A 922746-nucleotide genomic window follows, 5' to 3' on the forward strand; every position below is an offset into this window, starting at 1 on the left:
AAAATCACTAGATGAAAATAATTTTGAAACTACCTCGCTTTTGTATCAAATGCTTTTAGAAAGTATCCAGAACAAGGAAGATGATATTCTCAACCCAATATATGTAAGCAATGGTCTAAATGAAGACTCTCGAACTAAAGGAGCCAAAATTTTTAGACAAATTTGTGCCGCCTGTCATGGAATCAATGGAGAGGGTAATGAGGGTCTTGCTCCACCATTGGTACATTCCAATTACGTTTCAGAACCAATTGAACGTATGGCCCTAATTATTTTAAATGGCTTAAAGGGACCTATTCATGTTAATGGCGAATTGTATGAAATGAATCAGGCCATGCCGGGGTTGAAAAACAACGAAACTTTATCTGATGAGGATATTGCAGACGTAATTACCTATGTAAGCAATGCTTTTGCGGATAATCCTGTTTGGATTTCAGCGGATAGAATTCGTGAATTAAGAAAATTGAAATCCCGAGACGGAAACGAATATACTGAGGAGGAACTATTGGAACTTTCTTTTCAGGAGTAGAGAATTAGGATTTAATTGGTGAATCATCACACTCCAAATCTCCGGTAGCATAAAGTAGTCCATTGAGTAGGAATGATAGTATACCAGGATTTTCATAGCTCTGAGGGTTATGGGATGGGGCAGAGTAAAAAATCCTTCCCTCTCCATACTTTTTGATCCATGCCAAATAATTACGGTTTTTGAAAGCCTCTTTGTTTTTTCCTTCGATTTTATCTGCTTCCATGTATAGTAGGGGTTTAAAATCATAGTCAAAATAAGCATTGTTGAAGAAATAAGGTTCATCAATATGCTCAAAGCCTTTACCATCAAAGCCTTGAAGAATGGGATGATTTTTATCCGCCAGTTTTACTTGTATCATTTGCTGTTTGGGATGATAATCGAAACTTCCCCCTACTAGTTCACTGAATTTTTTTGATTTGTTCAACATAGTGATACCACCATGTAGTACGACCATACCCCTACCTTCTTCTATAAACTTCAAAATGTTGTTTTCGTACTGTTCGGCCTTTTTCCATGCCGCATCCGAATTTATTTGTTCTTTGAATACATCATAGAAAAGATTTCTATTGTCCCTTTCCGAACAATTATTATTCAAAACGATGGCATCAAACTTGTAAATATTTTCCTTTTTGAACATGTCCACATCATCAGAAGTAACTATCTCAAAGTTTCCGCTTTTTTCAGCAATTCCTTTCAATATGGCCCTAGTATGAGGTACTGTCCAGTGGTCAAAACCGGTAAACAGGCTAAATATTAAAACTTTTCTTTTTTCTACCAGTTTTGGGTAATCATTCGGTAGTTGTGAAACGATGGTATTTGTCCATTCACTAGTTAATTCGAAGGGTTCCAGATCTTGGGAATAGGTTTTGAATATCAATAAAAAAATGACTAGAAAATAAACTGTGGATTTCATTTATAATCGAATTTGAAAAGTGAGAATTTATGCTCTTGATTTTTACCAATGTAACTATTTAAAATTATATTATTGGTAAATCAAGGTAGAATAAGAGTTTCTAAAACCTTATTTTTAACACTCGAAATTTGTTCAAACATGGATAATCGTATCCGGACGTCACGTTCAATCTCAATACACTCAGATGACCGATTTATTTTCGCTAAAAAATAAAGTAGTAGCACTATCCGGTGGAACTGGAACACTTGGTGGGTCAATCGCCAAATACTTGATAGAGCAGGATGCCCAAGTCATTTTGTTGGGTAGATCGACTAAAAAATTGCGGGATAAAAAAAATGAACTGGATGCTATTTCTTCAGGAGGAACCTATACATATGAGGTAGATGTTTTGAACGAAGAGGCCCTCAATGAAGTTCGCGAGGAAATAGCACAAAAGTTCGAAAAGTTAGATGGCTTGGTCAATTTAGCAGGTGGAAATATCCCGGGTGCTACCTTGAGTGCCAATCAAAGTATTTATGATATTGCCATTTCGGATACACAAAAGGTTTTGGATATTAATCTTTTTGGTACGGTTATCCCAACTATCGTGCTGAGCGGACTTATGGCTAGGCAAGGACATGGTTCCATTATTAATATTTCTTCCATGGCTTCGAAACAGGCTATTTCTAGAGTCTTAGGTTATTCCATGGCCAAGGCTGGCGTGGATACTTTTACACAATGGATGGCTAACGAAATGGCATCGAAATTCACGGACCGGATTCGCGTGAACGCCATAGCTCCCGGATTTTTTATCGGAAATCAAAATAGAAGTCTTTTAACCAATGAAGATGGGTCTTATACCGAGCGAGGAAATAAAATTATTACCAATACACCTATGGCCCGGTTTGGAGATGCATCCGAATTAAATGGTATGGTGCATTATTTACTGAGCGATGCTTCCAGCTTTGTAACGGGGGTATGTTATGATGTTGATGGAGGGTTTAATTCTTTTTCGGCGTATAATGGAATATTTAAAGAAGACATTTAGATGGTTTGGACCTGCTTTTGGGGTTCGATTAAGCGATATTAGGCAAATAGGTGTCGAGGGTATTGTAGCCGCTTGTCAGGATGTACCCTTGGGAGAGGTTTGGCCTATTGAAACCATATCCTCCTTGAAATCTGAGATAGAATGTGCGGGATTGGAATGGTCGGTGGTTGAAAGTGTCAATATTCATACATCCATTAAATACGGACTTCCGAGATAGGGACCGGTACATTGCTAATTATATCGAAACTCTAAAAAACTTGGCAAAGAACGACATCAAGGTTGTTTGCTATAACTTCATGCAGCTGATTGATTGGACACGCACCAACTTGGATTACAAATTGCCCAATGGTGCTTCTGCTTTAAAATATGATCCATTAGCCGCCGCTGCCTTTGATATTTATATTCTTAAAAGGGAAAATGCAGAAAAGGATTATAACGATGAGTTTTTACAAGAAGTATCAACTTTTTTCAAGAGCCTTTCTACGGCAGAAGTTTCAAAACTGGAAAAATCCATCCTTGCCGGAATGCCAGGTTCTAGAAAGCTTATCGATTTGGAGGAGTTCAAGAAGAACCATAAAACCGTTTTGGCTATCAGCAAAAATAAACTTCAAGATAATCTGGCTTATTTTCTAAAAGCGATTATTCCGGAAGCCGAAAAACTAGGGGTAAAGATGGCTATCCATCCGGATGACCCACCTTTTTCCGTATTTGGAGTACCTAGGATAGTTTCCAATTACGAGGAACTTAAATTTTTGTTGGATGCCTGTCCATCACCTAGTAACGGACTAACCTTTTGTTCGGGTTCTTTAGGGGCCTCTTCTGAAAATGATTTGGTGAAAATCATCAACGATTTCGGAGATAAAATTCACTTTATTCATTTAAGAAACGTACAAAGAAATGAGAATGGAAGCTTTTATGAGGCAGAGCATTTAAAAGGCTCCGTACCCATGGAAAAAGTAATGAAGGCGATAGTGGAAGAACAGATAAAAAGAAACCAAAAAGGAGAAATTGTAAATATTCCCATGCGTCCCGATCACGGACATGTCCTATTGGATGACATGAATAGGCAGGATGATTTTTACTCCGGATATTCCCTAATAGGTAGGGCATTGGGACTTGCGCAGCTGTCGGGGCTTGAAATGGGAATTAGGGAAAGTCTACTTTCCTAAAGGTTTCAAGGTTTTAGAATGTCTCTATAGTCATCAAAAAAAGCCTCGATTTTAACCATGTTCTCGCTTAAAAATTTCATGGTTTCCAACCACGTGTTTTTATTGTGAATGGAAACATTATCAAGGGCTACATATACTCGGAAATTTCCTTTTGATTATCCGAATATGATATTCATCAAAAATGGCCTTAGGCCAATAATCCTCCAATAGTATGGATTTTAAGGAAATAAGTTTCTCCCATAGATCAATTCGCTGCCCAAGGTCCCTTCAACATCGATGGAAACCATCGCTTTTTTTACATCAAAACTAAACTTTAAGGAAAGTCCTTTTATTTTAGTTTTGTACAATATCCATTTTTTAGGATAGGATTTTCCAAAGGAAATCCAAAATTCCTCCCTTAGTTTTCTTGACTCCTCTCTACTGAACATTATAGAAAATACGCTATAATTATTCCCAATACTATCACCAATAATTTCCTTAGATTGAATTTATGGCCTTCTGAACTTTCAAAAAGGATGACTGTTGAGATATGCAATAATACCCCTATGACCATCGCATTTATATAAACAAGGTTGTCTTTAAAAAAATCCAAGGTACTGGAGAGAAAAGTGCCCAAAGGGGTCATCAAGGAAAATAGAAAAATAAACAATGCAGAAGTAATTGGTTTCAATTTGGATCCCTAACAAAAAGAAACTTAAAATAACCGCGATTGCAATTTTATGGATTAATATACCGTAGATGAGACTATTGTTTTCGGATAAGGGCACCCCTTCCAATAACGAGTGAAGGGATAAACTTGCAAATAATAACCATGGGAAGTGGGTATCTGTATTGGATAAATGGACATGCCCATGTTCCGCTCCCTTAGAAAAAAATTCCAAGAAAATTTGCAGTAGAATTCCCAACATTATGAAGATTCCAATAGTCTTTGTGTTGGAATGCTCATAAACCTCTGGCAATAACTCAAAAATGGTTAATGCCAATAAAAAGGCCCCACTAAAAGCAAGTAATAATCTAAAGTGCTCCTTTTTTGTAGGCCTGATCCAGTAAACAAAAATGTAACTTAAAAGCACGCCAAGAATGGGCAGGATATAAATCATGAAAAGCAAGGTTTATTACCAAATTGAGAGCGGTGGCTCTTTGCTGCATCAAAATTAACGTATTTTTGCTGTACGCTAAACATCGTTTATGGGGAATAATTTTAGGATGATAGCCAAAACACTTTTTGGCTTTGAGGATCTATTGGCCAAGGAATTAAGGAATCTAGGTGCCGGGAATGTGGAAGTTGGTGTGCGCAATGTGGCATTTGATGGTGATACTGGATTCATGTACAAGGCCAATCTTTGTTTAAGAACCGCAATTAAAATCATTAAACCCATAAACTCTTTTCAGGTTTCCGGGGAAGATGATCTTTATAGAAAGATTTATCGAATGGATTGGTCCGAATATTTATCGGTCGATGATACGTTCGCAATAGATGCGACGGTTTTCTCCGATAATTTTACTCATTCCCTGTATGTTTCCCAAAAGACGAAGGACGCCATTGCCGATAAATTTCGTGAAACCGACGGAAAACGTCCCTCTGTGGATGTCAAGAATCCAGATTTAAGAATTAATATTCATATTCATAACGACCAATGCAATCTTTCCCTGGATACTTCGGTGCTTCTTTGCATCATAGGGGCTATAGGATTGCGACCAACATTGCGCCAATAAACGAGGTTTTGGCAGCCGGGCTCTTATTACTAAGTGGATGGGACGGTCAATGTGATTTTATGGATCCTATGTGCGGGAGTGGCACCATGTTGACAGAAGCAGCTATGATAGCTTGTAATATTCCAGCAAATATCAATAGGAAAGGCTTTGCGTTTGAAAAATGGCCGAGACTTTGATGCAGGCCTTTATGAAAAAATAATCGATGTCAGCCTAAAAAAAACCAGGGAATTCCATCATAAGATTATTGGAATGGACAAAGCTCCATCTGCCGTAAGAAAGGCCCAGGAGAATATTGAAAATGCAAACCTATCGGATTATATAGAAGTTAGGCGCGATAATTTTTTCAAGACCGAAAAGGTGACAGATGGACCGTTACACATGTGTTTTAATCCACCTTATGGAGAACGATTGGACATTGATATGCAAAACTTTTATGCGTCCATTGGTGATACGCTAAAACAGGGATATCCCGGTACAAATGCCTGGATGATAACGTCCAATTTAGATGCACTAAAACATGTAGGTCTTAGAACTTCTCGTAAAATAAAAGTTTTTAATAGCCATTTGGAATCAAGATTGGTTCAGTATGAAATATATGAGGGGAGTAAAAAAGCCAAATATAATAACCCAAAATCATAAGCTGATGAGTTTGAAACAAAAAGCATTACTGTTTAATTTTCTAGGTTTTGCCGCTATCTTTCTAGTAATGCGATTTGGCTTACCTTATTTTTTATCGATTAAACCTTTATACATTTCACTATTTTCCGCACTATTGGCTATGGTTTTAGCTCCCAAGTTTGCGATTGCCCAAGTTGAGGGCACCAAGAAATTGATGATGAAATGGATTTTCTTGAAGGGGTTTAAGGAACTCTGATCACTCATTTATTTCATCGGATACTTCTTCCGGACTCTTTTTCTTTTTATAGAGCGGTAGAAAATAAGAAATAGAGTAATTATAGCCCACTCCAAATTTGGTTCCATCGGTAACCTTATTAAAACCTGGAATCCAAAGATTTGGAAAACGAGCATCCCCACCGTCTGAATCCGACACCAAAAAGCCCATTCTAATACTTGCCCCTAAAAATATATTGGCGAACAATTCCACCTTTGTGCCAAAGAGGGCTTCTACCCAAATTGCCGAACGACCTGAAAACTCCTCGGAAATGCTAGAGCCCTGCCCGAAACCATCCGTATTCCAATACCTATTGGAATTGAAATATTGATAATTGTTCAAGGTCCGGCTAAAGGTACTGTATGCCAAACGTCCTCCATAATAGAGCAAATTTTGCTCGCCGTACCAATTGTCATAAGTATTGTTGTCTACACCAACCTTAATATAACTACCTGTTGTGGTAAAATTATAAAGGTCTTCCTGTTTGGTTTTATCTTCGGTGCCTAGTTCGGCGGCAAGGTAGAGTGTATTGGTCAGTCTATAATCGGCCACAATCTCAAAACCGGTATAGTCATCGTTTAATGAACTCATGAGGGGCCTACTAAGGTCGATTCCTGCCCTAAGTCCGTAGGATTGTCTGTACTCTGCGGTGTCCTTGGGTTGTGTGTCAATAGGGTTGCTTTGGGCAAAGCCAAACATCAGTCCAAAAAGAAAAAAAACACTAGTGAAATATTTTGACATGGGTAGAATCTGAGTTTGTAACAGTGGCCCTAATGACTTCAATATCCGTAATCCAATTACCGGAACCTGATTGTAAGTTGGTATTAAGATTTTCATAATTAACCACAAATCCACAGGCCCGGGAAGCAAAATCTTCTATTCGATCGTAATTAAACGTCAATGTGTCTATATTTCCTGTTTCCTGTCCACCATCGTTGGTCGCGGAATTCGATATTAGATAAAAAGTAGTGGCATCTGCTTCTGTTTTAAGGGGAAGGGTGACACTATTTAGGTTTGACCTATCTGTGAACGTATTTACCGCCGAGGTTTGTCCTTCACCCATAATTCTTAAAGCGGTTACGTTCTTGTTAGTCTCAGGATTTGCAGCGTCGAAAAATTCAAGCACCAATAAGGGTGTATCCCCTTCCACACATATATCATCCTTCTCACATGAAGATATCACGGTAGTAAGGAACAAGGCGAAAATCACCCGATTAAAATTCTGCATGCTATTTTTTCTTTTTTAAAAGTACGACATTTTCAACATGGTGGGTCTGAGGAAACATATCTACGGGTTGTACTTTTACTACTTTATAGGATTCTTTCATAAGCTCTAAGTCCCTAGCCTGGGTAGCGCTGTTACAGCTAACGTACACTATACGGGAGGGAGCAATGTCCAAAATTTTTTGTACCACATCTTTATGCATTCCATCCCTTGGTGGATCGGTTATGATTACATCCGGTTTTCCATGCTGGGAAATGAAATTAGTATTGAAAACGTTCTTCATATCTCCTACGAAGAATTCCACATTACTGATATTGTTACTTTCGGCATTTGCCTTGGCATCCGAGAATCGCATCCGGAACAGACTCAATCCCTATTACTTTCTTAGCTTTTTTGGAAACGAATTGTGCAATGGTGCCTGTACCTGTGTAAAGATCATATACCAGTTCATCTCCTTCTAACATGGCAAAGTCACGTGTTATTTTATAGAGTTCATAAGCTTGTTCAGAGTTGGTCCGGTAAAAGGATTTGGCCGTTATTTTAAATTGAAGACCTTCCATTTCCTCAAAAATGTGATTCCTCCCTGAAAAACAAACCACCTTTTGGTCATAAATGGTATCATTTTGTTTTTCATTGATCACATAGAGCAGTGAAGTGATTTCGGGAAATGATTTCTTTAAGTGATTAAGAAGTAGTTCCCTGTTTGTCTGGTTATCTTCAAAAAATTGAATCAGTACCATCAATTCTCCAGTGGAAGTGGTACGAATCATCAAAGTTCGAAGCAATCCGTGTTGATTACGAGGATTAAAAAAGGTCAATCCGTTATCTATTGCGAATTTTTTGGTTTCCGAGCGAATAGCATTGGAGGGTCCCTTTGCAAATGGCACTTTTTTATATCCAAAATTTTGTCCCACATTCCCGGGATATGGAAACCAAGGGCATTTTTGTTCTCAATGTCCTTCTCGGATTTAATTTCATCCAATGTTAGCCATCTACTGTCAGAAAAAGAGAACTCCATTTTGTTCCTATAAAAATAGATATCCTTGGAACCTAAAATGGGTTGTATTTCAGGCAAGTCTAAATGGCCAATTCGTCTTAAATTATTTTCAACCTCCTTTTGTTTATAAAAGAGCTGATGTTCGTACCCCATATTTTGCCATTTACAACCTCCACAAACACCAAAATGTTCACATTGAGGGGTAACCCGTTTATCCGAAAGAGTATGGAATTCAATGGCCGTACCTTCAAAATAACTCTTTCTTTTCTTGTGAGTTTGCACATCCACCACATCGCCAGGAACAGCGTTGTCCAGGAAAACAATTCTCCCATCAGGAGCCTTTCCAACGGTCTTGCCTTTGGCACCGGCATCTACGACTTCTACATTCTCAAAAACGAGTCTCCTTTTGTTCTTTCGCATGCGGCAAAAATAATAGGTTTCTTTGGATTGTTAGGTAGGTTAGTGATAGTATTAACATGTGTTTGTACACCGTTAAATATACTTTATAATAAAAGGGATTATTTGTACTTTTGGAGTTCTACAGGGATGATTTCTCTCCCACGCTGAATTTTCGTTCCGTCCCGATAGCTATTGGGAGTCATCGGGATTTTGAAAGGATAAAGGTACAGAAGGAATTGCTAAAGTTTTATTTAAAGTAATTTTTATCATGTCAGTTTTAGAAAACATCACTTCTGAAGATGCAATCGCATTGGAGAATAAGTACGGAGCCCACAATTACCATCCTTTACCTGTAGTATTAAGTAGAGGTGAAGGTGTGTATGTTTGGGACGTGGAGGGAAGAAAATATTATGATTTTCTTTCGGCCTATTCAGCAGTAAACCAAGGCCATTGCCACCCTAAAATAGTGGGTGCTATGATGGATCAGGCCCAAACGTTAACCCTCACGTCTAGGGCATTTTATAATGACAAATTAGGAGCCTTCGAAAAGTATGCTACGGAGACATTCGGCTTTGACAAACTTCTTCCAATGAATACAGGGGCAGAGGCAGTAGAAACCGCGTTGAAAATCTGTCGAAAATGGGCTTATGAAAAGAAGGATATTCCTGAGAACGAAGCTGAAATCATCGTATGTGAAAATAATTTTCACGGTAGAACGACAACCATAATTTCGTTTTCCAATGACCCTGTTGCACGAAAGAATTTTGGACCTTATACGAAGGGCTTCATAAAGATTGAATATGATAATCTTCAGGCTTTGGAGAAAGCTTTGAAGAGCAGCCCAAATGTAGCCGGGTTCTTGGTGGAACCCATACAAGGAGAGGCAGGAGTATATGTTCCCTCGGAGGATTACTTAAAAAGAGCCAAGGCACTATGCGACAAGTATAATGTCCTTTTCATTGCGGACGAGATCCAAACTGGTATTGCCCGCACCGGTAGGCTATTGGCTACGTGTGGAAATTGCTCTTGTGCCGATAAGCATTGTAGTGGTACTCCGGAGGTGAAACCCGATATTTTAATTTTGGGAAAGGCATTGTCCGGTGGGGCGTATCCTGTTTCCGCGGTATTGGCTAATAACCATATTATGGAGGTCATTAGACCAGGAAACCATGGAAGTACTTTTGGGGGCAACCCTGTGGCAGCTACCATAGCTATGGCCGCCTTGGATGTTATAAAAGAAGAACGTTTGGCGGAAAATGCCCAAGAACTGGGAGAATTATTTCGTTTGAAGTTGAATGAATTTATCCCAAACTGCGACTTGGTAACCTCGGTTCGAGGTAAGGGCTTGTTAAATGCAATACTGATTAATGATACAGAAGAAAGTTCCACTGCTTGGGATATCTGTATGGCGTTAAAGGAAAACGGCTTATTGGCTAAACCAACTCACGGTAATATAATCCGGTTTGCGCCACCCTTGGTAATGACCAAGGAACAATTGCTGGAATGTGTTGATATTATAATACGAACACTGTCCAATTTCAGGAAATAAAAAAATCCCCGAGATAAGAGCTCGGGGATTTTTTATGGGATTTGTATTATTGGAAATTTCCTGAGGACATTATAATGGCCACAATAGCACCAAAATAAATAATGGTAAATATCAGGTATACTAAAGCCGGACCTAGTCCGATATAGGAAAGGATTCTGCCAGTTTTGGCATTTTCAAACCCGCTGTAATTATTATCCTTATCGGAATGGTATAAATTTTCAGCTTTCTTGGCATTGCTCAATCCTATGATGCTAAAAATAGCACCAAAGGGACCGCAGCAAAACAATGTTAAAACAATGGATAAAATGCCAAAAGTAAGGGCGTTACTGGCTCCTGGTAATGGTTGCATACTCAAATGATATTATTCTTCAATTCCCCATTGTTCCATCATATCCCTGGATTGCTCCATATAGGCATCCCAACCACCCATGGACATAATAGAGTAAATCGACCACAGTAGATAAAGTACACCAAGTGCAAGTACTACTATGGAAATTGTTTTGGCTGTTTTTAAAGTACTGTAGTTTGAATAATTCTCAGGATTCTCTTTGTACAATTTTTCGTCCTTTAGGGCAAGAAACAAAGCTATTCCCCCAAAAAGAACCCCAGGTATTCCTGCGAAGCAGCAGCATACAAATCCTATTATCGCCAAGACGATAACAATTGTAACATTAGGTAATTTTTGTTGTTCCATAATTTTTAAAGGGTTTGGTTAAATAAATTTAAGTGCATAATTAACTAAAATAACACCAACCGTGGTAACCATTAAGACATTGGTAATATAATTGGCATATTTAATTTTTAGGAATTTACCGAACAGCAAAAAGGCGAAGAGTATGATCATTGGGTAAATAGCGGGATACATTTTAAATGCGTCAATGAACGCTCCTTTGAACAAAAAAAGCAAGGAACGCTGTAATCCGCATCCTGGACAATCAACACCAAAAAGTTGCTTGGTAAAACATGGAAGCATAAACCTTTCAATGTTGATAAAGTATACTATGGCCGATAATTGCATGGTACCCATAATTCTTAAGCTGAAAATTACCACTATTTTTGGGTAATCAAAACAAAATTATGGCTCAATTTGAAATAGGGGATAGGGTAGAGGCTATTGATGATGTTATATCGGGAATCGTGAACCACGTTAAGGGTGATATGGTTACTTTGATTACCGAGGATGGATTCCCAATGGAATTTCAAAAAAGTGAATTGGTGCTTATCGCCAATGATATTCGTGTAAGTAATTTTGAGGTGGCCCAAATTAAAAAAGAAAAAGAGGGGCCCAAAAAAAGAAGGACAAAAACGGTTAAACCAAAAGAAAGGAACCTGCCAAAGATGGAAGTGGATCTACATATTAATCAGCTCGTTAAGAATCCAAAGTCACTGAGCAATTTTGATATGTTGAACTTACAATTGGAAACGGCCAAAAGACAATTGGATTTTGCCATTGGAAAACGTATCCAAAAATTGGTATTTATTCACGGGGTTGGCGAAGGTGTTTTGAAGGAAGAGTTATTTTCTTTGTTTAGAAAATATGAAAATGTAAAATACTATGATGCTGATTACCAAAAATATGGATTGGGAGCCACTGAAGTTTACATTTATCAAAATTATTAAATCCTATTGACTGGTAGTTATAGTACCGAACTCATTGATTCTTAAATCGGTAATTCTACTACCATTTTCGGTTACCAGCGAGATACCGCTCAGGCGTATTGTATGTTCAAAAGTTACAGAATCTAATTCTGTAGTCGTAATATAAATAATCCCGTCTTCGGCAGATACCTCTTTTGTAACCACAGGTTCTACGGGAGGTACATCATCGCAAAAATAAGAGGAAGCAACAGTACCTGAGAAGATTCTATAAATCACCGATCCGGACTCATTTACATTAACTGCGATATCTTCTGTAGTTATCTCATTTTTAATAGCTCCATTGGGTAATTCTAAAATTAAGGCTTCGTCCCCGTTTATTTTGAACAAAACATTGGATGCAGTAACGGAGACCCCGCCACAATTTTGAACCGAGGTAATACTGTCAAAGTCCAATGTCTCTATTTCTAAATCCCCATCATCACAAGAAAAAAAGATGATGCAAAGGACACACGATATATATTTTTTCATCCCTCAAATTTAATTGAATTTATCGGATATGACTTTATGCGATGGCTATCTATTAAGTATAAATTAACGGATTTGTTAAACAGAAAATCCAAGATTTCATTGGATTAAACAATCGCAACTAGGTACCTCAGGTAATCATTACTTTCGAACAAGGTGTTTTGCCATATTTCAATTACTTTTGAAGTTTTAAAATAATACTCCGGAAGACATGAAACATGTTTATCTAGACAATGCGGCCACCACAAGGGTGAGGGATGAGGTCATCTCTAAAATGCAGGAAGCCTTGGCCAACAATTATGGTAACCCTTCTTCCACACATAGTTTTGGTAGAACTGCCAAAACGGCTATAGAAAGTGCAAGAAAGACTATTGCAAAATATATGAATGCGCATCCGTCAGAAATTATTTTTACTTCCGGAGGAACGGAAGCCGATAATATGATTTTAAGGAGTGCTGTGAAGGATTTAGGTGTTGAGACTATTATTACTTCAAAAATTGAACACCATGCCGTATTGCATACTCGGAAGAAATGGAAGCCCATGGGCTAATCAATCTATTGTTTGTGCAACTTGACGAAGTTGGGAATCCGATTTAGATCACTTAAAGGAACTTTTACAAAAGGATTCGACCAAAAAATTGGTCAGTTTGATGCATGTGAACAATGAAATTGGGAACTTATTAGATATTGCAGAAGTTGCTAAAATTAGTAAAGAAAATAGTGCTTTGTTTCATTCCGATTCCGTACAATCCATTGGACATTACAATTGGGATGTAAAGGAAGTTCCTGTCGATTTTTTGGCTGCTGCGGCGCATAAATTTCATGATCCAAAAGGAATTGGTTTTGCCTATATCCGAAAAAATTCCGGCCTCAAATGTATGATTTCCGGAGGTTCTCAAGAACGAGGATTTAGGGCAGGAACAGAATCCTTCCATAATATCGTTGGTTTGGAAGAGGCCTTTGTATTGGCGTACGACAACCTTGAAATAGAGCAGGAATTTGTTAGGGGCTTGAAGGAGTATTTCATTGAAGAGGTAAAAAAAGAGATTCCCGAGGCCAAATTTAATGGCCTTTCGGGTAATTTGGAAAGTAGTACCTACACTTTGGCCAATGTTTGTTTGCCGGTAACCCCTGAAAAGGGATTGATGCTCCTTTTTCATCCGGATATAAAGGGTATTGCCTGTTCCAAAGGAAGTGCCTGTCAAAGCGGTAGTGATACGGGCTCCCATGTGCTGAATGAAATTTTAAGTGAGGAAGACCTTAAAAAACCATCCTTGCGGTTTTCTTTTTCGAAGTATAATACTAAGGAGGAAATAGACTATACCATTGGAGTGTTAAAGGAATTTACCAAGAAATAGGATCCACTTATTTTAGTCTCTTCTATCTTTTTTCCGCTCCCTTTCGTAAGGGAATTTACGAATGGCGAGTTTCATCATTCTATCAATGAGATCATCCGTATTCTTACCGGTTTTTTTATTGATTTCCTTCTCATATTTCCGAGAGAAGTTTGCCGGTATCGCCATCGCTAATCTTTACCCCGATGCGACCATAATCCGCGTCCCCAGAGAAATAATCCGTAATACTGAAATCCGTAGAAACTCCTTTGGACAAAAGTACGTTTAAATCCAGTGTGCCACTAATAATTGCGTCCACGCCCAGGATGTCACTCAATTGTTTTGTTGTGTAGACATCAATGTTTCCATAGTCAATCTTGTTTTGTGCAAGAATCGCCTTGGTATCCTTTATATTTTGGAAGCTTACCGGGAATTTCTTTTTTTCTTTCTATTGGAAAAATAGGTCTCAAAAGCATCTTGAACAGCGTATCCCTCTTTTTCTTCCAAGGATTTAATATCTACTTCAGATGAGTTATCCCTAAGGTCCAAATTGGTCAAAAAAGGTAAAATCGCCAATACTTTATGATCATCGCTTAATTCATCGAATCGTGGATTTTCATAAATGTTCTTCGGGCATGTAAGGTAATGGCACAAAAAAGGAAAAAGTAAATGATGTATTTCTGCATTTTCTATATCACAATCGCATTTGTAATCTCAAATTTAGAACTCTAGAGGTAAGGTAATTGGGGACAGCATACTCGTTTTTGCTATCTATATCCCTCACCCAAGTGTTGGTTATCGAATTTTGATTGTTGAACATATTAAAAATTTCGAAACCAACACTTAAGTTCTTGAAAGCATTCAACCAATGATCTTTGTCGAATGTTTTGTTCTTATCGGCAAAAATATAGGAAATTCCTAAATCGGCACGTTTATAATCTCTTAATCTATTCTGAAAAATATAGGGGTCCGCATAACTGGGAGAGCCTCCAGGCACGCCGGTATTGTATACAAGATTTAAATACATTTTTAAATCGGGTATGTTTGGGATATAGTCTTGAAATAGGATACCCATTTTAAACCTTTGATCCGTAGGCCTAGATATGTACCCTTGGTTATTTCTGTTTTCCTTGGTTTCCATATAGCCAAGACTTATCCAAGATTCGGTGCCAGGCACGAAAGCTCCATTTAACCTAACTTCCGCTCCGTATACATAAGCTTCGGCATTGTTATTGGCGCTATATCTAATACGCACGTCCTCCAGCGTATAGGAATTTACCTGCGTCAATTTTTTGTAGTACGCCTCACTGGTCAGTGAAAAAGGTCGTTCCCAAAGTAGGAAACTGTATTCGTTACTTGCAACGGCATGAAAGGATTTTTGGGCTTTCACATTTGGGTTGATTTTACCTGTACTATCCCTTAGCTCCCTATAAAATGGAGGTTGCTGGTAAAGGCCTGTTGAAAGTCTGAATAATATGTCCTTTTTCCAATTCGGCTTTAAGGCAATTTGTGCCCTTGGGCTGAGTATGGTATGTGATACTTTTTCCACATTTCTACCGCTAACGATCCAATGGTGTGCACGAATTCCAATATTGTAATAAAGATTGCCAAATTTCAAATCGGTCTCGGGTTCCAATTTGTAGAAAACCGGAAAACCGATTCGTCTTCACAAAATTCAGGGCATTTATACTTTGGTAAGCTTCCAAAGGCGCTATGAAGGGTTCCTCTGGTTGGTTATTTATAAAGGGTGTACCCGGTGGTCTAATTGAAAACCCCAAAGAATCGATAAATTCCGATTCCCGAAGCCGGTCCCTAATGTCTTCATGGGTATATTTTATACCCCATTCTATTTGTGATTTATTTTTTTGGTGGGTACCCTTATGTGACAAGTTAAAAATAAGGGCATCCAAATCATTCCTTGCCCGATTAAATTGTGAGCCCACCCCTCGATTATTTACAGACTGCCCAAAGTCTTCACTCCCCAAGTTACTATCTACCTCGCCCAATAGGTAACTCGCTATGATGTCGGAATATTCCTCCTCTGTGGTGTGGTATAGGGAGGAAATTAATTTTAAAGTGGTATTCTCGTTTAAATAATAGTTTCCCTTGATAGCCCCTAAAGCCGTAGCATACTGATTATTTTCCGAACCCTCATAAAAAATGGTCAATGCCCGGGGATCCGTAATGGTACCAAAATTGGTCTGTCTTTGCCTAGGTTCATTTTTATAGTTATTAACCGATACATTACCCAAGAAGTTAAGATTGAATTTGTTCGAAAACTGATAGGTAATAAAACTTTGAAAATCGGTAAAGTTAGGCTGCAGACTCCCCTGGGTCTGAAGACTGTTCAGCAAAAGTGAATTGTTTCGATATCGAAAACCCGATGTGGAACTCAATCTTTTATTTTTGGAGCGGGTGTCCATCGAGACATTTGCACCCAAAAAACTAAAATCTCCCATTATGCTAAAACCCGTAGGAATCTTGTATTTGATATCCAATACAGAAGATAATTTATCCCCATACTTTGCTTGAAAACCGCCAGGGGAAAACACGACATCCTGTACAAGGTTGCTATTTATAAAACTAAGGCCCTCCTGTTGGGCTGAACGGATTAAAAAAGGGCGATAGACCTCAATTTCATTGATATATACCAAATTCTCATCAAAGTTGCCACCGCGAACGGCATACTGGGTACTCAATTCGTTGTTTGAATTTACCCCTGGTAAGATCTTAAGAATATTCTCCACGCCCGCATTGGCACCCGGTATTTTTCTAATTTCTTCTGGCGAAATGGAAAGGGTTTCCAAAGGTTTTCGATTCCCGTCAGAGGAGACCGTAACTTCCTCCATTTGAATGGCATTGGACTTTAAAATAAGGTTAAACTCAAAGGTTTCGTTGGTATTAAAAAGTACTTTTTCCGGAATGACCGTTTGGTGCCCAATATGGGAAAAAGTGATGGTCGTTTCCACATCGGAAACAAGTTCCAATAAATAAAAACCCGTATCATCTGAGAAGGTAGTTGTAGTACCGGAGCGAATTTGAGTATTAGGAAGGGGATTATTACCCTCATCCAAGACGATTCCGGTTATGGTGGCAGTTTGAGCCGCCCCAATAATACAAAATAGAAGTATTGGGGCGAAAATGATTTTCTGCAGCTTCAAAGACTTTAATTTCTATAAAAGGGAGTAGACAATTTACTCGTATTGCCCACATTATCAGTAACGGTAACTTCAAGTACACATTGCTTCTTATCCAAAATCTTATCGTCAAAATTATAGGTAAGTGTATTTGTTTTAGGCTCATATTCCATAAGAATCCATTCGCCGTTCAATTTAGCAGAATAAGTATCCACCCCACTTAAATCATCAGAGATATGTACGCTTAAGTATCTATAATTGTTAAGCCATTGTTTTTCCTTGAAATTTTTGGTTCGTATGATTGGAGGAACGGAATCCTTTGCCAAAGTATAAGTGCCAAGATCTCTTGTCCTTGCGGTAAAGGTGTTTCCACGCTTATAGGTATTTAAATGACTGGGGTTAAGTCTTTCGTCCAACCGTGCTATGAACATCTGTTTTCTTTCTTCTTCTGAATATTTGTCCACATCAAACGTGATGGTAAAATTCCGGTGTGCCGGTACCGTATTTCGGTGAATGGTAACGGTATCCTGTCCCTTTTTTAAATCGATATAAAAATCTTCATAAAAAGTATTCTCGGGAAAGTAAACCTTTGCTCCGCCCAAATCGAAGTTGTTGGGTTTTTTGGCGATGACGTAATAATCGGTCTTTTTGTCTTCCTTTTCAATTTTAATCTCCTCTTTTTTCCCTTCAACAGGTATATTTAGTGTAACCTTATTTCCCTTAAAATCGGAAATAAGAAGTTGAAGATTATAACTTAGACCCTCGTTCACGTCGATGACCCCATTATTATAAATTTCATTGTAAATGCTAAGGTAATTGCCAGGGGACTTGAAGGTTTTGTGAATTCTATCCCTATATCTACCAAAGTAATCGTAGTCTATTAGGGTATTGATGTATCGTGTTTCCCCAAAAGAAAAAGATTCAAAATCGTAAGAACAATACGTTTTGCCATTGACCGAAAGCGATACCGCATAGACCCCATTTTTATTTGCTGCCATGTCCAACCTATCAAAACCAACAAATCCAATTCCGATTTTCCCCGGAGCGTTGATAGGACTAGCCAAATAGGTGCCATCCGCTTGCCTACTAAAGTTGACCTGTACCTTTTCCTTGCTTTGGTTTACTTGGGAGTTTTCTGAAAGAGGGTATACAAATAGCTTTTCCAAAGTAGGATTGGTAGCATCGGGCACATCAATACCATAAAGGAATGGATTAGTGGGTTTTTCGGATATGCTGCTCCGTATTTCAAAGTGAAGGTGTGGGCCGGCTGATCCTCCAGTATTTCCGCTATAGGCAATAAGCTCTCCTTCTTCAATTTTTAGTTCGCCATAATCAGGGAAAGTTTCTACTTCATAGGATTTCTTATCATATTGTAGCTTCTTGACATATTCCTCAATTTTTGGGGAGAATTTCTGAAGATGTCCATATACGGAGGTGTATCCATTTGGATGAGCTATATAAAGCACCTTGCCGTATCCCCGAGAGAGAAACTTTTATTCTTGTAATAGTACCATCCGCAATACCATAAACTGGCAAGCCTTCCCGCTGCTGCGTTTTAATATCGATACCGCCATGGAAATGATTGGAACGTAATTCCCCAAAAGTACCTGCCAAAATCAGTGGAATGTCCAACGGAGATCTAAAGGCATCCTGTGGGTAGTTTTCCTGACCACGACCAAAAGTTGAAAATAATAAAATGAGTCCAAAGATAAATCTCTTCATAGCAGCATAAGTTGGTACGAAAATAAATAATAGGCTTCAATTCATGAAAGTTGAAGATGCGAAAAATATAAGAACAGCCACATCTCTTGTGTTTTGGGATGTTGTCTGAGTACCGATAAGAATATTTCTGAAAACTATTGCTAAGTCTATAAACGAATGTTAACTTTGTGTAAATCGCATCGAATTTTTGTATGGGCGAATTAATTCAAATCGTTGATTCCTTAGAGAATAAAATTAGCAAGTTACTCCATAGGTTGGAGGTTTTGGACAAGGCTAATAAGACGTTGGAGAATGAATTAAAACATATAAAATCCAATCAGGAAAGTGCACAGAAAACGGTGTCCGAATGGGAGGAGAAGTATAATTCGCTTAAACTAGCAAATTCAATGCTTGGCAGTAATACAAATAAAACAGAAGCTAAGCTTAAAATAAATACATTGATTAGGGAGTTGGACTATTGTATAGCGCAACTTTCAGAATAATGTAAAACTATATGTCTGAAAAGCTCAAAATAAAGCTCTCAATTGCGGATAGGATGTATCCATTAACTATAGACCCGAGCCAAGAAGAGGGTTTAAGAAAGGCGGCCAAAAATATTGATCAGTTGGCCAAAAAATTTGAGCAAAACTATGCTGTGCGCGATAAGCAGGATGTTTTGGCCATGTGCGCCTTGCAATTTGCTTCGAAAATAGAGCAGAAGGGTATAGAACAGACAAAGGGGACCAAAGAGGCGGAGGAGCGTTTAAAGGCTCTTACGGAATTGGTCAATTTGCAGCTTGCATCAAAATAAATACGTTCTTTTAAATACATTAAGTTACTGCCCACATTGGTAATATCTTTTGACGAACTCAACATTAATTAAGTTAAAAAGGGTGAGTTTAGATTGTAAAAGCAGGCCTTACAAGTATAAGGATCCTTGATCAGTCTGTTAGCCCTAAACCTGTTTATCGGAGTTTGTACAAAACTTCTCCAATGTGGGCTTTTTTTTAAATATAACACTATGGATAGTACAATGATTATAATAGCAGGTATTGTAGGTTTGGCCATTGGTTTTGCCATTGCCAAGTTTATGGAAAAGGGCAAGGCCTCCAAAACAATAGCCAATGCAAAGAAGGATGCGGCCCAAATTTTAAAGGAAGCAAATGTTGAGGGAGAGAATATTAAAAAAGATAAAATACTTCAGGCAAAGGAGAAATTTTTAGAGCTTAAGGCGGAGCATGAGAAGGTAATAATTGGAAAGGACAAAAAAATTGGTGAGGCTGAAAAAAGAACTAGGGACAAGGAATCCCAGGTGAGCAGTGAACTTGCCAAGAACAAGCAATTGAACGCCCAACTTGAAACCAAGATTAAGGAAGTGGAGCATAAGCAAGATTTCTTTGAAAAGAAACAAGCTGAGGTTGACAGGCTTCACAAAAGCCAAGTTCAGCAATTGGAGGTCATTTCCGGTTTATCCGCTGAGGAGGCCAAAAGTCAATTGATAGAAAGTTTAAGGGATACGGCCAAATCAGATGCCATGGGTTACATACAGACCACCTTGGAAGAGGCCAAACTTACCGCTCAACAGGAAGCTAGAAAAATAGTAATCAATACCATTCAAAGAATTGGTACGGAGGAAGCTGTTGAAAACTGCGTGTCCGTTTTTAATATAGAATCGGATGATGTAAAAGGACGTATCATAGGTAGGGAAGGAAGAAATATTAGGGCTTTGGAATCTGCCACAGGCGTAGAGATTATTGTAGACGATACGCCGAAGCTATAATTCTATCCTGTTTTGATTCCGTTAGAAGAGAGGTGGCCGGATTGTCTTTACACAAATTGGTTACCGATGGAAGAATACATCCGGCGAGAATTGAGGAGGTCGTTAAAAAGACCGAGAAACAGATTGAGGCAGAAATCGTTGAAATAGGAAAAAGAACTGTCATAGATTTGGGAATTCACGGCCTTCATCCGTAATTAATTAAAGCAGTAGGAAGGATGAAATATCGCTCCTCTTACGGACAGAACTTGTTGCAGCATTCGCGTGAAGTTGCCAAGTTGTGCGGTGTTATGGCGTCGGAATTAGGCCTAAATCCAAAAATTGCCAAAAGAGCAGGTTTATTACATGATATAGGTAAAGTTCCAAATACGGAGGCTGAGGTAGAAACTCCACACGCTATATTGGGCATGCAATGGGCGGAAAAGTATGGGGAAAAACCGAAGTATGCAACGCTATTGGAGCTCACCATGATGAAATAGAAATGAAAACTTTGATATCTCCTATCGTTCAGGTTTGTGATGCTATTAGCGGGGCACGTCCTGGAGCCAGGAGACAAGTATTGGACTCTTACATACAGCGTTTAAAGGATTTGGAAGAGATAGCGTTTGGGTTTGGCGGTGTACAGAAGGCATATGCGATACAGGCCGGACGTGAGCTAAGGGTCATAGTGGAAAGTGAAAAGGTAAGTGATGAGAAGGCGGCCCAATTGTCCTTTGAAATTTCGCAAAAGATACAAACGGACATGACCTATCCCGGACAGGTTAAGGTTACGGTCATCCGGGAAACAAGGGCTGTGAACGTTGCCAAATAAAAATGTTTATGGGAGCCTTTAAAGGTTTCCTTATTACTCTAGGAATTCCTTATTGATCCATATCAATAGGGAATTTTTCTCTTCTGAAGTAAGTATGTTATTTTTTCCTTTGGGCATTTTCTTTGTTACAAAGACCTGCTCGTTTATTTTGGGAATAAGATCATTCATGTTTTCCGGAGTAAAATTTTCAAGTCTTTTCTTGGAGGTATGGCAGAAATTGCATTTTAAATCTAACACGGCAAAAGCTTTCTGTTTTATAGAATCCTGATTTTCAATAGATATTCTCAATTGTGGTGGTTCCTTTAATACTTTTGGAGTAGTATATGTTCGGTTGCTAATGGTAAGGGAGGCCAAAAGGTAAAATTGAAAGATAAAAACCCCTGTTTTGAGCATAGCGGTTGCCTTCTAAAAGTGGAAAAAATCCTTTAAGCCGTCCAAGATACTCTGCACAGCGTAGGAAGCCAAAATAAGTCCCATTATCTTACTGATTACAGTGATTCCATATTCTCCAATTCTTTTTTGCACCATATTGGCGGCAAGTAATAACATACAGGTTAGGAATATAACTACCAAAACTAGTATGGTGGTAATTACCTGTTGATTTAGACTATATTTATGATTATCGGTCATCAAAACAACTGCCATGATAGCACCAGGCGATGCGATGCTTGGAATCGCCACGGGAAAAATGGTAACATGTTTGTAATCTGATATTAAGTGCTTTTCCGATTCAGGCTTGCCATCGCCAAAAATCATGGTCAACGCAAAAAGAAATAAAATTACACCTCCGTAAACTTGAAAGGCATTCAGGGAAATCTCCATTCCCTCAAGAATTAGTTGACCAATTACAATAAAAAACAAAAGAATTGAGAATGCCACAACAGAGGCCCTAACTGCAATCTTTCTTTTGTGGAACTTGTCAAAATGCTTGGTAGCCTCCAAATAAACTGGAACCGAACCTACAGGGTCAATTACGGCGATAAGAAAAAGGATGGTAGTTACTATTTCCTTCAAATTATTTTATTTGATGTCCTTGTGTAGTAAATGATAAACCTTGTTGCCCATAAGTGGAAATCATTACTGCCTCAAAAATAGGGGAGGTGCTTTGCGGTTCAATAGCCCAATCGAACATAAAATTAGCTCCAGTACCTCCTTTTTTGTCGAATTCTGCGATAACTATTTCTAACGTTTCCAATTCTGAAATTTCTATAGGTTTATTGACATAGGAATGTATTTTGTTCCCTTCCGTATCAAAATAGTCGGCCTTTAGAAGATAGAGCTTTCTTTTGTCATCTGTATTTCGCATACTGACCGTCGCCGTTAAATCAATAGAGGTATGCTCCGTGTAACTATATATTTGAGAATAAACGGATAGATAGGTCGTTCCGGTGATAAGTGAATCTTTTTGATCAAGATTAACCTCCTTGTTACTCCAATCAATTTTGGACAATGGTTCCTCTGATTTTTCTTTGCCGGAATTGCAGGCTATGAATCCGAATAAAAAAAGGAGAATTAAACTATTTGCAAGATGACTTTTCATATCTCGGATATTTTATTTGGACAGTAGAAACTAAGTTATGTAAAAGGCTAAGCCAAAAAGAGGTGTTTTTTTACTCTTCTTCTGTGGTATCATTTTCTACCTCGGCATCCTTTTCCAAGTTGTTCCTCAAAATATTCAGTTTTTTAAGTTTTGTTTTCCAAGAGTCCAAAGCCTCCTTGTGTTTTTCGACTCTATTTATAACATCTTGAACCAAAGGATTGTTTTCAGAATCATCAGAAAAAAATTGGAGGTTGTTCTCAAGCTGTCTTATTTCATTTTTACTTTCCTCGATTTTTTTCTTTATAAAACTACGCTCTTTATGAATGGCTATTTCTTGATTATCATCTTCCTTCAGCTTTTGTATTTTGTTCCCATATTTTAATAATTCAGATTCCTGGGGACTAATATTCATTTTGCTAAATAGGGCATCAATTATTTTATTAAACTTTTGATTGATGTTTTTTTGTTTAAAAGGAACATGGCCAATAACCTTCCATTCCTCCAACATTTTCTCGGATTGCCTTTATGTCGCTCTCTTTTTTGCCGCTAAGTTTAAACTCTCTTAGCTTGGAGAGTATGGACTCTTTTTTATTGAGGTTTTCCAATTCCTCTTTATAAGAATCATTTTTAGAGGCATGTAACCTGTCAAAGTAATGGTTACAGGCACTCTTAAACTCTTTCCAAAGCTTATCCGAGTATTTTCTAGGTACATGGCCAATTTTTTTCCATTCGCTCTGAATACGCTTCATTTCATTGGTAGTCGTATCAAAATCCTCGCTATCCTTTAAAGAAACTGCTATTTCCAGCAAAGCCCTTTTCTTATCCAGATTGTCTTGTTGGTCCTTTTTAATATTTTTATAAAATGCATTTTTATTACGATTGAAAGAACGTACGGCATTCTTAAATGAGGAATCACGTTCTTTCATTGTCTTTTTGAGGCACCTTGCCAGCCTTAAAAAAGAGTTCCCGGAGTTCCTCCAATTGTTTGATTTGCTTTTGAATGACTCGGTGGTTATTACCAACATTTTCTGATAGTTGTACGATTTCAGCAATGATCTCGTTTTTCTTTTCAAGATTTTTTTCACTGAGTATGTCCAATTCCTTAAAATACTCCTGTCTTCTTTCATGTATGGCCTTGGTCGCATTGCTAAAACGCTCCCAAACTTCTTCCCTATGCTCCTTGCCTACGGGGCCTATTTCCTCTTTCCGCATTTTATGTAGTACCTGAAGTTCTCTGAAAGCCTTGTTCAAATCAGGCTCAACGGCTAGAGCTTCGGCTCGATCCACAATCTTCAGCTTTTCCTCCGGATTATGTTTAAAGTCCAAATCCCTAAGTTCCCTATTCAGGTGTAGAAAATCATAAAAGATTTCAATATGATGGTGATACGTCCGCCACACATTGTTGTATTCCGCTCTTGGAACGGGATCGGCATTTCTCCAATTTTCTTGAATTTCCTTAAAAGTCTTATAGGTGGTGTTCATATCCTCTTCCACATTTACAAGACCCTTCAGGTTTTCAATAAGTTCTAATCTGTAAGCCAAATTTTCCTTATGGCTTTTCTCCAAATTTTTGTAATACTGATTTCTTTTTTCCTTGTAATCTGAATAGACCTCGTTGAACTGTCTTTTGGTGACAGAATTGTATCGAAAGTCAATTTCATTACCTCCATTGGCTACGAAATCCTCTTTCTTTTGTTCAATGAAGTCTTGAAATTTTAGATTGAACTCGTCCTTAATGGAATCCACATGTTTTCTAATGGCTTGGACTTTCTCGTTTCTAATAAGTCTTTGAAGTTCGCCAACGAGATTTTCCATGGACATGGAATGGTAGTCCAAAAAAGGAATTTCATGTCTTTTTTGAGTATCTGTGTCCTCGGCATCCTCGGCGTTGCTTTCGTCGATTTCGTCATGTACGTCTAATTCTTTTTCAGAATTGCTTTTATCGGATTCAGCACTTTCACCAACATCTTCAGTACTGGCTTCTTCCTTAACAGAATTCTCGACCTTGACAACTTCGGTTTTTTCCTCCGCTACTTTTTCTTCGGTAATTTTTTTATCGTTTTCTTCAGACATCATGGAAAATTAGGAGTTTACAAGATAGTGACAAGCTATATAACTGCAAAGTATATAGGATTTCTTTTTATCGACTATTAGAACAGTCGATTCACTGCAAATTGATGAATTATGAAATGCAGAAAGGTCTCTTTACGGAATCGAAATCTATTCATTCCAAATTTCCCAAGCCCTTTCTGCCTGTAGTTCTAACATTTTTAATCCATTTAGAGTACTGGCGCCTTTTGTTTCCCCCAATCTTAAGAACTCTGTTTTCTCCGGATTATAAATCAAATCGTACAGTAAATGTTTTGTGCCTAAATGTTGATATGGAATATCTGGTTTTTTTGAACATTGGGGAAAGTTCCTAATGGAGTGCAATTGATTACCAACAAGTGGTTATTTACTATTTCCTCCGATAGTTCTTCATAAGTAAATACATTTTTACTTGATGATCTTGAAACAAAGGTAAAGTCAATACCCAATTTTTTTAGTACAAAGGCTATGGCCTTGGACGCACCGCCCGTTCCCAGGATTAATGCATTAATATGGTGGTTTTGGAGTAACGGTTCCAAGGATTTTTGAAAGCCAAATGCGTCTGTATTAAAACCCTTTAGTTGATTCCCATTTATTTTAATAGTATTTACGGCGCCAATTTCTGCAGCCGAAGTATCCAGTTCGTTTAAATAGGGAATTACTTCCTGTTTGTAGGGAATGGTAACATTCAACCCTTTAAGATTTTCGGTTTCTGAAATGACCGATTTAAAATCCTCTATTGATTCTATATCAAAATTTTCATAACTATAGTTGTCGAGTCCAAGTTCGTTAAACTTTTTAGCAAAATATCCTCTTGAAAACGAGTAGGAGATATTTCTACCCACCAAACCAAATCTATGCAAATCTTTTCCTGTTTTTTCCATACCAATCCAAAAGTAACAATATGCTAATACCAATAACAATGAAAAAGAAGGCCCACCAGGTTTCTGATAACCCAATATTAGGGAGATACCGTTCGTAGTTCATGATGATTTCTTTACCGTTTGTATCCAAAAGAACATTACCATTGGCATCTTCCTTGAAAATTGTTTTTTTCCAAGGCCATACAACACCCAAAGAACCAGTAATAAACCCTAAAATAACTGCTGTGGAAATGTGCTTGTAATGTTTGAGCACATAGCTGAGAATATGGGATAAGGTCACCGGACCTGTCGCTGAACCCAATGTAAATACGGCCAGGATTTTCAAAGTCCTTAAACGTTCTTCATTAGAGGTGAAACTGAAGTCGCCCACTATAATTTCAGCGAATGTGTCATAAAGAGCATTCACTGAATCGACAAGGAGTAATACATAATTTCCCAGCAAAATTAGGATGAAAGATCCGGATAAGCCTGGAAGTGTCATTCCTGAGACACTAATCATACCACAGAAAAAAATAAATAGTAAATGGTCATTTTCCTTGGCAGGACTCAAAAAACTTATGGCAACCCCTACTGCAAGACCCAATAATGCAGCTGTTACCGTTTTTTTGATCCAATGGCCAAAATCCTTTCCTATGTAATAGATAGAACCTAAAATCATTCCAAAGAACGCTGCCCACACGTAGAGTTCCTTTTTTACCAAAAAGTAATCAAGCACCTTTGAAACGCTAAAATAGCTGACCAACATTCCAAAAATCAAAAGAGTAAGAAACGGACCATTTACATATCTGTAAAAGCTTTTGAACCTCCCACCGATCAAAAGTTTAAAAGCTTTGATATTTATTTTTTGAAGTGAATAGATGAACTCTTCATAGAATCCGGCCACAAAGGCTACAATACCACCGAGACACACCAGGAACTTTGTTTGCAGCTCCCATGCATAGGCCTTTGACAACTAAAAATAATTTATCCAGTAAAGTTCTAGTGTCGTTCATTTGGGACTTCGCTTACTTTTTGGAAGCTGTTCTTTCCAAGATAAAAATAAGGGAAAATCCTATGAAGGCGGCAATGATGGCGTATAATATTTGAGGGTCTCCGTTGTAATTAAATGGAGAAGTGTTGGTATCTATTATCACGGTTTTATCTCCAAATACTTTTGTTTCGATCACGCGTTTCCAAGGCCAAATTTTATTAAGAGACCCAAGAATAAACCCCGTTAATATAGCCAAGGTAATGTTCTTATAATGTGTGAACATCCATTTTAATAATCCGGCAAAACTTAAAAGTCCGAAAATTGCACCAAACCCTACTACTGCTATCACAGTAAAGTCTTTTTCATGTACCGCATCCAAAACCGTTTTGTACGAGCCAAGAAGAACCAATATAAAGGCCCCCGAAATACCGGGCAATATCATGGCACAAACGGCAAGGGCTCCGGATAAAAATAGAAATGGTAGACTTTCAATATTTTCGTTTGGCGGTAGTGTGGTGATATAATAGGCAATCAGAGCTCCCATTAATAGGGAGAATATAATTCCCAAATTCCAACGTTTAATTTCCTTGCCTACAAAAAAGACACTTGCCAAAACAAGTCCAAAAAAGAAAGACCATAGTAGAACTGGCTCGTTTTCCAATAACCAACTTACAAGTGTTGCCAAAGAAAAAAGGCTTATAAAAATTCCAGCAAATAGTGCAAGTAGAAAATTACCATTCACTACTGTCCAAACGGACTTAAATCCTTCGGTTTTCCAAGTTTTTAAAAGGCCGAGGTTTATGTTGTTAATAGCTGTAATAAGCTCTTCGTAAATGCCCGAGATAAAGGCTATTGTACCACCGGAAACACCAGGTACCACATCGGCGGCACCCATGGCAATACCCTTTAGGGTTACGAATATGTAATCTAAAAAATTCCTATTTCCCATACATCTTTGGAGTCAAACGTCAAGAAGCCTTTTTGTAGTTTGCTAAAATAGTATTAATCCATTCAGAATTACTGTATTGGGGAAATTGATTGTTGAAAAGATGAAGTTGTTTACGTTTTTTGTCCAATTTTAAGGCATCAAGAAGGCATATCCTGGCATTAATAAAGTCCTTTAAAATTAAATTGAAGCCTACTGATTTATAAATAATTTTTAGGTTTTTAGGATAAAATTCCCTCCCTTGAGCAAGAATCTGCAAAGCAGAAAGGGTATCCCCATTGATTTGTGCCACATCGGCCCATTTCAACCATGTATCCAATTCATAGTTTCCTAAATCGACCACCTGTTTGTAAGCGAAATCGGCCTGGTCGTAGTTTTCCAAGGCATAATTGATATTAGCACATTTTTTCCAGTATAATGGATTTTCTCCATCAATGTTCAATGCCTTGTTTATGTAATAAAGAGCCTTTTCGTAATTCTTGTTATTATAGTAAAAATTTGTGATGGCCAGCCAGCCCTTGTCAAGCAAGGGGTCTTCGTGTACGGTTTGGTAGAAATAGTACTTGGCCATTTCTTTATTTTTCAACTTTTCATAACACTTGCCAATTCGTAGAAATGCATGAGAAGTGGGATCTTCTATACTAATGGTAGTTTCATAGTTTTCAATGGCGTCCTGATATTTACCCAATTTTTCCAACACCTTGCCCTTTTCAAAATAGGCGCCAATGAAAGTGTCATCTGAAATAATCGCAAAATCAAAAGCAGTCAGGGCTTCCGGATACATTTGCTTCTCGTAATACTGTTTGCCCAATTGGTGCCATGCCACTTGACAATACGGATTTTTTTCCAAGTATTCGTTCAAGTAAAAAATAGCTCCATCATAGTCCTCCAAAAATTCAAAGCAATAAATCACGTTGTAGAGCGATGAATAATCCTCATTGTCGAACTCAACGCATCGCATAAAACTTTCCTTGGCCAATTTAAAATCGTCCATAAAAAGGTATTCCATGCCCAATAAGGAATAGATGTCAAAGGAATCGGAAGTGAGTTCCAATGCCTTCCAAAGAAGTGAAACCGCTGTGGCATGATCGTCCTTTTTTGAAAAGATATTAGCTCTTTGGATGTAAATTTCCTCATTGTTAGCATCCAATAACTCCAATTCATCCAATAACTTTTCAGCGTTTTCCAAATGGTTTTCAAACACTAACACTTCCACTTGAAGAAGTTTCAATTCAATGGAGCCCGGGTGTTGTTGTAAACCTATTTTGATACCTTTTTTGGCCGAGAGAAATTTTACCGTTGTTCAGATAGTGATGAACTATATCCTCAAAGTCCTCCGCGTCAAAAAAATAGACATCATCGGTCTTAAGCATAGATTCAAACTTGGTAATGGGCTTGTCAGGTCTTTCGTTAGATTCTAACGCCATAGGAACGTTTTGGTTAAACTATGGATTTAAAATTAAAGTTTTGTAGGGGCGCAACTCAACAAATACGTGCTATATTATTAACAAATTAGTTAACAAATTATTGTTAAAGTCTATCCAGTATGTCAAGAATAATCCTGCATCCCGTTTGAATTTCATCGTACGAAATGGTCAGGGGAGGGGATATGCGAACGGCTCTTTTTTCAAATAATAGCCAAAATAAAATAAGGTTGTTTTTTTTGGCCTCTAAAATCAATTGATCCGCTATTTGGGGATTTTCCATAATTAAGGCCAGCATAAGGCCTATTCCTCGTATCTCCTTAATTTTGGGATGTTTCAGGCTTTCCCTGAATATTTTTTCCTTTTTGAGGGTCTCCGATATCAAAGATGTTTCCAAGAGCACTTTTAAGGTTGCCATACCAGCAGCCGCTATTACGGGATTTCCCCCAAAAGTGGTAATATGTCCCATTTTAGGGCCATCGCTCAAGCTGTCCATGATAGTCCGGCTGGCAGTAAAGGCGCCGACTGGCATTCCGGAAGCCATTCCCTTTCCGATAACCAAAATATCCGGGGTACAATCAAAGTGCTCAAAGGCAAAAAGTTTTCCGATCCTGCCAAAACCAGGTTGAATTTCATCCAAAATTAATAGGGTACCCACCTCTTTACATCGTTCGCTTATTCTTTTCAAATAGTCATTTTACTGGTATAATAAAACCGGCGCCACCTTGAATGGTTTCGAGTACCACACAAGCCGTTTTTTGGGTAATCTGTTGTATATCCTCTTGATTGTTGAATTGGATATGAGTGACATCCGGAAGCAAGGGTCTAAAAGGTGCCTTCCGTTCTTCGTAGTCCATTAGGCTTAAACTGCCCATGGTGTTCCCATGATAGGCATTGTGAGCGGCTATAATCTGTGACCGACCCGTATAGCGTCCGGCCAATTTAAGTGCTCCCTCCATTGCTTCGGTACCCGAATTCACTAAATAGGTTACTTCGAGATTATCAGGTAGGTTTTGTTGAAGTAATTTGGTGTATTCCATAGCTGGGGACTGTGCATATTCCCCATATACCATCACGTGCATATATTTTTCTGCCTGTGCTTTAATGGCTTCAACTATTTTTGGGTGGCAATGCCCTAAGCTACATGCGGATACCCCGGCAACAAAATCTAAATGTGCATTTCCCTCCACATCATAGATGTAACTTCCCTTGGCATGGGAAATTTCCAACCCAAGAGGATAAAGTGAGGTCTGCGCTTGATATTTGAGGAAATCCTCTTTCATGAACAGTTTGTACTACTTTTTTGTGGAATTTTTGTTTCGGGATCGATAGCCTTGGTATTGGGGATGTTGTTGACTGGATCACTTTCGTTCTTGCTGCGTTCCTTTTCTTCGGCGTCAATATCAATGGGATTGTCTATACCCCTAATAGTGACCAATTCTATGTTGTTATCATCCTCATCAAAGATATCGTCCTTGGTCATTATGCGTTCATCGCCCCGCCAAATAAAACCTTGTAGAATTCTACTGTTTTCTCGGAAGTTCTGCCTCAGTATAAATAGTACCGTCCGGATTGGTGAAAAAAGTTAAATCTTCCACATCATTATTGGCCATGGTTATCCTAATGGCACTGCATATTGTTTTGTCTATGCCAATTAGTTCATCGTCATCATTGTACATATAATAAATTACCTCGGTATTTTGAACTAGGTCGATGATTTTCAGCTCGTTCTCAACAAATTGCCCATAAAGATTAATGCCTTTGGCCTGATTGTACCCTGTTTTGCTAATACTGTCCAAGGAAATAATAAAGGCATTTTGTAGCACCTTTAATGAGTCCAATTTTTCCGTTTCAAGATTGGAAATAAGGTGGATACTGTCCCCGGTCATCTGGTTGGCTCCATTCCATAAAATTGGATTCTTAATGAGTTGGGTGACGCCTGTTTTTTCTTCGGAATGTATGGAGTCGCACTTGCCGCTAAGGTCCTTCTTGAAAAATTTAGCATTTCTAAAAGCACGTGTAATTCGCTCCTCAGGTTTCCCGGTGACCATTAGTGTATCACCATGAACATAAAGCGAATCCAGTTCTTGCACTAGTATTGAAACGGCCCTTTTTGTGGCAAAAACGGAATCTTTTGCCTTGTGGACTTCAGCATAATGGGCTCGGATTACTCCATTATTTATTGTATCGGTGACGGTTATGTTGTTGGTAGCTGAGGCGAATTCCCTTGCCTTGTTAAAATAGACGCTATCCCCTTCAACGATGCGATTATTATAGTTGATTTTGGTATTTTTTATACCGTAGCCACTTTCAACTTTCGTGTCATAAAACCCCCGTTCACAATATATTTTATAGGTTTCCCCAACGATAGTCGACGGCCCGTACATATAAGCATTTTTGGAGGTAGTATAATAATCCAACTGTTCGGAATCCAAAATGTATTACGGGTTTTCAATATGAACACTATCCAAAAACTGATATTTTTTTAGCTCCATAAAGTACCGACCTATTTTACTGGTCAAGGTATTCGCTGAATCTATCACGGTGCCATTATCTTGATAGTATGCCTCCTGTTTAATACGGTCCAAACGAAGTGTATCCGTTTCCAAGGTCATGTCGGCATTTTTTAGAACAACATTGCCCCATGCCTTTGCCAGTTTTACATCCCCTTGATAATTGATTTTTTTAGCGGTCATCTCTACGGAATCCCCTTGCTTTAAAAGTACATTTCCAATCGCCTCCGAGACGGTTTTCTCGTTGAAAATAAATGGCTACATCACACCATAAATCGGCTCCTTGATGTTCAAATTGAACCTGTCTCTCATCTTTGCTAAAAATAGAAGCTCCTGGATATTCGGTTTCGTTTTTGGTGAAGTTGGCCCCATAAACAATGTTTATTTGCTTAGGCTCTTCAGAGGTTTCCTGAGAAAAAACGGAAAAGTTTACTAGAAGGAACAACGTCCCCAAGATGGTATGGCGCAACACTAATTTTTTTTCAAAAATAGGATTTTTAGGATTGGCCAACACATCCTTAGCATAGTTTTAGGATTCAATTGGAACCTAAACCACATTTTTGAACGATGCGGTTACCTGGAAAATAGCTCAATTCTAATTGAAGCCAGTAAAATTATTGTATGGATTGTGGTTTTCTATTCAACTTGTACTTTTGTCCAAATCCGGAATTATTGGGTTCGTACGGATTTGTCAATGTTACGTCCACGCCACTCGCTGGAATCTCATTCTCTTTTCCTAGGGCCCAAAAAATACCGTTCATCGCAATCTTCCTAACTTCACGGTAGTTTAAAATCGTAGGGATGGCCCAATGTTGTAAAAAAGACCCTTGCCTTTTTGCCGCTGCTACCAGTATAACTTTTTGTCCATGCAACAGGATTGGTCAGTGGGAATTTATCCAAGTTACCATCGATTTCATGTTGGGATTTGGTGGAATGACCTTTAAGAATAGGGTTCGAATCACCATATAGGTTCCAATCCCCGCCATCCACATGATATAGCCAAGAATAGGCCTCAAAGGGTGTGAATCCATTGAGGATGACATTGCTAGAGTCTATTGCGGTCACCTCCGTAACGGGAAATTTCCCATCATCAAAATGACCATGGTGAGTAATCCATTGTTGGCCAAATACTTTGGTAGGCCATTCGTTGTTCCAATATTCCGAGAGAAGGGTCTTCGTAATTAAAGGCGTGGGTAGCCGTTCTAAATCCTACAATGGGTTTTCCGGATTCCACATAATCGGCAATGTGGTTCCGCTCTTTCTCGGGCAGTTGACGAAAACGGGTAAAGATGACCATTAAATCGGCATCTTCCAAGGCTTCCAAATTAGATATATGGTCCAACCTGTTTGGGTCGATGATGCCAGTAGAGTCCAAGGCATAGCAGACTGTCACTTTTGCGTTCAATTCCCTTTTGGCAATGGAGGCCAGCATGGGCATGGATTCTTCGGAACGATATTCCTCATCCCCCGTGACAAACACAATATGTGGGGATTTTTCACTTTCTTCTTGCACCAATTGGGGCTCCTTTTTCTCTTCCTTGCACGCGAAGGCCAGTACCATTAAAGCTACTGCCAATAGGTGTCTGAAATTGATTCGTTCTTTCATACTTTTAAAATTAGGTTCATAGCTTTATTTTTAAACATTTCCTTTTATAAAGGTATTTAACTTACCATAACAAATCCCTCGATGAGGGTTTCATGGTCTTCATTTAAATATTATTTCATCTGTTTATTTTTTATTGTTTTTCAAAGGTCAGATGCAATTATTCACATTATTTTATTTTGATTACAAGGGTGTTCATGAATCTTTGATTTCGCCAATTACCATCTCAGTGTGCATTAAGACATATTATGGCTCATTTCATTGGATGTTCTTCCAACAATTCATCCGGGGTATAGAAATCATTTCGGTCCTTGGTGGCCTCTCGTATCTTTTTAACCGATTCGGGTTTTATGACTGATGCCTTATTACCGAATGCATTTCTTACATAGGTCAAAACTGCTGCGACCTCTTCGTCGTTCAATAATCCTTTGAATGGCATCATAGGAACCTGTCCTTCGTAATGATTTCCCATTACATCCATAGGTCCATACAGTCCATGTAGGGCCAATTTGATAAGTCTTTCTTCATCTCCGGTGACCCATTGTTGATTTACTAAAGTTGGATATCCCGCTTGTTGAAGCCCGGTACCACTTTCTTGGTGACAGGTAATGCAGTAGCCTTCGGTCTCATATATTTTCTTTCCTTGGGCAAATACCTCTAAATCCTCTCCCTCCAGGGTGGTGATAAGGTTTTCTTCTTCTGCGGTATCCAAAAAGTTTCCGGTAAGCCTTGTTTCGGCAAACTTGAAAGAGTCTTCCATCCACCGGTCTAAAGGATGTTTTCCTGCAACTTCTAATATTTCTAACCCATTCTCTTTTGGTAACCATGACGCGGCGGTTATCGCTTCTAAACGAACCCTGCCATGGGTATCGGCTGCTGCTGTTTTTAATAATTCTTGGGAATTTTCAAGTTGGTGTCCCATATACCTTAAAACCCTCACGGAAGCTGCACGTACTCTGTGGTCTTTAGACTTTAGTAGGTACTCGAGTAGGTTCTTGTCTATCTTATTTAAGCCCCAAGTTACCCACAAGGCTTCCAATCTATGATGTTCGTAGTTTTCGTCTTCCGTATCCAAGTTGGAAACCCAGGTTTGCAATTTTTCTAAAACTTCATCCGTATCCCTAGACCTCAACTCCCGTCGGGATCTATAACGGCTTCTGTATTCAGGAAGTTTTAAATTGTCCAATAGAACCTCTATAGATGCACCATCTATTTTAGCCGGTTCAACGAGCGGTCCGGAAGGATACGTGATCCTGTAGATTCTACCGTGCACATGGTCCCTCAATGGATCTCTTGCATTGTGTTGCATGTGTCCAATGAGTACATTGTGCCAATCGACCATATACAGGGAGCCATCTGGTGCAAACTCCATTTCCACAGGTCTAAAGTTTTTATCTGTACTGCTAATGAGATCTTGACGGTGCTTTGTTTTATAACCGGTACCATCTTCCATAACCTGATGCTGCTTCATCCCTAAAAAACCTATCGAATTGGCCAGTATCATATCTCCTTGGACATCATCCGGAAAGTGCCTACTTGAAATAAATTCCAAACCGAAGTAGGTCTAACCCGGTGTGCTTCCTCGATGAGGTCCTCGGTTAATGGAGATGCTACCCCATATATGGATTTTAAGGTACTGGGCATCATCCAGTTTACCGTAGGGCCGGATGTGTGTAGGAAAAAATCCTGACCCCATTCGTCAATTGCAATTCCCCAAGGATTTGGGATACTTACCTGAAGGGCACGCTCCAGCTTTTTTCGTTGGGGATTGTATCTATAAAAACCACCGTTGGTACCTCTTACAGATTCATAGGAAGTCTCTACATTCGTATGAAGAAATACTCCTTCTGCCATATAAAAGGCCCCGGAGGGATCGGCACAAAAAGCAGAAATGGCATGATGGGTATCATGATCGTCAAATCCACTTAGAACGATTTCAATTTTATCCGCCTTGTCATCTCCATCAGTATCCGTTAATAGTTTAAGGTTGGTGCCTTGACTAAGATAAACACCCTCGGGAGCAAACTCAAATCCAATGGGTAGGTGAAGACTGTCCGCAAAAACCGTTTGCCTATCTGCTTTTCCGTCCTTATCCGTATCCTCAAGAATAATCAATTTGTCATTGGGTTTGGCATCCCCAACGCGATAATGAGGATAGGAGGGAAGGGTGGCTACCCATAACCGACCTTTGTTGTCAAAAGAAATTTGTGCGGGATTGGCCAAATCGGGGAATTCTCTTTCTGATGCAAATAATTCCACTTTATATCCTTCTGGTACCGTAAGGGTTTCCAAAGCCTCTTCACCATACTTATAGGTAATCATCTCACCCTCGTCGGCCGGATTGTAATTTGTTTCTACTTCGGGCAGAACGGTGGTAGTTGCATCCGCTCTTGCAATGTCATAGTCTTTATTTTGTAATAGGGACCAAATTGCAGTATCCCTAATGGCCGTCATCTCTTTAACCTTTAATTTTTCATAGGGATAATTGTCCGGGCCGAAGGGATCATACCTCCTTCCATAGGCGTGTACACCGTTGGGAATCTTATAATCGTTATGCCAATAATAATTTTTTTCGTTCACCATTTTGTTGATGGACTTGCGTTTGGCTGTACTACCCACATTTGTGATACCCGTAAGCGTTTCCGCTAAAAAGGCCGCAAACTTTTCATACCCCTTTTCATTCATTTGGGAACCGTCTATTGTATAGTCCCCATTACCTCCAAACCATTCTAAAGTTGGAGTAAATACGTCAATAAAAGGCACTTGATTATTTGAGCTTACTTCCTTGATCGCCTGGGTATAGAGCCTCAAATTTTCATTTTCATTTTCGCCATTGGGAATATCCATTTTTTGGGAAAGGTTTTCGAAAGCGATGGGGGATACCAAAACTAGTTTTGGGCTATTTTTTCCATTGTAGGATTGGGCCTTGGTATGTTGAATGAAGGCTTCCAATTCTCCTTTAAAATTTTCCGGACCATCAGGATCTTGAAAAGATTCATTATATCCAAAGAACCCCAAGATAATATCAGTTTCTAATTGGGTTAACCATTCGTCGGGGCTGGGAAAAAAACCCTCACTACCGGAATTCCGGGCCAATTCGGTTTGAAATTTTTCTGCACCGGGAAATGCCCAAGGTGAGTTCCTTGAGGAATGAGGGCGAAAACCCGGAGTATTCCCGCCATCACACATATTTCTGATTTTTAACGAATCCTCCGGAAACCTCAATTGCATTTCGGTCTCAAAAAAACCATAATTAAGCATTCGGAACCTAGGTTGTTACCTATAAGAACGATACTGCTTTTAGGGTTGATTTCGACTAATGGTTCTTTTCGGTTTTCACATGAGAGTAGGGCGCCGAATCCAAGAGTTAATATGGAAAGAATTTTGTAGAAAAAGTTGAGTTTCATTGGTTGGATATAATTGCACTTAAATATAAACATAAAAAAGCCACTAGGATAAAGTGGCCTTTGTTTAGTTTAACGTTTATGTACTGTTTAGAAATCCCTATAATCACCGGCCAAATATTGATTGGCCTCCTCTTCGGCAAATTTTGCATTTTGGGCATCCCAATGTAATGTTTGATTGGGAAATTTACCGGCAATGACCCCTAGTAAAATAGTTTCGGTCAAACGGGAAGCGTAGGAAAAAGGAGCGCTACATTCCGCTTCTCCCAAACAGGCATCTACAAATTGATGGTAGTGTTTAGGTCCTTCAGAAGCATAGTCCCTAACGGGTTTCCCCATATTATTTGCCTTTTCTACCTGCGCAATTTCTTCGGAAATATCTACATATTCGCCATCCACTATTTTTTGGGGAAGTTGCATGAAGTGAGGCAGTAGAAGTCTTCCCTTATCACCCACGAACATAGCACCTTGCTCAGGAAGTTGCCCTGCTTCCGCAATTCCAGCGTCCAAAGATATTTTGTCTTCTTCGGATTCCTCTGAGTTGGACTTAGAGCTTTCTTCCTTATTGGCTGCGCTATTGGGTAATATTAAGTCCTCATGCATTTCCGGTGCTCCTGATCCATCATACCAAATCCATTTTAAGGATTCAGCAGTATGCGGGGTTCCTGGAAATTCATAGGTTACAATATTTTTTCTCGAAACCCAAACCCATCGGGTTCCCTACATTCGTTCTTAATAGTCCTAGGTACATCCAGTTCCGAGCGTTGTATGGAGTATCAAAGATATGAACGCCCATATCACCAAGAGTCCCACAACCATAATCTACCAATTTTCTCCAGTTACCTGGGTGATAAACCCCTTCTTTATAGGGTCGCTCTGCAGAGGTTCCCAACCAAAGATTCCAATTAAGCGATTCTGGAACGGGATCTGACCCTTCAGGTTCACGGGCCATCATATCCCCAATTTTTTGGAGACCAGGCATGTACCGTATGTACTTTACCAATGATGCCGGATTGAATCAACAATGTAGCTAATTTATAGTCATAAAAGGAATGTACTTGAATCCCCATTTGGGTAACCAGGCCTTTTTCCTCGGCCAATTTCTTCATTTCCCTAGCCTCCGAAACATAATGAGTCAAAGGTTTTTGGCAGTAAACAGGTTTGTTCATGTTCATGGCCATCATAGAGGCAGGTGCATGAGTATGGTCTCGAGTACTCACGATTACCGCATCTATTTCATCGCCAATTTCCTCAAGCATAACTCTATAATCTGTATAGGTTTTTGCATTTGGATGCAGTTTTTTTGCAGCCGCGAGGTTGTTTGCATCTACATCGCAAAGCGCGGTTACATCCACCTTGGCATGTGAGGAAATGTCCCTTAAGTCTTCCCCTCCCATATTGCCAACGCCAATATGTGCTGTTCTAAGTCTGGTTAATGGTGCTTCTGTCATTGCCTTTTGTTCTTCTTTGCAAGCAATAAAGATTGATGGCATAATCGCGGTGGAGGAGGCAAGTATGGCCGACTTCTTTAAAAATTCCCTTTTTTTCATCTGTTGTCTTTAGTTTAAGTTGTTAGGCCAGCAATAATTCGTCTAGGATAACCTTACGATCTACATGGGGTTCTAGACTCATTTCACTTATTCGGTCTATAGTTTTTTGATTTTGATATTGCGAAACCGAGATAGGGCTGGAATGGTCTTGGAGACCTATATACCCGGTTTTGTATTTTCCATAATCCTCGCTATTTTTCCATTTGTCCGAATTTTTTCTTTCATACCAATCTTCTGACCATGGAACGAAGGAGAGCACCATTTGACCATTTAACCAATGTTCCACCTTTTCAGGGGTAAAAACAATCTTGGTAGTATTCCATTCTCCAACAGGGTGCAGTATTTTTTTGCTGGCATCCGCTGCGTGCATAGCATAATCAGAGGCAGTTTGTTGTAACGGCTTTAATTCCTCCTGGCTTTTCTGTATATCCAAGACTTTTATTATAAGCGGTTAAATCATGTATTCTCGCATAGTTTTCATCATCTATCAATTGATATTCCGGTGATACTTCAGGTGGATCATCATATCCCTCCTTCAAATGATAAAAAATACCGCTATTGCCTCCTTCGGGTAATTTCCATTCAATATATAGTTCAAAGTTATCAAACTCTTCAGCACCATATATGATGTCTTTACCACCCGTATAATCCTGTTCCAATCCCAATTCGGTATCAAATGTCAGTGCGCCATCTTTGGCTATCCAACCAGGGGGTAATTCTGACCCGTTGTAGGCTCGCCATCCTTCTGTACTTTCACCGTCGAACAGAATAATCCATTCTTCAGCGGTTGCCTGTTCAACCGTTTCGGTTGAAGTTTCTTCTTTTTTTCTGATTTACAGGAAATCAATAATATGAATAGAAACGGGAGGAACTTTAGTTTATTCATTATATAATTTAGTTAGTTTTTTGGTTTGATTGGTAATTTAATAAAAAAAGGATAGCGATACTGACTTTTGTCAATACCGCTATCCTAAAATTTATGAATTCTACTTTTATTTACCTGTGAATCGTTTGGATCCTATCTCGCCCAACGGAAACAATTTTTATGGGTACTTCCAATTCCTTTTCTAAAAATACAATATAGTCCTTCAAAGCCTTTGGAAACTGTTCTTCTTTGCTCATTTTAGTCAAGTCCTCCGACCAGCCATCCATTTCTGTGTAAATGGGCGTTACGTTTTCAGCTTCGATATTAAAGGGTAGATGCTCTATTTTCCCTCCCTTATAGTTATAGGCCGTGCACACTTTAAGTTTTTCGAACCCACTAAGTACATCGCCCTTCATCATCATTAATTCAGTTACCCCGTTTATTCTTACGGCATATTTTAAGGCTACCAAATCCAACCATCCACATCTTCTTGGTCTTCCAGTAGTAGCGCCAAATTCATTTCCGACCCGTCCCATCGTTTCACCAACTTTGTCAAATAACTCCGTAGGGAATGATCCACTACCGACCCTTGTAGTATACGCCTTAAAAATTCCCTTTACCTCCTCAATTTGGTTTGGGGCAATTCCCAACCCTGTGCAGGCGCCGGCTGCAGTGGTATTAGAGGATGTTACATAAGGATAGGTTCCAAAATCAATATCCAATAAAGAACCTTGCGCTCCTTCAGCCAATATTTTTTTACCCGCTTTTTGGGCCTGGTAGAGATACTCTTCGCTGTCAATAAAGGTTAATTCCTTCAATTCCTTTACGGCCTTAAAGAAATCCGCTTCCAATTCCGCCAAGTCATATTGGATGTCCACGTCATAGAAATTGATCATGGCCTCATGCTTATTGGCAAGACTTCTGTATTTTTCTTTCCAATCATCCAATTCTAAATCTCCAATACGCATACCGTTCCGTCCCGTTTTATCCATATACGTAGGGCCGATTCCTTTTAGAGTAGAACCGATCTTTGCCTTCCCTTTGGCCGCTTCAGAAGCTGCATCTAACAATCGATGGGTAGGTAGGATAAGATGGGCTTTCCTGGAAATTAATAAAATTGATTTTATATCGAGGTCAAACTTCTTGAGGTTGTCTATTTCCTTTTTAAAAATTACTGGGTCAATGACCACACCGTTACCAACAATATTGATGGCATTTTTATGAAAAATACCTGATGGGATAGTATGTAATACGTGCTTTATGCCATCAAATTCCAATGTGTGACCGGCATTGGGGCCACCCTGAAAGCGGGCAATTATATCGTAATTTTTTGTGAGTACATCAACTATTTTCCCTTTTCCTTCGTCCCCCCATTGTAGGCCCAACAATAAATCTACTGCCATTTAAAATAAACTTGCTTGGTTAGTTATTTGTATTTTCTGATTTGTTTTTTACTCCATAAAAATAGAGCGAATGTGTGTTGATCTTAATGTCGAATACTTCCTCTATCGTTTTTTTGATCGATTGGATCCTTGGGTCGCAAAACTCCATAACTTCGCCAGTGTCCGTAAGGATTACGTGATCGTGTTGACGGTCAAAATATGATTTTTCGTATTGCGCTTGATTTTTACCGAACTGGTGTTTTCGAACTAATTTACAGTCCAATAATAGTTCAATGGTATTATATAAGGTAGCCCTACTTACACGATAATTTTTGTTCTTCATTTTTATGTAGAGCGACTCAATGTCGAAATGATCGTCATTATCATATATTTCTTGAAGAATTGCATAGCGTTCAGGCGTTTTTCTGTGCCCATTATCTTCCAAAAAAGAAGTGAAGACGTTTTTTACTATTTCCTGATTCTTATCAGAAGTCATATAATCCACATTAATGTGCAAAGGTACAGTTAAATTTTAATTCCTTTTCTAAAGTCGGGTCACTTTGTCTATACCATTTATTTGTTGCAGGTTTTCCGTGAGTCTATTGAGGATTCCCTTATTTTTAACGACCACGGTTATTCTACCTGTGAATGTGCCACCGTCCGTGCTAAAGTTGAGGTTTCGCATATTCACGTGCATGTTATCGGAAATGACTTCTGTAATCTCACTTACGAGACCAAGATTGTCAATACCTGTTAATTGAATATCAGCCTTAAATTCTTCTTGGGAGGAATCTACCCATTTTGCACTAATGATTCTGTAGGCATAATTGGATTGAAGGGAAATAGCATTGGGACAATTTTTTTTGTGCACCTTTATCCCTTCCGATACACTGACAAAACCGAAAACGTCATCACCGGGAATAGGATTACAGCATTGCGATAGTTTATAATCCAATTTTTCCTCTTCTTTACCAAAAACCAAAAGATCATATTTGGAAGTAATCTCTTCCCTATCGATATCTTCGGGGGCTGGAGTCCTTCTGATCCTATTTTTGAAGAAGCTTATAAATGCATTGCTATAGGACGAGGCAAAATCCCTAATCATTTGGTTGTCTATGGAGCCTATGCCCACCCTATAGAACAGGTCAAGACTGGTCTTTAACTTAAAAAAGGTGACCATTTTGTTTATGGAATCCTCGTTCAAGGTAATTTTTTGGGATTTTAATTTTCTTCTTAAAATCTCCTTGCCTTCCTCCGCGACAGATTTCTTTTCTTCCCTTAGTACCGATTTTATCTTGGACCTTGCCCTTGCTGTTGTGGCATAATCCAACCAGTTTTGGTTGGGCTTAGCTTGGTCTGAGGTTATGATTTCTACCTGGTCACCACTGTGTAAAGTGGTATTTAATGGCACCAATTTTCCATTAACCTTCGCACCCCTTGTTCTCATCCCCACCTCGGTATGGATGTTAAATGAAAAATCCAGTGGGGTGGCACCCTTCGGTAATGATTTTAATTCTCCTTTGGGGGTGAATACGAAAATTTCCTTGGAATAGAGATTTAGCTTGAACTCTTCAACAAAATCAACAGCGTTTGAATTGGAGTTTTCCAAAGCCTCTTGTAACTTGTTCAGCCAGACTTCAATCCCCTGTTCTTTTTGGTCTCCATGTTTGTATTTAAAGTGAGCGGCATACCCTTTCTCGGCAATCTCATGCATACGCTCACTCCTGATTTGTACTTCCACCCATTTTCCTTTTGGACCCATTACGGTTATATGGAGCGCTTCATACCCAGTAGATTTTGGAGAAGATATCCAATCCCGTAATCGTACTGGATTGGGCGTAAAGTGATCCGTTACTATGGAATATATTTTCCATGCCAAAAACTTTTCGTTCTTGGCATCTGATTTATAAATAATGCGAATAGCGAACTTATCATAGATTTCATCAAAACCTACATTTTGTGCCTTCATTTTCCGCCGCATGGAGAAAATGGATTTCATTCGGCCTTTGATATAATAATTAAGACCTTCCTGTTTTAAGGAGTTATCAATGACCTCGGAAAATGCGTCGATATAGGCTTGTTGCTCTTCCTTGCTTTCTTCGATCTTACTTTTGATATCATTATAGACCTCGGGTTCGGTGTACTTTAAACTTAGGTCCTCCAGTTCAGTTTTTATATTGTATAGCCCTATTCTATGAGCCAAAGGGGCATAGATGTACAAGGTCTCTGAAGCTATTTTGACCTGTTTATGCTCGGGCATGGAGTCCATGGTGAGCATGTTATGATAGCGATCGGCGATTTTAATAATGATAACCCTAACGTCATCATTTAGGGTCAACAGCATTTTCCTAAAATTCTCCGCTTGTTGGGAGATGTTCATATCCTTTTTTAGGTGGGATATTTTGGTAAGTCCATCTACAATACGAGCTACGGTTTCCCCGAACATTCTATCAATATCATCCAAAGTGTACTGTGTATCCTCGACTACATCATGCAAGAGGGCGGAGGCAATACTTACCGCGTCCAAACCAATTTCAGAAGCTACTATTTTGGCTACGGCAATAGGATGAAACACATAAGCCTCCCTGCATTTCCTCCGCTGATCTTTATGGGCATCTACTGCGACTTCAAAGGCACTACGTATTAGTTTTTTGTCATCCTCGGATAGTGTTTGATAACTAATGCGCAGAAGTTCCTTATACTCCTGTGCTATTAACTTGTTCTCCTTTTCTATTGCGGCCTGTGTCATACTAGATTAAAATTAGCACAATCCTAGCGGTTAGGCAACAAAAATTATGCCTTTAAGTTTCGTATTCTTTCTACTAAAGGTGGATGCGAATAATGAACGAAAACATAGGTTGGGTGAGGGGTGAGGTTGCTCAGGCTATTTTTTGAAAGCTTCTTTAGTGAAGTAATCAAAGGAGGTGCGGCGAAGGTCTTTTTTGCAAAATCATCAGCCTGATATTCAAACTTTCTTGAGAAATGATTCATTAATAATCCAGTAAGTTCAGAAATGGGACTGTACAATATTCCAAAACCTATCAAGGCGGCATGGAAACTTGGTCGGTCAACACCTACAGCAAGCGAAATACTGGGATTGTTTATAAATAACGAAAGTATAAACAGCATAAAACCTGTTAGCAAAATAGAACTCACTAAATTGAAGATGATATGATTCTTCTTATAGTGGCCAATTTCATGTGCCAAAACGGCCACAATTTCGTCCTCTTCTAAATCATTTATCAGTGTATCATACAATGTGACTCTTTTTTCCTTTCCAAAACCCGAGAAATAGGCATTTGCCTTGGTAGATCTTTTGGACCCATTGATTACAAAAATATTATTGAGTTCAAAGCCTACCTGACTGGCATACTTTTCTATTTTTTGTTTTAATGTACCTGCTTCAAGAGCTTCCTGTTTGTTGAAAAGGGGAACGATTAATTTGCTATAGAATAAATTCATAAACAGAGTGAATACTCCTATTAAAATCCAAGTGTAGACCCAAAAACTTTTACCCGCCCATTGAAAGAACCAAATAACCAGGGATAAAAGAATTCCGCCGATGACAATCGTCATCAACCAACTTTTAATCTTGTCCAATAGAAATGTTTTTAAAGTAGTTTTGTTGAAACCGAATTTTTCTTCAATAACAAAAGTTTGGTAATAGGAAAGAGGGGTTCCCGTAAAGTCACTTCCTATCATAATGATTCCAAAAAATAACAGGGCTTGAAGTATTTGGTTTTCAGTCACCCTACCTACCAAAGTGTCTACAAGGCCAAACCCGCCAAATACCAAAAATCCCACAATGAGTAAAAGTGAAAACGTAGATGTTACAATGCCAAATCTATAATTGGCCAGTTTGTATTCCTGAGATTTTTTGTATTCATCAGGATCATAAACATCTTGTACTTCGGCCGGAATTGGATCTGCAAATTTCTTGGCGTTGAGGTAGTTTAATATTGTGGTAAGTATAAAATCCCCTATGAGGATGATTAGTATACAATAAAAAACAAAGGTGTGGTTCATATAGGCTTTTGAAGTTAACGAACGAATTTCGGTTTTGTTATCCTAATCGTTGACGTTTCGCCTCAAAGATAAGTATTGCCGCGGATACCGAAACATTCATGGAATCGATGGCGCCTTCCATGGGAATGATAATGTTTTGAGTGGAATTTGAGAGCCATTCATCACTGAGTCCACTGTGCTCGGTTCCCACTACAATGGCTGTGGGCCCTTTGTAGTCGATCTCCGTGTAAGGTTTGGAAGCGCTCAATGCAGCACAATACATTGAAATTTTCTTTTCTTTTAAAAATGAAATAATCGAGGAAGTATCAGCCACAATAATCTTTCTTGAAAAAACACATCCTACACTAGAGCGAATGATATTGGGATTGTAAAGATCCGTTTTAGGATTAGCGATAAAGACGGCATCCAGGTTAGCGGCATCTGCAGTTCTTAAGAGGGCTCCAATATTCCCTGGTTTTTCAGGTGCTTCAGCTACAAGGATTAAGGGAGTTTTATTTTGAAGAGTGAAGGTTTCCAAGTCGTGGTTTTTGGCTTTGGCAATGGCCATAATGCCTTCAGTGGTATTTCTATGAGCTAATTTACCATACACTTCCGCGCTAACCGAAATCAAAGAGGTATTCGCATTTTCTATGAATGCTTCCAAACCTTCCTTTGAGATTAGTTCCGGACAAAATAATAGTGTATCAATGGTATAGTTTGCATTGATGGCAATTTCAATTTCCTTTCTTCCTTCGGAACGAAAAGTCCGGATTTCTTTCGTTCCCTAGATTTCTCCTTTAATAAAAGAGTCCTTTTTATCAAGTCGTTTTGTAGGCTACTAATGTGTTTTATGTTCATCATCGGAAACAAAAATAATTTAATCTGTTAACTATCCATCTCAATACCGACCTACTAAAAAACTAAAACTAGTATAATGATAAGACAACTATTGCCAATCTCAATGTTTCTTTTGTTTTTGGGCTGTAAGGAATCAGCCAAAGAAAATACATCTAAAGAAACCACCCAATCTAAAAAGACGGAAACAAATTATGTAGAAAACAGATACCCCGAAGCTTTGCAGAAAATATTTGATGTACATGGGACTTATGGTGCATGGAAGCAATATAGAACACTTTCGTTTGAAATACCGAAAGATGAGACCAACGAAATCCACGTTCTCGACCTTAGAAGTAGAATAGATTTAGTTACCATGGGAAATATGCAAATGGGGTTTGACGGAAACAAGGTTTGGCTCGCAGACCCGGAAAAAACATATCAAGGCGACCCGGTATTTTATCACAACCTTATGTTCTATTTTTATGCAATGCCCTTTGTATTGGGTGATGAAGGTATAAATTATGGGGAGACCAAGGATTTACTAGTGGATGGCAAATCCTTTCCCGGAATAAGCATCACTTATGATACAGGTGTAGGTACATCGCCCAAGGACGAGTATTACCTTCATTACGACCCGGAGACTTTTCAAATGGCCTGGTTAGGCTATACGGTGACCTACAGAACTGGGGAGGATTCCGATAACATAAAGTGGATTCGCTATGATGATTGGCAAAAAGTGGAAGACCTTATTTTGCCTAAATCTATATCTTGGGTTGCCTATGAAGGAAGGGAGATCGGGGATAAAATAAATACAGTGAACTTTGAAAATATCGAATTAAGCAAGAAATCCATGCCCAATGAATTTTATAATAAGCCCGAAGCCGGTGTTTTTGTTACCGGAAAATCCCAAAGCTGATCGTTGTATCATTCAAACTTAACGAAAGGTTAAATAGGCACTTGATTCATTAGATACTTCCGAATTATAAGTAATTTAGGGGTTCAGGTAAAGTGGGAATGCCCATTGGAAAAACGAGTCAAATGGATTTACTTTTTTTCGGGATTGCTAAGGACATTGTTGGAACATCCCAACTGAATATGGATTTTGGGGAAGAATCCCCTAATTCGGTAGCTGACCTAAAACAAGTCTTAAAAAAAAGATATCCGTAACTTTCCAGATTGTCCTCCTTGGCAGTGGCCGTAAATAGCGAATATGCAGAGGATGATGTTCAATTAAAATCAAATGATGAGGTGGCCATAATTCCGCCTGTTAGTGGAGGCTAATGAATAAGATCATAGAAATAGTACAAGATCTGGATACCAACAAAGTGTATCAGGAATTATCCCATCCAAATAGTGGTGGTATCTGTGTTTTTGTAGGCTCTGTCAGGGAGTTTACCAATAGTGAGCAAGTGGTGGCCTTGGAGTTTGAGACTTATGAGACAATGGCTTTGAAAGAGATGGATAAATTGGCGGATACCGCTTTGGAGAAATGGAAATTGAACAAAGTGGTCATAAAACATGCAGTTGGCAAGAAAGAGGTCCAAGATGCGGTAGTCATTGTGGGAGCCTCATCCGCACATAGGTCAGCATGTTTTGAAGCATGTCGGTTCTTAATAGATACTTTAAAGGAAACAGTACCTATTTGGAAAAAGGAACTGTTCAAAAATAAATCGGTCCGGGTTTCTGCTCACCCATGAAAAGGAATAGGAACCAAACGACTGTTGGCCATTTTGCATTGGTAACGCAAAAGAGTATATTGAAGGAATATGTTGATAGACAATCATAATAGAACAATAAATTACCTTAGACTAGCGGTTACGGATCGTTGCAATCTCAGATGTAACTATTGCATGCCCGCGGAAGGCATCAACTTTGCCAAAAACGATAAACTGCTTACCATTGAAGAATTGAAAACCCTGAGCAGTATTTTAGTAGGTCAGGGAATAGATAAAATCAGGATTACCGGGGGTGAACCTTTTGTGAGAAAGGATCTGATGGAATTGTTAAGGCACTTGGCCAAGTTGGATGGTTTGAAGGATATTTCGGCAACCACTAACGCAACCTTGATAGGGCCGTATATAGATGAACTAAAATCCTTGGGCATCAAAAATATCAATGTGAGTCTCGGATGCCATCAATAAAGCAACTTTTGAGAGAATCACTCGCAGGGACCAATACGATACGATCCATAACAACCTGATTCGTTTAATCAGTGAGGGATTTAATGTACGCATAAATTTTATCGCCCTGGATGGTCAAAATACGCAGGACATTCTGCCCATTTTGGAGCTGGCGAAGCACTATCCTGTATCGGTTCGGTTTTTGGAGGAAATGCCCTTTAATGGAGGTTCAAAAACCTTCCAAAAAATCACTTGGGACTACAAAAAAATACTGGAGCATATTAGGGAAGCCCATCCCGATTTCTACAAACTGGAATCACCAAGCACTTCCACTTCCATAAATTATAAGATACCCGGTCATATGGGAACTTTTGGGGTGATACCTTCGTTTAGCAGGACTTTCTGCGGTACCTGTAACCGACTCAGGGTTTCTGCCACGGGCGATGTTATTACCTGTTTGTATGCAAAACCCAGCGCAAACCTAAGGGACATTATGAGAAGTGAAAATGCGAAATCCAAAGTGGAAGAACAAATTTTGAAAGCTGTTGGCAGTAGGGCAAAAACCGGTTTCGAGGCCCAAGAAAAATATCGGGATGTCTTTTCCAATTCCATGACATCGATTGGAGGGTAGGCCATGGAGAAAAAATTATCACATATCAATGCATCCGGAAATGCCGAAATGGTGGATGTTTCGGGAAAACAGAATAGTTCAAGGGTCGCCATTGCTTCCGGTAGGGTTCTATTTCCTACGGAAGTTTTTAAAGAATTGCAGCAGCAGGAGTTTTTGGGAAAAAAGGGAAGCATTGTCCGAGACCGCTGTCATTGCGGGGATACAGGGTGTCAAGAAAACATCGGAATTGATTCCATTGTGCCATCAGATCAACCTGACAAAAATAGATGTGGATATTGTTCCGGGCGATAACCAATTTCATATTACCTGTACCGTTAAGTGTGATGGAAAAACAGGTGTGGAAATGGAGGCGCTTACCGGAGTTTCCGTTGCGGCCTTAACCATTTATGACATGTGCAAGGCCTTGTCCCAGGATATTGTGATTTCTACTGTACAGTTAGAAAGAAAATCAGGAGGTAAAAATGACTACGAACGCTAAAATTTATGGATTGGTGCTTTCCGGAGGCAAAAGCACACGGATGGGGCAGGATAAAGGCTTAATCTCCTATCATGGTGTACCACAAAGGGAACATTTGTATAGCCTTTTGGAGGCTGTTTGTGACAAGGCATTTATGAGTGTGCGCCAAGATCAACAAGGGGACATTCCGTCCACTTTCAATACCATTCTGGATAAAGACGAATTTCGAGGTCCGTATAATGGATTGTTATCAGCACATAAGGAATACCCTGATGTTGCATGGCTGGTTTTGGCATGTGACCTTCCGTTGATAGACCAGGAATCCCTCGAGGAATTGATAGAAAAAAGGGACACCAAAAAGATGGCCACGGCTTTTGCACAAAGGGAAAATCCGCTACCAGAACCCTTGTGCGCTATTTGGGAGCCGGAAGCCTTGAAGATTTCCATAGCCTATTTGGAAGCTGGGAATGGCACCTGTCCCCGAAAGTTTTTGATCAATAATGATGTGCTGCTCGTATTTCCTAAAAGACCGGAAGTTTTGTTGAATGCCAACTCCCAAGAGGATTATGAGGAAGCGGTACAAAAACTGGAAGCCTAATGGAAGGTAGGTACCATAGACAGACCATTTTGCCCGGTTTCGGGGAAAAAGGGCAAGTGGCTTTGGCAAAGGCCAGGATTCTTGTTGTAGGAGCCGGAGGCCTGGGCGTGCCCGTACTGACCTATCTGAATGCCATGGGAGTGGGCACCTTGGGAATAGTGGATGCCGATCTTGTTTCCAAGTCCAATTTGCACAGACAGGTATTGTATACGGAGGCCATGGTAGGTAAGTCAAAAGTGGAAATGGCAAAAGCACAATTGTCTGCACAGAATTCAACAACTACAATTCATATATATAAAACCTATTTAGCCCCTGATAATGCCGAAAAAATTATTGAAAACTATGATGTGGTGGTAGATGCTACCGATAATTTCCCTACCCGATATCTAATAAACGACGTTTGTGTACTTCAAAAAAAGCCTTTTGTATATGGAGCTTTGCACGGTTTTGAGGGACAGGTAAGTGTTTTTAACTACGAAAACGGACCTACATATCGATGTTTGTTTCCAAATATGCCAAAGGCCGATGAGGTTCCCAATTGCAACGAACATGGTGTTTTGGGAATTCTTCCCGGGATTATCGGCAATTTGCAGGCCTTGGAAGTTGTAAAGATTGTCTGCGGATTGGGCAGTGTACTATCAGAGACATTGTTGCTATATGATGCGCTATCGCAGCGTACGCAACACATGAAATTTAAACGCAATCCTGAAAATCTGAAAATAAATAGGATTCAGGATTCCTATGAATTTGACTGCGAAGTGGCATTGGAGTCCGTTGAGGCAGTTGGAATCCAAAACCTGATAAATGATAATAAAGGGTTGCTTTTGGATGTTCGGACGGAGCGGGAATTCCAAAGGAAGTTTATTGACGGTGCTAAAAATATTCCTTTGAACGAATTGGAAAAAAGAGCAGGGGAGGTGGCCATTGAAAAACCGGTGTATGTTATTTGTCAATCGGGAATCCGTAGTAGGAAGGCTGTTTTAATGTTACAGGAATTGTGTCCGGCAGGAAAATATATCAACGTGGCCGGAGGTATGAACCAATTGAATTCCTATGCAAATACCTATTGAGCAGTTTCTACTTTTATGTTTGGGTTTTTTTGTGGTGGCCACTTTGTACTCTTCCGTGGGGTTTGGAGGTGGTTCCAGCTACTTGGCCCTTTTAACGCTTTTTCTGGGGAGTTTTTTTGCTATTAGGTCTATCGCCCTAATTTGTAACCTGGTGGTGGTTTACGGAAGCACCTATCTTTATTTTAAAAACGGGCATGCCAAGTTGAAAGATTTTCTCCCTTTTATTATTACAAGTATTCCTTTGGCCTTTCTAGGGGCTTCGTTCCGCTTAAAAGAAAATATCTTCTTTATTATTCTAGGCATCTCCTTGATTCTTTCGGCAACCTTTTTGGCATTGCAAACCTTTAATTGGGCAAAGTCGGTAGCAGAGACCGAGAAAATATCCGGGTTACCTGAGCTATTTTTTAGGGGCCGGAATAGGTTTTTTATCAGGTTTGGTAGGAATTGGCGGGGGTATTTTTCGCGCACCGATTTTAAATCATTTACGTTGGGATAAGGCCATTAAAATAGCGGCCTTGGCCAGTTTCTTTATTTTGGTTAATTCAGTTTCCGGATTATTTGGGTTACTATCAAGTAATTCCTTGTCCCTCCCCTTGGTAGAGACATTGTGTTTGGCTCTCACGGTACTATTAGGCGGACAGTTGGGAATACGTATCAGTTTAAAGCGACTTTCCGCGAACGGTATTAAACGGGTGACGGCACTATTGATCCTGATTGTGGGAATTAGGGTGCTATTGGTGAATGGATTGGGAATACTTTGAAAGTTTAGAGTGAAGAGTTCATAGTTTAAAGTGAAAAGTGAAAATCGAAAAATGAAATGTTTTAACTTAAGCCAACAACACCTGCCCTAAGCGTAGTCGAAGGGAACAAACAACAAACCAAAAAATGATATCATTTAAGGAAGCATTACAAAAGGTTTTGGGATTTCCATTGGATCTGGGGAATGAATTAGTACCGCTGATGGATAGTATTGGCAGGTATTTGGATGAACCTATTTATGCTGATAGGAATTTTCCTCCTTTTGACCGGGTAACCAAGGATGGAATTGCAATCCAATTTGATGCCGTTATAGGCAAAGTTGATAATCTGAGTATTGAAAACATTGCAAGTGCTGGTATGGCACAATGTACCCTTCAAGATGAAACCGCGTGCATCGAAGTCATGACGGGTGCCATGTTGCCCAAGCACACGGACACCGTCATAATGTACGAGCATATAACCATTGAGAATAATAGTATAACTATCAATGAAACGGTTACCAAGGGTCAGAACATTCACTATGAAGGGAGCGACGAAAGCAAGGGAACCCAAATATTGTCGAAAGGAACCAAAATAACCCCTGCCGAAATTGGGGTGATGGCTTCTGTGGGGAGATCGAATGTCTTGGTGAAAAAGGTCCCACGCGTATGCAGCATTGCCACTGGGAATGAATTGGTGGATGTTGACGTACTACCGAGAACCCCATCAAATTAGAAAATCAAACAGTCTTACCATGGTATCGGCATTGTCCGATTTACGAATCAAGGGAAGTTCCTTACATCTTTTGGATGATAAAAAAAGTATTGAAGATGGTCTATCATCTGCGTTACGGCAAAATGATGTATTGATGTTGAGCGGTGGAGTTTCAAAGGGCAAGTTCGACTTTATTCCGGATGTGATGGAAGCCCTAGGAGTAGAGAAGATATTCCATCGGGTGGCACAGCGCCCTGGAAAGCCCTTTTGGTTCGGTGTCCATAAGGAATTCAATACCGTTATATTCTCCTTCCCCGGGAATCCGGTATCGACCTTTGCCAATTATCATTTATATTTTTTGCCGTGGCTGTTTAGTTCCTGGGGAATCAAAATAGAAAACCAACATGCTAAACTGACGGTTGAGCTCGAAATTCAACCCCCTTTGACCCGGTTTATTCAGGTAAGTACGCATTGGCAGGACAGCTGCCTACAGGTTACACCGGTTGTGGAGAATGGTTCCGGTGATTTAACGAGTTTGTCACGTGCCGATGGTTTTATTTGTTTGGAGCCTAGGAAGTCCGTTTATAAGGCAGGAGAGCTGGTGCATTTTGTAAGAACTCGGTAATAGTTTTAGAAATTGAATCGGATGGATAAATTATTTCAAATTTTTCGTGTTGATGAAGAGGAGGTTGCAAAAATTTCCTCTGAACCCAATGAACCCCATAAACACGATTACGAGGAACTAATGGTCGGTAGTCAAGGAGCTATTGAACATTTTATAGATTTTAAGTCGGTTCAAACCGAAGCGCCCTTTGTAAGTTTCGTGACCAAGGGTAAAGTGCATCGGGTCTTTCCGAAAGTTTTAAAAGGAGCTTGTGATATCCGGATTATTCGCTTTAAAAGTGAGTTTATCCCGAAACTACCTTTCAATTGTACTCGTTATACCATGACCAAGCGAATTTAAAATTGGAAAAAGGCACTTGCTTTCAAAGATTGCCGGATATCTGTCAGATGATGCAGGACGAAGTACTTCAGGAAAATCCTAATTATGCCATTATTAGGCAATTGCTCAGTGTACTGTTCACCATGATTGAAGGAGAGCGCAAAAAATTGGTGTTGGACAAGGATGTGTTGCAAAAGACCCAAAATATTTCATTCAAGAACTTTTTGACGATTTTGGAGGAGAACTACAAACGGCCAGTAGGAGTGGAATACTATGCGGAGAAATTATTTATGTCCGCCCGAAATTTGAATCTGATCTGCCAAAACATATTGGAGCAAAGCGTATCGGAAATAATTGAAACCCGTAAACTTATAGAAGCGAAGAACCTGCTGATCAGTACGGACAAAACGATATCGGAAATAGCCTTTGAACTGGGTTATAATGAGAATTCCTATTTCTCGAACGTCTTTAAAAAGAAGGCAGGAATTTCTCCCAGTGAGTTCCGGGAAAGCATGAAAAATCTCCTTACTTCCTAAATCTACACCCCTTTTACCGAAAAGTGTAAGACCCGTGGTCTTATCTGTTCCCATCTTTGCATTGTTAATTCTTAATAATGTAAAAATGAGAACAAATTTTAAAACAACCCTTAAAGGTCTATTGACTCTAATCATATTTACGACCTTATCCTTTAGCTGTTCGGATGATACGTCACAACTTCGGTCTAAAATAGATGCACTGGAGACCGAATTGAAGGCTTATAAGCAAGCCGACTCCCTAAAAAATGCCCGTCTTACTGTTTTTGATACGTTGGACTTTGAGTACTATACCAATCAAAAATGGGAGCGTTTTGGTGAAAGTCATTCAGAAGATATTGTTGTTTACAATGCCGATGGGAGTATAACCAAAGGACTACATCCACAGCATATCAACGACCTAAGCCCAATGTTCGTTTTTGCGCCTGACACCCGTATCGAAAAGCACCCGGTTAGATTCGGTAATGGAGATTGGACAGCTGTTATCGGCGAGCTTGAAGGAACCTTTACAGAACCTATGCCCCTTGGGAATGGACAAACCATTCCTCCAACAGGTAAAAAATTCAAATTGAGAATGGCAACCATCGGACATTGGAAGGATGGTAAGATGACCGAAGAATATTTATTCTATGACAATCAATCCTTTTTAAAACAAATAGGATTGGCACAATAACATGTAAACTTTATAAATTCTAATATTATGACAACTACAAAATGGGTATTGAATCCGACACATAGTGAAATTACATTTAAAGTAAAACACTTAATGATATCAAGTGTAAAAGGCGAGTTTACATCTTTTGAAGCAAGAATTGATGGAGACGATTTTACAAAATCCAAAATAGTGGCAAAATTGGATGCCGCTTCCATCTACACAAATAATACAGATCGTGATAGTCATCTTAAGAGTGCCGTTTTTTTTGATGTGGAAAAGTATCCAAACCTTACTTTCGAGGGAAAATCAATTAAAAAAATCGATGGGGATGCATATGCCCTACTAGGAATTTTGACCGTGAAAGGTATCGCCAAGGAAATTGATTTACATTTGGAATACGGCGGACAAATGAAAGACCCATATGGTAATATGAAATCCGGTTTTTCAGTTAATGGAAAAATAAACAGGAAGGATTGGGGGCTTAACTGGAACGCTGCCTTAGAGGCGGGAGGCGTTATGGTAAGTGATGAGGTCAGAATTAATGGAGAATTACAATTTGTAAAAAAATAATTTTCCTTAAATATCATTATGGATAGAAAGTTATTTTTGAAAACGTTGGCGGTTACGCCATTTATGACACAAGCTATGAAGTTAGGAGAATTACATAAAATGACCACCCATATGGACAATACCGGCAAAATGCCTGTATTGTTTTTAGGGCATGGTAGCCCCATGAATGCCATTGAGGACAACGAATTTGTTAGGGGGTTTAAGAAGCTAGGAAGCGAGTTGGAAAGACCCAATGCCATACTGTGTGTTTCGGCACATTGGGAGACCAAAGGTACCTTTGTTACGGCCATGGAGCATCCACAAACCATCCACGATTTTGGTGGTTTTCCACAGGCTCTCTATGATGTGCAATATCCGGCTCCTGGAAGTCCGGAATTGGCCCAAAGTACCAAGGACCTGATTACCAAAACGGAGGTGGGTTTGGATGATAAATGGGGATTGGATCATGGTTCATGGAGCGTCATCAAACACTTATATCCGGATGCCGATATTCCTGTGATACAGATGAGTATCGATTATTCGAAACCTCCAAAATACCATTATGAATTGGCACAGGAATTGGCGGCTTTGAGGAACAAAGGAGTGTTGATCGTTGGGAGTGGAAATATCGTGCACAACTTGAGAATGGTGGCATGGAATAAACTAAATGGAGACCCCTATGGATATGATTGGGCCATTGAAGCGAATGAGAAAATGAAAAGGTTTATTTTGGAGGATAACCATCAACCTTTAATAGATTTTAGGTCACAGGGCAGGGCATTTGATTTGGCCATACCTACTCCGAGCATTATTTACCTTTACTCTATACCATAGCCCTTAAGGAAAAGAATGAAGAAATATCATTGTTTAACGACCAGCCTTTGGGCGGTTCACTTTCAATGACTTCATTGAAGATCAGCTAAAATGAGTTATTAGTTTTTAGATGTTAGGGACTAATTATCTTTGGGTAGTAACCTCTTGCGTTCAACAGCTACGGAATCAACCTTTTGTTTACTGTAATAGACAGGAAAATACTGGTCCTTTGCCCAAGGTTCAAACAGATTGCTATAAAAGGGACTCTCTGGGTTACCGGATTGCCCAGGTCCATTGGTAGCTTGCGCGGCATCCCAATCTCCGGTATTTACGATCATTCGGAAGGAGGCACCGCTCGACTGGTTCATATTGCCTCCCGTTGATCCCGGTGTCGTACCACTACCTCCCCTAGGCAAAGGGCCTAGATTGAAAAGGGAGTCACGCATTGCTTGGTTGACTACTTTTCCCAACGCATGCTCTATATAAATATGCTTGTTTTTTGCCTGGCCGTACTGCCATTTTTCCATATCCGGACCCAATCTGCTTTCTAGGTCATCGATGGCTTGTTGAAAGGACATTTTTAGTAGCTCGTCCCTTTTCCGCTCGCCATTGGCTCCAAATACATTTTGAGGAGAGGAAACAAAGTCGATGATTGTTTTGAGCTGTAAATAGGATACGATTGATTTTGCCTCTTCGGGAATGACCAAATCTTCTATCATTACTGCCAACGAATCTTCCCAAGCTACATAGATGGCCGCAGGGATGGAGTTTGTACTCAAGGTAAAATCCCAATCCTCCAATTTCCTTTTGGCCTCCTGGTATTTACCATCCAACATTATAGTTCTCAGGTAGGGGACAAGTTCCTTTGCCGGTAGGGAAAGATAATCGGTTTGTAAGGCTTTAAAATCTTCCATAGTAAAGTCCGATTTACTACTTAAAACATTTTCGATCCTATTACCCCTGTAAGGATCTGACCATGAAAAGCCAATGGCATCCCAATGTTTATAATCGGGTGGGGTAACATTCGGTTAGCGGTGGCAATAAAGCCTTTGTCGGGATTATGGTCGTTCGGTTTTTCAATAATGGGGAGATAGCCATCCCACTCATACGTTCCATCCCCGGGAACTGGAACCAAACCGCTAAAATTTCTTCGGATAGGGGCAATGCCTACAGCTTGCCAGCCAATATTCCCATCTTTGTCTGCCCGGACCATATTTTCCCCAGGAATATGGCTGTAATTGCATGCTTCCCGAAATTCTTCCCAATTTTTGGCCTGATCCATTCGTAAGGAAGCCAAGTATGGAGAGCCTCCGGGCTCCAACCAAGCACAACGAACGGCATAGGCAACGTTGTTTTCTGTATCGATTAGGGTTACAGATCCATGCTGGGAGTAGTGTAGATTGACAATGGTGTCTTTTTGCCCTTTTACCTTTATGGTTTCTTGAATGATTTTCATATCCACCCATGCTCCTTGGTATTTATACTGATTCGGATTTTCAGGATTGAGTTCGTACACATAAAGATCTTCACCGTCCGTTTCAAAAACCGTAAGGCCCCATGAACCAAACTCATTGTGACCGATCGATATACCTGGGATTTCGGGCTCCCCTCCGCCAATGACATTCCAACCTGGAGCGACCAAGTGGGCCATATAGCGCAAGGAGGGAACCGCAATGGTCCTGTGGGGGTCATTGGCCATATACGTATTGCCATCTTTGGTACGGGTGCCGTTGACCACCCAATTATTACTCCCAATGGACAGGGAATCCCTGTTGTTTTCCTGATTTTCAATAAGGGTGTTGGCAACTTCTTGGTCTCTGTATTCGGGTCGAATATCCTCCGGGGTAAACTTTACCGATTTTCTATAGGCATTGTAAAGCTCTAAAATATCCTGCGACAAGAGTTCCTTGTTTATTTTTTTATCGATGGTCAGGTCAGGATCTTTGGGATGCAACCAGAATAACTCCTTGGCTTTTTCCGATCCCAATTTTGAAACGATTCTACCAATTTGTAACTCGTCGTTGATATTTCCCAACAAGCCTTGATGTCCGGATATCACCACCTCCGGTGTCCACTTCTGTGGAAGTATGTCCAATATCTTGAATTCTATGGGCAGGCTATCAGGATTTTGCAATACTTCCTCAATATAGGCATTGACACCATCCGTATAAGCGGTTATGATTTCCACTCCATCTTCGTGATAGTGATTCATTTCGGTTTTCATATCTCCCCTAAACTTGAAAAGTTGGGTGCCAATATCACGTTTCAATTCACGTTCCCCAAGAATTTCGGCAACGGTACCCGTTGCTTGTCTACGCCAAATTTCGAACTGAAAAAGTCGGTCGGCCGCCGCCGCATAACCTTGGGCGAAAAAAAGATCGTGTTGATTGTTGGCATAGATATGGTTGATGCCCCATTGATCCCTTACAATCTCTACAGATTCCTTAAGACCTCCCAATTCTAAAGCATTTGCCGATGTTTTGTTTTTCTTACAGGAAAACACCAAAACCAAAAGACCAAAGAAGATTAATTTTTTCATACGGAAGGTTGTTTTTAACTCAAACAAAAAAGCCCGATAAAATATCGAGCTTTTGTTATTATTTAATTTACTAACAATTAAGTCGATACCTACCGACTTAAATGTACAGTTTTATCTTTGGTTTTAGAAACGATTTATTCCCCCTCATATTTGCCCATATACCGCTTCCATAATTCGGTTTGGTGAGTCTCTAAAGAAATATTCCTGCCATCAATAAAGGCATGGGTCAATTGATTTGTCCGCATGTCCAGGGCATCGCCCTCTGAGATAAACAGTGTGGCGCTTTTCCCTACTTCCAAAGTACCGTAGTTATCATCAATCCCTAATATCTTAGCAGAATTGCCGGTAATCAACTGTAAGGCCTTTTCCTTATCCAATCCCTGTTGTCCTACCTGTCCGGCGTAAAAAGGCAAGTTCCTAGTCCGGAAATTGGAAGCTTCATTATTCTGAATAGCAACCAATAAACCACCGTCCACCAATAGTTTGGGAAGTTTGTAAGGAAGATCATAATCGTCATCATTAAAAACTGGAAGGTTGTGGGTAAACTGAACTAAAACAGGAATATTGTTCTTTTTAAGGAAGTCGGTTATTTTATAGGCTTCATATGCTCCAACCAATACGATTTCTTTGATGCCGTTTATTTTTAAGGTGTTCACGGCATCAATGATTTCCTTTTCGCCATCGGCATACACGTACATTTTCTGTGATCCGTCCAAAACACCTTGCATCGCGGCGAATGCAGGATTAACCTCATTGGGAGTTGCTTTGCCATATGCAGCAGAATTTTTAATAAATGCGACAACGGTTTCAACATCTTCGGAATAATCCTTATTGGGGCGATACCCTCTTTCCTCGCCCATCCACCAACGTCCCTGGCGGAAACTTCTTGGCCAGTTTAAATGTACACCATCATCTACCTTGACAGCTGCGTCCTCCCAATTCCAAGCATCAAACTGCACTATAGAGGAAGTACCGGAAATTCTTCCGCCGAGATGGGGCTATTTGTCCAAGCAGAACACCATTGGGTCTCATGCTTTCCACTACTTTGGATTCTGCATTATAGGCAATTAGACTCCTCACATGGGGAATTAGTTCTCCAATTTCGTCTTGATCGTCCGTAGCACGTACAGAATTGATTTCTATTAGACCTAAGGTTTTTGCCGGCGCTATAAAACCAGGGTAAATATGTTTGCCGGTAGCATCTATGATTTTACCTTTACGGGCTACTTTCATTTTGGAGTCTCCAACAAAGGTAAGTTTGCCATTTTCGAACATAATCAATGAACTTTCAATGACCTCGCCATTTCCTAGATGTGCCGTAGCACCCTCTATGGTGATGGCCTCGGTCTGCTTTGGGGCAGGCGTCTGTTGTGCGTTACTTGGCAAATACATTGCTATTGCCAGTAGTATTATTATTAATTTTTTCATCTTACTAAATATTTTCAATTAAGGAATTTTATAAGCTATCACAAGTAAAGTTTCGTTTGGTGCTTTGCTTTGGTTGCTGGGTTTTATTGCCACCCGCTTTTTCTTCAAGCATCATTTTTACCAGTTCGTTGCGTTCTTTTTTTATAGCCTCCCTTTGTGCCTGGTCTTTTTCCAAATCAAAATAGGTGGTTCCTTCGATAATCGTTTTTTCAGCTTTACTGTAAACGGACATAGGATGGCCGGACCAAAGTACCAAATCCGCATCCTTGCCTTCCTTGATACTGCCCACACGGTCATCCAAATGAAGCAGCTTGGCTGGGTTGATTGTTACCATTTTCCAAGCTTCGAGTTCAGTCATTCCTCCATATTTAATGGTTTTGGCGGCTTCCTGGTTCAATCTTCTGATCATTTCGCGGTCATCACTGTTGATGGCTACTGTAACCCCTTGTGATTGCATAATGGCGGCATTATAGGGTATGGCATCATTAACCTCGAATTTATAGGCCCACCAATCGCTAAAGGTGCCACCACCTACTCCATGCTCGGCCATTTTATCTGCCACTTTATAGCCTTCTAAAATATGAGTGAAGGTGTTTACCCTGAAACCAAACTTTTCGGCTACCTTCATCATCATATTAATTTCACTCTGTACGTAGGAATGGCAGGTAATAAACCGCTCGCCATTGATAATTTCTGCCAGCACTTCCATTTCTTCATCATAACGGTAAGGCTGCCCACTTTTTTTCTTGTCATCATATTCCTTGGCACGCTGAAAATAGTTCATAAAAACCTGTTCCACGCCCATTCTAGTCTGAGGAAAACGTGAGTAGCTATCCCAATTGGATTGTTTTACATTTTCGCCCAGGGCAAATTTTATAAACTTAGGGGAATTATCGTAGATAAGACCATCGGCTTCCTCTCCCCATTTTAACTTAAGGATGGCCGAACGACCACCGATAGGGTTGGCAGAACCATGTAATAATTGAAGTGAGGTTACTCCACCCGCCAAACTATGATAAATACCCATATGCTCAGGATCTACAACATCTTCCATTTTTACCTCTGCCGAACTATTATGACCGGCTTCATTTACAGAAAGAGCGGCAATATGACTATGTTCGTCAATGATTCCGGCAGTAAGATGTTTGCCCGTGGCGTCTATAACTTTTGCACCGCCGGCACCTAGGTCCTTACCGATTTTTGAAATTTTACCATTTTTAACAAGCACATCCGTATTTTCCAGTATACCAGCATCTTCACTTGTCCAAACCGTTGCGTTCTTAAACAATAAGTCTTCCTGCTTTGGCTTGGAAACGTAACCATAACCTACATTGGGGTAGGTTACAGGCATTACCTTAGGGGTATCTATTGATTTGGATTCGGCTTTCGATTTTTCTTCAAAACCGGATTTTTTAGTTGCAGTATAAAAAGACTCTGTACCATCTGGTAATATCAATCTTCCTGAAAGATTATCGGCGTCCGGAAGTACCGCTCCGATCATTCGATAGGTCTTATCACCGTTATCCGTGGAAAAGGAGAAGGTCACCCAATCGTCGTCATACGAAATCTTGGAGGTAAGTTTTACAGTATCCTGCTTTACTTCTATCTTGGGTTTTGCTATTTCACCGGTTATGGAAATATCATAGGTTTTGCCTTCTGTGGTAATCGTATAATCCCCTCGAATATCCTTGATGTCCTTATCGTTGATAATGTTTTTGTTTCCTTGACCCAGTTTTCATAAAGGGTAGTGGATTTGTCAAAAATATCCCCTGAGGTAATCAGGAAATTTGCAAATGCACCTTTCTTCAAAGAACCAAGTTCATTCGATTTTCCCAATATCTCCGCAGGAATAGTGGTTAACGCTTCCAAGGCCTTAGTTTTTGGTAGGCCATATTCTATGGCCTTCATCAAATTACTCTTGAATTTCGACATGGATTTTAATTCGTATGGGGTTAAGGAAAAGGACACCCCATTTTCTGCCAAGACTTTGGGGTTTGTAGGTGCCTGGTTCCAATATCGCATGTCTTCTAGGGAAACATAACCTGCCTGATATGGGTCCGATACGTCATATGCTTCCGGAAAATCCAATGGAATAATGAACTTGGCATTTGTAGCCTTTATTTCATCGATGCGCTCGAACTCGTTGCCACCACCTAAAATGGTATATTGAATGCCGTTGGCATCACCAATTTTATCCGCTCGCAAATCATTTCCCTTGTCCTTGGCCTCAAAGATTTGTACTAGATTTTTGTTCTTTATCAAGGCTTCCAATGACCTATCGGTTGTGGAGGCTTTTCCTTGGGCGTACCAATTGGCATCACTATACATTTGGCGCAATAAGGCTAAGGCGCCCATGAGGGAGGTAGGATAGGATTGGGATTTAGCAACACTCTTCTCCAATGAAAAGTATTGAGCGGAGGAATCATCCAAAACTCGATCTGCGTCCGTACCGGCATCGTTCAAGGCTATCAGAACTCCTGTACCCCTTGCAATACCATCGTGAATATGTGAGTTCACGGCACCAAAACCGGCCTCGATCAATTCCTTTGCTGCTTTTTCGTCATACTTAAAGCTGCTAATAGCATCATTTTCTCGGCATAATATGGTCGTTCCAGTAAAAGCCTTCACGTGTAGGCTCAAATTGTGGAGAACGTCTGCCGCCACTGCTGCGTTTAGGTTGCTCTACACCAAATTTGGAATATACGTCAATAAAGGAAGGGTAAATGGATTTCCCTTGTAGGTCCACAGTAATGGTGTTTGGCGGAATGCTAACAGAGCTTCCGACGCTTTCCACTTTACCATTACGGATTAATAGTGTACCTTTTTGAATGACCTCTGTAGGGGTCACATAAATTTTGGCGTTCATAAAGGCCGTATAGTTATTGTTGTTTGCCTTTACCCCTTCGTTTTCAGGAAAGTAATCTTGAGAAAAGAGTGTTGCACTACACCAAAAGAGGCATAGTGAAAAAAAGATTTTTTTCATTTTGAGTTCGTTTGATTAGTCCTTTTAAAATTAATGTTTGAATTGCGGCTTTATGCGGTTTTTAGTTTTTTTTAACACTTGAAATCAGTGATTTGGATATCTAAAACTACAACTTTTAAAAAACGAATATTTTTACACCGATACTCTTAAAATTTTATCAAATTGTCAAGTCGTATTAAGTGTATTGCCTCTCGTAAGTAAAGAAAATTACGTTATTAAAGCGGGTATTTTTTGTGGTAGGCTATCAATAAGGAAACAACACCATTGTAGCTTTGTATTCCCTGTGTTTGGTTATTCGCCTTTAGAAAAGAATTGAAAATGGATTTAAAGACTGGCTCCATGGGATTTTCATATTGCTGCCGGAAAATAGCCATTTCTCGAAAATTTTCCTGTACCCCCGGATGTAGGTTTTGGAACAGTTGGTCAAAAGTATCTATATTTCCCCTCCTAACATCACTTAGGCAATATCCCAATACATAGGCGTATGCTGCATATTGAAAATAAGGATCCTGATTGCTGGAGGTTACTAGGTACCCGATGAAATTTGTTTCATTTTCTGCCGAATATCCCAATTGATGTCCAATTTCATGACCCGCCACAATTGGAAACCTAAAATTGGGTAGGATACCATTAACCTGTGCTTCATTGGTGAATGGGTTTAGGTAGCCAGCATACCCCATATAAGTTAATCCGGTACTAAAAAGTGATGTTTTTATGCTAGGATATTCGTATTCCAAAAAATTGAATTCTCTCGGCAAGTTCTTGATAACCATGAATGCTCATCGTAAACATTTCATCTTGTGAGTAGGGGATGTTTACTTTCCGGAGGGTGTCACCCGTAATTTCTTTTTGAATGGTATTCGTTTTTTGGATAAGCTTTGTTGTAAAGTCAACTAATTGTTGGTAATCGTTGGTTTCTGTCAAGGCCAATTTTTCCGATAGCGGTTGGCGATAATAGTTAAAACCCCAGGCCAAATGAAAGGTAAAGTAGGCGATGGAGAGTATCATGAGCAAATCCCTTAGGAACTTTAGTTTATGCGTTTTGATAAAGGTCCATTTTCGGTATAGGTAAAAAAGGGCTGTACATATAAGTAAGAAGTAGAGTAGGTCACCCACGGAAAAGGGAATCCAACCAAAGAGCCATCGAAAGAATCCGGATATATAGGGATATAGCCCCATGCTGTAATAGGATTCTATGAAATCTGTGTTTTGGCCCAACCATTTTACCAGGATAATTTGGGGAAACAAAGAAACCGCGATTACGGTTTTTAAGGACATCTTCATGATTTCAAAAATAGGGATTTGATTTTATGGTATGTATTTTTGCTGAAAAATTTCAATCTTATGGAAAACCGGATACTCGAGTTAGAACCCAAAACCGTTTGGAAAAACTTTTCAAGATTGAATGCAGTTCCAAGACCTTCCAAAAAGGAGGAAAAAGTAATTCAGTTTATGCTTGATTTTGGAGACAAATTGGGACTAGAAACGTTCAAGGATGAAATAGGTAATGTCATTATTCGAAAACCAGCAAGCAAAGGTATGGAGCATCGTAAAATGGTTACTCTACAATCCCATTTGGATATGGTTCATCAAAAAAATTCTGATACAGATTTCGATTTTGATACAGAAGGCATTCAAATGTACATTGAGAGTGATTGGGTAAAGGCCAATGGAACCACTTTAGGTGCGGACAATGGAATGGGCGTGGCGGCCATTATGAGCTTATTGGAGGCAACTGATATAGTGCATCCACCTCTCGGAGGCTCTGTTCACCATTGATGAAGAAACCGGCATGACCGGAGCCTTCGGTTTAAAAGGAGAGGTGCTAAAGGGGGGAATTTTATTGAATCTTGATACCGAAGAAGATGATGAAATCGATATTGGATGCGCTGGTGGTATCGATGTTACAGGCACTAGATCCTATATTCAAACATCTCATATTATAGGAGAAGTAGGGGTGCAAATAGACATAAAGGGATTGTCCGGGGGCATAGTGGTATGGATATCCATAAAGGTCTCGGCAATGCCAATAAAATTATGAACCGACTATTATTCCTAGTTAATGAGTTTAACTACAGGATTGCTGAATTACGGGGTGGTGGTTTACGAAATGCTATTCCCAGGGAGAGTAGGTGCCTACTCAATGTAGATGAAAATCAGTTGGATTCTTTTTTGGAAACCCTAGAAACCGAAGCTCGGGCAATCAAATCCGAATTTTCTATTGTAGAACCCAAGCTTGAGATTCGCTTTGATGCATTGGATAAGCCTTTCGAAAGATTGATGGAACCGCAGTCGCAGGAACTACTTATAAAAACCGTTTACGGTCTACATAACGGAGTTTACAGAATGAGTGCCAGTATGGAGGACTTGGTGGAAACATCTAATAATGTGGCCAAGGTCACTGTTGCCGATGGAAACATCGAAATTGGTTGTTTAACAAGGTCTTCGATAGAATCCGGAAAGATGGATTTGGCAAATAGCTTAAAGTCCGTTTTGGAGCTCGGTGGATTTTCGGTTAAATTCTCAGGTTCTTATCCTGGCTGGAATCCCAATATGGATTCTGAAATACTTAAGGTCTTGACATCGGTTTATACAAAGCTATTTGATGCCAAACCCAATGTGGTGGCTTGTCATGCAGGATTGGAATGTGGTATTTTAGGGCAAAATTATCCTGAGATGGATATGATAAGTTTTGGCCCAACAATCAAAGGGGCCCATTCCCCGGACGAACGTGTAAGTATTTCATCGGTACAAAAATTCCGGAAGTTCTTGTTGGAAATATTAAAGCAAACACCATAAAAAAGCCCGGTTTTAAAACCGGGCTTTTAAACATGATTCTTTTCTATTCCTGAATTCCTGTAATCTCTATATCGAAGATTACATCTGAATTAGGTGGTATAGAATCAGAGCCTTGCGGCCCCCACGCCAAATGGGAAGGAATAAAAAGTCTTACTTTATCGCCAACCTTCATGGTCAAAAGACCTTCTTTAAATCCGGCAATTAGTCCGAATCCGGGCTGTAATCCATAGGAGCTGGAAAATAACCACCGCCCTGTAATCTTCTTTCATCAAACATGTCATACTGCCTGGCAACCTCTTCATAATTACTTTCAAATAAAGTACCATCGGGTAAGAATCCTGAATACATCACCAATACTTTTTGACCCACACTGGGTTTTTCCCCGTCCTCTTCTTGTAAGGAAATCATTTTGAGTCCGGAAGAAAATGACTTAGCTTCTTCCTTTTGCTTGGCGATTTCGGCAACGAATTCTTGCTTTACCTTTTGAACTTCCTCCTGTTTTTTAGCCTTTTCTTGTTCAATGGCTGCCAATCTTTCTTCCTCACCATCAAAATATTCGGTCATAATTTTTACGGCATCAAATTGTCCGGCATCCTTTCCGTTTCTAATAATCTCTATGGTATTCATGGTAACAGGTGAAATAGGTTTATTATTTCCTGGAGACACTTTTACATTAGCAATAGAATCAACTACTTCCATGCCTTCTACTACTTCACCAAAAACGCTATGCCGGTTGTCCAACCAAGGCGTTGGGGCATGGGTTATAAAGAACTGACTTCCATTTGTGGCCTGATCCAGAATTTGCCATGGAAAGAACTCCTTTCCTATCATGTATTAAAGAATCATTGAACTCATCCATAAATTTATAGCCTGGGTTCCCAGTACCCGTAGCCAATGGATCACCGCCTTGAATCATAAAATCTTTCATGACCCTGTGAAAGGTTAATCCGTTATAATATTTTTTATCCTTGTATTGTTCACTCACAAAGGGACTGTTTCCTTCGGCAAGGGAAATAAAATTGGCCACAGTCACCGGTGTTTTCTCATGTTCTAATTTAACAATGATATCTCCCATGGAGGTTTTAATGTCAGCAAACAGTCCATCTCCCAAATCCGCTCTTTGACTTGTCTTGCAGCTTGCCATGAATAAAACCAAAGCCGCGAATAGATACATTTTCTTTATCATAATCTTTAATCTTCTAAATTATCCTGTTGTTTTTCAATGTTTAAAATAGTAATCGTTGATTTTAAAGGGACATTCGTCCCAATTCTATTATTATCGCCATGGTATCCAAAGGCAATAGAAGAAGGAAATAGAAAGGTGGCTTTTTCGTTGACCTTCAATAATTTTATCGCCTCTCTAAGACCTAGGAAAAGTTCCTGTTTGTCTACCCTGTAGCTGAGAGTGCCTATTTCAGATTCGGAGTATAAAGTATCGTTATCCAGGGTCAAAAGATTGTAATTCATAGTGACAATATCATCAGTTTGGGGTGTATAATCCGTAGAGTCATTTACCCTTAGATAATGATACCAAGAACCGGATGCGCTATGGGTGTAATCTTTTAGGGAATCCCTTTTAATAATTTCCTGTATTTTTTTCTCTTCGGCCTCCAAAAGTTTTCTACTTCTTTCAATAGACTCCTTAAAATAGCTCCCACTTTTTCTTTGTACCGGTTTTCTGGGTTCCGATTCCTCACATCCAAAAAGGAATGCCATTAAAAGAAGTATGTTTAAGGTTCTCATTCTGTCAGTTCTTTTTTATACTTCGGTAATAGGGAAACAAATTGCTCAATAGTCTCTTGCAATGATTTTTCACTTTTTCCTCCTGCCGCATTGGTATGTCCTCCTCCATCAAAATGATTTCGTGCAAATTCGTTCACCGAAAAATTCCCAATCGACCTAAAAGATATTTTAAAAATTCCTTCTTCCTTATTCTCTATAAAAATAACCGCAAAGCGAATTTTATCCAAAGTAAGACCATAGTTCACAAACCCTTCGGTATCCCCTTTTTCATAATTATAACGATCCAATTCTTCTTGGGTCAAAGTAATATAGGCGGTATTGAACTCCTTAAGGATGACCATGTTTTTAAGTGCACATCCTAACAGGTGCAATCTACTTGGGGAATTGGTATCATATACATACTGGTGGATTTCTGTATTGTCGGCTCCTTTATCCATAAGATCTGCCACAACCCGGTGTGTCTCGGCTAGTAGTAGCCTTAAACTTAAAGGAACCGGTATCTGTCATGATTCCTGTGTAAATACAATTTGCGATATTTTGATCAATTAAATCACAGTCGCCTAAGGAATCAATCAATGTATAAACCATCTCACAGGTGGAGCTCATGCTGACATCCGAATAGGTTATTTGAGCATAATCCGAAGGTTGTTGATGATGATCCACCATGATAAATTGTGCTTTGGCATTTTCCAAAGATTCCGCCATTTGTCCCACACGGCCAAAATCGTTAAAATCCAAGGTGAATATTAAGTCTGCTTCCTCAATATATTTTTTTACTTCAGAGTTGTGTCTCTCAAAATTCAGAATTCCATTGGCGCCTGGCATCCATTTTAAAAATTTTGGAAAATCATTAGGGGAAAGTACATTGGTTTTATGTCCTTTCTTGGATAGATAATGGGAAAGAGCCAAGGTAGAGCCAATAGCGTCCCCATCCGGATTTTTGTGTGGTACTATAGCAATCCTTTTTGGGGAGGAAAGCAACTTCTTTAGCGCATCTATTTGCTCAAAATTCATGGGCGCAAAGATACAATTTAATAGGAAAGGCAATTTATAGGTGTCTCTTTTTATGTATGATTATGTTTTTGTAAACCTATTTAAGGTTGTTGTTCTTTGGGAAAAGCTTATTTTTGCGCAAAATTTAGAGAAATGACTACAAATAGAACATTTACAATGATAAAGCCGGATGCTGTGGAAAATGGTCACATCGGGGCCATTTTGGAAAAAATCACATCGGCGGGCTTTAAGATTGTTGCTATGAAATACACGCAATTGAGTGTTAGGGACGCACAGGAGTTTTACGCGATACATAAAGAAAGACCTTTCTTTGGTGAACTGGTTGAATTTATGACCCGTGATCCCATTGTTTCGGCAATTTTGGAAAAGGAAAACGCCGTGGAGGATTTTAGGGCCTTGATCGGGGCTACCAATCCCGCAGAGGCGGCTGAAGGAACCATTCGAAAAATGTTTGCTGCGGATATAGCAGAAAATGCGATACACGGCTCCGACAGTGATAAGAACGCCGCAATAGAAGGCGCATTTCATTTCTCAGGTAGGGAAATTTATTAGACTTGAGAATATTCGAATAGAAAGAAACCGATCCAAAGGCCGGTTTTTTTTATGGATAAAACTAGCGAAGAACCAACTTTTTAATTAGTTCTTTTCCAAGTTCCTCGTTCAACATGTTAATAATTTTGCTCTTGCCATGACTAAGTTCTTCCCTTAGAACAGAGGAGGTCAGGGACACAAATAAAGTATCCATTTTTAGTTCTACATCAGAGGTATAATTCTGAACGCCATTGCCCATAAGGTTGTTCCATGCTGTTCTTACATCTACTTTGTCCATTCCTTCCTGTAAGTTATTTTTTTTATGAAGGCGGACAGCGCCTCTTGCATGTTCAAATGGTCATTATCTCTACGGGACATTTTTAGTCTAATTTTATAGGTTCAAATCTCCTAAAATGGTACGTGATACCATCCGGGTTTTTCACGGTAAAAGTATCTTCCGTTAAAGATACCAACCTTTCTTCCCATTCACTCAATGGATTTTTATATTTCAAATAATATAGTCCATTTTCTTCCTGTATGGTAAAAGTTTCGGCATCATCGGAGGTTTCAAAAGTACCGTCAAATCTTGGTGCCACTTTTTTCCGGAATCCTTTTAATTCTTTTATTTCGATATAGTCTACTACAGTATTCATGGGGTATTCCTTTTGGCTGCCATCTGTAAATTCCACATTCTCGATTTCCCAGTATCCATTCAAATACTTTAAATCTTCCGAAGAAACATGGTTACCACAGGATACCACAAACAGCAGAACAAAAACCAGTAACCTCTGCATACTTTAAAGTTTAAAGATTTTATAGGTCTGATGGATTTTTTTGACGACCGCTTCCGTTCTTTCGGCATGGGTGTCACTAACGAATATCTGTCCGAAATTTTCCATGTTTACCAAAGAGATGATATGGGAAACCCTATTTTCGTCCAGCTTGTCAAAAATATCATCCAATAGTAAAATAGGATTGGTCCGGGACAATTTTCTCATAAAATAAAACTGGGCAAACTTCAAGGCTATCAAAAATGACTTTTGCTGTCCCTGGCTTCCAAATTTCTTGATGGGATACTCCCTTATGGTAAAACTTAAGTCGTCCTTGTGAATCCCAACACTTGTATATTGTAGTGCCCTGTCCTTTTCTAAATGATCCTGTAACAATGAACCCAGGCCTTCTGAGAGTAGTTTGCTATCGTAGGTAAGGTTTACGTCTTCCGTATTATTGGTAATGGCTTTATACTGTTCCTTAAAGATGGGTATAAAATCCTCCAAAAACGTTACTCTTTTTTTGAAGATTTCAGTACCGTATTTTTCCAATTGATCATTATAAACAGATAGGGTAGCCTTGTCAAAAGTATGGTTCGCAGCAAAATACTTCAGTAGGGCATTTCTTTGTGACAGGACCTTGTTATAATTTATCAAATACTGCAAGTACTCCTTGTCTGACTGGGAAATGACACCGTCCATAAATTTTCTCCGAATATCGCTACCCTCCACAATTAAATCCCTATCTGCGGGAGAAATAATGACCAAGGGCAAAACCCCAATATGGTCGGCAAACTTTTCATAGGGCTTACCGTTTCTTTTAATAATCTTTTTGTTGCCTCGTTTTAAGCTACAGACGATTTTTTCTTCCTTGTCTTCTTTTTGGAAATATCCCTCGATGACGAAGAAATCGGCGTCATGTTTAATGTTTTGCGAGGAAACAGGATTAAAGTAACTTTTACCAAAGGACAAATGATAAATGGAGTCCAAAATATTGGTTTTTCCTACGCCATTATCCCCCACGAAGCAATTTATTTTGGAATCAAAATCGAAATTTCCGGATTCAAAATTTTTGTAATTAAGAAGGGAAAGGGTCTTTAAATACATTATAAAGATTCGATTTTTTAGAGGGCAAAGCGCATCTGCTACTTGGACTTCCAAAAATAACGAATAAATACACTATTGGATTTCAATAAAAACTTTATTTTTGCGCGACCAATAAAAATAGAGATGGCAACATACAAGAAAAGAGGATTTAAACCCAAAACAAAGGTTGAGGCTCAGGAGTTTGAAGAGCAAGAAAGTACAACGGCTGAAGTTTTTAGTTCGTTGGATGAAGGTGCTTCAAGAACCGAGGAATGGGTTTCTAAAAATCAAAATTACATCTTAGGTACCATTGGGGTAATCGCTGTTGCGGTATTGGGCTATTTAGCATACAATCAATTTGTGTTAAAACCGAAAGAGGCAAATGCCGCTAATGAAATGTATTATCCGCAGCAATATTTTGACCAGGCTTTAAACAGCACTACAGCAAAGGATTCTTTGTTCACTTTAGCGTTGGAAGGTGCCGAAGGGAAATACGGTTTCTTGGATATAATTGAGGAATACAGCGGTACCAAGGCTGCGAATCTTGCCAACTATTCCGCTGGAATGTCCTATTTGAACATGAACAAGTATCAAGAGGCCATAGATTATTTGGAAGATTTTAGTTCTGATGATGATATTTTAGGTGCTCCGGCAAAAGGCGGACTTGGAGACGCTTTTATGCAGTTGGATCAACCGTCCGATGCATTGGGGTATTACGAAGCGGCCTTTAAGCACAGTACGAATGAGTACACTACTCCCAAGTTTTTGTACAAGGCTGGGGTTACCGCCCTTGAAATGGATAACAAATCAAAGGCCTTGGAGTACTTCCAAAGAATCAAGGAAGAATTTTCCGCATCCCAAGAGGCAAATTCCATCGATGCTTTTATAGGCATCGCCAAAACGGGGGCATAATGGCCACGGAAAACAAGAACTTATCAGAATACGACAAAGATACGATCCCAAACGCGAAGGACCTTCGGTTTGGGATTGTTGTCTCTGAGTGGAATTCCAATATCACCGAGGGCTTGTATGACGGAGCCGAGGCGGCGCTTAAAGATTGCGGTGCACAGGATTCCAACATTATTAGGTGGAACGTGCCGGGAAGCTTTGAGCTCACATTTGGGTGCAAGAAAATGATTCGGCAAGAAAAGTTGGATGCCGTAATCGCCATTGGAAGTGTAATACAAGGAGAAACCAAACATTTTGATTTTGTCTGTAGCGCTACCGCCCAGGGAATTAAGGACCTTAATGTTCAAGAGGAGGTTCCGGTCATTTTTTGTGTGTTGACAGACAATACCATGCAACAAGCCATGAATCGAAGCGGCGGAAAGCATGGCAACAAAGGTGCCGAAGCGGCCATAGCTGCAATAAAAATGGCCGTATTGGGTAGATAGCCGTTTCTTTTCTTTTTATCGTACTGCCGTACCCCAACACCCTAGGTAATCCGAATTTTTAGGCATTGCGGTGTGTTAACAAATTTTAGGGATCCTTGTACGGGGCTTTTTCCTAATTTGAGTAACTTTGAACCTATGGGATTCCTGAGTAAAATAACACGTTTACGAAAAAATAGAAGGTTCGAGTACAATCCTAGATTTTATGACGATAAGGGTAAAGGAAGCCCCTATAGGATAGAACCTAAATTTGATCAGTTTCGTAGCACCCTGCATAACCAACGGGGCTTAAAGAATAAAATCAGTAATGTGCTGGAGGACAGCCGTAGGGAAGGAGATAGAAACGTAAAAATCCGATTCGTAGTTATTTTGGTCGTTCTCATTTTGATTTGCTTGTACATTATTGATTTCGACCTTTCTATATTTTTTTCCTGATAATGGCGGATATCATTAGACTTTTACCCGACCACGTTGCCAATCAGATAGCAGCGGGAGAAGTAGTTCAGCGACCGGCCTCCGTGGTAAAGGAGTTGCTGGAAAATGCTATTGATGCCCAATCGACCGATATAAAATTGATAGTTAAGGACGGCGGGAAGACCTTGATTCAGGTTGTGGACAACGGAATAGGAATGAGTGATACCGATGCCCGCTTGAGTTTTGAACGCCACGCCACTTCAAAAATCCAAAAAGCCGAGGACCTTTTTAATTTGCATACGAAAGGTTTCAGGGGCGAAGCATTGGCATCGATTGCGGCAATAGCCCACGTGGAAATGACGACACGTACAGAAGAGGAGGAAGTAGGTACACATATAAAAATTGAGGGAAGTAGGGTGATTGGCCAAGAGGTAGCAGTGTTGCCCAAGGGAACTTCCATGATGGTAAAAAACCTTTTTTTTAATATACCTGCCGGACGTAATTTCTTAAAGTCGGATCAAGTGGAATTTAGGCACATTACAGATGAATTCCACCGGGTGGCCTTGGCACATCCCCAAATTTCTTTCAGTTTTTATAATAACGGTAGTGATGTGTTTAATCTCCCATCCACAGATTTAAAAAAACGAATCGTACAGATTTTTGGTAGAAAAACGAATGAAAAGTTGGTTCCCATCAACGAGGAAACCAATGTGGTAAAAATATCAGGATACATCCAAAAACCGGAGTTTGCCAAAAAGAGTAGGGGAGAGCAATTCTTTTTTGCCAATAGCCGATTCATTAAAAGTCCGTATTTGCACCACGCCGTTTTAGGCGCTTTTGATGGATTGATAAAACCTGGTACTCATCCAGGTTATTTTATTTGCTTGGATGTCGATCCAGCCACTATAGATATCAATATACATCCCACTAAAACAGAAGTGAAGTTTGATGATGAGCACACTTTATATGCTTATCTAAAATCTACGATAAAACATAGTTTGGGACAATTTAATGTAGCCCCTTCCTTGGATTTTGATAAGGACCAAAATTTGGAAACTCCTTATAATTTTAAGGATAAGGCGATATCAGTACCTAGTATTACTGTAGACGCGGATTTTAATCCTTTTAAAAAAGTTTCGTCAACAAAGACAGCCTCTTATCCCAAGCATTCCAGTGCCAAGGGATGGGAAAGTATGTATGAAGGCTTGGAGCGAAAAATCTCCCATAAAGAGGCCGATGTTCGGAAATGGAATCTGAAGGAATCAATAGCTCCATTTTTGATACTGGCTTGGAAACCCAAGATACGGTAACCACGACCTTTCAACTTCGAAAGAAATATATAGTCTCCACCATAAAATCCGGGATGTTGATTATCAATCAGAGCAGAGCGCACCAGCGGGTACTTTATGAAGGTTTTTTAAAGAATATAACAATAAAGGAAGCGGTGAGCCAACAGTTATTGTTTCCATTGACCCTTAATTTTACTCGTGGAGAAATATCCATTTTAAAGGAAATAAAAGAAAGTCTTTGTGCTGTGGGATTCATTTTTGGTAATATCACCGTAGAAACTGTGGAGGTGAGGGGTGTGCCCGTGGTCGTGACCGAGAGTGAGGTACAAATGGTTATGGAACAACTCATTTCTGATTTCCGGATGGAGGTGGTGGAAGATAGTTTTTCCCAAGTGGATATGTTGGCAAAGACCTTATCCAAAACCCTGTCCGTTAAAACTGGAGAGGTTCTCGATGAGCGCTCTCAGGTAGGCTTGGTAAACGATCTCTTTGCCTGTAAGGAAAGTGCTTTGAGCCCTTTTAATAAACGTACCTATACGACCATAACAGAGAATGATATTGATAGAAAATTTATATAAATGAGCAGAATTACCGAGGCGATAAAGCACTTATTAATCATCAATATTTTATTTTTTGTTGCCACCAATATTTATGGGGATCAAATGTATCAATGGTTTTCCCTTTGGTTTCCTAAAAATGAAAATTTTGGGCTATGGCAAATAGTTACCCATATGTTTATGCATGGTGGGTTTATGCATATTCTTTTCAATATGTACGCCCTTTATGCCTTTGGAACCCCTTTGGAAAGAATGTGGGGAAGAAACAAATTTTTGTTTTTTTATTTTTCAGCGGGATTAGGGGCTGCCTTGCTTCATACAGGTGTCAATTATTACTATTTTCAGGAAGGACTTAATGCTATAGTAAGCTCCGGTGTTTCTGAAAGTTCGGTAATGGATATTGTTTCAAGGGGCCAATACAATACGGAATGGTACAATATTGCTGGGAAGTCAACAATCGATAATTTCTTAAGTGCCTATCATACACCAGCAGTAGGAGCTTCGGGAGCTATTTATGGTGTACTTGTGGCATTTGGCATGTCATATCCTAACAGTGAGCTCTTTTTGATTTTTCTTCCGGTTCCCATAAAGGCTAAATATTTCATTCCGGTGTTGATTGCCTTGGATTTATTCTCCGGTATTACAGGTTATGGAATATTTGGGCAGGGTATTGCACATTTTGCGCATGTTGGGGGTGCCTTGGTAGGATTTCTTATGATGTGGTACTGGAGGAAAAATCAGTTTAATAATAATCGGTGGGACAGATAATGGCAGGACCAAATTTAAAATACCAGTATGCGAGACTTAGCGTTGCTGAGAAACTTATTGCCATTAATGTAGTAGTATATATCATCAATGCCCTCATTCCTTTTTTATTGGGTATCTCAAAGAATAGCTTCGTACAATGGTTTGAACTGCCCAATGATTTCTTTGGGTTTTTGGTGCAGCCCTGGTCTATAATCACCTATTCATTTTTTCATGGTGGTTTAGGTCATTTATTCTGGAACATGCTCCTTATATTTTTTGTAGGGAGGATATTTTTGAACCTCTTTGACGGAAGACGTTTTTTAAATGTCTATTTTCTAGGGGTCATTCTTGGGGGCCTTTTTTTTATGCTGGGTTATAATATCTTCCCGGCATTCTTTAACGTAAATGCCGCTTTGATTGGCGCCTCTGCAGGGGCAAGTGCTATACTGATATTTATTTGTACCTATATTCCCAACCAAGAGGTAAGGGTTATTTTTTTCAATATAAAGCTTTGGTATATTGGTGTATTTGTTGTTTTAATGGATTTGATCCAATTACCTACTAGTGGAAATGCCGGAGGTCACTTGGCCCATTTGGGAGGTGCCCTATTAGGGTATTTGTATGCCAATCAATTATTCAAGGGGAACGATATAGGGGCAGGTTTTTCCAAGTTTTTTGACAGTATTGCCAATTTGTTCAAGCGTTCGGAGAAAAAGGCTCCATTAAAAACGGTTTATAAGAACAAGAGTTCGAATTCTACAAGGAATACAAAAGACTATGATGCCCTAAGCAAGCAGAAAAAGATAGATGCCATATTGGACAAAATTAGTAAGTCTCGGCTATGAAAGCCTTTCCAAAGCGGAGAAGGATTTTCTTTTTAAGGCAGGTAAGGAATAAATAGAGTTTGTTGTAGATGTCAATATGGAGTAAGACCGTTTACGGATTGAATATAGTCTCCTCGGCTTTGTTGTTATTGGCTTGTATCGTTCCTTATACAAAGTCGGCCAGTCTATCATTTTTAAGCCTAACAGTACCGGTTCTTGTACTGACAAATTTTCTGTTTCTTCTTTATTGGTTAATGGTGGTACCGAAAAAATTATGGTTGTCTTTTGCCGTTTTGGTATTGGGATGTTTTAGTTTGGGATCTTTTGTCCAATTTAATTCGACTGATAATAATGAAGAGGATGTTTTAAAGGTTATGAGCTACAATGTTGAGAAATTTAATGATGATAATGGCAATGGAAGGAGTATTCAGGGAAAGGGAATAATTGAATTCATTAAAAAGGAAGATCCCGATATTTTATGTATCCAGGAATATAGTAGAATTTGGAATGAACGACTTAAACATTTTAAATATTTTAGTCAAACACCTTATAGTAGTGGAAAAACTAATCAGGCTATTTATTCTAAATATCCAATAGTAGAGGAAGGATCCTTGAAATTTCCTAATAGTTTGAATAATAGCATTTATGTTGATATCAGATATAAAAAGGACACCTTGCGAGTCTATAATTTACATTTGGAATCTTTAAAAGTGCGTCCAAGAAGCTTAAAACGGGAACGATCGGATAGATTATTGGGAAGATTACGCTATTCCTTTGCCAAACAACAGGAGCAGGCCGATTTGATAAGAGCGCATATGAATCAGGTCGATTACAAAAAGATTGTCTGCGCCGATATGAACAATACGCAATATTCTTATGCCTATCAAGAGTTAAAGCAGGATATGGAAGATAGCTTTTTGGAAAAGGGAAATGGCTATGGAACAACCATTAAATTTTGGAAATTCCCATTGCGAATCGATTTTATTTTAGCGGATCCGGGCATTGATATTTTGAGCCATAAAAACTATAAGGTAAGCTTGTCCGACCATGAGCCTATTATGGCAACCCTAAAAGTTGGACCGCATGAATAGACAATCTGTGAAATCGGCGACCATGTGTATTAAAAAGGCAATTCCCCAAATTCTGGACACTCTCCAAAACAACATCAAAAAATAAATCCCCATCGACCAATAGGTGTGCAAGGGATGGAAATTGATACTACATCGACTGGCATCAAAAATAGGAGTGGCCAAAAGATGGTCAACATCCGTAAGTATCCCTGCCAATAATATAAAACAGACTTTTAACCGATGTTCCTTGAAAAACAATAAGGCAATTAGAACTGGGACAATAAAGTGAATACCATAGTGTATAATGAACCTAAGCATTTTGCTTCAGTATTTCAATATCCTTTAGATACACCAAGGTATTAGTATCCTAAGTTGAAAAGCACGTCCAAAATACTAAGGTTGGGGATAAACCCATGTCGGTCTCCAAAAACCTGAACATACTCGGAAAATCTTGGGGTACCTCTTTTTTGGCATTTACTAAGAATCGATAATCATTTGCATGATTGAATGAATATTCTTCCGTGAATTTATCAGAAAGGTCCAATTGGAGGCAGTCACAGATAATTTCAATCGATGCCAAATTGAATTCTATGAGACGGTCAAACTCCTTTTTGTACAATGGTCGAATCTCATCTTCATAAAACTCAAAAAATGGTGAAGTTCTGTAGGCCGTTTCCAAGGTTCTCCAATGCTGCCGCTGCCATGGATATGAATTATCCAGTTTGACTTTCTTGTAGTATTGTCGGCCATTTTTACCTTTGGTATGTATAATGGGAACACTTAGTATATGCTTGCCCCGATCCGTGCAGATATAGGCCCTATTCCTGTAGGTTTGTTTTTGATAATTGTCCTGTAACTCAAACACGATATCCTTGGACTTTGTGTAAACATTGAAAAAGGCCACATTGGGAAAATATGCAGGATGAAGTACGGTCATTAGATACTTTAGAAATTATTTGGCCTTCTTTCGTTTCCAAAACCAATTACCCACAAAGTATGCCACTAGGAGTATTAAGAAATACTTGAAATAGGATTGCGGTTCTCCATCACCATTTACGGTAGTAAAGATCCTATCCCATCTAGGGCGCCAGTTGGACATGGGCTCGGTGAAATTGTCAAAGCTCATCCAAATAAATATTGGGATTCCTACGATATGGTTTTCAGGTACATACCCCCAGGCCCTACTATCTTCAGAGTGGTCCTGTTATCCCCCATCATCCAATAATAGTCCTGTGCAAATGTATATGTGTCTGCCACCTGACCATTGATTAAAATTTGATTACCCGATACATCAATGGAATTACCTTCATACTCCCTAATAATCTTTTTATACAAAGGCAATACTTTAAGGTTCAGAGATACTGTTGTTCCTTCCTTTGGAATATAAATAGGCCCCATTTGGCTATAGTTCCATGGATAATCCGGACTTTGCGGGAATAGGTTGATTCCCCTCTTTCCCTTGGGTACAATTTGACGTACAACGGAATCAATACCGGAATCTTTTCGCAGCGTCGCCACCATTTCATCCGTTAATGGTACCAATCGTTCACGATCTGTAACTTCCTTAAGTGAAAGTCGATGTTTTTTAATAAAACCAGCTGGAAACCCTGAACTTCCGGTGTAGAGTTCCAATTGTCCATCTGCCAATTGGTTGAAACCTTTTAAATAGGGATTAATCGCTTGAGCCTGTTGCTGGCTTACCGGCCCTGAAATGTATTTTCACGGTAAAATCAGTAATACCTAGGTCGTCCAAAAGTCTAGAAGAAACCCCTTTTTGGGAATATACAATGTAATCATACTGTGGTTTAGCACTGCCCGGAAGTTCCAATTGCTTACCGTTTATAAAGACATAACCGTCCCGTACTTCCAAGGAATCCCCAGGTATTCCTACACATCGTTTTACATAGTTGGATTTTTTGTCTATAGGTTTTTTTACCCCGGCTTCTGCCCTAAAAAATTGCCGCACCGTGTCGGCCGGCCAACTAAAAACTACGATATCGTTACGCTTTACTTTTGTAAAACCTGGAAGTCTAAAGTACGGTAGTTGTGGTTTGTTCAGATAGGATTTTGTGCCGATAATTGGCAAGGTATCATGAACCATAGGTGCCGCAACTGTCGTCATAGGGGTCCTGGCACCATAATGGAATTTGCTCACGAATAAAAAGTCACCTACGCGCAGGGTTCTTTCCAAAGATCCAGTAGGAATCACATAGGGTTGAATAAAGTATGTGTGAACCAAGGTTGCCGCGACTACCGCAAAAACAATGGAGCTAACCCATTCGCCCAGTGCAGTTCCAGGATGAAGGCTTCTATTTTCAATATACTTTACATCCAATGCATAGTTTACATAGAAGATATAGAACCCTAAAGTCAAGACTACCAACCATGATTCCAAAAGGCTATTTCTTCCATAACTTCTGATTGTTTCTACCCAGATTACCGGAAACATTAGTAGATTGATGATGGGGATAAACAATAAAATGACCCACCATTTAGGTCGATTTATTATTTGCATCAATACAATAGCATTGTAAACAGGAATAATGGCCTCCCAGGCTTTACGGCCGGCCTTGATATAAAGTTTCCAAGTTCCTAGAAAATGAATTACCTGAACTGCTAAAATGAAAATAATCCACTGGGTACCATTCATGATTTTATGTTTTTACTCTATAATCGAGATTTAAATCTTCCGACGCTTCCGTCAAATTTCGTTTATCTGTTTTCTTCATTGACTCGTGAGCTTGCTCCGAGGTAATTTAGATTATACAATGCTCCATAGAGGAACGTTAATTTGATAGTATCTGTCTATCATTTAAAGTATTGTTACTTATTTTAACCCAGGTTTAACACATCTTTCATGGTAAAAACCCCAGTTTTTCCCAAAATCCATTCTGCCGCTACAACGGCTCCCAAGGCAAAGCCCTCGCGGTTTTGGGCTGTATGTTTAATCTCTATGCTATCTACTTCACTGGTATATTCTACAGTATGTGTCCCTGGTGTATCCCCAATTCTTTTGGAGGTAATCGGTATCTGTTTATACCCACTTTCATCCAGTTTCCATTTTTGGTAATCCGTATTGGCAATGATTCCTTCTGCTAAGGTAATGGCCGTACCACTGGGAGCATCCAGTTTTTGGGTATGATGTATTTCTTCCAGGGATACCTCATACTGAGAAAGGTTCTTCATCATTTTTGCTAAATGGGCGTTAAGTTCAAAAAAGATATTTACCCCTAAACTAAAATTGGAGGCATAAATAAAGGCACCATTTTTTTCCTCACAAAATTGAACAACATCATCGAATTTCTCCAGCCAACCGGTAGTGCCTGAAATTATGGGCGTATTGTTTTTCAAACAAGAGGTGATATTTTCATAAGCAGCATCAGGTGTACTAAAGTCTATGGCCACATCGATTTTTGCGAAATCAATTTCTCCACTTCCGACATCTATTTTGGCAACGATTTCATGACCTCTTTCTACGGCCAGGCATTCAATCATTTTCCCCATTTTTCCATAACCGAAAAGTGCAATATTCATATTTAAAATTTTATGGTTAATGCCATTCCATAAGTTGGATTATTGGTAACGGCATTCAAGTCTAAATAAGGTTCAAAATCTAGGGCAAGATTGTTGTCGATATTAAATTGCTTTAGGTGGGCGTCTACATTGGCATCTATAATATTCAAACTATAGGCCACAATGGACAACACCAACCAAAGATCTCGGTCACGCTGAAAACGTTCCTGTTGGTTTTCAAGGTCGCCGTCGTCCAAGAAAGGAAAATTACCTTCGCCATTGAATTCATCATCGGTAAAACCGGCTTGTCTCCTTTTAAATGCCGTTCTAAATCTTTTGTAATTGTCATTGTTCCAAGTATATGCATAAACGCTTCCTCCAATAGCGCCCCACACAAGTGGAACCTTCCAGTATCTTTTGTTATAGATTTGACCCGGACCGGGAAGTACGGCAGAATAAAATGCGGCCTTGCTGGGTGCCAATGGATTTATATTCCTTCTTTTCTTGACCGTTAAGGAATCGTCCATGACCATGACATCGGTACTAAGTGAGTTTGTAACGGTATCCGTTACTTTTTCCTCCGGGCTCTCTTCCTCTTGGGAGTAAGACGCGACGGCCAAAAAAAATAAAAGGGAGAATATTGAAAAGTGTTTATGCACCCGTGATCAGCTTTTTTATACGCTCGAATTCTTCTCTCGGAATGAAAAGGAATTGTAATACTTCCTTTTGAAGCTCCGAAGTCTTCACTTTAATACCTGCGGAAAGATGTTTGGATATTTCCTCTACACCTGATGAAACATAGGTTGGGGTTTCTACCTTTGATTTGGTAGGTTTAGGCACATCTTTTTGATGATAATTTTTTACTGCGTTTTCCGTGTCCCTAACAGATAAGTTTTGCCCCACAATCTTTTCGTACAGGGCTATTTGGTCTTGTCTACTTTCAATGTTCACCAAAGCCCTACCATGACCCATGCTCAAAAAACCATCGCGCATCCCCGTTTGTATTATGAGATTCAACTTTAATAATCTAAGATAGTTAGCTATAGTAGAGCGTTTTTTTCCCACTCTATCGCTTAATTTTTCTTGGGTTAGATTTATTTCATCTATAAGCCTTTGATAGGACAGGGCAATTTCAATAGGGTCAAGATCCTGTCTTTGAATGTTTTCTACCAAAGCCATTTCCAAGGATTCTTGGTCATTGGCGATGCGTATGTAGGCTGGAATTGTATCCGGACCCACTAATTTGGAGGCTCTAAATCGCCTCTCCCCGGAAACTAATTGATATTTGTTAAAACCAAGCTTTCTAACGGTAATGGGTTGGATAACACCTAATTCCCTAATGGAAGTGGCCAATTCCTGTAACGTCTCGTCATTAAAATTAGATCGTGGCTGAAACGGATTGACCTCAATGTGTTCTAAATCCAGTTCGATAATATTACCTACGACTTTGTCGGCATTTTTATCCGTTGCAGATTGTATATCATTATCCGGGTCTTTCAACAATGCCGATAATCCTCTACCCAAAGCCTGTTTTTTTACTGCTTTTGCCATTTATGCTGTCTGCTTATTTTTCTTGACCACCTCGTTTGCCAAATTGAGGTAGTTTGTTGCCCCCTTACTGGCTGCATCATACTTTATAATGCTTTCTCCATAACTTGGTGCTTCGCTCAAACGTACATTTCGCTGTATAATCGTTTCAAAAACCATATCACCAAAATGCTTTTTGACCTCTTCCACTACTTGGTTGGACAGTCGTAATCCGGAATCGTACATGGTCAACAACATCCCTTCAATATCCAATTGCGGATTGTGAATTCTTTGTACACTTTTAATAGTATTTAAAAGCTTACCCAAGCCTTCTAAGGCAAAGTATTCACATTGTATAGGTATAATAACGGAATCTGCCGCTGTCAAGGCATTTAAAGTCAATAAACCTAAGGAGGGTGCACAATCAATTAATATATAGTCATAATCGTCCTTAAGCTCCATGATGGCCTTTTTCATCATATATTCACGCTCATCCTTATCCACCAATTCTATTTCAATGGCCACCAAATCAATATGGGCTGGAATCAAATCAACGTTTGGGGAGGTTGTTGGAATTATTGCTTCCTTGGCAGTTTTTGTATGCTCCAACAGTTCATAGGTCCCCAATTCGATACTGTCCACATTGATACCCAACCCCGAAGTAGCGTTGGCTTGTGGGTCTGCATCGATCAAGAGTACTTTCTTTTCAAGTACTCCAAGCGAGGCCGCCAGATTAACGGTCGTAGTCGTTTTGCCAACACCACCTTTTTGATTTGCTATAGCAATTATCTTGCCCATATTCAAAGTAAGTTAGGGTGTAAAAATACGATTATTTGTGGGGCTGATAAAAGGATTTTGTTAACACTAGGTGAATAACCAAAAGCTTTTCATTAAAATAGCGTTAAAGTTTTATATGTCAAAACTTTACAGATAATATGTGAATTAGGAGAAGTGTTTGGATGGATTAAGATTATTTGTTCTTTTCGCTGAGTTTTAGGCTGTCCTCATATTCTATCAAATAGATTTCTTCGTTTTTTTTCTTTAAATAATATTCTTCCCGGGCAAATTTTTCCAACTCTTCTTCGCTGGACAATTTTTCGATAACTTTTTTATCCTTTGCGATTTCCTTTTTAAGGAACTCCTGGGTTTTTTCTAGTTTGTTGATCTCGCGTTTCAGTTCCATATGTATCAACAAGGAGTTGGTGTCAAAAAAGACCATCCGGATAACGAATATGGTCAATACTAGGACATAGATATTGGTCATGACCTTGAACCATTTTTTCTTCCTTAATTCCTTTAACCCCATTAGACCTCTGCTAATTTTTCGTTAATGATGCTCCTTACAATTTCAACGGCCACGGTATTATATTTATTATTTGGGATAATTATGTCGGCATATTCCTTGGTAGGCTCGATAAACTGATCGTGCATAGGTTTTATGACATTTTGGTAATTGTCCAAGGTTTCGTTCAAATTCCACCCCCTTTCGTTTACATCCCTTTTTAACCTGCGTATAAGTCGTTCATCTGAATCGGCATGTACAAAGATTTTTATGTCGCACATGTTTCGGATTTCGGCATTTGTCAAAATTAAGATGCCCTCTACGATCATTACTTTCCGTGGATGTGTCGGTATAGTTTTTTCGGTTCGATTACATTCCAAAAAGGAATATACAGGTTGTTCTATGGAGTGCCCGGCCTTAAGGGATTTGAGATGTTCTTCCAATAATTTAAAATCGATAGCGCTGGGGTGGTCAAAATTGGTCTTTCTCCTTTCTCCAAGTGGAAGATGGGAAAGGTCGTTATAATAGGAATCCTGTGAAATGACTCCTACTTCGTTCTTAGGTAATTCATTGATGATTTGATTTACCACGGTTGTCTTTCCACATCCGGTTCCTCCCGCTATTCCTATAATCAGCATTCAATTAGTATTTAGCCCAAAAATACATATTTGAATATCAAAAAGGCACAAAACTTAAAATTGAAGATTAGGTAACGATCTTTGCGGTATTTAGGGCTACTTTTGCACCATGCAAAATGAACAAGTAAAACCTAATTTTGAGTTTGTTGCATTGATGGCCTCTTTGATGTCCATTGTGGCCCTAACAATCGATGCATTAATACCGGCAATTTCAGATATTGGAATTGCTATTAATAGCTTAGATCCTACCCAAAATCAATTATTGATTATTATGATATTTTTGGGGCTTGGGGTAGGTCAGTTGTTCTTTGGCCCCATCTCCGATAGTTTGGGAAGGAAGCCCATTGTTTATATTGGTTTTGCAGTTTTTGGGGTGGCCAGTATTATATGCCTTTTGGCACCGAATCTGGAAATCATGATTATTGGAAGGATTCTTCAAGGAGTAGGACTTTCCGCACCTCGTACCATTAGTATTTCTATCATTAGGGACACCTACAGGGGCGACTACATGGCTAAAATCATGTCATTTGTTACCGCATTTTTTATTTTAATCCCTGTTGTTGCACCTGCTTTCGGTAAGTTTATCATGAGTTTTTCCAGTTGGGAGGGCATATTCTACGCGCAACTGTTTTTTGCTTTGATAGTATGTATTTGGTTTTATAAAAGGCAGGAAGAAACGTTGAAGCCCGAATATAAAGTTCCTTTTAAATCGTCAGTATTTATTCAAGGCACCAAGGAAATCTTTAAATATCGTGAGACTGTTTCCGCTACCATAATTTCAGGGTTGATTACAGGTTCTTTTCTAGTGTATTTAAGTTCCGCTCAACATGTATTTGAAGAACTATATGGAATGGCCGATAGTTTTCCCTTAATTTTTGCGGGATTGGCAATATCTATCGGTTTCTCCACATTAACGAACGGTACACTGGTAATCCGATTTGGAATGCGAAACCTATCTTTTGTGGCATTGTCCGCTTTCACGGGGATTGCCCTGCTCTATAGTGTTGTTTTCTCGGAACCAGCCTGACCCAAGCGTTCCGGTTTTACTCAGTTTTCTTTCGGTACTATTTTTATGTTTAGGTTTTATTTGGGGGAATTTGAGGTCTATCGCCATGGAGCCCATTGGCCATATTGCGGGCATAGGAGCTGCTATTACAGGTTTTGTATCAACGGTTTTGTCCATCCCCATTTCTATTTACATAGGTAAATTTATAACGGATTCCGTATGGGCACTTTTTGCGGGGCTTGGGGTTTGTGGACTCATCTCAGTGGTCCTGTTCGTTGCGTTTAAAACAAGACCACTGTTTGCCAGTAACCGCGCGTATCAATAGGATTAAAACGCTTTATCCATTATTTCCTGAACTTAATACCTGGTAAATTCAAGTTCAATTTATATTTCAGAAATCGTAAAATAGGTTCTGTTTTTAAAAAAGAATAACATTGATTGATAATGAATTGCTGAAACAACTACAGGATCTCCGATTAAGTTCAGGGCATCTATTTCATAATGATGTTTTCTGAAGTAAAGCCATGTCAAAAGGTTTTCTCCTATTTCAAAATTGGCGTTATAAGGTTTAACAACTTTCCTATGGTTAACATATTCCGGATTCTCTCTTCCAAGATAGGATTTGATTTTTTCCAATTTCAAATCCTCATTTGAAAAAACATAAAATGCATAAACAAGAGCCAAAATAATAATGATAAAACCCATTAAATAAGATATTCCTGGACGCTCAATTCTGATAGGCTAAAGCAGCAAAATTATCTCATAGGGCCTCATCCATTATTTCCTGAACAATTTCGGGATTTAATAGCGTACTGGTATCCCCAAGATTAGATGTATCCTTACTTGCAATTTTACGCAGGATTCTTCGCATGATTTTTCCACTTCGTGTCTTTGGAAGTCCGGATACAAATTGGATTTTATCCAGTTTGGCAATAGGGCCGATTTGCTCCGTAATCTGCTGATTGATTTCCTTCCTAAGATTATTTTTGTCCCTACTTTCGCCTGTCTCTTTCAGAATTATGTACCCGTAAAGCGCATTCCCTTTTACATCATGTGGGAACCCGACAATGGCGGATTCGGCCACGGCTGGATGCTCATTGATCGAGTCTTCAATTGGGGCGGTACCCGGATTATGACCGGATACGATGATAACATCATCTACACGGCCCGTAATACGATAATATCCAACGGCATCTCGTAGTGCGCCATCTCCCGTAAAATACATGTCTTCATAGGCGGAAAAGTAAGTGTCTCTATAGCGTTCGTGGTTGCCCCAAATGGTTCTCGCCATCGAAGGCCAAGGAAACTTTATGCAGAGTCGGCCATCAACCTGATTCCCTTTGATTTCCTTTCCGTTTTCGTCCATTAGAGCCGGTTGGATTCCAATAAACGGTAACGTTGCATAGGTTGGAGTAGTGGGCGTCACGTAAGGAATAGGGCTGATCATGATACCCCCGGTTTCCGTTTGCCACCAAGTATCTACAATGGGACTTTGTTTTTTTCCCACATTATTGTTGTACCAATGCCATGCCTCTTCATTGATAGGTTCCCCCACGGAACCCAAAACCTTTAAGCTAGATAGGTCGTATTTTTCGACATAATCAAGATTTTCTTTCGCCAGGGCCCTAATCGCCGTTGGAGCTGTATAGAATTGGGTCACTTTATGCTTTTGGACCACTTCCCAAAACCGACCGTAGTCAGGGTAGGAGGGAACACCTTCGAACATAACAGTAGTAGCACCGTTGGCCAAAGGTCCGTAGACGATATACGAATGACCCGTTATCCATCCAATGTCGGCAGTACACCAGTAGACATCCTGTTCCCTATATTGAAATACATTTTTAAAGGTGTAGGCCGTATATACCATATATCCTGCGGTGGTATGTACCATGCCCTTCGGTCTTCCCGTGGAACCAGAGGTATAAAGAATAAACAAGGGGTCTTCGGCATTCATAATTTCCGCCACATTATCACCATATGCATCGTCTAATAAAGGTTGCAACCAGTAATCTCTTTCAGGAACCATTTCAATATCGCTATTGATGCGTTTTGCTACCAGCACATTTTCAACGCCAGGACAGGCTTCCGGGAGCCTTATCCACTATACCCTTTAGGTCAATGGTTTTAGAACCCCGATAGGAACCGTCCGAGGTAATTACCAATTTACAGTCGGAATCATTGATTCGCGTAGCCAAAGCATTGGAGGAGAATCCAGCAAATACCACCGAATGTATGGCACCTATTCGTGCACAAGCTAATACGGATACCGCCAATTCCGGAATCATGGGGAGATAAATACAAACACGATCTCCTTTTTTTATTCCTTTCTCCAATAACACATTGGCCATTTTACAAACCCTTTCGTGCAATTGTCTATAGGTAATATGCTCTGCTTCTTCTTTAGGGTCGTTGGGTTCAAAAAGAATGGCTGTTTTATTTCCCCTGGTAGGAAGATGACGGTCTATACAGTTTTCCGTAATATTTAACTGCGCACCCTCGAACCATTTGATCTCGGGTTTTTTGAAATCCCAGCTAAGGACATTGTCCCAGCGCTTTCGCCAAACAAAATGTTCCTCAGCAATTTCTTCCCAAAACGCTTCGGGATTACGAACCGATTTTCTATATACTTGATAATATTCCTCTAAATGTTTAATGTGATAGTTACTCATTTTTGTATGCTGATTTTACTCGATAATCGAAATTGAAAATATTCCAAATCATATTTCGTCTTGGCTTTTAAAAATACGAATTAATTTAATGGTCCACAGCTTCCCCTGCGCCGCTTGGGATTCTTATGTCCTCCACAATTTCCTGAACGTTTTCAGGTGGCGGTGGTGTGAGTTTCATGACAATAATGGATACAATAAAATTTACGAGCATGGCGATACTTCCAAAACCTTCCGGGAGATTCCAAACCACCAATCTTCCGAAGTGCCTCCTCCAAACCAGTCAAACTTAAATTTGGTCATATAGAATAACATCAAAAGCGTACCGGTAATCATACCTGCGATGGCCCCTTCCTTGTTCATTTTTTTATAAAAAATCCCAAGTACGATGGCCGGAAAAAAGGAAGCTGCTGCCAATCCAAAGGCCAATGCGACCACAGCGGCGACAAAGCCAGGTGGATTGATGCCAAAATAACCTGCAATTATTACGGCAACGGTAGCGGAAATACGAGCTGCCCGGAGTTCTCCTTTATCCGAAATATTGGGTTTGAACGTTTTCTTAATTAAATCGTGTGATACCGAAGCCGAAATCACCAATAATAACCCAGCGGCTGTAGACAGTGCCGCGGCCAACCCGCCCGCAGCTACCAAAGCGATGACCCAAGCTGGAAGGTTGGCTATTTCTCGGATTGGCTAATACCATAATATCCCGGTCTACGGTTAGTTCGTTGACAATGGTGTCCGCAACATATTGAATTTTTCCATCTCCGTTTTTATCGTTGAATTGTAAAAGGCCCGTGGTTTCCCAATTGGTAAACCATTCCGGCAAATCATTGTATTCCTTGTTATTGACCGTATTGATCATGTTGGTTCCGCAAATACCGAAACTGCGGGTGCCGTGGTATATAAAATAGCAATAAGCAAGAGTGCCAATCCGGCCGATTTTCTAGCGTCCTTGACTCTTTTTACCGTAAAGAATCGGACGATAACGTGCGGTAATCCTGCTGTGCCCACCATCAAGGCCAAGGTTATGGCAAAAACATCCGCCATTGATTTAGAGCCATTGGTATAGGCATTAAAACCCAATTCCGTAGATAATCCATCCAATTTGTCCAAAAGATAGATTCCCGACCCATCGGCGAGTTTGGATCCCATCCCCAGTTGCGGAATAGGGTTCCCGGTCATTTGAATGGAAATAAATATGGCGGGTACCATAAAGGCGAAAATAAGCACACAATATTGAGCCACTTGGGTATATGTGATGCCTTTCATTCCGCCAAGGACGGCGTAGAAAAGTACGATGACCATCCCTATGATGACCCCTGTATTGATATCGACCTCTAAAAACCTTGAAAAAACCACACCCACTCCCCGCATTTGTCCGGCTACATAGGTAAAGGAAACAATTAGGGCACAGATAACGGCAACGATCCGGGCTGTTTTGGAATAGTAACGATCCCCTATGAAATCCGGCACGGTGAACTTGCCAAATTTACGCAAGTATGGAGCCAACAAAAGTGCCAATAGGACATATCCGCCTGTCCAACCCATGAGGTAAACAGAACCATCATATCCGGCAAAGGCGATGATACCGGCCATGGAAATAAACGATGCAGCTGACATCCAATCTGCAGCCGTTGCCATGCCATTGGCCAATGGTGAAACCCCACCGCCGGCCACATAAAAGTCTTTGGTAGAACCTGCTCGAGACCAAATGGCAATACCGATATACAGGGCAAAAGTAATTCCGACAAGGAGGTAGGTCCAGACTTGAACGCTCATATTTTTTTAGTTTGATTGGTGTTTTGGTATTCGCAACATTTCATGAATAGTTTTAAAGGCCTATTCATCATACCCATATTTTTTGTCCAGTTTGTTCATGAGACGGACATATACGAAAATCAGGATAACAAAAACATAGATAGATCCTTGCTGTGCAAACCAAAAACCCAGTTTGAAACCACCAACTTTTATTGTATCCAAAGCATCTTTAAAGAGGATTCCAGCCCCATAAGAAACCAAGAACCAAATTGTTAAAAGAATAAAAAGATATCTAACATTTTCCTTCCAGTATGCGGAAGCTCGCTTTTGTTTGTCGGACATTACTAGGAATTGTATAATTAAGATAGAAATTTAATGAAAATACTTTAATTGGGTAAGAAAATGACCCCGCTCGACGAATCCCGTGTGGCACCCGTTACCGTTTTGAGTACGTTAACTTCCCTTTCCGACCTCAATACGCCCATAAAGGCAAAAACCAGCGCTTCCTTGAATTCGATTAATTTCTTTTCGGGAACCACTACATCTATATTAGAACTTAATTTTTGCCTTATTGTTTCAATAAGAAAGGAGTTAAGAGCGCCTCCTCCAGTAATCAGTAATTTTTGAGTCTTTTTGTTTGAATTTAAAGCCACTTGTTGGGCAATTTTTTCGCAGATATGATGAACGGCGGTATGTAATAGATTTTCAGTACTATCTTCAGTATCGTCTACAATGGGAACCACTTCCTCCAAAAACCATTCATATCCTATGGATTTTGGATGTGGTAACAGATAATAATTGAGGTCATTTAGTTTTTTTAACATGTTTGGGTTAATTGTGCCGGATTTTGCCAAAGCCCCATTTTTATCATAATCCAGTCCGATTTTTCTTGTGATATAATTCAATATCATATTCGCCAGGCCGATATCATAGGCAATTCTACTTCCTCTAGATTCAAAGGAAATGTTGCTGATTCCCCCAAGGTTCAGGCAGAAATCATACTCGCTGAAAAGCAATCGGTCACCAATAGGTACCAATGGCGCGCCTTGTCCACCCAAGGCGAGGTCGTTGCTTCTGAAGTCACAGATTACTTTATGTCCGGAAGCATTGGCCAAATGTTGTCCCGATCCTAGTTGAAAGGTAAATCCAAGTTCCGGTCTATGATGTGATGTATGGCCATGGCTGGCTATAAAATCGACCTCCAAATCGTTTTGGGTAATGAAATCCTTGACATTTTTCCCAAGCCGGATACCATACTCGTTGTGTAGTAGCAGCAATTTTTCCGCCGATAGATGGATGGCATCCTTTAGTTCGTTCTGCATTTCCTTTGAATAGGTTACGCTTTCTGTAGTTTTAATCTCAAACTCCCATTGGTCTTTCTTTCTCCGTAACTGACAATATGCGAGATCCAAACCATCCAATGAGGTACCGGACATTATTCCAACGACTTTATAAAGTTTCATGTTCATCAGGTTAGGGATACAGGTAGCTTTCCATTCGCCTTTATTTTTCCCAAGAAATGTTCCGTGGCCACATCTTGAAATTCCGTAAAATCTTGGTAGACCAATACGGTGGCCAAAGAATTTTTGATATCGAAAAGCTTCAAAGAATATGGGTTTCCAAAATGGTAAATGACCACGTTCTTTTCTTCAAGTATGGTGTTGATAAAATCGATTTCTTCTTGATAGAAGCCAAATTGGTTTGCGGGTTTTACCTTGGGCGGAGTTAGAAGTAAAAGAATATTTTTCTCCTCTTTTATTTCTTGTTTGGCTTCCTCCAAAAAAGTAAGGATTTCCTCGTGGGCAGCGTTTTCAAGAGTACGCTTCAAAGTGAGTGTGCAAAAAGTTTCTGAGCTAAACTCAGTAATATCGGCTTCGGTACCATGGTATAACGTAATGCTTTCTCTAGCGATTTGCCAGTTTAATGCTGCACTCTTGGATAGTTCCTTGAATTTATTTTGATACGGATTTCCCATAGCTTTTTCTTTGAGTTTCCATACCCGTTCAAAGGTTTCTTCCAGTTGATTTTCGGAAGCATTTTTTGCGATGATCCCAATACCCTCTTTTACATGTTCTGCAAAGCAAAGGATATCGTTCCCTGCATTATATGCTAGCCATTCCAGTTCACCAGGAACGGGATAGTTTTTTGACACAGCGTGCATGTTGAGGGCGTCTGAAATTACCACCCCTTTAAAATTCATTTCGCCCCGTAAAAAATCGGTAATTATATCTTTTGATATACTTGCAGGTTCCTGCTTTCCTTTGGCCAAGGCCGGAATGGACAAATGTCCAACCATAACAGCATCCACACCTTCAGATATTATATTCTGAAAAGGATACAGTTCATTTTCCGTAAGTTCCTTTTTGGATTTGTCGATGACCGGAATCCCCGGATGGGAATCTACGGATGTATCTCCATGACCTGGAAAGTGTTTGATGCTTGTCAATATTCCCGGACTCTCGGTTCCTTTTATATAAGCCAAGGCTTTTTGCGTTACTTGTTCCCTGTTATCACCAAAAGATCTATATCCAATAACGGGATTGTCAGGATTATTGTTAATATCTACAACCGGAGACAAATTCCAATGAATGCCAGCGGCCAAACAGTCGTGGGCAATGCTCTTACCCACTTCATAAACCAATTGCTTCTTACCTGTAAAAGCACCTAAGGTAATTGCGTATGGGTATTGGGGAGTATTCTCTATTCGCATGGCTAGGCCCCATTCCGCATCGATGGCAATAAAAAGTGGATATTTTGATACTGACTGATATCTTTTTATCAAGGATTTTAGAGTTTCAAAACTCTCCTCGTTGCGTAACACCTTCTTTTTTCCCTCAAAATTGGTAGCGGCACTAGCCCGGGAATGAAAAAAGCAAATACCACCAATTCCATGATCCCTTATCAAATCCTCTAGGGCACGAATTTCATCTTCGGTATCATTGATGAACGCTGCCGGCATAAAGAACTGTCCAATCTTTTGGATAGGACTCAAGAGAGTTTTAGCATCGTTGTAAGTGGGTAGCTCCTTCATATCAATTAGAAGTTTTCTTTCCAAATTCAGGAGGATAGGAGATGTATTTTAACAGAATTAGAGCAGGTAATGCGGCAATCACCACCCATATGAAAAAACCATCATAACCTAACCATTGTTGCATATAGCCACTAATCATACCTGGAAGCATCATGCCGAGTGCCATAAATCCGGTTGCGATGGCATAGTGGCTGGTCTTGGATTTCCCTTCCGCAATATAGATTAGGTACATTAGAAAAGCTGCAAAACCAAATCCGTAGCCAAACTTCTCGAACATGACCGTAGCCGTAACCGGGACAACATGGGTCGTTTTTGTGATAGCCGAATTGCGTATAAGATATTAGGTAAATTAAGGGATAGTACCATGGGAAGCATCCATTTTTTAAGTCCGTCCCTGGAAATCAGGATGCCTCCAAGAATTCCACCAAAGGAAAGCATAATGACCCCAGCCGTGCCAAAAATTGTTCCGATGAGTTCAGTGGAGTACCCTAAACCTCCTTTATCTGTACTATCAAGCATAAATGGTGCGGCCATTTTTACCAACTGTGATTCCCCTAGTCGGTATGTCAAAATAAAAGCCGAGAGCGATACCGATGTTTTTCTTTTGAAAAAATGTTTTGAACACCTCTAGGAAGCTTTTCGGTTTTTCGTCAACATTCGATGCTTCCGATTCATATTTTGGGGTCACAAAAAAGTTGGAGATGGTCAGCAGCAGCATTAAAACGGCCGCAGCTATCATGGTAATGCTCCATGCTTTAGAATTGTCCCCATATTTGTTTTCCGGAAATCCCGCCATAATAACGATAAGCCCTTCTCCGGTCACCATTGCCAAACGGTAAAAGGTGCTACGCATGCCTACGAAAAAGGATTGCTTTTTTTCCGTTAACCCTAACATGTAATAACCATCCGAAGCGATGTCATTCGTGGCCGACGCAAAGGCGGCCATCCAAAAACAGGCCAAGGTAGTAACGAAAAACATGTTGGTAGGAATGCTGAGCCCTACTCCGAGTAAGGCAATGGCAATAACTAGCTGCATGGCCAAAAACCACTTTCGTTTGGTGCTTTTAAGGTCTACTAAAGGGCTCCGTGAGTGGTTTCAAAACCCAAGGTAAGTATAACCAACTGGTATAGAGTCCAATATCGGTATTGCTCACCCCCAACTGCTTGTACATGATAACCGAAACGGTCACCACCAAAACATAGGGCAAGCCTTGTGTAAAATATAAAATAGGACCCATCCCCAAGCGCCTTTATCCTTTTCTGCCATACCCTGGTATTTGTTTTAAATGTAAGATTGTTGGTTGGGATTCCCTACCATTTCGATCCAAAAAGTAACGGCAAAATGATTCCCTGTTAAGATCGATTTTGGGATTTGGATCTGATTTGTTTCTGTGTTTACGAAAATCTTATCCACAATTTTTTTGCTTTGTAGATTCGATGTATATTTTTTTCCCGATTTATATACAAGTACATATCTGATTGCATCGTTGTGCGCTAAAGTCAAGGTCACATAATCATCCGATTGTATTTTGCCAATAATGTCGATGTTTTTCAGAATTTGCTTTTGTCCGTCGCTAATTTCAGGTGTCAAGGCCGGCCATTTGTAATACTTTCTTCGCAAATAGGAAACCACGTCCGGGTTATTTTCCATTAGGGATTTTGCACTGAAAATGATGTTTCCGGATACCTCCGGGGTCTGCCTCGCCAGTTTAAATTGGTTGGGCAATTCTTTCTTTTTTTCCAGGATTGATCGCTATTGTTTCGAACCTTGTAAGCCCCGTTTCCAATATAAATATTGCTATTACTACTGTTATTTGACCACCATTCTACTAGTGTTCGATGAGATGCCACCGGCATATCTGGACTCCAATAAATTTGGGGAGCAATGTAATCAAGCCAACCCTTTTCCATCCATAATAGTGGGTCTGCATATAGGTTTTCATAAGTGGTTTGTCCTGCTTGGGTATCAGAACCCCTCGGATCAGTGGACTTATTTTTCCACACACCAAATGGGCTAACTCCAAATTGTACCCACGGCTTATGCTCTTTAATGGTTTGGTAACTTTTTTTAATAAGACTGTCAACATTGCTTCTTCTCCAGTCGGCTAAGGTTTGTTGGGGTTGTGAGCAGTTGTAATAGGTGATACTATCGTTAAAGACTTCATCTTTGATAGTGTAGGGGTAAAAGTAGTCATCATAGTGAACACCATCAATATTATAGGAAATCGTAAGTTCCTTTACCATTGAGATCAATTTTTTTGAACTTGGGGATTTCCTGGATCATAGTAATATTTATTACCATATTTGACCATCCAGTCGGGATTCATGATATAATCATGGGTAGGACTTAGGATATCGGTATTTAAATCGAACGTAGCTCTATAAGGGTTTAACCAGGCGTGGAATTCCAAACCACGAACATGTGCTTGATGTATCATCCATTGCAATGGGTCTTCTCCCCACTTTGTGTTTTCCCCTTCCTTACCTGTTAAGAATCTTGACCAGGGTGCATATTCCGAATCATAAAAAGCATCTCCGGCCGCTCGTATTTGTACGATGACGGCGTTGTAGTTCAATTTTTGATAAAAATCTAAAATCTTAAGGTAGTCTTCCTTTTGTTTTTCTACGGAATCCAATCCATTTTTGGGCCAATCAATATTGACAACGGTAGCTATCCAAACACCACGAAATTCCTTTTTTGGTTGTGGAATATTGGTAGTAAAGACTCCGCAGGAACTAACGATGGTCGCAATTAGAATTATGAACAGCTTTTTGGGCATGGGAGAAATAAAAAGAGCCTATTACATCGAAAATAGGCCCTTTTTTAAGAGTTTTAAAATTTATGTCTCACAAAAGCTTCCATGGCAGCATATGAAGACATTCCCAAGGCTTTGTATTTGTTCGCAGTGTCCCTGTTTCGTTCCTCGGCGCGCATCCAAAATTCTCTCGGCGTCATCCCCTTGGAACATGACCCCATCCTTTTGGGATTGATGGCAAAAAATGGCATTTCGCTTTTTAAGGACTTGTCCCGGACTCATGGGTACACACATTTCTATCTCATTGATATCCCATTCGTGCCAAGCACCTCTGTATAACCATAACCAACAGTCTTTTATGAAAGGTTCCGGTTTTAATCGTTTTAGAGCCTCCGAACGGCATCCAAACATACCTTGTGGGTTCCGTGGGGGTCTGCCAAGTCTCCGGCGGCATATATTTGATGCGGCTTTATTTGTTTAATAATATCCATCATCAAAGCAATATCCTCTTCGGAAAGATTGTTCTTTTTTATGGTTCCCGTCTCATAGAATGGCAGATCCAAGAAATGAACATTGGCATCTTTCAGGCCCATATATCTCGGTAGCTGCATAGGACTCCGATCGCCTAATATTTCCCTTCAGTTTTCTTAATTCGGGAGAGTCAACCTGGCTTTCACTTTTTTTGTTGATGGAGTTTATAATTTCCTGAACTTTTTCGGAAGGGTTCAAGTTCATGGCAATCTCTGCAAATTTACGGGCGTCCGTATCGGAGACCGCTATATTTCCGAAGTTTGATACACTATGTGGACTTCATGACCCTGTTCTACTAATCTATCGAAAGTTCCTCCCATTGAAATTACGTCATCATCCGGATGTGGACTAAAAATGATGACACGTTTTTTAATGGGTTCGGCCCTTTCCGGTCTGTACGTGTCATCGGCATTCGGTTTACCTCCTGGCCATCCCGTAATGGTATGTTGTAGTTTGTTGAAAATTTGAATATTTAGGTCGTATGAATCCTCGTTGGAAAGAAGATCTGCCATGCCATTGTCGTTATAGTCCTTATCTGTGAGACTTAAAACGGTCTTACCGGTCTCTTCGCAAAGCCGGATGATGGCCTTGGCCTTAAGCTCTTCAGTCCATTCACACGCATCAACAAGCCATGGTGTTTTATTTTTTGTTAGTTCCGATGCCGCCCCGGTATCCAATATAAAGGTGCAATTGGAATGATTTTGCAAGTAAGTTGCAGGTACATGGGATGAAATTTCACCCTCAATGGTTTTCTTGATAATTTCCGCTTTGTTTTCACCCCAACCCAAAAGAACGATTCTTTTTGCTTTGCGAACAGTTGCGATACCCATGGTGATGGCCTTTCTCGGTACATTGGCAATTCCAAGGAAAGAAGGTGCAGCATCCACCCTGGTAATATGGTCCAAGGTTATGACCCTGGTTCCCGAATTGTAATGGGAGCCAGGTTCGTTGAACCCAATATGTCCAGTTCTACCAATACCCAGTAACTGAAAATCAAGTCCGCCGTATTCTTTAATTTTTCTCTCGTAATCCAAACAATAGGCTACTGTATCTTCAGAAGGTACCATTCCATCTGGTATATGCACGTTTTCAGGGTCGATGTCAATATGATTGAATAGATGCTCGTGCATAAAGTAATGGTAACTTTGAATATTGCTTTTTTCCATGGGCAAATATTCGTCAAGGTTAAAGGTTACCACATTCTGAAAGCTAAGTCCTTCTTCCTTATGCATTCTCACGAGCTCCTCATATACTCGAATAGGAGAGGAGCCTGTGGCGAGCCCCAAAACACATGTTCTGTTCTGACTTTGTTTTTTTCTGATGAGGTCGCAATCTCCTCCGCTACACGAATTGAGGCTTCGTTGGAATCAGAAAAAATCACATTGTGGATTTTTTCAAAGCGGGTTTCCTCAAACTGTCCAATAGGTTGATGGCTGATGTCCCTCTTTTTTTTGACCATTATGGTTTTCATATAATGTTGAAGTTTGATATTTTAATCCATGCAAAGATAGGCAATAAATTTATATTTTGCTGTTTTTTGCAATATTTAAATGCTGTTTTTTGCAATAATTAATATTAATTTAATATTTGAAGTGTTATAACTGAATAAAACGGCATGTACAATTTTTAATTATATTTGCCTGATTATCCATATGTATTAGTTAATATGTTAAAGGAAGAACGTCAACAAATACTCTTGAATGAAGTAGAGCTGCACAATAGAATTCTATTGACCGATATTGCGGAAAGCTTGGATGTGTCCATTGACACTATTCGTAGGGATGTAAAGGAACTGGATGCGGAGAACAAACTTAAGAAGGTTCATGGGGGAGCTATTTCTTTAGGATTTACCAATAGTAATAGCCGGAATACGAACATTTATGCGTTAGATGAAAAAGTTGTTATAGCCCAAAAAGCGGTAACCTTACTTAAGGACGGTGCGGTCATTTTTATAGACGGAGGTACTACATGTTTGGAACTGGTGCGTTTGATTCCTGATAATTTAAAGCTTACCTGTTTTACCATTAGTTTGCCTGTTGCTATGGAATTATCGCATAAACCTAATGTTACTGTAATCTCCATTGGGGGTCAAATTTCCAAGGAAGCCCAAATATCAATTGGTGCAAATGCCATTCATAATCTATCTGAAATAAGGGTGGACTATAGTTTTATAGGTACAGGATATGTCGATGCTGTTTATGGACTTACCGAGTTTGATTGGGATATCGTACAAGTTAAAAAAGCGGTCATAAAAGCAGCTAAAAAAACGGTTTTATTATCCATTTCGGAAAAGCTAAATTCGCAGCATCGTTATAAAACCTGCGATATAAATACCATAAATACCATGATTACGGAATTGGATCCGTCTGATCGCATGTTAGAGGTCTTTAGAAATCATGATATAAGAATCTTATAAAAGCTTTATGGAATACAAAAAAATAACTGAAACCCCTTCAAATCACGATAATTTGGAGCAGTTGGATACTATTTCCATCCTTCAGAAAATGAATGAAGAGGATAAGAAAGTGGCCGATGCCGTCACTTTAGTAATTCCACAAATAACCCAATTGGTAGACGCCCTTGCGGAGCGCTTTGACAAAGGGGGACGATTATTTTACATTGGAGCAGGAACAAGCGGTAGACTAGGAATTCCGGATGCATCGGAAATACCTCCAACTTTTGGCATGCCCCACGAACGAGTTATTGGCCTAATCGCCGGGGGTGATAGGGCCATTAGAAAGGCTGTCGAGAATGCGGAAGATGATACGCAACAAGCGTGGTTGGACCTTAAGGAACATGGAATAAACGAGTTGGATGTAGTGGTGGGCATAGCCGCTTCGGGAACGACACCTTACGTTATCGGGGGGCTAAAATCAGCCCAAGAACATCATATACTAACGGCCTGTATTACAAATAATCCAAACTCGCCCATTACCAAAGTTTCAGATATACCAGTAGAGGTAAATGTTGGGCCGGAATTTGTTACTGGTAGTACTCGAATGAAAAGTGGTACCTCACAAAAATTGGTATTGAATATGATATCTACAGCTCTGATGATAAAAATAGGTAGAGTAAAAGGCAATAAAATGGTAAATATGCAACTTACCAACCATAAATTGGTAGATCGGGGTACTAGATATATTGTGGAAGGCCTTGGTGTAAGTTATGGCCGGGCTGAGGAATTATTAAAAAAGCATGGCTCCGTTAAAAAGGCATTGGAAGCCGGGATTTAACCCAAAGATTTTAGTTTTTAGGAATGAGTTTATAAATTCCTTTTCCCTCTACGCCTACATAAATAAAACCATCTCGGTCCTTGTTCTATGGATCGCACACGGCCCATTCCCTCCAAGAGCTTTTCCCTTCCGGTAACCTTGGAACCGTTTAACTCCAGGCGTTCTAAATATTGAAACGCAAGTGAACCTACCAATACGCTTCCTTTCCATCCTTGGTACTTGTCCGTTGTAACAAAAACCATTCCGCTTGGCGCAATGGATGGCACCCAATAATGGATGGGTTGCTGCATGCCCTCCATTTTCGTTTTATCGGTTATGGGTGTTCCGCTATAATTAATGCCATAGGTTATCACTGGCCACCCGTAATTGGCCCCTTTCTTAACAATGTTAATTTCATCACCGCCTCGTGCATCGTGCTCGTTGTCCCATATAACCCCAGTATCTCGGATGAACGGCAAGGCCTTGAGGATTTCTGTGTCCATAACTATAAATAGCTGTTTTGGCACCACTTTTTCCAACAAAAGGGTTGTCACTGGGTACACTTCCATCATCGTTTAATCTATAAATTTTACCCCCGTCCCTGGTTATGTCCTGCGGATTTACATCCCTTTCGCCCCTTTCCCCGATGGAGAAAAATAAATATCCATTTTTATCAAATACGATTCTAGACCCAAAATGCTGACCTTTTGTAGTATTGGGAACGGCCTTATAAAGCACTTCATTTTGTACCAATTTATCTCCTTGTAACTTCGCACGCATAATAGCCGTATTGCCACCTTTGCTATCACCTTCGGGAGAGGAATAGGACATATAAATCCATCCATTTTTTTCATACTCTGGATGCAGTTCAATATCCAATAACCCACCTTGACCGCGTTGGTATATCTTGGGGGCATTACTAATTTTTGTCTTTTTTCCCTGAAAAAAATGGATTAAATCACCGTTTTTTTCGGTAATCAGCATACTCCCATCGGGAAGGAAGGTAAAGCCCCATGGAATCTGTAGGTCATCGACGAACAGCTCTGCCTCAAATGGAGTGCTTTCCGGCGTAGAAACCTTATTTTCAGGATTTTGTGCACAAGAAAAATTTAGTAATACAACGAAAAAACAAAAGAATAATACACTTTTTTTCATGTTGGAACGTTAGAAATATATTATTGAGTGAAGATAGATTTTTTAAAATAATACTGAGAATATAAGCAAAAATAATTACACCAGGGAACGATATTGATCCCCAATCAATATCCTTCTTTCCAAACACTACTTAACCTATGCATCCATCACAACAGCGTAAATCGCTGTATGTACTTCTGCTGATTTTCTTTTCAGTGGTTGGCTCTACGGCACTTGCGGATTCTAGCATTACCAAGATTTTTAGTGAGGTAACCCTTGCAGTGGAAAGGGTAGTCGAAAAAACGGTTTCCCGGAAAAAGACAGAAACTTTATCCGAGTCCAAAAATTCAATATCCACAAATTTAAAATCCCAATCCACTAAGGCGATGGCGCCGATGTTTGCAACCATTATCCAAGGAGCAGACGAAGAGGTTGGTTGTAGTACCAATGGATTTACGGTTGCCCGTTTTAATCTATGTGGTAACAGCGATGATAGAATTATTAGTTTATCGGGTGATCCATTTTCCTCGGTCTCATGGCAGATTTTGGGAGGGTCATGTTCCCCGGATATCAATAATGATTGCCCTAATACGGGATCCTGTTATTCACAAGTAGGCACAGGGCAAACATTCAGTTTGGATGCTAGTACGGTCCCTGCAACCGTAGGTGCCGAGTATAGGGTAGTTGCAGATGGACAAATATATTATTTCAAGGTTAAAAAAAGTACCATTAGTCAAACCTATGTAAAAGAGGACTATATATGTGATGTTCCAGGTCGGATTCAAATAACAAATTTGTCCAGTGCTTATGAATTCAGTATCGACAGTGGTAGTGGATTTGATCCATGGCAAGGTGCTATTTTTTCTAATTTGTCTCCAGGAACTTACATCGTAAAGGCTAGATTAAGAAATATTCCAAATACCTGTGAATATCCTTATGAACCTATTGAAATTGTGGAAAGGTCATTAGACTTATCCGTAAACTTTACAGATATTAACTGTGCAGGGGAAACCGGTACCATAACCGTGACACCTACTCCAGGACTTGGTCCCTACAAATATACCTTGTTGAACAGTATTGGGGTAGCACAGGAGTTTACGGCTTTTATTCCTGATGAAACATATACATTCTCTGCTGTAGGTTCAGGCACCTATATTGCACAAGTGGAAACACAGCAGTGTACGGGAGATCCCTTAAATGGAATAAATCCGCCAAGGATAGATGTGGATACCTTTGGAAACCCCATTACCATTGGTTCGCGAATAAATCCGTTGGACGCTTCTACCGAAGTAAATACAAGCTTTGGATGTTCAAACATTTCAAGTGTGGATATAACGGTAAATACATCCGGAGGGTCTGCACCTTATACATTTACTGTCAACGGCGATCCTGCACAACCTTCTTATGGAAACCCGTCTACGGATACGGGTACTACTACATATACGGTAACATCGCCAGGAACGTATGATTTTATTATTACGGATAGCAATGGCTGTGTCATAACGGCATCATCCAACGTAGAGGACCTTCTTCCTCCTGATATAACAGCTACTGGTATTGATGGAACCTGTAGTAATGGTGGTGCCAAAATTAATTTCACAGTTAACGATGCAAGAGGGTATAACCTTTCTTATCGGGTAAATTCCGGTGATCCGTGGGTAACTGCACCGCAGATTTCAGTACCGGCAGGAACCTATAATGCCATAGAGGTAAGATATCAGCAAGGTGGATTTGAGTGTACCATTACGTTGCCCCCAGTTACCGTGACCACGGTGGGGAATATCAATGGTTCGGCAACTAAGGTTTCCGATGTAACTTGTGATGGAAGTGGAGGTACCAATGGAGGGCAGATAGATTTTGTGGACCTTTTTCAGGAGGTTCCGGAAGCGGTTATGAATTCAGTATTGATGGTGTAAACTTTACGTCAATTACTTCATATGCCAATTTATCTGCAGGAACATATACACCCATAATTAGGGATGGCGGTGGTTGCCGTTTGGAACTGACTCCCATAGATATCTTGGATGTAGATCCACCAACGGATCTGGACTTTGCGCAAAGTAATATTAGCTGTGCTGCCGGTACTTCGGATGTTACTTTGACTCCGACCTCTAATGCTCCCATCGTTAACTATTCGGTCATAAGCCCTGTTTCCATTGATAATGGAAGCAATGCCACATTTGTAGGTTTGAGTACTTCAACATCCTACATATTTCAGATTACTGATGCCAACAATTGTACATATACTGAAGGATTTAGTCCGGCGGTAATCAGTTCCATTAGGGCGCGAGTGAAATCAGGAGGGGATTTAAGAGTATGTAGTGGTGCTACCGATGGCACGGGTACATTTATTATCGATGGTTTTGCCAATAATTATACTTACGAGATAAATGGAGGACTTTACTCAGGTGGACCACAAAATGACGCCGAAGTGGCTTTGCCGCTTTCGGGAATCGGAACCTATACCATTACTGTAACCGATGCAGATACCGGTTGTACCGATACCGCTTCCTTCGATATTGTTGATGCACCAGCTTTGGACATAAGCGGTAGTACCGTAACCCCAATGAGCTGTGCCAATGGAAATGTGGGAGGTGTGCGTGCCAATTTCACTGGTGGTTGGGGAGGTAATAGATATACGTTAACGACACCATCGGGTACAATAGGTCCAAAATCGGAAGGACTTTTAGTAACCTTACTTTGCCGGGAACATATACATTAACGGCAGAAGATGCTGAAGGTTGTACAGATACTTTTACGTTTGATCTTACACCTATTGACGCTCCGACTTTAAGTTTGGACAACGCGGCATCCGATTTTTGTTATGTTCCAGGAACCGGAGCAACCGCCGTGGTGACTTCCGCTGCTGGTACAGCTGCATTGGGAACCCATGAATATCGGATTAATGGAGGCTCATTGCAACCTACAGGGACCTTCAATGGTCTTACTCCCGGTAATTATACAATTGAAGTAGTGGATGGCAATAACTGTAGTGATTCCATCGTAATTACTATAGAACAACAGTTAAGAGTAAATACTGCAGTTGTCACCGAAATACCCTGTGGTGGCTCACCCGGTCAGATTAGAGTAGACGTTACAGGAGGATATGCTTCAGGAACTGGATTGTACGAGGTAAGTTCAGATAATGGATTGACTTTTAGCGCACCAACTCCCTATACATCCAGTACGTTTTTCTATGATACCGCTGTGGACGGAACATACGTATTTAGAATCACGGATAATAATACCACAAATACAGGATGTGAGGCAACATCGGCACCACTTATACTAAATCCACCAGCGAATATTGCGGCTGCTTCGGTTATAACCCGGCCAGTAAGTTGTGGGGCGCCCAACAACGGGGTTGTAACTATTATTCCGGATGGTACAAGTGGGGTGCCACCATATGAAGTAAACTTTAACGGTATGGGGTGGACCTCACAAACCGTTTATTCCGACTTGCCCGCTGGTACCTATCCATTTTTGGTAAGGGATGCCGGAGGCTGTGAAACGGCTCCCGCAAATGCAGTCGTTGGAACCGATACAACCTTGCCACCGGATGCTTCCGTTAGTCAAGACCCAGCCATTTGTAATGGTAGTGGGACGGTAAGTGGAGGTATCATCATCAACGGGGTAACCGATGGAACGGCAAATTTTGATTTCCGTATCGAGGACAATACGGGTACAGAAATAACACGATTGGAAAATCAATCCTCTTTTCCGGTTACCATAAATGATATTAATTTGGTTCCAGGTGATTATACGGTTATAACACTCGATGCCAATGGATGTACTGATATCGACACGGTAACCATTACATCCAATGATGTTATCATTACCCCAATATTACCACCTTTGCCTCCAACCTGTGACGATAGTGGTTTCACTTATGCAGTGAGTGTTAGTGGTGGTTCAGGCTCCTATGAGATAAAGTTGTCACAACAACCTTCTTTCTATCCTTTGAACAATACTCCGGGTGTTAATGATCACACTTTTAGTAACGTTTCAGATGGAATACAATACGGAATTGCCTACACAGTACAGGTTAGGGATGTGATAACAGGATGTTTGTATGAACAGGAAATACCGCCTGTAGACGCCCCTTCCACCTTGGAAATTACGGCTTCTTCTACACCAGGCGCATGTGATGTCAACAGAAATGGGGAGATTGCCTATCAGGTAATAGGATATACGATTGGTGATGTATTGAGGATAGAATTATTGAATAATGATACAAACACCACAACGGTAATTGTACCATCTTTTACAACTACCGCTTTACCATATAACAATACCTACCCGAATTGCCAGGAGACTATCAAATTATAGTTGTAAACGAAACGGATACCTGTAGGGATGCTACGAGTGTAACCATAGATCAAAACTTACCGGCTATAGATGTAATCTCCGATGTACCTGCAAATTGTAATGCTTTCGGACAGATTACGGTACAAGGCCGAGGAGGTTACGGAGATCCATATGAATATGCTTTTGTTCCCGATGGTTCGCCGAACCTGCCTACCCAGCAGATTATGTAAGTACAACGACGTTTGTGGGCCCTGCAGGGGATTACGATATTTATGTTCGTGATAGTGGTGGTTGTATTTCCTTTGATATTGCAACGGTTATCCAATTGGACCTGAGACCTTCCGGTACCCACGTTTACAGTGGTTAACCAGTGTAATCCCAGTTCAACTGCATTTGATATTACGGTAGCAATGCCAAATTCGGTGAACACACCTCGTTTTACGTTGGCAGGGGATGAACAAATACCAACAGATGATGGGACTAATTGGGTATATACCTTTACTGTGGCTAGCCCAGGTGATTACGTTGTAGATGTGGTAGATGCGAATGGATGTACCAGCCAAGGTACGGCAACTGTTTATAATTTCCTTTCGGCAACAGGTACATTTTCAACGGATTCAACGTGTAACGATGCCGATGGAGAGATAACCATCGCTACCTTTGGAGGTAGTGGTGATTTTGGCTATATCTTAACAGGAACCGATTATACAGGAGCTTCCATATGATCCTATTACACAAGAAGATAACCCGGTATTTACAGGACTTGCCCCAGGACCTATGATGTCCTCGTGGTAGATAGAATCATGTTCGATGGAACTAATTTCTGTGAATACAACGTTTCCGGAATCAATTTGAATCAGGCAGCACAACCAATTATTACCTCTGAATTGGCGACTGATATCACTTGTAGAGACAGCAATGATGGAACTATTGAGGTGGTTGTTGGACCTGCAAATGTATTGGTGCCGTTTACATCAGAAGACACACCTATCACCTATATTCTGAACAACCTTACCACTTCTTCAGAACATGCGCGTAACAATACGGGAACGTTCTCAGATTTGCCTCAAGGGGATTATCAGGTACAAGTGGTGACACAACGTGGATGTGAGGTATTATCAGCGGTTCATACAATTACTAATCCGGCAGACTTTAGCATAACCGCTTCTGCACCTGATTTTGCTTGTGAGCCAGGGGCAAATCGCTACAGTTCTACGATCATTACGGTAAATGTGGTGGATCCCGGAACTATTGGTTCCGGATATCAATATAGTATCACAGGTTTTTCAAACTATCAATCTGGTAATACCTTCGAAATTGTGGACAATGGTTCGCCACAAAATGTCACAGTTTATGCCATTGACGGGAATGGATGTCAAACAACATTTGATTTGCCCACCATCAATCCACCAACGGATGTTGTACCAACATTAAGTGTTGTGAGTCCTTTGGATTGTGCCAACGAGGAACAAGTCAGAATTGATGTAGTGGGCACTACAGATTTTACCATAGTCACCAATTCAGTAGTTCCAGTTGCCAATGTAAATGTTAGTGGGCAATCTTTTGGGCTTGTTAATTTACCGGCTGCCGGTGATTATCTATTCGAAATTGTGGACAACACAGGAGGATGTACGTATCCATTACCGGTACATTCCGTTAATGAGCCACAATTGCCTACGGCTTTCATTTCTGAAGCTAAACCAGTGAGTTGTTTCGGAACCAATGATGGTGAGTTGTTCATTGAGGTAACGGACTATGTTGGAACGTATAACTATACGGTCTATATGGCAGATGATACCACTAAAAGTACTCCGATTGCATCAGGAAGCTTTGATACGACCAATTTCCCGGATGTGAATGGAGACGAAGCTAGAATAACAGGTTTGCCAGGAGGTAATTTATTAGTTGAGGTGGTGTCCACAGATGTACCGTTTTGTAGCAACGACAGTAATGTAGCAAACATTAGAACACCTAACGGACCCTTACAGGTTACCGCCAATTCTGTAGGAAATGTTGGTTGTGGCAATGATAGCGGTGAAATACAGGCTACCGGGACTGGAGGATGGGATAGTACTCCCTATGAATATCGTTTAATGTTCAGTACTGATGGTGGAACGACCTATATCACAGAAATTGCAGCCTTTTCCAATAATAGTGGCTTTACAGGACTTGAATTTGGTTTTTATCGGGTGGAAATAAGGGATTCCGAGCTTTGTACTAACTTCTTTGATATTGAACTTGAAGAAGTCCCTCAAATAGAGGCGGGTATTAGACAACCTCAAGGATTGGATTGTCCAAATGGGAACAATGCTGTTTTGGAAGCATATGACCCATCGACCGGAGATGCCACTACGGCGACTGCCGGAGCTACAGGGGGATATCCAGGAGCTGGTTATAACTATCGATTACTGTATTTGAATAGTAACAATAATACGGATGTTGCATCTACTAGTGGATTGCAGAATACCCCAACGTTTATTGGAGCAAGTGGAGGTTTTATTAGTGCAGGATGGTATGCCATTGAAGTATCTTCAAGCTTTGGGTGCCTATATGTTACGGAGCCCTATTTTGTAGAACCACCACCACCGGTTGAACCCTTATTGGTACAAACGCGGGTACCTGGTTGTGGAGGCGATGGTGAAATGCGCTTGTCCATCCGTAATCCCGACCCTTCATTTACCTACGAATATGCGCCAGTCGAAAATGGCGTTGTGGTGGGGCCTTATCAGAATATGGTTGGAACTTCAATATTAGTTTCGGGTGTTCAAGGTATTACCTATCAATTTGATGTAAGAAAGACGAGTGCGGCGAGTACATGTTTGGCAGTTCGTTCAAATGGGATTACGATGACAGATGCCACTGGAATAACCTTATTGCCCAATTTGCCGGATGACATTTCCTGTGCTTCTGAGTTGGATGGTAGAATTGAGTCCTTTGTAAATGGGGGAGTAGGTGACGATACCTTCTATCTCTATAATGGTGACCCGGTGGATGCTTTTAACCCATCACCCTCGGCAACCTTATTTAGGGGGCCACAGGATAACGGAACCTTTGAAGGTCTACCGGAAGGAACGGATTATTACATAGCAGTTACAAGTGGAGCAACTTGTATGGATATTGCAGATCCTTTTGAAATAGTTCGGCCAGATCCAATTATTTTCGACGCGACTCCTACAACGGTAAGTTGTAACGGAGAACAGGATGGGACAATTACGGTAGAGGTATTATCCGGAGGTATCGGTTTAATTCAGTTTGCCATTGATCCCAACTTCAATGAGTTCTTCAGTGAACCAACCACTCCTGGAGTGTATACCTTTGAGGACTTGGCACAGGGTACTTATGAAATTTTGATTCAGGATGAAAACGGATGTTTTGAACGCGATTTTATCACCGTCGAAGAACCTGAAGTTTTGCAGGCCATTAACATACAGACCACTCTGAACTGTGTATCGGTGCCAATGATGGAACGATGACTTTTGAGATAACCGGGGGAACACCTATTAATGACCCTATGGTTAGCTCAACTCCCTATTACGAATATAAGGTGGAGATGATAGATCCTGTAGACGAAACCGGTACAGGTATTTTTGAACCTTATGTAGCGGGACAATTGATAGAGAATTTACAAGGAGGAGCCTCCTACGCCATACATATTAGGGATGCCAATCTATGTACGGGACTAGAGCTATTCTCTATAGGAATAGGTGTGGACCTAACAGCAGAACCTTTAGTTGTTTATGGATGCGAGGGCATTTTCCCTAACAGTACGGTAACAGTTAATATGTTGGGTAATGTGGCTATGGACGATTTGATGTTTGCCTTAGACCCGGTAGACCCTACCGATGCAATAACCGCCGATGCGGCTATGGAGAATCAATGGGGAGATCCGGCCCCAGGTGACCATACGGTGTATATATATCATCAAAATGGCTGTACCAATTTTGTGGAATTTGCTGTAGACGCATACGACCCGTTGACCTTATCTGCTGAAAAAACAGGTCCTAACGAGTTGGTAGCTATGGCCCAAGGTGGTTACGGAGGTTATGAATACTTCTTTAACGGCACCTCATATGGTAGTGAAACAACCTACACTACAAATCAAAGTGGTATGGTAAATATCAGGGTAGTGGATGCCAACGGTTGTGTGGCCGAAGTTGATCTGCCCTTCGAATTTACGGGAATGTTGGTAATTCCAAACTTTTTTACCCCTGATGGTGATCAATTAAACGACTTATGGCAAATACGTAATACGGAATTTTTTGATGAGGTGGAAGTAAAAATCTATGATCGTTATGGAAGGGTAGTGGCTGTATTGGATAAAGTGACTGGATGGGACGGAACCTATGATGGTAAGGAAGTTCCAACTGGGGATTATTGGTACGTTGTCAATGCCCTCGGTGATCGAAAAACCCGTTATGTTGGACACTTTACATTATATAGATAGAACTTTATAAAGGGAAGCTTGACTAGCTTCCCTTTTTTGTATCCCTAGTTTTTTAAGCTTTAAATATGTATCTTCCATAGGTAAAATGCGTAATCACATTGCTTAAAAAGGTAAGCCCTATACTACTTCTATTTCTTTGTAATTGTTGTGCCTCACAACCTAGTTTTACTTTAACGGATAATGAGTTGGAGACCTCCGTCACCGAGACCCTTAAGTATTACTTATATTACCCACCTGAATACGAGTTAAACCCGGAAAAGAATTTTCCAATACTGTTGTTTTTACATGGTGGGGGAGAAGTAGAGGAAGATTTGAACCCTAATGAAAGAATACCCCCTCCAAGCCTTATTTTACAGGGTAAAAAGTTTCCGTTCCTAATTTTGGCCCCGCAAAATTCATATTCGAAAAGTTGGTGGAATACTAGGGCGATTAAGCAACTTCTGGACACCGTTGTGGCCGAAAATAGAATTGACAAGAAGAAAATTTACTTATCAGGGATTAGCCGCGGCGGAGGTGCTGCCTGGGAAATGGCTGTTCAATACCCGGAGACTTTTGCCGCTATGGCAGTCGTTTGCGGTATGACCCCGTTACCCTATGCTTCTTGGATCAATAAAAAAATGGCTATATGGGTATTTCATGGTGAAGATGATGAAGTTATCCCTGTGGAGGAATCAGAATCCATGGTAAAAAAATTAGAAGAGTTTGGATACGATGTCCGTTTCACAAAATATGAAAATGTGGGCCATGATTCATGGTCTAAAGCGTATGCTACAGAAGAACTTTATGACTGGTTTTTAGAACAAAGTCTTACGAACTAGTATTTTAACGAATCCCATTTATTTGAAAGAAATTATGAAGACTACCACCATTTTGAGAACAGTAGTCCTATGCTTAATTTTTATCAGCAAAGGCTACCCCGTTAATGAAAGATCAGAGTCAATCAAAAAGAAGCCTAGGAACGTAATCTTCATTCTCACCGATGACCACAGATATGATTATATGGGGTTTACAGGTAAGGTTCCTTGGCTTGAGACTCCAAATATGGATAGACTCGCTAGTGAAGGGGCCTATCTTCCAAATGCTTTCGTAACAACATCCCTTTGTTCACCGAGTAGGGCTTCCATATTGACAGGAATGTATTCCCATAGTCATACTATTGTAGATAATCAGGCTCCTGATCCAGGCAATCTCACCTATTTTCCTGAGTATTTAGAAAAGGCAGGTTATCAGACAAGCTTTTTTGGTAAATGGCATATGGGCGATCATGGTGATAGTCCACAACCCGGGTTTACACATTGGGAAAGTTTTCCGGGTCAGGGCGTTTACTATAACCCGACCTTAAACATTAATGGTAATAGGATTACTTATAAGGATTCCACTTATATTACAGATCTGCTTACCAATCATGCTGTAGAGTGGTTGGAAAAAAGGGATAGAAAAAAGCCGTTTTTTATGTATTTGTCCCACAAGGCGGTGCATGCCGGTTTTCAACCTGCCATAAGACATAAAGGAAAATATAAAGGAAAACAAATTGACCTTCCTTCAACCTTTGAACAAACAAAAACAGGTGCCTATAGAGACCTTAAATGGCCTCAATGGGTTGCTGACCAACGTATAAGTTGGCATGGTGTTGATTATATGTACCATGAGAACAGGAATATTCATGAAATGATAGTAGATTATTGCGAAACCCTTTTGGGAGTCGATGAAAGTATTGGTACGGTTATGAACTACCTTGAAAAGGAAGGTTTAGATGAATCGACACTTGTAATTTATATGGGAGATAATGGTTTTAGTTGGGGTGAGCATGGTTTGATAGATAAACGGCATTTTTATGAAGAGTCGGTCAAAGTGCCTCTATTGGTTCGTTGTCCGGAATTGTTTCAAGGTGGAATTCGTCCTAAACAAATGGTGCAGAATATAGATATAGGGCCCACAGTTTTGGCAGAAGCGGGAATAGAGCAACCACTGCATATGCCTGGCACCTCGTTTATTCCAATATTAACCGGTCAAACAGATGAAAACATTAGAAAAGAAGTGTTTTATGAATACTACTGGGAATATGATTTTCCTATGACGCCTACTGTTTTTGGGATGCGAACTGATAAATACAAATACATCAAATACCATGGAATTTGGGATCGCAATGAACTGTATGATTTGGAAAATGACCCCGACGAAATCTACAATCTTATTGCTGACCCTGATAAACAAGAGTTGGCTAAATCAATGTCAGCTGCCATTTATGATTGGTTAAAAGAAACCAACGGGATGCAGATTCCGCTCAAGCGGACCGTAAAGTATAGGTTTGGTGATTTTAAGCACAAAAATGAACATTAAACAAAATCCGAGAAATTTTTCAATAGATCAAGGTATAAGGTTGTTCTCCGTAATCAATAAATCAACATCGGAATTTCGCCAAGCTTCATTAAGATGCTTCGGAACGGTAGTAAAAGAATAACTAAATGAACTCAGGACAATATCAACGTCACCATCTTGGTCAACATCACCAGTGTCCATAAGCATCCATCTTCCTAAATTACTAGAATCCATTCGATAAGGCTCAAATAGGAACTGATCTGGGTTTTTATTTTCTAAGTATACAAAGGAATAGGTGGGTGATTGGTTGTAATTTGGAAAAGTGGATAGAATTCCAAAATCCAAATCTCCGTCTTGATCAAAATCATTGGAAACAAGTCTCGGTCGCACCGTTCATTGGATAAAAGAATTTTTCTTCAAAATTATTATTGCCGTCATTGATATGGATTCTAAGACCATGGTATGGTTTATGGACGTAACTTTTATCGGCATTGTCTCCATGTACGGTAACAAAATCCTCATACCCGTCATTATTGAAATCCATGATTTCGAACCAACTGGAACCATAAAGCGGACTAAATTTTATTGGAGTCTCCATTCTGAATTTTAGATTATCCTCCTGATAGAAAATGGTGATACCTTCTCGCCCTTGAGACGTAAGAACTACCAAATCATCCATTCCATCCTTGTTCATGTCTTTTGCCAGTGTCCTAATGCTACCTGGCTGGTTTAATAGAGTTGTATTTTTAAAAATAAAATCACCTTTATGACTTAGAAGGGAGAGCTTTCCTGTTAAATCACCAAATTCACAGACAACAACTTCGTCATGGCCATCTTTGTCAAAATCAAATACCAAGGTATGTACAGGTCTATGTAATTGTATTCCAGCTCTATTTAATTTTCGTTTGCTCGGCTCAATAACGTGAACGCTACCACTTGGAAGCTCTGATGGATTAAGGTACCCTACATAGGTAAAATATTTTAAAGTATCTTTTTTGGAATAGGAGGTTACAGCATTTTCGGTTCTTTCTGTTTTGGTAACTTGCTTTGTTATGGGGTCATAATGTATTAGTTTACCATTTAGATTTCCCGTAATTATTTTTTTTTGCAAACTGTCATATTCCAAAAATGTGATGAGCGCACCTTTTGTACTATCCAAAATTATTGGGGCTAACTTAAATTGTGATACTTCTTTGCCAGGGGCAATTACATTTTGGTTATTAAGGGAATCTTTGGCCATTTTAAGAATATATTCCTTCACTAAATTCCAATCCTTAATATCGATCATAGGTTTTTCTCGGATAAATCCCGGATTCGACAATGGCAAATTTTTCCATTCGAGTGACCTTTTCATATGGATCGTAGGTTGAGTCTCTAATACCCATTCGAGCACCCATATCAGGGAGTACACCTTGTTCCCATATATGCTTTGGTAAATTCTCTATAGCTGGAAGTAAATGACAGCTGGAACAATAAGATTCATACAATGCAACAGCCTTTTTTTTCCCTTGATCCACACGAGCATATGGCTATTAAAAATAGGATATAAACCGTGCGTTTCAGATCTGCATGTTTTGTCATATTAATAAAAGGAGATTTCTTCCAATAGTATATATATACCACAGCAGATTTCAAAAATTTATTTTAAATGTATTGTATTAAGGATAATAGGCTCCACATAAATGGGACTATTCATTTTTTAAAAATACCTTTAGAGGCCCCCTATTTTGCGAAACTACGATAAAAGGATTATTTCCTGTTGCATTTTTAACTATGGTAATATCCTTGGTATCACCTTGTGTAATAAAACCACTTTTCTGAATATCAACAATTGTAAAATTACCCTTACCGTCTCCTTCGAGCAAAAATCCATTAGAAGCATCGTATTTGCCTATAAACACCTCATTCCCATAGTCATTTCCTACCAATAACACATCATCATGACCGTCATCGTTGTAATCGGTAATGGCAATACTGTTTATAGGAGCCATCTGAGCCTCCCATGGCAACTCTTTTAAGTTGAATTTTCCATTTCCTAAATTCTCCAAATAAACGCTCCTATCATAATTTCCAGTAAATGTATTCGCACCTTCCAATTCCTTTTTGTTGAATAGAGTATTTATATCCGCTTTTGCATAGCCTTTATAGGTAGTGTATTTAGATCGGAACAAAGGGCTCTGTCCATTCAAATCTCCCCAAAAATTGACGGGAAAGGCCCTATACTCGGATTATCAAAACTATATTTCAAATAGGTGAACATTACGGGGTCGATAGTACCATTGTTATCGAAGTCCTTGGAAATTAATTTTGTAGGCCTATCTCGGGAAGGTTGATAAAAATTATTCGCTCCTAAATTCCCAACGATAAAATCCAAATCACCATCCTTATCAAAGTCATGCGCTTTTATGCTTTCCCAAAAGCCATATAAACTGTCAATTCCTGTATTTTCAAATTTGGTCAGATTCTCCCCGTCATTCTTAAAAACTGTAATCGGCATAAACTCGCCTATAACAATAAGGTCATCTCTCCCATCGGCATCTACGTCGGCCCACGCAGCATCGGTAACCATACCAATTTCACTTAAGCCAGGAGCATTTGAATCTGAAATATCGATTAGTTTACCGTTGTCATTTTTTAAAAGAAAACTTTTTTCCGGAATAGGGTATTTTGCGAAAGGTGTTCTTCCACCCACAAAAAGGTCCACATATCCATCACCATCAAAATCCTTCGCTTTTACGACAGAACCACTTTTCCTTATTTCCGGTAGTTTATCCGGAGCATGGCTAAAATTACCTTTTCCATCATTCAAAAGTAACCTATCTAGATAATAGCTATCATCCGGTGTAAATTCATTACTTCCTGAAACAAAATAAATGTCCAAATCACCATCATTATCAAGGTCAAAAAGTGTAATTCCTTCTTCCTCATATTTTTTATCCTCCTCTTCTGTAAAGAGTTCCTTTTTTGCAAATTTTCCGTTAGTATCCTGTAAGAATAGAGCAGGGGAGTATCTAGCAGAACTTCCTATGATAAAATCTTCTATACCATCGCCGTTTAAATCTCCGGAGGCTAAACATGATCCATTTTGAGTAAGCTTGTGCGGCAGTATTCTTTGAATATTAAAATCTACCACATCCAGCTCCTTATGCTCGTAATCTATATCTTGATCCCCTGAAACTTCTACGTAAACCTTTTTTTCCGATTTTGGTTTGAACGGGAATTCCGGACTATCCGAATCAATAGGCGAGGCATCTTCTTGATTTAAAACCAGTGTTTGGTTCGACTTTACGTTGTCAAATTTTTGAAATGTACCATTGGGCCAAAGGACTTCAACAGCACTTATCTCAGTTTTGTCTCCCAGTCCAAAATGGACAATACCATCTAAGGAGGACATATAGCCCCTATAAAAGTAATTTTCGTAATATTGAAAAGTACCGTCTTCAAACCGAATGACGACTTTAGCACCTACGCCATACGTATTCGAATTTTTAAGGTTAATCTTTAGATAATTATCATTCGTTTTTAAGTTGTTTCTAAAAACAAAAGCTGGGTCGTTAATGTTGTTTACTACATAGTCCAAATCGCCATCATCGTCCAAATCCGCAAAAGCGGCGCCATTGGAGAAAGATGGAATATTCAAGCCCCATTCTTCTCCTTTGTCCTCAAATTTACCTGTCCCATTATTTTCATATACGTAGTTAGGAATTTTAATAGTGGGTATTGAGTCCAACAATTTCTCCGGCCCTAGGTATCTGCTGACGTTGAATTTAAAATCACCAAAGTCCAAATCCGTTATATCCCTAGGGAACCCGTTGGTAATCAACAAATCCCTATATCCATCATTATCCATGTCAGCAAATAGTGGCGACCAACTCCAATCCGTTTTTGAAATTCCGGACATAAGACCTACCTCGCTAAAGGGAACCCCATTACCATTACCTTTTTGGAGCATATTTCGGGTATATTGATATTCATAATCGTACCTATCATTAAGAATATAGTTGGTGTACTTGTTGCCTGCGATAGTTGTTTTTAGCCTCTGGTTGGTTTCTCCGAGCATGTCCAAGGTTATTATATCCAAATAACCATCATTGTTGAAATCGGAGATATCATTTCCCATGGAAAATTTACTTTGGTGCTTTACCAAATCCGATATTTTGTTCGAAAAGGTTCCATCTTGATTGTTAATGTAAAGGATGTCATTGGTAAGATAATCGTTGCTAACGTAAATGTCCGGCCAATTATCATAATTGATATCTGCAATGGCCAAACCCAGCCCATAACCTTCTATGGTTATTCCAGCTTTTAGCGTGACATCTGTAAATGTACCGTCTCCATTGTTGTGATAAAGTCTATCATTGCTCAATGCAGAACCATCGGTTATCTTTTTTCTATAGTTAGATGGTAGCACATGTATATCTACATTGTTAAGTACGTATAAATCCAATAGGCCATCTTTGTCATAATCAAAGAAAGTGGCACCCATACTATTTCCTGTGTCCGCAATACCATACTCCTTAGCCATCTCTTTGAAAGTTGGAATCCCTTCTTTGTTTACACCCTGGTTAACAAAAAGCATATTTGTTTTTTCGGCTTCTGATTCAAGCATGGCAGCACACACGTAAATGTCCAGTAAATTATCCTTGTTGATATCTACAAGTGTAATACCTGTACTCCACTTATCACTAGCCTCAACATTGGCTTGTTTGGAAATATCCAAAAACTTAAAGTTCCCTTCGTTCAAGTAAAGCTTATTTGAAACTTGGTTTCCTGAAAAAAATATGTCCGGTTTGTCATCATTGTTAAAATCACCGATAGCAACACCGCCTCCGTTAAAAATATATTCACTTGTTAAAATATTGAAGCTATCCGTTTCAACAATTTTATTGTTGAAATCGATTCCGGAACTATCGGGAGAAATAAGCGTAAAGAGCTTCTCTTTTTCCTTTTGACATGAAATAGCTGTAAGACCAATAATGAGTAAAAGGCAAATATATTTTTTCATGAGAAAACGGGATGATTTTTTGGTAATGAACAAAATATGACTCTATAAGATCGAAAAGTAGTTAGTTGTTTGTTTTGCAAATTTAATTAAAAGGTAATGCTTTATGAAGGGAAGACCTTAAAAGGGTTGTTGTTTAAACTTTTGTTAAACAATTTTTGAATTTTATTTATAAAAAAAGGGACGTATTTAATACGCCCCTTTTTCTAAAAGTTTGATACAGTTATTAGTATCCTGGATTCTGTGTTAAAATATCAGCTCCAGTTTGATCAATTTGAGCCTGTGGAATAGGCATGTATTCATTTTTACCAGCAGTAAAGCTAGCTCCACCAAACTTAGTAACCAATAAAGTTGATTCGTAGTCAAGGTAATCATTAAGTACATCTGCAGCAACTCCCCATCTTACAAGGTCGAAGAAACGATGTCCCTCTTCTGCTAACTCTAATTTTCTTTCAAATCTAACAGCCTGTCTAGCAAAATCAGCATTCGGGAATGAAGTATACTCTGATATTACATAGTTTGCAGCATTTTCATCAGAATCATACTCTTTTACCCAATGTTCAGAATTTGCCGCTCTAGCTCTCACCATGTTCACATACTCCAATGCCTTATCCAAGGAACCTGCTTCTATCTCAGCCTCTGCAGCCATCAAAAGAACATCTGCAAAACGGATAATAGTATAGTTCATTGTGGCATAACCACGGATCCAAGAACTACCATCGGTAAAACTATTTTCTTGGCTTCTATAGTAGATGTATTTTTTTGGAGAATAAGGACCTGCATAAGGCTGGCTTCTAATCCAAGCTTTACCAGGGTGCTCTATCCAATCCAAATAAGGAATACCTCTTCTACCTATTACATGGTCAATTCTTGGATCTAAAGGACCTGCATCTTCAGTAAATGGCTCGTCAGCTTCAATACCATAGTCATTAGCCAATGCATTTGCAGGGTCGTTGTAAGAACCATCCAATAGTGGCAATCCTTCAGCAGTAGTTCTGTAGGAGTTGGCCATTTCAAAACTTGGCTGGAAGAATCCACAGCAGTTACCTGGACCATCGGAGCCAGTGTTGTACGGATAGTTCAAATCATCGAACCAGTTGGCGTTTTGAGTGCTACCAGTATTGTTAGCAGACTCTACGTCCATTACTGACTCTGCATGGTTGTCATTCTCTGCATTAAAAATCTGTGCATAATCATCAAGTAAAGCATAAGCCTGACCATCTGAGGTTGTACCGTTCGCGATTACATCATCGAACCATGATTTTGCCTCACCGAATTTTGATTGGAACAATTTCGCTTTGCCCATGTAGGCCGCTGCGGCCCATTTGTTAACCCTACCAGGACCATTGGTTCCCGGTAAATTGTCATATGCAAATTGGAAATCAGACTCAATAATGGCCCATGCGTCCCCATTATTTGGTAAAAGGGCAATGTCCGCAGATTCTACCGTTTCATCAAAAACAACAATATTGTTAAAGTGTTTTTTAAGGTCAAAATAGAAATGACCTCTTAATAAACGCGCTTCACCGGCAAGACGAGCAGCATTTGCGGCATTTAACTCAGTAGAGTTGGCAATGGCGTTCAACACCTTATTGGCTCTGTTAATACCTTCATAACGAGCTCTCCAAAGGTTGTTGAAATCATTGTTAGGGTCAACTGGACTGGCCTCGTACCTTTGAATAGGGTTTAGGGAACCATAATCCCCAGCATCCGTTCCTTTGTTGGCTTCACCTCCTAGTACAGAACCAGTGGCCCAGTGGTTAGGACCCTCGAATCGGTTACCAAATACACCATTAAGTGCACTGTAGGTTCCGATTAACAAGCCATCAATACCAGCAGCCGTACTAACCTGGGCATCCGCCAAGGAATCCGTAGGAGCCACTTGTAAAAATTCATCACTACAAGACATGGTGGCCACAAGCATGGCACCTAGCAAAAGTGATGGAGTTTTAAATTTAAATGTTTTCATAGTTTACTTTTTTACTAAAGTTACTAATTATTTGTATAATGTTTTGAATTTGAAAATGTTAAATCCCTATTTCAAGGGTTATAGCATAACTTGGTGTTACAGGGAAGTTCCCTACGTCAACACCAAAGTTGGTATCAGGATCTGCAACCTGTGGATCTAAACCACTGTATTTGGTAATGGTCCAAATGTTGTTTGCATTAAGGCCTACACTGAATTTGCTAAGTCCCATTTTTTCCACCAAATCGCTGTCAAAATTATATCCAAGTCTCAACTGAACCAATCTCAAGTAGCTACCGTCCTCTACATACCAAGAGTTGGCTGCAGCACTCGTACTTAAGTTGGAGGCGCTTTCCCAGTTGGGGCAGCGGCATTATTGCCAAGTTCCGGTGTCCAAGAATCGAAGGCTACAGCACCTTTAGCAGATCCTTCAAAAGTACCAAAGAAATGGGTAAACCATCTAGATTGGTTAAAAATCTCATTTCCATAAGATCCGTACCAGTATGTCCGGAATTCCAAATTCTTGTAACGTAATAAAATATCCAAACCACCTGTATAATCTGGTACAGCGTTACCAATAACTGTTCTGTCATCCGGGGTAATGGCACCATCACCATCAATATCGGCATATTTAAAACGGCCAACAGCAGCGTCTCGGTTGTGTTGGAGAGTTGTCCACTTCCGCTTGTGAATTAAAGTACCCTATCATTTCATATCCAAAGAAGGTAGAGATTGGCTGCCCAACAGAGTTTCTAATAGGAGCAATACCACGGTAGGCGATGTTGTCTCCAAAGAATTCAATACCTGGGGCAAGAGCCGTAATCTCGTTCTTAAGGAAGGAGTTGGTGCTACTTACTTGGAATGTAAGGTCTTCTGTAATATTTCCTCTTCCAATAATCTGAAATCAACTCCACTGTTGCTCATTCCACCAATGTTTACCGATGGAGCAGCAGCATAGTTACCGGTAGTACCTGGTAACGGTACCTGGTATAAAAGGTCTTTAGTGTCCTTTTTCCACCAGTCAAAAATAAATTCCAATTTATCGTTCCAAAAAGCAAGGTCAAAACCTATGTTGGTAGTTTCAGAAGTTTCCCATTGTGCATTAGTGTTACCAATCCTGCTGGCGGCAAAACCTTCATTGGCACCACTATTTTGACCGTCTATCGGATACCAAGTATTTCCTCTGTCAGAAGCGAATAAGGAGAATTGGTTGTTAGGTGATACGTTGGAATCACTACCCATTTGTCCCCAACCGGCTCTAAACTGTAAATTGGAGATAAAATTTTGATTCTGCATGAAAGGTTCTGAACTTACGTTCCAACCAACAGAGGCTGCAGGGAAAGTACCATATCCGGTATTTTCTCCAAAACGTGAAGAACCATCCCTCCTGATGACACCGGTTAAAATGTATTTCTCGTCAAAGCTATAATTCAAACTTCCAAAATAGGAGAAATAGTTGGATCCCTTAAATTGGTTGCTGTTCACTACAGGACTTTGAACCACACTTAAACTTTGAAAATCCAAATCCGTAGAGAAAGGATTGATACCAGAACCGTTTATGTTTCTTCCCCTACCGTCGTTCAAGGCTTCAATACCTCCAAGTAGATTTAATTTATGTTTTCCGAATAGCTTTTCATAACTAGCTGTATTGGTAAAGGTCTATGCGAAACCATAACCACTACCTTCAGAGAAGAAGTTACTAGCTTCAGGTTCTGAGTCGCCTAAATATCTAAAGTTATAATCTACATAATGGTAGTTATTGTAGGATCCACCCAAGCTTGTTCTTAAAGTAAGACCTTCAATTGGCTTAAGTAATAAATAAATGTTACCAAAACCACCTATGTTATAATTTTTGTCATCGCCATTGTTCAATTTTAACCTACGAACTGGGTTTCTTGGGTTATTAAAACCGGCGGCTCTTGTACTGGCAAAACTGCCAAATTCATCATAAACAGGAATAATGGTAGGCATTCTAAATGCTGAAAGTACTTCAGATTCATCATCGGCAACCTCAACACCACCAGCACCACCAAATACTCCAACTGCAGATCTATAGGTTACCTGGAAGTTTTCACCTATGCTCAACCAAGGAGTAACATCCCATTCTGAATTGAAACGGGCGGCATATCTAGAAAATTCTTGGGACAATACAATACCGTCCTGATTTTGGGCAGAAACACCCATGTAAAATCTACCATTCTCATTACCACCATCAAAGCCTAAGGAAACCCTACTTTGAGGTGCTATCCTAGTAATCTCCTTATACCAATTAGTTCCCTGTAAATTTGGACGAATTAGGAAAGTTGCTTCGGATTTGCTTCATAAGCAGCCCTTACTGCTGCCAAATCCACCTCCGAGGCGCTAACACCATTGGCTCCATTGGCATGCAAATAATCAGGGATTACAGGGGTAGCATTGGTACCATATTGTGGATGCGTGTACTGAACCGCTGTGCCATTAACCGCTGCGTTATTCTCATAAGCAATATGGGTATAACGAGCCATGTCTATAGGGTTTAGCATATCCGGAGCTCCGGCTACGTTTGGATCAACGACACCGCTATTAACGTTTAATGTCATTGTAGTCTTTCTTTTGGCCCTAGAACCTTGTTTTGTAGTATAAACGATTACCCCGTTTGCAGCTCTTGCACCATAAATAGAGGCAGCCGCCGCATCCTTAAGTACCGTAGCCGTCTGTACATCATCAGGATTAACAAAATCCACGTTTCTAGTGGGTACTCCATCCACTACGTACAAAGGCGCGTTGTTTCCAAATGAGTTGAAACCACGTACCCTAATGCGGCTAGTAGTACCAGGCTGACCATTGGTAAGTACGGTTACACCGGCAACCCTACCTTGTAACTGTTGCTCAATGTTACCTGAGGGTACCGCAGCAAGGTCTTCCGCCTTTACAACGGAAACAGCCGCAGTTGTTTCCCTTTTTGCCAATACCTGATAACCTGTTACCACTACTTCGTCCAATGCAGCAGCATCTTCCAAAAGGGTGACGTTAACAGTTGAGCGACCTCCAACAGCTACTTCCTGTCTTTGAAAACCAATGTAGCTGAATACCAAAGTTGCCCCGATTCAACGTTTAGGGTAAAGTTTCCGTCAAAATCAGTTTGAGTACCATTGGTAGTACCTTTTTCCACTACGTTAGCACCAGGCAGCGGTGTACCGGTTTCATCCGTTACCGTACCTGTAACAGTGGACTGTAAAGTTTCATCCAACACAATCTTGTAGTTGGTAGTTGTTGCATTTGCAGAAGCCAGTTGAACTCCTAAACAAATGACCATCGATAAAATCCCGGATGTAAAAAAGGAAATACCTCTCTTAGACTTTACCGATTTGAAATCATGCTTTTGATTCATAATCCTTGTTGTTTGTTAGTTTAAATTAATCTCCTTGAACTGGTTTTTAAAGGGTTTCCGTGAGTAAAAGAAACTGTTAAAAAAACCAAATTCGGCGTAATGATAACAAAATATTATGACTTATAAATAATGGATAATTCAATATTTTTAAAAATCAAGTGTTAAAAATTCACTTAAAATATTGAGCAAATCCCATAATTGACCGTTATTGTTGAGTTTGGAGGCAATTATAGGTGTTTAAAATTATCAAATCGATAATTAGCTAAATTTAACATTATTGTCTCGTGGTGTGTCAATAATCGACTCTTTTTGCAAATTTCAAACGTTGTAGTCCTTGTTTGATTTTAGACTGAACCCCTATATTTTTGTAGGATTTTTCGTTTTAAAGTTGGGCTGTTTTAATGGCAGAAATGATGATCAAATCATTGTGATGATTCTTGGTGAAAAACAGGAAATTATGCCCTCCTTCCTTTAGTTTCGTTTTCTTGCGAATTTCAATCACGGATTCGGAAAATTTCTGGTCGTGATATTGGCTTTTTTCATTCCCAACTGCTTTATGTTTTTTTTAGAATAGGGAATTGTCCTGTCTATTTTAAAAACTCTACCTGGGAATGGCACCAGTTCGTTTGAAGTGTATAAGTGGGAGTGTTCTTGTAGTTTTATTAGTCCATGACTTTTTCCAACCAAATTGAAGGCTCCTGACTTCATAATGGCCGCATTGGGTTCATATAAAAAGGAAAGTGGCTCGGAATATTCAACCAGTGTTTCTTTCTCTTGACTTACATGAAATTGAAAAATTTGATTTTCGCCCTTTTCTATATTGATCGTTTTTATGAGGGGTTCTTTCAAATATCCCTTTTTTAGTTCCCGAGAGAATTTCCTTTACCTCGTTGTCAACACTTAGGACATGAACTGTAGATACATTTTGCAACCGCTGTATCCCTAAGGAGATATCCAATAATGGCCCCGTTTTAATTAGGATATTATCAGCTTTGGAAAAGAAAAGTTCGAGCCATTGTGTTACATCGGGTTCGCAGTCTTTTAGAAAGTATACCTTTTTATTGTCTTTGTCCCTTCTAGAAGGATCAAGATATATCCAATCAATTTTACCATGATAAGTTTTCAGGTATTCAATACCATCCTCAGCTACACAAATAACATTATTTAAACCAAGCTGCTTAAAATTATGTTCGGCTATTTTGGATAAACCCTCGTTTGCTTCAATATGGAATACCTGTTTGACCTTTTTAGAAAAGCAATAGGTGTCAATTCCAAATCCACCGGTTAGATCCAACAAAGTATTACCGGAAACCAAGTTGGCCTTATAATGCCCGGTAACTTCGGAGGAGGTTTGAGAAATATTCAGCTTATTAGCGTAATAAATACTATTAGTGGCAAACCAAGTAGGTAATTTTTTCCGGGCTTTTCTTTTGGACTCTATTTGTTCAACAATTTCCTTATTGTCAACGTTAGTAAATTCCTTTTTGCCCAAAAGGATGGCATGAACGTCCGTATTCAAATTATGGTTGATAAAATCCTGTACCTTCCTATGTAGTAGGTTTTCGTTCAAAAGGTGTTAAAGGTTTTCCGTAAGGGATTTTACTATTTTATTTTCGGCCAAAAATTCTTTTAGAATAACTTTAATAGCAGTATAACCAGGAACGGCTACTATCATACCCACGACCCCAAACAAGAGCCCCGCAATTATAATTACCAAAAATATTTCCAGTGGATGTGATTTTACACTATTGGAAAAAATAAAAGGTTGTGAGAAAAAATTATCCACCAATTGGCCGATGGCCAAACCAATAAGCACGTAACCCGTTTTTGGAAGAATTACTTCGCTAAAATCCGCTCCTAGATTACTGGTCATGGTTAGGGTTATCATAAGGGCCCCGCCAATCAAGGGACCTATATAAGGTATAATGTTGAACAAGGCGCACAAGAAGGCAATGACAATAGCATTTTCAATCCCTACTATTAAAAGCACTATGGTGTAGATAATAAATAGGATAAAAATCTGAAGTAAGAGGCCAACAAAGTACCTTGAAAGTAAGTTGTTGATTTTATCTATCGAGTTGATCGTACCTTTTTCCTTTGTCTGCGGAACAAATATTAGCAGACCATTTTGAAAGAGCTTGCTATCCTTTAAAAAGAAGAAGGAAATGAAAAGTACTGAAAATAGGCCAATGCTTGCCGAACTCAAAATACTCAACAAGGAATTCAGGAAATCGGGCACAAATCCTATATCCAAACCTTGGATGATGTTTTTTTCAATTTCTGTATCCTGTATTACGTCTTCTACTACATGTGAGGAAAGACCAAAATATTGGGTGGTTTTATGGTAAAGTGTATTTATGCTTTCCTGTAGTTCATCAATATTGAGCAAGGAAAGATTTTTACTCTGCTCTGTAATCAATGGTATAAAAAGGGCAAAAATACCTGCTAAAATACCTACCATTAAAATCATTGTTAGAATGACTGCCAAGGTGTTAGGAAAGTTCAACTTCCTCCTTAAAAAAAGTACGATGGGCCGGCCAATCAACGCAATCACCGCGGCTACAGCCAAATACGCCAATACAGACCGAATCAAGTAAAAGAAATATAATATGAGAATAATTCCAGCTATTATTCCGAGTGCCCTTAAAATTCCGTTGGCTATGGTCTTAGAGGTCATTGCTAATTTTTAAATACATAAGATATGATGTTAGCGCCCATTTGTAGCGCATTAGTCCTTATTTCTTCCGAATCATTATGTACGGCGGAATCTTCCCAACCATCACCTAGGTCCGACTCAAGGGTTAAAAGTAAAATTAGTCGATTGTTTTCAAATATCCCGAATGCCTGTGGTCTATTGCCATCATGCTCATGAATTTTGGGTAGACCTTGAGGAAATTTGTACTCCTGTGAAAAAATGGGATGGTCTATACCAATTTCCTCCAAATTGTTATTGGGGAACAATTCCTCTATTTGTCCCATTACATATTCTTTCATGCCATAATTGTCGTCAATGTGCAGAAAGCCTCCGAGATAAAAGATAGTTCCTTAGATTTTCTTTTTCTTCAGAGGAAAACACCACATTTCCATGACCGGTCATATGTAGAAAAGGGTACTGGAAAATAGAATTGCTTCCTACTTCCACAGTTTCCGGTTTTGTGGTGAGTTTCGTTCCAATATTAGAATTGCAAAAATTGATTAAGTTGGGGAGTGCCGTTGGGTTTGCATACCAATCTCCCCCTCCCTGATACTTTAAAATGGCTATTTCCTGGGCACTAGTAGATGCAATAGTAACCACAAAAACCAGTAGGATGACTAATAACTTTTTCATTGTTATAAACTTGTCATCCAAAAATAAGCAATAACTAGCTATGAAAAATAGGCCGAATTATATTTAGCCATTATTGATAATGGCCACGGTGGTACAAGCTACTATGGCTGCAGTTTCTGTCCTTAGTCGATTTCTCCCCATGGAAACAGGAAGATAACCTTTCTCTTTAGCTAATTTGATTTCACGAATTGAAAAGTCTCCTTCAGGACTGATCAAAATGGTAATGGGTTTATCTCGGAATAACGCGTCTTTTAAGTTCAAATCTCTCGGAATCATCGCAGTGTGCGATAAACAACCCGCCTTCCCTTGGTGCCTCAATAATTTCATTGAAATTGGTTAAGTCGTTCAATTTAGGTAAATAGGCCTGCATAGACTGTTTCATGGCGGATAGTAAAACCTTATTATAGCGATTCAATTTTATTGTTTTACGTTCCGAATGTTCGCAAACAACAGGTGTTATTTCATTGACTCCTATCTCCGTTGCCTTCTCCAAAAACCACTCGAACCTGTCATTCAGTTTAGTGGGAGCTACAATCATATGTAACCAGTAATTTTTTGGGTGAACCTTTTTTACCCCTGTAATTTCTACAGCGCATTTTTTTGGATTACTATCGGTAATTTTGGCACTTAGCATAAGACCTTTTCCGTTACTAATCAACACCTCGTCATTCACTTTCTTTCTTAGAACACGCACCATATGTTTGCTTTCTTCCGTATCAAATGAAAAATGGGAAGAGGTCTCATCCAAGTTGGGATTATAGAATAGTTGCATGTTTAAGAAGTTAAGTTGTATCGAGCTTTGGCAGAAGTATCTTGGTCGCAAACAGACCGGATTTGTATTTATAATAACCTACAATTCCGATCATCCCAGCATTGTCCGTGCAAAATTCAAAATTAGGGATATAGGTATTCCAACCTAGATCCTCTTCGGCATCATTTAGTGCTTTTCTTATACTGGAGTTTGCAGAGACTCCTCCACCAATAGCAATGTTTTTTATGCCTGTTTTTTTAACGGCCTTTTTAAGTTTTACCATTAAAATATTGACAATGGTATATTGTATGGATGCACAAATGTCCTCCAAATTTTCATCTATGAAATTTGGATTTTTGGAGGTTTGCTTCTGTATAAAATAAAGGATGCTCGTTTTAAGTCCGCTAAAACTAAAATTCAAATCCTTTACTTTGGGTTTTGGGAATTCGAATGCTAGCGGATTTCCGGATGCCGCATATTTGTCTATTAACGGCCCTCCGGGATAGGGGAGGCCAAGGATTTTAGCGCTCTTATCAAACGCCTCGCCTACGGCATCGTCCAGGGTTTGTCCCAAGATTTCCATGTCAAAATAATCTTTCACCTTAACGATTTGAGTATGTCCTCCGCTAATGGTCAGGGCAATAAAGGGAAATTACGGGGTTTTCATGTTTTCGGCCCTTATAAAATGTGCCAAAATATGGGCCTGCATGTGATTTACTTCAATCAGGGGAATCTCCAAGGCAAGTGACAACGACTTGGCAAATGAAGTGCCCACCAACAGGGAACCAAGTAGACCAGGTCCTCTTGTAAAAGCTATGGCGGATAATTGTTTTTTATCGATATTTGCTCTAGCTAAAGCTTGGTTCGTAACAGGGACGATATTTTGTTGATGTGCACGCGAGGCAAGCTCGGCACGACCCCGCCGTATTCCTCGTGAATTTTTTGGGAAGCGACCACATTGCTGAGTATAGTGTCGTTTTTTAAGACTGCCACGGAAGTATCGTCGCAGGAGGATTCAATGGCGTGAATATAAATAGTTTCGTTTTCCAACAGGTTTGGAATAAAAATTGAAATACAAAGGTAAAACATAATAGCCCTATCAAAAAACTTAGAAAAATACTGGTTAGAACACTTTTGGTTCTTTTATTGACCTGTGTTTTAGGGACTATTGTACTCTCTTTGCCCATTGTTCAGACTACCTTGGCCAAGTATGCCACAGACTCAATAAATGAGGAATTCGGGACACATATCAATGTAGAAAGGTTAAGGGTCTCCCTCATATCTTGGGACACTTCATTAAAGGGCGTTTTTGTGGAGGACTACAAGCAGGACACGCTTTTTTATATCAATGAATTAAAAACTTCTATCGTTAGCATAGGTAATTTGGCCAAGGGGCGGTTGGAGTTTGGGGATATTGAAATTGACGAACTTCATTTTAAACTGAAAACCTATTACGGCGAGCAGGAAACGAATATCAACGTTTTTGTTGATAAGTTGGACGATGGCAAGCCCAGGGCACCTGGAACTCCACCTTTCTTTTTCTCATCTTCTTTTGTGGATATAGAAAATAGTAGGTTTCAATATATTGACGAGAATTTGGAAAATGAAGAGGCCCTACACTTTAAAAATCTAAAAATACAGGCAAACGATTTTCAAATCTTAGGTCCGGAAGTGACTGCAGATATTGATAAAATGTCCTTTTTTAGTAAAAGGGGCATACAAGTTGAAAATTTGAAAACCGACTTTAAATACACAAAGGAACAAATGCGTTTTGATTCCCTTCAAATAAAAACGCCACTTTCCGAGCTTGATGGAAATATCGTTTTCAACTACAATCGAGAGGATTTTCAGGATTTTTTGAACAAGGTAAACTTGGTGGCAGATTTTCAGGAATCTACAGTTTCATTTGATGAAATCAATCTAATTTATAACGAGTTCGGCCAGGGTAAAACAGCAACCCTTACTACCAATTTAAGTGGAGTTTTGAACGATCTCAATATTAATAATTTGTTTTTGGTTTCCGACAACACTGGTATAAGGGGGGATTTTAATTTTAAGCATCTTTTTAACAAACAAAAATCCTTTATACTGGATGCCAACATGCGTAATGTGACCAGTAGTTATTACCAGTTAAATGCACTTTTGCCAAATTTCATTGGGAATTCATTACCGTCCACCTTTAGTAAATTAGGACAATTCACTATTAGGGGAGAGGCCCTTGTAACCGATTCCTCCATAGATGCCAAGGTAAACCTCAACACTGCGGTTGGCGATAGCTATTCGGATATTGTACTGTCCAATTTCAACAATATTGATAATGCTACATATACGGGTTTCATTTCTCTAATTGATTTTGACCTTGGGAATTTTGTAAATAGTAAAAGCCTGGGAAAGACCAATCTTGACTTTAATGTGGAGGGTCAGGGGTTTGTAACCGAAAAGCTGAATACAGAGGTAATCGGTCAGATTTACTCTATAGAATTCAATAACTATAACTATCAGGATATCAAGGTTTCCGGTATTTTGAAAGAACAGCTGTTTGATGGTTCCCTGACGAGTAATGATGAAAATTTAAAGTTCAATTTTAAGGGTCTTGCAGATTTTGGCGAGGAAAGCAATAATTTCAACTTTAAGGCATCCGTTGATTATGCCGACTTAAGGAAGTTGAATTTTATCAATGATAGTGTTTCCATATTCAAAGGTGATGTTAGCATGAACATAAGGGGTAATACCTTGGATAACATCGTTGGAGATGTAAATTTTACCAAGACGAATTTTCAAAATAAAAACGACACCTATTACTTTGAGGATTTTACCATTACCTCCACTTTTGAAAGTGACTCTATTAGAGTTGTAGATATTAATTCTCCGAGATATCATTACCGGATTTATGAAAGGTAATTTTAGGGTGAGGGAGTTGGGTAAGTTGGTTCAGAATTCAATTGGTAGCATTTATACAAATTATCGTCCTTTTAAAATTTCAAGTGGACAAAACCTCACTTTTAATTTTAAGATTTACAATAAAATTGTCGATGTTTTCTTTCCGAAGTCCGGTTTGACCCCAACACTTTTATCCGAGGTAAAATTGTATCTGACGAAGGTGATTTTAAACTTAATTTTGAATCTCCCAGTATAGTTGCTTTTGGTAATGAAGCCGATAGTATCGTCGTAAATATTGATAATAAAAACCCTTTGTTCAATACCTATGTTTCGGTGGGAGACTTAAAGACCCCCTATTATAACGTAAAGGATTTTAATCTGATAAACACAACGTTAAAGGACACTTTGTTCTTTAGGTCAGAATTTAAAGGAGGTAGTGAATATAATGATAGTTACAACCTTAACTTTTATCACACTTTTAATGCTGAAAATAAATCAGTCATCGGTCTTAAGACGTCTGATGTAAGTTTTAAAGGCAATAAATGGATTTTGAACAAAGATGGGAATACCAAAAACAAAGTAATCTTAAATAGAGCTTTAGACAGTATTTCCATTGAGGAAATTGTAATGAACAACGATGAGCAGGAGCAAATTCGCTTACGTGGACAACTTGCGGACTCGACGTACAAGGACCTTCAGCTTCAATTTAAAATTGTATCCCTGAACAAAATTACACCGGTAATCGACAGTCTAAAGTTGCAAGGTGAAGTCAATGGAAATCTCAATATTCTACAAAAAGATGGTATCTATCTACCATCTTCAAATTTAAATATCGATGAATTTGCAATCAATGATATGGCAATGGGAGATTTGGCCATTAGTATTGTCGGAAATAGGGATTTAACGGAGTTTCAGGTCAATTCGCAATTATCCGAAAATGGCATAGAGAAATTTGGTGTCGTGGGTAAAATCGAAAACAAGGAAGAAATGCCCACGGCTAATTTGGTCGCGAACTTCAGTAAGTTTCCTTTAGAACCTTTCAACCCATTAGGGGAGGGGGTTATAGACCATATAAGGGGTGATTTAGAAGGTCGTGTCAATATTACAGGCCCTGTGGACAATCCTAATTTCAATGGGTTGGTCACCTTGGATAATGCTGGAATTGCCATTCCATATTTAAATGTAGACTACAGCTTTGCTCCAGCATCACGGGTGCGTTTGGAAAATCAAACATTTGATTTTGAAAACATTGCCCTTTCGGATGTTGCTATGGGGACTCGCGCAAATCTGGACGGTACCATTACACATAGTTATTTCGATAATTGGGTGCTTAATTTTAATGTGAACACCAATAATAATCGATTCTTGATATTAAATACCGAATTTAAGGAAGGTGACTTGTATTACGGTACGGGATATCTTAATGGTACTGGAAGAATTTATGGATCTACCACAGCATTGAATATTACTGTGGATGGGGAAACGGCCAGGGGAACTTCATTAAAAATACCCTTGAGCGATGTGGCGAGTGTTGGGGATTATTCATTTATCAACTTTTTGGAGAAGGATAATATAAAATCTATCGACGGGCAACGACAGTTGAAGGATTACCAAGGTTTGGAATTGGAATTCAATTTGGACGTTACACCTGAGGCCGAAGTGGAAATTGTCACTGACACTAGAACGGGAAGTTCCCTCAAAGGTACTGGGGAAGGAATCCTTTTGATTCAAATAAATACGAACGGTAAATTTGAAATGTATGGTGATTTCGTTGTGGTTACCGGGCAGTTCAGGTATAAATTCGGTGGTATTATTGATAAGACTTTTACAGTGGAGCCTGGGGGGCAAATAAACTGGGATCAAAAACCCTTGGAGGCACAATTGAATATGGAGGCGGTTTATTCACTTACGGCAAACCCTGCACCCTTATTGGAAAACCAAGGATATACCGGAAGAATTCCTACAGATGTAATTATTCGTTTAACAGGGGAGTTACAAAACCCCGATATTGAATTTGGGATCAATTTCCCCAGTACCAACTCCATTGTAAAGTCAGAACTAGAGTATGCTTTACAGGATCCCACGGTTGCTGAGAAAAATGCCATATTCCTTTTGGCCCAAGGAAACTTTGTTAATGATCAAAGTGGTATCAATCAGCAAGCCATTACGGGTAACTTGGTCCAGAGTGCCTCAGGTATCTTAAACTCAATTCTTGGTGGAGGAAATGATAAGTTGAATTTTGGTCTGTCCTATGAACAAGGCTATCAAAGTACCGAATTAGAAACGGACGATAGGATAGGCGTAACGGTCTCTACTCAAATTTCCGATAGGGTGTTGTTCAATGGAAAGGTTGGAGTGCCAGTAGGTGGCGCTAGTGAAACCCTTGTGGCTGGGGACTTTGAAATTCAGGTTTTATTGAACGAAGAAGGTAGTTTAAGCGCTAAATTTTTTAGTAGACAGAGTGAGATTCAGGCATTTCTTCCCGATCAACAAGGGTCTACCCAAGGAGCGGGTTTGTCCTATGAGGTTGATTTCGATAGTTTTAGGGAACTATTCAGGAAAATCCTTAAGAAAGACGAAAAACAAGATTCTACGGACATTAAGGTGATTCAACAGCAGGAACCGCCTATTTCAGTTATGGGAAGGGATAGTTTGTTAAACTTTTATGCAAAGCCAAAATCTTTCTAGATCACTTTTTCAATTTGATATTGCGATCTATTGTTAAGCAAACATAGGTTTATGTCATATTTTGGTTAAAATGTAACATCATTACTATTTTTAAGCATTTATGTTGAAATGGATTGGTAACACATTTCGTAATTGAAAGAAGTTTTACTAATTTCGTTGGCTTAATTTTTCGAATGTCTTCAAACATAAAAAAAATAGCAGTGCTTACTTCGGAGGCGATTCTCCTGGAATGAATGCAGCCATACGTTCGGTAGTTAGGACGTGTGCGTACATGAAGGTTGAATGTGTTGGAATCTATAGGGGCTATCAAGGTATGATAGAAGGTGATTTTAAACCTATGGATGCCGAAGTGTTAATAATATTATCAACAAAGGCGGAACAATTCTAAAATCCGCCGAGATGTACTGAATTTAGGACTCCGGAAGGTAGGAAACAGGCCTATGACCAATTAGTTGCTGCAGGTATCGATGCTTTTGTTGTTATCGGTGGTGATGGTAGTTTTACCGGGGCCATGGTTTTCAATAAAGAATTTAACTTCCCTATTATGGGGATACCAGGTACTATCGATAACGATATATTTGGAACGAGCTTTACCCTTGGTTACGATACCGCATTAAATACCGTGGTTGACTGTATAGATAAGATTAGGGATACCGCCAGTTCTCATAACCGACTATTCTTTGTGGAAGTTATGGGCCGTGATGTGGGACATATAGCTTTAAATGCGGGTGTTGGAGCAGGTGCCGAGGAGATTTTGATTCCCGAGGAAAATCTTGGTTTGGATCGTTTGTTGGAATCTTTGAAAAGAAGCAAGGAGTCCGGAAAATCCTCGAGTATCGTTATAGTGGCGGAAGGAGACAAAACAGGGAAGAATGTTTTTGAGCTTAAAGAATACGTTGAAACGCATTTACCTATTTATGATGTAAGGGTTTCCGTATTGGGGCACATGCAACGAGGCGGTGCGCCATCTTGTTACGATCGTGTATTGGCCAGTAGGATGGGTGTAAAGGCAGTGGAATCCTTATTGGAGGGAAAGACCAATCTTATGGTCGGAGTACAAGACAATAAAATAACCCTTACCCCAATAAATAAGGCAATCAAGGGACATACTAAAATAGACAAGGAACTTATCCGTGTCTCTGAAATAATGACAACTTAAATTATAATCGATAAAAACAATAGAAAATGTCAAATTTAAAAATAGGAATTAACGGTTTTGGTAGAATTGGTAGATTGGTGTTCAGAACTACCGTAAAAAGAGGCGATGTAGATGTTGTCGCTATTAATGATTTATTGGATGTTGAGCACTTGGCATATTTATTAAAATATGATTCCGTACATGGACGATTTGATGGTACTGTAGATGTAAAGGACGGGAACTTAATTGTAAATGGAAAGACCGTTAGAATTACAGCGGAAAGAGACCCAAAAAACTGTAAGTGGGATGAGGTTGGTGCCACTATTGTTGCCGAGTGTACCGGTATTTTTACTACCCTGGAAACGGCTCAATATCATATAGACGGTGGTGCAAAAAAGGTTGTAATTTCAGCTCCTTCGAAAGATGCTCCAATGTTCGTTATGGGTGTTAACCACAAAGAGGTAAAAGCTTCTGATACAATTGTTTCAAACGCATCATGTACCACTAACTGTCTTGCGCCAATGGCAAAGGTTTTAAATGATGCTTTTGGAATTGAAGAGGCATTGATGACCACTGTCCACGCTACAACGGCTACACAAATGACGGTTGATGGTCCTTCCGAGAAAAGATTGGAGAGGTGGTAGAAGCGCGATGTTGAATATCATTCCTGCTTCCACTGGAGCTGCCGTAGCAGTGACCAAGGTAATTCCTGAGTTAAAGGGTAAACTTACCGGTATGGCTTTTAGGGTTCCTACAGCGGATGTTTCCGTAGTGGATTTAACAGTAAGATTAGAAAAGGAAACTTCTTATGAAGAAATCAAAAAGGCTTTTAAAGATGCTTCTGAAGGGGAATTAAATGGAGTTTTGGGCTACACAGAAGAGGCCGTTGTTTCCCAAGACTTTATTGGTGAGACAAATACCAGTGTGTTTGATGCTGATGCAGGAATAGAATTAAATTCCAAATTCTTCAAGTTGGTTTCATGGTATGACAACGAATCTGGGTTCTCCAACAAAATGGTAGACTTGATGCAACACGTAAATAGCCTATAATAGGCAATTAGATTTCATAGGATAATCCTGTGAATAAGGTATTTTTTCCTTATTTTCAGGATTATTTTTTAAATATCAAGGCATGATTTTAATTGTTGATAGTGGGGCGACCAAATCTGATTGGATCGCATTGGATGATAATGGCGATCAGCTCTTTTTGACCCGGACCTTAGGTTTGAGTCCTGAAGTGTTGACAAAGGATGTTATCGAGGACAGGTTGGCGAATAACTTTGAGCTTTCCAAGAACAGGGAGGATGTAACCCATTTGTTTTTTTACGGAGCTGGGTGTGGTACAGATCGGATGAAGAATTTCCTAAAGGATATATTCAAGGACTTTTTTCCCAATGCCGTGGCCGATGTAAAGGAAGATACCTACGCAGCTATATTTGCCACCACCAAGGTTGGGCAACAGGGAATCGTGTGTATTTTGGGCACAGGTTCCAATTGTAGTTATTATGATGGAGAAAAACTGCATCAGAAAGTAACGTCCTTAGGTTACATTCCAATGGATGATGGTAGTGGAAACTTCTTTGGCCGTAAATTGATAAGGGATTATTACTTCAACAAAATACCCAAGGATTTAGCCGAAAAGTTTGCCAGCCAATATAATTTGGAGGCAGATGTGATAAAAGACAATTTATACAAGCAGCCAAATCCAAATACCTATCTAGCAACATTTGCCGGATTTTTAATAGAAAACAAAGAGCATCCGTATTCAAGAGGTGTTATTGATAAAGGCTTTCAGCAATTTATCAACAATTACATCATGCAGTTCGATTTAGCAACAAAGGTTCCAATCAATTTTGTTGGAAGTATAGCCTATTATCTGCGGGATGAACTAACCACAGTATTAAAACGAAACGATTTAATAGTAGGGGTGATTAGACAAAAGCCGATTGAAGGGTTGGTCGTCTTCCACCGTGAAAATATGTAGCTTAAAACTGGACGGCTATCATAGAGATTTCCACATTCACAAATTTTGGTAGATTGGCCACTTCAACAGTTTCCCTAGCAGGTGCTGTGTCTGAATCAAAATAGGAACCATACACTTCATTTACATGAGCGAATTGATTCATATCGCTCAAAAAAATAGAGGATTTAACTACATTTTCAAAGGTCATTCCAGCTTCAAGCAGAATGGCCTTTAAATTTTCCATGGACTGCTTTGTCTCCTTTTTGATATTTCCCAAAACCAATTCACCTGTTTCCGGATTCATAGGAATTTGGCCGGAAATATACAGGGTACTTCCAATGAATACCGCTTGATTGTAAGGGCCAATTGGTGCTGGGGCCTTCGAAGTGTTTATTATTTTTTTCATAAAGCTTATTTTTTTAGTTTCTAAAAGGCTGACTTCTATTTTCCCATTTTAAATCGCTCAATATGGATGCATCGATTCCGATGAAAAAGTACCACCGTCTATATTGCCCAAAAGGAGTCCAGTTAAAACGCATGGAGAAACTTTTTAAATCTCTTTGAAACCGTAACTGTGTCAAGGTAAAACCTTTGTTTTTAAAATCATAACCGGAGAATCCACCCACTTTCCAGCGTGGTGATAATTCTATGTTCCCTGAAAACATCAAGGAATGGGCGCTGAACTCATTTTGTCCGGCGCTGTTCAAGTAGCTGGCAGAGTACGCCAGCCTAAAATCCCAAGGGATTTTGGTTCCATAAACCGGGTTTTCCACATTATCCCCTTTTTCCTTGGCTTTCACTGGATTGTCTCTAAAACTGTCCGCTTGGCCGAAAAGATCATCTGTCCTACCACCACTTTGGGCAACATAATCAAAGGGGTCTTCTTCCTCAAGACCTTCTTCCTCCTTCTTTTTCTTTCCAAACATTTCGCTATCAATGGAATAGGAAATATTTGCATTGGCTCCGGTCAATCTAAATAGACTACCTCCATTATCAATGTTCCAGGTATCTATCCGTCTTCCGTTATTGTCAATGGCATAGGGGTCGAGACCAGCTGAAAAGTTTATGGACATTTTTTTGTTCAAAATCGTAGTACCCCCGTTCAAGCTTAACGGACTTAACCTTAGCGAGTCTGATTCCAAGTTGTATGCCGTTGAAATATTTAAGTTGCTTAAAATTGGAATCTTTTTTGGTTCCGTTTTGGTAGAATCTTTGTCTCGGACTTTGGCCTCCAAAGTATTTGCAAGTGAAAAACTGAGACTATTGGAACGGCCCAGTCTTGGAGCACCGTTCAAGGTTCCGTCAAAACGACTGTATTGAACCACCCGGCCTTCAGCATTTATACCTTCTTCTATATATTCATCATAGTATTGTTCAAATGAGGGAGCATAACCGTAACTAAGTGTTGGTCTCATCACATGCCTCATTGCTTGGAATTTCTTGTCCTCACCAAAATTAAAAGTCCCGTAAAGGGTGGTTCCTATACTCGCGTTTAAATTATATTGTCCGTATCTGTCAAATCCACCAATACTATCAACCACCACACTTTCAGTTTCAGCATCGTAACTCCTTTGATAGGTCTCCATCGTCCAAACATCTTCATAGTTACCTCCCATGGTTACACTGAAGTACTTTGCTATTTTGAAGTTTGTGCTTATTGGAATCCGGTGTCCGGCACCAATTCTTGAATTGTCGAACATACGTCCGGTTAAAAAGTCTTCATCATTGGTAGTGAGTCGGTTTTGGGCATTCACATCATATTGAAAGTTTATGTTCTGTATAGCTCCCTTTTTTATTCCGTCCCTCTTTGCAAAGGGAAATATACGCTCCATACTAGCCTGTAGTGTAGGAAGGGTCATGGTGATATTGTCCCGGTTGGTTTCCGTTGCCGTTGGTGAGGTTAATTGCGAATGTGTTGCCGTAATACTCATGTTCACCGAGGGATATGCCGGGAACGTTTTGGAGTATGATATGGATGATGACAACGTGTTGTTTTGGGTATTGGGTAAATTACGCTGCTGAAGGGAGTTTCTATAATATTCACTACTCCCCAAATTCACCGAAGCCGAAAACCTGGAATTAGGACTTGCCTTTTGATCCTGCGAATGTGAGAATTGTAAGTTCCAGTTTTTGGTCAAACTATAATCACTGAAACCCTTTTGACTGTTAACTAGATTCTCATATCTAAAGTTGATATTTCCCCTATATTTATATCTCTTGGTGTAAATGGATGCAGTTCTAAATCCCCAACTTCCATTGGTATAGAAATCACCCGAAAATTCCACATTAGCATAGTCGCCTAATGGGGCATAATAGCCAAAGTCCTGTAAAAAATAACCTCGATCCGGGTCGTTCCCAAAAGTAGGCATTAGGACTCCAGGAGCGCTCCCCACGGATAAGGGAAAATATGCGAACGGCATTGCAATGGGCGTGGGTACATCGGCAATATAGAGGTTGCTAAACCCTGCGATCACTTTTTTCTTGGGAACAAATTTGGCCTTTCTTACCCTTATATAATAATCGGGATTGATGGTATCCTGGGCAGTCGTAATTTTGGCCTCGCTGAGAAAATATACTGAATCGTTTTCTTTTTTAGTGATTTCTGCATACACCTTCATAGCGTCACTACCCAATTGACCGGCCGCCGCTTGCTGTTCTGTTCTAGAATTCCAAATAATGGCTTTTTGGGAATCGAAATTAAATCGGATGGAATCAGGAATAACTACATTGGAACCTTGCTTAAAGTAGGGTAGCTGGGTGTAATTGCCTACGGAGTCCTTAATTCTGCCCGCATACACTTCGTTCTTCACATAATCCATAATGATTATGCCCGCTTTTAACTCCGTATCCTGATAATAGATTTCAGCTTCGTTGTACAGATAAATTTTGTTCTCCCGTTGACTTAATTTAACAAAATCTTTGGCCTTATATGTAATGTTATCCAGTAACAGAGGAGGTTTTTTATTCAAGGAATCCCTTTGAAGGGAATCTCTCAATACACTATCGTTTGCTATGGGTTTAGGAAGAAGTGGAGCCATGATAGTATCCCTTTGTGCCTTAATCTCAAGGGGAACCACCTTGCCCTCTTGTGCTGTTACCGAAAATACACCAACAAAAAGTAGGAATAGGAAAAGTACGTTCTGTTTATTTGATTGCAAGGCTATATATCCTATTTTTGTAAAGGTTTGGCAATCTATAAGCCACTAGATTCAGATGCCAAACTTACATATATTTTTTATTCTCTTTACAGGGTGTTACCATAAATTTAACCATATAAAGAGATATGGAAACCTATAAGAATATGAAAATTAAATCTATCGTTGCCTTCTTTATTTTATTGTTTTTCCTGCCGTTGACATATATCATCGCGGAGGAAGGCAAAAAGTCTCCGAGATGACCCATTTGTGGTGGTGTTGGATGCGGGTCATGGGGGGCATGACCCCGGTAACTTGGGAAATGGTTACTTGGAAAAGAATATAGCACTAAATATTGTCCTAAAGGTAGGTGAGATTTTGTCCACCAATAAAGACATAAAGGTCATATATACGAGAAAGGACGATACCTTCATAGATCTTTTCGTGAGAGGAGAAATTGCCAATAAGGCCAATGCCGATCTTTTCGTCTCGGTACATTGTGATTCACATAACTCGGATGCTCATGGAGCCGGTACTTTTGTTCTTGGACTACATGCCAATAAACAAAACTTCGAAATTGCAAAGAAGGAAAACTCTGTAATCTATTTAGAGGATAATTACGAAACCCGATATGCCGATTATGACATTAATTCTCGAGAATCGGTTATTGGTTTGACCATTATGCAAGAAGAATTTTTGGATCAAAGTATAGCATTGGCCAAAAATATACAGGACAATATGTCCGGAAGATTAAAGAGGACTGATAGAAAGGTAAAACAGGCTGGCTTTATTGTTTTGCATCAAACATTTATGCCAAGTGTTTTGGTAGAAACAGGATTTTTGACAAATAAGGATGAAGGGGCCTATTTAAATTCTCAAAAGGGACAATCGGAAATGGGTACGGCCATTGCCGATGCCATATTAAAATATAAAAAAGATGCACAGGGAGTTGGTCAAATAGTTCAGAGTACACCATCCAAAGAACCTGAAAAAACAGTAAAGGATGCCGATAAAGAGGTAGTATCAGTGAAGGTTCCGGCAGAAGAATCCTCAACTATCAAGGAGCAGGAAAAAGCAAAGGAGTTGGTCGAAAAGAAGGAGAGTAACAATATCGTGGTCAAAAAGCACCCGAAGTGGAGGGAAAACAGGATGAAAATACCATTGTCTATAAAGTACAGCTGATGGCAAGTAGTAAGGATTTAGAGTTGGTGGCCGAAAATTTTAAAGGTCTGCCCCAAATTACAAAAGAACCTTACAATAACTTGTTTAGATATATGTACGGGTTCACCCAATCTTATAGGGAGGCAAAAATGTTGCAATCCAAGGCCGCTAGGACTGGTTATTCCTCAGCATATATCGTTGCATATAGAAAAGGTGAAAGAATCTCGATTCCCAAGGAGGTAGAGGAGGATTCCCAATAAAGGCATTTGGTATATTATTTATTCCTAATTTTGTTATAAACGTAAAATTCATTGCTTGAAACTATCCAGGGAAATTAAGACAGGAATTATTGTAATTGGTGGAATCCTTTTGTTCGTATTAGGATTTAGCTATTTAAAATCCACACCCCTTTTTGACAATAGTAAAACTTTATATGCAGTTTATTCTGATGTGGGGGGGCTACAAGCCGGTACTGTTGTTTCCATAAACGGATTTGGTGTAGGTAAGGTCAACGACATAAAATTTAAGGATTCACAAGGAAATTTGGTAGTTACCTTTACGGTAAGTAGTGATTTTGAATTTTCCAAGAATAGTACCGTTGAATTATATGATACAGGTATTATCGGAGGAAAAGGTTTGCAGATTACCCCGGTTTTTGATGGGGCTGGGATCGTAAAGTCCGGCGATACCCTTAGTACAGAAATTAGGCCGGGATTAACCGAGCTTGCGCAGGAAAAGCTTACTCCGTTGTTCAAAAAGTTTGAATCGGCAGTATCCGATGCGGATTCTGTTTTGATCAATGTGAACAATGTTCTTGACACCGACACAAAAAAAGATTTACAGAAAGCTATCAATGGTTTGAGCGAGCTTATGGTGAGCTTGAATGGGAGTGCTAAAGTCTTGAATGATATTTTGGCCAACAATGAGCAAAAATTGGATAGTTCACTTACTAATTTTGAGATTCTAACATCCAATTTCGCCAAACTTTCTGATACGTTGAACAATGCCGGTGCGGGTAAGACGTTGTCCAGTTTGGAAACAACTATGGCCAATTTGGATAAAGTGATATCAAAAATTGAGCGGGGCGATGGTACTTTAGGTAAATTGATGAACGATAAAGAATTATATTCCAATTTAACCGATGCCTCTAGGGAATTGGATTTGTTGCTACAAGACTTTAGACTAAATCCCAAACGATATGTGAACGTTTCGGTTTTCGGTAAAAAGCAAAAGGAATATGAAGTTCCTGAAGATGACCCAGCCGCCAAAATAGAATAATACCTAATGCAGTATTTATCCAATATCCTTTTTGTAGCAATCCTAGTTTTAGGGATCGGCTTTTTCGCAAAGAATGTATCAAAACTTAGGCGAAATATCCTATTGGGAAAGGATGTCGATGTAAGTGATGATACACAAAAAAGGTGGCGAAACATGGTTCGTATAGCCTTAGGCCAATCGAAAATGGTGGTGCGTCCTATTGCAGGATTTCTGCATGTAATAGTGTATGTAGGTTTTATTATTATCAATATTGAGGTATTGGAAATCATCATTGATGGTATTTTTGGGATCCATAGAATTTTTGCAGGTTTAGGCCCTATATATGATTTTCTAATAGCTTCTTTTGAGATATTGGCACTACTGGTAATTGTTTCTGTGGTAGTTTTTTGGACCCGAAGAAATATTATCAAACTTAAACGCTTCTTTAAACCTGAAATGAGTGGTTGGCCCAAGAAGGATGGGAATCTAATACTTTATATAGAGTTTGTTTTGATGATTCTTTTTCTAACGATGAACGCGGCCGATTTAAGCTTGCAGGAACTCGGTGCGGAACACTATGAACAAGCGGGTAGTTTTCCAGTAAGCCAGTATATTTCCAATTGGTTCAGTGGAATGGATATTTCAAGTTTGATTTTCTTGGAAAGGACCGCCTGGTGGTTACATATAGTTGGAATTCTATTCTTTTTAAACTATTTATATTATTCCAAACATTTGCATATACTGTTGGCTTTCCCAAATACCTATTACGGAAAATTGGGACCCAAAGGCAAGTTTAGGAATCTCGAGGCCGTTACTAAAGAAGTCAAGTTAATGATGGATCCCGAAGCCGACCCCTTCTCTGCTCCTGCAGAGGATGTGGATGCAGATGAACCTTCAAAATTTGGCGCTTCCGATGTGATGGATTTAAGCTGGGTACAGTTGTTAAATGCCTATACCTGTACCGAGTGCGGACGATGTACGAGCGAATGTCCCGCAAATCAGACTGGGAAAAAATTATCCCCTAGAAAGATTATGATGGACACCAGGACCGCTTGGAAGAAGTAGGTAAAATCCTGGATACCAATAAGGGTGAATTCAAGGACGATGGTAAACAATTACTGGATGATTATATCAGTAGTGAAGAATTATGGGCCTGTACTTCTTGCAATGCCTGCGTAGAGGCTTGCCCTGTGAGTATCGACCCTTTATCCATTATTATGGATATGAGACAATATTTGGTCATGGAACAGTCCGCGGCACCATCTGATTTAAACAATATGATGGGCAATATTGAAAACAACGGGGCTCCTTGGCCATTCAACCAAATGGATAGGTTAAATTGGAGTACCGAATCTTAAAGAATACAACAAAATGGCTGACACAATAAAAGTTCCTACAATGGCGGAAATGTATGCTGCCGGTGAAAACCCCGAAGTACTTTTTTGGGTAGGCTGTGCCGGTAGTTTTGACGATAGGGCTAAAAAAATTACAAAGGCCTTTGTAAAGATTCTCAACAAAGCCAATATATCCTTTGCAGTTTTGGGGACAGAGGAAAGTTGTACAGGGGATCCGGCCAAAAGGGCGGGAAACGAATTTTTGTTTCAGATGCAGGCCGTAACCAATATAGAGGTGCTAAATGCTTATGAGATAAAAAAGATAGTCACTACCTGCCCACATTGTTTTAATACCATTAAGAATGAATATCCTGGTCTTGGAGGTACGTACGAAGTAGTCCATCATACACAATTTTTAAAGGAGTTATTGAAGGAGGGTCGTATAACCGTGGAAGGTGGAACTTTTAAAGGGAAGAGAATTACATTCCACGATCCTTGTTATTTGGGTAGGGCCAATGGCGTCTATGAAGCCCCTAGGGAACTCATAAGGAAACTGGATGCCGAGTTGATAGAGATGAAAAACTGCAAACAAAGGGGATTGTGTTGTGGTGCAGGAGGTGCCCGGATGTTCAAGGAACCTGAAAAAGGGGACAAGGATGTGAACATTGAGCGCACGGAGCAGGCCTTGGAGACTACTCCGGATATTATTGCTGCTGGATGTCCTTTTTGCAATACTATGATGACCGATGGTGTAAAAAATAAGGAAAGGGAGGACAGTATTAAGGTTTTGGATATTGCGGAGCTAATAGCCACTGCAGAGGACTTATAAGGAGCATCGCTAATAAAAAACAGGAAGGATTTATGCTAGCAGATTTTAATACATTGCCCGATGATTCAAGGGTTTGGATTTACCAGGCGAATCGAAGCTTTACAGAAGTGGAGTTGATCGAAATAAAAAACGATTTAAACGAATTTTTGGAAAACTGGACGGCACATGGAAAGGATTTAAAAGCGGGTTTTGAAATTAAGTACAATAGGTTTTTGGTAATAGCCTTGAACCAGAGCGGACAGGCCGCTACCGGTTGTTCTATTGATGCTTCAGTTCATTTCATACAGCATTTGGAAAAGAAGTACCAAGTGGAACTCCTGGATAAAATGAATGTTTCATTTAAACAGGGCGAGTACATAGCGTATAAAACCCTACTCGATTTTAAGGCCATGGCAAAACAAAAAGCCATTTCCAAAAATACCATCGTTTTCAATAATCTTGTGGCTACAAAAGGTGAATACCTAGATCATTGGGAGGTACCCGCCTCGGAAAGTTGGCACGCACGCTTTGTATAGGGCATAGTATGGGCTAACCATTAATTTTATTAGGTTTTATCGATGAAATGCAATAAATTTCATGGTTTTATGTTATCTCCATACAGCAAAAACACATGAGGCTTTTTCTTAGATTTTTCTTTTTTCTTATTGGATCATCTATTCTTTTTGGACAAAACCCATTGGTTAGTTCCGATAGTCTCGGAACAGGGAAATTGGGTAGACACCCAGTACCAACAAATGACCTTAGAAGAAAAGATAGGTCAATTGTTTATGGTTCCGGTTACCTCCAATCAATCGAACCAGGAAAGGGATAGGATAAAAGGACTTATTAAAGAACAAAAAATTGGAGGGATTATATTTTCAAAAGGGGGGCCGGTACGCCAGGCCCAGCTTAGTAATGAATATCAGTCATTATCCAAGATACCCTTATTAGTTGGTATGGATGCTGAATGGGGCTTGGCCATGAGACTGGACTCCACCTATGCTTTTCCGTGGAATATGACCCTAGGTGCCATTCAGGATGATAAAATCATAGAAAAAGTTGGCCAAAGGGTAGGCTATCATGCCAAACGGCTTGGTGTACATATCAACTTTGCTCCGGATATCGATATCAATACAAATCCCAAAAACCCAATTATTGGAAATCGATCTTTTGGTGAGACCAGAGAGGTCGTTACAAGTAAAGGAATCGCTTTTATGAAAGGAATGGAAAGCGCTGGGGTTCTTTCCAGTGGAAAACACTTTCCTGGCCATGGTGATACCGAAGTGGATTCTCATAAAGATTTGCCCATAATTCCATTTTCTAGGAATCGTCTCGGACAGTTTAGAACTTTATCCATTTAAAAAACTAATAAATGAGGGTTTAAGTAGTGTAATGGTCGCACACTTAGAGGTTCCTTCTTTAGAGATAAAAGAGGGATTACCCTCATCTTTATCTGAACAGATTATTTCCGGAATTCTCAAAGATGAGCTAGGTTTTAAAGGTCCGGTTTTTACCGATGCCCTGAATATGCAAGGGGCTACTAAATATGGGACGGAAGGCCAAGTTGAATTGGCAGCCTTTAATGCTGGCAATGATATCCTTTTAATGCCTCAAAATGTAGAGAATGCTAAAAATTTATTAATCAAAAATTACAACACGGGTCGAATTAGTGAAGCAAGACTTGCCCAATCCGTAAAGAAGATTTTGATGGCAAAGTATAAAGTGGGCCTTCATGAATATAGACCAATTGAATTGGATAATCTGTATGAAGATTTAAATACCCTAGAGGATGATATTTTGTATGAAGAGGCCATTGAGAATGCACTCACGGTTATTAAAAATCGGTTTGACCTTATTGGTATCAAGAATTTGGAAAATAAAAAGATTGCCTATGTGAAATTTGGGGATGCCCCAAGCGATACTTTTATTCGCGAACTGAATAAATACACCGAGGTAACACAGATAAATGATGACAATATTGAATCCTTAAAAAAACAGTTATCGGATTATAATCTTGTTATTATCGGGCATCATAAAAGCAATGAGAGTCCTTGGAAGCCTTATAAATTTACGGATAGGGAGTTGGCTTGGCTTCAGGAGATTTCAAATTTAAGGACATCGAACTTAATTCTTACGATTTTCGCGAAACCTTATGCCCTTTCCGATATTTCGACTTTTCAGAATATAGATGCCGTGGTGGTATCCTACCGAGAATAGTGAGATTTCACAAAAAAAGACCGCAGAACTTTTGTTTGGTGCTATACCGGCTGTAGGGAAACTCCCTGTGAGTGGTAGTTTTGAGTTTCGTGCGGGTACAGGGATTGAACTGACCTCATTAAATCGTTTAGGATATAGCCTTCCTGAACGGGTAGGTCTTAGTTCAAAAGGACTTGCCGAAGTAGATAGGTTGGTTCATGATGGACTGGACAGCCTGATGTATCCTGGTGCACAAGTGTTGGTTGCCGGACATGGTAAGGTGGTCTACAACAAAAGCTTTGGAAAACCAACATATGATTCCAATGCTGAGGTAACCGATGACGATATATATGATTTGGCTTCTATTACCAAGATTTTAGCGACGTTGCCTATGGTTATGAAGATGGAAGAGGAAGGAAAAATTGAGTTGAACGATACTTTTGAAGAATTGGTTCCGAGTACTCCAATACGGAAATAAAAAATGTAACGGTACTAAAGGCTTTATCGCATTATGGAAGACTTCCAGCATGGATACCTTTTTACGTCAGGACTTTGGATGAGGATAGAAAGCCTTCGAAGGAATTTTACAGAACACAACCAACTAATGGTTTTTCAGTAAAGGTTGCAGAAAATTTATATCTGACCGACGCCTATAATGATTCCATTTACAATAGAATCGGAAGACAGGATTTAAAATCCAACAGATATCGTTATAGCGATGTGCCCTACTATGTTATGAAGAAGTATGTAGAGGATACCTATGGGGAAAGATTAAATATTTTAACAAACGATTTTCTGTATAGTAGAATAGGGGCAAACTACACTACCTACAATCCCCTGGAGAAGTTTCCAAAAAATAAAATAGTTCCCACGGAAGAAGATAATTATTACCGGTATCAAACGGTACAAGGTTACGTTCACGACATGGGAGCGGCTATGCAGGGTGGAGTAGGAGGTCATGCGGGATTGTTCAGCAATGCGAACGATGTAGCTAAAATCATGCAGATGTACCTACAGAACGGTTATTATGGTGGTACAAAGTTTTTTGATTCCGGAACTGTAAAAAAATTTAATACCTGCTATTTCTGTGATAAAAATGTAAGAAGGGGTGTCGGTTTTGACAAGCCCCAATTGGAACATAGTGGATCCACGTGCGGATGTGTTTCCGGAAAAAGTTTTGGTCATAGTGGATTTACCGGTACGTACACTTGGGCCGATCCTGAAGAAGAAATAGTGTACGTATTCCTATCCAATAGGACCTACCCAACTGCCTCTAACACACTTTTAGTTAAATCGGGTTAAGAACTAGGATTCAACAGGCCATTTACGACTCTATTATAAATTAAAGAGTAGTTTTGTATATAAAAAGAGCCATTATAAGCCTTGTTAATGACCAAGATTTTCTATGGTAAATGGTGCCTGACCTATTACTTAATAAAATTAGAATAGATGAAAATTGCTATTGTTTGCTACCCCACATTTGGCGGAAGTGGTGTGGTTGCCACAGAATTGGGTATTGCACTCGCAAATAGGGGCCACGAGGTGCATTTTGTAACGTATCGTCAACCAGTAAGGTTGGAACTATTGAACAATAGCATTTATTTTCACGAGGTTCATGTACCGGAATATCCTTTATTTCATTACCAACCCTATGAGTTAGCCTTGTCGAGCAAGTTGGTGGACACCATTAAATTGTACAACATAGACCTGCTGCATGTACATTATGCGATTCCCCATGCATATGCGGGTTATATGGCCAAAAAGATGCTGGAAGAGGAAGGAATTTATATTCCCATGGTTACTACCCTTCATGGAACCGATATTACGTTGGTAGGAAAACATCCTTTTTATAAACCTGCCGTGAACTTCAGCATCAATCAATCTGATGTGGTTACCTCTGTTTCGGAAAGTTTAAAACAAGGTACTTTGGAGATATTCGATATTAAGAATACAATTGAAGTGATTCCAAATTTTATAGATAAGAATAAGTATAAGACTTCTTTTACTGATTGCCAAAGATCTACCATGGCCAAGGAAGGAGAGCGAATAGTTACTCATATAAGTAATTTTAGAAAAGTCAAGCGCATACCGAGATGTGATCAAGGTATTTAACGAAATACAGAAAAAGTTACCTGCCAAGCTAATCATGGTAGGTGAGGAATCGTAAAAGGAAGGAGCCGAGCGTTTATGTGAGAATTTGGGTATAGTTAATAAGGTCATCTTTTTGGGTAATAGCAACGAAATAGATAAAATACTCTGCTTTTCCGATCTTTTCCTTCTGCCTTCACAAACCGAGAGTTTTGGATTGGCGGCCTTGGAAGCGATGATAAATAAGGTTCCTGTAATTTCGAGCAATACTGGGGGAATACCGTAGTGAATATCAATGGCATAACTGGTTTTTTAAGTGATATTGGAAATATCGAGGAGATGGCCGCAAATGCCATTCACATTTTAAGTGATGATGAGACCTTGGAAAAGTTTAAACGGAATGCGGTTAGAGAAGCCGAAAAGTTTGATATTTTAAAAGTGTTGCCTTTATATGAGGAGGTCTATGAAAGAGCTTATAAAAGCCGACTGAAAAATGTCTAAGTCCTTATTGGCTATATCTGTTTTAGTAGTTTGTCTATGCAGTTGCAAAAGTCAGGAAAAAGTTCAATCTGGGGAGAATGGAAAGGAACAAATGGAACTTGTTCTTAAAGGAGATCATAGTGGCTATGAGAAAGAACAGTTGATTAAAATAGATAGTAAGTCAGATTTTGAGGCTTTTTTTGGAAAAATCAATAGAACCAGAAAACCCGGGATTCCAATTCCAAAAGTTGATTTTGAAAGAAAAACGATTATCATCCGCTTAAAAGGTGAAACTACTAGTAATGAGCCGAGATGTAACAATGGGAAAATCCTCAAAAGAAACGCTTTTCTTGAAAAAAAGAAAGCAAACTTCCGGAAATGACAATACGGCAATAGTAACTCCATTTTTTATCTACAGCATTCCTAAAACATCTAAGGACATAAAAATCAAGTAGATTACATCGGAAAATTATAGGAATACATCTATCAAACGATAAAAATTACCTTACAAAGGACTTTTTTGAAACATAGTTTTTAATGTCATAATTTTACATTGTAATACCCAAATTTAATGGACATGAGAACCGATTTTTATTTTCAGTTATGATGATTATTGCCATGGTCAATTCGTCTCTGGCACAAGAAGACCTCCAAATTACTTCCAAAGACAGTATCATTGAAAGTTCATGGATGGTAGGTATCGGATTTAATGCTGTTGACGATTCCGGTAATGTTTTTGATGGTTTATTTAATTTTAATGACGAGTGGAACATTTTACCGTATCCTTCGAGGGTCAGTTTGGGTAGGTATTTTAAAAGTGGCCTAGGTTTAGAGGCCATTGGTACCATTAATAAGTATAAAGAGGGAAAAATCATAGATGCACAGGTTAACCAAGAAGAATCGAATTACTATGCTTTGGATGCACGTGTTACATATGATTTGAACAAAATTATAGGGGAAACAGGATGGTTCGATCCTTATGTAGGGGTTGGTGCAGGATATACGGAAGCCAATAACTTGGGAAGAGGCACCTATAACGCCATTGTCGGTTTTAGAACTTGGTTTTCGGATAAATGGGGACTGGATTTTAATTCCTCCGGTAAATGGGCCATGAGTCAATCAGATGGCGCCACCAACCACATCCAGCATGCAGTAGGTGTTGTGTATCAATTCGGCATTGAAAAAGGACTTTCAAAAAGAGGTGAAGAAAAGATGGAATTGTTGGCTGCCATTGAAAAGGAAAAACAAAGGCAAGCGGACTCCATTGCAGAGGTAAATAGACAAAGAGAAGAAGCTTTATTGGCGGAACGATTAAAAAGGGAAAAGGAGGCTGCTGAATTAGCCGCCGCTGAAAAAGCTGCTAAGGAAAAAAGGGAGGCAGAGTTAAGAAATATTCAAGAACAGATAAACGGCTTAGGAAAAGTTTATTTTATGTTGAATTCTTCCTATCTAACTTCTAAGGACGAAGAATTACTGAATAGCCTTACCGAGATTTTAAATAACTATGATTCCGTTATTCTTGAAATTTCAGCGCATACAGATGCCCGCGGTTCTGCTACATATAACCAATGGTTATCAGAAAAAAGGCTGGAGCGTACTATTGGCTATCTACAAGATAGAGGTATAGCACCGTGAACGTTTGGTTGGTAAAGCAAGGGGCGAAACAGAACTCGCTAATCATTGTGCCGACGGCGTTAAATGTACCGAGGCCCAGCATCAGGAAAACAGGAGGACAGAGTTTGAGGTAGTGGAATTTTAAACCGTTAAACAAGAATTTGAATAAAGCCGTTCCTAATGGAACGGTTTTTTTATTTTTAAATTTTAAAACATAAGTATGTAAAAGTATTATCCAACAGAAAAATAAAAAATTGGAGAAATAGATTCATGACCAACGCTGTCCTTAGTTACTATTTTCCAATAATATGTTTTTCCGAGAGGTCACAGGAATGTCATTAAATTGAGGGTTTTCCAAGTCCGTTTCAAATATGCCAGGGTCATTGTTCTCTCCAAAATAGATATCATAACCAATAATATCATTGTCAAAATCTTCTGCTTTCCATCTAAGGTTCACGACCGTACTCGTAGCAGAAATAGATGCCCCACTTACTGGAGATAGCGCGATTGCGGGGGTTGGGGCAAATGTTTCCAATCCGGGACCCTCATTAAAGAAAACCCAGGTTTCACTTCGTATTTTGTTTGGATTGGAAGCAGAGGAAATGTTCCAAGAATAAGGAGTACCTCTTTTTAAAGTTACTTTTAACTGGGCCTCCGTACTTTCCAATTCTTGAGTTTCGGAGTTGTTTAAATCGGTTAGGGTCATTTTGTAGGTTTCTACAATATCTATTTTTTCCCAAAGAAAAGTTAGTTCACTTTCAGTGTCTGAAACCCAAGTGCCTTCGGTGCATTCAGATAGATTTTTTGGAAAAGTCAGGTTAATAACGGTACTTGGGGCAAGGATATCCACAAGGTCACTATCCGCGCTACAATTAACTAGGGCGATTGTAAAGAAAAATAGCCCTATTTTTTTTTTCATGACTTAAATACTTTAATGACTTTTTTTACTTCACCGATAGTAAGCTGTGCAAAGTAAAACCCACTTTTAAAACTACTTGTGTTTATTGGCCTTATGTTTTCTTCAACCGTAAATTTATCATTAAAAACCAATTTTCCAGTAATATCAAATATTTTTATTTCCATGCTCCCTTCCGGAATATTGGATACATCTATATTCAGGAAAGTATCAAAAGGATTGGGAAAGGCTATTAAGGAATCCTCTAAAATGATGGTCTCGGTATAAGTTCCTTGGCATTCTTTGGATGTTACAACCAATTCGTTGTTGATCCTATCCAATGGTAAAGTAATTGAATTCAAACTACTTTCTATGGTTTCCTCATTTAATTGTATGATATAGTTTGTGCTGCCACTTACTTTTAGTGTAACCGTTTTATTCACGAAGTCCATTGAAGTCGTTACGCTAAGAGGCTCAGGTTCTTGTACTATGATGGAATAGCAAGATTGAATATATTCTTCGTTGGAGGATCCAATACAAATGTCGTAGCTTCCCTTAGGTAGGTTTTCAATCATAAGTGAATCGTTGAAATTAAGCGATTCGTTTCTATCATTTCCAGTAATTACGGCTATGAATTCCCCATCTATCTTACTTGTAATATTTATTTTGCCCGTATTGGTTCCAATACAGCTTGTAGCATTACTTCCAACAGTAAATTGATCTGCTGGAAATGCAGGAATGGGACAACCGTTTGGTGTAACTTGTGTGCCTTGAGGTGTATCTCGGACACTCATCAATTGTGTCGTCCACTCCATCACTATCACTATCAATGGAGTTTTGATCAAATTCAAGTGCCCATTTGGCGATGTTATTGGTATTAACCGTTGCTCCTGATTGATTGAAATTTCCTCCAACTATCAATTCTTGATTGGAATTCGTGTGAATTAAGGCGTTGCCCCGAGTGTCTATTCCAACATTGGTATCTGTCCCCAAGGCTTCCCAACCATCGCTTTCGCTCCAACGGGTAATGTTACCCATAAATTTGAATTCATCTGAACTACTTCCTATTGTTCCTGCAGCCTCGAAGGTTCCAGTAACATAAATATAATTGTCTTTGGATATAATATCGTTAACGTTGCCAGTCACCCCATTTTCAATGGGTTCCCAATCTTGATTGGACAAATCAAATACGGCAATTCTGTTAACGGTTTTGTTTCCGGCACCTACAAAATTTCCACCTGCATACACGAAATTATCCTCAATGGCTATTGTCTGCACAAAACCTGTAGTACCTGAGCCCAAGGGTTTCCATTGTAATCCGTCCCACGCAGCAATTCTATTGGCCGAACACCTCCAGCAGCGTCAAAATTACCTCCGATAAACAAATTATCACTTTCGTCAAGGGCCATAGCCCTAATTTCATTGTTAGTGCCAACAATACCGGTATTTACATCTGCCAAACCTTGAAAGGTTCCATTTTCCCATTTGGCGATATTGTTAACAGTCAAATTCCCTGCAGTAGTGAATACCCCACCCAAATAAAGGATGTCTCCCGCATTATTAAAAGAAATCTTAGCTACAGGTCCATCTGTTCCAGTATCTAATGGATACCACTTAAGTCCATCATAATAGGCAATATTGTTTGCTGAAATTCCACCAACCTCTGTGAAGTCACCAGCAATAAAAAGGTGACCTTCATTTGAAATGGCCATGTCAAAAATAGTTCCATTAGTACCGGAAATGGTATTATTCCAATTACCTTCATTATCAAAAAGTGCCAAATTATTTACAGAAATATTACCAGCTTGAGAAAATGCACCGCCCACCCAAATATTGCCATTTAAGTCTTCGACCAAACATTCTACCGTTCCATTGGTGCCGCTCCCAAGACTTCGCCATTCACCTATTCCCTGGACCATTTGGGCTTCAGGTTCTGTTGAAGTTGAAGTGAATTTGTAAATTTTTGCCGAATCGGCGTATCCTAAAAAATAAAGTTCACCGTTTTCATCCTCCCCAAAAGATGAGATATAGGTTCCATTAGTTTGGAATAATAGTTCGTTATCCGTGGTTTGTGTATTTTCATCATACTTCAATGCCCATACCCTACCGGACACAAAGTCCCCATATATATAATTATTTTGCATTCTGTCATCCGGAATACTACCTTTATACACATATCCTCCAGTGATGGATGCATCTCCGGCACTTTGGTCGTAATAATAGATAGGTTTTATATCTCGGTGTAGTAGCGAGAACAGTCCCTGCCCCGTAACTAGGCTGGCTCATTGCCTCAAACATATTCCAGCCATAGTTCCCACCTTTTTGTATAATGTTTATTTCCTCATACAGGTTCCGCCTACATCCGCCGCCCGGATTCGACCTTGGGCATCAAACGAAAATTTCCATGTATTACGTAGCCCCCATGCATATAGTTCATCTAGTCCGGTAAGATTAACTCGTGGATTATCGCTGGGAATTTCATAACGGCCATTGGGTTCTGCTGGGTTCGTTTCCAAAGGATTGTCCCCATTAAGGTCAACATCCAAACGAATCATACTTCCAAAAACCGTTTCCAAGTTTTGCCCATTTCCTCGAGGTCCCCAGCACCACCTCCGTCTCCAATGGTTGCATAAAGATATCCATCGGGGCCAAATGCAATTTTACCCCCGTTATGGTTGGAGTCTCCGGTATCCTTGGTGAACTGGGCAATGATAAATTCACTTTCAGTATTAAGGCTATTTGGGTCGGACTCTGACACCTCGAATCTAGAAATATTTATCCGGTAATATTCATTAGGTTGGTCAATATAATAAACAAAAACATATCCATTAGATTGAAATTGTGGATGGAAGGCCATGCCTAAAAGACCAATTTCCTGACCCGAACTAAATGAGACTTTATCCCTAATATCAAGAAAGACGGAAACTTCGGAAATTGTGGTTTCCGGTCTATTCTGAAAAACCTTAATTAAACCGGCTTGCTCCACAACAAAAAGTCGATTGCTCCCATCTATTGATGATTCCAATTCGACCGGAAAATTAAAGGATAGTTCCGGAAAGGCGCTTTCGTAGGATATTTGGGCTATCAGGAAATCTCCTATGAACGAAAATAGTAGCCATAGGAATGAAAATTGAGTAGTTTTGGGGGCCATGAATTTTAATTATTCGCTGATCCAAAGATACCATTCCTATTATGTTTGGTTATCCGTATTAAAAGTAAAATTGGCCCATTTACTTTTAAGGATAATGTTCAATTTCCTAGTTTAAACTGTTCTGTAAATTTTTTGAAAGTACGGAGCTCGACCAAATAATTCGAATACAGTGTTCCAAATGCCAAAAGATTTTGTCCTCTATTTGGTTCCCGGCCAACAGAGGTCCAGCTATAAAAAGATTCTCCGAGGCCTGCATTTTATCATCAATATGAAAGCCAATATTGGAAGGATTTGGCTTACATAAGCCATCCTGTATTAAATTTTGAAGCAAGGGGCCAAGGTCATCTGAAGACAAATTAATACTACCAAGGCAATTGATTATTAAGTTAAAGTTTTCTTGACCTTCCAATGCATTATTTTCACTTTGCTCGACCTTATACCTTAGGTCTAATCCCTCATTTACTTCCTCTAAAGATAAAAAGCGACCTTTGATGTGTTTGAATCTTTTTCTTTTTGTAAGTTCTTGAACAACTGATAGATAGTGATTTCCTGCACAACGTTGTCTTCGGCCAATCTGATTTCCATGAAAGCATGCAAAGTTGAGAAGTTCCTCCCTATTCAATTTTGGCAACAAGGAGCCAAAGCCTTTTGATATAATTCCAACCGATGTTGCTGCACCAATTCCCAATCGCTCGGCCTCATCAATATCCTTGTGCGCTGCCTCTGAAATTAATTCGGCACTAATATTATTAGCGCTGGCTAATGTTTCCAAATGCAACGGTCTAAATGATTTGGCCTTTTCTAGGTCGATAGTTCCATCTCGGCATAACACCATGTGAGGATAGAGTGGCAAATGATGTTTGAAATTCATCCATTGGCAGTTTGTCACAGATTTTATAGATCATCTCCAACCCGCTGGCATTTGCTCCTAAAATGGCAATCTTTGTTTCTATACCTTTTTCTCTTCTTGCCGTTACAAAGTCGACAATCCGATTCATATTCTCCTCCATACCTACGCCATAGGGCTCTTTAATATAAAGTGAGTTTAGCGGATTCTTAATCGACTTTTGATAAAGTTTCTTATAAGGCAGGGAACCCATGGATAAAATGGTTTTATTCACTTCTAGATTTGAACCATCCTTGAAATTAATTTCAAAATGGTCTCTATGTTTAGATACACCCGTAGTTTCCTTCTGTAGGTAGTATACTTTTAAATGACCTTCCTCGGTTCGGTCTTCTATTCGTTTCTCGGACTTCCTGGCTTATGTATCTTCCAAAAAAGAATCTTGGTATATACAGATCATCCCAATCTCCGAGAAAGATATATTGGGCTGTTTTTTTCAACCCACTTTTTGGCTAAATGACCGCCATTTTTAATAAACTCTTCTTGAAGAGCATCAATATTTTCATTTAACCAATTTTTAAAATGCGATCTATGGGGTTCAGATATAAAATTTTTAAGATCCTGAATCAATAAAACTGATTTGCCTGAACGGTCGCCGTAGGGCATACCCTTGAAGAAATCATTACTTTTATCTATAATGTATAGTTCTAGCGGCGAGTTTTTTTGTTTTGGGTACTTATCAAGGAATGGAATTAGGGTATAACTTGTGGCAATACCTGCTCCTATAAAGGCAATTTTTATGGACATTTTCTTTTGAAATTTGGTGTAAATTACTTTATTAATATTCTAAGGACAATGCTCGAAGCCAAAAATTTGATAAAGTTTCTCATTTGTTCGATTACATTCCCTTTGTTCGAGTTTTTAAGAAAAAAAGCCCGTGGAGGACGGGCTTTTTTTGCGGAGGAAGTAGGGATTCGAACCCTCGGAGGCGTTAACCTCAATAACAACTAAGGTTGTTATTTGCAATAAACCACTCTGCCATTCCTCCTTTGGAAACTTTAACGTAACTCATTTCATAATATTGTTGATAACTACTTCTTTTGTAGGCCCAAAGGTTTCTTTTTGAACTCGCAGTGGCTTAAATTTGCGCGGTTGAAATTAAACGTTTTTATGGGGTCATTGAACGATATTAATCTAAAAACCGCTTAACAATGGTTTTTTTTGTGGTCTCATTTACTTACTATTGACTTATTGCTATGAAAAAGAATTACACTACTAATTCAAAGAAAATACGGAATTACTTCTATTTATCCGGTGTTATTGGTTTCGCGGTCATTTTAACAGGATTCGATCTCTATGTTTTTTGGACCTGGTCTAACGAACCCAGAACCTTTTGACCCATGGACGGATACGGCATTCACGCCAACCGGAACTTCTACGACCCTTATGAGGTAGCATTTCCAAATTTAACTTTTGACTCACCCATAACTTTTAGTCCGGTGCCAAACCAAGCCAAGATTGTTGTGGGTCAATTGGATGGAAAGGTATTTTCGATTGGAGCTGCCAATAATACTACGGTTAAGCAGCAAATCATTGATCTTTCTGCTGAAGTTGGAGATCGTAACGAAGGTCAGGTTTGGGATGGAGGATTTTTAGGTTTGGCCATTCATCCGGAATTTGGGACGACCCCTGGTAAGAATTATTTTTTTATTTATTACACGACCGCTTCGGACAACCCAACACTTGGCGGGCCCCAGGGTTTTTCATGTAATGTAGAGACTTTTTCAGGGAACTACTTAATACTAGAGCGTTTTGAGGTGGATCCTATAACCATGAATTTTGTTGCGAATTCAAGGGTTACAATGATCAACAGAAGAATGTATAATACCACTCATAGGGGTGGTGGTATGGAATTTGGTGATGATGGGTTTTTATATTTATCCACAGGTGATCAAGCCGCTTATGTCAATGCACAGGAATTAGATGAGAATTTAGATGGAGGTGTGCTGCGTTTGGATGTGGACATGATTGGAGGAGGTACAAGTCATGCCCCCATAAGAACACTATCTGATCCCGGTGCCGGAGATGCAGATGAGTTTTCAGGAATTGAATATTTCATTCCAAATGATAATCCTTTTCCAAGCCCGGGAGGAGCTACATTTGAAGAGTACTATTCTATTGGACACAGAAATCCGCATCGTATGACCAAGGATAGGGGTACGGGTATTTTCTATATTGGTGAAGTAGGTGAAAATACCCATGAGGAAATCAACGTGGTAGGTGCTGGAAATAATTATGGTTGGCCCAAATATGAGGCAAATGCCTTACGTGATTATTGTGGAACCCCACTTAATCCCTTAAGTAATGTTCATACTCCTCCATTGACCCAGTTTGTAAGGAGTGAAGCAAGTTCCATTATAGGAGGGTATGTATATAGGGGTAGTAATATGCCTGAATTGGTAGGTAAATATATTGCCGCTGATTATGCACAAAATACAATATGGCAAATTGATACAGGTACGGGCGAAAAGCAGTTATTAGGTGATTTTGGTCCACACAAGTTATTTCTTTTGGTCAGGATGTACAAGGAGAGCTCTATTTTTTAAGATTAGGCAATAACGTGCCTTTATATAGAATGAGGTCTTCAATTACACAAGCATCCGCACCTGCAACATTATCGGCTACAGGAGTTTTCACGGATGTTCAGAACTTAGTGGTTGCAGAAGGATTTATACCCTATGAAATGATTGATCCCTTTTGGTCGGACGGAGCCTACAAAACTAGATGGATGGCCATACCAAATGATGGATCTCATAACACGGCTGCGGAGCAAATTCAATGGTCTGAAAACGGAGATTGGGGTTTCCCAATTGGATCTATTTTGGTAAAACATTTTGATTACCCGATAGACGATAACGACCCGTCGGTTACACGTAAAATAGAGACCCGTTTTTCTGTTAAAAGTACAGATGGTAACTTTTACTTTTTGACTTATAAATGGAGGCCGGATGAAAGTGATGCTGATTTGGTGGATATGACAGTTGGTGATACTGTCACTATACCCGTATCTACCGTTGGAGGGGGAACCCGGAATGTGGAGTGGTTATACCCTTCCAATACGCAATGTATTTCCTGTCATAATCCTGCACTGGGAGGTACCTTGGGATCAAGAACCCGTTCCTTGAACAAGGATTTTGACTATGCGGAAAAGGGAGGTACCGTAGGAAACCAGTTGGTTACGTTAAGTACGTTGGGAATATTGAACCGAGACTATAACGGATACGGATACTCCAGGGTATTTGACCCATAAATCCATTAATGATCTTAACGCAACTTTAGATGAGAAAGCAAGAACGTATTTAGACAATAATTGCGCTTATTGCCACCAACCGGCGACAGGTAATAGGGCTGATTTTGATTTAAGACTTTTCAATACACTTTCCCAAACAGGACTATTAACTGCTGGCATGAATCAAACCATACCAGCAATGGGACTGGACCAACAAATAGTGTATGCCGGGGACGCATCCAAGTCACAAGTGTATCATAGGGCTAACAGCATTGACCCTGGAATTATGATGCCACCTTTGGCAAAGGGAATTGTAGATACGGAAGGTGTGGCATTATTGGAAGCTTGGATTAATCAGCTACAACCACCTGCTCCGCTTCCGGCAGAAGGGGAGTATCGTATTGTGAACCGTGCCAGTGGTGAAACCCTACAAGTTTCCAGTGGTAGTACCTCTAATGGACAGAATGTGGATGTAGGAAGTTATGAAGGCCTGTCCTATCAGCATTTTGCTCCGGAAGAGCGACTAGATGGTTTTTTTGAACTGCGTGCCTTACACAGTAATAGATATTTGGATGTTCAAAATGGAAATACTCAACCTAATGCCAACGTATGGCAATATACTTCCAATGGTACTGTTTCCCAAACGTTCGAATTACTTGATGCAGGTGATGGCACGTTCAATTTAGTTAATAAGATATCCGATTATTTCTTAGGGCAAGATGCCTCAGGGAATGTATTGGTGGTCGAAAACGACGGAAGCGATGCCCTAAGATGGGAATTTCTGCCCACCAGCGCCCCATTTACCATAGGGATTGAAGTTGATAAATCCCTTGTTATTACCAACGAGGATGGTGCAACGGACAATTTAGGTGTATCGTTAATGACGGCACCTGTAGATGATGTAGTGGTTTTGATTGAAGGTGTTGGGAACACGGATGAATATTCCCTATCCGAAACAGAATTTACATTTACAGCTGGAAATTGGGATACTCCCCAAATACTAACGATTACCGGTTTGGACGATTTGGACGTGGATGGGGTTCAGTATTATGACATTCGCTTTTCTGTCGATAATGCACGAAGTGATGCAGCCTATGCAGGATTTGAAGAAATAGTAGGTGGCTACAATGAGGATAATGAAGGCGGTGGAGGTGCTCCACCAGCTCCAGGCATTTATAGGATAATTAATGTGTCCAGTGGTCTGTCAATGGAAGTCATGGATGAGGACATAGCAAGTAGTGTGAATATCGAACAGGGTTTATACCAGGCAGGTACCCATGAACAGTTCGAATTAAGGTACGAGGATAACGGTCTCTATTCATTGATTGCTCAGCATAGCGGTAAAGCGGTAGATGTTGAGTTGGGCAATGCAAATCCTGGAACTAATGTTTGGCATTTTGCTTATAACGGAACGATTTCCCAGCTATGGACGATTCAGGATGCAGGTAACGGAACTTATCATATTATTAGTGATCTTGGTGGACATTATCTAGGTATTGAACCTGACGGAAACATAAGTGTCAATGTAGACAATGGTGGGGATATTTTTAGATGGGAATTTAAGGAAATTCAAACACCAGGTAATGGCGGGGTCTCAATTAACAAGAATGATCTGTATACAGATGAGGATGGAGATACCGATACCTTCACGGTTGTGCTGACGGAAGCACCTACTGCCACCGTAACAGTTGGCATAATGGTTACTGTGGGGGCGGACGAAGTTACATTGTCGACTGCACAACTTACATTTGAACCAGGTAATTGGGATGTGCCCCGGACTATTACCGTAACTGGCGTGAATGATGACGATGTGGATGGAATTCAAGATTATACTGTAGAAGCCGTCGTTATAGACCCTATCATTGATACGAATTATGATGGAGGCGTAGGTGATACTGTGGCAGGACTAAACTATGATAATGATGGTGGTAATGGCGCACCTAGACAAGGTATTTACAGATTGCAAAATGTTGGTAATACGGAAAGTTTAATGCCTGAAAATGGTGGTTTAACAAGGGATACCAATTTTGTAACAGGTACCTATGATGCCTCAAGCTATCAACATTTTGAATTGCTGCCTATGGGCAATGATCAGTATAGTATTAGGGCAATACATGGAAACTTTGTAGTGGATATTGAGAATGGAAACCGGAATGCAGGAGCCAATGTTTGGATGTATACAGGTAATGGGAATATTGCCCAATTGTTTGAAGTGGTTGATGCCGGTGATGGTACATACTTTATAATTAGTGTACTTCCTGGAGGATATTATTTAACTGTGGCACCAGATGGAAATGTCATCGTAGATGCGGAAGATGGTAGTGATTTTTATAGGTGGAGATTTTTACCAACAGGTTTCCCACCTGAAGCAATTGCCACCGCTGATATAACGAGTGGAAACGCACCTTTGACCGTTCAGTTCACAGGAAGTGCTTCAACGGATGACAAAAATGATATCGTTGATTATTTGTGGGACTTTGGTAATGGCGAAACTTCAACAGAGCTAAATCCATCTTATACTTTTGCCGATGGAGGCACCTATCAAGTATTGTTAACCGTGACAGATGGTGATGGCTATTCGGATGAAAGCGATATTATTACCATAAATGTGAACGCTGGCCCAACGGCCGTAGCTTCTGCAAGTGTGCTGGAAGGGAATGCTCCTTTGGAAGTATCTTTCACAGGTGACCAGTCTACTGACGATGTTGCGGTAATATCCTATGATTGGGATTTTGGTAACAGTGGAAATTCAACACTGGCAAACCCAGTTCAAACTTTTAGTTCCCCAGGAACTTACACTGTGAGCTTGACTGTTACGGATGATGGAGGATTACAGGATACAACTACGTTAGAAATCGTCGTAAATGAGAATGGTGCTCCCGTTGCAGTTGCTTCTTCTGACATTTTTGAAGGGAATGCTCCTTTGGACGTAACCTTTACAGGAGACCAAAGTACGGATGACATTGGAATCGCAACGTATAGCTGGGACTTTGGTGATGGTACTACTTCCAATCTTCCAAATCCAACCCATACATTTGCCACGGCTGATGTCTATACGGTAACCTTGACGGTTACAGATGATGGAGGGTTAGAGGACTCGGATACGATTACTATAACCGCAAGTGATCCTAATGGAGCACCTATTGCGGTGGCCACTGCGGATATTTCAGAAGGAACGGTACCGTTGGAAGTTTCCTTTACAGGTGACCAAAGTACGGATGATGTTGGTATTAGTACCTATTCTTGGGATTTTGGGGATGGTTCTTCATCTTCGGATATGAATCCAATACATACCTTCGTTGGGGAAGGGACCTACCAAGTAGTTTTGACAGTAGCGGATGCTAATGGTTTGGAAGATACGGATACTATTACAATTACAGTTAATCCATCGACCAATATGGCTCCAGTAGCTGTGGCCACATCCAATATTAGTAGTGGGGAAGTTCCATTGGAGGTTGCCTTTACCGTGAATCAGAGTACAGATGATGTTGGTATAGTCACATACAATTGGGATTTTGGGGATGGAAATACTTCCGCTGATGTTAATCCTATATATACCTTCAATGAAATTGGGGAGTATACGGTAATTCTAACTGTTATTGATGAAGGTGGTTTGCAATCTACCGATCAGATTACCATTACAGTAAGCGAGGAAAACGTTGCTCAAGAAGAACCGGATTTCGAATTCGTATTGGCTCCAAACCCAACTACTAATTATGTAGATGTGGTTATGAGCGAGAATTTTGATTTAGATCAAATTCGGGAGTTATGTTACATGATATGTCGGGCAGATTGATTAGGCAATTTATGCTGGATGAAGTTTTGGAAGGAACTGTATTACGCTTGCCAACCAACACCTACAGGAACGAGGTTTATGTAGTGACCGTTATGTTCGCTAATAATGAACCTGTTTCAAAAAGATTGGTTATAAATTAAGATTAGTAAGAATATTTTCGAAGGCCATACTTTAAAAAGTATGGCCTTTTTAATTTCAAAAAAGTCTTCCATGAATGTTGTTTTTATTAGATTCAACGATGATACTATACAGTATTGTCCACTACTAAAGATGATTGTCTTGTTTAAACTTATTTTGAACGTTTTAATTCCAGATTAATTCTTTTTAAAGGTATTTTCGTAACATATTTGCTACTATAAATTTTAGAAAAGATCTCATGATACCCAAAATCATTCATTATTGTTGGTTGAGCGGAGAAGAATTTCCTCAAGACATAAAGAGAAATTTAGCCTCATGGAAGGAAATGTTGCCGGATTATGAGTTCATGCTTTGGGATACTAACCGATTTGATTTGAATCAGTGGCCTTTTGCAAAAGAAGCTTTTGATAAGAAAAAATATGCATTTGCGTCCGATATTGTAAGGCTCTATGCGGTACATAAATATGGTGGTATTTACTTGGATACGGACGTGCAGGTTCTTAAGAGATTTGATGATCTTTTGCACTTACCGTATTTTGCCGGTTTGGAACATGCGAATATCATTGAAGCTGCCGTCTTTGGTGCCGAAAAGAATTCAGATTGGTTAAAACTTTGTCTGCAGCACTATGATGGTCGATCCTTTGTGAAAGAAGATGGAAAATATGATATTACCATTTTACCTGCCATCCTTAAAAAACAATTAAAGCAGGAAAAAGAATTGGTTGAAATGACTCCTGAACAGGTAACAAATGTGGAGCAACTTATTAGTGACAAAAGCAAATTCTTTCTGTTCCCTTGCGATTATTTCAGTCCTAAAGATGTTGAAACAGGGACTATTCATAGTTCTAAGAATACGTATGCCATACATCACTTCAATAGTTCATGGTTACCTGGATTTTCTAAATTCAGAAGAAAATTAAAGTTATTAATTGGCTCAAAAACGACCGCTAAAATTATCTCGAACCCGTTGGTGGGTGGTATATTGAAGTTTTTTAAGCGAATTGAATCAAAATTAGATACAAAATGATTTATGGGACATTTATATCTTATCTATTGGTTAGTTTGGGCATTCTAAAACTTATAATCTTGGCAATTGGCTAAAAGGCATATGTTCAGCTGAATTATCGTATACCCCTTCAAATGCCATAGCACCCACATGGTGCTCATCAACCTCAAAACTTAATATAACGAATTGACTCTTTTGGCTTAGAATATTAGTGGGTACTAAATGTTCGCCATCCGTTACAGTTATACTTTTTAAATCTACGTTAATTCCTTTACCAATAGCTTTTAGGATAGCTTCTTTACGTGTCGAGAATTTGTAAAAGGTCAAAGTCTTATTGGAGCTTATCAATAATTCATCTATTTCGTATTTGCTGAAAATAGTAGGGAGTATATCTGAAAAGTTCGGGTATGGTTTATTTTTTCAATATCAATACCGACCTTTTTATCACCAATAATTATCAATATAAAATCCCCTGAATGTGAAATATTAAAATATAAACTGGGATGTGAAGGAAGATAGGGTTTATCAAACGAATTTTTTTCAATTTTAACTTCAGTTGCATTCAGACCTATTTCTTTAGCAAGAAGTATTTTTAGAAAGGACCTTGAAATAATAAATCTATTTCGGTCTGCATCAAAATGATACCTTCCTGCACGAAGCCTTTCCTCATTGTCCAAATTTTCTATTAGTGAAGTAATAGAATGTACATAATCTGGTATGAAGATTTTGAAAATCCTTATACCGAAATTGCTTTTATTTCCTAAATTCTGAAATTCAGCCTTAGTCTTGAGTATTTGGATGTTACCACAAAGGAGATTATTCAAAACTATCTACATTATAGGTATCCAAGGCGTATTGCAATTTTTCAGCAAATATCACAACATTTGGTTTTTCGAACATATCGATATGGTTCCCTGGAACCAAATGTTTTCGAATACCTTTTTTAGCTATATTTTTCCACCCAAGCAAATCCATATCATGAACGAAATTAATCTCTTCAGATGATCTAAATAAATCTATCACGATATCCATAGGGACAATTGTATATTTTTCAGTAGCTTTATTATGATTGATTTCTATTTTTAAGGAGCGATTGAACTGTTGCTCATACTGTTTCTCCCTTCCTAACTTTAACCTTAGGTATAATCCTTTAAACATTGTGCTGATTAAACCTATCCTACGTTTAAAGTTTTTATTACTACTAAACATATTGGCGAATATGAATCCAACTTTACCAACAAAATATCCAATTGATACTATTTTTTTTCTTATTGGATTCTTATAATAATAAATAGGAAAAACATAAGAATCTAACTCGGCCAGCATTTTCACAATTTTACCTTGTTCTATTAATTTACGGGCCATTTCAAATGCTATAATCCCTCCAAGTGAAAAACCTGCCAAACAGTATGGCCCATCAGGATTCCGGGCAATAATTTCCTTTACATAGGCATTTGCCATTTCATCTATAGATTTATGAGGCTCTTGTAGCCCATCCAAACCTTTAGGTTGTAATCCATATACTGGTTGGTCATCACTTAAATTTTTTGCTAGCTCATGGAATATTACAACATTGTGATGGGCCCCATGAACAATATACAAGGGAGGTTTAGTTCCGGAAGATTTTATTGGTACCAAACAATCCCATGAAAAAGATTCTTTTTCAACATAAGCCGCCAATTCCTTGATTGTAGGATTTTGCAGAAGAGCTGCAAGCGGTAGTCTATTACCTGTTTCTTTTTCAAGTTGAGTCATTACCCTTACTGCAATGAGAGAATGCCCCCCCAGTTCAAAGAAATTCGGCTTATGTCAATTTTTTCAATACCCAAATGTTTTTGCCATATTTCGGAAATCTGTTTTTCCAACTGGCTTTTTGGATGATTAAAAGTGGATACATTAAAATTTTTCTTTAGCTGTGAACCAAGAGTTTTACGGTCAATTTTTCCATTAAGAGTAAGCGGAAATTCTTTAACGAAGTGATATTTTTGGGGAACCATATAGGCTGGTAGATGTCCCTTGAGAGCCTTCTTCCAAGAATCTATTTGGTTTGAATTTATAGCCTCTGAAGAAGAAAGTATCACGCAAGCCTCCAAAAGATTGTCAGTTACCAAAACCACTGAGCTCTTTACATCCATGAGGGAATCCAATTCCTTTTCTATTTCACCTAATTCGATGCGATGACCTCTTATTTTTACTTGTTGATCTATTCTTCCCAAACAAATAAGATTACCATTTGGAGATAATTTTGCTAAGTCACCGGTTTTGTACAGAATTGGGCCTAATTCAATTTCAAAAGGGTTTTTTATGAATTTTTCAGAAGTAAGTTCGGACGTTTCCAGTATCCCCTTGCTACTCCATCACCAGCTATACATAGTTCACCAGTTTTACCGGGTTCCACTAGTCTGTTTTGCTCATCTACTATATAAATGCGGGTATTGGCAATCGGTCTACCAATACTAATAACTTCATCCGATTCCAATATACGATTTACTGCAGACCAAATAGTTGTCTCGGTGGGCCCGTACATATTCCATAGTTCATCTACTTTCTCCAATAAATTTTTAGCTAGAACCAAGGGAAGAGCTTCCCCTCCACACAGAGCTTTTAAAGGTAACCGTTTATTCCAGCCAGTTTCCAATAACATTTGCCATGTAGTTGGAGTTGCCTGCATCATGGTGATATTTTCATTATTTAAAACATCCCATAATAATCTACTGTCTTTAGCGGTTTCCTCATCAGCTAAAACTAAAGTCGCACCTTTTAATAAAGGAACAAACATTTCAAGTCCTGCAATATCAAAAGATATGGTAGTAACAGAAAGTAACCTATCGTTTTCATTAATCCCTGGCTCCTTAAGCATGCTAAAAAGAAAATTAACTAAGTTTCTATGGGTAATGGAAACACCCTTTGGTTTTCCTGTTGATCCTGAGGTATAAAGTATATAAGCCTCTTTATCATTTGACACTTCTACCATGGGAGCTACTCCATTCTTTTGGGAAAGTGATGAAAGAATATCCCCTAGGAATAAAGTCTCTACATTTGTTTTAAAAGTTGGTGATAGTTCTTCTGTAGTAATCAATAATTTGGCCTCCGAATCTTCAAGCATAAACTCCAAACGATTCTTTGGATATTGAGGATCTAGGGGAAGATATGCAGCCCCCGTTTCCAAAATCGCTATCAATATTGGGATTAATTCAATGGATTTCGGTAAAGAAACCGCGACAAAGTCACCTGGTGTAATACCTTTATCGATCAGGTAGGCCGCTATATTGTTAGATTTTTGGTATAGTTCTTTGTATGTATTTTCTACATTGCCGAACTGAATTGCAGTTTTTTCGGGTGTTATTTTTGCCTGTTTAGCCAACAAAACATGCAAGGGCTCTTCGGGATAATCAATTTTGGTGTTGTTCAGTTCCGCATAGGCAGAAACATCAGTTTTGATAATATCACCGATGGGATTTGTTGGATTATCAACAATGCTCTCCAGGACTTCCGTAAACGAAATCATCATTTTTTCAATACTAGAAGCACTGAAAAGAGAAGTATTGTAGGACCATTCCGAATGAGGGCACCTTCGGATCCCGTAGCATTTAAAAAAAGTTCAAATGCCTCAAAATCCCTAGGATTACTATTCAATTTATGGGTTAAACCATCAAATTTAACCGCACTGTCCATACCCATATCAATGTTGAAGGCAACAGGTACCAAGGGAACCCTTGATGGGTCCCGGGCAATAGCTAGTTTTTGAAGCAGCTGTCCGAAACTGAACTGTTGATGTTCGTAGGCGTCAAAAATCTTATTTTTTCTATCTTTTAGATATTCATTGAAAGGTGTATTCGTATCAATGCTCGTACGCAAAGGCAACAAATTCACACAGTGGCCAATGAGATGGGTATTGTTGTGAAGTGATTGACCAGCGGCTGGTAATCCTAATACCAAATCATTTTGTCCAGTAAGGCGATTAAGAAAAACCTCGAAACCTGCCATTAAGGTAACTACTAAACTGGCCCCGGACTTAATCCCAACTTGTTTCAATTTGCCTACCAAATCACTTGGAATAGGGAAATCTAATCGATTGCTTTTATAGGTTCTTATTTGAGGTCTAGGATAATCCGTTGGCATAGTAACCGTGGGGACATTGCCCTTATATTGCTCTAGCCAAAACCTTTCCGTTTCCTCGAATTTTCCACTCCTCAGGAACATTTGTTCCTCTTCAGCATAAGAACTAAAAGATGCAGGTTCGGATATTTGCGCTAAAGTTCCATTTTTAATGGCATTGTATTGAGCGCTCAACTCTTCTAGAATAATTCCCATGAATCATCCATCACATACAATATGATGACCCGTTATAACTAATTGATGTTGATTATCGGAGAGTTTTAATAAACCAATTTTAAGTAATGGATCTTTAATTAAATCAAATACATAATGGGCATCGCCAGTAAGGTAATCCTTAATTCTCTTTTGTCTTTCTTCGGAGTCAAGATTTGAAAAATCCTTTTCGGTAATCTCTATTTTAATCGATTCGAAAACGGTCATAAAACGACCGTCTCGGATTAAAAGTGGCTCTAAGTGCCTCGTGCCTTTCGGTCATTTTTTCAATGGCTTGATGTAGGGCATTTATGTCGAGTGACCCTTCGATTAATAATGAAACTGATTCATTATAGGCCCTATTGGCATCGTCACCGCCAAGCTTGCAAGCAATCCAAATCTCTGCTTGGGCCTGAATCATTGGAATTACTCTTTGTATAGCAGGACCCCTAAAAGGATTGTAATCAACGGTATTTTTCATTCCTAATTGGTTAATGAGAAATTAAAGGGAATTCAATAGTTGGTTTTATAATTATTCAATTATTAAAAATCAATTTTAACAAAGGCTCCTTCCTTTTTTGCATCAGGAACAAACCAAGCCGGATTCCCGAATCATCAAGACCTAGTTTAGCTCCCTGTACGGGTGGAGTATTAAGAGATTGAATGTCTGTTTTATCGATGTTCACCGAATTTACATTCTCTTGCATCATGCTCTTATCGTTACCCTCAATACCTCTAAATATTCCAATAGAGATTAATTCATCCACACTTTCTATAAATGCATCCTTGATTTTTTGAATGTCCTCCTTCAAAAAGGCACTCGTCATAAAACAGGGAAAGCCATCCCAAATATGAATACCTTTTTCTCTCATTAAAACAAATAGAAGGTCAGAGTAGGGAATGTCTTCCAAAAACTTAAGTCGCCATAAAGACCCGAAATACATAATCTCCATGGGTAAGTCCCGTTTTGCAAATTCTTGGTTTACTTCTTTAACATAATTTTCGGTCATGTCATTGAGACCGTCTTGTAATGCTTTTCCCTGTTCTTTCATATGAAGTAGAGAGGCTTTTGCGGCAGCAAGGGCTAAAGGATGGCGAACAAACGTACCGGCAAAGTACGTTACCCCAATCTCCGGATAGGAGTTGTCCCCATATTGCCAATGACCTCCGTCAAGGGCATCCATGTATTTTCTTTTCCCTATGATAGCTCCAATAGAAATACCACCCCCTATAACTTTTCCATAGGTTCCAAGATCCGCCTTTATTCCGAACAGGGCTTGGGCACCTCCTGGGTGCATTCTGAATCCCGTGATCACTTCGTCAAAAATAAGTACAGATTCAGATTGCTCAGTAATCTTTCTAACTTCCTTAAGAAATTCAACAGGTCTGAATTCCGGTCTTCTACTTTGCACGGGTTCCACTACTACGGCTGCAAGTTCGTGAGCCCTTTCTTTGATGATTTGAAGGCTTTCGGGAGTACCGTACTCCAAAACCAATACGTTTTGTACGGAATCAGGTAGTATACCTGCAGCTGCCGGAAACGTTTTCAATTTTTTGGAACCTCTAACTAAGGCCTCATCATTAATACCATGGTAGGCCCCGCTAAACGATACAATCAATGATCGACCGGTTACCGTTCTAGCGATTCTAATGGCGCCAAGAACTGCTTCCGACCCAGTATTACAGAGGGCGGCCCTATCCTGACCAGTAAATTCACAGAGAAGTTTGCAAACCTCACCTGCTAGTGGATGTTGTGGACCCACCTCATAACCCAATTCAATTTGTTCATGTAGTACCTTTTTAATGAAGTCTGGTTGGTGTCCAAACATACAAGATCCAAAACCATTTAGGGCATCTATGTATTCGTTGCCGTCTATGTCCCATAATCTATTACCAGATGACTTTTCAACTACTAATGGATATACCATCTCCTTGGTAGCTGGTTTAAATCCAGTAACTACCCTTGGATCGGACATATAGGATCGATGTTGTTGGGCATATGCCTTACTGGAAGCCGTTTTTTTATTATAGCGTTCGGTCAATTTCTTTAAATAAATTTCCTGCTCCATGTTCACTCCCGCAGATTGCTTTTCTATCCGGGGGGATGCTCCAAAAGGTTTCTTCAATTCCTTTTTTTCCTCTTCTGTAAGGTCGTCTTCATGACTATTGGTATTCCCAGGAGCGGACATATTCTCTGTCTTATTGGAACTAGTAGAATTGGCAGCCATTGGTGCCTGCATTTTATGTGAATCCGTCACATTGGAAATTGGTACTTGCCCGTTATTTTGGATAAGGTCAATCTGCTGGCCTAATAATTGAAGTTGTTGTGCAATTAATCCAAGGGCCGAATTGTTGGTGTTTCCAGTCGAGTAATTTTGATTAATAACAGGCGGTGCATATGTTGGAACATTTGACTGATGGTTCTGTTGGATTGTATTTGACGCCTGTACTTCCGTTTGTGGGTGAGTAATTTCAGGTGCAAATCGGTCTTTAGGCAATTTGGTATCCGAGATACGCTGCAAGAAGTTGTGGTGAATTCAATTCGTCATTTAATTGACGAAAAGTAATATCCGTTTCAAATTCTTTTTTGCATGTAGTAGCCATTTGTGTTAGTACCAGTGAGTCCAATCCCAGTTCTAAAAAGTTATACTGGTTATCTTCCTGCTCCAACTCTATTCCGGATATATTGGAAATAATTTCAGAAATTTTTTGAAGGATTATGTCTTTTCTCATAATACTAGGGATTTCATTTGTTCCACTTTCATGGAAAGTATCAATATTTATTGGGATATCCACTCTATCATATGTAGGCGGAGTGTTATTAGTGAAATGTAAGTTTTCTTGTTGTTGCTCTATTTGAGGTGTTTCCACCCAGCAAGGTTTACGGTCAAAACTGTAAGATGGTAAACAGATCTTATGTTGGTCATGTTCTTTGTAAAATAGGTTCCAATCAGGTTCGTGTCCATTGATCCAAAGCTCTCCAAGAGCAGTAAGTATTGTGTGATACGAATCTTCCTGATCTTTTGGAGCTGTTAAAGAGGAAATGGGAGTGATGCTTTTGCCTGCTTTTTTCTGTCGTGCCAATGTTGATAGAGCTCTTCCCGGTCCCACTTCCAAAAGTACTGTGTTTTCATCAAGTTCTATTATAGTATCCAGCGCCTGTGAGAATTTAACGGCATCCCGCAAATGATTGGTCCAATATTTTGGATTTGTTGCCTCTTCCTTGCTCATCCATTTTCCAGTTGCTGTGGATATGATAGGAATTCTAGGGGCATTCAATTCCATTTTTTGAACTTCTTTTTCAAAAGTATCCAATATGGGATTCATCATGGTCGAATGAAACGCATGACTAGTTGCCAATAGCATATTGGCTATACCTTCCTCCTTCAATTTTTTACTAAAACGTTCGATGGCCTCATCCTGAATCCGATACAACGCATAAGTTATCGGAATTTATGGCAGCCATGGACAAATCATCTGTCAACAAGGGCATGATTTCTTCTGCCGCTGTTCTTATGGAAAGCATACTTCCTCCAGGGAGGTCACTAACTAATTTACCCCTAAGTGTAATTAGTCGTAGGGCATCCTGAAGTGAAAATACTCCGGCCAAATGAGCCGCTACAAATTCACCAATACTATGGCCACAGACAAAAGTTGGTTTTATCGACCAACTTTGCCGGAGTTGTGCAAGCGCATACTCTATAATGAACAAAGCAGGTTGGGTGTATTGGGTATCTTTCAATTTTTCTTCTGCCTCAGGAGTAGTTAAACCCTGGAATATGATATCCCTGATATCCAAATGAAGCAACTCTTTGATTTCTTCTGCACAATAATCTACAGCTCTTCTAAAAACGCCCTCGTTTTCATATAAGGCTTTACCCATATTCAAATACTGCGAGCCTTGTCCAGGAAATAAAAATCCTAGTTCATCTGTTACAGATCTTAAAATATTACTTTTTATTCCCTTGGAACCTTCGCTTAGAAGAAGTTCTTCTGCCTTTGGACTACCATCGGTCACCAAAAAGCTTCGATGATTAAAAGCTTTACGCGTAGCAGTAAGTGAATATGCTGTATCCACCAGTGGGATATCTTTGTTCGAAACTAGGTGCTCGCCTAAATCTTTTTGATACGACGCTAAACTATTTTTTGATTTTGCGGACTAGGATAAGAATTTCAACGGGCCTACCTTTTGACTTAGGTCTTTCCTTATTCTTATACTCCTCTAAAACAACATGGACATTGGTTCCTCCAACCCCAAAAGAGCTGACACCTGCTTTTTTAGATGCTTTTGAATCCCATTTTCGTAACTCGGAATTTACAAAGAACGCATTGTTTACAAAATCAATTAATGGGTTTGGACTTGAAAAGCCCAATGAGGCAGGAATTTCCTCATGTTTAAATGCCAATAATGTTTTTATGACCCCAGCCACACCCGCCGCAGAGGTTAAGTGGCCCATATTACTCTTGATAGAACCAATCGCACAAAAGTTTTTTTCAGACTGTTCCCCAAAGGCTATTTCTAGCCCTTCAATTTCTATAGGGTCACCCACCGGCGTTGCCGTTCCGTGGGCTTCAATATAACTGATTTCATTTGGAGCAACGTCCGCATCAAAATGTGCTCTCATAATGGCATTGGCCTGGCCTTCGGCACTGGGAGCCGTAAAACTTCCCTTGTCGCCACCATCATTATTTATGCCAACACCTTTTATTACTCCATAAACATAATCCCCATCTTTTTTGGCCTGATCCAAACGCTTTAACAATACGACTCCTGCACCATCACTAAATACGGTTCCTTTGGCATTGGCATCAAAAGGTCTACAATGACCATCAGGTGTTTTAATTGACCCTTCTTGATATAAATGCCCGCTGTTCATGGGTGATGTAACACTGGCCGCACCAGCGATGGCTATATCACATTGACCATTTCTAAGTGCTTCGGTAGCTTCGGCAATAGCAAGAAGTGAAGTGGAACAGGCGGAGTGAATACTTATTGCTGGTCCTTTAAGATTTAAATGATAGGCGATTCTAGTGGCTATATAATCTTTTTCATTTACGGTACTAGCTTGAAATTCACCAACTTGATCTATTAGCTCTTTGTTGGGCATTACATTATGCGTATAGTAGGTGTTATGACCACAGCCCGCATAAACTCCTACAGTACCTTCATGATGATCAGGTAGATAACCTGTTTGTTCCAATACCTCCCAAGAGATTTCCATTAAGATTCGTTGTTGTGGATCCATGGCGGAGGCAACTTTTGGATTTAGTCCAAAAAATAAGGCATCAAATTCCTTTGCACTGGGCAAAATACCCCTAGAACCTACATAAAGAGGATCATTCTTTATATTTTCCGGAATGGAGCTATCCAATTCCTCTTTTGTGAAATGGGAAATAGTTTCTTTTCCCTCCCTTAATATTTTCCATAGTTCATCTACCGATTTTGCACCAGGGAATCTTCCAGCCATACCGATTATGGCTATATCTCGGGAATCATTTTTCTTTTTGGATTGTTTGGCAAAAGCCATTTTAACATTCTTATTTTTTGGTTCCAAATAATCGGAAATATTTGCGATAGTCGGAAATTGGTAAAGCTTTGTTACCGGTAATCTCAAGTTATGCTCCTTTAACAATTGTGCCACTAATTTTTGGGCAAGTAATGAGGTGCCTCCCAATTCAAAGAAATTATCATCGATACCAATTTTGGGAATATTCAATAAACTTTCCCGAGATAGAGGCCAGTTGTTTTTCCAATTTTGAACTTGGCTTTTTGTAGGGCGGGGCAGAGCTCGGTCTTGAATATTGTGGTTTAGGCAAACTCTTTTTATCAATCTTACCGCTACTGGTTTTAGCAAAATTATCTACAACAACATAATGAGAGGGGTGCATATACTCCGGAAGTAGTGTGGACACCTTTTGACGAATTTCATTAACATCCAATGCTTCCTTCTGTGGTTGAAGGTAGGCTACTAGTTGAGTTTGTCCCGCCAAATGATCTGATGCAACTACCACTGTTTGCAATACTCCGGAAATTGTATTCAAAGCAATTTCTACCTCTGCAAGTTCTATTCGGTGACCACTAATTTTAACTTGATCATCTTTTCTACCTTGGAATTCGATATTTCCATCCGGTAAATACTTTGCGATATCACCAGTTCTGTACAACCTTATTTTTTTCCCGTTAGGGGAGTTCCAAGAAACGAATTTTTCTTCCGTTAGTTGTTGGTTGTTCAAATAACCTTGCGCTAAACAGTCTCCGGCAATACAAAGTTCCCCCAAACTGCCGTTTGGTAAAGATTTTAGATTTTCGTCAACAATATAAATATCAGTATTGTCAATGGGACTTCCAATACTTGGTAAAGCGGGCCAAGATGATGGAGTATCCTGTAGTTTTAACTCTGTAACCACATGGCATTCCGTAGGGCCATACTGATTATAAAGTACACAATGTTCCAATTTGGAGAAAAAGGCTCTAACTTGGTCGGTGATTTTTAGCTGCTCACCAGCGGTCATTATCTCTTTTAACGATTTTGGAAATAACCCTGTGCTGACAGCAGTTTCTGCCAATGCCTGAAGGGCAACAAATGGAAGAAAAAGTCTATTTACATTATGTTTGTTTATCTGCTCTAAAAGCGCCATCATATCTAGACGCATATCTTCTGTGATAAGTACCAATGTACCTCCCGTGGTTAAGGTGGCCATAATTTCTTGGAAAGAGACATCAAAACTTAATGGGGCAAATTGTAATGTACGGGTCCCTCTCTACAAATTGAGTTTTTCTTTTGCCATTGCAAAAGATTTATCATGGCATTTTCACCCATGCATACTCCTTTTGGTTCACCGGTAGAACCGGAGGTATAAAGCACATAAGTTGGAAGATTATCTAATTTTTTAACCTCCTTTGGTACATTTTCACGGATTATCACCTGAAATCCCAATAGTTGTAAGGCCTTCATTTCTAGCTAGTTCTTCATCTGCTTGGGTAGTGAGGCAGAATGACAGACCTGAATTGTTAATAATGCTTGTTAATCTTTTCTTTGGATACTTAAAATCAATAGGAAGATATGCTTTACCTGATTTTAAAATGGCCATAACAAACAATATCTCCTCAATACATCTGGTAGTAGGTACACCAATAAATGACTCCTCGCGGGCATAATATTGAATATTATTGGATATTTGTTCTATTCGAATATAAGCTTCTTGATAGGTAATTGTTTCCTCTCCGAGAAATAATGCATACTTCATTGGGATGAAGTTTAACGATTTTTTCAAATAGGGTATATATAGTATTTGGGCCGTTCATTTCTTGGGATTTATTTCTTGGTGTACCTAAAAAGAATTATCTACTGAATAATTTTAAACTATAACTTTTGTAATAGTTGGGGAATAGTAAAGTTCTGTATTTTAAACCTTTTGAAAAGGATATTACTACTGTTTTTTGAGAAAAGTATGAAATAAATAACCTCAGATTCTAAAAATTAGATAAGCCGTTTTTTTTACCGTTAAAATTTATGAATCAACATTTTGCACCTATAAATGTTTGCTTGTCAAAACCACCTAACCATGGTTGCTGTGAAAAATGCCAAATTTTAAAACCTGCATTTTTAAATAGTAAGGGATAGTTGTGGGAAAAAGATGGTTCATTTCCGTATAATTGTGAGTTGGGACTAGCTTCAAAATCATGGTCTCCACCATTTGGTTCTATCGCGACAAAAAAAGTGTGCCCTATTTTTGAGATGTTATTCAATAATTCCTGTAATTGAGATTCAATAAAATACTCCAATACTCCTCTCGATGAAACGAAAATTGTATTACTTTTTCCTTTCTTCTTGACCCATTCATATGCGTCGGCAGCGATAAACTCAAGTTTTTCATTATTACCAAACTTTTCCTTGTTCATTTGAATCTGTTGCTCACTTAAATCTATTCCAATGAACCTTTTAACTTTTGGAAATTCAGAACTTAACCAATTAAGGACATCACCATTTCCTGTACCTATTTCAACAAAGGTATCAAAGGATTGATCTGTGTTATTTAACTCAGTTTTCAGTAAATCAAATACAAAAGTACAATTGGGTAAAAAGTCCTTTACAAAACCATCCTCTGTTTCCTTAAACAGTTCAGTAGCCGTGTTATTGATCCAAAAATCCCTATTGTTATCCCTAATGGTCTCATAGTCATTTATTGGCTTTAGCTTTTTAACCAATGCAGCCCTCATTAAGATTTCCGATATCGTCATGTTCTTCTTATTCTTATGAATCAACGTGATTCTGTTGGCCGACATTTCCTTGGCTTTTTTAGGGCGAAGTATTATTAAAAGATTTCCAAGGGTACTGGCTAGAAAATGATATAGAAATGATTTTAGTTTGCTCTTCACTTTATGCAATGGTTTGGTTCAGTCTTTTAACGATTACAATTTGTTAAAATTGTTTTGAAATTATTTTAATCACAAAGGAATCAAGTTCTAATCTTTTGATTTTACAATAAGTGTTTATTTACTGTAAACAATAGTTATTGAAATTGTACAAGATTCCCATTATCAATGGGAATACGAATCTAAAATGTTTTAATGTCTGTTAAATTTAAGCTTATAACATCCTATAATAATTCATATTTAGCCTACTCGAGCACTATCTTTTTTTGAAATATTTGATTGTGTCCTTGAATGGTTAATAGATAGATTCCGAGAGGACAAATTTTCTTCCAATTGTAATGAATGTTTTGCCGATTTGTAAGACCCATTGAGGCGCGTAATATGAACCATTCTGCCGCTTACATCAAAAATTTTGAGAGTTACTTCCATGCTATGAAGTATAGTGGGAAGAATGATTTCTAAATACCTATCTCTCCCAACAGGATTAGGCGATACTATTAAATTTTCATTGTTCTGCACCTTTTTTTGAGTATCTATTTTTCCGGTTAGCCCAATTAAGGGTGATACGGCGTCGCACCCGAGCAGTTCGATCTCTGCGATCTGTGTCATTTCCACGTCGAGGTCGTTCTTTGTGATCTCCAGCCTGTAGGTCGTGTAGGTTGCCGGCGCCGACAGCTCGAAGGTCCTTTTCAGGTACCTCTGGTCGAAGGTCTCGCCGGATCAGCGAGCCTACGAGTTCGAAGGTACCGCCGTTCGAGGCCATGAGCCTGAAGTCCATGGGGTCCCTTCCATAGTCGTCGTTCGCGCTTGTGATGGTGATTTGCTCCACGCGCCTGGGCTCCTGGAGTACTATCTGTATCCAGCTCGGGCTTGCGGTGGTTGGGACTCCCCCTGCGTCGAGCCATTTGGAGTGGTCCCCCCTGACACTTCTGTTGTCGAACGCCTTGTACCGGTCCTCGGCGGGTACGAAATCGTTCCTTGAGGTGATGGTACCGCTGCCCACGGGCTCGGTAACGTCCGAGAGCTGGCCGTTGCAGTCGCCGCCCGTTCCCGGATCTTGCACCTGTACCGTTGCGCTCGCGGTGAACCCTCCGTCATCCGTGGTCACGGTCACTGTGGTACTTCCCGGTGCGATTGCGGTAACGTTCCCGTTGCCGTCGACCGTGGCGATGGCGCCGTCCTGCGATGACCAGGAGACACCTTTATCGGTGGCGTTTGACGGGGAGAGGTTCGCCAGGAGCTGTAGGGTTGCCCCGGGCTCCATCTGCAGGGAGGTAGGGGAGAGCTCCACCCCGGTTACGGCCACCGGTCCGGTAGGCGTTGCGTCGCACCCGAGCAGTTCGATCTCTGCGATCTGTGTCATTTCCACGTCGAGGTCGTTCTTTGTGATCTCCAGCCTGTAGGTCGTGTAGGTTGCCGGCGCCGACAGCTCGAAGGTCCTTTTCAGGTACCTCCGGTCGAAGGTCTCGCCGGATAGCATGAGCCTACGAGTTCGAAGGTACCGCCGTTCGAGGCCATGAGCCTGAAGTCCATGGGGTCCCTTCCATAGTCGTCGTTCGCGCTTGTGATGGTGATCTGCTCCACGCGCCTGGGCTCCTGGAGTACTATCTGTATCCAGCTCGGGCTTGCGGTGGTTGGGACTCCCCCTGCGTCGAGCCATTTGGAGTGGTCCCCCCTGACACTTCTGTTGTCGAACGCCTTGTACCGGTCCTCGGCGGGTACGAAATCGTTCCTTGAGGTGATGGTACCGCTGCCCACGGGCTCGGTAACGTCCGAGAGCTGGCCGTTGCAGTCGCCGCCCGTTCCCGGATCTTGCACCTGTACCGTTGCGCTCGCGGTGAACCCTCCGTCATCCGTGGTCACGGTCACTGTGGTACTTCCCGGTGCGATTGCGGTAACGTTCCCGTTGCCGTCGACCGTGGCGATGGCGCCGTCCTGCGATGACCAGGAGACACCTTTATCGGTGGCGTTTGACGGGGAGAGGTTCGCCAGGAGCTGTAGGGTTGCCCCGGGCTCCATCTGCAGGGAGGTAGGGGAGAGCTCCACCCCGGTTACGGCCACCGGTCCGGTAGGCGTTGCGTCGCACCCGAGCAGTTCGATCTCTGCGATCTGTGTCATTTCCACGTCGAGGTCGTTCTTTGTGATCTCCAGCCTGTAGGTCGTGTAGGTTGCCGGCGCCGACAGCTCGAAGGTCCTTTTCAGGTACCTCTGGTCGAAGGTCTCGCCGGACTAGCGAGCCTACGAGTTCGAAGGTACCGCCGTTCGAGGCCATGAGCCTGAAGTCCATGGGGTCCCTTCCATAGTCGTCGTTCGCGCTTGTGATGGTGATCTGCTCCACGCGCCTGGGCTCCTGGAGTACTATCTGTATCCAGCTCGGGCTTGCGGTGGTTGGGACTCCCCCTGCGTCGAGCCATTTGGAGTGGTCCCCCCTGACACTTCTGTTGTCGAACGCCTTGTACCGGTCCTCGGCGGGTACGAAATCGTTCCTTGAGGTGATGGTACCGCTGCCCACGGGCTCGGTAACGTCCGAGAGCTGGCCGTTGCAGTCGCCGCCCGTTCCCGGATCTTGCACCTGTACCGTTGCGCTCGCGGTGAACCCTCCGTCATCCGTGGTCACGGTCACTGTGGTACTTCCCGGTGCGATTGCGGTAACGTTCCCGTTGCCGTCGACCGTGGCGATGGCGCCGTCCTGCGATGACCAGGAGACACCTTTATCGGTGGCGTTTGACGGGGAGAGGTTCGCCAGGAGCTGTAGGGTTGCCCCGGGCTCCATCTGCAGGGAGGTAGGGGAGAGCTCCACCCCGGTTACGGCCACCGGTCCGGTAGGCGTTGCGTCGCACCCGAGCAGTTCGATCTCTGCGATCTGTGTCATTTCCACGTCGAGGTCGTTCTTTGTGATCTCCAGCCTGTAGGTGGTGTAGGTTCCCGGCGCCGACAGGTCGAAGGTCCTTTTCAGGTACCTCCGGTCAAAGGTCTCTCCGGACCATGAGCCGACCAGTTCGAAGGTACCGCCGTTCGAGGCCATGAGCCTGAAGTCCATGGGGTCCCTTCCGTAGTCGTCGTTCGCGCTTGTGATGGTGATCTGCTCCACGCGCCTGGGCTCCGGGAGTACTATCTGTATCCAGCTCGGGCTTGCGGTGGTAGGTATTCTCCCGGCGTCGAGCCATTTGGAGTGGTCCCCCCGGATACTTTTGTTGTCGAACGCCTTGTATCGATTCATCCGCGGGTATGAAGTCGTTCCTAGAGGTGATGGTACCGCTGCCCACTGGCTCGGTAACGTCCGAGAGCTGGCCGTTGCAGTCGCCATCCGATGAAATGCCCATTGCGGTAAATACCCATTTTACATCATTACCATTTAAGTTTTCCACAACCGCCACATTTCCATCCGCACCAACACCAAGATAGTACCCTGAAAGTTTGCTAATAATAAAAAAAGAATCATTCCCAGCGGGAATTAGTTGCCATAACTGAGCATCAGTACCATTGCCAGTATATTGCCAAACATTTGTATCAGGAAGGGTAGCGCCCATCGCTACGTCAATGTATTTGTCACTGTGCAGGGCCCTAAACTTATAATATCCGTTTCCAGCATCCTCCAGGGCAAAATGTTGATAGTCCAATTCATTATAACTTCCTGTGGCAATGTTAGATTGATTGTTAAGTCCGCCATCGGGAACCTGCAGTGTTTCTCCATTGGAAAAACTTATAATTCTATAATCACCATAATTAGGGGGTGATGAGGATACATCCATTTGATTTATCCAATTCTCTATCAAAGTAACAGCATCTTCATGTATCTTATTCTTTGCGATTGGAGGCATCATGATGGAAGGGTCATCGGAATTAATTCTATAGTATAAAATGGATTTCGATGCATCTCCAGGAAAAAGTATTTTTTCATCAGTAATACCTAAAGGAGTGTTGATACCAGAATTTAATAGTCCGGTTTCCTGTAAACTGTTAAACAAGCGTAGGTCAAATTGTGCTCTATCCCCTGTTGCTCCAGGTCTGTGACAGTAAGCACAATTAAGATCCGGATAAGACCTAGCCTTTTCATCAAGGTTTGCGTTACCATCATCAAGTGCCTTATACGTTAGATAATTTTGTGCCTTAGTATCGTCAATTAGTTCGTTCAAAATGCCTAAATGACTTAGAGTCACTAGTTGATTGGAGGTAACCCCCGTTTTGTCATATGTGTATTGCGAGTTTAGATAACGCGTTCCGGGGCCTAAGGTTCCCCCCGTTGCCGGATTGTGGCAGGCTACACAATCTTGATTGGAAGGGTACGTCCATTTTTGATATGTGGTAGTTCCATTGGTCTTTTTTATTTGGATATTCTCATCCAAGCCAGTCGTCAGAAGTACCGCATCGGTCTCCTGTGCATTCCATTTGTAAGTGGCAAAATAAAAAGACCCGTCACTTGTCTTGATTGAAAATCTAGTTTCCAATCTCTTGGTCGAGGAAGGGTTGTTTTCATCAATAGGAAGCTCAAAATGTTTGATGAGTACCGTCCCTGTCGGGAATTGCCAATCCCCATTTTCTGAAAACTGAATCTGCTCATCTACTTGGTTGTGTGTGCCATCGTTGGGAATTACCATCCAACGCTTTTTTTCTGCCCCGTCGGACCAAAAAGGCTCAATAAGGTCATAGGGAACCAATCCGTTATTTGGAACTAAGTTCTCGACATCTGAAAAGGCCCCGGTTTCCGAAAGTAATTGTGGCATATTACCTTGTAAATCTCCGCCTTGGGTTAATCTGTAGATTTTCACGTTGTTGCCCTGACTCAAAAGATAGAGTTCCCCCCCTTGGTCTTGGCCGAATGAGATAATATTTGTTGGTGAAAATTGCGTAATTACTTCGTAGGATCCGGTTGAAGGGTCTACAGCCCAAATTTCTTCACCAACACCGTAATCTGCACATATGTATTTTCCGTAATATTCTGACATTGTAGATCCCCTATAAACATATCCTCCTATTACGGCGTTGGCCTCTGTTCTTGGGAAGGTCAACAGAGGCCTTTCATGTGGCATATCATCCAAAAGATTTACACAGGTTGTTCCTCTGAAATAGTCACCTTCGTACACGGGCCAACCAAAATTTTTCCCCGCAGCCAGTCTATTTATTTCTTCATGACGAGTTTCCCCAATTTCTCCAATATATATGGCCCCTGTAAGTTTATCCAAGGTCATTCTATGGGGATTTCGATGACCAATGGAATAATATTCCTCAAAACGACTTCCGTCAGGACTTAAAAATGGGTTGTCATTGGGTATACCATATCCGATACCGGAAATTTCATCCGGAAAACGGCCATCATTTGTCAACGTCCTTATCGGCGTATGGCTCTTATTTAAGTCTTGATTTACATCTAAACGTAGTACTCCACCATCTAAATTGGTTGTCACATCCTGTGGTTTGGCGTAAGCAGATTGGTCTCCTGTGGCCACATATAAAAAGCCATCATTTCCAAAAGTGAGTCCTCCACCTCTATGGGTAGAACTGAACATACGGCGTTTGATCATCACCAAGTCTTCATTTGGAATCCTAGTCAATGAGTTGGGGTCTATGGAAATTCGTTCCAAGATTAGAAATCCACCCCAGTAGTCTTCTAAATTACAGCCAAACCCGGAAACAAATGAACCAGGATAATCCCTGCCCTGCCCATCTTTGGTGGTATAATAGATGTAGAAAAAGTTTTTATTCGGTTGTCCAAACTCAGGATGTATGGCCAATCCAAGAAAACCGCCATCCCATACAACGCCAACCTTGTTGGAAAGGTCGGCTATTATAGTTTTCTGAGTAACATTATCATTATTTTCAAATCCGTATATTACCCCATTTTGCTGCGCTACAACAAGGTGATTTGAGTTGGGTACCGTGGAAAAGGTCAAAGGAGAATCAAAGGACAAGTTTGGAAAAGCAACTTGATATTTTTCATCCGAGGCACTTTTATCAGGAAAATTCCCATTTAAGAAAGGACCTACAGGTTACTGGATTCGTTAATCCTGGTTCATAAAATAGAGGGGAAAAGCTTATATAAAGATAGGAGAGGGCAATTAATGCGAGTATCCCTGGAATAATTTTTTTCATAAAAAACATAGTTGTGGGGAATGTGGGTCAAATTACCATAATTTTATGTTAATAGCAATGGACTCACATCTTAAATATGTAGTCTATAGAGTTCATTTTTAGCTTTTTCTGATTAAAAGGTGATTATACGAAGTTTATCATAACTGAATGTACTTATACAGAGGTCAAGGGGACAACAACTCTAAAACTTAGAGTGTCCTCATAATAATCACTTACTTCACTGGAAAATTTATTGCTCCTATTGGAAAATCCTTTGTTCTCGGTAAGCGGTGAAAAGAATAGACCGATATTTCACTTTGATTAGCTCTTTGGGCTTCTATGAATTGATACTTTTTAAAGCTAATATTTTTTTAAATCAATGTAAAGAATAAAAAGCAAGCCCTACTGTATAAAATGGGTTATTTTTGTAAAAGAAAGGGGCAATTCTTTTGACCTGAGTACGTTTTAAAAACAAAACTTTACAATTATGCAGTCTATTGAGACGTATACACTTCAAAATAAATCATTTACGAATAAAGAGTCCATAACTATTTATAAAGAGGCGTTGAATCAGTTGAAATGTGATAGCGCCTATTATTGTTATGAATTGCTTGATAGTGGCCAAAACGAACACCAAGAATTACAATTTTTTCTTTTTGAATCTGCAGAAGAGGGTTTGCTGGCGGTTATGCCTTTTTTAATGAGGGAGGTTCTTATTAATGGTATAAAAACCCAGTATTATGATGTTAGCAGTCCTTGGGGTTATAATGGTCCATTCTTTAGAAAGGATTTATCTAAAGAAGATCGTATCGGTTTTTGGAATGCCGTAGACGCTTGGTATTGTGATCACTCGGTTGTTTCTGAATTCTTGCGATTTAATTTCTTTCAGAATTACATAGATTATTCGGGAACTGCAGTACATACACTTCTGAATGTAAAAGGGAACATTAGGGATTGGGAAGCTTTTTGATCCAATCTAAAATCCAATACGCGCAATCAATTCCGCAAGGCCGAAAAAACAGGATTGGTTTTCGGCTTGTTTTATGAGGATATCGATGAGGAAAAAATCAAGGATTTTTATAAAGTGTATATTGGCACTATGGATAGGAGGGATGCTATCGACTCTTTTTATCATCCTGTCTCCTATTTTATTGAGTTACGGAAGGTCAATCCAAAAAAATGTGCCATTGGTTTGGTATACTATGAAGGCAAACCCATTTCTCGGAGAACTATTTTTGATATCCGAAAATACCATGTATTCTTTTTCGGGCGGAACGGATTCCGAATATTTTAAACTTCGACCCAATGAGTATTTGAAAATAAATGCGGTAAAGTGGGCCCATGGTGAAGAAATGGATTTTTATATGATCGGAGGAGGACTTTCAAACGGATCTGAGGATAAGCTTTACCAATACAAGAAGAAGTATTTTCCCTTGGATGATGACATTGATTTTTACACCGGAAGAAAAATCATTTTGCCGAAGCGTATAAGGAACTGGTGTCTTTATCTACAAAAGATAATGTAGGAAGTGAATGTCTCGAGAATATAGAAACTGGATTTTTTCCAAGATACAGAGCTCCAATGTAAACTAGGTACTTTTAGTAGTATCTATTAAGATTCCAAAAAAAGAAGTATTTTCCTCTAATAAGGATTTTGAAAACCTTCCTAAAGGGATTTCAATTCCTGATACACTTTTAGTGTGTTGGATGTCATTTTTTCCAGTGTGAAACAAGCCAATGCTTTTTCCCTACCCTTTAGGGCCATGGATTTTCTTAAGTCATCATTGGTTAGGACTTCGGTCAACTGTTTTCCCAAACTAGCGGAGTCCTCCATAGGAAATATCATACCGTTCACCCCATGTTCTATCTGATCAGATGCCCCATTTCCATTAGACCGAATGGTGCAACAACCCCCCATCATGGCTTCAACGGCTACAAGCCCAAAGGTATCCGATCTAGAGGGAAGCACGAATACATCGAACAATTGATAGAAGGGTTTTGGGTCTTGAAAACCTAAAACTTTTAATTTTCCTGTTAGTTTATGTTCCTCTAATAAGCCTTCTAACCATAGCTCATGTTTTGGGGTTTGATAATCGCCTACTATGACCACAAAGATTTTGTGGATTAATTCTTTGGGCATATACTGGCCTATAGCTTTTACCAAAACATCGGTTCCTTTTTGCTGTGTGATACGACCTACTAGACCAATAATGATTTTATCCTCCGGTATTTGGTGCTCGCGTTTAAGCCTTTTAAGGTTTTCTTGTGTTTCCGGTTCGGAAAATCGTTCAGGGATTCCATGGTACACCATTCGTATACTCTCGGGGGGCGTATGCATTACGGTCTCTGTAAAGTTTTTGGATCCTTCACTTACTGCAATCAGTAAGGTGGGATGCTTGTAGCGGGCATTGGGTCTAATTGTGTCCGCATGTACCGTAGAAGTGAATTTTTTTCCAAGTAGCCAAGGTATAAACGTCAAGTTGGGAGAATGGCAGTGTATTATTTCCGGCTTGATTTTAGTAATCCGGAAAATAATCTGCACCAAACTTTTTAAGGAATGATAACCTTTGGCAAATATACCTCCTTGGGGCTCTTTAAAATAGTGCATTTTTATCCCCAAATTTGCGAACCTCTGTCTTAAGGAACTAAAGAAGGTATTGTCTTGGTCTTTTTGTTCTTTAAAACCACCAGTGATGATATGTACTTCATGTCCCTTGTTTACAAGTCCATCGGCAAGCTCAGCTATATTGGTGGCCAAGCCATCCTTGCCAAATCGCATGATAATGAAGAGTATTTTCATCGGTGTGATATTATAAGAGGCCTTTTTCTTTCCAATCACGTCGCTCCACATCCAAATACTCCATGTCCGGATTGGAAGTTGGATCTACTTCAATATCATCGGATTTTACGACTTTTAAAATCGTTTTCCAAATAATATCAACGTCCATGGCAAAGGTGATATTTTCACTGTACTCCACATCCCTGGCAAATCGGTCTTCCCAGGTAATATAGTTCCGTCCGGAAATCTGTGCCAACCCGGTGATACCAGGGCGGATTGAAAATCGCTTACGTTCCTCAAGGGTATAATAGGGTTGGTAACGTATCAATAATGGTCTTGGACCAATTAGGCTCATTTCTCCCTTCAGCACATTTATTAATTGTGGAAGCTCATCAATAGACGTTTTTCGTATGAAAATACCCAAAGGGGTAAGCCGTTCCGTATCAGATAACAAATTGCCGTTGGCATCTTTTCGACTGTTCATGGTCTTCAATTTTATGACCGAGAAGATTTTTTCATGTTTACCTGGCCTTTCCTGCATAAAAAAGGGATTTTCCCTAAAATCAATGGCCAAAATTAGTATCGCTATAAGTAGAACAGGGGAGACTATGATTAGCCCTACCAGGGCCAATAAGAAATCCAGGGGTCTTTTGAAAAATTTCCTATACATGGTCACAAATATACTGCCATTCATTGATAGATTTGGCAATATAATCCAAATCATTTGGCGTATATCTGAAATCGACATGAATGTTCAGTAAGTATTTGTGCTGATATTTTATAGGGTTATTGTTCCAAAGTTCTGCGGGATAAATGGATTTTTCTATCAAATGCTTTTTAAGCTGGTCCAGTGTTTCTCGATCTTTGAAAATAAAAAGAAGTCCAAAAGGAGTTCCATTTAAATAGTGTAGGCGTTTGAACTTTTTTGTAGGCAACAATTTCTTATTGAGATAGGCAAGGTTTCTTTTTTTGAAGACGTTAAAATCTTTTAAAAGAAGGGGTTTAATAGTATTGTAATGATCCTCTTCTAAAGGTAGAATATCAAAATTTTCGCCTAAATACAGTTCTCCATTAATATAGGTGCCTAAAAACTCCCTTTTGTCTTCATTGGTAGCAGCTTTTGATTTCAATTCCATGGCCTTCGTAATGAGGCTCCACGAGATGTTCATGGAACTTCTACTTATGGGGGCAAATTTATTTTCCGCTTTAGGGAAGGGTAAGTTGGAAAGACTTTTTCTTGGTTTCCAAGCGATTCCACCAAGTGGTACGGGAATGGTTTTTCTTAAGGAGGCGATACAAAAGTCAGCCCGGCTTTCAAGACAACCCTGGGTAAGCCACCCATGGGAGTGATCTTCTACGATAATGGGTCTGTTACCAATAGGATATACTGTCTTCTTTAGTCCCCAATAATTTTGAACCAAGACTAAGTCCTTTGAGGAAAACAGTTTCCAATCTACCTGCTCATCAATATCAAAGGGGTTTATGTCATAATAGCGAATATTACTGAACTCATTTTCCAACCATTTTTTTATAAGAGGGCAGTAGTAAATGGGTAGCCGAGATAGTGGGTACATTGTAGTTTTCGCAGATATGAAGAAAAATATATTTTAGAGCGTATCTTCCAGCATAGAAAAGCTGGTAGTCTTCCATAAACGAGCCATCGGCATGAGGTGCTTCATTTACTTGGGACTTTTGGAAAAAAGAGCCATAGCCTAAAATAGTATTCTGCATGGTGCAAAAAAATAATAAATTAACCCGAAAAGATATAAGAATTCGAGCAAATCCCTAATTTCTAGATGAATGGAAATTTTGGTAGGGATGACAAATATTGGTATTATTCGTTAGCTACTCATCAAAAAAAAGGAAAATTTAGATTCAAAGTAAGTTTAATTTTTTTTAAGGTATTGAAAATAAAACACTTACATTTATTTCTTTAATGAAAATTTGAATTTTAAGTTTGGTATGCCAGGGTTCTTTTTTTAAGATTGAGAATTATTGGTTGAAAATTCGTTTAGATAATCCGATACATACTTTCAATTATAAAAGTATCACGAATTAATCTTCCACCTCCATTTTTCTGTACTCCTTCAAAATTTCCTGCCAAACATATTCCCTTGGATATTTTTCCACAATGTGTCGCCTACAATTGTCTGCCATCTCCTGGACCAAATCATGATTCCCCAAAAATTCGCGCATTGCCGTTTCCAAGGATTTTGTGTTTTGTGAGGGTATGATGATTCCATTATACTTCTCGATTATTATTTCATTACTTCCATTAATGTCTGTCACAATGGAAGGCAGCCCCATGGCACCGGCTTCTAATACTACATTTGGAAAGCCTTCTCGGTAGCTGGGGAAAGCAAAAACATCGGAAGTAGCAAGAAAGGGCCTTACATCGAATTGGTGCCCGGCCTCAATAATTTGTTCATTTTCCCTTATAATATTCCATGTTGATTCCGCAAGCGGTCAGATTCCCCTTCATCTGAACCAATCAAGAGCAATTTAGCTTCCGGATAATTTTGCGATAACCTATTAAAGGCGATTACCAATTCATTTATTCCTTTATCATTGACCAATCTACCGACATATACAAATACAAAATCCTCAGGCAGTAACCCATAGTCCATTCGCAATTGTAGGTTATCCTCCATACTAAATAGTTTTGGGTTAAAATGGGTAAGGTCCAAGCCCCTTATACTTCCGTTGGCAATCACCTTAAGCGATTTTTTGGTAACATTATGTTGCTCCAAATCTTTTTTTACGCCTTGGCCTTCAGGGAAAATATGGGTGGCGAATCTGCAAATTAACCAATCAGTAGTAATGAGTACCTTTCGCATTATCCCTGTTTTAGTAGGGAAGATAAGCCCAGTAAAGGAATGGGCTCTTTTAGGCACCCTTGCCAAATAGGCGGCCAACATGGATACCAAGCCTGCCTTAGGCGTCATACTATGGATCAAAAAGGGTTTTTCTCGCTTAAAGGTTTTATAGAGCCTGTACACGGATACGACGTCCTTTATAGGGCTAATAGTTCTTTCAATAGGTATATATACTGATTTAATGCCCTCCTTTTCGACCAAGGGTTCCACCTCTTTATTGTAGGATCCAATGGTCATCATTTCATAGTATTGATTCAGAAATTTAAGCTGTCCACCTAAAAATGCATAGAGCGACCATGATAGGGAAGCGGTTCGTATTATTTTTTTTCTTGTAGGTTTCAACGAATTTGCCATAGACATTTATTGGGAAAGAATAATATCAGTATACGCTTGTAAAATGGGTTCTCTTTTAAAATCCTGTATACGTTCCTTAACGCGTATACGACATCGTTCTAAATATTCCGGGTGTTCTAGGCAATAGGTGAGTCCTTTTCGCATAAGCTCCAAATCTCCTACAGGCGTTAAGATACCATAGTCTGTAATCATGATATCGTCCTTTTTTTCCTCTTGCAACTCCATAATTTCATCCGGATCTGATTTACAATTGGTCGTTAAAATAGGTAGGCCACAGCACATGGCTTCCATTAATACATTGGGAAAACCTTCATGTAGGGAACCAAAAATAAATAGATTGGCATTTTTTAAATATTGGAAGGGGTTTTTCTCGAAACCCATTAGAAAAACCCTGTCCTGTAGCCCGAGTTGTTTGATTTGCTCTTCGAGGTCCGCTCTTAGTTCTCCTTCTCCAAAAATGTATAATCGCACCTTTTTAAAAGGAACCACTGCATCTATGATGAACTTTTGATTTTTAACAATTTGCAACCTACCTACCGTTACCAAGTTTATATATTCTTCGTCGAAGAAATGATCCTTAGGTTCAATTGCATCAATTCGTTCCAAATCAATGGGGTTATAGATTACCCGTGTTTTTTCGTCGTTTACGTTAAAGTTTTGAACCAAGTCAATTGCACTGGCCCTGGCATTGCTTACAACTAGGTCTGCTTTGGGATATAATTTTTTTACCGAGATAGGTGTTGATTTTACTTTGCATGTCACCATAACCATATTGTAGGCTGGGATAATTCCGTTCACTCACCATAAGTTTATAGGGGTGATTTGTAAACCACCTTGCCATAATGTTTACATAACAAGGTCTCGGTAAGAAGGCTGAACGAATGTGTAATGCTTTCCCTCTTTAACAGTTTGGCATATTTCCATGCCAACCAAGGAAGTTTTAGAAATTTGAATATTCCTGGCTCATCTCCCCTCGATTTTTCTATGAAATGAACGGGTATGTCTTGGGGTATGTCATAGTCAAAGGTATCGTTCATTAATACCAATACTACCTCATGACCTTTGTTTTTCAAATAAGGGAGTAAGTAGGACATTACCCGCTCCGCGCCTCCACCAGCCATGGAGTACATGAAAATTGCAATTTTTGGTATACCTATATTCTTCATTTCTACTGACTAGTTTGCGATTTCCAAGAAAAAATCCTCGTATTTTTTTAAAATTATGGATTTGTCGAATTTTTTATAAACAGATTCTGAAACCGATTTTGGATTTAGTTTCGGCAAATGATTTAGGCGGTATAAAAATTCCTCTCCGTCCTTTACCATAAAACCATTAATTCCATTTTCAACAATTTCTTTAGTGCCTCCAGGAACATCAAATGCAATTACAGGGGTTCCGACAGCACAACTTTCCAAAAGGGCATTTGGGAATCCTTCGGATAAAGAACCTTGTAGGAAGTAATCACTTTTCCTTAAGTAAATCGCCACGTCTTTCGTAAATGGGATATATTGAATTTTGTTTGACAGCCCTAGTATCTCAATCTTATCAAGCAAATCATTTTTTAACGATCCATCACCTATAATTGTATAATTAAAAGGATAATCAATATTTGTCAACATCTGCAAAATTCTAGCATGCCCTTTAACGGTAACTAATCTTCCTACAGTAATGAACTTTAGGTGTTTGGAATCACTTGGAATAGAATCATGATATTGGAAATTATCTGTGATAGGATTATTAATGATCTTCAATTTGTTTTTGTTTAGATTATACAATTGAACACAATCTTCAACCATATCCTTAGATTGGCAAATGACATAACCTAATTTTTTTAACGCAAACTTTAAAAGAAATGAAAACCAATCAAAACTGGTTTCCCCTCCAATCTCTTTATAAATTTTTGTAATAGAAGTCTGTCTACCAACAAACACAACCTTTGGGAATAAAAAGGAAATAAAACCTAATAATAAATTAACATGGGATAGAGTGCCAAAGACAATGTCCGGTTTTCTTTTTTTTATCAGCGAAATCAGTTTAGGAATAGACTTAGAAACTCTGTTACAATTTAAATATTGAATATTCGTGCCTGTAGTTTCATACCCATTATCCAACTCTTTTCCTATGACAATTAGTTCGCTTTCAAATTTAGAATTATTCAGATTTTTGGATAAAAAAATTAAAACACGTTCTGCTCCACCAAAACTAAGCATTGGTATAATGAAAAGTACTTTTATTTTCGAATGGTTCAAAGTGTTGTTATTTTATATTCTGAATTTAACGGTATGTGGGTTTCAGAATTTTAAAGAAAATTTAAGCTAATTGGCTTTCGCTAAAAATGTATTTCTCGTTATTAAACTCTCTTATTCTTAAGTATACGAATACGGATAAGGCAATACTTTGATAATTCGCAAAAAAGGTATGGCTCGCCATAAGGTTCAATAATACCACTATTAGTATGTAAAGTAAATAGGGTTCTTTTTTAAAGTAAACTATACTATACCTAAAGAGATATCCATAAGTGCCAATAAAAATCAAAAATGGGATTAATCCGCTTTCGCCCAAAATCATCAAATAGGTATTATGGACTCCTGGGAGTTTTGTTGTCATTACTTGAAAAGATTTATAGCCTTGCCCAGTCAATGGATTTTTAAAAATCAAGTCGTAATAAATGGCCCAGGTTGTACTTCTACCTTCGTTACCTATAGATTTAGCTTTCACTTGTCCTTCTCCAAATAGTGCCGTCAACGCTTTAAATCTATCCGGTGCAAATATTCTGCTATCGGTAAATGAAATTATAATAACAAAAGCAACACCTCCAATCAGGGGGACAAGTAAATTTTTACGGCTCTTAAATATTGCCGTAAAATTTATTAAAACCCAAATTATTATAAATGTTCTAGAAAGTGTTAACATACCCGCCAAGGTAAAAATTCCTTGCCCTGTCAATCGAAGTATATTATTTTTAATAGAATAGGAAATTGCCATGCCCAAAAGACAGACGATACCTGCAAGGTTCGGATTCAAAAAAATCCGCTAAACCTGCCCAAAACTAGCCCATGCATCGCATTTGCATAAGGAAATACAAACGCATTGAGAATAACGCTCAAAGCTCCAACAAGTAAAATGTAAAAGAGTTCCTTGTAATTTGTTCCGGCCATGACCTCAATTATGCAGACCACAACTATGGTAAATCTTAAGAATTCCTTTAAAAAAAATATTTCGTCACCTTCATAGTTTAACCCACTAATTAAAAAATACAATAATGATGAAATAATGAATGGTATGGTTGGTTTATGACGTTCTTTGGCTAAAACAAAAAAGGCCAATAAAGAAAGTGAAGTTAAATAACTCGCTGCGGATGAAATTGTAGAACTTGAATAAACCAATAAAAAAGCCGGCATATTACATAATGCCAAAAAAAGAATTAAATATTTTAGAAGTTGAAAAGCCAATTTTTGAAAGTTTACAAGGAGCTTAGTTGCACCATTTTACCTAGGTTATAATCCCATTCTTCTCGGTTCAATAGGTCTATTTCCACTATCATGATGAAACGTAATTTCCCCGAAATACAGTTGTCCATCTACATCGTACCAATCGACACGAACATAATCAAAGGGTTTTGATAATATATTGGATAATTCGACCATTTTGACCAATTCCTTTGGAGGGGGTATGTCAAAATCCGCCGGATCAGTTTGTTTTTCTCCTAATCGGCGATCCATTTGAACGGGCATCTTGTCCAATCTGTATAATACCAATTTCTGTAATGGCTCGCAGTACCTCTTCCAATATCTACCTGAATCATATGGGCTTTTCCATTAAAACAATGCACCTTGTAATCCATTGGTATGGTTCCTTTAGAGGTTATCAATAATTTTTCGACAATAACTCGGGAACAATATTTTTATATTGCCACTCTTTGTTTGAGTGGTAGTAATTCTTCTTAAGTCTTTTTTTAAAATTATTTCTAAGTTCAGCGTAATCTAAGGTATCCTTATCATGAACAAAAACGCCGCCACTGCTATCGTGATTGGCTTTGATAATACAGGGAATGTCCGGTATGTTCTCAGGAATGAGTTCATCCGGGTTGGTAGTCTGAAAATACAATGGAACAAGATAATCTTCACCTATGCGCTCCTCAACATATTTTCTAACCTCATATTTGTCGGCACATTGGGTCTGTATGGGCCTTCTGTCATATAACTTTAACCAATTAATTTTTTCATTAAGTGTTTGAGGGTTTTTAAGATTCAATGACTTTTGGCGACTCTTCCAAAAGTTATATTTGATTACCCATTTATCTCGCCACAATCTGTTTTTACTTTGGTGAAATAAGTAAATTAAAAAACTGCCGAATAGGGTATTGTGATATATCCAAAAAAAGATCTTTTTCATTTTTTTCAAAAGTAATATTAATACATACGTTGTTTATGTAAAATTATTGCACGCTTGTTTTAATATTTTCCCCTAGTCTTTTCAAATACAAATACATGATTAAACTTTTGATAACCGTGACTATAGTAGTGCAAATGGCTATTCCAAAAACACCATAAAATTTCATAAGAATGTAGTCCAATATAATATTCAAAATTAAAGCTATTAATGCTATATACGCCATAATACTGTTCTTATTTATACTGGTGGCAAAATTGACCATAATCATACCTGAAATTTTAAAGGGAATGTAAGCTAAAAATATTTTTTGAATGGTAGACACAATGTGCGTGTCTTCTGCTGTAAACTCATTTCTCTGAAATAGTAAAGCCACAACAAAATCAGACAATAGAATACCTAATATGGTTATAATGGTTAAACCTAAAAAAAGCCATTTTAGATTTTTAAAAAGATTTTCAAAGGCCAATTTTCTATTATTAATCACCGTTTTGGAAAAATAAGGCAGCAGTACGGTAGAAAAAGCCACTAGTAAAAGGCTACTGGTGAAAGCAGGGATTTTAAGCCCGTAATTGAGTGCCGCAATGGATCCCACGAGTAATTGTGCGGCAAAGAACTGATCAACAACGGAGTTCATTGCTGTTAAAAATCCCGACGATATTTTTGCAGGAATTTGTTTAAATGCAATTTTGATATTTTTATTTTTTAAATCGACCTTTCCGAGTATTATTAATTTTTTTTTGGAAGCAATCGTAATCAAATATAAAACACTAAAAAATGCACCTATCGTGGTGCCCCATGCCAATAAAGTATTCGATTTATAATCATTAAAAAAATATATACCTAGCACAATACAAATTGGTGTAAAAATACCGGAAAATGAACTTAAACGGTATTCATCATTAACATTTAAAAGAGCACCTGTTACAGAAGACATACCCCACAGGAAAATGGCAGGTAAAAGGATATATAGTTGCTCCTTTACCATGTAATAAAATTCCAAGGATTTGTTAGGGTATAAAATTTCGAGAAATGTATCTGTCGATATAAATGCAATGAAGACAAAAAAAACGCTTACCACCGTAGTGACAACTAAACTGGTAGCCTGAAAAGCCCCAATATTTCCTTTTTGGTTTAATTCAATTATGTAATTAGGAATAAAAACACTTTTAAAAGATCCTAAAAAAACAGTGTTAATTACGCCAGGAATCAATAATGCTACAAAAAAGGTATCTAATTCTAAAGATAGCCCGTAAAAGGAGGCCACTATGGATTCCTTAAAAAAACCAAGAATACTGGTAACAAGAGTTACGCCGCTTACCAAAAAAAAATTTTGTAAAACTTTTTTGGACACGAGTATCTTTATTTTTTTTCGGAAATAATTTAAAATTGATTTTATTTTTAATCTCATAAACATCTATTCGTACAAAGTTGGATTAATCATTCTGCGTCCTTTGTAATGATTAGTTAAAAAAGTTTTAACCCATCTCACACCTATTTGTTGTTCTTACAAAATTAAGCTTACTTCAAGAGGAATCGTATAATCTGAGGAGTCTTTTTGTGAATGGCAAATGGTATTAAAGTTGTAAAACCTAACCTATAATGCTTTCAAAATTAGTTGTTAAATAGTTCAATGATATTTATAAAAGATGAAAGTAATTAAAAGTTAGATTAAAGTGTAAATTTGGTTTTTCAAAGCTATATTTACTTTTAGTTTAATAGAGAATATAAAATCAAATGAAATATCTTTTAAGCCTAAGAGATTTTGCGGAAAACTATCTAAAGAATCCTTTTGCTAATTATTTATATAGTCGAATACTATATAAAAAAATTGACCTACTTAATAAAGAAAAGAATTCTCCACATTTAGAGCAGGAACAAATTAAAAGAATTAGAGAAGTTTACAATGGATACGGAAAAAAAAGAATATCTACTTCATGGCACAGATTTTACTTCGCTTGTAATGGTGAATTTTCACCATATTACATACCGAAACTCTTTTTTATACGGAAATTGAACCTCAACTAAATAACAAAACCTATAAAAAAGTACTTTCGGACAAAAATCTATTGGAATATCTTTTTAATGAGGTAAAACAACCAAAGACCATACTTAAAAATATTGGTGGACTATTTCAAGCAGATAATAAGTTAATTAGTATAAATCAGGCAATAAAACTTTGTGAATCTTCCAATGAAATAGTTATAAAGCCATCTTTGGATTCAGGTGGTGGAAAAAATGTTCGAGTTTATAATGTAGAAGATTTATTAGGTAGCGGTGAAAGTTCCTTTATTGAATTATTTAAATTATATAAAAAAGACTTCATAATTCAAGAACGGGTTAATCAGAATGAATTAATGGCTGCACTAAATCCTTCGTCTTTGAACACATTTAGAGTCATGAGTTTTATTAACAATGATAGAGTCAATATATTGTCTTCAATTATTCGAATGGGCCGAAAAGGAGCATTTACTGATAATTCATCCAGTGGAGGTATTTCTTGTGGAGTTAATTATGATGGGACTTTAACTGCAATGGGTTTTACATCTAATGGAAAACCCTATTATGAAACAGATAGTGGACTTGAATTTAAAGAAGTAAAACTACCTTTTATGGATAAGGTAAAAGAATCAGTTACTTTACTTCATCAGAAAGTCCCTTATTTTAGATTAGTATCTTGGGATTTGGCTATTGATGATAATGCTAATGTAATTCGGTTGAAATTAATGTATGGGGCCAAGATATTAATTTCCATCAATGGAACAATGGGCCGGTCATAGCAAGGTTGCTAAATTTTTGTTACGATAAATAGCTTAAAGTTTGTTATGCTATTTTAGCACATTTTCAATCAGTCTCTCCCATTGGACTACTACATTTTTGGTTTCTAAATGCATTACAGCAGTTGGGGCATTTTTTGAAAATTGAAGTATTAAATCATCATCCGTAATCAACTTATTAAGCTTTTCTTCAAATTCGCTTTGGTTGTTAACGCTTGTCAAAAATCCATTTGTACCATTTATAATTATTTCAGAAGGTCCTGTAGGGCAATCTGTAGAAATACAGGCCATACCCATGTACATTGCTTCAATTAAAGCATTTGGAAAGCCCTCAAATAAAGAAGGAAAAGCAAAAATTTTTGCTTTTTTATAAAATGGAATTACATTCTTTTGTAAGCCCAATAATTCTATTTTTTCACTCATTTTGAGGTCAACAATTAATTCTTTGTAAAACAATTCCATTGGATCAGTACCGATAAGCTGTAACTTCCAATTTTTTGGATTGATATTAGCAAAAGAACGTATAAGCATTTCTTGGCCCTTTTGAGAAGTTAATCTACCTACATTAAGTATAATATTTTCTTTTTTTTGCTTTTTACTTGAGTTCTTTTCATCAGAAAAAGTATTAAAAATAGGGTTTGGTAAAATGATAATTTTTTTATTAGGCATCCATTTCGTAAAAAATTTCTTTATCGGTTCAGTCTGTACGATTAAATAGTTGCTCAACGGATAAATAATTCTCTTGAGTATTTTCCAAACCTTATTTGTCTGTGCTTTTGATGGATCAATACGTTCACTAATAATTGTTGGTAATCCCAACCTTTTGCCAACCAAAACAGTTAAAATATTTGAGTTGGTCATGAAACCAATGATAACATCTATTTTGTTTTTCTTTATGAGCTTTAGTATTTTGCGATAAAGGAAATAATTGTTTCTTATAGCCTGCCAGGCATTAACGCTGCTCAAATTGCTGTCACAACAAAATTCTAAGTTAACTCTAGCATCTATAACATAAAAAGGCCTTTTTTTGGAATAAGTAATTATTGTCAAATTGTGCTTTTCAATCAATTCGTTACAAAGAGCACTTACAACTCTTTCTGCTCCACCGGCTTGTAAAGAAGGTATTACAAAGGCAATGTTTGATTTCTTCAAAGAAATATTATTTTAATTTTGGCAATTCAAGTTCTTTCCCTAGAAGAGTGTCCCATTTAGATGGTAAAATGGGCCTATTTCCACCATTATGGTGTAAGGTTAATTCCCCAAAATACAATTGATTTTTATAGATATACCAATCGGCTCTTAAATAGGGAAAGCTGGCAGTAAGCTTTTCGGACAATTCACACATTTCATCTAAAAGATCTGGCCTTTCGATATCCTCTTCATTTGGATCGGTAAATTTCCCATCACCTAAAATTGACGACCATCTATAGGGTTCACGTTGCCATTGACGGTTGTACCAGTTTCTAAAATGCTTTCCTGTATTTCTACCCATATCTACGTTAATCATCCTAACCTTACCGTTAAAACAATGAACTTTATAGTCTGCGGGTAGTGAACCTTCATTATCCGTTAATAGTTTTTCAACAATAATTCGCGGTGAAATATTCCTATATTGACGCTCACGACCATCCCAATAGAAGTTTTGAGACATGCGCGCTCGCAGTATATTTTGAATAGTTATCCAATTATGATTGTCATATTTATTATAGATAATAATTCCTCCAGAACTGTCATGATTTGTTTTAATAATACATGGGATATCTGGTAAATTTTCCGGTACAATTTCTTTGTAATTTTCTGTTGCGAAAAATAAAGGTATAAGGTATTTATCACCTATTTTCTCTGAAATATAATTGCGTACTTCATACTTGTCCGCAAATTGAGTGAAGGATGAATCCCAAAAGTTAAGTTTTAACCAATTAATTTTCTCATTGAGAGTAACCGGATTTTTTAGATCTGGAATATAACCAAATGACTTTTTGAATTTTTGTAGTGTAAACGCCTCTCTTGAAAGATACTTTTTGTGAAGTATATATTGGTAGATACGTGCAAATGGTTTTATGATATAAAATCCTAAACTGGATTTTTGATAGAGTGATTTGAAAAGATTTTTCACATTTTTTTTTAAAACACGATAAATATATAGCTAAAAAAAAAAATAATTAAAAAAGACGTTCAAAAGAACGCCTTTTTCGAGAAGATACAAGATTTATTGTCTCGGCCAACCAGTTAAAATAAACTTCAATATTTGTATATCCATCACCATCATAATCTCCATTTGCACTTTCACTTAAGTTTCCAAAATAACTTTTTTCCCATTCATCTGACATCCCATCATTATCAGTGTCAAAATTAGTAGGACGCGTTGTACTAACTTTTTTGGGAATAATTAATGAGTCAAAACCACCGTAATTATTAAAGTAGTCAGATATAGCCTTTTCATCGTAAGAATCTTGGTGTATACTATTTCCTGGACCTTTGTCCCTAAAAACTCTGTTTTGAATTCCTGATTGTGTAGTTTCCCATTCTGTAATCAAGCTGTTAGTAATTACCCTGTTATTCGAATTGTATTTTATAGCGTCTGCGTTATAAATATTATTGTCATGTGGATTTAATTGAATATTACTTTTAAAATAGAATGAACCGTCCGTTATTGATGCAGTTGGATTATTGATTTCATTTGGTTTCCAAGAGATTGCATAATTTCTAGGTTTATTGTTAATGAAGGATTTGTATATATTTCCAATAACATCGGCATTATTACCCCAAACAACATTCATTCCTTCTTCATAACCATATATGATATTATTTATATACTCAGAGGTTTCCCCATTCATACCGTACCCGACCAATATATTTCTGTCACTAGTATGTGAAAGATAATTTCCTATGAAAGAAATATTATAATTTTTTTTACCAAAAAGAACATTTCTAAAATTATCGTTATTAGTAATCATACAGTTTTGAACTGAGCTATTAGTCAAGCCTTGTAAAGCAAAGTTTTCATCAGAGCCATTCGAAATAGATACATGATCAATAATAACATTTTTCAGATTGTATTTGTTAGTGTTGTACCAAGGATTTACAACCTGAAGAGCGTCCATAGCACTCACATTATTATCATCAACACGAAAAGTCAAATACCTTAATATTACATTGCTCGCTTGAATGTCCAATAAGGCACCATAACCAGAAGAATACTGACCACTTGTTCTGATTGTAATACCGGGATATGGAGCCGTTTCACCAGCAATTGTTACATTTTCTCTTAAGATATTCGTGGATGGATCAGCATTGCTATTGCCAACTCCTAATTTAATCATCTTGTCCACCTTAATTTCTCCTCCAACGTCAAATACAATAATTCTTGGTCCATTTGTTTCTATTGCATCTCTAAAACTTCCGGGCCCACTATCATTTAAGTTGGTCACATGAATAACAGTACCTCCTCGGCCTCCAGTGGTATATTTTCCAAAACCTTCGGCACCAGGAAAGGCCAATAACTCGCCCATATCTACAGGAGAAATGGTTACGGTAGCTTCCTGTCGAGAGACCTCTTCGTCGGGGGTTGTAACCTCCGTAGTATAGGTAAATGTATCCTCAAGGGGCGTTTCCGAAGTTTCTGTGTTGGTTGAAGTTTCCTCCGTTGGAGGTGTTATAGTTTGTGGGGTATAGGTAAGTGTATTATCATCATTGATAACCACCTCGCCATTTTGGGGTGTTGAGGTCCCCACTATAGTAACTTGGACATCACTATTAAAGTTATCATTGTTTAATACATCCATAATGATGCTGGACTGACCGTTTCCAATAAAAAATTGATCATCGACCAACAGTGCAATACTTTCTAAGTCACCATTTTTGGCAATCACATAATCCGATAACAAGTCGGCATCTTTGGAGCAGGCTGTGACAAATAAAATCAATGATAATAGCAAGCTCATCTTTTTTAGGGTGGGGTTCAAGGAATTCATAAGTAGGTTAACAAAAGGGATTTTTAAGGTTTTACTATTTGGGACACAATTATAACGTTTAATTTTATCGAATCGTTTAAAAGCACTTTTTTTTCGACGAACTGCACTTTTTGTTTATTTCAATTAAAATTAAAATCTTTTGAGTTAAAAATTGAGGTCCATTTTTAAACTCAAGTAGGTACGCAAATCAACGACGTTTTAGATCTCTTTGTCGATGCCTTTAACATTTTATTTTCAATTTATTCGATGAATTGCACACTTTTGTTCCCAAACCGTGTTTAAAAGCTAAAAAAAGTTCTATTTAAGACATCAATATTAAAAGAATACCGAAACAATATCTTTATGATTTAAACGATTTAATAAATTTAATAGGATTGCAAGTGGATTTTTAAAATAACACCTGAGTTCATAAATAATATGATAATCAATTTTTAAAAATTAATTTAACTACTGACTTTTATCATTTGAAAAACTGTATTGATGAATTTTTTACATAATACCTATTCTATAATTTTAAGAAAATTAAAGATAAATCTGTTTTTGTTCAAGTTGCGAAGGAAAAAAATTAAACTTGGAGAAAATGTGATTTTTAAAGGAATTCCCCATATTCAAATACATGATAATGCAGAACTTAGCATTGCTGACAATGCCGTTATAAACTCCGAAAATAAAGGGTATCATTTAAGCATGTTCGGCCCTTGTAAGCTTATGTTAGACAGACCGACTTCTAAAATTCATATAGGATCGAACTCTAGAATTCATGGAAGCTGTATTCACGCTAAAAAGAGTATTGTTATTGGTGATAATTGCCTTGTTGCTGCCAATTGCCAAATTATGGACTCCAATGGCCATGATGCTTCCTTTCCAAATGTTCATGAAAGAATACATACCAGCGGAAAAGCAGCCGATATCGTTATTGAGGATAATGTATGGTTAGGAACAGGTGTCGTTGTTTTGCCAGGCGTGACCATTGGATACGGTAGTATTATATCGGCCAATAGTGTAGTGCACAAAAATATCCCCGCCATGACGGTCGCTGGCGGGAATCCAATACAAATTATAAAAAGCTATGCTGAAAAATGATTGCCACTTAAGATAGCCATCTAGAGTCTTCCGTCAACTTTTTGAGGCAGCACCCCCTTAACGTCATATATAACTCCATTCTTTTTTATCACATTACTAAAATCCAAATCCAAAAATGCCTTGTGCGCTACTGTCAACACCACAGCGTCAAATTTCTGCTGAGGCATGGTATTAGTAATATTCATTCCATATTCATGGATCACTTCCTGTGGTGATGCCCAAGGGTCAAAAACGGTGACATCCGTGCCATAACTTTTCAAGTTGTTGATGACGTCTACTGCTTTGGTATTTCGTACATCCGGGCAGTTCTCCTTAAAGGTGATGCCCAACACCAAAATCTTGCTTTCCTTGATACGGATGTCCTTTTGCACCATTAATTTTATAATTTCGGAAGCCACATATTTTCCCATGGTGTCGTTCATGCGGCGACCGGCCAAAATGATTTCCGGATGGTAGCCATATTCCTGGGCTTTTTGGGCCAAATAATAGGGGTCGACCCCAATACAATGCCCTCCCACCAAACCGGGTTTGAAAGGTAGAAAGTTCCATTTGGTGCCTGCGGCTTCCAATACCTGATGAGTGTCAATGCCCATGAGGTTAAAAATTTTGGCCAATTCGTTGACAAAGGCAATGTTGATGTCCCTTTGGGAATTTTCTATTACTTTGGCCGCTTCCGCTACTTTAATTGTGGGTGCCAAGTGGGTACCCGCTGTAATTACCGATGCATAGAGGGCATCCACCTTATTGCCCACCTCCGGAGTGGATCCTGAGGTTACCTTTAGGATTTTTTCTACGGTGTGTTCTTTATCACCCGGGTTGATACGCTCCGGGGAATAACCCGCAAAGAAATCCGTATTGAATACCAAGCCGCTTTCTTTTTCCAAAACGGGAATACACTCATCCTCCGTGACGCCCGGATAAACGGTAGACTCATAAATCACTGTGTCTCCTTTTTTTAAGACCTTCCCTACGGTTTCACTTGCTTTGTACAAAGGTGTGAGTATGGGCCTATTGGTACTGTCGACAGGCGTAGGTACGGTCACAATATAATAATTGCAATCCGCGATATCCTCTAATTTGTTGGAACAATAGAGACCGGTTTCCATTTTCGATTCGGAAACCAATACTTTTTGAAGAATATCGTCTTCCACCTCCAAGGTACTGTCATGCCCTCCCATTAGTTCTTTAATACGGGCTGCATTGATGTCGAACCCTATGACAGGGTATTTGGTAGCAAATAATCGGGCCAGGGGCAGCCCCACATAGCCCAATCCTATAATGGCAATTTTAGTGTTGTTCATGTTTTATTTTTTAGCTTTTAGCCATTGGCATTTGGCTCTTGGCTTCTTTTCTTTGTTTATAAATGCTATTGGCCGCTGGCTGTTGGCCTTTAGCAATCCGTTTTTAGTTTTAACTATTGGTAATTTGTTGTCGGATGTTCGTAATTTATAAATTCTTCTAATTGCTAACAATCTATTTTCGCAAATTCTCCCAGTACCAAGCTACGGCTTCTTTGAGTCCTGTCTTGATATCGTATTCGGGGCATATCCCAATAAATTTTTTGCTTTATCGATGGAGGCCGGAGAGTGGGGGACATCGCCTTTACGTTCCGGGCCATAAATTGTATCCACATTTTTTATTTCGGCATCATATTCACCTAGATATTCCTTTAAAAGGGTGACTAGCTCCTTCAAATCCGTACGTTCCCCATAGGCGACGTTGTATACAGTATTTATCGCTTCAGGATTAGATTCAATCATAGCGAGAATATTCATCTGTACCACATTGTCTATAAACGTAAAATCTCTCGGAAAAAGATCCATCTCCATTGATTACAGGAGATTCATGCTGCATCAACTGCAGCACAAATTTTGGTATAACCGCAGCATAAGCCCCATTGAAATCCTGTCTGCGTCCAAATACATTAAAATAGCGAAGTCCAACGGTTTCCATGCCATAGGTTTTGGCAAAAACATCCGCATAGAGTTCATTTACATATTTTGTAATGGCATAAGGCGACAACGGTTTTCCGATACTATCCTCTACTTTGGGCATGTTGGTGGAATCCCCGTACGTGGAAGAACTGGCCGCATAGACGAAACGCTTCACCTGTTGATCTCGTGCCGCGACCAACATATTCAAAAACCCGGAGACGTTGACCTCGTTACTGGTGATGGGATCGTTAATAGATCTTGGAACAGAGCCCAGGGCTGCTTGGTGCAAGACGTAGTCCATATCCTTACAAGCTGTCCGGCAGATATCCAAATCACGAATATCTCCCTCAAGTAGGCTGAAATTTGAATCATCTAAAAAAGGCTCAATATTCTCCCTTTTCCCCGTGGAGAAGTTGTCCAAACAACGCACAATATTTCCGTTATTTAGAAGTGTTTCACAAAGGTTGGACCCAATAAATCCTGCCCCTCCAGTTACCAAAATTTTGAATTGTGATTTTATATTAAAAGACATTATTATTTATCTGAAGTTTTAGAATTGTGTTTTTGACATTAAGACTTAACAATATAAAGTAAATTTAACTGGGGTCTTTTTATAAATTCTGCATTCTAATTTGAATTTCTCTTGTGAAAGCCTCCGCACCCTTTGATGATAAGTGGGTATTGTCTTTCCAATTTTCCAAGGACTTTTCTTTTTCAAAGAAATCACTTAAGTTCCAGTATGTAATATTTTTCTCCTTGAGTATGCGAATTAGGGCTAAGTCGTCTTCCTTACAATCATCCCTATAAATAGGGGATGTGTAGAAAATTAGCACTTTGTTATTTGTTTCACAAAAAGTTTTTATTTCGTCTATATAACTTGAATATATTGAATTTATCGAAAGAATGCTATCACAATTTCTTGTCGTCCATCTATCCAGTAGCTGGTTGAATTTTTTCCTCTGATTATCAGACACTACTAATGGGTCATAACCCGAGTATTTTTTAAAATCGTACTGTGGTTTTACAAAGTTCTTGAGTATTCCAAGTAGGCGACCGTTATAGGTTTGGCTCCAAAAAATTTTATGTAGAATATTATTTTGCCCCAATAAATCTAATTCATTCCTAATAACTTCATTTTGATGATAAAATAAATTTAGACTTGCAACATCTTCACCTAAATAGTTTTGATTAAAGGCATTATAAGGTGAAATATGAACCAAAAAAGTTTGTTTTAAATTTTTGGGAGTTGTTTTGATTAAAGCCGAAGTATGGGCAATTTTGGTCCCATCCACTCCAATATTGAAGGAGTTATCAGCTATTTTTTTGGGATTAATGTGATGATTTGCTCGAATTCCCAAAAACTATAAAATCAAGTTGATTCCTTTTGTAATAAAAATTGATTAATTTTTCCACCACTTTGACCTGTATAAACTTTTTGACTGATTTTGTTAATTCCAAAGTAGACTAGTTTGTCTAATAAAAAAAGAAAAACCACAGATACTAAAAACAATTTTATCAAATAAGTCAATGATGATTTATTCATGGCCTTAAAATTGAAAATAAATAAAGTTACTGGAAGTAGAGTAGAAGAGGTTTATTAAAATTACAGTGATGCCACAAAAAATCACAAGCTTCCAAATGCTGTAATTTTCGCCTAAATTTTCCAAATGTGTATTGGTTTTGTAAAGAAAGGTATCAAACGCGATTCCCAAAAATAGTACTACAAGGGAATTGGTCATGACGTTTATATCTCCAACAAAGGGCAAAGATGGCACAAAAAAGATAATCTTATTTAACGCAATTAGTGCAGAATCAAAGGTTTGTGCCCTGAAAAATATCCACGCCAAAATGACGATGCCAAAGGTGACAGGTCTTCCTAAAAATTTCAGTTTTTGTAAGAAACTAAATTCGGATTGGATTTTAAGAACTTTTCAATACCAAGCACGAGTCCATGTATACCTCCCCAAATGATAAAGTTCCAGGAGCTGCCATGCCACAGACCTCCCAGTAACATAGTCAGCATTAAGTTTCGATAGGTAATTTTTATACCTTTTCTATTACCCCCTAATGAAATATATAAATAGTCCCTTAACCAATAGGATAAGGACATATGCCATTTACGCCAAAATTCTGTCAGGGATTTGGAGAAATAAGGTAAATTAAAGTTTTGATGAAATTTAAAACCCATTAATTTGGCAGTACCGATGGCAATATCCGAATAGCCTGAAAAATCAAAATAAATTTGAAACGCATAGAAAATGGTAGCTAAAAGTATGGTACTTGAGTTATATAGGCTCGTATCCGAATAAATCGTATCCACATAGATTGCCAATGTATCGGCAATAACTATTTTTCTGAACAAACCAATAAGTATTTGAACAATACCTTCATTGAACCATTCTTTTTTAAAAAATCTTTTTTTCTCAATTTGAGGTAATAGATTTGATGCTCTCTCTATGGGTCCTGCCACTAATTGTGGAAAAAAAGCGATATATGTAAAAAAGGACAATATGTTATTCGTGGGTTTAAAGTCTCTCCGATAAATATCAATCGTATAACTCAAGGTTTGAAATGTGTAAAAACTAATCCCTACGGGAAGAATAATATCCAAGGTTAAATCATTTGGTTGCCAGCCAAAAATACCAACCGCTTGCACAAAGGAATCAACAAAGAAGTTGTAGTATTTAAATATGGAAAGAAAACCTAAATTGGCAACAAGGCTTATGATTAGCCATAATTTTCGTTGTCTCTCGGTTTCAGCATTATAAATTTTGAGTCCTGCAGTATAGTCTATAATTGAACTAATAATAATCAACGATAGAAAACGCCAATCCCACCAGGCATAAAATATATAACTTGCAACCAATAATAGAATATTTTGGAATCTAAGATTGTTGTTGAGCACCCAATACAAAACAAAAACTGTTGGGAAAAAAATGAGGAAATCTATCGAATTAAATAGCATTTTAAAGTATGGAGATTAACGTAAATCGGATATTAGAAATACCATATTAGCCTTTATAACCGTAAAAACTTTTATACCAATTTACAAAACGTTGTACCCCTAATTTTATTGGTGTATTGGGCCGATAATCGTAATCTATAATTAAATCACCAACGTTCGCCCAGGTTTTTTCCACATCGCCTGGTTGCATTGGAAGCATTTCTTTTTGAGCTACCTTACCCAAACTTTCCTCAATGGCCGTTATAAAATCCATCAGTTTTACGGACTTGCTATTTCCTATGTTATAGACGCTGTACAGTTTTTCTGAAGATACATTTTGTTCCAAAGGTGTCTCTAGGATTCGTACGACTCCTTCCGTAATATCATCTATATAGGTAAAGTCCCTCTCCAGGTTGCCATTGTTGAAGACCTTGATTGGTTTGTTATTCATAATGGCATCTGTAAACAAGAACATGGCCATATCCGGCCTGCCCCAAGGGCCATAGACCGTGAAAAATCGAAGCCCGGTGGATTTAAACCCGTATAAATGACTGTACGCATGCGCCATAAGCTCATTGCTCTTTTTTGTGGCAGCATATAAACTCACCGGATGATCCACAGAATCCGTCGTTTCAAAGGGTATTTTTTCATTCAGGCCATAGACACTAGAGCTACTGGCATAGACCAAATGTTTTATGTCATAATTTCTACAGCACTCCGAATATTTAGAAAGCCTACCAAGTTACTATCCACATAGGCTTCTCGGATTTTCAAGGCTGTATCTAACCCCCGCTTGTGCGGCCGGATTGCAAACAGTATCAAAACTGTATTTTTTACATAGCTCAGGAAGATTTTCACGATCTTCCAAGGCCATGCGTATGAAGGAAAAACCGGTATGGCTAGTACTGGTTGTCTCTTTGTTCCACTGTTCGGCTTCTTTTTGGGCCACTCCCAATTGTTCCAAACGGGCAAATTTTAGACCAACATCATAGTAATCATTGATATTGTCCAAGCCTATAACCGTATGCCCCTTTGCCAACAAAGATTTAGATACAAAAAAGCCTATAAATCCAGCGGCACCTGTTACCAAAATCTTCATGACTGCCCTATTTTGTAATAGTTGAACCCAATTTCCTCCATAATCCTGGTATCCAAAATTCGTCTGCCATCAAATACAAAGGCAGGCTTTAGCATTTGGTCATAAATGGCTTTCCAATCATAGGTTTTAAACTCGTCCCATTCCGTAACAATGGCAATGGCATGGGCATCTTTTGTAACTGCTATGGGGTCTGTGGTAACCTTCAATAGTTTTCTATTTTCTTCAGGAGCCCGCGTACCCAAGTAGTCCAAATCCGCATAAATCCTATCTTCACTCACTTTGGGGTCATACACCAAAATTTCCGCGCGTTCCTCCAATAACGCATCTGCTACCGCAATGGCCGGGGATTCACGGGTGTCATTGGTATCCTTTTTAAAGGCCCATCCATACAAAACGATTTTTTTGCCTGAGACCGTATTGTAGAGGGTTGAAATAATAGTGTCCGCAAACCTTCTTTTTTGGTAGTCATTGGCAATCACCACCTGCTCCCAGTAATCGGCCACTTCGTTCAGTCCATAGGATCTTGCTATATACACCAGGTTTAGTATGTCCTTTTGAAAACAAGACCCTCCAAAACCTACGGAAGCATTTAGGAATTTTGGCCCTATTCTACTATCGTAACCTATGGCCCTGGAAATTTCCTGTACATTGGCATCGGTCTTTTCGCATAAGGCTGAAATAGTATTGATAGAGGATACCCGTTGGGCCAAAAAAGCATTGGCTACCAATTTTGAAAGTTCGGAGGACCAAACGTTGGTCTGCAGAATACGCTCCTTGGGCAACCAATGTTCATATACCGCACTTAAAGCGTCCTTAGCCTTTTGTCCTGAAGGGGTATCGTTTCCTCCAATAAGCACCCGATCGGCATTTAAAAGGTCATCAATGGCCGTTCCTTCTGCCGTAAATTCGGATTGGACAAAATCTCGAAATGGACAGAATTACCGGTATTGTCCAAAATATTCTGTATGGCCTGCGCGGTGCGCACGGGCAAGGTAGACTTTTCCACTACAATTTTATCGTCCTTGGCTACCTTGGCAATGTTGCGGGCACACAATTCAATAAATTTTAAATCCGCTGCCTGTCCTTTACCCTTACCGTATGTTTTTGTAGGGGTATTTACGGATATAAAAATCATTTGGGCCTCGTCTATAGCCTTGTCCACCTCGGTAGAAAAAAAGAGGTTCTTTCCCCTACTTTCCCCTACAATTTCCTTTAGACCCGGTTCGTATATAGGAAGATTATCCGGATTATCCGTATTCCACTGGGCAATACGGTCTTCATTGATATCTACTACGGTTACCTGAATTTCTCGGACATTTGTTCGCAATGACCGACATGGTGGGGCCGCCCACATATCCTGCTCCTATACAGCAGATTTTTGTAATCTTTTTCATTTCCTGATTTAGGGATTAAAAGACAAAGATGAAAAATAAAACAGGTTTTAAAAAGTGTATAGGTATGAAAAAGACCAAATATCCTTTCACCCCGATAAATGGAATCCGTAAAGTCCATTAACCGATAAATCTTGGACCTTAGACGAATTATGTCCTTAATAATGTTGATTGAGCACAGTATTGATTAATTTTGAAGCTATATTTGCAACCCTAAATTGTTACAACCGTTTGAAAACCATAGCAACACCTACTAAAGTCCGGCTGTCCTCACCCCATATGGGAGGAGATGAATTAAAGTACGTACATGAAGCTTTTGATACCAATTGGGTAGCACCCTTGGGCCCCAATGTGGATTCCTTCGAAAAGGCGATTGAAGCCGTATTGGGTAACGGAGTTTCCGTTGCAGCCTTGAGTTCCGGTACGGCAGCCATCCATCTAGGACTGAAATTGTTAGGTGTGGATCCTGGGGATGAAGTTTTGTGTCAAAGCTTTACTTTTTCCGCATCCGCGAATCCTATTTTATATTTGAGAGCCTCCCCAGTGTTTGTGGATAGTGAAATCGATACTTGGAATATTAGTCCGGAATTGCTACGGGAAGCAATAATCGATAGAATACAAAATTATAGGAAGCCAAAGGCCATCATTGCAGTGCATTTATATGGTATGCCCTACAAAATTGAGGAGGTCAAAGCCATTGCCGAGGAATTTGAAATTCCAATTTTGGAAGATAGTGCGGAGGCATTGGGAAGTTCCTATAAAGGAATTTCATGTGGTACTTTTGGTGACATTGGTGTTTTATCCTTTAATGGCAATAAAATCATAACTACTTCGGAGGTGGTGCCCTAGTCACCAAAGATGCATCTCTTCGGGACAAAGCAATTTTTTTAGCCACCCAGGCGAGGGACGAGGCCCCTCATTATCAACATAGTCATGTAGGATACAATTATAGAATGAGCAATGTGTTGGCAGGTATTGGTAGGGGACAGATGAATGTTTTAAAGGATAGGGTGGCCGCACGGCGTAAGAATTATGACTTTTACCTAAATTCACTAAGGGAAATAAAAGATATTTCCTTTTTGGCAGAACCAAAAGATTTTTTTTTCCAATCGATGGTTAAGTTGTATCTTAACATCTTCTTATGATATGCGAGAAACTTTGAGGATGGCACTGTTAGATGAAAATATAGAATCAAGGCCATTATGGAAACCACTCCATTTACAACCAGTGTTTAGGAAAGCTGAACAGTTTATGGATGGTACTTCCGAAGTATTGTTTGACAGAGGGTTGTGCCTGCCGAGTGGATCTAATTTATCCCAAGAGGACTTGGAACGGGTAGTAGAAACCATCAAAAGCGCTTTATCATGATACAAAAATACCTAACCTATAATGCAGAGCGCTACGCTTCAAAGTGGTTGGTTTTGATAATTGACCTCGCCACAATAGCCTTTGCCTTTGTATTGTCCTATTTGATACGGTTCAACCTTACCTTGGATTTTCAGGTAGAAAATTTGTTGGTGCAACTCCCCTTGGTGCTCATTACGGGGTTGATTTCCTTTTTGATTGTTGGTTCGTATAAAGGTGTGGTCAGACATACTGGGGTACGCGATGTCTACAATATCTTTAATGCTGTGTGCCTTTCCAGTATTTTGGTCATTTTTATTGTATTGGCCAATAGGATTTTTGGAGTTTTAAACCTATTTACAATTCCTTTATCCATCATCATTATAAACAGTTTGTTGACTTTTATTGGTCTTACAGCTTCTAGGTTCGTTTTTAAATCTATCTACAGCAGCATGCATCAAGGTACTAAAGCTTTTAAAAAGGTACTGATATATGGCGCAGGAGATTCCGGGGTACTGACTCATGGAGCCATTACCAACCATTCACAGAGCGAATATAAAGTGGTAGGTTACATTGACAGGGATGTTAAAAAAATAGGAAAGAACATTAATGGAGTTCCTGTTTTTTCCCGTAAGACAGTAACCGAGGAATTTATTGAGAAATATAATATTTCCGAAATTATTTTCTCTATACAAAATATCGATTCCTTGAAATTGAGGAAAACGGTAGAGGGATTAATGGATTTACCGGTAGTGGTAAAAATTGTGCCCCCTATTGAAAATTGGATCAATGGGGAACTAAAAGTTTCCCAAATAAAACAGGTGCAAATTGAGGATTTATTGGATCGTGCTCCCATAAAAATCAAGAACAGCAAGATAGAGATGGAACTTCTTAATAAAAGTATTATGGTGACTGGGGGAGCTGGTTCCATTGGAAGTGAAATTGTACGTCAAATCTGTTCGTATGCCCCTAAATCCCTTATAATTATCGATTCAGCGGAGTCCGCGCTGTATGATTTACAACAAGAACTGAAGCAAAACGGGTGTCATAACTTTATTCCCATAGTAAGCGATATCAGAGACAAGAATCGTATGAATGCCCTGTTTTCGGAGCACAAGCCAAATATGGTCTTTCATGCCGCTGCCTACAAACACGTACCCTTAATGGAGTATAATGCCTATGAGGCCATTAAAATCAATATTGCCGGTACCAAGACCATTGCCGATCTCTCCTTAATACATGGTGTGGAAAAGTTTGTGTTCGTTTCCACGGATAAAGCTGTAAATCCTACAAATGTCATGGGAGCTTCCAAGCGTATTGCAGAAATGTATATCAGCTGTATGCAAAAAGAGGAAAAGACGAAATTTATAACGACTAGATTTGGTAATGTATTGGGCTCCAATGGTTCCGTAATCCCACTATTTAGAAAGCAAATAGAAATGGGCGATCCTTTGACCCTGACCCATAAAGAGATTACCCGTTACTTTATGACTATACCTGAGGCGTCCCAGTTGGTACTGGAGGCGGGCGCCATGGGTGAAGGGGGAGAGATTTTTATCTTCGATATGGGCGAATCCGTAAAAATTTATGATCTCGCCAAGAATATGATTAAACTGTCCGGTTTACGCTACCCGGAGGATATCGATATTAAAATTACCGGTTTAAGACCTGGCGAAAAATTGTACGAGGAATTGTTAGCCAACGGTGAGAATACCCTGCCGACCTACCACCAAAAAATAAAAATCAGCAAGGTAAGGGAATTGGATTATGCCAAAGTGCGCTCCAAAATTGATGAATTGTGCATTACCAACATGTTCTTTAATGGAAACACCATTCAATTAATGAAGGAAATTGTCCCGGAATATGTTTCCAAAAATTCTACACTTTGTGAGTTTGATAGAAAGCCAAATTCGGATGTTCAAAGTCATAAGGCGAATCCCAACCTAAAAATTGTACAACCTTAATATTTCATACCCTTGCGGGTAAAATTCATGCTATCTTATTATGTTCAAAATCACTTCTTTTTTCAAGGTATTGGCCGTGATTGTCTTCACGGGAGCTTTATTCACTTCTTGTGGATCAAGCAAGGATATTGTGTATTTCCAAGATGCACAGAATTATGAAACTATTGTTAGTGATAACAGTTATGTCAACACCTTTAAAATTGACGATGTGGTACGTATCAATGTTTCAACACTGGACCAGGCAGCGAGTGCTCCATTTAATATTTTTATGGGGGTACAACAGGAAACCAATTTACCAGGTTTGAATAGTGGAAATAGACCGACCCAGCTAGACTATATCGTGGATAAAAAAGGGGAAATAGACTTCCCAGTTTTGGGAAATATAAAAATATTGGGTCTTACTCCCGAGGACACCAAGGAATTGCTTAAGGAAAAATTGAAGCCCTATCTTAAAGATCCCATCATCAATATTCGATTGGTAAATTTTACGGTCACGGTTTTAGGTCAGGTCAATAGACCTGGGACCTATCAAGTGAATGGAGAGCAGATAACCGTATTGGAGGCTATAGGTCTTGCCAGTGATCTGGGTATCAAAGGAAAACGCGATAATGTGTTGGTCATTCGAGATTTTAATGGAACAAAGGTGTACACACGAATTGATTTGACCAGTAAGGAGGCATTGAACTCACCTGTCTACTATTTGACTCAAAATGATGTAGTGTATGTTGAGCCAAACCGATCCGCTGTATCTCAGTCTACTTTGGATAATAGAGCTGGGCTTGCCGTATCCATTGCTTCTTTGCTCATTACGACTACGGTTATTTTATTGACCGTGAAATTAAAAACCCATTCATTTGCTTTCAATAGTATTCTATGACTTTTTCCAATAAAACCGAGGATTTAAAAAAAATAGTCAATACCTATACCAAACAGTGGAAGTGGTTTGTTCTTTGTGGAATAATCGCTTTGGCCGTTGCTTTTGTAAAAATTAGGTACACTATTCCTGAATATGCCGTACAATCGCAAATACAGATTGTTCAGGAAAAAAATTCTACGAACGAATTAAGTGTTTTTCAAGATTTAAATTTAGTAGGTGGAGGTTCTAATCAAGTAGAGGATGAGATTGAAATTTTGGCATCAAGGTCCAATTTTATCGAAGTGGTCAAAGAGTTGGGCATTAATATTCAGGTAACCGCTCTTGGTAAGATTATAAACTCTGAAGTCTATGGTAATCCACCTTTTAAATTGAATTTTATTTCGGCAGACTCCGTTGTAAACAGTGCTAAGTATGGTTTCTACATAGAATCTACCTCAGAAACAACTTTCTCCATTAAGGAACAAGAGGATGCTCCCTCCAAGGTGTATTCCTATGGGAATGGAGTACCTACTCCCTTGGGTGATATGATCATCACACCAAACATTAAAGAACCCAAAGGTCTTATAGGTAATGAATACTATATTTCCCTTTCTCCTGTTGAAAATGTAGCGCGCTCCTTAAAGGCAGCCGTTTCCGTAACACCTGCTGAGGAGTTCTCCAATATTTTGGATATTTCCATGACAAGTGCCATTCCTCAAAAAGCGAAAGATATTATCGATAAATTAATAGAGGTCTATAATAGGAATGCGATTGAGGAAAAAAAACGGATTGCGGATACTACCTCCGAATTTATTAATAATAGGATTCAAATGATATCCGGAACTTTAAGTACCGTTGATGAGGATGCGCAGCAACTTTTGACGGAAAAAGGAATGACCGGATCAGGTTTGGAAGTTGGTGCGGCCGTACAGGTTAGTGCAGGAAGTCGACAGAACTTGGAGAATGCTAGGATTCAACTACAAATGGTCAGTGGTCTAAAGGAATATGTGGATGGGGAAACAGGATATGAGGAAATGCCCGTGGTGGATGTAGGCAACGGGGCAATCTCCCAAGCAACTATGCAATATAACCAATTGGTGGCAGAACGAAAGCGTCTACTTAAAAGTGCAGATGAGCAAAACCCCATGATTGTCAATTTGGACGAGCAATTAGACGGTTTGAAAAATACCATGCAGTCCAGTTTGGCTTCCTTGGAACGAAATGTAGGGATGAACGTAAGTACCTTACAAAGTCAGCTGGGAAGAATACAGGGAACGATTTATTCCGCTCCCGAAAACCAAAGGGAACTCCGAAACATTACAAGAAAGCAGGAGACTACGGAGTCTCTCTATTTGTATTTGTTGCAGAAAAGGGAGGAGTCCCGGATTGCCTTTGCCTCTGCAGAGCCCAAATCGAATGTTATTGACAAGGCCTACGTAGCCAGTCCTGTTCCGGTTAAGCCTAAAAAGACAATTATCTATTTAGCCGCCCTAATGCTAGGTATGTTGGTTCCTTTTGGGGCTATCTATGGTAAGGACCTTTTGGATACAAAAATCCATAACAAACACAACTTAGAAGATATTACCAAGGATGTGCCTGTGTTAGGCGAGCTTCCCAGATTAGGCAAGAAAGATTCAAAGTTAATCGTGAAGGATGATCGTTCAGTTCTAGCAGAGGCTTTGCGGATACTGAGAACCAACTTGGATTACCTCATAAAATCCAAAACAGCAATTGATAACAAAAAGAACAATAGAATATTTATAAGTTCCAGCGTACCGGGTGAAGGTAAGACCTTTATCTCTACCAATCTAGCGATGATATTGTCCAGTACCAATAAAAAAGTACTCCTAATAGGAGCTGATATTAGAAACCCCAAGTTTTATTCCTTTTTTACTGGGGACTCCATTGATAAATTGAAAAGTGCAAGTAATAACAAGGATGCAGGACTTACGGAGTTTATTTTTAATAACAACATAGAAGTAAGGGATATTATCAACCCCATGTTGGTACATCATAATACCATTGATGTCATCTATTCTCGAAAGATTCCCCCCAACCCGGCAGAACTTCTAATGAGCTCCAGGGTTGAGGAATTGTTTGAGAAAGTTTCCGACATGTATGATTATGTCATAGTCGATACGGCTCCGTTAATGGTTGTTAGTGATACCCTATTGATCACCCCTTATTCAGATTTTTTAATTTATGTTACTCGGGCAGGGATTACAGATAAAAATGCTGTCGAATTTCCATTGCAATTAAAGGAGGAAGGAAAATTAAAAAACCTATCCTTTGTTGTGAACGACGTTAGTTTGGATAATCTGGGTTATGGTGGAAAATATGGCTATGGCTATAGTAAAACCACTAAGAAGTGGTGGAAATTCTGACATAAACTTAACTACTGAAATTATAGGTTGTCCTTTCGATAATAGGCACTAATAATTCAATTTGCGACTCTTTTAGTTGCATTTCCTTTAGGGCATTTAGTTGTGCTGGTATTATGGATATCTGTCGCAATAAAATCCAGTAGATTGTTGTCTAATAAGGATAAGGTGGTCTTCTGAACCTCTTTTCCATAATATCCGAGATATGGACAATATGTTCAATTGAAGTAGCATTCCCTTCTTTTTGTAGTTTTCAAAGGATTTCATTTTTCCATGAAGAAAATTATAGCGTTCAGGGTGCGCTAAAATAGGGTAGAGGTTTTTTTCGGAAATTCTTTCTACCATTTCAAATAAATTTAATGAGGGTTGCAGATAGGACATTTCTATCAAGATATAGTTATTCGCAAGTCTCATTATCTCGGTTTTCATCCAATCTATTTTCAAAACCGGCGTCAATCATATGTTCCGCGGCTGCCTGGATATGAACACGCTTTAATTCGTTCATTTTTAAAGCATTTTGAAGTAAACCCAAGGAGTTGTTGATTGTCTCGGGAGTATTTGGGTAGTAGTTTTCCATGATATGGGGCGTACAGATAAAATCCGTAACACCAAATTCACCAAAACCCTTAATAAGTGCCAATGAATCCTCCACACTTTTTGCGCCATCGTCAATACCCGGTAGGATATGATTATGAATATCCACAAAGCCCTCCAAATGGTCAATTAAGTATCTTTTTTTCGTGAAAAAACTGAACATCTAACTAGTATTAATTGATTTTACTTACCGATGCAAAAATTGGCAAAAATGTTTCCCAATAGTTCATCATTGGTAACTTCTCCGGTTATTTCCCCTAAATGATATAAAGTTTCCTTTACATCGATAGCCATAAGGTCACTAGAGAGGTCTTCGGTTATGCCCATTTGGACTTTTTCAATGGACTGTAATGCTCGCAAAAGAGAATCATAATGCCTACTGTTCGTGACAATAGTTTCATTATTTCTCAGGGCACCAGTATTTATTAATTGTAATAACTGGTGTTGTAACTCCTCAATCCCATGCCCTGTTTTTGCCGATATTAAGTGTGCTTTATGCAATATTGCCTTAACAATCTCCTTTGCTTCTTCCGTGAGGACATCGGATTTATTTATTAATAGAATGAATGGCTTTTCTCGGATTCTTCTTCCTAATCTTCCCGGCTTCTGATTGAATCCTGTTTAATATAGCTCCATAGGAATCAACTTTAGTCAAGGTACTTCCATCCACCAATAAAATGACTATTTGTGATTGTATTATTTTTTCAAAAGTCTTTTTAATACCTATACTTTCTACGACATCTTCTGTTTCCCTAATACCCGCCGTATCGATGAACCGAAATCCTATTCCACCAATTGTAATTTCATCTTCTATACTGTCCCTAGTGGTACCGGCAATATCCGAAACTATAGCCCGTTCTTCATTCAGTAATGCGTTTAAAAGTGTGGATTTGCCTACATTGGGTTCGCCCACTATGGCTACGGGAATACCATTTTTGATGACATTGCCCATGGCAAATGAATTGACGAGTCTCTTCAATACTTCTTGAATGCGATTGACTAGAGATTTAAACTGAGTACGATCCGCAAACTCAACATCCTCTTCGGAAAAGTCTAGTTCCAACTCAATCAGTGAAGCAAAGTTTAACAATTGTTTCCTCAAATTCGGATTTCGTTACTGAACCCCCCACGCATCTGCTGCATGGCTATGTGATGGTTGGATTCATTATCCGAGGCAATTAGATCGGCAACGGCTTCGGCCTGACTCAAGTCCATCTTGCCATTTAAAAATGCCTGCAGGGTAAACTCTCCTGCTTCGGCCATTCGGCAACCATTTCTTAGAAAAAGTTGGATGATTTCTTGTTGAATATAGGGTGAACCATGACAGGAAATTTCTACAACATTTTCACCCGTGTACGAATATGGCCCCTTAAAAATGGAGACCAATACTTCGTCCAATACTTTTACACCATCAACAATATGGCCCAAATGTATAGTATGGGTTTTCTGCTTATTTAGGTTCTTCCCACTTACAGATTTAAAAAGTTTGGACGTTAAGGAGATGGCATCCCTTCCCGAAACTCTAATAACGGCAATGGCTCCAGCTCCTGAGGCTGTTGCCAATGCTACTATTGTTTCGTCTCTTTTCATGCTGCAAAAATAATCAATTAGAAAGTAGTCTTCCCTTGATTTTCGAATGAGGGCATTTATTTTTAAATTCAGCTAAAAAGAAAAAATAAGTTCAAATATGAAAATCGGTTTTATTTACATTTTTCTTTTATTGGTATCCAACGTTATCTTATGCGCCCAGGATGGAACCACAGAATCAGAAAATTCCGTACGAAAACAAGAGGCTAGAGAACTAAAGGCGGTTAGGAGAGAGGTAGATAAAAAGGAAAAAAAGGGCAAAAAGGAGGCTCGGTTAGGTGAAGTAGCCAAAGAGGTGGAGAAATTAAAAAAAGAAATCTCGTCCACTGAAAAGGATATTGACAAATATGAAAAGCAGATAAAATCCCTAAATAGGAAAATTGAAAAGGGTACGGATAAGGGTAAGCTTTCTCCGAATGATATTGAAAGATTAAGGGATAAAATAGAAAAGTTGAATACCAAGCTCCTGAAGGAATCTAAAAAATTGGAAAAACTAGAGCGAAAGAAATAGATATTCGGTTTGTAACAAATCACACTTTTTTGCGTCCTATTGGTAGTTATTCATCTTAAAATCAATCAGAAATGGAAGTAGTAAATCAAAATATAGCACTTAGGGAAGACAAAAATCTTCTAGTGGTAGCACATTTAAGCCAATTCTTGGATTACATAACTGGATTTGGAGGACTCATAGTTCCTTTAGTAATATGGCTTAGTACTAAGGATTCCGTCATTGGTATGCACCAACACGGAAAGGCAATCATCAATTTTCAACTTAGTTTAATATTGTATGTAATAATTGGTATTCCGAGCATTTTACTTCGGGAGCTGGTATATTACTCTTGATTTTCGCGGGAATCTTGTCGTTTGTAATGCCAATAGTCAATGCAGTAAAAGCCGCTAATGGCGAGCCGCCCAGTTACTTTGGAACGATACGGTTTATCTCATAACAGAATTAAATACAAAACAAAGGGGAGCCAATTTGGCTCCCCTTTTCTTTTTATGGGTTGGATATTTAATTTTAATTGTTCAGCATAACCGGCATTACCAACATGGTAATATTTTCCCCTTCGTCCAAACCGTCTATAGGTGTTAGAATTCCTGCTCGGTTGGGTAAACTCATCTCCAGTGAGACTTCGTCAGATCCCAAGTTGTTCAACATTTCCACAAGGAATCTAGAGTTGAACCCAATTTGCATATCATCACCCTGATAGGAACAAGTCAGTCGTTCCTCCGCCTTGTTGGAATAATCAAGATCTTCCGCTGAAATATTCAATTCAGCCCCAGCAATCTTAAGCCGAATTTGATGTGTAGTTTTATTGGAGAATATAGATACCCTTTTTACAGAGCTTAAAAACTGACTTCTAGCTATTGTTAGTTTATTAGGGTTTTCCTTTGGAATAACCGCTTCGTAATTTGGATACTTGCCATCAATTAATCGACAAATAAGTTCGGTATCGTCAAAGGTAAATTTTGCATTACTGTCATTGTACTCTATTAACACATCGGATTCACTTCCTGCCAAAATGCCTTTCAATAATGTGAGGGGCTTTTTGGGCATGATAAATTCAGCAACCTCTGATGCGGTAACGTCCTCTCTTTGATATTTTACTAATTTATGCGCATCAGTAGCCACAAAAGTTAAACTTTCCGGTGAAAACTGGAAAAACACCCCACTCATTACCGGACGCAAATCATCATTACCCGCAGCGAAAATTGTTTTGTTAATGGCAGTAGCCAAAATATCCCCTAATAGAGTCGTTGAACTGGGACTGGAAAGCTCTACAGCTTTGGGGAACTCTGCCCCGTCTGCATAGGCCAGGGCGTATTTACCATGGTTTGAGCTGATTTCTACGGTATTATTATCTGCAACTATAAATGTCAAGGGTTGCTCGGGAAAAGTCTTTAAAGTGTCCAAAAGTAACCTAGCCGGAACTGCGATAGTTCCTTCATTATCGGAATCCACATTCAAAACAGAGCTCATGGTGGTCTCTAAGTCTGATGCCGACACTGTCAATTTATCTTTGTTGAGATCAAACAGGAAATTGTCCAAAATTGGAAGGGTGTTGCTATTGTTAATAACACCGCCCAATATTTGAAGTTGTTTTAATAAATAGGTACTGGAGACAATAAATTTCATTGGTCGTTCTCGGTTTTGTTTCAATCTCAAAAGCTTTCTTAACCTTTAGGAAAATACCCAATAGGTTGCCGCTTTTGCCATCAAACAAAGATATTTTAAAAGGATATTTATAGGAAACAAACTTATCAACAGTCTAGTATGAGGTGGTCTATCTTGAATTAACCATTTTACTGGGGTTAAGCAACCGTTTTATACAAAAACGTAAATGGAGTTATTAACTATAAAGATGTTTGAAACAGTATTCTGGTTTCCCTAAGTGTTCAATCACCAAATACGAAAATGGCCTATTGGAGATAATACATTTCTGTTTAAAGAAAATCTATAATGATAGTATCCCTATAATCCAGTCCCAAAAGTGTGGCCGCACCCCCTACAGTTTTAAGGTTACTTTTGTAAATGGCCAATTCAATATATTCAGATGAATTAAAAAGAGCCAAAAGGTCACCATCACCTTTTCGTTTACTTTTTTCAACGGAATAATCGATAATATCATTATAGGCCTTGTGTATCTTTTTGATTTTATGGTTCCGCACCAAAAGTTCAAAATCCCGTCCTTTTCTGTAGGCTTCAAAAAGATGTTTTTGAATGTTGGTCACCACGTTGCCATAATTGTCAATGTAGATAACACTACCTATAATCTTTTTGCCATCGTCTACGATACGAGGCATAAATTCCCTTAGATCCTTAAGTTCGTTAAAAGGCTTTCCAACAACCTCCAATGTACCACCTCGGGCAATATGGCAGGCTACTTGTACAAAGACGCTTAAAACAGGAAAGGAACCATGCAAGGGATCTGGAATTTTAATCTCAACGATTTTTTCCGGTTTTACTTCTGAAGTAATAAGCCCAATGACCCCTGTGTTGGCACTAATAAAGTAGTGTCCGTTGATTAATATGGCAATATGCTGATTCTCTTGGGTAGCTTCTGAGTCGACACCTACTATATGAATGGAACCCTTTGGAAAACTATTATATGAATTTTTAAGTATGTAGGCACACTCTTGTATGTTAAAGGGAGCCACATTATGGGAAATATCAACAATTTTGGCATCGGGTAATTCGCTATAAATGGATCCTTTTAATACCCCAACAAAGTGGTCTTTCAATCCAAAATCGGTAGTGAGGGTAATGATTGCCATGCAGCAATGTTGATATGTTTTTGGTTAGGCAAACTTAATTTTTACTTAAATTTGATGTACAAAATTAAACAAAAAAATAGCCGAGCGAAATTAAACTTGGCGGAATTAAAATCTTCAAAATCCCACTGTTTGAACGAAATCGTACTAGAACTCACCGAAGTAAGTCCAAGAGAGTTTTTTGGGCAACAAAATGAAAATATAGAACTTCTAAAAAAATATTTTCCAAAATTAAAAATTGTCGCGCGGGGCAATAAAATAAAAGCCTATGGTGACGAAGACCAACTCGAGGAATTCGATAAGCGCTTTGATATGCTTACGGAGCATTTTGTGAAGTATAATAAGCTAGATGAAAATAGTATAGAACGAGTTCTAATGAGCGAGGATTCCAAGGATTACCATGGCCCCGAAAATAGTGGGGAAACATTGATCCATGGTGTAAGTGGCAGATTGATTAAGGCACAAACCGTGAATCAACGTAGATTGGTGGATGCGGCAAAGAAAAATGATATGGTATTTGCCATTGATCCTGCTGGTACTGGTAAAACATATACCGGAGTGGCGTTGGCGGTAAAGGCATTGAAGGAAAAGCAGGTACGTAGAATTATTTTGACTAGACCTGCTGTTGAGGCCGGGGAAAATCTTGGCTTTTTACCAGGTGACCTGAAGGAAAAATTGGATCCCTACATGCAACCTTTATATGATGCCCTTAGAGATATGATACCCGCTGAAAAGTTAGCGCATTATATTGAAAATGGTACTATACAAATTGCACCTATGGCCTTCATGCGAGGAAGGACCCTAGACGATGCATTCGTAATTTTGGATGAGGCCCGAACACGACCCATGCGCAGATGAAAATGTTCCTGACCCGTATGGGAAGAAATGCCAAGTTTTTACTTACAGGGGATCCGGGACAAATAGATTTACCCGGAAGAACTATTTCTCGGACTAAAGGAGGCTTTGTTGATATTACAAAATGTGGAGGGCATCGAAATTATATATTTGGACGATAAGGACGTCATTCGCCATAAATTGGTAAAGAAAGTGATAGATGCCTATAAAACAATAGAACATCAAAACTAAAATGCATGTCGAATACCATTTTTGATACCAATTTTACATTTCCGGGACAAAAAAGTGTTTATAAAGGTAAGGTTAGGGAAGTATATGCCTTGGAGGATGATATGCTTATCATGATTGCCACAGATCGTCTTTCTGCCTTTGATGTTGTAATGCCGAAAGGGATTCCATACAAGGGGCAAATTCTAAACCAAATTGCTACCAAAATGATGGCTTCTACATCGGATATCGTTCCAAATTGGTTGACGGCCACGCCAGATCCCAATGTGGCCATAGGACATGCATGCGAACCCTTTAAGGTAGAAATGGTTATTCGAGGATATTTATCAGGTCACGCTGCTAGGGAATACAAGGCTGGAAAAAGAGTACTGTGCGGAGTTCCCATGCCGGAGGGTCTAAAAGAAAACGATAAGTTTCCGACACCAATTATTACTCCTGCGACCAAAGCAGAAATGGGGGACTATGACGAGGATATTTCCCGCGATGATATTTTAAAAAGGGGTATCGTTTCCAAGGAGGATTATGAGGTATTGGAGAAATATACGAGAGCTTTATTTCAACGCGGTACTGAAATTGCTGCTAATCGTGGTCTTATTTTGGTGGATACCAAATATGAGTTTGGTAAAACCAAGGATGGGAAAATTGTATTGATTGATGAGATTCATACGCCCGATTCCTCACGATATTTTTATGCAGAAGGCTACCAGGAAAGACAGGATAATAATGAACCTCAAAAACAACTGTCAAAGGAATTTGTGAGGCAATGGCTTATCTCAAATGGTTTTCAAGGATTAGAAGGTCAAAAGGTTCCCGAAATGACAGATGAGTACATAGAATCCGTTTCGGAACGCTATATTGAATTGTACGAGAACATCACTGGTGAAACATTTCAAAAGGCCGATACTGAAAACATCCATCAAAGAATTGAAAAGAACATATTGGAGTATCTAAATAAAAACTGATTATCTCAGGTTTTTAAGTGAGAGTTCTCTTTTCTCCTTTAATTTTGATAAAATTTTTAGAAAGGCTATGGCTGTGATATAGGCGTCTCCTAGGGCCGTGTGCCTGTCTTTTTTGGAAATTGAAAATTTCTCGGTTAAATCATCTAAAGAATAATGTTCTTTAGGTTGAACCAAATAGGATTTAATGAGAGTTTTCTTAAATAAAACGCCAGTGTCCAAATAAATATTCTTTAGTTTCGGCAGATCCAATCTTTTAAGGGCACTATTAATCATTCCGATATCAAAACCAGCGTGATGTGCCACTAGGATATGATTTCCCACATATTTTAGAAACCTTTGGATTGCTTCTTCCTCCGAAATGCAATCCTGCTTGCTATTCCTGAGTATTCCATGAATGGGAACACTTTCTTTGTTAAATGCCTCCTGTTGTAAGTAGACATCCAAAATTTCATTCACTTGAATATTGTGGCCCTTTAGTTTTAGTGCACCGATGGACAGTATACGGTCATTCATTTTGTCGAATCCTGTTGTCTCAGTATCAAGAACCACAAAGGTTAGCTCATCGAATTCTTTTGGCAAGGGCTTCTTAAAAAGTGCGGCATATGTTTGCCAATAATCGGGATATTTTGAAGAACGGTTAAAGATACCCATCAGCCCAAAATATTGGAAACCTTAAAGCGTATGGAAATCACGTCCTGAATCTCCTTAATGGCCTTAAAGGTTCGTTTAAGTTTCATTTTTTCTTCCTTTGTCAAGGATTCCAATTCAATATATCTACCGGAATCATGGTGGAGCAATCCCTGTTTGGTTCTAAATTTCAATAATGCCTTCGTGGCATAGGAACAGGCCGAGATATAAATCCCGATTGTTGGGTTCCAGTTCCGCCAACTTTTCATATCGTTCCCAAGTATTGCTAATTCCTTTGACCGAGTGAGATAGAATGAGTACTCGAGCGGCATCAATGAGAGGTCTTAATGCCCTGTTTTTTAAATCGAAAAAGTCCTTATGCTGCCCGTCCTGTTCAACCAAAAATGACCTAAAGAAGCCTGAGGGAGATGGACTTTGCAAAGCTCCATTGGCAATATGGACTAAGAAAATAGGGTATTTGGTAACATTGTCAAAAATATAATCGGACATCTCATTTACCAAATCCTTATGGCCATAAGACAAGCTGTAATCGAAAAAAATGGAAGACATCAGTACTTCATTGGGGCCCGGATTGATGATCCAATAGGATATTTTGTTTTTCCATTCCTGTACACTTAGGCACCACTTAGGATTGGATGCCATCATATCCGCTGGACAATATTCATACCCAATTTTGTTAAGTCCTTTGGTCACTTTTTTAGAAAGCTCTAAAAAATATTTTGTTGTCTTGGGCAATTGCTCTTCTTGAACATCTTCGAAAACCAAAGCATTGTCTTGATCGGTATGGAGCAGTTGTTCACCACGACCCTGACTACCCAGTGCCAGCCAGGCAAAATTAACAGGAGGCAGTACCTCCATTCTTTCCAAGCAGATTTCTATTACTTGTTTAATACAGGTATCGTTTAATTCGGAAATTATCTTAGAGGTCAAGGCCATGGGGAGATTTTGTCCCAAATAACTATGTAAAAGCATCATGATACTTTTACGAAGTTCCTTTACCTGCTTGATTTTTTTAGCCCGTTTGATAGCCTTTACTATTACGGCTGGGTTATCTCCTAGAGAAACCATAATGTCATTTTTGGATAGAATTCCTACGGGTTTACTATTAACGGTGCCGTCCTTGGTCAACACAAGATGACTGATATCATTTTTCATCATGGCCATTTGTGCCTGGGCAATCGTCATTTTTTCCGGGTAAGTGATAACTGGGGAAGACATTATGTTTTTAACGCTGGAAGTAATGGGAAACTTTCCGGTGACTACCTTGTTTCTTAAATCTTTATCTGTGACTATGCCTATAGGTAGCTCATTTTTACAGACCAATATAGACCCAATGCGGCTTTTTGTCATTCGTTCAGCAGCCTTTTGAATTGTGGTTTTCGATCCGCAAGTGATTAATTTTTTAGAATAGCGGACAGGTTGAAAATCATCAATGACCAAATTGCCCTGAGTATTTAAACTTGCAGATATGCCTATTTTTTCTAAGTTTCGGGTCTCGGTTATATGGATTTCTTGTATTGGAGGCGAAACTTTCGGTTAAAAAGTTCGACACGCGCTGATTGGACTCGGTGATAGGTTTGAAAATGGCAATAGGAATGGCGTAAAGAATGGACTCTTCATAAGCCCTAGCTTCCAATTTGTAGTTTTCCTTGGCAATCAAAGGTCTAAGACCAAAGATATCACCCTCGTCACAATAATCCATTATTGATTTTATATTTGGATTATTGAGTTCGATAGCCCCTTTGTGCACTACATAGAAATGTGGGTGAGCCTCTTCGTTCAATGAAAAAACCAAACTTCCCTTTTCTTTATAAATAATGGAAACTTGTTGGGATAAATCCTCCAATAACTTTTCCTCCATAATATTAAAAGGAGGGTAGTTTTTTAAAAAATCGGCAACACGTTCCGAAATTAGGTTCTTCATTTGTTTATAATTTTTCTACTAGCAATCGCTTAGAAAAACACCAACGGCCAATCCTCCTTCAGAAGTTTCTTTGTATTTGGAACTCATATCCTTGGCCGTTTCCCACATGGTTTGTACCACCTTGTCCAAGGGTACCTTCGCTTCTGATGGATCCGATCCCAATGCCAACTCTGCCGCATTAATGGCCTTGATGGCTCCCATAGAATTTCGTTCTATACATGGAATTTGGACGAGGCCACCTATGGGGTCACAGGTAAGGCCCAAATGATGTTCCATGGCTATCTCCGCGGCCATGAGTACTTGTTCGGAGTCCCACCCAGTAGTTCTGTTAAAGCTCCTGCCGCCATAGCAGAGGAAACTCCTATTTCGGCCTGACAACCGCCCATAGCAGCAGAGATGGTCGCTCCTTTTTTAAAGATGCTTCCAATTTCCCCGGCCACTAATAGAAATTGTTTTATGTGTTCAAAATTACCCGCATGGTTTTCAATGACCAAGTAGTACATTAAAACTGCGGGTATTACACCTGCACTTCCATTGGTAGGTGCGGTCACAACTCTTCCTAAAGAGGCATTCACTTCATTTACACTAAGTGCAAAACAACTTACCCATTGCAAGATTTGTCTGAATTTGACCTCGGTCTGTCTGATTGTTTGTAACCATTCCTCCGGATTGGAATAGGGGAGGTCGCCCTTAAGATTTTCATGCAGCTCAAATGCCCTTCGTTTTACATTGAGCCCGCCAGGTAATTTTCCTTCGGTATGGCATCCGGTGTACATACACTCTAACATGGTGTTCCAAACCCTGCTAATAGCATGATCAATTTCTTCATCGGATCTTAATGATTTTTCATTTTCCAAAACTATTTCGGATATAATATTGGAATTTTTGTTACAGACCTCCAATAGCTCAGCTCCGTTTTCAATAGGGTAAGGAAAATTGTTAAAGACTTTATTCTTTTTTTTGGCATTTTTTCGTTCCTCGACTACCACAAATCCTCCTCCAATTGAATAATATGTTTTGGAGGTTTTTTTACCACTAACCAGATTAGCATTAAATTTTAATCCATTGGCATGGAAGGGCAGAAATTTTTTATGGAAGACAATATCATTTTCTCGGGTTGAAGCTTAAGATTTTAGTCCCACCAAAATTTAACTTACAGGAGCTTTTTACCGCGTCGACTAGTCCATGGATGTTTTCTATGGGTATGGATTCGGGGTCGGTACCCAATAATCCTAGAATGATGGCGTAATCTGTGGCATGTCCTTTACCAGTTAGTGAAAGTGAACCGTATACGTGAACCGAAATTGAGACCACCTTGTCAAATTGCCCTTCTTCTTTAAGTTCTTTGATCCATCTTTCTGCCGCTCTCCAAGGTCCCAAGGTGTGGGAGCTAGAAGGACCAATGCCAATTTTGAGCATGTCAAAAATGCTAATGCTTTCTCTTTGTAACATTATTCTTTAAAAAGTCTATTACTAATGTACAAAGTTAGATTGAGGTGATAATTGTTTTCGCATTTGATTTAATTGGTGTCCAATGAGAATAGTCATTTAATTGAATAAATGACATCCTGTCAGTTTTTATCCCTTGGCATATTGTTTGTCATTTAGAAGATGATTGAAAAATTAAGCACTTAAATTTTAAAACATATAAAATGAGTAAGATTATTGGAATAGATTTGGGTACTACCAACTCCTGTGTCTCCGTGATGGAAGGTAATGAGCCAGTAGTAATTCCAAACGCAGAAGGGAAAAGAACAACGCCGTCCGTAATAGCTTTTGTTGAGGGCGGTGAAATAAAGGTTGGTGATCCTGCGAAAAGACAGGCGGTAACCAATCCTAATAAAACTATTTACTCCATAAAAAGATTTATGGGGAATAAATTTTCCGAATCGGAAAAAGAGGCAAAAAGGGTTCCATATAAAGTAACAAAAGGGGATAACGATACGCCAAGAGTGGATATCGATGGACGTTTGTATACTCCTCAGGAATTGTCTGCAATGATTCTTCAAAAAATGAAGAAAACTGCGGAGGATTATTTGGGACAGGATGTTACACGTGCGGTAATTACTGTACCGGCTTACTTTAACGATTCCCGTGAGGCAAGCCACAAAGGAAGCGGGTGAAATTGCCGGTCTAACAGTTGAGCGTATTATCAATGAACCGACAGCTGCCTCATTGGCTTATGGATTGGATAAAAAGGATACCGATCAAAAAATTGTGGTTTTTGACTTCGGTGGTGGTACACACGATGTATCCATTTTAGAATTGGGAGACGGCGTTTTTGAAGTGTTGGCTACCGATGGGGATACGCATCCGGGAGGTGACGATGTCGATCAAAAAATTATAGATTGGTTGGCAGAAGAATTCAAGGCCGAAGAAGGTTTGGATTTACGCGACGATTCCATGGCGCTACAAAGATTACGCGAGGCTGCTGAAAAAGCAAAAATCGAATTGTCATCTTCAGCTCAAACTGAAATCAATTTACCATATGTTACGGCCACTGCAACGGGGCCAAAGCACTTGGTACGTACGTTGACCAGATCTAAATTCGAGCAATTGATCGCGGATTTGGTAAAAAGAACAATTGAGCCTTGTGAAACTGCCTTGAAATCTGCAGGACTTTCAAAAAGCGATATTGATGAGATTATTTTGGTAGGTGGTTCTACGAGAATCCCTGCGGTACAGGAAGCTGTTGAGAAATTCTTTGGCAAGAAACCTTCTAAAGGCGTTAACCCGGATGAAGTTGTGGCCATTGGTGCCGCTATCCAAGGTGGTGTATTGACAGGAGATGTAAAGGATGTATTGTTATTGGATGTTACTCCATTGTCCCTCGGAATCGAGACTATGGGGAGTGTTATGACCAAATTGATCGAGGCCAACACAACGATCCCAACGAAGAAGTCACAAGTGTTTTCCACAGCTGCAGATAATCAGCCTTCGGTAGAAATCCATGTACTTCAAGGTGAGCGTCCTATGGCAGCCGATAATAAAACCATTGGTAAGTTTCACTTAGATGGAATTCCGCCAGCGCCCGGAGGTACGCCGCAAATTGAGGTAACTTTTGATATTGATGCCAATGGTATCATCAAAGTTTCTGCAACGGATAAGGCAACTGGAAAATCCCAGGATATAAGGATTGAAGCATCTTCTCGGATTGACGGAGGAAGAAATCAAAAAGATGAAGGCTGAAGCCGAAGCTAATGCGGAAAGTGATAAAAAAGCGAAGGAAAAAGCTGATAAGTTGAACGAGGCCGATGGAATGATATTCCGAGACAGAAAAGCAACTATCGGAGTTTGGGGATAAATTGTCCGATGACAAGAAAAAACCAATTGAAGAAGCACTTACTGAGCTTAAGGCAGCATATGAAGCTAAGGATGTAGCTCTAATTGCACCTGCTTTGGATAAAATCAACGAGGCTTGGAAAGTGGCTTCGGAGGAAATGTACAAAGCCCAAGCTGAGGCACAGCAGGGAGGAGAACCGGCACAAGGAGAACCTACTGCTGATGGCGGAAGTGCTACGGAAGGCGATAACGTTGAAGACGTAGACTTCGAAGAAGTCAAGTAGCTTGTCCTGAGCGGCGATGAAGGATAGACTTAGAAGAAGTAAAATAAAGAGATAATAATATATCTCTTGATGATAGAAAGGGGCGATTGAAATCGCTCCTTTTTTATTTTGGAATGTAATTTGTTTGGGCAAGTAATTGAATTAATTTTGTGATATGTTAAAAAAATACTCCAATATCTTTTTGTGGATGCTACTGGCCCTTCCATATTCTTTTTTTGCCCAAGAGGTTAGAATCTTTACAGTATCCGATTTTGATTTAAAGGACAGTGTAAAAACATGTCTCGGTCAGTACAAAATATGGCAAAGAGGAATATGACTTTAATAAAAGGGGTTTACTCACCAAGTTGGTTACTCGCTACAATGAAGCGGACTATGACGTAATGTATTACAAATACAGGGATAGTCTTTTGATAGAAAAACGATCCGAAACTTATAGGGATAATAAGTTTGACCCGGCTACTTCGATTGCTCATTTTTTTGAATTGGATACCACCGAAAACCTTATAATAACTGAAAAAATATTCTCTTATGATAAGGAATTTTTAGACCAGTATGTCTACAACTACGATGATAAGGGTGATTTAACAAAAATGGTTCGGACGAATAATGAAGGAACCGATGAGACATTGGTGGAATACAAGAAATATAAAGGAGAATACACTATTACCTATCTATTGAACGATGTACCTTTAAAATCGATAAGGACATCCTTTCAAACAAAAAACGGCGACAAGCAAAAAATCGTACTCACAAAGGAGTATCTTAAGGGAGAGGCCAATAAAGCCTACGAAGAGGTGTTCGATACAGATGGAAAATTACTTGCCCAACAAGAGTTCGAGTTTGATGCGCAATCCAAGAAATTTGTGCCGACCGTTAGGACAACCTTTGATTATGATAAAAATGGGATGTTAATAGAAGAGATTCAAAGAGGTGAAAATATTTTGGATAAAAAGGAATATTTATATCAATACGATAAAGGGGAAGGTGGCAATTGGGTAAAGCAAATTGTAACCCCTGAAAATTCATACACAACAAGAAAAATAACCTATTACGGGCAGAAAGAATTGAACTGATTCAATTAGAAATCATTTTCCATTCATCCCGTAACAGACCATAGCAACAGGTATTTCGCTTAAATCCGTCTAGGAGATATACGTCCTCTCTAAGAATACCTTCCAATGTGCACCCAAGTTTTTCTACCGCTTTTCCGGACCTAATATTTCGTTCATCTATCCTAAACTCTACTTTCTCAAAATCCAAATTGGTAAAGGCATAGTTTAACATTAATTGTTTCATCTCTGTATTTAGGCCTGTTCCTTGAAACTCCTTACCAATCCAAGTAGATCCTATATGTAGGACTTTATTTTTCCAATTGACATTCATGTAGCGTGTGCTGCCGGCAAATTTTTCAGCCGCTCTGTCAAAAATTATAAATGGAATGCTAGTTTTTTGGTCTTGCTGTTCTAAGGCTGTAATGACATAATTTTTTAATGCCTCCGGAGTTTCGATATCGGATGGGGAGTACTGAACCAATTTCTTTTCAGAGGCTATTGGTATCAGATTTTGATAATTCTCCAATGTGAGTGGCAAAAGTTTTACCCTATCGTTTTCCAAAATAATTTCCATGTCAGTTGGCAAAGGAATTAATGATTTCTTTTTTCAGTTCGTGCCCTCCCTCAAAAGTAATTTGTTTAGCCTTTCCTTTAAACAAAGTGATTAATTTCTTGGTTTCTTCTTCTAATCGTTTAGCATTGATGTATTCATCTTTAGAACCAACGACCGAATAAATGTCCGTTCTATACTTCAACAGATGTTCAAAATCCGAAGGAGTCAATTCTTCCGGAATACCACCGGCATACAAAATCAGTTTCTTGGGTTTTAATCCTGTTTTAGCGATGAGTCTTGTTGCTATAGATACCCCTTGAGAAAAGCCTAATACGATTAAATTGCATCGGTCAGGGATATTTTCATTGTCCAATACCTTTTCAATATAGTTGAGAACGTTGGAGGTTTCTTGCTCCCTGTCCACTCGAGTTAACCAACTGGCACCCACATGTCTATATTTTCCGTTCAGATAATATTTTGAAGGGGCCTGTGGAGCGATGATGTAGTTTTGATTTTTATCCAAATCCTCAAAATACTTGAGAAAATATTTGCTCAAAAAACCAATTCCATGAAAAATCAACCAAACATTTTTGGTTTTAGGATCTAGGCTATTTAACGTTTCATAGGTATTGGTATGTTGATATTGAACGTGTTTTATTTCGGTTTCCATAAATCAATCGTCTTTGTTTTTACCTCTTGGTATTCTATTCCTTAATTTTACATAAAAAAGGAAAATGGGCGAACACAAAGATAAGATACTTGAAGTCTGCAATAGCTCTTCTAAGAATACATTAATGGAAACCTTGGGAATCACCTATGTGGATGTAGGCGAGGATTTTCTAATAGCCAAAATGCCGGTATCTCCCAAGGTACATCAACCTGATGGTGTACTTCACGGAGGTGCCACTGTCGCTCCGGCTGAAAGCGTTGGGAGCATGGCTTCCTATATATTTTTAAATGCAGCGGAGTATTTTGTAAGAGGCATTGAAATTTCTGCCAATCATGTGAAAAGTGTAAAGGAGGGGTTTGTCTATGCCAAAGCTTCATTTATCCATAAGGGCAGAACCACTCAGGTTTGGGACATTAGGATTACCAACGGGCAGAATCAACTCATATCCGTTTGTAAATTGACCACGATTGCTTTGCCAAAAAAGTAAAATGGTCTTTTCTATTTTCGATAAAGCCCAAAGTCATATGGAGCAAAAACTTCCATTTGTACTCTATAAAAAGCCAAGGGAATTTGATGTTAATGGTATTTTTCAGAAGAATGCAACCCTTCATTCTGTCTCTGATTTTAGTGAAAGTGGTTTCGTCTTTGCCCCATTTGACAATCATATGAAACCTATCTTGATGAAGGCGGATGAGGTATGCACCGAAACTTTCGATACTGAAAAAAAAGCGTCTTAAAAGATTCGCCTACAGGGGAACATACTGATTCTAAAAATTATGAAATGATGGTTTCAAAGGCCATCGATGCCATTAAGGAAGATGAGCTTAAAAAAGTGGTGCTTTCAAGAAAAAAGGAAGTCTATGTTTCGGTTTCGGCCATTACAATATTTCAAAGACTGATCAATACCTATGAAAATGCCTTATGTTATGTATGGTATCATCCACAGATAGGCACTTGGTTAGGGGCCACTCCTGAAATTTTATTGAAAAGTAGGGGAAATGCCTTTGTGACCATGTCCCTTGCAGGCACACAGGTTGTTGGCAAAGAACAGGATGTTCCTGATTGGGGCCGAAGGAAATATATGAACAACAATTGGTTACAGATTATATACTAGAGGCTTTAAGAGGTAAAACGACGGACTTGAAAATCGGTAACCTGGAGACTACAATGGCCGGGCAATTGTGGCATTTGAGAACCAAAATTTCCGGACATTTTGAGCTCGGAAAATTGGCAGAATTAATAAAATCCTTACACCCGACACCGGCGGTCTGTGGAATTCCTAAGGAGAAGGCCAAAACGTTCATTTTGGAAAATGAACAATATGACCGAATGTTTTATACGGGCTATTTAGGGGAATTAAACCTGAGGAGTGGAGTAGAACGAAACACCAACCCAAGAAATAAGGAAAACGGGGTATATAGATCCATATTAAATTCAACTGAACTTTTTGTCAATTTGCGATGTATGAAATTGGATGATCCGTTGGCGACCTTATTTATAGGCGGAGGGATAACCTCAGATTCAGATCCTAGGAAGGAATGGGAAGAGACGGAGAATAAAAGCAAAACCATTTTAAAAGTAATTACCGATTAAGTGTAAACCAATTGGTTTTTGACAGTAAGAGGCCTTATTTTTGTAGTTGATGAAATACTCCAATATACCCGTAGCCCAATCCATTATTGGGCATTGTAAAGCTAATGGGATTAAAGACATTATTATTTCTCCCGGTTCCGTAAATGCACCTTTGACGCTTTCCTTTACAAATGATTCCTTTTTTCGCTGTTTTAGTATTGTAGATGAGCGTTGTGCGGCCTTTTTTGCATTAGGTATGGCCCAAAATTTACATAAGCCAGTAGCTTTGATATGTACATCGGGTAGTGCCTTATTAAACTATTATCCGGCGATTGCGGAAGCCTATTACAGCGAAATACCACTGGTGGTCATTTCTGCGGATAGACCCTCCTATAAAATCGATATTGGGGACGGGCAAACTATTCGACAGGACCATGTATATGAAAGGCACATTGGCTATTCGGCCAACTTGAGACAAGACCTCACGCACGCAACGGAAAGGATTGAGAGGTATCGGCCTGAATGGGTTATTGAGAAGGACCTTGAAAAGGAGCAGGAAAACGTTCGTATTTTTAATCAAGATGAATTAAAAAAAGCATTGACCACTACGATTCAGGATAACCTTCCAGTCCATATCAATGTCCCTTTTGAAGAATCTTTATATACAATTGAGGAGATGGAATTAGTGCTACCGGAACCCATCCAAGGTAGAATTGAAAATGAGGAAAAGAATACAACGGAGGCTTTAAGTTTATGGCAGCATGCCAAAAGAAAAATGGTGCTGGTTGGAGTTAACGATCCAGGTCAACTCGAACATGAGTTTGTAAAAATACTAGGTGAAGATCCCTCTGTGATTGTGTTTACGGAAACAACCAGCAACGTGCATCATCCCTATTTTTTTAATAGCATTGATTCTATATTGGCTCCGATAGAGTTGAGCAGTAATAGGCAGTTATTATTTGAAGATTTAAGGCCGTGAAATTTTAATTACAATTGGCGGACATGTGGTTTCCAAAAAGATAAAGGCTTTTTTGAGGGAGTTTACGCCAAAACATCATTGGCATGTGGGCACTTCAAGGGCCAATGATACGTTCTTTTGTCTAAAATGGCATTATAAGGAATCACCTAACCAATTTTTTAAAAAGATGTACACGCCATTAGGTAATAGTACTACTTCTAGCTATTTTGAAAGATGGAATAAAATAAGGCACAATTATAGAGATAGGAGGGCTACATATATTGAACAAATTCCGTATTCGGATTTTATTGTCTTTGACAAAGTGTTAAAGTCAATTCCTAATAATTATCAATTGCATTTGGCAAACAGTTCAACCATACGGTATACTCAATTGTTTCAATTAGATCCATCCTTAAAAGTTTTTTGCAATAGGGGCACCAGTGGAATTGATGGTAGTACGTCAACGGCTTTGGGAGCATCGGTTTATGGCAAATCCCCAACTTTATTGATTACAGGGGACCTTAGTTTCTTCTATGATAGCAATGCGCTATGGAACGACCATATCCGAAAGGATTTTAGAATTGTATTGATAAACAATGCAGGTGGCGGTATTTTCAGAATTTTACCCGGCCGAAAAGACACGGAAACCTATGAACGGTTTTTTGAAACCAAGCATGAGTTAAACGCATCCAAGTTATGTGAAATGTTTAAGATTGAATACAGTGCTGTTTTTAATGAAGATGAATTACAAAGAGAGTTGATCAATTTCTATGGACAGTCTGATTTTCCGAGACTTTTGGAGATTCATACTCCCCGACAGTTGAACAATAAAATTTTGACAGATTATTTTCATTTCATATCTTAGGGAAAATATTAACTATTAACATTTTAAGACACTACAAATTATGAGTAAAAGAGACGAGCTTATTGAAAAATACGCAGCTGACATCAAAGATAAATTTGGCGAAACTGCTGATATGGATTTGCTTACCAAAGTAACTGTAGGTTTAGGACCATCTATTTATAACCTGGACGCCTCCAAAGTGTCGGGAGGTGATGAAAAGGAGCTTGAGACTGTAAAAAATAATTACTTGATTAAAAAATTAGGTCTTAGCGATGAACCTCAGTTAATGGAGGCTATCAAATCTGTAATGGACAAATATGGCTCTGCCAACAGAAATAAGCATAGAGCTGTTGTGTATTATATGCTATGCAAGCATTTTAACAAAGCATCTGTTTATTAAGAGTTTTTATAAAAAAATTAAAGGACCGGTTCTTTGAAACGATCCTTTTTTATTTCATTAAGTTTTTGTTGCCGCTTTTCTAATTCGTGTAATTTTGTAAGATGATTGAGATAGGTAGAAAAAACAACTTAAAAATTTTAAGGGATACCAGTGTGGGGCTATTTCTAGGGGATGAAGAGGGTAATGATGTTCTTTTGCCCAACAAATATGTTCCAGAATCTTATGAAATTGGGGAGGGTGTAGAGGTTTTCTGTTATTTGGATTATGATGAAAGACCAGTGGCCACGACCCTAGAGCCATATATCATGCTGGGTGAATTTAGACTGTTGCAAGTTGCTGAGGTAAATGAATTTGGCGCATTTATGGACTGGGGACTGGAAAAGCATTTATTAGTACCGTTCAGGGAACAGCGAAGCAAAATGAAACAGGGTCAATGGTATATTGTCCATTGTTACCTTGACGAAAAAACAGGAAGATTGGTCGCTTCCAATAAATTGGACAAATTCTTAAATAACGAAAACCTTAATCTAAAGGAATGGGAAGAGGTGGATTTGGTCATTACAAGACAAACAGATTTAGGGTGGGAGGTCATAGTGAACGAAAAGCACAAAGGGCTGGTCTATTTTAATGAAGTTTTTAAGTCCATCAACATTGGGGATGTAATCCCAGGTTGTGTTAAAAAGATAAGAAATGACAATAAAATCGATATATCGTTACAGCCTCTTGGAAGTAAAGTATTGGAACCAGCGGCCAATAAAATATATAATGTTTTAAAGGAAAATGGGGGATTTTTACCATTGCATGATAAGTCGGATACGAGAAGACATTAGGGATATGTTTCAGATGAGTAAAAAAACCTTTAAAAAGGGACTCGGCACCTTATATAAGGAGAGAAAGGTAAAACTGGAAGATAATGGTATACGTTTGTCTAATTAGTAAATATGCTTAAATAGCGTATTAAACCATTGGTGATCAATTTTTTAATCTGAATATTGTGGGGTTATTTTTGGTGTAGTTTACCTTTAATCCTATTTTTGTCTCATCTCAGTGGAAGAAGTGTAAATCCGACTCTTTTTTTATTTAAATTTAACGTAATATTAAGACTTAAATAATATAGCATATGCCCTTTATTGAAGAAAGTGATCTTTTAGAGCTGCATAAAGATATAGACAAAGCACAAATAATTAACGAACGCCTTTTAGACCAGATAAAATTTAAGAACAAGGAACTTAAAAGAAGCAAAATACAGCGGAATATATTTGCTGGAATCACTGCTTTTTTTCTCATTGGTGGGTTGGCCCTCACATCCTTCACTGCTGGATTAAATACTTCCAATTCATTGGACAAACAAAATAATAATCTTCTTGTATCTATAGATAGCTTGGATGCCATCAAATCAAGAATTGATAACCTGAAGGCACAAAATGATGAACTAAGCTTGGTAAAGGAATTCTACTTAGCCAAGAAATTCTTGGAAAAGGAAATGATTTATTCGGTCCAAGTCAAATCGTTTGTTGATAACAACGTTACTTTGGCCTCAGAAGCTCTGACTAACACTTTGTTCGTTAAAACCAATCCATTTTATTCATATTCCCTTGGAACTTTTGAAACTTTGGAAGAGGCACAATCCTTCAGAAAACAATTGGTTGATATAGGTTTTGAAGATGCCTTCGTGGCCTCCTATAAAGAGGGTAAAAGAGTTCAAATAGAAGATCCCTATTAGTAGTGACCCAGTTTAAGGCGTGGATAAACGCTGCAAGATTAAGAACCCTACCTCTTTCTATTTCCGGTATACTCATTGGTGCCGCCTTGGCCTCTTTTTATGGTAATTCGGATGCAGTCATTTTTTGGTTAGCAATACTTACCACGGTTGGATTTCAGATCACATCTAATTTTGCCAATGATTACGGGGATGGCATAAAAGGTACCGATAACCAATATAGAATAGGTCCCAAAAGAGCATTGCAGAGTGGTCTTCTTTCCAAAAGAGCACTTAAAAGAGGTATTGTTATTTCTATAGTAATAGATGTATTATTGGTTGTTGCCTTACTGTTTTTTTCCTTCAAGTGGGAGGAATTGGGATGGGCAATTTTTTTCATGCTACTGGGTGGGCTTAGTATATGGGCTGCCATAAAGTATACGGTTGGAGAAAACGCATACGGATATCATGGTTTGGGCGATGTATTTGTGTTTGTTTTTTTTGGTTTAGTAAGTGTATTGGGCAGTATGTTCTTGTTCATAAAGAGTATTCCTGCTTTTTCTATATTACCGGCCATTACAATTGGGCTTTTGAGTGTGGGTGTACTCAACTTGAATAATTTAAGAGATCATCAATCCGATAAGGACTCCGGGAAGAATACGTTAATCGTAAAAATGGGATTTGCAAAGGGCAAATTATATCATATTATATTGTTATTGGTAGCCTTTTTGGTACTTTTCATTTTTATTAATAGCACTGCCGAAAACTGGTGGGGATATCTAAGTTTGTTGGCGTTCTTCCCAATAACAATTCATGGAATAAAAGTCAAGAGAACTAAAAACCCTGCTTTATTGGATCCTGAGCTCAAAAAGTTGGCCTTAAGTGCATTTTTAATGGCCATTCTCTTTTATTTTAGTTATTACAATTTTTTGTAGTTTTGGACGTTAACCCACTAAACCACTAACAATTTTGGAACAACCTATTAAAATACTTATCGTAGAGGACAACGTAATCATTGCAGATGATATGCAGTCCATGTTGGAGGAGATTGGTTATGAAATTGTAGACAATGTTATCGTTTACGAGCAAGCAGTTGAGGTATTAAAAACCCAACAAGTAGATCTTGTCCTTATTGACATAATTCTTGCCTCGGACAAAACTGGCATTGATTTAGGGAAACATATTCGGGAAAATTACGACATCCCATTTATTTTTGTTACCTCAAACTCGGACAGGGCCACCGTTGAAAATGCTAAGACAGTTAAACCTAACGGCTATTTGGTAAAGCCTTTTGAGCAGCAGGATTTATACACTTCTATAGAAATCGCATTATCCAATTTTATATATGGGAAACAGGCTTCGGGTAGTTCGGCTAATAATTCGGTCGAATCCAATGAAGATGTCCCAATGAGCAACTCCATTCTTAAGGATTCTATTTTCGTCAAAAAGCAACATCTCTATTATAGAATTCAATTTGGGGATATCCAGTTCATTAAGGCGGATAATGTTTATTTGGAAGTGAATACGGTTGACAAAAAATTCCTGGTCGCTCACCATTAAAGGACTATTTGGAAAAACTTCCTTCGAATAAGTTTTACAGGGCACATAAGTCCTATATAGTCAATGTAGATCATATCGATGCAATTAATTCAAAGGACATCATGATCAACAACACGCTAATACCCATTTCAAAAGATTTCAAGGAGTTTATCATTTCCGCCATGAATTCTTAGTTTTAGTTTGGCCTTATAAGTTTTACTAGTATTTCTTTTATCGATAAAGTGTTTAAAAAACCAGTTGAAACGAATAGTTTTTCGTTGAATTGCATCTTCACAACAAAAAATCGACCTTATACAACATTAAAGCATAATAGGGGATTGTAAATAATATTTTTGTAATAAGGATATTGGATAAAATCATCTTTATATGTGACTTGAAGAAAAACGTATAAAGAGAGATTTTTAGGGAATAATTCAGAATTTATAATTGAATTTCTTGATTTTGTCTACATACCTTGAAAATATGTGAATCGCTTAGGTTTACTACATAATTAAACTCGTAGGGCATTGAATCCATAAAGGGTTCCTTACCGGAAACAATATTTATGAGTTGATTAGATTATGTTAGTCTTCCTATTTAGGACATAATATGAAGAGAAGCTTTTTGGTACTTTTATTTGGTTTTCTTTGTTTTCTGTTAGCTCCAATGGAGATTAACTCACAGGACGTACCATCACAAAGCGAGAATTATTTTCAGCAGTTCAAGGAACTTCCCAATTCTACCAGCCGCATCGATTTTTTCTTTGATACCTCAAACCGGTATAACCAAAACTCGGCGTATGATTGGTTGGACACGGTAAATGTTTATTTAATCAGCTCTCAAAAAATCAATGATAGTGCAGCTGTGTCCGAATATCAAATGATCCAATCAAAAATCTATTATGATTTAGGGGATTACGAGAGGAGTTTGTCCATTGCCAAGGATCTTTTCGATGATATGGAAGAATACCCATTAGAGTGGAAATCGCTCATTCTTAATATCATGGATGACGACTATTCCAAGTTGGAGCTATACGATAAGCAGATTGAAATTAGAAGGTATAAAAGGGAATTGGGATTGACCGAAAGGGTTTCATTTTATGATATTTATTCAAGTTTGGGCCAACACAGAAAGGCCATGGAGGATTACATGACTGAGGAAAAGAATACAATAGAGGAAGGTGATTTCTATGGTCAGGCCATCTATAATAATACTATTGGCAATTACCTTCTGTTGGATAAATCTACGCCAACAGCTTTAAGTTATTTTAACAAGGCGAATGCTTTAATCGATGTTTATTTCAGTGATGTAATAAATACCAAGACTTCCAATGAGGTCAATGAAGGTAATCATTTAAAGGGGGTCATTCTTGGAAACATCGGTAAATCCTATGTGCAATTAAAGGAATATGAAAAGGCAATACCTTATTTGGAAGAAGGCATAGAGCTTATCAAAAAACACAATACGGGAAAAGTTTCGACCGAATTAGTAGAAAATACTTTGGAGATTGCCGAGTGTTACCTTCAGCTAAATAATTATGAAAAGGCAACGGACTATTTGAGCAAAGACCTAATACCAGTAAAGATTAAGAACATACTTAAAAAAAACAGATTGTATGCTGCATATTATGATCGAACAGGCGATTATAAAAGTGCTAATGAGTACCTCAAACAAAATAACAGGATTAGAGACTCACTGGATGATAACGACACCAATATCAAGAGCCAGCAATTAGAGTCCGTGTTGAAACAAGATCTGGAAAATTCCGAGAAAAATGAACGAGGAACAGAAAGCGGTTTTAGAAAAGACCAGGAATGAAATCCTTGAAAAGGACGAGCGTATAAATTTGGTTTTTATATCCCTGATTTTTACTCTTTTAGGTTTTTCGGGTCCGGTTTATGCCTATTTGAAAAGTATCAAAAACCAAAGATTGATTGCGGAACAAAAACATTTTATAGAAAATTCCCTTATTGAAAAGGACTCCTTATTGAAAGAGATTCACCACAGGGTTAAGAACAATCTTCAGATGGTTTCGAGTTTGTTGAGCCTTCAGACAAAAAACACAAAAAGTAAAGCTGCCATTGTTGCCTTGGAGGAGGGTAAGAGTAGGGTAAAGGCGATGGCCTTGATTCACCAAAAACTGTATCAGAATGAGGATTTGTCCGTGATAGAAATGCAGGGCTATATCGAGAGCTTGATCAATAGTGTCCAATCTGTATATAAAAAAGGAGGACATAATATTAATATCACCATAGATGCTGAAGGTGTGGAGTTGGATATTGATCGAGCGATTCCTTTTGGACTTATCTTAAATGAATTAGTGTCCAATTCCTTTAAATATGCCTTCCCACATGACGAGGAAAATGGCAAAATATATATCCACCTCAGAAAAACCCAGGGACAGGAAGGATTTTTTGAATACACTGATAATGGTGTAGGACTTCCTGAGGATTCTGACGAAAGGGCGAATTCCTCCATGGGTATCCGATTGATGAATCGATTGGCAAACCAATTACAAACAAATTTGAATACAGATAGAACTGCTGAAGGAGTTCGGTTTTGGTTCCATTTCAAATAAGGTTATCTCACTTTACTTTTTAGAACAAATTTGTGCAATAGTTTAGGGAAAAACCTCTTCAGGTAGACCCCATATTTTTCCTTTCCACCAATATATACTTCAAACTTTTTTCTTTTTATAGCATTAATTATTTGTTCGGCACAAACTTCCGCTGTAATTCCATTTTTCGTTGCCTCATCATCAGTATTTGAAATGCTACCGTCGGCTACCAAGGCATTTTTGGAAACATTGGTTTGAACAAAACCAGGACAGATCATTGTTACATCAATTTGGTCCTTATCATGCTCCATTCGTAACGAATCAAAGAAACCATGCAAGGCATGTTTTGCTCCGCAGTAACCTGAGCGATAAGGAGAGGAAAATTTTCCCATTAAACTGGTAATTGTAACAAAATGTCCCGTTTGTCTAGTGATAAAATACGGCAATAAACATCTTGTTAATTGTATAGTACCCAGGTAGTTGATATTTATCATTTCTTGATACACTTTAAATGATGTGTCTTTGATCAGCGAACGTTGGCTGATTCCCCCATTATTGATTAAAATATCAATGTCACCAAAAAATGAAAGTGCTTTTTGTGGCATGGTTTCTAACATTTCAAAGTTGCTAAGATCCAAGGGAAGAATTGCTACATTATCCAAAAACGTACAATTGTTTTTAACCCGTACAAGCTCAGTTTCCCTTCGTGCCGACAAAATTACTTTACTACCAATTTCGTTCAGTTTATACGCAAGGGCCTCTCCTATTCCCGAGGAAGCACCTGTAATCCAAATTACCTTACCTTTTAAACGCTCCATATCTAATCATTAAGAGTCAAAATATAGCTAAATTTGCAGGATTCAACTTGGATGATGAAAAAGTATTTTGGGTTGAAAAACCATTTAAATTTTGAATGAAGGCACGTTTCAAAAAGTATGTACTTAATTTTAAGTCTCCAAGTGGAACCTCCGGAGGTATTTTAAGAACAAAGGAGACTTGGTTTTTAATTACGGAGGAAGATGGAAAGCTAGGTATAGGGGAATGTGGTCTTTTTAGGGGACTAAGCTTTGATGATGTTCCTGAGTATGAAGAAAAATGTAAATGGGTGGTGGAAAATATCCATTTGGGTAAGTCAACTCTTTTAAAGGAACTGATTGAGTTTCCTAGTATCCAATTTGGTTTGGAACAGGCTTTACTTTCATTGGCAGGCGATAATCCTTTCGAGCTTTTTAAATCTTCTTTTCTCCAGGATAACGCTCCTATTTCTATCAATGGTCTTATCTCGGATGGGGGATTCAGCATTTATGAAAGCACAGATCGTTGAAAAACTGGAACAGGGCTTTTCATGCATTAAAATGAAAATTGGGGCCATTGATTTCAGGGAGGAGTTGCGATTGCTGGAATCTATTCGGAAGGATTTTTCCTCTGATGAAATAGAATTGAGGGTAGATGCCAATGGGGCCTTCACACCTGATGAAGCGTTGAATAAGCTGAATGACCTTGCTAGTTTTGGTCTTCATTCTATTGAGCAGCCTATAAAGCAAGGAAACTGGGGTTTTATGAAGAAATTATGTGAAGATACACCATTGCCCATTGCATTGGATGAGGAATTGATTGGGGTAACTCATGTAACAAAAAAGCAAGAATTATTACTAACTATTAAACCTCAAAACATCATTTTAAAACCCAGTTTGGTGGGTGGATTTGCGGGTTCTGAAGAATGGATAGATTTAGCGGAGAAGCATGGAATTGGTTGGTGGATTACCAGTGCCTTGGAGAGCAATATTGGTTTAAATGCCATTGCACAGTGGACTTACACCCTAAATAATAAAATGCCACAGGGACTGGGTACGGGGGCATTGTTCACTAATAACTTTAAGAGCCCTTTAGAAGTAAAAAATGGCAGTTTATATTATGACCAAAAGAAAGATTGGGAAGAAAAATTAATAGAACATTTATGTATATAGAACAAGCATTTAAGGGGTTAAGCGATAATTGGAGATATATTCGGGACTTTTTGTTGTTTTTGGGGCATGGCAGATTTTCGGAGGAATACCTTTGGTAATAGCATTGTTTGTTTCTGACGCTGCAGGGATCCTGGCAACTGGTGATATGGGAAGTATGTCAGAGGCATTAGGCTCTAATACCTTCCTGTTTTTTATGTTGCTTACTTTTGCCATAGGTTTATTGTGTTTACTCTTGTATGTTAAGTTTGTGCATAAACAATCGATTAAATCATTAACCACTTCTCGTAAAAGCGTGGATTGGAGTAGAATTTTGTTCTCCTTTAGTTTATGGGCAATTGTATCAATAGCTTTATTGTTTCTTGATATTTGGTTGACACCGGAAGATTATTCTTTCAACTTTAAATTGGAGCCTTTTCTCATATTGGCTGCGGTTTCAATTGTTTTTATTCCTATTCAGACAAGCATGGAAGAATATTTTATGAGGGGTTATATGATGCAAGGATTGGGTATTATGACCAAGAATAGATGGTTCCCCTTGTTTTTTACCTCTTTACTTTTTGGTCTGATGCACATATTAAATCCGAAGTAGAAAAATTAGGTTACGGCATTTTGGTTTTTTACATAGGTACAGGATTCTTTTTGGGAATTCTTACTTTGATGGATGAAGGTTTGGAGTTGGCCTTGGGCTTTCATGCGGCAAATAATTTAACCGCTGCCCTGTTGGTAACTGCCGATTGGACTGCCTTTCAAACGGATTCCGTATATAGGGATATCTCCAACCCAGTACTTGGGTGGGACGTTTTGGTACCAGTATTTGTTGTATTCCCATTGCTGCTTTGGTTCTTTTCAAAAAAATACAACTGGACAAATTGGAAGGAACGTTTGACAGGTAAGGTTTTAACCAAAGAAGAATTTTTGTCACAATCGCAAGAAAATCGTTAGTGTACCATGAAGGATTCCATGATCCATCCTGAATTTAAAATAAAAGGGAGACCCATTTCCAGGAAGGACCTATCAGAGTTAGCTTATAGTTTTATCAAAGAAGGTGAACCCTATCAAGTAAGTATTGGAAGTTTTTTATTGGATTGGCTATCACCTAAAAATTCTATCGTAGTAAATACCTCTGGTTCCACAGGAACCCCAAAATCAATTTCCCTGCTAAAGGAACATATGAAGAATAGTGCCTTGGCGACAGGTGCTTATTTCAATTTAACTCCTGGAACGACTTGTTTACATTGCCTTCCCTGTGAGTATATAGCGGGTAAGATGATGTTGGTCCGTGCATTGGTCTTGGGATTGGATATTCATTTCGTAGAGCCAAGTTCCGCGCCTTTAAAGAGTATTGATAATCAAAAATCTTTTGATTTTTGTGCGATGGTTCCTTTACAAGTCCAATCCTCGTTTGATGAAATCGACCGATTGAAGAAACTTATTATTGGCGGGACTCCCGTTTCAAAAGAAGTAAAGAAAAAACTGTTTCCCAAAAAAACCAAGTGTTTTGAGACCTATGGAATGACGGAAACCATAACCCATGTGGCCATCAAGGAGATTACCTCGGAATTTGAACAACCACCTTTTAAGGCATTGCCCAATGTTTTCTTCTCATGTGACAAACGAGGGTGCTTGGTAATTGAGGCACCCCTTGTGGTGATGGAAAAGGTAGTGACCAATGATATAGTGGATCTGGTTTCGGACCAAGAATTTCATTGGCTGGGAAGATATGACAATGTTATTAATTCTGCTGGAGTAAAACTTTTTCCGGAGACTATTGAAAACAAATTGATGCCTCCGGTAGAAAGCCCCTTTATTATTGCGGGTATTGATGATGAACGTCCGGGACAAAAACTGATATTAATTCGGAATCTGATTCCTCACAAAAATTTGATATGGCCAGTTTAAACTCCATAAAAACATTGGAACCTTATGAACGACCAAAAGATATATTATATCTTAACACTTTTATACGAACTGAGAATGGTAAAATTCAAAGAGAACTGACCATAAAACAGGCCATTAATAATCAATAACTAAATTTAATTCAATGCGAAGAATAGTATTCTTTCTAATCGTTACTTCCGTTTTAACCTTGAATGCACAACGTATCTTACCCGAGAAGGAAAGGGCAAAAGTAATTGATGAGTTATTGGACGATCGTTTTAATAATCTATTACCCCAATTGATGGATGATGCCAATATTGATATGTGGGTGGTCATTTCAAGGGAATATAACGAAGATCCCGTGTTGCGAACGATGCTGCCAGCAACTTGGCTAAATGCTAGACGTAGAACCATTTTGTTGTTCTATAGGGATAAGGTGAAAAATAGCATTGAAAAATTAGCGGTTGCCCGTTATAATGTGGGAAAAAACATTGAATCTGCATGGGATAAGGAAAAAGAGCCGGACCAATGGAAGCGATTGATGGAATTGATATCTGATAGAACCCCCCGGAAGATAGGGCTCAACTTTTCAAAGAATGCACAATATTGCGGACGGTTTGGATAAAACCGATTATGACGAATTCATGTCCAATCTACCCAAAAAATTCAGTTCAAAAGTGGTTTCAGCAGAGCAACTCGCCGTCCGTTGGATAGAAACAAGAACAGACCGCGAAATGGTCATCTACAATCAGTTGGTAGATATTACCCACGACATTATTTCGGAAGCGTTTTCTGAAAAGGTAATAACGCCAGGAATTACCACAACTTCTGATGTAGAATGGTGGATGCGTCAAAAAGTAACCGATTTAGGATTAGAAACCTGGTTTCACCCCACGGTAGATATCCAAAGAACAAGCGAAGACCTGGTTGGGCACCTCTATTCCTTTTCACGGTAGACCTGAGGATATGGTCATCCTTCCAGGAGACCTTTTGCACTGCGATTTTGGAATTACATATTTGAGATTGAACACCGATTGTCAAGAACTGGCCTATGTCCTTAAACCTGAAGAAAAGAAAGCTCCGGATTTTTTGGTAAATGGATTAAAGGACGGTAATAAGGTGCAGGACTTTTTGACCCAAAACATGATAGCAGGAAGAACGGGCAATGAAATTTTGGCTAAATCCCTTAGCGATGCCAAGGCGGCCGGTTTAAGACCTTCCATTTATACCCATCCTTTGGGTATGTATGGGCATTCTGCAGGTACCACTATTGGTATGTGGGATTCTCAAGGTGGGGTCATGAAAGATGATGGCGAAAACTACCCTTTAAATCCTAATACGGTGTATGCCATTGAACTCAATACGACCATAACGATTCCGAATGGAAACGAGACATTCGAATTATGTTGGAGGAGGCAGGATTTTATGGTGAGAATGGCTTCAGATATGTAAATGGAAGACAAACCGAACTTCTGTTGATACCAAGGGTAAAAGAACACCAAGGAAATTAGTACCTTAACAAAGGCATAACAGAGATTCACTATGTATGAAATTAATTGGTACCCATAGAATGAATTCATTTTTATGGAAATCAATGTTCTTTTTGTTCCCGGGGATGGTTCTTGCCCAAACAGTACTGAAGGGAACCGTTAAAGATGCCGATACGGGACTCCCGCTACCTTTTGTAAATATCGGTTTTGTTGACAGGGGCCTTGGAACGGTTTCTGAGGAAAACGGAACTTTTAATTTTTCCTTCGATGCCTCAAACTTGACCGTTGAGGACACATTGAAGATATCGTATCTAGCGTTCAAAGAATACAAGATTCCTTTTTCCGTGGTACAAACGGAACAGTCCTATCCTTTGGACGTTCTTCTAGAACCGGATATTCTGAGTTTAAACGAGGTAGTATTGACAAGTAAAAAGCGAAAAAGAAGGAACAAGAGCGAAAAAATGGTAGGGTATTCCTATGTAGGTCAGTTAAAAAATGGCTCATGGGAAGGCGATGGTGCCTTAGGCGGGGAATTGATAACCAAAATCAATGTGTCCAAGAAGCAACGGCAGTTGAATGCATTCTACTTTTATGTGCTTGAAAATAAATCGGACAGTTTGTTGGTCAGGGTAAATATCTATGAAGGCGGCACTAAGGTTCCGGAAGAAAGGTTGACCAACAAAAATATCATTTATACAATAAAGACTAGGGTAGGCAAGGTGGGTATTGATTTAACCCCTTATGACATCATTGTAGAGGATGATTTTAGTATAGGCATTGAATTGCTCAAGGTATACGGTGACCAATTAGGGCTTGTTGTAGCAGGTGATGATACCCCGGGAGTATCCTACCGTAGATATGCAAGTCAAGGGGAGTGGTTAAGATATCCCAAGGATGCTTTGACTTATTTTGTGAGTACAACACTTGTGGAGGAAACCGAAGAAGAAGATGACCTGGAAGGAATTTTGGTAAAAGAATATTCCAAAGATCAATTATTGCAAAGCCTCGAACTTAAGCCAAAACAATTGACCCAGGTAGGTGGTTTTGTCTTTTATGAAGGTAAACCTTTGGCAAATGCCCAAGTTTTGAATCTAACCTCTGGTGAAGTAGCCTCTACGAATGATATAGGTAGATATAATATAAGTGTAAATGTCAATGATGAACTCGAATTCAGTTTTGGGTCTTTACAAACCCAGATCAGAAAAGTTTTTGAAACCTCCTATTCCATTAATGTTTCGCTTGAGGAAAAAATCATAGCATTGGATGAAACAGTGGTTACGGGGCAGAAAAAAATAATAGAACCCAAAAGGAACTTTTTGAGCAATACAATGAAGACCCTGGGATTGTAAAGACTTCGTTTGGAATTTTTGATAAGAGTACTGCTGGGGTTTCAATGAAGATTTTGGATGAATCGGAAATAAAAAGTAGCGGTGCAACTACCTTAGGCAATCTTTTAAGGGGAAAGGTATCCGGATTATCAATGCTTTCATTTGATAATGCTATCGATGGTTCTACCCAAATATTTCTAAGGCAGAATGGAACTAACAATCCAATCCCTGCTGTCTTCGAAATAGATGGAATTATTGCCTCAGGCTACCCTGAGTTCCTCGATGTTACCCAGATTAAACGAATTGCAATACTTTCCGGTCTTTCTGCGGTGGCCAAATATGGATCGGTAGGAGCAGGCGGGGTCATCATAATCAATACGAACCTTGGAAATTTTTCACTTTCAAATAATAAGACTAGAGGCGAGGAAAGTCTTGTCAAAGGAACGGCGAATATTTCGGCTATTACAGAAGAGGAGGTACGCCGAAATTGGCCGGATTTTCTTCAGGAACTTTATCGTAGCAAACAATTGGATGAAGCCAGGGCTATTTACGATTCCTATGAATCTCAATACGGAACCAATCCCAATTTTAACATTGACGCAGTTAACTATTTTTTGGAATATTGGAAGCAGGAATCCTTTACAAAGGATTTATTATCCATAGCCCTGAACCGATTTAACAACGGTTTCAACTACATAAAGGCCTTGGCGTTTTTGATGGATAAGTACGACAATCAAAATCAGTCCGTTCAATTATACAAGCAGTTGTTGCTGTTTAAATCAAATTCGGCGGAATCTTACCGGGATTTGGCCAATGCCTATGTCCAAAACGGTCAAAGGGAACGCGGAAAAAACCTATATGCCCGGTATTTTAACCTGGTGCAGGAAGGATATTTTTCCGAACAACCGGAGGCATTGCAGCAGGTAATCAACACAGAGGTCGCAGTGCTGTTGGAAATCAAGGAAAATCAGACAGACGGCCCACTTTCAGGCTTACTGGACAAGGATGAAAATAAAACCCGGATCTTGTTGGAATGGAACGATGATACGGCCCAATTGGATTTTCAATTTGTAGGCCCCAACAATGGAGTGAGCAATTGAACCAATGCAAGTGATGGGGAAGTGGGAGAAAGTTTAATAGGTAAAGGGTATACCAGTAAGGATTTCTTCATATATGGGAATGACGGAACATGGAAAGTGAATGCACTTTACAAAGGGAACAGGTCCGGTTTGGCCACTTATCTTAAAGTAACCGTTAGTACCAATTATGGTATGGAACATCAAAATGACGCCATTTATATTTTTAGGATGGATGTAAAGGATGTCAATAGGGCATTGTTGGAAATTCCTTAGTCTTTTTCATGAATCATCATTCACACGATTCTTCATGGTCTGACAGGACCAAATAAGGCTCTATTGGGTATTTTTTATATTCCATTACATTTTTATTTAGCTGTAGTTAAATTCCTATTTTTTAAGTATATTCAATTGAAAACAAAATACTTACGGATATGAGAAACTTATTTGTTTTTTTATGTGTGTTGACTAGTTGTGCGCTAGCTACAGCACAAGAAGAAAAGGAGGTCTTTGGGAAAATTACCGATGAATATGGTCCACTCGAAAATGTGGTGGTATCCATTGAAGGGTCTCAGAAAAGAGCTTTTTCCGATGAAGGTGGGAATTACAGAATTTATGCCCAAGAAGGAGATATTCTATTGTATGAGCTAATGGGAAAGCTGCCTATGGAAATCAAAGTGGAGGATGTTACCCGGGTGCTTAATGTAACGTTACGTGATAAAGTGGAAAAGCTAAGAGGTGTTACGGTGACGGAAAAAAGGCGAATGAAATCTCAGGAACAGATGTCCCTTGAATATGCCTCCAACCCAAATATCGTTAAAAATTCATTTGGTTTTCTCGGACAAGGAACGTGTAGGCTACTCTTTAAGGATATTGGACGAAAAGGATATTGGCCCCCAATACATAAATTTGGCAACCTTATTGAATGGAAGATTTGCCGGAATTAGGGCAAGATGCAATGCTATCGGTGAATTGGAAGTAGCCCTGAGAAATGGGGCAACCTCCTTTTCGGGAACAAATTCTGTGGTTTATGATGTTGATGGAATAATTTTGGAAAGAATGGATTGCTATACTCCGGATCCCTCCCTCATTAAAAGAATTGCCGTTAATTCTAGTTTGGTAGGAACCAGCTTATATGGCAAAAAGGGTAGGGGTGGTGTCATTATTATTAATACAAAGTCGGGTACCTTTTCTTCGGTACAAAACAATAATTACAAAAGGTTCAAAAATAAATTGAACCAAGAAAGTTTGTTCAATGGTGGGGCAATACCCTTGGATGGTGCACAGCCGCTACCCATCTATATGGAGTCTTATTTGGCGGCGAATTCTGAAGAAGAGGCCATTGTAGCCTACGAAAACCAATTGGTAAAATATGCCAACAGCTTCTACTTTGTACTGGATTCCTACAGGTACTTTATGGATAGATGGGACAACAAAAAAATCGCCTCTTCCTTGCTTGAAGACAATTGGAGGCTCTTTGAAGGTAATCCGGTCGCTTTAAAATCCTTAGCGTACATACACCAGGCAAATGGTGATTTTGCTTTGGCGAAAGCAATTTACAAGGAAGTATTTCTCTTGAGGCCGAGTATGTACAATCTTATTTCAATATGGCAGAAAGTTATGTGGAGAATAAACAATTTAACCTAGCGGCCTCCATGTACTCAAGATTCAACTATCTTAAGCAGCAAGGTTTTTTAAGCGATGACAAAGGGGAATTTTCAGCTTTGTTGGATAGCGAATTCAAGAATCTATTAGGACTAAAGGGGAATGATTTCTTGACTACAAGACAACGCAAGAAACTGGCCTCCAATGAGGATTTTAAAGGAACACGTTTGGTTTTTGAATGGGCGGATAGCGAGGCCGAATTTGAGCTACAGTTCGTGAACCCCGAAAATCGTTTTTTTAGTTGGAAGCATACCGCTGTGGATAATGAGGAAATCATAAAGGACGAAAAAACCTTGGGGTATTCCGCTAAGGAATATCGATTAGGGAATACCTATCCCGGCGAATGGCAGGTGAACATCAATTATTTTGGGAACAAGAGTATAACTCCCACCTACCTAAAAGTGGCCATTTATAGAAACTATGGCGAACCGTTCCGGACTAAGGAGATCAAGGTGTTTAAGTTGATGACCAAGAACCTCAATCAACATTTATTCAATGTGTCCAATACTGTTGAGTTAGTTTCCAACTAAACCTGTAACACACCCATATTAAATTGCTTTTCAATAGGCGCATGATTGGCGGCTTCAATGCCCATGGAAACCCATTTTCGAGTGTCCAACGGGTCTATTACTGCATCAGTCCAAAGACGAGAGGCGGCATAGTAAGGTGAAACTTGCTCGTCATATCGCATCTTTATTTTATCAAATAGTTCCTTCTCCTTTTTCTCGGTGATGGTTTCACCTTTCTTTTTCAGGGAGGCAGTTTCAATTTGTAATAACACCTTTGCCGCTGAATTTCCGCTCATCACAGCCAATTCGGCACTAGGCCACGCAACGATCAATCTGGGGTCGTAGGCCTTACCGCACATGGCATAATTACCGGCACCGTAACTGTTTCCAATAACGATTGTAAATTTTGGTACTACGGAATTACTGACGGCATTGACCATTTTTGCCCCGTCCTTTATAATGCCCCCGTGCTCACTCTTGCTACCTACCATGAATCCGGTGACGTCCTGCAGAAACACCAAGGGTATTTTTTTCTGATTGCAATTGGCGATAAATCTTGTTGCCTTATCAGCGGAATCCGAATAGATAACACCTCCAAACTGCATTTCCCCTTTTTTGGTCTTGACCACTTTTCGTTGGTTGGCTACGATACCTACGGCCCAACCGTCAATTCGGGCATAGCCTGTGAGGATGGTCTGTCCATAGCTTTCTTTATAAGGTTCAAATTCGGAATCGTCAACCAGCCTTTTTATGATTTCCATCATGTCATATTGTTCCGTACGGGAACTTGGTAAAATACCATAGATATCTTCAGAATTTTCTTTTGGCTTTAAGCTTTTGGAACGGTTAAATCCTGCGACAGGAAAATCCCCGATTTTGTCAACAATATTTTTTATTGTATCAAGGGCATCTTTATCGTCCTTCGATTTATAATCGGTCACGCCACTTATTTCACAATGAGTGGTGGCACCTCCCAAGGTTTCGTTATCGATACTTTCTCCAATGGCCGCCTTTACCAAATAGCTGCCCGCAAGGAAAATACTCCCTGTTTTATCCACAATAAGTGCCTCGTCACTCATAATGGGCAAGTAGGCCCCACCGGCCACACAACTTCCCATTACGGCAGCTATTTGGGTAATCCCCATGCTGCTCATGATGGCATTGTTCCTGAAAATACGGCCAAAGTGCTCCTTGTCAGGGAATATTTCGTCCTGCATGGGCAGATACACCCCGGCGCTATCTACCAAGTAGATAATGGGTAGTTTGTTCTCTATGGCTATTTCCTGCGCCCTTAGGTTCTTTTTTGCGGTTATCGGAAACCAGGCCCCAGCTTTTACAGTGGCATCATTTGCCACGACAATGCAAAGCCTCTTTTTTATATATCCAATCTTAATAACTACCCCGCCCGAAGGACATCCGCCATGTGCCTCGTACATCCCTTCACCAGCAAAGGCCCCAATTTCCAATTGTTCTGATTTTGGGTCTAACAAATAGTCGATGCGCTCCCTTGCCGTTAGTTTTCCTTGATCGTGTTGCTTGGCTATTTTGGCCTTTCCTCCACCCAATTGTACATGGGCCAGTTTCTTTCTTAATTCCGATAAAAGTAGTCTGTTGCTATCCTCGTTTTGATTGAACTTTAGATCCATTCTTTCCTGTTTCATTTCTTAGGCTAAAGATAAGGAGTTAAATTTGGGTAAATTGTAAACAAAATATAAAAGTATGGTACGATGGGGTATCGTGGGTGCTGGAAAAATTGCACACACTTTTTCAAAGGATTTGGCATTGGTTGCAGGGGGTACACTTACCGCTGTTGGTTCGAGAAGTCTTGAAAAGGCAAAGGAATTTGCTGCTGAATATGGGGCTGCCCATACCTTTGGAAGTTATGATGCCTTGTTTGAAAGTGATACCATAGACGTTGTTTATATAGCTACGCCGCATACCAATCATACCGAGCTGGCCATAAGGGCGATGCAGGCCGGTAAGCACGTACTTTGTGAAAAACCTATGGGCATAAGCAGGCCCGAGGTGGAAAGGATGGTTCGTGTAGCTAAAAAGGAAAAAGTTTTTTTAATGGAGGCCCTTTGGTCACGATTTAATCCCACCATAAATGCGGTAAAGGACTTAGTGGATTCAGGTGAAATTGGGGATGTGGGATATCTGTATTCAGATTTTGCTTTTTATGCTTTGGATCGGGACGAAAATGGAAGACTGTTAAACCCCGACTTGGCCGGCGGTTCTTTGCTGGACATCGGGATATACCCAATATTTTTATCCTATTTGATGCTGGGAATGCCTACAGATATTATGGCAAATGTACATTTTCATAAGACAGGGGTGGAGAAGCAATGTAGTATGGTTTTTGACTACCCCAATGCACATGCCATGTTGTACAGTGGGCTTACTACAAATTCTGAAATGAAGAGCGAAATTTCAGGAAGTAAGGGTTCTATTTATATCAATCCTAGGTGGCATGAGGCTACTAACTATACCTTGGTAAAAGATGGTGAAACAAAAACTGTGGAATTGCCCAAGATAGGAAAGGGATATGGTCATGAGATAGAGGAAGTGCATGCATGTTTGCAGGAAGGAAAATTGGAAAGTGACCTGTGCACCCATCAGAATAGTTTAGACTTGATTTTTTTAATGGACACCATACGCTTGAAAACAGCTATTAAATTTCCTTTTGAACAATAATAATCGCTGGGAAAATTGGAAAGGCATTTTAAAAATTACGATATTTGATGTTCGCTTAAAACCAAAGGAAAGATGGGAATGAATAAGAATACTGTTTTGGCATGGGCCACATTTATTATGATTTTAGTGGGGTTGCTTTTAATCGGTGCGGGGGCCTTTCGATATGACGAAGTGGCGGGCTGGGGCTTCGCTTCTGTCGGTATCGGGTTTTTTGCCATTGCCTGGGTTTTTAATGCATTAAAGGGTAGGGTGTAGGTGTTTTGTTTTAAGTTCTCAGTTAAAGGTAATAGGGTATATTTCAACTATTTGTTGCCAACAACCAACTACCGACAAGCTTAATCTAATTGCTAACAACTAATTTCTAGATTTTTATGTCTGACGATAAGAAGGTCATTTTTTCAATGTCCGGAGTTACCAAGACCTTTAAAACGGCAAATACGCCAGTTTTAAAGGACATTTATCTTAGTTTCTTTTATGGTGCCAAGATTGGTATTTTGGGACTTAATGGTTCCGGTAAATCTACCTTGCTCAAAATAATTGCCGGAAAGGATAAGAATTTTCAAGGGGATGTGGTCTTTTCACCGGGCTACAATGTGGGATATTTGGAACAAGAACCAGAACTGGATGAGAACAAGACCGTTTTGGAGGTGGTAAAGGAAGGCGTTGCCGAAACAGTGGCCATCTTGGATGAGTATAATAAAATCAACGATATGTTCGGTCTTCCGAAGTATATGAAGATGCGGACAAAATGCAAAAGTTGATGGACAAGCAGGCGGCACTTCAAGACAAGATAGATGCTTCCAATGCATGGGAATTGGATACCAAATTGGAAATTGCCATGGACGCACTCAGAACCCCGGAGGGGGACAAGAAAATATCGGTATTATCAGGGGGAGAAAGAAGAAGGGTAGCGCTATGTCGTTTGTTATTGCAAGAGCCTGAAATTCTCTTGTTGGATGAGCCCACCAACCATTTGGATGCTGAGTCCGTGCACTGGTTGGAACACCATTTGGCCCAATATAAAGGTACGGTCATTGCTGTTACGCATGATCGATATTTCTTGGATAATGTGGCTGGCTGGATTCGCGAATTGGATAGGGGAGAAGGTATACCATGGAAGGGGAACTATTCCTCTTGGTTAGATCAAAAATCCAAACGACTGGCCCAAGAGAGTAAAACGGCCTCCAAACGACAAAAAACCTTGGAGCGTGAGTTGGAATGGGTACGGCAAGGTGTGAAGGGTAGACAGACCAAACAAAAGGCCCGTCTTAAGAATTATGACAAGTTGATGAGCCAGGACTAGAAGCAATTGGATGAAAAGCTGGAAATCTATATTCCCAATGGATCTCGTTTGGGAACGAATGTTATTGAAGCGAAAGGTGTAAGCAAGGCGTATGGCGACAAACTCTTATATGAAGATTTAAATTTTAAGCTACCCCAGGCCGGTATCGTTGGTATTATTGGTCCTAACGGAGCAGGTAAGACCACGATTTTCAGAATGATTATGGGTGAGGAAGCCCCGGACAAAGGAGAATTTGTTGTGGGCGATACCGCAAAAATTGCCTACGTGGACCAAAGCCACTCCAATATTGACCCGGAAAAAACAATCCGGCAAAACTTCAGTGATGAGCAGGAATTAATTATGATGGGTGGAAGACAGGTAAACTCAAGAGCTTATTTAAGTAGGTTTAATTTTTCGGGAAGTGAGCAGAACAAAAAAGTAAATATGTTGTCCGGTGGGGAACGAAACCGTCTCCATTTGGCCATGACCTTAAAAGAAGAAGGAAACGTATTGTTGCTGGATGAGCCTACGAACGATTTGGATGTTAACACGTTAAGGGCCTTGGAAGAAGGTTTAGAGAATTTCGCCGGTTGTGCCGTGGTAATATCTCATGATAGATGGTTCCTTGACCGAATCTGCACCCATATTCTTGCCTTTGAAGGTAACTCAGAGGTATATTTCTTTGAAGGATCTTTCTCCGATTACGAGGAAAATAAGAAGAAACGTTTGGGTGGTGATTTGATGCCAAAGCGGATCAAGTATAAAAAGTTAATCAGATAAATACCAAGTAGGTATTATGGAAGGAACATGTAATTCACCTTCCAAAATCAGATGCATTGAAAAATGGTATAAAAAAAGGGCGGAAATTTCCGCCCTTTTTTTGGTATCAGTAGTTCTTTAAATCCTTAAAGATTGTCTTGTAAATTATTGCTTCAAAGGTTTTTGAACCGTTTCCATTACTTTAGTCCTGTATCTTGGCCTTATCGCCAACAACTATCAAGGTCATATTTTACTGGTCTGATGTATTTACGGGTCATTTCCTGAACCTTTTCAGGGGTTATGGCATGCATATTTTGCACCTTGTTGGTAAGGAAGGATTCATCCAAATCATGGGTATCTAAAAATATCAATTGGCCTATAATTCCGTTAGGGGTAGAATTTTGTAACACATAAATACCCGATTCATAATTAATGATACCATCAAGTTCTTCCTGGGTAGGCGGTTCTTCTTGCAAACGCTGAATTTCCTTTTGTATTTCGGCTAAAGACGCGCCTGTATGCTCTGTAGTTACATCGGCGGATTCATACCAAACCCCACTTTTATAATTGGTGTCCAAACTGCTATAAGGGGAATACGTATATCCTTTATCCTCACGAATATTACTGGTAATCCTTGAAGCGAAAGAACCTCCAAGAATGGAATTGGTGACGTCTAAGGCTACATAATCGTCATCCGAAGGCCCTACAGTAGGAAGCCCATAATAGATAGTAGATTGGGGGGCATCTCGGTCGATCAATGATTTTTATTTCATTGGAAGTGACCGGTTCTGCCACATTATACTGTGCTTCTGTGCCTTTTTTCCAATCGCCCAATGCACTTTCGACTGCCTCCCGTACAGCTTCCCTATTAAAATTGCCAGCGACATATACGGTGGTTCTTAACGCCCCGAAGTGACTCTCATAAAAGGATTTTATATCGGCAACCGTATAGGAATCGATCATCTCATCCGTTGGATAGACTCTGCCGTAGGGATGATTGGGATAAATAGAAGCATAAAAATCCCTATTGGCTTGTGCCTGCGGTCTTGATAATCGTACCGAAAGATCTCGTTTCATGTTATCCTTTAATCTTCCCAACTCACTTTCAGGGAATTTTGGGTTCTTAAGGACATCGGCCATAACCGAAATAGCTTGCGGGGCAAATTCATAAAGTACGGAACTACTGATGGACGAAGTGTGTAATCCAACGCCAATATTTAGGTTTCCCCCCATTCCGGCCATTTCATCCGCTATTTGCTTGTTGGTTTTGGTAGTACTGCCTTCCTCTAACAAATCCGCTAAAAGATCCGTAAGCCATACTTGGTTTTCGTTTTCATCGATATTACCTGTTTTGATACTGAATCGAATGGTAGCCTTTGGAATGGATCCGTATGGAATCATCACGAGAGTAAGTCCGTTGTCAAAGGAAACTATTTCCTTTTTTGGAAGGGTAAAGTTTTTGGGCTCGCCTCCTTTTGGGGGCATCTCTTTTTCCTGGGCCGAAACCCCTGTTAAAAAAGCTATCGCAATGATGTAAGGAATAAAATGCTTCATTAGGATTGTGTTTTATCGTTATCTGCCAATAGAGGATTTACTGTTAAGACAGTTCTATTGGATTTAATTAGGAATTCGTCAATTGTTTTTTTGACAATTTCCGGGTTAATTTCCTTAAAGGAATCTTCCAGTGTATTGATCCTTTCAGGATTGTCATCAAACAAGGCAAAGGAACAGAGTAAATCCGCCCTACCCAATCCAAAGGTCCCACCAATATCATCATACAATTGAGACCTAATTTTTACGATTGCTTGATCGATCATAGATTGGCTGATCGAATCCTTAAGACCGATCATAACTTCATCAATTGCGGTTAAGATTTCCTCTTCCGTGGTATCGTTGTCATATGTTAAATCATACATCCATAGCATAGGGCCTTGGTAATTGAACATATTGCCCAAATAGTTGATACCACCACTTACGTTGGAGGTAAAACCTTTTTCCTTCTCGAGTTTTTGTGCCAATAGACTATTGTCTCCCTGTACCAAAATTTGGTCCAAAAGGCCCATGGCAAAATATTCCTGGGAATTTCTTTCAGGCATATGGTAGGCGAGGGCTATGGCCGGCTTATTTGCTAGAGGGTCGTCTTTTACAAAGGTTTTTTCCTCTGTCTGCTTGGGTTCTGAAATATCGGGTTTGGCAGGTAATTCAGATGCTGGAATGTTTCCAAAATATTTCTCGATCCAAGCTTTGGTCTCTTCCAATTCAAAATCTCCTACCACGGAAAGCGCCGCGTTATTAGGTGCATAATAGGTTTTGAAAAAACTGGAGACATCCTCCAAATTAGCGGCATCCAAATCTTCTAGATCCCCATAGAAATTATGCGCATTATACCAATTTGTATTGGCATACTGCGGCATATCCAACCATGGGAACCCACCATAGGGTTGATTGAGTACATTAACTTTCACTTCGTTCTTTACCACGCCTTGTTGGTTGGTCAGGTTATCTTGGGTAATATCCAGTCCTCGCATACGATCTGCCTCGGCCCAAAGCATGGTTTCCAGTTTGTGCGAAGGCACAATTTCAAAATAATTGGTAAAGTCGAATCTTGTGGAACCATTGAGTACACCTCCATTTTCTTGAACTAGCTTAATAAATTCCATTTTGCCCATATTCTTAGAACCTTGAAACATCATATGTTCAAAAAGGTGGGCAAAACCTGTCCTTTCCTGAGGTTCTATCCGAAATCCAATGTTGTAATATACAGCAACAATGGCGGTTGGCGAGGTATTATCCTGCGATAGGATTACCTTAAGTCCGTTATCCAAGGTGTAATATTCCACAGGCACCTTGAACTGAGCGATTTCCTGTTCCTCCGTATCGGTCTTTTCACATTGATTATTACAAGCAAGGATGAACAGAAATAATAGGGGAAGGAAAAACAATCCAGCTTTAAATTTCATGTAGTTTTATTTAGGTTATAAAAAGGTTTTCATACAGTAAGACTACTAGTAATGAAAGATGTTACATTTTTTTAATATTCTTCGGTAGGGTACCAGTCCAATTGTACCACCTCAATGTTCTTGTCACCTTCATTGACCAGTTGTTTGAACTTAGCAACATCGCTAACATCTGGTCGTCCTCTATAGTGATAGGGATATACTTGGACAGGTTTAAAATCCAATACTGCAGAAGCTGCACTTTCTTCAGTCATTGTGTACGGCAGGTTCATACAAACAAATGCTTTGTCTATGTCTTGTAGATTTCGCATCTCCGTAATGTCCTCGGTATCACCTGAGAAGTATATTCTTTCATTACCTAAGGTAAGCACATAGCCGTTGCCTCTTCCCTTTACATGAAAATCTTTGGCCTCCTCTCTCAAATTATACATGGGTATTGCCTCTATTCCCACACCATTCATCTCAGTATTTTCACCATTATTTAAAATCTTAAGTTGGGAGTTGAATTCCTCGGGCATTTGGTCCGCAACCGCTTTAGGAACTACAATGGAAATAGAGCTCGTGTTGATCTCCTGTAATGTTTCTACATTGAGATGGTCCCCATGAATATCTGTGATGAGAATTAGGTCTGGATCATTTTGACCTTCAAAGGCCTTGGCTCCTCCTGTAGGATCTACATAAATGGTTACATCGTTCCATTCCAATACGGTAGTGGCATGCTCAATAGGAATCACTTCTACGGAATTTGAATCCATCTGACCTTCCTTAGTATTCATTTCAGCAGATTCCATTTGCACTGCTTCATTTTCAGTATTCTTTTTTTCTACATTTTTACATGAAAAAAAAATGGTAGTTGTAAATAACAGTAATAGTAAATTTCTCTTTTTCATAATTTGATTTAGATTAAACAATTAATTCCATTTTTATGTCAGATCTGGTATATGGGGAATTACCTTCCAATAGTATTTCCTTGAAGCCGTGTTTTCTATATATGTGCAAGGCCGGATTTAATTTAGTACTTGAATACAATATAATTTTTTTCCATTGGTTGCCTTTTGCTAATTCTATGGCATGGGTAAGCATTCTTTGTCCTATTTGTAAGCCTTGATGGTTTTCATCAACGGCCATCTTGCCCAACTCAAAAATTCCTTCTTCAAGTTTTAGCAAAGCATAGCAACTTACGGGCTTTTGATTCCATAGTCCTATAAAAATAAAGCCACCCTTTTCCAGGATATGTGTATCAGATTCATTGAGTAGCTCGTGATCTTTTTCCTCTACATAGAAAAAATGTTGTAGCCACGCTAGGTTTAAATCCCTGAAAATATTCTTGTACTGGCCTTCATAAGCCACGATTTTTAGCATGGTAAATAGGATTGACCCGAACCTAAAATTATTAAAAGAAGTTAGGCTTTTAAAAATGATTTAAAATAATTTAACATTAAAAAATCTAAAATCAGCTTACGTACGTATATAGATTGATACAAACAAACACTTTAGTTGAAAATCAACAAGATTAATTAAATATCACATTATGACTGAAACAAAAAATAACAATGGTTTGAAGGTCCTAGCCGCATTACTAGGTGTAGTGCTTTTGGGTACTATTATTTACACTGTTAGTCTTTATCAGGATAAGAAAAAGACAGAAACCGTTCTTACAAAAGAAAAAGAATTGGTTGTTGAGGATTTGAATAGCTTGAAATCAGAATATGATAAGGCTATTTTGGAAAGTAATGCTACTAACGAAGAATTGGTTACGGCTAGGGACAACATTGCAAAATACATTGATTCCGTAAAAACAATGAAGGCTGATATCTCTGCTTTGTCAAGATACAGAAGACAAGTAGGAGTTCTTAAGGCTGAAAGAGAGCAGTTGTTAAAACAAGTGGATTCCTTGACCCGTTCTAACACAATGATTGCCATGCAACGTGACAGTACTTATGTTGAGTTGGAAAAACAAACTGTCTTCAACGATTCACTAGTGGTACAAAATACTCAATTGGCTGATGCGGTTGCCAAAGGTTCTGCCTTAAACCTATCAAAGTTCAATGTAGACGCCGTTAAGGAGCGTAACAGTGGAAAATTGGTTTCTACTCAAAGAGCAAGAGCTACGGATAAATTTAAAATTTGTTTTACCGTTGCTGATAACGTAATCGCTCAGGCTGGTGACAGAGAGTTTTATTTAGAGGTGTTAGATCCCCAAGGAAATGTAATGGGCGAGAGTTTCTCTAAAACAAACGATGAAGGTGCTTCTATTACTTATAGCAAGGCAACTGAATTCTACTATGAAAACAAAGCTTTGGATGTTTGTGATTATATCAATAAACCTGCAAGTGATTTCCAAGATGGTAATTACATGGTAAATGTATATGATGATAAGCTTAAATTATTAGGAACTTCCAAGTTCACTTTGAAATAAGAACACTATCCATTAAATACAAAAGGGCGGTCTATGTTGAATCGCCCTTTTTTATTTTCTAGAAACTCTTTTTATTTAAGACTTCCTACCATATCCTCAGGTTTTACCCATTGATCATATTCCTCGGCCGTTACATAACCTAAATTGACGGCTTCTTCCTTTAAAGTAGTTCCATTTTTGTGTGCCGTATTGGCTATCTCCGCGGCTTTGTAATATCCTATTTTAGTATTTAAGGCGGTAACCAACATTAAGGAATTGTTCAAGAGTTGTTTAATTACACTGTGATTAGGTTCAATTCCAGCGGCACAGTGCTCCTCGAAACTTACACAAGCATCTCCCAATAATTGGGCAGATTGCAGGATGTTGGCCGCCATTAAGGGCTTAAAAACGTTTAACTCGTAATGCCCTTGGGTTCCTCCAACCGTTATGGCTACATCATTCCCCATCACCTGTGCACAGACCATGGTCATAGCCTCACATTGTGTTGGGTTTACTTTACCTGGCATAATGGAGCTTCCTGGCTCGTTTGCGGGAATAATAATTTCCCCGATACCGGATCGGGGCCCGGAGGCCATCATTCGGATATCATTTGCAATCTTGTTCAATGAAACGGCTAATTGTTTTAATGCCCCATGACTTTCAACAATTGCGTCGTGGGCTGCAAGGGCCTCAAATTTGTTTTCAGCCGTTTTAAATGGTAATCCTGTAAAATCGGCAATATATTTTGCAACAAGTATATCATACCCTTCAGGAGTGTTCAATCCGATCCCAACGGCAGTTCCGCCCAAGGCTAACTCGCCCAAATGTTCCAAAGTGTTTTGTAGCGCCTTTAAACCATGATCCAATTGGGAAACATATCCCGAAAATTCCTGACCTAGGGTTAGGGGGTGGCATCCATCAAATGGGTCCGACCTATTTTTACCACATCCTTAAAATCTTTGGCTTTTTTGTCCAAAGTATCCCTTAATTGCTTAACACCAGGAATAGTGGTTTCTACTATTTTTTTATAAGCAGCAATATGCATTCCTGTGGGAAAGGTATCGTTCGATGATTGGGATTTGTTCACATCATCGTTGGGCTGAATGGTCTTTTCTCCTTCTCCAATTACCTTTCCAGCAATTTCATGTGCCCTGTTTGCAATTACCTCGTTCACATTCATATTACTTTGAGTTCCGGAACCTGTTTGCCAAATAACCAATGGGAATTGATCGTCGTGCTTTCCATCTAATATTTCATCGCAGACCTGGGCGATTAGATCTCTTTTAGCCTCTGACAAAACGCCGAGCTCACAATTGGCATATGCGGCCGACTTTTTTAAAAAGGCAAATCCGTACACAATATCCAGTGGCATGGAGGCAGACGGACCAATCTTGAAATTGTTTCGTGATCGCTCGGTTTGTGCTCCCCAATACTTTTCCTTGGGCACTTTAACCTCGCCCATGGTGTCTTTCTCTATTCTATAACTCATGATTTTAAATGTTTTGGAAAACAAATTTAGGGGTTTGCCCAGTTTTTTAGACTTGAAAGCGAATTAAATATTTTTTAATTTTGATTTGCAAAATGTATGTTTTTCAAAGTATCTTTGAAGCGTAAAAATTAATATTATGTTCGAGTTTGACCAATATTTAGGATTTTTAGCTTTTTTGACCATACTTACCATTGGTTTTTGGTTGATGATATTCCTTTTGACTTTTGTAGTTCCATATTGGTTATTCGGAAACATTAGGGAGCTTTTAAAGGAAAGACGCGAAAAGAAAAGGGCTGCTAGACAAGCTTAAAAAAATATATATCAATAAAAAAGGGAAGCATTTTGCTTCCCTTTTTTATTTTCTTAATCACCCGATGACTAGAATGCCTCTCCTTCACCATCATCATCATCTCTTCCTGGACGTCCTCTTTTCTTTTGTTCGTTAATACGGTACATAAAAGAAGCCGTAATTTGGCGTACCCGCCACTGGAACTCATTGTCTGAGGTAAAGAATGGCGTATCTGTATAGGATTGCCTTTTAAAAGTATTGAACAAATCCCTTACGTTGAGGGAAACGGTTCCATTTCCTTTTAGTATATCCTTACTGAATGCTAAATTAAGGCCATAAATGGATTTGTTTTCGGTCTGTGCATTGGCACTTGGCCCTCTATAAAAGAAATTGGTCTGCCAATCTATTTTTGCCGGTAGAGTGATTTTGGAATTGAACCTAGCAAACCAACTTGTATTTGTAGTACCAAGTTCCCTTCCGTTAAAACTACCATCTGACTTAAATTGAAAAATATTGAAACTACCGGTGAACCTCATTTTTCTGTTCGGGTTGTACATAACACTTCCTTCCGCACCAGTACGTATGTTTGTCGCCAAGTTGAACGGTATAGATCTAATAATTTCAATACCATCAGTTGTAAAAAGTCCTGTGTTTTCTTGAACTCTTTCAAAAGAGTTGGTTTCATGTTGATAATAGATTGAGGAGGTAAGGGTAAGCTTATCCCATCTTTTTAAATATCCCAAGTCGAATGTATTGGAATAAGCAGGGTCCAAATCTGGATTTCCTTGGAAGACATTGGTTCTACTTGTAAGGGAAGGAAATGGATTTATAAACCAGCCTCTAGGCCTATTAATACGTCTGTTATACCCTAAGGTGATATTTTCCCGTTCTGCTATTTCAAAGGTCAAATTAGCGGTGGGGAACAATCCAAGATAATTTTTTTTGAAGTTAAGGTCAACCTCTCCGGAAAACTCCTGTAAGAAGTCACTTTGCGTGTTTAGAATACCGGTTAACCTCGTATTTTCCAATCGAAGACCGGCCAAGAAGGAGAGTTTTTTGCCCAATTTATTTCCGTATTGGGTATAAAAGGCATTAACGTCTTCATAGTAGGTAAAATCGTTAGATAAATCCGTGTTTGGAATGAAACCGCCTACCGTTTCATTGAAGTCTTCTAAATCATAGGTTGTAATTTCATCTTCAAATGTACCTCTATACCCAGCCTCGAATTGTGAGTCTTCTCCAATAGGCAATACATAATCCATCTGAAGCAGTATATCTTGTTGTTTCTCCGTTTCAAAAAGATTTTGTCGGGAAATTAAATCTGTAGTAGGTGAGGTAACACTTTCGTCCAAAGTAGTAAGCACGTCCTCAAATCCTTCGGAGTATTGAAATGCGGCTGTTAATTCCTCCCCTTCATTATCAAATTTATTGAGGTAGTTTAATGAAAATTGCCAGTTCGTATCATCTTCATTCTCAATTTCTTGTCTAAAAGTTTCATCATCTAAGGCAGACTTGTAGCGCTCGGAAAATATATTTGTAATATCAGTTCCGTCTGAAACTCTTCTAAAGTAGGTTGCTGTTACGGATGAAGTTTCAGAAAAGAAATATTCCGATCCTATGTTAATATTGTAACCTTCATTTTGCCTATCAATGTCGCGATCTTCAATAATCCTTGAAAATTCCGGGTCTACTATGGAATCGTTTCCATTTTGGTCAGTTAGGGTTCTAGGAAAATAGCTATTGTCAAAAAAACCATTTCCTGGTCCAGTTCTTTTTCTATACCCAATGGTAGTAAAGAAATTGAATTTATCCGTTCTTAGGTTCGCATTTACGGTTGCACCGGCATTGGTCGGATGACCGGCATACAGATTTACAGAACCATTAAACCCTAAAGTTTTTTCACGTTTTAAAATGATATTTAAAATACCTGCAGTTCCCTCAGCATCATATCTCGGCAGAAGGACTTGTAATGACCTCTACTTTTTCAATGGCATCTGCTGGTAATTGTTGTAAGGCCTCGGTAGAGCCGAATCCTGCCAATGCGGAGGGCCTTCCATTTATTAAGATTCTAACATTTTCATTTCCTCTAAGGCTAATGGCACCATCAACATCAACATTTACTGAAGGTACATTGTTTAGGGCATCACTCACGGTGGCACCACTTATGGTAAGGTCCTTACCAATATTGTAGATTTTTTTGTCCAATCTAACCTCTACGGTGGTGCGTTCGCCCACAACATCTACTTCATTTAACTGAGCAACATCCAGAGCAAGTTTTATGGTTCCCAAATCTGTGGACTGCGAAAAGTTTTGATTTGGAAGTTGTATGGTCTTATACGATATATATTCAACCCTAGCATTGTACCGGCCAGGAGAGACCTCTACGGAAAATTTACCATCTAAATCAGTAATACCACCAGTAACTCGATCTGGGTTGTCTACACTTTGAAGAACTAATGTAGCATATTCTAGGGGCAGGTTGTTTTCTTGATCTAGTACAGTACCTGTAACTGTCACAGTACCTGAGCCGTTCCCTGGGCCTCCTTCTGGTCTTTGACTTAAAATAGGTTGTAAAGTAAATAGTAGTAGGAGTAGAGGGAAAAGTTTTCTCATAGGTTTAGTTTTAGTTCTTCTTCTTTTTTTGTTTCTTTTTTTGCTTTTTATTTTTCTTTATGGTTTTGTCAACTCCATTTTTTTGAAGTTCAACAAATGCCTCATATTTTTCCAAAGGAAGGCTAGCCTTTAATTCCTCATCTTGTCTAAGCGTGATATTTTCATAAACCTCACGCATTTTTTCAGGTTCAAGCTTGAGAATTCTTGCTTCTATCCTTTCTTGTACGTACTTTTTCAGTATTGAGCTCAAAATGGCCGTTTCAAAATCATTGAGCTGTAATGCCTCTTTAATACCGGGCATTTCGCCATCAACTAATTCTTCCGCCGTTTTGGGCTCTTCTTCCTTAGGAGTCGCTTGAGCTTGAGGTATGGCAGCTCTTTGACTTCCATATCCATAACCCCTTCCGTATCCGTAACCACCATTTCCATAGCCATATTGACTATAAACTTCAGCTCCTAAAAAAAGGAAAAAGCACATTACCAATACATTGAAAAATCTAAATTTCATAGTACTTTTCATAACGTTAGATTGTAAAATTAGACTTTGGTTTAAGCCGCTTTGGTTAATTATTTGTTAATAGTTTCAGTGATTTATTATAATCTTAAGAAATTATTTTTTCAATGATTTCTCGGAGGTCTACCAATAACGGCTTTATTATTTTTTATAACTATAGGTCTTTCAATAAGTTTTGGGTTTTCAATCATGGCATCGAGTATTTCTTCATCTGTCATAAGACGATTTCTATACTTTTCCTTCCATACCGACTCATTTTTCCTAACTAAATTTTCGGCCGATATACCCAGGCATTCAAGAATGTGTCGCAACTCATCTTTTGTGGGTATATCTTCCAAATATCTTCGTACTTCAAATTTCTTGCCGAAGTCTCCAGGATTTGAAGTCCCTCCCTTGATTTTCTGCACCTTGGATTATGATAAATTTTAATCATTTTTAGAAAGTATTATATTTTACTCTTCATCTTTTTGACCCATCATCATTAGATATGCCTTTAAGAAAGCGTCTATTTCCCCATCCATTACCGCATCCACATTACCGGTTTCTTCGGATGTCCTAACGTCCTTCACCAATTTATATGGGTGCATTACATAATTTCTGATTTGTGACCCCCATTCAATTTTCATTTTGGAGGACTCTATTTCCTGCCTTGCTTCCATTTTTTTACGGAGCTCAATCTCATAAAGCTGGGACTTTAACATTTTCATGGCGGTGGCCCTATTGTCATGCTGACTTCTAGAATCTGAACAAGAAATCTGTATTCCTGTAGGATGATGAACCAACTGTACCTTGGTTTCCACCTTGTTGACATTTTGCCCTCCTGCGCCACTCGACCTTGCAGTAGTAATGGTAATGTCCGCAGGATTGACTTCAATTTCAATACTGTCGTCCACTAAAGGATACACATATACGGAAACAAAGGAGGTATGTCTTTTAGCATTACTGTCAAAAGGGGAAATCCGTACCAATCTGTGCACACCATTTTCACCTTTAAGCCAACCAAACGCATATTCACCATCAATTTCAAGGGTAACCGTTTTTATACCGGCAACATCTCCTTCCTGAAAATTCAGCTCTTTTACTTTGTAACCGTTTTTTTCCGCCCACATCATGTACATTCTCATCAACATGGAAGCCCAGTCACAGCTCTCCGTACCACCGGCACCCGCGGTAATCTGAAGAACGGCCGGAAGTTCATCCCCTTCTTCGGATAGCATATTCTTGAATTCCATCTTTTCCAAGGAATTCAGGGCTTTTTCATATTGACTTTCTACTTCTTCTTCAGAAACTTCACCTTCCTGTAGAAATTCGATAAGTACTTCAAGGTCATTTACTTGGGTTTTGGCGGCATTAAAATCATCAACCCATTGTTTTTTGGATTGTATATATTTCATATGTGCCTGAGCTTCTTGTGGGTTGTCCCGTAAATCAGGTGCCAAGGTTTTTTCCTGCTCGTTCTCTATTTCAATAAGTTTGGCATCGATGTCAAAGATACCTCCTTAACGCACCAAGGCGATCAATAAGACCTTTATAATGGTCTGTGGTTACTATCATCTGAGATTTTTTTTGGTAAAAATACTATTCTTTTTTACCAATTTTTAATTAGTGGGTTGGCATTATTGCTGAATTTGTTGCTGCTGATTTTTTACAACGACAGAATGGGATGTTTTGTGGTTGCCATGGGAATAGACGATACCTTTTAGGGGAGAACAATCATTATAATCTTTTCCATGGCATACCTTAATATGATTGATGTTTGCTAATATATTATTGGTAGGGTCAAAGCCTAGCCATCCGAACCTGGAACAAATGCTTCTACCCATGCGTGCATTTGTGAATTTCCCAAATACCCACTTTCATGGTTAAGGTAACCAGCCACATATCTACAAGGTACCTGGTTATGACGGCAAACGGCGCAAAATAAATGGGCGAAGTCTTGACAGACACCGGAGCGTTGGTTTAGGATGGTTTCCAAGGTGGAAGCGATGTTTGTTACCCCCGCAATATATTTTAAATGCGAATGGCTCCAATGGTTTAAACCTAAAAGGTTTTCAAAGATACCCGTATTGCTTTCAAATTTGAATATTCCTTTATTTTGTTTAGGTAACGCGGTCAATGATGTTTCCCTTAGATATCGCTCAAAATCAATTTTGAAGTTTAGAGAATTAATTTCGTTTAATGAAGTTTCAATTTTGGCAAAATTATTTTCATTAGGGGTGCTCTCATTTGATTTAAGTACTTTAAAGGTGGCTTCAAAAGATATCTGTTTGAATTTTTTCTTTGGATGTACTTTAATGGTATCAAATCCAAATCCATTTATGGAATATTGATTGATACAATGTATGGAGTTCGCAAAATCAAACTCTAACAGTTTTTGGGTTTCGTTTTCGACAGGAATTATCAAAAATTGCCAATAAGCGTCATGAACCCAATTATCATAAACATTATCAGATTTGTAAGTAACCGTATATTCTTTCCACATCTCGGATGCTAAAATAGAACATTTGGCAACATTAATAATTAAAAAACTCCTCGTCTACTTTGTTGCTGATTTCGTCTAAGCTACGAAGGATGTTCTCAATGAAGGATTTTATGTCCTGCTCAATTTCTTCTATATATTTAAATTCATATTCCGCCCTAACCCTACCAATTAGAAATGCCGTCGATTCCTTATTATAACGCCGCTCCGGATTAAGGATTTTTACATGTTTGTAAAACTGGTTCAAGGAATTCATTACCGATCTTGGGCAGTTGGGGTTGAGGATCAAAAATTCCAAGGTTGAAATACTTGTGGGCGTTTTTTTATAGTACCTCCGCATCATATCGTAAGATTCGGCACATTTTAAAAGCGTAGTCCACTCAAAACTTTTTGTAAAAGCATCATCATAACTTCCTTGGGCCAAAAGGGCATCATTGTATTTTGAGTTTATCATTCGCGTAATCTGTGTAGACCTTTCAATATTTACGCCCATCATAATTATGGCATATACAGAATCGTGTAATAGAGTACCTCTTATTTTTCCTCTAAGAATGGCACTCATTTCCGTGACGTTAGTGGTGAAATCATGGAGTCCACTCTTAACGAAGACCTCCTTCGGATAATTTAGGACAAAATGGTAAAACTTATTGATGGACTCATACAATTCCGTAGAAATTAAATCCCGGGCACTATTTGCATTTTCCCTAGCATATCTTACGTTATTCAGTATAGAGGATGCAAAATCGGTATCGACTCCTATCCTGAACAGAACGTCTTCCTCGATTAAGGTTTTATTGGAATCCTTTACAGGTTCTCCTACCATGAATAACATGAATCTAAGCACAAATTGCCGATCCTGAGAAATTTGATTAGGTGCATCTAAAGATGAAAAATAATTGACGTTCATATAACGTGCAATGTGTTCGGAACGCTCTATATATCGCCCCATCCAAAAAAGATTGTTGGCTACTCTTGCTAGCATGTATTATTTATTTTTTAAGACCCAAGTGTCTTTAGAACCGCCCCCTTGGGAGGAGTTCACGATTAAATTTCCTTTTTTAAGGGCCACTCTTGTTAAACCACCTTTCAATACAAATTCCTTGTCCCTTCCCAATATGGTAAAGGTTCTTAGATCCACATGGCGCTGTTCAAAGGATTCCGTATCGTCTATGTAAGTAGGATGTACGGACAAAGACATTATGGGTTGTGCTACATATTTCCTGGGATTCTCCTTCACTTGTTTTTTCACTTCCTCTATTTCTTCCTTCGTTAGACGATTCCCAATGGAAATGCCATATCCTCCAGCTTCATCCACTGGTTTTACAACCAATTCCGGTATGTTTTCCAAGACGTATTTTAATTCATCTGGTCTACTGCAATGGTACGTATGTACATTGTTCAAAATTGGGTCTTCATTCAAGTAGTATTTGATAATATCCGGCATGTAGGTATATACGGCCTTATCATCTGCAACGCCGGTACCAGGAGCATTGGCGAGGGTTACATTTCCTTTTTTATAGGCAGCAAATAATCCGGGAACACCAAGGGCTGAATCGGGTCTAAATTCCAAAGGGTCTAAGAAAGCATCGTCTATTCTTCGATAGATTACATCGACCTTCACGGGACCTTTTATGGTCTTCATATACACAAAATCGTTCTCAACAAACAAGTCCCTGCCCTCAACCAATTCAACACCCATGGTCTTGGCCAAATAGGAATGTTCATAGAAAGCGGAATTATACATGCCTGGTGTAATCACCACGCAATTTGGAATGTCCACCCCTTTGGGCTTAACGGATTCCAATTGTTCTAACAGGTTTTCCGCGTAATCCGTAACTGTATGGGTTTGATAATGATTAAAGACCCCAAAAAGAGCCCTTTTTAAGGCAGTTCTGTTACAAATGACGTAACTCACACCGGATGGGCATCTGATGTTGTCCTCCAATACATAATATTGTCCATCCTTGTGTTTAATTATATCCGTACCCGATATGTGATTATAAATTCCACCGGGGGGATTAACGCCGTTCATCTGATCCAAATAGTTGGCAGAGGAAGTAATAAGTTCCAATGGTACTACCTTATCCTTCAATATTTTTTTATCGTGATAGATATCCCATAGGAAAAGGTTTAAGGCCTTGGCCCTTTGTATGGATCCCCTCTCAATTATGTCCCACTCTTCTTGGTCAATAATTCGAGGAAATAGGTCAAAAGGAAAAATCTTTTCCTGAACATTATCTTCCCCGTAGACCTGAAAAGTTATGCCTTGATTGAAAAAGGATGCTTTTGCCTTAGAGTTAAGATTGATGTAATCCTGAATGGAATGCTCTCCATATATATCGAAAAGCTTTTGATATATATCTTTTATATTTCCATTGCTATCATAGATTTCATCATATAAATCAGGGTTTCTCTGGTAGGAGGAGAAAATTTGACTCTCAATATTCGACATATAAAATGTTTTTCTAAAAGATAAAAATTTTTACAGAGAATACAGGTGTTATTATCATATTAATGTGCCCTGATAATTGGCTTTTCAATAAAAAATAAGTGCCTTTTTTATTTATAACGTGTTTCGTAATTTGTGGGATTACGAGTTGAGAATTTAATCGTAAATTCTATATTTTTAACTCCAAACTAATTTCAGAAAATGAAAAATGCATCCCACTTATGGCTATTATTGGTCGTATTCTCTCTATCGCAAGTTTATGGTCAGTTTTCAGAGAAAAAAAAGGACTATGAAAAGTTCGAAGGTCTCTTTGATTTTTACTACGACTCCAAAACAGATAAAATCTATTTGGAGGTTCCTGATTTGGAAAAGGAATTTCTATATGTTTCTTCATTGAGCAGTGGCATAGGAAGTAACGACATTGGTCTCGGATAGGGGACAACTTGGAAATGAACAAGTGGTCTTTTTTAGAAAAGCAGGTAATAAATTAATGTTGGTGCAGCCCAATTTAAAATTCAGGGCGCTTACGGATAATGCTCTTGAAAAGAAATCGGTGGAGCAGGCTTTCGCTAAATCAATATTGTATGGTTTTCCAATAGAAGAGGAAAAGGACGGAACCTATATAATAGACATTTCTGGATTTTTAATGCAGGACACCCATGGTGTAATAGGCAGGTTGCAAAGGGCGACCAGGGAAACTATAGCTTGGACAAGGAAAAGAGTGCCATGGCCATGGATAGGACAAAGGCTTTTCCCAAAAATATTGAATTTGATATCACACTAACATTTAAAGGTAGTCCAAAAGGAAGTTATGTAAGAAGTGTAGTGCCAAATCCTGAACTTATTACCGTGGCCCAACACCATTCTTTTGTGGAACTTCCGGATGATGGGTTTGAAAAACGGGAATTCGATCCGCGATCCGGGGCATATCCTTTTTCTTATTATGATTATGCAACCCCGGTGGAGGAATCTTTGATCAAACGGTTTATTCCCGGACATCGATTGGAAAAAAAGAATCCTGATGCCGAAGTTAGTGAAGCAGTAGAACCTATTATTTATTATTTGGACAATGGTACTCCGTGAACCGGTGAGAAGTGCTTTGTTGGATGGTGGTAGATGGTGGAATCAAGCCTTTGAGGCCATTGGTTATAAAAATGCCTTTCAGGTAAAGATGTTGCCGGACGATGCGGATCCCCTGGATGTACGGTATAATGTGATACAATGGGTACATAGGTGCACGAGGGGATGGAGCTATGGTGCTAGTGTAGCTGATCCAAGAACAGGTGAGATTATTAAGGGACATGTAAGTTTGGGAAGTTTACGTATACGACAGGACTTTTTAATTGCACAAGCACTAATGAACAAACCCTTTGAGGAAAGGGATGACAATTATCAGCCTATGCTGGATTTGGCCTTGGCGAGAATACGTCAATTATCGGCACACGAAATTGGCCATACCTTAGGCTTTAGTCACAATTTTGCGGCAAGTACCAATGGTAGAGCTTCAGTAATGGATTATCCACATCCGCAATTCTCGGTCAAAAATGGTGAAATTGATTTCTCCAATGCCTATGATACAGGTATTGGTGAATGGGACAAAGTAATTGTGGCTTATGCTTACAGCGATTTTCCCGAAGGTACCAATGAAAGGGATGCTTTGAATGAAATTTTGGAAAAGGCAACTTCCGATGGATTACGATACATATCCGATCAAGATGCCGGACCGCAAGGTGGCGCCCACATGTACGCACATCTTTGGGACAATGGTCAGTCCATCAGCAGCGAATTATTGGATATGTTAAAGGTTAGGGAGACGGCCATTGCAAACTTCTCTATTGATAATATTCGCACCAACGAAGCAAATTCGGTTTTAGAAGATGTTTTTGCACCTTTATATTTTTTCCATAGATACCAAACTGAGGCCGCTACAAAAGTCATAGGCGGCTTGGATTATAATTATTCCGTGAAGGGGGACGGCCAATTGACGGTTGCCCCAGTTGACAAAAGAACGCAGGATCAGACTTTAAAGGCAATTTTACTGACTTTGGATGCCAATGAAATCGCCATTCCAAAAGACAAGTTGAGTTTGTTTCCACCTAGGGCAATAGGTTTTGGAAGTACAAGGGAATCTTTTAACGGAAAGACCGGTGTTTCTTTCGATGCACTTTCTGCTCCGGAAACGGCCGCAGATATGACCCTGGGTCTATTGCTACATCCGAGAAAGGGCTTCAAGATTGATACAGCAAAAGGCCATGGATCCAAACAATATTGGTTTGGAAGAAGTTTTGGGTGAAGTGGTTTCCAATACTTTCGGTAAGAATCAAAAAGATTCCTACAGCAATGAAGTTCAGCAAAACATCAATTTCAGGGTACTTTTTCATTTGATGAACTTGGCAGCAAGTGACGCCGTTCATCCTCAAGTAAACGCCATAGCTAATATGCAGCTAAAAAAATTGAATTCTATGAGTATGGACAATGCGATCATACAAGGAGAGATAAATCGAAGAATCAATGATTTTTATGAACATCCGAGATACCTTTAAGGTAGTTCCTGCTCCAAAATTGCCGAGATGGTTCTCCTATCGGAATGGATTGTTTCCATTAATTCTCAGCATTAATTTCCTATGATAATAAATTTAATCAGTGATACGGTCACAAAGCCAACTGCGGGAATGTTGGAAGCGATGATGACCGCCGAGGTAGGGGACGATGTTTTCAAAAATGATCCTTCTGTAAATGCTTTGGAAGAAAAAGTAGCGAAGATGTTTGGAATGGAAGCGGCCCTTTTTTTTCCAAGTGGCACAATGACCAACCGGACCGCTATTAAATTACATACCCAACCAGGGGAGCAATTGATATGTGACAAATATGCGCATGTTTTTAATTACGAAGGTGGCGGTGTTAGCTTTAATAGCGGAGTTTCCTGTCGGTTATTGGATGGTCATCGCGGAATGGTGAGCGCCCAACAGGTTGAGGAAGCGATTAATCCTCCTGATTTTTATCATAGCCCTTTAACTTCATTGGTTTGTATTGAAAATACAACGAATAAGGGAGGTGGAGCCTGTTGGGATTTGGAGGAGTTGAAAAGGATTAAAAAAGTTTGTGAAAAACATGGTCTACATTATCATTTGGATGGAGCTAGGTTATGGAATGCCATGGTGGCAAATAATGAAAATCCAAAGGAGTATGGGGCGCTTTTTGAGACCATTAGTGTTTGCCTAAGCAAAGGCTTGGGTTGTCCAGTTGGTTCTGTTCTTTTAGGGACAAAGGAGCATATTCATGATGCCCTTAGAATTCGGAAAATTTTAGGTGGTGGTATGCGTCAATCCGGATTTCGGCAGCCGCGGGGATTTATGCCTTGGACCATCATGTGGAACGACTAGCTGAGGATCATAGAAAAGCTACCGAAATTGGAAGGGAACTCAATTCGTTGCCATTTATAAAGAAAGTGGAACCTATTGAAACCAATATTATCATTTTTGAAATAGATGATAAACATATGTCTAGTGAAGACTTTAATTCACGATTGGTTAAAAAGGATATACATATTATTAGTATGGGACAGGGTAAATTAAGAATGGTTACCCATATGGATTATACAGATAACATGCACGACTATTTTTTGGGAATACTGAAAAAATTATAAGTGTTAAAAATTGATGGCCTTATTGAATCAAAATATTCTTTAGGTTCTTAATTCCATTTTCCATACCGGCTTCGGAATTATATAGTCCACTACTTCCTACTACAGACCCATGGTCGTTTTTTAGGTTAAAAAGAAACTTACCTTCGAAATTTGTTTTTCGCTCAAATCTTTTTAAGGGTAGATTTACGTCTTTTATTTCATTGAGTGTGGTTTCCAAAGATTTGGTGTCAGGAAATTCGACACTTTCTAATAATATCTTTCCGGATGCCGATTTTACAACAAACTGGTAGAATTTATCCTCCTTGTTCTTAACCTCGATCATACCAATTCTTTCTTTTAAAGATAGGTAATTTGAGAGAATGAAATTATATAAAGTTGCTTATTTAAAAAGTGAGTCCATTCCTGGAATATTGGGCATACCTTCCTTTGCAACAGCCGCCAATTCAGTTTCGTTAACACTGGTTGCCCTATTTATCGCTTTGTTCAGTGTCAAGATCAGATAATCCTCTAATTGTTCTTTGTCCGAAAGCAATTCTTCCGAAATATCAATCTTTTTAATTTCCCTATTGGCGGTAATGGTTATCGAAACGGAACCATCCGAAGATTTTTCATCAATTAGAACCGTATCCATTCGTTTTTTGGTTTCCTCCACTTTTTCCTGGGTTTCCTTAAGTTTGCCCATCATACCCATCATATCTCCGAACATAGGTGAATTTTATTTTTGATTATAAATCAAATTTAGTGAAATGTTCAAATACTATCGAATTAATAATTCCCTTCTGCAAAATCTGGATGCTCCTGATATTTAGTTTTATTTTTGCGACCATCTTAAAAATGAAAAGTGTTACACATGACAAATAGGAAAGCGCCCGTTGCTAAAAAGGAACCCAAAGAATTGGTAGCCCATAATGATGTGCGAATCGATAATTACTATTGGCTCAACGAAAGAGAAAATCCTGAGGTCTTGTCCTATTTGCAAAGTGAAAATGACTTTTACAATGAAATGACCGCACACACCAAACCCTTCCAAGAAGCGCTTTTTAATGAAATGAAGGCGCGAATAAAGGAAGATGATGCGTCTGTACCTTATAAACTTAATGGCTATTGGTACAAAACCGGATATGAAGTCGGAAATGAGTATCCTATCTATTCCCGGTTCAAGGAAGTCCTAGAGTCTAAGGAGGAAATCATGTTCAATGGAAACGAAATGGCAGAAGGACACGATTATTTCAGTATGGGCGGAATTGCGGTGAGCCCTAACAATTCAATGGCTATTTTCGGTGTGGATATAGTTTCAAGACGGGAATATTCACTGCAAGTGAAAAATTTGGAGACTGGTGAAATATATCCCGATAAAATTGAGAATACTACAGGTGGGGGTGTCCGATTCAACGATAATAAAACATTTTATTATACGAAGAAGGATCCTGTTACCTTACGATCGGACAAAATTTATAAGCATATACTTGGCACCTCAGTATTGGAGGACGAGTTAATTTTCCATGAAAAGGACGATACATTTAGCACCTTTGTGTATAAGACCAAATCAAAAAAATATATTGTAATAGGTTCCCATAGCACATTAACTTCGGAATTTCAGATCTTATCCTTGGAAAGACCGGAAGAGGGATTTAAAATGTTTTCTCCCAGGGAAAGGGGAATGGAATATTCCATTTTACATTACAAGGACAATTTTTATGTGTTGACCAATAAAGATGGGGCTTTCAACTTTAAATTGATGAGGGTAGGAGAGTCCAATACCAGTTCTGAACATTGGAAAGAGTTCATTGAACATCGAGAGGATGTGTTGTTAGAAGATGTGGATATTTTTAAGGAGTACTATGTGCTCTCTGAAAGAGAAAATGGACTCAACAAAATCCGTATAATCAGATGGGATGGCTCGGACGCCTATTATTTACCTTTTTCGAGCGAAACCTATACGGCACACGTAGGTAATAATCGAGACTTTGACACCCATATTTTAAGATATTCATATAATTCATTAACGACTCCAAGCTCGGTAATTGACTTCAATATGGTTACCAAAGAGGAAACCGTTATGAAGGAGCAAGAGGTTTTGGGTGGAAATTTTGATAAGGAAAACTATCTTGAAAAACGTATTTGGGCACCTGCAAAGGACGGTTCCAAAATACCTATTTCTTTGGTTCATCATAAAGATACCGATCTTACTAAGGACACTCCGCTCTTACAATATGCCTATGGTTCATATGGGTATACTATTGATCCTTATTTTTCAACGGTCAGATTAAGTTTATTGGACAGAGGATTTGCCTATGCCATTGCCCACATACGGGGAGGTGAATATTTGGGTAGACAATGGTACGAGGACGGAAAGCTTCTAAAAAAGATGAACACCTTTACGGACTTCATCGACTGTTCTAAATATCTTATTAAACAGAATTTAACAAGTGCTCAGCATCTCTATGCCATGGGTGGTTCCGCTGGAGGCCTCTTAATGGGCGTTATTGTGAATATGGCTCCTGAACTCTATAATGGGGTCATTGCTTCGGTTCCTTTTGTGGATGTAGTGACAACCATGTTGGATGATTCTATACCACTTACTACGGGTGAATATGATGAATGGGGAAATCCAAATGAATTGGACTATTATAATTATATCAAGTCGTACTCCCCTTATGACAATGTGATAGCACAAAACTACCCTAATTTATACGTAACTACTGGGCTACATGACTCCCAAGTACAGTATTTTGAGCCCGCAAAATGGGTTGCAAAACTAAGGGAATTGAAAAAAAATGATAAACTTTTGTACTTTGACATTAACATGGATGCCGGTCATGGTGGGGCTTCCGGAAGATTTGAGGCACTTAAGGAAGCGGCCAAGGAATATGCTTTTTTGTTGGATTTGGAAGGAAAAATAGTACTGTAGAAAAAAAATAGTAGATTTGTAGCAAATTTTAACAAATCTGTGATTTGCTAAAAATAAACAAAACATATCCCCCTTATGGAAAATAAGATAAAGGCTAACAACAATATCTTAGAATTAATTGGGAAAACACCTTTGGTAAAACTAAATAGGATTACCGAAAACTTTAAAGGTGACTTTTATGCCAAAGTAGAGGCATTTAATCCAGGACATTCCTCCAAAGACCGTATCGCAATCCATATAATTGAAGAAGCCGAACGTAAAGGCCTTTTAAAGGAAGGCAGTACCATAATTGAAACTACCTCTGGTAATACTGGTTTTAGTATTGCTATGGTAAGTATTATAAAGGGATACAAGTGCATCTTGGCGGTTAGTTCAAAATCTTCTGCCGATAAAATAGATATGCTACGTTCCATGGGAGCGGAGGTTTATGTATGTCCAGCTCACGTAAGCGCTGATGATCCTAGATCTTACTATCAGGTCGCAAAGCGTTTACATAGCGAAACAAAAAATTCCATATACATCAATCAATACTTTAATGAATTGAATATGGAGGCTCATTACAGTTCTACCGATCTAGAAATTTGGGAACAAACTGGAGGACAAATAACGCATTTGGTAGCTTGTAGTGGAACCGGGGGAACAATATCAGGAACAGCGAGATATTTGAAAGAACAAAACCCTAGTATTAAAATTATAGGGGTGGATGCTTATGGTTCCGTATTGAAGAAGTATCATGAAACAGGAACTTTAGATACTAATGAGATTTATCCTTACAGGATTGAAGGCCTAGGAAAGAATTTGATTCCTACGGCCACAGATTTCGATGTTATTGATGAGTTTATAAAAGTAACCGATGCGGAAAGTGCCCATACGGCCGGAGAAATTTCCGAACAGAAGGAATTTTTGTAGGTTATACCAGTGGTGCAGTTATGCAAGCCGTGAAACAACTGGACGAATTAAATACATTTGATAAGGATAGTAAGGTAGTGGTCATTTACCCAGATCACGGTTCAAGATATATGAGCAAAATATACAGTGATCAGTGGATGGAAGATCAAGGATTTCTTGAGGCTAATCCTGTTGAAGCAAAGCAAGAAATTCAATTTATAAAATAATAATCCTTTGGATTCGATTAAAAAAAGCGGGCATCAGGCCCGCTTTTTTGTGTATTTAAATTATTTATGAATGCTGTCCAAAAATTTTTACTTTTGCAGGCAGAATCAAAATTAGGCAATGAGAGACTTATTTGAAAGAATCATAGAGAATAAAGATCCTTTGGGAAAATGGGCTTCACAAGCAGAAGGATATTTTGTATTTCCAAAGTTGGAAGGTCCTATTTCCAATAGGATGAAGTTCCAAGGTAAGGATGTTATTACTTGGAGTATAAACGATTATTTAGGTCTCGCCAATTTACCGAGAGATAAAGAAGGTGGACGGTGAAGCAGCAGCCGAGCACGGTGCTGCGTACCCAATGGGAGCAAGAATGATGAGTGGCCATACGGATTTCCATGAGCAGTTGGAAAAGGAATTGGCAGAGTTCTCGCAAAAGGAAGCTTCCTACTTATTAAATTTTGGATATCAAGGTTTTATGTCCGTTATCGATGCCTTGGTTACTAAAGATGATATCATTGTCTACGATGTAGATTGTCATGCTTGTATTATTGACGGGGTACGCTTGCATATGGGGAAGAGATTTACTTTTACCCATAACAATGCGGAAAGCTTGGAAAAGAACCTGGAAAGGGCGACCAAAATGGCCGAACAAACCGGAGGAGGTATTTTGGTTATTTCCGAGGGTGTATTTGGGATGCGCGGTGAGCAAGGTATTCTGAAGGAGATTGTAGCCTTAAAAAAGAAATTTAGTTTTAGGTTGTTGGTAGATGATGCTCATGGTTTTGGTACTTTAGGTAAAACCGGAGCCGGTGCCGGTGAGGAACAAGGGGTGCAAGATCAGATTGATGTGTATTTGGCGACTTTTGCTAAATCTATGGCAGGTATTGGGGCGTTTGTTGCCGCGGATAAGGAAATTATAGATTACTTAAAATACAACTTGCGTTCTCAAATGTTTGCAAAATCCCTTCCCATGGTTTATGTAAAGGGTGCTTTAAAACGTTTGGATATGTTGCGTACCATGCCCGAACTTAAAGCCAAGCTTTGGGAAAATGTAAATGCGCTTCAAAACGGTCTAAAGGAAAGAGGTTTTGATATTGGGACTACTACAAGTTGTGTAACCCCGGTGTATTTAAATGGAAGTATACCGGAGGCTATGGCTCTTGTCAAGGATTTGAGGGAAAATTATGGTATTTTCTGCTCAATTGTAGTATATCCGGTAATCCCTAAAGGTTTAATTTTGTTGAGATTGATTCCAACGGCTACACATACGATGGAGGATATTACCGAAACTTTAGATGCTTTTTCAGCTATTAGAGACAGGTTGAAAAATGGAACCTATAAAAGACTTTCCGCAGCTGTTGCTGCGGCTATGGGAGAGTAATATTTTATATGTTCTTCAATTCAATAGAAAATAAAAGCCCGAGACGTTAAGTTTGGGCTTTTTTATAGGCTCTTTCTATAGGTCCTTCTTCTTTTGTAAACCTCGGGGCTGAAATGTTTCCACATTTGTTTAATAGCGATATTTTCCTCCAGTTCAGGTGTTCTGTAACACATTAGAACACCTTTTTTCTTAAATACTTTATAGTATTCATTGAATATGATGGCCGTGACACCTTTATTTTGGTATTCAGGATGTATACCAATTAAATAAAAGATGGCATCCTTACTATTTCTTTTTGCTGACAATAAATGAAAAATACCAAGAGGGAACAATTTACCCTTTGCTTTTTGTAACGCTTTCGAATAAGAGGGCATTACGATAGCAAATGAAATTAGTTTATCGTTTTTGTCCAGGATAAACTTTATATACTCTGGATTAATAAAGCTGATATACTTTTTCTTGAAATACTCCTTTTGTAATTCCGTAATAGGAACAAAGGAAGATAGCTTTGCATAGGTTTCATTAAATAGGTCGAACATTTCGTCGACATACGGCATGACCTCTTTGGTACTATTGAAGTTCATTTCTTTTAGACCGTATCTTTTTTTAACAATATCATTGAGTTTGGTAAAGAGGGCAGGGTCTGCGTTACTTACCGGAAACTTATTTTCCATGTATTCCTTCTCCTTAACAAATCCTAAGTCGGTATAATGTTTTTCATAATAGGGGTGATTATACCAAGTTACCATGGAACCGATATGGTCAAAGCCCTCAACAAGTACCCCAACCTTGTCCAAATTGGAAAAACCAACGGGGCCTTCCATAAATTCGAGAAAATGCTCTTTTCCAATCTCTGCGACCTTATCCAATAAAATCTTGGAAACATTTATGTCATCGATGAAATCGAACCAACCAAAACGCATCTTTTTTATGCCCTGGTGACCTATTTCCAATCGATTGACAATAGCGGCTACTCTTCCCACAATAGCACCGTCCTTAAAGGCAAGAAAAAAGCGAGCATCGGCATCTTTAAAAACCGGATTTACATCTTTGTTAAAAGTGGCAAGTTCGTCTTTGATAATTGGAGGAACCCAATATTTTGAATTTTTATAAAGGGAAAAAGGAAAGGTTACAAATTGCTTCAGTTCCTGTTTATTACCAACTTCTTTTAGTGTAATCATTGATGCTTCTTAGAAGCATCAATATTAGGAATATTAATCAATATCGAAAAATTAGGGAAAGTTAAAAGTGAACCTATTCATTCCTTTCTAGAAGTCAATTTCACTATCCTCCCTATTTCCTTTCTTTTGGGCCTTTTTGAGTTTTCTCAATTGTTTTTTGGAAGGTCCTAAATCTATATCTTCTGCACCGTTTCCACTAGATCTTCTGTTTTTTCGCTTTTCCTTTTTCATGGAATTTTTCTTGATAGGCCCTCCGGATCCAACGGCTTTTTGATCATCGATTGGTATAAGGGTATCTTTGTGGAAATCAAATCGGTAAGACCCTCCAGCATTTACAAATACCCTTGAAGGTGTATTTTTAAAGCTGGCACCAAGTCCCAAATCCACTTGGATTGGGTCATTTACCAAATAGGCGACACCTCCCCTAAGCAATAAATCGGCATATCTGTCACTTTGTATACCCTGATGCTCCAAAAAGGTACTCCATTTAGGATTTCTAAAGGCATGGGATATAGATATCAAATAACTGAATTCGGGATCATCGGTACCGATTCTATCATAAGCAGTATTCGTAATCATTACCATTCGGGGGTCATTCTGCTTTGGGTCGCAATCATCACTCTTGGTGAAACTGTGGGCTCAGTTGGATAATAAGGATTATCGCCCAACACGAAATTTGCGCCCGCGTATAGGGATACCGCGGGTAACAGGTTTTTAAAACGAAACTTGTGGTTGGCTCTCCAGCTATATAGATTAGGCTTATTACGCTCTGGGTTTTTGTATGGATCATAGATTAAATATTTTAATCCCAGTCTATTCCTTGAAAAATCCCTTCTTTTGGCCTTTAGGTCAAAGTACTCGTAGACAATATCCTGATCCTGAAAAGTACCTTCATAATTAAGTTCCAATTGTTCAAAAAGTAGCCCATACCGTAATGAAAAGTTGGTTCCCCAAAGATTGGATTGCGTGTTTAATCGAGTATGGTCACTTTGTTCGTAAAATAGCCCCATCTCCAGCTGTAGAACATTTTTTCCTACGGCATAGGCGCTAACGGAGAGCCCTGGCCTATTTGAGTTGATGACATCCGTATATTGAGCAGTTGCCAAGAAAGGGCCAAACAATAAAAGTATAAGCTGGAAAAGGAGTCTTTTGGTAATAAGGGGCTTACCCATGGAAACGACTTTATAATTATTTTAATACTTTGAATCTAGTAATACAACGTGATAATTGTATTTTTGATATATATCAATCCAAATAAATGGCATTTTTAAAAACAATATTGATAATTCTTTTGGTGTATTATCTGCTGAAGATTTTGGCAAGGATGTTCGCACCCAAAATATTGAATTATGCTGCCAAGAAAACGGAGTCCCATTTTCGGAAGACATATGAGGGATTCAATCAGGAATCCAACCCACAAGAAGAACAAGTAGGTGATGTTATCATAAATAAGAAATCTACCAAGAAAAAAAACAATTCCGAAAAAGTTGGGGAATATATCGATTTTGAAGAAGTAGACTAGTTATCTTTGTCTCACCAACCACCGGAACATGAAGAAAGGTCTAAAATTTTTTTTCACCCATTTTTTTGTCACCGTATTTTTTATCATCGCCGCCCTGGCATATTTTCATCCAGTACTTCAAGGAAAGGTAATTTTTCAAAATGATATTGCCCAGTACACAGGTATGGCCAAAGAGCAAAACGATTTTAGAAAAAGAACGGAAACCGAACCTTATTGAACCAACAGTGCTTTTGGCGGGATGCCTACCTATCAATTAGGCGCAAATTATCCCCATAATTATATAAAGGAATTGGATAGGGTTATTCGATTTCTGCCAAGGCCCGCAGATTATCTATTTCTTTATTTTATTGGTTTTTACATCTTGCTTTGTTGCTTAAAAGTCGATTACAAATTGGCTATAGTTGGAGCATTGGCTTTTGGTTTTTCCAGTTATTTGATAATCATTATTGGTGCAGGGCATAATGCCAAAGCCCATGCCTTGGGGTACTTGCCAATTTTACTGGCCGGTATTGTATTGGTATTCAGGAAAAAATATCTCTCCGGATTTTTGGTTGCGGCATTGGGGATGGCCTTGGAGATAGTGGCCAACCATTACCAAATGACCTATTACTTTATGTTATTGGTATTGATATTGGGAATAGCGTATTTAATCGATGCCATAAAGAGAAAGGAAGTAAAGCATTATTTTATTTCAGTAGGAATTTTGGTGGCAGCGGTAGCATTAGGCATAGCGGCCAATGCTACAAGTCTCTTGGCCACTAAGGAGTATGCTGATTGGAGTACCAGAGGGAAAAGTGAATTGACCATTAACCCTGATGGTTCCCCTAAGGAGAGTACCGATGGGCTTAGCAAGGAATATATTACCCAATGGAGCTATGGAATAGTCGAATCCTTTAATTTATTCGTACCAAGACTTTTTGGTGGTGCTAGTCAAGAAAATCTAGGAGAGGAATCCAAATCTTTCAATTATTTAATCGACAAAGGTTTGCCTAGATCCAGTGCCTTGGATTTTGTAGGCGGGCTACCTCTTTATTGGGGAGAGCAACCAGGAGTGGCAGATCCGGCATATATCGGGGCTATTATATTTTTCCTGTTTATATTGGGGTTGTTTCTGGTCAAGGGTAAGCACAAATGGTGGTTGCTGTTCGGAGTGTTGTTGTCGCTTTTGCTTTCTTGGGGAAAGAATTTTAGCGGTCTTACCAATTTTATGATCGATTATTTTCCGCTGTATGACAAGTTCAGGGCGGTTTCCTCCATCCAGGTTGTGTTGGAATTATGTGCGCCCATATTGGCCATCTTAGCATTGAAAAAGATTTTTTCCCAAAGAGTCCCTCAAACCGACAAACTGAATTCTTTAAAATATGCAGGTGCCATAGTTTTGGGTCTTGGCGTTTTATTGTTCCTAGTCAAAGGAATGTTTGATTTTGTGGGGCTTTCAGATGAGCGATTGCGCATGACCGGTTTAGAGGAACTCCCTGAAATGCTACGTTTGGACCGAAAAGCTGTCTACACTAATGACCTTATTAGGTCGCTCATATATGTCTTAATTACTGCCGGTTTGGTTTGGTTTTATCTCAAAGGTAAATTAAAGGAGAATCTAGTAGTAGTAGGTATTGGTTTCCTCGTAGTGTTTGATTTGGTTGGGGTAAACCTACGTTACGTAAATGCCGACAGTTTTGTCGCCAAACGTAGGATGCTTGAACCTTTCCAGGCAACTAGTGCCAATAAGCAAATTATGGAAGACGATGGGGTTTACCGCGTTTTTGACCGGACCGATGGTTTTGATTCGGCAAAAACAGCATACTTTCATCAAAGCATAACTGGATACCATGCCGCGAAACCAGCGGGAATGCGGGACCTTTATGAATTTCATATTTATAAAGGGAATCTCTCTGTGTTTAATATGTTGAACATAAAATATGTGATTAGGCAGGATCAGGAAGGAACTATTTTTCCTATCGAAAACCCCAATGCCAATGGAAATGCTTGGTTTGTTGAGGAATTGAAGGGTGTAAGTTCCGCAAATGAGGAAATACTTGCCTTGGATAGTCTAAATACCAAAAATGTCGCCGTCTTCAACTCTACCAGTGTGAGTAATATTAACCGATTGGAGTATCAAGTGGATTCAACGGCATCTATCGTGCTAACAGATTATGAGCCTAACCATTTGACCTATATGATCCAATAACCCCAATGCAGGTATCGCAGTTTTTAGTGAGATGTACTACCCAAATGGATGGAAAGCGTATATTGATGGACAATTAACAGACCATTTTAAAGTAGATTATGTCTTGAGGGCTATGAGAGTACCTGAAGGGAATCACACTATCGAGTTCAAATTTGTTCCTGAGGTAGTTGAACAGGGAAGCAAGATTACTCTTGCAAGTACTATTTTACTAGGTTTAGTGCTTTTGGGAGGAATCGGTTATTCTTTTTGGAGGACAAAAAAAGAAGAAACATCCTAATGAAAAAGGTTTTGGTCATCACGTATTACTGGCCTCCGGCGGGTGGCCCCGGTGTACAGCGATGGCTAAAATTTGTAACGTATTTTTCGGATTTTGGTGTGGAGCCTGTTGTATACATTCCTAAAAATCCACATTATCCTTTAAAGGATGAATCCCTGTTTGAGGATGTTCCAAAGGATATCAAAATCATTAAACATAAAATCTTTGAACCCTACGGACTCTCAAAGTTGATATCCGGTAGGAAGACCGAAAGGATAAGTTCTGGAGTCATTACCCAAAAGAATCAGTCCGTATTGGAACGGATAATGCTTTGGATACGGGGAAATCTTTTTATTCCCGATGCCCGGAAATTTTGGGTGAATCCATCGGTAAAGTTTTTAGGGCCTATTTTGGAGAAGGAAGGCATTAAAACAATTATTACCACGGGACCCCCGCATAGTGTACATCTAATCGGCCTTAGATTAAAGGAAGAATTTAGAATTCAATGGATAGCCGATTTTAGGGATCCTTGGACTTCAATTGGCTACCACAAAAAATTGAAGTTAACCTTACCTGCCCAAAAAAGACATAAACAACTCGAACATATAGTTTTGAATACTGCCGATAAGATTGTTGTTACGAGTAAAACTACCAAGCAAGAATTTCGAGCTATCACCTCAAAGCCAATTAAAGTAATAACCAATGGTTTTGACCAGCAAAAAAGTGTACAAACATCATTGGATGAAAAATTTACCATTGCCCATATCGGTTCGCTGCTTACCAATAGAAATCCAATAAATTTATGGAAGGTCCTTAGTGAACTGATTGACGAAAATGAGGATTTTAGAAGGCAGATACAGCTTAATTTTGTGGGTGTTGTGGGGCAGGATATATTGGATTCCCTAGAAGAATTCGGATTAAGGGAGTATGTAAATATTATGGGGTATGTATCCCATGAAGAGGCTGTTTCCTATCAGCATAAATCGCAAGTATTACTTTTGGTTGAAATCGACTCTAAAGAGACCATGGGCATCATTCCAGGGAAGTTTTTTGAGTATTTGAAAGCTGGGAGACCCATATTAGGAATTGGATCAGATGGTTGGGAGGTGGCAGAAATGATACGTGAAACTGCATCGGGCGAGGTCTTTGATTATTTAGAGCTTTCCCAACTTAAAAATGTACTTTTAAATTGGTTTCAACTTTTTAAGAACAATTCCTTGGCCATTTCTTCTACCAACATTGACCAATATAGTAGGCGCGAATTAACCGGACAATTAGTGGAGTATATTTAATATGGGCATCGTACTAAAGCAATCCTTGAACAACACCATTGTTACCTACGTTGGTTTTGCCATAGGAGCTGTTAATACACTTTTTCTATATACGAACTTTATGCAGCCTGAGAATTATGGGCTCGTACAATTGATTCTTTCTGTTTCAGGGGTATTAATGCCCATATTAGCTTTTGGAGTACCTAATAGCTTGGTGAAGTTTTACAGTGGTTTTAATACGGAAAGGGATCAGGACAGGTTTTTGGGCATGATGCTTTTTTTACCCCTATTTTTCATTTTTCCAATTGGTATTATTAGTTATTTTTCCAATGAGGCTATTGGGAATTTTCTTTCTAGGGAAAACCCTGTGATTCGAGACTATGTATGGCAAATATTCATTATTGGAATTGCCATGGCATATTTTGAGGTGTTTTATGCATGGGCAAGGATTCGGATGAAGTCGGTCTTTGGAAATTTTATGAAAGAGATTTTTTGCAGGGTAGGGCAAAGCATTTTATTGGTTCTGTTATGGCTGAGGGTTTTGGATGTCCCGCAGTTTATTAATGCCCTAGTTGGGTTTTATATCATAAGGCTGGCTATCATAAAGTTCTATGCCTATCGCCTTCGTTTTCCAAAATTCACAAAGGATTTGCCCGATAACTGGCGAGAGATTCTGCAATATAGCGGGCTTATCATTTTAGGTGGTTCCACGGCAATCGTGCTTATGGAAGTGGATAAGGTGATGCTCAATAATTATTTACCCATTGAAAATGTGGCCTTTTATGCCGTTGCCGGATTTATGGCCACCGTAATAGCGGTACCTACTAGGGCTATGCATCAAATTACCTATCCAATGACCGCAGAATATATTAATAGAAATGAAATTAATGCCTTAGAAGGATTATATCGAAAAAGTTCTTTGACCCTATTTATAGTGTCGGCCTTACTATTGGTTCTAATACTCTTGAATTTACAAGATTTATATAGGCTTCTGCCCTCGGATTATAGCGAAGGTTACAGTATTGTATTCGGATAGGTCTAGCGAAGGTCTACGATTCGTTATTGGGCAATAATAATTCTATTCTCTATAATTCTAAATATTATACATCAGTATTATTTTTTGGAGTGCTACTGGCTATATTGGCCATAGGTTTTAATCTTTGGTTAATTCCGAAATATGGATTGCAGGGTGCTGCAATTGCAAGTTTTTCGGCTTTTTTTATATATAACTCCTTGAAGTTGTATTATGTAAAATCCAAGTTTGGACTTCAACCTTTCACAATCGGAACGTTAAAGGTATTCCTATTAATTGTGGTTATTGCGATTATCTTCTCGATAGTCCCATTTTCCTTTCAGCCTATTATTAATATAGGGGTTAAGAGTATCTTAATAACAACACTCTATTTTTATTTGTTGTACAAGTGGAAGATATCAGTGGATATTAATGCAGTAATTCACAAATACCTTGGCAGAAAATAAATCAGGCACTTTGAGCCCTCTTCGATTTTTGACCACCGTACTGCTTTTTATATATTTTAATTAAAATCAAAAATAGGTTTATTATGAGTGGATCGAATATCAAGCCGACAAAACCGAATAATGGGATACCGAGAAGTACCCCAATTAAGGTTATTAATGGATGTATACTATCCATTTTTTGAAGCAAAAATAACCTAATAAGATTGTCTGTAGAGCCCACAACTACCAAACCATAAATTAATATTCCCCAAGCCTGAAAATCATTTCCGCTAGCAAGACTCAAAACAAAAACGGGAAAAATGCCAATAAAGGTACCTATGAAGGGAACCATAGATCCAATGGTAACTATAACGAACCAAAACCAAGGATTGTCAATATCAAAAATATAGAACCCGATAAGGGCTATGATTCCTTGGGCCGAGCTACCAAGGGAATGGCAATGGCATTGGATCGTACTACATGATCAATTTCCTTGCCCAGGGTAACCAGTGTTTTGTTGCTCAGGGGTATGTATTCCATTAACGAATCCTTCATTTCCCGCGGGCTTATTAACATATAATAAAGGATAATGATCAAAACACCCAAGGAAATCACTATGTTTAAAGTGCCACTTGCAAATCCTGAAAGGTTTTCTGTAATCCATCCGGATGCCTGTTGTGGATCTATGGCGTTGGAAATGTCATAGCCTAAATGCTTTTCCATAACAAAGACCTCCTCTTTGAAAGCACTGATGACTTGTTCTGATTTATCCGCTAAATTTCCTATTTTAAATCCTAACATATATACCGCTCCGGTAAGGGGTATGCATATACCGATAGTGGCCAAAATAATTAGGATAATCGCAGACCAAGTTTTCCCAAATCCCGTTTTTTGAAGTTTATGCATCCATTTTCTTAGTATTACGTATAAGGTAAGAGCACCCAAAACTCCTGAAATATAGGGAATCATGGAATCTATAATGAGCCCTCCAAAAAGAAGTATCAGTGTAAGTAATAAAATTTGTCTTAGTAGGCTTGGATGTATTTTTTTCAATAGTTTTTTAAAAAGTGTTATTGCGGCAAAGTAGAAGTTTTCTTTCTGATGGATTGATGCACACGATTAAATAAGTAATCGAATTCGAACTTGAAACGGATCTACTCAGTCAGAAATGAAGAATGTCAGAATACCAAACTTTATGTTATGTACAAGGTTTTTTTAAGGCTTTTACCAATAAAAAAGCCCTGTGGTAAATGAATCTACCACAGGGCTAAACAACTAACCAACCTAAAAACTAACTTTACTATCTAATTAATTACTTCTCCTAGAAGCTGATCTAGAACTGCTGCTTCTTGTAGTGCCTCTAGAAGGTGATTTACTAACGGACCTAGCAGATCTATTTACCGTGCTCCTGTTGGTAGAAGGTGCTTTGGTAACTGTTCTTTTTACGCTTCTTTGGGTAACGGTTCTACCATCATTACTACGACTGGCCGTATTCCTATTCGTAGGCTTTTTATACGTGGTGGTACTTCTTTTCACCGTTGTACTCCTTGGGGTTCTAGTAACTTCCCTAGAAGTTACCACCTTTCTTTTGTCATTCCCTCTTACCGCATTATTACCATTATTTCGTCTTACCGTTGTGGAACTACTTCTATTTACTGTTGACGACCTTCTTACGGAATTATCGGTTTTTCTTCCAATATTGTTTGAGGCTGTACTTCTTCCGGATTTAAAATCATCACTTCTTCTAGCCGTGTTGTTATTGGAACGGACTCTGTCATTATCTCTATAAGCCGTACTCTTGTTTCCTCTATAAGAATTTTCCCTAACAGCTACTCGATTATCGTTTCTATAAATGTTCGCTCTTTCACGTCTTACTTTATTGTATCGATGTTCTCTACCAATTTTTACGTATGCTCTACGGGTGTTGTACCTGTAAGGGCTGTAATAGGTATATCTAATCGGTGTATAATACCTTCTGTAAGGTCTGTTGAAAACCAATGAGAAACCTATGGCAGGTCTTATGAAAAATCCGTGAAATGGACGATACACATAATGTCTGTTATATATATTGATGAAACCGGTGTGGTAGTCGTAGAATCCCCTATTATTATAGAAGACAAACATTCCACCTACACTACGTACCCTATTGTTTCTATATCTAATATCCACATCACCAATTTGAGTAACTCTACCGTAGTAGTCGTAATAGATAGGAACATTTTCTACTTGGATAACAGCACCATAATCATCATATTGCGCGTAGGGACTGTAATCATACCCTGAGTTGAATGTAATCCCATTTCTTCTTCCAGTTACATAATCCTCGATATAGAAGTCAAACTCCCCATCTGGATATACTGAAAACGTAATGCCATTTTCAACAAAAATAAATGAGTTGTTGTACCTATAAGCATTGCGCATTGCAACCTTATCTTCTACCGTACTTTTGGCCAAGACACCTGTTGTGCCCAAAATTACTGCCGCAAAAAAGAGTACTAAATTTTTCATGATATAAGGTTTTAAATTCTAAGTGCAACTATTTGCACTCGACCTATAGAAAACAAACAGCGTGCCAAAAATTGAAGAATATATTTAATATACTGGAAATCAATATATTAAAATTTTTTTATTAAAAAGAATAATGAGAACTATATGTTTATAATTTTTCCTTAAGATATTTAGCCGTGTAGGATTTGGTGTTCTTAGCCACTTCCTCGGGTGTGCCCTCTGCTAAAAGTTGTCCACCGTTCTCACCGCCATCCGGATCAAGATCAATAATATAATCGGCACATTTAATAAGGTCTATATTGTGTTCGATAACCACAATGGAATGTCCTTTTTTAATGAGTGCATTAAATGATTTTAGAAGTTTTTGGATATCATGAAAATGAAGTCCGGTGGTTGGTTCATCAAATATAAAAAGTGCTTTGTCCTTGGTAGCTCCCTTTACCAAAAAAGAGGCTAATTTAATTCGTTGCGCTTCGCCACCGGATAGGGTAGAGGAGGACTGCCCCAAGGTTACATAACCTAGACCTACATCCTGTAAAGGTTTCAATTTGGCAACTATCTTATTTTGCAGGCCTGCTTCAAAGAAATATATGGCATCGTCAATGGTCATGTTCAAAATGTCATCAATATTGCTGTCGTTAAAGGTGACCTCCAAAACATCTTTTTTAAATCGTTTTCCGGCGCACGTATCACATTCTAAATGAACATCGGCCATAAACTGCATTTCTACAGTTATTTCTCCTTCTCCCTTACATTTCTCACATCGGCCTCCATCCACATTGAAGGAGAAATGTTTGGCCTGATAATTTCTGATCTTACTCAGTTTTTGACTAGCAAAAAGGTTTCGAATTTCGTCATAGGCCTTAATATAGGTAACTGGGTTGGAGCGTGAAGAACGACCTATAGGGTTTTGGTCAACGAATTCTACATGTTTAATATGTTTGTATTTTCCATTTACAGAACTAAACTGACCCGCCTTCTCACCATACCCCCCGGTTTCTTTAAGAATTATAGGATACAATAACTTTTTTACCAAAGTGCTCTTACCACTTCCTGATACTCCAGTAACAACAGTGAGCATATCCAAGGGAAAGGTTACATTGATATTTTTTAAGTTATTGGCCCTGCAACCAATAATTTCAATATGGTTTTTAGAGGTTCTTCTTTCATTTGGCACTTTGATTTCTTTGGTACCATTTAAATAGCTAGCTGTTAGGGATGTGGATTTTAAGATGTCTTCCATGGTACCCTGTGCTACAATATTTCCACCATGTGTTCCAGCTTCGGATCCTATATCGATAACTTCATCCGCAGCCTTCATGATATCCTCATCATGCTCCACTACAATGACGGTATTTCCCAAATCTCTGAGCGATAACAATACCTCAATGAGATTTTCGGTATCTTTTGGATGCAAGCCAATACTGGGTTCGTCCAAGATGTACATTGAACCAACAAGGCTACTTCCCAATGAGGTTGCCAAATTTATCCGTTGGCTCTCACCCCCTGATAGTGTATTGGATTTTCTATTTAGGGTAAGGTAGCTAAGCCCTACTTTGTCCAGGAAACCCAATCTAGTATTTATTTCTTTTAAAAGCCTATTCGCTATTTTGGTATCGTGTTCGGAAAGGTCCAAATTTTCAAAAAATGGAGTCAAGCGCTCAATAGGAAGACCGACTAAATACGAAATAGATTTTCCACCAACTTTCACGTAATCCGTTTCAGTTCTTAGTCTCTTTCCATTACACAGATTACATTTTGTCTTTCCTCTGTAACGGGAGAGCATCACCCTATTTTGAATTTTATAGCTTTTTTCTTCAAGGGTTTCAAAGAATTTATGCAAACCAATAAAGTGTTTGTTTCCATCCCAAACTAATTCTTTTTGTTCTTCGGACAGTTCAAACCATGGTTTGTGAATGGGGAAATCAAATTTATAGGCAGCATTTACCAATTGATCCCTATACCAGCTCATACTTTCACCGCGCCAAGGGAATACGGCATTTTCATAAATGGAAAGCGCAGTATTAGGAATGACAAGGTCTTCATCAATACCTATTACATCGCCATAACCTTCGCATTTTGGGCAGGCCCCATAGGGATTGTTGAAACTGAATAGGTGAACATTGGGTTCTAAAAATGTCATTCCATCCAATTCAAACTTATTGCTAAAAAGGCGTTGCTTGGAGTTAGACAACTCCTCAATGATACACTGTCCCTTACCTTCAAAATAAGCCGTATCCACTGCATTTGCCAACCGATTATAAAAATCTTCGTCATTCTTTGTTATTATCCTATCTATCACAAGATCAAATTCCTTTCCTATATTTTCAGGCGCTTGGTCTATCCTTATGACTTTCCCTTGGTATTTGATTCGGCGTACCCCTGTTTGGAAAACAATTGAAGGGATTTTAGCGAATCCCTATCCTCTCGTATGGTAATGGGGGCAAGGAGCAACAATTTGGTATCCAACTCAAATGATTTAACATATTCAATGACATCGGATACGGTATTTTTTTTCACCTCATTACCGTAAATTGGGGAAAAAGTCTTTCCAATGCGGGCATACAGCAGCTTTATATAATCATAAATTTCGGTTGTTGTGCCAACGGTAGACCTTGGATTGGTAGAATTTACTTTTTGTTCTATGGCAATCGCAGGAGCAATACCCTTTATATAATCGACTTTGGGTTTGTCTAATTTACCTAAAAACTGGCGTGCATAAGACGATAGACTTTCTACATATCTACGTTGTCCCTCGGCAAATAATGTATCAAAGGCCAAACTTGATTTCCCCGAACCCGAAAGACCGGTGATGACCACTAATTTATTTCTAGGAATTACCACATCAACATTCTTAAGATTGTGCAACTTGGCACCTTTTATAATGATGTTTTTTTTGGGGTCGACCTTTGATATTGTAGTCATATTCATAATTAAAGCTGCAAAGATACAATATGGTATTCAGCTAAAAATTTAATTGGGACAATTCTAAATTATGGCTGTATTTTTTCACATTTTTTTTGGAGTATTTATTTTTTTATATATTTGAAACTTAATAAAAATGAAGAGCCTATAGCCTAAAATTACTTTTGCAGTTAGAAAAGAATTAAAAATCCAAGCGCTGGAAAGGCGTTCGGATTCAAATTTTAACCCACAAAAGTAAGGCTTATGATACAGGCACTTGAAGACTCCCAACTAGTTAAGGACTATATGAACGGTAATGAAAGGGCCATCGAGGTTCTTATCAACCGTCACAATGCACGCTTGACCGGTTTCATCTATTCCAAAGTAGGGGACTGGGAATTAACCGAAGATATTTTTCAGGATACTTTCATGAAAGTAATACGTACGTTAAAACGTGGAGCGTATAATGAAGAGGGTAAATTTTTACCATGGGTAATGCGTATTGCCCACAATCTCATTATAGACCATTTTAGAAAAAGCAATAGAATGCCCATGTGTGATGGTTCGGATTCCTTTAATATCTTTTCTTTAATGGGGGATGAAAAACTGAATGCCGAAAAGCAACTGATAAAGCAACAAATCGATACCGATTTGGTACGTATGATCAAGGAGCTACCGGAAGATCAACAAGAGGTACTACAGATGCGTCTATACAAGGATATGAGCTTTAAGGAAATTTCAGAAAATACTGGTGTAAGTATCAACACCGCCTTAGGTAGAATGCGCTATGCATTGATCAATCTTAGAAAACTGGTAGAGGCCAATAGTATAGTTTTAACGAATTAATTGGTAACAGGTCGAGTGGATCTACTATATTGAACCCGTTGACGTTTCTTAAGTGAAACAAATACGGAAGAATATGGAAAAAATTTACTCAACCAAGATTAATAAAGCAAAAGAAGTATCCGCAAAACCGGAAACCATTAAATTTTTGTTGGACTACTCAAAGTCACTCAAGATTACGGAAGCAAAAGGCATCCAATTTGAAAGTAACTTGAACTAAAACATTTTCAATTATAGAATTTAGACCCCGGGGAATTTTTTCCCGGGGTTTTGTTTTTTATCGATTAGCCTAACGGTAATTGAAGTTTGCGCCATCTTCATTTTATTCCAGCCTTTTTTTAATGGGCACAGGCAACTTATAAAATGTGCATTTATTGCATAGAAAATAGGTTTTCATGTTTTCACATCAAAAAAAGGCGTTTTTACAACATACTTTTTCCTACAGGGGGTGATTTATCTAGTTTTATATCACAATTGAACGACTAATTACAATTAATTAATAACCAAAATCAGGATCCCCACCCTGTCACCTAATGAAAGTAACTAATATGGAATTACAGATTGAAGATTCAGAACTAGTAAGAGATTATATCAGCGGCGATGAAAAAGCCTTGGAGATCCTTATCCATAGACATAATCAACGTATTACAAGCTTTATTTATTCAAAAGTTTTAGATAGGGATATCACGGAGGATATTTTTCAGGATACCTTTATTAAGGTTATTAAGACTTTAAAAAAGGGCACCTACAGTGAAGAAGGTAAGTTTTTGCCTTGGGTGATGCGTATAGCTCATAACCTTATTATAGACCACTTTAGAAAAAACAAAAGAATGCCCATGTTCGAGGGGAACGAGGATTTTAATATCTTTTCTGTAATTGGGGATGACAAGTTAAATGCTGAAAAGCAATTGATAAAAGATCAGATCGATACTGATTTAAGGGAATTAATTGAAGAATTACCTGATGATCAAAAAGAAGTTCTTGTAATGCGTATCTACAAAGATATGAGCTTCAAGGAAATTTCAGAAAATACAGGAGTGAGCATCAATACAGCTCTTGGAAGAATGCGATATGCGCTGATCAATCTTAGAAAGATTATTGAAAAACACAATATTGTCCTTACGAATTAGTCTTCTTTAAATAAGATAAACAATATTTCCTTTTGAGTTACGTTAATTTAATGTAACAACAATGGAAATATGGAAAAAATTTACTCTAATTATCAGGAAAGAACCGAGTTTAAAAAGGTTTGCCCCAAGACAATCAATTTTTTGTTGAGTTTTTCAAAGGCATTATACGATGTCAAGTATAAGGACTTGGAGTTCGAAACTTTTTTAAACTAAAATATTGACCCGCTTAGCGGGTCTTTTTTTTACTTAAATATTCGTCAATTACAGATTTCCTTCCAATGGTTTTGGTAATTATATCCTTTTCCAAATCCCAACCTCTTGCAGGCGAATAGTCCCTACCATACCAAATGATTTGCAAGTGGAGGTCGTTCCATAACTCTTTGGGGAATAACCTCTTAGCATCTTTTTCAGTTTGGGCTACATTCTTTCCGTTAGAAAATCCCCAGCGGTACATCAACCTATGGATATGTGTATCCACAGGAAAGGCAGGCATACCAAATGCTTGGGAAACCACTACACTTGCAGTTTTATGGCCAACTGCGGGTAACTCTTCTAAAAGATGAATATCCTTGGGAACTTCACCATTATATTTTTCAATCAAGATTTTTGAAAGTCCATGTATCCCTTTGGATTTCATAGGCGATAACCCAACAGGTTTAATGATTTCCCTGATTTCCTCCACACTCATTTTTACCATTTCAAAAGGATTATCAGCCCGTTCAAAGAGAAGAGGGGTTATTTGGTTGACCCTTACATCCGTACTTTGTGCGGACATCAATACCGCTATCAAAAGGGTGTACGGGTCTTTATGTTCCAGGGGAACCGGAATTGTTGGGTAGAGTTCCCGTAATTTGGAAATTGCAAATGATACTTTTTCCGCCTTCGTCATTTTTGTTTAATTTTATAAAAATAATATTGAACAAAATATAAGATAATTGACTATGAAAACACTAAAAGAGGGGGATAAAGTTCCCGAATTTTCTGCCAAGGATCAAGATGGCAATACTATTAATTTATCTGATTATAGCGGAAAGAAGTTGATTGTTTTTTTCTATCCAAAGGCAAACACTCCTGGTTGTACTGCGGAAGCATGTAACTTAAGGGATAACTACAAATCATTGCAAGATGCTGGTTATGAGTTGCTAGGGGTAAGCGCGGATTCACAAAAAAAGCAGTCGAATTTTAAAAACAAATATGAATTTCCATTTCCCTTACTTGCAGATGAAGACCATACCGTCTTAAATATTTTTGGCGTTTGGGATCCGAAGAAATTTATGGGCAGGGAATACGATGGAATACACAGAAAAACTTTTGTTATAAACGAAGAAGGCAAAGTTTCCAAGGTTATAGATAAAGTAAAGACTAAAGATCACGCCTCCCAATTGTTAGATTAAAATATGCCCCCTAATAGGGGGTTATTTTTTTTCTATTTCCTTTTCAATTTCTTCAGGTTTCGATAGTCCTTTTTTGTTGAATAGGTTTTTTTCCTTTATTATTTCTGCAATTCCTTCCGGTAGCATTTCTTCCCAACCATCTTCACCGTTCATGATTTTTCTCAATACATCCCTGGAGAAAATATCCATGATTTCGGGCTCATAGTCAATAATGTCCATGACCTTACCATTGTATTTGAAGAACTTGTAAAGCTCCTTCATTCTTGGATGAACTTTTACATTGTTACTGGTCATTACTTGGCCAGTATCCGGATTTTTCATAGGATAGAGGTATACTTGAAGATCCTTGAAGAACAATTTACCAAAGGCTTCCAATATGCCCCCACTTAAGTGGCGATAGTATTTCTCATCAAAAATATCCACAAGGTTGTTAACCCCCATGGTAAGTCCGATTCTGTTCTTGGTATAATTATTAAAATATTCTACCAATTTATAGTATTCCTGAAACTTGGAAATCATTACACAGTGTCCTAAAGAGCATAATAACTCTGCCCTGTCCATAAAGTCTTCTTCATCAATTTCTCCGGAAGCCTTTAGGTTGGATAATGTAATTTCAAAAATGACAATGCTGTTTTCCTGATCCACTTGGGGGTCTCGGACAAAAATGTCATAGGATTTATGGAACATATCCATGTTGACCTTGGTAACCGGCCTAAAACTTCCCCTGAGTGCTAAAATGTTTTTCTTGTAAAGAACGGCCGCTGGCAATAGGTTGTTACCATCCAGATCGAACATTACGGCGTCGGTCATATCGTTTCTGATCAATTGAAGGCTCATAAGCCTATTATCTACCTCCTTAAAATTAGGGCGGAAAAATTGATCATATCTATTTCCAAGGTATCCTTATCTATATGGTCATATAGATATTTCAACATTTTCTTTGGCTTATGGTACTTATAGAAGGCACCATAAATAAGGTTAACACCTAAAATGCCAAGCGTCTCTTGCTGAAGCCTGGCTTCGTTCTGCTTAAATCGAACGTGCAATACTATTTCATCGTATTCCTTACGGGTAGGGTCAAGTTGATACCGGATACCAACCCAGCCATGTCCTTTGTAACGTTTTGAAAAATCTATGGTCGCAACGGTATTGGCATAGGAAAAGAAAACCCTATTGGGGTGGGCCTCACGACTGATTCTTTCTTCCATGAGTTGCATCTCATACTTGAGCATGGTTTTTAATCGTGCCTGACTTACATAACGTCCGTCCGATTCTACACCATAGATTGCATCACTAAAATCCTTGTCATAGGCGCTCATGGCCTTCGCTATCGTTCCTGATGCACCACCGAGACCGAAAGAAATGTCTCGGCTGTCTCCTGTCCGGCTCCAATCTCGGCAAAAGTGCCATATATATCGGGATTCAGGTTTATTCGTAAAGTTTTGGCTTTGATCGATGGGATATTCTCGAAAACACTTTCTCTCTTTAAAACTGAGGCCATTCTAGTAGTTTATTTCAACAAAGTTATAAAGAAAGGGCAACCTAATAGCCAATAGAATTAAAAAATTCCCGATTGTGATATTAATTACTCTTTAAAGATTCAATTGGAATTAACCTAATTTACATATGGGCCTTTCTTTTCTTAAATAAGGAGTAAATTTGAGGTCTATGGAAGAAGGCTTAAGGATTACTTTTCTTGGAACGGGTACATCGCAAGGAATACCAATTATTGGTAGTTCACATCCCGTCTGTTTAAGTGAGGATTCTAGGGATAAAAGGCTTAGGGTTTCCGTACTTCTTTCCTGGGGAGCCTATAATTTTGTAATTGACTGCGGTCCGGATTTTAGGCAACAAATGTTAACAAATCAGGTAAATAGGTTGGATGGGATTCTATTTACACATGAACATTCAGATCATACAGCTGGTATAGATGACATTCGACCTTTTTTTTCAGGCAGGGCGACATTCCCATTTATGCCCATAAAAGGGTGGTAAAATCATTGAAAAGACGTTTTGATTATATATTTCAGGAAAAAGATCGGTACCCAGGCGCTCCGTCCGTAGCGATCAATTATGTAGAAAAAGATAAAAATTTTGAAATAGGTGACCGGTTGGTAACCCCAATTCAGGTAATGCATAATCGGCTAAAGGTTTTTGGATATCGCATTGGAGGCTTTACCTATTTGACTGATGTTAAATCAGTTGAGGAGGAGGAATTCGAAAAAATTGTGGGCACTAAGGTATTGGTAGTGAATGCCTTGCGCATAGAGCCCCATCATTCCCATTTTAATTTAGAAGAGGCACTGACCTTTGTTGAAAGAGTAAAACCGCAAAGGGCCTATTTTACCCATATCAGCCATCTGCTGGGATTTCATGCCGAAGTTGAAAAGAGTCTTCCGGAAAATGTACATTTGGCCCATGATAATCTTAGCATATCATTATAACACATGAAAAAGAACATCTATCTATACCTATTTATTTTTACTGCTTTGATATGTTTATACCTGGCCGTAAGTGGAAGTAAAATGTCCACTGCTAGCAACAGTAGAATTCAAAGTTTGGAGAACAAGGTCGATGCTTTGAAGGATTCCCTACAGCAATCGGAATTAAGAGCTTTGGAAATGCAGTATTTTTCTTTGGAGAACAATGATGATGCCTTGGCCTACTATGACCATTTGGAGCTTGAAAACCCAACCAGGTACATTTCAGACAAATTATTGGAAACGAATGAGTCCAAGGGAGATAATCCACTGGTGCCTTATGAGGGCATGGAGAACGACTTTAAGATAAATAAAATTAAGATACTCAACCATAAATGGATTTTGGCCGATTTTTCTGATGGTAAATATTGGGGGGAAATTTTGATCCGTTATGAACTAAAGGATGATTTGGGTGTTGACTTTACACTAATGGACCATCTTTTATATACCGAAGTAACTAACGGTTGGCTATCAACCACTTTTTAAACGAGTAAAAATTCGGGGTGCTACCCCATGCCCAACGGGGAACTCTTCAAAAATATTACTAACACCTAATTTATCCAGGATTTTTGGGGCTTTTTGTGCCCATTCCATGGGGATTACTTGGTCTACCTGTCCGTGAGAGGCATAGATTTTCAATGAATCAAAATTGTTATTGGCATAACCTTTCTTTAGAATTCTTTCATTGATATAACCGCTAAGGGCTACGACCCTTTTAATTTTTTCAGGGTAGGAGAGTGCAACCGCATAACTGAGAATAGTACCTTGGCTAAAACCAAGTAACGTAACATCTTTACTGGTCAAGTTGATAGGTGTTACAGGCCTCTTCTATAAAGGAGACAATTTTATCTCGGGATTCAATGGCTTGCTGATCATCACTCCATTTCCCTTGTTCATTATCAAAATGAATGGCATACCATGCATAACCAAAAGGTTGCAGTGTATATGGCGCCCTTACCGAAATAATACAATACTCGTGGGGCAATTCATCGGCAAATGAATAAAGGTCCTCCTCATTGCTTCCGTAGCCATGTAACATAAATAGCACCGGAGCTTTACCCTGTCTAATTGAGGAAGGTCTAATGATATGTTCTAAGGATAGGGGAGCAGTGGTCATGTCTTATTGAATAAATGTAAACCATTTTTGAAAATGGGTTCCCAGTAAAGGTACAAGTTGTTTCTTGTTATTTAGTGCGCCTAAAAAACCATAGAACCAAAGTGCCGGATAACAGATGTAAAGTCCGTAAAGGCCATATTGGTTGTACCAAACACTGGAAAACAGGGCAAAGGCATGAAATAGAAGATGAATACCAAAAGCTTGGCGTGTATGAAAGCGGGCATAATCATGTTTGGGTTCCGCATTCATGGTAATGGCTATAATGGCTCCCACCAAGGTCAAATAAGCAATAATTGCCGTATTTTTTCCCTCTATTGTTTTTTCGGCCATACTATTTAGTCGTTTAAGTACACTTGGTCATTAGCAATAGTGCCCAACACTTTCCCCTTTAACATATGGTTCAGAAATAGGCTGTTTTTAGAGCTACTGGTGATATGGGCTTCGGTAAAGGTATATTCGACAGTTGGGTCGAAAAATGTCAAATTAGCTTTGACACCCTCTTTCATTTCAGGAACTTCAATACCAAAGGTTTTCCTTCCACGGGTTAGCATATCTATGGTTTCCTCCGTTGAAAAAAGTTGGTTCAATGCCCCGAAACTACTTTCGAGACCAATGGTACCATATTCAGCGTGGTCAAATTCCACTTTTTTAAGTTCAATATTTAAGGGTGTATGGTCTGAAGTCACAAAGTCTATGATCCCATTTTTAACCCCCTTAATTAGTTCCTTTGCATCCTTGGAAGTTCTTAAAGGTGGCAATACCTTGAAATTAGTCTCAAAATCCTCCAATACCTCGTCCGTCTTAAATATATTATGAATCGCTACACTGCAGGTTACATTAAGGCCCTTTTTCTTGGCGGCTGCTATAAGTTTTACAGAATCAGCCGTACTTACTGTAGGAATGTGCAGTTTGCCACCGGTGTATTCCAAAATAAAAAGATCCCTTGATACCTGAAGTTCTTCGGCCATGGACGGTATTCCTTTTAGTCCCAGCTTTGTGCTTGTAACTCCCTCGTTTACGATTCCTTTTCCAGCGATTTGATGGTCCAATGGAAAAGAAAGAATCATACCGTTGAAGTTTTGTGCGTATTGTAGAGCGATTTTTAGCAGATTGGCGTTGGCAACGGCTTGTTTAAAATCGTAGAATCCTACCGCTCCAGCATTTCTCATGTCATAAAGTTCAGCCAATGTTTCGCCCTTGCCGCCAACTGTCAGGTTTCCTAGTGGATGTAGATTGGTAACCTCGCCTTTGCCGGCATTTTTCAAGAAAACGATATCTGAACTGCTATCGGGAAGCGGAAGACTATTCGGATTTAAAATAACATCCGTAAACCCACTTCTTGCTGATGTCCGAAGACCATTTTCAATAGTTTCCCTTTCCTCATAACCAGGTTCGCCAAAACTTACTCCGGTATCTATCCAACCCAAGGAAACATGTAGATTCTTGTTTTCAATGATTTTTGTCTTCGGCGGTGCATCTATAGATGTGCTAATTTTTTCTATAATGCCGTTCTTAATTAAAATATCTCTCTTCTTAAGATGAATTTCCTTGGTTGCCCCATTTACAATCTTTGCCGATTTTAGAAGTATGTTCATGTAAGAATTATTTTAAGAACCTTTGAAGGATGGATTCCAATAGCACAAAAACCAGTGCTAAAATAGCAAACCATTTCCAAAATTCGTTGACGCTATTCTTTTTTTGGACATCCTCGAAAAAGTCCGAAATGGAGGCAAAAACCTTGTCGTTTTCTACTTGGCTTAAATCCATAAACCTAAGGTCGCTTTCCTTTCGGTCATAATTAAAGCTAATTTTCCCCAAAGTTTCTTCTCCATTGATTATCTGAAAAATACCATCTTCGGTAGGGTTTTCGTCAAATGTCAATTGAACTTTCTTAGGTTGTGAAATTTGTGCAGGAATAAATTCGTAGTCATCCTTTGAGATCTTTAAAATATGGTCTTTGGATAAGGAGACAGGTATTTCCAATTCTTCATAGATTCCCAGGGTTTGATACAACTTTGGCAATTTTAAACTATTGCGGGCCATGTTATAAAATGTCGGTACAATAAGGGGTGAATTCTTAAAGTTCGAATTTTCTTGGTTCAGGGCAGATGAAAAGAAATAGGAATTCTCATTGCCAACAAGAAATGGATTCCCGTTTTGAAAAGTAAGTGCTTTTTGACTCGCGGAATTTAGATTATAATAACTATTTACACCAGGATATTGAAAATTTGTTACGCGATTATTGAAGACATTTCTATATAAAGGATGCTCAAAGGAAATGTTGGAAATAGCTGCCTCCTGCAATATGTACTGGCCATATTTTGTGTTGAAATAGGGAGAGGCAAACCTGTTGTAAGAAACAAGGTCACTATTTGGAGCCGGTATTACTACAAATGACCCTCCATTCCTAACAAAAGAGTGTATCGTGTTTTCCAATCCCCCAGGAATAGCTTCCAATTCGTTTAAAACCATTAGGTTGAAGTCTTCTATACCACTATAATTGACCTGGCTCAATGGTGTAGCGGTAAAATCAAATTCTTCAGGGTCGTATATTCTTCTCAAAAAGCCAGTATCAATATCAGAAATGGCTAGCACTTTTATCTTTTTAGGGCTTTCTACGTTAAAATAGAATTCGTTATCATAAGGAAGTCCCATATCTGCAATGACCAACCTACCGTCAATGGGTTCGTTTGCAGGAACCGAAAAAGTGACATCGGCGGTTGTTCCATCATTAAACGCTGCAGAGGTCTTTGCTATCAACCGATCTCCATTGTATAGGGAAACGGCGTGCGTTTCAATGTTAACACTTGAAGATAATAAAGTGGTCAATTCAATTACCTCGTTGTCTGAATCGGAGATATAAACGGAATCGATAGAAACGTTCGTTAAGTCTTGTGGCTCTTGTTTTATAAAATATATTTCAGAATCCTGACCTATTATTGGCAAAGGTCCCAGTATTTCCTGGAAGTCTGAAATAAGTACGGTTCTTTTAATGCTTTCTTTGTCGTTGGCAAACATAGTAGCACTTCTTAAAAGTACCTGATCCAACGTTAATTGGTTGGTACTGGGTGAGAGGTCGATCAGCTCATTTTGAATGTCCTCAATTTCCACATCTTCAAACGTCTTATCATTGGTCATCAAAGTGAAGGAATTGTTCTTAGGAACGTTCCTAATAATTTCCTGAACCATATTTTGTAATTGGGTACCATTGTCCAATTTAGCTTGCATGCTAAAGGAATTGTCCAAATAAATGACCGTTTCTTGACTTTTTAAGGCATTCTCGTTCGCACTAAATGGCTGGGCGAATGCAAAGATCAAGCCCGCAAAAATGCCCAATCTTGCCAAAAGGATAAGCCATTTTTTTAAAACACTGCTCTTTCTCGGATTCTGAAACTACCCTTTTTAGCAGTTTTACATTGGTAAAGGGAGTTTTTTTAAAACGGCGAAGCTGGAAAAGATGAATAATTATTGGAATCGCGAGTAGCAAAAGGGCCCAAAGAAGTTCGGATATTTAAACTGCATTCCTTATCGTGATTGGTCAAAGATAGGTATTTTGTTCTTAGGAGTGGATGAGGTTTTTTATTCTTCCATTAGAAATTTGTAGGGAAAAATCAGCAGAAAAAGAAATAGTCGGTCATGGGTTGCAAATGTCTTTTTTTAAAATAGTTTTTAATTTCCTTTTGCGCCCTCTCATTGGCCACGGTTACGATACTTTGGGAGTTTTCAATAGTATCCAATTCTTGAAACGGCTGCAGGGTCTTACCATAGATTTCCTTTCCAATTTTTTTTGGGTTATCGCAAATCCATGAGAATGCGATATTTTTATTTTTTAAGGACTTGGCTATTTTTTTTCCTTTAAAACCCGCGCCCCGGATAACCAAGGATCTTTTCGGGTCATAGTCTAACTTTAAAAAATAATGAAGTTTAATGTCCAAAAAATAATTTTGGGCGTAATGCTCACTAGTGCGGGACGTTCTGTTATCATAGTCTCTCCAATGGAGTAGGGTCTTATCGCATGGTATAATGCGTAATTTTTTTTCGTAAAAGCGGAAGGTAAGGTCGTAATCCTCTCGGATACCTATGGGGATTAAAACCATCGCAAGCCTCAAAATCTGCGCGGTAGACCATCCAACAAGGGGAGGGGATAACGCACTCTTTGTAAATTTCGTTAAAATTAGTCCCCAACTTGGTTAAACCATTTAACCATTTTTCATAACGTTCATACCCATTACTAATTCCTCGATGAGAAAAATATTGAACCTGTCCTACAGCTATGTTTCCCTTTCCATGTTGTAGTAAAGAATCCGTCATCACCTGAAGACGGTTTGGAGCCATGATGTCGTCCGAATCCATTCGGAGATAAAGGTTCCATTACTATGTACATAAGCAGTTTGGAGGGCCGGAATAACTCCAGCACCCTTATTTTTATATACCTTGATGCGAGGGTATCCATCGGCAAATTCTTGTACAATTTTAAGGCTATTATCTCCGGAATGGTCGTCGACCATTATGACTTCCCAATGTGGATAGGTTTGGGTTACAACGGAGTTTAGGCATTCTCTGAGATAAGGCTCGGTGTTCTTAAAAGGAATGATAATGCTCACCAGTGGGTCTAACATAGGAAGCAATTTAGGAAAATGTTTGTATCCAATAGTCAAAGGGCAACCAATGGATTAAATGAAAAGATGAGAATAATAGCAGAAAAGTTTTTAAAAGAAATAAAATCCTTTCTATATTTGCACCCGCTTAGGAGGAATGGCAGAGTGGTCGAATGCGGCAGTCTTGAAAACTGTTGAGGGTCACACCTCCGGGGGTTCGAATCCCTCTTCCTCCGCAAAACCCGTAACATTTGTTACGGGTTTTTTTATTTTTATCCGACATTTTAGTTTCTAACTATTAGTTCTGCCATAACCAGAATTTGATTATTTCCTAAATTTTACCATTTCAAATTATGTATTCAATAACAATGGGTACTAACGCGTGTTAAATAAAACATAAGTTTTTTTTAAAAATGGGTTTAAGACCTAGCTTTGAGAGACCAAGAAAAACAAACTACCATCTTTACCCTATGAAATTCAAGTATATAATCTATTTGCTGCTTGCGGTGGGTTTGGGAGGCATGATCGTATACCGCATTAATGCCAATGCCAATATTGGAAAGCCTGCAAAACCCTCTACAGAAATCAAAAAAACTACCGTTAAGGGGGTAGTTCTGACCCCCAGGAAATTTGATGATAACATCTCGCTTTCTCGGAACGTTGGAGGCAAACGAACAAATTGACATCCGAAGTGAGGTCTCCGGAGTAGTTAAGAGTATCAACTTTCAGGAGGGTAGTAAGGTCAATCAAGGGCAGGTACTTTTTAAGGTTGATGATATAGAACTTCAGGCCCAGCTTTCAAAAGCAAAAACTGCAGAAAAATTAGCGGCAGAAAATGAAAGAAGGGCTCAACTATTATTAGACAAGCAAGCCATTAGTCAGGAGGAATATGATATTGCAAGTGCTGATTTTCAGTCGGCAAATGCGGAGGCATCCCTGATATCCGCCCAATTATCAAAAACCATAATTCGGGCTCCTTTTACTGGAACCATCGGACTCCGTTCCATTTCAGTGGGAACCTATGTAACACCTTCCACCCCTGTGGCCAAACTTGTAAACACCAGTAAATTGAAAATCACTTTTTCCATTCCGGAAAAGTATGCATCCCGGATAAGAGAAGGCTCTAACTTTACCTTTAAGACTTCTGATGCCTCCAAAGATTATTCTGCGACTATCTACGCCATAGAACCTGAGGTTGAGATTGCCACTAGAACATTAAGAATGCGGGCCGTTGCCGACAACTTGGACGGAACGTTATACCCAGGCGCCTATGCGAATGTGGTTTTACCCCTACAGACGGTAAATGATGCCCTCTTGGTTCCTTCGGAAGCTTTGATACCAGTACAAAATGGAAAGAAAATTTTTGTAGCAGAAAATGGTAAGGCCAAAGAAATAGATGTGGAAATTGGTGCACGCACGGGATCCGAGGTTCGCGTATTGAATGGATTGAACGTTGGGGATACCGTATTGACATATGGGGTAATGGCCTTAAAGAACGGGGCCCCTGTAACCGTTGAGATTGAAGAAACTGTACTAAAGCCAGCGGAGTAATGAATCTATCTACCCTAAGTATTAAGCGACCAGTACTGACTATCGTAATGAACATTACCATAGTACTGTTTGGTATCATTGGGTATACTTATTTAGGAATTAGGGAGTTCCCATCCATAGATCCAGCACAAGTATCCGTAAGAACAAGTTATTCCGGGGCCAACGCGGATATCATCGAGTCCCGGATTACGGAACCCTTGGAAAAGGCTATCAACTCCATTGATGGTATTCGTAATATTACTTCCTCTAGTGTTCAAGGTTCCAGTTCTATAAGTATTGAATTTAACCTCGATAAAAATTTAGAGGATGCCGCTAATGATGTGCGTGATAAGGTTTCACAGGCTATACGTAGTCTGCCCGAGGATTTGGATGCTCCCCCGGTTGTTTCTAAATCTGATGCAGATGCCCAACGTATTCTTTCAATGACCGTACAAAGTGATGATAAGAATATATTGGAGTTGTCCGATTATGCGGAGAACGTTATCACCCCAAGAATAGAAACCATTCCAGGGGTGAGTAGTGTACAAATTTGGGGTCAAAGAAGATATGCGATGCGTTTATGGATAGACCCCATAAAATTGGCTTCTTATGGATTGACCGTGGCCGATGTACGAAGTGCCCTTCCGGCACAGAATGTGGAATTACCTTCCGGAAAATTGACAGGGGACAATACAGAACTTGCTGTTAAAACTATTGGAAATCTTCAAACCGAGGAACAGTTCAATAACATCATTATTAGGGCCGAAGGTGAAAAGTTGGTACGTCTTAGCGATATTGGAAAGGCCTCACTGGAAGGTGAAAATATGGAGACCAAGATGAGCGATTCGGGTCAGCCCATGGTGGCAACGGCGGTCATTCCGCAACCTGGAACCAATTATCCGGAGATCGCCGATGCCTTTTATGAGGAGTACGAAAAATTGAAAAAGGACTTACCTGAGGGATTTAAGCTCAATGTGGTTATTGACGATACCGTTTTTGTAAAAAAGGCGGTAACAGAAGTAGGGGAAACACTATTGATTTCCATAATACTGGTAATCCTTGTCATTTACTTTTTCTTTAGAGACTGGTCAATGGCCTTGCGGCCCTTGATCGATATTCCGGTTTCATTGATAGCCACTTTTTTCATTATGTGGTTGTTTGGTTTTTCTATCAATGTACTTACCCTTTTGGCCATTGTTTTGGCGACTGGTCTTGTTGTGGACGACGGAATTGTGGTCACAGAGAACATTTATAAGAAGGTAGAAGAGGGGATGAGTCCCATTGAAGCGGCCATAAAAGGATCTAATGAAATTTTCTTTGCCGTAATTTCCATATCCATTACCCTGGCAGCGGTTTTTCTTCCGGTTATATTTTTGGAGGGTTTTGTGGGTAGGTTATTTAGGGAATTTGGGGTTGTACTAGGCGCTGCGGTGTTGGTGTCCGCTTTTGTTTCGCTTTCTTTGACACCAATGCTGAATGCCTACTTAATAAAACCCGGGAAACAAAAACAGTCCAAATTCTATCATTTTACGGAAAAATATTTTGTAAAAATGAATGATTACTATGCCGAGACTTTAAGAGGGTTTATGAAAAAGAAATGGCTTAGTTTCCCCATACTGATAGGATGTTTGGGTCTTATTGCACTTTTTTACACCCTTTTACCAAAGGAAACTGCCCCTTATGATGATCGAAGTTTTGTCCGTTTGAACGTGACCGCTCCGGAAGGTTCTTCTTATGAGTACATGGATCGGTTGATGACGGATATTACAGAATTGATCAACGACTCCATTCCGGAAAAGAAAGTAAGCCTCGTCTTGACTTCTCCAGGTTTTGGAGCTTCCTCGGTCAATAGCGGAAGGGCAAATGTGGCCCTTGTGGATCCTAGTGAACGGGAACGTTCCCGAATGAAATAGCCAATGACCTCGGTAGATGGGCCAAGGCCTATGTGGGTGGAAAATCCAATGTGTCGGAGAGACCTACCATATCCGTAAACAGAAGGGGAGGACCTCCAATCCAATTTATAATTCAGGCACAAAATTTTGAAAAACTTGAAGAAAAAATTCCTGAGTTTATGGCAGAAGCTGAACAGGACGAAACGTTCTCCTTTGTAGACGTTAACTTAAAATTCGACAAGCCTGAAATTTATGTGAACATCAATCGTGAAAAGGCGGAGAGCCTCGGGGTTTCGGTGCGTGATGTTGCCCGGACCTTACAATTATCCTTGAGCGGACAACGTTTTGGATACTTTTTAATGAACGGTAAGCAATATCAGGTAATTGGTCAGTTTGACAAAAAGGATAGGGATGCTCCAATGGACCTAACATCCATTTTTGTGAAGAACGATGATGGATTATTGATTCAGTTGGATAATTTGGTGGAAACTGTTGAGCACAGTAGCCCACCGCAATTGTATCACAACAACAGATATATGTCCGCAACCGTTTCTGCTAATTTGGCCCCGGGTAAAACTATCAACGACGGTATCGAGGCCATGGAGGCAATTAAGGACAAAGTTTTGGACGATTCATTCACAACGGATTTGGGTGGTGAGTCCCGTGATTTCGTGGAAAGTAGTTCCAATACCCTTTTTGCTTTTGGGCTGGCTTTATTATTGATATTTCTGATTTTGGCCGCTCAATTCGAAAGTTTTATAGATCCCTTTATTATTATATTGACCGTACCTATGGCAGTTGCCGGCGCTATGTTTTCTTTATGGCTTTTTGGTCAATCCTGGAATATATTCAGCCAAATTGGAACCATCATGTTAATTGGATTGGTGACCAAAAATGGAATATTGATTGTAGAGTTCGCAAATCAACTTAGGGAACAGGGTATGTCCAAACACGAGGCTATTTTCAAGGCCTCTGAATCTCGATTGAGGCCTATTTTAATGACAAGTTTAACCATAGCTCTTGGGGCTTTGCCAATTGCCCTGTCATTAGGAGCGGCATCTACCAGTAGAATTGGGATGGGAGTGGTTATCATTGGAGGAACCATGTTCTCATTGGTATTGACCCTCTTTGTTATTCCTGCTTTATATTATTTATGATCCAAGGAAAGAGTGGAAAGGCCTGAATTCAAAGTATTAGAAACGTATTAAAATGCCATATCGAATACCTATAAGTTCATTATTTATTGTTTTGAACATTTTTATAATTACTGCACAGGAGGTGCTCACTATTGATGAGTCAGTAAAGTTGGCCTTAGAAAATAATTTTCAGATACGTACGGCCAAGAACGATTTGAAAGTCGATGAATATGGAGTTAGTTTGGGTTATGCAGGAATGCTGCCCTCTGTTCAAGCTAATATCACTGACAATAACAGGACTACTAATCTTTCCCAAGTGCGATTGGATGGAACCGTACAAGAACTGGACAATGCCGTAAACAATAGCCTAAATTATGGTGTAGCACTGGATTGGACACTTTTTGATGGTCTCAGAATGTTCGCGAATTACGAGCAACTAAAAGAAAACAGAAAATTAGGCGATGCGGAATTGAAACAGGTCATATTGACCACTGTAGGGGAGGTGATGATTACGTATTATGATTTGGTACAGCAACAGCAGCAACTTACCGCTTTGGATAGTACTATTTTGATTTCAAAACAACGGGTGGAATTGGCACAAAATAGGTTTACCATTGGGAAGGCCTCCAAATTGGAAGTTTTGAACGCCCAAGTGGATTTGAATACGGATGAAACCTTAATGCAGCGTCAAAAGGAACAATATGCCAATACAAAAATTCAATTGAACCAGCAATTGGCCCGTGACCTAGAGACCGATTTTAAGGTGGTACCTGAAATTTTTGTAGATGAATCCCTGCTTTTGGATGAACTTCAAACTATGGTCTTGAGCCAAAATCCCCAATTGTTGGCCTCTCAGATTAACAAGCGAATTTCGGAATTGGAATTAAAACAGATTAAGGCCGCTAGGTTGCCCACTATTACCGCTACCACGGGATATATTATTAGCGAATCTGAATCAAGTTTGGGATTTATCACTTCTTCCAATTCCAAAGGTTTCAGCTATGGCTTTGGCGCCACCTTGAACCTATTTGACGGCTTTACTCAAAACAGGGACGAGAAAATAGTGAAATTGCAGATAGAAAACTCGGAAGTGGCCATCGCCCAACGGAAGCAGGATTTATTGGCGACCTTGGGAACTACCTACCAAACCTACCTCACCAATGTGAGCCTTATCGAGCTAGAGGGAAACAATGAGGCTATTGCCAAGGAGAATTTGGACATTACTGTGGAAAAATATAGAATCGGTATTATACCTACCATTGAGTTTAGGACTGCCCAGTTAAATTATATCAATGCTAAGGTCAGGTTCAGTAATGCCAAATTTCAAGCAAAACTATCTGAAATCATCCTAAAGCAACTAGCAGGGAATTTATCCATTTAAATACTTGGCTTTTTTATAGTACTAGTCCATTACAAACTTAAACCCTCCGGTAATGATATAGGAGCTAAAGGTAGTATCACGGTCGTATTTGTAAAATTTAAGGTCGATACTTTTTAGTCCGAATTCCCAAATATGCATTTGGGTGAAAATGTCCGTATAGGAAACACCAAAGCCTAATTGATTGGCTTTGTATTCAGATAAATCATAGTCGGATGTATAGAACTCCTGAGTGGATAGGTGTGTTTCGTACCCACCAAAATAGTCCGCTGCGCTTTGATTGTAGAAACGATAGGAAGGATACAAGGTAAACTTATCAGAAATTTTGATAGGAACTTCCAAACTGGCGGTGTGTGAGTTAATGCCCCAATCATCAAAATAATACCGATAGAAAGTGCGAACCGTAATCAATTCATTCACAAACCAATTTAGCCTACCTCCCATAGCTACCTTAAACCTACTGTCAGGTAGTCTTTCCACATCATCTGCCAATTGAAAATCTTCGATGAAGGAATCCGCTACATCAATGAAATAAACACGTTGAAATGGGGTAGAAAGCAGTCCTTGCTGTTTTACAAAATCTAAAGCGAGCGAACCTTGAAGGTTTTTATGTAATATTTGGGAAAAGCCCAATCCTATCGAATAAGAGTTTCTGTTTGTTTTGTCGAATTCAGTAAAATTTGGATTATAATTTACGTTGCCGGTAATTTCAGTAGGTCTAAAAAAGCCAATCCCGTTGTTTCCAAAAGCTCTCAGCTCAAAGGGATAAATGGTGTTCCAAGAATCCAAATACACATTTGCGTTAACGCTTATCTCTGTATTCTTTTCATTGAAAAGCCTAGAGTAACTTCCTCCAAAGCCAAAAGAAAAATAATCATATTCAGAGGATACGGATAGCTTCCCGGAAACGATATTATTTCGGTCATCCGAACTATGCGAATAGGAACCGGTTAGATTGACCCATACATCCCCACTGGAAGCCCCGGAACTGGCCACAAATGGGTCTGCCCTTCGACCGCCATCGAAAGGATTAATATTACTTGATGATGCTGAAGTATAGGCGGATACACCGGCATCTATGGTAAGTACATCGTCGTCATTCAATGGGATGGAGACTACAAAGGTTCCAGTAGCATCGGTCAATTTTTCAGTACCAATACCCCCACTGACTGCGGCATTGTCCCCATCTTGGGAATAGTAGCTGGTAAGGAAATCAACTTCGGTAGTTTCCAAAACCCGCTTCTTATAGGTACTATGGTCACTTTGATCTTGGGCATTGGCAATAGCTGCACATAACGATAGGAATATGATCAAATAATTTCTAAGACTCGTCATAATCAATGTTGTCCGTTTTCAATTAGTTGCACCCGCAACCCCCTCCTGTTTTTCCACCATTGGCACCTGCCGCCGCTTCCCTGTAAGAATGCATGGTCGTAACATTGCGGTCACAGGGCTTGTCCGCCAAAATCATATCCGGGTCGTTGATATTTACTTTCTCGTATTCCTTAACCATTACACAGCTGCTAAAGGAGACAACCATTAAGGTCATCAACATCAATTTTTTTATCATAATTTATCTATTTCGATATTATCGGATTTTGAAATGTTTCCATTGTCATCAATTATAATACATTCCACTTTGGGCAGTTGATTGATTCTGTCCGGACCAATTTCTTTTCCCATGACAAAAACAGAGGTAGCCAAAGCATCCGCCAATTCGGCCTTGGGGGCAAATACGGTCACACTAATAATGCCCGTAGCCGGATATCCGGTTCGTGGGTCAATAATGTGAGCGTACCGTTTTCCTTTGAAGTTTACGTAACGTTCATAATCTCCTGATGTTACCACAGCACCGTCCGTTATAGGCAACAGGGCAAACACCTTGTTTTTGTCCATTGGGTTCGTAATGGCCACTTTCCGAAATTCCCCATTGGCCTGTTTTCCCCAAGTATTCATATCCCCGGAAGCATTTATGATACCCGCCACCACACCATGTTCCATCAACAATTGCTTTGCTTTGTCCGCGGCAAATCCTTTTCCTATTGCCCCAAAACCGATTTTCATGCCTTCCATTTTCAGAAAAACAGTCTGTTCTTCTCGGATTCAAAATAATATTTTGAAAACCGACCTTCGCTACCGATGCTGTTATTTCTTCTTCAGGCGGCATTTCCTTCATGCTGCCATCGAATTTCCAAATACGGTCCATAGAAGCATAACTGATATCAAAGGCACCATCCGTTAATTTTGAAATACCGATAGTTCTCTTGATCAATTCATATAGCTCCGATTCCACTTGCACAGGTTTAATCCCTGCATTTCTGTTAATCTCGGAAGTCTCGGGAATTTGGGTCCCAAGAGGATATCAATTTTTCTATTCGTGATATTTCATTGACCGCTAGATCAATATACTTATTTGCGTTGGCCGAATCATTTGCCACCACGGTAATGTCAAAACGGCTTCCCATCAACTTAAGCGTACGTTGATAGTTCTGCTGTGAAAAAATTACAGTAGAAGTCAAAAGAGCCCAAACAAAAATTATATTTCTCAAACTATTCCATAAAGGAATCCAAAAGCTGTATATATTCTTTTGGACTCATTTTTTTATAACTGGTCTCTCCCTGTACGTTGCCTTGCTCATCTAAAACAACCACAAAAGGAAAAATACCATTTTTGTTATATTGTTCGGCAAGCTTGGCATTTGCCTTGGCTTGGTCTTCAGGAAGGGCATTCAGTTTTTTTCTAGGAAAATCTGCCTGAAGCATTACATAATGGTCCTCGGCATATTTTTGAAATTCATCCGTACTCCAAACTTCCCGGTCCAATTTAATACAAGGGGCGCACCAATCAGAACCCTGGAATACCAAAATAATCGGCTTGTGATTCTCTCTAGCTATTTGTTGCGCCTTGCCAAAATTGGTTTGCCATTCTTGCGAAAGGGCCGATGTTATACCCACAAAGAAAAAAATGGAAAGCAAGTTTATTTTCAAGTTCATCTCTATTTTTATTAATCGCTTAGTCAATTAGTGTACCAAAAGCTTTCAATTAAAACCCAATTTTTTACTCCCCGATAAGGTTGTAGGTTCCTTTGGTTAAGAATTGGGTTTTTGGTGCAAAACTATCCGCCTCCTGTATTATGGAAAATCCATCATGCTCATCAGATACAGTAACTACTTTTTGTGAAAAATAATATGTGTCCCCTTCCTTTTTTTCCAGTACCAATACATTGGGGCTATCCTCAATGGTTACGATGGCCGTATTTGGCAAGGCCTTTTCCTGAATGTCTTCCGTTATAATGTTTGCTTCCACGAACATTCCCGTCAGGAAGTTTTCCTTTCCTTCCTCCTCTAAATGTCCATGTACCTTTATAGTCCTATTTTCGTCGATGGAGGTGCCTACCAAATGCACTTCAGCTTTAAAGGTCTCTTGAGAGGCCTCCGGTATAGTAAAGGTAATGCGTTGGCCCTTTTTCACTTTCATGATATCTTTCTCAAAAACAGAAAGTTCTAAATGAACATGGTCATTATCAATAATTTCCAAAATGGCCGAAGCTGGGGAAACATATGCTCCTTTTGTCACGTTTACCTTCGTAACACTTCCTGAAATGGGAGCCTTAACTGATACAGTTGAAACGATATTTCCATTTTTAACTTGTTCAGGGGAGATGTTTAGCATAATCAATTGCTTTTGCAATCCGGTATGCTTCGCCAAGGCAGATTTATATTCGCTTTCCGATTTCAAAAAATTCTTTTGTGATGTAATGTTCTCTTCGGACATGATCTTGTGTCTTTCATATTCAGCCTTTAAGTAGGAGAGCTGTTCGTTTACCTCCAAATACTGCTGCTGAAGGTTTACAAATTCGGATTCTCCAGGGTTACCAAGGTCTGTCCTTTGCTTACCTTGTCACCAATTAAAAATGGGGTTGTTTTAATATAACCTCCCATAGTGGCATTTACGACCGCTCTATTTTCCTGGTGGTACATCGATCATGCCGTTTACGCTTACACTAATTGGAAAAGACATTTCTTTAATACTTCCCATTTCCATGGCAAGTTGATCAAATTGTGCCTGTGATACTTCAATAAAGGGGGAACCTTCGGTATCCCCTTGGTTTTCTGCGGAGATTGTTCCTTCACCACAACTGGCAATGCCCAATAAAAGGGCAAACGATAGAAAATAATATATAAATGACTTCATGGTTTTCTGTTTATAAGGTTAAGTAATTAATGGCAATTACCGTGGAATTATATTCTTGTAGTTTATTCAGATATTCTAGCTTTACATCATAAGCACTCTCCAAACTCTGTATGTATTGGTAAAAGTCTATTTCTCCATTCTGAAAGCTACTATTGGCCATTTTCAGAATTTCATCGGATAATAGACCTCCCTCGTTCTCATAGTATTCCAAAGAATTTGAGAGCACTTGAAGTTGCTTTTTCAAAGTTGACAATCTTGTACTGAGCTGTATCTCGTAATTGGTATAAGCGGCTTCCGCACTTAGTTCCGCGATTTTAGCCGACTTCATCCTTGAAGCTTTGCCGCCAAACAACAACGGAATCTTTAGCCCTAACTGGTAACCATGAAGGTTTCCGTTGAGGCCATCATTGGTACCTTGAAAATATTCCACGCCAATGTCGGGAAGCAGTTGTTGATTTTCCGGATTTTTTTCGGCCCTTTTTAAGTCGATTTGATTTTGATAAAAAGAAATTTCCGGGCTCGATGAAACAGTTATATCTTCTAAAGGCACCTTTAAAATAGGCTCTTCAGCAATAGCAATGCTATCTTGTGATTGTACTATCTTCATCAAATTCTGATAGTTTATATCTACATTCCTCAAAGCCTCGGCATATTTAAGTTGTACTTGCCGCTGTTTTGACGTTGCCGTTATTTTTTCGAGATAATTGGTTTCACCTAATTCAAATCGCCTATCGGCTATATTGGAAAAGTTACCATAAAGACTATCCAATATTTGAAAAACATTGGCCATCTCCCTAGCTACCTGGTATTGGTAATAACCTGAAACTACAGACCTTTCCAAATTCTTTAATTGGATGTCATAATTGCTTTTGGAAATGTTATAATGCTCTTTGTTCACCCTTCTTTTGGAAAAGTAAACAGTTGGAAAACTGAAACTTTGGGCAACTCCAAAAACCTTTAAAGGCAAATTGTTTATTGCTAGGTTGTTCTCATCATAGGCATAGTACACATCAGTTTTATCGAAATCGAAGGCACTATTGACATAAGCGTCCGATTGTTCCATTTGTAATTGATATGCTCTCAGACCGGCATTGTTTTCAATCGCGATAGGTATCAAGGCCTCTAAATTTTTTGACGCCTCCTGTGATTTTAGATGACCTGACCCAAAAATAATCAACAAACCAATTATGAGGTTGGTTTGTTTTGAAAGATGTGTGCTTTTTCGTTTCTGATGACTGCTCAGATAGGAATACAATACTGGCAATACAACTAGTGTCAAAATAGTAGCGGTAATCAAGCCACCAATAACTACTGTTGCCAAAGGACGTTGCACTTCTGCTCCCGCATTCGTTGATATGGCCATAGGTAAAAATCCAAGGGCAGCAGCCGAGGCTGTCAGAAGTACGGCCCTAAGCCTATCTTTGGCTCCTTCTTTTATTAAATCGTTCATGTTATCAAATTTATTAGACGCCTTCAACTCTTTGAAATGTTCAATAAGTACAATACCATTAAGTACAGCGATACCAAAAAGAGCGATGAAACCGACCCCCGCTGAAATACTGAAGGGCAAACCCCGTATCCATAACAAGAGCACGCCACCTACAGCTGCCAAAGGAATGGCCGAATAAATCATTAGGGCTTCCTTAACTGATTTAAAAGCAAAATAAAGCAGTATAAAGATGAGTATCAGTGCAATTGGCACGGCAATCATCAATCTTGATTTTGCACTTTGTAGGTTTTCGAACTGGCCTCCATAGGTAATGGAATACCCCACTGGAAGTGTAATGTTCTCATCTATCAGTTTTCTAACATCGTCTACTACAGATTGCAAATCCCTGTTTCGAACGTTGATACCAACAACGATTCTTCTTCGGGTATCGTCCCGTGAAATTTTTGCAGCACCTTCTCGGTAGGTGATCTCTGCCAATTCACTTAAAGGGATTTTTCCTCCGGAAGGAAGATCCACATATAGGTTTTTGAGATTTTCAATGTCCTGGCGTTTTTTACTATCAAGCCTGATTACCAAATCAAATTTCTTTTCCCCTTCAAAAACGCTTCCTGCCGTCTTACCGGCAAATCCCATGGAAATCATATCGTTCAAATCCTGGATATTAACACCGTATCTAGCAATCTTGGTGCGATTGTATTTAACGTTCATTTCCGGTAGTCCCGCAATTTTTTCTACTGAAATATCGGCGGCACCCGGAACATCTTGAATTAGTTCACCTATTTCCTTTCCTTTTTTAGCAAGAATATCCAAGTTTTCACCAAAAACCTTGATAGCAATATCGGCACGTACCCCTGTTATGAGTTCGTTAAAACGCATTTCAATGGGCTGCGTGAATTCAACCTCCATTCCTGGAATTACAGCCAAGGCTTCTTTGAAACTATCGGCCAATTCATCTTTTGATTCCGCTGATGTCCATTCGTCCTTAGGTTTTAGTATAATGATTACATCGCTTTCCTCCATGGACATGGGGTCTGTAGGTACTTCTGCGGCACCAATTCGGTAACCACTTGCTTTACCTCGGGAAATTGTTTCAATAGGATATTTTCTATCTCAGTGGTGATTTCAACAGTGTTACTCAAGGAAGTACCCGTTTTTAGTACAGGTTGAATTACAAAATCCCCTTCATCCAATGTAGGAACAAATTCACCTCCCATAGACAAATACAATGAAACAGCAATAGCTAAAAGCGCCGCAGCAACCCCTAAAACCACTTTTTTACTTCGTAATGCCCAGTCTATAATAGGGTCGTACTTTTTCGTCAACCAATTCATTAGACGAACAGAGATGTTTTTATCAGTTGTTTTTGATGGTTTTAGAAAAAGGGAGGATACCACCGGAACATAGGTAAAACATAAAATCATGGCCCCAATTAAGGCAAAACTGAAGGTCAAAGCCATTGGCTTGAACATTTTGCCTTCCACCCCGCTCAGGGATAGTATGGGAATAAAAACAATTAGGATGATCAATTGACCAAAGATGGCAGAATTCATCATTTTAGTGGCACCAGTATAGGTAATACTATCCCTTAAATCTTGTTGTTCGCTTATAGTCAAACCGGCTAACTCGCTTCTTTTCTTGGTTACATTAAATGCAATAAATTCCACAATGATAACCGCACCATCGATAATGATTCCAAAATCAATGGCACCAAGGCTCATCAAGTTGGCATCCACACCAAAAATATACATCAACGAAAGGGCAAATAATAAACATAGTGGTATGACCGATGCTACCACGAGACCTGACCTAAAATTCCCTAATAACAATACCACCACAAAAATAACGATCAAACATCCAAGGATAAGGTTTTCGGTTACTGTGAACGTCGTTTTGGCAATAAGTTCGCTACGATCCAAAAATGCATTGATATAAACACCTTCTGGTAGTGATTTGGAAATACTCGCAACACGTTCCTTTACCGCTTCGATAACCTTTTTTGAATTGGCATCCTTTAGCATCATCACTTGGCCTAAAACCTTTTCACCTTCGCCGTTTCCTGTGATGGCACCAAATCGGGTTGCATTGCCAAAACCTACTTGGGCTACATCTTTTATATAGATGGGAACCCCATCGTTATTTTTAACAACGATGTTTTCTATGTCCTTTAGGGAGTTTACCAAACCTTCACCTCTGATAAAAAAGGCCTGGTTCACTTTTTCTATATATCCACCTCCAGCTACACTGTTATTCGTTTCTACCGCGGTAAACACCTCCTGCGCACTAATGTTCATGGCGTTTAGTTTCTCGGTATTAATAGCTACTTCGTATTGCTTTAAAAAACCGCCCCAAGTATTGACTTCTACCACGCCAGGAATCCCGGATAGTTGCCTTTTCACGACCCAATCCTGAATGGTTCTCAGGTCTTCCGCGGAATATTGATCTTTATATTCCGGTCTTACGTCTAATATATATTGGTAGATTTCTCCCAAACCTGTGGTTATTGGCCCCATTTCGGAGTGCCGAAATTGGAGGGGATTTTTTCAGAGGCCGATTTTATTTTTTCGGCTATTAATTGTCTCGGGCAAATAGGTACCCAGGTCATCCTCAAAAACAATAGTTACCACGGAAAGTCCAAATTTGGATACGGATCGAATCTCGGTCACACCGGGTAAATTCGCCATTTCTAATTCAACAGGATAGGTGATAAACTGCTCAATATCTTGGGTGGATAAATTTCTTGAGGTCGTGATCACCTGCACTTGGTTATTGGTCACGTCCGGGACCGCACCAATGGGAATTTTTGTAAGGGAATAAATTCCAAAACCTATAATGAAACAAGTAAAAAGAAGTACAATAAACTTGTTCTTTATACTGAAATTAATAATATGTGATAGCATATGTCATAAAATAATCAACATTAAAATTGTCCGAATTAGGTAATTCGGAATCGAAGTGTAATCTGATTAATTTATGAATACCGGGGCGGTTGTAGCAATCCTTTGGTGTGTGAGGAAGAAGAGGGTGGTTGATAATAAAAATTTGCGGCATTGTACTCCATAATCATTTGGGTCTCCAATTCGGAGTCCAACGGATCGGTAGTATAGGCCACAATGGAGCTTAAGTGGCAATGGTGCTGAAAGGGCAATTGTTCATGATCTTCTTTTTCTTCCTGATGTTCTTTTTCATGCGCCGCTTTCAGTTCTCCATAATGTTTTGATATAAAAACAAGTACGTTGTCTCCGTATTGTTCACTATGAAATTTGGCATGCTCGATGAATTCATCGATCTGGACTAAATCATCTGAATGAAGACCAATACTTTGTAATAGGATTACAAAGGACATTACTATGGAAAATAATTTGCTCACCGTAAGCAAATTTAAAGAAAGACTATAAAAATATGAATACCAACTTGTTAAATGGAATCAGTCTAAATTTAAGGAGTGAAGTATGCAATAACGTAAATGGATGTTGATAAATTCCATAAAATGGTAATTGTGAAACTAAAGTCAACTTTTATTTTTGCGGACTTTTAGTCGTATGGATAAATTAAAAGTTGGAGACAAAGTGTATAATACGAGGCAAAATGGATTTGCAGACTTTGTACGATACTCATTTTCCGAGGTAATTTCTTTGACGAAAACACTGGCCATCTTGAAAAATGGTATCCGTTTAATAAATCAACCAAAGACCTCCTATATTACTGAAGATATTGGCTATTCCGTATCTAGAAACAGGGGCACTCACTGGCACTTGGTCTCTTTGGAGGCCATAAGAAAAGCACAAATTGAGAACGAAAAAATTACGGCCCACGATTGGTTCCAAGAAAAGAAGTTTACTAATGACGAAAAACTAGAAATCTACCGTCACTTTAAATCCAAACTAAAATAAGTATCTTCTCAATCTAAAATGTAAGTATGCCAGGTTTTGAATTATTTGGGGAAAAGGAAAGGCAAAGTGTAAACGATGTTCGGACACGACTGTCTTGATGCGCTATGGCTTTGATAGTGCCCGCAAGGGACATTGGAAAGCCAAAGAATTGGAGGAAGCAATATCCAAAAGAATGCAATCCAAATATGCTCAATTGGTTAGTAGTGGTACCGCGGCCCTAACAGTGGCTTTGGTTAGCGCCGGTGTTGGCGCAGGGGATGAAGTAATTATGCCAACCTTTACATTTGTGGCCAGTTTTGAGTCGATTTTGGCGATAGGGGCCATTCCGATCCTTGTAGATGTAGATGAGACCCTGACCCTAAATCCTTCATCGGTTGAAAAGGCCATAACTAAAAACACGAAGGTGGTCATGCCAGTTCATATGTGTGGATCTATGGCCGACTTAAAAGCCTTAAAGACAATTTGCGAAAAGTATAACCTCATTCTTTTAGAGGATGCCTGTCAGGCAATTGGTGGTAGTTTTGAAGGAAAGCCTTTGGGAAGTTATGGCGACCTGGGTTGTTTTTCCTTTGATTATGTAAAAACGATAACCTGCGGTGAAGGTGGTGCTTTGATTACTAATAATTTGGAATATTATAAAAATGCAGATCACTATTCAGATCATGGACATGATCATGTTGGGAACAACCGAGGAGCGGAAACCCATCCATTCTTGGGATATAACTTTCGAATTTCCGAACTAAATGCTGCTGTAGGATGTGCTCAGATTCGAAGACTGGATGAATTCTTGGAAATCCAGGAAAACAATTATAATATTCTTTATAAGGCCTTATCCGATGTTGATGGTATTAGTTTCAGAAGAATCCCAAAAGGTGGAATTCAGAATTATTCTTTTTTGAACTTTTTCCTTCCAACTGAGGTATTGACCAGAAGAGCCCACAAAGCCCTAGGTGATGGGGGAGTGGATGCTTGTTTCTACTGGTACGATAACAATTGGCATTATTATAGGAAATGGGAGCATCTTATAAATCTGACTTCTTTGGGAAAGTTGCCCGATGACATCAATAAAAACATGCCTGATTACTCCAAGTCTGATTTTTCCGAATCTGACAAATGGATTAGTATGGATCATTTCCAGTCTAATTAAATTAAGTTGGACGGAAACCGAAGTACGGCAGAGAGCCAATAGAATGGCCGAAATTATAAAACAGATTATGCTTTAACTTAATAGGAAACGTATTCTACAATTTCCAAACCATAACCTACAATGCCTACCCTCTTAGATTGTTGACTATTTGTTAGCAATCTCAATTTTGAAATGTCCAAATCGTGGAGTATCTGAGCACCAATCCCAAAATCCTTGGCATCCATTTCTATTTTTGGCGCCTTATAAACCCCTTCTTTTTGAAGTTCCTTTAATTCTGAAAGTCTTGATAAAAGATTCATGGACTCCATATCTTGGTTGATAAAAACTATGGCCCCCTTACCTTCTTGATTTACGGCCTTGAACATATTTTCCAATTGGGAATCCACACTATTGGTAAGAGTTCCAAGAATGTCATTGTTCACCGAGTGGAATTGATTCTGGTCAATACTTTGTCACCCGAGACTCCAGGAACCTTTTGTTAAGGCGAGATGCACATGATTATTGGTGGTCTGCTTATATGCTCTTAGTCTAAAATCACCAAATCTGGTTGTAATGGTAAAATCAAGTTCCTTATGGATAAGGCTATCATGCTCCATGCGATAGGCCACCAAATCCTCAATAGACACTATTTTTAAATCAAATCTTCCGGCAACCTCCATCAATTGGGGAAGACGGGCCATACTACCATCCTCATTCATGATTTCGACGATTACCCCAGCAGGTTTTAATCCGGCAAGTCGAGCAAAATCAATAGCGGCTTCAGTATGTCCAGTTCTTCTAAGTACACCACCTTCTTTAGCCACTAGAGGAAAGATATGTCCTGGTCTCGGCAAAATCATGGGGCTTAATTGTATCATCGGTAAGTGCACAGACAGTTTTTGACCTGTCCGACGCAGATATACCCGTAGTGACACCTTGTCCCCTTAAATCAATCGAAACAGTAAATGCAGTTTCCAAAGGATCCGTATTGTTATTGACCATTCGGTGCAACCCGAGGTATTCACACCTTCCTTCCGTAAGAGGAGCGCAAATGAGACCTCTACCATGGGTAGCCATAAAATTAATGGTTTCAGGAGTGGCGAGTTCCGCGGCGGCTAAAAAGTCTCCTTCATTCTCCCTGTTTTCATCATCAACTACGATAATGACCTTTCCGTTACGGATATCCTCAATGGCCTCCTCTATCGTATTCAACTTTATTTCATCTGTTAGATTAGATGTCATTACCTCCATTTTTCTTTTTTTTCTTAAAAAGGTTTTTGAAAAAATCCGTTATTACTCCAAAGCTCATCAGACCTTTATCTTCGGTAGCTCTTTTAGTCAAGAAAATACTTAAAGGCAACATTATCAAAGTCGATAACCAAGCCCCCAACATTGGGTGAATATTTCCTTCTTTGGCGTAATTGCCTGCAAATACACCAATAAAATAATACACCAAAAATAATACAATTGCGATAACCATGGGAAGTCCCAAACCTCCTTTTCTAATGATGGCCCCTAGGGGCGCCCCAACAAAAAACAATATAATGCATGAAAATGCCAATGCATATTTATTATGCATAGACAGAATGTGCATGTTATAAATCTTATAGCGTTTCTGCATTTCCTCTTTTTTGCCGCTAACAGAATTTAAAACGTTGGTAGTGGCATTTTTTGCTGAATTTATTATTTGCATTTTAAGATAAAAAGGGAAAAGATGGAATATATCCTCCTTTATAGAATCTTGTTTCGAAGGATTATTTTTTAGAACCGCCAATTTTATTTGCCTAATAGAGTCCTGACTAATTTGTAATGGTGTTTTTATTTTTGAAGTATCGCTCGGGTCTAGCGGTTGGAACATTCCCATTCTATTTCCAATACTCTTTGAGAATGCCCTGACGATTTTATAATTATCATTCCTCAGTGAATCAATATCCTTTCGCAAGCGGGATATATTTTTCATTTTATCCGTACTAATATCCTGTTCCGCCTCTAAATCCTCATTGTTCAATTCCGGGATTTCAATATTCATAATGTAAGTATCAAAATCCGCCTTTGCATGAGGATATTTAAGCTTATTGTTTTTTGATTCTACATCGTCATAATAATGGCCGTCCTTTAAAATCAATTGTACAATATCAGAATCTTCGCTGCTCACCAATTCTCCTTGCTTAGATTTTATAACAACATTGTTCTGGTTTCTATTATTTTTTTGATGGATAATGACATTTCTAAGGTATCGGTCATTGTCACCATATTTTTCATCGACCTTTATATTCATCCCTTCAAAATCGCTAAACACACCTTCTGCCACTACTGCAGCTGGTTTTACCTTGGCAATATTTTTTCTAAGATTGTATATTTTACGTTGTGATAGGGGAATAACGGAATTTGCAAAAAAGAACGTAAGTCCACCAAGAAGGGTCACAAAAATTATCAAGCTTAGCATGGCCCTTTGAAGTGAAATACCGGACGCCTTCATTGCCGCAAACTCGTAATTTTCCGCAAAGGCCCCAAATGTCAAGATAGAGGAGAGGAGCACTGTTAACGGCAGTACTTTCTCCGTAAGATCTGGCATAAGATAGAAAAGGAATTTCCCGATTATGATGATATCCAAACCCTTGCCGGCCAAATCATCTATAAAAAGCCAAATCGTTTGAAATATGAAGATAAACATCAATATTACAAACGAACTGACAAAATTATAGGTAAACCTGGATAATATATACCGGTCTAATATTCTCAATGGTTTTAATTTCTTAAGATGTAGTACCCTTCATCTTTATATTTGGCCTCGTCAAAATTAAACAAGGTGGAGGATAAAGGCTGATTTGTTTTAAAAGAATTAACAGTAATGGTAGTTTTCGTGCCATTCTTTCCAGTTTCAATAAGCCTATAAATATGTTTGGTACCCATATCAATGCCCAATAATCTAGATTTGATTTCGGTATTGGAGTCTATTGGGGTCAGTTTCACATATTGGATTTTTCTTCCTTGTACGTTTTGAAGAATATCCCACTCATAATTATGACCCTCCTTATAGAAAGTCAACATTTTTGAAGGTGTCATCGCGTCTTCATCTTCGGACTGATCCTCAATGGTAACTTCTTCATTTTCGGGAACGATGGTATATACTTTTCTACCATCATAAAGTTGTTTTGAACCTAAATAGTTGAATACATACTTGTCACCCGCAAGCGTAACATCTCCTCTGGTTTCCTGATTAATTCCAGCTTCTGCATTCTTAAGATCGAATTTGAAGTCAACAAAGATATTATCATAACTTTTTACCTTATTGTATACTTCGTCTAACAATGACTTGGCTTTTTCAGGTGTTTGGGCACTTAACATATTTGCCGATAAGACTATAGCCAATACAAGTAGTACTTTTTTCATTTTTTCTCTCATTTTAAAATTTTCACCATTACCCTTAAAGTTTAACTTTTTAGTGGGCATGACTTGATATTTTCATTTATTAATGCCTATTAAGGGCTTTCATTATCCAATAATTGTTGCAGTGATGCCATGTCCGGAATCAAGACCTGTCTCGCTTTACTTCCTTCAAAGGGGCCAACAATGCCAGCTGCCTCAAGTTGATCTATAATTCGTCCTGCACGATTATAACCAAGCTTTAACTTTCGTTGAATTAACGAGGCGGAACCTTGTTGTGCTATTACGATTACTTCTGCCGCTTCCCTAAACATTTTATCTCTGTCCTCAATATCGTAATCAACACTCGTGCCGAATCTTCTCCAACATATTCAGGAAGTTCATGCGCCTCGGGATACGCCCTTTGTGAACCAATATATTCCGTTATTTTGGCCACTTCGGAGTATCTACAAAAGCACATTGAATACGAGTGACATCATTGCCTTGGGTGTACAACATATCACCCCTTCCAATTAATTGATCTGCTCCTTGCGCATCCAAAATAGTTCTTGAGTCGATTTTTGACGTAACCCGGAATGCGATCCTGGCCGGAAAGTTTGCCTTGATTATACCGGTAATAACGTTTACCGAAGGTCTTTGTGTAGCCACTATAAGATGTATACCAATAGCCCTAGCCAATTGGGCCAATCTCGCTATGGGGGTTTCAACTTCCTTGCCGGCTGTCATAATTAGGTCGGCGAACTCATCTATGACCAATACGATGTAAGGAAGGTATTTATGACCGTCGTTCGGATTTAATTTGCGCGCCTTGAATTTGGTGTTGTATTCCTTTAAGTTACGCACCATGGCCAATTTCAACAGTTCATATCTGTTGTCCATCTCAATACACAGTGAATTAAGGGTATTTATAACCTTGGTATTATCCGTGATAATTGCCTCTTCGGAATCTGGAAGTTTGGCCAAAAAGTGTCGTTCTATTTTATTGTAAAGCGTAAGTTCCACTTTCTTGGGGTCTACCAAAATGAACTTAACCTCGGCGGGATGTTTTTTATATAAAAGTGAAGTTAATACGGCATTTAATCCAACCGATTTACCCTGGCCAGTAGCACCAGCCATCAATAAATGGGGCATTTTTGCAAGGTCAACTACAAACGTTTCATTACTGATTGTTTTCCCAAATGCAATAGGTAGTTCCATTTCAGCTTTTTGGAACTTGCTTGATGCTATGACCGAACGCATTGAAACAACGGTCGCGTTTTTGTTGGGAACTTCAATACCGATAGTCCCTTTCCCTGGAATTGGGGCAATGATTCTAATACCCAGTGCCGCAAGGGACAAGGCAATATCATCCTCTAAGTTCTTTATTTTGGAAATTCGTATACCGGCATCTCGGAACTATTTCATAAAGTGTTACCGTAGGGCCAATGGTAGCCTTTATTTGGGCAATCCCTATTTTATAATTTTTGAGGGTTTCAACAATTTTGTCCTTATTTTCCTCAAGCTCTTCTTGATTAATGGTAATTCCTCCGGTAACACCATGGGCATCCAATAAATCAATATTAGGAAATTTGTAGTTTCCCAGTTCTAGTGTGGGATCAAACTCACCAAAATCGTCCACCAATTTACTGGCCAAAACATCTATTTCTTCTGGTTCTTCTACTATTTGCTCAACTTCCATGGCCAATTCCTCTTCCTCCTCTTTAGGAACTGAAACTTTAAAGTCATCATCTTCTTTATCCAAATGTGGTATTTCCTCTTTGTGGGTGTAAGTATCAATGATTACTTGGTCCTCATCTTCGGAACTTGTTAGAGTATCTTCCTCGTTCGGTTCAGTATCGCTATCTTTTTTGGAAGGTTTAAAGTCTGCAGAAAGTTCACTTTTCTTAGATCTAACATATTCGGCGATACCTTCAGGAGTTAGATTGAATAGACGAACAAGGATGAAAACCAAACCAAAAACCAATAGCAACAATACTCCAATCTTTCCAGTATAATCTTGAAGAAAATCGTTCATTTCATAACCTACAAGCCCTCCTAGCAATGGGCTTTCAGCAGCGAAGAAACCAAAGGCTATTGAAAACCAAATAAGGAACAAGAGCCCCCATATCCATTTCTTTACCAATCCTTTTTTGTTCAATCCAAGGAACATATATATTCCAGTTAGGCATAGTAAAAAAGGGATAATCAAAGAAGCAATCCCAAATCCCTTATAAACAAAGAAATGACTTATACTAGCCCCAAATTTGTTGAGAAGGTTTTTGGCTTCCTCATTTCTATTCTTGAACTCGGTCAATAAACTTTGATCATGCTCCCAGGTAAAATAAAAAGAGACAAACGAAAAGAATAGGGCTATACTAAAGAGTATTAGAAGACTACCCAAGATAATCTTATTCTGTTTGGATATCCTAAAAGGATTCTTTTTCTTAGTAGATGTAGCCTTTGGCTTTGATTTGGATGCCTTTTTTGCCATGTAAACTCTATTACGGGGGCAAAAATACAAATTTACCCCCTAAGCCTTCTTGCTATTGTTTTTAAAAAATTTTTGGAAAATATATTATACAACCTACAATACTGGCGGCAATCGAGACCAACATAACGGCACCAGCAGAGATGTCCTTTATAAGACCTATTTTTTTATCAAACTCCGGTTGTACATAATCAGAAAGTTTCTCAATGGCGGTATTCAGGCCTTCAATTCCCAAGACCAATGCAATCGCGAAAATTTGTAATATCCATTCTGTACTGGAAATTTCAAAGTAGAAACCCGCAGCGGTCATAATCAAGGTGATAAAAACCTGAATTTTTATGCTCGCTTCGGTTTTTATCAATAAAAGGGCGCCACGAAGGGCGAACCCTACGCTCTTTATTCTATTTATTAGAAAGGATTCCTTGGGCATTGTACTGGATTTAGGAATCCATCAAAGCCTCAAGAGCAGCTTTATAATTGGGTTCGTCCACAATCTCTCGGAACTTGCTCAGTATACAAAACTGTTCCGTTTTCATCCAGCACTACTACGGCCCTAGAGTGTAAGGATGCCAAAGGACCATCTGTAAACTCTAAGTTAAAAGCTCTACCAAAATTACCGTCCCTAAAATCGGATAGCATTTCTACATTTTCAATTCCCTCGGCGCCACAAAAACGGGCCTGCGCAAACGGTAGATCTTTGGAAACACACAAAACAATAGTATTGTCAAGTTCAGCGGCCTCCTCGTTAAACTGTCGCACGGACTGAGCACAGGTTCCGGTGTCCACGCTTGGAAAAATATTCAAAACCAATTTTGAACCTTCGTAATCAGAAAGTTTTACAGAGGACAAATCGTTTTTTGTTAGTTGAAAATCAGGTGCTTTACTTCCAGTGGTAGGTAAAGAACCTAGGGTATGTATTTCACTTCCTTTTAGTGTTACGGTAGCCATAGTATACGTTTTTAATTGGAATGTGAAATTAAAAATATAAGCCCACACCTAAAAGCCGAATCCGGTAAAAAAGAATAATTATTTTACAGGTTATTTTTATTACTTGGCAACTGTTGACGCCAATTTTTTGATTTTGATGTTCAATGCAGCAAAAATGAAGGTCATAATGGGACTGAGCCAATTGAAAATGGCATATACAAAATATTCAGCAACACTTACTCCCAAGACCCCACTATGGTAGGCACCGCATGTGTTATAGGGAATTAATACAGAAGTAACGGTACCTGTGTCCTCCAATGTCCTACTTAAGTTTTCCGGGGCCAAACCTCTATCCTTAAAAGCTTTTGCGAACATTTTACCGGGGACAACGATAGCCAAATATTGGTCAGACGCCGTACCATTTAAAACGATACAGCTAATTCCTGTACTAAAGAACAATCCGAAGGTTGACTTGGCTAGACCTAATAAGGCTTTTGTAATTCGGAAAGCGCCCCTATACCATCCATAATTCCGCCAAAGACCATAGCGCAAACAATTAACCAAATGGTACCGAGCATTCCCGCCATTCCCTTGGCGGAGAACAAATCGCTCAGAGATTCATTGTCCGTGGGCACATCGGTACTTACGGTAATTGCCCTTAAAATACCCTTATATCCCGATTGAAAATCTAATTCTTTTGCTCCTGTAATGCCGGCCACTACTTCCGGTTGAAATATAAGGGCAAAAAGTGCCCCTAAAAGCGTTCCTATCAACAGAGCAGCCAAGGGTGGTGTTTTTTTTACGATCAATGCCACTACGGCAATGGGTACTATAAATAACCACCTATTTATATTAAAAGAGGCATCTATTGAAGAAAGAATGGCATCCACATCCGCCTCACCGCTTGTTTCAAGGTTTAATCCAATAATTATGAAAACGAGCAATGTAATTGAGATAGTTGGTACAGTTGTCCACAGCATATACTTTATATGCGTGAACAATTCGCCGCCCGCCATAGCGGGTGCCGGATTGGTTGTATCGCTTAGTGGTGAAAGTTTATCACCAAAATATGCTCCGGAAAGTACAGCTCCCGCCGTCATACCCAATGAAATCCCCAAGGCCTCACCGATTCCTATCAATGCGATTCCTACGGTAGCTGCGGTGATTCAACTACTTCCTGTGGCTATAGAAATAATAGCACAAATGACGACACAGGCAGCTAAAAAAATCGTGGGATTTAGAATTTGGAGGCCGTAATAAATCATGGCTGGAATAATACCGCTAATCAGCCATGTACCGGCCAAGGCGCCTACCATAAGCAATATCAGCAGGGCGCCGAAGTAGACTTGATGTTTTCCGCAACTTCGGCCAACATTTGTTTGTAGGGCACTTTTTTGTAGATTCCCACAATAGCGGCGACAGCACCGCCAAGTAATAAAATAAACTGATTTGAACCGCTCAATGCATCATCGCCAAAAACATAGACATTATAGGCAAGCATGATAACTAAGGCTACTACCGGAATCATTGCCTCTATAATGCTCAATTCCTTATTTTCAACGATATGCTCGTCCGCCCTATGTTTATTGGTTTTTTGATCCGCCATCAATTCTTTTCCTTTGGTTATCCCGTAATATTACGATTTAAAGGAATGATGTGCAACCCGATGCTTTCTTGCTATTTGGTAACTGTATCTGCTTCAAGGATTTTCAATTCCAACATACATTTTTTCATAATGTCGTAGGTTCTTTGGATATCGTTATCCAACCCAATGGAAAAACGGATGAGGCCGTCACCCAAGCCCATGGCTTTTTGCTCTTCCAACGGTATCTCTGAAGAGGTGGATGTTCCAGGCGCGCTGAACAATGTTTTGTAAAAGCCTAGACTAACAGCTAAATACCCTAACTTTCTTTCCTGCATCAATTCCATCAAGGCATTGGCATTTTCGAGGGAGCCTACATCCATAGTTAAAAGTCCACCATAGCCATATTGAGGGTTCATTTGGTCTTCCATAATCAAATGGCCAGGGTGCGAAGGTAAACCTGGGTATACTACTCTAAGTCCATCACATTCAAATTTTTCAGCAAGGAATTGGGCATTTTCACTATGCTTTTTAATCCTGATATGTAGTGTACGCATATTTTTTAGTATGGAAGCGCCCCTCAAACTATCTAGGGTACTTCCCAAAAGCATTCCAGCCCCATTATTTACGTCCTTAAGGCTTAAACAGAATTCCTTAGTACCACAAACTGCACCCGCAACACAGTCGCTAGATCCATTTATGAATTTTGTCAAGCTATGGATAATGATATCGGCACCCAATTTTGCCGGGGTTATAGAAAGTGGCGAAAAAGTATTGTCAACCACTAGAGGAACCTTGTTTTCCTTGGCAATTTTTGCCAATGCAGATATATCGGCTACCTCCAATAGTGGATTGCTTACGCTTTCACAATAAATCATTTTGGTTTTGGAGGTCATGGCCCTGGCCACAGCATCCAAATTGGTAATGTCCAAAAAGGTTATTTCAACGTTGAACTTCTTTAAAAAATTCTTCATAAAAGCATAGGTCCCCCCATAAATAGTTCTGCTACTAATGATGTGGTCACCGGCATCACATAGTTGTAGAATGACAGCTGTAATCGCCCCCATGCCACTAGCAGTGACGTTAGCGGTTTCCGTGCCTTCAAGTGCTGCAAGTGCTTCGCCTAAATATAGATTGGAAGGGGAGGAGTGCCTACTGTATAAATAGCACCCTTCCGTGTTCCCTTCAAATGTATCGAACATGGTTTTAGCGGATAGAAATGTATAGGTAGAGGAATCCGAAATTGAGGGATTCACCCCACCAAACTCTCCGAAATATTGTAAATCCTGTAAGTCGTTTGCTTCTTTATGGCTCATTGTGTATGATTTGTCATCAAAAATATACTTATTTAGATGTATTGTCAATAAAAATTATTTATCATAGAATAATAATCTATATATAATATTATTTTAGAATATAATTTTACTTCCTACGTTCAGAATGTTAATATTTAGAAAACAATTCAGTTATGAAATTTGATGAAATTGATGAAAGGTTATTAGGACTTTTACAAGAGGATTGTAAAAGGACTACTAAGGAATATGCCGATAACCTTGGACTTTCAACCACTGCAGTATATGAGCGCATTAAGAGATTGGAGCGGTCAAAAGTAATCACCTCCTATGTGGCACTCATTGATCGGTTTAAAGTAAATAAGGGATTTACGGCCTTTTGTCATGTGAAATTGGTACAGCATACACGCGAGAATATCAGGCATTTTGAGCAAGAGATTCTCAAGCTTTATGAGGTGGTGGAATGTCATCATTTGAGTGGTGATTTTGATTATATCCTTAAAATCCATGTAAAGGATATGGAGGATTACAGGAATTTCATGGTTTCAAAACTAACTGCCATTCCTCATATAGGTAGTACGCAAAGTTCCTTTACTATAAAAGAAGTGAAGCATTCTACTGCCATACCACTTTAAAATACAAAAAAGCAGTAATTTTACATAAGTAAAACCCTCACGGTACTACCTTGGGTTTTGAAACTAGTAAGTTTAATATCGGCCTAACGGTCGGAATAAAATAAATCTCTAAGAAAGAGTAAAAATTTAAAATTTATGAATCAATACGATGTAGCCATTATTGGCTCAGATCCCGGAGGATATGTTGGCGCCATACGATGTGCACAATTAGGAATGAAAACTGCCATAATAGAAAAATATTCCACTTTGGGAGGCACTTGTTTGAATGTGGGATGTATTCCTTCCAAAGCTTTATTGGATTCATCGCACCATTATGCAGATGCCATCAACCATTTTAAGGAGCATGGTATCGAGATTCCTGGTGAGGTAAAGGTAAATCTTGAGCAAATGATTTCCAGGAAACAGGGCGTTGTTGACCAGACAACAAAAGGGATTCAATTTTTGATGGATAAGAATAAGATTGATGTCTATGAGGGCATAGGTAGCTTCAAGGACTCAACCCACGTAAATATCCAAAAGAATGACGGAAAGACAGAAACCATTGAAGCCAAGAACATAATAATAGCTACTGGTTCAAAACCGTCCAGTTTACCTTTTATAACTATTGATAAAGAACGAGTTATCACCTCCACAGAAGCCTTAAAACTAAAGGAGATTCCAAAACATATGATTGTTATCGGTGGCGGTGTTATTGGCCTTGAATTGGGTCAGGTGTATAGTCGTCTTGGCGCTGATGTGACCGTTGTCGAATATATGGACCGAATTATCCCTGGTATGGATGGGGCACTTTCCAAGGAATTGATGAAGGTACTTAAGAAACAAAAAATAAAGTTCGCTTTGTCCCATAAGGTTAAGTCTGTGGAGCGGAAAGGTGATAAAGTAACCGTTAAAGCGGATGACAAGAAAGGTGAAGAGGTAGTTTTTGAAGGGGATTACTGTTTGGTATCCGTAGGTAGAAAACCATATACGGAAGGACTCAATCTGGAGGCCGCCGGTGTTAAAATGGATGATAGGGGAAGAATAGAAGTGGATGCACATCTGAAAACCAATGTGGATAATATTTATGCCATTGGGGATGTAGTAAAAGGTGCAATGTTGGCTCATAAAGCCGAAGAGGAAGGAACCTTGGTAGCCGAGCAATTGGCCGGACAAAAACCACATATTGATTACAACTTGATTCCCGGTGTTGTGTATACTTGGCCCGAAGTAGCTGCTGTTGGGAAAACGGAAGAAGAGCTCAAAAAAGCTGGGGTAGAATATAAATCCGGTCAGTTTCCTATGAGGGCCTTAGGACGTGCCAGGGCCAGTATGGACATAGATGGATTTGTAAAAATATTGGCCGACAAGAAAACCGATGAAGTCTTGGGAGTCCACATGATAGGGGCTCGTTGTGCGGACTTGATAACGGAAGCCGTAACGGCCATGGAGTTTAGGGCATCTGCAGAGGACATATCCCGCATGAGCCATGCACATCCCACCTATGCGGAAGCAGTTAAAGAGGCAGCTCTTGCAGCTACTGACGACCGTGCTCTACATGTATAAGAAAACCATCATATAGATAAAAAAGCAGCTAAAAATAGCTGCTTTTTTATTACAGCTTAATTCAGTGTAAATACATATTAAGTTGCTATCGAGAAACTTACTTTTTATGGCTACCATCGCAGTAGGGAGGGTTTCCGGTTCTTTTGCAAGTGCACAAATAGGCTTTTTTACTCTCTTCAAAGCTAAATCCTAGCGATGGCGGTTTATTATGCGCTCTATGGGAACCATCACAAAATGGTTGGTTGCTGCTATGGCTACAGGTACACCAAGCATATCTCTTGTCCTTTTCTAAATCTACGGATATTGGACTATATGTTTTTTCGCTCATTGTTTAGTTTTATTTTTTAATGTAGCGGAAAAAAATGAAATTGAAAAGTTCAATTAATTCTTTTGCAGTCCTAAAAACTGAGCCAATCTATAGGATAAGTTTCTTAAAAAATTAAAACTAATAACGATGTAACGTTCCATTTGAAGTCTAAAAAGGCCTACGAATCTATTTAAACTTTCCTTTATCTGTACTTTATAGTCCTCATATTTGAGGGCCAAATATGAACATAGAATCATAAAGGCCAATGCTCCTGATATGACCCACCATGGGTTTAGCGAGTGGTGAAAAAATCGGTACAGACCAAAACCAGTAAAACTACCATATAGAATGATAAAGTGAATCACGTAAATGGATAAGGTGCTCTGTCCTAGCCGTAATCCTGTTTTATTCGTAAGAAATTCCCTTAACAACATAAAAATGGAAAATACTATCAATACATCCCCAAGCCTAATAAATAGGTAATTATTGGATACAACATCAGCAAATAATTGAAAACCTGTAATGTTGTGCAAGGAGGAAAACAAACTGGAAGAATACCATATCAAAGCAAATCCAACTAATAAGAAGGTTGGTATGGCAACTGTATATAAATGGGTACGTTCCTTAAATCTAGAAAAAATGATAGACATGAATGCTCCCATGGTAGTATATCCAAACCATGGTATAATGGTAAATACAGAACCATTAGTTTTAGTGAGATAATTGGCCATCCATGTAGGTAAACCATTATACTCCGAACTTTATAAACCGGTTCAAAAATAAATAGAACAATAGTCGTTGATAAAAGAATCAATGGGAATAGCCATTTTTTTGATTTGGCCGTAAGGAGATAGAAGGTGATGATCCCAAGGATGGAAAACCCTATACAATGCAATACATCCACCAAGTAAAAAGAACTGTAAATCTGCCCTTTTAGTAGTCCCCATATGTTCAACCGTAACAAATACCCAATGAACAGTAACTGTAAGCCTCTTTTAATACCTTTTTTTACTCTAGGGTTTTCCCAGCCTATTTGTGGAACCTTAATTAGAAGAAAGGTGAATATAAATCCCGAAACCGTGAAGAATACCGGAGCCGTTATACCTCTAAAATACTTCCAAATATTATACATTGTATTGGAAGGATCTCGGTAAATAGGATCCAGGAGACCATCAATAAAATGCCCCTGCAACATCATTAAAATGGCCCAGGCTCTTATGGCATCTATAAAAAACAACCTTGTGGTACGTTTGTCCATAAAGAAAAATAACTACCCTATATACTTAATTTACAGTATGATTGGATGTTTCATAGCGCGAAATTATACAAAATAGTGGTAACTGAGTGGCATTTGGGCTATTTTAGTCATTCACATATTCAATTGGTTATGTCCTTCATTTTAGCTTTTGCGGGTAGTAATTCTTCCACTTCCATAAATTTTGAACTGGTAAAGTTTACCTGTTCCTTAATTCCAACGGAAGAAATACGGCTAATGAATATGCATAATTGCCCATTTCCTATGTATAGTATGGATTATGAAAAGGAGCATGGGTATTCAAACTCTCTTAATGAGTTGAAGAGGGACATACAGTTTGCCAAGGGTATTATCATTTCGATAAACGAGCATAACGGGTATCCGTCTGCCTATTTCAAAAACTTGATGGATTGGCTGTCACGTTTGGATCGGGATTTTATTCGGGATAAAAAAGTTATGTTGATGGCCACCTCTCCAGGTAGGAGAGGGGCTATAGGAGCTTTGGAGGTAAGCGCATCCATGTTGAAAAGATTTGGAGCCGATATTGTGGGTACCTTTTCACTACCTCTTTTTAAGGAAAATTTTGATGTTGAGCGCGGTATTCTAAATACAGAATTAGCAAATAGCCATCAATTATTAGTGCAGGATTTTTTAAAAGTCATAGACTGAAATTGTTGCGAAAACAAATAACCTATACTGTAAAAGACATCGAAACCTTCAAACGTTCGGTGCTTCGTTGGGCACAGCAATTCGATGAAATTGTTTGGCTGGATTCCAACGATCACTCCAATTCTTATTCTTCCTTTGAGGCAATACTTGCAGTGGACGGGCTTACCGGAATCTCCACGGATTACAATAATGCCTTTATGGACTTAAGGGAGTATCAATCACAGGTGAACGATTGGATATTTGGTTACCTGTCCTATGATTTAAAGAATAATGTGGAAAATCTCGTTTCCCAAAATTATGATGGACTACATTTTCCGGAACTTTATTTTTATCAGCCCAAGAGAATTATCCAAATTAAAGACAACAAAATCTCCTTTATGTATCTGCAGATGGTCCAAGATGAAATCCAATTGGATTATGATACTATTTGTGAGATTGATACTAATAATAGAGATGCCCCTGTTACTAATGAAAGCCCCTCCATTAAAATGCGGATTTTTAAGGATGAATATTTCAAAAACGTAGATACCATTTTGAATCATATCCATCATGGGGATATTTATGAGGTTAATTTTTGCCAGGAGTTTTTCTGTGAAGGATTGGAAATATTAACCTTACCTATCTATGAAAAGTTGAATGCCATTTCAAAACCTCCTTTTGCGGCCTATGCGAAGTTGTTTGATAAATATTTGCTTTGTGCAAGCCCGGAACGGTTTTTAAAGAAAGTGGACAACAAAATTGTTTCGCAACCGATAAAAGGAACAGCGGCACGTTCAACAAACATCGAGCAGGATAATATTCTGAAATTACACTTGGAGAAGGATGAAAAGGAACGTTCAGAGAATGTGATGATTGTAGATTTGGTGCGTAACGATCTTTCTAAAAAAGCTACTAAGGGAAGTGTAATGGTAGAGGAACTGTGCAAAGTGTATTCTTTTAAACAGGTACATCAAATGATTTCCACAGTTTCCTGTAAGGTTAAAAGTGATGAAAATCCTGTGGATGTTTTAAAGAGTTGTTTTCCTATGGGAAGTATGACTGGGGCTCCCAAGGTATCGGCAATGAAAATTATTGAAGAACTCGAATCTTTTAAGAGAGGTTTGTACAGTGGAGCGGTTGGATATTTGGATCCCCAAGGTGATTTTGACTTCAACGTGGTTATCAGAAGTATCCTTTACAATAGCTCCCATAAATATCTTTCCTATTCGGTAGGAAGTGCGATAACGGCCAAATCCGATCCGGAAAAAGGAATATATGGAATGTCTTCTTAAGGCCAAGGCCATGAGGCAGGTACTGGAAGATTTTTAAATAAGAGCCAACTACTTAATTGGTTAACTTTGTGTCATGCTCTTAGATTTTCAATCGCATATTTCCGATAATTTTCCGTAACTGACAGAAAATAGATTTTTATTGGCCTGCAGTGGCGGGTTGGACAGCGTTTTACTGTCTTATCTCTGTAAGGAGTGCAATATGGATTTCATACTGGCGCATTGTAATTTTAGATTAAGGGGAGCTGCTAGTGATGGGGATGAGGATTTTGTAAAGGAATTGGGCCATCTTTTGGATCGCCCCGTATTCGTAACCCATTTCGATACCATGGGCTATGTGAATAGTCATAAAGTTTCCGTACAAATGGCAGCAAGGGACCTTAGATACAATTGGTTCAGCGGATTGATGGCGGAATATGGCATAGATTATTTGGTAACGGCGCATCACGCTGATGACAATCTGGAAACCTTTTTGATTAATCTTTCAAGGGGAACTGGAATCGATGGATTGACAGGTATCCCGGAAGCATCGAACCAAATTAGGAGACCTTTGCTAAAATATACCCGTGATGAGATTTTGGACTATGCCCAAAAAAAAGGCTTAAAATGGAGGGAAGATGAAAGTAATTCGGATCCCAAGTATTTGCGTAACAAAATCCGACTAGAAATTGTTCCCAAACTAAAGGAGTTACATCCTTCCTTTATGGAGAATTTTGAAAGAACATTGGGTTTTCTAAAGGAGGCCCGGGAAATTTCGGAAAATGAACTGTCAAGGGTCAAGGAAAGCCTGTTCCAAAAGGAAGACCAGTATTTGAAGATTTCGGTATCGGAATTAAAAAAATTGCATCCCTTAAAAGGGTATTTATATGGTCTGTTCCGGGAGTATGGTTTTACTGAATGGACCAATGTATTGGAGTTGTTGGATGCCATGAGCGGCAAATCAATTTACTCCAAGGAATATGTTTTGCTAAAAAACCGGGATTATCTGATTTTGGCTAAAAACGAAGAACAGCGGCAAGAAGCGTATGAAATTGAAAGGGATGTTTTTACCATCGATTATCCAATAGGTTTGAAAAGCAAAGTGGTGTCTGAAAAACAGGATAATACCTCAAGCATAATTTATTTGGACAAAAACACGTTAAAGTTTCCGTTGACCGTAAGGAAATGGAAGAAAGGCGACTATTTTTATCCTTTGGGAATGAAGGGGAAAAAGAAACTGTCCAAATACTTTAAAGACGAAAAAGTAGACCTCTTTTCCAAAGCGGAACAATGGCTGCTTTGCTCTAACGATCAAATCGTTTGGGTGATAGGAAGACGTGCGGATGACCGATTTAAAGTTAGGGATACGACTAAAGAAATACTAAGTATAACATTATTATGAGGAATTTAATTTTCGGAATTTTTCTTCTTTTTACATCATTTATGGGACATTCCCGGAGCGATGAAAACCCCGTAGTTTGGAGTCACGAAGTCAATAAGATTTCGGATACGGAATTTGAACTTATCATAAAAGGAGACATCCATAAGGGATGGCATATATTTTCCCAATTCAATGCTGAAGGAGGTTCATTACCAAGTGTATTCAAGTACAAAAAGGCAGGCGAGGACTATGAATTGATTGGAGGAACGGAGGAAAGCGAAACTGTAGTGGAGTATTCGGATATATGGGAAATGGACGAAACTTTTTTTGTTGATGAAGTCACTTTTAGGCAGCATATAAAACTTTTAAATCCAGTAAATCAACCAGATTGGGGTCTACCTTGAATATCAAATTTGCAAAGAAGTTTGTATACCAGCCGATATCGATTTTGTATTCTCCTTAGATGGTTCTGAAGCTGTCACAAATACAGTGGAATTGGACGAAAAGAGTAAGTTGTTAACGTCCAGTCTAAAATTGGACTTAAAGAACAAAGCGTTATTGAGTCAGGGCCAGGAGAATATTGGGTCGGGTTCCAATTTGTGGGTCATTTTTGCCCTCGGGTTTTTGGGAGGACTTATTGCACTGTTAACGCCCTGTGTATTTCCCATGATTCCTTTGACCGTTTCCTTTTTTACCAAACATTCGGAGAAGAAATCCAAGGGGATTGCCAATGCGTTACTTTATGGGTTTTTCATTGTATTAATTTATTTTCTTTTGAGCCTACCGTTCCATTTATTTGATTCAGTCGACTCTCAAATACTGAATACCATTGCTACGAACGTTTGGCTCAACCTGGCATTCTTTGCCATTTTCGTATTTTTCGCCTTTTCATTTTTTGGCTATTATGAATTGACATTACCCAGTTCATGGGCCAATAAGATGGATGCCGCTTCTTCAAAGATTGGAGGAGCTTTGGGAATCTTTTTTATGGCGGTAACGTTGGCCATCGTATCTTTTTCCTGTACAGGGCCAATTTTGGGCGGACTCTTGGGCGGCACTACTTTGGCTGAAGGTGATGTGGCCACTAATTTATCGGCTGGAATGACTGGTTTCGGAGTTGCTTTGGCCTTTCCGTTTGCCCTTTTTGCCCTATTTCCTGCTTGGTTGAATTCTCTGCCAAAATCAGGTGGTTGGATGACTACGGTAAAGGTCGTATTAGGATTTTTGGAAATAGCGTTGGCTTTAAAATTTCTTTCCAATGCAGATTTGGTTGGACATTGGGGAATTCTCAAAAGAGAAATCTTTATAGGGATCTGGATTCTTATTGGCTTACTCACAACGCTATACTTATTCGGCATTTTTAGATTTCCTCATGACGATCCAAAGGGAAAACTAACAATCGGAAGAAAGGCGGTCGGAGTTGTAAGTGCGCTCTTCAGTTTATATCTGTTATTGGGTCTGACCGGTGTTTCCAATCTAAAATTATTGAGTGGTTTTCCGCCACCGGAATTTTACAGTGTTTTTGAACAGGAATCTGATTGTCCCCTGGGCATTGACTGTTTTAAGGACTTTGAAACAGGATTGGCCTATGCCAAGGAAAAGGATAAACCGATTCTATTGGATTTTACCGGATGGGCCTGTGTCAACTGCAGAAAGATGGAAGAAAATGTGTGGAGCGAACCGAGACGTCTATAACATTCTTAAAAATGACTTTGTGCTTATCTCCCTGTATGTAGATGATAGACAAGAACTTCCTGAGGAGGAACAATTCAATTTTCAGTATGACTCGGGACGCATAAAACGTATAGGTAACATTGCCCAAAAATGGGGGACTTTTCAGGATGTAAACTTTAATGCAGTATCACAGCCTTTTTATGTATTGCTTTCCCAGCATTTAGAGGTATTGAACACTTCCATTCAAAATACAGATGCGGAAACTTATAAAAATTGGTTGGAAGAAGGATTGAGGACTTTTGATAAAAAGGGCCTTTCTAGTTTTCCTTAATTAATACGCATACCGTTTTACCGCTTTTGAAATTAAACCTTAAATTACAACGGTTAATTTATGGTGTTCATGAGGTTTGTAAAAAAGATAGGACTCGCTCTTTTAGTCCTTGTAGTGCTACTGGTTATTTACGGGTTCATTTTTATTCAACTACATAAACCTGATTATTCCGGTAATAAAAAGCTTTCCAATTTACAAGATGAGGTACAGGTTTACTATGACAATTACGGAATTCCCCATATCTATGGAAAATCTGAAGAAGATGCCTTTAGAGTCCTAGGGTATGTGCATGCGCAAGACAGGCTCGGCAAATGGAATTGCTTCGAAGAATAGGTAGTGGGGGACTCTCTGAAGTTTTTGGCAAGGATTTGATTGGTACGGATAAATTCTTTCTTTCCTTGGGAATCGATGAGGCATCGGAAAACACCGTTTCCAAATTGGATATGAATAGTGAGGGCGTCGCTATTATAAATGCCTATTTGGACGGGCTTAATAAGTATGTAGAAGAAGGACCCACGCCCATTGAATTTTATTTGACGGGTATCGAAAAAACCAAGTTTACGATTACCGATGTTTATAACACCATGGGTTATATGGCATTTAGTTTTGCCATGGGGCACAAAACGGACCCACTGCTTAGCAATATCCATAACAAACTGGGGCCAGCGTATATAAATGATTTGACAATCTATTCCGATACTTCCACTGTATGGATTCAGAATTATAGAAATGATGCCGTGGATTCCGTTGGAAATTCCGTAACTGCCATAGTCACGAAAGCACTGGCAAAATTAAACCTTCCCCTGTTCGAGGGAAGCAACAGCTGGGTTTTGGCACCTGCAAAGACCGAAAAAGGCAAGGTCATCTTTGCAAATGATCCGCATATTGGCTTTGCACAACCATCGGTTTGGTACGAGGCCCATTTGGAAACGCCTACCTATTCGAAATATGGCTACCATATTGCCGGCATCCCGTTTCCGGTTTTGGGACACAATCGAGATATAGCCTATGGTATGACCATGTTCGAGAACGATGATGTCGATTTTTACTATGAGGAAGACAATCCGGAAAATTCAAATCAGTATAGGCTAAATGGAGCATGGAAAGATTATGAATCGGTAATGAAAACGATCAAGGTAAAGGATTCCACAGATGTTGAATTTTCATTTAAAAAATCGATTCATGATCCCATTCTGAATGGCATCGCAAATCAAATAGAAGGGGAGAGGCCCATTTCTATGTACTGGGTCTATACCCAAGAGGAAAATACCGTGGTCGATGCCTTTTACGAAATAAGTCACGCCACCAATCTCTCTGAATTTACATTGGCCTTGCCAAAAATACATGCACCTGGACTCAATATTATGTATGGCGATGCCGAAGGCAATATAGGTTGGTTTGCCACCGCAAAACTTTGGCAGGTTCCGGATAGTGTAAACACAAAACTGGTCTTTGATTCAATGAACAGACCCAATGAGGAAAGGGAATTTTTGGGATTTGAAAAGAATCCACAGGCTATAAATCCCCCATGGGATTATGTGTATTCGGCAAACAACCAACCTGATTCCATTTCGGGCATGTTGTATCCGGGTTATTATTTGCCGGAAAATAGGGCAAAAAGAATCGTCCAATTATTGGAGCCTAAAAATGACTGGAATCAAGAGGACGTTTCCAACATGATATTGGACGTAAATTCACCCGTACACCTGGAGACTGCCCAAAATCTAATCAACTCGATTAATATCAGCGGCTTAACCGAAAGGGTAACCAATGTTTTGGACGTCTTGGAAGCATGGGACGGAACGTACTCTTTGGATAATATCGGAGGAACCATATATACACGTTGGGTATATAAAATATTGGAGAACACATTTAAAGACGAATTGGGAACGGAACAATTCGAACAATTGTTGTCGACCCATATTCTTAAAAGAACCATTGCACCTATAATTGAGATGGAAAATTCGGTTTGGTGGGATGATGTCAATACTTCCGAGACCAAAGAAAATAGGAGTGACATTTTTGAAAAGTCCTTGATGGAGGCTATCACCTCCTTGGAATCTGATTTCGGGACAGATACCAATAATTGGACCTGGGACAAGGTACATAAGGTTGAGCATGGGCATCCAATCGGTCAGGTCGAGGCCCTACGTTCTTTATTCAATGTGGGTCCCTATCCTGTTGTAGGGACTAGAGAGGTTATAAACAACCTGGGTTTTCCCTATGATAGTACAGGAATGTACAATGTAAGTATGGGCCCTTCCACTCGAAGGGTCATTGATTTTTCCGATGTTGAAAATAGTATAAGCATCTTACCTACAGGACAATCCGGCAATCCGTTCAGCGAACACTACAAGGATCAAGCGGAGATGTACATTAATGGGGAATTCAGAAAAATGATGATGAATGAAGAGGAGATTAAAAGAAATGCAAAATCTGTATTGATATTTAGGAAATAATAATTTGGAAAAGTCAATCAGGCAGTTACCTCAAGTATTAACCATCATTTTTAGGGAATCGTTAAATTTCAAAAAGAAGCAGTTTTAATTTGGCACACCTCAAAGGTTTTTTGTTATTTTTAGTGGATAACCAACACTATGAAAAGTACCAACCTTGTTTCACTCCTGTCCATAGTATTCTTCTCCTTACATATCGGTATCGCTCAAAATGCCTCAGTTGAACCCCAATATTTCAATTGGTTCGATAATGAAGTCCGAGAGAAATAATACTTCGCTTTTTAACGGGCTCGAGTATATCGAACTTTATAGAACAATAAATGATAAGCATAAATTCTACGGCACCAGTGATTTTCAATTTGGCTCCGTGGTCTATGATGGTCAATTTTTTGATCAGGTACCCCTAAAATATGATTTAGATGCTGATGACCTACTCCTAAACGTTGGATACAATTACCCTTATCCTATTTTGATATTGATTAAATCAAAAGTAGAACGGTTTAGTTTACCTGGTGCGGATTTCATACAGGTCCCGGAAAATATCGAAGAATTAAAGGAACACGGTTTTTATCAGATTTTACTGGAAAATTCTCTTGTTTCCTTGTTGAAGAAAAATTTTAAGAAACGATTCAAAAGAATTCGTGGTAGTACCCTTTATTATGAATTTATACAGGAAGGAAGTTTTGCTATCAAATATGACGGCACCTATTACGAAATATCCAATAAACAAGATGTGGTGAGAATTTGGCGGATCAGCGGGACTATATCAATGAGAATTATAATAATTCATTGAAAAAGGCTGATGAAGAAATCTTTTGGATCAATTTCTTTACAAAATTGTCCGATGAAATCAATTCACAAAACAGAGGGTAAAAATTATGAGGAAACTATTACACATTTTTGTCCTGGTATGTTGTGCGACATTGTTTGGCCAGGAACAGGAAGCCAAATATTCATTTCAGTTCTCGGAACAAAATATAGTAGAGGTACTAGGGATCCTAGAGGAGCAAGCTGATGTAGTATTCTATTATGATATCAGCTGGTTTTCGGGGCAAACCTTTTCAGGTACTTTCAATAATGCTACCCTATCCGAAATTCTTGAGGAGGTTTTTAAGGAGACTACATTGAACTTCTTTCAATATGATGCCGATAAAATTATCCTTACCCGGAACAATATTATCTATAAGGATTTGCCGGAAGGATTTTTTGGCAGGGAAGAAGTTGATTCCTTACCCGCCGTTGCCAACAATATCAAGGTAACGAGTAACCCCGTTTTTTCAAATATTGAAGCCAATAGGGGAAATGAAATATCCAGAACCGTAAGGATTGGCAAGGAGAACCTTTCGGACAATAGAACCACCTTCATCATTAGCGGATATGCCGGAACCGTTGATCAGAATCAGCCGATCTCCAATTTGTCCATTATTTTGAATGATAAAAATTCAGGCACCGTTACCAATGACAACGGATATTATCAATTAGAGGTGCCTGCAGGAACTAATATAGTTAGAACAAGTTCTTTGGGAATAGAACCCAGTACCACCGTAATTGTTGTCTATAATGATGGGAACCTCAATTTTGATTTGGCCGAAAGCGTTGAATTCCTGGATGAGGTGACCGTAGAAGCGAATGCAGCCAAAAACGTTGAGGAGGCTATTTCCGGAAGTACGGAATTGGTGGTGGAGGAAACCAAAAATATTCCCTTGGTTTTGGGAGAAAGGGATGTGCTCAAAGTGGCAACTACCTTGCCGGGTATCTCCACGGCGGGAGAAGGTGCGGCCGGTTTTAACGTGCGGGGCGGTAGTACGGATCAGAACTTGATTCTTCTTGATAATGCCGTCATGTACAATCCTTCACATTTCTTTGGTATTTTTCAAGCGATCAACCCTTTTACGACCAAAGATCTTAAAGTACTTAAGGGAGGAATACCTGCCGAATATGGAGGACGACTTTCCTCTGTATTCGATATCACTTCCAAAGACGCCAATACTGAAAAGATTGCCGGTGAGGCCGCCATTGGCCCAGTGACCAGTAATTTGGCCTTGGAGATTCCTGTAGTAAAGGGAAAATCAGGGTTAATGTTAGGGGGTAGGGGACTCTACTCGGATGGATTCTAAGATCTTTAAAGGAGGAGTCTTTGAATAATAGCAAGGCTTCCTTTTATGATGCCGTCGCCAAATACACGCATACCTTTAACGAGAAGAATACGGTTAAGGCTATGGGCTACTATAGTAATGATGCCTTTAGTATTACCTCTGATTCCATTTACGGTTACAATAACAGGTTAATGTCCTTACAATGGGATCACCAGTTCAATGATAAAAATGCAGGTAGTTTGATTGTGGCCAATAGTAACTATAAATTCAATATTGGGTATGAGGGAAATTCAGATAACAATTTTGACTTGGGATTTGTTGTAGATGAAACCGAGGCCAAGTTCAAGTTCACTTACCTGCATAGTAAGGCCCATAAGTTCGATTATGGTCTTTCCGCCAAGTTGTATAATGTGCAACCCGGGTATTTGGAACCCAATGGAGAAAACTCCATAGTGGAACCACAGACCATAGCTAGGGAAAAGGCTCGGAAGCCGCTGTCTATCTATCCGATAATTTTGAGGTGAACGATAAACTCCTGATTGATGTAGGACTTAGGTACTCCATGTTCGCCACCTTGGGTGAGACCGAGGCACGCATTTATGAAGAGGGCGTTCCCAAGAACGAGGAAACCTTGGTGGAAACCGTTTCCTATGGTAACAATGAGTTTGTGGAAACTTATGGAGGTCCGGAAGTTAGGGTTTCGGCAAGGTATTTCTTGGGAGAGGATTTTTCGGTGAAAGCCAGTTATAATAGTACCTACCAGTACATACATCGATTGTCCAATACCACGACCATAAGCCCTATTGACACTTGGAAACTATCGGACAACAATATTAAGCCACAGCGCGGAAGGCAGGTAGGTCTTGGATTCTACAAGAACTTGGATGCCAATACCTATGAAATAAGTTTGGAGGGATATTATAAAGAAGCGGATAATCTGCTGGACTTTAAAGTAGGTTCTGAACTTTTATTGAACGAAACCATTGAAACGGAAACCCTTCAGGGAGACGGCCAAGCCTATGGGGTTGAGTTTTTGATACGTAAAAACTCGGGAAGGTTGAATGGTTGGATAGGGTATACCTATGCGCGCTCTTTTTTGAAGTTGGACAGTGAATATGCCGAGGAACGAGTGAACAACGGGGAGTACTTCCCTACCAATTATGACAAGCCCCATGACTTTAGTGCCGTCTTGAACTATAAGTTTACCAGAAGGTTCAGCGCCTCGGCCAATTTAAGTTATCAGACCGGTAGGCCGGTCACCTATCCTGTGGCACGGTATAATTTCAATAATTCCGAATATGTGGTCTATAGTAATAGAAACGAATTCAGAATACCGGATTATTATAGATTGGATCTTGGTTTCAACATTGAAGGGAACCACAAGCTAAAAAAGTTGGCACATAGTTTTTGGAATATTTCGGTGTATAACGTATTGGGAAGAAACAATCCCTACTCGGTATTTTTTGTAACCGAAAATGGGGAGTTAAAGGCTTATCAAAGCTCCATATTCTCCATTCCTGTACCTACAATCACCTATAATTTTAAGTTTTAACGACTATGAAGAAAATTGGAAAAGTCATTGACTTAATTACAATTGGGGTATTTTTTCTATTCATAGTTTCTTGTATCGATGAATACGACTTTGAAAGTACCGAATTTCAAAGTACACTTGTCGTGGAAGGGACTATTACAGATCAAGAGGAAACCCAACGGATTATGATATCGCGGACCTTTCCTTTGGATACGGTATTAATGTCCGGAGTAAGTGGTGCCAACGTTTCGGTAACCGATAGCAACGGTAGTACTTTTAATTTTTCGGAAGCATCCACTGGCGAATACCTTTCAAATGCCCCGTTCTCAGTTGTTTCCGGCCTAACCTATACCTTAAATATAACCACTCCGGGCGGGGAACAATATCAATCCGAGGCCATGCCCGTACCTGCACAAACAACCATTGAAAACTTATATGCGGAAAGGGATTTTTTGGATGACGGTGCACAAGAAGGGATGTTTATCTATGTGGATAGCTATGACCCTTCGGGCCAATCTAATTATTATAGGTATGAATACGAGGAAACCTATAAAATAATTGCCCCCAATTGGACCGGGCTGGATGCCTATATAGTATCTCCTTTACCGTTTCCTGCAGTGGCCACGCGCCCTAAAGAGCGAGAAGAGCAAATTTGTTATGCAACCATTCCATCCAATAATATTATACAATTGAGCACCACGGAATTTGGAGAAGATAGGGTATCCAAATTTCCGGTTCGTTTTATCGATAGAGAAAATTACATACTATCACATCGATATAGTATATTAGTGAAGCAATATGTACAGTCCAGGGCTGCTTTTGCCTATTACGAAACCCTGGAATCGATGTCCGGCTCCGACAATTTCTTTGCGCAACTACAAGTTGGTTTTTTAGAGGGTAATATCAGGAATGTATCGAACCCGGACGAGGATGTTATCGGGTTCTTTCAGGTAAGTACCGTATCGGAACAGCGTATTTTTTTCAACTATGACGATTATTTTCCTAACGAACGCTTACCGGATTATCCGATACGATGTGATTTGGTATCACCTCCCATAATTACTGAGACAGGGGCTTCTCCATTATTGATTGCCATTGAGTTGGAAACTTTAAAATATGTGGAAGACTATGATCAAGAAAGAAACCCTTTAAATTTTAGTGAATTCAGTCCGTTTTTAATGGTGCCAACGCCTTGTGGGGATTGTACCGTGTACGGAAGCAATATAGTGCCGGAATTACGGGTGGAATAGTACCATATGGATAGGTACCATGTGTTAATAAAAGAAAGATTGCAAAAATTAATTAACCATATAAAGTTAGTAGTAATGCTATTTGGGGTTTTACATTTAGCACAAAGTTGTGTGGATGTCTTTGACTTTGAATCTACCGAATTTCAGAGCGCACTGGTTGTAGAGGCTACCATAACGGATGAGGAAGCCATACAGCATGTTAGGATTTCTAGGACTTTTCCTTTGGATACGGTGTTGATGGCTGGTGAGAACAATGCCTTAGTTTCAGTGACGGATAGTAATGGAGGTACGTACGATTTTACTGAAGTATCATCGGGCGAATATAGTTCGACCGTTCCTTTTGCCGTAAATTCCGGTTTGACTTATAAATTGAATATCGTTACCGTAGATGGAAATAAATACGAATCAGAAGATACCAATGTTCCTGCAACAACAGAAATCGACAGGATTTATGCTGAAAGAGATTTTAAAGATGATGTTGATGAAGGTATGTTTATTTATGTCGACAGCTATGATCCTTCCGGACAGTCCAAATATTATAGTTACGAATACGAGGAAACCTATAAAATAATTGCACCTTTTTGGAGCCCGGAAGATGCCTACGCGGTTTCATTACCTCCAACTCCGGCAGTAGCCACTAGACCTAGAACACAAGAAGAACTCGTCTGTTACAATACGGTTGGATCCAATACAATAATACAACAAAGCACTACGGAGTTCGATGAAGATCGTATAACAAAGTTTCCCGTACGTTTTATAGACAGGAACAACTATATTTTATCACACAGATATAGCATTTTGGTAAAGCAGTATGTACAATCGCGTGAGGCATTTACATTTTACAAGACTTTGGAAACGCTATCAGGTTCGGAAAATCTTTTTAACCAAATACAAACAGGTTTTTTGGAAGGTAATATCCGTTCTGTATCAGATACCTCCGAAGATGTAGTCGGTTTTTTTCAAGTAAGTACAGTATCCAAAAAGCGACTCTTCTTCAATTATAAAGATTTTTTTCCGGACGAACGATTGCCGGATTATGTAAGTGATTGCCCACTTTTGGCCCCTGCTCTGGTTGTGGAGGGAGGAGCCTCACCATTGATCGATGGTATAGAACAGAACTTAATCAAATATTATAGTGAATACAGTGCACCTGAAGACGGTTTATTGACTTGGGACGCTCCATGTCCTTACTTTATGGTGTATAGAGTATGTGGAGATTGTACCGTTTTGGGCAATAATACACCACCTGATTTTTGGACAGAAGAATAAAAAAATAAGAAGATGAAAAATTTAAGGAACCTTATTTTGGTAGCGCTGCTTTTGAATAGTATTCAGCTGGTTGCACAGGGGACTTCGGCTAATGCCTTTGTTAATAATATGAAAATTCCCTATCAAGAACAGGCATACCTCAAGACCAATACTAATTTGGGTTTTGTGGGCGAATATTTGTACTATACATTGTTCAACCTAAGGTCAAATACCGGGCAGTTGAGTGGGGTTAGTAAAATAGCATATGTAAAGTTGGTAAACGAAAATGGGGAGGTGGTCGTAAACCATAAAATAAAATTGACAAATGGAGTAGGTGATAGTAACTTTTTTATCCCCTCCAGTGTTCCTTCGGGAATTACAAACTGGTTGCCTATACCCAGTGGATGTTGAATAATGGCATGGGGTACTATTACGAGCAAGATTTTACAGTTATTAATCCATATACAAGCAATCAAGCTGTATTTCGAAATAGTAATAATGGTAGTGTCCCTAATTCCGGAGATGATACTAATATGTCAAGGGCAAATGGAAATCAACCTTTGCTGTTGGAGTTAGATAAAGCCTCTTACGGCAAAAGAGAGGCTATTAAGCTAAACCTTACTTCTTTGGGAGCAAAGGAGGGATATGGCAATTATGTTATTTCGGTTAGGAAAATCGATGAACTAAAGGGAGGCAAAAAGCCGACGGTGCTGGATTATCAAAAAATATATCCTGAGGTGAAGCCCATTCCAAATAGGGTGCTGCCGAATTGCGGGGAGAATTGATTCAAGGAAAAGTAACAACTTCCAATGGAACAGTTGGGCAAAGTGATGTTTTGCTCGCTGCGTCCTTCCCAGGGGAGGATTACCTTTTAAAAATCGTAAATACGAATAACGAGGGAGATTTTTTTCTTAACGTAAACAAGGATTATAGTGCACAGGATGTTTATATACAACCTCTTTCTAATGCTGGGGATGGTCTCGATATATCCTTGACCCCTGAGCAGGAATTGGATTTTTCAAAGCTTACGTTTCACTCTTTTTCTCCGGATAGGAATATGGAGTCCAGTATAAAGGAACGTAGTATTCACAATCAAATAGAAAATGCGTATTACAGCAGCAAACCGGATACGATTTTGTTAGGTAACGGTAACAAAAGATTTTACGGATCTGATGTAACAGAGTATGTTTTGGATGAGTACACAAGATTTTCTACGGTAAGGGAAACTTTTGTTGAGGTAGTGGAGCATGTTTGGTTACAAGCGAACAAAGATGGGCAGATGGAGTTTCACGTAAGACCGGAAGCTCCCTACGTAGAATCTCGGTCAATTGCCTTTGGTAATAGTGGATGGGGTTTTGGTTTTGAATCACGAGCTATTGTTAAATTTACCGTCAAGCAGGATCAATACCATACATATTTCTAGAAACCAACATTTTTACGGAACAAAAACCTTTCAAGGGGTAGTCGATATTTCCACTTTTAAGTCAGACTACTTTCAAAACTATTATACGGATGACTTATTTGCGAAGGAGCTATTTAAGCCAAATGAAAATAAAAATTATTATAGACAGTCCTATAAGGATACCTTAGGCAATTCCTATAGACGTTTACCTGATTTCAGGTATCAATTGCTATGGCTACCCCAGTACGGAGTGACCGAAAAAAATCAGGAAGTCGAATTTTTTAGTTCTGATATATCCGGGGATTTTGAAGTGATTGTGGAAGGATTTACGCTTACAGGAAAGCCTATTCTTCTAACAGAAAGGTTTAAGGTTCAATAACATAAAGTTTATTGGGGAAAACATTACATTTAGCCCAAACAAAATACTAAATACTAATCAGAGTTAGTAGCAGTGCTTTATTTGGAGTTAAAGCTTACCATCATTATCATCTTTAATTTAGAACTTGTTCATCTAATTCAATAAGTAATACTATTACTTCTTTATAAAAAATAAAGTAAAAATTCCTACCGACTTTTTTATTAGGTTTTGGTTATAGTATAGTCTACAAAGAATTACATTTTTTAGAACTTTGTAGTTAATCCTATAAATTTAATTTTAAGCAGGTAATATAAATCATCCAGTTGTCGATTAAAGGTAGGTTTACTGGATAATCCGGATGGCAAACAAATTTCATCAATTGATTTAAGCAATTTGTAGAAAAATCACTCTGTTTCATTACAATCGTTAAAAATTTGTACAGAACTAAATACAGAGTTTATGAAAACATTTTTACTTTTTAAAGAAATTTATACTGAGGCATTTAGAAGTATTCAGAGTTATATCGTTAAGCACTACTTCAAGGCTTTTGCCTTTTTTACCCTAGTAATGTTCGCGATTGTTCTGTACGCTTTTTTGTATAGGGTAAGTACAGGATTTGTTTTTTCTAATATCTGATGATAGATTAACATAGCATTTAGAATAAGATACTTTGTAATATGTATTTCATATTAAAAAGCTACTTATTAATTCCGGTAATATGTTTTAACTGAAAAATTTAACGTCCAGTATTACAAGGGTGACATTGCAGTAAAAACATTACATTTAGCCCAAAGGAAAACTAAATGCTAACAAAAGTTTACGGTAGTGCGGTATTTGGAGTGGAAGCAACCACTATTACCGTGGAGGTAAACATCGACAAGGGCATAGGCTATCACTTGGTAGGACTTCCCGATAATGCCATTAAGGAAAGTAACTATCGTATTGCGGCGGCCTTGCAAAACAATGGCTACAAAATTCCGGGAAAAAAATCACCATCAACATGGCTCCTGCAGACCTGCGAAAGGAAGGTTCCGCCTATGACCTTACCTTGGCATTGGGTATTTTGGCCGCGTCTCGGGCAAATACAGTCGGAAGCTATCGAGAAGTATATCATTATGGGCGAACTTTCACTAGATGGTAGTTTGCAACCCATAAAAGGGGCATTGCCCATTGCCATAAAAGCTCAAGAGGAAGGTTTCGAAGGATTTATCCTCCCAGCGGAAAATGCCAAGGAGGCAGCCATTGTTGGAAATCTGAAAGTTTTTGGGGTAGAGAATATCAGACAGGTCATCGACTTTTTTGATCAGGGCACTCCTTTGGAACAAACTATTATCGATACCCGTGAAGAGTTTTATAAAAATTTGGATTTTCCGGAATTCGATTTCTCCGATGTCAAGGGACAGGAAAGTATCAAACGCTGTATGGAAATCGCCGCTGCGGGCGGGCATAATATCATTCTAATTGGACCTCCAGGTGCCGGTAAGACCATGCTGGCAAAAAGATTACCTTCCATTTTACCGCCCATGACCCTGCACGAAGCCCTGGAAACCACAAAAATCCATAGTGTGGTTGGCAAGATCAAGAATATGGGACTCATGAGCCATCGCCCGTTTCGAAGCCCACATCACACGATTTCGGATGTGGCACTTGTAGGAGGCGGGGCCTATCCACAACCCGGTGAGATTTCGCTCTCGCACAACGGCGTATTGTTTTTGGACGAACTGCCGGAATTCAAACGCGGTGTTTTGGAAGTGATGCGCCAACCCTTGGAAGACAGGGAAGTAACCATTTCACGAGCGAAATTTACCGTAACCTATCCCAGTAGTTTTATGTTGGTAGCCAGTATGAACCCGAGTCCTGGTGGTTATTTTAACGACCCCGATGCCCCCGTAACCTCTTCGCCAGCCGAAATGCAACGCTACTTGAGCAAGATTTCGGGACCCTTGTTGGACCGAATCGATATTCACATCGAAGTGACGCCCGTTCCCTTTGAAAAACTCTCCGAAGACCGCAAAGGGGAGAGCAGTGTGGAAATCCGAAAACGGGTGACCAAAGCCAGGGAACTCCAAACCGAAAGGTTCAAAGAATTGGAAAGTGTCCATTATAATGCACAGATGAACACCAAACAGATTAGGGAATTCTGTAGGTTGGATGATGCATCTAAATCTTTGCTAAAAAACGCTATGGAGCGGTTGAACCTTTCTGCACGTGCTTACGACCGAATCTTAAAAGTAGCACGTACCATTGCCGACTTGGATAATGCCCCGGATATCACCGGCAACCATATCAGTGAGGCGATTCAATATAGAAGTTTGGACCGAGAAGGTTGGTTGGGGTAGGGATAGCTAAATATCTCATTACACATAGCAATCAGGACAAAAAAACTCAATAAATAAAATTGTCTATAATATGTAGAAGTTTTTTCATCACCTATTTTATTGGCTTTTATAAAGAATACAATTAATTGTACCATTGGTAAACGGTTTATACCAAAGTACCAAAAGGAAAACTGCTTTTAGTTTGCTCTCTTTTTGTAATTTTAGTAAAACCATTTATATGCCAACCACAGAACAGTGCAAAAACTGCGAACAAAAATTTGATTCATCCTTTGATTACTGCCCTCACTGTGGTATGGAAGCCAGTGACAATCTCACTTTTGGTGTCTTGTTTAGCAATACCATAGAGAATTATTTTTCTATAGATGCTAGATTCTTTAAGAGCTTTGGAACGCTTATGTTAAAACCTGGTGTTCTTGCACGGCGGTTTGTTGATGGAAAGCGATTGAAATACTTGCACCCTGCACAATTTTACCTTTTTATCTCGGTTGTCTTTTTCTTTATTTTTTCTTTCAGCGTCCGCAAAGCAGATACTGAAGTTTCAGAGGCTTTCAAAAAGGGATTTGAGCAGGAAATAAGTTTGGATTCTATAAAGATTAAGACAGATTCAGTGGATATTTCTCAGGCCAAAGAAGTCATTAAAAAAAACCGGAAGATTATAGGTCTATCTGACGATGAGCTAGTGGAATTAGATTCAGTAATGAACTCAGATTCTCAGACCGCCAATATTTCATTTGGCTTTGAGCGCAAATTATTGGATTCACTAATTACAGCAGGGGCTCCCCTCGCTCAGAAATATAAGGCCATGGGCATGAAAGAAGATGCCAATGCCTTTACCCGTAAGTTTTATGCACAAATGCTTAAATTTTATGAAAAGCAAGGTGGCGGTATTATACAGGTATTATATGATACTATACCTATTGCAATGTTCCTACTTTTACCACTTTTTGCCGTACTGGTGACCTTGTTCTATTGGAAACGTGGCACCTTTGCCCACCACTTAGTGTTTAGTTTTTATTATTTTACCTTCATATTCACCTCGTTTTGTGTCATCCTACTAGTGAATAAAGTATGGGAAATTCCTATTTGGATTGAAGTGCTAATTTGTTTCTCCTTTGTAATATACCTGATTCCGGCACTGCGAAATTTTTATAAGAGTTCATGGTTGGGAGCCTTTCTTAAAGCTAATATTATTTCATTTCTCTACATGATGATTATTGTGCCCGTTGCTGCCATAGGAATTATTTTGGTAGCCTTTATGTTATATTGAGTTTTTGCGGTAAACTAAAAGGAAAGTAAATGTTTGCTTTTTATTGAGTTTCTTTTATTCTTTTATATCATTTTGTCCTCGGGTAAGCCGACTAGATATTACCGTTCTTCAAAGTTTGCAACTTCGAATCAGCCCTCAAAAATTACCCCATCACTTTTTTTAACCCTTTATCAAAAGCCTTCATATCCTCCATGGTGCCGGTACTGATACGGGCCCATTCGTAAAAGGGTGGGAAGGGTCTACCTATTAGAACGTTTTCCTTTTCCATGGTGGCCATCATGTCTCGAATAGGTCTTCCGGTTTTAAAGAACACAAAATTGGTGTGGGATTTTATGTAGGGCAATTCCAAATCGTCCAAGGTTTTGTAAATGGCCTGTTTGGCCTCCATGTTCTTCGCCACGCTAAACTTGTAAAAATCGTCGTCGTCCAAGGCATGCCTGGCAGCTTCAATGGCTAGCACATTGGTCATGGCCATAATGTTTTTTCGTAATCGTGAAGCAACATCGGGCCGGGCTACCAAATACCCGATCCGCATCCCTGCTAAGCCATATACTTTGGAGAAGGTCCTGGAAACGATGACGTTCTTACCTTCCTTCACCAATTCCACCATGGAAGGGTAATCGGGTTCCGTGATAAAATCGTAGTAAGCCTCGTCGCTAAAAACCATGGCCTTTTCACTGGTACGTTCGCAAAAGGATTTCAGTTCGTTTTTGTCCAAAAGAGTCCCTGTAGGATTGTTGGGATTACAGATAAAAATGAGTCGGGTCTTACCATTGATCCGGTTTTCCATTTCCTTTAAATCGTGCTGCATATTTTCATCTACAGGTACTCGGTGCACGTAGGCCCCTAAATTTTCGGCATAGGTCAACATGGATTGGAAGGTTGGGTCCGCCGCGATGAGTTCACCGCCTTGCAGCCCGTAGGTAAGACCTACGGCTTTAAGCCCCTCCGTAGAACCACCGGTCACTACGATATGGTCCGTAGAAACGCCTTCGGTTTCGGCAATTTTTTCCAATAAGGGTCTAAACACAATGGAAGGATAGCGACAAGCATTATCAAAGGCAGCGGTTATGGCAGTTCTTACTTTTTCCGATGGCCCATATGGGTTTTCGTTGCTATTTAGTTTTGCTACGTCAAGAAGCAAATTACTTTTCTCCTTAAGAGGTCTAGTAATTGCTAGTGCGTTTAAACCACCCATGGCGGTAAGGCCACCCGTAAGTGCAAAGGTCTTTAACCAGTTTCTTCTGTCTATGTGATTCATACCTTTTTTGGATTTTTTCTAAAAGGTACAAAAAGATGTGGTTAGTCGGAGTTCTACAATAAAATAAGGAAGTGCCCCTTTTTGGGCTATATCTCGGATTTCCTCGTTATTGTTATCCCTTTTTTCCTTTTTCTCGGAATTAAAAATATCCTTAAGAATATAGGCGGTCACAATGGTGAGTCCGGTAGTAAGGGTGGGTATGGCAAATTCCCATTTTAAAAGCTGCATCAAACCGCCAGCTATGATTGTCAAAACACCAAGTACCATAGCGAAATTCCGAGACGATTTCAATTATACTGTTCGTAGATTTCCGGTCTTGATTCATAAAATAGGCAGTACCTTCCATGGCAAACCAAAGTATAAAGGATAGTGCCGTACCTATTTGAAATAATCCGGTATAGGGGAAATCTAGAATTCGTAGAAGACCATTGGTGGTCGAGAAAGGATCAGCACCATTTTAATAAAGTCTACAGGTTTTTTAGGATTCTTTTTGGCGAACCGGACGGAGTAAAGTACTAGAATTGCCAAAAAGGAGACCAGTATGATACCACCAGCATAAGGCCAGTGCACTATTCGCGTAAGCATACCAACAATCAAACAGGCCAAGGCCACTCTAAGCGGTGTTTTTAAGGTTTTGTTAGTTGTGCTCATAACGATAATTTTTAGTTGATTACTTTTATGTTTGCCTTGAGGCCTTCCATAATTCCCATAATGTTTTTAATAGTTTCATTTAGGTAGTATCTTACTAGAATATGGGGGATACGAATGGTGGTAAAACCATTTTTAAAGGAGTGCATGGCCTCCTCCAAATTATTGATGGCCTGTTCCTCGGTCATTTTTTCATAGCCACAATCAATTTCAATATTCAGCTTTACCCTAGAAATGGCGATATCGACGGATTTTTTTCCATCCCACCATTCTAGCATTCCTTGGACTCCAGCCTCTTTTAATCCATAATACAATTGAATGGCCTCTAGAGGAGTATTGTTCTTTTTGATCAGTTCCTTTATCAATTCCTGATGATGCGAGCATAGCTCTACACCCACGCTTTCTATGGCACTTTTATGATCAAGATATCCAAGCTCTTTGTTACATTCTAAGCAAGTCATTAAGAAGGTTAAGTTTATTTGGTTTGGGGTATTTATAACAACGATTTTTTGGGTTTAGTATTCATAATCGATGTATGACATCCTGTTTTTAGACGAATGACATTTTTTTAGATAAACGGCATTTTGAAATGTTAAAATTGTTGTGAACTTCTATTTTTTTAAAGGGAGAATTTTAGGATAATTGAAGGTATCTTTATCAAAACCTAAATTTTTTACCGAATGTTTAAAAAAATGGGTCGTAAATCCTAGTTGCGGCCGCATTCATTGGATCAGGGACGGTAACGGCCTGTACAATAGCAGGGGTTTCATTTGGATACGCCTTGTTGTGGGCCATGTTATTGTCGGTAATGGCCACCATGGTATTACAGGAAATGTCCGCCGGATTGGGAATCATTACCCAAATGGGTTTGGCAGAGGTTATCAAACAGGAATTGCCCAATAAATATGTAAAAATGACTGTGGTGGGTGTTATCCTTTCAGCCATAGTCATAGGTAACGCAGCTTATGAGGCAGGAAATATTGGAGGAGGTGCATTGGGCCTAGAGGCATTGTTTGGGTCGTCATTTACTGGTTACTTTCCTTTTCTAATTGGCTTTTTGGCATTTATATTGCTTTATATGGGAAACTATAAAGTGTTGGAGAAGGTCTTTATTTCGTTGGTACTACTCATGAGTTTATCCTTTATTATTACTGCCTTACTGACAAAGCCCAATGTAATACTTATTCTAAAAGGACTTTTTCTTCCCAATGTTAACAATGATAATATATTGACGGTAATCGCTTTGGTTGGTACTACGGTAGTCCCGTACAATTTATTTTTACATGCCTCATTGGTTGGGGAAAAATGGAAATCAAAAGATGATTTAAAATATGCTAGGCGTGACACCTATCTTTCAATATTTTTAGGTGGCTTTGTCTCAATGAGTATTATCGTTGCGGCGGCCTCTGTAGATTTGATGAGGATTGATAATGTAATGGATATGGCCAAGGCTTTGGAACCACTGTATGGTACCAGTGCCCGATATTTCATGGGAATTGGCCTTTTTGCGGCGGGAGTAACTTCGGCAATTACGGCTCCTCCGGCGGCGGCTTATGTTGCGTCCAATTGTTTTGGATGGAAGGAGGGGCTTAAAGATGTCAGGTTCAGAATTGTTTGGATGGTTATTTTAGGATTGGGTGTTTTCTTTCTATCCTTTAATATCAAACCGATTGAAGTAATCAAGTTTGCCCAAATAGCCAATGGAGTCCTTCTTCCCGTAATTGCCATTTTCCTACTTTGGATAGTCAATAGGAGTACCGTTATGGGTGCATATAGGAACACCACCATTCAGAATGTAATGGGAATTGCCATTGTTCTTTTAGCTGTATTCTTAGGGGTGAAGAGTATTTTAAAGGTTTTAGAATTAATATAATGGAGAAATATGCCATAGATATCAATTGCGATGTAGGGGAGGGTGTTGCAAACGAAGCCCAACTTTTCCCGTTTATTACAAGCTGTAACATTGCATGCGGAGGACATACGGGTAATAAGGTTACAATGAAAGAGACTCTTCATTTGGCTAAGAAATATGATGTTCGTATTGGAGCTCATCCTTCATATCCCGATCGAGAAAATTTTGGAAGAAAATCACTTACGATGGATGCTAAGGAATTTTCCAAAAGTATTGTTTCACAAATAGGGTTATTGGAATCTATTTGTAAGGAGGAGAATGTTTCCTTAAAACATATCAAACCTCATGGGGCTTTATATAATGACCTAGCCAAGAGTGAGGAATTGGCTCGTTTGTTTTTGGATGCCATTCATGACTATAAAACTAAGTTGGTACTATTTGTACCTTTTGATTCGGTCATTAAAAGTCTCGGCTAAAAAAGAGGGTTTTCAAATAATGGTAGAGGCTTTTGCCGATAGAAACTATAATGAAGACCTGAGTCTTGTGTCCAGAGGATTGCCCAATGCCCTGATTACGGAACCGCAAAAGGTCTTGAATCATTTGGTGCTTATGGTCAAGGAGCATAAGGTCAAGACCATCACCAATACATACAAAAACATGGTAGCCGATACCTTTTGCATACATGGCGATACCCGGGAAGCTTTACAAATATTAATGTATATTACAATAGAATTATCAAAACACGACATAGCCTTAAAAAGATGAGCCATCCCCCAATTTCCTTAAAACCATATGGAAGGCATGCCATATTAATTGAATGGCCCAATGAGGTAAGCGAAACAATTTTGGAAAGTATCTTGGACTTTGAGGACTTTCCGGTCAAGGATTGTTTAAAAGAAAAGGATTGGGAAACCATCTCAGCTTACAATTCCCTATTAGTCATACATCCAACCCTTGAAGTCGAATATGAAAATTTCAGTGCTAAAATAAAGGAATGGTACGAGCAATCTAAAGGGAGTATAGATAGACAGAAGGTGCTCCGGAAGCTCCCCGTATGCTATGACAAATCATTTGGAGTCGATTTGGAGGAGGTATCAAAATATTTGGGTAAGACCATAGATGAAGTCATTAAACTTCATACGGAAAGTATTTATACTGTTTATGGGATTGGTTTTGTTCCTGGTTTTATGTACTTGGGTGGCGTTCCCAAGGATTTGGAAATTCCCGAAAGGCAACTCCTAGGTTGAAAGTGGATAAAGGAGCTGTTGGTATTGCCGGAAAACAAACGGGTATTTATCCACAGGAATCCCCTGGGGGTTGGAATATTATCGGAAACTGTCCGGTTTCCCTTTTCGACAGAAATAAAAAGGACCCTGTTTTGTAAATGTTGGGGATAAAATACAGTTTCATAAAGTGTCCTTGGGCGAATATGAACTGCACAAAATAGAAGCCGAGGTAGGAATTTATAAACCGAGAAAAAGTGATACTACATGCTTAAGGTTTTAAAGGCCGGATTTTTTACCAGCATTCAGGATTTGGGAAGGTTTCACCATAGGAAGAAGGGTGTCCCGGTTTCGGGTTGTATGGATCAACCTTCGGTTTATAAGGCAAACACCTTATTGGAAAACGATGTGCACAGTGCCGTTTTGGAAATTACCATGACCGATTCAACGCTGGTATTTGAAAAGGATACTTTTATTGTAATAGCGGGTGCCATAATTTCGGTAACACTTAACAATGAACCCATTCAAAATTATAAGGTGTACCAAGTGAAGGAAGGAGATATCTTGTCATACGGGAAGCTCAAAAAGGGAATTAGAACTTATTTAGCAGTTAAGGGTGGTTTTAAAACCGACGAAATTCTTGGCAGCCGATCATTTTATGTTCCCATAACGGATAGGAATAGAATCGAGGATGGTGATGAAGTTCCCTATGGGGAAAACAAGAGTTTTTCGCCAAAGATTTCCGAAATTAAAGTAGATAGCTTGTTGGACGAAACGGTATTGGAAGTGTACAAAGCCCCTGAATTTGATTTGCTGACCGATAGACAATTGGAAAACCTATTTTCAAAGGAATTTACGGTTTCCAAAGAAAACAATCGAATGGCATACCAGTTATCTGAAACCTTGGAAGGGCATCAGCATAGTATTTTGACCTCGGCCACTTTGCCCGGAACGATTCAATTGACACCTTCCGGAAAATTAATCATATTAATGAAGGATGGACAGACTACGGGAGGTTACCCTAGAATACTCCAACTTTCGGATAGATCCATCTCTGTACTGGCCCAAAAGAGAGAAGGCAATACCATCTCATTTAAGTTTATTTGATAATTTATCGAGATTCTTATCAATTTTTTGGTGGCATAATAATTTTACGTACTATTGTCTTATGAATACGAATCATAGAACTGTCATTGAGGTCGTCATTATTTCCAACCGGGAATGATATAGATTTTCATTGACTTAAAAACCTGTATCAGAGCTATCCGATACAGGTTTTTTTTATGTTTCCTTTCAAAATCTCAATGTATTGAATATGATATTAAAACAAAAACTAAGTTATTGTAAATCAGTTGTTTGATGCATTTTTGACAACATTGAATTTGAACCTGAAATAAATGTTAAAAACTGAACGGATATTAAACTTATATCTTTGATATAGGCCAATTTAAAATTGACTTTAGAAGACGAAAAAAATGGAATTGAACAAGTACAGCAAAAGTGTAACCCAAGACCCAACTTTACCTGCGGCACAAGCTATGCTGCATGCCATAGGATTAACTGATGATGATTTAAAGAAACCCTTAGTAGGAATAGCCAGTACAGGTTACGAAGGCAACCCCTGTAACATGCACTTGAATGATTTGGCTGTACATGTCAAGAAAGGTGCCGATAATGCCGGTTTGGTCGGTTTAATTTTTAATACCATTGGAGTAAGTGACGGAATTTCCAATGGAATCCGGGAATGCGTTTTTCGCTTCCCTCAAGGGATATTATTGCCGACTCCATGGAAACTGTGGTTGAGGCGATGAGTTATGATGGTCTCGGTCACCGTAGTTGGCTGTGATAAGAATATGCCAGGTGCCCTAATGGCGATGTTGCGTCTGAACAGACCTTCCATATTGGTTTATGGGGGTACCATTGCATCCGGTTGTCACAACGGTAAGAAGCTTGATATTATTTCCGCTTTTGAAGCATATGGGCAGAAAGTGGCCGGAAATATTGACGAGGAAGAGTATAAGGAGGTAATTCATAAAGCATGTCCTGGTGCTGGTGCCTGTGGAGGAATGTACACAGCGAATACGATGGCTTCTGCCATTGAAGCATTGGGAATGTCCTTACCATTTAACTCCTCCAACCCGGCTATAAGTGATGGAAACTTAAAGGAACAAGAGTCGGTTAGGGCTGGAGAAGCCTTACGACTGTTATTGGAGAAGGATATTAAACCATCTGATATTGTTACCAAAAAATCATTGGAGAACGCTTTTAGATTGGTTACGGTTTTGGGTGGATCTACCAATGCCGTGTTGCACTTTTTGGCAATTGCCAAGGCTGCCCAAATTGAATTTACTTTGGAAGATTTCAAGAAAATAAGTGATAATACACCCCTTTTGGCAAACTTGAAACCTAGTGGAAAGTATTCCATGGAAGACCTTCATGGTGTTGGTGGAATCCCGGGTGTATTAAAATATATGTTGGATAACAATATGCTGCATGGTGATTGTTTGACCGTGACTGGAAAGACGTTGGCGGAAAACCTAAAAGGTGTACGAAATTTGGTAGATGGACAGGATATCGTAAGCACATTGGATAAGCCTATTAAGGAAACTGGGCATATCAGGATTTTGTTCGGAAACCTGGCTACAGAAGGTGCGGTTGCCAAGATTACGGGTAAAGAAGGTTTGTCCTTTAAAGGGACTGCCAATGTATTTGATAGTGAGACCGCTGTAAATGAGGGTATTAAGACTGGAAAGGTAAAAAAAGGTGATGTGGTGATTATTAGATATGAAGGCCCTAAAGGTGCTCCCGGTATGCCGGAAATGCTGAAACCTACCTCCTCTATCATGGGAGCAGGTCTAGGTAAGGATGTTGCCTTAATTACTGACGGACGTTTTTCAGGTGGGTCTCATGGTTTTGTTGTGGGGCATGTTTCACCGGAGGCTCAGGTGGGCGGGAACATTGCCCTGGTTGAAAATGGGGATATCATTTCCATCGATGCGGTGAACAATACAATCGATATTGAAATTTCTAATGAAGAGTTGGAAGCGAGAAGATCAAAATGGGTAGCTCCGAATTAAAGGCCAAAAGAGGAATATTGTACAAATATGCCAAAAGTGTTTCATCCGCATCCAAAGGATGTGTAACGGATGAATTTTAAAGCTTAGGTATTTTTAATTGTTTGATATGGAAACATTGAAAGAAAAAAAGACAGCACAAAAGACCAAGAAATCCATTAGAATTAGTGGAGCGGAAGCCATTATTCATTGTTTGTTGGCGGAAGGTGTCGATTTGATCTATGGCTATCCGGGCGGAGCCATTATGCCTGTCTATGATGAACTTTATAAATTTCAGGATAAGCTTACCCATATTTTGACACGACATGAACAGGGAGCCACACATGCTGCCCAAGGATATGCCAGGGTATCCGGTAGGGTAGGTGTTGCCATGGCTACATCAGGTCCAGGCGCTACGAATTTGGTAACGGGGCTTGCGGATGCACAAATAGATTCAACGCCCTTGGTTTGTATAACTGGTCAAGTGCCGAGACATTTATTGGGTTCAGATGCCTTTCAAGAAACCGATATTATTGGTATTTCAACCCCGGTCACCAAATGGAACTATCAGGTGACCAAAGCTTCGGAAATTCCTGAAATTATGGCAAAGGCATTCTATATTGCAAAATCGGGTCGTCCAGGTCCTGTTCTAGTTGATATTACTAAAAATGCGCAGTTCGATGAACTGGATTTCACTTATACCAAATGCAATGGGGTCAGGAGTTATAAACCGGCACCAAAGCCGGATGCTGATGCCTTGAAACAGGCGGCCGATTTGATCAATAACGCAAAAAAGCCTTTGATTGTTTGGGGTCAAGGAGTCATTCTTGGTAAAGCGGAGGAAGAATTGAAAGAATTGGTTGAGAAAGCTGGAATTCCTGCAGCTTGGACCATTATGGGAGCATCCGCCTTGGATTCCGAACATCCTTTAAATGTTGGTATGGTAGGCATGCACGGTAATTATGGGCCAAACCTTTTGACCAATGAATGCGATGTATTAATAGCTATTGGAATGCGCTTTGACGATCGAGTGACTGGTCGTTTGGAAGATTATGCAAAACAGGCCAAGGTAATCCATTTTGAGATCGACCCTGCAGAAGTCAATAAAAATGTCCATGCAGATGTGCCCGTTCTTGGAAACTCCAAGGAAACCTTGAGTTTGATTTTACCATTGATAAATCCAAATTCGCACAAGGAGTGGCTTCAGTTGTTTGCTGAAAAATACCAAATAGAATATGATACTGTCATCAAGAACGATATCTATCCAACCAAGGAAGGCTTGACCATGGGTGAGGTAATTGAGGAAATCAATCTTGCCTCGGATCAAAAAGCGGTTATTGTCACCGATGTTGGGCAGCACCGGATGATCGGTTGCCGATATGCAAAGTTCAAGGAGTCTAAAAGTAATATAACGTCAGGAGGATTAGGAACTATGGGGTTTGCTTTGCCTGCGGCCATAGGTGCCAAAATGGGAGCAATGGATAGGGAAGTGGTTGCTATTATTGGCGATGGTGGATATCAAATGACCATCCAAGAATTGGGGGTAATCTTTCAGCACAACGTACCAGTAAAGATTGTGGTCTTGAACAACGACCATTTGGGCATGGTACGCCAATGGCAGGAATTATTCTTCGACCGCCGTTACGCTTCTACGGTAATGACCAATCCGGATTTTGTGAAAATCGCGGAGGGATATCATATAGAGGCAAAACGGGTAACCGAGAGAAAGGAATTAAAGAGCACGATACAGGAAATGATGGCTTCTAAGAATCCTTACTTTTTAGAAGTGAAGGTGGAGAAGGAGGATAATGTGTTCCCGATGATACCGTCAGGAGCTGCGGTATCCGAGATTAGATTGAAATAATCAATGGACGATTCCAACGTACAGGATATTCCAAAAGTCTACAGGGCTATTCAGGATAAATCCAATGAAATTGGGTTTGCCATGCCCTCCGATGTATATGTAGGAACCCTTTTAAAAACTTTGATTAGCTCAAAACCAAAGGGAAGATTCTTGGAACTAGGTACCGGTATTGGATTAAGTTTATCATGGATGATTGATGGATTGGATGCGGAATCTAAACTTATAACGTTGGACAATGATCCCGAATTAATTGAAATTGCGCATACTTTCTTTGGTAAGGATACTCGGGTTGATATTGTTTGTGATGATGGCGCCGAATGGATTAAAAATTATGAAGGAGAGCATTTTGATTTGATTTTCGCCGATGCGTGGCCTGGAAAATATGGTCAACTGGAAGAAACCCTTAATCTATTAAAGGTTGGAGGTTTCTATGTAATCGATGATATGTTGGCCCAGCCAAACTGGCCGGAAGGGCATGACAAAAATGTGGAGGAATTGGTTGCACATTTGGAAAGCAGGGAAGATTTGAATTTGACAAAAATGAACTGGTCAACAGGTGTCGTATTGGCCGTAAAAACAAAATAGTAAAGGAACTATAAGTCCATTAAAACAAGTAACAGCCAAAATAGTTGGCTTTGAATTAAGGTTTACGTGATGAAAAATGAATGGTTTACCATTTCGGTATATTCCGAAAATAATGTTGGATTGCTCAATAGGATATCTCGGTATATTCTTAAAGAGACATATCAATATAGAGAGTTTGAACGTGTCCAAATCGGAAATCGACCATGTTTCCAAATTCACTATCGTGGTGAATACCACTGAGAAATGGGTTCACAATATCGTTGGGCAAATTGAAAAACAGATAGAGGTCATAAAGGCATTTTATCATACTGATGACGAAACAATTTATCAGGAATCGGCACTATTTAAAATTGCCTCCAATCTTTTATTCGACGAACGTCAAATCCAAAATATCATCAAGGAAAGTAATTCGCAGATCGTTACGGTTTCTAGAGAGTTTTTTGTTTTGGCAAAAAGCGGTAGAAGGTTCGAGATAGATGAGATGTACGAACAATTAAAGCCTTTTGGTATTATGCAATTTGTTAGGTCTCGGCCGAATTTCGGTAACTAAGGACGAAATGCAAATTACATCCCTATTGCGTGAGTTTCAGCACAATTAATACATTTGAAAACTAATTAAACTAATCCCTTCGGGAAAAATCACACTTAAAAACAATAAATAAAATGTCAAACTACTTTAATACGCTGTCATTAAGAGACCAATTAACACAATTGGGAAAATGTAGATTTATGGATCCCACGGAATTCTCCGATGGCGTAACTGCGTTAAAAGGAAAGAAAATTGTAATCGTTGGTTGCGGTGCCCAAGGCTTGAACCAAGGCTTGAACATGAGAGATTCAGGGTTGGATATCGCCTATACCCTTAGGGATGCCGCCATTAAAGAAAAAAGACAGTCATATATAAATGCATCTGAAAATGGTTTTACTGTTGGAACCTACGAGGAATTGATTCCTAGTGCCGATTTAGTCATCAACCTTACACCGGACAAACAACATACCCAAGTAGTAGGAGCAGTAATGCCCCTAATGAAAAAAGGAGCCACTTTGTCATATTCACATGGATTTAATATTGTGGAGGAAGGAACCAAAATAAGGGAGGACCTTACCGTAATCATGGTAGCTCCTAAGAGTCCAGGTTCAGAGGTTAGAGAGGAGTACAAAAGAGGTTTCGGTGTTCCTACGTTGATAGCGGTACACCCTGAAAATGACCCAGAAGGAAAGGGATTGGAACAGGCCAAAGCGTATGCAGCCGCTACAGGAGGTCATAAGGCAGGGGTGTTGGAGTCTTCTTTTGTAGCGGAGGTAAAGTCAGATTTAATGGGAGAGCAGACCATTCTTTGTGGTTTGTTACAGACAGGTTCCATCCTATGTTTTGATAAAATGATAGAGAAGGGCATCGAACCTGGATACGCTTCCAAATTGATTCAATACGGATGGGAAACCATTACGGAAGGGATGAAATATGGAGGAATTACCAATATGATGGATCGTTTATCCAACCCGGCAAAAATCAAGGCATTTGAACTTTCTGAGGAATTAAAGGACATCATGAGACCATTGTTTCAAAAACACATGGACGATATCATGACCGGGTACTTCTCTAAAACTATGATGGAGGATTGGGCCAATGATGATAAGAATCTATTGACATGGAGAGCTGCAACTGGTGAAACAGCCTTTGAGAAGACGCCTGCGGGTAGCGATTCTATTTCCGAACAGGAATATTATGACAATGGTGTATTGATGGTTGCCATGGTACGTGCCGGTGTGGAGTTGGCATTTGAATCTATGACTGAATCCGGAATTATCGGGGAGTCGGCATATTATGAATCATTACACGAAACTCCATTGATTGCCAATACAATCGCTAGAAAGAAATTGTTTGAAATGAACCGTGTAATTTCCGATACTGCGGAATACGGTTGTTACTTATTTGACCATGCCTGTAAACCTTTATTGGCCGACTTCATGAAAAAAGTAGATACCGATGTAATCGGGAAGCATTATGGTGAAGAAAGGGACAATGGTGTTGACAATGCCAAGTTGATAGCTGTCAACAAAAAACTAAGGGAACATCCTGTTGAGGTAGTGGGCGCTAGACTTAGGGAGTCCATGACGGCTATGAAACCAATCGTATAATTTTTAATAACAAACCTTTACCGTACATCCTATGGAATATTTCCCAAGGGTAGAGGATATACAGCAAGCGGCGTTGACCATCCGACAAGTATCGGAGGTAACGCCGCTTACTCCTAGTATACGTTTATCCAAACTGTTTGGTGCGAACGTGTATCTAAAAAGGGAGGACTTGCAGCGGGTTCGCTCTTATAAGATTAGGGGTGCTTACAATAAGATCAATTCCCTCAAGCAGGAAGAAAGAAGGCATGGCGTTGTATGTGCAAGTGCCGGAAATCACGCGCAAGGGGTGGCATTCGCTTGTAGGCATTTAAAAATCAAGGCGACGATTTACATGCCATCAGTAACGCCCAGGCAAAAGGTAGAGCAAACCCGGATGTTCGGTGAGGAATGGGCTTCTATTGTTCCGGAAGGGGATACCTTTGATGATTCCTTCAATGCTGCCATGAAGTATTGTGTTGCGGAAAATAAGACATTTATACATCCTTTTGACGACCCAAAGGTCATTGAGGGGCAGGGCACAGTTGGTTTGGAACTGTTGGAACAATCCAAAGAACCAATTGATTATATCTTCGTAGCTATAGGCGGTGGTGGTTTGGCATCGGGACTCTCAGCGGTTTTCAAATCTCTTTCACCTAATACAAAAATCATTGGTGTGGAACCTTTTGGAGCCCCTTCAATGAAAACATCCATCGAAAAAAACAAAAACACGGAACTGCCTCATATCGATAAGTTTATTGATGGGGCAGCCGTTAAAAAGGTGGGTGATCTTACCTTTGCCATATGCAAGGAGCACCTTCATGATGTATTAACCGTACATGAAGGTAAGGTTTGTCAATCCATTTTAGATTTGTACAACAGGGACGCTATTGTCGTGGAACCGGCTGGGGCTTTAAGTATAGCCGCATTGGACGTCTATGCAGAAAAAATTAAAGGAAAGAATGTTGTCTGTATCGTAAGTGGTAGTAATAATGATATCACCGTGAACGGCAGAAATAAAGGAGCGGGCCCTTTTATATGGAAAATTAAAACACTACTTTATTGTCCGGTTTCCCCAGCGACCCGGAGCGCTTAAACAATTTGTAGCAGAAATTTTGGGCCCTACGGATGATATTACCCATTTTGAATATTCCAAAAAATCGAGCAAGGAAAATGCACCTGCCGTTGTGGGTATCGAACTAAAAAATCCAGAGGATTTAGAGCCTTTAATGGAAAGAATGAAGGCCAATAACTTTTTTGGGGATTATATTAATGACAAACCGATTTATTTCAATATTTGGTATAAAATTGAAAATATGAGCAATAAGAAAACCAACATACCTAAGGAATTTGTAATCGATCAACCAATTCATCAGACCCAATATTTAATAGACGGGAAATTAAAGGTATGGTCAGGGCCAACAACCGATGTTTATTCTAGCATTTCTTCCACGGAAGAGTATAAACCTACCTTGTTGGGCAGCGTGCCGCATTTACAGGAGCCTGAGGCAATGGATGCTTTAAATGCAGCCTTGAATGCCTATAATAAGGGTCAGGGAGTTTGGCCAACGATGCACGTAAGGGATCGAATCATCTGTATGGAAAATTTTGTGAAGCAGATGAAGACAAAGAGGGACATCGTCGTTAAATATTTGATGTGGGAGATTGGAAAATCATTACCTGATTCCCAAAAGGAGTTCGATAGAACGGTAGAATATGTTGAGGATACCATTGAGGATTATAAAAACTTGGATAGAAATGCGGCCAAATTCCAAAAACATGATGGAGTTTATGCACATATCAAAAGGGGACCTTTGGGAGTGGTACTTTGTTTAGGACCTTATAACTATCCGTTGAATGAAACTTTTGCATTGTTGATTCCGGCTATCATCATGGGGAACACGACGATTTTTAAGCCTGCCAAACATGGAGTACTCCTGATCACTCCTTTATTGGAAGCATTTCAATCCTGTTTTCCAAAAGGTGTGGTTAATATTATTTTTGGAAGGGGAAGAACAGTTGCGGCGCCGATTATGCAGACTGGAAAAGTGGATGTTTTGGCCTTGATCGGAAATAGTAAATCTGCAAATGCACTACAGGATCAACATCCAAAAAGTAATAGATTACGATTGGTTTTGGGATTGGAAGCTAAAAATCCTGCCATTATTTTGCCGGATGCAGATATGGATTTGACTATCAATGAATGCCTAGCAGGCACGCTTTCCTTTAATGGACAACGATGTACGGCCTTAAAGGTTATCTATGTACATGAGGATGTACGCGAAAATTTCCTAAAGAAATTCTCAGAGGAAGTAGATAAACTCAAGTTTGGTAACCCATGGGACGATGGGGTAAAATTGACACCATTGCCGGAACCTGATAAGCCCGCTTATATACAGGATCTAATCGATGACGCCTTGGCAAAAGGGGCAAAGATTTTGAACAAAAAGGGAGGCAAGCATTTTGACAATTATATATGGCCGGCCGTTTTGTATCCCGTAACAAAGGAAATGAGGGTCTATCAGGAAGAACAATTTGGTCCGATTATCCCAATTGTATCTTTTTCCGATATTGAGGAGCCTTTGGATGATATGGCGGAAAGCAACTACGGTCAACAGGTAAGTCTTTTTGGGAAGGATGTTTATACACTATCCCCGTTGATCGATACCTTGGTTAACCTAGTTTGTAGGGTAAACCTAAATAGTTCATGTCAAAGAGGGCCGGATGTATATCCGTTTACCGGAAGAAAGGACTCCGCACAATCTACTTTAAGTGTTCATGACGCCTTGCGGTCATTTTCTATTCGTACGTTTGTTGCTTTTAAGGACAATGATTTGAATACCCAAACCGTGCAACAGTTATTGGAAGCCAAAGTTTCCAATTTTGTAAGTACAGATTACATTCTGTAACTATTAAATAGAAAATTAAAAAAGCCGGAACTTTGTTTCGGCTTTTTTATGTGGAAATACCAAGAAATGTGTCATTTTATCCATAATTAACAAATAGCTAACCTAATAGGTTAATATCGCATATAAAAAGGATAATAAAGCGACTACTATTGGTGTATAAGTTTCCTAATTTTGTGCTACAGAATATAGGCAAAGCCAATCAGATACATATGAAGAGTAATCAATCGAACAAAAAAGCACTTTTTTCATTAGCCATTGGCGGTTTTGGAATTGGGCTTACAGAGTTCGTAATTATGGGAATACTTTCCGAGGTTTCGACTGCCTTGGACATTACTATATCCCAGGCAGGTCATTTTATTGCTTCCTATGCTTTCGGAGTTGTGGTCGGGGCTCCTTTATTAACCAGCCTGGGTTCCAAGTTGTCCCCTAAAAGAATGTTGTTTCTATTGATGATGTGGTTCACATTATTCAATACCCTATCCGGTTTGTCATCAAATTATGGAACATTACTAGTGTTACGATTTCTATCCGGGATACCCCATGGAGCATTTTTTGGCATTGGGGCGGTGGTAGCCATGAAATTGGCGAAAAAAGGAAAATCCGCACAAGCTATTGCCATTATGTTTTCAGGGTTAACGGTTGCTAATGTCATCGGTGTTCCTATAGGGACTTACATTGGTCAAGAGTTTGGTTGGAGTACCTCATTCTTTCTTGTGGGCATTGTGGGAATTTTAACCTTGGCGACATTACAGTTTTGGATGCCTAGAATGGAAACAGCCAGCAATACTCCTCAAGTAAAGTTATTGGATGCCCTTAGAAATAAACAATTATGGGCTATGATTGCTTTGACCACCATAGGTACGGGAGGCTTTTTTGCATGGTACAGTTATATAGCGCCTTTGATAACCGATGTAGCGGGGTTAGATGATCACTATGTAGGATATGCCATGATGCTTGCAGGATTGGGAATGGTATTCGGAAATTTTGTGGGAGCAAAAATGGCCGAGATCTTTTCTCCATTAAAGGCCGTTATTATTAGCTTATCCGTAATGTCCGCTGTTTTGGTACTTAATATGTTCATCGCTACCAATCCCTATCTACTGATGGCCTTTACCTTTTTAATTGGAGCAATCGCATTTACCGTTTCTACGCCCATACAAATGACCATTATTAATACGGCCAAAGGTTCTGAAATGCTTGGTTCATCCATGAACCAAAGTGCTTTTAATATGGGAAATGCGTCCGGAGCTTATCTTGCAGGTTTACCCATGGTATTTGGCTTTGAGGTAGTGTACTCCAGTTTGGTAGGTGGTATATTGGCTGCTTCGGGGTTGTTTTGGCTATAGCCATTTACATGTACAGAAAGCAAAAGGCGGGAAAATCCAATAAAGTGGCTTTAAGTTCCTAATTGACATCGGATTATAAAGCTTTCACAACTTTATGATTATAGTCGTAATTAATTCCTAATTTGTACGTTAGAAATTATACCTAAATCATACTTAATAAGTGCAACGTTTAAAACTAATCCTTGGTGCCTTTCTATTGGTACTTATCCTTTTCACTTTTTCTGCGGCAACTATTGATATTCAACCGGAGGAAGTATCCAAAGTCGAATTTCAGAATCAATTAGCCATTCAAAAGGAAGCCAAAATCTATGCTTCCGAAAAAAGGCATTGGAGCGAGCTATTAGTGAATACTTTGACCATGCGTTAAAATCAGGTGAAATTGTCGGAGCGGGAGTAAGTATCGTAAAAGGGGATTCCATTTTGTTGGCAGAAGGTTATGGCGCTCGAAATAGTAAAGAGGGTACTCAAATAGATGGGAAAACCGTTTTCAGGTTGGGTTCCTTGTCCAAGGGATTTACAGGTATATTGGCGGCAAAATTGGTGGAAGAAGGTGCGCTTGGATTTATGGACAAGGTTACTGATTACCTTCCACAATTTGTTTTCGGCGATAGTATAAATACAAAAAAAATAAAAATAGCCCACCTACTGTCCCATACATCCGGAACACCTTACCATAGTTATACAAATCTAGTGGAAGCTGGGATTCCAATGAATAAAATTGCAGAGCAGTTTAAAGCAGTGGAACCTTTAAGCGAACCAGGAATCCAATATAGTTACCAAAATGCCATGTTCGCTTTGAGCCAAGAAATTATATTTAAAGCAACGGGCAAGGATATCAATTTTTTACTGAAAGACCGTTTTTTCAAGCCTTTGGGAATGTCCGGAACCTCTATGAACCATGAGTCATTTTTGGAAAAGGGTAATATTGCGGAACCACACACCAAAAGGGGTCGAAGTTGGAGGGTATTGCCGTTAAAAAATAATTATTACAATGCCGTGGCTGCAGGAGGTATTGACGCGAGTTCCCTAGATATGGGTAAATGGATGCGCTTTTTATTGGGACATAATCCAGCGATAATGAAATCCAATGCCTTGAATCGTGCCTTTGAACCGTTTATTGAGTTGAACGAGAATAATAAATATTATCAAAGGTGGAAAGGTCATGTAAAATCCGCCTATGCCTTTGGTTGGAGAATCCATACGATCAAGGATAAAGAAAAGGAGAAAGAAGAAACTATTTGGCACCATGGGGGCAGCGTCAATAGTTATAGAAATGAAATTGCCCTTTTTCCGGATTCTGACCTAGGTATTTGTGTTCTGATGAACAATCACTCCAGTTTGGCCAAAAATGTCATACCCGACCTTAGAGCCATTGTTAAACATATTTATGAATTATCACCCGATGCTTTGGCGAGCTTATAATTTAGTGAGTGTTATTCAAGAAAAAAACCCTCAACTTTTAAGTTGAGGGTTTTTGCTTTTGTGAAGTACGTTGATTATATGTTTTTCGCAAGCCAATCACCCACCTCACTCGTTTTGTATGATTTTCCACCTTCGGCCAAATCCTCGGTAACTATTCCCTCGGCAAGGGATTTGTTTACGACCCTTCTGATTTCTTCCGCCTCTTTGGTCAACTCCAAATCTTCGAACAACATGGCGGCCGACAAAACTGTAGCTAACGGATTTGCAATATCCTTACCCGCAGCTTGTGGGTAGGAGCCATGTATTGGTTCGTACAACGAAACCTTACTGCCCACAGAAGATGAAGGCATAAGACCCATGAATCCGTGAAATGACAGAGGCTTCATCCGTTAAGATATCACCAAAGAGATTAGCGGTAATGATGACATCATAACCTTTTGGCCATTGTATCAATCTCATGGCGGTAGCATCCACAAACTCATAGGAAACTTCAACTTCAGGAAAGTCTTTTTCCATGGCTTGTACGGTCTCCCTCCACAATCTAGAGGATTCTAAAACATTAGCCTTGTCTACACAACATAATTTCTTAGAGCGTTTCATGGCCATTTCAAAACCTTTTTTGGCCAATCGCTCTATTTCAAATCGTTGATAGGTCATGGTATCGAAAGCGGTATTATTATCATCTTTCCTACCTCTTTCTCCAAAATAGACACCACCTGTCAATTCTCTCAAGATAATCAAATCGGTACCTTCAATACGGTCTCTTTTCAAAGGGGATTTATCTATTAAGGAAGGAAAAGTAAACGTAGGACGTACATTGGCAAACAATCCCAGCTTTTGTCTCATCTTTAAAAGCCCTTGTTCCGGCCGGACCTTCGCCGTTGGGTCGTTATCGAACCTAGGATGCCCGATGGCACCAAATAATACGGCATCCGCACTCGCGCAAATATCATGCGTTTCATCTGGATAGGGTTCTCCTACGGCATCAATGGCCGCTGCACCGGTAAGTGCAGGTTTCCAGGTAATTTCATGATTAAATTTGGTTGCAATTGCATCGCAAACTTTTACTGCTTGATCTACTACTTCAGGATCTATTCCATCCCCGGCCAACAGCGCTATGTTTAATTTCATTATGCTTGTTTTCTTATCTAGTGATTAAATTATATTCAACATTTTTTCAGTGGCTTTTATCGCTGAAACCGTCTGATCCGAATCTAGACCACGTGAGGTAAATTCCCTACCGTCTATATCCCAAGTGATTACGGTCTCACAAAGTGCATCAGAGGCACTACCTGGAGGGATTCTTACAGCGTAATCCGTCAATCCGGGAAGAACTAAGTTACGGGATTTATATATTTTTCGCAATGCGTTCATAAAGGCATCATATTGTCCATCTCCGGAGGCATTTTCCTCAAAGGTCTTTCCGTTTATTTCAAGGGACAGGGTAGTGGAGGGCCTTAGCCCTTTAGAGTGCGTGAGTACATAGGACTTCACAAACACCTTTTGTTGATAATCCGTATCAAGGACATCTGATATGATATAAGGCAAATCATCCTTCGTAACTCGTTCCTTTTTATCCCCCAATTCAATAATCCGAGCGGTAACTTTCTTAAGTTCCTCATCATTGAGGGTTAAGCCAAGTTCTTGAAGGTTTTTTTGAATATTTGCCTTCCCGGACATCTTTCCAAGCGCATATTTTCGTTTTCTACCAAAGCGCTCGGGCATCAAATCACTGAAATATAGATTTTTTTTACTGTCGCCGTCTGCATGTATACCTGCTGTTTGTGTAAAAACATTGTCCCCAACAATTGGTTTGTTAGAGGGTATACTAATACCCGTAAATGCGGATACCAGTTTGCTTACTTTAAAGAGTGACTTTTCGTTGAGATTGATTTTTACATCCGGAAGGAAGTCATTGATAACGGCAATGGCACTTGCCATTGGTGCATTACCGGCACGTTCTCCCATTCCGTTTATGGTCAAATGTAAACCATGGCACCCTGCCTTTATGGCCTCCATTACATTCGCCACTCCCAAATCGTAGTCGTTATGACCGTGAAAGTCTATATGGAGTTCGGATATTTTTGTACGATTTCAGAGATGAAATCGAAGGTTTCCGTATACGTCAGTACACCCAAGGTGTCTCGGTAATAAAACACGTTTAATGGGCTGGGTGGTAAGGAAATCCAAAAATTGAAAAACATAGTCTTTGGAATTTCGCATTCCATTACTCCAATCTTCCGAGATAAATATTATTAATAAAACCTTTTTCAGAAGCTTTCTTGAAAATCTCGGCTATTTCCTTAAAGTGTTGCTCCGGTGTTTTTTTTAGCTGATGGGTCAAATGGTTCAAAGAACCCTTGGTCAATAAATTTTGGGATATGGCACCGGCCTTTTCCATCCAATCCAAAGAGACCCCGCCATCCACAAAGGTTAGGACCTCTACCTTATCCAAATAGTTATGATCTTTGGCCCATTCCGTTATTTGTTGTACTGCCTGTAGTTCCCCTTCCGAAACACGTGCGGAAGCCACTTCGATACGATCTACCTTTAACTCTTCCAGGAGCAATTTGGCCAAGGTAAGTTTTTCGGAGGCTGAAAAGGATACCCCGGAGGTCTGTTCACCATCCCTAAGGGTGGTATCCATAATTTCCAACATTCTTTTCATTTAGCGTTCCGGTAATAATACTTAAAGTGGTGTGTTGGCAGCGAAAGTCCGGATGTCCTTTTTAATGTTCAACAAATAATCGATATCATCAAAACCGTTCATCATATTATTCTTCTTGTATCCATTGATTTCAAAGGATTCGCTTTCGCCAGTGGATAACAAGGTTATTTTTTGTTCGGGTAAGCTTACCTCTAATTCGGTTTTAGGATCCGCCTCAATGGCATCGAATATTTTTTGTAAAAACTCCGCACTTACCTGCACGGGAAGCACGCCTATATTTAAACAGTTGTTTCTAAAAATATCTGCAAAGAAACTGGAAACCACGCATCTAAATCCGTAATCATAGACGGCCCAGGCCGCATGTTCACGAGAAGATCCCGATCCAAAGTTTTTACCTCCTACCAATATTTTACCATTATAGGTAGGGTTGTTCAATACAAAATCCTTTTTTGGAGTGTCATCTTGATTGTATCTCCAATCCCTGAATAGGTTATCACCAAATCCTTTTCTTTCCGTTGCTTTTAAGAACCGTGCAGGGATAATTTGATCTGTATCCACATTTTCTATGGGTAGTGGTACCGCTGTTGATGTTAATATGTTGAATTTATCGTAAGCCATTTTATTTGTCTATAGTTATTGTTTATGAATTAAGCGGTCTCCAATTCCATTAGTTCGCGTGGATCTGTCACCTTTCCGGTAACCGCGGCTGCCGCTGCCACCAATGGGCTAGCAAGAATAGTTCGGGCACCCGGATCTTGTCTTCCTTCAAAATTTCTGTTCGAAGTACTTACGGCCAATTTACCTGCGGGAATTTTATCCTCATTCATAGCAAGACATGCGGAACATCCAGGTTCCCTAAGTTCAAATCCTGCTTCTGTAAGTATATCCAATAACCCTTCTTCTTTGATGGCCGCTTCCACCTTATGTGAACCGGGCACTAACCAAGCCGTTACGTTATCCGCTTTTTTTCTTCCTTTTACCAAAGAGGTGAAGGCCCTAAAATCTTCAATACGTCCATTGGTACAACTACCAAGGAACACGTAATCGATTGTTTTCCCCATTATGCTTTCCCCTTCATTGAACTTCATATATTCCGAGAGATTTTTTATAGCTGCTGGCTCCACCTTGTGTGGCGTTTGCTGATGGAATATCTTTTGAGATTCCCATTCCCATTCCAGGGTTTGTACCGTAGGTAATCATCGGTTCAATTTGAGATCCATCAAAGGTCAGTTCTTTATCGAAAATAGCATCTTCATCGGTATATAACGATTCCCAATACGCCATCGCCTTGTCCCATTCGGCACCAGTAGGTGTAAATTCCCGTCCTTTAATATACTCGAATGTCTTTTCGTCCGGAGCGATCATACCGCCACGGGCACCCATTTCTATACTTAGGTTACATACGGTCATTCTACCTTCCATACTCATGTTTCGGAAGATATCACCGGCATATTCCACGAAATATCCTGTAGCACCTGAAGTTGTCAACTGACTGATTATAAAAAGCGCTACATCCTTTGGGGTAACTCCTTTACTAAGTTCTCCATTGATATTGATTCGCATTCTTTTTGGTTTGGGTTGCATGATACATTGCGTGGCCAAAACCATTTCTACCTCAGATGTACCGATACCGAAAGCAATCGCACCAAAGGCACCATGGGTAGAAGTATGGGAATCTCCACATACAATAGTTGCACCAGGTTGGGTAATTCCATACTCAGGTCCAACCACATGTACGATACCATTTTTTTCATGACCCAAGCCCCAATACGAAATACCGTGTTCATTGGCATTTTCTTCCAACATTTTCAATTGGTTTGCGGAAAGCGGGTCTTCAACTGGTAAGTGCTGATTTATGGTCGGAGTGTTATGGTCAGCCGTGGCAAACGTTCTATTATTATATAATACCCCAATGTCCCTATTTTTTAATCCTAGGAATGCTACGGGGCTTGTTACTTCATGAATCATGTGACGGTCTATGAACAGGACGTCCGGATCATTCTCAATTTTATGTACTACGTGGGAATCCCACACCTTATCAAATAACGTTTTAGTTGCGCTCATAATCTTTATAATGTAAGAGTGTAAAAATATTAAAAACAAGGATTTTTAAGAAATCGTCACTTGTTTAAATTACGATGTTCAAAACTTGAATCTGTTAAAAATGACAATCAACTAATATAGTTCCGAGATATTTTTGAATTTAGCCAACTGAGCATAAAAATGTCTTACAACCAAGTTTTCAGGTTTTTCCAAAGTCGGGTCCTCCTTTAACAATTGTAAGGCGTAGTACCTTGCAGATTTTAATATGGAGTTGTCTTTTACGATATCTGCTATTTTTAAGTTGAGCATGCCGCTTTGTTGCGTACCCATAATATCTCCTGGCCCGCGAAGTTTTAAATCCACTTCGGCAATTTCGAACCCATCATTGGTTTGCACCATGGTTTCCAAACGAGTCTTGGCCTCTGAGCTCAATTTATAGCTCGTCATAAGGATACAATAGCTTTGATCGGCACCCCTGCCCACACGTCCCCGTAATTGATGTAATTGAGAAAGTCCAAAACGTTCGGCACTCTCAATGATCATAACGGAGGCATTAGGCACATTCACGCCAACTTCAATCACCGTAGTGGCTACCATAATTTGGGTTTCCCCTTTTACAAATCGCTCCATTTCATAGTCCTTGTCCTCTGGTTTCATTTTGCCATGTACAATGGAAATCTGATATTCCGGTTGGGGGAAATCGCGCGCAATACTCTCATAACCGTCCATTAAATCCTTATAGTCAAGTGCTTCTGATTCTTGAATGAGTGGATATACCACATACACCTGACGTCCTTTTTTTATTTCCTCTTTGATGAACTGAAATACTTTCAACCGATTGGAATCGTATCTATGCACGGTTTTAACAGGCTTCCTACCGGGTGGTAGTTCATCGATTACTGAAATATCCAAATCCCCATATAGGCTCATAGCCAACGTTCTTGGAATAGGAGTAGCCGTCATTACTAAAACATGTGGCGGAATTTCGTTTTTGTGCCAAAGTTTAGAACGTTGTGCCACCCCAAAGCGGTGCTGTTCGTCAATTATTGCAAAGCCCAAATTTTTGAAAACGACTTTATCTTCCAAAACGGCATGGGTCCCTATTAATATATGGAGATTCCCACTTTCCGGAGCTTCGTGAATGGGTTTACGAACAGATTTTTTAACCGACCCGGTCAAAAGTTCACAAGTGACCCCAGTATCCTTTAGCAACTCCTTAATGCCATTGTAATGTTGATTGGCCAATATTTCGGTTGGGGCAACCAAACAGGCCTGAAATCCGTTGTCAATTGCCAAAAGCATAGTCATCACGGCCACGATAGTTTTTCCGAACCCACATCACCCTGTAATAATCGGTTCATTTGGGCATTGCTCCCAAGATCGGCCCTTATTTCCTTGATGACCCTTTTTTGGGCATCGGTAAGTTCAAAAGGAAGGTGATTGGCATAAAAGTCATTGAACAGTGTTCCAACCTGATCAAAATTGAAGCCTTTGATTTTTTGCTTGTGCAACATGTTTTTGGCAATCAACTGTAGTTGTAGGTAAAAAAGCTCCTCGAATTTTAAACGAAATTGCGCTTTTGCCAATAGCTCCTGATTTTTGGGAAAGTGAATGTTGAAAAGGGCCTCACTTTTTGAGATCAGTTTTAGATCAAACAGGATTTTATCGGAAAGAGTCTCAGCAAACTTACCTTTGGTCTCCACAAATAATTGGTGAATCAGCTTACTCAATACCCTGTTGGTAATTCCCTTATTGCTTAGTTTCTCGGTGGATGGGTAGACTGGTTGCATATGGATCCGCAGACTCTTTTCATGTTCTGCCAGTAATTCCATTTCCGGATGGGGCATGGAAAATAATCCGTTGAACCAATTGCATTTACCAAATATTACATAGGGAACGTTTAGTTTGAGATTTTCCCGTATCCACTTTTGTCCACGAAACCAAACGAGTTCCAATTCTCCGGTATCGTCTACGAATTTTGCCACCGAGACGTTTGCCTCGTTTCTGTTCTACCGTTTTTACATGTACGATCTTACCTACAATCTGCACCTCCGCATTGCTCTTTTGCAGTTGACCTATTTTGTAGTATTGGGTCTTGTCTATATACCTGTAGGGGAAGAGATTCAAAAGATCCTGATAGACATGAATGCCCAATTCAGACTGTAGGGTTTCGGCCCTATTTGGCCCTACACCTTTAAGATACGCAACGGGAGTTTGAAGGAATCCGGCATTCATCCGACTAAATTAGGACTTACCATCTGTAACTGCAATACGGGAAAAGCCTTAATTTGGTCCGAGAATTGATTGGATTTGATTATGCATCGGTATTTGTTTCTATTCTTCTTTTGTAGTTTCGCCATCTATCCACAGCATCAGGAAAAAGTGGATTTTTTGGATGCTGCTATAGAGATTCGTCCAAATCTTCAGGAAAAACGAATTGATGGGCAGGTCATTTATACGTTTAAGGTTTTAGAAAGTGTAGATTCCGTTTGGTTGGATGCCAAGAATATGGACTTTGAGAAAATTAGACTAAATGATAAAGGGATTGAATGGGATTATGACGGAAAAAGAATTGTAATAAGGTCAAAATTCAAAAAAAAATCCAGTCATAAACTTTATTTAGAATATAAATGCACCCCGAAACAAACCGTTTATTTTATTGGACTTGACGATAACAATCCGGAAAACGACCAGGTTTGGATCCAAGGCCAAGGAAAGTACACCAGCCATTGGTTGCCCAGTTTTGATGCCATGGAGGAGAAAGTGGAGTTCGATATGGATATCACGGTGGATACCGGTTTTGAGGTAATAGCGAACGGGATTTTGCTACAGCGGGAAACAAAGGATGAAGTGTCCACGTGGCAATTCGACATGGAAAAGCCAATGAGCAGTTATTTGTTAGCCTTTGTTATAGGGGAATACGACAAGCAGGAATTGATGTCCGAAAGTGGCGTTGCTATCGAAAACTATTTCTATCCAGAGGACAGCCTTCGAGTGGAACCTACATATCGTTATACCAAAGAGATTTTTGATTTTTTTGAAGAGGAAATCGGCATAGCCTATCCCTGGCAGAATTACAAACAAGTTCCCGTGCATGATTTTCTGTACGCCGGAATGGAAAATACCGGGGCCACGATTTTTTCCGATGCCTATGTCATAGATTCGACAGCTTTCATCGATAGGAATTATGTGAACATCAACGCCCATGAAATGGCCCACCAATGGTTTGGGAATCTGGTCACAGAGAAGGATGGCAACCACCACTGGCTTCATGAGGGCTTTGCTACCTACTATGACTATCCGGCGGAAAAGAATTTATTTGGTGCCGACCATTTTTATTGGAAATTGTTCGATACAGCCCAACAGCTAGAAGAATTGTCAATATCGGGCAAAGGGGAAAGTCTTACGGATCCCAAAGCGAGTAGTCTCACATTTTATGAAAAGGGCGCTTGGGCCTTGGTGATACTTCGAGAGGAAGTAGGGGAGGAGGCTTTTAGAAAGGGTGTACAATCTTATTTGCAAAGGTTTGCCTTTAAAAATGTGACTGTGGATGATTTTTTACATGAAATTGAAATAGCTGCAAATAAAGACTTAAATGATTTTAAATCAAAATGGTTGGATTCCAACTCATTTCCTTGGGAGGATGCAAATGACTTTATTACTAGGAATTCGTCTTCTATAAGAACATTTTCGAAACTAAAAAAGAGCCTTGATGCCTACCCTGAAAGGTTTGATCCCATAATGCGTTTATGGGATGGATTTTCTTCGGATAATTTAAAAGTTGCCCTTATTAATGAATTTTCAGAATCTTTCCAGGAAACTAATTTTTATGAAATTTTAAAAACAGAATCTCAAACTATAAGACAGGCGATTGCATTTAATTCTGCTTTACTTAATCAGGACGAAAATGAAATTTTTCAATCCTTTTTAGGAGATAAAAGCTATGTTACCCAAGAACATGCATTATTCAAACTTTGGGAAGCGTTTCCCGAAGAAAGGGTGGGTTATTTGAACGAACTACAGAATGTAATGGGCCTCCCCAATAAAAATGTCCGTTTACTCTGGTTGACCTTGGCATTGGTAACTCCGAATATAATACCTCTCAAAAAAAAGTGTATTTGGATGAATTGGTTCACTATACCGATTCCCAATACAATCCAGAAGTTCGTCAAGGGGCTTTTCAGTATTTATATCAAATCAATGGCTTGAATGATATAGCATTGAAGAATTTGATTTTAGCTACCGATCATCATTCCTGGCAGTTCAGGTCATATAGCAGAAATTTGTTGGAAGAAATACTTAAAGATGCTAACTTAAAGAATCAGCTCATCGAAGTAGCTAAGAAACTAAACGATTCGGATTTGCGTTATCTTAAAACCAAAATAGATTTACCATGAAGGCTTTGGTCATTTCAGGAGGGGGAAGTAAAGGAGCATTCGCCGGAGGCGTGGCCCAATTTCTAATTCAGGATTACGGTAAAAAGTACGACATATTTGTCGGGACATCTACAGGAAGTCTGCTGATATCCCATCTTGCTTTGGGTAAATTGAATAAAATCAAACGTATTTACTCCAATGTAACGCAAAGTAGTATTTTTAATAACTGTCCTTTTGTTGTCAGGAAAAAACATGGGAGTGATGAAATTGGGATTAATCACTGGAACGTCATTCGCAATTTTATTAGGGGCAAAAAGACCTTTGGTGAGAGCGAAAATCTTCGGCAACTCATTGGCAAGAGTCTAACCAAAACGGAGTTCAACAAGTTAAAGAAAGGAATGTCCGACGTTGTCATTACGGTCAGTAATCTTTCCTTAAACCAAGTGGAATATAAGTCCATAAAGGATTGCTCCTATGAGGATTTTTGCGACTGGATTTGGATTTCGGCCAATTATACCCCTTTTATGAGTTTGGTCCGTAAAGAGGGTTGTGAATATGCAGACGGTGGACTAGGAAGCATCGTACCTATTGAGGAGGCAATAAAAAGAGGTGCTACGGAAGTAGATGTGGTAGTACTACATACCGAAGTGAACTACCTCAATAGAATGCCTTCCCGTAACCCTTTTGAGCTTTTGACCTCCATGATGAGTTTTGTTTTTGACCGTATAGAGACCCAAAACATAAGAATTGGGAAATTTGTGGCTAACCAAAACAATGCCATCATCAATCTTTATTATACACCCACTATTTTAACCACCAATTCTTTGATATTTGATAAGAAAAAAATGACCCTATGGTGGAAACGTGGTTACCTCTACGCCAAGAATAAAAATGAGGAAACCAATCCGATCGAACCTAATGAAAATGAATAAATTAGTTGTTAGAAATTAAAAAACAATCAACGAACCATTTACCACAACTCACTAATTTCCTTTTTCACAAAGGACAATGCAGTAGCTGATGGGGAAGCTTTTTCCATGGTGTCGTTTAAAATATCCTCACGTAATTTATCCGCAGTTTCAGATTGGCTCATTGCTGCCTTGCGAATCATTTGAACCGTGGCATTTTTTGCCGCTTTGATGATATTCCAACATTCATCTGTCATATAGATTTGTTGGGAAAGGTTATGGTCAAACTCCGTTTCGATACTTTTTATCAGTAGATTCTCATAGGCATCTTTGTCCTGACTTTTAGGAGCGACCCTTACAACCAAGCTAGGTATTGCGATTCTCTCCAAGAACAACGCCATGCGTTCATAGGCCTGTAAACGAACGGGCAAAGTATCCTTTTGTGAGTCCTTATGTAGAAGAAAACGCCTTCTTCCTTCTTCATTGTTAGTGTGCATCCTAAAAAAATAAAATGCAATGGCACCTGTTACAATAGATGGTAATAAATAAGCAAAAAGTTGAAAAATTTGGTCTGAAGTCATTCTTATAATTTTAACCTAGTTAGTTTATAGTATATGACTCTTTAACGGCCAGTTTTGTCAATTAGTATACTACTTGATCGATGAAATGCAATTTTAGTTTTTCACATCGTCTTTGGCAGTACCATAGAATGATTTGTAGTCGGGATGAATTTCAATTTGTAAAGACTCCCTAAGGCCTCCATCCAAACCTTTAGCGCTCACCCTGGCACCTTCCACACCATAATCCTTGATGAGGATTTGGGCTACGGAAGCAGCCTGTTCCAATGCGATGTCCAATTCCCCGGTCATACTTAAACCAGAAACGGTAACTGCTGATTTCGGATTTGCTGCGATGATTTTTGATACTTTTTCTAGCCATGTTTTGGCCGAATCCTGGACCTTGGAACCTAAACCATCTGCAAAATAGAAATCCAATTTTTCGGAAATGATTACAGAACCATTATTCACTTGAACTTTGGCATTTTCACCCAAGGTCTGTTTTGCATTTGTCAAAATTACAATGGCCGTAGAATCATTACTTGCCACACCGTCCACGATACCTTTTAGTTGGGCCTCCTTGCGTTCCAAAGTGGCCAAGGTCTTATTTATATTTTCTGAATTTTGGCTGGAAAGGGCCGCAAAACTGTTCAGGTTTTTTAACAATGTAGCATTGGCATCCTGTAATTCGGTCACCTGTGATTGTAATTCCTCCGCTTTGATTTCGCTTCTTTTTTGAGTGGCTTGTGCAGTGGATATCAAACGCGTTATGGAATCCAATCGATATTTTAAGTCTTGGTTCTGTTCAATTAGTTCACTCTTTTTACGGGCATTAATCGTAGTACTAAAGCAAAAAGCGAGCAATAATAAGGGTAAAATTTTCTTCATGTTTACTTGCATTTTATTTGCCGCCAAGATACGAACAGTCTTTTAATTCCTGAACACCGTTGAACGGTACTTTGGGTTTATTATATCCGTATGCGTAGGCGAGGCTTTTATTAAGTTCATTATCGTCCAAATTTACTTGAACGTCGTCCATGGTAAATTGACAAGGATGTTCATATCCGAGATGCATGGGTTATTTCCAAAAATTCCTTTCGGAAGGTCTTAAAATATTGGGCCAGCCGATCTGACTTTAAAGGTATGTTTATGCCGTTTTGAAGCCATTTGTTTTGGGTAGCAATGCCTGTAGGGCACCTATTGGTATGGCAAACTTGTGCTTGGATACAACCAATGCTCATCATGGCCTCTCGGGCGACATTAATGCAGTCGGCCCCCATGGCAAATGCCATGGCAGCCTTTGCCGGGAAACCTAATTTACCACTACCAATAAAAACAATTCGCTCCGTTAGCTTTCGTTCCATGAATACTTTAAATACACTTGAAAACCCATAAACCCAAGGTAAGGATACATGATCTGCAAAAGAGGGTGGGGCGGCACCCGTACCACCTTCTCCACCATCTACAGTTATAAAGTCCGATCCTTTTCCGGTCTTAAGCATCAAATCCGCTAGTTCCTCCCATTGGTCTAATTTGCCAATTGCACCTTTTATTCCCACCGGCAGTCCGGTTTCTTGGGCAATTTTTTCAATAAGTTCAATGAGTTCCGGCACAGAGGAGAAAGCTTTATGCGTTGCTGGGGATAACACGTCCTTACCCACTTCCACACCCCTAATTTCAGCTAATTCAGGGGTTATTTTTGCTCCGGGTAGCACACCTCCTTTGCCTGGTTTGGCACCTTGTGATAGCTTTATTTCTATGGCTTTTATACACCGATTTCCCTCAACCAATTTTTTCAATTTTTCTATTGAAAAATTTCCATCCGGGGTACGTACCCCAAAATATCCCGTACCAAAATGAAAGATGACATCGCCACCTTGTTTGTGGTAGGGGGAAAGTCCACCTTCACCCGTATTATGATAGGCGCCGCATTTTTTAACTCCCTTGTTCATAGCTTCCACGGCAGCCGCGGATAAAGAACCAAAACTCATGGCAGATACATTGATAATGCTAGCGGGCCTATAGGGCTTTTTTCGCTTGTTGAAGGCACCCATGATTTTGGCGCAGGGGATAAACGTATAATCAAGTTCATTAGGATGACCTTGGGGCACCTTAAATGCCATCATCCTATTTTTTATAAAAACATGTTGATGCGCATAAATGTCCCTGTCGGTTCCAAAACCTTCATAATTATTCTCTTTTTTGGCAGAGGCGTATATCCATCCCCGTTCAATTCGATTGAATGGAAGTTCTTCCCGATTATTGGCCACAAAATATTGACGCATCTCAGGTCCAATACTTTCCAACCAATACCTTAGATGCCCAACAATCGGGAAATTATGCTTAATGGTATGTTTCTTCTGAATGAAAATATCCCATATGGCCACTAAAGCTAATACGATAATAATCCATGCCCACCGTGGAAATATGGCAAGTAAAGTAATCTGAATGGCCATTTAAAATTATCCTTTTGGTTGGTTTTCCAATCTTGGGGTCTTATCGCTATTCAAATAGTCTAGACTCATTGCTGTAAGCGTTTTTACCCCCAAGAGCATCCCACTGTCATCAATTCTGAAATCAGGGGTGTGATGAGGAAAGGATTCCGTATTTCCAGGTGTCATACCTCCCAAGAAGAAAAAGAATCCAGGCACTTTTTCTTGGTAGAAAGAAAAGTCTTCAGCACCTGTAATGGCCTTGGCAACCACCACATTTTCCTTCCCGGCTACAGCTTCCATAGTGGGTAGCATTTGAGAAACCAATTCGGATTGTTGTAAGTAATCGCCGTTCCTGAGGCTATTTCCGTGGTGGCTTCGCCACGATAGGCCTCCGCTATGGAACTGACCATTTCCTTCATCCTCCTATTCAATTGCTTTTGCATATCATAATCCAAAGTTCTTATGGTACCGACAATTTCTGCACTTTCAGGAATGATATTGTTTCTAACCCCGGAAGTGATTTTACCTACGGTTATAACGGCAGCCTCATTCGTCAGGTTCATTTCCCTACTGATGATGGTTTGTAGTCCATCGATAATCTTGGCACTGATTAAAATAGGATCCACACCGGACCATGGCTGGGAACCATGACTTTGTTTCCCTTTAACATTGATGACAAACCGTTGGGCGGCCGCCATATTCCACCAGGACTTATAACGAATCATACCTACTGGAGTTTGGGAATTAATATGTAATCCAAATATGGCATCTACATCCGGATTTTGTAAGACACCCTCCTTGATCATTAACGCAGCCCCGCCTTCTTCTCCTGGAGGTGCTCCTTCCTCAGCTGGTTGAAAAATGAATTTCACGGTACCTTTAATTTTATCCTTGTTTTTTGAAAGTACTTCTGCCACTCCCATCAAAATAGCTATGTGCGTATCGTGTCCACAGGCGTGCATGACCCCCACTTCATTACCCAAATATTCCGATGTAACGGTACTTTTAAAGGGAAGGTCGTTGCGCTCCGTGACCGGTAAGGCATCTATATCCGCACGCAGGGCTACCACTTTACCAGGTTTGTTTCCTTTAAGGACTCCTACGACCCCAGTATGGGCAACACCGGTTTCTATTTCTATTCCCAAACTTCTTAAATGATCCGCAATTTTTTTCGCGGTTTCAAATTCCCGATTGGAAAGCTCCGGATGTTCATGGAAATACCTTCTCCATTCTATTACCTTGTCTTCAATAGAGCTAAAATCTTTTTCCATGGACTTTTGTGCCGTTGCCAACATCCCACATAATAAAAAGGTGAGTATACCTAGTTTTTTCATAGTATTCATTTAAAATTTAATCAGTCTATAATTATCATCCTGTAATTGGATTAATGCGGTCATAGCACTTAAGGACAGTTGCACACCTTGTATGAGGTCTTCTTTTGGGAAACCTCCGGAAACGGAGGATTGCCCACAAAATATAATCTCGACATTGGCAGCCAAAAGTGCATTTAATAAATCTTCATTGGGATTTTTGGTCCCGTATTTTTTTTCATAAGCTTCAGACGAAATAACATCCTTGGAAGCTTTATTGTGGATTACCAAGGCTACTTTTAACTGTTCTAAGGGAACACCGTTTTGTCCGTGCATATTCAAAAAACGGGCGGCGGTCTCGATAGATGGATTTACCTGATCCAAATCGTCCGGAGTTGACATGATGTCAAAAACGGCTTTAAAGGTTTTTGATGTGTCTAATGTATAGTCTTGATTCTCAATTTTCCAAACCTCGCCATATTCGTCTATGATGGGATCACTCTCTTTTTTTTGGGCGATGGAAATCTGAAACGAAAATACGAGCAACAGTGTTAGACCTAAGAGTTCGTGAAAGCGGGTCATATCTATAAAATTGATTGGTTAAAGATATTTAAAAAGGAACAAACGACTCATGACAATGTTTATAAATCTGAAAAACATCATTTCCGGTATCGTTTAATTATGGCTAAATTCACACCTTAAAAATTGTACTACGTTGAGTTCTTTTATAGATGAATTGAATGATGCCCAAAAAGCACCTGTTTTGCATAAAGATGGGCCTTTAATGGTCATTGCAGGAGCAGGTTCGGGAAAGACAAGGGTACTTACCTATCGTATCGCTTATTTGATGGAGCAGGGTGTGGATGCCTTTAATATTTTGGCACTTACTTTTACCAACAAGGCTGCTCGTGAAATGAAAAAGCGAATCAGTGATATCGTAGGGGTTTCCGAGACAAAAAACCTTTGGATGGGAACCTTTCACTCCGTATTTGCCAAACTGTTGCGGTATGATGGGGACAAGCTTGGTTACCCTAGTAATTTTACCATATATGATACGCAGGATTCACAACGTTTAATCGCCTCTATCATTAAGGAAATGGGTTTGGACAAGGACATCTACAAGTACAAACAAGTACAAAACCGAATTTCTTCCTTTAAAAATAGCCTCATCACAGTCAAAGCATATTTTAACAATCCTGAGCTTATGGAGGCAGATGCCATGGCCAAAAGACCAAGGATAGGAGATATTTACCAAAATTATGTGGATCGTTGTTTTAAGGCTGGGGCTATGGATTTTGATGATTTACTTCTGAGGACCAATGAGTTGTTGACGCGCTTTCCCGATGTCCTTCTTAAGTATCAAGATCGTTTTCGATACATATTAGTAGACGAGTATCAGGATACTAACCACTCCCAATACTTAATTGTTAGGGCCCTTGCAGACCGCTTTCAAAATATTTGTGTTGTGGGTGACGATGCCCAAAGTATCTATTCCTTTAGGGGTGCAAACATCAGCAATATTTTAAATTTTCAGAGAGATTATGATAACGTAGCCTTGTATCGATTAGAACAGAATTATCGATCGACAAAGAATATCGTAAACGCAGCTAATTCTATCATTGCCAAGAATAAAAACCAGTTGGAAAAGAATGTTTGGACGGCCAATGATGACGGGGCGGCAATCAAAATCCACCGAAGTATTACCGATGCAGAGGAAGGCCGGTTTGTGGCCAATTCCATTTGGGAGCATAAAATGCAAAATCAAATGGGAAATGGGGAATTCGCTGTTTTGTATCGAACTAACTCCCAGTCTAGGGCAATTGAAGACGCTTTGCGTAAGCGCGATATTCCGTACAGAATTTATGGCGGACTTTCTTTTTATCAACGGAAGGAAATCAAGGATGTATTGTCCTATTTAAGATTGATTATCAATCCAAAGGACGAGGAGGCATTAAAAAGGGTCATCAACTTTCCGGCGCGAGGCATAGGTCAAACAACCATTGATAAATTGGTGGTGGCCGCCAATCATTATGGTCGTTCCATATTTGAAGTCATGGAAAATATTTCAAAAATTGACCTCAAGATTAATGCTGGTACCAAGAGAAAGCTGGAGGATTTTGTAACGATGGTCAAAAGTTTCCAAATCATGAACGAGGGCACCGATGCCTTTAGTCCGGCGGAACATGTGGCCAAGAAAACCGGATTATTACTGGAGTTTAAAAAGGACGGCACCCCTGAAGGTATCGCCCGTATGGAAAATATTGAGGAGTTGCTAAATGGTATCAAGGATTTTGTTGAGGGCCAAAAGGAACTAGCGGATGCAACGGGTGGCTTGAACGAATTCTTAGAGGATGTGGCCCTAGCAACCGATTTGGATAACGATACTGGAGATGATGATCGGGTTGCTCTAATGACCATTCACTTGGCCAAGGGACTGGAATTCCCATATGTCTATATTGTAGGTATGGAAGAAGACCTGTTCCCTCTCGGAATGAGTATGAACACTAGAAGCGAGTTAGAGGAGGAGCGACGACTTTTTTATGTGGCATTAACACGCGCAGAAAAGCAGGCTTATTTGACCTATACCCAAAACCGATATCGCTGGGGAAAATTAATAGATGCGGAACCCAGTAGATTTTTAGAGGAAATCGATGAGCAGTACGTGGAGAATTTAACTCCTTTGGATGGAGGATATCGCTACAAGTCCATGATTGATGCCGACATTTTTGGTGAAGTGGATAAGAGTAAATTGCGCCGGACCAAACCCGTAAATGGAACACCTCCAAGCATCGGCAGGCCGAATACAAATCAACTACAAAAGCTGAGGAAAATCAAACCGGAACTTTCTCAACCCGTAGGAAACACAAACACAATTGACCCTAGTTTGGCCGAAGGATCTTTTGTAAACCATTCAAGGTTTGGTAGGGGCAAAGTACTTAAAATAGAGGGTGTAGGGAATGATCGCAAGGCAGAGATCAGGTTTGATCAGGGGGATGTGAAAAAATTGTTGCTTAGGTTTGCAAAATTGGAGGTGCTGTAATGGTTTGTCCCTAAATTATTAAATTGGGATAAATTTTGAACAAATGATAAAATATACATTTTGCGGCATATTCATTTTATTTTCTTTTTTAATGGCATCCTGCCAAAGTTCTTCAAAGGTCGATAAAACATTAGAACCTATTTTAACCGAAAATACTCAACAGCCTTCTGTGAATGAGAATGTTTTCGCCCCAGTTACTGGGAAGATGCAGAATTGGTATGGAGCGATGAATTCGATGGAACAGATCTTTCCTTGGAAAACTGGACCTTTGAAACCGGCGATCATGGATGGGGTAACAATGAACTCGAAATTATCAAAGCGAGGGAAATGTAGAAGTGAGTGATGGTACGTTGAAAATTATTGCCAAAAAGGAAAATGTGGATGGCAGTAATTATACTTCGGCTAGATTAAATAGTAAAAAGCAATTTACGTTCGGTAAAATAGAGATTCGTGCCAAAATTCCTGATTATAAAGGAAAAGGAATTTGGCCGGCACTTTGGATGTTGGGTAACGACATTAATTCAGTAGGTTGGCCTGCCTGTGGCGAAATAGATATTATGGAATATGTAAGCTATAGTCCAAACGAAGTTCACTTTACGATTCATAGTACGGCAAACAACCATGTAAAGGGGACTCAGATTACTTCGGTCCCGTTCCTTTGGAAACCATAGAAGAGGAATTTCATACCTACGGCGTGCTTTGGACGGATAAATACATGAAATTTTATATTGATACCGAGGATAATATACAGCTGAATTTTTTGAAACCGTCGATATCCAATTCGGATAATTGGCCTTTTTCCAAACCTTTTTATTTCCTAATAAATATTGCTGTAGGAGGTAACTGGGGTGGTTTGAAAGGTGTGGATGATACCATTTTTCCAGCTGTTATGGAAGTTGACTATGTACGGGTATATCAGAAATAATTAAAGGAGTATGGCCGAACTTATTAGAATATACGAAGAGAATCCCAACCCAAGGGAAATATCCAAAGTGGTTCAGGTATTGAGAAAGGGAGGCCTTGTAATTTATCCAACTGACACAGTATATGGTTTGGGATGCGATATTACCAACTCTAGGGCCCTAGAAAAAATTGCCGGAATAAAGGGTGTTAAATTGGCAAAAGCAAATTGGTCATTTATCTGTGCGGACCTTAGTAACCTCTCTGACTATGCTAGGCAGATTGATACCGCTACCTTTAAGATTCTGAAAAGAGCCTTACCCGATTCCTATACCTTTATCTTGCCGGGTAACAATAATTTGCCCAAGGATTTCAAAAAGAAAAAAACCGTTGGTATTCGGGTTCCGAGACAACAATATTGCGAAGGCCCTGGTACAAGGATTGGGTAATCCTATTGTATCTACTTCCATTCGTGATGATGATGACGTTTTAGAGTATACTACGAATCCGGAATTGATTTATGAGAAATGGGACAACCTGGTGGACGTGGTGATAGATGGGGGATACGGAGGGAATGTAGCCTCTACCATCATTGATTTGTCAACCGGCTTCCCGAAGTAATTAGGGAAGGAAAGGGAGATATTGATATTATATAAAAATTAATAAATCCAATAAAAAAAGCGGCCCAATTTAGGCCGCTTTTTAATTTTATAGATATCAGAAAATTATTTTCCTCCGATGGCAGGATCTTTCATACCCTCTTCAATCATGCTGTAGAACTGATCGATTTTTGGAAGTACCACGATTCTGGTTCTTCTGTTTTTGGATTTCTCAGTTTGGGAAACTGGAACGTACTCAGCTCTACCTGCAGCGGTCATACGCTTAGGATCAACGTTAAAATCGTTTTGTAATATTCTAACAACTGCGGTTGCTCTCTTAACACTCAAATCCCAGTTGTCCAACAATACTCCGCTTCTGTAAGGTACATCATCAGTGTGACCTTCTACCATAAATTCAAAGTCCGGCTTGTTGTTTACAACTTTGGCAACTTTTCCTAGAACTTCCTTAGCTCTGCTAGTTACATTATAGCTACCACTGCTGAACAATAATTTATCAGAAATCGATACGAAAACCACACCCTTTTCAACACTAATTTCAATATCCTCATCATCCAAATTACCCAAAACTCCCTTCAAGCTCTGAACCAAAGATAGGTTTACTGAGTCTCTTCTAGTGATGGCATCGTTCAATTTACGGATTGTTAAATCTTTTTCTTTAAGGCTTTCCAAAGATTTTTCTAAGTTTTCAGCACCTTTTGTAGTCAATGTAGTTAGGTTGCCCATGTTATTGATCAACTCTTGATTGTTTGCTTTCAAGAAAGCATTCTGATCTTCCAATGTTTGAAGTCGTGAAGCAGCAGTCGCCTTTTCTTCCAAACAATCGTTCAACTTAACCGTTGCCGAGTTCAATAAATCTTGGGTTTCTTTTTGTTTTGCCTCAAGATCGGCATATTTCTTCTGCGAAACACAAGAAGACAATAAAAGCGTTACTCCAAGACAGCCTAAAATGATTTTTTTCATAATTGTTTAACTATATTAATGTTTGTTATTTACTTGTTTTACTTAAAACGCAGTCAAAATTATAGTTTTTGACAATCGTTTAAAGTGGTTCTTCGTTAATCTTTTACTAAAATGTTAAAATTCTTTACTCCATTTACGAAGTAAGACCATACAATGGATTTTACAATATAATATTTTAATATGAATTTAGCTTTTTCCCTTTTGCCATACATGCGCCTGAATTGTCTATAGAAACTTAAATGTGCTCTTAAAATAGCCCAACAATGCCTAAGCCTAAATTGGAATACAAATCGTATGGCCGCTATGCCGTCCAAAAGCAATCTAATAAAGATAACGATAAAAGCCTTCCGTCTTGGTAAATTCTTGGTAATCGAGAAAAGGGAGTTTCTAAAGTTCAGGTAGGTTTTCTTCGGGTTCATGTTGCTTAATGTAGATCCACCAAGATGATATACCTTGGAATTACCTAAATAAAAGACCTTGTATCCTTGATTTTTAGCCCGCCAACAAAAGTCCACTTCCTCCTGATGTGCGAAGTAATCAGGATCAAAACCATCTAACTCCCAAAAAACATTTGAACGTACGAACATGCAGGCACCAGTGGCCCAAAATATTTCTATAGTATCGTCATATTGTCCTTTGTCCTTTTCGAGACTTTGAAAAATTCGCCCTCGACAAAACGGATATCCCAATTGGTCAATAAAGCCACCCGCAGCACCTGCATACTCAAATTGATCATTTTTAAAAGGTCCAATATTTTTGGTTGAACTATGGCAGCCTCCTTTTGTTCCTGGAAAAACTGTTGAATAGGTCTTAACCAGTCTTTTGTAACTTCAACATCCGAATTTAAAAGACAATAGATATCGGCCTTCACATTTCTTAGAGCGTCATTATATCCCTTTGCAAATCCTCCATTGGAACTATTTTGGATCAGCTTAATATTGGGATAGTTTTGCTTTAGAAATTCGATGGAACCATCAGTAGATGCGTTGTCCGCAACATATATGTCCGCAAGTCCTTCGGAAAATCTTATTACCGACGGTAGGTAGCGTTCCAGGAGAACCTCTCCGTTCCAATTAAGTATGACGATGGCAATCTTCAAAACGATTGCAAATTAACGGCTAAATTCAGGAATCTCCTTTAAAAACTTATATTTTTCCTCCTTGAACAACATCTTGCAAATATAATGTTCCAATCCGTTGGTCACCATTAAATAGGTAGCGTTGAGCTTAAAATTATACTGTGCAATTTGGTCAAAGGTTGTCTGCGAAATATTGATATGTGGCGCCTTGCATTCTACCAATAAATGTATGGATCCATCGGGGTTAAAGACTACAATGTCATATCTTTTCTTTAAACCATTATACGAAATTTGTTTTTCAATATTTGTATGGCTTAATGGATATTTTTTTTCGGTGGTAAGAAACATTAAGGTATGTTGTCGTACCCATTCTTCGGGTGTGAGAACCACGAACTTTTTGCAGATCATGTCAAAAATCAGCGCTGAATTTTGACTATTTTTGAATCTAAAGGTATACCTAGGAAAGTTTAGGGACTGCATGCTACAAATTTGATGATTTTTTCCGAATGGATGAAGTACTACAAATCGTAAACGATATAAAGCAAGGAAAGATAAAGCCTATTTATTTCCTTTTTGGTGAGGAGGCATATTTTATAGATAAGATTTCAACTTATATAGCCGACAAAGTGTTGACAGAAGAGGAGAAAGGCTTCAATCAAATGGTACTATATGGAAAGGATGTCACCATTGATGATATCGTTGGCAATGCAAAGAGATTTCCAATGATGGCAGAAAGGCAGGTAGTCATCGTTAAGGAGGCCCAGCATTTGTCCAGGACTATCGAAAATTTAAGCCCCTATGCGGAAAACCCACAGATGAGCACGGTACTGGTATTTTGCTATAAATATAAAAAGCTGGACAAGCGAAAAACCCTTTATAAGCATATTAAAAAGAATGGGGTCGTTTTTGAGAGCAAAAAACTATACGATAACCAAGTATCAGAATGGCTGCGCAGAACCCTGGTATCTAGCGGTTATTCTATTTCCCACAAGGCGGCTATTATGCTGGTGGAGTATTTGGGTACGGATTTGGGAAGAATAAATAATGAACTCGAAAAGCTTAAATTGGCTATTCCCGATAAAAAGGAGATTACGCCGGAGGATATAGAACAGCATATTGGTATTAGTAAGGACTATAACAATTTTGAGCTTAAAAAAGCCATTGGGGAACGAAATATACTAAAGGCGACTAAGATTGTGAATTACTTCGCCCAAAACCCAAAGGACAATCCCTTTGTACTTACCATTACACTTCTTCACAGCTTTTTCGCCCAGTTATTACAATATCATGGTCTGAACGATCACTCTCCAAAAAACGTGGCCAGTGTTCTTAAAATCAATCCTTATTTTGTAGGCGAATATCAAACAGCGGCCAAAAATTTCCCAATGAAAAGGGTAAGTCAAATCATTGCAAATCTTAGGGAATTGGATCATAAAGGGAAAAGGAGTCAACTCCGCAAGCGTAAACCATCAAGACCTTTTAAAGGAACTGTTATATAAAATCCTTTGATTATTTTTTATCAATGCTGAATTTTCCAGGCCCCAATAGAGCAATGGTTACAAAAGCCACTAAGTATAGTAAAGCTTTTTCCTTTGTTCCGAAGGGATCGGCAGCATGTGCTATAAAACCTGCAACTGCCATAGTTATGGCCGTAGGAATGGCTGCAAATCTAGTTTTGAAACCAATGATTACCAAGATTGGGCAAATAAACTCTCCGATGACCGCCAGAAACAGGGAAGGTGCAGCACCAATACCAATGGGATCACCAAACTCAAAGTTGCCAGCTATCAATTTTTGAAACTTGGGTAGGCCATGGGTTAACATCATCGCCGAAACTGCTATTCTAAAAAAGGCAAGTCCTATGTCTTTCATTGGGGGAAACATTTTTGTTTAATTGGTTAACTCCTATAAAAGTATGTATTTTATTTTTTCTGCAAAAGTATTTCCATTGTGCTTACCAATGTATTGCAGTTGTCCATATTAAAATATAGCGGAGGCTTTATTTTCAATACATTGTCCTCCGGGCCATCTGTTCCAATAAGTATGTTTGTCTTTCTCAATCCATTTTTTAAGTAATGAGCCCGATTTTTATCGGGTTGATTGAATTCGTCCAAAATTTCCACTCCAAGGAATAATCCTTCACCTCTTACATCGGCAATTTCAGGATATTTTCTCCCCAAATCCTTCAAAAGTTTTTTTAAGTAGCTGCCAGTTTTTTGTGCTTCATCATTCAAATTCTCTTCTTCGATGATATTCAAAACTGCTTCGCCAATGGCGCAGGATACAGGGTTGCCACCAAAGGAACTAAAGAATTCCAGTCCGTTTTCAAAACTTTCGGAAATTTCGCTAGTGGTTATAACGGCCCCAATGGGATGGCCATTCCCCATGGGTTTGCCAAGGATAACAATATCCGGGACAATATCATACATTTCATACCCCCAAAAGTAATTGCCTAATCTTCCGAATCCCACTTGTACCTCGTCACTTATGCAAATCCCGCCTTGAGCCCTTATTGCAGGGTATATACTTTTTAAATAGGTTTTAGGTAATGGTACTTGCCCTCCACACCCAATAATGGGTTCAGCGATAAAGGCTCCGATTTCATTTCTGTGTGTTTGAATTTCCTCAAGTGTTTTTTCAAAATAGAACAAAGACGCTTCCTCTTCGGAAGAAAATCCAGAACCAAAGACCTTGGGCATCGGCGCTTGCAGGATATATTCCATTTTTCCCGAACCTCCCTGATGATTGTATTTATAATGGCTAATATCGATTCCCTGACGTGTATTTCCATGATAGCCATGTTCCATTACCATGACCTTTTTCTTCTTCGTGTGGGTCGCGGGCCAATCTGATAGCTAGATCCGTAGCAGCACTGCCGAGTTTACGAAAAACACTTTATTTAAGGAAGATGGGAATTTCGATAGTAATTTTTTACTGTAGGATTGTAACCCGTCGTATACATATCGAGTATTGGTGTTTAACTTGGCCATGGTCTGCTGTGCGGCTGCTACAACCTTGGGATGACAATGTCCTACAAGCATGATATTGTTATAGGCATCCAATATGGTGTTCCCATCGGCGTCATACATATACTGAAAGGCAGATCGAACCATGTGTATCGGTTGGTCATAACTCAAGGATAAGGATTTACTGATATATTTCTGTCTGAGTTCTAGCTGTTGGGTTATTGTTTTTTTTTCAGCTGGATTAAAACCAGCCGCCTTTCTGAACGTATTACGGGCTTTGATTGGATTGATTGTCAACCAATGATATAATAGATTCCAAGCCGGTTTTTCGCTTATCGTTATGTATTGAGAATTTGGATTTTGTGTTTTGGCAAATGCAGAGTTACAAACACTAATGCATAACCTACCGGCAATGAGATAGTATAGGATGTCCAGTTCCAAAACTTTTAATGGTCTAAAGGAATGGTATCCTTTTATTAACTCAATAGCGTATTCCAAGGGACTTTCTTGGTCCATCATATAATAAGTTATGGCAACGGCTAATTGATTGATAGTCCAAGTAAAGCACATGTCACCAAAATCTATAATACCGGATATTGAATTGTTCTTTGTTAGAATATTCCACTCATTGGCATCGTTATGGATGATGCCCAATCCTAGTTTTTCCTGATGGGGAATTACCTGTTCCTTGAACTGCAAGAAGAAGTATTCAACCAAGCTCCTATCCTTTGGGTTTGGAATGTATTCTATAAACTGCTCGTTTTTGTATAAATACCTTAGGTCCCATTGAATTTGCTTTGCCATGGTGGGCGCATCATACATAGAAATGGTTTTTTCATCCATCTCCGCCAAAAACACCCCAAGTTGAAACGCTAAAGTTTTATTTCTTGAAAGATTGCCTAGAAATTCGCCGGTAACAAATGTCAGTAATCGAAATATCGTACCATTCTCTTCCACCCAATACATCCCGCTAACGGTTTTTATAGGAAAGGGAAAATCATATTTACTTAAATCTTGAAGCTCAATCTGGATGTTGGATTCTCCATCAATAATTGCCTTATTAGCTGGTGTGGCATCATATAATTTGAGCACAAATAATTGCTCTCCATGTTTAATTTTGAAGTTTCGACTTTCATATCCCTCCATACCGACTATGGATGGATTGGAAATATCAAAATGTTTTTGAAGTACTCGATTAATCGTTTTTTGAAGCTGTTCCATCTAGAAGTAGTAAGGATTTTTCACCCTAAGATTATGAAATCAAGATACTAAAGAATAAACCTTTTTTGAATAGGAAGCATGAAATAATGAAGTAAAAAAATTACCTTTTAATGGATGAAAGTGGCGGAGAAGACTTAAGTAATAAAAATACAATACTAACGAAGCGGTGGATAATCCTGGGGGTTGGCTTCGTTCATAATGGCATATACCTTTTCAAAAACGTCTTCCACATTAGGTTTGGAAAAATAATCGCCGTCACTGCCATAGGCCGGCCTGTGTGCCTGCGCCGTAAGGGTTTGAGGGGCGCTGTCCAAATATCTATAAGCTCCTTGTCTTTCAATGATTTCCGTCAACAGGTAGGAAGAGCAACCGCCAGGTACATCTTCATCGATTACTAAAAGACGATTTGTTTTTTGAACACTTTTTACGGTATCTCCGTTAATATCGAAAGGTAACAAGGTGCGGGCATCGATAACTTCGGCATCTATCCCAACCTCAAGTAATTCCTTGGCCGCCTGTTCCACTATTCGTAAGGTAGAGCCATAAGAGACCAATGTAATGTCGGTTCCATCCTTTACGGTTTCCACAACACCAATAGGAGTGCAAAATTCCCCTAGATTTGTTGGTTTTCTTTCTTTTAAACGATATCCGTTTAAACTTTCGATGATTAGGGCAGGCTCATCACTTTTCATCAAGGTATTATAGAATCCTGCAGCTTGGGTCATATTTCTAGGAGCCAAAATATAGATTCCTCTTAGTACATGGATTAGACCGCCCATTTCGGATCCGGAGTGCCAAATGCCTTCCAAGCGATGTCCTCTAGTCCTGATGATGAGTGGAGCTTTTTGTTTTCCGTAAGTCCTATATAAAAGACTTGCCAAATCGTCGGTTAGAGTGGCAAGAGTGTAAAATATATAGTCCAAATATTGAATTTCGGCTATAGGTCTTAATCCTCTCAAAGCCATTCCAATACCTTGACCAATGATGGTTGTTTCTCTTATTCCAGTATCAGCTATCCGTATCTCACCGTACTTGGCTTGTAGGCCTTCCAATCCTTGGTTCACATCTCCAATAGCTCCGGTATCCTCACCAAATACTAAGGCATTAGGATACTTATTAAAAAGCTTATCAAAGTTATCGCGTAGAAGTACGCGTCCATCAACTTTCTCCTCTTTAGAGGAATCGTATGTTGGTGGTACGGCCTTTATTTTTGTGGCTCTATTTTCATTTTCGCTATAAAGGTGGGAACTGAATTTGGGTTGGGATTCTGAAAGAAAATTGTTCAACCAATTTGCTAAATTTTGCTTTTCATTGGAATTTTCCCCCAAAAGATAACGCAATGCCTTTACGGCCGCCACTGCCAAATCCTTTTTAACAGGTTCATCAATAGCAATTAGGTCATTTTTGATTTTCGATATAAAATTCTTGTTGGAACTTTTATTTCCAGCATCATTGAGGAGCTCAACTAATGTCTTTTTCAAAGCCGGATGCTCCTGGAGATATTCTGTCCAAGCTTCCTTTTTGGCTTCACGAACGGTTCTTTTTATCTGCTTTTCTATATTGGAAAGTTCTTCCTCTTCAGCTATACCTGATTCCAATATCCACTCCCTAAACCTTTTGTTGCAGTCATTTTCGCTTTCCCAGGCCAATCGTTCATCGTCCTTATATCTTTCGTGTGAACCTGAGGTAGAATGCCCTTGTGGTTGGGTAAGTTCCGTCACATGAATGATTACAGGAACGTGTTCCTGTCTCGGCTATATCCGCTGCATTTTCGTAGGTGTGCATCAATGCGGTGTAGTCCCATCCCTTCACCTTTAAAATTTCAACACCTTCATTGTTTTCATCTCTTTGAAAACCCGAAAGCACTTTGGAAATATCCTCTTTTGTAGTGTGGTATTTTGCTGGTACAGAAATCCCGTATTCATCGTCCCAAATACTCAATACCATGGGTACCTGTAGAACCCCGGCGGCATTAATGGTCTCCCGAACATACCTTCGCTTGTACTTGCATTACCAATGGTTCCCCAGGCAACTTCATTACCGTTATCCGAAAATTTGGAACTATCTAAATTCTCTAGTTCCCTATATACTTTGGAAGCTTGAGCCAATCCTAGTAACCTAGGCATTTGACCTGCAGTACAGGAAATATCCGAACTACTGTTTTTCTGTTTTGTCAAGTCCTTCCAGCTACCATCTTCATTAAGACTGTAGGTTACAAAGTGCCCCCCCATTTGTCTACCGGCACTCATGGGCTCTTTTTCTAAATCCGTTGTAGCGTAAAGTCCGTGAAAAAAATCTTTTGGTTTTAATTGGCCTATGGCCATCATAAAAGTCTCGGTCCCTGTAATAACCACTTCTAAAATCCCCATCTTGAAAGGATTTGGCCATTGCTAGTTGTGGCAATTCCTTACCATCCCCAAAGATTCCAAATTTGGCCTTACCGGTAAGAACTTCCTTTCTACCTAATAGGCTACAGGTTCTACTTAAAAAAGCAATTTTATAATCATTAATTATTTGTTCTTTAAAATCCTCAAATGATATATCATTGCTCGTTTTGGAAGAAACCTTCATGTATTTTTCAAATTTTTACAAAAATACCTAATTGAAATCGTTTTAGCAATCCGGTTTAAGCTTTATCCGTTGCGAAAATGTTATTTGAAATTAATTATTTTGTGAAATTCTCATTAAACCAATGCTTTGAGGGCACTTCATTGAAAATATCTAAATCAAAACCATTTGCGCGTAAATAAGCCGGTAAGTGTTTTTGGGCTGACGGTAATAATGAAGCGTATTTTTTCACCGTAATCTGGCTGCGAAATTTCCCACCCATTATTGGAATATAAAGGGAAATAGAGTTCAAAGTAATCTGTCACCAAGTTTAGTCGTACACCGGAATCATAAACAAACTTCTCACTAAAACCATTATTTTTTACCAATCCTGCATCACCGTATAACTCTATCCATCTCCACAAATTAAAACTAGTATTTACAGTGGCCATCCAATTGTCTGAAAATCGGTAACGCTCATCCAAAAAGGATTTGAATCCGCCTTCCGCAATAATAATTTGTTGGCTGTAGAGACCCGTATCTTCAGAGCGTCCTAAATAGCTATAATCAAACAAATAGTCGGTGGGGCGGTCGAGAGCGAAGCTGAAGAAATTGGAATCGGTATTATTGCTAAGGAACTTCCCTGCAAAGAATCTAAAATTGAATTGCCGGTTGTTCCGGAACAGTTTTCGATACTCATATTCAAAGGAAAGTTTACTGAATTTTCCAGCCAACTGAAAGTCCGGAAACCATGATTTATAGTCTAGAATATTATTGTCCCTGTTAAGGTATCTCGCATTGAAAACACTGTAGTCAGGATTTTCCGGATTATTGGCCAAATCAATCAGGCTTTCATCAAAATTCCTGAAAATATTCACAAATCGAAATGACAAAACTTGTCTCTTATTGGAAATTAAGTCTTACGGGCGCCATCCAAAACTCACTGCTGGTGTAATGGAGGAATACCTGGAATTTACATTAAAATGCGACGTAGACCCGTTCAATGAATAATTGGCGACATAAAGGCCGCTTTTACTTAAGTACTTCCTGTAATTAAATTTGCCGTATCCCACAAAGGCCTTTTCCCTGAAGGAGTAGGAGGGGGCAAAATCATATACAAAAGGTCGTTCTAGCAGCGTCTTGTTATAGAGCCTCATGCCAGGTGCCCATCCATCATATATGTTGAAATTTACGACCGGCACATAAAAAACCTGGTTGTAATATGGGTTTTCGGAATCCTTGAAAAATGTAAACTTCAGTTTTTTGTTACTGGACAAAAACCCTTTTAAGGACTTCCAGTTGTCCCGTTGGTTGAATTCCGGTATTTTTTGATCGTAATTCAGAACCAATCTGTCCTCTTGATTATTGGGTACCGTAAAGGTTTCTAAAGTCTCAATATCCTTGAACCAATATTTGGATACCAAAGTGTCATTTTTTAATCCGAACATACTTATGGGAACATTTGTTCCTTCTTTGTTTTTGATAGTGACCCTTAGAGAATCTTCCGTTTTGTCGACATTCTTAATTTTAAAATCTATTTTTCTATCCGTTGATACATATTCCCTAAAAAACCAGTTGATGTCCTTATCGGTAGACCTTTTTAGGATAGATTCAAAATCCAGTATTTTAACTTTGTTGAGCTGATAATATTTAAAGAACGTCTTAATGCTCTCGTCTATCTTATCTTTTCCAATGTAATCTGCCAAGTATGCCAATCCCAGCCCAGCCTTGTATTTATTTGCAATTTTCTCGGTTGAACTTGATAAGGGAATCATTAGGTGTGGTCAACGCCTGGTCTAAATTTTTTCTGGCGGTCAAATTATACAGAAAGGGGTATTGTTCATTGAAACCCATTTTGGCGAGATTAAAACTTCTAATTCCCCAAATACGGGAAAGGTTACCCAATAGTGTCCGGTGCGGATAGAATTCTTCAACATACCCAATCATTAGATAGTTGGCAATGGCGCTGTTCAGCCATTGCTCTTTTCTTGGATCTAAAAACATGGTCTCCCTTAGAATACTGTTCAATGCCGTTTTCAAAAATTTCATTTCGAACTGGAACTGTTGTTCATAGGGTCTAATGAAAGATGGTAATTGGTTTATTCCATAGAGCGGGTCCTTGTTGTAGTCCATTTCACTGACCAATAGTTTTTCATGAGGGTATTTGCCCAAATTCCGCTCTATAAAATCAGTGATTCTATTTATTGAAATTCCCTGCCCAATGGGATCATATCTTGGAGCGGAAATATTGGTTACGACCTTCATCTGAGGTGTAACGTGTGTGGTAAATAGGTTTTGTACGGTTAGAATTATTTCTGCTCCTTTTTGATCTTCTGCTACCAACTCCGCACGTTGGCTATTACTCATTTCCGTTTTCTTGTTTTCCTTGAAATTGGAATTTAAAAAAACGCCTTTTGGATACGTAAAATCTATGGTAGTTTTGGTAATGTTTGTATAAAGATCTTCCAAGTTTTTATTGGAATAAAGATGCCATTTTCCATCATATACAGCTGGTGTTAAATACCAATCCTTGAGATAGTAGTTACCTCTATTGTCATAGCCGTAGTCCGTAAATTTATTGGGAGGAAGTTTTACCTTGTAAGTAATGATGAGTTTTACCGATTCTCCGGGCGATAGAGGTTTGTTCAATCTAAATTTTATGATGTCGTCCTCCTCGGTACGTTCCCATTCCAAACCTTCGTATTCCCCATCAACTGCACTTATGATGGTAGTGTATCCCCTTTCATTTTCTTTTGCCAAATGAAGGCTCTTTTTAAATTCTTGGGCAAACCTTTTGGCTAGCCCCGTATTTTTGTTGGAATAGGCATGGGCCCAATCATTGAAATAGAGAATACCTAAATTATAGTTGGAATCATTGTAATAATTAAATTCTTGCTTTATGTCCAATTCCTTTGCGAAATCATTCAATCTTACCGTAAGATTGGTTTCATATTGGGCATGACTACCCCAGCCCACTAAAAGGAATAATGAGGTCAGAAATAAATTCTTAATAAGTGAGGGGTGTTCCAAATTGAAATTTAAAAATTGGGACTTAAAGTGTGGCCTTTGTAGAAAGCATCGATGATTTCCACTACTTCATCTTCCGTATCCACTATTTTAATTAGATCTAAATCCTCTCGGACTTATATTTCCAAAGGAAAGCATGGTATTTTTCACCCAATCGAAAAGCCCACTCCGAAATCACTCCCAACAAGAATGATAGGAAATTTTCCAATCTTATTGGTCTGTATCAACGTAATTGCCTCAAATAATTCGTCCAAGGTTCCAAAGCCTCCGGGCATGACCACAAATCCTTGTGAGTATTTCACGAACATCACTTTCCTTACGAAGAAATAATCAAAATCCAAGCTTTTGTCCTCATCTATATAGGGATTGTCATGTTGTTCAAAAGGAAGGTCGATGTTGAGTCCTACCGAGGTACCACCTGCCAAATGTGCGCCTCTGTTCCCTGCTTCCATAATACCCGGGCCACCTCCCGTGATAACACCGTAGCCGGCTTCGGCTATTTTTTTGGATACATTTACGGCCAGCTGATAGTATTTACCATCTTCTTTTGTTCTTGCGGAACCGAAGATTGAAACGCACGGATCTATTTTGCTCATTTTTTCAAAACCATTCACAAACTCTCCCATTATCTTAAATATGGCCCATGAATCGTTGGTTTTGATTTCGTTCCACCCTTTGTGGTGTTTTTCGTTTCTCATTTGTATGCCTTATAGTTTTAATTCTTTCCTCAAAAACTCTGCCGTGTAGCTATTTTTTACGTTGCATATTTCTTCAGGGGTACCCGCTGCAATGAGCTGACCACCGGAACGTCCACCTTCGTATCCTATATCAATAACGTGGTCTACCATTTTTATTACATCCAAGTTATGCTCGATCACCAAAACGGTATTGCCTTTATCCGCCAATTTGTTCAAAACTTCCATTAGTACCCTAATATCCTCAAAATGAAGTCCTGTTGTCGGTTCGTCCAAAATATAAAAAGTATTTCCTGTATCCCTTTTTGAAAGTTCGGTGGCCAATTTTATCCGTTGTGCCTCACCACCTGAAAGTGTCGTGGACTGCTGGCCCAAAGAAATATAACCTAATCCGACATTTTTTATGGTTTTAAGCTTTCTGTGAATTTTTGGAATGGCCTCGAAAAAATCAACCGCTTCGTTGATGGTCATTTCCAATACATCCGAAATGGATTTTCCTTTATATCTAATTTCCAGGGTCTCCCTGTTAAAACGTTTCCCGTTACAGGTTTCACATTCTACATAGACATCCGGCAGAAAGTTCATTTCAATGACCCTTAATCCTCCTCCTTGGCAGGTTTCGCATCTACCACCCTTCACATTAAAACTAAATCGACCTGGTTTGTAGCCTCTTATGGATGCTTCGGCGTTTTGGTAAATAGGGATCTAATTTCACTGAATACACCTGTATATGTAGCGGGATTAGATCGAGGGGTTCTGCCTATCGGCGACTGATTAATGTCAATAACCTTGTCTATATGTTCAAGCCCTGTAATTTTTTTATAGGGCATTGGTTTTTTTACGCCATTAAAATAATGGGCGTTCATTATGGGATATAAAGTTTCATTTATAAGGGTTGACTTGCCACTTCCTGAAACTCCTGTTACCCCAATCATTTTTCCCAATGGAAATTCAACTGTGATGTTTTTTAGATTATTCCCTGTGCATCCAAATAGTACTATTTTTTCCCCATTTCCTTTTCTCCGTTTTTTAGGAACTATTATTTCCTTAACCCCAGTGATATAGTCGGCCGTAAGTGTGTGGTGCTTTTTTAGGTCCTTTGGAGTTCCTTCTGAAATAATTTCTCCACCGTGCCTACCTGCCTTTGGACCGATGTCAATTACATGGTCAGCCCTTTCTATCATATCCCTATCATGTTCCACGACAATAACAGAGTTTCCAATATCCCTTAATGACTCCAAGGATTTAATCAAACGGTAATTGTCCCTTTGGTGCAAGCCTATGCTAGGTTCGTCCAAAATATAAAGGACACCTACCAATTGTGATCCAATCCGGGTCGCCAAGCGAATTCTTTGTGCCTCACCACCTGATAAAGATTTGGAACTACGGTTCAGGGAAAGGTAGTCCAAACCAACATCCAAAAGAAAACGAATCCTAGTTCGAATTTCCTTTATGATTTCTTCGGCAATTTTTAACTGGTTTCCTTCCAAAGTCTTTTCAAGACCGTCAAAAAAATTGGCCAGTTCAGCAATGTCCATATTGGCCAATTCGGCTATATTCCTATTGTCTATTTTGAAGTAAAGCGATTCTTTTTTTAGACGAGTACCATCACAGGACGGACATTTGATTTTGTCCATATACTCTTTGGCCCATCGTTTTATCGAAGTCGATTCCGCTTGTTCGAACTGACTTTTTATAAAATTTGATATTCCCTCATAATCAATTTTATAGGTTCTTTTAACGCCTAAGGATTTGGAATCTATTTCAAAACTTTCATTTCCTCCGTTAAGAAGAATTTCAATGGCCTCCTTAGGTATTTTATTGATGGGATCCGTCAACTCAAAATTATAACGTTGTGCGATGGTCTCAATCTGCTTAAAGGCCCAAGATTTCTTATACTCGCCAAGTGGTGCTATACCACCGTTTTTTATGGAGAGTTTTTTATTGGGGAATATTTTGTCTTCATTCACCTCATATACATGGCCCAAACCACTACAATTGGGACACATTCCTTTTGGGGAATTGAATGAAAAAGTGTTGGGCTCGGGAGTTGGGTAGGAGATACCAGTTGTGGGGCACATTAAATCCCTACTAAAATATCTTGGAATATCAGAGCCTTCCTCAAGCACCATCAATACATTATCTCCGCTGTACATGGCAGTATTGATGGTTTCCGCCAATCGCTTCTGCAGGTCTTCGCCATCTTGAACTTTTAGCCTATCAATAACGATTTCAATGTCATGGGTTTTGTAGCGATCTACCTTCATTCCCTTAACAATGTCCCTGATCTCACCGTCCACTCGAACCTTTACAAATCCTTGTTTGGCAATTTGCTCGAACAATTCCCTGTAGTGCCCCTTTCCGGATTTGATTATAGGAGCCAGTACATTTATTTTTTTATCATAATAGGCATCAATAATCAACTCCTTTATTTGCGCGTCGCTGTAGCTGACCATCTTTTCACCCGTATTGTAACTATGTGCGTCCCCTGCACGGGCAAAAAGTAATCGAAGGAAGTCATACACCTCTGTAATGGTCCCAACGGTAGATCTTGGAGATTTAGAAGTAGTTTTTTGCTCTATGGCGATTACTGGAGATAGGCCATCAATCTTGTCCACATCCGGTCTTTCCAACCCCCCCAAAAACTGACGGGCATATGCGGAAAACGTTTCAATATACCTGCGCTGCCCTTCTGCATAAATCGTATCAAACGCCAATGAAGACTTGCCACTACCTGAAAGCCCGGTAATCACGACCAGTTTTTCCCTTGGGATAGTAACATCAATGTTTTTGAGATTATGGACGCGCGCGCCTTTCACCTCAATATTTTCTTCGTAATTGATCATAGCATTTTGCAAAGTGGCAAAATTACGATTTTGATACCGAAACAGGAACCGAGGGCCACTTATATTTAAGTAATTAAGGGCCTAAATAGATAAGATGTTCTATAGAAAATAAATTAGGAAATCGGTTATTCAGCTGGTTCGCTTTCATTGGCCCCTAGGCTCTATATTCTTTTATCATATTTAGGACCCTTCTCCAAAAAACCGTACTGCTGATATTTACGTTGTCATTACCAACAATTCCTGAAGTATCTAGATTTAAGTTGATGGCCCTATTCTTAAAAGTATGTTTCAGCTCATCCCTGTCCGATAGCAGTGCCATGCTCCACTTTGGAAAAAAGCGGTTGGAATTGATTTTTCTTGTAAGTACTTCCAAATCATAATGCCTTGCATCTTTTTTTATTTTATCATATATGCGGAGCACATTGGACTTAGGCCCTTCCAAAAGTTGAAAGAAATTATTGTTTTGACAAACAAGACATCCTGTTATGTTATGTTTTTGGTTTGCAGATTCCGCCTCGGCAATAATATCTTCAATATCGTCAACGGAAATACCATCGGCCATGGTAGATTTATAAGTTAGTTCATAAATCAAATCGTTTGAGGAAAGCGAATTCTTGAATTTGCTAGGTAGTAGTCCAAATCTTTCCGAAAAAGTCTTTGAGAAATAGCTTCTACTGGAGAAACCAATTTTGTAACATACTTCGGAAATCGTCAAGTCTGTATGCTGAATAAGTTCTTTTCCTTTTTCAAGGCGTAGATGCGTTATAAAATTACCTAGGCTTTCCCCAAAAAGATGTCTAAAACCTGCCTGAAGTTTTTTAGGGGATAAGCCAAATTTTTTCGAAAGATGGTCAATATTGAGGGTTTGGTCAATATGTTCTGCGATATGTTCCGCTACTTCAGATATTTTGTTGATTTCAGAATTTGTCAAACTTAACCCGATTTGAACCGAGTCCTTATTCATATCATGGTTTTCAACTTGTGATGCCAGCGTATTCGCCACGGCACCTTCAACCAATAGCTTGCCAACGGCATCCGTCCTTTTATTCTCTACTAGGATATTTGCATATTTTGAAGTCAAAGGGCTTATTTCACAAAAATAATTGATTCGTTCTCCATTATCTAAGAAAGCGGTTATATCCTCAACGGCCGATTGCAATAGATTTTTTCTTTTAGTGGGAGCTGATGGGCTTTTTCTTTTTAAGTAGATGACACTTAATTTGATTTGGGTCTTGGCAGGTAAAACAATGACGTTTGTAGCCTTGGGGGAACTTGAAAAAATGACATTGTGTTTGGTGTTAATTCTTTCTAGTTCGCCCTCTCCCTCAAATTTATGGTAGATATGCCCCTTTACACAATACAGAAAATAAATAATTAGTGAATCTGATTCCTTTTTGTTAATAACAATTTCTTCATTAAAAAACACATCATATACCCTCACATTGAGGCCATTATATATGTTGTAGGAAGTGATTTTCCCCTTGCCAACTTCATTATCCAAGGTAAGTATAGCAGAATCTTGACTTTCCTTAAAGTCGCCATTAAGCCTCAGAGATAATTTCCTTAATTGATCAAAGGGGTGTTCAAAATCTATGAAGAGCATGTTAGTGTTTAAATAGGGTTAAGTTAATCCTTAAAATTAAATATATTTTTTATTCTATGTAGTATTAAATATATCTTAAGTACTGATATTGTTAACCCCACAAGGTTTTAGATGGAACTAAATTTGGTCAATCCCTTTCTTCAATTACTTAATGACTTAAGGAAGATTCCTATCTAAATCCCAAATGAGTTAAAGAATTTTGGTTGTTGAATAAAAAACAGTAAAAAACGGAAAATAGGCGTACTTCAGAATTAATCCTCAAATCTATTTAGTCTTCTACGTAATGTAAGGACTTCCTCTTGTAAATTGTTAACCTGCTCCAATAGGTGGTGTATCGCGTGAAGCCCTTGTGGATTGATTTCCAATTCATGGTAAAGGCGTACCATTTTTTCCAGTTTTGGAAGTTCACTTATTTCAATAACTTCCCTATCATCCGTTTTCTCAAGCGAAAGAATTTCAAACTCCACTAGCTGATGAACTAGCGAAACCTCAATGTTATGGTGCGTACAAAATTCTTCTATATATATGAATGTAGATTGTTCCATGAGTTATTATTTAAGACCTAGTCCTCTCCAGTTCTTTAAAGAGATTTTCTTGTTACGGGGTTAAACTTTCAGGTATTTTTGGGCTGTATGAGATGTATAGGTCTCCAAATCCATCTTTTTTGTAAATAGGAAACCCTTTGCCTTTAAGTTTAACGGTAGTACCGTTTTGCGTTCCTGGCTTTACATTTAATTTGACCTTCCCTGTTAAGGTTTCCATGACTATTTCCCCACCTAGGATCGCCTTAGTTAATGGAATTTCAATGGTCTTATAAAGGTTTGCGCCCTCTCTTTTAAAAGGGGTGTCGTTTACTAGGGAAAAGGTAATGTAAAGGTCACCTTTAGATTCCCCATTAATTCCTTCCCCGCCATATCCTTTTATTTTGATAGTCTGACCGTCTTCAATCCCAGCGGGAATAGTAATTCTTATATTTTTTCCATTTACAGTGAGAGTGCGCTTATGCGTTTCTTTAACTTCGGAAAGATTTAAGCGAAGTTCTGCATTGAAATCCTGTCCCCTGAACTTTGTCCTTCCTTGTTGTCTGCCAAAATCACCACCCCCACCGAACATGGATTCAAAGAAATCTGAAAAATCACTTTCTTGACCGCCGGAGTAGGTATATTCCCTGTAACCGCCGCCGGAAGGTTGACTACGTCTTTGTGATTTGGCCTTTTCAAATTCTTCCGCGTGTTGCCAATCCTTTCCATATTGGTCGTATTTTTTCCTTTTTTCAGGGTCGCTTAAAACTTCGTGTGCCTCGTTTATTTTTTTGAACTTTTCTTCGGCCTCTGAATTGTTGGGATTTAAATCGGATGATGTTTTCTTGCCAGTTTCCTGTAAGCGGACTTAATTTCCTTTTCAGTGGCAGATTTATTGAGTCCTAAGACCTCATAATAATCTATAAAATTCATTCTTGGGAATTTTCCAATATTTCCAACCCTTAATTTACTTAAAAGTCACTTACCAAACTAGTCAATTGCAGCCAATTTATAGCTTGTTCGGTAAATTCCAATAAGTCAAGGGATTATCTAAGAAAGCAGTAATTCTATTGTAATTTAATGGATAATAGATGGTCATCCGCAGTAATAAAAAGAGTGCTTTCATCTGCATTAAAAGCGCAATTGGAAGTTGCTTGTCCTGTATATATTCTAGCTAATAACTTGGCGGTTGGTGAAAATATCCATAGACCTTTAGAATCCGAAGCGAATAAGTAGCCTTTGGAATGTATTTTTAGACCGTCCGGCAACCCATTCGGGTTTACCTGATTCACCTCTTGTGTAGCATCATAGAATAAGTTCTTGTTAGAAATATTACCCGGCTCCTCAATATCGTAACTATACCACACTGCATGTGCAGGGTCTGAAACCGCAACATATAAGGTACTGCCATCCGGTGATTGCGCTATACCGTTAGGCCTTGATAGAGTGTCCAACAATCTCAATTCTCCATCGGCCATAAGGCAATAGACTCCCTGAAAATCCAATTCCTTGGTCGGATCTTCCATTAGTTCGGGCAGGCCGTAAGGTGGATCCGTAAAATAGAGATTACCGTGGGCATCTAAAAATCCGTCATTTGGACTATTCAATTTTTTTCCCTCAAACGAGTCGATCAATGTGCTAAAACTGGATTCCGGTTTATCCAAGTTCGTTTTCATTTTTGCGACGCGTCTATCTCCATGTTGCATCATAATTAATTTATCCCCATCCGGAATCAATCCATTAGATCCCGGCTCATTGGAGTAAGTTCCTTCTCCAGTATATCCCGATGGCTCTAGATAAACTGATATATTATTGTCTTCGCTCCATTTATAAACCTTATTGTCCATTACATCAGAAAACAACAGAAAATTGCCATTTTCTATCCATAGAGGACCTTCTGATCCATTTAAAACCTGAGGCCAACACTTTGATAGTTGCATCCTTATTAAGCAATGATAATGCCTCCTCATCCAAAATTTCGATACGAAAATTCTTGGATATGCTATCTACAGCCACATGTAGGCTTTCTTCATTAGTGGTCGATTCGATTTTAGTCGCTTTTTTTTCTTTACAGGATGCTGCCAAGATGCCTAAAAAAAGAAGTGGAAAATAAATTTTCATTATTAGTGGATGATTTGTGTGAAAATGTAAATAAATACCATGGCACTGGTTCCGAATATGAAAGTACCTGCGGTTTGGACTTGATACCCTTGGTTAACGTTCATACCCGTCAATTGAGTCAAAACCCAGAAAAAACTATCGTTTACATGCGATGCCACGGAAGCACCCGCTCCAATTGAGAGCACTGTCATTGTTAATAAAAATGGATCATTTAGCCCCAATGTTCCAATTAAGGGCGCTACTATAGAAGCCGTTGTTACTAAAGCCACCGTTGATGAACCTTGTGTTGTCTTTAAACAGGCCGCTAACAAAAAGGGGAAGAACAAACCAAGTTGCAAACCGAGAAAAGGAAGTAGTAATTACTTCGGCGATTCCTGAATTTTGCAGGGTTTTGCCAAAAATTCCTCCAGCCCCTGTAATTAGAATTATAGGAGCGGCTATTTTAAGTGATTCTCCTATCCAACCGGTACTTGAAAATATTCTTTCGTCTAATTTCCTGGGAATCAAAAGGGATAAAAGTACCCCTATTAGCAATGCAATCACAGGAGTACCTAAAAGCGAAATAATTCTTTTAAAAAAAGTGTCCTGTCCTGTTATACCCGGATATTCTATCACAGATTTGGCCAAGATAAGTATCAGTGGTATTAAAATTGCCAGCAACGATTTCCAAAGGGCTGGTTTTTTTTCGGGGTCGGTAATAGGTTCTAATAGTATAGGAATACTGATTCCGGAAGCAATATTTTTTGCATAAAAATAGCATGGTATCAAGGATATAAAGCTAATAATGAGTCCCCATAAAATAACATCGCCAAGGTTGGCTCCAAGAATTCCAGCCGCGGCAATCGGGCCAGGGGTAGGGGGTACCATCACATGTGAGGCAGTTAGACCCATGGCAAGAGCGGCTGTAGTACCGGCATAGGACATACCCGTCTTTTTTGACAAAACCTTATTTAACGGATTCATCATAAGTAAGGCACTATCCGCAAAAATGGGTATAGAAAGGAAATAGCCCGTTAACATCATAGCCAAATGGATGGACTTTTCACCAATTAGGTTTAGGATTTTGGAAGCAATAACAAATGCCCCACCGGATTTTTCCAGGATAGTCCCAATGGTAACCCCAAAAAGTATGATTAATCCAATTTTACCTAAAATATCACCAAAACCAGAGTTAATGGAGTCAACAATTAAATCAGGTTCCATTCCGGTAATCAATGCATAGACGATGGAAGTCAATAATAGACTGAAAAAGGGATGTACCTTAATTTTTACGATAGAAACTATCAGAAAAACCAAAGCAACCAATAATCCAATGAGATATAACATAGTTAATTATATAAAACCTTTATTACCACTCCGTAAGACTGCCATCCTTATTTCTCCAAATGGGGTTGGATCAATTATGTCCAATTTTTTCGGCTTCCCTGAGTTTTTGTTCATCGATTTCTATTCCCAATCCTGGTTGGGAAAGAATATCAATATATCCATCTTGCAATTGTAACACTTCGGATTTTTAAGATAATCCAATAGATCATAACCTTTGTTGTAATGTATTCCCAGGCTACTCTCCTGAATGACCGCGTTGGGGCAGGCAAAATCAATATGTAGGGCAGAAGCCAATGATATAGATCCTAAAGGACAGTGGGGGGCCAAGGCAATGTCATAGGCCTCGGCCATAGCTGCAATCCTTCTTACTTCAGAAATTCCTCCCGCATGGCTTAAGTCTCGGTTGAATAATATCTACGATTCCTTGATGTAGTATATCTTTAAAATCCCAACGTGAGTACATTCGTTCACCGGTAGCAATGGGAATGCTGGTGTATGAATAGATGTGTTTTAATGCATCATTGTTTTCGGACAAAACAGGTTCCTCGATGAACATAGGCTCGTAAGGCGCTAGCTCGTCCATCAATCTTTTTACCATTGGCTTGTGGACTCTACCGTGAAAATCTAGGCCAATATCCAATTCATAGCCAAACTCTTCCCTTAATAGCTTCATGTTTTGGGATGCCTTTTTTATGTCTTTCAATGAGGAGACCCATTCCATCTCCCCAGTAGCATTCATTTTAACCGCTTTATAACCTTGGTTTACTTTTTCTTGAGCCTGTTTTAAAATGACCTCAGGATGATCTCCGCCAATCCAGCAGTACATTTTCATCTTGTTTCTTACAGCTCCTCCCAATAACTCACATACCGGAACTTTTAAGTATTTTCCTTTTATATCCCATAACGCTTGGTCTATTCCGGAAAGGGCGCTCATTAAAATCGCACCTCCTCTGTAGAAGCCGCCTCTATACAATACCTGCCGAGATGTCCTCAATAGTATTGGCATTTTTACCAATGACATACTGCTTTAACTCCTCCACACATGCAGACACGGTATCTGCCTTTCCTTCAATGACAGGCTCTCCCCAACCGATGATACCACTTTTTGTGGTGACCTTTAAAAAAAGCCAACGTGGTGGCACCTTGAACAATTTAATGCTTTCAATTTGTAATTGATCCATTATTGAGTTTTTGATAAGTGAAGGATTTGTTGAATAGTTTTTTCGATTCCATGGGAATTGTCATTGGTTTTTGTCAATGCGCTTCCTAAACCAATACCCGCGACCCCCGATGTTAGCCATTCTTGTATGTTGGATGTATCTATACCTCCTACGGCAAAGAAATCTATTTGGTTGAAAACTGACTTGAGGGCTTTAAAATAAACCACACCTAAATTACCAGCTGGGAATAGCTTAATGAAGTCCGCACCAGTTTCAATAGCATTGTAAATTTCAGTTGGGGTCATTGCACCCATAAGCACCGGGATGGCATGTTGTTTTGCAATTTTGATTACCCCCGGATTAACGTTCGGGGTCACCAAAAACTGTGCACCTGCCTTGATCGCTGCCTCCGCAATCTTAGGATTTAAGACGGTGCCTGCACCAATGATTGTTCTTGGATATGATTTTTTAGCCTTGGAAATCTCCTCTGTAAAACCAGGTGTATTGGAAGTAATTTCCAAAATCGAAATTCCGTTCTCGACCAGTATTTTAATTAGTGGCGATACCTGTCCCTGGGAGTCAAGTCTTACAATGGCAATTATCTTTTCCCTCTTAATTCTCCGGATGACTTCCTCTTTTTTCATCTTAGCACCTGTCCATTAATATTACCATTCATTACGGAGATAATTTCGGCCTCGCTGCTCGTATGCTGATCTCCCAATATGGTGTGTTTTAAGGCAAAGGCAGCAGTTGCAAAATCTAGTGTTTTTTGGGAATCCCATTCTAAATTCAATCCATGTAAGCAGGCGGCCGCAAAGGCATCGCCTGTCCCAAAACGATCACTTACTTCGATGTCGATTTCTGTTCCTAAAAATGTTTGCGACTTTGTTTGATACATTGCTGAAAGTATATTTTTACTTGCTGAAATCTGATTTCTGACTGTAAAGGCAATAGCTTCCAAATCAAATTTTTTGGAGGCTGTATGCATGGCTTCAAGAGTTGCTTCAGAAATAGAACCCTTATTTATTTCTATACCATAAACATCATTTAAAGCTCCCATGTTCCCAAAAAGAAGGTCTGTATGTTCTAAAATCTGATCGAATATTTTCCGGGCTTCAGAAGCATCCTCCCAAAGGGTTCTTCTATAATTCATGTCAAAGGCCACCTTTACACCTTTCTTTTTAGCAATTTGAGCTGCAAGTGCAGTTTCATTCGCACATTGTCTTGATAGGGCAGGGGTTATTCCGGAAAGGAATAACCATTTTTTGTTGTTTAAAAGGGAATCCCAATCAAACTCATTTTCCCGTATTTCGCTTATGGCCGATTTTTTTCTATCATAAATGACACTCGAAGGTCTAATAGATGCCCCAAGCTCTATAAAATAAGTACCAATTCTTTGACCTCCTCTTATGATTCTACTAGTGTCAACACCATATGATTGTAAGGAAGATAGGGCACCTTCACCTAATTGATTTTTTGGTAGTTTGGTGATAAATGCAACTTCATTGCCCAAGACAGCCAAGGAACTTGCCACATTGGATTCAGAACCGGCATAATTTACATCAAAACCATGGGCCGTACGAATTTTTCCAGTGTTTAGGGAAGGAGTCAACCTAAGCATTATTTCACCAAATGTTACAAAGCTCATTTTAATTTTATTGATTTAGAATAGTTGGTCTTTGTTTCCAAGATATGTTTTTGCATCGCTATTTTGGCGGCATTTTCATCCTTATGTTGAATTGCTTCAAGGATATTTTTATGGTGTGCCAACATTATTTCCTTTTCCCTTTGCATATCTCCATCCCTCGGTTTTGCATATACTACAGCTTTAAATTTTGGCATTAGATTGAAAATGGGACTTACTAATAAAGTGAGGACTTTATTGTTTGATATTGATAAAATGGTTCTATGAAAATTATTATCTATTTCAGCTTCTTTATCCTTTTCACTTAGTTGGCAATTTATGAGTTCCTCAAAATTTTTTTGAAGAATTTCTAACTGATTTTCATTCCTATTTTTGGCGGCATTAGCTGCTAAAGAAGGTTCGAGAATCAGCCTAGCATTTATTGTTTGGGAAATGATATCCTCATCTGTGGAAAGTTCAAAGAACATATTCAGGATTTCGGAAGTATTCTTTATGCTAATTTCTTGAACATAAACCCCGCTACCCCTTCTAACTTCAACCAGTCCCTTGGCGCTCATCTTTTTGACCGCTTCCCGAATAGAGGTTCTAGAAACATTGAACATTTGCGAAAGTTCATTCTCGGTAGGCAGTTTACCTCCAGGTAGATAATTACCATTACGAATGGCTTGAGTTAGTTCATTTTCTACTTGTTCGGAGAGTGCTATTTTATTGCCCAAGGATGGAAACATACACCATTATTTATAAGACATCATACAAATTATGATATAAAACTTTCCCGTACAAATTATTCAATAGTAAAATGATTAAATCTACATCTAGTTTGGTAGTGGTTTCACCATTATGTCCTTTGTAGTAAACAATGCTATTAGGATCATGAGCTTGAAGCGCAAAGGTTCCACTTTTTAAAACTCTATGTATGGAGCCTTCATTTCTATTTGGTGTTGATGGTTCCGTATAGTCGACAACTACTATGTCGTTAATTTTTACGATGACCCTATTGTCTACCACTTTTATATATTCCGTATACCATTCATTATCGTTTGCATAGGTTTCCTTAACATCCAATATGTCATATAAGCTTCCTGTCCTTTTCCAATCTGTATGGGAGTTGTTTACTTGAACTTCATAACCATAAGTTGGCCATCCTTCATCCTGATAGGTGGTGTGTATGTAAATACGTGAATTTGCCCCTGGCATTGTTTTGACTTTTGCCATGAACTCAAAATTCTTAAAATCGTGGTTCTCAACGTTCCCGAATAAAAAAGATGGCCTACAGGTCCCTGAACTTTTATCGTGTTATCCTCAATAGAAAAGCTATCGCTGTTTTTTCCGACTTTCCATCCGTCAAAATTTTCTCCATTGAACAATGAAATCCAACTATCATCTTGAGCACTAAGGCCATTCCAAAAACAGAAACAAATTGTGAGTAGGATAGAGTAACGAGTAGCTTTCATACGTAAATTATTTAGTTGTACTATATCTGGTTTGGTCATTTAGAGTACTAAGGATTGCGACCTTTTACAAACAAATTTTAGGGATATTATATCCTCTAATGTATGGAATAAAACTAGAAAATGATTATTAAAGCTATCATTTGAATAAAAAATGTGGGCACCAATAAATCTATTTGAGGGGCATGTAATGTTTTAGTACGGCATTATGGGTATACCAAATCACAAATCACAAATTCGAACCTATAGTTAAGAAAATCAAATCGGCCCTAAACTTATATAAAATTATATTTTAAGAACAGCATATCGATGCTCGTCCCAAAACTTACCGTTCTTAAAAACCGCCTTTCTAGAAATTCCTTCCTTTACAAAACCAACTTTCTCTAATACCCGCATAGAACCTGAATTATACTCGAAAACTCCGGCATACAAACGAATCAATTTAAACTCTTTAAAGGCATGGCTCACCAATAATCCAATGGCACTTGTAGCAATGCCCTTACCCCAAAAAGGCTCTCCGAGCCAATAACCTACTTCAGCCGATTTTCCATACACATCATCCTGAAGAATCAGTCCGCATAGTCCGCAAAGTTTGCCATCGGTCTCAATGGCAAAAACGACTTCGGTATCGCTTTCGGCCTGATGTTCAAAGAACCGTTGCGCATTCTCCTCGGTATATGGATGCCCAAATGCGTCCCTGACATTATTAAAGATTTTAATGTTGTTGGCAAGCTCAGCAATAATGGGGACGTCCTCTTGTTTAAGCTCCCTTAATAATACTCTTGGATGCATATTCTAAAATTAGGAAATCCTAAACAGAATTTTTTAATACGATTATAGGAAATGGATAATTGATGCATCCACATCTACTGGGTTTTCGAAAAAGAGTTCGTGGAAAAAATTTTTGATTGTAACCATCTCCCATCTCACTATGAGCGAGCAATCGGCTAAATTTTCCATCCACCTCCCTGCATGATATTTGAAAGGCAAGAATTGTTTTATCTTTTTTTAAATATTATGGACGGTCATTCAAAAAAGTCAGCATTTTTTCATTTACTGTTTCCGCTTGATCAATGGATAAAAAGTGCCCGGCGTTTTGAATGACTTCTCCTTTTCCTCTTGGTAGCAGGTTGGCAATTTCGACCGTTCTATTTTTATTGATCATATCATCATCGCCGATCAACACCAATACGGGCATTTGCAAAGATTTTAATTCCTCATTTGAAAAAGGTGTCATGCTGGTTATAAACTTGTTTTCAGATTCTTTTTCCAAACCTAGTTTATACTGTTTTAGATAGACATCACTAATATTACCCACATTGTTGGACATGCTTTCCAAACTTTGTTCAATTTGTTTCTCTTCTGACGCTAGCAAGGTTACAATATTCTTTAATAGATCCATACTTGGCTTAATCCATGTGAATGTTTGGGCCGGACTTAATAAAATGAGACTTTTTATTTTGTTTTGGTTTTCCAGTGCAATGTTAACAGCTAACCATCCACCTCGAGAAGCACCAATTAAATGATAACTATCCAATTCTAGAACATATAAAACTTCCTCATACCAGTCCGTCACTTTTTCCACGCTTTCAATATCGTTATATAAGTAGGATTTTCCTGGTTCAAGAATAAAGTCAATTGCAAATACCCTATGGTTTTTACTAAGTGACCCAATGTTTGGATACCACATTGTTGAACTGGCATTCATTCCATGTAGTAACACAACGGGTTCTCCATGTTTTGGATCGCTTACAATAACATGTGCAATTCCATTAGTGGTGGTGATGTACAGCTCTTCGAAAGATACATCCCATAATTTTAAAGTTTGGTCATATGCTTCATAGTAAGCCGCATTAGTAGCAGATGGATTTGTGATGTATTCCGGTATTTTTTTGTATTCAGCGTATTTGTCAGTACAATTAATAAATAAAACTAGTGCAGTAAGCAATAAAAATAGTCTCATATAATTTGATGTCATAAACATTCAAATATACTGATATCGGATTGGATTAAAATTGTTATGACGTTCTCCGATTGTAGCGAGAGAGGGACTTGAGCCCTCGGCCTCCGGGTTATGAATTCTCAAATGTTTGTATTAATATGGCCTTAAATGGTCTAATAATCAACTGTTTATGAGGTGATTATAATTTTTATAAAAGTATATCAAATTGAGTAAAAACTCCATTTGTTGTACATATGTTGTACAGAGATTTTGTATTTTACAGGTGAAATGGATTTGTTATGGCAACAATAAACATAGTTCTCAGAAAGAATTACAGTAAAAGTGATGGAACTTGCCCATTGGCTTTAAGGATTACCAAAAATAGAAAATCCAGGTTTATATATACAGGAGAATATGTATTACCCAAACATTGGGATGATAATAAAAAAATAATCAAGAAAATCCATCCAAATTCTGCAAGACTGAATAATATGCTTAAAAAGAAGATATCCGAGGCACATGAAATTGCATTGGAAGCTGAATCCAAAAAACAGGATTCTTCTGCAAAATACATATCTAAAAAAATAACCGGAGAAGACCAACAGGATTTTTTTTCTGTAAGCAAAATTTATTTGTCCAACCTTTTTAAAAAGAAAAAATACAATCAGCATTATAATCAAGAACGAAGGATTAGAATTTTTAGAAAATTTGTTGGTTCAGACAAATTATCATTTCAAGATTTAAATGTGTCTTTACTAAATAGATTTGATTCTTTTTTAATTCATGAACGGGGAGTATCTCCAAGAACATCAGTAAATTATTTAATGTTGATTAGGACTATTTACAATTTTGCGAGAAGGGAATTCGATATTGACTATAAAATTTACCCATTCGGAAAAGGAAAGATTCAAATTAAGTTTCCGAGTCCGAAAAAATTGGACTCAATCGTGAAGAAATTATTCTTCCGAAACCATAAATGACATAACTCCATCACAGCAAATAGCTGTTGATACATGGCTATTCAGCTTTTATTTTGCAGGAATAAGGGTTGGTGATGTACTTAAGCTCAAGAAATCTGATTTTAGGGATGGTCGATTGTACTATAGAATGGGCAAGAACAATAAACTAGTATCGTTGGCTATTCCTTTAAAGGCCGAAAGGATATTAAATAAATACTGTGATAAAACTGTAAATGAAGACCATCTGATATTCCCCTTCTTAAATATCAAGGAATTGGAAAATACTAAGAAGTTAAGTGTTAGAATAAAGACTATTACCGGAAATTTAAATAGAAGATTGGAAATTGTGGCAAAAAAATTGGGAATTCAAAAAAAAGTATCGATGCATATAGCGAGACATAGTTTTGGCAATATTTCAGGTGATACCATACCAATTCAAATGTTACAGAAGTTATATAGACATTCTTCAATAACCACTACGGTAAACTACCAAGCGAACTTCATGCATAAAGAAACAGATGATGCATTGGAAAAGGTTATAAACTTTTAATTGCTTTATGACAAGATTTGTTTATAGTTACGTCCTACATTAGATTATAATTAATGATTATTTTGAAATCCATCTAGGTAGCATAATACTTAATGTGAGCTAAACTAATTTTTTTACCTCAGTTCTTTGTTGGCGGTAGTATTTTTTATCTTTCGTTGTGACCTTTTCCGTCAAAGATTTTCGGTTTCGCCTTTTCAATTCTTGAACTTCTTGTTTTGGATTGTTTGGCTTCTGAAAAATAGAGCAAATATCCTCTTTGTCTTCCTGGTGTCAGATTGTAAAATGCAGTTTTAAATTCCAAGTCGTTCTCAAATTCTTGTTCAAGTTCTTCAGGCATTTCATATTCAGAAGTCTTTTTCATTTTAACTTCCAAACCTGCTTTTTCTACTTCTATTGCTTCAAAAATATAGGCTTTGATAATTGCTTTTGTGTCAATAATTTGCTCTTTGTTTGTAAATCGAATTTGTCGAGCAGATTGTACATTTTCAGTTTGTTGCACCAATATATTTTCAGCGTCATTTAGCAATGCTCCTTTGTGAAAAAGTAAAGCACAATATTCCTTAAATCCGTGAATTAGAACTAGGTTCTTGCCTTGAAAAGTGTAGCAAGGGTGCATCCATTTAAAATCTTCGTCAAGTCCACATTCCAAGCAAATTTCTCGTAGCAAAATGGTTTCTTCTTTCCAACTCTTGATTTTATCTATATATCTGTCAACCTTTTCCATATTTAGCTTTGTTTTTGTAATTCAATGATTTTTCGGTCGTTTGGTCTGAAATACCAAGACGTAATCGTTACTAAAAGCAAAATAATTGAAGGCATTGCTTCTGTTATGGGTTGTCCAACTGCTAAATGTGATATGGTTGCTCCGGACATTGCAAAGAAAAATCCTGCATAAGCCCATTCTTTTAGCAAAGTTTTTTTAGGAATTAAAATTGCGATTACGCCCAAAATTTTCCAAGTTCCAAGAATTGACAACAAATAGAGTGGGTAGCCAAGTTGGGTTACTATTTCGTTGTATCCACCAATTTGAAGCATTTGCTGTATTCCGCCTGCTAACATTCCGAATGACAGGAAGATTGTTGAAACCCAATAGGTTATTTTTTTCGTTTTTGTCATTTTGTAATTATTTTGATTTTGTCAATATTCCTTCCAATCTGTTATGTGCCCAATTGATACCTTGCTTGAATGGAAGTTTTAGGTTTTGGTCTCTGTGGTTCACGGATTGATAGATTACACTCTGTTTTAATCGGCTTGTTTTTTTTGACAATTTCTCGAATTCGTAAATTTCGAGTTGAACGCCAAAAGGCATATTTTCCATTTCAAAAGTTCGTATGATTTTTTGGTTTGTTACAAAGTTGTGTATTGTACCATTAAATGCGATTTTATTGCCTTTTGGGTCGGAAGTTGAAAATTGGAAACTACCGTGTTTTTGAAAGTCGAACTTTAGCACTTTCGTTCCCATCCACTGTTCAATTATTTCCGGTTCTGTGTAGGCTTTGAACAAGAGTTCTACAGGTAAGTCAAACGTTCGTGTTATGAGTATTTCCTGTTTGTCATCTTCGGCTATCACGTTTGTTTTTTGTTCCATATTTTATTTTTTTGATTGATAGCTCTTCATTACCGATTCTAATTTGTTAAATCGGTCATCCCATAATTTTCTGAAAGGCTCGATAAATTCCGCTATTTCTTTCATTCCGTTTGGGTTTAGGTGATAGTAGATTTCCCGTCCTTTTTGTTCTTGTTCTAAAATTTCACATTCGGTGAGGATTTGAATGTGCTTTGAAATCGTTTGCCTTGAATAGTCAAAATTTTCGGCAATCGCAGTTGGTGTCAAAGCTTGAAGTGCAACTAAAGAAATAATCGTTCTTCGAGTTGGGTCGGCAATTGCTTGAAAAACATCTCGTCTTAATTTCATTACGCAGTTATTTGACTGCAAATATAAATGCAACTATTTGACTGCGCAAATTTTTCTTTCTAAAATGTTGGGAATTAGTGGTCGGTTTTCGATTCCGTTATATTACCGCCAACGGTCTCGTATAACCGTCAGTTACGGGATTAAAAGATAATGTTTTTCGGTTTAGCACTGACGTTAGCAATTCCGAGTGGATTCGGACGTAGTCGAATCCGCCGTAATTGCGGTTATACATTGTTGGCAATAGTGTTTTATTTTCCACTAAAATGGCCATCCGTTTTTCATTTTATAATTCGTTTTCGGGTCAAATTCGATTCCAATTTCTTTTTTCGGATTCCATTGTTGGTTTATAAATTCCGCTGGATTTTCAGTAATGTCAGTCCAATTAGTATTCGGGAAAACATAAAGTGTCCAATGGTCAGAATCCCAAGTTCCGTACAGTTTTTCATTCGGCAAGTAGAGTAGGATGTATTCAGGGTCATAATGTTCGCACTGGTCAGTCAAATTGATTGCAGGAATTTCGTAATAAGATTTTCCGCTAACATTTCCCTCAATCCATACTTTTCCGAGTTCCAATTTCTCAAAGTCAATAATTCCGACAAAGTCAGGTTCCACAGTTTTATGGTCGTAAATCAATTCCGATTTTGCTTTTAGAAATTCAGTTAAGTCTTTGGGTAAATCCATATTCTGTCCAAATATTGGTAAGGCAATTAAATAAGCTAAAATTATGATTCCTTTGCGCAATTCCGACATTATTGCCAACGCCGCGCTATGTGAAGTCCGGCGAATTTTATGGAAATATAGTGAAAACCATCAACGATGATACGGTTAACTGACGGGTTTGGGGTATTGTGAACCGTGTCATCGTTCATCGATAAGGCCACATTGTGGCCGTCTATCGTGGTTTTCACGGTATTGGGAATTAAATTTGTCGACCAGATTACATATAGCGTCCTGATATGTCGAGTAGATAAGCCGTAGCGGCGGTATTTGCAAAGAGGTCCCTTATCCTACGGCCAATGTAATCCGGCATAGCGCGGCGATGATGTCGACTGGCTTTTGGTGCGGTAATTGCGCCAGCAATGCGACAAAAGTACGCCGCAGGCGTATTCGACATCATCGGTCTCGGCTATGAACAGTTGCGTGGGTTGGCACGGACTTTTGCAAGTACACGATAAGCTGAAAATTCCGCAGGAATTTTCAGGATAAGCCTGTAATAGCAATTGTTTATAGCCATTGTTGCCACCAGTTATTTTTTAGATTTTAAAGTTAATAACATCTTTATGTTGTTTTGTCGAATATCCATTGTTTTCTTCGATAAGTAAAGTTAATCCAACTTTAAAAAAAGCCTCATTCGCTATCTGCTCTTTTTCGAAGCGATAGTACATCATTCCATCTTGCTTTATTACTTCGATTCCTCTGATATAGTCAAATTTAACATTGTCCGAACTGTATTGCAGATTTACACTCCAATCTGTTTCTAAATCTTTAAATGCAAAGTAATAATATGTATCATCCGCCATAAGTTTTGGTGCTTCTGAAAATCCAAGATGAAACCAAACGGGACTTATGTATTTTGATTTATTGAACTCTTCAAGGGAAAGTGGTTCATCCAAAAGTTGCCATTTACTTTCTTCGGGATAATGTGTAATAATTAACCATTCCGGATTAATATCGAAGTAGTATTCTGATTGAGTTGGGTCATTAGAATTGCCCCAAGTTGTGTCAACCAATTTCCATTCGTCATTAAGTTTTATAGCGTTCCAACCGTGTCGAAAGTTGTCATCTTGATACAAATCAATATAGTGATTTCTTGGGTCTCGAATATGACCGGAAATTATTACAGCTTCAATTTCAAGTTCATCCATAAACCATTTATATAAATTAGCGTAGCCTGCACAAACTGCTTTTCGGTTTTCATATACCGTATATTTATCTTGGCTTGAGGAAAACTCCTCGGATAAAATAGTTCCTTTTATTATTCGTTCAAATGTTTGGTGGTCATAGGAAATATTATTGCCAATCCAGTGGTAGAAGAAATTTGCTTGTTCTTCTTTAGATTTTATTCTGTCAGCCACAAGTTCAGTCAAATCCCACATATCGAGTTTTGTGTCTTTTGTTTCCTTAATCAATGACTGTATTTTTTCGCTTTGGCTATAAGAAGCTAACGCTGAAAAAAAGATAATTGTTAAAAGGGAAAGGCGTTTTTTCATAATTGGTGGCAACGGTATAGTATAACCCAGTTACGGTTTTAAAGTTAGTGTTTTTCGGTTAAGAACTGGCGTTAGCAATTCCGAGTGGATTCGGACGTAGTCGAATCCGCCGTAATTGCGGTTATACATTGTTAGCCATAGTATTTTATTTTCCATTCAGCATATTATAAATCAATGCAGTCACTATAATATCACTTTCGGCATTATGTTCTTTCAAATTCGGTTTAAGTGCTTGCCATTCCTTTTTATTCCCAAACAGTTTGTCAGCTGAATTATATAATGAAATTTTGAATCCATATTTATGTCCAAGTTGTTTTCCTGTCAATTTCATTGTGTCAACTTTGTTCTTTTTCTTTAACGAAAATGGAATTCCTGCTTTCACAAATTCAGCGTGTAATACTTTGTAGTCAAACGCAATATTGTGTCCAACAATGTCGTCTACTTTCGATGCGGCAACAGTCAAAGCTGATAGGGCTTTTTCTAATTCCACACCTTCTTTTTCACATTTTTCGTTCGTAATTCCGTGAATTTTTATTGCTTGTTTTGGAATATCTTCTTTCTGTTTTATATAAAAAGTTTCTCCATCGTAATTTCCATTTCTATCAACTAACATAAAAGCGAGTTGAACAATTCTTGGGAAGTTGTCTGAATGGTCGATAACATTTTGTTTTGTAACTCTAATCGAGTTGTCATTTATTAATCCTGTCGTTTCTGTGTCGAGGATTAATGCAATTGGTTTGAATGTACTTTTATTCTTTACAGGTTGTAAAGCAACTTCTTTCTTAATTGTTTTTGCTACAACTTGTTTTTTTTCAGAATTAGTTGTCGAAGTGTTTTTATTCGACTTTTTCATTCTGCTAAATCCGACTATAATTAAGACGATTGCAATTATGATTATTAAAAAGTCCATTCGTTGGTTTTATATTATGGCTAACGGTTTGGCTATGCGCAGTGCGGAGTTTGAAAGCCGAAACTTTCAACCTTGCTCCAACGGTAGCCAAAGCTGCGTTTTGTGTTTTTAATTTTATTCAACAAAAACGTCAAAGCGGAGCTTTGGCGGGCTTAAAGCACCGACCTTTCGATTATCTCGTCAACCCGCATTGCGTATAGGTTTTGTTGGCAACTGGCTTTTTCTTTTTTCATTGAATTTCAATCACATATGAGTTCATAGACTTAATTTTCGTCCCTTTTGCTCCTTGAAAAACATATAAGTCTGAAAACGCATATTTTTTCCCGTCTTGCATTTTCATAATTCCGCTTGCCGCTCCTTCTTTTCCATGAGACAATATTTGCTCAAGAACTAATTCGCTTACTTTTTCGGGTTTCATTTTTTCCAATTCCACAGTAAACTTTTCTTTCCCTTCGATTTTTTTGTCGCCAATTATATTCCAAACAATATCATCTGTTACGCTATCGACAATAAATTCAATGTTTCCTTTAGCAAAAGCAATATTAAAGTCTTTTAGAAATTCCATTTTCGGTGAATTTCCACAATTCGGACTTGAGATAATTTTTGTCATTCCCTAAATGTTTGATTTCAGTTCGGTTTTTTAGCTTGTTGCCAACGCCGCGCTATGTGAAGTCCGGCGAATTTTATGGAAATATAGTGAAAACCATCAACGATGATACGGTTAACTGACGGGTTTGGGGTATTGTGAACCGTGTCATCGTTCATCGATAAGGCCACATTGTGGCCGTCTATCGTGGTTTTCACGGTATTGGGAATTAAATTTGTCGACCAGATTACATATAGCGTCCTGATATGTCGAGTAGATAAGCCGTAGCGGCGGTATTTGCAAAGAGATCCCTTATCCTACGGCCAATGTAATCCGGCATAGCGCGGCGATGATGTCGACTGGCTTTTGGTGCGGTAATTGCGCCAGCAATGCGACAAAAGTACGCCGCAGGCGTATTCGACATCATCGAGTTTGTATAACGCTTCGTTGCGTTTTATGTTCTTTTATTTTGGGATGGGACTAAAGATAGTAAAAAGTAGGAAGCGAAACTCTTTTAGCCAACAAACGCAATGAGCGTTATACGTTGTTGCCCACAGTATTTTTTCGTCAGTTTTGCATTTTCATTGGTTGTATTCCTACAATCTTGTTTTTATCATCGAAAATTACCTTAATCATTTCTTTTGGTGGACTGTTTTGGTCGTCATTGTATTTATATTGAAGCATTGCGAACGCTTTACCGTTCATAGCCATTTGAATTCCGCTGTATACCAATTCAAGTTCTCTGTCAAAATCAATTCCGAGATATTAGTGCTTTGAGTTGTTCGTCCGTCACTTGGTCAATTATCATTTCTGACAAGAAACTTTTAGATTTTGCTATATTCCCATTTTCTAACGATGCAATAAATTGTTTTATACTTCCTTTTAAGCTATCAATTCGCTTTTCAGTTAGTTCAGGCGTAATTTGTTCTACTTTTTTTGTGTTTCTTATGTAAAGTCGAATTCTATGAGTTGGTGAAGTTGTAACCATACCACGCTTTTCATAATAATTTGAAACATTAGCGTACATTTCGATTTCAGTACTGTCGTTTGGAAACCATTTTACATTTTTTTTCAAACCGCCTTTTATATCATCGTTGGCTATTCTTAAATCAGATAAATCGCCTTCTGAAACAGGTTCTCCATAAAGATTCGTAATCATCTTTTCTAATTCATTGAATTTACGAATAAGAGCCTTTTGATATTTCTTTGATTTTTTGTCATTCGTATTTGTTTTCAAAGTCAATAGACTTTCATCCCATTCATAAAGTATATGAGACATTGTACTGTCTTTTTTCTTGAAATAATAATGCCCAACTAAATCGGAAATAATCTTTTGTTCACGCTTAAATTTTATCGGTTGCGCATTTTCAGCAGAAATGTGGTTTCGGATATTAGGAATTTGTTCACTTCGTAAATTCCGCTCCATTTCAAGATATTCATCTAGTGTTGTATTGTGAATATCAAAATTAAATTCTTGTCCGTAAACAGCAATTCCGATTAATAAAAAACCAAGTGTTAAAGTCTGTCTCAAAGTTTTTTTCATATTGTGGGCAACGCCGCGCTATGTGAAGTCCGGCGAATTTTATGGAAATATAGTGAAAACCATCAACGATGATACGGTTAACTGACGGGTTTGGGGTATTGTGAACCGTGTCATCGTTCATCGATAAGGCCACATTGTGGCCGTCTATCGTGGTTTTCACGGTATTGGGAATTAAATTTGTCGACCAGATTACATATAGCGTCCTGATATGTCGAGTAGATAAGCCGTAGCGGCGGTATTTGCAAAGAGATCCCTTATCCTACGGCCAATGTAATCCGGCATAGCGCGGCGATGATGTCGACTGGCTTTTGGTGCGGTAATTGCGCCAGCAATGCGACAAAAGTACGCCGCAGGCGTATTCGACATCATCGGCTTCGGCTATGGCAAGTAGGGCGGTCGGGCGGCACCGGCCATTCCGCCAAGCCCTTAGCCGAATCTTTTGCGTTCGTATTTATCTTATCCATTATAAATACCGAATCCAAAAGATTCGGCGGTGTTAGAAAACACGCCCAGGCCAATGGAAATAGGACTTTATGCCCTATTTGCTATAGCCATTGTTGGGCGTAGTATTTTCAATATTCAAATTCATTTATATTAACTTCAAATTCTTTGAATGAGTCACACTTATTCCTGATTTTTTGTAAGTCTAAACGTTCAGACAATAAATCATTGTGCTTCGTGTTTAAATATATTTTTGATTTATTTGAGCATTGATATACAAAATCTTCTAATCTTTCTTTAGGCGAATCTACTGATTCAGGCTTACCCTTTATTTTCGGAACTCTACCAAGACCAAAGGTGTCTTTTATTCCTTCCGGGTCGCCTAAAAACCAACCTTCCAACTCTTCTACAGGAATGCATACAAATTTATTTTTCGCATTACTTGAATTAATTATTTGATTAAGTTCTTTTCTTAGAATATTTATATCATTTCTGTCTAAGTCGTGAACCAAAATAATTAAATCACATCCTTTTTTACTTAAAATGTTAGCATAACTGACAGCTTTCCTTTTCATTTTTCCGCAACCATTTCCAACTGCTTTTTTAAAGGTTAGATTATCTTTTTTTGTAATTCGGCTAATGATTATTTTAAAAGAATTAAAGTCACTATTATCTTCAACAATAAGACCAATTGCTTTGATTTTGGTTTTCTTTTTTTTACTCATAATCAAAACCTCCTTCTTTCCAATATTCTCCTAAATTCCCTTCACTTTCCAAATAATCCTTAAGTACTCTATATTCGTTTGCAGACATAGATTTTGAAATCGAACTTACCTTGGTGCCGACATCAAATTCCTTATGAACTAATAGTATATTTTCAGGGCTAAGCATATCGAGTACATAGTCGGAATGTGTACTAATAATAATTTGTTTATATCGAGATTGTTGAATTATTAACTGGAGTATACTACTCAATAAACCGTGATGTATACATACCTCCGGTTCTTCAATTAATAATAATTCATTTTTATCGTTTAAGATGTAAAATACTAGAGCTAATGTCTTGAATGTCCCTTCCGAAAGTTGATTGGGCGATAGTGTTAAACCATCAACTTTGACAGACGGGATAATTATACTCTTGGTATTTTCAATTTGTTGAATTTTACCTCCCGTTTTTACTTTATAAGAACTACTTGGAATGGTATGTTCTCTGAACTCAATATTTTCAATTAGACTTAAGCCATTTATCCCTACGGTATTTATAAATAGTTCAAAATTAGAATTAGAGCTTTTATAGGCTTTATAAAGGTCGAAAATGAACTGCTGGTGTATTCTATTCATTCTACCTCTATAACTTATCTTAAAATCGTCCAACTCAATGGAAATAGGGCATTTGCTTGGGTCGGAAAATTGGGTAGCACTGTAATAACTTAGGTTGGAAAGGCTACTCATTAGTCTGATGGGAAATTGGATTTTCTCAGACTGAAACTCTTTTGGTAGTTCATTTCTTCTAAAATGACGTTTAAAATTCACGTTCATTAATTCGTAAACTACATTGTCAATATTGTTCCATTTTCTTGGATTCTCTCCTTGGATTCTATATTTCGCTTCAGTATGATATATCTCATCTATATTTCTTTCATCAGTTTCATAATAAAATACTGCTCTGAAGAAAATAATCTTGTTTTCAAATTCAGTAACTAAATTTATCTGAGTACTTGCCAATTCCTCTTTACTATCATGAGAGAAGAATCTTCTATTTCTGTCCATTTTAGTGAATAGTTGTAGCGCATAAAGAATATTGCTTTTTCCTACACCATTAGCACCAATTAGGGCCATTAAATTCTGAACGAGGTCAAATCTGGTCTCAATACAAGACCTATAATTATTTATTTCAACTTCTAATATTCTCATTAATTGTGTTTTTCGATATTACGCCCAACGAGTTTGTATAACGCTTCGTTGCGTTTTATGTTCTTTTATTTTGGGTTGGGATTAAAGATAGTAAAAAGTAAGAAACGAAATTCTTTTTGTCAACAAACGCAATGAGTGTTATACGTTGTTGGCAATAGTTATTTTCTTATTCTTTGTTCTCTCGCATCGAAAATTAAACAAGTTATTGCAATAGCTCCTAATACTAAATATATAATCCAATGTGGTTCCTCCACGACAATACGATACAAATGTTGTTCAAAAGAGCCAAGTTCGTTCAATTCTATTTGTGCTGTAAAATCAAAAGCAGGTAAGATGATTAATGTTGAAAGTAATGACATTGTTGACCAAAATCCTCTATAAAATCTACGTTTTGGATTTAGTATTAAAACGAAAATAGTCACTCCAAATCCAATAATAACTTCGTCAATATATTACGGGTTTGATTGAATGATTTTATAAACTATAACTGAAATTAAACCAGATAGAACTGCAATTCCTTCCCAAGGTATTTCGTAACCAAATAAAAGCGTATTATCAGTTATCGTAACATACCGTCTTTTTTTATTAAATCCATCAATTGGTAGTCCGTTTTTTTTGAATTCGTCCTTTAAGCGTTTCGCTTCATCTTTGTCATATTTACTTATGAATGCTTGTATAGATGAGTATGCTTTTTTTGATGGTTCAGGAATTGTTACACCATATTTTAGTTTATAAAATTTTAGAGATTGCCAATGTTTGTTTATTGTCGTTGAAATAGATATGGCATCGTCTACTTTACTCTTAACTATATTACTGTTTGAGTCGAAAGATGTAGTACTATATTCATTAATAGACCTTGAAAAGATTCCAAAATAATCTACAGCTGATGTGTGTAAGTCATTTAACCTTTCTTGAACTTCGTTTTTAGTTATATCGTCGCTTTTGAGATAGGTTAATATATTTTTCGTTTGAAGACGAAATTCACTTCTAGCATCAGAAATTTCATCTTCAAAATCAGTAATGTTTTCTTTTTTCGCCAATTAACTTGGATTTTTAAGAGTGTCTATTATTTGGTCAATTAAATTGTTTATATCACTATTGTCATAAGATTCTTTAATTATGAATAACTCTTCTCCAGTAACAATTGTTACAATTTTTTGAAGAGAGGCAATTGTTCTTCCACTTTTTGGTAAAGCTTGAATTAATCTTCCAATTTTTGAAAATTCACTATCTGATAGCTGATAATCAGATAATCCAACAACTTTTTTAAATTTAATTTTTAATTCATTCATATTAGTTCGTTTTAATTATTGCCAACGTAGGAGTATAGATCATTAATGATCTATATATCTTATATATGCGGAACTAAGATAGGAGATCTTTGATGTTAGTGAAGGAAGTTTCGGCCACATGGGTATAAATCTCCGTTGTCTTGGTGGAACTGTGCCCCAAAAGCAACTGGATGTACCTTATATCCGTACCATCCTCCAAGAGATGGGTGGCAAAGCTATGTCTCAACATATGCGGGGTGACCTTCTTACGGATTCCCGCCCGAAGGGCCGCCATCGAGATAATCTTAAGGACACTCGATGCCGAATAGGCCTTTTGCCCCGGTCCTTCGAATAGGAAATTCTTGGGCCTGTACTCCTTATAATACGCCCTCAAGTCCTTCAATAGGGTAGGGCTTAGGACGGTCATCCTGTCCTTGTTGCCCTTGGCTCCCTTAATCGTGATCAACATACGTTTACTATCTATATCGGCCGGTCTAAGGTCCAGCAGCTCGCTCCTTCTCAAGCCGGCCGAATATAGTAGGGATACGATACATCTGTGCTTTAGATTATTGGTATTCCCTATGAGGTTTAGGACTTCCTCTTTGGAAAGGACTCTTGGCAATTGCTTTTGTTTTATGGGCCGTTCAATGTCATAGAATCGGTTGGGCATCCCCAGGACTACTTCATAATAGAACTTGATACTGTTCACCGCCTGATTGAGATAGGAGCTGGAACGTCCCTCCCTTGAAAGTTTTTGGAGATAGAGACGTATCTCGTTTTCAGTAATGGCATCCGGTCTTATCTCCCTGTAATGGTTTATGAAGGCCTCGAATTGGTGTACATAGGTCTTCACCGTATTCTCCGCATATCGCCTAAGTTCCAATTTGTCAAGATACTCGTCCGGGCATCTTTTAAAATCCTTTTGTAGTTTCCTTGTCCTGTACCAGGAAACGTTCTTTGGTCGATCCTCGTTCAGTTCCTGTCCGTTCTCAAAGAAATAGTTGCCATTGACCCATACCTCCCCTCGGAAGGTATTGAAGATAATACCAAGGTTCCTTTTGTTGTTGGGGATATGGTACATGCCGAATTCGTCGTTCCAGTATACTTCAGGTAATTTTTCGACCAATGCCTGTACCACCTTATCGGATTTGAACTGGAGCCCAATGTGTTTTTTACCACCTATCAATAGATGTCTGAGCGTTATGTTTCTGCCCTTGAACATGGTTTTTTTTTACCAATTTCACATATTTGTATGATTTAACCGTATTTTAACCGAATAATGTTCGCATAGACATTCGATTAATTTCCTGGGAAAACATGGATCAAAAAAACTGCCTATACTGTGGCGAGGCACTTAGGGGGAGGAGCGACAAGAAATATTGCAACCTGCACTGTAAGAGTGCCTATCAATACGAAAGGTCCAAAAACCTTCCCGAACGGTTCTTCGATAAGGTCGACAACCAATTGCGGTTGAACCGAAAGATCTTGAAGGAATTCAACAAGGGCGGTAAGGTGACGGTGAGGAAGGAGTTGTTGACGGACCTTGGTTTCAACGACCAATTCTCGACCCATGCTTGGAGAAACCAAAACGGGGATGTGTACCATTTTGTGTATGAATACGGTTATCTAAAAAGAATGGAAAACGGTAGGGAAAAATACGTTCTTATAATTTGGCAGGACTACATGGAAAAATAGATCAGCTCCGTGATTACTATTTAATCCCCCTGCGGGAGCCTTTGCCCTGTTTGTGAACGGACTGAGCCCCCTTGTTTCCATAGAAAGACCTGACCGGTCGAGGATCGTTAAGGACTTTCCTTCCCCTCCCCACAAAATATTGGAACAATGAAAGCATGTTATTCTAAAATTAACAAAGGCCAATTTTAGTTTGGCCTTTGTTCAACATGTTAATTCAACTTTAGGAACGATACGGTTGTTTATATTGGAATAGTGAAAGGAGAATTGCCAATCACAGATGTATCCGTGAGACGGATAGCAAGTTATGTTTTGCGGTCCCAAAACTGTCTACTTCTGCGAAGTGTAATTAAAAATATTATGTTGTTAGGGAGAAAAATAGATTTTATTATAGGTAAGACAGCAAATAATAATTAAAATTCAAAATCATACGACCTTACAAATAGATAAATTTTTAGGTTCATATAGATCTTTACAATTGTTGTACATATGTTGTACAGAAAAATAAAACCCAAGATCTATATCTTGGGTTTCCTTTTGTTTATTAGTAGCGAGAGAGGGACTTGAACCCTCGGCCTCCGGGTTATGAATCCGACGCTCTAACCAGCTGAGCTACCTCGCCATGGTAATTTTTGCGGCTGCAAATATAGAGTTAAATTTTTTCTTCTTCAAAAGAAGGAGGTTAAAAATATTAAGCTTCTTTTATTTTTTAATCATGTAGAAATATATATATTGGGCGCATAAAGATGATAGAATGAGCGACAAAATAAAATTTGAAGTAGAATACGTTATACAGTCTTCTCCCCAATTATTATATCAATACTTGGTTACTCCATCCGGACTTTCTGAGTGGTTTGCCGATAATGTAAATTCTAGGGGCGAGAAATATATATTTATCCGGGACGGAGCCGAAGAGGAGGCAAAATTGTTAAAAAGAAAATCGGATGAGTTTGTAAGATTTTCTTGGTCTGAAAGTGATGATGATTCTTATTTTGAAATGAAGATAATAGTAGACGAAATAACAAAGGATGTTTCTCTGTTCATAACCGATTTTGCTGAAGAAGATGAAGTGGATGAAGCCAAAATGTTATGGGAGAACCAAGTATCGGACTTAAAACAAGTACTTGGGTCAAAATAAAAATTATCAAGTAAACCGTATCTTTGGGCCTTTAATATAAAGGCCTTTTTTAATGGTAAATTTTAATGGAGATATAGACTCGAAAGACCATCATTTTTTTAACCAAAATAATCGGGGCTTTCGTTATGGAGACGCACTTTTTGAGACCATTAGGGTGGTAAATGGAAATATTTATTTTCTAGAAGAACATTATCTAAGACTCATGTCCTCCATGAGGATTTTACGAATGGAAATCCCCATGAACTTTACCATGGAGTTTTTCGAAGAGGAAATTAAAAAAACTATTAAGGCCAATAAAGATGCTCCCGCCCATAGAATTCGTTTCGTGGTATTTAGAAATGATGGTGGATTCTATACCCCCTCCACAAATGATATTTCCCATGTGGTGGAGGTAAATGAACTTAAGACTCCATTTTATGTTTTAGATGAAGCACCCTATGAAGTGGAACTTTTCAAGGACTTCTTTGTAAATAAGGATATGCTATCCAATCTAAAAACAAACAACCGAATACTTAATGTGGTTGCAGGGGTATATGCCAAGGAAAACGATTATCAAAATTGTTTTTTGCTGAACAATGAAAAATCGGTAGTAGAGGCAATTAATGGAAATATATTTGTGGTGTCAGGTAGTGCCATTAAAACGCCTCCATTAGAGGATGGTTGTTTGAATGGAATCATTAGGAAGAAGTTGATTTCAATGTTAAAGGACGATGTAGGCTTCAACTTAGTGGCAGAAAGTGTTTCCCCATTTGAACTTCAAAAAGCCGATGAAATTTTCATCACCAACACCATTAGTGGTATTATTCCAGTGACCAAATACCGAAAAAAACAATTCAATTCAGAAATTTCTAAAAAGCTTGTGGGCAGATTGAATACCTTGGCTCGATTAGCCCATTAATTCAGACTGGGATTTTCCGGAGCATTTGACCAAAGGAGGTAGTCGCCTCCAAGTTCCAGCATTTTTTCCTTCCAAAAAGCCCCTGAAGATTTCTGGATAATCTGACTCCGGTATTCATTTTTAACAACAATCCAAGACTTCGATAACAGCTCCTTATCCAATTGCAAGGATGACCACCCGTAATACCCCAAAAAGAAACGAATGTCATCCTCGGAAATTATATGGTTATTAATTAGGTCGACGGTTTTGTCAAAGTCACCTCCCCAATAAATTCCGTCAGATATTTCAACACTATTATCTATTAAATGGGGTACCTTATGGATAAAATAAAGATTGTCCTGTTCTACAGGACCTCCATTGTACACTTGAAAAGGTTTGGATATTTCGGTAACCAAGTCACTAATTTGGTATTCCAAGGGTTTGTTCAGGATAAAACCAACGGAACCTTCTTCATTGTGCTCCGCTAGTAGGATCACAGATCTATTAAATGAAACATCCCCGGTTAACGATGGTTCTGCAATTAATAACTTACCCTTATTTGGCTTCAAATGGACCATTTTTAAGCTACCTGTATGTATCTAAAATAAGACAATTCAAGTTAATTTTCCAAATGGACAATAAAAAAAGGCACTATAAAAGTGCCTTTTAATATGATAAACTTGCAAATATTTAGTTTACTGCATCGCTTAAGTCAGAACCTGCCTTAAACTTAACAACGTTTTTTGCAGCGATTTGGATTGTTTTACCAGTAGATGGGTTTCTACCTTCTCTTGCATTTCTTTTAGACACGGATCAAGATCCGAAACCAACTAGAGAAACTCTATCGCCCTTTTTAAGAGCACCTTCAACATTTCCTAAGAAAGACTCCAATGACTTTTTAGCCGCTGCTTTAGTGATGCCTGCGTCTGCTGCCATTGCATCGATCAATTCTGTTTTGTTCATAATGTGATTAAATTAATTGTTGTTAAATAATTTTAAACCTAGAACAAATTTATATGGATTTACGACCAACGCAAGTAAAACAGGGCTAAATCCCTTATTTTGTTGATAACTCAGCGGGTTTGTTGATAAAGTAGGGCTTTTTTTACGTTCTCAGCTAGCCCAATAGGGACGGGGGTTTAGCCAAGATGCGCATTTTTTGAGAGATGAAGCCCGTTTAGCAAATCGGAGATGCTCATCTTCCTCTTCCCTTGAACCTGTACTTCCAATAAATTTAGAAATCCATTTTTAACGGCTACTTTCATTTCTTTTTTGTCAAACACCAATGTTCCGTAATCCAAATTATGTTGAATCCTTTCTTTAGAAGTAGTATAAATCTTAAAGATTGTTTCCTCCTCACCATTCTTTAAAATACTCCATGCGGCGGGGTATGGACTCAGCCCCCTTATAAAATTATAAATCTCATCCAAAGGCCTTTCCCAGTTGATTTTACAGGTATCCCTATGTATTTTATATGCCACCTTTAAGTCACCGGCATTTGTCTGCAGGGTAGAATCCAAATTTCCCTCGGCTATCCTATCAAGCGTTTCCAGTACCGCTTCCGCGCCAAGTAAGAGTAATCTATCGTGTAGGGAGCCTGCATCCTCATCCGGAAGGATGTCAGTTTCCTTTTGCAGGATAACGGCACCCGTATCGATTTTTTCATCTATAAAAAAAGTGGTAACGCCAGTCTTTTTCTCTCCATTTATTATGGCCCAGTTGATAGGAGCCGCTCCTCTGTACTGTGGTAAAAGAGAGGCATGCAGATTAAAAGTTCCAAATTCGGCATTGACCGAGACTATCTCCGGCAACATTCGAAAGGCAACCACTACTTGGAGATTGGCATTTAAATCTTTCAAATCTTTTAAAAACCCATCGCTTTTTAGATTGGTTGGTTGTAAAATGGGTAAGCCCATATCCAAAGCATATTTTTTAACTGCTGATTCATTCACTTTCCTTCCTCTCCCTGCAGGCCTGTCCGGTGCTGTGATAACTCCCACCACCTTATATCTGCTTTTGATGATGGCATCCAATATTCCCACCGCAAAATCCGGAGTTCCCATAAAAACAATTCTTAATTCTTGCATTAGATAATTTTATATTCATTTTTGGAATTGAGGGCTATTTTCCCATCTTCCAAAAGCTCCTGTAATACTTTTAATAAAGTATCAGAACCACATTGTAACAAATGTAGCAATGTTCGGAGGATGCCTCCTGGGAATTCAGCAATTTGACAACCTGTTTTTTAACATAATCCAGTTCACTATCTTGATTGCTCTCGCCCAAACATATATCGCAAACTCCACAAGGTTTTACATCTTGTTCTCCAAAATACTTCAATAACTGCTTGCTTCTGCATTCCTTATCGTTATTAATATAGTTTAGAATTGCCGCTACCTGCGTTTGTTTTAACTCGTTCTGATTCTTTATATTTCTTGCAAACCTATTGATGGTTTGATCATCCTCCCTGGGTACCAAAAAAGTGATTTCCAAATCACTGTGGGAAGCATGGTATGCTATTATTTCGTCCCTTTCCAAAATTTCAAGAAATTCCAAAACCTTTTTCTCCGGATAGTTTATTTTCTTGGCCAAGCTAAAGGTGTTGATAACGGTATGGTTTTCAAAAATACCTCCGTACGTTCTTAATATTAATTTGACCAAATCGTCCATAAAGGAATTCCGATTCAAGTAATTCAAGAGATTTTCTTTTGAGCTTACAAATAAAATACTGGACATACGGTGAAAAGACTCCGACAAGGATATTACCGAATTTCTATCCAAGATTTTAAGAACATTGTAGGCGAGCATTGAATTAAGTTGGTAAGCTGAGCAGAATTCATTGAAGTTTAATCGGTACTTTTCATTACTTCCCTCTCCAAAGGCAATCTGGAAATAATTGTTTAGTTTATTATAAATGTATTTTACCATGGCAACGTCCGGCAGAACATTTAGAAATTGCTTTTTTACGAGTTCCTCGTCCGTTTTGTTGGTCAAGAGAATGGCTTTGGCCATGTCCCCATTTCTTCCAGCCCTACCTGCTTCCTGGAAATAATTTTCGATACAGTCTCGGAATTTGATAATGAATGACCAAGGAAACATCAGGTTTATCTATACCCATGCCAAAAGCATTGGTAGCTACCATAATTTTGATGTCATTTTGAAGCCATTTTTGCAATTTATCCTTTTTGTCCTTTTCGGGAATACCGCCATGATAAAAAGTACTGGGAATACCATTTTCGGATAGGAGCAAACTTAATTCCTCAGTAACCTTTCGTGAGCGGGTATAAACGATGCCGCTGGTTTTAAGTTGTTTGCAATAGTATAGTAATTGAAATCGTTTATCCTCATGAATATCGACCTGAAAAGAGATATTTTCTCTTGTAAATGACTGTTTTTCAATCAAGGGATTTAATAACTGCAACTGCCCAACAATATCAGCGACTACTCTTTTAGTGGCCGTTGCCGTCAATGCTATCATGGGAACTTCGGGATGTAGTTCCCGCATCACTTGGCACTTTAAATAGGCCGGACGAAAATCATGTCCCCATTGTGAGATACAATGCGCCTCATCTACGACCGTGAAAATTAACGTTCATCTCGGCGTATTCTATCCTGAATCAATTCTTGTTCTAGACGCTCAGGCGATAGATATAGAAATTTGTACCCACCATAAACACAATTGTCCAAAAGGTCGCCTACCTCCTCAAAATTTAGTCCCCCCGTAAGTCCAATAGCTTTGATTCCAAGATTTTTTAATTGGGAAACCTGGTTTTGAATCAATGAAATTAACGGTGAGATGACAATACAAATACCTTCCTTTGCCATGGCAGGAACTTGGAAGCAGATAGATTTCCCTCCTCCGGTAGGCAGGAGCGCCAAGACATCCCTACCGTTTAAAATAGCACGTATGATATTCTCCTGTGATCCCTTAAATTGAGGATATCCCCAATATTCTCTAAGGATTTTATGTGGTTCAAAATTCACCTAATTCCCAATTCTATTAAGAATAAAGTTCAGTCTTTCGGCTACGGTTCCAAATGGTACTTCATTAATTTTATAACCAAAGGAGCCATATGTTTCCTCTAGATGAACATGTAAGTCAACGGCTTGTGGATAGCTCTCCAATCGTTCGTTGTCCTGCTCATATATTTCCTCCCATGGGGGTAGAATGAATACTTCATCATAGCGATTGGCTTGGCAGACATTCTTAAAATCTTGATTATAGTCCTGTTTAAAATAATCCATATAGGCTAAGACATCCGGTATTCCACGATCATAAAAAATCAGTTCCTTTTTTATTTTTACGGCTTTATTAAACTGTTCCAGTCTTCCCATTATAAGAGACCGATTAAATGCTAGCGAATCGTCTACAAAATCAATTGGGTTGCTTAGAATTGCATTTGGCTCCTGATTTTTTTTTGCTTCCAAGGTCATTGTGCGGATAATTTCATGGAAACAGTAGTGCCCGGAATTTTCCAAGGATTTTATTACCGAAGTTTTCCCGGTGCCTGGGGCACCTGTTATCACAATTCTTTTGAAGTCCAATCGACACCTGTTTATCCATCAAAAATACGGAAACCATGGGTATTAAAAAACTAACCAAATCCCCGTATCTTTGTAAAAAAGGAAGTAATGTCGGAAAAGAATTCTGAAGAGTTTTATGGTAAATTGAAAGAGCAATTACTGGCTACCAGTTCTTGGCCCTCCAATTATCTATATAAATTCATAGTATTGTCAGATCAGGAAAAGATTAATGGTATTCATAAGATATTCGATAATATGGGAGCGGTAATTGAATCTAAAAAGTCGAAGAATGGAAAATATACCAGTGTATCGATTACCGTTAATTTAAAAGATCCAGATGAAGTCGTCGCCAAATACAAGGAAGTTGGGGCAATAGAAGGGGTAATCTCCCTGTAAAGAACCTTGGCGCATGCCTGTCAGGTTCTCATGATTTAACAAAGTATTCCCAATAACCATTGAAATTGATACTGGCCTCGGAGTTTTAATAATCTGGATTATCCGGTAAAATAGTATTTCACCTATAATTTTATTAATTTGCAGGCGTTAAAAGAATACTTCTTCAAACAATTTTAAGATAAATTTTCCAATTTGGATTTAGTAAATAACCTCGAATACAATACAGAGCGTCCCCAATTGATTATCCCTGAATATGGTAGGCATTTTCAAAAAATGGTGGACTATGCAGTAACAATAGAAGATCCTGCCGAGCGTAACCGTGTGGCAAAGTCCATTATAAGTGTTATGGGCAATTTACAACCCCACTTGAGGGATGTTCCGGATTTCCAACATAAATTATGGGACCAACTCTTTATTATGTCCGATTTTAAATTGGACGTAGAATCACCTTTTCCAATAACATCTAAGGAAATGCTGCAAAAGCGTCCGAGCCTTTGGATTATCCCCAAAATTATCCTAAATATAGATTTTATGGTAACAACATTAAGCGAATGATCGATGTTGCTGTTAAGTGGGAAAAGGGTGATAAGCGTTCGGATTAGAGTATGCCATCGCCAATCATATGAAAAAGTGTTACCTGAACTGGAACAAGGAAGTTGTGGATGATACCGCCATTTTCAACCATTTGTATGAGCTCAGCAATGGCGAGATAGATTTGGCTGCAAAAGGCGAAAATCTAACCGACAGTGGACAATTCTTGAAGAATAAGGTGGCCAAGTCTCCCAGATTCAATTCCGGTAAAAAGAATAGAAATAATAATCGCGGCAAAAAACGCTACTAAACTTCCATTTCCTAGATGGGAACATTCAAGATCGAAGGTGGACATTCACTCTCCGGTGAAATAACACCACAAGGTGCAAAAAATGAAGCATTGCAAATTTTGTGTGCAGTGCTCTTGACATCTGAAAAAGTTACCATACATAACATTCCTGACATTGTTGATGTAAATAAACTTATCTCTCTTTTAGAGGACCTAGGGGTCAAAATTCAAAAGAAGGGTAAAGGCTCTTACACTTTTAAAGCCGATGATATCAATTTGGACTACTTGCAGTCCGATCAGTTCAAACAGGATGGAAGGGGACTTAGGGGATCCATAATGTTGGTAGATCCTTTATTGGCTCGTTTTGGAAAAGGTTACATACCTAAGCCGGGTGGTGATAAAATAGGTAGAAGACGTTTGGACACTCATTTTGAAGGCTTTATTAAGTTAGGTGCCAAATTTAGATACAATAGGGAGGAATACTTTTATGGGGTAGAGGCCAAGGAGCTAAAAGGTACCTATATGTTGCTGGATGAGGCTTCAGTAACAGGTACGGCCAATATATTAATGGCCGCTGTACTCGCAAAAGGTCAAACCACTATTTACAATGCAGCTTGTGAGCCTTATTTGCAACAACTTTGTAAAATGCTCAATAGGATGGGCGCCAAAATTTACGGTGTCGGTTCCAATTTATTGGTAATCGATGGTGTAGAATCACTCGGTGGAACAGAGCATACTATGTTGCCCGATATGATTGAGATAGGTAGCTGGATCGGTCTCGGCCGCTATGACCAAAAGTGAACTGACAATTAAGAATGTTAGTTGGGACGATTTGGGTCAAATCCCAACAGTTTTTAGGAAGTTGGGTATTCAATTGGAACGCAGGGGCGATGATATTTACATTCCTGTACACAAGGATGGCTACGAAATTCAAAACTATATTGATGGGTCTATTTTGACAATTGCGGATGCTCCATGGCCAGGGTTGACTCCGGATTTATTAAGTATCATTCTTGTGGTAGCTACCCAGGCTAAAGGTGAATTGATTATTCATCAAAAAATGTTCGAGAGCCGATTGTTTTTTGTGGACAAACTCTTGGACATGGGCGCTAAAATCATTCTTTGCGACCCGCATCGTGCCGCAGTAATGGGCCATAATTTTAAATCGACCTTAAAAGCGACTACCATGACCTCACCAGATATACGAGCAGGAGTTTCTCTTCTAATAGCTGCCCTTTCTGCTAAAGGCACTTCGATTATCCACAATATTGAACAAATCGATAGGGGCTATGAGAATATTGACGTTAGGTTACGGGCTATTGGTGCAAAAATAGATAGGGTCTAGAGACTGAGATTTTACTTTTCAATGACAGTACCATCCGGATATTTGGCAAACCTTCCTCAGTCCTTTTCGTGTACATTGTCAGGATACGGCCATGGCCAACCTCCAAATTGGGTCAATCTAAATTGTGAAAATACCTTTTGAAGTTCTTCCCGTGTATTCATTACGAAAGGACCTGTTGCGCAACAGGCTCGTTAATGGGGACTCCCTGTAGCACTAGTATTTTTGCTGTTTTAGAACCGGCCTTTATTATTATGTCTGCATCGGGTTCTATATCTATTCCAAAGTTTTTCAAGATTTTTTCAGTACCGATGGTGATTTCATCGCCATCATAAAAATAAATACTACGATTAACCCCAATTTCTGCTTTTGGAAGTCTCAGTTCCCTATTTGCTTCAACAGAAATACTCCAAATAGCTACCTTGTTCTTAGACTCAGATGCCCATGAATCTGGTGGCGGATCAAGCGCTAAAGTATTATTAAAGTTCCCTGCGATAACAGTAATTGATGTATCCTCTGTTTTAATTACAGGAATATCTTCATGCCATAACATCTTAAAATGTGGGTCGGCAAACTTGGACTTTTTAGGTAGGTTCAACCAAATTTGAAAAAGTTCCGGAGTGTTTTCTTTGTCCGTGTGTAATAAAGGAAACATTTCAGAATGTTGAACTCCGCCACCCGCTGTCATCCATTGGGTATCTCCTAAACCAAATCGACCTGCAGCCCCTAAAGAGTCAGAATGGTCACAAAAACCTTGGTTCACCACAGTTACCGTTTCAAAGCCCACATGAGGATGTGCGGGGAATCCGGGTATAGTCTGTCCATGATACATTCGCCAATCTTGATTGGGGTCAAAATCACTTCCTAACGGTCTACCTTCCAATAATTCAGGTTTAGGATCTAAATCTGACGTGCCTTCTGGAAAATGGTCCAAGTGATGAACGCAAAACAAAAAGGGATCTTGGGTCTGCCATTGAAAACCAAGCGGAAACTTTCGAATTATAGTATCACTCATTTAATTGAAATTAAGTTCAAGTAGACATGTAAAGTTACAGTTCCTAAAAAAATTTACAAAATACGCTCCATCACCACAAATTCTATCCCCCCTTGATAAAGCATTCATTGGTTTTGGCCAATCCAAAATTTTCGTAAAAATCTGTCTTGTCCATTCTTGAATTACACCATATTTTTTTAAGCTTCATTTGGCGGCAAATATTTACAACATGAATTATGAGTTCAGATGCGTACCCTTTTCTTTGGAATTCCTGCTTTGTGGCAAGTTTCCTAAACTGAGCAGATCCATCTTGCACAAATAAGGAAATACAACTTACTATATTCTCATTGCAGAAAATGCCATAATGATACCCTTCGACATCATTTTCAAGTTTTACAAAGTCCAGCGGAAGATTAGGCCACATAACCTGATGTCTAAGGGGCCAAGTAGCTTGTGCAGATATACTTTCAATTACCACTGTACTTAGGCTTTAATAATCATACCGTGATACAGGAATCTTTAATGTACCGCCGTATTGATTTCCACCCAATTGTTTTCGAGATTCTGGACGTAAATCTGTCTTACACCATCAGCCCTTAGCGTAACTGCATTAGGTTTTCCTGGCCAATCGGAATATGGTACTTCCTTCTCTTCCAAATAGGCGATAAATTCATCGAGTTTCTGTGTGGCCAAACACAAATGGACACTTTTGCTATGTTTCATGGCAACACTATCTTTCCCAATTAAATGCAACTGAGAATTACCATTGATCACGAACCACCTAAAACCACTGGTAGCCGAAGGGTGCGGAATTTCCTTTAGTCTCAGTACCTCCTTGTAAAATTCCCCTGTTTTTTCCAGGTCCTTTACAATGAGAGAATAATGATCGTATTTAAAATCGAAGGATTGTGCTCCAACCGCTATCGATGAAATTAGGGTAATGGTTAAAAGAATATTTTTCATTTAAAATTGTTTAAAACGTCAATATACGTATAAAAAGAGAGACTAATGTAACGCCCTTTTAATGACTCCCGTTACAATAAAATACTGCGCCGCTGCGTAGCTGGTCATAATTATAATAGATGCATAAGGCAAAGGATTTACAAATTTGTCAACGGCCAAAATACTATCGGAACCCATGAACAATAAAGCCCCTATCAAGACCTTATTGTAGTAGGCTTTATCCAAATTATCATTACAAAGCACAGCCATTGTCACCATAGCTATAATTGCTAGGATATAAAGGATTACTGGAATCATCATATCGTTTAGATGCGGACTTAAGTAATTGAAAAGCAACATGGCGTAAACAAAAACAGCTATTACAATAGTAATTTTGTACCAATTTATGGAGGAAGCCAAATCTTTAGAAAATAAGAGGATATAACATATATGGGCCAACAAAAATGAAGTTAGACCAGTAAATAAAAAATATGGATTCATCCCTCAATAAAAAAATATCTCCCGCAAGGGAAAAAAGGAGTCCTCCCAACAGTACTTTAAATTCAGTCTTTAGAATGGACTTTTTCCATAAAAGAGAATATAAAATCAAGGAAATAAGCAACCAAGGTTTGGTGGCCCATCGAATGTCAGAATTTTTTGAATCTACCCAAAGGTCTAAAAGCAAAATGGCCGAAAATACATAGATAAAGTGCTTACTAAAAAAATGCACTAGGTTTTTTTGCGTTTTTTCGGCCATTTTTCATTGATGTAATAGTTAGCTTATGGCTTGTCGTCCCCAATTGGTGGAGGGCCATCTATCATTGGCTCATAGACCTCATCACCTTTTCTTGTTTTAAATTCGGCTTTTACCTCTTCAACCATTTTGGGATTTTCAAAGAGGTCCAGCATGGTCATCCCCATGGCCTTGGAGGCATGTATCATTCCCTTATGACCTATGGACATACCACCACAGGCGACTACGGCCCAAGAGTGCCAAGGGGTACCTTTTGGAGCCACTGTTACCCCCAGGTTGATGTTGGGAACGTTCCAGCTCACATCACCAACATCCGTGGAACCTCCACCGGGATTTTCCTCGGTTTCCTTTAAAGGATGAACTTTACCGTCCATACCCACTTCAGGTTTACCCGTTGCTTTTTGAATGGCCCTACCGAAGGCTTCTTCCTCATCAGTGTATGATATGGGACCTAAAAGCTCCAAATTGGATTGCATGATTTCCCCTCCAGTTCTATTTACCAAAGTCTCATAGATTCCCGATACCAATGAAATTTTATAATCTACATTGGCCATAATGGCAGCACCTTCGGCCATGGCCTTAACCCGCTCGTAGGTAGGCAACATTTTGGATCTTTTAGGGTCACGTACTCGTACCCAAAGTTTGGCATAATCCGGAACTACGTTTACAACTTGACCGCCATCCTGAATATGGTAATGAATTCTTGATGTAGGTAGAATATGTTCCCTGTAGTAATTGATTCCAGTAGTGTAAAGCTCTAAAGCATCGGAGGCGCTTCTACCGTTCCAAGGATCTGCTGATGCATGTGCGGCCTGGCCATAAAATTCAACAATAAAATCAATCAAGGAAAGTCCGGTTTGTACGTCGGCCTCTATTTCAGGTGATGGATGCCAACTTACGTTTACGTCTACATCGTCCCAAAGACCTGCCTTCACCATCCAAACTTTTGCAAAATATTTTTCCTCCGCCGGGGTTCCTAAAAACTTAACGGTCCCCTTAATTTTACCGGCATCCATAAGCTCCTTGATGGCGATGGCCGCTCCAAGACTTGCAGTGCCAAACATATTATGTCCGCAACCATGTCCTGCTGCCCCTTCTTTTAAAGGTGACTTTTCTCGGACTTGCTTTTTGGGATATTCCCGGAAGGGCATCAAATTCGCCCAAAATACTTATCACAGGTTTTCCGGATCCATACGTAGCGGTAAAAGCCGTAGGGATGTCAGCGACACCTCTGGTTACTGTAAGCCCATTTTTTTCCGCATAATCTGCGAGAATTTCGGATGATTCGGTTTCATCAAAGGCTGTTTCGGCCAGCGCCCAAATTGAGTCACTAATTTTGATTAGTTGTTCCTTGTGTTTTTCAACAGAAGCAATAACCTCTTTTTTGTTTTTGCTCATTTTTTGCCCATGAACCGTATTCAATAGGCCTAGACATAATCCTAGAAATAATAAGTTTTTCATTTTCATCGAGTCATTTGGTATTGGTTGATGGATATTTTTTTTAAAAAATCATAAGAATGATTATAAGACTCAGTAAATATAGGGTATTATAAGAATTGAACGAAGTAGTTATCAATGTGATTTATGCATTTTTTTAGATTCTTTTCTAAGAATTTATAAGAAATAAAATCCTTTGAATTTCCGGGTTTTAAACTTAGTATATAATTAATGGCATGGTTTTTCGTTATATATCAATCAATTAAGTCCCAAAATTCAATGTTATGAAAAAGTGTAGCCTTTTATTTTTGTTAGTTGGCATACTAATTATCAACTCTTCCTGTAGTTCCACCAATAGGTTAACCATGGGAGTAACCCAAGCACCACGTATAGCCATACCAACTAATGTAACCAAAATAGGCATCATCAATAGAAGTATTCCATCCGAAGAGAATAACAAGTTGGACAAATTGGACAAGATATTGTCTTTAGAAGGTTTGAATTTGGACAAGGAAGGAGCGGAATATGCTATTCAAGGCCTTATTGACGAATTAAGTAGAGATAACAGGTTTGAAGTTGTTAAGCTTATTGACAATATCGAAGGGCAACGAAAAGGGTTGGGGGTATTTCCGGCGGCATTACCAACAGATTTGGTAGCAGAAATTTGTCGTGATAATGATGTAGACATTCTGTTTTCCTTAGAGTTTTATGACACGGACACTGCTCCCAGTTATGAACTAACAACAGTAAACATACCAAACAATATTGGAATTAATGTTGGTATTCCAGGGCATAGATTAACTCTAAATACCGTAGTTAAAAATGGTTGGAGGGTTTATGATCCCGTTACAAAAAGCTTGTTGGACGAATATATTTTCAATGACTACCTAACATCGGTAGGTGAGGGCATTAATCCTGTGAAAGCTTTCGAGGCCATTGCGGGAAGAAAAGAGGGCGTCCTCCGAGATAAGTAATAATACCGGTGTGGATTATGGACTCTTGACCGAGACCAGTAAATGTACGCGTAGCCAGGGATTACTTCGTTAGGGGAACCAATAATTTTAAGGTTGCTATGAGAAGGGCAAGAACGGGTAATTGGGATGGTGCCGCTGATCTATGGGCGTCAGAACTAGATAATGGAAACTTTAAGGTTGCCGGAAGGGCCCACTACAATATGGCCATTATCAATGAAATTAATGGTGACTTGGAAAAAGCGTTGGAGTTTGCTTCTACTTCTTATTCCGATTATGAAACGAGATTAGCACTTACCTACGTGAATATCTTAAGGAGAAGAATTGCAGAGCAGCAACGGCTGGAGGCAAGCTTTGATCAGCTATCTAAATAATCAATTGTTAAGCGCCTCTTTATAGGTTTCCAAGCAGCGTTCTCGGGCCATCTTATGATCGACCATTTTGTCGGGATAATTAAGTTCTTGTAGTTCGGGACCCATTTGTTGATATATTCTTTTTGTTTATCGAATTTATCCACTTGAGTCATGGGGTTGAATATCCTAAAGTAAGGTGCTGCATCCACACCACTTCCTGCCGCCCATTGCCAATTGCCCACATTAGAACTCATTTCATAATCCAAGAGTTTTTCGGCAAAATATGCTTCGCCCCAACGCCAATCGATTAACAGATGTTTGCACAGGAAGCTTGCAACTAACATTCGCACCCGGTTGTGCATATAACCCGTGTTATTTAGCTCTCGCATTCCTGCGTCTACTAGGGCATATCCCGTCCGGCCGTTCTTCCATTTTTCAAATTCATCCTCATTGTTCCTCCATTCAATTCGGTCATATTTGGGCTTAAAGGCCTTGTCTGTGGTATGAGGGAAATGCCAAAGAATTTGCATAAAAAACTCCCGCCAAATCAGTTCGCTCCGAACACCTCATTTTCCTCATTGATGGCTTTCTTCATCATTTTTCGTACGGATACCGTACCGAACCTCAAATGAGGTCCCAACCTAGAAGTTCCGTTTTCCTTTGCGGGAAAGTTCCTGGTATCCTCATAGTTGTTAATAAGGGTAGGGGTTACCGTATATTCCGGAACCTCAATATCGGATTTTTTAAACCCTAGATCATTGAGCGATAGATTTGGGAGTCTTGTGTTCTCAATTAAGTTATCGAGAAAACGATGGGTATAATGAATTTCCAAATGTTGTCCCTTATCAAAGGTTTCTTTCCATTTATTCTTGTAAGGCGTATACACCACATAAGGGTCGCCATCGTCTTTCACTACTTCCGATTTTTCAAAAATCACTTGATCCTTAAAAGTCTTAAAAGCAATGTCATTTTCATTTAAAAACTTTTCTATTTCTTCATCCCGCTTTCTCGCATAGGGTTCATAATCCCTGCTGGTGAAGACAGCCTCAATATTATGTTCTTCAATTAAGCCCTTGAATATTTCCTTTGGAGACCCATGGTATATAGCCAGTGAACTGTTCCATTCGTCTTGCAGCTCCTTTCTCATTTTTTGCAAGGTTTCAAAAATGAAGGTTACCCTTGCATCGTCTTCGGGCAGTTTTGAAAGAATATTGGAGTCGAAAATAAAAATAGGCAACACTTTATGGTCGGCCTTTAATGCTGCTAGAAATCCCACATTGTCATCCAATCGCAAATCTCTTCTAAACCGGAAAATATTGAGTTTTTCTTTGGACATTTAACTAAGGTTTAAAGTAGAGATTCCGCCATCTACACCAATGACTTGTCCGGTCATCCAAGAACTTTGTTCACCCAAGAGAAAAGAAACGATGTTGCCAATATCTTCCGGTTTTCCTACTCTTTTTAATGGGTGTCTTTCGCCCATGGATTCCCTTTTTTTGTCGTTGTTGAGCAATCTGCTGGCCAGCGGAGTATCAATTAAGGACGGAGCTACCACGTTAACCCTCAGCTTTGGTGCGTATTCTGCAGCCAAGGATTTGGCAAATCCCTCAATGGCCCCCTTGGCGGCCGCTACACTTGTATGGAAGGGCATGCCATTTGAGACTGCCACGGTACTGAAAAAACCGAGACTTGAAGCCTCTTTCATTTTGGGCATGATATCTTTTACCACCTTGATCAATCCAAAGAAATTAATTTCCATATCCTTTTCAAAAGTGTCCAGGCTCATCATTTTGAAGGGTTTTAAATTAATGCTTCCTGGGCAATATACAAATCCGTCGAGCTCCGGAAGTTCATCCGTATTAAGGGAATCTTCCATAGCATCAAATTTTATATGATTTATGTTTTCGTGTGATTCAGGAAATTCGCTTCGGAAGCGATAATCAATTTATGTGATTCCTTTAGTTGATTAACAATATTTGCTCCTATACCTTGTGTTCCGCCTATCAATAAAATCGTTTTCATCTAAATACTTTTAAATTCAATTGTATTTTCCATTCCCACCATATTACCAAAAAGTGAGGTCAATTTTTGCTCCCTATAATTAAAAATTTGTTGCAATTGCTTTTTCACCAAAAAGGGATGGACCATTTGACCAAGAAGTCCAAATGGTATTTTATAATCAATGACATCCTCCATTTCTATACCGCCCTTAACTTCTTTGATGAAATGTTTATGGTGCCACAAACTATAGGACCAAAGCGCTGTTCGTCTACAAAGTAGCTTCCTTCTTGCACATGGGTAATTTCGGTAACCCATTTTGTTGAAAACCCAGGAAAGGGTTTTACATTGTATTGTATTATTTGTCCCGGAAACATTTTTCTATCTGCTCCATCAAGAATATCAAAACCCATATGGTCCGGAGTTATGACCTTTAAGTTGGTAGGATCTGATAGAAATTCCCATGCTTCCGACTTACTAATGGGCAGATACTGTTTTGACTTTAGTTGGTATAGCTTCATACATTTGTTTTAACAAATATATATCCAATATTGTCTAACTAAAATAAAAATTGGTTAAACAAAATATAAACTTTGTTTTCCTATCAAAGGCAGCCAAGTGTATTCATCGATTAAAGAAAGCCTTTAAAAGTGTAAAAATTCCCAATTGTGCCGTAAAAAAAATGATTTTGTAATTTTCCGAAGAATGTGAGCAAAGGCATGAAAAATTTTACCGGACTTTTTTTCCTTTTTGTATCCGTTATTACGGCGCAACATTCGGTCACTGAAGTAGGGCTTTTGGATGCGACTGTGAGGGAGTCTTCAGGGCTTCTATTCTTAAACGACCGTTTGATTACCCATAATGATTCGGGAAATGAGGCTGTGCTTTATGAAATGGATACCACTTCCTTGGCGATTACAAGACAAATAACCATTACGAATGCTGAGAACCAGGATTGGGAAGCATTAGCACAGGATGATACCTACATATACATTGGGGATTTCGGAAATAATGTGGGTACAAGAATGGATTTGGTCATATACCGAATCAATAAAAGCGATTATCTTTCATCTGATCAGGTGCAAGCAGAAGCAATCGAATTTAGCTATGAAGATCAGGAAGATTTTAACAATAATGGCAATTCCGACTGGGATGCCGAAGCTTTTATAGCACTGGAAAATGAATTGGTGCTCTTTACAAAACAATGGCAAAGCCAAGGTTCCGTAGCCTATTCGATACCTAAAACCATTGGAAGTCATATGGCTAGTAGAATAGGTGCCATTAATGAAGTAGGTCTTGTTACAGATGCTGTTTATGATAGTACAGCCTCCGAATTGTATTTACTTGGATACTCCTCTATTTTGACTCCTTTTTTGATAAAGTTTGAAAACTCAGATGTAACAAATATTTTCAATGGTGCATTTATTGGTTATGATTTGGGTTTGTCCTTTGTTCAAACAGAAGGTATCACCCGAGACAGATACCAATCAACTTTATATTACTTCCGAATATTTTTCAAGGCAAACTCCTTCCATCACCAGTGACGCACGATTGTTCAAAGTGGAATTTCCAAAATCTGAAGTTCCTGTAGAAGAACCGGAAAATCCCGAGGAGCCAACGGAAAATGAACAGGACGAGACCATCATCATTTACAAAGATCAGAGTTTAGATGAGTTTGTATATGATATACGAACACAAAATACGGTTTTTGGCAGCGCCATTTTTGATGCTACAGGTAAACTACTATGGATTTCTGACGAAGATACCAACTCAAGAGGTTTAATTTCAAGAAATGTATTTGATCCAGGTATCTTTTATTTCGCGGCCTATTTGAACACAGGTACCATAGCAGTGCCCTTCGCACTGTATTAGGGTCAAATACCAGGTTATTTAATACTTTCTTAACAAATAGGATTTTGGTTTATAGCTAGTTTTGTTAAAACTAATTAAATCAATTAACTATGAACAAAGTAGTACTTTTTTTATTGGCTATAGTGGCTTCTTTATCGCTTGAAGCTCAAATTAGAACTCCTGCTCCAAGTCCGGCATCTGCACTCACCCAAATGGTAGGTTTGACCTCTATCGGTGTGGATTATTCAAGACCTTCCATGAGAGGAAGAACTGTTTTTGGAGACTTGGTTCCCTATGGAAAACTATGGAGGACGGGAGCGAATTCGTATACCAAAATTACTTTTAATACAGATGTAACAATTGCAGGAAAAGACGTTAAAGCGGGAACCTATTCCATATTTACAAAACCTGGAGAAAAGGAATGGGAAGTTTTTTTCTATACGGACGTTGATGGTGGTGGAGTTCCTTCTGATTGGGACGAAAATAAAGTAGTTGCAAGGGCAACCGTACCAGTATACCCTATTGAAATGCCTATAGAAACATTTACTATTACCATTGACGATATTACATCTAGCAGTGCTAATTTGGGCATCATGTGGGAGCAAGTATATGTGGGAGTTCCAATTGAGGTGCCTACTGATGCCGCAGTAATGGAAAGTATAAACAAAGTTATGTCAGGGCCTGGTGCAGGTGATTATTACGGGGCAGCAGTATATTTTCTAAGTGAAGGTAAAGATATTAATAAGGCAAAAGAGTGGATGGACAAGGCAATGTCCATGACAGAAAATCCTGCTTATTGGCAGCTAAGACAACAATCTTTAATCCTAGCAAAATCTGGTGATAAGAAAGGTGCTATCGAAGCAGCGAAAAAATCTTTGGCCAAGGCCAAGGAAGCTGGAAATGCAGACTATGTAAAAATGAATGAGGATTCCTTAAAGGAATGGGGAGCCTAAAAATATTGTAATGTTTCAAAAGCCCACAAATCAAATTTTTGTGGGCTTTTTTTATTTTATAGATAACCTGACAAAACGTTAGTTAGGTTACTTGTTCAACGCCAATTTCGTTTTAGAATGCTCATTACCTGTTTCCCGAAATTCTTTCTGTTCATTCATTCTTTATGTGTAACCAAGAATACCTTCAAGACTTAAGAAAAATATCCATTTCAAGATATTCATATGAGTATTATTCCTGAAAGAATTTTATTAGAAAGTATAATTATTCCAAAACCTGTAAAATCAAATTTAGTTCCGTAGTGCCCTATCCATTTAAAACACAATTATAATTGGCCTAGTATGATTTCTAATAGGAAGATGTTTAGAAAGGAATCTTAATTGGCCGTTGGAGGTTTGCTCAACATCCTATCAAATGCCTCAAAAATTATGGCGGTTATTATTACCAAGGCAGCCCCAATAAAGTTTAACCACAGATATCCCAGCTTTTCTTCACCTGCCGGATAAATATGAATGAGATTGTAATAAATGATACATATGATAATGCGGGTAATGATAGCGGCAAAGAACACGGCATTCCCTTTAACGAATTTGAAGAAAAATGCCAAAAGGAAAATCCCGAGTACATTTCCATAAAATATACTACCAATGATGTTGACCAATTGAATAAGGTTGTCAAAAAGGTTGGCAATGCAGGCAATCAAAATGGCTATAATTCCCCAAGCAAGCGTAAAGCCTTTTGACGCAAGTACATAGTGTTTTTCAGTAAACTTCCCTTTTTTATTTCTTTTATATAGGTCCAAGGCCGTAATGGTTCCTAAGGCATTAAGCTCCGATGCCGTAGATGACATTGCCGCAGAGAGGATTACTGCCAATAGAAGACCTATCAACCCTTTGGGTAAATTATTAAGAATAAAGTGGATGAATACATAATCTTTGTCATTCGTTTCAATGGAATCATCGGCTTGAGAAATCAATGATTTCGCGGCCACCCTGTTTGTACTATCTTTTTGATTGATCCTGATAATCTGTTGCTTTGCCTCTTGAACTGCAGTATATTCCTTGATGTCCAACGCAGCGGAAAATTGATTTTGGGCAATACGCTTTTCAGCTTCCAAGGCTACCTGTCCTTCTTGAAGAATCTTATAGTCTTCTGCATATTCGGATTCCATAACGGCCGAGGTGGCAGCAGGGTTAAAATTCAAGGGAGAGGGATTGTATTGGTAAAAAACAAATACCATAACCCCTACCAAAAGAATAAAAAACTGCATCGGTATTTTGAAGATGGCATTAAAGACCAAACCGAGCTGACTTTCGCGAATGGATTTACCGGACAAATATCGTTGAACTTGACTCTGATCAGTTCCAAAATAAGCCAAGGCTAAAAACAAACCACCCGTAATTCCGCTCCGAATGTATACCTGCTCTTAGTGTTCATACTAAAATCCAGTATATTCAACTTATTGCTAGCACCTGCAATTTTTAGAGCTTTTGAAAAAGTTATATCAGAAGGCAAGAATCCTAGTATAAAGAAAAATGCCACAAACATACCTGTCATGATAATGAACATCTGCTGTTTTTGTGTCACGCTAACAGCCTTGGTACCCCTGAAACTGTATAGATTATTACTAAAGTTCCAATGATAATATTTAGAGTGCCTAAATCCCAACCCAAAACAGCGGAAAGGATAATGGATGGTGCAAATATGGTAATTCCTGCAGCAAGTCCCCGCTGAATTAAAAAGAGAATAGCTGCAAGAGATCTGGTCTTAAGGTCGAATCTCCCCTCAAGGAATTCGTAGGCGGTATATACCTTCATTCGGTGATAAATGGGGACAAACACCAAGCAGATGATAATCATGGCGAGAGGAAGCCCAAAGTAGAACTGTACAAAGCCCATACCATCATGAAAGGCCTGACCCGGAGTAGATAAAAATGTAATGGCACTGGCCTGGGTTGCCATTACGGAAAGCCCGATAGTCCACCATTGGGCTTCACTTCCACCTTTGACATAATCGTCAACGTTGGCACTTCCCTTGGTTTTCCAAACCCCATAGGAAACTATAAATAATAGGGTGCCACAAAGAATAGTCCAGTCTAATGCGCCCATTTTAATTGTATGAAGTCATTATGAGGTAAAAAACAAAAATATAAATGAGATTAAGAATTAGAACGAGGGAATACTCCCGCTTCCAACTTTTATGTTCGTCCTTTTCTCGGCTCATCCTTTGATTTGTTCCTTTTTCACCAAGTTATCCTTTCCAATGGATAACATGTTAGAGAATAATTTATAGGCCCCGGGAACACCTGCGGGTAGCTCCCTAAAAAAGCTAAGGCCCGTATAAATATAATGACCTTCTCCGTAAGGAGCTACAAGTAAGCTACCTTTTGTTGTCTTTTCCCCTTCATCATGCATTTCTAGAATAGGTGTAAATTCTTTACTCCATTTATCAGGAAAATATAATCCCCTTTCTTGTACCCATCCTTTAAAATCATCTGAAGTGATTTTGTTGGGATAATTTACCAAATCGTTGTCTTTCGCGATAATTTTAACTTCAGAATTTTCATTGGTAACACGGTCCCTTGAAATTTGCAGGTCGTAAGGTGCTATCTGTTCAAACTGATCGGCCCATCTTCCTGCGGTATTATATTGAACGATTACGGTACCGCCATCTTTTGCGTAGTCAAGGATGTATCGTTGCTTAAAACTTAACTCGTTCAACACGTTATAAGCTCTAATTCCTAAAACTACTGCATCGTACTTATTCAAAGAATTTTCGTTGATATCAACAGGGTCAATCATATGCACGGTATATCCAATTTGTTCCAAACTTGTCGGAACATCGTCGCCAGCACCCATTATATATCCTATATTCTGACCAGCTTTATGAATATCCAAGCGAACTACCTTGGCTTCAGAAGGCATCAACACTGTTTGTGTTGGAATATGGTCATAGGCAATAGTTACCAGTTCTTTTGAAATTTCTTCGCCTTCAATCTGTACCACGGAGGTTAGATAGGCTTCATTTTCTGAGGTCGGGGGTGAAAGGGTAAATACCGGAATTTGTTCATCACCCTTCTTTTCTATATTAAAGGATTGGGATGGTGTATCCAAGATCCAATCTTTCCCAATTTTTAAGGAAACACTACCGGAAACATTATCCTTGTGGGCTTTTACGGTTACTGGAATTTGCTTTGGTGTACCGTCCGAAAAAATAATTACTTTATCCTGTAGTCTTGACGTAGCTTTGGGGACGATTTCAAAAGGTTGGTAAATTTCACCCTTATCAGGTTTGCCATATTTAAAGGATATATCCTTAGTTATTGGGATTTTGACCCCATCAATACTTAAATTAAAGGTCGCCCCAAAGGCCCTTGGTGTTTCGGGTTTTCCTATCAATTCTGGATCGGGAACTTTATAGGTGCCAAGGGTTCCTTTTTCCATTAACCAATACGGACTGGTATACTCCGTAGTTTTTGGTATGACGATTGATAGTTCCTTTTGAAATAACTCGTTATCCTTTAAATTTACTGGTTCGTTGAATTTGGACTCACCATTTAAGAAAACTGATTCCAAGCTGATTTTCTTGTTGCTTCTATTGACGACTTCCAGACTAACTTTTATACTTTCACCAGGGTTAGAGTAGGCCTGGTCAGTAAAAGCTTCTAGATGTAATCCTGCAACTTCTTCAATAATTGCCTTAAGTTCTTTCGACTTAAGGTCCCTCCAATGTGTATCCTCTATTTTTTGTAAAAGTTGATAAGCCATGACCAAATCGGGTAAATGAACGGAAGGATCTTTGAAATTAAATTCAGCTTCGACCTTGTTTAGTATTGCGCCTATTCCCTTTCCTCCTTCAACCCGAGTCCAAGTGGTATTGATACCTTCAAAGAGATTTTCTTTGTTTTCGGGAAGGTCGCCCTTAAGGAGCTCTAGGTATTCCTCTTCAGATCCTCTTGAACTTATTCTTCCAAACCCTTGACAAAGATGTTGGCTACTGGCCAAAGAGGCAATCTCGTTATTGGACATGCCTAATATGGGATAATAAGTACCTATATCAACGTTTAGTAATCTGGATTTATCCGCCTGTTCAAATTTTTCCCTACTGCCATAGAACCACCAAGAGGTGTTGAAAAACAAGCGTTTGGGTTGCCAAGTATCAGTATTTTCCAATCTGTCTCGGAAAGGCAGTGGGGTCACCGGCCATATCAAAGGCTTCAACACTAAGCATTGCTGATGAAGTATGATGCCCATGGGTAGTGCCTGGACTTCTATGATCAAATCTATTGACGATGACATCCGGTTTAAATTTGCGGATTGCCGTAACAACATCTCCCAATATCAAATCCTTGTCCCAAATTTCTAAAGTCTCCTTGGGATTTTTAGAATATCCAAAATCAACTGCCCTCGTAAATAACTGTTCACCTCCATCGACCCTTCTGGCGGCCAATAATTCCTGTGTTCTTAAAACTCCTAATAACTCTCTTAATTACGGGCCAATGAGATTTTGTCCACCATCTCCTCTAGTCATAGAGAGATATCCCGTCCTGGCATGCACGTTGTTGGATAAATAAGATATTAACCTCGTATTCTCGTCGTCAGGATGGGCGGCTATATATAAAGCTGTTCCTAAAAAGTTGAGCTTTTGAATTTCGTGAAAGATGTCTGCCGGACTATGATTTTTTGGAGTTTGGGCAAAAACTTTAGTTCCTATGAGAATGAATGAAAGGAAGAAAATGGCAAAATGGCGCATGAGATTGGTTTTTGGTCTAGTCCAAAGATAACAAGATTGCGTCCCTAAGACAGGTTTTTACGACTTCTTTAACAGACTAACTGTTTTCTTTTGGCTCTTCTATTTCTTCATCTTTATAGGTAGAAATCAATACAACCCCTTTTTGTAAGACCAAGCTATTGGGGTAGGTAATAATTTCCCCCTTGGGACTTCTCAAATGCAGATGGAATGCCTTGATATCCTCAATGACGAACACTTCTCTTTCGGGATTGTCGGGATCCAAAATTTCCTTATCCATAATTCTTATGGTGTTTCCAATTTTAAAAGGAAAGGAAAAGAAAATGATAACCCCAGCGGTTATATTGCTTAAAATAGACCATTGGGCAAAGAGTGCCACACCAATGACCGCAAAGACGGACGAAAGTAGCACGCCAAGGTCTTTATAATTTACTCCCGAGATAAATGTTAAGGTGATAATGGCCAAAGTGGTAAGGACAATATTGATATACTTTATAATCAGGTTAGTTCTTACCGGATTAAAATCACTCAATTTACCCACCTTCCTTGCTATGGAAGTAAAGATGATTTTAAGTGTTATTATTAAAATAAAAAGGATGAGACTAAAGAGCATACTGCTCTTGTGGTCTGCAATAAATTCTTCCATATACTAAATGCCTAAACTGTCTCGCAAATATAAATCCTTATTGTTATTTTGTTGCCAGTAAGGGGTATTAATGGTTTTGATTTTTGTAGCTTTTGAAGTAAGTGACTGGGCTTCAGTCCAAACCCACTTTTCACGGTTTCTGACCAGCCTTCAATGCTATAGGGAAATACCTTTCTAAAGGTAATGGTAAGGTTTCTGTCTAATTCGGGATAGTTAATTTCATAGGTGTAAAATTCGTCCGAACTGTTTAGAACAGCCTCTGCTTTATAGGCTTTAAGCTCCTTGTGGCTAAGCCTGACGAATTCTAGGGAAGGAATTATTTGAAGTGTTCCCTGGGGTAGATCTTACGGGCTAATTTTTATTTTGTTCCACAATTCGTTTTCCAATAGTGTTTTATTCAATCCAAAACTTTGATCGGCTTCAGACTCAAAATACGAGTGTGAAGTTACTTGAAATTCGTCCCTGTTATTTATTTGGGCATACACATGACCACACCATTCCTGTGCTGAAAAGGAAACTTTTAATGCATGTTGGTTATCATATACCGGATAAAAACTACTCGTCATAATAGAGTAGGGGTAGATTCCGGTGAGGTATTTCTTAGTTGCGTTCAATTTTAGCACGGGAACATTGTTAGGGGAGCTGTTATCCGCTTTAACCTGTTTTTCACTCAAAAATGGTTCGGTAACATAAATCATAACCGACTTCCCCTTTCTTATCTCGCCATAGCGAGCTTGCTCTAATTCATAAGATGTAATTTCTGCTGTTCCCGAGTACCAATAATCCTTGAATTCCTGAGAAAGATTTTTCCGTGGGACATCTGGTTCCTTCTGTGAGGATGTCATTTCTTCCTTAGAATTAGTAGATTCTTTCGTATTGCAGGATTGAAATCCTGTGAATAATAGGGCTGAAAGGAGAACCGATACTTCTAAGGCCAACCATTTTTTAAACATAGGTTACTATTTTTCTTAAAATTAAAGAAAAACTATTTGGAAACCATATTGTGAAGGGTTTCATACACCAGTTGGGTAGGTAGACCTACAACATTTGTATAGGAGCCTTGAATCTGTTCAATTCCAATAAGACCAATCCACTCTTGGATTCCATAGGCACCAGCTTTGTCGAACGGCTCATAACGTTCAATATAGAAATGTATTTCGGCATCCGTCAAGTTTTTGAACTTCACTTTAGTGACGCTGTTCTTTATCATCTGCTTTTGCGTAGTGGTAAAACAAACCGAGGTGATAACTTCATGCCAATCCCCGGAAAGAGTAGTGATCATGTGAAAAGCCTCATCTGCATTGGCCGCTTTGGCCAAGGATGTATTTTTATGCCAAACTACGGTATCAGAGGTGATTAAAATTTCATGGGGATTTAGTGTCCCTTCAAAGGCGGAAGCCTTTAATTTTGAAAGATAATCGGATATTTCGGCACCTTTAAGATGTTCGGGATAGCTTTCATCTATTGGATTCAACCTTATTTCAAAATCTAAGCCCATCTCTTGAAAAAATTGTCTTCTTCGTGGTGAACCCGATGCCAATATTAGTTTATGTTCTTTTAGTTTTTCGGAAATCATGCTTAATCGTTGGCCGCACTAAAATTTTCCATCCAGTCTCCCCGTACTTTTAATACTTGTTCTATTACATCCCTGGCACATCCCGATCCGCCATTAATGTGTGATATATAGTCGCAAATAGCCCTTACTTCCGGTACCGCATTTTGGGGACAGGAAGCAACGCCCACCTTCTTCATCGGTGGAATATCCGGTATATCATCGCCCATATAAAGTACATTTTTTGGATCAATTCCATATATATCCATATACTCTTCCAAGGCATCGATTTTATGGTGGGAGCCCATATAAAAATCGGTAATTCCTAAGCCTTGCAAACGCTTTTTCACCCCATTATTGAATCTCCCAGTAATTATACATATGTTATAGCCTTTACCAATCGCCACTTTAAGTGCGTACCCATCCTTAACGCTCATTTTGCGTAGCATTTCACCATCAGTGGTCACTAGGACAGAACCATCCGTTAATACACCGTCTACATCAAAAATAAAGGTGGTAATGTCCTTCAAATATTCCTTATAACTTTTTTTCATGATTAACCTTCTTCTTTTATGGCATTGCTCAACAATGTATATATAGCTTTATGTTTTTCATCTTTCAACAATTGAAGATGTCCATGCAAGGTCTTTAAATCCTGTCGTTTTGCCGGACCTGTTTGGGCCTTTTTTGGCGACATAATTTCGATCTTAGCTGCGGTTTCTTGTATTAACGGAAAAAGCATTGAAAAATCAATATTGTTATCCTCGCAAATTTGGTTACCCATACTATACATGTAGTTGGTAAAGTTATTTACAAAAACCGCGGCCACATGCAAAATTTTTCTCTTTTCGGAATCTACGATTTGTACGTTGTCACTTAATTTTTTTGCCAAAGAAAGTAGCAACTGGCTATCCTTTTCATTGTTAACTTCCAAACACAAAGGAATTTCCTTGAAATTCAAAATTTTCCCTGCCGTAAAAGTTTGGAGGGGATAAAAAACGCCTCTTCTCGCGTGCTTGGATAAAACATTTAGAGGAACACTACCTGAAGTATGCACCACTAAACCTTTTTCATTGATTTTTTCCGACACTTCGGTATCACATCGTCTTTTACGGCGATTATATAGATATCAGCCTTTGGTAAATTTATCCAATCAGTGGATACTGCATAAGTATCCTTAAAAAAGGATAATGAATCTTTAGACCTACCTACTACGCAAACAAGATCAATTTCAGATTTTCCTTGAAAGGATTCTGATAAATTTTGGGCTACGTTACCAGTTCCTAAAATGACAACAGATATCATTAGGCGAAAATACAAAGAATTGGTTGGAGGATAAATCCTTAAAATTAACATTTTTATCATGGTTTTAAGGAAATATATGCTTCATAAAAAGTCTAAAAGGCCGTACTTTTGCAAGCTGAAAACCATTGTCTTTCTACATGACAGATTTGTTAAAGAAATTTTTCTTTTCTACCCGTTTAATGTCCATTTTATTTATTGTATTTGCCGTAGCCATGGCATTTGGCACTTTCATCGAAAGTTGGTATAGCACAGAAACAGCTAGGATTTGGATTTACAATACAACATGGTTTGAGGTAATCATGGTATTTTTTGTCATTAATTTCATTGGAAACATTTCTAGGTATCGGTTGCTACGAAAAGAAAAATGGCCGGTCTTGGTTCTTCACCTTTCTTGGATACTAATTATAATTGGGGCCTTTGTTACTCGGTATATCAGTTATGAGGGTATGATGCCCATTAGGGAGGGCGCTACTGAAAATGTATTCTTTTCGGATAAAACATTTTTAACTGCGTACGTTGAGGGTGATATAAATGGCGAACCAAGAAGAAAAACCATGGAGGACGAGTTGATCGTTACTCCGGAGGCCTTAAAGTCCAATCTTCCTTGGACGGGTGATTTTAATGGTCAGGAATTTACCATTTCCTATGTGGACTTTATAGATGGAGCTAAGGAAGGTTTGATTCCTGGGAATTCAGGGAATACCTACCTTAAAATTGTAGAAGCTGGTGATGGACAGCGACATGAACATTTTTTGGAGAACGGAAAAGTAATGAGTATCCATGGAGTGCTATTTTCGTTAAATAACGAGACTGAAGGTGCCATTAATATATTTGCGTATGGGTGCGGATTACAAAATTTCATCTGCTTTTGAGGGAAGTTTTATGCGTATGGCCGACCAGTTTCAGGGCCAACTCGCCAAAGATAGCATTCAACAATTGCAGTTGCGCTCTCTTTATAACACGGCAAATATGCAATTTGTAATTCCTGATTCCTTGGTTCAAGGTACATATGGTATTGTCGAAATTCCCGAGGATGAAAAAATGGAATTTGATTCAGACGCCTTGGTATTGTCAGTAACCAGTAAAGGTGAAACGGAGGAAATAAAGGTATTGGGAGGAAAAGGAGAAACTCAATTCAGCGATAAAATCTCCATTGGTGGTGCTGGATTTCGCGTTGCGTTATGGTTCAAAGATTTATGAGCTTCCCTTTGCCATTCAACTAAATGATTTTATTGCGGAAAAGCATCCAGGTACGGAGAATGCCTATGCTTCTTTTATGAGTAAGGTCACCATTAAAGATGAGCGTCCTTTTGATTATGACATATATATGAATCATGTATTGGATCATCAAGGATATCGATTCTTTCAAGCAAGTTTTGACCCGGATGAGAAGGGAACACGGCTTTCCGTAAACCATGACTTTTGGGGTACTTGGATTACCTATATCGGATATTTCCTATTATACATTGGGTTAATGGGTATTATGTTTTTCGGTAAAACTCGATTTAAGGATTTGGCGGAATCTTTGGACAAGTTAAAAGAAAAGAAGAAGCTGCTAACTACCATTGTCTTGCTTATAGGGCTTACAATGTCTCTGCATGCACAGGAGCATACGGAAGATGATGGTCATGATCACTCACAGGCACCTACTAGGCATCAAATAGATTCGCTAATCAAGTCGTCCATAGTGGCAAAAGAACATGCGGATAAATTTGGAAAATTGGTGATTCAGGATGAGGGTGGTAGAATGAAGCCTATAAATACCTTTTCTTCGGAATTGCTTCGAAAATTGAGCTTGAAGGATACGTATTTGGATTTTAGCTCCGATCAGGTTTTCCTTTCCATGATTATGAACCCCGCGGTTTGGTATAATGCAGAATTTATCGCATTGGACAAAAAAGCTCAAAATGATAGTATTCGACAAATCATAGGTATACCCAAAGGTCAGAAATATGTAAAGGCCACGGACTTTTTCAATTCTGATGGCACTTATAAATTGGAACCATTTCTGAGAGAAGCGACCGCTACCAATAATCCCAATAAATTCCAGCAGGATTTTAAAGACGCCAATATTCGTTTAAGCCTTTTGAATCAGGCATTGGGTCAAGATATCGTAAAAATATTTCCATTGCTAAATGATGAAAATAACAAATGGATTTCTGCAGTAGAATATCGGGGTGGTCAAATTCAAGTTCAAGATTCCCTCTATGCCAATTTTATAAAGAATGCCATGCCCTACTATTTAATGACATTGGGCAAGGCACAGCAAACAGGCGATTATTCCGAAGCAGACCGGCTCTTAGCAGCTTTCAAGCAAAATCAAGTAAATAATGGTAGCGAAGTATTGCCATCTGACAAAAAAATCAATACCGAAATTATTTATAACAAGCTTGATATTTTTAATAGGCTATATCAATACTACGCGTTAGTAGGTGTTTTGTTCTTCTTTATATTGATATTTCAAATATTTAAGGATAGGTCTATCTCGGCGTATAGGGATTTACTTTTTCAAAGGAGTCATTTATTTGTTTTTCCTCCGGCATACAGCAGGTTTAATTTTAAGATGGTACATTTCTGGACACGCCCCGTGGAGTGATGCCTATGAAAGTATTTTGTATGTTTCTTGGGCTACCATGGGTATGGGTTTACTTTTGGGTAGGAAAAGCGATATGACCATGGCCGCTTCTGCTTTTGTGACTGCAATGTTGCTTTGGATTGCCCATCAAAGTTGGGTAGACCCTTCCATCGCGAATTTGGTACCGGTTTTGGATAGTTATTGGTTAATGATACATGTTGCAGTAATTGTAGGCAGTTATGGGCCTTTGACGGTTGGTATGATCTTAGGGGTCGTATCATTGGTTTTGATTTTATTGACGAATAAGAAGAACCAAAAACGAATGGAGTTTAATTTAAAGGAACTTACCATTATCAATGAGCTTGCATTGACCGTTGGGTTGGTCATGCTGACCATTGGAAACTTTTTAGGTGGGCAATGGGCCAATGAAAGTTGGGGTCGCTATTGGGGTTGGGATCCCAAGGAAACCTGGGCCTTGATATCCATTATGGTATATGCTTTTGTGATTCACATGCGATTGGTTCCGGGACTACGGGGAAGATGGGCGTTTAACTTTATGAGTATTGTAGCCTTTGGAAGCATTATGATGACCTATTTCGGTGTGAATTTTTATTTGGTAGGGCTTCACAGCTATGCAAGTGGTGCCCAGGTGATTACTCCAACCTTTGTTTGGTATACGGTTGCCGGGGTTTTTGCTCTAGGAGCATTAAGTTACTGGAGGTACCGAGTCAATTATGCTAAAAAGTAATTAAAAAATGAAGTTGTTAATACTCGGGGCGACAGGAAGAACAGGTCATTGGGTATTACAACTAGCCTTGGAACGGGGTTTCAAAGTTCATGCCTTAGTCAGGTTTCCGGACAAACTTCAACCGCATGAAAATTTAAAATTATTTCACGGGGATGCTTCAAACGACACCCATTTGTATGAGGCAGCAAAAGGCTGTACTGCTGCTATAAGTGTGCTGAATATTTCTAGAAAATCTGACTTTCCATGATCCAAATTACGAACACCAAAGTACTATTTGTCCAATGTCATGAAAAATCTTGTTCGAGTACTTTCCGATTTAAAAATTGCCCCATTGATTGTTTGTAGTGCTTGGGGTGTAGGGGATAGTAAAAAAGACATACCCCCTTGGTTCAGGATATTGGTGGATTACAGCAATATTGGGGTGGCCTATAGAGACCATGAGAGACAAGAAAAGATTCTTGAGGCCTCGTCTTTGGATTGGGTCATTTTGAGACCTACAGGGCTAACAAATTCGGAGAAAATCCAAGAGATTAAGATAATCCGAGAACAATATAGGAAAGCCCAACTTGACCATCAACAGAAAAGCCCTAGCGTCCTTTATGCTGGATTGCCTGTCAAATGAAAGGTATTGGTATCAAAAAATTGTGGTTTCAAAGGCTTGAATATTTCTAAGACAAACGCAGAAAATCTAACTCTTATTCCTGCTCTAACAACAAACGCATTATTTCCTCTGCGGCTACAACACCTTTTTCCTTTAAAAAACCTCTCGGAGTGTTATCTCCCAGTTCAAATACGATGGCAGGCATACCATGGTTGACGTAAAAGTAATTTCGGAAACCATGGTCGGGCTTATTTTATCGGAAGGAGCAATATTTGTGCTTTTTTGGGGAAGTCGGTTGGAAATACTCTCAATCCAGTCGTATACAATTTTTCCTTTCTCGGCCAATAACGGTACTGTCTATTGGGTAGTAAATATCGTCCCAGGTAGAGTGGAAATCCGCCCCAAAAACAAACTCGTAGCCCTCATTGCTTTTTTTATTTAAAAAATCTCGAACGCTCCGTGTCTCCGGCTGGTTGAAATTCTCCCAATCACGGTTCAAGTCAATACCCCCCATATTATGTCGCCAATGCCCATTGTCTACCCCATCCGGATTCATAAGAGGAACCGCAAAAACATCATATTCTTTCCTGAAATTTTTGGCTTGCTCCGTATCCCCGGAAATGGTTTCCATAAAGGATTTCATAACCAAGAATCCAGTGACCTCAGGTGGATGCTGCCTCGAGATGATCATCAATGCTTTCTTGGTATTTGGATATTCTTTTATTTCCATGAGTTGCATAGACCTATTTTCATGGGATTTACCTATTTCATAATTAGAAATGAACGGTTTTATGGATAATGAATCAACCCATTCTTGAACCCTTTTGCTGGTATATAGTTCTTGTGCAGAAATCCATGTGGGCTTATTTCCAATTCGCAATGTTATTTCCGCGAATTCAGGTGCGGCCTTAATACCGAATTCTCCCTCTCCAGGATTTATGACTTTGAAAGCTGTACTGTCCAATGCTTTAAAGTGAATACCATCTAGGCTAATCTTAGGATAATATCTGCTTCTTGAATCCTGATAGGAGAGTTTAATAGTGATTTCCCTTGGTTTACCTGTCCAAACCTTGAAGGAATACCAAGGGCTTACATTGATGGGTGTATTTTCAGCGGTAATCCAAATCGTGTAATGGTCATTACCGTCGTATGCAACGCCATTTAATCGTGCACCATCAAAATTGTTGGAAAAGTAAGTTTCATCTTCCATGATGCATATTCCTTTCCACTGTCTCTGAACCGGTTTGTCAATGGTGGGTACTACCGGACTGGCACCCTGTCCCTGATACCCGGATGACGCTTTTTCTCGGTATCGTAGTAGCGGTATTTTTACAGGAGATAAGTATAGCGCTTAGAAGTAGAAAACAAAGGATTTTATATTTCATTGGATTTGGTCATTAGAATCATTCTGGAAAAATAGATGATTTTATCTTTTGGAGAAAGGCAATGGCAATTATATTTTTTTGCATATTTGTATCATTATGAAGCTCTAGAAATTTATTCCTGTTCATTTAGTCCGTACGAAGTCACCTAACATTGTTGACTTTCTTCCGGTTAATCCTTCACTTTTCTTTTTTAAATTTCTTTTTGGTATGAGTTCATATATACAATCAATAAAAAAAGTGCTATCCTATTTTTGGATGGCCGTTACAGGCAAAGAATCGGAGTTTACATCCGGTAGTATAAGAAAGGCAATATTCATGCTTTCTATTCCAATGATCCTGGAGATGTTGATGGAATCCATTTTTGCCTTGGTCGATATTGCCTATGTTTCCAAAGTTAGCGTCAATGCAGTGGCCACCATTGGTCTGACGGAGTCCGTAGTTACTTTGATATATGCTTTAGCTATAGGATTAAGTATGGCCGCTACGGCCATTGTGGCCCGTAGGGTAGGGGCTAAGGATTTGATAGGAGCTAAAGAGGCTGCCGTACAGGCCATAGGCTTAGGTATTTTTATTTCTATCTTGATAGGTATTTTTGGTTTTATCTATGCCAAAGATATTTTAGCAATTATGGGTGCAGAACCCGATTTAATTGCAGAAGGTTTTGGCTATACTCAATGGTTACTTGGAGGTAATGTGGTTATTATGCTTCTATTTTTAATTAATGCCATTTTTAGGGGAGCAGGAGATGCATCCATAGCCATGTGGACGTTGGTTCTTTCCAATGGATTGAACATCATTTTAGACCCGTTTTTTATTTTTGGTTGGAGTTCAATTCCTGAATTTGGGGTGACTGGTGCCGCCATTGCAACAAATATTGGCAGGGGAACTGCAGTTCTGTTTCAATTGGGCGTCCTTTTCTTTGGTTGGGGTAAAATCAAGTTGGCCCTTAAAGACTTGGTTTTCAATTTTAAGGTAATGATCAATCTGATCAAAGTATCCTTGGGGGGTATAGCACAATTTCTTATTGGAACTTCCAGTTGGGTATTCTTGATGCGAATGATGTCTGAATTTGGAAGCGAGGTATTAGCAGGCTACACGATAGCGATACGGGTTATGCTTTTTACATTGATGCCTTCTTGGGGTATGAGCAACGCGGCGGCCACCTTGGTAGGTCAAAACTTAGGAGCCAAGCAGCCTGATAGGGCAGAGGAATCTGTTTGGAAAACAGGAAAATACAATGTTTACTTTATGGCCAGTGTTTCACTGGTCTATTTGTTGTTCTCAAATGAAATTGTAAGTTGGTTCAACAATACCCCCGCTGTTGTTGAAAACGGAGCCCTTTGTTTACGTGTAATAGCTGCCGGTTATATCTTTTATGCATATGGTATGGTAGTGACACAGGCCTTCAATGGAGCAGGGGATACGGGAACCCCTACTAAGATTAATCTCCTGGCATTTTGGGCTTTTCAGTTGCCATTTGCCTATATGGCGGCTTTTTATTTCAATATGGGGGCTATGGGCGTTTTTATGGCTATTACTTTGGCCGAAGTACTATTGGCTATCATATCTATCCTTTTATTTAAAAGGGGAAATTGGAAAAGAGTAGAGGTGTGATCATTTGTGCCCAATCATTTTTGGTTATTACATAGTTATCCTTGTAATGCTTAAGATTTGTGTCCATTTCGTACCTTTAACACTTCATATAATTCAAAATAATGGATAAGAAAGGCAAAGGATTAAATACAATTTGCACCCACGTTGGGGAATTAGAGGATACTCATTACAAAGGTGCCGTTTCACCATTGTACATGAGTACATCTTACGCGTTTGATGATGTGGACATTAAGCGTTATCCACGATACTTTAATACACCAAACCAAGAAGGTCTTTGTAAAAAAATCGCGGCTTTGGAACATGCCGAATCCGCCTTGATATTTGGTAGTGGTATGGCGGCAGTTAGTACTGCCTTGCTGGCATTTTTAAAAGCGGGTGATCACATTGTCTTACAACAAACCCTTTATGGGGGCACTTACAATTTGGTCACTGAGGAGTTCGATAAGTACGGCATATCTTATTCTTTTACCGAAGGATGGGAACCCAAGGATTTTGAGGAAAAAATTAAGGAGAATACCAAGGTTATTTACATCGAAACACCTTCTAATCCATTATTAACGATAACCGATATTGAAGGCGTAGCAGCAATTGCCAAAAAGCATAGTATCGTTACCATGATCGATAATACCTTTGCCAGCCCTGTAAACCGGAATCCTATCGACTTAGGTATAGATGTAGTTATACATAGTGCCACCAAATATATGGGAGGCCATTCAGATATTTGCGCGGGAGCTGTGGCATCCACAAAAGAGCATATGAATAGGATATTTCATTTGGCAAAGAACTTTGGTGGGAGCCTTAGTGATTATACGGTTTGGTTATTGGAGCGTAGTATTAAGACCATGGGACTTAGAGTGAAGGCGCAGAATGAAAATGCCCTTACCATGGCCCAATATTTAGAAGGGCATAAGGATATTGATGCGGTATATTATCCAGGTTTAGTAATCCATAAAGACCATGAACTCGCTAAAAGACAGATGAAAGGGTTTGGTGGGATGCTCTCCTTTGAACTGAAACCTTTTTTGGATGCTTCATTATTTCAAAAATCCTTGCGACTTATTAAGTCCTCAATGAGTCCGGCAGGTGTGGAGAGTACCGTGCTTTCTCCCTCACAAACAAGTCATTTCTTAATGAGCCCTGAAGTAAGGGCCGAACAAGGTATAAAGGACGGATTAATACGTTTTTCGGTAGGTATCGAGGAACCGGAGGATTTAATATCCGATATTGAACATGCTATTAAGGAAATTAAAAAGGGAACAAAGGCTACGTTTTAGCCTTAAAGGGAACCATAAAAAGTAATACATGAAATTAGACATTTTGGTATTTGGGGCACATCCAGATGATGCGGAGTTAGGTGCTGCCGGTACCATCGCTAAAGAAGTTTCTTTAGGGAAAAAAGTAGGTATCATTGATTTAACTCGAGGAGAATTAGGCACAAGAGGTTCTGCCGAAATAAGGGATAAGGAAGCAGAGGATTCCAAAACCATATTGGGAGTATCAGTTCGAGAAAACCTAGGATTTAGAGATGGTTTTTTTGTGAATGATGAAAAACATCAACTGGAGATTATAAAGATGATACGTAAATATCGGCCGAGATATAGTTTTGTGCAATGCTGTTGAAGACCGTCATATTGATCATGCCAAAGGAAGTGAATTGGTAAGTAATTCATGTTTCTTGAGCGGACTTCTTAAAATTGAGACTTCACTTAATGGAATCCTACAGGAAAAATGGCGACCAAAATTGGTATATCATTATATTCAATGGAAGAACCTAACTCCTGATTTTGCCGTGGATATTAGCGGTTTTATGGAAAAGAAAACAGAAGCAATATTGGCCTATTCTTCACAATTCCACGACCCCAAAAGCAAGGAGCCGTAAACACCTATAAGTAGTAAGACTTTTATAGAAAGCGTGCGTTATAGAGCTCAGGATCTTGGTAGATTGATAGGTGTAGATTATGCCGAAGGGTTTACGGTAGAAAGGATGCTTGCGGTGGATTCTTTGAATTCCTTGATTTAAGCGGTTTTTTTATATTCCTTTTGTGCTTTTGGAATCGTAAAGTAGAAACTTGATCCCTTATTGATCGCACTGTCTACCCATATGATACCCTGGTTTTTTTCAACCATTTCCTTGCAAAGGGAAAGCCCCGGACCAGTGCCTTTTTCATCATTGGTACCATAAGTGGAATGGGTACCGGACTGATTAAATATTTTACCTAGGGTCTCTTCGGTCATACCCACGCCATTATCTCGGACGTAAATTTCCCATTGTTTCGTTTTTTCAATCGCTCCAATAGTAACCATACCATTTTCAGGTGTGAATTTGAGCGCGTTGCTCATCAAATTTCTTATGACAATATCTATTTGGTCACTATCGCACCATGTAATGGTTTGGGCTTCGATTCTGTTAATGAGCTTAATGGATTTATTATTCGCAACTTCTGAAAGTAGCGCTATGTTTTCGTTTACGATACTATCAATGGAAGTTATACTAGGTTTGGTAATGGCACCATTCATCTGCGTTTGGCCCCAAGAAAGTAAGTTATTGAGAGTGAAGGCAATATGATCAATGTCCGATTTCAATTTTGGAACAAAACCTATAAATTCATCTTTGGTCATTTCACCTTCCTTGAAAAGTTTGATTAATCCTTGGAAAGCACCAATAGGTCCTCTTAGGTCATGACCGATAATAGAAAAGAGTTTGTTCTTGGTCCGGTTGACTTCATGCAGGAATTTTTCTTTCCTCTTCAAATCCTCTTGTTTTGAAATAAGCTCTTTATTTAATTTCTTTTGAATTTTGGCATTTCGTTTAATTAACAGGGTGAGAACCAAAAATATGAGTAGGATAATCAAAGTTGCGTAGACATAATTCTTTTGTTGGGCCGGAGCTTTTTCATTCTCTTCCATTAATTGTTCTTTTTGCCTTTCGTACGCTATTTTTGTTTTAAGCATAGTAAGTCCTTTTTGACTTTCCTTTCTAGATATTTTACTAGAAACTTCTTTAAAAATTTCATGATATTCCAAGGCGTTTTTAAAGTCCCCATTATTCTTATGGATTTGATATAGCAATTTGGCACCTTCCTCAATACCGGAAACAACATCAATCTTTTTTGAGAGGTCGAATGCCTGTTGGGCATAATTTATGGATATACTGTCCCTGCCCATATTAAGATGTGCTGTAGCAATCCCAGTTAAAAGGGTTATTTCCTCCCTTAAATCATCCGAGACCCTCGTGTAAAAGTTCACTTTGGCCGTACCAATAAAGTGCCCATTTGTTCTTTTGTTGTTTTAGATACACTTTTCCTTTTACTTGATAACAATAGGCTAACCAATCTATAATTTTGTTTTCCTCAAAAGTTTTTATGGCACTATTTATATTGAACATGGCCAGTTCCAATTTACCCATATCGGCATAGGCTGAGGCCATATTGCTCATAGTTTCGGCCATAATAATTGGGTCTCCTATTTTTTCATTGATTTTCTTGACTTTTTCATAATAGAACATTCCTTCTTCAAAGTCCTTTTGTGAAATATAAAGATTGGCAATATTCTCATTCACTATGGAAAGCATATTTTGATTATCTAAATAATCGGCTATCTCAATACACTTTAGATATTCCCTAAGTGCAAGATCAAAATCACCCTTGTAGTCATATTGACCTCCTATGGTATTAAGGATTGTTAGTCTTAATGAATCATCTTGTACCTCAACACTAATTTGTAAGGCTTTTTTTAGACTATTTAGCGCTTCATCATATTTGCCTTTGTCAGAATAGTAAGTACCTAGGCCAAGATGGGCTTTTGCCATTCCTTTGGAGTAACTTATTGTCTTACTTAGGTGTAACCCCTCATTGGATAAAATTCTAAGGCTGTCCAAATAATAATAACGTTGCTCAATTCCCAATTCCAGTAAAACATCTATGTATTCGGAATTTTTCTTTGATAAATTTTTATACTTGGACAACTCTTGTTGCAAGGAATCCCTAACGGATAATTGTGCAAATAGACCATTTATAGTAAAAAGGAAGACCAATACCCAATGAAGGTACAATCCGTAGGGTGAAGGGGTTTGATTATTTAAGTTATTTTTGGTCACTGTTTATAGCTCATACAAAACGTGAATTTAATGCGTATCCAAAACTTTACTCAATTATTGTTGTGAACTTGCATTTTTTGTGTGTTTTGTCTAGCAATAAATGCATTTGGTCGATAATTTATGCTTTGTCTATTTAAAATATTAACAAATTGACTTATTATTTATCAAGGATAAAATACATGAAATTTAGCATTTAGGTAAGTACACGCTAAAAGTAGTTCCCGTATTAGGTTCACTTTTTAAGAAGATAAATCCTTTATTTTTTTCCACCATTTCTTTGCATAGCATTAGGCCCAAACCGGTGCCTTTTTCTGAGTGTGTACCATAAGTGGATAAATGTTCATTTTGAGACCAAATTTTGGCGATATTTTCCTTGGTCATTCCAATACCATCATCCAATACAGAAATTTTTACCTTGTCAGATTTTATTTCACCAAGCACCTTAATAGTGCCTAATTTCTCTGTAAATTTAACTGCATTGCTAATCAAATTTCTAAAAATAATTCTGAAATGATTGATATCTGATAAGACACAAAGGTCATCTTCCAGGGTGTTGATAAAACTAATTTCTTTATTTGCCGGATTTTCCTGGAATAGTTTTTGGATTTCGTCAATTTCTGACTTAATAGTAATTTTTACTGGGGTAATACTGGCACCCTTCATTTGGGTTTGCCCCCAATTCAAAAGGTTGTCCAGCGTAAATTGAATATGATCTAGAGTCCTGCTGTAATTTAGAGTTCAAATCTCCTGAATTGAGTTTCCCCTTTATCATCATCCAAAGAGAGCTTTAATAATCCTTTCAATGAGACGATAGGTCCTCTTAAATCATGGCCCACAATTGAAAAAAGCTTGTCTTTGGTTTTATTCGTTTCGTTTAGAACCTTCTCATTTTCTGAAAGCACTCTGGTTTTTTCTGCCAAAACTTGGTTCAGGTGCTTTCTTTTTTTATTGGAAATATATATCATTACAATACCTACTATAGAAAGAAGCAGAAAGGCAGATGACCATGTGATGTAACTTTTCTGTTTTGAAATCGTATTAGTGCTGATTTCCTCCAATTTTCGTTTTTCTTCCTCATGCGCTAGTTTACTTTTGAGCATTAAAATATCTGTCTTGTTCTTCTCCTTTGAAATAGTGTCAGAGTATGCTTCTGCCTTTTCCAAATAGGACAAAGAAGATGTAAGGTCACTTTCATGTTTGCTAAGTTCATATAGCAATCTATAGCATTTTTCCATTCCAGATTTTAGATTAAAGGAAGTATATAGATCCAAACTTTCCACTACATTTTTTTTCGAGGTCTTAAATTCCTCTAAACCGATATAAGCCTTAGCTTTACCGTAAAGGAGATCTGCTGTACCCTTTTTATCACCATTTCTTTGGTATTCCCTATTGGATTTTTCGTAGAATTCTAAGGCCGTGGGATAATCCCTTTTTAGATTGTAGGCATCGCCCAATGTCAAGTAAATGAATGCTATAATTGTTGAAAAATCCGTTTTAAGGGCATATTCGATGCCTTCATTTAAATAATCCAATGCCTCATCAACCTTATTCTGTCTTATTTTTAGGTAACCAAGATTTCCTAAAATTAATCCACGTATATGCGGGGGCGAGTTTTCATCGATAAACTGGAATGCTTCATGGTAATAACCTAAAGCCTCTTCATAGTCCTCTAGAAGTAGAAAAAGAGTTCCCAAGTTGGAATTCATTCTAATTATTTCATTAATATTTTCAGTATCGTCCGCAATGTTTTTTGCCTTTAAAAATAATTCGAAGGCTTTTGGGTGTTCAGCCCTTATAAAATAGGCTTGGGCCATATCATTGTAGAGTTTGATGGCCAGGCCAGGGTACTTCTTTAAGTTTGGATTTTTCGTTATCCCGTCATAATATTCGATGGATTTTGAAGTATTTCCCTGATAGAGTTCATGCAGGGCTAAGTTATATAGGGAATAAATAATGCCTTTTTCATAATTGATTTCCCTGCTTAAATCCAAGGCTTCCTGCGCCAACATTTTTATGGAGTCCGATTTTTTATATCTTAATTCCTCTGCTTTTTCATTGAGTTTTAAAACAAGAATGGTATCCCTTAAAATGGAGTTTTTTTGATATGTATTGGCCTTCAATGGTGATAAGGAAGAAATTATTATAAGAAAAAGTAGATGCAAAAAATTGAATGGAAGCGTGTTAATTTTCATGAATAATGGATAATGAGGTAGTTAATGGTTTAAGGTTGGAAATTAATCATTTTAATATTTCCAAAAACGGAATCACATTTTGTTTAACAAACAAGCTTTTATTCGTTTTTGTTTGGAAGATTTTTTCTAGGATTTATAACTCATTCTTTTTGTTGGGGAATAATTTCAATCGATTTGATCGACCAAAGAAAAACAATGTATTCTGATTTATTTATGGATGTTTTCCTTTGATTAGTAGAAGAAAAAAAATTACCTTTGCTGCCGCTTACAAATGGTGGTTGTAGCTCAGCTGGTTAGAGCGCTGGATTGTGGTTCCGAGAGGTCGCCGGTTCGAACCCGGTCTTCCACCCTGGGAAAGCCCTAAAATCCCGAACAGATTGTTCGGGATTTTTATTTTTAAAAAAAAGGCCGGTAACTACCGACCTTAATTAAAGTTGTAGCATAATTAATCTGCTGCTTTATCAACAATTACAGGATTCGCCCTGTTCGCTAATTCCCAAGCAGTATAAAAAATCAACCTTGTTCTATTCTCTAAGAGATCATAGTTTATTTTATCCGGCGTGTCACTAGGACGATGATAGTCATCGTGTGTGCCATTAAAATAAAAGATGATTGGAATGTTGTTTTTGGCAAAGTTGTAATGATCGCTTCGGTAGTAAAAACGATTGGGATCGTTTTCATCATTATACGTATAGTCCAATTCTAGTTGGGTATATTTTGAATTGATTTCCTCTGAAAGCTCATGTAATTCAGAACTTAATTTATCAGAACCAATTAAGTAAATGTAATTTCTGTCACCATCCCGTTTGGGATCAATTCTCCCTACCATATCAATATTTAAATTCGCCACCGTTTGATCCAATGGAAATATGGGTTCCACATCTGTATAATATTGTGACCCTAACAATCCTTTTTCCTCTCCTGTAACGTGTAAAAACACTACCGATCTTCGAGGGCCGTTACCATCTTCTTTAGCTTTTTCAAATGCCTCCGCTATTTCCAACAATGCAACGGTTCCCGAGCCATCATCGTCAGCACCATTATTAATTTCTCCTTCCGAAGAGATTCCAATATGATCCAAGTGGGACGAAATAATTATATATTCGTTGGGTTTGTCCGTTCCTTGAATGAATGCCACCACGTTTTCCGAGTCAACCTCCTCATTCGAACTTTCGAACGCGAGAGTGACTTTGGTGTCAATTTCTCCAGGTGAATTGTTCGTTTCTATATTGGGCATAATGGCTTTAGCCAATGTTTGATCAATGAAAATGCTCGAAAAACTTTCATCTTCCAAATCTTTAAGATTCATCCTGCCACTACTATTATTTTTCATGTAATCGAAGCGACTCTTAAATCTAGGAAAGTTTTCTGAGTCAAAATATATAATGCCCTTTGCACCTTTATCTTGGGCCAATTGAATGCGCTTACCCGGAGATTCCGACATATTGCTCCATATGGATTCTTCAGATGAGCCGAGAGATAATATAAGTGCCATCATTGTTTACCGGTTCACCAGTTTTTACTAAAACCAATTTTCCAGCTACATCAATACCTTGGTAATCAGAATAGTTTTCATCTTCTATACCATATCCTAAATATACAACATCAATATTTTCTGATTTAGCCTTTGAAAAAGTTAGTACGTGTTCCCCCAATAGATAATCAGAGTTATTTATGCTCAATTTACCAATAGGAATATTGCTGATTTCAATAGGTACTTTTTGAAAATAATCCCCGTTGGACTGGGCGGCTGGAATCTGAAGACTCTCATATTCGGATTTTAGGTAATCAATGGCCTTTTTTTGTCCAGGCTGTCCGGTTTCCCGTCCTTCAAATTCGTCCGAAGCATAGGTGAACAAATGTTCTTTTAATTCTAATTCCGTAATAGTCTCTGCATATACTTTCGGGTCTACTGGTTCTAAAGAAACGGTTTCATTGGTTACCGTTTTTTGTGAGGAATTGCATGCGACGATAAGGCCAGCAACTAACCATACTATTTTTTTCATCGATTCTGTTTTTTATAAAAGTAATGTGTTGTCCAAAAAGGGTCTATAATCCAACAATCAATTAATGTTCCAAATACAATTGATGGTTAAATCAAATTTTCAAAAATAAAGAAAAGTAAGGTATTCATATTCATCAACAAGAGGAATCGGCCACAATTTTCCACTCCCCGTCGATTCTTTTAAAAATAATCAAAAAGGTACCAGTGGCATCGCCAACCTCCCTCTTTAAATAGTACTCTCCCATGACCCAGTAAGCATCATCATTAATTTTTGAAATATCGGCTATTTTAAAATTTAAAGTTCCGGTATGCGATTTGGTAGGATAGCGGATCTGGTAATTATCCAATGTATTTTGCCAACCTTTGGAAAGTTTGGCTCCACTATAAAATTTAAGTGAGTCGCTTTTCAAGTAACCGGACATGAACCCTTCAATACCTCCTTTTGTCCAACTTTGCTGTTGGTCGCTAAGAATCTTTTTGATTTGATTTATATCTTCTAAGTCGTTCCGGTGGTTCGTGCAGGATAAGCCAAGTAACATTATCAAAGCAAGAAATAAGTACCTCATTTTTATTTAGTTTATCGGTTCAATATAGAAAATAGAATTCAGTATCTTTAATTGCAAACCTCGTTATTGGTTACTTAACGAATGGTTTATCTTAAAGAGTAATTATTTACCAATATTTGACACATGGGCTTACCCTGTGCAATTTTATAATTTACAATGCAAATTAGAGATTTAGCGGAACAGCATTCAATTATTTCAAATCTTTTTGATTTTCCAAATACACCTGAAGAGTGGGAGCCTTATAAACTAAGTGAAGATCAGATAAATCATTTCAAGGAATATGGTTATGTTTACGGGATTAAGCTATTAGATGAAAATCAAATCAAACAATTACAACGGGAATTGGAGGAACTCATGAATCCTAAACATCCCGCGCATTCCCTTTTCTATGAGTTTCACAGTAACGAGTCCGAGAGACCAAGGTTCAGTTTTGTTTCATTCCTTGGGGCATTGGAGAATCACAGAGGGATTTCATGATGTACTTTGGAATCCAGCTTTTGTGATGGCTGCATTTCAACTGTTGGGTGAAAGGGCTGTTCGTTTTTGGCACGACCAACTTTTTTATAAACCAGCAAAACATGGTGGGGTAGTGGCATGGCATCAGGATTATTCCTACTGGATCCGTACCGTTGCTATGCAACATCTTACATGTTGGACAGGTTTGGACGATGCTACCATTGAAAATGGATGTTTATATTATGTTCCTAAAAGTCATACATGGGGATTGCTGGATGCCCCGTAACTTGCAGGTGATATGGAAGGACTGTTGAGGTATCTTACTGGAGAACAACGTGCGGAGTTTAATCCGGTTCCCATTCCATTAAAAAAGGGATATGCCACCTTTCACCATCCCTTAATGGTTCATGGATCCTATGAGAATAAATCGGATCGACCACGCAGGGCTTTTGTGCTCAATGTTTTTGCCGATGGTACTGTAAGCAATACGGATGACGAGCTTTTAAAAGGTGTCCCTCCAATTTCCAAAGGTCAAAAGATGGAAGGTAAATTTTTCCCGCTACTTTTTGGTTAGACCACGGTTTTCATTTGCCCATTGGCCCTTTTTTGACGCAATTTCATTTTGTTCAGAATAGCTTCCGGATAGTTATTGGGATCCTCTTCGGCTTCTAAAATTAATAGATCCTGTCCTTCACGGGGTTCCTTGAGGTCATCAGGATGGCATCCCAAGATTACCGCAGCCGTGTTGACGCCGAATGACTTGCCCCGGCCACACCATGGGATAGTATACTTGCCCCGCATAAGTAAAGATTTTCTATTTCGCTTTTAGCTTTATAGGCAAAAGGGCCAATATGTTTTAAGCTTTTCTCCGTTCCGTATACATTTCCCCTCGTCGTGTTAATATAATATTCATTCGTAATTGGAGTGCCCAGTTCTTTTAGAACAATATGATTTTTTATAGTAGGAATAACTTTTTCCGGACCCAAGATCATTTTTTGAATGAGCTCATCCTTAAATTGCAAATATTCTTTGGAACGCTTTTGGGCCTCGTCTTTATAAGGTTCAAAAGATTTGTAATCAATAAAGGTAATTACTTCGAGGCTATGATGTTTTCCATCAAAACTTGTGGGGTCTTTTAAAGTGGTACAACTAATGAATAGGGCCTTAAAGTAGTCTACCTTTTTTAGGTCGGTATTCATAATTCTATCAAAATACTCGTCCATATCCATATCGGGCATTACCCGGATATTTCCGAATCCAAACCGGCTTCCCTTACATCCATATCCACGGTTAAGAACAACATTAAGGAGGTGCAAGAATAAACGGTTTTATCCAATTTCTTTCTCAATTTGGAACTCAAGTACTGCTGACCGATAAGTTTGTTATATGTAATACCTATATCGGCATTTGAAACGATGTTTTTTGCAAAAATTTGTTCACCACTTTGCAATTCAACCCCAATGGCTTTTTTGGATTTACCTTCTTCTATCAGAATTCTTTTTACACCAGTAGAGGTTTTCAGATGTCCGCCATGTTCCTTAAACTTGTTGGTCATGGCTTTTACCATGGCGCCACCCCCGCCCATGGGATAATAACCACCTTTGAAATAGTGGTACATTAAGGCGGCGTGGAGAATAAAGGCGGCCTTTCTAGGTTGCAGCCCATGATCTCCACATTGTATATTAAGAATGTTTTTTAATAAAGGGTCTTTGATATGCCAATCAATGACGCGCCTTAAGCTAAATAGGGCGTATCTACCAAAATGCCTTGTTCTATAGGGGATGGTGAATTTTTTCCAAATACTTTTAATATAGGGCAAGGAATAGAGTTCTTCACTTGCCAGCCGAATGTACTTCAGGTATTTTTTAATACCCTTTTTTTCCTTCGGAAATCTTTCAATAAGGCGTTTTTCCAGTTCTTCCGGATTATCTCGGATAATCAAATCGATGCTTTCCTATTCTAACATGTTCATATGCGGATGGGTTCATCCTAAAAAACACCAAATCGTTGGCAATACCCAATCCTTTGTAAAGATTGTTGGTAGACTCCCCTTCTCCTAGGAGTCCTATATAATGCACACCTGGGGTAAATCGATGGCCGTCTAAATAAAAGCTATGGCACCACCCACCAGGAACATCATGCTGTTCCAGTAAAAGGACCGTTTGTCCAGCTCTTGCAAGACAAAGGGCTGCCGTAAGACCACCCGCACCTGATCCAATGATGATGTTGTCCCATTCTTGGAGGGTAATGTCCTTCGTTATTCCTGCTTTAGTCAAAGTTTAATTTTTCAGGGCCTTTTTTATAGCATCTTCTACCAATGGTTCCATAACCTTATATCCTTCAACAGTTGGATGTACTTCGTCCTCGGCATATTTTTTTGGTAGCCCGTTTCGTTCATCAGCCATTTCTGAAAAATAATCAAGATAGACATGGCCTTTATTTTCGGCGTACTTCTTAATCATTTTGTTCAGTTTCACTATTTTTCCAGCTGGTTCCATTCCCGGTTTCCAAGGATAATCATACGCTGGCAGTGTGGATGATAAAATTACCTTTATATCATTGGCATGGGCTATTTCTGCCATCCCCTTTATGTTGTCCATGATCATTTCAAGGGTTGAGGACCCGTATTTCCGGCAATATCATTGGTGCCGGCTAGGATAACCACTACCTCCTGGTTGTAGGTCTACAACATCCTGCCGAAAGCGAAGCAACATTTGAGGGGTGGTTTGGCCACTGATTCCCCTATTTACATATGGTTTTCCTTCAAAGAATTCGGGTCTTGAATTCAACCAGCCTATGGTTATTGAGTTTCCCATAAAAACTACCCTATCTTCCCCATTTTTAGGAACTCCAACTTCCTTATTAGCTTCCTGGAACATTTTTAAGTTGGCCCAGTCCTGTGCATTCGAAACGGTAAGGGTGAAGAAAGCAAATATGTATACGTATTTCATTGTTGTTCGTTTTGGTTAAAATGACTTGACATTAAATTAGTTATAGCTGTCCTATTTCTTTTTCTGATAAAGGAACATTTTGAATGATATGCTGTTTTGTTGGCCGTTGTGATATCAAGTATGCAAATAAACAAATGGAAATTACAAAGGGTAGTGCATTACCTGAATTCATATAAATAAAGATACCGATAAAGGCTGGAGCTTCAATCAGAATGTATTTAATATTGGAAGCCGACTTAAATTTTTGCAATTTTAATTCAATAGAGTCTTGAACGGATAGTTTGGCCATTTGCTTTTTAAAAAATAATTGACTCCCAAAATAACCCAGTAATGCCAAAACAGGGACAATAAATAAAAATAATCCGAGACCTTCGGTATTGGTATTAAAGCCGCTCACTTGCATATATGCAAATACACAAAACAAGAATAGGCCCATGATCAAGAAAGTATGCATTATCGATAGGGTTCTTATAAAATTTTTAATATCCATAAACGAAGATTAGAGTATTTTATACAAGGATAGTATATTTTAATGGTATAAAGTAATCCGAGTTTGAAGGTATTGCAACTTTTGATATCTTTAGCTGCTTATGGTCAGAATCATACTAACAAGTTTTTGTTCACTCTATTTTCTTAGTGTGAATGCCCGGATAGGGGAAGACAAGGTCTTACATTTTGTGGGTGGCAACCTATTTGGTATGGTAGGGGCAGGTGTGGCCAATCAGATTTCAGATGGGAACAGGGCCTGGACTTTCGCTGGTTCTGTTGGAGGAAGTTTGCTTATTGGATTGGCCAAGGAAAGTATTGATCAAAACCAATATGGGGGTTGGGACAATTCCGATTTACTAGCCACTGTGCTTGGAGGGGTTAGTGTAGGTGTTACTATCGATGTTTTCAAACAAAAGAAAAAAAGAAAGCGAGAGCAACTTTATAGAGATGCAATCGGATTGAAAATCGAATACGATAAACAACCCATAGAAACTATCTCTCCGGAAACCTCGCTTTCCATTTTGGCCATTTCGCCTCGTGTACTTAGCGAAACTTATTAATATTTGGCACTTTTACCGTTTGTCAAAGTCTTATTGATAAAATCACGTATATCATTATTGGCTTTCTCAAGGTCCTCTTTTCTTAAGTACATCATATGACCGGAACGGTACCCTTTAAAGCTGAAACGGTCTTTCATTCTACCACTTGGATCAACTTGCCACATAAGGTATTTTGCATTGAAATAGGTAGTGGCACCATCATAGTAACCGGATTGTACCATAACATTAAAATAAGGATTTTGAGCCATGGCCTGTCTTAGGTTTTCCCTGGTATTCTCATCTGAGTTATCCCATGGATGCACCGGCCCGAACATATTGTATTTTACATCGGTCTTGAATTTAAGTTCTTCCTGCAAATAATAATTAATGGCTGGTGTAAAGCTATGTAACCAAGAGGTTAGCTCAGAATTATAATCCGGTCGCATGCCCATCAATTGTTTGTCCATACCTAAGTATCTCGGAATCCAAACGACCAACAGTATAACCTCCCTTTTCCTTCAAGAGATTTTTCCGAGAAAAATCCTGTTGGTACTGATAAGTTTTGGTCTATTATATCTTTTGCTTCAAGCCCGTAATAATAAGCCATTTTTTCAGCTATTTCCGATTTCTCTTGGGAGGAGATAAAACCACCTTTGGCCAATGCGGGAATCAAGGTATTGATAGTATACTCCTCGGATTCAGGTAATATTTCCAATAAATCCTTGCTCTGTAGTTGCGAAGGTAAAGCCTTATGATGCCAAGCAGCCGCCGTATAGTACGGCAAGTTGATAGCCTCGGCAACAGGCCCGGAATTTCTGATTATCTTATAATCTGCTGGGGATACCAGAATAACTCCGTTCAAGTACATCCACTGTTGATTCTGTAGTTCCAACGAAAGCCCCATGACACGTGCACCGCCATAACTTTCGCCGATAAGGTATTTTGGCGAACGCCATCTATTGTTTCCGGTAACAAAAGTATTCAACCATTCTGCTAGATATTTGATATCCGCATTGATCCCGAAAAACTTTTTACTAGTCCACTTTCTCACCAGATTCGGGTATTGTTCTTGAATAACCCGTATTGGCCGGGTTTACATAAACTACATCTGTTACATCCAAAACAGAATAGGGGTTTTCACTTACACCATAAGGTTGTACAGGAAATCCTTCATCATCAATCTTTAATATTCTAGAATCGGTATATGCCAAATGCATCCATACGGAACCGGAACCGGACTACCATTAAAAGAAATTAGCAAGGGCCTGGAAGCTCGATCCCTTACATTATTCCGAGTATAGTACGTATAGTGCAAAGGATGCTATGGCTTCCCCATTTTCGTCCCAAACGGGTTGTGTACCTGTTTTGGCGGTATAATCGATAGAAGTACCGTTGATAACTACATTGTGCTGGGTAGTCACCGTTGTATCTACAGGGAGGGTTCTACCCTGGGCATTGGCTTGAAAATTAAATACTAAAAAAAGAGTGGAAAAAAATAAAAGTTGTTTCATGTTTATTTTGAATTAGTCACCTAAAAATAACCAATAATTGTATAAATCAATTTTATCAGGCTGCATAAAAAATTCAATTTTATTCTTGTTATATTTAAAAGTGTATCAAATTGGTCAATTCATAATAATATTCATTAAAAATGAAGATATTCTCTAGACGCGACTTTGGGATGACCCTTGGAAAAGGCATCACTGCTACCACATTATTAGGTAGCACTAGTCTTGCTTGCGCTAATATAACTAAGGCCCAAAATAAAAAATTAGGTATCGCCTTGGTAGGTCTTGGTAGTTACAGCACCTATCAATTGGCTCCATCCCTACAGGATACCGAGCATTGCTATTTGGCAGGAATCGTTACCGGAACCAAGGAAAAGGAAAAAATATGGCAGGACAAATATGGTATTCCTAAGGAGAATATTTATAACTATGAAAATTTCGATTCCATTGCGAAAAACGATTCTATTGATATTGTATATGTAGTATTGCCAAACAGTATGCATGCGGATTTTAGTATTAGGGCCGCCAAAGCTGGTAAACATGTTATATGTGAAAAGCCAATGGCCGTTAGCGTAGAGGAGTGCGATGCCATAATCGATGCTTGTAACAAAGCCGGAGTAAAACTTTCTGTTGGCTACCGTATGCAGTCCGATCCCTATACGAAGGAGGTAAAGAAATACGTGGCCGAAAAAACATTTGGAGATGTTCATTTTGTTTCTTCGGATTCAGGATACATATCCGAGAGGCAACCCTGACCAATGGCGTTTAAATATAGATTTATCCGGTGGTGGGGCATTGATGAATATGGGGGTCTATTCTATTCAGACTAGTATTTATGGATGTGGAGCCAATCCTAGTTCGGTGTCCGCCCAAGAATTTAGTACTATGCGCGAATATTTTAAGGAAACGGATGAAACCATCACGGCCCAATTTGAATTTCCAAATGGAGCAATCGCCCATATGATGACTTCCCATAATGCAAATGGAAATAGGTTGAAATCGCATTGTAGCAATGGTTGGTTCGAGTTAGACCCTGCACATACTTATGAATCCATAAGTGGAAGAACTTCCAATGGCAATGTCATAAGTTTTCCCCATCAAAGGCAACAGGCCCTGCAGATGGATGATTTTGCCAAACATATTTTAATGGGTACTCCTAATGTGGCTCCAGGGGAAATGGGTAAAAGAGACATGATTATTGTAGAGGCCATTTATAGATCCATCGCAGAAGGTGGTAAAAAACAACTTTTGGATTTGGGGAATATGGGCATTGTCAGTTAGAAATTCTCAAAAACCCCTAATCCAAAGAGGGCAAAATCATATTTCACGGGGTCTACTGAATCTAATCTTCGTAAGCTTTTATCCAATTCTTCGAGAGCTTTTGCATCGTTTTGCTTACGTTTCAACAATTTTAGTTTCCTTGCGACATTTCCGAGTGTACGTCTAAGGGGCATGATAATTTCGATGATGGGATGTCCTTCCACAAGCCAAAGTCGACTTGGTTTTTCGCATCGCGTACCATCCATCGCAAGAACATGTTAATCCGTTTTGCAGCGGAGCCCTTTAAGGGGTCGGAAACATGTTTGGCCGTACGTTGTTGAAAGGGAAGTTCAAAAAAGACTTTTTTGAAAGTTGATATTGTGGGCTGGAGGCTTGTCTTACGTTGGTTTTGTGTAAAAACACCTTCGAGGCCCCCATAATTTTCATAAATATTCTTTAGGCTCTTGATAAAATAAATTAGGTCAGTGCTATTAAATGTCCTGTGAACAAAGCCTTTCAAGGTCTCTAAATGCGGGATGGAATGGTTAACTACAAAATCATGGGGGTCATTATCCATCATTAACATCATTTTATTCGCATTGTTGATGATGCTTTTTCTATTTCCCCAAGCAATGGTCGCCGTTAAAAAGCCACTAATCTCTATATCTTCTTTTTTGCTAAATAAATGTGGTATCTGAATAGGATCAGATTCCAAAAATGTTGGATTGTTGTATTCAATCACCTTTTGGTCCAAAAATTCCTTTAGTTCTTTTTTGTTCATTCAATCGGAATATCTAATATCTTGAACATAAAAATAGGATCGGCAAGTATCAGGTTGTAAAGTGCATGTAGCAAAATGGAAAAGATAAGCCCAAACTTTACCCTAGTAAATCCCAATAATATACCAGCTGCAAGTTGTGGCGCCACCAAAATAGGGGAGAGTATTATATTTTGAAGGTTTAGTTCATAATTGGTAATATGCATAAAACCAAACCCCAACGTCAATAAATAAAATATAAATGGGAATAGTTTTGAATGCTTGAACCAAATCATGGGTCCCCTAAACAATAATTCTTCCATTACAGGAGCCCCTATTACTGCGAATAATAAAAGATAGATGGCTGGATAATTTTCTAGAAAATCGTCCATGGCATGTTTGCCTAAATCTAGATTAAATAATGTTTCTATCAGCCCAATTAATATGCTCAAGACCACACTGGCAGAAATAGCGAGTACTGCCAACTTGAGGATAAACTTTAATTTCTCCCCAGCGGTAAAGGAATCCTCTTCTTTGTACAGCGGTTTATTCAAAAACTGGATAATCTCCTCTAACATTGTTTTGTTTTAGGAAAGAATAACCTCCTTGTCAACAATTTTGCCATCTACCATGGTCAATTTTCTATCGGCCATTTCTGCCAAATCCTCATTATGGGTAACGATCACAAAGGTTTGCCCAAATTTTTCCCTCAGTTCAAAAAACAAATTGTGAAGGTTGTCAGCACTTTCAGAGTCGAGGTTACCACTTGGCTCATCGGCGAAGATGATGGAAGGATTGTTGATCAATGCTCGGCCACGGCGACTCTTTGCTGTTCTCCCCGTGAAAGTTCCGAAGGTTTATGGTCATATCTATGGTATAGTCCCAAAAAGTCCAATAATTCCTTGGCCCTATTTTCCGCTTCTACTTTAGGTGTCTTTTTGATGAAGGCCGGAAGGCATACATTTTCCACAGCTGTAAACTCGGGTAAAAGTTGATGGAATTGAAAGATAAAACCGATATGCTCGTTTCTGAATTTGGCCAGTTCCTTATCTGATAATCGGGTGGTATCCGTGCCATTAACGATTAAAGTTCCCTCATTGGTGTTCGTAAGAACGTCTAACGTTCCTAAAATCTGTAAGAGTGTCGTTTTTCCCGCACCGGAAGCTCCTACAATGGATACGATTTCACCCTGTTTGATGTGCAGGTCAACGCCTTTTAGTACTTCCAATTCCCCATAATATTTATGGATGTTTGTGGCTTTAATCATATTATGGTTTCTTGAGGCAGTGAAATTAAAGAATGGGTTTCAGATAAAAAAATTCCTCTCCAGTAACAATTATAACCGAATCTCATGGAATATGCGCTGTATTGCTTATTTCGTATGAATATTTATAATTTAACGATATATTGGCTATCAATGATGTTACATTGAATATTTTTGTTCAATATTTTATTTATTTACTTAAACATAATAAATGTCTCCATACAGAAATTTAGAAGAATATAATATGGATATTACCGATGAGATTAAAGAAAAATTCTCGTCGGTCATTGACGAAATAGGGGAGGACAAACATAGGGAAGGTCTTTTGAAAACACCGGAGAGGGCTGCCAAGGCAATGTTGTTCCTAACCCAGGGATACAAACAGGATGCGGAGGAAATCCTAAAGGGAGCTATGTTTAAAGAGGACTATGATGACATGGTCATCATAAAGGACATAGAACTCTATTCTTTGTGTGAGCATCACATGCTACCATTTTTCGGAAAGGCCCATGTAGCCTATATTCCCAATGGGCATATTGTGGGACTCAGTAAAATTCCAAGGATTGTGGACGTATTTGCACGACGTCTGCAGGTACAGGAACGATTGACACATGACATCTTAGAATGCATCAATAATACGTTAAAACCAAAAGGAGTAGCGGTGGTGATTGAAGCATCCCATATGTGCATGATGATGCGAGGAGTCCAAAAGCAAAATTCGGTTACCACGACCTCTGGTTTTAGGGGACAATTTGAGAAAATTGAAACTCGAAACGAGTTCTTAAAATTGATAAGCTCAGATCTTTCATAGATTGTACTTACCAGTGAAATTTGGCATTGTTATTGTCCATTCCAATAGGATGTTTAATTTTATAATATGTCAAAAACAACGGATAAAAAGTATAAGCAGTTATTCTTAGGGCTTCTTTTCGATGCCATTGGAATGCTGTCCTTCGCAATTCCATTTGTGGGTGAATTTTCCGATGTCATCCGGGCACCTTTGTCCGGCTGGTTGATGACCGGAATGTACAAAGGAAAAATAGGTCAGGCGGCCGGAGTGGTAACTTTTATTGAAGAGATTATTCCCGGTTTGGATGTCATACCTACTTTCACCATTATGTGGTTCTACACCTATGTTTTTAAATCGGCCAAAAAACAAAAGACGATAGAAGTATAGTTTCTTCCGAATTTTAAAAGATGTAACTTTAGGAACAAATGAAAGCATCTTGAAAAGAAGAAATTTTGTAAAAAAGGCTGGTGCGGGAGGATTATCCTCCGTAGTGCTGAGCGATATTGTATTTAGGGATTTTATGCCCAAAGAATATGTTCCCTTGGCCTTTCAAGACCCAAACCCTTTTGAAATATTCGATAAAGACCCTGAAATGGTCTTGCTCAATGATAAGCCTTGGAATATGGAGGCCCGTGCACATCTACTGAATGATGCCATTACCCCTAACAAATACATGTTCATACGAAACAATGGTATTATACCTCAGGATATGGACATTGCCACATGGACTTTAACGTTTGACGGGGAGTCTGTGAAGAAGAAGAAAGTATATACGCTCGAAGAGTTAAAATCAAAATTCAAAAACTATACTTACCAATTGACGCTTGAATGTGGCGGTAACGGCAGAAGTGAATTTAACCCACCGGCAAAGGGTAATCAGTGAATCGTTGGAGCCGTTTCCTGTGCTGAATGGACAGGAGTACGATTGCGCGATGTTTTACAGGATGTGGGCATTAAAAACGATGCGGTATATATTGGCTATCATGGTGCGGACTTACACCTATCAAGAAATCCCAACTTGGAATCTATTTCTCGTGGTGCACCCATGACCAAGGCCTTACAAAATGAAACACTCTTGGCATTTAAGATGAATGGGGAGGATATTCCACTAGCTCATGGCTACCCATTAAGATTGGTGGCTGGTGGATGGCCAGCTTCGGTATCGGGTAAGTGGATTAATAGAATTAGTGTTAGAAATAAAATCCATGATGGTGAAAAAATGGGAGGTAGCTCCTATAGGGTTCCCTGTGAAACTGTGGCCCCTGGGGAAGAGGTGCCTGATGAAAATATGTGTATAATTGAGTCCATGCCGGTCAAATCCCTGATAACCTTTCCCAAGTCTCGGAGCCATTACATCTATGGATAAGGCATTTCATATTTCCGGTCATGCCTGGGCCGGAGAATTTGAAGTGCAAAAAATGGAATGTTCCATCGATTTTGGTACTTCGTGGCACACCTGTAATTTAAAGCCTCCCGTAAACCGTTTGGCGTGGCAGCATTTTGACCGATTGGTTAAATTTCCAAAAAAAGGATACTATGAAGTATGGGCAAGGGCCACGGATAGTGAAGGAAATACGCAACCTATGGTATTGCCGGGTTGGAATCCCAAAGGGTATCTCAACAATGCATGTCACAGAATTGCAGTAAAGGTCCTTTAAGTCCAATCTAGTAAATAGCTGATGAAAAAATCGACATACGCCTTTTTAGCTTTTTTGGCCCTAGTGTTCATGATCTTGGGTGTAACCTTTTTGTTTCTGAAGGATTCGAAAAATAGTAGTAGTAAGGATTCCAATTTAACAGAGGTGGAGATTGATAGTTCTGACCAGATTGTAGATGGTATTCACGTAGGTACTGGATTGGTGGAAGCCGAAGGTCTACAAGAAGTGATTACCAATTGTACTACATGTCACTCCTCCAAGTTGATCATTCAGAATCGTATGGATAAGGAACAATGGATTGCCACCATTCGTTGGATGCAGGAAACACAGGGACTCGGGATTTGGGAGAAAATCAAGAAATCATCGTGGATTACCTTACTAAAAATTATCCAACCTTCAAAAAGGGTAGGAGAGCTGCATTAACGGATATTGAGTGGTATCCATTGGAGTCAAATTAAATTCTCATCAAAAATTTTTTGGGAAAGGAATATTATTTTTTACTTCCGATTATCCAAAGGACCGTTCCCGTTCCTGCAAGTCCGGCCCCAGCGCCGAGCATAACGACCCCAAAACCACCACGGGCATCGCCTGAACAATTTCCATTCACACATTCATAGTATAATTCGTCAGCCCCGGCTACCATAATGCCTCCAATAATTGCCAAAGGTACTCCGATATACGTCAAAATTCTTCCGGTTTTTTCCAAGGGATGCCTTCTTCTTTTAAAGGGATATTCCATGTTTAAACGCTCATTGAGAGCACGAAAGTCATTGTCCACTGACATTATAAGACTGAATTCTGTACGATTGGTATTTAAATACTGATACAATTCGAAATTTTCAGAAGCCAAGGTGGTATAATCAACCCCATAGCTATCATCAGGAAATTCCACGTTTTGGAAATTTGAATAATTCAGTACGTTTTCCTGAGCAAAAATGTTGAATGAGATTAAAGAAAAGATAAAAAGAAAGTATCGTTTTGTGAGGTTCATAATTTTTATGGTTAGGTTTAGTTTTTGGCTGTAACGCATAAAAAATAAGAAAAGTCTTTCAAAATTAAATTTGAAAGACTTTTTTTTCTAAGTTTTGATGTCGTAAACTAGAACGGTATACTAACCCCAATATTGAAATTTCTTCCAATATTGGATATGCCATCACTCTTTAACCTTGATAAATGGGAAATGTAATTTTCATTTAATAGATTGTTTGCGCTCAATTTTAATCCAACGGATTGATTACCTATTGAAATAGAAGTACCCAAACCAAGATTTAGGAGATTATAACCCTCGGTGGGTGTTTCAAATGTACTCACCTTATTCTGTCTGAAAAACGAACGAAGTGTAATAAAACCATAGCTATTGGATACTGTTTTGCTCGAGTTGTTAAATTCAAATCTCAAGGTATTGTTCCAATTATTGGCGGGAATTAAAGGGAGGTTGTTTCCGCTATCCAAATCTCCATTCACGATAGAAAAATTACTCTCCAAATGCAGCCAATCCAATGGATGTGGGTGGTAGTGCAAACCTATTTCCCCACCATGGAGTACAGCATTTTGTTGTAGATAAAGAAAAACAGGGTCTCCATCCACAAATTCACCATTCGGTTCCAAATAGATATAATCAGAGATGCTGTTATAAAATCCATTTACATACACTTCCAAATGTTCATTTTTAAATTCAACGGAAACATCGGTTTGTACATTACGCTCATTATCCAAATCGGATTTCCTATTTCGTATCTATTGGCACCTTCATGGGTTCCATTTGAAGTGAGTTCCGCAAGGTTAGGGGCCCTAAAGCCGGAAGCTATGTTTAGACGTCCTGTTAATTGTTTGCTAAAGTCTATTTTATAGCCAGCCGCTAGATTAAAACTGTTAAAGTTTCTGTCCAATTCGGCAATGTAATCAGGGTCGCCTAAAACACCATTTTCATCACTGTTAATGTTCCTAACATCATATCTTATACCCAGTTGTAGGTCACTTTTACTAAAATGGGTATGGGAAGTTGCCAGTATTCCAAAATCATTGGTAGTCGCATCTCGGAATCAACAACTCTTCCCCAAAATTACTGTTGGTTTGGTTCATTCCCTGAACTCCAATGATGGCCTCGTTTGTTCCAAATTTGGGAAGGTTATATTGCAAATTATAACTGAAGGTTTTAAGTTTCATGTCCAATGCCGCCTCTTCACCATGTTCTTCCTCTACCACTGGTTCTTCCTCCTCATCCCCATGATCATGATCTTCAAATTCTTGTCTATTATTTTGTGTGTACCCAAATATGGCCTGCAAGCTGGAGTTCTTAAAATAAAAATTAGATTTAGAACTGATAATATGACTGGTAATATCTTGATAAGGTTCTAATGCTACTCTTTCCCTATTCTGTAATCCAATTTCCTCTCGGAATTCCTAAAACGGAATTATTATAATTATACCGAAGTTCCGTATTGAAATTGGTCAGCTGATAACCTATACCCGTCTTTAAATCGTATTCCTTGAATCGGGAATTGGTCACCCGTTCCCCATTTCCAGTTTTGTAATCTGCATGCGTAGCACCTCCAATTCTTGCCAAGAATTTGAATTTGTCCGAAGAGGTTTTAATTCCCCCGTTACCATTAAACCCAATCGTATTTGAAAAATAATTAAGGTTAACATCACCTTCAGTATTGTTGGAAGATGCAAATCTTTACGGGTTCAGATAAAGAACCCCACCAAGAGCATCCGAACCATATAATAAGGAGGCGGTCCCTTAATTACTTCCACACTTTCAATACCGGCATCACTGATGCCTAGTCCGTGCTCATCTCCAAATTGCTGGTTTTCCAATCGGATTCCTTGCGTATAGGTTAAAACCCTGTTAGAACTGAGCCCCCTGATGACCGGTTTCCCTATACCAACCCCAGTAGAAACACTTTCTACACCGGGAATATTGGTAATACCATCCGATAAATTTATGGCACCTACCGTTTTAAGTTCTTGCACACTGGCGCGCTCCACTTTCATCACATTTTCGCGCTGTAATTTGTGAAAAGGTGTGGAAACGATTACTTCTTCCATTTCTATGGCGCTAGGTACCAAGGAAACGGAATATTCTGTGCCTGGCGAATCAATTTCAATGTTTTCGGACACGGTTTTGAACCCAAGATAGGAGAGAATAATCTTAAAATTTCCTTTGGGTAAATTGGCTATTTCGTAATAACCGTTTATATCAGTTATCGTGCCTTTTTCAAGTTGAGGAAAATAGATGGAAACCTGTTCCAAAGGTTCTCCGCCTTCATTATTGGTTATGGTTCCGGTTAATGTGTTCTGTGAAAATGTATTATTATAAAATAGCATCACAAATAGGATGCAGTAAATATTTCTCATACTGATTAATTTGTTTAAGAGTTTGTAAATGATGTAAACCAATGAAGTTGTTATACAACTGGCGATCCTCTTAGAACAAAATGTAATCGTTGATATTTACTTAAAAAAAAGTAATGGTTTATGACTTTAGTGCCTTTAAAATTGGGTTCTATCAATTCCGGTTCTTCAAGATTGAAACAGAATAAGGATGATAGTTGATATTTATGGAAATCACAATCAAATTCAATTTCGTGTATATGCAGATTTCCTTTCTCTACACAAAGTAGTTCCTTATGTTCATATATTCCGTGGCCAATTTTGATAAAGTAAGGCGTAAAAAGACAGGCTAAAAGTAACATAGCCGTAAATGGGTATAGAATATGGTTCTTCCACCACATATTACAAAGCTAAGCATAGCAGGGTAGAAGCAGCTGTTAATAATTTATTAAATTAATGGAACAAAAAGCCTAGCCCCATTCTTTTGAGCATCTTTTTTTCAAAGGATCAAAAGAATTTGAACTGGCCGAACAACCATCCATAGGCTACCGAAGTATTTGGTAAAACGGAAAAATGAGTAAAATCCGTAAAGTCCAGTATAAAGTTGTAGCCCACCAGGTGTCAGGAAAATTTTCTTGTTGCAGCCCAATTAGGTTTAAAAATGGTTTTGCAACATATACAGAAGAGGAACCGGTGATGGCAAAAACAATGAATATGATAACAAGCTGAAAATTATTCTGTATACCCCAACGGTCCTTTAATTTCTGCATCTAGGTAGATTTGTAGGGCAAATATAACTCCTAAATTCTTGGTAAAAAATGATCGAGTCTTTGGTTATACTTTCTTTGGAAATAGATGAAATAATTATAAAGTTTATAGTTCACTTCATACCCATAATCTATATTCCTTTCATAATTGATTTGCAGTTCATATAATAAAGGACTAAAACGTTGTGGTTGTAAAACCCTTTGGTTCCATTCAATGACCATCAACCTGTTTCTGTTTTCCAAGAAAGACTGTGAATAATAGCCTTCTGGTCGAGCAATGGAATTTAGCCAAGTGTTAAAACCTGGTTCAATGATAATGATTTCATACTCTGTTTCCTCATTGGCAATGGTGATGGTATCTCCTTCTGTTTCATTGAACAGTTCCTTTTCTTGGTCGGAAATGTCAATGGTCTCTTTGGTTCCTACACAGTACACCAATGAAAGGGTAATGGTGAACATCCCTAAAACCTTTAACACCTTGATTAATATCTTCTTATTCATAACAAGAAGATACAAAAAAGCCGTTTGAGTGATCAAACGGCATACGTTAAATAAGGTTAAAATGCATCTATTTTCCAAAAAGACCTCCCAATAGACCGCCTAGTCCGCCTTTCTTTTTACTGGTTCCCATGACCATTCCGGCCACATCGTCCGGAATGCTGCCATCACCATCTGCATCTAACAAAGTGGTAATAAGGCTTTGGTTTTGTTTTGGCTGTCCGCCCAACATGCTACCTAAAAGTGCATTCATCCCTGTAGAATCGTTTACCCTATTTTGTGAAGTTTCCCTTCCCAAATAGCCCATAACGATGGGAGCAGCTATTTTAAGAATTTGGCTTACAGTTCCAGCATCCATGCCGGATTTTTGACTTAACGCGTTCTCTACCTGTGGTTGCTGACCCCCAAAAACATGACCTAGGATTCCGGCTCCATCGTTCATTACGGAATCATCTACACCTCCTTGAAAAAGCCCACCGAGGTTGTCCAAAATACTACCGTCGTGCTTGTTGTTAAGGGCGTTCATTAAACCTTCCGCTCCACTGGGTGATTTCACATTTTTCTTCATTGCTCCCAATAATAGGGGCATGGCCATGCTCAATACATCCGCGGTTTTGCTTTCTCGGTTGGTTGGTCTGCCCGGCGACACCACTTATTACTTGTTTGCCTATAGGGCTATTTAATAAATCTAATAATCCTGCCATTTTAATAGTTAATTTAATGTTCTGACCGTAATGTACGAAAAGAGTTCATAAAATTTGTAATAAAGCACTATTTAAACCGAGAAATTATCTGCTCTGCCAACTCAATTCCTATTCTATCCTGAGCTTCATTGGTGGCCCCACCAATATGAGGTGTCAACGATATTTTTGGATGCATTAAAATCCTGATTTCCGGTCCGGGTTCGGATTCATAAACATCCATTCCCGCAAAGGAAACCTTGTCGCTTTCCAAGGCATCAACAAGTGCTACCTCATCAATAACACCACCTCGGGCAGCGTTGATAATACCTACTCCATCCTTCATTAGTTCAAACTCCTTTCTCCCCAACACGTAATTTTTTTGTGCAGGTACATGAACGGTAATAAAGTCAGACGCTTTAAGCAACTCTTCCTTTTCTGTTTTCTTTAAGTTGAAAGTGACGGATTGCCCATCAAAAAAACTGAGGGTTAAGGAAACCTCTTCCAATAATGGGTCAAAGAAAAGAACTTTCATTCCTGCACCTAGCGCCAATTTTGCCGTGGCCTGACCAATCCTTCCAAACCCTATAATACCCAATGTTTTGCCCGCAAGTTCCTTTCCTTTTCCATAGGATTTCTTTAGTTGCTTGAATTTGCTATCACCTTCCAAGGGCATATTTCTATTGGCATCATAAAGAAATCGGACGCCACCGTACAAATGGGCGAATACCAATTCTGCTACCGACAGGGAGGAAGCCGCGGGAGTATTGATTACATGAATCCCTTTTTTTTGGGCATATTCCACATCAATATTGTCCATGCCCACACCACCACGTCCAATGAGTTTCAGTTCGGGGCAAGCATCGATCAAATCTTTGGTCACCTTTGTGGCACTGCGTACCAAAAGCCCCTTAACGTTATTCTCGTTAATAAAATTACCAAGCTGCTCTTGGGCAACCGTCGTGGTTAGAACCTGAAATCCATTTTTTTCAAGAAGTGAAATACCTTTATCAGATATTCCATCATTCGCCAATATCCTCATTCCTTTATGCTTTCCTTTCCATTTCGCTCATAACATCGACCAAAACACCCACGCTCTCCAATGACAGTGCATTGTACATACTCGCTCTATATCCACCAACGGATCGGTGTCCATTTAGTCCATTTATTCCCGCCTCTTTTAACATGGCATCGAAAGTGTCTTTAAGTCCTTCTTCGGCCGGATTGAACGTTGCATTCATGTTAGAACGGTCATTTTTATTGGCGTAGCCTTCAAATACAGGATTAAGATCAATTTCAGAATATAGTAATTGGGCCTTTTTTTCATTGATTTCCTCAATAGCGGCAATACCTCCCATATTTTTCAACCACTCCAAGGTTAGCATGGAGGTGTACACGGCAAAAACTGGAGGTGTGTTAAACATGCTCTCCTTATCAATATGTATTTGATAATTCAACATAGAGGGTATTTTTCTAGAAACCTTGCCCAAAATATCATCTTTGACTACTACAAGTGTTGTTCCAGCCGGCCCCATGTTTTTTTGTGCCCCGGCATATATCAAATCGAATTTCGAGAAATCGAGGACACGTGAAAAAATATCTGAGCTCATATCACAGACCAGAGGTGCATCTGTTGTTGGAAATTTTTTAAACTGTGTTCCGTAAATGGTATTGTTGGAGGTCAGATGCAGATAATCCAAACCTGATGGAACTGCATATCCTTTCGGTATGTAGTTAAAATTCTCGTCTTTGGAAGAACCTACCTCAACCACTTCCCCAAAAAGCTTGGCCTCTTTTATGGCCTTATCGCTCCATGTACCGGTATTTAAGTAACCCGCTTTTTTTTCTAAAAGATTGTAGGCTACCATTAAAAACTCCATACTGGCTCCACCTTGTAAAAATAGGGCATGATATCCCTTACCTTCAAGATTCAACAATTCAAGAACCAAAGAACGTGCCCGTTCCATGACGGCAACAAAGTCCTTGCTTCGATGGGAGATTTCTAATAATGATAGACCCGAACCATTAAAATCCATAACGGCTTCAGAGGCTTTTAGAAGTACTTCTTTAGGAAGGACACAGGGTCCGCACTAAAATTATGTTTTTGCATTTTTTAATTGATTAAGGGGTTAAAGGTCAGAAATTTCCATTGATTTAGAATACACATAGATCAATTATTGGAGGATGTTTTTAACAAGAATTCAACAGTGTCCACGCCATCGGCATAGTCCCATAGGGTTGGCTTTTGGGAATCGCCAAAAGGAATATGGCCTGCGCCGTCATCGGATGAGACAATGCATTGGATTTTATCTGCATCCTGCATCAATTTTTCCTTTAGATCCTCCTTATCTTCATAGAACTCATAAAACACCGAAGCTATAGGAGAGGCATAGCTTTCATCCTCTTTTAACAAGAGGAAGCCATTATCCAAAAACTTGAACTCGCTCATTAGATACACTGCTTTGTTGTAATCATAGTTATTCGCGTATTTGGTCTCCTCGATGATATCCTTAAATGGGAATATGGCTTTGTAAATGTGATCAAAGTTATACCCTTTGGGTACCATAAGCTTTGAAACACTTCTACAGCCCAGGCCATAATATCTAAAGATATCCTCACCTAGGAGAGTCAGCTCTTCCTTTGTTTCACCACCCTTTAATATGGCAACTGAGTTCCTATTTCTTCGAATGATATTTGGTTTTTTTCCAAAATAATATTCAAAGTAACGCGCAGTATTATTACTTCCTGTGGCAATGACCGCATCGAAATCGGGTAAAATTTCATCAGTAAACTGTACGGTATCCGAAAATGAGGGTTCAATGGATCGTAGATACTCGGCAAGAAATGGCAATAACAATTTGTCATTACTGGATAATTTAACCAGTGCCTTGTTTCCAGTAATCAACACCGATAGAAAATCATGGAAACCTACCAAAGGTATATTGCCTGCCATAATGATGGCTACTGTTAGCGGGGTACATCCTTTTTGTTCATACTTGCCCAGCCAATGGTTTAAATTATCTAAAGAGAGCGTCTTGGACCACTCTTTAAAGGCAAAGGTGATATTTTCTTTGGTAAACCATCCGTTTTGGTTACTCGCACGAAGGACAACTTCATCCAATTTATGAAACCAGTTTTTTTGCTCAACGTCCAATTCAGCATTTCCATTGGCGAAATCGCAATAGTTGCCTAGAAATTCTCCGAGTTTAACAAAAGCTTTTGTAGTTTCTAGTTGTTGTGCCATTATATTTGTATACAAGTTTACTAGGGTTTACTTTTGTGCAAAAATAAGACACTGAATTTAAAAAAGAGCTGAATTTTAATACCCAAAGGTGTTATAAATTTTGGACTCAATATTTATTTAAAAAATAATTATGGCAATAATAATAACAGATGAATGTATAAATTGTGGGGCTTGTGAACCGGAATGTCCAAATACCGCAATTTATGAAGGAGCGGATGAATGGAGATATGGTGATGGGACTTCACTGAAAGGCGATGTCGTTCTACCCAATGGGAAAGCCATAAACGCTGAGGATGCCCAAGAACCGATTAGTGATGAAGTCTATTATATAGCTCCTGATAAATGTACGGAATGTATGGGCTTTCATGAAGAGCCACAATGCGCTGCGGTGTGTCCAGTGGATTGTTGTATCCCTGATGAAGATCATGTAGAATCAGAGGAGACACTCTTGGCAAAACAGGCCTTTATGCATCCCGAGGAATAAGGATTTAAAAAATTAAGTAAAAGCTCCAACAACCAAGTTGGGGCTTTTTTGTTTTACAAAATAAACAGGCTCTAAAAGTGCCATTATTACTAATGTAGATCGTATCTTTGCACGCGAATTTTAAGACCTGATAATTTCAGTCTGCATTAACCCTTTTATTCATGAAAGCAGGAATCGTAGGATTGCCCAACGTCGGAAAATCGACCCTTTTTAATTGCTTGTCCAATGCCAAGGCCCAAAGTGCCAACTTTCCCTTTTGTACTATAGAACCCAATATTGGCGTTGTAAACGTTCCTGACGTACGATTGGAAAAACTAGAGGATTTGGTAAAACCGGAGCGTGTTGTGCCAGCAACCGTGGAAATTGTGGATATAGCTGGATTGGTAAAAGGTGCCAGTAAAGGTGAAGGTCTTGGAAATCAATTCTTAGGAAACATACGTGAAACCGATGCCATTTTGCATGTTCTACGATGTTTTGATAACGATAATATAGTACATGTTGATGGAAGTGTAAATCCAATCCGTGACAAGGAAACCATCGACATGGAACTTCAATTGAAGGATTTGGAGACGGTAGACAAGAAGTTGGATAAGGTGAAAAGAGCCGCTAAGACAGGAAATAAGGAAGCACAAAAGGAAGAAGCCGTACTTGTGACCCTAAAGAATGGTTTAGAGTCCGGAGTTTCTGTAAGGGCCATCGATATTTCAAAAGAGGATAGGGTAGAATTCGTTAAACCATTACAGTTTATTACCGATAAACCCGTTATGTATGTCTGCAATGTAGATGAGGAATCAGCTACATCCGGTAATGCTTACGTAGAAAAAGTGAAAGAAGCCGTAGCAGGTGAAAATGCCGAAGTTATTTTCCTTGCCGTAGGTACAGAGGCGGATATTACGGAATTGGAAACCTATGAGGAACGTCAAATGTTTCTCGGAAGACCTTGGTTTGGAAGAGCCTGGATCTGCAAAATTGATACGTGGTGCATATCGACTTCTGAATCTTGAAACCTATTTTACAGCCGGTGTAAAAGAAGTTAGGGCATGGACCATTCCCGTTGGTGCCACAGCACCTCAAGCGGCCGGTGTCATTCATACCGACTTTGAAAAAGGCTTTATACGCGCTGAAGTAATCGCATATGATGACTATGTGAAATTCGGTAGCGAAGCCAAAGTAAAAGAAGCTGGTAAAATGCGTGTTGAGGGCAAGGAATATATTGTCAAGGATGGCGATGTAATGCACTTTAGATTCAACGTGTAAGCTGAGAAATATCAACAATAGAGGGCTTTCTATTGTTAATTACTTTAAGGGGTAGGGGTTTTATCTTTATGCGAGTCGTGCTATCTTTAGCCACACTTTCATAATTTTTAGTTAAATGTCCCAAGAATCCCAATATACCGAAGATAACATACGCTCGCTTGATTGGAAGGAGCATATTCGATTACGGCCAGGTATGTACATCGGAAAATTGGGTGATGGTTCTTCCGCTGACGATGGTATCTATATTTTACTTAAGGAAGTAATCGATAACTGTATCGATGAGTTCGTAATGGGTGCCGGCAAAACCATTGAAATAACCATTAAGGACAAAACCGTCAAGGTAAGGGATTATGGAAGGGGCATACCGTTGGGAAAGGTGGTGGATGTCGTTTCCAAAATGAATACCGGTGGTAAGTACGATAGCCGGGCATTTAAAAAATCAGTCGGTTTAAATGGGGTGGGTACCAAAGCGGTAAATGCGCTATCCAGTTTCTTTGAGGTACAGTCATCAAGGGACAATCAGTTAAAAACTGCCCAATTTAGTTTTGGAAATCTAGAAAAGGAAGAAGGCCCGGAGGACACTTCTAAAAGGAAAGGGACGAAGGTAACCTTTGTTCCGAGATGAGAGTATCTTTAAAAACTATAAGTACAGGAATGAGTATGTGGAGCGCATGCTCAAGAACTATGTGTATTTAAATCCGGGACTAACCATTGTTTTTAACGGGGAAAAGTTTCATTCCGAAAATGGATTGAAGGATTTGTTGGAAGACAATAACAATGTTGATGACATGTTGTATCCTGTCATCCATTTAAAAGGGGATGATATAGAAGTGGCCATTACCCACAGTAAGACCCAATACAGTGAAGAGTACCATTCCTTCGTAAATGGTCAACATACTACTCAGGGAGGTACACACCAAGCAGCTTTTAGGGAAGCCGTCGTAAAAACGATTCGTGATTTTTACGGAAAAAACTATGACGCTTCCGATGTTCGAAAATCTATTATTTCGGCCATTTCCATCAAGGTGATGGAGCCTGTTTTTGAAAGTCAGACAAAGACTAAATTAGGTTCTACGGAAATGGGAGGTGATTTTCCTACAGTTAGGACGTATATCAACGATTTTGTGGGTAAATACTTGGACAATTATCTGCATAAGAATCCAGAAACGGCCGATAAGCTTCAGCGCAAGATTATCATGGCTGAAAAGGAGCGAAAGGAACTTTCCGGGATACGGAAATTGGCTAGGGATCGCGCAAAAAAAGCCAGCCTACATAATAAAAAATTGAGGGACTGCAGGGTACATTTGGGCGATATGAAAAATGAGAGAAGGCTGGAAAGCACCTTGTTCATTACAGAGGGTGATTCGGCATCCGGTTCCATCACTAAATCCAGGGATGTGAATACCCAGGCGGTATTCAGCCTGCGAGGGAAACCCCTTAATTCTTATGGGATGTCCAAAAAAATCGTTTATGAAAACGAGGAGTTCAATTTGCTACAAGCGGCCTTGAACATAGAGGAATCTATGGAAGATCTTCGGTACAACAATATCGTAATTGCTACGGATGCCGATGTGGACGGTATGCATATTCGGTTGTTGCTCATTACCTTTTTTCTACAGTTCTTTCGGAACTAATAAAGGAAAACCATCTATATATTTTGCAGACCCCATTGTTTAGGGTTCGTAACAAAAAGGAAACCATATATTGTTATAGTGATGAGGAACGTCAGTTAGCCATCCAAAAGTTATCCGGGAAACCGGAAATAACGCGATTCAAGGGATTGGGGGAAATTTCTCCGGATGAATTCAGACATTTCATTGGTGACGATATTCGTTTGGAACCGGTAATGCTTGATAAGGCCATGTCCATTGAGGAGTTGCTGAATTTTTATATGGGGAAAAATACACCTGACAGACAGGAATTTATTATAGAAAATTTAAAAGTGGAGATTGACCTTGTGGAGGAAAATCAAAAATAATTTAGAAATACGATTGCTTCTGAATGGAAGAAAATGAAGAATTGAACGACGAACAGAACAATAATCTATCTGAGGGTCAACAATCAAATAAAGATGAATCCTCCGAAGCCCTTACCAGGGTTACCGGAATGTACAAGGATTGGTTTCTAGACTATGCTTCCTATGTAATTCTTGAACGCGCCGTTCCCGCTATTGAGGACGGATTCAAACCCGTTCAAAGACGGATTATGCACTCCCTTAAGGAATTGGATGACGGCCGTTACAATAAGGTGGCAAACGTTGTAGGGCATACGATGCAATATCATCCGCATGGGGATGCAAGTATAGCGGATGCTATGGTTCAATTGGGCCAAAAGGACCTTTTGATTGACACGCAAGGAAACTGGGGAAACATTCTTACTGGTGACAGTGCAGCGGCATCCCGATACATTGAGGCAAGATTGTCCAAATTTGCTTTGGAAGTCGTTTACAGCCCAAAGATTACAGAATGGCAATTGAGCTATGATGGCAGAAAAAAGGAGCCGGTCAACCTACCGGTAAAATTCCCGTTACTGTTGGCTCAAGGCGCAGAAGGTATTGCAGTAGGGCTTTCTACCAAAATCCTACCACATAATTTCATTGAGCTTATAGACGCTTCCATAAAGCACTTGAAAGGAAAGCGGTTTACCTTGTTTCCGAGACTTCCCAACCGCGGGCATCATCGACGTTAGCAATTACAATGATGGTTTAAGAGGTGGTAAGGTTCGAGTGAGGGCAAAAATCTCCCAATTAGACAAAAACACCTTGGTTATCAATGAGATACCTTATGGAACCAACACTTCTTCTTTAATAGATTCTATTCTAAAGGCAAATGATAAGGGAAAAATTAAAATCAAGAAAATTGAGGATAATACGGCTGCGGAAGTAGAAATATTGATTCATCTGCCATCCGGAATATCTCCCGATAAGACAATTGACGCACTCTATGCCTTTACCGCATGTGAATCCTCCATTTCCCCGTTAGGTTGTATCATTGAAGATAATAAGCCTTTATTCATAGGGGTGACCGAAATGTTGAAGCGTTCCACCGATGCCACGGTAGAATTGTTAAAACAGGAGTTGGAGATACAACTTTCGGAGCTGGAGGAGCAATGGCATTTTGCCTCCCTTGAAAGGATATTTATAGAAAATAGAATCTATCGGGATATTGAGGAGGAAGAAACATGGGAAGGTGTTATTGCTGCAATTGACAAAGGCTTAAAACCATATACTACCCATTTAAGACGTGCAGTTACGGAGGAGGATATTGTACGCCTTACAGAAATTAGGATTAAACGTATTTCCAAATTTGATTTGGACAAAGCCCAGCAGCACCTGGAGAGCTTGGAAGAGAAAATCGCTCAAGTAAAACACCATTTGGAGCATTTGATCGAATTTGCTATAAACTACTTTAAAAACTTAAAGGAAACGTATGGTAAGGATAAAGAGCGAAAATCCGAAATACGCATATTTGATGATATAGAGGCTACTAAGGTAGTAATCAGGAACACCAAACTTTACGTGAATCGGGAAGAAGGATTCGTTGGAACTTCTTTAAAGAGAGACGAATACGTAACAGACTGCAGTGATATTGACGATATCATCGTTTTTACAAAAGATGGCTTAATGCAGGTCACCAAAGTGGATGCCAAGACTTTTGTAGGTAAAAACATCATACATGTTGCGGTTTTTAAGAAAAAGGATAAGCGTACTATCTATAATATGATTTATAAGGACGGTAAAGGAGGTGCCTCCTATATAAAGAGGTTCAATGTCACTTCAATTACTAGGGACAAAAGCTATGATTTGACCGCTGGCACACCTAATTCACAAGTGCTATATTTCTCTGCCAATCCAAACGGTGAAGCAGAAGTAGTTACCGTAAACTTGAGACAGGCAGGCAGTATCAAAAAATTGAAATGGGATATTGATTTTGCGGATGTCCTGATCAAAGGGCGAAGTTCCAAAGGAAATATAGTAACTAAATATTCCGTAAAGCGAATCGAGTTGAAGGAAAAAGGGGTATCAACCCTTAAACCTAGGAAAATTTGGTTTGACGATGTAGTACGTAGGCTTAATGTTGATGGTAGGGGAGAACTGATTGGGGAATTTAAGGGGGATGATTTATTATTGATCATCACACAAAAGGGAGTGGTGAAAACAATCCTGCCTGTATTAACTTCACACTTTGATGAGGATATGATCGTTCCGGAAAAATACAATCCAAACAAGCCTATTTCGGCCATATATTGGGAAGGTGAAAAAGAGCGCTTTTACGTAAAAAGATTTATGATAGAAAATGGAAATAAGGAAGAAAATTTCATTACAGACCATCCAAAATCCTATTTGGAAATCGTATCTACGGACTGGTTGCCAGTAGTAGAAGTAGAATTTCCCAAACCAAGGGGTAAAGACCCAAAGGAAAATCTTAGGTTGGAACTAGAGGATTTTATTGCAGTTAAGGGAATTAAGGCGATGGGGAATCAATTAACTTCTGAAAAGGTCAAGAATATTAATTTATTGGAACCACTTCCCTATGAGGAGAAGGAGCCAGAAGATGCCGAAGATATGGAAGTTGTAGATGAGGAAAATATTTCTTCAGAAATTGAGAGCAAAGGGCAGAGTGGAACCACCAGTAAAAATGATACCTACGAAAATGATGGTGAAGAAGGACAGACTACCTTGTTTTAATTAAGGAATACCATGAAAAGTCTCTTTAAAGAATTCAAGAATTTTGCTGTAAAGGGCAATATGATAGATATGGCCATAGGGATTATCATAGGTACGGCCTTTAATGAAGTGGTCAATACCTTGGTAAAAAAGGTAATAATGCCACCTTTGTCTTTAATGACAGACGACGTTAATCTTAGAAATAAAAAATGGATACTAAGGCAGGGGACTGAATCAATGGAAGAAGTGGCCATAGGATATGGTGAGTTTTTAGAAGTAATTATAGACTTTGGGATTATCGCCTTTACCATTTTTGTTATGCTCAAGTTTATAAATAGGTTTAAGGAAAAGTCGGAAGACCCGGCCAATGCAGAGGTTGTAACACCAAAAAATATAAAGCTTTTGTCCAATTTGGAAAATTTAATGAAAGAACAGAATACCATCCTTAAGAACCAAAATCGGCGTTAATTTTTGAAATATTTATAGTTTTATAGACATGAACTATTTTATATACGCAGGATAAGAACCTTTTCTAACTTATATTTGGCGAAATCACAGAATTAAATGGATTTAACGAACCCCCTCATTTACGGAGTACCTTGTTTTATTGCTTTTATCTTATTGGAATTAACCTATAGCCATACACATGGTGATAAGGAATTGTATGTTTGGAAGGATTTAATGGCCAGTGGTGCAATGGGTATTGGATCGGCCATATTAGAATCGTTGATTAAGGTCACCGTTTTAATCGTTGTTTTTAATTTTACCTATGAACTTTTTAATCCCGTTGTTGATGGTGTAAGGACCAACATCATGGGCTACAAGTCTTTTGGATACGAATGGTATATCTTTTTATTATGCCAGCTTGCAGATGATTTCACCTACTATTGGTTTCACAGGGCAAATCATGAAATAAGAATTCTTTGGGCCGCACATATCGTTCATCACTCATCTGACCATTTTAATTTAGGTACGGCGATTAGAAACGGTTGGTTCACATTATTGTATAAGCCTTTTTTCTATATGTGGATGCCGGCCATAGGTTTCCCTGTGGAGGTAGTGATTTTCTGCTTAGCCATAGAGTCTTTTTGGCAATTCCAACTCCATAGTAAGTACGTGCCTAAAATGGGTTGGATAGAAAAGATATTTAATACCCACACGATGCATCAGGTGCATCATTCCCAAAATGTGGAATACTTGGACAAGAACCATGGAGGCTTTTTGAATATTTTTGACAAGCTTTTTGGCACCTGGAAAGAATTGGACGATGATATCGATGTAAAATTTGGCGTTATTCACGCTCCTAATTCCTATAATCCCCTAGTTATCTTAACCCATGAATTCAAGGATATTTGGAACGACGTGAAAAAAGCTGACAAGTGATCCCATAAATTCATGTATATTTTTGGACCTCCAGGTTGGAGCCATGATGGCAGCACATTAACCGTAAAGCAACAGCAACGTCTTTTTGAATCGCATAAAAGCGCCAACCCGGAGGTGGTCTTTAATAGACCTAATTAACCAAAAATTGGATTAAACTTCCCAACCATCTCTATAGGTCCTGCCAACAAATTGATTCGCCTCCTCTAGATTGGTGATTCTCATATTTTCACCATCCCGGAGCAATTTCTTGCGTGCAAAAAAGTCCATTTGACCTTGTTCATTTTCTTTTCGAAGCATATAACTTCTAATGGCCAAGTTCCCCATGAGTACCGTCTCTGTCATAGGGCCTGCATAATCAAAGGATGAAGTTAACCCAAGATGCTCTTCGCTACCAAATCCTGCTTTACAAGCATCCACCCATTTGCGCTGGTGCCCGTATTCCGGTTCTAGATTTTCTTCTACTTCGGGCCAAATTCTGTAGTACCATCATTGAGATAGAGTTTAGGCATTAAAGGGGAACTGTCATTGATATTAGTGGATATGATTCCTTTTTCGCCTATAATCAAAACTCCATTTGCACTATTTCTACCTCCAATATCATCGTTTGCTGGAATGATATCCGGATGCGCCGGTCTAATACCACCATCGCTCCATGTCATTTCAATAGGAGATTTACTTTTTTCAGTGGCATCAAAATTTAAGGTGATGAATGATGACGGAGGACATCCTTCCGGATAATAATCCGGTGTCCACATTTGTGTATATACTGAGCCAACGCTACATTCCGCAGCAGTGGGGTATTTTAAGTTTAGCGTTCTAAAGGGTATATCCACCAAATGACAACCCACATCTCCAAGGGCTCCTGTTCCAAAATCCCACCAACCTCTCCAATTAAATGGATGCAAATTTGGGATGTAAGGTCTTTCTTCAGCAGGTCCCAACCATAAGTCCCAATTCAAATCCTTTGGCTTTGAGTTTGCATCTGCTTTTGGCATTTGAATTCCTTGTGGCCAAACGGGCCTGTTGGTCCAAATTTGGACTTTGCTTACTGCTCCAATCTTGTCTTCGTCAATCCATTTTTGAACCATCCCCAATAATGGATTGGAACCCCCCTGATTTCCCATTTGGCTAACAATCTTATTGTCCCTGGCCATTTGGGTGAGTTTTCTCGCTTCTTTAATATTATGGGTCATAGGTTTTTGCACGTATACATGAATACCTCTCTCCATGGCATATTTGGCAGCTGGACCATGTACATGGTCCGGGGTGGAAATGGTTACGGCATCTATATTTTTTTTCTTGTCAAGCATGACCCTGAAATCATCATAAAGCTTTGCCTTTGGAAAGGACTCCACCGCCCTGGAGGCCGAACCGGAAAAATCGACATCGCAAAGGGCTACTACGCGCTCCCTTCCATTAACAGAGGCATTGGTTATATCACTGAATCCCTTGCCCCCTGAACCAATTGCTGCCGATTAAGTTGGTCACTTGGGGAAATAAAACCAGGACCTCCCAATACATTTCTTGGAACAATAAAAATGGAGGAAGCTATTGCGCTTTTCTTCACGAAGTTCCTTCGGCTAATCGATTGCTTTTTTTTACTTGATTTTTTCATCTTGATTAAGTACGTTATTTTGTTAATTCCTTACCAATACTTCAAGGTACTAATTAAAAGTAATGCCAAAGACATAAAATAATATGCATTTGGCAATAAACCTTAAAATTCACGAATTTTCATTGTCTCGATATGATTTAAAGAACTGTAGGGATATCTCGCATAAATCGGTGATGAATAGATAATATTAATGGAGATGAGGCAAATGGATACTAATCGACTTTATAGGCAGTTCCTATTTTCACATTATTCTTTCTATTGGGATCTTTTACGGCATTTTTATATTCAAAGGTATACGAGCTATCTGTAGTCTGTATTATCTTATAATGTATACCCACTTTGCTTTTTAAATCCTGCAGCACAAATTCACAATCATTGAGCCATCGAATGGAAGCGCTATCAATCTTACTGTCATAATAATCTATGCTGAATTTTTCTCCCCTCACAAATCGCCCTTGTTTTAGGGAATCCCCAATTTTGTAATTAAAAATGAACTCACCGGTTTTATAATCTTGACAAATCCTGCTTGGTTCGTAACAAGAAAACAAGATTAGAAGGGATAGAACTCCAAATAGTATTCTTTTCAACATGATCGCAAATTAAGCAAAATTGACTTCTAGCAGTACTTTATGTTCTAAGATTTATAAGGGGGGATTCTAATGGTGTTTTTTGACTTTCTTACAGATTAAGATGTTGGTTGTACCATCCAATTCTTCTCTCTCTATCGGAACAAGCCATTACGTTAATAAATACGTTAGATTGTATTAATTTCACCTAATGATTACAGAACATATGTGGGACAAGGACGAATATTTTAAATTTAAGGAGAGATCCGTATCGGGTAGGTATGTTACGAATGAGCATATTCATAATCTATTAAACTCATTAGGTAGAGAATTCGAATTGGATGTGCTAGGCCATTCCGTTGAGAATAGGCCAATATATGGGATTAGTATTGGTCATGGGCCAAGACGCATATTTATGTGGTCGCAAATGCATGGTAACGAGTCTACCACTACAAAAGCGGTACTTGATTTACTTAATTTTCTAAAGAAAGGGTCACAGGGAGCCGAAGCGCTTTTAGATAAGGTTACTTTAAAGATTATTCCTATTCTCAATCCTGATGGGGCCTTTGCCTATACTAGGTTTAATGTAAATGAAGTTGACTTAAATCGGGATGCTCAGGAACGTACACAACCTGAAAGCAAGGTCCTTCGAAAAACCTTTGAAGAATTTAAACCCAACTTTTGCTTTAACTTACACGATCAGCGGACAATTTTTAATGTTGGTAGTGTGGATTGTCCCGCAACCGTATCTTTTTTGGCGCCCTCATTTGATGAAGATCGGAATAACTCAGATTCAAGGGCCATTGCCATGAAGGTTGTAGCTGCAATGAATGAGGAGTTGCAAAAGCATATTCCTAATCAAATAGGAAGATTTGACGATTCTTTCAATCCAAATTGTGTTGGAGATGCCTTTCAAATGGAAGAGGTTCCCACTATTCTTTTTGAGGCGGGACATTATCAAGAGGATTATGAAAGGGATAAAACAAGGGAATTTATTTTTTATGCGCTTCATAAGGCCATCTATACAATAGCCTTTGAACAAGTTAATAGGTATCCTTTGGAGGACTATTTTGGCATACCTGAGAACAATAAATTATTTTTTGATGTACTCATAGAAAATGCCCATGTCGTGGATAAATCTTTAAACGAGAACGATTGTATTTCTATACTTTACAAGGAGATATTGGACAATGATACTATTAAATTTATGCCTACGGTAGCAGAAAAGGGATTCCGGCCCGGTTATTATTTTGGACATAAAATAGTGGATTGTCTAAATGTGGAGGACATGAAATGGTTGGACTCTCAAAAAATTACTGAATTGATCAATTAGAAGAATTATTTTCTGTAATTTTTCGGTCATTACGATTTTCGTATAAAAACGTAATATTTTTTATAATTCTTTTTAATAATTTTTATTTTTGCATAAAATTAATCAACCATGGGTAAAGTTAAATTAGACGAAATTGACCATCAAATTACGGATATGTTGATTGACAACACCGGAACACCTTTTACCGATATTGCCAAAAAGTTATTGATATCCGCGGGAACCGTTCATGTAAGGGTTAAGAAAATGGAGGAGGCCGGTATTATCAAAGGATCATCTCTTACATTGGATTACGTTAAACTTGGATATGCCTTTATTGCTTATGTAGGAATATTTCGGAAAAAACGCATCAGACCAAATTTGTTTTGGAACGTTTGAATCAAATACCTAACGTGACTATTGCGCACATTACAACAGGGAAATTCAATATTTTTTGTAAGATTAGGGCAAAGGATACTACGCATGCGAAAAACATTATTTTCAAAATTGACGATATTGATGGTATCAGCAGAACAGAAACCATGATTTCTTTGGAAGAAAGTTTCAACGATAAGAAACGATTGATGCATACCATTTTTAACGAATTATAGTAAATATTTTACGATATTAGAAAGCCCAATCATTAACTGATTGGGCTTTTTTTGACCCAGTTATTAAGCGATATTCTACGTATGAAAAAATCAGAATTACCAGATCTAGGAGGCTCTAACTTTTACAATGTTTATATAAATACCTTGGACGATGTAAATCTAATGGATGCTTTTTCCGAAGGAAAGGAGTGGTTTTTGGATTATGTAAAGGAACTTCCTTTGGAGAAACTTGGTTTTTCCTATGGAGAAAATAAATGGACCGTTGCTGAAGTTTTAATTCATATTATAGATACTGAGCGTATATTTCAATATCGTGCTTTTCGATTTTCTAGAAACGACAAGGTTGAATTACCAGGTTTTGACCAAGATGAATATATTTCTGAAAGTAATAGTCTAAACAGGATCAAAGAGGATATATTGGAAGAATATTTGGCCGTACGCATTGCTACCATCACCTTGTTTAAAAATCTTGGCAATGAGCAATTGAGCCGAGTTGGAATTGCCAGTGGAATACCATGGAGTGTGGCCGCTTTGGGCTTTGCCATTAGCGGACACCAAAAGCATCACGAAAACATTCTAATGGATAAATACGCTTAGCTTAGTCGTATTCTGAGTACTCCTCTTCATCAGATTCATAATTCATTTCCATTTCCGGAATGATTTCTTCATCCTCTTGCATATCGCCCTCAGGTTTCTTGCTTCCGAGTTCCCTTTCTATGGTATCTTCAAAGTTTGCAATAAAATTGGAGAGACTTTTGCTGATTTTAACAAGATATAAGGTATCCTCAGTCCTTAGCTCTACGGCTTCCACATATTCCCCACTTGCATTTTTGAATACGATAATGTCTTCGTCCCCATAGCCATAAGGGTATTTTTCAATCAGTAAAGAGGCTAGATGATGGTCTAATTTTTTGTAGTCAATGAGTCGTCTGGTCATAATAGTAAAGGTTGGTTGATTTTTAATTTAAATCTTTAACCTAAACTAATTATTTAATCCATTATGCAATGTAAAGAGTTGTGAAACAGTAGTTTTAGTATATGAAGATTTTATTCCATGTAGTATGCAAAAGCTTCCTTGAACATATCTGTAGGTACGGTAACATCGATTTGGGTTTCACCAATATGCTTTAAAAGAACAAAATTGATATTTCCGTGGGAATTCTTTTTGTCGTATTTCAATAGTTCAAGGATGGCGGTAATATCACCGTCTGTAAAATCAACTTTTGAATAATATTTAAAAAAAGTAGATTTTATATCTTCTAGTTCACCTTGAGTCAACCCGGTAAGTTTACAAGAGAGATATCCCTCGGTAATCATTCCAATAGCAATGGCCTCCCCGTGTAACAAGGTTTCCTTGTTCTCATTCTCCAAAAAATAGGATTCAATGGCATGGCCTAAAGTATGACCGTAGTTTAAAACTTTACGAATGTTTTGTTCGGTAGGATCTTGTAGTACGATATCGTTCTTAAGCGCTACCGATGGCAGAATATGATTTCTTAATTCGAAGAGTGAAGTTACGTCCTTTAAGGATTCCCAGTACTCTACATTTCGTATAAGACCGTGTTTGAGCATTTCTGCAAAACCGCTCGTAATTTGTCGTTCATTCAATGTCTCCAAGAAATCGGATATAATTAGGATCATTTCACGGTTGATTGATAACCCCTATTTGATTTTTCAAAGGTCCAAGATCTATTCCGGTTTTACCCCCAACCGAAGCATCCACCATGGACAATAGGGTAGTGGGTACATTTATAAAGTTTATACCTCTTTTGAAGGTAGAGGCCACAAACCCTCCAAGGTCGGTAAGTACCCCACCTCCTAAATTGATCAATAGGCTTTTGCGGTCGGCACCAAGTTCGGATAGTGCCTCCCAAACCCCAATACAGGTTTCAATGGTCTTATTGACTTCACCCGATTCTATTTCAATGATTTCAAAATTATAGTCCACAGTAATTTCGGACATAAACTGGGGTAAACACAATTCATGGGTATTTTCATCTACCAAAATAAAAATACTAGAGTAATCTTGGGAGGATAGGTGAGAATTTAGAGCCTCGAAGGCAGTTTTGTCAAAATGAACCGAATAAGAATCTGATACTATGGACTTCATGGAACCTGAATTATGAATAGACCAAAAAACTTTAATTTAAGAGCGCAAAATAAAGGTTATTTTAATCAATAGAATAGAAATCCTGTCTTTATCTTTGGAGCCTTAAAAATTGTATGCATATGGATGCTATTTTTGAGAATACCGCAACTGCATTTTCTCTAAAAACAGATTCAGAGTTAGAACGGGCCTATTTTCTTTTTAAGATGATTGCCAATGAACCTTTGGTTAGGATAGGAACGGCCATGACCAATTTTGCCATTAAGGCCCATCTTCCTGTAGAAGGGCTTATTCGGGCGACTGTATTCGACCACTTTTGTGGTGGCGTCAATGAAGCCGATTGTATGCCAGTGGTGGACAAAATGTTCGAAAAAGGAGTATGTTCCGTATTGGATTATTCCGTAGAAGGAAAGGATGAAGAAGATCCTTTGGACAATGCAACGGAAATGATTTTAAAGATATTGGATTTTGTAAAAGAGAAGGATGCTATTCCATTTGCTGTTTTTAAGCCATCCGGATTTGGTAGGTTTGCCTTATATCAAAAGATAAGTGAAGGAGGAAAATTAACGAAAAAGGAGGAGGCGGAGTGGCAACGGGTCATCAATAGGTTTGATAGAGTGTGCAAAAAGGCTCATGACCTGGATGTATCCTTGTTAATAGATGGAGAGGAGAGTTGGATGCAGGACGCCGCCGACCAGCTCGCGGAGGATATGATGCGGAAGTACAATAAAAGGAAGGCTATTGTATTTAATACCCTTCAGACCTATAGATGGGATAGGCTACCATATTTAAAGGATTTACACGAACGTGCGCTAAAGGAAGATTTCAAAATTGGAATAAAGGTTGTGCGCGGTGCTTATATGGAAAAAGAGAATGAGAGAGCCCGTGAAAAAGGATATCCAAGCCCTATTTGTGAATCCAAAGCCGCTACCGACGAAAATTTTGATGCTACAATAGCCTATATGGTAGAGAACCTTGATGATATGGCCATCTTTTCCGGTACACATAACGAAAATAGTTGCTATAAACTCATGCAATTAATGAAGGAAAAGAGGGTAGAAAATGACAATGAAAATATTTGGTTTGGTCAACTCTATGGTATGAGTGATCATATTTCCTTTAACCTCGCCTCCCATGGTTATAATGTGGCAAAATACCTTCCTTTTGAACTGTAAGGGATGTAATGCCTTATTTGATTAGAAGGGCAGAAGAGAACACCTCTGTAGCCGGTCAAACCAGTAGGGAGCTGTCCTTACTTAAAAAGGAACGTAAACGAAGAAAAATTTAATTATCGAGCAAGTATTGATTCAATACTGGCTTTATCTGGACAATTTTTTACCCAAGCTTCCAGTTTTCTTTCTTTTTGGTCCCCTTCGATAAAATAGGTTTTGCAGGGACTGCTCTTTGTGTCACTTTCGGAAAAGTCTACCTCTCCATTAGTAAGGAGAAAAGCTATATCTAGGGAATCTAATTCCTTTTCAGCTAATAGACTTTGTACTTTATTTGAATAATAAAGTGGTTTTGATCTTATGTCCTTTAAGGTTCTACAGTTTGGGAAATAGCAAAAGCTTACCCCGGTTTCATCGGACTTTTTTCTTAGAAACATGGCCAAAAAGATAATTCCAATGGCAAAGCCTCCCAAATAAAATCCCAAACGCTTTAAAAAAGTCATGGTTGTAGATAAAATGTAGAGCGTAAAATTATAGGATTATTACGGATGCTGAAAGTAAGTTCCTGAAATTCTAAAATATTAGAAAGTTGATGTCACTGTAAGATAGGTCAAACCAATCCCCGACCGACTTATTGGTAAGGATTCCATGGTACATATAGAGTCCGTTCCGTAACCCCTTATCAAATCGGAGAGAATTTTCCAACCCCCCATCTTCGCCTATTTTTAACAAATACGGGGTGAAAATATTGCTGATGGATACAGAAGCGGTTTTCGGATATCGTGAGGGAATATTGGGAACACCATAATGCAAAACCCCACATTTTTCTATAGTAGGCTTATGATGATTGGTAATCTCGCTAGTTTCAAAACACCCGCCCGTATCAATACTAACATCTATGATAACCGCACCTTTCTTCATATGTTCTACCATAGTCCTTGTTACTATGACAGGCGACCTTCCTTTGCCGCGAGTGGCTCCAATGGCCACATCACAGCGTTTTAACGACTTTAGTAAATTTTTGGGTTGTATTGTTGACGTATACACTGTCTGTTTCAAGTTGGTCTGTATATTTCTTAGCCTAGTGATGGAATTGTCGAAAATTTTCACGTTGGCACCCAGCCCAATAGCAGACCTTGCCGCATATTCGCCAACGGTTCCCGCGCCAATAATCACCACTTCGGCAGGCGGTACACCACTAATATTACCAAACATAAGACCATTTCCCCTATTTGTCGCGGCCATGAGTTCAGCTGCAATTAGTACGGAAGCGGTTCCGGCAATTTCGCTCAGGGATCTTACGGCAGGGTACTTTCCATCCTCATCACGAATATATTCAAAGGCGATAGCGGTAATTCTTTTTTTGGCCAACTCCTCAAAGTATCCTTTGTTCTGTGTTTTTATTTGTAAGGCCGAAATTACCGTGGTCTGAGGGTGAATTAACCCAATTTCCGATAGGGTAGGAGGCTCTACTTTAAGTAGCAAGGGACAGGAAAATACTTTTTTTGTATCCTTTGTTATTTCACCTCCCGCATTTATATAGTCGGTATCGGAGAAATTTGCCCCTTCACCGGCTCCCGATTCCAATAGTACCCTATGACCATTGGAGGTTATTGCATTTACCGCATCAGGAGTAAGGCAAATCCGTTTTTCCTGATACTGATTTTCTTTAGGAATACCGATAAAGAGTTCCCCTTTCTGCCTTAAGACTTCAAGGGTTTCCTCCTGTGGAATCAATTGGTGTTTGCTAAATGGGGAGCTTGGTTGGTTCATACGAGGTATTCTAAAATAGGAATTTAATCCTCAACCAAATATATGATTTTTAGATAAAAGTTATTTTCAAGATTAATGAGATAACCTATTAGTTAAAATTTGAAATTAAACCAGTTTTGAAGTTTGTCCTGGAACACTTTAAGCCCCTGCTCAATATTATCCGTGGAGAGTTTTCTGTCTATTTCTTCGGAAAGGGATTTTTGTTTCAATTCATCTGATAGTTCCTCTTTCTCATTTTGTGAAATTGATGAATATCCATCAGAAATATCTTTATCCTTTAATTCTTGAAGTTCGGCCTCCATGGCTTCCAGATCAATACCATGAACATATTTGTCATATAATTTTACCCGAATAAAGTAAACAAATGGAATTATAATCATACAAATTGGGAGAAGCCATAATAAATTTGCAGTATCAACAGTATCATCATTTACAAAGACTACTTCAAAGATTTGAAAAGCATACATTGCAATTGGAATCAAAATAATATGATACCACCAATTTTTTGACGTCAAAAACCGTAATATAAGTAAGTAAAGTGGAACAATCTTGCTAGTTAGAAACCACAAGTAAGTTGAAGCATCCTCGAATCCTCGTGTAGAAATTTCGAAACCAAACACATGCCCAACACCATATTCATCAAGAGGCACATACTCATAAATTTTATATAAGAAGGGAGAAAGGGCTATAAAAAAAACTAATATTGTTTCTAAATAAATTTTCTTTTTAGCTTTCTTTTTTCTTGTCCTCGATACCATTTTTCCGCTATATTATAATTTGCTAACGAGAAATAGGGATATATAGTATAATTTTATGCAATAAAAAAGGGTGGAAATTCCACCCTTTAAAAGTTAAAGAAGAAATTAGTTAAATCTTCTTTGTAAGTTTTCTTTTCTCAATTCCCAATTGTTGATCATTATCAACAGTTATAATTGGTGCGGCCATGGCGAATAAAAAAATACCTAAGGCCAAAGAAGCCAAAAAAGTTCTTTTGTTTTTCATTTTCACTAGGGGTTTTTTTAGTTAGTACTCTATGTTCTAGTACAAACGTAAGAAATAATGGACAAAAAAAATGCATTTAAACGTTAAAATTGTGTATTTGAACGTAAAAAATGTGCATTTCATCGATTTGAAAGCATTTCATCGAAAAATTACAATAAAAACCTTACTAAAACGATGTGGTTAATTCTGAAAAATGAAGGTAATCCTGAAGCGAATTTTTTAAAATGTTGATATCCTTCGGTTGAAGCATCCGAATTTCAATTTTTAACTCGATAATATCGGCTGGTAGTAATGATTGGATTTTTTCAGGCCATTCCATAAAAATATAGCCATCGGTGTTGAAATAGTCTTCCAATCCAAAATCCAAGGCTTCCATTTCGTCCCTTAGCCTATAAAAATCAAAATGATAAGCTATTAGATTTCCATTGGTATCTTCATATTCATTGACCAGTCCAAAAGTGGGGCTATTTACTTCATCCACGCTTCCCAATTCCTGCACTAATGCTTTTATCAAAGTAGTTTTACCGGCGCCCATAGGTGCGTAAAAGGCATATTTAGTATTTGGGAATTCTGTTAAAATTGTTTTTGCAACTTTTTGAAGCTCATGTTCCTTATAAACCAATTCCATAAGTACTATTTAGCCTCCAAAACTATAAAAGGGACAATCATTTCCTCTAAAGAAACCCCGCCGTGTTGATATGTATTTCTATAATAACTTACGTAATGGTTGTAATTATTGGGGTAGGCAAAGAATAGGTCGTTTTTAGCAAAAATAAAGGAACTACTTACGTTGATGTTGGGCAGAAAGATTTTACTCGGGTCTTTTGCCGCAAACACATCTTTATCTTCGTAGCTAAGACTTCGGCCCGTTTTATATCTAAGGTTTAAACTGGTGTCCCTGTCACCTATGACCTTGGAAGGTGATTTTACATTGATGGTCCCATGGTCTGTTGTAATGATTAGCTTGAAACCCATTGTTTGCGCTTGTTGTATGATTTCCAATAAAGGTGAGTTTTTGAACCAACTCTGTGTTAGGGATCTATAGGCCTTGTCATTGGAGGCCAATTCCTTTATTACTTCCATTTCCGTTTTTGAGTGGGAGAGCATATCTACAAAATTGTATACAATTACAGTAAGGTCATTTTCTTTTTGGGATCTAAAGTTCGGGATAGTTGTTTCCCCTGCTTAAGACTACTTATTTTATGGTATTCCCATTTTAAATCAAGCCCAAGGCGCTTTAATTGTGCTTCCGGAAATTTGTCTTCATAAAGATTTTTGCCTCCATCGTCTGTATCGTTTTTCCACCAATCGGGATATTTTTTTTCCATGTCCAATGGTGTCAATCCGAGAAAAGATCGCATTTCCGGCATATTGGGTAGCCGTTGGCAAAATGCTGAAATAGGATTTCTCCTTGGTCTTTTTATAGAATGATCCTACCGTATCCTCAAAGGAATACCATTGGTCATATCGTAGATTGTCGACCACAATCAACAATGTTTTTTCTTCCTTTATTTCAGGGGCAATCCAATTTTTAAACAGGGTATGTGATAGTATTGGGGCATCACCTCCGTTGAACCAATCCTGATAATTTTTGTCGATGAACTTTCCAAATTGATTATTGGCCTCCACTTTTTGGGATTCCAATATCTCAAACATACCACTGTCTTCAATCTGTTCTAACTGTAGCTCCCAGTATATCAATTTTTTGTAAAGTTCTGCCCATTCCTCGTATGAATTGACCATGGACATGTTCATGGCAATTTTTCGAAATTCTTGCTGATAGCTACTGGTCGTCTTTTCCGAAACGAGTCCGGAATGATCTAAGCTCTTTTTAAGGGAAAGTAGTATTTGATTGGGGTTTACAGGTTTTATAAGATAATCTGCAATTTTTGATCCTATGGCTTCTTCCATTATAAATTCTTCCTCACTTTTGGTAATCATAACCACGGGAAGGGAAGAATCGATAACTTTTATTTCGCTTAATGTTTCCAAACCAGATATACCGGGCATGTTCTCGTCCAGGAATACAATATCCACTCGTGTTTTCTCCAATTCTTCCAAAGCTTCCTGACCACTTTGGCACGTTATAACGTCATAATTTTTATTTTGAAGGAAAATAATGTGTGGCTTCAATAAATCCACTTCATCATCTACCCGGAGAATTTTTATTTTGTTCATTTAGTTTTTTTAGGACTTTTAATAAGGGTCTTCCAATCTCTAATTAGTTATAAAACATTCTAAATGGTGTAAGTGCATTTGTATAACTTTGATAATCAGAATTAATTTCGTTGCATTAAATGATACCCAACAAACTCACCATATTTAACGATCCAATTTACGGATTTATTAGGATTCCCAGTGATTTGATTTTTGACCTAATCGCACATCCATATTTTCAGCGGTTAAGAAGAATATCTCAAATGGGACTTTCATATATGGTATATCCAGGGGCGCACCACACTAGGTTCCACCATGCACTTGGTAGTATGTACCTCATGCAAAAATCTGTACAGGTATTGCGTTTTAAAGGAGTCGACATTTCAGATGCCGATGAAAAAGGACTTTTAGGTGCCATTCTTCTTCATGATATAGGTCATGAATCTTTTTCACATGCTATGGAACATAGTATCGTAAATGGGGTATCCCACGAGCATATATCGTTGCAATTCATGAAAGAGTTGAATGTTGAGTTCGATGGCCAATTGGAAGTGGCAATTTCTATCTTCACAGGGAAACACCCTAAAAAATTTTTAAATCAATTGGTTTCAAGTCAGTTGGACATGGATCGATTGGACTATTTAAAGAGAGACAGTTTTTACACGGGGGTATCGGAAGGGAATACTAATGCAGAACGACTCATTACCATGTTAAATGTAGTAGATGGAAATCTGGTCGTAGAAGAAAAGGGAATTTATTCGGTGGAGAAATTTTTAATGGCAAGGCGTTTTATGTATTGGCAGGTATACCTTCATAAAACTGGGGTGGTAGCAGAACAACTTCTGATCAGTATTTTAAAGCGGGCACGACACTTAATAGGAGAAGGCAAAAGTATAAAAGGTAGCAAATCGTTGCTTTTTTTTCTTCATAATAGCATTCAATTAGAGAGTTTTGATAATGAAGTTCTTGAGCAGTTCTCAAAGCTTGACGATATCGACATTCTTTCAGCAGTAAAAGAATGGCAAGAAGAGGACGACAAAGTATTACAGCTTCTATGTAAAATGTTGATCAATAGAAAGCTGTTGCACATAAAGGTAAAGAAGGAACCTATTAAACAGGCCAAACTAACCAAAAAGAAGAAAAAGGTAGGGGAGTTGTTGGGTTTAACGACGGAAGATGAAATTTCCTATTTTATATTCACCGGTGAAATTGAGAACAGGGCATACAATGATACCAGTCAGAACATTAATATTTTGAGGAAAAATGGGAAGATTGTTGATGTAGCGAAACTTTCCGATCATTTGAATATAAGTGCACTTTCCAAAACGGTGACCAAATATTATATATGTTACCCTAAAGATGCCGTTTAACAATTTTTCTTACATTTGTGCCCATGGTGTTTACAGCAGGTCAAATTGCGGGTATTTTAGAAGGTGAAGTCCATGGAAATCCTGAGATAGCCGTACATAAATTGGCCAAAATTGAAGAGGGTGAAAAAGGTTCTTTAACCTTTTTGGCAAACCCCAAATACACTTCCCATATTTACAAAACAAAAGCCTCCATTACCATTGTAAACAAGGATTTTATTCCGGACCAAGACTTACAAACGACGTTGATTAAGGTAGATGATGCCTACAAATCCTTTTCCAAATTATTGGAATATTACAATCAGGTTAAGAACAATAAAATAGGAATAGAAGAACCGGTTTTTAAATCGGAAACGGCCTCCTTCGGTAATGAATTGTACCTAGGTGCTTTTTCCTATCACGGGAAATAATGTGACCATAGGAAACAATGTCAAAATCTATCCGAATGTGTACATTGGGGACAATGTGAAAATTGGTGATAATGTTGTTGTTTTTGCCGGTGCCAAAATTTATTCAGAAAGTATTATTGGGAATAATTGTGTAGTTCACAGTGGAGTTATTATCGGCGCCGATGGTTTTGGATTTACTCCCAATTCCGATGGAGAATTTAGTAAAGTTCCACAAACGGGAAACGTAATCTTGGAAGACAATGTGGATGTTGGAGCGGGTACCACAATTGACAGGGCCACATTAGGTTCGACAATTTTAAGAAAAGGCGTAAAGCTTGACAATCAAATACAAATAGCACATAACGTAGAAATTGGTGAACATACTGTGATTGCTGCCCAAACCGGAGTAGCAGGTTCTACCAAAATAGGAAAACATTGTATGATTGGCGGGCAAGTTGGTATCGTGGGTCATATAGTAATTGGCAACAATGTCCGTATACAGGCCCAATCCGGTATTGGAAGAAATGTAAAAGACAATGAAGTCTTACAGGGATCTCCTGCCCTGAACTATGGGGACTTTAATAAATCCTACGTACACTTTAAAAACTTACCGAAAATAATTAATAGAATCGACAACTTGGAAAATAAGGATTGACGATGAACACAACTGAAAAACAACGTACCATATCCAAAGAGGTTTCCCTCACCGGTGTTGGTTTGCATACTGGCGAGAACGTAACCATTAAATTTGTTCCCGCTCCTGAGGACCATGGCTATAAATTTAAGCGTGTAGATTTGGAAGGTGAGCCAATAATCGAGGCAGATGCCAATTACGTAGTGAATACGCAACGTGGTACAAACCTTGAAAAGAATGGTGTCAAAATACATACCTCAGAACACGTTTTGGCTGCTTTAGTGGGTTTGGAAATTGACAATGTAGTAATAGAATTGGACTCACCTGAACCACCCATTATGGATGGTTCCGCCAAGTTTTTTGTTGAAGCTTTGGAAGGTGCAGGAATTGTGGAACAAGAAGCCCTAAGGGAAGAATATGTTGTAAAGGATGTACTCAGCTATAAGGATGAAGCCACTGGAAGTGAAATCACAATTATACCAGCGGAGGAATATCAGGTGACTACCATGGTTGACTTTGGTACCAAAGTACTAGGAACCCAGAACGCAACATTGGATAAACTTTCCGATTTCAAAGAGGAAATTTCAGCTGCCCGAACCTTTAGTTTTCTACATGAACTAGAAATGCTTTTGGAAAATGGCCTTATTAAAGGAGGTGATTTAAATAACGCCATAGTATATGTTGATAAGGAGATTTCTGAGGCTACCATGAAAAAATTGGAAAAAGCCTTCAATAAGAAAAAACTTTCCGTAAAGCCAAATGGAATATTGGATAACCTAACCTTGCATCAACCTAACGAGGCTGCACGCCATAAGTTATTGGATGTTGTGGGTGATATTGCTTTGGCAGGCACGAGGATTCGTGGCAAGATTATCGCGAATAAACCAGGGCATTTTGTAAATACGCAATTTGCCAAAAAGCTTTCAAAGATTATTAAGCTTGAAAAAAGAAACAATGTGCCCAAGTATGATTTGAGTCAACCTCCTTTAATGGATGTTACCCAAATCATGAAGATGCTGCCACATAGGCCTCCCTTTTTGTTGGTTGATAGAATATTGGAATTGTCTGATTCCCATGTGGTAGGAGTGAAGAATGTAACTATGAACGAGCCATTCTTCGTTGGGCATTTTCCAGGAGCACCAGTTATGCCAGGTGTTCTACAAGTGGAGGCCATGGCTCAAACAGGAGGGATATTGGTCCTAAGTACTGTGCCTGATCCAGAAAACTACTTGACATTTTTCATGAAAATGGATAATGTAAAGTTTAAGAGACAAGTACTTCCTGGGGACACTCTAATTTTTAAATGTGATTTAATTTCACCCATAAGAAGAGGTATCTGTCATATGCAGGCTTATGCATATGCCAATGATAAGCTAGTTTCTGAGGCGGAACTTATGGCGCAAATCGTAAAATCCAAATAATCAACGTCTTATGAATCAACCGCTTGCTTATGTACATCCAGGTGCCAAAATTGCGAAGAATGTGGTTATTGAACCCTTCACCACTATACATAATAATGTTACCATTGGTGAAGGTACATGGATAGGCTCAAATGTGACCATCATGGAAGGTGCACGTATTGGAAAAAATTGTAATATTTTTCCCGGTGCCGTTATTTCAGCACCTCCACAGGATTTAAAGTACAAAGGCGAAGAAACCACCGTAGTCATTGGAAATGGAACCACCATACGTGAGTGTGCCACCATTCATAAGGGAACTTCAGACCGCATGAAAACGGTAGTTGGAAAGAATTGTTTGATAATGGCCTACTGTCATATCGCCCATGACTGTTTGGTAGGTAACAATTGTATTTTTTCAAATAATTCCACTTTAGCGGGCCATGTTACCATTGGTGACAATGTTATTCTTGCCGGATTAGTAGCGGTACATCAATTTGTGTCCGTAGGGCAGCATGCCTTTGTAACAGGAGGTTCATTGGTCAGAAAGGATGTGCCACCTTATGTGAAGGCAGCCAGGGAACCTCTTTCCTATGTGGGCATAAATTCAGTTGGGCTTAGAAGAAGAGGTTTTGAATCCGATAAGATCCGGGAAATACAGAACATTTATAGAATATTGTATCAGAAAAGTTATAATAATACCCAGGCCGTACAAATATTGGAAGCCGAGATGGAAGCGACTCAGAACGTGATGAGATACTTCAATTTATAAGAGATTCACAACGGGGTATCATGAAAGGTTACTTCAGTAATAGTTAATTATATTAATTTTGCAACTGCTAAATTTTGACTTAGCAGTTCATCATAATCATCATTTTAAGTAAATAATAGAATGGCATCTACATCAGATATTAGAAAAGGATTGTGCATTAGATACAACAATGACATCTATAAGATTATAGAATTTTTACATGTGAAACCCGGTAAAGGCCCAGCTTTTGTGAGGACCAAATTGAAAAGTGTTTCCACAGGAAAAGTTCGGACAATACGTTCTCTGCGGGACATAAGATTGAGGACGTTCGTGTGGAAACGCGATCGTATCAGTTTTTGTATGCAGAAGGGGAGACCTATCATTTTATGAATACGGAGGATTACAACCAAATCACTCCGGCAGAGGGGGCATTGGACGCTCCAGGTCTGCTAAAGGAGGGAGAAGTCGTAAAAATTATGTTCAATACGGAAGACAGCATGCCGTTATCTGTGGAGATGCCAGCAAGTGTAGTCCTTGAGATAACATATACAGAACCTGGAGTAAAAGGGAATACGGCAACCAATGCTACCAAACCCGCCAAAGTTGAAACAGGAGCGGAAGTCAATGTTCCTTTGTTCATTAATGAAGGTGATAAGATAAAAATCGATACATCAAGCGGTTCTTATATGGAACGGGTAAAAGAATAAAACTAGCTTCTTGAAATTTCCTACTACATTTTCCTTAAAACAAATTTCCGAGATCATAAAAACTGAGTATGTGGGTGATTCGGATTTCCCTGTATTGGGCATGAATGAAATTCATGTTGTGGAAAATGGGGATATAGTATTTGTAGACCACCCCAAATATTATGATAAAGCCTTAAATTCAAAGGCTACGGTAATTCTTATAAATAAAAAGGTGGATTGTCCGAAGGGAAAGGCCCTATTGATTTCGGACGATCCTTTTAGGGACTTTAATATACTAACGCAGTATTTCAGTCCTTTTGTGACTTCGGTTAGGTCAATTTCCAATACCGCTAAAATCGGTAAAAATACCATCATACAGCCCAATGTTTTCATTGGTAATAATGTGACGATTGGGGATAATTGTGTAATTCATTCCAATGTGAGTATATATGACAACTGTGTCATAGGAAATGGTGTAACCATACATGCAGGCTCAGTGCTAGGAGCCGATGCATTTTACTATAAAAACAGGCCGGAGGGCTTTGATAAACTATTATCCGGAGGAAGGGTAGTATTGGAGGATAATGTGGACTTGGGGGCATTGTGTACTATTGATCGTGGCGTTACTGGAGATACAACAATAGGAGAGGGATCTAAACTAGATAATCAGATCCATGTAGGTCACGATACCCTAATTGGCAAAAAGTGTTTGATTGCCTCCCAAACCGGTATTGCCGGTTGTGTGGTCATTGAAGACGAAGTTACGCTTTGGGGACAGGTAGGGACCAATAGTGGCATTACCATAGGTAAGAAAGCCGTAATCATGGGCCGGACCGGAGTTACCAAATCGGTGCCAGGTGGAAAAAGCTATTTTGGAACCCCCATAGAAGAATCCAGGGAAAAACTGAAGCAATTGGCCTACACCAAAAAAATTCCGGATATCATAAAAAAAATGGAGAACAAATAAGAAGCAGAATACTTTAGTATTCTTGGACAAACATATATTTTTGCAGAAATAAAAACCAAAGAGCAGTATGAGCGTTTTAGTAAATAAGGATTCCAAAATAATTGTACAAGGATTTACGGGTAGTGAAGGAACTTTTCATGCCGAACAAATGATTGAGTATGGCACCAATATCGTTGGAGGTGTTACTCCCGGTAAAGGTGGTCAGGAGCATTTAGGGAAACCTGTTTTCAATACGGTTAGTGAGGCTGTTGAAAAAGTTGGTGCAGATACTACCATTATTTTTGTTCCACCAGCTTTTGCTGCTGACGCCATTATGGAAGCTGCGGATGCGGGAATCAAGGTTATTATTACCATTACCGAAGGAATTCCTGTAGCTGACATGGTCATTGCGTCCAACTACATTAAGGATAGAAACTGCAGGCTGATTGATCCTAACTGTCCGGGTGTTATTACTCCTGGAGAGGCAAAAGTAGGAATCATGCCCGGTTTTGTTTTTAAGAAAGGTAATATCGGAATCGTTTCAAAATCAGGAACTTTAACCTATGAAGCAGCCGATCAAGTAGTAAGGCAAGGATTAGGAATTACAACTGCTATTGGTATCGGTGGAGATCCAATTATTGGGACTACTACGAAAGAAGCCGTGGAACTGCTGATTAACGATCCAGAAACGGAATGTGTAGTGATGATCGGCGAGATTGGTGGTCAATTGGAAGCTGATGCTGCTAAATGGTACAAGGAGAGTGGAAGTAAAAAACCCGTCGTTGGGTTCATTGCCGGTGAGACAGCACCTGCGGGTAGGACAATGGGGCATGCTGGAGCAATTGTTGGTGGTAGTGATGACACTGCCCAGGCAAAAAAGAAAATTATGAGAGAGCATGGCATACATGTAGTTGATTCCCCTGCGGAAATTGGTGCCAAAGTAAAAGAAGTAATGTCATAGGACAACTTTAAAATCTATATAAAATCCCGTATTAACGGGATTTTTTTTCGCCTATATACTTATATTTGATAAAGGACCTTACAAATAAATACAGATGAAACTTTTAGAAGGAAAAAATATCATAATAACGGGAGCAAGTCGTGGAATAGGAAAAGGGATAGCCAAAGTATTTGCTGAAAACGGAGCTAATATAGCTTTTACCTATAGTTCAAGCGAAGCTCCTGCCTTGGAATTGGAAAAGGAGCTAAAAGGCCTTGGAGTGAAGGCTAAAGCCTATAAAAGCAATGCAGCAAGTTATGAGGAAGCGGAAAATTTGGTGGCAGAAGTACTGAAAGACTTTGACGGTGTTATTGATGTGTTGATCAATAATGCAGGCATCACGAAAGACAATTTATTAATGCGTATGTCTGAAGAGGATTTTGATACAGTAATAGACATTAATCTAAAGTCGGTTTTTAATATGACTAAGGCCACACAACGTACTTTTTTAAAACAACGTAAAGGGTCGATTATCAATATGAGCAGTGTTGTTGGTGTAAAGGGTAATACCGGTCAGACGAATTATGCTGCTTCCAAGGCTGGTATGATTGGTTTTACCAAATCCGTTGCTTTGGAATTGGGTTCCGGAAACATTAGGTGTAATGCCATAGCCCCAGGATTCATCGAGACGGAAATGACTGAAAAATTGGACGAAAAAACGGTGCAAGGTTGGAGAGAAGGAATCCCCTTAAAGCGGGGTGGAACTACTGAAGATGTCGCAAACGCTTGCCTTTTCTTTGCTTCCGATTTATCAGCTTACATAACGGGTCAAGTGCTAAACGTAGATGGAGGTATGCTTACCTAAATCAAAAGCTATTTGAGGCTTCCCTCTGCATAATCACAAATTTTATTGATGCAAACTGAAACAGTTCTACTTATTATTTTGGCCGCTATTGTGGCCCTTTCAGTAGCATTGTTTCAGTATTTTTTTAGAAATAGTCGGCGGGGAAAACTTCAATTTTTGCTGGCATTTTTACGATTTTTTGGGGTTTTTGGAATCCTGTTGCTTTTGGTAAATCCTAAATTAGAGAAAACGACCTATACCATAGAGAAATCTTTCTTGACCATTTTGGTGGATAATTCCTCTTCCGTAAAGGACAGTGAAAATGTTATTAAATCGGTTTTATCAGCATTGGATGAGGCAGAGGAACTCAAAGATAGATTTACGATTAGTAAATATGCCTTCGGAGAGGTCATGGAACCTATGGATAGTTTGTCTTTTCAAGACAGGTTGACCAATATTAACAAGCCTCTTTACGATATCAATGAGGCGCACCGTAGAAAGCAGGGTGCGGTAGTACTCATTTCTGATGGTAACCGAGAACGTAGGTAGGGACTATACCTATAATTCAGGAACGAATTTGTCCGTTTATACGGTAACGGTTGGGGATACCACAGCTTATGAAGATTTGAGTATATATCCGATAAATACAAATACCTATGCCTTTCTTAATAATAAGTTTCCATTGGAAACCTACCTACGGTATCAGGGAACCGGTGAAATATCCACTCGTGTTACTATTCAGGTAGGGGAGCGGACCATTTTTTCTGAATCCATCCGTTTAACTGGAACCAATAATTTAAAAAATATCAATACGCTTATAGACGCCAATACAGTAGGATTAAAAAAAATCATAGTAAAGGCTTCGGAATTACCATCCGAAAGAAATGTCATAAACAATTCGCGTGAAACTATTGTGGAAGTTATAGATGAAAAGACGAACGTTGGGATAGTTTCTGAAGTTTTGCATCCTGATCTAGGGGCCCTCAAGAAGTCTATCGAAAGTAATGAACAGCGAAAAGTCGTTATTCTAAAACCAAATACCCCGGTGGAAGAACTGGATGAAATGGATATATTTTTCCTTTACGAACCTACAAGAAATTTTAGTTCCATATTTGAGTTCATTAAAAATAAAAAATCAAATTACTTAATCTTCACTGGTGTCAATTCCGATTTTAATTTCTTGAATCAAGTTCAGGAGGATTTTGAAATTGAATTGGGTTATCCATCACAAGAAGTATTCGGTAGATTGAATTCGGATTTTCCAAGTTTGATATTTCCGATTTTGATACAACGGATTTTCCTCCCTTAACCAGTGACGCAGATCCGATAGTAGTAAATTCTTTGCACGATATTTTATTGGATTCTGAAATAAGGGGAGTAAATATAAATTCTCCCTTGCTCAGTGTTTTTGGAGATGAATCGTGGAAAAAGGGCATTTGGATGGGTACTGATATATGGAGATGGAGAGCGCAATCGTATCGTAATAGCGGTGATTTTTCCAATTTCGATGAATTTATGGGTAAGTTGGTTCGCTATTTTACAGCAAACGGTCAAAGAGATAGGCTTAACCTAGAATACAATACTATTTTTGAAGGTAGCAATGCCGCGATAGTTACGGCCACCTATTTTGATGAAGCCTATTTGTTCGATCCCAATGCGACCTTGAACATTACCGTAGTTAATTCCGAAAATCAAAATTCATCAACAAGATTCATGGCGATTAGGAGTGGGTATTATGAAGCTGATTTGAGTAACCTTACGCCTGGTGCTTACGACTTTTCGGTAAAGGTAGAAGGCGAGAACATCTCTAAAAACGGTAGCTTTGTTATTTCTGATTTTGATTTAGAGAAACAGTTTGTGTCTAGTGATTACAATAAAATGGCCATGTTGGCAAACAACACCGGGGGTTCATCCATTTATCCAAACCAAATAGATGCTCTGATTGAGGACCTTAACTCCAACAACAACTACTTGCCTACCCGGAAAAGCATTGAAAATATCGTATCTTTGATAGACTACAGGATACTCTTGGCCATTATAGTTTTGGCCTTTACATTAGAGTGGTTCCTACGAAAATATAACGGACTAATTTAAACGAATACTGATGGACAAATTGCCCAAAATAGCTTTACCGGTAATATTTATTTTTATAGTGCTGGTCATATTAATTTCAAAATCCGCTGTTACCATAGGTTCCGGTGAGGCAGGAGTACTTTACAAGACTTTTGGAAATGGTGTAGTAACGGACGAACCTCCCATGGGTGAGGGTTTTCATATTGTAGCCCCATGGAACAAGGTTTTTGTATACGAGGTGCGTCAACAAGAGGTTTTTGAAAAAATGAACGTTCTTTCAAGTAATGGTCTAGATATTAAGTTAGATGCTTCAGCCTGGTTTCAACCTAAGTATAATGAATTGGGAAAATTGCACCAGGAAAAGGGGGAGGATTATATACAGCGTGTTTTATTGCCAACGATACGCTCAGCGGCACGATCTGTGGTGGGAAGATATACCCCGAACAATTGTACTCCAGCAAGAGAGACGCTATACAATCTGAAATCTTTGAGGAGACCAAAAAAATTGTGGATGACGAATATATTCAGCTCAATGAAATTTTGGTACGTGATGTTACTTTACCACCAACAATTAAAGATGCCATTGAACGCAAGTTGAGGCAGGAACAAGAGTCCTTGGAATATGAATTTCGTTTGATAACCGCAGAAAAGGAGGCAGAGCGTCAAAGAATAGAAGCTCAGGGTAAAGCGGATGCGAATAAAATTTTAAGTGCCTCCCTTACCGATAAGATCTTGCAGGATAAAGGTATCGATGCAACCTTAAAAATGTCCGAGTCACCAAATTCAAAGGTTGTGGTTATTGGAAGTGGAGGAGACGGGCTGCCTTTGATTTTGGGTAATAATTAATCATATAATAAGTGTACTTTGAATATTGAAATAAAAATAATCGACTTAAAAATTGTTATTTTTAAAACATATTCTTTTACACAAAAAAATTAAATTTTACTTTTACCACAGAATGAAGAAAAACAATACACATCATCATTTTTATACTTGCTCTCAAGCGAGGTAAAAGTGTATTGTAGTATTACAAACATATTTTAAAACCCGTTTGAGAAATCAAGCGGGTTTTGTTTTTGGCTTTAAGCCATTAAAAATAGTGCATGAAATGACAAAAATTAGAATAGCTATTCAAAAATCGGGAAGATTAAATGAGGATTCCCTTCAAATTTTAAAGGACTGTGGTATTTCCATTGATAATGGTAAAGACCAGTTAAAGGCATCCAGTAGAAACTTTCCTATGGAGGTTTTTTATTTGCGGAACGGTGATATCCCCCAATATCTGAGGGATGGTGTAGTGGATATTGCCATTATTGGTGAGAACGTTCTAATTGAAAAGGGAGAGGATATTTCTATTGCGGAAAAATTGGGCTTTTCTAAATGTAAAGTTTCTTTAGCGGTTCCAAAATCAGTTAAATACAAATCGATTCAAGATTTTGAAGGTAAGCGCATTGCGACATCCTATCCTAACACAGTGATCAATTATTTAAAGAAAAAAGGGGTAAAGGCCGAATTACACATCATTAATGGTTCTGTAGAAATTGCCCCTAATATTGGATTGGCAGACGCTATTTGTGATATTGTATCCAGTGGCAGTACCTTGTTTAAAAACAATTTGAAAGAGGTTGAAGTGATGCTGACCAGTGAAGCTGTTTTAGCTGTATCCCCTAAAATTTCCGAAGAGCGTACGGCATTGTTGAAAAGATTGCAATTCAGAATTCAATCCGTTCTTAGGGCCGTGAAAATCAAAATATGTGCTTTTGAACGCCCCAAATCAGAAATTATCGGAAATTTTGAGCCTCCTCCCTGGAATGCGTAGTCCAACGGTGCTGCCCTTGGCGGAAGAAGGTTGGAGTTCCGTGCATACGGTAATTGACAAGGATACTTTTTGGGAAGTAATCGATGAATTGAAAAAAGCGGGCGCCGAAGGAATTTTGGTATGTCCTATTGAAAAAATGGTACTCTGATGAACAAAATAGTGAATCCCGATAGGGTCGAATGGAAAGATATCCTAAAACGACCCACTCAAACCGTTGCGGATATCGAGGAAACCGTAAATACCGTTTTTTTACAAGTGAAAAAGGACGGTGATGCCTCCCTAAAAAGGTATACGGAGAAATTTGACGGGGTTTCCTTGGATTCCTTATTGGTATCAACAAGGGAAGTGGATGAAGCCAATGAAAGTGTTTCCAACGACTTAAAAAATGCCATACAATTGGCAAAAAAGAATATTGAGCAATTTCATAAGTCCCAAAGGACAGAAAGAGTCGTTGTTACTACAGCCCCAGGAGTAGAATGTTGGCAAGAAAAAAGGCCCATTCAAAAAGTTGCGTTATACATCCCTGGGGGCACCGCGCCCTTATTTTCTACCATATTAATGTTGGGCATACCGGCAAAACTGGCGGGTTGTACTGAAATTGTTCTATGTACACCCCCTAATAAAGAAGGAAAAGTAAATCCAGCAATTTTATATACGGCTACACTATGTGGAATTACCAAAATAGTTAAAGTAGGTGGTATTCAAGCCATTGCGGGTATGACTTTTGGAACGGAATCCATTCCACAGGTATATAAAATATTTGGACCGGGAAACCAATATGTGACGGTTGCCAAGCAGATTGCCACAAAACACGGTGTGGCAATTGATATGCCAGCTGGACCCAGTGAGTTATTGGTTTTTGCCGATGATTCTGCGAATCCATCTTTTGTGGCTTCCGACTTGCTGAGTCAGGCAGAGCATGGTGTGGACAGCCAGGTGATTTTGGTTTCGACTTCTGAAACAATGATAGGGAAAGTAGAGTTAGAAGTGGAAAAACAACTTGCCGACTTACCAAGAAAGGATATTGCCAAAAAAGCCATTGAAAATAGCAAACTGATATATATGCCCGATAAGGATTCGGCAGCGGATCTGATAAATGAATATGAATGAGAACATTATATTATTTGTGCAAAGGATGAAGATTTCTTTATTAATGCTATTGCCAATGCGGGTTCCGTATTCGTGGGCAATTATACTCCGGAAAGTGCGGGGGACTATGCTTCAGGTACTAACCATACGCTTCCTACCAACGGATATGCAAAACAATATAGTGGGGTGAATCTGGACAGTTTTATGAAAAGCATGACATTCCAAAAAATAAGTCAGAAGGGTATCAAAACAATTGATCCTGCCATTGAATTGATGGCAGAGGCAGAAGGTCTAGAGGCACATAAAAATGCGGTTACTCTTAGATTAAAAAGCTTAGAATAAGATTTTTGAGCATAGTTGAAATGACGAATGATAAAATAATAGGTGGCTGAGTGGAGTCGAAGCCACAATAGAGAAATGAAAAACAATTTTAAATTAGATAATATCACTCGTGAAAACGTAAAAAGGTTGAAACCTTATTCCTCTGCGCGGGATGAATATGTATCGGATGGTTCTAATATGATTTTTTTGGATGCCAATGAGAATCCCTTTGAAAATGGGGTAAATCGGTATCCCGACCCACAGCAGCGGAGTTTAAAAGCGGTATTGTCGACACAGAAAGGTATCTTGGAAGAGAATATACTTTTGGGGAATGGCAGTGATGAAGTGCTGGATCTGCTTTTTCGTGCTTTCTGTGAGCCAAAATCGGACAATATTATTACATTGCCGCCCACATATGGTATGTATAGCGTATTGGCCAATATCAATGTGGTAGAGAATCGAGAAGTGTTGTTATTAAAGCATTTTCAACCAGATGTTGACACGATTCTAAGGACTATTGATAATCAAAGCAAAATGGTTTTTATCTGTTCGCCCAACAATCCAACGGGCAACAGTTTTGATTCCGAACGTATCGAAAAACTTTTAAAATCATTCCATGGTCTCGGTAGTTATTGATGAAGCATATATTGATTTTTCCAACGAGGAAAGTTGGGTTTCAAAACTATCGGATTATCCAAATTTGATTGTAACACAGACTTTGTCCAAAGCGTATGGAATGGCTGGTATCCGTTTGGGTATCTGTGTTGCATCCAAAGAAATAATATCGGTTTTAAATAAAATAAAACCTCCGTATAATGTCAATGAATTGACACAGCAACGGGCTTTGGAGCGGGTTTTGAATGAGCAAAGAGTCAAGGATGAAGTTAAATCGATTCTAGAGGAGCGAAACAACTTGGTAGAGGAACTGGCAACCTTGCCCTATGTTGAAAAAGTGTATAAGACGGATGCCAATTTTATATTGACTTTGGTGGATGATGCCACTCAGAGGTATAATGAATTATTAAAAATGGGGATTGTCGTAAGAAATAGAACCACCCAGCCTTTGTGTGAGAATACCCTCAGATTTACAGTGGGTACCCCAGCGGAAAACAAAAAGTTACTTGACGCTTTAAAAATATTACCAAAATAATATGGAAAATAAAAAAAGAGTCCTTTTTATAGATAGGGACGGTACCATTATTAAGGAGACAGCTGACGAGCAAATCGATGCTTTCGAGAAAATGATTTTCTATCCGAAGGCGTTTACTTTTTTAGGGAAAATTGCCAAGGAACTGGATTATGAATTGGTGATGATTACCAATCAGGATGGCTTGGGAACGGATTCCTTCCCTGAAGAAACATTTTGGCCCGTTCATAATTTCATTATAAAATCCTTTGAAAATGAGGGGGTGGTATTTGATAAGGTTTTTCTAGATCGCACCTTCCCTCATGAAAATGCCAATACCAGTAAAACCAGGTACGGGACTACTTACCGGTTATTTCTCGGATAGCTATGATCTTGAAAACTCTTTTGTGATTGGTGACCGACTCACGGATATTGAACTAGCCAAGAATTTAGGCGCTAAAGGTATATACATTAACGACGAAACCAACTTGGGCACAGGTGAAATTACCGTAAAGCGGGAAGAATTGGATAACATAATTGCCCTTGAAAGCAATGATTGGGAAAAGATATATGAATTTTTAAAATTAAAGGATAGGACTGCTTCTACCCACCGTAAGACCAACGAAACCGATATTGACATCCAGTTGAATTTGGATGGAACCGGAAAAAGCGATATCACAACCGGATTAGCCTTTTTTGATCACATGTTGGACCAATTGGCCCGCCACGGACAGATGGACTTGAAGATTATGGTAAATGGTGATTTGGAAGTAGATGAACACCATACCATTGAAGATACTGGAATTGCCTTAGGAGAAGTATTTTACGCCGCATTAGGGAACAAACTGGGTATTGAGCGCTACGGATTCTGTTTACCCATGGATGATTGCCTAGCTCAGGTAGCGATTGATTTTGGTGGCAGAAATTGGCTGGTGTGGGATGCGGAATTCAAACGTGAAAAAATAGGGGACATGCCTACAGAGATGTTTCATCATTTCTTTAAATCATTTTCTGATGGGGCCAAAGCCAACCTGAACATTAAAGCGGAAGGCACAAATGAGCACCATAAAATTGAAGCTATTTTTAAAGCCTTTGCAAAGAGCATAAAAATGGCCGTAAAGAGAGATGTAGAAAAAATGGTATTACCATCTACCAAGGGGGTTTTATGAAAATTGTTATTATTAATTACGGGGCAGGTAATATCCAAAGTATCAAGTTTGCCATAAAAAGATTGGGGTACGAAGCTGTCTTAAGCAATAAGGCCGATGAAATTCGGAAGGCTGACAAAGTCATATTTCCTGGGGTAGGGGAAGCAAGTAGTGCCATTAAAAAACTTAGGGAAAGTGGGCTGGATGACTTAATTCCTAACTTAAAACAACCGGTTTTGGGAATCTGCTTGGGAATGCAGCTCATGTGCAATAGATCTGAAGAAGGCAATACAGTGGGATTGGGAATTTTTGATGTTGACGTCCTTCGATTTTCAAAAAGTGTAAAGGTGCCACAAATAGGTTGGAATCAAATTTCTGACCTAAAATCGGACTTATTTAAGGGTATCCAAGAAGAGAGCCATATCTATTTAGTCCATAGTTTTTATGCTCCCCTATGTAGTCAAACTATTGCTATTTCAAATTATGGATTGAAATATAGTGCTGGGCTAAAACATGATAATTTTTATGGAACCCAATTCCATCCTGAAAAAAGCAGTGACATAGGTGAGCGGATTTTGTCTAACTTCTTAGAATTGTAACATATGGACAGTTATTACATTTCAGAGGATAAGTCCATCCTACAAATCGACAAAATCCACAGCTTCATTTCCAAGGCTTATTGGGGTGAAGGAAGAACCTTGGAAGAAGTAAAACAGACCATTCATGGCTCTATGTGTTTTGGAATATATTCCCAAGAACATGATCAGATGGGTTTTGCTCGGGTAGTAACCGATTATATTTTTTTCGGATATTTTATGGATGTGATCATTTTTGAGAAATATCAAGGTAGTGGATATGGGAAAATTTTGATTGAGCACATGCTCGACCATCCTGTTATAAAAAAGTTGAAAACGGTTGCTTTAAAGACAAAGGATGCCCACTCTTTATATGAAAAGTACGGTTTTAATAAAATAGGGGATTCACCACTTTGGATGTCCATAGATAAACAAAAATTGCTATAAGATGAGGATAGTACCTGCAATCGACATTATAGAAGGTAAGTGTGTTCGCCTCTCAAAAGGTGATTATGAAACGAAAAAAATATACAATGAAAACCCTTTGGAAGTTGCAAAGGAGTTCCAAGACCACGGAATAAGATTTCTTCATTTAGTAGATTTGGACGGAGCGAAATCCAAGCATATTGTAAACCATAAAGTACTGGAGCAAATTGCATCTAAAACGGATTTAAAGATAGATTTTGGCGGAGGCTTAAAAACGGACGAGGATCTAAGAATAGCTTTTGAAAGTGGGGCAAACCAAATAACAGGAGGAAGTATAGCGGTAAAGAATAAGGAGTTTTTTTTAGGCTGGATCCAAAAACATGGAGCCGATAAAATTATATTGGGTGCCGATGCTTTGGATGAAAAGGTGGCCGTTTCTGGATGGCAGGAAGAATCGAATGAGGCATTGATACCTTTTATTCAAGGCTATCAAAAGGAAGGTATCTCCTACGTAATCTGTACCGATATTTCAAAGGATGGAATGCTACAAGGGCCCTCATTTCAATTGTACGAGAAAATACTTTTGGAAACTTCTCAGGAAAAACCTTTAAAATTGATTGCATCGGGAGGTATTTCATCCTTTGATGAACTCCCCAAACTTGCCCAATTGGGTTGTGAAGGAACAATTATTGGCAAGGCCATTTATGAAAATAGAATTACATTGAAACAATTGGAGAATTTTATTCAAAACCATGGATAAGGAAGCACAATTAATAGAGGAGCTTGTCAAAAATGCCTTGTACCGTATGGATGAAAGTACAAGGATGATTAAAAAAAGTTTAGAGGCCATTACAGAGGATGAAACCTGGCAAAAACCAAATGAAGCTCTAAATAGTATTGGAAATCTTGTGCTCCACCTTTGTGGTAATATGACCCAATATATTATTTCTTCCCTTGGTGATACAGAGGATATTAGAAATAGGGATGAAGAATTTAATACGCAAGGGGGGCTTACCAAAAATGAGTTGGTCAAAAAATTAGAGGATACCGTGGATGATGCGAAGAGGGTTATTTTCGATGCCGGACTGAGCAATTGGTAAAAATTCGTTCTGTTCAAGGGTTTTCCTTCTCTGGTGTAGGGGTTATAATGCATGCCGTGGAACATTATTCCTATCATACAGGGCAAATAGCCTTTTGGGTGAAACTATTGAAAAATAAGGATTTGGGATTTTATGACGGAATGGATTTGAATACGAAAAATGAATAAGATCCTATATTAGATACGTGCGATAGACAGAATAGCAGTTACTATAGAATTATGCTTGCAAAAAGAATTATACCTTGTTTGGATATAAAGGATGGAAGAACCGTAAAGGGAGTCAACTTTGTGGATCTTAGGGACGCTGGTGACCCTGTGGAATTGGCCGAAATATATAGTCGCGAGGGGGCCGATGAATTGGTCTTCCTGGATATTTCCGCTACCGAGCAAAAAAGAAAAACCTTGGCAGAACTGGTGTATCATGTGGCCGAAAAAGTGAGTATTCCGTTTACCGTTGGTGGTGGTATTTCCTCAGTAGAAGATGTGGATATTTTGCTACAGAATGGGGCAGACAAAGTCTCCATTAATTCTTCGGCTGTAAAAAATCCTCAATTGATTAATGATCTGGTCGCCAAATTTGGTTCCCAATGTATTGTCGTTGCCATTGATGCCAAGCAAATAGAAGGGGAATGGATGGTCCATTTAGTAGGGGGTAAAGTACCCACAGAGCGTAAATTATTTGAATGGGCCAAGGAAGTCGAGCAGCGTGGTGCAGGTGAAATCCTGTTTACCTCTATGAATTCACGATGGTACCAAGGATGGTTTTGCAAATACCGCATTGGCACAATTATCAACCGATTTGAATATACCCATCATTGCCTCCGGAGGTGCAGGAAACATGCAACATTTTATCGATACCTTTAAGAAAGGAAAGGCCGATGCAGCTTTAGCCGCCAGTGTATTTCATTTTAAGGAAATAAAAATAAAGGATTTAAAAGAGGAACTTCAAAACGAAGGTATTCCAATAAGGTTGTAGAGCATATGAAGAAAATAGGTCTTATAGGTGGAATTACCTGGCAATCGACCCAATTGTATTATCAATATTTGAATGAAGCCGTGAATAGAGAAATGGGCGGTTCCCATTCCTGCAAGTTGATATTGGAGTCAGTAGATTTCGAGGAGATATCCCAAAAGCAAAGTAAAGGTGATTGGGATTCCCTGAACAGGGAATTTGCTGAAATTGGGAAAAGATTGGAAGTAGCAGGGGTTGAAATTATCCTAATTGGGGCTAATACCATGCACCTTTGTTCGGAAAGTATCAAGGAAGCAACGAACATCCCTTTACTACATATTGCTGAGGCCACGGGTGAAGCTATTGTTTCCAAGGGTATGGATAAAGTGCTATTGTTGGGGATCAAATATACCATGGGACTGGATTTTTATAAGGATATCTTAAAAACTAAATTTGATATATCCACCCTAGTTCCATCGGAAGCCGATCAGGAATTGGTGCACGGTATTATTTATAAAGAGCTATCCAAGGGCATTATATCGCCAGAATCAAGAAGGGTATACCGAATATTATTAAAAAAGCGGAAGATTTGGGTGCTCAAGGGGTCATTTTAGGTTGTACTGAAATCCCTTTGTTGATACAACAAGAGCATTGTGATATTGCTACCTTTGATACCACCAAGATACATTCAGAAGCTGCCGTGAGATTCGCATTGGCCAAATAAAGATTTAAAATGGAAATAGATTTTAATAAAAACACAGATGGTTTGGTTCCTGCCATTATTCAGGATGCTAGGACTAAAAACGTACTAATGTTGGGTTATATGAATGATGAGGCTTTGCATAAAACCCAAGAGAGCGGAAAAGTTACTTTTTATAGCCGAACCAAAAATCGTTTATGGACAAAGGGAGAGGAAAGTGGCAACTTCCTTCATGTGATTGACATAAAGAACGATTGTGATAATGACACTTTATTAATATCGGTACAGCCTGCGGGTCCAACGTGCCATACAGGAAGTGATACCTGTTGGAATGAGAAAAACAACACCAATTTTGGATTCTTTACAGAATTGGAAAATACCATTGCACAAAGAAGGGAGTCGGGCCTTGAAGATACCTCCTACGTCGCTTCCCTTTTTCAAAAGGGGATCAACAAAATAGCCCAAAAAGTAGGGGAGGAAGCTGTGGAGACCGTCATAGAAGCCATGGATAACAACGATGATTTGTTTTTATACGAAAGTGCTGACCTACTTTTTCACTATTTGATTCTTTTGCAGGCGAAAGGGTTTGGTCTAAAGGATATTGAGACCGAATTAATGAAAAGGAAAAAGTAGCCGGGAAGGATTCACTTGCCCAATTTTAAAATGCGGAAAGCACCTTGAACCACTAACACAAAAACAATTGTACCAATTACTAAATCAGGTTTATTGGAGTGTAACCAATGGACTAGGACTCCGGCCACAATAACCCCTAAGTTAATTATGACATCATTTGAGGTAAATATCATACTGGCTCTCATGTGCGCCTCATCCTTGCTCTTTGATTTTTGTAAGATATACAGACAAATTCCATTGGCAATCAATGCAAAGATGGACACTATGATCATGGTGGTAAAATCGGGAAGTTTTTCGGTTCCAATAAACCTCCTGATTACTTCAACAAAACCGATTAGAGCAAGAATTATTTGAAAATAACCGGCAAGTTTTGCGATATTTTTCTTTCGGATTATAGAGCCGCCTACTGCAAAAAGACTGATACCATATACAAAACTATCGGCAAGCATATCCAGGCTATCGGCCACGAGTCCCATGGATTTGGAGAATATGCCAGTAGTCATTTCAATTAGGAAAAATGAAAAATTAATCCACAACACGATCCATAACAGCTTTTTCTCGTGTGTGTCCTCTGTAAATTCAATTGACTCTGTGTTCTTTGACGAAATTATATTTCCACCTAGCCTAAGTTCTAAAATGGCTTTTTCTATTTGTTCAATTTCTCCAATGTGAAATATGTTAAGTGTCCTATTTTTAAGATCGAAATCTAAATGTCTGATATTGGAAAAACCATCCAATTTCATTCGAATAAGATTTTCTTCCGATGGGCAATCCATCTTAGGAATTTTAAAAACCGATTTTTTCATTGAAACAGTTGACACAGAAAAACGTTTAGTTTATAAAATCTAGGTGAGGTAAGTCCAACATTCAATTTTAGATAGAAGCATCAATGTAATTTATATAGGAATTAATTTATCTCCCTTGCCCTAATATTTTTAAAATACACACGTTGGCCATGATGCTGGAACATGATGTGCCCTTCCTCATAGGAATGGAAATTAGGGTTTTCCTTGAATTTACTATTGTTCAGTAATTCTTTCATTTCTGGGCTATTCATTTCAAATTCGATGACCTTCTTTCCATTAAGCCAATGCTCCACATGCCCATTATTGTGTAGTAACCTTGCTTTATTATATTCACCAATAGGCTTAAGTACTTTATTAGCGGGTTTTATCAAATCATAAAGGGAACCAGCCGACCGAACGGCAAGGGTATCGTAAAAATTTTCATCGTCCAAGATCTGTATCTCATAATTGTCCAACCAGTTTGGACTATTTCCATTTCCGGCTTCCATGGAAAGGTCCTCCTGCATGTGAAAGAAAACTCCTGAATTTGCTGCGGTATCCACCGCCCATTCATATTCCAGTTCAAAGTCCCTAAAACGTTGCTTGGTGACCAAATCCCTATTTGTCGTATCCGGGTTGGCAATCAAGGCACCGTCTTCTACATACCAGATTCCCTCCGGAAACGTATCTATACCATAGCCCCTAAGAGCCTCGGTAGAGCTTCCATCAAAAATCATAACCCAATCATCTTTTGTAGTTGTTTGTGGTTCCTTCTTTTGCTTTCTCGGTATCACAGGAATAAATGCACAAGAATATAAGGGATGCTGCTACTAATTTTTTCATTATACTACGGGTTTTTGTTTTATCGTAATCGTTATAGGTTATCCATAATTTGGGTTTCGAAGCCATCTATGCTATGGGTATTCTTATTCTTCCAATATTCCTTTATTTTGTCCTCACCCTGATTCTCAGCCCGAGATATTGAGCGTATTTCGTTCTTCTTTATAATCCATAAAAGGTACCGCAAAACCACAAGAAGTTTGGACTAGGTCAACCTCCATTTCAATAATTTGTCCGGCACCAGGATTCTTCGGAAATAGATGGGAATATTTGTCGTACTGATTATCTCGCCTATGGTAAATGTGGGCATTGCCATATAGCCTTAAAATCATAGGTTTTCCTTCAAAAGCACAAAACATAATGGTCATTCGGTTGTTCTGTATCAAATGAGCCGCCGTTTCATTGCCGCTTCCCGTAAGATTTAGCCATACCACCTTGTTTTTGTCAATAACCCTAAAACTATCCGTTCCTTTTGGTGAAAGGTTCACTCTACCTTCAGAAGCTGCGGTAGCCACAAAGAATATTTTTTGATTTTCTATGAAAGATTTTTGTTCCGACTGTATTGCCTCAAATTTTTTCCCCATTTACTTTTTTTTAGAAATTTCAGCGATTAAATCAACCTCTACCTGTGCAGTGGGTTCGTACAGTCTATCTATTTGAACCCAGGTGGCCGCAGGGTAATCACCTCCATAAAACTTCTTTCGAACCTCATTGTTTTCTTTCATGGCTTCTATATCCGTTGTGTAAAGCGTTTCCTTGACCACATCCTCAAAAGTGGCACCGTAGGCACTTAAACACCTAGATAGCGTTTCGTAGAGTTGGGTAATTCCCTTGGTACTAATCTCATTACTTGGGATACCGGAAATATATAAGGTGTTTCCTATTTTAACTACTTGGGCATACCCTGCATTCTCATTTTGCTTGCTTGGGCTGTCCCAATGCCATTTCTCCTTTACGATGCTTTGTTCGGTTTTTGGCATTTGATTTCCACAGGAAATCAATAGGGCGCAAAAAACAACGGAAATTGCGATTACATTTCTCATCTCATCTTAAGGTTTAGGAACATTGTGGAAACGCATTAAAGCCACATCATTGGATTTGAGTACCAGTTTTCCATCTGAATCTATTTCGTATGTATCTATCTTTTGCATCATATTCAAAAACACCTTTTCCCCCTCGCCACAATACATCAAAGTGGATGATCCTGGTTGGCCAAAGGAAATATTGTTGCCATCCAAAGAAAAATCTGCTGAATAGCCATTGCAACTATTTGTACCTTGGGCTTTACTGTTTTCCTTGTCAAAGGAGATCCTAGGTTTTTTATTGGGATATAATCCGTTGAAGGCAATCCTAGGCCCCGATATATACTCCAGTTCCCAGGCACCATTGAACATCGCATCGTTGTTCATATTTTTGGTACTTGAACAGGCAATAAGGTTGGTGACCAATATGATCGATAAAATAAAGAGGCAATTTCTCATTTGCGATAGTTATAGGGTTATTTCCTAATCTTAGGATCAAATTATCAAATAATTCATAAATAGAAGTTGATAAGTCCTAATTATTAAAACTTTTATTTATTCATTGTATGTCCCTATCAGTTAATCATGCCAGTTATGGAATTATTTTCGATTTCGTATTTTTAAGTGGACATCACTAAATGAATCACCTATGACGATATTAAATAAGATTAAATGGGTATTGGGTATCTTAATGATTTTTGTCCTAATAATCGCAACGAACCTAATAGATAGGAACAATTTTTTAAGGGTAAAGGATTCAGTAATTACTATATATGAGGACAGATTGGTAGTGAACGACATCATCTTTGAGTTCGCTCAATATGTTCAGGAGAAAGAAATAGCCATGATTTCTTTAGATTCTGCCTTCTATGGGAAAAGAAATAACGAAATCAATGATAAGATCCAAAATTTGATCATTCGATATGAAGAGACGAAACTGACTAAAGAAGAGGATAAAGTTTTCAGTAATTTCAAAGAAAATTTGGAAGATTTGGAGACCCAAGAAGTAACTTTCGTTCAATCCGATTTTTCTGAAAAGGAATCTCTACAGTCTATAATCGATGAAGTACAGGAGAATCTACATGACCTTTCCAAAATTCAATTAAGCGAGGGAGGTAGACAAATGAACATTAGCAAAAAAGCCGTGGATGCCGTAGAGTTGTTTACCCGTTTAGAAATTTATGTATTGATTTTTCTAGCTGTATTGGTACAAATCATTATTCTGTACAACCCTAAAAAAAGTTCTTAGTTTTTTATTAATACTGAATCGAGAAGCTATCAAATATAGCTTGATTGTCATTTGAACTGGTATCCTTTCTAACCTGCAGACCTGCTTTCATACCGGAAGACCACCAAGCAAGGTTTTCCCCGTTGGGAGCCTTGAGAGTTTTCCATTGTTTGTTATCAGTACTATACTGCATATCAATAGTATTGTTTGGGTTCATAGCTACTTTTAGCCATACCCCATTTTTAAAAGTGGGCAACTGTTTTGTGACAATTTCATTATATGAACCATCCTGTACTTTCCAAATCACAATAGTGCCATCCTTTAAACCCAATCCCAAACTGTTGTTTTTGGTCGTATAAAGTACAAGACCTTTGAGGGCTTTGTTTACGTTTAAAACCTTGGTAGAAATTTTAAAGTAGGCATCATCCGGTATTACACACAAAACGGTTCCAGTGGGATTTTCTGAATCGGGCTGTGATTCAGAAAGGGTCAAGCGATTATTCTTTATTTCTGCGGTGAAGGGATTGTTCTTAACATTGTACTTCCACTTATATCCCGCATTATCTTCCTTAAAATTATCTATAAAATCATGCGTTACCCTGTTCCCATTGACCACATCAGGTTCAACCCTAAACGAAGGCCAACCTGTTTCTTCATTCCAATAGAGTCTGCTCAATAGGGCGGCCCTTCCCAAACGCGGAAAACCCTTGGTATTATAACCATGATAGAGATAATACCAATCATCGTTAAAGGTAGTAGCCGTACCGTGTCCCGGACATTTCCACTGGGAATTTCCGGATAGGATAGGGTTCAAATCATGTTTTTCCCAAGGTCCTTTGATACTTTTTGCCCGTGCAACCCCTACCATATAGTCACAATCCTTTCCACAGCAGGCGTTACCGGAATACAACATGTACAGAAAATCATCCCTTTTTATAATGGCCTGTCCTTCAATTCCGCCCTTTTCCCAGTTACCTTCCTCAGCGGTCACCAAATTAAAATGGTCTCCAATCAGGGAAAGGCCGTCCTTGGATAACTCCGACCCCAGGATTTGTATGGGTTTGTCCGGTGTAAGCCCATAAGCCTTCCACGTAATGTATATTTTGTCATTTTCCTGAAATACATAGGCATCTATGGCTTCGTCTCCCCAATCTATGAGTACACCCATATCCTTGAAACCTTTTGCGATATCCTTGGTTGTTGCAACGCCAATTTTGGAGATTCCATCAGTTCCTCGGGCCGTATAATAACAATAAAATGTACCGTTCATATAGTACAGTTCAGGGGCCCAAAAACTTCCCATTGTCCATTTAGGATTCGTTTCAAAAACGGCACTTATTTGTTCCCAATGTACCAGAGTCCTTTGATGTATAGATAGGGTAGATAGGGGCCCAATCTCCGGTGGTTCCTGTAGCATAGTAAGTACCTTCTATTTCTATAATGGATGGGTCGGGCAGTTCGCCCGGTATCACCTGAAACTGTTCCTTGGTCATTTGTGCACCAAGGTGTACAGAAAAAGTAAGGAGCAGAAGTACTAGTTTATTTTTATCCATTGAAAACATAACCGTGCGTTTTCTTTAAAAATAACACATGTAACAACTTGGCTCCTCCATTTTGTACAAAATGGGGTTTATATTCATGAATTTGAGTTATTAGAGCGTATTCAGTTTTTTGCACACTAAGCTACAACCAGTATGGTTACGTCCAATTCATTTTATTTGAAGGACCTCAACGGAGTTTAATTCCGGACTACCACCGCTATTCCCAGATCCTGCCGCGGTATATATTTTTCCGTCGATCAAAGTGGCTCCGGTACCATGTCTGCCAATATTTAAAGTAGGTAACTTCTCCCATGTCATTTTTTCTACATCAAAAGCTTCAACCTCATCATGTGCTTTCTTTTGGGTGCCACTTTCACCGCCAATTACCACTATTTTTTTTCCTAAAGTAATCACCGAAGCACCTGCCCTTTGAGTAGGAATATCAAGATTGTTCGGTAGGGTAGTCCATTGTTGCTGGGCGAAATCATATACATCTACACTGGACTCCGTAAGGTCCGGATATTTACCAATGTTTCCGTAAGTTCTTCTGCCGCCGGCCACGTACAATTTATCATCAATGATAGCTATGCCGAAATGATCCCGGGCGTGAGGTGCATCGGGAAGCTGTTTCCAGGTATTTGAAATAGGATCAAATTCATCGAACCAAGCTACATGCCCGCCCCAATGTCCTTCAAATGCTCCGCCTACCAAATAAATTTTGTCTTGATACACCAAGCATCCTGCCGCCCCTCTCAACCTGTTTTCGGGAATTTCAGGTCCTTTTCGCCACGTATCAGTTTCAATGTTATAGATATACATAGAAGGAACGGGTTTCTCTTTCGGGAATAATTCAGAACCTGTAAAGGCACCAACCACATAAATTTCGTTGTTATATGTAATGGCCTGAAAATGGTGCATTTCAATGGGTGTTACCGCTGCAGTTGACCAAGTTTGTGTATTGATGTCGAAAATCTCCACGGGTTTGATGCCCCTACCACCTACAAGAAAAATCCGTTCCCCTAGAGATACCAAAGAGTTTTCATGTCTGTTGGTACAGGAATTGGTAGGGGATAGGACCTCCCAATCCTGGGAAACCATAAGGTTTGGAGCCATTAGAATGACCATTAGTCCTATAAAATATGTTGTTTTCATTTTAAGGGTTTTACGAGTTAGAATACTAAAAATAGGTGTTATTCTTCCGGTTTTGAAATAACGCAGCAAAATAATTAGGAATGTCCGTTTTGATTCTTCTCTCAATATTTCTTAGTGCTCAAAAGTAATCCGTCCACTAGGAATGGAAGCGGAATCAGGATGTATCCTTAATAGATACGAGACTTTTCCATCTTTGGGAATAAGAGCAGCCCGGGCGGTTCCACGTGCCTTATATAGTAATGTGGCCACGTAAAAAAGGTACTCTTCTTTCGGATTGATTGTTTTTTCCAATTTGCTTGGTTTATGGAATTGATCGTCCAAAAGCCCTTCTAAGTCTGAAAGGCCATAATCGGTAAGACCAATTTTTTCAGACGTCATTGTTTCATTAGGAAAAAATAGTCTTATGAAGGATTCTTGAGAAGCAAAAATTTTTAAGCTCTCAGAAGGAAATTCCATTGTCAATTCCATAGGAACTTCAGATGTATTGGTCACCTTGTGCCGGAAAATGACATAGCTATAGGTGTTTTCGTTTGTATCAAGGTAGGTGCCTCCGCCCTTGGGAAGGCTGTTGGTGATTTCCAAGGTATTTCCGTAACTGTCTGAATATTGTGTTACCGTATCGACCCAATTTCTTGGTGTATTTTGACCATGTACAAATAGGCCTATCAAAATGGATATATATGCAAGCCATGGTTTCATAAGTATCTGCCTCTGTTTTAGTAGTTGCCCAAAACGTTATTATAAAGAAATCATTCAATTCCTTTCGGAATGTATATTCATTCTATTTTGAAGGTTTTTTTCAAAAAACCGTGCTGTAGTGGCAACCACAATTGATAGGAAAATTGCTATAATACATAAGGCCGTAAAACCAGCTGGATCATCGTCCTTATGATGAAATATCTTTATATAGATTCCCGCCATCAGGATTAAAACAGCCAATAGTAGGGCAGACCGTTTAATACTTCTCAAGATTTTTTCGGAATTTAAGGTATACCAATCACTTCTTATTATGTTTTCAAGGAGTTGTATGGTTTTGAACAAAGCAAAAAAGAAAACCACTGAAGCTGCATATCCATAAAGAATAAAGGGGTCTAAATAGATATCGACCATGTCCAGATTTTGAGCTCTACCCTCCGTCAAAGGAAACCGAATCAAAATGAAAATCACTGCGAATCCTATACATATTAGTATGAACTGAACCAGTTGTATTAAAGTTTTTTTCAAGCTTGTATAGGATAAATGGATTACCCCTAAGTTAGGTTAAATAATCATTCGATTCATTCTAATAATGATAACTCATATTTTGATATGGGCTTTCTCATTTTCTGTCCTTTACTGGAATAACAAATTTTAACCCGCACTGCATTTCATTAATGGCACACACCTTAATGTCAACAAGTCCACTATTTAATCCAATAGTGCGGACAATATTTCCATCTAGATCGGTTTCAACTTTGGAGGCCTTTTTGGGCCATGAAATCCAAATTATTCCATCTTGCTCTATTTCTTGTTTTAGCTGTTGGATGTTCTTTTCAAGTTCTAAGGCACTCTTTGTAAAATAGTGAATGAAATCGTTCATTTTGCTATCATCGGTACGGTTACTGAACGCTTCGGGCAACTCTAAAAACAACTCAAAGTAGTCTTTTGGCTCATTGATGAGTTTCACTTTTAATCCTTTTTTGATTCCAAGTTTCTTTTCAAGTGGCGTCCCGTATCACCCTGAAGTTCCCATTTTTTACTCCTTTGATGTACTTATACTTTTCAAGATAATCTTAACCATTTTCAGAATATATGTAAAGTAGGTTCTTATATGAGTTAATTGGGCAATTGTAAATTCTTATTCCCTTTTTTCAAAAGGAATGATTATTCCTTTTTCCACATAATTTTTTAGGCCGTTAAGCAGTATCGCCCAACAAAAGGAAGACCTCCTAAAATGGGCGTTGCATTCACGCCATCCAACATGCCAAAATTGAACCTTAATGTTTTCTCCATTTTCAACCAAATCGAATCCAAAGGAAGTGGCATCCCAATCAGGGTCAGACTTTGTCATTTTAATATGGAAGGATTTGTTCTTTTCAGACATGGCTACCTTACCATACCAATCATACTCGGTGTAAAGAAAAAATTATAAATCTCACCTTTTGTGGGCTTGCCTTCACATCTAAGAGGTCACCAATTAACCAAATGTTTGGGATCAGCAACAGCTTCGAACACTTTATCGATAGGTGCTTTTATAACCAAATCATGGTGTATTGAATGTGCCATATTTTAATTGATACTTAAGTACAAGGATATTAAATACAATATCTATATTGGATGAATTCCGCGATTAGCTCTGTACAACTATTCATCCCCGATTTACTTTTACAAATTACTCTTTTTTACCATATAATGTCTCAACGGCATTGGGAGCGGTTATTTGCTAATAGATTTTAATGTGCAACTAAGGCGAGATGCTTAGTTGCTAGCGTTTCTTTCTACAAAATTTTTAGGGTCAATCAGTTGGAACGTTTTGGCATACACACACTACTATTTCAAAAAAATCCATATCTTGAGCACTATATGAAAAAGTTATTTCCCATCATTTTTTTAGTTCTGCTTATGGCGACATCAGCCCGTTCGCAGACCCAGGTTTACGAACTAAGAGTATACGAAATAGGGTTTTTTCGATCCGCAGATGTACTACATACCTATTTTGAAAACGCCCTCATTCCAGCACTAAATAGGCAAGGGGCAAAAAATGTAGGCGTATTTGAGGAAATGGGCGAGTCATTGCCCAAAAAAGTCTATCTGCTCATTCCTCATAAGGATATTGTCACTTTTCAGGATAGTGAGAGAAAATTGTTTGATGACGAAACATATTTGAAGGATGCCGATCCTTACTTAACTGCTGATCAAGCTACCATTCCATTTAATAGAATCAGTACCAGCCTTGTTCATAGTACTAAAGAGTTTCCTGAATTGACTGTTCCAAACAGTGCAGGAATTTATGAACTCAGAATATACGAAAGTCATAATGAGGGTGCCCTAAAAAACAAACTACGAATGTTTGAAGACGAGTTTAGCATTTTTGCCGATGCAGGCTTGAATATGGTATTTTATGGTAAGAACATTTACGGGGATCACATGCCATGTTTAACCTATATGCTGGCAAATACGGACTTGAACGACAACAAGGAAGGATGGTCAAAATTTGTCAACCACCCGAGACTGGAAGAAATTGACGTCCATGGAGGAATACAAAGGTAACATGAGTGATATTACAAGGGTTTTCCTTAAACCAATGGATTATTCACAGATTTAATCATGAGACCCTATTTTGTTATTTTTTTCTAGTCTTTTAAATCCATAGAAAATCAGGCCGCAACAAATAAATAAACCAAGAATGGCCGGTATCAATATTGATTTTCCGAGACGCTCCCGCATTCTGAATACTCCGGACCATTTTACCAGTTGCCATAAGAACAACAACACCAATTCCCATAATCAAGCTTCTTTTCCAAAAAGCCAATCCTAAAGCAATAAATGAAATAGGAATTGATAAGGTCAGTAGTTGTTTACTCAAGTTCCATTCACCGTAGAGATACGCTTTCTCAAATTCTAAAAAATTAACCACATCGTCACTTACCATTTCGGGTTTAGGAAACCAAAACATACTTGTGAACAAGGCAAATAAGGAAATCATCATTCCAGTAAAACTTTTTCGGTAGGCGAAATAGCAAAATGGAAGTAGAAATAATGGTCTTAGATACCAACTCCATTGATTATGGTGTCGTTCAAAGACCCAATCAAAGAATGGCTTGTTAATCATTGAAATTACAACAAAAGTAATCGTTAGGATTAGAAAAACACCCCCTACAAATAAGTCACTATTTCTATTTTTCATCTGTTTTTACTTGATGAAGACAATGTTTCTTGTATGACTACTTGCGGGTTTTTCATGTTGGCTGAGCGTAGCCGAAGCCAGGAAAATGTCCGCCTGAGACTAAAGATAATTGATTTGCAGGAATTTCCAAATGGAAATTCCGACCGTAATTAATTATACACTGCTTAAGTTTGATTCTAGTTATTTTAATGTAATAAACCAGAAAGAAAAAAGCGTAGAATAAGGTTAATATACACCGAGAAACCTAGATTTCGTCAACATTGATAATCCCTACGCTTTACTACTTAGAATTCGTTCAGTTTTATGAGACCTGGATCTCGCTTTCAATGTTGTGCGTTCGTATTTTATTTTCAAGAGGTTTCTTTCGTAATCCACTTTCCAATTGTCGGTGCTTTGTATGCTTTCATTTTTATAATCAACTCATCAATATTGTCGCTAATTAAAACCATATTTCTGTTTATTTCCTTCAAAAGTCCTTTTGTAACCATATCGTCTAAAAATGCAATCAGATTGTCATAAAATCCATTAATATTTAGAATTCCAATAGGTTTTTTATGAAGTCCTAATTGGCCCCAAGTCAGCATTTCAAAAAGTTCTTCTATAGTTCCAAAACCTCCGGGAAGAGCAATAACTCCATCGCAGAGTTCATTCATTTTAGTTTTTCTCTCATGCATTGAGTCAACTAAAATCAATTCAGTTAATTCATTATGAGCAATTTCTTTTGATTTTAGAAAATGGGGCAAAACTCCTATTACTCTTCCTGAATTTTTTAATGTCCCATTTGCAACTGCTCCCATTAGTCCAACATTCGCTCCACCGTAAACTAGCTCAATATTTTGAAGAGCTAATTTTTTTCCAAGCTCTTTAGCTTGAAGTTCAAATTCGTTATCAGTTCCAAAACTTGAACCGCAAAAAACTGTAATTCTATTCATTAAATTTTCGTTCTGATTATATGACGCACAACGATCTCGGCTATGATTTCGTTGTGGAATTTCACGCAGTGAACATTCCGCCCGAAATCAAACCTTGGCTTGAAGTTAAGGATTTCCGATTAGGAAATCCTGCCACAATGAATTATAGCCGGTGTTGTAAGCAGTTTTTATTTAATTCGTTTTTTAATGAGTATTATTTGTCCGAGATGATAATATGAGTGTTCAATCATAGCGTCAATATTTCGGCAATAAGTCCCATATTGTTTATCTACAAAGTCCGACAATATTTTTTCTTCTGACATATTTTCAACAAGTTCGATAAATTCATCTGCGTCAAGACAAAACTTACTCACTAAATTTTGCCAATCCTGTTCAGATTCTATTGGTGGGGAATCAAAACTATATTTATCCCGAATATCAAGTGTTCCGCCTTTAAGAACGTTTGCAACTCCAGCTATATAGTAATCTATGTGAAAAGTCAAATCAGCAATTGTGTTGAAGTCATCTATTTTTTGAGTAGCTTGTTTCCAATCAAGGTCAACTATTTGTTCCTTGAAATTTGTACCCAAAACCCATTTACCTTCTGTAAAAACTTCTTTCAGTCGGTCAGCTAAGTATTCCTTGAGTCTCATTTTAGATAAGTAGCTTTTTTACGGTTTTATCAAATTGCTTACAACGCCGCGCTATGTACGTCATCTGCGAAAGCAGTGGGCGGGTTGTAGCGTTGGTGGCTAATTTTATGGAAATATAGTGAAAACCTGTAACGATGATACGGTTATCTGTCCTGTTTGGGGGTATTGTGAACCGCATCATCGTTTGTTGATAAGGCCACATGGTAGCCGTATATCGTGGTTTTCGCGGAATTGGGAATAATCCCGATAGCTATCGGGAGTTCGACCTACCGAGCGAAGCGAACACATGAATGCTTTAAAGAAAAATAAAATGAATAAACCACCTATTGCGTCCTGATATGTCGAGTAGGTAAGCCGAAGCGACTGTCTTTGCAAAATGTCCCTTATCCTACGGCCAAAGTACGCCGCAGGCGACCGAGTGCAGCGACCGATGAATTCATAAGAAAAAAAATAGAAATGACATAAATAATTCGGCACCGCGGTCATGTGTATGGTTCGTTGCGAACTTATCCAACGGAAAATGTCCGCCTGACCTTAAACATAATTGATTGCAACTAATCCCGTTTTAGGAATCAGACAGTAACTAATTATACACCGCTTTGTTGTGTTTTCGTTTATTTATTTTGGTTTAGAATATTCGATTAATTCCTCAACGTAGTGAAAATCTCCTTGATTTTGAGTGAGTTTTATGAAGTTTTTTACGGCAGGTGCATATAACCAAACTTCTGTTTCATTTGCGCTATATCCTCTAGAATTGGTTGTTCTACCTGTGTATTGTATAGTGTAAGCCATAAATGTTCCCGCTTCTACGGTTTCTTCTTTGTACGACAAAACTTCGGCATTCTGACTTTGGTTTCCAGTTGTACCATCTTGACTCGTCCAACTGTTTTCATATTTCCATGTTTTACCAACTTCGAGGGGCCAGTCGTACTTCGGTGTTTCGCTTACTTACGGTTTAACGATTTCTGTAACAGGAATAGTATCTTTGCCAATTGTCATACCTAGTGCTCGGTCAAAACTTACGATTTCTCTTGTATCTGTACCATCCGAGCGAACCTCTCCTTCAGTAGTTACACCCTTATATTTCCGGACCCATTTTTCACCAAGCTGATAGTCAGTTAACGTCGGTTGGTTGGTAGTGCTGGATTTAGTTGAGTTATTACAGGCACTAAGTACTACCATGGCAAGTAATACTAGAATTTGATATTTCATTTTATTCTTTAGAACATATGACGTTATAGATTCAAATTTGTTACAACTGCCAAAAGTGGCTGTAAAGCAGAAAATCCTATAAGTTTGAATTAATTTTGGCTGTTCTATTCCAAAGATTGGTATTCAATATCTATTAGCTCGATTAACTCCGTAATACTATTTTTTAATAAAACTGATTGCCTTGTATAATAATTAAGCTGTCTAGAAGAAATGTAAATATCAGCTAATATTCGTTTATCAGTAATTTTAATTGGGGAACCAAAATCACCATATTTTATTTCATACGCATATTTATTTCGCAATTCATTAGAACGATCCAACACATCCTCTCCAATACTAATGATATTTTGGGCTTCCAATTCATAGATGTTTTGAATATTATTAAATAGCTCACGATTGCTTATAATGTTTGATTTTCCCTCAGATATCATTGAATTATAAGTTCCAATTTTTGGTCGAAATTTTCTATCCGTAAAGAAAATATATTCTAATTCTGACACTCCTTCCACCTTAGGTAGCTTACCAATAATTTCCTCGAATATCAAGTCAATAGTTGTGTCTTGAGACATTAATTGAGCTATGCGCCACTTGTGATCTTTGATTACTTGAGACAACAATAATGTATCTTGAACTAAATCACTCTTTATTTCTTTGAGATAGACTTTTTCTGCATCTCTGGTTTTTTTAACTCATTCGAGTTATTTATACTAAGTGCAATTAAAATTCCAATAACTACAAGTATAATTTCTCCGATGGCATAAAGAACATAATTAATGACCTTTTTATCTCTAATCATTTTATGTCTTATTTTTCTAAAGATTTTTGCCATTGGTTGATGTTGGATTTTAATGAAGTACAACGCCGCGATCTGTCCAGTAGGTAAGCCATAGCGGCGGTCTTTGCAAAGAGGTCTCTTATCCTACGGCCATTGTAATCTGGCATAGCGCGGCGATGATGTCGACTGGCTTTTGGTGCGGAAATTGCGCGAGCAATACAACAAAAGTACACCGCAGGCGTATTCGAAATCATCGGTTTTGTGTATGATTAGTGGCGTGTTTAAGCACCTAATTTAGCAAATAAAAGCCTAATAGAAAATCTGATAGGATTTTCGTAAGCAAGCCTGAACTAGCCATTAATTATTCACGGTGTTGTGGTGTCGTTTGTCTTTTTTCCACCACAAGTAAACAAAAATACTAAACAATAAAGCCATAAATACCCAAGGCAATTGTAGAGATGCAAGAGATAAATTCTCCAATTCAACATTTGATTGAAAAATCCCTGATGGGATTGCCTGATTCTCTTGTTCAGGTCTCAAGTCAAAAATACTAATCGTGATGAAATTAGCTCCTGTATGAATTCCTAATGCAGCACCCAATCTGTTTGTTTTAAAATATATTATACTAAAAAATATAGTGTGTAAAACTGGAATTAGAATAGTATATAAAAGTAATTCACCTGCAACTTGATTGGAATAACTTTTAAGACCAACGAAAAACATCATTATAATAATTGCTGCATTGGCCCCAAAACTTTTTTCAAATGATTTTAAAGGGTAACCTCTTGTAAATAATTCTGTTCCTAAATCTGCAATAAAAATGAATAAGAGTCCATAAAGAATATTATATAGTGAAACATTTTGCCTTAACTCCCAAGAAAAATCTGCTATGTAAGATTGTAGTATAGAAACGATTGCCCATAAGACGATTCCAATTAGTAATCCGTAATAGAATTCCAAACGATTCTTGGATTTTAATGAAATGCCTAAATCGTGAAGCGTAATCTTGTCTGTTTTACAGAACCATTTTGTAACTAGCCAACTAGACAATGCAAATAGTGTAAACAGGATTAACATGGTTAAATTATGGGGTAGCTGAAACGGTATGTAAAAAGCTATCAATCCCTTACGAAGAAAAAAATCTAGTATAGTCAAGATTATCAAGAATAAAATAGCTTTTAAAAATGGTTTCATAAGTATTATTGACTTTGTAAATAACTTTTTTTAATGCACCACAACAGTCCGGGCGATGAGTAGTTGAGTGATTCAGCACCAACTTTTGCAAGTACACCACAAGCTGAAAATTCCGCAGGAATTTTCAGGATAAGCTTGTAATAGCAATTGTTAGTCACCGTATTTTTTACATTTTTTTAAATGGCTTTTTATCTGAAGTAGTCATTTTATATTGTTCCATAGCCTCTTCCGAGTAAGATCTGTTGGCATATTTTCAATGAATGTCATAACTGATGTAAATATGAACGGTATGTTGCTTCTTGAAATAAAATCAGATTTTGTTGCAATATCATCTAATTGATCAGCATTCCATTTTTTTCTTATTTCGTTAGCACGCTCATATTTTTCCTTATTCAAATTTACAAGCCATATTTTGTTATTAAGAGAATCCGGCAATAAGTGATGTCTATATTGCCAAGTTGAGTAAACTTCAAAATCTTTTTTATCCTTATCATTTTGGTAATGGAGGTAAGAGATTGCCTGTTCAGGATCAAATCGTCCCTCATTTACTGCCTTGCAAAGAATTGGTTCAAGATCAATTATGTTTTTATCGCTGCTTCTTCTCTGAGATGTATGAACTAAAACCACATCATGATTTTGCCCTCTTAAGGATTTTCTAAAACCGAGCTCTATCTGAGAAGGGAAGCCAAGAGAATCAGTTATTGAAAGTATCCTGTTCATATTTATTATTCGATTAGCTTGAATAGTGTCATCATGAGTATCGTACATTGGTCTGAACAATTGATCTCTTTCCCAAATTGATTTGAATTCATTTCTTAATCTTGAGTCATATTCAGTCGTTCTTTTCTCTATAAAAGAATTCCAAAGGTTCTCATCTATATATGTGTTGACAAAAATTGACTTTAGCAAACTTAAATCATCAGAATTATTTATAAGTTGTTGAAGATTTAAATTTCTTTCATCTAAATTATTAGAGAGGTGATTTGAAAGTGCGGCATTATAAACATCCGGACCAAAAGGTTTTTTGATTTCTTCAAATGCCAATGAGTAATATTTGGATGCTCTATCGAAATCACCATCACAAATTGCAATTTCAGCTTTATTAGTTAGAATGTGATATTTAGTAATTGCTTCATTATTGTAGTTGCATTTCGTTAATTCAGTGATGGCAGAATTTTCAGACTTAATATTCGTCTCATTACGGTTTTTGCAACTTACTTGAATCGTCAGAATAATTATAATGATTGCAATTCTCATTTTAAAATTTATGGTGACTAACGGTTGGCATAACCGAAGTTACGGGTTTATATGCATTAATTTTCGGTTTAGCACGGACGTTAGCAATTCCGAGTGGATTCAGTTTACCCTGAGCGAAGTCGAAGGGTAGTCGAATCCGCCGTAATTGCGGTTATACATTGTTGTGGCTAGTTATTTTTTAGTGATTTCTCTACCGATTCTTTCGTATTCCATTTTTACGTTTTGAGGCATTCCTCTAGCTCCAATAGATTCTGAAATATCAAATCCATTTGGCCAAAAGTACCCTAGCATTCCTATCACTTTTTCATCACTTTTGGCTAATTCGTAATAGTTAATAGCGACTTGCTCCATTTGGCTCAATTCTATGCCTCCAAAGTCTCCGTGTGCCCAATTTATATAATGACTATCTAGAATAACCATAACCCTTTGACTTGGGTCAGATAGTTTTGATTTTAGCATATTCCAATCTTGTTGAAATTCAGTGTTTGTATTTGGGTTTTTTACAAAATAACGGTCAAAACCTACCCAATCAATTGTTTCAGGAACCTGTAAGTTATTCAATGATGGATAAGCTTCAATTATCATCGTGGGAATGTTCGGAAATTCAGCTTGCAGTAGTTGAGCCACAGTATCCAATTCCAAGAAGGTTATTCCATTCCAAGTTGGTTCTTCGCCAATGTAAAATGTACCAACGTAATTGGTGTTTAAAATAGATTGATTTATAGTTTTAAATTCATTCCATCTTTCCTGATAATCCGTCCTTAAATCATAATTTGATTGTGAAGCACTGTTATTGTCTATTAACTCAAAGAACAATTCATTGAGGTGTAAAATTGTTTTTAAATCCAAATCGGCAAAGGTTTGTGTCCTTTGAACAATATTGTCATTTGGATTCACAACTAAAATATCTGCTATGTTACTAAATTGATGGATTTCATCGGCATAATTGGTTTTGACTTCGGAATCGGTTGGGTCATCCCAATACGTGTCGACTATTGTAAATCCAAAATATTCGATGTGGGCGTTTGTGTTTTCAAATGTACTCGATTCGTCATCTTTTTTACAAGCGAATAGAGTACAGGAAATCAATATGTAAGATACAATGCTTTTCATTTCGTTTAATTAGCCACAACGTCCCTGGCTATGCCTTCGTGGCCAAGCGTAGTCGTTTTTTGGTTTATTAGAAAAGTACGAAAATAAGCCAAGAGAAAAGCCATGAGGCATAGCCGTTGTTGTGCAACGTTTTTTAATACCATCTAATTTGATAAGGATATCGTTCATAAATCACATTATCCTCATTAATTGTATTTCCCTTTCTGCCATTTATTTCTCCTAATTTTTGTAATTCTTTTGCTTCTTCTGTTTTTCCAATCTTTCTTAAACAATCCGCCTTGAAAATTTGAACTTCGGAAAAGTCCGGATAGCTTTCTAAAGCTTTATCGAAAATTTCGATTGCACCTAGATAGTCTTTTTGTTCATATTTACTAATCCCGAAATAAAATAAGTCCAAATGATGTAGCCAATCTTCTCCTTTGTCCTTTAACTGAAATTCAAGGTCTTTTTTGAATATTTGTTCAGCTTTTTCAAATTCGTTTAATTGTAAGTAAGAAAGTCCAATGTAAAAATCATAGGTGTAGTCCATTACATATCCATTTCCAAACCTTTTTTTGTAGTCTTCGAAATCCGCAATTGATTCTCTATAGGTATTGGCGAATATACATTTGATAAAGGCTCGATAATCTTGCCATCGTTGACGGTCATATTTTACAGCATTATCAATAAATTCCATTCCAACTTCGTACTTCCCTTGCTTAAACATTGGCATTGCTTTTTGCTGCCATAAATAGGCGATAGTACTATCTTTTGCAAGTCCTTTATCGATTTCCTCTTGCCACTCTCTTGAGTAAAGTTCGTGTTTCCAAGCTCCGTTTTTTAGATGTTCATCTATAATCATGTCCTGCTTTTCTTTGTCAACTTTTAATTCGGTCAGTTTGTTTTCAGCTAAATCTTTATCAGATTTGCTTTTTTGTCCACAAGAAAAAATTGTGGCAATTAATAAAAGCATCGATATTTTGAAGCTAATTCTCAATTTTTAGTCAAATGTTGCACAACGCCGCGCTATGTGAAGTCCGGCGAATTTTATGGAAATATAGTGAAAACCATCAACGATGATACGGTTAACTGACGGGTTTGGGGTATTGTGAACCGTGTCATCGTTCATCGATAAGGCCACATTGTGGCCGTCTATCGTGGTTTTCACGGTATTGGGAATTAAATTTGTCGACCAGATTACATATAGCGTCCTGATATGTCGAGTAGATAAGCCGTAGCGGCGGTATTTGCAAAGAGGTCCCTTATCCTACGGCCAATGTAATCCGGCATAGCGCGGCGATGATGTCGACTGGCTTTTGGTGCGGTAATTGCGCCAGCAATGCGACAAAAGTACGCCGCAGGCGTATTCGACATCATCGGTCGTGTATAAGCGCAGTAGCGGATTTTTATGCACTTACTTTTCGGCTTATAACTGACTATAAATTTATACATTTTGTTTCGTTTCATCAATTTTCCCGCTATTGCGCTTATACGTTGTTAGCCACTGGCTTTTTCTTCAAATTCGGGCAATCCAATCGAATTTCGGTCGTATTTAATTCCTTTTTAAGTAGCTTGCAGTAATCTATTCCATTATTTTTTTTATAAAACGTACACCCAAAGCAAGTCCGTTGTACGGTCAAAATTCCGCTTCGGTTTAATTTATAAATCAGTTCGCTAATACTGCCGAACAGATTTCCTAATTCACTTTCATCGAATTTGTCTATCTGCTTTTTAAGGGGTTTCGCAAAATCATTTGTTTCTGTTACTATTTTTTTTCCCAATTCAGTCAACTGTAGTGAGTAGCTACGGCTATCCGAAGATGAAAAGTCTTTTAAAACCATTCCTTTTTTGTCCAAAATCCTAACCGCATCGCTAATAGTTGGCTTGGTTACATTAAACTCTTTGGCTAAATGGCTCACATTGCACAATTCCTGTTTGTGAAATGCTATGAAAATCAATATCTGAATTTGAATTGGGCTTAAGCCTACCAATTTGGCTTTTTCCCATAACAACACCTTAAACACTTCTGAAATTCGTTCCAATCCTGCAACGATTTTGCTCGAAGTATCTATTTCCTGTTGTTTTGGGTTAAATAAGCTATTATCCATGAAAAAGTCCCGTTTTGATGAACGGGACAAAGTTAGTAATCCTAATTAATTTAATCGCAATTTTCCATTTCAATGATGTGAAAGCCCACATTTTCAATAGATGAAATTATCTGTTCGGTAGCTTGTTCTATGTGGCAGAACCTGCATTCTTTTGCTGTTAGTTGCTCTGTGCCAAACGGCTTTGTTTTTAGATATTGCTTTCCAAAACCATAAATGATTTCTTCGTCAGTAACTTCATTTGTCACGAGGATGTCAAAATGCATCACTTTTCCGTCTACTCTCTGAACGTAGGTATCCCAAACTGAAACTTTCATTCTATTGTTTTTTTACCGTGTAGGGCAATGATAAATCGCCACTTGCTACGCTATACACTTCGTAAACGCCTAACATTGGCAAATTCTCATTGCTCGTGTTCACTTTCATAAATGCTGTAACACCATCATAATTGAAATCTGATTGATTGTTCATTCTGTAATTTGGAATGATAACCTTTATGGTATTTCGAATCGTGGTTACAGGAAATCCTGGTGAGTCCATATACATTGGCATTCCTGGATTTGTTGGTGGTAACACGACCATTTTGTCAGCTTTTTTGAATTGCTTCACGGAAAGACCAACTGCAACTCTTTCATCTTTGGTCAACACTACCCAATGTGGATGCCAAACAAGCCCATCGTTGTCAAAAATCCTATCGTTGTTCTCATCCCAAAGCGGTGTGTCGTCAAAGTCAGGATGTGAGGTGAGCGCAAGTGCAACAATTCCATCTGTTTCCCCAAATCCTACATCGGTTGGTTTTAAGCTGGTAGGAAATACATATCCCAAAACAGGCGCTCCATCCAATTGTCCTGCTTTTGTAGGCGTGGTTTTTCCTGCCATTCCTTTTACATCAATTTCCCAAACGGTTATTCCCAAGTCAGATTTATTGCTTACGCGAACTTCCTTTATGGCGAAGTCATCATTTTTGTACGAGCTTTCCTGTGCACACGATTTTGTTGTGCTTAAAAGCATAGTTGCTGAAAGTAATAATACTATTGATTTCATATTTTTAAGATTTTTAGAAGTTAGGATTCCATTTTTATATTAGGAATCCTAACTACAATGAATAAAAAATTAACCTTTCACGTCCTCCATTGATGCACCAAAGTTGATGTGCAATGTATGTCCATTAGCTGTTACCAATGCTGGAACAGACTTTACGCCTGCTTTTTCAGCCTCTGCGATTCTAGAACGGTCTTCCCCAATGTGTACGACTTCCACATTTTTCGCTCCGATTAAATTTACGATGTCCTGTTCTGCACTTACACATACTGGACAACCTGCGTGATAAAAAATTGATTTACTCATTTTCTGAATGATTTAAAATGTTATTGCATTATTGCTCCGCAAATATAGTAAGGATTCCTAACAATTCAAATCAAATTTAAGATTTTATGTAAACCCAACCTTGCTTTCCAGAATCGAAAGTGGTTTTAATTCTTTTATAATCAGACACTTCGTATGTATCTGCTTGATTTAATTCTTCGGTAGAAATTTCGTAAAGAGTGCCTTTTACTCTGTCGTTTGGGTCATTACTTGGCAAAGCGATTGGATGAAGCTCTTGTTCACTTTTCTCAAGAACACTACTGTCTGTAATTTGAAGCTGTTCTAATTTATATCCAAAAAGTATTTCGTCTGTTCCGTTTAGCTTTCGTCCAAATGATTCAACTTGTACTTTTTCGAGTTGTAAAGTTCCATAGGAAAACAAGAGTTCTTTCATTTGCGGGATGTGTTTCAAGCTTGTGGCTAACGCCGCGCTATGTGAAGTCCGGCGAATTTTATGGAAATATAGTGAAAACCATCAACGATGATACGGTTAACTGACGGGTTTGGGGTATTGTGAACCGTGTCATCGTTCATCGATAAGGCCACATTGTGGCCGTCTATCGTGGTTTTCACGGTATTGGGAATTAAATTTGTCGACCAGATTACATATAGCGTCCTGATATGTCGAGTAGATAAGCCGTAGCGGCGGTATTTGCAAAGAGGTCCCTTATCCTACGGCCAATGTAATCTGGCATAGCGCGGCGATGATGTCGACTGGCTTTTGGTGCGGTAATTGCGCCAGCAATGCGACAAAAGTACGCCGCAGGCGTATTCGACATCATCGGTCTCGGCTATGAACAGTTGGGGATTTTTTGTCCTAACTTTTCGGTTTAGCACCGACCTTTGTTTTGTGTTTATTGTTTCGTTTTATCACTTTCGCCCCAATTGTTTATAGCCAATGTTGTGTGCAGTTTTTTTATCATTAAAATCTTTCGTTTGAATCGTCCAATTTCCATATTCTGTCATTCAATTCAAATTCTCTGAACATTTCTTTGGCTTCTTCGATTGTCCATTTTGTCCATTTTGGATTTAAGTGATTTCCGTACCATTTTTTTGAGAAGTTCCAAATTTTCTCAATCGGCTGAATATCTCCTTTCGGAATGTTATGTTTTTTTGTCCACTGGTCAATTTGTTTTTCGTTTTCAAATATCAGCATATTGCTACAAGTGTAAATCACATTGTCCCAAGCATTTTTCATTGGAATTGGGAAATGGATAAAATAGTTTTTTTCTTGAATTTCTCCGTTTACAATATTGATTTCTATTTGTTCGGTTTCCGCTCCGATAGTTGTCGTTATTTTTACGTCATCTTTTAGAAGTGCAGCAACTCCGAGTGAACACCAAGCACAATTTCCCCACCATTCTCCGTTTTTTGTTTTTAAGTAAAAATTTGTCGGTGCCAAAGAAAATGGATGGATTACCCAAATTTTTGGCTCGTTTGGATGAAGGACAACTCCGTGATAGTCTTGTAAGTCTTTTAATCCTTTAATGACTTCATTTTTGTCGGAATTTAAAGAATTTGCAAGTTCCTCGACACTCGGTGCAAATCCGTTGTCAATTATTCCTTTTATTATTGAGTAATGAAGATTTGAATTTGTAATCATTTAGTTTTCTTAACGTTCTGTTTAAATTGCACACAACGGTTCGTGTATGATTAGTTGCGGACTTTTCAAACGGAAAATGTCCGCCTGGTAATAAAGATAATTGATTGCAGGAAATTCACTTGTTGAATTTCCGACCGCAATTAATTATACACTGTGCTGGCAACTGTTTTCATTTTTTTAGTTCGACTTTCAGAATTACGTTTTGTCCATAATTTTCAGTAATGTAGCCAATTCGGACTTCTTGTCCATTTTTGGTTATCGCACCACCGTGAGAAGCTGTATTATGAAATCCGTAATAGTTACCGTAATAATCTGAGTAGTCGAATGCTATTCCAGATACTGTAAAACTTTCCTGTTTATGCCCTGAATATGGCATAGGGTCAAAATTCTCTATTTTTCCTTCCACAACTTCATATTCATTATTCCGATATGACCGTTTTATTTTGTCAAATTTTTCTATCGAATTGGAAATTCTAACAAAAGAACTTACTGTGAAGACTATTCCCATTGTCAATCCTAGAATTAAAGAGAAATAGTCCTTCGTATTCTTGTCTTCTTTTTTATTCTTCTTGAAGGCATTTAAAAAAGTATAAATTCCACCAACTGCTAAAATGATAGGTACAATATGAGTCATATCCAACAGATTTTCACTTGTAACCTCGTAAACAGTTTCGTATTTCATTCAAATAGTTGCCAACGGTTTTGTGTATGATTTCGTTACGGAATGGCACGCGAGTGTCATTCCGACGTAGACCGAAAGATAGCGAACACAAATGGAATTTCCGATAGGAAATTCCGCCGTAATGAATTATACACGTTGTTGGCAATAGTGTTTTTATTTTCGGTCAAAATGGCCATCCATTTATCATTTTATAATTCGTTTTTGGGTCAAACTCGATTCCGATTTCTTTTTTCGGATTCCACTGTTGGTTTATAAATTCTGCTGGGTTTTTAGTGATGTCAGTCCAATTAGTATTCGGAAAAACATAAAGTTTCCAATGGTCAGAATCCCAAGTTCCGTACAGTTTTTCATTCGGCAAGTAGAGTAGGATATATTCGGGTCATAATGTTCGCATTGGTCAGTCAAATTGATTGCAGGAATTTCGTAATAAGATTTTCCGCTAACATTTCCCTCAATCCATACTTTTCCGAGTTCCAATTTGTCAAAGTCAATAATTCCGACAAAGTCTCGGTTCCACAGTTTTATGGTCGTAAATCAATTCCGATTTTGCTTTTAGAAATTCAGTTAAATCTTTGGGTAAATCCATATTCTGTCCAAATATTGGGAAGGCAATTAAATAAACTATAATTATGATTCCTTTGTGCATTTCCGACATTATTGCCAACGGTCTCGTATAACCGTCAGTTACGGATTTAAAGTTAATGATTTTCGGTTAAGCACCGACGTTAGCAATTCCGAGTGGATTCGGACGTAGTCGAATCCGCCGTAATTGCGGTTATACATTGTTGTGTGTAGTCTTATTTTTTCCATTCTAACTCTTCTTCAATACTTATAATCTTAAACACTTGAAAAGCAAATTCCGAAAATCTTTTGATTAGTTTCTCAAACTTCTTAAAGTCTAAATCAATTAATAATTCATTATCAGATAGTTTTTTAGAGTTAAACAGATAATTGAATATAGCGAAATGATGGTCGGATTTATTTATTTTGTTTAATTCAATGGTAGATTCATTATGAGTTATTGCGTGTCTTACTTCTGATAAGATTGTCCATAATTCCTTAAATTTTACATCAAGATTGTTGCTGATACTAAATTTTTTAAATGTTTTTCCGCCAACTTTTTTTAATACATTGAATAATTTATCACCACCAGGCATTGTTTTTCTTGATATAATTGAATTTTGATTTTTGGGAAGTAAAGAAATTACATATTCTTTGATTTCATTATCTCGTTCGAGTTTGTCAAAAAGACAATCTTTCAAAAATCTTTCAAATGATTCATAAGATTGAGCGTAAAGAAGACATCTTTGTCTTGATGATATATTTTTAATTTCTGTCTCGTAATTCTCTTTCGTAGTTTCGGCAAAAATCCCTGTATGAAAATTCAATTCCCAACCATTATCGGTTGGGCCACTCCAATCGCTGATGACTAGGGCAGAGGCAAAATGCATTATTGCTTTATCCGAACTATATACCTCAATTTCTTTCCTAAATACTTTATCGATGCGTCCACTTATATGTCGATAATAAAGTAGTTTTTCAAAAAAGAGGTCAAGGTATTTTTTATATGGATTAGTCATTTTTCAGATTACACACAACGGTCTCGGCTATGATTTGTAGCGGCGTTGGAAATCGTAAGATTTCCAGCCGTGGCAAATCCAGCCGTTGATTGTTTGTAGGTTTCAAGTTAACGAATTGCAGCTATAAATTATAGCCAATGTTCTAAGCAGTTTTTTCATTACTCATTGGAAATTCCTTTATTTTTCCGTCAATGAAAAGTCGTAATTCATGGTCAGAATGGAATAATTCAATATCAATTCCTTTTTCCGAAAGGAACCTAAGGACATGACCAAATTGGAAAGGGCCTTTATCGATTAAAACTTTAATTTTTCTTTTTCTTTTCATGTCCGAGATAGATAGCCCTGCTGTCCCACTTAACTCTACCGTCACTCCAACCTATTTTTTTTATCTCTTCGAATTGGATATTTTCTTTCCAAACCTTTCCGATGAGATTTCTTTTAATCAATTCAATGTGGCTGTTTCTAATTATGATTCCATTGGCAAAATATACTCTCAGTATTATTAGAACGAAAACCAGCAAAAAAATACCTCCCATGAATAATTTCACAGTCAAAGAGTCCGATGTAAATACAGTTACTAATGCGATAAGAATTGAAATGAGAATTCCAAGGGTACTAAGTTTAGGTTTTGTTTGGTATATGATATCTGTATTATTCAAATTGCTTAGAACGGTCTCGTATAACCGTCAGTTACGGGTTAAAGTACGCAAATTTTTCGGTTAAGCACAGACGTTAGCAATTCCGAGTGGATTCGGACGTAGTCGAATCCGCCGTAATTGCGGTTATACATTGTTGGCAGTAGTATTTTTTATTATTTTCAGATTGTTAAAATCAGAGTTGTCAATTATAATATCAGCAATTTTTTCAGGCTCGTTTTCGTTTAAATACATTCTCGAAGATTTATGATAACGTTTTTCGTATTTTTCTTTTGTTAAGTCAATTCCTCCGAGAGAGTTTTTATCTCTTTCAATACCTCTTTTCATTGCAATTTCAAAACTTGTTTTTAGATAAATTTTCAAATCCCAATGAGTTCTATAATTTGGTTTAAACAGATATGCACCATCTGTTATTAAAACCGTATTATTCTCTAGTTCTATTGGTTCTAAATTTAAATATTCGTCCGTTTCTAAATCATGCGTGGCACTTGTGTAATTTGGAAATTCTGATTGAGAAGATTTTAGTACTTTTTCCACAAATGCTATTTCGTCATAGGAATCTTCATAATATCCTTTCGCAGAATCACGACCTTGCTTATATCTTACTTCTTTGTTAAAATGAAATCCATCTATAGAAACTTGGATTGCTCTTATATTTTTTGAATTTAGATATTCAGTTAGTTTTTCAGCCATTACAGTTTTCCCAGTTCCTTCAATTCCGTTTATTGCAATTCGGACTGGTTTTCTTTTGTCTTTTTGAATGGATAAAATTCTGTTTGTTATAAGTTCAAATGTTTCTTTTTCGCTCATTGTTCTATATTACTGCCAACGGATTGTGTATGATTAGTTGCGGACTTTTCCAACGGAAAATGTCCGCCCGACTTTAAAGATAATTGATTGCAAAGGATTTCCATTTTGGGAAATCCCCCCGCAATTAATTATACACCGTGTTAGGCAACGTATTTACTTCAATAAATTCAGTTCCGTACCGGTAAGAAATTCAATTGCTTTAACTGCTGCTTCTCTTGTTAAAATACCCCCTAAGGCTAAGTCCACAAACTTGCCTTTAATGATTTCACTCCAATTCTTTTTATTCAGTTTTTTAGTCAAATCCTTTAGTTCCTCAATTTCATTGAAAATTATCTCCTGTCCAAATCCTTGTTTAATTAGCATTTTCTCAAGGTTATTTAATTTTTCAAACACGGCGTCTTGACTTTTGTAAGAAAAATAATCTGATTCACTTTTAGTTTGGCTTTCAGATAGATACCAATCAAATAGTTCTTTAAATGGTTTCAAGAAGTAGAAATTGAAACCGTCCTGCTGTTCATGATAATTATGTCCTCTGCTGTACCATTTCCATGACAAATCAATGTAATGTGCAGAAACTTTTCGCTGTTCTTTAAATTTTTTATTTATCAGAAAGTACCCAAAAGCACCTTGTAAATCTGGTGTAATTAAACTGTCAATAATATCACGTTTGGTTCTTTCAGGAGATTGGTCATTTAATGGTTCCAATTGATGATATAAATCAGAATATTCCTCGGTTATTCTTTCCGAACTCGTCTAGAAATGTCCTGACTAATTAAAAAATTCATCAGCTGTGTCAACCTAGTTTTAACATCATTGTGCTGAGCGTATTCGACATCCAAAAAATAATCATGTGTTTTGGATTCTAATTCAGCAATATTAAGTTGTCTCATAACTTCGCAGCAAATTGTCTATAATTTTATTTAAAATGGTTTAGATTGACTATGCAGGCTAAATTCTTTATTTGTTACTCTCGGCACCTGGTATTTTTAAGTTATTCATAATCATTACTGCCATTTCTTTCTCTGAAAAAGTGTTAAAAAACCCATTATATGCTCTTTGACCACATTTTTGTATTTTGCTTTCAACTTCCTTAATTAAAAATTTAACAAGAGATTCCGTTTTTTCGAGTTTTTTGTCATTAAATGAAATTATTTTGGACTGTCTATACCTAATTTGAGACTGACCATTGTCACCTTTTGGAATGGCTAAAAAAGCTATTCCAATTTCCCCTAATGTGTTTCCCCGATGAGCTATAAAATCATGCCTCAACGAAATCAAGTATTCATGAATTTTTCTATTCTTCTTTTTTTTACTAAACACTTGATTTGGTTCTAACTTTGGTCTTTTGGTTTTTGTCGAATCAGTAAAACACTTACCATATAAAGCTATCAAGGCGTAGGTCAAGGAAGACTTAATGTAATGGTTGGCAGGATTTGTTTTAAGAATCTTAATATATTCCAGCATTAGTCTTAAATCCTCTCGAATTGAGCAATAGGTGCTAAACTGTTTTGACATAAACCCAGGTACCGCAACAACATGATTTTCTTCCCCATATTCTTGGATTGCTTTGGCTATTAGTTTAAAATATCTCTTTTGCTTTTTATTCATGTAATCACATATGTTGCCTAACGATCCGTGTATGATTAGTTGCGGACTTTTCCAACGGAAAATGTCCGCCTGACCTTAAAGATAGTTAATTGCAAGGATTTCCAATTTGGGAAATCCGACCGCAATTAATTATACACTGTGTTACCAACAGTATTTATTCTATTCAGTTATATTTAGGGTCATATGCGCGGGAATTTCTATTTCTCCAAATTGCGTATTCCCAGTATCAAACACTGTCAAAAGATTAATTTTGTATAATCCTTTTTTTCTCGGTACAAAACTATATTCGAATCCATTTTCGGTCAGTCCATTATGAATTAACTTTTCTCGTTTGCCATCTGCCGAAAGTTGATAAACATTATATTCTCGTATCTTTTCCGTATTATAGAACTCAAAAGTCACTTTGTTTTCTTTTCCAGCTTGAAAAGTCGGTCGGTTTGCCGAACCAAAAACCTTTGAATTTAAAACTCTAAAATATTGTATACCGGAAATGGAATCGGTTAGTTTTTGATTTTCGGTTTCTAATTCAGCTATTCGAGTATTCAATTCTGTTATTTTTTCATCATTACAGGAAGTAGAAATACTTAAGAATATGACAATTAGAATAAAAGCTGTTTTTTTCATATTGTTGGTAACGCCGCGCTATGTGAAGTCCGGCGAATTTTATGGAAATATAGTGAAAACCATCAACGATGATACGGTTAACTGACGGGTTTGGGGTATTGTGAACCGTGTCATCGTTCATCGATAAGGCCACATTGTGGCCGTCTATCGTGGTTTTCACGGTATTGGGAATTAAATTTGTCGACCAGATTACATATAGCGTCCTGATATGTCGAGTAGATAAGCCGTAGCGGCGGTATTTGCAAAGAGGTCCCTTATCCTACGGCCAATGTAATCTGGCATAGCGCGGCGATGATGTCGACTGGCTTTTGGTGCGGTAATTGCGCCAGCAATGCGACAAAAGTACGCCGCAGGCGTATTCGACATCATCGGTTAGTATATGAAAAGTAGGCGATTTCGAAGCACGAAACTTTCGGTTAAGCACAAGCTTTATATGAGTAAAAAGCCTTGATTTTACTGCTGTTTCGCCTATTTTTTATATACATTGTTATGCCCTTTTTTTTATTTTTCACGTTCTGTTTTTAGCGTTGGCAAAGACATACTCTTTTACAATTTCAGGCTTGCGTGTTGGCTTGTGCGAATTGTAAATGTGTATGGCTTTAAGCGTTGGCTATTCAGTTACTTGCTCAATTTTAAAATCCTAAATGCTCCTTGAATTACCAAACCAAAAACAATTGTTCCAATAATTAAGTCAGGTTTGCTTGAGTTCAACCAATTTACCAAAAGTCCAGCGATTATAACTCCCAAATTTATGATAACATCATTTGAGGTAAAAATCATACTCGCTTTCATATGAGCCTCTTCTTTACTCTTTGACTTTTGCAAAATGTAAAGGCAAATTCCATTTGCGATAAGTGCAAAAATCGAAACAATAATCATAGTTGAAAAGTCGGGAAGTTTCTCGTCTCCGAAAAATCTCCTTAAAACTTCCACAAATCCAATAATCGCAAGTGTTATTTGAAAATACCCAGCAAGTTTTGCAATCCGTTTTTTCTTAATCAACGTTCCTCCAACCGCAAACAAGCTAATTCCGTAGACGAAACTGTCGGCAAGCATATCTAAACTATCAGCAACAAGTCCCATTGATTTTGAGATTATTCCTGTTGTCATTTCGATAAGGAAAAAGGCAAAATTGATAGCAAGTACAGACCAAAGTAGCTTTTTTTGGTTTGCATTTTCATTAAATGCCGTTTGGTTGGTCTGTTCGGTCGAAATTTTCTTCCCGCCTAAATTTAGTTCGATAACGGACTTTTCGATTTGGTCGGTTTCTCCGCTGTGAAAAACGGTCAATTTTCGGTTTGGAATATCAAAGTCCAAATTTGCAATACTTGAAATTTCGTCCAGTTTCATTCGGATTAAATTTTCCTCTGAAGGACAATCCATTTTGGTTATTTCAAAGATTGTTTTTTGCATATCTATTAACAGCAACTTTTATTTTCTTGAATTGGTGGACAAGGCACAGTACCATATGAACAATAAACACAACAATCTCCCTCTTTTGGCTTTAAAACCTGCTTACAATTTTCGCATTCGTAGAAAAATTGACAAGCGTTTGTTGGCATATCTTCCACTTTTTTATGTCCGCAGTTTGGACAAGTGATTTCAGACTTTAATATAGTTTCCATTAATTTTATTTTTTGTCGGTTACTTTATAACCCGTTGAATTAATTGCTTTCTCAATTTCCGTTTCACTGGTTTTGATTCTATCAAATTCAATGATTGCGTTTCCATTTTCGTAAGACGCTTTTGAGTTTACAATTCCATTGAGTTTATTTACTTCGTGATTGACATGTTCTTCGCAACTCGCACAAGTCATTCCGCTGATTTTAAATTCCGTTGTTTTAATGTCCGATTTGTCAACTACGATTACTTGCTTTTCTGTATTTGGATAAAAAATTCCTGAATAGTATGGGAAAGCCAACATCACAATTGCAAATACAGTTACAATTCCTAAAAATTTCTTTGATTGTATAAATTTTGGTTTCTCGTCCGTTTCACATTCGCAGTCAATTTCTTTTTGAGGTTTTAGTTTTTGATACCAAGCAAAACCAAGAACTAAAATTGTAAGTCCGATTAAATAAGGTCTAAAAGGTTCTATCCAAGAAAATGTTGAAGCAATTCCGCTTGTTCCTGCAATTAAAGCCAAAACTGGTGTAATACAGCATAAAGAAGCTGTAATTGCAGTTAACAAACCTGCACCAATTAATTTGTTTTCACTTTTCATATCGTTTCTAAAATTTTGTTTTTATCAAGTATCTCAAAGAATGGATTTAGCATTTTTTCGTATTCAGCCGTGAGTGAATAAAAAATCGTTTGGGCTTCTCTATCGGTTTCCAATAGATTTCGGTCTTTCATTTTTCTCAAATGTTGAGAAATAGCAGAAATATTCATTCCGAGAATATCGCTCAAATCACAAACGCAAAGTCTTTTTTCTTCAAATAGCAGGTAAAGAATTTTCAGTCGAATGCTATTTCCGACTAATGAAAGTCCGTTTGCTAAATAGTCGAAGGATTCGTTTAATTCCGAAACTGTGTCTTTGCAACGATTTATTTGTTCAATATCGGCTTGTTGTCTTATGCAAGAGTTATTATCCATAAAACAAAGTTACGGTTATTTGTTATTTAAGCAAATACTTAAATACATAATTTTCAAGCGTTCGAAGAAAATAGCTCTTTTGGTTTTTTTGTATTGGCTTTCGTGTCGGCAAAAACCAAATGTGCTATTTGTGCGGTTGGCTTTTTTTTTAATTGGGCATAACGGTCTTGGCTATGGTTTCGTTGCGTGAAAATCCGCGAGGATTTTCCGCCGTAAACCGAAGATAGCAAATTTGCGAGGACTTTCCGAGAGGAAAGTCAGAAGCAATGAACTATAGCCGTTGTTAGGCAACGTTTTTTTTATTTATTCGGTCAACTAAAAATCCAATTCCGATTGAACTTGGAATTGTTATCCAGCCATAAAATAACAAACTTATTCCAGTCATTGCAATTCCGTAAATCAGCATTTCCCATATTTGAGCTGGTGGGTCGTCTAAAGAACCAGTACAATTTCCAGTAGTCCAATAACAAATATTCATTCCGATATTCAGCAAAATCCAACATAAATAATGTGAAACCGTTCCAGTCAAAAGTCCGATTAAAATTAGTTTTCCGTTTCTGTTTTCAGTCGATTTTTTAAAAATGAGTTTCCAAAAATAAAATCCGCAGACGAAAGCTGAAATTGGTGCTCCAATTGCTAAAATCCAGTAACCGTTTCCAATTGCAGAATACGCAATATAAATTCCGAGTATAAGTCCGATAATTGAATTTAGTATTCCGAATTTGATTGCGTTACTCATTTTTCAAATGTTGCCTAACGAGTTTGTATAACGCAAGTAGCGTGATTTGTCATTGTTTTTCGGAAACAATTTACGCATTTTGCAGGAAACTTATTTAAGTTAATTAACTCGTAGCGCTATTTGTGTTATACGTTGTTATACTTCGTGCTCTTTCTATTGAGGTATTTGCGTCAGCGTCTTTGATTACGTCTTGCGGGACAGAGTAATCAAACTCGATTGTTGATCGAATTACAATGTACGTTTTGCTCGGAGCAAGAGTGAATTCGGAATATAAGAGAATTTTCAGTTTGTTTTTCAGGGTTATAGTTCGCGTTTGAGTGAATTATTCAACAAACTAATTCAAGACCATTTAGGGTTATTTTCGGAGCAAGAGTGGGAGAAAACTTTTGGGGCCAATGGTATCATTTTAAAAAAATAAGAATTGCTTACCATGATTCACAGTGAACAAGAAGCATGAAGTATAACGTGTTTGGCTATGGTTTCGTTGCGTGAAAATCCGCGAGGATTTTCCGCCGTAAACCGAAGATAGCAAATTTGCGAGGACTTTCCGAGAGGAAAGTCAGAAGCAATGAACTATAGCCGTTGTTGCCTGTAGTTATTTATATTTTTTCATATAGTATTCAAAAGTTTCATAGACTTGTTCTAAAGCTGAAAAGTTTACAAATAAATGCCATTCTTTTCCATAATCACTTTCCAGTCCGTGCAATATCATATCTCGGTCTTCTTTAAAACGTCTCCGTAAAAAGTCCAATCGCTGTTTTAGATTAATGTTAATATTTTTTAATGGGTCAATGTTGTCACGTTTAAAGTCCCAATCTCCGGTCAATAATTTGTATTTCGTATCGCTTATTTCATAATCTGGTTTCCAGGAAATTTTACGCAAATAACTGTCTAATGAATTAAATTCTTGATTTAAATCAATTTCAAGGTTTTGTTTGTCAATTAAATATTGTCCTAAAGTTCTAACTATTCCCTCAATAGATGTTAGTATTAATAAATTACAAGCTCTGTACGATTTAATTTCATACGTTTTACAAATTTCAAGAAGTGTTCCTTTGAAATTTTTTAGCAGTTCCAATTTTTTAAAATATGGAAGAATTGTGTTTTTAAATTGAGAATAAGAGTCTCGGTAAATAACTTGATAAATCCTCAATTTTAAAATTGTTTGTAGCAATATTTAATGCATCATAATATCTTAAGTTATCAATCCAAAACAGGTCGTATTTAATACTGCCATAATATGAATTTGCAATTATAAATGACGTGTCTATATCAAGATTACTAATTGGAATTATCCCTTGATTTTTAAAATGGTTTACGATTTTTTCTTTATCCAATTGATGAGCCAAATAACCTACGTAATCCGAAAGCCGTTTTAAACTCCTTTTAATTCTTTGTTCTTTGTAAAAGGAAATTTTTTCTGACTCTTTGTGTGGCATTTCAACTAATTGGATTGAATGATTGAAACATACATTGATGAATTTTTTTAATGTTTCTTCTCTTTCTAAATATTGTTTTGGGTCATTCTCTGTAAAAATGTCCGAAGTCAATTTTTTATCTAATTCTCCAATTGTAATATCCATTTCGTTTAATTACAGGCAACGGTTTTGTATATGAAAAGTAGCGGGTTTTGCTCACGGACTTTTCGGTTTTGTACTGACCATAAATTTACGGAAATCACTTTGATTTAAGCACTTAATCCGCTATTTTTTATATACGTTGTTAGCCACAGTACTTTTTATTTTCCTTTCGAGGTCAGTTGTTCGTTAAAGTCCAATGCAAGTTCAATCCAATGTTCAAAGTCATTTTCTTGTTTCAAGTTTTCTTCTTGGACGTGTATGTAACCTTTGTAATTCCGTCCTCTCATCACAACAGTTGAACATCCTATTTTTTTGACTTCTTGTTCGTGCAATTTAGGGTCAATTCGGCACATCATTCTTTTTGATCCAGCAGTCAAACACATTTTCCCGTTGACCATAAAAGCCAAACTGCCGAACATTTTTTTTCCTCAACATTAGCCAAATGTTCGAGTGAATTTCTAATTCTTTGAGCAATGTTTTCGCTGTATGCCATTATTTTTTCGGTGTGTTTTTGTCAAACGTAAGCGTATCGAAATAGATATGCAGTGAAGTCAGTTTACCGTGCTTTGCAGTCCAAAATTCAGCAACATCTCCGTAAATATGCTTTCCATTTGGGAAAATGTAGTCGTAATTGGCAATAACACTTGCATTGTTGCCATCAATTATCATTCTTTTTATTCGTACGTTTTGGTAAAGCCTCGAAAAGCGAGCGATAATGTTAACATAGGTTTCTTTTCCTTTGTTTATATCGTCCTTTTCCATATTGTCGGCTCTGAATTCAAAATCGTCCGAGATTACGGATTCCCAACCTTGCTTTTTTGCAAAGCCTTTGTAATAGGTTTCCAATAGCTCTTTTGTAGTCGTAGAATTTGTCATTTTTCAAATCTTTAATTTAAGTTATTGCATTTTGCAAGTTCTGCAAATGTACAAAAGGTATTGTAAATTGCAAGTGCTTTATTATTTTTGTGGAATGAAAAAAAATAGGTCGGACTGTCCAATCAGTTGTTCATTGGACGTTTTTGGTGATAAATGGTCTTTGTTGATAATCAGAGATATAATGCTCCGTGGAAAGTTGTCTTACAGCGAATTTTTAAAATCGGAAGAAAAAATTGCGACAAATATTCTCGTCAATCGATTGAATATTCTTGAGTCCGAGAATATTCTTTCCAAAAGCGTATCGCCTGATAACAAGTCAAAATTTGTTTACAGTTTGACTAAAAAAGGTATTGACTTACTTCCGATTGTCATTGAAATTATGGATTGGGGTGCAAAGTACAATGAAAACTGTCCGAGAAGGGAAATTGGCAAAAAAATCCAAGTAGATAAGTCAAAAGTCATTTCCGATTATCTTGATAAACTAACTGAAGAATTTGGTTAGTCCGTTCATTTTTTGCGTATTGTGGCTAACGGTCTTGGCTATGGTTTCGTTGCGTGAAAATCCGCGAGGATTTTCCGCCGTAAACCGAAGATAGCAAATTTGCGAGGACTTTCCGAGAGGAAAGTCAGAAGCAATGAACTATAGCCGTTGTTAGGCAACGTTTTTTTTATTTATTCGGTCAACTAAAAATCCAATTCCGATTGAACTTGGAATTGTTATCCAGCCATAAAATAACAAACTTATTCCAGTCATTGCAATTCCGTAAATCAGCATTTCCCATATTTGAGCTGGTGGGTCGTCTAAAGAACCAGTACAATTTCCAGTAGTCCAATAACAAATATTCATTCCGATATTCAGCAAAATCCAACATAAATAATGTGAAACCGTTCCAGTCAAAAGTCCGATTAAAATTAGTTTTCCGTTTCTGTTTTCAGTCGATTTTTTAAAAATGAGTTTCCAAAAATAAAATCCGCAGACGAAAGCTGAAATTGGTGCTCCAATTGCTAAAATCCAGTAACCGTTTCCAATTGCAGAATACGCAATATAAATTCCGAGTATAAGTCCGATAATTGAATTTAGTATTCCGAATTTGATTGCGTTACTCATTTTTCAAATGTTGCCTAACGGTTTGTATATGAAACGTTGGAGACCGAAACTTAATAGATAAACACAAAAAATTGAATTATAAATTAACTTAAAAAAAGACCACTAAAGCAATGTTTTATATACGTTGTTATGTGGCGTTATAAATATGGCTACTCGAATACACAAAAGAAAATCGCAAAACACTTACGTAGTATATTTTGTAAACCCTATTGATAAAGAAAATACCCAAATAGGACACTTTACAGAATTAAAAAAAGCTATTGAAATGGCTAGAAATAAAGATTCTGAATTTTACTCTGAACACCCTTATCTAATACCTAGCGGAATAACATTAGACAAAGCAAATAGGCGTTTTAGGGTTTACACAAGATACGGTATGTTTAAATCGCAAAAAACACTTATGCAAGCAGTTGAACAAAAACAAAACATAATTAGCGACTTAACCGAAATGAAATATATAGGCACAGGTAAAAATAGCGTTTTGACTAATGCCACATAACACCTAAATAGATGTAGTTTTGGTTATAACGCTAAATCTACTAAAATTCTTTTCCTAGTCAAGAAAAATGAGGTAGTCTAAATTGTAATAGTGTTAGGTAATATGTATATAAAAAATATATCTTTATGGTAATTATATACAAAATACCTAAGTGGACTTATCTAAATATAAATTCAGTTATACCACCCACAGAGGCCAAGGGGTCATTTTAATTCAATTTGAGTACAGTCAAAAGTTAAAGGATGACATGCGGCGAAGATTCCCTTCGGCAAAGTGGAGCCGGACCAAAAAAAGTTGGTACCTGCCCGATCTTCCAAGCATCCGCAGGGCATTGAACCTAATAGAAAAATCTGAGGTAGACGGTAAATTGGCAAAAATTAACCCTGTAAACAGAGAGGCCTATATACACATGCACGAACAGTTGCAGTTGAAGGGGTACAGTCAAAATACCGTTCGGCAGTATTTAGGAGAACTTTACCACCTATTAAGGTTGTTAAAGGCTTATCCCATAGAAGAACTCACACCCAAGCGCTTAAAGGACTATTTTCTCTACTGCGTACAGAAGGAAGGTATGGCAGAGCGTAAACTCAATGGAAAAATAAATGCTATAAAATTTTATTTTGAACAGGTATTGCATCGTCCTAGAATGTTTTTTGATATTCCCGCACCTAAAAAACCGCAACAGCTCCCCAAAACACTTAGCAAAAATGAGGTAAAGCGTATTTTTGAAGTTACCCGCAACATAAAACATTTGGTGGCCTTACAACTAAGTTATGGTATGGGTTTAAGGGTATCTGAAGTGGTGAACCTTAAGGTCGAGGATATAGACAGTGACCGCATGGTGGTGCACATTAGGGGGGCAAAAGGTAAAAAGGACAGGTACGTGCCGTTGCCAACAAGCATAGTGCCCTTATTGCGCAGGTATTATTTGGATTACAGGCCCCAAGACTATTTGTTGGAAGGTCAGTATGGCGGCCAATATGCGAAGGTGAGCGTTCAAAACATTTTTAAAACGGCGATGAACAAAGCGGGCGTAACTAAAAGAATTGGCATACATGGGCTTAGACATAGCTATGCCACCCATTTATTGGAAAGTGGGGCAGATATGCGTTTTATTCAAGAACTTTTGGGTCACAACTCCATAAAGACCACCCGGATCTACACAAAAGTGACCCCGAGAAGCCTATCTAACATCCAAAGCCCATTGGATTCCCTTTAAGGCCGATGTATTTGTCAAATATCAAAGGATACTGTTATGGAACCAGTCGTTTTTTAAAGCAAACACTATTCTCCACCCCCTCATAAGGCGGGTAATTTGCAGTAACATCATACCCGTTCTTTTTATAAAGTGCAATGGCCTCCGGTTGGCGTAGGCCGGTTTCAAGAACGCAGTACGTATACCCTAATTCCTGTGCCCAAGTTTCCAGGGCGACCAAGACCTTAGAGGCGATACCCTTTCCTCGTTTATCCGGGTTCACATACATCCGTTTTACTTCCACACTTTGGTCGTCAAAATGCTTAAAGGCGCCACAGCCCAAGCAAACCCCGTCCTCAGAATAGACAATACAGTGTTTTAATTGTGAGATGCCATTAAACTGGGAATAAAAGATAGTGTCTTCCCCATCGCGCTCGGCTAAATCGGCGTCCAATAATTTTACCAATCCTTGAAAGGCCTCATTGCTTGAATCCGTTCTTAGTAATGCTTCCTTCATCGTTTTACTATACTGAAATTGTGTACCCGTTTGTTGTAGGCCCATTGCCCTCAAAATAAAAATCGATCCTGCCCAAGTTCACCCCAAAACAGCCTACCTGGTTCACCGAATATCACGGCCGTTGGCGTTGGTCACAATGGTGGGCCGTTCCAAAAAGGTGTGGGTATGCCCACCGATAATTAAATCGGTATGCTTGGTTCTTTTTCCAAGGGTCAGGTCATCTCGCCTATTTTCATTCTCATAGCTGTATCCCAAATGGGACAAACAAATAATTAAATCGCATTTTTCGGTTTCTTTTAAACGGGTTTCCATATCGGTAGCGATTTCGTAGGGGTCTAGATATTGGGTCTCGTTATACAGTTTTTGTGTCACCAAGCCGGCCAATTTTATGCCTAGCCCATAAACCCCTACTTTAATACCGTCTTTAGTATAAGTATTGTAGGGTCGGGTGAATCCGTCCATGACGGTATTGGAAAAATCGTAGTTGGCAATGAGGAAATCAAAACTGGCATAGGGCAGTTGGGCCAAGAGTCCGTCAATACCATTGTCAAAATCATGGTTGCCAATGGTGGCGGCATCGTATTTGAGCTTGCTCATCAGCTTAAATTCCAATTCCCCGCCGTAAAAATTAAAATAGGGGGTACCCTGAAAAATATCCCCAGCGTCCAGTAGCAGGGTGTTGGGGTTTTCCTCCCTTATTTTGTGCACCAACGCCGCTCTACGTGCCAAACCTCCCAATCCTGGAAAGTCGGCATAGTCTTGGGGGAAAGCGTCGATATGGCTGTGAACATCGTTGGTATGTAGAATGGTCAAATGCTTTTTCTGACCGGAACAAGAACTTAAGGTCAGTCCACCTGTTGATACAAAAGCGGAGCTAATAACCCCATTTTTAACAAATTGTCTTCTTTTCATAGCTACTGTACCTTGTAATATCTCAAATCGACCTTCGGGGAAAGCGTGTCTACCTTGGTAAAAAAATCTATCATGGCGCTACGGATCTTATAATCGATATCCGTCACCTCCAGGGCATCCTTAAAAAAAACCATATCGTCACCACCCGAGACCAAATAGTCGGAAGTGGCTACATAATAGTTTTTGTTCTCATCAAATGGTTCACCCTTAATGGTTAGGGATTTGATACTATCATCGGTGTTCAAAACCAATTGAATGCCCGCAACGGGATGCGCCCTTTTGGATTGTATTAGGTAGGACAACATCTCTTTGACAGATGTGCCTTTTAGTTCCACAATGGAAATATTGTTCTCAAAGGGCATTACCTCAAAGGCCGTACGTGCGGAGACCTTCCCTTCTGAAATACTGGAACGGATCCCGCCATGGTTCAATAGGACAAAATCAAGGTCCGTGCCGGTCCGGCTTTTAAAAATAGGCGCCGCTTGTTCCAGTATGATATCGGCCATCAGATTGCCTGCGCTAGTGTTGTAGGTGCCATCGGTTTTGGTGATGTCCCAAGAAGCATAGGCCAAGGTACTGTCCAATACTTCTTCCACACGTTTGTGATAGGGGAGGATAAACTCCGCTATGGAATCTGTAACCCCATAGGTACTGTCAATTTCTACTTGTTTTCCCTCTATTTTGGACAGCGTTTTCAGGTTCTGCCGACAGGATACAAACAGAAGTGTTGTTAAAAATATAACAAAATGTTTTATTTTTAAATAACCAAAGTGTTTTAACTTCGTCATACAGTTGAACGGATATTATTTACATTTGTAGAAATGTAAAAATACATGTTTTTAAAAGGAATTAAGGACAAGTTTAAACAGAAATCCGGACTTAAATTTATTAAGCAGGAACTGGAAAAACCCGGGTATGTAAGCACCCGGAAAAAGGGAATAAGTTCTTTGGGTTGTATTGTGGATTTGGACAAGTTCGATAAGTCTGATGTGTTCTATCAATTTTTGGATGATTTCTCCTTAAGGCCCAATGCGGTCAAAATTATAGGCTACAAGAGTTATTATGATAAAAATTCACCGTATTCCACTCCTATATTTTCCGATAAGGATTTGGGATGGAACGGTGAGATCCAAAACAGCTATGCATTGGAGTTTTTGAGTAGGGAATACGATTTGTTGGTAAACTATTACGACGAGAACAACCTGCTGCTAAACTTAATGTCCATTAAAACCAAGGCGAGGATCAAAGTAGGTTTTGGAGCTGTGGGCCCGGACTACAATGACCTGATATTGCAAACCCCCCTGTCCGATTTTAAAACGTTCAAAAATGAATTGAAAAAGTATTTAGGCGTTTTTAAAGAAATATAAGTTATGGAAAAGTTGAAGGGAACAGGAGTAGCATTGATTACCCCGTTTACGGCTGATGGGCTGGTAGATGTGGAGGCTTTGGCAGAAATTGTCTCCTTTAACATTGATGGCGGTGTGGACTATTTGGTGGCTTTGGGCACCACTGCAGAATCTGTAACACTTACCAAAAGCGAGAAGCAATTGGTGGTAGATACCATAGTGGAGGCGAATGAGGGCAGGCTACCTTTGGTCATCGGGATTGGGGGCAACAATACAATGGCTATCGTAGAGGAATTGCACACCATGAATCTTTCCCAGTTTGATGCCATTCTGTCCGTTTCTCCCTATTACAACAGACCCACCCAAGAAGGGATTTACCAACATTTCAAGGTGATTTCGGAAGCTTCTCCGCTGCCCATTATCCTATATAACGTACCGGGCAGGACCGGAAGTAATATGCTACCAAGTACCACGTTACGTTTGGCCCGGGATTTTGAGAATATCGTAGCCATTAAGGAAGCATGCGGAAATATGATCCAGGTAATGGAATTGATAGACCATAGACCAAAAGGATTTCCGGTACTTTCAGGCGACGATATTACCGCTTTGCCCACCATATTGGCCGGTGGAGAGGGAGTTATTTCCGTTATTGGCCAAGGATTACCATCGGCATTTTCACAGATGGTAGGTTTGGGTATGGACGGTAAAAATGAGGAGGCCTACGAGTTGCACTATCTACTTCAGGAAGGTATGGGCCTTATTTTTGAGGAGGGAAATCCAGCAGGCATCAAAGCAATTTTTGAGATCTTGGGCATGTGCCGGGCATCGGTTAGACTCCCTTTGTTGGAGGCCACTCCTGGTCTAAAGAACAAGATTGCCAACTTTATTGCGTCCCTCACCAAAATTCCCGCATAAACTAATGTGTTAAATCCATCCCAAATGAGCTGGAGTTAACTCGCAATGCACCTATTTTCGACGGTGTAAAAATGTTTTTTAAATCCGTTGATAATCATTAATTTTGCAAAATGTTTTTTAAAATGAGGCAATTTTTTGTTTTAGGAGTCTTGTTGGTTGTTTTTCAATCATGTAGCGAGTATCAAAAAGTACTTAAGAAAGATGATGTTAAGGCCAAATATGATATGGCTGAAAAATTGTATAACGAAGAGGACTATAAACGTGCCAATCGTCTGTTCGAACAGATAGCGCCTAAATACGTGGGCAAGCCACAAGGGGAAAGAGTAATGTTCTTTTTGGCGGACAGCTATTTTGAGCGCGGCGATTATAATATGGCAGGGTATCAGTTCGAGCGTTTCATTAAGTCCTACCCTAAAAGTGATAAATTGGCCGAAGCCTCTTTTATAGGAGCTAAAAGCTACTATGAATTGTCCCCTAGATATTCCCTGGACCGAGACAGACACGGATAAGGCCTTGCTAAAATTGCAGAACTTCATCAATACCTATTCAGAATCTGAATATTTTGAGGAAGCCAATGCCATGGCGCAGGAGCTTACAACAAAAAAGGAGAAAAAGGCGTTTGAGATTTTAAAGCAGTATAACAAGCTGGGAGAGTTCAATTATGACATGTTAAAATCCGCCATTGCCGCCAGTGAAAACTTTATCTCTGATTTTCCGGGATCCGTATATCGGGAAGATGCCTATTTTGTAAAGGCGGACGCATTGACACATCCGGCGATGAACAGTTTTGAAAGCTTACAGGAGGAAAGATTGGCGGAAGCTAGGGAAGCTTATAACACCCTTAAAAAGCAATATCCAAATACTAAATACGAAAAGGAATCTGCTAATTTGCTAGATAAGATCAATAAAGAATCACAAAAATTCAATACAGAAGAATCAAAATAAATAGCTTTCATTATGAACATGAACGATTTAAAAAGTTCCAAGGCACCTGTTTCAACGGTAACCATCAACAGAAATGAATTTGATGCCCCTACCAATAACATTTATGAGGCGATTTCCATTGCGGCCAAGCGTGCCGTGCAGATCAATTCCGAAATTAAAAAGGAGTTGTTGGAAAAATTGGAGGAGTTTGCTACCTATAGCGATAGCTTGGAAGAAGTTTTTGAGAACAAGGAACAAATTGAAGTTTCCAAGTTTTACGAAAAACTTCCTAAACCACATGCTTTGGCAGTAGAGGAGTGGTTGCACGATAAAATTTACCATAGAAATACCGAGAAAGACGTATAAGGTATATGTTGACCGGCAAGAACATCCTTTTAGGCATTACCGGAGGGATTGCCGCTTATAAAACAACATTTCTTGTTCGTTTACTGATAAAAGCTGGCGCTAACGTTAAGATTGTTCTTACCGAGAGCGCCAGTTCTTTTGTTTCGCCGCTTACGTTGGCCACACTTTCTAAAAATCCGGTGGTATCCAATTTCGTAAAGACAGAAAACAATACCATTGATTGGAACAATCATGTAGCACTGGGACTTTGGGCAGATATCATGGTAATTGCTCCGGCCACGGCCAATACCCTTTCAAAAATGGCCCACGGAACTTCGGACAATCTCTTGTTGGCGTGTTATCTTTCCGCCAAGTGTCCAGTCTTTTTTGCCCCTGCGATGGATTTGGACATGTACCGACATCCTTCAACCAAAAAATCTTTCGACACCCTTATATCCTTTGGGAACATTATGATACCGGCAACTTCAGGTGAATTGGCCAGTGGTTTACACGGTGAAGGAAGGATGGCGGAACCCGAAGCTATCTTAGAATTTATAAGTAATTATTTGTCTGAAGGACTACCCCTGAAAAACAAAAAGGTCCTGATTACGGCCGGACCTACCTATGAGGCCATAGATCCCGTAAGATTTATTGGGAACCATTCATCCGGATTAATGGGCTTTGAATTGGCAAGGGCAGCTTCTGAATTAGGAGCCCTTGTTGTTTTGGTTTCGGGGCCTTCAAAATATGAAGTACAAAATGATTCAGTGCAGTTGATCAGGGTGGTATCCGCGGACGAAATGTATGAAAAAGCCCATGCCCACTATCTCGACTCTCATATTGTTATCTGTGCCGCAGCAGTTGCGGATTATAAACCCAAAGTGAAGGCAGCGCAAAAAATTAAAAAGTCGGATGCCGAATTGCAAATCGATCTGGTGAAAAACAAGGATATTCTTTATTCCTTTGGACAAGACAAAACATCGCAATTTTTGGTCGGTTTTGCGCTAGAAACAGAAAATGAGCTTGAGAATGCCAAGGGGAAACTTAAGCGTAAGAATTTGGATGCCATTGTACTGAACTCAATGAACGATCAAGGTGCCGGATTTGGAGGAAATACCAATAAAATTAGCTTTATAGATACCAATTTGGATATACAAACGTTTGAACTAAAAACCAAGGCGGCCGTCGCCAAGGATATCCTTAATGAAATCGTCAAAAGACTCCATGCGTAAGTTTTTATCGTTCCTAATAGTAGTTTCACTTAGTTTTATTTCGATCCAAGCGCAAGAATTGAACTGTACGGTTACTATCAATTCAGATCAGGTTTCCCAAACGAACCAGCAGATTTTTAGGACTTTGGAGCGTTCTTTGAGTGATTTTGTCAACAAGAACAAATGGACCAATAGGGTATATAAGGAGAATGAACGGGTCAATGCGCAGATGTTCATAACCATAACGGATTATGAGTCCGATCGTTTTAGCGGCAACATTCAGATACAATCTTCGCGTCCCGTTTTCAACACTTCCTATGAAAGTCCGGTGTTTAATTACAAGGACAATCAGTTGAATTTTCAGTATATAGAGTTTCAACCCCTGGTTTTTAATGAAAATGTATTCGAATCGAACTTAGTGGCCGTTGTTGCCTATTATGTGTACGTGATTTTAGGGCTAGATGCGGATACCTTCGCCTTGGAAGGTGGAACGGATTTCTATAGAAAGGCACAAAGCATAGTGACACAGGCACAGGGCAGTAATTATAGTGGCTGGACACAAACTTCAGATCGTAGTAGATTTGAATTGGTCGATAATCTTCTTTCCAACACCTATAAGGAATACAGAGTTGCAATGTATAATTACCATAGAAAAGGGTTGGATATTTTGGCGGATAACAATAGTACCGGCAAGCAAATAATCGCAGGTACTATGAAATTGTTTGAAACTATGATCAATAGAAGACCAAATGCCTTTTTGATTCAAACCTTTTTCGATGCCAAATCAGAAGAAATCCAGAATATTTTCTCCGATGATCCTAAAGTGGATATCGTTAAATTAAAGGAGACTCTCAATAAAATTGCACCTTTGTATTCAAGTACTTGGAATGATATTAAGTATTGATTCTTTTGGATCATTCATTTTTTCCATTCTACTGAATTTTTCATTCGTATTTCTACTGGAGCTTGAACTTGATACTTGAAATAGATTACCTTTGGTTTTCTAAATTTCAATGATTTGTTGACCAATCTTTCCATTGACAATTACGCACTGATCGATAGTTTGGAAGTAGATCTGGACACTGGTTTTACCATCATTACAGGAGAGACAGGTGCAGGTAAATCCATCTTTTTGGGCGGTCTTTCCTTGGTATTGGGAAAAAGAGCAGATTTATCTTCCCTGAGGGATAAAGATCGAAAGTGTGTCATAGAAGCTTATTTTCAAATTAAGGACTATGGTTTGCAATCCTTTTTTCAAGAAAACGATCTGGATTATGAGGATAGCACGGTCATTAGAAGGGAGATTTTGCCTAGTGGTAAGTCACGTGCCTTTATCAATGATACGCCTGTAACCTTGGATGTGCTGTCTCAATTAGGTGATCGGTTGATAGATATTCACTCACAGCATCAGACGTTACGGTTGACCGAAAACGATTTTCAGCTAAAATTAATTGATGCCCTAGCGGACAATAAGTACCGCCTTTCCGAATTTAGGAAGACACTGTCAAAATATACATCCACTAAAAAGGAACTACAGGACCTTATCGATTTCCGCGAATAGTGCATTGAAGGAACAGGACTATAATGATTTCCTGTTGACAGAGTTAGAAGGGGCACCTTTGAAAGAAGGCATCTTAGAGGAATTGGAGGAGCAGTATGAGCAGTTGAACAACGTAGAGTTGATTATGGAGGAGCTGTCCAAAGGGGAACAACTTATGAACGATGAGCAGATTGGCGTAACAACCTTGCTTTCGGAATTAAAAAGTACATTATCCAGATTATCAGGTTTTGGTAAACAATATGAAAACCTGCACGAGAGAATACAATCTGTTTATATTGAGATGGATGATATCAACTCTGAACTTCAGGCATTTCAGGACGGGGTAGAATCCAATCCGGCACTATTGGAAGAAACCAATGCCAAGCTTCAGTTGTTGTACAACTTACAAAAAAAGCATGGAGTTTCGGAGATTTCGGAATTGATTCAAATCAAGGAGGAACTTTCGCAAAAGGCCTTTGAAACAGCCCATGTAGATGAAAAAATTTCGATTAAAACTAGGGAACTTCAAGATTTGGAATCGGTATTGGAGGAGCAGGCGCTGGTGATAAGGGAGAAAAGGAACGCCGTTATTCCTAGTTTAAAAAGTCAGTTGGAATTGGATTTGTCCCAACTGGGTATGCCCAGTGCTTCATTCAATATCTATTTAGATAGTACAGATACATTTAAAATCAATGGAATGGATGAACTTTCCTTTCTATTTACCGCTAATAAGGGAAGTGATTATGGAGAGCTAAAAAAAGTGGCTTACGGTGGGGAACTTTCAAGGATCATGTTGGTTATCAAGTCCATTCTAGCCAAATATGAAAAATTGCCCACCATCATGTTCGATGAGATAGATACAGGGGTTTCGGAGAAATATCAAATAGAATGGCGGATATCATGAAGGAAATGAGCAAGGACATGCAGGTATTTTCCATAACGCATCTTCCACAGGTGGCTTCAAAGGGCAACCATCATTTTAAAGTATTTAAGACCGATGAGGCCCAAGGCACCCGGACCAACATGCGCAAGCTTTCGAATGATGAAAGGGTCGTGGAACTTGCCCGGATGTTAGGTGGCAATGAACTCACGGATTCAGCTCCGGCACACGCCGGACAATTGTTAAATTAATTGTAGTTGCTTAAAATCGGATTGGTATATTTTAAATATCTTTGATCCATTAGCAACACTAAGAACCAACAAACATGGCTTACAATCTATTAAAAGGAAAAAAAGGAATCATATTTGGAGCTTTGGACGAGAATTCTATAGCTTGGAAAACGGCGCAACGAGTACATGAGGAAGGTGGAACCTTTGTTTTGACCAACGCACCAATAGCCATGCGAATGGGTCAAATCAAAGAATTGGCCGAGAAAACGGGTTCTGAAATTATTCCAGCCGATGCTACCAATGAGGAGGATTTGTCAAATTTAGTGACCAAATCCATGGAGATTTTGGGTGGTAAATTGGATTTTGTACTTCACTCTATTGGTATGTCGGTAAATGTGAGAAAAGGAAGAGCTTATACCGACGAGAACTATGATTTTACGGCCAAGGGATGGGATGTTTCTGCGCTTTCATTCCATAAAGTAATGCAATCTTTATATAAGAACGATGCCATGAATGAATGGGGCAGTATTGTAGCCCTTACCTACATGGCCGCACAACGTACTTTTCCCGACTATAACGATATGGCCGATAATAAGGCCTATTTGGAATCCGTGGCGCGTAGTTTTGGCTACTTCTTTGGAAAGGAGAAAAAGGTCCGGGTTAACACCATTTCTCAATCTCCAACCGCTACAACAGCGGGACAGGGAATTAAAGGGTTTGACGGATTTATTAATTATGCGGAGAAAATGTCTCCTTTGGGTAATGCCACTGCCCAGGATTGTGCGGATTATACACTTACCTTGTTTTCAGATCTCACGAGAAAAGTGACTATGCAAAATCTTTTCCATGATGGTGGGTTTTCCAATACAGGGGTTAGCCAGGAGGTCATAGATAAATTCTAAAAGGACATACAGAGATTTCTAGGGCCTTACAATGCATGAAAATTTAAAATGAATTTATCATTTTCGTTTATAATTCCAGTATTTAACAGGCCCAATGAAATAGAGGAACTCTTGGAAAGCCTTTTATTACAGACTTATTCCAAGAGATTTGAGGTGGTAATTGTAGAAGATGGCTCTACGATTCCTGCTAAGGAAGTAGTGAATCGTTTTACCGACCAATTGAATATCTCCTATTATCAAAAACCGAATTCCGGTCCAGGTGACTCACGTAATTATGGTATGAAATTGGCCAAAGGGAATTACTTTGTCGTCTTGGATTCTGATTGTATTGTACCCCCTCAATATTTAGAACAAGCAGAAAATAGTCTTTCTAAGGAATTTGTACACTGTTATGGTGGGCCGGATGCTGCACATTCTTCCTTCACAAATGTTCAAAAGGCCATTAACTATGCCATGACTTCCTTCTTAACCACTGGTGGTATAAGGGGAAAAAGAAATTCTGTAAACAAATTTCAACCAAGAAGTTTTAACATGGGCATCTCCAAAGAGGCCTTTGAACGTACGGGAGGTTACGGAAATATCCATCCGGGTGAAGATCCTGATTTGACCATTCGAATTTGGGAAAAAGGATATGATACCAAATTGATACCGGAAGCCTTTGTGTATCATAAAAGGAGAATAGACTGGAATAAATTTTACATACAGGTAAAAAAGTTTGGTCCGGTAAGACCCATATTAAATACATGGCATCCCAAAACAGCAAAATTGACCTATTGGTTTCCTTCAATATTTGTTACGGCGTTCATGGTTTCTATAGCGCTCGCTTTTTTAGGTGTTATAGCACCCCTAATTTGCTTTTTTCTGTATTTTTTAGTGTTGTTGTTAGATGCCTTGTACAAGACAAAAAAAATAAATGTTGCTTTCATGTCGGTATTTGCAACATTGGTACAATTTCTTGGCTATGGTTTTGGTTTTTTGAAGTCTACTATTTATACTACATTTAGTAGTAAGACTCGAGAGGAGCTTTTTCCAAAATTATTTTTTAAAACCAAGGACAAATCGTGATTTTAGAAAGAATTAAAACAGGTTTAAAAAAGAGAAAGGTCAAGGTATTCTTGGTCTTTTTATTTTTTTCCTTTCTAGCTTGGTTCGTTAATAATCTCGCCCAAACTTTTACGGGAACCACTTCCTTTAATCTGACCTATGTGAATGTACCACAAGAGTTTCTTTTGTCCGAAACACCAAAAAGTGAACTACAAGTAAGGGTTAGGGCAGTAGGTTTTCAATTTATTGGTTTTGGTATTAGAAAGAAAAATATACAAATAAACCTTTCGGAGGTAAGAAAAAAGGACAATCGTTATTTTATACCTCCATCAATATATAGAAGGCAGATACAAGGACAATTGTCCAACGATATGGAATTGTTGGAAATGGACAACGACACTATTTTTGTAAAATTCACCTCCTTAGAATCCAAAGAAGTACCTGTTTTACCTAGGCTAAATATTACGTTTGCAAAAAATCACGTCCTGATGGATTCTTTGGTAATAAATCCAAAATCTATTATAGTTAAAGGGCCAAAAGTGCAAATTGATACTATTCAAAGTGTATATTCTTCTTTCATAGAGCTGAAAAATATAGATGCTGATTTTTCTCAGAAAGTTACCTTGGTCAAGTCGCGGGAGTTAAGTGAAACTAATTTTAATCCTTCATCGGTGACAATCTCAGGGAAGGTATATCGGTTTGCAGAGCAAATATTTGAAGTGCCCGTCAATATGTTGAACCTTCCGGATAGTGTTCAAGTTAGAATGTTCCCGAGATGCTGTTCAAGTGGTTTGCCAAGCCCAATTGGAAATACTTAAGGACATTACACCAGATGATTTCATGGTAACGGCAGATTATAAGAAGGTTGGTGATAGCAATCAAAATATGTTGTCCTTGGAATTGAAGGAAAAACCGGAAAATATCAATAATGCCGTTCTTAGAACAAAAGAAATTGAATTTATATTAAAAAAGGAGTGAAACATCTAGCTATAAATTTATGATAATGGGAAAACAACCCAGTTGTATGTTGCCTATGGTGTATGGATAAAAGAATTTCAAACTCATGAAAATAATTGGCCTTACTGGTGGAATTGGTAGTGGAAAGACCACTGTGGCCAAAATGTTTGGAGAGTTGGGTGTACCTATTTACAACTCTGATTTGGAAGCAAAAAAATTAATGCACTCCTCTAAAGTTGTCAAGAAAAAATTGATAGGCCTATTTGGTGATTCTGCCTATATAGATGGAGAACTGAATCGTTCCATGATAGCCAAGGCAGTTTTCAATGATGGGGTATTACTAAAAAAGTTAAACAAAATCGTACACCCGGCCGTTAGAAAGCACTTTGAAAAATGGTCTAAAAAACAGGATTATCCTTATGTAGTTCAAGAAACCGCTCTTTTGTTTGAAAACAAAGCTCAAGATTTTTATGATAAGATAGTGCTGGTGATAGCTCCCAAGGAAGTAAGGATAAATAGATTGTTGGCGCGTGACAATTCTACTAGGGAAGACATACTAGCAAGGATGAAAAATCAATTGAAAGACGATGAAACGATATCTTTGGCTGACTATGTAATTAAAAACAGAGACTTAATAAAAACAAGGGAAAGAGTTGCTCAAGTACATCGGGCCATCCTTGATTTTTGCTAAGGCCGGCAAATTTTAACATTTGTGTTAAGGTTTGGTTAAACGTACTTCGGCTTTCCTGTAAATAATTAATTTTAACATAATAATGAATAAGAGGTTATTTGTTCTCTTGGTAGTTCTAATGAGCCTTTCTCTCATTGGGTTAATTTTCATCCAAAGTTCTTGGATAAAAAAATCTGTGGAGAACAAAGAAGAGCAATTTTCTAATGTTGTTTCTGAGGCTCTCAATAGTGTTACCAATCAGATAGAGGAGCGGGAGAAAAAAAATTATTTCGATAGATATCTTTACGCAAAAGATAGTATCGGGGAATTGAAAGAGACACAATTTAGAAATTTCTTTTTCATTGATCGGGATGTCAATTCCAATGAGGTGTTGTTATATGAACACGGTATCCTTGAGGAGGATTATGGCATTTCTTCAACGTTCTTTGATAATGGTGAAGTGGGTGACACCACTTTCATAAAAAATTATACGACCAAGCGAACCACTTCAATATTTAGGGAAGATTATGATATAGACGGAAAAGCACTTCGCCTAACACCGATACAGAGAATTGAGAAAATCGGTGGGCTCAGGGATGTAGATAAGATAGCCATGGAGGATTTGTTTACGACCTATGCCAAAAGGGTACCCATACACAAACGTGTATCCAAACAGGAAATTGAGTTGCTGGTACAAAGGGAATTGGAAGATAGGGGAGTAGATATCGAGTTTGAGTACGGGGTTTATAGCAATGGCCTGCCTACCAAGTTGAAATCCCGAAAGTTCAAGTATAGCGAAGCCAATATTTATAAATCGCCACTTTTTACGGACTTTGATGGAGTTTCAAATTTTGACCTTTTGGTTTCATTTCCTAAGAAAAAACGTTTTTTGGTACAATCCATTTTAGGTTTGGCGTTGTTGTCATTGTTGTTCACCCTAATTATTGTTATTGCCTACTCAGGGGCCATATACCAGTTAATTAGACAAAAGCAGATTTCTGAAATAAAATCGGATTTTATTAACAATATGACACACGAGTTCAAAACCCCTATTGCCACCATAAATTTGGCTGTAGAGGCTATTAGAAATCCTAAGATTATTGGCGACCAAGAAAAAGTATCGCGCTATTTGCAAATGATTAGGGACGAGAACAAACGTATGCATGCACAAGTGGAAAATGTTCTACGTATTTCCAAATTGGAAAAAAACCAATTGGATATTAGTAAGGATAGGGTAGACGCTCACGACATAATAGAGGACGCCATCACACACGTTGAACTTATCGTACAGGACAGGGGTGGATACATTGAAACACATTTGGATGCACCTCGATCTGAAGTTTTGGCTAACGAGATGCATTTCACCAATGTTATTGTAAATATTTTGGATAATGCAATTAAATACTCGATTGATGCTCCAAAAATTGATGTGTATACCGAAGTTGTAAAAAATAACATTGTAATTAAGGTGCAGGATCAAGGGGCTGGAATGAGCAAGGCCGTATTAAAAAGAGTTTTTGAAAAATTTTATAGAGAACATACAGGAGATATTCATAACGTAAAAGGTCATGGTCTCGGCTTGGCATACGTTAAAAAAATAGTAGACGATCATCAAGGGGAAGTTTATGCCGAAAGTGAAAAAGATAAGGGAAGCACTTTCTATATTAAAATCCCTTTAATTTAAAAATTATGGAAACAGTAAATAAAAAGATACTTTTAGTAGAGGACGACCCAAACTTTGGAATTGTGCTTAAGGACTATCTGTCTATGAACGACTTTGATGTAACCTTGGCCAAGAATGGAATGGAGGGATTCGAGAAGTTTAAAAAGGATAATTTTGATATCTGTATTCTAGATGTCATGATGCCTTATAAGGATGGGTTTACTTTGGCAAAGGAAATAAGGGAAAAGAATGAAAATGTCCCCATTGTTTTCTTGACGGCAAAGACGATGAAAGAGGATGTGCTAAAAGGATATAAAGCAGGTGCTGATGACTATCTGAACAAACCTTTTGATTCTGAAGTGCTTTTGATGAAAATTAAAGCAATACTTCAAAGAAAAGCGTCTAGTAGTCTGGCGGACAGTAAGAAATTCGAGTTTGAGATAGGAGGGTTTCACCTTAATTCAAAACTTCGTTTCTTAAAGTATAAAGATGAAGAAGCGATAAAATTGTCGCCAAAAGAGAATGAACTTTTACGACTATTGGCACTTCATGAAAACGATTTAATGCCAAGGGAATTGGCATTGACCAAGATTTGGAGGGATGACAATTACTTTACTTCCGAAGTATGGATGTGTATATTGCTAAACTTAGAAAATACCTAAAACGGGATGATAGTGTGGAGATTTTGAATATCCACGGGGAAGGATTCCGATTGGTCATCAAAAATGAGGATGAATAGAATAATATCCCAACTAATTTACAGAATAAGAAAAGCACCTTTAATCAGGTGCTTTTTTAATTTGAAAGTAAATGAATTGCCCTATGCACGATTTCCTCCGGGGTATCATCAATAGAAACTACAAGCGCATCAACAGGCTCTTCCAAAGTTTCAAATTGTGATTGCAGTAATTCTTTGGGCATGAAATGACCCTTTCTTAGGCTTAGGCGGTTGTTAATCCGGTCCAAAGTACCTTTCAGAAATAGAAAGAGACTATTCTCAATGCCAGCCCTTAGGATTTCCCTATAGGTTGATTTTAAGGCTGAACATACGATTACCGCACCGTTTTGCCGGTGCTCTCTTCCTAAACCATTTAATGTTTCAAGCCATCCTCTTCTATCGGTGTCATCAAGAGGAATTCCTTTACTCATTTTATCAATATTGGATTTTGGATGATAATGGTCTCCATCGAAAAACGAATAACCCAGTTTTTCAGCCGTAAGTTTGCCTATGGTTGACTTTCCACTCCCGGAAACCCCCATAACAAATATAATTTTAGGTTGCTTCATTTTGTAAATTTTCTACGGCCTTATCAATTAGGACAATCATTTCATTATCCCTATAATTATAATCTATCCAATGGGTTTCATTATTTTTTTTAAACCATGTCATTTGTCTTTTTGCAAACCTCCTCGTATTTTTTTTAATCTCGGAAATGGCGAAATCCAAGGTCCAATTTCCATCCAAATATTCAAAAAGTTCTTTGTAACCCACAGTTTGTAGGGCATTTAGGTCCCTGTGTTTGGTTAGTGCCTTTGCCTCTTCTAAAAGTCCTTCTTCCATCATGTAATCTACGCGAGTATTGATTCTTTCGTAGACTATGGCTCTATCAGCATGCAACCCAACCGACAAAACTTTAAATCTTCGTTCGGTTTTTGGTCGATTTAAAAAACTGGAATAAGGTTTGCCCGTGCCAATGCAAATTTCCAAGGCCCTGATGATTCTGTGTGGATTTTGAATATCTATGTTTTTATAGTGATTGGGATCCAACTCCTTCAGTTTAGACTGTAGCGCTTCAATACCATTTTCGACCAATTCATTGTTTAATTTTTTTCTAACTGAAGGATTTACTTTGGGAAAGGTATCCAGGCCCTTGGTAACGGCATCAACATAAAGTCCGCTACCGCCCACCATAATCACTACTTGATGCTTCAGAAATAATTCATCCAATTTTCTCAAAGCGTCCCTTTCAAAATCACCTACAGAATAAGGCTCTTGTATACTTTTGTGTTGGATAAAATGATGAACAGCTGCCATCATTTCATTTTTAGAAGGAACCGCGGTTCCAATCGCCATTTCCTTAAAGAATTGACGTGAGTCAGCAGAGATTATTTCTGTATTAAAATGATGTGCCAAAAGAATACCTAACCTCGTCTTTCCAATGGCTGTAGGCCCCGTAATGGAAATTAGTACTTTATTCATTTAACAGACTTCCGCAATTATAACAATGGCTGGCATCGTCTCTATGGCCTTCCTTGGAGCAAGCGGGACAGGCTTGAGTATTAACATGCACAAAATGCTCAATATTTTCTTCCCCATTTTTATTCTTGCTCCTTTTTCCAAATTCAACTGTAACGATTCCTGTAGGTACCGCTATAATACCGTAACCCAATAACATAATTATGGTGGCAATAAGTTGCCCTTGTGGGGTAATAGGTGCAATATCTCCGTACCCCACCGTGGTCAAGGTAACTATAGTCCAATAAATACTGGTAGGAATACTAGTGAATCCTGCTTCATCTCCCTCAACAATATACATCAAGGTGCCTAACATGACGGACAGTATCAACACTGCAAAAAGAAAAACGGTAATTTTGGCCCTACTTGCCTTTAGGGCACTTTTTAACTGAGATGCCTCCCCTAGAAACTGGACAAGTTTTAATATTCTAAAGACCCGTAGTAATCTGAAAGCACGTACCGCTAGGAGTACTTGTGACCCAGCAAGTATATAGGATAGATATAGTGGAATAGTGGATAAAAAATCGATGATTCCATAAAAACTAAAAATATATCTCGCAGGTTTCCTAATACAGATAATGCGTGCAATATATTCGACCGTAAAGAATATTGTCACAACCCACTCTGGAGTCAATAATGTTTGGTGATATTTCGCGTCAATACTTTTGACGCTTTCGAGCATTATTAAAAGAACACTAAACAGGATTATTATGATGAGAACAATATCAAACCATTTTCCCAAAGGGGTGTCCGCCTCGTATATTATCTCATGGAGCTTATTTTTCCAACCAGTATTTTTATCCTTCTTGTTCAATATGACCTACAGTGAAATCGTTTTAAGTATTTTCTTCTTTCGTAAATAGGACTCAATGATAAAATTGGCGTTATGCGTCCCATTCATTGGGGTTATCAAGGTTTCTAAGATATGAATATTATTTATTTGATGATTAAGATCGTAATAACCTACGCCGACCAAAGACCCCTTTCTGATCATTGTGGCGGAATTTTCTCCCAGCTCTCGGCCTTTGTCCACTAAAAGCACATTCTTGTCCTTCAGGGTATACTTGTGGAGGGCCTCCATAACCCTATCGTTATACGCTGTAGTATCCTCTTTTTGTATACAGGCCCCGTTGCATTTACCTTCGGAATAATTTGAGCAATTTTCCCTTGCCTCACTAAACCCATTTACCTTATCGCAAAGATTGAATTCCCTAGTAATTTTGAATAGATGATTCTTTGCACTGAATTCCCCGTTGAAGTATCCCCATGGATCGGGGCACTTACTTATGACCGTTGATTTTAACTCCAAATATCCATGGGAATTTTTAGATAGGCATAAGGTATGGGAGAACATTTTTTCTCGGGAATCGTATTGTATTTTGGCCTATTTTTCAAAAGCTCTTGATGCTCCTTAACGAGTGCCACCAGTTCGCTACCTGTCTTTTCATAAGTAACCTTTACGGTGTCTTTGGTCAGTTTTCTAGCACGGTCTCCTGATTTCGTAAATAGTTGGTTCACCTTTTTTTTGATATCGGTACTTTTACTAAGGTAGATGATATCACCGTCTTTGTTATGTATATAGAAAACCCCCGTTTCATTGGGCATACTTTGAACGATGTCCAATTGCTTTTCCGAAAGTTCACCATGTGCCTCTTTTCTTATCACATCCTGTATAATGGTCTTTTTCGAATCCTTCGCCAGTAGTAGCTTAAATAGTTTTATCGTAGCCAAGGCATCACCGTTGGCCCTATGGCGGTCGCTGACGGGAATCCCCAAAGACCTCACCAACTTTCCTAGGCTGTAGGATTCGGCCTCCGGAAGAAGAACTTTTGATAAATCGACTGTGCAGAGGGTCTTTCGTTGGTAATTATACCCCAATCTCCTGAATTCTGTGCGCAGGATTCTATAATCGAACTGTGCATTATGTGCTACAATTACGGTATCTTCCGTTATCTCTACAATTCTTTTGGCTACCTCGTGAAACTTTGGAGCCGTCCTGAGCATTTTGTTGTTGATGCCCGTAAGATTGACCACAAATGGCTGTATTTCCTTTTCAGGATTAATGAGGCTGATGAAAGTATCCACAACGGTATGACCGTCAAATTTATGTATCGCAATTTCTGTGATGCCTTCCTCATTGAATTTTCCCCCGGTCGTTTCTATATCCAGTATAGCGTACATAAAAATAATTTCAATCTGATTTTCTAATGTGAAGAGAACCCCTGTTAATTGTAAATCCTCTCACCAAAGATACTGCTTCCAATACGTACCATGGTACTTCCTTCCTCGATGGCTATTTGAAAATCACCGCTCATACCCATAGAAAGTATGGATAGCTGGGGAAGGTTTTTTTTCAAGTCTTGGAATAATTGCTCCAAGGTCTTGAATTCCCTCCTTATTTGTGACATGTTATCCGTAAATGTAGCCATACCCATCAATCCATCAACCCGTATGTGCTCCAATTTTTTAAATTCTACGCTTTTCACTAACTCGATAATTTCATTTTCGTCAAAACCAAACTTAGTATCTTCCTCGGCAATATGTACTTGTAAGAGACATGGGATAACCCGATTGTATTTCTTTGCTTGTTTATCTATTTCCTTTAACAATTTTAGACTATCTACACCATGAATTAGTGCCACGTACTCCGCCATGTATTTTACCTTATTACGCTGTACATGTCCGATCATATGCCATTTGATATCCTTGGGGAGTTCCTCCCACTTTTGGGTCATTTCCTGTACCTTGTTTTCTCCGAATATCCTTTGTCCCTCGTTATAGGCTTCTAAAATATTTGAATTAGACTTTGTTTTGGAAACAGCGACCAAGGTTACATGTTCCGGAATTTCTTTTTTTATCTCCTTAAGGTTTTCCGCTATGGACATAGGTATTATTTAAACTGATTTGAGATGGTTTCTGCTTTGTTGTTTTTCGAGTAATCATAGAAGCCTTCCTTGGATTTTACGCCTAGTTTGCCTGCCATAACCATATTTACCAATAATGGTGATGGGGCATATTTAGGATTTTTAAAACCATCGTACATTACCTTCATGATGGAAAGACAAACATCCAGTCCTATAAAATCTGCCAATTGCAATGGCCCCATAGGGTGGGCCATACCCAATTTCATTACTGTATCAATTTCTTGTACACCAGCGACACCATGGTGCAAAGATTCAATGGCTTCATTAATCATGGGCATTAGAATGCGATTGGCCACGAAACCTGGGTAATCATTCACTTCTGTGGGTGTTTTACCCAATTTTTTGGACAACTCCATTATTTGTTCCGTGGTTTCGTCCGTTGTGCTGTAACCACGGATAATTTCTACCAACTTCATAATGGGAACTGGATTCATAAAATGCATCCCGATTATTTTATCGGGCCTCGAAGTCACCGAAGCTATTTGGGTTATGGAGATGGAAGAAGTATTAGTGGCCAATATCGTTTTTGGCGCACAAAAAGCATCTAGTTTTCTGAAAATATCCAACTTTAAGTTTAAATTTTCAGAGGCGGCTTCAACTACGACATCAACTTGGTCAACTCCCTTTTGTAGATTGGTGAAAGTGGTAATCCTCTTCAAGGTATTCTTTTTATCCCCATCAGAAATCTTATCCTTGGCAATCATTCGATCCAAATTTTTGGAGATATTCATATACCCCTTTTCTAGAGCCTTATCATTAATATCAATAAGGTGAACCTGATATCCGTTCTGAGCAAAAACATGGGCAATTCCATTACCCATAGTTCCCGCACCTATAACCGAAATTTTTTTCATTTTAATTTATTTTCAAAAAATGTGATTTTAATACTAAAATGGACTATTCTAAAACTGATTTATTCTCAAAGGCATCAATTATTCTTAGGGCTACTTGCAATGCCTCGGTCCCTTGTTGCAAAGTCACTCTCGGAGTAGTATTTTCATTGATGGCATCAGCAAAAGACTCCAGTTCATCCAAAATGGCATTGTTCTCAGAAATGGTCGGATTTTCGAAATAGATTTGTTTTTTAATTCCTTCGGCATTTTGAAGAATCATATCGAAATCCCCAGGTTCTTCCGGGGCATCCTTCATTCGTACCACTTCTACTTTCTTCTCCAGGAAATCTACAGAGATGTAGGCGTCTTTCTCGGAAGAATCTTGATTTACGCATATTCTTAAGGCTTATCCTACTTGCCGTAAGGTTGGCTACACACCCGTTTTCAAACTCTAAACGAGCGTTAGCAATATCCGGAGATTGACTTAATACAGATACCCCGCTAGCATTGATACCCACTACCTTAGAATTTACAACGCTCAAAATGGCATCAATATCATGTATCATTAAGTCTAAAACTACCGGAACATCTGTGCCACGAGGATTAAATTCCGCCAATCGATGCGTTTCAATGAACATGGGTTGTCTTATGGAATCTTTCACCGCCATAAAAGCGGGATTAAAACGTTCCACATGCCCCACCTGTCCTTTTACTTCGTATTTACTTTCTAAAACCAATAAGTTTTCCGCTTCCTTTAACGTATTGGTGATAGGTTTTTCAATAAAAACATGCTTTCGCTTTTCCATCGCCTTTTTGGCACAATCGAAATGAGAAAGGGTAGGAGTTACAATATCCACTACATCAACATCATCTATAAGGCTATTAATATTATCGTAATAGGAATATCCAAATTCGGCCTCCACTTTTTTGCCATTCATGATATCGGCATCATAAAATCCAATTAATTCATATTTTTTGGACTGATTTAGCAATCGTAAATGAATTTTACCTAAATGACCGGCCCCTAGAACTCCAACTTTGAGCATACTCTTACTTTTTTACCAAAAATACACATAGTTTATAAGTTAAGGCATGAATGCAATTTCCATTTTTGATAATAGGCAATGTGCCGACTTCTTTTCTAAGGCAATCTTTTATAAATTTGAGAACCAAACCAAGCTAAAATTGAAAGATACATATAAACATAAGGGTATGCGGAATCAATTGGCAGACCTGTTGATTGAAAAGGGCATTTCCGATAAAAAGGTTTTGGATGCAATCAGGGATGTTCCAAGACACCTTTTTATGGACAGTAGTTTTGAAGGACATGCCTATCAGGACAAGGCATTTCCCATCGCTGCAGATCAAACAATTTCCCAGCCTTATACGGTGGCATTCCGAGACGGAATTATTGCAATTGGAACCCAATTTAAATGTTTTGGAAATTGGAACCGGCAGTGGTTACCAAACCGCTGTTTTATTAAAGTGTAAGGCCAAGGTGTTCACCATTGAAAGGCAGTTGGAGCTTTTTAAAAAAACAAATTTGTTTTTTAAAAAAATGGGATACCGTCCTAAGAAGTTTATTTTTGGTGACGGATACAAAGGATTACCTGAAGATGCTCCATTTGACCGAATCATTGTTACTGCTGGTGCCCCTGAAGTACCAAAGGCGTTAATGTCCCAACTTAAAGTAGGAGGGAGGCTTGTAATACCTGTAGGGTTTGAAGATCAGATTATGACGCTTTTAGAGAGAACTTCAGAAAAGGAATTTAAAAAGACTGAATATGGTTCCTTTAGGTTTGTACCCTTATTGGAGGACAAAAATTAATGCTCTAGGCATTAAAACTTTTTTTGATCCTATCAAGGTTTCGTTTATTGTCCCTATCCTTTATGGTTTCCCTTTTATCGTATAATTTTTTACCCTTCGCCAAGGCTATTTGCATCTTTGCAAGCCCTCGATCATTAATAAAAAGGGATATGGGAATAATCGTAAGACCTGTAGTTTTAACTTCTTTATGTAGTTTCTTTAATTCCCTTTTGTTCAATAATAACTTTCTCTCCGCTTTCGGTTTGTGATTAAAATGATATGCATGGGAATACTCATCTATTTGCATATTGATTACAAAAAGTTCACCCTGGTCGTTGAATTCGCAAAAACTTTCGGAAATTGAGGCCTTGCCATATCTAATGGATTTTATTTCTGTCCCGGCGAGTACGATTCCCGCAGTAAAAGTTTCCAACAGCTCGTATTCAAAACGTGCTCTTTTGTTTTTAATATTTATGTTCTTCTGCATTGCTTACAAAAATAAGCACAATAAAGTAATCCCTTTGAACTATATAAAGAATTAAAGCGCTTATTTTGTAATGAAACCAATTTCTTTACGATTAAGACTAGAAATATTTCATGAGAAGAATTTACATCAGCCTTGTTTTAATTTCCTTAATTGCTTGTCAAGAAAAGGAGAAATCACCTACTGCCCAAGAGATAGTAGATAACAGTATTGAAGTGAGCGGAGGAAAGAACTATTTAAACTCCAATGTAGATTTTGATTTTAGGGATATACATTACAGTTCAATATTAGAAGATGGTCATAAAGTGCTGCGACGTGTAATAACCAACGATACTTCGGTTATTGTGGATAGAAAAGCAAATACAGGTTTTGAGCGATTCGTTAATGATAGCCTAATTATACTGGCAGATACCTCTGCAAATAAATATGCTAATTCTGTAAACTCTGTACATTATTTTGCCTATTTGCCCTTTGGTTTAAATGATAGGGCTGTTAAAAAGGAGTTGTTGGGTAAAGTGGAAATAAAAGATAAAACCTATTATAAGGTAAAGGTTTCTTTCTCTGAAGAAGGTGGGGGAGATGATTTTGACGACGTATATGTGTATTGGTTTAATACGGAGACCTTTAAACCGGATTATTTGGCTTATGAATTTCATGTAAATGGTGGAGGACAACGTTTTAGGGAAGCATATAACGAACGATATATAGGGGATATTCGATTCGTAGATTATAAAAATTATAAGCCCAAAGTGGAGAACACTTCAATCTTTAAGATTGACAGTCTATATATTAATGATCAATTGGAACTACTTTCCAATATAGCCTTGGAAAATGTAAAAGTTAATCGGGGCAATTACAATTAAATACCAACCTATTACTCGTGGCAATTCCGTTTACGATAGTAACAACGAACAATGTTCCGTTCTCGTTGTCATCTATTTGAGTATACTTTTCCTCTCCCATTAATAGATTCACAAATTGTGGAGTCGTATTACTGTGACCTACTACCAGTACATCTTTATTAAGATTATCCTTTTTGAATTGGTCAATATCCAAAACCCTGGGATCATAGTACTGAACATCAATATTTTTCTTTACCGAAGTGGGGGCGGCGGTCATTGAGGTTCTATTGAAATTTGTGGAATAAATGGCATCCAAATCTATCTCATTTAGAATTTCGGCCCAATGCATGGCCCTACCAAGCCCCTTTTGATTCAACTCAGGGTCAGCATCTTCAGGATCTGATCGATCCTTTTCTGCATGCCTTATTAAATAAAAAGTAGAAATATCAGGATTTCCATTTGTATTCTCAGCTGGTTTGTCTTCCTTGCAGGAGATAAGGAATATTAAAATGCAAAGTGGTAGAATCTTCAGTAGTTTCATGGTTTAGCGATAATATTTGCTTTTATACAGAACTAAATTTACTTTAAAATAGTACGTTAAAGCGCTATTTTTTGTTTTTTTGCATATGAATAAATTTTGTGGGGCTCTTCTTATTGTTTTTGTAGTTGTTGGTATAAAGGCTCAGGATGTCGAACTTCCTAGTGATTATAGGCAGCACAACTTAACGGAGTATAATTCCAATTTACTGAATCCTGCATTTTCCTTAGATAGGAACAATCCATCCTCCATTGCCTTTTGGTCTAGATGGCAATGGCAGACTTTTGACGGTGACCCCACTACATTATTCTTTAATTATTCCCATAAACTAAATGACCTTTCCACGGCAGGACTTGGGTTTTTTCAGCAGAATACGGAGATTTTCATAAATACGGGCATCGCTGTCAATTATGCCTATAACATCCAATTGAGTGATCGGGCAAGCCTAGGCGTTGGAATCAATATTTTGGGATTTCAGCAAAAATTGGCTGATCAAAGATTTTTTACTCCCAATCCAATTCAAACGGAAATTACCAATGACTTTATTGTTCAAATGGCCCCCGGAATCAATGTGAAAATAGATAAGTTGAGTTTGGGGTTGTCCTCGGAAAATCTCATGGACTATAATATAAGTACAAATGAACGGAACACAAGTTCTGATGGGCGTATTTTCTTGGCCTTGGCCAGTTACGATTTTCCTGTGGGTATACTTTCTTCAGATGAAAATTCAGTTTTTAGACCGGCTATTTACTATAAATCCATTCCAGGCTTTGATTCCCAACTAGGGATTTCAACATTACTTTCTACAAGTAAATTTTGGGGACAGCTTGGTTACAATAGTTTTTATGGAATTTCCGGCGGAGTAGGGGGAAGATTTTTTAAACGCTTTTCACTTGGTGCCTTGGTTGAATTTGGCTTATCCAATGATATTAGCGGTACAGACCCTTCCTTTGAATTTGTGACATCCTACAAACTAGGACCATTGAAGTCCGAAGAGCGGTATCCACAGGAAGAGCTTATTGTAGAAGAACCGGTTGAGAAGGAATTGACAAGAGCAGAAAGACTGGCCAAAAGGGAAGAGGAAAGAGAGCAAGAACGATTGGCCAAATTGGAACTTCAAAGGCAAAAGGACTCCATTAGGGAAGCAACCAGATTGGCCAGTATAGAACTTGAAGAGTCTAAAAAAGAAGCCCTAAGAGAAAGGGATTCTATAGCGCAAGCTAGGAAAAGTGAGGCTTTGGCCGAAGCACAGGCCCTTGAAAGGCAAAGAAAACAGGACTCAATTGATGACGTAAATAAAGCCAAAGAAGAGGCATTGGCCTTGGAACTGCAACAAAAACAGGATTCCATTAACCAAGCTAAAATGGCAGAAGCAGAACTCGCCAAAAAGGAAGTAGTGACTCCAGAAAAAGGCGAACGCTATGAGGAAGTGACCAAACAAGGTGCCCTTGAACCGGGATATTATCTAATCGCCAATGTATTTGGTACCAAGCGGTATTTTGATGCCTTCATGGCAGATTTACAGAAAAAAGGTCTCAGTCCTGGATCATTTTACAGGGAAACCAACAAATATAATTATGTTTTTCTCGCTAGATATGATTCTATTTCGGAAGCCAGGGCTGCAAGAGATTCCAACTTTGGAGGCAAGTATACCGAAAAGACTTGGATTTTTAGAGTTGTGGGAGAATAAACTATTTAAAAATTATAACAATAATTTTTTATAATTCCCTTTTTATTAGTACTTCCAAATAGGTAATGGTGTTTAATAAGTACTTCCTGTCCATTGTAATAGTGGACATGGCAATAGCACCTTGTATCATTGTAAACAACTGTTTCGCGAATTGGAGGGGCGTAACGGGTATTTTGATTTCCCCTGCATTAACACCATTTTCCAAAACTAGGGCAATTTTCCCTTCAATTTCTTTGATTGTTTCCCTAACTGCAGCAGCGAGTAATTTGTTGTTATGTTGGGCATCTACCCCCACATTTAGAATAGGACACCCTCCCATTGGTAAGGTGAAAACATCATATTTCTTATAAAAAGAAGTAAGATTGTTTAGTTTGTCCAAGGAGGAACCTGATATCGAAAGAACATCATCCAAACCCTCTAATAAAATACTTCGATTATATTCGAATGCAGAAAGTGCTAGCGCTTCTTTGTTTTCGAAATTCCCATAAAGTGCTCCTTTGGTAAGGCCGGTAGCTTCGGTTAAATCACTCATACTGGTGCCTACATATCCATGTTTATTAAAAACTGGGGCAACTGTTTCTATGATATAGGCAGTGGTTCTTTCGGCTTTGGTGGACATTTTTGGCAGTTTTATACGAAGATAAAAAAACTATACTGTATGGTATATCCCGCTCATAAAAAAAACGCCCTAAATATTTTTTAGGGCGTTTAACTATTTAATTATCAATTTATACCACCAAATCATTTTGATTTCTAAATACCAGTTCATCGTCAAATGCATCTAAAAGAATGACGCTGTCGGATTTAATCTTACCGCTTAACAATTCTTTGGACATATTATTTAGTACCTCTTCTCGGATGGTACGCTTCACAGGCCTGGCACCGAACTGTGGTTCATACCCTCTTTCAGCCAAATAATCGATGGCCTCATCGGTTGCATCCAAGGTGATGTTCTGTTTATCCAACATTTTCTTTAAACCTTCTAACTGTAATTTCACAATTTCTCTAATATCCTCCTTGTTCAGCGGTGTGAACATAATAATATCGTCTATTCTGTTCAAGAATTCCGGCCGAATCATTTTATGCAACAAACCTAAGACTTCAACCCTCGCAGCTTCAGAAGCACTGTGGATATCGGTCGTATTTTCAAATTTTTCCTGTATTATCTGGCTTCCCATATTGCTGGTCATAATAATGATGGTATTCTTGAAGTCCGCAACACGACCTTTATTATCCGTTAATCGACCCTCATCCAATACTTGGAGTAGGATATTAAAGGTATCCGGATGAGCCTTTTCGATTTCATCCAGCAACACAACCGAATAGGGACGCCTCCTCACCGCTTCGGTCAATTGACCACCTTCATCATAACCCACATATCCCGGAGGAGCACCTACCAATCTACTTACGGAATGCCTTTCCTGATATTCGCTCATATCTATTCTAGTCATCGCATTTTCATCATCGAACAAATAGGAAGCCAAGGTTTTGGCCAGCTCTGTTTTACCAACACCTGTTGTACCTAGGAATAGGAAGGATCCAATGGGCTTTTTCATGTCCTGCAGACCGGCCCTGCTTCTTCTTATGGCATCCGACACAGCTTGTATGGCTTCATCTTGGCCTACAACCCTTTTATGCAATACATTTTCAAGGTTCAATAATTTTTCCCTTTCACTCTGTAACATTTTTGTGACCGGTATGCCAGTCCATTTCGCAACAACTTCCGCAATATCCTCGCTAGTTACTTCTTCTTTTATTAATGTGCCGGCATTCTGTTGTTCTGCGAGTTCCTCTTGCAATTTTGCCGATTTTCCTGTGCATCCTTTATTTTTCCATATCTGATTTCCGCCACTTTACCGTAATCCCCATTACGTTCAGCTCTTTCCGCTTCCGCCTTGTAATTTTCAATATCCATTTTCGTTTTTTGGATATTATCCACAACGGATTTTTCGGTTTCCCATTTGGCAAAAATCTCATTACGCTCTTCTTTAACGTTGGCCAACTCCAAGTTAAGAGATTTTAACTTGGACTGGTCATTTTCCCTTTTTATGGCCTCAATTTCAATTTCCAGCTGCATTATTTTGCGATCTAAGACATCTAGTTCTTCTCGGCTTGGAATTTATTTCCATTCGAAGTTTTGATGCGGCCTCATCCATTAGGTCAATGGCCTTATCAGGTAAAAATCTATTGGTAATATATCGTTGGGACAATTCCACAGCCGCTATCACTGCCTCATCTTTAATACGGACCTTGTGATGGGTCTCATATCGCTCCTTGATACCCCTAAGAATGGATATGGCACTCTCCGTATCCGGTTGATCCACAGTTACCTTTTGAAACCGTCGCTCTAAAGCTTTATCCTTTTCAAAGTACTTTTGATACTCGTCTAGAGTAGTAGCTCCAATGGCCCTGAGTTCGCCCCTAGCCAAGGCTGGTTTTAATATGTTTGCGGCGTCCATGGCTCCTTGACCTCCACCGGCACCCACCAGCGTATGTATTTCATCAATGAATAAAATAATGTTACCATCAGCACTGGTTACTTCCTTAATAACGGCTTTAAGACGTTCTTCAAATTCTCCCTTGTATTTGGCACCGGCAATCAAGGCACCCATATCCAAAGAATAAATTACTTTATCTTTTAGGTTTTCAGGGATATCACCTTGAACGATTCTATGTGCAAGACCTTCTGCAATGGCTGTCTTACCCACTCCTGGCTCACCTACTAGCATGGGATTGTTCTTGGTCCTTCGTGATAGTATTTGCAATACCCTCCTTATTTCCTCATCCCTACCAATAACAGGATCCAGTTTACCACTATCAGCCAATTCATTTAAATTTTTGGCATATTTGTTCAAAGAATTATAGGTTTCTTCTGCACTTTGTGAAGTAACGTTTGAACCCTTTCTTAATTCATTGATGGCAGCTACAAGGTTTTTCTCTGTTACTCCTTGATCCTTTAAAATTTGAGATATCTTACTTTTCGATTTAAAAATGGCCAACAAAAGATGCTCAATGGATACATATTCATCACCCATATTTTTGGCAATGATGGACGCTTCATTGACCGTTTTTCCTGCTTCCCTTGAAAGCATAATATCTCCTCCTTGAACTTTAGGAAAGGAATTAAGTTCCTTTTCTAAAATCTGCTTTAATAAGTTGGAGTTGAGTCCCAATTTTTTAAAAATAAAAGGAACTACATTTTCCTCAACTTCTGTAATAGCCTTAAATAGATGTTCATTCTCTATTTGCTGATGCCCTAATGATTGGGCTATGACCTGAGCCTGCTGAACAGCCTCCTGTGATTTTATGGTGAAATTATTAAAGTTCATATATCGTAGTTTTGTATTGTATGTTACTTTTGTAGAGGAAAGGCAACAACCCTACCAATCATATTAACAGGACAAAATGTCGTGTATCCTGAAGGTTTTAAAGACATAAAGTCAGTTTGTATGAATGAGTACACGAACCTATTAAAGTTAGAGGAAGATGGGATTATTTGGTAATTTTTTTAGTAAAAATAATAATGGAAATACTGATGAAAGCTCAAATATTCCATGGGTATCACTTGAAAATATAACCCAACTAGATAAAGTGGTCGAAAATTCAAAAAGTAGACCCCAGGCCATTTTTAAACATTCTACAACATGTGGGGTTAGCAGAATGGTTCTGAATATGTTCAAATCCTCCTATTCATTGGAACCATCACAAATGGATTTTTACTTTTTGGATTTACATGCATACAGAGCGGTATCTAATGCAATTGCTGATAGGTTTGAAGTTATGCACCAATCACCGCAGCTTCTCATTATAAAAAATGGAGTAGTGGTGGCCCATAGTTCACATGGGGGAATCTCGGAAATTAAACTTGAAAAATATGTATAAAAAAACTCCGCAATTGCGGAGTTTTTAGTTTAATTGAAACTTTGTCTCGTGAGAATGGATTTTAGATTGTTCTTTAAATCTTCGCCGGCATCATAGACCATTTGTTCATTAGTTGGAAATGGAACCCTTGCGGCTTGTAGAAACGGTAATAGGTCATTGTCTAAGGCACGCTTATCGCCGTTGTAATTGGCATAAATGTGTTCAAAGACAAATTCGCTTGCCAATGGATATTGATTTATCTGCTGTTTTTTTCTTAAATCCGTAAAATTTACCACACCGACTACTTGAGCGCTTTTGAATTGGGTAAATTGATAGAAATCACAGCGCACAGTTTTAAATTTATCCACTTTTATTTTGTTACCAAGGCTATCCTTAACAACATTGCCATTTTGGTCCTCAACATACTGAAACCCATCCTTGATTTGCTTTTCCTTGATGATTTGCTTTTCATTTACCTGTTCCGGAGAAATGTTGATATCTTGAAAAGAAACTTCCATCAAATAGTCATAATTAATATTGGACAACCTATTTGTATGGTATTCCGTCCATAGATTGTTCAATCCATAGGTATTGAGATTCAATAACTCTTCTTCAAGACGTTGCGGTATCACTTTATCCGTATTATTTACCATCTCTACCATCACATAATCCAGCCCTTTTTGGTAAGCCTCGTCCATTTTATCCTTTAGTATCCCTATAATTCGGATTGATTTCTTCCAAAAACTTTAAATCGTCATAAGCTGACCTATATTCATTTTTGTATCTCGCATTTTGCAACAGTCCTACTGCGTTATTATATAGATAGTCTGACAATTCTACCTTTGCGGCTATAATATCGGAATCATAATTGTTGAAATTGAATCTAGCATTTCTATTCTCCTCTACAATGTGAAGAGGCAATAATGGCCTGATTCTTTGTTGAATTTCCTTCAACCTAGCATAGGATTCGTAAATAGTTTCGTAATTGGCCGGATTACCGTCCTTTTTAAGAAACTTAATATTTTGCAGCTCTCTTTCCGTATTCTTTTGGTAGGCTACCTCCAAAAGAACAATGTAGGCTTGATTGCTTTTTTTTGTCTTATTTTCTGCAATGTTTACAATTGCTTTGTTTATGGCGGCATTGTAATTCCCTGAATTCAATGCTTCCTGAGTTCTCTTTACCCCGCTACAGGACCATAATAGGGTAATCATACCAAAAAGTAGAAATCTTTTCATAACTAAAACTTTTAAAGGTTTCATTGCTATATTTCAAGAGCTGTGCCGGAAATATTCCAATACATAACGAAAAAGGATAAAGATTAGTGTAAAATAGACGAACTACATTTTTATTTATTATTCCTATCAATTTATTGCTAACCTTCAGTTATTAACTTTTGTTTGATAAAAAAAGTGGACTACCTAAATTTTATGATAGTAGAAAGTGGATCATATTGTACTTTTGCACAGGATTTTAATATGTATAAAAAATGGAAAGGGATACTCAAATTTTTGAACTCATAGAAGCGGAAAGAAAGCGTCAGACAAATGGAATAGAACTGATTGCCTCTGAAAATTTTGTCAGTCCACAGGTGATGGAAGCTGCAGGTTCCGTTCTTACCAACAAATATGCCGAGGGATATCCTGGCAAGCGGTATTATGGAGGATGCGAGGTCGTTGACGAAGTAGAGCAACTGGCTATTGACAGAGCAAAGGAGTTGTTTGGAGCGGAGTATGCCAATGTGCAGCCCCATTCCGGTTCACAGGCCAATGCTTCCGTTTATCATGCCTGTTTGCAGGCGGGAGACAAAATCTTGGGATTTGATTTATCGCATGGTGGCCATCTAACGCATGGCTCTCCTGTAAATTTTTCCGGAAAATTGTACAACCCTGTATTTTACGGTGTAGATGAGAAAACAGGCACCTTGGATTACGATAAGATTCAGGAAATTGCTAAAAAGGAGCAACCCAAATTGATAATTGCGGGTGCTTCAGCCTATTCCCGAGATATAGATTTCAAAAGATTCAGGGAAATAGCGGACAGTGTCGGTGCCTTGCTTTTGGCTGATATCTCACATCCCGCCGGATTAATCGCAAAAGGTTTACTTAGCGACCCAATACCTCATTGCCATATTGTAACCACAACCACCCATAAAACGTTAAGAGGTCCAAGAGGCGGTCTTATTTTAATGGGCAAGGATTTTGACAATCCTTTCGGAATCAAACTTAAAAATGGTAGTTTAAGAAAAATGTCCGCCCTTCCTGGATCCGGCCGTTTTTCCTGGAAATCAAGGAGGTCCTTTAGAACATATTATTGCAGCTAAAGCGGTCGCTTTTGGGGAAGCGCTTACGGATGAATTTGGGGTTTATATGCAACAGGTCAAGAAAAATGCGGATGCAATGGCCAAAGCATTCGTGGCCAGGGATTATAATATTATTTACGGTGGAACCGATAACCATATGATGTTAATCGATTTAAGAAATAAAGGAATTACCGGTAAAGATGCGGAAAAAGCATTGGTTTTGGCTGATATTACGGCGAATAAGAACATGGTGCCTTTTGACGATAAATCACCTTTTGTAACTTCGGAATTCGTTTTGGAACGGCCGCTATTACAACTAGAGGCTTAGTAGAGGAAGATATGGAGACAGTTGTAGAGTTTATAGATAAAGTATTGACAAATCCGAGAGGATACTCAAATAATTTCTGAAGTAAAGAAAAGTGTCAATGCCATGATGGGAGGTAGGGCCATATTTAATGAGATGACCATTAAAGCCTAATTATTCTCATCAAACAAGTGATAATCGAGGTTTGCAGCAATAAATTTATTGTCCTGCACATCGAAAATTAATCCGTCTACTTCAGACTCCATGTAAATCCCCCAATACTCCTTGTACGAAGAGGGTGTTGGGGATTTTTCATTTAGATCCATCGTATGAGAATTGCCGAGGTTATCCTCAAAGACGGGAATAAAGATTTCTTCCGGTTGTTCGGTCAATCCTTTGGTTATAGACACGTACTGCTTTGCAACTTCTGTTATAATCGTATTGAACTGCTCAGGAATACTGTTTTTGTAGATATTTTTAATAATGATATTGGTATCACTTAAATACAAGGTAATTTCCTGAATATCAATATCCCATTCCTTGTTTTGAGCAGTTAAAAGATCAAAATTCTTAGCGAGAATTGAGCCATGGATGTCAGTAGAACCCCAAAGCCCCTTGTTAAAATGACCTAGTACATCAATAAGGTTTAATGGACAGTCAAGCTCCAAAATCAAACCCAATTTTTGATTACAATCCTTGCTGTTCTTGATTGTAACTTCGGAAAAATAACCTAATTCAAGTGATCTCTTAAAATCTTGCAGACCGAAAATGCATTCAGCCGACGTTATATTTAAATTTTGAATAGGTTGATAACCATGTAATTTGAAAAGCATTCTTTACAATTCTTTTATTATAAAGATAGCCTTAATGCATATTCACAGGACTTAGGAAAACCTTAGAATTTCGGAGGATATTGTAATATTCTAAAAACTTAAATTACAAGATATTGTATTTCAATTAGTTACAATTCTTAAAGCAACACTATAAAAAGCCTCTTTTCTTAGCTTCCTGAATAAGCGCCAAATCATTTCCGTTTTTTACACCAAAAATAGCCTTTAACTGCCGCTTTCTTGCCTCTACGGTCGTATTGGCGGAAGCTATTAAAGGTGCGATATCTCTAGTGTTCGTTCCCAGCGACAAATAATAGAGTATTTTTTGGTCTTGTTCATCAATATCTATATTACTGGCCATTCTTCTACGTACGGCCCCTAATGCACTTGCCGTATAATACGGTGGCTTCTTTACTACAGTCTCTACCATAGTTTTTAGGGACATTTCATCTATCTCGGACTTAACCATATAACCGTCGGGGTTAACGGCTTTAAAAATGTTATTGATACGATAACTATCACTAAAGGAAGACATAAAAACGACTTTCGAGTCCGGCACTATTTCCCGTGCCAATTTGCCTAAATCCACACCCGACCTAGGATCTTTGGATTCAGCAGGAAAGAGCTGAATATCCAACAGAATAATGTCATAAGGTAATGTCCTTGCCGAGTGTTCAATCTTTTCCTTTCCCTTATCATAACTTTTGGCTATGTCCACTTTAACCGTAAAATCCTCAAACTCCGCATCCTCAAGGATATATTTATACCCTAGAGTTGTCATTTCATGGTCATCCACAGCCAAAATCCTCACCGTATTCATTCTCTATCTAATTTTAATGTTACCCTCTAAACGTGTTGTAAATTACTTTTAGTATTGTGACTTGTATAGGATATGGGAACCTCCAAAGTTATGGTAGTACCTTTATTGGGTTCCGATGTTACAAACCATTTCCCATTTAGTTTTTCTACTCTTGAACTAATATTCCGCATTCCTATTCCTTTTCTTTCCTTATCTAGGTTAAAACCTTTCCCGTCATCACCCATTTCCACAATAAGAATATCTTCCTTTCTTTCAAAATTAACAAAGAAATTTTGGCCTTCGGAATGTTTTATGGCATTTTGCAAACATTCCTGTATCATTCGATACATATTTATCTTAATTTCTCCTTTAAGTGCGTCGTAATCCTCATCCTCGTCGTAGTTGAAAGTAGTGATAATATTGGTATTTTCTTTTGCGGAACTTAATAAATCCTCAACGGAATTGACAAAGTTGTTTATTTTCTGATAGGCACTATGACTAAGTTCATGGGAAATGGAGCGTACTTCCTGCTCCACATTTTTCAATGCGGTAATAGCTTCCATTCTAGCCTCAATGGCATCTTCCCCGGTTCTTTTATTGAGCCCAGTCAAAACCATCCTCGCGCCCAACATTTTTCCCAAAACCCCATCATGGAGTTCTTCAGAAATTCTTTTTTGTTCCAGCCTTTTCACTTCGTCCACTTTTTGCTTTTGGGTAAGCATTAAATTGAAGATCTCTTGGTTATTTGCCTGTTGCTGTTGTAAAAAAAGTAATTTTTGGTTTTTGGCCCTTTGATTGATTATGATATAGACCGATATTCCCAAAAGGAAAAAGGCAAACGCCACCCCGGTCCAAATTTGTTTCTGCTTGGCTAGGACAGCAGTCTCCTCTTCCAGCTGCTCATTCGGGCGATGAATTCATCCGTTTCAAAGCGAATACGGGCAAATTTGTTTCGGGCTTGTCTTTCTAATTGTACTAAGCTATCATTTAATGAAATATATTTTTGGGCGTATTCAGGAGCACTTTTACTATCAATATTTATCAGAAAGGTATATGTTTCTAATAACCGTTCATTACTAGAACTTTCGTTGGCCAGCTCTATGGTTTTTATTCCATCATCAATGGCTGTTAAAGTATCTCCTAAAAACAAATCATATTCAGCCTTAGTAAAATAGGAAGAGGCGAGACCTCTCATATCTTGAAGACTATCATTAACATCTATTGATTCACTGATAAATTCCGAAACATCAATACTGTCATTTAATTTTAGCTTAGTAGATGCCAAATTAACCAGTGTTTTGGCGTATAATTTAGGGTTCTTCGATTTGAGACTATCAACTTCTAGATTTTCTAGGAAGTGGTTACGGGCTTTTTTAAATTCGCCCATGTCACGATACACTAATCCTCTGTTATTTATATTCTCTCTTATTATTTCCTCCGGGTTGTCTGTTTTTTTTAAGTATTTCAAGGCTTCATCATAATATTCAATAGCTTGTTCATATTCCTTCAAGGCTTGGGAAATAATAGCCAAGGTATTGTAGCAATTATATAGTTCTTTATTTTTGTCCAAAGGTTTCAACCGTTCAATAGCCGCAATAACATTAGCCTCACTACTTATATAATCCTTAACGTCCAATTGTTGGTTGGCCATATTGAAAAGCATGCGTCCGGAAAGAAATTTGTTCCCTTGTGCCTCAAAAATTTTTTGGGCTTGGGAATAACTGTAATATGAGCTATCTTTTACAGAGTTTCTGCTATAATAATAACCCAAGTCCCAAAAGGCATTTCCCAAGGCTGTAGAATCCTTTAGACTATTTGAGATTTTAATCGTTTCAAGATTTATTTTCTTAAAAAGATTTTTACTTTGTGATGAAGAACTATAATAAGAAAGACTGGATAAGAGCTGTATACGTGTGCTATCATCTTTAATCTTATTAGTGAGGTCAAAGGCTAGACTAAGTGATTTAGTTCTATTATCCTGTGTGACACCACCTGAATTACTAAATGTTATAAGGCTATCTATTCTTGCTTTTAGTTCATCTAGCCGATTCCTACTTTGTTGATTCTGTGCTTGAAGTATATTTGAGAATAAAACTACAAGTAGAAATAAAAGAAAATTTTTCAATCTATACCGTTTAGTCTTGTAACTATTTACTTACAATATATAAAAAAGCCCCGAACTTTTATGCTCGGGGCCTTTTTATATATCATTTAATAGTAGATACTATGCAATTGGTTTTGGAGGATCTCTTCTGTCATCGTTGTTTACACAACCGTCACAGGCCAACATTTTACTTATATCTTTCATAAAATCAAACTCATTTGCAGTGTTCTCTACTACGTAGGTGGTTAGTCCTAATGCCATTAATGCTACCGCTGCAATACTTACTACTTTTTTCATTTTTTTCAGTGTTTTTAGTTAGGGAAACGTTTTTTTATTACACTACTAAAGTAATAAGCCAATTTGTTGAAACAGCCTATTTTACTGGGTGTTTAGTGGATTGCGCGGTTCTCGTAGTATTTGAACCGATTTTGAGAGAATTTGGTCAATTAAGCGAGGAAATGCTATTTTTTGACAAGGCTTCCTTTAATTGATCCATCTTGTCCTTATAGGATTTTGAGAAAGGGAGGTTTTTTTCTCCTTCTTTAAGTGCGCAGATATTCTTGCCAAAGTTGATTCGGAAACATAGTTTGTATTAACAATGTAGCTCTGGTGTATGCGGATAAAGTTTTGAGGAAGTTGCTTTTCAAAAGTCTTTAGAGTCTTGAAAGCATTTACAACCGTTCCGTCCTTCATGAAAAATTCAGTGGTGTTGTTATCTGCCTGTAAATAAAGGATGTCCGCGGTGTTTAAATACTGGAAATCATTGTAGGACTTTAAGCAAATGGTTTGTGGTTCCTTGGTCCTGGCATTCTTTTCCTCAGTTTTAACAAGGATTTCCTAATGTCAAATTCATTAAAGGGTAGCAGCCAGTAATCAAAAAAACCATTTTTTATGGCATCGTATGCATGCTTTTTAGTTTTGGAAATTCCAATTACTATTGGAATTTCAACTAAATATTGATGCATTTCAAGTACCATCTGAAAATGTGCCTGGGTCTTTTGGTCTAAATTGATGAAGACCAAATCGGGGAAAATTTAAGAATTTGATTTAGTCCGTCATCAGGATTTTTGGCCAATCCGGAACAGCTAAAGTCCCCATACTCTTCCAAAAAAGTACTTAGCTGCAAGTTGGAGACAGCATCTGAATCAATGATGACATACGAATATTCCAAATCTACTAGTGTTCTACCGCAATTTACTAATAGACTGAAAATCTTTGAACTAGGAAAACCTTATAAAAATGGAGGACATTATAATATTCTTAGATAATTATCTGACTTTGAAAGTTTTTTCTTCCACATATTTAAGTAATGGACTACTCCACTTTTTCAGTTGCCTGATAAACGCCTAAATCCGGTGATGAAATTCTTTCATTATTTAATAAATCAAAAGGGACCTCGTTGGCAAATAGGATACTCCCTTTATTTATGATTTCTGAATCCAAGCCTATCCTAAAATCATTTACTTTGGGGTTGAAGAAATCCGGATTTACATTTAGGATACTATTTTCAAAAGCGGGATCATCAAAATCATACAAAAGAGCATCCATTGACTCTGTTCCAGTATCCTTGAACTTTATAAAACAATTTTCAAAACTGTAGTTAAAGTCGTTCTCACTATTCGTGGAAAGCATTAGTTCAGACATTGAATTACCGTCAATAATACAATTTCTAAAATCAGCCTGTAGTAAATCAATCCCAGTATTTGAAGCAGATTTCGAATAATTACTTAATTCCAATGCCTTGCCGAATCTAAAACCATTGATCCAGTAATTGGCAATGGTAGCATGCGTAAATTCATATCTTCCACCTAGATCACATTTTAAGGATGAACTGCCCGAGTTCCCAACTAGTAAATTCCTAGCGATTATGTTTGCGAATCTTGCCCATAGATTATGTAATGAGCTATTATGAATTTGGCTATTGGTAATATCCAAAGTTGATTCTTCAACGTTTATATTACCTTCTACATAAATCCCGATTTCCGCATTTTTCACGGTTAAATTCGTTATTCTATTATTTGTACTTCCTTTTGATATGAATATGCTGCCCCACTGACCTGGGATGTTGGAAAAGGCAGGCTCTAGTCTATCACCTTCAAATATCACTTCGTTTTCCAACACCTCAGTGTCGCTACTATAACTTCCATTGATCTGCAGAGAAGCATTTGGTTTCACATGCAATCCGGAACCATTATGAAAATGAATCCTAGCACCGGCATCTATGGTAAGCAGTTTATTTTCAGGAACGGAGGCATATCCATAGATAACATAGGGTTTGGTATTGGTAAAATGCAGCTGGTCGTCCTTAAGGTCAAAACCTTCTACCCATACATCCGTACCGTCTTCTTGGGTATATAACTTGATTTCCCCTTTTGTACCATCGGGATTTTTATCAGGATATAGAAAAATGGCGTCTTTTACCAGTGTCACCAATTCCACTTGCTGCTGATAAATACCATCATCAAACTGAATGGCATCCGTATACACTATTTGGAATGCTTCTTCAGGTAGTGGAGCTACATTAGTTTCAATAAAAATAAATAAGCTGTCCTCCGCGTATAATGGCACTTCAGTAAAGATATTACCAGCTTTACCATCAACGTTTAATCTATAATAGCTATTGGTGCCATTTCTGAGTTTAATAGATGGTATAAGAACATCATCTTTAGTCGTGTTATATACTTTGAGGTAATAAGTACTGCTTCCAATACCACTAAAAACAGTATCCAGGTATACAGTATCCTTTGAAAAGGAAAGATGCCCATCACTAGTCGCATATTCAAAGTCCTTCCTGCAAGAGCCTCCCCATAGCACCAACAAAAACAATAACAATATAAAGAGGAATTTTGATTTCACATCCGCAACATTTGTCGGGATTTAAGAGAATATCCGCTGAATATCTTCCGAAATCCGTATGGGTTTATGGGTGTCCTTATTTAATAAACACCATTCAGTACTTGAACGTACCAAGAGTGTATTTGTTATCTCATGAAACATTTCCACTATGCGAATAGAAATAGGGCCTTTACTACTTTCTATATATGTGGAAACAATAATGGGGTCATTGAGAATTGCCGGAGACTTATATTCAATAGTGTGTTTTAGTACGACCCAAATTACCTTATTTTGAATTTCAACAGGAGCCATTTTTGTCCAGTGCTCTTTAGAGATATCCTGTATCCACTGAACATATCTTACATTGTTCACATGATTTAGGTCATCCAAATCCTCCAAAGAAACCTTGATCCGCTTCGTAAAGGGCATTCTATTTTTTTTGAATTGTGACTTCGAACATTTTATCCCAGTCTTTTCCTGTTACAAAAAATGTCTTTCTTCTCGGATGATAGGCAATACCGTTCAATACGTTTTCAGTATCTACCCAGTTTTCGGTTTTTGTTACTTTATCACTAAGCCCTCCAAAATTTATAACCCCTTCAATGGCCCCGCTTTTAGCATCGATAATCATTACTCCTGGTTTTTGGTACACATTGGCATAAATTTTACCATCTACATATTCAAGCTCATTCGTATCGGCAAAAAGGGACTTGTTCGTAGCTATTTCAATATGGCCCTCTTCTACTAAGGTTGCAGGATTCAATACCCGGATTTTATCGGTGCCATCACTTTTGTATAATTTCTCACCATCGTTTGTAAGTCCCCAGCCTTCCCGACTTTTTCCATACTGGAAATTATCCAATTTCTTCATTGTATTTAAATCATAGATAAAACCCATGCCACTTCGCCAGGTAAGTTGATATATTTTATCATTTAAAATTGTAATGCCCTCACCAAAATAGGTCTCGTCCAAATCTATTTGCTGGTATACTTTTCCTGTTTTAAAATCCAATTTTCTTAGAAAAGAGCGACCTCTTTTTCCTGTTCCCTCATAAAGAGTATCCTTATGGAATTCCAATCCCTGCGTGTAGGCATTAGAGTCATGGGGATATTCGTTAAGTATGGTATAGGTATATATTTCCGGCGCTTGTGAAGCCAAGACTTTTAAGTTCTTTGTTATCTCAACAGTATTGCCTTCATAGGTAACAGTGGCCTTCAAAACCTTATTCCCCAATTTGGGAATTGAAAAGTCCAACTTATTATTCTCTACTTTTAAGTTTTCACCATCAATACTATAAACTACTTCTTCTATTTCCTTGTTTTTTAGATTTTTTAAGGAAACACCCAGTTTTTCATTTTGGTTTACCTGTTTGGCGTTTCCTTCCAATTCGATTGAAAATAAAGAAGAAGGCTTTTGGTTGCCACTACCACAGGATGCAATTAATAGTAGGCCAACCAAGGCCTTGGATATTCTGATAAACTTCATTTGGAATAACATACTAAATTTTGATAGTAAATTAAGGGAAAGCGACAAGTTAAAGCATTAAAATTAGAATGTAAAAAGGATTGTGAAAGTTTTAAAAGGTTGTATATTTGCACCCGGCAAGTCCTACACGACCAGCTCCTGTAGAATCCCCCAGGGTGGGAACGCAGCAAGGGTATACGGTCGTAGCGGTGCGATGTAGGTAGCTTGCCTTTTTTTATGCGCGAAAGTAAAGAACGAATTACCTTCCATTTTTTTGATCAAAATTCGGATATTTTTATTTTCCAAATTCCACACTTACTTTTGAAACATGGATTCTAAGATTGTACTTATAACTGGAGGGTCATCCGGTATTGGCAAGGCTATAGGCACCTATTTGAGTAAAAATGGGTTCATCGTCTACGGAACTACAAGAAATCTAAAAAAGTATTCTGATTTTAAGGACTTTGAATTGTTGGAAATGGATGTTAGGCAACCGGAATCTGTAAAGAAGGCCATTGAACTATTATTGAAAAAGGAATCAAGGTTGGATGTATTGATCAATAATGCAGGGGTTGGAATTACCGGACCTTTAGAAGAGACTCCTAACAATGAAATATTGAATGCTTTTGACACCAATTTTATAGGCCCTTTAAACGTAATAAAAGCTTCATTGCCCCAAATGCGAAAACAAAAGTGTGGCCTAATTATCAATATAACTTCCATTGCCGGTTACATGGGATTACCTTTTCGTGGAATCTATTCCGCATCAAAAGGCGCTTTAGAACTAATTACGGAAAGTCTCCGGATGGAAACCAAGGATTTCGGCATAGAATGCACATGTTTGGCACCAGGGGATTTTGCGACAAACATTGCCGCTGGGCGCTACCATGCCCCCATAAAGGAAAACTCACCATATAAAGAGTCTTATGGCGCTATATTAAATAGTATTGATGAAGATGTTGATAAAGGTGGAAATCCGGAAGAGGTAGCCAAAAAAGTGCTTCAGATTATTAACATGAAAAAGCCAAAAGTGCATTATAAAGTTGGTGCTTTCATGCAGAAGTTTTCCATAATACTTAAAAGAGTACTACCTGATACTTGGTATGAGCACCTTTTAATAAAACATAGTAAAAAATAATCTGAATAAGCTTATTAAAGGTTGTTCCAATAAATGTTGGAGAAAGCATCTACAATCATTGCATCATTGGTAATAATACACTTGTTCATCGGATAGATAATAAGATTTTCTTGAAGCTGTTGAAAATCATCTGTCTTGAATTGACTATTGGCATCAAATTCGAACTTATTAACTATAGCTTTCCAATTATTGGTTTCGGTTCTAAAATTGATACCTATAAATTCATATTCAGGTTTTATTCCTTTTAGTTCCTTAACTCTATCGAAAATATTCTCATAGTGATTCTTATCAGTACCTGACCAAAAATAAAAGATCACTTTTTTATCCTTACTTAAAGAAGGTAAAGATACCGTAGAATCGTTCATTGATACCAACTTAACATCAGGTACAGGGCTGTTTGGTTGAATATTACTTATGCCCTGATATAATCGTTCAATCTCCTTAATATGAATATTGTTACCGAGATATTCTCTGAAACTCATCTATGAATACCTTATTACTGTCTACATCATGTTCCCTTAATAAGTAATTAAAGGCAACATTTCTAAAGAGATTGTCCCTAAGTTCCTTTTCACCAACCAAACTGTCAATCAAGTTCAACTTATGTTGATTAAAATGTAATTGGTTTTTAATTGCACCACCATTTTTGCCACAATCATCAGAACAGGTCATGTAAGATATATTCCCAAGGTGCAATTTCATAAATTCATAATAGGGTCTTAGATAGGTCAAATTCTTATTGCCATACTCTATATCATTTCTGTAGGCATAAAAGTCCTCGGAAATCTCATGAAGATTATCTTCTCTAAGTTTCCATCTATGTTTAAAGGGATAGTTTTCCTTGTATTTGTAAAAGGTATAATCAATACTAGCCTTCGCTATTTCATAGGCCGTATCGGTTAAATCGGCTTCCTTGTTCAATTCATCAAGTACTTCCAGTTTTTCCTTTCGAAGACTTTCGATTTTTTCGGAGAACTCATCAGTTTCCAGTTCATATAGTTCGGAATACATTAATTGCTCAACTTCCTCATCCTCTAAAAACACCTCCAAAAGAAAGTTGTTCAATTCCTCATTGGTTCCAGTAAAATACCAAGGATTCATCGAAGTAAAGAGTATTCAAACGTATCCAAACGCTATCGCCCTTTTCGAGATAAACATATTGTTGTTCCGGACTATGGTTGAAGTGATATAATCCATCGCCTACATTGTTCAACTTAAACGAAAAGCGATTGGTATTGTCAAGTTTGGCAGAATCCGAGCCTCACTCCCTTTGAAGAGTACCACATATTCGCTTGTCGGATTTACGATTTCCCCAGCAAAGAAAACACCAGATTCGTCAGTAACGGGGGAATTACAGCCAATTAAAAGCGAAACAAGTGCGATAGGTAAAAATTTATCCATACACAAATTGGGCAACATTTGAGGTCAAAAATAATGATCCGATACTTCGATCCTTGTTAATACCTAGTTAAAACTTAATGGTTTAGGCTGTAAGGAACATTATAACGGATGATGTGCAATGTTTGTTGGTTTTCGCCTATTAATTTCAGTATTTTTGCAAGGATTTTTAAAATGTGCAATATGCTATCGGTATCCAATTTATCAGTACAATTTGGAAAAAGAGTTTTGTTTGACGAGGTTAACGTAGTTTTTACGGAAGGTAATTGCTACGGCATAATTGGGGCTAACGGTGCCGGTAAATCAACTTTTTTAAAGGTATTGTCCGGACAAATAGACCCAACTTCTGGTCATGTCCATTTGGAACCGGGTAAAAGAATGTCCATTTTGGAACAGGACTATAATGCTTCTGACGAGTATACCGTTCTAGAGACTGTTGTTAAAGGCAATAAGCCTCTATATGATATTAAGAAGGAGATTGATGCCCTGTATGCGGATTACAACGACAAAAATGCCGATAGGATAGGGGAGTTACAAGTCCAATTCGAGGAAATGAATGGTTGGAATGCCGATAGTGATGCGGCTGCATTACTTTCCAATTTGGGCATAGGTGAAGAGTTGCATTATACACTTATGTCCGATATGGATTCCAAATTAAAGGTTAGGGTACTTTTGGCCCAAGCCTTATTTGGTAGCCCGGATGTACTTATAATGGATGAGCCTACCAATGATTTGGATTATGAGACTATCAATTGGTTGGAAAACTTTTTGGCAGATTATGAAAATACGGTAATTGTTGTATCGCATGATCGACACTTCCTGGATACAGTCTGTACGCATATTGGTGATATCGATTTTGGTAAATTGAACCTATATTCAGGTAACTATACTTTCCGGTATGAAAGTAGTCAACTGGCAGCAAGGCAGAGGGCACAACAAAACAAAAAGGCTGAGGAAAAAGCTAAGGAATTGCAGGAATTTATCATGCGTTTTAGTGCCAACGTTGCTAAGAGCAAACAAGCAACTTCAAGGAAGAAAATGCTTTCTAAACTTAAAGTGGATGATATTAAGCCATCTAGTAGAAGATATCCTGCCATCATTTTTGAAAGGGAACGTGAGGCCGGCGACCAAATATTGAACATTGATAAATTAAAGGCTACTACAGAAGAAGGGGAGTTGCTATTTGATAATGTCAACATTAATCTTGCAAAAGGAGATAAAATAGCTATCATATCAAGGGACTCAAGAGCAACTACAGCTTTTTACGAAATCATAAATGGAAATAAAAAACCCGATGCAGGCAAACATAGTTGGGGAGTCACAACCACTCAATCCTATTTACCTGCTGATAACTCTAGTTTTTTTACCCAGGACATCAACTTGGTAGATTGGTTAAGACAATGGGCCAAGACCGAAGAGGAGCGTGAAGAAGTTTATATTAGGGGCTTTTTGGGCAAAATGTTGTTCAGTGGCGAGGAGGCCCTTAAAAAGTGTACGGTACTCTCCGGAGGCGAAAAAGTTAGATGTATGTTGAGTAGAATGATGATGCTAAGGGCCAATGTTCTCATGTTAGATGAACCTACAAACCACTTGGATTTGGAAAGCATCACAGCATTCAATAATTCCTTGAAGAATTTTAAGGGAACGGTCTTATTCACTACACATGACCATGAGTTTGCTCAAACAGTGGCTAATAGAATTATTGAATTAACACCTAAAGGCAACATTGATAGATATTCTACGTTTGATGAATATATGTCTGACAAGGCATTGAAGGAACAGAGGGGCAAGATGTATGCTGTTCCAGTATAAGGAAGTACAACCCAAATCTATACATCATGAAGACCTACACCTACAAGGTCGGCATTCTGCTGATGGCTTTTCCGGCCGCATGCAGTAAATCCGCCACGGAACCCCTAGAGAATGAGACCCCATTAACTATTGAAGCTAATTATAGCGTTTTATTGGAAAAAAGCGGTTTTTTGACCACAGGAAACGTGCAAGCTTCAGAAAATGAAATGATCCTAAAAACTGATAACCTAAATTTTCCCGCGTTCCCATCTTCCAAAATCACCTTTGCGGACGGCAATACTTTCAGTTTTTTTGAAGTTACAGGAGATTGTAAGGGTAGAATTTTAAGGTTTGATTTCAATTCCGGTAATTATCAATTGATAGAGACATTTTTAAATCTAGATGTCTGCAGTTTGAATATTACTTCCATTGCTCACGATAATTCCCATGTATTCTTAACATTTATTAAAAGCGAAGTAGGGAAGGAAGATGCCTATTATGTGAGAATTATTAGTTTAAACGATGTAGAAAGTGCGGTGGACGTGGAACTTAGTTTACAACCCAAGCTCGTCATTCCTAGTAATGGAAAACTATTTGTTCTGACACATGATGTGGAAATTACTGATGAAAACGGAATAAGTGTTATTGATATCAATGGACAGTCCATAGTTCTTGAAAAGCTGGTAGGATTTAATGCCAAGAAAATTTTTAAAGACCCGGATGGTCATATCGTTATAAGTTACCCTGAACTTCATACGACATTAAACAGTACAACCTTTGAGGAAGTGTATACCCAATATGGAGAGACGCTCCGCCCCAATTTATATTCAGAAGGCTATAATCTTTTTGATTCCCAAGGAAAAATGTATTATACGATGAATACAGAGGGGGAAGCGATAGAAAAAATACCGGCGGTTTACGATTTTAAGGCTAACACAGCAACGTTGTACTACTTTGAAAATTTCTTATCGGAGACCGAATTGAATACGGAACTTAATATACAATCGGCAACGGCAATAGGCTATGACGATAAAAATAATTTCATACTGGTAGGATACGAGAAAAATGGTTCGAGCAATTTTGGTGGAATACTGAGATTAACCCCTGCACCTGATTTTGCTTATATTGACAATATTGATTTAGTAGGGATTCCAAAAGCAATACTTACTCAAAGCACAAATTAAGCATTGTAATACTTGCTATTCCAAATAGCCGGACTAAAATTTTTACCTAGGGCAAAACCATAAAATATGGCAACGGCAACAATACTTTTAAAAGTAAAGAAAAAGAGTATGCCGAATTCTGCCACTGAATTAGATTTAGAGAAAAGCCCGTTAGGAATGAGCAATGTAGTCACATAGCTAAGTAAAATGATAACGAAAATAAGGTTTCCCACATTTTTAAAAGGCCACATCATTAATTTTCTAAGAGGATGCAGATCATTACCCCACTTATGAATAAGATAAAAATAGCCATTTCCCATTGGAGCAAATAGAAGAGGGTCGTCTTTGTCTTCCAACTTAAATAGTCTTGACGGCGCAATTATTTTAAATCCTTTTAACTCCGTAGTGTGTGTTTTTTCTAGTTCCCTGATTTTTGAATAAGCCTCGGATGGGATTTCACCCTTGAAATATTTTGAATCCAAAAACCTTAGGCGGTAATCGATACAAACCTTTTTAATTTGATCTATGTGAAAGATACGTTCAGAATCAAGGGAATCAAAATCAAATGAATTGACCTTTAAGGTATCTAGTTCTGAGAGATTCCTATCAATACGGGAATAAATTTTATCAAGATTGGCAAAAATTCTTTGGACCTCTTTCAGTACATTTTCTCCTGACTTTCTTTGCTTTTCTCTTTCTAAGTGTAACTTTTCTAGAAGATTTGTTTTTTGAAATAACATGTTTCTTTTTTAGCAACTCCTTCAAAGTTAGACAATAATTAAATTTATAAAAAACCAACAAAAATTAGATATTTGTTAAAAATATGTTAAATATTATAATTGTCATATTTTCAGAGCACCCTTATTAATGCTAAGATTGTATATTGTCGAGGAATGTGAACCATTCGTCGATAACCGACTATAGCCTCAAACCAAGAACCTTACCTATGAAAAATTGGACATCCCCCGTGTCTTTTGCGGCCCTACTAATGACACTTTTCTGTACCGCACAGGAGCCTTCAGCGGCAGTACAAGATAATATTCTATCCAAAACTAGCTCAAAATTAAATTCCATTCTGTCCAATACCGAAAAGACAGAAAATCATAGTAGGTTATTGTCCATATTGAGAGCTTCTGATTTAGATTGTCTTTTGGATTATGATGGACAATTTACGGTCTTCGCTCCCTCTAATGCCGCCTTTGAAAAATTATCAGAGGTCACGAATGAATGGCTTATAAATCCAGAAAACAAAGAGAAGCTAAAAGCTATAATGTCCTATCATATTATTGCAGGTAAACTATCGGCATCCAAAATCCTAAGAGCAATGTGTAGAGGAAATGGGGAAGCCTCTTTTACAACAATTTTAGGCGAAAAAGTAACTGCCACCATGAGTGGCATCGATATTGTTTTAACAGACACCAATGGTAATAAGGCTAAAATTGTAAATGCAGATTCCGAACAACGAAATGGAGTCATACATGAGATAGATAGTGTCTTTTTTCCTGTAAACTTTTTTTAAAACTATCTAAGTTCCGCACTCAATTCTTTCTCATAATTGGTTTGGAGCTTATTCATGATTTTATCTATTTGGGTATCCGTCAAAGTGCCATGAGTGTCTTTCAAAGTAAAACTGACAGCATAGGACTTTTTGCCAGCCGGCAAATTATTACCTTGGTATACATCAAATAGGCTTATTTGAGTCAGTATTTTACGCTCAGTCCTAAAACCTAAATCATACACTTCTTTGAAGGTTACGGTGTTGTCCAATAAAAGGGCAAAATCCCTTTTAACTTCGGATATTTGGATATTTCCTTGAAAGTAATCCCGCTTTTGTTAAGGCTTTTTAAAATAACATCCCACTTAAAATCGGCATAGAAAATTTGTTGTTTAATATCGAAGTGTTTGGTGATACTTTTTTTAACGATTCCAAAGGAAACCAAGGTACTGTCATCGTTACTTTTATAAGAAATACCTTCCGAAAATAATTTTGAACTATCCGGTTCATATGTTACGTCCTTAATTCCCAAGCGTTCCAAAACAGTATCCACTATAGACTTTAATTGAAAAAAATCTGTCTTCTTGGCTGGTTCTGTCCAACTATTTTCATTGGCTTCTCCACTCAATAGAATACTCAGGTATTTTTCCTCGATACGTTCATTGTTTTCTTGGTAGTATGTTTTACCAAACTCGAACAACTTTAGGTTCTGCCGTTTTCTGTTGATATTGAAACTGGCCGATTCCAATGCCGTGAACAGAGAAGATTTTCTTAACACCGACAATTCACCACTCAATGGGTTTATAATTGTAACATGCTTTTTTGCCTCTAATTCTCCCTCTAAAAGTCTGTTGTAAGAAGGGGAAGTCAAACTGTTCGTCAATATTTCAAAATAACCCTTGGAAGCCAGTAGGTCCCCTATAATTTGTTGGATTTTGTAATCCTCAAATGAACTAGTAGAAGCTACAGAAGCATTAAGTTTTTCACTGAAATCCACATTGTTATAACCATAGACGCGTAATATTTCTTCAATTACATCCACTTGGCGCTGTACATCCACACGATAGGAGGGAACAGTAAGTCCCATTCCTGCTTCAGTCACGTTTCTCACCTTAATGTCCAATGAAGCGAGTATTGACTTTATGGTATCTTGGGAAATGTTTTGGCCTATCAACTTATTTATTTTTTCAAAAGCTAGGAATACCTCAAAATCCTTATGTTTTTTTGGATAAAGATCCACAATATCCGAAGTGATGTCACCACCTGCTATTTCTTTGATCAATAATGCCACTCGCTTAAGACTATACTCTACGTTTTCAATATCAATGCCCCTTTCAAATCTAAAGGAAGCATCCGTATTGAGTCCATGCCTTTTGGCAGTCTTGCGAATAGAAACCGGATTAAAGTAGGCGCTTTCCAAGAAAATGGAAGTGGTGTGCTCCGTAACACCGGAATGTATACCTCCAAATACTCCGGCAATACACATAGGCTTTTCAATATCACAAATCATAAGATCATCCTCGTGCAATTCTCTTTCCACACCATCTAAGGTGGTAAATTTAGAGCCTTTGGGAAGGGTTTTTACTTCAATTTTATTTCCCTTTATTTTGTTTGCGTCAAAAGCATGCAAGGGCTGCCCTAATTCGTGCAGTACATAATTGGTAGCATCTACCACATTATTCTTGGGCGTAATACCAATGGCCTTCAACCTGTTTTTAAGCCAGTCTCGGAGAAGGTTGAACGATAATGTTGCTTATAGTAACACCACAATACCTAGGGGCCAAACTATTATTTATAACATCAACATCTATTTTCAAAGACCTGTTGGCCACATTGAAATGACTAACCGGTGGCGTTATGAGCTCTTTATTTATTTCCTTCTGTTTTAAACCGGCTTTTAAATCCCTGGCAACGCCAAAATGACTCATGGCGTCGGCACGATTTGGCGTAAGTCCAATTTCAAAAACCTCATCCTTTTCCACCTTAAATACATCAGACGCAAGCGTTCCAGGTTTTAGACTATCATCTAAAATCATAATTCCATCATGGCTTTCACCTAGGCCTAGTTCATCCTCGGCACAGATCATTCCATGGCTTTCCTCTCCACGAATCTTTCCCTTTTTTATCTTCCAAGCGTCCCCTTCTTTAGTATATAGGGTGGTACCAATGGTCGCTACAGGTACTTTTTGACCCTTTGCCACATTAGGCGCCCCACAAACAATCTGAACAGGTTCAGGTTCGCCAATATCTACCATCGTAACTTTCAATCTATCCGCATTGCTGTGTTGTTCACAACTCAACACATGTCCAATAACAACACCATCCAATCCTCCTTTCACGGATTCAAAGCGTTCTATTCCCTCAACCTCTAATCCTAAATCCGTTAAAAGTTCCCCTGTTTTTTGGGAGTTCCAATCTATATTGATGAACTGTTTGAGCCAGTTATAAGAAATTTTCATTTGTGCATTTTAAAGCGCGTAAAGATAAAACAATGGTGGAAGAGATTCAACAGACATCGGATTGTTTTATCCTTAATTTTAAAATGAGGTTTATAAGTTGTTAATTCGCACTAAATCTGCCAACCATGAAAAAAATTTTAATTCTGTTCCTGACCATTATTCTCTTTGCTTGTGAAACCCGGAAAACGAATATTCAACCCAAAGAAGGTGTTTGGCAAGCTAGATTGGAAGTAAAAGACCATCAGATATTGCCATTCAATTTTGAATTATACCGAACAGATGACAAATCAGTAAGCATGAAGGTTCTCAATGGGGAGGAAACCATTTTAGTCGATGAAATTTATATAGAAGATGATTCTATCTTAATCAAAGCTCCCGTATTTGAGGGTTATATTTCTGCTAAGCTTATTAACGAGCAAATGATAGGGAAATTCGTAATAGAAAGTTTGGACTGATCCGTTCCTTTTCAAGCTGTTTATGGAATTGAAGAACGATTTACAGATGTGGGATCAAGTACCCAAGGTGTTGACGGTGTTTGGGAGACAGAGTTCAGTCCAAATACGGAGGATAGTTATATGGGTAAAGGGATTTTTAGCCAAAAGAATGGGATTGTTTCCGGGACCTTTAGAACAACTACTGGTGACTATCGTTTTTTGGAAGGAGTGATGGATGCAGATTCCTTAAAATTATCCGCCTTTGATGGAGCACATGCCTTTTTGTTCCATGCGAAGGTATCTGACAGTACTATGAAGGGCACTTTTTATTCAGGAAATCATTTTAAGGAGCCTTTCGTTGCGGTAAGAAATGAAAACTATGAACTTCCAAGTGCTGACTCCTTGACCTTTATAAAAGAGGGGTATGATCGGTTCGATTTTTCCTTTCCTAATTTAGATGGGGACTAAATATCATTATCTGACCCTGTTTTTAAAAACAAAGTGGTCATTGTACAGCTTATGGGCTCTTGGTGTCCAAATTGCCTTGATGAATCTAAATTCCTAGTTAACTATTTAGAATACAACCAAAACAAGGACTTGGCTGTGTTGGCACTGGCCTTTGAACAGGCTAAGACTAAAGAGCGTGCCCTGCAAAGTATTGAACGACTCAAAGACAGAATAGGGATATCCTATCCTATTTTATTAGCTCAGTATGGTAGTTATGACAAGAAAAAGGCACAACAAAAATTACCGATGTTGAATCATGTGCTATCTTATCCTACGACTATATTTGTTGACAAAAAGGGGGAAGTGAGAAAAATACATACTGGATTCAATGGATCGGCCACGGGAAAAAAATATGAGGAATTTAAATTGGAATTCGACAGTTTCCTAACGGGGTTATTGTCTGAATAACATTATATAATCGTAGATTTTCCAAGGTCTATATTCTCGTCGTTCATATTGAAATTATCATCAATTTCCATGATATTGTCCGCAATAAAGTCACCGACGTAGTCAGTGCCATATTTACTACTTCCCATTATATCAGGAGTTACGATTTTTTTCGAAAACGATTTTAATACAGCAGCAACAAGGGCATCGGCCTCTTCATTGAGTTTAAAATGCTGTAAGAGCATACCAGCACTTAGAATTGCAGCTACCGGGTTGGCAATATTCTTATCTTTTGCATCAGGGTATGAGCCATGAATCGGTTCAAACATTGCATATTCAGTGCCCACTGAAGCCGAAGGAAGCAATCCAATGGAACCGGCCGTAACACTGCCTTGATCGGATAAAATATCCCCAAACATATTATCGGTCAGTATAACATCAAATTGAGAGGGATTAAGAATCATCTGAACCGCGGCATTATCAATAAATAGGGTTTCCAATTCAATGTCGGGATAGCTTTTTGAGATGGATTTGACTACCCTTCTCCACAAACGCGAAGTTTCCAAAACATTCGCCTTATCAACCAAAGTCACTTTCTTCCTTCTATTCTTGGCGGCTTTAAACGCTAAATGGGTAATTCTACTGATTTCATCCTCGGAATAGGAACACGTGTCAGTAGCAATATTAGTGCCCGAATCCATGGATTTGTTCCCATAGTAAATACCACCGGATAACTCCCTATAAATGACCAAATCTGTATGTTGAATCACTTTTTTGTTCAGGGGCGATTGCCTAATGAGAGCAGGAAATACCTTAACCGGTCTGATATTGGCAAAAAGATCTAATTCCTTTCGTAGTTTTAGTAGCCCTTGTTCGGGCCAAATTTTGGAGTCCGGATTTCCATCATATTGGGGCATTCCGATTGCTCCAAATAATATAGCATCTGAGTTTTTACAGATTTTTAACGTCTCATCCGGTAGGGGACTACCCTTTTTATCCATGGCCTCTGCACCAATGAGGGCTTTTTTAAATTTAAAGGTATGACCAAAAGTTTCTTCAACGGAGCGTAGACACTTAAGGGATTGGGCAACGACCTCCGGGCCAATGCCATCCCCACCTAATACAGCAATATCTAACCGCATTTTTAACTTATACTTTGAAGATTTACCTTGCTAGCTTCAATGATTTCGTGGATATCATCGTCAAGGATTTCTTTTTTTCTATCCGCAAACTTTAGGAATTCTTCGTATACCTTGTCCAACTGAGTCTTTGTAAGCTCATAACCTACAAGCTTCGCCCTGTAAGCCAAGGCCGCCCTTCCGCTTCTAGCGGTCAAAACAATAGAGGACTCTGTAACACCAACATCAGCTGGATCAATTATTTCGTAGGTTTCCCTATTTTTTATAACACCATCCTGATGTATTCCTGAACTATGGGCGAAAGCATTCGCACCAACTATGGCCTTATTAGGCTGTACTACCATCCCCATTTTGTTTGAAACCATTTTACTGGTATCGAACAACAATTGACTGTTGATAGTAGTATCCAAGTTTAAACTTGGGTGTTGTCTCATAATCATCACCACTTCTTCCAAAGAGGTATTACCAGCTCGTTCCCCAATTCCATTTATAGTACACTCTATTTGCCGGGCGCCATTGATTACACCGGCTATGGAATTGGCAGTGGCCAAACCTAGGTCGTTATGACAATGGCAGGAGAGAATAGCTTTGTCAATTCCCTTTACATTTTCCTTCAGATACTTCATTTTGGCACCATATTCTTCAGGAAGACAATAACCAGTTGTGTCCGGAATGTTTAGGACGGTTGCCCCAGCCTTAATCACTGCCTCACAGACCCTGGCCAAGAATTCATTATCCGTTCTACCGGCATCCTCGGCATAAAATTCCACATCCTCCACAAATTTCTTTGCATAGCTAACTGCCTCTACAGCTCTTTCGATAATGGCCTCCCTATTGGAATTGAATTTGTGCTTTATATGGGAATCGGAAGTGCCTATTCCAGTATGTATTCTTGGTGTTTTTGCATGTTTTAAGGCTTCTGCGGCAACTTCAATATCTTTCTTGACGGCTCTTGTAAGACCGCAGACGGTAGCGTTCTTTACCAATTTTGCAATACTTTCAACCGATTTAAAATCGCCAGGACTAGAAATAGGAAACCCCGCTTCTATAATATTTACACCAAGCTCATCTAATCTTTCAGCTATCACTAACTTCTGCTCCATGTCCAATTTACAACCTGGAACCTGCTCTCCATCCCTAAGTGTAGTATCAAAAATTTGTACTATATCTTTGCTCATTATATTTATGTAGTTTTAGCAAGTTAAACGAATATATAACGCTGATAACGAAAAAAGCAAATTTTGTCAGGACATTTACAACGTTAATATACTTTTCGATAATATCAATCTATTGATTTACAATAACTTAAACATATATTTTTACGATGACAAATGCTCATAAAGATGCGTTGTTCGTTTTGGTAAAATCGCTTTCAAAATCTGAAAAGCGTCAATTTAAACTTTATGTAGGTCGTTTGGGCGTAAATACCGATGCAAAGTTTTTGGCACTCTTCAATCTACTGGATAAAATTAAGCGTTATGATGAAAAGGTAATACTTTCCAGTGGAATAGTAAAAAAGGCCCAGCTTTCTAATCTGAAAGCCCATTTATATAAACAAATACTTGTAAGTCTAAGGCTTAATCCCGTCAATCAAAACATACGGGTTCAGATACGGGAACAGCTAGACTTTGCTACCATTCTTTATCAGAAAGGTTTATATAAGCAAAGCCTTAAGATTTTAGACAAGGCAAAATCCACGGCTATTGAAAATGAGGAAAAGAACATTGCCTATGAAATTGTGGAATTTGAAAAAATAATCGAGACCCAATACATAACACGTAGTATTCCTGATAGGGCCGATGAGTTGGCAGTTCAGGCCAAGGAATTATCACGGTCAAAACGTCATTACCAGTAAACTCTCCAACCTTTCCCTACAGCTATATAGCATGATGCTAAAGGTGGGCTACGTAAGGAGCGATGAGGACCTACAAAAGGTAAAACAGTATTTTTCAAAACATTTGCCAAAGGTCGATGTTGAAACCTTAGGCTTTCGGGAAAAATTGTGGCTTTATAAGGCCCACCTGTGGTACAGTTTTTTGACTCAAGACTTCCTTTCTTCCTATAAATACGCTAGTAAGTGGGTAGATTTATTCTATGATTACCAGGAAATGATTTATCTAAATCCGGTATTCTTCCTAAAAGGAAACCATTATCTCTTGGAATCATTGTTCTATGTGAAGTATAGTTCACAATTCAAGGAAACCCTCCGAGAAAATGGAAGTGGTTTTAAAGGAAAAGGATTTCCCCAAAAACGACAATATAAACTCACTTGCATTTTTATATCTAAATGCCAACAAGCTAAATCTCCATTTTCTCGGAAGGAACTTTTGAAAAAGGATTATATCTCGTCAAGATTATTGAATATGGCATCGCCAAACATAAAGATAGAATTGATGCCCATCATGTAATGGTTTTATATTACAAGATTGCCTGTCTTTATTTTGGTATAGGCGACAATAAGACCTGTATCGTTTATCTTAAAAAGATCATCAACAATAAAAACCTTAAAATGCGAGAAGACCTTATGTGCTTTGCAAGGGTTTTGAGTTTAGTGGCGCATTACGAAGCGGGAATGGACTACCATTTAGAGGTTCAATTAAAAAGTACCTACAAGTTTTTACTCAAGATGAATGACATGCATGCCGTACAAAAAGAAATGATCAAGTTTTTGAGAAATCTAGGCAGTATTTATCCAAATGAGTTGAGGGGCGAATTTGAAAAATTACATACCGAACTTAAAAAATATGAGGACCACCCTTATGAGAAACGGGCCTTTCTTTATTTGGATATCATTTCGTGGCTTGAAAGCCATTTGGAAAATAAACCAGTATCAGAAATCATTCGGGAAAAGGCCCTAAAACAGACCAGGTAAGCCCAAATGAATCGTTCACATGCCTCCCACTTATTGGAAATCAATTTGGCAATGTTGTTCATTGCCACCTCCGGGCCATTAGGAAGGTTTGTGGATTTACCAGTTCCCGTGACTACAGGAATCAGGGGGGCCATTGCTTTTTTTCTTTTACTTCTGTTCTGCAGATTCAGAAAAATTTCCCTAAATATTCAGAAGGGCGATCTATCCATAGTTTTGATTACGGGTGTTTTAATGGCTGCCCATTGGTTGTTTTATTTTTATGCATTACAATGATTCAACGTGGCCATAGGAATGTTGTCCTTGTTCACCTATCCTGTAATCACCGCGTTTTTGGAACCTCTACTGTTAAAGTCCAAACTTCAAAAAATGCACCTTTTACTTGGCGGGTTGGTATTATTGGGAATCTACTTTCTATCTCCAAACTTCAATCTAAAGGACTCAAACACTTTGGCCATCATTATGGGGTTAATTTCCGCTTTTTCATATGCGCTGAGAAATATAATTTTAAAAATGAAAGTCCATAAATATCAGGGAACCACCCTTATGGTCTATCAAACAGCAACGATTGCGTTGTTAATGTTACCAGCATTATTTTTTACTTCTTCTACAGAAATATTAGGGCAATGGGAGGGACTTTTGGCTTTAGGGGTAATTACGACGGCCATAGGCCATAGTCTTTTCCTTATGACATTTAAACACTTCAGTATTACAACCGTAAGTATTTTGAGCAGCGTGCAACCTATTTACGGAATCATAATCGGAGCCCTATTTTTAAACGAAATACCTAAAGCCACTACCTTGGTAGGTGGAGCATTGATTTTGAGTTCAGTACTTGTAGAAAGTGTTAGATCCTCAAAGGGCAAATAGCTCAGTTCTCAGGATTGATATTCGGGGCAAATTCGCTGATTACATTGTTACCCAATGACTCAAACTCATTATTTTGAGCCATTTCACGAACCTTTATAGGGTCGAAATCACCGTTAAAATAAAGAAAGGATGCGTTTTGGGCGTTATTGTTATAAATCAAGATTTCCTTTACACTATTCCTTTTCTCTCGTATGGACACCACATTTCGTTTTAAATCATCATTTCTTCTATACACTTCAATAAACGAATTGCCCGTAATCCCGCTCATTTGTTGATTTAGAAATTGTGTTCGGCCGGGGTAGCACTTGGAAACTGCATATATCTTAAGTCCCTCGTATTTCCTATCAGAGTTTGCATTTCCGGGGAAATTCCACTTATCAGTTTAAGCATGAATTGGGGCACTCTTACAGCGGTTACCTGATTGTCATTTTTATGGGCATTGTAAAAGGTGTCTATGGAATTATACGAGGAACAATTATAAAAAAGAACAAGGAGAAAAAGAATAGAGATTTTCTTGTACATGGCTATGGTGTTTAGAAAACCTAATGTACAAAATTTAAGAACAGGCATCCCAAATAGTATCACCAGGTAAGGGAGCTACAATGGAAACGGGTTCTTTTTTTACGGGATGTTCAAAATCTAGCTTTCGGGCATGTAAATGAATACTGGCATCGCTATTGCTACGAGGAAAACCATATTTCAAATCTCCTTTAATAGGACAGCCAATAGCGGATAGTTGAGATCTTATCTCGGTGATGCCTACCCGTCTTTAAGTCGATTTCCAATAGAAAATAATTATTTAGTGCCTTTAAAACCCTATAATCAAGAATCGCCTTTTTACTTGCCGGAATTTCATTTATATGTGCATATGATTTGTTTTGCTTAGGATTCCGTTTCAGCCAATGTACCAAGGTTTCTTCCTTATTTGGTGGCATTGTCTTTACCACGGCCCAATAGGTTTTTTTAGCCTTCTTTTCGGAAAAAAGTTTATTCAATCTTGGAAGTGCCTTAGAGGTTTTGGCGAAAACAACCAAGCCGAGATGTTGGCCTATCTAATCTATGACCACCCCCAAATACACATTACCCGGCTTTTTGTATTTTTCCTTTAAGTATTCCTTGACAACCTCACTTAGGGGCATATCTCCTGTTTTATCACCTTGAACGATATCTCCCGGCCTTTTGTTGACAATGATTAGATGATTATCCTCATATAAAACTTGGAGGTTTTTTGGGGTGGATAATACCTTTTCCGTAGCTACCATATTTTTAAATGGTAATTTTTTTGCCTACAAGTCCTAACAATAGAATGAGAAGCACTCCCGTGGTTACGCCAACATCGGCCATATTAAATATACCCGTCCTGAAAAAACCAAGTCGGATTTGAAAAAAATCCGTTACCGAACCTAAGGCAATCCTATCGATTAGATTTCCTATACCGCCCCCTATAACAAAGGCAAAGGCCAAAATCATCCATTTATTGGTATGGGTTTTGGCCAATATTCTGTATAACAAAATCATCAGGACAAGTAGCGGAAGAATTTGGAACAGTATGAGCTTTAAGATAGGAGGGAAGTTGGCCCCAAACCCCAACATAGCCCCAGTGTTCTCCACATTGGTAAGAATAAAATGGTCTTTGATCAAGGGAATGTATTCCTGATGTGAAACGTTTTCACGCACCACCCTTTTAGAGACCTGGTCACAGTCGATATTTAAAAGTACAAGCCCTATTATAACCAGTCTACTAAAAAATACCTTCCTATTTGGTTTCATAAGAATCAATATTGTTCCTCCTCATTAGGGAAATCCATACTTTTTACATCCTTCACATAATTCGATATGGCATTGCCCATTTCCTCGTATAAATTCATGTACCTTCTTAAGAATCTTGGATTGAATTCATGTGTCATGCCCGTAAGATCATGCACGACCAAAACTTGCCCATCCGCATATTTTCCACCACCTATTCCAATAGTGGGTATGGTCAATTGTTCCGAAACCTTCTTGGTCAAGGTAGCAGGTATTTTTTCAAGTACTACGCTAAAACATCCCAATTTTTCCAACATATCGGCATCCTCCATTAATTTTTGGGCCTCTTCCTCTTCCTTGGCCCTAACTGTATAAGTGCCAAATTTATAGATGGATTGCGGTGTTAGCCCTAAATGCCCCATAACTGGGATTCCTGCGGCCAAAATTCTCTTTACAGATTCCTTTATTTCCATGCCACCTTCTACTTTCACGGCATGGGCACCACTTTCCTTCATAATTCGTATGGCCGACCGAAGTGCCTCCTTAGGGTCACTCCGGTAACTTCCAAAAGGAAGGTCCACTACCACCAAGGCCCTTTCGACCGCCCTAATTACCGAAGAGGCATGGTAGATCATTTGATCCAAGGTAATAGGTAAAGTTGTCTCGTGACCGGCCATAACATTACTGGCAGAATCACCCACCAAAATAACATCGACTTTGGCAGCATCCACAATTTTTGCCATGGAATAGTCATAGGCCGTAAGCATGGATATCTTTTCTCCATTACTTTTCATATCGACCAGTGACTTCACCGTAACTCGCTTATACTCCTTTTTTGCAGTAGACATATAATACCATTTAATCTGAGCAAAAGTAATGAGATTTGTTGAGATAAAATTTTTAGCAAATTTTGAACAGTATGGATTTATAGTATCTTTAATTCATAATTAATTGATCTGGTTTGAAAAGAATAGTAACAACCCTATTTGTAGTAACTACCCTATTTTCCTTTGGACAATCCACCGATGAAGACGCTGTTAGAAATACAGTGGACGAATTCTTCACGGCATTCCATGCTCAGGATTCGGTGGGATTAGCAAATCTTGTGAGTACAAGTATTGTTTTGCAAACCATTGGAACCGGAAAGGATGGTAAAACAATTTTGAGAGAGGAAAATTTTAAAGACCTCATTCATTCAATTGTCAGTATTCCGAGACTCTGTCAATTTCAAAGAAAAGTTGTTGGATTATTCCATACAGATTGATGGGGCCATGGCAAATGCATGGACACCCTATGAATTCCGGATAAACGATAATTTTAGCCATTGTGGTGTCAATTCCTTCCAAATGGTCAAACTAGAGGGCGAATGGAAGATTATTTATCTAATCGATACCCGAAGGAAAGAAGGTTGCGAAGGTCAATCCAAGTAATTGCTTTTAAACACGAATTAACCTTTCCATTTCCTAGACGATGTACTGTCCTCATTAGGGAAATCAGAAGGCACCTCCTGTGTTACTTCACCTGAAGCGGCCCATTCCGTACCCCTTTGTAATGTTGTGATGAATCCTACGCATTCCATGGAATAATCAAAATGGCCCAAGGTGGTATGAAAAACCCTTCCTTGTCCATAATCAATGGCCATTAACATGGGGACATTTTGACCCAAACCCTTTACATCCGGATTCCAGGGAGGGGCATTTTTTTCCACATCAGCATAGGCAGTGGCTAAAATAGTAGCATTTTCAAAAGGTCCACGCATGCGTTCATACAATTCATCTTGGGTGTGCATCCATATTTTAGGTAGGCCTTTCATTATGGGATGTTCCGGTTCTCGCGTTGTTATTGGGAATTCGTATTCGGATCCATGGGAGCCACAAACGCCCTCGATATCATCACGAATGACCTCACCTGAATCATTATAGTACACGTATGAATCGGTACTTTCATCCCGTCCGCCCCATGCCCCCAAGGCAATCATTTTATTGAATTCGTTCCATTCTCCCCAAGCATTGTTGGCGGCATGGACAACAACCAATCCACCTCCTTTGGCAATGTAATTTTCAAAATTGGCCCGTGTAGCTTCCGCCATAAGGGGGACTCCGCGCCTAAATTGGAAATAATGACATCATATTGTTCAAAGTCAATGCTAAAGTCCGATGTTTTAATTGATTGTGATGATTTCCCATACTTTGTAGAATCCAGTGGATAGGTTTCAATAAAGGAGGTGTAGGCTTCCGGTCCGGACTCATTGTATTTTATGCCCAACCAAACCGAGTCCATTCGGTGGATTGCCACCTCAAATAATTGGGTTTCCTCCAAAAAGTCCTTCATCATCATCGTGGTTTTTGGCCGGACATAATGGTTGTTCTGACCATCGAGAATTAAGGCCTTTAATTTCTCCGGTGCCTTTGCAACGGTATTTTCGTTTTGTTTCTCTTTCTCTTTACATGCGATTACCAATAAGGCAATCAGCAAAAACCAAATGGATCGTTTCATGATGTTGTTAGGTTGAATGAACTTTAAATGTACTGGAAGTTCTCCATATTCACAACAGGAGCTATTTCTCCAAGAATAATAATATACCCAATCTGTATTTTCCTTGGCGATAATTACAAGAGATGCTACCTTAGTCTTTAAATCAAACAATGAAATATGCAATTATTAGGAATTGGGTCACGCATTAAACACATGGAGTTTGGAATGGGAGTGGTAACGAATGTTTCATCCAAACATTATTGGGTAACATTTATGGAGAGGGGGTTGGAGACCATCGACATCAACGATGATTTTGAAGTGATTGAAGCCTTGGAAAACGACGTTGACACAGTAAGTTTCCTAGAAGTGGAAACGTCTTTAATGTCCATTTTAAAAAGATGGAGCGATGTCACCGAGCAAGTAGCTATAGCTGATAAATGGAAAGGCGGCAGCCTGGTTTTAGAACCTGGGGATTCCAGTTTGAGCAACAAGGAAATCCCGATAGACACATTTTTTCACAAAATAGTCATGGTGCGGGACCGTATCCGGGTGATGGAACAAAAAATAAATGCCAGTAAAAATCTGGATGACCAAGAAAAAATTGATCTGCAACAATATATTACCCGAATTTATGGAAGTTTAACAACCTTTAATGTGTTGTTTAAAAACAAGAGTGACCAGTTTGTGGGGGAACGCTCTTCCTAATTTTAATATGCCCTATTAGATAAAATGACTTTCGACATGCGTTTCAAAGACCTTTTTGTTATTATAGTAATTTTCTTAGGAATCGCTTCTTTCAGTGGATTTGCACAAGATAAACCTAAAGTGATTTTGGATGCTGATACGGCGAACGAAGTGGACGATGCGTATGCTCTTAGCATCATTTTGATGAACGATAGCATCGATGTTATTGCATTGAACGCCACCCAATGGCAAGCCTCTCAATGGACTACGGAAAAAAGCATGGAGGACAGTCACCGGCTCAATCAGACCTTGTTGGGTATTATGGGATTAAATACAAAGACCAATAGAGGAGGAGCGTCCCGCATGTACGATTGGGGAGACCGGGCCCAACATTCCGCCGCAGCCTATGACATAATCAAACAGGCAAAAGCACAGAAAAATGGCAAAAAAATAAATGTAATCGCGCTTGGGGCGTTGACCAACGTGGCATCCGCTGTATTTATTGAACCTGGAATTGCGGATAACATTAGACTGTATTGGTTGGGAAGTACGTATGATTTTGAAAAGGGCATTTTGAGACGGGACGATTTTAACTGTGCTATGGACTCCTATGCCTTGACCCATTTATTGTTTTCAACCGTGGAAATGCACATTATTCCTGTAAGTGTCGCAAGTAAAATGACCTTTGAGTACCAAGAAACCCGTTCCGAACTGGAAAATCATTTCTTGGGAGGCTTTCTTATAAAGGTTTGGGACGACCATATAGATGGCGGCCGAACCCAAAGAACCATTTGGGACCTGACCATTGTAAATGCTTTTTTACACCCGTAATGGATGGAGGAAGTGGAAATCATCACCTCAAAGGACAATGGTGGCAGAAAAGTATTTTATTACAAGGACTTTGATGCTGACCGAATGCGAGCGGATTTCTTTCAAAAAATCAAGTCCTACGAAAGGCCCTCCAAATAAAAGCCAAACTAAACTGCCTCCTTTTTTTCACTAAGGTATTTCCAGTATCGTTTAGGTATGTGTTGGGTATGTAATTTTTTGTTGATACGGGACTTGATATTGGTACTTTTAAAATAATTGTTCCACAAATCTTGATAGTCATACTCCTCAGTTACAAGGCTAGTATTCTTCTTGATGCTATTTTCCAAAGTATGGGAAAGATCCATCGTTATGATTTCCACTCCATTGAGATCGTAATACAGACCATAGTTGCGCTTTAGGTCATAAATGATCCACGGTTGATCCGCATAGCGCTCCTTAAAGTGTTTGGAAATTAAAGGAAGTACATCAAAATCAGGTTCGATGTTCGCAAAATAGATGCCGTCCTTGGTCAGTTGAAACCGTACAAATGCCTCCATACGATGCTTTTCCCGATGTACTTTTTGCGCCGTCTGACTGATTTTTAAAATGCAGGCATCGGAGAAGTCGGATGCAACGTGTTTGGATCCCATTATTTTTCGGATGTATTGATAGAGTAGAGGCTCCAGGTTTTTCTCCCCGCTCAAAAATGAAAAGTAAATGTTCTTAATGGCCGAATTCCTTCGGCCTTTGATACCGTTCCACACCCTTTTGGCTATATCAATATTGGTGAAAATGGTCTCCGTTTCGGAGAAAAGTCCGTTCTGCGCCGAACGTTCCTTTTGGATATCGGCGAAAGGCAATTTTTGTTCAAACCCTGCGAATACGGCGGTCAAAAAACCGTTAAAGCTACCGTCATAAATTAAAGTCTTTGTTGCTGTCATGAGGCTACTCTTTTAATTAAAAAGTGATAATTGATTGGAATATTGATTTCTAAATTTTCCGTAGGATGTGCTTATAATCAACCCTTTAATACGTTCTGCGTCCATATCCCTGCGTTCCCAATAGCGGGAATCACAAAGAATAAAATACTTTGCCCTATTGAGGGCCACTCCAATTTTTTTAAGATGATCCCAATCCAACTTCCGGAATTTTCGGGCCTTCATGATTTTATGAACCGAAGTCATCCCAACTCCAGGGATACGGGCCAATAGGGCTTTTTCAGCTCTATTGATGTCAACAGGGAAGTGATGTAGGTTTCTCAAGGCCCAACTTAATTTAGGGTCTACTTGCATATCTAGATTGGGGTACTGCTCATTGAGTAATTCTTGCACAGAAAAACCATAAAATCGTAATAGCCAATCGGTCTGATACAACCTATTCTCACGTAACATGGGCACTTGGGTGCCTAGGGAAGGGAGACGGGTATCATTACTTATAGGGACATACCCTGAGTAATACACCCTTTTCATATGAAAATTCTTGTAAAAATGTGTGGCAGAGTACATAACATCCTTATCCGATTCACCTGTGGCGCCCACTATCATTTGGGTGCTTTGGCCTGCAGGAGCATATTTTGGGGTGCTTTTAAGGAGCCTTCGTTCCTCCTTAAACCGGATAATTTCATTCTTGACCTTACGCATTGGTTTGGCAAAATCCTCATGTTTTTTGTCCGGAGCCAACAGTTTAAGGCCTGATATTGTGGGGATTTCAATATTGACCGACAATCGGTCAGCATACAATCCTGCCTCATACATCAATTCATCACTGGCTCCAGGAATCGACTTTAAATGAATATAACCATTGAAATTTTCTTCCTCCCGTAATTTTTTGGCCACAGCTATCAACCGCTCCATGGTATAATCCGGATCTTTAAAAATCCCGGAGCTTAAAAAAAGACCTTCTATATAGTTTCTTCTATAAAAATTAATAGTAAGATCTACCACTTCCTGAATCTTGAAGGCTGCCCTTTTGATGTCATTGCTCCTTCTAGTAACACAGTAAGCACAATCGTAAATGCAATGGTTGGTCAAAAGAATCTTCAGTAAGGAAATACACCGTCCGTCCTCGGAATAACTATGGCAAATTCCGTTACTGGCGTTTCCCAAACCTTTATTCGTGTTCTTTCTAGTGCTACCACTACTGGAGCAGGAAACATCATATTTGGCGGCGTCCGCCGAATGTTCAATTTTTCTTTGATTCGGGTAAAATCCATTTCTATTATTGTAATAATTCCAAAATTATGGAAATATTCCTAATTATGGAAATATTCCAAATTTTATTTTGGAAATAATCCATATTGACTATATTTGAATATGGAAAACGAACTGACACTCAAAAGATTTACCGATGTTAGGAGGGAACTAGGCTATACACAAGCGGAGTTTGCTGAACTACTTGGGGTAAAAAATACCACTGCGGATATTGAACGGGGAAGGACCAAATTATCCGGTAAAGTGGTATCTGAGCTTCTAAAGCAATTTAAAATTAATCCGTTGTGGTTATTTGGGGAGAGTGACAATCAGTTTTTGGAGACTTCTAAAACGAGTGTCATTCCTAAAGTAGTTACCGTAGATAGTGCGGATCGCGACAATATGGTGCTGGTAAATGCAAAGGCAGCTGCTGGATATCCTCAAAATATTTCCGATACCAGCTGGTACCAACAATTGCCGGCATTCGATTTACCTATACCGGAGTTCAGGAATGCCACGTATAGAGGTTTTCAAGTAGAGGGGGATAGTATGCTGCCCAATTTGAGGCCTGGCGAATGGGTTTTGGCAAGGGCCATAGAGCATATTGATCACGTAAGCGCCAACAAAATGTATGTGGTAGTCTTACAGGATTCGGTCATGGTCAAGAAAATAGAAAAGAGACCGAATTCCAACAACATTACCTTAGTATCCCTTAATGAGGCGTATCCACCCTATGACATAAAACCGTTTTTAATACAGGAGATATGGGAGGTAAGCAGTAAGATTACCTTTAATGTAGACGCCACTACGGACAGTGGATTGTTGAAACAGCTGCAGGAATCCATGCAAGAACTTAAAAACCAATTACAGCATGTGAAAAAGGTGTAGCTCTAAAACTTTTTAATGTAGAGGCCACTATTCTTCAAGGTAAACCCAAGACTTTTGTACAGACTGATCGCGGCGGTTCTATGATGGCCGCTAAAAAGTAGTATGTCATCTAGTTTTCTTTTTTCGGCCTGTTGTAGCAATACTTCCATCAATTTTCTTCCTATTCCCTTTCCTCGATGGGCTTCGGAAACAATTACATCCTCGATCATTCCTTTATATCCGGATATCACTTTATAATTGGCCATCATGGCAATTCCGATAAGTTCCTCTTCTTGAAAACTGGCGGCAATGTCAATATGCTCATCTTCCTCAAGGATTTTCTCAAGTGAAAGTTGTTTTAATTCAGCATTAAGCTGTACATATAATTTTGAAAGTTGTTCTTGTAATCCTTCAGTTAAGTCTTTTTGAGATAAGAGTTTTATTTCCATAGGTTCGATTCTACATTCTTTAATAATTATATCCCTTTACATCGCCCATGGAAATTTCCATAGGACCCATGACATGCGATTTAGGAAGAAAGGCTCCACTATCTGTCACTAACCATTCGTCCCAGGTAGCCTCTACCCCGCCAATGGGAATTATCTTTACCCACATCTTAACACTTTTAGGGAAACCACTGGGTTGCAAAAGCCATAAATAAGAGTCGCCAGGAGTAGTACCCCCTCTATTAAAGGTCACCAAGAGACCTTCCGATCCATCCTCCAAAATAACCACCTGTCTTTGGGTGCCAGGGTCAAAAACTTTATATGGTGCCACCAGCCAAAAGGAATCGTTGTTGAACATGGCGATGGCGTCCTCCACAATATCCTCATTTTCATGGGTATTGAGCCGCTCCCCATTTTTATACCCAATACTGGAACCAGTATTAATCAAATCCAATTCGACCCGAAAGTCATCCCATTGCACCTCTACTTTTCTTTTTTCCCTATCCCATTTGTAAAAATGAGAGTCATTTCTAAAAGACCATTCAATGAATCGTGTGTTCCGATATTCCTCATAGTTCAGGGAAGAAAGCATTTTTTCGGCCAAGGCATCCGCTTCCGGACCCGAACGTCCCTCGGGCAACGGTTCGTTATATATTGCATATAGAATTCCAAAGACAATCACAATCACAAGAATGACGGCACCTAGAATTCTCAATATTTTTCTTAGCATAATTTCTTTTTATAGTTCGGTATAGGTCTGACAACTAAATTGAAACTAGTATCCAACGGCAGCATCATCACCACGTTTGTCTGCACCACCTTCCAGTTTACCATCAGGTAATATTTTGATAGCATCCACTTTACCGATGATGGGGGTGCGTTCTTCATTGATAATATAGCCTTTTGATTTCATTTCTTCTTTCAAGGTATCCGAAAAGCCCTCAGGTTCAAAAATGACCATATCTCGCAACCATTGATGATGAAAACGTGGCGCGTTTACCGCTTGCTGCATGCTCATGTCGAATTCATATGCGTTTAGTATCGTTTGGGCCACTGCCGTAATAATGGTAGAGCCCCCAGGGGTACCTACCACCATCCATAATTTCCCGTCTTTTTCTACAATGGTAGGGGTCATACTACTTAGCATGCGCTTTTCTGGAGCAATGCTATTGGCTTCCGCTCCAATAAGACCGAACATATTAGGAACCCCGGGCTTTGAACTAAAGTCATCCATTTCGTTGTTGAGGAAGAAGCCCAATTCGTCCGAATACAATTTCGACCCATAGGCCCCATTTAAGGTAGTGGTCACGGAAACAGCATTTCCTTCCGAATCCACGATGGAGTAGTGGGTAGTTTCCATACTTTCCACAATTTCTACATTACCTCTTTCCACGTCGGAGGATTTGGTCGCCCTCTCAAAGGAAAAATTCCGCATGCGTTCGTCCAAATACCCATCGCTCAACAACACATCCAGCGGAATGTCCACGAAATCCGGATCTCCCAAATAATAATTCCGATCGGCATAGGCCCTTCTCGAAGCTTCGGTGAACAACTGAATGGTCTTGGCCGAATTATGTCCTAAATCCGACACTTCATACGGTTCAATCATTTTAAATATTTGATTGATCGTCACTCCGCCGCTACTAGGCGGACTCATAGAAATGATTCGTAAGTCCTTATATTTAAAAATGATGGGTTGTCGCCATACCGCCTCATATTTTTCCAAGTCTTCCTCTGTTATAAAACCTCCCTTTTCTTGGATGAAGGCCGCAAGCTTTTGGGCCGTTTCCCCTTTATAAAATCCATCTCTTCCATTTTGGGCGATTCTCCTCATAGTATTGGCCAAAGCGGGATAGGTTATGATGTCACCTTCTTTAAATTCTGTAGCAAATTTGGTACTGTCACCATTCACTTCGATAAACTTTTCTCTTTGGCTCGCCAATCGTTTCTCTTGATTCGCAGTAACTGGCACCCCTTTTTCCGCCAAAGCAATCACGGGTTCAAAAATCTCCTCAAGTGGCAATGACCCGAATTTTTTATGCACCTCGATAATTCCCGCCACCGTTCCAGGAACCCCAACGGCCGTAGCGCCCAACGTACTCATATTTGGAATCACATTGCCCAAGGAATCCAAGTACATGTCTTTATGGCGGAAAGTGGCGCCTTTTCCCTGTAATCAAGGGCGCCGACATCACCATCGGCCTTTCGGTATACCATAAATCCCCCACCACCTAAATTACCGGCAAAAGGATAGGCTACAACTAACGCCATTTCTGTTGCTACCATGGCATCGAAGGCATTGCCTCCCTTCTTCATAATCTCTACACCAATTTTGGAGGCCTCCTCACGGGCAGAAACCACCATAGCTTTTTCGGTAACCACCCCGGTAGGTAATACAGGAGCTTTTTTACAATGAATAAAAAGAAGTAGGGAAAGTAGAAGCAAACAAGTATTTCTCATATATATCGCAGTTTAGGTTGGTTTTACAGAGGCTTTAAAGAATTGTATTTCTGTTTGGAAAAGATAACCAATTCCTCAAAAAAGTGGGTAAACTCTTCCTCGAAATCATCATAGTGTTCCTCCAGGTCCAAAATCGCAAAATTCATCTTGGATTTATTACGGATCCTACGGTTCATACCATTTAAAACTTTGGCAATGCCATCCATTTTGGAGTAATTGAGGAGCCAATTGTCGGCAACCATATAGGGCATCATATGCTTAGTGCCGTCCGGTAGAAAATGGTAATAATCTTCCAAATGATCATAAAAGTTTTCCACGAACAATTCCAAGGATACATCGGAATACAAGGCCCAATTTTTAGCTAAAAAATGGTCGTAAAAAATATCCACGATTACTCTACTGTAATGACTATAATTCTTGTGGAGCCTTTTACTACTCACTTTAGGTATTTTATGGGAATCCGTATAGGTATCAATAAAGCGATGCAGTAAAATACCTTGCTGTATCCTATGGGGCAAATGTTGAAACTTATTACCCCGTATGCTATCCGCTATAAAATTACCGATGGTAATTTCGGGATCATTAAATGAAAGATAGATATGGGCTAAGAAGTTCATTGAACCTGATTTTTGCTTTAAAAGTCGAATTTACGAATTGAAGAACTTTCAAGTAACCCTAACCCTTTATATTTGCAAAAACTTACATCAATTTATGACACTGATCAAATCTATTTCAGGAATACGAGGTACCATTGGCGGGAAACCAGGAGACAACCTAACACCTATCGACGCTGTCAAATTTGCCGCTTCATATGGTATATGGTTAAAGGACTATACCAATAAGGAAAAATTGAAGGTTGTGATAGGCCGCGATGCTCGTCTTTCCGGAGAAATGATTCAAAACTTGGTGGTGTCCACCCTTGTTGGACTTGGAATCGATGTCATAGATTTGGACTTGTCAACCACCCCAACCGTAGAGGTCGCAGTACCATTGGAAAATGCCGATGGAGGGATTATCCTGACGGCAAGTCATAACCCAAAACAATGGAATGCCCTGAAATTATTGAACGAAAGAGGAGAGTTTTTGGATGCAGCCCAAGGTGCCAAAATTTTGGAGATAGCCGAACAGGAAGATTTTGATTTCTCGGAAGTGGATAATTTGGGCGAAATCACAAAAAATGACAGCTATATCGATATTCATATTGATGAAGTGCTTAACCTTTCTTTAGTTGATGCCGATGTGATTAGAAAGGCCAAATTCAAAGTAGTGGTAGACGGTGTCAATTCCACTGGTGGTGTAGCCATCCCAAAACTATTAAAGGAACTGGGAGTGGAAGTAATAAAATTGTATTGTGACCCAACAGGTCATTTTCCACATAACCCGGAACCTCTTAAGGAGCATTTAGGAGACATCTGCAAATTAGTGGTTGAGGAAGAAGCCGATTTTGGTATTGTTGTGCACCCTGATGTAGACCGACTGGCGTTTATAAGTAATGATGGCGAAATGTTCGGCGAGGAGTATACTTTGGTGGCCTGTGCGGATTATGTCCTAGGCAAGACCAAAGGGAATACGGTATCCAATTTGTCCTCTTCAAGGGCCTTGAGGGATATTACCGAAAAGCATGGGGGGACTTATGAGGCCGCTGCGGTGGGAGAGGTCAACGTAGTAACGAAAATGAAGGCGAACAACGCCATAATTGGTGGTGAAGGAAACGGAGGAATCATTTACCCGTAAAGTCATTATGGTAGGGATGCCTTGGTAGGTACAGCTCTGTTTTTAATGCTAATGGCCGAAAAAGGAGGTACCGTAGCAGAACTTAGAGCGAGTTACCCCAGTTATTTTATGAGCAAAAAGAAAATTGAGCTCACTCCGGGATTGGATGTAGATGGAATTTTAAGTGCTATGGCCGATAAATACAAAAATGAGGATATTTCCACTATTGATGGGGTGAAAATAGATTTTCCTGAAAATTGGGTACACTTGCGAAAATCAAACACAGAACCCATAATTAGGATTTACACAGAGGCGAAAAGTCAGCAAAAAGCGGATGCATTGGCAGACAGAATCATTGGCGAAATAAAAGAAGTAGCCGGTATTTAAGACTTTCCAGCCAAATAATTCGTGCGTACAATTTTAGATGTTTTATGTTCCCCAGTGTGGCTCCATCCTGGGGGCATAAAAATATACGCCAACTTGTTTTTGATACCTGGGGCACGGATGACATCCTTTGCAAGAGCGATGATTTCACCAAAATAAACGTCAACAAAGTTACCACTGTTTACTTCCCGGGTGATGCCATACTCCGGTTTAGTATCGGGTTGTTCTTCTTGATAGGTACCGAAAACCCTATCCCGGATATTTAAAAGGTTACAGAAATTTGTATCCATGTAAAGTGGATTTCTAGCATGATGCACCCTATGATGCGATGGTGTGAGCATTATTTTGTTCAAAAATCCAAATCTAGCATCCTTGATCATATTTTCACCTACATGGATAAATGCACCGTAGGTACCATCAATAAACATGATTAAAAATAACATGGCAGGTTCCACCCCTAATAAAATACAAACCGTAGTTCTAATGGTATCGGCATAGGGAGCTTCCAAGAAAAAGTGGGCATAGGTAACGGAAAGGTTCATGTTTTCAGGAGCGTGATGGGTGGAATGCAGACACCAAAACAACCGCACCTTATGTCCAAAATAATGATAAATAAAGTGTCCAAATTCCCGGATTATATAAGCATAAATAAACCAATACCACGTGGACCGGTTTTGATTATGGCATATGGCTCAAACCATCCGATACAGAGGGTTACCATGGCTATGGCTATAAAACGACCTACAAACCGATTAAATACATAAATGAGAAAATTTACCTTGTAGACCTTGGTTTGGGGCTTTTTGTACACAAGTCCAAGAATGAATTCCAACAACACCAATAGGGGAATAATCGGAAATATGAGGCTTTGTATACCCTTAAAAGTTCTGAAGGAACTATAGTCCCCAGATTTAATGATTTCCCAAGCCTGGGAAATACCCAAAAACCCTATGATTTCATTGTAAAGCGTATCTAAGATTTCCATGTGATTTTAGTATTCAACTAAAATATCAATAAATATTAGATTTTAAAATATTGAAATGTAGACGGTTATATTATCCAAAGTGAGAATAGTTATGAGACCTTGGCAAATGACGCTGGTGTTTTGTCTCTGTGCTTCCATCTTTTATGGATTCATAAATAATGTTCCGGGCGCTCCTTTATCTGTTGTTCAGTCAACCTTAGGAATGTCTCTGTGATTTCGTTTTCCACCGTATTTTTTCCGTTTTCTGTTATGGGAATAAATTCAGCTTGGTAATGACCACGTTTGACCTTACTAACCTTTAGGAACACCACTGCCAATCCTAATTTTCCGGCCATAGTTTCGGCTCCATTGAAAACAGGAACTTTAACACCCATAAACTCAGACCAATATTGGGCTTTATGTGCCTGTGGCGATTGGTCACTGACCATTCCAATGACACCTGTTACGCCATCCCTTTGATTTCTTATAACCGTTTTAACGGTCTGCTGTTGTGTAATTAGAGTGGTATTCCATTTTTCACGAACACGTTTTATGAATCGATCAAAATACTTGTTGCCAATCTTTTGGTATACAGCATACCCTTTTGCTTCGATATAATTGTTCATACTCACGTCCCATTCCCAATTGGCGTAATGAGAACAAACGACAAGAATACTACGCCTCTTTTCCAGCTCATTTATTACCTCAATATTAAGAACCTTAAATTTTCTTTTTATCTGGTCTTTTGTCAAATTCATGCTTTTGACCATCTCCAAGAACATATCGCACATGTGGCGGTAGAATTTCTTCTCAATGGAATATATCTCTTTCGAGTTTTTTGTAGGGAATACTAGCTTTAGATTTTCTTGAACCACGGTACGTCGGTATCCTATCACCCTGTAAACTAGAAAAAATACAAAGTCCGAAAAGCCATAAAAAAGTCGATGTGGCAAAATGGAAATTATCCATAAAAAAGGATAGGCCAAAATAAAAACCAGTAGTTGCATGCCTTCTTTTATACTGGACAAATATAGCTATATTTGAAAGCATTAATAATGAAATTACATGTACAACTTGGACATTGCCACCATAGCCGTTTTGGCCGCCAACATTATTGTTTCCTTTAAGGGCTTTAATGATACATATTTCTTTGACCGTTATAAATTTAGCATTGGGGCTATTAAAAGTGGTCAAAAGGAAAGAATGGTCACCTCTCGGCTTTCTCCATGTGGACATTGCCCATTTGTTTTTTAACATGTTCACCCTGTATTTCTTTGCCAATGTAGTCATCAACTGGTTTGGCCAAGGTAAATTCATCATTCTATACTTCATCAGTCTGTTGGCGGGAAGTCTTTTGGCCTTGTTCTTCCATAAGGATGAACCCTATTACAGTGCCGTGGGCGCCAGTGGTGCGGTAACAGGAATATTGTATGCAGCCATTTTACTTCAACCAGATATGCAATTGGCTCTTATGTTCATACCTATTCCTCTTCCAGCCTATGTTTTGGGTATAGGGTATCTTCTTTATTCCATTTATGGAATGAAAAGTCGTTTGGGCAATATTGGCCATACAGCGCATTTCGGAGGGGCTATTGGAGGTTATCTAACCACTCTTATTTTTATGCCAAGTCTTTTAAGAACAGACTCGCTAATGGTCATTTTACTGGCGATTCCCATCATTCTACTTTTTATGCTGGCGAAAATGGGAAAATTGAATTAAGTAATATTATTCTTACAATATTGAACTTGGTGTAGATTTTTTCTTGCAGTTCGTCGAAAAAACCTATCTATATATATGTCTTTGGGATTTGGTTCGTTCATGAGTGACCGAATAACAAATCAAATCTTAAAAGATGACAAAAAGATACCCCCTTTTAATTGCTACCATGATTACCTTATTTTTTTCGTGTAGCGATGAAACAACCGTTTATGAGGATCCAAATAACAAGGAGAATTTAAGGTTGGAGTCCAACGGAACTATTCTTGAAAACAGTATTGTATATGACAAAGCCGGTGTTCTCGATATTCCGGATGAGGCAACCATTACTGGTAAATATGCCTCAAGCGGTAAAGCACAACCCGCAGGTGACTATCCATTAACATTAGTGGCTCAAGTAGATGTTCCTTCTTTTCAAGGAGGAGAGAACCTTACCGCATCGCATGTTGTGGTTGCTGGGGATTATGCTTATGTCTCCTACAACACGGTTGATGCAAGTTTTGTGGGTGCTGTGGATATTATAAATGTGAAGAATCCAAGAAACCCAAGGGTTACTTCAAGGTTATATTACACCAATGCAGATATAAACGCTCCGGCCTACGATGGTGGTTACGTTTTTTTGGCGGGTGGTGTAGATTCCGAACTTTCGGTCACTGCAACAGCCAATTCATTTGTGGCCAAAATTTTGGTTTCCGGCGGTAGTTTTGATTTGGATGCAGGTATTACCTATGGTTTCCAGGATGGATACAATGCCACAGATGTAGAAGTAGTATCGGATAAAGTAATCGTAACCAGTGGTCAAGAAGGTTTTGTACGTGTTTATAACAAAACTGATTTAAGTACCGTTGTAGAAGCTCCGTATGCCGACTTAAGGGCGGTTGCCGCAAATGAAACTAATATTGCGGTGTTGGATGCTAGTGCAGGGGTTTCTATTTTAGACCAAAACCTGAATACAGTTAAAGATATCGCTATAGACTCAGATTTTGGCGTGAATACCAAAAGGATCCTAGACTTTTATGGTCAAAATATCATTGTATCAGAAGGTTCAAAGGGGGCTGGGGTATATAATGGAAGTACGGGTGACTTTGTGGAATATGTTCCCATATTGTTAGACCCAGCCACAGTGGACGATGCTGACGTAGTAACCAACGCCGTGGCCACCAATGAGAATGTACTGTTAATGGCGAATGGAGGTGCGGGTTTATGCCTATCTGAAGATCAAGAAAACGCCGATACCAGTTTGGTGGGTATCATTCAATTGGAAGGTTCCATAAATTTTGTGGCATCTAAGGATGATTATATTTTTGCGGCTTCAGGTTTGGAGGGTCTACAGATCATAAAATTGAATAGGCCCAATGAAAGCCTAATAGCCCGTTGTTCGGATTTATTAAGATACTCCGGAAGCGCAAACTTAAATATTACATCCGGTTCCAATGAAAGCTATACTGGTTCTAAGCGTTTCTATGACTTTGATGTATATGGTTCCTTACTGCTATGTGGTTCTTGGACCGTTAGGAACGAGGTTATCGTACATGAAAATGCATTGTTCGAAATGAACGGTAACTTTGCCGTCGCCGAAACTCCGGAAGGGGTGATGTAACTGTAAAAGCTGGGGCTACTCTAAGAATAGAAGGAAATTTGACAATCTATGGAGATTTAAATATAGAGGATGGAGCAACTGTAGAATTTTTAGGTAACAATTCTATGGCGAATATTTTTGGATCCGTAAATAAAAGTGGAAATGCAACTGTTACGGGAACCTTCTTGGATGTAAAGGATAAATTCTAAAGAGAAAGAATAAATAAAAAAGGCCAAACTTAATTTGTTTGGTCTTTTTTGTTTTATCAAACCTTACAATATTAGTTCAATAGTTCAGCAACTTTTTGTTCCAAAGCAGGGCCTCTTAGGTTTTTTGCTACGATGATTCCGTTTTCATCCAATAAAAATGCCGCTGGTATAGCATCTACATTATATAATTTGGCAATTGCATCATCAAAATAGGCAATATTGGAGATGTGGTTCCATTCCAATCCATCGTCTTCGATGGCTTTCTTCCAAGCATCCTCCGTTCTATCCAAGGAAACACCAACAATGTTCAACCCTTTGTCATGATATTTTTCATACACTGAAACGATATTTGGGTTTTCTGCCCTGCAAGGTCTGCACCAAGCAGCCCGTGAAATCCACAAGTGTAGCTTTGCCCAACAAATTTTTTAGTTCCAAGGTTTCTCCATTTGGGTTTGGACCTGAAAAGTTGGGAGCAGTAGCGCCAATAGAAGTGTTTTTCTCCGATTCCTCGGCCTTTTTAAGCCTTTCAATCAAGTCCATTATTCTTTGGCCAGGTTTTGACTGCTTAATTTCGGGAGAAAATGCATCATATAGTTTTTGTGCTTCGGAAGTCCCCAACGTTTTGGTACTAATCGCTCTTTCCAATAATAAGGCGGAAATCAAAGCATTTGGATTTTCCTCGACAAATTTAGTCTCGAACCCTTGATATTCTTCGGTCAACTCCTGCATCTCGTCCCGCAAAGCGGCAATATTCTCCGGAGATCCACCGGAAGTTGTGGCTCGCTGTAAATCCTCTTGGATGGATTTCGCCTGAAGCGATATTTTTCGGGACTCCTCCATATAATTGGAGAAATAATCGTTTTGAGGTGTTCCACCAATTTCGGCAAAACCAAGACTATCTATGGAAGCCTCAAAATCAATATCCCCATTTTCTAGAATAACGGCCGTATAACCCTTTGCCTTGTCCACAAATATGTAATACAATTCAGGTGTTTCAGATACGCCGGTAAATTCAAATTTACCCTCTTTTATAGTGGTTGTATCTACTTCGACAGGTTGGTTTCCTTCACCAATGGTTTTTAGGAATACCTGTGTTCCGTCTTCTAAATCACCTCTTAAGGAACCATTGATAGTGTAACCATCTTTTGATTGGTTACAGCTGAACAGTGTCAGGGCGCCCACCATAATCAATAATGAATATCTCATATCTTCTTTTTAATAAGAAGCAAAGGTACTATTATCCCATAGTATAAAAAAAGGCCCCTCAACATTTTGTTGAAGGGCCAAAGTATATGATTTACAGTTCTGATTTAAAAGGTGTACCTAACACCCAAACCTATATCAAAGTCAAAATTATCGGAGAAACCATCATATCCAGCTACTCCAAGCTCTGGTCTAAAATCCAAGGAAAGTAATAAAGGTATATCGAACTTGTATTCAACCCCTATATCTCCTGCGGCAAAAACAAAAACACCACCGTCATCATCGAAACCCGGAGCATTGTTGAAGTCGACACTACCAACTCCGCCACCGACACCGAAATACCAATTAAATCCTCCTTCAATAGGTCTTACCCATTGATAAAGTCCGGCCAACTTAAAAGCATCAAAGTTTCTACTGTCTCTCCAACCAAGGTCAAACTCGGCCCTGTTGCTTCTGCCAATAGATTTTTGATAGGATATTTCCGCTCCGAAACCGTCACTATCCCCTAAACGGAGGCCTATTGCATGATCAGAAATTTCTTGGGCACTCATGGTGATGGTTCCCAAAAACAGAAAAAAGGATAAAAGTTTTAAAATTCTCATGTATTCTAGTTTTTAAATTAATAACAAAAAGCAACATCCTTGTTTATGTTGCTCACACAATAAAACTTAATTTAGCGGTCAAAATTGTGCTAACTTGAATTTATTATTATCTCATTTAAAAGAAGAATTACAGGGCGAATTAAAAATAGATGGCCTTTATAAATCCTTATATGCAACGGACGCCTCTGTTTACCGAAAGTTACCTTTGGCGGTAGCTTTTCCTGAAACCAAGGATGATATAAAAAAATTGATCGCCTTTGCAAGGGAGCATAAAATAGGACTTATTCCAAGGACAGCCGGTACATCTCTTGCCGGACAATGTGTGGGCGACGGGATAGTCGTGGATGTTTCTAGACATTTCACACAAATTTTAGATTTGGACCAAGAAAGGAAACAAGTAACGGTGCAACCAGGAGTAATTAGGGACGAGCTAAATCTTTATTTAAAACCATTAGGTCTTTTTTTTGATCCGAATACTTCGACTTCCAATAGATGTATGATAGGAGGTATGGTCGGTAACAATTCCTCGGGCACTACTTCTATTCAATATGGAGTTACACGGGACAAAGTGGTTTCCTTAAAAACGATTCTTTCAGATGGTAGTGAAGCCGAGTTTAAGGCACGAACGGAATCAGAAATAACTGAAATACGAAAATCCGACTCCCTTGAAGCTTTTATTTACAAAAACTTATCTAAAGAACTGATTCAAGAGGAAATAATAAACGAGATAGTTGAAGAATTTCCAAAACCCTCCATACATCGGAGGAATACGGGTTATGCGGTAGATGAACTTTTGAAGTCCGAATTATTTGGCGGCAAGGAACCAACCCTAAACCTTGGGGAACTACTATGTGGAAGCGAAGGAACACTGGCATTTACCACAGAAATTACCCTGCAATTGGATGATTTACCACCTAAGCTTTCTGCAATGGTGGTGACACATTATCACACCCTGGAAGATTGTCTTTTAGATGTAGTTCCCGTAATGCAGCATTCACTGTATCTCTGTGAGATGATGGATAAGGTAATTTTGGACTGTACCAAGAACAATAGATCACAATTAGCCAATAGGTTTTTTGTAGAGGGAGACCCGGCCGCATTATTGATGCTGCAAGTAAGTGCCGATGACGAACAGGCGCTGGACACAGAGGTCAAAAAACTGATGTCCACAATTGAAAAATCGGGTTTAAGCTACGCCAATCCCGTTTTAATAGGGGAAAACATCAACAAGGCCATAGAATTAAGAAAGGCAGGGCTTGGGCTTTTAGGCAACATCGTAGGTGATATGAAGGCGGTAGCCTGTATCGAGGATACAGCGGTGGCGGTTGAAGACTTAAAGGATTTTATTGGGGAATTTACGCAAATTATGAAAGGCTATGGGCAAAGTGCGGTATACTATGCACACGCTGGTGCGGGAGAACTTCATTTAAGGCCCATACTCAACCTGAAAAAATCCACCGATGTAAAGTTGTTTAGAGAGATTACCACGGATGTTGCAAAACTGACCAAAAAATACAAAGGTTCTTTTAGCGGTGAGCACGGTGACGGAATCGTAAGGGCAGAGTTTTTGCCCCTAATGATTGGTCAAAAAAACTACGATCTGTTAAAACGGGTAAAATCCTATTTTGACCCTCTTAATATTTTTAATCCGGGCAAGATCGTAGATGCCTACCCAATGGATGAATCCTTTCGATATGAAATTGATAGAAAGGAACCACAAATTGAAACTTTAATGGATTTTTCGGATAGCGAGGGGATTCTCAAGGCTGCCGAAAAATGCAATGGAAGCGGAGATTGCAGAAAAACGCATCTCATGAACGGGGCAATGTGCCCCAGTTACCACGTTACCAAGAACGAAAAGGATACGACCAGGGGCAGGGCTAATGCCCTTAGGGAGTTTCTAACGAACCCGGATAAACCCAATGCTTTTGACCGCAAAGAGTTAAAGGAAGTCTTTGATTTATGCTTGAGTTGCAAAGCATGCGCAAGCGAATGTCCAAGCAATGTGGATGTAGCCACACTAAAGGCCGAATTTTTGTACCAATACCAGGAATCCAACGGATACCCATTGCGTGGAAAACTGTTTGCCTACAATACAGCTTTGAACAAATTGGGCAGTAAGGTTTACGGGCTCACCAATGCAGTGTACGACTCAAAAATGTTAAGCGGGTTATTGAAAAAAGCTTCGGGTGTCGCCCAAGAAAGAAACTTGCCTAAGGTTTACAGTTTTAATTTCGATAAATACCTTCAAGAATCTAGAAAAGAAGAACATAAACCAAGAACAAAAGTAGTTCTGTATATTGACGAGTTTACGAAGTATTTGGATATTGAGGTTGGGAAGGACGCTATTGATTTATTACTTGGTTTGGGCTATGAGGTGGATTTGTTTTATGCAGAAAGTGGACGCACATTTCTTTCCAAGGGATTTTTAAAACAGGCAAAGCGATTGGTAGAGAGTAATTCTGAGAAGCTGTATGACTTTGCATCAAAAGGATGGCCCGTTCTAGGTCCGGAACCTTCAGCCATATTATCCTTTTAGGGATGAGTATAAACGTTTGAACAAGAATCATGAAGTTGCAACAGCCATTGCAAACAACAGTTTTTTAATCGAAGAGTTTTTAGCAAAGGAAATCCAAGAAGGAAAGTTGGAGCCTTCTTTGTTTACGGAGGATTCTTCGGAAATTAAAATCCATAATCATTGTCATCAAAAGGCCTTGAGCAATCAGAAAATCACTTTTGACATCCTAAACTTGCCAAAAAACTACAAGGTCACGATCATCCCTTCGGATGTTGTGGTATGGCGGGCTCGTTTGGTTACGAAAAGGAACATTATGAAACAAGTATGAAGGTCGGAGGGCTAAAATTGTTTCCGGCCATCAACAATACCGGTCCGGAAACCATAATAGCAGCCAATGGTACTAGTTGTAGGCACCAGATATTTGATGGCACCAAGAGGGTTGCCCAGCACCCAGTAAGTATACTAGCAAAGGCATTAAAATAATAGAGAATTAAAAGGAGGTATCTTTCTTATCTTTCTCTTTGAGTTCAATGGAAGCGATAAGTTGGTCAAGGTTCATTTCCTTTAAGGCTTCATCTATAAAAAAGGGTGAAAGCTTATCGTTTTTATAATAATACATCTTCCATCGTTTTAGGGAGTATTCCAGTGCCGTGAGGTTTTCTACCCAATCACCGGAATTCAAATACGTTACCTTGCCGCTTCGTTTTTCTATATATTCTTTCTTGGGTTTGTGTATATGCCCACAGATAACAAAATCAAATCGATTTTGTATGGCCACATCTATCACGGTTTCCTCAAAAGTTGAAATATACCTATCAGACTTTTTTTCGTTTTGTTTGATTTTTTTTGCCAGCGAATATTTTTCTTTCTTAAGCCTTTTTAAAAACCAATTGTTCAATTTGTTGAGATGTACCAAAATACCGAAACCAAGACTACCCAGTTGGGCCAACCATCTACCATTAATCCAAGGAATATCAAAAACATCCCCATGAAAGAACCACATTTTTTTTCCATTAAGGTTCAATACCAACTTGCGTGAAAATTTAATATTTCCCAAGGAAATATTAGCCAAGGTCTTGGGGGTCTCATCATGGTTTCCCATGATGTAGTGGACTTCCGTACCCTTGGAGGCCATGGAGACGATTTTTTTGACCACGTTTAAATGGGAAGTTGGAAAGTAACTTTTCTTGAATTGCCATATATCGATTATATCCCCATTTAAAATGAGGATTTTAGGCTGTATACTGCACAAGTAGGCCAAAAGTTCGTCGGCATAGGTATCATAAGTGCCTAAATGAATATCGGAAATGACCGCTATTTCCAGTTTCCTCTTTTTCATACCTAAAATTTCAACAAAATTAAACCTAATGGTATCTAAGAAGTGTAACAGCCATATCATCAATTGATAAGGATATGGTTAAATTATTATTATCAGATAAAAAGCAAGGTTAATTTAAGTTTAAGAAGGTTGTATATTTTTCCATAAGGCTTTTAAAAATTACCTTTGCAGGTATCAATTTTCAAAAACGATTATGGCTGGCAATTCCTTTGGAAACATATTTAGGGTAACAACTTTTGGTGAATCACATGGTAGGGCCATTGGGGGTGTGTTGGATGGCTGTCCGGCAGGTATCCCTTTAAATCTAGAATTGATTCAGAAAGACCTGGACAGGAGAAAACCTGGTCAGTCCGCTATAGTGACCCAAAGAAAGGAACAGGATGAAGTTGAAATCTACTCCGGGGTGTTCGAAGGTAAGACCACAGGCACACCAATTGGTTTCGCCATTCATAACACCAACCGGAAATCCCAAGACTATGGTCACATCAAAGATTCGTATAGACCTTCCCATGCGGATTATGTCTACGACCAAAAATATGGGTTTAGGGATTACCGGGGCGGAGGTAGAAGTTCAGCAAGGGAAACGGCCAGTAGAGTAGTGGCAGGGGCCATAGCCAAGCAGTTTTTAAAGGGTATACAAATCAATGCCTTCGTTTCTCAAGTTGGTGAAATGAAATTGGATAAAAGCTATTTGGAATTGGACCTCAATACTGCGGAAGAGAACATCGTTCGTTGTCCCGATCCACAAATGGCCAAAAAAATGGAGGAATATATCAAGGCAATCAAAAAAGATGGGGATACCATTGGAGGCGTTATTACTTGCGTGGCCAAAAATGTTCCCGTGGGTCTTGGAGAGCCCGTTTTCGATAAACTTCATGCAGAATTAGGGAAGGCTATGCTGTCCATCAATGCAGTAAAGGGTTTTGAATATGGTAGTGGCTTCGAAGGAGTGGCCATGAAAGGCAGTGCGCATAACGATCCATTCAACACGGATGGTTCTACAAAAACTAACCATAGTGGAGGTGTGCAGGGTGGTATCAGCAATGGAATGGATATCTACTTTAATGTCGCTTTTAAACCCGTAGCAACGGTTATCCAGGGATATGAGACCATTGATAAATGCGGAAATAAGGTAACGACCCAAGGAAAGGGAAGGCACGATCCCTGTGTGGTGCCAAGGGCCGTTCCCATTGTTGAGGCTATGACCGCCCTTGTACTAGCGGATTTTATGTTGTTGTCCGGAACAAATAAAATTTAACCTATAGGGGTGTAGCGCATATGCATTCTATTTGGTATCTTGAGCCAAAACATTAGTATATGCGTAAACTGGAGTTGCACTGGCAAATTTTAATTGGAATGCTTTTGGGCATTCTTTTTGGTTTTTTGATGACCCAAGTGGATTGGGGTAAAGATTTCGTCGGTGATTGGATACAGCCCTTTGGAACCATTTTCGTAAAACTTTTAAAGTTAATAGCCATACCCCTCATTTTGGCCTCCTTGATTAAGGGTATTTCCGATTTAAAGGATATTTCTAAGTTTAGAAATATTGGATTACGGACCATCATAATTTACATTGCCACTACTATAGTTGCCATTACCATAGGGTTGGTGTTGGTCAATATAATTCAACCTGGGGAAGGTATCTCCCAGGAAACCATTACCAAATTAACGGATACCTATGCTGGTGATAGCGGTGTGACCTCTAAAATGGAGGAAGCTTCTCGGCAAAAAGGTGCTGGATCCCTCCAGTTTTTAGAAGATATGGTTCCCGATAATGCCCTGTCGGCCATGACCAATAATAGTTTAATGCTTCAGGTGATATTTTTTGCCATATTCTTGGGGATTTCTATGCTTTTGATAGGTGAAAAGGACGCAAAACCATTAAAAAAGTTTTTTGATTCCCTCAATGAAGTTGTTTTAAAAATGGTAGATCTGATCATGTTGACAGCTCCTTACGCCGTTTTTGCTTTATTGGCGGGAGTAGTAGTTTCTTCTAGTGACCCGGAACTTTTACTGGCACTATTGAAATACAGTGGAGTAGTAGTTTTAGGATTGGCACTAATGATTGTTTTTTATTCCTTGATCGTATCCTCCTTCACTCGATACAATCCATTAACTTTCCTAAGTAAAATGAGTCCGGCTCAATTGTTGGCCTTTTCCACGAGCTCAAGTGCCGCCACGTTGCCTGTAACTATGGAAAGGGTAGAGGAGCACATTGGCGTTGACAAGGAGGTGTCCAGTTTTGTCTTGCCAGTAGGTGCTACTATAAATATGGACGGCACCAGTTTATATCAGGGCGTTGCGGCCGTATTCATTGCGCAGGCCTTGGCTTTTGACCTAACCTTGGCGAACCAATTGACCATTGTGTTGACCGCATTATTGGCTTCTATCGGATCCGCAGCAGTTCCTGGAGCGGGAATGGTCATGCTTGTAATAGTATTGGAATCCATTGGTTTCCCACAGGACAAGCTAGCCATTGGTTTAGCGCTGATTTTTGCTGTAGACAGACCATTGGACATGTGCCGCACGGTAGTGAACGTTACCGGTGATGCCACTGTTGCCATGATGGTAGCAAAATCGGTTGGTAAGTTAGGCAAGCCTAAGGTCAAGAATTGGGATGATCATTATGAAGAGGTTAAATAAGAAGATTTCCGTTTTTAAATATGGAAAATGGTAAAGATGCTATGGAGCTCAGAAAAGAGTATCCCTATGTTTTTCAAATTGATGGTAACCTCAATCGCCTGATAAAAGGCATTGAACTTCTAAGTTACGTTAACCCATTAAACGGCGAAAAGGAGAAACAGGCCTTTTTTTCATCAAAGTATACTCAGAATCCTGAATTTAGATATCCAAAATTAAAATTCGACCCTTACAAACTACACCGCATGTTCTTTTCCCAGCGGTTGGAACGCATAAGGGACGAAAAGTTGAAAGCAGCCTATCAAGAAATTATTTATTATTATTCCAATATGGTCCAATGTATAGAAAGTATTGGACAAAAAAATAGGTTTCATTATAACTCTCTTAGGGTATACGGATCCCCAACCGAAAAGGACGTAGAAAACGCAAAGTATATCTTACATTTTGCTGATGAGGAGGCAACTGCGGATATGGAAAAGATTTATACTCCTGAGGATGCCAAGGAATACTTTGAAAACTTCGCACGTCAATATGATTTTCCGTTAAATATCAAATATTCTACAAGTATTGCCGCTGATGCCATGGTAAGCAATGCCACGAAGACACTTTTCATTAAAAGGAACACCAAATTCAGTAAAAACCAATTACTGACCCTGGCCAATCATGAAATAGGGGTGCACCTCGTTACCACGTATAATGCAGAAAAGCAGCCGTTAAAGATATTTTCCAATGGATTTCCAAAAAATGTGGAAACCCAAGAGGGGCTGGCTGTTTTTAGCGAGTATACCAGTGGTGCCCTGACCTTAAAAAGACTAAAGGAGTTGTCCCATAGAGTATTGGCTTCGGATAGTCTGATAAAGGGTTATAGCTTTGCCGACACCTTTGATTTAATTCATTCCCAGTACAAGTTAAATAGGGATTCAGCCTTTTCCATTACACTAAGAGCACATAGGGGAGGAGGGTTTACAAAAGACCGTCTATATTTAAGTGGCCTTCGCAAGATATACAAGCGCTATTTACAAGGAAAGTCAATGGATGTACTTCTTTCGGGCAAAGTGTCATTGGATTCCGAAGAGTTTATAGAGCATTTACTCCAAAAAGGTTTGGCGGTTGCCAACACATTTGACAATCTAGCCTACAACACCAATAAAAACGAAAATAAAACTTTGGATTTTATTTTGAATAACCTTAAGTAATCCTTTTATAATCGTATTGTTTCTTGATCTTTTCCGTTATCCAAAAGAACGATACTTCGCCATAGTGAACATATAAATACCATAACAGGCTAACCCGGCAGCAACAATCCCCATTAGCCAAGGTCCGGAAGAGTTTTCCTGTAAAAACGAAAAGGCATTTGCCGTGCCTTTCATTTGATCTGTATTTCCTCCTCCAAACGAAAAACCAGCCATGATAAAGAAATAAGCAATAATACCGACCAAAATACCACGTGAAGTAAGACCAGCATACCCCATATTTTTTATAAAATTCCTCTTTGTAGTATCGGACATGGCCTTTAGATTAAATTTCGAGATAAAGGTACCCTTGTAAGCCTTAATGAATTGGTAAATACTTTTTCCCGCTAAGCAAATCCCTATAGCAATAAATATATATTGTTGGTATTCCGATGGAATGATGGACGTTTTATTTCCACCTCCGTTTCCTGTCCGGGAAAATGCGTTTAAAATGGAGAAAAAACCTAGCCCCATGTAAATTAGGCCGCTAATGAAGAAACTAATACGTTTTATGGTGCCTTTACCATCAGTACCTATATTTTACGGGTCTTGTACGCTTTGTATAAATCGCCACAAAGCATAACAACACAGACCAACACCCAAAGCAACCAAAATAAACTTCCCAAAGGGTTGTCTCTCCAAAAAATCTATTACCTCTAACTTTCCCGCTTTTTGACCTCCGAGATTAAAAGCGGTCAAAAAGGCCAATACTCCTGTTACCAAATACACTATACCTTTAGCGGCAAAACCAGTTCGTGCCGCTTTTACAATTTTATCATCCATAACTCCAAGGTCTTATATTTTTTCAAAAAAGAGTGACTTGTAAGCTTTGGTTGTTAATCCATTCGAATCTATTAAAGAAATTTTGATTTAATCTCAGGGGTAGGGATCATGCAATCCTTTCTTTTACCGAACCATGCGTATCGATTTCGGGCTATAAAATCATATACGATATTTCGTAACTTACTAGGAATCAATTGTAAAAATTTTGAAAGAGTTCGATAGCCTTTAAGTTGCTGGCCAATTTCCAATGCAGCATCAGACTTGATATAATAGGCCACGCCTAGATCAATTAAAATGACGGAATCTATGCTTTTAAAATCTATATTTCTTTCCTGAAGTAGTTTTTTGCCAATATCACTCTGAAGAGAAGCAAATTGGAAAATATTCTTGCGGTCCCTTTTTATGACAAATTGCACAAATCCGTTGCAGACATTGCAAACTCCGTCGAATAGAATAATTTTTTTAGTCGCACCCACAACACAAAGATACTGCAGCCTTGTTAATAGTTATAAAGTATTCAAAAATTGGTTCAGATCTGTTTCTTTGTCCAGTCCCAATTTCTTTTTCAAACGGTATTTAGATTTTAGGATACTATCAGGAAGCACATTTAAGGTAGCTGCAATTTCCTTAGTGGTGAGGTTCATTCGTAGGAAGGCCGCCAAGCGTATTTCCTTTTCGGATATTTCCGGATAAATGGTCTTTAGTTTTTGATCAAAGTCGTTATGGACATCAGCGAAATAGCTTTTAAAGACCTCCCAATCCTTGTCTGATGCATTTTCCTTTTTCAGCAACATTACGATGCGCCTGAATTCCATTTTAAACTTCTCCGGAGAATTCTTTATATTTTCTAAGTTTTCCATAAGTTCCTGGATAAAGGTATTTTTTTGCACCGGATGTAGGGTCCGGCTGGCCAGCTCCTTTTGTTTGTGCTCGATTTCCTGCTGATAAATGGCTTCCTGTTTTTCCCTAGCAATTCGATTTTTCTTTATCCGTTGCCGAAAGCCAAAGAACAAAAGCCCGGAAACGGCTAGGGCAGAGGCCATACCTCCAGCATAAAGTCCCTTTTGAAGCTGGTCCGCTTTGGATTGGGCATTTAAGGTTTTGATTTCTTCCTTTTGTAGGGTGATTTCGGCTACTTTTTTTTCAGTTTCATATATGGTCTTTAGTTCTTCAATCTGATTTGTCTTTTTAAGATTATAGATGCTGTCCCTATAACTTTCATATAATTTTCTATCCTTTAGGGCTGCCGATTGATTATTTAGAACTTCATATAATTCGGACTATAAAAGGCGAAGGTTGGATTGGTAATCCAATGACTTGACAGAATCAGCGATTTGCAGTGCAGCATTTATCGATGACATGCTATTGGCGAAATCTCCTGTAGCCTTGAATAATTCAGCTTTATTTTGTAAAACTTGCACCCTATTGTTTATAAAGCCTTTATTTTTATGAAATTCATAGCTTTTATCTAAAAATTCCTCTGCAAGAGAATATTCCTCAGTTTTAATATAGGCACCTCCCAAATTGGTATAACCGATAGCCGCCGTACCTTCTAAATTATATTTTTCGCTTATTTGAATACCGCTTTTAAAATTTTCAATGGCTTCTATTACATTACCCATGTCCAAATTGGAAGCGCCGATATCAATATAAGTCTCAGCCGCAAAAACATTATCATTCGTCTCGAGATACACCTTAAGAGCCTTTTCATAGTATTCAATGGATTCCCGATAATTTTGGAGATTATACTGTATATGGCCAATTTTTCGCAAAATATCAGCTTCCATGTAAGGTTTTGTTTCTAGTGTATCTAAAATTTGCAGGGCCTCCGAAAATTTTAGTTGAGCAATGTTATTGTTGCCTTTAGTCATATGTATTGTTCCCAAATGACCTATTGTAACACCATATTTTATAAAATCCTCAATTTTTTTGAAAAGTTCTATTGCCTGTTCGTATGTTTCAAAGGATTTGTCATATTCTCCCAGTAGGCCGTAATGATTACCGATATCAGAAAGTGCTACTGCCAAGGTTCTATCATCCTTAAGTTCAATTGCTAGTTCTTTTGTTTTAGTATGATAGTATATTGAGGAGTCCATATTGCCCAAATAATTGTGATTTGCACCCATTAGATGAAAGGATTCCATGACCTCATTCTTTAAATTATTGGAATTGGCGATATTTAGTCGTTTTTGGGCATACCATAGGGCCATTTTAGGGTTGCTATAAATGGTCTTATCATACAACTTGGTTAAGGTATCCAACTTCTGTTCAATTGTATAAGTGCCTTGCAGAAAAACAATAATACTATCCTGTCGAAATTCTTGGGTAAAACCAAGTAAAGGAATGATTAGAAGTGATTGCAAAAGCTTTTTCATAGGGTATTTAAGAATTGGTTCAAATCTGTTTCCTTGTCCAAACCCAGTTTCTTTTTTAACCTGTATTTAGATTTCAAAATACTATCTCGGCAATACATTAAGGGTAGCCGCAATTTCCTTGGTGGTAAGGTTCATTCTAAGAAATGCGGCCAATCGGATTTCCTTTTCTGATATATCAGGATAGATGGTCTTTATCTTTTGGTCAAAATCGTTGTGCACCTCCGCAAAATAGCTTTTAAAGACTTCCCAGTCTTTGTCCGATGCATTTTCCTTCTTCAACAACATTACAATACGCCTAAACTCCATCTTGAATTTCTCCGGAGAATTCTTAATATTTTCCAAGTTTTCCATGAGTTCCTGGATAAAGGTATTCTTTTGCACCAAGTGCAGGGTCTCGGCTTGTAAGCTCCTTTTGCTTGTGTTCTATTTCCTGTTGGTAAATGGCCTCCTGTTTTTCCCGAGCAATGCGGTTCTTTTTAATACGTTGGCGATAGCCAAAAACAGAAAGTCCAAAGAGGGCTAGAGCAGAGAACATGCCTCCTGCATAAAGGCCCTTGGTGAGTTTGTCAACTTTTGCTTTTTCGCTCAATGTTTTGATTTCCTCTTGCTGCAGGAGGATTTCGGCTTCCTTTTTTCGGTTTCATAGGCAACGGCCAAACGTTCGATCTCATCAAGCCGCTCCAAAGCTGCTATGGAATCAGAGACCAATTTGAACATCCGTGAATCCTGAAGCGCCTTTTCGAAATTTCCACTAAGTTCATAGGAAGTGGCACGATAATCGAATGCAACGGCTTTATCGGCTTTTCTATTGATGGAATCCGAAATTTTTATGGTTCGATCTAGTAGTGGAATGGCCATTTTAGGAAGTTTCATTTTATTGTAGGCATTACCCGGACCGTTTAGAGCCCACATTTCTGTTTTAGGAGCCTTGGTAATGTTTTTAGATATCTTCAATGACCTATTAAAATAGGGTACGCCTTTTTCCGGTTGCCCCAAACGCACATAGCTTCTTCCAAGACAGAAGCTTGTAATTGCGATCATATTGTGGTTTTCAAAATCCTCCGATATCTTAAGGCTTTTTTCAAAATATGGGATAGCTCCTTTTTCGTCACCCATCACTGAAACCCCATTGCCAATATTGTTCAACATGACTCCCACCATGGGCATATCGTTGAGGTCTTCATAGGCATTTAGTGCTCTTTTTTTATATTCGAGTGCTCGCTCATGATTAGAGGCATAGTGATAACTACTTCCCAAAGCCTTTAAAGCTGCTGCCTCTCTTGGTTTGTCCTTCATGGCTAAAGCCAATTCTAGGGCCTTTAATCCTTCTTCAATACTTTTTTTTGATCGTCCAAATTCGAATATACCGTTGCATTCAAATTGATATAGCGCAGCTTCAACAATGAGTCTTTTCGATTATCGGCTTTTAAGAGAAGATTCTTGGCGATCAATTCTAAGGCGCCGGCATAATTGGCTCTTAAATTTTCAACTGACGCGAGATAATATTGTATGAGTTTCGGTTTAAAAAGACTGTCCATCTCCCTAAATTTTTTATCAGCCGTATTAAAGTAATATGACGCGGAGTCACTCATGCTTTTATCTAAATAATAACGACCATACTGAAAGCTCGCTTCGGCCAGGGCGTAGGGATGTTCACTTTTTTGTGCCAAGCGCATAGCCTCTTTCATGCTGTCAAAGGCTTTTTCCGGAGATTTGATGAATAGACTATCAAATTTTTTTGAGTATTCCTTGATTTGACGTTCTATTGATAGAGTTTGGGAGGAATCCAGTTGTGCAATACAAACAGTGCAAAACAGAATATAAACCAAAGATGAAAACTGTCTCATAACGTATTTAGAAATTGCGTTAAATCGGTCTCTTTATCCAAGCCCAATTTCTTTTTCAATCGATACTTGGATTTTAAGATACTATCCGGGAGGACATTCAAGGTGGCCGCAATCTCTTTGGTAGTAAGGTTCATGCGAAGAAAGGCTGCCAACCGTATTTCCTTTTCTGAAATATCCGGGTAAATCGTCTTTAACTTCTGATCAAAGTCGTTATGGACATCGGCAAAGTAACTTTTAAAGACCTCCCAATCCTTGTCTGATGCATTTTCTTTCTTCAGTAACATGACGATGCGCCTGAATTCCATCTTGAACTTCTCCGGAGAATTCTTGATATTTTCCAAGTTTTCCATGAGTTCCTGGATAAAGGTGTTCTTTTGCACCAAGTGTAAAGTCCGGCTAGCAAGCTCCTTTTGTTTGTGCTCGATTTCCTGCTGGTAAATAGCTTCCTGCTTTTCCCTTTCCGTCCTATTTTTCTTCATTCGTTGCCGAAAGCCAAAGAACAAAAGCCCGTAAACGGCTAGGGCAGATGCCATACCAACCGCATATAGTCCTTTGGTCAATTTATCTACCTTGGCCTTTTCGTTCAATGTGCTTATCTCTTCCTGCTGTAGAGCAATTTCCGTTTCTTTTTTTTCCGTTTCATAAAGTGTTTGGAGCTGTTCAATTTGTCTCGGACTTTTGGGTACTAAAAATACTATCCTTAATAAGGTTCATCTTCAGTATATCGTCTAGGGCTTTTTTGTCCATTCCCCATAATGCATAAGATTTTGACCGAAATCCGAGTGCATTCTTTAATTCATTTGCTTGCCCTACTGAATCTGCCCAATAAATGGCTCTATTCAAATGTAACAATGCTCTTTCTTGGTCCCTCATCAATGCATAAGTGTATCCCGGATGATATTCATGTACAACCTTATTAGCTACACTTTCATCGTGCTCTATGTCTTTTACCGATTCTTCAAAAGCTTTTAAGGCGTTGGTATATTGACCTTTTTCGCGCAATGCTATAGCTAAATTCCCCAAAGCCAGTGCCTTCGACTCATTAAAATCATGCGCATTAGATATTGTAATACTTTGTTCATAGCTTTTAATGGCTTCGTCATAATCCTTTCTATTTAAGTAAACGTTTCCAATATCTGACCATACATAGGATTGAAATAAATAATCACTTTCCTTTATATATATGGTATTAGCTTTATGGAGGTAATCCAGTGCGTCATCATAATCTTCTTCCTGATAATTGAGTTTGGCTATATTCCTATATACATCTGCACGCCTAAAAATGTCCCTAGGGATGGTATCCAAAACACTAAGGGCCTTTTTAAACCCTTTCATTGCATTTACAAAATCACCTTGTTCGTAAAAATGATAAGCCCTATTGTTCAGAGTCACCCCATAGTTAAGATAATCCCTTTCTTCCAAATTCATTGTTGCCACTGTATCCATAAGTAATATAGCCCTGGTATAATTTCCGTTCTGACCTTCGATCACTGAAATGTTTGCCATTGAGCTAGCCAAATTCCTTTGAATGGAGTACTCTTTTGACACAGAAATGGCTTTTTGGTAATAAAACAAGGCGCTATCCATAATTTGTAATGCTCCAAAGCCGTTTGCCTTCAGAAAATAGCCATCGGAAATACCTTCTCCATAATCGCTATGTATACTTATGGTAGATATCTTATTAGCAAAAGAGATGGATTTTCTTGAATCATTATACATGTGAAATTCAGCCAGCTGAGATAGTACATCAACACTATCTTTATAACTATCAGCCTGATTTAAGAGTTGATTTAAGCTATCCAATCTCTCGTTATTCTCTTGGGATAACAGAATTGAGCATGGGAACAACAAAAAAAACGCCATTTTTTTCGAAAGCCACATATTGGAAATCAATTAATCATTGTACTTACTACAAGTTAGCCTTAATTCCTACAAATTCAAGCCTGTCCATGCTTTGTCCATGATTTTTGACAAAATTCAAAAATTGAAATTTAATTTAAATTACTGATTTACAGTATTTTAAATAAATATTTTGAATAGGACTATTTTAAATGTCCATATCCAAAATTTACAATCTCTCATAAAGATGTCCATCTTTTGTCCATGGACAATTTTAGGTAAGGGCCTGATTTCGTGATAATTTCGGTGGTGTTGAATCCAATAAACCGTAAAATTATGAAAACAATCAATTTTAAAAACATGAACGGAATGTCCTTAACGTTGGCCATTCTTTTATTAGCAATCAGTTCTTGTAGCAAGGACACCATTGATGGCCCGGAGAAAAATGAAGGCGTGAGTGGCGTAGAGGCCGATAGTATTAACGCATATATCGCTAGACTATCCTATGATCCCGATGCTCTTTTAAATGTTCAAAGCACACCTGGATCAGAAACCCGGGTGGTGAGCAACAATTCAAGCAATAGTTTGGGCGAAGTAACCGAATGTAGGACCAACGAGTATGACATTCGTTCCAATTTTGAGGATGTAGCTATTTTCGACCCAACTTTGGGTGTGGTTTATCCTGGGGCCTTGGTAATAGGAAATAATCAGATGTTGGATGGTTCCCCACAACCGTTACAAATTGACCGGGCCGCCATGCAATTACGGCTAGACCTTCCAGGGATTGGTGAAAAAGGTACTTTAAACGTTGATAAACCGAATTATGGAACCGTCCAAACAGCGTTGGATGACGGATTAGAGTACTGGAATAGTGAAATTGCTCCCCAAGGATATGAAATTGCTTCCAACGCCTACTATGAGTCAACGACGGCGTATACGTCCCAACAGATGAGTTTAGACTTGGGAGTAGGCGTAGAGTGGGCAAGTGGTTCCTCGTTTGAATCACAATTCAGTTACAGTAGTACCTCACAAAAAAGGGTAGCGGCCATACTTTACAGACAGGTCTTCTATGAAGTAACCATGGTTACCCCGGATTCGCCTGCAGACGTTTTTGGAAGTTCAGTAGACCTTAACAGAGTTCAATCCTTAATGAACTCGGACACACCTCCAGCCTATGTAAGTTCCGTACAATACGGTAGAATAATTATGGTACGTATGGAAACCACCAGTACGGAAACAAGTGTAGAATTAGATGCCGCCTTGGAGTACGCCAGTATTGGGAAAGACGTTAATGCGGATGTAGAGGCTAAATACAAATCGATTTTGGAACAATCCACCATCAACGTGGTAACCATTGGAGGAAATGCCGAAGTGGCTTCACGCGTAATTACGGGAAGTGATGTGGCATCCTCAGGCGGGCTTAACTATGTAATTAATGAGGGAGCCCTTTATAGTAGAGATAATCCAGGAGCTCCTATAGCATATACAGTTAAGTATTTAAAGGACAATCGTGTTGCAAAAATGGGATATAATACGGATTACAGGATTGAAGAATGCCAAAAATATTCCTATGTACATAAAAATGCCAGATTGAAAAAAACAATCGGAGTGGATGTCCGGTTTAGATTTTCATATAAAGAAAAAGGAACTCAAACGACAAAACAGACCAGTTGGGAAAAGGTCGACAAGAACAACATATTCTTCAATATGGCCCCTCCGAACGGAGCACATGATGTTCATATTCAATTTGAATTTTGGGATCTTGTATGGAAAACCATGGGAGAGTACAATCCGGGGTATATAAGTAGCGAAAAATGCTATGAAGCCTATTGCTCCAAATCCTTCTTGGGAATCTGTACGGAATATACCATACGATCTGTTAGTTGTAATTAGCGTTTATGTTTTGAGAAATGCAGTCGGCCTCTCAAGTTGGGATTCAACAACTTGATGCCGGCTGTTTTTGTATGGACAGATGCAAATTTTGACTACTAAAATCGTATATGATAAAATGTATTCGTTTGAAAATCAATGTCTATTTTGATTTTTCAACCAAATCTAACTGGTCAATACTTACATTGGTAGTAAACATTCCATAATTTACTATTGCCTTTCCTTTTTCCAGGGAATCAATCGTGCCAACTGCCTTTCCATCCAACATTCGAACTCGATCTCCAACCTTAAAAATGGGTCGTGGTTTGTTTTTCTCCTTTTGAATAGATTTTTTCTTTTCAACCTTCTTCTTTTCGCGGATAACCTCGACCTCTTTTTGTACTTCTTGGGCCACCTCGGCCTTTTTGGCCCGTTCCTTTTTTGCTTCCGCTGCCGACTTTTTCTTGCGTTTGCTGTTTTCGGTCTCTACAATCCTAAGTAACTCGGAAATCAATGGTCGCTTCTTGTTGTTTTGAAAATATTTGTCCGCAGCAATATTGACTTTGTTGCCCAACTGAATCATTCGCTGGTCATGGTCATACAATTCTTGGTAATTCTCAAGTTTCGACTTTATCTTGGCATTTAATTTTTCCAACCGTTCCGCTTCTTCACGTGCCTTGTTTTCCTCTTCCTTGAGTTTGGAACCTGTTTCGGCCATTTTATTTCGTTCCTTTTGCAATTTGGCGATGGTGGCATCAAACCGAACCTTTCCACGCTCAATTTTCTTTTTGGCCTTGTTGATGAGCGAGTAGGGGATACCGTTTTTTTGAGCAACTTCAAAAGTAAAGGAACTTCCAGCCTGCCCTAAGATCAATTGAAAGGTAGGTTCCAGGGTCTTGCTGTCAAAAAGCATATTCGCATTGGTCGCATGTGGCAGTTCATTCGCAAGGGCCTTTAAATTGGCATAGTGGGTGGTAATCACTCCATAGGAACCACGTTCATAGAACACCTCCAAAAAGGTCTCCGCCAAGGCCCCGCCCAATTCAGGGTCACTTCCAGTTCCAAATTCATCTATTAAGAACAATGTCCTATCGTTGCATCGTTTCAAAAATTGATTCATGTTTTTAAGCCGATAACTGTACGTACTTAAATGATTTTCAATGGATTGGTTATCTCCAATATCCGTCAATATCTTTTGGAAAAAGCAGACTTCGCTACGTTCATGCACCGGAATCAATAATCCACTTTGAAGCATAACCTGCAAAAGTCCTATAGTTTTTAAGGTGATACTTTTCCCCCCGGCATTTGGATCAGAAATCACTATGATTCGGTTCTCCGGATGCAACTCTATGGTCTGTGGAAAGGTTTTTTCCCCCTTTCTCAAATTGCTCAGAAAAAGTAGAGGATGATAGGCATCCCTTAAGAACATCCTTCTAGTATTGTTCAATGAAGGCTTTAGAGCATTGATATCTTGTGCGTACTTCGCTTTTGCCGCTGTAACGTCTACCTGTGTCAAATAATCCTGATAATCGCTTAAAAGCGCTCTAAATGGTCTTATCTGATTTGTTAGCTGGTTTAATATGCGTTGTATTTCTTCCTTTTCGTCAAATTCAAGATTATTAAGTTCCCTACTGTATTTCAAGGCGGCCTCCGGTTCTATGTAGACAATACTTCCCGTTTTGGATGTACCCATGACCGCTCCACGTACTTTTTTCCGATACATGGCCTTTACCGCCAACACTCTCCTGTTGTCAACCACAGATTCCCTGATTTCATCCAAATAATCAGAAGATTGATAGGTTCCCAAGGCTGCACTGAAGCTTTGACTTATCTTTCCCCGTACCTGATTTATTTGTCTCCGTATGCGCAATAGGTTTTCTGAAGCATTGTCCTTTACTTCTCCAAAGCGGTCAATGACGTTGTTCACAAGGTCCGGAATTTCCTTATTAGGTTCCAGTTCCGAGGCGACATTATGTAAAAGGGGATAATATTCCTGAAACTTTTTGAAAAACTTTTGATGGGTCAGCACGGTATCGCAGATACTGGCGATACGTTTAAACCCCTGTAGTTCTAACGTAGTGTTTTCGATTTTCAAAAGTCTCAGCTCACCGTTGATGCCGTCAAAACCATGGTTGGGTATGCTATTCTCACTAATCAATGATGATAAGTATTCGGAGGTCAATCCTAGGGAATGCTCCATCCGGGCTTCAGTCCCGTAAGGTATTATTTCCAATGCCGATTCTTTGCCCAACGGAGTATTGCAGCGTGCGGAAATCTGCTGTAACACTTTAGGGAATTCAAGGTCTTGAAGCGTTTTAGGATGAATCTGAGCCACAAAATAGGTTTAAATCGCCGCAAAGGTAATTATTGCCTCGAATATAGGAAATACGTGCTGTAGTTGCCTATATCAGAGCCCTGTTCGATGAAAAACACAATATTGCGCCTATTTTTTTGTTATAGAGAAAAGATTTTCAGTCTGTTACCTTATTCGGAAATCAAAATAGCAGTAAGAATATGAAATATATTTCCCAAGTTTTGATAGTTTTTACACTCACGATTTTAGGGGTAGGGTGCTCTACCACCAAAGAAGTGGCCATAACTTTCAAAGAACCTTCACCGGTAACCCTAACTAATGAAATCAAAACTATTGGTATCATTGATGCTACGGAACAATCATTGGTAAAATTGGAGGGCCAAAGTAACCTTGACGCTGTGGCCGCAAGTGATGAACAATGGCTCAGTGTTAATGGAACAGAAGCCAGTATTGAAGGTTTACTGGACGCCCTTTCTAAAGACAGAAGATTTCAAGGGGTCAAACTCATTGATAGGTCGGATATCGCCAAAAGCTTAGGATCGGTGCAGTTGGATCAGGCTACTTGGAACAAAATTGGTGAATTGTGCAAAGAAAACAAGGTGGATGCCATATTTGCGCTGGCGCATTTCGATGTAGACACCAGACTAACGGTTAGAAAGGCCACTATTACGGAGACGGATCTCATGCGAACGCAACAGCGGGTAAAAGGACAGGAAATCACCATGGAAACCCTCATTGAAAATGGCTGGAGAATTTTTGATCCCAACAAAAAGGAAATAATCGATGAAATAGTAACCAATGACCAGCTAATAACATCATCACAAGGAAAGGACTTAACAGAAGCCTTCAATAATTTAGGCGGCCGGAGACAGAGTGCCTTGGACTTCAGCAAAAATACGGGTGTGGCTTATGGACAGAGGCTGTTGCCCTATGAACAACAAGTACTGAGGGAATATTTTGTGAAAGGAGACAAAGGGCTCAATGAGGCCCACGTATTAATTCAAGAGGGACAAATAGCCGAAGCTAAAAACAGATTGAAGCCTTTGGTTATGGATGAAAATACGGATCTTGGCAGCAAGGCAAGTTACAACCTTGCCGTTTTAAACGAGTATCAGGGAGATGTAGAGGCAGCCGTTGAATGGACATTAAAATCTATTGAATTAAAAAGAAGACCTTTAAACGAAGAATATTTGAAGATCCTCAAAAGCCGACAAACAAAGAATATATTGCTTCAGCAACAATATCCGGAAATAGGCTCCTTGGACTGAATCCTATAAATACTTTCTGCTGACATATTTCAATAAATTGTCAGATATCCATTTCCCGTGAAATGGCTCCATAATGACGTTTGGGTACCATGGAATTCCGAATCCTAATTAAAATCAAGACAATTTAATGGGCCTCCGAAGTTGCTGCCCAAATATCCTGTTGTTCCCTAGTTGGTTTTAAGATTGGTTGTATTTGAGGCTTTATACGGATATATTCCCTGAGTCGGTAGGATTCCAAAACGTCTGCCATATCCATGGTCTCTTTGCTTGAAAGCTGCTTAAATAGTTCGTATTTCGCCATTGGGGAAAGGGAGTCATCGTTTTCAATCGCCTTTTTCTTCACTAAAAATTTGGCAATTGTTCCTTGAAATTCCAAGGCCTGTTCTGTCCCCATGACCAAACGAGGCTGGTATTTTGCAGTAATATCCACTGCCTCCGAGCGTATCTTACCATCTATCTTAAGGGCATATAAAGTTTGGCCCGATAATCGAAATGAATAGAAAACGACAATAACCGTTATTAACACCGTTTTCAAAATAAAGTTTTTCTTCATAACAAACCAGGTATTAATGGATATAAAATGTAAGGATTTTATGCCTTTTTGTCAAGTATATAATTCCTAAGGCCCATAAATACAAGGAGTACCTTCATTTAGGTTTGCGATTCACTGTATTAAAACTAGCTTTGTCAAAAAAGACAATTAGAATTATGAATGTACGAATGGAATCGGGTTGGAAGTCTCAACTAAAGCCGGAATTTGAGAAGCCGTATTTCACGGAATTGATTCAATTTGTAAAGGAGGAATACTCCCAACATACTTGTTATCCCAAGGGAAGCGACATATTTGCGGCATTTGACCATTGTACCTTTGAAAATACCAAGGTTGTAATACTGGGCCAAGACCCCTATCATGGTCCTGGTCAAGCCAATGGCCTATGTTTTTCCGTCAAGGATGGAATTCCGCATCCTCCTTCTTTAGTTAATATTTTCAAGGAAATCGAAAACGATTTACAACAGCCTTATCCAAAAAGCGGAAATCCGGAGAGATGGGCCGATCAAGGAGTACTCTTATTGAATGCAGCATTAACTGTACGAGCCCACCAAGCGGGCAGTCATCAGGGTAAAGGATGGGAAACATTTACGGATGCCGTCATTAAAACCTTGTCCAACAAAAAGGAGCATATTGTGTTTTTGCTATGGGGTGGCTACGCCAAGAAAAAATGACATTGATCGATTCCAAAAGACATCATGTCTTGACATCGGGGCATCCGTCGCCACTAAGTGCCAATAGGGGGTATTGGTTTGGAAACCGTCATTTTTCAAGTTGTAATAAATTATTATCCCAATGGTACAATAAAACGATTCAATGGTAAGTTGTATGTGTAAGTAAAATTTGTAGTATTTACATAGAAAATTCTTAATTAACCTAAAGTAAACTCCCCCTAACTATGAAAAAGTTTGAAAACATACACTCTATCCTGTTGATTGATGATGATGAATCGAGCAATTTTCTTCATTCGATATTCATAAATAAATTAGGCCTTGATATTGAAATAAATACCGCCCTGAACGGTCAAGAAGGACTAGATTTCATATTGGAGAAAGGGCTAGAAAAGTTATCTCTGCCTTGCATGGTCATGTTAGATCTTAGAATGCCAATAAAGGATGGTTGGGAATTCATGCGAATGTATGAGGAACAGGTTCCCGAGGAACTAAAGGAACAATTGGTAATAGTTTTGGTCACCGTTAGCGATAACCAGGAAGATAGGGATAGGGCAGAGGCCAATCCTTACATCATGGATTACGCCCAAAAACCATTATCTGACAGCACATTTAAAAAACTGATCGCTAAGCACTTCAGCTTGGAGCAAGTAGTTTAGTCCAGGGCCAAATAACTTTCTACCGGTAATTTATTGTCAATAAGTTTTAGTTTTAACAAGGTTTCCAATACATTTTCCAAAGTGTTGGGGGAAAGTTGTTTTTGGCTCCATGCCGTTTTGGACAACCATTCTTGAATATCCTCCAATTTTTGACCATATCTATTAGCAAGGGTACGGTCAATACTGGGGATACTTTTAAATTCCGAGGTGTAGAGATCGATGATTTCCTTTACATGATCGATAAGATTTGGGGATTGTTCCAAGAATTTATGCGTAGCAACCAGCATAAAACAGGGCCAAGGTGTTGGACAATCTCCCAATCTTCTAAATATACCCTTATCTACCAGTGGTTTTGTGGTAAAGTGTTCCCACATAAAATAGTCGGCACTGCCTTCAGTAAGGCTCAGAACGGCACCGTCGAGATTGTTTATGACCTCGAATCGCAGTACATCAGGGTCCCAGCCCTCATTACGGGCCTGCACATAGGCCATTAAATGACTTCCACTTCCATATCTGCTAATGGCCGCCCTAGCACCCTTTAAATCGCTTAATTTCTTAAAATTGCTTTTAAAACCTACATGAACTCCCCAGAGCAGTGGAGAAGCAATATATTCCTGGATAATTTTGACCGGGTTTCCTTCTGTTATACTTTTAACGATACCTTCGGTAAGAATAATGGCCAAATCAGATTCCCCTTCGGCCAACATTTGACACATCTTTCCAGTGCCCTCAGGAATATCTTCCCATTGTAGGTCAATTCCACGCTGTTCAAAGGCCCCTTCCTCTATGGCCAAATGCCATGGTAGATTAAAATGTTCCGGAACACCTATTATTTTGACTTTTTTCAATTTGCAGCTATTTTCTCGGAGCGTAAATTTAATCAGTTCTTGTACTGAAGCTTCGGATTTTTGGAAAATTCCTCGGTAACGCGATTGGCTAAAATACAATTAAGGGAAACAGCCTGATGACCCAACAAATTGGAAAGGGCATAAATACCGAGATGTTTCCATTTCCAAGTTGGTAATCACCTTACCATCGTAGCGAAAGTCCGTGATACACTTTGTAAATTGATTCACACTGGGCATGAGCCTAAGACTCCTTCCCTGGGATGCATAAAATCCTGTATTTGTTGTTGTTACACCTAATCGTATACGATTTAAACTGAAAATATCCGCCAATTCCTTGTCACATTCCACGATATAGGGTCTTGACTTTTTGGGTGACCAATTGGTCTGACGTATAAATTCTTCCTCCATTTCTCCAAAGCCATTCAAATCGTTGTTATAAAAATGAAGTAGCCCGTCGAAACCTACCGCAAGCTCCGTCAATATCCAAGAATCGATGGGAATATCGGCCTGTATTGCCCCGAAGTTCCAATCCTGATTATTTTTAATCGTATACGATTTTTACGAACCTTTCTTGTGTTAAAATCTATATTAACAAGGGCGTCTAACTCGTTTAAAACGATATCAATATTATCAGTTCCTATTCCTGTGGAAATAACACTGATTCGTTTCCCGTTTAAAACCCCAGTGTGAGTCACAAACTCCCTTTTCGCCTTCTTTATTTCTATTGAATCGAAATGATTGGACACCTCAGATACGCGATCCGGGTCGCCCACGGTAATAATGGTTTCTGCAATGTCTTCTGGTAATAGATTGAGATGGTAAATGCTGCCGTCGGCATTTAGTATAAGCTCGGAAGGGCTTAGGTGCATTCTAGAGTTTTAATATCCTTTTGGAATCTGTATTGTACAGGAAATCATATTTTAAGGCACCACCCAAATACACATCATTATCCTGAATGCAAGAATAATAACTAGTTTGCCCATCAAGGATATCCTTTCCTTTTTTTGTTAACCTCACAGGGTTCAAGGAGGTAAATAGTGGTTTAAGACGTTGTAGCGCCCTTTCATATTGAGAATCACCAAAACCTAGATTTCCTTGGTTTTTTAGAATGGTACTTAAAAACTCGCCTTTGGATTTCGGTTTTTTATCAATGGCCAATTGGAGAATATTATTTTCCATTTCGTTCAAGCCATTGGCAATACTGGGAAATCGTTTTAAATGGGTCTTTACGGCATCCCCCAAATAAGCAAAGTTGTAATCATTGAAATCCGTAAGGTTTTCCAATCGAATCGGATTGTTACTGCAGTACAGTTGCCATACGTAATCGGCATATTCCACATCGTCCTGATTCAAGACTACTTTGTTATCATATAACTTTAAAAGTTGTTCGTCAGAAAGTTCATTTAGCGCATATAACCTATCGGATTCATCCTCTTTACCGCTGCACACCAATGAAATTTCCGCATATCTTCTATTGGTAAGGAGCCAACTTATAACGGCCAACATGTTTACTTGGCAAAAAAGGTCATACTCAAACCAAAGCACAATTTGATCCTGCTGCTTATGGTTACAGAGGGAACGGTATTCCTTTAGTGTTTTTTCTATAAACCAGGATTTGGAAACCTTATAATTTTTGTGCAAGAACTCAAACCTTGTTTTCCGGAAAGACTCACTACCTACGGTCGTGAGTGTTTTTCCCTCACACAGCATTTCCCGCCATGTAATGATATCTCCTTTTATATTTAACTTTTTGAGACGGTCGGTGAAAGCGTCTCCGTTCGTAATGTGCAGAAGGGAACTCATTTCCGATGTAAGGTTTATGTTAAGCGATTAAAAGTAAGGTTTAATGTAAAAAAACAAAAGAATTTAACAGAAAAAGACGCAACCCTTTTTCCAATCCTACATTATAAAGGGTTTTTATCCTCCAACTCTTTTAACATTGAAGCCCTTTTCTTTGAGAATGTCCATTATTTTATCCCTATAATCACCCTGTATGATGATTTGGTCATTTTTAAAACTTCCGCCCACACTAAGCCTTGTTTTTAATTCCTTGGCCAATTTCTTGAAGTCACTGTCCGCCCCGGTATACCCTTCAATAATAGTGATGGGCTTTCCTTTTCTTTTTTCATATTTACAGATCATTGGGGTTTCCTGAAGCCAAATATCGCTCTTCGTTACTTCTTCCGGGGTTTCTTCCGGTTCGTGGTCGGAAATAAGTTTTTAAGCTGATCTTTTAAATCCATAATTATTTTTTAATCAGTCCCAATTCTATCAAGCGCTCATGCAGGAATTCACCAGCCGTAATGTCCTCATAGCGTTTAGGATGCTCCTCATCGATACAGTTTTCCAAGCAATTCAGGGACATCTCACTAATGGGATGCATAAAAAAAGGAACGGAATAACGGGAAGTGCCCCACAATTCCCTTGGAGGATTCACCACTTGGTGAATCGTGGACAAAAGTTTGTTGTTGGACAGCCTGGAGAGCATATCCCCAACGTTAATCATTAGCTCATCAGGTTGGGCAATGGCATCTACCCATTCACCTTTGTGGTTTTGAACCTGAAGCCCCTTTCCATGGGCTCCCATCAATAGGGTAATTAGGTTAATGTCCCCGTGAGCGGCGGCTCTTACGGCATTTTTAGGCTCCGAAGTAATGGGGGGATAATGGATAGGCCTTAAAATCGAGTTTCCGTTTTTTATGAATTCATCGAAATAGTTCTCTTTTAAATCCAAGTGAATAGCAAGGGCGCGCAACACATATTTTGCCGTTTTTTCGAGCATTTTATAGGTCTCCTTTCCAACCTCGTTGAATTTGGGGAGTTCATCTACCGTTACATTATCCGGATATTCCTCCTTCAATTTTGGGTTGTCCTCCACATACTGACCAAAATGCCAAAACTCCTTTAAATCACCCTCTTTACGGCCCTTGGCGTGTTCCTTGCCAAAAGAAGTGTAGCCCCTTTGCCCGCCAATTCCTTCAATTTCATATTTGTCTTTGATCTCCTGCGGAAGGTTAAAGAATTTTTTAATTTCCGAATAAAGACTATCTACCAACTCATCGGATAGAAAATGGCCTCTTAATGCCACAAAACCTATATTTTCAAAAGCTTCCCCAATTTCCTTTACAAACTTTTGTTTTCTTTCAGGGTCGCCCGATATAAAATCCTTTAAATCAACACTGGGTACTAAACTCATAACTAAATTATTAGCAATATTTGACAAAGCTACAAATTCTTGATCAGATCAGAAGTGTTGTAAACATAACAATGTAATGTGTTTTTTGTTACATTTAAACCCTAAATAAAACAACTATTCCCTCTATGGATTTTAAAGGTTTTCAGGTAGATGATGAATTGAAGTTAGCGCTATACCGATCCATGTTAAAACCTCGAATGATCGAGGAAAAAATGTTGATTTTATTGCGACAAGGTAAAATTTCCAAATGGTTTAGTGGAATTGGGCAGGAGGCCATTTCGGTGGGTGTTGCCACTGCATTGGAAACCGATGAGTATATTTTGCCTATGCACCGTAATTTGGGCGTATTTACGACCCGCAATATTCCCTTACATAGACTTTTTTCGCAATGGCAGGGAAAAATGGGAGGTTTTACCAAAGGTAGGGACTCGAAGTTTTCATTTTGGTACCCAAGAATTCAAAATAATAGGCATGATCTCCCATCTTGGATGCACAAATGGGGGTGGCAGATGGCATTGCTCTTGCTCACAAACTAAGAAAGGAACAAAAGGTTACTGCCGTATTTACCGGTGAAGGAGCGACAAGTGAAGGGGATTTTCACGAGGCATTGAATGTTGCGGCCGTTTGGGATTTACCGGTAATCTTTTGCGTAGAAAACAATGGTTATGGTTTATCCACACCCACCAATGAACAGTATAAATGTGAGCATATTGCGGATAAGGGAATTGGTTATGGCATGGAATCCCATATAATTGATGGCAATAATATCTTGGAGGTATTTACCAAGGTAAATGACATTTGTATCGATATAAGACAACATCCGCGACCCGTCTTGTTGGAATTTAAGACGTTTCGAATGCGTGGGCATGAAGAAGCCAGTGGAACCAAATATGTTCCGGAGGAATTGATGGAGGCTTGGGCCTCAAAAGATCCTCTCGGACAACTATGCCAAATACCTAAGAACATCCGGAGTATTGAGTGACACTCTTGATGCATCGTACAAAGAAGAAATACTCCAGGAAATAGATGAGAATCTAAAACAGGCCTTCGAAGAGAGATCCATTACTCCAAATTTAAGTAATGAATTAGGTGATGTGTATCAAAATTTTGATTATAAAGAGGTTAAACCTTTAATTCACAAGAGAAATATTCGCTTCGTCGATGCCATTTCACAAGGTCTTAAATCCGCCATGGAGAAATATGACAACTTGGTCATTATGGGTCAGGATGTGGCCGACTACGGTGGAGTTTTTAAAATTACCGATGGTTTCGTAGATGCATTTGGTAAGGAACGTGTTAGAAACACGCCTATTTGCGAATCGGCCATTGTATCCACCGCCATGGGGCTTTCCATAAATGGAATGAAATCGGTCGTCGAGATGCAGTTCGCGGATTTTGCTAGTAGTGGCTTTAATCCAATTGTCAACTATTTGGCCAAAAGCCATTACCGATGGGGCGAAAAGGCAGATGTCGTCATTAGAATGCCTTGCGGGGGCGGGGTAGGTGCCGGTCCGTTCCATTCCCAAACCAATGAGGCCTGGTTTACGAAGACCCCTGGGCTTAAAGTGGTCTATCCTGCATTTCCTTCAGATGCAAAAGGGCTATTGGCTACGGCCATCGAAGACCCCAATCCGGTACTTTTCTTTGAACACAAAGCACTATACCGTAGTATTTACGAAGATGTACCGGTGAACCATTACACGTTACCCTTTGGCCAGGCCAACCTATTGAAATCGGGTGGGGAGATTACTATAGTTACCTATGGTGCCGGTGTGCACTGGGCTTTGGAGACTTTGGAAAAACATCCTCAAATCGGTGCAGACCTCCTGGATTTAAGAACTTTACAGCCTTTAGATACGGATGCTATTTACACTTCAGTCCGTAAAACAGGGAAGCTCCTTATTTTACAGGAGGATAGTCTCTTTGGAGGGGTGGCAAGTGATATATCGGCATTGGTAACTGAACATTGTTTTCAATACCTAGATGATCCCTATAAAGCGTGTGGCAAGTTTAGATACCCCCATCCCATTTAATACATCCTTAGAAAAACAATACCTTCCCAAGTCCAGATTCGAACAGGGATTATTGGATTTGGTCGCGTTTTAGTATTTCCGTTAACAAAAAACGGTATCGAGCGAATGACTTTTATTTCTTTGGCTAACCTTTGTCATAGATGAATTGATATTATCCAATAATACATCCAAGAGTATACTTGGCATCGTATATAGGATAATCTAAAAACAATGATATTTATGAAAAAAGTAATAGTTCTTATGGGGGTAGTGGCAATGATGCTTTCCTCTTGTTCCATTTCCAAGGATGCCGAAGCAAACGAAACCTGCTTAGTGGAACTTGGGCGTTAAACGATGTCTCTTTTGAAAACAATACAGGTAATTTTAAGGCCGTGTTGTTCAACGATGTGGAGGATATCTGCCTTGAAGGCAGCGAATGGTTCTTTAGGGACAATAATAGTACAGGAAGATATACCATCGCACCATCCACTTTATGTAATGGCGGGGACAGGTATATTAGATGGTCTGTAGTGGAAAGAGCGGAAAACTACACTAGCCAGTTACAATTCAAGTTTATAGATGAGAGAAACAAAGATATCTCCGGTGGTCTTGGGTATCGCCTTAACATTGAAACCTTGACAGAGAATATGATGGTTCTAAAATCAAATGTTCAGGTCGATGGACAACCTGTTACCGTAGTCTATAATTTTACTAAAAAATAAACCCCAATCATAAAAAATAGAGAAAGATGAAATCAAGAATAATAAAAAATACAAGTTACGTGTTGGCCCTGGCCATGGTTATGAGCTGTAGCACCGTTAAAAATGCCAATAAAACACAAAAAGGCGCTGTTATAGGTGCCGCTGGTGGTGCCGTTATTGGCGGTGTTATCGGAAATAATGTAGGGGATGGGAACAATACGGCCCTAGGAGCTATTTTAGGTGCGGCCATTGGTGGCGCTGCCGGCGGTTACATCGGTAATAGAATGGATAGACAGGCAGAGCGAATTGAAGAAGAAATACCTGGAGCAGAAGTTAAAAGGGTAGGAGAAGGTATTAATGTTACCTTCAATGAGGATGCCGGTGTCTATTTTGACACTAATAAATCCGATGTAAAAGGGACCTCGGCGACCACTTTGGATAAATTGGCAGGTATCTTTAAGGAATATCCGAAATCCAATATTTTAGTAGAAGGCCATACTGATAGTGCAGGTCCTGACGAATATAACATGAACCTTTCCAAACAAAGGGCTACTTCTGTGACCAATTATTTGGTGACTAAAGGAATTGACCCTTCCAGGTTTACCACCAAATGGTATGGTGAGAACCAACCTGTAGGAGATAATAGCACCGTAGAAGGAAAAGCTAAAAACCGTAGGGTGGAATTGGCCATTATCGCAAGCGAAGAACTTAAGGAAGAAGCCGTACGGCAGACAAAAGGATAATACTTTTGAAGACCATAAAATTAAATCCCTGCCAAGTGCAGGGATTTTTTTTGCTTTGCGTATTTTCAGGAAGTGAACGAACATCAAATTATAATCGTGGGAGGTGGCTTGGCGGGTTTAACTGCCGCTATTGCCCTTTCTAGGTATGAATATGATATTGCCGTTTTTGAAAGTACCCCATATCCACACCATAAAGTTTGCGGCGAGTACCTTTCCAATGAAATTCTAACATACCTGAATTTTTTAGAAATTGACCTATTGGCCGTGGGGGGCAAAACTATTTCTAGATTTGAAATTAGCAGTAGTAAGGGAATAAAGGCAGAATGTCCATTACCCATGGGAGGTGTGGGAATTAGTAGGTATGCGTTGGACTACCAATTGTATCAAACCGCACAACGCAAGAATGTTACTTTTTACTTTGAGAAAGTTTTGAATATTGGATTTGATGGACATATGTTCACTGTAGCAAGCAGGGAAAGGAAGGTAACCGCACCCATTGCAATAGGGGCCTATGGAAAACGATCAGGACTGGACAAAACCTTGGACCGTGCCTTTATACAAAATAAAAATAATTGGTTAGCCATAAAATCACACTATAAAAATTCCAATTTTCCGGATGATTTAGTGGCGCTCCATAATTTCAAAGGAGGGTATGGAGGACTGTCCAAAACCGAAACTGGTCATGTGAACTTTTGCTATTTAGTGAACTACCCAATTTTTAAAACATGTGATGGAATAGAGGATTTCAATGAAAAGGTGGTTTCAAAAAATTCATATTTAAAGCAATTCCTAAAAGCGGCCAAACCTGTCTTTGAAACTCCATTGAGTATTGGTCAGATTTCATTTGAAGAAAAGGAGCCGGTGGTAAACCATGTGTTGATGTGTGGTGATACGGCTGGGTTGATTCATCCGTTATGCGGTAACGGTATGGCCATGGCCATTCATGCCGGTAAACTGGTTTCTGAAAGTGTACATGGGTTTTTTGACAAGTCAAGTATGGGTCGTCAAAATATGGAGGAGGCCTATCGAAGTGCTTGGAACCGTCATTTTAAAAACAGGCTTCGGTACGGACGTTATTTTCAGGAAATATTGTTAAATGAAACACTATTGCATTGGGGTATTTCAACTTTGGGGCAATCCAAATCCTTACTAACCAATTTGATTGCCAAAACCCACGGAAAAATGGTCTTACCATGATAGATTGTACCACCGTAAGTACCCAAAAAGAGCTTATGGATACCTTTCAGGGCACCACCAAGGACCTGGAAGCACTTTTAGCCGATATTAATCGGGTCAACAGGCTGTTAGGGGGAATCCATATTACATCAGAAGCCATATTTAGGCTGATTCAAGAAAACCATAAAGAATCGTATACGATTTTGGATGTGGGTTGTTCGGATGGGGATATGCTCAGAAAGCTCGCTTTGAGGGCCAAAAAGAAGAATGTACATGTAAACTTCATTGGACTTGACCTCAATGAACAGGCATTGGAAATTGCCGGACAAAAATCCAAGACTTTTCCCGAAATCACCTATCTAAATCAAGATGTTTTTACCTTGGAATCGATGGAGGTAGATATTGTCATAACGACATTGACCTTACATCATTTTAATGATACAGAAATCCCTATTTTTTTGGAAAGGTTTACTAAAATGGCGCATTTAGGGGTTATTATTAATGATTTACATAGAAGTCCGTGGGCCTATTACCTTTTTAAGGCATTTAGTGTTATTTTTATTAAAACGTCCACAGCAAAACATGATGGACTAGTATCTATTTTAAGAGGATTTAAAAAGAAAGAATTGCAAATATTTTCCGACCTATTGCCTAAGAAACAAAATGAGATAACTTGGAGATGGGCCTTTAGGTATAGTTGGATTATAAAGAATTAGAAAAAGCCTACATGAATACAACCAAAATAGTGACCGTATCCAAGGCCTTACCCCCATATTCCAGCGAGACCAAGGAAATCATTCCATTTGTTAACGATTGGCTGCAAGAACAGGATGATCGTTTCAAGCGCAAAGTGGTAAAGATATTTGAAGGTGCGGCAGTGGATAGACGCTATGGGATAATGCCGGTTAAGGACGTATTTACTTCCACTTCCTTTGAGGAAAAGAACAGGATATATGTGGAAGCGTCCAAAAAATTAGGCCAGCAAGCACTTACAAAGGCATTGGCCACTGCAGATTGGTCTGCGGACTCCTTGGATTACATTATCACCGTAAGCTGTACGGGCATTATGATACCCTCATTGGATGCCTATTTGATCAATGCATTGGGCTTAGGGCAAGATGTGATCCGCTTGCCCATAACGGAAATGGGCTGTGCTGCTGGCGTTTCAGGATTGATATATGCCCATAATTTTTTAAGATCCAATCCCAATAAACGAATTGCCTTGGTCGCCGTAGAAAGTCCTACGGCCACTTTTCAACTGAATGATTATTCCATGGCCAATATGGTAAGTGCGGCTATTTTTGGTGACGGGGCTGCCTGTGTATTACTATCCTCCGAGGAAATGGCGCAAGGGCCGTCCATCATAGGGGAGGAAATGTATCATTTTAGGGATACCACACATCTGATGGGTTTTGACTTGGTCAATAGTGGGCTTCAAATGGTATTGGATCCCACAGTACCCGAGACAATAGCCCATTACTTTCCGGATATTGTACATCCTTTCTTGGCAAAGTACGGTAGTAGCATTGAAAAAGTGAATCACCTTATTTTTCATCCGGGGGGACGGAAAATCGTCCGGACCGTGGAAGGTCTTTTTGGTTCTTTGGGCAAAAACATAGACGACACCCGGGAAGTATTACGGTTATTCGGTAATATGAGTAGTGTCACGGTTCTTTATGTGTTACAACGATTTCTAGAACGTGAACTTCCCTCAGGTGAACAGGGTATGGTCTTGAGTTTTGGTCCTGGATTTTCGGCACAAAGAGTATTATTGGAGTGGTAATTTATAAATAAGCAACATGAGCAGGGATTGGGCGATTATTTTGGGAGGCAGCAATGGTTTGGGCCTGGCTACGGCCAAGAAATTGGCAGCAAACCAATTCAACATCATAATCGTACACAGGGATAGAAGAACCCAAATGCAGTCCATCGAAGCGGAATTCAAGGAAATATTGGCACAAGGTGTTCATTTCAAGCCCTTTAACAAGGATGCCATTAACAGTGAGAAACGTCTAGAATTATTGACGGATATAGAAGAACTCCTTCCGGAGGGACATAAAATAAAGGTACTGATCCATAGCATTGCTAAGGGAAACCTTAAACCTATGTATGCTGACGGGGCATCGACACTATCGCATGAGGACATCAACATTACCTTTGAAGCCATGGCCTTAAGCCTGTATGACTGGACCAAGGAATTGGTGGAACGGGAGCTTTTATCGAAGGATTCGCGAATAATCGCATTTACAAGCGAGGGTAATAGCAAAGTCATGCCTGGATATGGGGCAGTTTCCGTAGCCAAAGTGGCCTTGGAAGCACTTACCCGAAATATTGCCCTTGAATTCGCGCCTATAGGCATAAAGGCAAACTGCGTACAGGCCGGAATCACGGAGACCAAATCATTAGCTATGATTCCCGGGTATGAGAAGTTGATGCAAAATGCCTTGAAACGAAATCCCCAAGGTAGATTGACCACTCCGGAAGATGTAGCAAATGCGGTGTACTTATTGACCACGGAGGAGGCAAAATGGATAACGGGAACCGTACTAAAGGTAGATGGAGGGGAAAGTTTAAGATAGGATATGACGTATAAAGACATCATATCACTGCTACCCTACGAGAAGCCCTTTTTGTTCGTGGATGATCTTTTTGAAGTTACGGAGGAAGGAGCTAAAGGAACATTTTGCTTTCACAAGGAACTCGATTTTTATAGGGGGCATTTTAAGGACAGGCCAGTGACACCCGGGGTATTGCTGACGGAGTGCTGTGCGCAAATCGGTCTCGGTCTGTTTGGGTATTTTTTTGATGAATGAACAGAACTTGGATTCACAAAATATACTAATTGGTATGAGTAGTTCGGAAATGGAATTTTTACAACCTGTTTTTCCTGGTGAAACAGTCACTGTAGTTTCCAAAAAAATATACTATCGGTTTCATAAATTAAAGTGCGAGGTAAAAATGTACAACGAAGAGATGGAATTGGTCTGTAAAGGCGTCCTATCCGGTATGCTAAAGGTTGCCGATAATGGGTAGGCGTGTCGTCATTACCGGCATGGGTGTGTGTGCCCCAAATGGAGTGGGCCTTTCCGAATTTAGCAAAGCCCTATATCAGGGTAAATCAGGAATCCGCTTTCAATCCAGGCTAAAGGCCTTGGAGTTTGGCTGTCAAATTGCAGGCGAACCGCTTATAAAGGACAATCTATTGGAACAGTATTTTACCCCCTTGCAATTGCGCGGTCTAAATGCCTCAGGGTTGGTATATGGTGTCATCGCAGGAAAGGATGCTTGGGACGATGCCGGTTTAAAGCCCAATATAGGGAAGAGTCCCAATTGGGACCATGGAATCATCTTTGGTACGGGAATGTCCGGTGCGGACAAGTTTCGGGAGGCCATTTATAAAGTGGACAATAAGGAGGTACGACGTCTAGGTAGTACAACGGTCGTACAGACCATGACCAGTGGTATCAGTGCTTATCTAGGCGGTATGTTAGGTTGTGGAAATCAGGTGACTTCCAACTCATCAGCCTGTACCACAGGTACAGAAAGTGTTCTTATGGCCTATGATCGTATTGCCTCCGGAAAGGCGGAGGTTCTGCTAACAGGCAGTTGTAGTGATAGTGATCCCTATATTTGGGGAGGATTCGACGCCATGCGTATCCTGCCGAGGGATTATAATGATGATCCCGGGGCCGCCAGCAGACCCATGAGTGCTTCGGCCCAAGGATTTGTTCCTGGCAGTGGGGCAGGGGCCCTGGTATTGGAGTCCTTGGAAAGTGCCAAAAAGCGAGGAGCAAAAATATATGCGGAAGTACTGGGAGGGGAAATTAATAGTGGGGGCCAGGTAGGCGAAGGATCCATGACCGCTCCCAACAGTGAAGCGGTGCAGCGTTGTATACAAAGGGCTGTTCAAAATGCAGGTATACAGCCCAAAGATATCGATGCTATCAATGGACATTTAACGGCGACCACCAAAGATGCCCTTGAGATTTCCAACTGGAGTAAGGCCCTAGGGTTGCAAGGGGAACGGTTTCCGTATATCAATTCATTTAAAGGTATGATAGGCCATTGTATAGCGGCGGCCGGCAGTATTGAATGTGTGGGAAGCATTTTGCAATTGGAGGAAGGGGTCATTTATGGGAACATTAATTGCGATGACCTTCATCCGAGAGATTACCAAAATTATATCCACTCATAGGATTCCACAAAAAACGATTCCATACCGTCCTAAAATTATCGCAAAGGCAAGTTTTGGTTTTGGAGATGTGAATGCGTGTGTTATTTTTAGTTCCTTTACTACGTAGAACAACTATTCATACATGCAAGAAACGGAAAAATACCAAAAATTAAAGGACATCATTCAAATCTATCTACCGGAGGATGTTTCCGTAAACGATATTCAACCTTCCAGTAATTTTGTCACCGAGTTGAACATCAATTCGGCCAATCTAGTGGACATTATTTTGGATGTAGAGGATACTTTTGATATCCGTCTCGGAAAATGAGGATATGAACCAGATGCAGACCGTGCAGGACGCCCTTGGGATTATCGATAGTAAACTAACAAAATAATATGGATAGGTTTCTCCAATATGCCAAGATAAAATTGAACGTAGATAGAAGACTGATTCTTATATACTGTTTGGTATACTTTGTTTGGGGAATAGCTATGAATTGGTTTGGAACGGTAATGGAAATTGCTAGGTTCACCTACTGGTGGCAGGTCATTACCACTTATATCTTATATATGGTTCCCATTTCGCTCTTACTTCGAAATAGACCTTTTCATGAACAATATGCCTATGGACTTATTGCCATGGGTTTTTTGGAATTCGGTGGATATGCAATGCAAACCTCCTATGCATACCCCAATAATCTTTTGGACTCTTTTTTCGGAGGGCGAACATTTGCATTGGGCATGGCCCTGTTCTTCGCCCTTTATTTTCCGGCTGGCAACTGGTTGGTAGGCAAAATTTACCAAGGAATATTCAAAAAGTCCCCTGAATGCCATTAATCCCTCTCCGGAATTACCAAAGAGGCCACGATTCCTGAAATCAAGGCGACTGAAATCACGGTTAGCGAAACCCATTCGGGTAAATGCAGGTAATGGGAAAAGAGCATTTTCAAACCAACAAAGGCAAGGATGACCACCAAGCTATAGTTGATGAATCTGAATTTCTCCAACATTCGGAGATCAAGAAATACATGGAACGTAGGCCCAGGATGGCCAAAATATTGGAACTGAACACCAAAAATGGGTCGGCGGTAATCGCTAAAATAGCGGGTATACTATCCAAGGCAAATAGAATATCCGTCAACTCAATTACGATAAGTGCTACAAATAGGGGAGTGGCCGCTCGAACGCCCATCTTCTTTACGAAAAAATCATGACCGTTAATTTTTGAGGTAATGGGATATAATTTTTTCAAATTTCTGAAAACAAAGGAGTTTTCAGGATGAAAATCATGTTCATCGCCTTTCAGCATTTTAAAGGCAGTATACAATAGAAAAATCCCAAACACATAAATGACCCAATCGAACTTTGTGATCAAGGCCACCCCAAAGAAAATCATAAGGGCCCTGAATACGATGGCACCCAAAATTCCCCAAAAAAGCACGCGATGTTGAAATACGGGAGGAATTTTAAACGATGTGAAAATCACGGCAATCACAAAGACGTTGTCCACACTCAGGGAAAGTTCTATCAAATATCCCGTAATGTATTTCAAAACGGCATCGTTGGCGGTGAGTCCGGTAGGGTTGTCTATCATGTTATTGGAAAACAGCCAATAAATGACCCCACTAAAGGACATTGCGATAGTCACCCACACAGCGATTCAAATTCCCGCTTCCTTGGATTTAATAACATGGTCGTGCTTATGAAAAACCCCAAGGTCCAAGGCCAGGAATACAAGAATACAGACAAGAAAGACAATCCAAACTAACATATAAAGTCATTAAAGCGGTCGAAGGTACTAAATTATGGCATTTTCTCCATTGATTTTGGTCATATGAGGTCATAAAAAATGGTGTAGGATTCAAGTCAACATTTTGAGCAAAAGCACAAAGGGTTTTGGACTCGTGCCCTTAATTTTACATAAAAAGTTGAACCATAAAACTAAAATATGACGACTGTAGAACAACTACAATTAGACAATATCGCAAAAAACGACTATCAAATTTATCCCTTGTTAAAACAGCGTTACAGCCCACGAATTTTTAGTGATCAAGAACTCACTGAAAAGGATGTAAACCGACTTTTTGAAGCGATACGATGGTCTGCAAGCTCTTACAACAGACAGCCATGGCGATTTATCTACGCACACAAAGGTTCGGAAGCCTATGATACGATTTTTGATTGCCTAAGCGATTTCAACCAAAAATGGGCCGGCAATGCCCCTTTTCTCATGTTGGCCGGTTACAAGAAGAATACTGATGAAGGCACCGAAAACTTTCATGCCCTGCACGATTTAGGCCTTTCCTTGGGTAATATGACAGTGCAAGCGGAATACATGGGCATTGGGGTACATCATATGGCGGGAGTAAACTGGCAAAAGGCCCATGACGTCTTTAACGTACCTGAAGGCTACCATATCGCCACGGCCATCGCCATGGGCTTTTATGGTGGTGAACTCAATGATTTATCCGAAGACCTTAGGGAACAGGAAGGTGCAGAGAGAACCGGAAAGCCACAAACCGAATTTGCCTTTGAAGGAAGCTGGAAATAGTTCAAGCGGATTTTAATCGAAGAAATGGGGTGGTGGACGGACTCTTTGGTACTACTTTATGAATAGTGATTACTTTTCGTATAGAACACTATATGAAAATGAAATTCTATCCACAGACAGGATGCCTTCTGGCATGCATGCTGTTGGTTTTTTGTGCATCCTCGGCCCAAAAGGAGGATAAAAAAACCATCACCGTCCAAAAATATACCATAATGGACCAGTTTGCACCGTAATTGGTCATACCGCCCTCCGATCGCCTAGCCCTTAAAGAAGAAAGGATTGCCTATCAACGCCAGGCAAAACTGATTTTGGACACCTTGGATATTTCCGATAGAAAACGAAGAAGGCTTCTAAAGGAATTAAGGCGTAATCCCTTTTCAAAGAATTTGGACAAAATTATAATGGCCGAATCGCACTTTGAGGATTCGGCCATTACTGCTGACAGCAATCAGTAAAGCTAGGTTAATGATGCGTTTGCATTTTATCCTTTCGCTTTTGCAATTGTCTTTGTAATTCTTCTACAGATTTTGAAATGGAGGCCTCAAAGCTTCCCGTACTCGCATCCGCGAATAACCTTGGACCGGGAGCACTTAAGCGTATGTTGCATATTTTTCCGGTATCCGGGGAACTGGTGTTTTCCTTTTTAAAAAAGACATCGGCACGCACTATAAAATCAAATTTATCCAACAGTTTTTCCAGTTTTTTGGCGGCCATAATCTCCAATCGGTTACTGGCCTTGACATCATCATATTCAAAATTGATATTCATAAGCATCGAATTAATTGTTTAGTTCAAATTACGAAATTCTCAGAAGTCACGTAAGCTATTTTTAAATAATTCTATATTCAAATTTAAATAAAGGTTAAAGTGTAAAAACTGATGATTATCATACTCCGATTAAGATTTAATTTTGTACCTTATTGTATGAAAAATCCTTAAAAATACTACGATATGACTACAGAAACCCAAAAGACCCCTGCTAGCGTTCTCGATAGCGATTCTTGTTTGGTTTGGCTAGACAGAAGTTATAAGGATTTATTACAGTGGAAGCGAAAGCTGGAATCCTACCTCTTTGAGCCTACGACCTTACGGCAATTCGAAATAAAGCAACAACTGTCCGATAAAATGGAGGCCTTGGTAAAACGCCATAAGGAATTGGTGCAATTGGCCCGGAGCGGCAGAAGGTTGATTGGGAAACAAGTGGAGATGATCAAGAACTATTTGGCGGAGACCCGTCAATTGGAAGATGGTGTACAGGAATATATGGGGATGTTACAGCCTACCCCTTAAACCGTATTTGGATGAAAACTATTTGGAATATACTACTATTATGCGTCGCAACGTTCTTTATAGGTTGCGGCAGTGCCTCCAAGGTTTCCTATAGTCCGGAAGAAGTGAATGCCTTTAGGGACTTCTTGGACAATAAATCCTATGAATTTGTAGCAACAGTTGCGAATCCCATACCAAGCACCGGCATGACCGCTATTGCCAATACCGGATTATTGCCACCTGGTAGTACCGTTTCCAACATACAATTACAAGGTAATTTCAATTATTTAAGGGTGAAAGGCGATACCATTTCGGCATCTTTACCTTATTATGGAGAACGTCAACAGGGAGGGGGCTATCACACTGATGCCGGAATTAAATTTAACGATGTACCTAGCTATTATTCCGAAGCCTACGATTCCGAAAAAAATGAAATGCGCATCAACTTTTCCATTTCGGGAAAATCGGAAGGGTATCGAGTGACCCTTTATCTATATCCCAATAAAAAAGCTACGGCTGTGGTCAATAGTAACCAACGCTTTTCCATCCGTTATTTAGGGGAAATAAAAGCGCTGGAGGAAAAACCCGAGGTAAGTCGGTAAAAGGGAAGCTTTTATAACCTGAAAATATCTTTTAAAGTAGGAGGGAGGGGGGCACCTACTTTTTAAAAACACTCCAAAATCGTCAAAAAATATACTTTCATTTCGTTTTTTACTCAGTTTTCGTTAAAAACATGTGAAAATTGGCTTGTTTTGGTCAATTCTTCTTTCAACGCTTTTGAGAATCCTACCTTTGCCGCTCATTGAAATACTAATAAAGAAACTCTTAAAATGAGCAAAGTAAAAGCAGGTGATGTCGTACGCGTACATTACACGGGTAAATTGGAAAACGGACAGGTGTTTGATAGCTCCTTGAACAGGGAACCGCTAGAGGTAAAACTGGGACAGGGCAGTTTGATTCCCGGTTTTGAAAAAGGATTGATGGACATGGAACCCAAGGAAAAGAAAACAATCGTCATCCCAAAGGAAGAAGCCTATGGTGAAAAGAAACGTGAACTTTTCCGGAGCGTGCCCAAAGCCAACTTACCTGAGGATATGGAACCTGAAGTAAATATGGGCTTGGTAGCCACGAATGCCGACGGTACGGAGCGCCAACTACGTGTTGCGGAAGTAAATGAAAACGATATTATCGTGGATGGTAACCATCCCTTGGCAGGGGAGGACCTTACCTTTGAATTGGAACTGGTAGAGATAAAATAAATCTCTCTCTTTTATAACGTACAAAACCGCCCAAACAGGGCGGTTTTTTTTATCCTACTTAATTATTGACTTCTCGACTGCGCTCGAAGTGACAGGACTTTAAGCTACCTTAAAACATCAAAGCGATGGGTGTATTTGATGGTCAGGGTCTGATTGTCCAAAAAGTCCAAGGGATTATCGTCCTTCACGATGTTCAATACCACGAAAAGACCCGTGTTGGCACTTTGAAGCCATCCAAAACGGGCGTTTACCGACGTAATCTCGGAAACATTGTTACGCTGGATCAAACTTTGCAAGAAGATACGCGGAGTAAAGCTATAGGCCAAACGGAGTCCGCCTACGAGGGCCGTGGTATTTCCGGTTTCCAACTGAATATCGTTATGGCTCATGGTCAGGGAGGATACAAATTTGTTCCCGACCCTAAAGTTGGCAGTACCGCTATTGGAATAGCGCTTTCCATTGAAATAACCGCCGATGAAGGTGCGGGTACTTACGGAAAAGGCATTGTTGGGGTTGGAGATCAGCACAAACTGCAATTCCTCATTCTTATATTCGCCTACCGGCACCGTTACATTGGAAATGTTGAACGGCGCAAAGACCCGTTCCTGGGTCAGGTTGACCCCGGTATGGATTTCAAACCCGCTACGCCACACCCAATGGTTGTCCATATGTAGAAAACCAGTTACCTGTTCATTATCAAAGTTCCAATAGCCTCGGTAGGAGACATGGGGGCGGATTTCCGTAAATTTTCCATCGCCCTTTAAACGATGTGCCTTGAATATCAAAAATTCAGGTTTTTTAAAGGCGGAACGCTGCAAGAATCCCACTTCGGATTGAATCCGGGGGCCACTTCGGTATAGCCCGCGTTCAGGTTCCAACCGTCCCATTCGTAATTGGCCAGCAGCTTAAAGGCGTAGTCCTTCCCGTCTATGGAAGGGGTTACGCTCTTGGCAAAAAAGCCATTCACTTCCGCCTTGTTGCCAATGCCCCATTTGCCGTCCACCGCGTACACTCGGTTAAAATCATCGTCCGGACCGGCCAAGCCTTGTCGGTTAACGAAAATACCGCCCAAGGAGCTTCGGAATTCCCAAAATTGTGGTTGACACGCGCCACGGAGAAGTTATTTTCCGTAATACCGGCCGATGCCACATCCTCCGTAAACATGCTGAGCAGGCCCACGTTGGTCCGGCCCACCTTACCGGACACCCTGGCGCCACCGATGATAGGTACGATACTACCATCCGGACCCAAACCGATACGCCGACTGAAAAATAGGTCGACTTCCCCGGGGCTACCGACCGAAAACTGACCGGCATTTTCGAGGAAAAAAGCCCGTTTTTACTGGGAAAAAGAGGTTAAAACGATCCAAATTCACCTGTTGGTCATCTACTTCTACCTGGGCAAAATCCGTATTATAGGTGAGGTCGAGGGTGAGGCTGGGGGTAATGCTGTATTTGACGTCCATCCCCACTTCCGCATCCAGTTCCTGTTCGCTGGGGGAGACGGACTGGTCGTTGATACCCCGTACCAAGGCATAGGGAATCAGCTTAAGGTTCCCCGGATTTTTTAGGTTGAGTCCGGTCAATTTACCCGCCAAGGCCAGGCGTTTCAGGTCAAAACCCAATGGGAGGGAGGTCCAGTAGGCAATTTCGGTATTTTTGCTGATGTTCCGTTGAAAATTTAGCCCCCATGTTTTGGCCTCCCCGGCGGCGAAACGTAAGGAGCGTAAGGGAATGGCGAACTCCGCACTCCAGCCATAGTCGCCCAATTGTGTCTTTACGGACCAAGTGGCGTCCCAGTTAATGTTGGTACCACCAATAACCCCGCCTTGCTGGCGATTGGCGTTTAAACTTCCTTTGCCTTCGTTGTTGATCTGTGCGTCATATTCCATGCCTTGGGCATTGGTACCAAAGAGAAAGCCGTTTTGCTGGTCGTTATAGGTGTCCACAATAAAGAGAAAGCTGTCGTCATCGCCTAGATCCGCATCGCGACGGGAGTCCGAGACCACAATCTTATTAGGTTCCGTATCATAGCATACCACGGCCACGTAGAAGGTGGTATTGCTGTAGGCCACCCTGATTTCAGTTTTTTCGGAGACAGGGGCCCCATATGAAGGTTTTATTTGAATGAGGTCCGGGGCCAGGGGTACGGACTCCCAAAGAGGCTCGTTACGGATTTCACCGTCCACGACAGGCTCTGTTTCCAAATACGTGGCCTGGTAAAACGGACGGTTAAATTGTTGATTTTTTGGTGTTGTTTGTGAATAGCCGAAACAGCAAACGAATAAAGCAACTCCCAAAAGAAGCTTTTGAAATTGGTGAGATTTCATATGTGTATTAGATTGGTCGAATAAATATACATTTCTTTTTTATGGAAATGTTTTAAAAAGTTGGCGGTTGTGAATTATATAGCGAAATGGAAAAGAGGGAGGGGCCAAAAAATTAAGGGACTGTATAACAGATTTAAAAAAGTCTATTTGACATAATATAAATTATAGTACATTTTACAATATGCGTAAAACTGCGCAATACTCCAGTATTTGATATACTATCAGATATAAGCTCGCGTAAGCGAATTATATCGGTAAATGTTATGTAAAGCTGTTTTACCGGGCCCTCGATTGTTTTTATAGAATCAAATTGTTTATCCCAACTTATTAATAACATAATTATCCAAGGACCTTTTAAAAGCTCAGCTTTCCGTATATGAGCAAATTGTTGAAACATTTGGTTTAGCAGTATTTTTAAACGTCTAGTGGATATTTTAAAATATGAGCAAGATGACGCACTGGCATCACAAGATAATTTCTAAGCACTTGCTCAAATACTCCCCTAATTGAAATTTTATTTCAGCTCCTTAAATATTATGTCAAATAGAATTTATTTCAACAAATATTTTTTACTTTCCTCATTACTCATTATAAAATTCCTCCATCGCTTTTCAAAAGTTAAATATTTGTCATCAGGTTGCACATAAAGTAAATTGAACCAGTCAACAATATCGTTAGGCTGAATTTTCATTCCCTTAGTAGTTTCTAATTTCTTAAAATAAGATTCTGTAACAATCATAAACAATTCAATTTTAGTCCAATCAAATTTGTCCCAATCAACAGAGTATTTCCTTGTTTCTGTATAGTCATTAATAAAAGATTTGAACATTTGTCTATTTATTTCAGAACCATCAATTTTCAAGTGCTCTTTTTTTCCAATACTCGTGTTAATGTTTTTTCTTAGCTCTATCAAGTCTTGATTGCCAATTTCTGCTAATTCCTTTGTAATTGTCCTTTGACCTTGACATTCCTTAATTACCTTGGTTTTTATTTCTTCATCAATTAAATCATCCTCTTTTATTTCTCTACTTAAAAGCTCACTAAAATCTTTTAGAATTTTAAATAAATTAGGAGATTCACCTGAAGTATAGTCTTTAAATTGATTCTGAAGCACAAAATCAAAAGGATTTTCGGGTATGATAGATCCGCCATTGTCATAAATAATCCTCACTGTGTTTTGATAAAATTTTGGCAACTCGACCATGACCTGAGAGGTTGCCAATTCTATCAATGAAAAAGCGGTTGGTGATAATTCGTAATCTTCAGGTGACGAATATTTACCAGCACTGATTTGAAACCAAACGTTTGTATCACAAACAACACGAGGTTTCTCCTTTTGATAAATAATCTTTAGCCTCGTCTTTACCATATTTGTGAGCTTCAGCTCCCTTTCTTTTTTCTTGATAAAAAAGTAACAAAAAATCAAGAAGAAAATATGCTTCAGTGCGCTCTTTGTGCCTTATAGCTTCGCTATTTGGGCGTAAACGCCCACACACAAAGCCCAGGGCAATGGCTCTTTGTGCCAAGCCACAAATTCACCCCGACGCCGGCCCGCATTTTCTTCAGGCCTAGATAACTTTTTAGATCAAAATTTCAAGAAATGATAAAAATCTTTGTTTTTAATCTCCAACTCAAATTTGACTAAAACTTTAATTAAAACTGAACTCTTAATAAGCAAAAGCGCTTGATCTTTAGTTACCTCATATCCTTCACTATTTCGCCATTTTGTATCAAATTTGGTCATTTCGTCCTCTATAACCTCTTCTGACAACTCTAAAACGTCTACAAAAAGTTCATTGTGAAACCAATTCTTATCTTGATATATAATGAAATTTATAGCTTTTTTTAAATCAATTATAAGAAGACTATCATTAAAAAAAGAAAGATTACGTACTACAGATATGGATCTATACTTAGCTGTAATAAATTTGTCTTCTGCATTTCCTAAAAATTGAATCTCATTTTCAGCATTAAGTAATTCTATAGCCTTCCAATTCATGAAAATCAAAAGTTGGTCTCTATCAGGATAAAAATTATTAATTAATTCATCTAATTTTATTTTTAAATTTTCTGTTTCCAGATTATGTTTAGCCTCATTGAGCTTGTTAAAAAACAAGCCTTCTAAATTTCTTGCCGAAATTGCTCCAACATCATTTACTCCATAAACCATTTTATGCCCTTCCTCGGTGAACATTGATTTCATTTTCGAATAGAGTCTAAAATGTCCAAAGAAATCAAGTTCTTTATTATTCTCTCTATACTCTACACAATCAAACGTTTTAAGTATTGAGGGTATTAGGTTACTTCTTTCCCACTTTTCACCAACTTCACCTATAAAATTTTCAATTTTTTTCTCGGAAAGTGGCTGCTCAGAAATGAACTTGTAATGATTTAATTCACCTATTTTCTTCAATTCCGATAGAGAACCAACAATGTTGTCCTTACTAACCTTGAAATTTTCTTCAATATTTGTTTTTGAGGAACTAGGGTATAGAATTTTACCCCATTTATCAGATAAATCCTTTTCAATACTTATAAAAATATCTTGAACATCGTCAGATAGATAGGAATAAATATCAGATTCGATTTCGATAGGTCTTTCAAAATTTATAATTGAACTGAAACTTGGATTTTTTAACAGAAAAAATATAAAACCAAAATTCAACCAAACTCTACTCGATAAAGCAAAATAAGCTTTACCTGGCTTATGTTGTTCAATTTCCCAGTTTTCAATTTCCAAAAATTGATGAAAAACCTTTTGTCTCAATTGACCAAAAAATTCATAGAATTCAATATTTCTATAGAAATTAAATTCGTTTAAGATATTTGTTTGAATATCAAATTCTTTTAGATTAGTAAAATCAATTTTATTTCTATGGTATAGATAAATAATCCAACTTAATAAAATGAAATAAAAGCTTCTGTGAATAAATAAGGCTTTTCTCATTGAATCACTACGCTCTTCATCAACCTCAGATATTGAAAAACTTGAGGTGATTTGATTTATTTCATCAAAAATTTTTGTGAAATTAGAATAATCTTTAGCATCAATCATTAACTTCATTAGTTGGATACAACCCCAATAATTTGTTTCCAAGAATGCGAGCTGTTTTTCGAAGTCTATATGCTCCCCTCTCTTGATTATAATACTCGTGCTGATAGCGATTTCCCGATAATTAATGCCTAATAAATCAATTAAGAAATTTCTATATTTTTGGTTTATATAAGGGTAAAGTCTCAATGGCAGAATTAACAATGCTGTATAAGTGGAAAGACTGCCTTTTGATCTAGCGCTATATAATTTACCTCTAAGAAATAGTACAAGCCTTCTGAATATTACTTCATTATCAAGCCGAACAGACTCGTTTATGGCCAAATACAAATAGTTTGTAATTTGGTTTAGGTAAATTTTATTGTCGTTACCGTAGTGGCTACCAATAAACATTATTATGAGAAATTTTCAATATATAAATCAAATGCAATATCTAAATACTCTAGAGAGTCTGTGACACCCTTTTCATCATTCTTTGAAACATGCTGATTAAGGCTGTCATACAACTTATTTAACACCGAATCTGCGATTTCTTTAGAGTGTTCATAATCAATGTTTTTCTTACTAGTAAATAAAAAGCAGGACAAAATCTTTTTTCTTAATTTTTTTGACTCATCTTTTGGGCTCTCCAACCCCATTAATAAATAATCATTATTACTTGGGAAAGTTTGATTCAAATGAATAGGAACAAATACATTTTCACCTTTATAACTAATGTTATGATGCATAAGTTTATTCACCTTAACATCTTTCAAATATTTTACATCTGACGTTCTATCCTTAAAAAAATATAAAACCCCTTTTTGAGATTCTGCTCCAAAGAAGTATTCTGCATTACTAGTTTCTTTATACCCAAATTTTGAGCATAAGCTTTTATATATATTTAAACTATTTGTTAGCTTAAGTTCTTCATAGATATATTTTGAACATATTATTTTCAAATAATCTATATTTATTTTCTTGAGTTTATCCGGTCTAATTATTAGAAAAATTCTGTTATATAAATAAACCAAAAGCAATAAAAAAGTAAGTGTTAAATAGAATGAAACAACAAGAAGATTCTCGACAGAGGATTCACTTAAATTAAAGACCAACATTTTTTGTATTACAAAATAAATAACCAAGAAAAAACCATAATAAGCCACAAACTCATAACCTACATATGAAATAATTATATTTAGATTAAACTCCACGGTGCTCTTCAAAAAATTAAATAGAAATGTGGTAACGATTAATGTAATTGAAATAAAGGTTCCTACATATAAAAGATATTCATGTAAATATTGAGAGGCATTAACGGCATCTATATTTATAAAGTTCAAATATTTCAGAATGGGTATATTTTTGAAATCAAATGTGAAGTATACGTTTAGAAAAAATATAACTGAAAAAAAAATAACGAAATGATACCATTTAGAAGATGAAAATATTTTTTTTTAATTCTATTTATATATTTATCTCTAAATACACAGTTAAAGATTTTACCGTGATTGGTGCGGAGATCTTTTCTGAAATGTTTTGAAAGGGTTAACATGAATCATTATTTGTGTTAACTAAAAATACTCTTCACTCTTTACTAAAATATTTTGCATTGTTATAAAGTAGAAATGAGAAGTTCTCTTATATCTACACCGAGAGCCTCCGCTATTTCTCTTAATGTTTCTAGAGAGGGCTGCATTTCGTTTGTGCACCAACGAGAAACAGTAGTCCTGCTCTTCCCAACTTTTTCAGCCAACCATTTATTGGTTCTGTCCTGTTCTGCTAGGACTACTCTAATTCTATTGATTGGCTTTTTGGTGCTCATTTGAATCGTTTTACGTTAAATATGTATCATTTTAAACAAACTTAGTTTTCTTATTCACATTTAATAACTAACTTTAAATGATATAAATGATTCGTTTTAATTATATATTATATCATTTTACTTTAATATTTAATATTTAAACGACATATTTTTTTCTTTATGTTTTTTTCAACAATTTAATAACCAAAACTATATGACTCCCAATGAAATTAACCTACTTCCCCTAATATCCTACTTTGATGAATGCCATGAGGGAGATTTGCTTTCCTTTACAAAATGGTTGGACAAGGCTATTTATATGTTTCACTACCTTCCAGCTGATACTTTTTCAGAAGTGGAACGCCAAAATGTTTGTCATGTGCTTATGGAATTAAAAGAAGCTGTTTTGAAAATCAAGGTTGAGCAAAGTAATTTTCAAGGTGTTTAAAAATTCTTAGAATTGTTAATTCAAATTCAGCTTTATAAATAATAAAAATTCCAAGAAAGAGGTAATTTCCTATTGAAATCCAACTCCATTATCTTATGTAATAACCCAACTCTATGACCTGCACCAACCATTAAAACAGCAGTATTAAATTTATTTTCATGAAAATTTTCATGAATTAATTTTATCCAGTGATTTTCACGATAGTTATTCCATTTCACCCATTTAACATAGTCCAAAGAGAGTTCTTTATTGTTTTCTTTGGCTATTATTTCTCTCTCCATTAATGCTTTATCAAAGTTGATTTTATCGTTTTTCTTACTATTTAAAAAATTGTATCCCTCTTTGTAAGTTTCATCTATTTGAATACTCGTTGCATTCTTATAATTCTCCATTTTTTCAATGATCCAATCAAATATTTCATCAATGCGTTCGTCACCTACAACAATACCATGAATATCAACAGGAACTATTTTAATAGAGTGGTCTGCTAAAATTTCCCTAATGATTTTTATTTCAGGAGGGTTAAATTTCTCTTTTGCATCTATCATTTCAGAAAACACCTCCGGTGGTGCTTCACAAAAAATTACCTCAGGTGAAATCTCCTCTATGATTTCGAGCAATTTTTCAGATGTACATGCTCCCTCTTCAACATGATAGGTTCCTATTACAACTACAGTGCTCATAAATCTACGAATTTGATTTATTTTAAGTCAAATGTTAGACCAACTAGTGATATTTTTTGTTTCTCACGAAAACACTGACAAAAACTCAATCAAAACATTAAAAAGGTGTCAATGTGTCCATTCCATACACTTTCACCTCCCCCACTCTGCGGGTTCGGCAAAACAGTATTCCACTATATTTTTAAAAGGAAGTTCTTAGAAGAAATTTTTCAGGAAGTGCGGAACAAACTTTCGCTTTTACCAAAGCTCAAGTTACATAACGCGAGAACATTATAGTACATCTCAAGTTATTCGCAAAATGATTAATCTTTGGATGTTTGAAATTTCATTCCTATTCAGGTAACCGGTTCTTTATAGTCCCAATTTGTCCCATATGGTTGGCCGAGTGTTCCATAACATGATACCGAGATATAACGGTAGTTCAAGCCCTCCTCAATATTTGAGGCGAACCGGACATCATCCTTGGTTTTGAGCAAGGCCAAGGTTTTTTGCCGTACATCATCCCATATATCCAAATAATGGCCAATGGGCTCCCCTTTGAGCATATTATTTACGTTGGCATTCAGTTCCCCGGCAACACCAAGGCTTGCAAGCTCGGCTTCGGTCATTCCCTCCCCTCCAAGGTGGCAACCTGGTAATAGGATTCCGTGGACACCAAATGCATGATCAATGCCCCTATGCTATTGGCTTGTGCATCATATTGGAAATCTGTCTGTGTTTGGTCCAAGTCCTTCACCTGTTCGGTAATGCGGGCCTTTAAATCTTCTAACATATAGACCATGCTACCAATGTTTGGCGCGTAGCCTTCCACAGACTTTAATTCACCCTGTGCATTTACACATAGCATCGGTAGAAGTAGCAATAGGAGACTCATTTTTGTTGTGAAGGATTTCATGGTTGAAGGTTTCAAGTGAATATAGGGCAGAAGGTACTTGAATCCCTGGGCATTGCCATAGGTATTTACCATTTTGACAGGTTTTTAACAGTGTTTCCCTTCCTATGATCCCCTACCCTTACATTCCGCCCAAACCCATACAACAAACGGTAGGTCAGTACGTTATAACATATGCTTCTACCCCATTGTTTTGAGCGGGAGTTTCAGGGATATACGCAAAAAACGTACCCATAAATGCGGAGTCGGAACATTGACAATAAAGAAGTTTAAAAAATGAAAGCTATGAAACAAACCTATTTGCTTTTGGTACTAGTGCTTGGTTTGGTGGCCAGCTGTTCCACATCGGACGATGCGCCCATTGAGGTTCCCGACCCAACGATGTATTTTCCGCCCGTTGGAAGCAATGCTTGGGAAACCACAACGCCCAGCAGTTTGCAATGGGACGAGTCCCAAATAGACGCGTTAAAGGACTTTCTCATCCGGACCAATTCCAAATCCTTTATGATCCTCGTCAATGGGCGAATCGTAATGGAGGAGTATTTTGACGGCCATACGGCCCAAGAACCTTGGGAATGGAACAGTGCCGGAAAAACCTTGGTCTCCGCCACCACAGGAATTGCCCAGCAAAACGGGCTGGTCGATATCGATACCAAGGTATCCGACTATTTAGGGGAAAACTGGACCAGTATGCACCAAGAAAAAGAAAACCTGATTACCGTACGGAATTTGCTCACCATGACCTCGGGCATTGACGATACCAAACAACTGGTGGTAAAATCCAACCTTACCTATGTGGCCGATGCCGGTACCCGATGGGCCTACGGCAACGTTTTCCAAAAATTGATGGACGTGGTTGCTGCATCCAGCTCGACCGAATTTGAAACCTACTTTAACACCCACCTTACATCAAAAATCGGCATGGACGGGTTTTGGAACGAAGGAGCCATCTTTACCATTTTTCATAGTACCACCCGAAGTATGGCCCGGTTTGGGCTATTGAGCCTTAACGGCGGCAGCTGGGACGGCGAACAGATCATCGATGCATCCTTCTTTACGGAATGTGTGACCCCTTCCCAAAGTATCAATCCCTCCTACGGATATCTTTGGTGGTTGAACGGAAAATCGCAGTTTATGGTTCCTAGCCAGCAAAACGTATTTCCAGGATCCTTGGTTCCCAATGCCCCATCGGATATGGTGGCGGCCATGGGTGCCAAAGACCAACGTATCTATGTGGTGCCCAGTAAAGATATGGTGGTGATACGTATGGGCAATGCTTCGGACCCGGATAATCCCAATTTTGCGGTATCGGGATTTGACAATGCGCTTTGGGAAAAAATCAATGCCTTGATTAATTAGAGCATACCCACCTACGCCATTAGAATACCCTAGCCCAAAACGAATTCAATAGTACAGCCTAAAATCCAGGATTTTACAGGCATCATAATGCCTCCGGTGTAATTCCTCTACCACCTCGAACATATCATCCTCTTCCTTAAAGAGGTTAAAGAAGGCCTTATCAAGATTAGCACTGCTAAGGCCCCGAGAAGGATTTCCATAGCCGGAAACCGCCTTGGCATTGGTGATGTCCAAAAAATACTGAGCCTCCTCTTCCTCCAGATCCAGTACCTTGGCATTGGAAAAATGCAAGATCTTACCCCGAAGCCTTCCCTCGAACAATTCCGCAATTTCCTGCAGCGAATAATAGTATCCATTTAAGCAAATACTATTGGCCTCCCCCGTCATTACCAAATAGATAATTTCATAGTCCTTAAAATGATGGTCGTCCATGACTAGGGCATTGAGACTGTCCTCCGGACCTTCTATGGTATCGCAGGTTTTATAAATACTGGTCACCCCGTATTGCATGGCCAAGTGCTCCAGGTTCTTTTCAACTTCTGTAACCTGGTCTTGCTCCACATCCTCCACCGCTTCCAAGCAGTAAATGAATTTTTCGGAGTCCATGGGATATTCTTGGGGCAATTGCCGTCTTTTTTCTAGCACGTTCAGGTTTTTTGCCAATGTACTAAATCAGCTGAAAAATAGTGTCATTGTTACAGTTTCTTTAACCTTGAAAGACTCTTCAATTTAAATACCTTTGCCCACTATGAGAAACACGGCCCACATGAACGGATGGAAAACCCTCGTCCACGGACTTTTTTTGTTTTTTATGACCCATGTCGCAAGCGGCCAATTGGTAAATATCGAGTCCAAACGCATGCAGACGGATTCCACCCGGTTTGCGCTTAAAAGTGATGTGTTGTTTGATTACACGAACAACAACGGGGATTATATCGTGCAAGTGGCTTCCAACCTTACCACACAGGTAAAGTCCAAGGATTTAAAGAAAATTTACTTTTTTATCGGGAACTATAAACTCATCCGGAGTCAAAATCAGGATTTTCAGAACTCCTGGTTCTTTCACGTGCGCTACAATCAAAAACTGACGGATGTATTCCGTATGGAAGCCTTTGTCCAAAACCAACGCAACACATTGTTGACCATTACGAGCCGAAATTTGGTGGGAGCCGGTATCCGATTAAAATTCCTTTCCAATGAATATACGAAAGCCTATTTTGGGAATTCCTATATGTATGAAATCGAGGAAGTGGCCCAAACCGACCAGCGGTTCTTTAACCACCGGAACAGTAGTTATGTCTCCCTGAACCAATCGTTCAAAAACACCAAACTGGATATTACGGCTACGGTCTATTTTCAGCCCTTGTATACTGACATCGGCAACCACCGTATTCTAGGTCAGGTGAAAGCGGAATTGCCTATCAGCAAGGTCATTAGTCTTTCTGCCCTCTATAATTATTTCTACAGTAGCTTTTCGCCCATCCGGGAAAGCGACCGCTCCTCCAACCTAAGCTTTGGGCTGACGTTTACGATGTAGGAGCGCTTCGTAATCCGTGTCCGATGTTATACACCTCACACCTGACTAAAGATGTTTCATAAAAGAAAATAGGGGTAAGAAAAAGTTGATGGATCTACAATATCGGCGCATTCTCCAACCAACGTTGCAACAGAATGTCGTTTTGTGAAATGGGCACTAGATGAAAGGTATTGAACTTCTTGAATACCCGGGATTCCTTTAAGGGTTCCATGTGCACCGCTATCGGTGCCGGATAATTGGAATGGATCAGGAACAGTTCCCCTTCCCGTTTTAGGAGATAGCCCACATGACCTTTATCGAAGCCAATGAAATAAAGTCCGTCTGAAGTTAGGACATCAATTTCTTTCCATGCTTTTTCGGAATCCTCCTGTACCACCTTGATAATCTCGGCCCCACAGCTGATCATCCTGGCCTCGTCCAAAGGTGATTTTTGGGCCAACCGAAAGCGATTCAGATTGATGCCCATATCATTCAATGTAGTGGATATAAAATACCCGCACGCAATTTTACCCTGATTGGGAACCGTGGTATGTCCGCCAAAGCTCCAAGGGGTACCATACCAATGCGGAATGATTTCATTGACCAACTGATAGGTAAAGGCTTCTTTCACCTGGTCGAGAGAAATGTTTCCGGACCTAAAATCTTCCTGTAAACGCAAGCGAAGTGCATTAGTGGCCAATTTGGTATCCGTATAGGAAACTGCTAGACTATCCGGGTCAATCCCTACGAATGCCGCTTTATTTTCGTCCTTGACATTGATGGCAAGGTGCCAAGTTTTTTTCACCTCAAAAGATGCATCCCCTTCCCCTCCATTTTTGGCTATAGATGGAAAAGTAAACAACAAGGAACAGACTAACGAAAGAAAAAACATGATTTTTTGGATTCCAATGTACAACTCAAATAGGCTAACGTAATAACTACGAATTAAGTACTTGGAAAACGTTAAAACACAGGTGCTTATATGTAGAATACCTAAATATCCAAGTTGACGCCCCACCAAACCTCATAATCCCTAGGAACCAAAGGCCGATAACTTTGAAAACCTTGGTCGGCAATTTTGAGTCCTTCAATTTCATTTTTTTCATTCCGCACATAGGCAATAAATACGAAGGAATGTCCGTAAGGGTCCAGTTTCTTGACATCGGCACCCTTTACCACCTTTTCATAATCCTCTTGAAAGCGCCGGACCTGCATCAAGGCCCCGGGCCGCAACGCTCCTGCCCACACGCCCTCTGTATCCACCAAGGTTCCCATGCCAGCATACACCAAGGCACCAGCGTTACCCTTGCCCCTGTATTCTTCAGGAAGACTTCGCCATCCCTTTTTGGTATCGGAGGCGGACACATAGAGCAAGTTATATACTTGTTTGGGCGTGTATTCGTCCGTTCCCATATATTTTGGCAAATCCTGATAAACGGAATGTCCATGAACCTCTCTATAGGCCTGTTCAAAACGATTTTTACTTACGGCTAGACAATGCCCATTAGGTTCCTTGTTCTCACTATTGTTGTAATTTTCCACGATTTTTTGCGCTACCGGACTTATTGGTACTTCATCAATAGTTTCTTTTTTCTCAATAGTCAAATTATCGGTATTGGCCAATTCTAATGAGTCTATGGGACTGGAAGAAGGTAGTTCCACTTCCCTTATAGGCAGGTTGATGTATCCATGATCATCAAAATCATAGATCCAACCATTGGGATGCGCCTGGTTCTCATTGCCTTGCTCCAAAACCATGTTCTCTTCCGGAACGCCAAGAGTTACCTTTTGCTTTACCTTTTGTGTGGTCGTACAACCTGTCAAGACCAAAACAATGGCAATACATCCTCTAAAACACTTGCCTAATTCTGAGAGTCTTGTGGATACTGAAATATGGGTCATTTATAGGATAAGGTTCTAATTACAACTTTATACGAATATCTTAAAACGTTGCAAAGATATGTCCGTATCGTTCTAATTTTCATAAAAACAATAGCCCTTTACTTGTAGGTTGAATTCCATAGTTCCACCATTTCTACAACTCGTTTATCCAAAAGGGCCGCGGCTTCCTGCGTGGCGGTAGTCGGTCGGGCATCAGTCTTTTGAAGTACGTTCAAGAGAAAGAGTAATTTGGATTGCAGGCCGACAATCGTTTCGTCTTCCAACTCCGAATCATAGATGCTCCCATAGATCAAGTCGCCATCCTCCGGGGCTCCGTCGCCTCGAAAGGCCATCAACTTTTCCTTCTTTCTACCTTTTGCCAAGCTCACGTCAATCGCTTCACGAATCTCCTGCAATCTCCCATAATCTTTATAGGTTTGCAGGGACAGGTCGGTTTGCAAGGCCAGGGCTTCCTCGCTCATTTCGGAACGGGGGTCCAGTTTTACCGTAATGTTTTTTTCCATGATTTCCCCGTCGACCTTCAGTTGGACGGTATACGTTCCCGGCGCTACAAAAGGACCTTCGGATCCGCTGGGCGTATCGTATTGCACAGCCGCAATGGCAAATGCACGATTGGCGCCCTGGGGTTCCTTATACCGGAGATTCCAAACAAATCGGTGGTGCCCAGGTTCGCCCGACAATCCTTTAAACGGACGTATCCAATAGGTAGGGTGCTGCATTTGGGTCGTATCCAACACTTCCGCCACGTCTTCACTGGAAAAGCTATTGACCAATCCCCCTTTCGAGTCTAATATGTTGAGTTCCAATTTTTGCGCATCGGACCCCAAATAATAATCGATCAAGGCGCCATCCAGCGGATTTTGTCCCGTAGGTTCCTCCGGGGGCAAGGGGGTGTCGCTGAACATATTGAACCGAACACGATAGGCATCACTGGGCTGAAATAAATGTACTTCGGAATCGGAACGACCGACCAACTCTCGTAGCGGACTAAAATCGTCCAAGATCCAAATGGAGCGGCCGTGGGTACCGATGACCAGATCGTTTTCATGCACCACCAAATCCCGAATGGAAGAAGCGGGCATGTTCATTCGGAGGGATTGCCAAGAAGCCCCATCATCCGCCGAAAAATAAACCTCCCGTTCCGTGCCCGCAAAGAGCAGGCCTTTTTGTTTTGGGTCCTCCCGTACTACGTTTACTGGTCCCGAGGGATGCATCCCCGTAACAACTTCTTCCCAAGTTTCCCCAAAGTCATGGGTCTTGTAGATATGGGGTTGCATATCATCCTTCCGAATGGCATTTACGGCCACATAGGCGGTTCCCGCATCAAAATGCCCGGCATCGATCTGTGAAATTTTATCCCAGCTAGTAATCGAGGTCGGTGTTACATCGGTCCAGGTGTTACCACCGTCCCGGGTCACCTGAATAAGTCCGTCGTCCGTTCCGGCCCAAATAATGTCTTTATCCAAAGGCGAGGTCCGATCGCATACACGATGGCGCGCTGCGGCATGTTTTCCATCGAGGCTGTTTTGTAATCTCCGACACTGGCCGGCACTTCGGGTCGGGTTCGCGTGAGGTCACCACTGATCTGTTCCCAATGCTGTCCCCCATCATGGGTTTTCCAAATAACATTGGTACCGAACAACAACATACTATCATCCGCCGGATGAAACAACAAGGGCATTGTACGCAGGTATCGGAATTCCCGGGAACGCAACACTTCGGGATCCACATATTGCGATTGCCCCGTTTTTTTATTGAAGCGAATCACCCGACCCCCATACACGATATTGTTATCCAATGGATCCGGGGCCACATAGGCATATTCATCGGCACCTACGCCCATAAATTCCCGGAACGAGATTTGCCCCCCATTGCTCCTACTGGCAATGCCAATGGCGCCACTTTCCTGTTGGCCCCCATATACCCAATACGGAAATTGGTTGTCCGTACTTACATGGTACAATTGTGACGTGGGCTGGTTGTACCATGAGCTCCACGTGTCCCCTCCATTTACGGTAATGACCGCTCCCTGATCCGCGGCAAAAAGCATGATATCCGGATACAGGGGATTGATCCATATCCTGTGGTAGTCGTCCCCGCCCGGGGCGCCTTTGATGGAGAGTGCACGTTTTACCGCCATCCACGGATTTGTACGAGGCGATATTGCCTACGAACACTGTATTTTCATCCTTGGGATGTACCTTGATTTCGGCAAAGTCACTGCCCCGACCCCATAATCGGCTTTCCGTGGTGACCAGGTTCCAGCTTTCGCCAGCATCGGCACTGGTATACACCCCGCCATTTTTCCTAGCATCCACCGTGGCATACAGGCGCTTTGAATTGCTGGCCGATAGCGCCACCCCTACCCTTCCCGCGACCCTCTTCCGCCCCGGGTAAACCTTTTTCTATTTTTCGCCAGGTGTCCCCGCCGTCCGTGGATTTATAGAGTCCGCTGTTAGGCCCGGAGAATTTGGCATTCTCCCAAGGTCCTTCCTGATGTTCCCACATTGCTGCGAACAGGATGTTGGGATCATTAGGATCCATTTCTACCTGAATGGCTCCAGTATGCCGGTCTATATACAAGGTCTTATTCCAGGTCTTTCCACCGTTGACGGATTTAAAAATGCCCCGCATTTCATTGGCCCCGTACGGATGACCCAAACCGGCTACATACACCACATCCGGATTAGTGGGATGCACGATGACTCGACTCACCTGTTGCACGTCATCCAATCCGATATGCTCCCAACTTGTACCACCATTGGTGGATTTGAACATCCCATCCCCTACGGCCAAGTCCGGACGATGCAATCCTTCGCCGGTACCGACATAAATGATATTGGAGTCGAGGGCGAAACCGCCAAATCCCCTACGGAACCGGTGGGCACGTCATCAAAAATGGGGTTCCAAGTCCGTCCGTAATCATCCGTTTTCCGGACCCCACCATTGTTCACCCCAATAAAGAATACCTTGGGTTGGGATGGTACGCCCACGGCACCTACGATCCTACCCCCACGAAAGGGTCCGATCATTCGGTATTCCAACTCCTGATAGTACGATGGGTCGAGCTGTGTAAATGACGGTAAGGATAACAAAAGGGCACAGGTAAACATGAAGATTCTCATCGGTGTGGTCATAGGAATGGTCTAATTAAAATACACGTTATTGAGCCGCTAGATAGCATGGCAAAATACGTATTGGTTTCAAGATAAAAAGATAGCACTTTTCTTCCATAGGCATGGCACTGTGCTACCAAATCCCTGGAATTTATTGGTACAAATGAAATATGAAGCTACTCCTTTACAAACACCATACAATGCTGCCATGGGAGGTTATCGTCATTCCGTTTCAATTGGAAGCCGGCAGCTTTAAATTCCTTTACGGCTTGGGCTTCGGTCATTTTATGTAGTTCCTTGATAGGGACAGATCTATCCTCACCACGGTACTCTATCAGAAAAACTTCACCATCCGGTTTCAGTGCTTTCTTGATGGAAGCAATCATTTCCTTTGGATAACTGAACTCATGGTAAACATCTACCATCAACACCTTGTCCACGGCATTTATGGGAAGGTTGACACTTTTTTCGCTTCCTTTAACCAAGGTGATATTGTCAATATCCTGGGCTTCTTTTTTGGTTCTCATAGCTGCCAGCATCTCTTCTTGGATATCGACTCCATAAATAGTTCCCTTATTTGCGATAAGGGCCATTTTAAAAACATGGTAGCCGGAACCCGCCCCGATATCCGCAATGACATCGGTTGGCTTGATGTCCATATTTTTAAGCAATTTGGAAGTGTTCTCTTCTTCCTCCCGTTCGGGTCGTTCCAACCAATTCATACCTTGAAATCCCATGACATGGGCGATTTCCCTCCCCATATACCATTTACCGATACCGTTGATGTCGCCTGCCTTGTATTCATAGTCGGACGTAGCCTCCTTCACCTGCCCCTTGCAGGAGCTGAGTACCAATACGCTAAGTATCAGTAAAACCGATTTGTATGTTGTTATGAGGTTCATATGGCACTTTTTTAATATCCGGCTGCCTGACCGTCCTTGCGGGACTCCGAAGCTCCGGAATACACCTTATTTTCCAAATCGATACCAATGGCCTGATATCCCCCGAACATACCTACGCCAAACCCGATACGATGGCCTTTTTTACGTAACTCCCGAAGGGTTTCAGGAGGAATACCGCTTTCAAGATAGAGTGTGCCGCCATTGGTCATTTTAGACCCTGTGGGTTGTGAACTCCCCGTGTGCCGCATTCGTGGGGCGTCTCCCGCCTCCTGCAAGTTCATGCCAAAGTCAACAACGTTCACTATAATCTGTGCATGGCCCTGGGGTTGCACGGCCCCGCCCATTAGTCCGAAACTGACCCATGGTTTACCATCTTTGGTGATAAAAGCAGGTATAATGGTATGAAAGGGACGTTTTCCAGGTTCCAGGGCATTGGCATGGCCTCTATCCTGCACATTGAACATTTGTCCCCTGTTCCGGAGAACAAAACCAAGTCCGTCCGGTACCATCCCCGAAGCAAACTCCGAATAAATACTTTGAATCAAGGAAACCATGTTCCCGTTGGAATCGGCTACCGTGAGATAGGTGGTATTTCCTGTTTCGATTTCCATATCCCCCGCAGGATAGGTATCTGCTGCTTTATCCGGATGTATCAGGTTTCTGCGTTGTTCGGTATAGGCATCTGACAACAGGGTTACCAATGGAATATTGTTGAAATCGGATCCGCATAAAACTTTGCCCGGTCCTCATAGGCAAGTTTTTTGGCCTCCGTAAGCACGTGCAGGTATTCGGTACTGCCAAAACCCATCCCCTTGATATCAAATCCCTCCAGAATATTCAAAATTTGCAGCGCAGCCGTCCCTTGTCCGTTGGGCGGCAGTTCCCAAACATCGTAGCCCCTGTAGTTTACGGAAACCGGTTCCACCCAATTGGAGGTATGGTTGGCCAAATCTCCATAACGTAAGAATCCGCCATGCTTTTTCATGTAACTATCAATGGTCTTGGCAATAGATCCTTTGTAATAAGCATCCCGACCCTCTTTAGCAATAAGCTGATACGTATTGGCCAAATCCTTGTTTATAAACACCTCCCCTTTCATAGGGGGACGGCCCTTTGGCATATAGGTATTAGCAAAACCAGGTTGATCCTTTACGGACTCATAACTGGAGGCCATTTCATAGGCAATAACCTCAGAAACCGGAAACCCATTATTGCCATAGTCAATGGCGGGCTTCAAAATCTCCTGCATGGAGAGTTTTCCGAATTTTTCATGGAGTTGAAACCAACCGTCCACACAGCCCGGCACCGAAACGGGCAAAGGATCGTAAAAGGGTACGTATTTCATACCGTTGTCCATAAAATAATCGATGGAGAGGGATTTTGGAGCCCTTCCGCTTCCATTAAAACCATAGAGCTTCTGTTCTTCGGCTGACCGAGACAATGGCGAAGATATCCCCACCAATACCGCAGCTTGCAGGTTCTACCAATCCCAATACCGCATTGGCCGCAATAGCAGCATCCATAGCACTACCTCCTTTTTTAAGGATGTCCAAAGCAGCTTGGGTAGCCAAGGGTTGACTGGTGGCTACCATTCCATTACGGGCCAAAATTTCGGAGCGGGTGGTAAAAGTTTCTCCGGTGAGTCGGTCTTGGGCATATAGCATATTCCCTATAAGTAGGAGCGCCATAAGGGTGGGTGCAATTTTCATTTTTAGCTGAATTAAGTCGCTTTATAGTATAACCAGGAAGCCCTAGTCTTCTTATTCCCTTAAATATAAGAATAGTGCAGGCAACTTGTGGCCATTCGTGAAAAAGAAATGCTGACTAGGGGTAATGCCTAAAGTAATTATTGATGGAACCGTTACATGTTTTCATTGACCATAAAGAGCAAAGCGTGAGTATCTCAATCTAATTCCCTGATTTTCATATCACGGAACCAGGATTCAAAGTACCAGTTTTGGAGGGCTATCTTTCCTTTGGTGGCCTTTCCAAAAGCAGGACGATCCTTAAAATTAGATGCTGCGATTGTATTTGTCCATTCGGATGAGCTTATATCTGCCTCCGCTGTGAGGGTACCATTGAGGAAGAATTGTATTTGGCCGTCTTTTTGTATGATTTTTGCCGTATTCCACTGTCCGGTGGGATTCGCCTTTGCCTTATTTTTTTGTGGAAATAGCCCCCAAAGACAACCCGGTCTTTTCATAGGGGTATTGGTGTCCATGTGTTCTCGTAGTCCAAAAGTTGATACTCAGATCCGGTTTCATAAGTTGCGGCATATTCAGGTGATTCCTGAACATTGACAAAAACCCCTCCGTTGCCCCGTAATCCCATTTGCCACTCGAACTCCAACTCGTAGTTTTCGAATTCGGTATCGGTCACCAAGTCCCCAAATACTTTGCTTTCATCGGTCGCGTTACAGTAAATGGTTCCATCTTTCACTTCCCATGCCGAGTAGCCGGTTGAATCAGGTTTGTTATACAGGTGCCACCCGTTCAATGTCTCACCATCAAAAAGTAGCTTCCACCCTTGTTCTTTCTCGATATCCAACAACTGGTTGTGAACCTTATTTTTAATTGCCAGCTCCTTGGAGCGTTCTATCTTGAATTTCTCTTTCTCCTGTTGTTTACAGGAAAATATCAATAGAAGTATAAAGCTTAAAAAAGGTAAGGTAATACGGTTCATTAAAGTGGTTTTTTTGGTACTTATGGATTTATCCTTTCAATAATGGCATTTTTTACGCCGGTTAAAAAAGGTATACTTCATCCAAAAGGTTTCTAAAGTAACCAAAAATACCTAATTGCTAGTACAAAATTTTCGGTGATAGCATTAAGGTATAATTTGTTTCGGTTCCTTTTAATAGAATAGTTCACTGCACCACAAAATCCCTTTTAAAGGTATCTTTGTATGTCCTTCGTTTTGATTGGGTTCCCATATTCTCATCGAACAAGCGATTAAGATTATTCCCTGCCAAATCCTCTAGCTTTGCGTTCACCACTAATCTATAGGTCCTAGAAATCCAAGAATACTCGGAGTAAACTCCGCTTTGGAGCCATCATCTGAAATTTCCCGCATTCCTGTAATTTCAGCCCCTGCCCTATTTTCTATGTGCAGGCTTTCCTGAGCCAATACAATATCTAAAGGTTCCTCAAATTCTATGGATAGAGCACCCTTACTATTCGATGGAGGTGCAAGCACCTTCCATTTATCCACTTGGGGTTTGGTAGCATCGCGATGGGTTACGTACCATTTTTTCTCATAAGGCTGCAAAGGCCTGCCATCCGCTGTTTTCCAACTATTTTTAAATCGAATGGTATAGGTATGTCCTAGGATAGCCGGAACGGATTGTGGGGAAGTATTGTAAAGGCAAAAACATGGCCCCCTAGCTCCCAAAAAAAGAAATTATTTAGTTCTTAAATTCTTATTTGAGTGTCTTCCCAGCTTTTTTAAACTCCTTGGATACCTTCTTTAGGGCGGGCTTTACCTCCCTGCCCAATTTCTTGAATTCTTTCTCCAAGGAACGGATCCACTTTCTATATTCCTTATCCGAAGTCAGTTCTTTAATAACCTTTTCCCCTTCGCTATAAATGGCTTTGGAATCACGTTTTATTTTTGAGCTGTTAAAATCGATCCTTAGTTCTACCAATCCTTTTTTTACATCGACCTCAACTTGCTGAGCCGTTGTTTTTACATTGAACTCGGTTCCCAAAACCACAACCTCTCCATGATCGGTAAGAACGGTAAATGGCAAATCCCCATGTTCCACTTCAAAAAAGGCTTCACCCTTTAATTTAATGGTTCCGGGCTGAAAGCTTTCCTGAAATGAAATGCTACTATGTTGGTTGAGGTATACCTGCGATCCATCCGGAAGTACGGTGGTCTCGTAATTTTCTTCTGTTTTTATTTTGATATTGGTGCCACAGCTAGCCGCAAATGCAAAGAGTAATAAATACAAAAATGATGCTATTTTCATTGAAAAACAATTCGTTATACAGTCCTTTAACGAAAATAGCCGCTTAAAATTCTGATTTAATTGGACATGGTAACCAAATGAACTAAAAAACTCCTTCAGTAGCCACCTTTGTGTTAATTTGCTTCGCAAGGCCCCTTAAGAAATTTCCAGGGCCTACTTCCGTAAATTTTGTAGCTCCATCGGCAACCATTTTGAGCATAGTTTGTCTCCAAAGAACAGGATGGGTCAACTGGTCTATCAAATTCTTTTTAATTACCGTAACGCACTGTGTGGGTCCGGCGGTTGCATTTTGATAAACAGGATAGATAGGTGCTTTAAAATTAGTGTTTTTAATAACCTCTTTAAATTCTTCGACTGCGGGCTCCATGTAGGGTGAATGGAACGCACCACCAACGGATAAGCGAATTATTCTAGAAGCTCCAGGACTTAGTTTCTCCGATACTTTTTTTATTGCCTCAAAATCACCTGAAATTACTACTTGGTTAAGAGTATTATAGTTGGCAGGAACCACAACACCAGTAGGTTTGTTGACATATATCCCTTACTATGACATCATAGAGGCCTATGACGACTGCCATACCGGTATTTTTGTCGCATACACGACCCATCGCCATGAATCTCTTTGAAATTAAACGCAAAGCCGACTCGAAACCTAGGGCTCCTGATAAGGTCAAAGCAGTTATTTCTCCAAGTGAATGACCTGCGACTATTTTCGGTCTAAAGTTTGTTCCCATTTTTTTTGCCAGTACATAGGAATGTAAAAAGACTGCTGGTTGCGCAAATTCTGTTTTTTTTAAATCGTTTTTGGAGCCATTAAACATAATGTCCGTAAGGGGAAATCCCAATATTTTATTTGCATTTTGAAAATATAACCTTGCCTCCTGGAAGTCGTCGTATAGTTTTTTACCCATTCCAGGATATTGAGAACCCTGTCCTGGAAATAAATATGCGTGCATAGCCCCGATTTTTTTTTTAAGAAGAAACCACTTTGTAAATAAATCAATTCTTATCCAATTCTAAATTAAAAAAGTTAATCGGTAAAATTATAGGGTAAGCCGTTATATGAAGGCACCGTTCTTCTTTTTAACATTAGAGCTCAAATATTTCAATGTCTTCCCTTATTTTTACCCAAAAATGAATAGATGGCATCAGGATTTTTTGCAGTACTGGACGATGTAGCCACCCTTTTGGACGATGTGGCTACCATGAGCAAGGTGGCTACCAAGAAAACAGCCGGAATTTTAGGGGATGATTTGGCAGTAAATGCCGAAAAGGCTTCCGGTTTCGTTTCAAAAAGGGAAATACCTGTGCTTTGGGCAATTACCAAGGGCTCCCTTTTAAATAAGATCATCATCTTGCCCATTGCCTTTTTATTAAGTGCTTTTCTACCTATAGCTGTAACCATCATCCTCATCCTTGGAGGGCTCTATTTGGCCTACGAAGGCGCCGAAAAAATCTATGAATTCTTTTTTCCGCACCCTCATGACGCACCAACACTTAAAGAGGAAGCTCCAAGCAAAGAGGATGTTCTCGGCATTGGAAAAGGAGAAGATTAAATCTGCTATTCTAACCGACTTTATCTTGTCCGTAGAGATAGTTATTATCGCTTTGGGTACGGTCATCAAGGAACCATTGACAACCCAAATTATTGTGGTGTCCGTAGTGGCCCTATTGGCAACCGTGGGTGTCTATGGTATTGTGGCATTGATTGTCAGAATGGATGAATTTGGAGTGCGCCTTATCAACCTCAATGAGGAGGATAACAGTATTTCTGACAAAATAGGCAGGTTCTTTGTAAATGCCCTTCCCGTGGTAATTAAATCCTTATCGGTTATTGGTACGATAGCCCTATTGTTGGTTTCCGGGGGCATCTTTGTACATAATGTACCTTTTTTACATCATGTACTACCAAACATTCCGTCTATCTTGGTGGAATTCGCAATCGGATTACTAGTAGGTTTTGTTGTTTTTCTACTGATTCAAGGGGTAAAGAAAATGTTTAAGAAATAATAATAGACAGCGTTTATCTTTCGTTGATCTCGACCAATTTATCCTCATTCCACTCCCCACTGGCCACTACGTCGCCTTCGGAATCGAAGAATTTTCCGGTACCACTTCTTTTGTCATCCTTCCACTGTCCAGCATATTTTTCACCATTGGGCCAAAAGTAGGTTCCGAAGCCGTTGCGTCTGTCATTTTCATATTCACCGGAATAATACTCACCATCGGGCCAAAAAAAGGTGCCATCTCCATGACGCTCGTTCTCCCTCCAATTACCTTCGTACCTGCTACCACTGTCCAATAAAGCTATACCGTATCCATGAGCCATGCCATTTTTTACCTGACCAATGTAATGTAATTGATTTCCCTTTCTGCTCTTAAAAGTGAGATATTCCCCAAACGATTTCTGTTGTAACTGTTTTTTAACACGTTCCAATTGTACCTTGGTTTTTTCAAGATTAAAACTTAGGGAATCAAATTGCCTAACAGCGTTATCCTTTGAAAGAAAATCCGATTTAAGACTGTCCGCATCCAACGTGCTGCTATCACTTATTATATTGGGAGCCTTATTTTGCTTTAGTAGTTTTTCTGCCAAGGCAATTCGCAATGGTATGCGCATTTTGTTTTCCTTTCCACTATGCATGGAGTCGCTGTAGGAACGTATCGCAGTTTCGTAATCTCCCTGCAGTAAAAGGGAATCTATTTCCACCAGGCGTTCAAAATCTCTTAGATTATTTGTAATAATCTTCTTTTCCCCCTGAAGTTGCGTGATTTGATGTTCTAATTGGACGGATTTATATACAAAAAGCATCAATCCTAATAATGGAAGGGCAATGGCAACGAAAAACAGCACTTTTTTACGTTTCATTTACAACATCAGTTTGGTACATAAATACATACGGTCTAATCTGTCATATGGATTTCAGGGAGCTTGTTTTTAATTCTTCTAAAGTCTGGTGAGAAGTACATATGAAATCTTAAGGTCCACCCTTGCTTATAATTACCACCATTGGCAAGATCCTGTCCTTGGGAATACATAAGTCCAGCTGCAAAAGTAAGTCTTGGTGTAGCAATGTAACCCGGAGTAGTAGTTAATCGTAGGTCCTCCATAGGACTTGCCACAACGGCCTTACCACTTTGCATAATCAGTTCCGCCTCCGGAGAAATGTAATACGTTTTTGGCTTGAGCTTAGTATCATTCAAGGGGATTTTAGCGCGAATCATATAGCGCCATCGATTTCTGAATATGTACTCGCTATTTTCGGCAAAACTTTGCGTCCATCGATGTTCAATACGAATCCTGTGATACAACATGGCCGAATATAGAGGCATGGCAAATTGATATTGGTGCCAAATACGCCATTCGGGTACTACATTCCGATCAGTTGATTCCTCGTCCGTATTAAAGTTAATCCTCACAACCCCACCTAAGCTAAAATTGGTCTTTTTGTCATAAATATATCCGATAGCATGGCGATTGTAAATCCGGCCGATTTGACCAATAAATGGGGTATTGACGGTTTCCTCAAACCTAAAATGGGTCCGGGCGTCCCGTAAAAAGCGCTTTCCGATCCTAATGTTACCATAGGTGTTGAACCATACTTTGGAGACCGGTTCCTTATACTTGGAATACTCAGGGAGTTCCACAGGTTCCGATTCTTGTGCATGGGTTAAGCATACCATCCCAAAGTAGAAAACAACGCATCCAAATAAGTCGAAAATTTTCTTCTTCATGCTATTCTTCTTTGGGTATAGTGAATTGATGTAGCAATTCTAAAACCTCCTCCGCATTTACTGACCTCTTAAGTTTGCGCTCCAATTTTCTTGTTTCCCGGTTTCTCAGATCCACCATCCTATTGTTAGTAAAAATGATTTGCTCGTTTAACAAGGCAATCTGTTCACACTCTATAGAATCCAATGTTCTCTGAAGGAAATAAGGTATTAGTATATCCGTATAAGCTTCCACAAGGCGTTTTTTCACTTCTTCCTCCATGACCGTAGCCATAAATGGGTTCCGAGATATCATCAGTGTAAATCGCCTTTATTTCTTGGGTTTTTGCCGGTAGCAATGATAGATTCGTTATTAGGGATTTGGTATCCTCCAAACAGGACTTAAGCTGTTCTCCAAAACGTAATTTCTCATTGGGATTGGCCATACCAGCATAAAATCCCAACTTTTTATTGGCTGATTCCCCCAAATTTTTGAAGGCGTTGGTATAATTCTCTGTAAAACCAGGCAGAAGTGAATCAATCTGCTTTTCGATGAGTGTATTTATAGAAACGAGGTCATTCTCCAACTCTTTGAGGGATTGCAGCTGTTTGTCATCAGATAGTTTATCTGCAAGTTGGGACAGAATGTACTCTAAGCTTTCTTGCGCGAATGCACTCAATTGTTCTATGGATAACAGGTCATTTCCATTGAATTCGTATTTTTCAGCGTCTCGGCAGCTGAAAAGAACTAGAGTCGCCGGACTCATCTCCATCCAAGCGAATGCTTTTATTAGGCATGCCCATAGGAAAAATCCGTTCCTGGATGGTTATTGGATTTACAAATTCAAAGATTTGATTTTCATAGAGATCCACATAGATAGAAAGGGGTTTAATAAACTTTGTCTCAATTTCCCGTGCAATGGAATACCAATATTGAGCTTGGTCATCCGTACGTCTAACGATATTTAAATGACTATTAGTCAATATCGTACTTGCTATTTCAGTGGCTCTATCAAAGTGCAAAGCGATATTTTTCAGCGATTCGAGTTGAAGACTGTCCAAAGGATAAACTGGCACTTTTACCTTCATGTTTGTCGCAAATGAAGTGGAACCTAACCTCGTAAGCAGACCATTGATTTTTTGATATTGCTCCCAGTTTTTGGAAAGTAGTGCAGTAATGCTACTTTCGTCGAATCTTTCTTGCAGGTTGTATTCCAATACTAATAAAAACCGATCGTCCAATGGTACCGTTCTAAATTGTGCCATTCCATTTTCAAATACCGCAACTTCCTTTCCTGTGGTATCGAAAACGATTTTTTGCAAAAGTCCTTCCTCAAAATACCAAACCTCATCTACTTCCAAGGCATTGCTGCCATAACTGATCCACTCATCATGGGCCATGCCGTTTCTTAAAAATCTACCTACTAAGGCACTGCTGTCATTTTCTATGTTAAAATTTTGCTGAGGTATTCCCTTTTCAAAATTGAAGGTACTTTTAAACAAGGTATTTGTTGCCTCTGAGTTTTCTACTTCTTGTATGGTAAGGTTCCACTCTCCATCTCGGAATACCCTCGGACAATAGGCCCTGTGCCATTTCTTGAGTACCACTTACCAAAATTCTATACTCAAAATCGACCACTTCACTCTTACTCTCAGAGGTATATTCCCCAAACTGAAATAGCCATGAATCGTTGGCGAAGGACTCCTTGAAACTTCCTTTAATAGTAAAAGATGAGTCCTGCTCCTGTAATAAGGTTTCTAAGTTGGATCTCTGAAATAGAAAAGACCCATCAAAAATGGTATCCGTATTTTTTAAAATATATTGGTAACTGGCATTGCCCGAAAATGTGCCTATTTGAAAAGGATCGTTGTAAACACTTCTTTCTTGAGCAATCAGTATGCACTGACATAAACCCAATAATAGGAACGTGAACGCTTTGTATGTAGACCTATACATATGGCAAAAGTACTATTTAAGGGGGATTTATAAATTCCATTTATGCCTTACGGCACATAATGGTTTTTTTGAGTTAAAAAATATCATCGAATTAACCTAAACTTTCTACAACCTTTATAGCTCGGTCAATTTCCTCCTTTGAATTATAGATGTGTACGGAATGACGAATCATTTTGTCCCCTACGGATCGTGGTTGTAGTCGTTCGCGTTCCCACATCATTTTCTGTAAGTCTCGGGCCGAAATACCCGTGATTCCATAAGTGGTGATTCCGGCAGCCATATCCTCATTCGTGGAAGAATAGATGTTAACGTGGGGCATTTGTTTTAAACTACTACGAAGATAGGCTCCCAATTCCTTAATCCTTCCCAACCAATTATCCGCCCCAATAGTATTGTAGAAATCAACAGCGGCATCGTACCCAGCTAATAGACCAGCGTTTCCAGTACCATTTTGCATCAATCGAAAGCCATGATCTTCCTGATTGTCCCAATTATAACTGGCGATGGTCGTCCATATGGAATCCGCAACCTCCTTATTGATATACAGAAGCCCACTTCCAGCCGGTGCCAATAACCATTTGTGCAAACTAGAATAGTAGGCGTCACAGCCGATATCCTTTACATCCACAGCTATGTGACCCACACATTGTGCACCGTCTAAAACTGTAAATATTCCTCTCTTTTTTGCTTGCCGACAAATTTCCTTTACCGGCATGATCGTGCCGTACCCGGAAACCATATGGGGAATGGCAATGACCCTTGTTTTTGGGGTGACTTCCTTAAAAATACCTTCTATAATTTCTTGCGGATCATTGGCAGGTTCGGGCAAGGTTGCTTGCTTGTATTTACAACCCTTTCGCTTCGCCAACAATTGCCAGGCACCAAACCCCCCACCATGCTCTTGATTTGTGTTCAATAGTTCGTCCCCAGGTTTGAGGTTTAATCCCATACCCACATAATTCATCCCGAAAGTGGCATTTTGGGTCAGGGATATTTCCTTGAAATCACAATGGATTATTTGTGACAATTTAGTTCTAAGGTCCTCATATGGAAAATAACCGCTTAACAGTTTTGGCCCTGAATTGTTCTTGTAATCAATGGTAGCCGCCTCCACATTATAATGCAACATGTGATGCATCATTTTGTCCAGTACATAGCCCGGTGTCGATCCCATCGTTCCGTTATTGAAATACGTTTGCCCCTCTTTTAAAGGAAATTGTTTGCGAACCGATTTCCAATATGCATCATCGTACCTTTCCGTTCTTAAACTTTCCAAAGACCATTCCTCTTTGGAATCAAAGGATAATAAGGGGACGGAAAGAAACGCTAGAGTCCCCTGCTTTATAAATTTTCGTCGATGTGACATATTCGTATGTATTAAATAAATACCTGGCAGGATACTATTACAAGTTTGCCTTTTGTTTGACTTCCTCAAATTGCTTCTGAAGCTCTTCGAATCTTTCAAGTTCTTCATTCCCAGGTTTTTTATCGGCCCGACCTATGATATTGGATAAATATGATATTTGGGCAATCATCATTTGTTGGGGATAGGCACCATCATCGTTCTTAATATCCTTTAAAACCGCTTCCAGGACTTCCTTTTGCTCCTTGTTACTGGTATCCTTTATCTTCTTTTGTAGAGCTTCTTGGAACTTTCGGGCTTCCGACAATAAATCATATACCTTATTTTGAAGCGCCAATTGTTCTTTAATGGTTTCCAACGTCACTCCCTCATTCGCCAAACGGGGATCCATTAAAATTTCAAAAGGTTTTTCCAGGGATTTCTCACCCACGGTTAGTTTAGCCATATAGGTTCCTGGAGGAACCATGGGTCCATTTTTATAGCTTCTACTTTTATTGGAGCTCCAAGCTCCTTTTTGTCTCAAATCCCACTCAAAACGGTTGATGCCTTTTTTAGTTTCAAGTTTTGTATCCACATATTCAAACACCATGCTCAACCCCATGTCTGTAACCTCTTCTTTGGTAGATGTTAGTTGCGTGGAATCGCTTACAATAGTAGCAACCGAAATACCATCTGCATCTAAAATTTCCAAACTTACCCCACTTTTTAAATCCTCGGGCAGGTAATAGTCGATACTGACACTAGTAGATGGATACTCCGGAAAATCACCGGAACCCCAAGGTGTTCTATACCTAAAAGTGTCTTCAGGTTTGAAAAGGACAGGATCCTCGCCCAAAGAGATTATTTTCTTATCTCCAAGGGCACTGACATTATCCAAAATCCAAAATCCGCGTCCCATAGTACTGATTATTAAATCACCACGGTGAAGTATGATGTCCGTAATAGGAGTAACAGGCAAATTTTGTTGAAATGATTTCCAAGTACTACCGTCATCAAAGGATACAAACATACCATATTCGGTTCCTGTATATAACAGCCCTTCCGTATCCGGGTCTTCCCGTAGTACCCTAGTAGTATGGTCTAGAGGAATACCGCTGTTTTCCGTACTCAATAATGTCCAGTTCTTTCCATAATCCTCCGTTTTGTATATAAATGGGGTTTCATCGCCCAAAAGATGTCTGTCCACAGCGATATACGCCTTCGCAGCATCAAAGTGGGAAGGTTCAATGGATTCTACCCGTCCTCCTTTGGGAAGTTTTTTCGGGGTAACATCGCTCCAAGTCTGACCTCCATCTTGGGTAATGGACACTACTCCGTCATTAGAACCTGTCCAAATGAGTCCTTGCTTAATTTTGGATTCCCTTATGGAATATAGTGTACTATAATACTCTTCCCCAGTAATGTCCCTCGTGATAGGACTCCCCGAAATTACTTGTTTATCCGCCTCATTGGCCGTAAGGTCCGGAGAGATGGTCTCCCAAATTTGCCCACCATTCCTTGTTTTATGTAGATATTGGGAGCCCATATAAACTACATCCGGGTCGTGCGGCGAAACATGAATGGGTGCCACCCTTTGAAACCGGTATTTAAGGTCCTTGGGATTATGTCCGTAAATATTGGAAGCTCCAATGGAGTACTCCCGATCTGTTCCCGTAATCTTGTTGAATACACTAAATCGCCCTTTACAGTTATTATACACCACATTTGGGTCACCAGGTTTGGGGATGGTGGGCCCTGTTTCACATCCGCCTACATCCATCATGATTTGGGTGCCCTGTGGTGAAGATGCGCTAGGTGCCGAACTTGGTATGGCTATAGTCGTATTATCCTGTTGTGCCCCATAAACCCAATATGGATATTGGTCGTCCACGGCCACCTGATAAATTTCGGCGGTGGGCTGATTGAATTGTGAAGACCAGGTTTTACCACCGTTATGGGACACATTGGCCCCACCATCATTACATTGTATGAGCAAATCCGGATTATTGGGATTCAGCCAAATGTCATGGTTATCGCCATGGGGTACGCTCATACGTTTCCAGGTCTTACCTCCATCCATTGATTTCAATAAGGGATTGGCATTGGAATACACAATATCAGGATTCGTAGGGTCCAGTTCAATGTTGGTATAGTAAAAAGGTCTGTTTACAAGTCCTTCATTACTTGAGGTCTGTGTAAAGGTTTTTCCTTGATCTACCGATTTGTATACGCCTCCTTCCTTTCCTGGAGCTTCAATTACCGCATACAAGATACTTGAATCCGTGGGTGAGACAGCCAAATCAATCTTTCCGATAAGTCCTTTTGGTAGTCCATTTTCCAACTTTGTCCAATCTTTGCCTCCATTGACCGATTTATAAATACCGCCTTCCCTGTTCTCTCCTCCGGAAATAATCGTCCATGGCGTTCTTTGTGCCTTCCAAGCTGCGGCGTAGACTACATTAGGATTACCCGGAAGCAGTTCCAAGTCGGCAAAACCTGTTTCATTGGAGACGAAAAGCACCTTTTCCCATGTGGTACCTCCATCCGTAGTTTTATAAATACCTCGTTCCTCGTTGGCTTTAAAAGCATTCCCAATAGCGGCAACCCAAACAATATTGCTATTGGTAGGGTCGATTTCAACAGCTCCAATTTGTCCAGCATTTTCCAACCCAATATGGGACCAGGTTTTTCCCGCATCTATAGATTTATAGACTCCTTTGCCACTAATGATATTACTGCGAATACCATCTGACCCAGTACCTACATAGACAATATTAGGGTCATTTAGAGCGATTTCGATCGCTCCAATGGACGGTGTTTTAAAATATCCATCGGAAACATTGTTCCACGTCGTTCCATAATCCTCTGTTTTCCAAACTCCGGCACCCGAAGCCCCTAAATAAAATGTGCCCGGTAGCATAGGTGTTCCAGTAACCGTTGTCACCCTACCGCCCCTGTTGGGGCCTATGGTACGGTATTGAAAAGCGTCAAAATTTTGACCAAAAACAGAAAATCCTAGAAATAAAAAAATGGTGAATAGCGATAGCCCTTTCATGAAATACGAATATGATTGTTGGTTTTCCCTAAAGTTAAGCAATACGAAAGGTTTACCAATTATTGGAAATATATTTTTCCCATAATCGTAATTCTTTGGGATGTGTCATGAAAAGGTCAGGATAATCCATCCTGATTTTCGTCATATTGCTATTTGTGCTGTTGGGCCAACCATTCCATGATGGTAATGGGTCGATTATCCATGAGTACAGGTTTGCCATCGTACCCAAAATCGGCATCATTGGCATGGGAATAAATCCATGACCAGTGACCTGGAAAATGATAGTCTTCACCTCCATAGATGCCATTTAAATCGGTAACATGGTCATATAATGAAAGATGTACATTTGGAGCCCCGGCAGCCACTAACCGCTCATATAATGGAATAACCGTTTCCTCAGGTACAGTGGTGGTGTCATCCTTTGAATGTACAAACCACATAGGAATGTTCTTGATACTGTTCAGCTGGTCCTCTGAAACAAATTCGTTATGATAGGCCAAAGCACTGATATAACCTGCGGCAAAATAGTCCGGATGATTCAATAATAGTTTGAGGCTCATATATCCCCCATTGGAACAGCCACCAATATAAATTCTATCCGAATCTATGCCTGGGTTTTTTTGCACAAAGTCTTTGATCAATGCTATCAAAGCCTCATTATAAATATCATTGGTATTACCTCTTGTGTATTCGCCGAATCACTCTGCATCCAGAAAGTAGGGGTTTGGGGAGCCAATACATAGGCCCCCTTGAAAATTTCCTGAATCTCTTCGGAAGCATAATTGACCGCCTTATTGGCAATAAGTGGAATCCCTGGGTCAGTTCCACCTTCCCCGCCTCCATGTAGCCAAATAATTAAAGGGAAAGTTCCGTTACCCTCGGGTTTAAAACTACCATAGGTAAGATCAATATTATTATGGCTGAATGTCCCGTTCAAATCAAAAATATCAAGGTCCGGAATACTTCTTGCGCCCTCCTTGTCCCACGTTGTACCGGTAGGCATGTGGGTCACGGTCAATTCATAATCAATCCATTGGTTACTGGCCCTACCATTGGCCCCACGATAATATTTTATAGGGGAGCTTAAAGGGTCGTTCGGGGCCACCATAAGCACCAATGTTGTAAATTCACCCATCTCACTTCTATCTCCTTCGGCATTGGAAGGGTATGCATATAAAACTTCCCTGAATCCCTCAGCCTCTCCTTCCCTCATCTCCACGTTTTCCTTTACTCCTAACAACTGTTACCTGATAGTCGCTAAATGCGGTTGGATTTTCAGTGGTAGGCGATGGTACGATTACCTTATTGACCCCGGGGCCCCAATCATAAGCATCTATGAGCAGCGTATACATGCCTTGCTCTTCGCTTTGTGCGGAAATGGTTACAAGGGGTAAAATTAAAAGAGCGAGTAAAATTCGATAGATACGTTTCATTTTCAGTTGGTTTAGACATTGAAAATAAAAGATTCCATTGATTTCTCAAAAGATATCCAAAGAATAAAGTGCTACTTTTCAATGGTTTTCAATCGGAGGAAGGCTTCCTGTAGCATTTTTGTAATAGGGCCAATAGTATCATTTTGATAGTATTCAAAATCGTCTATTTGCCGTATGGAAGCTATCTGCGTGCTGGTACCTGTAAGAAAAGCTTCGTCCATTTCACGAATTTCGTTCATGAGAACGGCCTCTTCCCGTAATTCCAATCCTAATTCCCCACAAAGCTGTATTGCCACCAGTCGGGTAATACCGTTTAGAATTAATTCATTCGCCGGATGCGTGTAAACCACTTCATCCTTCACGAAAAAAACATTGCAATGCGACGCTTCGGTGACTACACCGTTACGAAATAGAATCGTTTCATAACAATGGTGCTGCATGGCCTCCTCATTCAGCATTACATTGCCCAAAAGTGAGGTCATTTTAATATCGCACCGGACCACCTAAAGTCTTCCTTGGTAATTACCTTTGCATGTGTGGTATTGATTTCCGGAAAAACCTTGGGAAGTGCATACATGAAAACGGTAGGTACTATGTCTTTTGGAAAGGCATGTTGTCTAGGAGCAACGCCCCTCGTTATTTGGATATAAAGGAAACAGTCTTTCCCTTTGAGATTCGTCTCCCTTAATAACCTATCTATTTCTTTAGGAATTAAACTTACATCGTAAGGAATATTGATTTTGGCCAGTCCTTCTGCCAATCTACTCAAATGGGCCTCCTTGTAAAAAAAGGAACCATTAATTTGGGCCATGGCCTCGTAGATACCATCCCCAAAAATAAACCCCCTGTCAAAGACCGAAACATGGGCTTTTTCAGAAGGTAAAATTTGTCCGTTGAGATATACCTTTTCGGGATAGTTTGCCATCAGTTCAAGGCTACTTGAGTATCGGAATAGGTGACTCTATAAATAGCATCTCCATAGTCATCGGAAATCAATAGGGATCCATCTTTCATCCACAATAGGTCTACCGGCCTTCCCGTGACCTTTTGGGTTTGGTCATTCAACCATCCGTCAATAAAAGGTTCCATACCTTGTACCTCGCCGTTCCGGATATCTGCCAACATGATTCGGTAACCCACTTTTTTGCTTCTATTCCAAGAACCGTGCTCCGCAACAAATGCCTTCCCATTATAAGAAGCGGGAAACATATTTCCCGATTTAAATTTTATGGCTAAAGGTGCTACATGTGCTCCCAAGGCCTGTGCGGGAGGTACGAAATCCGAACAAGGTCTTAAGTCCCCAAATTCAGGATCTTTCACCGTACCACCGTGACAGAAAGGGTATCCAAAGTGTTGACCGAGTTCCGTAATATGATTCAATTCACAGGGGGGATGTCATCTCCGAGCATATCCCTTCCGTTATCCGTGAACCACATTTCACCATTGGCATCCCATGTAAATCCAACTGAATTTCGAACTCCTTTCGCGTAAATTTCACGATTGCTTCCGTCCGGATCCATTCTAGTGATGGTTGCAAAACGTTCATCTTGGGTGGGGTTACAGATATTGCACGGGGCACCTACCGGAACGTATAATTTGTCATCCGGATCAAAGGCTATATATTTCCATCCATGATGGAATTCAGAAGGGTAATCGTCATATACCAATTCTTTGTTGATTTCTCCTCCCAATTGACTTTCAATATTGGGATACTTCCATAGACTGCCTACCTGCGCCACATAAAGGTCCCCATTGCGCATGGCTATTCCATTGGGAACTTCCATGGTGTCCAATACCATAACCTTCTCTGCCACCATATCACCGTCGTTATCTTGTATGGCATACACCTTATTTTCGTTTCCGGTACCTACGAATAAGGTACCATCAGATCCCATATCCATGGAGCGGGCACCGTCTACGCCTCTTGCATATACTTTAATCTCAAAGCCATCCGGCAGGTTCAAATCCAATAATGCCAAATCCGTACTATCCATAGGCACATTTTCGGTTTCTTCACTTACCATCTCCTTTTTGTTATTGGCGTCCTTACAAGAAAAGGCAATAACTGATAAAAATATCAATAGCGATAGCCTATAAATTGAATTTTTCATTTCACTAGAATTTTTGATTTGGTTAAAGATACACAGGCTTCTAGAAATTATCTAAAACCATCTATATTTATCTTAAGTCGTTTAGGAAAAATCTTCTGTAACAATCTTGTTTTTTGGAACGTTCAATTCACTTAAGTCGCCCATGACACTATCCATCATACCTGGAGGTCCACAAACGTAGAAATACTTATCCATGTCATCGGTATGCTTTTTTATAAAATTGGTATCAATGGTACCATGGGGAAATTTACTACTGTGCTCATCGGAAAGAATATTGATAAAGTCTTTTCCCAGCCATTGCTCAAATTCAACTTGAAGTATGATATCGCGTTCTCGTTGATTGGCAAACAACAACTTATTTCCAGCCAAATTACCGCTATGTGCCAAATCCTTAAGGATAGCTATAAAAGGTGTGACCCCCGCCCCTCCGGCAATGAAGGTTCCTGGGCCCTTGTAGGATATCGCTCCCCAAGAATCCCCAATAATTAGGGAATCACCAATTTCCAAAGTCTGCAATTGATCCGTAACCCCATCATGGCCAGGATATACCTTAATGGTAAACTCCAAAAACCCATCGTTCGGTAAACTTGTAAACGTAAAAGGTCTTTTCTCGCTTTTCCATTCTCGGCTGATTAATGGCCATCTCGGTGGCCTGACCAGGTGTAAAGGAGTAATTTGCGGGCCTATCCGTTTTAATACGCAAGACATTATGTCTTATAAATCCAATGTCCTGTATTTTAATAGTATGTTCCATAGTTATTTATTTTTCCCTTAAAATAAATAGGACAGGAATTTTGGATTGATGCACACTAATAGAATATTGACACAATCCATATAAATAACATTTCAGTAATGAAAAAAGCCCGAAAATCGGGCTTTGAAAATTATGTGGGTTTGTTAGGCCAAACTGCTTTTTAACTCAATTTCAGTATCCAATAATTTGGAGATTGGACATATATTCTTGGCCTTTGTGGATATTTCCTCAAACTCAGATGAATCAATATTGGGAACATCACCTTTCAAATCTAAGGTTACTTTTACTATTTCACCATCTTTAAAGAAAACCTTAGCCGCAACGTCCAAAGTATTTGGTGTATAATCTGCCTCTCCAAGCAAAAAGCTTAGTTGCATAGCGAAGCATCCTGCATGTGCAGCCCCTATCAATTCCTCAGGGTTGGTTCCTTTTCCATCTTCAAATCTAGTATTGAAAGAATATTGAGTGTTATCCAACACACCACTATCAGTTGTTAGGGTACCCTTACCTTCTTTACCGCTTCCTTTCCATTGTGCCTTTGCATTTCTTGTAAAATTCATTTCTACGTTTTTTTTGATTTATTAAACTGTCGTAATATTTTTTAAGCAGGTTCTTTCTGTTGGTAATTCGTATAATCTATATACCCTTCCTTACCAGGCGTATAAAAAGTGTCCTCGTCCCAATCTGCCGTCTCCCAATTGTTTTCAAATCTTTCTACCAGATCTGGATTGGAAACATATAATTTTCCAAAGGAAACTAAATCGGCATTGCCTTCCTCAATGACCTTATTCCCGGATTCTTGGTCGAAACCACCATTGATCATTAGCGTACCATCATATAAGGGTCTAAAATGTTCCGCTATATTTTGCACGGCATATGGGATGTCTGAAACATCGCTAAATGGTTCGGAAAGATGTATATAAGCCAAGTCATGTGCGTCGCTTAATTTTTTGATGATGTACTCAAAAGTCGGAATGGTTTCTTCGTCCATGCTCATACCAAACATTCCGTCCAACGACGGGTTGAACCTTGCCCCTATTTTTGATTCCGGAATCACTTTTTTTACGGCGTCCAAAACCTCAAAAAAGAATCGGACTCTGTTCTCGATGTTGCCACCGTATTCATCCGTACGATTGTTGGAGGTTGCATTGAAAAATTGGTGGAAGAGGTACCCATTGGAAGAATGGATTTCTACTCCGTCAAAACCAGCTTTCACGGCATTTTGAGCTGCGTTCTTGAAATCTTCAATAGTTTTTTTAATTTCTTCTTTCGTCATTTCCTTGGGTGTGACCGTGTCTTTGAACCCTTCCGGGGTATAGGACTGGGCATTAGGATTGATTGCTGAAGGTGCCAAAGGCAAATTACCACCATGGAAATCAGGATGTGACATTCTACCTACATGCCATAATTGTATAAAAATTTGCCCTCCTTTTTCGTGAACGGCTTTCGTTACCAATTTCCAAGCATCCACTTGTTCCTGGGTATGAATTCCGGGTGTATTCACATAACCAACCCCTTGTTCGGATACCTGGGAACCCTCGGTTATGATTAGCCCTGCTGAAGCTCTTTGCTGATAATAGATATCATGAAGGTTTTTTTCAGGTTTTTTTTCTTTATTAGCCGCCCTACTCCGAGTCATGGGAGCCATGACTACCCTATTCTTAAGCGAAAAATTTTTGTCTGCATAAGGCTTTAATAATGCTTGCTTGCTCATATTTATTTTTTTTGGACAAGCATAAATTTCTGAAAGAAAAAGTAAAATCCTTAGCTCTAATAGCTAAAACATTGTCGGAAATAAAAACAGGTATGATACTGGGATGTATAATACCTGTTGAAATAATGTAGTTAATGGTTACTTATGCGTATCCGCGAAGCTATTATTTTATTGTAAAATTAGTGTTTGGCCATATTATCGTAATTGACCTATGTTAATCGACAACCTCTTTTTTTAATTTTCTTTTTATTCTGCATAGACTTTGAGGGGAAATACCTAGATAATTGGCTATATGGTTGTTTTGAACCCTCTTTTCTATACTTGGATAAGCCTTACAAAATTCTAGATAACGAGATTGGGCATCCTTTTCTAGGGAGGAAAGGATTCTTTTTCTTACACCAATAAAAGCATTGGTCAACAATATCCTAAAATAGCGATTGAATATTGGCGCTTCGGTGAATAGCTTCTCTTTATTATTAAGGTTTATGGATAAAATAACGGAGTCCTCAATGGCTTCAATGTATAATTTTGAAGGTGTTCCATTATAGAAAGCTTCAAAATCACTTACCCACCAATTCTCAATTGCGAATTGAATAATATGCCTTCCTCCTTTACTATCCAAGTAATAGGCCTTTAGACAACCTTCTATCACAAAAAATTCGTTTTTTACAATTTGCCCTGGTTGCAATAGATAGGACTTAGCCTGCAGCTTTAGTGGGCTGACCTTATCTGTGAACAATTTAATTTCATCATCAGTCGCTCCAACATATTTTTTAATGTGGTTTTCAAGTAGGGTGTACATTTAATGACTTTTGGTGAAGAAAATTACAAAAAAAGTTAAAATTTTCTTAAAGGAATATTTATAGAGTCAATTTGGGCATACTAAGTCTGCGGTAGTTTACATGAATTTTAGCTTCTTTTTTTCCAAATAAAAAAGTTTAGTTCTGAAATTTAAGTAAGTTGCACAGCCAACTTAAACCCAATGAAAAATTATGTATGTGCTGTAGTATGCTTGTTCGTAAGCTTGCACTTTTTAACAGCACAAAAGAAGAATGGAAATTATCGTCTGCACATTAAAAAAACGACACATCCTATAAAAATTGATGGAATCGGGGACGATATCGCATGGCAAGATGCGGAAATAGCAAAGGACTTTTTTAGGGTATTACCCATGGACGATGGATTGGCCAATGAACAATCCGCCATAAAGATGACCTATGATGATAAGAACCTATATCTGTTGGCAACTTTTTATAATGCCACTGAAGCCAATTATTTTGTAGAGTCCCTTAGAAGGGATTTCTCTTTTGGCAAAAACGATAATTTTTTACTTTTTTTAGACCCGTTCAACAACCAAACCACGGGGTTTTCATTCGGTTCCAACGCCTATGGCGCACAATGGGACGGGACCATGTTCGATGGCTCCGTAATCGATTTAAACTGGGATAGTAAGTGGATTTCAGAAGTTACCCGGGACGATGACAAATGGGTCTTTGAAATGGCCGTTCCCTTCAAGTCCATTCGTTACGAAGAAGGGGTAACCGAGTGGGGCATCAACTTTAGTCGTCTAGACCTAAAGTCAAGTGAAAAATCCAGTTGAATCCCAATTCCTAGGCAGTTTCCTACAGCCGCTTTGGCCTATACAGGCACGTTGGTTTGGGATGCACCCCCTCCTGCCCCAGGCACCAATTTTTCAATAATCCCCTACGTTTTGGGAGAGGTCAATAGAAATTTGGAAGCTAACGAGGATACTAAGACCAATGGTAAAATTGGAGGCGATATTAAGTTTAGTCTTACTTCCTCCCTAAACTTGGACCTCACCGTAAATCCCGATTTTTCGCAGGTTGAGGTCGACCGACAAGTGACCAACTTGGACCGCTTTGAGCTTTTCTTCCCGGAAAGACGCCAATTCTTCCTAGAAAACGGCGACCTTTTTGCAAATTTTGGGTATGAGACAATTAGGCCTTTCTTTTCCGGACGAATAGGCTTAGGTGTTCCTATACAGGCCGGGGCAAGGGTGAGTGGTAACCTTAATGAAAAGTGGCGTATGGGACTTATGGATATGCAGACTGCCAGTGTAGATGAAACAGGATTGCCCAGTCAGAATTTCGGGGTACTATCCCTACAGCGAAAAGTCTTTGGGCGTAGTAATATTGGTCTCATGGTCGTCAATAAACAATCCATTAATTATCCCTCGGAAAATGACTCCATCAATAGTCAGTACGCAAAATACAATCGCAATCTAGGCTTGGAATACAACCTGGCATCTTCAAATAATATATGGAACGGGAAGGCTTTTTTGTTAAAGTCTTTGGCTCCGGAAAAGGGTGGTCGAGGTTTTGCACAAGGAGCACACCTGCAATATAGCAGCAGAAAATGGCTTTGGAGGCTACAGCAGGAATGGGTAAGTAACGATTACACGGCGGAGGTAGGATATGTACCAAGGAGAAATTATGTGAACCTTTCTCGGAAAAGTAGGGCACTTGTTCTTTCCTAAAGGGGGGCCATTTGTGAGTCACGGGCCGAATTGAATGTTTCTTATTTCTTCAATGAGGATTTTAGGGAAACTGATCATTTGACGTATTTAATGTACAAGTTTGAATTTAGAAACAGGAGTAGTGCATTTTTCTTCTTGTCAGATGATTACGTGGAACTACTTTCACCTTTCGACCCCACCCGATTGGGCATTGCTGACTTGGCAACAGGTACAAAGCACCAATGGAATGCGTTTGGATGGGAGTACCAGTCCAAGCCTCAAAGTCTTTTTACCTATTCGTTTGGTGGTCGTTTGGGAGGGTACTACCAAGATGGCAACCGTACAAGTTTAACCACGGAATTGGGGTATCGTTTTCAACCGTACGTAAGTCTGAGCGCTAATCTCAATTACAATCACATCGATTTACCTGCACCATGGAATACCAATGAGTTTTGGTTAATAGGTGCCGAAGCGGATATCACCTTTACCAATAAACTTTTCTTTGCCAATTTGGTCCAGTATAATGAACAAACGGGAAATATGAACCTGAATTCCGATTTCAATGGCGGTACAGCCCTGCTTCGGATTTATTTCTAGTGTACACCAATAACTATTTTGTAACACCTTTTGAGACCCGAAATTGGGGGTTGACCTTAAAGTTCACGTATTGGTTGAATAATTGACTATTCCTCCGGTGGGTGTCCATGAATATCTTCGAAGACAGAATCAAAGTTTTCCCGTAGATAGGCATTCAATTTCTTTTGATAATCCTCCTTTAGCCAGCTAAGGAAATTGTGCGTACTCTTACTGATACACTTGGCGTAGACATGTATGCGATTGTCTATGTCTTCCTTTAGTAATTTGGCCAAGGCAATGGCATCATAGACATCCTCGCTATTTTCAATGCAGATATAGGCATGCTGCTCTATAGAACGTTCCAGGACCACTTTGGATGATTCACCAGCCAAGGTAGCCTGTTCGTAAGTTTCACGGATATCAAAATAGGTTTCCTGGGAGTTTTTGAACTCTTCCTTGATGTCTTCGGATAGGTCGTGCTTGAAACTGGCCTCAATATCCTCATCATCGCGGATTCTGTCCATGTAATAATTGGGCGACTTAAAAATCGCTTCCCAATCCAAATCAGCACCCCAAGGATCAAAACGATATAGGTTATTACCTAAATCAATAACCGTAAATTTTGCCTTGTTGTTCAACACTCTTGATCCCCTACCGATCATCTGGTAGTATAGGGTTAAGGATTTAGTGGCCCTGTTCAGTATGATACTTTCTATGGTTGGCTCATCAAATCCTGTGGTAAGTATACTTACGGAAGTTAAGATAGCATTCGGGGTCTCCTTGAACCATTTCAGAATCTGTTTCCGTTGTTTTTTTGTAGCGGTATTATCCAAATGCATTATCGGTAATCCCGCATTTCTAAATGTATAATAGACCTGAATGGAGGTTTCTATACCATTGTTGAATATTAGGGTCTTTTTATCCTTGGAATGTTTGGTATACGCCTCCGTAAGTTTGTTCAACATGGCCGGACTCGTATATAAATCAGCAGAGGATTTTACCGTATAATCGCCATTAGAACCGACTTCCAATGAGGTAAGGCCCATATCATAATGATAGGTTTCTGCTCTTGCCAAGAAATCGTTTTCAATTAGATCCTCAATAGATTCTCCTGGAATCAACTCGTCATAATTGCCGTTCATTGGGGTCTCCTTATTGGAACTTAACGGCGTAGCCGTAACCCCAAGAATAAAGGAATTTTCAAAAAACTTGAACAATTTGGTAAAAGAATTGTAATGGGCCTCATCGATGATGACCAAACCGACATCGGATATATCCAGTTTATCGTCATTTAATCGGTTGTTCAAAGTCTCTACCATTGCCACGTAGCAACTATACTTTTCCTGATCGTCCAGATTTGCCTTGCTATTGACTACTTTGTTGACCACCCCAAAACTGGTAAGCATGTCCGAGGTTTGGTTGCATAACTCCACCCTATGGGTCATGACCAATACTTTCTTGGAGTGATTTTTTAGATATTGACGTACAATTTCAGAAAAGATGACGGTCTTACCACCGCCTGTAGGCAATTGGTATAATAAGTGATAATCATCTCGTTCGTTATCAAACTTTTCAAAAATTTGTTGGATGGCTCCCTGTTGATAGCTGTAAAGTTCCTTATCCGTTTTTTTGTCCTGTAGTTCGTATACGGTCTCTTGCATGTAATCCTTTTCTTTTGAAGGGTGCAAAGGTAAGGCCTTCTATTGCCTAATGCTAATCCATGCGATAAAAAGGGTATCTTTCCGACCAATGAATCCTTAAAATGAATCCCGTTTATATGGATATCCATTCCCATTATAAACTATACAAACCCTTTGGGGTGCTAAGTCAATTGACATCGGGTGAGAAAAGGCAATTACAAAAGAAAAGGTTCTTAAGTGAATTATTTGAATTTCCTAAAGGCATCATGCCCATCGGTCGCTTGGATGAAAAATCGGAAGGATTGTTGCTGATGACCACAGATGGAAAATTGGCCAATTGCATTAATAATAGTGGAATTGAAAAAGAATACTGGGTACAACTGGACGGTAGTATTGACCAAACCGCCATTGAAAAATTAGAAGTGGGAGTTACTATCGGAATATTTGGGAAAAGCTACACTACAAAACCTTGTATGGTAGAAAAGTTGGAAGAAGTACCTACCCTACCTGACGCCAATCCAAAATTACGAATCGGACTTCACCGTCCTACTTCATGGATTAAAATAATTCTGACCGAAGGAAAATTTAGACAGATCCGTAAAATGACGGCGGCGGTTGGTTACCCAACGGTTAGATTGGTTAGAGTTCGAGTGGGAACCATATCATTAGAGGGGTTAATGGAAAGTTCAGTAGAGAAAGTGCAGGACTTATCTACCCAACTCTTTGGAGGTGAATCCGGAAAATAATGTAAGTCTTTTCTTTGTGTTGATAAAATAAACTCCTGTAAGCAGTATTAGGGCTGCAATCGCAGATTGAAGGGTTATTTCCTCATTCAAAAAGTACCATCCTAAAATCATAGCGATAACCGGGTTTACATAAGAAGATGTCGCGACTTTCTCCGGAGAAACCACTTTTAGCAAATAATTGAAAGCGGTAAATGCAACGATACTGCCCAAAAGGACCAAAAGGATCATAGACCACTTAACAGGTGTACTCCATTGAATGGGCGAAATCCACTCCTCCCCTATGACAGCACTGATTATAAAAAGTAAAATTCCTCCAGTCACCATTTGATAACCCGTATTAACAAAGTAATTCGGCGGTAAATCCGCCTTACCTACGAACAGACTGCCATAGGCCCAACTAAGCATACAAAAGAAGATAAGAATCATCCCAAGAAAGGCTCCCTCTTGGGAAATAATCTGCTTTTGACTTACCAAAAGATAAATACCTACCATTCCTAAACCAACACCTACCAAAGACATGGGTTGAATACGTTTTCCTTGCAGTACCCTCATAAGAAGCAACACTACAAGTGGTTGAGCCGAAATCTCAAGAGCCGCAAAACCACTATCGACAAATTTTAATGCCCAAACGACCACGCCATTTCCAAATGTCAAAAAGAGAAATCCTGCTATGATGGAATTACCCAACTGTCGTTTTGTAACTACCAATGAGATTTTCAAAAACTTAGCAATTAAAAAGATAAGACTGCCCGCTGTAATGAAGCGAATACCTGCCAACATAAAGGCGGGTAATTCAGTAACCGCAATCTTATTAAGTAAATACGTAGATCCCCAAATGACATAGATGGCAAAAAATGCCAATATAACAAGCACTGTATTTCGTTTTGCCAAGGTCATTCTAAACAAACAAGAATCCTAATTTTTTTTGACCCTCACGGCATTCATGCCCTTCAATCCCTTTTCAAGTTCAAATACCACCTTGTCGTTTTCAATGATTTGATCAATGAGTCCACTGACGTGTACAAAGTACTTCTCATTATTTTCAGAATCAATTATAAAACCAAATCCTTTGGAAGAATCAAAGAAAGAAACCTTACCGCTCCTTACCGGGTCAAATTCCTCTATATCGCTATCTTCCTTTTTTGGTATCCCCAGCACAATATCTTCTGCATCTATTTCCACCTTCATAGTAGGGTCCGGCGGCGTGTCCACCAAATTACCATTAAAATCGACATAAGCAATTGGGATACCGGAAGACCCACTTTCTTTAGCCGCTTGTTTCCGTGCTTCTTTCTTTTTCTGCTTCTCTTCCCTCTTTTTTAATCTCTTTTTTACTTTTTCGGTTTTATTAAAGGTTTGCTGTGATTTTGCCATTCGTAATTTTAAAAGTTCTAATTAATTTTGAATAAAGAAAGAACAGAAGTTCGAGTAGACTTTGAAAATGACATCTCAAGGGCTGAGAGACAGCATCCATTTATGGGTCGGAGCAAGATTCCCTACTTTTCTTTAAACTGACCCAAAGATAACATATGTTTTATAATAATCGTTGGTACAAACATTTAGTTCTTATATGTTCAAATACACCCTAAATTCAGTTTAGCATATTTTTAACATTTTATTTAAGTAATTGATTATCAATACTTAAAAATTTAAATTTTAAGAATATAGTACCTTTTATTACATAGTACTGTAACAAAAATAATCCATCCTCGTCTTCTAGATATAAACACAAAATTAGTATTCATCACCCGATGTTTATCGGGATAAAAAACGAACATCATGAGAACTTTTATTAAACAATCACCGACAGAAGCTAGAAGACATTCATTTTTTAGCAATTTTAGAAACAGTAAAAGGGTGCAATGGGCCGAGGTTAGAAACCATACCCATTAATCCGGAATTCATCAATCAATTATTCATCAATCAATTATTCATCAATCAATTAATCATCAATCATTTCCTGATCAGTATCGGGATAAAAAAAAACGAACAACATGAGAACTTTTATCAAACAATCACCGACAGAAGCTAGAAGACATTCTTTCTTTTCAACTTTTAAGAACAGCAAACGAGTGCAATGGGCCGAGGTAAGGCACCACACACATTAAAATTTAAATATTGACAGTATAACCTCCCAATCAAAGGGATAAAAATTAGGGATTATGAAACAGCATAGAAGATTATCCCCAACTACTGCAAGAAAGTTTGCATTCTTTACCGGAATCCCGGTACAAAGGAAAGTCCGTTGGGTAGCGGCCAAGGAGGTTATAGCCCTGGTCTCGGAAAATTAAGTAAACAAAAAAAGGATAAGACCTCATCAATCTTATCCTTTTTTTAATGCGCCATAGCAATGGCAAATATTTTAGTCTCGCAAGGTAATCTCCTCCTCTACCCCATTTGGATAGGTAACGGTAGCTACATTATCGCAAGTGCTATCACCAAAATCAACATTTACGGTAAGTCCGTTTTTAGAAACCGTCATGTCTCCTGCAGCAATATAACCACATGTTACACTGCTTGTCAACGGCGTATTAACTGTAACGTTATATGTGTTTCCTTCGTAAACGACCGTCCAAGTTCCTGCAATACTAAAAGTGGTTGATTCTGCCGAATCACCAAAGGTTAAGGTAAAGGCTTTCGTTCCGTTATCGGAAATGATGGAACCGTCGGCCATTTCTACAGTTAAATCACTTGTTACTTCAAAAGAAACACTACCGGCATCGGAGTTTGCGCCCAATTGGTAGGATCGGGTACCATTGATCTTAATGTCACCTACGTAAAAATCTACATAACTAGCCGAAAAAGAAGCTTGTTGTTCATCCATATTGTAGGTTACCGTTAAGGTACCATTGATATTTTCCGTGCCGTTCAGTACACAATTATTAAAAGTGGCAACATATCCCGTATCAGTATATTGCGCGCTATAGCATTCGTTGCTCATTGTTTTGGCCGTTGAACCGTCATTATTATAAAGTTCAAATAGGGCAACATCGATTCCTCCTGTGATTTCGTCCGTCTCCAAAACAGCTTTTAAATCAGCTTGTGAAAGTACAATGTCATCGTTGTTGTCGGCATCCTCGCTACAGCTATATGCCACGATTAACATGGTGGCCAATAGACTAAAATTTTTAAACGTGTTTTTCAAAATTTTCATGTATCTATAATTGTGGGTTACAGCCATAAAAACGTGTATCCTAACTAATTATTATGGTCTATAAGGGCAAGTAGGGTGTATTTCAACGAATAATTAATCGACCAAATACAATATCAGTTCTAGTAAATCAGTTTAAATCATATACGATATACTATATTTGAGAAATGATCCAAAAAATTAATTTGCGGGATCAGGTCAGGGATTACCTTCTTTCCGAAATGAAACAGGGGAAGTTAAAAATAGGTAAAACCATCAATCCGGCTGCACTTTCAAGGGAATTGGAAGTAAGTGTTACCCCAATACGAGAGGCACTTACCCAATTGCAACAATCCCATATCATTAAGGCCGTACCCAATAGGGGATTTATTATTGCCGAACTCGATGTAAAGGAAGCTGAGGACCTCTACGGGCTCGTAGCAAGTTTAGAAGTAATGGCCATCGAAAACTCTGAATTCGATGAAAATCAGATCCTTGCTCTTAAAAAGCAACAGGATGTTTTTGAAAATGCCCAAGACGCCATAAGCCGTATACAGGCAGATTTGGAATTTCATCATCTACTGACCAAAGGTTATGAGAACGATTTGGCTTTAAAAATCCTACAAGACCTACGAACCCGAATTTTCTTTTACGAACGTGCCTTTACCGCTGATGATTCCTTTTACAATAAATCGGATAATCAACACGATGCTATTATCTCTGCCATTGAAGAAGATAATGTCCCTACGGCCTCGCTCCTATTGAAGATGAACTGGATGTTAATCCTAAATTATATTCAAAAGAAATTGACAGAGTAATTTAAGATTCCAAATCTCTTAAAACATCTTCAGCTGAATTTGTAATTTTCTTATAGCTTCTATAACCCCATCGAGTAAAGAAAAACATTAAAACAAGCGCAACAAAAAGTGCAACGCCTTGCAATGGTTTAAAATTTGAAAGAAAAATATTCTTGTTGGAAATTATTTTAGTAAATACGGGAACCACTAAAAACAAAAGCAAGTAACTTAAATAGATACCTATTTGTTGTAGTCTTAAAAGCTTATTTTTTTCCTTTATGTAAATCAACAAATTTTCCTTGTATGACCCATTAAGAATATCAAGATTTTGAATTTTTTTCAAGGATTTTAGTACAAAGGTTGGAAGAACGATTAAAAATCCTATGGTCAATACACCACTAGTTTGGAGATACCAAGTATCCAATTTTTCAAAGCTGAAGAAAATCATCCCGGCCATTATGTAACATATAATTGCTCCAACTGTTTCAAAGCTCCTAAGTGTGCTAAATTTCTTTTGAAATCTATCCTGAGTCATTTTTAAAATTATTTCGTTTGTTAGTCTTTTCTGCTTTTCCAATTCCTGGCTCATGGCTATCCAACTAGCCTGTAATTCTTCTAGTTCCATTTGCTTATGCTTTAGTCATATTTTCTCTCAGTTTCTGTTTGATACGGGAAATTCTTGTACCTACGTTGGAAGGTTTTAATCCCGTGATTTCCGAAATTTCCTGATAGGATTTACCTTCTAAAAGCAATAGCATGATACCTCTTTCCAAAGTATTCAAATCGTATATCTGTTGATGCAGTAACCGCATTCGTTCTTCAAAGACCTCGTCTTTAACATCGGAAATTTGTATCTGAGAATCCGTGATTGATTCGGAAGTGGGAGTACGTTTCACCTTTTTTAAATGGATAATGGCGGTGTTCATGGCCACCCGATACATCCAAGTACTTATTTTGGATTCATTTCGAAAACTATCAAAGTACTTCCAAAGCTGATATACTATATCCTGAAACAAATCCTCACGATCCGGTTCGTTGTTCGTATAGATGGCGCTAACCTTATAAAGTAGTCCTTGATGTTCTCTTATGATATCCGCAAATTCCTCCTTATTACTCATTCGAGCACTTATTCATTTACCAATAGGTATGCAATGTGTCAAAAAAATCACATAAAAAGACAAAAAACATTTTTGGGATGGATTTAATTTGCTGGTATACAACAAATAAAGTGCCCTATCGTTTAATTAAAAAAACCGATGCATGCAGTATTTGAACAAAGAAATTGAGGCATTGACCAAACGAAAGAAGTCGGCCTCCTTGGTAAAAAAAGAAATTTCCTGTGGGGTCTTCCAAGATGTGGAAAAACTTCCTCAAAAGGATAATGAAGTCAACCCGTAGAACCCTTATTCGAACAAAGTCCTGTCCAAACCTGGAATAAGGTTCAGTGCATTTTCATAATATACTTTTTTGAGTACTTCGTCCGGCAGGTTTAGACCATACATAGACCAAAATGCATGGTATTTCTTATAATAGGGAAAGTATTCGTCATTACTTTCCAATACTCTAAAGTAGGTAGGGAATTCATCTCGGATTCCAACTATCTTTCCCAAATAAAATTCGATCCTGATATTTAATAAAGAAAGCCCGTGCATTTTGCGGTTGTCGGCCTAATTCCGCAATTACAGCCGAGATACCTACATTCATGTTTGGCATTTCATCCAACAGTTCACCTAGTTTTCCCAAATTATTGGCGTGCCAACCCATGTGGGCATTAATGAATTTGGTCTCGGGATGTTTCTTGAACACATTGTGCTGTTCCTCTATGATTTGTTCCCAAGGTGCGGGATCCGTATCATTTCGCTTTCTTCGAGGGTGGGTTTTTAATTCAAGCCAACGTTCATTATCGCTGTCCATATCGTCCCAAAAAGATTTTGGATCCGCCGCATGAATCAATACGGGGACTCCCATCTCACCACATTTGGCCCAAATGGGGTCCAATCGCGGATCGTCAATGGCCAATCTGTTCCCTGAAGCATCTTTATATCGAAGCCCCGAGACTTTTAAAAATTTTGAGTCCTTTTGCTCCGTTCTTGATATCTTGTTCCAATTGTGCCGCGGCCTTTTTACCCCAATCATCACCATCAACACCCTCAAAGTCAACATTGGCAAATACCACGAACCTATTGGGGTAACTTTTTGAAATATTCGCTACTTTTTCCTTAAGACTCTCCCCGAACCACCGCTGAGGTTCACCATAATTCCCTCATTCAAGGTTTCCATATCCTCTAGAAGACTACCTAATTTTTCAACCGACATATCCCTTTGATGGCTATGAACATCGACAAACCTATATTTTGCCTGTTTGATCTCGTCGTCTCGGAACCACAAGGGTCGAGGTTGGATTATACTCTTCAAAGCTCATTTCCTGTCCAAAAATATATTGAGGCAGGGCACTTAAAAAAATCGCAATTGGAACTAGTCTGCAAAGTGTATTCATGAAATTCTTGTTAAGAGTTATGGTTTTCATTATAAATTTTCTCATATGCTGATGGGGTATCAATATCTGCTAAAAGGCCGTAAGCATCCAAACTCAACATTGCGGTACTTTTTTTCCTTAGTATTTCCTTAGCACCGTAATCAGAATTCAAGCCTAAAAGCTCCTTGTAAATGCTTGGTCCAAATACTGCTGGGACTCCTATTCTTTTGCCATAATTGCTAGCAACGACATCCACTTTATTTGTTTTAAAATTATCCAAGAGATCCATTAAGTATTCCTCGGTTACCAAAGGTTGGTCGGCTAGGCAAATTAGGATTCCCTTAGGTAAGGGATTTGATTTTAGTATTGATGCAACACCTACGGCTATACTGTTGCCCAATCCATTTTGCCAAGTAGGGTTTTCGATTATATCTACCATACCTTCATTAATCTCCAATCGACTCTTTATTTTTTCAATATTGGCACCCAAAACCATCTTAATTTTTTGTGGCTGAATGTTCTTGACAACATTAACTATATGTTGCAGCAAAAATGTTCCTTTCCAAGGCAACAACTGCTTTATACCCCTCATTCGACTAGATTGTCCGGCTGCCAATATAAGAACCGCTATGTCTTGGGATGTTGTCAATTATGGATTCCTTCTTTCTTATCTTTTAACATGATAGGCTCCTGCTTTCGTATTACCGCCGAATCTCTGAAAGTATGGCGATGGCAATCTCCTCAGGGGCTTCAGCTCCAATATTGATTCCGGCAGGACCATGAATCTTGTCAAAAAAATCATAATCCTCATCAGGAAAAAGCTCAATATATTCATTAAATAATTTTTCCCGCCTTTTGGATGGCCCCAACAACCCAAAGTACATAGGATTACAATCCTTTACGGCCTGTAAATACTTTAAATCCTTTACATAACTATGTGTCATCAAGACAAGAGCAGTTTGGTCATCAATTTTATCAACAGGCAAATCTTGCGGTTCTACGCTCCACAGTTCGTCAATTCCCGGAAAATCTGCAATGGTCTTTCCTTCTGCGGGAACCACACTTACGGATACTTCCCATCCCATTTCCAAAGCAATCCTGGAAAGTTTTACCGCATCATGTTCACCTCCAACAATGGCCAATTTGTAACATGGCTTCAGTGTCTGCTCGTAGATAAGATTTTGATTTGCATTCAGTTTGGTATTCAGTCCCATCGATTTTCCATTGAAAATAAATAGTGATCCAATATTTGGATGCTCCCCATATTCCTTTACATAATGGGAAGCGATTTTAAAAGAGGTCCTGGCTTTTATGGATTGGTCAAAGCCCTCCAAAAGTGCATTGTCAGGTTGAAACGGTTCAATTAATATATAGAGGATGCCTTCACAACCCAATCTAAACCTGCCATCATAGGTCATCATTTTTGGTACGTTAGTTTTAAAAACGCTCGCTGCCTGAAAGAGTACTTCCTTCTCAACACACCCGCCACTCACTGCACCAACCATGGTTCCGTCTTCACAAATCAACATACGAACACCCGGCCGTCTATAGGAAGAACCATCCAAATGGACCACACTGGCCAAAACAGTTTTAAGACCTTTGCTTTGTAAAACCTTATACTCGTAAAATATTTTTTTTAGTTCGTGCGTCATCTTATGCAATACATTGATGTAATTTTGCCGACTGAATACCGAAAATTACCCATTCCAATGAGTTTTTTAAAGGGCGGGTACTTTCTTTAACATTCTTTAACATAATATTTTTAATTACCTATAATTTCCATGCAGAAACAGCGTTCTGCTTGATGAACTCAAAATGTATGACTATGAATTTGTTCCTAAGAACCTTTGGTTTTTTCTTTGCGATTTCCCTATTTATTTCCTGTGGCAATGCCGATGATGATGTAGACCTTAACCTGAATTTAGGTGGTGGTCTTGGTAAAGGCGTACCTGTAGATGATTGTTTGGGTTTGGATGAAGGCGAATTGGTGTTATCAATCCAAGATCAATATACCACCCTCCCGGGAAAGGTTTCTATATTTTTTAGGGTATCAGATACCAATGGAAATCCTGTCCCTGGTTTAACGGCAGACCAATTTACTATTTACGAACAAGGAAGGAACGATGATTGTTTCAATACTATCTCAACCTCGGAATCCTTTGCGCGCATATCCCCAAACTCACAAATATTCTCAAACAATGCCATTTTGGTGCTTGACTTGAGTAATAGTGTTTTAGAAAGTAGTTTGCAGGAACTTAAAATGGCCAGTGCCAGTTTTGTGGAAAATGTAATGCCCAATACAGAAACAGATTCCTTTAAAATGGCCATTTACTGGTTTGATGGTGAGAACGAACTTCATTTATTGAATGAGCTCACCTCTTCTAAAGATCAATTGATTGCCTCTATTAATGGAATTACGGACAACATTAGTTCCGACCCTTCTACAGATCTATACGGGGCCGTTATAAAATCTACGGATATCGCAACGGACATCATCAATAAAACAACAACAGGTGATAAAATTGGAGCTGCTTCAGTAGTAATATTTACCGATGGTACAGACCAGGCCTCGCGTTATACGGAAGAAGCCGCTTTGAAAAAAGTGAACGATGCAAATTCCAATATTTCCTTCTTTAGTATTGGTCTTGGTAGTGAAATCGATACTCAAGTGCTTATGGACATAGGTAAGACATCTAGTGTTTTTGCAAGCAACAAAGATGAACTAGAGGATACTTTTAATGAAATATCTGAAAAAGTTTCAGAGCGGGCAAACAGCTTCTATTTATTCGAATATTGCAGCCCGAAGCGTGATGGAAGTGGAGAAAACAACTTGGCTATCGAAGTAAATACGGGCACAAGACAAGGAGCGGTTCAGACGAAATTCAACGCCACAGGATTCACCGGTGGTTGTGAGTAAAATTTATACCGATTGATTTTAAAAGAGGCTTTTATGGCCTCTTTTTTTGTTTCTTCGAACAGAACTAAATTACTTTCAATCAAATACTTACAACAATAATCATTGGGCTAAAACTGATTTTTCCATGAAGGTAAAACATCCATTTTTGGAATTTTCCCGTACATGTAAGTGAAAAGATTATTAACTAAACACACTCTTAGAATGAAAAAATTATCAATTATCGGAGTAGCGTCCATAGTACTTTTATCTTCATGCGTATCAAAAAAGAAATACGTGGCTTTAGAGGACAACTTAGCACAAACTCAAAGTAGACTTACCAAAACTCAGGTCGAAAAAGAGGAGTTGGAAACTAAAATGGCCAAAATTGAGGCCCGTGTAGAAGAGTACAATTCTAAAATAAACTCCCTAAAAGAAATAAACGATAGCCAATATACAACTGTTGATGATGTAGCAGTTATGAGCAACAATACCAAAGCAAATATGAGAAAGACTTTGGAAAATGTTGATCCAGCAAAACTTGCCGAAGCAAAAACACTACAGGATTCCATGAATCTGGCCGTTTCCTATAAATTAAAGCAGTCCATTGCCGACGAAAACGAGGATGTAGACGTTAGTATCGATAAAACTGTAGTTATGATAAACATTTCAGATGAATTGTTGTTCAACACTGCAGGATATAGGGTTAGTAACAAAGCCGACAACGTTCTTAAAAAATTGGCCGATGTCATTAATTCAGAACCTAGTATGGAAGTAATGGTAGAAGGTCACACGGATTCTAGAACCATCAACACCGCTCTGTTCGAGGACAATTGGGACTTGAGCGTGAAAAGAGCCACTTCAATTGTTCGTGAACTACAGAACAAATATGATGTTGATCCTACCCAATTGATCGCTGCCGGTAGAAGTAGCTACCTTCCTTTGGTAGAAAATGACAGCAAGGAAAATATGGCTAAAAATAGAAGGACTAAAATTGTTATCCTTCCAAATTTGGACAAATTCTTCGCGTTGATGAATACAGATACTGCCAGTATGGACTAGAGTAATAAAAATAATACTTGAAAGGGTGGCAATTGCCACCCTTTTTTTATTTCATGAAAATTGGTAGGGTTTTGTGGTGGCAGATAATTGTTTATATATTATAATAACCCCAAAGAATTCAAAACTTAAACATCCTAAAGGCTATGCAAATGTTTAATCTTAAAAATAAAAGTCATGGATGTACTCAAAGAAATCTATTGGAAAAGTGCCTTAGGCATTTTGCCCAACCCAGTTAAAAGTTTGGTTTTACTGATATTCTCATGCATAGTAGCGACGTTGTTCACAATGCTATATCTCTTATTGAAACATGGGCACTATTTAAATGTTCAATTTGGTTACTAAGCTATTATCTAAAAATCATGGCATTTGGAATATTGATGTCATCAGAATCCAGGTTGATAAGAAAACCATTAATGACCGCATAGGCATATTTGCCGTCTTTCCTCAGAAAAAATGTGGGATTGATTCCTGGCTGTAGCCTTAATTCAGTAGCCTTAAAATTCTCACCCACCAAATGCAAGGGTATCGGTGAATTCAATAATTTCATTGGGATATCGGAAACTTTAAGGTAACCATAGCCTTCAGATAACAACATTTTAGGATCTAACTCTTTTACCTCATCCAGATTCCTAACTACCTTAGGATATATTTTAGCTGGCACAATTTCATAATCCTTGGCGTTTAAGGTCTCATATCCATAATAGGTGGATAAATCCCCTTGATCCCAAATTCTACTGCTATACCAAAAATCATTGTAGTTCTCATAATCCACCTCTACTTGATTGATTCCCAAATCCAAAATATAGGAGTCACCCATAAGGTTATAGGTCGCTCCAATGATTTTCAGGTCAAAGAGCATCCTATTGTTTTCACGGTATTTTTTCATATTCTACTATATCAATTTCCTTGAAATTTTCATTAGCAATGGTGTAAATGGCCGAAAGTATGGAGACATAGTTCAATTTTCTGATTTCCTGCTTTTCAGGATCGTTCGGGTATCCACCAGATTCTATCAATATGGTGCTCGTGCCCCATTTTTGGATATTATCTCCAAAAGCCCTTGGTTCAAAATCATCGTTGTATCTTCCAACTTGTCCAGGCGCATATTTTTGAAGGATATTGTTCATAAAAACTATGATTTTCATGGCATTTCCTCGAACATCATTGATGTCTTTTTCATAGTTAAAAGCTGGTGCCAAATAGGAAATGGTGGCGGGTTTATCAGTTCTTTCCGCGTTGTAATAAGTACTTTGGTCATGTAGATTGAATCCGAAATCGGCTTCCAAGCTATCCCTTACCCTTTTCAAGGTCTGCCCCTCAGGAGATTGTAAACGTAGGGCATCCCTATTTATATCGATTCCCAAAAGGTTACGACGTTGAAAGAGTTCTGCCCCATCCGGATTAAGCATGGGAAGAAAATGAATGGTTAAATTGGACAGCATAGCCTCCTTTTCTTCTGAAAAGTCCGGACTATTGAAAAAATTTAAAATATCAAAAATAGCCTGCGTTGCGGTGGGCTCGTCCCCATGCATTTGGGACTATAGAAAAACATCGGTATCGCCATTACCGATACTTACCAAAGAAAGCGATTTTCCTCCGATGGAAGATCCTACTTTTTTTACTTTGAATTTTGGATTGTTCTTATATCGATTTAATAAAGGTTGAATATCGATATGCTTTATTCTTCTTTCTCCTAGTGTTGGTTCCTTATATTTTTCATAAGTCTCATACAATTGGTTGGTTATATCCTGAGCGTTGGTGTGAAAAATGGTTAGGAAAATGGAGAAAATAAGTAAGAATGGAAATTTGTTCATTTAGGTAAGGGTTTAAAGTTTAGCTCCTTTACAGCGTTTCTGACTTTGTTCATGAAATCCGTACCCGGATCTGTTTTTTGGGTTCTATATCCTTCGTCCTGCTCCAGCCATAAGGGATGATTTTCAAATTTGGTGTATTCATAATGCCCTATCAAATAATCAATATTATATTTTTCCGCTAAATAACGAACCAGCCAAATATTCGATTTTAATTGTGCTTTGGTCAATGGTTGACCCGTGTCCCCACCTACATTCTCCACACCAATGGCACAGTGGTTCAATCCTATCACATGTCTAGCCATAGTGGTTTCGGGCATCAATCTATAAATAGTGCCGTCCCTATCCACCATGAATTGGGAAGATACATTTAAGGACCCCGCCGCATTTATGTCGGGCCTAGAATTTGGCAAGGTAGCAGGGTCGAATGCTTTAAATGACTCCTCAAAAGTTGGTATAACGGTCCAATGAAGTACGATCATTTTTGGAACAATTTCCGGGGAGTCCTTTTTCAATCCATATCTATCCGATAAATATTCCAAAGTCAATATTTTACGGTTCTCGTCAAAGGTAATAGGTTTATCGACTATGGTACTTGTAACCCCGCAGGAGGTTAGAAATAATAAAAGGGCAAATGATTGTATTACCTTCATTTTTGAATTTCTCTTAAAGAGTCCTGTTCCTTTTTGACCGCATATTGTATTTCAACCTTTCTCCTGCCCCACTCTTTGGCCTTCTGCCGGTCTTCTCCCATGTAAATATCGATTCTATTGCGCCATCTGGGATGCATTTTGTCCTTAACGATATAGATTCCATCAAAAGTATCGATTTTCACCAAGGTATTATGCCTCAACCCTTTTCTTATGAGGTCCCTAGAAACGGCAATCCACTTAAGCCCAGGTTTTATGGAATCTCCCCAAGCTGTTATCTCCGGATGTTCGTAAGACGTCTGCCCAGGGAAGGAATTGTATGCCGTGGCCGTAACGGTCATGGGTATCCAATCATAGTTATCTTCCTTGACCCGATCGCTACAGCTTATGAAAGAAAAAGACATCAATATCCAGAGCAGTCGATACATGATATTTTAATAACGACTTGAATATAATAATTATCCTATTTGTTTTTTAACTGGTGCTGTTCATAAATGTATTTTTTGATACTTTAGAAAGCTCAACTTTAACTATGCGAAAACTAAAATGGCTCCTTGTAGTTCTAATCATTGGATTGCTCTTATTCGGTTACTTCAACTATCCAAAACTGAATCTAATATCTGGCTACGCCTCTAAAAATTTAGCTTCCAACGTATTTATTGCCGAAAGGGACCCATACTTGGTCAATACCATAGACCATGACATGCCTCTGATAAAATTGGCCAATGTAGAAGTAGACACGAAAGAAAAATCCGCAACGGCCTCGGTTTTCGGGCTAATGAAACGTACGTCTGTTTATAAAAAAGGTTTGGGAGCCGTCCTGACCAATGAGGAGTATAAAAAACATCATTTTTCCATAGTTCCTGAGCGAAACCAAAAATGGGATACTCTGCCCTTTCCATATGGAAATCAAGGAATTAAGGATACCATTTTGACCAATGTAAATTATGAAGGTCTAGAATATGTTCTAAGTATGGCCTTAAAGGATTCTCTGCAAAAGACAAGAAGCATATTGGTCGTTTATAAGGATTATATTATTGGGGAAAAATATATTGACGGATTTACCAAGGATACCAAGATATTGGGTTGATCCATGACCAAAAGTATTTTGGGAACCTTGTACGGTATTTTGGTACATGAGAACAAGATTTCCTTGGACTACAGGCCATTTTCAAAGTTATTTAACGAAAGCGGCCCAAAATCAAAAATTACGCTTGATCATTTACTGCGAATGCAAAGTGGCTTGGCCTGGGATGAAAATTATTTCAAGATTTCCGATGTTACTAGAATGCTGTTTCTAGATTCAGATATGACCCAAACACAAGCCAAGAATGAGGTAATTGCTCCCCCAACAGAAGTATGGAATTATTCCTCCGGCACCAGTAATCTTCTTTCAGGAATTTTGAGAAAGCAGTTCCCTACGCATCAGGAATATCTGAATTTCCCTTACGCCAACTTGATTGATAGAATGGGTATGAACTCTATGTTGATAGAGACCGATTTAGTAGGCAATTTCGTAGGGTCCTCGTACAGTTGGGCCACAACAAGGGACTGGGCCAAATTTGGACTTCTGTATCTTCACAAGGGGGATTGGAACGGAGACCGAATTTTTTCAGAAAGCTGGGTGGATTACATCACCACGCCTACCAAAAACTCTGACGGTACCTACGGTGCACACTTTTGGTTAAATGCGGAAGGTAAATATCCGGATTTGCCCCGAGATCTCCATTCCGCCAATGGTTTTCAGGGACAACGTGTGTTTATCATTCCCTCTAGGGACGTGGTCATCGTCAGAACAGGACTAGAAGAGCAGTCGGACGAGCAGTTCAATACCCTTATTGGAGATATCCTAAAAACTATTGAATAAGCCTATTTTCTGTAATTAGTGTGCGAATTTTCAGCCAAACTACAAATTGCGGTGGATTGACCACAATTTTGCCTTGGGAGACAACAATAGTTTCCCCAAACCCTCCTTCCGATCTACTTTTACAGTGTTACAAAAACGAATTAATTTTTTTCATTTTCATATAGTGTTCTCGTAAAAGAGTCTGGTCTTAGCTGATTGGGCTCTTTTTAGTTTAGAACAATTCAGAATGAAATAAGTCGCTAATTACGGCAACCAATTATTCTTTCCAAAGTCCGGTTTTCTTTTTTCTAAAAATGCATTTCTACCTTCCTTGGCTTCCTCGGTCATATAGGCCAAACGGGTGGCTTCCCCGGCAAATACTTGTTGCCCCACCATACCATCATCGGTCAGGTTCATGGCGAATTTCAACATTTTTATGGAGGTCGGGGACTTTTGCAAAATCTCTTGTGCCCATTCATAGGCTGTATCCTCCAATTCTGAATGGGTAACCACAGCATTCACCATACCCATTTCAAATGCCTCCTGTGCAGAGTAGTTCCTGCCCAAAAAGAAGATTTCACGTGCCTTCTTTTGCCCTACCATCTTGGCGAGATAGGCGGATCCGTATCCTGCATCAAAACTAGTGACATCCGCGTCGGTCTGCTTAAAAATGGCATGTTCCTTACTGGCCAAGGTCATATCACAAACCACATGGAGACTATGTCCGCCCCCTACGGCCCAGCCTGGCACAACAGCAATGACCACTTTGGGCATAAAACGAATCATTCGCTGTACCTCCGAATGTTGAGACGGTGTTGTCCATCTTCGCCCACATATCCCTTATGGCCCCTGGCCTTTTGGTCTCCACCGCTACAAAAGGATCAAATACCATCTTTGGTAGAAGGGCCTTCCGCGGAAAGTAATACTACCCCAATAGAAGTATCTTCTTGTGCATCATAAAAAGCCTTTATCAATTCGCTAGTGGTATGTGGCCTAAAGGCATTTCGAACATTAGGACGGTTGAATGCAATTCTTGCGACTCCGTTACTCTTTTTATAGGTAATGTCCTCAAATTCCAAGGCAGTTCTCCATTCGGCTGCTTTCATTTCAATTCTTTTAAATTTATGGACATAAAGATAAATGTTCCAAGGGAAGTCTGCCAAAAGGAAATGAAATGAGTTAGAATCGTTTTTGTTAGTACCCATCAAAATCTAATTTTAAACTTACATTTAAGGTGAAATATAAAAAAGCCTATGAAGAGAGTGGTTTATGGCATTATTAAGTCGATACGGAAGTTTTTAACCGAAAAACTTCATTCCGAAGACTCCCGTTTGCCCTATTTTATCACCATAATCATTTCTCTCGTTGTTGTTGTAGTTGGGATCAATTTGTTTATTGAACTTACGGATACCCTTAAAACCGACACGCTTGCCAAATATGACACGGATATTACCAATTTTATAATTTCATACAGGAACCCTGCCCTTACGAAGTATTTTATTTTTGTAACTGATGTTGGGGACGTTCGTGGCTACCTCATTGTTTTGGGGCTATTTGTCATCCTCTCTTGGCGTATACTCAAATCTTGGAAATATGTCTTACAATCCGCTGTGGTACTTGCTTTAGCCACTCTTTCCAATATGGCACTAAAGAGATTCATTGATCGGGCGAGGCCAGGTATAGAACATCTAGTTTCCGTTGAAACATTGAGTTATCCTAGTGGACATGCCATGAGCGCCATGGCATTCTTTGGTTTTTTGATTTATCTAATATCAAAATTGAGAATCAACAAAGTCTTAAAATATACACTGATGGTTCTATTTGCCTTTTTGATTTTGAGCATAGGTATCAGTAGGATATATCTAGGGGTTCATTTCCCGTCGGACATAGCGGGCGGGTTCATAGCCGGATTTATATGGGTAGTTTTTTGTGTGCTGATTTTTGACGTGATTCAGATATTCAGAAGAGACCCAAAAGTTTAATTGCAGTAGGTATTAATTTTAAACCGATTTCCCTTTAAAGCTTTAAGTTAGATGTTGGATACGCTTAAATCGTTCAGAAAGGAATTGCACCAATTTCGGGAATTATCCGGATTAGAGACCCGAGACGGCCAAAAGGATAAAAGCATTTATCAAGGAAAACAGTGAACCGACAAGCATTTTAGATGATCTAGGAGGAAATGGGCTTGCGGTGGTTTATGAATTTCCATCTGACGGTCCCACTATAGCATTTAGATGTGAATTGGATGCTCTACCAATAAACGAGGAGAATCAATTTGAACATCGGTCCAAAAATCACGGGGTTTCCCATAAATGTGGACACGACGGTCATATGACCATTGTAGCCGGATTGGCACCGTGGATACAGGAACAAAACTTTAAAAAAGGAAAGATTGTTCTGCTTTTTCAACCCGCCGAGGAAACTGGGCAAGGTGCTGCCAAAATTTTGGCGGATAAAAGGTTCAGGTCATTGAATATTGACCATATCTATGCTCTACACAATATTCCAGGTGTTCCATTGCAAACCATAATAGCTCCAACCATGGGTTTTTCAGCTGAAGTACAAAGCTTTGCCTTGTATCTCACCGGAAAAGAATCCCATGCCTCCGAGCCAGAAAATGGAATAAATCCGGCCATGCCGATTGGGGATGCCATTAGATATTTTGAAGCATTAAATGTTCAGCAACCCAATGACCCAAACTTTAAAATTCTGACCCCGATTTATGCTAAAATAGGTGATACATCCTATGGTATATCGCCGGCCAAAGGGGAACTTCATTATACGATACGGACTTGGACCCCTGAAACCATGGAGTCCTTAAGGAAAGAAATAGAAAGCATTTGTTCCCAAATAAGTAAAACTTATTCTATCAATTATTCATTGGATTGGTTTGAATATTTTCCTGCAAGTATAAATGACTCCTCCGGTATTATGCTGGTGAAGAAGATTGCGTTAAAAAAGCAATATAAACTTCTTGAAAAAACTACTCCATTTTCATTTGGAGAGGATTTTGGATGGTTTTCCAAGGCATTTAAAGCCACCATGTTTGGTATTGGTGCCGGAGTCGATTCACCTTCATTACATCATGCGGACTATGATTTTCCTGATGATTTAATTTCTACGGGAATGGAAATGTTTACGTCTTTAATTCTTGAATTACTTGCTGAGTAGGCCTTGAAATATATTAGTTTCCCTTGTTCTTCTCCTCAATCCATTTAGCCATATACTTGGTACTTTGTAATGTATGATGCGCTAGAATGCCTCCCATAATATTTTTCAATCTGTGATGTTCCAAATTGTCCACTTTTTCGGTTATCCTGTTCATCAGTCTTTTTTCTAGTGAAGATTTGCTATAGAGAGTATTGATGATTTTTATTCCATTGCCCTGGGCTTCTTCCCAAACTGTTTTATCTGTATACAGTTCAATTGATTTTTGTACAAAATCCTCTTGAGATTCGGAAACAAAACCGTTCCAGTCCATATTGGCGTGCATACCTTCCGCCCCAATACCTGTCGTGACACTTGGTGTACCGTTCAACATGGCGTCTACCAATTTTCCTTTAATACCTGCCCCAAAACGTAGCGGTGCCAAACAAACCCTTGACATTTTCATCACCTCAGATACACTATTGGTCTTCCCCTTAATGTAGAAACCCTTTTTAGGGTTGTGGAGTTTAATGACAGTATTGGGTAGATATGCGCCATAGATGTGACATTGAACATCGGAAATTTGCGAATGAATTTTTGGCCAAATCTCCTGTTCCAAATATTTAATGGCGTCCACGTTGGGTGAATGCAACCCGCCTCCAATAAATAGAAAATCCCTTCTGTCATTAAATTCGGGCCAATCGTTTTGTTGGAAAATTTCATTGTGCATAAAGGGAAGATGCAACAATAGAGAGGCATCAAACTTGACAATTTTTTCTAAAAGTTCCATTTCAAAACTGGAGATGACCAAGGTGAGGTCGCATCGCAAAATACTCGCCAATTCCCTCTTGGTCTTACCATCCGCCAGCCATCGCGCTACCGTGAATGGAATATTCTTTTTAAAACATGTTTCCCTAACGTACCGCAACGAATGTAGATCCTCGGAATCCAATATGCGTAACGCCTTTGGGCAAACTTCTGCCACACGCCACCCATATTGCTCTTCGGTCAGAAATCTATCGAATAGCACAATTTCAGGTTTCAAGATTTTCAAAAATTCATCAAACGACGCATTGTTAAGTTCTATTTCTTCGGTTGTAATACCTAATGCCTGTAAATCTTCGGAACCCCCGGTTCTCTTAGAAGCGGATACAAATGTAATTTCTAAATCTCGGCTTGAGAAAACCTGCAACAATTGCATCATGCGAACTCCCGCTGCCGTGGCGGTAGGCTCCGGCCAGGTAAGTCCAATAACCAAAAGCTTTTTGGATTCCATTTCCATGCAATATACAGGAAGTATTTATTTCACGGTATTGTAACCAATATTGTCCACAACCACTATCCCTTTAGGGCTTTGGTCAAAAATCAACTGAATCTTATTTATGGCAGTACCATCAAAACCCGAGGTGCCTTTATCAAATTTTGAAAGCGGTATATGGAAGGTCTGCATTTGAACTTCCCAATCGTCCCCGATCATTTCCTTGTCCGAGAAAATCGAATTTTGTAAATTTAGTTTTTAAGGGTGGCATGATGTTTTTTACATCACTTATTTTTATGTTGGCCGAATGCCCCAAAGTATCCATTAAGACCGAGACTAAAATCATAGGACATTATAATATCCTTTTTACTTTCGGTATCCTTTTGATTCTCCCCCTCCGACTTTAACCATTTGAGATCACCACTTCCAATGGATAGCTGTATACTTTTAATCGAATCCTTCCGAATACGCTGGACGACTTAATTTCATAAGTTGGCTTTTTTTTAACCATTGCACTATCCTTTAAATTCCAGCCTAGTATTACAGCATTGTCATCCTGTTTTCCCTTATCCCTAGTCAAAAGACCTTGTTCCTTCCAAACCTCCAGTTGATTTCCATTTACTGTAATGCCATCCGATACTGTCGTAATATCAATATCTTCTTCAAAATCGACCAGATTCACAAAATCCGAAGACTCAAAATGGGTCATCAAATACTCCTCCGGCAACCAATCTTTAGCTAAAGCTACATTTTTAAAAATAGGTACATATTCATCATTATCTCTAAGTACGGCCTCCGAAAAAGCACTGATAAAAACTTGAGCTATTAGTTGCTGTTCTTCACCCTTTAAAAGTGGTTTAAGGTTCAACAACCACTTCATAGGTGCCCCAAAATCCGATTTCCCCCAAGTAGTATTGAATTGCCCATGATTGGCATGGTGAACATATACCCCGGCCTTGAATCGAGGTACGGAGTCCTTAAACTGTAATCTTCGATAAGGTCGTAAGCCCCAAAAGCTCACTTCGTCCGAATCATAGGAGCCTTGAAGACTTAAATAATTGACGTCCTTTAGAGTGATTTTTCTATCATACCGATAATCCGTCGGGGCAATGGAGACTATCCCTTTAATATTGAAATTAAAATCGAAAGGGACATCTGCATTATCCGGGAAAAAGGGAAGTTTGTTATACCCACCTGCAATAGTAACGGCCTCCCCTCCCCTGGAATGTCCCATGAGCATAATGTTCTGCATATCAATTTTTCCGGAAAGCTCGTGTGCCGAATCATTGTTCCATTGCTTCCATTGTTCCGGATGTTTCAAGAGCAGCCAAGCCCTAACGGGCATTTCTTTGCCCCTAAAATCACCTGACCAATGGGCGTTTATGAAATTTTCATCCACTGAAACAGTAATGATACCCCGACTGGCTAGTAAGTTCCCAAGATAACCATAGCCATCGTCAGAATAATCGATCATACTGTGATTTCCATGAACGATAAGTGCCAAGGGAAATGAATCGTTGCCATCCGGCATATAGACCCTACCATTAAGGGGAAATTCTGAAACTCCAAAACCCCAAAATTTCTCTCGCCATTTTTTCTTTTTCCCCTTCCATTCCGGTAATAGTAACGATGCATCCACGGTTGGGGTCTGAAACTGAACATTTTGCCCATATTCAATTCTTTTTTTATCGGAACCGCTTCCATAGGTAAAGGTTTTAACTTGATAGCTACCCATGGTTGTTGGGTTTTCCAACCCTTGCTCCTCTAAAGTACGCTCCCCTTTTCCTAAGGAAAATTTGGGGAATTCATTTACGTAAGGGTCATTTCCATTATTCATTAAAAGATAAATACCGTAGCCTAACCCAATCAGAGAAAATGAAAGAATCAAAAATGAGAGCAATGATTTTTTATTTATGAACCACCATATTCCCACAATAACTAGCAAAGCGATCAATCCCAATGTGTAATAAAGGATGTTAGGCCAACCGAAACCATATATTTTTAGGGAAACCAAGGTGGAAACCCCACTCAGAAATGCCAAAATATACATTGAATCAACACCTTTAAAAACAAACCGAATCAATTTGAACAATAAGTAAAAAAGTATTTGTACCAATATACCTGTGAGGATGGCGGAAGCATCATTAAAAAGGGTGGAACACCTGTTAAGAAATGGTAGCCATAAATACCCGTTAGAATAATTGTTGGTATAAAGGTGAGGAGAAGTTGACGGTTTTTCATTCGAGTCGGTTGAGGTATCTTTTAGCCCTTAAATTAACCAACTCCTGTCAAATATGTTTGGTTTGGAATGATTTTTAGGGATATCCTAAATTTTAAAGATTTTTAAAGGACTTATGAATTTTTAGAAGCAATAAAGTAAAGAAATGAAATCTGATAAAATTGATGCAAATACAGATAAGGGATAACTACATCTTAGCTGCGAACATTTTGGAAATTTTGGACCTGAGTTTTCTCTCATAGTCCTCTTCCAACCATTCCTTATAGTTTTTAGTATTGTTCATAATACAGTAGGAATATTGCCTCACCCGATACTGGATTTCTTCTTTTAGTTTTTTTGCTAGAATACGGGCGTCAAATACATCATCTGCGTTTTCCACACATATTTGGGCGTGTTGTTCAATGCTTTTTTCCGAACAAGTTTAGATTTCTCCCCGTTGGCAAAACTTTTCTTGTATTCTTCCTTAATATCGAATTCAATATTTTCCGACTTAGAAAATTCATCCCGCAGTTCCTGCGGCATTTCATAAACAAATTCCCGTTCTATATCCTCGTCATTCTTAATGTTCTCTAGGAAGAAATCTGGAAAATGAAAAATTTCCTGCCAATCCACCTTAGCGTCCCACATACCGAATCCGGCAATATTATTACCCATGTCAATGACATTGAATTCTTCTTTGTGGGGCAGGTACCTGGATCCACGACCAATCATTTGAAAATATAGGGTGAGTGAGCGAGTGGCCCTATTCAAAATGATAGTTTCAACGGATGGCTCATCGAAACCAGTTGTAAGAATGCTTACCGAGGTCAATATGGCATCCGGGGTTTCCTTGAACCATTTTAGTATATCCCTGCGTTCTGAAGCATTGTTCTTATTGTCCGAGATGTCTGATATTGTAACCGGCCTTTTTAAAGAGATCGTAAACATATCTTGATGTATTTATACCATTGTTAAAGATAAGTGTCTTAGTACCCTTTGCAATCTCCTCATAGGCATTCATCAATTTGCCCAACATACTATGGTTGCTATAGAGTTCGTCCGAAGACTTTACGGTATAATCGCCACTAATCCCCAATTTTAAGCTTTGAAGACTTACATCATAGTTGAACATATTGGCCCGGGCCAAAAACTTCTTCTCAATTAAGGATTCTATGGACTCCCCAATAATCAACTTTTTATAGTTGTCCTTCATGGGAAGCTTTATATTGGAACTTAATGGGGTGGCCGTAACACCTGAATTACAGATTTATCAAAGTATTTGAAGAGTTTTCTAAAAGAATTGTAGTGGGCCTCATCTATAATGACCAACCCTATATTGTTGATTTCGACCTTATCTTCCTGGAGGCGGTTATTTAGGGTTTCTACCATGGCCACAAAACATTTGAATTCGTCCTGGTCCTTTAATTCCTTTACATCACTATTAATTATTTTGTTCTTTACGCCGAAGCCGCTCAACATCTTGGAAGTTTGTATGCTCAGCTCTATACGATGAGTCAGCACTACGACCTTTTTCCCTGTTCGCTCTATATATCTCCTCGCTATTTCGGAAAAAATAACGGTCTTTCCTCCACCAGTCGGTAACTGGTACAATAAATTGGAATTATCAGAATTATCCTCAAGATATTCGAATATTTTCTTAAGGTCTTCCTCCTGATAGCCGTACAATGTTTTTTCAGTTGTGTCTTTTGTGGATTTCAAAAAGGCAAGAAAATTTTAGTTAGGTTAAAATTTCGAAACCTTAAAATTAGAGGATTTTTATCGGTAATTAAAATATAAATCCTGTCTGGACATCTATTCTAGAGAGAATTTATGAACTGCCATTGTTAATAGCCTTTATTTCTATTTACCATATTTATGAGTTCCTGACCCTTCCTTAAACGCTCATAATTTTCCAGTATCCGGGGTACTACGGAATTGGTATCGGAGACACTGGCATAATGTGGGGTCATGAATATTTTGGGGTGTTCCCAAAAGGGATGCTCTTTTGGTAATGGTTCTTGATGATAGACATCTAAACAGGCACCGGACAAATGATCATTTTCCAAAGCTTCCAATAAATCATTGTCGACCAAATGCCCGCCTCCGGCCACATTGATGACGTAGGCGTTCTTTGGCAGCATCATAAATACTTCCTTATTGAGGATTCCTTCCGTTTCGGGGTCAAAGGTAAAAGACAGACAAGAATTTCAGTCGATTCAAGAAATCGTTTTAGATTTTTTTGGCCTGCAAAGGTTTTTACATTTTTCAGATCCTTTTGGGTTCGGATCATCCCTGAACGGTAAAACCAAATTTCACCAAATCGTTCGCGGTCAAAGCACCTAATTCTCCAAGACCCATGATTCCGACGGTTACATCTTTAATTCTCCTATAGTTCTTTGGATTCCAATCATGGTCTGCCTGCTGCAGTTTATAGGAGTTAAAATTTTTCAACTCTGCAAGTATGACCGCCAATACGTGTTCTGACATATCGCTAGCCAAATAGGGGTCTACGACCCTAGTGATGGGTATATCCGTTGGAGCCGAAGCATCCTCAAAAATATAGTCTACCCCTGCCCCCGATGAAGCAATGCACTTTAAATTGGGATATATAGCCAAACTTCCCTCCGGGTGTTTCCAGATTAAGGCCATAGTAATGTTCTCTTTGGGATGCTCTTCCAAATAGCTGTATACTTCTATGGATGGGTTTCTATCCTTGAGAGCCTTCTTCCATGCATCAATTTTTCCATCTTGTCTAATGATTACTATTGCCATTTTGTCCAGTTTTAATCTAAAATATCCAAGGCCTTTGAAAAGGCTTCCTTATAAAGCCAGTTATTGGTTTGGGTGTGGTTGTAAATCTTTACGATTCTCTCTTTAAAATCGTCTAAAATACCATGTTGCGAAATAAAAGTGGTCATTTCCGAAAAGGAATTCAACATGCTCTTATAAAAAGCATCCGGTACATTGCGTTCTATGGAAAAGGTTTGGGCAATTTCCAAGTTAAAACACATCACATCTGCTATCATAGCACTGTCCACACCCAGTTTTGTAAAGTGCTTGATATACTTTTGGGCGACAGACCTCCTTGCCTTTGGCCTTTTTCTTTTGACAGGAAAATATTCATTGGAAATTTTTGTTTTGGCTTCCTGTACCATTTTGTCCTCTTTGGGATTAAAGGCAAAATCATAGTAGCCCTTTACGGCAGGAAACTTTTCATAGAGTTCCATTATTTGAGCTTCCAACTCCTTTTTTCGTAGCTCCGATAGATACTTTTTTAATGCTCGTTTGCTCATAATCGCTTGATTGTCTCAAAAATAAGCTTTGCCTTAACAACCACCTAAATCCTCGACAATTTACCTTATACCTTATAAATTTTGGAAAACATTATAGGTTTCTCTTTGGAAAAGACGTAATAAAAATGTATAATGAGAACTTGTACGAACATTAAATATAGATATATACATGAGGCAACTAAAGATTATCAAGCAGGTAACCAATCGCGAATCGAAATCATTGGACAAATACCTGCAAGATATCAGTAAGATTGATTTAATTACAGCAAACGAGGAAGTAGAACTGGCCCAAAGAATCCGTGAAGGTGATCAGGTGGCCCTTGAAAAATTGACTACCGCCAATCTACGGTTTGTGGTATCAGTAGCAAAACAGTACCGAGAACCAAGGATTAAAATTACCGGATTTGATCAACGAAGGCAATTTAGGTTTGGTAAAGGCAGCCAAGCGTTTTGATGAAACAAGGGGTTTCAAATTTATTTCTTATGCGGTTTGGTGGATAAGACAATCAATTTTACAGGCCTTGGCAGAACAATCAAGGGTTGTTAGGTTACCTTTAAATAAAATTGGTTCCATCAACAAGATAAAGAAGACCTTTTCTTATTTGGAACAAACTCATGAGAGACCACCGTCCGCAGAGGAAATAGCCAAGGAATTGGAGATGACGGTAACAGAAGTAAAACAATCCTTAAAAAATTCGGGAGACACGTTTCCATGGATGCCCCTTTACGGGAAGGTGAAGATTCTAATTTATATGATGTCCTAAGGTCCGGTGAATCCCCAAAACCGGATAACCATTTGTTACGACAATCCTTAAATACTGAAATTAACAGGGCCTTGGAAACCCTTTCCCCAAGGGAAGCAGACGTGGTAAAGCTCTACTACGGTATTGGTGACCAACAATCTATGACGCTAGCGGAAATAGGCCATACTTTTGACTTGACAAGGGAACGCGTACGCCGATTAGGGAGAAGGCAATCAGAAAACTTCGACACAACTCAAGAAGTAAGTTGCTAAAAACATACTTGGGATAGCACTCCCCAAAAAAGCCTCAAATAAAAAGCGCCCGTATAGAATATACGGGCGCTTTTTTGGTAGTACACACTAGACACTAAGAATATGTTAGCTTGTTGATATTTGAATCTACAAGAATATTATTTAAACTCTCAATAAAATTATGATAAGATGCATTGTCGTTGCCTTGATTTGCCATATTGTTTTATTTTAAGGTTAAGATTTTTCAGTTACATATAGTCCAATTCCGCTAATTCGTTAAGGCTAAGAATTTCATTTAGTTCTTGAAGAAAAACCAGGTATTCTTCACCGTAGGTATCGTAAAGCATGGATTAGGGGTTTTTAATTTAATATTCGATTTGGTTACTTTTTAAGTACGACCTAAATGTAGGTTCTCATTGCGTTTGTGACAATTAATTGTGGTAAACCCATTCATTTATGTTGTAAAAAATACCGTTGGTATAGGTATGCGGTTTTCAATACCGCTCAATCCTGTATTTTACTGGGGATTACGTATGTTCCGTTCGTCGATAATTTATAATGGTTCAACGGAATTTCACCTGATAGGCGATGCCCGCGGTAACGGACAAGAAGAAATTACCTGAGCTAAAGGCCAACTCTTGTCGGTTTACTCCCAGATTGGCCTTATATTGATTATTCCCGTTTTTATTGGTAAACTGATATTCCAATCGTAGTCTTTGTGATTCCGAGATACAACAAGGTTTCTGCCAATAACTGTCCGTTGACAATGAATTGGTTCAGTTCCGTATCAAAGCCATACACGAGATTTATCCCCCAAAAATGGTTACCATCCCTTAGATATCTACGAACCAAGAGATTCCCTGAAATACCTATTCCTTTTCTTGCATCGGGCACAACATAAGGTCGAAGTACAGCATAATAGTTTCCCCTGTACAGTCCAAATGTTCCGGTTAGAATGGTAGCATCATCTTGCTCAAAAATTAAGTGTCTAAAACCTAAGGATGCCTCCATTGCCTTTGGTAGCTCCTTCACCAACTCCCCTCCTATTCTATGCTTCGGAAAAATTGGGGCTCCGAATATCCATAATTGAAATAACCGCTCATGGACTTTGAAAATGCTGGGATAGGCATCCACTTCGGCCTGTACTCCATTGATATTAAACCTACGATGATAGTTTAACCTTGGAATGAGAACGCCCCATTGGGTCTTTTTTTTATATTCCAAGGCACCATAATACATGAGGTCCAATTGCCTGTCAAAAACCTCGGCCTGGGTATATACGGATAAGGATTGGTTCCGCTCTTCCTCAATTTTTGTTTCCTTTAGTACGTTCTGCAAAAGTCCCTGGTCTTCTATTTGTTGTAGGATTTCCTTTTTTAGGATTAATAATTCCTCATTTTCACGGCAGATAGGTTAAAGCCTTATTGGTTAAACCCACGGCAATATTGTAATTCTTGGCGTATAGTTCATTTTTAATGGCGCCTATCCAAACTTCAGCGTTTCCTCGTTCGATACTTGTAATTCTGTTGAATTCCAATCGTGCCGAATCATATTCTTCATCCCAGCTGTACGTTTTTGCCAATAAACTGCGAACATCCGTGTAATTGGGATATTTGGTCAAGATTCTTTTTAAGGTGTCCCTTGCTGAAGCTCTGTTACCGGCAAAAGCCAAATCCCTGGCAGCAAAATAGGAAGCATCCGGATCGCCGGAATATGCAGAATCCTGACCGAAGGTCCTAACGGTAAACAACACAATAAAAATTAAGAATATCTTTTTAATCATTGTTTTTCAGAGCCTATCTCGGCCGTTTTTTGCTTGAGGGCAGGGATTCCATTCTTCTCCTCTTGATTTATGATCAAGGCTATGGATCGGTCGAATTTTCCTTCTAAGATTTTATCCTTAATACTATTGTTTTTGGCCGTGCGCTGTATTTCATAGGCCATTTCGTTTTGTCCTGACCAGTAATAGGCATCCATTAATGCGCAGTAACCATCTTCATATTTGGGGTACTTTTTGATAACATCGCCTAAAATATCTATCGCTTTCCCGTAGTCTTCCTTCCATGAATAAATCCTACCCATCAAAATCTCAGTATCGGCATGTCTAGGAATTTCACTTAGTATATATTCACAAAGTAAGACGGCCCTACCATAGTCTTTCACGGAACGCCAAGTGCTTAGCCTTTGCATAGGCATTGTCAAAATCCTTTCCGTTAAAGACACTCTCTACCCAAATCATTTCTTCCTTAGAAAACTTGGGTTTCTTATCTTCTATTAAAGAAATGGATTCCGGAATAATCTTATTCTTGAGGGTAACGTAATTATTGATGGATTTAAAGTTCTCAAACCTACTTTCAATAACGTTTACTTCTTCTTCACCATCTATTTCCATTAATTTTAACTCACTGTCCAATCGGTATATTTCACCATCGGAGTACAAGATATCATCAAGGATGAAATCCTGAATATTATAGGCGCTCCTTAACAAAGGAATTTCCCTATAAACACTTAAATGGGAATGTTCTATTAAATCTTCGCCTATAAACCCTAATTGATCAGGAACCTTGAATGCTTTTTTTTCAGAAATTAAAGCGAGTAAACTCGGTGCTATATCTGCATGTGATGAAACTTTTTCAATTTCAGCATCAGATTTTAATAGGGGGCTAAAGATTAACAGAGGAACCCTATACTTTGATAACGCATTGCCTTGTGAAATTTCTGATAATTGATGGCTTCCGGTTATTAAATAGATAGTATTTGAATATTGGGGAGTTTCTTTCTCTTTTGCCATAAACTCGGCCAGTGCCTGATCCGCATATAGGAAACTTGAAAATAGTTCGTCATTACGTCTAACAAACCTTTTTCGAGAATCGTCCAAGTTAGATTTCCTGGTTATTTCTCGAACCCTATCCTTATAATCCTCAATATTGGGTATAAGGAAAGGAGCTTTGGTACTAAGGGTTACAAAAACATCCAATTTAGATTCATGGGATGCTTTTGCGTTTTTATGAAAGTTGGCAAACAAGGCATTATCAGGATAGCCTAAGGTGATTCCTGCAGCATCCTCTTCCTGTAAAGTAAACTCCTGCCCAAAATTATTTCGATCAAAAATAAGATCCACTTTTTCCTCTTCCAAAAACCTATCCACATTGTAAAGGGCCGTATTTCCCCCATAGTTAAAGCTTGTACCGTACCCGTTTTCCTTCAAAATACTGTACAGGGTGTTTCTGTGCGTAAAGTTTGGAAGGGTGGTAAATCCCGCCTCTCCAAAAGGTAACGAACCGATTATACTAGGAATCGCGGCATGGCTTTCCCCTGTGTTGCTTAAAAAATTCTTCCAACTCAAAGAGTTTGTTTTCAGTTCTTGGAGGTTAGGCATAAAATCATTGAAACGACCATTTACAAAGTCATTGCCTAAACCATCGACCATAATGATTTTAATATTGGGCAAAGAATCCAAGGGTTGAAAATATGTTGTTAATCCTGTTGTTTTCTGAAAAGGCTTCATTAAAGGATATTCCTCTTTACCCTCATAACTGTTACTTTGAAATAGCCTTTTGGTCACATGTTGTGCCAAATGTTGGGTCTTGTTTTCATTTACCGGTTTTTTATCGGAATATAAAGTGGCAAGGAAAATACTGAAAAACACGATTGTGAGGGGGTACATTCTACTGATGACCGTATAGAAGGACGCAATATATTTTTGAATGAAAAAACATATGCCAATGGTAATCATCGAAACCACCATGGACTTGTGTTATTGAGAATTGTAATTCCTTGTTTTTTAAAAGTCCCAACAAATCAGAACCCAAGGGTTCGAAATTTTGTACATAATACGTAATAAGTCCAGCCTCATTGATCAACAGAATAATCAGTATAATTTTGGTTGCCTTGAGTCCGAGACCTGGTTTCTTGTTTTCCAAAAGATTAAAAATGAATGCCAAGAAAAGGGAAACTACAGAAGCAAATCCCAAATGGTGCAATAGATACAACAGGAAACTACTATTGAAAATACTGTCCAATACCCCCATGGAGTACAACATGGTATTTTGATAGATGGAAAGAATAGTCAAGCCCACAAAGAAGGTAAGCACCATGGGAATAAAGTCCCGAAGTGTCTTCTCTTTGTTTTCAATATGTTCATCCCTGTATTCCAACATACCTAGCTTGCTTTTGCGAATCCTTTTCTAACCTGAGACCCCCAGCCGGACTTAATCTTAAACAATTTTTTATAGTTTCCACGTACTGCGAATCATACCACCAACGGATGAAACGTAATGGGTTCTATAATGGCACAGAACATCAATATGAGTATGTCCTTTGTTTTCTTGTATTCGTTATAGGAATATACATCCCATAGAATGGCGTAAAAAGAGAACATTATAGAGAATAGGTAGACTGCCGCAGTGATGGCCAAAAAGAAATCCCAATTCAGAATCCCCAACCAATAAAAAAGGACAATGGTAAAAAAGCCGAAAAACTCCAATAGCGGAGCCAACCATTCATAAAAAAACCAATAGGGATAACTTAACATGCCCAATCTACCAAACTTTGGGTTGAAGAACATATCCTTATGCTTAAACAAGGTTTCCAGGTTTCCCCTTGCCCACCTATCCCTCTGATTTACCAGTATTTTAGGATCTTCAGGCACCTCTGTCCAGCACAAGGGATCGGGAATATATTCAACTGTATAGGGTAATTTACGCTCGTGCATATAGCGCCTCATCTTAAATACGATTTCCATATCCTCCCCCACCGTATTGGTATCATACCCACCAACTTCCAATGCGATTTCACGGTCAAAGAAACCAAAGGCCCCGGAGATTATTAACAAGCTATCGATTCGGCCCCATGCCATTCTACCCAAAATGAAAGACCTGGTATATTCCAATAGTTGAAAACGGGCCAACCAATTGGTAGGGAGGCGTATTTCCTCCAACTGTCCACCCTGAATTAAGCAGGAATTAGCCACACGAATCACACCCCCAACAGCGATAACTTGTTTTTCTGATCGTTGGAAGAATGATTTTACTACATGCAACAAGGCATCGGGTAATAAAAGACAATCCACATCTATACAGCCGACATATTGATTTGTAGACAATGCCATTCCCGTATTCAACGCGTCGGATTTTCCACCATTTTCCTTGTCAATTACCGTTAATTTAGAGAAAGCCTTATGGGGTGACTTATAAATACCACGTATAGGTTTGTTTCTCCAATCCGGATCTATTTCCTGTTCTATTTTTATAAGGTCATACGCATCTATCATTTTCTGCAAGGTATCATCCTTACTGCCATCATTGACCACCATGACTTCATAGTTTACATACCGGAGCGACATGAGGGAACGAATATTTTCCACAATAGTTAGCCCTTCATTATAGGCAGGAGCAATAATGGTTATGCTAGGAGCTAGTGGGGAGGCCATAAGCTTGGACATATCCCCAAAACTATTTTTGTTTCTGTAATGTATGGAGTTCCTGGTGGACAAATAGCCCATTAAGGTGAACATGGAGAACAAGACCACTGTAAACACAAAGAAAACAATGTTGATATACTCCATCAATATGTCCGGAAAGCCATTAGCCATTTTTCTTATTGTAAAATTTGGTGGAAATATTGCATAAATGGTCAAACAAGGTTCCCTTGGTACCGGAATTAAAATTGGCAGTAACTAATCCATTATTCTCTTTCTCAGTTATTACCGTAGGTTCAAAATTAAAGGTGAAAAAATCCGGGTCATCCTTTTTTATCAATTCCTCAATAGAGATGGATGAATCATTGTCTTGTCTATCCAATCCCGATACAACTTCCTCTAACCGATTTTGCAATACCTGAAGCACCTGTAACGCGGTTTCCCTAATTACCTTGTTCCCATCTGAAACCAGGGTATGCAGTAGAGGAAGTTCCTTTGCATCTCCCAATTCTGCGATTTCATTCAACAAAAATAATTTGGATTCAAAATCACCTTTGAAAATCAATTCCTCAAAAACACTGTATTCCTTTTCAGGAACACTTTTGTTTGTCTCTTCTTGAACTTTGTAATTTGAAATTAAATAGTCTAGGATATTCCCAATTTTTTCCAAAACAACGGGAGATTTTTCCTTTGCCAAAAGGGATTTTAAGAATGGGATTTCCCTTTCATCCCCCAATTCCTCAATGTTTTCCAATAAGGCTATTGTTTCCAACTCCTCATGGAATTTTGGTTTAGGGATGATGAAATCCATGGAAAATACATTCAAAGTCTCTTTATTCTTAAATTTCTCCTCAGGTAGGTTGCTAATATTCCGTGTTGGTACCTCAAAATCAAGTGGCCATTCTATGTATTGTTCATTTTCTATTTCCTCAATTGAAGAACATGCCAAATCCTCCTCTACCAATACTTCCAATTCTGAAAAATCAAGTAAATCATGGGGTTCTACTTCCTGTATAGAATCTTCTATTACAGGGTTTACTTCCTCATAAATCACTTCCTGCAAATCGATATCTATCAAACTTTCTTCTTGAACGGGAAGTACCACGTCATAAACCACAGGGAATTCTACGATATTATATATAGGTTCATCTTGTTCTTGCACCACGAAAGGCAAAAAATCAACATCAAACCTAACAAGAGTTTGAGAGGCTTTTACTTCCTCGTACAAAACTTTTATGTGATTAATTGATTCTTCACTGGAATTATCCGTGGTAATTTCTGTTTCGGAAGCGGTCACAACCGGTAAAAATGCAATTTCCGCTTCGGTCAACTCCTCGGACGTTTTGGATTCTACCTCTTTTGAATCCTCCATTTCAAGAATTTCATTCTTTTTGGAAGTATCCATTTCCAAAGGATTTGTTATGGGATCAAGGACTTCTTTGGGTTCGATTTCAATATTTTCTTCTTGAGACTCCTGAACAGTTGATTGCGAACCCTCTTTGTTTAAATCTTCCGTTAACTCTTTCCGGTCTTTCCTGTCGAACTCATTTTCTACAGGTTCCTTTAGTACTTCTTCGGAACCGATAAAATCGGATAATGGCTCTATATCCTTCGTCGGAAGTATGGTTTCCGGACTAATGGTATTTATGGCCCTTACCGCTTTGTTCTTGACCATAAAAGTGTTGTTACTTTCAGCGATACTTTGCAAAAAGGGAATATCCTCATCGGTACCTATTTCAGCTATCGTATCTAGAATATGCATTTTAATGTCCGTATTGTTCTTCCAAAACAACTGTTTTAAAATAGGCAGGGCCTCTGTGACATAAAATTCCTTGATACAATGAATGGCTTCACGTTTAATGTGATTGCTTTTATGTTTGACCAAGGTAATGAGAGAAGCGTTAGCATCATTTTGGTTATAATGCTTTATAAGTCTAAGGGCAAAAAGGACAACATAGTTGTTTTTGGAAGTCAACCATAACCTAAAAGGTGGAGCTGTGTAGTCTACCTTATTCCGTACTACATCCAAAAGTTTTAATTGTTGCCATTCAGAAATTTTGTATTTGGTGTTATCCAAAAAGTACGATATCCCCTCCTTATCAAGGGTAACAACAGCAATTTCGGCCTGTTTTCTTACAGTACCCCTTTTATCGTTGATGAATCGCGTAATTGGTCTGTAGGCTTCGGCAACGTGCATCCGGGTAAGTTCAAATATTCCCTTAGCTATAATTTCCCAACGCCAACTTTTTAATTTCTTGAAGGCATCTTCATGTAGCCCTAAATCCTGATAAATATGGAAGAGTTCGGTTCGTGTGTTTCCTGAAACATCCTTCCTCAAATCCATCAAAATTTCGGTAAGCACTTTACGGTCGAACGGACTTTTGATCAATTCACGCACCTCTATTTTAAGCCCTATATAGTTTATCTTTTCAATCTTGTTCCCATTTTCATCATAAAAAAGGAACTCGCTCACAATTGGTGATAATTCCTTTTTCTTCTCCCTGATTTTTTGAGCCTCTCGGGTAATCTTATTCCTTAAATAAAAGACGGATACCAAGTATACCATAGCCAGCCCCACAAAAAAAGCGGACAAACCCCATAACAAATCCGTAGGGATTTTGGGGCTTGAAATAAGGGTCGTTATTTTAAGGGTCCGGGGGACTATAATTATTGATTTAAGTTTTGTTAAGTTCTCGTGCCAGTCGAACCAATAACTCCGTTGGACTAAAGGGTTTCGAAATAAAGTCGTTCGCACCTAGTTCAAAGGCACTTAATAGATTTTCTTCATTCCCTGCGGAGGAAATTATGATTATCGGGGTATTTAAGGAAAGTTCATTCCTTACATAGTTAATCAATTCTATTCCGAGAAAAATAGGGCATCATAATATCGCTTACGATGATATCAGGTTGCGTGGTTTTAAGATATTCCTTTACCTCCTTCCCATTGGAAGAATGGTGAACGTTATACCCTCCCTTTTTGAGTCTAAAACTTAATAGGGAAGCTAATAAATCATCATCATCTGCCAATAATACCTCCATATCTAGTTACCCTTTTCCTTTTTTAATTCAACAAAGGCCTTTTCGATTTGGGCTTCGTATTCCGGATAATATTTTAGAAAATCCTGGTACATAGACCGCACCTTTAGCTCATCTTCATCCTCACATGTAGCTTGCATATCGACCATTAGTTCGGCTAATTTTTCCAATTTTAACATCTTAAGGCCTGCTTTTAGTTTGTGCGCAGCAAAGCCTATCTCCTTAAGGTTACCCTGTTTAAGATTTATCTTTACAGAGCCAATGAACTCGTAGACATTCTGTTTGAACAATCGAATCAGTTCCTCCATAACACTCATTTCTCCGCAGCAATCATCCAAAACCTCTTGTAAATCTATTTTGGTTGAAGATTTCCCAGTAATAACTTGAGTACTCAGTAACCTCTTGCTATCGCTTGAAAGGGAGGTGTTACTTTTCGCCTTTAGCAATTTTTTCATTAATTCGTCCAAGGTATAGGGCTTTAATAAAAAATCGTTGATTCCGAAGGCGATACAGTTTTCTTCGTCCTTTGCCGTAAAATCCGCACTTACCGCTATGATGGGCACTTGATTAATTTTATTGTCCGTCCTAATCATATCGGAAATTTGAAATCCGTTTAGATCGGGCATCTTTAAATCCATAAGTATCAAATCAATACGCTGTGATTTTAGGATTCCCAAGCCTTTATCAGCGTTAGAAGTCACAAATACCTTACAGCCCCATTTCGTCAATTGCTCCTGAATCAGGTGTTGGTTCATCTGATTATCCTCAAAAACCAAAATTCCGGTGCCTTTCAATAATTCCTTTCCCTTCAGGGTATTAATAGTACTTAGGGATTGTTTGGGAATATTCTTTGAAGTCCCTTTTTTGTAGGGGATGGTGAACTTGAACGTGGAACCAGTGCCTAAATGGCTTTCAGCGGAAATTTCACCTCCTTGTTTTTCCACTAGTTCCTTTACAATGCATAGGCCCAAGCCTGTTCCCCCATATTTGGAGGCTGTATACGCATCGGCCTGTTTAAAACATTGAAAAATATTCGTTAACTGTTCCTTGGACATGCCAATTCCAGTATCCTGAACCTTGAATTCCAAATTATACCGATCATCAACGACCTCCTTTAAATTTATTTCCAAGCGGATAAATCCCTCCTCAACAAATTTTATGGAGTTTCCCAAGAGGTTCAAAAGTATTTGTGATAATTTGGATGGATCACCCACCAAAGTACCCGGTACTTTTCCGTCAATCTTTAATTGTAAATCAATTTTACGATCAATTAGCAAGGTCTCGGCATAGAAAAACCACATCATTTATCAAGCCAATGAAATTAAAATCCACCTCAATAAAATCCTCCATACCGGCGGATAATTTGGAGTATTCCAGCACTTCATTGATTATCTCCAATAAGTTTTGTGAGGCCATATGAATAGCATCTACCTTTTTCGCTTGACTTTCGTTTAAATCATCCTCACGTAAAAGATTTGCAAAACCTATGATTCCGTTCAAAGGAGTACGGATTTCATGGCTGATATGGGCAATAAACCTAGTCTCATGGGATAAACCACCACTGTCTATTGTTTTAATGCTCGGAACTCTAGAATCCTGACCATCGGATATAGTCTTATCAGGATTAGAGATTTTCTCCTCCAAAAGATTTGAAAATGCCTTAAAGGAGGATTTAAGAGAGGCGGCCTCGGTTGCATTAAGCGATTCAAATGAAAAGCTGGATAAGGTTGATTCCAAATGCTTTAACTGATTTAATAAATTTTCTGTCTTGACGCCGTCCATGGATGGGTTGGTATTTTTTTAAAGGTCTTGTTTCATTAATACGTCTTAAAATTGCCCCTTTAGTGTTCTACCCACAATTAAATGTTCCCTAGGCTTCTTTTTTTGTTGTGAATAGCCTTTATTTGTAGGTATAAATTCCTACACAATGAAGCGGTACATCTATATTTTAGGCGTTATGGCGATTTTTGCCTGTAAAGAAAAAGAGCCCCAGGTAACGGAATCCTTGGAAGAAAAAGCCCAAAGAATCCACGAGAAGGTGATAACTCCGGATACCCATGACGACATCAATGTGGCCAATTTTACGGATAGCATCAACTATACCCAAAAACTAAATACTCAGGTAAATCTCCCCAAAATGGAAGAAGGTGGTTTGGATGTGGCTTGGCTGATAGTATATACAGGCCAAGATACCCTTACTCAGGAAGGATACGCCAAGGGAAAGGAAAATGCCATGGCCAAATTTGATGCCATCCATAAACTATGTGAGGAAGTTGCACCTGATAAAATTAATCGGCCTTAACCTCTGAAGATGTTAGGCGCATTCATGGCGAGGGGAAAAAAGTGGCCATGATCGGCGTGGAAAACGCCTACCCTATGGGTGAGGACTTGTCCGAGTTTGAACGCTACCATTCGTTAGGTGCGAGATACATATCCTTAGCGCATAATGGCCATAGCCAATTCAGTGATTCCAATACGGGGGAACAAGATTCCGTATGGTTACATAATGGTTTAAGTGAGTTAGGTAAAGAAGCTGTAATAGAGATGAATAGACTGGGAATTATGGTAGATGTTTCGCACCCTTCAAAAGAGGCGATGAAACAAATGATTGCTTTATCCAAAGCTCCAATCATTGCTTCCCATTCATCGGCAAGGGCCCTGTGCGACCATAGCCGAAACTTGGATGACGAACAGTTGATGTTGATGAAAGAGAATGGCGGAGTGGTTCAAACGGTAGCTTTTAGTTCCTACCTAAATACGGAAAAACATGAGGCGCGTGCGGCCTATATGAAAGAAGTGTATCAACAGATTGCAGACTCCTTGGGTATTGAATGGTACGAACGTTCCCAGTTTAGAAGCCTCACGGATGACCAAAGGGCCTCGTTTATGGAAAATTATCCGAAGGTTACCCAAATGGGACAAGAATTGGTCAAAAACAGAAAAGATGCCCCGAGAACCCGTGAATGTATCGGACTTCGTAGACCATATTGATTATATGGTCAAAGTGATGGGAATAGACCATGTGGGTATCAGTTCCGATTTTGACGGGGGTGGTGGAATAGATGGCTGGTCCGATGCCTCAGAAACCTTCAACGTGACCTTGGAACTAGTAAAAAGAGGCTACACGGAAGAAGAAATCGGTAAACTTTGGAGCGGCAACCTACTACGTGTTTTGGACGAAGTGCAAGCAATCGCCAAAACTATGTCTTAACGGATTAAGGTGTCTCCGCGGCAGCCAATCTGTCCTTTACAAATTCTACCTTGGTTTTACCATGTGGAACTGGTTTGCCATCGTCACCAAGGTTCACCATGATGATGTTGTCCACGGTCACAATAGTCTCGTGATTCATTTTATTTCGGACCTCACAATTCAAGGTAAGTGATGTTTTACCAAACTTCACTACCTGAACCCCAATCTCAACGATGTCGCCCTGTTTGGCGGCACTCATGAAATTGATTTCAGACATATATTTGGTGACTATCTTACTATTTTCCAACTGTATTATACTATATAGGGCGGCCTCTTCATCTATCCATGCCAATACTTTTCCACCAAATAAAGTTCCGTTGGAATTTAAGTCTTCCGGCTTCACTAATTTTCTAGTATGGAATCTCATATCGTATTGTTTTATGCGTCAAAATTAAAACGAAAAAACAAAGCCATGATTGCACTTAGACACATTTAACAGACCGAATTATGAAGTTGGAAAATGTGGGGCATCCACACGTTATAATTGACAAAAATCTAGGGTGGAATTTAGGATAATCCATATTTTTAAGGCAATTGCCTTAAACACTTTAACATTTTATAGAGAATTGGGAGATATCCCTATTAAAACAAGGATAGTTCATCCCCTAAAGTTGCCGGAATATGCAGGTCACAATCTAAAGAACTATTGACTTTTTTAATAAAATATGCCGATAATAAAGGGGACTCCAATTCCATATTCTGATGAACAAAAAAATGCACTTTCTTTAATCCTTTAGCTTTCCAATCGGCCAATCTTAGTACCCAATCGTCCAATCTAGAATAGTCGCTTTTATGGTTGGCCCCTACGTAACGTATAAAGGCCTCATTGTTTGTCAATCTCATATGCATGATATCCCTTCGGCCGCCGTATCCACAAGAACATTGGCAACATCATTTTCTCCCGAGAAGATAATATAGCTCCTGGGCCACTTTTTCATCGTTGAACCAATCCGTATGTCTAAATTCCAAGGCCAACCTAAACTCCTTGGGCCAGTTTTCCACAAATTTGACGACGCGGTCCCAATCCTTTGGGCTAAAATTATTATGCATTTGCAGGAAAATGGTACCAAGTTTGTCCTCTAAAAGAGACGTAACTTCAAGATAGGATTCCAACACTGGATATGCTTGATCATTCAATCGCCTTAAATGACTAACGTTCTGTACAATTTTTGGAAAAAAGGTAAAATCCTTAGGGGTCATTTCCTTCCATTTTAGGTACGTTTCCGAAGGAAAAATCCTGTAAAAAGTTGCGTTTAGTTCAATACAGTTGAATTGCCTCGAATAATAGGCAAGCTCATCCCTGGTACCCCTGGGGTAAAAATTCTTAAGGTCCTGCTTGTTCCATTTGGCACAACCTACTTTTATAGAAAAGGGATCGGAATCATCTAAATTTTTTAATAGGACTTGGGTTTGCACATGGTCCTTAGGCAATGTAAAATCAATCAGTTCAGGGTGCTCCGTTTTTCCGAATTTCATAGTTTTTAGTATTCCATAAAATTAAAGAATTAATTCAAGGTCATCGAGGAGTCATTGTTTATAACCCCGTTAAAAACTAATAATGCACCTCATAAAGACGCCATACATAATGGCTATCTTTATAAAAACCGCACAAAATGAACGACAGGTCCCAAAAGTTGCTTCAGATACGTCCCGAAATTCCTTCAGCCAAAATTCTTCCTAACATGAGCGATGACGAGCGTTTTCAAAACGAAACCTTGCGTCCTATTATAAAGCTTCAGAACGATTTATTGTTGGCTTCCTTTCAGAATTATATCGTGAAGGGCAAAAATTCATTTTATAGTTTAAGTCTCGAGAATCGACTTAATTACATTATGAATGCCATCCAGAAGGATATCAAATTCAGAAATTCCCTAAAAGGAATGGTCATAGGCCAATTTACGGTAGAGGAGTATACAGTATATATTAAAAACTCATCGGCCCTTAATAAAAGAATGATGAATATGGTCATTAAAAGATTGCAGGATCAACTTCAATACTTTGATCAAGAAGTATTAGTCTAGTAAAGATTCACCATTCAGGTTGGTCGTCAAAATGTTGCTCATTAGGTCGAAGTAAGGGCGAATGGCCATAAAGCTATCATTGATTGTCTCCGAGAAAGTTAGGTGATATAACCTCCTTATCCGAAAATCTTCTGATGAAGATATACTGTTTCTTGCGTATGAGATCTATATTGGGGTCTTCTTTATCAAAACCTTTGGGAGCTGTCTTTAACTCTTCCCCTTCCAAGCTTCCCCAAATTTTTTGAAAATCGTGGTTTTCCATAATGCGCCTAAAATCTATCGCATCCACCTCCCACTCCTTGCGTATTCGAAATAAATCTTCCTTTTCCGGATTCCAAAAGCCAGTAGCGATAAAACTACCCTCGGGTTGTATATGTACGTAATACCCTCCCCTTCTTTCTGCTCCCAATCGTGTAAAGGAGGCTGAGAAATTGAATTTATAAGGGGTTTTGTCCTTTGAAAATCGGATATCCCTATAAATCCTAAATACTTTCATCTTTTCGATTTTGTCATGTGTATTTAGTCTTTCCATAATACCTTGGAAAAACTTTTTAACTTCCGTTTGCTGGGTTTTGAACCGCTTCTTGTTTTCCTCAAACCATTCCCTGTTATTGTTCTTTTTTAAATCGTTCAAAAAATCCGAGTGTTTTTAGTAATTACGGCTTGTGACATACGACTACAGTATTGTGATTTTAAGCTAAAGTTAACCATTTGCAAGGAAGACCTTTTAAATTAATGGTTAATTTTGGTATATAAACCAAGCCAATGAGCCACCCATCCATTGTTGAGAAGATAAACCTTCACAAGAAGCAGCCCAATTTGCGTTTCCGTCTGAAGAAGGATACCGAAACCTTTACGGATTTGCTCTTTTATACACTATTCGACATAGAAACCCCAGTATCGGACAATCTGGAAAAACTGGAAGCACAGTTTGATAGTTTGGTCGATTTAGCCTGTTGGGAATGTCAGAAACCCTGCAAGAAAATTTGGGGCAATTATGTACAAAAGCTTCCTAGCATACTGGAAAAATTGAATCTCGATGCGGAAGCCACCGTAAATTGTGACCCGGCATCACTTTCCATAGAAGAAGTATATATGGCGTATCCTGGTTTCTATGCCATTGCCATTTATAGATTGGCACATGAACTATACAGCATTGGATTTCCTTTAGTACCAAGATTAATGACGGAATATGCCCATAGACAAACGGGCGTGGACATTAATCCGGGTGCCCGGATCGGCGATTCCTTTCATATTGACCATGGAACCGGTATTGTGATCGGGGAAACTGCTATCATAAAAAATCATGTAAAAATCTATCAAGGAGTTACCCTTGGAGGTCTATACGTGGCCAAGCATCTACAAAAGACCAAAAGGCATCCTACCATAGAAGATAATGTAACTATTTATGCCAATGCCACTATTACGGGGGGAGATACCGTAATCGGGGCAAATAGCGTCATTGGTGGTAATGCTTGGTTAACCGCATCGGTACCTGCTAATAGCACGGTGTACCATTCACCTGAAATTAAAATTAAAACACAGACAGATGTCTAAATCAATTATAGACCTAATTGGAAATACGCCATTGGTGGAATCCAGGGCATTGAACACAAACCCCAACGTAAAACTTTACTTTAAAATGGAGGGCCACAATCCGGGGGGAAGTGTTAAGGACAGGGCGGCGTATAATATGATAAAGAGTGGGCTCGAACGGGGCAGTTTAAAACCAACGGATAAACTTATTGAAGCTACCAGCGGAAATACCGGAATAGCCTTGGCCATGATTGCCGGGGTGTTCGGTTTGGATATTGAACTGGTAATGCCCGAAAACTCTACAAAGGAACGGGTACAAACTATGCGTGCCTATGGTGCCAAAGTAACCCTTACCCCATCTGATGTGGGCATTGAAGGCGCTCGTGACTATGCGGAAAACAAGGTTAAGGAAGAAGGGTTTGTAATGGTCAATCAGTTTGCCAATGACGATAACTGGAAAGCGCATTACAAAACCACTGGATCTGAGATTTGGAAGGATACTAATGGAGAAATCACCCACTTTGTGTCCGCCATGGGCACTACGGGAACCATCATGGGGACTTCCACGTACCTAAAAGAAAAAAATAAAGCAGTTCAAATTGTAGGGGTACAGCCTACTGACGATTCAAAAATTCCGGGAATTCGAAAATGGCCCGAGGAATATTTGCCCAAAATATTCGATGCATCCAAAGTAGATTCCGTAAAGGAGGTAAGTGAGTTAGAAGCCGTAGAAATGGCCAAGCGCTTGGCCAAGGAAGAAGGAATTTTTTCGGCATGAGTTCCGGAGGCGCAGCAACTGTAGCCCTACGATTGGCGAAACAATTGGATAGTGGCACTATTGTATCCATCGTATGTGATCGTGGGGATCGTTATTTATCCTCTGACCTGTTTGATTGAGCAAAAACTTTATAACCAGTCCTTTCGCTTAAAGTAAATCATCATCCCCACAAAAAGGATGATCATTACGGCCCGAGACGATATAATACCCATACTGGTAATGAAGTTCCGGCATATGTTCAAAATTCATACCATAGATACCGGCAATAAAGGTCAAGGGAATAAAGATGGATGCCATAATGGTCAATACCTTCATTACCTCGTTCATTTTATTGCTCATGTTGCTCATGTACATTTCCATGAGGCTCATACTCATTTCGCGATAAATTTGTAGGCTCTCATTAATTTCCAAGGAATGGTCAAGGGCATCGCGTAGGAATAATTTCGTGTCGTGCTTAATCAATGGGCTCTCAGAATCAATGAGCCTGCTAACCAATTCCTTTACCGGGAAAATCCAACGACGGATTTTAAGCACTTCCTTTTTAAGCTGTTGGATATGCTGGGCCACGATGGGCTTGGGGTCCGCATAGACCTCATCCTCCGTAATTTCGATTCGATGATTGACCTGTTCCAATACCAAAAAATAATTATCAATAATGGCATCCAACAAGGCAAAAAACAAATAGTCTGCCCCTCTGGTTCGGATGCGACCTGATTTGGCCTCTATTCTATTCCTGACACCTCCAAAAACATCCTCTTTCACCTCTTGAAAAACCAACACCATATTTTCCATGAGGACCATGGCCGTGTGCTCGGGAACGATTTCATCGTTTTCATTCAAATAAAGCATTTTGAATACCCCAAAGATATAACCATCATATTCGTCGATTTTCGGCCTTTGGTCTGTGTTTACCGCGTCTTCCAACAACAGATTGTTCAAGGAAAAACCGGCACCCAAATCTTCAATAAAATGCTCATCTGTAATACCAACCACGTTTACCCATGAAGTTTTCGTCTCCTTTCGATATTTAAGGATGTCCTCAACCCTATTATATTCTTTGGAGCTAACATTCTCGGCATCGTAGGTAGTTACATAAACAACACTATCACCCTTTTCCTTAGTTCCTAAATAGCTTACCGTTCCCGGGGCCGTTCCCACCTTGCCATGTACTCGGGATACTTTCTTTTTTCTTTTCGGTAATCCTATTTTTCTTTTTGCCATGAGTAAACTTTGATTAAAGATAGCTAAAAGCCCTTTTTCAATTCAATCGAATTTTACCTCGTTCAATATGAGTCCTGAGCCTGGTGCAACAGTGGTAAGGGTTATTCTTTTATCCGAATCTAGGGAATTCAGAATATCCTGCTTGCTCAATTCCCCTTTGCCCACCTGTATTAAGGCACCCATCATCATCCTGATTTGATAGCGCATAAAACCTTTACCACGAACCACCAATTTATAACTCACTTCCGGAAAAAATGATCCATTGATCAGGTCATTCTCCTGTATTTCGCAGAGATCTACGATCCTCGTTACCTGCGTATTGGGTTTTAAACGTGCCGTATAGGCCGAAAAATCAAAGGTTCCCGTAAAGCCAGTAGCGACCTCTTTCATCAAATCAATGTCCAAATACTCAATGACATTATAAAGGAAAGGCGCACAGAAAGGATGGTTTTTTTCCCCGAACGAAAATAGATACACATATTCCTTTGCCTTACTATCTTTTATAATATTAAAATCCTTTGTAGTGGTTTTTATTTCTGTCGCCCGAATATCCGGTGGTAGGTTCCTATTGAATAGAAGAAGGAATACATCCAAATCCTGTACGGGTTCATGGTCCAAGAACAATTCAAAAATACCGTCCAAGGAGGATACTTTGGCATCTGTTCGGCCGGAACTTAAAAGTTTAAAGCTTGCGTCCGGAAGTACATGTTTTATGGTTTTGGACAACATGCCCTCGACTGTTTTATGCCCGGGTTGCTTTTGCCATCCACTGTACCTAAATCCCGAGATATTGGATTCGGATAAGGTAGTAATAACGAGTTCTTTGCATTTCTAGGGTTTCAATCGAAAATAAGATTGTTCACTGATTGAGTTCAACTTTTTTGTAATTTAATCAAACTAATCAAAACCAATAATTATGACAACGGAAACTAAAGTGAAACCACCTGTGTGGTTTTGGATCGTAAGTATTTTGGCACTCCTATGGAACTTGGCTGGAGCGATGGCCTATATTGGACAGGCTTACATGTCCGATGAAGTATTGGCTGCCATGAGCGATGCGGAACGCAATTTGTACGAAACCCAGCCTGCTTGGGTCACTGCTGCCTTTGCTATTGCCGTTTGGGGTGGTACTTTGGCTTGTATTCTTTTATTAATACGGAAAAAATGGGCCAAAACTTTGTTCATTATTTCCTTGATCGGTGTTTTAGCGCAAATGACCTACAACTTCTTTTTGAGCAATACATTTGAGGTCTACGGTGCAAGTGCCATGGCAATGCCTATTATGATTGTAGTCGTATCCATAGCATTAATCTGGTTTTCTAACAAAGCTATTGCTAAGAATTGGTTGACCTAGAATAATGGAAAATAGCTATAAACGGCAATAATCTTCCTTTAATAAGAAGATTGTGCCATTCGTCGAATATTTAGAATAAAAGAAAGTCGTTACCGTTTTAAAAGGAATTACCATTATCTATAACCGAAAAACCAAACATGCTCAAGTCTATTAAAGGAATTTTTACATGGAAGCGTACGCTTCTTTTATCCTTGGTCAGTATAGTCGTTCTTAATATATTCAGCTTTTACGGGCTATATACCAATAAGTTCTATTTTTTCAAGGTGGATAATTATATTTTCCCCATCCTTTCTTTGGTACATTTGGTCTTTTTATATGTGATGTGGTTCAAAATAAAAGAAAGGGAACTAAGCGACCCGCCCATGCGCAATTTGGAGTATGGCCTTTATATAGTGAGCTTGGTATACCTCTTTAAAATTTTTGAAACCTTGTTTACCCTATCATCCTATGGGGATTATGAAAATCATTTGATTCCTGGAACCTTTCTGCCGATAGGAATTCTAATGTTTATACTGTACACCCTATTATTCGGATTGACATTTCTAACCTTTAGTTATAGAAAGCAACTAGTGGGAACCTATGTATTTGACGATATGAACCAACATGTGGATAACTGGAACTCATAGACGATAACCATCACCGACCCAACTAAAAATCCCTTCCAAAATTGGAAGGAATTTTTTTTTATATATCCTTTAAAAAGCTACTGTAAAGATCTTTGAATTGATACCCTTCGGAAAAGCGCTGCTTGTTCAATTTCTTGTAGGACACCAAGCCCCATAGCAACAGCTCCTTTAAAAAGTAAATATCCTCTTTGGTATATTCCGGTTGATAGGTTTTTACCAAATCGTTCAAGGCCGGGATACCATCTAAAGCCCGTTTGTATTCCTCATCCGTAAAGTCGTCCAACAATTCAAAGCCCTCTCCCTGAAAAAACCAATGCAGCAAGTCATCATATGGAGTTTCCTCATCCTTGCGCTGTAACTTGTTAATTTTGGGGAAATACTCCGGGAACAATGATTTTACCGCTTCATCTATTAAGATTTCTGCCACCACATCGGCCCCTTCCTGTTCTCCTTCATATACCAATTCAATTTTTCCGGTAATGGCGGGAACGACACCCAGGAAATCGCTCAAACGAACCGAAGTAGTATCCGCACCTGTCAACAGGGCCCTACGTTCCGCGGTACTCAATAGGTTTTCAAATGCGGTGATACTGGTTCGGGCACTCACCCCGCTTTTGGCATCCACGTATTCACTGTTCCGGGCCTCAAAACTTATCTGTTCCAATAAATCCTTTGCCAAATCCGGAACATAGACGGCATCTGTTTGCCGTTCGTCCAAATGGGCCTCTTGGGCGGTAATTTTACGGGCCGTTTCAATATCATCCGGATAGTGGGTCAGAATTTGGGAGCCAATACGGTCCTTCAATGGGGTCACGATACTTCCTCGATTGGTATAATCTTCCGGGTTGGCCGTAAATACAAATTGAATGTCCAAAGGCAATCTTAATTTAAAGCCCCTGATCTGTATATCTCCTTCCTCCAAAATATTGAACAAGGAAACTTGGATGCGTGCCTGTAGATCGGGCAGTTCGTTAATGACGAAAATACAGCGGTTGGCCCTGGGAATCATTCCAAAATGGATGACACGGTCATCCGCATAGGACAATTTTAGGTTTGCGGCCTTTATGGGGTCTACATCCCCAATCAAATCGGCAACGGTTACATCCGGGGTGGCCAGTTTTTCATAAAATCGTTCACTTTTGGGTAACCAACCTATTGGGGTATCATCCCCTTTTTCTTCAATCAGTTCTTCCGCATAGCGGGACATAGGCGCCAACGGGTCATCGTTGATTTCGGAACCTTCCACCACAGGGATATAGTCGTCCAACAGATTTACCATGAGTCGGGCCAAACGTGTTTTTGCCTGACCTCGCAATCCTAATAAATTGATATTGTGACGGGACAGTATCGCCCTTTCCAATTCGGGAATTACGGAATCCTCATAACCCCAAACCCCGGTAAAGGTCTCACCACCTGTTTTAATACGTTCGCGTAAGTTGTCCCTGAGTTCGTCCTTAATGCTTTTTGATTGGTAACCGGCCTTTTTTAAGGCACCCAATGTTTTAATTTCTTTATAATTCAAGCTCATATATTTTTGTTCGCCATTCGTTATTGGTTTTTAGCTTTTGATCTTTAGTTAATAGCTGTAAGTTTTAAGTTAATAGTTTTATGCTCTTTGCAATACACAAGGAGTCTTTAATTTATCATTTCCAACTTTTAACTATTAACTAATAACTTTATACTACCTCAACCGTTTCCTTCGGTTCGACTCATAATCCTCAAAAATCATTTCCCCCAATCCCTTCAATCCTGTAAAGAAAGCCTTTCCCTTATTTGCCTCGGTAAAATGGCGGATAAACTGCATTAAATAGGGGTCTTGGGCAATCATAAAGGTAGTGATAGGGATGTGGAGTTTGCGGGCCTGCCGGGCCATATTGTAGCATTTCTCCACAATATAATCGTCCAGCCCCACACTATTTTTATAATAAGTACCATCCGGCATACGCAGGCAACTGGGCTTCCCGTCGGTAATCATAAAAATCTGTTTGTTCGTATTTCGTTTGCGGCGCAACATATCCATTGCCAACTGTAATCCTGCCACGGTATTGGTATGATAAGGCCCGACTTTCAAATAGGGTAAATCCTTGATAGGAATTGGCCAAGCATCGTTCCCAAAGACCAAAATATCCAAGGTATCCTTGGGATACCGAGTGGTAATCAGCTCCGACAGGGCCATGGCCACCTTTTTGGCCGGGGTGATACGGTCCTCGCCATACAAGATCATACTATGGCTAATGTCGATCATCAATATCGTACTCATCCGGGCCTTGTATTGGGTATCCTCTACCACTAGGTCTTCTTCGCTCAGGTTAAAACTGCCAATACCATGGTTCACTTGGGCATTTTTAAGGCTCTCCGTCATAGAAATATGCTCCAGTCCGTCCCCATAGCGGTATTCCCTAAAATCACCTGTATGTTCGTCGCCCTGACCGGACTTCCCCGTTTTATGGTTACCGGCACCTTGTCGCTTCAGCTTTCCAAAAATTTGGTCCAAGGCACGCTGACGGATGATACGCTCCATTTTGGCCGTAATGGAAATCTTTCCCCTGCCATCTCCATCACCTTCCTCGCCGTCCTCGCCCATTTCGCCATTCTCCGCATCGGAGTCTATGTCGAATTCCTCGCGGATGTAGCCTTTGGCCTTGAGGTCTTCGATAAAATCCTCTATGGTATAGTTCTCGTCCGTAAGCTCATATTCCTTGTCCAGCTCCCGGAGCCAGTCGATGGCCTCGTCAAAATCGCCCGAAGTATGGGTAATGAGTTCCTGGAAAATATCAAAAAGTTTCTCGAAAGGGGATTGTTCCGGAGCCTCGTAGGGCACAAAACGGAATCCTTTTCTTGTATTCATAGCCATACCCTAAAATTAACATATTTGAATGTGATGTGAATGCTTTTTAGGAAATGTTAACGTTGATTGCCATTGGCTGTTAGCTTTTGGGGTTTGAGAATTAACTATGCGGTCATTGAGAAGCTTGCCCTGAGCGACCTGTACTGAGCGTAGTCGAAGTAAGCCGATGGGGAGTCGAAATGACATTTCATGTTGTTGATGTGACTTCGACTCTAGTTTACCTCGAGCGAAGTCGAAAGGCTCAGCCACCTTTTTAGGTTATTGAGAAGCTTGTCCTGAGCGGCCTGTACTGAGCGTAGTCGAAGTAAGCCGATGGGGAGTCGAAATGACCTCTTCGAATATTCTAAATGTGGCTTCGACTCCGCTCAGCCACCATAACTTGGATATACTACTCATCCACCATAATTTTTACTGATAAAACTTTTAACTTTGAACTATAAACTTAGAACTCAAAAGTGTCCACCCACGTAGACCGACAAATACAAGGATTTCTAGAAACTCCGCCCCTGTGGACGAAGACCCAATTTGGAATTGAACAGTTTACATTTCCAAAGGTGGACTTGCAAGCCCTTACCCCCACTCCCATTCCCCAAAAGATTCGGTTAGGGCATCAAATGGAGCATGTCTGTAAACAGTTGTTGGACGCTTCCCCAGCCTATGAGGTCTTGTTGTACAACGAGCCGGTACGGCAGGGGAAGCAGACATTGGGAGAAATCGATTATATCCTACGGGAAACGGCTACCGACCAAATCATTCATTTGGAGCTGACCTATAAGTTCTACATCATTGATCCGCAAATTTCTGAACCTATCCACCAATTAATGGGCCCAAACCGGCGGGATATGTTCTTTACCAAAATGGAAAAGATCAAGAACGAACAGTTTGGATTGTTGCATGATCCTGCCGGACAAAAAACACTCGCCGAAAAAGGCGTCCCCACCCAAAACATACAGCACCAAACCTGTTACAAGGCCCAATTGTTCGAACCCTATCAAAGCGACCCTATCAACCTACGCCCTTTGAATCCTCAATGTATTGTAGGCTATTGGCTGCGGTTGGAAGATTTACGGGCGACTGACTTCCAAGCCTATGAATTTTATATCCCCTACAAGACGGAATGGGTAGTACCGCCCCACGAAGACGTGGCCTGGATGTCCTATTACGAAACCCTTTTGGAAGTAAACATGCGCCTACTGAAACAAAACGCCCCCATGCTTTGGATTAAAAAAGGACCGCTACCTTTGAAAAGTGTTTTGTAGTGTGGTGGTAGGGGTTTTCTGATTTTATTGTTGATAACTCCTAATAAGCCAGCGGTTTACTATGTTTTTGAATGGTTGGAAAGAAGTATCTTGTTCTTTCTAAAAAAGAAATATGTGTAATTATACACATATACAATTGTTGGGCACAATGTAAAAAACAGACCGAAAATAGGATATTCCATATTTTTGGACGATTTTTGTCCTAAATAATTTGTCGAAAAATATGGTCACTACTTTTGGAGAATATATAAAACAACGCAGAACTGAATTAGGCTTCCCTTTAAGAAAGGTAGCTTCTCATTTAGATATTGATACTTCTACTTACGGAAAAATAGAACGAGAAGAAAGAACATTGGCGACTGAATTGATGCCAAATCTTGCGGAAATTCTCGAAACTGAATATAAAGAATTACTAAACCACTACTACTCTACTAAAGTAATCCAAGAACTAAAAGACTATCCCAATTATAAAGATGTTCTAAACATTGTCAATGAACAATTAGAACTATACATTTCAAATCAAATCAGACTTTCATTTCAAAAAAAATGGACTGAAAAAGAATTTGAAAACCCAAGCAGAACAACCCGAATCGCTACGCTTTTTTCAGGAATTGGTGCAATTGAATATGCTTTCAAAAGATTAAATCTTAATACCGAAATAATTTTTGCAAGCGACATTGACAAATTTGCAAAGGAAAGTTATTTCGCAAATTATGACATTGACGAATCCCGTTGGTACAATGATGTTAAAGATGTCAATGGTAAAAAATACAAAGGGCAAATTGACATTTTGGTAGGTGGAAGTCCTTGTCAATCATTCTCAATGGTTGGAAAAAGAAAAGGGTTTAAAGACACAAGAGGAACTTTGTTTTATGAGTTTGCAAGAATTGTAAAAGAAAGCCAACCTAAAGTTTTCATTTTTGAAAACGTAAAAGGACTTATCAATCACGACAAAGGGAATACTTTTGAGACAATTAAGGCAACCTTTGACGAACTTGGATATAAATATTATTACCAAGTTTTAAACGCAAAAGATTACGGAATGCCACAACACCGAGAACGCATTTTTGTAATCGGTTTCAAGGACAAATCCATTGATTTTGAATTTCCCGAACCAATAGATTTGGAATACAAAATGCAGGATTTTTTAGAGGATTACACAGATAGTAAATATTATCTAAAGGAAAAAGGGGTAAAGTTTGTAACAAGTTCAAAAAATAGACAAAAACGTTACACCCAAATAAATGGTGACATTGCACTTTGCCAAAAGGCGAACCAACAATTCAATTGGCACGGAGATTTTGTTTTCGAGAACCAAAACGAACAGGAATTTGACGAATTTATTTTTGACGTAAATAAAGTTGAGGAAAAGTATTACTTATCGGACAAGGTTAGAGATTACGTCCTTTCAAGTGGAACTAAAAACTTTAAAACAACTATTAAAACCGACCTTGAAGTTGCTCGGCCTCTTTTACAATCAATGCACAAAATGCACCGAGCTGGAGTGGACAACTATGTAACCCACAACAAAGGAAGAATTAGAAAACTCACACCCAAAGAGTGCTTACGTTTAATGGGCTTTCGTGATGATTTCAAACAAATTGTTAGCGATACACAAATGTATCGTCAAGCAGGAAACAGTATTGTAGTTGATGTATTGATTGCAATTCTTAAACAAATGGATATAACAAAATTCGCAGAACCAACTAATGAATAATTTTCAAAAAATAAAAATTGAGGGTAAAGAATATTACATAATTGACTCAATACAAAATCTTCGAGCCGAAGACAGTTTTATTTACCGTAAGAACAAACTAACAATGTTCAAAGGCAATGGCGAATCACGAAAATATGTTGGAAGCTATACAGGTACAAGTGGAGATAGATTGAGCGATTTTTTTGAATACGATAAATGGGGACAAGGAAAAGAAAACGGAGAACGAGTTTATACACCAATTCAAAATAAATGCTTCTTCAGTAAAACAAACTTGCTGAAATATATGTATGATGCAAGAATTGAATATCAAAGGCAAGAACAAGTTTACAAATTCGATATTTCCGAATTTTACAACAAACGTGTCGAAACCGTAAACAACCTTGAAACCGAAAAGATATTTTTCTCAATTTATGATGTTTCCGATTTTGTTGACAACAAATTGAGCAGAGGTTATATACGTTCAGATAATAAAATATGGGATATTTGGAGAAAACTGGTTTTACCCAAAATCAGTTACTTATCAATTCTGAAACTATTACCGATTGACAGTCAAGAGCAAAATTTAGAGCCACTATATTATTTTAGAATATTGCTCGATTATCAATTTAGGTCAATCGTTCACCCAAAACTTACAACTTCAACAAGCGAAATTGTAGTAGAAGAAAAACAAAAAAGAGTAACTAAAAAATCACCTTCAAGAGAAGGACAACAACAATATAGAAAGAAAGTAATTGAACATATGCCTCAATGTCCTTTTACAAAAATATCTGATGACAGATTGCTAATTGCAAGTCATATTAAACCTTATAAATCTTGTATAAATGAAGATAAAGTTCACGAAGCAATTGACCATTTAAACGGATTGGCACTTTCGCCAACTTACGACAGACTTTTTGACCAAGGGTACATAACTTTTACGGATAAAGGAGAATTGATTTGCGGAACACAACTAACTGCATACACTTGGGATAGGTTGAACATTAACCCAAATGCAAAAAATGTAATGAGAATTTATCCTGAGCAAAGAGAAAACTATTTGGAATATCATAGACAAAATGTATTCCAAGACGACATAAACGATTTGATATAAAAAACACTGTGCCCAACATTGGCTATAAACAATTGGGGCGAAAGTGCTAAAATGAAAGTGTAAACATAAAATAAAGGTCGGTGCCAAACCGAAAAGTTAGGGCATTAAATCCCCAACTGTTCATAGCCGAGACCGCTCAAAAACTATATAAAACACGAAAACCATGAAAAAAACCATTCTAATTATCTGTCTACTCTCCTTGACCTATTTTGAAGCAACGGCCCGGACAGAATTCGTTTTGGAACCTTCCCAAAGTATGATCATGACGGGGAAAGGTGTTGGGCAGGATGCCACTATAAATCCATACTATGGACAGGATAGTTATGGTATCGTCAAAAATATAGGGGAACGGCCCTTTTCCATTAGGGTACAACAAGCTGGAACCATCATTGAAGAAATACCCATTCAAAAGGGCGAAACCAAAAAAGTGAAACTTCTAAAAGGCTATGAATTGTATTTGAATCCTAACCCCAATGGTGTTGCAAAAGCCAGTGTCGATTATGAAAAGATAATCGAGTAATAAAGTAATCTATAATTGCTACGCAATTAATTTCAGTGGAACTTACATAGCTATCCAAAAGTTTTAATATCTCCCCTGCCCCATCTTTATTATTTACTTTTCCCACACCCCATCCCTAAAATCCAACACTTGGGTCAATCAAAAATGGAATTCCTTTTCGTGACATCTATTTTTACTTCGTAATCAATTCAGAAAACCTATGAACTCCCTAGACTTAAAAAAGCTAAAATTGGAATTGGCAATCAATGCCAAAAGCGGTATTGATTTTATCCTATCGGCGGCTATTATTTGGAGCATTATTGCCTTTGTATGGACCTTGCGCCAAGAACCCTTTACCAAGAGTATTTGGACATTTTATGTAGGTATGATTATGTTACCTTTGGCCTTTCTATTTTCCAAACTCCTCAAAACTAACTGGACCACCAAAACAAACCCCTTACAACCTTTGGGGATGTGGCTTAATGTTGCCCAGCTCTTTTATTTTCCATTTCTGTTCTTTGTGCTAAGGGACAATCCGGATTATTTTGTGATGACCTATGTTATCATCACAGGGGCCCACTTTTTTCCCTATGCGTGGTTCTATGATGAAATTGGCTATGCCATTGCGGCCGGGGTCATCTCCGTGGGCGCCCTCTTGATTGCGATCAATGTACCTACGAATCAGATGTACTTCGTACCACTTTTTATGGTAGGTTGTTTATTGGTATTGGCCATCCGGTTATTGGTATCGAACAAACGTGAGAGACGACAACCTAACAATTTGCCGATACTCTAGGGAGGGATTTTAAATGATGCTTTTAAGAAAATTATAGTACCCGACCGGTTTGTTTTTTGGTATATTTCAGGGAAACAAAAAAGAAGTGTGACAGCATCATCTTACTAATTTCTCATACCCCATGACAAACAATCAGATTCTCGTAGATGAAAAACCGGCGGATATCGGTCAGTTTACCGTAGGGCGCCTCCTCCCCATTCGAAAAAAACGGCAGGTAGGCCCCTTTACTTTTATTGATCATATGGGTCCTACAACCTTGGGTAATGGTATCTATATGGATGTGGATCAGCATCCGCATACAGGCCTGAGCACCCTTACTTATTTATTTGAGGGCGAGATAGCCCATAAGGATAGTACCGGGGCCGATCAGCTCATTACTCCGGGGGATGTTGGGTTTATGACCTCCGGAAAGGCCGTGACCCATACGGAACGCACCCCGAAACATTTGCGAACAGAATCCGAATTTACCATGCATGGCTATCAAGTTTGGGTGGCCATACCCAAGGAGCTGGAAGATATGGAACCCAATTTTCAATTCATCCCAAAGGAGGATGTTCCCACTTGGGAGGAAGGCGACACCAAATACACCTTGGTGGCCGGCGAAGGATACGGTCGAAAATCGCCCTTAAAAGTCTATTCACCTTTGTTCATGCTTAAAATCGAAAGTCCGGAGGAAAAAACGATTAAAATCAATGGAGAATTGGAAGGCGAAATTGCCATCGTGGTGGTCACGGGGAGTGTCTATGAAAATGATACCGAAATCAAAGCGGGACAAATGCTAATTTCCAAAACGGAGGACCATTGTGATATTCATGTAACGAAGAACACCCAATTGTTGCTGTTCGGGGGGAAACCGTTGGGACAGGAACATTATCTCATATGGAACTTTGTGTCTTCGGATCGGGAAAAACTAAAACGGCAAAAACAGGATTGGATTGACAAAAAATTCCCAAAGGTACCGGGTGATGATACCTATATTCCCTTTCCTGAAATGCGGTTGAAGTGAGGCAGAGTCCTAACACTTTTGGATATGCACTGTCATTTCGAACTGACTAATAGGAATGTGAGAAATCCAAAAAATCAAAAGTTGCCCATTCGAGCGCTATCGCCTATTTTTAATAAATGACCAAAACGCTGTTGAAAAACTTCTCCATGAAAAACAGGGCATTTTGTTATTCCGTACTTGCCTTATCGCTTTTGGCATGTAAAAACGACCCAAAGGAAAAGCCGTCTTCAGAAGAAGTGGAATCCATTACCATTTCAAGGGACACCTACAAAGACCAACTCTATGGTTTTTGGTTGGGCCAATGCATTGCCAATTGGACAGGCTTGGTCACCGAAATGGATAAGATTGGAAACATCGGCGACATTAAAACCGGGGATTTCTATACCCGGGCCGATTGGGGCCAGCAGGATCAACCCAGTATTTGGGCAGAAGGTATTCCCAGCGACCTCTCACCTACCATCGATTTTGTCTTTAGGGACACAACGGAGGTTTGGGGCGCCGACGACGATACGGACATAGAATACATGTACCAGCATCTCTTGGATGTGAACAATACCAGTCTATTGAGTCCAGAACAGATTCGTGACGGTTGGTTAAAACACATACGCACTGAGGAGGAAAACTACCTATGGGTTTCCAATCAAAAGGCCTTTGACCTTATGAAAGAAGGTGTTTTACCCCCTGAAACAGGCAGTCCTGAACGGAACGAACACTTTGAGATGATCGATGCACAACTCACAACGGAAATATTCGGGCTATTCGCCCCTGCACGACCCGATGTGGCCCGTAAGTTGGCCGAGCTGCCCATTCAAACCGTGGCCAGCGAGGAAGCGGAAGATATTTCACAATTTTATGTCACCATGTATTCCTTGGCCGCTGTTCCCTCAAAGAAACCAATATCCGAACGTATCAAAGGAATGGCCCAGGAAGCAAGAAAGACCTTGCCTAATACGGAATACTCCGCAAAAATGTACGATTACGTTCAGTCACTCTACGAATCCGGCATTCCCTGGGAGCAGACACGGGACTCCATCTATCAAAGATATCAAGTGAATCAAATGGACGGGTACGATATCACTTCACAAAATTTGTATTGCAACGGATGTTTTGCTGCGGGCATCAATTTTGCCGCCAGCTTGGTCAGCCTTTTTTATGGCGAGGGCGATTTAAAGGAAACCATCCAAATAGGGGTACTCACGGGTTGGGATTCAGACAATCCTACGGCCACTTGGGGTGGTATGCTCGGTTTTATGCTAGGCAAACAGGGAGTTGAAAATGCATTTGGACGGAAATTTTCCAATAGGTTCCACATCCATAGAACCCGTCAAAATTTCCCCAATGATGGGATGGATACTTTTGAGGAAATGGCCGAAAAAGGAATTCGTATCACGGAAAAGGTCATACAAGTGGAGATGGGTGGCACCATCGATGCTGAAAACAACACATGGATTATTCCTAAATCAACTCAGTTGTAAACTTTTAAAGACCATGAAAACCAATTCTTCTAAAGTGATACTACATATGGTTTCCAGTTTGGATGGTTTTATTGCCAAAAAGGACAATAGTATTTCTTGGTTTGAGACGACTAGTCGCTATGAAAAAGGGGAAACTGGTCAAGATCCTATCGCATTTCTTAAAACCATTGATTGTTATGTGATGGGCTCCCACACCTATGAATTGGCCTTGGAACTCTCAAAATCCCATGGCTGGGCCTATGGTGAAACACCCACCATTGTATTGACATCCCGAGATTTTAAATCGGACAAACCGCATATTCGGTTCCATTACGGAGATGTGACTCATCTTTTCAATGAAAAACTAAAAAAAAAATACAAATTAATATGGGTCGCCGGGGGTTCAATGGTTGCCAAGGAGTTTATAAAACTACAATTGGTAGATGAAATAAGGGTAAGCATCTTACCCATTATTCTTGGGGAAGGTTTACCATTTTTTGACCATATAGGACAAGAGCTACTTTTGGATCTAAAAGACACAACGGCCTATAAAAATGGAATGGTAGAATTATGTTATACCATAAAGAAGGAATAAAATTCGTAGTTTTTAAGACAAGGCAATTAATCACATTTGCCAACCTTGCATGTAAAATGCACCTAATAAATAGTTTATGAAAAAAAATATGCTGGTTCTCTTCGCTTTAATAATGTCTTTCAGTGCCTGTAAAGATTCAAAAACGGAAAAAGACCCCATTACACTGGTTAGGGAGTATTATGCCCTATTGGATACTTCTGATTATGACCAAATTCCTGTGTTGTTGGCAGATAGTCTTCAAACCCAAGAGGGGGATTACAATCCCACCTATTCCCACGATGGATATGAGGAACTTTTAAAGTGGGATGCCGTATTTAATCCCACATATGAGGTATTGGACATTGTTCCGGAGGAAAATGGACTTTATAAAGCCACGGTTTCCAAGATTGATACCCGGATTCAATTCCTACATGAAAAACCTATTATTACGGATAACTATATTACCATCACGGATGGCAAAATCTCTGGTGTACGTACTGAATATGTAGATTTTGACAATGAAACTTTTGGAAATAATCGCACCAAACTGCTCACCTTCATAGATGAAAAACAACCAGAACTAAACGGATTTTTGCACGACCAGACGGAAGCAGGCGGCCGAAAATATCTCAAGGCGCTGGAATTGTATAATATCCAGCCACGATTTGATTTAGGTAAGGATCTTTTGTTAATGCATTTTGATTGTAAGACCGATGTGGATGATCTTCAGGCAGCCGCGGGACTGCGAACCCTAATGTCCCACCCCAATTTTATGCATGTCAATTACCATGCGGTAGCGGGTACCTATGGAATTCAAGAAGGCCTGTACGTACCGCCCAATGACCTGTTTCAATTGGCATTTGGCACCAATTGGATCAATGCCCACAACCGAATGGAGGCAGCCGCCGAAGAAGTTGCTCAAAAGGTAGTGTCGGTTTTGGAAGCTCAGGGCGATATCCGGATCGCGGAGGCAGGTCAGTCCGACTTTTCAGCACATCTAGTAAAAGTACTCCAACAAAAACTACCGGAGTTGAAAACCAATGAACGGATCCACATAGTTCAGCATAGCGACTGGAACGAGGAAGTAACTACGCCTGAACTCCTGGCCTTTGTAAAAAAGCAGACAAACTACCATAAAATACCCGATGGCAATGCGGTGGGTAACGGCACACCAGGCTTTAGAACCCCGGGCTACACACAATGGAAGGAGGAGGTGACAGACCCCGAACTAAAATCGGTATGGGAATTGGCAGTCGCTCTTTCAGACAAATATAATGGGAAGGAAGGTCGCTATTTAAACAAAGCCATTGAAGAGAACGGCTTGGATTTTTCGGACCTCTCAGAAGTATGTTGGATGTTGAAATTGGAAGATATCAGGGATACAGAAGAGTTTTTTGAACGCTACGTCCAATAATATCGAAAAAGAAGAAAAATATGTCTTCTCGAATTTGTCAGGCTGATCGCAATCGAAGTCGATGAATGTAATGTGCGAGATCCAAACATTAAAACGACTTTAATAATAGTCTGAAATTCCTTCATCGAATACATTAAATTCTTGTGTTTGTATTCGGAAATAATCTAATTTTAATTTTTAATCGGCATGGGTAAAGGGAGCCAATTTCTCTTATCAACATACTCATAAAGAGACACTTAAATATGTTCTAAATATGATTCACCCGCATACCGAATTACGATTTATAAGCAATGAAATAGGCTACGGCGTTGTGGCGACAAAATTAATACCTGCTGGTACGATTACTTGGATCTCTGGACAAATTGGATCGGGAATTTAGTCCTCCGGATTTTCAGAATATGGAGCCCCTGTATCAAGAAATTCCGGATACCTATACCTATCGAAATAACAACGGGAATCTAGTTCTTTGTTGGGACCACGGCCGCTATGTAAACCATAGTTTTAATTCCAACTGTCTCACCACGGCCTATGATTTTGAAATTGCCATTCGCGATATCCGGCCTGGGGAACAACTAACCGATGATTATGGGTATTTGAATATTTCCAGTCCGTTTCGCGGAATCAATGAGGGTACCAAACGAAAAACGGTATATCCGGACGATCTTTTAAAATATCATAAGGTGCGGGACAACAAAATCAAAAAGGTGTTCCACAAAATCAAAAAGGTGGAACAGCCCTTGGAACCTGTAATCAATGCTAAAACCTGGAAGAAGATTGAAAAAGTCCTCAACGGGGAGGAAGCGATTACCTCTATTCTTTCAAACTATTTCGATACTGAAAGTCAAAAGTTAGCAGCACCTAATTAATCCTTAAACAATCGTTAAAAAGAGAATATTTAGAGAAATAACCATACCAAAATAATTACATTGAGGTTTTAATCATATCATTGCCTCAATTAAAAATTAACGGTATGAATATTGGACCTATTAACAAACGAAGACTTTTATTGGGATGGCTGGGATTAAGTCCGCTGACGCTCCTTGCTTCCAAAATGCCCAAATTGGAACATGTGGAATCAAGTATAGCGGATATTCTCATGAACAGATGGGAAAAATCAAGAATATATTCCATGGCCGTTCTCGGATACTATGCCGGTGGAACATTTGGAGTTTAGGCCCAGCCCTGAGCAAATGAGTTTCGCCCAGCACTTTTTGCACATAGGATTTACCAATAACATGTTCATAGGGGTTTTGATGGACACGAATACGTACGCCGATTTCAATGCCTTGCAGGAAGCATCTTTCTTTTTAGACCGTCCGGATGAAGTAAGTCTCTTTAATGCGGATTCCATGCAAGAACGCAGTCCGAGAAGAAAATAAGAAACTGGTAAGCACATACCTCAATGAAACCTACGATTATGTATTGACGAGTTTGAAGGGATTAAAAGATGACTTCTTAAAACAAGGTAAAGACAAGATAAAACCGTGGTACTTGGAAGGACATACCCATCCTGACCTTGCGCTACGAGCCGAAAACCATACCGTTCACCACAGGGCACAAGCCGTCAGCTATTTACGAATGAAGGGAATCCAACCTCCAGGATATTCAAAACACAATACACTGTAATCATAGATTTTCATCCAAGGTAATTCGAGTTACTCTAGAACATATTCCACAATGTACCTAAGCTCCTCTTCTAAGGTACTATTAGGATAGCTTCTATTGGCCTTACTGTACCAATATCCGGCATTAAAACGGTCACCTTCCTTCCGATGTAGATAGGCATGAATCCAACTACCCAAGGAGTCGTGCATTTCCTGGGCAATATCATGGGAAGCTTCCCAGTCGCCCTTGGCATCGAACCAAAGAGCCTTAAGTCCATCAGGCCAGTCTTTGGAGGGAGAGGATAGTGTAAGTGTTTTTTCGAATTCGGTATAATTCTTTGGTATCATTTTGTAACGCGTTCAACTAGTTTGCCCACCGTTAATCCTTGGGCGATAATGGAAAAGACCACCACCACATAGGTAATGACCAAAAACAAGTCCCTATTCATATCTTGGGTCAATCCCAAGGCCAACGCAATGGAAATTCCGCCCCGTAATCCACCCCAGGTCATAACCAAATTGGTACGGGGAACAAAATCCAATCGCTTTTCAAAAAACTTGATGGGCATTAGCAAACTTAAAAAACGGCAGCCCAATACAATTGGAATGGCTATCAATCCGGCTACAATGTAGCTCGTTTCAAAGCTAATGACCAACATTTCCATACCTATGAGGACGAACAACAAAGTGTTGAGCAAAATATCCAACAATTCCCAAAACTTGTCCACATAGATCTCCGTAGTTTCGGACATGGCAGAGTTTCGAACCGTATCGTTTCCAACTACCAATCCTGCCGTTACCATGGCCAAAGGTGCGGATAAATGAAATTTTTGTGCCACTACGGTACCCATCATAACCGCCGCAAGCGTAATAATGACCTCAATATCATAATCGTCTATACTGCGCATCAATCGGTAGGTAACCCAACCTATCAAAAGTCCCCAAAGAATTCCACCGATCACCTCTACACCAAATAATTCCAATATTTCCATAGGTTCTATGGGTGCCCCACTGGAGGAAGCCATTTTAAAAATGGTCAAAAACACGACAACCCCTACTCCATCATTGAACAAGGATTCTCCCACAATCTTGGTTTCCAATTTTTTAGGAGCCCCAGCTTTTTTTAATATTCCTAACACGGCTATAGGATCCGTTGGGGATATCAGGGCGCCAAAAAGTAAACAATGGATATAGTTTACTTCCATGGGCGTCATTTTTAATAAATAGAACATCATGGTACCTACCAAAAAAGTAGAGACCAAAACACCCAAGGTAGAAAAAACCAAGATAGGCCAACGTTGTACTTTCAATTGCTCAAAGTTCGTATGCAAAGCCCCCGCAAAGAGTAGGAAGCTCAACATTATATCCAAAAGCACCGTCTTAAAGTCGATTTTGGAAATAATATACCTTTCGGCATTTAGAAGGGTATCATCAACATAGCCAATTACAAAAACTGCTAGGGTAAATACAATGGTTATCAACATCAAACCAATAGTGTTTGGCAACTTTAAAAAACGCACATTGATATATCCAAAAATTGCAGAAATGAAAACCAGTACTGCACTGATAATGAAGTAATCCATATATTTTATTTAAATCATTGCTAAAAATTCTTGTTCCGTGATGATCGGGATGCCCAAAGACTCCGCTTTGGTTCTTTTACTGGGCCCCATTTTATCACCTGCGACCAAATATCCTGTTTTGGACGAAATGGAAGATCCCACCTTTCCGCCATTGTCCTCGATCAATTTTTTAAGCTCATCGCGGCTCAACGTTTCAAAAACTCCGGACACCACAAAGGTAACCCCTCCCAATATTTCCGTTTGGTTTTCGAGCTTTTCGGCAGAAAGCTCCAATTGGACTCCTTTTTGTCTTAATCGACGTATCGCATCCAAATTTTTGGGGTTTTGGAAAAAGTCCACCACACTCTCCGCAATGCGATCACCTATTTCATCCACGGAAATCAATTCCTCTTTTGTTGCCACCATGAGCGCATCGATTGATTTATAAGCTTTTGCCAATTTTTTGGCAACGGTCTCACCAACGTATCGGATACCCAGAGCAAACAAAACCCGCTCAAAAGGCACCTTAACCGAATCCGCTACCCCTTGGACCAGGATTTTCGGCCGATTTATCAGCCATTCGCTCCAATGGCAATAGTTGCTCCTTGGTCAGTTCATACAGATCAGCATAATCGTCGATAAGTCCTTCCTTATAGAGCAGTTCAACCGTTTCACCTCCCAAGCCCTCAATATCCATGGCCTTTCTCGGAAATATAATGTTGAATTCGACCTGTAATCTGTGGGGGGCAACCATATTCGTTCGGGCAGTAATGCTTTGCATCCCCTGGGGTACGCACCAAAGCTGTATTGCATTACGGGCACTCGGTAATATATACCGTAGGTTGAGAATCTATTGGGCGTTTGGAAAGATCCACCCCAATGATCTTGGGAATAATCTCCCCTCCTTTTTCCACAAAAACCGTATCCCCCTCCCTAATATCCAGTTTTTCAATTTGGTCAGCATTGTGCAAGGAGGCCCTCTTTACGGTAGTTCCTGCCAGTAAAACAGGTTCTAGATTTGCTACTGGGGTTATGGCCCCAGTGCGTCCTACTTGATAGGTGATTTCGTTTAATATGGTAAATACTTGTTCCGCCTTGAATTTATAGGCCATGGCCCAACGGGGAGATTTTGCGGTATAACCTAGCTCCTCCTGATGTTGCATACTGTTGACTTTCACCACAACGCCATCCGTTTCATACGGTAAGCTGTGTCGGTTTACATCCCAATGCTCTACAAAATCCATAACCTCTTTGGTATTCGGCACAATTTTGCAACAGTGGGAACCTTGAAACCCCACTCGCGCGCCTTTTCCAACATCTCAAACTGGGTCGTGATCCCCGTGTTCCTACCAACGATACTATATAAAAGACATTCCAAGGGCCGTTGAGCTACCAAAGTACTATCCTGCAATTTTAAACTTCCGGACGCGGTATTCCGTGGGTTCATATAAGGTTCTTCCCCATTAGCGATGCGCTCCTCATTCATTTTGGTGAAGCCATCAAAGGGTAAGACGATTTCACCCCGAATATCAAATTTCTCAGGATAGTTTCCTTTCAATTGAAGCGGAACCGATTTTATGGTTTTAATATTGGTGGTTACGTCATCACCTTGAAAACCATCACCTCGGGTCACCGCCTTGACCAATTTCCCATGTTCATAGGTGATACTGATGGATGCTCCATCATACTTCAGTTCACAGGTATAGGAAACGGGTACATCGCCAAGATTTCGCTGGATTCTTTTTTCCCAATCCTCCAAATCTTCCTTGGAATAAGAATTGTCCAAAGAATACATGCGGTGCTCATGTACTACGGTTTCAAAATGCTTCGTCACCATGCCCCCAACTCGAATGGACGGGGAACTTTCATCATAAAATTCAGGATATTTTGCCTCCAATTCCTGTAATTCCTTAAGTTTCATATCAAACTCATAGTCGGAAATGGTTGGATTGTCCGAACATAATAATTATAATTATGCTCCCTAAGTTCATCCCTAAGCGCCTTAATTTTAGATTCGACGTTCATATGTTGTTTTACATTTTAGCTTTTATCATACGGTCATTCCCATACATATCTTTTCTCAACTCAATGGAATTGAAATTAAACATGGATAAAAGATCGCATGTTTCAGGACCTAAATATTGATTGATTTCCAAATATAATATACCGTTCGTTTTGAGATTTTGGGAAGCAAAATCCGCAATATGCCTGTAAAATATCAAAGGATCTTTGTCCGAAACAAACAAAGCCCCTTCAGGCTCAAAAGATAGTACATTATTAGTCATATTATTTTTTTCCAATTCCCTGACATAAGGTGGATTGGATATAATTATATCAAATTTTTGTTCAATATTTAAATTAGATATGTCAGCTTTAAAAAAATCAACCTGTACCATATTTTTCTTGGCATTATCCTGAGCAATTTTCAAAGCTTCCATAGAAATATCGATTGCTTTTACGTTTGCCTTGTTTAAAAATTTGGACAAGCTTATTGCGATACAACCACTGCCCGTCCCCATGTCCAAAACATCCAGTCCGATCCTCTTTTCGAAATCCTCCAGAATCCAACGCACCAATTCCTCCGTTTCCGGACGGGGAATAAGAACCTCTGGCCCCACCTTGAATTCCATATCCATGAAGTGCGCCGAACCAATTACGTGTTGAATTGGCCGATGCAATTTTAAATCGGACAACGCCGAAAATAGTTGTGATTCCTCTTTTTTTTCGACCATCAAGTTAGGCTGTATGGCTAAAACAAATCGCTCTAGACCTAAAAAATGCTCAATCAAAAGATAAAAAAAACTGGACACCTCTTCCTTCCCATAAATTGGGTCTAATTCCTCGTGAAAAATCTTTTTTACCTCTTTCAGCAACATGTCATAAGGTCTTCAACATCCAAACCGGACAGGAATAATGACCTGTATTGCCCATTGGGGCATCTATGTAATCAAAACCTGATTTCCTATATAATTTTTGAGCATCCTCCATGTAGGGCATAGTTTCCAGGTAACACTGGTCAAACCCATATTCACGGGCCCTTTCTAAACAAACCTCCATCATTTTAGCGCCCAGGCCCCTTCCCCGCGCGGATTTCAAAAAATACATTTTTTGAAGCTCACAAACATTCCCATCGTAATTATCTAATTGGGCTACTCCTGCACAACCAATAATTTCACCGCCATCGTCAATGACAAAATATGTAGCCCTAGACACATCGTATGTCTCAAACATACAATCCAAGACAGCATCTGCGTACGCAGTACCTACCTTTGGCACTCCCATTTCGACCAAGACCTCTCGTACCACCCTAGCAACTTCTTTGTTGTCTGAAGGTCTTATCTCCCTAATTATAGGCTCTTGCATGGTATTTAAAGAATAGGTTTTAAAGTACTATTTTTGATTTGTGAAGATACACGAATTGAGCAGAAACCTAAAAAACAGTTTTCAACAAGCTTTTCCCGATGGATACATTACCTAACAGTACTAAATTGGAGTATTCAACGGACGAAAAATACATGCTACGCTGTATTGAAATCGCCAAAAATGGAATTGGTAGCACGGCCCCCAACCCTTCCGTAGGTGCCGTCATCGTGCACAAAGACCGAATTATAGGTGAAGGCTATACCAGTGCTTACGGCGGATCCCATGCGGAGGTAAACGCCATCAATTCCGTCAAGGACAAAAGCCTGCTTTCCAAGTCAACATTATATGTTACTGCGGAGCCTTGCTCACATTTTGGAAAAACACCACCTTGCGCCAATCTCATTGTTGAAAACAAAATACCAAAGGTTGTTATTGGCCTTCAAGACCCACATGAAAAAGTCGCTGGCAAGGGTATTGAAATTTTAAGAAATTCGGGTGTTCCGTATTCATTGGAGTATTAGAGGGCGAATGCCGAGAACATCACAGGCGGTTTTTGACGTTTCACGAGAAAAAACGACCCTATGTTATTTTAAAATGGGCGGAAACGGCGGACGGTTTTATGGCTCCATCAAGAGAATTTCGTAATGCAAAACCCGCCCCTTATTGGATCACCAACTCCTATTCAAGGCAACTTGTCCATAAATGGAGAAGTGAGGAACAAGCTATTTTGGTAGGAACCAATACCATACTGGAGGACAATCCTAAATTGGACACCCGGTTATGGAAAGGCAAGTCTCCCATCAGGGTAATAATCGATAAAAATCAGAAAATACCAAAAGGTTTCCATGTATTGAACGGACAACATCCTTCAATTTTATTTGTATCAAATAATAGTTCAAATAATGAATTTCAAAATGTTGATTTTGAAATTATTGAAAGTAATAAAAATCTTATTTTAGAGGTGTCTAAAACCTTATTTGAACGAAATATCCAGAGTGTAATCGTGGAAGGCGGAGCCAAAACTATCCAAGCCTTTATTGACGAAAATATTTGGGACGAAGCGCGGATTTTTAAAGGGCAGAATATCTTTAAAAAAGGGATAAAAGCACCAGTTCTAAACGGCAGAATCGTACACCGGAAATCCATACAGGGAGACCAATTAAAAATAATTCGAAATGATTAAAAACATCATCTTTGATTTTGGCGACATTTTCATCAATCTTGACAAGCCTGCAGTTTTTAAGAAAATGGAAGCCTTTGGCCACACAGAATACACTCCGAACTCGATCAACTTTGCAAGAACTACGAAACTGGTTTGATATCATCCGGTAATTTTCTTTCAAATTTAAAAAGGCTTTACCCAAATGCCACAGAAACCGAATTGACAGCTGCGTGGAACTCCATATTGCTTGATTTTCCGAATACCGATTGGAATTTATAGAAGCATTTAAAGCAACAGGATCCCACCGGTTGTTCTTGTTGAGCAATACAAACGACCTTCACATCGAATATGTCATTAAATCCATGGGGAGGAATCGATTTGAGCGATTTAAAAATTGTTTTGAAAGGTTTTATTTGTCCCAACAAATTAAAATGAGGAAACCCAACCCCGATATATATGAACATGTGCTGAACGAAAATTCCTTGGCCCCGGACGAAACCCTTTTCATAGACGACACCAAAGAAAATACTGATAGTGCCCAGCGGTTAGGAATTCAATGTTGGAACCTTCAAGTTGGCAAGGAAGATATTACCGAGCTAATAACTAAGTTGTAATGGAATATCTAGCTCTAAGTGTACTGGCATCGAGCTTGATTTTTGTAATCTTTAAGCTATACACCAAATATAAGATTCAGACACTTTATGCGATCATTGTCAACTACTTTATCGCCAGTTCCGTAGGAATTCATTTTTATGAAGGAAAGGTAGACTTTACAGAAATCACGAACAAATCCTGGTTTTTAGGGATCGTGGCTCGGGGGTTTTGTTTATTGTCGTTTTTAATCTTATGGCGGCTACCTCCCAAAAGGTAGGGGTTTCAGCAGCTTCAGTCGCCACCAAAATGTCCTTGGCCATACCGGTTGTTTTTGGTGTATGGATGTATGGGGAACAACTAGGAATATTTGAAATTTTAGGCATTCTACTCGCTTTGATTGCTGTATACTTAGCCACCATGCGCAAAAAGACCATTGTGACTCACAAGTATCTTTTTTTGCTGCCTATAGCAGTTTTTGTGGGATCCGGCATTATCGACACCAGTATTAAATATGCACAGCAGGTTGCCGTCCCGAAAAGGAATTCCCCATATTCTCAGCCATGGTATTTGGCTCGGCTGCATGCTGTGGCACATTATTTATCTTGTTAAAATCAATTAAAGCCCATCTCAAATTAAATATTAAAAACATCATTGGGGGAATTTGTTTGGGAGTACCCAATTATTTTTCCATTTACTTTTTAATGAAGGCTTTAGATAGCGATACCTTGAATAGTGCTTCACTATTTACCATTAACAACGTTGCTGTAGTAATGCTGTCTACTTTACTAGGGATTCTATTGTTCAAAGAACGAATAAGCATCAAAAACTGGATAGGCATTGGCCTGGCTGTGGTAAGCATCATTTTAGTTGCGCTAGGAACCAAAATTCAGAATTTACTCATCGGCTAAAGCCTTATATGGAACTTGGAAAATCAAAATATAGATCAGTCGATAAACCGTCAGAGGAAGTACTATTTAAGGAAAAGAAAAGTAAATTCTTTGGATACACTTTTCCGGTAAATTCTGAAGATCAAGTTAAACCCATTCGGAGGAGCTGCACAAATTACACCCAACGGCCAACCATATCTGCTATGCCTGGCAAATAGGCGTAGAAGATGTTCATTATAGGGCCAATGACGATGGCGAACCGAATAATTCAGCAGGAATGCCCATTTATGGACAGATTCAGTCCTTTGCCGTGACCAACGTACTTGTCGCCGTGGCTAGAGTATTTGGAGGTACCAAATTGGGAGTTGGAGGTTTAATAACAGCCTATAAGGAAACCGCCAAACTTGCTTTGGAAAATTCAGTAATTACCGAGAAGGTTCTAATGGAACGTTTGTCGCTTTCTTTTGAATATGCAGAAATGGATACCATAATGCGATTCATAAAAAAGTATCAATTAGAAATAATTGACCAAAAACTTCATTTGGACTGCGAGATAATTGTATCGGTTCAAAAAGATTCTTTGCCTTCCGTTTTGGAATTATTGGAGGCCTATCACAAAATCACAACAAAAATCCTTGAATAGAACCGTAAGATTTATGAAAGTTTTTCCAAGATATATTACGGGCATTTTATAGGCCTTTTCTTATGTGAATCCATGAACACTAAAACAGTGTTTGCCTCTACTAAAATTTCACCCATTTCATTCCTTATGGTGTAGTCAAATTCTATACGCACCGAAGGTATTTTTTTAAGCTGTGTACGTACCGTAATTAAATCGTCATAACGTGCGGAATTCTTATAATCTATCTTCAACGAAATTACAGGGAGCATCACCCCATTTTCCTCCATCCATTTATAAGAGATACCAAGGGATCTAAGCCACTCTACCCTTCCCATCTCTAGATATTGCGCATAGTTCCCGTAATACACTACGCCCATTTGATCCGTTTCCCCATATCGTACACGAAAAGAAATTTCGTTAAATTCCATTGATTTTTAATTAAAAACTATATATTTAAAGCCCCTCGGTGTTAGGCAACGAACATGAGAAAAAAAAAGGTCAAATTCAATAGGGATTGATTTTTTTTTTAGAATTTTTGTTCACATATTTGTCCACCTTACAGAGCTAAAATAACTGTCTCTATTTTTTTATTTTTTTCGCTTTTAAATAACCATTAAGAAGAGCTTTTTTTATTATGAATGTTACTGCCGATTCCGTATGGAAAAATTGTTTGGTATTTATCAAAGATAATATCCAACCGCAGGCATTCAAAACATGGTTCGAGCCTATCAAACCTGTTAAGCTTGCAAACAATGCCTTGAGCATACAGGTTCCAAGCAAATTTTTTTATGAATGGTTGGAGGAGCACTACGTAAAACTCCTTAAAGTAGCTCTAACAAAACAATTGGGGGAGACCGCTAAATTGGTATACATTATTAAGATGGAAAATACCTATGGCAATAAAGAACCGTTCACCGAAAAAATACCAAGTTCCAACAGGGGCAATATGAGTCCTCAAGAAATGGATGTGCCAATAAAATCCAAGAATCCGAATTGCGAAATCCATTTGTTATTCCGGGCATCAGGAACATTAAAATAGAATCCCAATTAAATCCTAATTATAATTTTGAGAATTTTTTGGAAGGGGATTCCAATCGACTGGCACGCTCCGCTGGTATGGCTGTGGCCAATAAGCCCGGTGGCACCTCTTTTAATCCATTGCTGGTTTTTGGTGGCGTTGGTTTGGGAAAGACACATTTGGCGCACGCCATTGGGGTGGAAATTAAGGACAAGTATCCTGATCGTACCGTATTATATATATCAGCCGAAAAATTTACCCAGCAGTATATTGAGTCGGTAAAGAAAAATACCCGAAACGATTTTATTCATTTCTATCAGTTGATAGATGTGCTGATTATTGACGATGTACAGTTCCTATCTCGGTAAGTCCGGAACACAGGACGTTTTCTTTCATATTTTCAACCACCTCCATCAAAATGGCAAACAAGTGGTTTTAACTTCTGATAAGGCTCCTGTAGATATGCAGGACTTTGAGCAACGGCTATTGTCCCGTTTTAAATGGGGGCTATCCGCCGAACTCCAAAGTCCGGACTATGAAACACGAATTTCTATCCTAAAGAACAAGTTATATCGCGATGGGGTAGAAATGCCGGAAGATATCGTAGAATATGTAGCGAAGCACATTAAAACGAATATCAGGGAATTGGAAGGAGCCATTATTTCATTGATTGCCCAATCCACCCTAAACAAAAGGGAGGTTACCATAGAATTGGCGCAACAGGTCGTAGAGAAATTTGTAAAAAATACCAAAAGGGAGGTTTCCATCGATTATATACAGAAAGTGGTCTCCGATTACTTTGAAATGGATGTTGCCACCCTACAATCCAAAACAAGGAAAAGACATATTGTTCAGGCCCGACAATTAGCGATGTTCTTTGCCAAAAAATTTACAAAGGCTTCCTTGGCAAGTATAGGTTCCCAAATTGGAAAAAGAGACCATGCCACCGTATTACATGCTTGTAAGACCGTGGACAACCTGGCCGAAACGGACAAGCAGTTTCGTAAATACATAGAAGACCTTACCAAAAAATTCTCCTGATTTTTATGAAGACCAAAGTTCTAATGGTTTGCCTTGGAAATATCTGTAGGTCACCATTGGCCGAAGGCATTCTAAAAAGCAAAGTAGATACAAATGAAGTTTTTGTCGATTCAGCGGGTACAGGTGGATACCATGTAGGAAATCCACCCGATTCCAGATCCATTTCGGTTGCCAAAAAGTATGGTATCGATATTAGTAATCAGGTATGCCGCAAGCTTACTGTTTCGGATTTAGCTGAATTTGACGTAATTTATGCCATGGACAAAAGCAATTATAGAAATATTATTGGTTTAAGTACAAATGAGGAACATACGGCCAAGGTAAAATTGTTGCTAAACGAAATAAATATAAGCGAAAATGAGGTCCCCGACCCATACTACGATTCGGTAAGTGGCTTTGAAAACGTTTTCCACTTGATAAACCAAGCCTGTGAGGCAATTGCCAAAAAACTCTCCTAGACATTATGGCAAACGAAGTATCAAAAAAAGGTAAGCTGTACTTAATTCCTTCCACTCTTGGGGAAATATCCCCTCTTGAAGTGTTGCCCATATCCATTAAAAGGGCCATTGAGGAAATAGATATCTATATTGTTGAAAATGAAAAGACGGCACGTCATTTTATTAAAAAACTATCCCCGAGAAAATCGCAACCTTCGCTTACCCTTTTCGCGCTCAACAAATTCACAGAAGCCTCAGAGATACCAAGTTTCCTAAATCCGTGTCTTGAAGGAATTGATGTAGGTATTTTGTCCGAGGCAGGTTGTCCAGGCATTGCTGATCCAGGGGCTGCTGTAGTAAAAATTGCCCACGAAAAGAATATTCAAGTGATCCCATTAGTGGGGCCATCTTCAATTATATTGGCACTTATGGCAAGTGGTATGAACGGGCAAAATTTTGCATTTAATGGCTATTTGGCCATAGATGGCGCAGAAAGAAAAAAGCAAATTAAAAAACTTGAAAAAAAATCTAAAGAAGAAAACCAATCCCAAATTTTTATTGAAACCCCCTATCGAAACAATAAGTTATTGGAGGAACTCATTAAAACGGTATCCGGAAATACAAGAATTTGTGTTGCCTGCGATATCACCCTAAATACTGAATTTATTAAGACCAAGTCCGCCTCAGAATGGAAAGGCGAACAAGTGAATCTGCACAAACGCCCCGCTATCTTTATCATTCAGGCATAAAAAAAACCTTAGCATTTCTGCCAAGGCTTTCCCATTTTCATATTTACTATTAGCTTTAAATCCTAGGATTTTTAATAGGTTTAATCATAGTGATATCATAACCGGAAAACTTTTTCAAGTAAGTGGCAATGGTAGTGCCGTAACCATCCATAACATCTGTCTTACCATAGGAACGTAAATACTGTTTCACGTTACCAGGTCCAGCCAAATGGGCGGCTGCCACAATACCAGATTCGGTAATTTCGACACCATTGATTCGTTTACCGACAAATCTTTGAATATCCTTTCTTAAAATCCATTTGTTACGGGCTATATTTTTTTCAAAGACTTTTTCCTGTAAAGCAGGATTTTCCAAAAAGTGGATTGAATCCCGAACACCTACCAAGGCCAGCGTATTGACGCCAAATTGGTATTTGCCCAAATATCCAAAAGAATTTACAGCAGAATAACTTCCTTGCGACTCCTTAAAGGCCAAAGCCTCTTTAAAGCCAACATATCTACTACCCAAGAAGGGTGGTCGCACATTCATTTTCTCAAAATAAGCTTTGTCCTGGGGGAACAAAAACGGAGGGGGTTCTTTTACTTTAAGAGCTTCGGAACTTCAACCTTATAAAGACTAAAACTGAAACTCGACAAAATAAAAATCACGATAAGAGGACAAGTAAACAATATCCATCTTTTCATACGTTGTTTTTCTTAAGACTTATGGCCCATAAAAAGAGCCAGCTTAAATTTCACAGGACAAAGTTACGTATGTTAAAATGGCAATTTGGCAAGTATTTGTTAAAAATATACCCTTTTAGTTAACATGTCTTAAAATGACGATAAGGACCTATCTATTGATTTTCTGTTCGTTAAGCCATCGGATGTACTGTGCCTTATTGCGGTTATGCTGCGCCATATCCTCTGCAAACATGTGGTATCCAAAGTCCTCAACATTGGCAACAAAATAATAATAGTTATGCTTTTCAGGATTTAATACCGCGTCAATGGCAGTGATATCGGGCATGGTTATGGGCCCGGGAGGGACACCAGCATATTTATAAGTGTTGTAAGGAGAATCCATTTCCAAATCCCTGTATAACACCCTTTTTATGATAGTATCGTAATTTCCTGTTTCCTTCTTAATAGCATAAATCACTGTAGGATCGGCTTGTAAAAGCATTCCAGATTTTAACCTATTAAGATAAACACCTGCAACTCTTGGCCTTTCATCTACCTTGGCGGTCTCCTTTTGAACGATGGCCGCCAGGGACACCACTTCACTTGGTGTCATGTTCCGGGCCTTTGCTTTTGCCAACCTGTCTTCGTTCCAAAAACGATGATATTCCTTTAGCATGCGCTCCCTAAATTCCTTCGCGGAAGTATCCCAAAAAAACTCATAGCTATTCGGTATGTAAAGTGACAGTTTGTTCTCTTGATTAAAACCGTTTTGAACAAGGTATTCATTGTCATTGAAAGCCTCTAAAAGGCTTAGGCTATCGGCCTCAATCTGAGTAGCTATTCTACCTGCTAAACTGGCCGTGTTTTCCTGATTATTGAAAGAAACCTTAACAGGAATATTGTTCACGCGGAGGTTATTGATAATATCATTATTGGTCATATCCTTTGTGATACGGTATTTACCTCCCCTTATATTAACAGTGTATCCCTTTCTTTCTGCCGCTTTCTCAAAAGTAGCCACATCGGTCAAAAGAGGCTCCATTTGTTCCTTAACATCGGCAAAGGAATCATTGGAACCAATATAAACATAGGCCTCCTCGTTATTAAAACTTGTATTAGGTGTAAAAAAAGTACTGTAGACGATATAGGCGAATATACCTCCCGCTATCAACCCCGAAGCAAAATGGCGATTAATATCTTTTTTATATACATTATTTAAAAATCTTTTGAAATAATAATTCGTTTTTGAAGCTTCCTTCCGTGTAAATCCAATCATTTTTGGTACCGACCAACACAAAACCTAATTTTTCAAATAGATGTAAGCTTCGTTGGTTATCTTCAAGAATATTGGCATAAAGCTGCCTCATCTGTAAAGTCTTAAAAGCATACTTACATAGGATTTCGAGCGATTCCCTTCCCAGTCCCTTATTTCTATTTGCTTCTTCCTTAATTAAAATACCTACTCCCGCCCTTTTATTTCTTGGGTCGAAGTCAAAGAGGTCAATTAAACCAATGGCTTCATTTTCTAGGGTACAAATGACCAATCGTAATTGTTTTACATCATAAATATCCCTATGGGCATTTTCCAAATACAGCTTTAGTACATCCCTGGAATACGGTGTTACGGTACCGCTTATTTCCCATACAGATGGATTGTTCTCCAATTCATAGAGTAAATCCAAATCCTCTTTTTCCAAGGCCCTTAGTTTTACTTTATTTCCTTGTAGACTTACCACGTAATTTCTCCTTTAAAAACTTGTTTGGCCTCTCCAATCAATTGGACTTCACTGTAGGTATCGTTTTTATGCTCAAATTCAATCTTTAATGGTCCCCCTAATGCATTAATATGCGCATAGTTACCTTTTAATTTTCCCAAATGATGCATCGCCAAAGCCACCGCAGTTACGCCAGTACCGCAAGAAAGGGTTTCGTCCTCCACACCCCTTTCATAAGTCCGCACATTAAAGGTATCTTCGGAATCCTGCTCAACAAAATTGATATTGCTTCCGGCCTCCCCATAAATACCATAGCGTATTTTGGAACCTTCCTTAACAACATTGCATTTTTTTAAATCGGAAATCACCTGTACGTGATGTGGAGAACCGGTATTTAGATAAGAGGCATTTGGTTTTCTGATAATTTCGGTCACATCTTGCATCCGTAGGCTTACCACATCTCCCGTCACAGTGGCAAAATGAGGCCCATCCACTGCAATAAATTCCGTTTTTTCATCAATTATTCCTAAGAATTTGGCGAATGCCACGATACATCTCCCCCCATTACCACACATACTCCCCTCCTTACCATCAGAATTGTAATACACCATTCTAAAATCGAATGAATCATCATTTTCTAAAAGAATAAGTCCGTCAGCGCCAATTCCAAATCGCCTATGACATAAAAAAGCAACGAGTTCATTGTCCTCTTTTGGAAAAAATAATGCCCTATTATCAATAATCACAAAGTCATTACCCGTACCCTGATATTTGTAAAATGTAGCGGCCATATCTAAATTAAACCACAAAGATATGATTTAATTGAGCCATCCTTGCAGTTAAAAAGTCGTTAAACCACTACCACAAAAATGGAAATGATGTAATTTTACTGTTAAAAGGTTAAAACAGTACAGATTATGAAGAGAATAGGAGGACTTTTACTCGTTTCCATCTTTGCAGGGGCTATTACATTGGGGGCCTATAAATTTTTCTTTGAGAAACCCAATTACGCAATTGTTACTTCAAATGATTCACAGCCTGTATTTAAGACAACCTTTACACCCACTTCGGCTTTGGGCTCAGGAATTAATGAAGTTGATTTCACCAATGCTGCCGAACGTACCGTAAACTCTGTCGTTCACGTTAAAAACTTAACCCTTAGCACTAGAAGAAGTAGTGTTTTTGACTTCTTTTATGGGTCCGGAGGCACGGTTACTCCACAAGTTGGAACAGGATCTGGTGTGATTATTTCACAAGATGGTTATATAGTTACCAACAATCACGTAATTGCCAATGCCACCCAATTACAGGTTACTTTGAACAATAATCAGACCTACGAGGCGGAATTGGTGGGTACGGACCCTAATTCCGATATTGCCCTAATCAAAATCGATACCGATGACAAATTGCCTTATTTAGCCTTTGGGGATTCTGACAATACAAAAATTGGGGAATGGGTTTTGGCTGTTGGGAATCCATTCAACCTAACATCTACGGTAACCGCCGGAATCGTAAGTGCCAAAGCTAGAAGTTTGGACACTCGTTCCAATCAATCCTTTATACAAACAGATGCCGCTGTAAACCCAGGAAATTCAGGAGGTGCCCTGGTAAACACTAACGGGGATTTGATTGGAATAAATACTGCCATTTCATCGCAGACAGGTTCCTATGTGGGATATTCATTCGCCGTTCCAAGTAATATTGCGAAAAAGGTAGTAAATGACATTATGGAATATGGCAACGTACACAAAGCCTATATGGGAATTCGTCCAGCACCCATCGACACAAGGGATGCCATAGAACGAGGCATAAATAATATTGACGGAGTTTATATAGAATACATAGAAGAGGAATCCGGTGCTTCCGAAGCTGGTCCGGAATTAGGGGACATCATCAAAAAGGTAGATCAAATAGAAATTCACAAATACCCGGACCTATCAGGATATCTTGGAACAAAACGTCCAAATGATACCATAAACGTTGTGGTTGAAAGAGATGAAGAATTACTTACATTACCCTTGGTTCTAAAGGAAAGGCAATTGCTAATAGTACCGGCCATGGGAATGGAGGTAAAAAATCTTACGAAGGATGACCAAAAAAGATTTAGGATCAAGACCGGTGTTAAGATTACCGGAGTACCTGAACGTTATAGAGGTTATGGGCTGGAAGGGAAGGTAATCGTAAAGGTAGATGACAAGGATATCAAGGATATCACTGATGCTGATACAGCGTTTGGAGGCATTTCAAGATATGGTAAGACCATAATAACTATGCTAAACGAAAAAGGTGAGAGAGAGCGCTTAATTTTTCAATAAATAAGATCTAAACTTTGAAGAAGCATCCGCAAAAACGGATGCTTCTTTTTTTATTTAGTTGTTACAAAACTATTCAAAAGCATTAGTTTTGACATAATTTATAACAATAACCTCTTATGTCACGTAAAATATCCTTTGAAAAAGAACTGGCTTTTCAAGCAGATAGAAGAAAAGCTACCACAGAATTCATAAAAATCATTAGTGATTTGTGGTATGATCGATCTATAGAAATCGTCCTTTTTAAGAACCCATTAATCGACCGAAACGTTAGCGATATTATTCAACTTCATGAATATGCAGGCGAATTTGTTCAAAAACCGATCTCCATATTCGATTCCGTCGAAATCCTTAGGGCTATTAACGATTTAAAATTGCCTCCAGCCAAATTGGATATTGGAAAATTGACCTATGAATATCATTCCGATGATAATAATTTCAATAACGTAAAGGCCTTTGTTATAGACAAACTTAAATCGGCAACCGAATATAAAAGCATAAAGCCAAAGGATGTAGTACTTTATGGTTTTGGTCGTATTGGCCGTTTATTGGCAAGGGAACTCATGTCAAAGACCGGAAAGGGAAACCAAATGCGTTTACGTGCCATAGTTGTTAGGGGGAATCTGAATGAAGAAATATTGGAAAAAAGAGCCAGTCTTTTAAGGACTGATTCCGTTCATGGTAATTTCACGGGAACCGTTGCCGTCAATGCCGAAGACAACACTTTATTGATTAATGGAACTACGGTTCAAATTATCAGCGCAAACGCACCTGAGGAAATAGATTATACGCAATATGAAATATCCGAAGCACTCATAATTGATAATACAGGTGCATTTAGGGATCAAGGGCAATTATCCGGACATTTGAAGGCAAAGGGTGTTTCCAAAGTTTTACTCACTGCTCCTGGCAAAGAGGTTCCAAATATCGTTCATGGCGTAAACCACTTGGATTATGACCCTGATACTACCCACATATTTTCGGCAGCATCCTGTACTACCAATGCAATTACACCCATTTTAAAGGTTATTGACGATTCCGTGGGCATAAAAAAGGGACACTTGGAAACCATACATGCCTATACAAATGATCAAAATCTAGTTGACAATATGCATGGAAAATATCGACGTGGCAGGGCGGCTGGACTAAATATGGTCATAACGGAAACAGGGGCTGGACAAGCTGTTTCCAAAGCTTTACCTAACCTAAAGGGAAAATTGACCTCCAATGCCATTAGGGTACCCGTACCGAATGGATCATTGGCGATACTGAACCTTGATATTAAAAACAAAACTTCCCTTGAAGGTATTAATACGATTGTGAAAAAATACGCGCTGGAGGGGGATTTGGTAGAGCAAATCAAGTACAGCCTTAGTAAGGAATTGGTATCTACAGACATTGTGGGATCGGTAGCCCCTGCCGTCTACGATAGTGAGGCAACCATCGTTTCAGATAATGGCAAAAACTTAGTGCTCTACATTTGGTATGACAACGAATTTGGGTATTCCCAACAAGTAATTAGGCTCGCAAAATATATTTCCAAAGTAAGACGTTATACCTATTATTAATAACATTGGTACAAAACATCTTTTTCAAAGGATTTTACGTACGTATTAATTAAAGGCTGAGGTTTTTCACCGTTTGATTTTATTAATTTACTTTAGTCTTCTCTAAATCAATTTTTAACGGAAATTTAAATACGAATGAAAATTTCAAGGTTATTATTTTTATTGGCAATCCTACTTACAGCCAGTTCAAGTTTTGCGCAGGAGTCCGACGATGATGAATCACTTTCCCTTGATAGCGGTCCTATAAGTAGTCAGTTCGACTATATTTCTAAAAAATCCGGTAATTATAGAGCGGACGGTGTAAGGTACGAAGTGGTCAAGGAAGTGAACTTATATAAATTAAGAAGTAACGTCTTGGACTCGGTTGCCGCCTTCAATAAAAGAGCAAACGAACTTAATGCTACCATTTCCGAGCACGAAACAACTATAAGTTCTCTAAACAAAAAATTAGAGGAAACTACTACCAATCTTGCCGCTGTAACTGAAGAAAAGGATAGTATGTCATTTTTGGGTATTCCGGTATCAAAAGCTACTTACAATATCATCCTATGGACAATAATTGCTGGGCTATTTATTCTTTTAGGGGTATTTGTGTATAAATTTAGAAACAGTAATATTTTAACTCAGGAAGCAAAACAGAACTTGGCCGAACTGGAGGTTGAATATGAAGATCATAGAAGACGGGCTTTGGAACGGGAGCAAAAGATTAGCAGAAAGTTACAGGACGAGCTGAATAAACAAAAGAAAACAAAATAAGGTAAAGCTCCCGGTGGGGAGCTTTTTTTATAACCATGGTTGTTAGACGGGCGCGTATCACAAAACTGGAACAATTAGTTCCATTATTTGACCAATATAGAGTTTTCTACGGTCAACCAACTGATTTATCCAGGGCCGAGACATTTTTGAAAGAACGATTTCAAAACAAGGAATCCATTATTCTTGTTGTTCATAAGGGGAATTTAATAGTCGGTTTCACCCAACTTTATTATACATTTTCCTCCGTATCCTTGGAAAAATCACTCATACTTAATGACCTCTTTGTTAGCCCGGAATATAGGGAGCAGGGTGTTGGTGCACTACTTTTGAAGAGTGCCCAAGAATTTTGTACAGAAAATCAATATAAGGGATTAGCCTTAGAGACCGCGATTGACAATCCTGCACAAAAGCTATATGAACGCATGGGTTGGAAAAAGGATTTTCATTGTTTTCACTACTTTTGGCATGCCCATTAATTAGCAATTTTATAATGAGAATCGATATTATCACTGTACTGCCCGAACTACTTAAAAGTCCGTTCGAAGCATCGATCCTTAAAAGAGCCATTGACAAAGGTTTGGTGGAAGTCCATCTACACAATTTGAGGGATTACACAGATAATAGTTATAATCAAGTAGACGATTATCAATTTGGTGGGGGAGCCGGAATGGTTATGATGATAGAGCCGATTGACAAGTGCATATCAGAACTTTCATCGCAAAGAAAGTATGATGAGGTCATTTATATGACCCCGGATGGTAATACCCTAAATCAAAAAATCGCAAATACCCTGTCACTCTTAGAAAATATAATAATTCTTTGTGGTCATTACAAGGGGGTGAATCAACGCGTTAGGGATTTGTTTATCACCAAGGAAATCTCCATAGGGGATTATGTTTTGTCCGGAGGGGAATTAGGGGCTGCAGTCCTTTGTGACACCGTGATAAGGCTCCTACCTGGTGTTTTGAATGATGAGACTTCTGCCCTTACCGATAGTTTTCAGGATGGATTGTTGGCACCTCCAGTCTATACGAGACCAGCGGAATACAAAGGAATAAAAGTTCCGGAAATTCTACTGAGTGGAAATTTTGGGAAAATAGAGGAATGGCGTGAAGAAAAGGCCCAGGAGAGAACACAAAAATTAAGACCTGATCTTTTACAATAAAATTTGGTCCAAAATATTTGTACATTTTAAATTTCGAAGTATTTTTGCACCCTGTTAAATCAACCTCTGACGAAAATCGTGAACGTTGTTTTGATTTAATTCCAATATTAAAATAAAAATGGAATCATTAATAAAGTTTGTACAGGACGAATTCGTAGCTAAAAAGGAGTTTCCAAAATTTTCTGCTGGTGATACTATTACGGTATACTATGAAATTAAGGAAGGTGAAAAAACACGTACCCAGTTTTTCAAAGGGGTGGTTATCCGAGAGAAGAGGAACAGGTGCTACCGAAACTTTTACAATACGTAAAATGTCAGGTACAGTTGGTGTAGAACGTATATTCCCAATCAATCTTCCTGCACTTCAAAAAATAGAGGTTAACAAGAAAGGTAAAGTACGTAGATCACGTATTTACTACTTCAGAGGCCTAACAGGTAAAAAGGCAAGAATTAAAGAGGTAAGGTCTTAGTTCCAATACTCTGATTATACAGATAAAAACACCGAAATTCATTCGGTGTTTTTTTATGAACATTTGTTAAAAAGCTAAGTTCATAAATTGTTCATTATTAATTGGTTGCAAAAAATGCCTTTGTATTCATTTTTTCATTATATTTAGGTGTGATTAAGGAAGAGAGCTGAGGTAAAAAGTAGTTACTTCCCATCACTATAAAGTTTACGTTCTTTATATTGTGGCCTAATCAAAGTAAGTGTTTTCTAGGGAAGCATTTGACTCGATGAGCATTAAGTTTAAAGGCTGTCGCTTTTAAAAATAATGTGGACAACTTTTTTTCAGATGATGGGAAGTTACCCAAAAATTGAAACAAAATTGTTAAGGCAACAAAAAAGAAATGTTTAGTAAATGCTCGATTATAGAATGGAGATTGAAATACATTTCAAACGTTGATATAGTGACGCAGAGGCAATCAAGGGTTGCAGTTTTAATTAACTTTAAAACAACATGTCTGTAAACTATTTCTAAAAAGCCATATCAAAGTATTAGTACGTTGATATGGCTTTTGTTATTTCACAAAACTTCCCATAAGCCTTAAATATTAAGGCTAGACCTCACAATTTAGGCTGGATAAAATTGTATATTTGCACCGCTTGAATTTAAATAAATACGAATGTCCAAAATTTTTTATACCAAAACCGATGAAGCACCTGCATTGGCCACAGCTTCATTTTTACCCATCATTAAAGCATTTACCAAAACTTCGGGAGTTGAGATAGAGACAAAGGATATTTCCTTGGCCGGTAGAATAGCCGCCTTATTTCCGGAATATTTGACAAAAGAACAACAAGTTCCCAATGATTTGGACGTGTTGGGAGAACTCGCCAAGAAACCTGAAGCTAATATTATAAAATTACCCAATATTAGTGCTTCCATTCCTCAATTAAAGGAGGCCATTACTGAATTACAATCCAAAGGATACAAAATACCAGACTACCCGGATGAGCCAAAAACCGAAGAAGAAAAGGAAATTAAGGCCAAATACGACAAAATAAAAGGTAGTGCCGTAAACCCGGTTTTACGTGAAGGTAACTCTGATAGACGCGCTCCAAGGGCCGTTAAAAATTATGCGAAAAAGAACCCACATACCATGGGTGCCTGGACTTCCCATTCAAAAACACATGTGGCTACTATGTCTCATGGCGATTTTAAATCGAACGAAAAATCCCTTACAATACCGGCTGCAACTTCTGCCCAAATTGTTTTGAACTCCAAAAATGGAAGCAAAATAATTTTAAAAGAAAAATTGGCCTTGCAGACCGGTGAGATTATTGATGCTACGGTAATGAGCAAGAATGCGCTCTTAGCCTTTTTGAAGGAACAGGTACAGGATGCCAAGGATAAAGGTGTTTTATTCTCGGTACATTTGAAGGCGACAATGATGAAAGTCTCTGACCCTATTATTTTTGGACATGTTGTAGAAACTGTTTTTAAGCCGGTGTTTGAAAAAAATGCATCCATCTTTGAAGAAATAGGTATTAATCCAAACGACGGATTGGAAGTTCTTTATAAAAAACTTGAAAAGTTGCCGAGAAGAACAAAAAGAGGCCATTGAAGGAGACATAAATGGCATATTGCAAGATGGGCCTTCATTGGCTATGGTAAATTCTGACAAGGGAATTACTAACCTGCATGTTCCAAGCGATATTATTATTGATGCTTCCATGCCTGCTATGATTAGAAATTCAGGACAAATGTGGAATTCAGATGGAAAAGCACAGGATACCAAAGCCGTTATTCCTGATAGTAGTTATGCCGGTGTTTATTCGGCAACTATTGATTTCTGTAAGGAGCATGGGGCGTTTGACCCAACTACCATGGGAACTGTTCCCAATGTAGGACTAATGGCCCAAAAAGCCGAAGAGTACGGATCTCATGATAAAACATTCGAAATTAAGGAATCAGGTACCGTTCAAGTAATTGACTTAAACACCTCAAAAGTCTTATTGGAACATACGGTTGAGGAAGGTGATATATGGCGTATGTGCCAAGTTAAAGACGCCCCAATCGAGGATTGGATAAAGTTGGCCGTTTCACGTGCAAGGGCAACCAATGATCCTGCTATATTCACGGTTGGATGAAAATAGGGCACACGACCGTGAACTTATTAAAAAGGTGAATAAATATTTACCCGAGCAGGATACATCCGGTTTGGATATCCAAATCATGTCCCCGAGAGAAAGCTACAAAATATACTCTTAAACGCATTAAAGAAGGAAAAGATACCATTTCGGTTTACGGTAATGTACTTAGGGACTATCTAACGGATTTGTTTCCAATATTGGAAGTAGGTACTAGTGCAAAAATGTTATCCATAGTTCCATTAATGAACGGTGGTGGACTTTTTGAAACAGGTGCTGGCGGTTCCGCTCCAAAACACGTAGAGCAATTTTTGGAGGAAGGGCATTTGAGATGGGACTCTTTAGGTGAATTCTTGGCCCTAGGGGTTTCTTTGGAGTTTTATGGTGAGAAAAATAATAACCCCAAAGCCAAAGTCTTGGCCGATGCTTTGGATGCAGCTACGGAAAAGTTCTTATTAAACGATAAATCCCCTTCCGAGAAAAGTAAAGGAATTGGATACTAGGGGCAGTCATTTTTATCTCGCCATGTATTGGGCAGAAGCTCTTGCAAATCAGGATACGGACGCTGAATTAAAAGCACTTTTCTCAAAGGTAAACGGAGAGATTAAGGATAGGGAAGAACAAATTTTGAATGAATTAATGGAGGCTCAAGGTAGCCCACAGGATATTGGCGGTTATTATAAACCAAATCCAAATTTGGAATCTATTGCCATGAGACCCAGTGATGCCTTCAACAAAATTCTAGATACAATCTAATATAAACTTATATAAAGTAAAAAGACCCCATCTTCTATGGGGCCTTTTTACTTTAAATTATCGTTAACCTTAAAATTGATAAAGGATTTCTCTTTATTTTTAAAAAAATTCTATGAAGAAGCCTCTTTGGCTATTCCTTTTTCTTTGCTTTTATTTTTCAAATGTGTCATCGCAGGAAAAATTTACACTAAGCGGGGTCATTACGGAAGCGTCAAGTAATGAAACCCTTATTGGCGTTACAATAGCATTTCCAAGCTTGGGAAGTGGTGCTACCACCAACGAATATGGATTCTACTCTATTACCTTGCCAAAAGGCGAATACCAGGCTGTTGTAAGTTATCTTGGATTTAGGGATATCGTCCAAAACATCACATTGGAAAAGGATATGAAAATGGACTTTCAACTTTCTGAAGAGGCCGAGCAACTTCAAGAGGTTATCGTCACGGAGAATGTAGAGAAACTGGATATTAGAAAACCACAGATGAGCGTAAATACGCTTTCTGTAGGAACTATAAAAAAAATACCGGTAATTACGGGAGAAGCCGATGTGATTAAGTCCATATTATTGTTGCCCGGCGTAACCAATGCTGGTGAGGGCGCGTCCGGTTTTAATGTAAGAGGTGGTTCGGCAGACCAAAACTTGATTCTTTTGGACGAGGCCATCATATTTAATTCATCCCATTTATTCGGGTTCTTTTCGGTATTTAATCCGGATGCCATCAAGGATATCAAACTATATAAAGGTGGTATTCCTGCAAGATATGGTGGTCGGGTATCCTCTGTGTTGGATATTTTTCAAAAGGAAGGAAATAGCAAAGAATTTAAAATGAATGGAGGAATTGGTGCGGTAGCTAGTCGTTTATTGGTAGAAGGACCCATCAAAAAAGACCAAGCTGCCTTTCTTATAGGAGGTCGTGCCTCCTATGCCCATTTGTTCCTACCCCTATTTGATGTGGACAATACCGCCTATTTTTATGATTTAAATACAAAGCTTAATTACAAAATCAACGAAAGCAATAATATATATCTTTCTCGGATATTTTGGAAGGGACGTGTTTGGAATTAATGAAAGCTTCGTGAACACGTATGGAAATGCAGTAGGCAATTTTAGATGGAACCATCTATTTTCTGATAAACTCTTTTCCAATCTTTCCCTAATTTATTCAGATTATTACTACGGCTTAAAATTGGACTTTGTTGGGTTCAACTGGAACTCAGGAATACGAAACTTCAACGTCAAATATGATTTAAAACATTATGTGAACGATAAACTTCAGGTCAACTATGGCCTCAATAATATTTATTACCAATTCAATCCGGGGAAAATAGAACCTAGCAATGAAAATTCCGGAATCATCGAAGAACAACTGATTCAGAAATATGCCAATGAATTTGCGGCATACCTAGATTTTGAGCATCGTCTTACGGAAAAGCTAAGTTTAGGCTACGGACTTCGGTTCAGTTATTTTAATAGGTTGGGCCAAGATGAATTGAATGTCTACGCAAATAATAACCCGGTGAATTTTAACCCGCTATTGTATATATACCAAGAGGCCGAACCTATTTCTATTGCTACATCCGGCAGAAATGAAAGTTTAGCCAAATTTACCAATTGGGAGCCACGGCTTTCCCTTTCCTATACTTTAACGGACGATAGCTCCATTAAATCAAGCTATACGAGGTTGGCACAATACCTACACCTACTTTCCAACACTAGCTCCCCTACTCCATTGGATGTCCGGACACCTAGCGATGCATTTGTAAAACCACAATTATTAGATCAATATGCTCTTGGATATTTTAAAAGTTTCAATAATGACGATTATAGTCTAGAAACGGAAGTATTTTACAAGGATGTCCAAAATAGAATAGACTATATTGATGGGGCGAACCTAATTGCCAACAATTCCATTGAACAGGTTATTTTAAATGGCGAAGCTAGGGCTTATGGTCTAGAGCTTTTATTTCGTAAAAATGAAGGGAAATTTCAAGGATGGTTGTCATACACTCTATCCAAATCGGAACAGCGTACACCAGGTAGGTTTATTAATGGAACCAATACTTTGGAGACAGGGATTAATAACGGGAATTGGTATAACACCCCATATGACAAGACCCACGATATTTCTTTGTTTGCCAGCTATGATTTAAATGAAAAATGGAGTTTTAATACGAATTTTGTGTATCAAACGGGGCAACCCACTAATTATCCCATCGGCCAATTCGAGTTTCAAGGGCTCGCTGTTCCCTATTACGGATTAAGAAATGAACAAAGGCTACCTGCTTACAACAGATTGGATATATCAGCAAGTCTAACTCCAAGAAAGAATAAGAACAGAAAAATTAAGGGGGAATGGGTATTTAGTATTTATAATGTGTACAACAAGCGAAATGCCGCCTCCATTAACTTTAGAAGGAATGACGATACAGGTGCCAATGAAGCGGTAAGAACGAGCATTTTTGGTATTGTCCCAGCGGTAACCTATAATTTTAAGTTATAAGTAATGAAAAATCTGCTTTATTGCTTACTAATCATATTACTTGCCTCTTCCTGTGAAGATGTCATAGAAGTTGATTTACCAACCGAATCCCCACGCCTATCGGTAGACGCGGTGATAAGAATGGATACTTCTCTGGCCATGACCACTGCAGGAATTAAATTAAATTTGACCAGTTCATTTTTTGATAACAACAATTCTTTATCAGATGCAGATGTCGTTATTCGGAATCTTGATTTCGTATCCGATAATCCTTCTGAAAGCGATGAAATCACCTTTGAAGAGGTTTCACCTGGTATGTATGAAGCGATCGGAAGCACATCCTTTTTTACAACTGGACAGTTGGCACTCTTCATAAACTTCAATGGTGAGCAATATTATGCCAAAACAAGATTTGTGCCCACCTCACCCATTGAAACATTGGAACAAGGAGAGCAAACACTTTTCACGGGTGAGGAAACGGAAGTAATTCTGAGTTTTACGGACAATGGAGGACGTAACGATTTTTATATTTTTGATTTTGGATTCAATGAATTTCACGGTTACCGAGGACGAATTCTATCAAGGGCAGCGTTTTGAGTTTTCTTATTTCTATGAAGATATTGAGCCAGGGCAGGAACTAACCATTAGTATATTGGGGGCGGATGAATCTTTCTTTAATTATATGAATCAAATAATCGTCCAAGCTGGTGGCGACCAAGGTCCCTTTCAAACTCCTGCCGCCACAGTACGAGGAAATATTTTTAACGTTACGGGCATCCCTAATCCGGAAGACCTGGAGTCCATTGAACAGACGGAAGATTTTCCCCTAGGTTATTTTGCGGTCGTTCAGGAATATCAAAGTAACATTACTATAGAATAATATGAGGACAGATAAGGAAATGATGGTAAAAGGTATCAAAAAATTGGCCTTTACCATTTTACTCATGTTTTTGGCCCCTGTGGTCATTTGGCAAGCATTTAAGAATGAAGGGCATCCCCTTTATTGGCCTGTTTTGATTCTAGGTCTTCTGTTGGCCTTTTATGCCATTTATTCAGGATTTAAAGGTATTCAAACTGTAGTGGACTCACTATTTGGGGGTAAAAGCAAACCGAAAAATTAATTGCCGAGACACTTTATTTCGGGCCGGCTTTTTCCACTTATTGTAGAGCTTGCCATAATCGTAGTCCAACACCGTTTCCTGTCGTTCCAACTGTCCAGCTGCAAAGGCACGCTGTAAAATATCCTCTATGAGATAATCCTCTTCGATTTCATCGGGATGAAATTCTTCTTTTATACTTATCTTGAATAGTTTGGCAGTGGTATTGTACCGAGAAAGCCCGCCATCCATTCCTAAGTTCCTTTACCAAGTCGAATGCTGTGGTACCCGTTTGCCGGTATATCAGTTTTACCAAAATCTGCCCCTCCGTTCTAGTCAATTTCTTTAATTCTTCCGAGAATTCTTCCTCAATATACTTTTGAACCTTCTCGGTATATTTTTTACGCTTTCTAGTTTTGGTGATTTTGGTAAGGCTGTCATTAAGTTCCACCAAACGTTCCGCGGCCAATTTGGCATAAGGATAGACCTTATGGGTCTTACGCCTTAAAATATAATAACGGAGCTTGTCCTCGTAAGAAGAAAACTCCAGCTCACCAAAGACATAGGCCTCATCCAAGGAAATGGAACTCTGAACAATGGAATCCCCTGCAAGGATAATCATCTTCTCGGATAGAGAGTCCAATTCCTGTTCGGCCACCTGCCCAATGGATTTTGTTTGGGATATCAGGAAAACAAGCAATAAAAAACTAATTCTCAGCATAGTACTATTCGTGCAAAAGCCCTGCCAAAATTAACGATAATTGATTCAGCATATTATTAAAAACAAGTGAATATTGCTAAGTTTGTATTCAACATAATAAAGCAAGACTTGCGAATAATTTAAGTGACTCATTCAAAAGTTTCCCGCACATCTTGGAATATTTAAATCTCGATCATAGAATTAAACAAATAATGCATGGCTAACAAAAACATCATCAATAAAAAATCCCTCGATTTTTTGGAAAAATACTTGAACAATGCGTCTCCTACCGGTTATGAATGGGAAGGACAAAAGCTCGGATGGAGTATTTAAAACCTTATGTGGACACCTTTATTACCGATACATATGGGAGTGCCGTAGGTGTTATTAACCCGGATGCAAAATACAAGGTAGTAATTGAGGGACATTCTGATGAAATTTCATGGTATGTAAATTACATAACGGAGAATGGACTTCTATATGTAATTAGAAATGGCGGGAGCGACCACCAAATCGCACCTAGTAAGTGGGTGAACATACATACCAAAAATGGTATTGTAAAAGGGGTTTTTGGTTGGCCTGCTATACATACCAGGAAAAAATGATAAGGAGGAACCTCCAAAACTGGACAACATATTTATTGACATTGGTGCCAAGAATAAGGAAGAAGTAGAGAAAATGGGGGTGCACGTAGGTTGTGTTATTACATACCCGGATACATTTCAAGTTTTGAACGGTGATAAATATGTTTGCAGGGCGATTGATAACCGTGCTGGTGGGTTTATGGTTGCGGAAGTGGCCCGACTATTACACGAAAACAAAAAAAAGTTGCCATTTGGTCTATACATTACCAATTCGGTCCAAGAGGAAATTGGACTTCGCGGTGCGGAAATGATAACCCGAGACGATAAAACCAAATGTTGCCATCGTTACCGATGTTTGCCATGACACCACGACCCCGATGATTGAGAAAAAGACCCAGGGTCACACAGAAATTGGGGCCGGATCCGTCATCTCCTATGCGCCTGCCGTACAAAATAAACTTAGGGAGCGAATTATTGAAACGGCTGAAGCCAAAAAAATTCCATTCCAAAGAATGGCGGCCTCCCGTATGACAGGAACAGATACGGATGCCTTTGCCTACAGCAATGGTGGTGTTGCCTCAGCATTGATTTCATTGCCTTTGCGCTACATGCATACTACTGTTGAAATGGTTCATAAAGACGATGTTGAAAACGTTATACGATTGATTTACGAAACACTATTAAATATCAAAGAAGGGGAAACCTTCAGTTATTTTGACTAAATTGTAGACCCGCCTATAGGCGGGTTTCTTTTTTATGGACGAACTTATAGACATTTTGGATGCCGAGGGAAATCCTAAAGGGATATCCCTTATGAAATCGGAAGCGCACCGAAAAGGACTTTTTCATGCTACCGTTCATATTTGGTTTTATACGTCCAACAGTGAAGTACTACTTCAACAAAGAGGTAAGGATAAAGATACCCACCCCTTACTTTGGGATGTTTCCGTAGCCGGACATGTTGGGGCTGGTGAAATAATTGAGACCTCTGCGGTCCGTGAGGTATCCGAGGAAATTGGTCTAAAAATTAGCCCATCGGATTTATTAAAAATCGGTGCGTTTAAATCAGTTCAAAAGCATTCAGAGGATCTGGTTGATTGTGAATTCCATCACACCTATATATGTCGGTTACATGTACCATTGGAAGACTTGAAAAAACAGGAGAGCGAGGTAGAAAGTCTAGCGTTGGTTCCTATCGATCAATTCAGAAATGAACTCTTGGCTGAAAAATCAAATAGGTATGTACCCCATAGCCATGACTACTATAGGACAATAATTAAAGCGCTTGAAAAAGGCATTAAAGCGAATCTATAAATTTTTGGGTATCCGCCAAGCTGTACGTTCTTTGTTCACCACTCTGCATGTTCTTCACCACAAACGAACTATTGTTCAGCTCTTTCTCGCCCAAAAAAATTACATAGGGTACATTCCGATTATTGGCGTATTTCAACTGTTTATTAAGTTTTGCATCCGAAGGGTAGATGTCCGCCTTAACACCATGTTTTCTTAACACCGTTGTTAGCTTTAAGGCGGCTAAACCCTCTTTAGTTCCAAAGTTGAAGCATAACACATCCAAAGAACGGTCTATGGCCTCCGGAAATAGGTCCAATTCCTCTAGGGATCAAATAAATTCTGTCCAAACCAAAAGAGATGCCCACACCACTGACATCATTTAATCCAAAGATCCCAGTTAAGTCATCATATCTACCGCCACCACCTATGGAACCCATAGAGACACCCTCCGGAGCAGCTACTTCAAAAATGGCCCCTGTATAATAATTCAATCCTCTCGCCAAAGTGACATCAATGACCAATTTGGCGGACTGTAATCCCAAATTGGAAATGGTTTCCAAAATAAAACGCAGTTCCTTAACCCCTTTACTTCCTTCCTCTGAGGATTTTAATAATTGCTCTAATATCTGTAACTGGTCCGTATTACTGCCATCCAAATTGAACAGGGGGGCAGCTTTTTCAATGGCGGTTTCCGAAATCCCTTTAGAGAGCATTTCTTTTTTAACGCCCTCCTCCCCTATCTTATCCAATTTATCCAAGGCTACTGTAAAATCGATCAGCAAATCCTTTGCCCCGATGACTTCGGCGATACCTGCGAGAATTTTACGGTTGTTCAATTTAATGGTGACACCTTCCAGTTTTAAATCGGAAAACACTGTATCGTACAATTGTATAAGCTCTACTTCTTGTAAAAGCGAATCGGAACCTACGACATCCGCATCACATTGATAGAATTCCCTAAAACGTCCTTTTTGAGGCCTATCAGCACGCCATACCGGCTGAATTTGATATCGCTTAAAGGGAAAATCCAATTCATTCTGATGCATGACGACATAACGGGCAAAGGGAACCGTTAAATCATATCTTAGGGCCTTCTCAGAAATAAATGGGGTAAGATTTCCGGAATCAAGATTTTTAATTACCTGAACATACAAAGCGTCTAATGGTAATTCAGACAAATCATCACTAAAAATATTCTCGGATGAGAAATCCATAGAAGAGTTATCTTGTTTGGATTTATTTTTAACTATAGTAAAAACCCATTTAAGTAAATATTCTTTATAGGACTTTATAGCTTTAAAATAAATATCACTAAATCTATTATTATAATCATCTTTGAAATTGTGTAGATGAAAATTGAATATTCTTACTATATTTTCATTTCTCAAATATTCACTAAGAATGATGTTTTTATTTCGAATGTCCTCTCCAAATTCTTGGTCAACACTGGAACATATCTTTTTAAGTCGATCAGTCATTACTAATCTAAAACTCTTTGACTCCAAAATATCTCCAGCAAATTTTTCGAAATAATCCCCTGAATTTAAGATCTTGAAAATCAAACGGTCACCTTCGTCCCCATATTTGCCCATCAAGGTTTCTGAATTTTCAAAGGATGGAGTTTCAATAGGCTGAAATCCAAACGTTTGAAAATGCTTTTTAACTACATCAAAAATATAGTTTCGTTTTACTACTTCGGCGGGTGTAAAATCGCGGGTTCCTTTAGGTATAGAGGGTTTTTGTGCCATTACATATATTTTGTAAAAAGGTCCTTTTCTTCAGTCACTTTTAAGTGCGACAAATATCGTGTTATCCTATAACTTTATCAAACCACTGGTACAATTCTCCCTTGGTGATGACAGCACCTTGTTTTATAAGTTCAAATTTATCCTGGTTAGGGTCATCCGTATAAGCTTTCGAAGCCGTCATATAATCCACGAAGTCGGATTGCCAGTTCTTTCTGAACCAATCAAAACCTACCTTGGTCGTCAAATCGATTTCCGGATTCATTATTTTCACTGCGATGAGTTTCATTTCTTTGTCGGTCAAATGAAAAAGGTGCATTTGCTGCTCCGAAATATTCTCAAGGAATTCCACCTTGGTCAAAACCCCTTCCCATACCAAATCACTGAAAACATCCAATTCCTCTTCCGCCACTTCGGGCTTGCTTTTCTTTATTTCGTCCCATTCATTCTTATCAATCGACTGTGTCGCTAGAAAATTAATGAACTCAGGGTGAAGTTCTTCCAATTGCTCCTTTGTAAGTCTTGTGTATTTCATTCGTTTATTTGTAGGTATGAAACAAATAAGCCTTTCAGTTTCCTGAAAGGCTTACATTTTTTATGTATAATCAGATTAGTTCTGCTCTGCTACCACCTCAAAAGGAAAATCTACAACTACCTCTCTGTGAAGTCTTATCTGCGCATTGTAAGGACTCTGTTCTTTTTACGGAACCACCTTGGATGCTGATAAACTTCTTATCGATAGTATGACCTTCTTTTTCAATGGCATCCGCCAAATCACCATTGGTAACGGAACCAAACAATTTGTCTCCTGCTCCAGCTTTGGCAGCAATTTTCAATTCCAAAGCCTTCAGAGCTTCAGCTGTTTTTTTAGCGGCATCCACAACTTTCTTTTCTTTGTGGGCCCTTTGCTTTAAGGTTTCGGCCAAAACTTTCTTAGCCGATGGTGTTGCCATGGTCGCCAAGCCTTGTGGAATAAGGTAATTTCTACCATATCCGTTCTTAACGCTTACCAAGTCATCTTTAAAACCTAAATTTTCTACGTCTTCCTTTAATATAAGCTCCATGATTCTTTTCTTTTATTTTAATAAATCACCAACATAAGGCATTAATGCCAAATGACGAGCTCTTTTTACCGCTTGGGCTACTTTTCTCTGATACTTTAAGGAAGTACCTGTAAGTCTTCTTGGTAACAACTTACCTTGCTCGTTTACCAATTTCATCAAAAAGTCTGCATCCTTATAATCGACATATTTAATACCGGATTTTTTAAACCTACAGTACTTCTTTTTTGTGTTGGTCTCAATGTTCAATGGGGTAAGATATCTTATTTCCCCATCTTTTTTACCTTTTGCCTGTTGTTGCAATGTTGCCATAATACTTAAGCTTTAGCGGTTTTGTTTCTTGTTCTTCTCTTTTCTGCCCACGCGATTGCATGTTTGTCCAATTTAACGGTCAAAAACCGCATAACGCGTTCATCTCTCCTGAATTCCTGCTCGTAAGGCATAACAACCTCACCTGTGCTAGTGAATTCGAACAAGTGGTAAAAACCACTTTTTTTGTTTTGGATCGGGTACGCCAATTTCTTTAGGCCCCAATTTTCCTTGGCTACCATTTTGGCGCCATTGTTAATTAAGAAATCCTCGAATTTCTTAACTGTTTCCTCTATCTGAACATCAGATAGAACGGGATTTAAAATGAAAACAGTTTCGTAATGGTTCATATTATATTTATTTAAAAGGAGTGCAAAAATAGATACTTTTTTTAAATAATTATAAGAAATGAAGAAATTCTTCGTTATAGCTAGGAAGAAATATTTAAAACGTATAAACCAAATCTTAATAACCTATGATCATTGCCATCTATACAATAAGAAAAGCATTGTTTACATCTTTTGTTGCAGTTGAACGTGTTTTTTCGGTAATTTGTCGATGATTTAACCCCACAAATCAGCCCTTATGAAATTAAGAAGTATTATCGTTGACGATTCGTCCATGCAGCGCATGGCAGTCGCCAAGTTGGTAAACAACCACCCAAACCTTGCTATGGTGGCAGAGTACAGCAATGCCATCGAAGCCAAAAACGGCATCAAGAACAACGAAATCGATTTAATCTTTTTAGATGTTGAAATGCCCATCATTACAGGATTCGACCTACTTGAATCCCTAGACAACAGTCCTCAGGTGATTTTGATCACGGGTAAACCGGATTACGCTCTTAAGGCTTTTGATTACGACGTAACGGATTATCTGCACAAACCCATTACCATGGCTCGTTTTGATGCCTCTGTAAAAAGAGCGGTCGCCAAATATGAGCAGATGCACAGGGTAAATGAAGACGAAGAGCATATTTTCGTAAAAAGTAACCTTAAGAAAAGAAAGGTTATCCTTAATGACATCAAATGGATAGAGGCTTTGGGAGACTACATCAAATTGGTCACGGATGAAGCCAACATCGTAATTTTATCAACAATGAAATCTTTTGAAAAGCAATTGCCGGAAGATAAATTCCTTAGAATTCACAAATCCTATATTGTGAACTTGGAAAAAGTTGAAAAATTCAATAGTAAAAACGTCGAAGTAAGTGGCCGTTCTATTCCTTTGAGTAGAAACAAGAAAACGGAATTGGCCGAAGCTCTAAGCAATGTATAAGTTGCTTATGAAAAAGACTACTTTAACAAAAACCGCCTTTTAGGCGGTTTTTGTCTTATATATGGTCTACATTATAGATGACCCTTACACTCCTAAACTTACTCGCCGAATTAAAGGACTTCTCAATTCTTTTTATATTCTTTTTGGTTCTTCCCAAAGATTCGGATTTACCTATTTTCACTAATACATTTTTTAGGTACTGATTCCGTATCCTAGAAACGGGTGGAAATTCTGGTTCTAAAACCGTACCACCAAAATTAGTCCTTAACGCTTCACTAAACCATTCCGCAGCTTCGTTGAGGGTGTTATAGTTTTTATGCTTAAAGGTTATTTTAATGATTCGATTGATAGGCGGATACTTATATTGTTCCCTTTCGTACACCTGTTCTTGAAACATCAAATCATAATCTCCGGTAGTTACTTGTTTTAAAATTTGATGGTATGGGTTGTAACTCCGGATGATGACCTTTCCCCTTTTGCGGGTACGCCCTGCCCTACCCGCAACTTGGGTCAGCATTTGAAATGTTCGTTCATGGGCTCGGTAATCCGGAAAATTTAGGAGCGAATCGGCGTTCATAACGCCTACCAAACTTACATTTCTAAAATCAAGCCCTTTTGTTAGCATTTGTGTTCCCACCGAATATCGAGTTCGTGTTGTTCAAAAGAAGTAATGATTTTTTCGTAAGCATGTTTCCCTCTAGTGGTATCCAAATCCATTCTTCCTACTTTGGCTTTCGGAAATAGCTTTTTGATCTCCTCCTCTATCTGTTCCGTTCCGAATCCCTTAGTGTCCAATTCCGGGCTGCCACATGCTGCACAACTTTCAGGAAGCGCAGTGTGAAAACCACAATAATGGCATCTTAATTGATTCTTATATTGATGGTAAGTTAGGGTAACATCACAATTGGAACATTGGGGAGTATGCCCGCAGGTTAAACACTCCAATAATGGGGCAAATCCGCGTCGGTTCTGAAATAGTATGATTTGCTCACCATTCCCTAAACTTTCCTCAATCTCATCCAATAGTCGTTCGGAAAAATGCCCTTTTACCTTCTTTTTTACGAAGTGCCTCCTTAAAATCCACCAACTCCATATCCGGCATGAGCACGTTGCCAAAGCGCCTGTTTATTTCAGCATAGCCATATTTCGATTGTTTCACATTGTAATAACTTTCGATACTTGGTGTAGCAGAACCAAGGAGAATATTTGCATCATGCAAGTTTGCCAAGACAATGGCCGCGTCCCTGGCATGATATCTTGGCGCAGGGTCGAATTGCTTGAAAGAATTTTCATGTTCTTCGTCCACAATAATCAACCCTAAATTATCAAATGGCAAAAACAATGAAGACCTTGCCCCTATTATTATTTGGGCCTTTTCCATACCTTTCAATACATTGTTCCATACCTCTACCCTTTCTTGAATATTATATTTAGAATGAAAAACGGATATACGTTCACCAAAATAGTCCTGTAGTCTTGATATCAACTGGGTCGTTAGGGCAATTTACGGGAGTAGGTAAAGAACCTGTTTTCCGGTTACCAGATATTCACTGATCAATTTTACATATACTTCAGTTTTTCCAGGAGGATGTAACCCCTTTTAAAAGAGTAACCTTACCTTCGCTAAAGGAGGTTTTTATATCCGTCAATGCCTGCAATTGATATTCATTGAGACTTTTTATTTCAGAATTTTCCTCTCCGTCAAAGCTCACACGGTCCTTTCTGATATAATATTCTTCCAAAATTCCCTTTTCAACTAAAGAGCCGATTACCGATTTGGAAACATTGCCGAATTTTTCCAAATCCGCTACGGATATGGGTTTCTTGGTGCTACTTTGTAATTGAAATAAAGAAAGAACTACTTGACTCTGCTTGGGGGCTCGGAAAGATTTTCTAATAAGGTCTCGAGTGCTTCGTCGGAAAGATACTCTTTACCCAGCTTTACATATTTTACCAATTTTGGCTTATACTGTTCATAAACCTCTTCCTTCAGGTAAATTATATTCTTTTCCGTGAAGTCGGTTTAGTACCGGCAGCACGTTTTTTCGATTCACAATTACCGAAACTTCATGAACCTTTAAGGTCGATTGATGTTGTAAGGCCTCAAAAACCAAGAACTCATCGTCCTGTAATTGGGACTCATCAACATCGGCCTCATTATTTTTTAATATCAGGGTTTCGCTTTCCAATAAAAAGGCCGAAGGTAGGGCACTTCGCATAACTTCGCCCATCGTGCACATGTAGTAATTGGAAATCCACTCCCAGTGTTTGAGTTGTATTAAATTGACCAAAGGAACTTCATCCAAAATCTGGTCTATTTCCTTTGCCTCATACACTTCGGGAGGTTTGTTATGCACTTTTATTACAAGTGCCGTGTATATTTTTGATTTTCCAAACGGTACTGCCACTCGCATGCCAGGCCTCAAAAATTCCGCTTCATTAGGAGTAATGCTGTAGGTAAAGTGGCGCTCTAGGGGAATAGGCAAAACAACGTTGACAAAATACTCCATAAATTTTATCCCCCTACCCTAATCCAAGTTTGGGTCCTATAGAGAAATGCCAAATAACCGCGGACCTTTAATTCATCCTTGTTGTCCGGGTTTAACCAGATTTTAAACCTGAAGGTCATGGCCTGTTCCGGATCGAAAAGATGCTTTCCTTTCCATTCCCCGTCATCATTTTTTTCACCTTCCTTTATAATCTCCATGCCCACTATGGGTTCGTCTTTCAACTCTCCATCGCATTTTATACAAACTGCATCTTCCTTACCTTCTTCAAGGATTTTTTCTACATAGCCATATAGCTGGCCATTCCTCTTGACAATATTGATAATTCCCTTGGGTTTTCCGGTTCTGTCGTCAATCGTCTTCCATTTACCGAATACGGTTTGGGCAGACAAGAAGTGTATTCCGCTTACAAAAAATAGGAATATGAGTACTATTCTTAACTGTATCATTCTTGCTTACTTATTTTACGTAGGGAATTTAAAGAAGCATTCAATTCGAATCCTAAAAGCAATATATTGGAATTTAGCCAAATGTAGACCATTAAAATCAACAATCCCCCTAACGCACCATAGAGTTCATTATACCTAGCGAATTTTTCAACATAGATTCCGAACAAATAGGATGTCAATAAAAACAAAATAGTTGTAACTAATGCCCCGATTGAAAAAAAACGTGCCTGTTTACCTTCCTTGGTTCCAAAATAATACAGAATTGCCGTGGTGAAATAAGATAGAAGAATAAAAAACAACACTTTGGCTATTTGTACACCAATAATCTCGTCCTCGTCCAGTACATAACCTCCCTGTCTTGCCGCAAACTCCGTAAGATATCCCAAAACATAAAATTCAAAATATACATAGGCCACAAAACCTACAATGATAAGTATGGCAAGGATGAGACCAACCAATAAGGCATACAGGTATTGCCTGAAAAAATTACGTTTTAACTCTATGTGGTAGCTGGTTTCAAACCCTCCAAAAATGGAATTGACTCCGTTGGCTACCAAAAATATGGACAGTAAAAAAGCTGAGGACAATAAACCCCCACGTTTCTGATCTTTTATTTGCCTAAAAATATCCCCAAAATAATCTCCAGTGGCATTTGGCAAGAAGGACTCTAAGAAAAGTTGAAACTGCAGTTCGAAATTTTCATTTTGTATGCTGATATAATCTACCAAAAAAGGCACCAATGTCACCATAAAAATCAATAGTGGAAAAAGTGCCATAAAGAGACTAAAAGAAATGGCACTTGCACGTGAAGACAAAGCACCTTGTACAATTCCATTGATATACATTTCCAATAAATCGTAAAGGGATAAACCTTCAAGCCCAGGTAATTTGATGGTCTTTAACAATCGTACTACCTTATTGAGTATGGGAACCTTATCAAGTTTTTCTTCAATCTCTAGAGACATCTACACGGCTTTTAAACTTAAGTCCATGTTGTAGACAGAATGCGTAAGTGCGCCGGAGGATATATAGTTCACACCACATTCCGCATAATTTCGGATGGTTTCCTCGGTAATTCCGCCTGAGGACTCCGTTAGACATTTATCACCAATCAGCCTAACGGCTTCCCGAGTATCCTCATAATTGAAATTGTCAATAAGGATACGGTAAACACCGTCGGATTTCAGAATTTCCTTTATTTCGTCCAAGTCCCGAGCCTCAACTATAATTTTAAGGTCCCTACCAGTTTCCTTTAAATAGGCCTTTGTCTTATCGATCGCCTTAGTGATTCCACCTGCAAAATCGATATGGTTATCCTTTAGCATAATCATATCGTACAACGCAAACCTGTGATTTTCACCTCCCCCAATCTTAACGGCCCATTTCTCCAAAGCCCTGATTCCCGGTGTTGTTTTACGAGTATCCAAAATCTTTGTACCTGTTCCTTCCAAGAGATTTACAAATACCTTTGTTTTGGTGGCAATGGCACTCATACGTTGCATGGCATTCAACACCAAGCGTTCTGCCTGTAAGATACTCCTAGAACTTCCCTTTACGTAAAAGGCAATATCTCCATATTTTACTTCGGCACCATCTTCCAAGACCCTTTCAAACACAATATCATTATCCACGTATTCAAAGACCATTTTAGCAAATTCCACTCCTGCAATGATTCCATCGTCCTTGACCAGTAATTTTGCCTTGCCTTGGGCATCGGAAGGTATACAGGCCAAAGAGCTATGATTCCCGTCACCCACATCTTCCCTGATAGCATTGGTTATTATTAAATCCAACTCCTTTTCGAACTGTGCTCCTGAAATCATATGTATCTTTTGCTAGATGCTAAAATACGAATCCATTTTGGGAATTTGATTTACTTTTGAATAATGACGATAAAACTACTGGCCATAGGAAAAACGGATAGTAAGGAACTTGAAAAGTTAATCACTGTCTACCAACAAAGGCTCGGTCACTACATCAGGTTTGAGTTGGAAATCGTTCCGGACCTTAAAAAGACTAAAAATCTATCAGAGGAACAACAAAAAATCAAGGAAGGCGAATTGATTTTAAAATCAATTTCCAATACTGATGTTCTTGTATTGTTGGATGAAAATGGCAAACAATTTTCATCTATAGAATTTTCCGATTACTTGCAGAAGAAAATGAATTCAGGACTGAAGCAACTCGTTTTTTTAATTGGGGGGCCTTATGGGTTTAGCGAGGAAATTTACAAAAAGGCATCCGGCAAAGTTAGCCTTTCCAAAATGACTTTTTCTCATCAAATGGTACGGCTCTTTGTTGTAGAGCAACTTTATAGGGCATTCACTATATTAAGGAATGAACCCTATCATCACCAATAGTCTAATGAATGGGCCTTAGTAAAGAACCCTAAATTTTATAGTGTTTTCAACCTTTTTTAAGGCCTTGATAACATCCTTATTGTATTCTTTGTCCAAGTCAGTAATCACATAACCCACTTCACTATCCGTGGATAAATATTGGCTGGAGATATTTAGCTCATACTTTGCCAAAACCTTGTTGATTTTTGCCATGATTCCCGGAACATTCTTATGAATGTGCAAGAAGCGATGAACATTCTTTTGTTTGGGCAACCTTATATTTGGGAAATTTACCGCATCTACGGTATTTCCGAATTTATATAATCCATGATTTTGTTCGGAACAAAATCGGCGATATCCCTTTGGGCCTCTTCTGTACTTCCTCCTACGTGCGGTGTTAAAATGACATTAGGGAATCCTTGTAACCTTGTATTAAAATCACCGTTACCACTAGGTTCCTCGGGATAAACATCCACAGCAGCTCCACCAATCTTACCACTTTCCAATCCATCCGCCAAGGCATCGATATCCACTACGAAACCTCTAGAAAGATTTATAAGCATTGCCCCTTTCTTCATTTGGTTGATTTCGCGTTCCCCGATGAAATTTTTGTTGGCTTTATTATCATCTACATGTAGTGTCACCACATCAGAAATACTTAGCAAATCCTCTAGTGAGCTACATTTAACGGCATTCCCAAGGGCCAATTGATCGTTAACATCGTAATAGTATACCTTCATACCCATGGCCTCAGCTAACACGGAAAGTTGCTTACCTATATTTCCGTAACCGACAATACCTAGGTTTTTTCCACGAACCTCTCTTGATCCTGCAGCAGTTTTCTGCCATTGGCCTTTATGTATTTCCGAGCTTCTAGCGAAAACGCTACGCATCAACATGATAATTTCACCTATGGCGAGTTCAACTACGGATCGGGTATTACTGTAAGGCGCATTGAAAACGACTATACCTTTTTTCTTGGCATGGTCCAAATCAATTTGGGTCGTACCGATACAAAATGCTCCCACCACCAATAATTTTTCAGCAGCGTCCAAAACCTTTTGGGTTACCTGGGTCTTAGAACGTATCCCCAGCACGTGTACATCCTTAATTTTTTCAACTAGCTCTTCCTCAGATAAGCTGTGTTTTAAAAGTTCGACCGAAAACCCTTCGCTCGAAAGGCTATCAAAGGCATCGGTATGGACATTTTCCAATAAAAGGATTTTAATTCTGTTCTTGGGGTAAGATATATTTCTTGGCAAATCGTTCACAAATAAAAATTCATCTAAATTAGGTGTAACGTGGTCGGCATTTTTAGCGGCCTTTTCTCTATGTACATTTTCGGTGTACGCAAAGAACTTATGTGCAATTCCGGCTTCCCGCATTACGTAATCACTATAACCATCACCTATGACCTGAACCTCTCCTTCCAAGTTCATCTGTTTCAGGCATTCTATTTTTCCATTGTGTTGCGAGAGTACATTTTTCTCATCGAACCCAACGATATTTCCATTTTCATCAAACCTAAAAGTATTTGCATACACTCGGTCAGAAGGTATATTGTATTCCTTTACTATGGGATCTATAAACTCCTTAAATCCACAGGAAATCACATAGATGTCATCGGAATATTTCTCAAAAAACTCTTTGTTTGCCGCAATGGACTTTGAAATTTTCTGTCGTAGCTCGTCCACAAGTTTTTCAAGGTCTTCCTTATTTGCATCCAAAAGTTTCAATCGGCGTTCCAAAGATTCCGTAAACGAAATATCTCCATCGATACCCAAATTGGTAATCCGCTGAATTTCACTAACAATTTCCTCCCTATTGGATTTACCTTCCAGGGTCATCTCCGCCAACACGTCCAGTGCCTCGACCCGTGTCAAGGTACTATCAAAATCAAAAACATATTTTCTACCCGTTGCAACCATTTTCAGAAGCTTTCTAAGCTATAAAGAAGTACTTCGAATCAAGTGGCAAAAGTAAAAATTAAATCCGTTGTTTTTAAGGCTTGATTAAAATTAAACAAAAAGAACCTGTAATGAGCTAATTGTAAAACTCCGCCTCTTTGCTTCTCTGATTTCATTACAGGAACTTAAGTATCTCATCTGAAAATTCCTGGGTTTTCCAAGTACCATTATGCTCACCGGGCACTATAGCAAGCTTTGCCTTTTTAAATACGTTGCTTAGAGCTATCGGATCTCCATTATCCATATCATCTTCACCTGCAATGACCAAAATCTTTATCCCCAATGTACGCAGTTCATCTACTGGGGTGGAAGGCTGATACTTCTGTTGTAAGTAAAGGGACCTTAAATCGGCATCAATGGACTTCGCATAATCCACCGCACCCTGGGTCATTTCCGTTACTTTCCCATTGAACGCACCCGCAAAGGCTAAACGCCTATCCCATTGAGGATCGGTAAAGTCAATTCCCATACCCCCTAAAACAGCTTTCTTTATTCTTGCATCCTCTGTTAGGAGCTCCGCCAAAATTATACTCCCTCTAGAATAGCCAATGGCATTATAGCTTTTTGCGTGCAAATGGGTCATTAGGAGCTTAATGTCCTTTACTTCGGCATTATCTTGATAAAACTTTTCTTCTTGGGGTTTATCGGACTGACCATTGCCTCTCAAATCGGGAGCTATGACCCTATATCCTTTTTCTAGCAAATCCTTCTTTAATTTGGTGTTGTCCCATGACTTTCCGGAGCTTAAAAACCCGTGCAAAAGCAGTACCGTCTCCCCAAACCCTTCATCGGTATACGTAATATGGGTTCCATCAAAGGAAACAAAGTAATTAACTTGTGCGGTCGAGACCTTATGAAGTATAAAAAATAAAAGAATATAGGCTGCTTTTTTCATTTTGAATTAGTTCCAGTTTACGTATAACAGCCCGGTTACAATGGCCAAACCAAAGCTAACCAAGGTGCCTATTAAAATATACTCAGTTAGTTTTCTGCTATTACTTTCCTTTAGGTCATTAAATCTAAAAACGGATTTTGCGGTAATCAAAAGCCCAATCGCTTCCCACCTACCAATGATAATAAATGTCAGAACAAATAATCTTTCTATAATACCTATGTATTTACCTGCATTAGGCAATGATTTGTGATCCGTATTGATTTGATTGGACATACCTTCCAAAAATTTGCCCATGATTATAGCCGATGGAGTGGTAACAAATACAATTGCCAAAACTAGTGGCCAATCCAGTCTAATAAATAGGGCCATGGTATGTTCATAAAGATTTTGATAGTACATACAAACGTATATGACTAATAGATGCAATAATTGGTCAAGAAAAAATGGGATGCTTTTGTTTTTGAACAGCGGATTTACGTAAAGTTTGGCCATATCAATAAAAAGATGGCTTATTGCCAAAATAGAGGCAATCCACCACTTTTGGATATCCCATAGCATAATCATGTATAAGCCAAAATGAATTAGGGCATGTAGATATAGATATCTCGATGCCGCTTTGTTCGCTTCTTTATGAACTACCCATTTCGTGGGTTGCAACATAAAGTCACCAAGGAGGTGTGCCAAAACTAATTTCGCAAATAGTTGCATCATTAAATTTCTTTAATTACCTGTTCATAATAGTCCAACAAGTCCAAAACCAAATCCAATCGTGCTCTTTTTAACCGTTGGCTTACCGCCGATTGTTTTATGCCCAATTTTTTGGCAATCTCTTTACGGGACGCCTTTGGATCATCCAAGACCAAGACCATAATCTCTGCCGATACAACACTCCAGTTATCCATAAAATCCAAGGATAATTGTAGCATTAAATTTAGGATCCGGTCATAAAATTCGTTTCCAGTAGCGATACTAAGGTTTACCTTTCCATCTTTTATGGACTCCAGTTTACGACCCGAGCGTTGATAGGCAGGACCATTTGATTCACTTACACCGGACCCAATATAGGTTTCCAGTCCTATACCTATGCCCATACGTACATCTAAATCCTTTATCGATTTTATCAAGGCCTTTATGATTATTGCCGTTATCAAGGCATTTTCTTGTGTGACCTTTAACTGGAACTCGTCACCTCTATAAATTTCCCAATTCATGGGTGACGGGCCAAAACGTGAAAAATATTGTTTTAGGGTATCAATCCATTCTGAGGCGTGGTGCCCTTCCGAATTTATAATATCTCCCGTGATAATCGCAATCATAATTTATTATTTAAAAAGCTAATATATTAATTTATAAGCTAAATAGATAATATTTTTAAATATTAATTATTCTGATAATAGAACAAACCGATTAAAACCACCGCCTTGTTGCGGTTAAATAGGTTTTATATTCCTTTCCGAATTTATCAAAGAGAATCCTTTCTTCCGGGATGATCTGAAAGCGATTCATATATGCCACAAAACCTGCAGCAACCAAGGTATTGAAGGCATTACCTAAATAAAGTCCGAAACCGAGCAAAACCAACAACAAGGCCAAATACATAGGATTTCACGGAATACTTGTACAGGCCAGCGGTTACTAATTGATTCACTTTTTCGGGATGCAAAGGATCCACAGAAGTTTTTCTTTTAAAAAACTGGAATAACGAGACCAACCCAATCATACAGGCCAAAATTAAAAGTGCTTTCGCTAGAAGTAAACGTCCAAAAAAATCGAAAAAACCTACTGGCAAAAACAAAATAACCAGATACATTACCAATGCAAAAAACAAAAAAACCAATACGGGCGGCACTTTTAACTCCATTGTATAAAATTACTATTTTTGACGCTCATTACCCCATAATTAATATGGTTAATAAACAAGAATGAAACTTGTTTTCGCTACGCACAATCAAAATAAAGTTAGGGAAGTACAGCAGTTACTACCTGATGGAATACAATTGATTTCGCTTAACGATTTAGGCATCAATGAGGCTATTCCAGAAACAGCAAAAACACTGGAAGGCAACGCAAAACTAAAGGCGGACTTTGTATACCATAAATATAAAGTGCCTTGCTTTGCAGATGATACGGGATTACTGGTTAACGCTTTAAATGGTGAACCTGGAGTTTATTCAGCAAGATATGCTGGCGAGGAAAACGACTCCAATGCCAATATGAACAAACTATTGGGAAACCTAAAGGATAAAGAAGATCGCTCAGCTTATTTTAAAACGGTAATAGCATTAAACTTAAGTGAAGAAACTATATTTTTTGAGGGTAAAGTTCAAGGCCGGATTACCAGTTCCAAAAAAGGTACAAAGGGTTTTGGATATGACCCCATATTTAGACCAAATGGGTATAAAGAAACGTTTGCGGAACTGCCTCTTGATATAAAAAATGAAATAGGACACAGAGGAAAAGCCTTCTCTGAACTTATAACCTACCTAAAGAACAATCATGTTACAGGATAAAAAAAACACGGATACCGTCGAGGTTTCGGTAGCTTCTGAAAGAGCTGAAGCGGTTGGCGGGGTTCTAATCGCTTTTTTTGCCGCCTTAATGGCCATATCCCAAATGATAAACGGTGAATTGGAAGAGGAAATGATGATTGCCCACAATAAGGTCGTGAACTATTCCAGCTGGTACCAATCCAAAAGCATCAAGGAAAGCTTAAAGGAAAGCGAGCTGGATTATTTGCAGGCGTTATTGGAAACAGGCATCGTACATGAGGAAAAAGTAGGTGCCATACAGGAAAAAATTGAGAACGTTAAAGGCCGAGATAAAGAAATATGAAACCGAAAAAAATGAAATCTTGGTAGGATCAGCGAATATTCAACAAGAAGCTTGGGCACAGGACTTAGATGGGGAAATGGGTAAGATTGTTGGCATCAACGAGTGGGAAGTCCTTGCAGATGAATATGATTTTGCTACCAAAAAGTTTGATTTGGGCATGCTGTTTTTTCAGATAAGCATTGTTTTAGGTGCCGTATGTATTATCATCTATGATAATCCCAAGTTGCAAAAGGCTTTTATCATTTCCATGGTGATATTTGGTATCATTGGTATTCTATTGTCCATTTATGGGTACACCCTTGCACCTTAAAACTGTATAAATAATTATTATTCCATCTCATTAATTAGCAGTACCTTTGCCGCTTTAAATAACGCCGCTAGTATAGCATGTGTTGCGCCGAGTCTAAATAGGTTATATAGGATAATCCCTCTAAGCAGCATTCTTATTTGCGATTAAGTATATAACGTAATTATGACAAAGTTTGAAGCATTGGGACTTGAGAAGTCCCTATTGAATGCTGTCTCGGATATGGGTTTTGAATCCCCATCCGAAGTACAGGAAAAAGCAATCCCTATTTTATTGGAAAGTGACACGGACCTTGTGGCCTTGGCACAAACTGGAACAGGAAAAACGGCAGCCTTCGGTTTTCCCCTTATTCAGAAAATAGATAGCAATAGCAGAACTACCCAGGGACTTATATTGTCTCCGACTAGGGAACTATGCTTACAAATCACAAATGAGCTGCAACTATATTCCAAGTATGAAAAGAATATTAGTGTAGTGGCCATTTATGGAGGTGCAAGTATTACCGAGCAGGCTAGGCAGATTAAAAGAGGCGCCCAAATTGTAGTGGCCACCCCTGGTCGAATGAAAGATATGATCAGTCGTGGACTTGTAGATATTACAAAAATCGACTATTGCGTATTGGACGAAGCCGATGAAATGCTCAATATGGGCTTTTTTGAGGATATACAGGATATCCTATCCAACACACCAAATGAAAAATCAACTTGGTTATTCTCTGCAACCATGCCAAAAGAGGTTGCGATAATCGCTAAAAAGTTCATGCATTCCCCAAAGGAAATAACAGTAGGTGCAAAAAATTACGGGGCAACAACGGTACAACATGAATATTATCTAGTAAGTGGTAGGGATCGTTATCCTGCCCTAAAAAGACTTGCGGATACCAACCCGGATATATTCTCCGTGGTTTTTTGTCGTACAAAAAGGGATACCCAGAAAGTGGCCGAAAAACTAATCGAGGATGGTTACAACGCCGGTGCATTGCACGGAGACCTCAGCCGAGAATCAACGTGATTTGGTCATGAACGCTTTTAGGAAAAAACAGATCCGGATGTTGGTTGCAACAGATGTGGCCGCCGAGAGGAATTGATGTGGATGACATTACCCATGTTATCAACTACCAGTTACCCGATGAAATTGAGACCTATACCCATAGAAGTGGAAGAACAGGTAGAGCCGGAAAATCCGGTGTATCAATGGTAATTATTACCCGTAGCGAACTGCGTAAGATAAAGACCATAGAGAATATCATTAAGCAGGATTTTATTCAAAAGGACATTCCAACGGGAATGGAAATTTGTGAAATCCAACTATATCACCTTGCCAATAAAATCAAGGAGACAAAAATCAACAATGAGGTAGATCCCTTTTTACCAGCCATCAATGATGTATTGAAAGGAATTGATAGGGAGGAGCTTATCAAAAAAATCGTTTCCGTAGAGTTTACAAGGTTCTACAATTATTACAACAAGACCAAGGATTTAAATGTTTCCCAATCCAATTCCAATGACTCCGGTAGATCTACTGCTTCCTTCAACAGCAATGGTTCTGTCCGCTATTTTATAAATGTTGGCGAAAAAGACGGGTACGATTGGATGTCCCTTAAGGATTTTATTAGGGATACCGTTGGGCTTGGGAAAGAAGACGTATATAAAGTAGATGTAAAGGAAAGCTTTTCTTTTTTTAATACCGATGGGGAAGTTACGGAACAAATTCTAGGCACATTTAAAGACTTTAAAGTAGATGGACGCTTTGTGAATGTGGAGATTTCCAACAATCCAGGTGGCGGTGGCAGTAGCAGTGGTAAACGCCGAGGAAAAGGCAACAAGGATAATGGAAAAAGAAGAAAGGGCTCTAGAAATGATGAAGGGGGGCGTTCCAAGGGCAGGGACCGCGGACAAGGAAAAAGTCCCAATTCGGTAAAAGACGTAGTAGAAAGAAAAAGGGCGATTTCTTTTAGTTAATTGTATATTAAAAAGTACGCTTCGGCGTATTTTTTTATTTTGTTTGTACCTTTAAAATTTCAGGAGACAGGTTTATGCGCATTTTTTTTATAGGACTATTTTGTTTATTTAGCCTGATTGGACTTGCTCAAGAGGATGCTGAAACCAATAAAGTAAAAGCGATCGTAAAAAATGCCCGGACCAATGAACCTATGGAGAGCGTCCATGTGGTAAATCTAAATCAGGTTGTGGGGACGATTACTGATGAGGACGGGGAATTTTCAATATCCGCAGCTGTAAACGATACCTTGTATTTCACTTATCTAGGATTTAAATCTCAAAAAATAAGGGTCACCAATGACATGTTCAGGTTTGGAAACACGGAGATTGCCCTTACTGAATTGGCCTATGCCTTGGAAGAGGTAATCGTAAGACCTTATCAGTTAACAGGTTATTTGGAAATTGATGTAAAAAATCTTCCTATCAACAATGCTTATCAATATAGTATATCGGGACTATCTGTAGGCTACGAGGGAGGAAATAAAAACCCCAGTGCCGTAACCAAAGTGTTAGGCGCTATATTGAATCCAGCGGATCTGCTCAGAAACCTATTTGGCAAAAGACCCAACCAAATGCGGAAACTCAGACAGATGAAAGAGGATGATAGAATTCGGGATTTGTTAGCTTCAAAATTTGATCGCGAAACATTGACGGAGCTTTTACAATTGGACAAAATGGATATACAGGATATTCTCAATAATTGTAATTACTCCCAGTCCTTTATTACAACTGCCAACGATCTTCAGATTCTGGACGCCATCAGTAGTTGCTATGAAGAATTCAAGGTCCTAAATAGGAAAAAATAAATTTTAGCCTTCCATCTGCATTTTATAGCTTTAACGAAACTCAAAATGCAAATGAGATACTCCAAAATTATTCTTGTTTTTTTAATACTTCTTGTGCTTTCCTGCAAGTTGGAAAGGAAGGAAGAGATTATGGAACCGTGAAATTGAAAGGGACAGCATTTCCAACAAAGACCTACCCTTTGCATGGGAAGGTGCCAATGTCTACTTTTTATTGACCGATAGATTCAATAATGCCAATCCTGATAACGATATTAATTTCGATAGGGACAATCCAACCGGGAAACTAAGAGGCTTCATGGGCGGGGACATTCAGGGTATATCAGAAAAAATAGAGGAAGGATATTTTGATGAGTTAGGCATCAATGCAATTTGGTTTACCCCTGTTGTAGAGCAAATTCACGGTGACACAGATGAGGGTACTGGAAACACTTATGGATACCATGGGTACTGGGCCAAGGACTGGACGGCCCTTGACCCTAACTTCGGTACGAAACAGGATTTAGCCAAATTGGTAAAAACGGCTCACGAGCATGGTATTCGGATTTTAATGGACGTGGTATTAAATCATACGGGATCTATCACAGAAGAAGATCCAGTATGGCCGGAGGAATGGGTGATTACAGAACCTATCTGTCAGTTCACCAATTATGAAAATACCACGAATTGTACCCTAGTTAATAATTTACCTGATGTAAAAACACTTTCCAATGAATCCGTTGAGCTACCGGACCATCTTCCGGCAAAATGGAAAAAAGAAGGAAGACTAAGTACAGAACTGGACGAGCTTCAATTATATTTTGAAAGAACAGGGTATCCTAGGGCCCCAAGATTTTATATTATAAAATGGCTTACCGACTATATTCATGAATTGGGAATCGATGGTTTTAGGGTAGATACGGTAAAACATGTAAATGAAAATGCCTGGGCTGAATTGCAGAAAGAAGCATCCTATGCCTTTGAAACATGGAAGAGAAAACATCCAAACGCCGTTTTGGACGATACGCCCTTCTATCCGGTAGGTGAAGTGTATGGCTATGGTATCTCCGGGGGAAGGGAATATGATTTTGGAGATAAAAAAGTAGATTATTTTGATAACGGTTTTAAAGGTCTTATCAATTTTGAATTAAAGATTGATGCCGCCAAGGAATATGACTCCATATTTTCTAAATACAGTAGGCTTTTACGCACTAGTCTAAAGGGTAAAAGTGTCATGAATTATCTCACATCACATGATGATGGCAGCCCTTTCGATAAGGAAAGAAAGGAGCCTAAAAGAGCGGCAAATGTATTACTGCTTACTCCAGGAGCATCCCAAATTTATTATGGTGACGAAACGGCAAGAAATTTAGTTATCGACAGCACACAAGGAGACGCTACTTTGCGTTCGTTTATGAACTGGAAAGAGCTGGACTCCTTACAACAAACCAAAGAAATTCCGGAACATTGGAGAAAATTGGGAAAATTTAGACGGGAGCATTTGGCAGTTGGGGCCGGTAGACATAGAAGATTGTCAAAATCACCTTATACCTTTGGAAGAACGTATATGAACGGTGATGTCAAAGATAAAATTGTCGTTGCATTGGATCTACCGGATGGAAAAAAATCCATCCGGGTGAAAGGTTTCTTTGGGGATGGCACAAAACTGTTCGACACCTATTCCCAAACCGATGTTACCGTACAAAATGGAAAAGTACTATTGGAAAATGACTACGATGTTGCACTTTTGGAATTAAAAGAGTAACTATCCCAATAATCGGATTTGCAGGAGGATTAATGAAAAGAAGGACATTTTTTAAAAGGCTTTTCACATCTATAGTAGGTTTTATTGGTCTTATTACTTTTGATGCCTTTTGGTTTGAGAAACACATTATTCAATGGACAGATTTTGATCTATCAGATGGTGTTAAAGAAAAAATCAAACTAGTACAACTATCAGACTTACATCTTAGGGACATACATTCCGGCCTAACTTCCATAGTTGAAAAAGTAAAAGAATTAAGGCCGGACGCTCTGATTTTTACGGGAGATACTATCACAAGAAAAAGCCGTTTGGGCCTTCTTGACGAGTATCTACATCTGTTTGATGACTCCATTCCAAAAATCTTTATCTATGGTAACAAAGAACACAGCGGAAAGGTGCCTATGGATGAATTTAGAAATGTTGTGGGAAATCATAATGGTATTCTTCTTATCAATGAAAGTTACAAACTAACCAAGGGAAGAAGAGCTATAGAAATATTGGGAATCGATGATTTCATCGCTGGCGATGCCAATTATAACGATGCTATCCGGACAATGGGAAATAGCGATTCGGAGACTATTGTTTTGAACCATTGCCCTGAATATAGTGACACCATTGGCGTACTAAATTTATCGGTTAAATTGAACATAAAATGTATTCTCTCCGGACATACCCATGGTGGTCAGATAACTTTTTTTGGAAAGGAACTTTTTAAGCCGGATGGAAGCGGTAAATATTTAAAAGGTTGGTACAAAACAAGTGATTTGCCCATGTACGTTTCCAAAGGAATAGGTACTACAATATTGCCTGTAAGGTTTTGGGCACGTGCCGAAGCCTCTGTTTTTTATGTATAGAAATCGATTCAGCTTTCTATTTTGGCTTTAAGCATCTGAAGGCCCTCTTCAAAATCTTTACCCACCATCTTATCCATACTGGTGAACAACATCATAATACTAAAAGGAAAAGCACTTTTACCCTTAAATCCCCAAGTTACCTTACTTTCGGTTGGTGATTTTTCTTCAAGAACCAAATAACAGTCGGATTTCGATTTCATAGGCTTGAGGAAACGGAGCTCACCATCTGCCCTTTCACCCTCTACAATATTCGTGATTTCCTGTTCACCTTCCCCTACCTGCTTATTGCCATTCCAATAACTTATCGCACCAACCTCACCGTCGGTTCCCGTAAGTTTGGTATCCATATTCGGCCCTTTTTGCCCATGGGAATCCATTCCCGTTGTTTCTCCAAATATTTTAGGTAGGGCCATATTTTTTCTTTTGTGCCATTAATTTCCACACTTCGGAAACATCATAGGTTTTTGGTGCAATTGCCGCAAGAAAAATGATTAATACAATTATGGCAGCCAAGATATAAACTAAGGTAGTCATTTGATTTTTAATTAGTTGGTCATACCCCTAATGTACTAAAAAATCTATTTTGGCTGGTAAAATCTTATCAGAATTTCCTCGATACTCTTAATGGATTTCTTGATCCAATCCAGTCTTTTTTCCGAATTTCGGCTTCAGTCAATGGCCATGGTAGGTTACTTTTTCTAAGTTTCGTGGTCAAATCTTGGAGAATAATTGCCGCGGAAACAGAGATGTTTAGGCTTTCCGTAAATCCTACCATAGGAATTTTTAAAAACATATCGGCCTTTTCCATAACCTCTTGACTCAGACCTTCCTTTTCGGTTCCAAAAAAGAGGGCTATTGGGGTCTCCAATTTGAAGTCGGACAAGAGTGAACTATTTGCATGGGGGCTTGTGGCAACAATTTTATATCCCTGCTCCTTTAAAGTTGAAATAGCTTCAGTAGAAGTGGAATACCTATGTATATCTACCCATTGCTGCGCTCCCATAGCAATTTTTTTATCCAATCGTTTACCGAACCTTCCCTCTATTAAATGCGCTTTTTGAACCCCAAAGGACTCACAACTACGAATTACCGCGCTTGTATTATGCATCCGGTATACGTCTTCGATGGCGACCGAAATAAAGTTGGTGCGGTTTTCAAGAATTGATATAAATCGTTCCTTTCTTTCTTCGGAAATGAAATTTTCCAAATAATCCAAAAGTTCCTTTTCTTCCATAAAACCAAGATAATAAAAAGTATATTTTTGAAATAAAGCGATTACATGAAGAAAGTAGTGGTATTAACAGGTGCCGGAATGAGTGCCGAAAGTGGATTAAAAACCTTTAGGGATGCCGATGGACTTTGGGAAGGTCACGATGTCATGGAGGTTGCCACCCCACAGGCCTTTGAACAAAATCCGGAACTTGTTTTAGAGTTCTATAATCAGCGAAGAAGACAGTTGCTTACGGTTGAACCCAACGAAGCCCATAAATCATTGGCAAGATTAGAGGGTCATTTTAGCGTAGAGATAGTTACACAAAATGTGGACGACCTACATGAAAGGGCCGGCAGTTCAAATGTTCTGCATTTACATGGAGAACTCTTAAAGGCAAGAAGTTTGGGTAATGAATCGGATATAATGACGATAAAAGAAGACATTTCATTAGGGGACCTTTGTAAAAATGGATATCAATTAAGACCCCATATTGTTTGGTTCAGGGAGGCGGTTCCATTATTGGACACGGCAATAAATATTACCCGAAATGCAGATATCCTCATTATTATTGGCACCTCTATGCAAGTGTATCCAGCCGCTAGCCTTATCAATTTCATTAGTGATGGCACCCCTATTTATTTTATAGACCCTAGACCTTCAATAAAAGAGAAAAGTATACCAAACCTAACAATTATGGCTAAAACTGCCGTGGATGGTGTTCCTACTTTGGTAGATTCCCTAATTGATAAAGTGACCTAGTATCCTTTGCCCATTTAACAACTGCTTCGATTTCCTTCTCACTTAGTTTGGCCTCCTCATGGATCCAGGTATATTCATTAAGCGGCATGGATTTACGCTCTACTTCCTCATAAAGTTCTTCTAACTTGTGGTCCTTTTTCTTCTCAGAATAATTCTGCCAATCAGAAAAATTTAATTCAGATTTTCCCTCCTCAATATGATCCGCTAACCAAAAAGAAACGGGTGCTATATTATTGTACCACGGGTATATAGTGTTATTACTGTGGCAGTCAAAACAGGCATTTTTAAGAATGACCCGCACTTCTTCGGGGGGATTTGTTTCTTGCATGAATGCCACCGTATCGTTTTCTTTAGAAATATTCTTTTCCGGTCGATAGAACTGAACCGCAATGAAAATTATTAACAACCCGATCAATATTTTTTTTAATAGTTTCATCTGTTATCTTTAGTATTTTTAAGTCCATGACTCAGCAAGAACTATATGAATCCTTGGACTATGTTGACCACTCCAGGGACAAAAGAACTCAAATGGCCAATATGGTCTTTTCGAATCCAACAATAATATTGCCCTTATTGGAAGTTATAAAGCTAACAAAAGACCCTATCTCTTGCAAGGCCGCTTGGATTTTAGAAGTTGTAGCACGTAAAAAATTAGATGCTATTTTTCCCTATCTCGATACATTTGTGGAAGTTTTGGGACAAGTTGAATTGGAATCGGCCGTGCGTCCGATTGCCAAAGTGTGCGAACTTCTAACAGAAAGTTATTTTTCCGAAGAAAATGATCTTATCAAACAACGAATAAGCGATTCTCATCTAGAAAAAATGACTTCGGCCTGTTTCGATTGGCTCATTGGAGAGCATAAGGTGGCAGCAAAGGCGTATTCTATGACAAGTTTGTATTTGTTAGGTACAAAATATAGCTGGATTCATCCTGAGCTCAAAATGGTTCTCGGAGCAAAATTATTCACTAGGAAGTGCGGCGTATCAAGCAAGGGCTAGGATGGTTCTTAAAAAACTAAAATAAATGTTCCATTACGTTCAAATTCAGGGTCTTAAATTTGCTGAATTTTAGTTCAAAGAACAGTTTTAAACTCTAGTACTATTCGGTATCTTTGCCGTTTTCAATTAAGATAATTATTATGGCTCTGAATGCGCTGAATGCCATCTCCCCTATTGATGGTCGATACCGAAAAAAAGTAGAAAACTTAGCTCCTTATTTTTCAGAAGAAGCTTTGATTAAATATAGGGTTAGGGTTGAAATAGAATATTTCATAGCACTGTGCGAAATTCCCTTGCCCCAACTTTCGTCTTTCGACACATCCAAGTTTTTTGCGCTTAGAGACATTTATCAAAATTTTGATGCCCAAGACGCTACGGACATAAAGGAAATTGAAAAAACCACCAACCATGATGTTAAAGCCGTAGAATATTTTATAAAAAAGGCCTTTGATAGACTTGGATTGTCTTCGTTCAAGGAATTCATTCACTTTGGACTAACCTCTCAGGATATCAACAATACCGCTATTCCCCTATCAATTAAAGAAGCGATAAACGATGTATATGTGCCGAATACTTTAATGTTTTAAACAAATTGGAAGAATTGGCCAAAGAATGGGCCAATGTTCCTATGCTGGCCGTAACTCATGGGCAACCTGCCTCGCCTACGCGTTTAGGTAAAGAAATAGACGTTTTTACCGTACGATTAAAGGAACAGTTCAATCTTTTGAACGATATACCCAGTGCTGCTAAGTTTGGGGGCGCAACGGGAAACTACAATGCACACAAAGTCGCTTATCCTTTAATAGATTGGAAGGCATTTGGAGAAAAATTTGTTCAAGAGAAACTGGGATTACACCATTCGTTTCCAACAACTCAAATTGAACACTATGACCACATGGCAGCTTTGTTTGACACGTTGAAGCGTATCAATACCATAATCCTAGATTTGGATAGGGATTTTTGGACTCTACGTTTCCATGGATTATTTTAAACAAAAAATCAAGGCCGGGGAAGTAGGTTCATCTGCCATGCCCCATAAAGTAAATCCAATCGACTTTGAAAATTCCGAGGGGAATTTAGGAATTGCAAACGCCATTTTTGAGCATTTATCGGCAAAATTACCCGTATCCAGATTGCAACGCGATTTAACGGACAGTACAGTTCTAAGAAACGTTGGTGTGCCTTTTGCCCACACCATTATTGCATTTCTTTCTACACTTAAAGGCCTTAACAAATTACTATTGAACAAGGACAAGTTTGAACAAGATCTTGAAAATAACTGGCCGGTGGTAGCCGAAGCGATACAGACTATACTAAGAAGAGAGGGATATCCAAACCCATACGAAGCCTTAAAGGGACTCACTAGAACCAATGAAAAAATCAACCAGGAATCAATCGCTTCCTTCATTGATACTTTGGATGTTTCTGACGAAATCAAAAAAGAACTAAAACAAATCTCTCCAAGTAATTATACTGGGATTTAAAAAAAGGGCCGAAAATCATCGGCCCTTTTTGTTATTTGTTTATTTGCACTTCATGTGGATATGGAATTTCAATTCCAGCTTTGTCCAATGCTGCTTTGGTTCCTTCTATAGTGCCAAAATAGACATCCCAATAGTCTTCCGGTTTGCAATATGGCCTTACGACCGCATTTACAGAACTATCCGCCAATTCCGATACGTTTACGGATGGGGCAGGTTCTTTCAAGACTTTTGGATTTGCTTTGAGCATATCCAATAAAACCTCCTTCGTCCTTTTGATATCCGAGCCATAATCAACACCCACCACGGTATCCACTCGCATTTTACCTTCAGCGGTATAATTGATGATATTTCCATTGGCAATGGCCCCATTGGGTATAATGGCCAATTTATTTTGTGGTGTTACCAGCTTGGTAGTAAAGATTTCTATTTCTTTTACCGAACCCAGCACATCCTGCGCCTCAATAAGGTCTCCAATTTTATAGGGTTTGAAAATCATAATAAGGACTCCTCCTGCAAAATTGGACAGGACCCTTGCAGGGCAAGACCCACAGCTAAACCGGCGGCTGCTATTACGGCTGCCGGACTGGTAGTCTCCACCCCAAGAGTAGATATCACGGTAATTATCAAGAAAATCTTTAGCCCCCAGGAAACTAGGTTTACCAAAAATTTCTGTAGGGACTCATCATACGTGCCCTTTGCAAACATTTTTCTTACCGCCTTGATAATTTTTTTTATTACCCAGGCACCAAGAATATAAATTAAAATTGCCTTTAATAAAGGTACACCATAGGTTTCTACATAACCCATAATAGCATCCATAGATAAATTTTCCATAATAGTTTTCAGGTTTAATGGTTGATACTCTACTTATGATATGACCCTAATATACGTAGAAGGTCACAAATTTTTTAGGCTAAACCCCTAAAAAACAGAAAGTCCCATCTAATTTTACTAAGAAGGGACTTCAATTGTTTGGTAAGTTTTTTACCTAGCCTTTTAGAAAATCTCCAAGTGCGCCAAGACCTTCTCCTTTATAATCGGATTTCTGAACTGCCTGCAAAAGTTGCATAAAATGAGCTGGATTCATATCATTTCCCAATACTCGAATAAGTGCAAATCCCCTTTCGTCGTTATCACCATAAATGATCACCTCGTCAATGGCGTCATCATCACCTAAATATTTAATGGTCGCCCTACCAAATTCCGTATTCATCTTCATAAGTTCCGAATATACGTCATTGGAAAGTATGGCTTTGACCTGCTGCTTCTCAGCTTTATATTGAGTAGTATTTTCCTCGGTCTTCTTAAAGGCCAAAATATTCAGTTTTCTCAAAGACGACAAAGCCGTTCTTTGTGACTCCGTAAGACTGGCTTCGTCCAATTTTAATATACTGGTAGGCACATCCAAATGCAGGAAATTTGGATTTTCTGTATTATCAATATAATACTCCTGTAAACTCCGGGTTGAAGAACAAGAGCTGAGTAGAACTACCATTAAAATCGCCAGTATATTTTTTATTTTTTTCATATCATTTCCTTTAAATGGGTACAGGCAAACCATTCAATTTGCCTATACCTTTTCTAAAATTAAATACCTTACTTACTTCCACCGGCTTTGTTCAAGTCTTTAGGAAGATCCATTTTATTTGTTAGGGAACCTATTTTATTAAGGTCTATATCTCCTGTAAGACTCACCAATACCGTTTCCAATTTTCTTCCATTATGGCCAATTTCGACATTCTCCATACCGGAAACGAACATAAGCAATTCCGTTACATGGTTTTCGTTCTTTCCATTTTTAACGTAGAACTTAACGTTGACGTCCTTATCCTTTACTCGCATCAATTCCTCCAATTTAGAGCTTTTTAAATATTGTTTTACGGTTTTGGACATATCCATGGATACGCTTTCATCCTCGGTCATAAAGACCTTTACTCCCTGTAACCCTTTTGCTACCTCTACAAACTCTCTTGTTTCCTTGTCATTGTCCAGTTCTCCTATTTTGGAAACCAAATCTATCATTCCCTTGTTTACGATTACAGAACCTACATTGTCCATATCCTCGTACTTGTCAAAGATGGATTGTGAAAAGCCTAATGACGGTACAATAGCTACTAATAATATTACTACTAATTTTTTCATGACTGTTGTTTTTTGATTGTTAATGATGAATTATTGATTTTTGATTAATTACTTTTTTTGCTGGCCTTGCCCAATTGATCCCCTCCTGGTAAATCCATTTTATCAGTAAGTTTTGATACCGATCTAAGATTAATGTCTCCGGTCAAGGAAAGCAAAACCGTTTCCAATTTTTTGCCATTGATGTCTATATCCATATCCTTCATTCCGGTAACGAACATCAATAATTCCTTTACATGATCATCATCCTTTCCTTCCTTTACATAGAATTTTACGTTGCTATCTCCATCCCTTACGCGCATCAGTTCTTCAAAAGAGGAACTTTTTAGTCTATTGGCTACCCAACCATCCACATCTTTAGATATTGCGGGATCATCCGTGGTGATTACCTTGAAACTCGTAATAGAGTTTACTAGTTCAAAGAATTCCTTAGCTTCCGGGTCGTCAGAGTTTACACTCATTTTTCCGAGCATTTGGAACATTTTAGGCTGCATGGCCACAAAGGTCACCTTGTCGTTGTCCTCGTACTTGTCAAAAATATCCTGGGCAACTGAAAAATAAGGTGCCAAGGCCAAGACTACTATAAATACTATCTTTTTCATGTTTTTGTTTATTATTCTTGTTATTAAAATTTAACCTAACTCGTTTTACTATTTCCTTTTAAATTATAATTACTCTTTCGTTAAAAATTTGCTGGTATTCTTTTCAAATTCTTCCAAATGGTACAATTGCTCTGTTCCCTTGTTAAAGTTCATGGCCAGTAAGGCAAGTGCTTCCTGAGCGGAGGCAATCTCCTCTTGTGTATATTCATCTGCTAAGGAAATGGGCTTTGGAGTTGGATTATAAAAGTACAGACCGATGGTAAAAACCGCCACTGCTGCAATCGATGCCCATTTATAAAAATTGCCTCTAATACCTTTTGATTCTTGTGTCAAGGCCAGCTGTTTGGTAAAACGCTCTTCCTTGGCAGAGGCAAAATATTGGAACATAGGGGCATATTGCTCTAAATGTGCCGGGATATCCTCCCTTAAAAAATATTCCCTTAGCATTTTTTCCTCAGCCACCGTGGTGGTTGCTGTGAAATACTTTTCTACCAATTTTTCTATCTTATCCAATTCCATAACTATGTTTTTGAATTAATTTTTCTCTAACTGTTTTTCTTGCTCTTGAAAGCGCTACACGTATTGCAGTTGGTTTCATTCCCAAAAGCTCCTCTATCTCCTCGTACTCATATTGCTCCACATCCCTTAACTGAAGTACCATTTTTTGTTGTTCCGGTAACTCATCCATTATCCTTTCCACCCAACTAAGACTGTCCCTTGCCTCGACCTGTTTTTGCAGGGAAGAACTCCCTTCATCTCCATAATTACTGTGTACCAGTTTCAAGTTGCTTGCCTGTTTCGATTTTAATCGATCCAAACAAAAATTCTTTGTCATGGTCATGGCAAAAGCTTCTACGTTGTTGTAAGACTCCATTGCCTTTTTCTTAGACCAAAGCTTTAGCAAAATCTCCTGGGTGGCGTCCTCAGCTTCTTCGCTGGATACCAAAAGGCGTTTGGCCAATCGGTACAACTTATCCTTAAAGGGCATTACCACATTTAAAAATTCAGCTTGTTTCATTTCCGGTTTAGTTGTTCAAAATACCTTATCAAGGCTTTCTATATGGAAGACGACATTCAACGATTTTTGTTACAATTAATTTTTTTTTCGTCGCTATGTAAGTAAATTTAGGGGCTTTAGACTTATTTCTAAAAATTGCTATTATGTTCGCTGGTTCCATGTAGGCTATTGGTATGGTAGTTGCGACATCTTAAAAAAACCTTGTTATGAAAAAATATTTGCTTTTATTCCTATTCATAGGAATTCTAACCCAATCTTGTAAAAAAAATGACGACAACCCTATCATTGAAGAAGAGGTAGTTGAAGAGGAGGAGATTATTGAAGAGGATGTCGATATACAAGTACAAGACTTCTTGTGGCAAACTTTGAATGCCTATTATTTTTGGCAGGCGGACGTCCCTGTTTTGTCTGATGACCGTTTCGCAACCCAAGTGGAATATGAAACATTCTTAAAAGCAAATCCGGACCCGGAGAACTTTTTATTGGATGAGCTTATTTTTTCTGAGGACCGGTTCACATTTTACAGTGATGATTATAAGGAACTCGCCAATTTTGTCGCTGGAGTTTCAAAAAGTAACGGACTAGAGTTCGGGTTGGCTAGAATTGGAGATTCAGATGATGTTTTTGGTTTTGTTGAATATATAGTCAAGAACTCGGATGCATCCACAAAAGATATAAAAAGAGGAGACTTTTTTATAGGCGTTAATGGTACAAGGCTTAATGTTAACAACTATATAGATTTACTTTTTGGTGATAGTGACACATATACCCTCAATATGGCGGATGTTGAAAACAATACGATTTCAGAAAACGGCAAAGAGGTTACTTTAACAAAACAGGAAGGACTGGTAGAGGATCCCATTCTAGTGAACACGATCCTTAATATAGGTGATAGGCGAATTGGGTACTTAATGTATAATTTCTTTACACTGGACTCTGGTGATGCATTAAACCAAGTGTTCGCCGATTTCAAAAATCAAAACATTACAGATTTGGTTTTGGATCTAAGATACAACCCAGGTGGCAGAGGTTCTACCGCGGTAATATTGGCAAGTTTAATTCATGGATCAAATACCGACCAACTCTTTTTTAAAACTACTTATAATGCTAAGATAGAGGCGCAGTTTGAGCCAGGAGAATTGGAAAATAATTTTGTAAGCACTACAGGAACCGCCAATGGTGGCATGAATGCCATGTTGAACTCATTAAATCTAAATCAACTGTATGTTTTGGCTACTGGAGCTTCCGCATCGGCAAGTGAGCTAATACTTGTGGGCTTGGAGCCTTATTTGGATGTAGTACATATTGGAACGACCACAGTAGGCAAAAACCAAGGTTCCATACTTTTTGTGGATGATCCAGAAAATGGAAATTTTTATGACCCGGAGAGGACGAACCAGATAAACCCGGATAACCAATGGGGGCTTCAACCAATTGTTAGCCAAGTTGAAAACAGTGCTGGATTTTCTGATTATGCAGATGGGTTAATTCCGAGACATTGAATTAGAAGAAGACGTTACCAACCTTGGTACATTAGGTGACCCAAATGAACCATTACTGGCAAGAGCCATTCAAGAAATTACTGGTGTTGGTGCCAAAAGAAGTTTTGAGGTGGCTATGCCTGCAAATCTTATCTCAAGCTCCAAACTCTTTGATGATCGTAGGAGTGCTCTCATCCTGAATAATTTAAAGGGTGCGCCAAAAAATATAGTAAAGGAAATAAATTGAGATATTTCTAGTTCTTCCTTATATGAGAATTAAAAAGTTTTTGCCCCTGATTTTTGCTGTCGTGATAATTTCCTGTTCCAAGGACGAGGAATTAACCGTACCAAAAACAATAGACCCCCTACCCTCGGCAAACGTTCCCGTACAGGATTTTATGTGGAAAGCCATGAATTTTTGGTATTTCCGGCAGGCCGATGTCCCCGATTTGGGAGATAACCGGTTTTCAGATTCGGAGAGCTATACTTCGTTTTTGCAATCTGAAAATGACCCAGGGGCGTTTTTCGACAATAAATTATTGTATATCCAAGATAGATTTAGCTTTTATAATTCCGATTATAGGGAATTGACCAATTCCCTAGCTGGAATATCAAGAAGCAATGGACTTGAATTTGGACTGGTTAGAAAAGCCAATAGTGAAGAAGTGTTTGGTTATGTACGGTATATTATTCCAAATTCTGATGCCGCCACCAAAGATATTGAACGCGGAGACCTGTTTACAGGTGTCGATGGAACAACATTGACCATAAATAATTATGTGGATTTACTTTTTGGGGAAAACAATACGTATGTACTGAACATGGCCGATTTTGTCAATGGAGACATCATACAGAATGAAATTGAGGTATCCTTGACCAAAGAGGAAGCCCTTGCAGAAAATCCTGTATACATTTCCAAATCCTTTGAAATAAACGGAATCACAATTGGATATCTCATGTACAACCAATTTACTAATGAATATGATGATGACCTCTACGAAGCTGTTTTGGGACTTAAAAATTTGGGAATTACCGAATTGGTAATCGATTTACGATATAACCCCGGCGGATCTGTAAATACTACACGTGCATTGGCAAGTATGATTTATGATACTAATACGGACAATCTGTTTCTTAAAAAGAGGTATAATGATAAAATACAGGATCAATTAACAGAAAGCCAGTTGGAGGTTTATTTTACCAATAGGGTTGGGAGCACCACCATAGAGCCTGCGGGGCTTAGTAAACTTTATGTCCTTACCTCGGCAAGTTCGGCTTCTGCCAGTGAATTGCTCATAAACAGTCTTGAACCTTATATAGATGTGGTACAAATTGGGGATGTTACTAGGGGAAAAAATGAATTTTCTACTACTTTGGTTGATGATCGTGAAAATTCCTATTTGTACACTCCTACAAGGGTAAATAAAATTAACGCCAACAATCAATGGGCCATACAGCCACTTTTGGGAAGAAATGAAAATGCGGACGGTTTTTATCAGTATACGGATGGTTTGGTTCCGAGATATAACGTTAAAAGAGGATTATGGAAACTTAGGGATTTTGGGTGACCTCAACGAACCTCTTCTCGCAAGGGCCATTCAAGAGATAACGGGTGCCACCGGCAAAAGGGATTTTACAGTAGAGCATCCTATAGATATTATGACCAGTTCTAAAATGTTCGATCCTTTCAAGGATAAAATGATTGACGATACTGTTTATGAATTGCATTTATCCCTTGATTAAGGAATTACAAAAAGAGTAAAAAAGGCGGCTTAATAGCCGCCTTTTTTATTACAGTTTTAAACTCATACCTATCCTAAAATTCCTTCCCCTCGTGGTATAATTTAATATTTCGGTATAACCCTCATTCCATAAATTATCTATAGAGCACATTAGGCTAAAACGGTTATTTAGTTGATGTTTGACATATAAGTTAAAAAGTCCGTATGGCTCCAAATCCACATTCGCAAACGTATTAAAATCTGTATCCTGGCGCTTAGACAGGTGCTGATAGTGTACGGACACATAAGTCTTTTTAAACCATGTATATGCTACCTGGGCATTCCATTTATGTTTGGGAATCCGTAAGGCCAAATCGGTATCAGAAGCCGCAATTGTGTAGTTTGCCGCCACTAGAAAATCTTTTATGGGGGTGGCTTCAATCTCTACTTCTACCCCATCTATTTTTATGGATTCCTCCAAATTTTGATACTGACTTTCAAAAGTCTCGGGATTAATCACCACATAACCTATTCTTCCTTCCTCTTTTCGATTAAAATAAACGGTGCTGAACCGTAATATATCCGATACTTTGTATTCAAGACCACCTTCCAAAGTGGTGTTTTCTTCTCGTTCAAGTCTTGTATTGGCCCCAAAAGGCCCATATAGCTGGGACAAATTTGGTGCAATATAAGAAGTGGCAAAGGAGCCCAGGAATTTTAGATACCCGCTTTTTGTTTGCAACCTATATGATGGATTAAAGTTATAGATCCAATGATTGCCATACTCGCTGTGGTTGTTTATTCGTGCACCAGCGTTTACATTGAATCCAAAATCACTTACATAGACGACATTCAAATAAGGATCAATGTTTTTGGCCTTAACCGCTTGGGTAAATTCTGTTTGGCTATTGACCATATTTAAGCCAACGATAGTATAGAAAGAATCATTAAAGGTGTATTTGTTGAAAAAATCAACCACAAAGGACTTGGAATCATATAAATTGGGAAAATCCGAGATGAATTCCCTTGTTACTTGATTAAAGGCGGAATTAAAGTGTACACTTCCGTTTTTATAAGAAAAGGTAGTGGCCAAACCAAATCGGGATTGTTCGCTATTAAAATGAAAGTCGGCATCTTCAACAGGGTATCCATTATCATAATCGGACTTTAATTTATTGTAATAAGCCGAAGCTTCCATTTTGAATCTTTTTGAATACTCGTAACCGACCTTAAAATTTCCATCAATTCGTGAAAATGCATCCGATTCCTCCCCGATGGCCGCGGAAAGTCCATCTGTGAATTGATTTCCCCCGGAAGCCAAAAAAGTAAGGCCCCTTTTTTTACTTGTAATAGTAATATTGTTGGAAATATCAGAAATTTCATTACTCCGATTCGTTTGGTCTTGGTTGGTTCCCCAAGTGGAAACAGCTTCCAAATGAATACCATCTTTCTTTGCTTTCTTTGTGGTTATGTTTATTACGGCCGTTGCTGCCGAATTCCCATACAGCGTGCTGGAGGCACCTTTGATAATCTCAATATTTTCAATTTGGGAAAGGTTGAGCAAACGCAGGTCATATTCCGCATTTACGTTAGACGGATCTGATACTTGTATACCATCTATTATGACTAACACTTGCCGGTTGTTACCACCTCTCGCAAAGACAGAAAGGTTTTGTCCAGCAAAACTTCGGACTCCATTAATTTCCAGGCCGCTTTTAGTGTTGATGATTTCGGCAATAGTACGTCCTTGATTTCTCTCTAATTCGGCTGCCGAAATTTTAACGACCGTTTTTCCCGAGTTTTCCCGTTTCAATGAAAAACGGGAATCACTTACCACAACCTCATCCAGTTCCTGTAGTTGAATGGAGTCTGTTTTAATCTGACCCATGTCAGAATTTTGCCCTTCTTGAGCAATCATTTTAGTGCATAGCAAAGCCAAAGCACCAAAACCTACCAAATTTTTGTACATTTTTTAATCTCTTATTCGAGCGAATAGTATGTCTGTCCCCATACGTAAACCTTTATCCCGAAAGTTTAACAATAGTTGTTTGAATATGGCAGGTCTCCTGACTTACATCTTGTTGTGTACCTTCCCGTTCCAAAAGTTATGGAACAGTGGTCTCGTAGATTACAACAAGTACCGATGACTCGGCTTAGTTTACAGTTGCGGGAACAGTTCCGGAATTTCACCGGATTCCCTTTTAATCAATGGGCCTCTTAAAATGGCCAATTGAACCAAAATTCAGAACGAAAGTAAGATTAATTTAATTAATCATGCTTTTTCTTACCCATTTTAATTGCCAACCAAATAAAACCGATAATAAAATGTAGTAACACAATGCCGGCAATGATGTAAATAAGAAGATTTGAATTACCGCGCATGGATTGAATTTTCTTTAAAGCTAGGTACTGAATTGTAAATAGAAAGTGACTTTTGTTACCTTGCGGGGATTAAATGATTCTCAAGTCCATCTCAACAGTAATGTCGACAAAAATTAGATTCCTCGTTTTATTAGTTTGCCTCGTAAATTGTAAGGATGTTCCTAAATCAAATGGAAGCAATGGTATTGACCGAATCGTTCCTATTCAATATGCAAAGGGCTTTACTGTAGAAAAGTCGGCTTCTGATATAACGGTAATTAAAATTACATCACCTTGGCCCAATGCCGAAACTGAATATACATACGCTTTGGTTCCCAAAGAAAAACTACCAACCATAACGTTGGATAATAATGGATATGATGCCATCATTGGGACTCCGGTTGAAAGCATAGTAGTAACCTCAACCACGCACATTCCTGCACTGGAATCTTTAGGGGTACTTGATAAACTTATTGGTTTTCCGGATACACAATACATTTCCTCAAAAAGTGCCGGAAGACTCATAGATGAAGGGAAAATAAAAGAATTGGGCAGCAATGAAACCTTGAATACCGAAATGGTGCTGGCACTTCAGCCGGAATTGGTTATAGGTTTTAGCATTAATGCCCGTAACAAATCCTATGAAAATATTCAGCAATCCAATATACCCGTGGTATTCAATGGGGATTGGACTGAAAAAAGCCCGCTTGGGAAGGCGGAATGGATTAAGTTTTTCGCTCCATTTTTTCATAAGGAAACCGTGGCCGAACAAATTTTTACAAAGATTGTAAACGACTACACTGAGGCTGTGGAAATTGCGAAAAAAGCCGAAACTACCCCAACCGTTATAAGTGGCGCCATGTATAAGGATGTGTGGTATCTACCCGGTGGTGAAAGTTGGGCCGCCCAGTTCATCGAGGACGCAAATGCAAACTATTTATGGTCAAACACCTTAGAAACTGGCAGTCTTTCCCTAAGCTGGGAAAGTGTCCTGGAAAAGGGACAAAATGCCGATTTTTGGATTGCTCCGGCCCAATTTACCAGTTATCGGGAGTTAGAAAAGGCAAGTGGCCATTATATGCAATTCAACGCATTTAAAAACAGGAAAGTGTATACGTTTTCAAAAGCCAAGGGTGAAACAGGAGGGCTGCTCTATTATGAGTTGGCACCCCAAAGACCTGACCTAGTGCTTAAAGACATTATCCATATATTTCATCCAAATTTATTAGAGGAACACAAACCCTTTTTCTTTACCCCATTGGAATAATTTGAGAACCACTCATACCCCATATCAACTATATTTTACGCTCTTGACAATTCTGTTGTTTTTGTGCTTTATGGTAAACATAAGTTTTGGTTCGGTCAGTATTTCTTTTTTGGATACTCTTAAAGCTTTATTTGGCTCGGAACTAACAAATCAGTCCTGGGAATATATAATTTGGAATTATAGGGTTCCAAAGGCAATCACGGCCATTTTGGCTGGAGCTGGGTTGGCCCTAAGTGGTTTATTGATGCAAACCCTCTTTCGAAACCCATTGGCTGGGCCTTTTGTCCTTGGCATCAGTTCTGGAGCAAGTTTGGGAGCTGCTATTCTTATCATGGGCTTTTCCCTTTTTACGGGCCTATTGACCTCATCACTAATAAATGACGTTTCCATTGCCATTGCTTCTAGCATAGGGAGTTTTGTGGTGTTGTTCCTGGTCATTGGTATAGCGAGCAGAATTAAGGATACCATGGCCCTGTTGATTATTGGGTTAATGTTCGGCAGCATCACCGCAGCTATAGTAAGTGTGCTTTCCTATTTTACGAATGCAGAAAGTTTGCAGCAGTATGTGTATTGGACCTTTGGAAGTGTGGGAGGTCTTACGTGGACACAATTAATAATCTTAAGTTCCATGATTTTATTAGGCATCCTTTTGAGCGTCCTTGCCATTAAATCATTAAATGGATATTTACTGGGTGAAAATTATGCACGAAGTTTAGGGGTGAATCTCAAAAAATCACGCTTTATCATTATTATTTCTACCGGAATATTGGCCGGAAGTATTACCGCTTTCACAGGACCTATTGCCTTTATTGGATTGGCCGTGCCTCATTTAACCCGGCAAATTTTCAATACCACCAATCATAAAATATTGGTTCCAGCGGTACTTATATTTGGGAGTTGTATTTTATTGCTCTGTGATTTAGTTGCTCAACTACCTGGTCAAGCAACGGTTTTGCCCATAAATGCCATCACAAGTATCATTGGCGCACCAGTAGTCATTTGGCTTTTGATGCGAAAAAGAAAAATGATCTTTTAAACTAGAAGTTATCAAAAATACGAGGGAAGAACATAGCGTTTTGGAAGTCAAAGGTTTAAATATTGGCTATGGCAAAAAGATAGTTTGTCCCAATATCTCCTTTTCAGTAGACAAAGGAGAATGCACGGCTATTGTGGGGATTAACGGAGTCGGAAAGTCCACTTTGCTACGAACTGTTGGGAATCTACAATCTTCCTTGGGGGGAATCCTTCATATCGATGGCAAATCGGTTCGGGAGATGAAACCCCATCAGCTAGCCAAAAAAATTAGTTTGGTACTTACGGAACCTGTAGCTTCCAAGAACATGACTGTCCAAGAATTGGTAGCCTTGGGAAGGCAACCCTATACCAACTGGATTGGCAGTTTAAGCACGGTAGACAAGAAGAAAATAGTGGATGCCATAGAGGTATTGGAACTAAAGGAGCTAAAGAACTATAAATGTTTTGAATTGAGCGATGGACAATTGCAACGGGTGATGGTTGCCCGTGCCTTGGCTCAAGACACCGACATTATTTTGCTTGATGAGCCAACGACACATTTAGACCTTTTTCATAAGGTTCAAATTTTGAAACTGCTGAAATCGATTGCCCATCAAACAAAAAAAACAATTCTGTTTACCAGCCATGAGATTGAAATGGCCATTCAGATTTGTGATAAAATTTTGATACTCGACGGAGTGGAAAATCCTTTTGACGAACCTTGTAAACTCATTGAAAATAAGTCCTTTGAAAGCTTATTCCCTTCTGAAACTGTTCAATTTGATGGCACTACTGGTACTTTCCGTATTCAGAAGTAACGTGTATCTTTACTTGAGTATTTAATAAACATGAACGAGACACTACTATATATCATCATAACCGTACTTTGTTTGGGAATAGGCTTCTTTTTAGGCCATTATATTCAAATCCTAAAGACCAAGTCAAGCCAAAGTAAACTGGAAGAAGAAAATCGTCAGTTAGCACTTATACGGACCCAACTGGAAAATAAGAATTTGACCCTTGAAAACGAGCGGGAGGATATTCGTTTAGAGAAGGAGCGATTGGGAAATCAAATTGTTAGATATCAGGCAGATTTGGAAAACCTACAGTCGAAAAATTCGGAACAAAAAGAGGAAGTAGAAAAACTTCAGGAAAAATTCACCAAGGAATTTGAGAATCTTGCCAATAAAATTTTAGAGGAAAAAAGTCTGAAATTTACGGAACGCAACGAGAAGAACATCAAGAATATACTAAGCCCCCTAAACGAAAAAATACAACTATTCGAAAAGAAGGTGGAGGAAAGTCAAAAGGAAAACATCAGTATTCATTCTGCACTCAAGGAGCAATTACTGAACCTACAGACCCAAAACCTAAAGATCACCCAAGAAGCGGAAAACCTTACCAAGGCCCTTAAGGGAGATAGTAAAATGCAAGGAAACTGGGGCGAGTTGGTCTTGGAACGCGTTCGGAGAAATCAGGCTTGGAAAAGGACCGTGAGTATAGCGTGCAGCAAAGCTTCACAAGGGAAGATGGTTCTAGGGTGATGCCGGATGTCATCATCAACCTGCCCGATGGTAAGAAAATGATTGTGGACTCCAAGGTATCCCTTACGGACTATGAGCGTTATATAAATGCCGAAGAAGAATTCCAGGAAAAGTTTCTAAACGACCATATCAACTCATTGCGCAGGCACGTTGATCAATTATCCTCTAAAAAATATGAGGACCTGTATGAAATGGAAAGCCCGGATTTTGTACTTATGTTCGTTCCTATTGAACCAGCTTTTGCCATCGCTATAAACAACGATAATTCTCTATACAACAAAGCTTTTGAGCAAAATATTGTCATTGTTACGCCGTCTACCCTACTTGCTACGCTACGTACTATAGACAGCATGTGGAACAACGAAAAACAACAACGAAACGCCATAGAAATTGCCAAGCAGGCCGGGGCATTATACGATAAGTTCGAAGGATTTGTATCTGACTTGACCAAAGTAGGGAAAAAGATGGACGAGGCAAAGACGGAATACAAAGGTGCCATGAATAAATTGTTCGATGGTCGCGGCAATATTATCACTAGTATTGAAAAGTTGAAAAAAATGGGTGCCAAGGCCAAAAAATCGCTACCTGAACCCATTCTTAAAAGGGCCAAGGAAGATGATTTTGAGGAAGAACAGGAACCTAGATTAAATTTATAACCCATGAAAAGAATTCTATTCCTTTTTCTTGGCGGTTGCGCGGTGCTACTGGCCTTGATTTATGCCTTTATCTATTATGTGCCCTATAGTGAAGGTGTACGTTACGGGAACTTATTAAAATAAGTAACAAGGGAGTATTGGTCAAAACATGGGAAGGTGAAATAAGCCAAGGAATTTCGGGAGCTCAGATCTTTTCTTTCTCAGTTTTGGATAAAGATAAGGAGGTAATACAAAAACTACAGGACTACCAAGGGCAATACGTTAAGGTAAATTACACGGAGCGCTATGCCACCTTTTTTTGGTTGGGAGATACCAAGTATTTTATTACCCAAGTAGAGAAGGAACAATCCCCTCATTTTAGAAATTGATGCAAGAATTTAAAAGTGTAAAGGATTCCCAGGTTTCCATAACAGAGCTAATGCTTCCCTCCCACTCCAATTTTGGTGGAAAAGTGCATGGTGGCCATATTTTAAACTTGATGGATCAAATCGCTTTTGCGTGCGCGTCCAAACATTCACAACGATATTGCGTAACAGCTTCCGTTAATCGAGTGGATTTTTTGAATCCTATCGATGTTGGGGAATTGGTTACATTAAGGGCTTCCATCAATTATACAGGTAAAACTTCTATGGTAGTGGGAGTTCGTGTGGATTCTGAAAATATCACTACAGGAAGAAAAAGACATTGCAACTCATCTTATTTCACGATGGTAGCCAAAGATGAAAATGGTAAAAGTGTTTCTGTACCCGGATTGATAGTTACAGATAAACAAGGGGTGAGACGATTCGCCGAAGCAAATATCGAAAATTGGAGGCCAAAGAGCGAGATACAAAATTCGAGTCCTATAAATTTAATCCCGACCAGTATCTTAAGGAATTAGAAAATGAAAACTGTAAAGTAGATCCGGGTTCTTAGGATATTTCAGAAGCTGCATCTTGATCCAAAAACCATACTAATTCTTTAGACGTTGGGTTTACCAATGATGCCGGATACTTTTCGCTCCCTGATTCATTTTGGGTAATTATCCGTACTTTTTCAGATTTACCAGCTCCAGTCACCAAAAATGCCACCACTTTGGCATTATTAATAACCCTTCCGGTTATGGTTACCCTTCGTTGACCTGATTCTCGGATGTAATGCTACCTCACAATTCGCATCGGAATTCCACAAATGGATTTCATGTGGAAAAATGGAAGCCGTGTGACCGTCATCTCCCATTCCTAAAATGACCAAATCAAACTGGGGTACCCCTTCTACCATGGGAAGTTTCTTTTCCAATAAGCTAGCGTAGCTTTTTGCTTCTTTCTCGGGATCTTCCTCACCTTTAACCCTATGAATATTCCTTTGGGGAATATCAATTTTTGATAATAAATGAACTACCGTCATCTTATAGTTGCTCTCATCATCTGTAGGTGGTACGCAACGTTCGTCACCCCAATAGAAATGAACTTTTTCCCAATCAATTTCATCTTTAAAGGAGGTAGCCAATTCATCAAAAACGATTTTTGGTGTACTTCCTCCGAGAAGAGCAATGTGAACCGTTTTACTTTCGCCAATAAAGTCCGCCAAATATTTAGAAAAAGCTATGGCCACTTCCTGCTTATCCTTATATATCTTCAATTCCATAAAAAGTGCTTAACAAAGTATACAATAGCTCTCATCGTCCGTAAGTTGCTCTCCAGGATTTCGCCAGTATCCATCCCCCTCTATCAAATCATCAGAGTTTCTATAGTCCCCAAGTACCGGAAGGATAACCATACATACGTACGTCTTTACCCTTTTGCCAATAGTCCAAAATAGGATCTACAAATTCCCAAGCGGCCTCCACCTCATCAGCCCTTGCATATAGGGTGGCATCGCCTTGCATAGCATCCAATAAAAGTCGTTCATAGGCCTCCATGACATGTGTCTCCATCAAACTGGAATAGTAAAAGTCCGATTTGCGCGTTCCACCTTAAAACCTTGACCAGGCACCTTTACACCAAACTTTACCAGTATTCCTTCATCAGGTTGTATTCTGATAATCAATTTGTTATCCTTATTATGAATACCTGATTCTTTAAATATTTGATGATGTGGCGTTTTAAAGTGGATCACCACCTCTGTTACTTTTGTAGGCATTCTTTTGGCAGTTCTTACGTAAAACGGAACATCCTTCCATCGCCAATTATCCACAAAGAACTTAATGGCGGCAAAGGTCTCGGTCGTAGATTCCGGATTCACATCTTCTTCCTGTCTATACCCTTTTATGGTTTTACCCTGAATATCGGATTCCATATATTGCGCCCTAATCGTATTGTCATGCAAGGTCTTTTCATCGCGCATGACCCTCAAGGATTTTAGTGCCTTTACCTTTTCGTCTCTAATTTCCTCCTGGCTTATCCCCTATGGGCGGTTCCATTACAATAAGGGAAACTATTTGGAGTAAATGATTCTGGAACATATCTCTTAGGGCACCTGACTTATCGTAATAGCCACCACGTTTTTCCACGCCCACACTTTCGGCATTGGTAATCTCTATGTGTTTAATATAATTCCTGTTCCATAAAGGTTCAAAAATGCTATTCGCAAAACGGGTCACCAATACATTTTGTACCGTCTCCTTTCCAAGGTAGTGATCAATTCTATAAATGCGGGACTCTTTAAAATAGTTTTGAATTCCATTGTTCAAAGCCTTGGCGGTTTCCAAACTGTATCCAAAGGGCTTCTCTACGATCAAGCGCTTCCACCCATTATTCGGGCACTAAGACCTGAATCGGCCAAATTTTTGGCAATAGTCTCATACAAGGTCGGAGGGGTTGACAGATAGTACATAATGTTTCCCTGTGTTCCTTTTTCCTTATTTAAATCCCCTACTCTTTCTCTTAGCGATTCATAGTCCACATCATAGGATTTTCCTAGGTCATGATAATAAAAGATATCGGCAAATTTTCGTATTCCCTCTTCATTCTTTTTCTTCAATTTATCCTTTAAATAGGCACTTTCCAGTACCGTTCTATTTCGAAAATCCTCATCCGTCATATCACTCCTACTAGTTCCCAAAACAACAAAATGCTCGGGCAATTGGCCCGCCTCAAATAGGTTGTAAAGAGCGGGCACCAACTTTCTTGCGGTTAAATCTCCTGATGCCCCAAAAATGACTAGCATTTGATTCTCTGTTTTCTTCATATGTGTCAACCAAAATTTATGTCCCTAAAAGTATCGAAAACTATCGCCAATACCAATGTGTTGAGCTGTCGATATGGGAGAATTGTAGATATTTTCACTTACTTTTGAAACTTACGATATTATGGAAAAAGCTTTTTATGAAAATGAAATATGATTTTGGAATGGTTGGGCTTGGTGTTATGGGCCGTAACTTTATACTAAATGTAGCGGATAATGGTTTTACCGCAATTGGTAACGACTTGGACGATGAGAAAGTAAACGCCCTAATCGAGGAAGGTGGAGATACCAAAAAGGTCAATGCTACTACGGACAGTAAAACTTTCTTGGATTCTCTTTCCACCCCAAGAAAAATAATGCTATTGGTACCTGCCGGAAAAATTGTGGACATTGTTATAGAAGGACTATTGCCCGACTTGGATGAAGGAGATTTGATTATTGATGGCGGAAACTCTTTTTATACCGATACAGACCGGAGGGAGGCGTATCTTTCCAAAAAAGGAATAAATTTCTTTGGGGCAGGCGTTTCAGGGGGTGCGAAAGGAGCACGAAAGGGACCGAGTATCATGCCAGGTGGAAACAGGGAAGCCTATCAACATGTAAAACCTATTTTTGAAGCGGTTGCTGCAAAATATCAAGGTGAACCCTGTGTTGCTTATTTAGGACCAAAATCAGCCGGAAACTATGTGAAGATGGTCCATAACGGCATAGAATATGGATTGATGCAATTGACATCGGAAATCTATGACGTACTCAAAAAAGGAGCCTCTTACAGCAACGATGAACTTCATAGTACGTTTCACCAGTGGAACGAGGGAAGATTACAGTCTTTCTTGGTAGAAATAACTTCCGAAATCTTTGAACAAGAGGACGATTTGGGCGATGGGAGATTGGTCGATCAAATTCTGGACAAGGCAAAGCAAAAAGGTACTGGTAAATGGATCAGTCAGAATGCGATGGATTTGGGAATTCCTGTTCCCTCCATAGATATTGCGGTAAGCATGCGGGAAATATCCGCCCTAAAAGAGGAGCGAATATACGCCGATGACTTATATGATCGCCCCGAAGTGGAGCAACTAGACAAGAAAAAAATAGAAAAATTGACCGAAGAAGCACTGTATTTCTCCTTCATCATTACATACGCCCAAGGATTACATCAATTGGCAGATGCTTCGAAAGAATATGGATACGAATTGGATATCGCTGAAATCGCCAAGATTTGGCGTGCAGGGTGCATCATTCGAGCGGGTTTATTGGCAGACATTACCAATGCTTTCAAAGCCGACCCAGCTCTTCCAAACTTATTATTATCTCCTACTTTTGTTGAAAAAGTACAGGGCACGGTGGATTCAGCCAGGGAATTGGTCGCTTTTGGTGCCGGAAATGGAATTCCATTACCCGGACTTTCCAATTCACTCACCTATTTTGACGCCTATACCTCAAGCAGGTTACCCTTAAACTTAATTCAGGCGCAGCGTGATTATTTTGGTTCACACACCTATGAGCGATTGGATAGGCAAGGTATTTTCCATACCGAATGGGAAAAGGAGTAATTCACGTTGTCGAATATGCCCTACAGTATCTACGTAGTAGAACTTCATAAAAAGGTTTTTACTGAACATAGAAAATTCCGTGAAGCCAATCCCCAATTCAATGGAGTACTGGAGTGTTTATATGTGGGAATGACCAGCAAAACGCCCAAAGAGCGATTTGAACAGCACAAAAAAGGTGTATTGAGCAAAAAAGGTGTAGATATCTCTTCCAGTATCGTCAAGAAGTACGGCCTATATTTAAGGGGTAGCCTATATAACCATATAAAACCCTTGGCTACAAGGGATGAGGCGTTAATCATGGAACGTATTCTTGCCTTGGAATTAAGGAGAAAAAAATATGCGGTTTGGTTCAACTAAAACAAAAAAGCACCCATTTAGGGTGCTTTTTTAAATGTTAACTTAAGCTTTATTTGCTCAAATACATTTTCCTTCTCGCATACAGATTATAGAACTCGTCATCCTTCAGGCTGTCGATAAATAGTATGCTTTCTCCCGTACTTTTCATTTCAGGTCCAAGGTTCTTGTTCACATTAGGGAACTTATTAAAGGAAAAAACCGGTTGCTTAATAGCGTACCCTTCTAAGTGGGGCTTAAAATCAAAATCCTTGATTTTCTTTTCGCCCAACATCACCTTTGTGGCATAATTCACGTAGGGTTCCTTATAAGCTTTTGCAATAAAAGGAACGGTTCTCGGATGCACGTGGATTCGCCTCAATTATATATACGATGTCATCCTTAATCGCAAATTGTATATTTATCAGACCGACTGTATTAAGGGCCAAAGCAATTTTTTTGGTATGATCCTTTATTTGCTGCATCACAAACTCCCCTAGGTTGAAAGGTGGTAAGGTTGCGTTGGAATCCCCGAGTGAATTCCACAAGGTTCTATATGCTCCATGATACCTATTATATAGACATCTTTACCATCGCAAATAGCATCCGCTTCCGCTTCTATTGCCCCATCCAAATAGTGGTCTAGAAGAAGTTTGTTGTTCGGGATTTTTCTTAAAAGGTCCACTACATGTTCTTCCAATTCCTCTTTATTGATTACGATTTTCATTCCCTGTCCACCCAATACATAAGACGGCCGTACCAATAATGGGAAATCCAACTCATCCGCCAAGGCCAAGGCTTCATCGGCTGTTTCCGCAACACCAAATCTAGGATACGGAATATCATTCTTTTTTAATAGGTCAGAAAAGCTTCCCCTATCCTCTGCCAAATCCAAGGATTCGAAACTGGTACCCAAAATCTTAATACCATACTTGGAAAGCTTTTCTGCCAATTTAAGGGCAGTCTGGCCTCCTAGCTGTACAATAACCCCTTCCGGATTTTCATGTCTAATAATATCATAGATGTGCTCCCGTAAGACAGGTTCAAAATATAGTTTGTCTGCTGTATCAAAATCAGTTGAAACTGTTTCAGGGTTACAATTGATCATAATCGTTTCATAACCACATTCTGCAGCTGCCAATACCCCGTGAACACAGCAATAATCAAACTCTATCCCTTGCCCAATTCGGTTAGGATCGGAACCAAGAACAACTATTTTCTTTCTATCGGTTACCACACTATCGTTCTCCACATATCTGGTACCGTCCGGCTTTTCAATTTCTTCTTCAAAGGTGGAATAGTAATACGGTGTCATAGCCTTAAATTCGGCCGCACAGGTATCTACCAATTTGTAGACTCTGTTTACATTGAGTTCCGTACGCTTATTGTAAACCTCGCTCTCGTAGCAATCCAGCATATGGGCAATTTGCCTATCTGCAAAACCTTTTTGCTTCGCTTCCAACAATAATTCCTTGGATAAGGTTGCTATGGTGTATTTAGATATTTCCTTTTCCAACTGATATAATTCCTCGTACTGCTTCAGGAACCACATATCTATTTTGGTAATTTCATGAATCCTGCTCAGCGGAATCCCCATTTGTATGGCATCGTAAATCACAAATACCCTGTCCCAACTTGGAATGGTCAACTTGCTAATGATCTGATCATAGTTTTTATAACCCTTTCCATCGGCACCTAAACCATTTCGTTTGATTTCTAAGGATTGTGTTGCCTTATGCAGTGCCTCTTGGAAAGAACGACCAATTCCCATTACCTCACCTACGGATTTCATTTGTAATCCCAATGTACGGTCAGAACCCTCAAACTTATCAAAATTCCATCTTGGTATTTTTACGATGACGTAATCCAAAGTCGGCTCGAACAAGGCGGAAGTGGATTTGGTAATCTGATTCTCCAATTCGTCCAAGCTATAACCTATGGCCAGTTTCGTAGCCACTTTTGCTATTGGATATCCCGTTGCCTTTGAGGCCAATGCGGAGGATCTTGAAACCCTGGGGTTGATTTCGATAGCGATAATATCTTCCTTTTCATCTGGACTCACTGCAAACTGCACGTTACAACCACCCTCGAAATCCCCAATACTGCGCATCATTTTGATGGCCATATCCCTCATCCTTTGGAAAGTCCTATCGGATAAGGTCATGGCAGGTGCGACGGTAATGGAATCACCGGTATGGATACCCATAGGATCCATATTCTCAATGGTACAAATAATAACTACGTTATCATTCTTGTCACGTAACAGCTCTAATTCATATTCCTTCCATCCCATCAAGGCCTTATCGATCATCACTTCATGGATTGGGGAAATTTCCAATCCATGGCTCAATAAAGCATCAAAATCCTCGGGTTTGTAAACGATAGAGGCTCCTGCTCCACCTAAAGTATAAGAAGCCCTAATAACTAATGGAAAGCCAAATTCCTGGGCAATTTCCTTTCCCTTTAAAAATGATGTTGCCGTTGCCTGTGGTGCCATTCCCACACCTATTTTCAACATCAATTCACGGAACTGTTCTCGATCCTCAGTAATATTGATAGCATCAATATCCACACCTATAAGTTCCACTCCAAAATCCTCCCAAATTCCCTTTTTATCAGCTTCAATACAAAGATTCAAAGCGGTCTGACCACCCATGGTAGGCAGTACTGCGTCGATTTGTGGGTGTGCCTTTAAGATTTCTACAATTGATTTAGTGGTCAGGGGTTTTAAATACACATGATCCGCCATAGAAGGGTCGGTCATAATGGTTGCGGGATTACTATTGATCAAAATAGTTTCTATCCCATCTTCCCTCAAGGAGCGAAGAGACTGACTTCCTGCATAATCGAACTCACAAGCCTGACCAATAATAATTGATCCGGAACCAATAATCAAAATTGAATTTAAATCTTTTCTTTTAGGCATTCCAATAATAGTTTCTCGTTATCTAAAATTTCAAAATTAGGTCAAAAAAAGGTGCTGAACTTAAAGAAGCAGCACCTTTTTTTAAAAGTTATCTACAAGTCATTATTTTTTGTGACGTGGCTCAGAGGAAACAGTTAGCTTTTTTCTACCTTTAGCTCTTCTTCTAGCAAGAACTTTTCTTCCATTAACGGATGCCATACGCTCACGGAATCCGTGCTTGTTTTTTCTTTTTCTCTTAGATGGTTGAAATGTTCTCTTACTCATCGCCTATATTTTTAATCTAAAATGTATCTCTTTTGAATTTCCTATTCATGGATAGGTAAAACCGGGTGCAAATATACAAAGAGTTTTGTCTTTGGCAAGAGGTATCGAAAAAAATATTTTAATAATTCCTTTCTTTCCAAAAGCTAGGTTTTCCCTAATTTTGCCCGAACAATTTTTTATCGGTATGCTGCCATTAAATGAATGGGTTTTAAAGGCGACCGACTCTATCTAAATCAAATCAAATTATGTTCAACAAGAATATAAAGTTGGTCATCGCTGGTCTAATAATCGCTTATGCGGTGTACCAATTCATTGAGGGCAATATTGGCAATGGAATTTTTTTAATTCTTTTATCGTTAATTTTCATATTCCTCTATTTTAGAAACGAAATTATCCTATTGGCATTCTTAAGAATGCGAAAGCAGGATCTTGCCGGAACGGAGAAATGGCTTTCCAAAATAAAAAACCCGGAAAGTGCCTTAATAACCAAACAGCAAGGCTACTATAACTACCTTTATGGTATTATACACTCCCAAACAAACCTCACAAAGGCAGAAAAATATTTTAGAAGAGCTTTAAAGTTGGGCTTAACAATGGACTACGATGTGGCTATGGCAAAATTGAGCCTTGCCGGAATTTCCATGCAAAAAAGAAGAAAAAGGGAAGCCACTATCTTATTGAACGAAGCCAAAAAACTGGATAAAAACAATATGCTCACCGAACAAATACGGATGATGCAGCAGCAGATGAAGAAAATCTAGTTTGACTTCTTTTCCCTATTTGGACGTTTCTTTATAATATCCCTTGTTAGGTATTTCAATCGCATATTTCTTGCGAGAGCTATTGTTCAGATGAGGCTCACGAAGCCATGGATTGTGGCGCTTAAGAATCTTGTAATTGATTTCATATTGTTGAGCAAAATCCGCGAAACTGGTAACAGGTTCATCAATTTCAACGGTAAAGGTCGGTACTGCGGTATAGTAGTCCTCCTCATCTATATGAAACCCATATTTCTCCGGGTTGGAAAGTATTTCCTTAATGGCAAGAATTCTGAATACATATCTACCTGTTTCATCACCAAGTAGTAAGTCCCAATAATTGTCTACCTGTTGAATGCCCATATATTTATTTATGGAACCAGGATATGCATTGTAAGCGGCTGCAGTTAAAGACCAACTACCATAACGGTCCTTCCATTTGTTTAGATATTCACAAGCCACTTCGGTAGACTTTTCCGGATGATACCGTTCATCTACGTTTGAATTGACCTCTAAACCATATTCCCTACCTGTTTCCCTCATAATCTGCCGGAAACCAGTGGCACCGGCCGGGGATACCACATTGGTAAGTCCGCTTTCTGCTACAGCCGGATATTTAAAATCATCCGGTATACCGTTTTTTGCCAAAATGGGTTCTATTATAGGAAAGTACTTATGGGCCCTTTTCATTAAAAGCAATGCGTTTGACTGCCAATAAGTGTTCACTAAGAATTCCCTGTCCACACGCTCCATAATCTCCGGGTCCTCTTGAGGAACCATTTCTCCTGCAAAATTTAAATCCTCCGGGATATCTATGGATGAAATACGATATTCGGCCGCTACATTCTTCTCAATGGTATCCTTGGCAACCACCTGTTTTTGATTACTAGTGGGGAATTCATTGGATTTAGTTGCAAAAACCAGGGTGCCAATGATAAAAAGGACACCACAAAACATCAAGACATTTTTTATAAGTTTCATAGCCATAGAAGATTATTATACCATCAAAGGTATAAATAGAACTATCTTAATCCAAAATAATTGTAGGGAGGTGTTCATTAAACCATTTTGCCCTGTGAATAATCATTGTATGGGTTCCGTTTTTTACTACTGTACAATCTGATATGTTTGCAATAGGGAAAACGGTATCCTTATCTCCATGAATATGTACCAAATTATAGGGATATGTTGTTTGATTCCAATTCACCATTTGATGGATGCACCAATCTATATAATATTTATCCCGTATCGATAGGTACTTTTCATAAAGTTCCAATCTTTTGACAACAGTTTCTCCAAAAGCATATTTTGCCAAAAGTTCCACATTGTTCACCAAACCTGTGGGTAATAATTTATGGATCTTTGTATAACGCGCAAAAAGCATTCGTTTTGGTAGTTCCTTTTTTAATTTGACACTGGAAACAATGATTATTTTCTGAACCGAAATCTGTTTTGCCATCTCCTGAACCAAGATTCCGCCCAATGATACACCAATAAGTACAGGGTTGGGATGCTTAATTTTCGCAATCATCTTAGTGGCGTATGATTCTAGTGACTGCCCTTTTTCAGGAATAAACCAATTTAAAAAATGTAGGGTGAAAATTTCTTCGGTAGTCTGATATATTCGAAAATAGAATGGCTTGCTGCCATTCCTGGCATGAAATAGACATGGGTTTTAGAATCCTGCATAGAAAGCAAATGTCATAAAAACTAGGAATTTAGCTAAATTTTTGCTAGTTTTGAACAACGATTGTTGATAAGTTGTATCAACAACTCGGTCGAGAAAAATGGATTTAATTACGATTGGGGAACATCGTAATTTTTTTATCTAAACCAAACACAAAAATCAACTATATGAACAATGTTATCATTAAGGACAATGCTTTCTTGCGCCAATTTGAAACAACTATTAATGGTCAACTCGCGAAAATTGAGTATTCCTCTCAAGAAAGAAAGGTCTTTTTAACCAAGCTCGTGCATTCCGTAGCCGTGGACCAAGAAGACTTTAAAGAAAACTTTATTAAATCCGTTCTCCATCATATCCAGGAACAGAATTTAAGGGTAGTCCCCACAAGTCCTCAAATAGCAGGATTTTTAAGAAAAAATAGACAGTACAAAGAAATGTTGCCCGTAGGCATTAGAATCTAATAAAAAGCTCCTTTTCCAGGAGCTTTTTTTATACGACAGCTTCGGCATTGATAAATTCGATTGTAACTATACCATCCTCTGCAATATCCTTTAATCTTATTTTGTGAAGTGTGTTTACCAATTCAGGATTCCAAGGCGATTTTACCTTGACATAGTTCTCTGTAAAGCCATGGATATAGCCTTCCTTGTTTTCTCCCTCAAAAAGAACTTCCAGCTCTTTACCTAATTGACTCTCATAGAAGGCTCGTCTCTTTTTTACGGACAATGCCCTCAGCATTTTGCTTCTTTTATTTCTTACCTTCTGAGGAACCACTCCATGCATTGATATGGCCTCTGTATTATCCCGTTCTGAATAGGTAAATACGTGTAAATAAGAGATATCCAGCTCATTCAAAAAATGATAGGTTTCCAAAAAGTGTTCATCTGATTCACCAGGAAATCCTACGATTACATCCACTCCAATACAACAATTGGGAATAACCTCTTTTATTTTTTGCACTCGATTTACATATAGGTCGGTAAGATATCGACGCTTCATCCGTTTTAGCAATTCATCACTTCCGCTCTGTAACGGGATATGAAAATGTGGCACAAATGAATTACTTTGGGCTACAAAATCGATAGTTTCGTTCTTTAAGAGGTTTGGCTCGATGGAAGAAATTCGCAACCTATGAATACCATCCACAGTATCCGGAGCCTTTACCAAATCCAGAAAAGTGTGTTCATGCCTTTTATTGCCAAACTCACCCTTTCCATAATCCCCTATATTGACCCCGGTCAAAACGATTTCCTTAATATCCTGTTCTGCAATTTCCTTTGCGTTGTTAAGCACATTTTCCAAGGAGTCGCTTCTAGATATTCCCCTTGCCAAAGGAATGGTGCAATAGGTACATTTGTAATCACATCCATCCTGAACCTTTAAAAATGCCCGGATCCTATCACCAATGGCATAACTCCCCACATAAAAATCAGCTTCCTGAATCTCACAGGAATGCACCTCACCCATATCATTTTTGGAAAGGTCGTTTACATAATCAGCAATATTGAATTTTTCTGTAGCCCCTAGCACCAAATCCACACCATCGACGGCAATAAGTTCTTCAGGTTTTAGCTGGGCGTAACAGCCAACAGCTGCTATAAAAGCCTTTGGATTGGACTTTTGGGCCTGCTTAACTATGGTTTTGAATTTTTTGTCCGCATTTTCCGTTACCGAACAGGTATTGATAACATACATATCGGCCTTCTGGTCAAATTCCACTCTTTCAAAGCCCTCTTTCACCAAACCTCTAGCAATAGTAGAGGTTTCGGAAAAATTAAGCTTACAGCCCAATGTATAAAATGCAACTTTCTTCTTCATAACTCTAGGAGTTCTTTCTCCTTAATTTGCAAATTTAGTAATTACGCCACTTCTTGGTTATTTCAAATACATGGTTCAGAATATCGGCATCGGCATCTGTGAATTCCACTCCTCTTCGGCCATCATTACTTTGGCTGCTTCAAATGCTTTCCGGGGCATATAGGCCGAAAAACCGGAAGCTCCACCCCAGCTAAAACTAGGCACAAAATTTCTTGGGAATCCTGGAACATAAATATTGGAATTCACCCCAATCACGGTACCCGTATTAAACATCGTATTTATGGCAGTTTTACTATGGTCACCCATCATCAAACCACAAAATTGCAAGCCAGTCTGCTCAAATTTCTCGGTAGCGTAGTTCCATAAACGCACCTTGGCATAGTTGTTCTTGAGGTTGGAGTTATTGGAATCCGCACCAATATTACACCACTCGCCCAATACCGCATTTCCAAGGTATCCCTCATGTCCCTTACTGGAATATCCAAAAATCACAGAATTGCTTACCTCTCCACAAACCTTTGAATAAGGTCCTATTGTAGTAGCTCCATAGAGCTTACCCCCCATCTTAACTATGGCATGGTCACAAAGGGCCGGACCACCGCGGATAAGACTACCTTCCCAAATCTCGGCGTGTTTACCAATGTATATAGGCCCATCGGTTGCATTTAAAATGCTGTATTCCACCTTTGCCCCTTCCTCTAAAAATATTCGTTCTGGGCAAATAAGATTATTGGTCTTTGATATTGGCTGACTTTTCCTACCCTTGGTCAAAAAATCGAAATCCTCCTGAAGTGCCCTTTCATTTTGTGAAAAAATATCCCAGGTATTCTTTATTTGAAATAGTTCATTATCATATATAACCACACTGAACTTGCTCCATTCACCTTCGTGGTTTATTTCACCGAGACCGATAGGCAATTACAGTGTCATCTTTTTTTAAAACCTCCGAGGATTTTAGTGACTGGACCTTAACCAATAAATTGGCATCGGGCAATATGCTGCCGTTTATGAAAATATTATCCTCTCCTAATTCCATAGGAAATTTAACACTCAGGTAGTCTTCCGTGTAAAAGCTTATCGATGCATTTAGGTAAGCCTCCCATTTTTCCTTTATCGTCATGATGCCTATCCTTACTTCGGCAACAGGACGAGTAAATGTAAACGGAAAAAGGTGTTCCCTTACAGGGCCATCAAAAAGAATACAGTTCATGGATATTTTTTGTCAAAATTAATCATTAGACTAGGACTAGTTATCCAATTCCTGCTTAAATACTTAAAAAATAGATGGTTTCCAATGAAAAACGCCCCCAAGAATGGAGGCGTTGAATTTTTTAAGGATAAAAGATTTACTATTCCTCTTCTTTCTTCTCTGTTTTTGAGAATTTCTTGTATTTGTTCTTGAACTTGTCAATTCTACCCGCAGTATCCAAAAATTTGGCCTTACCAGTATAGAAAGGATGGGAAGTTCTAGAAATCTCTAATTTTACCAATGGATATTCTACGCCATCAACCTCTAATGTCTCTTTTGTATCCGCTGTAGATTTGGTAAGAAAAACATCGTCGTTGGACATGTCCTTGAAAGCTACCAATCTATAATTTTACTGGTGTATTCCTTTTTTCATTTTTAAAATCGTTAACGCACCCATTCCAACGGGCACTTATTTTAAGGCTGCAAATTTAGTCATTTTATTAGAATGACCAATTTATTACTCAGAAAAAACAGAAAATAAATGTAGGCTTTTTTGTAACTTTTTTATTTATCCGCATACTGATAAGGTAATCAACTTTTAAAACTATAAAAATGGAAGAAAATAAACCGAAAACTGGGAAATTTGCATTGATTTACGGAGCCATACTTGGAGGGATTAGTATGGTTTTTGGTTTAATGCTTTTTTCGGCGGATATGCATTATCAAGGCGGAATTGCAGTTATGCTCATCAGCCTTGCTCTATCGATTGCTGGCATTGTAATAGCCTTGATTCAATTTAGAAAGGCCAACGGTGGCTTTATGTCTTTCTCTCAAGCCTTAAAAGTAGGTGTTGGCGTGAGCCTTGTTGCCGGTATTATTGGAATAATTTTCAATCAATTGATGGCTAATGTTATAGATCCGGACATGATGGCTAAAGCTATGGAATTACAAAGGAATCAATTAATGGAAACTACATCTTTAACTCCGGAGCAAATTGATGCTCAAATGGAAATGGGTAAAAAGTTCTCCACACCAACAATGCAAATTGTATTCGGCCTTATTTTTAGTCTTTTTGTTGGATTTGTTATTTCATTAATTTCCGGACTCATTCTAAAAAGGCAGGAAGATTAGAACTAATTTGTACTTTTGAGGGGAATTCCTAAAGTAAACAATGCAACTTTCCATAGTCATTCCCTTACTGAACGAGGAGGAGTCGCTCAAAGAACTTCATGATTGGATTGTATCAGTGATGCAATCCAATCATTTTTCTTATGAGATACTGTTTGTAGACGACGGTAGTACAGACGGTTCCTGGAACATCATCTCAAAACTTTCGGAACTAAATTCACATGTAAAAGGAATTCGTTTCCTTAAAAATTTTGGCAAATCCCAGGCCCTGCATGCCGGATTTAAAGCTGCCAAAGGGGATGTAGTTATTACCATGGATGCCGACCTACAGGACAATCCCGAGGAAATACCTGAATTATACCAGCTCATCAAATCCAAGGAATATGATTTAATATCGGGTTGGAAAAAGAAAAGATATGACTCGCTCATCTTCAAAAACTTACCTTCCAAACTTTTTAATTGGGCCGCAAAGCGCACTTACGGTGTAAAACTACATGACTTTAATTGTGGTTTAAAGGCCTATGACAGCTCAGTGGTTAAAAACATTGAAGTTTACGGGGAAATGCATAGATATATTCCTGTATTGGCCAAAAATGCAGGTTTCAATAAAATTGGGGAGAAAGTTGTTAAACATCAAGCCGAGAAAATATGGCAAGACCAAATTTGGAATGGAACGTTTCATCAACGGTTTCTTGGATTTGATTACCATTTGGTTCGTTTCCCGTTTTGGCAAAAGACCCATGCATTTGTTCGGTGCCTTAGGGGTTTTAATGTTTATAATCGGTTTTGGTTTCGCCCTTTATTTAGGAATAGATAAACTGTTTTTGAATCCAAGGGGACGATTGATAACCGACAGACCCGAATTCTATATTTCATTGGTTTCCATGGTGATTGGTACGCAATTGTTTTTGGCAGGCTTTATCGGCGAAATCATAACCGTGAGCCAAACGAAATGAACCTCGTTACCATATTTCCGAAGAATTAAATTTGAACTCGGAACAAACACAATATTCTTTGTAAATTTAGCTAACACTTAAAACCAAAATTACATGGATACCATCCTGGAAACCGCCAAAAGTTGGCTGACCGATTTTTTTGACCCTAAAGTAAAGGAAGAAATACAGCATCTCATTGATAACGACACGGAAGAACTGAAGGACCGCTTCTATAAAAATATGGAGTTCGGTACTGGGGGAATGCGCGGTGTTATGGGTGTTGGGACCAATAGAATCAATAAGTACACCCTCGGAAAAAGCACTCAAGGACTAAGCAATTATTTGAACAAGGTATACGCGGGAGAGGATATTAAAGTGGTCATCGCGTTTGATTGCCGACATAATAGTGATACCTTGGCAAGAACGGTGGCAGAAGTATTTTCAGCGAACGGTATCCAGGTCTATTTGTTTTCAGAATTACGAACCACTCTGAATTGTCCTTCGCGGTAAGACATCTAAATTGTCATGCAGGTATTGTGTTAACAGCCTCTCATAACCCACCGGAATACAATGGGTACAAAGTGTATTGGATCGATGGTGGACAAATAGTTCCTCCCCAGGACGGTGAAATCATTGCCGAAATAAATAGTCTTGGTTTTGAGGATATCAATTTTAAGTCGGATGAAAGCTTGATCAAAGTCATCGATAAGGATGTGGACGAAGCGTTTATAGAAGCATCTGTAAAAAACGGGAATTTTAATGCAGCTGGGAAGAGCGATTTTAAAATTGTTTTCACCTCTTTACATGGAACATCGATCACTGCCATACCTGAAGTATTGAAAAGAGCTGGATATGAAAACGTCACTATTATTGAGGAACAAGCCAAACCCGATGGTTCTTTCCCCACCGTTAAGTCTCCAAACCCTGAGGAATCAGAAGCACTTTCCATGGCTATTAAGAGGGCAGAAGAAATAGGTGCCGATATGGTGGTTGGTACGGATCCTGATAGTGATAGGTTGGGCATTGCGGTAAGAAATTTGGAAGGCAACATGCAGATTGTGAACGGGAACCAAGCCATGGTATTAATGACCAAATTTTTGTTGGAGAAAAAAAGGAAAAAGGTTTTAAAGGAAATGAATTTATTGCTACTACTATTGTTTCAACTCCTATGATGGAGGCAATGGCAAAGGCCTATGGCGTAGAATTCAAAACCGCATTAACAGGATTTAAATGGATCGGTAAAATGATCAAAGACTTTCCCCAATCTGAATTCATAGGCGGTGGTGAGGAAAGCTTTGGCTATATGGTAGGGGATTTTGTGCGTGACAAGGATGCGGTAACCTCTACCCTATTGGCCTGCGAAATAGCCGCACAAGCCAAAGCCAATGGAAGTTCTTTTTACAAGGACCTTATTGAGTGCTATGTGGATTACGGTTTTTATAAAGAACACTTGATTTCCCTAACAAAAAAAGGGATGAGTGGTGCCGAAGAAATTAAACAAATGTTGAAGGATTTTAAGGAAAACCCTGTTGACTCTGTTGCAGGTTCCAAGGTTAAGTGGATTGAGGATTACAATACTTCCACTGCTAAAAATGTATTGACGGGAGAAGAAAAAGCCATCGATATCCCTAAATCCAATGTATTGATATACGAAACCGAAGATGGAACCCGTATAGCGGCCGGACCAAGTGGAACGGAACCCAAGGTAAAGTTTTACATCAGTACTAATACAAAATTGGACAAGGCAGAAGACTTTAGCAAAGTATCCGCACAATTGGATGCAAAAATCAAAAGCATCGTTAGCGAGCTCAATCTAGGTTAATGGATTACTTTAAGAAGATTTTACGGTTTGCAAAGCCGTATAGGGTTTTCGCCCTATTAAATATTGTGGCTAACATTTTCTATGCCCTATTTTCAACATTGGCAATGATTTCTTTGTTTCCAATGCTAGCCGTCCTTTTTAAACAAACTGAACCGGTGTATGAAAAACCTGTTTGGAAGGGTCTTTCCAGTGGCAAGGATTATTTGATGGAATATCTTAATTTCTTTGTAACGGAAAGAAGTGGTAGTGCCGGTTCGGAGATGCCCTGTTGTTCATGGTCATTTTGGTCATATCCATGTTTTTCTTGAAAAATCTATTTGGGTATTTGGCGATGTATTTCATCACATTTTTACGAAATGGCGTCTTAAAAGACTTAAGAAATGCGCTATATAAAAAAACTATAGAACTTCCTATTTCGTATTATTCAGAGAAAAGAAAGGGTGATACTATTGCCCGTATTACGTCGGATGTATTGGAAATCCAACATTCTTTTCTATCCATATTGGAACTGATAGTCAGGGAACCACTTACAATTGTCTTTACCATCATTGCGATGATTTCAATAAGTCCTAAACTGACTTTATTCGTATTTCTATTCCTTCCATTATCCGGTTTTTTGATTTCCTTAATAGGCAAGTCTTTAAAACGAAAATCTGATAAAGTCCAAAGGGAACAAGGGCATTTTTTATCCATATTAGAAGAAACTTTGGGTGGTCTTAGGGTAATTAAGGCATTCAATGCGGAATCAAGATTCATGGAAACCTTCCAAAAATCAACAAAACGATTTTATAATTTTTCCAACGGATTGCTTAATAGACAAAATTTGGCTTCACCCACAAGCGAATTCTTTGGAATAGCCGCCATTGGAGTTATTTTATGGTATGGCGGTCAAATGGTTTTAGTCGATAAAAGCCTGCAACCTGAACTTTTTATAACTTATATGGGCCTAGCCTATCAAATACTGACCCCTGCAAAAGCAATCAGCAAGGCCTCTTACGGGGTCAAAAAAGGGAATGCCGCCGCCGAGCGCGTATTGGAAATCTTGGAAACGGAAAACCCAATTTCCGAAATTGAGAATCCGGTGTTAAAAACCGAATTTAACCAAGAAATTAAGCTTAGGAATATTTCGTTCAAGTATGAGGAAGAGTATGTACTCAAAAACTTCAACTTAACCGTACCCAAAGGTGCAACCGTAGCATTGGTGGGTCAATCCGGCAGCGGAAAAAGCACTATCGCCAATTTAGTAACCCGATTTTATGATGTCAATGAAGGTGAAATTACCATCGACGATACCAATATTAAGCATTTTTCCAAAAAGTCATTAAGAGGTTTATTGGGACTGGTAACCCAGGATTCCATTTTGTTCAATGATTCGGTAAAAAACAATATTCGATTAGGTAAGGAAAATGCCTCTGATACCGAAATTATGGAGGCCGCCAAAATAGCGAATGCCCACCAATTTATTATGGAACTACCCAATGGGTATGACACTAATATTGGGGATAGCGGCAACAAGCTTAGCGGTGGGCAAAAACAACGCCTTTCCATTGCGCGTGCCGTGTTAAAAAATCCTCCAATTATGATATTGGACGAGGCCACCTCTGCTTTGGATACCGAAAGTGAGCGCTTGGTACAAGATGCCCTTGAAAAGATGATGCGGAATAGAACCTCCATTGTTATAGCCCATCGCTTATCCACTATACAAAATGCAACGAATATTATAGTGTTGAGTAAAGGTGAAATTGTAGAGCAAGGTAGCCATGTAGAACTTTTAAGTAAAAACGGCACCTATAAGAAATTGGTAGATATGCAGTCATTGGGTTAATACTTTAACTTCAGGCCCAAGTCTTGAGCGATATCCTATTAATTTTTCACTTTCTGCTTCCGATAGCTAACAAATTAAACCTTTTCTTAATTTAGAAGTCAAAGTATAAAACGTTTTCGTTTGATTGCAGAAGAAACCTTAGTAAGGGAACTTAAAGCAAAGGAAACACAATCCTATGCTTTTGAGATACTAGTATCTGAATACAAGGAGCGTTTGTATTGGCATATACGAAGAATAGTTTTGAACCATGACGATGCCGATGATGTGCTGCAGAACACTTTTATTAAGGTGTACAGAAATATCGAAGGCTTTAAGGGGGATAGTAAATTATTTTCTTGGATGTACAGGATTGCGACCAATGAGGCCTTAAGTTTCCTAAAACAGAAAAATCAGAAACTTGGATTTACAGATGGTGAATATCAGAAGCGTGCGGCCAAAAATTTACAGGCCGACGTATATTTTGAAGGAGATGAAATTCAGTTGAAACTTCAAAAAGCCATTGCCACCCTCCCGAAAAGCAAAAGCTAATTTTTAATATGAAATATTTTGAGGATTTAAAATATGAGGAAATCTCAGAAATATTAGATACAACCGTTGGGGGCCTAAAAGCTTCCTATCATTTAGCCGTAAAAAAAATTGAAGGTTTTCTCAAAGAGGATTAAACCATTTAAACAATTGGGAGTCATATTTATAGAATGAAAGGGAAGAAGACAAATAAAAATCCATTTACTACTCCAAAGGGCTATTTTGATAGCTTTGAGGACAATTTATTGGATAAAATAAATAAGGAAACTTCCGGTATACCCAAAAAAGAAGGCTTTAATGTTCCCGAATCCTATTTCGACAGATTTCAAGAGAACATTATGACCAAGATAAGGGAAGAGGAATCCACTCCCAAGGTTATTCAATTCCTACCTATCTACAAATTTGTAGCTATTGCCGCCTCTTTCGCTGCAATGGTAGTTCTAGTCATAAGCATAGATTGGAATCCCGCTGAAAACTTAAATTTTAACGACTTGGCCAATTCTGATATAGAAGCCTATTTTGAAGATAACGAGTTAGACCTATCATCGGATGAAATTGCCGAAGTATTGCCATTAGAAGGTTATGAAATCAATGATTTCTTGGAGCCTCAAATGACAGAGGAAAACCTGTTGGATTACTTAAATGAAAATGTAGAAAGTTTTGAAGAATTAAACTTAGAAGACAATGAATAGAATAGTATTGACCTTATTTTTATTGTTCGCCCTTATGTCTTTTGGTCAGGATAAGTCAAAGGAAAAAATAAAGGCACTGAAAGTTGCCTTTTTAACGGAACAATTGGAGCTGACAAGCAAAGAAGCCCAAGAATTTTGGCCTGTTTACAATGAATACGAAGAAAAAAGACATGAATTAAGAAAAAAACAATGGGTTGAAATTAGGAGTAAACTCAAGGAACTAAATGGTATTAGTGAAGCTGAGTCCCAAAAACTTTTAAAAGCCTATATGGACATTGAAGAAGAAGAGGAAAAATTGGATAATGCCTTCTTAAGGGAGGTAAGCAAGGTTATTTCCGCCAAAAAGACCTTAATTCTTATGCGTTCCGAAGAAGATTTTAAAAGACAGCTAATAAAGCAATATCGTCATAATAAAGGTGGACGATAGACAAATCAATAAATTATAATAGGGAGATATAATCGCTTCCTTTTTTATTTAAAAGTCAATTTCGAAATTCGGTTCTTACCAGCCGCATACGCAACGGTATCGGAAAGAAATCGTACCGTATAAAATCCCTCATCACTGAGCTGTTTCCATTTTAATCCTCCGTCAAAAGAATAAACAATGCCCGTAAAACCAACAGCAACGATTCCTTTCCCATCAGAATTTGGAATGAATTGAATACAGCTTCTATAGTTAGGAAGCTCTCCTTCGGCTATCGATTTCCAGGAAAGACCACCGTCATTAGTAATTATTTTGTTCCCTTTATTTACTTCGGGTCGAGTGTAATCTCCTCCAATTGCAACTCCTAGATTTTCATCATAAAAATCAATAGAATAAATTCCTTGTGTAGGCACATCGTTCATCATAGGCGTAGTGACAACCTCCCATGTCTTTCCTTTATCCTTTGTATAATAAATCCTTCCTTCTGTGGTGGCTATCCACGCTTGATCACCCTTGACTTCTACATTAGTATTACTTGCTGCAAAAGCCCCTTCTCCTTCGATACCTTCGGGAAGCTCGGAACAAGAAATCTTACGCCAGGTTTTTCCCCCATCCCTGGTGATAATAATACTTAAACATCCCTCTACCGTATCCCCTACAGCGACACCTTCTTTATTATCCCAAAATGTCATGGAATCATAAAAAACGGCTTCTCCTTCCTCCTTGTAAACCAATTCCATTTTACCCTGACCACCTGTTTTATAAAGCAATGCAGGACTTCCAATAGAAAGCATGAAAAAATCGGATGATGTATGCCCAATCGCCCTAAAAGAAGGGGTGATAATATCATATTCCATGACATTCGTACGCACCTTTCCCGAAGAAATATCCACTGTTCCATATAAGCCATCACTTCCGGCAAAAGCCAATGTACTTTGGTCTAAAAATTCAATTGCCCTAATACTTGTGGAATCGACAAAAACATCCTCAATCTCTACTGAAGTAAATTCTGTTCGTCCTATTTTTTCAGAACAGGAAGCAAGTAACAGGAAAATAAAAAGAAAGGATAAGATGCGCATGTCTATAAAGTTTCTCAAAAATAAATGGAATCCCCACTAAAACAATACCTTTGCACCCTTAATTTTTTCTAATGAGGTTGCATAGAAACTTAGTGTTTGCAGTAATAGATGCATTGAACTTAATCTTTAATGAGGGAGAGTACGCCGATAAGGTTGTTCAAAAAGTGTTGAAGTTCGATAAACGCTGGGGAGCACGGGACTGAGGGTTCATTGCGGAAACCACGTATGAAATGGTTCGATACAAAAGGTTGTATGCCGAAATTGCCGAGGTGAAAGCACCTTTCAGTAGGCCCGACCTTTTTAGAATGTGGGCGGTATGGGCCGTTTTAAGCGGGATTAAATTGCCCGATTGGAAGCAGATTGAACCCACGCCCGAAAGAAGAATCAAGGGTCGGTTTGACGAACTTTCCAAAATTCGAAAATACAGAGAGGCCATCCCTGATTGGATAGATGAATTAGGGGTCGAAGCATTGGGGGAAGAACTTTGGACCCAAGAAATTGCTAAGTTAAATGAGCCGGCAGAAGTAATTCTAAGAACCAATACACTTAAAATCACCAAGGAAAAACTTCGAAAAAAGCTTTTGGATGAAGGCATCGTTACGGAACCTATTAAAGGATATCCTCTTGCCCTCAAACTTCCGGAACGTGCGAACGTATTCGTAACCCAAAGTTTTAAGGACGGTCTTTTTGAGGTACAGGACGCCTCATCACAATTAGTGGCTGAACTTTTGGATGTGAAACCAGGCCAGCGTGTCGTGGATACATGTGCAGGCGCGGGAGGAAAATCATTGCATTTGGCCGCATTGATGGAAAACAAAGGACAGCTGATCTCCATGGATATCTACGGGAGTAAGCTAAAAGAATTGAAAAGGCGTGCCGGAAGAAATGGAGCGCATAACATAGAACCTAGGGAGATTACCTCTACCAAGGTAATCAAAAAGTTATACGACAGTGCAGATAGAGTTTTAATTGATGCTCCATGTACGGGCCTTGGCGTTATTCGAAGGAATCCTGATACCAAATGGAAACTACAACCAGATTTTTGGATAAAATTACCAAGACCCAACAAGAGATCTTGAGAAGTTATAGTAAGATTGTGAAATCGGGAGGAAAAATGGTCTATGCCACTTGTTCCATACTACCACAAGAAAATAGTGACCAGGTCTCCTCATTTTTGGGTTCTGAAGAAGGTAAATCATATTCTTTGGTGAAGGAGAAGAAAATATTTGCCTCAAAAAGTGGATTTGACGGCTTTTATATGGCTCTATTGCAAAAAGAAAACAAGGTCTAGCCAAAGAGCGGTAATTGCTGATCTCCTTTGCTTTCAGTTTTTTTAGTTGCTGGTTTATCCTCCGGTTTTTGACCCCATTTTTTCATAGCAAGCACCACAGGCATAAGCGATTTACCTTTTGGGGTTATTGAGTATTCGACCCTTGGTGGAATTTCAGCAAACATCTTGCGCTCCAATATTTCTGATTTTTCCAATTCCTTAAGCTGCTTGCTCAACATTTGTTTGTTGATTCCATTAATATTTTTGAGCAGTGTTGAAAATCGATTGATTCCCATGGAAACTTTATATAAAATTATTGGTTTCCATTTACTTCCTATTTCCTCCATACAAGAGGTGACTGGGCAATTATCGGAAAGGTTACTCAAAACAATTAAGATTAGGATTTAAAAATAATTTTTTTCTTGACCTACCCAAAAATAAAACATCGGTCTAAAATATAGACCGATGTTTAAAACTATTTTACCTAAACCTACTATTCCTTCACCGTAGGGTATTCGACCCCTAATTGTTCCAAATAGGTATCATATTTGGTTTCATCATAATAGTATTTCTCCAAATCATCCCTAAATTGACCTTGCTTATCTGTGTTCAAATAAATAGGAGGCATATCGGTCTCAGTAATCATCGGTTTGTACGTGGTTTCCTTTTGCTGCACATTTTTAAAATAATCCCAAGCCCCTTCCATAAGTTCGGGCTTCGTTAAAAAATCCAAAATAGTCATAGCCTCTGCCTTGGCACCAGCAACTACTCCTTTGTGGGCTATGGGTGTTGCCATAGCGATAGCGTTACTCCAATGGTGTCCCTGGAGGCCTGGAATATTGGAAGGAAATCGCATCGTCACCGTGGGTACTTTCCAAGAAATATCGCCAATGTCATCAGAACCTCCACTTACAGGCTCCTCCACGGGAAGTCCTATTGGATCCAATTCGGTAGGTAAACCTTCAATTTTCTCGGAGCCTACCTCGGTTTGCACGGCTTTTGCTAAAGTTTGATCTGCTTCGACCATTGTGGTAGCCCCACTTGTTCAATGTTGTCATACATAGTTTCGGCAATCACCTTGTTATAATGTCTTGGCCAAGCAGTTCCCAATACCTTGGAGGTCATGGTAGTCCCCGTCATCAGGGCCGCTCCTTTGGCCATATCGTTGGCAAGGGCGTACATATCCATGATCCCTTCATATTTTACATCCCTAAAATAAAACCAAATCGCGGCTTTGGAGGGAACCACGTTCGGTTGGTCACCTGCATCCGTAAAAATAGAATGAGATCGTTTCAATGGATGTAGATGTTCTCTTTTATAATTCCAGGCGATATTCATTAACTCGGCAGCATCCAGTGCACTCCTTCCCCTCCATGGCGAACCGGCCGAATGTGCCGCCTCCCCTTCAAAGGCATACTCTACGGAAATTAAACCGGTACCTCTAGTAGATCCGTAGGATACTCCCAAGTTATTGCCTACATGAGTAAAAATACACATGTCTATATCGTCAAAAAGACCATCGCGAACATACCAAGCCTTAGCGGCTACCAATTCTTCTGCGATTCCCGGCCAAAGAATTAACGTTCCCCCAATATTCTCCTGCTCCATAATTTCCTTGACAGCTAAGGCGGACATAATATTTAAAGGATTTCCGGAATTGTGTCCCTCTCCATGTCCAGGTGCTCCCTCCACTATGGGTTTGTGATAGGCGACCCCAGGGTATTGGGAGGCTTTGGGGATACAATCTACATCGCTGCCCAATGCAATAACAGGACCTTCCCCATTACTCCATTTGGCAAACCAAGCCGTAGGTATACCGGAAAGGCCATATTCAATTTCAAATCCGTTTTCGGCCAAAATTCCGGTCAAGTACTTGGAAGTTTCAACTTCCTGAAACCCTAGTTCGGCAAAACTGAAAACTTTGTCCACCATTACCTGGGCCTTCTTTTTGTTGTCCTCTATAATGGTATTGGCCTCAGTTTTAAATTTCTCGATTTGTCTTTTAGAATACTTCTTCTGAGAATAGGTTGTCATAGCGCAGAAAAGGCAAATGACAACAGTACATAGTTTTTGAGTCATGATTGGTTTATTGATTTAGCTTGCAAAAAGGTAGTAAAATATTATATTCAAAAGGATAGTTTCACCCTATATTTATGCAACTTCAATTTTAAAAGCGAGGAAATAGAGTTTTGAGATTTTACGCGTATTAAAAATGATATTAATTCAATAATCAAAAGTTACTTTATGAGAGAATTCTCGGTATATCTAATTTTCCTTTTGTTATCATCTTGTTATTTGTTCAAGGGAAATGGCATTGACTATAAAATCATTAATAATTCGAAACACGAGATGAAGCAGGTAGTTTTCACAACATCTGAAGAGGTTGACAGCATCTTAATAGGCAATATAAAACCTAATGAAACTAAATCAGGGTTTCTAAGAATGCCGAATACGGAGACTGACGGGAGTTATGTACTTAAATACGTAAATAGGAACAACGAAAAGATGACTTATGCAGCTGGCTATTACACGAATGGTGGGTCATTAGATAGTTGGATTCGTTTTGAAACAAAGGAAGACACTACTTTAGTATCTACAGGTGATTACCCTTGAAAATCATTTTAGATATATCAACAATTTTGGTTGAAAACTGCCCAATGAATAGTACGGGTAATTAGGGTTAAAATCGTAATTTTGCATTTTCCATTTTTCAACAGAAACGTACCAATATGATTCACTTTTTTGGAAACCCGGCTACAAAAATTTTTGCCGTCCAAACAACACAGGAAATCACCTCTGAGAATGAGCAAAAATTAACTTGGTTGTTTGGAAACGAACCCAAAATAAACATGGCGTCACTGGACGCCTTTTTTGTTGGCCCCCGCGCTGCCATGATTACCCCATGGAGTACCAATGCAGTAGAAATAACCCGTAATATGGGAATTACGGATATCCTTAGAATCGAGGAATTCAATGCGGTTACAGAGGACTTTATCAATTTTGACCCTATGTTGTCTCAAAAATATAAGGGTATCGGTCAAAGTATTTATGATATAAATATACTTCCGGAACCCATTTTGGAAATCGAGGATATTGCAGGATATAACCAAAAGGAAGGTTTGGCCTTGAGCGATGAAGAAGTAACCTACTTAGAGGGGCTTTCAGAAAAAATGGGAAGAAGGTTGACAGATTCCGAAGTATTCGGTTTCAGTCAGGTGAACTCGGAACACTGTAGACATAAAATTTTTAATGGTACTTTTATTATTGATGGAAGAGAAATGCCATCAAGTCTTTTCAAACTGATTAAAAAAACCTCCCAGGAAAATCCAAATGATATTGTTTCTGCATATAAGGATAATGTAGCCTTTTTAAAAGGCCCGAAAGCCATCCAATTTGCACCGAAAACTGCGGATAAGCCCGACTTTTATGAAGAGCAGGCATTTGAATCCGTATTGTCCTTAAAAGCAGAGACGCATAATTTCCCTACTACCGTAGAGCCTTTTAACGGTGCCGCCACAGGTTCCGGAGGTGAAATTAGGGACCGTTTAGCAGGAGGCAAAGGTTCACTTCCATTGGCAGGAACGGCAGTTTATATGACGGCTCTTTCAAGACTGGAAAAAGATAGACCTTGGGAAAAAGGTATGCCCGAGAGAGAATGGCTCTACCAAACACCTATGGATATTTTGATAAAGGCATCCAATGGGGCTTCCGATTTTGGAAACAAGTTTGGTCAACCCCTAATTGCCGGTTCCGTATTAACTTTTGAACATGATGAGAAAGGCTCGGTCAATGGGCCATCAGCCGGAAGACTGGGATATGATAAGGTGATTATGCAAGCCGGTGGTATAGGGTATGGAAAAGCGGAACAAGCGTTAAAGGATACTCCAAAGAAAGGAGACAAGATTGTCATACTTGGTGGTGATAATTATAGGATAGGTATGGGTGGAGCGGCTGTTTCTAGTGCGGACACGGGTGAGTTTAGTGCTGCCATTGAATTGAACGCCGTTCAACGTTCCAACCCGTAAATGCAAAAACGTGCTGCCAACGCGATTAGAGGAATGGTTGAAAGTGACAATAATAGCATTGTTTCCATTCATGATCATGGAGCTGGTGGACACCTCAATTGTCTTTCAGAATTAGTAGAAGAAACTGGTGGTAAAATAGATTTAGATAAGTTACCCGTTGGAGACCCAACCCTTTCTGCAAAGGAACTTATTGGGAACGAATCCCAAGAACGGATGGGACTGGTTATTGGCGAGGAACATGCGGCACTTTTAAAAAGAATAGCGGAACGTGAACGCTCTCCCATGTATGAAGTTGGCGATGTTACCGGAGATGACCGCTTCACTTTTGAATCGAAAACTACAGGTGCCAAACCAATGGACGTGCAACTTGAGGATATTTTTGGAAGCTCCCCAAAAACCATCATGACGGATACTACAGTAAAAAGGACTTATAGTGAACCGGATTATTCCCTGGAGCATTTTCATGATTATTTGGAACAAGTTTTACAGTTAGAAGCCGTCGCCTGCAAGGACTGGCTAACGAATAAGGTAGATCGTTGCGTTGGTGGACGCGTGGCCAAACAACAATGTGCAGGGCCATTGCAATTGCCTCTAAATAATGTGGGGGTAATGGCCTTGGATTTTAAGGGAAAGGATGGAATCGCTACAAGTATAGGCCACTCCCCTATTTCTCGGATTGATAGACCCTTCGGCCGGAAGTAAAAATAGTATTGCAGAAGCTCTGACCAATATTATTTGGGCACCGCTAAAAGACGGATTAAAGTCAGTTTCTCTATCTGCCAATTGGATGTGGCCTTGTAAGAATGAAGGTGAGGATGCACGCCTCTATCAGGCCGTTCAGGCAGTTTCAGATTTTTCCATTGCCTTGGGTATCAATGTCCCCACAGGGAAAGATTCCCTTTCCATGAAACAAAAGTACAAGGATGGTGACGTCATTGCACCTGGAACTGTCGTCATTTCTGCAGCGGCAAGTTGTAATGATATTACCAAGGTGGTTGAACCCGTATTTCACAAAAGTGGAGGATCTATCTACTACATTAATCTTTCGAGAGATGCTTATAAACTAGGTGGTTCTTCGTTTGCGCAAGTAAGAAATTCTGTTGGCTCCGAAGCTCCGACTATTCAAAATGACGAATATTTTAAATCGGTCTTTGATCTAATTCAAACGTTGATCCAAAACGAACAGATTCTTGCTGGTCATGATGTTGCATCGGGCGGACTTATCACAACCCTTTTGGAAATGTGTTTTGCCGATTCCCATTTGGGAGCGGAATTGGATTTGACCGGACTGGGAGAAGCCGATACCATTAAATTGTTGTTTTCAGAAAATGCCGGTCTTGTCTTTCAGCTTCGGGACAACTTGGTTGAAAAATTGTTGGTCGATGCCAATATCGACGTGAAGAAAATCGGAACCGTGACCGATACGCGCGAACTGACCATAAAAAATGGGGGTATGGAAATGGGATTGAACGTTGATTCACTACGTGATACTTGGTTCAAGACCTCCTATTTATTGGATAATAAACAAACGGCCAAGGGACTCGCCAAAGACAGGTATAAAAATTATAAGAACCAGCCGCTGAACTTTAAGTTTCCAAGTACAGAGAGCATCAAACTTCCTAGCCGAAATCTAAACGAGGGACAAACCGGACCCAAAGCGGCCATTCTACGAGAAAAAGGAAGTAATTCCGAAAGGGAAATGGCCAACGCCATGTATTTGGCCGGGTTTGATGTGAAGGATGTACATATGACCGATTTGATAACAGGAAGGGAAACCTTGGAGGACATTCAATTTTTGGGTGCCGTAGGGGGCTTTTCAAATTCAGATGTTTTGGGAAGTGCCAAAGGATGGGCCGGAGCGATTAAATATAATGAGAAAGCCAATAAAGTAATAAAAGACTTTTTTGCACGGCCTGACACACTTTCCGTAGGTATATGTAATGGTTGCCAATTGTTTATGGAGTTGGATTTGATAAATCCGGACCATGACGTACACGGAAAAATGACCTATAACGATTCCCACAAACATGAGAGTAATTTCACTTCGGTAAAAATTCAGGAAAACAACTCGATCATGCTATCTACCCTTGCAGGTACCACATTAGGGGTTTGGATTTCACATGGGGAAGGAAAGTTTACCCTTCCCAAAAGTGAAAGTGAATATGCAATTGTAGCTAAATATGGATATGAGGGATATCCAGCAAATCCGAACGGAAGTGACTTCAATACGGCGATGCTTTGTGATAAGACGGGAAGGCATTTGGTTACCATGCCACACATTGAGCGATCTACATTCCCTTGGAACTGGGCCTATTATCCATCCTATAGGAACGATGAAGTTTCACCTTGGTTAGAAGCCTTTGTAAATGCAAGGAAATGGATTAAAAATAAAGGATAAATTGAAGAATATCCAAAAATTAAAAAAGGACTTGTTGTAAAACAGGTCCTTTTAAATTTACCACATTCACAATTATTAACAAGGTATTTTAATATTGCCTCTTTAAAATCCCAAGTTCTTTCAGTATTTTGCAATAAAGTTTTATAAACCGACTATGCAAAAAGTGACCCGCCTATTCGATTTTCCTTATTATCAAATGGAAAATCATCCCTTAGACAAAGCGTTGATAACAAAATACGATGGAAAATGGATTTCTACCTCCACACAGGAGTATATTGGTAAAGCGAATGGAATCAGCCGCGGGTTATTGAGACTGGGTGTAAAGCCAAACGATAAAATCGCCATCATATCCATGACCAATCGGACCGAGTGGAATATTATGGATATTGGAGTGTTACAGCTAGGTGCCCAAACGGTACCTATTTATCCTACCATCGCAGAGGAAGACTACGAATACGTCTTAAACCACTCGGAAGCCACCTATTGCTTTGTCTCCTGCGAAGAAGTATTGGCGAAGTTAAACACCATCAAATCACAATTAAAACATTTAAAAGGTGTCTATAGTTTTGATACTTTGAACGACTGCGATAGTTGGCAAAAAATACTTGACTTGGGAAAGGATGAATCCAATCAATCTGAAGTAGAAAAGTGTAAAGAACAGGTGAAGTCAACTGATTTAGCCACGTTAATCTATACTTCAGGAACTACGGGAAGACCTAAAGGCGTAATGCTATCTCACGACAATATTGTTTCCAATGTTATTGCAAGCGAAAAGAGGGTTCCCTTTAAAGCAGGTGCCAGTGCCTTGAGCTTCCTTCCGGTATGTCACATATTTGAACGAATGATACTGTACCTTTATCAATATTGTTGTATCGAAATCCATTTTGCCGAAGGTCTAGACAAAATCAGTGATAACATAAAGGAGGTAAAACCGAATGTCATGACGGTGGTGCCTAGACTATTGGAAAAGGTATATGACGCCATTATCGCCAAGGGAAGCGCCTTGACGGGTATCAAGAAAAAGCTCTTTTTCCGGGCGGTATCGGTCGGTCTTAAATTTGAACCTTATGGTGCCAATGGATGGTGGTATGAACAGCAATTAAAACTGGCCCGAAAGTTAATTTTCAGTAAGTGGCAGGAAGGCCTTGGTGGTAATCTGACAACTATGGTTTCCGGGAGTGCCGCCTTACAACCCCGTTTAAGCAGGGTATTTGGCGCGGCGGGTATTCCTGTGATGGAAGGCTATGGTCTTACCGAGACATCTCCGGTAATTTCGGTCAACCAGGAAAAAGATGGAGGCTGGAGAATTGGTACGGTTGGGAGAATCATAGACAAAGTGGAGGTAAAAATTGCCGATGATGGGGAAATACTGTGCAAAGGCCCCAATGTCATGTTAGGATATTACAAAGATCAAGAAAAAACCGATGAAGTTTTAAAAAATGGTTATTTCCATACCGGTGATATTGGTGAAATTGATTCCGATGGTTTTCTGAAGATTACAGACCGTAAAAAGGAAATGTTCAAAACCTCAGGTGGCAAGTACGTGGCACCACAATTATTGGAAAACCGTTTTAAACAATCACGATTTATAGAACAGCTAATGGTAGTTGGAGAAGGCGAGAAAATGCCAGCGGCCCTTATTCAACCAGATTTCGCATACTTGCACGATTGGGCTACAAAAAAAGGTATTACCATCCCTGAAAACTCTGATATTATTTTGAATCCCATAGTCCTGGAACAATATCAAACTGAGGTGGACCTGGCAAACGAACAATTTGCCAAATGGGAAAAAGTGAAACAGTTTAGGCTCACTCCGGATGTTTGGAGCGTAGAAGGCGGGCACCTTACTCCCACCATGAAGCTTAGAAGGAAAATTATCAAGGAAAAGTATATCAACCTATATAATGACATTTATGGCTATTGAGTATTAACCAATTAATAAACCTAAAATGGCCTTTGAAAAATACAGTACCGATCAACTAAAAAAGTTCAACAAAATTATTCTTGGAATCCTGATTTTTGGAGTTTTCACCATGTCGTTAATTATTGGTTTTGAATTGTCTAAATTGTCAAAAGGAGAAGAAATGAAGTTGATTTATTTGATCCCATCCGTAATTGCTCCGATACTAGTTGTCATTCCGTTGCTCTTCAGTGCTTTTATAAGTAATGAGTTAAAAAGGAGAAAAAACAGCGAGGGATAAATCCAATTCTACTCGAATCAAGACTTACTACATAAAACAAAAACATTTTAAAAATTTATTATGCATGCATAATAAATTTTTATATATTTGGTAACCAACTAAAAAACCCATGAAGGAAGTTACCATTGATTATGCCCTTCGAGCTACATGGCAGGCTGTTGCCCGATTGTATAACGAAGAGGCCAAACATTTTGATTTAACAATGGCTCTAGGTTTTACCTTATTAAGTATAGATCCCAAAACTGGGACTCCTTCAACTTCTTTGGGCCCCAAAATGGGTATGGAGGCTACAAGTTTATCTAGAATACTCAAAAGCATGGAGCAAAAAGGGTTAATCGAGAGAAAACCGAACCCGGCTGACGGGCGTGGCGTTTTGATACATTTAACGGATTTTGGTCTTGAGAAAAGAAAGGATTCCAAAGACGTTGTACTAAGGTTCAATGAAGTGGTTAAACATCATGTTTCAGAAGAAAAATTAAAGCATTTTTTTGAGGTTACAGAGGTCATCAACAAACTCATTTCTGATAAAAAAATATATACAAAAGACACATCAAACAAATAATACAGCTTAAGTCAAATGAACAAGCATATTAAAAAAGTAGCGGTAATTGGTTCTCGTATTATGGGAAGCGGAATCGCTTGCCATTTTGCCAATATAGGAGTAGAAGTATTACTTCGGATATTGTACCGAGGGAACTTACCGACAAAGAAAAAGCACAAGGACTTACATTGCAAGACAAGGTCGTACGGAACAGATTGGTAAACGATTCCTTGGCATCAGCCCTAAAATCCAAACCGTCCCCTATTTATCATCAAAAATTTGCCGATAGAATTACCACGGGTAATTTAGAGGATGACATTTCCAAGGTCGGAAAGGTCGATTGGATTATCGAAGTTGTTGTAGAACGCTTGGACATAAAAAAACAGGTTTTTGAAAACCTGGAAAAACATAGAACTCCTGGAACACTAATTACTTCAAATACTTCCGGTATTCCTATAAAGTTTATGAGCGAGGGAAGAAGTGACGACTTTCAAAAACATTTTTGTGGAACCCATTTTTTCAATCCTGCCCGCTATTTAAAACTGTTTGAGATAATACCAGGTCCTAAGACACTTCCTGAGGTTTTGGAATTTTTAAATGGCTACGGCGAGAAGTTTCTAGGAAAAACCTCCGTTGTTGCAAAGGACACCCCTGCATTTATAGGAAACAGAGTCGGTATATTTAGCATACAAAGTTTGTTCCATACGGTCAAGGAATTAGACATGACCGTAGAAGAAGTTGATAAATTGACGGGGCCGGTAATAGGTCGCCCCAAATCCGCCACCTTTAGAACCGTAGATGTCGTTGGGTTGGACACCTTGGTACATGTAGCGAACGGAATTTCCGAAAACTGTAAGGATGATGAGCGCCATGAGCTTTTTGCCCTGCCGGATTTCATCAAAACCATGATGGAGAATAAATGGTTGGGTAGCAAAACGGGCCAAGGCTTTTATAAAAAGGTAAAAGACGATAAAGGCAAAAGTGAAATCTTGACTTTAGATCTGGATACTATGGAATATATATCCAAGAAAAGTGCAAAATTTGGCACATTGGAATTGACCAAAACCATTGACAAGGTTGTGGATAGATTTCCTGTATTAGTTGCAGGCAAAGACAAGGCTGGAGAATTTTACCGAAAAAGTTTTGGTCAGTTATTTGCATACGTCTCACACCGGATTCCGAGAAATTTCAGATGAACTATATAAAATAGACGACGCCATGAAAGCCGGTTTTGGATGGGAGCATGATCCTTTCCGATTTGGGATGCTGTCGGCTTGGAAAAGGGATTGGAATTTATACAAGCTGAAAACCGGACCGCTGCATCTTGGGTAACCGAAATGAAGGACTCAGGTATCACTTCTTTTTATAGTGTGAAGGACGGTAATACCTACTATTATGATATTCCCAAGAAAGAAATGGTCAAGGTTCCGGGTCAGGATGCCTTTATCATTTTGGATAATATTCGTAAAACCAAGGAGGTCTTTAAAAATAGTGGTGTAGTCATAGAGGACTTAGGAGACGGAATCATAAACTGTGAATTCCAATCCAAAATGAATACTATTGGAGGGGATGTTTTGGCCGGACTGAATAAGGCCGTCGACATAGCCGAAAAGGATTTTCAAGGATTGGTTATTGGAAACCAGGCAGCAAATTTCTCCGTAGGAGCAAATATTGGAATGATTTTCATGATGGCAGTGGAACAGGAATACGATGAGCTCAATATGGCCATAAAAATGTTCCAGGACACTATGATGCGCATGCGTTATTCGGCAATACCCACTGTTTCGGCACCCCATGGGATGACCCTTGGGGGTGGCTGTGAACTATCGCTTCATGCGGATAAAGTAGTGGCTGCGGCAGAAACCTATATCGGGTTAGTGGAGTTTGGAGTAGGTGTAATCCCAGGAGGCGGTGGTTCCAAAGAATTTGCCATGAGAGCTTCGGATTCTTTCAGGAAGGGAGATGTAGAATTAAATGTATTACAGGAATACTTCTTGACGATTGGTATGGCCAAGGTCTCCACTTCTGCCTATGAAGCCTATGATTTAGGCATCCTTCAACACGGTAAGGATATCGTGGTGGTGAATAAGGACAGACAAATAGCAACTGCCAAAGAATATGCTAGGTTAATGGCGGAATCCGGATATACCCAACCACCCAAGAGAAAGGATGTAAAGGTCTTGGGCAAACAGGCTTTGGGCATGTTCTTAGTTGGAACGGATTCTATGGAAGCTAGCCATTATATCAGTGAACATGATAAAAAAATTGCCAATAAGCTGGCTTATGTAATGGCGGGTGGCGATTTATCGGAACCAACAATGGTAACGGAACAGTACTTATTGGATTTGGAAAGAGAGGCATTTTTGTCCCTCTGTACCGAAAGAAAAACCTTGGAACGCATCCAACACATGTTAAAAACAGGTAAACCACTTAGAAATTAAGAAATGAGGACAGCATATATAGTAAAAGGATACAGGACCGCGGTAGGAAAGGCTCCAAAAGGAGTATTCAGATTCAAACGAACAGATGAACTAGCTGCCGAAACCATCGAGTACATGATGAAGGAATTGCCGGGCTTGGATAAAAAACGAATTGATGATGTCATCGTAGGAAATGCAATGCCGGAAGGTTCTCAAGGATTGAACATGGCAAGATTGATTTCCCTAATGGGGTTGGACATCGTCGACGTTCCAGGGGTAACAGTAAACCGTTTTTGTTCCTCGGGAATTGAAACCATTGGAATAGCTACGGCGAAAATACAATCAGGAATGGCAGATTGTATAATAGCCGGGGGAGCAGAAAGTATGAGTGCCGTGCCCATGACCGGATATAAGACCGAGCTCAACTATGATTTGGTGAAGTCCGGACATGAAGACTACTACTGGGGCATGGGAAATACCGCCGAGGCGGTGGCAAGGGAATTCAATGTCTCCCGAGAAGACCAAGATGAGTTTGCCTATAATTCCCATATGAAGGCCTTAAAAGCACAAGCGGAAGACCGGTTTCAAGACCAAATAGTACCTATAGAGGTTGAGCAAACATATGTGGACGAAAATGGTAAAAAAGCCACCAAAAAATACACCGTAGCAAAGGACGAAGGATCCGTAAAAGGAACATCCCTGGAGGCACTGGCAAAACTACGACCAGTTTTTGCCGCCGATGGTAGTGTAACCGCTGGAAACTCTTCCCGGATGAGCGATGGTGCTGCCTTTGTGATGGTCATGAGTGAGGAAATGGTCAAGGAGCTTAACTTGGAACCCATAGCTAGATTGGTAAACTACGCTGCTGCCGGCGTACCTCCGAGAATTATGGGTATTGGATCCGTGGCAGCAGTACCCAAAGCTTTGAAACAGGCCGGACTAAATCAGGAAGATGTGGAGTTGATTGAATTGAACGAAGCCTTTGCATCGCAATCCCTAGCGGTCATCCGGGAATTGAAATTGAATCCGGATATAGTAAATGTAAATGGTGGGGCCATTGCATTGGGACACCCCTTAGGATGTACCGGGGCAAAATTGTCCGTACAACTGTTTGATGAAATGCGAAAACGTAACATGAACGGTAAATACGGAATGGTTACCATGTGTGTAGGTACCGGTCAAGGTGCCGCAGGAATCTATGAATTTTTGAATTAGAAAGAAAAAGCTATGAGCACAGAAACGAAACAGGAAATCCTTAGAGGAGGTCAATTTTTAGTAAAAGAGACCAATTGTGAAGACATATTCACCCTTGAAGACCTCAACGAAGAACAAAAAATGATGCGTGATAGCACCAAGGAATTTGTTGACCGTAAACTTTGGGCGCACTGGGAACGATTTGAAAAGAAAGACTACGCCTACACGGAAGAATGTATGCGTGAAGCTGGTGAATTAGGCCTTTTGAGTATCGCTGTTCCGAGAAAAATATGAAGGTATGGGCATGGGATTTGTATCCACCATGTTGGTATGCGATTACATATCAGGTGCAACCGGGTCTTTCAGCACTGCCTTTGGGGCACATACCGGTATCGGTACTATGCCTATTACGCTATACGGTACGGAAGAACAGAAACAAAAATATGTGCCAAAACTGGCTACAGGCGAATGGTTTGGTGCCTATTGCTTAACGGAACCAGGAGCAGGCTCGGATGCCAATTCAGGTAAGACAAAGGCCGTGTTATCCGATGACGGAAAATATTATAGCATTACCGGCCAAAAAATGTGGATTTCCAATGCGGGCTTCTGCAATCTGTTCATTGTTTTTGCAAGAATTGAGGATGATAAGAATATTACCGGGTTTATCGTGGAGAATGATCCTAAAAATGGAATAACCCTAGGGGATGAGGAAAAAAAGTTGGGTATCCATTCTTCCTCTACACGTCAGGTATTTTTTAATGAGACAAAGGTTCCCGTTGAGAATATGCTTTCCACACGAGGCAATGGTTTTAAAATTGCCATGAATGCCTTGAATGTAGGTCGTATTAAATTGGCAGCTGCATGTTTAGAGGCACAAAGACGCGTAGTGAACGAAGCTACAAAATATGCCAATGAAAGAATTCAATTTAAAACTCCGATAATAAGTTTTGGCGCTATTAAGGCAAAGATTGCAGATATGGCAACGAATACCTACGTAGATGAATCAGCCTGTTATCGTGCCGCCAAGAATATTGAGGATAGGATTGCCATTCGAGAAGCGGATGGTAACTCCCATCAGGAAGCTGAACTGAAAGGTGTGGAAGAATACGCCATAGAATGTTCCATTTTAAAAGTGGCAGTTTCGGAGCATGTACAGCACACCACCGATGAAGGGATCCGGATTTTTGGAGGCATGGGCTTCAGTGCCGATACTCCTATGGAATCTGCCTGGCGAGACGCACGGATTGCCCGCATTTATGAGGGAACCAATGAAATCAATAGAATGTTATCAGTAGGTATGCTCATCAAAAAAGCTATGAAAGGTCATGTAGATTTATTGGGTTCAGCTACTGCTGTAGGTGAGGAACTAATGGGAATACCTTCATTTGAAACTCCGGATTATTCAGAATTGTTCGCTGAGGAAAAAGACCTATTAAAACGATTGAAAAAAGTGTTCTTAATGGTTGCCGGAAGTGCTGTTCAAAAATTTGATCCTGAATTGGAAGAACACCAGCAATTATTAATGTCGGCTTCGGATATATTGATTCAAGTTTATCTTGCTGAATCGGCTCTTTTAAGAACAGAGAAAAACGCCAAACGTTTTGGTGAGGAGGCTCAAGCGACGCAAATTGCAATGTCCGAGACTCTATTTATATAGGGCCACGGAGATTATCATCCGAGAAAGGTAAGGAGGCCATTGTTTCCTTTGCCGAAGGGGATGAACAGCGAATGATGCTTATGGGACTCAAACGTTTTACAAAATATACCAATAACCCAAATGTGGTAGCGTTACGCACTCAAATTGCGGATAAAGTAGCTGCAGACCAGGGTTACACCTTTGACTAATTCAGATTGCCCTTTTGTTTTGTTAGACAGAAGCAAAACCGCTCCTTATTGGGGCGGTTTTTTTATTTGTAGAAATTATGGGAAGCAGCTAATTTTGATGAATGACAAACAAACTTTTACAAAAGGTCTATTCGCCGGTATTCTTTCAAGAAAAAGGGTATCGGTTGGTTGATGAGTTAACTGCCCATTTAAATGACAAATTAAATGAGGATTCAGATAAAGCCATACACTGGAACGACCCTGAACAAGAGTTACTATTTTGGAAGGAGTTTTTGATAAATGGTAATGAAAATGATCTTTTCAAAACGATTACCGAGCGCACCACGTATGTACATCATCCACACTATATAGGTCATCAGGTAAGCCCGGCAGCACCTATCACAGCCCTTACCGGCATGATCAGTTCCTTATTGAACAATGGGATGGCGGTATACGAAATGGGGATGTCCCCAAGTGCCATAGAAAGGGTAGTTACAGATATCCTTTGCGAAAAAATAGGATGGAATTCAGAAGCTCGTGGATTTTTGACCTCCGGAGGTACCTTGGCGAATCTGACAGCCCTTTTGGCAGCAAGAAAGGCAATATCAAAAGAAAATATTTGGAACGAGGGCATGAGCAGACCCTTAGGCATTATGGTAAGCGAGGAAGCCCATTACTGTGTGGATAGAGCCGCAAGAATCATGGGATTGGGAGAGAAAGGAATCATTAAAATACCCTGTACCAAATCCTTTCAAATGGATACTTTGGTTTTGGAAGAAAAATATAAAGATGCAACGAATAAAGGTATTTCTATCTTTGCTATAGTGGGAAGCGCTCCTTCAACGGCGACAGGCATTTTCGATGATTTGGAGGCTATTGGGAACTTTGCAGAAAATCATGGCTTATGGTTTCATGTGGACGGTGCCCACGGCGGCGCAGGTATCTTTTCCAAAAAATATAAACATACATTAAGAGGAATAGAAAAAGCGGATTCAGTGGTCATCGATGGACACAAAATGATGATGCTACCTACTATCACCACTGCCCTACTATTAAAAAACGGTATCTATGCCCATGCAACCTTTAGCCAAAAAGCAGACTATTTACTAACCGATTCCGACCATGAAGACTGGTACAATTCGGGTAAAAGAACTTTTGAGTGCACCAAGACGATGATGAGCATACATTGGTATACCATGCTTAAGTTTTATGGTGAGGAAGTCTTTGAAGCTTATGTAAACCAGCTTTATGATATGGGGTCGGCATTTGGTGAAATAGTCAATAACCATACTTCGTTTGCATTGGCCGTTACCCCAATGGCAAACATCGTATGTTTTAGATTTGTAGATTCAAGCTTATCCCAAGACCAATTAAACGAGTTAAATGCCAAAATACGCCAACAACTCTTGGAAGATGGCGAGTTCTATATTGTACAGACCAAGTTAAGGGGTTGGCACTATTTACGTGTAACCGTGATGAATCCCTTCACAACGGAAGAACATTTTCAAAAGCTATTGAAAAAGATAGAAGGTATTGCCAAAAAACTAATTTCACCGTAATTTATAGCTTACTGATAGAGGCCAATACCTGTTCCTCACTTTCCTGTCTTGAAAAATTAATAGCACATTCGATCAAGGCTAGATGTGAGTACGCTTGAGGGAAGTTGCCTAACAATCTTTTAGTCTTAAAATCAATATCTTCACTAAATAGACCTAAATGGTTACTATAGGACAAGAGCTTATCAAAATGTTTCATCGCCTTTTCCTCCTCCCCAATTTTGAATAAACTATTGATAAACCAAAACGTACAAATGGTAAAGGATGAGGATGGTAAGCCAAAATCGTCTTCGTTCTTGTACCGATATAACAAACCATTATTACTAAGTTCCCTTTCCACGGCATGTACTGTGTTAACAAACTTTGGGTCTTTGGCGTGGATAAATCCATAGGATTCCATCAGCAATACGGAAGCATCCATATCCGTGGAACCATAGGATTGGGTAAAGGCATTTACCTCCGGGTTCCAAGCATTGGCGTGAATATCGTTTTTTATTTCCTGTTCCAGTTGTGTCCACTTTTCCAACTTGTGGGTTTTTCTGAATAATCTGCCACCTTAATGGCTCGGTCAATGGCCACCCAACACAATACTTTTGAGAATGTAAAATGCCTATCCTCTGTCCTAAATTCCCATATGCCCTTGTCTGCCTCTTTCCAGTGATGTGATACGATCCAGACGATACCTTTGGTAATGCCCCATAAATCCTCACCATTTTCGGTGTCATTACTGTATTTGGACAATTGTTCATAAATAACATCCATGAGAATGCCGTAAATATCGTTTTGCCGCTGTTTATAGGCCGCATTCCCTATACGAACCGGTTTAGACCCTTTATAACCTGCTAGATGGTCCAAGGTTCGTTCCGTAAGCTTCTTCTCTTTATTGATGCCATACATAATCTGCAGTTTCTCATCCTTATCGGGAATAAGATCTACGATAAACTGTAAATATCTTTTGGCAACGTTCCTGTGGCCCAACTCCCCAATGACCTTTATGGCCATGGAGGCGTCACGTATCCAACAGAAGCGATAGTCCCAGTTACGCACCTCTCCTATAGTTTCCGGTAAGGAGGTAGTTGCCGCGGCCAAAACGGCGCCGGACTTATCGTACGTCAACAACTTTAGCGTGATGGCACTTCTACTTATTTGGGAATTATACTTTCTATAATTAGGGGTCCTACTGCTCCAATTCAGCCAATATACCTTGGTTCTCTCCAATTCGGTATACATTTTACGTACCGTAGGCTGAAACAACTTTTCATTATAACCCAAAAGAAAGTAACCGTCATCCTTGACCTCGATTTCCCTGCCTTCTACAACTGCATTTTTATTGAAAGAGGTATACAGGAAACAGGTATCGAATTTTTCGCCGTGGGTAAGACTTACAATGAAGTTCTTCTTTACATAGGTCTCTGTTTTCCCATGGGCATATTCCAAACGTGGATTGTATTTAACTTTGAACTTGGGCCTTCCACTTATATGCTTGACGAATCTAACCAATTCGGAGGAGCATTATAACCCCCGCCCGCTTTTCTATATCTTGGCATAAAATCACGAATTTCGAATACGCCTTCACTTGAGGAGAAGTTCGTTATCAAAACAGCCGTATGTTTTTTATAGCGCTGCTCTATGGTATAGGAATCATCGACCAAAATTTCAAAACTACCTCCGATTTCCTCATCCAAAAGTTTGGCAAAAAGTGAAGAGGAATCGAATTCCGGCAAACAGCACCAATCTATAGATCCATTTTTTGAAACCAATGCCGCACTTCGGCAATTCCCAATTATTCCGTAGTCTAAATTATTCATTCAACAAAAATCTTGATTCATTTGGGCTTTCAATTGCTATTGCCCTTCTTTTTCCCGAAATTGAGGGAAATTAAATTTATTTCAAAGCAAAAATTGCTATTTATGGCCAAAACTATCATAATCTCAAATAGACTCCCAGTACAATTACAAATTAGCAATGGAACCATTACAGCGATACCAAGTGTGGGTGGACTTGCTACCGGAATGAAATCCGTCCATTCGGGAGGCGATAGCCTTTGGATAGGTTGGAGCGGCCTGACGGACGAAGAAACACCGGATGAATTGGAATCCCAAATAGACGATGCCTTGGCCGAGCATGGATCCTCTAAGGTAAAGCTCACCCAAAATGAAGTCGACGGTTTTTACTTTGGATTTAGCAACCGCACCGTTTGGCCCCTATTTCATTACTTTATGGAGTATTCAGAATTTGAATGGGAGAGTTGGGAAATTTACAAAAGCGTCAACCAAAAATTCGCCGATGCCATTTTGGAAAAAGCCGATAATGACGATGTTATTTGGGTTCATGATTATCAATTGATGTTGGTACCACAAATGGTAAGGGAAAAACGTCCGAATGTTTCCATAGGATTCTTTCTACATATCCCCTTTCCATCCTTTGAAATATTCAGGACATTGCCATGGCGAAAAGAAGTTTTGGCAGGGCTTTTGGGCTCGGACCTCATCGGTTTTCATACCTATGATTATGAACGCCACTTTTTAAGTTCGGTACGCAGGCTTTTGGGTCCGGAAGTAAGTTTTAATGATATTTATTTGGATGACAGAGTCATTAAAGTTGACTCATTCCCTATGGGAATAGATTATAAAAAATTCAGCGAAGCAGCAAAGGAACATGCACAACGTGATGAGTCTAAAAAATCCGAATTACAAAAAAGACTTGATACACATAAGGAATCCACCCCCGATGCGAAATTCTTTCTTTCCATTGACAGATTAGACTACACCAAGGGTATCGCGAAGAGATTGAACGCCTTTGAATACTTCTTGAACAAGTATCCACAATACAAGGAAAAGGTCCGCTTAATTATTCTTGCGGTGCCCTCAAGATCCAATGTGCCCCAATATCAATTGCTGAAAAAAGAAATAGATGAGCTGGTGGGGCGCATCAATGGAGAGCTTTCTACCGTAAGTTGGACCCCTATTTGGTATTTTTATAGATCGATGCCCTTTGATAATCTCATTGACCTATATACAACCTGTGATATTGCTTGGTTGACCCCTATTAGGGATGGAATGAATTTAGTGGCCAAAGAGTATATAGCCACAAGAACGGACAAGACCGGCGTGTTGATATTGAGTGAAATGGCAGGCTCCGCCAATGAAATGAACGAATCCCTTTTAATAAACCCCAATAACTTTGAGCAAATTGCGGATACCTTGGACAAGGCTATCAATATGCCCAAAGAGGAACAACAGCAACGTAATACCCTTCTCCGGAAAAGGCTTGAACGTTACAATGTGGAGAAATGGGCCAATGACTTCATGAACTCCCTGCTCAACCAAAAGGAGAAAGATCGTACCTATATTTCCAGAAGGCTATCGGTAGATTTGATGAATACAGTAATGAAAAACTACAAATCGGCCAATAAACGACTTGTATTCTTGGATTATGACGGAACCTTGGCTGGATTTCATAAAGATCCCCAAATGGCTAAACCAGATGAGGAGTTGTACAAATTGCTAGACGAAATTGCGGCTCAGGAGGATACAGATATGTATCTGATAAGCGGAAGGGACAAGGAAACCTTTACCAAATGGTTTATGCACAAAGAGTATAATATGATTGTGGAACATGGAGTTTGGATTTCCCGAATGGGGAAGACTTTAGAATGCTGGAAAAGGTAAAAAAAGATTGGATGGAAAAAATACATCCGGTCTTGGATTCTTTTGTCGACAGAACTCCTGGAAGTTTTATCGAGGAGAAAAACTACTCCCTGGCATGGCATTATAGAAATACGGATCCTGACTTTGGCCAAAAACGTGCTGTAGAACTGAATACGGTACTCACCAGTTTGATTGCAAATGATGATCTCAGTGTTTTAAACGGTAATAAGGTCATGGAAATCAAAAGTAGCAACGTAAATAAGGGCAGGGCATCCATGCGGGTGTTTTCTGAACATGATTACGATTTTGTATTTGCCATTGGGGATGATTGGACGGATGAATTTATGTTCCAGGAATTGCCCGAAGATGCCATTACGGTTAAGGTTGGAAGGCAAAAAACCCACGCAAAATACTTTGTGGACAATACAAAAAATGTAAGGGACATTTTAGGCCGATTTGCGGACATGCATTAAAATGGAACCTTATGAAATACGAATGAGTCGGTTATTATTTTTTTCGTTACTCTCTTTAATTTTTTCATTAAAATGTGTATCTCAGCCTAGTACGGAGGTATTTCGGCGGATTTGGAATGGACAGATGGTGCTATCAAAATCGGGGAACCCAAAAATATTTCCAACAATGAAGGCTATGACAATCAACCTTCCTTTTATGATGACGACCGAATACTTTTTGCTTTCACCCGAAACGGACAAACAGATATAGCACTTTACCATATTAATTCCGAATCAAAATCGTGGATCAGCAATACTCCAAATGGGGGTGAATATTCCCCTTTGAGAATAACAGGTCAAGAAGATATTTCCGCTATTAGGTTAGACAATGATGGGCTTCAAAGATTGTATAAGTATGACTTTAAGACTGGTCAAGACCAAGAACTTATTTCCGATTTAAAAGTAGGGTATCATGTATGGTACAACGACCATATTATTGTATGTACCGTTTTGGTTGAAAACCGAATGGATTTGGTTGTCGTAAACCTCCAAAACAATACCCGCTACACCATGCAAAAAAATGTGGGCAGGTCGTTACACAGGATTCCCCAAACGGAGCTGATCAGTTATATTTCAAAGGAAAACGACACGACCATGATAAAATCCATGCATCCCATTTCCGGGACAACAACTAACATTGTAGGGTTAATCGATCCATCGGAAGATATTTGCTGGATTCAAAGCGGGACCATTATAACAGGGTATGAAAATAGTTTACTAAGTTTTGATTATAACAAGGGCACATCCTGGAAACAGCTACACACCTTCGATAAAAATGAAATTACTAAAATTTCCAGACTGTCCATCAATCCAAATGGAAAAAGATTAGCCTTTGTTAGCGAAGATCCCAAATACAAAATTGTTCAAAAACAGGTGGAATCCTATAATTCGGGCGATTTAGAGGCCTTCGTTAATTGTTATGATGAAAATGTGGTAGTTCAAAATTTTCCGGCAGACACCCTATATCTCGGACATCAAAAAATGCGGGAGAACTATGGGAGCCTGTCCCCGGATAACAAGAAATATGACGTAGAAGTTGTAAATCGAATCACCGTGGGAAATTTTGTAATCGACCATGAAAAAGTCACGGGGGGAGAAAGTATTTCTAATCAAGTGGCAATATACGAGGTGGCCGACCGAATTTCGAGCATGACCTTTATTTTTGAGAATGGCACCGAACCTGACCCTGAACCCATAGTTCAAGAACAGTTGGAGGCCTATAATAAAAGGAATATCGAAGCATTTATGGCAACCTATTCGGACGATGTTAAACTCTATAACTTTCCAAAAATCCTAGCTACGGAGGTCCTAAGGAAATGCGAAAAGGCTATGACGGATTTTTTAAATCGACTTCAGACTTGCATTGTGAAATAAAGAACAGGATGATTATTGGTAATAAAGTTATAGATGAAGAAGAGGTTACGGCCAATGGTAATACCTTTTCTGCCGTAGCCATTTATGAGGTTGAGAATGGAAAAATAGCCAAGGTCACTTTTGTAAGATAAAAAAGTATTGCAGCCAAAACCACACATTCTTCCAACCGTCATTATTGCTCAGTTTGCATGCACCTCCCCCTGGTTCGCGGGGAATACCATTATAGATGAATTAATAATAAAAACAGGTCCGGGGAAGGAAATCATAGGATGGGTGCTATCATCTGTCCAGTTGGGTTTTATTATAGGTACTCTCCTATTTGGACTTTTAATGATTGTTGATCGTCTAGCACCGTCCAAAGTTTTCATGATTTGTGCATTTTGTGCCGCGTTATCCAACCTTATACTCATTTTCCCAAACCTTACTTCTTATACCCTATTATTTGCAAGATTTAGTACTGGATTCTTTCTGGCTGGTATATATCCCGTTGGGATGAAAATTGCGGCTGATTACTATGAAAAAGGCTTAGGAAAAGCTTTAGGTTTTCTTGTTGGCGCCCTTGTACTAGGTACCGCCTTCCCCTATTTGTTAAATGGAACGGATTGGGGGAAGAATTATGAAATAGTTATACAAGTAACAACTTGGATAACAACTCTAGGTGGTCTTTTGTTGTACTTGTTGGTCCCAAACGGACCATTTAGGTTGCCTAGCAAACGAATTCAATTAGATGTGGCACCCAAACTTTTTAAAAACATAAGATTTAAAAAGGCGGCATTAGGTTACTTTGGGCATATGTGGGAACTCTATGCATTTTGGGCCTTCACACCAATAGCCATTTCATTTTACAACTCTATTACCGGAAGTGAAATTTTAGTGCCTTTATGGACAGGCATCATCATTGGTATTGGTAGTGTTTCATGTGGTCTAGGAGGAATAATATCCGAAAAAATAGGTAGTAGAAAAGTAGCTGTAAGAGCACTTATCATATCCGGAATATGCTGCCTTCTCTCACCTGTTTTGTTCAAACTACCTCCAGTACAATTTTTAATGGTTTGGTCTTTATGGGGTTTTGCAGTGACTGCAGATTCCCCACAATTATCCAAATTAGTGGCCGTATCCGCCACTGGCGAAATAAAAGGTACAGCACTTACCTTAACCACTTGTATAGGATTCGGTATAACTATTGTCAGTATTCAACTGCTTAGCTACTTACAGCACATCATTGGCATCAACTATTTGTTTTTAGTATTGGCCGTATATCCAGCGCTGGGAGTTTGGCATCTTATTAGACTTAAAAACGTTTAATTTTTAATACTTTTAGGAACACTACAAATGAAATTAGAAATGAAAAAATTGCTACTTCTAGGTCTGTTGACCACTACTCTAACTTTATCAGCCCAAACTGACCAACGCATCTATGACATCATTAATGCCGTCTCCGCGGACCGCATAGAAAACGATATCACCAAACTGGCCAATTTTGGCACTCGACATACCTTGAGCGATACGGTTTCACAGACCCGAGGAATAGGGGCCGCCCGGAGATGGATAAAATCGGAATTTGAAAAGACCTCGCAAGCTTGTAATGGCTGTTTGAATGTCTTTTATCAAAAAGACTTGGTAAAAAAAGGTGCCAATCAACGCATTGTGCATGATGTGGAAGTCGTGAATGTCCTGGCCATTCAAAAAGGCACGAAATACCCTAATCGATACATTATTATGAGCGGGGATATTGATTCCCGCGTAAGCGACCCTACTAACTTTACAGATGATTCTCCTGGGGCAAACGACAATGCCAGTGGTATGGCCGGCACCTTGGAAGCTGCACGGGTACTTTCTAAATATACTTTTGAGAATAGCATAATATATATGGGGCTTTCCGGCGAAGAACAAGGACTTTTTGGCGGTGGGGGCGTTGCCCAATACGCCAAGGACCAAGGTTGGGAAATCATTGGTATTTTCAATAACGATATGATCGGTAACATTAAAGGGGTAGATGGAATCGTAAGCAATGTAGATTTCCGTATTTTTTCCGAACCCGTTCCTCCCAATGAAACTGAGGAACAAAGACGTGCGAGAAGATTTTATGGTGGCGAAGTTGATGGTATTTCCGGACAATTGGCACGCTATGTACATAAAAATGTAAAAACCTATATGCCGAGAGATGAACCCAATGATGATTTATCGCTTAGATCGTTTTGGTCGTGGAGGGCATCACAGGCCCTTTAATGACGCAGGATTTGCCGGTATTAGAATTATGGAAGCACATGAAAATTATACCCAGCAACATCAGGATATACGAGTTGAGGACGGCATAGCTTATGGCGATGTGCTGGAACACGTAAATTTTGACTATGCAGCCAAGCTCACCGCCGTAAATGCGATCAACCTTGCTTCTTTGGCATGGGCACCACCGGCACCTAAAGAGGTAAAGATTGGAGGAATTGTACAACCTTCGGCAAAATTTCAATGGAGCAAAGTGGATGGGGCCAAAGGCTATAAAATCTATTGGAGGGATACCACCTCCCCTACTTGGGATAACAGCAGGTATGTAGGTGATGTTACGGAATTTACCTTGGAAGGTATAGTCATCGACAATTACTTTTTTGGCGTATCGGCAGTAGGTGAAGACGGATTTGAAAGTCCAGTCGTATTTCCCAACGGGATTTTTAGATAATCATTCATAAAAGATAGAATTTAATTGATATGAAAGATTTTAGTATACCGCTATTTTTTTGGCAAACTTTTTTGCTGGTTCTAATTGTCCTGGTAATTTTTTTCGCAATACAATTTTTTCGAAAAAGACTTAAGTAATATAACATCCATGAAGAAGCTATTTCTTTTTTTCTATTCTCCTGACTTACTATTTTTCCTTTGGCCAAAGCTTTACCGAACAAGACACCCTTAGAGGAAGCATTACCCCGGAAAGAGCTTGGTGGGACCTTAATTACTATCATTTGGATATTTCGGTAGATCCAGAGGAAAAATATATTTCAGGTACCAATACCATTCGCTATAAGGTATTAAATAACAATCAAGTGCTTCAAGTGGATCTTCAACCTCCCTTGAATATTGATAATATCACCCAAGATGGAAAAACCCTGTCTTTTGAAAGCAAAGGAAACGCGCATTTTGTAAGGCTCGAAAAAATGCAAAAAGAGGGGGATTTTAACGAAATCGTTGTTCATTACTCCGGCCACCCAAAAGAAGCGGTCCGGGCTCCATGGGACGGCGGCTTTTCATGGAAAAAAGATGAAAACGGGAAACACTTTGTTGCTACTTCTTGTCAAGGCCTAGGTGCCAGTGTCTCGGTGGCCCAATACGACCATATGTATGATGAAGTGGACAGTATGCTTATCAGTGTTCAAGCACCGAAGGGATTGATGAACGTTTCCAACGGTCGTTTAAGAAAAGTTGACGAGAACACGAATACGTATCATTGGTTTGTATCCAGTCCCATTAACAATTATGGGGTCAATGTAAACATTGGGGACTACGTTCATTTTGGGGAATCCTATAAAGGGGAAAAAGGAAAACTGGACATGGACTATTACGTGCTAAGGGACAATTTGGAAAAGGCGAAGGAACAGTTCCAACAAGCACCCAAGATGATGGAAGCCTTTGAGCATTGGTTTGGGCCCTACCCGTTTTATGAGGACTCCTTCAAACTGGTAGAAGTCCCCTATTTGGGTATGGAGCACCAAAGTTCCGTTACCTATGGAAATCAATATGGCAATGGCTATTTGGGCCGAGATCTCTCCGGCACTGGTTGGGGACTGAAGTTCGATTATATTATCATTCACGAAGCGGGACATGAATGGTTCGCCAACAACATTACTTACAAGGATATTGCCGATATGTGGGTTCATGAAGGATTCACTATGTATTCCGAAAGTCTTTATATAGAATATTATTATGGTAAGGAAGCGGCTGCCGAATACCTATTGGGAATAAGGAAAAATATTAGAAACGACCGACCCTTAATTGATCCATACGATGTAAACAAAGCAGGTTACGGGGATATGTACAACAAAGGAGCCAATATCCTGCATACATTCAGGCAAATCATGGACGATGATGAAAAGTGGCGAGCCACCCTTCGCGGACTTAATGAAGAATTCTATCATGAAACCGTAACTTCCAAACAAATTGAAAATTATTTGGATGATCAGGTCGAAGGGGATTTTGGAACCTTTTTTGACCAATACCTGCGAACGGCAAATATTCCTGTTTTTGAATATGAAATTCAGGATGGTATTTTTAAATATCGATATACCAACGTAATAGATGGTTTTAAAATGCCATTAAAAATTAAGTTGGATGGCACTCCGTATGGATTATCCCATCTGTCGATTGGCAACAAAAAAAGATTGAAGGAAACGATATACAGGTGAACCTCAATTTTTATGTGGAAATTAATAAAGTATAGTCGATAACGTCTCAGACCAAATCTGGGATAGCTGACAAATATCATATTCACTAAGCTGACCGTTTAGCTAAATTGCTCATTGTTTGAGGAAATACAGAATCATTGTTTTAAATACCAATTAATCAAAATGAACAACATCCCTGAAAAAATATCTGAACAACTTAAAGAAAGCCCTATAAATTGGAAAAACGTTTTGGAAGCAACCATCTCACATTTCGATTGCTCTACCGGAACTTTGCACTTTTTAAAACCGGGTACTTCTATTTTGGAACTCCAAGCCCAAAAAGGCATTCCGGATTTTTTGTTACCTAAAGTATCTGCAATTCCCATTGGCAAGGGAATGGCTGGTATTGCAGCAGAACGAATGAAACCCGTTGAAATGTGCAATTTACAAACGGACGAGTCCGGTGTAGCAAGACCGGCCGCTAAGGAAACCAAAGTAGAAGGTTCACTGGCCGCTCCCTTACTACATCAAGGCAAACTTTATGGAACCATAGGTATCGCCAAACCTGTTCCCTATGATTTTACCGAAGAAGAAATTTCCTTATTAATGACAATAGGTGATGCCATTTGTCAAAAAATAAACTAGAGGTTCCAAAATCCTATTAGCAACCATAATATAAAAAAGCCCGCTTGATAAGCGGGCTTTTTGTTCAATATTAGAGTTATATAAATAATTACCTAAACATAGCTCCCGTAAGGGCTATAGCTGATAGTTCCTTTCCTTCCTCGGCCTTATAGGTTACATAATATGGGCCATCACCAGCTACACCAGTAAATAGGGATAGAAATCGGGTTCCTTGCCCTCCAGTTTGTGCTGGCATAGTGGCTTCACCAACTACCGGACCATCGGGAGTATTCTCATGAATTTGGAAGTCGAAACTTAAATTAGGTGCACTTTGCCATGCGGCGGTTAAGGTAAGGGCATTTACACCTTTTAAAGATGTATTTGCCAACTCCAACCAACCACTCTCCGCATTAAGTAGCATTAAATCCATCCCTCCAAAAGCCATTGCCTGCATATTGTTGGTCTTTAGGTCTTCCGTAAGTTGAATCGTGCTACTTGGAATAGCAACGGATTTAGACCCTGTCAATGGAATTGTACCCTCGGCACCTTCATCCGTATAGCTTGCCGTAATGACCAACATGTTTCCTGGCGCAGAAGATTCTGCCGTGATGGTTCCTTTTGTTGGTAAAGACCTTTCTTCCTCTTGATCGCCTGCCAATGAAAGAATATAAAGTCCAATCTGTCTAGATTCATCTGAAGTAATCTTTGGGTGTGCAGGCATGGTAACCTCGCCCCAAACACCACTACCACCGGTTTTAATCCTGGTCTGTAGATAACTTAGGGCATCCCTTCTCTCTTTATATTTTTTGGAAACATCCATATAGTTCGATCCAATAGATGCCTCGGCTTCCTTATGGCATGTCTTACAATCCATGGATTGTGTCAGCGCCTTACCGGTAACGGCAGCAGAAACCTGTTGGTGTCCTAGGTTCATGGCAACCTTGTCCATTCCTTCCAAATAATCAACACTTACGAAAATATTACTCTCATCCACGCTGCCACCATCTCGGATCCGTAACACTTACCTCATAGTCGATTTTTTGACCTGGAAGGTAAAATGCTGGTTGTCCTCCTTTTAATTCTATGGTCACTTCAGGTCTAGAGTTTCCGGCTACTATACTGGTACTTTCGCTAACTGTAGCTTCTCCCTTATCATCCGTAACGGTCACATTTAAATTGAAGGCTCCGGCCTCGGCGTAAGAATAACTTACAGAAGGCTCCGTAGTTTCCTTAGTTTCACCGTTCCCAAAATCCCACTTATACGTAACCGTGTCACCTTCTCTATCGCTTGCTTCTACGGTTGCATTAATTGTCAAAGGAGTCTTTCCTGAACTCATCTCAACTATCATATTGTCAATTACAGGTGGTCTGTTACCACCATTGTATTGAATATAGGACAAACCGGAATTGGCATTTTGGGAGAACCATCCACTACCATATTCCAGTAAATAGACCTTACCATTTGGTCCCATTTCCATATCTATAAGGTTGTTTAACTTTACATCCGGAGCAAAGGGTTCCATACGGTTAAAGCTACCATCTTCTTTAAGATGAACGGCAAACATCCAACCACGCATCCAGTCATATATGATGACCTTACCATCGTAATAACTAGGTAATTTTTCATCCCCAGGATATAAATCCGAGTAATAGGTAGGTCCAGCCATGGCATTCCTACCTCCTGTTCCTGTTTGTGGGAACAGGGTAGTTTCTACATATGGGTAATACACATAGGCCGGAGTAGCTGGTGGTAATTCTGTTAATCCAGTATTATTTCTTGACGTATTCATTGGCTTTTCAGGGTCAAAGGTCGGCCCCGTTTCGCCCGTTTCGTAGTTATACTCATGATAAGCATAGTTATCTCCGATAAACATCGGCCAACCAAAGTTACCCGGTTTGCGAGCTTGGTTCATTTCGTCATAGCCCCGTGGTCCTCTTGTCTCCAAGCTATCCGCACGTGCATCGGGATCTACATCACCCCAATACAAATAACCTCTTTTAACATCGACAGAAATTCTGTATGGGTTTCTATGACCCATGGTATAAATTTCTGGTCTTGTTTTATCTGTTCCCACAGGGAAGAGGTTACCTTCAGGAATATCATAGCTACCGTCCTCGTTGACCTTTATCCTAAGAATTTTTCCTCTTAGGTCATTTGTATTTCCGAACTTCTTCGGGCATCAAACTGCTCATGGCCGGGAGTATCGTTCAATGGCGCAAAACCATTGTTTACATATTTCTGATCGGCCTCATTAAATGGCGTGGAGTTGTCACCTGTAGAAAGGTACAATAGGTTATCTCGACTAAAAGCAATGGAACCTCCGGTATGACAACAAATTTCTCTTTGGGAATCTATTTCCAATATTACCTGCTCGGAACCGGTATCAAAGTTTCCATCGGCATATTTAAAACGAGACAATCTATTAATCCATTTATCACCGGTTGGTGCGTAGTACACATAAATCCAATGGTTATTGGCATAGTCTGGATCTTTTTGTAATCCCATCACCCCTTCTTCAGCATTTACCCCTGGAGTCTCCAATGTTTTCCAATATACATCCAACTTGGCTACTTCTTTCAACTCTTGGGTTTCCTCGTTGAATAAAACAATCTCCCCTCTTCTTTGCGCAATTAATACATCATTATTAGGCAGCACCGCCATTTCCGTAGGTTCAAAAAATTGACCTTCAGACAATACCACTTTTGAAAAACGGTCATTATCAGGAGGTGTTTGTGTAGTTACCTTGGAATAATCCAAAAGCTCATTTTCACCGATGGCATATTTAATACCGCCTAGAATGTGCTTTAAAAACAAATCCTCAGAAAAGCTTTCGTCAGTATGACCCGCACCTGTGTAGAACGCACGGCCACCATCAAAATCGTGGTACCATGCAATAGGATGGTAATCACCGTTGGCTCCACCTTCATAGGTGGATTCGTCCAAGGTCATCAAAACATTGATATCTCGGATTGATTTTCTTGTAATTGTACAACTCATCATCCCTGTTCCAAACACTGTCGGTAAAAAATTCCGTTGCAATAAAGTTTTTGTCCTTTATGATAAAATCAGCATTTGGCGTACCTGCAGGGTGACTTAAGAACTGGGCTCCTGCCAAATCGTTATACCAGCCCCAATCATACTCTGTATCGGCAGCAGCGTGGATTCCCACATAACCGCCACCGGCTTGGATATAGCGTTCAAATGCAGCTTCTTGAAACTGGTCCAAAACATTACCAGTAGTACTTAAGAAAACAACGGCCGAATAATCCTTTAGATTTTCATCCGTAAACATATCAGCATTCTTTGTAGTATCGACCACAAATCCATTCTCTTGACCCATTTTTTGTAATGCGGCTATACCAGCAGGAATGGAAGCGTGTTTAAACGCGGCTGTCTTTGAGAAAACCAAGACCTTGGGTTCCCCATCACGTTTATTGCCACCACATGAGACAATAACAAGCGCAAAGCCCACGAGCAGCGCATTAAAAACTTTTTTCATACGTAAATTTTGTTGTTTGTCGGTTTAATAAAGCGTCAAAAATAGGATTAGAAAGCATAGAAACCAATTGTTTATGTGCTAAAATTGTATTTTACATAGAATTTAACACGGAAAAAAGTAGATATGTTAAAAATACCGGAGCTCTATTTTAAAAATGATATAGAATTCAGGGAATGGTTACACATCAACCATTCCAATTATGAGGGTATTCAGCTCATATTTTACAAGGTAGAGCACGAAAATGACAGTATGCGTTGGGAAGAGGCCGTGAAGGTGGCACTGTGCTACGGATGGATCGATAGTACCGTAAAAAGTCCGGAGAACGGGAAACGCCGACAATATTTCTGTCCAAGAAAACCAAAGAGCGTATGGAGCAAGGTGAATAAGGACCATATAAAATTACTAAAAACCGAAGGCCTTATGCACGAGACTGGTCTTGAGGCAATTCGTATTGCCAAAAAAAATGGGTCATGGTCTGCCTTGGACGACGTGGAAGCGGGGAAAGTGCCGGAAGACCTCCAATCCGCATTGGACACCAACCAAAAAGCGAACGAAAACTTTAAGAATTTCACCAGAGGTCAGCGGAAGAGTTACCTGTATTGGCTCAACCAAGCCAAAAGAGAAGAAACGAGACAAAAGAGAATATCCGAAATTATAGAATACTGTGAGGCAAATATTAAATATAGAAGCTGAAATCAACTCATATTTAGACCGGAAAACTATCCACAAACTGATGCTGAGAATGAGTTAAATCACTATTTCTTTATACCTTACCTCTTTAAATAATTATGATTTTATGAGGTTAAAGTTTAGGTACTTTTTGAGTGGATTTAGTTTGTTCTTTTTGTTCAGTTGCCAAATGAATGAAAAGGTAACCTATGATTCTGTACTTGAGGGTGGAAACGTCATTAATTTGATAGATGGATCCGTAACCATCCAGGACCTTTTTATCAAGGACGGACGAATCGCCAAAATGGAATCCGGAACTTCATCAGAAAACTATACCGCCTCAAACATCATTGATGCATCCGGTAAATATATACTACCCGGATTTTGGGACAATCACGTACATTTTCGTGGTGGTGATTCCCTCATAGAAGCTAACAAACGCTTTTTAGGACTGTTTGTCGCCAATGGGATTACCACGGTTCGCGATGCCGGTGGCGACTTAACAAATGCCGTAATGTCGTGGAAAGACGATATGGAAAACGGTGATTTGGTAGGTCCTACCATTTTCACTTCGGGCCCAAAATAGATGGCCCGGGCGCCACTTGGGCAGGCTCCCTAGAAGTGGAAAATCAGGAGGATATCGATAAAGCACTTGACTCCTTGCAGGCTATCCCTACCGACTTTGTCAAAATCTATGACAGTAGAATATCTCGGAGAAAATTACCTCAACACGATACGGGCTGCAGAACAAAGAGGCTTGATCACGTCCGGCCACATGACATTTACCGTGGAATTAAAGGAAACCATCAATGCCGGTATTGACGCCGTAGAGCATTTGTACTATATCATGAAGGGATGTTCCTCAGAGGAGGAGGTGATAACCCAACAGCTCCGCAACGGCACAATGGGCTTTTGGGATGCCATGCCCTTGTTGCAGGTATCCTATGATGACTCGGTGGCGCAAAAAACTTTTGAACATCTGAAACAAAAAAATGTTTTAGTGGTCCCCACCCTGCATATAGGGCATACACTTAGCTATTTGGATGAAGTGAACCATTCGGGTGACCCATACTTAAATTATATGTCCCCGGGAATCATAAAGACCTATGAAGGCCGCATCCGGAGGGCGCAGAGTGCATCGGAAAAGGCGATTCAGGATCGAAAGGAGTTGGATGCCTTCTTTCAACAATTGGCCTTAACCTTAAACCGGAATGGAGTGTCTCTTTTGGCCGGATCGGATAGTGGTGCCTACAATAGCTATACCTATCCCGGTATTTCCCTTCATAAGGAGATGGAGGCCATGGTCAATGCAGGAATCTCTCCATTGGATGCCCTAAAAACATCGGCCTATAACGGTGCCCATTTTTTAAAAAAGGAAAACGATTATGGGAATTTAGAGACCGGAAAAGTGGCGGACATTGTACTTCTGAACGAAAACCCCTTGGAAAACATCAAGAACACACAGGCTATTTTCATGGTGGTAAAACAGGGTCGATTGCATGAACAGGAAGCATTGGAACAAATTTTAAAATAATAGTATGAAAACAATACTTTACCTATTTTCATTCATCTTGGTTTTTACATCCTGTAACAACACAGGGCAAAATCGACCCAAACAAGATATCCTTATATCCAATATATCCATCCTTGATGTAGCCGATGGAAGTATTTTAGAAAATCGGTATGTGGCTATTGACTCGGGCCGCATTACATCCATTTCTCAAAAAGCATTGGACACGACATTATTCGAGACGGTCATACAGGGTGATGGAAAATTCCTGATGCCCGGATTGGCGGAGATGCATGCGCATATTCCCCCTCCCGAGTCGGGTGAGGAACGAATCAAGGAAACCTTGTTTTTATATCTTTCCAACGGTATAACCACCATTAGGGGCATGTTGGGAAACCCGATTCATTTAGAGCTTAGGGAAAATGCCGCAAATGGAAGTTTACTTAGTCCCGTAATCTATACTTCCAGTCCATCGTTAAACGGAAACTCCGTAACCACCAAGGAGGAAGCCATTGAAAAAGTGACCCAATATCAAAAGGACGGTTATGATTTTTTAAAGATTCATCCCGGTATTCAGAAAGAGGTATTCGACCAAGTGGTGGCAACGGCCAAGGAGGTTGGAATACCCTTTTCCGGACATGTCCCAGTGGATGTAGGTATTCGTCATGCCTTGGAAAGCCAATATGCCTCCATAGATCATGTGGACGGATTTACGGAAGGTTTGGTGCCAGCATCGGCGAATGTAGAACCCAATGAAAATGGTTTTTTTGGTTACGCCTTTACGCCTTTGGCGGATACCACTCAAATAGATGATTTAGTCAGTCTATCCAAAAAGAATAAAGTTTGGATCGTGCCTACCCAAAGCTTATTCGAACGCTGGTTTGCCCCTATTTCCGCAGATGAACTATTGAGCCAACCCGAAATGAAATATATGAACCAGTCCACATTGGATAATTGGCGAAATACGAAAAATTCCTATATGGAGGATGATTCCTTTACCGAGGCCCAATGGCAACAGTTTGATGCAATTCGGAAAAAACTCATTAAAAAGTTGCAAGACAATGGCCAAGGCATTCTCCTAGGTTCCGATGCTCCACAGCTATTTAATGTACCCGGCTTTTCCATTCAACATGAAATGGCTGGAATGCTACGTGCGGGAATGACACCTATGGAAATCATTCAATCCGGAACAATCAATCCGGCTACTTTTTTTAATGCCGAAAATGAGTACGGGCAAGTGAAAGAAGGACTTTCGGCGGACCTTATACTACTAAATGACAACCCTATCAAGGATCTAGCAGCACTACAAGAAAACGAAGGTGTTATTGTAAGGGGTCAATATTTGTCCAAAGAAATGATCCAAGAAAAACTAAATGAAATTGCCGAACATGCAGCACAAAATTAAACGAATCCTCCTATTTTTCTTAGTATCAGGTTGTCTAACGGAAATAAGTGCGCAGACCTTACTGAAAGCCGACCGTATATTCGACGGCAGCCAGATTCATGAGAATTGGGTGGTATTGGTGGAAAATAATCGGATTACCTATGTGGGAAATGGACAAAATGTGAAGGTACCAAGGGGCACCAAAGAAATCGATTTGTCAGGTACCACCCTCTTGCCTGGTATCATCGAGGGACATTCCCACCTGCTTTTACATCCCTACAACGAAACGGATTGGAACGACCAAGTACTTAAAGAATCGCCTGTGGAGCGGGCCATTCGTGGTACTGTCCATGCCAAAAATTCCTTGATGGCCGGGGTGACCACCATGCGGGACCTCGGTGCGGAAGGGGCCGGCTACACCGATGTCTATTTAAAAAAGACCATTGAGGACGGAATCATCATGGGCCCCAGGCTGTTGGTCGCCGGCCCCGCCATCGTGGCTACCGGGGCCTACGGACCCAAAGGATTTCATGACGGCGTAACAGTACCTCTAGGTGCCGAACCGGTCAGCGGAAAAGATGAGGCCATCAGAACCGTACGAACTCAAATGGGGAACGGGGCCGACCTTATAAAAATATATGCCGATTATCGTTGGACACCCGGGGCGGATTCCCAACCCACCTTCTTACAGGAAGAAATAGATGCTATGGTGGCCACGGCCAAAAGTGCAGGTTCCTATGTGGTGGCCCATGCCAGTACCCCCGAAGGTATGAAAAGGGCCATTCGCGGTGGCGTGGAAACCATCGAGCATGGGGACGGTGGTACCTTGGAAATCTTTGAAATGATGAGAGACAAAGGTATTGGCTTGTGCCCAACTTTGGCCGCCGGGGATGCCATCACTCAATATAGGGGCTGGAAAAAAGGTGTAGACCCCGAACCCGAACGTATTAGCAACAAGAAAAAGTCCTTTGCCTTGGCATTGGAATCGGGCGTACAAATCGTATTTGGTGGGGACGTTGGGGTGTTTACCCATGGAGAAAATTACCGAGAAATGGAATTGATGGTCGAATATGGTATGAAACCCTTGGACGTGCTTATTTCAGCTACCAGTGGAAACGCCACTATGTTCCATTTAAATCAATTAGGCCGATTAAAAGAAGGATATCTCGCCGATATTATTGCAGTGAAGGGCAATCCCGTGCAGGATATTAAAGCAATGCGCCAAACCAATTTTGTAATGAAGGACGGGGTAATCTATCGGGAATAGTTGTTGGTCAATAAATAGTCTTTGAACGATTAACCTTTATAAACTATTGCATGCATCTTTTTGCCGATCTTTCGACTGCGCTCAAGTGGACAAAAACATCCTGTATACATCGAATGCAGTGCTAAAAATGTCCAACAAAAAAATTAAAAAACCATGGCCCACAAAAGCCGTCATGGAACAGATTTACGAACAAAATCTTTGGGGAGGTAGGCCCGGTGAGTTGTACTCCGGTGACGGATCCCACGACCCGTAAATTGTTAATCCGTATATCAGCGCGGTGACCAATTTTTTAAGTGCCTTTGAACCACCCTTGGTCGTATGCGATTTGGGGTGCGGGGATTTTAATGTGGGCAAACAATTGGCACCATTCACACGGCACTATATTGCGGTGGATATCGTGCATGACCTCATCGATATTCATCAAAAAAATAATACAAAAGAACATATAAGCTTTCAATGTCTAGACATAGCCAAGGACGAACTACCCAAAGCCGATTGTGCCATTCTACGGCAGGTACTGCAACATTTGTCCAATGAAGAAATTGAAGCGATCGTAAGCAAGCTATATGCTTATAAATATGTACTAGTAACGGAACATGTACCTATAGGCGACTTTACCCCCAATAAAGATATCATTTCAGGCCAGGGGATTCGTCTTAGAAAAAATAGCGGAGTACATCTAATGGCAGCTCCCTTCAACCTCAAAGCAAGAGCAGTGCATAAGATGTCATCAGTCCCGGATTTAGAATATGGCGGTTGCATTGAAACACTACTATATACGTTTTAAAAGAATCGGTATTCAACTACTTTCTGAAGTGCCGAATGGGAAAATTTAAAAAAAGCCCGCCTTTATAAAGCAGGCTTTTGGTTTCCGGCAATTCCTATATGCTAACCGCCGTACACTTGTGCCAAGTAATCTTTCAATGAAGTAGGTTTTCTCCCTAGCAGTTTTTCCAGATCGTGGCTTACAGTATCCAGTTCACCTTGGGCTTGTGCCGCCGCAAATCCTCCAAAAATTCCAATTACTTCCGCGGGTACACCCGCTTCCTTGAGTATATCGGAGTATGCTTGTAAGGTTGGGGAGTGGTAGGTTATTTCCCTGCCCGTAATATCGGAAATATATGATGCTATCTCTTCGTAGTCGTAAGCTTCTACATTTGTAAAATCATACACGGTTTTTTCCTGTTTTGGCGCTAATAATATGGTCGCAATTGCCTCCGCAAATTCATCCCGTAAAGCAGTGCTTACTTTTCCTTCTCCTGCAGGTAAATAAATAGTGCCAGTTTCCAGTACCTTATCCCCAACAAATCCCGGAATAAAATCCATATATAGGTTGTTTTTTAGGATGGTATGATTAATACCGCTCTCTTTAAGCCATTTTTCCGTGGCTAGATGTGATTCCGCAATACTCCAAATAGGAGATGTTTCACTCTCGTTCTTGCGGGCAAAACTTGTATAAACGATATGGGCCACTCCCGCATTTTTTGCCGCTTTTACCACATTTTCATGTTGGCTTAAACGATTGGGAATCTCACTAGCCGAGATAAACAATAACGTATCCACACCATTAAAGGCATTTTCTAAAGAACCATAGTCATCGTAGTTACCAAATCGTACCTGCACACCCTTATCCCTTAAGGGCCCTGCCTTTTCATCACTTCTGACCAATCCAATAATATCTTCCTTTTTTGCTCCTTTTTCCAATAAATGAGTAATCACCCCATCACCTAAAGTCCCTGTAGCACCTGTAATTAAAATCATAGCATTAAATTATTAAGTATATTTGTTACACAAAGTAACTAATAATAGTTTATATAAGTAACTTGTTACCTTTTAGTAACAATAAAATAGTGGTTACATTTAAGTAACAAATATTAATGAGAATCAAAAAGAAATGAGCTGTCCCGTTACTGCCACCCTCGGCGTCATTGGAGGTAAATGGAAACCTATCATTTTGTATTGCTTGACCTCCGGCACTAAAAGGTTTGGGGAACTATCTGTTAGAATCCCTACCATCTCCGGAAAAGTGCTTACGGAACAATTAAAAAGTCTAGAGGAAGATGGCTTGGTGCTTCGAAAACAATACAAGGAGATTCCGCCCAGAGTAGAATATTCTTTGACCGAAATGGGAGAAAGCCTCTCCCCCATTTTCAACCAAATGGAAGTTTGGGGAAATAAACATGTCCTCCTAAAATCTTAGTTTTAAAGCAAATAGATGAAACAATAATGGCTTTCCATCTCCAATATCTATATAGAATTTGTATATTCCATAAGCTTTAAAACTATTGACTTATGAAGACAAACACTTTAGTCTTTACACTACTTTCATTTGTTCTGATGATGATCCAAGGATGGGCCCAAGAAGAAGAAAAGGAAAAAGATTCGCTGCTACAAGTATTCGGTACTGTGATGGATTCCAAAGGAGATCCCATAGCCGGGGCGCTCATGCTAGTGGATTCGGTGACCTCAAATATATCCACCAATACGTTGGGTCAATATACCCTAAAAGTTCCTCCAAAAACGACCTTGATTTCCGCCTATTCCAAAAACTATGGTGTTTTGGACCATCCTTTCAGCAGTGAGCCTAGGATGGATTTTCAATGGAACGAGGAAAATACCCGTAAACTATCAAAATCCAAATTAAAGGCCTTAGGGTATGCTACCGTAAATGGAAGTAAGGGCGCTCCCAGAGATAGGTCTAAAGATTATACCAAGTATCAAAACATTTATCAAATGCTGATGGCCGAAGTTCCTGGGGTAATTGCCAACGGAAATTCCATCCAATTGCGGGGTACGGCCGTATCTTCTATCAATAGCGGACATGCACCCTTATTTATCGTAGATGGTACCCGCACCAGCTCTATAGAATGGATTAATCCCGTCGAGGTGAAATCCTTTAGGGTCATACGAGATGAAGGGACCAGTGTTTATGGGGTACGTGGGGCCAATGGAGTCGTAATCATTGAATTAAAGAAGTAGCGCTATCTGATTCATTTCTTTTTATACACTCCCTGAAATAAGGTACTGGCAACTTCCATTTTCTCATTTAAGGTCACCCAAAGTTGGGTTACGGAACCATCATCATGGGGGATCCAGCTGATTTGGTGATAGTATCCTTGCCCTTCGGCGTTTTGAAGGAGTTCGCTGGTCATGACCATGGCGCCCTCCGGATTTGGATTTCCCTTTAACCGAAGTACGTTCCCGGCATTATCTACCCATACTTGGTTCCACGTACTGTCGCTAGCATCAAAGAAATTATAGCTAGTGCCATTACTGCCGAAGCACCTTCCCAATTTTCCTGCAGCACACAACCGTCCTGCATGGATACGATGGTATTACCACCCAAAAGGGCTTCATTGGTCCCGTAAACCGACCACTCCCCCAACCAAAAATCAAACGCACGATGGTTTTCCGTACAACAAGGACATGCCGGGGTTTCTTGGGCTTGGGAGCCACCCGTGATTACAACTAGAATCAGAAATAAGATCGTTCTCATGTTTTATAATTTACTGAATTAATTGGGCTTAGTTCCCATCATCTAAATTCAAATAATACAATTTTGCCGCTTCTTGGATTTCATCGTCCGGACTATCGTCCAAGGAGTAGGAATATAGTATACACATAGTGTTTTTAATTCTATTCCGTTTTTTGTTTGGTAATCAAACTATCCAATTCCCAATACTTTTCTTTCATCAAACTCAGTGCAAAAGCGCCGGCAGAAGCACTGAAAACAGAATAGTCAAATGCCCCTTTTATTCCGGTCGAGAAAGTCATTGATAGTGCAAATAACAACAATAGAAGTCCACTTAGTTTTGCGAACAGTTCCGTTTTAAAACCAACTATTAAAAAAACCGCAAATATAATTTCTGCAAAGGTTGCCAAAGATCCTATTGTTGGAATTAGAGAATCGGAAACCAAGGATTTATCAATTTTGTATAACTCAGGAAATTTTCCCAGTTTCCCCAAACAGAAACTTCCTTTCCCCATAGTCCGAATCTGTCCGCAACTGCGGATAGGAATCCAATGGCTATTGCGAATCGTAAAAAGAGTTTAATTATTTTATGGGTCATTTTTTTACGTGTGTCATCATTATTTTTAAATACACCACAACGGTTAGGATATGATTTCGTTGCGACGATTTCCGATAGGAAATTGTCGGTTAGAAATCGGGCCGTGTTAATGGTGCAATGTTTTAAAGTTACTTAGAATCTATCAATGAATTATAGCCGGTGTTGTAAGTAGTTTTTTCTGTCCGCTACTAACTTGGTTAATTTATCCAGTTTTGTTTGGTCAATTTTTGTCCAATCCGTTTTTTTATATTCCAGCGAATTGAACTTTTTCAAACTCCGATACATTGGTAAAATCACAGATTGAAAATCTCCATTCAGTTTATAAATCAGAGTGCGCTTTTTTGTTAATCCACCACTTTTTAAGATATTAAAGTCAATTTCTTTTCCACTTGGTTTTAGTCCAAAAATGTAAGATTCAGGTTCCAAGTCCCAGTTCATTTCTGTTTCAATTCCATTTAATGCTAAAATCAAAGATTCACAAAGTTGGTCAATCGGATTTTCAGGAATATTTGATGCATTAAATGTCAATGCAATGTCCGAAGTTTTCAATTTTGTCGGCAACCAACCACTATTAGGCATTCCAAAAGTCAGTTCTAATTTGCTCATTAAGTCTAAAATTTGATTCCGAAAAGCATGACAAATGCGAATATTAAACAAATGATGGCAAATACTCCGAGAAGATTTTCATGCCTTTAAAAATTCCAGGTGCTTTTTCAACTAATTTGGGATTGTGTTTATTGTGAAATTTTAATTGATATTTTACCATTATCTATCCTAAAAACCAAAAAAGGAAGGCAGCGAAAATGAAAAACAATGTTGGCTTTAGATTGTCCACTATATTTAATCAAAATTACTTACAACGGTTTGGATATGCGCAGTGTCCCGAAGGGCATTGCATATAGGTTTTGTTGGGTATAGTTTTTATTCTTTTATTTTTAATAATCTTGGAGAGTATTCTAGTATTTTTTCTCCAACTTCTTTGCTTATATCCAGTGCCAAGCTACTTAATGTGTCACTCGAAAATGATTCATGATATTTTGCACTTGTTTTAAAATCAGAATCATCTAAACTGAATAATTCGTACGCTCTTCCATCTTCCGTTTTTATAAATAAGTAGTAGCCGATTCTCCATAGGTCTCGACTCTTTTTAGGATTGAGGTGTAATTCATAAAATTGAAATGATAATTCTGATTCTTCATCACTTTCAGCATCGTCAAAACATCCTATTCCATCTAAATAATCGAAATCAGACCTATATTCTTCAAATGAGTCTAATTTTTCTTTGGAAGCTAATACTGCCAATCTTGGATACAAAGGCTCTAATACTTCATCAGTAAAATCTCCGTAGTAATCATTTCGAGATTCAAAGTGATAGTAATTTTTATGGAAACTCATTAATAGAAATCCAATATCATCAATATCCAATTTTGCAGTATCTATATTATTGGATATTTCCCTGATTAATTCATAACTAGGTTCGATTTTATGTCGTAACCAATGGGTTTTAATTTGAAGAAAGAGTTGTTCAAATCTATCCGCAGCAAAAAATCGTTCAATCAAATCCGGAAATTGAATTAATCTCCCTTTTAATTCTTCTCCTTCAATTACATTGATTTGGTACTGTTTAGTTTTCTGAATACTTTCTAGCCAAGTTCTAGCTGCAGTTGTAATGTAGGAAGAAACCAAAATTACCAAATATGATGGTTGTTCCGAATCTGCCCAGGCCATTTTTGAATTTAAATGTTCGGAGGTACACCACCGCTTGTATAATGCTTACATTCAAAGAACCACTTCGTACGTTGGTCTGATATTGGGTTGTTGAAATCAAAATATCCTTCAATATCTCGTCCATTATCAGCTCCACCTTGTCGCCATACGATTTGCCTATAACCATATTTCAATAATAGTTCAAAGCATAATCTCTCAAACTCATTTGGTGAGATTTTACTAAAGTCTATGTCGTCTGTTGAATATATCATTTTTTAAATGTGCCCAACGGTCTCGGCTATGAGTAGTTGCGTGGGCTAGCACTTAACTTTGCAAGTACACACCAAACTGAAAATCCGCGAGGATTTTCAGAAGTAGACGAGAACAAGCAATTACTTATAGCCATTGTTATGTAGCGGTTTTATTTATTTCTTTTTTTAGTTTGTCAATATAGCTTTTCGGATTTTTCCCCTCAATTATTCCATCTAATACAAATTCCTCCAAAAGTCCTAAACCGTAATCTACAGCAGGTTCTACTACAGGTTTGGCAGCTGCTCCAACTGCTCCTCCAATTGATCCAGCAATTAGAGTTCCTAATCCAGACATTGCTCCAAAAAGAAATGTGTTTTTAATTAATTTACCCTTTGTTGTCTCAAAAAATTTTTTTGCTCCAGCAACTTCATTTATGTAAGCCTCCGTAATTTCACTTGAATCCGAATTTTCCCCAACTTCATTTATCCATTTTCTGAAATATTTTGCACTTGATAAATGCCGTAGTTTGAAAATATCACTAATATCAAAACCTCCTTGATAGAACATAGCTTTTAGGTCAGGTGTATTTTCTATTTTAAGAATTTCCGAAACATTTTCTGAAATTTTATAAGCTTTTCCAATGTTCTCAAGGTTCTTTTTTGAAATTTCTAAATGTTCATAGTTATTGTAGCTTTTATATCCATTTTTAGCCGTAATAGAAGTGTCCAATACAGTATGTCCTAAATCAAAAAGAATTTTTCTTTCCTCCAAGTTTAAATCAAAAGGGTCTTTTTCAAAGGGAAGTCCTAAGTTTTCTAGATTATTATTTACGTAGGCATCAATAACAACTTTAGCAGCATTACTGCTTATTTCCAGTCCTTCATTTACAAGGTATTTTGGCACTATATTTTTGATTAGCCTATTTCTCTCTTTCTTGCTAAGTCCAAAGCGTACTAAAGCTCTGTAAATATTTATGCTTGGGTCAATGTCATCTCCATTTAAACTTCCTCCAACTATTGGTGGTTGAGTATAAATAACAGATTCGTCAATAGTTCCATCTTCTCTTTGTCTGCCAGTTCCTGTAAAAATTGCAGCTGATTTAATTGAAAAGAGTATATACCCACTTCTAATAAGTCGTTCTACTGTTTCAAGTCCAAGTTTTGAAATTAGAAAAACTAGAGTTAGATTATTTTTGTCCGTACTTAAAACAATCTTGTCAAAAAGTAAAAGTTGTTCAAATAAACCAGCTAGTATTTCAGACTCTTGTTGTGCAGTTAGTCTCGTTGTAGTTCCAAGTAATGAACCTTTAGTTATCGAATTATTAAATAGTACGTTTTTCAAATTTTCCTGGCTGTTAGTTTAAATGCTACATAACAATTGTATATGTGTATTAGTACCAATATTTCCTTTTTAGCACAACTACTTTAAAAATCCTACAAATAGTTGGCTTAAGCAAGGAAAACCACAAAATGGTGGAAATTTATAGTTGCCATTTTATTTCTTCGACCTTGGGTCAGTTCAATACTTGTTTGACTTTCTATCCTTTTTTATTTGTTTTATCATCTTTCCAAAGTCCTTGTCCTTTTTGCGCTTTTCGACAATAGTGGATTCATAGTGTTCCTTTTCCCGTTCCATTTTTAAAAAATTCTCAAAGGCGGCTGCATCAATCTCTCCCTTTTCCAAGGCTGTCTTTACGGCACAACCAATTTCCGTGGTATGCTGGCAATCTGAAAATTTACATTGCCGGACCAGTTTGTATATTTTTTCAAAGGTGTTTTCCAAGCCACCGTAACTTTCCGTGATACCCACCTCGCGCATCCCTGGGTTATCGATCAAGATGGCCCCTTGGACCATGGGTATCAATTCGCGATGGGTGGTTATATGTTTCCCGCGATTCACACTATCACTTATCTCTCCTATTTTCATCTTGCTTTCCCCGCTCAGGCTATTGATCAACGAGGATTTTCCCACACCCGAGGAACCCAAAAGACAATAGGTCTTTCCTTTGTACAAATACTTTTTCAACTCCTCTATCCCGTCATGGGTTTCATTGCTCAACGGAATGAACGGGACAGCTTTTATACGGTGGTTCAATTTTTCCAACAAGGTCTTTACCTCGTGCTTTTCAGCCAGATCTATTTTTGAAATAACGATAATAGGCGAAATGTGGGCCGCATGGCAAATGGTCAAGTAGCGCTCCAACCGATTTAAGCTAAAATCCCTATTGACCGATTGTACAATGATACTATAATCTATATTACAGGCAATGATCTGTTTTTCCCCGAATTTACCCACAGCCTGTCGCTCCAACACGGAATAACGGGGTAAAATGGCATGTATCAATGCCTTCCCTTCGTCATATTCCGAAATCGCCACCCAATCCCCCACCGCCGGAAAATCGTTCCTACTGGACGCCGAAAATCGCAAATTCCCGATCAGTTCCCCTTCCAATTCATGGGATTCCGTGCTAATGGTATATCGATCCTTATGTTCCTGGGTAACCCTACCGATACCGAAGGAACCCGGATGCAACCCTTGTCGCTGCTTTTCCAAATCATCGGTATATCCCAAATCTTCCAGTGTCATTTTTATCCTAATTTATTTCGAAGGTCATGTAGTAAAATCGAAATGACCCTTACAAAATTAAAGGTCCAAAGTCATATATACGGAGCTCGAAGGGCATATCTCCGAGAATTCCTTGGTGTTGGCAATGGAGGATGGGGCCTGAGAGCGTTCCGCCACAGAAAAACCAAAGTGCTTAAAATAGGCAT

844 protein-coding genes, 4 tRNA genes, 2 other RNA genes, 196 pseudogenes and 1 riboswitch (2 of these 1047 running past the window's edge) are annotated in these 922746 nt (G+C 39.0%); of the genes and pseudogenes, 432 read left to right on the forward strand and 614 right to left on the reverse strand.

Annotation, left to right across the window (positions count from 1 at the left end; genetic code table 11):
• Nucleotides 1–526: the 3' end of a DUF7133 domain-containing protein gene (locus NYZ99_RS06305; RefSeq protein WP_260574468.1), read on the forward strand. Its footprint begins 1715 nt before the window's first position; the window shows 526 of its 2241 coding nt (coding positions 1716–2241); its start codon lies off the left edge, out of view; it ends in the stop codon at nt 524–526.
• A 4-nt stretch (nt 527–530) separates the two neighbouring features.
• Here the strand turns inward: NYZ99_RS06305 and NYZ99_RS06310 are convergent, their stop codons facing one another.
• Nucleotides 531–1439: a ThuA domain-containing protein gene (locus NYZ99_RS06310; RefSeq protein ID WP_260574469.1), complete on the reverse strand. Its 909-nt coding sequence runs from the start codon at nt 1437–1439 to the stop codon at nt 531–533.
• Between the two features lie 184 nt (nt 1440–1623).
• On the opposite strand from NYZ99_RS06310, the gene NYZ99_RS06315 reads away from it, so the two are divergent.
• Genes NYZ99_RS06315 through uxuA form a run of 3 tightly spaced genes read left to right on the forward strand, consistent with a single transcriptional unit; the run spans nt 1624 to nt 3635 of the window.
• Nucleotides 1624–2466, forward strand: a complete 843-nt coding sequence (locus NYZ99_RS06315; RefSeq protein WP_260574470.1) for an SDR family oxidoreductase — start codon at nt 1624–1626, stop codon at nt 2464–2466.
• Complete coding sequence (locus tag NYZ99_RS06320; protein WP_260574471.1) at nt 2441–2683, forward strand: mannonate dehydratase; 243 nt, start codon at nt 2441–2443, stop codon at nt 2681–2683. The genes NYZ99_RS06315 and NYZ99_RS06320 overlap by 26 nt, the downstream gene beginning before the upstream one ends.
• Nucleotides 2640–3635, forward strand: coding sequence for a mannonate dehydratase (gene uxuA, locus NYZ99_RS06325; protein WP_260575202.1), 996 nt, complete (start codon nt 2640–2642; stop codon nt 3633–3635). The genes NYZ99_RS06320 and uxuA overlap by 44 nt, the downstream gene beginning before the upstream one ends.
• 5 nt (nt 3636–3640) lie before the next feature.
• Here uxuA and NYZ99_RS06330 read toward each other — a convergent pair.
• Nucleotides 3641–4063 (reverse strand): annotated as a pseudogene (locus tag NYZ99_RS06330) (DUF4268 domain-containing protein).
• A 150-nt stretch (nt 4064–4213) separates the two neighbouring features.
• Complete coding sequence (locus NYZ99_RS06335; protein WP_338039346.1) at nt 4214–4735, reverse strand: ZIP family metal transporter; 522 nt, start codon at nt 4733–4735, stop codon at nt 4214–4216.
• Nucleotides 4736–4823: 88 nt separating this feature from the next.
• Between NYZ99_RS06335 and NYZ99_RS06340 the strand changes: the two are divergent.
• Both NYZ99_RS06340 and NYZ99_RS06345 read left to right on the forward strand, forming a co-directional pair.
• Nucleotides 4824–5990 (forward strand): annotated as a pseudogene (locus tag NYZ99_RS06340) (THUMP domain-containing class I SAM-dependent RNA methyltransferase).
• 4 nt (nt 5991–5994) lie between these two features.
• Nucleotides 5995–6225 carry a hypothetical protein gene (locus NYZ99_RS06345; RefSeq protein WP_260574472.1) on the forward strand — a complete coding sequence of 77 codons (231 nt, stop codon included), beginning with the start codon at nt 5995–5997 and terminating at the stop codon, nt 6223–6225.
• Here the strand turns inward: NYZ99_RS06345 and NYZ99_RS06350 are convergent, their stop codons facing one another.
• The 3 genes and pseudogenes from NYZ99_RS06350 to rlmD all read right to left on the reverse strand — a co-directional run bounded on the left by NYZ99_RS06350 (nt 6226) and on the right by rlmD (nt 8885).
• A complete protein-coding gene (locus NYZ99_RS06350; RefSeq protein WP_260574473.1) occupies nt 6226–6984 on the reverse strand; it encodes a DUF6048 family protein in 759 nt (252 codons plus the stop codon).
• Complete coding sequence (locus NYZ99_RS06355) at nt 6965–7471, reverse strand: DUF6452 family protein (RefSeq protein WP_260574474.1); 507 nt, start codon at nt 7469–7471, stop codon at nt 6965–6967. The genes NYZ99_RS06350 and NYZ99_RS06355 overlap by 20 nt, the downstream gene beginning before the upstream one ends.
• Nucleotide 7472: 1 nt before the next feature.
• Nucleotides 7473–8885: pseudogene (rlmD, locus tag NYZ99_RS06360) on the reverse strand (23S rRNA (uracil(1939)-C(5))-methyltransferase RlmD).
• Nucleotides 8886–9132: 247 nt separating this feature from the next.
• Between rlmD and rocD the strand changes: the two are divergent.
• Nucleotides 9133–10413: an ornithine--oxo-acid transaminase gene (gene rocD, locus NYZ99_RS06365; RefSeq protein WP_260574475.1), complete on the forward strand. Its 1281-nt coding sequence runs from the start codon at nt 9133–9135 to the stop codon at nt 10411–10413.
• Nucleotides 10414–10459: 46 nt separating this feature from the next.
• Here rocD and NYZ99_RS06370 read toward each other — a convergent pair whose 3' ends face one another.
• From NYZ99_RS06370 to NYZ99_RS06380, 3 genes are read right to left on the reverse strand one after another with little or no spacing between them, the layout of a single operon-like run.
• On the reverse strand, nt 10460–10762 hold the full coding sequence (locus NYZ99_RS06370; RefSeq protein WP_338039347.1) for a CCC motif membrane protein: 303 nt from the start codon (nt 10760–10762) through the stop codon (nt 10460–10462).
• Between the two features lie 12 nt (nt 10763–10774).
• The gene (locus tag NYZ99_RS06375; protein ID WP_260574477.1) at nt 10775–11107 is read right to left on the reverse strand and encodes a CCC motif membrane protein; all 333 of its coding nucleotides are present in this window, start codon (nt 11105–11107) and stop codon (nt 10775–10777) included.
• 18 nt (nt 11108–11125) lie between these two features.
• Nucleotides 11126–11464: a DUF2752 domain-containing protein gene (locus NYZ99_RS06380; RefSeq protein WP_260574478.1), complete on the reverse strand. Its 339-nt coding sequence runs from the start codon at nt 11462–11464 to the stop codon at nt 11126–11128.
• A 26-nt stretch (nt 11465–11490) separates the two neighbouring features.
• Between NYZ99_RS06380 and NYZ99_RS06385 the strand changes: the two genes are divergently transcribed.
• A complete protein-coding gene (locus NYZ99_RS06385; RefSeq protein WP_260574479.1) occupies nt 11491–12033 on the forward strand; it encodes a Smr/MutS family protein in 543 nt (180 codons plus the stop codon).
• Between the two features lie 3 nt (nt 12034–12036).
• Here NYZ99_RS06385 and NYZ99_RS06390 read toward each other — a convergent pair whose 3' ends face one another.
• Nucleotides 12037–12540 carry a hypothetical protein gene (locus NYZ99_RS06390; protein WP_260574480.1) on the reverse strand — a complete coding sequence of 168 codons (504 nt, stop codon included), beginning with the start codon at nt 12538–12540 and terminating at the stop codon, nt 12037–12039.
• Nucleotides 12541–12748: 208 nt separating this feature from the next.
• Between NYZ99_RS06390 and NYZ99_RS06395 the strand changes: the two are divergent.
• Nucleotides 12749–13895 (forward strand): annotated as a pseudogene (locus NYZ99_RS06395) (cysteine desulfurase family protein).
• 130 nt (nt 13896–14025) lie between these two features.
• Here NYZ99_RS06395 and NYZ99_RS21445 read toward each other — a convergent pair.
• The 6 genes from NYZ99_RS21445 to NYZ99_RS21465 all read right to left on the reverse strand — a co-directional run bounded on the left by NYZ99_RS21445 (nt 14026) and on the right by NYZ99_RS21465 (nt 18730).
• Nucleotides 14026–14208 carry a hypothetical protein gene (locus NYZ99_RS21445; RefSeq protein WP_338039348.1) on the reverse strand — a complete coding sequence of 61 codons (183 nt, stop codon included), beginning with the start codon at nt 14206–14208 and terminating at the stop codon, nt 14026–14028.
• An 86-nt stretch (nt 14209–14294) separates the two neighbouring features.
• On the reverse strand, nt 14295–14447 hold the full coding sequence (locus NYZ99_RS21450) for a hypothetical protein (protein ID WP_338039349.1): 153 nt from the start codon (nt 14445–14447) through the stop codon (nt 14295–14297).
• Between the two features lie 118 nt (nt 14448–14565).
• Nucleotides 14566–15507: a TonB-dependent receptor gene (locus NYZ99_RS21455; RefSeq protein ID WP_338039491.1), complete on the reverse strand. Its 942-nt coding sequence runs from the start codon at nt 15505–15507 to the stop codon at nt 14566–14568.
• On the reverse strand, nt 15431–17032 hold the full coding sequence (locus NYZ99_RS21460; protein WP_338039350.1) for a carboxypeptidase-like regulatory domain-containing protein: 1602 nt from the start codon (nt 17030–17032) through the stop codon (nt 15431–15433). The genes NYZ99_RS21455 and NYZ99_RS21460 overlap by 77 nt, the downstream gene beginning before the upstream one ends.
• A 5-nt stretch (nt 17033–17037) precedes the next feature.
• On the reverse strand, nt 17038–18474 hold the full coding sequence (locus tag NYZ99_RS06410; RefSeq protein ID WP_338039351.1) for a M23 family metallopeptidase: 1437 nt from the start codon (nt 18472–18474) through the stop codon (nt 17038–17040).
• Nucleotides 18401–18730, reverse strand: a complete 330-nt coding sequence (locus NYZ99_RS21465) for a hypothetical protein (protein WP_338039352.1) — start codon at nt 18728–18730, stop codon at nt 18401–18403. The genes NYZ99_RS06410 and NYZ99_RS21465 overlap by 74 nt, the downstream gene beginning before the upstream one ends.
• 191 nt (nt 18731–18921) lie before the next feature.
• Between NYZ99_RS21465 and NYZ99_RS06415 the strand changes: the two genes are divergently transcribed.
• From NYZ99_RS06415 to rny, 4 genes and pseudogenes are all read left to right on the forward strand, one after another.
• Nucleotides 18922–19212, forward strand: a complete 291-nt coding sequence (locus NYZ99_RS06415; protein WP_260574481.1) for a hypothetical protein — start codon at nt 18922–18924, stop codon at nt 19210–19212.
• Between the two features lie 11 nt (nt 19213–19223).
• The gene (locus NYZ99_RS06420; RefSeq protein ID WP_260574482.1) at nt 19224–19520 is read left to right on the forward strand and encodes a cell division protein ZapA; all 297 of its coding nucleotides are present in this window, start codon (nt 19224–19226) and stop codon (nt 19518–19520) included.
• 56 nt (nt 19521–19576) lie between these two features.
• A non-coding RNA gene (gene ssrS, locus NYZ99_RS06425) (6S RNA) lies at nt 19577–19686 on the forward strand.
• A 44-nt stretch (nt 19687–19730) separates the two neighbouring features.
• Nucleotides 19731–21297: pseudogene (gene rny, locus NYZ99_RS06430) on the forward strand (ribonuclease Y).
• A gap of 33 nt (nt 21298–21330) precedes the next feature.
• Here the strand turns inward: rny and NYZ99_RS06435 are convergent.
• The 27 genes and pseudogenes from NYZ99_RS06435 to NYZ99_RS06555 all read right to left on the reverse strand — a co-directional run bounded on the left by NYZ99_RS06435 (nt 21331) and on the right by NYZ99_RS06555 (nt 45332).
• The gene (locus NYZ99_RS06435; RefSeq protein ID WP_260574483.1) at nt 21331–21690 is read right to left on the reverse strand and encodes a hypothetical protein; all 360 of its coding nucleotides are present in this window, start codon (nt 21688–21690) and stop codon (nt 21331–21333) included.
• 12 nt (nt 21691–21702) lie between these two features.
• The gene (locus tag NYZ99_RS06440) at nt 21703–22311 is read right to left on the reverse strand and encodes a MarC family protein (RefSeq protein WP_260574484.1); all 609 of its coding nucleotides are present in this window, start codon (nt 22309–22311) and stop codon (nt 21703–21705) included.
• A gap of 1 nt (nt 22312) precedes the next feature.
• Nucleotides 22313–22837 carry a DUF3124 domain-containing protein gene (locus NYZ99_RS06445; RefSeq protein WP_260574485.1) on the reverse strand — a complete coding sequence of 175 codons (525 nt, stop codon included), beginning with the start codon at nt 22835–22837 and terminating at the stop codon, nt 22313–22315.
• Nucleotides 22838–22907: 70 nt separating this feature from the next.
• Nucleotides 22908–23345 carry a hypothetical protein gene (locus tag NYZ99_RS21470; protein WP_338039492.1) on the reverse strand — a complete coding sequence of 146 codons (438 nt, stop codon included), beginning with the start codon at nt 23343–23345 and terminating at the stop codon, nt 22908–22910.
• The gene (locus tag NYZ99_RS21475) at nt 23305–23763 is read right to left on the reverse strand and encodes a DUF349 domain-containing protein (protein WP_338039353.1); all 459 of its coding nucleotides are present in this window, start codon (nt 23761–23763) and stop codon (nt 23305–23307) included. The genes NYZ99_RS21470 and NYZ99_RS21475 overlap by 41 nt, the downstream gene beginning before the upstream one ends.
• A complete protein-coding gene (locus NYZ99_RS21480; protein ID WP_338039354.1) occupies nt 23750–24913 on the reverse strand; it encodes a DUF349 domain-containing protein in 1164 nt (387 codons plus the stop codon). The genes NYZ99_RS21475 and NYZ99_RS21480 overlap by 14 nt, the downstream gene beginning before the upstream one ends.
• Nucleotides 24914–25057: 144 nt before the next feature.
• Nucleotides 25058–25809 (reverse strand): annotated as a pseudogene (locus tag NYZ99_RS06455) (shikimate dehydrogenase family protein).
• A pseudogene (locus tag NYZ99_RS06460) lies at nt 25781–26801 on the reverse strand (DUF368 domain-containing protein). Before NYZ99_RS06460 ends, NYZ99_RS06455 begins: the two co-directional pseudogenes overlap by 29 nt.
• 12 nt (nt 26802–26813) lie before the next feature.
• A complete protein-coding gene (locus NYZ99_RS06465) occupies nt 26814–27728 on the reverse strand; it encodes a polyprenyl-phosphate transporter (protein WP_260574486.1) in 915 nt (304 codons plus the stop codon).
• Between the two features lie 19 nt (nt 27729–27747).
• Nucleotides 27748–29152 (reverse strand): annotated as a pseudogene (locus NYZ99_RS06470) (tetratricopeptide repeat protein).
• A gap of 103 nt (nt 29153–29255) precedes the next feature.
• Nucleotides 29256–30432, reverse strand: a pseudogene (locus NYZ99_RS06475) (aspartate aminotransferase family protein).
• Nucleotides 30429–32107, reverse strand: a pseudogene (locus tag NYZ99_RS06480) (OstA-like protein). The pseudogenes NYZ99_RS06475 and NYZ99_RS06480 overlap by 4 nt, the downstream one beginning before the upstream one ends.
• 169 nt (nt 32108–32276) lie before the next feature.
• On the reverse strand, nt 32277–32423 hold the full coding sequence (locus tag NYZ99_RS06485; RefSeq protein WP_260574487.1) for a hypothetical protein: 147 nt from the start codon (nt 32421–32423) through the stop codon (nt 32277–32279).
• Between the two features lie 16 nt (nt 32424–32439).
• A complete protein-coding gene (locus tag NYZ99_RS06490; protein WP_260574488.1) occupies nt 32440–32727 on the reverse strand; it encodes a hypothetical protein in 288 nt (95 codons plus the stop codon).
• 25 nt (nt 32728–32752) lie between these two features.
• On the reverse strand, nt 32753–33268 hold the full coding sequence (locus NYZ99_RS06495; protein WP_260574489.1) for a hypothetical protein: 516 nt from the start codon (nt 33266–33268) through the stop codon (nt 32753–32755).
• A gap of 250 nt (nt 33269–33518) precedes the next feature.
• Entirely contained in the window at nt 33519–34817 is a 1299-nt protein-coding gene (locus NYZ99_RS06500) for a DUF7133 domain-containing protein (RefSeq protein ID WP_260574490.1), read from the reverse strand.
• A complete protein-coding gene (locus NYZ99_RS06505; protein ID WP_260574491.1) occupies nt 34766–36526 on the reverse strand; it encodes a PVC-type heme-binding CxxCH protein in 1761 nt (586 codons plus the stop codon). Before NYZ99_RS06505 ends, NYZ99_RS06500 begins: the two co-directional genes overlap by 52 nt.
• Before the next feature lie 233 nt (nt 36527–36759).
• On the reverse strand, nt 36760–37272 hold the full coding sequence (locus NYZ99_RS06510; protein ID WP_260574492.1) for a hypothetical protein: 513 nt from the start codon (nt 37270–37272) through the stop codon (nt 36760–36762).
• 70 nt (nt 37273–37342) lie between these two features.
• On the reverse strand, nt 37343–37624 hold the full coding sequence (locus NYZ99_RS06515; RefSeq protein WP_260574493.1) for a hypothetical protein: 282 nt from the start codon (nt 37622–37624) through the stop codon (nt 37343–37345).
• Nucleotides 37611–38219, reverse strand: a complete 609-nt coding sequence (locus NYZ99_RS06520) for a Gfo/Idh/MocA family protein (protein ID WP_260574494.1) — start codon at nt 38217–38219, stop codon at nt 37611–37613. The genes NYZ99_RS06515 and NYZ99_RS06520 overlap by 14 nt, the downstream gene beginning before the upstream one ends.
• A gap of 22 nt (nt 38220–38241) precedes the next feature.
• Nucleotides 38242–38652 carry a 3-keto-disaccharide hydrolase gene (locus NYZ99_RS06525; protein WP_260574495.1) on the reverse strand — a complete coding sequence of 137 codons (411 nt, stop codon included), beginning with the start codon at nt 38650–38652 and terminating at the stop codon, nt 38242–38244.
• Nucleotides 38597–39052, reverse strand: a complete 456-nt coding sequence (locus NYZ99_RS06530; protein WP_338039440.1) for a 3-keto-disaccharide hydrolase — start codon at nt 39050–39052, stop codon at nt 38597–38599. Before NYZ99_RS06530 ends, NYZ99_RS06525 begins: the two co-directional genes overlap by 56 nt.
• A 163-nt stretch (nt 39053–39215) precedes the next feature.
• Nucleotides 39216–40487, reverse strand: coding sequence for an adenylosuccinate synthase (locus NYZ99_RS06535; protein WP_260574496.1), 1272 nt, complete (start codon nt 40485–40487; stop codon nt 39216–39218).
• 19 nt (nt 40488–40506) lie between these two features.
• Nucleotides 40507–40962: a Fur family transcriptional regulator gene (locus NYZ99_RS06540; protein ID WP_260574497.1), complete on the reverse strand. Its 456-nt coding sequence runs from the start codon at nt 40960–40962 to the stop codon at nt 40507–40509.
• Nucleotides 40963–41010: 48 nt separating this feature from the next.
• Nucleotides 41011–43215, reverse strand: a complete 2205-nt coding sequence (locus NYZ99_RS06545; protein WP_260574498.1) for a RelA/SpoT family protein — start codon at nt 43213–43215, stop codon at nt 41011–41013.
• A gap of 44 nt (nt 43216–43259) precedes the next feature.
• Nucleotides 43260–44492: a M48 family metallopeptidase gene (locus NYZ99_RS06550; RefSeq protein ID WP_260574499.1), complete on the reverse strand. Its 1233-nt coding sequence runs from the start codon at nt 44490–44492 to the stop codon at nt 43260–43262.
• Between the two features lie 37 nt (nt 44493–44529).
• Nucleotides 44530–45332: pseudogene (locus NYZ99_RS06555) on the reverse strand (TrmH family RNA methyltransferase).
• Between the two features lie 73 nt (nt 45333–45405).
• Between NYZ99_RS06555 and NYZ99_RS06560 the strand changes: the two are divergent.
• The 17 genes and pseudogenes from NYZ99_RS06560 (at nt 45406) to ygiD (ending at nt 55239) form a co-directional block, all read left to right on the forward strand.
• Nucleotides 45406–46224, forward strand: a complete 819-nt coding sequence (locus NYZ99_RS06560; RefSeq protein ID WP_260574500.1) for a DUF6503 family protein — start codon at nt 45406–45408, stop codon at nt 46222–46224.
• Between the two features lie 122 nt (nt 46225–46346).
• Nucleotides 46347–46475, forward strand: a complete 129-nt coding sequence (locus NYZ99_RS21485; RefSeq protein WP_338039355.1) for a MoaD/ThiS family protein — start codon at nt 46347–46349, stop codon at nt 46473–46475.
• Between the two features lie 9 nt (nt 46476–46484).
• Nucleotides 46485–46589: a MoaD/ThiS family protein gene (locus tag NYZ99_RS21490; protein ID WP_338039356.1), complete on the forward strand. Its 105-nt coding sequence runs from the start codon at nt 46485–46487 to the stop codon at nt 46587–46589.
• Complete coding sequence (locus NYZ99_RS06570; protein WP_260574501.1) at nt 46589–47005, forward strand: molybdenum cofactor biosynthesis protein MoaE; 417 nt, start codon at nt 46589–46591, stop codon at nt 47003–47005. Before NYZ99_RS21490 ends, NYZ99_RS06570 begins: the two co-directional genes overlap by 1 nt.
• Nucleotides 47006–47074: 69 nt before the next feature.
• Nucleotides 47075–48059: pseudogene (gene moaA, locus NYZ99_RS06575) on the forward strand (GTP 3',8-cyclase MoaA).
• Nucleotides 48060–48114: 55 nt separating this feature from the next.
• On the forward strand, nt 48115–48537 hold the full coding sequence (gene moaC, locus NYZ99_RS06580) for a cyclic pyranopterin monophosphate synthase (protein WP_338039357.1): 423 nt from the start codon (nt 48115–48117) through the stop codon (nt 48535–48537).
• Nucleotides 48521–49114, forward strand: a complete 594-nt coding sequence (mobA, locus tag NYZ99_RS06585) for a molybdenum cofactor guanylyltransferase (RefSeq protein ID WP_260574502.1) — start codon at nt 48521–48523, stop codon at nt 49112–49114. The genes moaC and mobA overlap by 17 nt, the downstream gene beginning before the upstream one ends.
• Complete coding sequence (locus NYZ99_RS06590) at nt 49114–50184, forward strand: HesA/MoeB/ThiF family protein (RefSeq protein ID WP_260574503.1); 1071 nt, start codon at nt 49114–49116, stop codon at nt 50182–50184. The genes mobA and NYZ99_RS06590 overlap by 1 nt, the downstream gene beginning before the upstream one ends.
• Nucleotides 50168–50680, forward strand: a complete 513-nt coding sequence (locus NYZ99_RS06595; protein ID WP_260574504.1) for a TSUP family transporter — start codon at nt 50168–50170, stop codon at nt 50678–50680. Before NYZ99_RS06590 ends, NYZ99_RS06595 begins: the two co-directional genes overlap by 17 nt.
• On the forward strand, nt 50619–50945 hold the full coding sequence (locus tag NYZ99_RS06600; protein ID WP_260574505.1) for a TSUP family transporter: 327 nt from the start codon (nt 50619–50621) through the stop codon (nt 50943–50945). Before NYZ99_RS06595 ends, NYZ99_RS06600 begins: the two co-directional genes overlap by 62 nt.
• Before the next feature lie 124 nt (nt 50946–51069).
• Nucleotides 51070–51657, forward strand: coding sequence for a MoeA family protein (locus NYZ99_RS06605; protein ID WP_260574506.1), 588 nt, complete (start codon nt 51070–51072; stop codon nt 51655–51657).
• A gap of 19 nt (nt 51658–51676) precedes the next feature.
• Entirely contained in the window at nt 51677–52261 is a 585-nt protein-coding gene (locus NYZ99_RS06610) for a molybdopterin-binding protein (protein WP_260574507.1), read from the forward strand.
• A gap of 21 nt (nt 52262–52282) precedes the next feature.
• Nucleotides 52283–52600: a hypothetical protein gene (locus NYZ99_RS06615; RefSeq protein WP_260574509.1), complete on the forward strand. Its 318-nt coding sequence runs from the start codon at nt 52283–52285 to the stop codon at nt 52598–52600.
• Between the two features lie 29 nt (nt 52601–52629).
• Nucleotides 52630–53115, forward strand: coding sequence for a helix-turn-helix domain-containing protein (locus NYZ99_RS06620; protein WP_260574511.1), 486 nt, complete (start codon nt 52630–52632; stop codon nt 53113–53115).
• An 85-nt stretch (nt 53116–53200) separates the two neighbouring features.
• Entirely contained in the window at nt 53201–53785 is a 585-nt protein-coding gene (locus tag NYZ99_RS06625) for an ester cyclase (protein ID WP_260574512.1), read from the forward strand.
• A 27-nt stretch (nt 53786–53812) separates the two neighbouring features.
• On the forward strand, nt 53813–54337 hold the full coding sequence (locus tag NYZ99_RS06630) for a YceI family protein (RefSeq protein WP_260574513.1): 525 nt from the start codon (nt 53813–53815) through the stop codon (nt 54335–54337).
• A 75-nt stretch (nt 54338–54412) separates the two neighbouring features.
• Nucleotides 54413–55239: pseudogene (gene ygiD / locus NYZ99_RS06635) on the forward strand (4,5-DOPA-extradiol-dioxygenase).
• A gap of 30 nt (nt 55240–55269) precedes the next feature.
• Here the strand turns inward: ygiD and NYZ99_RS06640 are convergent.
• The 5 genes and pseudogenes from NYZ99_RS06640 to NYZ99_RS06660 all read right to left on the reverse strand — a co-directional run bounded on the left by NYZ99_RS06640 (nt 55270) and on the right by NYZ99_RS06660 (nt 63357).
• Nucleotides 55270–57668, reverse strand: a pseudogene (locus tag NYZ99_RS06640) (penicillin acylase family protein).
• A gap of 134 nt (nt 57669–57802) precedes the next feature.
• Nucleotides 57803–59096, reverse strand: a pseudogene (locus NYZ99_RS06645) (amidohydrolase family protein).
• A gap of 28 nt (nt 59097–59124) precedes the next feature.
• A pseudogene (locus NYZ99_RS06650) lies at nt 59125–62079 on the reverse strand (amidohydrolase family protein).
• A gap of 215 nt (nt 62080–62294) precedes the next feature.
• On the reverse strand, nt 62295–62816 hold the full coding sequence (locus tag NYZ99_RS06655; protein WP_260574514.1) for a DUF3810 domain-containing protein: 522 nt from the start codon (nt 62814–62816) through the stop codon (nt 62295–62297).
• Nucleotides 62797–63357 carry a DUF3810 family protein gene (locus tag NYZ99_RS06660; RefSeq protein ID WP_260574516.1) on the reverse strand — a complete coding sequence of 187 codons (561 nt, stop codon included), beginning with the start codon at nt 63355–63357 and terminating at the stop codon, nt 62797–62799. Before NYZ99_RS06660 ends, NYZ99_RS06655 begins: the two co-directional genes overlap by 20 nt.
• A 66-nt stretch (nt 63358–63423) precedes the next feature.
• Here NYZ99_RS06660 and NYZ99_RS06665 point away from each other — a divergent pair.
• Nucleotides 63424–64878 (forward strand): annotated as a pseudogene (locus tag NYZ99_RS06665) (aminoacyl-histidine dipeptidase).
• 43 nt (nt 64879–64921) lie between these two features.
• On the opposite strand, the gene NYZ99_RS21495 reads toward NYZ99_RS06665, so the two are convergent.
• The 4 genes and pseudogenes from NYZ99_RS21495 to NYZ99_RS06680 form a co-directional block, all read right to left on the reverse strand.
• Nucleotides 64922–65050 (reverse strand): FKBP-type peptidyl-prolyl cis-trans isomerase, encoded by a 129-nt coding sequence (locus NYZ99_RS21495; RefSeq protein ID WP_338039358.1) that lies wholly within the window; start codon nt 65048–65050, stop codon nt 64922–64924.
• A 29-nt stretch (nt 65051–65079) separates the two neighbouring features.
• A pseudogene (locus NYZ99_RS06670) lies at nt 65080–66064 on the reverse strand (peptidylprolyl isomerase).
• A gap of 5 nt (nt 66065–66069) precedes the next feature.
• Complete coding sequence (gene gldI, locus NYZ99_RS06675) at nt 66070–66621, reverse strand: gliding motility-associated peptidyl-prolyl isomerase GldI (protein WP_260574520.1); 552 nt, start codon at nt 66619–66621, stop codon at nt 66070–66072.
• Nucleotides 66618–67635, reverse strand: a pseudogene (locus NYZ99_RS06680) (DHH family phosphoesterase). The gene gldI and the pseudogene NYZ99_RS06680 overlap by 4 nt, the downstream one beginning before the upstream one ends.
• A 132-nt stretch (nt 67636–67767) precedes the next feature.
• On the opposite strand from NYZ99_RS06680, the gene NYZ99_RS06685 reads away from it, so the two are divergent.
• On the forward strand, nt 67768–68187 hold the full coding sequence (locus NYZ99_RS06685) for a nucleoside-diphosphate kinase (protein WP_260574521.1): 420 nt from the start codon (nt 67768–67770) through the stop codon (nt 68185–68187).
• Nucleotides 68188–68248: 61 nt separating this feature from the next.
• On the opposite strand, the gene NYZ99_RS06690 is transcribed toward NYZ99_RS06685, so the two are convergent.
• The 3 genes from NYZ99_RS06690 to recF form a co-directional block, all read right to left on the reverse strand.
• The gene (locus NYZ99_RS06690; protein WP_338039359.1) at nt 68249–68464 is read right to left on the reverse strand and encodes a DciA family protein; all 216 of its coding nucleotides are present in this window, start codon (nt 68462–68464) and stop codon (nt 68249–68251) included.
• Nucleotides 68465–68546: 82 nt separating this feature from the next.
• Complete coding sequence (locus NYZ99_RS06695; RefSeq protein ID WP_260574522.1) at nt 68547–68960, reverse strand: hypothetical protein; 414 nt, start codon at nt 68958–68960, stop codon at nt 68547–68549.
• A 3-nt stretch (nt 68961–68963) separates the two neighbouring features.
• A complete protein-coding gene (gene recF, locus NYZ99_RS06700; RefSeq protein WP_260574523.1) occupies nt 68964–70043 on the reverse strand; it encodes a DNA replication/repair protein RecF in 1080 nt (359 codons plus the stop codon).
• A gap of 123 nt (nt 70044–70166) precedes the next feature.
• Between recF and NYZ99_RS06705 the strand changes: the two genes are divergently transcribed.
• The 6 genes and pseudogenes from NYZ99_RS06705 to NYZ99_RS06735 all read left to right on the forward strand — a co-directional run bounded on the left by NYZ99_RS06705 (nt 70167) and on the right by NYZ99_RS06735 (nt 76335).
• Nucleotides 70167–70934, forward strand: coding sequence for a tetratricopeptide repeat protein (locus NYZ99_RS06705; protein ID WP_260574525.1), 768 nt, complete (start codon nt 70167–70169; stop codon nt 70932–70934).
• A complete protein-coding gene (ribH, locus tag NYZ99_RS06710) occupies nt 70934–71416 on the forward strand; it encodes a 6,7-dimethyl-8-ribityllumazine synthase (RefSeq protein ID WP_260574526.1) in 483 nt (160 codons plus the stop codon). The genes NYZ99_RS06705 and ribH overlap by 1 nt, the downstream gene beginning before the upstream one ends.
• 434 nt (nt 71417–71850) lie before the next feature.
• Nucleotides 71851–73694: pseudogene (gene mutL / locus NYZ99_RS06720) on the forward strand (DNA mismatch repair endonuclease MutL).
• Nucleotides 73695–74441: a rhomboid family intramembrane serine protease gene (locus tag NYZ99_RS06725; RefSeq protein ID WP_260574529.1), complete on the forward strand. Its 747-nt coding sequence runs from the start codon at nt 73695–73697 to the stop codon at nt 74439–74441.
• On the forward strand, nt 74441–75265 hold the full coding sequence (locus NYZ99_RS06730) for a rhomboid family intramembrane serine protease (protein ID WP_338039360.1): 825 nt from the start codon (nt 74441–74443) through the stop codon (nt 75263–75265). Before NYZ99_RS06725 ends, NYZ99_RS06730 begins: the two co-directional genes overlap by 1 nt.
• 257 nt (nt 75266–75522) lie before the next feature.
• Nucleotides 75523–76335, forward strand: coding sequence for an endonuclease/exonuclease/phosphatase family protein (locus NYZ99_RS06735; RefSeq protein WP_260574530.1), 813 nt, complete (start codon nt 75523–75525; stop codon nt 76333–76335).
• On the opposite strand, the gene NYZ99_RS06740 is transcribed toward NYZ99_RS06735, so the two are convergent.
• The 9 genes and pseudogenes from NYZ99_RS06740 to udk form a co-directional block, all read right to left on the reverse strand.
• A complete protein-coding gene (locus NYZ99_RS06740) occupies nt 76312–76632 on the reverse strand; it encodes a DUF6122 family protein (RefSeq protein WP_260574531.1) in 321 nt (106 codons plus the stop codon). The two genes, NYZ99_RS06735 and NYZ99_RS06740, sit on opposite strands and share 24 nt — an antisense overlap.
• 49 nt (nt 76633–76681) lie before the next feature.
• Entirely contained in the window at nt 76682–77251 is a 570-nt protein-coding gene (locus NYZ99_RS06745; RefSeq protein WP_338039361.1) for a WbqC family protein, read from the reverse strand.
• 15 nt (nt 77252–77266) lie between these two features.
• A pseudogene (gene lepB / locus NYZ99_RS06750) lies at nt 77267–78964 on the reverse strand (signal peptidase I).
• Nucleotides 78965–79146: 182 nt separating this feature from the next.
• Nucleotides 79147–79848 carry a 4-hydroxy-tetrahydrodipicolinate reductase gene (dapB, locus tag NYZ99_RS06755; RefSeq protein WP_260574532.1) on the reverse strand — a complete coding sequence of 234 codons (702 nt, stop codon included), beginning with the start codon at nt 79846–79848 and terminating at the stop codon, nt 79147–79149.
• 2 nt (nt 79849–79850) lie between these two features.
• The gene (locus NYZ99_RS06760) at nt 79851–80447 is read right to left on the reverse strand and encodes a DUF5683 domain-containing protein (RefSeq protein ID WP_260574534.1); all 597 of its coding nucleotides are present in this window, start codon (nt 80445–80447) and stop codon (nt 79851–79853) included.
• 31 nt (nt 80448–80478) lie between these two features.
• Nucleotides 80479–81378, reverse strand: a complete 900-nt coding sequence (locus NYZ99_RS06765; RefSeq protein WP_260574535.1) for a ParB/RepB/Spo0J family partition protein — start codon at nt 81376–81378, stop codon at nt 80479–80481.
• Nucleotides 81379–82152, reverse strand: coding sequence for a ParA family protein (locus NYZ99_RS06770; protein WP_260574536.1), 774 nt, complete (start codon nt 82150–82152; stop codon nt 81379–81381).
• Between the two features lie 172 nt (nt 82153–82324).
• A complete protein-coding gene (locus NYZ99_RS06775; RefSeq protein ID WP_260574537.1) occupies nt 82325–82660 on the reverse strand; it encodes an FtsB family cell division protein in 336 nt (111 codons plus the stop codon).
• A complete protein-coding gene (gene udk / locus NYZ99_RS06780; protein WP_260574538.1) occupies nt 82660–83274 on the reverse strand; it encodes a uridine kinase in 615 nt (204 codons plus the stop codon). The genes NYZ99_RS06775 and udk overlap by 1 nt, the downstream gene beginning before the upstream one ends.
• Nucleotides 83275–83383: 109 nt before the next feature.
• Here udk and NYZ99_RS06785 point away from each other — a divergent pair, with 109 nt between their 5' ends.
• Together NYZ99_RS06785 and NYZ99_RS21500 are read left to right on the forward strand one after the other, a co-directional pair.
• Entirely contained in the window at nt 83384–84301 is a 918-nt protein-coding gene (locus NYZ99_RS06785; RefSeq protein WP_338039362.1) for an MFS transporter, read from the forward strand.
• Nucleotides 84302–84371: 70 nt separating this feature from the next.
• Nucleotides 84372–84605 (forward strand): hypothetical protein, encoded by a 234-nt coding sequence (locus NYZ99_RS21500; protein WP_338039363.1) that lies wholly within the window; start codon nt 84372–84374, stop codon nt 84603–84605.
• A 59-nt stretch (nt 84606–84664) separates the two neighbouring features.
• Here the strand turns inward: NYZ99_RS21500 and NYZ99_RS06790 are convergent, their stop codons facing one another.
• The 14 genes and pseudogenes from NYZ99_RS06790 to nagB form a co-directional block, all read right to left on the reverse strand.
• The gene (locus NYZ99_RS06790) at nt 84665–84985 is read right to left on the reverse strand and encodes a hypothetical protein (RefSeq protein ID WP_260574539.1); all 321 of its coding nucleotides are present in this window, start codon (nt 84983–84985) and stop codon (nt 84665–84667) included.
• A gap of 55 nt (nt 84986–85040) precedes the next feature.
• Nucleotides 85041–86949, reverse strand: a pseudogene (gene acs, locus NYZ99_RS06795) (acetate--CoA ligase).
• A gap of 85 nt (nt 86950–87034) precedes the next feature.
• A pseudogene (locus tag NYZ99_RS06800) lies at nt 87035–88728 on the reverse strand (sodium:solute symporter family protein).
• A 60-nt stretch (nt 88729–88788) separates the two neighbouring features.
• Nucleotides 88789–89049 (reverse strand): DUF4212 domain-containing protein, encoded by a 261-nt coding sequence (locus NYZ99_RS06805; protein ID WP_260574540.1) that lies wholly within the window; start codon nt 89047–89049, stop codon nt 88789–88791.
• 44 nt (nt 89050–89093) lie between these two features.
• Nucleotides 89094–90170, reverse strand: coding sequence for an anhydro-N-acetylmuramic acid kinase (locus tag NYZ99_RS06810; RefSeq protein ID WP_260574541.1), 1077 nt, complete (start codon nt 90168–90170; stop codon nt 89094–89096).
• 5 nt (nt 90171–90175) lie between these two features.
• Nucleotides 90176–91738: a glycoside hydrolase family 3 protein gene (locus NYZ99_RS06815; RefSeq protein WP_260574542.1), complete on the reverse strand. Its 1563-nt coding sequence runs from the start codon at nt 91736–91738 to the stop codon at nt 90176–90178.
• 1 nt (nt 91739) lies between these two features.
• Nucleotides 91740–91970 carry a hypothetical protein gene (locus tag NYZ99_RS21505; protein WP_338039364.1) on the reverse strand — a complete coding sequence of 77 codons (231 nt, stop codon included), beginning with the start codon at nt 91968–91970 and terminating at the stop codon, nt 91740–91742.
• Entirely contained in the window at nt 91970–92257 is a 288-nt protein-coding gene (locus NYZ99_RS21510; protein WP_338039365.1) for a hypothetical protein, read from the reverse strand. The genes NYZ99_RS21505 and NYZ99_RS21510 overlap by 1 nt, the downstream gene beginning before the upstream one ends.
• Nucleotides 92250–92774, reverse strand: a complete 525-nt coding sequence (locus NYZ99_RS21515; protein WP_338039441.1) for an MFS transporter — start codon at nt 92772–92774, stop codon at nt 92250–92252. The genes NYZ99_RS21510 and NYZ99_RS21515 overlap by 8 nt, the downstream gene beginning before the upstream one ends.
• 28 nt (nt 92775–92802) lie before the next feature.
• Nucleotides 92803–92976: a hypothetical protein gene (locus NYZ99_RS21520; protein WP_338039366.1), complete on the reverse strand. Its 174-nt coding sequence runs from the start codon at nt 92974–92976 to the stop codon at nt 92803–92805.
• A gap of 44 nt (nt 92977–93020) precedes the next feature.
• Nucleotides 93021–93389 (reverse strand): hypothetical protein, encoded by a 369-nt coding sequence (locus tag NYZ99_RS06825; RefSeq protein WP_260574543.1) that lies wholly within the window; start codon nt 93387–93389, stop codon nt 93021–93023.
• The gene (locus tag NYZ99_RS06830; RefSeq protein WP_260574545.1) at nt 93389–93982 is read right to left on the reverse strand and encodes a glycoside hydrolase family 10-like protein; all 594 of its coding nucleotides are present in this window, start codon (nt 93980–93982) and stop codon (nt 93389–93391) included. Before NYZ99_RS06830 ends, NYZ99_RS06825 begins: the two co-directional genes overlap by 1 nt.
• A 5-nt stretch (nt 93983–93987) precedes the next feature.
• Nucleotides 93988–94518: a glycoside hydrolase family 10-like protein gene (locus NYZ99_RS06835; RefSeq protein ID WP_260574547.1), complete on the reverse strand. Its 531-nt coding sequence runs from the start codon at nt 94516–94518 to the stop codon at nt 93988–93990.
• 53 nt (nt 94519–94571) lie between these two features.
• Nucleotides 94572–96496 (reverse strand): annotated as a pseudogene (nagB, locus tag NYZ99_RS06840) (glucosamine-6-phosphate deaminase).
• A 195-nt stretch (nt 96497–96691) separates the two neighbouring features.
• On the opposite strand from nagB, the gene NYZ99_RS06845 reads away from it, so the two are divergent.
• Together NYZ99_RS06845 and murQ are read left to right on the forward strand one after the other, a co-directional pair.
• Nucleotides 96692–97441, forward strand: coding sequence for a DeoR/GlpR family DNA-binding transcription regulator (locus NYZ99_RS06845; protein ID WP_260574548.1), 750 nt, complete (start codon nt 96692–96694; stop codon nt 97439–97441).
• Nucleotides 97442–97448: 7 nt separating this feature from the next.
• Nucleotides 97449–98258: an N-acetylmuramic acid 6-phosphate etherase gene (murQ, locus tag NYZ99_RS06850; RefSeq protein WP_260574549.1), complete on the forward strand. Its 810-nt coding sequence runs from the start codon at nt 97449–97451 to the stop codon at nt 98256–98258.
• A 10-nt stretch (nt 98259–98268) separates the two neighbouring features.
• On the opposite strand, the pseudogene NYZ99_RS06855 reads toward murQ, so the two are convergent.
• A pseudogene (locus NYZ99_RS06855) lies at nt 98269–99392 on the reverse strand (PQQ-dependent sugar dehydrogenase).
• A 137-nt stretch (nt 99393–99529) separates the two neighbouring features.
• Here NYZ99_RS06855 and NYZ99_RS06860 point away from each other — a divergent pair.
• From NYZ99_RS06860 to NYZ99_RS06905, 10 genes are all read left to right on the forward strand, one after another.
• Nucleotides 99530–101287, forward strand: a complete 1758-nt coding sequence (locus NYZ99_RS06860; protein ID WP_260574550.1) for a SprB repeat-containing protein — start codon at nt 99530–99532, stop codon at nt 101285–101287.
• 80 nt (nt 101288–101367) lie between these two features.
• The gene (locus NYZ99_RS06865) at nt 101368–102093 is read left to right on the forward strand and encodes a hypothetical protein (RefSeq protein ID WP_260574552.1); all 726 of its coding nucleotides are present in this window, start codon (nt 101368–101370) and stop codon (nt 102091–102093) included.
• The gene (locus NYZ99_RS06870; RefSeq protein WP_260574553.1) at nt 102072–103700 is read left to right on the forward strand and encodes a hypothetical protein; all 1629 of its coding nucleotides are present in this window, start codon (nt 102072–102074) and stop codon (nt 103698–103700) included. The genes NYZ99_RS06865 and NYZ99_RS06870 overlap by 22 nt, the downstream gene beginning before the upstream one ends.
• Nucleotides 103676–103909, forward strand: coding sequence for a hypothetical protein (locus tag NYZ99_RS06875; RefSeq protein WP_260574554.1), 234 nt, complete (start codon nt 103676–103678; stop codon nt 103907–103909). Before NYZ99_RS06870 ends, NYZ99_RS06875 begins: the two co-directional genes overlap by 25 nt.
• Nucleotides 103910–103923: 14 nt before the next feature.
• Nucleotides 103924–104046, forward strand: a complete 123-nt coding sequence (locus NYZ99_RS06880) for a hypothetical protein (RefSeq protein WP_260574555.1) — start codon at nt 103924–103926, stop codon at nt 104044–104046.
• 55 nt (nt 104047–104101) lie between these two features.
• A complete protein-coding gene (locus NYZ99_RS06885) occupies nt 104102–104404 on the forward strand; it encodes a hypothetical protein (RefSeq protein WP_260574556.1) in 303 nt (100 codons plus the stop codon).
• Between the two features lie 63 nt (nt 104405–104467).
• Nucleotides 104468–107152, forward strand: coding sequence for a hypothetical protein (locus NYZ99_RS06890; RefSeq protein WP_260574558.1), 2685 nt, complete (start codon nt 104468–104470; stop codon nt 107150–107152).
• Complete coding sequence (locus tag NYZ99_RS06895) at nt 107149–108123, forward strand: T9SS type B sorting domain-containing protein (protein ID WP_260574559.1); 975 nt, start codon at nt 107149–107151, stop codon at nt 108121–108123. The genes NYZ99_RS06890 and NYZ99_RS06895 overlap by 4 nt, the downstream gene beginning before the upstream one ends.
• A gap of 98 nt (nt 108124–108221) precedes the next feature.
• Complete coding sequence (locus tag NYZ99_RS06900) at nt 108222–108941, forward strand: carboxylesterase family protein (protein WP_260574560.1); 720 nt, start codon at nt 108222–108224, stop codon at nt 108939–108941.
• Nucleotides 108942–108963: 22 nt separating this feature from the next.
• Complete coding sequence (locus tag NYZ99_RS06905) at nt 108964–110463, forward strand: sulfatase family protein (RefSeq protein WP_260574562.1); 1500 nt, start codon at nt 108964–108966, stop codon at nt 110461–110463.
• Nucleotides 110464–110490: 27 nt separating this feature from the next.
• Here NYZ99_RS06905 and NYZ99_RS06910 read toward each other — a convergent pair whose 3' ends face one another.
• The 18 genes and pseudogenes from NYZ99_RS06910 to tsaD all read right to left on the reverse strand — a co-directional run bounded on the left by NYZ99_RS06910 (nt 110491) and on the right by tsaD (nt 125909).
• Nucleotides 110491–110832 carry an FG-GAP-like repeat-containing protein gene (locus NYZ99_RS06910; protein ID WP_260574564.1) on the reverse strand — a complete coding sequence of 114 codons (342 nt, stop codon included), beginning with the start codon at nt 110830–110832 and terminating at the stop codon, nt 110491–110493.
• A complete protein-coding gene (locus tag NYZ99_RS06915; RefSeq protein WP_260574566.1) occupies nt 110807–111796 on the reverse strand; it encodes an FG-GAP repeat domain-containing protein in 990 nt (329 codons plus the stop codon). Before NYZ99_RS06915 ends, NYZ99_RS06910 begins: the two co-directional genes overlap by 26 nt.
• Nucleotides 111797–112130: 334 nt before the next feature.
• A complete protein-coding gene (locus NYZ99_RS06920; RefSeq protein WP_260574568.1) occupies nt 112131–112631 on the reverse strand; it encodes a hypothetical protein in 501 nt (166 codons plus the stop codon).
• Nucleotides 112628–115447, reverse strand: a complete 2820-nt coding sequence (locus NYZ99_RS06925) for a VCBS repeat-containing protein (protein WP_260574569.1) — start codon at nt 115445–115447, stop codon at nt 112628–112630. The genes NYZ99_RS06920 and NYZ99_RS06925 overlap by 4 nt, the downstream gene beginning before the upstream one ends.
• A gap of 223 nt (nt 115448–115670) precedes the next feature.
• Complete coding sequence (locus NYZ99_RS06930) at nt 115671–117413, reverse strand: RagB/SusD family nutrient uptake outer membrane protein (protein ID WP_260574570.1); 1743 nt, start codon at nt 117411–117413, stop codon at nt 115671–115673.
• Nucleotides 117414–117471: 58 nt separating this feature from the next.
• The gene (locus tag NYZ99_RS06935) at nt 117472–117693 is read right to left on the reverse strand and encodes a hypothetical protein (RefSeq protein WP_260574571.1); all 222 of its coding nucleotides are present in this window, start codon (nt 117691–117693) and stop codon (nt 117472–117474) included.
• 53 nt (nt 117694–117746) lie between these two features.
• Nucleotides 117747–117956 carry a hypothetical protein gene (locus tag NYZ99_RS06940; RefSeq protein WP_260574572.1) on the reverse strand — a complete coding sequence of 70 codons (210 nt, stop codon included), beginning with the start codon at nt 117954–117956 and terminating at the stop codon, nt 117747–117749.
• Nucleotides 117957–118262: 306 nt separating this feature from the next.
• A complete protein-coding gene (locus NYZ99_RS06945) occupies nt 118263–118994 on the reverse strand; it encodes a TonB-dependent receptor (RefSeq protein WP_260574573.1) in 732 nt (243 codons plus the stop codon).
• 75 nt (nt 118995–119069) lie between these two features.
• Nucleotides 119070–119594 carry a hypothetical protein gene (locus NYZ99_RS06950; protein ID WP_260574574.1) on the reverse strand — a complete coding sequence of 175 codons (525 nt, stop codon included), beginning with the start codon at nt 119592–119594 and terminating at the stop codon, nt 119070–119072.
• Nucleotides 119595–119704: 110 nt separating this feature from the next.
• On the reverse strand, nt 119705–120484 hold the full coding sequence (locus NYZ99_RS06955; protein ID WP_260574575.1) for a TonB-dependent receptor plug domain-containing protein: 780 nt from the start codon (nt 120482–120484) through the stop codon (nt 119705–119707).
• Nucleotides 120445–120780: a carboxypeptidase-like regulatory domain-containing protein gene (locus tag NYZ99_RS06960; protein ID WP_260574576.1), complete on the reverse strand. Its 336-nt coding sequence runs from the start codon at nt 120778–120780 to the stop codon at nt 120445–120447. The genes NYZ99_RS06955 and NYZ99_RS06960 overlap by 40 nt, the downstream gene beginning before the upstream one ends.
• Before the next feature lie 382 nt (nt 120781–121162).
• Nucleotides 121163–121488, reverse strand: a pseudogene (locus NYZ99_RS23185) (THUMP-like domain-containing protein).
• Between the two features lie 46 nt (nt 121489–121534).
• Nucleotides 121535–122350 carry a protein-L-isoaspartate O-methyltransferase family protein gene (locus NYZ99_RS06965; protein WP_338039368.1) on the reverse strand — a complete coding sequence of 272 codons (816 nt, stop codon included), beginning with the start codon at nt 122348–122350 and terminating at the stop codon, nt 121535–121537.
• 6 nt (nt 122351–122356) lie between these two features.
• Nucleotides 122357–123457: an AI-2E family transporter gene (locus NYZ99_RS06970; protein ID WP_260574578.1), complete on the reverse strand. Its 1101-nt coding sequence runs from the start codon at nt 123455–123457 to the stop codon at nt 122357–122359.
• A 2-nt stretch (nt 123458–123459) separates the two neighbouring features.
• Nucleotides 123460–124108, reverse strand: a pseudogene (locus NYZ99_RS06975) (DUF4159 domain-containing protein).
• A 63-nt stretch (nt 124109–124171) separates the two neighbouring features.
• The gene (locus NYZ99_RS21530; protein ID WP_338039369.1) at nt 124172–124369 is read right to left on the reverse strand and encodes an RsmE family RNA methyltransferase; all 198 of its coding nucleotides are present in this window, start codon (nt 124367–124369) and stop codon (nt 124172–124174) included.
• Nucleotides 124338–124880 carry an RsmE family RNA methyltransferase gene (locus NYZ99_RS06980; RefSeq protein WP_338039370.1) on the reverse strand — a complete coding sequence of 181 codons (543 nt, stop codon included), beginning with the start codon at nt 124878–124880 and terminating at the stop codon, nt 124338–124340. The genes NYZ99_RS21530 and NYZ99_RS06980 overlap by 32 nt, the downstream gene beginning before the upstream one ends.
• A 2-nt stretch (nt 124881–124882) precedes the next feature.
• Nucleotides 124883–125909 (reverse strand): annotated as a pseudogene (gene tsaD / locus NYZ99_RS06985) (tRNA (adenosine(37)-N6)-threonylcarbamoyltransferase complex transferase subunit TsaD).
• 84 nt (nt 125910–125993) lie between these two features.
• Between tsaD and NYZ99_RS21535 the strand changes: the two are divergent.
• The 5 genes and pseudogenes from NYZ99_RS21535 to NYZ99_RS07005 all read left to right on the forward strand — a co-directional run bounded on the left by NYZ99_RS21535 (nt 125994) and on the right by NYZ99_RS07005 (nt 133549).
• Nucleotides 125994–127760, forward strand: a complete 1767-nt coding sequence (locus NYZ99_RS21535; RefSeq protein WP_338039371.1) for an AsmA family protein — start codon at nt 125994–125996, stop codon at nt 127758–127760.
• Nucleotides 127761–128051: 291 nt separating this feature from the next.
• The gene (locus NYZ99_RS21540) at nt 128052–130427 is read left to right on the forward strand and encodes a translocation/assembly module TamB domain-containing protein (RefSeq protein WP_338039372.1); all 2376 of its coding nucleotides are present in this window, start codon (nt 128052–128054) and stop codon (nt 130425–130427) included.
• Between the two features lie 229 nt (nt 130428–130656).
• Nucleotides 130657–131586 (forward strand): annotated as a pseudogene (locus NYZ99_RS06995) (ATP-dependent 6-phosphofructokinase).
• A 26-nt stretch (nt 131587–131612) separates the two neighbouring features.
• Nucleotides 131613–132615: pseudogene (gap, locus tag NYZ99_RS07000) on the forward strand (type I glyceraldehyde-3-phosphate dehydrogenase).
• Nucleotides 132616–132697: 82 nt separating this feature from the next.
• Nucleotides 132698–133549 carry an N-acetylglucosamine kinase gene (locus NYZ99_RS07005; protein ID WP_260574579.1) on the forward strand — a complete coding sequence of 284 codons (852 nt, stop codon included), beginning with the start codon at nt 132698–132700 and terminating at the stop codon, nt 133547–133549.
• 1 nt (nt 133550) lies between these two features.
• Here the strand turns inward: NYZ99_RS07005 and NYZ99_RS07010 are convergent, their stop codons facing one another.
• Both NYZ99_RS07010 and NYZ99_RS07015 read right to left on the reverse strand, forming a co-directional pair.
• Nucleotides 133551–133934 carry a RidA family protein gene (locus tag NYZ99_RS07010; protein WP_260574580.1) on the reverse strand — a complete coding sequence of 128 codons (384 nt, stop codon included), beginning with the start codon at nt 133932–133934 and terminating at the stop codon, nt 133551–133553.
• 13 nt (nt 133935–133947) lie between these two features.
• Nucleotides 133948–136686 (reverse strand): putative LPS assembly protein LptD, encoded by a 2739-nt coding sequence (locus NYZ99_RS07015; RefSeq protein ID WP_260574581.1) that lies wholly within the window; start codon nt 136684–136686, stop codon nt 133948–133950.
• Nucleotides 136687–136923: 237 nt separating this feature from the next.
• Here NYZ99_RS07015 and NYZ99_RS07020 point away from each other — a divergent pair.
• The 10 genes and pseudogenes from NYZ99_RS07020 to NYZ99_RS07065 form a co-directional block, all read left to right on the forward strand.
• Nucleotides 136924–137595: pseudogene (locus NYZ99_RS07020) on the forward strand (N-acetylmuramoyl-L-alanine amidase family protein); the annotation flags it as partial.
• Nucleotides 137596–137795: 200 nt separating this feature from the next.
• Nucleotides 137796–138083, forward strand: coding sequence for a hypothetical protein (locus NYZ99_RS07025; protein ID WP_260574582.1), 288 nt, complete (start codon nt 137796–137798; stop codon nt 138081–138083).
• Nucleotides 138084–138138: 55 nt separating this feature from the next.
• Entirely contained in the window at nt 138139–139101 is a 963-nt protein-coding gene (locus NYZ99_RS07030) for an MlaD family protein (protein WP_260574583.1), read from the forward strand.
• 6 nt (nt 139102–139107) lie between these two features.
• Nucleotides 139108–140438 (forward strand): annotated as a pseudogene (locus tag NYZ99_RS07035) (4Fe-4S dicluster domain-containing protein).
• A 13-nt stretch (nt 140439–140451) separates the two neighbouring features.
• Nucleotides 140452–141243, forward strand: coding sequence for a (Fe-S)-binding protein (locus tag NYZ99_RS07040; protein ID WP_260574584.1), 792 nt, complete (start codon nt 140452–140454; stop codon nt 141241–141243).
• A 32-nt stretch (nt 141244–141275) separates the two neighbouring features.
• The gene (locus NYZ99_RS07045) at nt 141276–141758 is read left to right on the forward strand and encodes an ABC transporter ATPase (protein WP_260574585.1); all 483 of its coding nucleotides are present in this window, start codon (nt 141276–141278) and stop codon (nt 141756–141758) included.
• Nucleotides 141759–141853: 95 nt separating this feature from the next.
• Nucleotides 141854–144764: pseudogene (locus NYZ99_RS22810) on the forward strand (glycoside hydrolase family 3 N-terminal domain-containing protein).
• 103 nt (nt 144765–144867) lie between these two features.
• A pseudogene (bshA, locus tag NYZ99_RS07055) lies at nt 144868–146007 on the forward strand (N-acetyl-alpha-D-glucosaminyl L-malate synthase BshA).
• Nucleotides 146000–146368, forward strand: a complete 369-nt coding sequence (locus tag NYZ99_RS07060) for a hypothetical protein (RefSeq protein ID WP_260574586.1) — start codon at nt 146000–146002, stop codon at nt 146366–146368. The pseudogene bshA and the gene NYZ99_RS07060 overlap by 8 nt, the downstream one beginning before the upstream one ends.
• Before the next feature lie 236 nt (nt 146369–146604).
• On the forward strand, nt 146605–147621 hold the full coding sequence (locus NYZ99_RS07065) for an OmpA family protein (protein ID WP_260574587.1): 1017 nt from the start codon (nt 146605–146607) through the stop codon (nt 147619–147621).
• Nucleotides 147622–147886: 265 nt separating this feature from the next.
• Here the strand turns inward: NYZ99_RS07065 and NYZ99_RS07070 are convergent, their stop codons facing one another.
• From NYZ99_RS07070 to NYZ99_RS07115, 10 genes are all read right to left on the reverse strand, one after another.
• Complete coding sequence (locus NYZ99_RS07070) at nt 147887–148519, reverse strand: hypothetical protein (RefSeq protein WP_260574588.1); 633 nt, start codon at nt 148517–148519, stop codon at nt 147887–147889.
• On the reverse strand, nt 148516–149289 hold the full coding sequence (locus NYZ99_RS07075) for a T9SS type A sorting domain-containing protein (RefSeq protein ID WP_260574589.1): 774 nt from the start codon (nt 149287–149289) through the stop codon (nt 148516–148518). Before NYZ99_RS07075 ends, NYZ99_RS07070 begins: the two co-directional genes overlap by 4 nt.
• The gene (locus tag NYZ99_RS07080) at nt 149195–149797 is read right to left on the reverse strand and encodes a hypothetical protein (protein ID WP_260574590.1); all 603 of its coding nucleotides are present in this window, start codon (nt 149795–149797) and stop codon (nt 149195–149197) included. Before NYZ99_RS07080 ends, NYZ99_RS07075 begins: the two co-directional genes overlap by 95 nt.
• Complete coding sequence (locus NYZ99_RS07085; RefSeq protein WP_260574592.1) at nt 149761–150639, reverse strand: hypothetical protein; 879 nt, start codon at nt 150637–150639, stop codon at nt 149761–149763. Before NYZ99_RS07085 ends, NYZ99_RS07080 begins: the two co-directional genes overlap by 37 nt.
• A gap of 189 nt (nt 150640–150828) precedes the next feature.
• Nucleotides 150829–151071: a hypothetical protein gene (locus NYZ99_RS07090; RefSeq protein ID WP_260574593.1), complete on the reverse strand. Its 243-nt coding sequence runs from the start codon at nt 151069–151071 to the stop codon at nt 150829–150831.
• Complete coding sequence (locus NYZ99_RS07095; RefSeq protein ID WP_260574595.1) at nt 151047–151646, reverse strand: PQQ-dependent sugar dehydrogenase; 600 nt, start codon at nt 151644–151646, stop codon at nt 151047–151049. Before NYZ99_RS07095 ends, NYZ99_RS07090 begins: the two co-directional genes overlap by 25 nt.
• A 106-nt stretch (nt 151647–151752) precedes the next feature.
• Nucleotides 151753–152418 (reverse strand): FAD/NAD(P)-binding protein, encoded by a 666-nt coding sequence (locus tag NYZ99_RS07100; protein ID WP_260574596.1) that lies wholly within the window; start codon nt 152416–152418, stop codon nt 151753–151755.
• Nucleotides 152419–152428: 10 nt separating this feature from the next.
• The gene (locus tag NYZ99_RS07105; protein ID WP_260574597.1) at nt 152429–152767 is read right to left on the reverse strand and encodes a hypothetical protein; all 339 of its coding nucleotides are present in this window, start codon (nt 152765–152767) and stop codon (nt 152429–152431) included.
• Nucleotides 152768–152946: 179 nt separating this feature from the next.
• A complete protein-coding gene (locus tag NYZ99_RS07110; protein WP_260574599.1) occupies nt 152947–153297 on the reverse strand; it encodes an FAD/NAD(P)-binding protein in 351 nt (116 codons plus the stop codon).
• 151 nt (nt 153298–153448) lie between these two features.
• Nucleotides 153449–153538, reverse strand: a tRNA-Leu gene (locus NYZ99_RS07115).
• 352 nt (nt 153539–153890) lie between these two features.
• Between NYZ99_RS07115 and NYZ99_RS07120 the strand changes: the two genes are divergently transcribed.
• From NYZ99_RS07120 to NYZ99_RS07140, 5 genes are all read left to right on the forward strand, one after another.
• Complete coding sequence (locus NYZ99_RS07120) at nt 153891–155096, forward strand: PQQ-dependent sugar dehydrogenase (RefSeq protein ID WP_260574600.1); 1206 nt, start codon at nt 153891–153893, stop codon at nt 155094–155096.
• A 29-nt stretch (nt 155097–155125) separates the two neighbouring features.
• Nucleotides 155126–155800 (forward strand): hypothetical protein, encoded by a 675-nt coding sequence (locus NYZ99_RS07125; RefSeq protein ID WP_260574602.1) that lies wholly within the window; start codon nt 155126–155128, stop codon nt 155798–155800.
• A complete protein-coding gene (locus NYZ99_RS07130) occupies nt 155790–159575 on the forward strand; it encodes a PKD domain-containing protein (RefSeq protein ID WP_260574603.1) in 3786 nt (1261 codons plus the stop codon). The genes NYZ99_RS07125 and NYZ99_RS07130 overlap by 11 nt, the downstream gene beginning before the upstream one ends.
• Entirely contained in the window at nt 159548–159715 is a 168-nt protein-coding gene (locus NYZ99_RS07135; protein WP_260574604.1) for a hypothetical protein, read from the forward strand. Before NYZ99_RS07130 ends, NYZ99_RS07135 begins: the two co-directional genes overlap by 28 nt.
• Before the next feature lie 236 nt (nt 159716–159951).
• Nucleotides 159952–160740, forward strand: coding sequence for a glycosyltransferase family 32 protein (locus NYZ99_RS07140; RefSeq protein ID WP_260574605.1), 789 nt, complete (start codon nt 159952–159954; stop codon nt 160738–160740).
• A gap of 51 nt (nt 160741–160791) precedes the next feature.
• On the opposite strand, the gene NYZ99_RS07145 is transcribed toward NYZ99_RS07140, so the two are convergent.
• From NYZ99_RS07145 to NYZ99_RS07235, 20 genes and pseudogenes are all read right to left on the reverse strand, one after another.
• Nucleotides 160792–161067 carry a 4'-phosphopantetheinyl transferase family protein gene (locus NYZ99_RS07145; protein WP_260574607.1) on the reverse strand — a complete coding sequence of 92 codons (276 nt, stop codon included), beginning with the start codon at nt 161065–161067 and terminating at the stop codon, nt 160792–160794.
• An 8-nt stretch (nt 161068–161075) separates the two neighbouring features.
• Complete coding sequence (locus tag NYZ99_RS07150; protein ID WP_260574608.1) at nt 161076–161396, reverse strand: 4'-phosphopantetheinyl transferase family protein; 321 nt, start codon at nt 161394–161396, stop codon at nt 161076–161078.
• A gap of 139 nt (nt 161397–161535) precedes the next feature.
• Nucleotides 161536–162474 (reverse strand): thioesterase domain-containing protein, encoded by a 939-nt coding sequence (locus NYZ99_RS07155; RefSeq protein WP_260574609.1) that lies wholly within the window; start codon nt 162472–162474, stop codon nt 161536–161538.
• A gap of 5 nt (nt 162475–162479) precedes the next feature.
• A complete protein-coding gene (locus NYZ99_RS07160; protein ID WP_260574610.1) occupies nt 162480–162935 on the reverse strand; it encodes an AMP-binding enzyme in 456 nt (151 codons plus the stop codon).
• Between the two features lie 86 nt (nt 162936–163021).
• Nucleotides 163022–164230, reverse strand: coding sequence for an amino acid adenylation domain-containing protein (locus NYZ99_RS07165; protein WP_260574612.1), 1209 nt, complete (start codon nt 164228–164230; stop codon nt 163022–163024).
• Nucleotides 164227–165258 (reverse strand): annotated as a pseudogene (locus NYZ99_RS07170) (condensation domain-containing protein). Before NYZ99_RS07170 ends, NYZ99_RS07165 begins: the two are co-directional and overlap by 4 nt.
• The gene (locus NYZ99_RS07175; RefSeq protein ID WP_260574613.1) at nt 165236–165511 is read right to left on the reverse strand and encodes a condensation domain-containing protein; all 276 of its coding nucleotides are present in this window, start codon (nt 165509–165511) and stop codon (nt 165236–165238) included. The pseudogene NYZ99_RS07170 and the gene NYZ99_RS07175 overlap by 23 nt, the downstream one beginning before the upstream one ends.
• Nucleotides 165512–165566: 55 nt before the next feature.
• Nucleotides 165567–167552: an aminotransferase class III-fold pyridoxal phosphate-dependent enzyme gene (locus NYZ99_RS07180; RefSeq protein WP_260574614.1), complete on the reverse strand. Its 1986-nt coding sequence runs from the start codon at nt 167550–167552 to the stop codon at nt 165567–165569.
• The gene (locus NYZ99_RS07185) at nt 167521–168420 is read right to left on the reverse strand and encodes an acyl carrier protein (RefSeq protein WP_260574616.1); all 900 of its coding nucleotides are present in this window, start codon (nt 168418–168420) and stop codon (nt 167521–167523) included. Before NYZ99_RS07185 ends, NYZ99_RS07180 begins: the two co-directional genes overlap by 32 nt.
• A 25-nt stretch (nt 168421–168445) precedes the next feature.
• Nucleotides 168446–168913 (reverse strand): acyltransferase domain-containing protein, encoded by a 468-nt coding sequence (locus NYZ99_RS07190; protein ID WP_420845217.1) that lies wholly within the window; start codon nt 168911–168913, stop codon nt 168446–168448.
• 165 nt (nt 168914–169078) lie between these two features.
• A pseudogene (locus NYZ99_RS22815) lies at nt 169079–169129 on the reverse strand (hypothetical protein); the annotation flags it as partial.
• 40 nt (nt 169130–169169) lie between these two features.
• Entirely contained in the window at nt 169170–170747 is a 1578-nt protein-coding gene (locus tag NYZ99_RS07195) for a beta-ketoacyl synthase N-terminal-like domain-containing protein (RefSeq protein WP_260574618.1), read from the reverse strand.
• Nucleotides 170719–171732 (reverse strand): AMP-binding protein, encoded by a 1014-nt coding sequence (locus NYZ99_RS22820; RefSeq protein WP_420845190.1) that lies wholly within the window; start codon nt 171730–171732, stop codon nt 170719–170721. The genes NYZ99_RS07195 and NYZ99_RS22820 overlap by 29 nt, the downstream gene beginning before the upstream one ends.
• 26 nt (nt 171733–171758) lie before the next feature.
• Nucleotides 171759–171986, reverse strand: coding sequence for an AMP-binding protein (locus NYZ99_RS22825; RefSeq protein ID WP_420845191.1), 228 nt, complete (start codon nt 171984–171986; stop codon nt 171759–171761).
• Nucleotides 171943–172278: an AMP-binding protein gene (locus NYZ99_RS07210; RefSeq protein ID WP_260574619.1), complete on the reverse strand. Its 336-nt coding sequence runs from the start codon at nt 172276–172278 to the stop codon at nt 171943–171945. The genes NYZ99_RS22825 and NYZ99_RS07210 overlap by 44 nt, the downstream gene beginning before the upstream one ends.
• A 271-nt stretch (nt 172279–172549) precedes the next feature.
• On the reverse strand, nt 172550–173410 hold the full coding sequence (locus NYZ99_RS07215; protein WP_260574620.1) for a class I SAM-dependent methyltransferase: 861 nt from the start codon (nt 173408–173410) through the stop codon (nt 172550–172552).
• A 502-nt stretch (nt 173411–173912) separates the two neighbouring features.
• Nucleotides 173913–174887: an Ig-like domain-containing protein gene (locus tag NYZ99_RS07220; protein WP_260574621.1), complete on the reverse strand. Its 975-nt coding sequence runs from the start codon at nt 174885–174887 to the stop codon at nt 173913–173915.
• Nucleotides 174851–175426, reverse strand: coding sequence for an Ig-like domain-containing protein (locus tag NYZ99_RS07225; protein ID WP_260574623.1), 576 nt, complete (start codon nt 175424–175426; stop codon nt 174851–174853). Before NYZ99_RS07225 ends, NYZ99_RS07220 begins: the two co-directional genes overlap by 37 nt.
• A complete protein-coding gene (locus NYZ99_RS07230) occupies nt 175365–176489 on the reverse strand; it encodes an Ig-like domain-containing protein (RefSeq protein ID WP_260575205.1) in 1125 nt (374 codons plus the stop codon). Before NYZ99_RS07230 ends, NYZ99_RS07225 begins: the two co-directional genes overlap by 62 nt.
• Entirely contained in the window at nt 176374–179316 is a 2943-nt protein-coding gene (locus NYZ99_RS07235) for a PQQ-dependent sugar dehydrogenase (protein ID WP_260574627.1), read from the reverse strand. Before NYZ99_RS07235 ends, NYZ99_RS07230 begins: the two co-directional genes overlap by 116 nt.
• A gap of 647 nt (nt 179317–179963) precedes the next feature.
• Here NYZ99_RS07235 and NYZ99_RS07240 point away from each other — a divergent pair.
• From NYZ99_RS07240 to NYZ99_RS07250, 3 genes are read left to right on the forward strand one after another with little or no spacing between them, the layout of a single operon-like run.
• On the forward strand, nt 179964–180446 hold the full coding sequence (locus NYZ99_RS07240; RefSeq protein WP_260574629.1) for a hypothetical protein: 483 nt from the start codon (nt 179964–179966) through the stop codon (nt 180444–180446).
• A 54-nt stretch (nt 180447–180500) separates the two neighbouring features.
• Nucleotides 180501–180770, forward strand: a complete 270-nt coding sequence (locus tag NYZ99_RS07245; RefSeq protein ID WP_260574631.1) for a hypothetical protein — start codon at nt 180501–180503, stop codon at nt 180768–180770.
• A complete protein-coding gene (locus NYZ99_RS07250; protein ID WP_260574632.1) occupies nt 180730–181002 on the forward strand; it encodes a hypothetical protein in 273 nt (90 codons plus the stop codon). Before NYZ99_RS07245 ends, NYZ99_RS07250 begins: the two co-directional genes overlap by 41 nt.
• Before the next feature lie 140 nt (nt 181003–181142).
• Here NYZ99_RS07250 and NYZ99_RS07255 read toward each other — a convergent pair whose 3' ends face one another.
• The 13 genes and pseudogenes from NYZ99_RS07255 to murJ all read right to left on the reverse strand — a co-directional run bounded on the left by NYZ99_RS07255 (nt 181143) and on the right by murJ (nt 191201).
• On the reverse strand, nt 181143–182276 hold the full coding sequence (locus tag NYZ99_RS07255; RefSeq protein ID WP_260574633.1) for a glycosyltransferase family 4 protein: 1134 nt from the start codon (nt 182274–182276) through the stop codon (nt 181143–181145).
• A 10-nt stretch (nt 182277–182286) separates the two neighbouring features.
• Nucleotides 182287–182925: a sugar transferase gene (locus NYZ99_RS07260; RefSeq protein WP_260575206.1), complete on the reverse strand. Its 639-nt coding sequence runs from the start codon at nt 182923–182925 to the stop codon at nt 182287–182289.
• Nucleotides 182918–183775, reverse strand: coding sequence for a hypothetical protein (locus NYZ99_RS07265; protein ID WP_260574634.1), 858 nt, complete (start codon nt 183773–183775; stop codon nt 182918–182920). Before NYZ99_RS07265 ends, NYZ99_RS07260 begins: the two co-directional genes overlap by 8 nt.
• Nucleotides 183765–183986: a hypothetical protein gene (locus NYZ99_RS07270; RefSeq protein WP_260574636.1), complete on the reverse strand. Its 222-nt coding sequence runs from the start codon at nt 183984–183986 to the stop codon at nt 183765–183767. The genes NYZ99_RS07265 and NYZ99_RS07270 overlap by 11 nt, the downstream gene beginning before the upstream one ends.
• Nucleotides 183987–184310: 324 nt before the next feature.
• Nucleotides 184311–184697: a glycosyltransferase gene (locus NYZ99_RS07275; RefSeq protein ID WP_338039444.1), complete on the reverse strand. Its 387-nt coding sequence runs from the start codon at nt 184695–184697 to the stop codon at nt 184311–184313.
• A complete protein-coding gene (locus tag NYZ99_RS07280; protein ID WP_260574638.1) occupies nt 184691–185485 on the reverse strand; it encodes a glycosyltransferase in 795 nt (264 codons plus the stop codon). Before NYZ99_RS07280 ends, NYZ99_RS07275 begins: the two co-directional genes overlap by 7 nt.
• A gap of 6 nt (nt 185486–185491) precedes the next feature.
• Entirely contained in the window at nt 185492–186283 is a 792-nt protein-coding gene (locus NYZ99_RS07285; protein WP_260574639.1) for a glycosyltransferase, read from the reverse strand.
• An 11-nt stretch (nt 186284–186294) separates the two neighbouring features.
• Complete coding sequence (locus NYZ99_RS07290; protein WP_260574640.1) at nt 186295–186651, reverse strand: glycosyltransferase; 357 nt, start codon at nt 186649–186651, stop codon at nt 186295–186297.
• 9 nt (nt 186652–186660) lie between these two features.
• Entirely contained in the window at nt 186661–187695 is a 1035-nt protein-coding gene (locus NYZ99_RS07295; protein WP_260574642.1) for a glycosyltransferase, read from the reverse strand.
• A 100-nt stretch (nt 187696–187795) separates the two neighbouring features.
• Complete coding sequence (locus tag NYZ99_RS07300) at nt 187796–188470, reverse strand: O-antigen ligase family protein (protein WP_260574643.1); 675 nt, start codon at nt 188468–188470, stop codon at nt 187796–187798.
• Between the two features lie 512 nt (nt 188471–188982).
• Complete coding sequence (locus tag NYZ99_RS07305; protein WP_260574646.1) at nt 188983–189243, reverse strand: ATP-grasp fold amidoligase family protein; 261 nt, start codon at nt 189241–189243, stop codon at nt 188983–188985.
• A pseudogene (locus tag NYZ99_RS22830) lies at nt 189192–189880 on the reverse strand (ATP-grasp fold amidoligase family protein). The gene NYZ99_RS07305 and the pseudogene NYZ99_RS22830 overlap by 52 nt, the downstream one beginning before the upstream one ends.
• Nucleotides 189881–189923: 43 nt before the next feature.
• Nucleotides 189924–191201 carry a murein biosynthesis integral membrane protein MurJ gene (gene murJ / locus NYZ99_RS07320; protein ID WP_260574649.1) on the reverse strand — a complete coding sequence of 426 codons (1278 nt, stop codon included), beginning with the start codon at nt 191199–191201 and terminating at the stop codon, nt 189924–189926.
• Between the two features lie 688 nt (nt 191202–191889).
• Here murJ and NYZ99_RS07325 point away from each other — a divergent pair.
• A complete protein-coding gene (locus NYZ99_RS07325) occupies nt 191890–192657 on the forward strand; it encodes a sugar-transfer associated ATP-grasp domain-containing protein (RefSeq protein WP_260575209.1) in 768 nt (255 codons plus the stop codon).
• Nucleotides 192658–192705: 48 nt separating this feature from the next.
• Here NYZ99_RS07325 and NYZ99_RS07330 read toward each other — a convergent pair whose 3' ends face one another.
• Genes NYZ99_RS07330 through NYZ99_RS07340 form a run of 3 tightly spaced genes read right to left on the reverse strand, consistent with a single transcriptional unit; the run spans nt 192706 to nt 196598 of the window.
• Nucleotides 192706–193806 carry a glycosyltransferase gene (locus tag NYZ99_RS07330; protein ID WP_260574651.1) on the reverse strand — a complete coding sequence of 367 codons (1101 nt, stop codon included), beginning with the start codon at nt 193804–193806 and terminating at the stop codon, nt 192706–192708.
• A 7-nt stretch (nt 193807–193813) separates the two neighbouring features.
• Nucleotides 193814–194770: an ATP-grasp fold amidoligase family protein gene (locus NYZ99_RS07335; protein WP_260574652.1), complete on the reverse strand. Its 957-nt coding sequence runs from the start codon at nt 194768–194770 to the stop codon at nt 193814–193816.
• Nucleotides 194771–194816: 46 nt separating this feature from the next.
• Nucleotides 194817–196598 (reverse strand): hypothetical protein, encoded by a 1782-nt coding sequence (locus tag NYZ99_RS07340; RefSeq protein ID WP_260574654.1) that lies wholly within the window; start codon nt 196596–196598, stop codon nt 194817–194819.
• Nucleotides 196599–197108: 510 nt separating this feature from the next.
• Between NYZ99_RS07340 and NYZ99_RS07345 the strand changes: the two genes are divergently transcribed.
• Entirely contained in the window at nt 197109–197711 is a 603-nt protein-coding gene (locus tag NYZ99_RS07345) for an acyltransferase (RefSeq protein ID WP_260574655.1), read from the forward strand.
• A 20-nt stretch (nt 197712–197731) separates the two neighbouring features.
• Here the strand turns inward: NYZ99_RS07345 and NYZ99_RS07350 are convergent, their stop codons facing one another.
• The 6 genes and pseudogenes from NYZ99_RS07350 to NYZ99_RS07375 all read right to left on the reverse strand — a co-directional run bounded on the left by NYZ99_RS07350 (nt 197732) and on the right by NYZ99_RS07375 (nt 205082).
• Nucleotides 197732–199012: a nucleotide sugar dehydrogenase gene (locus NYZ99_RS07350; RefSeq protein WP_260574657.1), complete on the reverse strand. Its 1281-nt coding sequence runs from the start codon at nt 199010–199012 to the stop codon at nt 197732–197734.
• 172 nt (nt 199013–199184) lie between these two features.
• Nucleotides 199185–200177: pseudogene (locus NYZ99_RS07355) on the reverse strand (SDR family oxidoreductase).
• Nucleotides 200178–200256: 79 nt separating this feature from the next.
• Nucleotides 200257–200865, reverse strand: coding sequence for a hypothetical protein (locus tag NYZ99_RS07360; RefSeq protein WP_260574659.1), 609 nt, complete (start codon nt 200863–200865; stop codon nt 200257–200259).
• A gap of 665 nt (nt 200866–201530) precedes the next feature.
• Nucleotides 201531–202511, reverse strand: a complete 981-nt coding sequence (locus NYZ99_RS07365; protein WP_260574660.1) for an MBOAT family O-acyltransferase — start codon at nt 202509–202511, stop codon at nt 201531–201533.
• A 145-nt stretch (nt 202512–202656) separates the two neighbouring features.
• A pseudogene (locus NYZ99_RS07370) lies at nt 202657–203688 on the reverse strand (NAD-dependent epimerase/dehydratase family protein).
• Nucleotides 203685–205082, reverse strand: a pseudogene (locus NYZ99_RS07375) (nucleotide sugar dehydrogenase). The pseudogenes NYZ99_RS07370 and NYZ99_RS07375 overlap by 4 nt, the downstream one beginning before the upstream one ends.
• Nucleotides 205083–205358: 276 nt before the next feature.
• Here NYZ99_RS07375 and NYZ99_RS07380 point away from each other — a divergent pair.
• From NYZ99_RS07380 to NYZ99_RS07395, 4 genes and pseudogenes are all read left to right on the forward strand, one after another.
• Nucleotides 205359–206447, forward strand: a pseudogene (locus tag NYZ99_RS07380) (DegT/DnrJ/EryC1/StrS family aminotransferase).
• Nucleotides 206444–208387 carry a polysaccharide biosynthesis protein gene (locus tag NYZ99_RS07385; protein WP_260574661.1) on the forward strand — a complete coding sequence of 648 codons (1944 nt, stop codon included), beginning with the start codon at nt 206444–206446 and terminating at the stop codon, nt 208385–208387. Before NYZ99_RS07380 ends, NYZ99_RS07385 begins: the two are co-directional and overlap by 4 nt.
• Nucleotides 208388–208427: 40 nt before the next feature.
• Nucleotides 208428–209264 (forward strand): polysaccharide biosynthesis/export family protein, encoded by an 837-nt coding sequence (locus tag NYZ99_RS07390; RefSeq protein ID WP_260574664.1) that lies wholly within the window; start codon nt 208428–208430, stop codon nt 209262–209264.
• A complete protein-coding gene (locus NYZ99_RS07395) occupies nt 209261–211627 on the forward strand; it encodes a GumC family protein (RefSeq protein WP_260574669.1) in 2367 nt (788 codons plus the stop codon). The genes NYZ99_RS07390 and NYZ99_RS07395 overlap by 4 nt, the downstream gene beginning before the upstream one ends.
• 111 nt (nt 211628–211738) lie before the next feature.
• On the opposite strand, the gene NYZ99_RS07400 is transcribed toward NYZ99_RS07395, so the two are convergent.
• From NYZ99_RS07400 to mnmE, 4 genes and pseudogenes are all read right to left on the reverse strand, one after another.
• Nucleotides 211739–212053 (reverse strand): CpsB/CapC family capsule biosynthesis tyrosine phosphatase, encoded by a 315-nt coding sequence (locus NYZ99_RS07400; protein WP_260574670.1) that lies wholly within the window; start codon nt 212051–212053, stop codon nt 211739–211741.
• Nucleotides 212022–212381: a CpsB/CapC family capsule biosynthesis tyrosine phosphatase gene (locus NYZ99_RS07405; RefSeq protein WP_260574671.1), complete on the reverse strand. Its 360-nt coding sequence runs from the start codon at nt 212379–212381 to the stop codon at nt 212022–212024. Before NYZ99_RS07405 ends, NYZ99_RS07400 begins: the two co-directional genes overlap by 32 nt.
• A gap of 20 nt (nt 212382–212401) precedes the next feature.
• Nucleotides 212402–212719, reverse strand: a complete 318-nt coding sequence (locus tag NYZ99_RS22835) for a tRNA modification GTPase (protein ID WP_420845192.1) — start codon at nt 212717–212719, stop codon at nt 212402–212404.
• 159 nt (nt 212720–212878) lie between these two features.
• A pseudogene (gene mnmE / locus NYZ99_RS07410) lies at nt 212879–213808 on the reverse strand (tRNA uridine-5-carboxymethylaminomethyl(34) synthesis GTPase MnmE); the annotation flags it as partial.
• A 97-nt stretch (nt 213809–213905) separates the two neighbouring features.
• On the opposite strand from mnmE, the gene NYZ99_RS07415 reads away from it, so the two are divergent.
• From NYZ99_RS07415 to NYZ99_RS22840, 3 genes are all read left to right on the forward strand, one after another.
• The gene (locus NYZ99_RS07415; RefSeq protein WP_260574673.1) at nt 213906–214316 is read left to right on the forward strand and encodes a hypothetical protein; all 411 of its coding nucleotides are present in this window, start codon (nt 213906–213908) and stop codon (nt 214314–214316) included.
• A gap of 71 nt (nt 214317–214387) precedes the next feature.
• Nucleotides 214388–214648 carry a DUF4870 domain-containing protein gene (locus NYZ99_RS07420; protein ID WP_420845193.1) on the forward strand — a complete coding sequence of 87 codons (261 nt, stop codon included), beginning with the start codon at nt 214388–214390 and terminating at the stop codon, nt 214646–214648.
• Nucleotides 214649–214674: 26 nt separating this feature from the next.
• Entirely contained in the window at nt 214675–214752 is a 78-nt protein-coding gene (locus tag NYZ99_RS22840; protein WP_420845218.1) for a hypothetical protein, read from the forward strand.
• A 71-nt stretch (nt 214753–214823) separates the two neighbouring features.
• On the opposite strand, the gene dnaN is transcribed toward NYZ99_RS22840, so the two are convergent.
• Nucleotides 214824–215942: a DNA polymerase III subunit beta gene (gene dnaN / locus NYZ99_RS07425; protein WP_260574674.1), complete on the reverse strand. Its 1119-nt coding sequence runs from the start codon at nt 215940–215942 to the stop codon at nt 214824–214826.
• 308 nt (nt 215943–216250) lie between these two features.
• A complete protein-coding gene (locus NYZ99_RS07430; protein ID WP_260574675.1) occupies nt 216251–217081 on the reverse strand; it encodes an SAM hydrolase/SAM-dependent halogenase family protein in 831 nt (276 codons plus the stop codon).
• Nucleotides 217082–217210: 129 nt separating this feature from the next.
• Between NYZ99_RS07430 and NYZ99_RS07435 the strand changes: the two are divergent.
• Nucleotides 217211–218164 (forward strand): annotated as a pseudogene (locus NYZ99_RS07435) (PhoH family protein).
• A 5-nt stretch (nt 218165–218169) separates the two neighbouring features.
• Nucleotides 218170–219123, forward strand: coding sequence for a phosphoribosylaminoimidazolesuccinocarboxamide synthase (locus tag NYZ99_RS07440; RefSeq protein ID WP_260574677.1), 954 nt, complete (start codon nt 218170–218172; stop codon nt 219121–219123).
• Here the strand turns inward: NYZ99_RS07440 and NYZ99_RS07445 are convergent, their stop codons facing one another.
• From NYZ99_RS07445 to NYZ99_RS07465, 5 genes and pseudogenes are all read right to left on the reverse strand, one after another.
• Nucleotides 219124–219774 (reverse strand): 3'-5' exonuclease, encoded by a 651-nt coding sequence (locus tag NYZ99_RS07445; protein ID WP_260574679.1) that lies wholly within the window; start codon nt 219772–219774, stop codon nt 219124–219126.
• The gene (locus tag NYZ99_RS07450; protein ID WP_260574680.1) at nt 219774–219944 is read right to left on the reverse strand and encodes a putative nucleotidyltransferase substrate binding domain-containing protein; all 171 of its coding nucleotides are present in this window, start codon (nt 219942–219944) and stop codon (nt 219774–219776) included. Before NYZ99_RS07450 ends, NYZ99_RS07445 begins: the two co-directional genes overlap by 1 nt.
• A complete protein-coding gene (locus NYZ99_RS07455; protein WP_260574682.1) occupies nt 219934–221121 on the reverse strand; it encodes a DUF294 nucleotidyltransferase-like domain-containing protein in 1188 nt (395 codons plus the stop codon). Before NYZ99_RS07455 ends, NYZ99_RS07450 begins: the two co-directional genes overlap by 11 nt.
• Before the next feature lie 79 nt (nt 221122–221200).
• On the reverse strand, nt 221201–221695 hold the full coding sequence (locus tag NYZ99_RS07460) for a Crp/Fnr family transcriptional regulator (RefSeq protein ID WP_260574683.1): 495 nt from the start codon (nt 221693–221695) through the stop codon (nt 221201–221203).
• A gap of 18 nt (nt 221696–221713) precedes the next feature.
• Nucleotides 221714–223147: pseudogene (locus NYZ99_RS07465) on the reverse strand (L-serine ammonia-lyase).
• 200 nt (nt 223148–223347) lie between these two features.
• Between NYZ99_RS07465 and dnaK the strand changes: the two are divergent.
• From dnaK to NYZ99_RS07480, 3 genes and pseudogenes are all read left to right on the forward strand, one after another.
• Nucleotides 223348–225261 (forward strand): annotated as a pseudogene (dnaK, locus tag NYZ99_RS07470) (molecular chaperone DnaK).
• A gap of 154 nt (nt 225262–225415) precedes the next feature.
• Nucleotides 225416–225577: a hypothetical protein gene (locus NYZ99_RS07475; RefSeq protein ID WP_260574685.1), complete on the forward strand. Its 162-nt coding sequence runs from the start codon at nt 225416–225418 to the stop codon at nt 225575–225577.
• Nucleotides 225578–225605: 28 nt separating this feature from the next.
• Nucleotides 225606–226334, forward strand: a complete 729-nt coding sequence (locus NYZ99_RS07480) for a hypothetical protein (RefSeq protein WP_260574686.1) — start codon at nt 225606–225608, stop codon at nt 226332–226334.
• Nucleotide 226335: 1 nt separating this feature from the next.
• Here NYZ99_RS07480 and NYZ99_RS07485 read toward each other — a convergent pair whose 3' ends face one another.
• Complete coding sequence (locus NYZ99_RS07485) at nt 226336–226887, reverse strand: GNAT family N-acetyltransferase (RefSeq protein ID WP_260574687.1); 552 nt, start codon at nt 226885–226887, stop codon at nt 226336–226338.
• Nucleotide 226888: 1 nt separating this feature from the next.
• Nucleotides 226889–227536 (reverse strand): alpha/beta hydrolase, encoded by a 648-nt coding sequence (locus NYZ99_RS07490; protein WP_260574689.1) that lies wholly within the window; start codon nt 227534–227536, stop codon nt 226889–226891.
• A 64-nt stretch (nt 227537–227600) separates the two neighbouring features.
• Here NYZ99_RS07490 and NYZ99_RS07495 point away from each other — a divergent pair, with 64 nt between their 5' ends.
• The 13 genes and pseudogenes from NYZ99_RS07495 (at nt 227601) to NYZ99_RS07550 (ending at nt 237126) form a co-directional block, all read left to right on the forward strand.
• Nucleotides 227601–228023: a PaaI family thioesterase gene (locus tag NYZ99_RS07495; RefSeq protein ID WP_260574690.1), complete on the forward strand. Its 423-nt coding sequence runs from the start codon at nt 227601–227603 to the stop codon at nt 228021–228023.
• 1 nt (nt 228024) lies between these two features.
• A complete protein-coding gene (locus tag NYZ99_RS07500) occupies nt 228025–228273 on the forward strand; it encodes a hypothetical protein (protein WP_260574691.1) in 249 nt (82 codons plus the stop codon).
• Nucleotides 228274–228317: 44 nt separating this feature from the next.
• Nucleotides 228318–228650: a chorismate-binding protein gene (locus NYZ99_RS07505; protein WP_260574692.1), complete on the forward strand. Its 333-nt coding sequence runs from the start codon at nt 228318–228320 to the stop codon at nt 228648–228650.
• Nucleotides 228629–229129 carry a chorismate-binding protein gene (locus NYZ99_RS07510; protein ID WP_260574693.1) on the forward strand — a complete coding sequence of 167 codons (501 nt, stop codon included), beginning with the start codon at nt 228629–228631 and terminating at the stop codon, nt 229127–229129. Before NYZ99_RS07505 ends, NYZ99_RS07510 begins: the two co-directional genes overlap by 22 nt.
• A 49-nt stretch (nt 229130–229178) precedes the next feature.
• A complete protein-coding gene (locus NYZ99_RS21565) occupies nt 229179–230087 on the forward strand; it encodes a thiamine pyrophosphate-binding protein (RefSeq protein WP_338039378.1) in 909 nt (302 codons plus the stop codon).
• Nucleotides 230088–230112: 25 nt separating this feature from the next.
• On the forward strand, nt 230113–230931 hold the full coding sequence (locus NYZ99_RS21570; RefSeq protein WP_338039379.1) for a hypothetical protein: 819 nt from the start codon (nt 230113–230115) through the stop codon (nt 230929–230931).
• A gap of 40 nt (nt 230932–230971) precedes the next feature.
• A complete protein-coding gene (locus NYZ99_RS07520; RefSeq protein WP_260574695.1) occupies nt 230972–231310 on the forward strand; it encodes a DUF2853 family protein in 339 nt (112 codons plus the stop codon).
• Between the two features lie 101 nt (nt 231311–231411).
• Nucleotides 231412–232246 (forward strand): annotated as a pseudogene (locus NYZ99_RS07525) (CvfB family protein).
• A 184-nt stretch (nt 232247–232430) separates the two neighbouring features.
• Nucleotides 232431–233033, forward strand: coding sequence for an SPOR domain-containing protein (locus tag NYZ99_RS07530; protein WP_260574696.1), 603 nt, complete (start codon nt 232431–232433; stop codon nt 233031–233033).
• A gap of 2 nt (nt 233034–233035) precedes the next feature.
• On the forward strand, nt 233036–233944 hold the full coding sequence (gene menA, locus NYZ99_RS07535) for a 1,4-dihydroxy-2-naphthoate octaprenyltransferase (protein ID WP_260574697.1): 909 nt from the start codon (nt 233036–233038) through the stop codon (nt 233942–233944).
• A gap of 34 nt (nt 233945–233978) precedes the next feature.
• Nucleotides 233979–234742, forward strand: a pseudogene (locus tag NYZ99_RS07540) (LytR/AlgR family response regulator transcription factor).
• Between the two features lie 415 nt (nt 234743–235157).
• Entirely contained in the window at nt 235158–236366 is a 1209-nt protein-coding gene (locus NYZ99_RS07545) for a tetratricopeptide repeat protein (RefSeq protein ID WP_260574698.1), read from the forward strand.
• Complete coding sequence (locus NYZ99_RS07550) at nt 236323–237126, forward strand: sensor histidine kinase (protein ID WP_260574699.1); 804 nt, start codon at nt 236323–236325, stop codon at nt 237124–237126. The genes NYZ99_RS07545 and NYZ99_RS07550 overlap by 44 nt, the downstream gene beginning before the upstream one ends.
• Before the next feature lie 2 nt (nt 237127–237128).
• Here the strand turns inward: NYZ99_RS07550 and NYZ99_RS07555 are convergent, their stop codons facing one another.
• Entirely contained in the window at nt 237129–237923 is a 795-nt protein-coding gene (locus NYZ99_RS07555; protein WP_260574700.1) for an SDR family oxidoreductase, read from the reverse strand.
• Between the two features lie 95 nt (nt 237924–238018).
• On the opposite strand from NYZ99_RS07555, the pseudogene NYZ99_RS07560 reads away from it, so the two are divergent.
• The 11 genes and pseudogenes from NYZ99_RS07560 (at nt 238019) to NYZ99_RS07605 (ending at nt 247039) form a co-directional block, all read left to right on the forward strand.
• Nucleotides 238019–239072, forward strand: a pseudogene (locus NYZ99_RS07560) (o-succinylbenzoate synthase).
• Between the two features lie 28 nt (nt 239073–239100).
• Nucleotides 239101–239661: a CPBP family glutamic-type intramembrane protease gene (locus NYZ99_RS21575; protein WP_338039380.1), complete on the forward strand. Its 561-nt coding sequence runs from the start codon at nt 239101–239103 to the stop codon at nt 239659–239661.
• Between the two features lie 20 nt (nt 239662–239681).
• Nucleotides 239682–240014, forward strand: a complete 333-nt coding sequence (locus NYZ99_RS21580; protein ID WP_338039381.1) for a hypothetical protein — start codon at nt 239682–239684, stop codon at nt 240012–240014.
• Nucleotides 240015–240020: 6 nt separating this feature from the next.
• Nucleotides 240021–240971 (forward strand): AMP-binding protein, encoded by a 951-nt coding sequence (locus tag NYZ99_RS07570; RefSeq protein WP_260574701.1) that lies wholly within the window; start codon nt 240021–240023, stop codon nt 240969–240971.
• Nucleotides 240972–241113: 142 nt separating this feature from the next.
• A pseudogene (locus NYZ99_RS07575) lies at nt 241114–242461 on the forward strand (M24 family metallopeptidase).
• A 35-nt stretch (nt 242462–242496) separates the two neighbouring features.
• A complete protein-coding gene (locus NYZ99_RS07580) occupies nt 242497–243789 on the forward strand; it encodes a carboxypeptidase-like regulatory domain-containing protein (RefSeq protein ID WP_260574702.1) in 1293 nt (430 codons plus the stop codon).
• A 53-nt stretch (nt 243790–243842) separates the two neighbouring features.
• Entirely contained in the window at nt 243843–244868 is a 1026-nt protein-coding gene (locus tag NYZ99_RS07585) for a TonB-dependent receptor plug domain-containing protein (RefSeq protein WP_420845194.1), read from the forward strand.
• Between the two features lie 21 nt (nt 244869–244889).
• Nucleotides 244890–245120 (forward strand): hypothetical protein, encoded by a 231-nt coding sequence (locus tag NYZ99_RS07590; protein WP_260574704.1) that lies wholly within the window; start codon nt 244890–244892, stop codon nt 245118–245120.
• A gap of 158 nt (nt 245121–245278) precedes the next feature.
• Nucleotides 245279–245791: a carboxypeptidase-like regulatory domain-containing protein gene (locus tag NYZ99_RS07595; protein WP_260574705.1), complete on the forward strand. Its 513-nt coding sequence runs from the start codon at nt 245279–245281 to the stop codon at nt 245789–245791.
• Nucleotides 245754–246491 carry a tetratricopeptide repeat protein gene (locus tag NYZ99_RS07600; RefSeq protein WP_260574706.1) on the forward strand — a complete coding sequence of 246 codons (738 nt, stop codon included), beginning with the start codon at nt 245754–245756 and terminating at the stop codon, nt 246489–246491. The genes NYZ99_RS07595 and NYZ99_RS07600 overlap by 38 nt, the downstream gene beginning before the upstream one ends.
• Complete coding sequence (locus tag NYZ99_RS07605; protein WP_260574710.1) at nt 246452–247039, forward strand: YfaP family protein; 588 nt, start codon at nt 246452–246454, stop codon at nt 247037–247039. The genes NYZ99_RS07600 and NYZ99_RS07605 overlap by 40 nt, the downstream gene beginning before the upstream one ends.
• On the opposite strand, the gene NYZ99_RS07610 is transcribed toward NYZ99_RS07605, so the two are convergent.
• Entirely contained in the window at nt 247036–248664 is a 1629-nt protein-coding gene (locus tag NYZ99_RS07610; protein ID WP_260574713.1) for an acyl-CoA carboxylase subunit beta, read from the reverse strand. The genes NYZ99_RS07605 and NYZ99_RS07610 overlap by 4 nt on opposite strands.
• Nucleotides 248665–248737: 73 nt before the next feature.
• On the opposite strand from NYZ99_RS07610, the gene NYZ99_RS07615 reads away from it, so the two are divergent.
• From NYZ99_RS07615 to ettA, 3 genes and pseudogenes are all read left to right on the forward strand, one after another.
• On the forward strand, nt 248738–249712 hold the full coding sequence (locus NYZ99_RS07615) for a Gfo/Idh/MocA family protein (protein WP_260574714.1): 975 nt from the start codon (nt 248738–248740) through the stop codon (nt 249710–249712).
• A gap of 72 nt (nt 249713–249784) precedes the next feature.
• A complete protein-coding gene (locus NYZ99_RS07620) occupies nt 249785–249967 on the forward strand; it encodes a CAL67264 family membrane protein (RefSeq protein WP_260574716.1) in 183 nt (60 codons plus the stop codon).
• Between the two features lie 116 nt (nt 249968–250083).
• Nucleotides 250084–251774 (forward strand): annotated as a pseudogene (gene ettA, locus NYZ99_RS07625) (energy-dependent translational throttle protein EttA).
• A 200-nt stretch (nt 251775–251974) separates the two neighbouring features.
• Here the strand turns inward: ettA and NYZ99_RS07630 are convergent.
• From NYZ99_RS07630 to NYZ99_RS07650, 5 genes are all read right to left on the reverse strand, one after another.
• Nucleotides 251975–252511 carry a M16 family metallopeptidase gene (locus NYZ99_RS07630; RefSeq protein ID WP_260574717.1) on the reverse strand — a complete coding sequence of 179 codons (537 nt, stop codon included), beginning with the start codon at nt 252509–252511 and terminating at the stop codon, nt 251975–251977.
• Nucleotides 252444–253307, reverse strand: coding sequence for a M16 family metallopeptidase (locus NYZ99_RS07635; protein WP_260574718.1), 864 nt, complete (start codon nt 253305–253307; stop codon nt 252444–252446). Before NYZ99_RS07635 ends, NYZ99_RS07630 begins: the two co-directional genes overlap by 68 nt.
• Nucleotides 253307–254713, reverse strand: coding sequence for a M16 family metallopeptidase (locus tag NYZ99_RS07640; RefSeq protein ID WP_260574720.1), 1407 nt, complete (start codon nt 254711–254713; stop codon nt 253307–253309). The genes NYZ99_RS07635 and NYZ99_RS07640 overlap by 1 nt, the downstream gene beginning before the upstream one ends.
• 71 nt (nt 254714–254784) lie before the next feature.
• Nucleotides 254785–255600, reverse strand: a complete 816-nt coding sequence (locus NYZ99_RS07645) for an MBL fold metallo-hydrolase (protein WP_260574721.1) — start codon at nt 255598–255600, stop codon at nt 254785–254787.
• Between the two features lie 13 nt (nt 255601–255613).
• Entirely contained in the window at nt 255614–256072 is a 459-nt protein-coding gene (locus tag NYZ99_RS07650; RefSeq protein ID WP_260574723.1) for a GNAT family N-acetyltransferase, read from the reverse strand.
• A 169-nt stretch (nt 256073–256241) separates the two neighbouring features.
• On the opposite strand from NYZ99_RS07650, the gene NYZ99_RS07655 reads away from it, so the two are divergent.
• Complete coding sequence (locus NYZ99_RS07655; protein ID WP_260574725.1) at nt 256242–257129, forward strand: hypothetical protein; 888 nt, start codon at nt 256242–256244, stop codon at nt 257127–257129.
• Between the two features lie 71 nt (nt 257130–257200).
• Here NYZ99_RS07655 and fumC read toward each other — a convergent pair.
• Nucleotides 257201–258597 (reverse strand): annotated as a pseudogene (fumC, locus tag NYZ99_RS07660) (class II fumarate hydratase).
• Between the two features lie 136 nt (nt 258598–258733).
• Between fumC and NYZ99_RS07665 the strand changes: the two are divergent.
• Nucleotides 258734–258907: a hypothetical protein gene (locus NYZ99_RS07665; protein ID WP_094995428.1), complete on the forward strand. Its 174-nt coding sequence runs from the start codon at nt 258734–258736 to the stop codon at nt 258905–258907.
• A 68-nt stretch (nt 258908–258975) separates the two neighbouring features.
• Here the strand turns inward: NYZ99_RS07665 and NYZ99_RS07670 are convergent, their stop codons facing one another.
• From NYZ99_RS07670 to NYZ99_RS07700, 8 genes and pseudogenes are all read right to left on the reverse strand, one after another.
• Complete coding sequence (locus NYZ99_RS07670) at nt 258976–260844, reverse strand: outer membrane beta-barrel family protein (RefSeq protein ID WP_338039445.1); 1869 nt, start codon at nt 260842–260844, stop codon at nt 258976–258978.
• Nucleotides 260831–261499: a carboxypeptidase regulatory-like domain-containing protein gene (locus NYZ99_RS21585; protein ID WP_338039382.1), complete on the reverse strand. Its 669-nt coding sequence runs from the start codon at nt 261497–261499 to the stop codon at nt 260831–260833. The genes NYZ99_RS07670 and NYZ99_RS21585 overlap by 14 nt, the downstream gene beginning before the upstream one ends.
• Before the next feature lie 10 nt (nt 261500–261509).
• Nucleotides 261510–262007 carry a hypothetical protein gene (locus NYZ99_RS07675; protein ID WP_260574728.1) on the reverse strand — a complete coding sequence of 166 codons (498 nt, stop codon included), beginning with the start codon at nt 262005–262007 and terminating at the stop codon, nt 261510–261512.
• Between the two features lie 110 nt (nt 262008–262117).
• A pseudogene (arsC, locus tag NYZ99_RS07680) lies at nt 262118–262446 on the reverse strand (arsenate reductase (glutaredoxin)).
• Nucleotides 262447–262465: 19 nt separating this feature from the next.
• Nucleotides 262466–263564 (reverse strand): peptide chain release factor 2 gene (gene prfB, locus NYZ99_RS07685; protein WP_260575211.1). Its coding sequence is split into 2 segments (ribosomal slippage): nt 262466–263500 and nt 263502–263564, totalling 1098 coding nucleotides; the frame shifts between segments, so codons are not numbered across the junction.
• 235 nt (nt 263565–263799) lie between these two features.
• The gene (locus tag NYZ99_RS07690) at nt 263800–264495 is read right to left on the reverse strand and encodes a transglutaminase-like domain-containing protein (RefSeq protein WP_260574729.1); all 696 of its coding nucleotides are present in this window, start codon (nt 264493–264495) and stop codon (nt 263800–263802) included.
• A gap of 31 nt (nt 264496–264526) precedes the next feature.
• Complete coding sequence (locus tag NYZ99_RS07695; protein WP_260574730.1) at nt 264527–265474, reverse strand: alpha-E domain-containing protein; 948 nt, start codon at nt 265472–265474, stop codon at nt 264527–264529.
• 3 nt (nt 265475–265477) lie between these two features.
• Entirely contained in the window at nt 265478–266944 is a 1467-nt protein-coding gene (locus NYZ99_RS07700; RefSeq protein WP_260574731.1) for a circularly permuted type 2 ATP-grasp protein, read from the reverse strand.
• Between the two features lie 198 nt (nt 266945–267142).
• Here NYZ99_RS07700 and NYZ99_RS07705 point away from each other — a divergent pair.
• Nucleotides 267143–269546, forward strand: a pseudogene (locus tag NYZ99_RS07705) (zinc-dependent metalloprotease).
• Between the two features lie 19 nt (nt 269547–269565).
• A pseudogene (locus NYZ99_RS07710) lies at nt 269566–270587 on the forward strand (threonine aldolase family protein).
• Nucleotides 270588–270606: 19 nt separating this feature from the next.
• Here NYZ99_RS07710 and NYZ99_RS07715 read toward each other — a convergent pair.
• Both NYZ99_RS07715 and NYZ99_RS07720 read right to left on the reverse strand, forming a co-directional pair.
• Nucleotides 270607–270909, reverse strand: coding sequence for a YegP family protein (locus tag NYZ99_RS07715; protein ID WP_260574732.1), 303 nt, complete (start codon nt 270907–270909; stop codon nt 270607–270609).
• A gap of 57 nt (nt 270910–270966) precedes the next feature.
• Nucleotides 270967–271293, reverse strand: coding sequence for a YbaB/EbfC family nucleoid-associated protein (locus NYZ99_RS07720; protein ID WP_260574733.1), 327 nt, complete (start codon nt 271291–271293; stop codon nt 270967–270969).
• Between the two features lie 144 nt (nt 271294–271437).
• Between NYZ99_RS07720 and NYZ99_RS07725 the strand changes: the two genes are divergently transcribed.
• The 3 genes and pseudogenes from NYZ99_RS07725 to capB all read left to right on the forward strand — a co-directional run bounded on the left by NYZ99_RS07725 (nt 271438) and on the right by capB (nt 275992).
• Nucleotides 271438–273498: a S9 family peptidase gene (locus tag NYZ99_RS07725; protein ID WP_260574734.1), complete on the forward strand. Its 2061-nt coding sequence runs from the start codon at nt 271438–271440 to the stop codon at nt 273496–273498.
• 75 nt (nt 273499–273573) lie between these two features.
• Nucleotides 273574–274613, forward strand: a pseudogene (gene capA / locus NYZ99_RS07730) (cysteate synthase).
• A 118-nt stretch (nt 274614–274731) separates the two neighbouring features.
• A pseudogene (gene capB, locus NYZ99_RS07735) lies at nt 274732–275992 on the forward strand (cysteate-C-fatty acyltransferase).
• Nucleotides 275993–276054: 62 nt separating this feature from the next.
• Here the strand turns inward: capB and NYZ99_RS07740 are convergent.
• Nucleotides 276055–277173: a GTP cyclohydrolase gene (locus NYZ99_RS07740; protein WP_260574736.1), complete on the reverse strand. Its 1119-nt coding sequence runs from the start codon at nt 277171–277173 to the stop codon at nt 276055–276057.
• 87 nt (nt 277174–277260) lie between these two features.
• Nucleotides 277261–278345 (reverse strand): annotated as a pseudogene (locus NYZ99_RS22845) (transporter).
• Between the two features lie 86 nt (nt 278346–278431).
• On the opposite strand from NYZ99_RS22845, the gene NYZ99_RS07750 reads away from it, so the two are divergent.
• Genes NYZ99_RS07750 through NYZ99_RS07765 form a run of 6 tightly spaced genes read left to right on the forward strand, consistent with a single transcriptional unit; the run spans nt 278432 to nt 283446 of the window.
• Entirely contained in the window at nt 278432–278695 is a 264-nt protein-coding gene (locus NYZ99_RS07750; protein WP_260574737.1) for a DUF4834 family protein, read from the forward strand.
• A gap of 28 nt (nt 278696–278723) precedes the next feature.
• Entirely contained in the window at nt 278724–278912 is a 189-nt protein-coding gene (locus NYZ99_RS22850; RefSeq protein WP_420845195.1) for a hypothetical protein, read from the forward strand.
• 21 nt (nt 278913–278933) lie between these two features.
• Complete coding sequence (locus NYZ99_RS07755; RefSeq protein WP_420845196.1) at nt 278934–280883, forward strand: hypothetical protein; 1950 nt, start codon at nt 278934–278936, stop codon at nt 280881–280883.
• A gap of 31 nt (nt 280884–280914) precedes the next feature.
• Nucleotides 280915–281160: a YfhO family protein gene (locus NYZ99_RS22855; protein ID WP_420845197.1), complete on the forward strand. Its 246-nt coding sequence runs from the start codon at nt 280915–280917 to the stop codon at nt 281158–281160.
• The gene (locus NYZ99_RS07760; protein WP_260574739.1) at nt 281160–282431 is read left to right on the forward strand and encodes a glycosyltransferase family protein; all 1272 of its coding nucleotides are present in this window, start codon (nt 281160–281162) and stop codon (nt 282429–282431) included. The genes NYZ99_RS22855 and NYZ99_RS07760 overlap by 1 nt, the downstream gene beginning before the upstream one ends.
• A gap of 1 nt (nt 282432) precedes the next feature.
• Complete coding sequence (locus NYZ99_RS07765; RefSeq protein WP_338039385.1) at nt 282433–283446, forward strand: lipopolysaccharide biosynthesis protein; 1014 nt, start codon at nt 282433–282435, stop codon at nt 283444–283446.
• Between the two features lie 444 nt (nt 283447–283890).
• Here the strand turns inward: NYZ99_RS07765 and NYZ99_RS21605 are convergent, their stop codons facing one another.
• The 4 genes and pseudogenes from NYZ99_RS21605 to uvrA (NYZ99_RS07780) all read right to left on the reverse strand — a co-directional run bounded on the left by NYZ99_RS21605 (nt 283891) and on the right by uvrA (NYZ99_RS07780) (nt 289301).
• Nucleotides 283891–284340, reverse strand: a complete 450-nt coding sequence (locus NYZ99_RS21605; RefSeq protein ID WP_338039446.1) for an AI-2E family transporter — start codon at nt 284338–284340, stop codon at nt 283891–283893.
• Nucleotides 284292–284921: an AI-2E family transporter gene (locus tag NYZ99_RS21610; protein ID WP_338039387.1), complete on the reverse strand. Its 630-nt coding sequence runs from the start codon at nt 284919–284921 to the stop codon at nt 284292–284294. Before NYZ99_RS21610 ends, NYZ99_RS21605 begins: the two co-directional genes overlap by 49 nt.
• Nucleotides 284922–285176: 255 nt before the next feature.
• Nucleotides 285177–286376, reverse strand: coding sequence for a hypothetical protein (locus tag NYZ99_RS07775; RefSeq protein WP_260574740.1), 1200 nt, complete (start codon nt 286374–286376; stop codon nt 285177–285179).
• 148 nt (nt 286377–286524) lie between these two features.
• A pseudogene (uvrA, locus tag NYZ99_RS07780) lies at nt 286525–289301 on the reverse strand (excinuclease ABC subunit UvrA).
• A 243-nt stretch (nt 289302–289544) separates the two neighbouring features.
• Between uvrA (NYZ99_RS07780) and NYZ99_RS07785 the strand changes: the two are divergent.
• Complete coding sequence (locus NYZ99_RS07785; protein ID WP_260574742.1) at nt 289545–290126, forward strand: sigma-70 family RNA polymerase sigma factor; 582 nt, start codon at nt 289545–289547, stop codon at nt 290124–290126.
• Nucleotides 290127–290671: 545 nt separating this feature from the next.
• A complete protein-coding gene (locus tag NYZ99_RS07790; RefSeq protein WP_260574743.1) occupies nt 290672–291253 on the forward strand; it encodes an RNA polymerase sigma factor in 582 nt (193 codons plus the stop codon).
• 226 nt (nt 291254–291479) lie between these two features.
• Here the strand turns inward: NYZ99_RS07790 and NYZ99_RS07795 are convergent, their stop codons facing one another.
• On the reverse strand, nt 291480–292142 hold the full coding sequence (locus NYZ99_RS07795) for an endonuclease III domain-containing protein (protein WP_260574744.1): 663 nt from the start codon (nt 292140–292142) through the stop codon (nt 291480–291482).
• Nucleotides 292143–292194: 52 nt separating this feature from the next.
• On the opposite strand from NYZ99_RS07795, the gene bcp reads away from it, so the two are divergent.
• Nucleotides 292195–292647, forward strand: a complete 453-nt coding sequence (bcp, locus tag NYZ99_RS07800) for a thioredoxin-dependent thiol peroxidase (RefSeq protein WP_260574745.1) — start codon at nt 292195–292197, stop codon at nt 292645–292647.
• Nucleotides 292648–292668: 21 nt separating this feature from the next.
• Here the strand turns inward: bcp and NYZ99_RS07805 are convergent.
• A pseudogene (locus NYZ99_RS07805) lies at nt 292669–294148 on the reverse strand (TonB-dependent receptor).
• Between the two features lie 167 nt (nt 294149–294315).
• Here NYZ99_RS07805 and NYZ99_RS07810 point away from each other — a divergent pair.
• Nucleotides 294316–295091, forward strand: a pseudogene (locus NYZ99_RS07810) (MBL fold metallo-hydrolase).
• A 3-nt stretch (nt 295092–295094) separates the two neighbouring features.
• Entirely contained in the window at nt 295095–295613 is a 519-nt protein-coding gene (locus NYZ99_RS07815) for a hydrolase (protein WP_260574746.1), read from the forward strand.
• Here the strand turns inward: NYZ99_RS07815 and NYZ99_RS07820 are convergent.
• The 8 genes and pseudogenes from NYZ99_RS07820 to NYZ99_RS21625 all read right to left on the reverse strand — a co-directional run bounded on the left by NYZ99_RS07820 (nt 295585) and on the right by NYZ99_RS21625 (nt 300863).
• Nucleotides 295585–296244, reverse strand: a pseudogene (locus NYZ99_RS07820) (alpha/beta hydrolase). The gene NYZ99_RS07815 and the pseudogene NYZ99_RS07820 sit on opposite strands and share 29 nt — an antisense overlap.
• A gap of 3 nt (nt 296245–296247) precedes the next feature.
• The gene (locus NYZ99_RS07825) at nt 296248–296574 is read right to left on the reverse strand and encodes a hypothetical protein (RefSeq protein ID WP_260574747.1); all 327 of its coding nucleotides are present in this window, start codon (nt 296572–296574) and stop codon (nt 296248–296250) included.
• Nucleotides 296575–296579: 5 nt separating this feature from the next.
• On the reverse strand, nt 296580–297839 hold the full coding sequence (locus NYZ99_RS07830; protein ID WP_260574748.1) for a dihydroorotase: 1260 nt from the start codon (nt 297837–297839) through the stop codon (nt 296580–296582).
• A gap of 7 nt (nt 297840–297846) precedes the next feature.
• Complete coding sequence (locus NYZ99_RS07835; RefSeq protein ID WP_260574750.1) at nt 297847–299589, reverse strand: hypothetical protein; 1743 nt, start codon at nt 299587–299589, stop codon at nt 297847–297849.
• Entirely contained in the window at nt 299534–299731 is a 198-nt protein-coding gene (locus NYZ99_RS22860; RefSeq protein WP_420845199.1) for a BatA domain-containing protein, read from the reverse strand. Before NYZ99_RS22860 ends, NYZ99_RS07835 begins: the two co-directional genes overlap by 56 nt.
• Nucleotides 299732–299855: 124 nt before the next feature.
• Nucleotides 299856–300353 (reverse strand): hypothetical protein, encoded by a 498-nt coding sequence (locus tag NYZ99_RS21615; protein WP_338039493.1) that lies wholly within the window; start codon nt 300351–300353, stop codon nt 299856–299858.
• Nucleotides 300253–300597 (reverse strand): glycosyltransferase family protein, encoded by a 345-nt coding sequence (locus tag NYZ99_RS21620; RefSeq protein ID WP_338039388.1) that lies wholly within the window; start codon nt 300595–300597, stop codon nt 300253–300255. The genes NYZ99_RS21615 and NYZ99_RS21620 overlap by 101 nt, the downstream gene beginning before the upstream one ends.
• Nucleotides 300555–300863 carry a glycosyltransferase family 2 protein gene (locus NYZ99_RS21625; protein WP_338039389.1) on the reverse strand — a complete coding sequence of 103 codons (309 nt, stop codon included), beginning with the start codon at nt 300861–300863 and terminating at the stop codon, nt 300555–300557. Before NYZ99_RS21625 ends, NYZ99_RS21620 begins: the two co-directional genes overlap by 43 nt.
• A 130-nt stretch (nt 300864–300993) precedes the next feature.
• On the opposite strand from NYZ99_RS21625, the gene NYZ99_RS07845 reads away from it, so the two are divergent.
• The 5 genes and pseudogenes from NYZ99_RS07845 to NYZ99_RS07860 all read left to right on the forward strand — a co-directional run bounded on the left by NYZ99_RS07845 (nt 300994) and on the right by NYZ99_RS07860 (nt 306781).
• Nucleotides 300994–301078 (forward strand) — tRNA-Ser (locus NYZ99_RS07845).
• A 234-nt stretch (nt 301079–301312) separates the two neighbouring features.
• On the forward strand, nt 301313–301525 hold the full coding sequence (locus NYZ99_RS21630; RefSeq protein WP_338039390.1) for a hypothetical protein: 213 nt from the start codon (nt 301313–301315) through the stop codon (nt 301523–301525).
• Nucleotides 301476–302393 (forward strand): efflux RND transporter periplasmic adaptor subunit, encoded by a 918-nt coding sequence (locus NYZ99_RS07850; protein WP_338039391.1) that lies wholly within the window; start codon nt 301476–301478, stop codon nt 302391–302393. The genes NYZ99_RS21630 and NYZ99_RS07850 overlap by 50 nt, the downstream gene beginning before the upstream one ends.
• A pseudogene (locus tag NYZ99_RS07855) lies at nt 302393–305421 on the forward strand (efflux RND transporter permease subunit). Before NYZ99_RS07850 ends, NYZ99_RS07855 begins: the two are co-directional and overlap by 1 nt.
• Before the next feature lie 52 nt (nt 305422–305473).
• Complete coding sequence (locus tag NYZ99_RS07860; protein ID WP_260574751.1) at nt 305474–306781, forward strand: TolC family protein; 1308 nt, start codon at nt 305474–305476, stop codon at nt 306779–306781.
• 21 nt (nt 306782–306802) lie between these two features.
• Here NYZ99_RS07860 and NYZ99_RS07865 read toward each other — a convergent pair whose 3' ends face one another.
• The 10 genes and pseudogenes from NYZ99_RS07865 to NYZ99_RS07910 form a co-directional block, all read right to left on the reverse strand.
• On the reverse strand, nt 306803–308113 hold the full coding sequence (locus NYZ99_RS07865) for a DUF3570 domain-containing protein (protein ID WP_260574752.1): 1311 nt from the start codon (nt 308111–308113) through the stop codon (nt 306803–306805).
• Nucleotides 308114–308135: 22 nt separating this feature from the next.
• Nucleotides 308136–308348: a DUF4266 domain-containing protein gene (locus NYZ99_RS07870; protein WP_260574754.1), complete on the reverse strand. Its 213-nt coding sequence runs from the start codon at nt 308346–308348 to the stop codon at nt 308136–308138.
• Nucleotides 308345–309243 (reverse strand): annotated as a pseudogene (locus tag NYZ99_RS07875) (FAD:protein FMN transferase). Before NYZ99_RS07875 ends, NYZ99_RS07870 begins: the two are co-directional and overlap by 4 nt.
• 85 nt (nt 309244–309328) lie before the next feature.
• On the reverse strand, nt 309329–309772 hold the full coding sequence (locus NYZ99_RS07880) for a thioredoxin family protein (protein WP_260574755.1): 444 nt from the start codon (nt 309770–309772) through the stop codon (nt 309329–309331).
• A 64-nt stretch (nt 309773–309836) separates the two neighbouring features.
• A complete protein-coding gene (locus NYZ99_RS07885; RefSeq protein ID WP_420845200.1) occupies nt 309837–310610 on the reverse strand; it encodes an efflux RND transporter periplasmic adaptor subunit in 774 nt (257 codons plus the stop codon).
• A 17-nt stretch (nt 310611–310627) separates the two neighbouring features.
• Nucleotides 310628–310759 carry a hypothetical protein gene (locus NYZ99_RS07890; RefSeq protein WP_260574756.1) on the reverse strand — a complete coding sequence of 44 codons (132 nt, stop codon included), beginning with the start codon at nt 310757–310759 and terminating at the stop codon, nt 310628–310630.
• The gene (locus NYZ99_RS07895; protein WP_260574757.1) at nt 310740–310973 is read right to left on the reverse strand and encodes a hypothetical protein; all 234 of its coding nucleotides are present in this window, start codon (nt 310971–310973) and stop codon (nt 310740–310742) included. Before NYZ99_RS07895 ends, NYZ99_RS07890 begins: the two co-directional genes overlap by 20 nt.
• Before the next feature lie 10 nt (nt 310974–310983).
• Nucleotides 310984–313443, reverse strand: coding sequence for an efflux RND transporter permease subunit (locus NYZ99_RS21635; protein ID WP_338039392.1), 2460 nt, complete (start codon nt 313441–313443; stop codon nt 310984–310986).
• Nucleotides 313425–315320 (reverse strand): annotated as a pseudogene (locus tag NYZ99_RS21640) (efflux RND transporter permease subunit). The gene NYZ99_RS21635 and the pseudogene NYZ99_RS21640 overlap by 19 nt, the downstream one beginning before the upstream one ends.
• 71 nt (nt 315321–315391) lie before the next feature.
• Nucleotides 315392–315790, reverse strand: a complete 399-nt coding sequence (locus tag NYZ99_RS07910) for a hypothetical protein (protein ID WP_260574758.1) — start codon at nt 315788–315790, stop codon at nt 315392–315394.
• Between the two features lie 172 nt (nt 315791–315962).
• On the opposite strand from NYZ99_RS07910, the gene NYZ99_RS07915 reads away from it, so the two are divergent.
• Together NYZ99_RS07915 and NYZ99_RS07920 are read left to right on the forward strand one after the other, a co-directional pair.
• The gene (locus NYZ99_RS07915; protein WP_260574759.1) at nt 315963–316313 is read left to right on the forward strand and encodes a pyruvate kinase; all 351 of its coding nucleotides are present in this window, start codon (nt 315963–315965) and stop codon (nt 316311–316313) included.
• A 26-nt stretch (nt 316314–316339) separates the two neighbouring features.
• Nucleotides 316340–317536, forward strand: a pseudogene (locus NYZ99_RS07920) (DegT/DnrJ/EryC1/StrS family aminotransferase).
• A 1-nt stretch (nt 317537) separates the two neighbouring features.
• On the opposite strand, the pseudogene NYZ99_RS07925 reads toward NYZ99_RS07920, so the two are convergent.
• The 9 genes and pseudogenes from NYZ99_RS07925 to NYZ99_RS07960 form a co-directional block, all read right to left on the reverse strand.
• Nucleotides 317538–318317, reverse strand: a pseudogene (locus NYZ99_RS07925) (3,4-dihydroxy-2-butanone-4-phosphate synthase).
• The gene (locus NYZ99_RS22865; RefSeq protein WP_420845201.1) at nt 318256–318681 is read right to left on the reverse strand and encodes a 3,4-dihydroxy-2-butanone-4-phosphate synthase; all 426 of its coding nucleotides are present in this window, start codon (nt 318679–318681) and stop codon (nt 318256–318258) included. Before NYZ99_RS22865 ends, NYZ99_RS07925 begins: the two are co-directional and overlap by 62 nt.
• Nucleotides 318671–320113, reverse strand: a complete 1443-nt coding sequence (locus NYZ99_RS07930) for an LptF/LptG family permease (RefSeq protein ID WP_420845202.1) — start codon at nt 320111–320113, stop codon at nt 318671–318673. Before NYZ99_RS07930 ends, NYZ99_RS22865 begins: the two co-directional genes overlap by 11 nt.
• A 74-nt stretch (nt 320114–320187) precedes the next feature.
• On the reverse strand, nt 320188–320832 hold the full coding sequence (gene lolA1 / locus NYZ99_RS07935; RefSeq protein ID WP_260574760.1) for an outer membrane lipoprotein periplasmic chaperone LolA1: 645 nt from the start codon (nt 320830–320832) through the stop codon (nt 320188–320190).
• An 89-nt stretch (nt 320833–320921) separates the two neighbouring features.
• Nucleotides 320922–323296, reverse strand: a pseudogene (locus tag NYZ99_RS07940) (FtsK/SpoIIIE family DNA translocase).
• 61 nt (nt 323297–323357) lie between these two features.
• Nucleotides 323358–323723: a diacylglycerol kinase gene (locus NYZ99_RS07945; RefSeq protein ID WP_260574761.1), complete on the reverse strand. Its 366-nt coding sequence runs from the start codon at nt 323721–323723 to the stop codon at nt 323358–323360.
• 10 nt (nt 323724–323733) lie between these two features.
• A pseudogene (gene tpx, locus NYZ99_RS07950) lies at nt 323734–324241 on the reverse strand (thiol peroxidase).
• A 99-nt stretch (nt 324242–324340) separates the two neighbouring features.
• A pseudogene (gene nhaC / locus NYZ99_RS07955) lies at nt 324341–325826 on the reverse strand (Na+/H+ antiporter NhaC).
• A 71-nt stretch (nt 325827–325897) separates the two neighbouring features.
• The gene (locus NYZ99_RS07960; protein WP_260574763.1) at nt 325898–327118 is read right to left on the reverse strand and encodes an aminotransferase class I/II-fold pyridoxal phosphate-dependent enzyme; all 1221 of its coding nucleotides are present in this window, start codon (nt 327116–327118) and stop codon (nt 325898–325900) included.
• 152 nt (nt 327119–327270) lie between these two features.
• Here NYZ99_RS07960 and NYZ99_RS07965 point away from each other — a divergent pair, with 152 nt between their 5' ends.
• Together NYZ99_RS07965 and lpdA are read left to right on the forward strand one after the other, a co-directional pair.
• On the forward strand, nt 327271–327729 hold the full coding sequence (locus tag NYZ99_RS07965; RefSeq protein WP_260574765.1) for an Lrp/AsnC family transcriptional regulator: 459 nt from the start codon (nt 327271–327273) through the stop codon (nt 327727–327729).
• Between the two features lie 135 nt (nt 327730–327864).
• Nucleotides 327865–329271 carry a dihydrolipoyl dehydrogenase gene (lpdA, locus tag NYZ99_RS07970; RefSeq protein ID WP_260574767.1) on the forward strand — a complete coding sequence of 469 codons (1407 nt, stop codon included), beginning with the start codon at nt 327865–327867 and terminating at the stop codon, nt 329269–329271.
• Nucleotides 329272–329368: 97 nt separating this feature from the next.
• Here the strand turns inward: lpdA and NYZ99_RS07975 are convergent, their stop codons facing one another.
• Both NYZ99_RS07975 and NYZ99_RS22870 read right to left on the reverse strand, forming a co-directional pair.
• Nucleotides 329369–329599, reverse strand: a complete 231-nt coding sequence (locus NYZ99_RS07975; RefSeq protein WP_260574768.1) for a CDGSH iron-sulfur domain-containing protein — start codon at nt 329597–329599, stop codon at nt 329369–329371.
• A 53-nt stretch (nt 329600–329652) separates the two neighbouring features.
• Nucleotides 329653–330836, reverse strand: a pseudogene (locus tag NYZ99_RS22870) (heparan-alpha-glucosaminide N-acetyltransferase domain-containing protein).
• Nucleotides 330837–330911: 75 nt separating this feature from the next.
• Here NYZ99_RS22870 and NYZ99_RS07985 point away from each other — a divergent pair.
• The 18 genes and pseudogenes from NYZ99_RS07985 to NYZ99_RS08055 all read left to right on the forward strand — a co-directional run bounded on the left by NYZ99_RS07985 (nt 330912) and on the right by NYZ99_RS08055 (nt 350082).
• Nucleotides 330912–331502 (forward strand): NADPH-dependent FMN reductase, encoded by a 591-nt coding sequence (locus tag NYZ99_RS07985; RefSeq protein ID WP_338039395.1) that lies wholly within the window; start codon nt 330912–330914, stop codon nt 331500–331502.
• A 5-nt stretch (nt 331503–331507) separates the two neighbouring features.
• Nucleotides 331508–332810, forward strand: a pseudogene (locus NYZ99_RS07990) (anthranilate synthase component I family protein).
• An 81-nt stretch (nt 332811–332891) separates the two neighbouring features.
• Entirely contained in the window at nt 332892–334151 is a 1260-nt protein-coding gene (gene tilS, locus NYZ99_RS07995) for a tRNA lysidine(34) synthetase TilS (RefSeq protein WP_260575215.1), read from the forward strand.
• Nucleotides 334148–336135: pseudogene (locus NYZ99_RS08000) on the forward strand (protein-disulfide reductase DsbD family protein). Before tilS ends, NYZ99_RS08000 begins: the two are co-directional and overlap by 4 nt.
• Nucleotides 336136–336204: 69 nt before the next feature.
• A pseudogene (locus tag NYZ99_RS08005) lies at nt 336205–338594 on the forward strand (penicillin acylase family protein).
• A gap of 247 nt (nt 338595–338841) precedes the next feature.
• On the forward strand, nt 338842–339384 hold the full coding sequence (locus NYZ99_RS08010; RefSeq protein ID WP_260574770.1) for a hypothetical protein: 543 nt from the start codon (nt 338842–338844) through the stop codon (nt 339382–339384).
• An 85-nt stretch (nt 339385–339469) separates the two neighbouring features.
• On the forward strand, nt 339470–340708 hold the full coding sequence (locus NYZ99_RS21655) for a carboxypeptidase-like regulatory domain-containing protein (protein WP_338039396.1): 1239 nt from the start codon (nt 339470–339472) through the stop codon (nt 340706–340708).
• 20 nt (nt 340709–340728) lie between these two features.
• Entirely contained in the window at nt 340729–341211 is a 483-nt protein-coding gene (locus tag NYZ99_RS21660; RefSeq protein ID WP_338039397.1) for a TonB-dependent receptor, read from the forward strand.
• Nucleotides 341208–342239 (forward strand): TonB-dependent receptor plug domain-containing protein, encoded by a 1032-nt coding sequence (locus NYZ99_RS21665; RefSeq protein WP_338039398.1) that lies wholly within the window; start codon nt 341208–341210, stop codon nt 342237–342239. The genes NYZ99_RS21660 and NYZ99_RS21665 overlap by 4 nt, the downstream gene beginning before the upstream one ends.
• Nucleotides 342240–342244: 5 nt before the next feature.
• Nucleotides 342245–343468: a DUF4249 domain-containing protein gene (locus tag NYZ99_RS08020; RefSeq protein WP_260574771.1), complete on the forward strand. Its 1224-nt coding sequence runs from the start codon at nt 342245–342247 to the stop codon at nt 343466–343468.
• A gap of 39 nt (nt 343469–343507) precedes the next feature.
• Nucleotides 343508–344737, forward strand: a complete 1230-nt coding sequence (locus tag NYZ99_RS08025; RefSeq protein WP_260574772.1) for a DUF4249 domain-containing protein — start codon at nt 343508–343510, stop codon at nt 344735–344737.
• Nucleotides 344738–344749: 12 nt separating this feature from the next.
• Nucleotides 344750–345127, forward strand: a complete 378-nt coding sequence (locus tag NYZ99_RS08030; protein ID WP_260574774.1) for a hypothetical protein — start codon at nt 344750–344752, stop codon at nt 345125–345127.
• Nucleotides 345121–345501: a hypothetical protein gene (locus tag NYZ99_RS08035; protein WP_260574775.1), complete on the forward strand. Its 381-nt coding sequence runs from the start codon at nt 345121–345123 to the stop codon at nt 345499–345501. The genes NYZ99_RS08030 and NYZ99_RS08035 overlap by 7 nt, the downstream gene beginning before the upstream one ends.
• Nucleotides 345498–346139, forward strand: a complete 642-nt coding sequence (locus NYZ99_RS08040) for a hypothetical protein (protein WP_260574776.1) — start codon at nt 345498–345500, stop codon at nt 346137–346139. Before NYZ99_RS08035 ends, NYZ99_RS08040 begins: the two co-directional genes overlap by 4 nt.
• Complete coding sequence (locus NYZ99_RS08045) at nt 346093–346497, forward strand: hypothetical protein (RefSeq protein WP_260574777.1); 405 nt, start codon at nt 346093–346095, stop codon at nt 346495–346497. Before NYZ99_RS08040 ends, NYZ99_RS08045 begins: the two co-directional genes overlap by 47 nt.
• A 438-nt stretch (nt 346498–346935) precedes the next feature.
• Nucleotides 346936–347112, forward strand: a complete 177-nt coding sequence (locus NYZ99_RS21670; RefSeq protein WP_338039399.1) for a DUF6747 family protein — start codon at nt 346936–346938, stop codon at nt 347110–347112.
• A 167-nt stretch (nt 347113–347279) separates the two neighbouring features.
• On the forward strand, nt 347280–348815 hold the full coding sequence (locus NYZ99_RS08050) for a YifB family Mg chelatase-like AAA ATPase (protein ID WP_476738693.1): 1536 nt from the start codon (nt 347280–347282) through the stop codon (nt 348813–348815).
• Nucleotides 348816–349032: 217 nt separating this feature from the next.
• Nucleotides 349033–350082, forward strand: coding sequence for a DUF3667 domain-containing protein (locus NYZ99_RS08055; protein ID WP_260574778.1), 1050 nt, complete (start codon nt 349033–349035; stop codon nt 350080–350082).
• 142 nt (nt 350083–350224) lie between these two features.
• Here NYZ99_RS08055 and NYZ99_RS08060 read toward each other — a convergent pair whose 3' ends face one another.
• From NYZ99_RS08060 to NYZ99_RS08075, 4 genes are all read right to left on the reverse strand, one after another.
• Entirely contained in the window at nt 350225–351343 is a 1119-nt protein-coding gene (locus NYZ99_RS08060; protein WP_260574779.1) for a pyridoxal phosphate-dependent aminotransferase, read from the reverse strand.
• Nucleotides 351344–351361: 18 nt separating this feature from the next.
• On the reverse strand, nt 351362–351610 hold the full coding sequence (locus tag NYZ99_RS08065) for a hypothetical protein (protein WP_260574781.1): 249 nt from the start codon (nt 351608–351610) through the stop codon (nt 351362–351364).
• A gap of 141 nt (nt 351611–351751) precedes the next feature.
• Nucleotides 351752–351994 carry a hypothetical protein gene (locus NYZ99_RS08070; RefSeq protein ID WP_260574782.1) on the reverse strand — a complete coding sequence of 81 codons (243 nt, stop codon included), beginning with the start codon at nt 351992–351994 and terminating at the stop codon, nt 351752–351754.
• Nucleotides 351995–352005: 11 nt separating this feature from the next.
• Nucleotides 352006–352452, reverse strand: coding sequence for a hypothetical protein (locus NYZ99_RS08075; RefSeq protein ID WP_260574783.1), 447 nt, complete (start codon nt 352450–352452; stop codon nt 352006–352008).
• 263 nt (nt 352453–352715) lie between these two features.
• Between NYZ99_RS08075 and NYZ99_RS08080 the strand changes: the two genes are divergently transcribed.
• The 15 genes and pseudogenes from NYZ99_RS08080 (at nt 352716) to NYZ99_RS08150 (ending at nt 368360) form a co-directional block, all read left to right on the forward strand.
• Nucleotides 352716–353864: an Nramp family divalent metal transporter gene (locus NYZ99_RS08080; RefSeq protein WP_420845219.1), complete on the forward strand. Its 1149-nt coding sequence runs from the start codon at nt 352716–352718 to the stop codon at nt 353862–353864.
• Nucleotides 353864–354319 (forward strand): LamB/YcsF family protein, encoded by a 456-nt coding sequence (locus NYZ99_RS08085; protein ID WP_260574784.1) that lies wholly within the window; start codon nt 353864–353866, stop codon nt 354317–354319. Before NYZ99_RS08080 ends, NYZ99_RS08085 begins: the two co-directional genes overlap by 1 nt.
• 19 nt (nt 354320–354338) lie before the next feature.
• A complete protein-coding gene (locus NYZ99_RS08090; RefSeq protein ID WP_260574785.1) occupies nt 354339–354608 on the forward strand; it encodes a LamB/YcsF family protein in 270 nt (89 codons plus the stop codon).
• Nucleotides 354605–355227 (forward strand): annotated as a pseudogene (gene pxpB, locus NYZ99_RS08095) (5-oxoprolinase subunit PxpB). The gene NYZ99_RS08090 and the pseudogene pxpB overlap by 4 nt, the downstream one beginning before the upstream one ends.
• A gap of 106 nt (nt 355228–355333) precedes the next feature.
• Nucleotides 355334–356173 (forward strand): 5-oxoprolinase subunit C family protein, encoded by an 840-nt coding sequence (locus tag NYZ99_RS08100; RefSeq protein ID WP_260574787.1) that lies wholly within the window; start codon nt 355334–355336, stop codon nt 356171–356173.
• A 368-nt stretch (nt 356174–356541) separates the two neighbouring features.
• Nucleotides 356542–358223, forward strand: a pseudogene (ilvD, locus tag NYZ99_RS08105) (dihydroxy-acid dehydratase).
• A gap of 26 nt (nt 358224–358249) precedes the next feature.
• Nucleotides 358250–359983: a biosynthetic-type acetolactate synthase large subunit gene (gene ilvB / locus NYZ99_RS08110; protein WP_260574791.1), complete on the forward strand. Its 1734-nt coding sequence runs from the start codon at nt 358250–358252 to the stop codon at nt 359981–359983.
• Between the two features lie 3 nt (nt 359984–359986).
• Nucleotides 359987–360568: an O-methyltransferase gene (locus tag NYZ99_RS08115; RefSeq protein ID WP_260574792.1), complete on the forward strand. Its 582-nt coding sequence runs from the start codon at nt 359987–359989 to the stop codon at nt 360566–360568.
• A gap of 69 nt (nt 360569–360637) precedes the next feature.
• Nucleotides 360638–361167: pseudogene (ilvN, locus tag NYZ99_RS08120) on the forward strand (acetolactate synthase small subunit).
• 64 nt (nt 361168–361231) lie between these two features.
• The gene (gene ilvC / locus NYZ99_RS08125) at nt 361232–362707 is read left to right on the forward strand and encodes a ketol-acid reductoisomerase (protein WP_260574794.1); all 1476 of its coding nucleotides are present in this window, start codon (nt 361232–361234) and stop codon (nt 362705–362707) included.
• A gap of 31 nt (nt 362708–362738) precedes the next feature.
• Nucleotides 362739–363779: a threonine ammonia-lyase IlvA gene (ilvA, locus tag NYZ99_RS08130; RefSeq protein WP_260574795.1), complete on the forward strand. Its 1041-nt coding sequence runs from the start codon at nt 362739–362741 to the stop codon at nt 363777–363779.
• Nucleotides 363745–365592 carry an NADP-dependent glyceraldehyde-3-phosphate dehydrogenase gene (locus NYZ99_RS08135; RefSeq protein ID WP_260575217.1) on the forward strand — a complete coding sequence of 616 codons (1848 nt, stop codon included), beginning with the start codon at nt 363745–363747 and terminating at the stop codon, nt 365590–365592. Before ilvA ends, NYZ99_RS08135 begins: the two co-directional genes overlap by 35 nt.
• 209 nt (nt 365593–365801) lie before the next feature.
• Nucleotides 365802–366938, forward strand: a complete 1137-nt coding sequence (locus NYZ99_RS08140) for an MFS transporter (protein ID WP_338039400.1) — start codon at nt 365802–365804, stop codon at nt 366936–366938.
• A gap of 160 nt (nt 366939–367098) precedes the next feature.
• Nucleotides 367099–367305 carry a hypothetical protein gene (locus NYZ99_RS08145; protein WP_260574796.1) on the forward strand — a complete coding sequence of 69 codons (207 nt, stop codon included), beginning with the start codon at nt 367099–367101 and terminating at the stop codon, nt 367303–367305.
• Nucleotides 367266–368360, forward strand: a complete 1095-nt coding sequence (locus tag NYZ99_RS08150) for a serine hydrolase domain-containing protein (RefSeq protein WP_260574797.1) — start codon at nt 367266–367268, stop codon at nt 368358–368360. The genes NYZ99_RS08145 and NYZ99_RS08150 overlap by 40 nt, the downstream gene beginning before the upstream one ends.
• A gap of 74 nt (nt 368361–368434) precedes the next feature.
• Here the strand turns inward: NYZ99_RS08150 and leuB (NYZ99_RS08155) are convergent.
• The 5 genes and pseudogenes from leuB (NYZ99_RS08155) to recG form a co-directional block, all read right to left on the reverse strand.
• A pseudogene (leuB, locus tag NYZ99_RS08155) lies at nt 368435–369491 on the reverse strand (3-isopropylmalate dehydrogenase).
• A gap of 24 nt (nt 369492–369515) precedes the next feature.
• Nucleotides 369516–371028 (reverse strand): annotated as a pseudogene (locus NYZ99_RS08160) (alpha-isopropylmalate synthase regulatory domain-containing protein).
• Between the two features lie 21 nt (nt 371029–371049).
• Nucleotides 371050–371646 (reverse strand): 3-isopropylmalate dehydratase small subunit, encoded by a 597-nt coding sequence (gene leuD / locus NYZ99_RS08165; RefSeq protein ID WP_260574798.1) that lies wholly within the window; start codon nt 371644–371646, stop codon nt 371050–371052.
• Nucleotides 371647–371675: 29 nt separating this feature from the next.
• Nucleotides 371676–373092 (reverse strand): annotated as a pseudogene (gene leuC, locus NYZ99_RS08170) (3-isopropylmalate dehydratase large subunit).
• A gap of 111 nt (nt 373093–373203) precedes the next feature.
• A pseudogene (gene recG, locus NYZ99_RS08175) lies at nt 373204–375306 on the reverse strand (ATP-dependent DNA helicase RecG).
• A gap of 81 nt (nt 375307–375387) precedes the next feature.
• Between recG and NYZ99_RS08180 the strand changes: the two are divergent.
• Nucleotides 375388–377280 (forward strand): M1 family metallopeptidase, encoded by a 1893-nt coding sequence (locus NYZ99_RS08180; RefSeq protein WP_260574799.1) that lies wholly within the window; start codon nt 375388–375390, stop codon nt 377278–377280.
• A 184-nt stretch (nt 377281–377464) separates the two neighbouring features.
• Nucleotides 377465–378379, forward strand: a complete 915-nt coding sequence (locus NYZ99_RS08185; protein ID WP_260574800.1) for a patatin-like phospholipase family protein — start codon at nt 377465–377467, stop codon at nt 378377–378379.
• A 38-nt stretch (nt 378380–378417) separates the two neighbouring features.
• Here NYZ99_RS08185 and NYZ99_RS08190 read toward each other — a convergent pair whose 3' ends face one another.
• The 5 genes and pseudogenes from NYZ99_RS08190 to NYZ99_RS08210 form a co-directional block, all read right to left on the reverse strand.
• Nucleotides 378418–378936 (reverse strand): DUF7935 family protein, encoded by a 519-nt coding sequence (locus NYZ99_RS08190; protein ID WP_260574802.1) that lies wholly within the window; start codon nt 378934–378936, stop codon nt 378418–378420.
• A gap of 93 nt (nt 378937–379029) precedes the next feature.
• Nucleotides 379030–379800 (reverse strand): hypothetical protein, encoded by a 771-nt coding sequence (locus NYZ99_RS08195; RefSeq protein ID WP_260574804.1) that lies wholly within the window; start codon nt 379798–379800, stop codon nt 379030–379032.
• 13 nt (nt 379801–379813) lie between these two features.
• A pseudogene (locus tag NYZ99_RS08200) lies at nt 379814–381368 on the reverse strand (FMN-binding glutamate synthase family protein).
• Between the two features lie 6 nt (nt 381369–381374).
• Nucleotides 381375–382681 (reverse strand): annotated as a pseudogene (locus NYZ99_RS08205) (amidohydrolase).
• 9 nt (nt 382682–382690) lie between these two features.
• Nucleotides 382691–383239, reverse strand: coding sequence for a DsrE family protein (locus NYZ99_RS08210; protein ID WP_260574805.1), 549 nt, complete (start codon nt 383237–383239; stop codon nt 382691–382693).
• Nucleotides 383240–383372: 133 nt separating this feature from the next.
• On the opposite strand from NYZ99_RS08210, the gene NYZ99_RS08215 reads away from it, so the two are divergent.
• From NYZ99_RS08215 to NYZ99_RS08230, 4 genes and pseudogenes are all read left to right on the forward strand, one after another.
• Nucleotides 383373–385697, forward strand: a complete 2325-nt coding sequence (locus NYZ99_RS08215) for an ATP-dependent helicase (protein WP_260574806.1) — start codon at nt 383373–383375, stop codon at nt 385695–385697.
• 335 nt (nt 385698–386032) lie between these two features.
• Nucleotides 386033–386368 (forward strand): glycoside hydrolase family 16 protein, encoded by a 336-nt coding sequence (locus NYZ99_RS08220; RefSeq protein ID WP_260574807.1) that lies wholly within the window; start codon nt 386033–386035, stop codon nt 386366–386368.
• Nucleotides 386356–386622, forward strand: a complete 267-nt coding sequence (locus NYZ99_RS08225; protein WP_260574808.1) for a glycoside hydrolase family 16 protein — start codon at nt 386356–386358, stop codon at nt 386620–386622. Before NYZ99_RS08220 ends, NYZ99_RS08225 begins: the two co-directional genes overlap by 13 nt.
• Nucleotides 386623–386632: 10 nt before the next feature.
• A pseudogene (locus NYZ99_RS08230) lies at nt 386633–387253 on the forward strand (L-threonylcarbamoyladenylate synthase).
• Nucleotides 387254–387322: 69 nt separating this feature from the next.
• Here NYZ99_RS08230 and NYZ99_RS08235 read toward each other — a convergent pair.
• The 3 genes and pseudogenes from NYZ99_RS08235 to NYZ99_RS08245 form a co-directional block, all read right to left on the reverse strand.
• The gene (locus tag NYZ99_RS08235; protein ID WP_260574809.1) at nt 387323–388177 is read right to left on the reverse strand and encodes an OmpA family protein; all 855 of its coding nucleotides are present in this window, start codon (nt 388175–388177) and stop codon (nt 387323–387325) included.
• A 95-nt stretch (nt 388178–388272) separates the two neighbouring features.
• Nucleotides 388273–389276 (reverse strand): annotated as a pseudogene (locus NYZ99_RS08240) (glycosyltransferase family 2 protein).
• 12 nt (nt 389277–389288) lie between these two features.
• Complete coding sequence (locus NYZ99_RS08245; protein ID WP_260574811.1) at nt 389289–389735, reverse strand: type I restriction enzyme HsdR N-terminal domain-containing protein; 447 nt, start codon at nt 389733–389735, stop codon at nt 389289–389291.
• Between the two features lie 26 nt (nt 389736–389761).
• Between NYZ99_RS08245 and holA the strand changes: the two are divergent.
• Nucleotides 389762–390764, forward strand: a pseudogene (gene holA / locus NYZ99_RS08250) (DNA polymerase III subunit delta).
• Here the strand turns inward: holA and NYZ99_RS08255 are convergent.
• From NYZ99_RS08255 to NYZ99_RS08370, 25 genes and pseudogenes are all read right to left on the reverse strand, one after another.
• Entirely contained in the window at nt 390765–391127 is a 363-nt protein-coding gene (locus NYZ99_RS08255; RefSeq protein WP_260574815.1) for a DoxX family protein, read from the reverse strand.
• Nucleotides 391128–391177: 50 nt separating this feature from the next.
• Nucleotides 391178–393442, reverse strand: a pseudogene (locus NYZ99_RS08260) (aminotransferase class III-fold pyridoxal phosphate-dependent enzyme).
• A 155-nt stretch (nt 393443–393597) separates the two neighbouring features.
• Nucleotides 393598–396013, reverse strand: a pseudogene (locus NYZ99_RS08265) (alpha-ketoacid dehydrogenase subunit alpha/beta).
• 155 nt (nt 396014–396168) lie between these two features.
• Nucleotides 396169–396882, reverse strand: coding sequence for a hypothetical protein (locus tag NYZ99_RS08270; protein ID WP_260574816.1), 714 nt, complete (start codon nt 396880–396882; stop codon nt 396169–396171).
• A 27-nt stretch (nt 396883–396909) separates the two neighbouring features.
• On the reverse strand, nt 396910–397764 hold the full coding sequence (locus NYZ99_RS08275; RefSeq protein ID WP_260574817.1) for a hypothetical protein: 855 nt from the start codon (nt 397762–397764) through the stop codon (nt 396910–396912).
• Complete coding sequence (locus tag NYZ99_RS08280) at nt 397724–399019, reverse strand: gluzincin family metallopeptidase (protein WP_260574819.1); 1296 nt, start codon at nt 399017–399019, stop codon at nt 397724–397726. The genes NYZ99_RS08275 and NYZ99_RS08280 overlap by 41 nt, the downstream gene beginning before the upstream one ends.
• An 8-nt stretch (nt 399020–399027) precedes the next feature.
• Nucleotides 399028–399714: pseudogene (locus tag NYZ99_RS08285) on the reverse strand (LOG family protein).
• Nucleotides 399715–399723: 9 nt separating this feature from the next.
• A pseudogene (gene uvrA / locus NYZ99_RS08290) lies at nt 399724–402557 on the reverse strand (excinuclease ABC subunit UvrA).
• A gap of 154 nt (nt 402558–402711) precedes the next feature.
• On the reverse strand, nt 402712–404160 hold the full coding sequence (locus NYZ99_RS08295) for a BLUF domain-containing protein (protein WP_260574820.1): 1449 nt from the start codon (nt 404158–404160) through the stop codon (nt 402712–402714).
• A gap of 251 nt (nt 404161–404411) precedes the next feature.
• Nucleotides 404412–404705: a chaperone modulator CbpM gene (locus NYZ99_RS08300; protein WP_260574821.1), complete on the reverse strand. Its 294-nt coding sequence runs from the start codon at nt 404703–404705 to the stop codon at nt 404412–404414.
• A gap of 52 nt (nt 404706–404757) precedes the next feature.
• Nucleotides 404758–405614: pseudogene (locus NYZ99_RS08305) on the reverse strand (DnaJ C-terminal domain-containing protein).
• 134 nt (nt 405615–405748) lie between these two features.
• Nucleotides 405749–406543, reverse strand: coding sequence for an SMP-30/gluconolactonase/LRE family protein (locus NYZ99_RS08310; protein WP_260574822.1), 795 nt, complete (start codon nt 406541–406543; stop codon nt 405749–405751).
• Complete coding sequence (locus NYZ99_RS08315; RefSeq protein ID WP_260574823.1) at nt 406533–406802, reverse strand: hypothetical protein; 270 nt, start codon at nt 406800–406802, stop codon at nt 406533–406535. The genes NYZ99_RS08310 and NYZ99_RS08315 overlap by 11 nt, the downstream gene beginning before the upstream one ends.
• A 2-nt stretch (nt 406803–406804) precedes the next feature.
• Nucleotides 406805–407071, reverse strand: a complete 267-nt coding sequence (locus tag NYZ99_RS08320) for a GntP family permease (RefSeq protein ID WP_260574824.1) — start codon at nt 407069–407071, stop codon at nt 406805–406807.
• Nucleotides 407010–408128, reverse strand: coding sequence for a GntP family permease (locus tag NYZ99_RS08325; protein WP_260574825.1), 1119 nt, complete (start codon nt 408126–408128; stop codon nt 407010–407012). The genes NYZ99_RS08320 and NYZ99_RS08325 overlap by 62 nt, the downstream gene beginning before the upstream one ends.
• A gap of 120 nt (nt 408129–408248) precedes the next feature.
• A complete protein-coding gene (locus NYZ99_RS23190; protein ID WP_260574826.1) occupies nt 408249–408479 on the reverse strand; it encodes an enolase C-terminal domain-like protein in 231 nt (76 codons plus the stop codon).
• A 19-nt stretch (nt 408480–408498) separates the two neighbouring features.
• A complete protein-coding gene (locus NYZ99_RS23195; protein WP_260574827.1) occupies nt 408499–409134 on the reverse strand; it encodes an enolase C-terminal domain-like protein in 636 nt (211 codons plus the stop codon).
• Nucleotides 409094–409309 (reverse strand): hypothetical protein, encoded by a 216-nt coding sequence (locus NYZ99_RS23200; RefSeq protein ID WP_260574828.1) that lies wholly within the window; start codon nt 409307–409309, stop codon nt 409094–409096. The genes NYZ99_RS23195 and NYZ99_RS23200 overlap by 41 nt, the downstream gene beginning before the upstream one ends.
• Nucleotides 409309–409932: a bifunctional 4-hydroxy-2-oxoglutarate aldolase/2-dehydro-3-deoxy-phosphogluconate aldolase gene (locus NYZ99_RS08345; RefSeq protein WP_260574829.1), complete on the reverse strand. Its 624-nt coding sequence runs from the start codon at nt 409930–409932 to the stop codon at nt 409309–409311. The genes NYZ99_RS23200 and NYZ99_RS08345 overlap by 1 nt, the downstream gene beginning before the upstream one ends.
• Nucleotides 409929–410936, reverse strand: coding sequence for a sugar kinase (locus tag NYZ99_RS08350; RefSeq protein ID WP_260574830.1), 1008 nt, complete (start codon nt 410934–410936; stop codon nt 409929–409931). Before NYZ99_RS08350 ends, NYZ99_RS08345 begins: the two co-directional genes overlap by 4 nt.
• Complete coding sequence (locus NYZ99_RS08355; protein ID WP_260574831.1) at nt 410933–411661, reverse strand: FadR/GntR family transcriptional regulator; 729 nt, start codon at nt 411659–411661, stop codon at nt 410933–410935. The genes NYZ99_RS08350 and NYZ99_RS08355 overlap by 4 nt, the downstream gene beginning before the upstream one ends.
• 10 nt (nt 411662–411671) lie before the next feature.
• A complete protein-coding gene (locus NYZ99_RS08360) occupies nt 411672–412148 on the reverse strand; it encodes a 3-keto-disaccharide hydrolase (protein WP_260574832.1) in 477 nt (158 codons plus the stop codon).
• A complete protein-coding gene (locus NYZ99_RS22880; RefSeq protein WP_420845203.1) occupies nt 412046–412426 on the reverse strand; it encodes a 3-keto-alpha-glucoside-1,2-lyase-like domain-containing protein in 381 nt (126 codons plus the stop codon). Before NYZ99_RS22880 ends, NYZ99_RS08360 begins: the two co-directional genes overlap by 103 nt.
• A gap of 243 nt (nt 412427–412669) precedes the next feature.
• Nucleotides 412670–413176 (reverse strand): GNAT family N-acetyltransferase, encoded by a 507-nt coding sequence (locus tag NYZ99_RS08365; RefSeq protein WP_260574833.1) that lies wholly within the window; start codon nt 413174–413176, stop codon nt 412670–412672.
• Between the two features lie 223 nt (nt 413177–413399).
• A complete protein-coding gene (locus NYZ99_RS08370; protein ID WP_260574834.1) occupies nt 413400–414347 on the reverse strand; it encodes an alpha/beta fold hydrolase in 948 nt (315 codons plus the stop codon).
• Nucleotides 414348–414625: 278 nt separating this feature from the next.
• On the opposite strand from NYZ99_RS08370, the gene NYZ99_RS08375 reads away from it, so the two are divergent.
• Nucleotides 414626–415306, forward strand: coding sequence for a phage integrase SAM-like domain and Arm DNA-binding domain-containing protein (locus NYZ99_RS08375; RefSeq protein ID WP_260574835.1), 681 nt, complete (start codon nt 414626–414628; stop codon nt 415304–415306).
• Nucleotides 415307–415367: 61 nt separating this feature from the next.
• Nucleotides 415368–415835 (forward strand): tyrosine-type recombinase/integrase, encoded by a 468-nt coding sequence (locus NYZ99_RS08380; RefSeq protein WP_260575218.1) that lies wholly within the window; start codon nt 415368–415370, stop codon nt 415833–415835.
• 145 nt (nt 415836–415980) lie between these two features.
• Here NYZ99_RS08380 and NYZ99_RS08385 read toward each other — a convergent pair whose 3' ends face one another.
• From NYZ99_RS08385 to xerA, 14 genes are all read right to left on the reverse strand, one after another.
• Nucleotides 415981–416559, reverse strand: coding sequence for a YdeI/OmpD-associated family protein (locus tag NYZ99_RS08385; RefSeq protein ID WP_260574836.1), 579 nt, complete (start codon nt 416557–416559; stop codon nt 415981–415983).
• A gap of 2 nt (nt 416560–416561) precedes the next feature.
• Entirely contained in the window at nt 416562–416951 is a 390-nt protein-coding gene (locus NYZ99_RS08390; RefSeq protein WP_260574837.1) for a DoxX family protein, read from the reverse strand.
• A 7-nt stretch (nt 416952–416958) separates the two neighbouring features.
• Nucleotides 416959–417423 carry an SRPBCC domain-containing protein gene (locus NYZ99_RS08395; RefSeq protein WP_260574838.1) on the reverse strand — a complete coding sequence of 155 codons (465 nt, stop codon included), beginning with the start codon at nt 417421–417423 and terminating at the stop codon, nt 416959–416961.
• A gap of 3 nt (nt 417424–417426) precedes the next feature.
• Nucleotides 417427–417750, reverse strand: coding sequence for an ArsR/SmtB family transcription factor (locus NYZ99_RS08400; RefSeq protein WP_260574839.1), 324 nt, complete (start codon nt 417748–417750; stop codon nt 417427–417429).
• A gap of 258 nt (nt 417751–418008) precedes the next feature.
• Nucleotides 418009–418491 (reverse strand): hypothetical protein, encoded by a 483-nt coding sequence (locus NYZ99_RS08405; RefSeq protein ID WP_260574840.1) that lies wholly within the window; start codon nt 418489–418491, stop codon nt 418009–418011.
• A 512-nt stretch (nt 418492–419003) separates the two neighbouring features.
• Nucleotides 419004–419960 (reverse strand): transglutaminase domain-containing protein, encoded by a 957-nt coding sequence (locus NYZ99_RS08410; RefSeq protein WP_260574841.1) that lies wholly within the window; start codon nt 419958–419960, stop codon nt 419004–419006.
• Between the two features lie 145 nt (nt 419961–420105).
• Nucleotides 420106–420870, reverse strand: coding sequence for a 3'-5' exonuclease (locus tag NYZ99_RS08415; protein WP_260574842.1), 765 nt, complete (start codon nt 420868–420870; stop codon nt 420106–420108).
• Between the two features lie 229 nt (nt 420871–421099).
• Nucleotides 421100–421480: a nuclear transport factor 2 family protein gene (locus tag NYZ99_RS08420; RefSeq protein WP_260574843.1), complete on the reverse strand. Its 381-nt coding sequence runs from the start codon at nt 421478–421480 to the stop codon at nt 421100–421102.
• Between the two features lie 727 nt (nt 421481–422207).
• The gene (locus NYZ99_RS08425) at nt 422208–422987 is read right to left on the reverse strand and encodes a hypothetical protein (RefSeq protein WP_260574844.1); all 780 of its coding nucleotides are present in this window, start codon (nt 422985–422987) and stop codon (nt 422208–422210) included.
• Between the two features lie 584 nt (nt 422988–423571).
• Nucleotides 423572–424165 (reverse strand): DUF4276 family protein, encoded by a 594-nt coding sequence (locus tag NYZ99_RS08430; protein WP_260574845.1) that lies wholly within the window; start codon nt 424163–424165, stop codon nt 423572–423574.
• On the reverse strand, nt 424158–425354 hold the full coding sequence (locus tag NYZ99_RS08435; RefSeq protein ID WP_260574846.1) for an AAA family ATPase: 1197 nt from the start codon (nt 425352–425354) through the stop codon (nt 424158–424160). The genes NYZ99_RS08430 and NYZ99_RS08435 overlap by 8 nt, the downstream gene beginning before the upstream one ends.
• A gap of 452 nt (nt 425355–425806) precedes the next feature.
• Nucleotides 425807–426394: a hypothetical protein gene (locus NYZ99_RS08440; RefSeq protein WP_260574847.1), complete on the reverse strand. Its 588-nt coding sequence runs from the start codon at nt 426392–426394 to the stop codon at nt 425807–425809.
• Nucleotides 426395–426646: a hypothetical protein gene (locus NYZ99_RS08445; RefSeq protein WP_260574848.1), complete on the reverse strand. Its 252-nt coding sequence runs from the start codon at nt 426644–426646 to the stop codon at nt 426395–426397.
• Nucleotides 426647–426719: 73 nt separating this feature from the next.
• On the reverse strand, nt 426720–427847 hold the full coding sequence (gene xerA / locus NYZ99_RS08450; RefSeq protein ID WP_260574850.1) for a site-specific tyrosine recombinase/integron integrase: 1128 nt from the start codon (nt 427845–427847) through the stop codon (nt 426720–426722).
• A 95-nt stretch (nt 427848–427942) separates the two neighbouring features.
• Here xerA and NYZ99_RS08455 point away from each other — a divergent pair, with 95 nt between their 5' ends.
• Entirely contained in the window at nt 427943–428320 is a 378-nt protein-coding gene (locus NYZ99_RS08455) for a hypothetical protein (protein ID WP_260574851.1), read from the forward strand.
• Between the two features lie 545 nt (nt 428321–428865).
• Here NYZ99_RS08455 and NYZ99_RS08460 read toward each other — a convergent pair.
• Nucleotides 428866–428939: transfer RNA gene (locus tag NYZ99_RS08460), tRNA-Met, on the reverse strand.
• 132 nt (nt 428940–429071) lie between these two features.
• Here NYZ99_RS08460 and NYZ99_RS08465 point away from each other — a divergent pair.
• Nucleotides 429072–429455, forward strand: coding sequence for an START-like domain-containing protein (locus NYZ99_RS08465; RefSeq protein ID WP_260574852.1), 384 nt, complete (start codon nt 429072–429074; stop codon nt 429453–429455).
• 52 nt (nt 429456–429507) lie between these two features.
• A complete protein-coding gene (locus NYZ99_RS08470) occupies nt 429508–430353 on the forward strand; it encodes an aminotransferase class IV (protein WP_260574854.1) in 846 nt (281 codons plus the stop codon).
• On the opposite strand, the gene NYZ99_RS08475 is transcribed toward NYZ99_RS08470, so the two are convergent.
• The 7 genes and pseudogenes from NYZ99_RS08475 to NYZ99_RS08505 all read right to left on the reverse strand — a co-directional run bounded on the left by NYZ99_RS08475 (nt 430350) and on the right by NYZ99_RS08505 (nt 434877).
• On the reverse strand, nt 430350–430910 hold the full coding sequence (locus NYZ99_RS08475; protein WP_260574858.1) for a YqgE/AlgH family protein: 561 nt from the start codon (nt 430908–430910) through the stop codon (nt 430350–430352). The genes NYZ99_RS08470 and NYZ99_RS08475 overlap by 4 nt on opposite strands.
• Nucleotides 430911–431022: 112 nt before the next feature.
• Nucleotides 431023–431295, reverse strand: a pseudogene (locus tag NYZ99_RS08480) (HU family DNA-binding protein).
• A 176-nt stretch (nt 431296–431471) separates the two neighbouring features.
• Nucleotides 431472–432419, reverse strand: a complete 948-nt coding sequence (fmt, locus tag NYZ99_RS08485; RefSeq protein ID WP_260574860.1) for a methionyl-tRNA formyltransferase — start codon at nt 432417–432419, stop codon at nt 431472–431474.
• Nucleotides 432420–432489: 70 nt separating this feature from the next.
• The gene (locus NYZ99_RS08490) at nt 432490–433344 is read right to left on the reverse strand and encodes a RecQ family zinc-binding domain-containing protein (RefSeq protein ID WP_260574861.1); all 855 of its coding nucleotides are present in this window, start codon (nt 433342–433344) and stop codon (nt 432490–432492) included.
• 19 nt (nt 433345–433363) lie between these two features.
• Nucleotides 433364–433837, reverse strand: a complete 474-nt coding sequence (locus tag NYZ99_RS08495; protein WP_260574862.1) for a helicase-related protein — start codon at nt 433835–433837, stop codon at nt 433364–433366.
• Nucleotides 433838–433917: 80 nt separating this feature from the next.
• A complete protein-coding gene (locus tag NYZ99_RS08500) occupies nt 433918–434316 on the reverse strand; it encodes a DEAD/DEAH box helicase (RefSeq protein WP_260574863.1) in 399 nt (132 codons plus the stop codon).
• Nucleotides 434317–434877 (reverse strand): AAA family ATPase, encoded by a 561-nt coding sequence (locus NYZ99_RS08505; protein WP_260574864.1) that lies wholly within the window; start codon nt 434875–434877, stop codon nt 434317–434319.
• Nucleotides 434878–434964: 87 nt separating this feature from the next.
• On the opposite strand from NYZ99_RS08505, the gene NYZ99_RS08510 reads away from it, so the two are divergent.
• The 3 genes and pseudogenes from NYZ99_RS08510 (at nt 434965) to murA (ending at nt 437417) form a co-directional block, all read left to right on the forward strand.
• Nucleotides 434965–435252, forward strand: a complete 288-nt coding sequence (locus NYZ99_RS08510) for a DUF493 domain-containing protein (RefSeq protein WP_260574865.1) — start codon at nt 434965–434967, stop codon at nt 435250–435252.
• Between the two features lie 192 nt (nt 435253–435444).
• A pseudogene (locus tag NYZ99_RS08515) lies at nt 435445–436093 on the forward strand (DUF4290 domain-containing protein).
• A gap of 15 nt (nt 436094–436108) precedes the next feature.
• Nucleotides 436109–437417 (forward strand): annotated as a pseudogene (gene murA, locus NYZ99_RS08520) (UDP-N-acetylglucosamine 1-carboxyvinyltransferase).
• 160 nt (nt 437418–437577) lie between these two features.
• On the opposite strand, the gene NYZ99_RS08525 reads toward murA, so the two are convergent.
• From NYZ99_RS08525 to NYZ99_RS08545, 6 genes and pseudogenes are all read right to left on the reverse strand, one after another.
• Nucleotides 437578–438429: a pirin family protein gene (locus NYZ99_RS08525; protein WP_338039401.1), complete on the reverse strand. Its 852-nt coding sequence runs from the start codon at nt 438427–438429 to the stop codon at nt 437578–437580.
• Between the two features lie 82 nt (nt 438430–438511).
• A complete protein-coding gene (locus tag NYZ99_RS08530; protein WP_260574866.1) occupies nt 438512–438886 on the reverse strand; it encodes a GNAT family N-acetyltransferase in 375 nt (124 codons plus the stop codon).
• Nucleotides 438887–438927: 41 nt separating this feature from the next.
• On the reverse strand, nt 438928–439371 hold the full coding sequence (locus NYZ99_RS08535) for a VOC family protein (RefSeq protein ID WP_260574867.1): 444 nt from the start codon (nt 439369–439371) through the stop codon (nt 438928–438930).
• Between the two features lie 42 nt (nt 439372–439413).
• Nucleotides 439414–439809 (reverse strand): lysoplasmalogenase, encoded by a 396-nt coding sequence (locus NYZ99_RS08540; protein WP_420845204.1) that lies wholly within the window; start codon nt 439807–439809, stop codon nt 439414–439416.
• A complete protein-coding gene (locus tag NYZ99_RS22885) occupies nt 439775–440107 on the reverse strand; it encodes a lysoplasmalogenase family protein (RefSeq protein ID WP_420845205.1) in 333 nt (110 codons plus the stop codon). The genes NYZ99_RS08540 and NYZ99_RS22885 overlap by 35 nt, the downstream gene beginning before the upstream one ends.
• A 23-nt stretch (nt 440108–440130) precedes the next feature.
• Nucleotides 440131–441565 (reverse strand): annotated as a pseudogene (locus tag NYZ99_RS08545) (amidohydrolase).
• 260 nt (nt 441566–441825) lie between these two features.
• On the opposite strand from NYZ99_RS08545, the gene NYZ99_RS08550 reads away from it, so the two are divergent.
• Nucleotides 441826–442515 (forward strand): DUF6340 family protein, encoded by a 690-nt coding sequence (locus NYZ99_RS08550; RefSeq protein ID WP_260574872.1) that lies wholly within the window; start codon nt 441826–441828, stop codon nt 442513–442515.
• Between the two features lie 95 nt (nt 442516–442610).
• A pseudogene (locus NYZ99_RS08555) lies at nt 442611–442886 on the forward strand (DUF6340 family protein); the annotation flags it as partial.
• Here the strand turns inward: NYZ99_RS08555 and NYZ99_RS08560 are convergent.
• From NYZ99_RS08560 to NYZ99_RS08570, 3 pseudogenes are all read right to left on the reverse strand, one after another.
• Nucleotides 442887–444201, reverse strand: a pseudogene (locus tag NYZ99_RS08560) (cryptochrome/photolyase family protein).
• A pseudogene (locus NYZ99_RS08565) lies at nt 444202–444887 on the reverse strand (SDR family NAD(P)-dependent oxidoreductase).
• Nucleotides 444888–445384 (reverse strand): annotated as a pseudogene (locus tag NYZ99_RS08570) (SRPBCC family protein).
• Nucleotides 445385–445582: 198 nt separating this feature from the next.
• Between NYZ99_RS08570 and NYZ99_RS08575 the strand changes: the two are divergent.
• The 3 genes from NYZ99_RS08575 to NYZ99_RS08585 all read left to right on the forward strand — a co-directional run bounded on the left by NYZ99_RS08575 (nt 445583) and on the right by NYZ99_RS08585 (nt 447667).
• Complete coding sequence (locus tag NYZ99_RS08575; protein WP_260574873.1) at nt 445583–446407, forward strand: T9SS C-terminal target domain-containing protein; 825 nt, start codon at nt 445583–445585, stop codon at nt 446405–446407.
• 7 nt (nt 446408–446414) lie between these two features.
• Nucleotides 446415–446735, forward strand: coding sequence for a hypothetical protein (locus tag NYZ99_RS08580; RefSeq protein WP_260574874.1), 321 nt, complete (start codon nt 446415–446417; stop codon nt 446733–446735).
• Nucleotides 446736–446824: 89 nt separating this feature from the next.
• Nucleotides 446825–447667, forward strand: a complete 843-nt coding sequence (locus tag NYZ99_RS08585) for a DUF2911 domain-containing protein (RefSeq protein ID WP_260574875.1) — start codon at nt 446825–446827, stop codon at nt 447665–447667.
• Between the two features lie 374 nt (nt 447668–448041).
• On the opposite strand, the pseudogene NYZ99_RS08590 reads toward NYZ99_RS08585, so the two are convergent.
• The 8 genes and pseudogenes from NYZ99_RS08590 to NYZ99_RS08625 form a co-directional block, all read right to left on the reverse strand.
• Nucleotides 448042–449773 (reverse strand): annotated as a pseudogene (locus NYZ99_RS08590) (sodium:solute symporter family protein).
• A 111-nt stretch (nt 449774–449884) separates the two neighbouring features.
• Nucleotides 449885–452417, reverse strand: a pseudogene (locus NYZ99_RS08595) (PIG-L family deacetylase).
• 76 nt (nt 452418–452493) lie between these two features.
• Nucleotides 452494–453060: a mechanosensitive ion channel family protein gene (locus NYZ99_RS08600; RefSeq protein ID WP_260574876.1), complete on the reverse strand. Its 567-nt coding sequence runs from the start codon at nt 453058–453060 to the stop codon at nt 452494–452496.
• 344 nt (nt 453061–453404) lie between these two features.
• Nucleotides 453405–454013, reverse strand: a complete 609-nt coding sequence (locus NYZ99_RS21680) for a hypothetical protein (RefSeq protein WP_338039404.1) — start codon at nt 454011–454013, stop codon at nt 453405–453407.
• A gap of 32 nt (nt 454014–454045) precedes the next feature.
• The gene (locus tag NYZ99_RS08610) at nt 454046–454636 is read right to left on the reverse strand and encodes a Maf-like protein (RefSeq protein WP_260574877.1); all 591 of its coding nucleotides are present in this window, start codon (nt 454634–454636) and stop codon (nt 454046–454048) included.
• 2 nt (nt 454637–454638) lie between these two features.
• Nucleotides 454639–455166: a KdsC family phosphatase gene (locus NYZ99_RS08615; protein WP_260574878.1), complete on the reverse strand. Its 528-nt coding sequence runs from the start codon at nt 455164–455166 to the stop codon at nt 454639–454641.
• Nucleotides 455167–455168: 2 nt separating this feature from the next.
• The gene (locus NYZ99_RS08620) at nt 455169–455702 is read right to left on the reverse strand and encodes a Rossmann-like and DUF2520 domain-containing protein (protein ID WP_260574879.1); all 534 of its coding nucleotides are present in this window, start codon (nt 455700–455702) and stop codon (nt 455169–455171) included.
• Nucleotides 455672–455977, reverse strand: coding sequence for an NAD(P)-binding domain-containing protein (locus NYZ99_RS08625; protein WP_338039405.1), 306 nt, complete (start codon nt 455975–455977; stop codon nt 455672–455674). Before NYZ99_RS08625 ends, NYZ99_RS08620 begins: the two co-directional genes overlap by 31 nt.
• 77 nt (nt 455978–456054) lie before the next feature.
• Here NYZ99_RS08625 and NYZ99_RS08630 point away from each other — a divergent pair.
• Nucleotides 456055–459240 (forward strand): annotated as a pseudogene (locus tag NYZ99_RS08630) (cytochrome c biogenesis protein).
• A gap of 7 nt (nt 459241–459247) precedes the next feature.
• A pseudogene (locus NYZ99_RS08635) lies at nt 459248–459862 on the forward strand (NAD(P)H-binding protein).
• Between the two features lie 286 nt (nt 459863–460148).
• Here NYZ99_RS08635 and NYZ99_RS08640 read toward each other — a convergent pair.
• Nucleotides 460149–461051, reverse strand: coding sequence for a M14 family metallopeptidase (locus tag NYZ99_RS08640; RefSeq protein ID WP_260574880.1), 903 nt, complete (start codon nt 461049–461051; stop codon nt 460149–460151).
• A 382-nt stretch (nt 461052–461433) separates the two neighbouring features.
• Between NYZ99_RS08640 and NYZ99_RS08645 the strand changes: the two genes are divergently transcribed.
• The 3 genes and pseudogenes from NYZ99_RS08645 to bshB1 all read left to right on the forward strand — a co-directional run bounded on the left by NYZ99_RS08645 (nt 461434) and on the right by bshB1 (nt 464860).
• Nucleotides 461434–462840: an MATE family efflux transporter gene (locus NYZ99_RS08645; protein ID WP_260574881.1), complete on the forward strand. Its 1407-nt coding sequence runs from the start codon at nt 461434–461436 to the stop codon at nt 462838–462840.
• 101 nt (nt 462841–462941) lie between these two features.
• The gene (locus NYZ99_RS08650) at nt 462942–464114 is read left to right on the forward strand and encodes a trans-sulfuration enzyme family protein (protein WP_260574882.1); all 1173 of its coding nucleotides are present in this window, start codon (nt 462942–462944) and stop codon (nt 464112–464114) included.
• 28 nt (nt 464115–464142) lie between these two features.
• A pseudogene (gene bshB1 / locus NYZ99_RS08655) lies at nt 464143–464860 on the forward strand (bacillithiol biosynthesis deacetylase BshB1).
• Here bshB1 and NYZ99_RS08660 read toward each other — a convergent pair.
• From NYZ99_RS08660 to NYZ99_RS08675, 4 genes are all read right to left on the reverse strand, one after another.
• Complete coding sequence (locus tag NYZ99_RS08660) at nt 464857–466086, reverse strand: sensor histidine kinase (protein WP_260574883.1); 1230 nt, start codon at nt 466084–466086, stop codon at nt 464857–464859. The pseudogene bshB1 and the gene NYZ99_RS08660 sit on opposite strands and share 4 nt — an antisense overlap.
• Nucleotides 466058–466936 carry a tetratricopeptide repeat protein gene (locus tag NYZ99_RS08665; protein WP_260574885.1) on the reverse strand — a complete coding sequence of 293 codons (879 nt, stop codon included), beginning with the start codon at nt 466934–466936 and terminating at the stop codon, nt 466058–466060. The genes NYZ99_RS08660 and NYZ99_RS08665 overlap by 29 nt, the downstream gene beginning before the upstream one ends.
• A gap of 186 nt (nt 466937–467122) precedes the next feature.
• On the reverse strand, nt 467123–467599 hold the full coding sequence (locus tag NYZ99_RS08670) for a sensor histidine kinase (protein ID WP_260574886.1): 477 nt from the start codon (nt 467597–467599) through the stop codon (nt 467123–467125).
• A gap of 68 nt (nt 467600–467667) precedes the next feature.
• On the reverse strand, nt 467668–469056 hold the full coding sequence (locus tag NYZ99_RS08675) for a tetratricopeptide repeat protein (RefSeq protein ID WP_260574887.1): 1389 nt from the start codon (nt 469054–469056) through the stop codon (nt 467668–467670).
• Nucleotides 469057–469401: 345 nt separating this feature from the next.
• Here NYZ99_RS08675 and NYZ99_RS08680 point away from each other — a divergent pair.
• A tRNA-His gene (locus NYZ99_RS08680) sits at nt 469402–469478 on the forward strand.
• A gap of 95 nt (nt 469479–469573) precedes the next feature.
• Here the strand turns inward: NYZ99_RS08680 and NYZ99_RS08685 are convergent.
• From NYZ99_RS08685 to NYZ99_RS08690, 3 genes are all read right to left on the reverse strand, one after another.
• On the reverse strand, nt 469574–470626 hold the full coding sequence (locus tag NYZ99_RS08685) for a M28 family peptidase (protein WP_338039406.1): 1053 nt from the start codon (nt 470624–470626) through the stop codon (nt 469574–469576).
• Nucleotides 470592–471134, reverse strand: coding sequence for a protease-associated domain-containing protein (locus NYZ99_RS21685; RefSeq protein ID WP_338039407.1), 543 nt, complete (start codon nt 471132–471134; stop codon nt 470592–470594). The genes NYZ99_RS08685 and NYZ99_RS21685 overlap by 35 nt, the downstream gene beginning before the upstream one ends.
• A 133-nt stretch (nt 471135–471267) precedes the next feature.
• Complete coding sequence (locus NYZ99_RS08690) at nt 471268–471699, reverse strand: YybH family protein (RefSeq protein WP_260574889.1); 432 nt, start codon at nt 471697–471699, stop codon at nt 471268–471270.
• 156 nt (nt 471700–471855) lie between these two features.
• Here NYZ99_RS08690 and NYZ99_RS08695 point away from each other — a divergent pair, with 156 nt between their 5' ends.
• Together NYZ99_RS08695 and NYZ99_RS08700 are read left to right on the forward strand one after the other, a co-directional pair.
• Entirely contained in the window at nt 471856–472176 is a 321-nt protein-coding gene (locus NYZ99_RS08695) for a hypothetical protein (RefSeq protein WP_260574890.1), read from the forward strand.
• Nucleotides 472177–472201: 25 nt separating this feature from the next.
• Nucleotides 472202–472729: pseudogene (locus NYZ99_RS08700) on the forward strand (phytanoyl-CoA dioxygenase family protein).
• Here NYZ99_RS08700 and NYZ99_RS08705 read toward each other — a convergent pair.
• From NYZ99_RS08705 to NYZ99_RS08730, 6 genes and pseudogenes are all read right to left on the reverse strand, one after another.
• Nucleotides 472726–472884, reverse strand: coding sequence for a hypothetical protein (locus tag NYZ99_RS08705; protein ID WP_260574891.1), 159 nt, complete (start codon nt 472882–472884; stop codon nt 472726–472728). The pseudogene NYZ99_RS08700 and the gene NYZ99_RS08705 overlap by 4 nt on opposite strands.
• A gap of 2 nt (nt 472885–472886) precedes the next feature.
• Nucleotides 472887–473393 (reverse strand): phytoene desaturase family protein, encoded by a 507-nt coding sequence (locus NYZ99_RS08710; protein WP_260574892.1) that lies wholly within the window; start codon nt 473391–473393, stop codon nt 472887–472889.
• Complete coding sequence (locus NYZ99_RS08715; RefSeq protein ID WP_260574894.1) at nt 473393–474097, reverse strand: phytoene desaturase family protein; 705 nt, start codon at nt 474095–474097, stop codon at nt 473393–473395. The genes NYZ99_RS08710 and NYZ99_RS08715 overlap by 1 nt, the downstream gene beginning before the upstream one ends.
• Entirely contained in the window at nt 474081–474431 is a 351-nt protein-coding gene (locus NYZ99_RS08720) for a phytoene desaturase family protein (protein ID WP_260574895.1), read from the reverse strand. Before NYZ99_RS08720 ends, NYZ99_RS08715 begins: the two co-directional genes overlap by 17 nt.
• A gap of 3 nt (nt 474432–474434) precedes the next feature.
• A pseudogene (locus tag NYZ99_RS08725) lies at nt 474435–475106 on the reverse strand (SGNH/GDSL hydrolase family protein).
• A gap of 40 nt (nt 475107–475146) precedes the next feature.
• On the reverse strand, nt 475147–475596 hold the full coding sequence (locus tag NYZ99_RS08730) for a hypothetical protein (protein ID WP_260574896.1): 450 nt from the start codon (nt 475594–475596) through the stop codon (nt 475147–475149).
• Between the two features lie 148 nt (nt 475597–475744).
• Here NYZ99_RS08730 and NYZ99_RS08735 point away from each other — a divergent pair, with 148 nt between their 5' ends.
• Nucleotides 475745–476155 (forward strand): hypothetical protein, encoded by a 411-nt coding sequence (locus NYZ99_RS08735; protein WP_260574897.1) that lies wholly within the window; start codon nt 475745–475747, stop codon nt 476153–476155.
• On the opposite strand, the pseudogene NYZ99_RS08740 reads toward NYZ99_RS08735, so the two are convergent.
• Nucleotides 476152–477645: pseudogene (locus NYZ99_RS08740) on the reverse strand (S10 family peptidase). The gene NYZ99_RS08735 and the pseudogene NYZ99_RS08740 sit on opposite strands and share 4 nt — an antisense overlap.
• A 140-nt stretch (nt 477646–477785) precedes the next feature.
• Between NYZ99_RS08740 and NYZ99_RS08745 the strand changes: the two are divergent.
• Both NYZ99_RS08745 and NYZ99_RS08750 read left to right on the forward strand, forming a co-directional pair.
• Nucleotides 477786–478397 carry a Gfo/Idh/MocA family protein gene (locus tag NYZ99_RS08745; RefSeq protein ID WP_260574898.1) on the forward strand — a complete coding sequence of 204 codons (612 nt, stop codon included), beginning with the start codon at nt 477786–477788 and terminating at the stop codon, nt 478395–478397.
• Nucleotides 478345–478923, forward strand: a complete 579-nt coding sequence (locus NYZ99_RS08750; protein WP_260574899.1) for a Gfo/Idh/MocA family protein — start codon at nt 478345–478347, stop codon at nt 478921–478923. Before NYZ99_RS08745 ends, NYZ99_RS08750 begins: the two co-directional genes overlap by 53 nt.
• On the opposite strand, the pseudogene NYZ99_RS08755 reads toward NYZ99_RS08750, so the two are convergent.
• The 3 genes and pseudogenes from NYZ99_RS08755 to NYZ99_RS08765 form a co-directional block, all read right to left on the reverse strand.
• Nucleotides 478920–479683: pseudogene (locus NYZ99_RS08755) on the reverse strand (TIGR02757 family protein). The gene NYZ99_RS08750 and the pseudogene NYZ99_RS08755 overlap by 4 nt on opposite strands.
• Nucleotides 479680–480237, reverse strand: coding sequence for a CPBP family intramembrane glutamic endopeptidase (locus NYZ99_RS08760; protein ID WP_260574900.1), 558 nt, complete (start codon nt 480235–480237; stop codon nt 479680–479682). Before NYZ99_RS08760 ends, NYZ99_RS08755 begins: the two are co-directional and overlap by 4 nt.
• 9 nt (nt 480238–480246) lie before the next feature.
• A pseudogene (locus NYZ99_RS08765) lies at nt 480247–480926 on the reverse strand (ABC transporter ATP-binding protein).
• A 208-nt stretch (nt 480927–481134) separates the two neighbouring features.
• On the opposite strand from NYZ99_RS08765, the gene folE reads away from it, so the two are divergent.
• The 4 genes and pseudogenes from folE to NYZ99_RS08785 all read left to right on the forward strand — a co-directional run bounded on the left by folE (nt 481135) and on the right by NYZ99_RS08785 (nt 483794).
• Nucleotides 481135–481734: a GTP cyclohydrolase I FolE gene (gene folE, locus NYZ99_RS08770; RefSeq protein WP_260574901.1), complete on the forward strand. Its 600-nt coding sequence runs from the start codon at nt 481135–481137 to the stop codon at nt 481732–481734.
• A gap of 66 nt (nt 481735–481800) precedes the next feature.
• The gene (locus tag NYZ99_RS08775) at nt 481801–482100 is read left to right on the forward strand and encodes a hypothetical protein (RefSeq protein WP_260574902.1); all 300 of its coding nucleotides are present in this window, start codon (nt 481801–481803) and stop codon (nt 482098–482100) included.
• A gap of 49 nt (nt 482101–482149) precedes the next feature.
• Nucleotides 482150–483371: pseudogene (locus tag NYZ99_RS08780) on the forward strand (sulfite oxidase).
• Nucleotides 483372–483392: 21 nt separating this feature from the next.
• Nucleotides 483393–483794 (forward strand): hypothetical protein, encoded by a 402-nt coding sequence (locus NYZ99_RS08785; RefSeq protein ID WP_260574904.1) that lies wholly within the window; start codon nt 483393–483395, stop codon nt 483792–483794.
• Between the two features lie 67 nt (nt 483795–483861).
• On the opposite strand, the gene NYZ99_RS08790 is transcribed toward NYZ99_RS08785, so the two are convergent.
• The 8 genes and pseudogenes from NYZ99_RS08790 to NYZ99_RS08825 form a co-directional block, all read right to left on the reverse strand.
• The gene (locus tag NYZ99_RS08790; RefSeq protein WP_260574905.1) at nt 483862–484263 is read right to left on the reverse strand and encodes a hypothetical protein; all 402 of its coding nucleotides are present in this window, start codon (nt 484261–484263) and stop codon (nt 483862–483864) included.
• A gap of 206 nt (nt 484264–484469) precedes the next feature.
• A pseudogene (locus tag NYZ99_RS08795) lies at nt 484470–486731 on the reverse strand (TonB-dependent receptor).
• Nucleotides 486732–487214: 483 nt separating this feature from the next.
• Nucleotides 487215–487477 (reverse strand): annotated as a pseudogene (locus tag NYZ99_RS08800) (DUF6787 family protein).
• Nucleotides 487478–487507: 30 nt separating this feature from the next.
• Nucleotides 487508–487975, reverse strand: coding sequence for a DUF6146 family protein (locus NYZ99_RS08805; protein ID WP_260574923.1), 468 nt, complete (start codon nt 487973–487975; stop codon nt 487508–487510).
• Nucleotides 487976–488042: 67 nt separating this feature from the next.
• Nucleotides 488043–488676: pseudogene (locus tag NYZ99_RS08810) on the reverse strand (DUF937 domain-containing protein).
• Nucleotides 488677–488743: 67 nt separating this feature from the next.
• Nucleotides 488744–489694 (reverse strand): D-2-hydroxyacid dehydrogenase, encoded by a 951-nt coding sequence (locus NYZ99_RS08815; RefSeq protein WP_260574924.1) that lies wholly within the window; start codon nt 489692–489694, stop codon nt 488744–488746.
• 4 nt (nt 489695–489698) lie between these two features.
• Nucleotides 489699–490762, reverse strand: a pseudogene (gene serC, locus NYZ99_RS08820) (3-phosphoserine/phosphohydroxythreonine transaminase).
• Between the two features lie 60 nt (nt 490763–490822).
• A complete protein-coding gene (locus NYZ99_RS08825; protein WP_260574925.1) occupies nt 490823–491896 on the reverse strand; it encodes an acyl-CoA reductase in 1074 nt (357 codons plus the stop codon).
• A gap of 130 nt (nt 491897–492026) precedes the next feature.
• Here NYZ99_RS08825 and NYZ99_RS08830 point away from each other — a divergent pair, with 130 nt between their 5' ends.
• From NYZ99_RS08830 to NYZ99_RS08855, 6 genes and pseudogenes are all read left to right on the forward strand, one after another.
• A complete protein-coding gene (locus NYZ99_RS08830; RefSeq protein WP_260574927.1) occupies nt 492027–492380 on the forward strand; it encodes a 4Fe-4S dicluster domain-containing protein in 354 nt (117 codons plus the stop codon).
• A gap of 161 nt (nt 492381–492541) precedes the next feature.
• Nucleotides 492542–493637 (forward strand): annotated as a pseudogene (gene ychF / locus NYZ99_RS08835) (redox-regulated ATPase YchF).
• A gap of 115 nt (nt 493638–493752) precedes the next feature.
• Nucleotides 493753–495615, forward strand: a pseudogene (locus NYZ99_RS08840) (DNA topoisomerase IV subunit B).
• A gap of 23 nt (nt 495616–495638) precedes the next feature.
• Nucleotides 495639–498324: pseudogene (locus NYZ99_RS08845) on the forward strand (DNA gyrase/topoisomerase IV subunit A).
• Between the two features lie 12 nt (nt 498325–498336).
• The gene (gene mscL, locus NYZ99_RS08850; protein WP_260574929.1) at nt 498337–498771 is read left to right on the forward strand and encodes a large-conductance mechanosensitive channel protein MscL; all 435 of its coding nucleotides are present in this window, start codon (nt 498337–498339) and stop codon (nt 498769–498771) included.
• A 96-nt stretch (nt 498772–498867) separates the two neighbouring features.
• Nucleotides 498868–499824, forward strand: a pseudogene (locus NYZ99_RS08855) (sterol desaturase family protein).
• A gap of 12 nt (nt 499825–499836) precedes the next feature.
• Here NYZ99_RS08855 and NYZ99_RS22890 read toward each other — a convergent pair.
• The 4 genes from NYZ99_RS22890 to NYZ99_RS08865 form a co-directional block, all read right to left on the reverse strand.
• Entirely contained in the window at nt 499837–500103 is a 267-nt protein-coding gene (locus tag NYZ99_RS22890) for a hypothetical protein (RefSeq protein WP_420845206.1), read from the reverse strand.
• Between the two features lie 41 nt (nt 500104–500144).
• On the reverse strand, nt 500145–501152 hold the full coding sequence (locus NYZ99_RS08860) for a Gfo/Idh/MocA family protein (RefSeq protein ID WP_420845220.1): 1008 nt from the start codon (nt 501150–501152) through the stop codon (nt 500145–500147).
• On the reverse strand, nt 501119–501253 hold the full coding sequence (locus NYZ99_RS22895; protein WP_420845207.1) for a hypothetical protein: 135 nt from the start codon (nt 501251–501253) through the stop codon (nt 501119–501121). The genes NYZ99_RS08860 and NYZ99_RS22895 overlap by 34 nt, the downstream gene beginning before the upstream one ends.
• Nucleotides 501254–501513: 260 nt before the next feature.
• Complete coding sequence (locus tag NYZ99_RS08865; protein ID WP_260574931.1) at nt 501514–501891, reverse strand: hypothetical protein; 378 nt, start codon at nt 501889–501891, stop codon at nt 501514–501516.
• 187 nt (nt 501892–502078) lie between these two features.
• Here NYZ99_RS08865 and NYZ99_RS08870 point away from each other — a divergent pair, with 187 nt between their 5' ends.
• From NYZ99_RS08870 to NYZ99_RS08880, 3 genes and pseudogenes are all read left to right on the forward strand, one after another.
• Nucleotides 502079–503200 (forward strand): M14 family metallopeptidase, encoded by a 1122-nt coding sequence (locus NYZ99_RS08870; protein WP_260574933.1) that lies wholly within the window; start codon nt 502079–502081, stop codon nt 503198–503200.
• Between the two features lie 108 nt (nt 503201–503308).
• Nucleotides 503309–503787 (forward strand): annotated as a pseudogene (locus tag NYZ99_RS08875) (Lrp/AsnC family transcriptional regulator).
• An 81-nt stretch (nt 503788–503868) separates the two neighbouring features.
• On the forward strand, nt 503869–504384 hold the full coding sequence (locus NYZ99_RS08880; RefSeq protein WP_260574935.1) for a DinB family protein: 516 nt from the start codon (nt 503869–503871) through the stop codon (nt 504382–504384).
• 1 nt (nt 504385) lies between these two features.
• Here the strand turns inward: NYZ99_RS08880 and NYZ99_RS08885 are convergent, their stop codons facing one another.
• Both NYZ99_RS08885 and aroB read right to left on the reverse strand, forming a co-directional pair.
• Nucleotides 504386–504724, reverse strand: a complete 339-nt coding sequence (locus NYZ99_RS08885) for a hypothetical protein (RefSeq protein WP_260574936.1) — start codon at nt 504722–504724, stop codon at nt 504386–504388.
• A 110-nt stretch (nt 504725–504834) separates the two neighbouring features.
• Nucleotides 504835–505897, reverse strand: a pseudogene (gene aroB / locus NYZ99_RS08890) (3-dehydroquinate synthase).
• A gap of 119 nt (nt 505898–506016) precedes the next feature.
• Here aroB and NYZ99_RS08895 point away from each other — a divergent pair.
• A pseudogene (locus NYZ99_RS08895) lies at nt 506017–507182 on the forward strand (proline dehydrogenase family protein).
• Here NYZ99_RS08895 and NYZ99_RS08900 read toward each other — a convergent pair.
• The 6 genes and pseudogenes from NYZ99_RS08900 to porX all read right to left on the reverse strand — a co-directional run bounded on the left by NYZ99_RS08900 (nt 507183) and on the right by porX (nt 512016).
• Nucleotides 507183–507566 carry a DUF4258 domain-containing protein gene (locus tag NYZ99_RS08900; protein ID WP_260574938.1) on the reverse strand — a complete coding sequence of 128 codons (384 nt, stop codon included), beginning with the start codon at nt 507564–507566 and terminating at the stop codon, nt 507183–507185.
• A gap of 70 nt (nt 507567–507636) precedes the next feature.
• Nucleotides 507637–508836 (reverse strand): alanine dehydrogenase, encoded by a 1200-nt coding sequence (locus NYZ99_RS08905; protein ID WP_260574940.1) that lies wholly within the window; start codon nt 508834–508836, stop codon nt 507637–507639.
• 92 nt (nt 508837–508928) lie between these two features.
• The gene (locus NYZ99_RS08910; RefSeq protein ID WP_260574942.1) at nt 508929–509594 is read right to left on the reverse strand and encodes a hypothetical protein; all 666 of its coding nucleotides are present in this window, start codon (nt 509592–509594) and stop codon (nt 508929–508931) included.
• Between the two features lie 109 nt (nt 509595–509703).
• Entirely contained in the window at nt 509704–509838 is a 135-nt protein-coding gene (locus tag NYZ99_RS08915) for a hypothetical protein (RefSeq protein WP_260574944.1), read from the reverse strand.
• A gap of 166 nt (nt 509839–510004) precedes the next feature.
• A complete protein-coding gene (gene tsaE, locus NYZ99_RS08920; protein WP_260574947.1) occupies nt 510005–510466 on the reverse strand; it encodes a tRNA (adenosine(37)-N6)-threonylcarbamoyltransferase complex ATPase subunit type 1 TsaE in 462 nt (153 codons plus the stop codon).
• 5 nt (nt 510467–510471) lie between these two features.
• Nucleotides 510472–512016 (reverse strand): annotated as a pseudogene (porX, locus tag NYZ99_RS08925) (T9SS response regulator signal transducer PorX).
• A 119-nt stretch (nt 512017–512135) separates the two neighbouring features.
• Here porX and NYZ99_RS08930 point away from each other — a divergent pair.
• The 23 genes and pseudogenes from NYZ99_RS08930 (at nt 512136) to hisIE (ending at nt 531910) form a co-directional block, all read left to right on the forward strand.
• Complete coding sequence (locus NYZ99_RS08930; protein ID WP_260574948.1) at nt 512136–513365, forward strand: HD domain-containing protein; 1230 nt, start codon at nt 512136–512138, stop codon at nt 513363–513365.
• A 23-nt stretch (nt 513366–513388) separates the two neighbouring features.
• A pseudogene (gene lpxD, locus NYZ99_RS08935) lies at nt 513389–514406 on the forward strand (UDP-3-O-(3-hydroxymyristoyl)glucosamine N-acyltransferase).
• Between the two features lie 2 nt (nt 514407–514408).
• A complete protein-coding gene (locus tag NYZ99_RS08940; protein ID WP_260574949.1) occupies nt 514409–515806 on the forward strand; it encodes a bifunctional UDP-3-O-[3-hydroxymyristoyl] N-acetylglucosamine deacetylase/3-hydroxyacyl-ACP dehydratase in 1398 nt (465 codons plus the stop codon).
• 10 nt (nt 515807–515816) lie between these two features.
• Nucleotides 515817–516601: pseudogene (lpxA, locus tag NYZ99_RS08945) on the forward strand (acyl-ACP--UDP-N-acetylglucosamine O-acyltransferase).
• A 73-nt stretch (nt 516602–516674) separates the two neighbouring features.
• Nucleotides 516675–517240, forward strand: a pseudogene (gene efp, locus NYZ99_RS08950) (elongation factor P).
• 10 nt (nt 517241–517250) lie between these two features.
• On the forward strand, nt 517251–518186 hold the full coding sequence (locus NYZ99_RS08955) for a UDP-3-O-(3-hydroxymyristoyl)glucosamine N-acyltransferase (protein WP_260574950.1): 936 nt from the start codon (nt 517251–517253) through the stop codon (nt 518184–518186).
• Between the two features lie 67 nt (nt 518187–518253).
• Entirely contained in the window at nt 518254–519126 is an 873-nt protein-coding gene (gene sucD, locus NYZ99_RS08960; protein WP_260574951.1) for a succinate--CoA ligase subunit alpha, read from the forward strand.
• 94 nt (nt 519127–519220) lie between these two features.
• The gene (gene fabG, locus NYZ99_RS08965) at nt 519221–519970 is read left to right on the forward strand and encodes a 3-oxoacyl-[acyl-carrier-protein] reductase (protein ID WP_260574952.1); all 750 of its coding nucleotides are present in this window, start codon (nt 519221–519223) and stop codon (nt 519968–519970) included.
• Nucleotides 519971–520018: 48 nt separating this feature from the next.
• The gene (locus NYZ99_RS08970) at nt 520019–520498 is read left to right on the forward strand and encodes a hypothetical protein (RefSeq protein ID WP_260574953.1); all 480 of its coding nucleotides are present in this window, start codon (nt 520019–520021) and stop codon (nt 520496–520498) included.
• Nucleotides 520476–521258: a hypothetical protein gene (locus NYZ99_RS08975; protein WP_260574954.1), complete on the forward strand. Its 783-nt coding sequence runs from the start codon at nt 520476–520478 to the stop codon at nt 521256–521258. The genes NYZ99_RS08970 and NYZ99_RS08975 overlap by 23 nt, the downstream gene beginning before the upstream one ends.
• 32 nt (nt 521259–521290) lie before the next feature.
• Complete coding sequence (locus NYZ99_RS08980) at nt 521291–522043, forward strand: hypothetical protein (protein WP_260574955.1); 753 nt, start codon at nt 521291–521293, stop codon at nt 522041–522043.
• A 10-nt stretch (nt 522044–522053) separates the two neighbouring features.
• Nucleotides 522054–522868 (forward strand): annotated as a pseudogene (locus NYZ99_RS08985) (prohibitin family protein).
• 262 nt (nt 522869–523130) lie between these two features.
• Nucleotides 523131–523989 (forward strand): annotated as a pseudogene (hisG, locus tag NYZ99_RS08990) (ATP phosphoribosyltransferase).
• Nucleotides 523989–525272 (forward strand): annotated as a pseudogene (gene hisD, locus NYZ99_RS08995) (histidinol dehydrogenase). The pseudogenes hisG and hisD overlap by 1 nt, the downstream one beginning before the upstream one ends.
• Nucleotides 525273–525347: 75 nt before the next feature.
• A pseudogene (gene hisC / locus NYZ99_RS09000) lies at nt 525348–526401 on the forward strand (histidinol-phosphate transaminase).
• 1 nt (nt 526402) lies between these two features.
• Nucleotides 526403–527546 (forward strand): annotated as a pseudogene (hisB, locus tag NYZ99_RS09005) (bifunctional histidinol-phosphatase/imidazoleglycerol-phosphate dehydratase HisB).
• The gene (hisH, locus tag NYZ99_RS09010) at nt 527543–528124 is read left to right on the forward strand and encodes an imidazole glycerol phosphate synthase subunit HisH (protein WP_260574956.1); all 582 of its coding nucleotides are present in this window, start codon (nt 527543–527545) and stop codon (nt 528122–528124) included. The pseudogene hisB and the gene hisH overlap by 4 nt, the downstream one beginning before the upstream one ends.
• A gap of 3 nt (nt 528125–528127) precedes the next feature.
• The gene (locus tag NYZ99_RS09015) at nt 528128–528547 is read left to right on the forward strand and encodes a GNAT family N-acetyltransferase (protein WP_260574957.1); all 420 of its coding nucleotides are present in this window, start codon (nt 528128–528130) and stop codon (nt 528545–528547) included.
• 1 nt (nt 528548) lies between these two features.
• Entirely contained in the window at nt 528549–529286 is a 738-nt protein-coding gene (gene hisA / locus NYZ99_RS09020; protein WP_260574958.1) for a 1-(5-phosphoribosyl)-5-[(5-phosphoribosylamino)methylideneamino]imidazole-4-carboxamide isomerase, read from the forward strand.
• Nucleotides 529279–529626 (forward strand): DUF1572 domain-containing protein, encoded by a 348-nt coding sequence (locus NYZ99_RS09025; RefSeq protein WP_260574959.1) that lies wholly within the window; start codon nt 529279–529281, stop codon nt 529624–529626. Before hisA ends, NYZ99_RS09025 begins: the two co-directional genes overlap by 8 nt.
• Before the next feature lie 218 nt (nt 529627–529844).
• Nucleotides 529845–530601: pseudogene (hisF, locus tag NYZ99_RS09035) on the forward strand (imidazole glycerol phosphate synthase subunit HisF).
• Nucleotides 530602–530606: 5 nt separating this feature from the next.
• The gene (locus NYZ99_RS09040) at nt 530607–531191 is read left to right on the forward strand and encodes an aspartate/glutamate racemase family protein (RefSeq protein ID WP_260574960.1); all 585 of its coding nucleotides are present in this window, start codon (nt 530607–530609) and stop codon (nt 531189–531191) included.
• Nucleotides 531192–531310: 119 nt separating this feature from the next.
• Entirely contained in the window at nt 531311–531910 is a 600-nt protein-coding gene (gene hisIE / locus NYZ99_RS09045) for a bifunctional phosphoribosyl-AMP cyclohydrolase/phosphoribosyl-ATP diphosphatase HisIE (RefSeq protein WP_260574961.1), read from the forward strand.
• A gap of 11 nt (nt 531911–531921) precedes the next feature.
• Here the strand turns inward: hisIE and NYZ99_RS09050 are convergent, their stop codons facing one another.
• From NYZ99_RS09050 to NYZ99_RS09070, 5 genes are all read right to left on the reverse strand, one after another.
• Complete coding sequence (locus NYZ99_RS09050) at nt 531922–532716, reverse strand: cation efflux transmembrane domain-containing protein (RefSeq protein ID WP_260574962.1); 795 nt, start codon at nt 532714–532716, stop codon at nt 531922–531924.
• 101 nt (nt 532717–532817) lie between these two features.
• Nucleotides 532818–533432: a 3-keto-disaccharide hydrolase gene (locus tag NYZ99_RS09055; RefSeq protein ID WP_260574963.1), complete on the reverse strand. Its 615-nt coding sequence runs from the start codon at nt 533430–533432 to the stop codon at nt 532818–532820.
• 231 nt (nt 533433–533663) lie between these two features.
• Nucleotides 533664–534119 carry a pyridoxamine 5'-phosphate oxidase family protein gene (locus NYZ99_RS09060; protein WP_260574964.1) on the reverse strand — a complete coding sequence of 152 codons (456 nt, stop codon included), beginning with the start codon at nt 534117–534119 and terminating at the stop codon, nt 533664–533666.
• Nucleotides 534120–534578 (reverse strand): RidA family protein, encoded by a 459-nt coding sequence (locus tag NYZ99_RS09065; protein WP_260574965.1) that lies wholly within the window; start codon nt 534576–534578, stop codon nt 534120–534122.
• Between the two features lie 6 nt (nt 534579–534584).
• Nucleotides 534585–535016: an META domain-containing protein gene (locus NYZ99_RS09070; protein ID WP_260574966.1), complete on the reverse strand. Its 432-nt coding sequence runs from the start codon at nt 535014–535016 to the stop codon at nt 534585–534587.
• A 190-nt stretch (nt 535017–535206) separates the two neighbouring features.
• On the opposite strand from NYZ99_RS09070, the gene NYZ99_RS09075 reads away from it, so the two are divergent.
• Complete coding sequence (locus tag NYZ99_RS09075) at nt 535207–535806, forward strand: MCP four helix bundle domain-containing protein (protein ID WP_260574967.1); 600 nt, start codon at nt 535207–535209, stop codon at nt 535804–535806.
• Nucleotides 535807–535813: 7 nt separating this feature from the next.
• Here the strand turns inward: NYZ99_RS09075 and NYZ99_RS09080 are convergent, their stop codons facing one another.
• From NYZ99_RS09080 to NYZ99_RS09110, 7 genes are all read right to left on the reverse strand, one after another.
• Nucleotides 535814–537202 (reverse strand): glycoside hydrolase family 43 protein, encoded by a 1389-nt coding sequence (locus NYZ99_RS09080; protein WP_260574968.1) that lies wholly within the window; start codon nt 537200–537202, stop codon nt 535814–535816.
• Nucleotides 537108–537347 (reverse strand): hypothetical protein, encoded by a 240-nt coding sequence (locus tag NYZ99_RS09085; protein WP_260575335.1) that lies wholly within the window; start codon nt 537345–537347, stop codon nt 537108–537110. The genes NYZ99_RS09080 and NYZ99_RS09085 overlap by 95 nt, the downstream gene beginning before the upstream one ends.
• A 147-nt stretch (nt 537348–537494) precedes the next feature.
• Nucleotides 537495–538478 (reverse strand): Kelch repeat-containing protein, encoded by a 984-nt coding sequence (locus tag NYZ99_RS09090; protein ID WP_260574969.1) that lies wholly within the window; start codon nt 538476–538478, stop codon nt 537495–537497.
• A gap of 111 nt (nt 538479–538589) precedes the next feature.
• Nucleotides 538590–539177, reverse strand: a complete 588-nt coding sequence (locus tag NYZ99_RS09095) for a hypothetical protein (RefSeq protein WP_260574970.1) — start codon at nt 539175–539177, stop codon at nt 538590–538592.
• A 54-nt stretch (nt 539178–539231) separates the two neighbouring features.
• On the reverse strand, nt 539232–539618 hold the full coding sequence (locus NYZ99_RS09100) for a DUF2975 domain-containing protein (RefSeq protein ID WP_260574971.1): 387 nt from the start codon (nt 539616–539618) through the stop codon (nt 539232–539234).
• Between the two features lie 178 nt (nt 539619–539796).
• Nucleotides 539797–540144, reverse strand: coding sequence for a DUF3052 domain-containing protein (locus tag NYZ99_RS09105; RefSeq protein WP_260574972.1), 348 nt, complete (start codon nt 540142–540144; stop codon nt 539797–539799).
• Between the two features lie 171 nt (nt 540145–540315).
• A complete protein-coding gene (locus NYZ99_RS09110; protein WP_260574973.1) occupies nt 540316–540528 on the reverse strand; it encodes a hypothetical protein in 213 nt (70 codons plus the stop codon).
• Nucleotides 540529–541079: 551 nt separating this feature from the next.
• Between NYZ99_RS09110 and NYZ99_RS09115 the strand changes: the two genes are divergently transcribed.
• Nucleotides 541080–541727: an NIPSNAP family containing protein gene (locus NYZ99_RS09115; RefSeq protein ID WP_260574974.1), complete on the forward strand. Its 648-nt coding sequence runs from the start codon at nt 541080–541082 to the stop codon at nt 541725–541727.
• 91 nt (nt 541728–541818) lie between these two features.
• Here NYZ99_RS09115 and NYZ99_RS09120 read toward each other — a convergent pair whose 3' ends face one another.
• The 33 genes from NYZ99_RS09120 to NYZ99_RS09275 all read right to left on the reverse strand — a co-directional run bounded on the left by NYZ99_RS09120 (nt 541819) and on the right by NYZ99_RS09275 (nt 566281).
• A complete protein-coding gene (locus tag NYZ99_RS09120; RefSeq protein WP_260574975.1) occupies nt 541819–542364 on the reverse strand; it encodes a hypothetical protein in 546 nt (181 codons plus the stop codon).
• Nucleotides 542365–542714: 350 nt separating this feature from the next.
• On the reverse strand, nt 542715–543296 hold the full coding sequence (locus NYZ99_RS09125; RefSeq protein ID WP_260574976.1) for an LOG family protein: 582 nt from the start codon (nt 543294–543296) through the stop codon (nt 542715–542717).
• 167 nt (nt 543297–543463) lie between these two features.
• The gene (locus tag NYZ99_RS09130; protein WP_260574977.1) at nt 543464–543928 is read right to left on the reverse strand and encodes a DUF1572 domain-containing protein; all 465 of its coding nucleotides are present in this window, start codon (nt 543926–543928) and stop codon (nt 543464–543466) included.
• A 618-nt stretch (nt 543929–544546) separates the two neighbouring features.
• Nucleotides 544547–544759 carry a hypothetical protein gene (locus tag NYZ99_RS09135; protein WP_260574978.1) on the reverse strand — a complete coding sequence of 71 codons (213 nt, stop codon included), beginning with the start codon at nt 544757–544759 and terminating at the stop codon, nt 544547–544549.
• Nucleotides 544760–544876: 117 nt separating this feature from the next.
• A complete protein-coding gene (locus NYZ99_RS09140) occupies nt 544877–545140 on the reverse strand; it encodes a hypothetical protein (RefSeq protein ID WP_260574979.1) in 264 nt (87 codons plus the stop codon).
• Nucleotides 545141–545244: 104 nt separating this feature from the next.
• Complete coding sequence (locus NYZ99_RS09145; protein WP_260574980.1) at nt 545245–545754, reverse strand: hypothetical protein; 510 nt, start codon at nt 545752–545754, stop codon at nt 545245–545247.
• Nucleotides 545755–545783: 29 nt separating this feature from the next.
• Entirely contained in the window at nt 545784–545969 is a 186-nt protein-coding gene (locus NYZ99_RS22900; protein WP_420845208.1) for a DUF6090 family protein, read from the reverse strand.
• Between the two features lie 303 nt (nt 545970–546272).
• Entirely contained in the window at nt 546273–547109 is an 837-nt protein-coding gene (locus NYZ99_RS09150; protein ID WP_260574981.1) for a CPBP family intramembrane glutamic endopeptidase, read from the reverse strand.
• 201 nt (nt 547110–547310) lie between these two features.
• Nucleotides 547311–548366, reverse strand: a complete 1056-nt coding sequence (locus tag NYZ99_RS09155) for a hypothetical protein (protein ID WP_260574982.1) — start codon at nt 548364–548366, stop codon at nt 547311–547313.
• 171 nt (nt 548367–548537) lie between these two features.
• Nucleotides 548538–549479 carry a hypothetical protein gene (locus NYZ99_RS09160; RefSeq protein WP_260574983.1) on the reverse strand — a complete coding sequence of 314 codons (942 nt, stop codon included), beginning with the start codon at nt 549477–549479 and terminating at the stop codon, nt 548538–548540.
• Nucleotides 549480–549612: 133 nt separating this feature from the next.
• Nucleotides 549613–550431, reverse strand: a complete 819-nt coding sequence (locus tag NYZ99_RS09165) for a tetratricopeptide repeat protein (protein WP_260574984.1) — start codon at nt 550429–550431, stop codon at nt 549613–549615.
• A 514-nt stretch (nt 550432–550945) separates the two neighbouring features.
• Nucleotides 550946–551566, reverse strand: coding sequence for a MarR family winged helix-turn-helix transcriptional regulator (locus tag NYZ99_RS09170; RefSeq protein WP_260574985.1), 621 nt, complete (start codon nt 551564–551566; stop codon nt 550946–550948).
• 50 nt (nt 551567–551616) lie between these two features.
• A complete protein-coding gene (locus NYZ99_RS09175; protein WP_260574986.1) occupies nt 551617–551880 on the reverse strand; it encodes a DUF2024 family protein in 264 nt (87 codons plus the stop codon).
• Between the two features lies 1 nt (nt 551881).
• Nucleotides 551882–552607: a hypothetical protein gene (locus NYZ99_RS09180; protein ID WP_260574987.1), complete on the reverse strand. Its 726-nt coding sequence runs from the start codon at nt 552605–552607 to the stop codon at nt 551882–551884.
• Between the two features lie 69 nt (nt 552608–552676).
• On the reverse strand, nt 552677–552910 hold the full coding sequence (locus NYZ99_RS09185; RefSeq protein WP_260574988.1) for a thioredoxin family protein: 234 nt from the start codon (nt 552908–552910) through the stop codon (nt 552677–552679).
• 76 nt (nt 552911–552986) lie between these two features.
• A complete protein-coding gene (locus tag NYZ99_RS09190) occupies nt 552987–553322 on the reverse strand; it encodes a gamma-glutamylcyclotransferase family protein (protein ID WP_260574989.1) in 336 nt (111 codons plus the stop codon).
• Between the two features lie 528 nt (nt 553323–553850).
• Nucleotides 553851–554531, reverse strand: a complete 681-nt coding sequence (locus NYZ99_RS09195) for an alkylmercury lyase family protein (RefSeq protein ID WP_260574990.1) — start codon at nt 554529–554531, stop codon at nt 553851–553853.
• A 169-nt stretch (nt 554532–554700) separates the two neighbouring features.
• Nucleotides 554701–555213: a hypothetical protein gene (locus NYZ99_RS09200; RefSeq protein WP_260574991.1), complete on the reverse strand. Its 513-nt coding sequence runs from the start codon at nt 555211–555213 to the stop codon at nt 554701–554703.
• 797 nt (nt 555214–556010) lie between these two features.
• Complete coding sequence (locus NYZ99_RS09205) at nt 556011–556793, reverse strand: hypothetical protein (protein ID WP_260574992.1); 783 nt, start codon at nt 556791–556793, stop codon at nt 556011–556013.
• Between the two features lie 142 nt (nt 556794–556935).
• Nucleotides 556936–557163, reverse strand: coding sequence for a hypothetical protein (locus tag NYZ99_RS09210; protein WP_260574993.1), 228 nt, complete (start codon nt 557161–557163; stop codon nt 556936–556938).
• Nucleotides 557164–557575: 412 nt separating this feature from the next.
• Nucleotides 557576–558259 (reverse strand): nucleoside/nucleotide kinase family protein, encoded by a 684-nt coding sequence (locus NYZ99_RS09215; RefSeq protein ID WP_260574994.1) that lies wholly within the window; start codon nt 558257–558259, stop codon nt 557576–557578.
• Nucleotides 558260–558412: 153 nt separating this feature from the next.
• The gene (locus NYZ99_RS09220) at nt 558413–558964 is read right to left on the reverse strand and encodes a hypothetical protein (protein WP_260574995.1); all 552 of its coding nucleotides are present in this window, start codon (nt 558962–558964) and stop codon (nt 558413–558415) included.
• Nucleotides 558965–559216: 252 nt separating this feature from the next.
• Nucleotides 559217–559867 carry a hypothetical protein gene (locus tag NYZ99_RS09225; protein ID WP_260574996.1) on the reverse strand — a complete coding sequence of 217 codons (651 nt, stop codon included), beginning with the start codon at nt 559865–559867 and terminating at the stop codon, nt 559217–559219.
• Between the two features lie 159 nt (nt 559868–560026).
• Nucleotides 560027–560491 (reverse strand): hypothetical protein, encoded by a 465-nt coding sequence (locus NYZ99_RS09230; RefSeq protein WP_260574997.1) that lies wholly within the window; start codon nt 560489–560491, stop codon nt 560027–560029.
• 618 nt (nt 560492–561109) lie between these two features.
• On the reverse strand, nt 561110–561904 hold the full coding sequence (locus NYZ99_RS09235; RefSeq protein ID WP_260574998.1) for a cation efflux transmembrane domain-containing protein: 795 nt from the start codon (nt 561902–561904) through the stop codon (nt 561110–561112).
• A 5-nt stretch (nt 561905–561909) separates the two neighbouring features.
• On the reverse strand, nt 561910–562116 hold the full coding sequence (locus NYZ99_RS09240; RefSeq protein WP_260574999.1) for a GDCCVxC domain-containing (seleno)protein: 207 nt from the start codon (nt 562114–562116) through the stop codon (nt 561910–561912).
• A 5-nt stretch (nt 562117–562121) separates the two neighbouring features.
• Nucleotides 562122–562715 carry a mercuric transport protein MerTP gene (gene merTP, locus NYZ99_RS09245; protein ID WP_260575000.1) on the reverse strand — a complete coding sequence of 198 codons (594 nt, stop codon included), beginning with the start codon at nt 562713–562715 and terminating at the stop codon, nt 562122–562124.
• Nucleotides 562712–563086, reverse strand: a complete 375-nt coding sequence (locus tag NYZ99_RS09250) for an ArsR/SmtB family transcription factor (RefSeq protein ID WP_260575001.1) — start codon at nt 563084–563086, stop codon at nt 562712–562714. The genes merTP and NYZ99_RS09250 overlap by 4 nt, the downstream gene beginning before the upstream one ends.
• Before the next feature lie 283 nt (nt 563087–563369).
• Complete coding sequence (locus tag NYZ99_RS09255; protein WP_260575002.1) at nt 563370–563825, reverse strand: hypothetical protein; 456 nt, start codon at nt 563823–563825, stop codon at nt 563370–563372.
• A 595-nt stretch (nt 563826–564420) separates the two neighbouring features.
• Nucleotides 564421–564903, reverse strand: coding sequence for a hypothetical protein (locus NYZ99_RS09260; RefSeq protein WP_260575003.1), 483 nt, complete (start codon nt 564901–564903; stop codon nt 564421–564423).
• Nucleotides 564904–564931: 28 nt separating this feature from the next.
• On the reverse strand, nt 564932–565408 hold the full coding sequence (locus NYZ99_RS09265; protein ID WP_260575004.1) for a hypothetical protein: 477 nt from the start codon (nt 565406–565408) through the stop codon (nt 564932–564934).
• 155 nt (nt 565409–565563) lie between these two features.
• Nucleotides 565564–565824 carry a TfoX/Sxy family protein gene (locus tag NYZ99_RS09270; RefSeq protein ID WP_260575005.1) on the reverse strand — a complete coding sequence of 87 codons (261 nt, stop codon included), beginning with the start codon at nt 565822–565824 and terminating at the stop codon, nt 565564–565566.
• A 73-nt stretch (nt 565825–565897) separates the two neighbouring features.
• Nucleotides 565898–566281, reverse strand: coding sequence for a nuclear transport factor 2 family protein (locus tag NYZ99_RS09275; RefSeq protein ID WP_260575006.1), 384 nt, complete (start codon nt 566279–566281; stop codon nt 565898–565900).
• Nucleotides 566282–566375: 94 nt separating this feature from the next.
• Here NYZ99_RS09275 and NYZ99_RS09280 point away from each other — a divergent pair, with 94 nt between their 5' ends.
• Nucleotides 566376–566783, forward strand: a complete 408-nt coding sequence (locus NYZ99_RS09280) for a winged helix-turn-helix transcriptional regulator (protein ID WP_260575007.1) — start codon at nt 566376–566378, stop codon at nt 566781–566783.
• Between the two features lie 150 nt (nt 566784–566933).
• Here NYZ99_RS09280 and NYZ99_RS09285 read toward each other — a convergent pair whose 3' ends face one another.
• Entirely contained in the window at nt 566934–567389 is a 456-nt protein-coding gene (locus NYZ99_RS09285; RefSeq protein WP_260575002.1) for a hypothetical protein, read from the reverse strand.
• 145 nt (nt 567390–567534) lie between these two features.
• On the opposite strand from NYZ99_RS09285, the gene NYZ99_RS09290 reads away from it, so the two are divergent.
• Both NYZ99_RS09290 and NYZ99_RS09295 read left to right on the forward strand, forming a co-directional pair.
• A complete protein-coding gene (locus NYZ99_RS09290) occupies nt 567535–567888 on the forward strand; it encodes a hypothetical protein (protein ID WP_260575008.1) in 354 nt (117 codons plus the stop codon).
• Between the two features lie 151 nt (nt 567889–568039).
• A complete protein-coding gene (locus NYZ99_RS09295; RefSeq protein WP_260575009.1) occupies nt 568040–569107 on the forward strand; it encodes a tyrosine-type recombinase/integrase in 1068 nt (355 codons plus the stop codon).
• Between the two features lie 34 nt (nt 569108–569141).
• Here the strand turns inward: NYZ99_RS09295 and NYZ99_RS09300 are convergent, their stop codons facing one another.
• The 3 genes and pseudogenes from NYZ99_RS09300 to NYZ99_RS09310 all read right to left on the reverse strand — a co-directional run bounded on the left by NYZ99_RS09300 (nt 569142) and on the right by NYZ99_RS09310 (nt 571300).
• The gene (locus NYZ99_RS09300) at nt 569142–569600 is read right to left on the reverse strand and encodes a GNAT family N-acetyltransferase (protein ID WP_260575010.1); all 459 of its coding nucleotides are present in this window, start codon (nt 569598–569600) and stop codon (nt 569142–569144) included.
• 7 nt (nt 569601–569607) lie between these two features.
• Nucleotides 569608–570512: pseudogene (locus tag NYZ99_RS09305) on the reverse strand (bifunctional metallophosphatase/5'-nucleotidase).
• A 2-nt stretch (nt 570513–570514) separates the two neighbouring features.
• Complete coding sequence (locus tag NYZ99_RS09310; protein ID WP_260575011.1) at nt 570515–571300, reverse strand: 5'-nucleotidase C-terminal domain-containing protein; 786 nt, start codon at nt 571298–571300, stop codon at nt 570515–570517.
• 45 nt (nt 571301–571345) lie between these two features.
• Between NYZ99_RS09310 and NYZ99_RS09315 the strand changes: the two genes are divergently transcribed.
• The 15 genes and pseudogenes from NYZ99_RS09315 to NYZ99_RS09380 all read left to right on the forward strand — a co-directional run bounded on the left by NYZ99_RS09315 (nt 571346) and on the right by NYZ99_RS09380 (nt 583878).
• Nucleotides 571346–571879 (forward strand): DUF6913 domain-containing protein, encoded by a 534-nt coding sequence (locus NYZ99_RS09315; protein ID WP_260575012.1) that lies wholly within the window; start codon nt 571346–571348, stop codon nt 571877–571879.
• A gap of 3 nt (nt 571880–571882) precedes the next feature.
• Complete coding sequence (gene dapA, locus NYZ99_RS09320; RefSeq protein WP_260575013.1) at nt 571883–572773, forward strand: 4-hydroxy-tetrahydrodipicolinate synthase; 891 nt, start codon at nt 571883–571885, stop codon at nt 572771–572773.
• A 122-nt stretch (nt 572774–572895) separates the two neighbouring features.
• Nucleotides 572896–573282, forward strand: a complete 387-nt coding sequence (locus NYZ99_RS21690) for an outer membrane protein assembly factor BamD (protein ID WP_338039409.1) — start codon at nt 572896–572898, stop codon at nt 573280–573282.
• A complete protein-coding gene (locus NYZ99_RS21695; protein ID WP_338039410.1) occupies nt 573236–573718 on the forward strand; it encodes an outer membrane protein assembly factor BamD in 483 nt (160 codons plus the stop codon). The genes NYZ99_RS21690 and NYZ99_RS21695 overlap by 47 nt, the downstream gene beginning before the upstream one ends.
• A 12-nt stretch (nt 573719–573730) precedes the next feature.
• Complete coding sequence (locus tag NYZ99_RS09330; protein ID WP_420845209.1) at nt 573731–574063, forward strand: DNA-directed RNA polymerase subunit omega; 333 nt, start codon at nt 573731–573733, stop codon at nt 574061–574063.
• 5 nt (nt 574064–574068) lie between these two features.
• The gene (coaBC, locus tag NYZ99_RS09335) at nt 574069–575274 is read left to right on the forward strand and encodes a bifunctional phosphopantothenoylcysteine decarboxylase/phosphopantothenate--cysteine ligase CoaBC (RefSeq protein ID WP_260575015.1); all 1206 of its coding nucleotides are present in this window, start codon (nt 574069–574071) and stop codon (nt 575272–575274) included.
• Nucleotides 575267–576157 (forward strand): type IX secretion system protein PorD, encoded by an 891-nt coding sequence (porD, locus tag NYZ99_RS09340; protein ID WP_260575016.1) that lies wholly within the window; start codon nt 575267–575269, stop codon nt 576155–576157. The genes coaBC and porD overlap by 8 nt, the downstream gene beginning before the upstream one ends.
• Before the next feature lie 114 nt (nt 576158–576271).
• Nucleotides 576272–577924: pseudogene (recN, locus tag NYZ99_RS09345) on the forward strand (DNA repair protein RecN).
• A 74-nt stretch (nt 577925–577998) separates the two neighbouring features.
• Entirely contained in the window at nt 577999–578805 is an 807-nt protein-coding gene (locus NYZ99_RS09350; RefSeq protein ID WP_260575017.1) for an enoyl-ACP reductase FabI, read from the forward strand.
• A gap of 48 nt (nt 578806–578853) precedes the next feature.
• Nucleotides 578854–579870 (forward strand): glycosyltransferase family 2 protein, encoded by a 1017-nt coding sequence (locus tag NYZ99_RS09355; protein ID WP_260575018.1) that lies wholly within the window; start codon nt 578854–578856, stop codon nt 579868–579870.
• Nucleotides 579867–580667 carry a CdaR family protein gene (locus NYZ99_RS09360; protein WP_260575019.1) on the forward strand — a complete coding sequence of 267 codons (801 nt, stop codon included), beginning with the start codon at nt 579867–579869 and terminating at the stop codon, nt 580665–580667. Before NYZ99_RS09355 ends, NYZ99_RS09360 begins: the two co-directional genes overlap by 4 nt.
• Nucleotides 580654–580827, forward strand: a complete 174-nt coding sequence (locus NYZ99_RS09365) for a hypothetical protein (protein ID WP_260575020.1) — start codon at nt 580654–580656, stop codon at nt 580825–580827. The genes NYZ99_RS09360 and NYZ99_RS09365 overlap by 14 nt, the downstream gene beginning before the upstream one ends.
• Nucleotides 580828–580912: 85 nt before the next feature.
• Nucleotides 580913–581497 (forward strand): dephospho-CoA kinase, encoded by a 585-nt coding sequence (gene coaE / locus NYZ99_RS09370; RefSeq protein ID WP_260575021.1) that lies wholly within the window; start codon nt 580913–580915, stop codon nt 581495–581497.
• A gap of 82 nt (nt 581498–581579) precedes the next feature.
• Entirely contained in the window at nt 581580–583160 is a 1581-nt protein-coding gene (locus tag NYZ99_RS09375; RefSeq protein WP_260575022.1) for a sensor histidine kinase, read from the forward strand.
• Between the two features lie 5 nt (nt 583161–583165).
• Nucleotides 583166–583878 (forward strand): annotated as a pseudogene (locus tag NYZ99_RS09380) (response regulator transcription factor).
• A gap of 56 nt (nt 583879–583934) precedes the next feature.
• Here the strand turns inward: NYZ99_RS09380 and NYZ99_RS09385 are convergent.
• From NYZ99_RS09385 to NYZ99_RS09420, 8 genes and pseudogenes are all read right to left on the reverse strand, one after another.
• Nucleotides 583935–584426 (reverse strand): gluconokinase, encoded by a 492-nt coding sequence (locus NYZ99_RS09385; RefSeq protein WP_260575023.1) that lies wholly within the window; start codon nt 584424–584426, stop codon nt 583935–583937.
• Nucleotides 584413–585339 carry a tRNA (adenosine(37)-N6)-dimethylallyltransferase MiaA gene (miaA, locus tag NYZ99_RS09390; protein ID WP_260575024.1) on the reverse strand — a complete coding sequence of 309 codons (927 nt, stop codon included), beginning with the start codon at nt 585337–585339 and terminating at the stop codon, nt 584413–584415. Before miaA ends, NYZ99_RS09385 begins: the two co-directional genes overlap by 14 nt.
• Entirely contained in the window at nt 585332–586192 is an 861-nt protein-coding gene (locus NYZ99_RS09395; RefSeq protein WP_420845221.1) for an ion transporter, read from the reverse strand. Before NYZ99_RS09395 ends, miaA begins: the two co-directional genes overlap by 8 nt.
• Before the next feature lie 3 nt (nt 586193–586195).
• Nucleotides 586196–586684, reverse strand: coding sequence for a hypothetical protein (locus NYZ99_RS22905; protein WP_260575336.1), 489 nt, complete (start codon nt 586682–586684; stop codon nt 586196–586198).
• Nucleotides 586675–587556 (reverse strand): exonuclease domain-containing protein, encoded by an 882-nt coding sequence (locus NYZ99_RS22910; protein ID WP_420845210.1) that lies wholly within the window; start codon nt 587554–587556, stop codon nt 586675–586677. Before NYZ99_RS22910 ends, NYZ99_RS22905 begins: the two co-directional genes overlap by 10 nt.
• Before the next feature lie 44 nt (nt 587557–587600).
• On the reverse strand, nt 587601–588260 hold the full coding sequence (locus NYZ99_RS09410; protein ID WP_260575026.1) for a YggS family pyridoxal phosphate-dependent enzyme: 660 nt from the start codon (nt 588258–588260) through the stop codon (nt 587601–587603).
• Between the two features lie 5 nt (nt 588261–588265).
• Nucleotides 588266–589153, reverse strand: a complete 888-nt coding sequence (locus NYZ99_RS09415) for a 3-hydroxyacyl-CoA dehydrogenase family protein (RefSeq protein ID WP_260575027.1) — start codon at nt 589151–589153, stop codon at nt 588266–588268.
• Between the two features lie 43 nt (nt 589154–589196).
• Nucleotides 589197–590178 (reverse strand): annotated as a pseudogene (locus NYZ99_RS09420) (Gfo/Idh/MocA family protein).
• 139 nt (nt 590179–590317) lie between these two features.
• On the opposite strand from NYZ99_RS09420, the pseudogene NYZ99_RS09425 reads away from it, so the two are divergent.
• Nucleotides 590318–590960: pseudogene (locus tag NYZ99_RS09425) on the forward strand (protein-L-isoaspartate(D-aspartate) O-methyltransferase).
• 4 nt (nt 590961–590964) lie between these two features.
• On the opposite strand, the gene smpB reads toward NYZ99_RS09425, so the two are convergent.
• Nucleotides 590965–591426, reverse strand: coding sequence for an SsrA-binding protein SmpB (gene smpB / locus NYZ99_RS09430; RefSeq protein WP_260575028.1), 462 nt, complete (start codon nt 591424–591426; stop codon nt 590965–590967).
• 110 nt (nt 591427–591536) lie between these two features.
• Between smpB and NYZ99_RS09435 the strand changes: the two genes are divergently transcribed.
• Nucleotides 591537–592286: a DUF6503 family protein gene (locus tag NYZ99_RS09435; RefSeq protein ID WP_260575029.1), complete on the forward strand. Its 750-nt coding sequence runs from the start codon at nt 591537–591539 to the stop codon at nt 592284–592286.
• Here NYZ99_RS09435 and NYZ99_RS09440 read toward each other — a convergent pair.
• Nucleotides 592264–592806 carry a SixA phosphatase family protein gene (locus NYZ99_RS09440; protein WP_260575030.1) on the reverse strand — a complete coding sequence of 181 codons (543 nt, stop codon included), beginning with the start codon at nt 592804–592806 and terminating at the stop codon, nt 592264–592266. The genes NYZ99_RS09435 and NYZ99_RS09440 overlap by 23 nt on opposite strands.
• Before the next feature lie 85 nt (nt 592807–592891).
• Between NYZ99_RS09440 and NYZ99_RS09445 the strand changes: the two genes are divergently transcribed.
• The gene (locus NYZ99_RS09445; protein ID WP_260575031.1) at nt 592892–594493 is read left to right on the forward strand and encodes a PorP/SprF family type IX secretion system membrane protein; all 1602 of its coding nucleotides are present in this window, start codon (nt 592892–592894) and stop codon (nt 594491–594493) included.
• Nucleotides 594494–594521: 28 nt separating this feature from the next.
• On the opposite strand, the gene NYZ99_RS09450 is transcribed toward NYZ99_RS09445, so the two are convergent.
• Together NYZ99_RS09450 and clpB are read right to left on the reverse strand one after the other, a co-directional pair.
• Nucleotides 594522–595112 (reverse strand): TetR/AcrR family transcriptional regulator, encoded by a 591-nt coding sequence (locus NYZ99_RS09450; RefSeq protein WP_260575032.1) that lies wholly within the window; start codon nt 595110–595112, stop codon nt 594522–594524.
• Nucleotides 595113–595221: 109 nt separating this feature from the next.
• A pseudogene (clpB, locus tag NYZ99_RS22915) lies at nt 595222–597822 on the reverse strand (ATP-dependent chaperone ClpB).
• A gap of 157 nt (nt 597823–597979) precedes the next feature.
• On the opposite strand from clpB, the gene ytxJ reads away from it, so the two are divergent.
• Entirely contained in the window at nt 597980–598375 is a 396-nt protein-coding gene (gene ytxJ / locus NYZ99_RS09475; protein ID WP_260575035.1) for a bacillithiol system redox-active protein YtxJ, read from the forward strand.
• 29 nt (nt 598376–598404) lie between these two features.
• On the opposite strand, the gene NYZ99_RS21705 is transcribed toward ytxJ, so the two are convergent.
• Nucleotides 598405–599052: a hypothetical protein gene (locus tag NYZ99_RS21705; RefSeq protein ID WP_338039411.1), complete on the reverse strand. Its 648-nt coding sequence runs from the start codon at nt 599050–599052 to the stop codon at nt 598405–598407.
• A 1-nt stretch (nt 599053) separates the two neighbouring features.
• Nucleotides 599054–599590: a hypothetical protein gene (locus tag NYZ99_RS21710; protein ID WP_338039412.1), complete on the reverse strand. Its 537-nt coding sequence runs from the start codon at nt 599588–599590 to the stop codon at nt 599054–599056.
• Between the two features lie 251 nt (nt 599591–599841).
• On the opposite strand from NYZ99_RS21710, the pseudogene glyA reads away from it, so the two are divergent.
• A pseudogene (gene glyA / locus NYZ99_RS09485) lies at nt 599842–601132 on the forward strand (serine hydroxymethyltransferase).
• Here the strand turns inward: glyA and NYZ99_RS09490 are convergent.
• From NYZ99_RS09490 to NYZ99_RS09530, 10 genes are all read right to left on the reverse strand, one after another.
• Nucleotides 601129–601632: a hypothetical protein gene (locus tag NYZ99_RS09490; RefSeq protein WP_260575036.1), complete on the reverse strand. Its 504-nt coding sequence runs from the start codon at nt 601630–601632 to the stop codon at nt 601129–601131. The pseudogene glyA and the gene NYZ99_RS09490 overlap by 4 nt on opposite strands.
• Before the next feature lie 307 nt (nt 601633–601939).
• Nucleotides 601940–602608 carry a response regulator gene (locus tag NYZ99_RS09495; RefSeq protein ID WP_260575037.1) on the reverse strand — a complete coding sequence of 223 codons (669 nt, stop codon included), beginning with the start codon at nt 602606–602608 and terminating at the stop codon, nt 601940–601942.
• A 26-nt stretch (nt 602609–602634) separates the two neighbouring features.
• Nucleotides 602635–603432, reverse strand: coding sequence for a sensor histidine kinase (locus NYZ99_RS09500; protein WP_260575038.1), 798 nt, complete (start codon nt 603430–603432; stop codon nt 602635–602637).
• A 26-nt stretch (nt 603433–603458) separates the two neighbouring features.
• The gene (locus tag NYZ99_RS09505; protein WP_260575039.1) at nt 603459–604712 is read right to left on the reverse strand and encodes a tetratricopeptide repeat protein; all 1254 of its coding nucleotides are present in this window, start codon (nt 604710–604712) and stop codon (nt 603459–603461) included.
• Nucleotides 604713–604811: 99 nt separating this feature from the next.
• Nucleotides 604812–604988, reverse strand: a complete 177-nt coding sequence (locus NYZ99_RS09510; RefSeq protein WP_260575040.1) for a hypothetical protein — start codon at nt 604986–604988, stop codon at nt 604812–604814.
• Nucleotides 604989–605174: 186 nt separating this feature from the next.
• The gene (locus NYZ99_RS22920) at nt 605175–605384 is read right to left on the reverse strand and encodes a LytTR family transcriptional regulator DNA-binding domain-containing protein (RefSeq protein ID WP_420845211.1); all 210 of its coding nucleotides are present in this window, start codon (nt 605382–605384) and stop codon (nt 605175–605177) included.
• A gap of 310 nt (nt 605385–605694) precedes the next feature.
• The gene (locus NYZ99_RS21715; RefSeq protein ID WP_338039413.1) at nt 605695–605862 is read right to left on the reverse strand and encodes a hypothetical protein; all 168 of its coding nucleotides are present in this window, start codon (nt 605860–605862) and stop codon (nt 605695–605697) included.
• Between the two features lie 143 nt (nt 605863–606005).
• Nucleotides 606006–607547 (reverse strand): hypothetical protein, encoded by a 1542-nt coding sequence (locus NYZ99_RS09520; RefSeq protein WP_260575041.1) that lies wholly within the window; start codon nt 607545–607547, stop codon nt 606006–606008.
• Nucleotides 607548–607568: 21 nt separating this feature from the next.
• Complete coding sequence (locus NYZ99_RS09525; protein WP_260575042.1) at nt 607569–607955, reverse strand: acyl-CoA thioesterase; 387 nt, start codon at nt 607953–607955, stop codon at nt 607569–607571.
• Between the two features lies 1 nt (nt 607956).
• Entirely contained in the window at nt 607957–609012 is a 1056-nt protein-coding gene (locus NYZ99_RS09530) for a glutaminyl-peptide cyclotransferase (protein WP_260575043.1), read from the reverse strand.
• 114 nt (nt 609013–609126) lie between these two features.
• Between NYZ99_RS09530 and ffs the strand changes: the two genes are divergently transcribed.
• Nucleotides 609127–609225, forward strand: an RNA gene (ffs, locus tag NYZ99_RS09535) — signal recognition particle sRNA small type.
• A gap of 94 nt (nt 609226–609319) precedes the next feature.
• The gene (locus tag NYZ99_RS09540; RefSeq protein WP_260575044.1) at nt 609320–610129 is read left to right on the forward strand and encodes an SDR family oxidoreductase; all 810 of its coding nucleotides are present in this window, start codon (nt 609320–609322) and stop codon (nt 610127–610129) included.
• 14 nt (nt 610130–610143) lie between these two features.
• Here the strand turns inward: NYZ99_RS09540 and NYZ99_RS09545 are convergent, their stop codons facing one another.
• The gene (locus tag NYZ99_RS09545; protein WP_260575045.1) at nt 610144–610611 is read right to left on the reverse strand and encodes a hypothetical protein; all 468 of its coding nucleotides are present in this window, start codon (nt 610609–610611) and stop codon (nt 610144–610146) included.
• Complete coding sequence (locus tag NYZ99_RS09550) at nt 610586–611230, reverse strand: hypothetical protein (protein ID WP_260575046.1); 645 nt, start codon at nt 611228–611230, stop codon at nt 610586–610588. The genes NYZ99_RS09545 and NYZ99_RS09550 overlap by 26 nt, the downstream gene beginning before the upstream one ends.
• 480 nt (nt 611231–611710) lie before the next feature.
• On the opposite strand from NYZ99_RS09550, the gene NYZ99_RS09555 reads away from it, so the two are divergent.
• A complete protein-coding gene (locus tag NYZ99_RS09555; protein ID WP_260575047.1) occupies nt 611711–613339 on the forward strand; it encodes an ABC-F family ATP-binding cassette domain-containing protein in 1629 nt (542 codons plus the stop codon).
• Between the two features lie 26 nt (nt 613340–613365).
• Nucleotides 613366–614502: a hypothetical protein gene (locus tag NYZ99_RS09560; RefSeq protein WP_260575048.1), complete on the forward strand. Its 1137-nt coding sequence runs from the start codon at nt 613366–613368 to the stop codon at nt 614500–614502.
• Here NYZ99_RS09560 and NYZ99_RS09565 read toward each other — a convergent pair.
• Nucleotides 614499–615221, reverse strand: coding sequence for a hypothetical protein (locus NYZ99_RS09565; protein ID WP_260575049.1), 723 nt, complete (start codon nt 615219–615221; stop codon nt 614499–614501). The two genes, NYZ99_RS09560 and NYZ99_RS09565, sit on opposite strands and share 4 nt — an antisense overlap.
• A gap of 206 nt (nt 615222–615427) precedes the next feature.
• On the opposite strand from NYZ99_RS09565, the gene NYZ99_RS09570 reads away from it, so the two are divergent.
• Nucleotides 615428–616000, forward strand: a complete 573-nt coding sequence (locus tag NYZ99_RS09570) for a fasciclin domain-containing protein (RefSeq protein WP_260575050.1) — start codon at nt 615428–615430, stop codon at nt 615998–616000.
• 2 nt (nt 616001–616002) lie between these two features.
• Here NYZ99_RS09570 and pheT read toward each other — a convergent pair.
• A pseudogene (gene pheT, locus NYZ99_RS09575) lies at nt 616003–618435 on the reverse strand (phenylalanine--tRNA ligase subunit beta).
• Between the two features lie 125 nt (nt 618436–618560).
• Here pheT and NYZ99_RS21720 point away from each other — a divergent pair.
• From NYZ99_RS21720 to NYZ99_RS21730, 3 genes are read left to right on the forward strand one after another with little or no spacing between them, the layout of a single operon-like run.
• Nucleotides 618561–618890 carry a hypothetical protein gene (locus NYZ99_RS21720; RefSeq protein ID WP_338039414.1) on the forward strand — a complete coding sequence of 110 codons (330 nt, stop codon included), beginning with the start codon at nt 618561–618563 and terminating at the stop codon, nt 618888–618890.
• A 48-nt stretch (nt 618891–618938) separates the two neighbouring features.
• Nucleotides 618939–619337 carry a hypothetical protein gene (locus tag NYZ99_RS21725; RefSeq protein WP_338039415.1) on the forward strand — a complete coding sequence of 133 codons (399 nt, stop codon included), beginning with the start codon at nt 618939–618941 and terminating at the stop codon, nt 619335–619337.
• A 33-nt stretch (nt 619338–619370) separates the two neighbouring features.
• Nucleotides 619371–619784 (forward strand): TlpA disulfide reductase family protein, encoded by a 414-nt coding sequence (locus tag NYZ99_RS21730; protein ID WP_420845212.1) that lies wholly within the window; start codon nt 619371–619373, stop codon nt 619782–619784.
• A 2-nt stretch (nt 619785–619786) separates the two neighbouring features.
• On the opposite strand, the gene leuB (NYZ99_RS09585) is transcribed toward NYZ99_RS21730, so the two are convergent.
• Nucleotides 619787–620905 carry a 3-isopropylmalate dehydrogenase gene (gene leuB / locus NYZ99_RS09585; RefSeq protein ID WP_260575051.1) on the reverse strand — a complete coding sequence of 373 codons (1119 nt, stop codon included), beginning with the start codon at nt 620903–620905 and terminating at the stop codon, nt 619787–619789.
• Between the two features lie 2 nt (nt 620906–620907).
• Nucleotides 620908–622080 carry a 2-isopropylmalate synthase gene (locus NYZ99_RS09590; protein WP_260575052.1) on the reverse strand — a complete coding sequence of 391 codons (1173 nt, stop codon included), beginning with the start codon at nt 622078–622080 and terminating at the stop codon, nt 620908–620910.
• Nucleotides 622081–622226: 146 nt separating this feature from the next.
• On the opposite strand from NYZ99_RS09590, the pseudogene NYZ99_RS09595 reads away from it, so the two are divergent.
• The 3 genes and pseudogenes from NYZ99_RS09595 (at nt 622227) to NYZ99_RS09600 (ending at nt 624641) form a co-directional block, all read left to right on the forward strand.
• Nucleotides 622227–623774: pseudogene (locus NYZ99_RS09595) on the forward strand (hypothetical protein).
• 6 nt (nt 623775–623780) lie between these two features.
• Nucleotides 623781–624047 carry an EamA family transporter gene (locus NYZ99_RS21735; RefSeq protein WP_338039416.1) on the forward strand — a complete coding sequence of 89 codons (267 nt, stop codon included), beginning with the start codon at nt 623781–623783 and terminating at the stop codon, nt 624045–624047.
• A gap of 6 nt (nt 624048–624053) precedes the next feature.
• Entirely contained in the window at nt 624054–624641 is a 588-nt protein-coding gene (locus NYZ99_RS09600) for a DMT family transporter (RefSeq protein ID WP_338039417.1), read from the forward strand.
• A gap of 1 nt (nt 624642) precedes the next feature.
• On the opposite strand, the pseudogene NYZ99_RS23205 reads toward NYZ99_RS09600, so the two are convergent.
• From NYZ99_RS23205 to panB, 4 genes and pseudogenes are all read right to left on the reverse strand, one after another.
• A pseudogene (locus tag NYZ99_RS23205) lies at nt 624643–625211 on the reverse strand (DUF4252 domain-containing protein).
• Nucleotides 625198–625903 (reverse strand): annotated as a pseudogene (locus tag NYZ99_RS09615) (RluA family pseudouridine synthase). Before NYZ99_RS09615 ends, NYZ99_RS23205 begins: the two co-directional pseudogenes overlap by 14 nt.
• Before the next feature lie 4 nt (nt 625904–625907).
• The gene (gene lspA / locus NYZ99_RS09620; RefSeq protein WP_260575054.1) at nt 625908–626411 is read right to left on the reverse strand and encodes a signal peptidase II; all 504 of its coding nucleotides are present in this window, start codon (nt 626409–626411) and stop codon (nt 625908–625910) included.
• Nucleotides 626412–626416: 5 nt separating this feature from the next.
• On the reverse strand, nt 626417–627235 hold the full coding sequence (gene panB / locus NYZ99_RS09625; RefSeq protein ID WP_260575055.1) for a 3-methyl-2-oxobutanoate hydroxymethyltransferase: 819 nt from the start codon (nt 627233–627235) through the stop codon (nt 626417–626419).
• A 113-nt stretch (nt 627236–627348) separates the two neighbouring features.
• On the opposite strand from panB, the gene NYZ99_RS09630 reads away from it, so the two are divergent.
• Both NYZ99_RS09630 and NYZ99_RS09635 read left to right on the forward strand, forming a co-directional pair.
• Complete coding sequence (locus tag NYZ99_RS09630; RefSeq protein ID WP_260575056.1) at nt 627349–627651, forward strand: hypothetical protein; 303 nt, start codon at nt 627349–627351, stop codon at nt 627649–627651.
• A complete protein-coding gene (locus NYZ99_RS09635) occupies nt 627629–627817 on the forward strand; it encodes a hypothetical protein (protein WP_260575057.1) in 189 nt (62 codons plus the stop codon). Before NYZ99_RS09630 ends, NYZ99_RS09635 begins: the two co-directional genes overlap by 23 nt.
• Nucleotides 627818–627834: 17 nt before the next feature.
• On the opposite strand, the gene NYZ99_RS09640 is transcribed toward NYZ99_RS09635, so the two are convergent.
• Together NYZ99_RS09640 and NYZ99_RS09645 are read right to left on the reverse strand one after the other, a co-directional pair.
• On the reverse strand, nt 627835–628422 hold the full coding sequence (locus NYZ99_RS09640; RefSeq protein WP_260575058.1) for a ThuA domain-containing protein: 588 nt from the start codon (nt 628420–628422) through the stop codon (nt 627835–627837).
• Nucleotides 628362–628883 (reverse strand): hypothetical protein, encoded by a 522-nt coding sequence (locus NYZ99_RS09645; RefSeq protein ID WP_260575059.1) that lies wholly within the window; start codon nt 628881–628883, stop codon nt 628362–628364. Before NYZ99_RS09645 ends, NYZ99_RS09640 begins: the two co-directional genes overlap by 61 nt.
• A gap of 156 nt (nt 628884–629039) precedes the next feature.
• Between NYZ99_RS09645 and NYZ99_RS09650 the strand changes: the two genes are divergently transcribed.
• From NYZ99_RS09650 to NYZ99_RS09660, 3 genes are read left to right on the forward strand one after another with little or no spacing between them, the layout of a single operon-like run.
• Nucleotides 629040–629567 (forward strand): hypothetical protein, encoded by a 528-nt coding sequence (locus NYZ99_RS09650; protein WP_260575060.1) that lies wholly within the window; start codon nt 629040–629042, stop codon nt 629565–629567.
• Between the two features lie 36 nt (nt 629568–629603).
• Complete coding sequence (locus NYZ99_RS09655) at nt 629604–630377, forward strand: nucleoside hydrolase (protein WP_260575061.1); 774 nt, start codon at nt 629604–629606, stop codon at nt 630375–630377.
• Between the two features lie 3 nt (nt 630378–630380).
• Nucleotides 630381–630515 (forward strand): hypothetical protein, encoded by a 135-nt coding sequence (locus NYZ99_RS09660; RefSeq protein WP_260575062.1) that lies wholly within the window; start codon nt 630381–630383, stop codon nt 630513–630515.
• A gap of 8 nt (nt 630516–630523) precedes the next feature.
• On the opposite strand, the gene NYZ99_RS09665 is transcribed toward NYZ99_RS09660, so the two are convergent.
• Together NYZ99_RS09665 and NYZ99_RS09670 are read right to left on the reverse strand one after the other, a co-directional pair.
• A complete protein-coding gene (locus tag NYZ99_RS09665; protein ID WP_260575063.1) occupies nt 630524–631297 on the reverse strand; it encodes a TIGR03915 family putative DNA repair protein in 774 nt (257 codons plus the stop codon).
• 12 nt (nt 631298–631309) lie between these two features.
• Nucleotides 631310–632568, reverse strand: a pseudogene (locus NYZ99_RS09670) (putative DNA modification/repair radical SAM protein).
• 100 nt (nt 632569–632668) lie between these two features.
• Between NYZ99_RS09670 and NYZ99_RS09675 the strand changes: the two are divergent.
• On the forward strand, nt 632669–633433 hold the full coding sequence (locus NYZ99_RS09675; RefSeq protein ID WP_260575064.1) for an XRE family transcriptional regulator: 765 nt from the start codon (nt 632669–632671) through the stop codon (nt 633431–633433).
• A gap of 2 nt (nt 633434–633435) precedes the next feature.
• Here NYZ99_RS09675 and NYZ99_RS09680 read toward each other — a convergent pair whose 3' ends face one another.
• The 4 genes and pseudogenes from NYZ99_RS09680 to NYZ99_RS09695 form a co-directional block, all read right to left on the reverse strand.
• Nucleotides 633436–633861: a GNAT family N-acetyltransferase gene (locus tag NYZ99_RS09680; RefSeq protein WP_260575065.1), complete on the reverse strand. Its 426-nt coding sequence runs from the start codon at nt 633859–633861 to the stop codon at nt 633436–633438.
• A 19-nt stretch (nt 633862–633880) separates the two neighbouring features.
• Entirely contained in the window at nt 633881–634588 is a 708-nt protein-coding gene (locus NYZ99_RS09685; RefSeq protein ID WP_260575066.1) for a hypothetical protein, read from the reverse strand.
• Between the two features lie 45 nt (nt 634589–634633).
• Nucleotides 634634–636318, reverse strand: a pseudogene (ggt, locus tag NYZ99_RS09690) (gamma-glutamyltransferase).
• A gap of 23 nt (nt 636319–636341) precedes the next feature.
• Nucleotides 636342–636935 (reverse strand): acyl carrier protein phosphodiesterase, encoded by a 594-nt coding sequence (locus tag NYZ99_RS09695; protein WP_260575067.1) that lies wholly within the window; start codon nt 636933–636935, stop codon nt 636342–636344.
• Between the two features lie 94 nt (nt 636936–637029).
• On the opposite strand from NYZ99_RS09695, the pseudogene glmM reads away from it, so the two are divergent.
• Nucleotides 637030–638418, forward strand: a pseudogene (gene glmM / locus NYZ99_RS09700) (phosphoglucosamine mutase).
• On the opposite strand, the gene NYZ99_RS09705 reads toward glmM, so the two are convergent.
• From NYZ99_RS09705 to NYZ99_RS09715, 3 genes are all read right to left on the reverse strand, one after another.
• Nucleotides 638415–639005, reverse strand: coding sequence for a sterol desaturase family protein (locus NYZ99_RS09705; protein WP_260575068.1), 591 nt, complete (start codon nt 639003–639005; stop codon nt 638415–638417). The pseudogene glmM and the gene NYZ99_RS09705 sit on opposite strands and share 4 nt — an antisense overlap.
• 44 nt (nt 639006–639049) lie before the next feature.
• Nucleotides 639050–639400 (reverse strand): hypothetical protein, encoded by a 351-nt coding sequence (locus tag NYZ99_RS09710; protein ID WP_260575069.1) that lies wholly within the window; start codon nt 639398–639400, stop codon nt 639050–639052.
• 149 nt (nt 639401–639549) lie between these two features.
• Nucleotides 639550–640407: a lysophospholipid acyltransferase family protein gene (locus NYZ99_RS09715; protein WP_338039418.1), complete on the reverse strand. Its 858-nt coding sequence runs from the start codon at nt 640405–640407 to the stop codon at nt 639550–639552.
• A 37-nt stretch (nt 640408–640444) separates the two neighbouring features.
• Here NYZ99_RS09715 and NYZ99_RS09720 point away from each other — a divergent pair.
• The 3 genes and pseudogenes from NYZ99_RS09720 (at nt 640445) to NYZ99_RS09730 (ending at nt 642884) form a co-directional block, all read left to right on the forward strand.
• Nucleotides 640445–641099: pseudogene (locus NYZ99_RS09720) on the forward strand (rhomboid family intramembrane serine protease).
• A 133-nt stretch (nt 641100–641232) separates the two neighbouring features.
• Nucleotides 641233–642696, forward strand: coding sequence for an LVIVD repeat-containing protein (locus NYZ99_RS09725; RefSeq protein WP_260575070.1), 1464 nt, complete (start codon nt 641233–641235; stop codon nt 642694–642696).
• A gap of 38 nt (nt 642697–642734) precedes the next feature.
• Nucleotides 642735–642884, forward strand: coding sequence for a hypothetical protein (locus NYZ99_RS09730; RefSeq protein WP_260575071.1), 150 nt, complete (start codon nt 642735–642737; stop codon nt 642882–642884).
• Nucleotides 642885–642955: 71 nt separating this feature from the next.
• Here NYZ99_RS09730 and NYZ99_RS09735 read toward each other — a convergent pair whose 3' ends face one another.
• The 3 genes from NYZ99_RS09735 to NYZ99_RS09745 form a co-directional block, all read right to left on the reverse strand.
• Nucleotides 642956–643222, reverse strand: a complete 267-nt coding sequence (locus NYZ99_RS09735) for a peroxiredoxin family protein (RefSeq protein WP_260575072.1) — start codon at nt 643220–643222, stop codon at nt 642956–642958.
• Nucleotides 643215–644090, reverse strand: a complete 876-nt coding sequence (locus tag NYZ99_RS09740) for a DUF4369 domain-containing protein (RefSeq protein ID WP_260575073.1) — start codon at nt 644088–644090, stop codon at nt 643215–643217. Before NYZ99_RS09740 ends, NYZ99_RS09735 begins: the two co-directional genes overlap by 8 nt.
• Before the next feature lie 104 nt (nt 644091–644194).
• The gene (locus tag NYZ99_RS09745) at nt 644195–644689 is read right to left on the reverse strand and encodes a hypothetical protein (protein WP_260575074.1); all 495 of its coding nucleotides are present in this window, start codon (nt 644687–644689) and stop codon (nt 644195–644197) included.
• A gap of 94 nt (nt 644690–644783) precedes the next feature.
• On the opposite strand from NYZ99_RS09745, the pseudogene NYZ99_RS09750 reads away from it, so the two are divergent.
• Nucleotides 644784–647690, forward strand: a pseudogene (locus NYZ99_RS09750) (FAD-binding and (Fe-S)-binding domain-containing protein).
• 7 nt (nt 647691–647697) lie between these two features.
• On the opposite strand, the gene NYZ99_RS09755 reads toward NYZ99_RS09750, so the two are convergent.
• The gene (locus tag NYZ99_RS09755; protein WP_260575075.1) at nt 647698–648546 is read right to left on the reverse strand and encodes a UDP-2,3-diacylglucosamine diphosphatase; all 849 of its coding nucleotides are present in this window, start codon (nt 648544–648546) and stop codon (nt 647698–647700) included.
• Nucleotides 648547–648739: 193 nt separating this feature from the next.
• Here NYZ99_RS09755 and aroC point away from each other — a divergent pair, with 193 nt between their 5' ends.
• Genes aroC through NYZ99_RS09770 form a run of 3 tightly spaced genes read left to right on the forward strand, consistent with a single transcriptional unit; the run spans nt 648740 to nt 652382 of the window.
• Complete coding sequence (gene aroC, locus NYZ99_RS09760) at nt 648740–649804, forward strand: chorismate synthase (protein WP_260575076.1); 1065 nt, start codon at nt 648740–648742, stop codon at nt 649802–649804.
• Between the two features lie 59 nt (nt 649805–649863).
• On the forward strand, nt 649864–651189 hold the full coding sequence (locus NYZ99_RS09765) for a dicarboxylate/amino acid:cation symporter (RefSeq protein WP_260575077.1): 1326 nt from the start codon (nt 649864–649866) through the stop codon (nt 651187–651189).
• A gap of 20 nt (nt 651190–651209) precedes the next feature.
• Nucleotides 651210–652382 (forward strand): peptidase MATCAP family protein, encoded by a 1173-nt coding sequence (locus tag NYZ99_RS09770; RefSeq protein ID WP_260575078.1) that lies wholly within the window; start codon nt 651210–651212, stop codon nt 652380–652382.
• 36 nt (nt 652383–652418) lie between these two features.
• Here NYZ99_RS09770 and NYZ99_RS09775 read toward each other — a convergent pair whose 3' ends face one another.
• The 11 genes from NYZ99_RS09775 to NYZ99_RS09825 all read right to left on the reverse strand — a co-directional run bounded on the left by NYZ99_RS09775 (nt 652419) and on the right by NYZ99_RS09825 (nt 659286).
• Complete coding sequence (locus NYZ99_RS09775) at nt 652419–652892, reverse strand: DUF1206 domain-containing protein (RefSeq protein ID WP_260575079.1); 474 nt, start codon at nt 652890–652892, stop codon at nt 652419–652421.
• Between the two features lie 66 nt (nt 652893–652958).
• Nucleotides 652959–653201, reverse strand: a complete 243-nt coding sequence (locus NYZ99_RS09780) for a DUF1206 domain-containing protein (protein WP_260575080.1) — start codon at nt 653199–653201, stop codon at nt 652959–652961.
• A 71-nt stretch (nt 653202–653272) separates the two neighbouring features.
• On the reverse strand, nt 653273–653677 hold the full coding sequence (locus NYZ99_RS09785) for a thiol-disulfide oxidoreductase DCC family protein (protein ID WP_260575081.1): 405 nt from the start codon (nt 653675–653677) through the stop codon (nt 653273–653275).
• Between the two features lie 30 nt (nt 653678–653707).
• Nucleotides 653708–654244 (reverse strand): helix-turn-helix transcriptional regulator, encoded by a 537-nt coding sequence (locus NYZ99_RS09790; RefSeq protein ID WP_260575082.1) that lies wholly within the window; start codon nt 654242–654244, stop codon nt 653708–653710.
• 237 nt (nt 654245–654481) lie between these two features.
• Nucleotides 654482–655576: a tetratricopeptide repeat protein gene (locus NYZ99_RS09795; RefSeq protein WP_260575083.1), complete on the reverse strand. Its 1095-nt coding sequence runs from the start codon at nt 655574–655576 to the stop codon at nt 654482–654484.
• An 81-nt stretch (nt 655577–655657) separates the two neighbouring features.
• Nucleotides 655658–655927: a hypothetical protein gene (locus NYZ99_RS09800; RefSeq protein WP_260575084.1), complete on the reverse strand. Its 270-nt coding sequence runs from the start codon at nt 655925–655927 to the stop codon at nt 655658–655660.
• Entirely contained in the window at nt 655905–656165 is a 261-nt protein-coding gene (locus NYZ99_RS09805; protein ID WP_260575085.1) for a hypothetical protein, read from the reverse strand. Before NYZ99_RS09805 ends, NYZ99_RS09800 begins: the two co-directional genes overlap by 23 nt.
• A complete protein-coding gene (locus tag NYZ99_RS09810; RefSeq protein ID WP_260575086.1) occupies nt 656162–656884 on the reverse strand; it encodes a tetratricopeptide repeat protein in 723 nt (240 codons plus the stop codon). The genes NYZ99_RS09805 and NYZ99_RS09810 overlap by 4 nt, the downstream gene beginning before the upstream one ends.
• A gap of 11 nt (nt 656885–656895) precedes the next feature.
• Nucleotides 656896–657423, reverse strand: coding sequence for a hypothetical protein (locus NYZ99_RS09815; protein WP_260575087.1), 528 nt, complete (start codon nt 657421–657423; stop codon nt 656896–656898).
• Nucleotides 657420–658010, reverse strand: coding sequence for a helix-turn-helix transcriptional regulator (locus NYZ99_RS09820; protein ID WP_260575088.1), 591 nt, complete (start codon nt 658008–658010; stop codon nt 657420–657422). The genes NYZ99_RS09815 and NYZ99_RS09820 overlap by 4 nt, the downstream gene beginning before the upstream one ends.
• A gap of 73 nt (nt 658011–658083) precedes the next feature.
• Complete coding sequence (locus NYZ99_RS09825) at nt 658084–659286, reverse strand: tetratricopeptide repeat protein (protein WP_260575089.1); 1203 nt, start codon at nt 659284–659286, stop codon at nt 658084–658086.
• Between the two features lie 312 nt (nt 659287–659598).
• On the opposite strand from NYZ99_RS09825, the gene NYZ99_RS09830 reads away from it, so the two are divergent.
• On the forward strand, nt 659599–661155 hold the full coding sequence (locus NYZ99_RS09830; RefSeq protein ID WP_260575090.1) for a thiol-activated cytolysin family protein: 1557 nt from the start codon (nt 659599–659601) through the stop codon (nt 661153–661155).
• Between the two features lie 139 nt (nt 661156–661294).
• Here the strand turns inward: NYZ99_RS09830 and NYZ99_RS09835 are convergent, their stop codons facing one another.
• Nucleotides 661295–663466 (reverse strand): endonuclease MutS2, encoded by a 2172-nt coding sequence (locus tag NYZ99_RS09835; RefSeq protein WP_260575091.1) that lies wholly within the window; start codon nt 663464–663466, stop codon nt 661295–661297.
• 179 nt (nt 663467–663645) lie between these two features.
• Here NYZ99_RS09835 and NYZ99_RS09840 point away from each other — a divergent pair, with 179 nt between their 5' ends.
• A complete protein-coding gene (locus NYZ99_RS09840) occupies nt 663646–664713 on the forward strand; it encodes a tetratricopeptide repeat protein (protein ID WP_260575092.1) in 1068 nt (355 codons plus the stop codon).
• Between the two features lie 124 nt (nt 664714–664837).
• Here NYZ99_RS09840 and NYZ99_RS09845 read toward each other — a convergent pair whose 3' ends face one another.
• Entirely contained in the window at nt 664838–665248 is a 411-nt protein-coding gene (locus tag NYZ99_RS09845) for a hypothetical protein (protein WP_260575093.1), read from the reverse strand.
• Between the two features lie 173 nt (nt 665249–665421).
• Here NYZ99_RS09845 and NYZ99_RS09850 point away from each other — a divergent pair.
• Both NYZ99_RS09850 and NYZ99_RS09855 read left to right on the forward strand, forming a co-directional pair.
• Nucleotides 665422–666086: pseudogene (locus NYZ99_RS09850) on the forward strand (uracil-DNA glycosylase).
• Nucleotides 666087–666161: 75 nt separating this feature from the next.
• A complete protein-coding gene (locus NYZ99_RS09855; RefSeq protein WP_260575094.1) occupies nt 666162–666593 on the forward strand; it encodes a response regulator in 432 nt (143 codons plus the stop codon).
• On the opposite strand, the gene NYZ99_RS09860 is transcribed toward NYZ99_RS09855, so the two are convergent.
• The 5 genes and pseudogenes from NYZ99_RS09860 to NYZ99_RS09880 form a co-directional block, all read right to left on the reverse strand.
• The gene (locus tag NYZ99_RS09860) at nt 666590–667441 is read right to left on the reverse strand and encodes a substrate-binding domain-containing protein (protein ID WP_260575095.1); all 852 of its coding nucleotides are present in this window, start codon (nt 667439–667441) and stop codon (nt 666590–666592) included. The two genes, NYZ99_RS09855 and NYZ99_RS09860, sit on opposite strands and share 4 nt — an antisense overlap.
• Nucleotides 667442–667453: 12 nt before the next feature.
• A pseudogene (locus tag NYZ99_RS09865) lies at nt 667454–668310 on the reverse strand (nucleoside phosphorylase); the annotation flags it as partial.
• Between the two features lies 1 nt (nt 668311).
• Nucleotides 668312–669244 carry a DUF1835 domain-containing protein gene (locus tag NYZ99_RS09870; protein ID WP_260575096.1) on the reverse strand — a complete coding sequence of 311 codons (933 nt, stop codon included), beginning with the start codon at nt 669242–669244 and terminating at the stop codon, nt 668312–668314.
• A 114-nt stretch (nt 669245–669358) separates the two neighbouring features.
• Nucleotides 669359–669684, reverse strand: a pseudogene (locus tag NYZ99_RS09875) (translation initiation factor).
• Nucleotides 669685–669686: 2 nt separating this feature from the next.
• Nucleotides 669687–670637 (reverse strand): isopenicillin N synthase family dioxygenase, encoded by a 951-nt coding sequence (locus NYZ99_RS09880; protein WP_260575097.1) that lies wholly within the window; start codon nt 670635–670637, stop codon nt 669687–669689.
• 125 nt (nt 670638–670762) lie between these two features.
• Here NYZ99_RS09880 and NYZ99_RS09885 point away from each other — a divergent pair.
• The 12 genes and pseudogenes from NYZ99_RS09885 to NYZ99_RS09935 all read left to right on the forward strand — a co-directional run bounded on the left by NYZ99_RS09885 (nt 670763) and on the right by NYZ99_RS09935 (nt 680280).
• Nucleotides 670763–672743, forward strand: a pseudogene (locus tag NYZ99_RS09885) (alpha-ketoacid dehydrogenase subunit alpha/beta).
• Nucleotides 672744–672939: 196 nt separating this feature from the next.
• Nucleotides 672940–673371, forward strand: coding sequence for a lipocalin family protein (locus NYZ99_RS09890; RefSeq protein ID WP_260575098.1), 432 nt, complete (start codon nt 672940–672942; stop codon nt 673369–673371).
• Between the two features lie 26 nt (nt 673372–673397).
• Nucleotides 673398–674093, forward strand: coding sequence for a YiaD family glycine zipper/OmpA-like lipoprotein (locus tag NYZ99_RS09895; RefSeq protein ID WP_260575099.1), 696 nt, complete (start codon nt 673398–673400; stop codon nt 674091–674093).
• 72 nt (nt 674094–674165) lie between these two features.
• Nucleotides 674166–675290 carry an NAD(P)/FAD-dependent oxidoreductase gene (locus NYZ99_RS09900; RefSeq protein ID WP_260575100.1) on the forward strand — a complete coding sequence of 375 codons (1125 nt, stop codon included), beginning with the start codon at nt 674166–674168 and terminating at the stop codon, nt 675288–675290.
• Nucleotides 675287–675985 carry a methyltransferase domain-containing protein gene (locus tag NYZ99_RS09905; RefSeq protein ID WP_260575101.1) on the forward strand — a complete coding sequence of 233 codons (699 nt, stop codon included), beginning with the start codon at nt 675287–675289 and terminating at the stop codon, nt 675983–675985. The genes NYZ99_RS09900 and NYZ99_RS09905 overlap by 4 nt, the downstream gene beginning before the upstream one ends.
• Before the next feature lie 11 nt (nt 675986–675996).
• Nucleotides 675997–677052: a type III polyketide synthase gene (locus NYZ99_RS09910; RefSeq protein ID WP_260575102.1), complete on the forward strand. Its 1056-nt coding sequence runs from the start codon at nt 675997–675999 to the stop codon at nt 677050–677052.
• A gap of 16 nt (nt 677053–677068) precedes the next feature.
• Complete coding sequence (locus tag NYZ99_RS09915) at nt 677069–677848, forward strand: SDR family oxidoreductase (RefSeq protein ID WP_260575103.1); 780 nt, start codon at nt 677069–677071, stop codon at nt 677846–677848.
• A gap of 3 nt (nt 677849–677851) precedes the next feature.
• On the forward strand, nt 677852–678082 hold the full coding sequence (locus NYZ99_RS21740; RefSeq protein WP_338039419.1) for a 3-hydroxyacyl-ACP dehydratase FabZ family protein: 231 nt from the start codon (nt 677852–677854) through the stop codon (nt 678080–678082).
• Between the two features lie 34 nt (nt 678083–678116).
• Nucleotides 678117–678302, forward strand: a complete 186-nt coding sequence (locus NYZ99_RS21745; protein WP_338039420.1) for a hotdog domain-containing protein — start codon at nt 678117–678119, stop codon at nt 678300–678302.
• A pseudogene (locus tag NYZ99_RS09925) lies at nt 678295–679570 on the forward strand (beta-ketoacyl-[acyl-carrier-protein] synthase family protein). The gene NYZ99_RS21745 and the pseudogene NYZ99_RS09925 overlap by 8 nt, the downstream one beginning before the upstream one ends.
• A 15-nt stretch (nt 679571–679585) precedes the next feature.
• Complete coding sequence (locus NYZ99_RS09930) at nt 679586–679771, forward strand: acyl carrier protein (RefSeq protein ID WP_260575104.1); 186 nt, start codon at nt 679586–679588, stop codon at nt 679769–679771.
• A gap of 68 nt (nt 679772–679839) precedes the next feature.
• Entirely contained in the window at nt 679840–680280 is a 441-nt protein-coding gene (locus NYZ99_RS09935) for a hypothetical protein (RefSeq protein ID WP_260575105.1), read from the forward strand.
• On the opposite strand, the pseudogene NYZ99_RS09940 reads toward NYZ99_RS09935, so the two are convergent.
• A pseudogene (locus NYZ99_RS09940) lies at nt 680277–681214 on the reverse strand (TerC family protein). The gene NYZ99_RS09935 and the pseudogene NYZ99_RS09940 sit on opposite strands and share 4 nt — an antisense overlap.
• A 177-nt stretch (nt 681215–681391) precedes the next feature.
• Here NYZ99_RS09940 and NYZ99_RS09945 point away from each other — a divergent pair.
• Entirely contained in the window at nt 681392–681994 is a 603-nt protein-coding gene (locus tag NYZ99_RS09945; protein WP_260575106.1) for a nitroreductase family protein, read from the forward strand.
• A 233-nt stretch (nt 681995–682227) separates the two neighbouring features.
• Nucleotides 682228–682449: a hypothetical protein gene (locus NYZ99_RS09950; protein WP_260575107.1), complete on the forward strand. Its 222-nt coding sequence runs from the start codon at nt 682228–682230 to the stop codon at nt 682447–682449.
• A gap of 7 nt (nt 682450–682456) precedes the next feature.
• On the opposite strand, the gene hpf is transcribed toward NYZ99_RS09950, so the two are convergent.
• Entirely contained in the window at nt 682457–682762 is a 306-nt protein-coding gene (gene hpf / locus NYZ99_RS09955; protein ID WP_099546928.1) for a ribosome hibernation-promoting factor, HPF/YfiA family, read from the reverse strand.
• Nucleotides 682763–682945: 183 nt separating this feature from the next.
• On the opposite strand from hpf, the gene NYZ99_RS09960 reads away from it, so the two are divergent.
• The 3 genes from NYZ99_RS09960 (at nt 682946) to NYZ99_RS09970 (ending at nt 684522) form a co-directional block, all read left to right on the forward strand.
• Nucleotides 682946–683284, forward strand: coding sequence for a hypothetical protein (locus tag NYZ99_RS09960; protein ID WP_260575108.1), 339 nt, complete (start codon nt 682946–682948; stop codon nt 683282–683284).
• A gap of 11 nt (nt 683285–683295) precedes the next feature.
• Nucleotides 683296–683865 carry a DUF4251 domain-containing protein gene (locus tag NYZ99_RS09965; RefSeq protein WP_260575109.1) on the forward strand — a complete coding sequence of 190 codons (570 nt, stop codon included), beginning with the start codon at nt 683296–683298 and terminating at the stop codon, nt 683863–683865.
• 228 nt (nt 683866–684093) lie between these two features.
• A complete protein-coding gene (locus NYZ99_RS09970; protein WP_260575110.1) occupies nt 684094–684522 on the forward strand; it encodes an FKBP-type peptidyl-prolyl cis-trans isomerase in 429 nt (142 codons plus the stop codon).
• Nucleotides 684523–684626: 104 nt separating this feature from the next.
• On the opposite strand, the gene NYZ99_RS09975 is transcribed toward NYZ99_RS09970, so the two are convergent.
• Both NYZ99_RS09975 and NYZ99_RS09980 read right to left on the reverse strand, forming a co-directional pair.
• The gene (locus NYZ99_RS09975; RefSeq protein WP_260575111.1) at nt 684627–685340 is read right to left on the reverse strand and encodes a hypothetical protein; all 714 of its coding nucleotides are present in this window, start codon (nt 685338–685340) and stop codon (nt 684627–684629) included.
• Nucleotides 685304–685564 carry a hypothetical protein gene (locus NYZ99_RS09980; RefSeq protein ID WP_260575112.1) on the reverse strand — a complete coding sequence of 87 codons (261 nt, stop codon included), beginning with the start codon at nt 685562–685564 and terminating at the stop codon, nt 685304–685306. Before NYZ99_RS09980 ends, NYZ99_RS09975 begins: the two co-directional genes overlap by 37 nt.
• Nucleotides 685565–685567: 3 nt before the next feature.
• Between NYZ99_RS09980 and NYZ99_RS09985 the strand changes: the two genes are divergently transcribed.
• Entirely contained in the window at nt 685568–685831 is a 264-nt protein-coding gene (locus NYZ99_RS09985) for a hypothetical protein (protein ID WP_260575113.1), read from the forward strand.
• Here NYZ99_RS09985 and NYZ99_RS09990 read toward each other — a convergent pair.
• From NYZ99_RS09990 to NYZ99_RS10010, 5 genes are all read right to left on the reverse strand, one after another.
• Nucleotides 685814–686728, reverse strand: coding sequence for a carbohydrate binding family 9 domain-containing protein (locus NYZ99_RS09990; RefSeq protein ID WP_260575114.1), 915 nt, complete (start codon nt 686726–686728; stop codon nt 685814–685816). The two genes, NYZ99_RS09985 and NYZ99_RS09990, sit on opposite strands and share 18 nt — an antisense overlap.
• A 673-nt stretch (nt 686729–687401) precedes the next feature.
• Entirely contained in the window at nt 687402–688220 is an 819-nt protein-coding gene (locus tag NYZ99_RS09995; RefSeq protein ID WP_260575115.1) for a hypothetical protein, read from the reverse strand.
• A gap of 216 nt (nt 688221–688436) precedes the next feature.
• A complete protein-coding gene (locus NYZ99_RS10000) occupies nt 688437–690227 on the reverse strand; it encodes a hypothetical protein (protein ID WP_260575116.1) in 1791 nt (596 codons plus the stop codon).
• Between the two features lie 71 nt (nt 690228–690298).
• The gene (locus tag NYZ99_RS10005; protein ID WP_260575117.1) at nt 690299–691225 is read right to left on the reverse strand and encodes a hypothetical protein; all 927 of its coding nucleotides are present in this window, start codon (nt 691223–691225) and stop codon (nt 690299–690301) included.
• A 272-nt stretch (nt 691226–691497) separates the two neighbouring features.
• Nucleotides 691498–691707: a helix-turn-helix transcriptional regulator gene (locus NYZ99_RS10010; RefSeq protein ID WP_260575118.1), complete on the reverse strand. Its 210-nt coding sequence runs from the start codon at nt 691705–691707 to the stop codon at nt 691498–691500.
• A 193-nt stretch (nt 691708–691900) separates the two neighbouring features.
• Here NYZ99_RS10010 and NYZ99_RS10015 point away from each other — a divergent pair, with 193 nt between their 5' ends.
• Nucleotides 691901–692134 (forward strand): hypothetical protein, encoded by a 234-nt coding sequence (locus NYZ99_RS10015; protein ID WP_260575119.1) that lies wholly within the window; start codon nt 691901–691903, stop codon nt 692132–692134.
• 32 nt (nt 692135–692166) lie between these two features.
• Here the strand turns inward: NYZ99_RS10015 and NYZ99_RS10020 are convergent, their stop codons facing one another.
• From NYZ99_RS10020 to NYZ99_RS10030, 3 genes are all read right to left on the reverse strand, one after another.
• Nucleotides 692167–692817 carry a hypothetical protein gene (locus tag NYZ99_RS10020; RefSeq protein WP_260575120.1) on the reverse strand — a complete coding sequence of 217 codons (651 nt, stop codon included), beginning with the start codon at nt 692815–692817 and terminating at the stop codon, nt 692167–692169.
• Between the two features lie 335 nt (nt 692818–693152).
• Complete coding sequence (locus tag NYZ99_RS10025; RefSeq protein ID WP_260575121.1) at nt 693153–693425, reverse strand: hypothetical protein; 273 nt, start codon at nt 693423–693425, stop codon at nt 693153–693155.
• The gene (locus NYZ99_RS10030) at nt 693422–693784 is read right to left on the reverse strand and encodes a hypothetical protein (protein WP_260575122.1); all 363 of its coding nucleotides are present in this window, start codon (nt 693782–693784) and stop codon (nt 693422–693424) included. The genes NYZ99_RS10025 and NYZ99_RS10030 overlap by 4 nt, the downstream gene beginning before the upstream one ends.
• A gap of 210 nt (nt 693785–693994) precedes the next feature.
• Here NYZ99_RS10030 and NYZ99_RS10035 point away from each other — a divergent pair, with 210 nt between their 5' ends.
• Entirely contained in the window at nt 693995–695068 is a 1074-nt protein-coding gene (locus NYZ99_RS10035; RefSeq protein ID WP_260575123.1) for a serine hydrolase domain-containing protein, read from the forward strand.
• 45 nt (nt 695069–695113) lie between these two features.
• Here NYZ99_RS10035 and NYZ99_RS10040 read toward each other — a convergent pair whose 3' ends face one another.
• Nucleotides 695114–695674 (reverse strand): DUF6642 family protein, encoded by a 561-nt coding sequence (locus NYZ99_RS10040; RefSeq protein WP_338039448.1) that lies wholly within the window; start codon nt 695672–695674, stop codon nt 695114–695116.
• Nucleotides 695675–695816: 142 nt separating this feature from the next.
• Between NYZ99_RS10040 and NYZ99_RS10045 the strand changes: the two genes are divergently transcribed.
• Nucleotides 695817–696605: a DUF481 domain-containing protein gene (locus NYZ99_RS10045; RefSeq protein ID WP_260575125.1), complete on the forward strand. Its 789-nt coding sequence runs from the start codon at nt 695817–695819 to the stop codon at nt 696603–696605.
• A gap of 94 nt (nt 696606–696699) precedes the next feature.
• Here the strand turns inward: NYZ99_RS10045 and NYZ99_RS10050 are convergent, their stop codons facing one another.
• From NYZ99_RS10050 to NYZ99_RS21755, 17 genes are all read right to left on the reverse strand, one after another.
• Nucleotides 696700–697476, reverse strand: coding sequence for a hypothetical protein (locus tag NYZ99_RS10050; protein ID WP_260575126.1), 777 nt, complete (start codon nt 697474–697476; stop codon nt 696700–696702).
• Nucleotides 697477–697577: 101 nt separating this feature from the next.
• On the reverse strand, nt 697578–698486 hold the full coding sequence (locus tag NYZ99_RS10055; RefSeq protein WP_260575127.1) for a hypothetical protein: 909 nt from the start codon (nt 698484–698486) through the stop codon (nt 697578–697580).
• A 98-nt stretch (nt 698487–698584) separates the two neighbouring features.
• Nucleotides 698585–699952 (reverse strand): WD40/YVTN/BNR-like repeat-containing protein, encoded by a 1368-nt coding sequence (locus NYZ99_RS10060; RefSeq protein ID WP_260575128.1) that lies wholly within the window; start codon nt 699950–699952, stop codon nt 698585–698587.
• Nucleotides 699901–700626, reverse strand: coding sequence for a hypothetical protein (locus tag NYZ99_RS10065; RefSeq protein WP_260575129.1), 726 nt, complete (start codon nt 700624–700626; stop codon nt 699901–699903). Before NYZ99_RS10065 ends, NYZ99_RS10060 begins: the two co-directional genes overlap by 52 nt.
• Before the next feature lie 167 nt (nt 700627–700793).
• Entirely contained in the window at nt 700794–701297 is a 504-nt protein-coding gene (locus NYZ99_RS10070; protein ID WP_260575130.1) for a WD40/YVTN/BNR-like repeat-containing protein, read from the reverse strand.
• A complete protein-coding gene (locus NYZ99_RS10075; RefSeq protein ID WP_260575131.1) occupies nt 701273–701623 on the reverse strand; it encodes a WD40/YVTN/BNR-like repeat-containing protein in 351 nt (116 codons plus the stop codon). The genes NYZ99_RS10070 and NYZ99_RS10075 overlap by 25 nt, the downstream gene beginning before the upstream one ends.
• 155 nt (nt 701624–701778) lie before the next feature.
• Entirely contained in the window at nt 701779–702504 is a 726-nt protein-coding gene (locus NYZ99_RS10080; protein WP_260575132.1) for a class I SAM-dependent methyltransferase, read from the reverse strand.
• Nucleotides 702505–702515: 11 nt separating this feature from the next.
• Entirely contained in the window at nt 702516–703205 is a 690-nt protein-coding gene (locus NYZ99_RS10085) for a gamma-glutamyltransferase (RefSeq protein ID WP_260575133.1), read from the reverse strand.
• Nucleotides 703199–703945 (reverse strand): gamma-glutamyltransferase family protein, encoded by a 747-nt coding sequence (locus tag NYZ99_RS10090; protein ID WP_260575134.1) that lies wholly within the window; start codon nt 703943–703945, stop codon nt 703199–703201. The genes NYZ99_RS10085 and NYZ99_RS10090 overlap by 7 nt, the downstream gene beginning before the upstream one ends.
• The gene (locus tag NYZ99_RS10095) at nt 703905–704213 is read right to left on the reverse strand and encodes a gamma-glutamyltransferase (RefSeq protein ID WP_260575135.1); all 309 of its coding nucleotides are present in this window, start codon (nt 704211–704213) and stop codon (nt 703905–703907) included. Before NYZ99_RS10095 ends, NYZ99_RS10090 begins: the two co-directional genes overlap by 41 nt.
• A 194-nt stretch (nt 704214–704407) precedes the next feature.
• Nucleotides 704408–704707, reverse strand: coding sequence for a 3-keto-disaccharide hydrolase (locus NYZ99_RS10100; protein WP_260575136.1), 300 nt, complete (start codon nt 704705–704707; stop codon nt 704408–704410).
• Nucleotides 704704–705186 (reverse strand): 3-keto-disaccharide hydrolase, encoded by a 483-nt coding sequence (locus NYZ99_RS10105; RefSeq protein WP_260575137.1) that lies wholly within the window; start codon nt 705184–705186, stop codon nt 704704–704706. The genes NYZ99_RS10100 and NYZ99_RS10105 overlap by 4 nt, the downstream gene beginning before the upstream one ends.
• Before the next feature lie 184 nt (nt 705187–705370).
• The gene (locus tag NYZ99_RS10110) at nt 705371–705496 is read right to left on the reverse strand and encodes a hypothetical protein (protein WP_260575138.1); all 126 of its coding nucleotides are present in this window, start codon (nt 705494–705496) and stop codon (nt 705371–705373) included.
• Between the two features lie 2 nt (nt 705497–705498).
• On the reverse strand, nt 705499–705894 hold the full coding sequence (locus tag NYZ99_RS10115; RefSeq protein WP_260575139.1) for a hypothetical protein: 396 nt from the start codon (nt 705892–705894) through the stop codon (nt 705499–705501).
• A 28-nt stretch (nt 705895–705922) separates the two neighbouring features.
• Nucleotides 705923–706474, reverse strand: a complete 552-nt coding sequence (locus NYZ99_RS10120; protein ID WP_260575140.1) for a FecR family protein — start codon at nt 706472–706474, stop codon at nt 705923–705925.
• A gap of 82 nt (nt 706475–706556) precedes the next feature.
• A complete protein-coding gene (locus tag NYZ99_RS21750) occupies nt 706557–706985 on the reverse strand; it encodes an ACP S-malonyltransferase (RefSeq protein ID WP_338039421.1) in 429 nt (142 codons plus the stop codon).
• Nucleotides 706966–707430 carry an ACP S-malonyltransferase gene (locus NYZ99_RS21755; RefSeq protein ID WP_338039422.1) on the reverse strand — a complete coding sequence of 155 codons (465 nt, stop codon included), beginning with the start codon at nt 707428–707430 and terminating at the stop codon, nt 706966–706968. Before NYZ99_RS21755 ends, NYZ99_RS21750 begins: the two co-directional genes overlap by 20 nt.
• Nucleotides 707431–707616: 186 nt before the next feature.
• Between NYZ99_RS21755 and NYZ99_RS10130 the strand changes: the two are divergent.
• Nucleotides 707617–708484, forward strand: a pseudogene (locus NYZ99_RS10130) (DUF808 domain-containing protein).
• Between the two features lie 13 nt (nt 708485–708497).
• On the opposite strand, the gene NYZ99_RS10135 reads toward NYZ99_RS10130, so the two are convergent.
• From NYZ99_RS10135 to NYZ99_RS10220, 19 genes are all read right to left on the reverse strand, one after another.
• On the reverse strand, nt 708498–709343 hold the full coding sequence (locus tag NYZ99_RS10135) for an MORN repeat-containing protein (protein ID WP_260575141.1): 846 nt from the start codon (nt 709341–709343) through the stop codon (nt 708498–708500).
• Nucleotides 709344–709378: 35 nt separating this feature from the next.
• Nucleotides 709379–710209 (reverse strand): DUF2490 domain-containing protein, encoded by an 831-nt coding sequence (locus NYZ99_RS10140; RefSeq protein ID WP_260575142.1) that lies wholly within the window; start codon nt 710207–710209, stop codon nt 709379–709381.
• Between the two features lie 164 nt (nt 710210–710373).
• The gene (locus NYZ99_RS10145; RefSeq protein ID WP_260575143.1) at nt 710374–710958 is read right to left on the reverse strand and encodes a hypothetical protein; all 585 of its coding nucleotides are present in this window, start codon (nt 710956–710958) and stop codon (nt 710374–710376) included.
• The gene (locus tag NYZ99_RS10150; protein WP_260575144.1) at nt 710909–711793 is read right to left on the reverse strand and encodes a hypothetical protein; all 885 of its coding nucleotides are present in this window, start codon (nt 711791–711793) and stop codon (nt 710909–710911) included. The genes NYZ99_RS10145 and NYZ99_RS10150 overlap by 50 nt, the downstream gene beginning before the upstream one ends.
• Complete coding sequence (locus NYZ99_RS10155; protein ID WP_260575145.1) at nt 711681–712142, reverse strand: hypothetical protein; 462 nt, start codon at nt 712140–712142, stop codon at nt 711681–711683. Before NYZ99_RS10155 ends, NYZ99_RS10150 begins: the two co-directional genes overlap by 113 nt.
• Nucleotides 712143–712233: 91 nt before the next feature.
• On the reverse strand, nt 712234–713508 hold the full coding sequence (locus tag NYZ99_RS10160) for an aminotransferase class V-fold PLP-dependent enzyme (protein WP_260575146.1): 1275 nt from the start codon (nt 713506–713508) through the stop codon (nt 712234–712236).
• Between the two features lie 37 nt (nt 713509–713545).
• A complete protein-coding gene (locus NYZ99_RS10165) occupies nt 713546–716539 on the reverse strand; it encodes a VPS10 domain-containing protein (protein WP_260575147.1) in 2994 nt (997 codons plus the stop codon).
• Nucleotides 716540–716688: 149 nt separating this feature from the next.
• Nucleotides 716689–717189: a carboxylesterase family protein gene (locus NYZ99_RS10170; RefSeq protein ID WP_260575148.1), complete on the reverse strand. Its 501-nt coding sequence runs from the start codon at nt 717187–717189 to the stop codon at nt 716689–716691.
• Nucleotides 717186–717752, reverse strand: a complete 567-nt coding sequence (locus NYZ99_RS10175) for a hypothetical protein (RefSeq protein ID WP_260575149.1) — start codon at nt 717750–717752, stop codon at nt 717186–717188. Before NYZ99_RS10175 ends, NYZ99_RS10170 begins: the two co-directional genes overlap by 4 nt.
• The gene (locus tag NYZ99_RS10180; RefSeq protein ID WP_260575150.1) at nt 717733–717972 is read right to left on the reverse strand and encodes a hypothetical protein; all 240 of its coding nucleotides are present in this window, start codon (nt 717970–717972) and stop codon (nt 717733–717735) included. Before NYZ99_RS10180 ends, NYZ99_RS10175 begins: the two co-directional genes overlap by 20 nt.
• Nucleotides 717973–718043: 71 nt before the next feature.
• Nucleotides 718044–718454 carry an aminotransferase class IV gene (locus NYZ99_RS10185; RefSeq protein ID WP_260575151.1) on the reverse strand — a complete coding sequence of 137 codons (411 nt, stop codon included), beginning with the start codon at nt 718452–718454 and terminating at the stop codon, nt 718044–718046.
• On the reverse strand, nt 718451–718897 hold the full coding sequence (locus NYZ99_RS10190) for an aminotransferase class IV (RefSeq protein WP_260575152.1): 447 nt from the start codon (nt 718895–718897) through the stop codon (nt 718451–718453). The genes NYZ99_RS10185 and NYZ99_RS10190 overlap by 4 nt, the downstream gene beginning before the upstream one ends.
• Complete coding sequence (locus NYZ99_RS10195) at nt 718897–719352, reverse strand: PQQ-dependent sugar dehydrogenase (RefSeq protein WP_260575153.1); 456 nt, start codon at nt 719350–719352, stop codon at nt 718897–718899. Before NYZ99_RS10195 ends, NYZ99_RS10190 begins: the two co-directional genes overlap by 1 nt.
• Nucleotides 719349–720083 (reverse strand): PQQ-dependent sugar dehydrogenase, encoded by a 735-nt coding sequence (locus tag NYZ99_RS10200; protein ID WP_260575154.1) that lies wholly within the window; start codon nt 720081–720083, stop codon nt 719349–719351. Before NYZ99_RS10200 ends, NYZ99_RS10195 begins: the two co-directional genes overlap by 4 nt.
• 81 nt (nt 720084–720164) lie before the next feature.
• Entirely contained in the window at nt 720165–720650 is a 486-nt protein-coding gene (locus NYZ99_RS10205) for a ferredoxin reductase domain-containing protein (RefSeq protein ID WP_338039423.1), read from the reverse strand.
• A complete protein-coding gene (locus tag NYZ99_RS21760; protein ID WP_338039424.1) occupies nt 720634–720837 on the reverse strand; it encodes a ferredoxin reductase domain-containing protein in 204 nt (67 codons plus the stop codon). The genes NYZ99_RS10205 and NYZ99_RS21760 overlap by 17 nt, the downstream gene beginning before the upstream one ends.
• A 143-nt stretch (nt 720838–720980) precedes the next feature.
• The gene (locus NYZ99_RS10210; protein ID WP_260575155.1) at nt 720981–721397 is read right to left on the reverse strand and encodes an OsmC family protein; all 417 of its coding nucleotides are present in this window, start codon (nt 721395–721397) and stop codon (nt 720981–720983) included.
• Nucleotides 721398–721438: 41 nt separating this feature from the next.
• The gene (locus NYZ99_RS10215) at nt 721439–722551 is read right to left on the reverse strand and encodes an alkene reductase (RefSeq protein WP_260575156.1); all 1113 of its coding nucleotides are present in this window, start codon (nt 722549–722551) and stop codon (nt 721439–721441) included.
• A gap of 214 nt (nt 722552–722765) precedes the next feature.
• The gene (locus NYZ99_RS10220) at nt 722766–723353 is read right to left on the reverse strand and encodes a Crp/Fnr family transcriptional regulator (protein ID WP_260575157.1); all 588 of its coding nucleotides are present in this window, start codon (nt 723351–723353) and stop codon (nt 722766–722768) included.
• A 180-nt stretch (nt 723354–723533) separates the two neighbouring features.
• On the opposite strand from NYZ99_RS10220, the gene NYZ99_RS10225 reads away from it, so the two are divergent.
• From NYZ99_RS10225 to NYZ99_RS10235, 3 genes are all read left to right on the forward strand, one after another.
• Nucleotides 723534–724151: a carbohydrate binding family 9 domain-containing protein gene (locus NYZ99_RS10225; RefSeq protein ID WP_260575158.1), complete on the forward strand. Its 618-nt coding sequence runs from the start codon at nt 723534–723536 to the stop codon at nt 724149–724151.
• Between the two features lie 33 nt (nt 724152–724184).
• Complete coding sequence (locus NYZ99_RS10230) at nt 724185–725048, forward strand: DUF5916 domain-containing protein (protein WP_260575159.1); 864 nt, start codon at nt 724185–724187, stop codon at nt 725046–725048.
• A 78-nt stretch (nt 725049–725126) separates the two neighbouring features.
• Nucleotides 725127–725624, forward strand: coding sequence for a hypothetical protein (locus NYZ99_RS10235; RefSeq protein WP_260575160.1), 498 nt, complete (start codon nt 725127–725129; stop codon nt 725622–725624).
• An 86-nt stretch (nt 725625–725710) separates the two neighbouring features.
• Here the strand turns inward: NYZ99_RS10235 and NYZ99_RS10240 are convergent, their stop codons facing one another.
• Complete coding sequence (locus tag NYZ99_RS10240; protein ID WP_260575161.1) at nt 725711–727264, reverse strand: DEAD/DEAH box helicase; 1554 nt, start codon at nt 727262–727264, stop codon at nt 725711–725713.
• Between the two features lie 101 nt (nt 727265–727365).
• Here NYZ99_RS10240 and NYZ99_RS10245 point away from each other — a divergent pair, with 101 nt between their 5' ends.
• Entirely contained in the window at nt 727366–727989 is a 624-nt protein-coding gene (locus tag NYZ99_RS10245) for a pseudouridine synthase (RefSeq protein ID WP_260575162.1), read from the forward strand.
• Here the strand turns inward: NYZ99_RS10245 and NYZ99_RS10250 are convergent.
• Together NYZ99_RS10250 and NYZ99_RS10255 are read right to left on the reverse strand one after the other, a co-directional pair.
• Nucleotides 727951–728886 carry an EamA family transporter gene (locus NYZ99_RS10250; RefSeq protein WP_260575163.1) on the reverse strand — a complete coding sequence of 312 codons (936 nt, stop codon included), beginning with the start codon at nt 728884–728886 and terminating at the stop codon, nt 727951–727953. The genes NYZ99_RS10245 and NYZ99_RS10250 overlap by 39 nt on opposite strands.
• An 18-nt stretch (nt 728887–728904) precedes the next feature.
• Nucleotides 728905–729363, reverse strand: a complete 459-nt coding sequence (locus tag NYZ99_RS10255) for a cold-shock protein (protein ID WP_260575164.1) — start codon at nt 729361–729363, stop codon at nt 728905–728907.
• A 788-nt stretch (nt 729364–730151) separates the two neighbouring features.
• Here NYZ99_RS10255 and NYZ99_RS10260 point away from each other — a divergent pair.
• Nucleotides 730152–730280: a hypothetical protein gene (locus NYZ99_RS10260; protein ID WP_260575165.1), complete on the forward strand. Its 129-nt coding sequence runs from the start codon at nt 730152–730154 to the stop codon at nt 730278–730280.
• A gap of 71 nt (nt 730281–730351) precedes the next feature.
• On the opposite strand, the gene NYZ99_RS10265 is transcribed toward NYZ99_RS10260, so the two are convergent.
• Entirely contained in the window at nt 730352–731143 is a 792-nt protein-coding gene (locus tag NYZ99_RS10265; protein ID WP_260575166.1) for a hypothetical protein, read from the reverse strand.
• A 182-nt stretch (nt 731144–731325) separates the two neighbouring features.
• Here NYZ99_RS10265 and NYZ99_RS10270 point away from each other — a divergent pair, with 182 nt between their 5' ends.
• Nucleotides 731326–731937 (forward strand): GntR family transcriptional regulator, encoded by a 612-nt coding sequence (locus NYZ99_RS10270; protein ID WP_260575167.1) that lies wholly within the window; start codon nt 731326–731328, stop codon nt 731935–731937.
• A gap of 1 nt (nt 731938) precedes the next feature.
• Here NYZ99_RS10270 and NYZ99_RS10275 read toward each other — a convergent pair whose 3' ends face one another.
• Nucleotides 731939–732541: a hypothetical protein gene (locus NYZ99_RS10275; RefSeq protein WP_260575168.1), complete on the reverse strand. Its 603-nt coding sequence runs from the start codon at nt 732539–732541 to the stop codon at nt 731939–731941.
• A 4-nt stretch (nt 732542–732545) separates the two neighbouring features.
• On the reverse strand, nt 732546–733034 hold the full coding sequence (locus NYZ99_RS10280; protein ID WP_260575169.1) for an RNA polymerase sigma factor: 489 nt from the start codon (nt 733032–733034) through the stop codon (nt 732546–732548).
• Between the two features lie 142 nt (nt 733035–733176).
• On the opposite strand from NYZ99_RS10280, the gene NYZ99_RS10285 reads away from it, so the two are divergent.
• Nucleotides 733177–733314 carry a hypothetical protein gene (locus tag NYZ99_RS10285; RefSeq protein ID WP_260575170.1) on the forward strand — a complete coding sequence of 46 codons (138 nt, stop codon included), beginning with the start codon at nt 733177–733179 and terminating at the stop codon, nt 733312–733314.
• Between the two features lie 5 nt (nt 733315–733319).
• On the opposite strand, the gene NYZ99_RS10290 is transcribed toward NYZ99_RS10285, so the two are convergent.
• From NYZ99_RS10290 to NYZ99_RS10310, 5 genes are all read right to left on the reverse strand, one after another.
• A complete protein-coding gene (locus tag NYZ99_RS10290) occupies nt 733320–733526 on the reverse strand; it encodes a hypothetical protein (RefSeq protein ID WP_260575171.1) in 207 nt (68 codons plus the stop codon).
• Nucleotides 733498–734064, reverse strand: a complete 567-nt coding sequence (locus NYZ99_RS10295; RefSeq protein ID WP_260575223.1) for an amidohydrolase family protein — start codon at nt 734062–734064, stop codon at nt 733498–733500. The genes NYZ99_RS10290 and NYZ99_RS10295 overlap by 29 nt, the downstream gene beginning before the upstream one ends.
• A gap of 60 nt (nt 734065–734124) precedes the next feature.
• Nucleotides 734125–734304 (reverse strand): hypothetical protein, encoded by a 180-nt coding sequence (locus NYZ99_RS10300; protein ID WP_260575172.1) that lies wholly within the window; start codon nt 734302–734304, stop codon nt 734125–734127.
• Nucleotides 734305–734423: 119 nt separating this feature from the next.
• Nucleotides 734424–734984, reverse strand: a complete 561-nt coding sequence (locus tag NYZ99_RS10305) for a nucleotidyltransferase family protein (RefSeq protein ID WP_420845213.1) — start codon at nt 734982–734984, stop codon at nt 734424–734426.
• Nucleotides 734985–735093: 109 nt separating this feature from the next.
• On the reverse strand, nt 735094–736044 hold the full coding sequence (locus NYZ99_RS10310) for an XdhC family protein (protein WP_338039426.1): 951 nt from the start codon (nt 736042–736044) through the stop codon (nt 735094–735096).
• A gap of 173 nt (nt 736045–736217) precedes the next feature.
• Between NYZ99_RS10310 and NYZ99_RS10315 the strand changes: the two genes are divergently transcribed.
• Nucleotides 736218–737309: a vWA domain-containing protein gene (locus NYZ99_RS10315; RefSeq protein ID WP_260575173.1), complete on the forward strand. Its 1092-nt coding sequence runs from the start codon at nt 736218–736220 to the stop codon at nt 737307–737309.
• A 201-nt stretch (nt 737310–737510) separates the two neighbouring features.
• The gene (locus NYZ99_RS10320) at nt 737511–738347 is read left to right on the forward strand and encodes an OmpA/MotB family protein (protein ID WP_260575174.1); all 837 of its coding nucleotides are present in this window, start codon (nt 737511–737513) and stop codon (nt 738345–738347) included.
• A gap of 346 nt (nt 738348–738693) precedes the next feature.
• Here NYZ99_RS10320 and NYZ99_RS21765 read toward each other — a convergent pair whose 3' ends face one another.
• Genes NYZ99_RS21765 through NYZ99_RS10335 form a run of 5 tightly spaced genes read right to left on the reverse strand, consistent with a single transcriptional unit; the run spans nt 738694 to nt 741236 of the window.
• Nucleotides 738694–739233, reverse strand: coding sequence for a hypothetical protein (locus NYZ99_RS21765; protein WP_338039427.1), 540 nt, complete (start codon nt 739231–739233; stop codon nt 738694–738696).
• On the reverse strand, nt 739217–739879 hold the full coding sequence (locus tag NYZ99_RS21770; RefSeq protein ID WP_338039428.1) for a M14 family zinc carboxypeptidase: 663 nt from the start codon (nt 739877–739879) through the stop codon (nt 739217–739219). Before NYZ99_RS21770 ends, NYZ99_RS21765 begins: the two co-directional genes overlap by 17 nt.
• 6 nt (nt 739880–739885) lie before the next feature.
• Nucleotides 739886–740161 (reverse strand): hypothetical protein, encoded by a 276-nt coding sequence (locus NYZ99_RS21775; protein WP_338039429.1) that lies wholly within the window; start codon nt 740159–740161, stop codon nt 739886–739888.
• Nucleotides 740158–740811: a peptidoglycan recognition protein family protein gene (locus NYZ99_RS10330; RefSeq protein ID WP_260575175.1), complete on the reverse strand. Its 654-nt coding sequence runs from the start codon at nt 740809–740811 to the stop codon at nt 740158–740160. Before NYZ99_RS10330 ends, NYZ99_RS21775 begins: the two co-directional genes overlap by 4 nt.
• Nucleotides 740808–741236 (reverse strand): 3D domain-containing protein, encoded by a 429-nt coding sequence (locus NYZ99_RS10335; RefSeq protein WP_260575176.1) that lies wholly within the window; start codon nt 741234–741236, stop codon nt 740808–740810. The genes NYZ99_RS10330 and NYZ99_RS10335 overlap by 4 nt, the downstream gene beginning before the upstream one ends.
• Before the next feature lie 104 nt (nt 741237–741340).
• On the opposite strand from NYZ99_RS10335, the gene NYZ99_RS21780 reads away from it, so the two are divergent.
• Nucleotides 741341–741898 (forward strand): hypothetical protein, encoded by a 558-nt coding sequence (locus tag NYZ99_RS21780; protein ID WP_338039430.1) that lies wholly within the window; start codon nt 741341–741343, stop codon nt 741896–741898.
• Nucleotides 741899–741901: 3 nt separating this feature from the next.
• On the forward strand, nt 741902–742675 hold the full coding sequence (locus tag NYZ99_RS21785) for a serine hydrolase domain-containing protein (RefSeq protein WP_338039431.1): 774 nt from the start codon (nt 741902–741904) through the stop codon (nt 742673–742675).
• 243 nt (nt 742676–742918) lie between these two features.
• Here NYZ99_RS21785 and NYZ99_RS10345 read toward each other — a convergent pair.
• Nucleotides 742919–743760: pseudogene (locus NYZ99_RS10345) on the reverse strand (1,4-dihydroxy-2-naphthoyl-CoA synthase).
• Nucleotides 743761–743907: 147 nt separating this feature from the next.
• On the opposite strand from NYZ99_RS10345, the gene NYZ99_RS10350 reads away from it, so the two are divergent.
• Nucleotides 743908–744636, forward strand: a complete 729-nt coding sequence (locus NYZ99_RS10350) for a phosphatase PAP2 family protein (RefSeq protein ID WP_260575177.1) — start codon at nt 743908–743910, stop codon at nt 744634–744636.
• A gap of 208 nt (nt 744637–744844) precedes the next feature.
• Complete coding sequence (locus NYZ99_RS10355; RefSeq protein ID WP_260575178.1) at nt 744845–745825, forward strand: amidohydrolase; 981 nt, start codon at nt 744845–744847, stop codon at nt 745823–745825.
• 13 nt (nt 745826–745838) lie between these two features.
• Here NYZ99_RS10355 and NYZ99_RS10360 read toward each other — a convergent pair whose 3' ends face one another.
• The 7 genes and pseudogenes from NYZ99_RS10360 to NYZ99_RS10390 form a co-directional block, all read right to left on the reverse strand.
• On the reverse strand, nt 745839–747077 hold the full coding sequence (locus NYZ99_RS10360; protein ID WP_260575179.1) for a glycosyltransferase: 1239 nt from the start codon (nt 747075–747077) through the stop codon (nt 745839–745841).
• A 24-nt stretch (nt 747078–747101) separates the two neighbouring features.
• The gene (locus NYZ99_RS10365; RefSeq protein WP_260575180.1) at nt 747102–747278 is read right to left on the reverse strand and encodes a hypothetical protein; all 177 of its coding nucleotides are present in this window, start codon (nt 747276–747278) and stop codon (nt 747102–747104) included.
• A 184-nt stretch (nt 747279–747462) separates the two neighbouring features.
• A complete protein-coding gene (locus NYZ99_RS10370; RefSeq protein WP_260575181.1) occupies nt 747463–749151 on the reverse strand; it encodes an alpha/beta hydrolase in 1689 nt (562 codons plus the stop codon).
• Between the two features lie 334 nt (nt 749152–749485).
• Nucleotides 749486–750996: pseudogene (locus NYZ99_RS10375) on the reverse strand (DEAD/DEAH box helicase).
• A 125-nt stretch (nt 750997–751121) separates the two neighbouring features.
• On the reverse strand, nt 751122–751421 hold the full coding sequence (locus tag NYZ99_RS10380) for an NAD(P)-dependent oxidoreductase (protein WP_260575182.1): 300 nt from the start codon (nt 751419–751421) through the stop codon (nt 751122–751124).
• A gap of 142 nt (nt 751422–751563) precedes the next feature.
• Complete coding sequence (locus NYZ99_RS10385; RefSeq protein WP_260575183.1) at nt 751564–752049, reverse strand: NAD(P)-dependent oxidoreductase; 486 nt, start codon at nt 752047–752049, stop codon at nt 751564–751566.
• 11 nt (nt 752050–752060) lie between these two features.
• On the reverse strand, nt 752061–752570 hold the full coding sequence (locus NYZ99_RS10390; RefSeq protein ID WP_260575184.1) for a DUF6155 family protein: 510 nt from the start codon (nt 752568–752570) through the stop codon (nt 752061–752063).
• A 169-nt stretch (nt 752571–752739) separates the two neighbouring features.
• Between NYZ99_RS10390 and NYZ99_RS10395 the strand changes: the two are divergent.
• Nucleotides 752740–753602 (forward strand): annotated as a pseudogene (locus NYZ99_RS10395) (sigma-70 family RNA polymerase sigma factor).
• A gap of 646 nt (nt 753603–754248) precedes the next feature.
• On the opposite strand, the gene NYZ99_RS10400 reads toward NYZ99_RS10395, so the two are convergent.
• The 11 genes and pseudogenes from NYZ99_RS10400 to NYZ99_RS10445 form a co-directional block, all read right to left on the reverse strand.
• Nucleotides 754249–754902, reverse strand: a complete 654-nt coding sequence (locus NYZ99_RS10400; RefSeq protein ID WP_260575185.1) for a YaiO family outer membrane beta-barrel protein — start codon at nt 754900–754902, stop codon at nt 754249–754251.
• Nucleotides 754903–754963: 61 nt separating this feature from the next.
• Nucleotides 754964–755347 (reverse strand): tetratricopeptide repeat protein, encoded by a 384-nt coding sequence (locus NYZ99_RS10405; protein WP_260575186.1) that lies wholly within the window; start codon nt 755345–755347, stop codon nt 754964–754966.
• Nucleotides 755344–755727, reverse strand: coding sequence for a tetratricopeptide repeat protein (locus NYZ99_RS10410; protein ID WP_260575187.1), 384 nt, complete (start codon nt 755725–755727; stop codon nt 755344–755346). The genes NYZ99_RS10405 and NYZ99_RS10410 overlap by 4 nt, the downstream gene beginning before the upstream one ends.
• Nucleotides 755711–757231, reverse strand: coding sequence for an LTA synthase family protein (locus tag NYZ99_RS10415; protein WP_260575188.1), 1521 nt, complete (start codon nt 757229–757231; stop codon nt 755711–755713). The genes NYZ99_RS10410 and NYZ99_RS10415 overlap by 17 nt, the downstream gene beginning before the upstream one ends.
• A 1-nt stretch (nt 757232) precedes the next feature.
• Nucleotides 757233–757724, reverse strand: a complete 492-nt coding sequence (locus NYZ99_RS10420; RefSeq protein WP_260575189.1) for a hypothetical protein — start codon at nt 757722–757724, stop codon at nt 757233–757235.
• Between the two features lie 2 nt (nt 757725–757726).
• Nucleotides 757727–759157: pseudogene (locus tag NYZ99_RS10425) on the reverse strand (glycosyltransferase family 2 protein).
• Complete coding sequence (locus NYZ99_RS10430) at nt 759150–761588, reverse strand: HEAT repeat domain-containing protein (RefSeq protein ID WP_260571080.1); 2439 nt, start codon at nt 761586–761588, stop codon at nt 759150–759152. The pseudogene NYZ99_RS10425 and the gene NYZ99_RS10430 overlap by 8 nt, the downstream one beginning before the upstream one ends.
• A 70-nt stretch (nt 761589–761658) precedes the next feature.
• Complete coding sequence (locus tag NYZ99_RS21790) at nt 761659–761838, reverse strand: response regulator (RefSeq protein WP_338038952.1); 180 nt, start codon at nt 761836–761838, stop codon at nt 761659–761661.
• Nucleotides 761831–762022: a response regulator gene (locus tag NYZ99_RS21795; RefSeq protein WP_338038953.1), complete on the reverse strand. Its 192-nt coding sequence runs from the start codon at nt 762020–762022 to the stop codon at nt 761831–761833. Before NYZ99_RS21795 ends, NYZ99_RS21790 begins: the two co-directional genes overlap by 8 nt.
• Nucleotides 762023–762024: 2 nt before the next feature.
• The gene (locus NYZ99_RS10440; RefSeq protein ID WP_260571082.1) at nt 762025–763323 is read right to left on the reverse strand and encodes a hybrid sensor histidine kinase/response regulator; all 1299 of its coding nucleotides are present in this window, start codon (nt 763321–763323) and stop codon (nt 762025–762027) included.
• Nucleotides 763286–763801, reverse strand: a complete 516-nt coding sequence (locus NYZ99_RS10445) for a sensor histidine kinase (protein ID WP_260571083.1) — start codon at nt 763799–763801, stop codon at nt 763286–763288. The genes NYZ99_RS10440 and NYZ99_RS10445 overlap by 38 nt, the downstream gene beginning before the upstream one ends.
• Nucleotides 763802–763946: 145 nt before the next feature.
• Between NYZ99_RS10445 and NYZ99_RS10450 the strand changes: the two are divergent.
• Nucleotides 763947–765230 (forward strand): annotated as a pseudogene (locus NYZ99_RS10450) (dipeptidase).
• 4 nt (nt 765231–765234) lie between these two features.
• Here the strand turns inward: NYZ99_RS10450 and NYZ99_RS10455 are convergent.
• A complete protein-coding gene (locus NYZ99_RS10455) occupies nt 765235–765636 on the reverse strand; it encodes an acyl-CoA thioesterase (RefSeq protein ID WP_260571084.1) in 402 nt (133 codons plus the stop codon).
• 215 nt (nt 765637–765851) lie between these two features.
• Nucleotides 765852–766745: pseudogene (locus NYZ99_RS10460) on the reverse strand (DUF72 domain-containing protein).
• Between the two features lie 137 nt (nt 766746–766882).
• Between NYZ99_RS10460 and NYZ99_RS10465 the strand changes: the two are divergent.
• Nucleotides 766883–767290, forward strand: coding sequence for a glyoxalase (locus NYZ99_RS10465; protein WP_260571085.1), 408 nt, complete (start codon nt 766883–766885; stop codon nt 767288–767290).
• A gap of 76 nt (nt 767291–767366) precedes the next feature.
• Here NYZ99_RS10465 and NYZ99_RS10470 read toward each other — a convergent pair whose 3' ends face one another.
• Nucleotides 767367–767924 carry a DUF2461 domain-containing protein gene (locus NYZ99_RS10470; RefSeq protein WP_338038954.1) on the reverse strand — a complete coding sequence of 186 codons (558 nt, stop codon included), beginning with the start codon at nt 767922–767924 and terminating at the stop codon, nt 767367–767369.
• Nucleotides 767925–768055: 131 nt separating this feature from the next.
• Here NYZ99_RS10470 and NYZ99_RS10475 point away from each other — a divergent pair, with 131 nt between their 5' ends.
• Nucleotides 768056–768847, forward strand: coding sequence for a serine O-acetyltransferase (locus NYZ99_RS10475; protein ID WP_260571086.1), 792 nt, complete (start codon nt 768056–768058; stop codon nt 768845–768847).
• Nucleotides 768840–769723: pseudogene (gene cysM, locus NYZ99_RS10480) on the forward strand (cysteine synthase CysM). The gene NYZ99_RS10475 and the pseudogene cysM overlap by 8 nt, the downstream one beginning before the upstream one ends.
• A 28-nt stretch (nt 769724–769751) precedes the next feature.
• Here the strand turns inward: cysM and corA are convergent.
• Both corA and NYZ99_RS10490 read right to left on the reverse strand, forming a co-directional pair.
• On the reverse strand, nt 769752–770825 hold the full coding sequence (gene corA / locus NYZ99_RS10485; RefSeq protein ID WP_260571087.1) for a magnesium/cobalt transporter CorA: 1074 nt from the start codon (nt 770823–770825) through the stop codon (nt 769752–769754).
• A 42-nt stretch (nt 770826–770867) separates the two neighbouring features.
• Nucleotides 770868–771554: a tRNA pseudouridine synthase A gene (locus NYZ99_RS10490; RefSeq protein WP_338038955.1), complete on the reverse strand. Its 687-nt coding sequence runs from the start codon at nt 771552–771554 to the stop codon at nt 770868–770870.
• 187 nt (nt 771555–771741) lie between these two features.
• On the opposite strand from NYZ99_RS10490, the gene NYZ99_RS10495 reads away from it, so the two are divergent.
• Nucleotides 771742–772179 carry a hypothetical protein gene (locus NYZ99_RS10495; protein ID WP_260571089.1) on the forward strand — a complete coding sequence of 146 codons (438 nt, stop codon included), beginning with the start codon at nt 771742–771744 and terminating at the stop codon, nt 772177–772179.
• 137 nt (nt 772180–772316) lie between these two features.
• On the forward strand, nt 772317–772805 hold the full coding sequence (locus tag NYZ99_RS10500) for a hypothetical protein (protein ID WP_260571091.1): 489 nt from the start codon (nt 772317–772319) through the stop codon (nt 772803–772805).
• A gap of 58 nt (nt 772806–772863) precedes the next feature.
• On the opposite strand, the gene NYZ99_RS10505 is transcribed toward NYZ99_RS10500, so the two are convergent.
• The 3 genes from NYZ99_RS10505 to NYZ99_RS10515 all read right to left on the reverse strand — a co-directional run bounded on the left by NYZ99_RS10505 (nt 772864) and on the right by NYZ99_RS10515 (nt 776049).
• Entirely contained in the window at nt 772864–774333 is a 1470-nt protein-coding gene (locus tag NYZ99_RS10505; protein WP_260571093.1) for a MoxR family ATPase, read from the reverse strand.
• A 153-nt stretch (nt 774334–774486) separates the two neighbouring features.
• A complete protein-coding gene (locus tag NYZ99_RS10510; protein WP_260571095.1) occupies nt 774487–775659 on the reverse strand; it encodes a vWA domain-containing protein in 1173 nt (390 codons plus the stop codon).
• A gap of 252 nt (nt 775660–775911) precedes the next feature.
• A complete protein-coding gene (locus NYZ99_RS10515) occupies nt 775912–776049 on the reverse strand; it encodes a hypothetical protein (RefSeq protein WP_260571096.1) in 138 nt (45 codons plus the stop codon).
• A 59-nt stretch (nt 776050–776108) separates the two neighbouring features.
• Here NYZ99_RS10515 and NYZ99_RS10520 point away from each other — a divergent pair, with 59 nt between their 5' ends.
• From NYZ99_RS10520 to NYZ99_RS10580, 13 genes are all read left to right on the forward strand, one after another.
• The gene (locus NYZ99_RS10520; RefSeq protein WP_260571098.1) at nt 776109–776912 is read left to right on the forward strand and encodes a DUF1853 family protein; all 804 of its coding nucleotides are present in this window, start codon (nt 776109–776111) and stop codon (nt 776910–776912) included.
• Nucleotides 776913–777135: 223 nt separating this feature from the next.
• Nucleotides 777136–778629, forward strand: a complete 1494-nt coding sequence (locus NYZ99_RS10525) for a DNA cytosine methyltransferase (protein WP_276580543.1) — start codon at nt 777136–777138, stop codon at nt 778627–778629.
• Nucleotides 778622–779719 (forward strand): HNH endonuclease, encoded by a 1098-nt coding sequence (locus NYZ99_RS10530; protein ID WP_260571099.1) that lies wholly within the window; start codon nt 778622–778624, stop codon nt 779717–779719. Before NYZ99_RS10525 ends, NYZ99_RS10530 begins: the two co-directional genes overlap by 8 nt.
• Nucleotides 779720–779882: 163 nt before the next feature.
• On the forward strand, nt 779883–780239 hold the full coding sequence (locus NYZ99_RS10535) for a hypothetical protein (RefSeq protein ID WP_260571100.1): 357 nt from the start codon (nt 779883–779885) through the stop codon (nt 780237–780239).
• A 199-nt stretch (nt 780240–780438) separates the two neighbouring features.
• Nucleotides 780439–781014, forward strand: a complete 576-nt coding sequence (locus NYZ99_RS10540; RefSeq protein ID WP_260571101.1) for a DUF7010 family protein — start codon at nt 780439–780441, stop codon at nt 781012–781014.
• A 121-nt stretch (nt 781015–781135) separates the two neighbouring features.
• Nucleotides 781136–782020, forward strand: coding sequence for a pirin family protein (locus NYZ99_RS10545; protein WP_260571102.1), 885 nt, complete (start codon nt 781136–781138; stop codon nt 782018–782020).
• 116 nt (nt 782021–782136) lie between these two features.
• Nucleotides 782137–783495, forward strand: coding sequence for an ADP-ribosylglycohydrolase family protein (locus NYZ99_RS10550; RefSeq protein ID WP_260571103.1), 1359 nt, complete (start codon nt 782137–782139; stop codon nt 783493–783495).
• Between the two features lie 13 nt (nt 783496–783508).
• Nucleotides 783509–784069 (forward strand): dihydrofolate reductase family protein, encoded by a 561-nt coding sequence (locus tag NYZ99_RS10555; RefSeq protein WP_260571104.1) that lies wholly within the window; start codon nt 783509–783511, stop codon nt 784067–784069.
• Nucleotides 784070–784145: 76 nt separating this feature from the next.
• Nucleotides 784146–785462 (forward strand): hypothetical protein, encoded by a 1317-nt coding sequence (locus NYZ99_RS10560; protein ID WP_260571105.1) that lies wholly within the window; start codon nt 784146–784148, stop codon nt 785460–785462.
• Nucleotides 785463–785824: 362 nt separating this feature from the next.
• Nucleotides 785825–786328: an SET domain-containing protein-lysine N-methyltransferase gene (locus tag NYZ99_RS10565; RefSeq protein WP_260571107.1), complete on the forward strand. Its 504-nt coding sequence runs from the start codon at nt 785825–785827 to the stop codon at nt 786326–786328.
• A 104-nt stretch (nt 786329–786432) separates the two neighbouring features.
• Nucleotides 786433–786636 carry a hypothetical protein gene (locus NYZ99_RS10570; protein ID WP_260571108.1) on the forward strand — a complete coding sequence of 68 codons (204 nt, stop codon included), beginning with the start codon at nt 786433–786435 and terminating at the stop codon, nt 786634–786636.
• Nucleotides 786611–786841, forward strand: coding sequence for a DinB family protein (locus NYZ99_RS10575; protein WP_260571109.1), 231 nt, complete (start codon nt 786611–786613; stop codon nt 786839–786841). The genes NYZ99_RS10570 and NYZ99_RS10575 overlap by 26 nt, the downstream gene beginning before the upstream one ends.
• A 43-nt stretch (nt 786842–786884) precedes the next feature.
• The gene (locus tag NYZ99_RS10580) at nt 786885–787088 is read left to right on the forward strand and encodes a hypothetical protein (RefSeq protein ID WP_260571111.1); all 204 of its coding nucleotides are present in this window, start codon (nt 786885–786887) and stop codon (nt 787086–787088) included.
• A gap of 29 nt (nt 787089–787117) precedes the next feature.
• Here NYZ99_RS10580 and NYZ99_RS10585 read toward each other — a convergent pair whose 3' ends face one another.
• The 5 genes and pseudogenes from NYZ99_RS10585 to NYZ99_RS10605 all read right to left on the reverse strand — a co-directional run bounded on the left by NYZ99_RS10585 (nt 787118) and on the right by NYZ99_RS10605 (nt 791991).
• Complete coding sequence (locus tag NYZ99_RS10585) at nt 787118–787414, reverse strand: hypothetical protein (RefSeq protein WP_260571113.1); 297 nt, start codon at nt 787412–787414, stop codon at nt 787118–787120.
• Nucleotides 787411–788649 (reverse strand): cation:proton antiporter, encoded by a 1239-nt coding sequence (locus NYZ99_RS10590; RefSeq protein WP_260571115.1) that lies wholly within the window; start codon nt 788647–788649, stop codon nt 787411–787413. Before NYZ99_RS10590 ends, NYZ99_RS10585 begins: the two co-directional genes overlap by 4 nt.
• 9 nt (nt 788650–788658) lie before the next feature.
• Nucleotides 788659–790653, reverse strand: a pseudogene (gene ligA / locus NYZ99_RS10595) (NAD-dependent DNA ligase LigA).
• 8 nt (nt 790654–790661) lie between these two features.
• Nucleotides 790662–791504, reverse strand: a complete 843-nt coding sequence (gene prmC, locus NYZ99_RS10600) for a peptide chain release factor N(5)-glutamine methyltransferase (RefSeq protein ID WP_260571117.1) — start codon at nt 791502–791504, stop codon at nt 790662–790664.
• A gap of 1 nt (nt 791505) precedes the next feature.
• On the reverse strand, nt 791506–791991 hold the full coding sequence (locus NYZ99_RS10605; RefSeq protein ID WP_260571118.1) for a GNAT family N-acetyltransferase: 486 nt from the start codon (nt 791989–791991) through the stop codon (nt 791506–791508).
• A 152-nt stretch (nt 791992–792143) separates the two neighbouring features.
• Between NYZ99_RS10605 and ribD the strand changes: the two are divergent.
• The 6 genes and pseudogenes from ribD to NYZ99_RS10625 all read left to right on the forward strand — a co-directional run bounded on the left by ribD (nt 792144) and on the right by NYZ99_RS10625 (nt 795277).
• Nucleotides 792144–793174 (forward strand): annotated as a pseudogene (ribD, locus tag NYZ99_RS22925) (bifunctional diaminohydroxyphosphoribosylaminopyrimidine deaminase/5-amino-6-(5-phosphoribosylamino)uracil reductase RibD).
• Nucleotides 793167–793310, forward strand: coding sequence for a hypothetical protein (locus NYZ99_RS21810; RefSeq protein ID WP_338038959.1), 144 nt, complete (start codon nt 793167–793169; stop codon nt 793308–793310). The pseudogene ribD and the gene NYZ99_RS21810 overlap by 8 nt, the downstream one beginning before the upstream one ends.
• A 109-nt stretch (nt 793311–793419) precedes the next feature.
• Nucleotides 793420–793767 (forward strand): HAD-IA family hydrolase, encoded by a 348-nt coding sequence (locus NYZ99_RS21815; protein ID WP_338038960.1) that lies wholly within the window; start codon nt 793420–793422, stop codon nt 793765–793767.
• Between the two features lie 232 nt (nt 793768–793999).
• A complete protein-coding gene (locus NYZ99_RS21820; RefSeq protein ID WP_338038961.1) occupies nt 794000–794356 on the forward strand; it encodes an EamA family transporter in 357 nt (118 codons plus the stop codon).
• On the forward strand, nt 794308–794655 hold the full coding sequence (locus tag NYZ99_RS21825; RefSeq protein ID WP_338038962.1) for an EamA family transporter: 348 nt from the start codon (nt 794308–794310) through the stop codon (nt 794653–794655). Before NYZ99_RS21820 ends, NYZ99_RS21825 begins: the two co-directional genes overlap by 49 nt.
• A 193-nt stretch (nt 794656–794848) precedes the next feature.
• Entirely contained in the window at nt 794849–795277 is a 429-nt protein-coding gene (locus tag NYZ99_RS10625; RefSeq protein WP_338039449.1) for an IMPACT family protein, read from the forward strand.
• A 35-nt stretch (nt 795278–795312) separates the two neighbouring features.
• Here NYZ99_RS10625 and NYZ99_RS10630 read toward each other — a convergent pair whose 3' ends face one another.
• Nucleotides 795313–795684, reverse strand: a complete 372-nt coding sequence (locus tag NYZ99_RS10630) for an acyl-CoA thioesterase (protein WP_260571120.1) — start codon at nt 795682–795684, stop codon at nt 795313–795315.
• Between the two features lie 206 nt (nt 795685–795890).
• Between NYZ99_RS10630 and dnaA the strand changes: the two are divergent.
• From dnaA to NYZ99_RS10645, 3 genes and pseudogenes are all read left to right on the forward strand, one after another.
• Nucleotides 795891–797315, forward strand: a pseudogene (gene dnaA, locus NYZ99_RS10635) (chromosomal replication initiator protein DnaA).
• 5 nt (nt 797316–797320) lie between these two features.
• Nucleotides 797321–797773, forward strand: coding sequence for a low molecular weight protein-tyrosine-phosphatase (locus NYZ99_RS10640; RefSeq protein ID WP_260571121.1), 453 nt, complete (start codon nt 797321–797323; stop codon nt 797771–797773).
• A 5-nt stretch (nt 797774–797778) separates the two neighbouring features.
• Nucleotides 797779–798501, forward strand: a complete 723-nt coding sequence (locus NYZ99_RS10645; RefSeq protein ID WP_260571122.1) for an SAM-dependent methyltransferase — start codon at nt 797779–797781, stop codon at nt 798499–798501.
• A gap of 55 nt (nt 798502–798556) precedes the next feature.
• Here the strand turns inward: NYZ99_RS10645 and NYZ99_RS10650 are convergent, their stop codons facing one another.
• The 4 genes and pseudogenes from NYZ99_RS10650 to dapF all read right to left on the reverse strand — a co-directional run bounded on the left by NYZ99_RS10650 (nt 798557) and on the right by dapF (nt 801670).
• Nucleotides 798557–799063: a hypothetical protein gene (locus NYZ99_RS10650; RefSeq protein WP_338038963.1), complete on the reverse strand. Its 507-nt coding sequence runs from the start codon at nt 799061–799063 to the stop codon at nt 798557–798559.
• A gap of 270 nt (nt 799064–799333) precedes the next feature.
• Nucleotides 799334–800376, reverse strand: a pseudogene (gene mltG / locus NYZ99_RS10655) (endolytic transglycosylase MltG).
• Nucleotides 800376–800900: a GNAT family N-acetyltransferase gene (locus NYZ99_RS10660; RefSeq protein WP_260571124.1), complete on the reverse strand. Its 525-nt coding sequence runs from the start codon at nt 800898–800900 to the stop codon at nt 800376–800378. Before NYZ99_RS10660 ends, mltG begins: the two are co-directional and overlap by 1 nt.
• Nucleotides 800894–801670: a diaminopimelate epimerase gene (gene dapF / locus NYZ99_RS10665; RefSeq protein WP_260575226.1), complete on the reverse strand. Its 777-nt coding sequence runs from the start codon at nt 801668–801670 to the stop codon at nt 800894–800896. Before dapF ends, NYZ99_RS10660 begins: the two co-directional genes overlap by 7 nt.
• Before the next feature lie 126 nt (nt 801671–801796).
• Between dapF and NYZ99_RS10670 the strand changes: the two genes are divergently transcribed.
• From NYZ99_RS10670 to NYZ99_RS10720, 11 genes and pseudogenes are all read left to right on the forward strand, one after another.
• Complete coding sequence (locus NYZ99_RS10670; RefSeq protein WP_260571126.1) at nt 801797–803194, forward strand: S1C family serine protease; 1398 nt, start codon at nt 801797–801799, stop codon at nt 803192–803194.
• A gap of 116 nt (nt 803195–803310) precedes the next feature.
• Entirely contained in the window at nt 803311–804759 is a 1449-nt protein-coding gene (locus tag NYZ99_RS10675; protein ID WP_260571127.1) for a glyceraldehyde-3-phosphate dehydrogenase, read from the forward strand.
• Between the two features lie 135 nt (nt 804760–804894).
• The gene (locus tag NYZ99_RS10680) at nt 804895–805515 is read left to right on the forward strand and encodes a tRNA (guanine-N1)-methyltransferase (RefSeq protein WP_260571128.1); all 621 of its coding nucleotides are present in this window, start codon (nt 804895–804897) and stop codon (nt 805513–805515) included.
• 35 nt (nt 805516–805550) lie between these two features.
• Complete coding sequence (locus NYZ99_RS10685) at nt 805551–805991, forward strand: GNAT family N-acetyltransferase (RefSeq protein ID WP_260571129.1); 441 nt, start codon at nt 805551–805553, stop codon at nt 805989–805991.
• 14 nt (nt 805992–806005) lie between these two features.
• A complete protein-coding gene (gene trmD, locus NYZ99_RS10690) occupies nt 806006–806680 on the forward strand; it encodes a tRNA (guanosine(37)-N1)-methyltransferase TrmD (protein WP_260571131.1) in 675 nt (224 codons plus the stop codon).
• Nucleotides 806681–806798: 118 nt separating this feature from the next.
• A pseudogene (rplS, locus tag NYZ99_RS10695) lies at nt 806799–807150 on the forward strand (50S ribosomal protein L19).
• A gap of 655 nt (nt 807151–807805) precedes the next feature.
• Nucleotides 807806–810029 (forward strand): annotated as a pseudogene (locus NYZ99_RS10700) (NADP-dependent isocitrate dehydrogenase).
• A gap of 112 nt (nt 810030–810141) precedes the next feature.
• A pseudogene (locus NYZ99_RS10705) lies at nt 810142–812530 on the forward strand (TonB-dependent receptor).
• 3 nt (nt 812531–812533) lie between these two features.
• Nucleotides 812534–813106 carry a DUF4249 domain-containing protein gene (locus NYZ99_RS10710; RefSeq protein ID WP_260571132.1) on the forward strand — a complete coding sequence of 191 codons (573 nt, stop codon included), beginning with the start codon at nt 812534–812536 and terminating at the stop codon, nt 813104–813106.
• Complete coding sequence (locus tag NYZ99_RS10715; protein WP_260571134.1) at nt 813057–813389, forward strand: hypothetical protein; 333 nt, start codon at nt 813057–813059, stop codon at nt 813387–813389. Before NYZ99_RS10710 ends, NYZ99_RS10715 begins: the two co-directional genes overlap by 50 nt.
• Nucleotide 813390: 1 nt before the next feature.
• Nucleotides 813391–813630 carry a DUF6095 family protein gene (locus NYZ99_RS10720; RefSeq protein WP_260571136.1) on the forward strand — a complete coding sequence of 80 codons (240 nt, stop codon included), beginning with the start codon at nt 813391–813393 and terminating at the stop codon, nt 813628–813630.
• Here NYZ99_RS10720 and NYZ99_RS10725 read toward each other — a convergent pair.
• Nucleotides 813598–814327: pseudogene (locus NYZ99_RS10725) on the reverse strand (DUF4294 domain-containing protein). The gene NYZ99_RS10720 and the pseudogene NYZ99_RS10725 sit on opposite strands and share 33 nt — an antisense overlap.
• 195 nt (nt 814328–814522) lie before the next feature.
• Here NYZ99_RS10725 and NYZ99_RS10730 point away from each other — a divergent pair.
• Both NYZ99_RS10730 and NYZ99_RS10735 read left to right on the forward strand, forming a co-directional pair.
• Nucleotides 814523–815612 (forward strand): annotated as a pseudogene (locus NYZ99_RS10730) (M42 family metallopeptidase).
• 34 nt (nt 815613–815646) lie between these two features.
• Nucleotides 815647–816204, forward strand: coding sequence for an NUDIX hydrolase (locus tag NYZ99_RS10735; RefSeq protein WP_260571139.1), 558 nt, complete (start codon nt 815647–815649; stop codon nt 816202–816204).
• On the opposite strand, the gene NYZ99_RS10740 is transcribed toward NYZ99_RS10735, so the two are convergent.
• The 6 genes and pseudogenes from NYZ99_RS10740 to rpsF form a co-directional block, all read right to left on the reverse strand.
• A complete protein-coding gene (locus NYZ99_RS10740) occupies nt 816188–816403 on the reverse strand; it encodes a His/Gly/Thr/Pro-type tRNA ligase C-terminal domain-containing protein (protein ID WP_260571141.1) in 216 nt (71 codons plus the stop codon). The two genes, NYZ99_RS10735 and NYZ99_RS10740, sit on opposite strands and share 17 nt — an antisense overlap.
• 31 nt (nt 816404–816434) lie before the next feature.
• Nucleotides 816435–817931 carry a histidine--tRNA ligase gene (locus tag NYZ99_RS10745; protein ID WP_260571143.1) on the reverse strand — a complete coding sequence of 499 codons (1497 nt, stop codon included), beginning with the start codon at nt 817929–817931 and terminating at the stop codon, nt 816435–816437.
• A 61-nt stretch (nt 817932–817992) separates the two neighbouring features.
• Nucleotides 817993–818463, reverse strand: a complete 471-nt coding sequence (locus tag NYZ99_RS10750) for a DUF6495 family protein (RefSeq protein WP_260571144.1) — start codon at nt 818461–818463, stop codon at nt 817993–817995.
• Nucleotides 818464–818538: 75 nt separating this feature from the next.
• A pseudogene (gene rplI, locus NYZ99_RS10755) lies at nt 818539–818992 on the reverse strand (50S ribosomal protein L9).
• Nucleotides 818993–819004: 12 nt separating this feature from the next.
• Entirely contained in the window at nt 819005–819301 is a 297-nt protein-coding gene (gene rpsR, locus NYZ99_RS10760; RefSeq protein ID WP_138258923.1) for a 30S ribosomal protein S18, read from the reverse strand.
• A gap of 5 nt (nt 819302–819306) precedes the next feature.
• Nucleotides 819307–819648, reverse strand: a complete 342-nt coding sequence (gene rpsF, locus NYZ99_RS10765) for a 30S ribosomal protein S6 (RefSeq protein WP_260571145.1) — start codon at nt 819646–819648, stop codon at nt 819307–819309.
• Between the two features lie 235 nt (nt 819649–819883).
• On the opposite strand from rpsF, the gene NYZ99_RS10770 reads away from it, so the two are divergent.
• Nucleotides 819884–820576, forward strand: a complete 693-nt coding sequence (locus NYZ99_RS10770; RefSeq protein WP_099546514.1) for a LytR/AlgR family response regulator transcription factor — start codon at nt 819884–819886, stop codon at nt 820574–820576.
• A gap of 55 nt (nt 820577–820631) precedes the next feature.
• Here the strand turns inward: NYZ99_RS10770 and priA are convergent.
• From priA to nadC, 4 genes and pseudogenes are all read right to left on the reverse strand, one after another.
• Nucleotides 820632–823086: pseudogene (priA, locus tag NYZ99_RS10775) on the reverse strand (replication restart helicase PriA).
• A gap of 5 nt (nt 823087–823091) precedes the next feature.
• On the reverse strand, nt 823092–823532 hold the full coding sequence (locus NYZ99_RS10780) for a DUF2147 domain-containing protein (protein ID WP_260571147.1): 441 nt from the start codon (nt 823530–823532) through the stop codon (nt 823092–823094).
• The gene (locus tag NYZ99_RS10785; protein ID WP_260571148.1) at nt 823529–824497 is read right to left on the reverse strand and encodes a YihY/virulence factor BrkB family protein; all 969 of its coding nucleotides are present in this window, start codon (nt 824495–824497) and stop codon (nt 823529–823531) included. Before NYZ99_RS10785 ends, NYZ99_RS10780 begins: the two co-directional genes overlap by 4 nt.
• Nucleotides 824498–825355, reverse strand: coding sequence for a carboxylating nicotinate-nucleotide diphosphorylase (nadC, locus tag NYZ99_RS10790; protein WP_260571149.1), 858 nt, complete (start codon nt 825353–825355; stop codon nt 824498–824500).
• A gap of 63 nt (nt 825356–825418) precedes the next feature.
• Here nadC and rlmH point away from each other — a divergent pair, with 63 nt between their 5' ends.
• Entirely contained in the window at nt 825419–825892 is a 474-nt protein-coding gene (gene rlmH, locus NYZ99_RS10795; protein ID WP_260571150.1) for a 23S rRNA (pseudouridine(1915)-N(3))-methyltransferase RlmH, read from the forward strand.
• 15 nt (nt 825893–825907) lie between these two features.
• Here rlmH and serA read toward each other — a convergent pair.
• The 5 genes and pseudogenes from serA to NYZ99_RS21830 form a co-directional block, all read right to left on the reverse strand.
• A pseudogene (gene serA, locus NYZ99_RS10800) lies at nt 825908–827799 on the reverse strand (phosphoglycerate dehydrogenase).
• Between the two features lie 154 nt (nt 827800–827953).
• Nucleotides 827954–828733: an alpha/beta fold hydrolase gene (locus tag NYZ99_RS10805; protein WP_260571151.1), complete on the reverse strand. Its 780-nt coding sequence runs from the start codon at nt 828731–828733 to the stop codon at nt 827954–827956.
• Between the two features lie 6 nt (nt 828734–828739).
• A complete protein-coding gene (locus NYZ99_RS10810) occupies nt 828740–829444 on the reverse strand; it encodes a DUF3307 domain-containing protein (RefSeq protein WP_260571152.1) in 705 nt (234 codons plus the stop codon).
• Complete coding sequence (locus NYZ99_RS10815) at nt 829444–830049, reverse strand: SatD family protein (protein ID WP_260571153.1); 606 nt, start codon at nt 830047–830049, stop codon at nt 829444–829446. The genes NYZ99_RS10810 and NYZ99_RS10815 overlap by 1 nt, the downstream gene beginning before the upstream one ends.
• A gap of 91 nt (nt 830050–830140) precedes the next feature.
• Nucleotides 830141–830326: a hypothetical protein gene (locus NYZ99_RS21830; RefSeq protein ID WP_338038964.1), complete on the reverse strand. Its 186-nt coding sequence runs from the start codon at nt 830324–830326 to the stop codon at nt 830141–830143.
• A 329-nt stretch (nt 830327–830655) separates the two neighbouring features.
• Between NYZ99_RS21830 and NYZ99_RS10825 the strand changes: the two genes are divergently transcribed.
• The 7 genes and pseudogenes from NYZ99_RS10825 to NYZ99_RS10855 all read left to right on the forward strand — a co-directional run bounded on the left by NYZ99_RS10825 (nt 830656) and on the right by NYZ99_RS10855 (nt 837273).
• Nucleotides 830656–831243, forward strand: a complete 588-nt coding sequence (locus NYZ99_RS10825) for a non-canonical purine NTP diphosphatase (protein ID WP_260571154.1) — start codon at nt 830656–830658, stop codon at nt 831241–831243.
• The gene (locus tag NYZ99_RS10830; protein WP_260571155.1) at nt 831230–831565 is read left to right on the forward strand and encodes a DUF4337 domain-containing protein; all 336 of its coding nucleotides are present in this window, start codon (nt 831230–831232) and stop codon (nt 831563–831565) included. The genes NYZ99_RS10825 and NYZ99_RS10830 overlap by 14 nt, the downstream gene beginning before the upstream one ends.
• Nucleotides 831531–831875, forward strand: coding sequence for a DUF4337 domain-containing protein (locus NYZ99_RS10835; protein WP_260571157.1), 345 nt, complete (start codon nt 831531–831533; stop codon nt 831873–831875). Before NYZ99_RS10830 ends, NYZ99_RS10835 begins: the two co-directional genes overlap by 35 nt.
• A 162-nt stretch (nt 831876–832037) precedes the next feature.
• Nucleotides 832038–833833: pseudogene (locus NYZ99_RS10840) on the forward strand (DEAD/DEAH box helicase).
• A gap of 74 nt (nt 833834–833907) precedes the next feature.
• Nucleotides 833908–834678, forward strand: a complete 771-nt coding sequence (locus tag NYZ99_RS10845; protein WP_260571159.1) for a carboxypeptidase-like regulatory domain-containing protein — start codon at nt 833908–833910, stop codon at nt 834676–834678.
• 91 nt (nt 834679–834769) lie between these two features.
• Entirely contained in the window at nt 834770–836419 is a 1650-nt protein-coding gene (locus NYZ99_RS10850; protein WP_260571160.1) for an alpha-amylase family glycosyl hydrolase, read from the forward strand.
• A gap of 32 nt (nt 836420–836451) precedes the next feature.
• Nucleotides 836452–837273, forward strand: coding sequence for a metallophosphoesterase (locus tag NYZ99_RS10855; protein ID WP_260571161.1), 822 nt, complete (start codon nt 836452–836454; stop codon nt 837271–837273).
• A gap of 8 nt (nt 837274–837281) precedes the next feature.
• Here NYZ99_RS10855 and NYZ99_RS10860 read toward each other — a convergent pair whose 3' ends face one another.
• The 3 genes and pseudogenes from NYZ99_RS10860 to NYZ99_RS10865 all read right to left on the reverse strand — a co-directional run bounded on the left by NYZ99_RS10860 (nt 837282) and on the right by NYZ99_RS10865 (nt 838507).
• On the reverse strand, nt 837282–837686 hold the full coding sequence (locus tag NYZ99_RS10860) for an SRPBCC family protein (RefSeq protein WP_338038965.1): 405 nt from the start codon (nt 837684–837686) through the stop codon (nt 837282–837284).
• Complete coding sequence (locus NYZ99_RS21835) at nt 837673–837807, reverse strand: hypothetical protein (RefSeq protein WP_338038966.1); 135 nt, start codon at nt 837805–837807, stop codon at nt 837673–837675. Before NYZ99_RS21835 ends, NYZ99_RS10860 begins: the two co-directional genes overlap by 14 nt.
• 44 nt (nt 837808–837851) lie before the next feature.
• A pseudogene (locus NYZ99_RS10865) lies at nt 837852–838507 on the reverse strand (TrmH family RNA methyltransferase).
• Nucleotides 838508–838552: 45 nt separating this feature from the next.
• Between NYZ99_RS10865 and NYZ99_RS10870 the strand changes: the two are divergent.
• A complete protein-coding gene (locus tag NYZ99_RS10870; RefSeq protein ID WP_260571162.1) occupies nt 838553–839245 on the forward strand; it encodes an SIR2 family NAD-dependent protein deacylase in 693 nt (230 codons plus the stop codon).
• Here NYZ99_RS10870 and NYZ99_RS10875 read toward each other — a convergent pair.
• Nucleotides 839208–839681: a heme-binding domain-containing protein gene (locus NYZ99_RS10875; RefSeq protein WP_260571164.1), complete on the reverse strand. Its 474-nt coding sequence runs from the start codon at nt 839679–839681 to the stop codon at nt 839208–839210. The two genes, NYZ99_RS10870 and NYZ99_RS10875, sit on opposite strands and share 38 nt — an antisense overlap.
• A 26-nt stretch (nt 839682–839707) precedes the next feature.
• Here NYZ99_RS10875 and NYZ99_RS10880 point away from each other — a divergent pair, with 26 nt between their 5' ends.
• Complete coding sequence (locus tag NYZ99_RS10880; RefSeq protein ID WP_260571165.1) at nt 839708–840244, forward strand: adenylosuccinate lyase; 537 nt, start codon at nt 839708–839710, stop codon at nt 840242–840244.
• Nucleotides 840245–840384: 140 nt separating this feature from the next.
• Nucleotides 840385–841728: pseudogene (gene purB, locus NYZ99_RS10885) on the forward strand (adenylosuccinate lyase).
• 31 nt (nt 841729–841759) lie between these two features.
• Here purB and NYZ99_RS10890 read toward each other — a convergent pair.
• From NYZ99_RS10890 to NYZ99_RS10915, 6 genes and pseudogenes are all read right to left on the reverse strand, one after another.
• Nucleotides 841760–842547 (reverse strand): annotated as a pseudogene (locus NYZ99_RS10890) (mechanosensitive ion channel family protein).
• Nucleotides 842548–842716: 169 nt separating this feature from the next.
• Nucleotides 842717–843256: a DUF4252 domain-containing protein gene (locus NYZ99_RS10895; RefSeq protein ID WP_260571166.1), complete on the reverse strand. Its 540-nt coding sequence runs from the start codon at nt 843254–843256 to the stop codon at nt 842717–842719.
• Nucleotides 843257–843324: 68 nt separating this feature from the next.
• Complete coding sequence (locus NYZ99_RS10900) at nt 843325–843870, reverse strand: DUF4252 domain-containing protein (RefSeq protein WP_260571167.1); 546 nt, start codon at nt 843868–843870, stop codon at nt 843325–843327.
• A gap of 44 nt (nt 843871–843914) precedes the next feature.
• Nucleotides 843915–844469, reverse strand: a complete 555-nt coding sequence (locus tag NYZ99_RS10905; protein ID WP_260571168.1) for a DUF4252 domain-containing protein — start codon at nt 844467–844469, stop codon at nt 843915–843917.
• Nucleotides 844470–844538: 69 nt separating this feature from the next.
• The gene (locus NYZ99_RS10910) at nt 844539–844988 is read right to left on the reverse strand and encodes a hypothetical protein (protein ID WP_260571170.1); all 450 of its coding nucleotides are present in this window, start codon (nt 844986–844988) and stop codon (nt 844539–844541) included.
• On the reverse strand, nt 844975–845487 hold the full coding sequence (locus NYZ99_RS10915; RefSeq protein ID WP_260571171.1) for an RNA polymerase sigma factor: 513 nt from the start codon (nt 845485–845487) through the stop codon (nt 844975–844977). The genes NYZ99_RS10910 and NYZ99_RS10915 overlap by 14 nt, the downstream gene beginning before the upstream one ends.
• A 206-nt stretch (nt 845488–845693) precedes the next feature.
• Between NYZ99_RS10915 and NYZ99_RS10920 the strand changes: the two genes are divergently transcribed.
• The 3 genes from NYZ99_RS10920 to NYZ99_RS10930 all read left to right on the forward strand — a co-directional run bounded on the left by NYZ99_RS10920 (nt 845694) and on the right by NYZ99_RS10930 (nt 848711).
• Nucleotides 845694–846989, forward strand: a complete 1296-nt coding sequence (locus tag NYZ99_RS10920; RefSeq protein ID WP_260571172.1) for a S41 family peptidase — start codon at nt 845694–845696, stop codon at nt 846987–846989.
• A gap of 248 nt (nt 846990–847237) precedes the next feature.
• Nucleotides 847238–848536, forward strand: a complete 1299-nt coding sequence (locus NYZ99_RS10925; RefSeq protein ID WP_260571174.1) for a S41 family peptidase — start codon at nt 847238–847240, stop codon at nt 848534–848536.
• The gene (locus tag NYZ99_RS10930; protein ID WP_260571176.1) at nt 848529–848711 is read left to right on the forward strand and encodes a hypothetical protein; all 183 of its coding nucleotides are present in this window, start codon (nt 848529–848531) and stop codon (nt 848709–848711) included. Before NYZ99_RS10925 ends, NYZ99_RS10930 begins: the two co-directional genes overlap by 8 nt.
• Before the next feature lie 48 nt (nt 848712–848759).
• Here the strand turns inward: NYZ99_RS10930 and NYZ99_RS10935 are convergent, their stop codons facing one another.
• Entirely contained in the window at nt 848760–850658 is a 1899-nt protein-coding gene (locus NYZ99_RS10935; protein ID WP_260571178.1) for a TonB-dependent receptor plug domain-containing protein, read from the reverse strand.
• A 70-nt stretch (nt 850659–850728) separates the two neighbouring features.
• A riboswitch (cobalamin riboswitch) is annotated at nt 850729–850944 on the reverse strand.
• A gap of 227 nt (nt 850945–851171) precedes the next feature.
• Between NYZ99_RS10935 and NYZ99_RS10940 the strand changes: the two genes are divergently transcribed.
• The 6 genes and pseudogenes from NYZ99_RS10940 (at nt 851172) to NYZ99_RS10965 (ending at nt 856446) form a co-directional block, all read left to right on the forward strand.
• Entirely contained in the window at nt 851172–852317 is a 1146-nt protein-coding gene (locus NYZ99_RS10940) for an ABC transporter substrate-binding protein (RefSeq protein WP_260571179.1), read from the forward strand.
• 70 nt (nt 852318–852387) lie between these two features.
• Complete coding sequence (locus tag NYZ99_RS10945; protein ID WP_420845222.1) at nt 852388–853353, forward strand: FecCD family ABC transporter permease; 966 nt, start codon at nt 852388–852390, stop codon at nt 853351–853353.
• Between the two features lie 40 nt (nt 853354–853393).
• The gene (locus tag NYZ99_RS10950) at nt 853394–854149 is read left to right on the forward strand and encodes an ABC transporter ATP-binding protein (protein WP_260571181.1); all 756 of its coding nucleotides are present in this window, start codon (nt 853394–853396) and stop codon (nt 854147–854149) included.
• 30 nt (nt 854150–854179) lie between these two features.
• A pseudogene (locus NYZ99_RS10955) lies at nt 854180–855531 on the forward strand (DNA recombination protein RmuC).
• Between the two features lie 3 nt (nt 855532–855534).
• Nucleotides 855535–855899, forward strand: a pseudogene (locus tag NYZ99_RS10960) (6-phosphogluconate dehydrogenase).
• Nucleotides 855899–856446, forward strand: a pseudogene (locus NYZ99_RS10965) (acyl-CoA thioesterase). Before NYZ99_RS10960 ends, NYZ99_RS10965 begins: the two co-directional pseudogenes overlap by 1 nt.
• Here the strand turns inward: NYZ99_RS10965 and NYZ99_RS21840 are convergent.
• The 5 genes and pseudogenes from NYZ99_RS21840 to NYZ99_RS21860 form a co-directional block, all read right to left on the reverse strand.
• Complete coding sequence (locus NYZ99_RS21840) at nt 856443–856604, reverse strand: hypothetical protein (protein ID WP_338038967.1); 162 nt, start codon at nt 856602–856604, stop codon at nt 856443–856445. The pseudogene NYZ99_RS10965 and the gene NYZ99_RS21840 overlap by 4 nt on opposite strands.
• 10 nt (nt 856605–856614) lie before the next feature.
• Nucleotides 856615–857157, reverse strand: coding sequence for a 6-phosphogluconolactonase (gene pgl / locus NYZ99_RS10970; protein WP_338038968.1), 543 nt, complete (start codon nt 857155–857157; stop codon nt 856615–856617).
• Between the two features lie 100 nt (nt 857158–857257).
• A pseudogene (locus NYZ99_RS21850) lies at nt 857258–857856 on the reverse strand (glucose-6-phosphate dehydrogenase (NADP(+))).
• A gap of 37 nt (nt 857857–857893) precedes the next feature.
• Nucleotides 857894–858250 carry a glucose-6-phosphate dehydrogenase (NADP(+)) gene (locus NYZ99_RS21855; protein WP_338038971.1) on the reverse strand — a complete coding sequence of 119 codons (357 nt, stop codon included), beginning with the start codon at nt 858248–858250 and terminating at the stop codon, nt 857894–857896.
• Complete coding sequence (locus tag NYZ99_RS21860; RefSeq protein ID WP_338038972.1) at nt 858247–858699, reverse strand: glucose-6-phosphate dehydrogenase (NADP(+)); 453 nt, start codon at nt 858697–858699, stop codon at nt 858247–858249. The genes NYZ99_RS21855 and NYZ99_RS21860 overlap by 4 nt, the downstream gene beginning before the upstream one ends.
• 137 nt (nt 858700–858836) lie before the next feature.
• On the opposite strand from NYZ99_RS21860, the gene gndA reads away from it, so the two are divergent.
• Together gndA and NYZ99_RS10985 are read left to right on the forward strand one after the other, a co-directional pair.
• Complete coding sequence (gndA, locus tag NYZ99_RS10980) at nt 858837–860249, forward strand: NADP-dependent phosphogluconate dehydrogenase (RefSeq protein ID WP_260571182.1); 1413 nt, start codon at nt 858837–858839, stop codon at nt 860247–860249.
• A gap of 15 nt (nt 860250–860264) precedes the next feature.
• Nucleotides 860265–860606 (forward strand): ribose-5-phosphate isomerase, encoded by a 342-nt coding sequence (locus tag NYZ99_RS10985; protein WP_260571184.1) that lies wholly within the window; start codon nt 860265–860267, stop codon nt 860604–860606.
• 49 nt (nt 860607–860655) lie between these two features.
• On the opposite strand, the pseudogene carB reads toward NYZ99_RS10985, so the two are convergent.
• Together carB and rpmH are read right to left on the reverse strand one after the other, a co-directional pair.
• Nucleotides 860656–863508, reverse strand: a pseudogene (gene carB, locus NYZ99_RS10990) (carbamoyl-phosphate synthase large subunit).
• A 102-nt stretch (nt 863509–863610) separates the two neighbouring features.
• A complete protein-coding gene (rpmH, locus tag NYZ99_RS10995) occupies nt 863611–863772 on the reverse strand; it encodes a 50S ribosomal protein L34 (RefSeq protein WP_084696363.1) in 162 nt (53 codons plus the stop codon).
• Nucleotides 863773–864017: 245 nt separating this feature from the next.
• On the opposite strand from rpmH, the gene NYZ99_RS11000 reads away from it, so the two are divergent.
• Entirely contained in the window at nt 864018–864533 is a 516-nt protein-coding gene (locus tag NYZ99_RS11000) for a DUF2892 domain-containing protein (RefSeq protein ID WP_260571186.1), read from the forward strand.
• 15 nt (nt 864534–864548) lie between these two features.
• Here the strand turns inward: NYZ99_RS11000 and NYZ99_RS11005 are convergent, their stop codons facing one another.
• Both NYZ99_RS11005 and NYZ99_RS11010 read right to left on the reverse strand, forming a co-directional pair.
• Nucleotides 864549–865511: a lytic transglycosylase domain-containing protein gene (locus tag NYZ99_RS11005; RefSeq protein ID WP_260571187.1), complete on the reverse strand. Its 963-nt coding sequence runs from the start codon at nt 865509–865511 to the stop codon at nt 864549–864551.
• Nucleotides 865512–865557: 46 nt separating this feature from the next.
• A pseudogene (locus NYZ99_RS11010) lies at nt 865558–866219 on the reverse strand (YqiA/YcfP family alpha/beta fold hydrolase).
• A 165-nt stretch (nt 866220–866384) separates the two neighbouring features.
• On the opposite strand from NYZ99_RS11010, the gene NYZ99_RS11015 reads away from it, so the two are divergent.
• Nucleotides 866385–866678 (forward strand): N-acetyltransferase, encoded by a 294-nt coding sequence (locus tag NYZ99_RS11015; RefSeq protein WP_260571188.1) that lies wholly within the window; start codon nt 866385–866387, stop codon nt 866676–866678.
• A gap of 28 nt (nt 866679–866706) precedes the next feature.
• On the opposite strand, the gene mtaB is transcribed toward NYZ99_RS11015, so the two are convergent.
• The 3 genes and pseudogenes from mtaB to NYZ99_RS11030 all read right to left on the reverse strand — a co-directional run bounded on the left by mtaB (nt 866707) and on the right by NYZ99_RS11030 (nt 869606).
• Nucleotides 866707–868035: a tRNA (N(6)-L-threonylcarbamoyladenosine(37)-C(2))-methylthiotransferase MtaB gene (gene mtaB, locus NYZ99_RS11020; protein ID WP_260571189.1), complete on the reverse strand. Its 1329-nt coding sequence runs from the start codon at nt 868033–868035 to the stop codon at nt 866707–866709.
• A 34-nt stretch (nt 868036–868069) separates the two neighbouring features.
• A pseudogene (locus tag NYZ99_RS11025) lies at nt 868070–869245 on the reverse strand (GlmU family protein).
• Between the two features lie 139 nt (nt 869246–869384).
• Nucleotides 869385–869606: a type B 50S ribosomal protein L31 gene (locus NYZ99_RS11030; protein ID WP_420845223.1), complete on the reverse strand. Its 222-nt coding sequence runs from the start codon at nt 869604–869606 to the stop codon at nt 869385–869387.
• Between the two features lie 230 nt (nt 869607–869836).
• Between NYZ99_RS11030 and NYZ99_RS11035 the strand changes: the two genes are divergently transcribed.
• The 7 genes and pseudogenes from NYZ99_RS11035 (at nt 869837) to NYZ99_RS11065 (ending at nt 876578) form a co-directional block, all read left to right on the forward strand.
• Nucleotides 869837–870355 (forward strand): DUF4199 domain-containing protein, encoded by a 519-nt coding sequence (locus tag NYZ99_RS11035; protein WP_260571192.1) that lies wholly within the window; start codon nt 869837–869839, stop codon nt 870353–870355.
• A 40-nt stretch (nt 870356–870395) separates the two neighbouring features.
• Nucleotides 870396–871372: pseudogene (locus tag NYZ99_RS11040) on the forward strand (glycosyltransferase family 2 protein).
• 29 nt (nt 871373–871401) lie between these two features.
• A pseudogene (locus NYZ99_RS11045) lies at nt 871402–873109 on the forward strand (phospho-sugar mutase).
• Nucleotides 873109–874934, forward strand: a pseudogene (locus tag NYZ99_RS11050) (ABC transporter ATP-binding protein). Before NYZ99_RS11045 ends, NYZ99_RS11050 begins: the two co-directional pseudogenes overlap by 1 nt.
• Nucleotides 874935–875054: 120 nt before the next feature.
• Nucleotides 875055–875596: pseudogene (locus NYZ99_RS11055) on the forward strand (RNA polymerase sigma factor).
• A 33-nt stretch (nt 875597–875629) separates the two neighbouring features.
• On the forward strand, nt 875630–876151 hold the full coding sequence (locus NYZ99_RS11060; RefSeq protein ID WP_260571193.1) for a hypothetical protein: 522 nt from the start codon (nt 875630–875632) through the stop codon (nt 876149–876151).
• The gene (locus tag NYZ99_RS11065) at nt 876144–876578 is read left to right on the forward strand and encodes a hypothetical protein (RefSeq protein WP_260571194.1); all 435 of its coding nucleotides are present in this window, start codon (nt 876144–876146) and stop codon (nt 876576–876578) included. The genes NYZ99_RS11060 and NYZ99_RS11065 overlap by 8 nt, the downstream gene beginning before the upstream one ends.
• Before the next feature lie 44 nt (nt 876579–876622).
• On the opposite strand, the gene NYZ99_RS11070 is transcribed toward NYZ99_RS11065, so the two are convergent.
• The gene (locus tag NYZ99_RS11070; RefSeq protein WP_260571195.1) at nt 876623–877654 is read right to left on the reverse strand and encodes a WD40/YVTN/BNR-like repeat-containing protein; all 1032 of its coding nucleotides are present in this window, start codon (nt 877652–877654) and stop codon (nt 876623–876625) included.
• Between the two features lie 71 nt (nt 877655–877725).
• Between NYZ99_RS11070 and NYZ99_RS11075 the strand changes: the two are divergent.
• Nucleotides 877726–878945: pseudogene (locus NYZ99_RS11075) on the forward strand (RsmB/NOP family class I SAM-dependent RNA methyltransferase).
• Here the strand turns inward: NYZ99_RS11075 and NYZ99_RS11080 are convergent.
• The 3 genes from NYZ99_RS11080 to NYZ99_RS11090 all read right to left on the reverse strand — a co-directional run bounded on the left by NYZ99_RS11080 (nt 878942) and on the right by NYZ99_RS11090 (nt 881003).
• Nucleotides 878942–879310: a winged helix-turn-helix transcriptional regulator gene (locus tag NYZ99_RS11080; protein ID WP_260571196.1), complete on the reverse strand. Its 369-nt coding sequence runs from the start codon at nt 879308–879310 to the stop codon at nt 878942–878944. The pseudogene NYZ99_RS11075 and the gene NYZ99_RS11080 sit on opposite strands and share 4 nt — an antisense overlap.
• Before the next feature lie 107 nt (nt 879311–879417).
• A complete protein-coding gene (locus NYZ99_RS11085; protein WP_260571197.1) occupies nt 879418–879918 on the reverse strand; it encodes a zinc-binding metallopeptidase family protein in 501 nt (166 codons plus the stop codon).
• An 8-nt stretch (nt 879919–879926) separates the two neighbouring features.
• Nucleotides 879927–881003 carry a zinc-binding metallopeptidase family protein gene (locus NYZ99_RS11090; protein WP_260571198.1) on the reverse strand — a complete coding sequence of 359 codons (1077 nt, stop codon included), beginning with the start codon at nt 881001–881003 and terminating at the stop codon, nt 879927–879929.
• A gap of 165 nt (nt 881004–881168) precedes the next feature.
• On the opposite strand from NYZ99_RS11090, the gene NYZ99_RS11095 reads away from it, so the two are divergent.
• From NYZ99_RS11095 to NYZ99_RS11135, 9 genes and pseudogenes are all read left to right on the forward strand, one after another.
• Complete coding sequence (locus NYZ99_RS11095) at nt 881169–881537, forward strand: hypothetical protein (RefSeq protein WP_260571199.1); 369 nt, start codon at nt 881169–881171, stop codon at nt 881535–881537.
• A 116-nt stretch (nt 881538–881653) separates the two neighbouring features.
• Nucleotides 881654–885347 (forward strand): annotated as a pseudogene (purL, locus tag NYZ99_RS11100) (phosphoribosylformylglycinamidine synthase).
• Nucleotides 885348–885501: 154 nt separating this feature from the next.
• Complete coding sequence (locus NYZ99_RS11105) at nt 885502–887271, forward strand: AMP-dependent synthetase/ligase (RefSeq protein WP_260571200.1); 1770 nt, start codon at nt 885502–885504, stop codon at nt 887269–887271.
• A 25-nt stretch (nt 887272–887296) separates the two neighbouring features.
• Nucleotides 887297–887548 carry a hypothetical protein gene (locus NYZ99_RS11110; RefSeq protein ID WP_260571201.1) on the forward strand — a complete coding sequence of 84 codons (252 nt, stop codon included), beginning with the start codon at nt 887297–887299 and terminating at the stop codon, nt 887546–887548.
• A 109-nt stretch (nt 887549–887657) separates the two neighbouring features.
• On the forward strand, nt 887658–888110 hold the full coding sequence (locus NYZ99_RS11115) for a MarR family winged helix-turn-helix transcriptional regulator (RefSeq protein ID WP_260571203.1): 453 nt from the start codon (nt 887658–887660) through the stop codon (nt 888108–888110).
• Nucleotides 888111–888125: 15 nt separating this feature from the next.
• Nucleotides 888126–890530, forward strand: a pseudogene (locus NYZ99_RS11120) (3-hydroxyacyl-CoA dehydrogenase/enoyl-CoA hydratase family protein).
• A gap of 3 nt (nt 890531–890533) precedes the next feature.
• A complete protein-coding gene (locus NYZ99_RS11125; RefSeq protein WP_260571205.1) occupies nt 890534–891724 on the forward strand; it encodes an acetyl-CoA C-acyltransferase in 1191 nt (396 codons plus the stop codon).
• Between the two features lie 12 nt (nt 891725–891736).
• Nucleotides 891737–893548 (forward strand): annotated as a pseudogene (locus NYZ99_RS11130) (acyl-CoA dehydrogenase family protein).
• A gap of 101 nt (nt 893549–893649) precedes the next feature.
• Nucleotides 893650–895086: a pyridoxal phosphate-dependent decarboxylase family protein gene (locus tag NYZ99_RS11135; protein WP_260571206.1), complete on the forward strand. Its 1437-nt coding sequence runs from the start codon at nt 893650–893652 to the stop codon at nt 895084–895086.
• Nucleotide 895087: 1 nt separating this feature from the next.
• Here NYZ99_RS11135 and NYZ99_RS11140 read toward each other — a convergent pair.
• Nucleotides 895088–896891 (reverse strand): annotated as a pseudogene (locus NYZ99_RS11140) (glycoside hydrolase family 15 protein).
• Nucleotides 896892–896993: 102 nt separating this feature from the next.
• Between NYZ99_RS11140 and NYZ99_RS11145 the strand changes: the two are divergent.
• From NYZ99_RS11145 to NYZ99_RS11175, 7 genes and pseudogenes are all read left to right on the forward strand, one after another.
• A pseudogene (locus tag NYZ99_RS11145) lies at nt 896994–899206 on the forward strand (bifunctional alpha,alpha-trehalose-phosphate synthase (UDP-forming)/trehalose-phosphatase).
• A gap of 111 nt (nt 899207–899317) precedes the next feature.
• On the forward strand, nt 899318–900619 hold the full coding sequence (locus tag NYZ99_RS11150) for a nuclear transport factor 2 family protein (RefSeq protein WP_260571207.1): 1302 nt from the start codon (nt 899318–899320) through the stop codon (nt 900617–900619).
• On the forward strand, nt 900562–900750 hold the full coding sequence (locus NYZ99_RS11155) for a nuclear transport factor 2 family protein (RefSeq protein WP_260571208.1): 189 nt from the start codon (nt 900562–900564) through the stop codon (nt 900748–900750). Before NYZ99_RS11150 ends, NYZ99_RS11155 begins: the two co-directional genes overlap by 58 nt.
• 7 nt (nt 900751–900757) lie before the next feature.
• Complete coding sequence (locus NYZ99_RS11160; RefSeq protein WP_260571209.1) at nt 900758–901924, forward strand: MFS transporter; 1167 nt, start codon at nt 900758–900760, stop codon at nt 901922–901924.
• Between the two features lie 39 nt (nt 901925–901963).
• A pseudogene (locus NYZ99_RS11165) lies at nt 901964–903296 on the forward strand (M28 family peptidase).
• 172 nt (nt 903297–903468) lie between these two features.
• Nucleotides 903469–905048 (forward strand): annotated as a pseudogene (locus tag NYZ99_RS11170) (M1 family metallopeptidase).
• A 127-nt stretch (nt 905049–905175) separates the two neighbouring features.
• The gene (locus tag NYZ99_RS11175; protein WP_260571210.1) at nt 905176–905637 is read left to right on the forward strand and encodes a GAF domain-containing protein; all 462 of its coding nucleotides are present in this window, start codon (nt 905176–905178) and stop codon (nt 905635–905637) included.
• 88 nt (nt 905638–905725) lie between these two features.
• On the opposite strand, the gene NYZ99_RS11180 is transcribed toward NYZ99_RS11175, so the two are convergent.
• Genes NYZ99_RS11180 through NYZ99_RS11195 form a run of 4 tightly spaced genes read right to left on the reverse strand, consistent with a single transcriptional unit; the run spans nt 905726 to nt 909116 of the window.
• Nucleotides 905726–906637 (reverse strand): c-type cytochrome, encoded by a 912-nt coding sequence (locus NYZ99_RS11180; protein ID WP_260571212.1) that lies wholly within the window; start codon nt 906635–906637, stop codon nt 905726–905728.
• The gene (locus NYZ99_RS11185; protein ID WP_338039450.1) at nt 906603–907754 is read right to left on the reverse strand and encodes a PKD domain-containing protein; all 1152 of its coding nucleotides are present in this window, start codon (nt 907752–907754) and stop codon (nt 906603–906605) included. Before NYZ99_RS11185 ends, NYZ99_RS11180 begins: the two co-directional genes overlap by 35 nt.
• Before the next feature lie 8 nt (nt 907755–907762).
• Nucleotides 907763–908566 (reverse strand): ThuA domain-containing protein, encoded by an 804-nt coding sequence (locus tag NYZ99_RS11190; protein ID WP_260571213.1) that lies wholly within the window; start codon nt 908564–908566, stop codon nt 907763–907765.
• On the reverse strand, nt 908541–909116 hold the full coding sequence (locus NYZ99_RS11195; protein ID WP_260571214.1) for a ThuA domain-containing protein: 576 nt from the start codon (nt 909114–909116) through the stop codon (nt 908541–908543). The genes NYZ99_RS11190 and NYZ99_RS11195 overlap by 26 nt, the downstream gene beginning before the upstream one ends.
• 123 nt (nt 909117–909239) lie before the next feature.
• Here NYZ99_RS11195 and NYZ99_RS11200 point away from each other — a divergent pair, with 123 nt between their 5' ends.
• The 6 genes and pseudogenes from NYZ99_RS11200 (at nt 909240) to NYZ99_RS11225 (ending at nt 914733) form a co-directional block, all read left to right on the forward strand.
• Entirely contained in the window at nt 909240–909809 is a 570-nt protein-coding gene (locus NYZ99_RS11200) for a YdeI/OmpD-associated family protein (protein ID WP_260571215.1), read from the forward strand.
• A gap of 103 nt (nt 909810–909912) precedes the next feature.
• Complete coding sequence (locus NYZ99_RS11205) at nt 909913–910371, forward strand: amidohydrolase family protein (protein WP_260571217.1); 459 nt, start codon at nt 909913–909915, stop codon at nt 910369–910371.
• A 108-nt stretch (nt 910372–910479) separates the two neighbouring features.
• The gene (locus tag NYZ99_RS11210) at nt 910480–911319 is read left to right on the forward strand and encodes an amidohydrolase family protein (RefSeq protein ID WP_260571218.1); all 840 of its coding nucleotides are present in this window, start codon (nt 910480–910482) and stop codon (nt 911317–911319) included.
• A gap of 4 nt (nt 911320–911323) precedes the next feature.
• Nucleotides 911324–912700 carry an amidohydrolase family protein gene (locus tag NYZ99_RS11215; protein WP_260571220.1) on the forward strand — a complete coding sequence of 459 codons (1377 nt, stop codon included), beginning with the start codon at nt 911324–911326 and terminating at the stop codon, nt 912698–912700.
• On the forward strand, nt 912684–913946 hold the full coding sequence (locus NYZ99_RS11220; RefSeq protein WP_260571222.1) for a metal-dependent hydrolase family protein: 1263 nt from the start codon (nt 912684–912686) through the stop codon (nt 913944–913946). The genes NYZ99_RS11215 and NYZ99_RS11220 overlap by 17 nt, the downstream gene beginning before the upstream one ends.
• 127 nt (nt 913947–914073) lie before the next feature.
• A pseudogene (locus tag NYZ99_RS11225) lies at nt 914074–914733 on the forward strand (class I SAM-dependent methyltransferase).
• A gap of 101 nt (nt 914734–914834) precedes the next feature.
• Here NYZ99_RS11225 and NYZ99_RS11230 read toward each other — a convergent pair.
• Entirely contained in the window at nt 914835–915707 is an 873-nt protein-coding gene (locus NYZ99_RS11230) for an SDR family oxidoreductase (RefSeq protein ID WP_260571224.1), read from the reverse strand.
• 133 nt (nt 915708–915840) lie between these two features.
• On the opposite strand from NYZ99_RS11230, the gene NYZ99_RS11235 reads away from it, so the two are divergent.
• Nucleotides 915841–916146, forward strand: coding sequence for a winged helix-turn-helix transcriptional regulator (locus tag NYZ99_RS11235; RefSeq protein ID WP_260571225.1), 306 nt, complete (start codon nt 915841–915843; stop codon nt 916144–916146).
• A 92-nt stretch (nt 916147–916238) separates the two neighbouring features.
• Nucleotides 916239–916925 carry a TonB-dependent receptor plug domain-containing protein gene (locus NYZ99_RS11240; protein WP_260571227.1) on the forward strand — a complete coding sequence of 229 codons (687 nt, stop codon included), beginning with the start codon at nt 916239–916241 and terminating at the stop codon, nt 916923–916925.
• Nucleotides 916926–916936: 11 nt separating this feature from the next.
• Here the strand turns inward: NYZ99_RS11240 and NYZ99_RS11245 are convergent, their stop codons facing one another.
• From NYZ99_RS11245 to NYZ99_RS11285, 9 genes are all read right to left on the reverse strand, one after another.
• Nucleotides 916937–917239 (reverse strand): hypothetical protein, encoded by a 303-nt coding sequence (locus NYZ99_RS11245; RefSeq protein WP_260571228.1) that lies wholly within the window; start codon nt 917237–917239, stop codon nt 916937–916939.
• The gene (locus NYZ99_RS11250; RefSeq protein WP_260571229.1) at nt 917158–917442 is read right to left on the reverse strand and encodes a hypothetical protein; all 285 of its coding nucleotides are present in this window, start codon (nt 917440–917442) and stop codon (nt 917158–917160) included. The genes NYZ99_RS11245 and NYZ99_RS11250 overlap by 82 nt, the downstream gene beginning before the upstream one ends.
• Before the next feature lie 140 nt (nt 917443–917582).
• A complete protein-coding gene (locus NYZ99_RS11255) occupies nt 917583–917933 on the reverse strand; it encodes a DoxX family protein (RefSeq protein WP_260571230.1) in 351 nt (116 codons plus the stop codon).
• Nucleotides 917934–918166: 233 nt separating this feature from the next.
• Nucleotides 918167–918622 (reverse strand): hypothetical protein, encoded by a 456-nt coding sequence (locus tag NYZ99_RS11260; RefSeq protein WP_260571231.1) that lies wholly within the window; start codon nt 918620–918622, stop codon nt 918167–918169.
• A 315-nt stretch (nt 918623–918937) separates the two neighbouring features.
• Nucleotides 918938–919744 (reverse strand): hypothetical protein, encoded by an 807-nt coding sequence (locus tag NYZ99_RS11265; protein ID WP_260571232.1) that lies wholly within the window; start codon nt 919742–919744, stop codon nt 918938–918940.
• Nucleotides 919745–919752: 8 nt separating this feature from the next.
• Nucleotides 919753–919995: a restriction endonuclease gene (locus NYZ99_RS11270; RefSeq protein ID WP_260571234.1), complete on the reverse strand. Its 243-nt coding sequence runs from the start codon at nt 919993–919995 to the stop codon at nt 919753–919755.
• A 136-nt stretch (nt 919996–920131) separates the two neighbouring features.
• Entirely contained in the window at nt 920132–921316 is a 1185-nt protein-coding gene (locus tag NYZ99_RS11275) for a hypothetical protein (protein WP_260571235.1), read from the reverse strand.
• Nucleotides 921317–921493: 177 nt separating this feature from the next.
• On the reverse strand, nt 921494–922561 hold the full coding sequence (rsgA, locus tag NYZ99_RS11280; RefSeq protein WP_260571236.1) for a ribosome small subunit-dependent GTPase A: 1068 nt from the start codon (nt 922559–922561) through the stop codon (nt 921494–921496).
• Nucleotides 922562–922618: 57 nt separating this feature from the next.
• Nucleotides 922619–922746 carry the 3' portion of a GNAT family N-acetyltransferase gene (locus NYZ99_RS11285; RefSeq protein WP_420845120.1) on the reverse strand. The gene runs 112 nt beyond the window's last position, so the window shows 128 of its 240 coding nt (coding positions 113–240); its start codon lies off the right edge, out of view; its stop codon occupies nt 922619–922621.

It is taken from the genome of Maribacter litopenaei (assembly GCF_025244665.1).
In the GTDB taxonomy this organism is placed as follows: Bacteria; Bacteroidota; Bacteroidia; order Flavobacteriales; family Flavobacteriaceae; genus Maribacter; species Maribacter litopenaei.

Bases quoted from the DNA above. Each gene is read 5' to 3' on its own strand.
- NYZ99_RS06310 (WP_260574469.1), bottom strand. From the start codon at position 1,439: ATGAAATCCACAGTTTATTTTCTAGTCATTTTTTTATTGATATTCAAA.
- NYZ99_RS06315 (WP_260574470.1), top strand. From the start codon at position 1,624: ATGACCGATTTATTTTCGCTAAAAAATAAAGTAGTAGCACTATCCGGT.
- NYZ99_RS06320 (WP_260574471.1), top strand. From the start codon at position 2,441: ATGGAATATTTAAAGAAGACATTTAGATGGTTTGGACCTGCTTTTGGG.
- NYZ99_RS06335 (WP_338039346.1), bottom strand. From the start codon at position 4,735: ATGATTTATATCCTGCCCATTCTTGGCGTGCTTTTAAGTTACATTTTT.
- NYZ99_RS06345 (WP_260574472.1), top strand. From the start codon at position 5,995: ATGAGTTTGAAACAAAAAGCATTACTGTTTAATTTTCTAGGTTTTGCC.
- NYZ99_RS06350 (WP_260574473.1), bottom strand. From the start codon at position 6,984: ATGTCAAAATATTTCACTAGTGTTTTTTTTCTTTTTGGACTGATGTTT.
- NYZ99_RS06355 (WP_260574474.1), bottom strand. From the start codon at position 7,471: ATGCAGAATTTTAATCGGGTGATTTTCGCCTTGTTCCTTACTACCGTG.
- rocD (WP_260574475.1), top strand. From the start codon at position 9,133: ATGTCAGTTTTAGAAAACATCACTTCTGAAGATGCAATCGCATTGGAG.
- NYZ99_RS06370 (WP_338039347.1), bottom strand. From the start codon at position 10,762: ATGCAACCATTACCAGGAGCCAGTAACGCCCTTACTTTTGGCATTTTA.
- NYZ99_RS06375 (WP_260574477.1), bottom strand. From the start codon at position 11,107: ATGGAACAACAAAAATTACCTAATGTTACAATTGTTATCGTCTTGGCG.
- NYZ99_RS06385 (WP_260574479.1), top strand. From the start codon at position 11,491: ATGGCTCAATTTGAAATAGGGGATAGGGTAGAGGCTATTGATGATGTT.
- NYZ99_RS06390 (WP_260574480.1), bottom strand. From the start codon at position 12,540: ATGAAAAAATATATATCGTGTGTCCTTTGCATCATCTTTTTTTCTTGT.
- NYZ99_RS21465 (WP_338039352.1), bottom strand. From the start codon at position 18,730: ATGAAGAGATTTATCTTTGGACTCATTTTATTATTTTCAACTTTTGGT.
- NYZ99_RS06415 (WP_260574481.1), top strand. From the start codon at position 18,922: ATGGGCGAATTAATTCAAATCGTTGATTCCTTAGAGAATAAAATTAGC.
- NYZ99_RS06420 (WP_260574482.1), top strand. From the start codon at position 19,224: ATGTCTGAAAAGCTCAAAATAAAGCTCTCAATTGCGGATAGGATGTAT.
- NYZ99_RS06435 (WP_260574483.1), bottom strand. From the start codon at position 21,690: ATGCTCAAAACAGGGGTTTTTATCTTTCAATTTTACCTTTTGGCCTCC.
- NYZ99_RS06445 (WP_260574485.1), bottom strand. From the start codon at position 22,837: ATGAAAAGTCATCTTGCAAATAGTTTAATTCTCCTTTTTTTATTCGGA.
- NYZ99_RS21470 (WP_338039492.1), bottom strand. From the start codon at position 23,345: ATGTTGGAGGAATGGAAGGTTATTGGCCATGTTCCTTTTAAACAAAAA.
- NYZ99_RS21475 (WP_338039353.1), bottom strand. From the start codon at position 23,763: ATGAAAGAACGTGATTCCTCATTTAAGAATGCCGTACGTTCTTTCAAT.
- NYZ99_RS21480 (WP_338039354.1), bottom strand. From the start codon at position 24,913: ATGATGTCTGAAGAAAACGATAAAAAAATTACCGAAGAAAAAGTAGCG.
- NYZ99_RS06465 (WP_260574486.1), bottom strand. From the start codon at position 27,728: ATGGGAAATAGGAATTTTTTAGATTACATATTCGTAACCCTAAAGGGT.
- NYZ99_RS06485 (WP_260574487.1), bottom strand. From the start codon at position 32,423: ATGAACGGTATTTTTTGGGCCCTAGGAAAAGAGAATGAGATTCCAGCG.
- NYZ99_RS06495 (WP_260574489.1), bottom strand. From the start codon at position 33,268: ATGAAAGAACGAATCAATTTCAGACACCTATTGGCAGTAGCTTTAATG.
- NYZ99_RS06505 (WP_260574491.1), bottom strand. From the start codon at position 36,526: ATGCTTAATTATGGTTTTTTTGAGACCGAAATGCAATTGAGGTTTCCG.
- NYZ99_RS06510 (WP_260574492.1), bottom strand. From the start codon at position 37,272: ATGCATGAGGACTTAATATTACCCAATAGCGCAGCCAATAAGGAAGAA.
- NYZ99_RS06515 (WP_260574493.1), bottom strand. From the start codon at position 37,624: ATGATGGCCCGTGAACCTGAAGGGTCAGATCCCGTTCCAGAATCGCTT.
- NYZ99_RS06520 (WP_260574494.1), bottom strand. From the start codon at position 38,219: ATGAAAAAAAGGGAATTTTTAAAGAAGTCGGCCATACTTGCCTCCTCC.
- NYZ99_RS06535 (WP_260574496.1), bottom strand. From the start codon at position 40,487: ATGGCAGTAGATTTATTGTTGGGCCTACAATGGGGGGACGAAGGAAAA.
- NYZ99_RS06540 (WP_260574497.1), bottom strand. From the start codon at position 40,962: ATGACTTCTGATAAGAATCAGGAAATAGTAAAAAACGTCTTCACTTCT.
- NYZ99_RS06545 (WP_260574498.1), bottom strand. From the start codon at position 43,215: ATGACACAGGCCGCAATAGAAAAGGAGAACAAGTTAATAGCACAGGAG.
- NYZ99_RS06550 (WP_260574499.1), bottom strand. From the start codon at position 44,492: ATGAACCACACCTTTGTTTTTTATTGTATACTAATCATCCTCATAGGG.
- NYZ99_RS06560 (WP_260574500.1), top strand. From the start codon at position 45,406: ATGATAAGACAACTATTGCCAATCTCAATGTTTCTTTTGTTTTTGGGC.
- NYZ99_RS21485 (WP_338039355.1), top strand. From the start codon at position 46,347: ATGGATTTACTTTTTTTCGGGATTGCTAAGGACATTGTTGGAACATCC.
- NYZ99_RS06570 (WP_260574501.1), top strand. From the start codon at position 46,589: ATGAATAAGATCATAGAAATAGTACAAGATCTGGATACCAACAAAGTG.
- moaC (WP_338039357.1), top strand. From the start codon at position 48,115: ATGTTTCGGGAAAACAGAATAGTTCAAGGGTCGCCATTGCTTCCGGTA.
- mobA (WP_260574502.1), top strand. From the start codon at position 48,521: ATGACTACGAACGCTAAAATTTATGGATTGGTGCTTTCCGGAGGCAAA.
- NYZ99_RS06590 (WP_260574503.1), top strand. From the start codon at position 49,114: ATGGAAGGTAGGTACCATAGACAGACCATTTTGCCCGGTTTCGGGGAA.
- NYZ99_RS06595 (WP_260574504.1), top strand. From the start codon at position 50,168: ATGCAAATACCTATTGAGCAGTTTCTACTTTTATGTTTGGGTTTTTTT.
- NYZ99_RS06605 (WP_260574506.1), top strand. From the start codon at position 51,070: ATGATATCATTTAAGGAAGCATTACAAAAGGTTTTGGGATTTCCATTG.
- NYZ99_RS06610 (WP_260574507.1), top strand. From the start codon at position 51,677: ATGGTATCGGCATTGTCCGATTTACGAATCAAGGGAAGTTCCTTACAT.
- NYZ99_RS06615 (WP_260574509.1), top strand. From the start codon at position 52,283: ATGGATAAATTATTTCAAATTTTTCGTGTTGATGAAGAGGAGGTTGCA.
- NYZ99_RS06625 (WP_260574512.1), top strand. From the start codon at position 53,201: ATGAGAACAAATTTTAAAACAACCCTTAAAGGTCTATTGACTCTAATC.
- NYZ99_RS06630 (WP_260574513.1), top strand. From the start codon at position 53,813: ATGACAACTACAAAATGGGTATTGAATCCGACACATAGTGAAATTACA.
- NYZ99_RS06660 (WP_260574516.1), bottom strand. From the start codon at position 63,357: ATGTCCTTAAAAACCGTAATCGCGGTTTCTTTGTTTCCCCAAATTATC.
- NYZ99_RS21495 (WP_338039358.1), bottom strand. From the start codon at position 65,050: ATGAAGGTTGGCGATAAAGTAAGACTTTTTATTCCTTCCCATTTGGCG.
- gldI (WP_260574520.1), bottom strand. From the start codon at position 66,621: ATGAGAACCTTAAACATACTTCTTTTAATGGCATTCCTTTTTGGATGT.
- NYZ99_RS06685 (WP_260574521.1), top strand. From the start codon at position 67,768: ATGACTACAAATAGAACATTTACAATGATAAAGCCGGATGCTGTGGAA.
- NYZ99_RS06690 (WP_338039359.1), bottom strand. From the start codon at position 68,464: ATGGACAAAGTAGATGTAAGAACAGCATGGAACAACCTTATGGGCAAT.
- NYZ99_RS06695 (WP_260574522.1), bottom strand. From the start codon at position 68,960: ATGCAGAGGTTACTGGTTTTTGTTCTGCTGTTTGTGGTATCCTGTGGT.
- recF (WP_260574523.1), bottom strand. From the start codon at position 70,043: ATGTATTTAAAGACCCTTTCCCTTCTTAATTACAAAAATTTTGAATCC.
- NYZ99_RS06705 (WP_260574525.1), top strand. From the start codon at position 70,167: ATGGCAACATACAAGAAAAGAGGATTTAAACCCAAAACAAAGGTTGAG.
- ribH (WP_260574526.1), top strand. From the start codon at position 70,934: ATGGCCACGGAAAACAAGAACTTATCAGAATACGACAAAGATACGATC.
- NYZ99_RS06725 (WP_260574529.1), top strand. From the start codon at position 73,695: ATGAGCAGAATTACCGAGGCGATAAAGCACTTATTAATCATCAATATT.
- NYZ99_RS06730 (WP_338039360.1), top strand. From the start codon at position 74,441: ATGGCAGGACCAAATTTAAAATACCAGTATGCGAGACTTAGCGTTGCT.
- NYZ99_RS06740 (WP_260574531.1), bottom strand. From the start codon at position 76,632: ATGCTTAGGTTCATTATACACTATGGTATTCACTTTATTGTCCCAGTT.
- NYZ99_RS06745 (WP_338039361.1), bottom strand. From the start codon at position 77,251: ATGACCGTACTTCATCCTGCATATTTTCCCAATGTGGCCTTTTTCAAT.
- dapB (WP_260574532.1), bottom strand. From the start codon at position 79,848: ATGAATATTGCACTTTTCGGTTATGGAAAAATGGGGAAAATGATTGAA.
- NYZ99_RS06765 (WP_260574535.1), bottom strand. From the start codon at position 81,378: ATGGCAAAAGCAGTAAAAAAACAGGCTTTGGGTAGAGGATTATCGGCA.
- NYZ99_RS06770 (WP_260574536.1), bottom strand. From the start codon at position 82,152: ATGGGCAAGATAATTGCTATAGCAAATCAAAAAGGTGGTGTTGGCAAA.
- NYZ99_RS06775 (WP_260574537.1), bottom strand. From the start codon at position 82,660: ATGGGGTTAAAGGAATTAAGGAAGAAAAAATGGTTCAAGGTCATGACC.
- udk (WP_260574538.1), bottom strand. From the start codon at position 83,274: ATGCTGATTATAGGAATAGCGGGAGGAACCGGATGTGGAAAGACAACC.
- NYZ99_RS06785 (WP_338039362.1), top strand. From the start codon at position 83,384: ATGCAAAATGAACAAGTAAAACCTAATTTTGAGTTTGTTGCATTGATG.
- NYZ99_RS06790 (WP_260574539.1), bottom strand. From the start codon at position 84,985: ATGGGTTTTATCATTATTATTTTGGCTCTTGTTTATGCATTTTATGTT.
- NYZ99_RS06805 (WP_260574540.1), bottom strand. From the start codon at position 89,049: ATGTCCGACAAACAAAAGCGAGCTTCCGCATACTGGAAGGAAAATGTT.
- NYZ99_RS06810 (WP_260574541.1), bottom strand. From the start codon at position 90,170: ATGAAACTTTATAAAGTCGTTGGAATAATGTCCGGTACCTCATTGGAT.
- NYZ99_RS06815 (WP_260574542.1), bottom strand. From the start codon at position 91,738: ATGAAGGAGCTACCCACTTACAACGATGCTAAAACTCTCTTGAGTCCT.
- NYZ99_RS21505 (WP_338039364.1), bottom strand. From the start codon at position 91,970: ATGTACCTAATCTATATTGCGGAAGGGAAATCCAAGACCAGCCACTAT.
- NYZ99_RS21510 (WP_338039365.1), bottom strand. From the start codon at position 92,257: ATGCTTGATAGTACAGATAAAGGAGGTTTAGGGTACTCCACTGAACTC.
- NYZ99_RS21515 (WP_338039441.1), bottom strand. From the start codon at position 92,774: ATGCAGCTAGTTATTGCCATTGCCTTACTCGGAGTAGGGCTCAGCATT.
- NYZ99_RS21520 (WP_338039366.1), bottom strand. From the start codon at position 92,976: ATGGGTCCTATTTTATATTTTACACAAGGCTTGCCCTATGTTTTGGTG.
- NYZ99_RS06825 (WP_260574543.1), bottom strand. From the start codon at position 93,389: ATGGAAAATAACCCGGACGTGGTTTCCTATTTGCGAAGAAAGTATTAC.
- NYZ99_RS06830 (WP_260574545.1), bottom strand. From the start codon at position 93,982: ATGGTAAAGGAACTTACGATTTCCTATAATATTGATGGTGTTCACTAT.
- NYZ99_RS06835 (WP_260574547.1), bottom strand. From the start codon at position 94,518: ATGCCCAAAAAGCTGTTCATAATTCTAATTGCGACCATCGTTAGTTCC.
- NYZ99_RS06845 (WP_260574548.1), top strand. From the start codon at position 96,692: ATGTTAAAGGAAGAACGTCAACAAATACTCTTGAATGAAGTAGAGCTG.
- murQ (WP_260574549.1), top strand. From the start codon at position 97,449: ATGGAATACAAAAAAATAACTGAAACCCCTTCAAATCACGATAATTTG.
- NYZ99_RS06860 (WP_260574550.1), top strand. From the start codon at position 99,530: ATGCATCCATCACAACAGCGTAAATCGCTGTATGTACTTCTGCTGATT.
- NYZ99_RS06895 (WP_260574559.1), top strand. From the start codon at position 107,149: ATGACTTTTGAGATAACCGGGGGAACACCTATTAATGACCCTATGGTT.
- NYZ99_RS06915 (WP_260574566.1), bottom strand. From the start codon at position 111,796: ATGAAAAGGTCACTCGAATGGAAAAATTTGCCATTGTCGAATCCGGGA.
- NYZ99_RS06925 (WP_260574569.1), bottom strand. From the start codon at position 115,447: ATGAAAAAATATATTTGCCTTTTACTCATTATTGGTCTTACAGCTATT.
- NYZ99_RS06930 (WP_260574570.1), bottom strand. From the start codon at position 117,413: ATGAAAACATTTAAATTTAAAACTCCATCACTTTTGCTAGGTGCCATG.
- NYZ99_RS06950 (WP_260574574.1), bottom strand. From the start codon at position 119,594: ATGGGTGTTTCTGCCCAAAATCAGGACGGTATTGTATTGTCCCAAGAA.
- NYZ99_RS06960 (WP_260574576.1), bottom strand. From the start codon at position 120,780: ATGAATCAAAAGCATGATTTCAAATCGGTAAAGTCTAAGAGAGGTATT.
- NYZ99_RS06970 (WP_260574578.1), bottom strand. From the start codon at position 123,457: ATGACCTCTAAGACCATAGCCAACGGAATTTTAAGGGCACTCGGAATA.
- NYZ99_RS06980 (WP_338039370.1), bottom strand. From the start codon at position 124,880: ATGCAACTATTCTATAATCCCAACTTGGATGAGACCTCTTCCCATTTT.
- NYZ99_RS07005 (WP_260574579.1), top strand. From the start codon at position 132,698: ATGATTTTAATTGTTGATAGTGGGGCGACCAAATCTGATTGGATCGCA.
- NYZ99_RS07010 (WP_260574580.1), bottom strand. From the start codon at position 133,934: ATGAAAAAAATAATAAACACTTCGAAGGCCCCAGCACCAATTGGCCCT.
- NYZ99_RS07040 (WP_260574584.1), top strand. From the start codon at position 140,452: ATGGCTGACACAATAAAAGTTCCTACAATGGCGGAAATGTATGCTGCC.
- NYZ99_RS07045 (WP_260574585.1), top strand. From the start codon at position 141,276: ATGCTAGCAGATTTTAATACATTGCCCGATGATTCAAGGGTTTGGATT.
- NYZ99_RS07060 (WP_260574586.1), top strand. From the start codon at position 146,000: ATGTCTAAGTCCTTATTGGCTATATCTGTTTTAGTAGTTTGTCTATGC.
- NYZ99_RS07065 (WP_260574587.1), top strand. From the start codon at position 146,605: ATGGTCAATTCGTCTCTGGCACAAGAAGACCTCCAAATTACTTCCAAA.
- NYZ99_RS07070 (WP_260574588.1), bottom strand. From the start codon at position 148,519: ATGAAAAAAAAAATAGGGCTATTTTTCTTTACAATCGCCCTAGTTAAT.
- NYZ99_RS07075 (WP_260574589.1), bottom strand. From the start codon at position 149,289: ATGAGTGTCCGAGATACACCTCAAGGCACACAAGTTACACCAAACGGT.
- NYZ99_RS07085 (WP_260574592.1), bottom strand. From the start codon at position 150,639: ATGCAAAATAATTATATATATGGGGACTTTGTGTCCGGTAGGGTATGG.
- NYZ99_RS07095 (WP_260574595.1), bottom strand. From the start codon at position 151,646: ATGGCCCCCAAAACTACTCAATTTTCATTCCTATGGCTACTATTTTCG.
- NYZ99_RS07110 (WP_260574599.1), bottom strand. From the start codon at position 153,297: ATGTCCATAAAAATTGCCTTTATAGGAGCAGGTATTGCCACAAGTTAT.
- NYZ99_RS07120 (WP_260574600.1), top strand. From the start codon at position 153,891: ATGGACGGATACGGCATTCACGCCAACCGGAACTTCTACGACCCTTAT.
- NYZ99_RS07125 (WP_260574602.1), top strand. From the start codon at position 155,126: ATGAGGTCTTCAATTACACAAGCATCCGCACCTGCAACATTATCGGCT.
- NYZ99_RS07135 (WP_260574604.1), top strand. From the start codon at position 159,548: ATGTTACATGATATGTCGGGCAGATTGATTAGGCAATTTATGCTGGAT.
- NYZ99_RS07140 (WP_260574605.1), top strand. From the start codon at position 159,952: ATGATACCCAAAATCATTCATTATTGTTGGTTGAGCGGAGAAGAATTT.
- NYZ99_RS07155 (WP_260574609.1), bottom strand. From the start codon at position 162,474: ATGACTCAACTTGAAAAAGAAACAGGTAATAGACTACCGCTTGCAGCT.
- NYZ99_RS07165 (WP_260574612.1), bottom strand. From the start codon at position 164,230: ATGATGATTTCGTTTACGGAAGTCCTGGAGAGCATTGTTGATAATCCA.
- NYZ99_RS07175 (WP_260574613.1), bottom strand. From the start codon at position 165,511: ATGAAAAATACCGTTGATTACAATCCTTTTAGGGGTCCTGCTATACAA.
- NYZ99_RS07190 (WP_420845217.1), bottom strand. From the start codon at position 168,913: ATGGGTAAAGCCTTATATGAAAACGAGGGCGTTTTTAGAAGAGCTGTA.
- NYZ99_RS22820 (WP_420845190.1), bottom strand. From the start codon at position 171,732: ATGGCCACCTTAACCACGGGAGGTACATTGGTACTTATCACAGAAGAT.
- NYZ99_RS22825 (WP_420845191.1), bottom strand. From the start codon at position 171,986: ATGAAGGCCTTACAACTATTGGGATTTCAGGTGATAATCCGTGAAAAT.
- NYZ99_RS07210 (WP_260574619.1), bottom strand. From the start codon at position 172,278: ATGAAGTATGCATTATTTCTCGGAGAGGAAACAATTACCTATCAAGAA.
- NYZ99_RS07220 (WP_260574621.1), bottom strand. From the start codon at position 174,887: ATGCTATCCGGCGAGACCTTCGACCGGAGGTACCTGAAAAGGACCTTC.
- NYZ99_RS07225 (WP_260574623.1), bottom strand. From the start codon at position 175,426: ATGGAGCCCGGGGCAACCCTACAGCTCCTGGCGAACCTCTCCCCGTCA.
- NYZ99_RS07240 (WP_260574629.1), top strand. From the start codon at position 179,964: ATGCAGTCTATTGAGACGTATACACTTCAAAATAAATCATTTACGAAT.
- NYZ99_RS07250 (WP_260574632.1), top strand. From the start codon at position 180,730: ATGTATTCTTTTTCGGGCGGAACGGATTCCGAATATTTTAAACTTCGA.
- NYZ99_RS07255 (WP_260574633.1), bottom strand. From the start codon at position 182,276: ATGAAAATACTCTTCATTATCATGCGATTTGGCAAGGATGGCTTGGCC.
- NYZ99_RS07260 (WP_260575206.1), bottom strand. From the start codon at position 182,925: ATGTATAGGAAATTTTTCAAAAGACCCCTGGATTTCTTATTGGCCCTG.
- NYZ99_RS07270 (WP_260574636.1), bottom strand. From the start codon at position 183,986: ATGCAGAATACTATTTTAGGCTATGGCTCTTTTTTCCAAAAGTCCCAA.
- NYZ99_RS07280 (WP_260574638.1), bottom strand. From the start codon at position 185,485: ATGGCAAATTCGTTGAAACCTACAAGAAAAAAAATAATACGAACCGCT.
- NYZ99_RS07290 (WP_260574640.1), bottom strand. From the start codon at position 186,651: ATGAAGAATATAGGTATACCAAAAATTGCAATTTTCATGTACTCCATG.
- NYZ99_RS07295 (WP_260574642.1), bottom strand. From the start codon at position 187,695: ATGCTTAGTTTTGGTGGAGCAGAACGTGTTTTAATTTTTTTATCCAAA.
- NYZ99_RS07300 (WP_260574643.1), bottom strand. From the start codon at position 188,470: ATGGCAATTTCCTATTCTATTAAAAATAATATACTTCGATTGACAGGG.
- NYZ99_RS07340 (WP_260574654.1), bottom strand. From the start codon at position 196,598: ATGAGCTTGCTATTATCATTGATTTTATTTGTCACAGCCTGCTCCAAA.
- NYZ99_RS07345 (WP_260574655.1), top strand. From the start codon at position 197,109: ATGAATTTTTTACATAATACCTATTCTATAATTTTAAGAAAATTAAAG.
- NYZ99_RS07350 (WP_260574657.1), bottom strand. From the start codon at position 199,012: ATGAACAACACTAAAATTGCCATTATAGGATTGGGCTATGTGGGGCTG.
- NYZ99_RS07385 (WP_260574661.1), top strand. From the start codon at position 206,444: ATGATACAAAAATACCTAACCTATAATGCAGAGCGCTACGCTTCAAAG.
- NYZ99_RS07390 (WP_260574664.1), top strand. From the start codon at position 208,428: ATGTTCAAAATCACTTCTTTTTTCAAGGTATTGGCCGTGATTGTCTTC.
- NYZ99_RS07395 (WP_260574669.1), top strand. From the start codon at position 209,261: ATGACTTTTTCCAATAAAACCGAGGATTTAAAAAAAATAGTCAATACC.
- NYZ99_RS07400 (WP_260574670.1), bottom strand. From the start codon at position 212,053: ATGAAAACCGAGATAATGAGACTTGCGAATAACTATATCTTGATAGAA.
- NYZ99_RS07405 (WP_260574671.1), bottom strand. From the start codon at position 212,381: ATGTTCAGTTTTTTCACGAAAAAAAGATACTTAATTGACCATTTGGAG.
- NYZ99_RS07415 (WP_260574673.1), top strand. From the start codon at position 213,906: ATGAAAATCGGTTTTATTTACATTTTTCTTTTATTGGTATCCAACGTT.
- NYZ99_RS07420 (WP_420845193.1), top strand. From the start codon at position 214,388: ATGGAAGTAGTAAATCAAAATATAGCACTTAGGGAAGACAAAAATCTT.
- NYZ99_RS22840 (WP_420845218.1), top strand. From the start codon at position 214,675: ATGCCAATAGTCAATGCAGTAAAAGCCGCTAATGGCGAGCCGCCCAGT.
- dnaN (WP_260574674.1), bottom strand. From the start codon at position 215,942: ATGAAATTTATTGTCTCCAGTACCTATTTATTAAAACAACTTCAAATA.
- NYZ99_RS07430 (WP_260574675.1), bottom strand. From the start codon at position 217,081: ATGGCAATCATTACCCTCACTACCGATTTTGGATTGAAAGACCACTTT.
- NYZ99_RS07440 (WP_260574677.1), top strand. From the start codon at position 218,170: ATGTCGAATACCATTTTTGATACCAATTTTACATTTCCGGGACAAAAA.
- NYZ99_RS07445 (WP_260574679.1), bottom strand. From the start codon at position 219,774: ATGGGTATCTTTAACCGTTCTTCAAAATATCCCGATTATTGGCAAACA.
- NYZ99_RS07455 (WP_260574682.1), bottom strand. From the start codon at position 221,121: ATGACAAAAAGCCGCATTGGGTCTATATTGGTCTGTAAAAATGAGCTA.
- NYZ99_RS07460 (WP_260574683.1), bottom strand. From the start codon at position 221,695: ATGAAGAACCTAATTTCGGAACGTGTTGCCGATTTTTTAAAAAACTAC.
- NYZ99_RS07475 (WP_260574685.1), top strand. From the start codon at position 225,416: ATGTTAAAAAAATACTCCAATATCTTTTTGTGGATGCTACTGGCCCTT.
- NYZ99_RS07485 (WP_260574687.1), bottom strand. From the start codon at position 226,887: ATGGAAATTATTTTGGAAAACGATAGGGTAAAACTTTTGCCACTCACA.
- NYZ99_RS07490 (WP_260574689.1), bottom strand. From the start codon at position 227,536: ATGGAAACCGAAATAAAACACGTTCAATATCAACATACCAATACCTAT.
- NYZ99_RS07495 (WP_260574690.1), top strand. From the start codon at position 227,601: ATGGGCGAACACAAAGATAAGATACTTGAAGTCTGCAATAGCTCTTCT.
- NYZ99_RS07500 (WP_260574691.1), top strand. From the start codon at position 228,025: ATGGTCTTTTCTATTTTCGATAAAGCCCAAAGTCATATGGAGCAAAAA.
- NYZ99_RS07505 (WP_260574692.1), top strand. From the start codon at position 228,318: ATGATGGTTTCAAAGGCCATCGATGCCATTAAGGAAGATGAGCTTAAA.
- NYZ99_RS21565 (WP_338039378.1), top strand. From the start codon at position 229,179: ATGAAATACTCCAATATACCCGTAGCCCAATCCATTATTGGGCATTGT.
- NYZ99_RS07520 (WP_260574695.1), top strand. From the start codon at position 230,972: ATGAGTAAAAGAGACGAGCTTATTGAAAAATACGCAGCTGACATCAAA.
- NYZ99_RS07530 (WP_260574696.1), top strand. From the start codon at position 232,431: ATGCCCTTTATTGAAGAAAGTGATCTTTTAGAGCTGCATAAAGATATA.
- NYZ99_RS07545 (WP_260574698.1), top strand. From the start codon at position 235,158: ATGAAGAGAAGCTTTTTGGTACTTTTATTTGGTTTTCTTTGTTTTCTG.
- NYZ99_RS07550 (WP_260574699.1), top strand. From the start codon at position 236,323: ATGAACGAGGAACAGAAAGCGGTTTTAGAAAAGACCAGGAATGAAATC.
- NYZ99_RS07555 (WP_260574700.1), bottom strand. From the start codon at position 237,923: ATGGAGCGTTTAAAAGGTAAGGTAATTTGGATTACAGGTGCTTCCTCG.
- NYZ99_RS07570 (WP_260574701.1), top strand. From the start codon at position 240,021: ATGAAGGATTCCATGATCCATCCTGAATTTAAAATAAAAGGGAGACCC.
- NYZ99_RS07580 (WP_260574702.1), top strand. From the start codon at position 242,497: ATGAAATTAATTGGTACCCATAGAATGAATTCATTTTTATGGAAATCA.
- NYZ99_RS07595 (WP_260574705.1), top strand. From the start codon at position 245,279: ATGAGAAACTTATTTGTTTTTTTATGTGTGTTGACTAGTTGTGCGCTA.
- NYZ99_RS07605 (WP_260574710.1), top strand. From the start codon at position 246,452: ATGGCAGAAAGTTATGTGGAGAATAAACAATTTAACCTAGCGGCCTCC.
- NYZ99_RS07610 (WP_260574713.1), bottom strand. From the start codon at position 248,664: ATGGATCTAAAGTTCAATCAAAACGAGGATAGCAACAGACTACTTTTA.
- NYZ99_RS07615 (WP_260574714.1), top strand. From the start codon at position 248,738: ATGGTACGATGGGGTATCGTGGGTGCTGGAAAAATTGCACACACTTTT.
- NYZ99_RS07620 (WP_260574716.1), top strand. From the start codon at position 249,785: ATGGGAATGAATAAGAATACTGTTTTGGCATGGGCCACATTTATTATG.
- NYZ99_RS07635 (WP_260574718.1), bottom strand. From the start codon at position 253,307: ATGAAGCATTTTATTCCTTACATCATTGCGATAGCTTTTTTAACAGGG.
- NYZ99_RS07640 (WP_260574720.1), bottom strand. From the start codon at position 254,713: ATGAAATTTAAAGCTGGATTGTTTTTCCTTCCCCTATTATTTCTGTTC.
- NYZ99_RS07645 (WP_260574721.1), bottom strand. From the start codon at position 255,600: ATGAAAAAGAGAAATTTACTATTACTGTTATTTACAACTACCATTTTT.
- NYZ99_RS07650 (WP_260574723.1), bottom strand. From the start codon at position 256,072: ATGCTAAAAATCGTGGCTTATGAAGGCCAGTACAAGAATATTTTCAGG.
- NYZ99_RS07655 (WP_260574725.1), top strand. From the start codon at position 256,242: ATGACTGAAACAAAAAATAACAATGGTTTGAAGGTCCTAGCCGCATTA.
- NYZ99_RS07665 (WP_094995428.1), top strand. From the start codon at position 258,734: ATGTTCGAGTTTGACCAATATTTAGGATTTTTAGCTTTTTTGACCATA.
- NYZ99_RS21585 (WP_338039382.1), bottom strand. From the start codon at position 261,499: ATGAGAAAACTTTTCCCTCTACTCCTACTACTATTTACTTTACAACCT.
- NYZ99_RS07675 (WP_260574728.1), bottom strand. From the start codon at position 262,007: ATGAAATTTAGATTTTTCAATGTATTGGTAATGTGCTTTTTCCTTTTT.
- NYZ99_RS07690 (WP_260574729.1), bottom strand. From the start codon at position 264,495: ATGTGGAAAGAATATACGGTTACTTACAAATCTGATAATGTTTATGAT.
- NYZ99_RS07695 (WP_260574730.1), bottom strand. From the start codon at position 265,474: ATGCTAGCAAGAGTAGCCAACAATCTTTTTTGGATGGGGCGATATATA.
- NYZ99_RS07700 (WP_260574731.1), bottom strand. From the start codon at position 266,944: ATGTCGAATATTGAGAGTCAAATTTTCTCCTCCTACCAGAGAAACCCT.
- NYZ99_RS07715 (WP_260574732.1), bottom strand. From the start codon at position 270,909: ATGATCGAGGTTAAGAACAAGGAGGATAAATTCTACCAGTTTGTTGTA.
- NYZ99_RS07720 (WP_260574733.1), bottom strand. From the start codon at position 271,293: ATGTTCGGAGATATGATGGGTATGATGGGCAAACTTAAGGAAACCCAG.
- NYZ99_RS07725 (WP_260574734.1), top strand. From the start codon at position 271,438: ATGACAAATAGGAAAGCGCCCGTTGCTAAAAAGGAACCCAAAGAATTG.
- NYZ99_RS07740 (WP_260574736.1), bottom strand. From the start codon at position 277,173: ATGATTACACTAAAAGAAGTTGGTAATAAACAGGAACTGAAGCAATTT.
- NYZ99_RS07750 (WP_260574737.1), top strand. From the start codon at position 278,432: ATGGCATTTTTAAAAACAATATTGATAATTCTTTTGGTGTATTATCTG.
- NYZ99_RS22850 (WP_420845195.1), top strand. From the start codon at position 278,724: ATGAAGAAAGGTCTAAAATTTTTTTTCACCCATTTTTTTGTCACCGTA.
- NYZ99_RS07755 (WP_420845196.1), top strand. From the start codon at position 278,934: ATGCCTACCTATCAATTAGGCGCAAATTATCCCCATAATTATATAAAG.
- NYZ99_RS22855 (WP_420845197.1), top strand. From the start codon at position 280,915: ATGTACTACCCAAATGGATGGAAAGCGTATATTGATGGACAATTAACA.
- NYZ99_RS07760 (WP_260574739.1), top strand. From the start codon at position 281,160: ATGAAAAAGGTTTTGGTCATCACGTATTACTGGCCTCCGGCGGGTGGC.
- NYZ99_RS07765 (WP_338039385.1), top strand. From the start codon at position 282,433: ATGGGCATCGTACTAAAGCAATCCTTGAACAACACCATTGTTACCTAC.
- NYZ99_RS07775 (WP_260574740.1), bottom strand. From the start codon at position 286,376: ATGAAAAATTTAGTACTCTTTTTTGCGGCAGTAATTTTGGGCACAACA.
- NYZ99_RS07785 (WP_260574742.1), top strand. From the start codon at position 289,545: ATGATACAGGCACTTGAAGACTCCCAACTAGTTAAGGACTATATGAAC.
- NYZ99_RS07790 (WP_260574743.1), top strand. From the start codon at position 290,672: ATGGAATTACAGATTGAAGATTCAGAACTAGTAAGAGATTATATCAGC.
- NYZ99_RS07795 (WP_260574744.1), bottom strand. From the start codon at position 292,142: ATGACGAAGGCGGAAAAAGTATCATTTGCAATTTCCAAATTACGGGAA.
- bcp (WP_260574745.1), top strand. From the start codon at position 292,195: ATGAAAACACTAAAAGAGGGGGATAAAGTTCCCGAATTTTCTGCCAAG.
- NYZ99_RS07815 (WP_260574746.1), top strand. From the start codon at position 295,095: ATGAAAAAGAACATCTATCTATACCTATTTATTTTTACTGCTTTGATA.
- NYZ99_RS07825 (WP_260574747.1), bottom strand. From the start codon at position 296,574: ATGGCCGAAAAAACAATAGAGGGAAAAAATACGGCAATTATTGCTTAT.
- NYZ99_RS07830 (WP_260574748.1), bottom strand. From the start codon at position 297,839: ATGAACATACTTCTAAAATCGGCAAAGATTGTAAATGGGGCAACCAAG.
- NYZ99_RS21620 (WP_338039388.1), bottom strand. From the start codon at position 300,597: ATGGATTCGGACGACATCATGGCTCCAAACCGTCTTCAGGTGATGACG.
- NYZ99_RS21625 (WP_338039389.1), bottom strand. From the start codon at position 300,863: ATGTTAGACCCACTGGTGAGCATTATCATTCCTTTTAAGAACACCGAG.
- NYZ99_RS21630 (WP_338039390.1), top strand. From the start codon at position 301,313: ATGAAATTCAAGTATATAATCTATTTGCTGCTTGCGGTGGGTTTGGGA.
- NYZ99_RS07850 (WP_338039391.1), top strand. From the start codon at position 301,476: ATGATAACATCTCGCTTTCTCGGAACGTTGGAGGCAAACGAACAAATT.
- NYZ99_RS07860 (WP_260574751.1), top strand. From the start codon at position 305,474: ATGCCATATCGAATACCTATAAGTTCATTATTTATTGTTTTGAACATT.
- NYZ99_RS07865 (WP_260574752.1), bottom strand. From the start codon at position 308,113: ATGACGAGTCTTAGAAATTATTTGATCATATTCCTATCGTTATGTGCA.
- NYZ99_RS07870 (WP_260574754.1), bottom strand. From the start codon at position 308,348: ATGATAAAAAAATTGATGTTGATGACCTTAATGGTTGTCTCCTTTAGC.
- NYZ99_RS07880 (WP_260574755.1), bottom strand. From the start codon at position 309,772: ATGAACTTGAAAATAAACTTGCTTTCCATTTTTTTCTTTGTGGGTATA.
- NYZ99_RS07890 (WP_260574756.1), bottom strand. From the start codon at position 310,759: ATGTACCACCAGGAAAATAGAGCGGTCGTAAATGCCACTATGGGAGGT.
- NYZ99_RS07895 (WP_260574757.1), bottom strand. From the start codon at position 310,973: ATGAAGTCATTTATATATTATTTTCTATCGTTTGCCCTTTTATTGGGC.
- NYZ99_RS21635 (WP_338039392.1), bottom strand. From the start codon at position 313,443: ATGGAGGAAAGCGATGTAATCATTATACTAAAACCTAAGGACGAATGG.
- NYZ99_RS07915 (WP_260574759.1), top strand. From the start codon at position 315,963: ATGGATAAATTAAAAGTTGGAGACAAAGTGTATAATACGAGGCAAAAT.
- NYZ99_RS22865 (WP_420845201.1), bottom strand. From the start codon at position 318,681: ATGACATCTAATCTAACAGATGAAATAAAGTTGAATACGATAGAGGAG.
- NYZ99_RS07930 (WP_420845202.1), bottom strand. From the start codon at position 320,113: ATGTTTATCTTCATATTTCAAACGATTTGGCTTTTTATAGATGATTTG.
- lolA1 (WP_260574760.1), bottom strand. From the start codon at position 320,832: ATGAAAAAAGTACTACTTGTATTGGCTATAGTCTTATCGGCAAATATG.
- NYZ99_RS07945 (WP_260574761.1), bottom strand. From the start codon at position 323,723: ATGCCCAAGGAATCCTTTCTAATAAATAGAATAAAGAGCGTAGGGTTC.
- NYZ99_RS07960 (WP_260574763.1), bottom strand. From the start codon at position 327,118: ATGAGCCATAAAGAAGCAAACGACTTACAGGATTTACAATATTTCGGA.
- NYZ99_RS07965 (WP_260574765.1), top strand. From the start codon at position 327,271: ATGAAATTTGATGAAATTGATGAAAGGTTATTAGGACTTTTACAAGAG.
- lpdA (WP_260574767.1), top strand. From the start codon at position 327,865: ATGAATCAATACGATGTAGCCATTATTGGCTCAGATCCCGGAGGATAT.
- NYZ99_RS07975 (WP_260574768.1), bottom strand. From the start codon at position 329,599: ATGAGCGAAAAAACATATAGTCCAATATCCGTAGATTTAGAAAAGGAC.
- NYZ99_RS08010 (WP_260574770.1), top strand. From the start codon at position 338,842: ATGAAGTCCGAGAGAAATAATACTTCGCTTTTTAACGGGCTCGAGTAT.
- NYZ99_RS21655 (WP_338039396.1), top strand. From the start codon at position 339,470: ATGAGGAAACTATTACACATTTTTGTCCTGGTATGTTGTGCGACATTG.
- NYZ99_RS08020 (WP_260574771.1), top strand. From the start codon at position 342,245: ATGAAGAAAATTGGAAAAGTCATTGACTTAATTACAATTGGGGTATTT.
- NYZ99_RS08030 (WP_260574774.1), top strand. From the start codon at position 344,750: ATGAAAAATTTAAGGAACCTTATTTTGGTAGCGCTGCTTTTGAATAGT.
- NYZ99_RS08035 (WP_260574775.1), top strand. From the start codon at position 345,121: ATGTTGAATAATGGCATGGGGTACTATTACGAGCAAGATTTTACAGTT.
- NYZ99_RS21670 (WP_338039399.1), top strand. From the start codon at position 346,936: ATGAAAACATTTTTACTTTTTAAAGAAATTTATACTGAGGCATTTAGA.
- NYZ99_RS08050 (WP_476738693.1), top strand. From the start codon at position 347,280: ATGCTAACAAAAGTTTACGGTAGTGCGGTATTTGGAGTGGAAGCAACC.
- NYZ99_RS08055 (WP_260574778.1), top strand. From the start codon at position 349,033: ATGCCAACCACAGAACAGTGCAAAAACTGCGAACAAAAATTTGATTCA.
- NYZ99_RS08060 (WP_260574779.1), bottom strand. From the start codon at position 351,343: ATGAATCACATAGACAGAAGAAACTGGTTAAAGACCTTTGCACTTACG.
- NYZ99_RS08065 (WP_260574781.1), bottom strand. From the start codon at position 351,610: ATGGTACTTGGTGTTTTGACAATCATAGCTGGCGGTTTGATGCAGCTT.
- NYZ99_RS08070 (WP_260574782.1), bottom strand. From the start codon at position 351,994: ATGAGCACAACTAACAAAACCTTAAAAACACCGCTTAGAGTGGCCTTG.
- NYZ99_RS08075 (WP_260574783.1), bottom strand. From the start codon at position 352,452: ATGACTTGCTTAGAATGTAACAAAGAGCTTGGATATCTTGATCATAAA.
- NYZ99_RS08085 (WP_260574784.1), top strand. From the start codon at position 353,864: ATGGAGAAATATGCCATAGATATCAATTGCGATGTAGGGGAGGGTGTT.
- NYZ99_RS08090 (WP_260574785.1), top strand. From the start codon at position 354,339: ATGGTAGAGGCTTTTGCCGATAGAAACTATAATGAAGACCTGAGTCTT.
- NYZ99_RS08100 (WP_260574787.1), top strand. From the start codon at position 355,334: ATGCTTAAGGTTTTAAAGGCCGGATTTTTTACCAGCATTCAGGATTTG.
- ilvB (WP_260574791.1), top strand. From the start codon at position 358,250: ATGGAAACATTGAAAGAAAAAAAGACAGCACAAAAGACCAAGAAATCC.
- NYZ99_RS08115 (WP_260574792.1), top strand. From the start codon at position 359,987: ATGGACGATTCCAACGTACAGGATATTCCAAAAGTCTACAGGGCTATT.
- ilvC (WP_260574794.1), top strand. From the start codon at position 361,232: ATGTCAAACTACTTTAATACGCTGTCATTAAGAGACCAATTAACACAA.
- ilvA (WP_260574795.1), top strand. From the start codon at position 362,739: ATGGAATATTTCCCAAGGGTAGAGGATATACAGCAAGCGGCGTTGACC.
- NYZ99_RS08140 (WP_338039400.1), top strand. From the start codon at position 365,802: ATGAAGAGTAATCAATCGAACAAAAAAGCACTTTTTTCATTAGCCATT.
- leuD (WP_260574798.1), bottom strand. From the start codon at position 371,646: ATGGCTTACGATAAATTCAACATATTAACATCAACAGCGGTACCACTA.
- NYZ99_RS08180 (WP_260574799.1), top strand. From the start codon at position 375,388: ATGCATCGGTATTTGTTTCTATTCTTCTTTTGTAGTTTCGCCATCTAT.
- NYZ99_RS08185 (WP_260574800.1), top strand. From the start codon at position 377,465: ATGAAGGCTTTGGTCATTTCAGGAGGGGGAAGTAAAGGAGCATTCGCC.
- NYZ99_RS08190 (WP_260574802.1), bottom strand. From the start codon at position 378,936: ATGACTTCAGACCAAATTTTTCAACTTTTTGCTTATTTATTACCATCT.
- NYZ99_RS08195 (WP_260574804.1), bottom strand. From the start codon at position 379,800: ATGAAGAAAATTTTACCCTTATTATTGCTCGCTTTTTGCTTTAGTACT.
- NYZ99_RS08210 (WP_260574805.1), bottom strand. From the start codon at position 383,239: ATGACCCGCTTTCACGAACTCTTAGGTCTAACACTGTTGCTCGTATTT.
- NYZ99_RS08235 (WP_260574809.1), bottom strand. From the start codon at position 388,177: ATGAAAAAAATCATTTTAGGCTGTCTTGGAGTAACGCTTTTATTGTCT.
- NYZ99_RS08245 (WP_260574811.1), bottom strand. From the start codon at position 389,735: ATGCAGTCCCTAAACTTTCCTAGGTATACCTTTAGATTCAAAAATAGT.
- NYZ99_RS08255 (WP_260574815.1), bottom strand. From the start codon at position 391,127: ATGAAAGACATAGGACTTGCCTTTTTTAGAATAGCAGTTTCGGCGATG.
- NYZ99_RS08275 (WP_260574817.1), bottom strand. From the start codon at position 397,764: ATGATTCCCTTATCAAGTTCAACCGAGAAAATTGCAAATAAATACAAG.
- NYZ99_RS08295 (WP_260574820.1), bottom strand. From the start codon at position 404,160: ATGCTCTTCATAGATTTTGAACACCCCTTTGATCAATTAAGGAAATTA.
- NYZ99_RS08300 (WP_260574821.1), bottom strand. From the start codon at position 404,705: ATGGAACAATCTACATTCATATATATAGAAGAATTTTGTACGCACCAT.
- NYZ99_RS08315 (WP_260574823.1), bottom strand. From the start codon at position 406,802: ATGAAAATTTATTTTCCACTTCTTTTTTTAGGCATCTTGGCAGCATCC.
- NYZ99_RS08325 (WP_260574825.1), bottom strand. From the start codon at position 408,128: ATGTTATATCTCATTGGATTATTGGTTGCTTTGGTTTTTCTGATAGTT.
- NYZ99_RS23190 (WP_260574826.1), bottom strand. From the start codon at position 408,479: ATGGCCGAGGCCTATGACATTGCCTTGGCCCCCCACTGTCCTTTAGGA.
- NYZ99_RS23195 (WP_260574827.1), bottom strand. From the start codon at position 409,134: ATGCCAATACTATTGAGGACATCTCGGCAGGTATTGTATAGAGGCGGC.
- NYZ99_RS23200 (WP_260574828.1), bottom strand. From the start codon at position 409,309: ATGGATCAATTACAAATTGAAAGCATTAAATTGTTCAAGGTGCCACCA.
- NYZ99_RS08345 (WP_260574829.1), bottom strand. From the start codon at position 409,932: ATGAAAAAAGAGGAAGTCATCCGGAGAATTAAGAGGGAAAAGATAATT.
- NYZ99_RS08350 (WP_260574830.1), bottom strand. From the start codon at position 410,936: ATGAGCTTTGTAACATTTGGTGAAATAATGCTTAGGTTGACTCCTTCC.
- NYZ99_RS08355 (WP_260574831.1), bottom strand. From the start codon at position 411,661: ATGTTTCCATCCTTGGGCAATAAAATAGCACTCTCCGAACAAGTAGAA.
- NYZ99_RS08360 (WP_260574832.1), bottom strand. From the start codon at position 412,148: ATGGCAAAAGTCAAAACAATGCCAGGGGCAAATTCACGTATTTACATA.
- NYZ99_RS22880 (WP_420845203.1), bottom strand. From the start codon at position 412,426: ATGACCAAACCAGATATAGTACAACTAAATAATTTACGTATGAAAGCT.
- NYZ99_RS08365 (WP_260574833.1), bottom strand. From the start codon at position 413,176: ATGCATCCAAGAGTATTATTAAGGGAGCTTAAACAAGAGGACGTCCCC.
- NYZ99_RS08370 (WP_260574834.1), bottom strand. From the start codon at position 414,347: ATGAGACTATTTTTATTGCTTACTGCACTAGTTTTATTTATTAATTGT.
- NYZ99_RS08375 (WP_260574835.1), top strand. From the start codon at position 414,626: ATGGCAACAATAAACATAGTTCTCAGAAAGAATTACAGTAAAAGTGAT.
- NYZ99_RS08385 (WP_260574836.1), bottom strand. From the start codon at position 416,559: ATGGAAAAGGTTGACAGATATATAGATAAAATCAAGAGTTGGAAAGAA.
- NYZ99_RS08390 (WP_260574837.1), bottom strand. From the start codon at position 416,951: ATGACAAAAACGAAAAAAATAACCTATTGGGTTTCAACAATCTTCCTG.
- NYZ99_RS08395 (WP_260574838.1), bottom strand. From the start codon at position 417,423: ATGGAACAAAAAACAAACGTGATAGCCGAAGATGACAAACAGGAAATA.
- NYZ99_RS08400 (WP_260574839.1), bottom strand. From the start codon at position 417,750: ATGAAATTAAGACGAGATGTTTTTCAAGCAATTGCCGACCCAACTCGA.
- NYZ99_RS08410 (WP_260574841.1), bottom strand. From the start codon at position 419,960: ATGAAAAAACGCCTTTCCCTTTTAACAATTATCTTTTTTTCAGCGTTA.
- NYZ99_RS08415 (WP_260574842.1), bottom strand. From the start codon at position 420,870: ATGGACTTTTTAATAATCATAATTGCAATCGTCTTAATTATAGTCGGA.
- NYZ99_RS08420 (WP_260574843.1), bottom strand. From the start codon at position 421,480: ATGACAAAAATTATCTCAAGTCCGAATTGTGGAAATTCACCGAAAATG.
- NYZ99_RS08430 (WP_260574845.1), bottom strand. From the start codon at position 424,165: ATGAGTAAAAAAAAGAAAACCAAAATCAAAGCAATTGGTCTTATTGTT.
- NYZ99_RS08435 (WP_260574846.1), bottom strand. From the start codon at position 425,354: ATGAGAATATTAGAAGTTGAAATAAATAATTATAGGTCTTGTATTGAG.
- NYZ99_RS08445 (WP_260574848.1), bottom strand. From the start codon at position 426,646: ATGAATGAATTAAAAATTAAATTTAAAAAAGTTGTTGGATTATCTGAT.
- xerA (WP_260574850.1), bottom strand. From the start codon at position 427,847: ATGTTCAAGGGCAGAAACATAACGCTCAGACATCTATTGATAGGTGGT.
- NYZ99_RS08455 (WP_260574851.1), top strand. From the start codon at position 427,943: ATGGATCAAAAAAACTGCCTATACTGTGGCGAGGCACTTAGGGGGAGG.
- NYZ99_RS08465 (WP_260574852.1), top strand. From the start codon at position 429,072: ATGAGCGACAAAATAAAATTTGAAGTAGAATACGTTATACAGTCTTCT.
- NYZ99_RS08470 (WP_260574854.1), top strand. From the start codon at position 429,508: ATGGTAAATTTTAATGGAGATATAGACTCGAAAGACCATCATTTTTTT.
- NYZ99_RS08475 (WP_260574858.1), bottom strand. From the start codon at position 430,910: ATGGTCCATTTGAAGCCAAATAAGGGTAAGTTATTAATTGCAGAACCA.
- fmt (WP_260574860.1), bottom strand. From the start codon at position 432,419: ATGCAAGAATTAAGAATTGTTTTTATGGGAACTCCGGATTTTGCGGTG.
- NYZ99_RS08490 (WP_260574861.1), bottom strand. From the start codon at position 433,344: ATGGCCAAAGCCATTCTCTTGACCAACAAAACGGACGAGGAACTCGTA.
- NYZ99_RS08495 (WP_260574862.1), bottom strand. From the start codon at position 433,837: ATGCGGGAACTACATCCCGAAGTTCCCATGATAGCATTGACGGCAACG.
- NYZ99_RS08510 (WP_260574865.1), top strand. From the start codon at position 434,965: ATGTCGGAAAAGAATTCTGAAGAGTTTTATGGTAAATTGAAAGAGCAA.
- NYZ99_RS08525 (WP_338039401.1), bottom strand. From the start codon at position 438,429: ATGAGTGATACTATAATTCGAAAGTTTCCGCTTGGTTTTCAATGGCAG.
- NYZ99_RS08535 (WP_260574867.1), bottom strand. From the start codon at position 439,371: ATGAAAAATATTCTTTTAACCATTACCCTAATTTCATCGATAGCGGTT.
- NYZ99_RS22885 (WP_420845205.1), bottom strand. From the start codon at position 440,107: ATGGCCGAAAAAACGCAAAAAAACCTAGTGCATTTTTTTAGTAAGCAC.
- NYZ99_RS08550 (WP_260574872.1), top strand. From the start codon at position 441,826: ATGAAAAAGTGTAGCCTTTTATTTTTGTTAGTTGGCATACTAATTATC.
- NYZ99_RS08575 (WP_260574873.1), top strand. From the start codon at position 445,583: ATGAAAAATTTTACCGGACTTTTTTTCCTTTTTGTATCCGTTATTACG.
- NYZ99_RS08585 (WP_260574875.1), top strand. From the start codon at position 446,825: ATGAACAAAGTAGTACTTTTTTTATTGGCTATAGTGGCTTCTTTATCG.
- NYZ99_RS08600 (WP_260574876.1), bottom strand. From the start codon at position 453,060: ATGGAAGAATTTATTGCAGACCACAAGAGCAGTATGCTCTTTAGTCTC.
- NYZ99_RS21680 (WP_338039404.1), bottom strand. From the start codon at position 454,013: ATGTTTAAAAAATGGTTGGCCTTAGAAGTATCGGTTCTCCTTTCAGCC.
- NYZ99_RS08610 (WP_260574877.1), bottom strand. From the start codon at position 454,636: ATGATTTCCGAAAAACTAAAAGAACATAAACTAATATTGGCATCGGGT.
- NYZ99_RS08615 (WP_260574878.1), bottom strand. From the start codon at position 455,166: ATGAAAAAAAGTTATAAGGAATATTTGAAGGACATTACCACCTTTATT.
- NYZ99_RS08625 (WP_338039405.1), bottom strand. From the start codon at position 455,977: ATGATAAAAATGTTAATTTTAAGGATTTATCCTCCAACCAATTCTTTG.
- NYZ99_RS08640 (WP_260574880.1), bottom strand. From the start codon at position 461,051: ATGGAAGATGAAACTTACTTTTCCAACAATTTTGATGGTGCACGATTA.
- NYZ99_RS08645 (WP_260574881.1), top strand. From the start codon at position 461,434: ATGAGTTCATATATACAATCAATAAAAAAAGTGCTATCCTATTTTTGG.
- NYZ99_RS08650 (WP_260574882.1), top strand. From the start codon at position 462,942: ATGGATAAGAAAGGCAAAGGATTAAATACAATTTGCACCCACGTTGGG.
- NYZ99_RS08670 (WP_260574886.1), bottom strand. From the start codon at position 467,599: ATGAAGGGTGCCAGTATTACCCCAGTAAAAATTACTATTAAGTCAGAA.
- NYZ99_RS08685 (WP_338039406.1), bottom strand. From the start codon at position 470,626: ATGATGGCACTTATATTATCTCTCGGCTCATCTGAAGAATCCATATGG.
- NYZ99_RS21685 (WP_338039407.1), bottom strand. From the start codon at position 471,134: ATGAAAAAAATAGTATGGTTAGTTGCTGGCCTTATCGTCGCATGCAAT.
- NYZ99_RS08690 (WP_260574889.1), bottom strand. From the start codon at position 471,699: ATGAGGTACTTATTTCTTGCTTTGATAATGTTACTTGGCTTATCCTGC.
- NYZ99_RS08695 (WP_260574890.1), top strand. From the start codon at position 471,856: ATGCAAATTAGAGATTTAGCGGAACAGCATTCAATTATTTCAAATCTT.
- NYZ99_RS08710 (WP_260574892.1), bottom strand. From the start codon at position 473,393: ATGCCCGATATGGATATGGACGAGTATTTTGATAGAATTATGAATACC.
- NYZ99_RS08730 (WP_260574896.1), bottom strand. From the start codon at position 475,596: ATGGATATTAAAAATTTTATAAGAACCCTATCGATAATGCATACTTTC.
- NYZ99_RS08745 (WP_260574898.1), top strand. From the start codon at position 477,786: ATGAAGATATTCTCTAGACGCGACTTTGGGATGACCCTTGGAAAAGGC.
- NYZ99_RS08750 (WP_260574899.1), top strand. From the start codon at position 478,345: ATGTTCATTTTGTTTCTTCGGATTCAGGATACATATCCGAGAGGCAAC.
- NYZ99_RS08760 (WP_260574900.1), bottom strand. From the start codon at position 480,237: ATGTTAGAGGAGATTATCCAGTTTTTGAATAAACCGCTGTACAAAGAA.
- folE (WP_260574901.1), top strand. From the start codon at position 481,135: ATGTCTCCATACAGAAATTTAGAAGAATATAATATGGATATTACCGAT.
- NYZ99_RS08775 (WP_260574902.1), top strand. From the start codon at position 481,801: ATGTCAAAAACAACGGATAAAAAGTATAAGCAGTTATTCTTAGGGCTT.
- NYZ99_RS08785 (WP_260574904.1), top strand. From the start codon at position 483,393: ATGAAAAAATCGACATACGCCTTTTTAGCTTTTTTGGCCCTAGTGTTC.
- NYZ99_RS08805 (WP_260574923.1), bottom strand. From the start codon at position 487,975: ATGAATAAGAAGATATTAATCAAGGTGTTAAAGGTTTTAGGGATGTTC.
- NYZ99_RS08815 (WP_260574924.1), bottom strand. From the start codon at position 489,694: ATGAGGATATTGGCGAATGATGGAATATCTGATAAAGGTATTTCACTT.
- NYZ99_RS08825 (WP_260574925.1), bottom strand. From the start codon at position 491,896: ATGGCACAACAACTAGAAACTACAAAAGCTTTTGTTAAACTCGGAGAA.
- NYZ99_RS08830 (WP_260574927.1), top strand. From the start codon at position 492,027: ATGGCAATAATAATAACAGATGAATGTATAAATTGTGGGGCTTGTGAA.
- mscL (WP_260574929.1), top strand. From the start codon at position 498,337: ATGAAAAGTCTCTTTAAAGAATTCAAGAATTTTGCTGTAAAGGGCAAT.
- NYZ99_RS08865 (WP_260574931.1), bottom strand. From the start codon at position 501,891: ATGTTGAAAAGAATACTATTTGGAGTTCTATCCCTTCTAATCTTGTTT.
- NYZ99_RS08870 (WP_260574933.1), top strand. From the start codon at position 502,079: ATGATTACAGAACATATGTGGGACAAGGACGAATATTTTAAATTTAAG.
- NYZ99_RS08880 (WP_260574935.1), top strand. From the start codon at position 503,869: ATGAAAAAATCAGAATTACCAGATCTAGGAGGCTCTAACTTTTACAAT.
- NYZ99_RS08885 (WP_260574936.1), bottom strand. From the start codon at position 504,724: ATGACCAGACGACTCATTGACTACAAAAAATTAGACCATCATCTAGCC.
- NYZ99_RS08900 (WP_260574938.1), bottom strand. From the start codon at position 507,566: ATGACTTTTTTAAAGCGTTTGGGATTTTATTTGGGAGGCTTTGCCATT.
- NYZ99_RS08905 (WP_260574940.1), bottom strand. From the start codon at position 508,836: ATGAACCAACCAAGCTCCCCATTTAGCAAACACCAATTGATTCCACAG.
- NYZ99_RS08910 (WP_260574942.1), bottom strand. From the start codon at position 509,594: ATGGTATCGAGGACAAGAAAAAAGAAAGCTAAAAAGAAAATTTATTTA.
- NYZ99_RS08915 (WP_260574944.1), bottom strand. From the start codon at position 509,838: ATGAAAAACAAAAGAACTTTTTTGGCTTCTTTGGCCTTAGGTATTTTT.
- tsaE (WP_260574947.1), bottom strand. From the start codon at position 510,466: ATGGAATTGGTTTATAAGGAACATGAGCTTCAAAAAGTTGCAAAAACA.
- NYZ99_RS08930 (WP_260574948.1), top strand. From the start codon at position 512,136: ATGATACCCAACAAACTCACCATATTTAACGATCCAATTTACGGATTT.
- NYZ99_RS08940 (WP_260574949.1), top strand. From the start codon at position 514,409: ATGAACACAACTGAAAAACAACGTACCATATCCAAAGAGGTTTCCCTC.
- sucD (WP_260574951.1), top strand. From the start codon at position 518,254: ATGAGCGTTTTAGTAAATAAGGATTCCAAAATAATTGTACAAGGATTT.
- fabG (WP_260574952.1), top strand. From the start codon at position 519,221: ATGAAACTTTTAGAAGGAAAAAATATCATAATAACGGGAGCAAGTCGT.
- NYZ99_RS08970 (WP_260574953.1), top strand. From the start codon at position 520,019: ATGCAAACTGAAACAGTTCTACTTATTATTTTGGCCGCTATTGTGGCC.
- NYZ99_RS08975 (WP_260574954.1), top strand. From the start codon at position 520,476: ATGGTAACCGAGAACGTAGGTAGGGACTATACCTATAATTCAGGAACG.
- hisH (WP_260574956.1), top strand. From the start codon at position 527,543: ATGAAAATTGTTATTATTAATTACGGGGCAGGTAATATCCAAAGTATC.
- NYZ99_RS09015 (WP_260574957.1), top strand. From the start codon at position 528,128: ATGGACAGTTATTACATTTCAGAGGATAAGTCCATCCTACAAATCGAC.
- hisA (WP_260574958.1), top strand. From the start codon at position 528,549: ATGAGGATAGTACCTGCAATCGACATTATAGAAGGTAAGTGTGTTCGC.
- NYZ99_RS09025 (WP_260574959.1), top strand. From the start codon at position 529,279: ATGGATAAGGAAGCACAATTAATAGAGGAGCTTGTCAAAAATGCCTTG.
- NYZ99_RS09040 (WP_260574960.1), top strand. From the start codon at position 530,607: ATGAAGAAAATAGGTCTTATAGGTGGAATTACCTGGCAATCGACCCAA.
- hisIE (WP_260574961.1), top strand. From the start codon at position 531,311: ATGGAAATAGATTTTAATAAAAACACAGATGGTTTGGTTCCTGCCATT.
- NYZ99_RS09050 (WP_260574962.1), bottom strand. From the start codon at position 532,716: ATGAAAAAATCGGTTTTTAAAATTCCTAAGATGGATTGCCCATCGGAA.
- NYZ99_RS09055 (WP_260574963.1), bottom strand. From the start codon at position 533,432: ATGATTTTTGATGGAAGCTCTACCGAGGCTCTTAGGGGCTATGGTATA.
- NYZ99_RS09060 (WP_260574964.1), bottom strand. From the start codon at position 534,119: ATGGGGAAAAAATTTGAGGCAATACAGTCGGAACAAAAATCTTTCATA.
- NYZ99_RS09065 (WP_260574965.1), bottom strand. From the start codon at position 534,578: ATGAGAAATGTAATCGCAATTTCCGTTGTTTTTTGCGCCCTATTGATT.
- NYZ99_RS09070 (WP_260574966.1), bottom strand. From the start codon at position 535,016: ATGAGAAATTGCCTCTTTATTTTATCGATCATATTGGTCACCAACCTT.
- NYZ99_RS09075 (WP_260574967.1), top strand. From the start codon at position 535,207: ATGACGATATTAAATAAGATTAAATGGGTATTGGGTATCTTAATGATT.
- NYZ99_RS09080 (WP_260574968.1), bottom strand. From the start codon at position 537,202: ATGCTACAGGAACCACCGGAGATTGGGCCCCTATCTACCCTATCTATA.
- NYZ99_RS09085 (WP_260575335.1), bottom strand. From the start codon at position 537,347: ATGTTTTCAATGGATAAAAATAAACTAGTACTTCTGCTCCTTACTTTT.
- NYZ99_RS09090 (WP_260574969.1), bottom strand. From the start codon at position 538,478: ATGAAAACAACATATTTTATAGGACTAATGGTCATTCTAATGGCTCCA.
- NYZ99_RS09095 (WP_260574970.1), bottom strand. From the start codon at position 539,177: ATGAAACCATGGCTTGCATATATATCCATTTTGATAGGCCTATTTGTA.
- NYZ99_RS09110 (WP_260574973.1), bottom strand. From the start codon at position 540,528: ATGACAAAGTCTGACCCTGATTGGGATGCCACTTCCTTTGGATTCGAT.
- NYZ99_RS09115 (WP_260574974.1), top strand. From the start codon at position 541,080: ATGGCGACATCAGCCCGTTCGCAGACCCAGGTTTACGAACTAAGAGTA.
- NYZ99_RS09120 (WP_260574975.1), bottom strand. From the start codon at position 542,364: ATGAAAAATAGAAATAGTGACTTATTTGTAGGGGGTGTTTTTCTAATC.
- NYZ99_RS09125 (WP_260574976.1), bottom strand. From the start codon at position 543,296: ATGAATAGAATTACAGTTTTTTGCGGTTCAAGTTTTGGAACTGATAAC.
- NYZ99_RS09130 (WP_260574977.1), bottom strand. From the start codon at position 543,928: ATGAGACTCAAGGAATACTTAGCTGACCGACTGAAAGAAGTTTTTACA.
- NYZ99_RS09140 (WP_260574979.1), bottom strand. From the start codon at position 545,140: ATGAAATATCAAATTCTAGTATTACTTGCCATGGTAGTACTTAGTGCC.
- NYZ99_RS22900 (WP_420845208.1), bottom strand. From the start codon at position 545,969: ATGGCAAAAATCTTTAGAAAAATAAGACATAAAATGATTAGAGATAAA.
- NYZ99_RS09150 (WP_260574981.1), bottom strand. From the start codon at position 547,109: ATGAAACCATTTTTAAAAGCTATTTTATTCTTGATAATCTTGACTATA.
- NYZ99_RS09155 (WP_260574982.1), bottom strand. From the start codon at position 548,366: ATGAGAATTGCAATCATTATAATTATTCTGACGATTCAAGTAAGTTGC.
- NYZ99_RS09160 (WP_260574983.1), bottom strand. From the start codon at position 549,479: ATGAAAAGCATTGTATCTTACATATTGATTTCCTGTACTCTATTCGCT.
- NYZ99_RS09165 (WP_260574984.1), bottom strand. From the start codon at position 550,431: ATGCTTTTATTAATTGCCACAATTTTTTCTTGTGGACAAAAAAGCAAA.
- NYZ99_RS09170 (WP_260574985.1), bottom strand. From the start codon at position 551,566: ATGGATAATAGCTTATTTAACCCAAAACAACAGGAAATAGATACTTCG.
- NYZ99_RS09175 (WP_260574986.1), bottom strand. From the start codon at position 551,880: ATGAAAGTTTCAGTTTGGGATACCTACGTTCAGAGAGTAGACGGAAAA.
- NYZ99_RS09180 (WP_260574987.1), bottom strand. From the start codon at position 552,607: ATGAAATCAATAGTATTATTACTTTCAGCAACTATGCTTTTAAGCACA.
- NYZ99_RS09185 (WP_260574988.1), bottom strand. From the start codon at position 552,910: ATGAGTAAATCAATTTTTTATCACGCAGGTTGTCCAGTATGTGTAAGT.
- NYZ99_RS09190 (WP_260574989.1), bottom strand. From the start codon at position 553,322: ATGAAAGAACTCTTGTTTTCCTATGGAACTTTACAACTCGAAAAAGTA.
- NYZ99_RS09195 (WP_260574990.1), bottom strand. From the start codon at position 554,531: ATGATTACAAATTCAAATCTTCATTACTCAATAATAAAAGGAATAATT.
- NYZ99_RS09200 (WP_260574991.1), bottom strand. From the start codon at position 555,213: ATGAAATACGAAACTGTTTACGAGGTTACAAGTGAAAATCTGTTGGAT.
- NYZ99_RS09205 (WP_260574992.1), bottom strand. From the start codon at position 556,793: ATGACTAATCCATATAAAAAATACCTTGACCTCTTTTTTGAAAAACTA.
- NYZ99_RS09215 (WP_260574994.1), bottom strand. From the start codon at position 558,259: ATGAGCGAAAAAGAAACATTTGAACTTATAACAAACAGAATTTTATCC.
- NYZ99_RS09225 (WP_260574996.1), bottom strand. From the start codon at position 559,867: ATGAATAAAAAGCAAAAGAGATATTTTAAACTAATAGCCAAAGCAATC.
- NYZ99_RS09230 (WP_260574997.1), bottom strand. From the start codon at position 560,491: ATGAAAAAAACAGCTTTTATTCTAATTGTCATATTCTTAAGTATTTCT.
- NYZ99_RS09235 (WP_260574998.1), bottom strand. From the start codon at position 561,904: ATGCAAAAAACAATCTTTGAAATAACCAAAATGGATTGTCCTTCAGAG.
- NYZ99_RS09240 (WP_260574999.1), bottom strand. From the start codon at position 562,116: ATGGAAACTATATTAAAGTCTGAAATCACTTGTCCAAACTGCGGACAT.
- merTP (WP_260575000.1), bottom strand. From the start codon at position 562,715: ATGAAAAGTGAAAACAAATTAATTGGTGCAGGTTTGTTAACTGCAATT.
- NYZ99_RS09250 (WP_260575001.1), bottom strand. From the start codon at position 563,086: ATGGATAATAACTCTTGCATAAGACAACAAGCCGATATTGAACAAATA.
- NYZ99_RS09255 (WP_260575002.1), bottom strand. From the start codon at position 563,825: ATGAGTAACGCAATCAAATTCGGAATACTAAATTCAATTATCGGACTT.
- NYZ99_RS09265 (WP_260575004.1), bottom strand. From the start codon at position 565,408: ATGGATATTACAATTGGAGAATTAGATAAAAAATTGACTTCGGACATT.
- NYZ99_RS09270 (WP_260575005.1), bottom strand. From the start codon at position 565,824: ATGTTCGGCAGTTTGGCTTTTATGGTCAACGGGAAAATGTGTTTGACT.
- NYZ99_RS09275 (WP_260575006.1), bottom strand. From the start codon at position 566,281: ATGACAAATTCTACGACTACAAAAGAGCTATTGGAAACCTATTACAAA.
- NYZ99_RS09280 (WP_260575007.1), top strand. From the start codon at position 566,376: ATGAAAAAAAATAGGTCGGACTGTCCAATCAGTTGTTCATTGGACGTT.
- NYZ99_RS09285 (WP_260575002.1), bottom strand. From the start codon at position 567,389: ATGAGTAACGCAATCAAATTCGGAATACTAAATTCAATTATCGGACTT.
- NYZ99_RS09290 (WP_260575008.1), top strand. From the start codon at position 567,535: ATGGCTACTCGAATACACAAAAGAAAATCGCAAAACACTTACGTAGTA.
- NYZ99_RS09300 (WP_260575010.1), bottom strand. From the start codon at position 569,600: ATGAAGGAAGCATTACTAAGAACGGATTCAAGCAATGAGGCCTTTCAA.
- NYZ99_RS09310 (WP_260575011.1), bottom strand. From the start codon at position 571,300: ATGACGAAGTTAAAACACTTTGGTTATTTAAAAATAAAACATTTTGTT.
- NYZ99_RS09315 (WP_260575012.1), top strand. From the start codon at position 571,346: ATGTTTTTAAAAGGAATTAAGGACAAGTTTAAACAGAAATCCGGACTT.
- dapA (WP_260575013.1), top strand. From the start codon at position 571,883: ATGGAAAAGTTGAAGGGAACAGGAGTAGCATTGATTACCCCGTTTACG.
- NYZ99_RS21690 (WP_338039409.1), top strand. From the start codon at position 572,896: ATGAGGCAATTTTTTGTTTTAGGAGTCTTGTTGGTTGTTTTTCAATCA.
- NYZ99_RS21695 (WP_338039410.1), top strand. From the start codon at position 573,236: ATGAATTGTCCCCTAGATATTCCCTGGACCGAGACAGACACGGATAAG.
- NYZ99_RS09330 (WP_420845209.1), top strand. From the start codon at position 573,731: ATGAACATGAACGATTTAAAAAGTTCCAAGGCACCTGTTTCAACGGTA.
- coaBC (WP_260575015.1), top strand. From the start codon at position 574,069: ATGTTGACCGGCAAGAACATCCTTTTAGGCATTACCGGAGGGATTGCC.
- porD (WP_260575016.1), top strand. From the start codon at position 575,267: ATGCGTAAGTTTTTATCGTTCCTAATAGTAGTTTCACTTAGTTTTATT.
- NYZ99_RS09350 (WP_260575017.1), top strand. From the start codon at position 577,999: ATGGCTTACAATCTATTAAAAGGAAAAAAAGGAATCATATTTGGAGCT.
- NYZ99_RS09355 (WP_260575018.1), top strand. From the start codon at position 578,854: ATGAATTTATCATTTTCGTTTATAATTCCAGTATTTAACAGGCCCAAT.
- coaE (WP_260575021.1), top strand. From the start codon at position 580,913: ATGAAAATAATTGGCCTTACTGGTGGAATTGGTAGTGGAAAGACCACT.
- NYZ99_RS09375 (WP_260575022.1), top strand. From the start codon at position 581,580: ATGAATAAGAGGTTATTTGTTCTCTTGGTAGTTCTAATGAGCCTTTCT.
- NYZ99_RS09385 (WP_260575023.1), bottom strand. From the start codon at position 584,426: ATGAAGCAACCTAAAATTATATTTGTTATGGGGGTTTCCGGGAGTGGA.
- miaA (WP_260575024.1), bottom strand. From the start codon at position 585,339: ATGAATAAAGTACTAATTTCCATTACGGGGCCTACAGCCATTGGAAAG.
- NYZ99_RS22910 (WP_420845210.1), bottom strand. From the start codon at position 587,556: ATGTACGCTATACTGGATATAGAAACGACCGGGGGAAAATTCAATGAG.
- NYZ99_RS09410 (WP_260575026.1), bottom strand. From the start codon at position 588,260: ATGTCCATAGCGGAAAACCTTAAGGAGATAAAAAAAGAAATTCCGGAA.
- NYZ99_RS09415 (WP_260575027.1), bottom strand. From the start codon at position 589,153: ATGAAAAAAATTTCGGTTATAGGTGCGGGAACTATGGGTAATGGAATT.
- smpB (WP_260575028.1), bottom strand. From the start codon at position 591,426: ATGCAGAAGAACATAAATATTAAAAACAAAAGAGCACGTTTTGAATAC.
- NYZ99_RS09435 (WP_260575029.1), top strand. From the start codon at position 591,537: ATGAGAAGAATTTACATCAGCCTTGTTTTAATTTCCTTAATTGCTTGT.
- NYZ99_RS09440 (WP_260575030.1), bottom strand. From the start codon at position 592,806: ATGAAACTACTGAAGATTCTACCACTTTGCATTTTAATATTCCTTATC.
- NYZ99_RS09445 (WP_260575031.1), top strand. From the start codon at position 592,892: ATGAATAAATTTTGTGGGGCTCTTCTTATTGTTTTTGTAGTTGTTGGT.
- NYZ99_RS09450 (WP_260575032.1), bottom strand. From the start codon at position 595,112: ATGTCCACCAAAGCCGAAAGAACCACTGCCTATATCATAGAAACAGTT.
- ytxJ (WP_260575035.1), top strand. From the start codon at position 597,980: ATGGGATTATTTGGTAATTTTTTTAGTAAAAATAATAATGGAAATACT.
- NYZ99_RS21705 (WP_338039411.1), bottom strand. From the start codon at position 599,052: ATGGACGAGGCTTACCAAAAAGGGCTGGATTATGTGATGGTAGAGATG.
- NYZ99_RS21710 (WP_338039412.1), bottom strand. From the start codon at position 599,590: ATGAAAAGATTTCTACTTTTTGGTATGATTACCCTATTATGGTCCTGT.
- NYZ99_RS09495 (WP_260575037.1), bottom strand. From the start codon at position 602,608: ATGAATACGGTGAGGATTTTGGCTGTGGATGACCATGAAATGACAACT.
- NYZ99_RS09510 (WP_260575040.1), bottom strand. From the start codon at position 604,988: ATGAAAAAAGTAGTAAGTATTGCAGCGGTAGCATTAATGGCATTAGGA.
- NYZ99_RS22920 (WP_420845211.1), bottom strand. From the start codon at position 605,384: ATGAAGGACGGAACGGTTGTAAATGCTTTCAAGACTCTAAAGACTTTT.
- NYZ99_RS09525 (WP_260575042.1), bottom strand. From the start codon at position 607,955: ATGCCCTTTACGAAGCGGATCAAGGTTTCTTTGGAGGATTTGGATGAC.
- NYZ99_RS09530 (WP_260575043.1), bottom strand. From the start codon at position 609,012: ATGAAGTTTATCAGAATATCCAAGGCCTTGGTTGGCCTACTATTAATT.
- NYZ99_RS09540 (WP_260575044.1), top strand. From the start codon at position 609,320: ATGGATTCTAAGATTGTACTTATAACTGGAGGGTCATCCGGTATTGGC.
- NYZ99_RS09545 (WP_260575045.1), bottom strand. From the start codon at position 610,611: ATGAGTTTCAGAGAATATCTCGGTAACAATATTCATATTAAGGAGATT.
- NYZ99_RS09550 (WP_260575046.1), bottom strand. From the start codon at position 611,230: ATGAATCCTTGGTATTTTACTGGAACCAATGAGGAATTGAACAACTTT.
- NYZ99_RS09555 (WP_260575047.1), top strand. From the start codon at position 611,711: ATGCTATCGGTATCCAATTTATCAGTACAATTTGGAAAAAGAGTTTTG.
- NYZ99_RS09560 (WP_260575048.1), top strand. From the start codon at position 613,366: ATGAAGACCTACACCTACAAGGTCGGCATTCTGCTGATGGCTTTTCCG.
- NYZ99_RS09565 (WP_260575049.1), bottom strand. From the start codon at position 615,221: ATGTTATTTCAAAAAACAAATCTTCTAGAAAAGTTACACTTAGAAAGA.
- NYZ99_RS09570 (WP_260575050.1), top strand. From the start codon at position 615,428: ATGAAAAATTGGACATCCCCCGTGTCTTTTGCGGCCCTACTAATGACA.
- NYZ99_RS21720 (WP_338039414.1), top strand. From the start codon at position 618,561: ATGAAAAAAATTTTAATTCTGTTCCTGACCATTATTCTCTTTGCTTGT.
- leuB (WP_260575051.1), bottom strand. From the start codon at position 620,905: ATGCGGTTAGATATTGCTGTATTAGGTGGGGATGGCATTGGCCCGGAG.
- NYZ99_RS09590 (WP_260575052.1), bottom strand. From the start codon at position 622,080: ATGAGCAAAGATATAGTACAAATTTTTGATACTACACTTAGGGATGGA.
- NYZ99_RS21735 (WP_338039416.1), top strand. From the start codon at position 623,781: ATGAATCGTTCACATGCCTCCCACTTATTGGAAATCAATTTGGCAATG.
- lspA (WP_260575054.1), bottom strand. From the start codon at position 626,411: ATGAAACCAAATAGGAAGGTATTTTTTAGTAGACTGGTTATAATAGGG.
- panB (WP_260575055.1), bottom strand. From the start codon at position 627,235: ATGTCTACTGCAAAAAAGGAGTATAAGCGAGTTACGGTGAAGTCACTG.
- NYZ99_RS09645 (WP_260575059.1), bottom strand. From the start codon at position 628,883: ATGAAACGATCCATTTGGTTTTTGCTGATTGCCTTATTGGTAATCGCA.
- NYZ99_RS09650 (WP_260575060.1), top strand. From the start codon at position 629,040: ATGCAATTATTAGGAATTGGGTCACGCATTAAACACATGGAGTTTGGA.
- NYZ99_RS09655 (WP_260575061.1), top strand. From the start codon at position 629,604: ATGCGTTTCAAAGACCTTTTTGTTATTATAGTAATTTTCTTAGGAATC.
- NYZ99_RS09660 (WP_260575062.1), top strand. From the start codon at position 630,381: ATGGAGGAAGTGGAAATCATCACCTCAAAGGACAATGGTGGCAGAAAA.
- NYZ99_RS09665 (WP_260575063.1), bottom strand. From the start codon at position 631,297: ATGACAGCAACAAAGACTTTAATTTATGACGGTAGCTTTAACGGTTTT.
- NYZ99_RS09675 (WP_260575064.1), top strand. From the start codon at position 632,669: ATGGAAAACGAACTGACACTCAAAAGATTTACCGATGTTAGGAGGGAA.
- NYZ99_RS09680 (WP_260575065.1), bottom strand. From the start codon at position 633,861: ATGGAAATAAAACTCTTATCTCAAAAAGACTTAACTGAAGGATTACAA.
- NYZ99_RS09685 (WP_260575066.1), bottom strand. From the start codon at position 634,588: ATGCTAAGAAAAATATTGAGAATTCTAGGTGCCGTCATTCTTGTGATT.
- NYZ99_RS09695 (WP_260575067.1), bottom strand. From the start codon at position 636,935: ATGAACTTCTTAGCCCATATCTATCTTTCATTTAATGATCCCGAAATT.
- NYZ99_RS09710 (WP_260575069.1), bottom strand. From the start codon at position 639,400: ATGGAAATCTTAGATACGCTTTACAATGAAATCATAGGGTTTTTGGGT.
- NYZ99_RS09725 (WP_260575070.1), top strand. From the start codon at position 641,233: ATGACAAAAAGATACCCCCTTTTAATTGCTACCATGATTACCTTATTT.
- NYZ99_RS09740 (WP_260575073.1), bottom strand. From the start codon at position 644,090: ATGAGATATTCATTATTGATTATGGTGGGCGCCCTGACACTGTTCAGC.
- NYZ99_RS09745 (WP_260575074.1), bottom strand. From the start codon at position 644,689: ATGAGAATTTTAAAACTTTTATCCTTTTTTCTGTTTTTGGGAACCATC.
- NYZ99_RS09755 (WP_260575075.1), bottom strand. From the start codon at position 648,546: ATGAAAAAGAGGAAACTGGAAATAGCGGTCATTTCCGATATTCATTTA.
- aroC (WP_260575076.1), top strand. From the start codon at position 648,740: ATGGCTGGCAATTCCTTTGGAAACATATTTAGGGTAACAACTTTTGGT.
- NYZ99_RS09765 (WP_260575077.1), top strand. From the start codon at position 649,864: ATGCGTAAACTGGAGTTGCACTGGCAAATTTTAATTGGAATGCTTTTG.
- NYZ99_RS09770 (WP_260575078.1), top strand. From the start codon at position 651,210: ATGGAAAATGGTAAAGATGCTATGGAGCTCAGAAAAGAGTATCCCTAT.
- NYZ99_RS09775 (WP_260575079.1), bottom strand. From the start codon at position 652,892: ATGGGGCTAGGTTTTTTCTCCATTTTAAACGCATTTTCCCGGACAGGA.
- NYZ99_RS09780 (WP_260575080.1), bottom strand. From the start codon at position 653,201: ATGGATGATAAAATTGTAAAAGCGGCACGAACTGGTTTTGCCGCTAAA.
- NYZ99_RS09790 (WP_260575082.1), bottom strand. From the start codon at position 654,244: ATGGCCTCTGCCCTAGCCGTTTCCGGGCTTTTGTTCTTTGGCTTTCGG.
- NYZ99_RS09795 (WP_260575083.1), bottom strand. From the start codon at position 655,576: ATGAAAAAGCTTTTGCAATCACTTCTAATCATTCCTTTACTTGGTTTT.
- NYZ99_RS09800 (WP_260575084.1), bottom strand. From the start codon at position 655,927: ATGGAAAACTTGGAAAATATTAAGAATTCTCCGGAGAAATTCAAGATG.
- NYZ99_RS09815 (WP_260575087.1), bottom strand. From the start codon at position 657,423: ATGAGACAGTTTTCATCTTTGGTTTATATTCTGTTTTGCACTGTTTGT.
- NYZ99_RS09825 (WP_260575089.1), bottom strand. From the start codon at position 659,286: ATGGCGTTTTTTTTGTTGTTCCCATGCTCAATTCTGTTATCCCAAGAG.
- NYZ99_RS09830 (WP_260575090.1), top strand. From the start codon at position 659,599: ATGAAAACAATCAATTTTAAAAACATGAACGGAATGTCCTTAACGTTG.
- NYZ99_RS09840 (WP_260575092.1), top strand. From the start codon at position 663,646: ATGAAATATATTTCCCAAGTTTTGATAGTTTTTACACTCACGATTTTA.
- NYZ99_RS09855 (WP_260575094.1), top strand. From the start codon at position 666,162: ATGAAAAAGTTTGAAAACATACACTCTATCCTGTTGATTGATGATGAT.
- NYZ99_RS09870 (WP_260575096.1), bottom strand. From the start codon at position 669,244: ATGAGTTCCCTTCTGCACATTACGAACGGAGACGCTTTCACCGACCGT.
- NYZ99_RS09880 (WP_260575097.1), bottom strand. From the start codon at position 670,637: ATGAGTTTAGTACCCAGTGTTGATTTAAAGGATTTTATATCGGGCGAC.
- NYZ99_RS09895 (WP_260575099.1), top strand. From the start codon at position 673,398: ATGAAATCAAGAATAATAAAAAATACAAGTTACGTGTTGGCCCTGGCC.
- NYZ99_RS09905 (WP_260575101.1), top strand. From the start codon at position 675,287: ATGATAGATTGTACCACCGTAAGTACCCAAAAAGAGCTTATGGATACC.
- NYZ99_RS09910 (WP_260575102.1), top strand. From the start codon at position 675,997: ATGAATACAACCAAAATAGTGACCGTATCCAAGGCCTTACCCCCATAT.
- NYZ99_RS09915 (WP_260575103.1), top strand. From the start codon at position 677,069: ATGAGCAGGGATTGGGCGATTATTTTGGGAGGCAGCAATGGTTTGGGC.
- NYZ99_RS21740 (WP_338039419.1), top strand. From the start codon at position 677,852: ATGACGTATAAAGACATCATATCACTGCTACCCTACGAGAAGCCCTTT.
- NYZ99_RS21745 (WP_338039420.1), top strand. From the start codon at position 678,117: ATGAGTAGTTCGGAAATGGAATTTTTACAACCTGTTTTTCCTGGTGAA.
- NYZ99_RS09930 (WP_260575104.1), top strand. From the start codon at position 679,586: ATGCAAGAAACGGAAAAATACCAAAAATTAAAGGACATCATTCAAATC.
- NYZ99_RS09935 (WP_260575105.1), top strand. From the start codon at position 679,840: ATGGATAGGTTTCTCCAATATGCCAAGATAAAATTGAACGTAGATAGA.
- NYZ99_RS09945 (WP_260575106.1), top strand. From the start codon at position 681,392: ATGACGACTGTAGAACAACTACAATTAGACAATATCGCAAAAAACGAC.
- hpf (WP_099546928.1), bottom strand. From the start codon at position 682,762: ATGAATATCAATTTTGAATATGATGATGTCAAGGCCAGTAACCGATTG.
- NYZ99_RS09960 (WP_260575108.1), top strand. From the start codon at position 682,946: ATGACTACAGAAACCCAAAAGACCCCTGCTAGCGTTCTCGATAGCGAT.
- NYZ99_RS09965 (WP_260575109.1), top strand. From the start codon at position 683,296: ATGAAAACTATTTGGAATATACTACTATTATGCGTCGCAACGTTCTTT.
- NYZ99_RS09970 (WP_260575110.1), top strand. From the start codon at position 684,094: ATGAGCAAAGTAAAAGCAGGTGATGTCGTACGCGTACATTACACGGGT.
- NYZ99_RS09995 (WP_260575115.1), bottom strand. From the start codon at position 688,220: ATGGTAAAGACGAGGCTAAAGATTATTTATCAAAAGGAGAAACCTCGT.
- NYZ99_RS10010 (WP_260575118.1), bottom strand. From the start codon at position 691,707: ATGAGCACCAAAAAGCCAATCAATAGAATTAGAGTAGTCCTAGCAGAA.
- NYZ99_RS10015 (WP_260575119.1), top strand. From the start codon at position 691,901: ATGACTCCCAATGAAATTAACCTACTTCCCCTAATATCCTACTTTGAT.
- NYZ99_RS10020 (WP_260575120.1), bottom strand. From the start codon at position 692,817: ATGAGCACTGTAGTTGTAATAGGAACCTATCATGTTGAAGAGGGAGCA.
- NYZ99_RS10025 (WP_260575121.1), bottom strand. From the start codon at position 693,425: ATGACCGAAGCCGAGCTTGCAAGCCTTGGTGTTGCCGGGGAACTGAAT.
- NYZ99_RS10030 (WP_260575122.1), bottom strand. From the start codon at position 693,784: ATGGTAAATACCTATGGCAATGCCCAGGGATTCAAGTACCTTCTGCCC.
- NYZ99_RS10035 (WP_260575123.1), top strand. From the start codon at position 693,995: ATGAAACAAACCTATTTGCTTTTGGTACTAGTGCTTGGTTTGGTGGCC.
- NYZ99_RS10040 (WP_338039448.1), bottom strand. From the start codon at position 695,674: ATGGACTCCGAAAAATTCATTTACTGCTTGGAAGCGGTGGAGGATGTG.
- NYZ99_RS10045 (WP_260575125.1), top strand. From the start codon at position 695,817: ATGAGAAACACGGCCCACATGAACGGATGGAAAACCCTCGTCCACGGA.
- NYZ99_RS10050 (WP_260575126.1), bottom strand. From the start codon at position 697,476: ATGTTTTTTCTTTCGTTAGTCTGTTCCTTGTTGTTTACTTTTCCATCT.
- NYZ99_RS10055 (WP_260575127.1), bottom strand. From the start codon at position 698,486: ATGACCCATATTTCAGTATCCACAAGACTCTCAGAATTAGGCAAGTGT.
- NYZ99_RS10065 (WP_260575129.1), bottom strand. From the start codon at position 700,626: ATGGCGGTAAAACGTGCACTCTCCATCAAAGGCGCCCCGGGCGGGGAC.
- NYZ99_RS10075 (WP_260575131.1), bottom strand. From the start codon at position 701,623: ATGACCACACCGATGAGAATCTTCATGTTTACCTGTGCCCTTTTGTTA.
- NYZ99_RS10080 (WP_260575132.1), bottom strand. From the start codon at position 702,504: ATGAACCTCATAACAACATACAAATCGGTTTTACTGATACTTAGCGTA.
- NYZ99_RS10095 (WP_260575135.1), bottom strand. From the start codon at position 704,213: ATGAAAATTGCACCCACCCTTATGGCGCTCCTACTTATAGGGAATATG.
- NYZ99_RS10100 (WP_260575136.1), bottom strand. From the start codon at position 704,707: ATGAAAAGACCGGGTTGTCTTTGGGGGCTATTTCCACAAAAAAATAAG.
- NYZ99_RS10105 (WP_260575137.1), bottom strand. From the start codon at position 705,186: ATGAACCGTATTACCTTACCTTTTTTAAGCTTTATACTTCTATTGATA.
- NYZ99_RS10120 (WP_260575140.1), bottom strand. From the start codon at position 706,474: ATGAAAATAGCATCATTTTTGTATTTATTACTCTTTGCATTTGCGGCT.
- NYZ99_RS21755 (WP_338039422.1), bottom strand. From the start codon at position 707,430: ATGCACGCATATTTATTTCCAGGACAGGGTTCTCAATATCCTGGAATG.
- NYZ99_RS10135 (WP_260575141.1), bottom strand. From the start codon at position 709,343: ATGAAACGTAAAAAAGTGCTGTTTTTCGTTGCCATTGCCCTTCCATTA.
- NYZ99_RS10140 (WP_260575142.1), bottom strand. From the start codon at position 710,209: ATGAAGAAGAAAATTTTCGACTTATTTGGATGCGTTGTTTTCTACTTT.
- NYZ99_RS10145 (WP_260575143.1), bottom strand. From the start codon at position 710,958: ATGGAGATGAGTCCGGCGACTCTAGTTCTTTTCAGCTGCCGAGACGCT.
- NYZ99_RS10155 (WP_260575145.1), bottom strand. From the start codon at position 712,142: ATGTATAGGTCTACATACAAAGCGTTCACGTTCCTATTATTGGGTTTA.
- NYZ99_RS10160 (WP_260575146.1), bottom strand. From the start codon at position 713,508: ATGTCACATCGACGAAAATTTATAAAGCAGGGGACTCTAGCGTTTCTT.
- NYZ99_RS10165 (WP_260575147.1), bottom strand. From the start codon at position 716,539: ATGAAAGGGCTATCGCTATTCACCATTTTTTTATTTCTAGGATTTTCT.
- NYZ99_RS10175 (WP_260575149.1), bottom strand. From the start codon at position 717,752: ATGAGGGAAGGAGAGGCTGAGGGATTCAGGGAAGTTTTATATGCATAC.
- NYZ99_RS10180 (WP_260575150.1), bottom strand. From the start codon at position 717,972: ATGAAACGTATCTATCGAATTTTACTCGCTCTTTTAATTTTACCCCTT.
- NYZ99_RS10185 (WP_260575151.1), bottom strand. From the start codon at position 718,454: ATGACCTCACTTTTGGGCAATGTAATGCTGAATGAGGAGGCCATGCAG.
- NYZ99_RS10190 (WP_260575152.1), bottom strand. From the start codon at position 718,897: ATGGCAAACTATCCCGAAAAGGTATATCTCAACGGACAAATTTTACCT.
- NYZ99_RS10200 (WP_260575154.1), bottom strand. From the start codon at position 720,083: ATGAAAAATTCAATTTATAGGCTATCGCTATTGATATTTTTATCAGTT.
- NYZ99_RS21760 (WP_338039424.1), bottom strand. From the start codon at position 720,837: ATGGAACATACTATTAAAATACAGGACATTGGATTTATAAGACATAAT.
- NYZ99_RS10210 (WP_260575155.1), bottom strand. From the start codon at position 721,397: ATGAATTTTACAAGAAATGCAAAGGCACAATGGAAAGGAAGCGGTAAA.
- NYZ99_RS10215 (WP_260575156.1), bottom strand. From the start codon at position 722,551: ATGAGCAAGCAAGCATTATTAAAGCCTTATGCAGACAAAAATTTTTCG.
- NYZ99_RS10220 (WP_260575157.1), bottom strand. From the start codon at position 723,353: ATGTACACCCTACTTGAAAACCACATTAAAAAATATGTTGGAGCGACT.
- NYZ99_RS10225 (WP_260575158.1), top strand. From the start codon at position 723,534: ATGAAAAATTATGTATGTGCTGTAGTATGCTTGTTCGTAAGCTTGCAC.
- NYZ99_RS10240 (WP_260575161.1), bottom strand. From the start codon at position 727,264: ATGCAAGAGACCGTATACGAACTACAGGACAAAAAAACGGATAAGGAA.
- NYZ99_RS10245 (WP_260575162.1), top strand. From the start codon at position 727,366: ATGAATCCCGTTTATATGGATATCCATTCCCATTATAAACTATACAAA.
- NYZ99_RS10250 (WP_260575163.1), bottom strand. From the start codon at position 728,886: ATGACCTTGGCAAAACGAAATACAGTGCTTGTTATATTGGCATTTTTT.
- NYZ99_RS10255 (WP_260575164.1), bottom strand. From the start codon at position 729,363: ATGGCAAAATCACAGCAAACCTTTAATAAAACCGAAAAAGTAAAAAAG.
- NYZ99_RS10260 (WP_260575165.1), top strand. From the start codon at position 730,152: ATGAAACAGCATAGAAGATTATCCCCAACTACTGCAAGAAAGTTTGCA.
- NYZ99_RS10265 (WP_260575166.1), bottom strand. From the start codon at position 731,143: ATGAAAATTTTGAAAAACACGTTTAAAAATTTTAGTCTATTGGCCACC.
- NYZ99_RS10275 (WP_260575168.1), bottom strand. From the start codon at position 732,541: ATGGAACTAGAAGAATTACAGGCTAGTTGGATAGCCATGAGCCAGGAA.
- NYZ99_RS10280 (WP_260575169.1), bottom strand. From the start codon at position 733,034: ATGAGTAATAAGGAGGAATTTGCGGATATCATAAGAGAACATCAAGGA.
- NYZ99_RS10285 (WP_260575170.1), top strand. From the start codon at position 733,177: ATGCAGTATTTGAACAAAGAAATTGAGGCATTGACCAAACGAAAGAAG.
- NYZ99_RS10305 (WP_420845213.1), bottom strand. From the start codon at position 734,984: ATGAGGGGTATAAAGCAGTTGTTGCCTTGGAAAGGAACATTTTTGCTG.
- NYZ99_RS10310 (WP_338039426.1), bottom strand. From the start codon at position 736,044: ATGACGCACGAACTAAAAAAAATATTTTACGAGTATAAGGTTTTACAA.
- NYZ99_RS10315 (WP_260575173.1), top strand. From the start codon at position 736,218: ATGAATTTGTTCCTAAGAACCTTTGGTTTTTTCTTTGCGATTTCCCTA.
- NYZ99_RS10320 (WP_260575174.1), top strand. From the start codon at position 737,511: ATGAAAAAATTATCAATTATCGGAGTAGCGTCCATAGTACTTTTATCT.
- NYZ99_RS21765 (WP_338039427.1), bottom strand. From the start codon at position 739,233: ATGAAAAAATACCGTGAAAACAATAGGATGCTCTTTGACCTGAAAATC.
- NYZ99_RS21770 (WP_338039428.1), bottom strand. From the start codon at position 739,879: ATGCATGGGGACGAGCCCACCGCAACGCAGGCTATTTTTGATATTTTA.
- NYZ99_RS21775 (WP_338039429.1), bottom strand. From the start codon at position 740,161: ATGAACAAATTTCCATTCTTACTTATTTTCTCCATTTTCCTAACCATT.
- NYZ99_RS10330 (WP_260575175.1), bottom strand. From the start codon at position 740,811: ATGAAGGTAATACAATCATTTGCCCTTTTATTATTTCTAACCTCCTGC.
- NYZ99_RS10335 (WP_260575176.1), bottom strand. From the start codon at position 741,236: ATGTATCGACTGCTCTGGATATTGATGTCTTTTTCTTTCATAAGCTGT.
- NYZ99_RS21780 (WP_338039430.1), top strand. From the start codon at position 741,341: ATGCGAAAACTAAAATGGCTCCTTGTAGTTCTAATCATTGGATTGCTC.
- NYZ99_RS21785 (WP_338039431.1), top strand. From the start codon at position 741,902: ATGACCAAAAGTATTTTGGGAACCTTGTACGGTATTTTGGTACATGAG.
- NYZ99_RS10350 (WP_260575177.1), top strand. From the start codon at position 743,908: ATGAAGAGAGTGGTTTATGGCATTATTAAGTCGATACGGAAGTTTTTA.
- NYZ99_RS10360 (WP_260575179.1), bottom strand. From the start codon at position 747,077: ATGGAATCCAAAAAGCTTTTGGTTATTGGACTTACCTGGCCGGAGCCT.
- NYZ99_RS10365 (WP_260575180.1), bottom strand. From the start codon at position 747,278: ATGATCGGGGACGATTGGGAAGTTCAAATGCAGACCTTCCATATACCG.
- NYZ99_RS10380 (WP_260575182.1), bottom strand. From the start codon at position 751,421: ATGATGCTGCCAAAGAACGCCTACGTCATCAATGTGGCCGGAGGCGGG.
- NYZ99_RS10385 (WP_260575183.1), bottom strand. From the start codon at position 752,049: ATGGCAATAGTAATCATTAGACAAGATGGAAAAATTGATGCATGGAAG.
- NYZ99_RS10390 (WP_260575184.1), bottom strand. From the start codon at position 752,570: ATGAGCAAACGAGCATTAAAAAAGTATCTATCGGAGCTACGAAAAAAG.
- NYZ99_RS10405 (WP_260575186.1), bottom strand. From the start codon at position 755,347: ATGATTAAAAAGATATTCTTAATTTTTATTGTGTTGTTTACCGTTAGG.
- NYZ99_RS10415 (WP_260575188.1), bottom strand. From the start codon at position 757,231: ATGTACCCCCTCACAATCGTGTTTTTCAGTATTTTCCTTGCCACTTTA.
- NYZ99_RS10420 (WP_260575189.1), bottom strand. From the start codon at position 757,724: ATGTTGGAATACAGGGATGAACATATTGAAAACAAAGAGAAGACACTT.
- NYZ99_RS21795 (WP_338038953.1), bottom strand. From the start codon at position 762,022: ATGGAGGTATTATTGGCAGATGATGATGATTTATTAGCTTCCCTATTA.
- NYZ99_RS10440 (WP_260571082.1), bottom strand. From the start codon at position 763,323: ATGATGTGGTTTTTCTATGCCGAGACCTTGCTAATTGATCGTAAAATT.
- NYZ99_RS10445 (WP_260571083.1), bottom strand. From the start codon at position 763,801: ATGGACGGCGTCAAGACAGAAAATTTATTAAATCAGTTAAAGCATTTG.
- NYZ99_RS10455 (WP_260571084.1), bottom strand. From the start codon at position 765,636: ATGAGATTCCATACTAGAAAATTAGTGAAGCCGGAAGACTTAAATTCC.
- NYZ99_RS10465 (WP_260571085.1), top strand. From the start codon at position 766,883: ATGAACGACAGGTCCCAAAAGTTGCTTCAGATACGTCCCGAAATTCCT.
- NYZ99_RS10475 (WP_260571086.1), top strand. From the start codon at position 768,056: ATGAGCCACCCATCCATTGTTGAGAAGATAAACCTTCACAAGAAGCAG.
- corA (WP_260571087.1), bottom strand. From the start codon at position 770,825: ATGGCAAAAAGAAAAATAGGATTACCGAAAAGAAAAAAGAAAGTATCC.
- NYZ99_RS10490 (WP_338038955.1), bottom strand. From the start codon at position 771,554: ATGTTGTCCAAAACCATAAAACATGTACTTCCGGACGCAAGCTTTAAA.
- NYZ99_RS10495 (WP_260571089.1), top strand. From the start codon at position 771,742: ATGACAACGGAAACTAAAGTGAAACCACCTGTGTGGTTTTGGATCGTA.
- NYZ99_RS10500 (WP_260571091.1), top strand. From the start codon at position 772,317: ATGCTCAAGTCTATTAAAGGAATTTTTACATGGAAGCGTACGCTTCTT.
- NYZ99_RS10505 (WP_260571093.1), bottom strand. From the start codon at position 774,333: ATGAGCTTGAATTATAAAGAAATTAAAACATTGGGTGCCTTAAAAAAG.
- NYZ99_RS10510 (WP_260571095.1), bottom strand. From the start codon at position 775,659: ATGGCTATGAATACAAGAAAAGGATTCCGTTTTGTGCCCTACGAGGCT.
- NYZ99_RS10515 (WP_260571096.1), bottom strand. From the start codon at position 776,049: ATGAGTAGTATATCCAAGTTATGGTGGCTGAGCGGAGTCGAAGCCACA.
- NYZ99_RS10525 (WP_276580543.1), top strand. From the start codon at position 777,136: ATGGTCACTACTTTTGGAGAATATATAAAACAACGCAGAACTGAATTA.
- NYZ99_RS10530 (WP_260571099.1), top strand. From the start codon at position 778,622: ATGAATAATTTTCAAAAAATAAAAATTGAGGGTAAAGAATATTACATA.
- NYZ99_RS10535 (WP_260571100.1), top strand. From the start codon at position 779,883: ATGAAAAAAACCATTCTAATTATCTGTCTACTCTCCTTGACCTATTTT.
- NYZ99_RS10540 (WP_260571101.1), top strand. From the start codon at position 780,439: ATGAACTCCCTAGACTTAAAAAAGCTAAAATTGGAATTGGCAATCAAT.
- NYZ99_RS10545 (WP_260571102.1), top strand. From the start codon at position 781,136: ATGACAAACAATCAGATTCTCGTAGATGAAAAACCGGCGGATATCGGT.
- NYZ99_RS10550 (WP_260571103.1), top strand. From the start codon at position 782,137: ATGACCAAAACGCTGTTGAAAAACTTCTCCATGAAAAACAGGGCATTT.
- NYZ99_RS10555 (WP_260571104.1), top strand. From the start codon at position 783,509: ATGAAAACCAATTCTTCTAAAGTGATACTACATATGGTTTCCAGTTTG.
- NYZ99_RS10560 (WP_260571105.1), top strand. From the start codon at position 784,146: ATGAAAAAAAATATGCTGGTTCTCTTCGCTTTAATAATGTCTTTCAGT.
- NYZ99_RS10570 (WP_260571108.1), top strand. From the start codon at position 786,433: ATGAATATTGGACCTATTAACAAACGAAGACTTTTATTGGGATGGCTG.
- NYZ99_RS10575 (WP_260571109.1), top strand. From the start codon at position 786,611: ATGCCGGTGGAACATTTGGAGTTTAGGCCCAGCCCTGAGCAAATGAGT.
- NYZ99_RS10585 (WP_260571113.1), bottom strand. From the start codon at position 787,414: ATGATACCAAAGAATTATACCGAATTCGAAAAAACACTTACACTATCC.
- NYZ99_RS10590 (WP_260571115.1), bottom strand. From the start codon at position 788,649: ATGGATTACTTCATTATCAGTGCAGTACTGGTTTTCATTTCTGCAATT.
- prmC (WP_260571117.1), bottom strand. From the start codon at position 791,504: ATGTTGCTGAAAGAGGTAAAAAAGATTTTTCACGAGGAATTAGACCCA.
- NYZ99_RS10605 (WP_260571118.1), bottom strand. From the start codon at position 791,991: ATGCAAGAGCCTATAATTAGGGAGATAAGACCTTCAGACAACAAAGAA.
- NYZ99_RS21810 (WP_338038959.1), top strand. From the start codon at position 793,167: ATGATTAAAAACATCATCTTTGATTTTGGCGACATTTTCATCAATCTT.
- NYZ99_RS21820 (WP_338038961.1), top strand. From the start codon at position 794,000: ATGGCGGCTACCTCCCAAAAGGTAGGGGTTTCAGCAGCTTCAGTCGCC.
- NYZ99_RS21825 (WP_338038962.1), top strand. From the start codon at position 794,308: ATGGTATTTGGCTCGGCTGCATGCTGTGGCACATTATTTATCTTGTTA.
- NYZ99_RS10630 (WP_260571120.1), bottom strand. From the start codon at position 795,684: ATGGAATTTAACGAAATTTCTTTTCGTGTACGATATGGGGAAACGGAT.
- NYZ99_RS10640 (WP_260571121.1), top strand. From the start codon at position 797,321: ATGAAGACCAAAGTTCTAATGGTTTGCCTTGGAAATATCTGTAGGTCA.
- NYZ99_RS10645 (WP_260571122.1), top strand. From the start codon at position 797,779: ATGGCAAACGAAGTATCAAAAAAAGGTAAGCTGTACTTAATTCCTTCC.
- dapF (WP_260575226.1), bottom strand. From the start codon at position 801,670: ATGGCCGCTACATTTTACAAATATCAGGGTACGGGTAATGACTTTGTG.
- NYZ99_RS10670 (WP_260571126.1), top strand. From the start codon at position 801,797: ATGAAGAGAATAGGAGGACTTTTACTCGTTTCCATCTTTGCAGGGGCT.
- NYZ99_RS10675 (WP_260571127.1), top strand. From the start codon at position 803,311: ATGTCACGTAAAATATCCTTTGAAAAAGAACTGGCTTTTCAAGCAGAT.
- NYZ99_RS10680 (WP_260571128.1), top strand. From the start codon at position 804,895: ATGAAAATTTCAAGGTTATTATTTTTATTGGCAATCCTACTTACAGCC.
- NYZ99_RS10685 (WP_260571129.1), top strand. From the start codon at position 805,551: ATGGTTGTTAGACGGGCGCGTATCACAAAACTGGAACAATTAGTTCCA.
- trmD (WP_260571131.1), top strand. From the start codon at position 806,006: ATGAGAATCGATATTATCACTGTACTGCCCGAACTACTTAAAAGTCCG.
- NYZ99_RS10710 (WP_260571132.1), top strand. From the start codon at position 812,534: ATGAAAAATCTGCTTTATTGCTTACTAATCATATTACTTGCCTCTTCC.
- NYZ99_RS10715 (WP_260571134.1), top strand. From the start codon at position 813,057: ATGAATTTCACGGTTACCGAGGACGAATTCTATCAAGGGCAGCGTTTT.
- NYZ99_RS10720 (WP_260571136.1), top strand. From the start codon at position 813,391: ATGAGGACAGATAAGGAAATGATGGTAAAAGGTATCAAAAAATTGGCC.
- NYZ99_RS10735 (WP_260571139.1), top strand. From the start codon at position 815,647: ATGGACGAACTTATAGACATTTTGGATGCCGAGGGAAATCCTAAAGGG.
- NYZ99_RS10745 (WP_260571143.1), bottom strand. From the start codon at position 817,931: ATGGCACAAAAACCCTCTATACCTAAAGGAACCCGCGATTTTACACCC.
- NYZ99_RS10750 (WP_260571144.1), bottom strand. From the start codon at position 818,463: ATGAAATACACAAGACTTACAAAGGAGCAATTGGAAGAACTTCACCCT.
- rpsR (WP_138258923.1), bottom strand. From the start codon at position 819,301: ATGGCAACATTGCAACAACAGGCAAAAGGTAAAAAAGATGGGGAAATA.
- rpsF (WP_260571145.1), bottom strand. From the start codon at position 819,648: ATGAACCATTACGAAACTGTTTTCATTTTAAATCCCGTTCTATCTGAT.
- NYZ99_RS10770 (WP_099546514.1), top strand. From the start codon at position 819,884: ATGAAATTAAGAAGTATTATCGTTGACGATTCGTCCATGCAGCGCATG.
- NYZ99_RS10780 (WP_260571147.1), bottom strand. From the start codon at position 823,532: ATGATACAGTTAAGAATAGTACTCATATTCCTATTTTTTGTAAGCGGA.
- NYZ99_RS10785 (WP_260571148.1), bottom strand. From the start codon at position 824,497: ATGTCTCTAGAGATTGAAGAAAAACTTGATAAGGTTCCCATACTCAAT.
- nadC (WP_260571149.1), bottom strand. From the start codon at position 825,355: ATGATTTCAGGAGCACAGTTCGAAAAGGAGTTGGATTTAATAATAACC.
- rlmH (WP_260571150.1), top strand. From the start codon at position 825,419: ATGACGATAAAACTACTGGCCATAGGAAAAACGGATAGTAAGGAACTT.
- NYZ99_RS10805 (WP_260571151.1), bottom strand. From the start codon at position 828,733: ATGAAAAAAGCAGCCTATATTCTTTTATTTTTTATACTTCATAAGGTC.
- NYZ99_RS10810 (WP_260571152.1), bottom strand. From the start codon at position 829,444: ATGATGCAACTATTTGCGAAATTAGTTTTGGCACACCTCCTTGGTGAC.
- NYZ99_RS10815 (WP_260571153.1), bottom strand. From the start codon at position 830,049: ATGATTGCGATTATCACGGGAGATATTATAAATTCGGAAGGGCACCAC.
- NYZ99_RS10825 (WP_260571154.1), top strand. From the start codon at position 830,656: ATGAAACTTGTTTTCGCTACGCACAATCAAAATAAAGTTAGGGAAGTA.
- NYZ99_RS10830 (WP_260571155.1), top strand. From the start codon at position 831,230: ATGTTACAGGATAAAAAAAACACGGATACCGTCGAGGTTTCGGTAGCT.
- NYZ99_RS10845 (WP_260571159.1), top strand. From the start codon at position 833,908: ATGCGCATTTTTTTTATAGGACTATTTTGTTTATTTAGCCTGATTGGA.
- NYZ99_RS10855 (WP_260571161.1), top strand. From the start codon at position 836,452: ATGAAAAGAAGGACATTTTTTAAAAGGCTTTTCACATCTATAGTAGGT.
- NYZ99_RS10860 (WP_338038965.1), bottom strand. From the start codon at position 837,686: ATGGCCCTACCTAAAATATTTGGAGAAACAACGGGAATGGATTCCCAT.
- NYZ99_RS21835 (WP_338038966.1), bottom strand. From the start codon at position 837,807: ATGACTACCTTAGTTTATATCTTGGCTGCCATAATTGTATTAATCATT.
- NYZ99_RS10870 (WP_260571162.1), top strand. From the start codon at position 838,553: ATGAAGAAAGTAGTGGTATTAACAGGTGCCGGAATGAGTGCCGAAAGT.
- NYZ99_RS10875 (WP_260571164.1), bottom strand. From the start codon at position 839,681: ATGAAACTATTAAAAAAAATATTGATCGGGTTGTTAATAATTTTCATT.
- NYZ99_RS10880 (WP_260571165.1), top strand. From the start codon at position 839,708: ATGACTCAGCAAGAACTATATGAATCCTTGGACTATGTTGACCACTCC.
- NYZ99_RS10895 (WP_260571166.1), bottom strand. From the start codon at position 843,256: ATGAAAAAAATAAAAAATATACTGGCGATTTTAATGGTAGTTCTACTC.
- NYZ99_RS10900 (WP_260571167.1), bottom strand. From the start codon at position 843,870: ATGAAAAAATTAGTAGTAATATTATTAGTAGCTATTGTACCGTCATTA.
- NYZ99_RS10905 (WP_260571168.1), bottom strand. From the start codon at position 844,469: ATGAAAAAGATAGTATTTATAGTAGTCTTGGCCTTGGCACCTTATTTT.
- NYZ99_RS10910 (WP_260571170.1), bottom strand. From the start codon at position 844,988: ATGGAATTGGATAAGATAGAAAAATTGGTAGAAAAGTATTTCACAGCA.
- NYZ99_RS10915 (WP_260571171.1), bottom strand. From the start codon at position 845,487: ATGAAACAAGCTGAATTTTTAAATGTGGTAATGCCCTTTAAGGATAAG.
- NYZ99_RS10920 (WP_260571172.1), top strand. From the start codon at position 845,694: ATGAAAAAATATTTGCTTTTATTCCTATTCATAGGAATTCTAACCCAA.
- NYZ99_RS10925 (WP_260571174.1), top strand. From the start codon at position 847,238: ATGAGAATTAAAAAGTTTTTGCCCCTGATTTTTGCTGTCGTGATAATT.
- NYZ99_RS10935 (WP_260571178.1), bottom strand. From the start codon at position 850,658: ATGTACAAAAATTTGGTAGGTTTTGGTGCTTTGGCTTTGCTATGCACT.
- NYZ99_RS10940 (WP_260571179.1), top strand. From the start codon at position 851,172: ATGTCGACAAAAATTAGATTCCTCGTTTTATTAGTTTGCCTCGTAAAT.
- NYZ99_RS10945 (WP_420845222.1), top strand. From the start codon at position 852,388: ATGGTAAACATAAGTTTTGGTTCGGTCAGTATTTCTTTTTTGGATACT.
- pgl (WP_338038968.1), bottom strand. From the start codon at position 857,157: ATGGAATTGAAGATATATAAGGATAAGCAGGAAGTGGCCATAGCTTTT.
- NYZ99_RS21860 (WP_338038972.1), bottom strand. From the start codon at position 858,699: ATGAAGAAAACAGAGAATCAAATGCTAGTCATTTTTGGGGCATCAGGA.
- gndA (WP_260571182.1), top strand. From the start codon at position 858,837: ATGAAAATGAAATATGATTTTGGAATGGTTGGGCTTGGTGTTATGGGC.
- NYZ99_RS10985 (WP_260571184.1), top strand. From the start codon at position 860,265: ATGCCCTACAGTATCTACGTAGTAGAACTTCATAAAAAGGTTTTTACT.
- rpmH (WP_084696363.1), bottom strand. From the start codon at position 863,772: ATGAGTAAGAGAACATTTCAACCATCTAAGAGAAAAAGAAAAAACAAG.
- NYZ99_RS11000 (WP_260571186.1), top strand. From the start codon at position 864,018: ATGTTCAACAAGAATATAAAGTTGGTCATCGCTGGTCTAATAATCGCT.
- NYZ99_RS11005 (WP_260571187.1), bottom strand. From the start codon at position 865,511: ATGAAACTTATAAAAAATGTCTTGATGTTTTGTGGTGTCCTTTTTATC.
- NYZ99_RS11015 (WP_260571188.1), top strand. From the start codon at position 866,385: ATGAACAATGTTATCATTAAGGACAATGCTTTCTTGCGCCAATTTGAA.
- mtaB (WP_260571189.1), bottom strand. From the start codon at position 868,035: ATGAAGAAGAAAGTTGCATTTTATACATTGGGCTGTAAGCTTAATTTT.
- NYZ99_RS11030 (WP_420845223.1), bottom strand. From the start codon at position 869,606: ATGTCCAACGACGATGTTTTTCTTACCAAATCTACAGCGGATACAAAA.
- NYZ99_RS11035 (WP_260571192.1), top strand. From the start codon at position 869,837: ATGGAAGAAAATAAACCGAAAACTGGGAAATTTGCATTGATTTACGGA.
- NYZ99_RS11060 (WP_260571193.1), top strand. From the start codon at position 875,630: ATGAAAGGGAAGAAGACAAATAAAAATCCATTTACTACTCCAAAGGGC.
- NYZ99_RS11065 (WP_260571194.1), top strand. From the start codon at position 876,144: ATGAATAGAATAGTATTGACCTTATTTTTATTGTTCGCCCTTATGTCT.
- NYZ99_RS11070 (WP_260571195.1), bottom strand. From the start codon at position 877,654: ATGCGCATCTTATCCTTTCTTTTTATTTTCCTGTTACTTGCTTCCTGT.
- NYZ99_RS11090 (WP_260571198.1), bottom strand. From the start codon at position 881,003: ATGACTCAAAAACTATGTACTGTTGTCATTTGCCTTTTCTGCGCTATG.
- NYZ99_RS11095 (WP_260571199.1), top strand. From the start codon at position 881,169: ATGAGAGAATTCTCGGTATATCTAATTTTCCTTTTGTTATCATCTTGT.
- NYZ99_RS11105 (WP_260571200.1), top strand. From the start codon at position 885,502: ATGCAAAAAGTGACCCGCCTATTCGATTTTCCTTATTATCAAATGGAA.
- NYZ99_RS11110 (WP_260571201.1), top strand. From the start codon at position 887,297: ATGGCCTTTGAAAAATACAGTACCGATCAACTAAAAAAGTTCAACAAA.
- NYZ99_RS11115 (WP_260571203.1), top strand. From the start codon at position 887,658: ATGAAGGAAGTTACCATTGATTATGCCCTTCGAGCTACATGGCAGGCT.
- NYZ99_RS11125 (WP_260571205.1), top strand. From the start codon at position 890,534: ATGAGGACAGCATATATAGTAAAAGGATACAGGACCGCGGTAGGAAAG.
- NYZ99_RS11135 (WP_260571206.1), top strand. From the start codon at position 893,650: ATGACAAACAAACTTTTACAAAAGGTCTATTCGCCGGTATTCTTTCAA.
- NYZ99_RS11155 (WP_260571208.1), top strand. From the start codon at position 900,562: ATGCGAAAAGGCTATGACGGATTTTTTAAATCGACTTCAGACTTGCAT.
- NYZ99_RS11175 (WP_260571210.1), top strand. From the start codon at position 905,176: ATGAACAACATCCCTGAAAAAATATCTGAACAACTTAAAGAAAGCCCT.
- NYZ99_RS11190 (WP_260571213.1), bottom strand. From the start codon at position 908,566: ATGACCTTGGACGAATCCACCTATGAAGGTGGAGCCAACGGTGATTAC.
- NYZ99_RS11195 (WP_260571214.1), bottom strand. From the start codon at position 909,116: ATGAAAAAAGTTTTTAATGCGCTGCTCGTGGGCTTTGCGCTTGTTATT.
- NYZ99_RS11200 (WP_260571215.1), top strand. From the start codon at position 909,240: ATGTTAAAAATACCGGAGCTCTATTTTAAAAATGATATAGAATTCAGG.
- NYZ99_RS11205 (WP_260571217.1), top strand. From the start codon at position 909,913: ATGAGGTTAAAGTTTAGGTACTTTTTGAGTGGATTTAGTTTGTTCTTT.
- NYZ99_RS11210 (WP_260571218.1), top strand. From the start codon at position 910,480: ATGACAGTAGAATATCTCGGAGAAAATTACCTCAACACGATACGGGCT.
- NYZ99_RS11215 (WP_260571220.1), top strand. From the start codon at position 911,324: ATGAAAACAATACTTTACCTATTTTCATTCATCTTGGTTTTTACATCC.
- NYZ99_RS11220 (WP_260571222.1), top strand. From the start codon at position 912,684: ATGCAGCACAAAATTAAACGAATCCTCCTATTTTTCTTAGTATCAGGT.
- NYZ99_RS11230 (WP_260571224.1), bottom strand. From the start codon at position 915,707: ATGATTTTAATTACAGGTGCTACAGGGACTTTAGGTGATGGGGTGATT.
- NYZ99_RS11235 (WP_260571225.1), top strand. From the start codon at position 915,841: ATGAGCTGTCCCGTTACTGCCACCCTCGGCGTCATTGGAGGTAAATGG.
- NYZ99_RS11240 (WP_260571227.1), top strand. From the start codon at position 916,239: ATGAAGACAAACACTTTAGTCTTTACACTACTTTCATTTGTTCTGATG.
- NYZ99_RS11250 (WP_260571229.1), bottom strand. From the start codon at position 917,442: ATGAGAACGATCTTATTTCTGATTCTAGTTGTAATCACGGGTGGCTCC.
- NYZ99_RS11255 (WP_260571230.1), bottom strand. From the start codon at position 917,933: ATGGGGAAAGGAAGTTTCTGTTTGGGGAAACTGGGAAAATTTCCTGAG.
- NYZ99_RS11260 (WP_260571231.1), bottom strand. From the start codon at position 918,622: ATGAGCAAATTAGAACTGACTTTTGGAATGCCTAATAGTGGTTGGTTG.
- NYZ99_RS11265 (WP_260571232.1), bottom strand. From the start codon at position 919,744: ATGGCCTGGGCAGATTCGGAACAACCATCATATTTGGTAATTTTGGTT.
- NYZ99_RS11270 (WP_260571234.1), bottom strand. From the start codon at position 919,995: ATGATATATTCAACAGACGACATAGACTTTAGTAAAATCTCACCAAAT.
- rsgA (WP_260571236.1), bottom strand. From the start codon at position 922,561: ATGACACTGGAAGATTTGGGATATACCGATGATTTGGAAAAGCAGCGA.